At 68.2% G+C, this 905,907-nt stretch carries 863 protein-coding genes, 10 tRNA genes, 1 other RNA gene, 1 pseudogene and 1 riboswitch (1 of these 876 running past the window's edge); of the genes and pseudogenes, 406 read left to right on the forward strand and 469 right to left on the reverse strand.

The features are described from left to right. Positions 1 to 192: 192 nt before the first annotated feature. The gene (locus EV137_RS08350; RefSeq protein ID WP_202870842.1) at positions 193 to 798 is read left to right on the forward strand and encodes a histone H1-like repetitive region-containing protein; all 606 of its coding nucleotides are present in this window, start codon (positions 193 to 195) and stop codon (positions 796 to 798) included. 76 nt (positions 799 to 874) lie between these two features. Here the strand turns inward: EV137_RS08350 and EV137_RS08355 are convergent, their stop codons facing one another. Continuing rightward, a complete protein-coding gene (locus EV137_RS08355; protein ID WP_133999543.1) occupies positions 875 to 1,063 on the reverse strand; it encodes a hypothetical protein in 189 nt (62 codons plus the stop codon). 53 nt (positions 1,064 to 1,116) lie between these two features. Here EV137_RS08355 and map point away from each other — a divergent pair, with 53 nt between their 5' ends. Together map and EV137_RS08365 are read left to right on the forward strand one after the other, a co-directional pair. Then, positions 1,117 to 1,965 (forward strand): type I methionyl aminopeptidase, encoded by an 849-nt coding sequence (gene map / locus EV137_RS08360; protein WP_133999546.1) that lies wholly within the window; start codon positions 1,117 to 1,119, stop codon positions 1,963 to 1,965. Then, complete coding sequence (locus EV137_RS08365; RefSeq protein ID WP_133999549.1) at positions 1,962 to 2,345, forward strand: GNAT family N-acetyltransferase; 384 nt, start codon at positions 1,962 to 1,964, stop codon at positions 2,343 to 2,345. The genes map and EV137_RS08365 overlap by 4 nt, the downstream gene beginning before the upstream one ends. Here EV137_RS08365 and EV137_RS08370 read toward each other — a convergent pair. Together EV137_RS08370 and EV137_RS08375 are read right to left on the reverse strand one after the other, a co-directional pair. Further along, a complete protein-coding gene (locus tag EV137_RS08370) occupies positions 2,333 to 2,788 on the reverse strand; it encodes a GNAT family N-acetyltransferase (RefSeq protein ID WP_134127595.1) in 456 nt (151 codons plus the stop codon). The two genes, EV137_RS08365 and EV137_RS08370, sit on opposite strands and share 13 nt — an antisense overlap. Beyond that, the gene (locus EV137_RS08375; protein ID WP_134127597.1) at positions 2,785 to 4,254 is read right to left on the reverse strand and encodes a S10 family peptidase; all 1,470 of its coding nucleotides are present in this window, start codon (positions 4,252 to 4,254) and stop codon (positions 2,785 to 2,787) included. Before EV137_RS08375 ends, EV137_RS08370 begins: the two co-directional genes overlap by 4 nt. Positions 4,255 to 4,298: 44 nt before the next feature. Between EV137_RS08375 and EV137_RS08380 the strand changes: the two genes are divergently transcribed. From EV137_RS08380 to EV137_RS08390, 3 genes are all read left to right on the forward strand, one after another. Continuing rightward, a complete protein-coding gene (locus EV137_RS08380; RefSeq protein WP_134127599.1) occupies positions 4,299 to 4,667 on the forward strand; it encodes a DUF952 domain-containing protein in 369 nt (122 codons plus the stop codon). A 10-nt stretch (positions 4,668 to 4,677) separates the two neighbouring features. Next, positions 4,678 to 5,076, forward strand: an RNA gene (rnpB, locus tag EV137_RS08385) — RNase P RNA component class A. A 143-nt stretch (positions 5,077 to 5,219) separates the two neighbouring features. After that, positions 5,220 to 8,399: a S8 family serine peptidase gene (locus EV137_RS08390; protein ID WP_134127601.1), complete on the forward strand. Its 3,180-nt coding sequence runs from the start codon at positions 5,220 to 5,222 to the stop codon at positions 8,397 to 8,399. Here EV137_RS08390 and EV137_RS08395 read toward each other — a convergent pair. Further along, positions 8,396 to 9,127, reverse strand: coding sequence for a DUF899 domain-containing protein (locus EV137_RS08395; protein WP_134127603.1), 732 nt, complete (start codon positions 9,125 to 9,127; stop codon positions 8,396 to 8,398). The two genes, EV137_RS08390 and EV137_RS08395, sit on opposite strands and share 4 nt — an antisense overlap. Positions 9,128 to 9,298: 171 nt before the next feature. Here EV137_RS08395 and EV137_RS08400 point away from each other — a divergent pair, with 171 nt between their 5' ends. After that, positions 9,299 to 10,360 carry an alpha/beta hydrolase gene (locus EV137_RS08400; RefSeq protein ID WP_166679798.1) on the forward strand — a complete coding sequence of 354 codons (1,062 nt, stop codon included), beginning with the start codon at positions 9,299 to 9,301 and terminating at the stop codon, positions 10,358 to 10,360. On the opposite strand, the gene EV137_RS08405 is transcribed toward EV137_RS08400, so the two are convergent. After that, a complete protein-coding gene (locus tag EV137_RS08405; RefSeq protein WP_134127607.1) occupies positions 10,357 to 10,842 on the reverse strand; it encodes a GNAT family N-acetyltransferase in 486 nt (161 codons plus the stop codon). The genes EV137_RS08400 and EV137_RS08405 overlap by 4 nt on opposite strands. Before the next feature lie 51 nt (positions 10,843 to 10,893). Between EV137_RS08405 and EV137_RS08410 the strand changes: the two genes are divergently transcribed. Beyond that, positions 10,894 to 11,451 carry a TetR/AcrR family transcriptional regulator gene (locus EV137_RS08410; protein ID WP_134127609.1) on the forward strand — a complete coding sequence of 186 codons (558 nt, stop codon included), beginning with the start codon at positions 10,894 to 10,896 and terminating at the stop codon, positions 11,449 to 11,451. A 189-nt stretch (positions 11,452 to 11,640) separates the two neighbouring features. Then, entirely contained in the window at positions 11,641 to 12,588 is a 948-nt protein-coding gene (locus tag EV137_RS08415; RefSeq protein WP_134127611.1) for a hypothetical protein, read from the forward strand. A 42-nt stretch (positions 12,589 to 12,630) separates the two neighbouring features. Here the strand turns inward: EV137_RS08415 and EV137_RS08420 are convergent, their stop codons facing one another. The 5 genes from EV137_RS08420 to EV137_RS08440 form a co-directional block, all read right to left on the reverse strand. Beyond that, entirely contained in the window at positions 12,631 to 14,067 is a 1,437-nt protein-coding gene (locus EV137_RS08420) for an RNB domain-containing ribonuclease (protein WP_134127613.1), read from the reverse strand. Between the two features lie 5 nt (positions 14,068 to 14,072). After that, positions 14,073 to 15,236 carry a bifunctional RNase H/acid phosphatase gene (locus tag EV137_RS08425; RefSeq protein ID WP_238175170.1) on the reverse strand — a complete coding sequence of 388 codons (1,164 nt, stop codon included), beginning with the start codon at positions 15,234 to 15,236 and terminating at the stop codon, positions 14,073 to 14,075. After that, positions 15,194 to 15,952, reverse strand: a complete 759-nt coding sequence (locus EV137_RS08430; RefSeq protein WP_134127617.1) for a zinc ribbon domain-containing protein — start codon at positions 15,950 to 15,952, stop codon at positions 15,194 to 15,196. The genes EV137_RS08425 and EV137_RS08430 overlap by 43 nt, the downstream gene beginning before the upstream one ends. A gap of 16 nt (positions 15,953 to 15,968) precedes the next feature. Next, positions 15,969 to 17,096: a Nif3-like dinuclear metal center hexameric protein gene (locus tag EV137_RS08435; protein WP_238175171.1), complete on the reverse strand. Its 1,128-nt coding sequence runs from the start codon at positions 17,094 to 17,096 to the stop codon at positions 15,969 to 15,971. Positions 17,097 to 17,234: 138 nt separating this feature from the next. Next, positions 17,235 to 18,890, reverse strand: coding sequence for a glycoside hydrolase family 13 protein (locus EV137_RS08440; protein ID WP_238175172.1), 1,656 nt, complete (start codon positions 18,888 to 18,890; stop codon positions 17,235 to 17,237). 109 nt (positions 18,891 to 18,999) lie between these two features. Here EV137_RS08440 and EV137_RS08445 point away from each other — a divergent pair, with 109 nt between their 5' ends. Next, positions 19,000 to 20,208 carry an ROK family transcriptional regulator gene (locus tag EV137_RS08445; protein WP_133999596.1) on the forward strand — a complete coding sequence of 403 codons (1,209 nt, stop codon included), beginning with the start codon at positions 19,000 to 19,002 and terminating at the stop codon, positions 20,206 to 20,208. 12 nt (positions 20,209 to 20,220) lie between these two features. On the opposite strand, the gene nagZ is transcribed toward EV137_RS08445, so the two are convergent. After that, a complete protein-coding gene (gene nagZ, locus EV137_RS08450) occupies positions 20,221 to 21,705 on the reverse strand; it encodes a beta-N-acetylhexosaminidase (protein WP_134127623.1) in 1,485 nt (494 codons plus the stop codon). 223 nt (positions 21,706 to 21,928) lie between these two features. Here nagZ and EV137_RS08455 point away from each other — a divergent pair, with 223 nt between their 5' ends. Continuing rightward, positions 21,929 to 22,858 (forward strand): ROK family protein, encoded by a 930-nt coding sequence (locus EV137_RS08455; RefSeq protein ID WP_133999602.1) that lies wholly within the window; start codon positions 21,929 to 21,931, stop codon positions 22,856 to 22,858. Between the two features lie 444 nt (positions 22,859 to 23,302). On the opposite strand, the gene EV137_RS08460 is transcribed toward EV137_RS08455, so the two are convergent. Further along, positions 23,303 to 32,935 carry a non-ribosomal peptide synthetase/type I polyketide synthase gene (locus EV137_RS08460; RefSeq protein WP_134127625.1) on the reverse strand — a complete coding sequence of 3,211 codons (9,633 nt, stop codon included), beginning with the start codon at positions 32,933 to 32,935 and terminating at the stop codon, positions 23,303 to 23,305. 476 nt (positions 32,936 to 33,411) lie between these two features. Between EV137_RS08460 and EV137_RS08465 the strand changes: the two genes are divergently transcribed. After that, positions 33,412 to 34,524 carry a serine hydrolase domain-containing protein gene (locus EV137_RS08465; RefSeq protein WP_134127628.1) on the forward strand — a complete coding sequence of 371 codons (1,113 nt, stop codon included), beginning with the start codon at positions 33,412 to 33,414 and terminating at the stop codon, positions 34,522 to 34,524. A 212-nt stretch (positions 34,525 to 34,736) separates the two neighbouring features. Continuing rightward, a tRNA-Val gene (locus EV137_RS08470) sits at positions 34,737 to 34,813 on the forward strand. Between the two features lie 16 nt (positions 34,814 to 34,829). Here the strand turns inward: EV137_RS08470 and EV137_RS08475 are convergent. Both EV137_RS08475 and EV137_RS08480 read right to left on the reverse strand, forming a co-directional pair. Beyond that, positions 34,830 to 35,300: a peroxiredoxin gene (locus EV137_RS08475; protein WP_134127630.1), complete on the reverse strand. Its 471-nt coding sequence runs from the start codon at positions 35,298 to 35,300 to the stop codon at positions 34,830 to 34,832. Next, positions 35,297 to 35,740: a DUF3052 domain-containing protein gene (locus tag EV137_RS08480; protein ID WP_130380525.1), complete on the reverse strand. Its 444-nt coding sequence runs from the start codon at positions 35,738 to 35,740 to the stop codon at positions 35,297 to 35,299. Before EV137_RS08480 ends, EV137_RS08475 begins: the two co-directional genes overlap by 4 nt. A gap of 266 nt (positions 35,741 to 36,006) precedes the next feature. Here EV137_RS08480 and aceE point away from each other — a divergent pair, with 266 nt between their 5' ends. The 6 genes from aceE (at position 36,007) to EV137_RS08510 (ending at position 44,087) form a co-directional block, all read left to right on the forward strand. Next, on the forward strand, positions 36,007 to 38,778 hold the full coding sequence (gene aceE, locus EV137_RS08485) for a pyruvate dehydrogenase (acetyl-transferring), homodimeric type (RefSeq protein WP_133999614.1): 2,772 nt from the start codon (positions 36,007 to 36,009) through the stop codon (positions 38,776 to 38,778). A gap of 99 nt (positions 38,779 to 38,877) precedes the next feature. Next, the gene (locus EV137_RS08490) at positions 38,878 to 39,399 is read left to right on the forward strand and encodes a GNAT family N-acetyltransferase (protein WP_134127632.1); all 522 of its coding nucleotides are present in this window, start codon (positions 38,878 to 38,880) and stop codon (positions 39,397 to 39,399) included. Positions 39,400 to 39,455: 56 nt separating this feature from the next. Next, entirely contained in the window at positions 39,456 to 40,949 is a 1,494-nt protein-coding gene (locus tag EV137_RS08495) for a peptide MFS transporter (protein ID WP_134127634.1), read from the forward strand. Positions 40,950 to 41,018: 69 nt separating this feature from the next. Continuing rightward, positions 41,019 to 41,336, forward strand: a complete 318-nt coding sequence (locus EV137_RS08500; protein ID WP_133999622.1) for a hypothetical protein — start codon at positions 41,019 to 41,021, stop codon at positions 41,334 to 41,336. Further along, positions 41,333 to 42,418 (forward strand): flavin-containing monooxygenase, encoded by a 1,086-nt coding sequence (locus tag EV137_RS08505; protein ID WP_134127637.1) that lies wholly within the window; start codon positions 41,333 to 41,335, stop codon positions 42,416 to 42,418. The genes EV137_RS08500 and EV137_RS08505 overlap by 4 nt, the downstream gene beginning before the upstream one ends. A 34-nt stretch (positions 42,419 to 42,452) precedes the next feature. Then, on the forward strand, positions 42,453 to 44,087 hold the full coding sequence (locus tag EV137_RS08510; RefSeq protein ID WP_133999628.1) for a helix-turn-helix transcriptional regulator: 1,635 nt from the start codon (positions 42,453 to 42,455) through the stop codon (positions 44,085 to 44,087). Here the strand turns inward: EV137_RS08510 and EV137_RS08515 are convergent. Beyond that, complete coding sequence (locus EV137_RS08515; protein ID WP_134127639.1) at positions 44,072 to 45,568, reverse strand: FAD-dependent monooxygenase; 1,497 nt, start codon at positions 45,566 to 45,568, stop codon at positions 44,072 to 44,074. The two genes, EV137_RS08510 and EV137_RS08515, sit on opposite strands and share 16 nt — an antisense overlap. A gap of 49 nt (positions 45,569 to 45,617) precedes the next feature. On the opposite strand from EV137_RS08515, the gene EV137_RS41745 reads away from it, so the two are divergent. Both EV137_RS41745 and EV137_RS08525 read left to right on the forward strand, forming a co-directional pair. Beyond that, positions 45,618 to 46,259: a TetR/AcrR family transcriptional regulator gene (locus EV137_RS41745; RefSeq protein ID WP_134127641.1), complete on the forward strand. Its 642-nt coding sequence runs from the start codon at positions 45,618 to 45,620 to the stop codon at positions 46,257 to 46,259. Between the two features lie 35 nt (positions 46,260 to 46,294). Then, positions 46,295 to 46,819 (forward strand): hypothetical protein, encoded by a 525-nt coding sequence (locus tag EV137_RS08525; protein ID WP_134127643.1) that lies wholly within the window; start codon positions 46,295 to 46,297, stop codon positions 46,817 to 46,819. Here EV137_RS08525 and EV137_RS08530 read toward each other — a convergent pair. Together EV137_RS08530 and EV137_RS08535 are read right to left on the reverse strand one after the other, a co-directional pair. Next, a complete protein-coding gene (locus EV137_RS08530) occupies positions 46,794 to 47,801 on the reverse strand; it encodes a pirin family protein (protein WP_134127645.1) in 1,008 nt (335 codons plus the stop codon). The genes EV137_RS08525 and EV137_RS08530 overlap by 26 nt on opposite strands. Next, entirely contained in the window at positions 47,798 to 48,841 is a 1,044-nt protein-coding gene (locus tag EV137_RS08535; protein WP_202870843.1) for a PHP domain-containing protein, read from the reverse strand. The genes EV137_RS08530 and EV137_RS08535 overlap by 4 nt, the downstream gene beginning before the upstream one ends. 34 nt (positions 48,842 to 48,875) lie before the next feature. On the opposite strand from EV137_RS08535, the gene EV137_RS08540 reads away from it, so the two are divergent. The 6 genes from EV137_RS08540 to EV137_RS08565 all read left to right on the forward strand — a co-directional run bounded on the left by EV137_RS08540 (position 48,876) and on the right by EV137_RS08565 (position 55,490). Continuing rightward, positions 48,876 to 50,090, forward strand: a complete 1,215-nt coding sequence (locus EV137_RS08540; RefSeq protein ID WP_238175173.1) for a PucR family transcriptional regulator — start codon at positions 48,876 to 48,878, stop codon at positions 50,088 to 50,090. 79 nt (positions 50,091 to 50,169) lie between these two features. Next, a complete protein-coding gene (locus EV137_RS08545; protein ID WP_133999648.1) occupies positions 50,170 to 51,363 on the forward strand; it encodes an acyltransferase domain-containing protein in 1,194 nt (397 codons plus the stop codon). Next, positions 51,360 to 52,349: a beta-ketoacyl-ACP synthase III gene (locus EV137_RS08550; RefSeq protein WP_133999651.1), complete on the forward strand. Its 990-nt coding sequence runs from the start codon at positions 51,360 to 51,362 to the stop codon at positions 52,347 to 52,349. Before EV137_RS08545 ends, EV137_RS08550 begins: the two co-directional genes overlap by 4 nt. A gap of 80 nt (positions 52,350 to 52,429) precedes the next feature. Next, positions 52,430 to 52,678 carry an acyl carrier protein gene (locus EV137_RS08555; RefSeq protein ID WP_130380551.1) on the forward strand — a complete coding sequence of 83 codons (249 nt, stop codon included), beginning with the start codon at positions 52,430 to 52,432 and terminating at the stop codon, positions 52,676 to 52,678. A gap of 128 nt (positions 52,679 to 52,806) precedes the next feature. After that, on the forward strand, positions 52,807 to 54,042 hold the full coding sequence (fabF, locus tag EV137_RS08560; protein ID WP_133999654.1) for a beta-ketoacyl-ACP synthase II: 1,236 nt from the start codon (positions 52,807 to 52,809) through the stop codon (positions 54,040 to 54,042). A 14-nt stretch (positions 54,043 to 54,056) separates the two neighbouring features. Further along, complete coding sequence (locus EV137_RS08565; protein WP_133999657.1) at positions 54,057 to 55,490, forward strand: acyl-CoA carboxylase subunit beta; 1,434 nt, start codon at positions 54,057 to 54,059, stop codon at positions 55,488 to 55,490. Positions 55,491 to 55,709: 219 nt separating this feature from the next. Here EV137_RS08565 and EV137_RS08570 read toward each other — a convergent pair whose 3' ends face one another. The 4 genes from EV137_RS08570 to EV137_RS08590 all read right to left on the reverse strand — a co-directional run bounded on the left by EV137_RS08570 (position 55,710) and on the right by EV137_RS08590 (position 59,522). Beyond that, positions 55,710 to 56,207, reverse strand: a complete 498-nt coding sequence (locus tag EV137_RS08570) for a DUF3145 domain-containing protein (protein ID WP_130380557.1) — start codon at positions 56,205 to 56,207, stop codon at positions 55,710 to 55,712. Between the two features lie 335 nt (positions 56,208 to 56,542). Then, a complete protein-coding gene (locus tag EV137_RS08580; protein ID WP_133999660.1) occupies positions 56,543 to 57,496 on the reverse strand; it encodes a VWA domain-containing protein in 954 nt (317 codons plus the stop codon). After that, a complete protein-coding gene (locus EV137_RS08585; RefSeq protein WP_133999663.1) occupies positions 57,496 to 58,458 on the reverse strand; it encodes a DUF58 domain-containing protein in 963 nt (320 codons plus the stop codon). The genes EV137_RS08580 and EV137_RS08585 overlap by 1 nt, the downstream gene beginning before the upstream one ends. A 29-nt stretch (positions 58,459 to 58,487) precedes the next feature. Further along, entirely contained in the window at positions 58,488 to 59,522 is a 1,035-nt protein-coding gene (locus tag EV137_RS08590; protein WP_133781515.1) for an AAA family ATPase, read from the reverse strand. A 227-nt stretch (positions 59,523 to 59,749) separates the two neighbouring features. On the opposite strand from EV137_RS08590, the gene EV137_RS08595 reads away from it, so the two are divergent. Next, positions 59,750 to 60,598 (forward strand): hypothetical protein, encoded by an 849-nt coding sequence (locus EV137_RS08595; protein ID WP_134127651.1) that lies wholly within the window; start codon positions 59,750 to 59,752, stop codon positions 60,596 to 60,598. On the opposite strand, the gene EV137_RS08600 is transcribed toward EV137_RS08595, so the two are convergent. From EV137_RS08600 to EV137_RS08665, 14 genes are all read right to left on the reverse strand, one after another. Next, positions 60,595 to 60,843, reverse strand: coding sequence for a CBU_0592 family membrane protein (locus tag EV137_RS08600; RefSeq protein WP_134127653.1), 249 nt, complete (start codon positions 60,841 to 60,843; stop codon positions 60,595 to 60,597). The genes EV137_RS08595 and EV137_RS08600 overlap by 4 nt on opposite strands. Positions 60,844 to 60,867: 24 nt before the next feature. Next, positions 60,868 to 60,936, reverse strand: a riboswitch (guanidine-III (ykkC-III) riboswitch). 3 nt (positions 60,937 to 60,939) lie between these two features. Then, the gene (locus EV137_RS08605) at positions 60,940 to 61,731 is read right to left on the reverse strand and encodes an aldo/keto reductase (RefSeq protein ID WP_166679800.1); all 792 of its coding nucleotides are present in this window, start codon (positions 61,729 to 61,731) and stop codon (positions 60,940 to 60,942) included. Positions 61,732 to 61,797: 66 nt separating this feature from the next. Further along, positions 61,798 to 64,254: a LamG-like jellyroll fold domain-containing protein gene (locus EV137_RS08610; RefSeq protein WP_134127657.1), complete on the reverse strand. Its 2,457-nt coding sequence runs from the start codon at positions 64,252 to 64,254 to the stop codon at positions 61,798 to 61,800. A 217-nt stretch (positions 64,255 to 64,471) separates the two neighbouring features. After that, positions 64,472 to 66,046 (reverse strand): CocE/NonD family hydrolase, encoded by a 1,575-nt coding sequence (locus EV137_RS08615; RefSeq protein ID WP_134127659.1) that lies wholly within the window; start codon positions 66,044 to 66,046, stop codon positions 64,472 to 64,474. Positions 66,047 to 66,105: 59 nt separating this feature from the next. Continuing rightward, positions 66,106 to 67,035 (reverse strand): oxidoreductase, encoded by a 930-nt coding sequence (locus EV137_RS08620; protein WP_134127661.1) that lies wholly within the window; start codon positions 67,033 to 67,035, stop codon positions 66,106 to 66,108. Positions 67,036 to 67,192: 157 nt separating this feature from the next. Then, on the reverse strand, positions 67,193 to 68,662 hold the full coding sequence (locus tag EV137_RS08625; protein ID WP_134127662.1) for a M36 family metallopeptidase: 1,470 nt from the start codon (positions 68,660 to 68,662) through the stop codon (positions 67,193 to 67,195). A 532-nt stretch (positions 68,663 to 69,194) separates the two neighbouring features. After that, positions 69,195 to 70,241, reverse strand: a complete 1,047-nt coding sequence (locus tag EV137_RS08630; protein ID WP_134127665.1) for a M48 family metalloprotease — start codon at positions 70,239 to 70,241, stop codon at positions 69,195 to 69,197. A gap of 21 nt (positions 70,242 to 70,262) precedes the next feature. Then, the gene (locus tag EV137_RS08635) at positions 70,263 to 71,408 is read right to left on the reverse strand and encodes a VldE C-terminal domain-containing protein (RefSeq protein ID WP_134127667.1); all 1,146 of its coding nucleotides are present in this window, start codon (positions 71,406 to 71,408) and stop codon (positions 70,263 to 70,265) included. Between the two features lie 22 nt (positions 71,409 to 71,430). Then, complete coding sequence (locus tag EV137_RS08640; RefSeq protein ID WP_134127669.1) at positions 71,431 to 72,300, reverse strand: hypothetical protein; 870 nt, start codon at positions 72,298 to 72,300, stop codon at positions 71,431 to 71,433. Positions 72,301 to 72,307: 7 nt separating this feature from the next. Continuing rightward, positions 72,308 to 74,347: a hypothetical protein gene (locus EV137_RS08645; RefSeq protein ID WP_134127671.1), complete on the reverse strand. Its 2,040-nt coding sequence runs from the start codon at positions 74,345 to 74,347 to the stop codon at positions 72,308 to 72,310. Next, entirely contained in the window at positions 74,344 to 77,376 is a 3,033-nt protein-coding gene (locus EV137_RS08650) for an ATP-binding protein (protein ID WP_134127673.1), read from the reverse strand. The genes EV137_RS08645 and EV137_RS08650 overlap by 4 nt, the downstream gene beginning before the upstream one ends. Next, complete coding sequence (locus EV137_RS08655; RefSeq protein ID WP_133999710.1) at positions 77,373 to 77,936, reverse strand: hypothetical protein; 564 nt, start codon at positions 77,934 to 77,936, stop codon at positions 77,373 to 77,375. Before EV137_RS08655 ends, EV137_RS08650 begins: the two co-directional genes overlap by 4 nt. Continuing rightward, positions 77,936 to 78,223 (reverse strand): hypothetical protein, encoded by a 288-nt coding sequence (locus EV137_RS08660; protein ID WP_130380595.1) that lies wholly within the window; start codon positions 78,221 to 78,223, stop codon positions 77,936 to 77,938. The genes EV137_RS08655 and EV137_RS08660 overlap by 1 nt, the downstream gene beginning before the upstream one ends. Before the next feature lie 49 nt (positions 78,224 to 78,272). Beyond that, positions 78,273 to 79,226, reverse strand: coding sequence for a conjugal transfer protein (locus EV137_RS08665; protein ID WP_133999713.1), 954 nt, complete (start codon positions 79,224 to 79,226; stop codon positions 78,273 to 78,275). A 778-nt stretch (positions 79,227 to 80,004) separates the two neighbouring features. Here EV137_RS08665 and EV137_RS08670 point away from each other — a divergent pair. After that, entirely contained in the window at positions 80,005 to 80,880 is an 876-nt protein-coding gene (locus tag EV137_RS08670) for an aldo/keto reductase (RefSeq protein ID WP_134127675.1), read from the forward strand. Between the two features lie 153 nt (positions 80,881 to 81,033). Continuing rightward, a complete protein-coding gene (gene trxA / locus EV137_RS08675) occupies positions 81,034 to 81,423 on the forward strand; it encodes a thioredoxin (protein WP_133999720.1) in 390 nt (129 codons plus the stop codon). A gap of 68 nt (positions 81,424 to 81,491) precedes the next feature. Here the strand turns inward: trxA and EV137_RS08680 are convergent, their stop codons facing one another. From EV137_RS08680 to EV137_RS08690, 3 genes are all read right to left on the reverse strand, one after another. Beyond that, positions 81,492 to 81,920 (reverse strand): GNAT family N-acetyltransferase, encoded by a 429-nt coding sequence (locus EV137_RS08680; protein ID WP_134127677.1) that lies wholly within the window; start codon positions 81,918 to 81,920, stop codon positions 81,492 to 81,494. A gap of 7 nt (positions 81,921 to 81,927) precedes the next feature. Further along, positions 81,928 to 82,329, reverse strand: a complete 402-nt coding sequence (locus EV137_RS08685; protein WP_134127679.1) for a VOC family protein — start codon at positions 82,327 to 82,329, stop codon at positions 81,928 to 81,930. Positions 82,330 to 82,572: 243 nt separating this feature from the next. After that, on the reverse strand, positions 82,573 to 83,838 hold the full coding sequence (locus EV137_RS08690; RefSeq protein WP_133999729.1) for an NAD(P)/FAD-dependent oxidoreductase: 1,266 nt from the start codon (positions 83,836 to 83,838) through the stop codon (positions 82,573 to 82,575). Between the two features lie 102 nt (positions 83,839 to 83,940). On the opposite strand from EV137_RS08690, the gene EV137_RS08695 reads away from it, so the two are divergent. Beyond that, entirely contained in the window at positions 83,941 to 85,479 is a 1,539-nt protein-coding gene (locus EV137_RS08695; protein WP_134127681.1) for a PucR family transcriptional regulator, read from the forward strand. A gap of 259 nt (positions 85,480 to 85,738) precedes the next feature. Here the strand turns inward: EV137_RS08695 and EV137_RS08700 are convergent, their stop codons facing one another. From EV137_RS08700 to EV137_RS08710, 3 genes are read right to left on the reverse strand one after another with little or no spacing between them, the layout of a single operon-like run. Then, on the reverse strand, positions 85,739 to 86,851 hold the full coding sequence (locus EV137_RS08700; RefSeq protein ID WP_134127683.1) for an NAD(P)/FAD-dependent oxidoreductase: 1,113 nt from the start codon (positions 86,849 to 86,851) through the stop codon (positions 85,739 to 85,741). Beyond that, on the reverse strand, positions 86,848 to 87,360 hold the full coding sequence (locus EV137_RS08705) for an isoprenylcysteine carboxyl methyltransferase family protein (RefSeq protein WP_133999741.1): 513 nt from the start codon (positions 87,358 to 87,360) through the stop codon (positions 86,848 to 86,850). Before EV137_RS08705 ends, EV137_RS08700 begins: the two co-directional genes overlap by 4 nt. Further along, positions 87,360 to 88,406, reverse strand: coding sequence for a type III polyketide synthase (locus EV137_RS08710; RefSeq protein ID WP_133999744.1), 1,047 nt, complete (start codon positions 88,404 to 88,406; stop codon positions 87,360 to 87,362). Before EV137_RS08710 ends, EV137_RS08705 begins: the two co-directional genes overlap by 1 nt. Before the next feature lie 18 nt (positions 88,407 to 88,424). On the opposite strand from EV137_RS08710, the gene EV137_RS08715 reads away from it, so the two are divergent. After that, positions 88,425 to 89,237 carry a UbiA family prenyltransferase gene (locus tag EV137_RS08715; protein ID WP_238175174.1) on the forward strand — a complete coding sequence of 271 codons (813 nt, stop codon included), beginning with the start codon at positions 88,425 to 88,427 and terminating at the stop codon, positions 89,235 to 89,237. Between the two features lie 103 nt (positions 89,238 to 89,340). Here the strand turns inward: EV137_RS08715 and EV137_RS08720 are convergent, their stop codons facing one another. Beyond that, complete coding sequence (locus EV137_RS08720; RefSeq protein ID WP_130380615.1) at positions 89,341 to 90,213, reverse strand: LysR substrate-binding domain-containing protein; 873 nt, start codon at positions 90,211 to 90,213, stop codon at positions 89,341 to 89,343. Between the two features lie 123 nt (positions 90,214 to 90,336). Here EV137_RS08720 and EV137_RS08725 point away from each other — a divergent pair, with 123 nt between their 5' ends. Next, a complete protein-coding gene (locus EV137_RS08725; RefSeq protein WP_134127687.1) occupies positions 90,337 to 91,866 on the forward strand; it encodes an MFS transporter in 1,530 nt (509 codons plus the stop codon). Positions 91,867 to 92,050: 184 nt separating this feature from the next. On the opposite strand, the gene EV137_RS08730 is transcribed toward EV137_RS08725, so the two are convergent. Continuing rightward, positions 92,051 to 93,502, reverse strand: a complete 1,452-nt coding sequence (locus EV137_RS08730) for a lysyl oxidase family protein (RefSeq protein WP_238175175.1) — start codon at positions 93,500 to 93,502, stop codon at positions 92,051 to 92,053. Between the two features lie 206 nt (positions 93,503 to 93,708). Between EV137_RS08730 and EV137_RS08735 the strand changes: the two genes are divergently transcribed. Further along, positions 93,709 to 95,736 (forward strand): fibronectin type III domain-containing protein, encoded by a 2,028-nt coding sequence (locus EV137_RS08735; protein WP_134127691.1) that lies wholly within the window; start codon positions 93,709 to 93,711, stop codon positions 95,734 to 95,736. A gap of 73 nt (positions 95,737 to 95,809) precedes the next feature. Next, a complete protein-coding gene (locus EV137_RS08740; protein WP_134127693.1) occupies positions 95,810 to 96,577 on the forward strand; it encodes a DUF427 domain-containing protein in 768 nt (255 codons plus the stop codon). A 1-nt stretch (position 96,578) separates the two neighbouring features. Here EV137_RS08740 and EV137_RS08745 read toward each other — a convergent pair whose 3' ends face one another. Beyond that, positions 96,579 to 97,352: an SDR family NAD(P)-dependent oxidoreductase gene (locus tag EV137_RS08745; protein ID WP_134127695.1), complete on the reverse strand. Its 774-nt coding sequence runs from the start codon at positions 97,350 to 97,352 to the stop codon at positions 96,579 to 96,581. Positions 97,353 to 97,360: 8 nt separating this feature from the next. Further along, on the reverse strand, positions 97,361 to 97,741 hold the full coding sequence (locus EV137_RS08750; protein WP_133781452.1) for a winged helix-turn-helix transcriptional regulator: 381 nt from the start codon (positions 97,739 to 97,741) through the stop codon (positions 97,361 to 97,363). Positions 97,742 to 97,844: 103 nt separating this feature from the next. Between EV137_RS08750 and EV137_RS08755 the strand changes: the two genes are divergently transcribed. Continuing rightward, complete coding sequence (locus EV137_RS08755; protein WP_134127697.1) at positions 97,845 to 99,179, forward strand: nuclear transport factor 2 family protein; 1,335 nt, start codon at positions 97,845 to 97,847, stop codon at positions 99,177 to 99,179. Between the two features lie 343 nt (positions 99,180 to 99,522). Then, positions 99,523 to 101,472 (forward strand): annotated as a pseudogene (locus EV137_RS08760) (bifunctional SulP family inorganic anion transporter/carbonic anhydrase); the annotation flags it as partial. A gap of 14 nt (positions 101,473 to 101,486) precedes the next feature. On the opposite strand, the gene EV137_RS08765 reads toward EV137_RS08760, so the two are convergent. Then, positions 101,487 to 102,314, reverse strand: coding sequence for a phosphatase PAP2 family protein (locus tag EV137_RS08765; RefSeq protein ID WP_202870844.1), 828 nt, complete (start codon positions 102,312 to 102,314; stop codon positions 101,487 to 101,489). A gap of 229 nt (positions 102,315 to 102,543) precedes the next feature. Here EV137_RS08765 and EV137_RS08770 point away from each other — a divergent pair, with 229 nt between their 5' ends. Then, positions 102,544 to 103,740 carry an MFS transporter gene (locus EV137_RS08770; RefSeq protein ID WP_134127701.1) on the forward strand — a complete coding sequence of 399 codons (1,197 nt, stop codon included), beginning with the start codon at positions 102,544 to 102,546 and terminating at the stop codon, positions 103,738 to 103,740. On the opposite strand, the gene EV137_RS08775 is transcribed toward EV137_RS08770, so the two are convergent. The 3 genes from EV137_RS08775 to EV137_RS08785 all read right to left on the reverse strand — a co-directional run bounded on the left by EV137_RS08775 (position 103,705) and on the right by EV137_RS08785 (position 107,517). Continuing rightward, positions 103,705 to 104,097, reverse strand: coding sequence for an aconitase X swivel domain-containing protein (locus tag EV137_RS08775; protein ID WP_134127703.1), 393 nt, complete (start codon positions 104,095 to 104,097; stop codon positions 103,705 to 103,707). The two genes, EV137_RS08770 and EV137_RS08775, sit on opposite strands and share 36 nt — an antisense overlap. Further along, on the reverse strand, positions 104,094 to 105,308 hold the full coding sequence (locus EV137_RS08780) for an aconitase X (RefSeq protein WP_134127705.1): 1,215 nt from the start codon (positions 105,306 to 105,308) through the stop codon (positions 104,094 to 104,096). The genes EV137_RS08775 and EV137_RS08780 overlap by 4 nt, the downstream gene beginning before the upstream one ends. 109 nt (positions 105,309 to 105,417) lie before the next feature. Further along, a complete protein-coding gene (locus tag EV137_RS08785) occupies positions 105,418 to 107,517 on the reverse strand; it encodes a S41 family peptidase (RefSeq protein WP_238175176.1) in 2,100 nt (699 codons plus the stop codon). Between the two features lie 214 nt (positions 107,518 to 107,731). On the opposite strand from EV137_RS08785, the gene EV137_RS08790 reads away from it, so the two are divergent. After that, positions 107,732 to 108,436, forward strand: coding sequence for a M50 family metallopeptidase (locus tag EV137_RS08790; RefSeq protein ID WP_133781438.1), 705 nt, complete (start codon positions 107,732 to 107,734; stop codon positions 108,434 to 108,436). Here EV137_RS08790 and EV137_RS08795 read toward each other — a convergent pair. From EV137_RS08795 to EV137_RS08805, 3 genes are all read right to left on the reverse strand, one after another. Next, on the reverse strand, positions 108,433 to 109,185 hold the full coding sequence (locus EV137_RS08795) for a DUF5995 family protein (RefSeq protein WP_134127708.1): 753 nt from the start codon (positions 109,183 to 109,185) through the stop codon (positions 108,433 to 108,435). The genes EV137_RS08790 and EV137_RS08795 overlap by 4 nt on opposite strands. 95 nt (positions 109,186 to 109,280) lie before the next feature. Continuing rightward, positions 109,281 to 110,801 carry a phospholipase C gene (locus EV137_RS08800; protein WP_134127710.1) on the reverse strand — a complete coding sequence of 507 codons (1,521 nt, stop codon included), beginning with the start codon at positions 110,799 to 110,801 and terminating at the stop codon, positions 109,281 to 109,283. Between the two features lie 167 nt (positions 110,802 to 110,968). Beyond that, positions 110,969 to 111,994 (reverse strand): aldo/keto reductase, encoded by a 1,026-nt coding sequence (locus EV137_RS08805; protein WP_134127712.1) that lies wholly within the window; start codon positions 111,992 to 111,994, stop codon positions 110,969 to 110,971. 49 nt (positions 111,995 to 112,043) lie between these two features. On the opposite strand from EV137_RS08805, the gene EV137_RS08810 reads away from it, so the two are divergent. Next, positions 112,044 to 112,544 carry a mycothiol transferase gene (locus tag EV137_RS08810; protein ID WP_134127714.1) on the forward strand — a complete coding sequence of 167 codons (501 nt, stop codon included), beginning with the start codon at positions 112,044 to 112,046 and terminating at the stop codon, positions 112,542 to 112,544. Here the strand turns inward: EV137_RS08810 and EV137_RS08815 are convergent. The 3 genes from EV137_RS08815 to EV137_RS08825 are packed head-to-tail and all read right to left on the reverse strand — an operon-like array spanning position 112,537 to position 115,340. Further along, entirely contained in the window at positions 112,537 to 113,661 is a 1,125-nt protein-coding gene (locus EV137_RS08815) for a hypothetical protein (protein ID WP_134127716.1), read from the reverse strand. The two genes, EV137_RS08810 and EV137_RS08815, sit on opposite strands and share 8 nt — an antisense overlap. A gap of 1 nt (position 113,662) precedes the next feature. After that, a complete protein-coding gene (locus EV137_RS08820; protein WP_134127718.1) occupies positions 113,663 to 114,532 on the reverse strand; it encodes an exodeoxyribonuclease III in 870 nt (289 codons plus the stop codon). Between the two features lie 31 nt (positions 114,533 to 114,563). Beyond that, entirely contained in the window at positions 114,564 to 115,340 is a 777-nt protein-coding gene (locus EV137_RS08825; RefSeq protein ID WP_134127720.1) for a uracil-DNA glycosylase family protein, read from the reverse strand. 95 nt (positions 115,341 to 115,435) lie between these two features. Here EV137_RS08825 and EV137_RS08830 point away from each other — a divergent pair, with 95 nt between their 5' ends. From EV137_RS08830 to EV137_RS08865, 8 genes are all read left to right on the forward strand, one after another. Further along, positions 115,436 to 116,929, forward strand: coding sequence for an amidohydrolase family protein (locus EV137_RS08830; RefSeq protein WP_166679801.1), 1,494 nt, complete (start codon positions 115,436 to 115,438; stop codon positions 116,927 to 116,929). A gap of 47 nt (positions 116,930 to 116,976) precedes the next feature. Continuing rightward, complete coding sequence (locus EV137_RS08835) at positions 116,977 to 117,300, forward strand: ArsR/SmtB family transcription factor (protein ID WP_133999804.1); 324 nt, start codon at positions 116,977 to 116,979, stop codon at positions 117,298 to 117,300. Continuing rightward, positions 117,293 to 117,829 (forward strand): SRPBCC family protein, encoded by a 537-nt coding sequence (locus tag EV137_RS08840; RefSeq protein ID WP_134127725.1) that lies wholly within the window; start codon positions 117,293 to 117,295, stop codon positions 117,827 to 117,829. Before EV137_RS08835 ends, EV137_RS08840 begins: the two co-directional genes overlap by 8 nt. Before the next feature lie 97 nt (positions 117,830 to 117,926). Beyond that, positions 117,927 to 118,811, forward strand: a complete 885-nt coding sequence (locus EV137_RS08845) for a sigma-70 family RNA polymerase sigma factor (protein ID WP_134127727.1) — start codon at positions 117,927 to 117,929, stop codon at positions 118,809 to 118,811. A 33-nt stretch (positions 118,812 to 118,844) separates the two neighbouring features. Next, entirely contained in the window at positions 118,845 to 119,384 is a 540-nt protein-coding gene (locus EV137_RS08850; RefSeq protein WP_238175177.1) for a hypothetical protein, read from the forward strand. Between the two features lie 94 nt (positions 119,385 to 119,478). Then, positions 119,479 to 119,551 (forward strand) — tRNA-Asn (locus EV137_RS08855). 104 nt (positions 119,552 to 119,655) lie between these two features. Next, a complete protein-coding gene (locus tag EV137_RS08860; protein WP_134129458.1) occupies positions 119,656 to 120,210 on the forward strand; it encodes a DUF4232 domain-containing protein in 555 nt (184 codons plus the stop codon). 106 nt (positions 120,211 to 120,316) lie between these two features. Further along, on the forward strand, positions 120,317 to 120,979 hold the full coding sequence (locus EV137_RS08865) for a hypothetical protein (protein WP_133999818.1): 663 nt from the start codon (positions 120,317 to 120,319) through the stop codon (positions 120,977 to 120,979). 109 nt (positions 120,980 to 121,088) lie between these two features. On the opposite strand, the gene EV137_RS40455 is transcribed toward EV137_RS08865, so the two are convergent. Next, positions 121,089 to 121,226 (reverse strand): hypothetical protein, encoded by a 138-nt coding sequence (locus EV137_RS40455; protein WP_166679802.1) that lies wholly within the window; start codon positions 121,224 to 121,226, stop codon positions 121,089 to 121,091. A gap of 128 nt (positions 121,227 to 121,354) precedes the next feature. Between EV137_RS40455 and EV137_RS08870 the strand changes: the two genes are divergently transcribed. Next, positions 121,355 to 121,428 (forward strand) — tRNA-Ile (locus EV137_RS08870). On the opposite strand, the gene EV137_RS08875 is transcribed toward EV137_RS08870, so the two are convergent. Then, positions 121,426 to 121,875: a hypothetical protein gene (locus tag EV137_RS08875; protein WP_134127729.1), complete on the reverse strand. Its 450-nt coding sequence runs from the start codon at positions 121,873 to 121,875 to the stop codon at positions 121,426 to 121,428. The two genes, EV137_RS08870 and EV137_RS08875, sit on opposite strands and share 3 nt — an antisense overlap. A 357-nt stretch (positions 121,876 to 122,232) precedes the next feature. Here EV137_RS08875 and EV137_RS41965 point away from each other — a divergent pair, with 357 nt between their 5' ends. After that, the gene (locus EV137_RS41965) at positions 122,233 to 122,982 is read left to right on the forward strand and encodes a winged helix-turn-helix domain-containing protein (RefSeq protein WP_134127731.1); all 750 of its coding nucleotides are present in this window, start codon (positions 122,233 to 122,235) and stop codon (positions 122,980 to 122,982) included. Positions 122,983 to 124,079: 1,097 nt separating this feature from the next. Here EV137_RS41965 and EV137_RS08885 read toward each other — a convergent pair. Both EV137_RS08885 and EV137_RS08890 read right to left on the reverse strand, forming a co-directional pair. Next, positions 124,080 to 124,619, reverse strand: coding sequence for a hypothetical protein (locus EV137_RS08885; RefSeq protein WP_134127733.1), 540 nt, complete (start codon positions 124,617 to 124,619; stop codon positions 124,080 to 124,082). A 266-nt stretch (positions 124,620 to 124,885) separates the two neighbouring features. Then, the gene (locus EV137_RS08890) at positions 124,886 to 125,374 is read right to left on the reverse strand and encodes a DUF4231 domain-containing protein (protein WP_166679803.1); all 489 of its coding nucleotides are present in this window, start codon (positions 125,372 to 125,374) and stop codon (positions 124,886 to 124,888) included. 109 nt (positions 125,375 to 125,483) lie between these two features. On the opposite strand from EV137_RS08890, the gene EV137_RS41355 reads away from it, so the two are divergent. Continuing rightward, the gene (locus tag EV137_RS41355; protein ID WP_238175179.1) at positions 125,484 to 125,615 is read left to right on the forward strand and encodes a helix-turn-helix domain-containing protein; all 132 of its coding nucleotides are present in this window, start codon (positions 125,484 to 125,486) and stop codon (positions 125,613 to 125,615) included. An 86-nt stretch (positions 125,616 to 125,701) separates the two neighbouring features. Here the strand turns inward: EV137_RS41355 and EV137_RS08900 are convergent, their stop codons facing one another. From EV137_RS08900 to EV137_RS08920, 5 genes are all read right to left on the reverse strand, one after another. After that, positions 125,702 to 126,568, reverse strand: a complete 867-nt coding sequence (locus EV137_RS08900) for an alpha/beta fold hydrolase (RefSeq protein ID WP_134127737.1) — start codon at positions 126,566 to 126,568, stop codon at positions 125,702 to 125,704. 70 nt (positions 126,569 to 126,638) lie between these two features. Then, positions 126,639 to 127,472: an alpha/beta fold hydrolase gene (locus tag EV137_RS08905; protein WP_134127739.1), complete on the reverse strand. Its 834-nt coding sequence runs from the start codon at positions 127,470 to 127,472 to the stop codon at positions 126,639 to 126,641. 258 nt (positions 127,473 to 127,730) lie between these two features. Further along, positions 127,731 to 130,430 (reverse strand): ATP-binding protein, encoded by a 2,700-nt coding sequence (locus tag EV137_RS08910; RefSeq protein WP_166679804.1) that lies wholly within the window; start codon positions 130,428 to 130,430, stop codon positions 127,731 to 127,733. 365 nt (positions 130,431 to 130,795) lie between these two features. After that, positions 130,796 to 131,509 carry a hypothetical protein gene (locus EV137_RS08915; RefSeq protein ID WP_134127743.1) on the reverse strand — a complete coding sequence of 238 codons (714 nt, stop codon included), beginning with the start codon at positions 131,507 to 131,509 and terminating at the stop codon, positions 130,796 to 130,798. 121 nt (positions 131,510 to 131,630) lie between these two features. Further along, positions 131,631 to 131,999 (reverse strand): hypothetical protein, encoded by a 369-nt coding sequence (locus tag EV137_RS08920; RefSeq protein ID WP_134127745.1) that lies wholly within the window; start codon positions 131,997 to 131,999, stop codon positions 131,631 to 131,633. A gap of 85 nt (positions 132,000 to 132,084) precedes the next feature. Here EV137_RS08920 and EV137_RS08925 point away from each other — a divergent pair, with 85 nt between their 5' ends. From EV137_RS08925 to EV137_RS08935, 3 genes are all read left to right on the forward strand, one after another. Continuing rightward, positions 132,085 to 132,777 carry a tyrosine-type recombinase/integrase gene (locus tag EV137_RS08925; RefSeq protein ID WP_202870846.1) on the forward strand — a complete coding sequence of 231 codons (693 nt, stop codon included), beginning with the start codon at positions 132,085 to 132,087 and terminating at the stop codon, positions 132,775 to 132,777. Positions 132,778 to 133,129: 352 nt separating this feature from the next. Then, entirely contained in the window at positions 133,130 to 133,330 is a 201-nt protein-coding gene (locus EV137_RS41000; RefSeq protein ID WP_202870847.1) for a hypothetical protein, read from the forward strand. Between the two features lie 219 nt (positions 133,331 to 133,549). Continuing rightward, positions 133,550 to 134,122, forward strand: a complete 573-nt coding sequence (locus EV137_RS08935; RefSeq protein ID WP_134127747.1) for a BUD32 family EKC/KEOPS complex subunit — start codon at positions 133,550 to 133,552, stop codon at positions 134,120 to 134,122. Here the strand turns inward: EV137_RS08935 and EV137_RS08940 are convergent. Next, a complete protein-coding gene (locus tag EV137_RS08940; RefSeq protein WP_166679805.1) occupies positions 134,110 to 135,027 on the reverse strand; it encodes an aminoglycoside phosphotransferase family protein in 918 nt (305 codons plus the stop codon). The two genes, EV137_RS08935 and EV137_RS08940, sit on opposite strands and share 13 nt — an antisense overlap. 11 nt (positions 135,028 to 135,038) lie before the next feature. On the opposite strand from EV137_RS08940, the gene EV137_RS08945 reads away from it, so the two are divergent. Next, complete coding sequence (locus tag EV137_RS08945) at positions 135,039 to 135,458, forward strand: hypothetical protein (protein WP_134127751.1); 420 nt, start codon at positions 135,039 to 135,041, stop codon at positions 135,456 to 135,458. Between the two features lie 107 nt (positions 135,459 to 135,565). Here EV137_RS08945 and EV137_RS08950 read toward each other — a convergent pair whose 3' ends face one another. Then, entirely contained in the window at positions 135,566 to 136,249 is a 684-nt protein-coding gene (locus EV137_RS08950; RefSeq protein WP_238175180.1) for an ATP-dependent DNA ligase, read from the reverse strand. 172 nt (positions 136,250 to 136,421) lie between these two features. On the opposite strand from EV137_RS08950, the gene EV137_RS08955 reads away from it, so the two are divergent. Both EV137_RS08955 and EV137_RS08960 read left to right on the forward strand, forming a co-directional pair. Beyond that, complete coding sequence (locus EV137_RS08955; RefSeq protein WP_134127753.1) at positions 136,422 to 136,826, forward strand: MerR family transcriptional regulator; 405 nt, start codon at positions 136,422 to 136,424, stop codon at positions 136,824 to 136,826. Continuing rightward, complete coding sequence (locus EV137_RS08960; RefSeq protein ID WP_134127755.1) at positions 136,823 to 137,770, forward strand: alkylmercury lyase family protein; 948 nt, start codon at positions 136,823 to 136,825, stop codon at positions 137,768 to 137,770. The genes EV137_RS08955 and EV137_RS08960 overlap by 4 nt, the downstream gene beginning before the upstream one ends. Positions 137,771 to 137,775: 5 nt before the next feature. Here the strand turns inward: EV137_RS08960 and EV137_RS08965 are convergent, their stop codons facing one another. Continuing rightward, positions 137,776 to 138,075, reverse strand: a complete 300-nt coding sequence (locus EV137_RS08965) for a hypothetical protein (protein ID WP_134127757.1) — start codon at positions 138,073 to 138,075, stop codon at positions 137,776 to 137,778. 115 nt (positions 138,076 to 138,190) lie between these two features. Here EV137_RS08965 and EV137_RS08970 point away from each other — a divergent pair, with 115 nt between their 5' ends. Next, positions 138,191 to 138,484: a hypothetical protein gene (locus EV137_RS08970; RefSeq protein WP_134127759.1), complete on the forward strand. Its 294-nt coding sequence runs from the start codon at positions 138,191 to 138,193 to the stop codon at positions 138,482 to 138,484. A gap of 442 nt (positions 138,485 to 138,926) precedes the next feature. Here the strand turns inward: EV137_RS08970 and EV137_RS08975 are convergent, their stop codons facing one another. Next, positions 138,927 to 139,496, reverse strand: a complete 570-nt coding sequence (locus tag EV137_RS08975) for a TetR/AcrR family transcriptional regulator (protein ID WP_134127761.1) — start codon at positions 139,494 to 139,496, stop codon at positions 138,927 to 138,929. Between the two features lie 84 nt (positions 139,497 to 139,580). Between EV137_RS08975 and EV137_RS08980 the strand changes: the two genes are divergently transcribed. Together EV137_RS08980 and EV137_RS08990 are read left to right on the forward strand one after the other, a co-directional pair. Next, on the forward strand, positions 139,581 to 140,504 hold the full coding sequence (locus tag EV137_RS08980) for an SDR family NAD(P)-dependent oxidoreductase (RefSeq protein WP_134127763.1): 924 nt from the start codon (positions 139,581 to 139,583) through the stop codon (positions 140,502 to 140,504). A gap of 1,920 nt (positions 140,505 to 142,424) precedes the next feature. Further along, positions 142,425 to 142,682, forward strand: a complete 258-nt coding sequence (locus EV137_RS08990; RefSeq protein WP_134127765.1) for a hypothetical protein — start codon at positions 142,425 to 142,427, stop codon at positions 142,680 to 142,682. Positions 142,683 to 142,796: 114 nt separating this feature from the next. On the opposite strand, the gene EV137_RS08995 is transcribed toward EV137_RS08990, so the two are convergent. Next, positions 142,797 to 143,243, reverse strand: a complete 447-nt coding sequence (locus tag EV137_RS08995; protein ID WP_134127767.1) for a winged helix-turn-helix transcriptional regulator — start codon at positions 143,241 to 143,243, stop codon at positions 142,797 to 142,799. Positions 143,244 to 143,380: 137 nt separating this feature from the next. On the opposite strand from EV137_RS08995, the gene EV137_RS09000 reads away from it, so the two are divergent. Next, complete coding sequence (locus EV137_RS09000) at positions 143,381 to 144,229, forward strand: MBL fold metallo-hydrolase (protein ID WP_134127769.1); 849 nt, start codon at positions 143,381 to 143,383, stop codon at positions 144,227 to 144,229. Between the two features lie 1,005 nt (positions 144,230 to 145,234). Here the strand turns inward: EV137_RS09000 and EV137_RS09005 are convergent. After that, a complete protein-coding gene (locus EV137_RS09005) occupies positions 145,235 to 146,959 on the reverse strand; it encodes a S8 family serine peptidase (protein WP_134127771.1) in 1,725 nt (574 codons plus the stop codon). A 474-nt stretch (positions 146,960 to 147,433) separates the two neighbouring features. On the opposite strand from EV137_RS09005, the gene EV137_RS09010 reads away from it, so the two are divergent. The 4 genes from EV137_RS09010 to EV137_RS09025 all read left to right on the forward strand — a co-directional run bounded on the left by EV137_RS09010 (position 147,434) and on the right by EV137_RS09025 (position 150,821). Next, positions 147,434 to 148,348: a hypothetical protein gene (locus tag EV137_RS09010; protein ID WP_134127773.1), complete on the forward strand. Its 915-nt coding sequence runs from the start codon at positions 147,434 to 147,436 to the stop codon at positions 148,346 to 148,348. A gap of 19 nt (positions 148,349 to 148,367) precedes the next feature. Then, positions 148,368 to 148,826, forward strand: a complete 459-nt coding sequence (locus tag EV137_RS09015) for a zinc-binding dehydrogenase (protein WP_238175181.1) — start codon at positions 148,368 to 148,370, stop codon at positions 148,824 to 148,826. A 313-nt stretch (positions 148,827 to 149,139) separates the two neighbouring features. After that, positions 149,140 to 150,000, forward strand: a complete 861-nt coding sequence (locus EV137_RS09020) for a helix-turn-helix transcriptional regulator (RefSeq protein WP_134127775.1) — start codon at positions 149,140 to 149,142, stop codon at positions 149,998 to 150,000. Positions 150,001 to 150,029: 29 nt separating this feature from the next. Then, positions 150,030 to 150,821, forward strand: a complete 792-nt coding sequence (locus tag EV137_RS09025; protein ID WP_134127777.1) for a hypothetical protein — start codon at positions 150,030 to 150,032, stop codon at positions 150,819 to 150,821. A gap of 4 nt (positions 150,822 to 150,825) precedes the next feature. On the opposite strand, the gene EV137_RS09030 is transcribed toward EV137_RS09025, so the two are convergent. The 3 genes from EV137_RS09030 to EV137_RS09040 all read right to left on the reverse strand — a co-directional run bounded on the left by EV137_RS09030 (position 150,826) and on the right by EV137_RS09040 (position 152,891). Continuing rightward, positions 150,826 to 151,101 (reverse strand): YggT family protein, encoded by a 276-nt coding sequence (locus tag EV137_RS09030; RefSeq protein ID WP_134127779.1) that lies wholly within the window; start codon positions 151,099 to 151,101, stop codon positions 150,826 to 150,828. A 108-nt stretch (positions 151,102 to 151,209) separates the two neighbouring features. Further along, a complete protein-coding gene (locus tag EV137_RS09035) occupies positions 151,210 to 152,268 on the reverse strand; it encodes a CU044_5270 family protein (protein ID WP_134127780.1) in 1,059 nt (352 codons plus the stop codon). After that, the gene (locus EV137_RS09040; protein ID WP_134127782.1) at positions 152,265 to 152,891 is read right to left on the reverse strand and encodes an RNA polymerase sigma factor; all 627 of its coding nucleotides are present in this window, start codon (positions 152,889 to 152,891) and stop codon (positions 152,265 to 152,267) included. Before EV137_RS09040 ends, EV137_RS09035 begins: the two co-directional genes overlap by 4 nt. A 124-nt stretch (positions 152,892 to 153,015) precedes the next feature. On the opposite strand from EV137_RS09040, the gene EV137_RS09045 reads away from it, so the two are divergent. Both EV137_RS09045 and EV137_RS09050 read left to right on the forward strand, forming a co-directional pair. Continuing rightward, a complete protein-coding gene (locus tag EV137_RS09045; protein WP_134127784.1) occupies positions 153,016 to 153,552 on the forward strand; it encodes a mycothiol transferase in 537 nt (178 codons plus the stop codon). Between the two features lie 55 nt (positions 153,553 to 153,607). Next, complete coding sequence (locus tag EV137_RS09050) at positions 153,608 to 154,552, forward strand: phosphotransferase enzyme family protein (RefSeq protein WP_255517788.1); 945 nt, start codon at positions 153,608 to 153,610, stop codon at positions 154,550 to 154,552. Here the strand turns inward: EV137_RS09050 and EV137_RS09055 are convergent. Then, on the reverse strand, positions 154,536 to 155,648 hold the full coding sequence (locus tag EV137_RS09055; RefSeq protein ID WP_134127788.1) for an FAD-dependent oxidoreductase: 1,113 nt from the start codon (positions 155,646 to 155,648) through the stop codon (positions 154,536 to 154,538). The genes EV137_RS09050 and EV137_RS09055 overlap by 17 nt on opposite strands. Before the next feature lie 91 nt (positions 155,649 to 155,739). On the opposite strand from EV137_RS09055, the gene EV137_RS09060 reads away from it, so the two are divergent. Then, positions 155,740 to 156,345 carry a TetR/AcrR family transcriptional regulator gene (locus EV137_RS09060; RefSeq protein ID WP_202870849.1) on the forward strand — a complete coding sequence of 202 codons (606 nt, stop codon included), beginning with the start codon at positions 155,740 to 155,742 and terminating at the stop codon, positions 156,343 to 156,345. Here the strand turns inward: EV137_RS09060 and dnaG are convergent. Continuing rightward, a complete protein-coding gene (gene dnaG / locus EV137_RS09065; RefSeq protein WP_134127792.1) occupies positions 156,342 to 158,258 on the reverse strand; it encodes a DNA primase in 1,917 nt (638 codons plus the stop codon). The genes EV137_RS09060 and dnaG overlap by 4 nt on opposite strands. 40 nt (positions 158,259 to 158,298) lie before the next feature. Between dnaG and EV137_RS09070 the strand changes: the two genes are divergently transcribed. Beyond that, on the forward strand, positions 158,299 to 159,147 hold the full coding sequence (locus tag EV137_RS09070; protein WP_134127794.1) for a TolB-like translocation protein: 849 nt from the start codon (positions 158,299 to 158,301) through the stop codon (positions 159,145 to 159,147). Here EV137_RS09070 and EV137_RS09075 read toward each other — a convergent pair. Next, complete coding sequence (locus EV137_RS09075) at positions 159,144 to 160,382, reverse strand: NAD(P)/FAD-dependent oxidoreductase (RefSeq protein WP_134127796.1); 1,239 nt, start codon at positions 160,380 to 160,382, stop codon at positions 159,144 to 159,146. The genes EV137_RS09070 and EV137_RS09075 overlap by 4 nt on opposite strands. Positions 160,383 to 160,480: 98 nt before the next feature. Between EV137_RS09075 and EV137_RS09080 the strand changes: the two genes are divergently transcribed. Then, the gene (locus EV137_RS09080) at positions 160,481 to 162,361 is read left to right on the forward strand and encodes a sialidase family protein (protein ID WP_202870850.1); all 1,881 of its coding nucleotides are present in this window, start codon (positions 160,481 to 160,483) and stop codon (positions 162,359 to 162,361) included. Here the strand turns inward: EV137_RS09080 and EV137_RS09085 are convergent. After that, on the reverse strand, positions 162,317 to 163,552 hold the full coding sequence (locus tag EV137_RS09085; RefSeq protein WP_133999876.1) for a deoxyguanosinetriphosphate triphosphohydrolase: 1,236 nt from the start codon (positions 163,550 to 163,552) through the stop codon (positions 162,317 to 162,319). The genes EV137_RS09080 and EV137_RS09085 overlap by 45 nt on opposite strands. Before the next feature lie 247 nt (positions 163,553 to 163,799). Between EV137_RS09085 and EV137_RS09090 the strand changes: the two genes are divergently transcribed. Genes EV137_RS09090 through EV137_RS09105 form a run of 4 tightly spaced genes read left to right on the forward strand, consistent with a single transcriptional unit; the run spans position 163,800 to position 166,456 of the window. Next, entirely contained in the window at positions 163,800 to 164,471 is a 672-nt protein-coding gene (locus EV137_RS09090) for a CsbD family protein (protein ID WP_134127798.1), read from the forward strand. 1 nt (position 164,472) lies between these two features. After that, positions 164,473 to 164,898, forward strand: coding sequence for a phage holin family protein (locus EV137_RS09095; RefSeq protein WP_133999882.1), 426 nt, complete (start codon positions 164,473 to 164,475; stop codon positions 164,896 to 164,898). Then, positions 164,874 to 165,506 carry a DUF3618 domain-containing protein gene (locus EV137_RS09100; protein ID WP_134127800.1) on the forward strand — a complete coding sequence of 211 codons (633 nt, stop codon included), beginning with the start codon at positions 164,874 to 164,876 and terminating at the stop codon, positions 165,504 to 165,506. Before EV137_RS09095 ends, EV137_RS09100 begins: the two co-directional genes overlap by 25 nt. After that, complete coding sequence (locus EV137_RS09105) at positions 165,506 to 166,456, forward strand: YihY/virulence factor BrkB family protein (protein ID WP_134127802.1); 951 nt, start codon at positions 165,506 to 165,508, stop codon at positions 166,454 to 166,456. The genes EV137_RS09100 and EV137_RS09105 overlap by 1 nt, the downstream gene beginning before the upstream one ends. A 14-nt stretch (positions 166,457 to 166,470) precedes the next feature. Here the strand turns inward: EV137_RS09105 and EV137_RS09110 are convergent, their stop codons facing one another. Then, on the reverse strand, positions 166,471 to 167,070 hold the full coding sequence (locus tag EV137_RS09110) for a dihydrofolate reductase family protein (protein ID WP_133999892.1): 600 nt from the start codon (positions 167,068 to 167,070) through the stop codon (positions 166,471 to 166,473). A gap of 72 nt (positions 167,071 to 167,142) precedes the next feature. Here EV137_RS09110 and EV137_RS09115 point away from each other — a divergent pair, with 72 nt between their 5' ends. After that, the gene (locus EV137_RS09115; RefSeq protein WP_134127804.1) at positions 167,143 to 167,685 is read left to right on the forward strand and encodes a winged helix-turn-helix domain-containing protein; all 543 of its coding nucleotides are present in this window, start codon (positions 167,143 to 167,145) and stop codon (positions 167,683 to 167,685) included. Beyond that, positions 167,682 to 168,953: an MFS transporter gene (locus EV137_RS09120; RefSeq protein ID WP_134127806.1), complete on the forward strand. Its 1,272-nt coding sequence runs from the start codon at positions 167,682 to 167,684 to the stop codon at positions 168,951 to 168,953. Before EV137_RS09115 ends, EV137_RS09120 begins: the two co-directional genes overlap by 4 nt. Here the strand turns inward: EV137_RS09120 and EV137_RS09125 are convergent. After that, positions 168,893 to 169,519 (reverse strand): TetR/AcrR family transcriptional regulator, encoded by a 627-nt coding sequence (locus EV137_RS09125; RefSeq protein WP_238175183.1) that lies wholly within the window; start codon positions 169,517 to 169,519, stop codon positions 168,893 to 168,895. The two genes, EV137_RS09120 and EV137_RS09125, sit on opposite strands and share 61 nt — an antisense overlap. Positions 169,520 to 169,604: 85 nt before the next feature. Here EV137_RS09125 and EV137_RS09130 point away from each other — a divergent pair, with 85 nt between their 5' ends. Then, complete coding sequence (locus tag EV137_RS09130) at positions 169,605 to 170,474, forward strand: alpha/beta hydrolase (RefSeq protein WP_134127808.1); 870 nt, start codon at positions 169,605 to 169,607, stop codon at positions 170,472 to 170,474. Here the strand turns inward: EV137_RS09130 and EV137_RS09135 are convergent. Then, positions 170,439 to 171,965, reverse strand: a complete 1,527-nt coding sequence (locus EV137_RS09135) for a helix-turn-helix domain-containing protein (RefSeq protein ID WP_133999907.1) — start codon at positions 171,963 to 171,965, stop codon at positions 170,439 to 170,441. The two genes, EV137_RS09130 and EV137_RS09135, sit on opposite strands and share 36 nt — an antisense overlap. 174 nt (positions 171,966 to 172,139) lie before the next feature. On the opposite strand from EV137_RS09135, the gene EV137_RS09140 reads away from it, so the two are divergent. After that, a complete protein-coding gene (locus EV137_RS09140) occupies positions 172,140 to 173,357 on the forward strand; it encodes a type II toxin-antitoxin system Phd/YefM family antitoxin (RefSeq protein WP_133999911.1) in 1,218 nt (405 codons plus the stop codon). Between the two features lie 39 nt (positions 173,358 to 173,396). Next, positions 173,397 to 174,632, forward strand: a complete 1,236-nt coding sequence (locus tag EV137_RS09145; RefSeq protein ID WP_134127810.1) for an acyl-CoA thioesterase/bile acid-CoA:amino acid N-acyltransferase family protein — start codon at positions 173,397 to 173,399, stop codon at positions 174,630 to 174,632. Here the strand turns inward: EV137_RS09145 and EV137_RS09150 are convergent. From EV137_RS09150 to ppdK, 3 genes are all read right to left on the reverse strand, one after another. Beyond that, positions 174,629 to 174,907: a YciI family protein gene (locus EV137_RS09150; RefSeq protein ID WP_133999918.1), complete on the reverse strand. Its 279-nt coding sequence runs from the start codon at positions 174,905 to 174,907 to the stop codon at positions 174,629 to 174,631. The two genes, EV137_RS09145 and EV137_RS09150, sit on opposite strands and share 4 nt — an antisense overlap. 148 nt (positions 174,908 to 175,055) lie before the next feature. Then, positions 175,056 to 175,835 carry a class I SAM-dependent methyltransferase gene (locus EV137_RS09155; RefSeq protein ID WP_134127812.1) on the reverse strand — a complete coding sequence of 260 codons (780 nt, stop codon included), beginning with the start codon at positions 175,833 to 175,835 and terminating at the stop codon, positions 175,056 to 175,058. Between the two features lie 124 nt (positions 175,836 to 175,959). After that, entirely contained in the window at positions 175,960 to 178,674 is a 2,715-nt protein-coding gene (gene ppdK / locus EV137_RS09160) for a pyruvate, phosphate dikinase (protein WP_134127814.1), read from the reverse strand. Between the two features lie 230 nt (positions 178,675 to 178,904). Between ppdK and EV137_RS40460 the strand changes: the two genes are divergently transcribed. Then, positions 178,905 to 179,042 carry a hypothetical protein gene (locus EV137_RS40460; RefSeq protein WP_166679806.1) on the forward strand — a complete coding sequence of 46 codons (138 nt, stop codon included), beginning with the start codon at positions 178,905 to 178,907 and terminating at the stop codon, positions 179,040 to 179,042. Positions 179,043 to 179,280: 238 nt separating this feature from the next. Here the strand turns inward: EV137_RS40460 and EV137_RS09165 are convergent, their stop codons facing one another. The 4 genes from EV137_RS09165 to EV137_RS09180 are packed head-to-tail and all read right to left on the reverse strand — an operon-like array spanning position 179,281 to position 184,696. Continuing rightward, positions 179,281 to 181,239 carry a vWA domain-containing protein gene (locus EV137_RS09165; RefSeq protein WP_134127816.1) on the reverse strand — a complete coding sequence of 653 codons (1,959 nt, stop codon included), beginning with the start codon at positions 181,237 to 181,239 and terminating at the stop codon, positions 179,281 to 179,283. Position 181,240: 1 nt separating this feature from the next. Then, positions 181,241 to 182,638 carry an ATP-binding protein gene (locus tag EV137_RS09170; RefSeq protein WP_133999930.1) on the reverse strand — a complete coding sequence of 466 codons (1,398 nt, stop codon included), beginning with the start codon at positions 182,636 to 182,638 and terminating at the stop codon, positions 181,241 to 181,243. 45 nt (positions 182,639 to 182,683) lie between these two features. Further along, complete coding sequence (locus tag EV137_RS09175) at positions 182,684 to 183,961, reverse strand: serine hydrolase domain-containing protein (protein WP_134127818.1); 1,278 nt, start codon at positions 183,959 to 183,961, stop codon at positions 182,684 to 182,686. 9 nt (positions 183,962 to 183,970) lie between these two features. Further along, positions 183,971 to 184,696: a Clp protease N-terminal domain-containing protein gene (locus EV137_RS09180; RefSeq protein WP_134127820.1), complete on the reverse strand. Its 726-nt coding sequence runs from the start codon at positions 184,694 to 184,696 to the stop codon at positions 183,971 to 183,973. 159 nt (positions 184,697 to 184,855) lie between these two features. Here EV137_RS09180 and mug point away from each other — a divergent pair, with 159 nt between their 5' ends. Genes mug through EV137_RS09195 form a run of 3 tightly spaced genes read left to right on the forward strand, consistent with a single transcriptional unit; the run spans position 184,856 to position 189,232 of the window. Continuing rightward, positions 184,856 to 185,362, forward strand: coding sequence for a G/U mismatch-specific DNA glycosylase (mug, locus tag EV137_RS09185; RefSeq protein ID WP_238175184.1), 507 nt, complete (start codon positions 184,856 to 184,858; stop codon positions 185,360 to 185,362). Between the two features lie 41 nt (positions 185,363 to 185,403). Then, positions 185,404 to 185,889, forward strand: a complete 486-nt coding sequence (locus EV137_RS09190; RefSeq protein ID WP_134127824.1) for an AAA family ATPase — start codon at positions 185,404 to 185,406, stop codon at positions 185,887 to 185,889. A 55-nt stretch (positions 185,890 to 185,944) separates the two neighbouring features. Beyond that, a complete protein-coding gene (locus tag EV137_RS09195; RefSeq protein WP_134127826.1) occupies positions 185,945 to 189,232 on the forward strand; it encodes a hypothetical protein in 3,288 nt (1,095 codons plus the stop codon). A 3-nt stretch (positions 189,233 to 189,235) separates the two neighbouring features. On the opposite strand, the gene ligD is transcribed toward EV137_RS09195, so the two are convergent. Beyond that, positions 189,236 to 190,213 (reverse strand): non-homologous end-joining DNA ligase, encoded by a 978-nt coding sequence (ligD, locus tag EV137_RS09200; RefSeq protein ID WP_134127828.1) that lies wholly within the window; start codon positions 190,211 to 190,213, stop codon positions 189,236 to 189,238. Between the two features lie 129 nt (positions 190,214 to 190,342). Here ligD and EV137_RS09205 point away from each other — a divergent pair, with 129 nt between their 5' ends. The 3 genes from EV137_RS09205 to EV137_RS09215 are packed head-to-tail and all read left to right on the forward strand — an operon-like array spanning position 190,343 to position 192,155. Continuing rightward, on the forward strand, positions 190,343 to 191,230 hold the full coding sequence (locus tag EV137_RS09205) for an NAD-dependent epimerase/dehydratase family protein (protein WP_134127830.1): 888 nt from the start codon (positions 190,343 to 190,345) through the stop codon (positions 191,228 to 191,230). Positions 191,231 to 191,240: 10 nt separating this feature from the next. Further along, a complete protein-coding gene (locus tag EV137_RS09210) occupies positions 191,241 to 191,624 on the forward strand; it encodes a PPOX class F420-dependent oxidoreductase (RefSeq protein ID WP_134127832.1) in 384 nt (127 codons plus the stop codon). A 24-nt stretch (positions 191,625 to 191,648) separates the two neighbouring features. Continuing rightward, positions 191,649 to 192,155, forward strand: coding sequence for a P-loop nucleotide/nucleoside kinase family protein (locus EV137_RS09215; protein WP_255517758.1), 507 nt, complete (start codon positions 191,649 to 191,651; stop codon positions 192,153 to 192,155). A gap of 105 nt (positions 192,156 to 192,260) precedes the next feature. Here EV137_RS09215 and dusB read toward each other — a convergent pair whose 3' ends face one another. The 4 genes from dusB to EV137_RS09235 all read right to left on the reverse strand — a co-directional run bounded on the left by dusB (position 192,261) and on the right by EV137_RS09235 (position 195,813). Then, positions 192,261 to 193,382: a tRNA dihydrouridine synthase DusB gene (gene dusB, locus EV137_RS09220; RefSeq protein ID WP_134127834.1), complete on the reverse strand. Its 1,122-nt coding sequence runs from the start codon at positions 193,380 to 193,382 to the stop codon at positions 192,261 to 192,263. Positions 193,383 to 193,384: 2 nt separating this feature from the next. Next, positions 193,385 to 194,053: a hypothetical protein gene (locus tag EV137_RS09225; RefSeq protein ID WP_134127836.1), complete on the reverse strand. Its 669-nt coding sequence runs from the start codon at positions 194,051 to 194,053 to the stop codon at positions 193,385 to 193,387. A gap of 2 nt (positions 194,054 to 194,055) precedes the next feature. Then, the gene (locus EV137_RS09230) at positions 194,056 to 195,441 is read right to left on the reverse strand and encodes a glycine--tRNA ligase (protein ID WP_134127838.1); all 1,386 of its coding nucleotides are present in this window, start codon (positions 195,439 to 195,441) and stop codon (positions 194,056 to 194,058) included. A gap of 81 nt (positions 195,442 to 195,522) precedes the next feature. Further along, the gene (locus tag EV137_RS09235) at positions 195,523 to 195,813 is read right to left on the reverse strand and encodes an antibiotic biosynthesis monooxygenase family protein (RefSeq protein ID WP_238175186.1); all 291 of its coding nucleotides are present in this window, start codon (positions 195,811 to 195,813) and stop codon (positions 195,523 to 195,525) included. 57 nt (positions 195,814 to 195,870) lie between these two features. Between EV137_RS09235 and EV137_RS09240 the strand changes: the two genes are divergently transcribed. From EV137_RS09240 to EV137_RS09250, 3 genes are read left to right on the forward strand one after another with little or no spacing between them, the layout of a single operon-like run. Beyond that, on the forward strand, positions 195,871 to 198,921 hold the full coding sequence (locus EV137_RS09240) for an ATP-binding protein (RefSeq protein WP_134127840.1): 3,051 nt from the start codon (positions 195,871 to 195,873) through the stop codon (positions 198,919 to 198,921). Positions 198,922 to 198,957: 36 nt separating this feature from the next. Then, positions 198,958 to 200,052 (forward strand): class I SAM-dependent methyltransferase, encoded by a 1,095-nt coding sequence (locus EV137_RS09245; protein WP_166679808.1) that lies wholly within the window; start codon positions 198,958 to 198,960, stop codon positions 200,050 to 200,052. Positions 200,053 to 200,080: 28 nt separating this feature from the next. Further along, a complete protein-coding gene (locus EV137_RS09250; protein ID WP_134127844.1) occupies positions 200,081 to 200,380 on the forward strand; it encodes a DUF6703 family protein in 300 nt (99 codons plus the stop codon). Here EV137_RS09250 and EV137_RS09255 read toward each other — a convergent pair. Continuing rightward, on the reverse strand, positions 200,377 to 200,922 hold the full coding sequence (locus tag EV137_RS09255; protein WP_133999971.1) for a TetR/AcrR family transcriptional regulator: 546 nt from the start codon (positions 200,920 to 200,922) through the stop codon (positions 200,377 to 200,379). The genes EV137_RS09250 and EV137_RS09255 overlap by 4 nt on opposite strands. Positions 200,923 to 201,020: 98 nt before the next feature. Between EV137_RS09255 and EV137_RS09260 the strand changes: the two genes are divergently transcribed. Further along, entirely contained in the window at positions 201,021 to 202,259 is a 1,239-nt protein-coding gene (locus tag EV137_RS09260; protein WP_134127846.1) for an FAD-dependent monooxygenase, read from the forward strand. Here the strand turns inward: EV137_RS09260 and eboE are convergent. After that, positions 202,218 to 203,366, reverse strand: coding sequence for a metabolite traffic protein EboE (gene eboE / locus EV137_RS09265; protein ID WP_134127848.1), 1,149 nt, complete (start codon positions 203,364 to 203,366; stop codon positions 202,218 to 202,220). The two genes, EV137_RS09260 and eboE, sit on opposite strands and share 42 nt — an antisense overlap. A gap of 108 nt (positions 203,367 to 203,474) precedes the next feature. After that, entirely contained in the window at positions 203,475 to 204,764 is a 1,290-nt protein-coding gene (locus EV137_RS09270) for a YibE/F family protein (protein ID WP_134127851.1), read from the reverse strand. Between the two features lie 51 nt (positions 204,765 to 204,815). Here EV137_RS09270 and EV137_RS09275 point away from each other — a divergent pair, with 51 nt between their 5' ends. From EV137_RS09275 to EV137_RS09305, 7 genes are all read left to right on the forward strand, one after another. After that, the gene (locus EV137_RS09275) at positions 204,816 to 205,769 is read left to right on the forward strand and encodes a metal ABC transporter substrate-binding protein (RefSeq protein ID WP_134127853.1); all 954 of its coding nucleotides are present in this window, start codon (positions 204,816 to 204,818) and stop codon (positions 205,767 to 205,769) included. Beyond that, positions 205,766 to 206,524: a metal ABC transporter ATP-binding protein gene (locus EV137_RS09280; protein WP_202870851.1), complete on the forward strand. Its 759-nt coding sequence runs from the start codon at positions 205,766 to 205,768 to the stop codon at positions 206,522 to 206,524. The genes EV137_RS09275 and EV137_RS09280 overlap by 4 nt, the downstream gene beginning before the upstream one ends. Before the next feature lie 115 nt (positions 206,525 to 206,639). Continuing rightward, a complete protein-coding gene (locus tag EV137_RS09285; protein ID WP_133999990.1) occupies positions 206,640 to 207,644 on the forward strand; it encodes a metal ABC transporter permease in 1,005 nt (334 codons plus the stop codon). Between the two features lie 52 nt (positions 207,645 to 207,696). Next, complete coding sequence (locus EV137_RS09290) at positions 207,697 to 208,092, forward strand: Fur family transcriptional regulator (protein WP_238175187.1); 396 nt, start codon at positions 207,697 to 207,699, stop codon at positions 208,090 to 208,092. Between the two features lie 50 nt (positions 208,093 to 208,142). Beyond that, positions 208,143 to 208,622, forward strand: a complete 480-nt coding sequence (locus EV137_RS09295) for a MerR family transcriptional regulator (protein ID WP_133999993.1) — start codon at positions 208,143 to 208,145, stop codon at positions 208,620 to 208,622. Between the two features lie 71 nt (positions 208,623 to 208,693). Continuing rightward, positions 208,694 to 209,668, forward strand: a complete 975-nt coding sequence (locus EV137_RS09300; RefSeq protein WP_202870852.1) for an aldo/keto reductase — start codon at positions 208,694 to 208,696, stop codon at positions 209,666 to 209,668. 84 nt (positions 209,669 to 209,752) lie between these two features. Beyond that, on the forward strand, positions 209,753 to 210,247 hold the full coding sequence (locus tag EV137_RS09305; protein ID WP_134127859.1) for a GNAT family N-acetyltransferase: 495 nt from the start codon (positions 209,753 to 209,755) through the stop codon (positions 210,245 to 210,247). Here EV137_RS09305 and EV137_RS09310 read toward each other — a convergent pair. Continuing rightward, the gene (locus tag EV137_RS09310; protein WP_134127861.1) at positions 210,233 to 211,174 is read right to left on the reverse strand and encodes a sigma-70 family RNA polymerase sigma factor; all 942 of its coding nucleotides are present in this window, start codon (positions 211,172 to 211,174) and stop codon (positions 210,233 to 210,235) included. The genes EV137_RS09305 and EV137_RS09310 overlap by 15 nt on opposite strands. Positions 211,175 to 211,311: 137 nt before the next feature. Here EV137_RS09310 and EV137_RS09315 point away from each other — a divergent pair, with 137 nt between their 5' ends. Beyond that, on the forward strand, positions 211,312 to 212,691 hold the full coding sequence (locus tag EV137_RS09315; RefSeq protein ID WP_134127863.1) for an MFS transporter: 1,380 nt from the start codon (positions 211,312 to 211,314) through the stop codon (positions 212,689 to 212,691). On the opposite strand, the gene EV137_RS09320 is transcribed toward EV137_RS09315, so the two are convergent. After that, positions 212,642 to 213,736, reverse strand: a complete 1,095-nt coding sequence (locus EV137_RS09320) for an S-(hydroxymethyl)mycothiol dehydrogenase (protein ID WP_134127865.1) — start codon at positions 213,734 to 213,736, stop codon at positions 212,642 to 212,644. The two genes, EV137_RS09315 and EV137_RS09320, sit on opposite strands and share 50 nt — an antisense overlap. A gap of 237 nt (positions 213,737 to 213,973) precedes the next feature. Between EV137_RS09320 and EV137_RS09325 the strand changes: the two genes are divergently transcribed. The 4 genes from EV137_RS09325 to EV137_RS09340 are packed head-to-tail and all read left to right on the forward strand — an operon-like array spanning position 213,974 to position 217,639. Continuing rightward, a complete protein-coding gene (locus EV137_RS09325) occupies positions 213,974 to 214,861 on the forward strand; it encodes an ABC transporter ATP-binding protein (RefSeq protein WP_134000012.1) in 888 nt (295 codons plus the stop codon). After that, entirely contained in the window at positions 214,861 to 215,673 is an 813-nt protein-coding gene (locus EV137_RS09330) for an ABC transporter permease (protein ID WP_134127867.1), read from the forward strand. The genes EV137_RS09325 and EV137_RS09330 overlap by 1 nt, the downstream gene beginning before the upstream one ends. Further along, complete coding sequence (locus EV137_RS09335; RefSeq protein ID WP_238175188.1) at positions 215,673 to 217,001, forward strand: sensor histidine kinase; 1,329 nt, start codon at positions 215,673 to 215,675, stop codon at positions 216,999 to 217,001. The genes EV137_RS09330 and EV137_RS09335 overlap by 1 nt, the downstream gene beginning before the upstream one ends. Then, on the forward strand, positions 216,998 to 217,639 hold the full coding sequence (locus tag EV137_RS09340) for a response regulator (protein WP_131342889.1): 642 nt from the start codon (positions 216,998 to 217,000) through the stop codon (positions 217,637 to 217,639). Before EV137_RS09335 ends, EV137_RS09340 begins: the two co-directional genes overlap by 4 nt. Here EV137_RS09340 and EV137_RS09345 read toward each other — a convergent pair. The 3 genes from EV137_RS09345 to EV137_RS09355 form a co-directional block, all read right to left on the reverse strand. Then, positions 217,636 to 218,538, reverse strand: coding sequence for a hypothetical protein (locus EV137_RS09345; protein WP_134127869.1), 903 nt, complete (start codon positions 218,536 to 218,538; stop codon positions 217,636 to 217,638). The two genes, EV137_RS09340 and EV137_RS09345, sit on opposite strands and share 4 nt — an antisense overlap. A gap of 21 nt (positions 218,539 to 218,559) precedes the next feature. Beyond that, positions 218,560 to 218,751, reverse strand: coding sequence for a hypothetical protein (locus tag EV137_RS40465; RefSeq protein WP_166679732.1), 192 nt, complete (start codon positions 218,749 to 218,751; stop codon positions 218,560 to 218,562). A gap of 71 nt (positions 218,752 to 218,822) precedes the next feature. Continuing rightward, positions 218,823 to 219,677, reverse strand: a complete 855-nt coding sequence (locus EV137_RS09355; RefSeq protein WP_134127871.1) for an isoprenyl transferase — start codon at positions 219,675 to 219,677, stop codon at positions 218,823 to 218,825. 166 nt (positions 219,678 to 219,843) lie between these two features. On the opposite strand from EV137_RS09355, the gene EV137_RS09360 reads away from it, so the two are divergent. The 5 genes from EV137_RS09360 to EV137_RS09380 all read left to right on the forward strand — a co-directional run bounded on the left by EV137_RS09360 (position 219,844) and on the right by EV137_RS09380 (position 224,906). Further along, positions 219,844 to 220,452 (forward strand): hypothetical protein, encoded by a 609-nt coding sequence (locus tag EV137_RS09360; protein ID WP_134127873.1) that lies wholly within the window; start codon positions 219,844 to 219,846, stop codon positions 220,450 to 220,452. Between the two features lie 35 nt (positions 220,453 to 220,487). Further along, entirely contained in the window at positions 220,488 to 221,438 is a 951-nt protein-coding gene (locus EV137_RS09365; RefSeq protein ID WP_134127875.1) for a hypothetical protein, read from the forward strand. Between the two features lie 519 nt (positions 221,439 to 221,957). Continuing rightward, the gene (locus tag EV137_RS09370; protein ID WP_166679809.1) at positions 221,958 to 222,578 is read left to right on the forward strand and encodes a hypothetical protein; all 621 of its coding nucleotides are present in this window, start codon (positions 221,958 to 221,960) and stop codon (positions 222,576 to 222,578) included. Positions 222,579 to 222,601: 23 nt separating this feature from the next. Further along, positions 222,602 to 223,555 (forward strand): hypothetical protein, encoded by a 954-nt coding sequence (locus EV137_RS09375; RefSeq protein WP_134127878.1) that lies wholly within the window; start codon positions 222,602 to 222,604, stop codon positions 223,553 to 223,555. An 850-nt stretch (positions 223,556 to 224,405) separates the two neighbouring features. Then, positions 224,406 to 224,906, forward strand: coding sequence for a hypothetical protein (locus tag EV137_RS09380; RefSeq protein WP_134127880.1), 501 nt, complete (start codon positions 224,406 to 224,408; stop codon positions 224,904 to 224,906). Positions 224,907 to 225,635: 729 nt separating this feature from the next. On the opposite strand, the gene recO is transcribed toward EV137_RS09380, so the two are convergent. The 11 genes from recO to leuA form a co-directional block, all read right to left on the reverse strand. After that, entirely contained in the window at positions 225,636 to 226,388 is a 753-nt protein-coding gene (recO, locus tag EV137_RS09385; RefSeq protein WP_134127883.1) for a DNA repair protein RecO, read from the reverse strand. Positions 226,389 to 226,400: 12 nt separating this feature from the next. Further along, positions 226,401 to 227,222, reverse strand: a complete 822-nt coding sequence (locus tag EV137_RS09390) for an NAD(P)H-binding protein (protein ID WP_134127885.1) — start codon at positions 227,220 to 227,222, stop codon at positions 226,401 to 226,403. Next, on the reverse strand, positions 227,219 to 228,208 hold the full coding sequence (locus EV137_RS09395; protein ID WP_134127887.1) for an aldo/keto reductase: 990 nt from the start codon (positions 228,206 to 228,208) through the stop codon (positions 227,219 to 227,221). The genes EV137_RS09390 and EV137_RS09395 overlap by 4 nt, the downstream gene beginning before the upstream one ends. Positions 228,209 to 228,338: 130 nt before the next feature. Next, positions 228,339 to 229,796 carry a GNAT family N-acetyltransferase gene (locus EV137_RS09400; protein ID WP_134127889.1) on the reverse strand — a complete coding sequence of 486 codons (1,458 nt, stop codon included), beginning with the start codon at positions 229,794 to 229,796 and terminating at the stop codon, positions 228,339 to 228,341. Between the two features lie 42 nt (positions 229,797 to 229,838). Continuing rightward, positions 229,839 to 231,704, reverse strand: coding sequence for an ABC transporter substrate-binding protein (locus EV137_RS09405; RefSeq protein ID WP_134000054.1), 1,866 nt, complete (start codon positions 231,702 to 231,704; stop codon positions 229,839 to 229,841). Positions 231,705 to 231,765: 61 nt separating this feature from the next. Continuing rightward, positions 231,766 to 231,972 carry a hypothetical protein gene (locus tag EV137_RS09410; RefSeq protein WP_134000057.1) on the reverse strand — a complete coding sequence of 69 codons (207 nt, stop codon included), beginning with the start codon at positions 231,970 to 231,972 and terminating at the stop codon, positions 231,766 to 231,768. Then, a complete protein-coding gene (locus EV137_RS09415) occupies positions 231,972 to 233,033 on the reverse strand; it encodes an ABC transporter ATP-binding protein (protein ID WP_134000060.1) in 1,062 nt (353 codons plus the stop codon). The genes EV137_RS09410 and EV137_RS09415 overlap by 1 nt, the downstream gene beginning before the upstream one ends. After that, on the reverse strand, positions 233,030 to 234,109 hold the full coding sequence (locus tag EV137_RS09420) for an ABC transporter ATP-binding protein (protein WP_238175189.1): 1,080 nt from the start codon (positions 234,107 to 234,109) through the stop codon (positions 233,030 to 233,032). Before EV137_RS09420 ends, EV137_RS09415 begins: the two co-directional genes overlap by 4 nt. Before the next feature lie 5 nt (positions 234,110 to 234,114). Continuing rightward, a complete protein-coding gene (locus EV137_RS09425; protein WP_134000063.1) occupies positions 234,115 to 235,011 on the reverse strand; it encodes an ABC transporter permease in 897 nt (298 codons plus the stop codon). Between the two features lie 6 nt (positions 235,012 to 235,017). Next, positions 235,018 to 236,118, reverse strand: coding sequence for an ABC transporter permease (locus EV137_RS09430; protein WP_238175190.1), 1,101 nt, complete (start codon positions 236,116 to 236,118; stop codon positions 235,018 to 235,020). A gap of 247 nt (positions 236,119 to 236,365) precedes the next feature. Continuing rightward, positions 236,366 to 238,039 carry a 2-isopropylmalate synthase gene (leuA, locus tag EV137_RS09435; RefSeq protein WP_202870975.1) on the reverse strand — a complete coding sequence of 558 codons (1,674 nt, stop codon included), beginning with the start codon at positions 238,037 to 238,039 and terminating at the stop codon, positions 236,366 to 236,368. Between the two features lie 334 nt (positions 238,040 to 238,373). Between leuA and EV137_RS09440 the strand changes: the two genes are divergently transcribed. Together EV137_RS09440 and EV137_RS09445 are read left to right on the forward strand one after the other, a co-directional pair. Further along, a complete protein-coding gene (locus tag EV137_RS09440; protein ID WP_134127893.1) occupies positions 238,374 to 239,036 on the forward strand; it encodes a response regulator transcription factor in 663 nt (220 codons plus the stop codon). Continuing rightward, on the forward strand, positions 239,033 to 240,331 hold the full coding sequence (locus EV137_RS09445) for a sensor histidine kinase (RefSeq protein ID WP_134127895.1): 1,299 nt from the start codon (positions 239,033 to 239,035) through the stop codon (positions 240,329 to 240,331). Before EV137_RS09440 ends, EV137_RS09445 begins: the two co-directional genes overlap by 4 nt. Positions 240,332 to 240,404: 73 nt before the next feature. On the opposite strand, the gene EV137_RS09450 is transcribed toward EV137_RS09445, so the two are convergent. Continuing rightward, positions 240,405 to 241,655 (reverse strand): DUF1501 domain-containing protein, encoded by a 1,251-nt coding sequence (locus EV137_RS09450; protein ID WP_134127897.1) that lies wholly within the window; start codon positions 241,653 to 241,655, stop codon positions 240,405 to 240,407. Between the two features lie 7 nt (positions 241,656 to 241,662). Then, entirely contained in the window at positions 241,663 to 243,135 is a 1,473-nt protein-coding gene (locus tag EV137_RS09455; protein ID WP_238175191.1) for a DUF1800 domain-containing protein, read from the reverse strand. 47 nt (positions 243,136 to 243,182) lie between these two features. On the opposite strand from EV137_RS09455, the gene EV137_RS09460 reads away from it, so the two are divergent. Genes EV137_RS09460 through EV137_RS09470 form a run of 3 tightly spaced genes read left to right on the forward strand, consistent with a single transcriptional unit; the run spans position 243,183 to position 245,068 of the window. Beyond that, positions 243,183 to 243,959 carry a hypothetical protein gene (locus EV137_RS09460; RefSeq protein WP_134127899.1) on the forward strand — a complete coding sequence of 259 codons (777 nt, stop codon included), beginning with the start codon at positions 243,183 to 243,185 and terminating at the stop codon, positions 243,957 to 243,959. Between the two features lie 12 nt (positions 243,960 to 243,971). Then, entirely contained in the window at positions 243,972 to 244,631 is a 660-nt protein-coding gene (locus EV137_RS09465; RefSeq protein ID WP_134000082.1) for an alpha/beta fold hydrolase, read from the forward strand. 17 nt (positions 244,632 to 244,648) lie between these two features. Beyond that, on the forward strand, positions 244,649 to 245,068 hold the full coding sequence (locus tag EV137_RS09470; protein WP_134000085.1) for a PPOX class F420-dependent oxidoreductase: 420 nt from the start codon (positions 244,649 to 244,651) through the stop codon (positions 245,066 to 245,068). Between the two features lie 51 nt (positions 245,069 to 245,119). On the opposite strand, the gene katG is transcribed toward EV137_RS09470, so the two are convergent. Both katG and EV137_RS09480 read right to left on the reverse strand, forming a co-directional pair. Next, positions 245,120 to 247,327, reverse strand: a complete 2,208-nt coding sequence (gene katG / locus EV137_RS09475; protein ID WP_134000088.1) for a catalase/peroxidase HPI — start codon at positions 247,325 to 247,327, stop codon at positions 245,120 to 245,122. Between the two features lie 28 nt (positions 247,328 to 247,355). After that, the gene (locus EV137_RS09480; protein ID WP_134000091.1) at positions 247,356 to 247,784 is read right to left on the reverse strand and encodes a Fur family transcriptional regulator; all 429 of its coding nucleotides are present in this window, start codon (positions 247,782 to 247,784) and stop codon (positions 247,356 to 247,358) included. A 116-nt stretch (positions 247,785 to 247,900) separates the two neighbouring features. Between EV137_RS09480 and EV137_RS09485 the strand changes: the two genes are divergently transcribed. Beyond that, positions 247,901 to 248,887 carry a GNAT family N-acetyltransferase gene (locus EV137_RS09485; protein ID WP_238175192.1) on the forward strand — a complete coding sequence of 329 codons (987 nt, stop codon included), beginning with the start codon at positions 247,901 to 247,903 and terminating at the stop codon, positions 248,885 to 248,887. A gap of 16 nt (positions 248,888 to 248,903) precedes the next feature. On the opposite strand, the gene EV137_RS09490 is transcribed toward EV137_RS09485, so the two are convergent. From EV137_RS09490 to EV137_RS09515, 6 genes are read right to left on the reverse strand one after another with little or no spacing between them, the layout of a single operon-like run. Continuing rightward, entirely contained in the window at positions 248,904 to 249,572 is a 669-nt protein-coding gene (locus tag EV137_RS09490; protein WP_134127901.1) for a GNAT family N-acetyltransferase, read from the reverse strand. Next, positions 249,572 to 250,501 (reverse strand): GTPase Era, encoded by a 930-nt coding sequence (gene era / locus EV137_RS09495; RefSeq protein WP_133781230.1) that lies wholly within the window; start codon positions 250,499 to 250,501, stop codon positions 249,572 to 249,574. Before era ends, EV137_RS09490 begins: the two co-directional genes overlap by 1 nt. Continuing rightward, complete coding sequence (locus EV137_RS09500; protein ID WP_134000097.1) at positions 250,485 to 250,820, reverse strand: cytidine deaminase-like protein; 336 nt, start codon at positions 250,818 to 250,820, stop codon at positions 250,485 to 250,487. Before EV137_RS09500 ends, era begins: the two co-directional genes overlap by 17 nt. A gap of 11 nt (positions 250,821 to 250,831) precedes the next feature. Further along, complete coding sequence (locus EV137_RS09505; RefSeq protein WP_134127903.1) at positions 250,832 to 252,136, reverse strand: hemolysin family protein; 1,305 nt, start codon at positions 252,134 to 252,136, stop codon at positions 250,832 to 250,834. 7 nt (positions 252,137 to 252,143) lie between these two features. Further along, positions 252,144 to 252,620 (reverse strand): rRNA maturation RNase YbeY, encoded by a 477-nt coding sequence (gene ybeY, locus EV137_RS09510; protein ID WP_130380847.1) that lies wholly within the window; start codon positions 252,618 to 252,620, stop codon positions 252,144 to 252,146. Then, positions 252,617 to 253,543, reverse strand: coding sequence for a PhoH family protein (locus tag EV137_RS09515; protein ID WP_166679889.1), 927 nt, complete (start codon positions 253,541 to 253,543; stop codon positions 252,617 to 252,619). Before EV137_RS09515 ends, ybeY begins: the two co-directional genes overlap by 4 nt. A gap of 577 nt (positions 253,544 to 254,120) precedes the next feature. Here EV137_RS09515 and EV137_RS09520 point away from each other — a divergent pair. Together EV137_RS09520 and EV137_RS09525 are read left to right on the forward strand one after the other, a co-directional pair. Next, positions 254,121 to 254,630, forward strand: coding sequence for a SigE family RNA polymerase sigma factor (locus EV137_RS09520; RefSeq protein ID WP_238156589.1), 510 nt, complete (start codon positions 254,121 to 254,123; stop codon positions 254,628 to 254,630). A gap of 76 nt (positions 254,631 to 254,706) precedes the next feature. Next, on the forward strand, positions 254,707 to 255,834 hold the full coding sequence (locus EV137_RS09525; protein ID WP_134127905.1) for a Gmad2 immunoglobulin-like domain-containing protein: 1,128 nt from the start codon (positions 254,707 to 254,709) through the stop codon (positions 255,832 to 255,834). Positions 255,835 to 255,838: 4 nt separating this feature from the next. Here EV137_RS09525 and EV137_RS09530 read toward each other — a convergent pair whose 3' ends face one another. Next, a complete protein-coding gene (locus tag EV137_RS09530; RefSeq protein ID WP_134000109.1) occupies positions 255,839 to 256,168 on the reverse strand; it encodes an ArsR/SmtB family transcription factor in 330 nt (109 codons plus the stop codon). Positions 256,169 to 256,233: 65 nt separating this feature from the next. On the opposite strand from EV137_RS09530, the gene EV137_RS09535 reads away from it, so the two are divergent. Next, positions 256,234 to 256,719, forward strand: coding sequence for a YybH family protein (locus EV137_RS09535; RefSeq protein ID WP_134127907.1), 486 nt, complete (start codon positions 256,234 to 256,236; stop codon positions 256,717 to 256,719). Positions 256,720 to 256,779: 60 nt separating this feature from the next. On the opposite strand, the gene EV137_RS09540 is transcribed toward EV137_RS09535, so the two are convergent. From EV137_RS09540 to EV137_RS09560, 5 genes are all read right to left on the reverse strand, one after another. Beyond that, positions 256,780 to 257,484 (reverse strand): 16S rRNA (uracil(1498)-N(3))-methyltransferase, encoded by a 705-nt coding sequence (locus EV137_RS09540; protein ID WP_238175193.1) that lies wholly within the window; start codon positions 257,482 to 257,484, stop codon positions 256,780 to 256,782. A 156-nt stretch (positions 257,485 to 257,640) separates the two neighbouring features. Continuing rightward, positions 257,641 to 258,783: a molecular chaperone DnaJ gene (gene dnaJ / locus EV137_RS09545; RefSeq protein WP_134000118.1), complete on the reverse strand. Its 1,143-nt coding sequence runs from the start codon at positions 258,781 to 258,783 to the stop codon at positions 257,641 to 257,643. Positions 258,784 to 258,807: 24 nt separating this feature from the next. After that, positions 258,808 to 259,830 carry a heat-inducible transcriptional repressor HrcA gene (gene hrcA, locus EV137_RS09550; protein ID WP_134000121.1) on the reverse strand — a complete coding sequence of 341 codons (1,023 nt, stop codon included), beginning with the start codon at positions 259,828 to 259,830 and terminating at the stop codon, positions 258,808 to 258,810. A 51-nt stretch (positions 259,831 to 259,881) separates the two neighbouring features. Then, on the reverse strand, positions 259,882 to 260,997 hold the full coding sequence (locus EV137_RS09555) for a Gfo/Idh/MocA family protein (RefSeq protein ID WP_134127911.1): 1,116 nt from the start codon (positions 260,995 to 260,997) through the stop codon (positions 259,882 to 259,884). Then, positions 260,982 to 261,632: a ThuA domain-containing protein gene (locus tag EV137_RS09560; protein WP_238175194.1), complete on the reverse strand. Its 651-nt coding sequence runs from the start codon at positions 261,630 to 261,632 to the stop codon at positions 260,982 to 260,984. The genes EV137_RS09555 and EV137_RS09560 overlap by 16 nt, the downstream gene beginning before the upstream one ends. A gap of 258 nt (positions 261,633 to 261,890) precedes the next feature. Here EV137_RS09560 and EV137_RS09565 point away from each other — a divergent pair, with 258 nt between their 5' ends. From EV137_RS09565 to EV137_RS09580, 4 genes are all read left to right on the forward strand, one after another. Then, entirely contained in the window at positions 261,891 to 262,277 is a 387-nt protein-coding gene (locus EV137_RS09565) for an EF-Tu/IF-2/RF-3 family GTPase (RefSeq protein ID WP_134127913.1), read from the forward strand. A 23-nt stretch (positions 262,278 to 262,300) separates the two neighbouring features. Next, positions 262,301 to 263,071, forward strand: coding sequence for an MBL fold metallo-hydrolase (locus EV137_RS09570; RefSeq protein WP_134127915.1), 771 nt, complete (start codon positions 262,301 to 262,303; stop codon positions 263,069 to 263,071). 91 nt (positions 263,072 to 263,162) lie between these two features. Continuing rightward, positions 263,163 to 264,698, forward strand: a complete 1,536-nt coding sequence (locus EV137_RS09575) for an NCS1 family nucleobase:cation symporter-1 (RefSeq protein ID WP_134127917.1) — start codon at positions 263,163 to 263,165, stop codon at positions 264,696 to 264,698. Positions 264,699 to 264,860: 162 nt separating this feature from the next. Further along, positions 264,861 to 265,685 carry a DUF3097 domain-containing protein gene (locus EV137_RS09580; RefSeq protein WP_133781197.1) on the forward strand — a complete coding sequence of 275 codons (825 nt, stop codon included), beginning with the start codon at positions 264,861 to 264,863 and terminating at the stop codon, positions 265,683 to 265,685. On the opposite strand, the gene EV137_RS09585 is transcribed toward EV137_RS09580, so the two are convergent. Continuing rightward, positions 265,660 to 268,236 carry a DUF3376 domain-containing protein gene (locus EV137_RS09585; protein ID WP_134127919.1) on the reverse strand — a complete coding sequence of 859 codons (2,577 nt, stop codon included), beginning with the start codon at positions 268,234 to 268,236 and terminating at the stop codon, positions 265,660 to 265,662. The two genes, EV137_RS09580 and EV137_RS09585, sit on opposite strands and share 26 nt — an antisense overlap. Positions 268,237 to 268,351: 115 nt before the next feature. Here EV137_RS09585 and EV137_RS09590 point away from each other — a divergent pair, with 115 nt between their 5' ends. From EV137_RS09590 to EV137_RS09600, 3 genes are read left to right on the forward strand one after another with little or no spacing between them, the layout of a single operon-like run. Next, on the forward strand, positions 268,352 to 268,993 hold the full coding sequence (locus EV137_RS09590) for a hypothetical protein (RefSeq protein ID WP_134127921.1): 642 nt from the start codon (positions 268,352 to 268,354) through the stop codon (positions 268,991 to 268,993). A 3-nt stretch (positions 268,994 to 268,996) separates the two neighbouring features. After that, positions 268,997 to 269,833, forward strand: coding sequence for a hypothetical protein (locus EV137_RS09595; protein ID WP_134127923.1), 837 nt, complete (start codon positions 268,997 to 268,999; stop codon positions 269,831 to 269,833). Positions 269,834 to 269,869: 36 nt separating this feature from the next. Further along, positions 269,870 to 270,277 carry a VOC family protein gene (locus tag EV137_RS09600; protein ID WP_166679810.1) on the forward strand — a complete coding sequence of 136 codons (408 nt, stop codon included), beginning with the start codon at positions 269,870 to 269,872 and terminating at the stop codon, positions 270,275 to 270,277. Positions 270,278 to 270,293: 16 nt separating this feature from the next. Here the strand turns inward: EV137_RS09600 and EV137_RS09605 are convergent, their stop codons facing one another. The 6 genes from EV137_RS09605 to EV137_RS41365 form a co-directional block, all read right to left on the reverse strand. Next, entirely contained in the window at positions 270,294 to 271,313 is a 1,020-nt protein-coding gene (locus tag EV137_RS09605; RefSeq protein WP_134000154.1) for a LacI family DNA-binding transcriptional regulator, read from the reverse strand. Between the two features lie 105 nt (positions 271,314 to 271,418). Then, the gene (locus EV137_RS09610; RefSeq protein ID WP_134000157.1) at positions 271,419 to 272,741 is read right to left on the reverse strand and encodes an ABC transporter substrate-binding protein; all 1,323 of its coding nucleotides are present in this window, start codon (positions 272,739 to 272,741) and stop codon (positions 271,419 to 271,421) included. A gap of 213 nt (positions 272,742 to 272,954) precedes the next feature. Beyond that, positions 272,955 to 274,055, reverse strand: coding sequence for a LacI family DNA-binding transcriptional regulator (locus EV137_RS09615; protein ID WP_134127927.1), 1,101 nt, complete (start codon positions 274,053 to 274,055; stop codon positions 272,955 to 272,957). Then, positions 274,015 to 275,856 (reverse strand): DUF2264 domain-containing protein, encoded by a 1,842-nt coding sequence (locus EV137_RS09620; RefSeq protein ID WP_238175195.1) that lies wholly within the window; start codon positions 275,854 to 275,856, stop codon positions 274,015 to 274,017. Before EV137_RS09620 ends, EV137_RS09615 begins: the two co-directional genes overlap by 41 nt. Positions 275,857 to 276,199: 343 nt before the next feature. Next, entirely contained in the window at positions 276,200 to 277,084 is an 885-nt protein-coding gene (locus EV137_RS41360; protein ID WP_238175196.1) for a hydroxyacid dehydrogenase, read from the reverse strand. After that, a complete protein-coding gene (locus tag EV137_RS41365; protein ID WP_134127933.1) occupies positions 277,081 to 277,554 on the reverse strand; it encodes a hypothetical protein in 474 nt (157 codons plus the stop codon). The genes EV137_RS41360 and EV137_RS41365 overlap by 4 nt, the downstream gene beginning before the upstream one ends. A gap of 310 nt (positions 277,555 to 277,864) precedes the next feature. Here EV137_RS41365 and EV137_RS09635 point away from each other — a divergent pair, with 310 nt between their 5' ends. From EV137_RS09635 to EV137_RS09650, 4 genes are read left to right on the forward strand one after another with little or no spacing between them, the layout of a single operon-like run. Next, a complete protein-coding gene (locus tag EV137_RS09635) occupies positions 277,865 to 278,854 on the forward strand; it encodes an ABC transporter permease (RefSeq protein ID WP_238175197.1) in 990 nt (329 codons plus the stop codon). After that, a complete protein-coding gene (locus tag EV137_RS09640) occupies positions 278,851 to 279,744 on the forward strand; it encodes a carbohydrate ABC transporter permease (protein WP_202870855.1) in 894 nt (297 codons plus the stop codon). Before EV137_RS09635 ends, EV137_RS09640 begins: the two co-directional genes overlap by 4 nt. A 10-nt stretch (positions 279,745 to 279,754) precedes the next feature. Next, a complete protein-coding gene (locus EV137_RS09645) occupies positions 279,755 to 281,407 on the forward strand; it encodes a type 2 periplasmic-binding domain-containing protein (RefSeq protein WP_134127935.1) in 1,653 nt (550 codons plus the stop codon). Continuing rightward, a complete protein-coding gene (locus tag EV137_RS09650) occupies positions 281,404 to 282,663 on the forward strand; it encodes an alpha-L-fucosidase (protein WP_134127937.1) in 1,260 nt (419 codons plus the stop codon). Before EV137_RS09645 ends, EV137_RS09650 begins: the two co-directional genes overlap by 4 nt. Positions 282,664 to 282,745: 82 nt before the next feature. Here EV137_RS09650 and EV137_RS09655 read toward each other — a convergent pair whose 3' ends face one another. The 3 genes from EV137_RS09655 to hemW form a co-directional block, all read right to left on the reverse strand. After that, positions 282,746 to 283,996, reverse strand: coding sequence for a M60 family metallopeptidase (locus EV137_RS09655; protein ID WP_166679811.1), 1,251 nt, complete (start codon positions 283,994 to 283,996; stop codon positions 282,746 to 282,748). A 197-nt stretch (positions 283,997 to 284,193) separates the two neighbouring features. After that, a complete protein-coding gene (locus EV137_RS09660; protein WP_134127941.1) occupies positions 284,194 to 286,572 on the reverse strand; it encodes a polysaccharide lyase 8 family protein in 2,379 nt (792 codons plus the stop codon). Positions 286,573 to 286,666: 94 nt separating this feature from the next. Beyond that, a complete protein-coding gene (hemW, locus tag EV137_RS09665) occupies positions 286,667 to 287,932 on the reverse strand; it encodes a radical SAM family heme chaperone HemW (RefSeq protein ID WP_134127943.1) in 1,266 nt (421 codons plus the stop codon). Between the two features lie 182 nt (positions 287,933 to 288,114). Here hemW and EV137_RS41750 point away from each other — a divergent pair, with 182 nt between their 5' ends. Next, positions 288,115 to 288,417 carry a hypothetical protein gene (locus tag EV137_RS41750; RefSeq protein ID WP_238175198.1) on the forward strand — a complete coding sequence of 101 codons (303 nt, stop codon included), beginning with the start codon at positions 288,115 to 288,117 and terminating at the stop codon, positions 288,415 to 288,417. 232 nt (positions 288,418 to 288,649) lie between these two features. Here the strand turns inward: EV137_RS41750 and EV137_RS09675 are convergent, their stop codons facing one another. Beyond that, complete coding sequence (locus EV137_RS09675; RefSeq protein WP_134127945.1) at positions 288,650 to 289,429, reverse strand: META domain-containing protein; 780 nt, start codon at positions 289,427 to 289,429, stop codon at positions 288,650 to 288,652. A 265-nt stretch (positions 289,430 to 289,694) separates the two neighbouring features. Between EV137_RS09675 and EV137_RS09680 the strand changes: the two genes are divergently transcribed. Continuing rightward, a complete protein-coding gene (locus tag EV137_RS09680) occupies positions 289,695 to 290,378 on the forward strand; it encodes an IMP cyclohydrolase (protein WP_166679812.1) in 684 nt (227 codons plus the stop codon). On the opposite strand, the gene EV137_RS09685 is transcribed toward EV137_RS09680, so the two are convergent. Then, positions 290,379 to 292,214, reverse strand: a complete 1,836-nt coding sequence (locus EV137_RS09685) for an AMP-dependent synthetase/ligase (protein WP_134127949.1) — start codon at positions 292,212 to 292,214, stop codon at positions 290,379 to 290,381. A gap of 108 nt (positions 292,215 to 292,322) precedes the next feature. Here EV137_RS09685 and EV137_RS09690 point away from each other — a divergent pair, with 108 nt between their 5' ends. Continuing rightward, positions 292,323 to 293,918, forward strand: a complete 1,596-nt coding sequence (locus EV137_RS09690) for a peptide-N4-asparagine amidase (RefSeq protein WP_134127951.1) — start codon at positions 292,323 to 292,325, stop codon at positions 293,916 to 293,918. Here the strand turns inward: EV137_RS09690 and EV137_RS09695 are convergent. The 4 genes from EV137_RS09695 to EV137_RS09710 form a co-directional block, all read right to left on the reverse strand. Then, entirely contained in the window at positions 293,906 to 296,599 is a 2,694-nt protein-coding gene (locus tag EV137_RS09695) for an AfsR/SARP family transcriptional regulator (protein WP_166679813.1), read from the reverse strand. The genes EV137_RS09690 and EV137_RS09695 overlap by 13 nt on opposite strands. 61 nt (positions 296,600 to 296,660) lie before the next feature. Further along, on the reverse strand, positions 296,661 to 297,686 hold the full coding sequence (locus EV137_RS09700; protein ID WP_134127955.1) for an aspartate-semialdehyde dehydrogenase: 1,026 nt from the start codon (positions 297,684 to 297,686) through the stop codon (positions 296,661 to 296,663). A gap of 157 nt (positions 297,687 to 297,843) precedes the next feature. Further along, the gene (locus tag EV137_RS09705; RefSeq protein ID WP_134000222.1) at positions 297,844 to 298,029 is read right to left on the reverse strand and encodes a tautomerase family protein; all 186 of its coding nucleotides are present in this window, start codon (positions 298,027 to 298,029) and stop codon (positions 297,844 to 297,846) included. Positions 298,030 to 298,094: 65 nt separating this feature from the next. Beyond that, the gene (locus EV137_RS09710; RefSeq protein ID WP_134127957.1) at positions 298,095 to 299,594 is read right to left on the reverse strand and encodes a sodium:solute symporter family protein; all 1,500 of its coding nucleotides are present in this window, start codon (positions 299,592 to 299,594) and stop codon (positions 298,095 to 298,097) included. A gap of 150 nt (positions 299,595 to 299,744) precedes the next feature. Here EV137_RS09710 and kduI point away from each other — a divergent pair, with 150 nt between their 5' ends. The 3 genes from kduI to EV137_RS09725 are packed head-to-tail and all read left to right on the forward strand — an operon-like array spanning position 299,745 to position 302,097. Beyond that, on the forward strand, positions 299,745 to 300,569 hold the full coding sequence (kduI, locus tag EV137_RS09715) for a 5-dehydro-4-deoxy-D-glucuronate isomerase (protein ID WP_202870856.1): 825 nt from the start codon (positions 299,745 to 299,747) through the stop codon (positions 300,567 to 300,569). Further along, complete coding sequence (locus EV137_RS09720; protein WP_134127959.1) at positions 300,566 to 301,321, forward strand: SDR family oxidoreductase; 756 nt, start codon at positions 300,566 to 300,568, stop codon at positions 301,319 to 301,321. Before kduI ends, EV137_RS09720 begins: the two co-directional genes overlap by 4 nt. A 20-nt stretch (positions 301,322 to 301,341) precedes the next feature. Further along, positions 301,342 to 302,097 carry an IclR family transcriptional regulator gene (locus EV137_RS09725; RefSeq protein WP_134000231.1) on the forward strand — a complete coding sequence of 252 codons (756 nt, stop codon included), beginning with the start codon at positions 301,342 to 301,344 and terminating at the stop codon, positions 302,095 to 302,097. Here the strand turns inward: EV137_RS09725 and EV137_RS09730 are convergent. From EV137_RS09730 to lepA, 6 genes are all read right to left on the reverse strand, one after another. After that, on the reverse strand, positions 302,076 to 303,287 hold the full coding sequence (locus EV137_RS09730; protein WP_134127961.1) for an MFS transporter: 1,212 nt from the start codon (positions 303,285 to 303,287) through the stop codon (positions 302,076 to 302,078). The genes EV137_RS09725 and EV137_RS09730 overlap by 22 nt on opposite strands. Positions 303,288 to 303,468: 181 nt before the next feature. Beyond that, positions 303,469 to 304,095: an MOSC domain-containing protein gene (locus EV137_RS09735; RefSeq protein ID WP_134127963.1), complete on the reverse strand. Its 627-nt coding sequence runs from the start codon at positions 304,093 to 304,095 to the stop codon at positions 303,469 to 303,471. Between the two features lie 24 nt (positions 304,096 to 304,119). Next, the gene (locus EV137_RS09740) at positions 304,120 to 305,505 is read right to left on the reverse strand and encodes an MFS transporter (protein ID WP_134127965.1); all 1,386 of its coding nucleotides are present in this window, start codon (positions 305,503 to 305,505) and stop codon (positions 304,120 to 304,122) included. Further along, positions 305,502 to 306,080, reverse strand: a complete 579-nt coding sequence (locus EV137_RS09745) for a TetR/AcrR family transcriptional regulator (protein ID WP_202870857.1) — start codon at positions 306,078 to 306,080, stop codon at positions 305,502 to 305,504. The genes EV137_RS09740 and EV137_RS09745 overlap by 4 nt, the downstream gene beginning before the upstream one ends. 72 nt (positions 306,081 to 306,152) lie before the next feature. Further along, the gene (locus tag EV137_RS09750) at positions 306,153 to 307,061 is read right to left on the reverse strand and encodes an aminoglycoside phosphotransferase family protein (protein WP_134127967.1); all 909 of its coding nucleotides are present in this window, start codon (positions 307,059 to 307,061) and stop codon (positions 306,153 to 306,155) included. Continuing rightward, positions 307,062 to 308,951: a translation elongation factor 4 gene (gene lepA / locus EV137_RS09755; protein WP_202870858.1), complete on the reverse strand. Its 1,890-nt coding sequence runs from the start codon at positions 308,949 to 308,951 to the stop codon at positions 307,062 to 307,064. It lies immediately after the preceding gene. A 114-nt stretch (positions 308,952 to 309,065) separates the two neighbouring features. On the opposite strand from lepA, the gene EV137_RS09760 reads away from it, so the two are divergent. From EV137_RS09760 to EV137_RS09770, 3 genes are read left to right on the forward strand one after another with little or no spacing between them, the layout of a single operon-like run. After that, positions 309,066 to 309,971, forward strand: coding sequence for a phosphotransferase family protein (locus tag EV137_RS09760; RefSeq protein WP_134127969.1), 906 nt, complete (start codon positions 309,066 to 309,068; stop codon positions 309,969 to 309,971). A 33-nt stretch (positions 309,972 to 310,004) separates the two neighbouring features. Next, positions 310,005 to 310,514 carry a SigE family RNA polymerase sigma factor gene (locus tag EV137_RS09765; protein WP_134000249.1) on the forward strand — a complete coding sequence of 170 codons (510 nt, stop codon included), beginning with the start codon at positions 310,005 to 310,007 and terminating at the stop codon, positions 310,512 to 310,514. Further along, positions 310,511 to 311,623 (forward strand): hypothetical protein, encoded by a 1,113-nt coding sequence (locus tag EV137_RS09770; RefSeq protein WP_134127971.1) that lies wholly within the window; start codon positions 310,511 to 310,513, stop codon positions 311,621 to 311,623. Before EV137_RS09765 ends, EV137_RS09770 begins: the two co-directional genes overlap by 4 nt. A 75-nt stretch (positions 311,624 to 311,698) precedes the next feature. On the opposite strand, the gene EV137_RS09775 is transcribed toward EV137_RS09770, so the two are convergent. Further along, positions 311,699 to 314,695: a S8 family serine peptidase gene (locus tag EV137_RS09775; protein WP_134127973.1), complete on the reverse strand. Its 2,997-nt coding sequence runs from the start codon at positions 314,693 to 314,695 to the stop codon at positions 311,699 to 311,701. Between the two features lie 155 nt (positions 314,696 to 314,850). Here EV137_RS09775 and EV137_RS09780 point away from each other — a divergent pair, with 155 nt between their 5' ends. Together EV137_RS09780 and rpsT are read left to right on the forward strand one after the other, a co-directional pair. Beyond that, complete coding sequence (locus EV137_RS09780) at positions 314,851 to 315,471, forward strand: SRPBCC family protein (protein ID WP_134127975.1); 621 nt, start codon at positions 314,851 to 314,853, stop codon at positions 315,469 to 315,471. A gap of 15 nt (positions 315,472 to 315,486) precedes the next feature. Further along, on the forward strand, positions 315,487 to 315,747 hold the full coding sequence (rpsT, locus tag EV137_RS09785) for a 30S ribosomal protein S20 (RefSeq protein ID WP_134000261.1): 261 nt from the start codon (positions 315,487 to 315,489) through the stop codon (positions 315,745 to 315,747). Positions 315,748 to 315,994: 247 nt separating this feature from the next. Here rpsT and holA read toward each other — a convergent pair whose 3' ends face one another. After that, positions 315,995 to 316,993 carry a DNA polymerase III subunit delta gene (holA, locus tag EV137_RS09790; protein ID WP_134001828.1) on the reverse strand — a complete coding sequence of 333 codons (999 nt, stop codon included), beginning with the start codon at positions 316,991 to 316,993 and terminating at the stop codon, positions 315,995 to 315,997. A 70-nt stretch (positions 316,994 to 317,063) separates the two neighbouring features. Between holA and EV137_RS09795 the strand changes: the two genes are divergently transcribed. Then, on the forward strand, positions 317,064 to 317,633 hold the full coding sequence (locus EV137_RS09795) for an isochorismatase family protein (RefSeq protein ID WP_134127977.1): 570 nt from the start codon (positions 317,064 to 317,066) through the stop codon (positions 317,631 to 317,633). On the opposite strand, the gene EV137_RS09800 is transcribed toward EV137_RS09795, so the two are convergent. The 4 genes from EV137_RS09800 to EV137_RS09815 all read right to left on the reverse strand — a co-directional run bounded on the left by EV137_RS09800 (position 317,623) and on the right by EV137_RS09815 (position 323,197). Next, positions 317,623 to 319,845 (reverse strand): ComEC/Rec2 family competence protein, encoded by a 2,223-nt coding sequence (locus EV137_RS09800; RefSeq protein ID WP_238175200.1) that lies wholly within the window; start codon positions 319,843 to 319,845, stop codon positions 317,623 to 317,625. The genes EV137_RS09795 and EV137_RS09800 overlap by 11 nt on opposite strands. Before the next feature lie 481 nt (positions 319,846 to 320,326). Beyond that, entirely contained in the window at positions 320,327 to 321,112 is a 786-nt protein-coding gene (locus EV137_RS41970) for a ComEA family DNA-binding protein (RefSeq protein ID WP_134127979.1), read from the reverse strand. A gap of 94 nt (positions 321,113 to 321,206) precedes the next feature. Further along, the gene (locus EV137_RS41975) at positions 321,207 to 321,812 is read right to left on the reverse strand and encodes a pentapeptide repeat-containing protein (protein WP_375372025.1); all 606 of its coding nucleotides are present in this window, start codon (positions 321,810 to 321,812) and stop codon (positions 321,207 to 321,209) included. Positions 321,813 to 322,354: 542 nt separating this feature from the next. Continuing rightward, positions 322,355 to 323,197 carry a DegV family protein gene (locus tag EV137_RS09815; protein ID WP_134000273.1) on the reverse strand — a complete coding sequence of 281 codons (843 nt, stop codon included), beginning with the start codon at positions 323,195 to 323,197 and terminating at the stop codon, positions 322,355 to 322,357. Positions 323,198 to 323,250: 53 nt separating this feature from the next. Here EV137_RS09815 and EV137_RS09820 point away from each other — a divergent pair, with 53 nt between their 5' ends. Beyond that, positions 323,251 to 323,769, forward strand: a complete 519-nt coding sequence (locus tag EV137_RS09820) for a pyridoxamine 5'-phosphate oxidase family protein (RefSeq protein ID WP_134127983.1) — start codon at positions 323,251 to 323,253, stop codon at positions 323,767 to 323,769. A gap of 628 nt (positions 323,770 to 324,397) precedes the next feature. Here the strand turns inward: EV137_RS09820 and EV137_RS09825 are convergent. The 9 genes from EV137_RS09825 to EV137_RS09865 all read right to left on the reverse strand — a co-directional run bounded on the left by EV137_RS09825 (position 324,398) and on the right by EV137_RS09865 (position 335,268). Then, positions 324,398 to 327,001, reverse strand: coding sequence for an ATP-binding protein (locus EV137_RS09825; protein ID WP_134127985.1), 2,604 nt, complete (start codon positions 326,999 to 327,001; stop codon positions 324,398 to 324,400). Positions 327,002 to 327,161: 160 nt separating this feature from the next. Beyond that, the gene (locus EV137_RS09830; RefSeq protein WP_134000282.1) at positions 327,162 to 327,356 is read right to left on the reverse strand and encodes a hypothetical protein; all 195 of its coding nucleotides are present in this window, start codon (positions 327,354 to 327,356) and stop codon (positions 327,162 to 327,164) included. Between the two features lie 101 nt (positions 327,357 to 327,457). Further along, positions 327,458 to 327,862, reverse strand: a complete 405-nt coding sequence (locus EV137_RS09835; protein ID WP_133781104.1) for a YjbQ family protein — start codon at positions 327,860 to 327,862, stop codon at positions 327,458 to 327,460. Positions 327,863 to 327,874: 12 nt separating this feature from the next. Then, positions 327,875 to 330,355, reverse strand: coding sequence for a leucine--tRNA ligase (gene leuS, locus EV137_RS09840; RefSeq protein ID WP_202870859.1), 2,481 nt, complete (start codon positions 330,353 to 330,355; stop codon positions 327,875 to 327,877). Between the two features lie 214 nt (positions 330,356 to 330,569). Continuing rightward, positions 330,570 to 331,430, reverse strand: coding sequence for a S1 family peptidase (locus EV137_RS09845; RefSeq protein WP_134127987.1), 861 nt, complete (start codon positions 331,428 to 331,430; stop codon positions 330,570 to 330,572). 101 nt (positions 331,431 to 331,531) lie between these two features. Further along, on the reverse strand, positions 331,532 to 332,455 hold the full coding sequence (locus EV137_RS09850) for a helix-turn-helix domain-containing protein (RefSeq protein WP_134127989.1): 924 nt from the start codon (positions 332,453 to 332,455) through the stop codon (positions 331,532 to 331,534). Next, positions 332,452 to 333,219, reverse strand: a complete 768-nt coding sequence (locus tag EV137_RS09855) for a phytanoyl-CoA dioxygenase family protein (RefSeq protein ID WP_134127991.1) — start codon at positions 333,217 to 333,219, stop codon at positions 332,452 to 332,454. The genes EV137_RS09850 and EV137_RS09855 overlap by 4 nt, the downstream gene beginning before the upstream one ends. A gap of 97 nt (positions 333,220 to 333,316) precedes the next feature. Continuing rightward, the gene (locus tag EV137_RS09860; RefSeq protein WP_134000294.1) at positions 333,317 to 333,565 is read right to left on the reverse strand and encodes a hypothetical protein; all 249 of its coding nucleotides are present in this window, start codon (positions 333,563 to 333,565) and stop codon (positions 333,317 to 333,319) included. A 23-nt stretch (positions 333,566 to 333,588) separates the two neighbouring features. Beyond that, a complete protein-coding gene (locus EV137_RS09865; RefSeq protein WP_134000297.1) occupies positions 333,589 to 335,268 on the reverse strand; it encodes a sodium:solute symporter family protein in 1,680 nt (559 codons plus the stop codon). Positions 335,269 to 335,432: 164 nt separating this feature from the next. Here EV137_RS09865 and EV137_RS09870 point away from each other — a divergent pair, with 164 nt between their 5' ends. Genes EV137_RS09870 through EV137_RS09880 form a run of 3 tightly spaced genes read left to right on the forward strand, consistent with a single transcriptional unit; the run spans position 335,433 to position 337,661 of the window. Next, complete coding sequence (locus tag EV137_RS09870) at positions 335,433 to 335,918, forward strand: hypothetical protein (protein WP_134000300.1); 486 nt, start codon at positions 335,433 to 335,435, stop codon at positions 335,916 to 335,918. Beyond that, positions 335,915 to 337,027: a sensor histidine kinase gene (locus tag EV137_RS09875; RefSeq protein WP_134127993.1), complete on the forward strand. Its 1,113-nt coding sequence runs from the start codon at positions 335,915 to 335,917 to the stop codon at positions 337,025 to 337,027. The genes EV137_RS09870 and EV137_RS09875 overlap by 4 nt, the downstream gene beginning before the upstream one ends. Next, on the forward strand, positions 337,020 to 337,661 hold the full coding sequence (locus EV137_RS09880) for a response regulator (RefSeq protein ID WP_134127995.1): 642 nt from the start codon (positions 337,020 to 337,022) through the stop codon (positions 337,659 to 337,661). Before EV137_RS09875 ends, EV137_RS09880 begins: the two co-directional genes overlap by 8 nt. Here the strand turns inward: EV137_RS09880 and EV137_RS09885 are convergent. Further along, positions 337,650 to 338,579, reverse strand: a complete 930-nt coding sequence (locus EV137_RS09885) for an endonuclease/exonuclease/phosphatase family protein (protein WP_370342800.1) — start codon at positions 338,577 to 338,579, stop codon at positions 337,650 to 337,652. The two genes, EV137_RS09880 and EV137_RS09885, sit on opposite strands and share 12 nt — an antisense overlap. A 222-nt stretch (positions 338,580 to 338,801) precedes the next feature. On the opposite strand from EV137_RS09885, the gene EV137_RS09890 reads away from it, so the two are divergent. The 3 genes from EV137_RS09890 to EV137_RS09900 are packed head-to-tail and all read left to right on the forward strand — an operon-like array spanning position 338,802 to position 340,404. Beyond that, the gene (locus EV137_RS09890) at positions 338,802 to 339,404 is read left to right on the forward strand and encodes a hypothetical protein (protein WP_134127996.1); all 603 of its coding nucleotides are present in this window, start codon (positions 338,802 to 338,804) and stop codon (positions 339,402 to 339,404) included. A 20-nt stretch (positions 339,405 to 339,424) separates the two neighbouring features. Next, complete coding sequence (locus EV137_RS09895; RefSeq protein ID WP_134127998.1) at positions 339,425 to 339,847, forward strand: carboxymuconolactone decarboxylase family protein; 423 nt, start codon at positions 339,425 to 339,427, stop codon at positions 339,845 to 339,847. 5 nt (positions 339,848 to 339,852) lie between these two features. Then, on the forward strand, positions 339,853 to 340,404 hold the full coding sequence (locus EV137_RS09900; RefSeq protein ID WP_134128000.1) for a dihydrofolate reductase family protein: 552 nt from the start codon (positions 339,853 to 339,855) through the stop codon (positions 340,402 to 340,404). Between the two features lie 254 nt (positions 340,405 to 340,658). On the opposite strand, the gene EV137_RS09905 is transcribed toward EV137_RS09900, so the two are convergent. From EV137_RS09905 to EV137_RS09930, 6 genes are all read right to left on the reverse strand, one after another. Beyond that, complete coding sequence (locus EV137_RS09905; RefSeq protein WP_134128002.1) at positions 340,659 to 341,672, reverse strand: ABC transporter substrate-binding protein; 1,014 nt, start codon at positions 341,670 to 341,672, stop codon at positions 340,659 to 340,661. A gap of 26 nt (positions 341,673 to 341,698) precedes the next feature. Further along, a complete protein-coding gene (locus EV137_RS09910; protein ID WP_134128004.1) occupies positions 341,699 to 343,978 on the reverse strand; it encodes a glycoside hydrolase family 95 protein in 2,280 nt (759 codons plus the stop codon). Beyond that, complete coding sequence (locus EV137_RS09915; protein WP_134000321.1) at positions 343,979 to 345,640, reverse strand: type 2 periplasmic-binding domain-containing protein; 1,662 nt, start codon at positions 345,638 to 345,640, stop codon at positions 343,979 to 343,981. It abuts the gene before it with no gap. Between the two features lie 29 nt (positions 345,641 to 345,669). Then, a complete protein-coding gene (locus EV137_RS09920; protein ID WP_134000324.1) occupies positions 345,670 to 346,614 on the reverse strand; it encodes a carbohydrate ABC transporter permease in 945 nt (314 codons plus the stop codon). Continuing rightward, positions 346,611 to 347,609 carry an ABC transporter permease gene (locus tag EV137_RS09925; protein WP_202870860.1) on the reverse strand — a complete coding sequence of 333 codons (999 nt, stop codon included), beginning with the start codon at positions 347,607 to 347,609 and terminating at the stop codon, positions 346,611 to 346,613. Before EV137_RS09925 ends, EV137_RS09920 begins: the two co-directional genes overlap by 4 nt. A 346-nt stretch (positions 347,610 to 347,955) precedes the next feature. Continuing rightward, positions 347,956 to 348,840 carry a phosphotransferase enzyme family protein gene (locus EV137_RS09930; RefSeq protein WP_134128006.1) on the reverse strand — a complete coding sequence of 295 codons (885 nt, stop codon included), beginning with the start codon at positions 348,838 to 348,840 and terminating at the stop codon, positions 347,956 to 347,958. A gap of 317 nt (positions 348,841 to 349,157) precedes the next feature. On the opposite strand from EV137_RS09930, the gene EV137_RS09935 reads away from it, so the two are divergent. Continuing rightward, a complete protein-coding gene (locus tag EV137_RS09935; RefSeq protein WP_134128008.1) occupies positions 349,158 to 350,402 on the forward strand; it encodes an MFS transporter in 1,245 nt (414 codons plus the stop codon). Positions 350,403 to 350,413: 11 nt separating this feature from the next. Here EV137_RS09935 and EV137_RS09940 read toward each other — a convergent pair whose 3' ends face one another. Further along, entirely contained in the window at positions 350,414 to 351,400 is a 987-nt protein-coding gene (locus EV137_RS09940; RefSeq protein ID WP_134128010.1) for a TerC/Alx family metal homeostasis membrane protein, read from the reverse strand. 316 nt (positions 351,401 to 351,716) lie between these two features. On the opposite strand from EV137_RS09940, the gene EV137_RS09945 reads away from it, so the two are divergent. From EV137_RS09945 to EV137_RS09965, 5 genes are all read left to right on the forward strand, one after another. After that, entirely contained in the window at positions 351,717 to 352,265 is a 549-nt protein-coding gene (locus EV137_RS09945) for a TetR/AcrR family transcriptional regulator (RefSeq protein ID WP_202870861.1), read from the forward strand. Then, positions 352,262 to 353,761 carry an MFS transporter gene (locus EV137_RS09950; protein WP_134128014.1) on the forward strand — a complete coding sequence of 500 codons (1,500 nt, stop codon included), beginning with the start codon at positions 352,262 to 352,264 and terminating at the stop codon, positions 353,759 to 353,761. Before EV137_RS09945 ends, EV137_RS09950 begins: the two co-directional genes overlap by 4 nt. 209 nt (positions 353,762 to 353,970) lie before the next feature. After that, positions 353,971 to 354,282 (forward strand): hypothetical protein, encoded by a 312-nt coding sequence (locus tag EV137_RS09955; protein WP_238175202.1) that lies wholly within the window; start codon positions 353,971 to 353,973, stop codon positions 354,280 to 354,282. A gap of 12 nt (positions 354,283 to 354,294) precedes the next feature. Further along, positions 354,295 to 354,897, forward strand: a complete 603-nt coding sequence (locus tag EV137_RS09960) for a cell wall protein (RefSeq protein ID WP_134128016.1) — start codon at positions 354,295 to 354,297, stop codon at positions 354,895 to 354,897. Position 354,898: 1 nt separating this feature from the next. After that, positions 354,899 to 355,714: a MauE/DoxX family redox-associated membrane protein gene (locus EV137_RS09965; protein WP_134128018.1), complete on the forward strand. Its 816-nt coding sequence runs from the start codon at positions 354,899 to 354,901 to the stop codon at positions 355,712 to 355,714. Between the two features lie 102 nt (positions 355,715 to 355,816). On the opposite strand, the gene EV137_RS09970 is transcribed toward EV137_RS09965, so the two are convergent. Next, entirely contained in the window at positions 355,817 to 356,326 is a 510-nt protein-coding gene (locus tag EV137_RS09970; RefSeq protein WP_134128020.1) for an NUDIX domain-containing protein, read from the reverse strand. Between the two features lie 122 nt (positions 356,327 to 356,448). Between EV137_RS09970 and EV137_RS09975 the strand changes: the two genes are divergently transcribed. The 5 genes from EV137_RS09975 (at position 356,449) to EV137_RS09995 (ending at position 363,837) form a co-directional block, all read left to right on the forward strand. Beyond that, positions 356,449 to 358,758: a PQQ-dependent sugar dehydrogenase gene (locus tag EV137_RS09975; RefSeq protein ID WP_202870862.1), complete on the forward strand. Its 2,310-nt coding sequence runs from the start codon at positions 356,449 to 356,451 to the stop codon at positions 358,756 to 358,758. 4 nt (positions 358,759 to 358,762) lie between these two features. Then, positions 358,763 to 359,251, forward strand: a complete 489-nt coding sequence (locus tag EV137_RS09980; protein ID WP_134128022.1) for an SRPBCC family protein — start codon at positions 358,763 to 358,765, stop codon at positions 359,249 to 359,251. 90 nt (positions 359,252 to 359,341) lie between these two features. Then, the gene (locus EV137_RS09985) at positions 359,342 to 359,764 is read left to right on the forward strand and encodes an iron chaperone (RefSeq protein WP_134128024.1); all 423 of its coding nucleotides are present in this window, start codon (positions 359,342 to 359,344) and stop codon (positions 359,762 to 359,764) included. Between the two features lie 28 nt (positions 359,765 to 359,792). After that, the gene (locus EV137_RS09990) at positions 359,793 to 360,686 is read left to right on the forward strand and encodes an alpha/beta fold hydrolase (RefSeq protein ID WP_134128026.1); all 894 of its coding nucleotides are present in this window, start codon (positions 359,793 to 359,795) and stop codon (positions 360,684 to 360,686) included. A gap of 28 nt (positions 360,687 to 360,714) precedes the next feature. Continuing rightward, entirely contained in the window at positions 360,715 to 363,837 is a 3,123-nt protein-coding gene (locus EV137_RS09995) for an AfsR/SARP family transcriptional regulator (RefSeq protein ID WP_134128028.1), read from the forward strand. On the opposite strand, the gene EV137_RS10000 is transcribed toward EV137_RS09995, so the two are convergent. Next, a complete protein-coding gene (locus tag EV137_RS10000; protein WP_134000364.1) occupies positions 363,821 to 364,564 on the reverse strand; it encodes an ABC transporter permease in 744 nt (247 codons plus the stop codon). The genes EV137_RS09995 and EV137_RS10000 overlap by 17 nt on opposite strands. Then, positions 364,561 to 365,496 (reverse strand): ATP-binding cassette domain-containing protein, encoded by a 936-nt coding sequence (locus EV137_RS10005; RefSeq protein WP_134128030.1) that lies wholly within the window; start codon positions 365,494 to 365,496, stop codon positions 364,561 to 364,563. The genes EV137_RS10000 and EV137_RS10005 overlap by 4 nt, the downstream gene beginning before the upstream one ends. 138 nt (positions 365,497 to 365,634) lie before the next feature. Between EV137_RS10005 and EV137_RS10010 the strand changes: the two genes are divergently transcribed. Then, on the forward strand, positions 365,635 to 366,315 hold the full coding sequence (locus EV137_RS10010) for a DUF4097 family beta strand repeat-containing protein (protein WP_134128032.1): 681 nt from the start codon (positions 365,635 to 365,637) through the stop codon (positions 366,313 to 366,315). 18 nt (positions 366,316 to 366,333) lie between these two features. Here the strand turns inward: EV137_RS10010 and EV137_RS10015 are convergent, their stop codons facing one another. After that, on the reverse strand, positions 366,334 to 367,200 hold the full coding sequence (locus tag EV137_RS10015) for a helix-turn-helix transcriptional regulator (RefSeq protein ID WP_134128034.1): 867 nt from the start codon (positions 367,198 to 367,200) through the stop codon (positions 366,334 to 366,336). Between the two features lie 101 nt (positions 367,201 to 367,301). Here EV137_RS10015 and EV137_RS10020 point away from each other — a divergent pair, with 101 nt between their 5' ends. The 7 genes from EV137_RS10020 (at position 367,302) to EV137_RS10050 (ending at position 375,016) form a co-directional block, all read left to right on the forward strand. Further along, on the forward strand, positions 367,302 to 368,516 hold the full coding sequence (locus EV137_RS10020; RefSeq protein WP_134128036.1) for a multidrug effflux MFS transporter: 1,215 nt from the start codon (positions 367,302 to 367,304) through the stop codon (positions 368,514 to 368,516). Further along, positions 368,501 to 369,523: a zinc-dependent alcohol dehydrogenase family protein gene (locus EV137_RS10025; RefSeq protein ID WP_134128038.1), complete on the forward strand. Its 1,023-nt coding sequence runs from the start codon at positions 368,501 to 368,503 to the stop codon at positions 369,521 to 369,523. Before EV137_RS10020 ends, EV137_RS10025 begins: the two co-directional genes overlap by 16 nt. A 103-nt stretch (positions 369,524 to 369,626) precedes the next feature. Next, a complete protein-coding gene (locus tag EV137_RS10030) occupies positions 369,627 to 370,898 on the forward strand; it encodes an ROK family transcriptional regulator (protein ID WP_134000376.1) in 1,272 nt (423 codons plus the stop codon). Further along, positions 370,882 to 371,700, forward strand: coding sequence for an ABC transporter permease (locus EV137_RS10035; RefSeq protein WP_134128040.1), 819 nt, complete (start codon positions 370,882 to 370,884; stop codon positions 371,698 to 371,700). The genes EV137_RS10030 and EV137_RS10035 overlap by 17 nt, the downstream gene beginning before the upstream one ends. After that, on the forward strand, positions 371,697 to 372,509 hold the full coding sequence (locus tag EV137_RS10040; RefSeq protein ID WP_238175203.1) for an ABC transporter ATP-binding protein: 813 nt from the start codon (positions 371,697 to 371,699) through the stop codon (positions 372,507 to 372,509). Before EV137_RS10035 ends, EV137_RS10040 begins: the two co-directional genes overlap by 4 nt. Before the next feature lie 9 nt (positions 372,510 to 372,518). Then, complete coding sequence (locus EV137_RS10045) at positions 372,519 to 373,523, forward strand: aliphatic sulfonate ABC transporter substrate-binding protein (protein ID WP_134128042.1); 1,005 nt, start codon at positions 372,519 to 372,521, stop codon at positions 373,521 to 373,523. Further along, a complete protein-coding gene (locus tag EV137_RS10050; protein ID WP_238175204.1) occupies positions 373,520 to 375,016 on the forward strand; it encodes a sulfatase family protein in 1,497 nt (498 codons plus the stop codon). Before EV137_RS10045 ends, EV137_RS10050 begins: the two co-directional genes overlap by 4 nt. 37 nt (positions 375,017 to 375,053) lie before the next feature. Here the strand turns inward: EV137_RS10050 and EV137_RS10055 are convergent, their stop codons facing one another. Continuing rightward, the gene (locus tag EV137_RS10055) at positions 375,054 to 376,223 is read right to left on the reverse strand and encodes a hypothetical protein (protein ID WP_134128044.1); all 1,170 of its coding nucleotides are present in this window, start codon (positions 376,221 to 376,223) and stop codon (positions 375,054 to 375,056) included. A gap of 11 nt (positions 376,224 to 376,234) precedes the next feature. Beyond that, complete coding sequence (locus tag EV137_RS10060) at positions 376,235 to 377,569, reverse strand: family 43 glycosylhydrolase (RefSeq protein WP_134128046.1); 1,335 nt, start codon at positions 377,567 to 377,569, stop codon at positions 376,235 to 376,237. Between the two features lie 188 nt (positions 377,570 to 377,757). On the opposite strand from EV137_RS10060, the gene EV137_RS10065 reads away from it, so the two are divergent. After that, a complete protein-coding gene (locus EV137_RS10065; RefSeq protein WP_134128049.1) occupies positions 377,758 to 378,405 on the forward strand; it encodes a dihydrofolate reductase family protein in 648 nt (215 codons plus the stop codon). Position 378,406: 1 nt separating this feature from the next. Here the strand turns inward: EV137_RS10065 and EV137_RS10070 are convergent, their stop codons facing one another. Both EV137_RS10070 and EV137_RS10075 read right to left on the reverse strand, forming a co-directional pair. Continuing rightward, entirely contained in the window at positions 378,407 to 379,531 is a 1,125-nt protein-coding gene (locus EV137_RS10070; RefSeq protein ID WP_134128050.1) for a sensor histidine kinase, read from the reverse strand. Next, entirely contained in the window at positions 379,524 to 380,237 is a 714-nt protein-coding gene (locus EV137_RS10075; RefSeq protein ID WP_134000400.1) for a response regulator transcription factor, read from the reverse strand. Before EV137_RS10075 ends, EV137_RS10070 begins: the two co-directional genes overlap by 8 nt. Positions 380,238 to 380,324: 87 nt before the next feature. Between EV137_RS10075 and EV137_RS10080 the strand changes: the two genes are divergently transcribed. From EV137_RS10080 to EV137_RS10110, 7 genes are read left to right on the forward strand one after another with little or no spacing between them, the layout of a single operon-like run. Then, entirely contained in the window at positions 380,325 to 380,915 is a 591-nt protein-coding gene (locus tag EV137_RS10080; protein ID WP_238175205.1) for a M15 family metallopeptidase, read from the forward strand. Further along, complete coding sequence (locus EV137_RS10085) at positions 380,912 to 382,042, forward strand: lipid II:glycine glycyltransferase FemX (protein ID WP_134128052.1); 1,131 nt, start codon at positions 380,912 to 380,914, stop codon at positions 382,040 to 382,042. Before EV137_RS10080 ends, EV137_RS10085 begins: the two co-directional genes overlap by 4 nt. Before the next feature lie 4 nt (positions 382,043 to 382,046). After that, positions 382,047 to 382,616, forward strand: coding sequence for a VanZ family protein (locus EV137_RS10090; RefSeq protein ID WP_134128054.1), 570 nt, complete (start codon positions 382,047 to 382,049; stop codon positions 382,614 to 382,616). A 9-nt stretch (positions 382,617 to 382,625) separates the two neighbouring features. Next, complete coding sequence (locus EV137_RS10095) at positions 382,626 to 383,621, forward strand: D-isomer specific 2-hydroxyacid dehydrogenase family protein (protein WP_202870863.1); 996 nt, start codon at positions 382,626 to 382,628, stop codon at positions 383,619 to 383,621. Further along, entirely contained in the window at positions 383,614 to 384,675 is a 1,062-nt protein-coding gene (gene vanA / locus EV137_RS10100) for a D-alanine--(R)-lactate ligase (protein ID WP_134128056.1), read from the forward strand. Before EV137_RS10095 ends, vanA begins: the two co-directional genes overlap by 8 nt. Further along, positions 384,672 to 385,280, forward strand: a complete 609-nt coding sequence (vanX, locus tag EV137_RS10105; RefSeq protein ID WP_134128058.1) for a D-Ala-D-Ala dipeptidase VanX — start codon at positions 384,672 to 384,674, stop codon at positions 385,278 to 385,280. The genes vanA and vanX overlap by 4 nt, the downstream gene beginning before the upstream one ends. Then, on the forward strand, positions 385,280 to 385,711 hold the full coding sequence (locus tag EV137_RS10110; protein WP_134128060.1) for a GNAT family N-acetyltransferase: 432 nt from the start codon (positions 385,280 to 385,282) through the stop codon (positions 385,709 to 385,711). Before vanX ends, EV137_RS10110 begins: the two co-directional genes overlap by 1 nt. On the opposite strand, the gene EV137_RS41010 is transcribed toward EV137_RS10110, so the two are convergent. The 3 genes from EV137_RS41010 to EV137_RS10125 all read right to left on the reverse strand — a co-directional run bounded on the left by EV137_RS41010 (position 385,701) and on the right by EV137_RS10125 (position 388,881). Continuing rightward, positions 385,701 to 385,943 carry a DUF1269 domain-containing protein gene (locus EV137_RS41010; RefSeq protein WP_255517767.1) on the reverse strand — a complete coding sequence of 81 codons (243 nt, stop codon included), beginning with the start codon at positions 385,941 to 385,943 and terminating at the stop codon, positions 385,701 to 385,703. The genes EV137_RS10110 and EV137_RS41010 overlap by 11 nt on opposite strands. 470 nt (positions 385,944 to 386,413) lie before the next feature. Further along, positions 386,414 to 387,931: a serine hydrolase domain-containing protein gene (locus EV137_RS10120; protein ID WP_134128062.1), complete on the reverse strand. Its 1,518-nt coding sequence runs from the start codon at positions 387,929 to 387,931 to the stop codon at positions 386,414 to 386,416. 17 nt (positions 387,932 to 387,948) lie between these two features. Beyond that, positions 387,949 to 388,881, reverse strand: coding sequence for a cyclase family protein (locus EV137_RS10125; protein ID WP_134128064.1), 933 nt, complete (start codon positions 388,879 to 388,881; stop codon positions 387,949 to 387,951). Positions 388,882 to 389,063: 182 nt separating this feature from the next. Here EV137_RS10125 and EV137_RS10130 point away from each other — a divergent pair, with 182 nt between their 5' ends. Continuing rightward, the gene (locus EV137_RS10130; protein WP_134129492.1) at positions 389,064 to 389,603 is read left to right on the forward strand and encodes a P-loop nucleotide/nucleoside kinase family protein; all 540 of its coding nucleotides are present in this window, start codon (positions 389,064 to 389,066) and stop codon (positions 389,601 to 389,603) included. A 33-nt stretch (positions 389,604 to 389,636) separates the two neighbouring features. On the opposite strand, the gene EV137_RS10135 is transcribed toward EV137_RS10130, so the two are convergent. Beyond that, positions 389,637 to 390,224 (reverse strand): GNAT family N-acetyltransferase, encoded by a 588-nt coding sequence (locus tag EV137_RS10135; protein WP_134128066.1) that lies wholly within the window; start codon positions 390,222 to 390,224, stop codon positions 389,637 to 389,639. A gap of 263 nt (positions 390,225 to 390,487) precedes the next feature. On the opposite strand from EV137_RS10135, the gene EV137_RS10140 reads away from it, so the two are divergent. After that, entirely contained in the window at positions 390,488 to 391,396 is a 909-nt protein-coding gene (locus EV137_RS10140) for an aminoglycoside phosphotransferase family protein (protein ID WP_238175207.1), read from the forward strand. Positions 391,397 to 391,596: 200 nt separating this feature from the next. Here EV137_RS10140 and EV137_RS10145 read toward each other — a convergent pair whose 3' ends face one another. The 4 genes from EV137_RS10145 to EV137_RS10160 are packed head-to-tail and all read right to left on the reverse strand — an operon-like array spanning position 391,597 to position 393,612. Next, complete coding sequence (locus EV137_RS10145; RefSeq protein ID WP_134128068.1) at positions 391,597 to 392,007, reverse strand: hypothetical protein; 411 nt, start codon at positions 392,005 to 392,007, stop codon at positions 391,597 to 391,599. Positions 392,008 to 392,062: 55 nt separating this feature from the next. Then, positions 392,063 to 392,911 (reverse strand): helix-turn-helix domain-containing protein, encoded by an 849-nt coding sequence (locus tag EV137_RS10150; protein ID WP_134000434.1) that lies wholly within the window; start codon positions 392,909 to 392,911, stop codon positions 392,063 to 392,065. Further along, positions 392,892 to 393,410, reverse strand: coding sequence for a DUF6879 family protein (locus tag EV137_RS10155; RefSeq protein WP_134000437.1), 519 nt, complete (start codon positions 393,408 to 393,410; stop codon positions 392,892 to 392,894). Before EV137_RS10155 ends, EV137_RS10150 begins: the two co-directional genes overlap by 20 nt. Further along, positions 393,391 to 393,612 carry a hypothetical protein gene (locus tag EV137_RS10160; RefSeq protein WP_134000440.1) on the reverse strand — a complete coding sequence of 74 codons (222 nt, stop codon included), beginning with the start codon at positions 393,610 to 393,612 and terminating at the stop codon, positions 393,391 to 393,393. Before EV137_RS10160 ends, EV137_RS10155 begins: the two co-directional genes overlap by 20 nt. Positions 393,613 to 393,761: 149 nt before the next feature. Here EV137_RS10160 and EV137_RS10165 point away from each other — a divergent pair, with 149 nt between their 5' ends. Continuing rightward, positions 393,762 to 393,905, forward strand: a complete 144-nt coding sequence (locus EV137_RS10165) for a hypothetical protein (RefSeq protein WP_202870867.1) — start codon at positions 393,762 to 393,764, stop codon at positions 393,903 to 393,905. A 163-nt stretch (positions 393,906 to 394,068) separates the two neighbouring features. On the opposite strand, the gene EV137_RS10170 is transcribed toward EV137_RS10165, so the two are convergent. The 6 genes from EV137_RS10170 to EV137_RS41755 form a co-directional block, all read right to left on the reverse strand. Continuing rightward, positions 394,069 to 394,141 (reverse strand) — tRNA-Ala (locus tag EV137_RS10170). Between the two features lie 521 nt (positions 394,142 to 394,662). Further along, positions 394,663 to 395,307 (reverse strand): histidine phosphatase family protein, encoded by a 645-nt coding sequence (locus tag EV137_RS10175; RefSeq protein ID WP_134128070.1) that lies wholly within the window; start codon positions 395,305 to 395,307, stop codon positions 394,663 to 394,665. Then, positions 395,304 to 395,690, reverse strand: a complete 387-nt coding sequence (gene rsfS, locus EV137_RS10180; protein WP_131343193.1) for a ribosome silencing factor — start codon at positions 395,688 to 395,690, stop codon at positions 395,304 to 395,306. Before rsfS ends, EV137_RS10175 begins: the two co-directional genes overlap by 4 nt. 8 nt (positions 395,691 to 395,698) lie before the next feature. Next, complete coding sequence (gene nadD, locus EV137_RS10185) at positions 395,699 to 396,310, reverse strand: nicotinate-nucleotide adenylyltransferase (RefSeq protein WP_134000444.1); 612 nt, start codon at positions 396,308 to 396,310, stop codon at positions 395,699 to 395,701. 21 nt (positions 396,311 to 396,331) lie between these two features. Then, a complete protein-coding gene (locus EV137_RS40470) occupies positions 396,332 to 396,490 on the reverse strand; it encodes a hypothetical protein (protein WP_165546626.1) in 159 nt (52 codons plus the stop codon). 87 nt (positions 396,491 to 396,577) lie between these two features. Next, the gene (locus tag EV137_RS41755; RefSeq protein ID WP_255512140.1) at positions 396,578 to 396,706 is read right to left on the reverse strand and encodes a hypothetical protein; all 129 of its coding nucleotides are present in this window, start codon (positions 396,704 to 396,706) and stop codon (positions 396,578 to 396,580) included. Between the two features lie 144 nt (positions 396,707 to 396,850). Between EV137_RS41755 and EV137_RS10190 the strand changes: the two genes are divergently transcribed. Continuing rightward, positions 396,851 to 397,300: an Lrp/AsnC family transcriptional regulator gene (locus EV137_RS10190; RefSeq protein ID WP_134000446.1), complete on the forward strand. Its 450-nt coding sequence runs from the start codon at positions 396,851 to 396,853 to the stop codon at positions 397,298 to 397,300. On the opposite strand, the gene EV137_RS10195 is transcribed toward EV137_RS10190, so the two are convergent. Next, the gene (locus tag EV137_RS10195) at positions 397,233 to 398,522 is read right to left on the reverse strand and encodes an MFS transporter (RefSeq protein WP_134128072.1); all 1,290 of its coding nucleotides are present in this window, start codon (positions 398,520 to 398,522) and stop codon (positions 397,233 to 397,235) included. The two genes, EV137_RS10190 and EV137_RS10195, sit on opposite strands and share 68 nt — an antisense overlap. Between EV137_RS10195 and EV137_RS10200 the strand changes: the two genes are divergently transcribed. Beyond that, positions 398,521 to 399,384: a winged helix-turn-helix transcriptional regulator gene (locus EV137_RS10200; protein WP_134128074.1), complete on the forward strand. Its 864-nt coding sequence runs from the start codon at positions 398,521 to 398,523 to the stop codon at positions 399,382 to 399,384. The two genes, EV137_RS10195 and EV137_RS10200, sit on opposite strands and share 2 nt — an antisense overlap. On the opposite strand, the gene EV137_RS10205 is transcribed toward EV137_RS10200, so the two are convergent. Beyond that, positions 399,371 to 400,258, reverse strand: a complete 888-nt coding sequence (locus EV137_RS10205) for an alpha/beta fold hydrolase (protein ID WP_134128076.1) — start codon at positions 400,256 to 400,258, stop codon at positions 399,371 to 399,373. The genes EV137_RS10200 and EV137_RS10205 overlap by 14 nt on opposite strands. A gap of 65 nt (positions 400,259 to 400,323) precedes the next feature. Here EV137_RS10205 and EV137_RS10210 point away from each other — a divergent pair, with 65 nt between their 5' ends. Further along, positions 400,324 to 400,902: a PadR family transcriptional regulator gene (locus EV137_RS10210; RefSeq protein ID WP_202870868.1), complete on the forward strand. Its 579-nt coding sequence runs from the start codon at positions 400,324 to 400,326 to the stop codon at positions 400,900 to 400,902. A gap of 310 nt (positions 400,903 to 401,212) precedes the next feature. Further along, positions 401,213 to 401,794 carry a 4'-phosphopantetheinyl transferase family protein gene (locus EV137_RS10215; protein ID WP_202870869.1) on the forward strand — a complete coding sequence of 194 codons (582 nt, stop codon included), beginning with the start codon at positions 401,213 to 401,215 and terminating at the stop codon, positions 401,792 to 401,794. A 1-nt stretch (position 401,795) separates the two neighbouring features. On the opposite strand, the gene EV137_RS10220 is transcribed toward EV137_RS10215, so the two are convergent. The 11 genes from EV137_RS10220 to EV137_RS10270 form a co-directional block, all read right to left on the reverse strand. Beyond that, entirely contained in the window at positions 401,796 to 403,133 is a 1,338-nt protein-coding gene (locus tag EV137_RS10220; RefSeq protein WP_134128082.1) for a glutamate-5-semialdehyde dehydrogenase, read from the reverse strand. Positions 403,134 to 403,375: 242 nt separating this feature from the next. Then, the gene (locus EV137_RS10225) at positions 403,376 to 403,831 is read right to left on the reverse strand and encodes an HXXEE domain-containing protein (RefSeq protein WP_255517791.1); all 456 of its coding nucleotides are present in this window, start codon (positions 403,829 to 403,831) and stop codon (positions 403,376 to 403,378) included. 18 nt (positions 403,832 to 403,849) lie between these two features. Then, on the reverse strand, positions 403,850 to 404,977 hold the full coding sequence (gene proB, locus EV137_RS10230) for a glutamate 5-kinase (protein WP_134128086.1): 1,128 nt from the start codon (positions 404,975 to 404,977) through the stop codon (positions 403,850 to 403,852). A 3-nt stretch (positions 404,978 to 404,980) separates the two neighbouring features. Further along, complete coding sequence (obgE, locus tag EV137_RS10235) at positions 404,981 to 406,564, reverse strand: GTPase ObgE (RefSeq protein ID WP_134128088.1); 1,584 nt, start codon at positions 406,562 to 406,564, stop codon at positions 404,981 to 404,983. A gap of 196 nt (positions 406,565 to 406,760) precedes the next feature. Next, positions 406,761 to 407,021: a 50S ribosomal protein L27 gene (gene rpmA / locus EV137_RS10240; RefSeq protein ID WP_132405181.1), complete on the reverse strand. Its 261-nt coding sequence runs from the start codon at positions 407,019 to 407,021 to the stop codon at positions 406,761 to 406,763. A gap of 12 nt (positions 407,022 to 407,033) precedes the next feature. Further along, the gene (gene rplU, locus EV137_RS10245) at positions 407,034 to 407,351 is read right to left on the reverse strand and encodes a 50S ribosomal protein L21 (protein ID WP_133780972.1); all 318 of its coding nucleotides are present in this window, start codon (positions 407,349 to 407,351) and stop codon (positions 407,034 to 407,036) included. A 172-nt stretch (positions 407,352 to 407,523) separates the two neighbouring features. Further along, positions 407,524 to 410,961, reverse strand: a complete 3,438-nt coding sequence (locus EV137_RS10250) for an Rne/Rng family ribonuclease (RefSeq protein WP_134128090.1) — start codon at positions 410,959 to 410,961, stop codon at positions 407,524 to 407,526. 155 nt (positions 410,962 to 411,116) lie between these two features. Next, on the reverse strand, positions 411,117 to 411,944 hold the full coding sequence (locus EV137_RS10255) for a TIGR03936 family radical SAM-associated protein (RefSeq protein WP_134000466.1): 828 nt from the start codon (positions 411,942 to 411,944) through the stop codon (positions 411,117 to 411,119). A 23-nt stretch (positions 411,945 to 411,967) separates the two neighbouring features. Beyond that, positions 411,968 to 412,837, reverse strand: a complete 870-nt coding sequence (locus EV137_RS10260; protein WP_134128092.1) for a hypothetical protein — start codon at positions 412,835 to 412,837, stop codon at positions 411,968 to 411,970. Positions 412,838 to 412,894: 57 nt separating this feature from the next. Further along, on the reverse strand, positions 412,895 to 413,395 hold the full coding sequence (locus EV137_RS10265) for an anthrone oxygenase family protein (RefSeq protein ID WP_134128094.1): 501 nt from the start codon (positions 413,393 to 413,395) through the stop codon (positions 412,895 to 412,897). Positions 413,396 to 413,496: 101 nt separating this feature from the next. Next, positions 413,497 to 415,737: a M64 family metallopeptidase gene (locus EV137_RS10270; protein WP_134128096.1), complete on the reverse strand. Its 2,241-nt coding sequence runs from the start codon at positions 415,735 to 415,737 to the stop codon at positions 413,497 to 413,499. A gap of 181 nt (positions 415,738 to 415,918) precedes the next feature. Here EV137_RS10270 and EV137_RS10275 point away from each other — a divergent pair, with 181 nt between their 5' ends. The 3 genes from EV137_RS10275 to EV137_RS41015 all read left to right on the forward strand — a co-directional run bounded on the left by EV137_RS10275 (position 415,919) and on the right by EV137_RS41015 (position 418,031). Further along, positions 415,919 to 416,716, forward strand: coding sequence for a lysophospholipid acyltransferase family protein (locus EV137_RS10275; RefSeq protein WP_134000474.1), 798 nt, complete (start codon positions 415,919 to 415,921; stop codon positions 416,714 to 416,716). 39 nt (positions 416,717 to 416,755) lie between these two features. Beyond that, complete coding sequence (locus tag EV137_RS10280) at positions 416,756 to 417,634, forward strand: prephenate dehydratase (protein ID WP_133782039.1); 879 nt, start codon at positions 416,756 to 416,758, stop codon at positions 417,632 to 417,634. 205 nt (positions 417,635 to 417,839) lie between these two features. Beyond that, complete coding sequence (locus EV137_RS41015; protein ID WP_202870871.1) at positions 417,840 to 418,031, forward strand: hypothetical protein; 192 nt, start codon at positions 417,840 to 417,842, stop codon at positions 418,029 to 418,031. A gap of 73 nt (positions 418,032 to 418,104) precedes the next feature. Here EV137_RS41015 and EV137_RS10290 read toward each other — a convergent pair whose 3' ends face one another. Beyond that, positions 418,105 to 418,521 carry an NUDIX domain-containing protein gene (locus EV137_RS10290; RefSeq protein ID WP_134128098.1) on the reverse strand — a complete coding sequence of 139 codons (417 nt, stop codon included), beginning with the start codon at positions 418,519 to 418,521 and terminating at the stop codon, positions 418,105 to 418,107. A gap of 53 nt (positions 418,522 to 418,574) precedes the next feature. Here EV137_RS10290 and EV137_RS10295 point away from each other — a divergent pair, with 53 nt between their 5' ends. Further along, positions 418,575 to 419,555 (forward strand): GNAT family N-acetyltransferase, encoded by a 981-nt coding sequence (locus tag EV137_RS10295; RefSeq protein WP_238175208.1) that lies wholly within the window; start codon positions 418,575 to 418,577, stop codon positions 419,553 to 419,555. Here the strand turns inward: EV137_RS10295 and EV137_RS10300 are convergent, their stop codons facing one another. Then, a complete protein-coding gene (locus tag EV137_RS10300; protein WP_134128100.1) occupies positions 419,556 to 419,765 on the reverse strand; it encodes a hypothetical protein in 210 nt (69 codons plus the stop codon). Between the two features lie 287 nt (positions 419,766 to 420,052). Between EV137_RS10300 and EV137_RS10305 the strand changes: the two genes are divergently transcribed. From EV137_RS10305 to EV137_RS10320, 4 genes are all read left to right on the forward strand, one after another. Then, positions 420,053 to 422,362, forward strand: coding sequence for a DUF8189 domain-containing protein (locus tag EV137_RS10305; RefSeq protein ID WP_238175209.1), 2,310 nt, complete (start codon positions 420,053 to 420,055; stop codon positions 422,360 to 422,362). Positions 422,363 to 422,684: 322 nt separating this feature from the next. Then, complete coding sequence (locus tag EV137_RS41020; RefSeq protein ID WP_202870872.1) at positions 422,685 to 423,995, forward strand: M28 family metallopeptidase; 1,311 nt, start codon at positions 422,685 to 422,687, stop codon at positions 423,993 to 423,995. Between the two features lie 62 nt (positions 423,996 to 424,057). Then, positions 424,058 to 425,377, forward strand: a complete 1,320-nt coding sequence (locus tag EV137_RS10315) for an HAD-IA family hydrolase (protein WP_134128102.1) — start codon at positions 424,058 to 424,060, stop codon at positions 425,375 to 425,377. 50 nt (positions 425,378 to 425,427) lie between these two features. After that, entirely contained in the window at positions 425,428 to 425,796 is a 369-nt protein-coding gene (locus tag EV137_RS10320; protein ID WP_134128104.1) for a hypothetical protein, read from the forward strand. Here the strand turns inward: EV137_RS10320 and EV137_RS10325 are convergent. Further along, positions 425,784 to 427,235, reverse strand: coding sequence for an MFS transporter (locus EV137_RS10325; RefSeq protein WP_134128106.1), 1,452 nt, complete (start codon positions 427,233 to 427,235; stop codon positions 425,784 to 425,786). The two genes, EV137_RS10320 and EV137_RS10325, sit on opposite strands and share 13 nt — an antisense overlap. A 62-nt stretch (positions 427,236 to 427,297) precedes the next feature. On the opposite strand from EV137_RS10325, the gene EV137_RS10330 reads away from it, so the two are divergent. Continuing rightward, positions 427,298 to 427,771, forward strand: a complete 474-nt coding sequence (locus EV137_RS10330) for an RrF2 family transcriptional regulator (protein WP_134128108.1) — start codon at positions 427,298 to 427,300, stop codon at positions 427,769 to 427,771. Positions 427,772 to 427,775: 4 nt separating this feature from the next. Here EV137_RS10330 and EV137_RS10335 read toward each other — a convergent pair whose 3' ends face one another. From EV137_RS10335 to EV137_RS10345, 3 genes are all read right to left on the reverse strand, one after another. Beyond that, positions 427,776 to 429,707: a TIGR03960 family B12-binding radical SAM protein gene (locus EV137_RS10335; protein WP_134000489.1), complete on the reverse strand. Its 1,932-nt coding sequence runs from the start codon at positions 429,705 to 429,707 to the stop codon at positions 427,776 to 427,778. A 64-nt stretch (positions 429,708 to 429,771) separates the two neighbouring features. Then, positions 429,772 to 430,515 carry a 3-oxoadipate enol-lactonase gene (pcaD, locus tag EV137_RS10340; protein ID WP_134000491.1) on the reverse strand — a complete coding sequence of 248 codons (744 nt, stop codon included), beginning with the start codon at positions 430,513 to 430,515 and terminating at the stop codon, positions 429,772 to 429,774. A 191-nt stretch (positions 430,516 to 430,706) separates the two neighbouring features. Then, on the reverse strand, positions 430,707 to 431,165 hold the full coding sequence (locus EV137_RS10345; protein WP_134000494.1) for an Lrp/AsnC family transcriptional regulator: 459 nt from the start codon (positions 431,163 to 431,165) through the stop codon (positions 430,707 to 430,709). A 79-nt stretch (positions 431,166 to 431,244) separates the two neighbouring features. On the opposite strand from EV137_RS10345, the gene EV137_RS10350 reads away from it, so the two are divergent. After that, complete coding sequence (locus EV137_RS10350; protein WP_166679817.1) at positions 431,245 to 431,655, forward strand: DUF2000 domain-containing protein; 411 nt, start codon at positions 431,245 to 431,247, stop codon at positions 431,653 to 431,655. A gap of 97 nt (positions 431,656 to 431,752) precedes the next feature. On the opposite strand, the gene EV137_RS10355 is transcribed toward EV137_RS10350, so the two are convergent. The 10 genes from EV137_RS10355 to EV137_RS10400 all read right to left on the reverse strand — a co-directional run bounded on the left by EV137_RS10355 (position 431,753) and on the right by EV137_RS10400 (position 441,497). Then, the gene (locus EV137_RS10355) at positions 431,753 to 432,538 is read right to left on the reverse strand and encodes an inositol monophosphatase family protein (protein ID WP_134128112.1); all 786 of its coding nucleotides are present in this window, start codon (positions 432,536 to 432,538) and stop codon (positions 431,753 to 431,755) included. 43 nt (positions 432,539 to 432,581) lie between these two features. Further along, positions 432,582 to 433,304, reverse strand: a complete 723-nt coding sequence (locus EV137_RS10360) for a hypothetical protein (RefSeq protein WP_134128115.1) — start codon at positions 433,302 to 433,304, stop codon at positions 432,582 to 432,584. Between the two features lie 66 nt (positions 433,305 to 433,370). Beyond that, a complete protein-coding gene (gene rodA / locus EV137_RS10365) occupies positions 433,371 to 434,537 on the reverse strand; it encodes a rod shape-determining protein RodA (RefSeq protein WP_134128117.1) in 1,167 nt (388 codons plus the stop codon). 1 nt (position 434,538) lies between these two features. Continuing rightward, positions 434,539 to 436,593 (reverse strand): penicillin-binding protein 2, encoded by a 2,055-nt coding sequence (gene mrdA, locus EV137_RS10370; RefSeq protein ID WP_134128119.1) that lies wholly within the window; start codon positions 436,591 to 436,593, stop codon positions 434,539 to 434,541. A 58-nt stretch (positions 436,594 to 436,651) separates the two neighbouring features. After that, on the reverse strand, positions 436,652 to 437,185 hold the full coding sequence (gene mreD / locus EV137_RS10375) for a rod shape-determining protein MreD (protein ID WP_134128121.1): 534 nt from the start codon (positions 437,183 to 437,185) through the stop codon (positions 436,652 to 436,654). Between the two features lies 1 nt (position 437,186). Then, on the reverse strand, positions 437,187 to 438,131 hold the full coding sequence (gene mreC / locus EV137_RS10380; protein ID WP_134128124.1) for a rod shape-determining protein MreC: 945 nt from the start codon (positions 438,129 to 438,131) through the stop codon (positions 437,187 to 437,189). Positions 438,132 to 438,142: 11 nt separating this feature from the next. Next, the gene (locus EV137_RS10385) at positions 438,143 to 439,171 is read right to left on the reverse strand and encodes a rod shape-determining protein (RefSeq protein WP_272949009.1); all 1,029 of its coding nucleotides are present in this window, start codon (positions 439,169 to 439,171) and stop codon (positions 438,143 to 438,145) included. 186 nt (positions 439,172 to 439,357) lie between these two features. Beyond that, on the reverse strand, positions 439,358 to 439,768 hold the full coding sequence (gene ndk / locus EV137_RS10390; protein ID WP_131343263.1) for a nucleoside-diphosphate kinase: 411 nt from the start codon (positions 439,766 to 439,768) through the stop codon (positions 439,358 to 439,360). A gap of 38 nt (positions 439,769 to 439,806) precedes the next feature. Next, the gene (locus EV137_RS10395; RefSeq protein ID WP_134000510.1) at positions 439,807 to 440,142 is read right to left on the reverse strand and encodes a DUF4233 domain-containing protein; all 336 of its coding nucleotides are present in this window, start codon (positions 440,140 to 440,142) and stop codon (positions 439,807 to 439,809) included. Beyond that, a complete protein-coding gene (locus tag EV137_RS10400) occupies positions 440,139 to 441,497 on the reverse strand; it encodes a bifunctional folylpolyglutamate synthase/dihydrofolate synthase (RefSeq protein WP_134128126.1) in 1,359 nt (452 codons plus the stop codon). Before EV137_RS10400 ends, EV137_RS10395 begins: the two co-directional genes overlap by 4 nt. A gap of 74 nt (positions 441,498 to 441,571) precedes the next feature. Here EV137_RS10400 and valS point away from each other — a divergent pair, with 74 nt between their 5' ends. Next, the gene (gene valS, locus EV137_RS10405; RefSeq protein WP_134128128.1) at positions 441,572 to 444,112 is read left to right on the forward strand and encodes a valine--tRNA ligase; all 2,541 of its coding nucleotides are present in this window, start codon (positions 441,572 to 441,574) and stop codon (positions 444,110 to 444,112) included. Positions 444,113 to 444,254: 142 nt separating this feature from the next. Further along, entirely contained in the window at positions 444,255 to 445,112 is an 858-nt protein-coding gene (locus EV137_RS41375; RefSeq protein ID WP_238175210.1) for a hypothetical protein, read from the forward strand. Positions 445,113 to 445,341: 229 nt separating this feature from the next. Here the strand turns inward: EV137_RS41375 and EV137_RS10415 are convergent, their stop codons facing one another. Both EV137_RS10415 and EV137_RS10420 read right to left on the reverse strand, forming a co-directional pair. Continuing rightward, positions 445,342 to 446,268: an AEC family transporter gene (locus EV137_RS10415; RefSeq protein WP_134000516.1), complete on the reverse strand. Its 927-nt coding sequence runs from the start codon at positions 446,266 to 446,268 to the stop codon at positions 445,342 to 445,344. 68 nt (positions 446,269 to 446,336) lie between these two features. Beyond that, complete coding sequence (locus EV137_RS10420) at positions 446,337 to 446,852, reverse strand: MarR family winged helix-turn-helix transcriptional regulator (protein ID WP_166679818.1); 516 nt, start codon at positions 446,850 to 446,852, stop codon at positions 446,337 to 446,339. 72 nt (positions 446,853 to 446,924) lie between these two features. Between EV137_RS10420 and EV137_RS10425 the strand changes: the two genes are divergently transcribed. The 9 genes from EV137_RS10425 to EV137_RS10465 all read left to right on the forward strand — a co-directional run bounded on the left by EV137_RS10425 (position 446,925) and on the right by EV137_RS10465 (position 456,217). Then, on the forward strand, positions 446,925 to 447,353 hold the full coding sequence (locus EV137_RS10425) for a PPOX class F420-dependent oxidoreductase (RefSeq protein ID WP_134128131.1): 429 nt from the start codon (positions 446,925 to 446,927) through the stop codon (positions 447,351 to 447,353). Next, the gene (locus tag EV137_RS10430) at positions 447,350 to 447,811 is read left to right on the forward strand and encodes a nitroreductase/quinone reductase family protein (RefSeq protein ID WP_134128133.1); all 462 of its coding nucleotides are present in this window, start codon (positions 447,350 to 447,352) and stop codon (positions 447,809 to 447,811) included. Before EV137_RS10425 ends, EV137_RS10430 begins: the two co-directional genes overlap by 4 nt. Before the next feature lie 76 nt (positions 447,812 to 447,887). Next, on the forward strand, positions 447,888 to 449,171 hold the full coding sequence (locus EV137_RS10435; protein ID WP_134128139.1) for a phosphodiester glycosidase family protein: 1,284 nt from the start codon (positions 447,888 to 447,890) through the stop codon (positions 449,169 to 449,171). A 20-nt stretch (positions 449,172 to 449,191) separates the two neighbouring features. Further along, positions 449,192 to 449,725 carry a YbhB/YbcL family Raf kinase inhibitor-like protein gene (locus tag EV137_RS10440; protein ID WP_202870873.1) on the forward strand — a complete coding sequence of 178 codons (534 nt, stop codon included), beginning with the start codon at positions 449,192 to 449,194 and terminating at the stop codon, positions 449,723 to 449,725. Between the two features lie 98 nt (positions 449,726 to 449,823). Then, positions 449,824 to 450,879, forward strand: coding sequence for a LacI family DNA-binding transcriptional regulator (locus tag EV137_RS10445; protein ID WP_134000528.1), 1,056 nt, complete (start codon positions 449,824 to 449,826; stop codon positions 450,877 to 450,879). A 93-nt stretch (positions 450,880 to 450,972) separates the two neighbouring features. Further along, complete coding sequence (locus tag EV137_RS10450) at positions 450,973 to 452,355, forward strand: ABC transporter substrate-binding protein (protein WP_202870874.1); 1,383 nt, start codon at positions 450,973 to 450,975, stop codon at positions 452,353 to 452,355. After that, the gene (locus EV137_RS10455) at positions 452,352 to 453,293 is read left to right on the forward strand and encodes a carbohydrate ABC transporter permease (RefSeq protein ID WP_134128141.1); all 942 of its coding nucleotides are present in this window, start codon (positions 452,352 to 452,354) and stop codon (positions 453,291 to 453,293) included. Before EV137_RS10450 ends, EV137_RS10455 begins: the two co-directional genes overlap by 4 nt. Next, positions 453,290 to 454,141 carry a carbohydrate ABC transporter permease gene (locus tag EV137_RS10460; RefSeq protein WP_202870875.1) on the forward strand — a complete coding sequence of 284 codons (852 nt, stop codon included), beginning with the start codon at positions 453,290 to 453,292 and terminating at the stop codon, positions 454,139 to 454,141. The genes EV137_RS10455 and EV137_RS10460 overlap by 4 nt, the downstream gene beginning before the upstream one ends. Positions 454,142 to 454,180: 39 nt before the next feature. Continuing rightward, complete coding sequence (locus EV137_RS10465; RefSeq protein ID WP_134128143.1) at positions 454,181 to 456,217, forward strand: beta-galactosidase; 2,037 nt, start codon at positions 454,181 to 454,183, stop codon at positions 456,215 to 456,217. Here EV137_RS10465 and EV137_RS10470 read toward each other — a convergent pair. Continuing rightward, positions 456,211 to 456,711, reverse strand: coding sequence for a COG4315 family predicted lipoprotein (locus EV137_RS10470; protein ID WP_134128145.1), 501 nt, complete (start codon positions 456,709 to 456,711; stop codon positions 456,211 to 456,213). The genes EV137_RS10465 and EV137_RS10470 overlap by 7 nt on opposite strands. Positions 456,712 to 456,798: 87 nt before the next feature. Between EV137_RS10470 and EV137_RS10475 the strand changes: the two genes are divergently transcribed. After that, positions 456,799 to 457,299, forward strand: a complete 501-nt coding sequence (locus EV137_RS10475) for a sigma-70 family RNA polymerase sigma factor (RefSeq protein WP_134000537.1) — start codon at positions 456,799 to 456,801, stop codon at positions 457,297 to 457,299. Then, positions 457,296 to 457,898, forward strand: a complete 603-nt coding sequence (locus EV137_RS10480; RefSeq protein ID WP_134128147.1) for an anti-sigma factor family protein — start codon at positions 457,296 to 457,298, stop codon at positions 457,896 to 457,898. Before EV137_RS10475 ends, EV137_RS10480 begins: the two co-directional genes overlap by 4 nt. A 1-nt stretch (position 457,899) precedes the next feature. Here EV137_RS10480 and EV137_RS10485 read toward each other — a convergent pair whose 3' ends face one another. From EV137_RS10485 to EV137_RS10500, 4 genes are all read right to left on the reverse strand, one after another. Continuing rightward, on the reverse strand, positions 457,900 to 459,141 hold the full coding sequence (locus EV137_RS10485) for a hypothetical protein (protein ID WP_134128149.1): 1,242 nt from the start codon (positions 459,139 to 459,141) through the stop codon (positions 457,900 to 457,902). 2 nt (positions 459,142 to 459,143) lie between these two features. Continuing rightward, the gene (locus EV137_RS10490; RefSeq protein ID WP_134128151.1) at positions 459,144 to 460,691 is read right to left on the reverse strand and encodes an alkaline phosphatase D family protein; all 1,548 of its coding nucleotides are present in this window, start codon (positions 460,689 to 460,691) and stop codon (positions 459,144 to 459,146) included. A gap of 127 nt (positions 460,692 to 460,818) precedes the next feature. Further along, positions 460,819 to 461,193: a DUF1304 family protein gene (locus EV137_RS10495; RefSeq protein ID WP_134128153.1), complete on the reverse strand. Its 375-nt coding sequence runs from the start codon at positions 461,191 to 461,193 to the stop codon at positions 460,819 to 460,821. Further along, positions 461,190 to 461,627, reverse strand: coding sequence for a cupin domain-containing protein (locus EV137_RS10500; protein WP_134128154.1), 438 nt, complete (start codon positions 461,625 to 461,627; stop codon positions 461,190 to 461,192). The genes EV137_RS10495 and EV137_RS10500 overlap by 4 nt, the downstream gene beginning before the upstream one ends. Positions 461,628 to 461,749: 122 nt before the next feature. Here EV137_RS10500 and EV137_RS10505 point away from each other — a divergent pair, with 122 nt between their 5' ends. Further along, the gene (locus EV137_RS10505; protein WP_134128156.1) at positions 461,750 to 462,775 is read left to right on the forward strand and encodes a helix-turn-helix transcriptional regulator; all 1,026 of its coding nucleotides are present in this window, start codon (positions 461,750 to 461,752) and stop codon (positions 462,773 to 462,775) included. On the opposite strand, the gene EV137_RS10510 is transcribed toward EV137_RS10505, so the two are convergent. Then, a complete protein-coding gene (locus EV137_RS10510; RefSeq protein WP_134000551.1) occupies positions 462,762 to 463,661 on the reverse strand; it encodes an AraC family transcriptional regulator in 900 nt (299 codons plus the stop codon). The two genes, EV137_RS10505 and EV137_RS10510, sit on opposite strands and share 14 nt — an antisense overlap. 120 nt (positions 463,662 to 463,781) lie before the next feature. Here EV137_RS10510 and EV137_RS10515 point away from each other — a divergent pair, with 120 nt between their 5' ends. Next, the gene (locus tag EV137_RS10515; RefSeq protein WP_134000553.1) at positions 463,782 to 464,633 is read left to right on the forward strand and encodes an SDR family oxidoreductase; all 852 of its coding nucleotides are present in this window, start codon (positions 463,782 to 463,784) and stop codon (positions 464,631 to 464,633) included. On the opposite strand, the gene EV137_RS10520 is transcribed toward EV137_RS10515, so the two are convergent. The 4 genes from EV137_RS10520 to EV137_RS10535 are packed head-to-tail and all read right to left on the reverse strand — an operon-like array spanning position 464,630 to position 468,769. After that, a complete protein-coding gene (locus EV137_RS10520; protein WP_134128158.1) occupies positions 464,630 to 465,457 on the reverse strand; it encodes a fumarylacetoacetate hydrolase family protein in 828 nt (275 codons plus the stop codon). The genes EV137_RS10515 and EV137_RS10520 overlap by 4 nt on opposite strands. Next, positions 465,454 to 466,989: a hypothetical protein gene (locus tag EV137_RS10525; RefSeq protein ID WP_134128160.1), complete on the reverse strand. Its 1,536-nt coding sequence runs from the start codon at positions 466,987 to 466,989 to the stop codon at positions 465,454 to 465,456. The genes EV137_RS10520 and EV137_RS10525 overlap by 4 nt, the downstream gene beginning before the upstream one ends. A gap of 50 nt (positions 466,990 to 467,039) precedes the next feature. After that, positions 467,040 to 467,888 carry a carbohydrate ABC transporter permease gene (locus tag EV137_RS10530; RefSeq protein WP_134000559.1) on the reverse strand — a complete coding sequence of 283 codons (849 nt, stop codon included), beginning with the start codon at positions 467,886 to 467,888 and terminating at the stop codon, positions 467,040 to 467,042. Then, positions 467,888 to 468,769 carry a carbohydrate ABC transporter permease gene (locus EV137_RS10535; RefSeq protein WP_134000561.1) on the reverse strand — a complete coding sequence of 294 codons (882 nt, stop codon included), beginning with the start codon at positions 468,767 to 468,769 and terminating at the stop codon, positions 467,888 to 467,890. Before EV137_RS10535 ends, EV137_RS10530 begins: the two co-directional genes overlap by 1 nt. A 190-nt stretch (positions 468,770 to 468,959) precedes the next feature. On the opposite strand from EV137_RS10535, the gene EV137_RS10540 reads away from it, so the two are divergent. The 7 genes from EV137_RS10540 to EV137_RS10570 are packed head-to-tail and all read left to right on the forward strand — an operon-like array spanning position 468,960 to position 477,656. Beyond that, positions 468,960 to 470,255, forward strand: a complete 1,296-nt coding sequence (locus EV137_RS10540; protein ID WP_134128162.1) for an ABC transporter substrate-binding protein — start codon at positions 468,960 to 468,962, stop codon at positions 470,253 to 470,255. Position 470,256: 1 nt separating this feature from the next. Then, a complete protein-coding gene (locus EV137_RS10545; protein ID WP_202870877.1) occupies positions 470,257 to 471,291 on the forward strand; it encodes a Gfo/Idh/MocA family protein in 1,035 nt (344 codons plus the stop codon). Then, on the forward strand, positions 471,288 to 473,417 hold the full coding sequence (locus EV137_RS10550) for a heparinase II/III family protein (protein ID WP_134128164.1): 2,130 nt from the start codon (positions 471,288 to 471,290) through the stop codon (positions 473,415 to 473,417). The genes EV137_RS10545 and EV137_RS10550 overlap by 4 nt, the downstream gene beginning before the upstream one ends. After that, entirely contained in the window at positions 473,410 to 474,168 is a 759-nt protein-coding gene (locus tag EV137_RS10555) for an amidohydrolase family protein (protein WP_134128166.1), read from the forward strand. The genes EV137_RS10550 and EV137_RS10555 overlap by 8 nt, the downstream gene beginning before the upstream one ends. After that, positions 474,165 to 474,962 (forward strand): amidohydrolase family protein, encoded by a 798-nt coding sequence (locus tag EV137_RS10560; RefSeq protein ID WP_134000568.1) that lies wholly within the window; start codon positions 474,165 to 474,167, stop codon positions 474,960 to 474,962. The genes EV137_RS10555 and EV137_RS10560 overlap by 4 nt, the downstream gene beginning before the upstream one ends. Continuing rightward, entirely contained in the window at positions 474,959 to 476,326 is a 1,368-nt protein-coding gene (locus tag EV137_RS10565; protein ID WP_134128168.1) for a transcriptional regulator, read from the forward strand. The genes EV137_RS10560 and EV137_RS10565 overlap by 4 nt, the downstream gene beginning before the upstream one ends. Before the next feature lie 28 nt (positions 476,327 to 476,354). Continuing rightward, complete coding sequence (locus tag EV137_RS10570) at positions 476,355 to 477,656, forward strand: aspartate aminotransferase family protein (RefSeq protein ID WP_166679819.1); 1,302 nt, start codon at positions 476,355 to 476,357, stop codon at positions 477,654 to 477,656. On the opposite strand, the gene EV137_RS10575 is transcribed toward EV137_RS10570, so the two are convergent. From EV137_RS10575 to EV137_RS10600, 6 genes are all read right to left on the reverse strand, one after another. Continuing rightward, positions 477,619 to 479,214, reverse strand: coding sequence for an alpha/beta hydrolase (locus tag EV137_RS10575; protein ID WP_134128172.1), 1,596 nt, complete (start codon positions 479,212 to 479,214; stop codon positions 477,619 to 477,621). The two genes, EV137_RS10570 and EV137_RS10575, sit on opposite strands and share 38 nt — an antisense overlap. A gap of 105 nt (positions 479,215 to 479,319) precedes the next feature. Then, entirely contained in the window at positions 479,320 to 480,618 is a 1,299-nt protein-coding gene (clpX, locus tag EV137_RS10580; protein ID WP_134000576.1) for an ATP-dependent Clp protease ATP-binding subunit ClpX, read from the reverse strand. A gap of 212 nt (positions 480,619 to 480,830) precedes the next feature. Beyond that, positions 480,831 to 481,442 (reverse strand): ATP-dependent Clp protease proteolytic subunit, encoded by a 612-nt coding sequence (locus EV137_RS10585; RefSeq protein ID WP_134000578.1) that lies wholly within the window; start codon positions 481,440 to 481,442, stop codon positions 480,831 to 480,833. Positions 481,443 to 481,471: 29 nt separating this feature from the next. Next, positions 481,472 to 482,095, reverse strand: a complete 624-nt coding sequence (locus EV137_RS10590) for a ClpP family protease (RefSeq protein ID WP_134000580.1) — start codon at positions 482,093 to 482,095, stop codon at positions 481,472 to 481,474. Positions 482,096 to 482,472: 377 nt separating this feature from the next. Next, positions 482,473 to 483,864: a trigger factor gene (gene tig / locus EV137_RS10595; RefSeq protein WP_134128174.1), complete on the reverse strand. Its 1,392-nt coding sequence runs from the start codon at positions 483,862 to 483,864 to the stop codon at positions 482,473 to 482,475. A gap of 78 nt (positions 483,865 to 483,942) precedes the next feature. Continuing rightward, positions 483,943 to 484,015: transfer RNA gene (locus tag EV137_RS10600), tRNA-Pro, on the reverse strand. Positions 484,016 to 484,125: 110 nt separating this feature from the next. On the opposite strand from EV137_RS10600, the gene EV137_RS10605 reads away from it, so the two are divergent. Beyond that, positions 484,126 to 484,196: transfer RNA gene (locus tag EV137_RS10605), tRNA-Gly, on the forward strand. Between the two features lie 156 nt (positions 484,197 to 484,352). Here EV137_RS10605 and EV137_RS10610 read toward each other — a convergent pair. From EV137_RS10610 to EV137_RS10625, 4 genes are all read right to left on the reverse strand, one after another. Continuing rightward, positions 484,353 to 485,825, reverse strand: coding sequence for a nitric oxide synthase oxygenase (locus tag EV137_RS10610; protein WP_238175211.1), 1,473 nt, complete (start codon positions 485,823 to 485,825; stop codon positions 484,353 to 484,355). A 90-nt stretch (positions 485,826 to 485,915) separates the two neighbouring features. Next, positions 485,916 to 486,584, reverse strand: a complete 669-nt coding sequence (locus EV137_RS10615) for a DivIVA domain-containing protein (protein WP_134128176.1) — start codon at positions 486,582 to 486,584, stop codon at positions 485,916 to 485,918. Then, the gene (locus EV137_RS10620; RefSeq protein WP_134000586.1) at positions 486,581 to 487,756 is read right to left on the reverse strand and encodes a globin domain-containing protein; all 1,176 of its coding nucleotides are present in this window, start codon (positions 487,754 to 487,756) and stop codon (positions 486,581 to 486,583) included. Before EV137_RS10620 ends, EV137_RS10615 begins: the two co-directional genes overlap by 4 nt. Positions 487,757 to 487,986: 230 nt before the next feature. Next, positions 487,987 to 489,852 (reverse strand): phage tail protein, encoded by a 1,866-nt coding sequence (locus EV137_RS10625; protein ID WP_134128178.1) that lies wholly within the window; start codon positions 489,850 to 489,852, stop codon positions 487,987 to 487,989. A 140-nt stretch (positions 489,853 to 489,992) separates the two neighbouring features. On the opposite strand from EV137_RS10625, the gene EV137_RS10630 reads away from it, so the two are divergent. Then, positions 489,993 to 491,054 (forward strand): AAA family ATPase, encoded by a 1,062-nt coding sequence (locus tag EV137_RS10630; RefSeq protein ID WP_134128180.1) that lies wholly within the window; start codon positions 489,993 to 489,995, stop codon positions 491,052 to 491,054. Further along, complete coding sequence (locus tag EV137_RS10635) at positions 491,047 to 492,831, forward strand: vWA domain-containing protein (protein ID WP_238175212.1); 1,785 nt, start codon at positions 491,047 to 491,049, stop codon at positions 492,829 to 492,831. The genes EV137_RS10630 and EV137_RS10635 overlap by 8 nt, the downstream gene beginning before the upstream one ends. Positions 492,832 to 492,862: 31 nt before the next feature. Here the strand turns inward: EV137_RS10635 and EV137_RS10640 are convergent, their stop codons facing one another. Next, the gene (locus EV137_RS10640; protein WP_134128182.1) at positions 492,863 to 493,465 is read right to left on the reverse strand and encodes an Rv1352/Rv1906c domain-containing protein; all 603 of its coding nucleotides are present in this window, start codon (positions 493,463 to 493,465) and stop codon (positions 492,863 to 492,865) included. A gap of 213 nt (positions 493,466 to 493,678) precedes the next feature. Here EV137_RS10640 and EV137_RS10645 point away from each other — a divergent pair, with 213 nt between their 5' ends. The 3 genes from EV137_RS10645 (at position 493,679) to EV137_RS10655 (ending at position 498,767) form a co-directional block, all read left to right on the forward strand. Then, positions 493,679 to 494,902 (forward strand): MFS transporter, encoded by a 1,224-nt coding sequence (locus EV137_RS10645; protein ID WP_134128184.1) that lies wholly within the window; start codon positions 493,679 to 493,681, stop codon positions 494,900 to 494,902. A gap of 317 nt (positions 494,903 to 495,219) precedes the next feature. Next, positions 495,220 to 496,884 carry an ABC transporter ATP-binding protein gene (locus tag EV137_RS10650; protein WP_238175213.1) on the forward strand — a complete coding sequence of 555 codons (1,665 nt, stop codon included), beginning with the start codon at positions 495,220 to 495,222 and terminating at the stop codon, positions 496,882 to 496,884. After that, the gene (locus EV137_RS10655; RefSeq protein ID WP_134000596.1) at positions 496,881 to 498,767 is read left to right on the forward strand and encodes an ABC transporter ATP-binding protein; all 1,887 of its coding nucleotides are present in this window, start codon (positions 496,881 to 496,883) and stop codon (positions 498,765 to 498,767) included. The genes EV137_RS10650 and EV137_RS10655 overlap by 4 nt, the downstream gene beginning before the upstream one ends. A 43-nt stretch (positions 498,768 to 498,810) precedes the next feature. On the opposite strand, the gene EV137_RS10660 is transcribed toward EV137_RS10655, so the two are convergent. Continuing rightward, positions 498,811 to 499,737 (reverse strand): RNA polymerase sigma-70 factor, encoded by a 927-nt coding sequence (locus EV137_RS10660; protein WP_134128186.1) that lies wholly within the window; start codon positions 499,735 to 499,737, stop codon positions 498,811 to 498,813. Next, positions 499,737 to 500,669, reverse strand: a complete 933-nt coding sequence (locus EV137_RS10665) for an NAD-dependent epimerase/dehydratase family protein (protein WP_134128188.1) — start codon at positions 500,667 to 500,669, stop codon at positions 499,737 to 499,739. The genes EV137_RS10660 and EV137_RS10665 overlap by 1 nt, the downstream gene beginning before the upstream one ends. Before the next feature lie 107 nt (positions 500,670 to 500,776). Here EV137_RS10665 and EV137_RS10670 point away from each other — a divergent pair, with 107 nt between their 5' ends. After that, entirely contained in the window at positions 500,777 to 501,928 is a 1,152-nt protein-coding gene (locus EV137_RS10670) for an AAA family ATPase (RefSeq protein ID WP_134128190.1), read from the forward strand. On the opposite strand, the gene EV137_RS10675 is transcribed toward EV137_RS10670, so the two are convergent. The 10 genes from EV137_RS10675 to EV137_RS10720 all read right to left on the reverse strand — a co-directional run bounded on the left by EV137_RS10675 (position 501,925) and on the right by EV137_RS10720 (position 509,994). Beyond that, the gene (locus tag EV137_RS10675; protein WP_134000604.1) at positions 501,925 to 502,776 is read right to left on the reverse strand and encodes a DMT family protein; all 852 of its coding nucleotides are present in this window, start codon (positions 502,774 to 502,776) and stop codon (positions 501,925 to 501,927) included. The genes EV137_RS10670 and EV137_RS10675 overlap by 4 nt on opposite strands. Beyond that, complete coding sequence (locus EV137_RS10680; RefSeq protein WP_134128192.1) at positions 502,776 to 503,498, reverse strand: CDP-alcohol phosphatidyltransferase family protein; 723 nt, start codon at positions 503,496 to 503,498, stop codon at positions 502,776 to 502,778. The genes EV137_RS10675 and EV137_RS10680 overlap by 1 nt, the downstream gene beginning before the upstream one ends. Before the next feature lie 194 nt (positions 503,499 to 503,692). After that, positions 503,693 to 504,133 carry a nitroreductase family deazaflavin-dependent oxidoreductase gene (locus EV137_RS10685; RefSeq protein ID WP_134128194.1) on the reverse strand — a complete coding sequence of 147 codons (441 nt, stop codon included), beginning with the start codon at positions 504,131 to 504,133 and terminating at the stop codon, positions 503,693 to 503,695. A 49-nt stretch (positions 504,134 to 504,182) separates the two neighbouring features. Next, positions 504,183 to 504,602 carry an SRPBCC domain-containing protein gene (locus EV137_RS10690; protein WP_134128196.1) on the reverse strand — a complete coding sequence of 140 codons (420 nt, stop codon included), beginning with the start codon at positions 504,600 to 504,602 and terminating at the stop codon, positions 504,183 to 504,185. Positions 504,603 to 504,619: 17 nt separating this feature from the next. Next, a complete protein-coding gene (locus tag EV137_RS10695) occupies positions 504,620 to 505,081 on the reverse strand; it encodes a hypothetical protein (RefSeq protein ID WP_238175214.1) in 462 nt (153 codons plus the stop codon). Positions 505,082 to 505,092: 11 nt separating this feature from the next. Further along, positions 505,093 to 505,701 (reverse strand): class F sortase, encoded by a 609-nt coding sequence (locus tag EV137_RS10700; RefSeq protein ID WP_238175215.1) that lies wholly within the window; start codon positions 505,699 to 505,701, stop codon positions 505,093 to 505,095. 72 nt (positions 505,702 to 505,773) lie between these two features. Continuing rightward, positions 505,774 to 506,781, reverse strand: a complete 1,008-nt coding sequence (locus EV137_RS40475; RefSeq protein WP_166679820.1) for a hypothetical protein — start codon at positions 506,779 to 506,781, stop codon at positions 505,774 to 505,776. 181 nt (positions 506,782 to 506,962) lie between these two features. Next, entirely contained in the window at positions 506,963 to 507,883 is a 921-nt protein-coding gene (locus EV137_RS41025) for a hypothetical protein (protein ID WP_134128198.1), read from the reverse strand. Between the two features lie 125 nt (positions 507,884 to 508,008). Further along, positions 508,009 to 509,103: a PP2C family protein-serine/threonine phosphatase gene (locus EV137_RS10715; protein ID WP_134000618.1), complete on the reverse strand. Its 1,095-nt coding sequence runs from the start codon at positions 509,101 to 509,103 to the stop codon at positions 508,009 to 508,011. Positions 509,104 to 509,166: 63 nt separating this feature from the next. After that, positions 509,167 to 509,994: an Fpg/Nei family DNA glycosylase gene (locus tag EV137_RS10720; RefSeq protein WP_134000620.1), complete on the reverse strand. Its 828-nt coding sequence runs from the start codon at positions 509,992 to 509,994 to the stop codon at positions 509,167 to 509,169. A gap of 10 nt (positions 509,995 to 510,004) precedes the next feature. Between EV137_RS10720 and EV137_RS10725 the strand changes: the two genes are divergently transcribed. Beyond that, complete coding sequence (locus tag EV137_RS10725; protein WP_134000622.1) at positions 510,005 to 510,187, forward strand: hypothetical protein; 183 nt, start codon at positions 510,005 to 510,007, stop codon at positions 510,185 to 510,187. On the opposite strand, the gene EV137_RS10730 is transcribed toward EV137_RS10725, so the two are convergent. The 3 genes from EV137_RS10730 to EV137_RS10740 all read right to left on the reverse strand — a co-directional run bounded on the left by EV137_RS10730 (position 510,151) and on the right by EV137_RS10740 (position 512,092). Then, positions 510,151 to 510,618: a ribose-5-phosphate isomerase gene (locus tag EV137_RS10730; protein ID WP_134000625.1), complete on the reverse strand. Its 468-nt coding sequence runs from the start codon at positions 510,616 to 510,618 to the stop codon at positions 510,151 to 510,153. The two genes, EV137_RS10725 and EV137_RS10730, sit on opposite strands and share 37 nt — an antisense overlap. 10 nt (positions 510,619 to 510,628) lie before the next feature. Further along, positions 510,629 to 511,396, reverse strand: a complete 768-nt coding sequence (locus EV137_RS10735) for a serine hydrolase (RefSeq protein ID WP_202870879.1) — start codon at positions 511,394 to 511,396, stop codon at positions 510,629 to 510,631. A gap of 81 nt (positions 511,397 to 511,477) precedes the next feature. Further along, positions 511,478 to 512,092 (reverse strand): mycothiol-dependent nitroreductase Rv2466c family protein, encoded by a 615-nt coding sequence (locus EV137_RS10740; RefSeq protein ID WP_134128200.1) that lies wholly within the window; start codon positions 512,090 to 512,092, stop codon positions 511,478 to 511,480. 111 nt (positions 512,093 to 512,203) lie between these two features. On the opposite strand from EV137_RS10740, the gene pepN reads away from it, so the two are divergent. From pepN to EV137_RS10755, 3 genes are all read left to right on the forward strand, one after another. Further along, entirely contained in the window at positions 512,204 to 514,777 is a 2,574-nt protein-coding gene (gene pepN / locus EV137_RS10745) for an aminopeptidase N (protein WP_134128202.1), read from the forward strand. Between the two features lie 79 nt (positions 514,778 to 514,856). Beyond that, on the forward strand, positions 514,857 to 515,387 hold the full coding sequence (locus EV137_RS10750) for a hypothetical protein (protein WP_134128204.1): 531 nt from the start codon (positions 514,857 to 514,859) through the stop codon (positions 515,385 to 515,387). Between the two features lie 207 nt (positions 515,388 to 515,594). Further along, a complete protein-coding gene (locus EV137_RS10755) occupies positions 515,595 to 516,218 on the forward strand; it encodes a hypothetical protein (RefSeq protein WP_134000636.1) in 624 nt (207 codons plus the stop codon). On the opposite strand, the gene EV137_RS10760 is transcribed toward EV137_RS10755, so the two are convergent. The 7 genes from EV137_RS10760 to EV137_RS10790 form a co-directional block, all read right to left on the reverse strand. Beyond that, positions 516,200 to 516,790, reverse strand: coding sequence for a GNAT family N-acetyltransferase (locus EV137_RS10760; protein ID WP_134000638.1), 591 nt, complete (start codon positions 516,788 to 516,790; stop codon positions 516,200 to 516,202). The genes EV137_RS10755 and EV137_RS10760 overlap by 19 nt on opposite strands. Position 516,791: 1 nt before the next feature. Next, the gene (locus EV137_RS10765) at positions 516,792 to 517,193 is read right to left on the reverse strand and encodes a DUF5130 family protein (protein ID WP_238156565.1); all 402 of its coding nucleotides are present in this window, start codon (positions 517,191 to 517,193) and stop codon (positions 516,792 to 516,794) included. Continuing rightward, the gene (gene ctaJ / locus EV137_RS10770; RefSeq protein WP_134000640.1) at positions 517,180 to 517,470 is read right to left on the reverse strand and encodes an aa3-type cytochrome oxidase subunit CtaJ; all 291 of its coding nucleotides are present in this window, start codon (positions 517,468 to 517,470) and stop codon (positions 517,180 to 517,182) included. Before ctaJ ends, EV137_RS10765 begins: the two co-directional genes overlap by 14 nt. A 140-nt stretch (positions 517,471 to 517,610) precedes the next feature. Next, complete coding sequence (locus tag EV137_RS10775; RefSeq protein WP_134000642.1) at positions 517,611 to 518,114, reverse strand: hypothetical protein; 504 nt, start codon at positions 518,112 to 518,114, stop codon at positions 517,611 to 517,613. A gap of 81 nt (positions 518,115 to 518,195) precedes the next feature. Further along, positions 518,196 to 518,795, reverse strand: a complete 600-nt coding sequence (locus EV137_RS10780) for a lytic polysaccharide monooxygenase auxiliary activity family 9 protein (RefSeq protein ID WP_134000644.1) — start codon at positions 518,793 to 518,795, stop codon at positions 518,196 to 518,198. A 117-nt stretch (positions 518,796 to 518,912) separates the two neighbouring features. Beyond that, complete coding sequence (malQ, locus tag EV137_RS10785) at positions 518,913 to 521,030, reverse strand: 4-alpha-glucanotransferase (RefSeq protein WP_166679822.1); 2,118 nt, start codon at positions 521,028 to 521,030, stop codon at positions 518,913 to 518,915. Between the two features lie 53 nt (positions 521,031 to 521,083). Continuing rightward, positions 521,084 to 522,088, reverse strand: coding sequence for a DUF2157 domain-containing protein (locus tag EV137_RS10790; protein WP_134128206.1), 1,005 nt, complete (start codon positions 522,086 to 522,088; stop codon positions 521,084 to 521,086). A 101-nt stretch (positions 522,089 to 522,189) separates the two neighbouring features. Here EV137_RS10790 and EV137_RS10795 point away from each other — a divergent pair, with 101 nt between their 5' ends. Further along, positions 522,190 to 522,921: a mechanosensitive ion channel family protein gene (locus EV137_RS10795; RefSeq protein WP_238175216.1), complete on the forward strand. Its 732-nt coding sequence runs from the start codon at positions 522,190 to 522,192 to the stop codon at positions 522,919 to 522,921. On the opposite strand, the gene EV137_RS10800 is transcribed toward EV137_RS10795, so the two are convergent. From EV137_RS10800 to EV137_RS10820, 5 genes are all read right to left on the reverse strand, one after another. Continuing rightward, positions 522,869 to 523,564, reverse strand: coding sequence for a GNAT family N-acetyltransferase (locus EV137_RS10800; protein WP_134128210.1), 696 nt, complete (start codon positions 523,562 to 523,564; stop codon positions 522,869 to 522,871). The genes EV137_RS10795 and EV137_RS10800 overlap by 53 nt on opposite strands. Positions 523,565 to 523,642: 78 nt before the next feature. Next, positions 523,643 to 524,074: an OsmC family peroxiredoxin gene (locus tag EV137_RS10805; RefSeq protein ID WP_130381255.1), complete on the reverse strand. Its 432-nt coding sequence runs from the start codon at positions 524,072 to 524,074 to the stop codon at positions 523,643 to 523,645. A 26-nt stretch (positions 524,075 to 524,100) separates the two neighbouring features. Beyond that, positions 524,101 to 524,520, reverse strand: a complete 420-nt coding sequence (locus tag EV137_RS10810; RefSeq protein ID WP_134000652.1) for a globin — start codon at positions 524,518 to 524,520, stop codon at positions 524,101 to 524,103. Positions 524,521 to 524,536: 16 nt separating this feature from the next. Further along, positions 524,537 to 524,932 carry an acyl-CoA thioesterase gene (locus EV137_RS10815; RefSeq protein WP_238175217.1) on the reverse strand — a complete coding sequence of 132 codons (396 nt, stop codon included), beginning with the start codon at positions 524,930 to 524,932 and terminating at the stop codon, positions 524,537 to 524,539. Positions 524,933 to 524,952: 20 nt separating this feature from the next. Beyond that, complete coding sequence (locus EV137_RS10820) at positions 524,953 to 525,378, reverse strand: acyl-CoA thioesterase (RefSeq protein ID WP_238175218.1); 426 nt, start codon at positions 525,376 to 525,378, stop codon at positions 524,953 to 524,955. A 168-nt stretch (positions 525,379 to 525,546) separates the two neighbouring features. Here EV137_RS10820 and EV137_RS10825 point away from each other — a divergent pair, with 168 nt between their 5' ends. Together EV137_RS10825 and EV137_RS10830 are read left to right on the forward strand one after the other, a co-directional pair. Continuing rightward, entirely contained in the window at positions 525,547 to 526,305 is a 759-nt protein-coding gene (locus EV137_RS10825) for an SDR family oxidoreductase (RefSeq protein ID WP_134128212.1), read from the forward strand. A 23-nt stretch (positions 526,306 to 526,328) separates the two neighbouring features. Next, the gene (locus EV137_RS10830) at positions 526,329 to 526,784 is read left to right on the forward strand and encodes a MaoC family dehydratase (protein ID WP_134128214.1); all 456 of its coding nucleotides are present in this window, start codon (positions 526,329 to 526,331) and stop codon (positions 526,782 to 526,784) included. Between the two features lie 9 nt (positions 526,785 to 526,793). Here the strand turns inward: EV137_RS10830 and EV137_RS10835 are convergent, their stop codons facing one another. The 3 genes from EV137_RS10835 to EV137_RS10845 all read right to left on the reverse strand — a co-directional run bounded on the left by EV137_RS10835 (position 526,794) and on the right by EV137_RS10845 (position 529,854). Then, a complete protein-coding gene (locus EV137_RS10835; protein WP_134128216.1) occupies positions 526,794 to 527,678 on the reverse strand; it encodes a GNAT family N-acetyltransferase in 885 nt (294 codons plus the stop codon). Positions 527,679 to 527,773: 95 nt separating this feature from the next. Then, a complete protein-coding gene (locus tag EV137_RS10840) occupies positions 527,774 to 528,676 on the reverse strand; it encodes a GNAT family N-acetyltransferase (protein WP_134000662.1) in 903 nt (300 codons plus the stop codon). Between the two features lie 206 nt (positions 528,677 to 528,882). After that, complete coding sequence (locus EV137_RS10845; RefSeq protein WP_134128218.1) at positions 528,883 to 529,854, reverse strand: helix-turn-helix transcriptional regulator; 972 nt, start codon at positions 529,852 to 529,854, stop codon at positions 528,883 to 528,885. A gap of 54 nt (positions 529,855 to 529,908) precedes the next feature. Between EV137_RS10845 and EV137_RS10850 the strand changes: the two genes are divergently transcribed. Continuing rightward, positions 529,909 to 530,475, forward strand: a complete 567-nt coding sequence (locus tag EV137_RS10850) for a TIGR03086 family metal-binding protein (protein ID WP_238175219.1) — start codon at positions 529,909 to 529,911, stop codon at positions 530,473 to 530,475. On the opposite strand, the gene EV137_RS10855 is transcribed toward EV137_RS10850, so the two are convergent. From EV137_RS10855 to EV137_RS10865, 3 genes are read right to left on the reverse strand one after another with little or no spacing between them, the layout of a single operon-like run. Beyond that, on the reverse strand, positions 530,472 to 531,224 hold the full coding sequence (locus EV137_RS10855; protein ID WP_134000666.1) for an SDR family oxidoreductase: 753 nt from the start codon (positions 531,222 to 531,224) through the stop codon (positions 530,472 to 530,474). The two genes, EV137_RS10850 and EV137_RS10855, sit on opposite strands and share 4 nt — an antisense overlap. Further along, the gene (locus EV137_RS10860; protein WP_134000668.1) at positions 531,224 to 532,444 is read right to left on the reverse strand and encodes an acetyl-CoA C-acetyltransferase; all 1,221 of its coding nucleotides are present in this window, start codon (positions 532,442 to 532,444) and stop codon (positions 531,224 to 531,226) included. The genes EV137_RS10855 and EV137_RS10860 overlap by 1 nt, the downstream gene beginning before the upstream one ends. Before the next feature lie 12 nt (positions 532,445 to 532,456). Further along, positions 532,457 to 533,602, reverse strand: coding sequence for an acyl-CoA dehydrogenase family protein (locus tag EV137_RS10865; RefSeq protein ID WP_134128220.1), 1,146 nt, complete (start codon positions 533,600 to 533,602; stop codon positions 532,457 to 532,459). Positions 533,603 to 533,676: 74 nt separating this feature from the next. Between EV137_RS10865 and EV137_RS10870 the strand changes: the two genes are divergently transcribed. Continuing rightward, positions 533,677 to 534,276, forward strand: a complete 600-nt coding sequence (locus tag EV137_RS10870; RefSeq protein ID WP_134000673.1) for a TetR/AcrR family transcriptional regulator — start codon at positions 533,677 to 533,679, stop codon at positions 534,274 to 534,276. A gap of 40 nt (positions 534,277 to 534,316) precedes the next feature. On the opposite strand, the gene EV137_RS10875 is transcribed toward EV137_RS10870, so the two are convergent. Continuing rightward, on the reverse strand, positions 534,317 to 534,886 hold the full coding sequence (locus EV137_RS10875) for a YceI family protein (protein ID WP_134000675.1): 570 nt from the start codon (positions 534,884 to 534,886) through the stop codon (positions 534,317 to 534,319). A gap of 151 nt (positions 534,887 to 535,037) precedes the next feature. On the opposite strand from EV137_RS10875, the gene EV137_RS10880 reads away from it, so the two are divergent. Next, complete coding sequence (locus EV137_RS10880) at positions 535,038 to 535,496, forward strand: MarR family winged helix-turn-helix transcriptional regulator (protein WP_134001874.1); 459 nt, start codon at positions 535,038 to 535,040, stop codon at positions 535,494 to 535,496. On the opposite strand, the gene EV137_RS10885 is transcribed toward EV137_RS10880, so the two are convergent. Then, positions 535,497 to 536,855 (reverse strand): FAD-dependent oxidoreductase, encoded by a 1,359-nt coding sequence (locus EV137_RS10885; RefSeq protein ID WP_134128222.1) that lies wholly within the window; start codon positions 536,853 to 536,855, stop codon positions 535,497 to 535,499. It abuts the gene before it with no gap. An 83-nt stretch (positions 536,856 to 536,938) separates the two neighbouring features. On the opposite strand from EV137_RS10885, the gene EV137_RS10890 reads away from it, so the two are divergent. The 3 genes from EV137_RS10890 to EV137_RS10900 are packed head-to-tail and all read left to right on the forward strand — an operon-like array spanning position 536,939 to position 539,097. Next, entirely contained in the window at positions 536,939 to 537,385 is a 447-nt protein-coding gene (locus tag EV137_RS10890) for a MarR family winged helix-turn-helix transcriptional regulator (protein WP_202870880.1), read from the forward strand. Between the two features lie 41 nt (positions 537,386 to 537,426). Beyond that, complete coding sequence (locus EV137_RS10895; protein WP_134128224.1) at positions 537,427 to 538,299, forward strand: aminoglycoside phosphotransferase family protein; 873 nt, start codon at positions 537,427 to 537,429, stop codon at positions 538,297 to 538,299. Between the two features lie 39 nt (positions 538,300 to 538,338). Next, positions 538,339 to 539,097: a hypothetical protein gene (locus EV137_RS10900; protein WP_202870881.1), complete on the forward strand. Its 759-nt coding sequence runs from the start codon at positions 538,339 to 538,341 to the stop codon at positions 539,095 to 539,097. A gap of 1 nt (position 539,098) precedes the next feature. Here EV137_RS10900 and EV137_RS10910 read toward each other — a convergent pair whose 3' ends face one another. The 4 genes from EV137_RS10910 to ettA all read right to left on the reverse strand — a co-directional run bounded on the left by EV137_RS10910 (position 539,099) and on the right by ettA (position 542,336). After that, the gene (locus tag EV137_RS10910; protein ID WP_134128226.1) at positions 539,099 to 539,719 is read right to left on the reverse strand and encodes a dihydrofolate reductase family protein; all 621 of its coding nucleotides are present in this window, start codon (positions 539,717 to 539,719) and stop codon (positions 539,099 to 539,101) included. Next, on the reverse strand, positions 539,716 to 540,195 hold the full coding sequence (locus EV137_RS10915; RefSeq protein WP_238175220.1) for an SRPBCC domain-containing protein: 480 nt from the start codon (positions 540,193 to 540,195) through the stop codon (positions 539,716 to 539,718). Before EV137_RS10915 ends, EV137_RS10910 begins: the two co-directional genes overlap by 4 nt. After that, positions 540,192 to 540,524: an ArsR/SmtB family transcription factor gene (locus EV137_RS10920; protein WP_134128228.1), complete on the reverse strand. Its 333-nt coding sequence runs from the start codon at positions 540,522 to 540,524 to the stop codon at positions 540,192 to 540,194. Before EV137_RS10920 ends, EV137_RS10915 begins: the two co-directional genes overlap by 4 nt. A gap of 129 nt (positions 540,525 to 540,653) precedes the next feature. After that, positions 540,654 to 542,336: an energy-dependent translational throttle protein EttA gene (gene ettA / locus EV137_RS10925; protein WP_134000685.1), complete on the reverse strand. Its 1,683-nt coding sequence runs from the start codon at positions 542,334 to 542,336 to the stop codon at positions 540,654 to 540,656. Positions 542,337 to 542,485: 149 nt separating this feature from the next. Here ettA and EV137_RS10930 point away from each other — a divergent pair, with 149 nt between their 5' ends. Both EV137_RS10930 and EV137_RS10935 read left to right on the forward strand, forming a co-directional pair. Then, positions 542,486 to 542,989 carry a single-stranded DNA-binding protein gene (locus tag EV137_RS10930; RefSeq protein WP_134128229.1) on the forward strand — a complete coding sequence of 168 codons (504 nt, stop codon included), beginning with the start codon at positions 542,486 to 542,488 and terminating at the stop codon, positions 542,987 to 542,989. A gap of 81 nt (positions 542,990 to 543,070) precedes the next feature. Continuing rightward, positions 543,071 to 543,688: an SRPBCC family protein gene (locus tag EV137_RS10935; protein ID WP_166679823.1), complete on the forward strand. Its 618-nt coding sequence runs from the start codon at positions 543,071 to 543,073 to the stop codon at positions 543,686 to 543,688. Positions 543,689 to 543,738: 50 nt separating this feature from the next. On the opposite strand, the gene EV137_RS10940 is transcribed toward EV137_RS10935, so the two are convergent. From EV137_RS10940 to EV137_RS41385, 3 genes are all read right to left on the reverse strand, one after another. Further along, the gene (locus EV137_RS10940) at positions 543,739 to 545,418 is read right to left on the reverse strand and encodes a GTPase (protein WP_134128231.1); all 1,680 of its coding nucleotides are present in this window, start codon (positions 545,416 to 545,418) and stop codon (positions 543,739 to 543,741) included. Then, positions 545,415 to 547,148 carry a GTPase family protein gene (locus EV137_RS41380; RefSeq protein ID WP_238175221.1) on the reverse strand — a complete coding sequence of 578 codons (1,734 nt, stop codon included), beginning with the start codon at positions 547,146 to 547,148 and terminating at the stop codon, positions 545,415 to 545,417. The genes EV137_RS10940 and EV137_RS41380 overlap by 4 nt, the downstream gene beginning before the upstream one ends. Positions 547,149 to 547,282: 134 nt before the next feature. After that, the gene (locus EV137_RS41385) at positions 547,283 to 547,555 is read right to left on the reverse strand and encodes a hypothetical protein (RefSeq protein ID WP_134128233.1); all 273 of its coding nucleotides are present in this window, start codon (positions 547,553 to 547,555) and stop codon (positions 547,283 to 547,285) included. Positions 547,556 to 547,634: 79 nt separating this feature from the next. On the opposite strand from EV137_RS41385, the gene EV137_RS41390 reads away from it, so the two are divergent. Beyond that, positions 547,635 to 548,684 (forward strand): hypothetical protein, encoded by a 1,050-nt coding sequence (locus tag EV137_RS41390; RefSeq protein ID WP_134128235.1) that lies wholly within the window; start codon positions 547,635 to 547,637, stop codon positions 548,682 to 548,684. A gap of 642 nt (positions 548,685 to 549,326) precedes the next feature. On the opposite strand, the gene EV137_RS10960 is transcribed toward EV137_RS41390, so the two are convergent. Further along, the gene (locus EV137_RS10960; RefSeq protein WP_134128237.1) at positions 549,327 to 550,838 is read right to left on the reverse strand and encodes a PrsW family intramembrane metalloprotease; all 1,512 of its coding nucleotides are present in this window, start codon (positions 550,836 to 550,838) and stop codon (positions 549,327 to 549,329) included. 162 nt (positions 550,839 to 551,000) lie between these two features. Between EV137_RS10960 and EV137_RS10965 the strand changes: the two genes are divergently transcribed. Then, positions 551,001 to 551,074: transfer RNA gene (locus EV137_RS10965), tRNA-Arg, on the forward strand. Positions 551,075 to 551,117: 43 nt separating this feature from the next. On the opposite strand, the gene EV137_RS10970 is transcribed toward EV137_RS10965, so the two are convergent. After that, on the reverse strand, positions 551,118 to 551,396 hold the full coding sequence (locus EV137_RS10970) for a hypothetical protein (protein ID WP_134128239.1): 279 nt from the start codon (positions 551,394 to 551,396) through the stop codon (positions 551,118 to 551,120). Continuing rightward, entirely contained in the window at positions 551,393 to 551,695 is a 303-nt protein-coding gene (locus EV137_RS10975) for a hypothetical protein (RefSeq protein WP_134000697.1), read from the reverse strand. Before EV137_RS10975 ends, EV137_RS10970 begins: the two co-directional genes overlap by 4 nt. Positions 551,696 to 551,951: 256 nt before the next feature. Here EV137_RS10975 and EV137_RS10980 point away from each other — a divergent pair, with 256 nt between their 5' ends. The 3 genes from EV137_RS10980 to dnaN all read left to right on the forward strand — a co-directional run bounded on the left by EV137_RS10980 (position 551,952) and on the right by dnaN (position 554,719). Continuing rightward, entirely contained in the window at positions 551,952 to 552,560 is a 609-nt protein-coding gene (locus EV137_RS10980) for an AAA family ATPase (protein ID WP_134128241.1), read from the forward strand. Between the two features lie 70 nt (positions 552,561 to 552,630). After that, positions 552,631 to 553,473: a S1 family peptidase gene (locus EV137_RS10985; protein ID WP_134128243.1), complete on the forward strand. Its 843-nt coding sequence runs from the start codon at positions 552,631 to 552,633 to the stop codon at positions 553,471 to 553,473. A gap of 112 nt (positions 553,474 to 553,585) precedes the next feature. Continuing rightward, positions 553,586 to 554,719, forward strand: a complete 1,134-nt coding sequence (gene dnaN, locus EV137_RS10990) for a DNA polymerase III subunit beta (protein ID WP_134128245.1) — start codon at positions 553,586 to 553,588, stop codon at positions 554,717 to 554,719. 145 nt (positions 554,720 to 554,864) lie between these two features. Here dnaN and EV137_RS10995 read toward each other — a convergent pair whose 3' ends face one another. Next, complete coding sequence (locus EV137_RS10995) at positions 554,865 to 555,632, reverse strand: alpha/beta fold hydrolase (RefSeq protein WP_134128247.1); 768 nt, start codon at positions 555,630 to 555,632, stop codon at positions 554,865 to 554,867. Between the two features lie 168 nt (positions 555,633 to 555,800). Here EV137_RS10995 and EV137_RS11000 point away from each other — a divergent pair, with 168 nt between their 5' ends. Beyond that, positions 555,801 to 556,772 carry a LysR family transcriptional regulator gene (locus EV137_RS11000; RefSeq protein WP_134128249.1) on the forward strand — a complete coding sequence of 324 codons (972 nt, stop codon included), beginning with the start codon at positions 555,801 to 555,803 and terminating at the stop codon, positions 556,770 to 556,772. A 29-nt stretch (positions 556,773 to 556,801) separates the two neighbouring features. Here the strand turns inward: EV137_RS11000 and EV137_RS11005 are convergent, their stop codons facing one another. Beyond that, entirely contained in the window at positions 556,802 to 557,233 is a 432-nt protein-coding gene (locus EV137_RS11005; RefSeq protein WP_134128251.1) for an ester cyclase, read from the reverse strand. Positions 557,234 to 557,355: 122 nt separating this feature from the next. Here EV137_RS11005 and EV137_RS11010 point away from each other — a divergent pair, with 122 nt between their 5' ends. The 3 genes from EV137_RS11010 to EV137_RS11020 all read left to right on the forward strand — a co-directional run bounded on the left by EV137_RS11010 (position 557,356) and on the right by EV137_RS11020 (position 560,653). After that, positions 557,356 to 559,509, forward strand: a complete 2,154-nt coding sequence (locus EV137_RS11010) for an ATP-binding protein (RefSeq protein WP_134128253.1) — start codon at positions 557,356 to 557,358, stop codon at positions 559,507 to 559,509. Positions 559,510 to 559,619: 110 nt separating this feature from the next. After that, entirely contained in the window at positions 559,620 to 559,799 is a 180-nt protein-coding gene (locus EV137_RS11015; protein WP_134128255.1) for a hypothetical protein, read from the forward strand. A 101-nt stretch (positions 559,800 to 559,900) separates the two neighbouring features. Beyond that, the gene (locus EV137_RS11020) at positions 559,901 to 560,653 is read left to right on the forward strand and encodes a GntR family transcriptional regulator (RefSeq protein ID WP_134000715.1); all 753 of its coding nucleotides are present in this window, start codon (positions 559,901 to 559,903) and stop codon (positions 560,651 to 560,653) included. On the opposite strand, the gene EV137_RS11025 is transcribed toward EV137_RS11020, so the two are convergent. Continuing rightward, positions 560,654 to 561,121 (reverse strand): GNAT family N-acetyltransferase, encoded by a 468-nt coding sequence (locus EV137_RS11025; protein WP_166679825.1) that lies wholly within the window; start codon positions 561,119 to 561,121, stop codon positions 560,654 to 560,656. Positions 561,122 to 561,279: 158 nt separating this feature from the next. Here EV137_RS11025 and EV137_RS11030 point away from each other — a divergent pair, with 158 nt between their 5' ends. After that, complete coding sequence (locus EV137_RS11030) at positions 561,280 to 562,320, forward strand: 1-aminocyclopropane-1-carboxylate deaminase/D-cysteine desulfhydrase (protein ID WP_134128259.1); 1,041 nt, start codon at positions 561,280 to 561,282, stop codon at positions 562,318 to 562,320. A gap of 339 nt (positions 562,321 to 562,659) precedes the next feature. Here the strand turns inward: EV137_RS11030 and EV137_RS11035 are convergent, their stop codons facing one another. From EV137_RS11035 to EV137_RS11055, 5 genes are all read right to left on the reverse strand, one after another. Then, entirely contained in the window at positions 562,660 to 563,178 is a 519-nt protein-coding gene (locus EV137_RS11035; protein ID WP_134128261.1) for a hypothetical protein, read from the reverse strand. Positions 563,179 to 563,180: 2 nt separating this feature from the next. Continuing rightward, positions 563,181 to 564,680: an Nramp family divalent metal transporter gene (locus tag EV137_RS11040; RefSeq protein ID WP_134000723.1), complete on the reverse strand. Its 1,500-nt coding sequence runs from the start codon at positions 564,678 to 564,680 to the stop codon at positions 563,181 to 563,183. A 144-nt stretch (positions 564,681 to 564,824) separates the two neighbouring features. Continuing rightward, the gene (locus EV137_RS11045) at positions 564,825 to 566,972 is read right to left on the reverse strand and encodes an acetate--CoA ligase family protein (protein WP_134128263.1); all 2,148 of its coding nucleotides are present in this window, start codon (positions 566,970 to 566,972) and stop codon (positions 564,825 to 564,827) included. Positions 566,973 to 566,987: 15 nt separating this feature from the next. Continuing rightward, the gene (gene frc, locus EV137_RS11050) at positions 566,988 to 568,214 is read right to left on the reverse strand and encodes a formyl-CoA transferase (RefSeq protein ID WP_134128265.1); all 1,227 of its coding nucleotides are present in this window, start codon (positions 568,212 to 568,214) and stop codon (positions 566,988 to 566,990) included. A 12-nt stretch (positions 568,215 to 568,226) separates the two neighbouring features. Next, the gene (locus EV137_RS11055; RefSeq protein ID WP_134128267.1) at positions 568,227 to 569,936 is read right to left on the reverse strand and encodes a thiamine pyrophosphate-binding protein; all 1,710 of its coding nucleotides are present in this window, start codon (positions 569,934 to 569,936) and stop codon (positions 568,227 to 568,229) included. A gap of 122 nt (positions 569,937 to 570,058) precedes the next feature. Here EV137_RS11055 and EV137_RS11060 point away from each other — a divergent pair, with 122 nt between their 5' ends. Then, on the forward strand, positions 570,059 to 570,316 hold the full coding sequence (locus tag EV137_RS11060; protein ID WP_134128269.1) for an Rv0250c family protein: 258 nt from the start codon (positions 570,059 to 570,061) through the stop codon (positions 570,314 to 570,316). On the opposite strand, the gene EV137_RS11065 is transcribed toward EV137_RS11060, so the two are convergent. After that, positions 570,268 to 570,801: a hypothetical protein gene (locus tag EV137_RS11065; protein ID WP_134128271.1), complete on the reverse strand. Its 534-nt coding sequence runs from the start codon at positions 570,799 to 570,801 to the stop codon at positions 570,268 to 570,270. The genes EV137_RS11060 and EV137_RS11065 overlap by 49 nt on opposite strands. A gap of 35 nt (positions 570,802 to 570,836) precedes the next feature. Then, positions 570,837 to 572,180: an MFS transporter gene (locus EV137_RS11070; RefSeq protein ID WP_134128273.1), complete on the reverse strand. Its 1,344-nt coding sequence runs from the start codon at positions 572,178 to 572,180 to the stop codon at positions 570,837 to 570,839. A gap of 253 nt (positions 572,181 to 572,433) precedes the next feature. Here EV137_RS11070 and sucC point away from each other — a divergent pair, with 253 nt between their 5' ends. Both sucC and sucD read left to right on the forward strand, forming a co-directional pair. Further along, positions 572,434 to 573,579, forward strand: coding sequence for an ADP-forming succinate--CoA ligase subunit beta (sucC, locus tag EV137_RS11075; RefSeq protein ID WP_134128275.1), 1,146 nt, complete (start codon positions 572,434 to 572,436; stop codon positions 573,577 to 573,579). Positions 573,580 to 573,594: 15 nt separating this feature from the next. Next, positions 573,595 to 574,488, forward strand: a complete 894-nt coding sequence (gene sucD / locus EV137_RS11080; RefSeq protein WP_134128277.1) for a succinate--CoA ligase subunit alpha — start codon at positions 573,595 to 573,597, stop codon at positions 574,486 to 574,488. A 205-nt stretch (positions 574,489 to 574,693) separates the two neighbouring features. On the opposite strand, the gene EV137_RS11085 is transcribed toward sucD, so the two are convergent. Both EV137_RS11085 and EV137_RS11090 read right to left on the reverse strand, forming a co-directional pair. Continuing rightward, positions 574,694 to 575,674: a LacI family DNA-binding transcriptional regulator gene (locus tag EV137_RS11085; protein ID WP_134128279.1), complete on the reverse strand. Its 981-nt coding sequence runs from the start codon at positions 575,672 to 575,674 to the stop codon at positions 574,694 to 574,696. Between the two features lie 160 nt (positions 575,675 to 575,834). Next, the gene (locus tag EV137_RS11090) at positions 575,835 to 576,806 is read right to left on the reverse strand and encodes a 2-dehydropantoate 2-reductase (RefSeq protein WP_134128281.1); all 972 of its coding nucleotides are present in this window, start codon (positions 576,804 to 576,806) and stop codon (positions 575,835 to 575,837) included. A 178-nt stretch (positions 576,807 to 576,984) separates the two neighbouring features. Between EV137_RS11090 and EV137_RS11095 the strand changes: the two genes are divergently transcribed. Beyond that, positions 576,985 to 577,539 carry a dihydrofolate reductase family protein gene (locus EV137_RS11095; protein ID WP_134128283.1) on the forward strand — a complete coding sequence of 185 codons (555 nt, stop codon included), beginning with the start codon at positions 576,985 to 576,987 and terminating at the stop codon, positions 577,537 to 577,539. 211 nt (positions 577,540 to 577,750) lie between these two features. Continuing rightward, the gene (locus EV137_RS11100) at positions 577,751 to 577,954 is read left to right on the forward strand and encodes a cold-shock protein (RefSeq protein ID WP_130381366.1); all 204 of its coding nucleotides are present in this window, start codon (positions 577,751 to 577,753) and stop codon (positions 577,952 to 577,954) included. Positions 577,955 to 577,976: 22 nt separating this feature from the next. Here EV137_RS11100 and EV137_RS11105 read toward each other — a convergent pair whose 3' ends face one another. Continuing rightward, positions 577,977 to 578,456: a GNAT family N-acetyltransferase gene (locus EV137_RS11105; protein WP_238175222.1), complete on the reverse strand. Its 480-nt coding sequence runs from the start codon at positions 578,454 to 578,456 to the stop codon at positions 577,977 to 577,979. A gap of 77 nt (positions 578,457 to 578,533) precedes the next feature. Here EV137_RS11105 and EV137_RS11110 point away from each other — a divergent pair, with 77 nt between their 5' ends. From EV137_RS11110 to EV137_RS11130, 5 genes are all read left to right on the forward strand, one after another. Further along, the gene (locus EV137_RS11110; protein WP_134128285.1) at positions 578,534 to 579,445 is read left to right on the forward strand and encodes a class I SAM-dependent methyltransferase; all 912 of its coding nucleotides are present in this window, start codon (positions 578,534 to 578,536) and stop codon (positions 579,443 to 579,445) included. A gap of 51 nt (positions 579,446 to 579,496) precedes the next feature. Beyond that, the gene (orn, locus tag EV137_RS11115) at positions 579,497 to 580,117 is read left to right on the forward strand and encodes an oligoribonuclease (protein ID WP_134128287.1); all 621 of its coding nucleotides are present in this window, start codon (positions 579,497 to 579,499) and stop codon (positions 580,115 to 580,117) included. 79 nt (positions 580,118 to 580,196) lie between these two features. Beyond that, positions 580,197 to 580,269: transfer RNA gene (locus EV137_RS11120), tRNA-His, on the forward strand. A 539-nt stretch (positions 580,270 to 580,808) separates the two neighbouring features. Next, positions 580,809 to 581,297, forward strand: coding sequence for a SigE family RNA polymerase sigma factor (locus EV137_RS11125; protein WP_134000752.1), 489 nt, complete (start codon positions 580,809 to 580,811; stop codon positions 581,295 to 581,297). Positions 581,298 to 581,311: 14 nt separating this feature from the next. Then, positions 581,312 to 582,085, forward strand: a complete 774-nt coding sequence (locus EV137_RS11130) for a hypothetical protein (RefSeq protein WP_134128289.1) — start codon at positions 581,312 to 581,314, stop codon at positions 582,083 to 582,085. A 51-nt stretch (positions 582,086 to 582,136) separates the two neighbouring features. On the opposite strand, the gene EV137_RS11135 is transcribed toward EV137_RS11130, so the two are convergent. Beyond that, positions 582,137 to 582,748, reverse strand: coding sequence for a MarC family protein (locus EV137_RS11135; protein ID WP_238175223.1), 612 nt, complete (start codon positions 582,746 to 582,748; stop codon positions 582,137 to 582,139). Between the two features lie 35 nt (positions 582,749 to 582,783). Here EV137_RS11135 and EV137_RS11140 point away from each other — a divergent pair, with 35 nt between their 5' ends. Then, positions 582,784 to 583,134: a thioesterase family protein gene (locus EV137_RS11140; RefSeq protein ID WP_134128292.1), complete on the forward strand. Its 351-nt coding sequence runs from the start codon at positions 582,784 to 582,786 to the stop codon at positions 583,132 to 583,134. On the opposite strand, the gene EV137_RS11145 is transcribed toward EV137_RS11140, so the two are convergent. The 3 genes from EV137_RS11145 to EV137_RS11155 are packed head-to-tail and all read right to left on the reverse strand — an operon-like array spanning position 583,131 to position 585,941. After that, a complete protein-coding gene (locus EV137_RS11145) occupies positions 583,131 to 584,123 on the reverse strand; it encodes a cation diffusion facilitator family transporter (RefSeq protein ID WP_202870885.1) in 993 nt (330 codons plus the stop codon). The genes EV137_RS11140 and EV137_RS11145 overlap by 4 nt on opposite strands. A gap of 13 nt (positions 584,124 to 584,136) precedes the next feature. Further along, a complete protein-coding gene (locus EV137_RS11150) occupies positions 584,137 to 584,757 on the reverse strand; it encodes a response regulator (protein WP_134128294.1) in 621 nt (206 codons plus the stop codon). Continuing rightward, a complete protein-coding gene (locus tag EV137_RS11155) occupies positions 584,754 to 585,941 on the reverse strand; it encodes a sensor histidine kinase (RefSeq protein WP_238175224.1) in 1,188 nt (395 codons plus the stop codon). Before EV137_RS11155 ends, EV137_RS11150 begins: the two co-directional genes overlap by 4 nt. A gap of 145 nt (positions 585,942 to 586,086) precedes the next feature. Between EV137_RS11155 and EV137_RS11160 the strand changes: the two genes are divergently transcribed. Both EV137_RS11160 and EV137_RS11165 read left to right on the forward strand, forming a co-directional pair. Beyond that, positions 586,087 to 587,040, forward strand: a complete 954-nt coding sequence (locus EV137_RS11160) for an SMP-30/gluconolactonase/LRE family protein (protein ID WP_134128298.1) — start codon at positions 586,087 to 586,089, stop codon at positions 587,038 to 587,040. A gap of 119 nt (positions 587,041 to 587,159) precedes the next feature. Further along, a complete protein-coding gene (locus EV137_RS11165; protein WP_238175225.1) occupies positions 587,160 to 588,269 on the forward strand; it encodes an ankyrin repeat domain-containing protein in 1,110 nt (369 codons plus the stop codon). Positions 588,270 to 588,290: 21 nt separating this feature from the next. Here the strand turns inward: EV137_RS11165 and EV137_RS11170 are convergent, their stop codons facing one another. Then, positions 588,291 to 590,000: an aminotransferase class V-fold PLP-dependent enzyme gene (locus tag EV137_RS11170; RefSeq protein ID WP_134128301.1), complete on the reverse strand. Its 1,710-nt coding sequence runs from the start codon at positions 589,998 to 590,000 to the stop codon at positions 588,291 to 588,293. Between the two features lie 92 nt (positions 590,001 to 590,092). On the opposite strand from EV137_RS11170, the gene tenA reads away from it, so the two are divergent. The 4 genes from tenA to EV137_RS40490 all read left to right on the forward strand — a co-directional run bounded on the left by tenA (position 590,093) and on the right by EV137_RS40490 (position 593,296). After that, positions 590,093 to 590,755, forward strand: coding sequence for a thiaminase II (gene tenA / locus EV137_RS11175; RefSeq protein ID WP_134128303.1), 663 nt, complete (start codon positions 590,093 to 590,095; stop codon positions 590,753 to 590,755). Next, positions 590,752 to 592,299 (forward strand): phytoene desaturase family protein, encoded by a 1,548-nt coding sequence (locus EV137_RS11180; RefSeq protein WP_134128305.1) that lies wholly within the window; start codon positions 590,752 to 590,754, stop codon positions 592,297 to 592,299. Before tenA ends, EV137_RS11180 begins: the two co-directional genes overlap by 4 nt. A 60-nt stretch (positions 592,300 to 592,359) precedes the next feature. Then, positions 592,360 to 592,432 (forward strand) — tRNA-Lys (locus EV137_RS11185). 276 nt (positions 592,433 to 592,708) lie between these two features. Beyond that, positions 592,709 to 593,296, forward strand: a complete 588-nt coding sequence (locus tag EV137_RS40490; protein WP_166679827.1) for a hypothetical protein — start codon at positions 592,709 to 592,711, stop codon at positions 593,294 to 593,296. 273 nt (positions 593,297 to 593,569) lie between these two features. Here the strand turns inward: EV137_RS40490 and EV137_RS11195 are convergent, their stop codons facing one another. Both EV137_RS11195 and EV137_RS11200 read right to left on the reverse strand, forming a co-directional pair. Beyond that, the gene (locus tag EV137_RS11195; protein WP_166679828.1) at positions 593,570 to 594,010 is read right to left on the reverse strand and encodes a dimethylsulfonioproprionate lyase family protein; all 441 of its coding nucleotides are present in this window, start codon (positions 594,008 to 594,010) and stop codon (positions 593,570 to 593,572) included. 151 nt (positions 594,011 to 594,161) lie between these two features. Then, positions 594,162 to 594,974, reverse strand: a complete 813-nt coding sequence (locus tag EV137_RS11200) for an AraC family transcriptional regulator (protein ID WP_134128307.1) — start codon at positions 594,972 to 594,974, stop codon at positions 594,162 to 594,164. Positions 594,975 to 595,236: 262 nt separating this feature from the next. On the opposite strand from EV137_RS11200, the gene EV137_RS11205 reads away from it, so the two are divergent. Beyond that, complete coding sequence (locus EV137_RS11205; protein ID WP_134000786.1) at positions 595,237 to 596,019, forward strand: FadR/GntR family transcriptional regulator; 783 nt, start codon at positions 595,237 to 595,239, stop codon at positions 596,017 to 596,019. Here EV137_RS11205 and EV137_RS11210 read toward each other — a convergent pair. The 8 genes from EV137_RS11210 to EV137_RS11245 all read right to left on the reverse strand — a co-directional run bounded on the left by EV137_RS11210 (position 596,004) and on the right by EV137_RS11245 (position 603,501). Continuing rightward, the gene (locus tag EV137_RS11210; RefSeq protein WP_202870886.1) at positions 596,004 to 596,840 is read right to left on the reverse strand and encodes an amidohydrolase family protein; all 837 of its coding nucleotides are present in this window, start codon (positions 596,838 to 596,840) and stop codon (positions 596,004 to 596,006) included. The genes EV137_RS11205 and EV137_RS11210 overlap by 16 nt on opposite strands. Then, on the reverse strand, positions 596,837 to 597,175 hold the full coding sequence (locus EV137_RS11215) for an L-rhamnose mutarotase (protein WP_134000790.1): 339 nt from the start codon (positions 597,173 to 597,175) through the stop codon (positions 596,837 to 596,839). Before EV137_RS11215 ends, EV137_RS11210 begins: the two co-directional genes overlap by 4 nt. Then, positions 597,172 to 598,353: a mandelate racemase/muconate lactonizing enzyme family protein gene (locus EV137_RS11220; protein ID WP_134128309.1), complete on the reverse strand. Its 1,182-nt coding sequence runs from the start codon at positions 598,351 to 598,353 to the stop codon at positions 597,172 to 597,174. Before EV137_RS11220 ends, EV137_RS11215 begins: the two co-directional genes overlap by 4 nt. A 31-nt stretch (positions 598,354 to 598,384) precedes the next feature. Further along, entirely contained in the window at positions 598,385 to 599,287 is a 903-nt protein-coding gene (locus tag EV137_RS11225; protein ID WP_202870887.1) for a carbohydrate ABC transporter permease, read from the reverse strand. A gap of 2 nt (positions 599,288 to 599,289) precedes the next feature. Beyond that, complete coding sequence (locus EV137_RS11230) at positions 599,290 to 600,231, reverse strand: carbohydrate ABC transporter permease (protein ID WP_134128311.1); 942 nt, start codon at positions 600,229 to 600,231, stop codon at positions 599,290 to 599,292. Position 600,232: 1 nt separating this feature from the next. Beyond that, positions 600,233 to 601,606 carry an ABC transporter substrate-binding protein gene (locus EV137_RS11235; protein WP_134128313.1) on the reverse strand — a complete coding sequence of 458 codons (1,374 nt, stop codon included), beginning with the start codon at positions 601,604 to 601,606 and terminating at the stop codon, positions 600,233 to 600,235. 117 nt (positions 601,607 to 601,723) lie between these two features. After that, the gene (locus tag EV137_RS11240; RefSeq protein ID WP_134128315.1) at positions 601,724 to 602,485 is read right to left on the reverse strand and encodes an SDR family oxidoreductase; all 762 of its coding nucleotides are present in this window, start codon (positions 602,483 to 602,485) and stop codon (positions 601,724 to 601,726) included. Further along, a complete protein-coding gene (locus EV137_RS11245; protein ID WP_134129540.1) occupies positions 602,482 to 603,501 on the reverse strand; it encodes a zinc-dependent alcohol dehydrogenase in 1,020 nt (339 codons plus the stop codon). Before EV137_RS11245 ends, EV137_RS11240 begins: the two co-directional genes overlap by 4 nt. Before the next feature lie 118 nt (positions 603,502 to 603,619). Here EV137_RS11245 and EV137_RS11250 point away from each other — a divergent pair, with 118 nt between their 5' ends. The 4 genes from EV137_RS11250 (at position 603,620) to EV137_RS11265 (ending at position 608,935) form a co-directional block, all read left to right on the forward strand. Then, on the forward strand, positions 603,620 to 604,639 hold the full coding sequence (locus tag EV137_RS11250; RefSeq protein WP_134128317.1) for an aldo/keto reductase: 1,020 nt from the start codon (positions 603,620 to 603,622) through the stop codon (positions 604,637 to 604,639). A 126-nt stretch (positions 604,640 to 604,765) separates the two neighbouring features. Further along, the gene (locus tag EV137_RS11255) at positions 604,766 to 607,384 is read left to right on the forward strand and encodes a right-handed parallel beta-helix repeat-containing protein (RefSeq protein WP_134128320.1); all 2,619 of its coding nucleotides are present in this window, start codon (positions 604,766 to 604,768) and stop codon (positions 607,382 to 607,384) included. Positions 607,385 to 607,942: 558 nt separating this feature from the next. Then, complete coding sequence (locus tag EV137_RS41980; RefSeq protein ID WP_375372026.1) at positions 607,943 to 608,104, forward strand: GH32 C-terminal domain-containing protein; 162 nt, start codon at positions 607,943 to 607,945, stop codon at positions 608,102 to 608,104. Positions 608,105 to 608,179: 75 nt separating this feature from the next. Next, positions 608,180 to 608,935, forward strand: a complete 756-nt coding sequence (locus EV137_RS11265; RefSeq protein WP_134128321.1) for a phosphotransferase — start codon at positions 608,180 to 608,182, stop codon at positions 608,933 to 608,935. 64 nt (positions 608,936 to 608,999) lie between these two features. Here EV137_RS11265 and EV137_RS11270 read toward each other — a convergent pair whose 3' ends face one another. Further along, positions 609,000 to 609,647, reverse strand: a complete 648-nt coding sequence (locus tag EV137_RS11270; RefSeq protein WP_134128323.1) for an NAD(P)-dependent oxidoreductase — start codon at positions 609,645 to 609,647, stop codon at positions 609,000 to 609,002. 11 nt (positions 609,648 to 609,658) lie between these two features. Next, positions 609,659 to 610,252, reverse strand: coding sequence for a CGNR zinc finger domain-containing protein (locus EV137_RS11275; RefSeq protein ID WP_134128325.1), 594 nt, complete (start codon positions 610,250 to 610,252; stop codon positions 609,659 to 609,661). Positions 610,253 to 610,458: 206 nt separating this feature from the next. Here EV137_RS11275 and EV137_RS40495 point away from each other — a divergent pair, with 206 nt between their 5' ends. Then, positions 610,459 to 610,626, forward strand: coding sequence for a hypothetical protein (locus EV137_RS40495; protein WP_166679829.1), 168 nt, complete (start codon positions 610,459 to 610,461; stop codon positions 610,624 to 610,626). 5 nt (positions 610,627 to 610,631) lie between these two features. Here EV137_RS40495 and larA read toward each other — a convergent pair whose 3' ends face one another. The 3 genes from larA to EV137_RS11290 form a co-directional block, all read right to left on the reverse strand. Beyond that, positions 610,632 to 611,912 (reverse strand): nickel-dependent lactate racemase, encoded by a 1,281-nt coding sequence (gene larA, locus EV137_RS11280; RefSeq protein ID WP_134128327.1) that lies wholly within the window; start codon positions 611,910 to 611,912, stop codon positions 610,632 to 610,634. Continuing rightward, positions 611,912 to 613,819 carry a beta-L-arabinofuranosidase domain-containing protein gene (locus EV137_RS11285; protein ID WP_134128329.1) on the reverse strand — a complete coding sequence of 636 codons (1,908 nt, stop codon included), beginning with the start codon at positions 613,817 to 613,819 and terminating at the stop codon, positions 611,912 to 611,914. Before EV137_RS11285 ends, larA begins: the two co-directional genes overlap by 1 nt. Positions 613,820 to 614,052: 233 nt before the next feature. Continuing rightward, positions 614,053 to 615,060, reverse strand: coding sequence for a GlxA family transcriptional regulator (locus EV137_RS11290; RefSeq protein ID WP_202870889.1), 1,008 nt, complete (start codon positions 615,058 to 615,060; stop codon positions 614,053 to 614,055). 93 nt (positions 615,061 to 615,153) lie between these two features. On the opposite strand from EV137_RS11290, the gene EV137_RS11295 reads away from it, so the two are divergent. The 8 genes from EV137_RS11295 (at position 615,154) to EV137_RS11330 (ending at position 623,986) form a co-directional block, all read left to right on the forward strand. Further along, a complete protein-coding gene (locus EV137_RS11295; RefSeq protein ID WP_134128331.1) occupies positions 615,154 to 615,792 on the forward strand; it encodes an HD domain-containing protein in 639 nt (212 codons plus the stop codon). Between the two features lie 107 nt (positions 615,793 to 615,899). Continuing rightward, on the forward strand, positions 615,900 to 616,358 hold the full coding sequence (locus tag EV137_RS11300; RefSeq protein WP_134000834.1) for a carboxymuconolactone decarboxylase family protein: 459 nt from the start codon (positions 615,900 to 615,902) through the stop codon (positions 616,356 to 616,358). 211 nt (positions 616,359 to 616,569) lie between these two features. Continuing rightward, the gene (locus EV137_RS11305) at positions 616,570 to 617,829 is read left to right on the forward strand and encodes an NAD(P)/FAD-dependent oxidoreductase (RefSeq protein WP_238175227.1); all 1,260 of its coding nucleotides are present in this window, start codon (positions 616,570 to 616,572) and stop codon (positions 617,827 to 617,829) included. A gap of 315 nt (positions 617,830 to 618,144) precedes the next feature. Then, a complete protein-coding gene (gene rox, locus EV137_RS11310; protein WP_134128335.1) occupies positions 618,145 to 619,560 on the forward strand; it encodes a rifampin monooxygenase in 1,416 nt (471 codons plus the stop codon). Between the two features lie 128 nt (positions 619,561 to 619,688). Further along, positions 619,689 to 620,069 (forward strand): hypothetical protein, encoded by a 381-nt coding sequence (locus EV137_RS11315; RefSeq protein WP_134000840.1) that lies wholly within the window; start codon positions 619,689 to 619,691, stop codon positions 620,067 to 620,069. 63 nt (positions 620,070 to 620,132) lie between these two features. Then, a complete protein-coding gene (pdxR, locus tag EV137_RS11320) occupies positions 620,133 to 621,554 on the forward strand; it encodes a MocR-like pyridoxine biosynthesis transcription factor PdxR (protein ID WP_134128337.1) in 1,422 nt (473 codons plus the stop codon). A gap of 117 nt (positions 621,555 to 621,671) precedes the next feature. After that, positions 621,672 to 622,145: a hypothetical protein gene (locus EV137_RS11325; protein WP_134128339.1), complete on the forward strand. Its 474-nt coding sequence runs from the start codon at positions 621,672 to 621,674 to the stop codon at positions 622,143 to 622,145. A 209-nt stretch (positions 622,146 to 622,354) separates the two neighbouring features. Then, positions 622,355 to 623,986 carry an AfsR/SARP family transcriptional regulator gene (locus EV137_RS11330; RefSeq protein ID WP_166679830.1) on the forward strand — a complete coding sequence of 544 codons (1,632 nt, stop codon included), beginning with the start codon at positions 622,355 to 622,357 and terminating at the stop codon, positions 623,984 to 623,986. On the opposite strand, the gene EV137_RS11335 is transcribed toward EV137_RS11330, so the two are convergent. Next, positions 623,971 to 624,900 carry an SRPBCC family protein gene (locus EV137_RS11335; RefSeq protein WP_238175228.1) on the reverse strand — a complete coding sequence of 310 codons (930 nt, stop codon included), beginning with the start codon at positions 624,898 to 624,900 and terminating at the stop codon, positions 623,971 to 623,973. The genes EV137_RS11330 and EV137_RS11335 overlap by 16 nt on opposite strands. A 138-nt stretch (positions 624,901 to 625,038) precedes the next feature. On the opposite strand from EV137_RS11335, the gene EV137_RS11340 reads away from it, so the two are divergent. Continuing rightward, complete coding sequence (locus EV137_RS11340) at positions 625,039 to 625,974, forward strand: LysR family transcriptional regulator (RefSeq protein ID WP_238175229.1); 936 nt, start codon at positions 625,039 to 625,041, stop codon at positions 625,972 to 625,974. Between the two features lie 106 nt (positions 625,975 to 626,080). Here the strand turns inward: EV137_RS11340 and EV137_RS11345 are convergent, their stop codons facing one another. The 5 genes from EV137_RS11345 to EV137_RS11365 all read right to left on the reverse strand — a co-directional run bounded on the left by EV137_RS11345 (position 626,081) and on the right by EV137_RS11365 (position 630,051). Further along, a complete protein-coding gene (locus EV137_RS11345; RefSeq protein ID WP_134128345.1) occupies positions 626,081 to 627,109 on the reverse strand; it encodes a methyltransferase in 1,029 nt (342 codons plus the stop codon). 117 nt (positions 627,110 to 627,226) lie between these two features. Beyond that, the gene (locus EV137_RS11350) at positions 627,227 to 627,721 is read right to left on the reverse strand and encodes a hypothetical protein (RefSeq protein WP_134128347.1); all 495 of its coding nucleotides are present in this window, start codon (positions 627,719 to 627,721) and stop codon (positions 627,227 to 627,229) included. 96 nt (positions 627,722 to 627,817) lie between these two features. Further along, positions 627,818 to 629,224, reverse strand: a complete 1,407-nt coding sequence (pdxR, locus tag EV137_RS11355) for a MocR-like pyridoxine biosynthesis transcription factor PdxR (protein ID WP_134128349.1) — start codon at positions 629,222 to 629,224, stop codon at positions 627,818 to 627,820. Positions 629,225 to 629,339: 115 nt separating this feature from the next. Beyond that, the gene (locus tag EV137_RS11360) at positions 629,340 to 629,687 is read right to left on the reverse strand and encodes a GNAT family N-acetyltransferase (protein ID WP_166679831.1); all 348 of its coding nucleotides are present in this window, start codon (positions 629,685 to 629,687) and stop codon (positions 629,340 to 629,342) included. Between the two features lie 13 nt (positions 629,688 to 629,700). Then, positions 629,701 to 630,051 carry a hypothetical protein gene (locus EV137_RS11365; RefSeq protein WP_202870890.1) on the reverse strand — a complete coding sequence of 117 codons (351 nt, stop codon included), beginning with the start codon at positions 630,049 to 630,051 and terminating at the stop codon, positions 629,701 to 629,703. A 240-nt stretch (positions 630,052 to 630,291) separates the two neighbouring features. Between EV137_RS11365 and pdxR (EV137_RS11370) the strand changes: the two genes are divergently transcribed. From pdxR (EV137_RS11370) to EV137_RS11385, 4 genes are all read left to right on the forward strand, one after another. After that, the gene (pdxR, locus tag EV137_RS11370; RefSeq protein WP_134128351.1) at positions 630,292 to 631,704 is read left to right on the forward strand and encodes a MocR-like pyridoxine biosynthesis transcription factor PdxR; all 1,413 of its coding nucleotides are present in this window, start codon (positions 630,292 to 630,294) and stop codon (positions 631,702 to 631,704) included. 139 nt (positions 631,705 to 631,843) lie between these two features. Next, positions 631,844 to 632,761 carry an NADP-dependent oxidoreductase gene (locus EV137_RS11375; protein ID WP_134128353.1) on the forward strand — a complete coding sequence of 306 codons (918 nt, stop codon included), beginning with the start codon at positions 631,844 to 631,846 and terminating at the stop codon, positions 632,759 to 632,761. A gap of 135 nt (positions 632,762 to 632,896) precedes the next feature. Further along, a complete protein-coding gene (locus EV137_RS11380; RefSeq protein WP_134128355.1) occupies positions 632,897 to 633,667 on the forward strand; it encodes a GNAT family N-acetyltransferase in 771 nt (256 codons plus the stop codon). A gap of 39 nt (positions 633,668 to 633,706) precedes the next feature. Further along, positions 633,707 to 634,315, forward strand: coding sequence for a TetR/AcrR family transcriptional regulator (locus EV137_RS11385; RefSeq protein WP_134000866.1), 609 nt, complete (start codon positions 633,707 to 633,709; stop codon positions 634,313 to 634,315). Between the two features lies 1 nt (position 634,316). Here the strand turns inward: EV137_RS11385 and EV137_RS11390 are convergent, their stop codons facing one another. After that, positions 634,317 to 634,952 carry a TetR/AcrR family transcriptional regulator gene (locus EV137_RS11390; protein WP_202870891.1) on the reverse strand — a complete coding sequence of 212 codons (636 nt, stop codon included), beginning with the start codon at positions 634,950 to 634,952 and terminating at the stop codon, positions 634,317 to 634,319. A 107-nt stretch (positions 634,953 to 635,059) separates the two neighbouring features. Here EV137_RS11390 and EV137_RS11395 point away from each other — a divergent pair, with 107 nt between their 5' ends. Beyond that, positions 635,060 to 635,362, forward strand: coding sequence for a DUF427 domain-containing protein (locus EV137_RS11395; protein ID WP_134128357.1), 303 nt, complete (start codon positions 635,060 to 635,062; stop codon positions 635,360 to 635,362). Positions 635,363 to 635,382: 20 nt separating this feature from the next. Here EV137_RS11395 and EV137_RS11400 read toward each other — a convergent pair whose 3' ends face one another. After that, complete coding sequence (locus tag EV137_RS11400) at positions 635,383 to 635,922, reverse strand: sigma-70 family RNA polymerase sigma factor (protein ID WP_311136376.1); 540 nt, start codon at positions 635,920 to 635,922, stop codon at positions 635,383 to 635,385. A 299-nt stretch (positions 635,923 to 636,221) separates the two neighbouring features. Here EV137_RS11400 and EV137_RS11405 point away from each other — a divergent pair, with 299 nt between their 5' ends. Continuing rightward, a complete protein-coding gene (locus EV137_RS11405) occupies positions 636,222 to 636,401 on the forward strand; it encodes a uracil-DNA glycosylase family protein (protein WP_134128359.1) in 180 nt (59 codons plus the stop codon). On the opposite strand, the gene EV137_RS11410 is transcribed toward EV137_RS11405, so the two are convergent. Beyond that, entirely contained in the window at positions 636,387 to 636,638 is a 252-nt protein-coding gene (locus EV137_RS11410; protein ID WP_134128361.1) for a hypothetical protein, read from the reverse strand. The genes EV137_RS11405 and EV137_RS11410 overlap by 15 nt on opposite strands. A gap of 323 nt (positions 636,639 to 636,961) precedes the next feature. Here EV137_RS11410 and EV137_RS11420 point away from each other — a divergent pair, with 323 nt between their 5' ends. Both EV137_RS11420 and EV137_RS11425 read left to right on the forward strand, forming a co-directional pair. Then, the gene (locus EV137_RS11420; protein ID WP_134128365.1) at positions 636,962 to 637,609 is read left to right on the forward strand and encodes a nitroreductase family protein; all 648 of its coding nucleotides are present in this window, start codon (positions 636,962 to 636,964) and stop codon (positions 637,607 to 637,609) included. A 38-nt stretch (positions 637,610 to 637,647) separates the two neighbouring features. Next, positions 637,648 to 638,565 carry an NADP-dependent oxidoreductase gene (locus EV137_RS11425; RefSeq protein WP_134128367.1) on the forward strand — a complete coding sequence of 306 codons (918 nt, stop codon included), beginning with the start codon at positions 637,648 to 637,650 and terminating at the stop codon, positions 638,563 to 638,565. Between the two features lie 200 nt (positions 638,566 to 638,765). On the opposite strand, the gene abc-f is transcribed toward EV137_RS11425, so the two are convergent. Further along, on the reverse strand, positions 638,766 to 640,415 hold the full coding sequence (abc-f, locus tag EV137_RS11435) for a ribosomal protection-like ABC-F family protein (protein WP_134128371.1): 1,650 nt from the start codon (positions 640,413 to 640,415) through the stop codon (positions 638,766 to 638,768). 309 nt (positions 640,416 to 640,724) lie between these two features. On the opposite strand from abc-f, the gene EV137_RS11440 reads away from it, so the two are divergent. Then, positions 640,725 to 641,051: a hypothetical protein gene (locus EV137_RS11440; RefSeq protein ID WP_134128373.1), complete on the forward strand. Its 327-nt coding sequence runs from the start codon at positions 640,725 to 640,727 to the stop codon at positions 641,049 to 641,051. Between the two features lie 37 nt (positions 641,052 to 641,088). On the opposite strand, the gene EV137_RS11445 is transcribed toward EV137_RS11440, so the two are convergent. After that, positions 641,089 to 643,647 carry a glycosyl hydrolase gene (locus EV137_RS11445; protein ID WP_134128375.1) on the reverse strand — a complete coding sequence of 853 codons (2,559 nt, stop codon included), beginning with the start codon at positions 643,645 to 643,647 and terminating at the stop codon, positions 641,089 to 641,091. A gap of 4 nt (positions 643,648 to 643,651) precedes the next feature. Further along, on the reverse strand, positions 643,652 to 646,414 hold the full coding sequence (locus EV137_RS11450) for a GH39 family glycosyl hydrolase (protein WP_134128377.1): 2,763 nt from the start codon (positions 646,412 to 646,414) through the stop codon (positions 643,652 to 643,654). A gap of 97 nt (positions 646,415 to 646,511) precedes the next feature. Between EV137_RS11450 and EV137_RS40500 the strand changes: the two genes are divergently transcribed. Further along, positions 646,512 to 647,507, forward strand: a complete 996-nt coding sequence (locus EV137_RS40500) for a LacI family DNA-binding transcriptional regulator (RefSeq protein ID WP_166679832.1) — start codon at positions 646,512 to 646,514, stop codon at positions 647,505 to 647,507. Here the strand turns inward: EV137_RS40500 and EV137_RS11460 are convergent. From EV137_RS11460 to EV137_RS11480, 5 genes are all read right to left on the reverse strand, one after another. Further along, complete coding sequence (locus EV137_RS11460) at positions 647,480 to 648,349, reverse strand: NAD-dependent epimerase/dehydratase family protein (protein ID WP_202870893.1); 870 nt, start codon at positions 648,347 to 648,349, stop codon at positions 647,480 to 647,482. The genes EV137_RS40500 and EV137_RS11460 overlap by 28 nt on opposite strands. After that, positions 648,346 to 649,230 (reverse strand): carbohydrate ABC transporter permease, encoded by an 885-nt coding sequence (locus EV137_RS11465; protein WP_202870894.1) that lies wholly within the window; start codon positions 649,228 to 649,230, stop codon positions 648,346 to 648,348. Before EV137_RS11465 ends, EV137_RS11460 begins: the two co-directional genes overlap by 4 nt. Continuing rightward, complete coding sequence (locus EV137_RS11470; protein WP_134000894.1) at positions 649,227 to 650,123, reverse strand: carbohydrate ABC transporter permease; 897 nt, start codon at positions 650,121 to 650,123, stop codon at positions 649,227 to 649,229. Before EV137_RS11470 ends, EV137_RS11465 begins: the two co-directional genes overlap by 4 nt. Further along, entirely contained in the window at positions 650,104 to 651,480 is a 1,377-nt protein-coding gene (locus EV137_RS11475; RefSeq protein WP_134128381.1) for an extracellular solute-binding protein, read from the reverse strand. The genes EV137_RS11470 and EV137_RS11475 overlap by 20 nt, the downstream gene beginning before the upstream one ends. A 107-nt stretch (positions 651,481 to 651,587) precedes the next feature. Beyond that, complete coding sequence (locus EV137_RS11480; RefSeq protein WP_166679833.1) at positions 651,588 to 652,334, reverse strand: AraC family transcriptional regulator; 747 nt, start codon at positions 652,332 to 652,334, stop codon at positions 651,588 to 651,590. A gap of 51 nt (positions 652,335 to 652,385) precedes the next feature. On the opposite strand from EV137_RS11480, the gene EV137_RS11485 reads away from it, so the two are divergent. After that, positions 652,386 to 653,930, forward strand: coding sequence for an FAD-dependent oxidoreductase (locus tag EV137_RS11485; RefSeq protein ID WP_166679834.1), 1,545 nt, complete (start codon positions 652,386 to 652,388; stop codon positions 653,928 to 653,930). A gap of 31 nt (positions 653,931 to 653,961) precedes the next feature. Here EV137_RS11485 and EV137_RS41400 read toward each other — a convergent pair whose 3' ends face one another. Together EV137_RS41400 and EV137_RS41405 are read right to left on the reverse strand one after the other, a co-directional pair. Continuing rightward, positions 653,962 to 654,141, reverse strand: coding sequence for a hypothetical protein (locus EV137_RS41400; RefSeq protein WP_238175231.1), 180 nt, complete (start codon positions 654,139 to 654,141; stop codon positions 653,962 to 653,964). 91 nt (positions 654,142 to 654,232) lie between these two features. Next, positions 654,233 to 654,484 carry a hypothetical protein gene (locus EV137_RS41405; RefSeq protein WP_238175232.1) on the reverse strand — a complete coding sequence of 84 codons (252 nt, stop codon included), beginning with the start codon at positions 654,482 to 654,484 and terminating at the stop codon, positions 654,233 to 654,235. A 5-nt stretch (positions 654,485 to 654,489) separates the two neighbouring features. On the opposite strand from EV137_RS41405, the gene EV137_RS41410 reads away from it, so the two are divergent. After that, positions 654,490 to 655,071 (forward strand): glycoside hydrolase 5 family protein, encoded by a 582-nt coding sequence (locus tag EV137_RS41410; RefSeq protein WP_238175233.1) that lies wholly within the window; start codon positions 654,490 to 654,492, stop codon positions 655,069 to 655,071. A gap of 232 nt (positions 655,072 to 655,303) precedes the next feature. Here EV137_RS41410 and EV137_RS11505 read toward each other — a convergent pair whose 3' ends face one another. Then, positions 655,304 to 656,095, reverse strand: a complete 792-nt coding sequence (locus EV137_RS11505; RefSeq protein ID WP_134128389.1) for a class I SAM-dependent methyltransferase — start codon at positions 656,093 to 656,095, stop codon at positions 655,304 to 655,306. Between the two features lie 137 nt (positions 656,096 to 656,232). Between EV137_RS11505 and EV137_RS11510 the strand changes: the two genes are divergently transcribed. After that, positions 656,233 to 656,790, forward strand: a complete 558-nt coding sequence (locus EV137_RS11510) for a hemerythrin domain-containing protein (protein ID WP_134128391.1) — start codon at positions 656,233 to 656,235, stop codon at positions 656,788 to 656,790. Between the two features lie 4 nt (positions 656,791 to 656,794). On the opposite strand, the gene EV137_RS11515 is transcribed toward EV137_RS11510, so the two are convergent. Continuing rightward, complete coding sequence (locus EV137_RS11515; protein ID WP_134128393.1) at positions 656,795 to 657,538, reverse strand: hypothetical protein; 744 nt, start codon at positions 657,536 to 657,538, stop codon at positions 656,795 to 656,797. A 93-nt stretch (positions 657,539 to 657,631) separates the two neighbouring features. On the opposite strand from EV137_RS11515, the gene EV137_RS11520 reads away from it, so the two are divergent. Then, a complete protein-coding gene (locus EV137_RS11520) occupies positions 657,632 to 658,402 on the forward strand; it encodes a maleylpyruvate isomerase family mycothiol-dependent enzyme (RefSeq protein WP_134128395.1) in 771 nt (256 codons plus the stop codon). Here EV137_RS11520 and EV137_RS11525 read toward each other — a convergent pair. Together EV137_RS11525 and EV137_RS11530 are read right to left on the reverse strand one after the other, a co-directional pair. Next, positions 658,399 to 658,794, reverse strand: coding sequence for a hypothetical protein (locus tag EV137_RS11525; protein WP_134128397.1), 396 nt, complete (start codon positions 658,792 to 658,794; stop codon positions 658,399 to 658,401). The genes EV137_RS11520 and EV137_RS11525 overlap by 4 nt on opposite strands. A gap of 214 nt (positions 658,795 to 659,008) precedes the next feature. After that, positions 659,009 to 659,947 (reverse strand): NADP-dependent oxidoreductase, encoded by a 939-nt coding sequence (locus EV137_RS11530; protein WP_134128399.1) that lies wholly within the window; start codon positions 659,945 to 659,947, stop codon positions 659,009 to 659,011. A 113-nt stretch (positions 659,948 to 660,060) separates the two neighbouring features. On the opposite strand from EV137_RS11530, the gene EV137_RS11535 reads away from it, so the two are divergent. After that, a complete protein-coding gene (locus EV137_RS11535; protein ID WP_134000916.1) occupies positions 660,061 to 660,582 on the forward strand; it encodes a MarR family winged helix-turn-helix transcriptional regulator in 522 nt (173 codons plus the stop codon). 19 nt (positions 660,583 to 660,601) lie between these two features. Here the strand turns inward: EV137_RS11535 and EV137_RS11540 are convergent, their stop codons facing one another. The 4 genes from EV137_RS11540 to EV137_RS11555 all read right to left on the reverse strand — a co-directional run bounded on the left by EV137_RS11540 (position 660,602) and on the right by EV137_RS11555 (position 664,450). After that, on the reverse strand, positions 660,602 to 661,477 hold the full coding sequence (locus EV137_RS11540; RefSeq protein WP_202870984.1) for a metal ABC transporter permease: 876 nt from the start codon (positions 661,475 to 661,477) through the stop codon (positions 660,602 to 660,604). 5 nt (positions 661,478 to 661,482) lie between these two features. Continuing rightward, positions 661,483 to 662,286, reverse strand: a complete 804-nt coding sequence (locus EV137_RS11545) for a metal ABC transporter ATP-binding protein (protein ID WP_134128403.1) — start codon at positions 662,284 to 662,286, stop codon at positions 661,483 to 661,485. Beyond that, positions 662,283 to 663,212 carry a metal ABC transporter solute-binding protein, Zn/Mn family gene (locus EV137_RS11550; protein WP_134128405.1) on the reverse strand — a complete coding sequence of 310 codons (930 nt, stop codon included), beginning with the start codon at positions 663,210 to 663,212 and terminating at the stop codon, positions 662,283 to 662,285. The genes EV137_RS11545 and EV137_RS11550 overlap by 4 nt, the downstream gene beginning before the upstream one ends. Before the next feature lie 104 nt (positions 663,213 to 663,316). Further along, positions 663,317 to 664,450 (reverse strand): glycoside hydrolase family 99-like domain-containing protein, encoded by a 1,134-nt coding sequence (locus EV137_RS11555; protein WP_134128407.1) that lies wholly within the window; start codon positions 664,448 to 664,450, stop codon positions 663,317 to 663,319. Between the two features lie 120 nt (positions 664,451 to 664,570). Between EV137_RS11555 and EV137_RS11560 the strand changes: the two genes are divergently transcribed. The 3 genes from EV137_RS11560 to EV137_RS11570 all read left to right on the forward strand — a co-directional run bounded on the left by EV137_RS11560 (position 664,571) and on the right by EV137_RS11570 (position 667,416). Beyond that, complete coding sequence (locus tag EV137_RS11560) at positions 664,571 to 665,512, forward strand: hypothetical protein (RefSeq protein WP_238175234.1); 942 nt, start codon at positions 664,571 to 664,573, stop codon at positions 665,510 to 665,512. Between the two features lie 8 nt (positions 665,513 to 665,520). Next, a complete protein-coding gene (locus EV137_RS11565; RefSeq protein ID WP_238175235.1) occupies positions 665,521 to 666,459 on the forward strand; it encodes a hypothetical protein in 939 nt (312 codons plus the stop codon). Between the two features lie 63 nt (positions 666,460 to 666,522). Then, positions 666,523 to 667,416, forward strand: a complete 894-nt coding sequence (locus EV137_RS11570; protein WP_134128409.1) for a DMT family transporter — start codon at positions 666,523 to 666,525, stop codon at positions 667,414 to 667,416. A gap of 1 nt (position 667,417) precedes the next feature. Here the strand turns inward: EV137_RS11570 and EV137_RS11575 are convergent, their stop codons facing one another. The 3 genes from EV137_RS11575 to EV137_RS11585 all read right to left on the reverse strand — a co-directional run bounded on the left by EV137_RS11575 (position 667,418) and on the right by EV137_RS11585 (position 669,873). Next, complete coding sequence (locus EV137_RS11575; protein ID WP_134000935.1) at positions 667,418 to 668,059, reverse strand: hypothetical protein; 642 nt, start codon at positions 668,057 to 668,059, stop codon at positions 667,418 to 667,420. A gap of 80 nt (positions 668,060 to 668,139) precedes the next feature. Continuing rightward, on the reverse strand, positions 668,140 to 668,907 hold the full coding sequence (locus EV137_RS11580) for a GAF and ANTAR domain-containing protein (protein WP_134128411.1): 768 nt from the start codon (positions 668,905 to 668,907) through the stop codon (positions 668,140 to 668,142). A gap of 138 nt (positions 668,908 to 669,045) precedes the next feature. Continuing rightward, positions 669,046 to 669,873: a GRP family sugar transporter gene (locus EV137_RS11585; RefSeq protein ID WP_134128413.1), complete on the reverse strand. Its 828-nt coding sequence runs from the start codon at positions 669,871 to 669,873 to the stop codon at positions 669,046 to 669,048. A 207-nt stretch (positions 669,874 to 670,080) separates the two neighbouring features. Between EV137_RS11585 and EV137_RS11590 the strand changes: the two genes are divergently transcribed. Continuing rightward, on the forward strand, positions 670,081 to 670,467 hold the full coding sequence (locus EV137_RS11590) for an SRPBCC domain-containing protein (protein ID WP_166679835.1): 387 nt from the start codon (positions 670,081 to 670,083) through the stop codon (positions 670,465 to 670,467). Here EV137_RS11590 and EV137_RS11595 read toward each other — a convergent pair. Beyond that, a complete protein-coding gene (locus EV137_RS11595; RefSeq protein WP_134000941.1) occupies positions 670,464 to 670,643 on the reverse strand; it encodes a hypothetical protein in 180 nt (59 codons plus the stop codon). The genes EV137_RS11590 and EV137_RS11595 overlap by 4 nt on opposite strands. A gap of 122 nt (positions 670,644 to 670,765) precedes the next feature. Here EV137_RS11595 and EV137_RS11600 point away from each other — a divergent pair, with 122 nt between their 5' ends. The 5 genes from EV137_RS11600 to EV137_RS11620 all read left to right on the forward strand — a co-directional run bounded on the left by EV137_RS11600 (position 670,766) and on the right by EV137_RS11620 (position 674,570). Continuing rightward, positions 670,766 to 671,752: an NAD-dependent epimerase/dehydratase family protein gene (locus EV137_RS11600; RefSeq protein ID WP_134000943.1), complete on the forward strand. Its 987-nt coding sequence runs from the start codon at positions 670,766 to 670,768 to the stop codon at positions 671,750 to 671,752. A gap of 45 nt (positions 671,753 to 671,797) precedes the next feature. Next, entirely contained in the window at positions 671,798 to 672,178 is a 381-nt protein-coding gene (locus tag EV137_RS11605; RefSeq protein WP_134128415.1) for a RidA family protein, read from the forward strand. Positions 672,179 to 672,278: 100 nt separating this feature from the next. Then, a complete protein-coding gene (locus EV137_RS11610; protein WP_134000947.1) occupies positions 672,279 to 673,046 on the forward strand; it encodes an SDR family NAD(P)-dependent oxidoreductase in 768 nt (255 codons plus the stop codon). Further along, positions 673,046 to 674,056 (forward strand): Gfo/Idh/MocA family protein, encoded by a 1,011-nt coding sequence (locus EV137_RS11615; protein WP_134128417.1) that lies wholly within the window; start codon positions 673,046 to 673,048, stop codon positions 674,054 to 674,056. The genes EV137_RS11610 and EV137_RS11615 overlap by 1 nt, the downstream gene beginning before the upstream one ends. Before the next feature lie 79 nt (positions 674,057 to 674,135). Further along, positions 674,136 to 674,570 carry a P-loop nucleotide/nucleoside kinase family protein gene (locus tag EV137_RS11620; protein WP_134128419.1) on the forward strand — a complete coding sequence of 145 codons (435 nt, stop codon included), beginning with the start codon at positions 674,136 to 674,138 and terminating at the stop codon, positions 674,568 to 674,570. Here EV137_RS11620 and EV137_RS41985 read toward each other — a convergent pair. Further along, positions 674,494 to 674,826: a sensor histidine kinase gene (locus tag EV137_RS41985; RefSeq protein WP_134128421.1), complete on the reverse strand. Its 333-nt coding sequence runs from the start codon at positions 674,824 to 674,826 to the stop codon at positions 674,494 to 674,496. The two genes, EV137_RS11620 and EV137_RS41985, sit on opposite strands and share 77 nt — an antisense overlap. Positions 674,827 to 675,089: 263 nt before the next feature. Between EV137_RS41985 and EV137_RS11630 the strand changes: the two genes are divergently transcribed. From EV137_RS11630 to EV137_RS11640, 3 genes are read left to right on the forward strand one after another with little or no spacing between them, the layout of a single operon-like run. After that, positions 675,090 to 675,950 (forward strand): fumarylacetoacetate hydrolase family protein, encoded by an 861-nt coding sequence (locus EV137_RS11630; protein WP_134128423.1) that lies wholly within the window; start codon positions 675,090 to 675,092, stop codon positions 675,948 to 675,950. Continuing rightward, positions 675,947 to 676,702, forward strand: a complete 756-nt coding sequence (locus EV137_RS11635; RefSeq protein ID WP_134128425.1) for an SDR family NAD(P)-dependent oxidoreductase — start codon at positions 675,947 to 675,949, stop codon at positions 676,700 to 676,702. The genes EV137_RS11630 and EV137_RS11635 overlap by 4 nt, the downstream gene beginning before the upstream one ends. A 12-nt stretch (positions 676,703 to 676,714) precedes the next feature. After that, positions 676,715 to 677,407 (forward strand): FadR/GntR family transcriptional regulator, encoded by a 693-nt coding sequence (locus EV137_RS11640; RefSeq protein ID WP_134128427.1) that lies wholly within the window; start codon positions 676,715 to 676,717, stop codon positions 677,405 to 677,407. A gap of 125 nt (positions 677,408 to 677,532) precedes the next feature. Here EV137_RS11640 and EV137_RS11645 read toward each other — a convergent pair whose 3' ends face one another. From EV137_RS11645 to EV137_RS11665, 5 genes are all read right to left on the reverse strand, one after another. Continuing rightward, a complete protein-coding gene (locus tag EV137_RS11645) occupies positions 677,533 to 678,972 on the reverse strand; it encodes an alpha-L-fucosidase (RefSeq protein WP_202870896.1) in 1,440 nt (479 codons plus the stop codon). Positions 678,973 to 679,033: 61 nt separating this feature from the next. After that, positions 679,034 to 680,722 carry a type 2 periplasmic-binding domain-containing protein gene (locus EV137_RS11650; protein WP_238175236.1) on the reverse strand — a complete coding sequence of 563 codons (1,689 nt, stop codon included), beginning with the start codon at positions 680,720 to 680,722 and terminating at the stop codon, positions 679,034 to 679,036. 51 nt (positions 680,723 to 680,773) lie between these two features. Then, positions 680,774 to 681,724, reverse strand: coding sequence for a carbohydrate ABC transporter permease (locus tag EV137_RS11655; RefSeq protein WP_134000965.1), 951 nt, complete (start codon positions 681,722 to 681,724; stop codon positions 680,774 to 680,776). Continuing rightward, positions 681,721 to 682,713 carry an ABC transporter permease gene (locus tag EV137_RS11660; RefSeq protein WP_134000967.1) on the reverse strand — a complete coding sequence of 331 codons (993 nt, stop codon included), beginning with the start codon at positions 682,711 to 682,713 and terminating at the stop codon, positions 681,721 to 681,723. The genes EV137_RS11655 and EV137_RS11660 overlap by 4 nt, the downstream gene beginning before the upstream one ends. Positions 682,714 to 682,738: 25 nt before the next feature. Then, positions 682,739 to 685,108, reverse strand: a complete 2,370-nt coding sequence (locus EV137_RS11665; protein WP_166679836.1) for a glycoside hydrolase family 95 protein — start codon at positions 685,106 to 685,108, stop codon at positions 682,739 to 682,741. A gap of 137 nt (positions 685,109 to 685,245) precedes the next feature. On the opposite strand from EV137_RS11665, the gene EV137_RS11670 reads away from it, so the two are divergent. The 4 genes from EV137_RS11670 to EV137_RS11685 are packed head-to-tail and all read left to right on the forward strand — an operon-like array spanning position 685,246 to position 690,281. Next, positions 685,246 to 686,571: an L-fuconate dehydratase gene (locus EV137_RS11670; RefSeq protein WP_134128435.1), complete on the forward strand. Its 1,326-nt coding sequence runs from the start codon at positions 685,246 to 685,248 to the stop codon at positions 686,569 to 686,571. Next, positions 686,558 to 687,298, forward strand: coding sequence for a FadR/GntR family transcriptional regulator (locus tag EV137_RS11675; protein WP_134000973.1), 741 nt, complete (start codon positions 686,558 to 686,560; stop codon positions 687,296 to 687,298). Before EV137_RS11670 ends, EV137_RS11675 begins: the two co-directional genes overlap by 14 nt. A 6-nt stretch (positions 687,299 to 687,304) precedes the next feature. After that, the gene (locus tag EV137_RS11680; RefSeq protein WP_134128437.1) at positions 687,305 to 689,326 is read left to right on the forward strand and encodes a glycoside hydrolase family 36 protein; all 2,022 of its coding nucleotides are present in this window, start codon (positions 687,305 to 687,307) and stop codon (positions 689,324 to 689,326) included. Between the two features lie 10 nt (positions 689,327 to 689,336). After that, on the forward strand, positions 689,337 to 690,281 hold the full coding sequence (locus EV137_RS11685; protein ID WP_134128439.1) for a glycoside hydrolase family 43 protein: 945 nt from the start codon (positions 689,337 to 689,339) through the stop codon (positions 690,279 to 690,281). Here the strand turns inward: EV137_RS11685 and EV137_RS11690 are convergent, their stop codons facing one another. Both EV137_RS11690 and EV137_RS11695 read right to left on the reverse strand, forming a co-directional pair. Further along, positions 690,282 to 690,605, reverse strand: a complete 324-nt coding sequence (locus EV137_RS11690; RefSeq protein WP_134000979.1) for a plasmid stabilization protein — start codon at positions 690,603 to 690,605, stop codon at positions 690,282 to 690,284. Between the two features lie 78 nt (positions 690,606 to 690,683). Next, entirely contained in the window at positions 690,684 to 694,070 is a 3,387-nt protein-coding gene (locus EV137_RS11695; protein WP_134128441.1) for a glycoside hydrolase family 84 protein, read from the reverse strand. 95 nt (positions 694,071 to 694,165) lie between these two features. On the opposite strand from EV137_RS11695, the gene EV137_RS11700 reads away from it, so the two are divergent. Both EV137_RS11700 and EV137_RS11705 read left to right on the forward strand, forming a co-directional pair. Then, positions 694,166 to 695,029: an RNA polymerase sigma-70 factor gene (locus EV137_RS11700; protein ID WP_202870897.1), complete on the forward strand. Its 864-nt coding sequence runs from the start codon at positions 694,166 to 694,168 to the stop codon at positions 695,027 to 695,029. Positions 695,030 to 695,075: 46 nt separating this feature from the next. Continuing rightward, positions 695,076 to 695,423 (forward strand): DoxX family protein, encoded by a 348-nt coding sequence (locus EV137_RS11705; RefSeq protein ID WP_134128443.1) that lies wholly within the window; start codon positions 695,076 to 695,078, stop codon positions 695,421 to 695,423. On the opposite strand, the gene EV137_RS11710 is transcribed toward EV137_RS11705, so the two are convergent. After that, positions 695,401 to 695,805 carry a hypothetical protein gene (locus tag EV137_RS11710; protein WP_134128445.1) on the reverse strand — a complete coding sequence of 135 codons (405 nt, stop codon included), beginning with the start codon at positions 695,803 to 695,805 and terminating at the stop codon, positions 695,401 to 695,403. The two genes, EV137_RS11705 and EV137_RS11710, sit on opposite strands and share 23 nt — an antisense overlap. Positions 695,806 to 695,936: 131 nt before the next feature. Between EV137_RS11710 and EV137_RS11715 the strand changes: the two genes are divergently transcribed. The 3 genes from EV137_RS11715 to EV137_RS11725 all read left to right on the forward strand — a co-directional run bounded on the left by EV137_RS11715 (position 695,937) and on the right by EV137_RS11725 (position 699,523). Next, positions 695,937 to 697,094, forward strand: coding sequence for an ROK family transcriptional regulator (locus tag EV137_RS11715; protein WP_134128447.1), 1,158 nt, complete (start codon positions 695,937 to 695,939; stop codon positions 697,092 to 697,094). A gap of 122 nt (positions 697,095 to 697,216) precedes the next feature. Beyond that, complete coding sequence (locus EV137_RS11720; protein ID WP_134128449.1) at positions 697,217 to 699,025, forward strand: bifunctional metallophosphatase/5'-nucleotidase; 1,809 nt, start codon at positions 697,217 to 697,219, stop codon at positions 699,023 to 699,025. 48 nt (positions 699,026 to 699,073) lie between these two features. Further along, entirely contained in the window at positions 699,074 to 699,523 is a 450-nt protein-coding gene (locus EV137_RS11725) for a MarR family winged helix-turn-helix transcriptional regulator (protein WP_134128451.1), read from the forward strand. Between the two features lie 81 nt (positions 699,524 to 699,604). Here the strand turns inward: EV137_RS11725 and EV137_RS11730 are convergent, their stop codons facing one another. Continuing rightward, positions 699,605 to 700,153 carry a helix-turn-helix domain-containing protein gene (locus EV137_RS11730; protein WP_134000995.1) on the reverse strand — a complete coding sequence of 183 codons (549 nt, stop codon included), beginning with the start codon at positions 700,151 to 700,153 and terminating at the stop codon, positions 699,605 to 699,607. 227 nt (positions 700,154 to 700,380) lie between these two features. Here EV137_RS11730 and EV137_RS11735 point away from each other — a divergent pair, with 227 nt between their 5' ends. The 10 genes from EV137_RS11735 to EV137_RS11780 all read left to right on the forward strand — a co-directional run bounded on the left by EV137_RS11735 (position 700,381) and on the right by EV137_RS11780 (position 710,751). Beyond that, positions 700,381 to 701,607 (forward strand): MFS transporter, encoded by a 1,227-nt coding sequence (locus EV137_RS11735; protein WP_134128453.1) that lies wholly within the window; start codon positions 700,381 to 700,383, stop codon positions 701,605 to 701,607. Then, positions 701,604 to 702,794, forward strand: a complete 1,191-nt coding sequence (locus EV137_RS11740; protein ID WP_134128455.1) for an MFS transporter — start codon at positions 701,604 to 701,606, stop codon at positions 702,792 to 702,794. Before EV137_RS11735 ends, EV137_RS11740 begins: the two co-directional genes overlap by 4 nt. Positions 702,795 to 702,803: 9 nt before the next feature. Beyond that, positions 702,804 to 703,802 carry a hydroxyacid dehydrogenase gene (locus EV137_RS11745; protein WP_134128457.1) on the forward strand — a complete coding sequence of 333 codons (999 nt, stop codon included), beginning with the start codon at positions 702,804 to 702,806 and terminating at the stop codon, positions 703,800 to 703,802. Between the two features lie 184 nt (positions 703,803 to 703,986). After that, positions 703,987 to 705,504 (forward strand): molybdopterin-dependent oxidoreductase, encoded by a 1,518-nt coding sequence (locus EV137_RS11750; protein ID WP_134128459.1) that lies wholly within the window; start codon positions 703,987 to 703,989, stop codon positions 705,502 to 705,504. A 67-nt stretch (positions 705,505 to 705,571) separates the two neighbouring features. Further along, positions 705,572 to 706,240: a fasciclin domain-containing protein gene (locus EV137_RS11755; RefSeq protein WP_134128461.1), complete on the forward strand. Its 669-nt coding sequence runs from the start codon at positions 705,572 to 705,574 to the stop codon at positions 706,238 to 706,240. Between the two features lie 2 nt (positions 706,241 to 706,242). After that, the gene (sigK, locus tag EV137_RS11760) at positions 706,243 to 706,854 is read left to right on the forward strand and encodes an ECF RNA polymerase sigma factor SigK (RefSeq protein WP_238175237.1); all 612 of its coding nucleotides are present in this window, start codon (positions 706,243 to 706,245) and stop codon (positions 706,852 to 706,854) included. Beyond that, on the forward strand, positions 706,851 to 707,564 hold the full coding sequence (locus tag EV137_RS11765) for an anti-sigma factor (RefSeq protein WP_134128463.1): 714 nt from the start codon (positions 706,851 to 706,853) through the stop codon (positions 707,562 to 707,564). Before sigK ends, EV137_RS11765 begins: the two co-directional genes overlap by 4 nt. A 135-nt stretch (positions 707,565 to 707,699) precedes the next feature. After that, complete coding sequence (locus EV137_RS11770; protein WP_238175238.1) at positions 707,700 to 709,049, forward strand: DHA2 family efflux MFS transporter permease subunit; 1,350 nt, start codon at positions 707,700 to 707,702, stop codon at positions 709,047 to 709,049. Then, positions 709,046 to 709,996: a sigma-70 family RNA polymerase sigma factor gene (locus EV137_RS11775; protein ID WP_134128465.1), complete on the forward strand. Its 951-nt coding sequence runs from the start codon at positions 709,046 to 709,048 to the stop codon at positions 709,994 to 709,996. The genes EV137_RS11770 and EV137_RS11775 overlap by 4 nt, the downstream gene beginning before the upstream one ends. Beyond that, positions 709,996 to 710,751, forward strand: a complete 756-nt coding sequence (locus tag EV137_RS11780) for an isocitrate lyase/PEP mutase family protein (protein ID WP_134128467.1) — start codon at positions 709,996 to 709,998, stop codon at positions 710,749 to 710,751. The genes EV137_RS11775 and EV137_RS11780 overlap by 1 nt, the downstream gene beginning before the upstream one ends. Position 710,752: 1 nt before the next feature. On the opposite strand, the gene EV137_RS11785 is transcribed toward EV137_RS11780, so the two are convergent. Both EV137_RS11785 and EV137_RS11790 read right to left on the reverse strand, forming a co-directional pair. Beyond that, complete coding sequence (locus tag EV137_RS11785; protein WP_134128469.1) at positions 710,753 to 712,336, reverse strand: amidase; 1,584 nt, start codon at positions 712,334 to 712,336, stop codon at positions 710,753 to 710,755. Then, on the reverse strand, positions 712,333 to 712,614 hold the full coding sequence (locus EV137_RS11790) for a hypothetical protein (RefSeq protein ID WP_134128471.1): 282 nt from the start codon (positions 712,612 to 712,614) through the stop codon (positions 712,333 to 712,335). Before EV137_RS11790 ends, EV137_RS11785 begins: the two co-directional genes overlap by 4 nt. A gap of 175 nt (positions 712,615 to 712,789) precedes the next feature. On the opposite strand from EV137_RS11790, the gene EV137_RS11795 reads away from it, so the two are divergent. After that, positions 712,790 to 713,005 (forward strand): antitoxin, encoded by a 216-nt coding sequence (locus tag EV137_RS11795; protein ID WP_134001018.1) that lies wholly within the window; start codon positions 712,790 to 712,792, stop codon positions 713,003 to 713,005. A gap of 268 nt (positions 713,006 to 713,273) precedes the next feature. Beyond that, positions 713,274 to 714,038: an SDR family NAD(P)-dependent oxidoreductase gene (locus EV137_RS11800; RefSeq protein ID WP_134128473.1), complete on the forward strand. Its 765-nt coding sequence runs from the start codon at positions 713,274 to 713,276 to the stop codon at positions 714,036 to 714,038. Here EV137_RS11800 and EV137_RS11805 read toward each other — a convergent pair. Continuing rightward, the gene (locus EV137_RS11805; RefSeq protein WP_134128475.1) at positions 714,035 to 716,494 is read right to left on the reverse strand and encodes a glycoside hydrolase family 95 protein; all 2,460 of its coding nucleotides are present in this window, start codon (positions 716,492 to 716,494) and stop codon (positions 714,035 to 714,037) included. The genes EV137_RS11800 and EV137_RS11805 overlap by 4 nt on opposite strands. Positions 716,495 to 716,670: 176 nt before the next feature. Further along, a complete protein-coding gene (locus tag EV137_RS11810) occupies positions 716,671 to 718,512 on the reverse strand; it encodes an ABC transporter ATP-binding protein (protein ID WP_134128477.1) in 1,842 nt (613 codons plus the stop codon). Between the two features lie 165 nt (positions 718,513 to 718,677). Here EV137_RS11810 and EV137_RS11815 point away from each other — a divergent pair, with 165 nt between their 5' ends. Next, positions 718,678 to 719,103, forward strand: coding sequence for a MarR family winged helix-turn-helix transcriptional regulator (locus EV137_RS11815; RefSeq protein ID WP_134001026.1), 426 nt, complete (start codon positions 718,678 to 718,680; stop codon positions 719,101 to 719,103). 163 nt (positions 719,104 to 719,266) lie between these two features. On the opposite strand, the gene EV137_RS11820 is transcribed toward EV137_RS11815, so the two are convergent. Then, complete coding sequence (locus tag EV137_RS11820; protein WP_305000149.1) at positions 719,267 to 720,247, reverse strand: alpha/beta hydrolase; 981 nt, start codon at positions 720,245 to 720,247, stop codon at positions 719,267 to 719,269. Between the two features lie 103 nt (positions 720,248 to 720,350). Between EV137_RS11820 and EV137_RS11825 the strand changes: the two genes are divergently transcribed. Continuing rightward, complete coding sequence (locus EV137_RS11825; RefSeq protein WP_134128481.1) at positions 720,351 to 721,046, forward strand: TetR/AcrR family transcriptional regulator; 696 nt, start codon at positions 720,351 to 720,353, stop codon at positions 721,044 to 721,046. A gap of 6 nt (positions 721,047 to 721,052) precedes the next feature. On the opposite strand, the gene EV137_RS11830 is transcribed toward EV137_RS11825, so the two are convergent. Next, on the reverse strand, positions 721,053 to 721,970 hold the full coding sequence (locus EV137_RS11830) for a 2-dehydropantoate 2-reductase (RefSeq protein ID WP_134128483.1): 918 nt from the start codon (positions 721,968 to 721,970) through the stop codon (positions 721,053 to 721,055). 56 nt (positions 721,971 to 722,026) lie between these two features. Here EV137_RS11830 and EV137_RS11835 point away from each other — a divergent pair, with 56 nt between their 5' ends. Genes EV137_RS11835 through EV137_RS11845 form a run of 3 tightly spaced genes read left to right on the forward strand, consistent with a single transcriptional unit; the run spans position 722,027 to position 724,017 of the window. Beyond that, positions 722,027 to 722,554, forward strand: a complete 528-nt coding sequence (locus EV137_RS11835) for a CGNR zinc finger domain-containing protein (protein ID WP_134128485.1) — start codon at positions 722,027 to 722,029, stop codon at positions 722,552 to 722,554. 57 nt (positions 722,555 to 722,611) lie between these two features. Then, positions 722,612 to 723,139 carry a hypothetical protein gene (locus EV137_RS11840; protein WP_134128487.1) on the forward strand — a complete coding sequence of 176 codons (528 nt, stop codon included), beginning with the start codon at positions 722,612 to 722,614 and terminating at the stop codon, positions 723,137 to 723,139. Beyond that, positions 723,136 to 724,017, forward strand: a complete 882-nt coding sequence (locus EV137_RS11845; RefSeq protein ID WP_134128489.1) for an alpha/beta hydrolase — start codon at positions 723,136 to 723,138, stop codon at positions 724,015 to 724,017. Before EV137_RS11840 ends, EV137_RS11845 begins: the two co-directional genes overlap by 4 nt. 13 nt (positions 724,018 to 724,030) lie before the next feature. Here EV137_RS11845 and EV137_RS11850 read toward each other — a convergent pair whose 3' ends face one another. Together EV137_RS11850 and EV137_RS11855 are read right to left on the reverse strand one after the other, a co-directional pair. After that, complete coding sequence (locus EV137_RS11850; protein WP_134128491.1) at positions 724,031 to 724,756, reverse strand: hypothetical protein; 726 nt, start codon at positions 724,754 to 724,756, stop codon at positions 724,031 to 724,033. A 46-nt stretch (positions 724,757 to 724,802) separates the two neighbouring features. Then, positions 724,803 to 725,663, reverse strand: a complete 861-nt coding sequence (locus tag EV137_RS11855) for a LysR family transcriptional regulator (protein ID WP_134128493.1) — start codon at positions 725,661 to 725,663, stop codon at positions 724,803 to 724,805. 75 nt (positions 725,664 to 725,738) lie between these two features. Between EV137_RS11855 and EV137_RS11860 the strand changes: the two genes are divergently transcribed. From EV137_RS11860 to EV137_RS11890, 7 genes are read left to right on the forward strand one after another with little or no spacing between them, the layout of a single operon-like run. Continuing rightward, on the forward strand, positions 725,739 to 726,260 hold the full coding sequence (locus EV137_RS11860; protein WP_166679837.1) for a dihydrofolate reductase family protein: 522 nt from the start codon (positions 725,739 to 725,741) through the stop codon (positions 726,258 to 726,260). A 34-nt stretch (positions 726,261 to 726,294) separates the two neighbouring features. Then, complete coding sequence (locus EV137_RS11865; protein ID WP_134128497.1) at positions 726,295 to 727,308, forward strand: LacI family DNA-binding transcriptional regulator; 1,014 nt, start codon at positions 726,295 to 726,297, stop codon at positions 727,306 to 727,308. A 40-nt stretch (positions 727,309 to 727,348) separates the two neighbouring features. Further along, a complete protein-coding gene (locus tag EV137_RS11870) occupies positions 727,349 to 728,311 on the forward strand; it encodes a Gfo/Idh/MocA family protein (protein ID WP_134128499.1) in 963 nt (320 codons plus the stop codon). Between the two features lie 11 nt (positions 728,312 to 728,322). Beyond that, positions 728,323 to 729,336, forward strand: coding sequence for a Gfo/Idh/MocA family protein (locus EV137_RS11875; protein WP_134128501.1), 1,014 nt, complete (start codon positions 728,323 to 728,325; stop codon positions 729,334 to 729,336). Between the two features lie 3 nt (positions 729,337 to 729,339). Beyond that, positions 729,340 to 730,170 carry a Gfo/Idh/MocA family protein gene (locus EV137_RS11880; protein ID WP_134128503.1) on the forward strand — a complete coding sequence of 277 codons (831 nt, stop codon included), beginning with the start codon at positions 729,340 to 729,342 and terminating at the stop codon, positions 730,168 to 730,170. Between the two features lie 19 nt (positions 730,171 to 730,189). After that, on the forward strand, positions 730,190 to 730,906 hold the full coding sequence (locus EV137_RS11885; protein WP_238175239.1) for a 2OG-Fe(II) oxygenase: 717 nt from the start codon (positions 730,190 to 730,192) through the stop codon (positions 730,904 to 730,906). A 46-nt stretch (positions 730,907 to 730,952) separates the two neighbouring features. Continuing rightward, the gene (locus EV137_RS11890) at positions 730,953 to 732,554 is read left to right on the forward strand and encodes an HNH endonuclease signature motif containing protein (RefSeq protein ID WP_134128505.1); all 1,602 of its coding nucleotides are present in this window, start codon (positions 730,953 to 730,955) and stop codon (positions 732,552 to 732,554) included. Positions 732,555 to 732,564: 10 nt separating this feature from the next. Here EV137_RS11890 and EV137_RS11895 read toward each other — a convergent pair whose 3' ends face one another. After that, on the reverse strand, positions 732,565 to 733,203 hold the full coding sequence (locus tag EV137_RS11895; protein WP_134128507.1) for an SGNH/GDSL hydrolase family protein: 639 nt from the start codon (positions 733,201 to 733,203) through the stop codon (positions 732,565 to 732,567). A gap of 76 nt (positions 733,204 to 733,279) precedes the next feature. On the opposite strand from EV137_RS11895, the gene EV137_RS11900 reads away from it, so the two are divergent. The 3 genes from EV137_RS11900 to EV137_RS11910 are packed head-to-tail and all read left to right on the forward strand — an operon-like array spanning position 733,280 to position 735,582. After that, complete coding sequence (locus EV137_RS11900) at positions 733,280 to 733,720, forward strand: GNAT family N-acetyltransferase (protein WP_134128509.1); 441 nt, start codon at positions 733,280 to 733,282, stop codon at positions 733,718 to 733,720. A gap of 2 nt (positions 733,721 to 733,722) precedes the next feature. Then, positions 733,723 to 734,592, forward strand: coding sequence for an LLM class flavin-dependent oxidoreductase (locus EV137_RS11905; RefSeq protein WP_134128511.1), 870 nt, complete (start codon positions 733,723 to 733,725; stop codon positions 734,590 to 734,592). 33 nt (positions 734,593 to 734,625) lie between these two features. After that, positions 734,626 to 735,582: a formylglycine-generating enzyme family protein gene (locus tag EV137_RS11910; RefSeq protein WP_134128513.1), complete on the forward strand. Its 957-nt coding sequence runs from the start codon at positions 734,626 to 734,628 to the stop codon at positions 735,580 to 735,582. On the opposite strand, the gene EV137_RS11915 is transcribed toward EV137_RS11910, so the two are convergent. From EV137_RS11915 to EV137_RS11925, 3 genes are read right to left on the reverse strand one after another with little or no spacing between them, the layout of a single operon-like run. Continuing rightward, positions 735,566 to 736,789 carry an MFS transporter gene (locus EV137_RS11915; protein WP_134128515.1) on the reverse strand — a complete coding sequence of 408 codons (1,224 nt, stop codon included), beginning with the start codon at positions 736,787 to 736,789 and terminating at the stop codon, positions 735,566 to 735,568. The two genes, EV137_RS11910 and EV137_RS11915, sit on opposite strands and share 17 nt — an antisense overlap. Beyond that, complete coding sequence (locus EV137_RS11920) at positions 736,786 to 737,253, reverse strand: MarR family winged helix-turn-helix transcriptional regulator (protein ID WP_134128517.1); 468 nt, start codon at positions 737,251 to 737,253, stop codon at positions 736,786 to 736,788. Before EV137_RS11920 ends, EV137_RS11915 begins: the two co-directional genes overlap by 4 nt. 19 nt (positions 737,254 to 737,272) lie before the next feature. Further along, on the reverse strand, positions 737,273 to 738,472 hold the full coding sequence (locus tag EV137_RS11925) for an MFS transporter (protein WP_134128519.1): 1,200 nt from the start codon (positions 738,470 to 738,472) through the stop codon (positions 737,273 to 737,275). 117 nt (positions 738,473 to 738,589) lie between these two features. On the opposite strand from EV137_RS11925, the gene EV137_RS11930 reads away from it, so the two are divergent. Beyond that, positions 738,590 to 739,156, forward strand: a complete 567-nt coding sequence (locus EV137_RS11930; RefSeq protein WP_134128521.1) for a TetR/AcrR family transcriptional regulator — start codon at positions 738,590 to 738,592, stop codon at positions 739,154 to 739,156. Then, positions 739,153 to 739,662, forward strand: coding sequence for an SRPBCC domain-containing protein (locus EV137_RS11935; protein ID WP_134001071.1), 510 nt, complete (start codon positions 739,153 to 739,155; stop codon positions 739,660 to 739,662). The genes EV137_RS11930 and EV137_RS11935 overlap by 4 nt, the downstream gene beginning before the upstream one ends. Here EV137_RS11935 and EV137_RS11940 read toward each other — a convergent pair. Genes EV137_RS11940 through EV137_RS11950 form a run of 3 tightly spaced genes read right to left on the reverse strand, consistent with a single transcriptional unit; the run spans position 739,651 to position 743,416 of the window. Then, positions 739,651 to 740,631, reverse strand: coding sequence for a TolB-like translocation protein (locus EV137_RS11940; protein WP_134128523.1), 981 nt, complete (start codon positions 740,629 to 740,631; stop codon positions 739,651 to 739,653). The genes EV137_RS11935 and EV137_RS11940 overlap by 12 nt on opposite strands. Then, the gene (locus EV137_RS11945) at positions 740,628 to 741,830 is read right to left on the reverse strand and encodes an MFS transporter (RefSeq protein ID WP_134128525.1); all 1,203 of its coding nucleotides are present in this window, start codon (positions 741,828 to 741,830) and stop codon (positions 740,628 to 740,630) included. Before EV137_RS11945 ends, EV137_RS11940 begins: the two co-directional genes overlap by 4 nt. Further along, positions 741,830 to 743,416 (reverse strand): discoidin domain-containing protein, encoded by a 1,587-nt coding sequence (locus EV137_RS11950; RefSeq protein ID WP_134128527.1) that lies wholly within the window; start codon positions 743,414 to 743,416, stop codon positions 741,830 to 741,832. Before EV137_RS11950 ends, EV137_RS11945 begins: the two co-directional genes overlap by 1 nt. Positions 743,417 to 743,573: 157 nt before the next feature. Between EV137_RS11950 and EV137_RS11955 the strand changes: the two genes are divergently transcribed. Continuing rightward, positions 743,574 to 744,551 (forward strand): aldo/keto reductase, encoded by a 978-nt coding sequence (locus EV137_RS11955; RefSeq protein ID WP_134128529.1) that lies wholly within the window; start codon positions 743,574 to 743,576, stop codon positions 744,549 to 744,551. A 60-nt stretch (positions 744,552 to 744,611) separates the two neighbouring features. Further along, complete coding sequence (locus tag EV137_RS11960) at positions 744,612 to 745,115, forward strand: BON domain-containing protein (protein WP_134001081.1); 504 nt, start codon at positions 744,612 to 744,614, stop codon at positions 745,113 to 745,115. Positions 745,116 to 745,125: 10 nt separating this feature from the next. Here the strand turns inward: EV137_RS11960 and EV137_RS11965 are convergent, their stop codons facing one another. Together EV137_RS11965 and EV137_RS11970 are read right to left on the reverse strand one after the other, a co-directional pair. Further along, positions 745,126 to 745,689 carry a hypothetical protein gene (locus EV137_RS11965; protein ID WP_134128531.1) on the reverse strand — a complete coding sequence of 188 codons (564 nt, stop codon included), beginning with the start codon at positions 745,687 to 745,689 and terminating at the stop codon, positions 745,126 to 745,128. 102 nt (positions 745,690 to 745,791) lie between these two features. Beyond that, positions 745,792 to 746,814 carry a LacI family DNA-binding transcriptional regulator gene (locus EV137_RS11970; protein WP_166679838.1) on the reverse strand — a complete coding sequence of 341 codons (1,023 nt, stop codon included), beginning with the start codon at positions 746,812 to 746,814 and terminating at the stop codon, positions 745,792 to 745,794. A gap of 31 nt (positions 746,815 to 746,845) precedes the next feature. Here EV137_RS11970 and EV137_RS11975 point away from each other — a divergent pair, with 31 nt between their 5' ends. Next, positions 746,846 to 748,357 (forward strand): alpha-N-arabinofuranosidase, encoded by a 1,512-nt coding sequence (locus EV137_RS11975; protein WP_134128535.1) that lies wholly within the window; start codon positions 746,846 to 746,848, stop codon positions 748,355 to 748,357. Here EV137_RS11975 and EV137_RS11980 read toward each other — a convergent pair. The 5 genes from EV137_RS11980 to EV137_RS12000 form a co-directional block, all read right to left on the reverse strand. Next, positions 748,341 to 749,156 carry a MerR family transcriptional regulator gene (locus EV137_RS11980; RefSeq protein WP_134128536.1) on the reverse strand — a complete coding sequence of 272 codons (816 nt, stop codon included), beginning with the start codon at positions 749,154 to 749,156 and terminating at the stop codon, positions 748,341 to 748,343. The genes EV137_RS11975 and EV137_RS11980 overlap by 17 nt on opposite strands. Positions 749,157 to 749,273: 117 nt before the next feature. Next, the gene (locus EV137_RS11985) at positions 749,274 to 749,537 is read right to left on the reverse strand and encodes a hypothetical protein (protein ID WP_238175241.1); all 264 of its coding nucleotides are present in this window, start codon (positions 749,535 to 749,537) and stop codon (positions 749,274 to 749,276) included. A 260-nt stretch (positions 749,538 to 749,797) separates the two neighbouring features. Further along, positions 749,798 to 750,802 carry a zinc-dependent alcohol dehydrogenase family protein gene (locus EV137_RS11990; protein ID WP_238175242.1) on the reverse strand — a complete coding sequence of 335 codons (1,005 nt, stop codon included), beginning with the start codon at positions 750,800 to 750,802 and terminating at the stop codon, positions 749,798 to 749,800. Positions 750,803 to 750,809: 7 nt separating this feature from the next. Further along, positions 750,810 to 751,670 carry an ABC transporter permease gene (locus EV137_RS11995; RefSeq protein WP_238175243.1) on the reverse strand — a complete coding sequence of 287 codons (861 nt, stop codon included), beginning with the start codon at positions 751,668 to 751,670 and terminating at the stop codon, positions 750,810 to 750,812. Beyond that, positions 751,667 to 752,533 (reverse strand): ABC transporter ATP-binding protein, encoded by an 867-nt coding sequence (locus EV137_RS12000; RefSeq protein WP_134128540.1) that lies wholly within the window; start codon positions 752,531 to 752,533, stop codon positions 751,667 to 751,669. The genes EV137_RS11995 and EV137_RS12000 overlap by 4 nt, the downstream gene beginning before the upstream one ends. Positions 752,534 to 752,694: 161 nt before the next feature. On the opposite strand from EV137_RS12000, the gene EV137_RS41760 reads away from it, so the two are divergent. Then, entirely contained in the window at positions 752,695 to 753,540 is an 846-nt protein-coding gene (locus tag EV137_RS41760) for a GbsR/MarR family transcriptional regulator (protein WP_166679839.1), read from the forward strand. Here the strand turns inward: EV137_RS41760 and EV137_RS12010 are convergent. Together EV137_RS12010 and EV137_RS12015 are read right to left on the reverse strand one after the other, a co-directional pair. Next, positions 753,484 to 754,590, reverse strand: coding sequence for an NAD(P)/FAD-dependent oxidoreductase (locus EV137_RS12010; protein WP_134128544.1), 1,107 nt, complete (start codon positions 754,588 to 754,590; stop codon positions 753,484 to 753,486). The two genes, EV137_RS41760 and EV137_RS12010, sit on opposite strands and share 57 nt — an antisense overlap. 68 nt (positions 754,591 to 754,658) lie before the next feature. Next, positions 754,659 to 755,426, reverse strand: a complete 768-nt coding sequence (locus EV137_RS12015; protein WP_238175244.1) for a hypothetical protein — start codon at positions 755,424 to 755,426, stop codon at positions 754,659 to 754,661. A 189-nt stretch (positions 755,427 to 755,615) separates the two neighbouring features. Between EV137_RS12015 and EV137_RS12020 the strand changes: the two genes are divergently transcribed. Next, positions 755,616 to 755,975, forward strand: a complete 360-nt coding sequence (locus tag EV137_RS12020; protein ID WP_134128546.1) for a nuclear transport factor 2 family protein — start codon at positions 755,616 to 755,618, stop codon at positions 755,973 to 755,975. Here EV137_RS12020 and EV137_RS12025 read toward each other — a convergent pair. Then, positions 755,972 to 756,793 carry a SigB/SigF/SigG family RNA polymerase sigma factor gene (locus tag EV137_RS12025; RefSeq protein ID WP_134001099.1) on the reverse strand — a complete coding sequence of 274 codons (822 nt, stop codon included), beginning with the start codon at positions 756,791 to 756,793 and terminating at the stop codon, positions 755,972 to 755,974. The two genes, EV137_RS12020 and EV137_RS12025, sit on opposite strands and share 4 nt — an antisense overlap. A 283-nt stretch (positions 756,794 to 757,076) precedes the next feature. On the opposite strand from EV137_RS12025, the gene EV137_RS12030 reads away from it, so the two are divergent. Next, positions 757,077 to 757,310 (forward strand): DUF397 domain-containing protein, encoded by a 234-nt coding sequence (locus EV137_RS12030; protein ID WP_131293596.1) that lies wholly within the window; start codon positions 757,077 to 757,079, stop codon positions 757,308 to 757,310. A gap of 228 nt (positions 757,311 to 757,538) precedes the next feature. On the opposite strand, the gene EV137_RS12035 is transcribed toward EV137_RS12030, so the two are convergent. Beyond that, positions 757,539 to 757,757 carry a hypothetical protein gene (locus EV137_RS12035; RefSeq protein ID WP_238151293.1) on the reverse strand — a complete coding sequence of 73 codons (219 nt, stop codon included), beginning with the start codon at positions 757,755 to 757,757 and terminating at the stop codon, positions 757,539 to 757,541. After that, positions 757,754 to 757,948, reverse strand: a complete 195-nt coding sequence (locus EV137_RS12040; RefSeq protein WP_130381785.1) for a hypothetical protein — start codon at positions 757,946 to 757,948, stop codon at positions 757,754 to 757,756. Before EV137_RS12040 ends, EV137_RS12035 begins: the two co-directional genes overlap by 4 nt. 446 nt (positions 757,949 to 758,394) lie before the next feature. On the opposite strand from EV137_RS12040, the gene EV137_RS12045 reads away from it, so the two are divergent. Then, positions 758,395 to 759,267: a Sco1979 family transcriptional regulator gene (locus EV137_RS12045; protein ID WP_134001101.1), complete on the forward strand. Its 873-nt coding sequence runs from the start codon at positions 758,395 to 758,397 to the stop codon at positions 759,265 to 759,267. A gap of 88 nt (positions 759,268 to 759,355) precedes the next feature. Here the strand turns inward: EV137_RS12045 and EV137_RS12050 are convergent, their stop codons facing one another. From EV137_RS12050 to EV137_RS12060, 3 genes are all read right to left on the reverse strand, one after another. Continuing rightward, positions 759,356 to 759,739, reverse strand: a complete 384-nt coding sequence (locus EV137_RS12050) for a hypothetical protein (protein ID WP_134128548.1) — start codon at positions 759,737 to 759,739, stop codon at positions 759,356 to 759,358. A gap of 138 nt (positions 759,740 to 759,877) precedes the next feature. Next, the gene (locus EV137_RS12055) at positions 759,878 to 760,735 is read right to left on the reverse strand and encodes a helix-turn-helix domain-containing protein (RefSeq protein WP_134128549.1); all 858 of its coding nucleotides are present in this window, start codon (positions 760,733 to 760,735) and stop codon (positions 759,878 to 759,880) included. 228 nt (positions 760,736 to 760,963) lie between these two features. Further along, positions 760,964 to 761,590, reverse strand: coding sequence for a DUF2461 domain-containing protein (locus EV137_RS12060; protein ID WP_134128550.1), 627 nt, complete (start codon positions 761,588 to 761,590; stop codon positions 760,964 to 760,966). 41 nt (positions 761,591 to 761,631) lie between these two features. Between EV137_RS12060 and EV137_RS12065 the strand changes: the two genes are divergently transcribed. Continuing rightward, positions 761,632 to 762,579: a quinone oxidoreductase family protein gene (locus tag EV137_RS12065; RefSeq protein ID WP_134001110.1), complete on the forward strand. Its 948-nt coding sequence runs from the start codon at positions 761,632 to 761,634 to the stop codon at positions 762,577 to 762,579. On the opposite strand, the gene EV137_RS12070 is transcribed toward EV137_RS12065, so the two are convergent. The 3 genes from EV137_RS12070 to EV137_RS12080 all read right to left on the reverse strand — a co-directional run bounded on the left by EV137_RS12070 (position 762,569) and on the right by EV137_RS12080 (position 764,592). Continuing rightward, positions 762,569 to 763,690, reverse strand: a complete 1,122-nt coding sequence (locus tag EV137_RS12070; protein WP_134128551.1) for an epoxide hydrolase family protein — start codon at positions 763,688 to 763,690, stop codon at positions 762,569 to 762,571. The two genes, EV137_RS12065 and EV137_RS12070, sit on opposite strands and share 11 nt — an antisense overlap. A gap of 100 nt (positions 763,691 to 763,790) precedes the next feature. Beyond that, entirely contained in the window at positions 763,791 to 764,093 is a 303-nt protein-coding gene (locus EV137_RS12075; protein ID WP_134128553.1) for a hypothetical protein, read from the reverse strand. Between the two features lie 211 nt (positions 764,094 to 764,304). Next, positions 764,305 to 764,592, reverse strand: a complete 288-nt coding sequence (locus EV137_RS12080) for a DUF1905 domain-containing protein (RefSeq protein WP_133787881.1) — start codon at positions 764,590 to 764,592, stop codon at positions 764,305 to 764,307. Between the two features lie 84 nt (positions 764,593 to 764,676). Here EV137_RS12080 and EV137_RS12085 point away from each other — a divergent pair, with 84 nt between their 5' ends. Then, positions 764,677 to 765,189, forward strand: a complete 513-nt coding sequence (locus EV137_RS12085; protein WP_134129561.1) for a GNAT family N-acetyltransferase — start codon at positions 764,677 to 764,679, stop codon at positions 765,187 to 765,189. Here the strand turns inward: EV137_RS12085 and EV137_RS12090 are convergent. After that, entirely contained in the window at positions 765,143 to 766,117 is a 975-nt protein-coding gene (locus EV137_RS12090; protein WP_134128555.1) for a cation diffusion facilitator family transporter, read from the reverse strand. The two genes, EV137_RS12085 and EV137_RS12090, sit on opposite strands and share 47 nt — an antisense overlap. Further along, on the reverse strand, positions 766,114 to 766,515 hold the full coding sequence (locus EV137_RS12095; RefSeq protein WP_134128557.1) for an ArsR/SmtB family transcription factor: 402 nt from the start codon (positions 766,513 to 766,515) through the stop codon (positions 766,114 to 766,116). The genes EV137_RS12090 and EV137_RS12095 overlap by 4 nt, the downstream gene beginning before the upstream one ends. Positions 766,516 to 766,674: 159 nt before the next feature. Here EV137_RS12095 and EV137_RS12100 point away from each other — a divergent pair, with 159 nt between their 5' ends. Then, a complete protein-coding gene (locus EV137_RS12100; RefSeq protein WP_134128559.1) occupies positions 766,675 to 767,490 on the forward strand; it encodes a helix-turn-helix domain-containing protein in 816 nt (271 codons plus the stop codon). Here the strand turns inward: EV137_RS12100 and EV137_RS12105 are convergent. The 6 genes from EV137_RS12105 to EV137_RS12130 form a co-directional block, all read right to left on the reverse strand. Then, a complete protein-coding gene (locus EV137_RS12105) occupies positions 767,469 to 768,098 on the reverse strand; it encodes a response regulator (RefSeq protein ID WP_134001121.1) in 630 nt (209 codons plus the stop codon). The two genes, EV137_RS12100 and EV137_RS12105, sit on opposite strands and share 22 nt — an antisense overlap. Further along, positions 768,095 to 769,249: a sensor histidine kinase gene (locus EV137_RS12110; protein ID WP_202870899.1), complete on the reverse strand. Its 1,155-nt coding sequence runs from the start codon at positions 769,247 to 769,249 to the stop codon at positions 768,095 to 768,097. Before EV137_RS12110 ends, EV137_RS12105 begins: the two co-directional genes overlap by 4 nt. Before the next feature lie 7 nt (positions 769,250 to 769,256). Continuing rightward, on the reverse strand, positions 769,257 to 769,739 hold the full coding sequence (locus EV137_RS12115) for a hypothetical protein (RefSeq protein ID WP_134001123.1): 483 nt from the start codon (positions 769,737 to 769,739) through the stop codon (positions 769,257 to 769,259). Between the two features lie 121 nt (positions 769,740 to 769,860). Beyond that, entirely contained in the window at positions 769,861 to 771,471 is a 1,611-nt protein-coding gene (locus EV137_RS12120; protein WP_134128561.1) for an ABC-F family ATP-binding cassette domain-containing protein, read from the reverse strand. A gap of 116 nt (positions 771,472 to 771,587) precedes the next feature. Beyond that, positions 771,588 to 772,964: a HAMP domain-containing sensor histidine kinase gene (locus EV137_RS12125; protein WP_134128563.1), complete on the reverse strand. Its 1,377-nt coding sequence runs from the start codon at positions 772,962 to 772,964 to the stop codon at positions 771,588 to 771,590. A 35-nt stretch (positions 772,965 to 772,999) separates the two neighbouring features. Further along, complete coding sequence (locus EV137_RS12130; RefSeq protein WP_134001129.1) at positions 773,000 to 773,683, reverse strand: response regulator; 684 nt, start codon at positions 773,681 to 773,683, stop codon at positions 773,000 to 773,002. Positions 773,684 to 773,849: 166 nt separating this feature from the next. Between EV137_RS12130 and EV137_RS12135 the strand changes: the two genes are divergently transcribed. The 7 genes from EV137_RS12135 (at position 773,850) to EV137_RS12165 (ending at position 781,582) form a co-directional block, all read left to right on the forward strand. Further along, the gene (locus EV137_RS12135; RefSeq protein ID WP_134001131.1) at positions 773,850 to 775,643 is read left to right on the forward strand and encodes an ABC transporter substrate-binding protein; all 1,794 of its coding nucleotides are present in this window, start codon (positions 773,850 to 773,852) and stop codon (positions 775,641 to 775,643) included. A gap of 6 nt (positions 775,644 to 775,649) precedes the next feature. Then, the gene (locus tag EV137_RS12140; protein ID WP_134128565.1) at positions 775,650 to 776,627 is read left to right on the forward strand and encodes an ABC transporter ATP-binding protein; all 978 of its coding nucleotides are present in this window, start codon (positions 775,650 to 775,652) and stop codon (positions 776,625 to 776,627) included. Further along, positions 776,624 to 777,637: an ABC transporter ATP-binding protein gene (locus EV137_RS12145; RefSeq protein WP_134128567.1), complete on the forward strand. Its 1,014-nt coding sequence runs from the start codon at positions 776,624 to 776,626 to the stop codon at positions 777,635 to 777,637. Before EV137_RS12140 ends, EV137_RS12145 begins: the two co-directional genes overlap by 4 nt. Before the next feature lie 115 nt (positions 777,638 to 777,752). Next, on the forward strand, positions 777,753 to 778,679 hold the full coding sequence (locus EV137_RS12150) for an ABC transporter permease (RefSeq protein WP_134001137.1): 927 nt from the start codon (positions 777,753 to 777,755) through the stop codon (positions 778,677 to 778,679). A gap of 2 nt (positions 778,680 to 778,681) precedes the next feature. Further along, positions 778,682 to 779,641, forward strand: coding sequence for an ABC transporter permease (locus tag EV137_RS12155; protein WP_131347675.1), 960 nt, complete (start codon positions 778,682 to 778,684; stop codon positions 779,639 to 779,641). Between the two features lie 51 nt (positions 779,642 to 779,692). Beyond that, positions 779,693 to 780,679, forward strand: a complete 987-nt coding sequence (locus tag EV137_RS12160) for a 2-dehydropantoate 2-reductase (RefSeq protein WP_238175245.1) — start codon at positions 779,693 to 779,695, stop codon at positions 780,677 to 780,679. A 33-nt stretch (positions 780,680 to 780,712) separates the two neighbouring features. After that, positions 780,713 to 781,582 (forward strand): NAD(P)/FAD-dependent oxidoreductase, encoded by an 870-nt coding sequence (locus EV137_RS12165; RefSeq protein ID WP_134128571.1) that lies wholly within the window; start codon positions 780,713 to 780,715, stop codon positions 781,580 to 781,582. Here the strand turns inward: EV137_RS12165 and idi are convergent. Continuing rightward, positions 781,553 to 782,116, reverse strand: a complete 564-nt coding sequence (idi, locus tag EV137_RS12170; protein WP_134128573.1) for an isopentenyl-diphosphate Delta-isomerase — start codon at positions 782,114 to 782,116, stop codon at positions 781,553 to 781,555. The two genes, EV137_RS12165 and idi, sit on opposite strands and share 30 nt — an antisense overlap. A gap of 223 nt (positions 782,117 to 782,339) precedes the next feature. Here idi and tyrS point away from each other — a divergent pair, with 223 nt between their 5' ends. The 3 genes from tyrS to EV137_RS41425 all read left to right on the forward strand — a co-directional run bounded on the left by tyrS (position 782,340) and on the right by EV137_RS41425 (position 785,669). Beyond that, entirely contained in the window at positions 782,340 to 783,524 is a 1,185-nt protein-coding gene (gene tyrS, locus EV137_RS12175; protein ID WP_134128575.1) for a tyrosine--tRNA ligase, read from the forward strand. Positions 783,525 to 783,528: 4 nt separating this feature from the next. Next, positions 783,529 to 784,701: a phosphotransferase family protein gene (locus tag EV137_RS12180; RefSeq protein ID WP_166679841.1), complete on the forward strand. Its 1,173-nt coding sequence runs from the start codon at positions 783,529 to 783,531 to the stop codon at positions 784,699 to 784,701. 146 nt (positions 784,702 to 784,847) lie between these two features. Continuing rightward, positions 784,848 to 785,669, forward strand: coding sequence for an NAD(P)H-binding protein (locus EV137_RS41425; RefSeq protein WP_134128579.1), 822 nt, complete (start codon positions 784,848 to 784,850; stop codon positions 785,667 to 785,669). 94 nt (positions 785,670 to 785,763) lie between these two features. On the opposite strand, the gene EV137_RS12190 is transcribed toward EV137_RS41425, so the two are convergent. After that, positions 785,764 to 786,288 (reverse strand): isochorismatase family protein, encoded by a 525-nt coding sequence (locus EV137_RS12190; protein ID WP_238175246.1) that lies wholly within the window; start codon positions 786,286 to 786,288, stop codon positions 785,764 to 785,766. Then, the gene (locus EV137_RS12195) at positions 786,285 to 789,419 is read right to left on the reverse strand and encodes a DUF2961 domain-containing protein (protein ID WP_238175247.1); all 3,135 of its coding nucleotides are present in this window, start codon (positions 789,417 to 789,419) and stop codon (positions 786,285 to 786,287) included. Before EV137_RS12195 ends, EV137_RS12190 begins: the two co-directional genes overlap by 4 nt. Positions 789,420 to 789,613: 194 nt before the next feature. Between EV137_RS12195 and gnd the strand changes: the two genes are divergently transcribed. Beyond that, positions 789,614 to 791,053 (forward strand): NADP-dependent phosphogluconate dehydrogenase, encoded by a 1,440-nt coding sequence (gene gnd / locus EV137_RS12200; protein WP_134128583.1) that lies wholly within the window; start codon positions 789,614 to 789,616, stop codon positions 791,051 to 791,053. On the opposite strand, the gene EV137_RS12205 is transcribed toward gnd, so the two are convergent. Then, positions 790,981 to 792,417: an MFS transporter gene (locus tag EV137_RS12205; RefSeq protein ID WP_202870900.1), complete on the reverse strand. Its 1,437-nt coding sequence runs from the start codon at positions 792,415 to 792,417 to the stop codon at positions 790,981 to 790,983. The two genes, gnd and EV137_RS12205, sit on opposite strands and share 73 nt — an antisense overlap. Positions 792,418 to 792,487: 70 nt before the next feature. Between EV137_RS12205 and EV137_RS12210 the strand changes: the two genes are divergently transcribed. Together EV137_RS12210 and EV137_RS12215 are read left to right on the forward strand one after the other, a co-directional pair. Beyond that, the gene (locus EV137_RS12210) at positions 792,488 to 793,105 is read left to right on the forward strand and encodes a TetR/AcrR family transcriptional regulator (RefSeq protein WP_134001159.1); all 618 of its coding nucleotides are present in this window, start codon (positions 792,488 to 792,490) and stop codon (positions 793,103 to 793,105) included. Positions 793,106 to 793,145: 40 nt separating this feature from the next. Next, positions 793,146 to 793,598 (forward strand): DUF6319 family protein, encoded by a 453-nt coding sequence (locus tag EV137_RS12215; RefSeq protein WP_134128587.1) that lies wholly within the window; start codon positions 793,146 to 793,148, stop codon positions 793,596 to 793,598. 311 nt (positions 793,599 to 793,909) lie between these two features. Here EV137_RS12215 and EV137_RS12225 read toward each other — a convergent pair whose 3' ends face one another. Next, positions 793,910 to 794,923 (reverse strand): alcohol dehydrogenase catalytic domain-containing protein, encoded by a 1,014-nt coding sequence (locus EV137_RS12225; protein ID WP_134128589.1) that lies wholly within the window; start codon positions 794,921 to 794,923, stop codon positions 793,910 to 793,912. 15 nt (positions 794,924 to 794,938) lie between these two features. After that, positions 794,939 to 795,682, reverse strand: a complete 744-nt coding sequence (locus tag EV137_RS12230; protein ID WP_134128591.1) for a glucose 1-dehydrogenase — start codon at positions 795,680 to 795,682, stop codon at positions 794,939 to 794,941. A gap of 114 nt (positions 795,683 to 795,796) precedes the next feature. Between EV137_RS12230 and EV137_RS12235 the strand changes: the two genes are divergently transcribed. From EV137_RS12235 to EV137_RS12250, 4 genes are all read left to right on the forward strand, one after another. Continuing rightward, entirely contained in the window at positions 795,797 to 796,711 is a 915-nt protein-coding gene (locus tag EV137_RS12235; RefSeq protein WP_166679842.1) for a LysR family transcriptional regulator, read from the forward strand. Positions 796,712 to 796,892: 181 nt separating this feature from the next. Next, positions 796,893 to 797,429 carry a DUF6817 domain-containing protein gene (locus tag EV137_RS12240; RefSeq protein ID WP_134001169.1) on the forward strand — a complete coding sequence of 179 codons (537 nt, stop codon included), beginning with the start codon at positions 796,893 to 796,895 and terminating at the stop codon, positions 797,427 to 797,429. Positions 797,430 to 797,457: 28 nt separating this feature from the next. Next, positions 797,458 to 798,387 (forward strand): alpha/beta fold hydrolase, encoded by a 930-nt coding sequence (locus EV137_RS12245; protein WP_166679843.1) that lies wholly within the window; start codon positions 797,458 to 797,460, stop codon positions 798,385 to 798,387. 46 nt (positions 798,388 to 798,433) lie between these two features. After that, positions 798,434 to 798,841, forward strand: coding sequence for a hypothetical protein (locus EV137_RS12250; RefSeq protein ID WP_134001173.1), 408 nt, complete (start codon positions 798,434 to 798,436; stop codon positions 798,839 to 798,841). Here EV137_RS12250 and EV137_RS12255 read toward each other — a convergent pair. From EV137_RS12255 to EV137_RS12265, 3 genes are read right to left on the reverse strand one after another with little or no spacing between them, the layout of a single operon-like run. Then, complete coding sequence (locus tag EV137_RS12255) at positions 798,831 to 799,553, reverse strand: PIG-L deacetylase family protein (protein ID WP_134001175.1); 723 nt, start codon at positions 799,551 to 799,553, stop codon at positions 798,831 to 798,833. The genes EV137_RS12250 and EV137_RS12255 overlap by 11 nt on opposite strands. A 9-nt stretch (positions 799,554 to 799,562) precedes the next feature. Further along, on the reverse strand, positions 799,563 to 800,864 hold the full coding sequence (locus EV137_RS12260) for a D-arabinono-1,4-lactone oxidase (protein ID WP_134128597.1): 1,302 nt from the start codon (positions 800,862 to 800,864) through the stop codon (positions 799,563 to 799,565). Further along, positions 800,861 to 802,015, reverse strand: coding sequence for an amino acid deaminase/aldolase (locus EV137_RS12265; protein WP_134001179.1), 1,155 nt, complete (start codon positions 802,013 to 802,015; stop codon positions 800,861 to 800,863). The genes EV137_RS12260 and EV137_RS12265 overlap by 4 nt, the downstream gene beginning before the upstream one ends. 149 nt (positions 802,016 to 802,164) lie before the next feature. Between EV137_RS12265 and EV137_RS12270 the strand changes: the two genes are divergently transcribed. Then, positions 802,165 to 803,151, forward strand: coding sequence for an alpha/beta fold hydrolase (locus EV137_RS12270; protein ID WP_134128599.1), 987 nt, complete (start codon positions 802,165 to 802,167; stop codon positions 803,149 to 803,151). On the opposite strand, the gene EV137_RS12275 is transcribed toward EV137_RS12270, so the two are convergent. From EV137_RS12275 to dapC, 3 genes are all read right to left on the reverse strand, one after another. Continuing rightward, positions 803,141 to 803,779 (reverse strand): hypothetical protein, encoded by a 639-nt coding sequence (locus tag EV137_RS12275; protein WP_166679844.1) that lies wholly within the window; start codon positions 803,777 to 803,779, stop codon positions 803,141 to 803,143. The two genes, EV137_RS12270 and EV137_RS12275, sit on opposite strands and share 11 nt — an antisense overlap. Before the next feature lie 128 nt (positions 803,780 to 803,907). Continuing rightward, positions 803,908 to 805,053 carry a M15 family metallopeptidase gene (locus tag EV137_RS12285; protein WP_134128605.1) on the reverse strand — a complete coding sequence of 382 codons (1,146 nt, stop codon included), beginning with the start codon at positions 805,051 to 805,053 and terminating at the stop codon, positions 803,908 to 803,910. A gap of 246 nt (positions 805,054 to 805,299) precedes the next feature. Next, on the reverse strand, positions 805,300 to 806,400 hold the full coding sequence (dapC, locus tag EV137_RS12295; RefSeq protein ID WP_202870988.1) for a succinyldiaminopimelate transaminase: 1,101 nt from the start codon (positions 806,398 to 806,400) through the stop codon (positions 805,300 to 805,302). A gap of 84 nt (positions 806,401 to 806,484) precedes the next feature. On the opposite strand from dapC, the gene EV137_RS12300 reads away from it, so the two are divergent. Further along, the gene (locus EV137_RS12300; RefSeq protein ID WP_134128612.1) at positions 806,485 to 807,606 is read left to right on the forward strand and encodes an FAD-dependent oxidoreductase; all 1,122 of its coding nucleotides are present in this window, start codon (positions 806,485 to 806,487) and stop codon (positions 807,604 to 807,606) included. Here EV137_RS12300 and EV137_RS12305 read toward each other — a convergent pair. The 6 genes from EV137_RS12305 to EV137_RS12330 form a co-directional block, all read right to left on the reverse strand. Beyond that, on the reverse strand, positions 807,597 to 807,935 hold the full coding sequence (locus tag EV137_RS12305) for a GroES family chaperonin (protein WP_134001191.1): 339 nt from the start codon (positions 807,933 to 807,935) through the stop codon (positions 807,597 to 807,599). The genes EV137_RS12300 and EV137_RS12305 overlap by 10 nt on opposite strands. Then, a complete protein-coding gene (locus tag EV137_RS12310; protein ID WP_134001193.1) occupies positions 807,932 to 808,195 on the reverse strand; it encodes a DUF3618 domain-containing protein in 264 nt (87 codons plus the stop codon). Before EV137_RS12310 ends, EV137_RS12305 begins: the two co-directional genes overlap by 4 nt. A 67-nt stretch (positions 808,196 to 808,262) precedes the next feature. Further along, positions 808,263 to 809,306, reverse strand: coding sequence for a glucose 1-dehydrogenase (locus EV137_RS12315; RefSeq protein ID WP_134001195.1), 1,044 nt, complete (start codon positions 809,304 to 809,306; stop codon positions 808,263 to 808,265). Positions 809,307 to 809,310: 4 nt separating this feature from the next. Continuing rightward, positions 809,311 to 810,153, reverse strand: a complete 843-nt coding sequence (locus EV137_RS12320; RefSeq protein ID WP_134128614.1) for a transglutaminase family protein — start codon at positions 810,151 to 810,153, stop codon at positions 809,311 to 809,313. Then, on the reverse strand, positions 810,150 to 811,094 hold the full coding sequence (locus tag EV137_RS12325) for an alpha-E domain-containing protein (protein WP_134001199.1): 945 nt from the start codon (positions 811,092 to 811,094) through the stop codon (positions 810,150 to 810,152). The genes EV137_RS12320 and EV137_RS12325 overlap by 4 nt, the downstream gene beginning before the upstream one ends. Positions 811,095 to 811,110: 16 nt before the next feature. Then, positions 811,111 to 812,688, reverse strand: coding sequence for a circularly permuted type 2 ATP-grasp protein (locus EV137_RS12330; protein ID WP_134001201.1), 1,578 nt, complete (start codon positions 812,686 to 812,688; stop codon positions 811,111 to 811,113). A gap of 100 nt (positions 812,689 to 812,788) precedes the next feature. Here EV137_RS12330 and bcp point away from each other — a divergent pair, with 100 nt between their 5' ends. The 3 genes from bcp (at position 812,789) to EV137_RS12345 (ending at position 815,394) form a co-directional block, all read left to right on the forward strand. Beyond that, a complete protein-coding gene (gene bcp, locus EV137_RS12335; RefSeq protein WP_134001203.1) occupies positions 812,789 to 813,256 on the forward strand; it encodes a thioredoxin-dependent thiol peroxidase in 468 nt (155 codons plus the stop codon). A gap of 363 nt (positions 813,257 to 813,619) precedes the next feature. After that, positions 813,620 to 815,251, forward strand: a complete 1,632-nt coding sequence (locus tag EV137_RS12340; RefSeq protein WP_238175248.1) for a substrate-binding domain-containing protein — start codon at positions 813,620 to 813,622, stop codon at positions 815,249 to 815,251. 62 nt (positions 815,252 to 815,313) lie between these two features. Continuing rightward, positions 815,314 to 815,394: transfer RNA gene (locus tag EV137_RS12345), tRNA-Leu, on the forward strand. Between the two features lie 36 nt (positions 815,395 to 815,430). On the opposite strand, the gene EV137_RS12350 is transcribed toward EV137_RS12345, so the two are convergent. Continuing rightward, on the reverse strand, positions 815,431 to 816,573 hold the full coding sequence (locus EV137_RS12350) for a PEP/pyruvate-binding domain-containing protein (protein ID WP_134128616.1): 1,143 nt from the start codon (positions 816,571 to 816,573) through the stop codon (positions 815,431 to 815,433). Positions 816,574 to 816,645: 72 nt separating this feature from the next. On the opposite strand from EV137_RS12350, the gene EV137_RS12355 reads away from it, so the two are divergent. Both EV137_RS12355 and EV137_RS12360 read left to right on the forward strand, forming a co-directional pair. Further along, positions 816,646 to 817,029 (forward strand): DNA-binding protein, encoded by a 384-nt coding sequence (locus tag EV137_RS12355; RefSeq protein WP_134128618.1) that lies wholly within the window; start codon positions 816,646 to 816,648, stop codon positions 817,027 to 817,029. Further along, on the forward strand, positions 817,029 to 817,622 hold the full coding sequence (locus EV137_RS12360) for a transcriptional regulator (RefSeq protein WP_134128620.1): 594 nt from the start codon (positions 817,029 to 817,031) through the stop codon (positions 817,620 to 817,622). Before EV137_RS12355 ends, EV137_RS12360 begins: the two co-directional genes overlap by 1 nt. On the opposite strand, the gene EV137_RS12365 is transcribed toward EV137_RS12360, so the two are convergent. The 4 genes from EV137_RS12365 to EV137_RS12380 are packed head-to-tail and all read right to left on the reverse strand — an operon-like array spanning position 817,619 to position 820,412. Then, the gene (locus tag EV137_RS12365) at positions 817,619 to 818,209 is read right to left on the reverse strand and encodes a hypothetical protein (RefSeq protein WP_134001213.1); all 591 of its coding nucleotides are present in this window, start codon (positions 818,207 to 818,209) and stop codon (positions 817,619 to 817,621) included. The two genes, EV137_RS12360 and EV137_RS12365, sit on opposite strands and share 4 nt — an antisense overlap. A gap of 2 nt (positions 818,210 to 818,211) precedes the next feature. Next, positions 818,212 to 818,817 (reverse strand): RdgB/HAM1 family non-canonical purine NTP pyrophosphatase, encoded by a 606-nt coding sequence (gene rdgB, locus EV137_RS12370; protein WP_134128622.1) that lies wholly within the window; start codon positions 818,815 to 818,817, stop codon positions 818,212 to 818,214. Further along, positions 818,814 to 819,530, reverse strand: a complete 717-nt coding sequence (gene rph, locus EV137_RS12375) for a ribonuclease PH (RefSeq protein WP_134001217.1) — start codon at positions 819,528 to 819,530, stop codon at positions 818,814 to 818,816. Before rph ends, rdgB begins: the two co-directional genes overlap by 4 nt. Positions 819,531 to 819,554: 24 nt before the next feature. Then, entirely contained in the window at positions 819,555 to 820,412 is an 858-nt protein-coding gene (locus EV137_RS12380) for an SGNH/GDSL hydrolase family protein (protein ID WP_134128624.1), read from the reverse strand. Between the two features lie 146 nt (positions 820,413 to 820,558). On the opposite strand from EV137_RS12380, the gene EV137_RS12385 reads away from it, so the two are divergent. Together EV137_RS12385 and EV137_RS12390 are read left to right on the forward strand one after the other, a co-directional pair. Then, a complete protein-coding gene (locus tag EV137_RS12385; protein ID WP_134128626.1) occupies positions 820,559 to 821,731 on the forward strand; it encodes a Gfo/Idh/MocA family protein in 1,173 nt (390 codons plus the stop codon). Positions 821,732 to 821,898: 167 nt separating this feature from the next. Further along, positions 821,899 to 822,729 carry an SAM hydroxide adenosyltransferase gene (locus EV137_RS12390; RefSeq protein ID WP_134128628.1) on the forward strand — a complete coding sequence of 277 codons (831 nt, stop codon included), beginning with the start codon at positions 821,899 to 821,901 and terminating at the stop codon, positions 822,727 to 822,729. Here EV137_RS12390 and EV137_RS12395 read toward each other — a convergent pair. The 4 genes from EV137_RS12395 to murI all read right to left on the reverse strand — a co-directional run bounded on the left by EV137_RS12395 (position 822,726) and on the right by murI (position 828,866). Beyond that, the gene (locus tag EV137_RS12395; protein ID WP_238175335.1) at positions 822,726 to 826,226 is read right to left on the reverse strand and encodes a PQQ-dependent sugar dehydrogenase; all 3,501 of its coding nucleotides are present in this window, start codon (positions 826,224 to 826,226) and stop codon (positions 822,726 to 822,728) included. The two genes, EV137_RS12390 and EV137_RS12395, sit on opposite strands and share 4 nt — an antisense overlap. A 143-nt stretch (positions 826,227 to 826,369) precedes the next feature. Further along, a complete protein-coding gene (locus EV137_RS12400; protein ID WP_134128632.1) occupies positions 826,370 to 827,206 on the reverse strand; it encodes an alpha/beta fold hydrolase in 837 nt (278 codons plus the stop codon). Further along, entirely contained in the window at positions 827,187 to 827,933 is a 747-nt protein-coding gene (locus EV137_RS12405) for an MBL fold metallo-hydrolase (protein WP_134001229.1), read from the reverse strand. The genes EV137_RS12400 and EV137_RS12405 overlap by 20 nt, the downstream gene beginning before the upstream one ends. A 129-nt stretch (positions 827,934 to 828,062) precedes the next feature. Further along, positions 828,063 to 828,866 carry a glutamate racemase gene (gene murI, locus EV137_RS12410; protein WP_133791302.1) on the reverse strand — a complete coding sequence of 268 codons (804 nt, stop codon included), beginning with the start codon at positions 828,864 to 828,866 and terminating at the stop codon, positions 828,063 to 828,065. A gap of 328 nt (positions 828,867 to 829,194) precedes the next feature. Between murI and EV137_RS12415 the strand changes: the two genes are divergently transcribed. Continuing rightward, a complete protein-coding gene (locus EV137_RS12415; protein WP_134001230.1) occupies positions 829,195 to 829,557 on the forward strand; it encodes a hypothetical protein in 363 nt (120 codons plus the stop codon). 112 nt (positions 829,558 to 829,669) lie between these two features. Here the strand turns inward: EV137_RS12415 and EV137_RS12420 are convergent, their stop codons facing one another. The 7 genes from EV137_RS12420 to clpS form a co-directional block, all read right to left on the reverse strand. After that, entirely contained in the window at positions 829,670 to 830,146 is a 477-nt protein-coding gene (locus EV137_RS12420) for a DinB family protein (RefSeq protein ID WP_134128634.1), read from the reverse strand. 62 nt (positions 830,147 to 830,208) lie between these two features. Continuing rightward, positions 830,209 to 831,156, reverse strand: coding sequence for a PLP-dependent cysteine synthase family protein (locus tag EV137_RS12425; RefSeq protein ID WP_134001234.1), 948 nt, complete (start codon positions 831,154 to 831,156; stop codon positions 830,209 to 830,211). 18 nt (positions 831,157 to 831,174) lie between these two features. Then, positions 831,175 to 831,453, reverse strand: coding sequence for a MoaD/ThiS family protein (locus EV137_RS12430; RefSeq protein ID WP_134001236.1), 279 nt, complete (start codon positions 831,451 to 831,453; stop codon positions 831,175 to 831,177). A 2-nt stretch (positions 831,454 to 831,455) separates the two neighbouring features. Further along, positions 831,456 to 831,911: a M67 family metallopeptidase gene (locus tag EV137_RS12435; protein ID WP_133791310.1), complete on the reverse strand. Its 456-nt coding sequence runs from the start codon at positions 831,909 to 831,911 to the stop codon at positions 831,456 to 831,458. A 92-nt stretch (positions 831,912 to 832,003) separates the two neighbouring features. Next, complete coding sequence (locus tag EV137_RS12440; RefSeq protein ID WP_134128636.1) at positions 832,004 to 832,981, reverse strand: aldo/keto reductase; 978 nt, start codon at positions 832,979 to 832,981, stop codon at positions 832,004 to 832,006. 10 nt (positions 832,982 to 832,991) lie between these two features. Further along, complete coding sequence (locus tag EV137_RS12445) at positions 832,992 to 833,546, reverse strand: DUF2017 domain-containing protein (protein WP_133791314.1); 555 nt, start codon at positions 833,544 to 833,546, stop codon at positions 832,992 to 832,994. Next, the gene (clpS, locus tag EV137_RS12450) at positions 833,543 to 833,830 is read right to left on the reverse strand and encodes an ATP-dependent Clp protease adapter ClpS (RefSeq protein ID WP_133791316.1); all 288 of its coding nucleotides are present in this window, start codon (positions 833,828 to 833,830) and stop codon (positions 833,543 to 833,545) included. The genes EV137_RS12445 and clpS overlap by 4 nt, the downstream gene beginning before the upstream one ends. A gap of 94 nt (positions 833,831 to 833,924) precedes the next feature. Between clpS and EV137_RS12455 the strand changes: the two genes are divergently transcribed. Then, a complete protein-coding gene (locus tag EV137_RS12455; RefSeq protein WP_238175336.1) occupies positions 833,925 to 835,214 on the forward strand; it encodes a nicotinate phosphoribosyltransferase in 1,290 nt (429 codons plus the stop codon). Next, positions 835,211 to 835,723 (forward strand): MarR family winged helix-turn-helix transcriptional regulator, encoded by a 513-nt coding sequence (locus tag EV137_RS12460; RefSeq protein ID WP_134001242.1) that lies wholly within the window; start codon positions 835,211 to 835,213, stop codon positions 835,721 to 835,723. The genes EV137_RS12455 and EV137_RS12460 overlap by 4 nt, the downstream gene beginning before the upstream one ends. A gap of 467 nt (positions 835,724 to 836,190) precedes the next feature. On the opposite strand, the gene EV137_RS12465 is transcribed toward EV137_RS12460, so the two are convergent. After that, the gene (locus EV137_RS12465; RefSeq protein ID WP_238175249.1) at positions 836,191 to 837,423 is read right to left on the reverse strand and encodes a D-arabinono-1,4-lactone oxidase; all 1,233 of its coding nucleotides are present in this window, start codon (positions 837,421 to 837,423) and stop codon (positions 836,191 to 836,193) included. Between the two features lie 163 nt (positions 837,424 to 837,586). Here EV137_RS12465 and EV137_RS12470 point away from each other — a divergent pair, with 163 nt between their 5' ends. Then, on the forward strand, positions 837,587 to 838,585 hold the full coding sequence (locus EV137_RS12470; protein WP_134001246.1) for a YdcF family protein: 999 nt from the start codon (positions 837,587 to 837,589) through the stop codon (positions 838,583 to 838,585). Between the two features lie 12 nt (positions 838,586 to 838,597). Here the strand turns inward: EV137_RS12470 and EV137_RS12475 are convergent, their stop codons facing one another. Both EV137_RS12475 and EV137_RS12480 read right to left on the reverse strand, forming a co-directional pair. Beyond that, the gene (locus tag EV137_RS12475) at positions 838,598 to 839,269 is read right to left on the reverse strand and encodes a response regulator (RefSeq protein WP_134128642.1); all 672 of its coding nucleotides are present in this window, start codon (positions 839,267 to 839,269) and stop codon (positions 838,598 to 838,600) included. Continuing rightward, positions 839,262 to 840,362, reverse strand: coding sequence for a sensor histidine kinase (locus EV137_RS12480; RefSeq protein ID WP_202870902.1), 1,101 nt, complete (start codon positions 840,360 to 840,362; stop codon positions 839,262 to 839,264). Before EV137_RS12480 ends, EV137_RS12475 begins: the two co-directional genes overlap by 8 nt. Before the next feature lie 100 nt (positions 840,363 to 840,462). Here EV137_RS12480 and EV137_RS12485 point away from each other — a divergent pair, with 100 nt between their 5' ends. Next, positions 840,463 to 841,863 (forward strand): alpha/beta fold hydrolase, encoded by a 1,401-nt coding sequence (locus EV137_RS12485; RefSeq protein ID WP_166679847.1) that lies wholly within the window; start codon positions 840,463 to 840,465, stop codon positions 841,861 to 841,863. Between the two features lie 2 nt (positions 841,864 to 841,865). Here the strand turns inward: EV137_RS12485 and EV137_RS12490 are convergent, their stop codons facing one another. After that, a complete protein-coding gene (locus EV137_RS12490; RefSeq protein ID WP_134128646.1) occupies positions 841,866 to 843,410 on the reverse strand; it encodes a WD40 repeat domain-containing protein in 1,545 nt (514 codons plus the stop codon). Between the two features lie 107 nt (positions 843,411 to 843,517). Next, a complete protein-coding gene (locus EV137_RS12495; RefSeq protein WP_134128648.1) occupies positions 843,518 to 845,860 on the reverse strand; it encodes a hypothetical protein in 2,343 nt (780 codons plus the stop codon). A 155-nt stretch (positions 845,861 to 846,015) separates the two neighbouring features. Between EV137_RS12495 and EV137_RS12500 the strand changes: the two genes are divergently transcribed. From EV137_RS12500 to EV137_RS12545, 10 genes are all read left to right on the forward strand, one after another. Continuing rightward, on the forward strand, positions 846,016 to 847,059 hold the full coding sequence (locus tag EV137_RS12500; RefSeq protein WP_134001256.1) for a LacI family DNA-binding transcriptional regulator: 1,044 nt from the start codon (positions 846,016 to 846,018) through the stop codon (positions 847,057 to 847,059). Then, a complete protein-coding gene (locus EV137_RS12505) occupies positions 847,056 to 848,654 on the forward strand; it encodes an FAD-dependent oxidoreductase (RefSeq protein ID WP_134128649.1) in 1,599 nt (532 codons plus the stop codon). Before EV137_RS12500 ends, EV137_RS12505 begins: the two co-directional genes overlap by 4 nt. Before the next feature lie 46 nt (positions 848,655 to 848,700). Beyond that, the gene (locus EV137_RS12510; protein ID WP_134128651.1) at positions 848,701 to 849,972 is read left to right on the forward strand and encodes an ABC transporter substrate-binding protein; all 1,272 of its coding nucleotides are present in this window, start codon (positions 848,701 to 848,703) and stop codon (positions 849,970 to 849,972) included. Further along, on the forward strand, positions 849,972 to 850,925 hold the full coding sequence (locus tag EV137_RS12515; protein ID WP_134128653.1) for a carbohydrate ABC transporter permease: 954 nt from the start codon (positions 849,972 to 849,974) through the stop codon (positions 850,923 to 850,925). Before EV137_RS12510 ends, EV137_RS12515 begins: the two co-directional genes overlap by 1 nt. After that, positions 850,915 to 851,754, forward strand: a complete 840-nt coding sequence (locus tag EV137_RS12520; protein WP_134128655.1) for a carbohydrate ABC transporter permease — start codon at positions 850,915 to 850,917, stop codon at positions 851,752 to 851,754. The genes EV137_RS12515 and EV137_RS12520 overlap by 11 nt, the downstream gene beginning before the upstream one ends. Next, entirely contained in the window at positions 851,751 to 852,068 is a 318-nt protein-coding gene (locus tag EV137_RS12525) for a hypothetical protein (RefSeq protein ID WP_134001266.1), read from the forward strand. The genes EV137_RS12520 and EV137_RS12525 overlap by 4 nt, the downstream gene beginning before the upstream one ends. 77 nt (positions 852,069 to 852,145) lie before the next feature. Beyond that, positions 852,146 to 858,910 carry a DUF6603 domain-containing protein gene (locus EV137_RS12530; RefSeq protein ID WP_134128657.1) on the forward strand — a complete coding sequence of 2,255 codons (6,765 nt, stop codon included), beginning with the start codon at positions 852,146 to 852,148 and terminating at the stop codon, positions 858,908 to 858,910. Continuing rightward, positions 858,910 to 862,548 (forward strand): hypothetical protein, encoded by a 3,639-nt coding sequence (locus EV137_RS12535; RefSeq protein WP_134128659.1) that lies wholly within the window; start codon positions 858,910 to 858,912, stop codon positions 862,546 to 862,548. Before EV137_RS12530 ends, EV137_RS12535 begins: the two co-directional genes overlap by 1 nt. A gap of 86 nt (positions 862,549 to 862,634) precedes the next feature. Further along, positions 862,635 to 863,414, forward strand: coding sequence for an SDR family NAD(P)-dependent oxidoreductase (locus EV137_RS12540; RefSeq protein WP_134128661.1), 780 nt, complete (start codon positions 862,635 to 862,637; stop codon positions 863,412 to 863,414). A gap of 66 nt (positions 863,415 to 863,480) precedes the next feature. Then, a complete protein-coding gene (locus EV137_RS12545; protein ID WP_134128663.1) occupies positions 863,481 to 864,059 on the forward strand; it encodes an isochorismatase family protein in 579 nt (192 codons plus the stop codon). A gap of 39 nt (positions 864,060 to 864,098) precedes the next feature. Here the strand turns inward: EV137_RS12545 and EV137_RS12550 are convergent, their stop codons facing one another. The 3 genes from EV137_RS12550 to EV137_RS12560 all read right to left on the reverse strand — a co-directional run bounded on the left by EV137_RS12550 (position 864,099) and on the right by EV137_RS12560 (position 866,712). After that, complete coding sequence (locus EV137_RS12550) at positions 864,099 to 865,145, reverse strand: methyltransferase domain-containing protein (RefSeq protein WP_238175250.1); 1,047 nt, start codon at positions 865,143 to 865,145, stop codon at positions 864,099 to 864,101. Between the two features lie 43 nt (positions 865,146 to 865,188). Next, positions 865,189 to 866,169 (reverse strand): MvdC/MvdD family ATP grasp protein, encoded by a 981-nt coding sequence (locus EV137_RS12555; RefSeq protein WP_375372027.1) that lies wholly within the window; start codon positions 866,167 to 866,169, stop codon positions 865,189 to 865,191. 306 nt (positions 866,170 to 866,475) lie between these two features. After that, complete coding sequence (locus EV137_RS12560) at positions 866,476 to 866,712, reverse strand: hypothetical protein (protein WP_134128669.1); 237 nt, start codon at positions 866,710 to 866,712, stop codon at positions 866,476 to 866,478. A gap of 251 nt (positions 866,713 to 866,963) precedes the next feature. Between EV137_RS12560 and EV137_RS12565 the strand changes: the two genes are divergently transcribed. Both EV137_RS12565 and EV137_RS12570 read left to right on the forward strand, forming a co-directional pair. Further along, on the forward strand, positions 866,964 to 868,358 hold the full coding sequence (locus EV137_RS12565) for an NsdA family TPR-like regulatory protein (protein ID WP_134128671.1): 1,395 nt from the start codon (positions 866,964 to 866,966) through the stop codon (positions 868,356 to 868,358). Between the two features lie 26 nt (positions 868,359 to 868,384). Further along, complete coding sequence (locus tag EV137_RS12570) at positions 868,385 to 868,867, forward strand: SAM-dependent methyltransferase (RefSeq protein ID WP_134128673.1); 483 nt, start codon at positions 868,385 to 868,387, stop codon at positions 868,865 to 868,867. Between the two features lie 435 nt (positions 868,868 to 869,302). On the opposite strand, the gene EV137_RS12575 is transcribed toward EV137_RS12570, so the two are convergent. From EV137_RS12575 to EV137_RS12590, 4 genes are all read right to left on the reverse strand, one after another. Then, positions 869,303 to 870,835 carry an AbgT family transporter gene (locus tag EV137_RS12575; protein WP_134128674.1) on the reverse strand — a complete coding sequence of 511 codons (1,533 nt, stop codon included), beginning with the start codon at positions 870,833 to 870,835 and terminating at the stop codon, positions 869,303 to 869,305. Further along, positions 870,832 to 871,767, reverse strand: a complete 936-nt coding sequence (locus EV137_RS12580; protein ID WP_134128676.1) for a CE1 family esterase — start codon at positions 871,765 to 871,767, stop codon at positions 870,832 to 870,834. The genes EV137_RS12575 and EV137_RS12580 overlap by 4 nt, the downstream gene beginning before the upstream one ends. 90 nt (positions 871,768 to 871,857) lie before the next feature. After that, the gene (locus EV137_RS12585; RefSeq protein ID WP_238175251.1) at positions 871,858 to 872,586 is read right to left on the reverse strand and encodes a creatininase family protein; all 729 of its coding nucleotides are present in this window, start codon (positions 872,584 to 872,586) and stop codon (positions 871,858 to 871,860) included. Positions 872,587 to 872,645: 59 nt separating this feature from the next. Next, positions 872,646 to 873,335 (reverse strand): FadR/GntR family transcriptional regulator, encoded by a 690-nt coding sequence (locus tag EV137_RS12590; protein WP_238175252.1) that lies wholly within the window; start codon positions 873,333 to 873,335, stop codon positions 872,646 to 872,648. A 96-nt stretch (positions 873,336 to 873,431) separates the two neighbouring features. On the opposite strand from EV137_RS12590, the gene EV137_RS12595 reads away from it, so the two are divergent. Beyond that, entirely contained in the window at positions 873,432 to 874,403 is a 972-nt protein-coding gene (locus tag EV137_RS12595; protein WP_134128680.1) for a hypothetical protein, read from the forward strand. 27 nt (positions 874,404 to 874,430) lie between these two features. On the opposite strand, the gene EV137_RS12600 is transcribed toward EV137_RS12595, so the two are convergent. Beyond that, positions 874,431 to 876,281, reverse strand: coding sequence for a bifunctional metallophosphatase/5'-nucleotidase (locus EV137_RS12600; RefSeq protein WP_134128682.1), 1,851 nt, complete (start codon positions 876,279 to 876,281; stop codon positions 874,431 to 874,433). Positions 876,282 to 876,395: 114 nt separating this feature from the next. On the opposite strand from EV137_RS12600, the gene EV137_RS12605 reads away from it, so the two are divergent. Beyond that, on the forward strand, positions 876,396 to 877,196 hold the full coding sequence (locus tag EV137_RS12605; RefSeq protein WP_202870903.1) for a polysaccharide deacetylase family protein: 801 nt from the start codon (positions 876,396 to 876,398) through the stop codon (positions 877,194 to 877,196). Here EV137_RS12605 and EV137_RS12610 read toward each other — a convergent pair. After that, on the reverse strand, positions 877,193 to 877,921 hold the full coding sequence (locus tag EV137_RS12610) for a hypothetical protein (protein ID WP_238175253.1): 729 nt from the start codon (positions 877,919 to 877,921) through the stop codon (positions 877,193 to 877,195). The two genes, EV137_RS12605 and EV137_RS12610, sit on opposite strands and share 4 nt — an antisense overlap. Before the next feature lie 23 nt (positions 877,922 to 877,944). Then, complete coding sequence (locus EV137_RS12615; RefSeq protein ID WP_134001300.1) at positions 877,945 to 879,138, reverse strand: homogentisate 1,2-dioxygenase; 1,194 nt, start codon at positions 879,136 to 879,138, stop codon at positions 877,945 to 877,947. A gap of 74 nt (positions 879,139 to 879,212) precedes the next feature. On the opposite strand from EV137_RS12615, the gene EV137_RS12620 reads away from it, so the two are divergent. The 3 genes from EV137_RS12620 (at position 879,213) to EV137_RS12630 (ending at position 885,212) form a co-directional block, all read left to right on the forward strand. Further along, positions 879,213 to 880,061 carry a hypothetical protein gene (locus tag EV137_RS12620; RefSeq protein WP_134128684.1) on the forward strand — a complete coding sequence of 283 codons (849 nt, stop codon included), beginning with the start codon at positions 879,213 to 879,215 and terminating at the stop codon, positions 880,059 to 880,061. Beyond that, the gene (fahA, locus tag EV137_RS12625) at positions 880,058 to 881,272 is read left to right on the forward strand and encodes a fumarylacetoacetase (protein ID WP_134128686.1); all 1,215 of its coding nucleotides are present in this window, start codon (positions 880,058 to 880,060) and stop codon (positions 881,270 to 881,272) included. The genes EV137_RS12620 and fahA overlap by 4 nt, the downstream gene beginning before the upstream one ends. Before the next feature lie 178 nt (positions 881,273 to 881,450). After that, entirely contained in the window at positions 881,451 to 885,212 is a 3,762-nt protein-coding gene (locus EV137_RS12630; RefSeq protein WP_134128688.1) for an endo-alpha-N-acetylgalactosaminidase family protein, read from the forward strand. 51 nt (positions 885,213 to 885,263) lie between these two features. Here EV137_RS12630 and EV137_RS12635 read toward each other — a convergent pair whose 3' ends face one another. From EV137_RS12635 to hppD, 7 genes are all read right to left on the reverse strand, one after another. Next, positions 885,264 to 885,677 carry a hypothetical protein gene (locus EV137_RS12635; protein ID WP_134128690.1) on the reverse strand — a complete coding sequence of 138 codons (414 nt, stop codon included), beginning with the start codon at positions 885,675 to 885,677 and terminating at the stop codon, positions 885,264 to 885,266. A 70-nt stretch (positions 885,678 to 885,747) separates the two neighbouring features. Further along, positions 885,748 to 887,007, reverse strand: coding sequence for a HAMP domain-containing sensor histidine kinase (locus EV137_RS12640; protein WP_134001310.1), 1,260 nt, complete (start codon positions 887,005 to 887,007; stop codon positions 885,748 to 885,750). A 3-nt stretch (positions 887,008 to 887,010) separates the two neighbouring features. Next, positions 887,011 to 887,676: a two-component system response regulator CseB gene (gene cseB, locus EV137_RS12645; RefSeq protein ID WP_165546781.1), complete on the reverse strand. Its 666-nt coding sequence runs from the start codon at positions 887,674 to 887,676 to the stop codon at positions 887,011 to 887,013. A 47-nt stretch (positions 887,677 to 887,723) separates the two neighbouring features. Next, entirely contained in the window at positions 887,724 to 888,317 is a 594-nt protein-coding gene (locus EV137_RS12650) for a hypothetical protein (RefSeq protein ID WP_238175254.1), read from the reverse strand. Positions 888,318 to 888,478: 161 nt separating this feature from the next. Next, complete coding sequence (locus EV137_RS12655) at positions 888,479 to 889,855, reverse strand: FAD-binding oxidoreductase (protein WP_134001312.1); 1,377 nt, start codon at positions 889,853 to 889,855, stop codon at positions 888,479 to 888,481. 56 nt (positions 889,856 to 889,911) lie between these two features. Further along, positions 889,912 to 890,385 carry a DUF2690 domain-containing protein gene (locus EV137_RS12660; RefSeq protein ID WP_134128692.1) on the reverse strand — a complete coding sequence of 158 codons (474 nt, stop codon included), beginning with the start codon at positions 890,383 to 890,385 and terminating at the stop codon, positions 889,912 to 889,914. 183 nt (positions 890,386 to 890,568) lie between these two features. Next, complete coding sequence (hppD, locus tag EV137_RS12665) at positions 890,569 to 891,771, reverse strand: 4-hydroxyphenylpyruvate dioxygenase (protein WP_134128694.1); 1,203 nt, start codon at positions 891,769 to 891,771, stop codon at positions 890,569 to 890,571. 148 nt (positions 891,772 to 891,919) lie between these two features. On the opposite strand from hppD, the gene EV137_RS12670 reads away from it, so the two are divergent. Beyond that, the gene (locus EV137_RS12670; RefSeq protein WP_134001318.1) at positions 891,920 to 892,408 is read left to right on the forward strand and encodes an Lrp/AsnC family transcriptional regulator; all 489 of its coding nucleotides are present in this window, start codon (positions 891,920 to 891,922) and stop codon (positions 892,406 to 892,408) included. Between the two features lie 112 nt (positions 892,409 to 892,520). Here EV137_RS12670 and EV137_RS12675 read toward each other — a convergent pair whose 3' ends face one another. After that, positions 892,521 to 893,165, reverse strand: a complete 645-nt coding sequence (locus EV137_RS12675) for an IclR family transcriptional regulator (RefSeq protein ID WP_130382015.1) — start codon at positions 893,163 to 893,165, stop codon at positions 892,521 to 892,523. Between the two features lie 55 nt (positions 893,166 to 893,220). Here EV137_RS12675 and EV137_RS12680 point away from each other — a divergent pair, with 55 nt between their 5' ends. Next, the gene (locus EV137_RS12680; RefSeq protein ID WP_238175255.1) at positions 893,221 to 893,970 is read left to right on the forward strand and encodes a hypothetical protein; all 750 of its coding nucleotides are present in this window, start codon (positions 893,221 to 893,223) and stop codon (positions 893,968 to 893,970) included. On the opposite strand, the gene EV137_RS12685 is transcribed toward EV137_RS12680, so the two are convergent. Continuing rightward, complete coding sequence (locus EV137_RS12685; RefSeq protein ID WP_134128696.1) at positions 893,971 to 895,203, reverse strand: MFS transporter; 1,233 nt, start codon at positions 895,201 to 895,203, stop codon at positions 893,971 to 893,973. A 29-nt stretch (positions 895,204 to 895,232) separates the two neighbouring features. Next, positions 895,233 to 895,994: a phytanoyl-CoA dioxygenase family protein gene (locus EV137_RS12690; RefSeq protein ID WP_134128698.1), complete on the reverse strand. Its 762-nt coding sequence runs from the start codon at positions 895,992 to 895,994 to the stop codon at positions 895,233 to 895,235. 118 nt (positions 895,995 to 896,112) lie between these two features. Between EV137_RS12690 and EV137_RS12695 the strand changes: the two genes are divergently transcribed. After that, entirely contained in the window at positions 896,113 to 896,754 is a 642-nt protein-coding gene (locus tag EV137_RS12695) for a helix-turn-helix domain-containing protein (protein WP_134128700.1), read from the forward strand. A gap of 14 nt (positions 896,755 to 896,768) precedes the next feature. After that, complete coding sequence (locus tag EV137_RS12700) at positions 896,769 to 897,317, forward strand: NUDIX hydrolase family protein (RefSeq protein ID WP_134001328.1); 549 nt, start codon at positions 896,769 to 896,771, stop codon at positions 897,315 to 897,317. A gap of 106 nt (positions 897,318 to 897,423) precedes the next feature. Here EV137_RS12700 and EV137_RS12705 read toward each other — a convergent pair whose 3' ends face one another. After that, positions 897,424 to 898,152: an SDR family oxidoreductase gene (locus tag EV137_RS12705; protein WP_134128702.1), complete on the reverse strand. Its 729-nt coding sequence runs from the start codon at positions 898,150 to 898,152 to the stop codon at positions 897,424 to 897,426. A gap of 101 nt (positions 898,153 to 898,253) precedes the next feature. On the opposite strand from EV137_RS12705, the gene EV137_RS12710 reads away from it, so the two are divergent. Both EV137_RS12710 and EV137_RS12715 read left to right on the forward strand, forming a co-directional pair. Continuing rightward, the gene (locus tag EV137_RS12710) at positions 898,254 to 899,096 is read left to right on the forward strand and encodes a helix-turn-helix transcriptional regulator (protein WP_134128704.1); all 843 of its coding nucleotides are present in this window, start codon (positions 898,254 to 898,256) and stop codon (positions 899,094 to 899,096) included. 47 nt (positions 899,097 to 899,143) lie between these two features. Further along, positions 899,144 to 899,890, forward strand: a complete 747-nt coding sequence (locus EV137_RS12715; protein ID WP_134128706.1) for a glycoside hydrolase family 16 protein — start codon at positions 899,144 to 899,146, stop codon at positions 899,888 to 899,890. Between the two features lie 77 nt (positions 899,891 to 899,967). Here the strand turns inward: EV137_RS12715 and EV137_RS12720 are convergent, their stop codons facing one another. Next, on the reverse strand, positions 899,968 to 903,300 hold the full coding sequence (locus EV137_RS12720; RefSeq protein WP_134128708.1) for a CARDB domain-containing protein: 3,333 nt from the start codon (positions 903,298 to 903,300) through the stop codon (positions 899,968 to 899,970). A 193-nt stretch (positions 903,301 to 903,493) separates the two neighbouring features. Continuing rightward, positions 903,494 to 905,272 carry a DEAD/DEAH box helicase gene (locus EV137_RS12725; protein WP_238175256.1) on the reverse strand — a complete coding sequence of 593 codons (1,779 nt, stop codon included), beginning with the start codon at positions 905,270 to 905,272 and terminating at the stop codon, positions 903,494 to 903,496. 149 nt (positions 905,273 to 905,421) lie between these two features. On the opposite strand from EV137_RS12725, the gene EV137_RS12730 reads away from it, so the two are divergent. After that, positions 905,422 to 905,688, forward strand: a complete 267-nt coding sequence (locus EV137_RS12730; protein ID WP_133791090.1) for a DUF3039 domain-containing protein — start codon at positions 905,422 to 905,424, stop codon at positions 905,686 to 905,688. Positions 905,689 to 905,710: 22 nt separating this feature from the next. Here EV137_RS12730 and EV137_RS12735 read toward each other — a convergent pair whose 3' ends face one another. Then, on the reverse strand, positions 905,711 to 905,907 hold the 3' portion of the coding sequence (locus tag EV137_RS12735) for a YqgE/AlgH family protein (RefSeq protein WP_134001340.1). 361 nt of this gene lie beyond the right edge of the window; only the last 197 of its 558 coding nucleotides appear in the window; the start codon falls outside the window, past its right edge; its stop codon occupies positions 905,711 to 905,713.

Below are 905,907 nucleotides of genomic sequence, written 5' to 3' on the forward strand. Positions count from 1 at the left end.
GCCTGTCCGGCATGCTCGGGGCGCGGCGGAATCCCTTCTGCACAAGGATTCTCGGCAATTGCCTGCCGGTACGCCGCCACTTCTCCTTAACCTGCGGACGTTTCCGGTGCTTTACGTAGCGCACAAGTGTTGTCATCATCATGACGACGAGGAATCCACCGTGGTTTTCCTCAGCCGCACCAAGGAGGCAGAGTGCCAGCCAAGAAGGCAGCCGCAGGGAAGGCGACAGCCAAAAAGGCTTCTCCCGCCAAGAAGACTGTCGCGAAGAAGGCCAGCGCCGCGAAGACGACCACCGCGCGCAAGGTCAGCGCAGCAAAGAAGACAGCGACGAAGAAGGTGAGTGCGGCCAAGAAGACCGCCGCCAAGAAGACGGTGGCGAAGAAGGCGCCGGCCAAGAAGACCACCGCCAAGAAGGCCCCCGCGAAGAAGGTCGCGGCCAAGAAGGCTCCGGTGAAGAAGGTCACGGCCAAGAAGACCGTCGCGAAGAAGGCGCCGGCGAAGCGCACGACGACCGCTGCGAAGAAGACGACGGCGGCGGCGAAGAAGACGACGGCCAAGAAGACGACGGCCGCGAAGAAGACCGTCGCCAAGAAGGCTCCGGCCAGGAAGGTCGCCGCCAAGAAGGCGCCGGCCCGCAAGGTCGCCGCGAAGAAGGCACCCGCGAAGCGCGTCGCCGCCAAGAAGGCTCCGGCTCGGACCGCGGCGAAGAAGTCCGCGGTGAAGAAGACCGCTGCGAAGAAGGCGCCGGCGCGCAAGGCTCCGGCCCGGAAGACCGCGGCCAAGCGGGTCGCCCGCTGACCCGACGTCGGTAACAGCCGAGGGGCACCACTTCATCGTGAAGTGGTGCCCCTCGGCACGTCGTCGGAGCCGGACGTCAGTCGTCGTCCCACTTCGGGTCGTTGTCCCAGGCCTCGTTGCGTTCCTGGGCCTTCTCCAGGGCGCGGGCGGCCTCTTCGGGCGAGCTGTACGGACCGAGCCGGTCGCCCGACTTCGCGCCCTGGTACGGCTCGACCTTGCCGGTCTTGGTGTTGTAGTACCACTCGTTGCTGTGATCGTCACTCATCTGGATGACCACCTCCTGGGAGTCTTGTCGCAGCTCTCTAGAATGATCTCACCATGTCGATCCTTACCCCTGGCGTCATTTCGCCGCGCCGCGACGTACCCGCTTCCATTCCGCGTCCGGAGTACGTCGGCAAGCCGGCGCCGACGCCGTACGACGGGTCGTATGTGACGTCGCCCGAGCTGGTCGAGAAGATGCGCGTCGCGGGCAAGCTGGCCGCGCAGGCATTGCAGGCCGTCGGTGCTGCGGCGAAGCCGGGCGTGACGACGGACGAGCTCGACAGGGTCGGCCACGAGTACCTGGTGGAGCGCGGCGCGTACCCGTCGACGCTCGGCTACCGCGGCTACCCGAAGTCGCTGTGCACGTCGGTGAACGAGGTGATCTGCCACGGCATCCCCGACGACCGTCCGCTCGAGAACGGCGACATCGTCAACGTCGACATCACGGCGTACCTGGACGGCGTCCACGGCGACACCAACGCGACCTTCCTGGTCGGTGACGTCGACGAAGAGAGCAGGCTGCTCGTCGAGCGCACTCTCGAGGCGCTCAACCGCGGCATCAAGGCAGTCAAGCCCGGTCGTCAGGTGAGCATCATCGGCCGCGTGATCGAGTCGTACGCGAAGCGGTTCGGGTACGGCGTCGTACGCGACTTCACCGGACACGGCATCTCGACGTCGTTCCACTCCGGCCTGATCATCCCGCACTACGACGACGAACGTTTCGACGACGTGATCGAGCCCGGCATGACGTTCACGATCGAGCCGATGCTGACGCTCGGCACGTACGAGTACGACCTGTGGGACGACGGCTGGACCGCCACTACGAAGGACAAGTCGCGTACGGCGCAGTTCGAGCACACCTTGCTGGTCACCGACACCGGCGCCGAAGTACTCACCCTGCCATGACCGTCACGCAGTACCAGGAGACCCACCTACCGGGCATCCTCGCAATCTGCGAAGCCGAGAACTGGCCAAGCCTCCCCGCCGACCCGGCCCGCGCGCACGCGGTCTTCACCGCTCCAGGCGTGACGACCGTCGTCGCACTCGACGGCGAGCGGGTCATCGGCTTCGCGTACCTACAGAGCGACGGCCACATCCAGGCCCACCTCTCCCAGATGGCCGTCCACCGCGCCTACCGCCGCAAGGGCATCGGGCGGGCGTTGCTGGAGTACGCCGCACCCCTGACCGGCGCCCAACGCATAGACCTGGTCACCGACACCGCCGAACCCTTCTACCAGTCCTTCGAACACAAGCCGTTCAACGGCTTCCGCATCTACCCTTCCTGAAAGCCGAGCGACTTGTAGAGCGTCACCGCGGGCGTGTTGTTCTCGTCGGCGCGTAGTGCGACGCTGACGTCTGCGCACTCGCTCAGTAGGAGCTTGGCGATCCCTCGACGGCGATGGGATCGGGCCGTGAACAGCTCGATGATGAACGGGCAGTCCGGGGTGTCCGGCCACGGTGCGCGCTCCACGACGAGCAACGCGCCGACCAGTTGATCGCCGTTCCAGGCCAGGCGGCTCAGGTTCGGCGCGAGGACGCCGTACTCCCCCGCGAACGTGAGCTCGATGTCCTCGAGCGCTTCGAGTTCCGTTGCTGCGGCGACGCCCGCGTCGTACGCCTCGAAGTACAGCTTGCCGAGTGGGAGTGCGTCCTCGACCGCCGGTGGACGCAGTACGACGCCTGGGACTGCCGGCGTCTGTACTGCGTCTGCGCGGCGGATCAGGATCATCGGTTGGAGGATGCGGTGATGAACGTGCCGAGGTCCGTGGACTGTTGGATGCGGGATTGTTCGTGGATGTACATCATGTGGCCGGCTGGGTAGTACTTCGTTTCGATGTTGGCGGTCAGTTCGGCCGGGATCTGGAGGCGGGCGAGCGTGTGCTCGGTGGCGAAGTACGGCGTCGCGCCGTCGTAGTGCCCGGAGGCGACGTGCACCTTCAGGTGCGGGTTGACGCGCATCGCCTCGGCGAGTTTCTCCGCGACCGAGATCTGCTGGCCCTCGAACTCCTTGAACGACCAGTTCTTCGCGGCATCCATGTTGATGACCTCGTACGGCAGATCGTTCTCATAGCCGAGCTCGACGCGGATGTAGTGGTTGAGCGCCGCGGAGTACGGCCCGGTGATCGCGTTCATCGACGGGTCGCGGTCCGGAGCCTCCAAGCCGTAGTCGGGGTTCCATCCGGTGAAGCGACCGTCGAGACGTCCGACCGTTTGGCGGCGGGAGCGCAACAGCTCACCGAAGAACCGCGTGTGCTCGATCCGCAGGTTGACCCGGTCGATGTAGTCCTCGCTCAACCCGGTCAGCGAGGCCAGCCTGGCGACCACCTCGGCGCGGTAGTCCGCGGGGATTCGGTTGCCCTGGGCAAGTGCATTCGGGTACCGGCCGGCCGCGAACCGTTCCGCGTCCGCAAGCACCTCCTCCAGCGACTGATCCGGAACGAGACCGTGATAGTGCGCAATCGCGGCGTACGACGGAAGGAACAACGTGTACGCCAGGTCATTGCCCGGCGTGAAGTCGAGCGTCCCGAACTCCAGCACCATCGAGATCAGCATGACGCCGTTGAGGTACATCCCGTACCGCTGCTGCAGATGCGCGGCCAGCCCGGCGGCGCGCGTCGTACCGTAGGACTCGCCGGCCAGGAATTTCGGCGACATCCAGCGCCCGTTCCGCGACGTCCACAGCCGGATCACTTCACCGACCGACTCCAGGTCGCGCGTGAACCCGTGGTAGTCCCCGGGCTTCTCCCCCTCCGCGGCCCGCGAGAACCCGGTCGACACCGGGTCGATGAACACCACGTCGCTGTACTTCAGCAACGTCTCCGCGTTGTCGACGATCGAGTACGGCGGGGGCGCGAGCTCACCCACGTCACCCGAAACCACGCGGCGCGGACCGAGCAGACCGAGGTGCAACCAGATGCTCGACGACCCCGGCCCGCCGTTGAACGCGAACGTCACCGGACGGTCCTGGGCATCCGCGTCGTCCAGCGTGTACGCCGTGATGAACACCTCGGCCTTCGGCTTCAGCCCGTCGAACTTGCCGTCGGTGACCACCTCCTCGCGGAGCACGATCCGTCCGGTGGTCGCCGTGTACCGCAACTCCTGCCCGTCGACGGTCAGCCTGTGCTGCGTCGTCACCAGGTCGTCGACCGGCTTCGCTGGCTTCGTCTCGGTCTCGCTCTGGTCGTCGTTGGCCATGTCGAGCACCTTAATCCACGGCTGCAACCACTAGCGTTGGGTTTATGGCGACGATTCTGCACATCGCTTTCGTGGAGCAGTGGGAGGCCGCGCACGAGGCCGGGAGCTACCGGTGGTCGACGCGCGGCAAGAGCCTCGACGACGGAGCGACGTTCATCCACGCATCCCGTCCCCACCAGGTCGCGATGGTCGCGAACTTCGCGTACGACGACGTGGACGAGCCACTGTGCCTGCTGGTGATCGACACCGCCCGGCTGGTGTCCGCGCTCTGCGACGAGGACCTGGACGGGACCGGGATGAGTTTCCCGCACATCTACGGGCCGCTGAACCTGGACGCGGTGGTCGACGTCCGCCCGTACCGCCGGGGTCCGGACGGCCTGTGGCCCGAGGTGACCGCCGAGGCCGTATCCTGATCGTACGGAACGGGTCGGTCGGGCGATCGCGTCGTCCTTTGCAGAGGACGCCGAGGAAAGTCCGGACTCCACAGGGCAGCGTGGTGGGTAACGCCCACCCGGGGTAACCCGCGGGACAGTGCCACAGAGAACAGACCGCCAGCGGCTCCGACGAACCCCGTGGTTCGCCGGAGTGCGGGTGAGGGTGAAACGGTGGTGTAAGAGACCACCAGCTCCGCAGGTGACTGCGGAGGCTAGGTAAACCCCACGTGGAGCAAGGCCAAGAAGGGCGGTGGGAAACCACCACCCGCGCGAGCGTCCGAGGGCGGCCCGCCCGAGCTCGCGGGTAGGCCGCTAGAGGTGCCCGGCAACGGCCACCGTAGATGGATGATCGCCACCACAGAATCCGGCTTACAGACCGACCCGTTCCCTCCCGGCAATTCCTCCCCCGCGACTTTTGAGTGGGGTTGAGGCCTGGCGACGGCCGGGGTTTGGTGCGACTGTGCTTCCCAGGGGTCACGAGCAGGTCACGGGAAACGCTTGTGTGGGGTACACGGGATGGGGGATCGAACAATGCTGTCTTGGATCAGGAAGCTGGGTGTGATCGGGACCGCGGGGGCGGTTGCGGTCGCGATGGTCGGGGTGGGTCCGGCCGCCGCCGACCCGCCACCACAGCACAAGAAGGATCTTGGGTACGCCGCCAAGGCGCTGTTGCAGAAGGCACGGTCGAAGGGTCAGACGTCGGTCACGCTGCTCGTTGCCGCCGACAAGGGGCAGAGCGGCAAGGTGGCGCAGCGGCTCGCCAAGCTCGGCGGCAAGGTCGAGAAGCGCACCGACTCGGTCGGGTACCTGCGCGTGAGGATCAACATCGACAAAGCTCAGGACGTCGCGAGCATCGCAGGCGTGACCGCCGCGGACGTCGACGACGTGATCCCGCTCGAGGATCCGCGACCACACGGCAGCACGGACCCGAGTCCACAGCCGGCGCCGAACGCGTCGACCCCTCGGGTCAACCCGTACATGCCGACGGGTGACACCGGTGCCGCGCAGTTCGTCAACGCCAATCCGGCGTGGGACGGCCGCGGCGTCACGGTCGGCATCCTCGACACCGGTGTCGACCTCGGGCACCCGTCCCTGAACACGACCTCGACCGGTGAGCGGAAGATCACCGACTGGGTCACGTACACCGACCCGACGTTCGCCGGCAGCACGAACGCCGACAACGACCCGACGTGGATCCACATGACCGCGCAAGCCGCCGGCTACCCCGCGCAGTTCCGTCAGGGCACGTTCAACGAGCGCGATCCACGCCTGGGCGGCGAGGTCGGCAACGACGTCAACCGCGACGGCAACCCGGCGGGATCGTCAGGGCTGTTCGGTGTCCTCTGGGACACGGCAGCCAACACCGTCTGGGTGGACACCAACCAGAACGGCACGTTCGCCGACGACCAGCCGATGACCGACTACAAGGTCCACTACGACGTCAACCAGTTCGGTACGGACAACCCGGCCACGCCGATCAGCGAGTCGATGCCGTTCGTCGTCCAGACCGACCCGGCGAACCAGGCCGTGAACATCGGCATCGTCTCCGGCGCGCACGGTTCGCACGTCGCCGGCATCGTCGCCGGTAACAAGCTCTTCGGCGGGACCATGAGCGGCGCGGCGCCCGGCGCGAAGCTGGTGTCGGTCCGCGTGTGCCTGTTCATCGCCGGCTGCACGAACCACGCGCTGATCGAGGGCATGATCTACGCGGTGACCGTCGCGCACGTCGACGTGGTCAACATGTCGATCGGCGGCCTGCCCGCACTCAACGACGGCAACAACGCCCGCGCGGTGATCTACAACCGGCTGATCAACGAGAACGGCGTACAGCTGTTCCTGTCGGCCGGCAACAGCGGTCCGGGGATGAACACAGTCGGCGACCCGTCGGTGGCGTCCCAGGTCGTCAGCGCCGGTTCGTACATCACTCGCGCCACCTGGCTGTCGAACTACGGATCGACGACCGGCCCCGCCGAGAACCTGCACCCGTTCTCGTCGCGCGGTCCCGCAGAGGACGGCGCACTCAAACCGGAGATCGTCGCACCGGGCGCCGCGGTCTCGTCCGTGCCGACCTGGCAAGCAGGTCAGCCGGTCACTGGCACGTACGCGCTGCCACCGGGCTACGGCATGTTCAACGGCACGTCGATGGCCTCGCCACAGCTGGCCGGCGCGGGCGCGTTGCTGCTCAGCGCCGCGAAGGCCAACGGGCAGGCGGTCACACCCGCGCAGCTGCGCAAGTCGCTGTTCTCGTCGGCACGGTTCCTGACGAACTACAGCGCGTACGAGCAAGGCAACGGTCTCGCGAGCGTCGGCGACGCGTGGAACCTGCTGAAGCAGAACCTGCGGACCGACACCGTCAGCGCCAAGGTTCCGGTCAGCACCGCGCTGTCCGGCTTCCTCGCGACGCCTGGCGTCGGCATCGGCATCAACGACCGCGAGGGCGTCGTCCTGGGTACGGAGTACACCCGCACGTACACGCTGCGTCGTACCTCCGGCCCGGCCGGCAGCGTGAAGTACAAGCTGTCCTGGCTCGGCGGCGACGGCACCTTCGTCACCGCCGGCAACGTGATGCTGCCGCTGAACACGGACGTCCCGCTGCCGGTCCTGGTCAAGGCCAAGTCCGTCGGCGCGCATGCGGCGCTGCTGCAGTTCGACGACACCGGTACACCGGGGATCGAGTTCCAGACCCTGAACACGATCGTGGTGCCGTACACCCTGGCACAGGCCGCGCCGTCGCGGACGGTCAGCGGTACCATCGGCCGCAACCAGACGACGAGCTACTTCTTCCGGGTACCCGCGGGTGTCGCCGCGTTGAAGGTGGACCTGTCCGGCCCGAACGGCACTGCCGGTACCGGTCAGGCACGATTCCTTCGGTTCAGCCCGTACGGCTTGCCGAGCGAGTCCGCCGACACCAACAGCCTGTACTGCTACAGCCCGCCGGTCGCCGGCGGGACCTGTGGGGGCGATCCGCTCAGCCGGACCGTCATCAACCCACTGCCCGGGGTCTGGGAGATCACCGTCGAGGCCCGGCGTACGTCGGATGTCCTGAACACTCCCTTCACGCTGACGGCATCGTTGCTCGGCGTATCGATATCGCCGAATCCGGACATCATTCCCTCGGCCACGCTCGGGACGCCTGTGAACCGTTCGTACACCCTGACGAACCAGCAGGGGCCGTTCACTGGCAGGGCTGTGGGGACCGCACTGGGCAGCGCGAAACTGGCGACGCCCTCGATCGCGGACGGCGCGCAGCAGCAGTTCCAGGTCAACGTCACACCAGGTACGACGCAACTCCGGGCGTCGACCGGGGGCGCGAGTGACATCAACGCGGACCTCGACCTGTTCTTGTACAACTGTTCGTCCGGAAGCTGCGTCCTGACGGCGCAGAGCGCGGGCAGTACCGCCACGGAGTCGGTCACCGTGAACAACCCCGCGGTCGGCGTGTGGGTCGCGCTCGTCGACGGGTACGCCGTGCCTTCGGGAACGACGACGTACAACTACCGCGACGTACTCGTCAACCCCGCCTACGGCTCGATCGCGGTGGCGGACGCCAACGCGCTGAGAGCGACAGGCGCACAGTGGACCGTCTCGGCTGCGGTGACCGCCACCGCGGCACCCGCCGCGGGACGGGTGCTCCTCGGCAGCGTGGAGGCCCGAACCGACGCGAACGTCCTCATCGGCCAAGGAGACGTGATCATCCAATCCGTGAGCTAGTGGCAGTGGTCGCCAGGTGACTCCAGGCTGCGGCCTTCGGGCTTCTCCCAGGGTTCCTGGCGACCCAACGCGGTGAGGTCCAGGGCGGTGGCGGTGAAGGTCATCGCGTCTGGACCTCGGCCGTAGGTCGAGTAGGTGTGGTAGACGTCCTCGTCGACGCGGAGGAAGCAGCTCAGGCCGTGGAGGTCGAAGGGCTGTTGCGTCTGGGTGTGCTCGTTGTTCGGCAGCACGTCCCACTCGGCTTTGGTGCGGTAGTTGTACTCGAACGGTACGACGGACTCGTCGAGCGTCACGTGGTAGTCGTAGTTGAAGTCGCTCCCGTACGACGAGTACCACGGGTGCTCCCAGCCACGCGCGTCCCGATACGCGGCGAGCTTCTCGTACGGCGCCCGCGAGACCAACGCGAGCGTTGTGTTCGCCGCGTTGAGCAGCCGCGTCGACCCGATGTCGTCGACGAACCCGGTGCAGTTCGGGCACCCGGCGTCCCACTCCGGCTGGAACATGAAGTGGTACACCACCAACTGGTCGCGCCCCTCGAATAACTCCAGCAGACCCGCCGAACCGTCGGCCCCGGTGAATGTGTACTCCTTCTCAACCAGCACCATCGGCAGCTCACGGCGCCGCGTGTTCAGCGCATCCCGCTCCTTCGTGAACGCCTTCTCCGCAGCCAACAGCTCCCGCCGAGCCTCCACCCACTCATCCCGCGACACCACATCCGGCAAACTCATCCCAGCTCCTTCCCCAACCAACAGAACACCCGAAACGTCGGAGCCGATGGTCCAGGTTCGACACCGGGAGGATGAGAAGCTTGGCATATGAGGCGACGAGTGCGGACTGGGGTTGTGTTTTTGCTCCTGGTGGTGCTTGTTGGTGGGGCTGGGTATGTGGGGTGGGTGCTGGTGCAGCGGTCGGAGCCGGTGGCGTTGCCGGAGACGACCGGGAGTTTTCAGGTCGGGCGGCGGACGTACGAGTGGACCGACACGCCCCGCCGTGACCCGTACTCGAACGGCCCTCGCCGCCTCGCCGTCTGGCTCTGGTACCCGGTCGCGAAGGACACCACCGGCCGCCGCGTGCAGTACGCGCCGGGTGACTGGAGCGGGCTCCACCTCAAGGCACCGATCTCCTTGTTCCAAGGTCCGTTCGACACTCTCCAGGACCGTGCCCTCGATCGCGTCGCCGTCGCACCCGGTCGGTTCCCGGTCGTCGTACTGATGCCCGGTATGGGCCTCTCGGCTCCGATGTACGCCGCGCTCGCGGAGGATCTCGCCAGTCACGGGTACCTGGTCGCCGGCGTCACCCCGACGTACAGCGCGAACCTCACCGTGCTCGGCGGGCAGACCGTCGAGAGCAAACCGGACGCGAACCCGCCGAACCTCGGCGAGAGCACCGAGGGCGCGAAGCAGATCGGCGATCACCTGGTCGGCGTCTGGGCCGCCGACGCGCGGTTCGCGGCCGGCATGGTCGCCAAGGAACTCCCGAACTCGGTCGAGCCCGCGGTCGGGCCGTCGTACGTCGGTCACTCGTTCGGCGGCGCGGCCTCACTCGAGGCCTGCCGTCTGGATGCACGCTGCGCGGCCGCGGTCGACCTCGACGGGATCCAGTTCGGTGACGTCGTGACGAAGGGAGTGAAGGCGCCGATCATGCTGCTCGGCGCCGACGACTCCTGTATCACCAGCGTCTGCGGCCCGGACGCGAAGAACGACCACGACCGGGACCGCGCCCTCTCGTTGCTCAAGGCAAGCACCGGTACGTCGTGGTGCGCCACGGTCCCGGGCACGCGGCACTTCAACTTCACCGACTACGGCGTCTACTACCTGGCGTACCCGCTGCGCAGATTCCTGCCGCTCGGCAAGGCCGGCCCGCGCCACGCGCTGACCATCACGAACGGGTACGTCAACACGTTCCTCTCCCACGCGATCTACAAGACCGCCGCCCCCGGCGCACCAGCGTGTAAGTCCTAGAGATCCAGCTCGTACGTCTGACCGACGAGGCTGTCGCCCCACATCTCGTGGACTTCGGAACCGGTGAGGCGGAACCCGCGCGACAGATAGATGTGCCGCGCCGCGACCAGCGGATCGTTCGTCCACAGCACCATCCGCTTGTAGCCGGCCGAGCGGGCGAACGCCAGACACGTGTCGACCAGCTCGGCGCCGAGCCGGAGTCCGCGAGCAGCCGGCGTCACGAGCAGCAGCCGCAACTGAGCGGTCGTCTCGTCCGGCCCCCGCACGCAGAAGATGCTGCCGGCCCGCTCGCCGTCCAGCTCGGCGATCCACGCGGCCTCGCGCTCGTCGTCGTGGTCGGACGCGTACGCCGACACGATCTGCGCGATCAGCGTCTCGTACGCCGGGCCCCAGCCGTACTCCGCCGCATAGATCTCCGCATGCGACTGCACGACCCAGCCGAGGTCTCCAGGCTGCCCCAGCTTCCTGATCAGTTTCGTCATCTACCCACCCGATCTACTGACACGACTGTTTCAGTAAGCAATACTAGCCCCGTGCCAACCACGAAGGAAGCCCCGTCCGCCCGCGAGCAGGAACTGCTCGAGCGTGCGTACGCGTACTCGCTCACCCACGGGCTCGCCGACCTGTCGCTGCGACCGCTGGCGACCGCGATCGGCTCGAGCCCGCGGGTGCTGCTGTTCCTGTTCGGCAGCAAGGACGGCCTGATCCGCGCCCTGCTCGCCCGCGGTCGCGCCGACCAGCTCGAACTCCTCCGCCGGATCGAGCAGCAGTACGACGAACCGCCCGGCCTGACCGTGATCGCACGCGAACTGTGGACCTGGCTCGCGGCACCCGAACGCCGGCCGCTGATGACGTTCTGGGTCGAGGCGTACGGGCGTTCGCTCGTCGCGCCGGACGGCCCGTGGTCGGACTTCGCCCGCTCGACTGTCGACGACTGGCTCGAGCTGCTCAAGACGAGCGCGCCCGAGCAGTCGGACGCACGACGTACCGCCGTACTGGCGATGCTCCGCGGCGCCCTGCTCGACCTGCTCGCGACAGACGACCTGCAGCGCACCACTGCCGCAGTCGAGGACTACCTGACGAGGCGGTGAAGCAGGTTCCAGCCTGTCGGTGGGCGAAGTAGCGACCTGGCGGTGGCTCGGCTGTTCCCATTACGCACGAAGCCCTATACGGTGACGCACAGTAGACGGTCTAGACCGTCTCGGTGTGCGGGGATGGGCCGGGTTCGACTCCTGGCGGCACCGCAATTCCGCCCGTTCGGGGTGGAAGCAAGGGGAATCATGTCCAACACGAAGAACCGCCTCGCGGCGGCAGGATCCGCATTCACGCTGGCTGTCACAGCTGTCGGCATCTCGGTGCTCGGTGGTGGCGCGGCCGACGCCGGCGTCACCGGCCAGACCGCGACGGCCATCACATATCCGCTGGTCCGCAACTCGGTGGCCGAGAGCCAGGTTGTCAACTACAGCCTCGGCCAGAGCGACCTGCAGAAGGCGTTCGTCGCCCAGTTGTTCGCGGTCCCGGCGAACGGGGTCGACACGTCGGCCAAGCTGAAGGACGGCGTGGTGGCAGAGGTCGACCTCGCCCCGGCCGTCCAGACCAAGCTGAACAAGACCGGCCCGACGTACCTGAAGCACTGGGGCACGGTGCACCGCAACGTGATCGGCGCGGCCGATGCCGAACTCGCCACAACCTCCACCCAGTCGCCGCTCGGTGACGGTGCCCTCAGCCTGCACACCGCGTCCGCGACCGACAAGGTGGCTTTCGGCAACGAGGTGGACTTCGCCGGCCAGAACGTGAAGGACCTCGGCACAGTCGGCTTCTCGGTGTACACGACCGGCGAGAACAATGCCCTGGGCAACAACATGCCGAGCATCAGCTTCGAGATCGACCCGAATGTGGCCGCGGTGGCGTCGAACTACTCGTCGCTGGTGTACGCACCGGCCAACGGCACCGCCAACCAGTGGACGGCCTTCAACGCCAGCACTGACGCGGACAAGCACTGGGGCCTGACCGGTACCGCCTTCAACGGGACGGCGTGCTCGATCAACGGCGCCCGGTGCACCTGGACCGAGATGCTCGCCTACCTGGGCGACGGCGGCGATGAGGCCGAGCTCCTCACGGTGACGCTCAGCAAGGGCCGGGACTACGCGTTCTCCGGCGCGGTCGACGCACTGAAGTTCGGTGGCAAGACCTACGACTTCGAAGCCGCCGGAGTCTCCGTCAGCTAGCCGTCGGTTCGCCAAACGCCAGCGCCCACGAACCTGCTGTCGTCAGCCCTGAAGCAGTTCGAAGGCGACTGTGCGTTTGGCGATGTCCGCTTCGACGAGCTTCACGCGGACCTTCTGACCGAGCGGGAGCGCCGTGCCGGTGACGCGGCCCTCGATCGCGAACTTGGTCAGCGTGACGATGCCGCGGGTGTTCTCCTTGTCGTCCACGTCGGTGATCACCCCGTCGAACTCGGAACCGACCTGATCCGCGACCAGACCCGCCTCGACCATGCCGACGATCGACCGCTCGTACGCGTGCGCCCGCCGGTCCGCGTCGTCCATGATCTTCGGGATCTCGTCCATCGACTCGCGCACCCAGGCCGGCACCTCGACGCCGGCCGACAGCGCGACGCAGATCTCCCCGGCCCAGCGGTCCACCAGCCGCCGCAGCGGCGCGGTGACATGCGCGTACGCCGCCTTCATCGCGGCATGCTGCGACTGCTCCGGCACCTGGCCGTCGAACGCCGTGTACCCGGCGCCGCGGAACAGCACCGTGCACGCCGCGAGCATCGCCGCGTGCGCCGGCACCTTCGGGTCGAGCCCGTGGATGAACTCGGCGTACGTCGCCTCGTCGGACCAGACGATCCCGAGCGCCTTGGCGGTGTTGCCGAGCTTGCGCCGCAGGTCGTCGTGCGACTCGGGCAGCGTGCGCAGGATGCCGATCCTGCCCTTCGTCATCAGCTGCGCGGCAGCCATCCCGGTGAGCAGCGAGATCTGCGCGTTCCAGCCCTCGACCGGCAGCGGCGCGCGGAACTCCAGGCCCCAGCCGTGGTTGGAGGTGACGACCTCCTGGTCCGGGATCGGAAGGTTGACGCCGCCGCGTTCCAGTTCGCGCTGCTCGCGGAGCTTCCCGACCTCACGCAACAGCTGCAACGACTCAGACGCCGTACCGGCGTCCAGATCCTTCTGTACGCCGGCGTAGTTGAGCTTCGCGCGCGACTTCACCAGGGCCCGCTCGCAGGTGACGCCCGTACCCTCGCCGGTCGCGTCCACCGTGATCGTCCACAGCAGCGCGGGACGCACCTGGTCGGGCAGCAACGAGGCCGCATCCTCGGACAGCTCCGGCGGGTGCAGCGGGGTCCGCTTGTCCGGGGCGTACAGCGTCTCGCCGCGGCGCCGCGCCTCGGCGTCGATCGGGTCGCCGGCGTGCACGAACGCGGCCACGTCGGCGATCGCGTAGTACACGGTGAACCCGTCGCCGGTCCGCTCGATGTGCAGCGCCTGGTCGAGGTCCATCGAGTCCGGCGGATCGATCGTCACGAACTCGAGGTCGGTCCGATCGAGGTCCGGAAGCCGAGCCCTCCGGGCCGCCTCGAGAGCCGCGGCGGTCACCTCGGGCGGGAACTCCGCGGGCACCTCCTGCTCCCGGCGGATCTCCTGCAACGACGCCCGGAAGACCTCCGGAACGGCCTCGGCGAATCGAACCCTCTGCAGCGGCATAGGGGTCAGACTAGGGCAGGCTGCACGTTGAAGGAGCGCAAGGACGCCAGGCCGTCGGCGTACCAGTGGATCTCGGTCAGCGTGGCCGGCCGCAGCTCCATCCGGAACAGCGCCGACATCGGGGCCTGGAGCACCGACCGGACCATCAGCTTGATCGGCGTCACGTGGGTGACCACGACGACCGTCTTGCCCGGGTACCGCGCGAGCAGACTGTCACGCGCCAACCGGGCCCGCCGAGCGCACATGTCGAACGATTCGCCACCGGGCGGGGCGACCGCGGTCGACTCCAGCCAGGCGTTCATCGCGTCCGGCCACTTCTGCTGGATCTCCGCGAACGTGTGCCCGTCCCAGTCGCCGAACGCGACCTCCCGCCAGTTCTCGTCCACGACCGGGTCGAGCCCGAGCTTGGCCGCGACCGCCGCTGCAGTCTCCTGGGTACGGCGCATCGGCGACACGACCAGCGCGTCGACCCCACCGATCCGCGACAGGTAGTCGGCGGCCGCCAGCGCCTGCACGCGGCCGGTGTCGCTCAGCCCGGGATTGTCGCCACCGGATCCGGAGAACCGCTTCTCCACGGTGTGCGGCGTCTCGCCGTGCCGCAGGAAGATCAGCTGTGTCGGCGGCTCGGTCTGCGGACCCCAGCCCTGCAACGCCTTCGCGAGGTCCGACGGGTCCTTCGTCACCACCGGCGCCGATCCGGCGACGGCAGGCGTCAAGGGGATCTCGACGCCGTCGAGCGCATTGTTCGCGAGCGCGTCGGCGGCCGAGTTCTGCGCCCGCGGCACCCAGGTCCACTCGGTCCCGAACGGCGCCAGCCCCTGCGCCTTGATCGCAAGTGGCTGCAGGTCCGGGTGCTTGATCTTCCAGCGGCCGGCCATCTGCTCGATGACCAGCTTGGAGTCCATCCGCACCTCGATCGAGGCGCCCGGCGCGTACTCCGCGGCGAGCTCGAGCCCCGCGATCAGACCGGAGTACTCCGCGACGTTGTTCGTCGTGATCCCGAGCGTCCCTCCCTGCTGCGCGATCACCTTCCGCGTCACCGGGTCGCGCACCAGAGCGCCGTACGCCGCCGGCCCAGGGTTCCCCCGCGATCCACCATCGGCTTCGACAATGACGTGGTCGTACGTCATACCGCGCTCTCCGACGTCCGCACCAGGATCCGTCCGCACTCTTCACAGCGCAGTACGGCGTCCGGCGCGGCGGCCTTGATCGTGTTCAGGTCGGAGGGCGCGAGCTCCATCCGGCAACCCATACAGCGCTTGCCGACGAGCGGCGCCGCGCCGATCCCGCCGTTGCGCTCCCGCAGCCGCTGGTACTGCGCGAGCAGTGGCTCCGGCAGCTCGGCCGCCACCGTGGAGCGCTTGTCACCGAGCTCGGCGCGCTGCTCGTCGAGCTCCTTGAGCGCGGCGTCGCGGGTGGTCTCCAGCTCGGCCTGCCGACCGGCGAACGCCTCTGCCCGGGTGCGCAGGTCGGTCTGCACCGCCTCCGCGGCCTCGAGCTTCTCCATCACCTCGAGCTCGGCGTCCTCCAGATCGGAGATCCGGCGGTCGAGCGAACCGATCTCGTGCTGCAGGTTCTCCAGGTCGCGCGGCGAGGTGACCTGACCGGAGTCGATCCGCTGCTGGTTGCGGGCCTTGCGCTGCCGGACCTGCTCGACGTCGCTGTCGGCCTTCTTCTGCTCACGCTGCAGGTCGCTGACCTCGGTGTCGGCGGTGACCAGTTCGCGGTCGACCACGGACTTCTCCGCGATCAACTCCTTGAGCGCCTGGTGCTCGGGCAACGATGCGCGCTTGTGCGCGACCTGATCCAGCTGCAGGTCGAGATCCTGCAGGTCCAGCAACCGGCGTTGGACGGCGGGCTCGGCGTTCAGAGTCGGCTCCTTCAAATAAGTGGCGGCGTGCTCAGATTCGCAGGGTCCATGCGTCCGTGCAGAGCGTCGAGATGTGAGTGTCCACGGTACTGCCTTGGGCCGCCAGTCCTTCGCGCAGGAGGCGGTCGGCGTCGACCAGCCATGGCCACTCGCTGGCCCAGTGCGCGACGTCGACCAGCGCGGGGTCGCCGTACGCACGGGCCTCGGTGGCGGGATGGTGCCGCAGGTCGGCGGTCAGATAGGCGTCCACGCCGGCCGCGCGCACCCGGTCGAACTCCGAGTCCCCCGCTCCCCCGACCACCGCGACGGTCTCGATCGTCCGGTCAAGGTCCCCGGACACGCGCACGCCGTGCTCGGTCTGCGGCAGGCTCTCCGCGACGAGCCGCGCGAAATCGGCCAGCGGCAGCGGCTCCGCGAGTACGCCGACCCGCCCGCCGCCACGCTCACTCGGCAACGCGGCCACCTCATAGATGTCGTACGCCGGTTCCTCGTACGAATGCGCCGCGACGAGCGCCTCGACGACCGCGCGGCGCTTGCGGCGCGGCAGCAGCATCTCGATCCGGTTCTCGGGTACGACCTCGATGTCCCCGACGCTCCCGATCGTCGGGTTCGCGCCGGCGAGGGGCCGGAAGGTCCCCTCGCCGATGGCGCTCCAGGCGGCTCGCTCGTAGTCGCCGATCTGTCCGGCGCCGGCCTTCGCCAGCGCGTCGAGCATCGCCTGCGTCTCCGCGACCGGGACGAACACGACGACTTTGTCCATGGGCTCGGCCGGCATCGCCTTCAGCGGCCGGGTGTCGCGCAGCCCGATCGCGGCGGCGAGCGCGTCGCTGACGCCGGGGTTCGCGTTGTCGGCGTTGGTGTGGCAGACGTGCAGCGCGACCCCCGCGCGGATCAGGTCGTGGATCACGCGGCCCTTCGGCGTCGTCGCGGCCACACTGTTCACTCCGCGCAGTAGCAACGGGTGATGCGTGACGAGCAGGTCGAACCCGCCGTCGATCGCCTCGTCGATCACGCCCCGCATCGGGTCGACGGCGAACAGGATCCGCCGTACCTCCTGCTCCGGGTCGCCGGTCACGAGACCGACCGCGTCCCAGGACTCCGCCCAGGCCGGGTTGTAGAGCCGATCGAGAACCGCGATCACGTCCGCAAGCGTCGTCACGCGCTTATCCTGACATTCCCGCAGTTGGGACGGATCGTGACGGGGGCAACCGCCCGCTGCCCCCGCCACGTCCATCAACACTCCGGCCAAGGGGGAGTGCCTCATACGGGCCGGCTCGACCGGAGCGGGTCTGGGGTGCTAGATCAGCCAGGCGGTCGTGGCGCTGGGCAGCTTCTCGCCCTCGAGCGGTCCGCTGGACAGCACGACCGCCGCGTCGGGCAGCTCGACCGGGGCCGCGCCGAAGTTCGTGACGCTCTGCCAGCCGCCCGAGCGGACGAAGTGCAGAACGTCGTCGGAGCCGTCGATCCAGGTGAGCGAGCTGCCGGTGCGCAGCCCACGCCGTACGGCGAGAGCCTTGCGGTACAGGCTCAATGTCGACTCCGCGTCGTTCTCCTGCGCCTCGACGGAGTACGCGCCGAACCACTTCGGCTGCAGCAGGTGGGAACCGCCCGTGCCGAAGCCGAACGACAGGCCGCCGACGGTCCACGGCAGCGGCACGCGGCAGCCGTCGCGACCCTTCTCGGCACCCTTCGAGCGGAAGTACGCCGGGTCCTGCAGGTTCGCCGCCGGCAGCTCGCCGACCTCTTGCAGACCGAGCTCCTCACCCTGGTACAGGTACGCCGAACCCGGCAACGCCAGCATCAGCAGGGTCGCGGCCCGAGCGCGGCGCAGGCCCAGCTCGACGTCGACCGTCGGCTCGGTGCCGTTGCTCAGCAGCCAGTCCTTGCCGTCCTGCCAGCCGCCCTTAGGGTTCTTCGGCAGGCCGTACCGGGTGGCGTGCCGGACGACGTCGTGGTTCGAGAACACCCACGTCGACGACGAGCCGTTCTCCTCGGCGAGCGCGAGATTCTCCTCGATCACCTTGCGGAACTTCTCGTACTCGAAGTCGGCCTGCAGCAGGTCGAAGTTGAACGCCTGCCCGAGCCCGTCGGCACTCGCGTACCGCGCCCGGCGGGCGGCCGGCACGAACGCCTCGGCGACCGCCGATCGCGGCGGGTCGTAGGTGTTCAGCAGCTTGCGCCAGTCCCTGTAGATCTCGTGGACGCCGTCCTGGTCCCAGAGCGGGTGCTGACCGTTCGACTCGGACTGCCGCGGCAGTGTGGTCTTCGACGGGAACGGCTCGGACAGGTCCTTCACGAGCGCGTGCGCGACATCGACGCGGAAACCGTCGACGCCACGATCCGACCAGAACTTCAGGGTGTCCAGGAAGTCCGCCCGTACCTCGGGGTGCTGCCAGTTCAGGTCCGGCTGCTCGGCCGCGAACATGTGCAGGTACCACTGGCCGTCGTCGGTCTGCGCCCAGGCGGAGCCGCCGAACACCGAGTCCCAGTCCGACGGCGGCTGGTTGGGGGCGCCGTCCGGGCCGTCGCGGAAGATGTACCGGTCGCGGGCCGGGTGACCCTTCGCAGCCTCGAGGGCCTCGACGAACCACTCGTGCTGGTTGGACGTGTGGTTCGGGACGATGTCGACGATCAGTTTGATGTTCTCCGCGTGCAGCGCGGCGACCAGCTCGTCGAAGTCCTCCAGGGTCCCTAGCCGCGGGTCGACGTTGCGGTAGTCGTCGACGTCGTACCCGCCGTCGGCGAGCGCGGACGGGTAGAAGGGGCTCAGCCAGACCGCGTCGATGCCCAGCGCGACCAGGTACGGGACTCGACTGATGATGCCGGGCAGGTCACCGACACCGTCGCCGTTCGCGTCAGCGAAGCTGCGCGGGTAGATCTGGTAGACGACGGCCTGCCGCCACCAGTCGGCCTGAGTCGTTCGGGTCGTCGGGGTCGTCTGCGGACTCGTCACGATCGCCTCACTCGGAATCTGCTGGTAACCCAGCGTTTATATATAGGCTCTAAATTTAGAATCTGCATGTATTCTGCGGTCGGTACGACGACGAGGTCAAGGGGCTTTCATGGCGAAACCACCGACAACGCCGCCCACGGCCACGCCGACGATGTTGCGCCGGGTGAACGCGGGCAAGGTACTAGGCGTGCTCACCCGCGCCCGGGTGATGACAGGAACCGGCCTGATCGAGGCCACCGGTCTCACCCGCGCGACCGTGCACGCGGTCTGCAACGACCTGATCTCGATGGGCTGGGTGGTCGAGCTCGACCCCGGCCGGACGTCGGTCGGGCGGCCGTCGCGGCGGTTCGAGTTCAACAGCCACGCGGGGTACGTGCTCGGCATCGACATCGGCGCGGCCAAGACGACGGTGCTGGTCTCCGACCTGCGCGGCGAGACGGTGGCCAAGGCCGGGCGGTCGGCCGCCGGCGTGAAGACGCCGAGCGAGCGGACCGAGATCGTGCACGAGACCGTCGTCGAGGCGCTCGCGTCCGCGGAGGTGTCAGACGCACAGGTCCTCGCTGCGGGCGCCGGGGTCGCGGCTCCCGTCGACCGGGACGGGAACATCCTGGTCGACGACGAGTTCTGGCGCCGCTTCGACGCCGGGCTCGCGCAGCGGCTGACCGAGCTGCACGGGTGGCCGGTCCTGCTGGAGAACGACGCCAACCTCGCGACCCTCGGGGAGCACTGGCGAGGCGAGGCGCGCAACGTCGACGACCTCGTCGTACTGCTCGCCGGTGAACGGTTCGGGTCGGGTCTGATGGATTCCGGCCGGTTGCTGCACGGCAGTCGCGGCGGCGCCGGCGAGATGGTGTTCCTCAAGCTGATCGAAGGGGTCGGCGACACCCACGGGATCGCCCGCATCGCCCGCGAGAACGGTACGGCGGCAGTCGCGGACGAGGCCGTGCACACGTCGTTGCGGGACCTCGCGACCGACGGCGAGGTGACCGCCGAGCAGGTGTTCCGCGCGGCCGCCGACGGCGACAAGGTTGCCCAGGGCATCCTTCAGGACATCGCCGCACGCACCGCGCGGGTGGTCGCGACGCTCGGCACCCTGTTCAACCCCGAGCTGGTGGTCCTGGGTGGCGCCGTCGCCGAGGCGGCGGCCGCTCTGCTCCCCGACCTCGAGGCCCACCTGGCCCGCTACACCAGCACTCCCCCGCGCGTCGCGGTCTCCTCCCTCGGCGACGCGATCGTCTCGGTCGGCGCGGTCCGCCACGCCCTCAACTACGTAGAACAGCACGCCCTCGACCTGGAACTCAGCTGCCGCCCGGTGTGAGGCACCGATCGATTACCGCTCGCGGGTCAGTTGGCGGGCGATGGCCTCCAGGACGATGACGTTGCGGCCGGAGGTGGTGGCGGACGGCACGCCCTGTGGGACGAGCGCCTGGTCCTCGGGGATGCCGGTGCAGAGCACGAAGACGTTGTCCGCGTGACCCTGGACGAGGTGGTTCAGGGCTTCGCGCATCCACGGCGTACGGCCGGCGTCCTGGACGGCGATCACCAGCGGACGACCCTGCGCGGCCTTCGCCGCCTTGGCGATCGCGTCGTCCTGCGGCTCCCCGGTGTCGGTGAGGTGGTGCTCGCCGCGGAGTACGACGCCCTCGGCGCCGGGAGCGACCCGGGTGAAGACCTCAGGTAGCCCGGAGAAGTAGGGATTCCAGGCCGGGTGCAGACCCTGCGTCAGATCGATGACGTACGGCGTTGCCCCGAGCGCCGGGAACGTCTGCCCGGCGACCACGCGCGCGGCGACCTCGCGGATCGGAGCGCCGTCGAGGCCCGGCTGCCGGCTGCGCTGCCCGAGTGAGCCGGCGAGAGCCCGGACCCGGGCGGCTGCGTCGGCGACCCGCTCGGCGGGAAGCGTCCCGGCGCGGACGGCGTCGATCACGCGTGCGGTCAGGGCCTGCGGGTCCGCCGTACCGACCGCGATCATCGCGAGGTCCGCGCCGGCGCCGATCGAGGCGACCGCGGCGTCCTCGATCGAGCGGTTCTTGGTGATCGCCTGCATCTCGAGCGCGTCGGTGGTGATGACGCCGGTGAAGCCGAGCTCCTCGCGCAACAACCCGGTCAGCACCCGGTGCGAGAGCGTGGCCGGCTGGTCGTCGTACGCCGAGAAGATGATGTGCGCGCTCATCACGACGTCGGCGCCGGCCGCGATGGTCGCCCGGAACGGCGCGAGCTCGACGTCCGCGACCTCCTCGATCGAACGGTCGACGCGCGGCAGATCGGTGTGTGAGTCGACCGAGACGTCGCCGTGGCCCGGGAAGTGCTTCGGGCAGGCGGCGATCCCGGCGTCGTGGACGCCCTCGACGAACGCGACGCCGTGCCGCGCGACGACGTCCGCGGTCCGGCCGAACGAGCGGGTGGAGATGATCGGGTTCGCGGGGTTGCTGTTCACGTCGACCGACGGGGCCAGCATCAGGTCGATACCCACCGACGCCAGGGTCGCGGCCGCGTCCCGGGCCGCGGCGCGGGTCAGGTCGACATCGTCCAGGTCGCCCAGCAGGCGCGGCGACGCGAGCGGCCACGGGTTGGCCGGCGCCAGGTGGCTGAACTCGCCGCCCTCGTGGTCGATCGCCACGATCAGGTCCGGCCGCTCGGCCCGCAAAGCGGCCGTCAGCGCCGCTACTTGTTCGGCGTCCGCCACGTTGCGGGTGAACAGGATGACGGCCCCGAGCCCGCCCGCCACCGCCCGCCGGAGGTCGTCGGGAGCCGTGGTCCCGGTGAAACCGACGACCAGCGAGCCGGCCGCGTCACGATCCAGTTGATCACTCATCCCCCAACCCTCTCGCAGCCCCACCGCTGCGCGCCAGCTATCACCGACAGCTGATAATTAGCCGCGTCGAACGCCCGGAGGGGCATCGTTGTCAGGAGCGGACATGGCAATAACCTGCCTCCTTCCTGCGGGTTTTCCGTGATTACCGCGAATCACCTCTGTCTGTTCGGGCCGACTACAGATAACGTTGTCTCTCGACCTGACCGCCCTGACCGGGGGGACGATGAGCGACGACACAGCGAAGGCGCGGGAGACCGTGCTGGGAATCGACATCGGCGGCACGAAGATGGCCGCCGCTCTGGTGTCTGCGGACGGCACGATTCTCACCGGCGACCGGATCCGCACCCCGTCCGGCGACGCCGACCAGGTGTTCGCCGCACTCGGAGAGCTGATCGAGCGCGTTCGCGGCGACGCCACCCCGCTGGCCGTGGGCATCGGCTCTGCCGGCCCGGTCGACCAGCAGCACGGCCTGGTCTCCCCGGTGAACATCGCCGGCTGGCGCAACTTCCCGATCGTCGACCGGGTCCGGGCGCTGACGGGCGACATTCCGGTGGCACTCGGGCTGGACGGGCACTGCTTCGCGCTCGGTGAGTTCTGGAGCGGCGCGGGTCGCGACGCGCACACCCTGCTCGGGATCGTCGTCTCGACCGGCGTCGGGGGCGGCCTCGTCGTCGACGGCAGACCGCTGATCGGCCAGTCCGGCAACGCGGCCCACATCGGCCACGTGGTGATCGACCAGGACGGCGAGGCGTGCGTGTGCGGGTCGTTCGGCTGTGTCGAGGCGTACGCGAGCGGTCCCAGGATGGTCGCCCGCGCGCAGCGGAGCGGTTGGCGGACAGGCGAGGACGTGGATGCCGAGGTACTGGCCGCCGACGCCGCGGCCGGGGACGAGCTCGCGCTGGCCGCGTTCGACGATGGCGCACAGGCGCTGGCCGCGGGGATCGTCGCGACGGCCGTGACCGTCGACCTGACCGCGGTCGTGATCGGCGGCGGGGTCGCGAAGGCCGGACCGGTGCTGTTCGACCCGGTGCAGGCGTGGGTGAAACGGCTGGCGCAACTGCCGTTCGTCACAGACCTCACCGTGGTGCCCGCTCAACTGGACAACGCTGGCCTGCTCGGCGCCGCCCACCAGGCCTGGGCTGCACTGGCCTGACCCACAGTGACCTGATGTACACACTTTTGCGCGTTGGGTAAGGCTTCTCCCGCGCACCTTTGCGCAATTTTTACGAATCTTCGCGATCCGTGTAACGACTGACCTACGTCACGCGATGCAACGGATGGATGGGGTGGGGGCACCGTCATCCACGACCGGTCGAGGGGGGCTCAGGCCGGGCGTCAACCGGGAGATCGGGGGGTTGGTCGACCGGAGCACGTGAGCGGCGGGTGAGGGAACTCTCCCGCCGCCACCGTGTGGACTGCAGGGTCGGGAACCAGTCTGCCACCGGCAGCGTCCGACTCGAACGCGATCGATCTCGTGGAGGGATGAGATCGAACGCGGGTTCTGCAGCGTGTACGGCGGACGGTGGCTGTTCGGGAGGGCTGCCACCGACTGGCCCACCGTTCTCGTTGCAGAGCGGATGCCCTGGCCCAGACCTCGCTAGGGTTTCAGCCACTCCGGCTCAGGGAGCCGGGAGCGGTCCAGCCGGCCGTTGTCGTCCAGCGGCAGCTCTTCGATCGGGATCAGGTCTGCCGGCACCAGATAGATCGGCAGTTCCTTCCCCAGGTCGAGCATCAGCCGGGCCAGTACGGCGGGATCGCTGTCCTCCAGCACGACGTACCCGATCAGGCAGGTGTCACCGCCCGGGTCCGAGCAGGCCACCACGACCGCGTCGACGACGCCGGGCTGGTCCGCCAGCACATGCTCCGTCTCACCGGGCTCGACCCGGTGGCCGCGGATCTTGACCTGGTCGTCCGCGCGGCCGAGGTACTCCAGGGTGCCGTCGGCGCGCCAGCGGCCGAGGTCGCGGCTGCGGTACAGCCGCGCGCCCGGGTGTCCCGGGTCCGCGACGAACGCGTGCTCGGTCTCCTCCGGCCGCCCGAGGTAGCCCTGGGCAACGGCGGCGCCGCCGAGGTGGATCTCCCCGACCGCACCGACCGGCACGGGCCGCAGCGCGGCATCCAGCAGGCGTACGACGACACCGTCGATCGGGCGCCCGATCGAGGGCCGGTCCTCGGCCGGGTCGACCTCGTGGATCGTGGTCACGATCGAAGCCTCGGCCGGACCGTACTCGTTGAAGAGCCGGCACTCCGGGTGCGCGTCGAGGAAGTCCCGCACCTTGTGGGTCAGCACCATCGCCTCACCGCCCGCGACGATCTCCCGCAACTCGGGCAGCTCGGGCAGCCGACGCATCGTCGCCAGCAACGCGGTCAGCGGGCTGAACGCCATGAACAGCCGCTGCACGCCGTGGTCACGCAGCGCCGCCACCACCGCGTCCGGGTCGTACCGGTCGTCCTCACCGATGAGCACCAGCGCCGCACCCGACGCCAGCGTCGTGAACATCTCCTGTACATGGACGTCGAAGCCGAACGACGTGCACTGCAGCGTCCGCAGCGACCGCCGCGTCCGCAGGTAGTGCCGGACCAGATTCACCGGGCCGCGGTGCGGGACCACGACGCCCTTCGGGTTGCCGCTCGAGCCGGACGTGTAGATGCAGTACGCCACGTCATCGGCAGCGGCGCGCACCGGCGGCGCCTGCCGCGCCCGGGTGTCGGCGTCGCCGCCGCCGACCGGAACGAGCCGCAGACCGAGGCGATCGGCCAGCGCCGCGTCGTCACCGACCAGCGCGACCGCCGCCGCGTCCTGGACCATGAAGGCCCAGCGGGACTCCGGTACGCCGGGATCCAGCGGCAGGTAGGCCGCACCGGCCTTGAGGACCGCGAGCACGGCGACGACCATCTCGGTACCGCGGGCGACTCGGACGGCGACCAGTTGGCCCGGCTTCACGCCGAGGTCGACGAGCTGCCAGGCGACCGCGTTCGAGCGGCGGTCGAGTTCGGCGTACGTCAGCTCGCGGCTGTCCTGGATCAACGCGATCGCGTCCGGTGTCCGCGCCACCTGCTGCTCGAACAGGGTATGCAGTCCGCTGAGTTCGCCGGCGACCACCGCGTCCCGGCGTAGCCGGCCGATCGGCCCGCTGGTGTCGGCGTCGGACTCGAGCTCACGCAGCGCCTCGAGGTCGGACTCGATCGGCAGCACCAGCTCGGGCAGGCGGAGATCCGGACTGGTCGTTGCCCTGCGCAACACTTCGGCCAGGTAGTCGAGCAGGCGCGCGATCGTCGGCCGTTCGAACAGGCCGGAGCGGTAGTCCGCCGTACAGGTGATGCCGGCGTCGTGCTGCGTCAGCCGGAACCGCAGGTCGACGCTCGGCGGCAGGTCGTCGCCGTCCCGGTCCGCCAATTCGTCCTCGAACTCGACCAGGATCTGGAACAGCGGGTCGCGTTCGAGGATCGCGAGGTCGGTCCCGGCGTGGTCGAAGGCGCCCGCGGTGATGTCGCGGATCCGCTCCGTCAGCTCACCGAGATCAGGCTCGCCGGACAGGTCGATCCGCAGCGGGAGCGGGCGGATCTCCTTCGGGCCGAGCAGTGCCGAGCCGATGGTCACATCGTCCTGCGCGGCGAACCGGCCGAGCACCGTTGCGACGGCGGCGAGCATCGTCATGACGGGGCTGAGCTTGCGTTCGCGGCTGTAGGCGAGCACGGCATCGCCGAGTTCCTTGTCCAGCTCGTGCTGCACCGACGCGACGGCGTCGTCACCGGCTGCACGGGCGCGATCTGCGGGGAGAACCAACGGTTCGGCGCCGGCCAGGACCTGCGTCCAGTAGATGAAGTCGCGGCGTTGCACGTCGGCCGGCGACATCGTCGTACGGCGGAACTCAACGGCCGGCTCGTCGTCGGACCGCAGCTCGTTGACGGGGACGGTCTGCTCTTCTTCGGTTACCTGCTCGACTTCTGCTGTCTGCTCAGTCGTTTGCGCGGCCGGCTCACCGAGGAGGGCGAGCTGTTCGCGCATGAGCTTGGTGACGCCGTCGACCAACTGCCCGGCGACCCGGAGCTGCTGCGACATCAAGGCCGCCATACCGCTCCCGGGCAGATCTGCCTCGCTGGTAGCGGCCGCAGCCTCGTCGACCTTCGCCGCCAGCTCGGCGAGTCCCGACCCGAGAACCGCCAACGCCTCCCGCGCATCCCGGACCGGCTGTTCCTTCTCCGCAACCTGCTCGAGTGATGCCTCGTTCTGCGACGCGACAGGCTCGACGGCCTCGACCGGCTCAGCTGTCTGCACCGCGACCGCCGTCGCGAGCTTGTGCGGCGTGGTGTACGTCAGGAACAGGTCGTCCGGGGCCAACTCGGCCTCGAACCGGCTCTTCAGCTCGTCGATCACCGGCGCCATCGACGCCGGCGTCGCCCCGAGCTCGGCGAACGTGTGGTCCACGGTGAGGTCGTACGGGTCGAGGTTGTGCACCTCGCAGGTCAGGTCGAGGACGACGTTCAGCGACTCGCGGTACCGTTCCGCTGACATCTCGTCGCCCGACAACGATCCGGCCTGCGCCAGGTAGTCCGCGTCGATCTCATGGGTCTCAGCCGGAAGTGCGAACGGGGAGGACTCCTCAGCTTGTTCGACCGGCTCGGCTGCCACGGGCTCCGGTGGGTCCAGCGGGATTCGCTTCACCGCAGCGCTCGACGGCGGCTCGAACACCACGGCCTGGGCCCGCGCGGCGCGTTCGAAGGCATTCAGCCGCGGCGCATTGTTGTCCCCGGCAACCGCCGTACCCGGGCCGGCCAGCACCGTCACCGACGGGTCGACCGGGTGGTGCACCCGACGGAACGGGTACGTCGGCAACGGGACGCGGCCGCCGTCCGCGTAGACCTTCGCCCACGCGATCTCGGTGCCTTGCTCGTACAACTCGGCCAGGCCGTTCATCGTCGCGAGCACCGGGTCCTGGCCGAGGCGCTGCGCGGGGATCCACGTGCTGTTCGGGGCGATCCGGCGACCCGCGGGACTCAGTACGGCGTCCGGCCCGAGCTCCAGGAACCGGCGGCATCCGGCCGCCGTCACGGCCTCGACCGCGTCGCCGAACAGCACCGGCTGCCGCAACTGGCCGACCAGGTAGTCGCTGTCGAGCACGGTCCCGGACTCGAGCAGATCACCCGACCAGCTCGACACCATCGGCGTCCGCAGCGGCTTCAGCGTGATCTCACGGACGATCTCCGCGAAGTCGGCCAGTATTGGGTCGACCAACGAGCTGTGGAACGCGCGATCGACGTCCAGCCGTTGCCACGCGACCTGCAGCTGATCGAGTTGCGCGGCGAGCTGACCGACGATCACCTCGGATCCGGTCAGCACGAACGACTGCGGGCCGTTGCCCGCGGCAACCTCAACGCCGGCGGTCCGGGCAATCTCGCGGACCCGGTCGGCGTCGGCGCGGACAGCGACCATCGCGCCGGGGACCGTGCCGCGCTGCATGAGCTCGCCACGCTTCGCGGTGAGGCGTACGCCGTCCGCCAACGAGAGGGCGCCCGCGACGCACAGAGCGGCGTACTCGCCGACGCTGTGTCCGACGACCAGCGCGGGCTGGACGCCGAACGACTGCCAGAGGCGGGCCAGTGCGAGCTCGAACGCGAACAGTGCGGGCTGCGCGGTCTCGGTCGGCCAGACGCCTTCCGCCGTACCGGCCGGGGTGAGGAGCAGTTCGAGCAGGCTGCCGCCGGTCTCCTCGTGGTAGACGCGGTCGCATTCGTCGAGGACCGAGCGGAACACGGGGAAGCGGGCGGCCAGGCCGGCAGCCATGCCGCGACGGGCGGCGCCTTGTCCGGTGAACGCGTAGCCGAGCGGGCCGGGTCCGCCGCGCGGCACCTCGGTCGGCTGGGCGGAGCCGAGTGCGGTGACCAGTTCGGCCTCCGTACCGCCGGCGACCGCGATCCGGTGCCGGTGCGCCGGGCGGCCGAGCGCCGCCGTACCGGCGAGGTCGATGAGGCGGTGCCCGGTGCCGTGGCCCAGGTCGGTGCGGTACAGCTCGACGAGGTCGGCGAGAGCGTCCGGGTCGGGCGCGGACAGCGGCAGTACGACGGGACCGTCGTCACCGCGGCGGATCTGGCGCGGGGCCTCTTCGAGGATCACGTGCGCGTTCGTGCCGCCCGGGTCGAGGGCGCTGACGCCGGCGCGGAGCGTCGTACCGCCGGACAGCAGCGGCACCGTCCACTCGCGCACCTCGGTGCCGATCACGAACGGGCTGCCGTCGAGGTCGAGCTCCGGGCTCGGCTCGGTCACGTTGATGGTCGGGACCAGCATCCGGTGCTGCAGCATCAGGATGGTCTTGATCAGGCCGGCCATGCCCGCGGCGCTGTCCAGGTGGCCGATGTTCGGCTTCACCGATCCGAGCGTGCAGAACCCGACCTTGTCAGTGTGCCGGCGGAGCGCGGTCGTCAACGCCTTCACCTCGGCGGCGTCCGCGGCCGGGCTGCCGATCCCGTGCGCCTCGATGTAGCTGAGCGAGTCGGCGTCGAACCCGGCGCGGTCGAGTGCGCGCTCGATCAGCTCGGTCTGGTTCCCGGCGGGCGCATCCTCGTTGCTGACCGCCGTACCGCGAATCACGGCGTACACCGTGTCACCGTCGGTCAGGGCCTGGTCGAGACGCTTCAGGAGTACGGCGGCGACACCGTTCCCGCCGACTGTGCCGTCGGCGTCGGCGGCGAACGCGCGGATCTGACCGCTCGGCGAGAGGATCGAGTCCGGCGTCGGGTGGTAGGTCGTTGCCTGCGGCACCTGTACGGCGGCGGCGCCGGCCAGGGCGAGGTCCGCGTCGCCGGATCTGAGCGCCTGGCAGGCGAGATGCACTGCGACGAGGGACGACGAGGAGGCCGACTGTACGCCGATCGCGGGGCCGGTCAGGCCGAGACGGTACGCGACGCGGGTGGCGATCGAGTCGCGGGACTGGTGCTGGCGGTTGTACAAGTTCATGCCCGAGCCCGCGAACACGCCGACGCGGTTCGTCGTACCGGCGTACCCGCCGTGCTCCAACGCCTGATGACACACCTCGAGGAACAACCGCTGCGCCGGATCCATCAACTCGGCTTCACGATCGCTCAACCCGAAGAACTTCGCATCGAACGACTCGACGTGCTCCAGCACGCCACTGACCGCGACAACCCCGTCCCCCGACTCCCGCCGGAGGCTCTCCACACCCCCGACAAGGTTCTCCCAGAACTGCTCCACCCCCTCAGCCCCCGGGAACCGCCCGGCCACCCCCACAACGGCAACCGGCTCAACAACCCCAACCCGCGCACCAACAGCAGTGCTCTCGGCCGCAGCACTGTCCTGCGCTTCCTCAGGTACGACGTCAGCCGCCACATCCCCCGCGGACTCAACCCCGTCCACATCCACCACAACAAGCCCCGCAGCCGACTGCTCCTCACCCGGCTCGGCATCCAACGCACCTTCAGGCGCAGCCACGGCAGACTCATCGCCCACCACATCGCCAGCACCAACCTCGCTGACGACTCCATCCGCAAAGACCTCATAGACACGCGATTCGCCCGCACGTGCCTCATCTGCACTTGCCTCGTCCGCAAGCCCTTCGTCGGCACCGATCTCGTCATCCGAGTCGTCGCCACGCGCGTCACCCGCACCTACCGCATCCTCGACATCCGCGTCCTCATCGTCCGCGTCCTCGACATCCGCGTCCTCACCGTCCGCGTCCTCGACATCCGCGTCGACTTCGGCCGCAGCAATCGTGGCGGTGCCGTTCGTGTCCGTGACTGCGGGTTTGTCGGCCTTCTCGATGTCTGTGGAGGTCGACTCGGCGGGCTCTGCTGTGCCTGCCTCGGAGTCGGTCGTCTCCTCGTGAGTGTCCGCAGCCTCGGAGGTGAGCGCCGGCTCGGACGACGCCGAAGCATCAGCCTCGGCCTCGTCGGCATCTTCATCGGATGCGCCGTCGGCATCCGTCTCGTCCTGTTCGAGGTCGGCCTTCTCGTCGCTCGTCTCGGCGTCTGATCCCGCCCGAGCCTCCTGCGATGCGTCATCCGAGTACGCCGCAACCTCATCAGTCACGAACTCGTCGGACCCATCATCCGACATACTCGCAACTACCCCACCCTCGAACCCCGCATCCTCACCACTGTCGGTGCCTTCAGCAACCACATCCCCAGAACCCGAGTGAGCGGACTCCCCCACCGACTCAAGCGCATCCGCCCCATCAGCAGCACCCGCCGCATCTACATCCTCGGCCGCGTCCGAGGCATCCGCCGCGTCGGCCGCGTCCGAGGCATCCGCCGCGTCGGCCGCGTCCACGACCTCCGCCGCCTCCATCGCGTCCGTCGCGTCCACTGCGTCGGTCGCGTCCGCACTCGTCGCCTCTACCGGCTCCGCCGCCTCCGTCATTTCGACGGCATCGGTCGCGTCCGTGGGGTCGGTCCTGCCCAGCTCGTTCGCGGTGTCGTGCGGCTCACGGTCGGCGGACTGCTCGTCGTCGGACGGGGTCTGGTCTTCGTCCGGTACGTCGGTGCCGACGGCCGCATCGTCGTACGACGGCTCGGCCTCAGACCGCCCAGTCGTCTGCTCCTGCTCGGTGGAGTCCTCATCCCCGGAAAAAGTCTGATCTTCGTCCAGTACGTCGGCGCCGGCGACCGCGGCGTCGTACGACTCCTCAGCCTCAGACCGCCCGGCGGGGTCCTCCAGCTCGGCGGAGCCCTCGTCCGCAGACGGTGTGTGTTCTTCATCCGGCACGTCCACGCTCGCGGTCGCAGCATCGTGCTGCTGCTCGTCGGTGTCGGACTGCTCGTCGGCGGGCTCTTGCTCGACGTGCGGTGCCGGGGCGGTCGCAGGCGGCGAGTCGGGGGCGGGCGGAGGCGGGGCCGTGGAGCCCAGCACAGGTCCCGTGGCGGAGGCGCTCGACGTGGCTGCCGACGCGGCAGTCCCTTCCGCGGATGCCGGTGCCGTGCGCACCTCGTCCGCCGGCGCCGTGCGAACGGGCTCAGGATCAGACGCGGTACTGGTGGGCTCCACCGACGCGGTGGGGGTGGTCTCGGCTTCCGACGGCGTACGGGTGGGCTCAGCATCCGACGCGGTGCGAGTGGGCTCACGATCCGGCGCGGTACTGGTGGGCTCCACCGACGCGGTGGGGGTGGGCTCGGCTTCCGACGACGTACGGGTGGGCTCAGCATCAGACGCGGTGCGAGTGGGCTCACGATCCGGCGCGGTACTGGTGGGCTCCACCGACGCGGTGGGGGTGGGGTCGGGTGCCGGTGCGGTGGGGTCGGGAGATGGAGGTGGTGGGGTGCCTAGGGTGGGGCGTTGGGGTGGGGTGGGGATGGATTGCTGGAGTTCGCGTTTCCAGGCCAGGCGGACAACCGGGAGTTCGGTGGTGCGTTCTGCGGCGTCTTCGTCGGCGAACGGGGTGGACTCGGGGGTGCTCGAGGGGCCCTGGCCGGTGGGGCCGGAGGCCGGGGTGGCGCCGGCTGGTTCTACGTGGGTGGTGGGCGGTTCGAGGAGCGTGCCGTCGATCCACCGTTGCTTGAGCAGCGGACGGAGGATCTTGCCGCCGGGGGTGGTCGGGAAGTCACGGCGCGGGACGCCGACGACCTGCGCCGACAGGCCGAGGCGGGCCTGGATCAGACTGCGGATCGCCTGGTCCATCCCAGGTACGGAGTCGGCGGTCAGAGCGTAGAAGACGACCAGTCGGTCGGTGCCGGTTTCCTCGTCGGCGATGCCGCAGGCGGCCACCAAGCCCTGCTCGGCCCCCACGACGGTCGCCGCGACGGACTCGATGTCGTGCGCGTAGTAGAGCTTGCCGGACATGATGATGCGTTCGCTGTCCCGGCCGGTGATGACGAGCTGGCCGCCGGTGATGAAGCCCTGGTCGCCGGTCGCGAGCCACTTGCGGGCCGGCCAGTTCCCGACCGGGAACGCGATGCGGTCCGCCTCGAGGTTCCCGAGGTACCCGGGCGTCACCCGGGCCGACGCGACCTGCAGCTGACCGATCCGGCCTTCCGGCAGTACGGCGCCGTTCGGGGCCACGATGCGCACGGTCGTACCGGGCGCAGGCGCTCCCACCGAGACCAGCGAAAGCACACCCGGCACCTCGGTCCGCGGCTTGCCCGGGCGCGCGACCGCGACCTTCCCGGACGACGGCCGCTGGTCGACCCACTCGACGACGCCGGTCGGTGGGATCCGGACGCGGTGCACGTTCGGCGTCAGACCGGGCCGCGCGAACGTGATGCCGGTGACCGTCTCGGTCATTCCCCACGCCGCCACGAACGTCTCCGGCACCACCCCGAACCGGTTCGTCACCCGCAGGAACTCCGACATCACCGGCACGGTGATCTGCTCACCGCCGCTGACCAGGCTGCGCAGCGCGGACAGATCCCAGTGCCGGTCCGGTTCGCCGGCCACCGCGGCGGTCGCGAGCCGGTACCCGAAGTTCGGCGACCAGGAGTGGTTGACCCGGTGCTGCTCCATCAGGTCGAGCCAGCGCAGCGGGTTGGCCAGCACCCAGTCCGTGTTCACGTGGACGTTCGTGCAGCCGGTGAACACAGGCAGCAGGTGATAGAGCAGGAACGCGCCGCTGCGGTCCAGCGGCAGCCAGTTCAGCGTGGTCTGCCCCGGCCGCACCGGCAGCATCGCCGGCGTACCCGCGGCGAACTCGACCAGCCCGCGGTGCGTGAGCTGCACGATCTTCGGCGTACCGGTGGAGCCCGAGGACAGCATCAGTACGGCGACGTCGTCCGCGGCCGGGCGGTGGAAGTCGGAGGTCGGCTCGTGACCGGCCATCGCGTCCGGGTCGAGGACCGGGAGGCCGAGGTCGTTCGGCAGGTCGGACGGGCGGCCGATCAGGACGGTCCAGCCGAGCAGGTCGGTGATCCGGCGGAGGCGTTCGCGGCCCTCCTCGGTGCGGTCGCCGCCCGGGTTCGGCGCGACCAGCAGCGGGCGGATGCCGCCGAGGGTGCAGGCCCAGAACGCGGCGAAGAAGCCGACCGGCTCGGTGCAGTGCACGACCGCGGGGTCTCCGGCCCGTACGCCGTTCGCACGCAGGCCGGCCAGGATCCGGGCGGCCAGCTCGAGCAGCGTCGGGAAGTCGAGCTTGGTCTCGCGGCCGTCGGGCCCGATCTCGACGACCCCGGCGCCGCCGAAGTCGCGGGCTGCGCGGAGCAGTGCGCTGGGCAGATCGCGGGGATACCCGGCGGGAATCATCAATGCCGGCCCGGTGGAGATCGCCGGCCGGTCCGCACCACTTCTCACGCCGATGCCACCACCAGCTGAGACCCAGAGGACGACTCGGGTACGACGGGGTGCTCGGCCGGTTGGCGACCCACGGACACGTGCCTCCCCAACTGGACGGGGCGGGTTCTGGGCAGACCCGCCTCACTTCACACCGACAGCAGCCCCGTTCTCAGCCTGCCGGAACGATGTCGTGACCGGGCACACCCGGTGCGTCATCGCGCCGACCGACAGCCGTGAACCCTACCAGCCGCGACCCGCCCTGGAGGAGTCCGTTCTCACCAGCCGATGGTTAAGAATTCCCGCTGAGAACCACTGAGAACCACTGAGAGCCACTGACCACCGACATGGTTCCAACGAGTGACCGCGGCTTCCGATACGGCCCGTACGAAAGCCGGTCACCCGCACCGCGTCAGCGTCGTGGCGGTCTCGTGTCAGGACGCCCGGTGATCGTGAGTGACGTCGTACAAAACATCACTCGAACGAGGAGTACCACCATGTCGATCCAGTCGCCTTCCGTGGCGAGCACCGACCGCCCGGAGCTGCAGAAGGCCGCGCAGGAGTTCGTCGACGCCGGGTTCGGCGGTCTCGAACTGCGGGTGCACGACGAGCACGGCGAGTGGGTCGGCACCGCCGGGATCCGCGAACTCGGCAGCACCGAGGAACCGCCGGTGGACGGCCGGTTCCGGGTCGGCAGCGTCACCAAGACGTTCGTCTCGACCGTGGTGCTGCAACTGGTGGCCGAGGGCAAGCTCGAGCTGGACGGTGCAGTTGCCGGGCACCTGCCGCGGTTCGAGCTGGACCCGCGGATCACGGTGCGGATGCTGCTCGACCACACCAGCGGCCTGTTCAACTACACCGGCGAGTACTACCCCGACGGCACCGTCGTCGCAGGGCTCCCGGCGACCGGCAAGGAATGGGCCGACAACCGGCTGCAGGGCTACACCCCGGACGAGCTGGTCGAGTTCGCACTGGCCAAGCCGGCGCGGTTCGAGCCGGGTGCCGAGTGGAGCTACTCGAACACCAACTACACGGTCGCTGCGCTGCTGATCGAAGCGGTCACCGGCCGTACGTTCGTCGAGGAGCTGCAGACCCGGATCGTCGAGCCGCTCGGGCTGACCGGCACCGTGGAGCCGGGCGCCCGGACGGACATCCCCGGGCCGCACTCGCACGGATACCTCCGCTACCAGGACGGCGACGAGTGGACGGTCGTCGACGTCACCGAGCAGAACCCGTCGCTGCTCTTCGCCGCCGGCAGCATGCTCTCGACCACGCAGGACCTGCACAAGTTCATGTCCGCGCTGCAGAGCGGCGAACTGCTGCCCGCCGAGCTGCTGACGCAGATGCGTACGCCGCAACCGAAGAGCGGACCACTCAACTACGGGCTGGGCCTGTTCGCCCAGGACACCGGCACCGAGACCATCTATCACCACAACGGCAGCGCCCCCGGCGGCTACGGCGCCCTCATGTACAGCTCGGCCGACGGCACCAGGACCCTCACCGCCGCCATCACCATGGGAGACGCCGACGTAGACCTGCTGCAGATCTTCCCGCCCGCCCTCGAGCGCCTGGTGCAGGCAGCATTCGGCAACACAAGCTCTCCCCTGTAGACGCTTCGGTGTGGTTGGGGAGGGTTTCTGCCCGATCCGGGTGAGAAACCCTCCCCAACCCGATCCGTCGCGGGGTGGCTGAGCGGGGGCGTCGGGGTGCTGCGCACAGCGCGGCGGCACCCCCGGGTGAGATGATAAGGTCGGTCCGCTTGCTCCACAGGAGCGCAACTGCCCCGGCCCGTCGTTGGCCGGGCTTCGTTTGCTGTGGACATGGGCTGTTAGCTCAGTTGGTTAGAGCACCTCGTTTACACCGAGGGGGTCGGGGGTTCGAGTCCCTCACAGCCCACCACACCGCGCTTCGGCGCCTACCCCGGGTACGACGTGAGGCTTGCCAGGGCCTCGGCGTAGTCGTCCGGGTTGCGAGCCTCTGGGATCGGGTTGAGGACCGACCAGCGAATCAACCCGGCGCGGTCTATGACGAAGGTGGCGCGCAGGGCGCAGCCGCGGTCGGGGGCGAAAGCGCCGTACGCGGTGGCGATCACGCCGTGGGGCCAGAAGTCGGTCAGCAGGCTGAAGTTGAGGTTCTGGGCGTCGGCGTAGGCCCGGAGGGTGAACATCGGGTCGCAGGAGATCGCCAGGAACTCGGCGGCGGCCAGCAACGACGGGCGGTCCCGTAGTGCGGCCAGTTCACTGGTGCAGACCTGACTGAAGGCATACGGATAGAAGACCAGTACGACGTCCCGCCGGCCGGCGTAGTCGCTCAGCCGGACCGGTTCGCCGTACTGGTTCTGGGTCTCGAAGTCGGGTGCCCGGCTGCCGACAGCCGGGAGGCTCACCCCCGGCGGCCGGACTTCGGGACCACCAGCTTGGTGGCCGACCAGTCGTCGGTCACGCTCAGGGTGCTGGTCGTCGCCAGGCCCGCGACCGGCGCGGCCTCGGTGATGTCGCTGGTCTCGACGTAGCCGTCGCGGCCGACCTTCGGGGTCAGCAGCCAGACCACTCCACCGGCCTTGAGGTCGGTCAGGATGTCGAAGAACGCGTCGACCAGGTCGCCGTCGTCCTCACGGAACCAGAGGAGGACGACGTCGACGACTTCGTCGGTGTCCTCGTCGACGAAGGCCTCGCCGGTGATCTCCCGGATCGCGTCGCGGAACTCGTCGTCGCAGTCATCGTCGTACCCGATCTCCTGGACGACCCAGCCGGCCTCCAGGCCGAGCCGGGAGGCCATGTTCGGCACTCCGCTCTTGCCGTCCGCGTGGTCCGCGGTCGCGCTCACGTGTCCTCCTCCGTGGTCCCCGCTTACCCGGGGGTAGGTGTCAGTAGCCTGCTGCTCAGCGATAGTCCATCGTGACGTACCGCGTCGCGCAAGTATGCACCAGGGTTCCGTGACGTGTCCGGTATGCGCGTGGCGGGTGCGAGGCGTGTCCGCTGAGATCCGGCGCGGCCGCCCGGAATCGGGCCGGAAGGGAAGGCGAAGTAGAACGCATACCGAACAGGTGACAGGATTGCAGTGAAGACAACCAGAGAGAACGGCAGGACAACGTGGCTTCCGGACACGAACCACCAGCCATCATCACCGAGGGGATGCCCACCCAGCTCCCCGACATCGACCCCGACGAGACACGGGAGTGGGTCGAATCGCTCGACGCGGTCCTGGACGAACGGGGCAAGGCGCGAGCGCGCTACCTGATGCTCAAGCTGATCGAGCGCGCCCGGGAGCGACAGGTCGGCGTGCCCGCACTGCGGAGCACCGACTACATCAACTCGATCCCGCCCGAGCGTGAGCCCTGGTTCCCCGGCGACGAGCACATCGAGCGGCGGATCCGGGCCTTCATCCGGTGGAACGCCGCCGTGATGGTGAGCAAGGCCAACCGCAAGGGCCTGGAGGTCGGCGGCCACATCGCCACCTACCAGTCGGCCGCCAGCCTGTACGAGGTCGGTTTCAACCACTTCTTCCGCGGCAAGGACCACCCCGGCGGCGGCGACCAGATCTTCATCCAGGGACACGCCTCGCCGGGTATGTACGCGCGGGCGTTCCTGGAGGGCCGGCTGTCCACCGACCAGCTGGACGGGTTCCGCCAGGAGGTCTCCCGCGGCCCGCACAACGGGCTGTCGTCGTACCCGCACCCGCGGCTGATGCCGGACTTCTGGGAGTTCCCGACCGTCTCGATGGGTCTGGCCGCGCTGAACTCGATCTACCAGGCGCGCTTCAACCGGTACCTGCACCACCGCGGCATCAAGGACACCAGCCAGCAGCACGTCTGGGCGTTCCTCGGTGACGGCGAGATGGGTGAGCCGGAGTCGCTCGGCGCGATCGGCCTGGCCGCGCGCGAGGAGCTCGACAACCTCACCTTCGTGATCAACTGCAACCTGCAGCAGCTGGACGGCCCGGTGCGCGGCAACGGCAAGGTCATCCAGGAGCTGGAGGCGTTCTTCCGCGGCGCCGGCTGGAACGTGATCAAGGTGATCTGGGGCCGCGAGTGGGACAACCTGCTCGCCCAGGACCACGACGGCGCGCTGGTGAACAAGATGAACACCACGCCGGACGGCCAGTTCCAGACCTACTCGGTCGAGTCCGGCGAGTACATCCGCAACAACTTCTTCGGCGGCGACCAGCGGCTCCAGCAGATGGTCAGCAACCTGTCCGACGAGGATCTGCGTAAGCTTCCCCGCGGCGGTCACGACTACCGCAAGGTGTACGCCGCGTTCAAGAGCGCGACCGAGCACGTCGGGCAGCCGACCGTGATCCTGGCCCAGACGATCAAGGGCTGGACGATCGAGGCGCTGGAGGGCCGCAACGCGACCCACCAGATGAAGAAGCTGACCTCGGACGACCTGAAGGCGTTCCGGGACCGGCTGTACCTGCCGATCGACGACTCCGCGCTCGAGGACGCCTACAACCCGCCGTACTTCCACCCCGGCACCGACTCGCCGGAGTTCCAGTACATGATGGAGCGGCGCAAGCAGCTCGGCGGATCGTTGCCGCAGCGGCGGGTGGCCCCGAAGACCTCGCTCAAGCTGCCTGGTGACGACGTCTACAAGCCGCTCGCCAAGGGCAGCAACTCGCCGGTCGCGACCACGATGGCGCTGGTCCGGCTGTTCCGCGACCTGATGAAGGACCCGGAGATCGGCGACCGGATCGTCCCGATCGCCCCGGACGAGTACCGCACGTTCGGCATGGACTCGATGTTCCCGACGGCCAAGATCTACTCGCCGCACGGGCAGCAGTACGAGGCCGTCGACCGCAACCTGCTGCTGTCCTACAAGGAGTCCGAGCAGGGCCAGCTGCTGCACGAGGGCATCAGCGAGGCCGGCGCGATGGGCTCGATGATCGCGGCGGGTACGGCGTACGCGACGCACGGCGAGCCGATGATCCCGTTCTACATCTTCTACTCGATGTTCGGGTTCCAGCGGACCGGTGACTCGCTCTGGGCGCTGGGCGACCAGCTCGGCCGGGGTTTCCTGGTCGGTGCGACGGCCGGCCGTACGACGCTGACCGGCGAGGGACTGCAGCACGCGGACGGTCACTCGCCGCTGCTCGCCTCCACCAACCCGGCAGCGGTGCACTACGACCCGGGCTTCGCCTACGAGGTCGCGTACATCGTCAAGGACGGTCTGCGCCGCATGTACGGCTACGGCCTGGACAAGGACAAGCCGTTCGGCGAGGACGTCTTCTACTACCTCACCGTGTACAACGAGCCCGTCCCCCAGCCCGCCGAGCCGGAGAACCTCGACGTCGCGGGGCTGCTCAAGGGCATGTACCGCTTCGACGAGTACCAGACCGCCGAGGGTGACGACGTACCGCGGGTGCAGCTGCTCGGGTCCGGTGTCGCGCTGCCGTGGGTGCGGAAGGCCCAGCAGATCCTCGCCGAGGAGTACTCGGTGGCCGCGGACATCTGGTCCGTGACCTCGTGGAACGAACTGCGCCGGGACGCCGTCGCCGCCGAGCAGCACAACCTGCTGCACCCGGACGAGCCGGAGCAGGTGCCGTTCGTGACCGAGCAACTGAAGGACACCAAGGGTCCAGTCGTTGCCGTCAGCGACTTCATGCGCGCGGTGCAGGACCAGATCTCCCGCTGGGTGCCGAACGACTACACGTCGCTCGGGACCGACGGCTGGGGTCTGGCCGACACCCGGGCCGCGGCCCGGCGCCACTTCCAGGTGGACGCCGAGTCGATCGTGGTCGCCGCACTGGAGATCCTCGCCAAGCGCGGTGACGTGAAGCCGGAGGTCGCCGCCGAGGCGGCCCGCAAGTACCGCATCGACGACCCGACCGCGGTCGCCGGCGTCAAGCAGGAGGGCGCCGGCGCCTGACGCCGACCACCCGCCAACGGGCCGCTCACCCCATCCGGGGTGGGCGGCCCGCCGCATATTCGCTGGGGCCGCACGGCGAGTCGGCCCTACCCTCGGCACATGCCTGAGTTGATCGAGCCGACCGTCCAACTGCGCGACTCCTGGATGGAGTCTGCGAGCGAGTGGGGCGACACCCATCAGGACGGGGCCGGGTTGTGGGAGGCCGACGACCTGAGCACAGTCGACGGGTTCGCCGCGTGGACGCAGCGGTTGGGCGAGCAGAGCGACGACAGCATCCCGGTCACGCCGGAGCGGGTGCCTGCGACGTACTGGTGGATCGTTGACGGCGGCACCTACCTCGGCGCGATCACGCTCCGGCACGCGCTCAACGAGAAGCTGTTCGAGGGCGGTGGGCACATCGGGTACGGCGTACGCCCGTCGGCACGAGGTCGCGGGCTGGCGACCTGGGCGCTCGGCGCCGTACTCGACAGCGCCCGTGAGCGCGGAATGGACCGCGTGCTGATCACCTGCGACGACGGCAACGTCGCGTCCGCACGGACGATCGAGCGCAACGGCGGCGTACTCGAGGACGTCCGCGACACCTGGCTGGGCCGCACCCGCCGCTACTGGATCGAGCTCTGAGCCGGGTTTGCTACCGTCGGCGCTGACCGTTTGTCGACGACGGGGAGTAGTTGAGCGTGTCCGGAACGCAACAGGACATCGCGGAGGAGAAGACTTTCTTCGGTCATCCTCGCGGGTTGATGACGCTGTTCACCACGGAGCTGTGGGAGCGGTTCAGCTACTACGGGATGCGCGCGATCCTGCTGCTGTACCTGACCGACCAGGCGCACGGGCTCGGCCTCGGTGAGTCACTCGGGCAGGCAGTGGTGTCGATCTACGGCGCCTCGGTCTACCTGCTGTCGGTCCTCGGCGGCTGGTTCGCGGACCGCGTGTTCGGTGCCCGTCGCACCGTCCTGTACGGCGGTACCGTGATCGTCTCCGGCCACCTGTGTCTCGCCCTGCCGTCGACCGGACCGGCGTACGCCGGGATCGCGTTGGTTGCCCTCGGCACCGGACTGCTGAAGCCGAACGTGTCCACGATGGTCGGCGCGCTCTACGAGCAAGGCGATACGCGACGGGACTCGGCGTTCTCGATCTTCTACATGGGGATCAACATCGGGTCGTTCTCGGCGCCGTTCGTGGTCGGGTTCCTGCGCCGCGAGTTCGGGTTCCACGTCGCGTTCGCGGCGGCCGCGGTCGGTATGACGCTGGCGCTGGTCGCCTACCTGCTCGGTCGGCGCACCCTGCACGGCCGCGGCGACACCCCGCCGAACCCACTGACCGCAGCCGACCGGCCGACGATGATCAAGGTCTCGGCCGCGGTCGTCGCGTTGCTCGGTGTGGTGTTCGCCTGGTCGGCCTGGCGATCCGGAGGCGTCGGCCCGCGGCCGGTCGTGGACGCCATCTCGTACGTGTGCTTCCTGGCGCCGATCGCGTACTTCGTGATGCTGCTGCGGAGCCCGCTGGTCACGCCGGTCGAACGGCAGCGGGTCCGCGCGTACATCCCGTTGTTCGTCGCGGCGATGCTGTTCTTCATGCTGTTCGAGCAGGCCGCGACCACGCTGACGACGTTCGCGGCGAGCCGGACGCAACTGGACCTGTTCGGGATCGAGATCTCGCCGGAGTTCTTCCAGTCCGTCAACCCGTTCTCGATCGTTGTGCTGGCGCCGGTGTTCGCGGTGATCTGGATCCGGCTCGGCGACCGCGGGCCGTCGATCGGGCAGAAGTTCGCGACCGGGCTGCTGCTGGCCGGCATCTCGTTCGCGGTGATGGCGCTCGCCTCGTCGGTTGCCGGGGACAACCTCGCGTCGCCGCTGTGGCTGGTGGCCGTGTACGTGATCCAGACTCTCGGCGAACTGTTCCTCTCCCCGGTCGGCCTGGCCGCGACGACCGTCCTCGCGCCGCGTGCGTTCCTCAGCCAGATGATGGCGCTGTGGTTCCTCGCCCCGGCAGCGGGTCAGGCGATCACCGCCCAGCTCGTGCAGGCGACCGAGGATGCGTCGGACACGGCGTACTTCGGTGGCCTCGCGGTCGTGACGATCGTGGTCGCGGTCGTCGTCTTCGCGCTGGCACCGTGGATCCGGCGGCACACCGACGTCCGGGACAGTGCCGACGTACGAGAAACGTCGTAGTCGCACCGTTCGCGAGTTGCGCATTCCGTCCGACGCGGACGGCGGCCCGGGAGACCTAGCGTCAGTGACATGACTGGCGCAAGCGTTGCTCTTCTCGCGGGGACGATGTCCACCATCCTCTTCGCGTCGAGCGCCCTGCCGATGGTGGTCCGGGCGATCCGGACCCGCGACCTCGCGTCGTACAGCCCGGCCAACCTGGTGCTGGCCAACGTCGGCAACGCCGTCCACTGCATCTACGTGGTGCACCTGCCGCCAGGACCGATCTGGTTCCTGCACGGCTTCTACGTCGTGACGTCCGCGCTGATGTTGCTGTGGTGGCTGCGCTTCCACAATCAGTTCCACAGGCACCGGCGCGAGGTCAGGGAGGTCAGGGAGGTTCTGACATGAACACCATCATCATCGGCGCCGGACAGGCCGGACTCGCCACCGGCTACCACCTGCAACGGCTCGGGGAGCCGTTCACGATCCTGGACGGCAACGCCCGGGTCGGCGACCAGTGGCGGGCGCAGTGGGACAGCCTGCGGCTCTACTCCCCCGCCAAGTACGACGGCCTGCCCGGGCTGCCGTTTCCGGGCGATCCGTGGAACTACCCCACCAAGGACGAGGTCGCCGACTACCTCGCCGCGTATTCGACCCGTTTCGACCTGCCGATCCGGCACAACACCCGGGTCGAAAGGCTCGAGCGCCTCGACGGCCGCTGGATCGTGGTCACCGGCACGGAGCGGATCGCGACCGACAACGTCGTCGTCGCCACGGGCACCTTCGGGCGTACGCCGTACCTCCCGGACTTCGCCGTCGACCTGGATCCCGCGATCCGGCAACTGCACTCGTCGGAGTACCGGCGGCCGGCGCAGCTCAAGGACGGGCCGGTGCTCGTGGTCGGCGCGTCACACTCCGGCACCGATGTCGCGTACGAGGTCGCGCAGACCCACGACACCATCCTGTGCGGTCGCGATCCCGGGCAGATGCCGTTCCGTCCCGGCGCACGCGGTCAGGCGATCTTCTGGCCGGTGTTCCTGTTCGTCGGACGGCATCTGGTCACGCGCCGGTCGCCGATCGGCAAGTCGGCGATGGAGGAGATCCGGTTCCACGGCGGCCCGATGATCCGGGTGAAGCGGGCGGACCTGCTCGAGCGTGGCGTCGAGCGCGTGCACGACCGGGTGACCGGCGCCCGGAACGGGCAGCCCGTGCTCGCGGACGGCCGCGTACTCGAAGTGGCCAACGTCGTCTGGGCGACCGGCTTCCAGCAGGTCTTCGACTGGATCAAGGCGCCGGTGATCGGGCCCGACGGCTGGCCACGCGAGTTCCGCGGCGTGGTCGCGGACGCGCCAGGCCTGTTCTTCTGCGGTCTGTCCTTCCAGTACTCCTTCAGCTCGATGGTGCTGCCCGGTGTCGGGCGGGACGCCGGGTACGTCGCCAAACACATCGCGGCCCGGTCCCGGACGGACCGGAGTCTTGCCGCCGCGTGACCGACAGGCGCATGCTCGCGAGTGGGGGCATGTGATGGGGATTGTCGACGATCTACAGCGGGCCCGGACGGCGTTCGAGCGCCGCGACTGGGCGGCCGCGTACGACCGGCTCACCATGGCGGACGGTGAGCCGGGGACCGCCCTCGGCCCGGAAGACCTGATGACGCTGGCCACGGCGGCGTTCCTGCTCGGTGACACGGACGGCTGCATCCGCGCCCTGCAGCGCGGCTACCGGCTGCGCATCGACGCCGGCGACGTGCTGGGCGCGGTGCGGTTCGCCTTCTGGCTGGCGCTCGTCCTCAACGTCCGCGGCGAGGTGGCGGTCGGCAGTGGCTGGGCCGCCCGCGCCCACCGCCTGCTGGTGGACCAGCCGGAGGACGTACTGGAACGCGGCTACCTCCGCGTCCACGACTTCTTCCGGTGCCTGGACAGCGGTGACTTCCCGGGCGCTCTGGCGGTGAGTGAGGACATGATCGGCATCGCCCGCCGGCACTCCGATCCCGACCTGCTCGCCCAGAGCCTGGTCTGCAAAGGCCGGCTGCTGATGTACTCCGGCCGGGTGCCGGAGGGCCTGGCCCTGCTGGACGAGGCGATGGTCGCCGTCGCGGCCGGTGAGCTCTCGCCGATCTTCGCGGGCAACGTGTACTGCGCGATGATCGAGGCCTGCCAGGAGGTACTGGACTTCGCTCGTGCGTCCGCCTGGACGACGGCGCTGACGCGCTGGTGCGACAGTCAGCCGGACCTGGTGCCGTTCACCGGGCAGTGCGCGGTCCATCGCGGTCAGATCCTGCGCCTGCACGCGGCGTACCCGGAGGCGCTGGCGGAGTTCGACGCCGCCTGCCGCCGGTATGCGGCCGCGGGATCCCAGGTCGCGGCCGGCCTCGCGTTGACCGAGCAGGGCGACGTACTGCGGATCTGCGGCGAGTTTTCGGCGGCGCAGGCGGCGTACGACGAAGCGGCCGGGTACGGGCACGAACCGCAGCCGGGCCGGGCGCTGCTCCTGCTGGCCCGTGGCCGGACCGCGGCCGCGGTTGCCGCCGTACGGCGTCTGCTCGCGGAGACCGGCGATCCGGTGCATCGTTCGCGGCTGCTCGCGGGCGCGGTCGAGGTCCTGCTCGCCGGCGAGGCCGTGGACGAGGCCTCGTCGGCGGCTGAGGAGTTGTCGGCAATCGCCGACAGCTTCGGCTGCGCGGGGCTACGGGCGTCGGCGGCGTACTGTCTGGCGCTGGTCGCGCTGCAGGACCGCGACCCGGACCGCTCGTTGCGTCAGGCAAGGGTTGCCGGTCAGTTGTGGAACGAGTTGCAGGCCCCGTACGAGGTGGCGCGGGCGAAGGTACTGGTCGGACGGTCGTTCCGGTTGCTCGGGGACGAGGACTCTGCGACCACCGAACTGAAGGCCGCCTGCCACAGTTTCACCGAACTCGGCGTCGTGCCTGCGCGGCAGGAAGTCGAGCGGCTGCTGCACACCGAGAGCACCGGCGGTCTCACCGCACGCGAGCTCGAGGTCCTGCGACTGGTTGCGGTGGGCAACAGCAACGCCGAGATCGCGGAGCGGCTGGTGCTGAGCGACAAGACCGTCGCCCGGCACCTCACCAACATCTTCGCGAAGCTCGACGTACCGTCCCGGACCGCGGCCGCGGCGTATGCCCGCGATCACGACCTGCTCTGAGCCACCCAGGTCGACAACGCTTCATCCAGTCCCGTCGCGGTGCCGTCCGCGGCGGCCCAGGCGACGTACCCGTCCGGCCGGATCAGCACGCCGGTGAGATCGCCGTCGTACTTCGTCGTGAGCACGCGGACCCGCCCGGATGCGAGGTCGCGCAGTTGCGCCGAATCGGACAGGTCCAGCAGCAGCGCCTTGCCGTCGAACAGGTGCTCCCCCAGCCGCGTACCGTCCGCGAACTTGAAGTCCGGCGCACCCGAGCCGACCAGCTCGTGCGTGCCCTCGATCGGGTAGCGATGCAGAACACCGGACAACTTCTTCGCGAGGTACGTCGTACCGCCCGACGTCTCGAGCAAGTCCTTGACCACGCTGCGCAACGCCGAGGTCCGGAAATCCGTGCGCATCAAGGCGACCTGGGCGCGCGTCCAGTCCAGGACCCACTCGCCGATCGGGTGCCGTTCGGTCGTGTAGGTGTCGAGGAGACCCGCGGGTGCGGTGCCTTGGATCGTCGCAGCCAGCTTCCAGCCGAGGTTGACCGCGTCACCGATCCCGAGGTTCAGGCCCTGACCGCCGAAGGGTGAGTGCACGTGTGCCGCGTCCCCGGCGAGCAGCACGCGTCCGATGCGGTACGTCGTGGCCTGCCGTGCGTTGTCGGTGAACCTCGTCGCCGACAGCAGGCGGGTGACCGTGACGTCGACGCCGGTGACCCGGCGCAGGCTGCCCTGGATCTCGTCGGCGGTGATCGGTGCGTCGCGGTCCTCCGGCGGGCCGTCGAACTCGACGGTCAGCACCCTGCCGGGAACCGGTCCGTGCGCGTAGAGCCCGGTCTCGGTGTAGTTCCAGCTGCGGCGCAGGCCCTCGGCGCCTTCGAGTTCCACGATCGCCTGCCGGCCAGTGATCGCCGGCTCGGTACCGGGGAAGTCGAACCCAGCCAGCTTGCGTACCAGACTGCGGCCGCCATCGGCGCCGACCAACCAGCCCGCCCGCACCGAGCCGGCGCTCAACTGGACCGTTACGCCCTCGTCGTCGGCGTCGAAGCCGGTGACCTCCACCCCACGCCGGATCTCGACGCCGAGCTCGGCGGCCCGCGCGCCCAGTACGGACTCGATCGCCTGCTGCCCGACCGCGACCACCGACACCGCGGGACCGGCATCGCGGAAGTCCGGATCCGCGAAGTCCACCCCGGCGGAGCTGACCATGATCCCGGCGAAGTGCCCGGCCGGCGGCGGACCGCTCGGCGCCTTCCCGCCGCGGAACGCCTTCATCTGCTCGTATGCGAGCCGCTGGTGCTCCTGCAGCGCCGGCAGCATCCCGCGCCGGTACAACGCCTCGGCGGTCGGCACGTTGATCGAGCCGGCCTTGATCGTCGGGTCGATCTCGAGCAGCCGCTCGACGACCAGTACGCCGACTCCGGCCAGCGCGAGCTCGCAGGCCAGCATCAGTCCGACCGGCCCGCCGCCGGCGATCACCACGTCCTTGTTGTCCATGGCGAAATCTTAGACCGAGTATAAAATTTGGTCCAGTACAATTCTGACCATGGCGGAGCAAGGACTGCGGGAACGCAAGAAGCAGGCGACCCGGCGGATGATCGCGGACGTGGCCACCGGCCTGTTCGTGACCCGCGGGTTCGACGCGGTGACGGTCGCCGAGATCGCCGAGGCGGCCGGTGTGTCCAAGATGACGGTCTTCAACTACTTCCCGCGCAAAGAGGATCTGTACCTGGACCGGCACCTCGACCGGCTCCGTGAACTCGAGGCCGTCGTCCGCGACCGGCCTGCCGGCGAACCGGTGACCACCGCGATGCGCCGCTATCACCACGAGTTGCTTGCTGCGGGGCACCCGCTGTCCGGTGCGATCGCGGGCGTGCACGGGTTCTGGAGCGTGCTGCAGTCCAGCCCCGCTCTGATGGCCCGCATGATCGAGCAGGAACACGAGATCGGCGACATGCTGGCCGGCGTGCTGGCCGAAGAGACCGGCGACGAGTTCTCCGCGCGCCTGGTCGCGAACCTGCTGACCGCCACCATCACCACGATCTTCCGGACCCCGGTCGGCCGGATCGTGGCCGGCGACGACGTCGAGCAGGTCCGCCGCGATCAGGTGGCCGTCATCGACCGGGCGTTCGACGTACTGGAACAAGGGATCGGTCCTCGGAGGGAGCAGGTTCACTCCGACGGGTGAGGCGGCGCCGGGGCGGTAGGCCGGATGCTCGGAACGTGAGCACAACTGAGCGTCCCGTCCCCCGCTGGGCCTACGTCCTCGCCCACGCGATCCCGTTCCTGACCCTGCCGTCCGGACTCTGGCGGCTGGGTCTCGTCTTCGGTTCGTCGATGGGCATGCTGGACGACAACGGCAACCCCGCCCTGCTCGGAGGTATCGGCGAAAGGGTGTACGTCGTCTCGCTGTCGATCGTGTCCGAGCTGGTCGCGCTGACCGCGCTGGGCCTGGTCAGTCGGTGGGGCGAGGTCGCGCCGCGCTGGATCCCGTTCATCGGCGGCCGGCGCGTCCATCCGTACGCCGCGATCGTGCCCGCCGTCCTGGGATCGCTGTCCCTGATCGCGATCTGGACCTTCGGGTTCCGCGACGCGTTCACCGACCACTTCATCCCGTTCTCGGGCACGGGCTGGAAGGTACTGATGATGGCCTGCTACCTGCCGCTCAACCTCTGGGGACCCGCACTGCTGGTCGTCACCTGGGCGTACTACCGGCGGCGGGTCAGCGCGACCGCGGTCGCGGTTTGAGCGTCGTCCCGGGCAGCGGCGGAGCAGGCAGCGGATCGCCGTCGTACCCGGGGACCATGCTGAACCTGTCGTTGCCCCCAGCATCGATGGCGGCCTGCCAGGCGTCCCGCGCGGCGACGATGTCCTCGTGCGAGCGGCCGATGAAGTTCCACCACATCACCAGCTCCTCCTCGAACGGTTCACCGCCGAGCAGGAGGAACCGCACACCATTGCTCGAGGCGACGAGCTCGATCGCGTCGCGACCGGCGCCGAGGTAGGTCATCTCGCCGAAGCCCGGCGTCAATTCCCCGACCGTCAGCAATCCGTCGACCGCGAGGACGGCGTACTCGTTGGACGGTGTCAGCGGGAGCGAGATAGTGCGGCCCGGCTCGATCGTGACATCGGCGCCGACGAGCGGGGTGTACGCCGGGGCGGGTGACGTGACACCGGCGACGGTCCCGATCATCACGGTCACCTGCGCGCCGTCGAGGCCGAGCCGCGGCAGATCGGCGTACGCGTTGAAGGCGGGTGGGGTCGTCGTACGGACGTCGTCCGGCAGGGCGACCCACAGTTGGGCGCCGTGCAGCCTCGGCGGGGCGTCCGGGGTCGAGACCTCGGAGTGGGCGATGCCGTTGCCGGCGGTCATGATGTTCAACTCACCCGGGCGGACGAGCGCGTGCGATCCGACGCTGTCACGGTGCTCGATCTCGCCCTCGAACAGCCAGCTCACCGTCTGCAGGCTCGTGTGAGGGTGCGGCGGGACCTGCATGCCACGCTCCCCCGGTACGTCGTACGAGTCGACGCGCTGCGCCAGGTCCTCCGGCCCGTAGTGGTCCACGAAGCACCAGGCGCCGACCATCCGGCGGTTCTTGTTCGGCAGCAGCCGACGTACCTTCGTGGTCCGCCCCAGCACGACGTCGCGCGCCTCGAGCATCTCCAGCGCGGGCCCCTCACAGTCGCCAGTCCCGACAACCTCAACCGGATCTTGCTCCAGATCACTCATGACGCCGTCCATTCCAGGAGTTTCTGCTGGTCCCAGGTGTTGATGACGCGGTCGGGCGACACACCGCAGTCCTCGGCGCGTTCGCAGCCGTAGACCTGCCAGTCGAGCTGGCCGGGCGCGTGCGCGTCGGTGTCGATCGAGAACACGCAGTCCATCTCGACCGCCATCGAGAGCAGCCGCTTCGGCGGGTCGAGCCGTTCGGGACGGGAGTTGATCTCGACCGCCGTACCGAACTGGCGGCACGCCTCGAACACCACCTCGGCGTCGAACTCGGACTCGGGGCGCGTCCCGCGGCCGCCCGTGATCAGCCGGCCGGTGCAGTGACCGAGGACGTCCACGTGCGGGTTGGCGATCGCGCGGACCATCCGCTCGGTCATCGGCTCGGAGGCCATCCGCAGCTTCGAGTGGACGCTGGCCACCACCACGTCCAGCCGGGCGAGGATCTCGGAGTCGCAGTCCAGCGAGCCGTCGTCGAGGATGTCGACCTCGATACCGTTCAGGATCGTGAAGCCGTCCAGCTCGTCCTGGAGCTTCTTGTTGAGCTCGGCAACGACCTCGAGCTGCTGCAGCCGCCGTTCCCGGGACAGCCCGTTGGCGACGGTCAGCCGCGGCGAGTGGTCGGTGAGCGCGATGTACGAGTGGCCCAGGCGATGCGCCGTACGCGCCATCTCCTCGATCGGGCTGCCGCCGTCGGACCACTCGGAGTGCAGATGCAGGTCGGCCTTCAGCTCGGCGCGGAGGTCCTTGCCCGCGCCGGTCAGCTCTCCCGCGTCACCCTCCAGCTTGACCAGGTACGCCGGGGTCTTGCCGTCCATCGCCTCGATGATCACGGCCTCGGTCTTCGGCCCGATCCCCGGCAGCTCGGTCAGGGTCCCGGCGCGGCGGCGCGCCCGTACCTCGGCGGCCGGCAACGCGGCGATCGTGTCGGCCGCCCGCCGGTACGCCTTCACCCGGTGCGTCGGCTGCCGGTCACGCTCGAGGTAGTACCCGATCGCCCGCAGGGCCGCTACGGCGTCCGCCACGCCCGCGTTGTCCGTCATGCCTCCCATCATGGCAGCGGTCTATGGTCGGTTCGTGGCGAAGGGTGCGCATCTGGCGCGGGCGGAGCGGTTGCAGGGAGCGACCGGCGCGCTCGCCACCGCCGCGATGGCGGCGATGGAAGAGAAGCTTCCGTGGTTCGGGAAGCTGTCCGCGCAGGACCGGTCGTGGATCGGGCTGGTCGCGCAGTCCGGGATCTCGGCGTTCGTCGAGTGGTTCCGCGACCCCGAGGCACACTCCTCGATGCCGACCCGGATCTTCGGCTCCGCGCCGCGCGAGTTCACCCGGGTGATCTCGCTGCACCAGACCGTCGACCTGGTGCGGACGACGATCGAGACCATCGAGAACACCATCGGCACCCTGCTCCCGCCCTCGGACGTCCCGATCGTCCACGAGGCCATCCAGCGGTACGCCCGCGAGGTCGCGTTCGCCGCCGCCACCGTCTACGCGCAGGCGGCCGAGATGCGCGGCGCCTGGGACGCCCGTCTGGAAGCCCTCCTCGTCGACTCCGTCATCCGCGGTGAGGCCGACGAGTCGGTCCGCTCTCGCGCCTCCGCTCTGGGCTGGACCGGAGCCGCCGGTACGACGGGAGCCGCGGAGGTGGCCGTGGTGGTCGGCCGGGCTCCCGCCGCCGAACCGGCCGAAACCCGCAACGCCGGCTCGAACGTCGCGGACCTGGTCCGGCACGCGGCCCGCGAGGCGGGTGCTGACGCTCTGTGCGCCATCCAGGGCGACCGCCTGGTGGTGGTACTCGGCGGTACAAGCAAACCTGTCGAGATCGTACAAAAACTCGCGCCCTGGTTTGGACCCGGTCCGATCGTGGTGGGACCGGTCGTGAAGGACCTGATGTCGGCCGTGACCTCGGCACGAGCCGCCGTTGCCGGGCTGCGCGCCGCCGCGGCCTGGCCGGGCGCCCCGCGGCCGGTGCCGGCCGACGAACTGCTCCCGGAACGGTCACTCTCCGGAGACGGCCACGCCCGCCGGCAGCTCGCGAACGAGGTCTATGCCCCGCTCACCGTGGGCGACGGCGTGCTCCTCGACACGGTCTCGGCGTACCTGGACTCGGGCGGATCGATCGAGGCGACGGCCCGGGCGATGTTCATCCACGCCAATACCGTCCGGTACCGGCTGAAGCGTGTGGCGGACATCACGGGGTACAACCCGCTGAATCCCCGCGACAGTTTCACGTTGCGTGTCGCACTGACCTTGGGTCGCCTGCTCAATCCCGAGCCCGGAGGCACGGTTTTGTAGGATCTCCACAAACCCGCCCGGGAGAATTCGTGCTCGCCTTTGCGCTCACGACCGGCAGGTGTAAGGGAGAGTGGGGCACGTGCTCGTCATCGTCGCACCCGGTCAGGGTGCCCAGACCCCAGGATTCCTCGAGCCGTGGCTGACGGATCCCGTGTTCGAGAGCCGGCTGAACTGGCTCTCCGCGGTCGCCGGCCTCGACCTCGCCCACTACGGCACCGAAGCCGACGCGGACACGATCCGGGACACCGCGATCGCGCAGCCGCTGCTGGTCGCCTCCAGCATGCTGGCCGCGCTGGCGGTCTTCCCGCACCCGGCCGACGCCTTCGCGAAGGTCGGCGCGGTCGCCGGTCACAGCGTCGGTGAGCTCGCCGCCGCGGCCGGCACCGGTGTGCTGACCGCCGAGCAGGCGATGGTCCTGGTCCGCGAGCGCGGCAAGGCGATGGCCGCCGCGGCCGCGCTGACGCCGACCTCGATGACCGCGGTGCTGGGCGGCGACCGCGAGGAGATCCTCGCCAAGCTCGCCGAGCACGGCCTGACGCCGGCCAACGACAACGGCCCCGGCCAGATCGTTGCCGCAGGCACCGTCGAGGAGCTGGCTGCGCTGGCTGCCGATCCGCCCGCGAAGGCGCGGCTGATCCCGCTGTCCGTCGCCGGTGCGTTCCACACCCGGCACATGGAGCCGGCCGTCCAGACGCTGGCGAAGTACGCGACCGCGATCAGCACCCACGACCCGCGGACCCGCCTGATCTCGAACCGCGACGGCCACGTCGTCCACGACGGCCGCGACGTCCTGCGGCGCCTCGTCAACCAGGTGAACGCGCCGGTCCGCTGGGACCTGTGCATGCAGACCATGTCCGACCTCGAGGTGACCGGCATCCTGGAACTGCCGCCGGCGGGCACCCTGACCGGGATCGCTCGGCGCGCTCTGAAGGGTGTCGAGACGTTCGCGCTGAAGACCCCGGACCAGCTCGACGACGCCCGCGCGTTCGTCGAGAAGCACGGCAGCCCGTCCGAGATCGACGCCTCCCCCACCTGGCGCCTGCTGGTCGCCCCGATCAAGGGCACCTTCACCCGCAAGGTCGACGTACTCCGGGAGACCGGTGCGACCGTCGAGGCCGGTGAGGTCGTCGCGAAGGTGGCGAGCCTGCGGGACGAGGTCGACGTGACCGCACCGCACGGCGGCATCGTCGTCGAGTGGCTCGTCGAGGAAGGCGACCCGGTCGCCCCCGGCCAGCCCCTGGTCCGCCTGCACCCCGCCGGGAGCCCCGCATGATCACCGCATCGACAGGCGCGCAGTACGCCGGAATTCTCGGCATCGGGTCGTACCGGCCGCGGCGGGCGGTGCCGAACTCCGAGATCCTCGAGCAGATCGACTCCAGCGACGAGTGGATCCAGACCCGCTCCGGGATCAAGGAGCGGCGCTGGGCGAGCGAGGACGAGACCGTCCTGATGATGTCGGTGAACGCGGCCAAGGAAGCGATCGCCGACTCCGGTATCGACCCGGCCGAGATCGGTTGCGTCATCGTCGCGACCGTCACGCACCTGTACCAGACGCCCGCCATCGCCACCCGGATCGCGGTCGAGGTCGGCGCCCCGACAGCGGCGGCGTTCGACATCTCCGCGGCCTGTGCGGGCTTCTGCTACGGCGTCGCGATGGGCAACGACCTGGTCCGCGGCGGCAGCGCGAAGTACGTGCTGGCGATCGGGGTCGAGCGACTCAGCGACATCACCGACCGGACCGACCGCGGTACGGCGTTCATCTTCGCCGACGGCGCCGGCGCCGCGATCGTGGGACCGACCGACGAACCGGGCATCGGCCCGGTCGTGTGGGGCTCGGACGGCACGCAGCACCAGGTGATCAGCCAGAAGGAGTCCTGGCAGGAGGTGCACGGCAACCACAACTGGCCGCATCTGACGATGGACGGCAACCCGGTGTTTCGCTGGGCGTCGTTCGAGATGGCCAAGGCCGCGCAGCAGGCGCTGGACGTGGCCGGTGTGAAGGCGGAGCAGCTCGACCTGTTCGTCCCGCACCAGGCGAACATGCGGATCACCGACGCGATGCGCCGCACGCTGAAGCTGCCCGAGCACGTGAAGATCGCCCGCGACATCGAGCGCCAGGGCAACACCTCGGCCGCGTCGATCCCGCTCGCGATCACCGCGATGCGCGAGGCCGGCGAGGCCAAGAGCGGCGACCTCGCCCTGATCATCGGCTTCGGAGCCGGGCTGGTGTACGCCGCCCAGGTCATCCGTCTTCCGTAGTCCATAGTTGTCCGGGAGCAGCTCAGGTGGCTGCATCCGGCTGTACAAGCCAGAAGAAATCCGAAAGGGAACCAGAGAACATGGCCAGCACCGAAGAGATCCGTTCCAGCCTCGCCGAGATCGTGAACGAGATCGCCGGCATCCCGGTCGAGGACGTCCAGCTGGACAAGTCCTTCACCGACGACCTCGACGTCGACTCGCTCTCCATGGTGGAGGTCGTGGTGGCCGCCGAGGAGAAGTTCGACGTGAAGATCCCCGACGACGAGGTCAAGAACCTGAAGACCGTGGGCGACGCGGTCGCGTTCATCGAGCGCGCCCAGAACGGCTGACGTCACCGTCATCCGCGCTGGCCTGGGTGCTCATCGGGCCCCTTCTTCGCAAGGCAGTCTGATGAGCACCACGCAGTACCACCCCTCGCTCCCAACCGCAGAACGCTCATGTGAAGGATGAGGTAACCATGTCGAAGACCCGAGTCGTCATCACCGGACTCGGAGCCACGACTCCGCTCGGCGGCGATGTGGCCAGCACCTGGGAAGGGTTGCTGGCCGGTCGCTCCGGCGCACGGCGGCTGACCGACGAGTGGGTGCAGAACCTGGCGGTGCAGATCGCCGCACCGGTCGCGGTCGAGCCGACCGAGGTCATCGAGCGCGTCAAGGCCCGCCGTCTCGACCGTACGGCGCAACTCGCCCTCGTCGCCGCCCGTGAGGCCTGGGCCGACTCCGGCCTGGAGGACTCCGGGCTCGACAAGGAGCGCCTCGGCGTCGCGGTCGCCTCCGGGATCGGCGGCCTGCACACCACCCTGTCGAACTACGACGCCTTGCAGCAGAACCCGCGCCGGGTGTCGCCCTTGGCGATCCCGATGCTGATGCCGAACTCGTCGGCGGCGTACGTCAGCCTCGAGCTCGGCGCGAAGGCCGGCGTCCACACCCCGGTGTCGGCCTGTGCGTCCGGCAACGAGGCGATCTGGCTGGGGCTCGACCAGATCCGGCTCGGCCGCGCGGACGTGGTGGTCGCCGGTGGCGCCGAGGGCGCGATCATGGCGCTGCCGCTGGCCGCGTTCGGGATGATGCAGGCGCTCAGCAAGCGCAACGACGACCCGGAGAAGGCGTCGCGTCCGTGGGACGTGGACCGCGACGGGTTCCTGCTCGGAGAGGGCGCCGGGATTCTGATCCTGGAGTCGTACGAGCACGCGAAGGCGCGCGGCGCGAAGATCTACGCCGAGCTCGCCGGTGCGGGGATCTCCGCCGACGGCCACGACATCGCGCAGCCCGACCCCACCGGTTCCGGTGCGCGGCGAGCGATGCTGCGGGCGCTGTCCGAGGGCGACCTGAGCCCGGCCGACATCTTCCACATCAACGCGCACGCCACCTCGACGCCGCAGGGCGACATCGCCGAGTCGATCGCGATCCGGCAGGCGCTCGGCAAGGAGGCCGACCACGCGGTCGCCACCGCGCCGAAGTCGATGATCGGTCACCTGCTCGGCGGTGCCGGTGCGGTCGAGTCGGTCGCCACCGTGCTCGCCCTGAAGAACAGGGTCTCGCCGCCGACCATCAACGTGGACAAGCTCGACGACGAGATCGACCTGGACGTCGCGACCGAGCAGCGCAAGCTGCCCGACGGGGACATCGCGGCCCTGAACAACTCCTTCGGCTTCGGCGGCCACAACGCCGCCATCGCCTTCAAAACCCTGTAGTCCCTGGAGGCCCGATGACCGTCGCTCCGGCGAAACCCGCCAAGCTGCCCCGTGAGCTGGATCCGCGGAACCCCGTCACCCGGCTCACGAACCTGCTCGATCCGGGCAGTCTGGAGCTGATCACCCCCGATGATCTGTCGGGGATGATCGCGGCCCGCGGGCGGATTGCCGGGGCGAAGGTCGTGGCGTTCTGTTCCGACGCCACCGTGATGGGCGGCGCGATGGGCGACATCGGCTGCGACGTGGTGGTCAAGGCCTACGAGGTCGCCCGCGCGGAGCAGGTGCCGATCATCGGCCTGTGGCACTCCGGCGGCGCGCGGCTGGCCGAGGGCGTGCTCAGCCTGCACGCCGTCGGCAAGATCTTCTACGCGATGACGCAGGCCTCCGGGAAGATCCCGCAGATCTCCGTCGTCCTCGGCCCGGCGGCCGGCGGAGCGGCGTACGGTCCGGCGCTCACCGATGTCGTCATCCTCGGTCCGGAGGGCCGGATCTTCGTGACCGGCCCGGACGTGGTCCGCTCGGTCACCGGTGAGGACGTCGACATGCTCCGCCTCGGCGGCCCCGAGCCGCACGGGCGGCGATCCGGCGTCGTCCACATCACCACCGACAGCGAGGCGACAGCGCTGGAGCAGGCCCGCCGGTTGGCCGACCTGCTCGCCAACCAGGGCACGATGTCGACCGCGATCCCGGACACCGATCTGTCCGGGTTCCTGCCCGAGTCGGCGAAGCGCGCGTACGACGTCCACCCGCTGGTCGGAGGTGTGCTCGACGAGGACGCTGAGTCTTCACAGGTCGAACTGCACCAGCGGTGGGCGCCGAACATCGTCACCACGCTCGGTCGCCTCGGCGGCCGCACGATCGGCGTGATCGCGAACAACCCGCTCCGGCTCGGTGGCTGCCTGGACGCGCTGTCCGCGGAGAAGGCGTCCCGGTTCGTCCGGATGTGCGACGCGTTCGGCGTACCGCTCGTCGTGCTGGTCGACGTACCGGGATATCTGCCCGGTGTCGGTCAGGAGTGGGACGGCGTCGTACGACGGGGCGCGAAGCTGCTGCACGCGTTCGCGGAGGCCGTCGTACCGCGGGTGACCCTGGTGACGCGGAAGACGTACGGCGGGGCGTACATCGCGATGAACGCGCGCTCGCTGGGCGCCACCCGCGTGTTCGCGTGGCCGCGCGCCGAGGTCGCCGTGATGGGCGCGGTGGCGGCCATCCGGGTCCTGCACCGCCGCAAGCTCGCCGAGGTGGACCCGGAGCTCCGGCCCCAGGTCGAGGCCGAGCTGGCCGTGGAGCACGAGAAGATTGCCGGCGGCATCGATCGGGCCATCGAGATCGGCGTCGTCGACGAGGTCGTCGAACCGACCCGCACCCGCACGGCCCTCGCGACCGCCCTGGCCAAGGCCGAGGCCGACGGCCCGATCCGCGGCAACCACGGCAACATCCCGCTATAGACACCCCTGAAACGGCTTGAAGGGCACGGATCCGGAGATCCGTGCCCTTCACGTGGTGCGGCCGCTGTTGTTCACAACCACCGGGGGTGTCCCGACACCCGGTGGCCCAGCGGCCACGGCCCCTCCCACCCTTTGTAGAACGTCTGATGCCCAGTCTCACCGAAAAGTTCGGCGAAGTCCCCTGGTTCACAGGTTTCTTCTGAAGTTCTCAGCAAGTCCTCAGACGACCTGGTGGAGCCAGCGCACCGGTGCGCCGTCGCCGGCGTACCGGAAGGGCTCGAGTTCGTCGTCCCACGGGCGACCGAGCAGCCGCTCGACCTCCTCGGTCAGGTCGGCCTCACCGCTCGCCGCCTTCAGCATGGCCGCCTTCAACCGCTCCTCGGGCACCATGATGTCGCCGTGGACGCCGGTCGTCGCGTGGAAGACCCCGAGCGCCGGGGTGAAGGAGTACCGCTCGCCCTCGACGCCGTTGCTCGGCTCCTCGGTCACCTCGAACCGGAGCTTCTGCCATCCGCGCAGGGCGGACGCCAGCTTCGCCGCGGTCCCGGCCTCAGCCTGCCACGACAGTTCGGCCCGGTACTGGCCCTGGGCCGCCGGCTGCGGTGTCCAATCCAGTTTCACGGGCACGCCAAGGATGCCGCCCGCTGCCCACTCGACATGCGGACACAACGCTGACGGCACCGTGTGGACGTACAGAACGCCACGAGTTGTCGCCACCGGGACCTCCTGTGCTCGAGGGGCGCCTTCCCCAGCGTTCTCGATCACTTGCCTGTCGGTCCTGGCGGTACTGATCCCTCAAGGCATCACAAGATGCCCCGCGGAACTCTGATACATCTTGCACCACAGCCCCCTCCAACACCAGCAGCCTCGCCGTGTCAACTACATCACCGTCGTGTCGCGATCTCAGCTGGACCCGCCGCGGATCCAGCTCGGCGAAGAACGGTCCGCGAACACCTGTGGGCTGTCGCTGGAGATCGCGAGAACCACCGCGCCCGCCTGCTGTGTCGCGAGCGCCCGCGCCGTCGCGATCTGGCGTGGGGGCGAGCCGATTGCTAGGGGAAGCGGGTGGCGAGGGCGATGCACGCGCCGGCGGCGGCGAGGGTGAAGAGCATCGCGATCCCGGCGTACCGGGCGGTGATCTCCTTGTCGACCTCGTCGTACCCGACCGAGGAGCCGATGTCCTTGTAGACGTCCTCGAGCTCACCGGCCGACTCCGCGGTGTAGGCCTTGCCGCCGCTGATCTCGGCGACCGAGCGCAGCTCGGCCCTGTCCGGTGGGACCCGCTGCCGGATGCCGTCCATCTCGATGAAGCCCGAGTCGGTGCCGAAGCAGATCGTGTACACCGGGGTGCTCTTCGCCTTCGCGGCCTGCGCGCCCTCCTGGGCGGTCCGGCCGACGGTCCGCTTCCCGTCGGACAGCAGCACGATCCGCGCCGGAGCCGGCTCGGTGGGGTGCTCGGGGTCCGGCGGGACCTGGGTGAGCGCCTGCAGCGAGGTGTAGATGCCCTCACCGGTCGCGGTCGACTCGGCCAGCTCGAGCCCGTCGATCGAGCGCAGCACGGTCGCCCGATCGGTGGTCGGCGGCACGATGATCGACGCCGTACCGGCGAAGTTCACCAGCGCCACGTTGAACTTGCCCGGCAGCTGGTTGACGAAGTTCTTGGCCGACTTCTTCGCGGCCTCGAGCCGGTTCGGGTCGATGTCGGTGGCCATCATCGACAGCGAGACGTCGATCGCCACCACGATCGTGGCCCGCTCGCGCGGCACCTTCACCTTGGCCTTCGGCTGCGCGAACGCCACGACGCAGGTCAGCGCGGCCAGCAACGCCAGCCCGACGGCCAGGTGCCGCCGCCACTGCGGCCGCCGCGGCGCGACCCGGTCCAGCAGCGCGATGTTGGTGAAGCGCAGCGCGTACTGCGAGCGACGGTGCTGGAGAAAGATGTACCCCGCCAGGATCAGCGGGATGAGCAGCAGGAACCACAATCTGGCCGGAGACAGGAACTCCATCAGCGAGCCACTCCCTTCGGCGGTTGGTGCAGACGGGCTGCGACATGCCGGTAGGCGAGCACGAACCGCACGGTGTCGGCGACCCAGTCGCGGTCGGTCCGCAGCACCAGATGCCCGGCACCTACCCTACGCAGGGCGGCCCTCGTTCGTTCCCGCTGCGCGAGCGCGGCCGTCCCGAAAGCCTCCCGGACCTTGCGCCGCCGGGTGTCGATCTCGCGCACCTCACCGGTCTCCGGGTCACCGATCGTGACGACGCCGATGTTCGGCAGCTCCAGCTCGCGCGGGTCGACGATCTCGACCGCCAGCACCTGGTGCTGCGCGGTCAGCTTGCGCATCGCCCGTTCCCAGGACGGCTCGATCTGGCTGGCCACCTCGCCGTCGTGCGGCGTGAGGAAGTCGGAGACGATCACACGCAGCCCGCGCTTGCGCTGCGTCCGCGCCATCGACTCGAGCGCCGCGGCCAGGTCGCTGCGGTGTGCCTCCTCGTCGCTGTTGAACTGCTCGGCCAGCAGCGCGCGCAGCAGGCCGTAGAGCGCGAGCCGCCCGGACCGCGCCGGCCAGCGGCGCAGCGCCGAGTCGCGCAGCATCAGCCCACCGAAGCGGTCGCCCAGCCGGTGGGTCAGGAACCCGACCGTGGCGACGGCCGCGACCGCGAGCTCCCGCTTCTCGAGTGTCGACGTACCGAAGTCCATCGAGCCGGACAGGTCCACCAGCGCCCAGGTCTCCAGCTCCCGGTCCGCGATCAGGTCACGGACGTGCGGAACCGTGGTACGCGCGGTGACCGCCCAGTCCATCCGCCGTACGTCGTCGCCGACCTGGTACTCCCGCGCCTCGGCGAGCTCGGTGCCGGGCCCCGGGAGCAGGCCGAGGTGTTCCCCGTGCAGGTAGCCCTCGAGCCGCCGTACGACGGTCAGCTCCAGCCGCCGCAACGCACGCTCGGGGGCGAGCTGCGAGATCGTCATCGCAACCCGCGGATCTGGACGGTTGGGCACTACACGAACTCCGGGCGGCCGGAGCCGTCGGTGCCGTCGCGCCAGACCGGCTGCGGCGGCGGGACGGTGGCCAGGATCCGCTCGATCACCGCGCGCGGGTCGATGTTGTCCGCGACCGCGTCGAAGGTCAGACCGAGCCGGTGCCCCATCACGTCGAGCGCGACGGTCTGGACGTCGCTCGGCAGCAGGTAGTCCCGGCCGTGGATCAGCGCCAGCGCCCGGCCGGCCGCGATCAGGCCGAGGGTCGCGCGCGGGCTGACGCCGAGCTCGATGATCGGCTCCAGGTCAGGCAGGTGGAAGTCGGTCGGCGTCCGGGTCGCCATCACCAGGCGCACGGCGTACTCCGCGACGAGGTTGTGCACGAAGACCTGCTCCGCGGTCCGCTGCAGCTCGAGGATCGTCTCCGGCTTCAGCACCTGCCGCGGCTCCGGCGGATCGACGCTCATCCGGCGGAGGATCTCGAACTCCTCGTGCCCGCGCGGATGCGGTACGTCGATCTTCACCAGGAACCGGTCGCGCTGCGCCTCGGGCAGCGGGTACACGCCCTCGGACTCGATCGGGTTCTGGGTCGCGATCACGATGAACGGCTTCGGCATCGGGAACGTCTGGCCGCCGATCGACACCTGCCGCTCGGCCATCAGCTCCAGCATCGCGGACTGCACCTTGGCCGGCGCGCGGTTGACCTCGTCGGCCAGCACGAAGTTCACGAACGTCGGGCCGAGCTCGATGTCGAAGGTCTCGCGGGTCTGCCGGTAGATCCGGGTGCCGACGATGTCGGACGGGACCAGGTCCGGGGTGAACTGGATCCGGGCGAACGTGCCGCCGACCACGCTGGCGAAGGTCCGGACGGCAAGCGTCTTGGCAACACCCGGAACACCCTCGAGCAGGCAGTGACCCTTGGCCAGCAGCGACACCATCAAGGTCTCGACCATGTGCTCCTGGCCGACGATCACCCGCTTGACCTCGCCAAGGGCCTCGCCGATCAGCCGGGACTGCTGGGCCACCGTTCCTGCCGGCACCGTGGTTTCGGTCATGCCTGTCCTTCCGGGGCCCGCACGCGAGCCTTGTCATTCCCCACTGGCAACACCAGCCATTCCATCAGATCACCGGGGCCAGCGCTCCCGGAGCCCCGTCCCATCCTCCCCCGCCACCCCAAATCCAGCTCCCGCCGTACCTGGAGCACCCCGGTCCGGAAATGGGTGCCGGGTGCTCGAGGTGGGTTCGGTGCGCGTGCTACCGGGGATGTGGTGGGATTGGGGTGATGACTGCGACCGAATCCCAGCCGAAGGTGCAGCCGGAGGACCGGCCTGCGCTGGAGATTCCGGACGCCCTCCCGCTGCAGCCGGAGGACCCGCCGCGGGTCGGCGAGTTCTGGCTAACCGGCCGCCTCGGCGCCAACGCGGCCGGTTATCTGTACACCGCGAGCTCCGAGGACGGGCGGGACGCGATCGTCGCGATGATGACCGAGGGTTCGGCCGACGACGCCGCCGCCCGGGAGCGGTTCGTGAACGCCGTCGACGAGCTCCCCGAGGACGCCGTACTCGCGCACAACGACTCCGACGACGACGATCTCGCGCTCTGGGTCGCGATCGGGCCGATCCGGACCGACGACGGGTCCAGCGCGGCGTCCGACGAGCGGCTGATCGCCGAACGCCGCGGCGAAGAGGTCCTGTCCGCGGTGTTGATGGACCGGATCCCGCAGCCCGGGAAGCTCCGCGGACCGGACTTCCGGCACTACTGGGAGAACCGGCGGCGCCCCGGCCTGTTCCGGATCTGGCCGCTGCCGTGGCCGAACGTGCTGCGCCCGGCGTCGCGATGGGCCTTGGCGTTCGCACTGCTGACGATGGCCGTGATCATGGCGCTCGCGGTGTTCCTGGCGTGGCTGCTGTTCCGGCACGCCGCGCCGCTGGAGCCGGAGCCCGTCATCCCGACCCCGACCGGGACCACGACGGTCACCGTCACGCCCACCACACCGCCGCCCGGGACCGGGACGGGGTCCGCCACGCCGCCGACGGCCAGCCCGACAACGGGCACACCGAGCACCGGTATCCCGACGGTGGCGCCGACGGGTTCACCCGGTACGGCGACGAACCCGGGCGACAAGTTCTAGTTCGGTTGCTTGCGCCTCAGCAGGCTCCGTAGACCGAGCAGACTGATCACCGCCCAGCTGCCCTCCAGCAGCAGGAAGCCCCACGACAGCTGCATGGCCGCGATCGTTGCCAGCACCCCCGATCCGAGCAGGTTCAGGAGCTGGTACGTGATCGTGCGCTGCTGCAGCTTGCCGGCCTGGGCGGCTGCGAACGCCACCAGAATGGTGAGCGCGCCAACGATTTCGACGACATCGATCGCATGCATGGGACGACCCCCTCCCTGAGGGGCAAGGCGTCGTCTTCTCCGACCGGGTACGGCGCCGCTCGTCCGGGGAGCCCGCTGGAACACGAACTCCTGGTGTCACGATAGCAAGCGCAGCAACTCCGGATCCTTCCAGAGCCGCTCCGGCACCGGCCGCCGGACGAGCGCCGCGTCCGCCCGGATCTCCGCGGGTGACGACGCCGCGATCAGTACCGAGGTAACCGCGGAATGCCTGCTGGGAAAGGCGAGTGCGGCCTGCGGCAGTGAGACGCCGTACCGCTCGCAGACCGCCGAGAGCCGGCGTGCCTGGACGGTCTCCATGTGCAGCACTTGTGGCGTGAGTACGCCGGACACGACCGCGGAGACGCCGCGCGCGACGCAACGATCCAGCAGCGGCCGCGCCGACTGATCGAGCAGCTCGTACTGCCCGGTGAGCAGCACACAGTCCAGCTCGACGTCCCGCACCAGCCGATCGAGCTCGCGCCAATCGTCCGACACCGCTCCGAACGCCTTGATCACGCCGTCGCGCCGCAGCCGATCGAGCACCGGGTACGCCGCGTCGTCGTCCTGCGCGAACACCAGATCGACGGCCAGACCGAGTCGCTCGCTGCTCGCCCGGACCGACTCCTCCGGGTTGGCGCCGACCACCTTCGTCGACACCAGGAACTCACCGCGCGGCCGCCGCTGCAACGCCGTGCCGAGGCGTCGCTCGGACTCGCCGTACGCCGGGGACGTGTCGAAGAACCTGATGCCGGCCTGGTACGCCGCGTCGATCGTCGCGACTGCGGTCTCGTCTTCTGATTCATCGAGATGTGAGCCGCCGAGCCCGAAACGTGGCGGGCGGAACCGGCTGGTGGAGTGGGGTGCGAGCACCTGGCTCGGTGCGGCCATCGCACTCACCTCCGCTGGTCGGTTACCTACCAGGATCAGGGCTCGGCGGCTTCCGCGCATCTCGAACTAGCGCCCTGATGCGTACAGGGCTTGCACCTCCGCGTCGGTCAGGGCCCGGTCGAACAGGTGCACCTGGTCGACCGTCCCGTCCAGGAAGTCGACCTGGTTGCCGCCGAACTTCGCGCGGCCGATCACCGTGTTGCCGGTCGAGCTCGAATCCAGCGTGCAGGCGGACTTGGCGGCGACGAGCTGACCGTCGACGTACAGCCGCAGCTCACCCTTCACCACGTCGCGTACGCCGGTGACGTGGTACCACTGCCCTGGGTTCGGCTTCGTCGGCGACAGCGCGCGGATCCCCGGGAAGCTCATCGCGAACCGCTGGTCCTGGCCGGAGTACTGCAGGAAGAAAGCGCTGTCGCGATCGCCGTCCTGGCTGACGAACGTCTGGAACGAGCCGTCGGCCTTGTTCAGCTTCACCCAGGCGCTGGCGGTGTAGTTCTTGCTGGTGTCGAGCAGCGCCGCGCCGGCGTCGGCGTACTGGCCGGATCCGTTCAGCGCGAGGCCTTGGCCGTTCTTACCCGGTCCGTAGACCGCGCCGCCTTGCAGAGTCGCGTCGTTGTTGCCTACGGCATCGTCTCCGGATCCGTCCAGCGGGTAGAAGTGGATCCCGTCGGCGCCGGGCGTGCCCGGGCCGGGGTCCGGGGTTCCGGTGCCGGTTCCGTCCGCATTGTCGACAATCTGTTTGTTGATCGTCCGAACTTGGACAAAGTCCATCTTCGGCACCCGGCGGTCGTAGGTGAAGAAGCCGTTCAACTCCCCCTCGACGTCGGTGATCTGGGTGTAGACCGAGCCGCTGATCCCACACTGCTCGGCGGACCTCAGCACATCGGTCTGGTTCTCGACGTACCTGCGGGTGAGCGTCGCCGAGTCAGGCTCCATCTCGTACGCCGACCCGTCGCCGAACCACATGTGGTCGGGCACCTTCAGGCCGAACCCGCCGTGCTCACCGTCGACCGCCGCACGGTCGCTCGTCGGCGCCGTGGTCGCCGGGCCGAGGTACGCGTGATAGTCGAGGAGATCACCGCGGCCGGAGTCGCCGTGGGAGTTGCAGCAGTTCACGCCGCTGTGAGCATTGACCAGACGGGACGGGTCCTGCGCCTTGACCGAGTCGGCGATCGCGCCGGTCTCGGTCCGGTCCCACTCGCCCCAGCCCTCGTTGAACGGCACCCAGACGGTGATCGACGTGAAGCTCTTGTGCTCCTCGACCATCTCGTGCAGCTCGGACTTGAACTGGGTGCGCCACGGCTCGGGCATCGCGTCGGTCTTCGACGCCGGCATGTCCTGCCACACCATCAGGCCGAGTTTGTCGGCCCAGTAGTACCAGCGGTCCGGCTCGACCTTGATGTGTTTGCGGACGGTGTTGAAACCGAGTCGTTTGTGCTGCTCGAGGTCGAAGCGGAGCGCCGCGTCGGTCGGCGCCGTGTTCAGTCCGTCCGGCCAGAAGCCCTGGTCGAGGGTGGACAGGTTGAACAGGATCTTCCCGTTCAGCGCCATCCGAAGCTTGCCATCGGCCCCTTTCTGCAGGCCGACCGAGCGCATCCCGGCGTACGAACCGATTTGGTCTACCGTTTTGCCGCGGTCGAGCAGCTTGACCTTGAGGTCGTACAGGAACGGGTTGGCGGGCGACCAGGTCTTCGGGTTCGGGATCTTCAGCCGGAGTTCGGTGTCCGCCTTACCTCTCACCTGGCCGACCTGCCGGCGTCCGTCGTACGCCGTCACCTCGACGTCGAGGTTGGTCGGGCCGGAGGTCTCTGCGGTCACCTTGAGGGTCTGGTTCGGCAGGTCCGGCGTGAGTCGGAGGCGGCTGATCGAGGCGACGTTCACCGGCTCCATCCAGACGGTGCGCCAGATGCCGGAGCTGCCCTGGTAGAAGATGCCGTGGTCGCTGACCTCGCGCTGCTTGCCGATCGGCTGGTACGTCTCGTCGGTGAGGTCCTCCGCCCAGACGATCAGCTCCTGCGCGCCCTTCGCGTGCAGGGCGTTGGTGACGTCGACGTCGAAGCCGTCGTACCCGCCGCGGTGCGTGGCGACCTGCCGTCCGTTCACCCAGACCTTCACGTCGTAATCGACCGCGCCGAAGTGCAGCACGAGCCGCCGGCCCTTCCAGGTGTCGGGGACCTGGAAGGTACGGCGGTACCACATGCGGTCCTCGTGCTTCTGCAGACCGGACAGGGCGGACTCGATCGGGTACGGGACGAGCACCTTCTCGGTGAGCGTGCGTCCGAACGGGGGCTGCTCGTCCATCGCGGCAGGCGCCCACTCCCAGAGGCCGTTGAGGTTGCGCCATTCCGGGCGGGTCAACTGCGGGCGTGGGTACTCCGGGAGGGCGTTCGTGGGCGAGACGTCGTCCGTCCACGGGGTGGTGAGGGGTGGTATACCAACCTGCCAATCGGGTGTTGCCTGACCTGTCGGGACCAGAACGGCCGAGGCCACGAGGACTGCTGCGGTGAGGACTTTGAACATGAGCGCGTCCTTTCGGGGCGGAGAAAGGCGATCCCATGACAACGCTCTCACTACAAAAACGCAAGAGCTCGCGCACGATCAAACATCGACACAGACCGGAGTCGGCGTGCTGAAGTCGCCGGCCCGAGGTACAACGTCCCGCCGGCCTCGCGGGTTGCGGCCTGGTGGATCGGGACGAGGGCGGCGGTGAAGCCGAGGAATCCCCGACGGCTGAGGTTCACGCCGCAACCGGAACGCTGACCCATGACGGATCGTCCGCCGGCGAACTGAACGTCACCGTCGACCCGACCACGCTGCGCCCGAGGTACCGCGGGTCGACCGTGTCGACCACGAGCACGAGATGATGCCCGGCAGGCACCTCCCAGCTAGTCGCCTCGAGCCGGACGTCGAGCGGGATCGCCTTGCCCGGCGTCGCCCCGCGCAGCGTGTACGGCTTGTGCGAGATCAATGAGCCGACGCCGAGCGCGTCGACGTCGTACAGGTAGGCGAACAGCGACGTACTCGCCGCCGACGGTTTGACGGTGAGATGTACCTTCGGCGACCCGTTGACCACGGCCGCACGATCGAACGCCGGGCCGGACCAAACACCCGCGAACGTTCTGTCCACGAGCGGCGTCGCCACCCCGGTCGGGATCGACAGCAGCCCTTGCAGGGCGCCCGATACGAGCGCGACGCCACTGTCGGCAACAGTTGGTATACCGGCCCCGATCGCCCGGCTCCACCCGGTCGACTCGTGCCCCTGCAGCGCACCGGCCTTCGTCAAGTACGACGTACGCTCCTGGCCGACCGCTGCCCAGTTCGCATACCCACGCCACACGCCGCGCTGCGACTTCAGCTGCACCGGCTCCTCCGTGTCGGCGCCGTTATCCACGCCCGTGAGGTAATGCCGCAACCACCCAGCCAGTTCGTCCCACGTCTCATTTGGTAGACCAATCGCCCCACTCGTCTCCTGCGTGGCGTGATCACCGTGCGCCAGCAGGAGCCGCTTCGGACCGGTCAGCGCGGTGAAGAAGTCTGTGTACTGCGCCGGCGGGAAGATGGAGTCCTCGAACGCGTTCGCGAGGAAGACCGCCGGTTTCCGTGCGTTGATTTGGTCTACCATCGTCGCCGCCGAGCGAACGGGCGACAGTTGCTTCGCCTCCGCAATCGCACCGTCGAAGTCACCGGTGACGAACTTCGTCTGCAGGGACGCCATCTCTGGCCCGGGCCGGCCGGTGACGTTGCCCAGGGCAAGCAGACCGGCGACGGCCTGCAGCGCGACCGTGTCGTTCGGATCCAGCGACCGGATCAGATCCGCCCAGCCGCTCAGCGCACCGACCGCCTTGATCCGCGGGTCCTTCGCCGCGGCGAGCAGCGACGTACCGGCGCCGTACGAGATCCCGACCGCGGCGACGCGGCTGGTACCCGCCGAGGTGTGCTCGGCTGCCCAGTCGATCACCTTGCTGACATCGGCGACCGTCGGCGGACCGGCGATGTCGATGCCGCCGCCGGTGTCCCAGAAGCCGCGGCTCGAGTACGAGATCACCTGGAACCCGGCGGTGGCCAGCTTCGCGCCCTGACCGACGTACTCGACGTTCGGCACACCCCAACTCGACGGCATCACCACGAGCGGGAACGGTCCGTCGCCCTGCCCGGTCGGCGTCAGTACGACGGCGCCGATCTCGATCCCGTCGGCGCCGGGGATGCGCTGGTACGACGTACTGAAACCTGCCGCGCCCTGACTCGCGTCCGCACGCGGACCGATCGCGATCAGGGTCAGGGCTACAGCAAGGGCGGCAGCGAGCTTGCGCACTGGAGGACCTCCGGCAACTGGAATTACCGGAGGGTAACCAGAAAGTTGCCGCTATGTCACTACTTCGGCACGGTGAGTGCCGGATCGACCCCGGTCGCCTCCACCGACCACGCCCAGAGACGCGCCGCCAGTTCGGGGTCCTGTGCGGTGCGGGTCGGCAGCACGACCTTCGGCGTACCGCGGTACTCGAAGAAGCTCGGGCCGACGAACGATCCAGGACGCAAATCCGGGTACGTCGCGGCGTACAGACTCGGCCAGGCGCCGGCCGCCGCGGACTGTGCGACCAAGCGCGTCGCGGCGCCCCACAGTCGCGCCTGCCGGGCGCGCCCGGCGAGCTCGGGACCGGCTGCCTGCAAGTGCGTCGCCGCGTACCCGGGGTGGGCCCCAACGCTCAGCAGATCGGCACCGGCGGCGCGGGCGCGACGGTCGAGCTCCAGCATGAAGAGCAGGTTGGCAAGCTTCGACTTCCCGTACGACTCCCACTTCCGGTACCTGCCCGCCGGTCGCTGCAGGTCGTCCTCGCTGATGCCGCGCACGGTCTTGTGCATGAACGAGCTGACCGTGACCACCCGGCTGCCCTTGACCAGCAACGGAAGCAGCCGACCGGTCAGCGCGAAGTGACCCAGATGATTGGTGCCGAGCTGCAACTCGAACCCGTCGAGCGTCTGCCGGTACGGCGGCGCCATCACGCCGGCGTTGTTGATCAGCAGATCCAGCCTGTCGTACGACTTGACGACCTCCTCTGCCGCCCGCTGGACACTCGCCAGATCAGCCAGGTCCAACTCGAGGACCGTCGGGGCTCGTCCGGCCTTCTGTGTCAGGGTTTCCGCCGCCTGCGCGGCCTTCTCCGGATTCCGCGCAGCGACCAGCACGTCGGCGCCATGTCGGAGCAGTTCAAACGCGGTCTCGTACCCGAGTCCACTCGTGGCACCCGTCACGAGCGCCAGCCGTCCAGTCAGATCAGGAATGTCCGCCGTAGACCAGGTCATGGGGCCTCCCGGTCTGGACTGAGGAGCGCAGGGAGCGAAGCGACCGGAGCGACGAGGGAAGGCCGGGAGTCACAGCCCCATGACCCGCCGCGCCGGAGGCGTGGCATCAATACAGTCATGCGCCCACAGTAGTCGTGGGCGCACGACCTGCTGTTTGCTACGGGAGGATCTTGCGGTCCTGGAAGGCCTTCGTGACCTGGGCGGCCGCCGGCTTTCCGTAGAGCAGCCGGGCAGCCTGGATGGTGTCCTGGGCCGCGGCAGCGAACGACGTGTCGGGGTCGTAGAAGAACGTCGACTCGAGGATCAGCTTGTTCGCCTTCGTCCGGCCGAGCGCCTGGTGGATGTCCCACAGCGCGTTCGACCAGATCTCGCCGTCGTCGTGAACCTCACCGGTCTTGTCGTCGATGGTCTTACCGGTGTCCGTCCGACGCAGGCAGTGCGGCTCGTCGGTCGTGTACGACGTCGCGTCCCAGTCCATCACGCACGGCAGCTCGAAACCCTTGCTCACCGGGACCGACATCGTCACGGCCCAGTAGTCGCCGAAGCCCTCACCGATCGCGCCGGCCTCCTCCGACTCACCGAAGCCCGGTACGACGTCGTCCTGGATCGCGTGCCCGTACTCGTGCCAGATCACCTCGGCGTCCTCGGCGTCGTCGACACCACCCTCGCCGACGGTGATCATGTCCGTCGACGGGTCGTAGAACGAGTTGTCTCCGGCGTACGTGTCGACCGAGAAGTCCTGCGACTCGTTGTTGACCTCGGTGAACCCGAGCTGGTGGATGTACTCCTGCGTCTGGTTGATGTGGTAATACACCATCACCTGCTCGAACTTGTCGTTCGCGCGCTGGTAGACGAACGTGTTCGTCTTGCTCTGGGCCAGGCCGCCCTTGGCCTCGGCGATGTTGACGTACGTGCCGTTGAGCTTGCCGGAGCCGTCCAGGTTGCGCAGGATCACGTTCTTCTGCGCCAGGAACAATGCGTCCTGGTTCTTGTCGTTCTGGTCGGTCAGCTTCTCGTTCTGCTCACTGACCACCGGGTTCGGGTCGAACACCGAGCCGCGGCCGTCGACGTTGTCGCTGATCACCTTCGACTCGACGACGGCGCCGCTGTCCGCGTCGACGAGCGAGCGGGTGACGCCCTCGGCCGAGCGGCTGGTGACGTTCCAGACCAGACGCGCGTTCGGTCCACCGATCACCGCGAGCTGCGCGGCTCCACTGGTCGCCCCCGGCTGCGGTACGACGTTCTTGTTCGGCCCGGCGATCCGGGCACGGTTCGCGCGCGCGGTGACCGCTGCGTTGGCGGTCTGCGTAGCGGACGCCGGCGCGACCGCCGCACTGACATCCAGGTTCGCCGGTACGGCGTCCCGGCCGTCCGCGATCTGCACCGCGCCGTCCTTGGCCACATGCTTGGCGTAGTACCCATTGATCACCGGCAGCCCCTTGAAGGTCTGCTGGTACCAATAGTGCTTGCCGAGCAACGACGTCTTGGTCTTGATCAGCTTCAGCCCATTCGGATTGGCCGCCGCCCCTTCCGGCGCGGCCCCCGCAGCACTGGTAAACGACAACCCGAGCGACACAGTGGCCAACCCCGCAACAACAGCCACAACCGCCTGACGGCGTCTCCTCATCCGCTTCCCTCCCACATCCATTGCGTAACGCAACCACCACAATCCGTCAAACCCTAGTTCCGCAAAGCACCCCCTGGGAAGCAGAAACTCACCAACCCCCACCCCGCAAGGGAAAACCCTGCTGCGCCGAGGTACCCGCCGACCGCGACCGAACACCTCGTCAGCACACATGCCCAAGCCCCCGCAACCGCCATACCTCAGCCTCCGCCCCCGCCAACCTCCCCACCCTCCTGCAAGCCCGCCCACACATCGATGACGCAAGCAACCACCCAGAACCAGACCCACGACCGACCCCGCCCCGAAGCCTCCAAAATGGACCCCACCCAACCGACGGCATCACCCGCACAACCGAAACTCCTCCCCACCCCGAAATCCCCACCACGAGACCTCTGGAACAAGGGCGGCGAGGCACAGGAATCCATCGAGGCCAAGGCACACGAGTTGCTGGCATTCACCGAGCGCTGTATCGAAGACGCAATCACCTACGTGTGATATCTCCCGAAGCGCCCCGTTCGGTGGGGTACGTCGCGACTCATCGACGCTGCAGATATACCTCAAGCGCACTGATACGTTCCGCTACCGACGGCTGGCCGGTGAGCCAGTCCGGCTGCGCGAAGCCACCGCGACGTTGTCCGCCCTCATGCTGGGCTTGCCATCCGTAGAGGACCTCGAGAAATTTGCGGCCGTAGCCCAGGTCGCCGGTCGTGTGATCGGCCATCCGTTCCGCGAACTTGTTCGCACCGATGAACAGCAATGGCGAGAACAGCGGTGCCAGAAAGGCCAACGGCACGGCAAGGCTGTCATAGAAGATCAATGCGGCGAGGATCAGACCCAGATAGGCGACGAGGAGGAAACCGATGATGGTGCATCCGACCGCCGGGATCGTCCGGCTCAGTTTGAGCAGTTGCCAGACCACGAAGCCGACGATTCGAGCCGGAACCGAATACCAGTGCAGAACGCGACTCACCCACAGGTGGCCGTGACGACGCACAGCGAAGTCATGAGCAAGCGCCGCCTCTAAGTGACTCGGAGGCAAGGTGTAAAGCGCCCAACTCGTCACCGAGAGCGTGTTGCCGCCAGTCGCCGAACCGGTTGGAGTCTCGGCTCTCTCGATCCACATCGTGAACTTGCTCGGGTCGACTCCAGACCTGTTCGCGAGGGCGTACCAGATAGGAGCGAGGCGCTGGTTCTCCACCATCGTCGGCCGGCGGAGCCCGAGCAGAAAGCGTGCGATCAGGCCGTCCGAACCCGGCCAGATCACGATTAGACCAGTGAGGAGCCATGCGCCGACGACAACGACCGGGTTCCAGTCGAATGTTCCCGACAGCCAATAGACGATGACGAAGCTCGCGGCGACCCATAGCAGCATGGCGATGAACTCAGCAGCGAACATGCCAGAGCCACCCGGTGCACCCGATGCGGACGGCCCGCCGATTCCGCGCTCGTACCCATGCGGGCCGTTGACCGGAAGTTGCGGTACGGCATTGTCCTCGCCCGGTTTCCTCGATGATGGCTCGCGAAAGCTCGGCTCCCGCGCACCATCATTGGGACGATCGTCCGGGTTCTGCGAGTTGTTCATGTACCGCCTCAGCAGTTGGAATCAGTAGAGGGACACGTGAACGTGGTCGTAGTGGCCACCTGTCGCGTCACTCGGATCGTAGACGCCGCCGCCGTTGTACGGCTTCCACTGCCCGGTGCGTGCACTCCAGATCTTCCCGTACCAGATGAGGTAGTGCAGTCCAGTCGTTCCCGCCGTCTGAATCGCCCAGTTCGCAATGCGATCCCCCTTCGCTCTAGCCGGCGCGGACCGCCGCGAGTCCCCGCCGACGAAGACGTCACACGCTTTCCCCTTCGGATGGTCACTCGTGGGGTTCCAGACATGGGCGTCCCAGCAGCTCATCGGCGGGTTGGCGAGCGCAGCACGAGCCTGCGCGACCCACGCGGCCGTGCGTTGGGTCACAAGCCCACCTGTCCCCGTCGGATCCGTGACGCTTGCTGTCTGTGGGGGCCACACGCCGTTGATGGGACGGCCTTCGATCAGGCCACCCCCGCCGTCACAGTTGTCGTCGACGTCGGTCGGTTGCGATGGTCCGACGGTAGGTTTCGGCCCGGAGCGTCCCGCATAAGGATCGCCTGTCCGCTCAAGGTCGATACCTGCCTCCACCGCGATTTGCCGCGCCGTGCGCTCATGTCGCGCGTAGGCATCGGGGAAGGCGGAGACCTGAACGGCCTGCGCAGCCTCGGTGAATGACATAGACGGCCAGCCGTCGATGTCGACCAGGCCCGGAGGGCTTGGTGGATTCGCGCCACCGAAGAACGCCTCGGCAGCATAGGTCGGATCCAGAATCTGCTCGACCGTGCCCCAACCCGCGGAAGGACGCTGCTGAAACAGTCCAACCGAGTCACGGTCGCCGTAGTCGATATTTTCGAGTCCCGATTCCTGCAGCGCCGTCATCAAGGCAACCAGAGTCGCCCGACCAGGAAGGCCACGCGCCACTGCCACGCCGTCGATGATCTTGGCGAAAGCAACCTGCCTCGCTCGCACCGGCGCATCCGCAGGCGGATCGTCGACCCGGGAACCACCGCTCCCCGGCGGGCAACTCGCGAGGAACCGATCACCTCCAGCACCGAAGGGAACGATCAGGACAAAGCTCATCAGACCGACTACGGCCATTGCTCCGAGCGCCTTCAGACCAAGGAGCTTGCTCGCGCTCGAGCCGAAGACACCTCCCGCACCGCGATCCATGAACATCAGAGTCCCCATTCGTTCATGGACCGGTCCCGCCGTTCAGGTCGCTGATCACCCAACTGCTTCCTTCAGGCACCAACGTGATCAAGAGCGGCAGCACCATCCGGTTGGGGCGCTTGCCCGTGACATCGATCGTGACGGAGACCAAGCGGGTGATCCGCGTCGGCGTGTCCACCGGAGCTGATTCCGGCTTTGGCATCTCGACTTTCACCGCGGTTACAGTGGATCTCCCACCGTCGGACTTCAGTGCGTCGTAGGTTGAATCGCCTTCGGACTGCAGGCTCTCTCCGAGCTCAGTCGTGATGTAGGCAGCTGACTTGTCGATGAGATCTGCATATGTCTCGCTCGACGGATCACGTGTGTAGAACACCCGTGCCCAAGCATTGAGGGTAGTCGTCGCGGCTGTCGTTGCAGCCGCGGGCGGGTGCTCTGTCAGGATCGGCGGAGTGGAGTTCTGCAGCGTCGCTGGGCTCGAGGGAGTCGTCGTCGACTGTGGTGCACTAGGAGACTGCGCCTCGTCAGGCGGTCGCGAAGGAGTCAACACTCCAACATCCCCACGGGTAGGAGGTTCATCTCCTCGCAGCAAACGCGGCAAGCCGCCGCCGAGACCGAGAACGATGATCGCGAGGATCACGACAGCGACAACGACCGTCACCGGGCTCGAAGGCTCCGCCTGCCGCTGCTGACGGAGCCAGGCCACGCGTTGTGCGTGATCGTCACGGCGCCAGGTGCGCTTCGCCCGACGACGCTCTCGCCAGCTCAGCTGGTCGATCTCGTCGGGATAGTCGTAACCCGTCCGAACCATGTCACGCCAGTTCGTCGGTTCATCGGGCCGGCTGCCGGAATCGTCATCGCGATCACGCCGCGAAGAGTCGCCGCCGCTCTTCATCGTCTGGTCACCTGCGGCTTGGCACCATGACCGTCACGCCGTCCTTCGTGACGCTCGAATACTCACGGAACCGCCGGCCCGAACTGGACGGTGCCTTGCGGCGATCACGAACTGCCTTGGGGGGTCCGTCGCGCAGGCTCGCCGAATGCGTATGAACTCTCGGCTCAAATCTGCTGTGCGAGGCGGGACGACTGTCCTTTCTGGTTGACTTCGCATGCCTGGCCTGCCTGGCTTCGGCGTTCGATGATCCGCCACCGGCAGCACCCGACTGAAATCCACTATTCGCTGTACTCGACCGACCGGACGGCGAGGAAGACAATCCCACTGTGATCGTTCGGCGCCGACCGGAGGTCGTTGTTGTGCCACCCGATTTCTCAGAAGCGGCTGTCGCCGATGCCGCGCCACTGGATGTCTGTGCATGGTCCTTGAGGCGCGACAGCTTCGACTCCTGACTTCCGCCTGAACTCGCACGAGTCGAAGCTGTACCGGCCGGCTCGATAGCTCGACGGTCAGAAGAGCTCATCGCGTGAGCCGGGGCTTGTCGTGCGGCCAGCATGCGATAGTTGGTCCCGAGCGCCGGTGCCTGTCGGAAGACCCGGACGGATGAGGCTCGCTCGACTTGCGTCTCGTACGACCCTCTCGAGCTCTTCTCCCCGACCGTTGGACTCGCAGCTCGGCTGCCTACCACGCCCATGAGACGCCGGACGGCCCCCATAGCTCCCCTGCGAGCAAGGCCTCCCATGACCAGGCTTCCCATTCCTGGCCGCATCATCGAGCTCATGCTCTCGAAGAGCCGCCGAAGCCGGAATCCTGCGATGAGAACGGCGATCGCGAGGCCACTCACAGGAAGCCACCCAAGCGTGTCGGTCAAGCTGAAGACTGCAGTGACGAGTGCCAAGGTGGTTGAGAACACCAGCAGAGCAAGGATCGACTGCAGAACCAGGCCGAGCAAGGCCTCGAACCAGTTCATTCCCCACTGCCTGGTCCGGCCAGGAACAGCCCACAGACAGGTGAACAGGACACCGACCACCAGCAAGATCATGCAGCCGATGAATGCCATCAAGGCTGTGAACGCAAGTGACACAGTCAAGAAGGCGAACAGCGTCGCTGCTATCGCTCCAAGAGTCAGCACGCCTACTCGGCCGAACGGATTGTCGCCCTTCGCCCACTTCACTGTCGGCGCGTCACCGCCGCCCTCGGCCTTGCTGATCTCCTTGTCGATGTAGCTGTTGCGAGCATCGCCGTCGGTGCCCTTGTCGAGGATGGCCTTGCCGTAGCGCTGACAAGCCTGGAGAGATCCGAACTCGGCAACGCACCACGGGGTCGCCGCGAAGGCTCGCCAGGTTGCGTCACCGGATTTTCGCAGCAACGTGTCACGCTTGGAGCCGGCAAAACTAGGTTCGGTCCACTCGATCGGCACCTTTGTCGTCGATCCGAGTACCTCGGTGGACGTTCCGACGACCGCGTCGGATCCAATCTGCCTTGCACCATCGACGCCGTGCAGCCAGGTCGCCGGTGCGACAGCGAAACTCGTTGCCAGCAGCCCTGCGGCAAAGACCCACACCAACTGACTCATCGCACTACCGCTGGCGCGCCGCTGTGCATACGCCGCAATCGCGCCGAACGCCAGAGCGGACGGCAGCAACCATCCAGCAAGTTGCGTGTTCACCAGACCGATAGCCGACGAAGCAGTGTCGGTCAACGGCTTCAGATCGGTGAACGAGAACAGCCACCAGCCGACAGAGATCGCTGCCCGGGTGATTGCGACGATGTACAGCATCACCATATGCGCGTAGCCGTTGAAGACGGCCTCCATCGGATCGCGGAAGCTCGTTTCGAAGTCCAGCCCATAGACCGTCGGGCTGTACCGCTCGAAGAGCGTTTGCGAATCACCGTGCGTCAGGTCAGGGGTAGGTAGAAGATCACCGAAACCGGTTGGGTTGGTGGGGCCTTGGTTGGGGTCGGCGGCTAGGGCTAGTTGAGAGGTGAGGATCAGGGAGATGGCGAGGACGGTTAGCGCCGTTTGGGTTCGGCGCTGCCATCTCATGCGACGTGCTCCTTGCCGCTGGAGGGCTTGGTGGGTTCTTCGGTGGTGTCGTAGGCGGGGTACATCGCCTCGTTGTAGGCGGCCTCGTCTGCTTCTTGGTCGTAGACCTCGTCGGGGCCGATCGGTGAGTCGTGGCGGAGGGCGTGACGGTGGTCTTCGGGGGCGTCTTGGCCGTTGGGGATTGGCGGGTGACCGTTTTGTTGGGCGACCGCTGGGGGGACAGGTTGGGACGGCTGAGCGGACGCTTGTTGCGGGGTCTCCTCTACCGCGGGTTCTGGTGTGGCTGAGGGGGTAGGCGCGGGCTGGCGCGGTGGTTCGGTGGAGTGGGGCTCCGCGGGCTGAGGGGCCTTGCCGTTCGTTGGGTAGGTCGCGGCCGCGGCAGGTGGTGTGGGGAGCGCCTGGTTGACCTGCACGGGCGCTGCAGCGGCGGGACCAGTCGGAGCCGACGGCTGGGCAGGCGAAATCACGCGGTCCTGGAGTTGGGCAGCTGGTGCCGGCTCGAGGAACTCTTCGTCGTCTGCGAAGGGGTCTTCGGGTTCGTACGCCGGAATCGCGGGAGCCGCGGCGGTCGTGTGTTCGGATTCGGGGGTGGTGCGGAGTAGGGCTGCTACCTGCTGGCTGGGGATGTCGATTTGGACTGTGGCTACTTCGTCCCAGCGGTCTCGCATGATGCAGTGGCCGTGGCGGATGGATTTGCCGTTGGCGGCGGTGTTGATGCCGCGGACCAGGGTTTGGTACGGCGCGGTTTGCGGGCGGCCCAGGAGCTCCAGCAACGAGTCGACCTGTTCGCGGGAGCGGAGGCTGAAGGCGAACAGGGTGGTGATCTGCTCGACGAGGCCGGGGAGCTTCAGGATCGACGCCGGGTCCTGGGTGTCGAGGACCAGGGAGGCGCCCAGGGCGCGGCCGACACGGGCGATGTAGTCCAGGAACGAGGCGCCGTCAGGGGTCTTCGTCAGCAGGTGGACCTCAGGGACGATGACGACCTTGGAGCGGCCGCGGAACTCGCGGCGTCCCGTCGTACGGACCATCCAGGCCAGGCAGCCGCGCAGGCAGGCCATGCCGACGCGTTCGATCGGGGACCAGGACTCGGGGGCCGACTCGGGGGACGGCAGCGTCAGGCCGGGCATCTGGACGACCCAGAGGCCTGGGTTCGTGGTCAGCGACGAGAGGCCGGACGGCGGGCCGGCGACGACGGAGCCGAGACCTGTCTCGACCAGGTCGCGCAGCGCGAAGCCGACAGTCCGCACGGTCTCCGAATCGGAGGCGCAGAGTCGCTGGATGACACCCCACGACGACGGATCGGGTGACTGAATCTCGGCGCGGGTGGCAGCCATGACTGGCGCCTCAGCCGCACCGCGCAGGTGGGGTGGCAGCAACAGCATCAGCTGCGAAGGGGCTTGCAGCAGTGCGTCGTCAACGGGCAGCACCCGCAGTAGGTCTGCAGCACCGGAGAACTGTGCGGTGATCTCAATGACAGCAGTGGGTACGCCGTATTCCGCCGCGACCGCGGACACGCCGGCAGCGTCGCCCTTCAGGTCCAGCAGCGGCACCCACGCACCGGCGAACGCGGAGTCCAGACCGCCCAGCATCGCGGCAGTCGTCTTCCCTCGACCAGACCGGCCCAGGAACAGCGTCGTGGTCGCGTCACCCAGTGCAGAACCAGCTGCGGCGTCGAAACGCACCAAACCCGGTGTAGAGCCGGTCAGATAGCCGATGGCCGGCCCAGTGGCGTCACCGATCGACGCGCCGCCCCAAAACCAGGACCCGAAGAACGCGGTCGACTCCCGCACGTGCCCGAGGTCGGGCACGCGCAGCTGGTCGCCCGGCAAGGACTCCAGCCACAGATCGCGCTGCTCGTCCGCTCCGGCGGCAACGGTGATGCCCCGGTCCGCGTAGTGCGCGATGACCGCGTCGACGTACGCCTCGAGGTCCTCACGCGTGTCCGCGCTGACCAGCAACCGAGGGTGGTCCTCGACCAGGGTCAGACCGCTGCGGTTGATGTCGCGCTTGACCTCGCGCATGACGCGCTCGGTCTCGACGATCTCGTCGGCGGTCTCCTCCGCAGTACCCTTCGCGGCCGAGCGGCGCTGCTCCTTCGCGCTCTTCCGGGTCTCGTCGACCAGGTGGCGCGCGGTCTTCTTCGTCAGTACGCGAAACCGGACCGAGGCCTCGACGGTGACGTCGATCTCGTCGCCGTCGTCGTCGATCGCCTTGATCTCCGACAGCGTCCGCAGCCACTCCCCCGCACCCGGGGTCTCGAGCTCCTCGGGGAAGTCCGTCATCGCGAGGACAGTCGTGTACGCCGCGATCTGGCCACGCGTGTCGTAGATCCGCAGATGGTCGGTGTACGGCACCACGCGACCGGACGTCAGCCGGGCCAGCGAGGCACCGGTGATCAGACCGCGTCGCGGCGCCGCGACCGCACCGCGGTGCATCTCGCGGCTGATCAGCCAGGAGATCACCTCAGCCGGCGCGGTGTGGGCCCGCCACACGGTCGAGCCGAGCTGACGGGCGAGCTTGCGCACGCGCTCGTCCAGGTGCGCGAGCTCGCGCGCGCTCACCCGCCACGACGTCGTACCGAGGGCATCGCTGATCGAGCCGCGGACCTGCGCGGTTGCCCGCGGGTCGCGGTCGGACAGGTGTACGCCGAGCGCGACGTACCGCTCCGGCATCCGCATCTCGTCGATCCGGTCGGCCCGGGTCTGCGCCCACGCTTCGTGGTCGCCGAGCCGGTAGTGGCCGGCCACCGAGTCGATGTAGTCCTGACCGGTCGAACGGCCCCAGACCACCTTCAGATGGCTGAGCCGGTCACCGAGGATCGTCGCCGCCGCGCTGACCGCCGCGTCGAGGGCCGCGTCCTGCTCGGCCTCGGTGGCCAGGTCGGTGTTCGCCACCGAGATCAGGAACCACGCCTCGGCGCTGCGCTCGGTCACCAGCAGGCCGTCGGCGATGGCCACAAGACGAGGTGGCGGCAAGCCGCGCTCGCGGCCGACCCCCACCAGGTTCAGGAGCTTGTCAGCGATCTTCATCCGCGGCCCTTCCCTGACGACGTCCTGCGACTCACCCGTTGTACGTAATCCGAACCCAGCAGGCGGGCCCGCTGGCTGACGGTGATGTCCGCGCCCGCGCGGACCCTCGGGTCGACCTCCACCACGACCTCACGTTCCCACTCCGGCGTGACCCGGGCCTTGGCCAGATCGGCCACCTTCCGGGTCGAGACACGCTCCCGCCAGGGCAGGTACTCCGTTTTGTCGGCGGCGCGCGCGCCCAGGCCGATGATCGGGCGGTGCGCCCGCAACGCGTACCGGACGGCGAGCGCCCACTCGGTCACCCGCCGGCGACGCTCGTGGAACTTGCCGGGCCGCCAGCCGAACGCGGTGATCACGAACGGCGGCACGACGTACAGGCTGACCGTGGGTTTCTTCGGTACGCCGATGAACGGGAACAGCAACGCGATCCAGAGCAGGATGATCACCGCTCCGAAGATGATCATCCGGCGCCGGGCGCCTTCTCCGAGGTCGATCCCGAGCAGGTCGTACTGCCGGGTCTCGATCTCGAAGTGGTGGGTCAGGGTACGGCCGACTCGCATCAATTACCTCCGGACAGCAATCCCCAGAAGCCCTTGAGCACGTTGATGGTCTGGTTGTTGGCGTAGATCAGCCCGCCGACCAGGACCCCGGCCGCGATGTGGCCGAACAGCTCGCCCCACTCGCGCTTGAAGTAGTGGCCGATGGCCCGCAACACGAGGATCGCGATGAAGATGTTCCCCGCGATGACCAGGACCCAGTCCTTGAAGTCCGCGCCCGTCGGCACATTGGGGTCGGCCATGGGCACGGCAAGCTGAAGCACGCTCGCAGCCAGTTCGTGAGTCGTCATTGCGGTGTCTCCCTTGTTGCCTCGGTCATCCGATGGCCAGTAGCTGGATTCATCCGACGGCAGCCACTTGCCATCGCTGTGCTCCGTCCGTGGCGACAGTACGCCTCAGCGTGAGCGTGTAGGTCTGGCTCAGAGTGGTGTCACCCACCCCGTCCCAGGTGACGGCCGCGGTCGCCCGCCGCTCGTCGTCGTTGCCGGCGTACACCTGCCAGTCCTTGAGTTCACTGAACTTCACCGCACCGTTCAGGCTGCGGATGGTCGAACCGGGTGCGGTCACCGCGGACACCTTCTTGTCGGACTCGGCATACGCCGCGAAGAACGCTTCCGCATCCGTCTCGGTCGCGGCGGTCAGGTCGTCGTCCGGCTTGCCGGCCTCCGGCATGTTGCTCGGCAGCGGCGCCCGCTCGTCCGGTACGAACGTCGGCGGTCCGCTGACCACGACCCTCGACGCGGTCCGCGCGACCGGGACCGAGATGCGCTGCCAGGCGATCGGGCCGGCGGCCCAACTGCTGCCCCGCTTGGTGAACGTGTACACGCGGACCCGGACGTCCACGACGGCCGTGATGCCGTTGGAGTCGGCCGTGACCTCCCCCGGATACGCGACGTCGGCGGTCTGCTTGCCGCGGCCGTTCCAGCCGGCGGCGCTGTCCAGGCCGGCGGCCAGGTCGAGCCCGATCTGCGCCGGACGGGCGTTGGGGTTGCTCTCGTCCCAGGTCAGGTACGACATGGCGTACCGCGTCGCGACCGCACTCGCCTCTGCGGAGGGGAAGCTGCTCTGCCCGCTGACCACCGTCTCCGGCGTCTTGTTGGGTGCGATCCAGGAGCGGATGCCACTGATCGCAGCCAGCAGCAGTACGACGACCACGAGGCCGCGGAAGAACCGCCGGGCCCACGTGGAGAAAGAGGACTCCGGTTCGGTCGACCACGGGGTCTGCCCGGGCTCCAGCACCTCGCGGACCGGTCCCGGCGCCGCGTGCGCGCCGTGGGGCGAACGCTGTTTCAAGCGTTCGGGGGTGCGAGGCGCCGGGCCCTGCGGCGGTGTCTCCGGAGGGCGCGCACCAGGACGACGCGGCGGAGCCATCACGCCACCGGGCGGCGGCGCCGGGTTCTGCGGAGGCTGGCCCTGGGGAGCGGCGTACTGCGCGGCTACGCCCTGCGCCTGGCGAGGGGTAGGTGACACCGGCCCGCCGGGGTGGGCCCACCACTCCGGCGCGGTGCTTTGCGGGCGTCCTTTGCCCGCCTTCTTCCGGCGCTGATCTGTCCTGCGCTGGTCCGACCAGTGCTCACCTTTTGGCGGCAGATTCAGCAACGTTCGCCACCAACTCATCCCTACCCGCCCCTCAGACAGCAGTTACGCGGACAGTAGCCGGGAGAATACGGCAAGCGACCGCACTCCGGGAGACCTGAGGCCAGGATCCGGATGGTTCATCGCTCCCCGCTGCCATACTGTTACCCCACTCGCGGGCAGTGTCACCCTCGCCGTCACTTTTACCGGCCAAGCGTGACACCTTCGGTACCGTCGTCATAGCTCCTCTCTCATGCCCGCTCGGGTCGGGCGGGCAGCGCACACCATGCCACACGCCGCGGACAGGTTCGAAAATCCGTGCGAACAACATGGTAAGGAACGCATCAAGCGATCACTCATAGTAACCGATGAGCCGGTCCGCCTGTGGAAAACTCTCCCGTGCCGAAGGGGTCAAAATCGGCTGTGGACAACCGCTTGCCGAGAGCGCTTCCGGGCATAAGGTCGGAGTGATCCCTGCTACCCCCGGAGGACCAGGATGGAAACTCGCCGACTGGGCAGACTCGGCCACCAGAGCTCGGTGCTGATCTACGGCGCCGCATCGCTCGGCGGCGTCGACCAGGACCGCGCCGACGCGTCGATCCAGGAAGCCCTCGACGCCGGCCTCAACCACTTCGACGTGGCCGCCGACTACGGCGACGCCGAGCTCCGCCTCGGACCGCGGATGCCGGAGATCCGGGACCGGATCTTCCTCGCCACCAAGACCGGGCGCCGGACGTTCGAGGAGGCCTGGAGCGAGATCAACCGGTCGCTGGAGCGGTTGCAGACCGACCACGTCGACCTGATCCAGATGCACGCCGTGTGCGACCTGGAGAACCTCGATCTCGTGACCGGCAAGGGCGGATCGCTGGAAGCGGCGATCCGGGCCAAGGACGAGGGCATGGTCCGCGCGATCGGCATCACCGGCCACACCGCGCAGGCGCCGTCGGTGCACACCGAGGGGCTGCGCCGGTTCGACTTCGACAGCGTGCTGACGCCGCTGAACTACAAGCTGTCCACGGATCCGCAGTACGCCGATGACTACGCGGCCCTCGTGGAGGCCGTCAAGGCGTCGGACGCGGCACTGATGACGATCAAGATGATTGCCCGGCGGAACTGGCAGGAAGGCGAGGAGAAGTCGTACGACACCTGGTACCGGCCGTTCGACGAGCAGCGCTACATCACCGCCGCGACCGCGTGGCTGCTGAACGGGCATCCCGAGATCACCGGTCTCGCTACCGCGGGTGAGACCCGACTGCTGCGGCAGATGATCGTCGCGGAGCGCGAGCGCGCCGACCTCACCCCGGAGGCCGCCGCCTCGATCCTCGACGAGGTCAAGGACTACGCGTCACCCTTCGTGGACATGCCCATCTGACACAACGTGGCCCAGGTCACATACGAGACTCCGCATTCCGGTCAGGTCGTACGGCGTACGAGAACGGCCGGCGTACCTGGCCGGGGATGCGGGAACAATTCGGCCGCCGGTCCGTGTTGACACACACGTACTCATCTACTTTCGGAGGTCGTAGTGGCAACGGTCGAGCTGACCCAGGAGAACTTCAACGACGTGGTCGGTAGCGACGGTCTCGTCCTGGTGGATTTCTGGGCCGAGTGGTGTGGCCCGTGCAAGATGTTCGGGCCGGTGTTCGAGAAGTCGTCCGAGCAGCACGGTGACATCACCTTCGGCAAGGTCGACACCGAGGCGCAGGGCGAGCTCGCCCAGGCCTTCCAGATCCGGTCCATCCCGACCCTGATGGCGGTCCGCGACGGCGTGGTCCTGTACTCCCAGGCGGGTGCGCTCCCGGCCGCGAGCCTGGAGGACCTGATCGGCCAGCTGCGCGCGGTCGACATGGAAGAGGTCAAGGCCCAGATCGCCGCCCACGAAGCCGAGCACGGCACCGAGCCGCACACCCACTGATCCAAACAGCTCACCGGATCCGGGGACTCCATCGAGTCCCCGGATCCGCTTTGTCCGACGCCAGCCGTTCAGTCGGTCAGTCGGCGATCGGCGGTACGGCGCATGAGCCGGGAAGTGCCGACTTGTTCGGTGAAGCCCCACCGGCGGTAGAAGGGGATCAGGTCGGGCTGGCAGACGAGTTCCAGGCTGCGGACGTCGGCCAGTGCGGGGTGCGTGACAACGGCGTCCAGTAGGGCAGCGCCTACGCCGGAACCGCGGTGGGTTTCGGCGACGATCACGTCGAGGACGAGGGCGACGTACGCGTAGTCGGTGAGGACTCGGGCGAAACCGACCAGTTGGTCCGTTGGGTGGTTGGTGATGGCGATGACCAGGTCCGAGTGGTCGAGCAGGTGGCGGACGTCCGCCGGCGTACGGTCGGTCATCCACCACGCCGTACGCATGAGGTCGGTCAGCTCCGGGACGCGGTGCGCGGGCACCGTGGAATCCGTTGTGAGCATGCGAGGCTCAGAAGTCGCGGGAGCTGAGGACGCAGAACTCGTTGCCTTCTGGGTCGGCCAGGACTGTCCAGCCGGGCCCCTCGGGTTGGCCGACGTTCACGCGTTGGGCGCCGAGGGCTTCCAGGCGGGCGATTTCGGCCTCGCGGTCCTGGCTCGTGTGCGGCGCGAAGTCGAGGTGCAGGCGGTTCTTCAGCGTCTTGCTCTCGGGCACGGGGACGAACACCATCCCGGGGCCGATCCGCTCCCACGGGAGGTCCTTGATGCTGTCCGGCTCGACCCAGCCGGGCACGTTCACGCATTCCTCGTCGGTCTCGATGATCGTCTTCCAGCCGAACGCCTCGGCCCACCAGGCCGCTTGCTTGCGTACGTCGTGGCAGTCGATCACAACGGTGTACCAGCGCAGCACCATGGCATACCCCTCCCAGAAGTCTGAGGAAGCACAGTCGCACAGCCCACCGACAGAAAAGAGCGGGCCCTGGGCAGGAGAAAGACGCCAGGGCCCGCTCTCAGGGCTGACCGGAGCGGCAACGTGGTGGCCTGAGGAGGTGCGGGCAGGTGAGGTACTGCCCGAGGAGGGTCACCGAAGGGGCTGCTCGAAGAGACGGTCAGCGAGAGGGAGGGACCACGTCGTTGGGGCCCCTCCTGCCGAAGGTCAGCGGAGCGGGTTGAAGGGACGCAGTTCCGCCGGCGCGCGGCCGGTGGTGATGGTCTCGGCCAGCAACTGGCCGGTGATCGGGCCGAGCGTGATGCCCCACATCCCGTGCCCGCCGGCGGCGAACACCCGCGGTGACGCGGTCGCGCCGATGATCGGCAGGCCGTCCGGGGTGCAGGGCCGCGGCCCGACCCACTCGAAGGTCCTGGCGTCCAGGTCTGCGTCCCGCAGCAGCGGCCGGGCGGCCTCGACGATCGCGTCGATCCGGCGCGGGTCGAGCTTCGCCTCGGGCTTGCGGAACTCCATCATCCCGGCGACCCGCAGTCGGTCGCCCAGCGGCGTGCAGGCGATCCGCTGCGCCGGGAAGTACACCGGACCGGCCGGTACGTGCGCCATCGGCACGCTGAAGCTGTACCCGCGACCGGCCTGTACGACGGTCTTGACGCCGAACTGCCGCGCCAGGTCCCCCAGCCACGCACCGGTCGCCATCACGACCGCGTCGAACGGATCGGTCTCGCCGTCACCGGTGACGAGCCGGACACCGCGGATCTCGTCGACGATGTCCTTCACGACCACGCCGCTGATGATCTGCCCGCCGCGGGCGATCACCGAGTCGGCGAGCAGCTGGACGTACTCGCCCGGGTTGATGAACCGCTGCCCGTGCAGCCGGATCGCCGCACCGATCTGGTCGGACAGCGACGGCTCGATCTCGCGGGCGTCGTCGCCGCTGATCGCCTCGAACTCGATGCCCTGACCGGCGGCGTGGATCTGCTCGATCTCCTCGAGCAGCACCTTGCGCTCCTCGACGGTCCGGTAGGCGGCCAGGAACGACTTGGCCTCGTAGGTCTGCGCCTCGACCCCGGCCTTCGCCAGGAAGTCGAACGCGGGCAGGGCCTGCCGGTTGATCGGGACCAGCGCGTCCATGGCGGTCTTCCAGCGTCCGGCGGTGCTGTTGCGAGCGAAGCGGGTGAGGAATTTGAGGAGCCGCGGGCTCGCGGTCGGTGGAACGTACACCGGTGAGGCAGGGCTCAGCACCGCACGGACGCCGTACTTGAGGACCGCTGGTTCCGGGAGCGGCGTGGCCAGGCCGGGCGTCAGCCAGCCGGCGTTGCCCCAGGACGCGCCGGCGGCGACGCCCTCACGGTCGAGCACGGTCACCTCGACGCCGGCCTCCTGGAGGAACCAGGCGGTGGCGAGGCCGACCATCCCGGCGCCAACGACGGCGACGCGATCGGGAACCAGATACGTGGAACCAGCTGTGGTCATGTATCGATGGTGGGGCCGCGACCAGCGGCTGTCATGGTGCGATCACACCATTGCCGGGACGAATGACTGTGCTCATCGCACAATAACCCGCACAATGGGCGCATGATCTCCTCGTCCGACCTGATCGTCGCCGTCGGTCCCGCCCTGTTCGAGGTCGTAGTGCCCGGCAAGGGTGACCGTGAGGTCCGGGACGTCTTCCTGGCCGACCCGCAGGAACCTGCGACGGGCCAGCCGGGCGACCTGGTGCTCGGACTCGGTCTACGCGACGCAGAGGACGCCGTAGAGCTCGTGGAGCGCTGCGCGGCCGGCAACGCCTCAGGGGTGGTTCTCCGTACGGCGCTAGCGCACCAGCCGACCGTGGTGGCTGCAGCTGAGCGGGAGGCCATGACCCTCGTTGCACTGCAGCCGAGCGTGACGTGGGCGCATGTGGTCTGGCTGCTCCGCGGTGTACTCGACCGAGCGGCCGCACCGGACTCCCCCGCCGCTGGCGACGCCGGTGTGCACCAGGAGCTGTTCGCACTGGCAGACGCCGCCGCTGCGATCGTCGACGCCCCTGTGACGATCGAGGACAACCAGTCCAGGGTCCTGGCGTACTCCTCCGGCCAGGACTTCACCGACCCCACTCGTGTGTCGACCATCGTCGGACGCCGAGTACCACCCGAGGTGATCGCACACTTCCGGGCCCGGGGCATCTTCCGACGGCTAGCGCGATCCAGCGAGCCGTTCCTGGTCCCAGACGGACCGAACGGCATCCGCCCGCGTCTCGTCGTACCGGTCCGCGCTGGTGGCGAGTGGCTGGGGTCCATCTGGGCCGTTGTCGACGGTCCGGTGAGTGACGCGGTCACAGCGGAGCTCAGCAACGCCGCCTCCGTACTCGCCTTGCACCTGTTGCGGCTGCGGGCTCAGGCCGACGTGGCGCGGCGGAGTGCGATCGACCGGCTGCGGACGCTCCTGCGGCAGTTCTCCCCGGACAATCCGGTCGACGTACGGCTCCCGCGGCAGCCGTGGCGGGTTGTGGCTCTCGGGTCGCCCGACGGGTACGACGTACCGCAGCAACTCGACCTGTGGGAGTCGACCGGTCGCCGGCACGGCTGGAGCGAGCCCCAGCTGGCTGACCTCGACGGGACCGTCCTGGCTGTTGTTACAGACACTGACGGACCCGGGTCATGGACCTGGTTGCAGAAACTCGTTCTCGAACAGTCGGCTGGTACGTACGCCGCTGCTGGTGGTCCCGCGCGCGGTCCGGCGGATCTGCCGAGCTCACGCGCCGAGGCGGTCGAGCTGTTGGGTCTGGTACGGCGAGGTGTCGCGCCAGGGCCGGCGTTGCGGGTCGAAGAGGCGTGGCACGCGCTGACGGTGCACCGGGCAGTCACGTCGCTTGATACCACCAAGATGGATGGTCCGCTCGCGACGTTGCTCCGCCACGACATCGAGCACGACACGGGGTACGTGGAAACGTTGCAGGCCTGGCTGAACTTTCCGGGACAGCCGCAGCGGGCGGCGAGGGAACTGCACCTGCACACCAATACGTTGCGGCACCGGATGAAACGGATCGGGGAGCTCTCCGAGCTCGATCTGTCGGATCCGCGCGAACGGCTGGCGTTGCAATTGCAGATCGCCGCGGTCCGTACGGAGCACTGAACATCGGGCACTGAATATCTGGCACTGAGATCTACGCCACAGCCCTCTGTAACAAGGCTTCATATTCCGGCAACTGCTGGGCAACATCCGCCTGACAGAGTCTTCCTTGTCAGCAGGTCCGACCCTTCACCAGGGGGCCGGAAAGGCTGCGGGTCCGAGCTTTTCACCAGGAAGCTCGGGCCGCCCGTGGGGCCCGGCGATTGTCTGAGCGATTGCCGGGCCCTACGACGTTTGCCGTACGACGTCGCCAAAACCTTGCCTAGGACAACCGGTTCACGATGGTGCGGTAGACGCCCGGGAGCGCGGCCGCGGCGGGGACGATCCGCGGCGCGAGGAGCGGGCGATTGCGGGCCCACAGCAACGATGCGGTGAGCAGGCGGCATTCCCAGGAGACGCGGCGCCAAGCTGCCTCGTAGTCCTGTGGGCGGTCGGCGCGGACGCAGTCGACCAGCTCGGCGGAGGTGCGCAACGCGACCGCGATGCCTTCGCCGGTGAGCGCGTCGACGTACCCGGCGGCGTCGCCGACGAGCAGGACCCGGCCGGCGGTGCGGGCGCTGACGCGTTGACGGAGCGGACCCGCGCCCATCACGGCACTCGCCGCAACCGCACCACGTAACCGGCGCTTCAGCAGGGGGAAAGCGTCGAGATGTGAGTCGAAGGTGCCGCGCGCGGAGGTGAGGACGGCGACGCCGACGAGATCGTCGGCGACCGGGGTCACGTAGGCCTCGCCGAGCTTTGACCAGTAGACCTCGACCAGGTCGGTCCAGGGCGAGACAGCGAAGTGCTGGCGGAGTCCGCGCCGCACGCCGCCTGCGGCGCGGTGCGGCGCGGGAGAAGAAGAGCGGGAGAGCGGTTGGGACGATTGCCAGCGACCGAGTTGGCGGATCGGTGAGTGGGGACCGAGTTGGCGGATGGGTGAGTGGAGACCGAGTTGGCGGCGGATGGGTGAGTGGAGGCCGTCGGCGGCGGCCAGGTAGCGGGCGGTCACGCCGGCGGCGGTGACGGAGGTGGTGTTCTGCGTGATGGGACCGACCCGGGCGCGAAGGACCGGAACATCTAGCGCTGCTAGCCGGGACATCAGCGCGGCGTGCAGCGTCGTACGGCGTACTCCGAGGCCCGGACCAGCAGCGAAACGGGCGTCGACGCTGTGTCGTCCGTCGAGATAGCGAATGCCGTGGAACGGACGGCCGGAAAGTTCCACGCCCAACCGCTCGAGGTAGGACACGGCACTGTGGGCGATGCCCTCACCGCACGCCTTGTCGATCGGCGCCGAGCGCGGCTCGACCACGACAACCGACAATCCCGCGAGCGCAGCGCGGATCGCGGTGGCTGCGCCTGCTGGACCGCTACCAGCTACCAGAAGATCGATCACGTCACCAGCGCGGACTTCAACGCGGCCTCCTCGGCGCGGATGCGGACGGCCAGCAGCGGGATGTTCAGCAAGGTGAACACCACCGCAGTCACCCACGCCGTGTGCACCAGCGGCAAGGCGATTCCCTCCGCCACGACCGCGACGTAGTTCGGGTGCCGGATCCACCGGTAGGGGCCACGTGCAACCAGCCGGAGACCCGGTACGACGATCACCCGCGTGTTCCACTGATGACCCAGCACCGTGATGCACCACCAGCGCAGTCCCTGCGCCAGCAGCACGACCACGAACATCGTCCAACCGAGCCACGGAACGAACGGCCGGTGCAGCGCCTCCACCATGCACGCCGCCAGCAACAACGTGTGCAGCGCGACCATGAACGGATAGTGCCGACGCCCCGACTCGACGCCGCCCTGCGCGAAGCTCCACTTCGCGTTGCGCAGCGACACGACCAGCTCGGCCACCCGCTCAGCAGCGACGAGCAGCACCAACCCCAGATACCAGCCGTACATCACCACTCCATCAGCACGAGCTCGGAACAGAAACCAGGACCCATCGCCAGCAACACCCCAGGACCTGCAGGATCCAGCCTCATGGTGTCACCGAGGACGTGCAGCACCGAGGACGACGACAGGTTGCCGACCGCGTCGAGCGACTTCCACGTCAGTTCGAGCGCGCCCGGCCGCAACGACAACGTCTCCGCCACCGCCTCCAGCACCTTCGGCCCGCCCGGATGACTCACCCACGTCCCGATGTCCGGAACGGTCAGCCCGTGATCCCCGAGGAACCCGCGCACGTCATCACCCAGGTACTGGCGCACCACCTCGGGTACGTCGGCTCCGAGCACGATCCGGAACCCGCCCGACCCGACATCCCACCCCATCACCCGCTCCGAGTCCGGGTAGAGCCGCGAACGCGTCGCCACCACGGACGGGCCCGACGCCGCCGGATGTTCCGACCCCGTCAGCACCACAGCCGCCGCGCCGTCCCCGAACAACGCGCCGCCCACCAGGTTCGGCAACGACGAGTCGTCCCGCTGCAACGTCAACGAACACAACTCCACCGACAGCAGTACGGCGACATGCTTCGGCCACGCCTTCAAGTAGTCATGCAGCCGCGCGATCCCCGCCGCTCCCCCGACACACCCCAGCCCGAACAGCGGCAGCCGCTTCACGTCCTCCCGCATCCCCAGCCGCATCGCCACCCGCGCATCGATCGACGGCGCCGCGACCCCGGTCACCGTCGTGAACATCAGTACGTCGACATCGTCGAGCGTCAGCCCCGCGTCCTTCACCGCGCCCGCGACCGCCTCGGCACCGAGGTCGACGGCCGCCGCGATCCACGCGTCGTTCGCCTCGCCGAAGTCCTTGAGTACGGCGTACCGCTCGAGCGGCAGCGCGAGATGCCGATACGAGACTCCCGCGTTCGCGTGCAGCCGGCGGAGCAACGCCGTACCGCGGCCGTCCGGGAGACAGATCGACTCGAACGCGGCCGTGAGCTCGGACTGCGGATACCGGTACGGCGGAAGCGCGGGCCGGACCGCTGCGATCCGCGTCATCGTGGCATCGTTGTGTCGGTGAGAGCGCTGCGGACCGTCAAGGGTCTGGCTCTCGCGTGCCACCCGGGCCCGACCGTCGCGGTCACCGCGCTGGTCACCGCCGTCGCGTGGTCGGCCGGGCGAAGTCCGGCCGGGTGTCTCCTCGTCGCAGCAACGATCCTCACCGGCCACCTCTCGATCGGCTGGAGCAATGACGCGATAGATGCCGCCCGCGACACCATTGTGAACCGCCGGGACAAGCCAGTGGTGCGTGGACTGGTGAGTCGCCGGACGCTCGCGGTCGGCGCGGGCGTGATGCTGGTCGTCACCGTTCCCGTCTCCCTCGCCAACGGTTTCGCGTCCGGATTGATGCACCTGCTGTTCGTCGCCTGCGCCTGGGCGTACAACCTGGGCCTCAAGTCGACCGTGATCTCGTGGCTCCCGTACGCCGTCGCGTTCGGCGGACTGCCCTCGTTCGTGACGCTCGGCACCGCGCAGGTCTGGGCTCCGTGGTGGGCGACCGCGGCGGGGGCCCTCCTGGGGATCGGTGCCCATCTGGCAAACGTCGTACCCGATCTCGCCGACGACCTGGCCACCGGTGTCCGCGGCTGGCCGCAACGCCTCGGCCGCTACGCCCGCCTCGTCGCACCGCTGCCGTTGGCGACAGCAACCGGTCTCCTGGTCATCGCGCCGTCCGGAGCGATCGGCATCATCGGCTGGATCGCCCTCGCAGTCGTCGCCGCCCTCCTGACCACGATCCTCCTGTGGCGCAGCGCCCCCTTCCTCATCACGATCGCCATCGCCGCGGTCAGCATCATCTCGCTCGTACTGCGCGGAGACGCACTCGTCTAGCTGCAGCTCGACAGTACGTATACGCCCACTACGCCGGATCGGCTGTCCTGCTGAGCGTGAGCGCGGCCGCGCCGACGGGCTACCTCCTGTCGAGCTGCCGATCTCATCCGGCGTCGGGCTTGAGTGGGGCGTTGCTGCCGAGGATGGCGGCCGTCAACGCCTCGGCGGGTTCTTTCGCGGCGCGGGGGTTGGTGATGAGGACCAGGTCGATGGAGGGGAGCTCGGGCAGGCCGGCGCTCGGGGGTGGCTCGACCAGGTCGGCGGGCATCAGGGAGCGGGCGAAGATCGCGATCCCGAGGCCGGCGCGGACAGCGGCGAGTACGCCGTTGACGCCGCGGACGATGCACGTGATCCGGCAGGTGCGGCCGGCCTGCTCGAGCGACTGCACACCGAGCGACCGGCTCAACGACGGCGCCTGGTACGCGACCAGCGGGACCGGGACGTCGGGCGCGATCCGGGTCCCGGCGATCCCGGCCCAGACCATCGGGTCCCGTCGTACCAGCCGGCCGTTCGGCTCGTAGCCGCCGCCGGCGCCATGCTTCACGTAGGCCAGGTCCAGGTGGCCGGACTCGACCCGGCGGAGCAGATTCGGGCTCTGGGCAACGGTCAGTTCCAGGTCGATCCGTGGGTACAGCTGGCGGAAGTCGCGGAGGATCTTCGGCAGCGGTGTGAGCGCCAGGTCGTCGGTCACGCCGAACCGCAGCCGGCCGCGCAACTCCGAGCCGGTGAAGTACCCGGCAGCCTCCTCGTGCGCGGCCAGGATGGTCCGGGCGAACCCGGCCATCGCCTCGCCGTCCGCGGTCAGCGTGACTGTGCGCGTGTCGCGGACGAACAGCGGCCGTCCGACGGCCGTCTCGAGTTTGCGGACATGTTGACTCACCGTCGGCTGCCGGATGCCCAGCCGCTCGGCCGCCTGGGTAAAGCTGAGCGACTGAGCGACGGCGAGGAACGTCCGCAGCTGGTCCGGGTCGTACATCGATATCCTTCCCATAACGTGGCGCAATAAGACTAATAGGAGTAATTCGCTGGGGGAATTCAGCACCCAACCCTGAGGATGGACATGTCCTCCCCTGACCAGCCACTCGTGTAGGGATTGCTCTTGACCTCCCGGGCCACCGGTACTGTCCCGTCCACCGACTTCCATCTCCACCGCACCACCGACTCCACCAAGCTCCGGGAGACGCAAGCGCGCCGGCCCGGCTTCAAGGACACCTTCAGCGCACTGCGGGTCCGCAACTTCCGCCTCCTGGTCAGCGGACTGCTGGTCAGCTCGACCGGCGGCTGGATCCAGCGCATCGCCCAGGACTGGCTGGTGCTCACGCTCACCGGCAGCGCCACCGCGGTCGGCATCACGACCGCGCTGCAGTTCCTCCCCACCCTCGTGCTCGGTCTGTTCGGCGGCGTGATCGCGGACCGGTTCCCGAAGCGGAAGATCCTGCTGGTCACGCAGATCACGATGGGCACCTGTGCCGGCGTCCTCGCCCTGACCGCCTTCACCGGTCACGTCCAGGTCTGGCACGTCTACACGATGGCCTTCGTCCTCGGTCTCGCGACAGCCGTCGACAACCCGACCCGGCAGTCGTTCGTCACCGAGCTCGTCCCGCGCGACACGGTCCGGAACGCGATCAGCATGGTGTCGTCGACGTTCCAGCTCGGCAGCCTGATCGGCCCCGCGCTCGGCGGTGTGCTGCTCGGCACGATCGGCGCGGGCTGGGCGTTCGCGCTCAACGGGCTGACGTTCTTCGCGTCGATCAGCGCGCTGCTGCGGATGCGCGAGAGCGAGATGCCCGGGTTCCACGCGGCCCGCAAGGCGAGCGCCGGGATGCGGATCCGCGACGGGCTGCGCGACGGCGTCCGGTACGCGTTCCACGAGCCGGCCGTCCGCTGGGCGATCGCGCTGGTCGGCATCTACGGGATGTTCTGCATCAGCCTGCCAGTGACGCTGACCGCGTTCGCCGACCGCGTCTTCCACACCGGCGCTTCGGGGTACGGCGTACTGAACTCGGTCGTCGCGTTCGGGGCCCTGGCAGGCGCCCTGCTCTCGGCCCGCCGCGTCCGGCCGACCCGCCTGCGGAACCTGATCGGTATCGCGTGCCTGCTCACGATCACCGAGGTACTGGCCGCGATCCAGCCCTCGTTGTGGACGTTCATCCCGGTGCTGGCGTCGATGGGAATGGCGACGCTGATGTTCCTGACCGCGGCCCAGTCGATGGTCCAGCTGACCACGCCGGACGGCCTGCGCGGCCGGGTGTCCGGGATCTACAACCTGGTCTTCATCGGGGGCGGCGCGATCGGCGGGCCGCTCGTCGGGTTCCTGGCCCAGCACTTCGGCGCCCGCTCGGCGCTGATGCTCGCAGGTCTGGTCCCCGCGGTGGCGACGGTCGCGATCGGCCTCCGGCTGCGGCGCGACGGCCAACTCCGGCTGGTACTGGTCCGGACCCGCTCCCCGTGGCACCAGGTCCCGATCCGCGTGAACCTGCAGCCGGCCGACATCCAACTGTCGGCCCCGGAGAGCGCGCCGATCCGCAGCCGCACGTCTCGCCCGTTCGTCCTCGGTCGGCGGCAGCACGCGCGCATGGACTCCCACGCCCGTCCCGTCCGCGCCCGCCGCCGCCCCCAGCACCACTGAACTCCTGGGGCGGGACCGCGCTGCCTTCCCAGTCCCGCCCCAGGCAACCTTGAGCACCCACCAACCATTTCCGAGCAGGAAATTTGGTTGGTGGGTGCTCAAAGTCGCCCTTGAACAGGCTCGCGCCCCCGGCTGGATCAGGGCCGAGGGCGCGAGTGCCGGCGGGCGGGCCGGCTGGGCGGCATCAGGGAGCTTTGATGACGCCGACTGGGGGCACCTGGACGGTGCGGTGGTGCTTGGTGCCGCCGAGGACCACCTTGCGGAGCGCGACGTTGTTCTTCGTGCTGGCCTCGAACAGGCGGTTCTCCGGGTTGGCCGTGACCTGGACGTAGTACGTGCCGTTCGCCAGGTTCGTGATGTCGAAGGACTGACCCGGCAATGTCTGCTCGTAGGTGTCGCCGGAGCCGACGTCGAGGACCTCACGAACGGACAGCGAGCCGTGGTCGCCGCACGCGGTGTGCAGGTCGGTGTTGCCCGGGTGCCAGTTCGCGTTCTTCACCGTGTAGTCGATGGAGTCTGTCGCGGCCAGGCAGAACGCCTCCTTCTGGCTGCGCACCACCTCGGTCTGCTTGGCGTTCAGCAGGCTGTAGCGGGCGAAGTCGGTGAAGTGCCAGTGGTTGTGGCCGTTCCGGCCGTCCCACTCCAGCGTCCCGGTGGTCTGGTACCCGACCTGCTTGCCCTGCGCGTTGTAGAAGTACTGGTACGCGTCCATCAGGTCCTTGCCCTGTCGCCGGAACCCGTCGAGCACCAGCGGCGACGGGCCAGCGTTCCACACGGTCGCCGAGAACTGCAGGAAGTCCTTGTTCGCATCCGGCGTACCTTCGTCGCCCGGCGCGGCCACGATCCCCCACGCCGGCACTGGGCGCAGGTCCGGCTTCGGGCCCTTCGGAACGCTCGCCTGACCGACCGGACGCGCCGCGTTCGGCCTCGGCCCCGCCGAACTCGAGCTCACCCACGCGGCCCCCGAGGCGTCGGACTTCTGCACCGTGACGTTCAACTTCACCGACGAGTCCTTCGCGGGGATCTTGAAGAAGTCCCGGTACGCCTTGTTTACGGTCACCGTCGCCTTGTACTTGCCGACGGCAAGCCGCACCGGCTGCCCGTCGCCGTACGTCCGCGCCGACCACCCGGTCTGCAGTCCCCAGACCGCACCCTGGGTGAACGGATTCGCGGTACAGCCGTCCGGGTACGGCGAGGTTGCCGGGGCATCCGGACGGGTCCGCGATCCGTCGCCGTTCAGGCAGACCGCCTGGTCCTTCTCGAGCACCTTCTTGCCAGCGGCGTCGGTCAGCGTGATGTGCAGGAACTTCCCCAGGCCGGAGAAGTCCGTGACAAGCCCCTTCGGCAACTTGCGGACCGGCTTGCCGTGGACGTACTGCGTCGCGACCACCGGCGAGCTGTACGACGCTCGTGTGGCGCGGATGTCGATCGGCGCGTTGCCGGCCACCAGATGCGTACTGAGATCCAGGTCGACGCCGTAGTCCTCGACACTGGCCAGAGTGACATCGGTGCCGCCAGCAACCAACTTCAAAGGTGCCGGCGACGATGCCGCCGACGCCCCGGCGGCCGCGAGTGCGACCAGACCGGCCGCCCCGGCCGCGGCGACCACCGTCCGGCCGAGTTTCCTCGTGTTCACGATGACGGAACCCCCTCCTGCCTCCAGCCGGCATCCTCACGAGCCGGCCTGTTGCTGGTACGACGCCCCGGCCGCGGAGCGAAGTTGATCAAGGTTCCATGGCGGTCCTGTCACACGAAGTAACAGGACCTCAATACTTGACTGTGTAAATTAAGCCGACCTAGGCTCGACGACGTCCGCTCACTCCTCCCCCGGAGGACGTTTTCATGTCCTTGAGACGCCGTACGACGCTCGTCCTGGCTGCCCTCGCCCTGGTGTCGACAGCAGCCGTGACCGCCCCAGCCGATGCAGTCCAAGACCAGAAACCCGCCTACCCGCAGATCGCTGCCAAGCCGTACATGGGCTGGAGCAGCTGGAGTCTGCAGTCGACGAACTACCCGGGCGTCAATCCCGACGGCCCCGGCAGCTTCATCAGCGAGAAGAACATCCTCACCCAGGCGAACGCCCTGGCCACGAAGCTCAAGCCGTACGGCTATGAGTACATCAACGTCGACGCCGGCTGGCAGGACGGCGGTGACGAGTACGGCCGCCCGGTCGCCAACCTGAAGCGGTTCCCGCGTGGCATGAAGGCGGTCGGTGACGACATCCACAAGCTCGGCCTGAAGTTCGGCATCTACACCGTCGTCGGGCTCGGCACGGACGTCTACCGCGACGGCAACACCCCGATCTACGACGCGCCCGGGTGCTTCACGCGCGACATCGTGTACCCGGACCTGCGCAAGACCAACGGCTGGGACGCGGCGTACAAGATCAACTACGAGAGCCCGTGCGCGCAGAAGTACGCCGACTCGATCGCCCGGCTCTTCGCGAGCTGGGGCGTGGACTTCATCAAGATGGACGGCGTCGGCCCCGGCTCCTGGAAGGGCGCGCCGGACGACCCTAACCACAACAACACCGAGGACGTCGAGGCCTGGTGGCGCGCGGTGCAGAACGCCGGACGGCCGATGATGTACACGCTGTCCTGGTCGCTCAGCCACCGGTACGCCGACGTGTGGAAGCAGAACTCGAACGGCTGGCGGATCGACACCGACGTCGAGTGCTACTGCGGCACGATCGTCAAGTGGGACAGCTCGGTGAAAGCCCGCTGGTGGGATCTCCCGCAGTGGATCGACGACGCCGGGCCGGGGCACTGGAACAACCTGGATGCGATCAACGTCGGCGTCGGCGCGATGGACGGCCTGACGGACGCGGAACGCCAGTCCTACATGACGTTCTGGGCGATCAACTCCGCGCCGCTGTTCGCGGGCGACGACCTCACCAAGCTGGACGCGTACGGCTTGAAGCTGCTGACCAACCGCGAGGTCATCGCGATCAACCAGTCCGGCAACCCGGCGCGTCCGCTGAACCAGGACCAACTGCAGCAGGTCTGGTACGCACAGAACGCGGACGGCAGTACGACGGTCGCGCTGTTCAACCTGGCCGACTCCCCTGCCACGGTGACCGGCAACTTCGACCAGCTCGGCATCGGCGGGAAGGCCACGGTCCGCGACATCTGGGCGAACCAGAACACCCGCAATGTCTCCGGCTCGGTCAGCGCTCAGCTGCCCGCGCACGGGTCGAAGCTGTACAAGATCACGCCTGACCAGTACGTGCCGGTGAGCATCCCGGCCGACCTGACCGCGACGGACGTCAGCCGTACGTCGGTTTCCCTGAACTGGCGGCCGAGTGCGGGCGCGACGTCGTACCAGGTGTTTGCCAACGGCAAGCAGGTTGCGACGAGCACGACGCCGGGCACCGTGGTGGGCGGGCTGCAGCCGCAGACGCAGTACACCTTCACGGTGAAGGGCGTGAAGTACGGCCGTACGTCGGATGCGAGTGCCGGGATCACCATGTACACCTCGAAGTCCGGCGGGCCGGTGCGCTACGAGGCCGAGTCGCCGACGAGCACACTGACCGGCGACGCGAGTGTGTCCGGATGCACGCTCTGCTCGGGCGGCTCGAAGATCGGCAACATCGGCTACTCGTCGACGGTGACGCTCAACGACATCACCGTGCCGGCCACGGGCACGTATCTGGTGAAGATCGCCTACACCGACGGGGACACCAGCCGGCAGAGCATGCTGACGGTCAACGGCACCGACAGTTACTGGGTGAACTACCACGGCCTCGGCGACAACGACTGGGGTACGCCACAGGTCACCTACCTCCCGGTGAAGCTGACCGCCGGATCGAACTCGATCAAGGTCAGCAACGCAGGAGGCTACATCGCCGACATCGACTGGATCACCGTCTGATCCGGCCAATGATCCGGTCGAAAATACTGCGGGGCCGGCACCACCAGGGCCGGCCCCGCGCTTTACTTGACGAATGAGCGCCTACCCCGAACCCCTGATCCCGCCCGGCGGCACCGCGCCGGTCCCCCGGCGGATCCGCGCGATGCTCGACGACCGCGTCGTCCTCGACACGACCGACGCGATCTACCTCTGGGAGTTCCCGCCGTACCCGCAGTACTACGTCCCGCTCGCGGACGTCGCCGACGGCGTGCTGGCCGACACCGGCGAGACCAAGACGTTCGAGCACGGCGTCGCGCGAGTGCACACCGCCGGCACCGGCAAGGCGTGGGTGTACGACGACGGCGTCGCGAAGGGCCGGGTGCGGTTCCAGTGGGACGCGCTGGACAGCTGGTTCGAAGAGGACGAGGAGGTCTTCGTCCACCCACGCAACCCGTACTCCCGCGTCGACGCGATCAAGTCCACCCGCCACATCACGGTCAGCGCCGCCGGCCAGCTTCTCGCCGACTCCACCGCGACTGTCATCGTCTTCGAGACCGGACTGCCACCGCGCTACTACTTCCCGAAAACCTCCGTCCAGCTGGAGCACCTCACCCCGTCCGACACCGTCACCGCATGCCCGTACAAAGGCCGTACGTCGGCGTACTGGTCGGTCCCCTCGGTCCCGGACGTCGCCTGGTCCTACGACTTCCCGACGGCGCCCCTGCTCCCGGTCGCCGGCCACATCGCGTTTTTCAACGAGAACGTCGACATCACCATTGACGACGTACCGCAGGAGCGCCCGATCACCCCGTTCTCGAACCCAACACAGCGACCAACCGACGGCAACGTGAACAAGCCGTGAATCAGATGACCGCGGTGGTCGCGCCGTCCATGGTGATGATCGAGGCGGTGACATAGCTGGCGCGGGGCGAGGCGAGGAAGATCGCGACGTCGGCGACCTCCTGCGGCTCGCCGGCGCGGCCCATCGGGATCTCGCGGACCATCTCCTGGAGCAGCTCGTCCTTCGGCTTGCCGGTCGCCCGTACTGCGGCTTCCAGCCCCTCGTCGACGCGGGAGGTGCGCGTCATCCCCGGGTTGATCACATTCACCCGGACGCCCTGGCCCGCGTACGCCTTCGCGTAGCCGGCCGACGCCAGCATCAGCGCGGCGTTGGCCGCACCGCCCCCGATGTGCAACGGGTTCGCGGCCCGGCCGCCCTGGCCGACGACGTTCACGACCGCGCCGCTGCCGCGGTCCGCCATCCCGCGGATGACGGCCTCGGTCGCGTGCATGTACGTGAAGTACTTCGCGTCCATCGCGGCGTGCAACGCCGTACTGTCCAAATCGTCGACCGGTGTCCGGCGGGCCGCGCCGGCGCAGTTGATCAGGATGTCCGGTACGCCGATCCGCTCGAAAGCGGCTCGCGTCGCGTCGGCGTCGGTCAGATCGACCGCTTCGGCCTGGAAGCTCAAGCCTTTGGCGGCGAGCTCCTCCTGTGCCTTCGCCAGGTTCCCGGCGTCCCGCGAAATGCCGACGACCACCGCACCCTCACGTGCGAGCGCCTCTACACACGCCAGCCCGATCCCTTTGCTCGCACCGGTGACCACCGCGGTCTTCCCGGACAGTTCCAGCTCCACGTGACTCCTCAGCGATTCGCGTCGTACTCGTCGCGGGCAGCGGCGATCTCGTCCATGTGGTCGTACGCCCAGGTCCGCATCGTCGCGACGGCAGCGGCCAGGCTCAGGCCGAGCGGGGTCAGCGTATAGCTGACCGTCACCGGCACAGTAGGAAGAACATCACGCCGTACGACGCCGTCCCGCTCGAGATTGCGCAGAGTCTGGGTGAGCATCTTCTGGGTGATGCCCTCGATGATCGACTTGAGCTGGCCGGACCGCAGCGTGCCGCCCTTCTCGAGCGTGCTGATCACCAGCATCGTCCAGGTGTCGCCGATCCGGCCGAGCACCTGACGCGTCGGGCAGGCGCCTTTCGTGGCGTCCCACCTGCTTCTGACCTGGTCGGTATCCATTAGGTGCCCATAGCAGTAATTAGTGCTGTCTTCCGCCCGCCGCGACCGGTTCGTAGCGTCCATGTCGTCCGGGGTCGAGTTTAGGTGAAGGAGTGAAACAGCAATGAGAGCAGTGGTTCCGGTGGACACCGGCAAAGTCGGGTTCGCCGAGGTCGACGAGGTCCGGCCGGGCCCGGGCGAGATGGTGATCGAGGTGGCCGCCTTCTCGATCAACCGCGGTGAGACCTTCCAACTGGAGGCGCCGCGGGCCGGCTGGCGACCGGGTAAGGACATCGCCGGCCGAGTGATCGAGGCCGGCCCCACCGGTCCACCGGTCGGCACCCGCGTGGTCGCGCATCTGCCACACTCGGGCTGGGCGGAGCACGTGATCGCACCGGCCACGCAGGTCGCCGTACTGCCGGACAGCATCTCGTTCGAGCAGGCCGCCGCGCTTCCGCTCGCCGGGCTGACAGCGCTGCGCCTGTTGCGTACGGCGGGCAGCGTGATCGGCCGGCGGATCCTGCTGACCGGCGCCGCCGGCGGTGTCGGGCACTACTTCACCGAACTCGCGGCCGGCGCCGGTGCATCGGTCACAGCCGTCGTCTCAACCCCTGCCCGCGGCGAGCGGCTGCTGGAGCTCGGCGCCGAGACCCTGGTGTACGACGTCCCGGACGCACGCGGACCGTTCGATCTGGTGCTCGAGTCCGTCGGTGGTGAGAGTCTGCCGGCCGCGTTGTCGAAGCTGGTGCCGGGCGGTGATCTCATCTGGTTCGGCGAGGCCAGCCGGCAACCGGTGACGCTCGACTTCTTCGACTTCTTCACCGCTCCAGAAGCCGCGCGCATCCGGCACTTCCACTACGTGCACGGCCGCGACGACGAAGACCTGGCAACGCTGGTTCGGCTGGTCGGGTCCGGGCGGCTCCACCCCGAGCTCGGTCGCGTCGAGGACTGGTCCCGGACCGATGCCGTCCTCGACGACCTGCGGCACCGTCGCATCCGCGGCAACGCCGTACTGACCTTGGCACCCACGTCGCACGAGGAGGCAACGCCGATGGATCCCAGGACAGTCGTGACCCGGTACGTCGAGGCAGTGGCGGCGGGTGACCTGCCGACGATCCGGGCGAGCTTCGCGCCGGACGTGGTGTGGACCTATCCGGGTGATCTGCCGCTGTCCGGTGACTGGAAGGGCCGGGACATGGTCGTCGACGAGTTCCTCGGCGCGGCGGCGGGCAACCTGTTCGCGCCGGGTGCACCAGTGACGATCACGCTGGTCAACGTCATCGCCGACGGTGAACAGGTTTTCGCCGAGTGGACGGCGCAGGCGACGGCCCGGAACGGCGAGGCCTATGACAACCGGTGTGGAGGGGTCTTCACCGTTCGGGACGGCGTGATCGTCGCCGTCCGCGAATACCTCGACACCGACCATGCCCGCCGCGTCCTGTTCGCGAGCGAACACTAAGCACAGCGAGAGCAGCTCTTCGGGAGCCGTACGTCGACCAGCAGACGAGCGGATCACCCCTCGAGTGTGGGGTTCTCTACTGATACACGAGGGGAGAACCCTGAACGCGGGGGGGTATCCGTTGCTGTTGCGCGAGGTGCGAGCGCAGGCGACACGCAGCGGGATCCGGGCGGGTCGATGCCCTGAGCAATCGTCAGTTTCCGGCGCCGCGGGCCGAAGGCAACGAATTTGAATTGTCGCTGTTCTGGGCTTGATCGGGTCAGTACGATGGGTAACCAGATCGACACTCTTTGTTTCGACGCCTGATGCCCGAGCAATCCTGAGCACCGACGCCGGAGGACCCGTGCCGACCACTTCCCACTCTCCCCCCAGCGACCGTCTGTCCTGGAAGACCGTTCTGCATCATGACCTACCGGCCTCGCTGGTGGTCTTCCTGATCGCAATACCGCTTTCCCTAGGAATCGCCGCCGCGTCCGGGGCACCGCTGATCGCCGGCCTGGTGGCCGCGGTGGTCGGCGGTGTCGTCGCCGGCGCGCTCGGCGGCTCCCCGCTCCAGGTCAGCGGCCCGGCCGCCGGCCTGACCGTTGTCGTCGCCGGACTCGTCATGCAGTTCGGCTGGGCCGCGACCGCCGCAATCACCTGTGCGGCCGGCCTGCTACAGATCCTGCTAGGCGTCACCCGAATCGGTCGACTGGCACTGTCTCTTTCCCCCGCCGTCGTCCACGGCATGCTCGCTGGGATCGGCATCACGATCGCCGTCCAGCAGCTGCACGTGGTGCTCGGCGGCAAAGCCCAGAGCTCGTTGATCTCCAATGTCACCGCGCTCCCCGCGCAGCTGATCGCGCATCACGGTCACTCGGTGGTGGCCGGCGTACTCACCGTGGCGATCGTTCTCGCCTGGCCGCGAATCCCTAAAGTAGAGGTGATTCCGGCACCACTCGTCGCCGTCGTGGCGGTCACCGCATTAGCAGCGGTCACCATGCCCGACGTGACCCGGGTCGACCTGCCGGACAACCCGCTGCAGAGTCTGATCCTCCCGGTGATGCCCGAGGGCACACCACTCGAGATCGCCACCGCCGTACTGACGGTTGCCCTCGTCGCCAGCGTCGAGTCGTTGCTGTCGGCCGTTGCCGTCGACAAGCTTCATCGCGGTCGGCGGAGCAATCTCGATCGAGAACTGATCGGCCAGGGCGCCGCGAACGCGGTGTCCGGTGCGCTCGGCGGGATGCCCGTCACCGGCGTGATCGTGCGCTCGTCGACGAACGTCGCGGCCGGCGCCCGCACCCGCGCGTCGGCGATCCTGCACGGCGTGTGGATCGCAGCGTTCGTGCTCGTGGCGGGGTCAATGCTCGAATTGATCCCGATGGCCGCGCTCGCCGGCGTACTGCTCGTCACCGGATTACGCCTGGTGCAGCTCGCCCACATCCGCACACTGCGCCGGCACGACGAATTGCTCGTGTACGTCGTGACCGCGGTCGGCGTCGGCGTACTGGGACTAGCCGAAGGCGTGCTGCTCGGGCTTGTGCTTGCGCTCGCACGCGTGCTGTACCGGCTCGCGCGGGCAACCGTGACAGCGACCGAGGCGGACGGCGTGTGGACGGTACGGATCCGTGGTTCGCTGGTGTTCCTCGGAGTTGCGTCGCTGGTGCGGACGCTGCGATCGATTCCGCAAGGCGCGACGGTTCGGATCGATCTGACGGTGAATCATCTGGACCACGCGGCATCCGAGGCGATCGAGGACTGGCGGCGCGGGCACGTCGCGCGCGGCGGCTCGGTCGAGGTGTACCGCGCCGGCAGCGACCGGTTGGGCGAGCAACTGGACGACGTACCGATCCGGGCGTTGCTGGCGAAACTCGCGGCCGAGGGGCAACAACCGGCACACCTGTTCATCACGTGTGCGGACTCGCGGATCGTGCCGACGATGATCACCACCAGCGGACTGGGCGACCAGTTCTGCGTGCGCAACATCGGGAACCTCGTGCCGCCCAAGGGATCGAACAGCAACTCCGTCGACGCCGCGATCGAGTACGCGGTCGACGTCCTCGGGGTGAAGTCGATCGTGGTCTGCGGCCATTCCTCCTGTGGCGCCGCGGCCGCCGCGCTCGCGGCCGACGTACCCGCAGGATCGGGACTGGAGAACTGGCTACGGCACCTGGAGCCGTCGGTACGGCGAGCGGTCGCGCTCCCGGACATCGTGGACCCGGCGACCGGCGTGCAGTTGTCGCCGGCCGACAAGCTGTCCGTCGCCAACGTCGCCGTACAGCTGGAGAATCTGCGGAGTTTTCCGTGCGTCCGCGCGGCCGAGGATCAAGGCCGGCTCGAGCTGATCGGGCTCTGGTTCGACATCGGCGCGGCGACGGCACGCTTGGTCGTGGACCGCGCGCCGTTCCTGGTCCGCGGCGACGAGGAGCTGTTGAAGATCAGGAGCAGCGGTACGGCGAGTGCGATCGCCACCAACCCGTCCAGCCAGTAGTGGTTCGCGGTGACCACGACAACCGTGAAGGTGAGCAACGGATGTGCGATCCACAGCCAGCGCCACCGTGACCGGGTCGTCCGGATCAGGAAGGCCGCGACCATGAACGCCCAGCCGACATGCAGGCTGGGCATCGCGGCGAACTGGTTCGCGACCCCGGAGTGCGCGCTCGGTCCGTAGACCGACTGACCGAGCAACACCCCGGTGTCCACCCATCCCGGCATCATCCGGGGCGGGGCGAGCGGGAAGAACATGTGCCCGATCAACGCCAGCCCGGTCAGTGACGCGAGCGCCCAGCGGGCCTTCCCGTACTCGGCCTGGCGGCGGATCAGCAACCAGAGCAGCACCACCGCGGTCAGCGGGAAGTGCACGCTCGCGTAGAACACGTTGGCGAGCTGGGCGAGGCCGTCGATCTTCAGCGCGTGATGCTGGATCGTCGCCTCGCTCGGCAGCCCGAGCCAGGCCTCCCAGCGGATCAGCTCGTCCGCGTGCTTGAACGCCGACCCCGCATGCTCCGCGGACAGGAAGCGGCCGAGGTTGTAGACCCCGAACAGGGCGGCGAGCAGTGCGATCTCCTTGACGATCCGCCAGATCCCACCGCGATGCCGCCCCAGCTCCGGCACACTCGGCTGCCCTACCCGCTCCAGAGTCACCTGCGCCATGCCGACCCCCACATCAAACCGAACGCTCGTTCTCTGAAATTCCACCCTGCGCCGCCGGCCGCCCTCAGATCAAGAACGGTCATTCGTTTTCTTGTGTGATCTCTGGCACTCTTTCAAATTATCGCAACATGCTGATAGTTGCGAACAATATGAACCAACTCACACCGGCACGGTGAAGGCCCCGGCTAAATCGGTCGACGCGAGGTGCCGTCCTCGGGAGAGTGCTCGCATGGTGACGGTCTTCATCCGGTGGACGTGGCTGCGAGCGGTCCTGCACAACGGGTGGTGGCTGGTCACCAGCGTCTATCTGGTGGTCGACGCCGGACTCTCCCCCGCCGAGCTCGTGCTCATCGGGTCGGTGCAGAGTGCGTTCGCGCTGGTCTTCGAAGTACCTGCCGGCGTCATCGCCGACACGATCAGCCGCAAGTGGTCCCTGGTGATCTCCCAGGTGCTGATGGGTACGTCGATGCTCGCGACCGGACTGTTCGAGTCGTTCCCCGCGTTGCTCGCCACCCAGGTCCTCTGGGGTATCTCGTGGACCTTCGCGAGCGGATCCGACGTCGCGCTGATCACCGACGAACTGGATCGGCCGTCGGAGATCAATGTGGTCCTCGCGCGGGCCGCCCGCGCACAGCTGGCCGGCGCGGCGACCGGTCTCGTTCTCCTCGGGCTCCTCGCCTGGGCGACCCGGCGGGACCTCACCATCGTGATCGCCGGCGCCACGATGGGGGCCCTCGGGCTGTACGTCGCGTTCCGCTTCACGGAACACAACTTCGTTCCCACTCGGACCGCCCGCTGGTCGGCGTCCTGGAACACCTTCCGTCGCGGCGTCACGCTGGTACGACGGAGCCGTGCGATCCTGCTGATCTTCGTCGCGACCTTCCTCGTCAACGGCGCCTCGGATGCCGCCGGACGCCTTACCCAGAAGCAGCTTCTCGACCTGGGCCTGCCGAGCGCGCCGGACCCGATCGTCTGGTTCACCGCCCTCGGCGTCACCGCTCTGGTTGTCGGCGCCGTCGTACTCAGACTCGTCACGCAACGGATCAACGGCGCGCACGCCGCGACCGACTACGCACTGGCCGCCCTCGTCGGAGTGCTCGCGATGCTGCTACTCGCGTTCGCGCGCGATCCGGTCCTCGGCGCGATCGCCGTCGTACTGCTGAACGGGATTGTCACGCCGCTCACTCGCGTGATCAGCACGATCTGGGTCAACGCCCGTACGACTGCCGACATCCGCGCGACCACGCACTCGTTCCTCGCGCAACTGGAGTACCTGGGCGAGATCGTCTGCGGTGTCACCATCTCCGCGATCGCCCGGCTCACCACGCTCCCGCTCGCACTCACCGCGTGCGCGGTCCTGTTCGCGGCAACCGCCGTACTGATGCGTCGGTCACCAGGTGATCGTGCCGTCGGTGACCTGCACTAGGGCGCCGGCGGGGATGGCGTCGTACGACGCGACGACGACCGGGAGATTGAGGTTGTACAACTCGGCGGCGATGAGGGCGCCGAGCGGGATGATCGGGTCGGGGCGGGACAGGATGATCGCGGCGGGCGCGGTGCGGGCGCGGATCTGTTCGGCCAGGACGCTGGAGGCGGAGCTGGAGCCGCGGCCGGATTCCATCAAGAGGATTCGGCCGGTGAGGACGGCGCCGCACTGCGGGTGATGCGCGTCGACGATGCGGCCCTCGGTGTCGGTGCCGCCCCAGAAGGACAGCGGCGCGGTGAGGCGGATCGGCGTACCTGTCGCGGTGCCGGGGTGGAGGCTTCGGCCGTGGATGATCATGAGTCGAGCACCACGTGGCCGGCGCGGGCCGAGGCGACGCATTCCGAGAGCGAGCCGAGGATGGCGGAGACGTTGATGTTGCCGGGTGCGTAGTGCGCCCACTTGCCCGAGTTCGTCATCACGTACTTCCAGGTGGGCGACAGGATTGCCGTGATGTAGGTGCAGGTGTCCACGACGACCGTTACCCCGGCGGCCTCCAACACCTGCAGTACGCCGTTCTCGGCCAGGCGCTCGCGGGTCGCACGAGCAGTCGACAGGTAGAACGGCAACTTCAAGGGCGGTCCCACGACCAGCTCGGACAGCCGGACACATTCGGCGTACGACGCATGCGGCGTACCGATGCTCACTGCATCCAACTCCGACGCGACCGTCGACAACTCGCGCCGGACGCGCTGCAGTGTCTCGAGGTCAACCACTCGCACAGGTAGACCGTCGATCGATGTCGGCGCCTCCGGCGTGACACCGATCGCGTGGAACAACGCGACACCGCCGGCCGATGCGGCGGCCGCCCCGAGTGCCTTCAGGTCGTCCTCTCCCACGTCGGACGGAATCCCCAGCAGTACAGGGATTTCGGCGCCGACCACCGATCCGATGTGATGACCGAGCAACGGATATGTCAGGTCGGTGAACTCGCCCAGTGGGCGGCAGTCGAACACCATAGTTCCGCGCCGCGCCTCGGGAGTCTGCAGTCCGGCGTACGGCGCTCGTCCGGTGATCGCCGCGCAGACGTCGAGGAAGTCGCCGTACCGATCCGTGCGCGCACCGAGCACCGAGTTCGCGAACACGATCGCGTTCGACTCCGCCCACGCGATGTGCTCACCGAGCGCGGGGCGATTCGGGAGCTGGTACGGCGCGCAGGTGAACGTCGGCGTACAACCGAGCTCGACGTACGCCGCCATCAGCTCCCGGCCCGCCGCCGCGAGCTCGTGATCCCGGACGAGGTCTGGATGGATGAGGTCCGTCGAGCCCACGTTGAGCGTCGCCGGCACGCGTACCCGGGCGCCCAGGTCGACGAGGCGGTGCGCGAAGTCCAGGCTGACCCGACCGTGGTACAGGCACGAGTCGACGTGCGACGACGTGATCTCGACCAGCCGCGGCGCGTCCGAGATCCGCGCCTGCCCGACGATCACCCGCATCGCGAGCGCCACGCCGTCCCCGTCCCGGCCGCCGAGCATCGCCTCTTCGTCGGCGGTCAGGTGCAGAGTCGGCATGAGTTGAACCTAGCGGACCTGCACCACTCACCAACCCGCCCGGCGCAGCGCGCGTCACGCTCGAACAAGCGGCCAGGCCGCGGTTGGTGAGTGGTGGCGGTCCGCCCTTCTAGACGACCTGCCGCCGGGATGCGACGAGATCGCCCGCGTCGTACCCGTCCGCGCGGAGGAGCTGGCCTGGAGTCACGTCCAGGATGTCGATGCTCACCGGGGCGGTGTAGTCCTCGGAGCTGATCGGGCGGCCTTCGACGTAGAGGTCGACGCGGTCGATGCCCAGGGCATCTATCGCGACGGTGAGCGTCGTACCGCTGAAGGAGGTCTTCAGGTCGAGTCGGCGGACCGGGAGCGCGGCGAGCAGCTCGCCGGCCTTGTTCAGCAGGTCGACGTTGCCCTCGAGCAGGTCGGCCCTCGTCATCCGGTGGGTCTCCTGCGGCTTGACGCCGAGGTCCTCGACCGGCGTACCGGCGAGCTTCCCGACCCGCAGGGTGCGCCGGATGGCGACCCGCAGGTTCGCGCCGTTCGGCAACGCGACGTACGGCGAGGTCTCGTCGGGTGGCGGCGGCTCGTTCAGCAGGGCCGCGAGCAGACCGTGTGTCCAGACGTTCGCGCCGCCCGCGCCGGTGTTGTCGTCGACGCCGAGGATCGTGCCGATCTCGTGGTCCGCGAACCCGGCCGCGAAGATGTCGGTCGCCGAGTAGACCCGCGCGTCGGTGATCAGGACGACCGGTCCGTGGTACGTCTGGCCGATGTCGTTCGCGCCGTCCTCGGGCGTGATCGGTTTCGCCGCCGAGTACTGTGCCCCGGTCTCGATCGCCAGGTCCAGCGAGTCGAACCACGGACCGAGATCGATCCCGGCCGGGTTGTCCTGGTGCCGGCGGCAGATCCGCAGATTGAGCGGCGAACTGATGAACTGCACCGGCTCCGGCGCGACCCGCCGTGGGGTCATCGTCTGCAGCGTGAACTCGCTGGCGTAGATGTGCCCGCCGCCGTTGTCCCGGACGTCCACGATCAGGCCGTTCTGCGGCAGCGCCGCGGCCAGCCGGACGAACTCGTCCCGGAACGCGACCGGATCCTGCACGCTGAACGTGAAGATCCGCAGGTGCCCGAACGTCCCGGACGGCGTCACGACCTCACGGGCCCGGAACACCCCGGGCATCGTGGTCGGCAGATCCGCGCCGGTGACCGCCGCGGGGGCAGCCAGCTCGGCCGAGCTCTGCCCGCGTTCCAGTTCGACGACGTCACGGACGTACAGCGCCTTCTTCGCGCGCGACTTCTCGTCGGAGTCGAGGTCGAGACCCATCAACGCAGAGGCCTCGCTGATCGCGTCGAGGTCCGTCATCGGCGGGAGGTTCGTGGTGACCTTCCACTGCTCGCGCAGTTCCTGCTCCGAGCCGTCGAGGCCGACGTACGTCAGGGTCACCCAGTCCTCGTCCGGCGGGGCCTGGATGACCAGCGGGCGCAGAGTCAGCGACTCCAGGCCGCGGGCCAGGTTGGCAGCTTCATTGCTCCCGGCGAAGACGGCGCCGTTGAGCGCGACGGCGCGAGCGATCGGCGTACCGTTCCAGTGCGTCACCTCGGCGCCCGGGCCGAACTGCGGGGCCTGGTAGCCCGTGATGGTGCGGGTGATCAGGTAGTGCTCGGAGCTGTCGGGGCCGTCCGCGTCGTGGCACTTCTCGATCATGAACGGCAAGAACGCGATCTTCCCGGCGAACGGCGCCGGCAGCAGGTAGTTGGTGTGCAGATCGCGGACCGAGTGGAAGATGCTCGACATCTCACGATGGAACAGCCACTCGGCCTGCATCGTCTCCGCCGTCTGACGCTCCATCCGCGCGCGCATCACGCGCAGCCGCTGCAACGGGTTGACGGCGTGCATCGCGACCTTCAACGGCAGGTGTACGTAGTTCTCACTGAGCAGCAGAAGTGCCTGATCCACCAGGAGTTTCCGCTGGTCGAGCGTCAGCGTGCCGGCCGCGTCGAGGAAGTCCGCCAACGGGACAGCGGCCGCTGCATCCGTCGCGGCTGTTTCCCGCACCGCGGGCCGGCGGGCGGTCGTCTTGCCGGCCGTCGTCCTCTTCGCCGCGGTCTTCGTTGCTGGCTTTTTTGCTGCGGTCTTGTTCGCTGCCGTCTTCTTGGCTGCCGACTTGTTGGCTGCGGTCTTCTTGGCTGCTGTCTTGCTGGCTTGGCGTTTGGTCGTGCGTGGTTGAGACATTGTCCCCCCAATACGGCGGGCCCCTCCCCGGGCCGCGATCCCTCCACCGTGATCCGCGCACCAGGCGATGTCAACGGCCCGCCACGCCGTTCCACCAGGACATCTCGTGATCACCGGCGGCGAACTGTGGCTGATCAGCGAACAACTCCGCGAACGAGTCACCGTCCACATCCCCTTCCCCAGTAGTTGACCACCTGGCTGCAAGGATGGGCGGGTGAAGGAGTTCTGGGACAACATCACGTCGGTTCAGCCGGAGCCGTCGCTCCAATTGGTCATCGGTACGGGAGTGGCCGCGCTGCTGCTGATCGCCTGGCGCCCGATCTGGAAGCACACGCGGCAGGTCGTGACGATCGCGCACGAGGGCGCGCACGGGCTGATCGCCGCGCTGGTCGGCCGCAAGCTGTCCGGGATCCGGCTGCACTCGGACACCTCCGGCGTCACGGTGTCCCGTGGCAAGCCGACCGGCGGTGGGATGATCGCCGTACTACTCGCCGGCTACCCCGGTCCCGCTCTGTTCGGCCTGGCTGCCGCGTTCGTCCTCAGTCGCGGGTACGCCGTTGCGCTGCTGTGGGGACTGCTCGCGGCGCTGGTGATTTTGCTGCTCCAGATCCGCAACCTGTTCGGGCTGTGGTCGGTGCTGGTGTTCGGCGCCGTGGTGTTCAGCGTGACGTGGTGGGGCTCTCCCTCGGTGCAGTCCACCTTCGCGCACCTGCTCACGTGGTTCCTGCTGCTGGCCGCGCCACGTGCCGTGCTGGAGTTGCAGCGCTCGCGGCGGCACGGTCAGGGACGCAGCTCCGACGCGGATCAGCTCCGGCGGCTTACCGGCGTACCGGCGTTGATGTGGGTCGGTGTGTTCGGTCTGGTCACGCTTGCTTGCCTTGCGTTGGGCGTGCTCTGGTCTGGCGTGCTCCCGAGCTAGGGAGGTGGCAGGGTGACGCCGAAGCCGGTCACTGCGAGCCGCAACAGCACCTGTCCTGGTCTGAGCAGATCCGCGACCTTCGCCGCGCTCAGCACCTCTAGCTCGCCTAGCCGCTTCTCATAGCTGCCTTGTACACGCGCCTGCTGCAGCTCGACTGTGTTGTGCCAGACCTTCTGCCGGGACTCGCGCAGGAAGCGTCGTGACGCCAGCCGGTTGAGTGGCGTGAGGACGCGATCGATCAGGCTGCGCGGGCCGGTCGCAGCGAGTTCACCGTCCTCCGCCGCGACACGTTCCGCGAGCACAGTGTCGATTCGTTCGTGATCGCGTCGGCGTTTGTCCATCAGCTGCGGATCCAGGAAGTCGTCGTCGCCGATGACCGCGAGCAACGCCTGCGGCAGGTCGTAGTTGACGTGCGCGTTGATGCCGAGCAGCACGTGCGCCAACGCAGGCAGTTCCGGCGAAGCATCGAACGCCAGGCGCCACGGGCGAGGCACGTCGCTGCCCTCCGCCGCCCGTGTCACGAGATCCGCGTCGTGGGCGCGCAGATACAGCTCGGCGAACTTCACGTCCCAGACCTCGACCCATGCCGGATCCTCGAACAAGCCCTGGTCGATCGCCCGTCCCACGGCCTGCGTGGTGCGCAGATACGTCTCCAGGAAGAACCGCCGCCGCGCAAGCTCCGGCGGCAGCTCATCGGCCCGCTGCCGCATCCGCGCCACCACGTCCCCGATCGGACTGCCATCGGTCATCGGCTCTCCTCAGGGGGAGGGATCATGCCCACACAGCTCGCGGAGGAGCGGCGTGCGCTTGGTGCGTACGCCGCTCTCCGCGTCGCTGTTGAATGTTAGTGCTCCACCGGCTGACCGGAGACCGGGTCCAGGTACAGCGCCTTGTTCTTGTGGTCGAAGTCGAACAAGGTGTTCAGCGAACCGGCCTTCTCGTCGAAGGAGTAGTTGCCGATCGGGCCGGTCTTCCAGTTGTCCTCGACGAACTTGAGGATCGAGGTCTGATCGGTCGTGGTGTGGTCGACGAAGTTCCGCTTCGCGTACGGCGAGACGACGAGCAGCGGGAGCCGCGGGCCGTACCCGCAGCGGTCGAGATAGCCGCCGGCGATCCGGGCCGGGTTCGTCCCGCAGTTCGTTCCGGTCAGTGCGTCGTGCGCGGGGTCGTTGGACTGGTTCACCACCGGGCCGACCTGGTGGTCGTACCAGCCGTCACTGTCGTCGTACGCGATCACGACGGCGGTGTTCTTCCAGTCCTTCGTCTTCTGCAGCCGGTTGATCGCGTCGACCACGAAGTGCTGCTCGTCCAGCGGGGTCGAGTAGCCGGCGTGACCGTCCTGGTACGCGGCTGCCTTCAGGTAGCTCACCGCCGGCATGCTGCCGTTGTCGACGGCGGCCCAGAAGTCCTTCAGGTCGTACTGGTGGTTCGCCGGACCGTTGTGACCGATCTCCTCGACCGATGCCGGCGGCGTGTGCTGCAGGTTCTGCGTGCTCTTGTAGTACTGGAACGGCTCGTGATGCGGGATGTAGTCGACGCTGCTGACCCCGCCGACGTCGGTGTGCTTCGCCGTACAGTCAGCGAATCCACCCTGGAACCAGCCCCAGCTGACGCCCTTCGCGTTCAGCAGGTCGCCGACGTTCTTGTTCTTCGGGTCGGTCACGGTAGAGCTGTCGCGCGTGTTGCACTTGTCGCCGGCCGGCTGCGGATCCCCGATCATCGTCCCGGTGGCGGCCGGTACGGCGTCGCCGTCCGCGCTGAAGCCGTGCGTCTGACCCGACACCAGGTTGACCGCGCCGGGAGACGACGGACCGTACGTCGTGCCGTAGGAGTTGTCGCTCATCGCGAAATGCTGGGCGTAGTTCCACAGACCGGTGACGGTGTTCCCGTCGTAATACCCCATCACCAGGCCTTTGCCGTGGCCGTAGTCGGCGCAGGTGCCGTCACCGCGCCCGACCGTCTCGACGACCTTGTCCATCAGTCCGCCGTCGACCGCCTTCTGCTCGTCGGCGTAGTTGTGGTCCTGGTCGCAGGTCTGCGCCTGGTCCCGGCCGAGCCGGAAGGGCTGGGTCGAGTTGGGATTGTTCGGCGCCGCGAGCGGGGTGTTCAGGCCGTTGACTCCCGGCGTGCCGGCGGCGGCCGTGAACGCCGGCTCGCCGGCCGGGTTCGCAGCGTTCGGGTACGTCGCGAAGTAGTGGTCGAACGACACGTTCTCCTGGAAGATCACCACCAGGTGCTCGATCGGAGTGGTCGTGGGTGCGCCTTGATTGTGGCCCAGGGCAACGGCCGGGACGGTGGCTGCGGCGACCAGCGTCGCGCCGAGTCCGGCGGCCAGGACAAGCCTGCGCCTGCTGCGAACGAACACTGCTGACTCTCCTTCAGGCTGTGCGAGCCGGGAGCCACCCCGATGGTGGCTCGTCGGCTCCCCAAGCCTCCGCCAGCGCCCCGGCCCGACGAAACCCCGAAAGACGAACTCGTGCTGAACGCCGGGGTGTTTTCCTCTCAGAATCCCTCAGCTAGCTGAGGATTCTCTCAGGAGCGCCCACCGGCGATCGGTCGCCCGCGTTGGGCCATGCCTGGTCCGCCGTACGGGTAGTCGGCCGCGCCCGGATCGCTGGCCTCGTCGAGTTTCGCGGTCTCCTCCGGGGTGAGGTGCAGGTCCGCCGCGGCCAGGTTGTCGTCGAGCTGTTCGAGCGTGCGCGCGCCGAGGATCACCGACGTGATCGCGGGCCGGTCGACCAGCCACGCGAGCGCGACCTGTGCCATCGAGATCCCGCGGGCCTCGGCGATCTCGCGGACCGCGTCGACCACGTCGCGGACGCGTTGGTTTCGGCTGCGGCGGTACCAGGACTCGACACCGCGGTCCGGGTTCTCACCGAGCCGCGTCGCACCTGCCGGCTCCTCCTCGAACGAGTACTTGCCGGTCAGCCATCCGCCACCGAGCGGCGACCAAGGCAGCAGACCCAGCCCGTTCTCCTGCGCGGCCGGGACGATCTCCCACTCGATCTCCCGGACGAGCAGGTTGTACTGCGGCTGGAGCGTGACGAGCGGCGACCATCCGCGGTGCGCGATCAGGTCGCAGGCCTTCTGCAACTGCCATCCGGTGAAGTTCGACAGGCCGCCGTACGAGATCTTGCCGGCGCGTACGGCGTCCTCGAGGAAGCTGAGCGTCTCCTCGAGCGGCGTGACCGGGTCCCAGGCGTGCAGTTGGTACAGGTCGATGTGGTCCACCCCGAGTCGTTGCAGCGACGCCTCCAACGCCTTGCGGAGGTGCCGACGCGACGTACCGACGTCGTTCGGCCCGTCACCGGTCGGGAACCGGCCCTTCGTCGCGAGAACGACGTCGGCGCTCTTCTTCGCCAGCCAGCGGCCGACGATCTCCTCGGACACCCCGGCCGTGTACACGTCCGCGGTGTCGACAAAGTTGCCGCCCGCCTCGACGTACCGGTCGAGCTGCGCGTGCGCCCCGGCCTCGTCGGTCTCGTTGCCGAACGTCATGGTGCCGAGCGCGTACGTCGAGACAACGGCGCCACTCGCGCCGAGAGTGCGATATTCCACGGTTCTCCCTCTCGTTGAACTGTCTGTAGCGAAGACTACGGTGGCAGGTATGAAGACAAGTGAACTGCTCCTCGACGCACACAGCAGGGTCCAGGAGGTCCTGCACGACGTCGTGACCGGGCTCGACGACAAGACGCTCACGACGCGGCCGAGTGACACGGCGAACTCGATCGCCTGGCTGGTCTGGCACCTGACCCGGGTTCAGGACGACCACCTGGCGGACGCCGGCGGGTACGAGCAGGTCTACACCGCCGACGGATGGTTCGAGCGGCTCGGACTGCCGCTCGACGAGGCCGACACCGGGTATGCGCACACGTCCGACCAGGTCGGGCTCGTGAAGCTCTCGGCGGATCAGCTGCTCGGGTACTACGACGCCGTCCACGCCCGGACCGCGGAGTTCCTGCGGACGCTGACCGACGACGACCTCGACCGGATCGTCGACCGTCGATGGAACCCGCCGGTCACGCTCGGAGTGCGGCTGGTGAGCGTGATCGACGACTGCGCGCAGCACTCGGGCCAGGCGGCGTACGTGAAGGGTCTGATCAGCTGAGCGTGGTCTGCCAGAGCGAGGTGCCGGCGATCAGGTAGAGCTTGCGATCCGGCATCAGTACGGCGTCGGTCACCTTGCCCTCCGGCCCTACCGCGTCCTGGACGGTCCACTGCCCGTCCCGGCCGGTGAGCACCTTCACCTTGTTGTCCTGAGCAACGACCTGGACGACCTTGTCGCCGTCGAGGATCGGCGGCGGCAGCTTGTCCTTGTCCCCCACCGGGATCGACGGCACGCCTTGGAGCCGCTTCGCCGTCCCGGAGGCATCGAGCTGCCAGATCGCGAGCTGACCGTCGACGTACCCGGAGATCACGCAGTCCTTCGCGCAGGTCGCGGTCTTGGCCTGACTACGGCCGCCGGGATCGGGCAGCACGATCCGGGTCCAGCCCTGGTTGAGCTTGGTGGATCGCCAGACCGCCGCCTCCTGAGCGACGGTGCCGGGCTCGAGCCGGACCTGCGACCCGACGAGGACGATGCCGTCGCCGAGCGTCGTACCGAAGCCCGGCCCGACCAGGAGGGACGGCGTACTTTGCAACGCGGTCTTCGACGGGTCCTGTCTGACCCATTTGCCGTCGCTCTGCGGCAGCCAGACCATCGCGTCGTTGCCCGTCTGCACGCCGCCCCAGGAGCCGAGCAGCGCGCCGCCGCTCGGGGTGATGACGGCGCTGTACAGGTCGCCGGCGTCCTGGCCGCCGAAGGTGAAGAAGTTCTGGGGCTTCTCGACGAGTCCGGTTTGCGGAGTGCCGGTCCAGACCGTCCAACGGGTGTTGGAGTGCGCGCCGCCGGAGGCTCCACCGAGCGCGAGGAGCTGCTTGCCGTCGTACGCGATCGAGTACCAGATCGCCTCGAAGGCGTACGGGCTGGCCGGGTTGGGCTTCACCGTGATCGGTGTGCGCTTACCCGTGCTGTCGAGGAGTTGGAGTTCCGGGACGACTTTGGCACCGCGGTGCCGCAGACCGACCAGCAACTGCTTGTCGTTGGCGGTCAGCGTGACAGGCTCCGCCGGGCCGACATCGACCTTGGTCCAGGCGATCGGCTGCGGCTTGTCGTCAGCCTTGTCGTCACTGCAGGCGGTGAGGGTCGCGAGCACCAGGATCGCGACCGCAGCGAAGCGCCGCATGTCAGCGGCTCTGCGGAAGCTTGGTGGTCTTCTTCCGGCCGGTCCGCGGCGCGGACGGCGGTGGCACGACCGGACCGATGTCGCCATCCGGTGCGGTGTCGAGATCGATGATCACCGGGGCATGGTCGCTCGGGCCGGTGCCCTTACGTGCCTTACGGTCGATCCACGCGGCCTTGACCCGCTCGGCGACCGGTTCGGTGGCCAGCATCAGGTCGATCCGCATGCCGAGGTCCTGATGGAACATGCCCGCGCGGTAGTCCCAGTAGCTGAAGATGCGGTCGTCCGGCCAGCGGTCGCGGACGACGTCGTGCAGGTCCTTCGCGGCCATCAGTTCCGCGAGCGCCTGCCGCTCGGGCGGGGTCACATGCGTCTGACCGACGTACGCCGCGGGATCGAAGACGTCGGCGTCGGTCGGAGCGATGTTCATGTCACCGCAGACGATCTGATCGGCCGGTCCGCTCGCCACGACTTCGGTCAGCGCCGCCAGCCAGGCGAGTTTGTAGTGGTAGTGATCGGAGTCCGGGACGCGGCCGTTCGGCACGTAGAGCGAGTGGACACGGATGCCGCCGCAGGTCGCCGCGATCGCGCGCGGCTCCGGGTCCGGGAAGCCCGGCGCGCCCTCCACGCCGATCACCACGTCCTCGAGTCCGACCTTCGACAGCAGGGCGACACCGTTCCACTGCGGGGCGCCGTACAGGCCGGTCTCGTAGCCGCGGGCGGTCAGCTCTTCACCCAGGAGTGCGGTGAACGCGTCGTCCGCCAGCTTCGTCTCCTGCAGGCACACCACATCCGGCTGCCGCTCGTCGAGCCAGTCGAGCAGCCGCGGCATCCGCTGCTTGACCGAGTTCACATTCCACGTGGCGACTCGCATCCGACCAAGGTAGCGCCAGCCACGGACCATTTCAGCCGAGCTTCGGCGCCCGCCAGACGAGAGTGTTCAACAGGTCGGTGCCGGGACGTTCGACACTGTTGTTGTGCCGCGGTTTGTCCTTGCGTCCCCAGGCGTCGTTCCCCAGCCACGACGGTACGCCGAACGGCAGGTCCCGCGGCGGGATCGGCGCATAGTCGGACTCGGCGAACTTCACGCCGTAGTTGGGGACCGTGTTGTCGCCGTCCGGATCCGGCGTCACGATCGTCCGCAGCTCGGTGATCGCGTTCCGCCAGCTGTCGATCAGCACCTTCGGGCTGCGGCTCGACGGGTGCGGCACCTCGAACAGCGGTATGTCGGGCCTGTCGGCCCACAGCTGAACGGCTGAGCGCGCCTGGGCGCCGAACGCGACGATCGCCTGCAACTCGGGGCCGGTGATGAGGTCGAGCAAGGTGTTGCGCCAGGCGAGCTGGTCAGGCCTGGAGAGCAGTGGGGCCGCTTGCTGTGCGCGAGACGGTCTGAGCGCGTAGGCGTAGGCGTTGACCAGTGCGTAGCTGCGAGTCAGGCCGAGCTTGCCCAGGAAGCCCTGCACGCGCTGACCGGCGTCGCCGACCAGCGTGCGGCCCGCGATGCGTTCGGTCGGGCCCGGGTCGGACGCGATCGCGAGCAGCCGCGCCTTGCGATTGAGCCGTCCCCGGTAGAAGACCGGGCCCCAGTCGTACCAGAACAATTCCCGGAAATCCGCGTAACTGGGAACTTTCGCGAAGTGCCGCGCCACCATGACCGGCGGGCCTGGATCGAAATCACCCATCGAACTACCTCCCCCTCGGCGATACGCTCATGATCAGGGGCGGCAACGGGGATTCTACGGGAGGGTGGGCCATGTTTGTACTGCGTGGAACCGTGATGACGATGCGATCGGGCGGGGAAGTTCTGTCCGGCGGCGCGGTGTACGTCGGTGACGACGGGCTGATTGCGGCGGTCACGCCGTTGGATCCCGTCCCGGCGGGATTCGGCAACGCGCCGCGAATCGCCGCGGGCGGGTTGATCTGCCCGGGACTGATCGATTTGCACAACCATTTGATGTACAACAGCCTGCCCTTGTGGACGGAGCCTTCACGCACGGTTCCGTGGACCTCGCACAACCAGTGGGGCCGCGCGCCGACGTACAGCAAACAGATCAGCCAGCCGGCCCGCCTGCTCGGCGCCACCGCGGGGCGGGCGCTGCTGCGGTACGTCGAGACGCGGGCGATCGTCGGCGGTACGACGTCGATCCAGGGGAACCCGCGCGGCGCCGTACCGCCGGACAACGACCTGATCCGCAACATCGACTCGGAGAAACTCGGGACGCACGACGATTTCATCCGGGTCAGCACGCTCGTTGCCGACAGTGCGGCAGCGCTCGCGCCGTACGCCGCCGCCGTGCAGGCGGGGCGTGGATTCATCGCGCATTCGGCGGAGGGGTCGGATCCGAAACTGCGCTCCGAGTTCCGGCTGCTGGCCGACGTCGGCGTGGTGAAACCGCAGTTGGTCGCGATTCACGGCGGAGCCTTGAATGCCGATGATTTCGCGGCGCTGAAGGCGGGGAATTCGAGTCTGGTCTGGTCACCGTTCTCGAACTTTTGGTTGTACGGGGCAACGGCCGATGTGAAAGCCGCGCACGCGGCCGGGGTGCGGTTGTGCCTCGGGTCCGACTGGGCGCCGTCGGGGACGCGAAATGTCCTGTGGGAGTTGAAGGTTGCCGATCTGTGGAACAAGACACATTCGGTCTTCACCGACGAAGAACTGGTCCGGATGGTGACGTCGAATCCCGGTGAGGCGTTGTCCGGCGTCTGGCCGCGTCCGATCGGCCGGCTCGAGCCCGGCGCACTCGCGGACCTGGTCGTCGTACGGCGTTCTGCGGCAGGTACGTACCGCAGTGTGATCGAGGCAACCGAGGCCGACATCCGGCTGGTGGTTGTCGGTGGTCGGGCCCGTTATGGCCTCCGGTCGCTGATGACACCGCTCGCGCCGGAGGCGACGCCGATCAAGGTCGGCCGACTGTCGCGCGCAATCGACTACGGCGACCCGACTGTCACCTGGAAGACCGTGGTTGCAGACCTGGAGAAGATCCGCAGCGACCCGGCCGCGGCGTCGGCTCGCGCAGCTGCCACCTTCGCGGGTTTTGCTGGGGATGGTTTTGCCGGGAACGGTTTCGCCGACTCGTTCGTGTTGTTGCCGGACATGCCCGCGCCCGAGGTCGAGGACGAGATCCTCCGCGGCGGTCCTCCCACCCCCTCCCCCGACCCGGTCACCATCCCGCCGTTGGAGCCCTTGACCACCGGCACGGCCTGGTTCGACGCGGTCGACGCGAACCCGTTCCACAACGGCCTCCTCAGCGGCCTCCGGGCGTACGCCTGAGATATATCACTTGAACTCTATATACGCTTGCTGTAATACTTCTCGGCATGGACGTGTTCGAGGCGATCGCGGAGCCGAGCCGGCGGGAAGTACTCGATCTGCTCGCGGAGCGGGAGCGACCGGCCGGTGAACTGGTGGAGCATCTGCACCGGCTGACGCAGCCGGCGGTGTCGCGGCACCTGCGGATCCTGCGTGAGGTCGGGCTGGTCGACGTACGGCCGGAGGGCCAGAAGCGGATCTATGTGCTGCGCGCCGACCGGCTGATCGAGATCGAGAACTGGATCAGCCGGTACCGCAAGTACTGGCCGCGGCACCTCGACGCCCTCGAGCAGCATCTGGCCGACAACCCCGAGGAGCATCCGCATGACTGACCACTTGACCGGCTCTGACCGCTTGACCGGTTCTGACCGCTTGGGCGAGCTCGCCATCGACGGCGACCGCGCCACCATGACCTTCCGGCGCCACCTTCCGTACCCGATCGAGCGGGTGTGGGCCGCGCTCACCGATCCTCTCGAACGCAAGGCCTGGTTCGGCGAGACCGTGATCGACGGACGCACCGGCGGCAGCATCGAGATGATCCCGACGGATCCCCCGGCGGCGCCGGACGCCAAGCGGCTGACCGGCCGGATCCTCGTCTGGGACCCGCCGCACGTCCTCGAGCACGAGTGGCGCCAGCGCATCGTCGAGGACGGTGTCGTGCGGTACGAGCTCCGCCCGGACGGCGACGGGACGTTGCTCACCTTCACCCACACCGGCCTGTCCGAGCAGAACGCCCGCGGCTTCATTCCCGGCACGCACGCCTTCTTCGACCGGCTCGAGGCCTGGCTCGACGACGCCGAGATCCCCGACTGGTCCGACCGATACGCCGCGCTCGCGCCGTCGTACCCCGCCTGGATCTGACTCGATGTAGTTATCCACATACTCGAAGTCACCGGTCCTGAGTGGGTCGAATCGCGGCACTCTCTTTGGCAAGGAGATTGGCGGCGAAGGGTCCGGAATGGGAGATCTCGACTGTGAACCGGCGGACATCACCGCGCTGGTGGCGTACCTGCGTGACATCGGACAGCACGAACTACTGACCTTGGAGGAGGTGAACGAGCACTCGTACTGGATCGAGGCCGGCCTGCTGGCGGCGGAGCGCCTGGCCGGCGATCCGGGGCGGCACGATCCGCGCGACCTGCAGAAGGTGGTCGCGCTCGGGCGGCACTCCTGGCAGCGGATGATCGAGGGCAACCTGCGCCTGGTCGTGTCCCTCGCCCGGCGGTACGGCGGGAAGGGCATCTCATTGCTCGACTTGATCCAGGAGGGGAACATCGGGCTGATGCGGGCGGTCGAGCGGTTCGACCATCGGCTCGGGCACCGGTTCTCGACGTACGCGATCTGGTGGATCCGGCAGTCGATCGGGAGGGCGATCTCGGACCGGTCGCGCCTGGTCCGGATGCCGGCCCAGGCGTACGCCGACGCGTCCCGGGTGGCGTCGGCGCGCCACGACCTGACCCAAGAGCTGGGACGTGAACCCGGTACGCCGGAACTCGCGCGGGCGACCGGGCTGAGCATCGCGCGGATCGAGCGGGCTCAGGCGTGGCGGCTGCAACCCGAGACGCTCGATCTCGACGACACCGACCCGGTCATCGACGACGACCCGATCGTCCTGCGAGCCGCCCTGCGCCGGGACCTTGCCCATCACCTCCAGTTTCTCGACGACCTGCACCAGTCCGTGCTCCACCGCCGGTACGGGCTGCACGGTCATATCCCGTCCACTGCTGAGGAGATCGCCACGCAACTGGGACTGAACACAGCGAAGGTCCGCGCCCTGGAGCGAGAAGCCCTGCGCCAACTCCGCCGCCGAGCCCTCCCCCAACTCCGCGACTACGTCGCCTGATCGGCTTCTTGGGGTGGCTGGGATGATGTGGGTGTGAGACTTCTGCGTAGTCCCTGGCCGCGCGAGCTGGGCGCGGCCGTGTCGGCCGCCGCCCGTGAGTCGACGGGGAGCAAGGAAGATGTCCTGGCCGCCGTCGAGCTGACGAACGGCCGCTGGGTCGCCGGCACCCGCGCCGCCGTCTACCTCCCGTCGGACGCCGCCGACGCCGACCGCCGGGTCGGCTGGGAGAAGATCGAGCGCGCCAACTGGGACTCCGAGGCATCGGTCCTGCACGTCTACGAGACCACCGATTTCGGCACCCCGCTGCGCGCCACGGAGCTCAAGGTCGAGGACCCGGGCCGCTTCGGCCAGCTCCTCCGCGAGCGCGTCGACGCGAGCATCGTCGTACAGCGTCATGTCCCGCTGTCCGGCAAGCGCGGCGTACGCATCGTCGGCCGCCGCAACCCGGCCGCCACCGACGCACCCGTCACCTGGAACTTCGTTCTGGACAAGGGATTGGAGCCCACCCAGCCCGGCGTCGTGGACGCGGCCGAGGCTGCCCTCCGGCAGGTCCGCGACGAGTTCGGAATCTGACCCGGCAGCGGCCAGAATCCCGTTTTTGTAGTTCGCCGCCCGCCTGCTAACCTACTCAGGTCCTCGGGGATCGAGGGCTCGAGCACCACCACGATCCCGCGTAGCTCAATTGGCAGAGCAGCCGGCTGTTAACCGGCAGGTTACTGGTTCGAGTCCAGTCGCGGGAGCAACACACCAGCCGGGCCTCCACAGGAGCCCGGCTTCTGCATTTTCCGGACCTCAACCACGGGGCAGGTAAGTTCGGGGAATGCATCGCTGCGGGTGGGTGGGGATGGTCGGTGGGCTCGTCCTGCTGACGAGCTGCGGAACTGAGGCAGCGGGCGGGCCAGGTGGAGGGCCGACGTCGGCGAGCGTGAGTACGCCGACTCCGACAGTGGGGCGGCGCACGCCGACCCCTCCCCCGCCAACCTGTCCCGCATCGGGCGCGATGATCACCATCGGGCCCGTTGAGCCGGCCCTCGGACATCGAGCCGTCGTACTCAAGCTGACGAACTGCCGGACCGCCCCGATCACCGTCAACGGCTACCCGGACGTTGCCGTACTCAACGCTCGCCGACGAACGATGAACGTGACGATCGCGCACGGTACGTCGTACATGGCAAGGGACCCAGGCCCAACCCGGATCCGCCTGCGTAAAGGGGAATCGGCGCTCGCCGCAGTCTCCTGGTCCAGCACCGTGGAAGTTGCCGAGGACAAGGCCTCCGGCACCTATCTCGCCGTCGCGCGCCACCGCGGCGAGCGACCGGTGATCTCGCCGGTCGACACCGACCTCGGTACGACGGCCAAGGTCACGCTCACCGCCTGGTGCCTGAAGTTCCCGAATTGATTCGCCACGAATATATTTCGGCGTACCTATTGGCCTAGACCGGGAACTGGGCTAGCTTCCTTCCAGTATCCCGAGGGGGCCTCGGGGATGGAGGGGAAGGAACCCTGTGAACATCAAGAAGGTTTTCAACACCAAAGGTGGCCGACTGCTGGTGGCCGCCGTACTGGGGGCCGGCGTGCTGGTCGGTGTCACGGTCGCGGCGAACGGCGCCGTACGGCCGGACTGCAAAACCCTGTCGTACCCGCTCTGCCCGCGCTCGGTCGCGGCGTCGCAGGTCGTCGACAACAGCATCCCGGCCAGCAAGCTCGTGCCGGGCGATCGCGCAGCATTCCTCAAGAACACGGACATGTACGGCAAGGCCGGTGTCTCAGCCGACTTCAAGGCCGTGACGATCGACAAGATCGGCGGGTCGTTCAAGACCAACAAGACCAAGGTGGGCGAGTTCAAGCTCGAGCCCGGCACTTGGCTGCTGAACTCGACCGCGTTCTTCGCCCGCACCACCGCAGGCGCCGCAGGCACCCGGCCGCAGCTCGCCCTCCGCGTCGGCGCCTCCGACACGGCGTTCGGCACCGACTACGGCACCATCCTCGGCGCCGAGATCTCCCCCGCGAAGGACCGTGAACTGACCGGCTCCACGGTCAAGGTCGTGACCGTCGACAAGGCGACCACCGTCGAGGTCTTCGCCTTCGGCTACAACGACGACGCCAGCTCCGCCGGAAGCGGCGAGATCGCAGCCTCCGCGTCCGTCGTAGCGGTCCTGGTCGGCTGACCGACCACCAGCTCGGCCACTAGCTCGTCAACGACAAGCCATCGGCTCGTCAAGGAGACCCTGACCGCATCGCGCGGTCAGGGTCTCTTCGTGCTTCAGGAGGAAGTGTCTACTTCCCCTTCTTCCGGTCGATCGCTCGCTGGATACGTTGCGGAGGCTGACCGAGGATCTTCGCGAGCAACGGCACGCGGTACTTGTACGCCGCGATCGCGCCCACCACGAGCACCAGGAATATGAACCAGCCCATCGGGGTTCCCTTCGTCCGGACCTGCCTCCATCATGCCCGGTCCGCGGTAACCACCCCTCAGTCAAACCCCTGACCCACCCCTGGTTTCGCACCCCACCCCCACCCACCAGATACGATCTCCCGCACACGGGGCGGTAGCTCAGCTGGTTAGAGCAGGGGACTCATAATCCCTGGGCCGCGGGTTCGAGTCCCGCCCGCCCTACAGCGCATCACCGCAGGTCACGGCCACATCCGTCGTGACCTGCGGCTGATCCAGCACCGCTCGTGACATGTCCCATGACATGAATGTCGAGGTCGCCGCACGGCTGCATCGCGGACGCCGCAGGAGCGCAAGCGAGCCAACCGCCAGGACCGCGTGGCACGCGGCCCGCGGCACGCCCAGGGTCCGGGGAAGCTCAAGACCCTTCCTCACCCAGGTCGACGAAGGCCGGAACCCAACCCGAGCCAATGTCGGCCAGCTCATCGTCAAGTACTTCGAGGTCGTCGACGTCGACGTACCGACTTTGCGGAGGAACCGCTCGAAGTACAGGACCACATCAAGCCACTTCTCGATACAACGCCGCCGTCGAAATTCGGCCAGATCGGCACCGCCGTCGAGATCCTCGACTCGTTCTACGCCGAACTCCGCCGCTGCTCGGTGCCGCCGCATGTGTAAACCGCACGTGTGCAAAGGTCTCGGCGACTCAACCATTCGCGAGATCCACTGGACCCTCAGCGGCGCCCTTGATCGAGCAGTGGTGTGGGGATGGATCGCGGTGAACCCCGCCGATCATGCAAGCAAGCCCGGATTGCCCGCGCCAGATCCACACCCGCCGACTGTTGACGAAGTCGGTCGCCTGGTGACAGAAGCCTGGGAAGAGGACGATGACTGGGGCGCCTTCCTCTCCACGAAACAACGACTGGAAATCGCCGTGGGGAGATGTGCGCGCTGCGTTGGAGCGATCGCACTCGGCGGAAAGAGGCGCCACGTCGGTCCTCAACGTCCGGCGATCGATCTTCGTGAACGATGCCGACCAACTCGAGGAGGACACCAAGACGCATCAGCACCGGCGGATCGTCATGGACGCAGAGCCCGACGCAGTTCTCGACGAACACGAAGCACGCTGCCGTCAGCGCGCCGACGAGCTCGGCATCCCATTCGACCCGAACGGGTACATCTTCTCTCCAGCGCCAGACGGAAGTCGGCCACTGCATCCAGACTCCGTCAGCAAACGCTACGCCAGGATGGCAAAGCGACTCGGAATCGCACCGAGCTCGAGAACCACCGCCACTACAACGCAACCGAGCTGATCATGGCGGGCTACAACGTACGCTCCGCCGCCGGCCGCTTGGGCACTCGGGCGGTGGCACCACGACACTACGGGTCTACACGGCCTGGTGGTCCGAAGCAGACCAGCGCGCAGAAGGAGCCTCGCCCGTACGCCTTCCCACCAGGCCGTCGCCGCGTGACGCCAAGGCCTCTAAACCCGCCGTCCCTGACGTCACCGACGAAGACCTGAAGCCCTACGAGCGCATCGCAGCCGATCTCCGTGGCGCAATTGACGCCGGCATCCCGGCTCACGGCGACCCGTTGCCACCAGAGAAGATCCTGGCCGCCCGGTACGGCGTCGCCGCCAGCACGGCCCACCGCGCAGTGGCCTTGCTGGTGGCGGCAGGCCTTGTCACCGCGTCCCGCGGGAAGCGCGCGACTGTTGCCACCGGCGAGGATCCGCCTTTGGCCTCCGTCACCGATCTCAAGCCGGCAACGCGGTCATAGCGGCACGCTGGGCGCGGCGGGCAACTGGTCTCGCCTGTATTTCAGCACGTCGGGTTGGGCAGCGATCGACCCGCATCTGGCGGACCTCCCCAGAGCCACCTATGCACCTCGGAGAGCAAGCGGTTGTCCGACGCTCGCGCCATCGACAAAGTGACCTCCTGCCCATACGTGGGATGTGGACTGCGTAACACTCGAAAGGTACTGATATCCGGGGTTATATCCAGCGCCCGGCACTGCGACGTTCGGACTCTCATTAATTTCCCATTGACCACCGTTCCATCGCTCGATGAGCGTGCGTGGTTGGTTCGCAAGCCATTGGATGCCGACGGCCCATACCTCATCGCCACGGACCTCAACGTCATAGAGGGCCCCATTACCGGGGCAGTTCAGGAGTGGGGGTCTCCTGCCACGTAGCCCCGTCCCAATGCAGTGCCAAAGGCTGCCGGGTGGCGCCGTCGTGATATCCCACCGCCCAGACATCCTCGCTGCTTCCCGCTGACACGCCCAGCAGCGCGGATCTCGGCAACTTGTCGGGCCTGTCATCCAGAGGATGCCAACGCTACCCGCAGAACCGCGCGACGCCTTAATGCTCGACCGATTGATCGAATGCTTGGCCTCTAGTGTTGCGTTAGCGAAATAGCTCTACTCCGGGTTGGTTTTCGGAATCATGCGTTCGTGGCGTTGACTGTGGTGGTGGATGTGTCGCCGGGCGATCGTGAGGTGCTGGAGTTGCGGTCGACGGGCGACGGGCGTGTGGGCGAGATCGACAACGCGGTCCTTGGCGACCGCCCACCCACTTGCGGCTTTCGCCGAGCACGCGTGACAGTCGAACTGTGCAGCAGCGGATTAAAAGGGGCAATGATGCCCTAGCATCCAGCCTCTCTAGGCGACAATGGCCTCAGTTTAAAGGGCTTCTGGCCCCCACCAACTGACCCTGTTTGACTCCATTTCGCACCACGATTGATTCCACGGAGGCGATCGAGCAGCCTTGCGGAACAGCTGGAGCTCAGCCCTGACCCTCGACGCGCTCCGGACGGGGCGGTGGTTGCACCCAGAGCCTCAACCGGTCTTAGCTATGAAGGGCGGTTGTCTTGGTCCTAGCGCGCCCGGACTCGCCCACTCTTCGGGTCGGTGGCCCGTAGCCTAGCCGGCCACGGGAACTCCATGGGCTCGGAGCTCGCGGTCCACTGTTCGCCCAGTTCGCGCAGCACCGTAGTAGCGCGGTCAATGTCCTCGTCCGGATACGGACAAGGGTCTTGAGAGATGACTCCCCAACTCTCGCGCACTTGAGCGTACGGCGTCGGTAGCCGCTTCTCCACGGCTTCATGGATCACCGCCGCGATCGCCTCACTGATGCCGACACCCTTAGCGGCCTTCAGAATGCGGTCGCTACGGACCTTCGCGTCGTAGCGCGCCTTGCCCTCGATCTGAGTCATGGTCGAGAAGACCGCGCCTGCTGCGATCACGCCGAAGATCCCGTCCGCGATGCCGAACTCCCGTTCAGTCACCGCATGCGAGAGGTCGTGCGGTACGCGCCACTTGCGCGTGTACGACGAAAGCGTGAAGACTGCGCCGTCCGCCCGCCGGATCAACGTAAGGCACTCGCCGCGCGGATCATGCTGGAAGGTGAGATGCATGGCATCCAGGGTGACGCTGTGCTTACACGTGCACCAATGGTTTTCCCCGGGTTGTTACGAAGTCCTCAGCTGAGGTCCGCAGCCTATGGGTCTGCACAGCAGACCAGAAGCCGAGCCAGCGCAGTACACGTGCGACGGTTCTTATCCACGGTGCCGTCCATCGGCGGAATCCGTGTCATCGCGGCTGTCTGTGGTGCCTGATCTGTCTCGGAGTGACTGAGGTTCATTGACAGAGCCATTGACACTCCACTGGCGAGCCTGACCGTTCACTTCGGCGCTGGAAGAGGTCCTGGCTCATCTTGAGCCTTCCCGTACGAGAGCCGCCGCGCTGCCCAACCTTCACGGTCGCGCTCACAGATCTCTTCAACGATGTCCACGAGAATGCTCTCGGCGCCTGGCTGGCCATACACACTCTCGCGCGTAGCAAAGCGCGCAATCTGCCTCTCGATCGCGTAGCGCGCCTGGGTTCTGCTGGTCCACGTCTCCTTGAAGCCACCAAGGGCTCGGACTCCGTTGAGCAAGACCGCGAGTGAACCAACGATGGCAATGACCCGAGCGTCCATATCGAACGCCGCCAGCGCAGGTATCGCGGCACTTACAATCAGCGCCGACAGTTCGAGAGCGCCGTGGCGGTGCCGTGCCCTCCCTGACGCTTCGCGGTACCACTGCCACCGACCAATCACCGACGCGGGCAGCGGTTCCCCGTCGAGGCCCCGCACCTCGAGAATCCAGGCGCTACGGTCGATCTTGTGCATCTTCGCAGGCATAGGCTGAGCAACTTCCTGCAGCGGCTGGTCGGGGAGTACGTCGGCATCGGGCCCAAGTGGGTGATCCGCCGCTACCGCCTGCACGAGGTGGCCGCACATGGCAGCCGGCGAGGCGACCGACTGGGCCGCGCTGGCGGCAGACCTCGGCTACGCCGACCAGGGCCACTTCGTCCGCGACTTCAAGAACATCTTCGGCGAGCCACCGACCTGGTACGCCCAGCGGTACTGATCCATGGAACCGGCGAAACCCGAGGCGCCCGCCTCGAGGATCGAGACGGGCGCCGCACCCTGACCGTTGACAGGACGCGCTACAGATCAGCTGGTTCGCGCAGCCTGCTCGACCAGCGCGGTGACCGCCCCCGGAACCTCGAGCATGGAGAGGTGGTCGGCATTGCGCTTGACGATGATGCCGTGGGCGCGCTTGGCCATCGCCTCCTGCTCGGCGGCCGGGAGGACCTTGTCACTCGTCCCGATGAAGAAGAAGCTCCTGATCTGCTTCCACGCCGGAGCGTTCGACCGGGCCTTCAGTGCGCTCAGGGTGACCGGTAGCTGGTTGGCGGCGAGTACCTTCGTCTGCGCCGTGGGCAGCTTGGCGGCGAAGATGCTCTTGAACAGCTCGGGCTTGATGTAGGTGTCGACATCCCCCTCCGGGGCGCCCGGGTACTGCACGAAGTTGAAAACCGTGCTCGGGTCCGGAACGGCCAGGGCCGAGCCCGGCTCGGCTCCGGTGAGCTCCAGGACGCTCTCACCCTCGTCCGGTGCGAAGGCGTCCACGTAGACCAGTGCCTGGACACGCGGGATGCGGGTTGCAGCGTTGGTGATCACGCTGCCGCCGTAGGAGTGACCCACCAGCACGACCGGCCCGGTGGTTGCCTGGTCGACGAACGCTGCGACCGCAGCGGCATCGTCGTCGAGCCCGCGCAGCGGATTTGGTGCGCTCATCACGGTGTAGCCGTCGCTCTGGAGTCGCCGGGTCACCGGGGCGAAGCTGGAGTCGTCCGCCCACGCGCCGTGCACCAGAACGATGGTGGGTTTGGCGGCCGCGGAGGCCGGGCTGATGTCCGACGTCTGGCCGGTCGAGGACGCGACAGCCGGGGCGGCGACGCCCAGGGCGGCAACGGCGGCCACGGCGATCCCGGACGCCAGCAGCCTGGCCCGGTTCAGTGGTCGACGGATCGTCATAGTGTTCTCCTTGCGTGGCGCGATCGCGCCGGTTGGTGGGACCTGCGACCTCACGGGGCCGGACAGGGGATCAGCGGGCGAGGAAGGCGAGGAGCGCCTGGTTGAACTCGCCGGCGTGCGAGACGTTGACGCCGTGCGGGCCGCCCTCGATGAGGACGACCTCGGACCCGGGGATCGCGGCTGCGGATCGGCGGCCGCTGACGTGGAAAGGCACGACGGCGTCGGCGTCCCCGTGGATGACGAGCGTCGGCACGTCGAACCGGGACAGGTCGTCGCGAAAGTCGGTGCGTCCGAACTGCGACGGGCCCTCGAGCGTGGCGCGGGGCGAAGCATGGTTGGCGAGGTCGCGGTCGAAGAGGCGCTGAGCCTCGCTGACGGTCGGTTGACCTGCGGCGGAGTAGAGCAGCGAGAGGAAGTTGTCGACGAACGCCGCGCGATCGGCGCGGATGCCGGCCTCGAAGTGCGCGATGGTGGCATCGTCGAGCCCGCCCTCAGGGTTGCCCTCGGTGACGTGCAGGAACGGCGTGACCGAGCTGGCGAGCACTGCTCGGGCGACTCTCGCGGTCCCGTGGTTGCCGATGTAGCGCGCGACCGCACCACCGCCGGCCGAGAAGCCGACGAGCGTCGCGCCGGTCAGGTCGAGGTGCGTGAGGAGCGCATCGAGATCGGCAGCGATGCTGTCGTAGTCGTGGCCGTTCCAGCTGGGCGTCGAGTACCCGAAACCGCGACGGTCGTAGGTGATGGCCTGGTGGCCGGCCTCGACCAGGGCCGCGATCTGCTTCTCCCAGGATCGACCGTTCAACGGCCATCCGTGGATCAGCAGGACGGGCGCTCCGCTGCCCTGGACGTCATAGTGGAGCTCGACCGGTGAGCCGTTCTCGCTGCCCACGGTGATCTTCGGCATCGTCTTCTCGAATCCGTCCCTCGAGGTGGTGGACGTGGCGGTGCGAGGGACGTCGACACCGCCACGAGACAGGGCCGGAGGCACCGCTTGGTGAGAGGTGGGTTTCACCGAAGGGCCTCAGACCCGGGTGCCGTACTCCTGTTCACCACCAACGATCGCCAGGACCGACGCCGCCGTCGTCCGTCGCATGACGTCACCGGTGACGTACGTGCGTACGTCACCGGAGCCGACGAAGGGCGCCGCACCGCGCAGGAGGTTCTAGAGCCGTCGAGCGGCCAACGCGTCGCGCAATGATGCACGAGAGCTGACGCCGAGCTTGGGAAAAATGCGATAGAGGTGGGTGCTCACCGTGCGGGGGGAGAGGTAGAGCTGAGCGCCGATCTGCTTGTTGCTCAGCCCGGACGCCGCGAGCTCGGCGATCTGCAGCTCCTGCGCCGTCAGGCGGGCGGGTCGGTCGACGGCCTCGTCGCCGGAGACTCCCGCCAACGAGAGTTCGCGCGCGGCTCGATCCGCCCACGGCGGACTGCCGAGACTTTCGAACAGCTCGACGGCACGCGACAGGGTGGTACGGGCGCCGCGCAAGTCGCCGTGCCGCCGCAGCCACCTGCCGTGGGCCAGGCTGATGCGGGCGAGGTCGAAGGGGAAGGAAGGCCCGGCGCTGTGGCCGGTTGCGATCGCGAACAGTCGGTCCGCCTCCGCGGTGGGCTCGGTCACCGCCAGCGCGGCGGTGCACAACATGTCCATCCGTGGTGACACTGCCCCCACGTGGTGGTCGACCGCAGCATGGGCGTGGCGACGCGCCTCGTCGACATGGCCCGACGCCATCCCGGCTTCGACGAAGTCGAAGACGCACCGGAACGACTCGTGCACGTAGCGCCGGAAGGATCCGGGCGAGGTGATCTCCAGCGCGTGGGTCCAAGCGGCGTCGTAATCGCCGATCGCGAGCGAACCGGCGAGCGCAGCACCCGCCACGTGCTCGAGGACCACCCCGAGTCCTCGGGCGCGCGCCCAGGCATCGACCGAGAGGCTCAGCTCACGGGCCCCGGCAACGTCACCGCGCTGAGCCAGGACCCGTGCGTAGAACGCGCGATAGAGGTGGGTGTACATCTCGAAGCCGAGACTGGTGCTCAGCTCCAAGCCGCGCGCGAAGGTCACCGCAGCGTCGTCCCAGTGCCCACTGTCCGTCTGGTAGAGGAGCGTCAGATGCAGCAAGGTCATGGCGTCGGCCCGGGCTCCGGCCTCGACCTCGCGCGCGAGCATCCGCTCGACGAACGAGCGGTGCTCGCCGAGCGAGTCGACGGACCTGGCGCAGATCGTCAACAGCGTCACATCCCTGGGGCCATGGCCGGGCAGAGTGAACGCTTTGGCCACGCGATCGCGGGCGCCGTCGGCATGACGCAGCAAGTCGCCCTGGACGTCGCGCACCAGCAGGGTCACGGGTCCGAGCCGCCCCGCGAATTCGTCGACCAGTCGCTCGGTCTGCTTCCAGAGGACCAGGTCGGCCGAGTTCATGCTGAGCCCGAGCAGCAGCTCGACGAGACGCTCGAGCGTCTCGTCGTCCATATCGTGACCCTGCCGTTGCAGGGTGTCCAGGACGAGGCGGTGCGTCGGGATCACGGCCCCGTCGCGGTGCAGCCGGACGTACGCGTCGGTCATCACCGTCGCCGGAGAAGCCAGGTCGCCGTTGAGCCGGTCCAGCCGGCCGATCAACGTGGCGGCGTCGTCGAGCAGGCCCGCGTGGCTGGCGACGAACGCGGCCTCCGCGAGGCGTCGCTCACGTTGGCGCGGATCCTCGCTGAGTGCCGCAGCGCGGACGAACAGCGGGACAGCGACGGCGGCTCCGCCGCGCCGGGTTGCGTGCTGGGCACCCAGCTGGACGGCGTGCGCGATGGTCTCGTCGGGCGTGATCGTGGCGGAAGCCAGGTGATGGGCGCGCCGGAGGGGGTCGCCGGCGCGCACCTCGGCCAGACGCAGGTGCGCGGCCTGCACCAGCTCCGCGGACGCGGAGCCGACGACCGCTGACCGCACCAAGGGGTGGCGGAACGACGCCCGCCCGTCCGGCGTTTGCCGGTCGACGAGCCCGGCGGCGCGGGCTGCATCGAGACGGTCCGCGAGGTCGTGGTCTCCTTCGTCCTCTGCCACACCGTCGAGCGCCAGCAGCAGCAGGGCGAACCGCTCCTCCTGCGGCAGCCTGTCGAGCCGATGGACGTATACCTGCTCAAGTCGTCGCGGCAACGGAAGCTCGGGCCTCGAGGCCGCGGGCGAGCCGGCAGCCAGCGATGCCGGCATTTCGATCAGCGCCAACGGATTGCCCACCGCCCACCGGAGCACTTCGGCGCGCAGCGAGGGGGCCAGGTCGGGGTGACGAGCGTCCAGGAGCTCGGCCGCGCTCCTGGGGTCGAGCGGGGGCAGGTGGAGGTGCTCGATGCCCGCGACCTCGAGGTCAGTCGGCTCTCCCGTGCGCAACCCCAGCACGACAGACGCTGGGGCGTCGCTGAGCCGGCGCGCCACGAACGTCAGCACGACACCGCTCGCGGAGTCCAACCACTGTGCGTCGTCGACGATCAGCAACCACGGTGAGTCCGCGCTCGCCACCACGAGGAGATCGAGGATCGCCGTGCCCAGCGCCATGACGGCGGGAGCATCACCGACCGCGCGACCGAGCACAGTGTCGACAGCGCGGCGCTGGTGGTCGGCCAGCGCGTGGAGATACCGCTCGAGCGGGCGGAGCATCCGGTCCAGGGCGGCGTACGGGAACGCCCGCTCCGCCTCCACACACTCGCACTGGGCGACCCTCCACCCCTCGGCCCGGGCACGTCGGCCCAACTCTTGCAAGAGTGCGGTCTTCCCCACCCCCGCATCACCCTCGACCACCATGGCTTGCCCATCCCCGGTCAGTACGCCCACAAGCCGGTCGACCTGTGGGGACCGACCGATGAGGTGGTTGGTGGAGCCCATGTCCGAAATCGTATGCCGCGAGTCCTCGGCCGCGCGGCTGGTCTCGAGCAGACAGGTCCGAACGAAGCAACCCCCAGAGTCAGAAGCCTCTGACCTGGGGGTTCTTGTGGAGCCGCCTGTCGGAATCGAACCGACGACCTGCTCATTACGAGGAGGAACGTCACCGCCTACAACGGCCTCTACCAGCGCTTTTGCTTGCATCCGGCTCGCACCACACCACGTGGATCACCACCGATTGGCACCATTTCGCACCACGACCGGCACCACGGTCGCCCAGCCGGCTCCGCGGGCGAAGCTCACGATCTTAGCCACGTGAGTCGTTGAATCGGCTGCAGTAGAGGCGGCGACGGTGTGGTCGCGTCGTGTCACGCGGCGGTTGATGCCAGCCAGCGTTTCCAGCTTGCGACTGTCGCGGGCATGCTCGGATCGGCGAGGACATCCATAAGGAAGCCTGCTCGCAGGCCGACGATCGGGTCGGGCGAGTCAAGGCACTGGGCGACCGGATTGCGCAGGTCGGGCCCGTCCAGCCGGCGCGCCAGCAGCACAAACCCGCGGTCCTCGCAGCGGTGCTCGCGGCGGACCGCAGCCACGACCAACTCGACCAGCGCCGCCCGCGAGTCTCGGGGTATCTCGATACTGGCAAGGCCCCGGAGGACGTCCTTCTTGAGGCCCCATAGCGGCCACGGCGAGCACCAGTCCCGCGGGTAGGCGACCTCCCACTGTAAGAAGAGCACGGCAAACGGCACGAGGCGGCGCAGAGCGGTGGGATCCCGGCGGCCGAAAGGCCGGCACTCGGTGATGAATTCCGACAGGATGCCGGAGAAGCCACGGTCCCGGGCTTCCCGCATGGCGGCCTGGGCCTGGTCCCTGGCCGCCCGCAGGGCCGGTGAATCCGAGAAGTCGAAACTGCCGCCGTTGGCCCAGTACGCCGCGTTGCAGCGATCCAGGGCATCCCGCCAGTCACTGATGTCCGCGTCGCGGCGGCGAAGGGCCGCGGCGCGGACCGCCGGGTCGGGATCGACCAGGTCGAACAGCCACCCGAAGTCGTAATCGTCGCGGCTCTCCACGGCGAGCAGCATCGCATATCGCTGCGAACGTCGGCGGCAGCGTGCCCTTCATTTCCGGCGAGCCGGTAGGCGGCCATCGGACCGACAGGGCCCCGCCATCCTTGGGACGACGGGGCCCGAGTGTGACCGGCGGTCAGGCCACGTCGCCGAGCCCGGCGCCTTCCCAGCGCATCCAGGTAGAGCAGTTGGACGCGGCGGCGATGCCGTGTCGACAGACCCGGAGGTTCGCGCGGGTCGGCGCGGCGACGCTGCGGTTTCCACCCCAGATGGCTGCGCTGATCTGCTCGAACGTCGGCTCATCCCCGTAAGCGACCACGAGGATCTGTGGGGGTTGTTCTTCCGGTGGGTCCAGACCTGGGCGAGGATGTCGTTCACGCACGCGTCCCTGAAGGAGTAGCCGGCGATCAGCCACCGTTCCGCGGTGACCGCTCACCGCGTTGTCCCACACCAGCCAGTCGCCGTCCCCGTTTTCACCGGGCCGGACATTGAAGCGTCCCACCATGACCTCACCATGATATTAATCGAAAATATGTTCTACAACAGGCTCACGGTGCAGGCGGACACCGTTCGTCCTGACCGACGGCGGGGTGTTCCCGCACGCGGCCGTGGTCGCCTACGCCTACCGCCACACCTACGCCCAACGGCACGCAGACGCCGGCACACCGATCGAGGTGCTGAAGGAGCTGATGGGCCACCGCAGTGTCCACTCGACCGAGGCCTACTACCGGATCACCGAGAAGCGCACCCGGGCAGCGGTATCCCGAGTGGCCGATCACCAGTTCGACGGGTCTGGCAACCGGATCTGGCGCGAGGTCACCGCGCTGCTCGACAGCGAACGGGCCCGGATGCGGGTCGGCCAGATCGCCGTTCCCTACGGCACCTGCACCGAACCGTCCAACGTCCAGGCCGGTGGCGGCGCCTGCCCGTTCCGGTTCCGCTGCCTGGGCTGCGGCCATTTCCGCACCGACGTGTCCTACCTGCCCGAACTACGCTCTCACCTCGATCGGCTACTGGCCGACCGCGAACGAGTCATCGCCGCGACCGAGCTCGAGCCCTGGGCCAAGTCCGAGGCGACGCCGAGCGACGCCGAGATCGACAAGGTCCGGGCGCTGATCCGGCGGCTGGACGACCACGTCGGCGAACTCTCACCGGCAGAGCGTGATCAGCTCACCGAGGCGGTCGGGGTGCTGCGCACGACCCGCCGCGCCGTCGTTCACCTCGGTATGCCGACCGCACCGCCGACCGGCGATCCGCGTGATGTCCGGGCGGCCGGACGATGAACCACACCACAGACCCCGCAAGCCCACCGATGGAGCCCGAGCTGCCGCTCGTGCAGGCCCGGCGGCGTGACACCGCAAGGCGACGCCTGCAGGTCCACAACGCGATCGCCATGCACACCGCCGCCGGGGCACCGATCACGGTGTCGTCGATCGCACGGGCAGCCCGAGTGCACCGAAGCTTCATCCACCGCCACTCAGACCTCCATGCAGCCGTCGTCGCGGCAGCCGCCCTCCCGGCAGAACCGGCCACCAGCAACGGCGCCGTCAGGATCGCCTCGCTGCGCGCGGATCTGCTCAACGCACGTGCGCACAACACCGGCTGCAGCAACAGATCCATGCCCTGGAGACCCGCATGTCGGAAAGCCTCGGCGAGGCCGTCTTCCGCGAGAGCGGCCTCGGGCCGCCCGACAACGTCCACAGCCTTCAGCAGGCACTCACCGACAGGGAGCAGCAACTCCTCGAACTACGCCGCCAGCTCGACCAACGCGACGACGAGCTGGCCGCGGCCCGAGCGGCCAACCGCGAACTAATGAATCAGCTCAATAGGCCATGAGGCCGATCGTCACAGCAACTCCTCGACACCGTCCCACACGTCCGAACCGCGCCGAACGACTGAGATTCCACGGACATCTGCGCATGCCGGTGCGGGAGGCGGCAGACGAGCAGTGACCGGTATTTGAGCTGCGGTCGGGTTGCTTCAGTCCGTAAGGTGCGGCGCGTGGAGTTACGGACGACATTGGACCGCTTGGTAGCTGCAGCATCGCTCCCGCCAGTGGCTGAAGCCGCGCCGTTGTCCGGCCTGGGGCTGGACAATCAGCTGCTGCTGGCGACGCTCGTCGACGGCCGGCAGGTCCTGCTTCGGCAAGGGCCAGCATCGGTTTCGCCCGCTCCTCGGGCCCGGTTCCTGGAGTTGCATCAGGTCGGTGCGCCACGCCTGTGGGCCGCAGATGAAACCGGTGCCGTTCTGGTCGACTTCGTGGCTGGCGAGACGATGGTCGCCGCGGCCGAGCGCGGCGCGGTGACCGATGAGGTGTGGCGGCGTCCTGGGCAGGCATATGCCCAGGTCCACAGGGTGCAGTTTCCCAGGCCGCTTACTGGCACGTTCGGCCCGCAGGGGTTGGAGCTTGCACCTGACGATCCGGTCGAAAGTCTCCTGGCGACGGTTGATTCCGGCGAGCCGTGGGTCGTTCGGCATCGACCGAGCTTGGCCGGGTATCTCGAAGCGCTGAGGTCACGGATCAAAGAGCGTGCCGATGAGGTCCGTGCTGAGATCCCGTGTCTTCACAGGCCCCCAAGTGGAGAGCAGCGTCGATTTCGGCACGCGCGACCACTTTATGACCACTGACTGAGAGCGGTGCGAAGGAAAGCGTCGCGCCTTTCGGTGACGGCAGCGGCGCCCAGGAGGCTACCGTCGTCGGCGAATCCCGCCCAACCGTCCATCACTGTCGGCGTGTTCAGCGCGGCCACGGCATCCCAGTAGGGCACGCCGACTGCCTCCCGGCCCGCCTGCCGCTCCCAGCCCTCCAACACATGGGACGGCGCGTCCTGGCCGTACTGAAGGGTCATCTGCATCCGCAGGCTGCCGAGATCGACGCCCGGATTACCAGCCCCGGCTGTATTCCAGTCGATCAGCGCAACGCAACGGTCACCCTCCCACAGCATGTTGCCGCCCCAGGCGTCACCATGCACGAACACCGACGCGACTGCCGGCATCCCGTGCGACCTGACCCGCTCGTCGGCCTGCTGCAGCAAAGGTGTGGTCGGCATCAGGCCCCGCCAGCGTTCATCCGCGCGGTCGTCGACGGCGCACGGCCGGGGCCGGTATGGCAGATGGGCCTGCGGAACCAGCCTGAAGGCGTGGACCCTGGCAAGGGCCGCTCCCGCTTCGCGGAGCCGGGCGACCGAAACCGTCGGCGAGAGACCGGCGCTGCCGGGCAGGAAGGTCTCCAGGGTGGCGACGGTTCCGCTCGCCTTCCCGTCGAGATCCGCAGCGATCAGCCGCGGCGCGGCCAGGCCATGAGTCTCGGCCAGCTGAAGCGCGCGTGCGTTCGTAATCACCCACGCGGCGGCGATCCATCCCCGGACAGGGACCTTCAAGATCACGTCCCTGGTCCGGGCCGCCGGTCCTTCGATTCCCAGGCGGAACGTGCCCGAAGGGCGGTGCTCGCCGCGGGTCAGGCCCTCGGACGAAACGACGCTCGTCCCGCCAACCGCGTCGGCCGCCCAGCGCAGAACCTGGTCATTCGGCATCTTGCCTGTGTGTGCTCTTGCCATTTCGTTACTTTATTACGCAGGTGCTTTCCCAACACACAGTTAGCCATGGCGATCCGAACTGGCACAACGTCGTGGTGGGCGCCGGATCGGCGACGTTGATCGATTGGGATTTTCCCGCGGTGCGGTATCCGTTGGATGAGCTGGCGGGCGTGGAGGAACACGCCTACCTGCACGGATTCTCTGCACTACCTGCTGCGTTCTTTGCTGGGTACGGCCGTGAAGTGTCTCGGCCGTTGCTGCGCCTTTACCGCATCGCGAGCTGTCTGCGGATGTTGAGTAGTCCCGACTCGGCAGGGATGCTTGTCGATGAAGCCATGCCTGCTGGACAACTGGCGATGATTCGTCGCTTCTATCAGGGATGGTCGAAATGGTTCGACGACCTCCCTGGTCTCCTCAACCAGACGTAACCGACTCGGGATCCACGCCAGCTCGAAATCGATCGGCCGGGGTAGATCCCATTGGTCTCTCTCAACATGCCACTTCACGGTGCACGACACCTGTCGCGCACCTGCGGCTAACGCCGCACCGTTCGTTGACCTGTGGAAACGTGGCCAGCTCCGACGAACCGGACACCGCCGACCCCAACAGAATTCACTTTCACCCAGTCGCGCCGACCGGGCTGATATCGGGTGATCGCTCCCTTGACCACCAGTCCTTCCACGCCGGAGGCCTTGAACGACGCCAGCCATTCCCGCGCCTCGGTGACGTCGGCTGTCACCGGCGACAACTGCAATGGCGGCCGCCACGCCGCTCCGAGCGTTTCAAGGCGGGCTCGGCGGGCCGTCCAGCGCATCGGGCGGACGTCGACGCTGCCGACCGCGAGCAGGTCGAACACCACCAGCGAGGCAGGCTGGGCGGGAGCCAGGCGGCGCCGCACCGTCGCGGCGGTGTTCACCATCCGCTGCTGCAGCGCGTCGAAGTCCATCCGCTCCCCGGTCCACACCACCAGCTCGCAGTCGACTTCGACCTGCGCGGCAAGAGCGGCCTGGACGTCGGGGAACTTCGCGGTGAAGTCCTTGCCGTTGCGCGACCACAGACGCACCTCACCGCCAACACAGACCGCGCCGACCCTGAACCCGTCCCACTTCAGCTCAAAGCGCGCCCCGCCCGGCATTCCGTGCTTGCCAGGCAACTGCTCGACCGCCTTGGCGAGCTCCAGCGCGACCGGCCCGGTCAAGTCGGGCGACAAGTTGCCCATGGCCACAGTTTCTCTCGGTGCACCGCCCTTGGGCAGCCGCAGTCGCGTCCCAGTTCAGCAACGGCGCCCTTCCGGACGCTACGTGACCAGACTCGGTGATGCGTCCTCGCAGACAGTGGTTTCCGCTCCGGGACTTGACTCTGTAGTTGGGTCCAGGGTTGAGGATGGGGCTATGCGAACCAGCGAGCTGGCCGGCCAGGCCGGTGTGAACACCGAGACGCTGCGCTACTACGAGCGCCGCGGGCTCCTGACCCAGCCGCCTCGCACACCGGATGGCTACCGCGACTACCCGCCCACGGCGGTGGAGTTGCTGCGGTTCATCAAACGAGCCCAAGAACTCGGCTTCACCCTCGGCGAGGTCGAGGAACTGCTGCACCTGGACACCGGCGGCCCGGACAGCTGCGATGCAGCCCGTGCGCTGGCCGAGCACCGCCGCGCCGACCTGGAGCGCCGGATCCGCGACCTGCAACGGATGCACGACTCGCTCGCTGACCTGGTAGCGACCTGCGACCTGCCCCGCGCCGACCGTAACTGCGCGCTGCTCGACGCGATCGGCCACCGCCAGGAGACCTCATGAAACTCGAAGTCCTCCACGTCCCGGACTGCCCGAACCTGGTGCCGATGCTGCAACGGCTCGCCGAGGCCAGCGACCTGCATGTGACCACCCGGTTGATCGAAACCGACGCCGACGCCGCTGAGTTCGGCATGGCCGGCTCCCCGACCCTGCTGATCGACGGGGTCGACCCGTTCGCCGCCGGCCACGACTGCGGCTGCGGGGTTTCGTGCCGCCTCTACCGCGACCCCGACGGGCGGATAGTGCCGGCACCGTCAGTCGAGCAGCTGCGCGTCGCGATCACGGCAGCCGGCCAGCGTCACGACAGCACCACCCCCGAGGAGGTGCTGAGCGCGTGGCGGACCCGCGCCCTGCCGCTGGACCCCACCGAGAAAGCGGTGCACCAGGCGATCCTGCGCGCGTTCGCCACCAGCGGGCATCCGCCCACCCCGAGCGACCTCGACGCCCTCACCGCCGACAGCGACCGCGGCACCAGCGAGATCCTCACCGCACTGCACGACGTCGACGCGATCCAGCTGGCTCCCAGCGGCCACATCGCGCTGGCCTACCCGTTCTCCGCTACGCCGACCCGCCACCGGGTCCGCATCGATGACCGCGTCGACGCCTACGCGATGTGCGCGATCGACGCACTCGGCATCGCCGCCATGCTCGACCAAGACACCCGGATCGAGTCCTTCGACGTCACCACCGGCGAACAAGTCACCGTCACCACCACCGCCGGCCGAGCCGTTTGGGAACCGCCCGGTGCGGTGGTGTTCGTCGGCGCCGGCACAGGAGGTGGGCCGTCGGCCGACTGCTGCTGTGACTACCTCAACTTCTTCGCCACGAACGCGGCCGCCCAGGCTTGGACCACCGAACACCCCCAGATTCCGGGCCAGATCCTCGACCAGGCCGAAGCAGAGGAACTCGGCAACCGCCTCTTCGGGCACCTGCTCACCACGGCCTGACCGGGCTACGGCAACCGCCGGTCGATCCGCCGCAACAGGCCACCAATCACCGGAAGCTCGTGCCAGCGGTGGCCGATCACCCACTTCCGCGCCGAGCGCACCATTCCGCGCAGCCGCGTTCCGCGGGACGGGTGCAGCTGATCTTCGCGCTCTTCGGCCCTGCGTTGCAGGAACCGGGCGCACCCCAGACAGACACCGACCTCGGGGTGGGCACCCAACCGCACCAGGTCCCTGTCATCGAACTCACGGGCACAACACCAGCACACCGGCGTCGATTGCTGGACACTCTCCGGCGCAACAGTCATACGCCCATCCTCCGCGCCGCCACCGCCAATAGCTATCAACCCGGAACGAGCCCATCGACATCGCGCTCCCGAGTCCTAACCTCGAAGTAGGTCACGAACCAGCGAGGTGGAAGCGATGCTGACGCGAACTCCCCAATTGCGGATCTCCGGGCACGGTGCAGGCCTGCGCCTCAAGCACCGCGGCAGCTGGCAGCGCGATCCGCTCCAGGCGGTCCAGGAATGCTGCCGAGCCTCGACCGCGCTCGACAAGGCACTCGGCGAAGCTGTCCGAGAAGCCCTCGCGACAGGCGCCTCATGGCACGACATCGGACTGGCGCTCGGCGTCACCGAGAACGCCCAAACAGACCAAGACGTCATCAACGCCCTCGGCCAGGCAAAGCGCGCCGTCTGGAGCCGGTACTGGAAGTAGCCCCCGCCGGGACGCATCACCGGCGTTTGACAGAGTTCAGTGAAGGAAACCGTCCCACTTCAACTCATACCTGGCACCGCCTGGCATGGCGTGCGGCCCGGGCAGTTCTTCCTCCGCCCGGGCGAGTTCCAGACCTACGGGCCCGGTCAGATCAGGCACCGGCCTGGCCATCTCCTAAGTGTTGCCCTCGGCAAGCTCTGGCGCCACCCCGGCTGGTCCGCGGGGACGAGTTCGGCAACCTCATGTGGATGCGCCGGCCAGGTGGCACAGACTTGCATTACCTGCGGCCTTCAAGCGCAACTTCTCGAGGCACAGACACCGACTGTCGATCGGCCTGCATTGGAGTCACCCCCACAGTGCGGAGCCCGTCCCTCGCTGGGGCGAGGCGGTCGTAGAGGGCGTCCCGGCGGTGGCCGCGACGGCGGCCTACCCCCGCGGTCGGTCAGCGGGCGGTGAGCCCGGTGAGCAGGAGGGCGAGCCATCGGGCGCGGGCGGTGGGTGGCTGGTCGGCGGGGAGGGTGTAGAGCATCAGGTACAGGTCGTCGACGGTGAAGTCGGCGCGCAGACCGCCCTGGGCTTGTGCGGTGCGGATGAGCTGGCCGAGGGCCTGGGTGACGCGGGTCTCCACCTCCTGCATGGCGGGGTGGGCTGCGTGGTCGGCGCCGAGCGCGTACGCGGCTGCTTTGACGGCGCGGTTGTGGGCGACGGTGTCCATCACGCGGCTGAGGAAGCCGGTGAGCTCCGCCATGGCGGGTGAACCCTGGCGCGCGCGTTGCAGGCACTCTTCGGCGTCGTCGGCGAGTGTTTCGAACGAGGTGGCGACCACGGCTGTGACCAGGTCGCTCTTGTTCGGGAAGTGTTTGTACAGAGTTCCGACCGCGACGCCCGCAGCAGCGGCTATCTGCTCCATCGACACCTCGGGCCCGTGCTCGGTGATCTGCTCATGCGCCGCGGTCATGATCCGGGCGCGGTTGCGGGCCGCGTCGGCACGCAGCGGTCGGGGTGAGGTCATGGAGCCCTCCGGGACCATTTGACGAAAGATGAATGATGCTTCACTCTACATGGTGAAGCATCATTCACGTTACGGAGGTTGATCATGGCCAGCACGACCGACCGGTGGACCGAACAGGACATCCCAGCCCAGGACGGCAGGGTCGCTGTCGTCACGGGCGCCAACAGCGGCCTCGGGATGCAGACCGCGCGGGCCCTGGCTGAGCATGGCGCGCACGTCGTCCTCGCCGTGCGCAACCTCGACAAGGGCCGCGAGGCCCTCGCCCGCATCAGCGAGCGTGCCCCAGGCGCCAAGCTCAGCCTCCAGCGCCTGGACCTTGCCTCCCTCAAATCGGTACGCGCGGCCGCCGACGAGCTGCACGCGGCGCATCCGAAGATCGACCTGCTCATCAACAACGCGGGCGTGATGTTCACACCCCGGCAGAAGACCGAGGACGGGTTCGACATGCAGTTCGGGGTCAACCACCTCGGGCACTTCGCGCTCACCGGCCTGCTGCTGGACCTGATGCTGCGCGTGCCCGGCTCCCGGGTGGTCACCGTCAGCAGCTTCGGCCACCGCATCCGCGCCGACATCCACTTCGACGACCTGCAGTTCGACCGCTCCTACAACCGGGTTGTCGCCTACGGTCAGGCCAAGCTGGCCAACCTGATGTTCACCTACGAACTCCAGCGCCGCCTCGCCCCGCACCACACCACCATCGCCGCCGCCGCGCATCCCGGCGCGTCGGATACCGAACTCACTCAGAACATGAGCGGCCTGGCGCGCAAGGGGGCCGAACTGGTCCAGCCTCTGCTGACCCAGCCGGCCGCCATGGGAGCGCTGCCCACCCTGAGGGCGGCCACCGATCCCGCCGTCACCGGAGGCCAGTTCTACGGCCCCAACGGCATGGGCGGAACCCGCGGATACCCCGAGGTGGTCACCTCCAGCAAGAAGTCCCGCGACACGACCGTCCAGCAGCGCCTGTGGGCCGTGTCCGAGCAGCTCACCGACGTCCGGTTCTCCGTCTGAGGCCTCCACCCGCGATCGGCCGACCAAGAGGAGAGCGTCGGCCTGCGCTGCTACTCGCGGACCCTGGAGGACCGTGGCCGACTATGCCCCTGGCGGCGTGGGCGCCGGGACGGCGGTAGGGCACACCGGTGACAGCAGGTCAGCGGCGCGCGTCGCCGGGTGCGAGCAGGCTGGTGACCTCGGCGATCGCTTCCGCCGACGGGTGGAAGTAGCGCCGTACCTTCTCCGGCTTCTTGTGCCGGGACTTGGCCATCAGCATCGGCAGGCCGGCCCCGGCCTCGCCGAGGTGGGTGAGCCCGGAATGCCGGTATTCGTGGAGGTCCCAGCCCGTGCCCGGTACGCCGACGAAAGGGTGTCGGGAGCGCCACCGCGCTTGACTTGTTCAGTGAAGGTAGCCATCCCACTTCACCTCATACCGTGATCCACCCGGCATCGCCCGCGGTCCGGGGATCTGGTCGACCGATCTCGCCAGCGCAACCTCGACCGGCCCGGCCAAGTCGGCGGGGATCCGCACCTCGGTCTCAGTTCGCCGACGCGCGGGACTCATCGCTACTCCAGCTGCGCCAGCCCGTCCAACGCGGCCACACAACAATCCGCGGGCTTGTCACGGGCAGCGGCGCGGCGCGTAACGGGCAGCAGCGATGGATGGACTGGGAACCGGTGCATATTCAAAGTGCGCGGTATTCCGGTCCGCCTTGGGCAAACGTGGACTGGATCACTGGCTCTGGGTTCATCAGCAGTGTTGGTCATTAGGGCGTCGGGGGCATTCTCGTCGACAAGGGAACGCTCAAACGCGTGTGAGCCCGGATGCCTGGAATATCCGCTCCTGGCCCGTGCACGAGACGACGTCGATCCGGGCTATGTCTACGAAGCCTCCACCGACGGCTATCTCTTCGCCTGGCCGGCAGGCCAGCTGTCCTGTTGCATCAATCAGGGCGGGTGTGCCGTCACGGAGTGCGACACTCCAGCCTGGGGGCCAGGCCACGTCGATGTCGACGAGGCGGTCGGGGTCGGCAGGAGTGCTCATGGGGGTGCGGACTACCAGGCAGTTTGTTGAAGTATCGATCTCGAGGGTTCCGGGCAACCGGGCCTGTAAGTCCACAGTAGGGGCTTCACGTTGAACAGTCAGACCAGGCATCGCAGCATCGGGGCTCCGCTTCGCGTCGCGATTCATCGGATCATCTCCAGGCTGTTGCATTAGATGCATCAATGTTGCCCTGAACCCGTCTGCGCAGGTCAGTGGCTGGCGACGGTCAAACCCGCACTCTCGTTGTACCTCCCTGACCAGCGCGATTAGCCGATCCAGCCCAGGGAGCAATTTTGCATCAGATGCAATTCATCCTGTTTGTGCTCCGGGACCTTGGCCCCGTGGCACTTCCCGCACCGCCAGATGCCGGCCACGGCACCAGCATTCGCTCGTGACTCAGCTCATGTCACCGTACGGCGGTCGGTTCGGCGGCGACAGCGCGATCCCCTCGGCGTGTGCCTTGGAACGGATGGCGTCCTCGGTGCGGTTGAGCCTGATGCTCATCACCCCGACCGGGGTGTTGCCTGCGGCTAGTTCCCGCAGCTACTGCACCTGGTCGTCGGTCCACGCCTTGCCGCTGCTCGATTTCGTCTCAGACATGGTGAGGGTCCTTCGCCATACGGGACTGTTGCTCATGGCACCGATACCCAGCCTGACACGCCTCAGCTAGGGAACGCGTGGCTACAGTCAGTAGCGCGGTGCATCACAGGCCAACCCGCAACCTTCCCGTGGCCGTCGGACTACACCGTCTCGGAGCGCGCGATAGGTGGAAACTGTCGGCAGCCGGTGGGATCGTGTTGTGGTATGGAGCGCCGGGGGATGCCGTGCTGCGGGCGGGTGGAGACGACTTGTACTTGCTCGGTGTACAGGTGACGTGCCGTTGGCTGGCTGGGGTGATCAAGGTAGTGGAGGGTCCGTCCGGACGTGTGGCGCTGGCGTCGCCGGCGCCGATCACCCGCCGCGAGGAACGGGGGTACGAGGAGCTGATCGCGGCGGAGACGGACGCAGCCGAGCGTGCGGTCGCGCAGGATCGGAAGGATCGCGGCGCCGAGTTCGTGGCTGGCGCACATGCCACGTTGGCCTGGGCCTGGCGGTGGTCGGGGGTTCCGCCGATCGATGTGGAGCAGTTCCAGGTGAAGCGGACGGGGTAGAGGTCGCTGCACCCAGGGGGCCACAAGGAGCCGTTAAGGCTTCTTGTGGCCCCCGTTGTGCGTGTGGCGAGCATGCGCTGGCCTGGTGGTCAGGCGCTGTGCTGGCGTGCTCCCCTACGCGGCGCGCTCCACGCGGACATTGTCCGCCTTGACCAGCTTGCCGTTCTCATCGACGAACTCCAGGTGAGCGCTGCTGCCACTCGACACCGAGACGAACCCGACCTTCGGGCGAGCGCCGAGATCGAGGTGCGTTTCACCCCACTGCGCCAGCGCCGCAAGGATGGGCAACGCGTCGCGACCGGCCTGCGTAAGCCGGTACTCCTCGCGCGTCCGCTCCCCTTCCTCCTGGTATGCCTGGCGCTCCAGGAGCCCAGCCTCTACCAGCACCTCAAGGCGCGCGCCGAGCGTGGCGGTCGGTATGCCGATGCGCTGAAACTCCGCGAACCTCGTGCTCCCCACGAACGCCTCGCGCAGCAGGAGCAGGTTCCACTTCTGCCCGAGAACTGCGAGGGCGCCCGCGATGGGACAGGTCTTGTTCGCCGGCAACAGCATCGCATCCATGACACCAAGTCTAGCCCCCTGACTTTAAAGATCGAACCCAGGATGCTAGCGTCAATGTCTGAAGCCAGGCGTTCGGGCGTGCAGGAGCGGCCGACGAGATGGCGCCGAACAGAACTCATCCCCCAGGAGAAGCGGCCATGCGCTCGCAGTTGAAGTACGAAGTATGCGTCACCGACCCGATCCCCCAGAACGTCGCGCAGCCGGTTCCCAACGGCGAGCAGCGCATGTTCTCTCCCCTCTCCGTCACGCTCATCTCCGGCCAGTACGACGCGGCGCTCGTCGACCCGCCGATGACGATCGAGCAGACCGAACAAGTCGGCGACTGGATCGAGGCGAGCGGGAAGAACCTCACGCACATCTTCGTCACGCACGGACACGGCGACCACTGGTTCGGCGCCGCGGAGCTCGCCGCACGCTTCGACGCGGCCGTCGTCGCGACGCCGGGAACCATCGAGCAGATGAAGCTCAACGTCGCCATCCGGCCGGTCTTCTGGGACGCCCTGTTCCCCGGGCAGATTCCCGACACCGACGTGACGGCCGTGCCGCCGGTGGACAACGTCATCGAACTCGAGGGGCACAAGCTCTTCGTCATCGAGGTCGGACACTCCGACACCGAGGACACCAGCGTCTTGCACGTCCCGGCACTCAGCCTGGTTGTGGCCGGCGATGTCATCTACAACGGCGTACACCAGTTCCTGCGGGAAGCCGCCGGCGACGGCATCAAGCGGTGGCATGAGGCCATCGACATCGTCGCGGCCCTTGAGCCTCAGTACATTGTCACCGGCCACAAGAACAAACACCTCGACGACAATGCGGACCGCGTTGTCGCCGAAACGCGCTCCTATCTGAACGCGGCCGCGGAGCTACTCGGCCAGGAGCAGAACGCTCTGGGCTTCTTCAACGCGATGCTTCAGCGATTTCCAGAGCGTCTCAACGCCGGCGCACTGTGGGGCAGCGCAACCGCGCTCTACCCCGACCCGGCCTGAGCCTCCGTGCCTGCTTACGAGCAGAGTGTCGGCCGTGCGCGGTCGAGGAGAAATGTTTGCATGGGGCCTTGCCCTTGACCTCGATGGTGCCGCGCGGGAGCCACAAGGAGCCGTTAAGGCGCTTCTTGTGGCCCCCGTTGTGCGTGTGGCGGAGCATGCGCTGGCCTGGTGGTCAGGCGCTGCAACAAGCCCTGCCGAGTATGCGCTACGCCCTGCGGTCAGCGTGCAACAACCCTACGTGTGGCCGGATCCTGGGTCGTTTCAGGCCCCTGGATGCGTTCAGGTATCAATTCGAACCAAACGAGCGGGGCCGCACAATACAACCTGGTGAGCACATCCTGCGTGCCGTTGTGCAGCACCCGACCCTCGCCACCAGGGACGATTGGTTGCGTGCTATCTATGCGCACACTGCCTGTGGTGGTCACCAGCAGTGCTATGTCTCCGGGTTCGATCCGCACTGTCTTGGGGCCAACGTGATGTCCCTGGGCGTCAGTTGGTGGCATTAGCGTCACTGTCACCTCGGCCACTAGGTCTCCTACGTTTGCAGCCATCGCTCGCACCTCGCGCGTGAGGACGTCAACATGATTTGCTAGACGGCACGTCCGGTTGCTTACGTCCCCGGTTTGGAAGTCCTGAACATCGTTGAAGGTCGGCGCACTAACCCAGCTTCTGCCTGGTCGCATTAGTCCCCCCGAGTGTGGCTCTGTGGATACATCGGACGCTACGCCGGCGTTGGCATCGCCGCCACCAGCGCGCCGCAGGGGCTGGTGACACTGCTATGGACTCCGACTGAGGGCAATTGCCCGGAACCTCTCGGCCCCCTTGGCCTTGCTGCTGTGACCTGACTGCCCTGTCCCGCCCGCCCTACAGCGCGTCACCGCAGGTCACGGTCATGTCCGTCGTGACCTGGACTATCGCAGTGCTTTCGCGTGGCTGGCCGCCTGCGGGAGCAACTTGCTCCAGGGGCCGGCGCCGGGGGCTTGGTTCCGGCGCCGGCCGGGTGAGTTAGTGCCCTCGTGCGACCTTCGTTGCGTCGACGATGCCGTCGCCGAAGAACCCGTTGTTCGTCGGCGAACCTTCGCAGGTCTGGGTGGAGGTCACGGTCACGAAGGACCCGTCGGGTTGCCGGACCTGGCGGGTGTAGGTGAACGTCGCGGGCGTCGGGCACGGCGTGTCGGTCGCCGTACCGCGCAGTGCCTGCTCTACAGCAGCCGGCGAAGCCTTCTTGCCACCGTTGACGCTGTCCGGAACGCCCAGTCGACTGACCGCCAGCGCAGCGACGCCGGCCGCGTGCGGTGACGCCATCGACGTGCCCTGCAGGTACTGGTAGTAGCCGCAGATTTGCTTGTCGCAACTCTCGACGACGTTGGGCGTGTTCGGCGTCCCGTCGGGATTGAGTTGACCGCGTTCCTCGGCGAGGTGCTTCGGGTACGCGGCGAGCACGGCCTTCGTGATGTCGCGCTTGTTGTCGGCGGTGTCGTACACGTCCCCGCCAGGTGCGGACAAGTCGGCGTAGCCGTTGCCGAAGTCCGAGTAGTAGGCCTTGCGCTTGGAGATGCCGGTGCTGGTCACCGCGAGTACGTGGTTGCCCTCTGACGGCATCGAGGTACACGAGGCCGGGATTGTCCGCTCGTACGGCGCTTCACCGGGCTCGTCGGCGAAGTCCGGGCTCGAGGTGTCGACGAGCGTCTTGCTGTAGTCACTCGCGCCGTTGCCCGCCGCCGCGACCAGCGTGACGCCATGGTCATAGGCGTAGTCGAGTGCCCGCTGCATCGCCGTCACGACAGTTCGCTGCTCGGCCTGGGCCTCGGGCGAATCGGCCGGGTTGTCGGGGCAGTTGAACAGCCACGGATCGACGTAGAAGCTCATGTTCACGACGTCGATGCCGTGATCGCCCGCGTAGGTCAGGGCATCGACCGTGGGCTGCAGGAAAAAGAAGCCCGAGTCCTGGCCGGCGCGTAGGTTGACGATCGTTGCCTTGGGCGCTATGCCTGCGATCCCGAGCTTGTTGACCGGCGACGCGATCTCGGACGCGACGTGCGTACCGTGACCGTTGTCGTCCTCGTCGGCAGGGTCGACGCAGCTCGGGTGCTCGCACGGTCCGTCGACCGTCGCGCCGTTCGCGTCGACCGGGATGTCTGTCGTGAAGTTGCGGCTCAGCGCCTTGTCGAAGTTGTGGGCGATGTCGGGATGGGTGCCGTCGACGCCGGTGTCGATGATGCCGACTCGTACGCCAGTGCCCTGCTCGTAGCGCTGGGAGCCATCGGCGGTGGCGCCGATTTGCTGCATGTCCCACTGCAGTCCGGCCAGCGGCTCTTGCTTCTTCGCCTCCGTCGCGTTCGCACTGCCTGCACTTGCCCCCTGAAGGTCGGTCTGTGCGGCGTCGAGCTTCAGCCTCGCTTTCCCGACGGCTGAGCCGTCGTCAGGCGCCCGGCCGATGACCGTGCTTCGCGCGACCCCCGCGATCGCCGACGAGGCGCCGGCGGCAGCCTGGAAACCCCCGCTCTTGGTGGTGACGGTGGCGACTCCGATCGCCGCGTTCTCACTGAGCACCGTGCCGCCGGCGGCGGCGATCGCGGCATGCGCGGCTTCAGTGGAGCCGCCCTGGGCGTAGAGGACGACAAACTGCCGCTCTTGGCCGCTGGTGGCCGTGCCGGGACTGGCTGCGACCCACAGCAGCCCGGCGACGCTCCCTGCCACGACAGCTGCGCGCGTGACGTACTTGAACATTGGACCCCTCCCTCGGATATCCAACTACAGCGAGCGAACCTTGCTGACTGATCGTCGGAACTGCGCGAGCGCGACATACCCGGAGCCGGGGCACGGCCAGTTGAACTCGACCATCGAAAACCTGCTCACCATTCCCCCTCGTCCCGGCCAACAGCCGGAACAGCCCCCGGCGCCATCACAGCGCCCCACACACCCCCACCTGCCCTCATACCACCCAACAGACAGCCTCAAACCGCCCGCACACGCTGCCTGCAGCCGCAGATCGTGGCCGCGTCGAGGCGTGAGCTGCGAGCGATCCAAGCCCGCCCGTGACCTGAACTCCTGTTGACGGCCTGGCGTTTGTGTCATGCTCCGTGACGGCGAGTACGCTGACGCGGCCATTGGGCTGATGTCTTGGTGGGCTCGCAACAACCTGAATGAGTGCACCTCGGGGGGACCGGGGTGGGCCTGGGGTTCTCTGGAGGGGAATACTCGATGAAGCTGCGGCGCTTTGCGCTCGTTCTGACTGGTTTCGGCCTGCTGGCCGCCAGTTCTACCACTGCTGCTACTGCCGCCGCCGCGCCCGGATCTGCCGTCGCTGCAGCCGCTACTACCTGCTGGAACTCGGTCGTCTGGCCGACCAAGGCGAACGTCGTGGACACCGTCGACGTCACCGCGCGCAAGCCGCCGGCTCCGGTGTCACCGCCGTACGTGTACTCGAAGTTCTTCGCCAGCCGCTTCATGGACAGGTGGTACCTGGCATGGAACGCCGCGGGCACCCAGTACTACGCCTTCGGCCTGTTCCTGCTGGGGTCGAACCTGTACCGGCAGACGACCGTCCTCTCAGGCGGAAGCCCGGCGCAGTCGAAGGCGGTCAGGGTTGGCACCGGCTGGGCGAGCTTCAAGTCGATCGCCACCTCGAACTATCCCCTCAAGGGATCCCGACCCGCGTACCTGTACGGCCTGAACAGCAACGGCAACCTGTACCGCTACGCCCCGAACGGCGCTGGATACCGGTCGGCCGGCTCGTTCGCCGGCTTCCGGGGTTTCAAGACGATGACCATGATCAGCGAGGAGAGGACGTACGACACGCTGCTGATGACCACGACCGCAGGTGCGCTCTACACCATCCACATCCCCACCACCGCCAGTGCGAAGCCGGTCGTGAAGCTGATCCGGAAGTCCGGTTGGGCGGCGTACGAATCGCTGGTCGTCAACAAGTGCGGAGTCAACGGGGCTACGGTCATCATCGCCGTCGACCACGACACCCAATCCGGCTATCAGTATGGCTTCAGCAAGTTCAACGGCACAGCCACCGCGATGACGTCGTACGGCAAGGTGCCGGTCGTCTTCAACGGCCTCAACCACACGTCCCAGATCGGATTCCAGTTCATCCTCCTGGGCGAGTAGCGGTTGCTCGAGGTTGCCGTTGCGTGAGGCCCGGTCGGAGCGTCGGGTCAGTCTGGAACTGCCGCTCCAGGTGATCTTCGGCCGCCGAATCTCCGGCGTCACCGCCAGCACGGCCCTGCGCGCGCTCGGGGCCGAGCCGGTCGCCTATGGCGATGGTCTGGTCGATCGGGTCCGTGCGCTGGCTCCCGCCGGCGTCACCGCGGCGATGGATCTGCACGGGACGGACACGGCGCTCGCGGCACGCGAACTCGGCGTACCCGACGAGCGCATCACGACCATCGCCGCCCAGATCGACGGCATCACACCGGCGAACGGCGCCAACGCAGCCCCGGGCGCCCTCGCGGAGATCGCCGGCCTGGTTGCAGCGGGCCGCCTGCGGGTGCCGATCGCGGCCAGCTTTCCGGTCGAACAGATTCGCACCGCGGTCGAACTTCAGGCGGGGCGGCACGTACGGGGGAAGGTCGTCATCGACCTCTAGAGAGGTCGGGAACACAACGTCGGTCGGGCGTTGTCCTTGGCGGTCGAGGAATGTCGTGGGAGTTGGGCGGGCAGGACGGACGTCTCGCCCGTTGATCGCGGTGCGGTAGGCGTCGGCGTGACCGATGGTGAATCGGACGTCTGCGGGACGATTTGTTATGCGTTTTCGCAGGTCAGAGGGCTTTTGTCGGGCTGGATGCACCAGCTGGTGCCAGCTGGGGCATGGCCTGGATTTCGCGCGGGCCGAGCGAGTATGGTCTAGGCCAACGTCGTGCATATGCACGTGCATTTGCAGATGCGCCGGAGGATGACCCGTGGCAGACCCCGAGTTCGGTTCGGACGAGTGGCAGGTCGAGTACTACCGGCATGAGTTCGCGTACCTGCTGAGATCCGTGCGCAAACGGGCCGGGAAGACAGTTCGCGAGATCGCCCGGTCCAGCAACTACACGCATCCGCACATCGCGCGATCCCTCAAAGGCACCCGGTTCCCGAACTGGAAGCTGGTGCGAGCGATCCTCAACGCCTGCGGCGTCGGCGGTGATCAGCTCAACTGCTGGCTGAGACTGTGGAAGACCGCCAGCGCGACCCAATCCTGGCCGCCACCCAGCAGCGCGCACGAGCCCGGCCGGCGCACGTGGGCAGAGATCCAGCAAGAGTGGGAAGTCCGGACGACAGCAATCCGGCAGCCCGATGCGACGCTGCTGCAGATCCAGCAAGTGGTCACGCTCGAGCAGCTAGGACGAGTGCTCACCGCACTCAGCACGCGGCAGGGTCACCGATCTCTTCGACGACTGGAAGAACTCAGCGGCATCTCGAGATCGACCTTGCACGGCTGGTACGCCGGCCAACGAAAGCCGACCGCAGCGCGGCTGCACCAACTCGCGGTCGCGCTCGGCGCAACGCAGGCGGAGCAACTGGCACTGACCCAATGCCTTTCCCGGATCTCGCCACTGCGACGACCGCCCAAGCCCGACCGACCCGCGGCATGCGCAGCCAACAACCCCTCGCTCGGACAACACTGCACGCTGCCCAGATTCCATCAGGGACCGCATCAGGCCACCGTCGGCGAGCCGTGGCTCGACGACGGCGTGCTCGACGGCCGCAGCGGCACAGCGCCGAACTCGCAAGTGGAGGCTGTGCCCACAGGGCGGGTGCACTTCGGCCCAGGTTGGTAACACCACCTCGCAGTCGGTGGCGAGCCACCGTGCACGACGGAACCAGCAACACGAACACCCGCAGAGGAACCAAGAACGCCATGGGCGACGCGAACAACCCCGCAGGCCGGTTGCACACTCTCCTGACCGACTACCGCGCCGCCGCGCACATCGACTCGACGATGCACGCGACCTGGGCGACGGTCCTCGGTGTGTCCGAAGGGCAGGTCCCGGTGGCCCTTGCCGAGGTCGCCGCACTGATCCCCGAGATTCATCGCCTCGTCGTCCAGTGCGGAGCGGCCGAACAGCTCGCGCTCTTCGAGGCCTTCGGACGGCAGTGGGCGGTGCCGATCATGAGTGAGCACCATCCGCGGCAGACTCCTGGTCCCGGCCCGGGTGCCGTGGACCCGAACGCACTCGCGGTCCTCGGCGGGCTGTCGGCGTACCTGTCCACCTGTGCTCCCGAGGGCGCTCTCCCGGACGCTGAAGAAGTAGCTGAACTCAGAGCGGCAGTGCGTGATCTTCTCGATGCCCTTGCGCGCGAGGACTCGCTGCCCCGCGACCTGCGGTCGGCGATCAACGCGCGGCTGCACGACATCATCTGGGCTATGGACCATGTCCGCATCGGCGGACCGGGGGCTGTCAAGCAAGCCACGGAACGGCTGCTCGGTCAGATCAACATCTCGCTTTACAACGCTCCTGAGGCGCGCAGCTCCGGGCTTCTGAAGAAGGTGATGAAGACAATCTCGTGCGTCTGGATCGCTTACAAGGCAGGTCCGCAGGTCCACGCTGCACTCGATGGCTGGCAAGACCTCATTAAAGAACTGCCGCCGGCCCAGTAAACCTCTACAGGCTGAAGGCGATCGAGCGCAGGATCAGTGCGGCGATGAAGACTGCCGTGAAGGCCAGGTCCAGTGACAGGCCGCCTGCGCGGACCGGGGGCAGGAAACGTCGTACTCGGGCGATTACCGGTTCCGTCCAGGCGTGAGTCAGGGCGCGGGCTCGGGTTGCCCATTGGGGGCCGTTCGCCAGGACGCCTGTCCAGTCCAGGACCATCCGGGCGAGCAGCACCAGGACGAATGCGGTCAGGACGTACCCGACCAGGGCTCCGATGAGGCTCATGGGCAATTCCTCCGTGATCGCGCGCTGACCGTCTTGTCAGTATCAACGGTGCAGACCACGGAGGAATGTCCCTCTGGCCAACTTCTTAGCGGACTATCAGACGCCGGCCTACTTGCTGGGCGGCGGAGTCGACGTGATGCGGGTCGTGGCGATCGCGGAGTACAGGATGTCGCCGCGTTGCAGCGAGGGTTCGGGGTCGCCGTTGATGTCGGGTGGGCCGTCCTTTGTCACGACGGTCCGGCGTCCGAGGAACTGACCACCGGTCTCGGCGATCAGCAGGTCGTCGCGGTACCCGTCGCCGTCGCGGCCGATCACCCGGGCCCGGCGTCCGTCGACGGTAACGACCTCGTCGAGGAGCTTGATCCCGGGGATCTTGCGGGCGGCCTCATACAGGGCGGCCCGCAGATCGGCCGGCACGAGACCGGTGCTCAGCACGGATCCGATGCGCCGCCAGGCCACCACGTCGGGCGCCGGCACCGGAGGGTTCTTGCGGAGCGCAGCGAGCAGTAGGTCCGGGTCACGCGGCTGGGCGGCGAGGAACTCGTACGTCGGGTTGTCCCAACTGGGCTCGCACGGCTTGGAACCGCGCACGGTGGACCCGGTTCCGACCGTCGGGCAGGAGTTGAGCGAGACGCTGGGCTCCATCGGGTGAAAGAGGTACGGCGCCTTGGTCCGAGCGAGTTCGCGTGCTTCAGGGCTCGCGAACTCGGCGCGGGTCATGAAGCTCATCGTGCTGACGTACGGCGGTTTGTGGTCGGACGCGATCCAGGTTGTTTTTTCGCCGTACTGCGTGGCGCGCAGGCTCGGTTTGTCTCCGAGCGGCGTCAACCTGGCCGTGCGGTAGCTGATCTCCAGGAACTGCCCCGGTGGGATCGGGTCATCCGGATCGGCATTGCTCGCAGTCGCGGCATCCGCGAGGAACGTGCTGGCGTTGGCGACGGTGCCTGCCGGTGTTGCGCCGTCCCGTGTCACCACGTCCGCGACGAGGAAGCCACCTGCTAGAGCGAGTGCCATTGCTCCGGCCAGAAGCACCCGCGGACGCCCTACGAAGGCGCGTGCGGCGCGGGGCGGTGGGGCGAGGAGTTGCCGGCGGGCGGCGGTGAGGGCTTCGGGGGTGGGGGCGGGGGTGTCTTCGCGGAAGCGTTTGAGCAGGTCGAGGTCGGTCATGATTGCTCCTCGAAGGCTGGGCCGAGGGTGGCGCGGACGGATTTGCGGGCCCGGTGGAGGCGGGAGCGGACGGTGCCGATCGGGATGCTCAGGGCGGCGGCGATCTCGGCGTACCCGAGGTCTTCCCAGGCGTACAGGAGCAGGACGTCGCGTTCCGCTTGGCGGAGCCCGGCCAGGGCGCGAGCGAGGGTCTGCTGGGCGGCCTCGGCGTCCACGCGGGATGCGACCTCGCCCGCCAGTGGATCTTCGTGGGTGTGACGTCCGGCGGGTTCGGAGCGTGCGTACGCGCGGTACTGGCGTACTTCGGATCGGCGTCGTCGGTGGATCAGGTTGGTCGCGATGCCGTACAGCCAAGGCAACGCCCCATCGAGCCCTCCAGTGCCAGGATCGGGGATGTAGTGGTGGCGCCGTTCGTAGGCGATCAGGAAGGTTTGGCTGAGGAGGTCGTCGGCCTCGGCGGTGCCGAGCCGGCGGGCGGCGTACCGGTGGATCTTCACCGCGTGCCGGTCGAACAGCAGGGCGAACTCCTCCCGGGTCGCGCCGCTGATCAGCTCGGCGTCGGTCGGCGGCTCCGGACCACCGGGCGGATCCACGGAGGCGGCAGGCTGCGTACCTGTTTGCATACCTGTTACTGCCCGCACGGCCCCCTTCGGTTCCCGCCCCATCGCAGGAGTCTGGCACGCACCTTGGTCCGTCGGGTGCGGCATGCTGGGCTGCCTCACGACGAGTGTCGACGAAGGGGTGGTCATGGACTGGAAGGATCTGCCGCTCGATCATTGCCCGCGGGGCAACGAGGTGGAGACGCTGCAGTTCGCCTTGGACCGGGTTCGGCAGCAGTTCGCGTGGAAGACCGGCGGACTCACCGCCGAGCAACTTCGGCAGACGCATCCGCCGTCGACGATGACGCTGGCGGGGCTGATCAAGCACCTGGCGTTCGTGGAGGACGGCTTCACCGCGCGGGCAGCCGGACAGCCTCTCGCCCCGCCGTGGGACACCCGCACTTGGGTCGAGAACGACCGCTGGGGTTGGGAATCCGCGGTCACCGACGACCCTGACGAGCTTTACGCGCTCTGGTACGCCGCCGCCGCGCGCTCCCGCGCCGCCTGGCAACAACTGAGTGCGGACGGCGGCCTGGACACCTTGATCGAGGACCCGGACCCGGCCTGGACCTCGAACCGCCGGCGCATCGCGATCGACCTGCTCGAGGAGTACCTCAAACACACCGGTCATGCCGACGTCCTGCGCGAGGCCGTCGACGGCGTGAGGGGAAACGATCCTGACTGACCTCGCGGACGTCCTGCGGGATGCGTACGGCGTCCACGCGGCCGAACTGCACCGGATCCCAGCTGGCACCGACACGATCAACTATCGCGTGGTCGACGAGAACGGCCGGCGGTGGTTCGCCAAGGTCTACCGCGGCGACCTCGAGCGCGAACGCGCGGCGATCGAACTGGCCGAGTTCGCCCGTCAAGGTGAAGTCCCGGTGCCGGCAGTACGGCGGACTCTCGACGGCGACCTGATCTGCGCTCGGGGGCCGCTGTCGTTGTGGGAGTTCGTCGACGGCGAGACGGCCGAGGGCGGGATCACCGGTGCTCGCTGGCAGTCGATCGGCACCGTGCTTGGCCGACTGCATCGACGATTGGCCGAGCATCCGGCGGCGACGCCGACGAAGCAACCGGCTGTCGGCGTGCGGGATGTTGGCAAGGCGGCGGGATCCTTCGACCGGGTGATCGACGGATATGCGAGCCGCACGCGCCTCAGCTCGTTCGAGCAGTGGGCCTGGGAGGCCGCCAAGGAGCGCCGGGGCCTGCTCGACCGGGCCGGCACGATCCTCGCGGAACTGCCGGACCTGACGGTGCAGATCGTTCATGGTGATCTCGCCTCTCCGAATCTGATGCTGTGCGGCGACGACGTCGCCGCCGTGATCGACTTCCAGCCGCCGAGCCCGCGCTTCACCGCGTGGGAGATCGCCCGGATCGGCTGCGACCCGCGGACCGTGATGCTCGGCGACGACTGGATCGACGGGCTCCCCGAACTGCTGCTCGCATACCGCGACGAACATCCCGCGGCGCACGCCGACGACCTCGTGTCTTCGGTCGCTGCGGGGTGCGCCTACACGCTCGCGTCGACGTATCCACTGGCCGAGCCGCTCGACGATCCCGCTGCCGTCAACCCGGCACTCGAGCTCTACGCCCGGGCGCGTCACGAGAGCGCGCTCGTGATGCTCGAGCGGCTGCCCGACGTACGGGAAAGGTTGCGGGAGCGGCTCAGACCGAGACCTTGAACATGCGCTCGGCGTTGTGCAGGGACTCGGTCACGATGGGCTGCGAGTTGGCGATCACCTCCTGCTGGTACGTCACGAGGTCCTTGTCCGAGGTCAGTGCGCGGGTCAGTCGCGCGGCGTCCCAGAGGGCCGTGTTGGCTCCGGCGCCCGCGGCTGGGGTCATCGGGTGTACGGCGTCGCCGAGCAGGGTCACGCGCAACGAGGACCACGACGGGACGGTGATGCAGGTCCGCAGCGTGATCGGGAAGGCCGCGCCGGGCTCCCCCGCGTCGACCAGCTCGCGCACCGTCGGATGCCAATCGGCCACGGACCGCTCCACGATCGCCCACAGGTCGGCCGGGCTCATCGCGAAGAGCTCCTCGTCCGACGCACCGAGCACCGCGTTCGTCCCGGTCAGCACCGCCATCAGATAGTCGCCGTACTCCGCCGGCGGCTCGCGGAACACCACCGGTGCGAACGCCGCGCCGTGACCGGATCCGTCGCTCGCGAAGCAGAACCCGCGAAGGAAGGCTTCCGGCGCCACGTCCCGAACGGCCGGAGTCAACGGCACCTTCCCGTAGACGCAGCGCACCCCGATGTCCAGCACGTCGAGCTCCGGGACCAGCTGACCACGCACCCGCGAACCGACACCGTCCGCGCCGACCAGCACGTCCGCGACCGCGGAAGTCCCGTCCGCGAAGGCGATCTCGACCGCGTCGGGCGTCTCGACGTACGACGCGAACTGCTTGCCGAACTGCAGCACATCATCGAGCCCGGTCATCAACGCGCGGCGGAACGCATACCGATCCACCGAGGTCACCGCATCCGGACCGGCCACCGGATACACCTGCTCGAACTGCTGGTTCAGCTGGGCGTCGAAGCCCGCCACCAGATCACCGGGCTGTGTCGCCGTGGCGATCACCCGACGCCGCACCGCATCCGGCAGTATCTCGGCCAGCGCCTGCTCGCCGACTGGGCTGATGTGGATCCGGTAACCCTGCTTGCGGTACTGCGGGGAGGGATCGCGCTCGAACACCGTGACGTCCACGCCCGCCTCGAGCAACCCCTGCGCCAGCGCCAGCCCACCGATCCCGGCACCCATGATCGCAACCTTCATCTCCGACTCCAATCACCCGTCTGGCAAACTTTGTCATCCGTCTGGTTGATTAAGTTAGCACGCCGGATGGAAGTCCGCTAGGATGATTTTCGTGCGGAGATCACCGGAGCCCGAGCAGCGGCAACGCGACCCCGAGCGCAGCAAGCAGCAGTTGCTGGACGCGGCGGTGGTCGAGTTCGGCGCGCACGGGTTCAGCGGGGCGCGGGTGAGCGAGATCGCCGCCCGAGCAGGCGTCAACAAGCAACTGATCTCGTACTACTTCGGCGGCAAGGAGGGTCTGTACCGTGCGGTCGCCGACCGCTGGCGGGCCGGCGAGCCGGAGCTCGCAGCGGACGCGGAGTCCCTCGGCGAGGTCGTCGGGGCGTATGCGGGCGCCGCGATCGCGCAGCCGGACCTGCTCCGCCTGCTCGTCCGCGAGGCCGTCGAGCGGGACACCAGCAACCTGGATCGGGAGGGGCAGCGCGCCCGCTTCCGGGCGATGGTCGAGGACTTCAAGCGCCGGCAGGACGACGGCGAACTCGCGGCCGACCTGGATCCGCGGCACACCGCGCTCGCGTTGTTCGGCCTCGCGGCCGCGCCGGTGGTGTTCCCGCAGATCGCCATGGCGCTGGGCCTGGACGTCGACGGCGAGGAGTTCGCCGCCGAGTACGCCGACCAGACGGCGAAGCTGGTCTCACACCTGAAGAAGAAGAGCTAGATCGCCCCGGAGATTGCGCGGTTGCGGAGCTCGGACTTGTAGGCCTCGAGCGCGATGAGTTCGCCGAACATCCGGTTGTACTCGTCCGCGCGCTCGATCGGGTTCGTCCGCTGCAGCTTCGACTTCAGGTCCTGGATGCGGCGCGCGCACGTGAGCTCCTGCAGCCGCGCCAGCAACGCGAGCGCATACGGCTCGTCGGGCTCCCGCCCCAGCCGCAGCGGATCCACGGCCAGCGCACCGACCACCGCGGCCGCCGGATCGTTCCCGATGGCATCGCGTACGGCGACCACCCAGGCCTCACCAGGTGGCGCGGCGGCCGGCCCACCGATCTTCGCCATCGCGGCCCGGATCGCGCCCAGCCACGGATGCGTGAAGTCGTGGTCGTCGAGCTCGTCGAACGCGCCCCCGACCAGCGCCGGATGCTGCATCGCGACCTTCAGCACGTCCCACTCGATCACGAACCGCTGGTCCCGCGGCGACGGGATGTCCACCCGCGGCCGGGCGGGCTCGGCGGTCCCAGCCCCGTGCACGATTGCGGCCGGCGCTTGTACGTGTCCCCGCCCCGATGCCGGAGTCGACCGGGACGCCGCCTTGTAGACCTCCGATCGGACCTGGTCCTCGTCCATCCCCAGATGCCCGGCGAGCTCGCGAGTGAAGGCGTCCACCTTCGACCGGTCGCGAATGCTGATCACCAGCCGCGCCGCGTCCCGCAGCGCGTCGATCCGGGTGTCGGCCCGGTCCAGGTCGTACTTCGACAGCACGTTCCCCAGCACGAACCGGTACAGCGGGACGCGCCGCCCGATCAGCTCCCGGACCGCGGCGTCGCCCTTCTGCAGCCGCAGGTCGCACGGGTCCAGCCCGTCCGGCTCGACCGCGACGTACGTCTGCGCGGCGAACGCCTGGTCGCCTTCGAAGGCCTTGACCGCCGCGCGCTGACCGGCCGCGTCGCCGTCGAAGGTGAAGATCACCTCGCCGCGGAACTGGTCGTGGTCGAGCAACAACTGCCGCAGCACCCGCGCGTGGTCGTCGCCGAACGACGTACCGCAGGTGGCGACCGCGGTCTGCACGCCCGCGAGATGACAGGCCATCACGTCGGTGTAGCCCTCGACGACCACGGCCTGCCGGCCCTTCGCGATCTCGCGGCGGGCGAGGTCCACGCCGTACAGGACCTTGGACTTCTTGTAGATCGGCGTCTCGGGGGTGTTCAGGTACTTCGCTTCGATCCGGTCGTCGTCGAACAGCCGGCGCGCGCCGAACCCGATCACGTCGGACGAGGCGTCCCGGATCGGCCACATCAGCCGGCCGCGGAACCGGTCGTACAGCCCGCGCTGCCCGTCGGCGGCCAGGCCGGACGCGACCAGCTCGGCGTTCGTGAAACCGCGACCGCGGAGGTGGCTGATCAGCGCCTCGCCGCCGCGTGGCGAGAACCCGACCCCGAAGTGCACGGCGGCATCCTTGTCGAACCCGCGCTTGTCCAGGAACTGCCGTCCGATCGACGCCTCGGCCGCGCCGAACAGCTGGTCGACGTAGAACTCGGCCGCGACCTTGTGCGCCTCCACGAGCCGCGGCCGCTGGTTGCCCGGGCCGCGCTGCACCGGCGCTCCGGAGTCCTCGTACCGCAGCTGGATGCCGACCTTCGAGGCCAGCGTCTCGACCGCCTCCGAGAAGGTGATCTGGTCGACCTTCTGGATGAAGTCGATGACGTCGCCGCCCTCTTGGCAGCCGAAGCAGTAGAAGAAGCCGCGGGACGGGGTGACGTTGAACGACGGCGACTTCTCGTCGTGGAACGGGCAGAGGCCCTTCAGGTTGCCCCCGCCGGCGTTCTTCAAGGTCACGTACGAGCCGACGATGTCGTCGATCCGGGCGCGCTCGCGCACCAGCGCGATGTCCTCTTCCTTGATCCGGCCTGCCACCCCGCGAGTCTAGCCGGGCGGATCACGTAGGTTTGCGGGTATGCCACGTACCCTTCGCCCAGGTCAGCGGTCCGAGCTGTACGTCGTCGACGTCGCGACCAACACCCACCGGCTGGTGTTCAGCTCTGACGAGGTCCTGTTCGAGGCGCCGAACTGGCTCCCCGACGGCACTCTGGTTGTCAACGGCAACGGGCTGCTGTTCCGGGTGACGGACGCACTCGAGGAGATCGAACTCGGCGGCGTACCCGCGATCAACAACGATCACGTGGTGAGTCCGGACGGGCGGACCGTCTACGTGTCGGCGAACGACGGCCACATCTACGCCGCACCGATCGAAGGCGGACCCGGCCGCCGGGTGACGAACGATCGCGGCCCGGGCTTCCACCACTACCTGCACGGCGTCTCACCGGACGGTACGACGCTCGCGTACATCGGGCTGGAGTGGGTCGGCGACCGGCGGATCACCAACGTGTGGACGATCCCGGCCGCGGGCGGCGCCGACGTACCGGTGACCGACGACATGTTCGCGGACGACGGGTCGGAGTTCAGCCCGGACGGGCGGTGGATCTACTTCAACTCCGAGCGGGACGGGCACGCCCAGCTGTTCCGGGTGCTGGTCGAGGGCAGTGCGATCGAGAAGTTGACCTTCGACGAGCGGGTCAACTGGTTCCCGCACCCGGCACCGGACTGGTCGGCCGTCGCGTACGTCAGCTTCCCGCCCGGCACCGAGGGCCACCCGGCCGACATCGACGACGTCCGCCTGCGCCTGCTGACGAACGACGGTGAGATCCGCGAACTGACGAGCCTGTTCGGCGGCCAGGGCACGATGAACGTCCCGAGCTGGTCGCCGGACAGCGCGTCGTTCGCCTACGTCACCTACCCGCTCTAGACGTCGGCGAGGTCAACCGAGGAATCGGCCAGGCGGGCAGGGTCGACCTGCTTGCCGGAGCGGATCAGGTCGCGGATGCCGTCGGTCGCGCCCCAGGTGTTGACGTGCATGCCGGCCAGGACGTGGTGGTCGTCGTCGAGCCAGAACGCCTCGTAGGCGCCGGACTTCGGGTCGCCGCGGAGGACGACCTGGTACGACGTTCCGCGCGGGACGTCCCCGGCGTACTCCATCCCGAGGTCGAACTGGTCGGTGAAGAAGAACGGGATCGCGTCGTGCGCCACGTCCTGCCCGAGCATCGCCTTCGCGGCCGAGGCGCCGGTGTCCTTCGCGTTCTGCCAGTGCTCGACGCGGACGAACCGCCCGAACAGCGGGTGGTCCCAGCGGACCACGTCACCGGCGGCGTACACGTCCGCGACCGAAGTCTGCAGGTCCGCACCCGCGACGATGCCCGAACCGTTCTCCGGTGTCGCGACCTCGATACCGGCCGCCTCGGCCAGCTCGGTGTTCGGCTGTACGCCGACCCCGACCACCACCAGGTCCGCCGGAATCACCTCGCCGTCCACGCGAACTCCGGTGACCTTGTCCGTCCCCTCGAACCCCTCCACCCCGGCCCCGAACCGGAACTGCACCCCGTGCTGCCGATGGAACTCCGCGAACAACTCACCGACCTCTTCACCGAGTACGCCGGCCAGCGCGGTGGACTGCGGCTCGACGACCGTCACCTCGCACCCGCGCTCGCGAGCAGCCGACGCGGCCTCGAGCCCGATCCACCCGGCGCCCACCACGACGACGCGCGGCTTCGCGGCGTACGCGTCGGTCAGCGCCTGCGCCTCCTCGGCCGTCCGCAGGTAGTGCACACCCGGCAGATCCGCACCCGGTACGTCGAGCTTGCGGACGCGGCTGCCCGTCGCGATCAGGAGCTTCGTGTAGGACACCTGCGAGCCGTCGTCGAGCGTGACCGTGTGCGCGGCCGGATCGAGCGCGGTGACCGTGGCTCCGAGGCGCAGGTCGATGTGGTTGTCGTCGTACCACTGCTGGTCGTGCAACTGTGCGGACGTGGTCTCGTCCTTGCCGAGCAGGACACCTTTCGACAGCGGAGGTCGCTCGTACGGCAGTGACTGCTCACTGCCGATCAGGACGATGCCACCGCTCCAGCCGTCCTTCCGAAGGGCCTCGGCCGCGGTCGCTCCCGCGAGACTCGCACCGACGATCACGATCTGCTCTGCATCAGCCATGACTGAACGATAGTCCTCCGCAACCCCTTGTCGCCGACCGCGTCGATGACTACGGTTTCGCAGGACATCATACGTCCTATGACCCTCCTGGGAGAGCCATGCGCGTTCTCGCACCAGGCCGTCTTGCGGCCGCCGCCTTGTTGGTGTTCACAACCCTCACCGCACCGCCCGCCCGCGCCGGCACAGCGCCTTTCGTGGACGACAGCGTGCTGTTCCAGCAGAAGACCGAGGGCTACTCGTGCTTCCGGATCCCGGCCGTCGTGCACGCGACGAACGGCGACGTACTCGCGTTCGCCGAGGGGCGGGTCGCGGACTGCGGTGACGACGGCGATATCGACATCGTGCTGCGCCGCTCGACCGACGGCGGCAAGACCTGGGGGCCGTTGCACGTGGTGTCGGACGGCAACGGCAGTACGCACGGCAACCCGGTCCCGATCGTGGACCGGAAGACCGGACGGATCGTCCTCGTCACAACGCACAACGGCCCGCAGCCGTGCACGAACGGCTGCGACCGCGACCCGTACGTCCAGACCAGCGACGACTCCGGGGCGACCTGGACCGCGCCCCGCGAGCTGACCGACGCGAAGCTGCCGAGCTGGAACTTCTGGTACGCGACCGGCCCGATGCACGGCATCCAGCTCGAACACGGCCCGCACGCCGGCCGGATGATCGTCGGCGCCAGTTTCGAGACGTACGACGGGGTTGGGCCGCACGTGTACGGCACCCATTTGCTGTACTCCGATGACGCGGGCGAGACCTGGCACATCGGCGCGACGACCTCGCGGGACGACGGTTCGGTGATCGCGCAGGAGGTGACTGTGGTCGAGCTGACCGACGGCAGGATCTACGCGCTGGCCCGCGAACGCGGCGCCGATCCGGGCAACCGCGCGTACGCGGTCAGCAGCGACGGCGGGGACAGCTTCGACGCGCCGTTCCGGACGATCCCGAAGTTGGTGATGCCCGATGTGCAGGGTTCGCTACTGCGGTTCAGCGCGCACAACGAGGGCGATCGGCGGAACCGGATCCTGTTCTCGGCGCCGGCGCACCCGGCCGCGCGCGAGGTGATGACCGTGCGGTCGTCGTACGACGAGGCGCGCTCGTTCGGCACCTGGCAGCAGGGGAAGGTCTTCTACTGGGGTCCGTCGGCGTACTCCGACATGGTCCGCCTGGATGGTGACGAGGCCGGGTTGCTGTACGAGGCCGGTGTCGCGAACCCGTACGAGTCGATCCGCTGGGCGCGGTTCAACGAGGCGTATCTCTCGACGCCGAACGGGACGCCGCCGGGAATCCCCGGTCCGCCCGCGCCCGGGCCGCTGACGCCTGACGTCGGCCCGGCGCGCAATCCGGCGTACGTGCGCGGTGGAGCGACTGTTGCCGCAGGCAAGTTCGGGAACGGACTCGCGCTGGACGGGGTGGACGACTACGTCGAGGTGCCGTACGACCGGTCGATCGATCTGGGCGCCGACGACTTCACGATGACGGCGTGGATCAGGTACGGCGCGACGACCGGGACGCACGCGATCCTGTGGGCGTACCGGACCGGCTCCGGTAGTACGCCGCAGGTGTGGTTGCGGGCGGAGCCGGAGAGCAAACGGATCCGCGCGTTGCTGTCGGTCGACCGTTTCAACGTGACGGTCCAGTCGGCGTCGGCGTACAACGACGACCAGTGGCATCACGTCGTACTGCAACGGGTCGGCGGGAAGCTGCGGCTGCTGGTCGACGGCGCCGAGGTGGGCTCGGTGGCGGCGCCGGCCGGATCGGTGACGGCGGGCAAGGAGTTCGGGGTGCAGGGCATCCATGTCGGCCAGCGCGTCGACGGCGTCAACCGCTTCCACGGCGCACTCGACGAGGTCCGCGTCTACCGCCGGGCACTCACCGACAATGAACTCCAGCAGATCCGCGAGCAGAATCTGCCGATCACCAACAGGCTGGGCCTAGACCTGCCCTTCGACAAGGTGAGCGTGCCAAGCCAGGGCTGAGGGGTCGGTGAGGGAGGCGACCTGGTCGACGACGACGCGGAGGCGGGCCGCGTCGTCGGTCGCCTCCGCGAAGTCGGACCGGAACGGGACGTCCAGGTGCCGCGGGGCCGTTTTCCACAGGGCTTCGACGAGTTCGGTGAGAAGCTCGCGCTGGGTGGCCCGGCGGGCCTGGCGTTCGGGTGAGTTGAGGACGTGGAACATGCCGACGCCCTTCAACAGCCCGATCTCGGTGCGAATACCGTCCGGTACCACCAGATCGGCCTCGTACCGGATGAGCCGGGACCGGCCGAACACGGCGTGCGTGGTCTGCTCGGCGGCGGTCGCGAACCGGCCGATGAGCTGGCTGGTGACGTCCTTGAGTGCGCCCAGCGCCTGCCTGCTGTCGTCGAACGCGGTGCGCGGCCAGTAGTTCAGCGCCTTCAGCCGCGCCCAGCCTTCGTCCAGCTCGGCATCGGTTGCCTCCGGCAAGTACATCTGCCGGACCGTCTCCCAGTACGGCGCCGGCTCGGCGTCGACCGCGGCGAGATCGATGTGATGCGCGACGATCCCGTCCTCGACGTCGTGCACGGAGTACGCCACGTCGTCGGCGAAGTCCATCACCTGCGCCTCCAGGCAGCGCCGCTCCCCCACACCCTGGCGCAACCAGGTGAAGACCGCGAGGTCGTCGTCGTACACCCCGAACTTGCGCTCGTCCGGCCGGCGGGGCCAGGGGTACTTCGTCGCGGCGTCGAGGGTCGCGCGGCTCAGGTTGAGGCCGACGCTGCGTCCGTCGGCGTCGAACGTCTTCGACTCCAGCCGGGTCAGCAGCCGTAGCGTCTGCGCGTTCCCCTCGAAGCCGCCGATCTCCGCGGCGACCTGGTCGAGCGCCCGCTCGCCGTTGTGCCCGAACGGCGGATGCCCGAGGTCGTGCGCCAGGCAGGCTGCGTCCACGATGTCCGGATCGCAGCCGAGCGTCGCCGCCAACTCGCGGCCGATCTGCGCGACCTCGAGGCTGTGCGTCAACCGGTTCCGCACGAAGTCGTCGCTGCCGGCCGTCACGACCTGCGTCTTGGCCGCCAGCCGCCGCAACGCCGCACTGTGCAGCACCCGCGCGCGATCACGGGCGAACGCGGTCCGCCCCGGCCGCTTGACCGGCTCGGCGACCCACCGCTCGGCGTCGTGCTCGTCGTACCACTCATGCTGCTTCCTCATCACCGCTCACAGTAGCGGCGACCACCGACAAAACTGCGCTTCGATGCGTTTGGCGTCGGGTACCGGGCTACCAGTTTCGCGGTGGTACGGAAGAGTGCCATTTCGCCAAGTCCTTTTGTTGCGAGGCAGAGGTGCTGCACTCTTCCGCCTGGACAGGCCACCCTCTCGATCCCTTGCCGTCCTTCTCGTACGGCGGATCTGACGCGGGCCTCGCGACGTCATCAATGCTCCAGGAAGGAGCCGTCGCATGACGCACACGACGAATCATCGGATGGACGCACAGAGTCCGCCTGCAGAGGGTGTGACCGAGACAGCCCGGAACGAAGCCGGGCAGCTGACGGAGACCTCGGCCGAGGCCGCTCGCGACGTTGCGGGGACCGTCAAGGAGAAAACGTCGGACGTGACGTCGGACGTTCGTCAAGAGGCCCGACGGTTGGCCGGTCAGACGCGGCAAGAGCTGGTGGGGCAGGCGAGTCAGCAGAAGGACAAGGCCGCCGACGCGCTTCGTTCGATGGGCGAAGAGTTGCGCGGGATGGCGGAACACGGTTCCAGCACGGGGGCTCAGCTGGCACGGCACGGCGCCGACTTCACGGATCGGGCCGCGGACTTCCTGGAGCAGCACGAGCCCGGCGACCTGCTGGACGAGGTTCGCGGATTCGCGCGGCGCAAGCCCGGCACGTTCCTGCTGGTCGCCGCGGCCGCCGGCGTCGTCGCCGGCCGCCTCACCCGTGCCCTCGCATCGGACGGCACATCGGACCGCACATCGGACGGCAGCAGTACGCCGAGCGGCAACGGATCGCTGACCGCGCCACCGGTTCCGCCGGTTTCGGCGCCGCCTCCCACGCCCGCGCCGGTAGCGCCGGACCCGGATCCGGGTGCACCGGTGACGCCCAGGTTCGAGCCGGGATCGGAGCAGTGACATGACCATCGAAGGTCCCCCCGCGGGGAACAGTCCACATCGGCTGTCGATGGACGAGTCGGTCGGTGAGCTGGTCTCCCAGCTCACCACCGACCTGGGACAACTGACGCGCCAGGAGCTGGCGCTCGCCAAGGCCGAACTCCAGACGGAGGCGAAGAAGGCAGGCAAGGGCGCGGGCATGCTCGGGGGTGCGGCCGTTGCCGGCTGGCTGGCGGCCCTCTTCCTCTCCTTGACGGTGATGTGGGCTCTCGACGAGGCAATGGATCTCATCTGGGCAGCACTCATCGTCGCCGCCATCTGGGCGATCGTCGCCGCCGTACTGGCGATGACGGGACGCAACGAGCTCCAGGAGGTCAACCCGAAACCCGACCAGACGGTCGAATCACTCAAGGAGGACGCGAAATGGCTGAAGACCCGGAAGAGCTGAAGCGGAACATCGAGCAAACCCGGCGCAACGTGGGCCGTGATGTCGACGCTCTGACAGAGAAGGTCAGCCCCGGTCGCGTCGTCGGGCGGCGGGTCGAGCGGGCGCGCGGCGGCGTCCACCGGCTGAAGGAACGCGTGATGGGCTCGGAGGAGTCGGTGGGCGGTTCCGTGAGCGACACCGCCGGTTCGGCAGTGTCAACAGTGCAGGACGTCGGCAGCAAGGTCGGTAGCGCGGTCAGTTCGACACCGGACATGGCCCGGGAGCGGACCCGCGGTACGCCGCTGGCCGCCGGAATGGTCGCCTTCGCGGCGGGGTGGATCGCGGCCGCCGCGATGCCTGTGTCGACGCGGGAACGCGAGATGGCCCAGGCCACCAAGGACAAGGCGATGGAGGCCGCCGGTCCGATGAAGGAACATGCCGCGGACCTGGCCCAGGAGGTGAAGAAGAATCTCCAGGAGCCGGCGCAGCAGGCCGTGGAGAACGTCAAGCAGTCCGCATCCGAGGCGGCAACGGAGGTGGCCGACGAGGGCCGTTCAGCGGCTCAGCAGGTCGCCGACGGGACGAAGGACTCGGCGGCCACCGTCCGGCAGGCAGGTGCCTCGAGCTGATGACGGACGAACGACGACCGGCGGTTCCGGGAGTGGATGCGGACAAGCCGACCGAGATCCCGGCGACCGGCTGGTGGCAGGTGATCCGGCGAGCCTGGGCCGAGGCCAAGGCCGACCAGGTTCCACTGCTCGCCGCCGGCGTCGCGTTCTTCTCGTTCCTCTCGCTGTTTCCGGCCCTCGTCGCCGCGGTGCTTGCCTACGGGCTGGTGGCCGATCCGGCTCAGATCCGCGATCAGGTCAAGGATCTGGCCGCATCGATGCCGGCGTCAGGGCGCGATCTGCTGCTCCAGCAGCTCGACGCTCTGATGTCGGCGCCGCGGCAAGGGTTGGGCATCGGCGTTGCGATCGCCGTGATCGCCGCGTTGTGGAGTGCCTCGGGCGGGGTGGGCTACCTGCTCACCGCGGTGAACCTCGCGTACGACGAGGAGGAGACGCGCGGGTTCATGCGCCGGAAGCTCCTGGCGCTCGGGATGACGCTGGGCGCGATCGTCTTCGTCCTGCTCGCGATCGCACTGCTCGCAGCGGGCGCGGCGATCGGGAACGAGGTCGCGACACCGGTCCGCATCCTGCTGGAGGCGGCGAGGCTGGTACTTGCCGTCGTACTGATCACCGTGGCGCTTGCCGTCACCTACCGGCTGGGGCCTGATCGCGATGCGCCGCGTATCCGCTGGGTGTCCACGGGCGCCGTCGTCGCGACCGTTGTCTGGCTGATCGCTTCGATCGGTTTCTCGATCTATGTCGAGACGTTCGGCAACTACGCCAAGACCTACGGCAGTCTCGCCGCCGTGGTGGTCCTGATGTTGTGGCTGTGGCTGACCGCGTACGCCGTACTGCTCGGAGCCGAGATCAACGCGGAGGCCGAGCAACAGACGGCGCGCGACACCACCAAGGAGGAGCCGCGGCCCATCGGACGGCGAAACGCGGTCAAGGCCGACTCCGTCCCCCAGTAGCTGACCCGGCTCCGTCAAGTAGCGACGCAATAGCGGATCCAGACAACGCCGTCCTTGAACACCTCGGTGCCGGCGTGCCGCAGGTTGAGGCGATGGACGTCGTACCACGGCTCGCCTCCGAGCAGTACCGGGTGGACAAGGAGGGCCAGCTCATCAATCAGGTCGAGGCCCAGACAGGTGCGGAGCACTGCGTGCGAGTCGACGCGGACGGTCTGTACGCCGCGGCGCCCCAGGACATCGAACACTTCGACGAGATCTACCTGGTCGTAGCCGGTGATCAGCTCACGGGTGGTCGCGTCCGGCGGGCGCTCCGGCGTCTGATCGGCGTACAACGCGAGGACGCCGGACCAGTAGCCCAGCTCCCGCAACGAGTCCCAGCTCCGGACCCGTGCCCGCTCGTCCACCACCGCAAGCAGTGGACCCTCGGCCCGCGGACCGCGCCGAGGAGCCGCGAGTACGGCGTTCTCCTGGGCGAGGATCGTGCCGGCGTCGATCAGCGTCACGTCCTCCTGCCACAGCGACGCCAGCGCATAGAACCGTGCGAGGTCGACGTCGAATCCCGACGTCACCCCGTCCAGCGAAACCGCCAGCTGAGCCACCACATGAGGCCGCATGCCCCCAACGTAGGGACGGCCACCGACAAATCCCGATTGCAGAGACTCCTCTGCAGAGAGTACTCTGCATTCATGCGACGGATTGATGCCCGAAGTCTGCGCGGACTCGCCCACCCGCTCCGGATGCGCATCCTGGAGGCGATCGAGCTCGACGGACCGGCGACGTCGAGCACGTTGGCGACGCGGCTCGGGGAGAACACCGGCACGATCAGCTGGCACCTGCGGCTGCTCGCCGAGCACGGATACCTCGAGGAGGACCCCGACCTCGGCACGAAGCGCGAGCGCTGGTGGCGGCTCCCCCACGGTCCGACCGTCCTCAACCCGGCCGAGTTCCTCGACGACCCGGAGACGCGACGCGCCCTCGACGTGTACCTGCGCGATCTCGTGGAGCGCTACTACGACCGCGTCCGGGCCTACGTCGACGAAGACTGGCCGGCCGACTGGCAGCACGCAGCCGGCCTCTCGGACTGGCGCAACCTGCGCCTGACTCCCGAGCAGCTGCACAAGCTCAACGAGGAGATCGGAGCCGTCATCGACCGCTACACCGGCGCTGAACCGGCCGATGGGTCGGAGCGCGTCATCGTCCAGCTGCAGTCGTTCCCGCGCCGCTCATGAGCCTGCTGCGAACGCACCGCGACTTCCGCCTGTTCTGGATCGGCGAGACGATCAATCGTTTCGGCAGCGCGATCTCGTCGGTGGCGCTGCCGCTGGTCGCGATTTCGATGCTCGACGCAACAACCTTCGAAGTCGGCCTGCTGACCGCGGCGGCCTGGGCGCCGTGGCTCCTGATCGGCCTGCCCACCGGCGCCTGGATCGATCGGGTACGTCGACGTCCGCTGATGCTCGTTTCCTCGGCCGTCTCCGGCCTCCTGCTCGCCATGGTTCCACTGGCCGGCTTGGTTCCGCTGGCCGGCGACGTGCTGACGATCGAGTTCCTCCTGGTGATCGCAGGACTCGTCGGAGCCGCGTCGGTCGTGTTCCAGACGGCGTACACCGCTTATCTCCCGACGCTTCTGGATCCGTCCGATCACGCGGAGGGCAATGCGAAACTGCACGGGAGCGCGTCGGCCGCGCAGATCGCGGGGCTCGGGTGCGGCGGGCTCCTGGTGCAGTTCGCCGGCGCGGCCAATGCACTGTTCGTCGACGCGGCCAGCTTCTTGGTCGCGCTCGGTTGTCTGGCCGCGATCCGCTTCCGGGAACGCCGTACGAACGCGCCTCGGCAGGCCGGTGCGATCCGGGAGGGCATCAGGCTGGTCGCGCACGATGTCTGGCTGCGTACGTTGACGATCTTCGGCGCGGTCTCGAATCTCGCCTTGATGGGTTATCAGGCGATCGTCGTCGTTTTCCTGGTCCGCGAGGCCGGGCTGACCGCCGGCACGGTCGGCACGCTGATCGCGGCGGCCTCCAGCGGCGGTGTGCTCGGCGCGCTCGTCGGCCGCAGGACCATGCGGTTCGGTACGGCGCGTGCGCTGCTGCTATGCGAGCTCGGCCTGCCGACGCTGGCGTTGTTGATCCCGCTGGGCGGTGCGAGTCCGTGGTTCTATCTGGTCGGCGCGTTCGGCGTGAGCCTCGGCGTGGTCGGTGGAAATGTCGTGAAGGCGACGTTCCTCCAGTCCTACTGCCCACCTGACCTGTTCGGCCGGCTGACCGCGACCAACGCCTTCGTCAACTACGGCACCATCCCGCTCGGCGCCCTTCTCGGCGGCACACTCGGCCAGACCCTCGGCCTCACCCCGGCCCTCTGGATCACGACAGCCGGCGTACCGCTCGCAGGCCTGGTCCTCCTGGCGTCACCGATCCGCGGGCGCCGCGACCTACCGACTCACCAAGGCACCGGCGTACCCGGAACGACTGCCGACTCCAGCCGGATCCGCACTGCCTGACGGGCGCGCTCGTATCCCGTCTCGTCGTTGTGCAGGATCGAGGCCAGGTTCGCGGCCTCGTAGTACGCGTTCAGGTCGAACGCGAGCTGCGCCGGATCGGCCGCGAGCTCGCCTCGCTCGACGGCCTCGGCGACCGCGGTTTCGATCAGGTCCATCCACTCGTGATGGACGGAGGCGAGGTACTCGTGCACAGCGCCGCCGCGTGCGGAGAACTCGTGCGAGACCTTCTGGAAGAAGCAGCCACCCGGGAACACCCGGCTCCGCGAGTAGTCCAGCCAGTGCCGGCTCAGCGCCCACACCCGCCCGAGACCGGGCTCCACCTCGTAGGCCGGAATCACGACGTTGTCGGCGTAGATCCGGCGCGCTGCCCGGACGGTCGCCAACTGCAGCTCCTCCTTGGAGCCGAAGTGTGCGAACAGTCCGCTCTTGCTGATCCCGAGCTCGGTCGCGAGCCGCCCGATCGACAGCCCTTCGAGCCCGTCGACCGACGCGATGTCGACCGCGCGACGCAGTACGGCGCGGCGGGTCTGGTCACCCCGCGCCAACCGTCCGTCGACCTTCTCCACGATTCCCGATCCTAAGTCCCGTTGACTGCTAGGCTGTGCGAAACTAATAATACGACCGTTCGTATAGTTTGCCGGAGGGGATGTCATGCAGAAACTGGTTAGCGTCGGATTGCAGACAATCGGAGTGTTGTCACCGCGACTCGGCGGGCGGCTCGCGTTCAACCTGTGGCGGCGTCCGCTCACCCGCGGCCGGGTCCGGCCGAACGAGCAGATTGTCCACAACGCCGCGCGCGTGGAGATTGTCGACAATGTGAAGACCTACGCCTGGGGTGACGGCAACCGGCCGGTGCTCCTCGTCCATGGCTGGCGGTCCCGCGCCTCGCGGTACGCCGCCTTCATCACGCGTCTGCTCGAGCTCGGCTACAGCCCCGTGTCGTACGACGCTCCCGCACACGGCGACTCGGACGGCGACGTCGTCTCGATCCTCGGCCACCAGCGGATCATCCGCGGGCTCGAGGAACGCCACGGCCCGTTCGAGGGCGTGATCGCGCACTCCCTCGGCGTACCGTTCGCGCTGTACGCCGTCCGCGAAGGCGTCGCGGCGAAGCGGCTGGTGATGATCAGCGGCGTCGCGGACTTCGGATACCTGGCCGACACGTTCTGCGCCCAGCTCGGCCTGGGGCCGAAGATCAACCAGCAGCTGCGGCGACGGATCGAGCGCGGGTACTTCGACGGAGACGACCAGATCTGGAAGCGTTTCTCGGTGACGACCGGAAAGCTCGAGCTGCTGGTCATCCACAACGACGAGGACGAGATCGTCGACCCGGCGCAGGCCCAGGTGCTGCTACGGAACTACGGCGACCGCGCGCACTTCCTGCCGACGACCGGCCTCGGCCACCGCAAGATCCTCTCGGACCCCGCCGTGATCGCCGAGGCGGTCGCCTTTCTGCAGGACTCGGACGTCCACTCAGATGTCCACTCAGATGTCGCGGAAGGTCTCGATCTGAGCGCCTAGCGAGTTCAGCCGGGTGGCCAGGTCCTCGTAGCCGCGGTTGATCACGTACACGCTGCGCAGGACCGACGTACCCTTCGCGGCCATCATCGCGATCAGCGTGACGACGGCCGGGCGGAGCGCCGGCGGGCACATGATCTCGGCGCCGGAGAAGTGCGTCGGGCCCTCGACCATCACCCGGTGCGGGTCGAGCAGCTTGACCCGGCCGCCGAGCTTGTTCAGGTCGGTCAGGTAGATCGCGCGGTTCTCGTAGACCCAGTCGTGGATCAGGGTCTGCCCGGTGGCGGTCGCCGCGATCACCGCGAAGAACGGCAGGTTGTCGATGTTCAGGCCCGGGAACGGCATCGGGTGGATCTTGTCGATCGGCGCGTGCAGTTTCGACGGCCGGGTGGTGAGGTCGACGAGCCGGGTACGGCCGTTCTCGGCGAGGTACTCCGTACTGCGGTCGTAGTCGAGCCCCATCTCCTCCAGCAGCGCGAGCTCGATCTCCAGGAACTCCACCGGCGCGCGCCGGATGGTGATCTCGGACTTCGTGACGATCGCCGCGGTGAGCAGGCTCATCGCCTCGATCGGGTCCTCCGACGGCGCGTAGTCGACGTCCACGTCGATGTCGGCCTTGCCGTGCACGGTCAGCGTCGTGGTGCCGATGCCGTCGATCTTCACGCCGAGCAGGTCCAGGTAGAAGCACAGGTCCTGGACCATGTAGTTCGGGCTGGCGTTGCGGATCACCGTGACACCGTCGTACCGGGCGGCGGCCATGATCGCGTTCTCGGTCACGGTGTCGCCGCGCTCGGTCAGCACGATCGGCTTGCCCGGAGCGATCGCCCGGTTCACCAGCGCGTGGTACTGCCCGCCGGTCGCCTTCACCTCGAGACCGAACGGGCGCAGCGCGGTCAGGTGCGGCTCGACGGTGCGGGTGCCGAGGTCGCAGCCGCCGGCGTACGGCAGCTCGAACGCGTCCTCGCGGTGCAGCAGCGGGCCGAGGAACATGATGATCGAGCGGGTACGACGGGCCGCCTCGGCATCCATCGCGCTCAGGTCGAGGTGCGTCGGCGGGATGATCTCCAGGTCGCCGGCGTCGTTGAGCCAGGTGGTCCTGACGCCGATCGAGTTCAGCACCTCGAGGAGACGATTGACCTCTTCGATGCGAGCGACCTTGCGCAGCGTCGTCCGGCCCTTGTTCAACAGCGATGCGCAGAGCAGCGCGACGCCGGCGTTCTTGCTCGACTTCACGTCGATGGCGCCGGACAACTGCCGGCCGCCGGCGACGCGGAGGTGGACCGGGCCGCCGCCGAGAGAGACAATTTCGGAGTCGAGCGCCTCGCCGATCCGGGCGAGCATCTCGAGGGTGAGGTTCTGATGACCCTTCTCGATCCTGTTCACCGCACTCTGGCTGGTGTTCAGTACTTCCGCGAGCTGCGTCTGCGTCCAGCCGCGATGCTTACGGGCGTCCCGGATGAGGTTTCCGATCCGGCTCAGGTAGTCATCGGTCATGGTCGGGACCTTATCTCACATGTGAGATACCGCTGCACCGACCCGCCGGTGCCACCGTATCCAACGTCACGTCGACTCCTGTACCCACCCTCAACGGGCCCCGCACGGTCTGTTGATACAGCCGCCGCCTAGAGTTACCCCAACTCCCGCCGCCACCCGGAGAGGAACCAGTAGATGCCCGAGGACACCTCCGCCGCGGTGGTCAACGAGTTCGAGGCGGAGTCGTGGCCGCTCGAGGCAGCCGCCGACAGCCTGCACCAGGTCATCGACGGCTTCCAGAACGGGGACACCCGGCCGCTGGTGATAGGCGACGGCGACCAGCCGGTGCTCGTGGTGCTGGCGATCGCCGACCTGGCGGACTTCCGCTCCCGGATCGCGGACCTGCTCGGCAACCCGGTCGACGCCGGCTGGCTGCGGTACTACCTGCGCTCCAACTTCGACATGAGCTCCGAGCGGCTGGTCGAGCTGCTCGGCGTGGACACGGACCACGGGCTGTCCTCGCTGGCCAGTCAGGTCAACGTCGAGCAGGCCGCGACGCTGATGCCCGACCACGTACGCCGTACCGAGGCCGGCGGCAACCCGCTGATGCTGATCGGCGACGGCACAATGGCGACCGCCGCGCTGCTGTCCTTCCAGGCGTTCCAGGTGCTGCTCGCGATGGAAGGCGACGGCAAGGGCGATGACGACTCCTGCGCGCACGACGACGAGGAGAAGCCGACCACGCCCCTGGAGGTGCTCGCCGAGCGGATCGGTCCGGTGTCTACGCAGCTGGTCGCGCAGATCAACGCCGGCCGCGAGCCGGGCCTCCCGCGCTACGAGCTGCACTTCGAGGACGAGCTGGTCGAGCACCTGCGTGACCTGGAGGCGCGTGCGCAGAAGGCGCCGGGCGGTGGGGCGTACGACGAGTTGAACGGGCTGCTGCACCAGTTCGACCAGATGCGCAGCGGGCTGGTCGAAGCGGAGACCGAGGAGGCGGACGAGGCGCCGTACCTCGAAGCATCCGATCTGAAGGCGGCACTGCCGGACATCCGGGACGCGTTCCGCGACGGTGCCGACGACCCGTACCTGGTCGGCCTGGACGGACGGCCGCTCGCGGGGCTGATCTCGTTCGACCTGTACGAGGAGCTGCAGAAGGTCTCGGTCGAGCTGGACGGGACGGACGAGGCACCGGTCCTCCCGCTGCCCGAGCCGCGCTGGGAGAACGGCCCGCGGCTGCTGCCGTTCGAGGTCGCGCTCGAGATGTGCGAGGCGGTCATCGAGGACCTCACCAACGGCGAGGCGTCGATGCTGTTCATCGCCGACGAGGACAACGAGCCCGAACTGGTCCTCGCTCCCCTGGTCTGGCTCTGGGCGTACGTCGACCACCTCAACCTGGAAGGCGCCGACGCCTGACACCCTCGCAGTGACTCCGAGGAGTGCCACTCTGGAACTGTGAACCGAGTTCTGGTCATGTCCGCGGCGATCTGCCTACTTGCGGCGGGATGTACGTCGGAACACGCGGTGCTGACCGTCGACCAGGCGGTGACACTCGCCGACCAGCAGGTCCATCTGAAGGTGACCGGCGCACCGGCGGGAAGGCCGGTGGACGTCGCCGCGGAGGCCGTCGACCGGGACGGCAAGAAGTGGCACAGCCAGGTGACGGTCACCGCCGACGACCACGGCACGGTGGACCTCGATACGGCCAGGCCCGCGAGCGGGACCTATCACGATGTCGACGGCATGGGCCTGTTCTGGTCGATGAACCCACCGGACGGGGACCCGGAGGAGCAGTCGTACATTCCGCCGTCCGAGGACGGGCGCCCGGTCGAGCACCTCGAGGTCTCGGTCAGCCGCGACGGCAAGCAGCTGGCGAGTACGACGCTCACGCGGCAGTGGGTGGCGTCCGGGGTGACGACCAGGGCGCTCACGAGGGCCAAGGACAAGGTCACCGGTGTGTACGTCGCGCCGAAGACGGATGGCGCCAAGCATCCCGCCGTACTGTTCTTCGGCGGCTCTGAAGGCGGCGCTCCGTCGCTCTCGATCCCCTATCTGCTGGCTTCGCACGGCTACCCGGTACTCGCGGTGGCGTACTTCCACGCTCCGGGCGTGCCGGCGGAGCTGCGCAACGTCCCGATCGAGTACTTCGCGACCGCGGCTCGTTGGCTCGACCAACAACCCGAAGTCGATCCGGCGCGCGCCGTCGTCATGAGTGCGTCGTTCGGCACCGAGGCCGCGCTGCTGGTGGCTGACCACTTCCCGGCCCTCGTCCATGGCGCCGTGCTGTTCGCGCCCGGAGCGGCGGGGACGCCGTCGTTTCCGCATCCAGGCGCGAGGGCGTGGACCTACCAAGGGCGGCCGGTGGGACCCGAACTGATCCCGGTCGACGGCGTGGACGGACCGGTACTCGCGGTGGCGGGGTCCGCCGACGGGTCATGGGACTCGCGGCAGGCTGCCGAGCAGATCATGCTGGAGCTCGACGACGCGCACGACAAGTTCCCGCACGAGGCCGTGATCGTCACCGGCGCCGGCCATGGCGTCGGCGGAGCGCCGTATCTGCCGCGCGGAACGACGATCAACCATCCGATCGTCGGCCCGTACAAGTTCGGCGGGACCCGCCCGAGCAACGAGTCGGCCATGCGCCAGGGCTGGGCGAAGACCCTGGCTCTCCTCGCCTCGCTCCAGCGTTAGCTGAACGGGAAGAGCGGCTGCCATTCGGCCAAGGTGGCGATCTCGTAGACGTCGGCCGGCGTGTACGGGTCCTTGGCGAGGATGTCGCGGAGCTCGGCCTCGTCGGCGACGTCGTACACGAGCAGCGCGCCGGTCTGGTCGGCGAACGGTCCGGCCGCGACGAGCTTGCCGTCGGCCTTCAGCGCGGCGAGGTACTCGCGGTGCGCCGGGCGGACCTCCATCCGGCGATCGGTCTGAGCGACGTCGAAGCGCAACTGCACGACATATTGAGCCATGCACGAAACTCTACAACGGCCTTGGAAACAAGGGATTTGGTGCGGGAAAGGGAGTCACGAGCCGCCACAGCGGCTGGTTCAGGTCAGACCCGAAAGTCGACGAGTGATCTCCCTTCCCGCCCGGACATTCTCACCAGCCGAGGGGTCCCTACGCAAGGGTTTGGTTAAGGGAAATTCCTACAGAAAGTTGATTGAGATAACGCTTCGTGACCGAACCCCCGGCCGCGTCGATGAGCGCGCCGATGCACTCGTACAGTCCGTCACGCCGGTCCGTTGTCAAGGCCCGATGACCTGAATACGAGGACAGAAGTTCGAGGTACTCGGCCGTCGAATACGCCGCGTCCCAGGCATAGCTGCGGAACTCCACGGACCCGAAAAGCTCCGTCTCCCCGAGCCCCGCGGGATCCACCGGTACGTCGTCCGCGGCGGGCAGTCCGTCCTTCACCGGATCGTCGGTGAACCGGTCGTAGCAGGACTGCACGTCGACGAAGAACTGCTCGGAACCGCCCGCGACGTGATGCGTCGACACGATCGCCAGCGCGCCGCCCGGCCGCAGCATGTCCACACACCGCTGGACGCGCGTCGCCGGATCGAGCCAGTGGAACGCGGTCGCCGCGATCACCAGGTCGAAGTCCGCCGCCGGCAGGTCCCAGCTGTCGAAGTCCGCGACGATCACCTCGACCTCGGGAAGGTTCCGCTGCAGGACGCCCCCGAGCTCGGGACTCAGCTCGACCACGGTGACCGGCCAACCGCGCGCGACCATCGCCGCGGTCGCCTGGCCGGTCCCAGGGCCGATCTCCAGCACCTTCGGTCGGTCCCCGACGATCCGCGCGAGCTCCTCGAAGAGCTCGCGCGGATAAGCCGGCCGGACACGGTCGTACAGCTCCGCGTCTTCCCCGAACGTCGTGCGTAGCGTCTCGCGGCTCATCGCCGCAGGTTAGCGGACCTGTACCACTCATCAACTGCCCGCTGCGGCCGCGCAGGCGACCTGGGTCAGCGTGCCGATCCGCGGCGGTCGGTGGTTGGTGAGTGGCGTGGGTCCGCCCCTGGTGTCAGTCCAAGGCAGCGCGGCCGGCCTCCAACCGCGCGACCGGGATGCGGAACGGGGAGCAGGAGACGTAGTCGAGGCCGACCTCGTGGAAGAAGTGGATGCTGTCGGGGTCGCCGCCGTGCTCGCCGCAGATGCCGAGCTTGAGGTCCGGCTTGGTCGCCCGCCCGCGATCCACGCCGGTCCGCACCAGCGCGCCGACGCCCTCCCGGTCGATCGACTCGAACGGCGACACCGCGAAGATGCCCTTCTCCAGGTACCGCGAGAAGAACGCGCCCTCGACGTCGTCGCGGCTGAAGCCCCACGTGGTCTGGGTCAGGTCGTTGGTGCCGAACGAGAAGAAGTCGGCCGCCTCCGCGATCTGGTCCGCGATCACGGCGGCCCGCGGCAGCTCGATCATCGTGCCGATCGGGATCTCGGTACCGCCTTCGTAGTCAGCGAGCACGCGTTCCACCTCGTCACGCGCGAGGTGCAGCTCTTGCACGGCGCCGACCAGCGGGATCATGATCTCCGGTCGCGGATCCTTGCCCTGGGCCCGCAACTCGGCGGTCGCCGCCGCGATCGCCCGGACCTGCATCGCGAACAAACCGGGGACCACCAGCCCGAGCCTGACCCCGCGCAGGCCGAGCATCGGGTTCTCCTCGTGCAGCCGTTCGACCGCCGCGAGCAGCTTCACATCGTGCTCCGACTCCTCGCCGCGTTCGCGCGCCACCGCGACCTTCACCGCCAGCTCCTCCATCGACGGCAGGAACTCGTGCAGCGGCGGGTCGATCAACCGGATCGTCACCGGCAGCCCGTCCATCGCGGCCAGCAGCTCCAGGAAGTCCGCGCGCTGCAAGGGTTCCAGCTCGGCCAGCGCGGTCTCCCGCTCCGCATCGTTGTCCGCGAGGATCAGCCGCTCGACGGATTCGCGCCGCTCCCCCAGGAACATGTGCTCCGTGCGGCACAGGCCGATCCCGGACGCCCCGAACCGTCGCGCCCGCGCAGCGTCGTCCGCGGTGTCCGCATTGGTCCGTACGCCGAGCCGCCGTACGTCGTCCGCGTGCGTGATCAACCGGTGCACCGACGCGACCAGCTCGTCGCCCGCGTCCGGGGCGAGCGTGCCCTCGAAGTACTGCACGACCGGGGACGGCACGACCGGAACCTCGCCGCGGAACACCTCACCCGTGGTGCCGTCGATCGAGATCATCTCGCCGGCCTCGAGCACGGCGCCGTTCACCTTGATGGTGCCCTGGGCGACGTTCACGTCGAGCTCCTCGGCGCCGCAGACACAGGTCTTGCCCATGCCGCGCGCGACTACGGCCGCGTGCGAGGTCTTGCCGCCGCGGCTGGTCAGGATGCCCTGCGCCGCGATCATGCCGTGCAGGTCGTCGGGGTTGGTCTCGCGCCGCACCAGGATGACCTTCTCGCCGCGCTCCGCCGCCTCGACCGCGGCCGCCGACGTGAACACGACCTTGCCCGACGCCGCACCCGGCGACGCACCGATCGCCTTCGTGATCAGGTCCGTCGCGGCATCCGCGTCGAACCGCGGGAACATCAGCTGCGCGAGCTGCGCACCCTTCACCCGCTGGAGCGCCTCGTCGGTGTCGATCACGCCCTCGTCGACCAGGCTGGTCGCGATCCGGAACGCCGCCGCCGCAGTCCGCTTGCCGACGCGGGTCTGCAGCATCCACAGCTTGCCGCGCTCGACGGTGAACTCGATGTCGCACAGATCGCGGTAGTGACCTTCGAGCTTGGCCATGATGTCCATCAGGTCGTCGTACGACGCCTTGTCGATCTGCTCGAGGTCCGCGAGCGGGACGGTGTTGCGGATGCCCGCGACGACATCCTCGCCCTGGGCGTTCTGCAGGTAGTCGCCGTACACGCCGGGCTGGCCGCTCGACGGGTCGCGGGTGAACGCGACGCCGGTGCCGGAATCCATGCCGAGGTTGCCGAACACCATCGAGCAGATGTTCACCGCCGTGCCGAGGTCGGTGGGGATGCGCTCCTGGCGGCGGTAGAGGATCGCGCGGTCCGAGTTCCAGGAGCGGAAGACGGCCTCGGTCGCGAGGTCCATCTGGGTCCGCGGGTCCTGCGGGAACTCGCGGCCGGTGTGGTCGTGGACAGCCTGCTTGAAGGTCTTGACGAGAGCCTTCAGGTCGGCCGCGTCCAGATCCAGGTCGTTGCGGGTGCCCTTCGCCTGCTTGGCGTGTTCGATCGCGTCCTCGAACACGTCGCCGTCCATGCCGAGCACGGTCTTGCCGAACATCTGGATCAGCCGGCGGTACGCGTCCCAGGCGAACCGGGGGTTGCCGGACTGGTGCGCGAGCCCGTTCACCGAGTCGTCGTTGAGGCCGACGTTCAGGACCGTTTCCATCATGCCGGGCATCGAGACGGCGGCGCCGGAGCGGACCGAGACCAGCAGCGGGTCGTCCGCCTGGCCGAGCTTCTTGCCCATCTTCTGCTCAAGCAGGTGGACGTGGTGGTCGATCTCGTCGGCGAGCTCAGCGGGTACCGCGCCGGTCTCGAGGTAGACGCGGCAGGCGTCCGCGGTGATGGTGAACCCGGGTGGTACCGGCAGGCCGAGATTGGTCATCTCGGCCAGGTTGGCTCCCTTGCCGCCGAGCAGCTCCAACATGGATTTGTTGCCTTCGGCAAAGTCGTAGACGAGTTTCGGCACGGTCACTCCCTGGGTTGCAGGCGGGTGTTTGCAGGCGCGGGAAATGACCCGCTGGCCCATCGACTCCGGCGGCGGGGGCGTACTTTCAGAGTAAGCCCAAAAACCAGTCCAGTTGAACACTGGTCTCACGATGCCGACGTGACCCTTCCCACAGGTCGAAGGCCGGAAAACCCTTCCCACGTTGACAACGCGAGACATTCGGTGTCTTCACCGATGAAACCTCCGAGCCGGGTGCTGAGACGGTTTCGTCGGTGGTGAGCCGGCGCGCTGTGTGAGCTCGACCCGGAGGTGTGATCGCCCAGGAGCTGTGCGCGGTGTGCGCGATCGATGTGACAGACGTCGACGCGGCCCTCGACTACCTGGGGTGCCGAGCGGACGTTGTGAGCACCGACCCACAAAACCTGACCGAGGTACTGGAGTCGGTCTAGACCATCGGCCGAGACGGCACGCAGTTGTTGGACAGCCTCCGGCTCCGCAGTGCTACGGACGCACGCGCTGGCGCTGCCGGTGTGCGGGCTGCCGGGGAGCGGTCGGCGGCGATCCCGGCGATCGCGCGACGCCTGCGGTAGTGATGTTGATTCAGGCGTGGACTGGGGACAGGCGATGGGGACCTGGGACAGGTCATTGCGTGTTCCAGGTCCCCATACGGTGTCTCCAGTCCCGGCTTTACAGCTTGCGGCGGGTGCGGAGGTAGTCGCCTACGACCGCCGCGCCCAGTCCGTCGGCGTCGGGGGCGAGGACGCGGCCGCCGCTGCGGCGGGCCAGTAGGTCGACGAAGGCGTTCAGGCGCGGGTCGTCGCCCAGGCGGAAGACGGTCAGCGAGGCGCCGAGCTTGGCCAGGCGGTCGACCTCGAAGATCGTCTTGCGGAGGGTGGCCGCCTCGGGTGGGTACGAGAACTCGGCCGTGCCGTCGGGCTCCAGGTGTGCGGTCGGTTCCCCGTCCGTCACCATCAGTACGACGGGTTGTGCATCCGGGTGCCGCCGCAGATGACGACCGGCGAGGAGCAGCGCGTGGTGCGCGTTCGTGCCCTGCTCCCACGTGCCCTCCATCCCGATCAGCTGGGGCAGCTCGACAACCCCGGCGTACCGGCCGAACGTGATCAGCTGCAACGCGTCGTTCCGGTACCGCGTCGAGATGAGCTGGTGCAGTGCGAGCGCCGTCCGCTTCATCGGCAGCCAGCGACCCTCCTGCACCATCGACCACGACGTGTCGACCAGCAACGCCACCGCGGCCCGGGCCCGATGCTCGGTCTCCGCGATCTCCACGTCCGCCACGTCAAGCTTGACGGAACCAGAGCGCGAAGCGGTCCGCAGTACGGCGTTCCGCACCGTCCGCGGCACGTCCCACGGCTGGGTGTCCCCGAACTCCCACGGACGCGACGATCCACTCAGCTCACCGGCCGCGCCCGCGTTGGCCGCGTCCCGTTCACCTGATCCCCGAGCGGTCCGCAGTACGTCGGCCAACGCCGTCTGACCGAGCTGACGCAACGCCTTCGGCGACAACCGCAGCGAACCGTCCGGCGCCCGCTCGATCAGACCCTGATCACGCAACTGCCGCTCCAGCTCACTCAGCCGCCGCGCGTCGACCGTCGCCTCGTCACCCAGCTGACGGGTGAGCGCGTCGAGGTCGATGTCCTCGAGCCGCGCCCCTGGGTACGACTGCGCCAGCTGCTCCGCCAACGCATCCAGTTCCGCGAGGTCGGACATCGCCTGCGCGCCCTCGGCAAGCCCGAGCGGATCGTCACCACGCATCTGCTCGGACCCGTACCAGTCCTCCCCCGGCCGCAGCGACTGCAGCTGGGCGTCCAGCTGCGCCAACTGCTGCGCGAGTTGCGGACTGCCGAACGCCTGCTGCGAAAGCTCCGCCAGCTCGGCGCGCTGTTCGGGAGTCATCGAGTTCAGCATCCGTTGCGCGGCGGCCGCCCGCTGCGCGAGTACGTCGATCAGCTCGTCGACGTTCCGTGGATTCTCCGGGAAGAACTCGCCGTGGTTGGCCATGAACTCCTCGAAGAGTTCCGGCACCTCGGGCCGGCCCTGCGCGTGGGCCGCGAGCAAGGCGTTGAGGTCGGCCAGCATCTCGTTGATCGCCTCGATGTCCTCAGGCGTGGTCTGCTGCAGCGCCTCCTTCATGCCCTCGAACCGCGAACCGAGCAGTTCCCGCCCGAGCAGCTCACGGATCTGCTCGTACTTGTCCCGGGCCTCCGACGACTCCCACTGGTAGTTCGCCAGCTCCCGTACGGCGGCCGCCGTACCGGAGGGAAGCGCGTCGAGCTCCGCTTCCTTGAACCGCGCGTCGTCGGACGGATTCGGGAACAGCTCGCGCCGCTCCGCTTCCAGGGCCTCGTTCAGGAGCCGCTGGACGTCCCGCAGCGTGCCGTCGAGGTTGTGCCGCCGCTCGATCTCGCGGCGGCGCTCCCACATCCGGCGGCTCAGGTCGTCCAGGCCCTGGGTGTTCCGGGTGCCGCGCCGGAGCAGTTCCTCCAGCGCGGACCGCGGCGACGACCCGTTCATCACGTCCCGGCCGATCTCGTCCAGCGCGTCCCGCAGATCCACGGGTGCCTTCAGAGGATCCGGCCCGTCGTGCCACGGCCCGTAGGACCACCCTTCCGGAATTGACGCCGACATGTCAGGCCCCGTAGATGGTCGTGTCGTTGTCGGCGTCCTTGGCGACGCGTTTCGAGAGGTAGAGCATCTCCAGGGCGAGTTCGATCGCGGCGGCGATGCGTCCCGACGAGTCGTCCGGCTCGACGCCGGCGCGGGCGGCGACGTCGTGCAGGACGGGCAGCTCCGGCAGCGCGGCCAGCACGTCCTTGCCCGGCACCCGCTCCCCCGTCGTCACAAGGTTGCCGTCGGCAACAGCGTGCGCGAGTGGGGTGAGGTCGAGACCGGCGAACCGTTCGCGTGCGGTGTCGGCCACCGACCGGCGCAACAGGTACTCGAGCAGTTCGATCTCGCGCCCCTCCTCACCAGGCTCGAACTCGAGCTTGCCCCGCAGTACGGCGGGAACCGCCTCGAGGTCCACCGGGCGGGCCACCGCGGGCTCCTCGCCCGTGATCGCCGAACGGCGCAGCGCGGCGGCGGCGATCGTCTCGGCCGCGGCGACCGCGAACCGGGCGGACACCCCGGACCGCTGGTCGATCGACGTCGACTCGCGCAGGTGCCGGACGAACCGGGCCAGCACCTCCAGCAACGGTTCGCCGACCTCGGCGGTGAACTCGGCCTCCTGCCGGATCACGTCCACCTCGGCATCGATGTCGAGCGGGTAGTGGGTCCGGACCTCGGCGCCGAAGCGGTCCTTCAGCGGCGTGATGATCCGGCCGCGGTTGGTGTAGTCCTCGGGGTTGGCCGTTGCCACCAGCAACACGTCCAGCGGCAGCCGCAGCGTGTACCCGCGGACCTGGATGTCGCGCTCCTCCATCACGTTCAGTAGCGCGACCTGGATGCGTTCGGCGAGGTCGGGCAGCTCGTTGATCGCGACGATGCCCCGGTGCGCTCGCGGGACCAGTCCGAAATGGATGGTCTCCGGGTCGCCGAGACTGCGGCCCTCGGCAACCTTCACCGGGTCCACGTCACCGATCAGGTCACCGACCGAGGTGTCGGGGGTCGCGAGCTTCTCGGCGTACCTGAGGTCGCGGTGCAGCCAGGCGACGGGCAGGTCGTCGCCGAGTTCGGCGGCACGCCGGCGGGAGGCCGGCGTGATCGGGTCGAGCGGATGCTCGGGCAGCTCCGCGCCGTCGATCACAGGGGTCCATTCGTCGAGCAGACCGACCAGGGTGCGCAGCAGGCGCGTCTTGCCCTGACCGCGCTCGCCGAGCAGTACGACGTCGTGCCCGGCGATCAGGGCGCGTTCGAGTTGGGGAATCACCGTGCGGCCGAAGCCGACGATGCCGGGCCAGGGATCACGCCCGGTCCGGAGCTGTTTCAGCAGGTTGTCACGGATCTCGGCCTTGATCGACCGAGGAAGATACCCGGCGGCCCGGAGGTCACCGGCTTTACGAGGGAGTTCAGCAGGTGCACTAGTCACCCTGACGACGTTAGCTCGCCACACCCAAAGCGCACCTCAAATATCTCACCGCCTGGGCGTGACCCGCCCGGAGGTGAAGACATGCGTCGGGGTGAACGTGACCGGCACCCACGGGTGCGCCGGCGACTCGCGGGTGACGAAATGGTTGCCGTCGTCCGGTTCCGTCGGGCGCAACTCGTACTCGTGCATCGGATCTTCCGAGAACAGCAGCCGGTCGCCCGTCGCGGAATAGACCATGACCAGCTCGTCGTCACGCTTCGCGACGTCGAGCCGGACGCTGGCGCGCTCGTAGATTCCGGCGTGACGGTCGTCGACCGGTACGTCGATCGGCTGCGGCGCGGGCGGATGCGCGACACCGGCGTACTCCGTGAACACCTCGGAGGCGAGCGGTTCGAAGAGACGGGTGCCGTTGCCGGAGTTGGTCAGCAGGCACATGGCCAGCCGCGCTTCCGGGTCGATCCGGAGGAAGGCGAGCTGGGAGATCGTCGACCCGTCGTGACCGAACAGCCGACGGCCGCCCCAGTTGTAGATGCGCCAGGTCAGGCCGAGGTCGACGAAGCCGCCGATGCCGGCCGCGAACGGGACCTGCGGCTCCTGCATGGCGGCGTACCGCTCGTCGGTCAGGTGCATCCGAGCGAACTCGAGCAGGTCGCCGGCGCTCGCACTGATCGTCCCGGCGGGGCCGATGCTGCGCGGGAGTTGCCACGTCTTCACTCGCGAACCGTCCGTCGCCAGATGACCGACCGCGGCGCGTTCCAGGATCGCCTCCTCCGGCAGGGTGACGGTGTGGGTCAGGCCAAGGGGCTCGATCAGGCGGGCCTTCAGCGATTCGTCCCAGATCCGGCCGTCGAGCACCTCGATCAACCGGCCGAGCAGCACGAATCCGGCATTGCAGTACGAGTACGCCGTACCGGGCTCGAAGAGCTGGTCCACGTCCGCGAGCAGAGCGACGTACCGCTGCAGGCAGTCGTCGCCGCGGCCGGTGTCGGTGAACAGGTCGCCGTCGATGCCACTGGTATGGGTCAGCAGGTGACGGACCGTGATCCGCGGGTCAACAGGTGCCTCGGGCAACAACTTCACGATCGGGTCGTCCAGGCCGAACCGGTCCTCGGCGGCAAGCTGGACGATCATCGACGCGGTCCACGGCTTGCTGATCGAGCCGATCTGGAAAAGCGAGTCGGCGGTGGTCTCGACGCCGGTCGTGGCGTTCAGGACGCCGTACGGCGCGATCGTCGTCTCGCCGTCGCGCCAGATCCCGAGCACCGCACCGGTGACGTCTGCCGCCACCGCCAACTCGTTCAACCGCGCAGCCCAGTCAGCCATGCGCCAAACCTACTTCGTGGCCTCCTCGAGCAGCGCACGGATCCCCGCCCACGCGGCCTTCTCGTCGAGGCCCTGCTCGACCAGGATCTGCGTCGCGACCCCGAGTGAGTCCCGGTAGAACGCGAGCAGCAGGTGCTCGGTGCCGACGTAGTTGTGGCCGAGCGTCAGCGCCTCGCCGACCGCGCCCTGCAGGACGTGCGCCGTCCGGCGGGTGTACGGCGGGTTCTCGCCGTCGAGGGCCTTCTCGGCGGCTTTCGCATCGGCCGGCGGCCCTGCCGGGCTCTTCGCGTCTACCGCTGTCCGCACCGACTCTTCGGTGATGTCGTGGGCCAGCAGCACCTTCGTCGCCAGCGCCTGGGGCTGGGCGAAGAAGGCGAGCAGCAGGTGTTCGGTGCCGATGAAGGCATGGTTCCTGCTGCGCGCGACCTCCTTCGCGGCCTCCACGACGGCCTGCGTTCGCGGGGTGTAACGGTCGAAAGCCGGCTTGGCGGTCCACGAGTCGGCGAAGCGTTTGTGGGCGGCTTGTTTGCTGACGCCGAGCACGGTGCTGATCTCCACCCAGGACTTCCCCGCGCCGCGGGCCCGGTCGACGAAGAAGCCGAGGGCGGCGTCGCTGGTGGCGGTCAGTTCGCTGATCGTCGCCGCCGCGGTCCCGAGCTGCTCCAGCTCGTCGTCGCTACCGGCGTCGGCCTTGATCGTGTTGATCAGTTGCTGCAGATCAGGTCCAGGAGTCATACCGTCAACCCTAAGTTGACGCGCACCGGCCGTCAACCCTGGGTTGACGAGGCTAACGACAGGAGGTGGTCAGCTCGGACGGGATGGCGGGCGCGGATGTCAGGCGTGGACTTGGGCGCTCGCAGCCACTACCTCCTGTCGTTGGCTACGGTGTCCCGCGTGGACGGGATTCCGGATGTGACCGGCAGCGGACTGCGGGTGTTGTTCTGTGGGATCAATCCGGGGCTGATGTCGGCGGAGACCGGGCATCACTTCGCGCGGCCGGGGAACCGGTTCTGGCCGGCGTTGCACCTGAGCGGCTTCACCCCTCGCCAGCTGCAGCCGGTCGAGCAGCAGGAGTTGCTGACCTACCGGCTCGGGATCACCAACGTGGTCGACCGGCCGTCGGCGAAGGCCGCGGAGTTGACGCGCGCGGAGTTCGTGGCGGGTGGCGAGAACCTGGTGAAGAAGGTGCTCGACATCCAGCCCGAGTGGTTGGCGGTGCTCGGCGTCACGGCGTACCGGGACGCCTTCGGGGAACGTACGGCGGCAGTGGGCAAGCAGGATCGGATGATCGGCGCCACCCGGGTCTGGATCCTGCCGAATCCGAGCGGCCTGAATGCCCACTACACGTTGCCGAAACTGGCCGCGGCATTCGCCGAGCTCCGGCTGGCTGCCGGCACATAATTCGCGTTCCTTCGACGGCGCTTCTGGCTACGCTGAAGCCCATGGCCAAACGCAACTACCTGGTCGAGGGCGGTTCTGGCACCGGTAAGAGTTCGGTGTGCCGCGAGCTCCGGAGACGCGGCTACAGAGCCGTTGACGGCGACAACGAGCTCGCCTATCCGGGCGATCCGGAAACCGGGGAACGCGACGAGGTCCACGGCTACCACAACCACATCTGGGACGTCGCCAAGGTCCGGGAGATCGCCGCGAGCACGACCGAGGAGATCGCCTTCTTCTGTGGCGGTTCGAGGAACTTCAGCAAGTTCCTGGACGTGTTCGACAAGGTCATCGTGCTGGACGTGGACACAGAAACCCTCGAGCGGAGGCTGCGCAATCGCGAGGCCGACGACTGGGGCGGGAACGACGAACAGCGGGCATTCATCCTCCGCCTGCACGCCACGCAGGAATACGTGCCCGAGGGGACGGTCATCGACACCGCGCGCCCACTCGACGAAGTCGTCGACGCGATCTTCGACGCTATTCGCTGACGGCGGCGCACGCCTCTCTCGAGAGCTGACACCACTTATTGGGCAGGATGGGCGCATGCGTCTGCCCGAGCTGCTGCGATCGATCGACGGACTCTCGTACGGACAGCGCGTGCGCCTGCTCGCCGACCAGGCGCCACAGCTGGTGAGCCTCCTCGACGAGTTGGGTCGAGGTACCGCGTTCGAGCGCGTCCTCGGGCTCCAGATCGCCGAGGTCACCCGCGAGGCACCGTACGTCAGCCGGATGCTTCGGGACCCGGATCCGGCCGTGCAGTCACGGGCGCTCGCGGCGGTCGGTCGCGGGGTTCCAGTCGCGGACGACGACCTTCGGATCGTGTACGACGACGCGCCGGCGGCACTGCGCTCGAAGCTGGTGGCCCTGGTACGTCGGCAGCGCCGCGAGCATCTCGCCGTACGGCTGATCGACGAGCACCGGGCGCGCTGGGGCGACGTAGCGGCGACCGGTCTGCTCGAAGCTACGGATCACGCGACCGTGGCGCGGCTCCTGCCCGAGCTGGCGTACTGCGTGACGCCTCGCGGCTGGCGTCAGCTCGCGAAGCATCATCCGGACGAGGTACTGGCGTTTGCTCGCCAGACGCTGCCTGCCAATTACGAGTGGTGGCAGAGCGTCGGCCACGGCGTGACCGCGTCGCTAGAGCACGTACCGGACGCGGTACTGGAGCTGATCAAGCAGGCGGTGCCTGCGCACGACCTCCCCCACGCAGTGGTCGACATCATCGGTCCGCTCATGGACCGGGACCCGGCAGGTGTGCTGGAGCTGCTGCTGGCACCTGACCGGCGCGGTGTGGTGACGCGGGCGCTCAGTCCGGTGTTCCGGCGTCGCCTGCACAGGTACTCCGACGACGAGCTCGTCACCCTCGGAAGGGTCCTGTGGCCGCAGTTGGCCACCTTCCTCGACGCATTGGCGCCAGCGCGACGTGCGGTGATCTTCGCGGCGGTAACGCAGGATGTCGATCTCGGGCAAGCGCGGCTGAGTACGGAGCTTCTCCAAGTGCTGCCGCATGCTGTGCGTGCGGGGCAGGCACGTCGGATGCTGACGCTACCTGCGATCACTGAAGACGGGTGGTGGAGGCGCAGCATCGCTGCTCACCTACCGTTCGACGAGGCCTTCGCACTCCTCGAACCGGATGTGCGTGACCCAGACGCCGCGGTGCGTAGCTCGGTCTACCAGGGCGTCACCCGGTCGGCCGGGTACGACAGGCGGTCGGAGCAGGTGGTGCAGGCTGTCACGTGGGTGGCCGGGCGGATCCGCAACGACCAGGACACCGTGCGGCTCAACGCCGTACAGGCTGTCGCGGACTTGCCGCCGACACTGCTGAGCGATGCACTGACCGAGTCGCTGGACACGCTGCTCACCGATGCATTGGCAGCACGGGACGCGTCGTGGGCAACGCGGCACGCCTTGACGCAACTAGCTGAGAATGCCGTCGTACAAGGCGCCTTGGACAACCAGACCGCCCTGCTGGACTGGGGTTTGCAGGCGTACGCGCGGCTGTCGGAGAACCGTGGCCGGATCGACTTGGATCCGCTGGTCGACAGGCTGCCGCACGGGCGGGAAGGCGAGGTGTACGAGGCGCTCCGGCCCGCCATCGAGGCCGCGGCCAAGCGCGACGAATTCTCGCTGGCGTTCACGGTGGCCGCGGCTCTTGGTCGCCGCGACTGGTCGTCGGATCACCTCGAGAGTGTTCTCGAACAGGCGGTCTGGTCGGACCAGGAGTACACGTCCGACCAGGCCTGCAGGTACTGGCTGGAACCGCGCCGGAGCCGGTACGACCGCCTCCGTCAGATCGTCGAGCGAGACGTCACCATGGCCCGCTGGCAGCCGGTGTGGTGGCTCGTCACCGAGCACTACACCGACCTGCTCGACCCGGTGCTCACCGCAGCGGATCGGATTCGCCGCTTCGATCGCAGCAGCACGTCCTGGCAGGTGCCCGACTACGCCCTTCGCCGCTGGCTGCCGCGACAGCAGGCTCGGTACGCCCAGCTGCTCGTCCAAGCTGCCCGTGACGACCGGATGCACACCTGGTACCGGGCCTTGGCGATCAGGACGCTTGGACGCGTGCCGGTTGCGGGCAGAGCTGCGTTGGACGAGTTCCTCGGGAGTTCCGACGTACTGCTGCAGGAGGCCGCTCTGGCTGCCTTGGCATGGACAGAGCGACCCGACCTTGCCATGCCGTTGCTGCTCGCGCATGCGGGTGACGATCGGGCGCGGGTCGCTGTGTACGCGGCTAGCCGGGCAGCGCGGTTCGTTCGGCCCAGTCTGCTGCCGGGGCTGCTGCAGCCGGTGCTGACTGGTGACCGCGTGAAGGTCACGTCGCGGAAGGAGGCAGTGCGGCTCCTTGGCGAGCTACGGGCTCCAGGAGCTAGCGCCGTACTGACGGAGGCGTGGGCTGGTGCGCATCGGGACGTGCGGGCCGCCATTGCACGGACCGTGTCGCAGTACCTGCTCTACGACCCTGCTGCGTGGGCGGTGCTGGAGCAGGCAGTGCACGACTCTCCGGCTACTGCGACGGCGTTGACGGTACGGCGCGCGTACGACGTACCCGTGGGGTACCGGGCGCGGTACGCCGACCTGCTGATCGCTGTGACGACTCGTAGCGAGCCGGAGGTTGTTGGGCCGGCGCTGCTCGCTTTGCGGGGCTGGGCGCGGTACAACCCAGCTGCTACTCGGGTCTGCGCGGACTTCATCAGTCGGCCGTCGCTGCGCAGTCGGGTGTGGCGGGACGCGATCACTGCGCTTGTCTCGTTCGTCGCGACGGATGCGCCGGCCGGGCTGGATGACGTCGTTGACGTCGCTCGGCTGCTGGTGCGGTCGGAGGCGAATCCTGCGCTGCCGAACGCGTTGCCGGATCGGGATCGTCCGGCTCGGCAACGGCTCACGTATCTGGTGAGTCAGCTGTCGGCGCAGTTCAGCCGACGGGCGGCGGAGGACCGCCAGCACCTGCGCGTGGTTGCCGACGAGCTGGTTGGCTCCGACTTTCTGGAGCTCCGGCTGCAGCTTCTGGTGCATTCGCAGTCGGTCGACGAGCTCCGCGATCTGGTCGGTGATGATCCGTTGGCCGCGTTGCGGGCCGCCGACCTCGTCTCCGCCCGGCTGTCCGCGACCGAGTCGACCTGGGCACCTGCGGAGCTGCTGCCGGTTGCCGATTCGCTTGTCCACTCCTCTGACCTGGCATCCGGGTTGCTGGCTCACGTCCTCGTGGGCGCCGCCGGGCCTCGGGCCGGGTGGTCCGCCGAGTGGCGCGAGCTGTTGGTTGCCCTCCGCAACCACCCGTCGCCGGGCGTCCGGCGCCGAGGGCTTGACCTGACAACCGCGACGGAGTAGGAGCTAGTCGGCGGGCTTCTGTTCTTCGGCTTGGCGGGCGCGTTTGCGGCGTTTGCCTTCGTGCATGGCCGCGACACGGGCGACCGGGATGGCCCGGCCTTCGAGGAGGACGTCCTCTGGGATCGCCTGCGGTGCGGGCAATTGCTCGGCCCACGGGTCGCGATCGCCGAGGAGTGCCGGCGCGGTGCGGACGGTGAAGTCGCGCGGCGTCACGCTCTCCAGGTCATCCCAGCCGACCGGGAACGACACCGTCGTACCGGGCCGGACGCGTGGGCTGTACGCCGCGACCACCGTCGCACCGCCGGAACGCGTGGAGTCGACGAAGACCTTCCCGTGCCGGTCCTCCTTGATGTACGCCGTGGTCGCGACCGACGGATCGATCTTCTCGGCCCGCGCAGCGATCGCCCGGGTGGCGGCCGCGGCGTCCTCGATCGACACCGTGTCGACAATCGGGACGATCACGTGCACACCCTTCGCGCCGCTCGTCTTGACCGCACCGGACAACCCGCAGTCGGTGAGCGCCTGCCGCACGAGCAGCGCGGCCTGCACCGCCATCGAGAACGTCTCGCCCTCTGGCGGGTCGAGGTCGAGCACGAGGTGTGTGACGCGGTCCCAGCGGTCGGCGCGCATCAAGGTCGGGTGGTACTCCACCGCGCGCTGGTTTGCGAACCACAGCAGCGTTTTGCGGTCGTCGCACAACGCGTACGACACCTGGCGTTTCGACGCCTCCGCCCAGACCTGCACGGTCTTCACCCAGTCCGGCGTGTACTTCGGGACGTTCTTCTGCATGAACTTCGGCTGGCCCGGCCGGATCCGCACGACCGACAACGGCCGCTCGCGCAGCTCCGGCACGATCCGCTCGTGCACCGCGTCCAGGTAGTCGACGAGATCCCGCTTCCGCGCGTCAGCCCCGTCGAACAACGGCTGATCCAGGTTGGTCAGGTCAACGCCGTCCCGCGTCTCATCCGGCTTGCTCGCCATCCCCCGAGCTTAGACCCGCACCGGTAGCGGGTTGTGTCACCGCTGGCGGGTTGCAACCCGCCAGCCGTCACATAACCCGTGCGGGATTTGTTCAAGACTCCGGCTCGTGCGGCTCGTAGCCTCGCGGGCATGATTCTCGTTACCGGCGGGCTCGGAATGATCGGCGCCCACACCGCCCGCGCTCTTCTCGACCTCGGACAGGAGGTCGTCGTCACGTCGTACCGGCGTACCGATCTCCCGTCGTTCCTCGACGGCAAGGTCACCGTGGAACAGCTCGACGTCACCGACCGGGACGCGTTCCTCGCGCTCGGGGAGCGGTACGACGTCAGCGACATCGTGCACCTCGCCGGCACCATCCCGGGCGACGATCCGGTCGCGTACTTCCGCACCGACACCACCGGGCTGCTGAACGCGCTCGACGCGGCCCGAGCCTGGGGCGTACGCCGGTTCGCGGTCGCGAGCAGCATCGGCGTGTACATCGGGCAGGACGAAAACCCATGGCACGAAGGGCTCGCGCTCCCGGACGCGGACCTGCCGCACCTGATCATCGCGTTCAAGAAGGCGGTCGAACCGCTCACCACCCACGCCCTGCGGGATTCCGGCGTACAACCGGTCATCCTCCGGATCGGGTCGACCTGGGGACCGCTGATGGACCCGGAGTCGGTGTTCAACTTCATCCCGCCGTACGTCAGCGCCCTCCAGCGAGGCGAACAGCCGGCTCCGTTGCGCGCCGAGGAGGGCGGCGACTCGTGCTACGCGCCGGACGCGGGACGTGCGATCGCCCTGCTGACGACAGCGGAGACGCTGAACCACACCATCTACAACGTCTCCAGCGGACGCCCCACGATGCAGCGCGAATTCGCCGACGCCTTGGGGGTCGGGACAGTGCCCGGTGGGCAAGTGACCCCGCATCTCGACATCAGCCGACTCACCGCGGACACCGGCTTCACGCCGCAGTACGACGCCACCAAAGCAGTCGCCCACTACATCACCTGGCGCTCCGAGAACCCCCGCTGAAGGAGTACACATGCTCCATCCGAGAGTGCGCAGCGTCCTCGACGCCGCGTCGTACGCTCACCTCGCGACCGTTCTGCCCGACGGCTCACCGCACAGCACCCCGGTGTACGCCGGGACGCGCGGAGAGCAGATCGTCTTCTTCACCGGCCCGGGGATGCGGAAGGCTCGTAACCTGCGCCGGGACCCCCGCCTCGCGTTGTCGATCGTGCCGGCCGACAACCCGTTCGAACCCGTCGTCGTCCGAGGCCGCGTTGTCGACTGGCTGGAAGGCGACGAAGCGTGGGCCATCATCGACCGCCTGGTGGCGAAGTACATCGACCTCAAGTACCCCCGCGATCAGGAACGAGTCGTGCTCGTCGTGGAACCCGAGCACCAGAAGGTCGGGATGAGCTGACCAGCCGCGTGCTTGGATGTGCGAGTGGCGGACAGGCTGGTTTTGTTGTGTGGGACGTCGTTCTCGGGGAAGAGCACGGTGGCGCGCGTCCTTGCGGAGCGGTTGCCGGCGCGCGTCGTGAGCCTTGACGAGATCAACGAACGGCGTGGGTTGTGGGGCGGGGACGGGATTCCGGTCGAGGAGTGGATGCGGACTCACGAGGTGGCGCGCGTCGAGGTTCGCGAACTGCTGGGCTCGGGTACGTCGGTCGTCGTCGACGACACGAGTTCACCTCGGTTCCTCCGCGACGGGTGGCGGGCACTGGCGGCCGCGGAGGACGTGGGGTTCACCTTGGTGTACGTCGACGTGGATCACGCGACCGTTCGCACGCGACGCGCCGCGAACCGGCTCGATCCGCGGCGGCAGGACGTTACGGACGCGGTGCTGGAGCAGCATCTCGCCGAGTTCGAGCCGCCCGGGGACGACGAGGACGCCGTACGCATCAGGTCCGCCGACGACTTCTTCAGGAGTGGAGGCTGGGGCGGTAGCTGAGTTCCTGGTAGCGGCGGCCGGGCGTATCTACGATCAGCTAGGCCAGGTGGGTTGGGTTGGAGGCACGGAGGCGGCAACGGGACAGCCGGCGCGAAGCGGTGTCGTTCAGCCGCCGGAGACTCCTATTTCGGCGTCGGCGAGGTCGGCGGTCAGGCCGTCTGTGTCGTCGAGCCAGCCTTGGGGGAGGACGATGTGGTCTCGGGGGCTGCCTTGGCGGCCGCGGGGGGCGCCGAGTTCGGCGACCGGGAACGGGACGGTGCGATCCAGTTCGGCGAGGAGTTCGTCCAGGCGGGCCAGGGAGTCGACCATGCCGAGGGCGGCACGGAGTTCGCCGCCGGCCGGGAAGCCCTTCAGGTACCACGGGACGTGTTTGCGGAAGTCGCGCAGGCCGCGCTGCTCCCCCATCAGCTCCGCGAGCAGCTCGCCGTGCCGCCGCATCACGTCGGCGACCTCACCGAGCGTCGGCAGGTTCAACGCCTCGCCCCCGGCGAACGCGACCGCGAGATCGCGGAACAACCACGGCCGGCCGAGGCACCCACGCCCGACGATCACGCCGTCGCATCCCGTCTCGGCGACCATCCGCAAGGCGTCGCCGGCTTCCCAGATGTCGCCGTTGCCCAGCACCGGGATGTTCACGTGCTCCACGAGGGCAGCGATCGTGGACCAGTCCGCCTGACCGGAGTACGCCTGCGACGCCGTACGCCCGTGCAACCCGATCGCCGCCGCACCGGACTCTTCGGCGATCCGCCCGGCGTCGAGGTACGTCTGATGACCGGCGTCGATCCCGATCCGGGTCTTCATCGTCACCGGTACGCCGTACGGCGTAGCGGCCTGCACCGCGGACCGCAGGATCGCGCCGAGCAGATTGCGCTTCCACGGCAGCGCGGCGCCACCGCCCTTGCGCGTCACCTTCGGCACCGGGCACCCGAAGTTCAGGTCGATGTGCGCAACGCCGTACTGATCGCAGAGGATCTGCACCGCGCGCCCGATGTACGTCGGGTCGACCCCGTACAACTGCACCGAGCGAACCGTCTCACGCGCGTCGAACGTGAGCATGTCGAGCGACTTCTGATCACCCTCGACGATGCCGCGCGACGTGATCATCTCGCACACGTACAGCCCGGCGCCCTGCTCGGCGCACAGTCGCCGGTACGCCGCGTTGGTGATACCGGCCATCGGCGCCAGCACCACCGGCGTCTCGATCGTGAGATTGCCCAGCTGAAGCATGATCAGGCCTTCGCCACCAGCACCTGTCCGTTACCGGAAACCTGTGCTTTGTAAGGCTGTACTGCGTTCGCGGTCGTCGTCACGTCGCACGCGATCGGCGCGCCGGAATGCTTGACCACGGCAACATCGTCCATCGTGCAGGTCACCTTCGCGGCGTCGGCGACGGTCCGCAGTACGGCGTCGACCACCTTCGGCTTGACGATCGCGACCGATTCCGAGGTGAACTTGTACGACGCCGAGTACTGCTTCGCGTCGACCGTCAGCGTGCCGGTGTACGGCTTCCCTGCGTACGTCACCGTGCAGGTCAGCTCGTGCTTCCCGGCGGTCTCGACCTTGTCGATGCCCGGGCACTTCACGGTCGTGGTGGCCGCCTTGCCGGCCGCGATCTGCGCCTGCTTCGCGATCGCGAACGTGATCCGGTCGGCGAGCGGCGCGTCGTTCTCCGGCTCGCCGGTGACCTTCGGCGTCGGCCACGGCTTCGACGGCGTCGGCAGCGCGGTCAGCGTCGGCGTCGACGCGGTCGGGATCGGCGCACTCGAAGGCGGCGGCGTACTGGAGGCAGGCGTCGAGGGCGACGTACCGGCCTCCGGCTTGCTGTCCGAGCAGGACGACAGCGCCAGCACCGCCAGCGCGGACAGCCCTAGGACGGCCGACACCCCTGACAGCTTCATCGTCAGCAACCCACCAGGTGCTGGGCGAGGTAGCCGGTGACCTCGGTGAGGGCGACCCGCTCCTGCTTCATCGAGTCCCGCTCGCGAATCGTCACGGCGTGGTCCTCGAGGGTGTCGAAGTCGACGGTGATGCAGTACGGCGTACCGATCTCGTCCTGGCGGCGGTACCGGCGGCCGATCGCACCGGCGTCGTCGAAGTCGACGTTCCAGTTCTTCCGAAGCTCACCGGCCAGGTCGCGGGCCTTCGGCGACAGGTCGGCGTTGCGGGACAGCGGCAGCACAGCCGCCTTGACCGGAGCGAGCCGCGGGTCGAACCGCAGTACCGTCCGCTTGTCGACACCGCCCTTCGCGTTCGGCGCCTCGTCCTCGGTGTACGCGTCGAGCAGGAACGCGAGCACGTTGCGGGTCAGGCCGGCCGCGGGCTCGATGACGTACGGCGTCCAGCGCTCGCCCTTCTCCTGGTCGAAGTACGACAGGTCGGCGCCGGAGTGCTTGGAGTGCGTGGACAGGTCGAAGTCGGTGCGGTTCGCGATGCCCTCGAGCTCGTCGAACTCCTTGCCGCCGAAGTTGAACCGGTACTCGATGTCGACGGTGCGCTTCGAATAGTGGCTCAGCTTCTCCTTCGGGTGCTCGTAGAACCGCATGTTGTCCGGGTTCAGACCGAGGCCGACGTACCACTCCCAGCGCGCCTTCAGCCAGTACTCGTGCCAGTCCTCGTCGGAGCCCGGCTCGACGAAGAACTCCATCTCCATCTGCTCGAACTCGCGGGTCCGGAAGATGAAGTTGCCCGGCGTGATCTCGTTGCGGAAGCTCTTGCCGACCTGGGCGATCCCGAACGGCGGCTTCTTCCGGGCGGTGCCCATCACGTTCGCGAAGTTGATGAAGATGCCCTGCGCGGTCTCCGGGCGGAGGTAGTGCAGGCCCTCCTCGGACTCGACCGGGCCGAGGTACGTCTTCAGCAGGCCGTTGAACATCCGCGGCTCGGTGAAGGTGCCCTTGTTACCGCAGTTCGGGCAGGCGATCTCGCCGAGCTTGACGTCGTCGGCGTCCTTGTTCTTCCGGCGGGCGAAGTCCTCGCGGAGGTGGTCGTCGCGGAACCGCTTGTGGCAGGACTGGCACTCGGTCAGCGGGTCGACGAACTCGGACAGGTGGCCGGACGCCTCCCACACCTTGGTCGGGAGGATCACCGAGGAGTCCAGGCCGACGATGTCGTCGCGGCCGGTCACCATCGTCCGCCACCACTGGGTGCGGACGTTGTTCTTCAGCTCGACGCCGAGCGGTCCGTAGTCCCAGGCCGACTTGGTACCGCCGTAGATCTCGCCGCACGGGTACACGAAGCCCCTCCGCTTACTGAGGCTGACGACGGCATCGACGGTTTCCACGGGCACTTTTCGACTCCAGAACGGGGTACAGACAGATCTACGGAAGGAACCAGGCTATCGGTCGCGAGCGCCGCTATCGAATCCGTGCTACCTCGGCAAATCTTCGTAAGCCGTCGGCTCGTCGATCGCCTGCGACAGCAGCGGGACCGCGGTCAGCTTCACGTCGTACGGCGAGAGCGCGCGCCGGTAGCTCCCGATGTTCTCGAATTCGAGGGTCAGCGCGAGCAGCTCGGGGTCGTCGACGTTCCGCCCGGTCCGGGCCGCGACGAACCCCTTCTGCAGCGCGAGTACGTCGACGGCCGCCTGTAATCGCTCTCCGAACCCGGCCTGCTCGGACTCCCCAACCCGGAACCTGATCACCACAAACACTCGAGTCACCTTACGGTAAGCGATCAGCACTTCCCCCCGTGGCTGTCGCCGCCGCACAGTGGCGGTATGCCCGAGCTTGTGGTGGGCCGGGAGCGGGAGCTCAGCACTCTCGCCGGCCTGCTGGACGAGGTCGAGCGCGGCCGCGGCCAGGGCGCGCTCCTGATCGGCGACGCCGGCATCGGGAAGTCGACCACGGCGGCGGCCTTCGCGGATACGGTGCGCGACCGCGGGTACGCCGTCGCGTGGGGGCGCTGCCCCGAGACCGAGGCGCTGCCCTACTGGCCGTGGCGGCAGGCGTTCCGCGCCCTCGGCCTCACGACGGCCTTGCCCGACTCTCCCGGCCCGGGACGAACCACTGTCTTCGCGGAGATCGCCGACCAGCTCGCCGCGGCGACCGCCAGGCGGCCGGCGGTCATCATCCTGGAGGACGTCCAGCTGGCCGACGGCACGACGCTGACCTTGCTCCGCTTCGTGGTCGGACTCCTCCCTGAACTGCCCTGTCTGCTCTTGATCACCAGCCGTGACAACGCCGTGGACGTCCCCGAGACGGTGGCCGAGACCTTGCGGGCGCTGCCACCCTCGTTCGTCCGGCTGCCTCTCGCCGGGCTGGCCCTGGCGGAGACCGTTCAACTGGTCGAGCGGGTGCTCGGCGCCGGCACGGATGCCGGATACGCCGGCGACGTACACGCGCGGACGGGAGGCAACCCGTTCTTCGTCCAGGAACTGGCCCGCCTGCACGCATCCCGCGGTACGACGTCCACGGAAACCCCGACCGGCGTCCGCCAGGTGCTCGAGCGGCGTCTCGCCCGTCTCAGCCAGCCGGCGTACGACGTCCTCGCGGCGGCCTCCGTTCTGGGTGAGGACGTGGACATCGACCTGCTGGCGGCCGTCGAGCAGACGCCCGCGTCGGACGTCCTCGGCGTACTCGGTGACGCCGAAGCCGCTCGGTTGGCCGAGGTCGACGGGAACCGGGTCCGTTTCGCCCACTCGCTTGTCCGTGAGGTCGTCTACTCCGGTCTCGGAGCTGTGCGGAAATCCGACCTGCATCTGCGGGCCGCTCAGGCACTCACCGGACGCTGCTGCCCGACCGGAGTGCACAACGTGACCCACGGCCTGCCACTGGTGGACGCGTGCTGCAGCGCCGACCTGATCGAGGCGAACGCCGGCCGGGTGGCTGCGCACTATCGGGCCGCGATCGGTCAGCCCGATGCCGACAAGCTGTCCCGTGAGTTCGCACTCATCGCCGCCCGCGCCGCGATGCGCCGTTCCGGATACGAACAAGCGGTGCACTTCTACCGCTGGGCCGGAGACCTCGGTCCAGTGGTCCGGCTCGAGTTCGGCGAGGCGCAGGTGCTGGCCGGCGAACTGACGAGCGGACGAGACACCTTGCGCGGCGTCGCCCGCGAGGCTGTCGCGACCGGCGATGCCGAGACGGCTGCCAGGGCAGTCCTGGCGATGGGCGGCGGTGTCGGCGGGTTCGAGGTCGACCTCACCGACCGCGAGCAGACCCAACTGCTCGAACGGGTGGTGCCGATGCTGCCGGACGCCGCGCTCAAGGCGGCGGCCATGGCACGGCTCGCCCTCGGCCGGACCCTCACCGACCACGGCGATCAGCCGCGGGAACTGGCGCGACAGGCGGTGACGCTGGCTCGTGAGACAGGAGATCCGCGAGCGGAGGTTGCCGCGTTGGCGGCGTGGTGCGACGTCCATGCGGGTCCCGACCACGTGGCCGAGCGGATCGCAGCCGCAGAACGCATGCTCGCCACCGCGTCCGAGACCGGCGATGTGGCACTCGTCCTGCTCGCCCGCCGGCAGTTGGTCGTAGCCCTGCTCGAACAGGGCCGCTTCGCGGAGGCCGACGTACAGATCGCCGCGTTCGCACACGCTGTCCGGCCGCTCGGCCTTCCGCTACACAGCTGGCTGGTACCGATCTGGCAGGGCATGCGCGCGCTGATGAACGGTCACCCGGACGAGACGGCGGCGCACATCACTCGGGCCGCGCAGCTCGCCGAGGAGGCGGACAGCGCGAACGCGCGCCTGATGGTGTTCGCGCTGCGGACCGCCCACGCCTGCGCGACAGGGACGATGCCGAAGCTCCGGGGGTACCTCGACGAGGCGATGGCGCCGTACGCCGGGAACCCGATGGCCGACGGCCCGTACGCCTACTTCTCGCTGCATACCGGCGCGGCCGAACGGGCGCGTGCCATCGTCCGGCACCGGGCCCGCAACGGTCTGGACGCGATCGTGAAGGACGCCGAGTGGCTGGAGTCGATCGCCTTCTTCGGCGAGGCCGCGCGACTGACCGGTGACGACGAGGCGGTTGCGCTGGCGTACGACGCGTTGGCGCCGTACTCCGAACTGTGGGTGGTCGACGGGATCGGTGGCGCGTGCTTGGGCACCGTCGCACTGTTCCTCGGCCGGCTCGCGGCGCACTTGGGACGCCCGGAGGCGCGCCGGCTGCTCGAAACCGCGCTCGAGGCGCACCGGGCAGTGGATGCGGAGACCCTGGTCGTCGAGACCGAGAAGGCGTTGGCCGAGCTGGGCGTCGGCCGCCTCCCCCGGCCGACCGACACCGGCGAGCTGTGCCGGCTCGGCGCGACCTGGGCGGCGACCTGGCGTGGCGTGACCGCGCATGTGCCGGATTCCAAGGGAGTTCGCGATCTCGCGGTCCTGCTGGCACGGCCGCGTACTCCGGTCGGCGTGCTCGACCTGTCGGGGCCGGGGCGAGTCGCCGGCGGCGATCTCGGGCCATTGCTCGACGACCAAGCGCGTACGGCGTACCGCGAGCGGCTGCGCGAACTGGACGAGGATCTGGCCGAGGCGGAAGCCTGCAACGACCTGGCCCGGGCCGAGAAGGCCCGCGCGGAGCGGGACTTCCTGGCGCGCGAACTCGCCGGGGCGCTGGGGCTGGGCGGCCGGGCCCGGTCCGCGGGTGACCCGGTCGAGCGGAGCCGGAAGGCTGTCTCGATGCGGATCGCGGCCGCCGTCAAAGCGATCGAGCGGGTCCATCCGGCGCTCGGGCGACATCTACGGGTCTCGATCCGGACCGGCCGGCTGTGCGTGTACGAACCCGAGGACGACGTCACCTGGCATTGCCAGTCCGTACCTGGCGCCTGAGTGGTGAAGGCAGTAACCACTCAGGAGGGGATGGACATGACGACAACTGACACGGCCACAACCGACTCCGCTGCCGCGGAGGCACTGGTCGGGCGGATGTTCGGTGCGGCGCTCGGCGCGGCCGAGCTGTACACGATCTACCTCGGCGACATCCACGGTCTCTACCGGGCAATCGGCGACGCCGGTCCGACTACCGCCACCGAGCTCGCCGACCGGACCGGTCTCGATCACCGGTATCTCGTCGAATGGCTGCAGTCACAGGCGATCAGCGGCCTGCTCACGATCGACGGGACCGACGTCTGGACAGATCGCTACGAGCTCGCGCCGGGAATCCGGGAGACACTTCTCGACCCCGCGAACCCCTTCTTCGCCGGCGGTCTGGCCGCGATCCTGCCCGCCGTCGGCCACGCGTTCCCGCAACTGGTGGAGGCTTTTCGGACCGGCGCCGGCGTGCCGTACGCGGCGTACGGCCAGGAGGCTGTCATCGCGCAGGAGGCCCTGAACCGGCCCGCGTACGCCAACTCGCTCATCGCGGAGTGGGTCCCGGCTGTTCCCGGCCTGCACGACGTCCTGTCCCGCGGCGCGCGGGTCGCCGACCTCGGGACCGGTGCGGGCTGGTCGGCGATCGAGCTCGCGAAGGCGTACCCGGCGGTCCGCGTGGACGGTTACGACAACGACGAGGACTCGATCACCCGGGCTCGCCGGAACGCCGCGGAGCAAGGTGTGGCCGACCGCGTCGACTTCGAGGTCCGCGACATCACCGCGATCGCCGCGGGTGGGACGCCGTACGACGTGGTGACGTTCTTCGAGTGCCTGCACGACTTCGCGCACCCGGTCGAGGCGCTGACCGCCGCCCGCGAGGCCCTCGCACCAGGCGGTTCGGTGATCGTCATGGACGAGCGTGCGGACGAGGTACTGGCGGCGCCGGGCGACGAGGTACAGCGGTTCCTGGCTGCTGCCAGCGTCATCTGGTGCACGCCACAGGGACGGGTCGACGAGGACTCGGAGGTCGTCGGCACGATGCTGCGGCCGGACCGGTTGCGTCAGCTCGCCGGAAGGGCCGGGTTCGGTACGGTCGACGTACTGCCGATCGACCACCCGTTCTGGCGGTTCTACCGGCTGACCCCGTAGCGGTTCCCGCACCTGGAACAATGGCGGCATGAGCACCCCGAGCAGTCCGTTGCGGCAGCGGATCACGAAGGTCAGTTACCCGTACGTCGCGAAGCTGCATGCCGCACCGAAGCTGACCCTGCCGGGGATCACGCTCCTGCTGGCGTTGGTCGGAGTGTTCGCGCCGGTGCCCGTGGGGGTGCCGGCGTTGGTGCTGCTGGCGCTGCTGCTCGGCTGGCTGGCGTTCCTGTCGTGGCCGGCGGTGACGACGGCCGGACCGCGGTTCCTGCGGATCTTCTCGATCCTCGTCATCCTGCTGTTCGCGGTCTCGCGGATCGCCACCGGTTAGTCAGGGCGACCGAGACTGTCGTACGCCGCTTCGACCGCAGCCTCACGGAGTTCGGCGACGGGCTCGTGGTCGATCATCACCGCGCAGTCGGACAGTCCGCCGAGCGCGACCATGCAGCGGACCACGTCGGACAGCGACGGGCTGGTGCCGATCAGCAGTTCCGCGAGTGTGCCGCGCCACTCGATGAAGCGCTCGGCGAGCTTCAGTTCGTGCAGCACCGAGAGGTCGCGGATCGCGAGCTGGATCAGCGCGCGGTGCCGGTAGGCGAGGTCGAAGTACGAGCCGAGCAGTTCCCGCGGCGGGATCGGGGCGGCCGCCTGTTGCGCCGCGGCGTACGCCTCGAACTCGGCGATCATCGGCTCGACCAGGCTGTTCAGCAGGTCCTCGCGGGACGCGAAGTGGTAGTACAGCGCCGGCTTGGTGACGCCGAGGCGATCGGCGATGTCGCGCAGGCTGGTCTGCTGCATCCCGCGCTCGGCGAACAGCTCCAGCGCGGCCTGCTGGATCCGCGCCCGGGTGTCACCGGTCCGTTGTCTCGGCATACCCGGAAGATTAGCTGACCTTCCGGTAAGTAAGCCATTGACAACCCCGCTGTCGTTTACTTACCTTCCGATAAGTAAACAAACGTCAGGGAGGCGCCATGAAGGTCCTGATCTCGGGTGCGAGCGTGGCCGGCCCGGTCCTCGCCCACTGGCTGCACCGCTACGGCTTCGAGCCGACGCTCGTCGAACGCACACCGGCCGGACGGCACGGCCTCGGCGGCCACGCGGTCGACCTGTTCGGCCCGGCCGCCGAGGTCGCCCGCCGGATGGGGCGGCTCGACGCGATCGAGGCGTCCCGCACCCGGCTCGACACGATGACGATCGAGCGGTTCGGCCGGCGACCGGTGCACATCGACCTCACCCGCCTGTACGCCGGCATCTCGAGCGATCACGTGGAGATCCTCCGCGGCGAGCTCACCAAGATCCTGTACGACGCGACCCGCGACACCGCCGAGTACCTGTTCGGCGACTCGATCGCAACCCTGCACGACGACGGCGCCGGAGTCGACGTCACCTTCGACTCCGGCCGGGAGCGCCGCTTCGACCTGGTGATCGGCGCGGACGGCTTGCACTCGAACGTCCGGCGACTCGCCTTCGGCCCCGAGGAGTCGATGCGCCGGCCACTCGGCGGCTACCTCGCCGTGTACTCGATGCCGCCGGTGCTCGGTCTCGGCGACCGGATGCTGGGCCACCTCAGCGTCGACAAGCTGTGCGGCGCGTACGGCGTCTACCAGACCGGTCAGGAGCGCGCGACGTTCCTGTTCCGGAAGCGGGAGGAACTGCGGTACGACTACCGGGACAAGGAGCAACAGAAGGCCTTACTGGTGAAGGAGTTCGGCGACTACGGCTGGAAGGTGCCCCAGCTCTTGGAGCACTTGGACACGGCCGACGACTTCTACTTCGACTCGATCACGCAGATCACGCTCGACAGCTGGCAGCGCGGCCGCATCGCCCTTGTCGGTGACGCAGGGTTCTGCCCGGGCCCGGCCGTGGGCGGCGGCACCAGTCTCGCGATGGTGACGGCGTACATCCTCGCCGGTGAGCTGGCCGCGGCCCGCAGCGATCCGCCGTCCGGCCTGAAGAACTACGAGAAGGCCGTACGGCGACATGTCGAGCTCACCCGGGCGATCGGACCGACCACGATGCGCGGGATCATTCCCGGTGGACGTGCGGCTCTCGAACTGATGCCGTTCGCGGCTGCCGCCGTATCGAAGCTGCCGGTCCCGGTGCAGCGGCTCATCTGGTCGCGAAACGCCGCCGGCAAGGCACTGACGGCCGTACCACTCCCCGACTACTCAGACCTCATTCAGTCCAAGGGCGGTCAGGCGGTCGCGTAGCCAGGTCAGCTCCTTGGCGATCCGTTTCGCCAACGCCTGCTGGGTTCTGGCAGCACGCGGCCACACGTACACCTCTGATTCCAGGTGGTGCGTGAGTGGATGCCCACCACCGACCAGTCTGGTCAGACAGTCGTCCAGTACGCCGGTTGTCGCGCTCAACGGATCTGGTGGCGCAGCATGGGCCGCCAGGTGGGCGTGCATCCGCCAAGCGGCGTGACCGGACAGTTCGTAGGCCTGTGCCACGTCGTCCACCCCAGGTCCGCCCCACTCACGCACCTGGCGCAGGTACTTCGGTGTGCCGAGCTGACTGAGTACGTACCGACCGGACGCGTCCCCCGGGTCCACGAGCGTCGGGGCCAGGGACAGCTGCGCCTTGACCACATCCACACCCGCTCGCCACAGCAGCTCGAACGACTCGGCCGGATCCTCGAACTGCACAGCGAGATGACAGGTGTCGAGCCCCAGTCCGATACGCGACGCACCGCCGTACGGGCTGGAGTAGCGGTCCAGCCACGCGGCGGCCTGGCCGATCATCTCGAGGACGCAGCCCGGCTCGGTCTCGACGGCGATCCGGATCCTGCGGCCGGTCCTGACCTCGGTCCGGGCCAGGTGCTGTTCGACGCGATCGATCGACTCGCGCGCGGCACGGTTCCGCTCCTTCGACCACGGCACCCGCCAGCCGAGCGGCACGGTCGAGATCGATCCGTACGCGACGTCGGTGGGGAGTAGTTCGGCCAGCACGTCGATCAGGTCGAAGGTGTAGCGGAGTCGCTCCGGGTCGGTCCAGTCGGGGCAGTACAGCTTCGTACCGACGACCTTGTCGGCGAACTGTGCGTGCGGTGTGCCGTTCAGCGTCACGACCTCGAGCCGGTTGCGCTGCAACGCCCGGCGAAGCTTGCTGAGCGCGGCCGGCGAGTTCGCGAGACGATCGGCGAGCCGATGCGGAAACCACAGGCCGACCCCGAGGACGGGTACGCCGAGTGCCGAGCGGACCGCGCCCGCGCAGCTGTCGAGACCGGCGATCAGCTCCTCGAGCTCCGCGGCCGGATGCACCGTCGCGCAGTACCCCAGATGAACGGTAGACCCGTCCCGATGACAGAACCTCATCCGCGCTCCTCACCCCGTTAGGTCGCGGAAGGTGAGTGCGGGCGGACTCTCCGTGACCTATTTGCACTGTAGAAGTCTTGCGGGCTGGGCGGAAGGGCTGATTTTCGGTTAGAGCCGTTCGGCGTCGGCGACCAGTTCGCGGGAGCGGTCCGCGACTGCCATTGCGGCGAGTGCGGTGGTGAGCGGGACAGCCGCGATGATCCCGAGGCTGCCGACGAGACCGCGGACCACCTCCATCGCGACCGACTCGGTCGAGAGCACGGACAGCGTGGGCAGGTCCTGGATCGCGAACACGATCAGCACCGGCATCGCGGCACCGGCGTACGCGAGAACCAGCGTGTTGACCACGGAAGCGACGTGGGTCCGGCCGATCCGCAGGCCCGCGGACATCAGCTCACGGCGGCTCGCCGCGGGGTTGGCGGCGGACAACTCCCACACGGCGGCCGCCTGCGTGACCGTGACGTCGTCGAGGACCCCCAACGCTCCGATCACCATCCCTGCCACCAGCAGACCGGTCAGATCGAGGTTGGGCGCGAACGACTTGGCCGTGGACGCACCCTCGGCCGCCAGCCCGCTCAATTGCGAGAACTTGGCGAAGAACCAGCCGAGCAGCACGGTCAGCCCGAGCGCGGCGATCGTCCCGGCCAGCGCGATCGACGACTCCGCATTGACCCCGTGCGTGAGGAACACCGCGATCGTCATGATCACGGCCCCGCCGACGACGGCGACCACCAGCGGATTCGAGCCCTTCAGGATCGCCGGCAGGATGAACTGGGTGAGCATCACGGCGGTCACCCCCAGCGCGATCAGGGCGGCGAACCCCCGCCACCGGGACAGCGCGACCACGGCGATCGCGAAGATCACCGCGAGGATCAGCAGCGGTTTCGACCGGTCGTGGTCGACGTACTGGTAGCGCTGGTCGAGCGGCGCGCCCTCCTGGATGCCGAGCATCACCGACTGACCGGCCTTGATCGCGAACGGGGTCTGGCCGGCGCTCGGCACCTCGACCGGCACCGCCTTCCCCTTGTCCGGACCGTTGCTCAACTTGACCGTGGCCAGCTCGCACTTGTCCTTCGGGTCCGGGCAGGCCTTGATCGCGGTGACCTCGCCGCGGGCGGTGCTGGTCTGGTACGAGTCGACCTTCACTCCCCCGCCCGGCCAGAGCGCGATCATCAGCACCACGGCCGCGGTGATCAGCGGGATGAGGACCGCGGCGACGACGATCCGGACGCGGCGAGCGACGACCGCGTCGGAGTTCACCACCGAGGTGTCGACCACGTGGTCGCCGTGACCGTGTCCGTGACCGTGGCCGTGGCCGTGTCCTTGCGGAATAGCGAGTGTCCGTCGGCGGTTGCCCTTGTGGTCGGCACGTCGTCGCCCGACGTTGCGGCTGGCCATCGTGAACTCCCTGTTTTGACAATCAGTTCCAATTAAATGAAAATGATTGTCATGAAATCTGGTCTTCGAGCTGTCCTCGCCGGCGCCACCGCCCTGGCCGCCCTCACCCTGGCCGGGTGCGGCGACTCCGCCGACGACACTGGCAACGGCACCGGTGGCGGCAAGCTCGACGTCGTGGCTTCGTTCTACCCGCTCGAGTTCATCGCCCGCACAGTGGGGGGCGATGCGGTGAACGTGACCACGCTGACAGCGCCCGGTGTCGAGCCTCACGACCTCGAGCTGACCCCCAAGCAGGTCGGCGAGATCGCGGAGGCGAAGCTGGTCGTCTTCGAGAAGGAGCTGCAGCCGGCCGTCGACGAGGCCGTCGAGCAGAACGCGAAGGACGCCGGATTCGACATCACCCCGGCCGCCCAGCTGGAGGCGACCGGCGCGGACTTCGAGGAGCACGAGGAAGGTGCAGAGAAGGCCGCCCACAAGGACAGTGCCCTCGACCCGCACTTCTGGCTCGACCCGGTGCGGTACGCCGCGGTCGTCAAGGCGGTCGAGGACAAGCTCGTGAGCGTCGACGGCGCCAACGCCGCCGGGTACCACGAGCGGGCGAAGGCGCTGCTCGAGCAGATCGGCAAGCTCGACACGGCGTACAAGACGGGTCTGGCGACGTGCAAGCTGAAGACGTTCGTGACCAGCCACGAGGCGTTCGCGTACCTCGCGAAGCGGTACGGTCTGACGATGGTCGGGATCGCCGGGTTCACGCCCGACGCGGAGCCGGCACCGGCCCGGATCAAGGAGGTCCAGGACATCGTGAAGGCCCAGCACGTGACGACCATCTTCTACGAGGAGCTGGTCAGTCCGAAGGTGGCCGAGACGATCGCGAAGGACGTCGGCGTCAAGACCGCCGTACTGAGCCCGATCGAGGGCCTGTCGGACACGAACTCCAAGGAAACGTACCTGACCTTGATGCAGGAGAACCTACAAGAACTGCAGAAGGCGAACGGCTGCTCGTGACATCCGAGAACGACTCCGCCAGGGCCGTCCAGGTCGACGATCTGTCCGTCGATCTGGGCGGCCGTCTGGTGCTTCGGGGTATCGACCTGCGGATCCGCCAGGGCGAGGTGGTCGCCGTGCTCGGCACCAACGGCTCCGGTAAGTCCACGCTGATCAAGACCGTCGTCGGGCTGCTCCCGGCGGCGCGTGGCGAGGTCCGGTTGTTCGGGACGCCGGTCCCGCGGTTCCGCGAGTGGCGGCGGGTCGGGTACGTGCCGCAGCGCATCACCGCGGCCGGCGGCGTACCGGCGACCGTGTACGAGGTGGTGTCGTCCGGTCTGCTCTCGAAGCGGCGGATGTTCGCCCCGCTCGGTGCCGCCGGCAAGCAGGCGATCGAGGACGCGCTCGAGGTCGTCGACATGGCCGACCGGCGGAAGGATGCGGTCGCCGAGCTGTCCGGCGGGCAGCAGCAGCGGGTGCTGATCGCGCGGGCCCTGGTGTCCGACCCGGAGCTGCTGATCCTCGACGAGCCGACGGCCGGCGTGGACCTGGCCAGCCAGCAGATCTTCGCCGACGCGGTCCGGGAGCGGGTCACCCGCGGCACGACCGTGGTGATGGTGAGCCACGACCTCGGCCCGATGGACGCCCTGATCGACCGCTCGGTCGTGATGCGCCGCGGCCGCGTCGTGTACGACGGCCCGCCGCACGCCTCCCAGACCCACGCCCACGTCCACCATTCCCACACCGACGACGACCCCGGTTGGCTGACCTCATGACTCTGCTGATGCCACGCCTCCGGCGCGGCGGGTCATGGGGCTGTAACTCCCGGCCTTCCCTCGTCGCTTCGGTCGCTTCGCTCCCTGCGCTCCTCAGTCCAGGCCGGGAGGCCCCATGACCATGTTCCAGCTCGAGTTCATGCAGCGGGCCCTGATCGCCGGGCTGCTCACAGGGCTGTCGGCGCCCGCTATCGGGACGTACCTGGTGCAGCGGCGGCTGTCGCTGATGGGTGACGGCATCGGCCACATCGCGATCACCGGTGTGGCGCTCGGTCTGCTCACCGGTAGCGCACCTGTGCTGACCGCCATCATCGTCTCGATCGCCGGCGCGACCGCCATCGAGCTGGTCCGCGCCCGCGGCAAGGCCACTGGCGACGTAGCGCTCGCCCTCCTGTTCTACGGCGGTATCGCGGGCGGCGTGCTGCTCATCGGCCTCGCAGGTCAGGGCGCAGCCACGCTGAACACGTACCTGTTCGGTTCACTCACCACGGTCTCCCAGAGCGACCTGTACGTCGTCGTCGGCCTCGCAGTCGCCGTACTGGTCGTAGCGATCGGTCTGGGCCCACAGCTGTTCGCGGTGTGCCAGGACGAGGAGTTCGCCCGTACGACGGGACTCCGGGTCCAGCTGCTCAACCTGGTGATCGCTGTGATGGCTGCGGTCACTGTGACGGTCGCAATGCGCACTGTGGGACTGCTTCTGGTCAGTGCGCTCATGGTCGTTCCAGTGGCCACAGCGCAGCAGGTCACTCGGTCGTTCCGCAGTACGTTCATCACCGCGTGTGTCATCGGTGTGCTGGCGTGTCTGGCCGGCATCGTCACGTCGTACAACGCGAACGTGGCACCGGGTGCGACCATCGTCGTACTGGCTCTGGCCGGGTTCGTGGTGGCTGCGACAGTCGGGACGCTGTTGCGTCGGCGGGCCGGTCGGGCACGTCCGCTGGCGGATGAGGAGCCGGAGGTCGGCGTACCGGCACCGGAGCCACATGTGGTGAGTGCCGGGCACCCGCACGCGCACAACCCGGCCTGTGGCCACAAGAAGGTCGAGCACGGGGACCACGTCGACTACGTACACGACGGTCACCTGCACGCGGCGCACGGGGATCACTGGGACGAGCACTGAGTTGCTGGGTTCTGAGAGACTGGAGGGCGGTAGAGAGATGTCAGGAGGAACGGTGGCTATCGGAACACGCTCGACCCGTCAACGCGCGGCGGTCGCGCTCGCGCTCGACAAGATCGACGACTTCCGGACCGCCCAGGAGATCCACCAGGAGCTCCGGTCCGCCGGTGAGGCCGTCGGCCTGACCACTGTCTACCGCACCCTGCAGGCGCTCGCGGACTCCCGCGAGGTCGACGTACTGCGCACCGCCGACGGCGAAACGGCGTACCGGCGCTGCTCGAAGGGTCACCACCACCACCTGGTCTGCCGCAACTGCGGCCGGACCGTCGAGGTCGAGGGCCCCGCCGTCGAGCGCTGGGCCGACAAGGTCGCGGCCGAGCACGGCTACGCCGACATCAGCCACACCCTGGAAATCTTCGGCACCTGCGCCGAATGCCAGAAGGTCGAGTGACGTAGGTCACCTTTGCCTTTGAGCGCGCTCCAAGGCATACGGTCGGAGACATGAACGCGACCGAACTGCTCGCCACGGACCGCCGGGCTGCCATCGCGGCACACCACCCGGAGCTGGAGCCGATCGATCCGGACCTGCTGTGCCTGCTCGAGCTGCCGGACGATCTGCCCGAACAGCTGTCGATCGCCGAGGCGTCCGAGCTCACCGGCCTGACCGCGCACACCCTGCGGTACTACGAGCGCATCGGCCTGGTCGACGTACGCCGGGACACCGCCGGGTACCGCAGCTACGACCGGCGGGCGATGGCGCGGATCGTGTTCATCAGCAGGCTGCGTGCCTCCGGCATGCCGATCGGCACGATCAGCCACTACCTGGAACTGGTGCTCGAGGGCGACCACACCGCACCCCAGCGGCTCGCCCTGATGCAGGAGCACCGTGACCGGATCCAGCGGCAGCTGCGCGATCTGCAGCTCGCCCTCGCGGTGACCGACTACAAGATCACCGTGTACGGCGGCACCGCCGCCCCGTAACCAACCGTTCAGCTCAGCCGACCGTTGCGCACGTTCGGCCGGCGGAGCCATGCCTTCCGATGGGAGAAATCATGAAACTGGGTAGCCAAGGCGCCGAGGTCAGCCGGCTCGGACTCGGCTGTATGGGGATGAGCTTCGCGTACGGCGCGGCCGACGACAACGAGTCGGCCGCGACGCTGCACCGGGCGCTCGACCTCGGCATCACGTTCCTCGACACCGCTGACATGTACGGGTTCGGAGCCAACGAGGAGCTCGTCGGCCGGACCATCGCCGATCGCCGCGACGAGGTGTTCCTCGCGACGAAGTTCGGCATCGTCGGCGACCCGCGGGACCCGGCGGTGCGCAGAGTGAACGGTTCGCCGGAGTACGTCCGGTCCGCGATCGACGCGTCGCTCCAGCGGCTCGGCGTCGACCACGTCGACCTCTACTACCAGCACCGGATGGATCCCGACGTACCCGTCGAGGAGACCGTCGGCGCGATGGCGTCGCTGGTGGAAGCCGGGAAGGTGCGGTACCTCGGGCTGTCCGAGGCGTCGGCGGAGACGATCCGGCGGGCGCACGCCGTACATCCGATCACCGCCGTGCAGAGCGAATGGTCGCTGTTCAGCCGGGACATCGAGGAGTCGGTGCTGCCGGCCTGCCGCGAGCTCGGCATCGGGATCGTGCCGTACTCGCCGCTCGGACGCGGCATGCTCACCGGCGCACTGCCCACGGAGCTCCCGGCCGACGACTTCCGCCGTACCCTCCCCCGCTTCTCCGGCGACAACCTGGAGGCGAACCTCGCGCTGGTCGAGGAGATCCGCGCGGTGGCCGCACGGTACGACGCGACACCCGGACAGGTCGCACTCGCCTGGGTGCTTGCGCAGGGCAACGACGTCGCGCCGATCCCGGGGACGAAGCGGCGCAAGTACCTGGAGGAGAACTTCGGGGCGCTCGACCTCGCGCTGTCCGCCGCTGACGTCGAGGCGCTGTCGAAGCTCACGCCGGTCGGCAACCGCTACCCGGACATGAGCTGGGTCGCCGGGCAGACCGCTCCACGGGACTGATAAACTGACCGCAGTAAGCCTTCCGTACCGGACCCTTCCGGCGGGAGGCTTTTCTGCGTTCTAAACAAGTTTCTGAGGAGACCCATGCCTGATCTCGTGGTGCGCCGTGTCCAGCCGTCCGACCGACCGGTGATGGAGCGGCTGTGGCTGATGTTCCGCCACGACATGTCCGAGTTCCAGGGCCAGCTCCCGCGACCCGACGGCAGCTTCCGCACCGAGTGGCTGGAGAAGGTCCTCACCGGCGATCCGGAGTGGGCGGGGTACCTGATCTCGCTGGGCGAGAACCCGGTCGGCTTCTGCTTCATGCGAGCGCTGCAGCAGCCGGTGCACGTGCTGAACGCGTTCTTCATGGTGCGTGCGGTACGGCGCAGTGGGTTCGGGCTGCGCGCGGTCCAGGAAGTGCTGTCACATCACCCCGGTCCGTGCGACGTCGCGTTCCAGGCGAACAACGAGAAGGCGGTCAGGTTCTGGCAGCGGGTCGCGACCGAGGTCTCCGGCGACGTGTGGACCCAGGAGGCCCGCCCGATCGCCGGCAAGCCGGACGCGACCCCCGACCTGTGGATCTCATTCAAGGCCTAGTGGCAGGTCGAAGTATGCGAAGAGCTCTTGGCCGAAGAAGACCACGTTGTGGGTGATGCCGGCCTTGGCGACCGTGAACACCTGCAGGCTGTGCGCGTGGAAACGACCGTCGTCCCCGCGCACGTAGGCCCCGACGGCCGGCTGGTCGTTGGCGACCGTGGGCAGCAGTCGCCAGGCCGGGCCGCGCATCGCGTACACGCGGGCCATGAACTCGCCGTACGCATCGCGGCCGACATACCAGAGCGGGGCCGGCGGCATCTCGAGGACGACCTGGTCGGTGAGCAGCCGGGTCAGGCCGTCGACGTCGGCGGCCTCGAACGCGCGGATGTAGTCGTCGATGACGGACTTGATCTCCCGGTCGGCAGGCTCGTCGACGTCGTCCTCGGTGATGTCGATCTCGGCGAGCTTGGCGCGGGCCCGCTGCAACGCGCTGTTCACGCTCGCGGACGTCGTCTCCAGCGCCTCGGCGATGTCCGCGACCGGCCAGTCGAGGACGTCCCGAAGTACCAGGACCGCCCGCTGCCGGGCCGGCAGGTACTGCATGGCGGCGATCAGGGCCAGCCGCAGGCTCCCCCGCGCGACCATCGCCGCCGCGGGATCGGTCGGGAACGGCTGCAGCCATGACACGTCCGTCGACAGCTCGATCGGCGCCTGGGCGTCCTCGGTCGCACTCACCAGCCCCGAGGGCAGCGCGCGACGGCCTCTGCCTTTGAGCGCGGTCAGGCAGGCGTTCGTGGCGATCCGGTACAGCCACGTCCGCATCGAGGCCCGCTGCTCGTCGTACGTGCCGTAGGCCCGCCACGCCCGCAGCAGGGTCTCCTGCACCAGGTCTTCCGCGTCGTGAATCGATCCGAGCATGCGATAGCAGTGCACCAGCAGCTCGTGCCGGTACGGCTCGGCCCGCCGGTCGAAGTCGTCACGGTCCATCGAGGTCAGCCTCCCACAGTCCGGTTGCGGGAGTACGTACTGCGCAACCACGGGAAAATCATCGGTCCGCCGCCGATGAATCCGGCCGACGCGCCAGGTATACACCCACGTCCCGTGCAGACGAGGGAGAAAACCTGATGACCGTTGTAACCACCGATCGCGCTGTCGGTGCCGGCACCCGACGCGGGCTGATGCTCGCCGTCCTGCTGCTCGGCCAGTTCATGGCGCTGCTCGACACGTCCATCGTGAATGTCGCGATGCCTGCCATCGGCTCCGGGTTCCACGCCTCCGGCGCCTGGCTGCAACTGGTGGTCGGCGGCTACCTGGTGGCGTACGCGATGACGCTGATCACCGGCGCCCGGCTCGGCGACCTCTTCGGCCGCCGCCGGATGTACCTGACCGGAGCGATCCTCTTCACGCTCGCGTCCCTCGCCTGTGGGCTGGCGCCCGCGGTCCTGCCGCTGGTGCTGTTCCGGTTCGTCCAGGGCGTCGCCGCGGCGATCATGGTGCCGCAGATCATGAGCCTCATCCAGGCCCACTTCGCCGGACCGGCCCGCGCCAAGGCGCTGTCGGCGTACGGCGTCACGCTGTCCGCCGGCCAGATCGCCGGGCTCATCGCAGGCGGCCTCCTGGTCGGCGCGAACCTTCTCGACTCCGGCTGGCGCCCGGTGTTCCTGGTCAACGTCCCGGTCGGCATCTGCCTGGCGATCCTGGTGCCGCAGTCGATCCCGGCGGACCGGCCGGCCGCAACCCGTCGCCTCGACGTGACCGGGCTGGCGTTGTCGACCTGCGCCGTACTGCTGATGGTGCTGCCGGCGGTGGTCGGGCACGAGCTCGGGTGGCCGCTGTGGACCTTCGGCTGCATCGCCGCCGGTGTGGTTGTCGCGGCGGTGTTCGTCCGGTTCGAGCGCCGTACGGCCGACCCGTTGCTCAACCTCGAGGTCCTGCACGCCCGCGGGTTGCCGGCCGGTCTCCTGACGATGGTGTGCATGCTGCTGGCGATGGGTGGCTTCCTGTTTGCGTTCACCCTTCATCTGCAGACCGAGCTCGGTGAATCAGCCATGCGGGCCGGGCTGACCTGGCTACCGTTCGCCGTCACCTTCGGTCTGGTCGGCTACTTCTGGCGCCTGGTCCCGAGCCGGCTGCACCACCTCCTCGTCCCGGTCGGCCTCGCGCTCTGCACCCTCGGCTACGCGGGCATCGGACCGTTCCAATGGCCGGCTCTGCTCCTGGCCGGGGCCGGCATGGGTCTATCCGCGAGCCCGCTCGTCACCCAGTCTCTGGCGCACGTCCCGCTGCCGCGCGCGGCCGACGCGAGCGGCATCCTCACCACCGCCATGCAGCTGAGCCAGGTCGGCGGCGTCACGATCTTCGGAACGTTGTACCTGTCGACGCACTCGTTCCCGGCCACGAGCCGGGCGATCGCCCTGGCGGCGGCGATCGGCATCGTCGCCGCCGGGTTCCTCGCTAGAACAGGACGACCGACCGCAGTACGTCGCCGTGGTGCATCTTCGTGAACGCGTCCTCGACGTCCTCGAGCGCGATCGTCTCGGACACGAAGCGATCCAGCGGCAGGCGGCCCTGGAGATGGAGGTCGATCAGCATCGGGAAATCGCGAGACGGGAGGCAGTCGCCGTACCAGCTGGACTTCAGGGAGCCGCCGCGGCCGAAGAAGTCCAGGAGGGGCATGTCGAGGCGCATGTCCGGCGTCGGTACGCCGACCAGCACCACGGTGCCGGCCAGGTCGCGCGCGTAGAACGCCTGCTTCCAGGTCTCCGGACGACCAACTGCGTCGATCACCACATCGGCGCCGAACCCGCCGGTCAGCTCCTGCACCGCCGCGACGACCCCGTCGTGGTCCAGCCCCTTGGAGTTGATCGTGTGCGTCGCGCCGAGCTCCTGCGCGGTGGTGAGCTTGCGCTCGTCGAGGTCGATCGCGATCACCTTCGCGGCTCCGGCGAGGCGTGCTCCGACCACAGCCGCCGTACCGACGCCGCCCGAGCCGATCACGGCGACGGTGTCTCCGCGGCCGACGTTGCCCGTGTTGAGCGCGGCGCCGAGGCCGGCCATCACGCCGCAGCCGAGCAGGCCCGCGACCTCGGGCTTGGCGGCGGGGTCGACCTTGGTGCACTGCCCGGCCGCGACCAGGGTCTTCTCCGCGAACGCTCCGATGCCGAGTGCGGGGCTCAGCTCGGTGCCGTCCGCGAGCGTCATCTTCTGCTTGGCGTTGTGCGTGTTGAAGCAGTACCAGGGCCGGCCGCGTAAGCAGGCGCGGCAGTTGCCGCAGACGGCCCGCCAATTCAGTACGACGAAGTCACCCGGCTGTACGTCGGTCACGCCGTCGCCGACCGATTCCACGATCCCCGCGGCCTCATGCCCTAACAGGAAGGGAAAGTCGTCGTTGATGCCGCCCTCGCGGTAGTGCAGATCCGTGTGGCAGACCCCGCACGCCTGCACCTTCACGACCGCTTCCCCGGGACCCGGATCCGGGACCGTGATCTCCTCGATCGACACCGGCGCACCCTTGCCCGCCGCCACCACACCACGCACCGTCTGAGCCATTCCCCGAACCTAACCGCCATGGCCCGTCCACGTCAGCCTCCCCGGCGTGTGGGTGTGCGTAAGAACAGGACGTAGTCGTCTACGTACACGACTCCTCCCGCCTGAACCCGGGCGCCCGCGACCCGGTTGACCCCACCACCTCCTGTTCGTACGTACACGTCTGTCCACCGGTCGGGGGACAGGGAGTCCGTCGGGCGGTGCTCCCGGGGGACGGTGGTGGGCCGCGAGAGTTGAGGCATGGAGAACGACAACGCAGTGAGGGTGCGCGGCCTGGTCAAGCGGTACCCGGACAAGGTCGCGGTCGACGGTGTCGATCTGGACATCCACCGGGGCGAGGTGTTCGCCCTGCTCGGCCCGAACGGAGCCGGTAAGACGACGACCACGGAGATCCTGGAGGGGTATCGCCGGGCCGACGAAGGAGAGGTCAGCGTGCTGGGCACGGACCCGGCGAACGGCGACCGCCGGTGGCGCAGCCGGCTCGGGATCGTGCTGCAGACCTCGCGCGACGAGGCCGAGTCGACCGTCCTCGAGCTGGTCAGCCACTACGCCGCCTACTACCCGAACCCACGCGACCCGGACGAGGTGATTGCCGCCGTCGGGCTCGAGGAGAAGCGCAAGACCCGGCCACGCAAACTCTCGGGCGGTCAGCGCCGCCGGCTCGACGTGGCGCTCGGCGTGATCGGCAACCCGGAGCTGCTGTTCCTGGACGAGCCCACGACCGGGTTCGACCCCGAGGCGCGCCGGCAGTTCTGGACCCTGATCGAGAACCTGCGCACCAGCGGTACGACGATCCTGCTGACCACCCACTACCTGGACGAGGCCGAGCACCTCGCGGACCGAGTCGGGGTGATCGCCGACGGCCGGATGATCGAGATCGGTACGCCGGAGACGCTCGGCGGGCGTGGCGCCCGGACGGCACGGGTCTCCTGGAGCGACGCCGACGGCCCGCACGAGCTGCGCACCGACCGGCCGACCGCCGAGGTCGCGGCGCTGATGCAGCGCTTCGACGGCGAAGTACCCGAGCTCGAGGTCCGCCGCCCGAGCCTGGAAGACATCTACCTGGACCTGATCGGCAAGGCCAACGCCGCCGACGCCGCTGTCGCGATCGAAGCTGGAGCACTCTGATGGCCGACACCAAGCCCCTGCCGTCCACCCTTTCGGTGGGCCTGGCCCGGACCAAGCTCGAGGTCCGCGAGTTCTTCCGCGAGAAGGAGGCGCTGATCTTCACCTTCTTCTTCCCGATCATCTTCCTCGGCATCTTCTCCGCCGTCTTCGGCAGCACCGACTTCAACGGCGTCAACGCCGCGACCTACTTCACCCCCGGGATGATCGCCTCCGGCATCTTCCTGAGCAGTTTCCAGTCGCTCGCGATCAGCATCGCGCTCGAGCGCGACGAGGGTCTGCTCAAGCGGCTCCGCGGTACGCCGATGCCCCCGCAGTCGTACTTCATCGGCAAGATCGGCCAGGTCCTGGTCACCTCGGTCGCCCAGTTCGCGCTGCTGCTGGTGATCGCCGGGCTGGTGCTCGGGGTGGACATCCCGAGCGAGCCGTCGAAGTGGCTGGACTTCGCCTGGATCTTCATCCTCGGCGCGGCGTCCGGGTCGGTGCTGGGGATCGCATTCAGCGTCGTACCGAAGTCCGGCAAGGCCGCGTCCGCGGTGATCACGCCGATCGTCCTGCTGCTGCAGTTCATGTCCGGTGTGTACTTCGTCTACAGCAGCCTGCCCGCCTGGATGCGTGACGTCGCCTCGGTCTTCCCGCTCAAGTGGCTCGCCCAGGGGATGCGCTCGGTGTTCCTGCCGGACGGGTTCCAGGTGAACGAGCCGGGCGGTTCCTGGCAGCTCGGCACCGGCGCGATCGTGCTCACCGTCTGGCTGATCGTCGGCCTCTTCCTCGCCCAGCGGGTGTTCCGCTGGACCCGCCGGGACGCGGGCTGATGAACCAGCTCACCGGTACGACGTCCTCCTTCCCGGAGCGGCGTCGTACCGACCTGTCACCGGCGTGGACCGGTCCGCGTGTGTGGATCCTGGTGTGGAGGAAGATGGGGTCCGTGCAGAGCTCTCGCGGTGGCGCCGGACAGCCCGTGTGGACACGGACGCTGATCGGTTGGCACGTCGTGTTCTGGGTGCTGCTCGGGATGACGCTGGCGCTGTCGTTCCTGGGGGACCTCAGGACGGCACGGCAGGCGCTCTTCGCCGGCACGGTGGTTGTTCTCGGGGCGGCGTACCAGTTCATCGGGCTGCACGCGATCCGATCCCGGCGGGCGCTCCCGTCGTACGCCTATCGGCTGGTGCTGATCGCCTGCCTGATGGTGCTGATCGGGATCTATCCGCAGTCGGTGTTCCTGATGTTCATCGCGTCGGCGCAGATCTGGCTGCTGTGCGAGGACATCCGCGAAGGGATCGGGCTCAGTCTGCTGCTGGTGCTCGGCGTCGGTACGGCGCAGTTGTGGAGCGCCGGGTGGGGCTGGGACGCGTTCTGGGAGATCCTGCCGTGGATGCTGGTCAGTCTCGTGGTCAGTCTGCTGTTCGGGATCTGGATCGAGAAGGTGATCACCCAGAGCCAGCAGCGTGCCGAGCTGATCGAGCAGCTCGAGTCGGCGCGGGACGAGCTCGCCGAGGCACACCACAGCGCCGGGGTGATGGCCGAGCGGGAGCGGATGGCGCGGGAGATCCACGACACGCTCGCGCAGGGGATGACTTCGATCGTGATGCTCGCGCAGGCCGCCGCCGTCGAACTTTCCCGGGGCGGGACTGACGGCGCAGCAGCCCGGCTCGCGGCGATCGAGGACACTGCGCGGGAGAATCTGGCCGAGGCGCGTGCGTTGGTTGCAGCGTTCACCCCGGTTGCGTTGTCGGAGGCAACATTGACCGAGGTACTGCGTCGGCAGGCGGAGCGGTTCGCGGCCGAGACCGGTGTCGACGTACAGGTCTCGCTGGACCTGCCGGACGACGAGGTCGCGGCGTTGCCGCAGGCGCAGCAGGTGGTCCTGCTCCGGTCGGCTCAGGAGGCGTTGGCCAACGTACGTAAGCACGCGGCGGCCACGCAGGTGCTGATCACGCTGGGGTTGTCGGACGGCCGGGTGTGGATCGAGATCCGCGACGACGGGACCGGATTCACGCCGGGATCGGAGTCGGGCGGCTTCGGGCTGAGCGCAATGCGCGGCCGGGTCGAGGAGTCCGGCGGCACCGTCGAGGTGGAGAGTACGCCCGGTCGAGGTACCCGGGTCCAGGTCCTGATTCCGGCTGTACAGGAGGATGTGTGATTCGGGTTCTGGTGGTCGACGATCACCCGGTGGTGCGCTCAGGGCTGAGCGGGATGCTGTCGGTGACCGACGACATCGAGGTGGTCGGCGAGGCCGGCGACGGGGCCGAGGCGCTCGCGCTGGTGGAGTCGACCAAGCCGGACGTCGTACTGATGGATCTGCGGATGCCGCGGATGGACGGGGTCGCTGCTACCGGGGCGATCGTGTCCGGGTACGCGTCGACGCGGGTACTGGTGCTGACGACGTACGACACCGACACGGAGATCCTGCACGCTGTCGAGGCCGGCGCTGCCGGGTACCTGCTGAAGGACACGCCGCATGCCGACCTGCTGAACGGGATCCGGGCCGCCGCGCGCGGTGAGACGGTGCTCGCCCCGCCGGTCGCGGCGCGGCTGATGTCACGTCTTCGTACGCCGGCCGCACCCGCCGCCGCGCAGCCCTCGCCGCGCGAGCTCGAGGTGCTGGCCGCCGTCGCCCGCGGTCTCAGCAACGCGGAGATCGGACGCGAACTGTTCATCGGCGAGGCCACGGTCAAGACCCATCTCCAGCGCCTGTTCGCCAAACTCGACGTCGACGACCGCACCCGCGCCGTCACCGTCGCGATCGAACGCGGCCTACTCCCCTCCCCCGGGCGCTAGCGCTCGACGCTGCTGCTCTGGGCCTTTCCGTCCAGCCGGCGGCGCAAGTCCTGCTGGGAGCTGCTCTCCGCGTGCTGGGCCGACGCGGGCCTGGGCGTCGTACCTGCCTGCATGTTCTTCGCCAGATCCTCGGCCGCCTTGTGCGCGTCCTTGGCCGCGTCAGACGCGCCGATCGCCTGATCGGTCGCCTTCGCGACATCGGCTCTCTTGGATCCGACTGGACCGCGTACGTCGCGCACCTTCTTCTGAGCGCCCGAGAGCTCGTTCTGCAGCTTGTCTCTCGTCGACGTGATCTCCTTCGCGAGCTGTCCGCTCCTGATCACGGGCGGATCCTGCTCGAACCGGAACACGATCGTCCGCGCCGCGTCGACCCGCGCCGCGGCCTCCGCGACCCCCTCCTCGGCTTTGTCGACGATCTCCTTGACGCCTCGAACGTTCGCCAGCTGGTGTTTCGGTCCGTCGTACTCCGGCATGCGGTCGAGCGCGTCGGCGTGCTCCGTGGCCCTCTTCAGCTGCTCGCTGCTGACGCGCAGGTCGTCGCGCAGCCCGGCGAGGTCCTGCCACGGTTGCTGGAGCTTCGGCCGGATCGGTCCCGCCTCGCCCAGTGAGTCCCTGAACGCAGAACCCAACGCCGCGTCGGCCTCCTGCGACTCCGCAACAGCCCGAGGATCCTCGGTTTCCCACGCAACGCGCCGCTTGGGAACCGCCTCCTGCTCCAACCGGGAGACCCGCTCAGCCGACCTGCCGAAGGACTGTACGTCGTTGAGCCGCCGGGTCAACTCCTCATCGACAGCCTGCTCAGCCAGCAGGTTCTCGACGCGCCCGAGGACCGCCCGCGCCCCGTTCAGCGCCGACGCGACCTCATGCGTCCGCGCTTTGACCTCGGCCAGATCCACCATCAGCTCTCCCAACGTCCCGCTTCACCCGCCCGCTGTCTGCTTGCCCTGCTCGTCTTGCCCGTGCTGCTCGTCCTGCTCGTCCTGCTCATCCTGCTCGTCCTGCTCGTCCTGCTGCAGTCTGGCGCGCATGCTCTCGGCCATCTGCTGGACGTCCTCCCGCACAGCGAGTAGTTCCCGCTCCGCGATCTGCCGCGGTGTCTCGCGCTCCGGCACGCTCCAACTCCTGTCGTCGAGGAATCCTTCAACGACCATTGACGCGCCCGGACCCGCACCCGGTTCCCGGATCATTTGCCCCGTACCCTTAGTTCCGCGGCGACCTCGTTCGGTACGGCACCGCCGTACCGACGGTCCCGCTGCGCGTAGATCTCGATCGCCCGCCACAGGTCACGACGGTCGAAGTCCGGCCAGAGCGTGTCGAGGAACACCATCTCGGCGTACGCCAGCTGCCAGACCAGGAAGTTGCTCGTCCGCTGCTCCCCGGACGACCGCACGAACAGGTCGACCTCGGGGATGTCGGGCGCGTAGAGATGCCGGGCGATCGTCTTCTCGGTGATCCGGTCCGGCCGGAGCTTGCCTGCGGCAACCTCGTGCGCGATCGACTTCATCGCGTCGGCGATCTCCGCCTGGCCGCCGTAGTTCACGCAAAACTGCAAGGTGATGGTGTCGTTGTCCTTGGTCCGCTCCTGCGCGTACTCCAGCTCGTCGATCACGCTCTTCCACAACCGCGGCCGCCGCCCCGACCACACCACCCGGACCCCCATCGCGTCCAGCTCGTCACGCCGCCGATGGATCACCTCCCGGTTGAACCCCATCAGGAACCGCACCTCTTCAGGCGACCGGGCCCAGTTCTCGGTCGAGAACGCGTACGCCGAGATGTACTTCACCCCGATCTCGATGCCGCCCTTGATCACGTCCAGCAACGAAGCCTCACCGGCCTTGTGCCCCTCGGTCCGCGCCAGCCCCCGTTGCTTGGCCCACCGCCCGTTCCCGTCCATCACGATCGCCACATGCCGCGGCACCAGCTCCTTCGGCACCGCCGGCACCCGAGCCCCCGAAGGATGCGGCTCAGGCGCCACCACCACCTTCTGCTCCCCCCGCTCAACAACCCCCCGACCCCGACGACGACCAATAGGCGACATACGCCAAAGTCTCCCACCCACCCCTCCCGACCCCGGGCCCACACCCTCCACCGGTCCCGTGCGCCGCCCTCTGCAACAACCTGCAACCTGTGGACAACCCCCGACTTCGAACACCCTCCGTATGCCACCCTTACACCAACAGCACACAAGAACGGAGCCCCACCACATGCCCCGCCGACCGCTACTCGCCGCCGTCGCCACGCTCAGCACCCTCACCCTGCTGACCGCCTGCAACGGCTCCCCCGAAGCCGGCCGGCCAAACACCACCCCCACCACCACATCCCCTACCCCGACACCGTCGTCCACACCTGCGGGACCGCGTTGGACGCCGGCGGAGCAGACGGCGATCGCGGCAGCGAAGAAGCAGTACGTATTGGCCCGGGCTGCGATCGACACCGCCCTGGCTTCACCGGCCAAGGCAGACCAGGGCAAGCTAGCGAGCGCCGGCAACGGAGGCGCGTGGATGACCACCGTGCTGGAGGACATCGCAACCTTCCAGGAGTACGGCTGGTACGAATCAGGCCGTACGAAGATCACGACTGTCCACGTGTCGTCCGTCAAGCTCGATTTGGAGCAACCCGAGGTTCGGCTCATCAACTGCATCGACAGCTCCGCAGTCGTCATCCGTTCCCAGGCAGACAACAAACCGGTGTCAGCCGGCACCGGCACCAAGAAGCCCAAGAAGGTCTCATCCAGCGTCGTCTACGCACCGTCTGCGGCGGACGGCGGGAAACGCTGGCGATTGGTCGCCGAGCAGGAGCTGGGCGCATGCTGAGGTCCGCATCCAGGCTGGTTCTTACGCTCGCCGTAATGGCCGGGACGATTGTTCAGCCGCTGCAAGCAGACGCCGGCGAAACGCGCGACCCCAAGCCGGGACCGAATTATGTCTGGAAATGCGTCCAGGCATTGGCCTTCTGTGACTGGTTCCTCAAGACAAAGAGCCATAAGCCTGGCTCCGTCAAGACCGGTGGCAAGAAACCAGTCAAGTCGGCCACGAAGCGGCCGGAACGAATCTGTTTGCAGGGTGGTGCTGCGCATAGGTGTACGACCATCTTCGGTAACTGGTCGAACAGCCGGCAGTGTTATTTGCAGCGACTCGATCCGCAGCCTCCGCGCAGCGACCCCGCGTGGCAGGGCCACACCGACGGCGCAGTATGGGCCTGTGTGAGTGAGCACGACGACCGCTTCGTCACCAAGTGGGTATGGATACCTGGCAAGCCCGACACGGTAGTTGTCGACCCGGTGACATTGGTCTATGAGGCGATTGCAGACATGCGTCTCGCTGCGCCTCTCATCAACACGGCGCCAGGTTCGGGCCAGATCGGCCTAGTGAACATGCCGGTCTGGTTGTGGGTTACCAAGACTAAGAACACCTGGGGACCGATCGTTCGAAGTGCGAGCGTGCCGGGGTTGGCTGTGACAGTGACCGCACAAGTCAAAGCGATCAACTGGTCGATGGGCGACGGCAAGACCGTTCGATGTGAAGGGCCGGGAACGCCGTACAACAAATCGATGGGCGTGAAGGCCTCGCCCACCTGCGGGCACCGATACATCAAGACCTCCCGCAAGCTACCGAACTGCAAATACCCAGTCACCGCCGTCGCCCAGTGGGACATCACTTGGCAGAGCACCCTCGGCGACACCGGCCGGATCGCCATGACACAGCAAGCCGCCACCCAACTGCGCATCGGCGAAGCAGTCCCAGTACTCGTCGATCCAAACGGTGGCGATGCTGTCCCCCCGGCGACGAGCGGATGCTGACGACGACATCGGACGAGAGTGCCGCAAGGTGTGCCTAAGGGCCATCGGCGGCGTAGCCGAGTAGGTGCGAGAGGAGGTCCCACCCGGACCTGCCGATCGACGAGGCAGTGAGCGCGATCAGGATCGGACGCGATTTCCTGCGGACCAGCTCCCCGAAGGGAAAGTCCCGTTCCGACCGTCGGGTACGACGGGCGGGATCAGTTGCCCGACGCTATCAACCGGGACGTGGCCCTCCCGAGAGCATCGTCTGGTGTGCAAGAGGCCACTCCGACGGCTGCGGAGGCACGGAAGCGGGATGGCAAACACGGCGTGGAGAAGGCCAAGGGCGCCGAGCGGGGGACCATTAAGCCGCACCGGCGCGGACCGTCGCAACGCACAAAGCCGCCCTCCTCAACCACCCAGCCCGGCCGCTACCAAACGTCCTTGCAGCAACCTGCAACCTGTGGACAACCCACCCCGCCGAACACCCTCCGTATGCCACCCTTACACCAACAGCACACAAGAACGGAGCCCCACCACATGCCCCGCCGACCGGCCCTCACCACCGCCACCGCAGCCCTCTGCGCCCTAACAGCGCTAACCGCCTGCCAAGGCTCCCCCGAGGCCGGCCAACCCAACACGACCCCCACCACGACCTCAGCCGCCTCCACCCCGACGCCGACGCCGGTGAACCCCTCGACTCCTGGTTGGACCCCGGCTGAGAAAGCAGCCATCGCGGCGGCCAAGGCGCGCTACATGTCAGCCCGGGCCGCAATCGACGTCGCGCTCAACGATCCCGCCGCCGCAACGGATGCAAAATTGCTGCAAGCCGGCACCGGCGGGGCCTGGCTCGTCCGCGTCTTGACCGATGTGCAGTTCAACCTGGACCGCGGCTGGTATCAGAACGGCAGATTAGCCGTCGCGATCCTGTCCGTTGCATCGGTCAAACTCAAGGCCGAGCAACCCGAGGTGCGGCTCAACGTGTGCCTGGACACTTCGAAGGTCGGCTTGTATTACAAAAAGACCCACAAGCCCGTCCCTGGCATCCCAGCAAATGGCAATCGCCACAAGATCCAGGCTCAGGTTGTCTACGCGTCGCTTGACGGCCAGTCCACGAAGATGTGGTTCCTCATCGATGAGAAGGATCTGGGATCATGCTGAGGGGCCTCGTCACCCTCACAGCGTTGACACTCGCGCTGATCTCGGTCGACTTTGTGACGCCCGCATGGGCGGAAAACGCCCTTCCGCCTAAACCCGAAGGGGACTACATCCTCGTCTGCAACAGCAGCCATGTCTGCATATGGAGGCTGCGTTCCACCATTGAGGATTCGCAAACAACGACGAAGCCGGGTAAGCCGCCCGTCAAGTCGATCACGAGAACGCCGGAGCGCATCTGCATGGATGGCGGCGCTGCGCGTGCGTGTACGTCGAACCTTGGCAACTGGTCGAACGGCCAGCAGTGCTACCTGCGGAGACTCCAGCCGCAGCCACCGAAGAGCGATCCCTCTTGGCAGGGCCACACGGACGGCGCGGTCTGGATCTGTGTCCGCGAGCAGGGCAACCGGTTCGTGACGCGGTGGATCTGGTTGCCCGGTAGACCCGACACGGTCGTGGTAGACCCGGTGACGTTGGTCTACGAGGCAATCGGGGAAATGCGTCTTGCGCCGCCGCTGATCAAGACGGCTCCAGGGGTTGGCCAGATCGGGTTGGTGAACATGCCGGTCTGGATGTGGGTAACGAAGACGGAGAACACCTGGGGGCCGATCGTCCGGTCGGCCAGTGTGCCGGGGTTGGCTGTGGCTGTTACCGCTCAGGTCAAGGCAATCAACTGGTCCATGGGCGACGGTAAGACGGTTCGATGTGAAGGGCCAGGGACGCCGTACGACAAGTCGATGGGTGTGAAGGGCTCGCCGACCTGTGGGCACCGCTACGTGAAGACCTCGCGGAAGCTGCCGAACTGCAAGTACCCAGTCACCGCCGTCGCCCAGTGGGACATCACTTGGCAGAGCACCCTTGGTGACAGCGGGCAGATCTCGATGACTCAGCAAGCCGCGACTCAGCTGCGTATTGGCGAAGCAGTCCCTGTTCTCGTCGATCCAGGTGGTGGCCAGGCCACGGTTGCCGATTCAGGGTGCTAACGGCGCGGGACCGCCGTACGGCGATGCTCCCGTTGTCCATGGGCTTACGCAGTGTGCGGGTCTGGGACCAAGGCTGCGGTCAGGGTCTGGGTCTGGCCTGGGGCGCCTCAGACGACGGCCGCGGTTTCCGAGGCCCGGTGGGCCGGCGACTCGAAGTTGGCTGAGCGGGCAAAAGGCCGCCGAGCAGGACAAGTAATCAGCTTGCTCCGGGTGCGTAGATCCGACGTACTGCGGCTGCGTTGACCGAGGACCATGGCCGGGCTGTCATGGTCTGTCTGGGCGTCGAGTCGTGGGGTTTGGCGGGTGAAATGCGGCCTGGATCCACGACTCGCGGTTTTGGGGAGCAGCCAATCGGCACGAGTCGGCGTGATGTAGGTCGGCTCGTCGGCGACGGCGACCTGCGTTCGACGGGTGGTGATTGGCGCGGCCGGTCAGGTCGGCGCTCCCTGTCCCGCGCGCGAGGCTACGTCGGACGGCCGCGGCGGCGCCAGAGGTTGTTGGCTGGCGGGTTGTTTCAGCGCTGGCGGCTACAACCCGGCAGCGGCACAACAGCCTGCCAGCGGGACGACGTCCGGCGGACTCGCCGCCAGTACCAGTACGCCGCGCGAGATCGGCAGGGTACGACGGCTGGCGTGCGTCGGGCGGACCGTTCTCAGCGGGAGGGGCGCCGCGCGGTGGTCGTGGAGCTGGCGACCCCGTGGACCTGGCAGGCGGTCCGTGCGGGGCCGGGCGGGTGTTGCGGGTTCCGTGCCAGGTCGGTCCGGGGATGCCGTCGTACGCCGGGGGCGGCGTGAGGGGGGGTTGTGGATAAGTTCCGCGGGGGGTGGGCGGTAGGCAATAGATTCGGGGTATGACGAGTTGGGCTTCGGTTGATGAGGTTCGGGCGGACCTGGTGGGGGTGCTTGCGCGGTTTCGGGCGGGTGGTTGGGCGTTCAGTTTTGGGGACGGGGTTCCTGAGGCGGTCATGCTCACGTACGACGAGTTCGAGGACCTCGGTGGGGAAGGCAAGTTCGCGGTCCTTGACGAGGTGATCGAGCCGGCGGTTCTTGCGCGACGGCTGCCGCAGCTCGTGGAGGTCGCGCGGGCCGGTGCCGGTGTTCCCGTGGTGTGGGGTGTGGATGGGGAGCCGGAGGCCGTGGTGATGTCGACGGCGCAGTACCGGGATCTTCGCGGCGACGATCACCCACCGGCTGGCGTCGTCGACGACCCCACGGTGCGGAAGTACGCGACGGAGCCACTCCCCGGCAGCCGACCACTGGACCTGGACGAGTGGGCTGCCAACGATCCCCTGACGCGCGAGCTCCTCGACGAGATACGTGCCGAGCAGAGGTCAGAGGGCGATGACCGATGACACCAGGTACCTGATCGTCGGAATCGAGAAGGCCCATCAGGACCTGCATTTCCTGCGCCGACAGGCCAGAACGTCGTCAGCCGCCCGCCAGCTGTACCGCGAGATCCTGCGGGAGATCGAAAGACTTCGGACCGGTGCAACCGACGGACACCATGCGCTCGGATGCGAGCCGGGCAAGGGTGATCTCCGCGACTGTGTGACGGCGTACGTCCGGTCAGATCCTGTCCGCAAGGCTGACTATCGTTTGGTGTTTCGCGAGCTGGCACCGGCGGCTACAGGCGAACAGCCTCGTCGGGAGTTACTCGCGGTCAAACCCCGCCGTGGGCCGAACGACGTCTATGCACATGTCTGCGCTCGTCTCAGTCGTCATCCGGACGACCAGCAGCCCGGGCTGAACCGTTTCGGTGACCGCCGGCCCGACGCCAGAGGCAGCCGAGCCGCCCGGCAGGCAGAGTTGGACGCCAAGAGAGCGATCGCGCATGCCTGGTCCGGTCAGAAGCCGTTGAGCTCAACCCGCGCGCTCCTACCCGCCGGAGCCACACGGGGCACCCCTGACGATCAGGCCCTGGTCGCGGCAACTGCCCAGCATTCCGGCCCGCGTCGCAGCCTGCAGTGGTCCGACTCAAGTGACGCAGCGAGCGGTCGCCCACAGCCGACGACCGGGTATCCGCTCCCGGCCCTGCGGGCATCCGGGGCGACCGGTTGGCCGGGGTGTGAGCGATGAGGGGTTCAGCCGGTTAGGTGGGAGTTGGGGGTTAGGTCTAGGTGGGGTAGGGAGCGGAGTTGGTTTTCTTGGTGGTAGGTGAAGAAGGCGGCTATCAGGCCGGTGGATTCTCGGCGGGTTCGGGGGTCGGCTTGGAGGGCGGTGGGCCAGTCTCCGGTGAGGAGGGCGGCCAGGTGGGTGACGGTGGCGAGGGACGGCATGGCTGGGGCGGGTGGGCGGCAGGTGGTGCAGACCATGCCGCCGGCGGCGGGGTTGAAGGCGCGGTGGGGGCCGGGTTCGCCGCAGCGGGCGCAGTCGTCGAAGGACGGGGCGTAGCCGGAGATCGCGAGTGAGCGGAGCAGGAACGAGTCGAGGACCAGGGCCGGTTCCCGTTCGCCGGTGGAGAGGACGCGCAGGGCGCCGGCCAGGAGCAGGTGCTGCTGGGTGGCGGGTTCCTTCTCCTCGACGACGAGGCGGTCGGCGGTCTCCAGGAGGACGGTGCCGGCGGTGTAGCGGGCGTAGTCGTTGACGATGCCCTCGCCGTACGCCGAGATCGACTCGGCCTGGGTGACGACGTCGAGGGTGCGGCCGGTGGCGAGCTGCAGGTCGACGTGGCTGAACGGCTCGAGCCGGGCACCGAAGCGTGACGACGTACGGCGGACGCCCTTGGCGACCGCGCGGACCTTGCCGTTGGCGCGGGTCAGCAGCGTGGCGATCCGGTCCGCCTCACCCAGTTTCTGGGTGCGCAGCACGATCGCCTGATCCCGGTAGAGCGGCACGACGTCAGTGTCTCACCCGCGACCGACATACTCCTCGAGGCCGATCGGCTCACGCCCGGTGATGTCGGCGACAGCGGTCGAGACGTTCCCCATCTCGCCGCTGGCGATGGCCGCGTACGACGTGACCCACCCGGCGACCTCCCACGGGGCGGCGCCGTACGACTCGCGGGACCGGTAGGCCTCGTCGAGCGTCTCGGCCTCGTACCGCACCTTGCGGCCCCAGGCCGCGGTCAACACCGCCGCCGCCTCGGCCAGCGTGAACGCGGACGGGCCGGTCAGGTCGTAAGTAGCGCCGTTGTGACCGGACCCCGTGAGCACCCGCGCCGCCACCGCGGCCACGTCGTCCCGAGCGACCGCGGCGACCCGCCCGTCCCCCGCCGGCCCGCGGATCACGTCGTCCGAACCCACGAATCCGGGCACGAAGTCGAGGTACATGTTGTCCCGCAGGAACGTGAAGTCGACCCCGGTCGACCGGATGTGCTCCTCGGTGTGCCAGTGGTCCCGCGCGAACGTGAACGTCGCACCCGGCGCCGCCCCGACGAACGACGTGTACACGATCCGTTGCACACCCGCCGCCACCGCCGCGTCGACCGTTGCCTTGTGCAACGCCACCCGATCGGCCGACTCCGTTGCACTCAGCAACATCAGTACGTCGACGCCGTCGAGCGCGGACAGCAACGCCGCGTGTTCGCCGTACGCCGCCTGCGCGACGGAGGCACCCGGCACCGACGGAGCCCGCGCCGGATCCCGCACGATCAACCGCAGCGGTACGCTGGTCAACTGTGCGACGATCCGCGACCCGAGCTGTCCGGTCGAGCCGGTGACGCCGATCACTTGCCCACCAGGTCCATCCCGCCCTGGGTGTACCGCTGCCCGGCCACCGCGTCGGGCGGGAACGCCTCGTCGAGCGCAGCCAACTCAGAAGCCGACAACGTCACATCCAAAGCGCCGAGGTTCTCCGCGAGATAGGTCCGCCGCTTCGTCCCCGGGATCGGCGCCACGTCATTGCCCTGCGCAAGCAACCAGGCGAGCGCCAGCTGCCCCGGCGTCACGCCCTTCGAGGCAGCCAGCGACTGCACCTGCGCGACCAGGTCCAGGTTCCGCTGGAAGTTCTCGCCCTGGAACCGCGGCAGCCCGCGCCGCATGTCGTCCTCGGGGAAGTCCGCCTCCGACTTGATCTGGCCGGTGAGGAATCCGCGCCCGAGCGGGCTGAACGGCACGAACCCGATCCCGAGCTCACGCAACGTCGGCAGTACGACGGTCTCCGGGTCGCGCGTCCACAGCGACCACTCGCTCTGGACGGCGGTGATCGGGTGTACGGCGTGGGCGGCGCGCACCGTCTCGCCGTTCACCTCGGACAGCCCGAGGTACCGCACCTTGCCGGCCTCCACCATGGAGGCCATCGCGCCGACCGTCTCCTCGATGGGCACCTGCGGGTCGCGGCGGTGCAGGTACCAGAGGTCGACGTGGTCCACGCCGAGGCGGCGCAGCGACGCGTCGAGGGCCTCGCGCGCGTAGGCGGGCGAACCGTCCACGACGGACGGCAGCGCCGAGGCCGACGCGGGACGCTTGAAGCCGAACTTCGTCGCGAGCACCACCTGGTCGCGGCGGCCGGCCAGCGCACGGCCCACGAGCTCCTCGTTCTCGCCGTCGCCGTACACGTCGGCGGTGTCGATGAAGGTGCAGCCCGCGTCGATGGCGGCGTGCAGCGTCGCGATGGACTCGGAGTCGTCGGCGCGTACGCCGTACGACTGGGACATCCCCATGCAGCCGAGGCCGAGGGCGGAAACGGTCAGGTCACCGAGCTGGGATTCTCGCATACCCCGAACCTACCGCCGTATCGTCGGCAGCTCGACAGGAGGTGTCACCACGGGCGAGCGGTCCGCACGCTCAGCGCGGCAGGCGGCGGGGATGAATTCGGGGACACCTCCTGTCGAGCTGCCGGTCGAGTCAGAGGTCCAGTTGTGCTGGGGTGCTCGGCGCACCCGACTCCAGCAGTCTGCGGAGCAGCACGGGCAGCTCCCGCGGCGCGAACCGTCCTTGGTGCGTCTCCAGCTCGGCGAGCGTCCACCACCGCATGTCGTGGACGTTCTCGGCGCGGAGCTCCTCGGCGGTCAGTGAGCCGGCCGGGGTGAAGTGGTCCGTGCGGATCAGGAAGTAGTCGTTGAGGACGCCGTCGTACCCGGTTGCGTGGCCGTCGGCAACTACTTCCTGGTGCCAGAGGTGCGGCGGGTCGGCGAAGTCCCGCAGGCCGACCTCCTCGACGAGTTCGCGCCGCAGACCCTCGACCACGGTTTCGCCGGCCTCCAGACCGCCGCCGGGTGTCGCCCACAGCGGCCCGTCGCCGAACTCGAAGCGGACCAGCAGGATCCGGTCGTCGGGATCGAGGATCACGCCGCGCGCCGCCGGGCGGAGGTTGGGTAGGCGGAGTTCCAGTTCGCGGTGCTCTTCGACCGCGCGGAAGCCGAAGCGGGTGTTGACCTTGCGCATCGGGGCGTTGGTCAGCGCTGTCCACGTGTGCAGGAAACGTTGCGTCGTACGGTGCTTGGCCAGTTGGTCGAGATTCGCCAGCTTCAGGTGGGTGCCGAGGTTGTGGCCACGATGCTCCCGCAGTACCAGCGTGTCGTCCTGCTGGGCGTTCTCGGCGTCGGCCCGCGGCAGATAGATCAGTGTGTAGCCGGCCGGCTCACCGGCGAGAGTGTGCGCCATCGTCACCAGGGCGAGATAGTTCCGGTCGATCCGCGCCTCGCTCGCCTCGAGCTTCTCGACGGTCCACGGCACGACCTCGCGCGTCATGCCACCGGTCGGTACGTCGAGATCCATCGCTGTGTGCAGGTCGGCGTACGCCTGCTGATGTTCCGGCGGGCACAGCCCCGCCCACGACGTCAGCTCGTACCCGTCGAGCCGGCCCGCAGAAGAACGCAGCTCCTCCAGCCGCAGGTCGTCGTACGGCAGCGGTACGACGAGATGCTCCTCGACATGTTCCACCTGGAACCCGAGCCGCTCCGCGAACGCCGCACCCGGCCACGGACTCGAGGGTACGCCGAGCTCGGTCTGGACGATCGTCCTCCCGAGTTGCGCTGATCGGGTCACGGCCCACTGCCACAGCGCCGTACCAATCCCCCGCCGCCGATGCGCCGGCGGTACGTCGACCTCGACCTCCACCGTGTCGAGGTTGTCGGTCAGCCGGTACTCGAACAGCATCCCGCCGACCACCCGGTCGTCCTCGAACGCGCCGACCGCGATCCGCTGCTTGAGCGGACCCGGGTTGCGCAGCGAGTACCCGAGCGCCTCGCGCCCGGTCACCAGCGCCGCCTCCCGGCCGGCGATCGCACCGGCCCGGAAGGCGTCGTACCACTCGTCGAACAGGGCCAGGTCGGCCGGGTCGATCTCGCGAATGCTGATCACCCGGCCGACCCAACCAAACAATCGGGTCAGAACGCCAATTGCCTAGACCGGCGCGACCGAGCCCTTGTACATGCCCATGATCACGAAGTTGTCCGCGTACGGCGCGTTCTTCAGGATCGGGTCGTCGTCGGCCGGGAACTTCGCCACCCGGGTGCCCTCGAGCGCGGGGTTGTTACCGTAGCGCTCCCACAGCGGGATGATCGGCAGCAGTTCGTTGAACGCCATCGCCGCGGTGGTGATGTTCTTCTTCTGCTCGTCCACGTTCAGGCCCTGCGCCGACTTGTCCACGACCTGCTGGAGGTCGATCGGACCGGCCGAGGTGGTCTGCTTCAGCGGGAAGTTCATGCCCTTGCCGCCCGAGTTCGCCGCGATCACGTAGTTGAACGTGTACAGGTCCTGGACGAACGCGAAGTACGGGTGCGGGTGGCTCGACGCGCCCCAGCCCTGGATGGCGATGTCGAACTTGCCGGCCAGGACGTCCGGGTTCAGCTGGGTGAAGGTGATACCCCGCTTGGTGATGTTGAAGCCGAACTTGTTCAGCTGGTCGGCCGCGTTGGTGGCGGCCGGGTTCCAGTCGGCGAACTCGGTCGGGAACTTGATGTCGTAGGCGGCCGGCTTGCCGTTCGGCAGCGTCCACTTGCCGCCGTTCTTCTTCCACCCGGCCTCGGTCAGCAGCGAGGTGGCCTTGGCCTCGTCCTTCTCGTAGGCCTGCAGCTTCTTCTGGTCGGCGTCCGAGATCCAGTCGGGCACGAGGATGTCGGAGAAGCCTGCCATGAACTTGCAGGGCTTGCCCGAGTCGCCGAGCGCGACGGTTCCGTTCTCGTTGCGGTCCAGGACGTAGGCGATCGCCTGCCGTACCCGGGCGTCGGCCAGCTCCGGGTGGGCGGTGTAGTTGAACACCAGCGACGGGCCCGAGTACACCGGCGGCCGGAGGATCCGGAAACCGCTGGACTGCAGGGTCTTCTCGGTGGCCACCGCGAAACCGTGGGTGGCGTAGTCGACGTCCTTGTTCAGCACGACCGGGGAGATGTCCGAGGTCTCACCGTTGTACAGGACGACCTTGGTGAAGCCGATCTTGTCGGCGAACAGGCCCTTGTCGTTCTTGACCAGCGACATCTGCGCGTTGGTCATGCTCTTCACATCGAAGTTGAAGGGGCCCGAGACGACCGGGTTCTCCGGACGGAACTTCTGGAAGTCGCCGTTCAGCTTCTTGCCCTCGGCGCTGTCCAGGCTGGTCTTGGCCTTCCGCAGGGCCTCGGCCTTGGTCGCCCACTCACCGTAGACCGAGTCCGGCAGGATCCCGGCGCGGAGGATGTAGCGCTCCAGCACGGTCGACGGCGTCGCGATGGTGAACAGCACCGTGGTGTCGTCCTTGGCGCTGACGTCGGACAGGAACGTCCAGTCCTGCTGGCGCAGCAGCCAGCGCAGGTTGAACGTCGACACGACGTCCTTCGCGGTCACCGGCTTGCCGTCGCTCCAGGTCAGCCCGGAGCGCAGCTTCAGGGTGTAGGTCTTGGTCGCCTCGTCCAGCGTGCCGGACTCGGCCATCATCCATTCCCACTTCTTGTCGGCCCAGTAGTACATGCCGGCACTCGGGTAGACGAGGTCGAAGTACGGGCTGTTACTGGCCTGGATGCCGTCGGTGACACCGGCAGCCAGGTTGAAGTGGCCCTTGGGCGGCAACTGGTACGGGTACGCCCCGTGGAACTCCTTGTTGCCGGACTTGCCGCTGTCACCGCCGCTCGCGTTCGGCTTGCTCGGCGAACACGCCGTCACAGACCCGATGCCGGCCGCGCCGACACCGGCGATACCGAAGATCTGGAGCACGTGCCGGCGGGAAATCGCGTTGGTCAGAGCGCTCGCGCCCTTCCCGTTGGTGCCGGAATCGTTGGTGCCGGTGGGACTCATCCTTCGTCCTTTCTGGACTGACCACACACCTATGTGGGTCAGTTACTACTTACTGGTGGGACTAACTACCGCCCTCGCGTTTTTCCCGACGCCGGGTGATGACCACCCCGACGACGACCACCAGGCCCAGTAGCAGGCCCAAACACAAGGTGAACAAGGTGACGACGAACTCCGGGGTGCCCGGCGTCAGGGTGAGCAACAGGACTCCGCTGGCCAGCACCAGGAACACCGCCCAGCTGAGCGCCATCCGGCCGATCTGCGGCGACATCAGGCCCTCGGTTCATCCGACCGTGCCTCATCGTCGAGAGCGGCCACGCCGTCCCGCGCGACCACGTGGCACGCGGCGGACTGGCCGGACCGGATCGTGACCAGCTCGGGGACCGCCCCGTCGCAGAGCCCGTCCTCGAACAGCGGGCAGCGCGGATGGAACGTGCATCCGGACGGCAGGTGCGCCAGGCTCGGAATCTCCAGGCTGCGCAGGGACTCGCGGCCCTTGGTCTTGGTCAGGTCCGGGTCGGGCTCGGGGATCGCGTCGATCAGCGCCCGGGTGTACGGATGCGTCGGCGCGTTGATGATCTTCGGCGTCGGCCCGAACTCCACGATCCGGCCGAGATACATCACCGCGGTCTTGCCGTGCCAGCCGAAGTACTTCGCGATCGCCAGGTCGTGGGTGATGAACAGGAACCCGACGCCGAGGTCGTCGCGCAGCCGGCCGAGCATCGCGAGCACGCTGATCCGGATCGACACGTCCAGCATCGACGTCGACTCGTCGGCGATGATCAGCTTCGGGTCCAGCGTCAGCGCCCGGGCGACGGCGACCCGTTGCCGCTGACCGCCGGACAGCTGGTGCGGGTACTTCGACAGGTAGTTCTCGGCCGGGGTCAGGTCCACCTTGGTGAGCAGCTCGACGGCCCGCTCGGCGGCCGCCTTCTTGCTCTTCACCACTCCGTGCTTGAGCAGCGGGGCGGTGATCGTCTGCTGGATCGTCCGCGTCGGGTTGAGCGAGGCGTACGGGTCCTGGTGGACGTACTGCACGCTGCGCCGGAAATTGGTGAAGTCGTCCCGCTTCAACGCCCAGATGTCGGTGCCCTCGAACGCGACCTCACCGCTGCTCGGCCTGGCGAGACCGGCCGCCATCCGGGCCGCCGTCGTCTTCCCGGAACCGCTCTCGCCGACCAGACACAGAACCTCGCCGGGGTTGACCGACAGGTTGATGTTGTCGACCGCCCGGATCGGACCGGCCTTGGTGTGGAACACCTGGCTGACCCCGCCGAGCGTCATCAGCGGCGCCCGGCCCGCGGTCTCGGGGGACTTCTCCAACGCGCTCATGATGCGTTCCCCAAGTCGCTCGGCACCTCGCGCTGGAGGTGCACGTCCTTCCAATGGATGCAGGCCGCCTCGTGCGCGTCGCCCGGCTCGTCGGTGATCGGGAGCAACGGCGGGTCCTCTTCCTTGCACTCCTCGGTCGCGTACTTGCACCGGGGATTGAACGTACAACCCGGCGGGAGCGCGGCGAGGCTCGGCGGTCCGCCCGGGATCGACTCCATGTCCGGCAGGTCGCCGACGATCGGCGGCACGGCCTTGATCAGCCCGAGCGTGTACGGGTGCCGCGGCCGGTAGAACATGTCCCGGACACCGCCGGTCTCGATGATGCGACCGGCGTACATGGTGGCGACCCGGTCCGCGAGCTCGGCGGCCAGCGACAGGTCGTGGGAGATGAAGATCATCGAGAACCCGAGCCGCTCGCGGACCTCGTGCAGGACGTCGACGACGGACCGCTGGGTGAGGATGTCGAGCGCGGTGGTCGGCTCGTCGAGGATCAGTACTTCGGGTTCGAGCAGCAGGCTCATCGCGATCAGCACGCGCTGCCGCATACCGCCGGACAGCTCGTGCGGGTAGCTGTCCATCACCCGGGACGGCTCGAGCCGCACCAGCCGGAGCAGCTCGCCGGCCCGGTCCTCGATCTCCTGCTTGGTGAACTTGGTGTGCGCGCGCATCGTGTCGTGCATGTGCGCGCGGATCTTGAGCACCGGGTTGAACGCGTTCATCGCGCCCTGGAACACCATCGCCGCGTCCCGCCAGCGGAACTGCCGCAGGTCCCGGCCGTCCAGGCCGAGGATGTCGATCTCGGTGCCGTCGCCGCGGTTGAAGGTCACCTGGCCGCTGGCGTGTCCGAGCCGCGGCAGCAACCGCAGCAGGCCGAGCCCGAGCGTCGTCTTGCCACAGCCGCTCTCGCCGACGAGTGCGACGCTCTCACCCGGAAACAGGTCGAGGTCGACACCGCGGACCGCCTGCACCGTCGCACCGGAACCGGTCCGGTACTCGACCTTGAAGTCGCGGATGGACAGCAGCGGCTTGCCCTCGCCGCCGCGCTTCGCACGGGTACTCGAAGAAGTAGTCGTCACAGTGATCACCGGTCCCGGAGCCGCGGGTTGAGGATCTCTTCGAGGGATCTCGTCATCATCACCAGTCCGAGCTGCAGCAGGATGATCGCGACGATCGGGCTGAGGATCCAGGCCAGGCTCGCGTCGTTGAAGATGGCGCCGGCGATCCAGGCACGGTTGAGCATGATGCCCCAGTTCGCCCCACTCAGCGGCGCCAGCCCGAGCAGGTAGAAGCCGACCAGCTGGTAGATCGCGTTCGTCACGCCGATCATGAAGTTCATCAGGATGAAGCTGGCCATGTTCGGCAGGATCTCGACGAACACCACCCGCACTGTCCCGAGGTCGAGCAGCCGGGCCGCCTCGACGAACTCTCGCTCCTTGAGGGAGAGGACCTGCGCCCGTACCGCCCGGGTCAGCACCGGCCAGGACAGGACGCCGACCAGCAACGCGAGCAGGATCGGCGAATCGAGCTTGAAGAACGCGCCGAGTACCGCGAGCAGGATGATCGGGGGGACCGTCAGGAAGACGTCGGCCACGGTGACCACCGCGGAGTCGACCCATCCGCCCAGGTAGGCGGCCAGCGATCCGAGCACGATCGCGATGGCCGTCGAGATCGCCGCGGCGAAGAAGCCGACGAAGATGACGGTGCGGCCGCCGCCGATCATCTGGGCCAGGACGTCCTTGCCCTCGTTGTCGGTACCGAGCAGGTGGCCCGGAGAGCCGGCCGGGAGCAGGATCTCCTTGACGTTCGGCGCGATGTCGGGCGCGAAGAAAGGCCCGATCGCGGAGACCAGTACCAGCAGCAGCACCACCACGAAGCCGATGAAACCCGCTGGACTGCGGCGCAGTGAGCTGAGGATGCCGGCGAACCGTGAGACGCCGGTCGTGCCGATCGAGGTGACCGGAATCGTTGCTTCTGTCATCTCAGCTCACCCCTTGGCCTTGCCGCCGACCCGGATCCGCGGATCCAGGCGGCTGTAGAGGACGTCCGCGAGCAGGTTGGCCGCGACCACCGAGATCGTGACGACCAGGAAGATCCCCTGCAGCACCGGATAGTCGCGGCCGTTGACCGCGTTGAAGAGGCTGAAGCCGATGCCCTGGTAGCCGAAGATCTTCTCCACGAAGATCGCGCCGCCGACCACGAATCCCAGCGACACCGCGAGCTGGCTGAACAGGGGCAGTACGGCGTTGCGTCCGACGTACCCGGACCGGATCCGGTTGTCCGACAGACCGCGCGCCCGGGCGACCGTCACGTAGTCCTCGCCGAGGGTCTCCACCGTGGACGACTTCATCACCAGCGCCCAGGAGCCGACCGTGGTCAGCGCGTAGGCGAGGATCGGCAGGAACGCGTGGTAGAAGATGTCGTTCAGGAAGCTCAGGCTGAACGACGGCTCCACTCCTGCCGTGTACGAGCCGCGGGCCTCGGTCAGGTTGAACAGCTGCAACTTCACGCCGAGGAAGACCACGATCAGGATCGCCAGGATGTAGTTCGGGATCGCGTGCAGCAACGAGCCGATCGACGTCAGCAGGTGGTCGATCCAGCTCTCCCGCCGGTAGGCCATGATCATGCCGGCCACGATGCCGACGATGAAGCTGATAACCGTCGCGACACCGACCGAGAACAGCGTCCACGGCAAGTAGGTCTTGATCACCTGCGCGACTGTGGTACCCGGCGACAGCGTCGAGTTGCCGAAGTCGCCGTGCAGCAGGTTGACCATGTAGGTCGCGTACTGCGAGATCACCGGGGCGTCCGGGTCGAGCGAGAACAGGTTCTGCGCCTGGGCGGCGGCCGCCTCGTACGAGATACCGGTCTGCGCGATCTGCGTCTGGATATAGGTGTCGACCGGGTTACCGGGCAACAATCTGACCAGGAAGAACGTGCCGGTGGTGACGATGAAGACCGTCAGGACCGCCTTGAAGAGTCTTCGGACCAGCCAGGCGTTGACAAAACGCCGAGCAGCCGAGGGTCTCGGTTCGACGACCGGTCCTTCGATCAGCTTCGCCGCGGACGTGTCGACCGCACCACTCACTGCTCACCTCCACGCGACTACCAGGGAAAGCCGGTGGCGCAGACCCTCAACAGCACGAATTAGTAACGCTGTCTTGCAAGAGTCTGCGCATAGTGACGACAGTCTGCGCAACCTCGGTCACCGAGTCAACGACTTGAGGCAACGTTGAGACAACGTCGCGGACCGTGACGCAACGGTACCGGGGCGTGCAGGAATCGCCCGCCTCCGACACGGAAGCGGGCGATTCGGGGTGAAGGTTCGACTACTGTCAGCGCGTGGCGCGGTTGACAGCCGAGACGACCGCCTTCAACGAAGCAGTGAGAATGTTGGCGTCCCGGCCGACACCCCAGAACACCTCGTCGCCGACCTCGCATTCGACGTACGCCGCGGCCAACGCGTCACCGCCCGCGGAAAGCGCATGCTCGTGGTAGTCCAGCACCCGTACGTCGTACTTCAGCGGCTTGATCGCGTCCACGAAGGCCGACACCGGACCGTTGCCCTCGCCAACCAGTTCGTGCGGCACACCGTTGGCATAGACCTGAACCCGGAGCTGGTCGCCGTGCCCCTCACCGGACGTCGAGTTGACGCTGAGCAGCGACAGCGGGCCCGGTGCCAGGTACTCGGCCGCGAAGATGTCCCACATCTGCTGCGGACCGACCTCGCCGCCCTCGTTGTCGGTGTGCTGCTGGATCACCCGGCTGAACTCGATCTGCAGCCGGCGCGGCAGGTCGAGCCGGTGCTCGGACTTCATGATGTACGCGACGCCGCCCTTGCCGGACTGCGAGTTCACCCGGATCACGGCCTCGTAGCTGCGGCCGACGTCCTTCGGGTCGATCGGCAGGTACGGCGCCTCCCAGGCGATGTCGCCGACCGGCCTGCCCTCGGCCGCGGCCTGCTTGTCCAGCGCCTCCAGGCCCTTCTTGATCGCGTCCTGGTGCGAGCCCGAGAAGGCGGTGTAGACCAGGTCACCGGCGTACGGCTGGCGCTCGGGAACGCGCATCTGCGTGCAGTACTCGACCGTGCGGCGGATCTCGTCGATGTCGGAGAAGTCGATCTGCGGGTCGATGCCCTGGCTGAACAGGTTCATCCCCAGCGTCACCAGGTCGACGTTGCCGGTCCGCTCACCGTGGCCGAACAGGCAGCCCTCGACGCGGTCCGCGCCGGCCATCAGCGCCAGCTCGGTGGCAGCCACCGCCGTACCGCGGTCGTTGTGCGGGTGCAGGCTGATCGTGCTGTGCGCACGCCGGGTCAGGTTGCGGCCGAACCACTCGATCTGGTCGGCGTACACGTTCGGGGTGCACATCTCGACGGTGGCCGGCAGGTTCAGGATGATCTCGCGGCCCTCGGCGGGCTGCCAGACGTCACTGACCGCCTCGCACACCTCGAGCGCGAACTCCAGCTCGGTGCCGGTGAAGATCTCCGGGCTGTACTGGTAGCCGAACTCGCAGTCGCCCAGGATCTCGTCGGCGTACTTCATCACGGTCTCGGTGCCGCGGACCGCGATCGTGCGGCACTCGGCCTTGTCGACGTTGAACACCACCCGGCGGAACAGCGGCGCGGTCGCGTTGTAGAGGTGAATGGTGGCCTTCGGCGAGCCCTGCAGCGACTGCACGGTGCGCTCGATCAGCTCCTCGCGCGCCTGGGTCAGCACCGAGATCGTCACGTCGTCCGGGATGACGTCGTCCTCGATCAGGCTCCGGACGAAGTCGAAGTCGTACTGGCTGGCGCTCGGGAAACCGACCTCGATCTCCTTGTAGCCCATCTTCACCAGCAGGTCGAACATCCGCCGCTTGCGCGCCGGGGACATCGGCTCGACCAGCGCCTGGTTGCCGTCGCGGAGGTCGGTGGACAGCCAGCGCGGGGTGCGGTCGACGGACTTGGCCGGCCAGGTGCGGTCGGGCAGGTCGATCGGCGGGAAGGCGCGGTAGCGGTGGGTCGGCATACCGGACGGCTGCTGAACAGGCTTGGGCTGGTTCTTCGGTGCCACGGGGGTTCTCCTCGAGAAGCTGTCTACTGCACAGGGTCGCTTGGACGACCGGCGTACGACAAAACTCCGCGGCGAGGGAACCGGCCTTAACAGGCCTCGCCGCGGCAGCGAAGGAGGAGAAGCTGGTGCCGCATGATGCCGATGAGTCTATGCACAACTCCCCCGGCCCGTCGAACCGGGGATCTCGACCGGCGAGACACGGAGAGTTACGAGGCGCTCGCTGAGGATGTGCTGAGGATCCGCGTCGCGGGCTCGCGGGATGGTTCGCGGCCGGTGCGAGGATGGGCGGATGACGGCGCGAGTACTCGTGGTGGAGGACGCGGAACCGATCCGGACCGCCGTCGGGATCGCGCTGACGGAGGCGGGGTACGACGTACGGACGCAGCCTGACGGTGACGGGTTCGAACGGGAGCTGGCGACGTACCGGCCGGATCTGGTGCTGCTGGATGTGATGCTGCCCGGGCGGGACGGGTTCGAACTGCTGACGCTCGCCCGCGAGACGTCGAACGCCGGCGTGATCCTGCTGACCGCCCGCGACGCTGTCGGGGATCGACTGCATGGGTTGCGGACCGGCGCGGACGACTACGTGGTCAAGCCGTTCGTCCTGGCCGAGTTGATCGCTCGTGTGGAGGCGGTGCTGCGCCGGATGGGACGGTTGCGGACCGTGCTGACGGTGGGCGATCTCGAGGTGGACGTCGAGGCGCAAGCGGTACGCCGGGCCGGGACGGCGATCGAGCTGACGGCGACCGAGTTCAAGCTGCTCGCGTTCCTGGCCGGCCGGGACGGGAAGGTGGTCGGCAAGACGCAGCTGCTGACCGCGGTCTGGGGGTACGACGACTACGCGGACAACCTGGTCGAGGTCTACGTCAGCGGTCTGCGCCGCAAACTGGAGGCGCACGGCCCGCGCCTGCTGCACACGGTCCGCGGCTCGGGATACGTGTTGCGCGCATGAACCTGTCGCTGCGGGTGCGGGTGACGTTGACCGCTATCGCCGTACTGCTGGTGGTGCTGCCGATCACCGGGCTGACGGTGAAGGCGGTGTTCGACGCGCAAGCCGAGCGCAGTCTCGACTCGCTGCTCACCGGGCGGGCGCAACTGGCACAGCAGCTCGCGCGGCAGAACGTTGCGCCAGGCAACTTGGTACGGCGGGTGGACGCGGACGGGGTCCGGGTGACACTGATCCTGCGCAACGGGCGGCAGCTCGGTGCACCGCCGATCGATCCGGGTGAGACTGTCCGGCAGGTGAAGGCAACTCTGCAGGCGGGCCAGCAGACGAAGGGCGCGACGTTGCTGTTGTCCGCCGACACCGGGTTGCTGGCAGACGCGAGCACCCGATTGCGGAACGTTCTGCTGATCTCCGGCGGGCTGGCGATTCTGATCACGGCGCTCGCACTGGTGATCGGGATGCGGTTCGCGTTGGCGCCGTTGGACGCGATGACGGGGTTGGCGCGGTCGATCGCGGCGGGACGGCGGGGCGGACGGTTGCAACCGTCGCGCGCGGACACCGAACTCGGCCGCACCGCAACCGCCTTCGACGAAATGCTCGACGCTCTCGAAGGCGCTGAGGGCGCGGCGCGGCGATCGGAAGATCGGATGCGGGAGTTCGTGGCCGATGCCGCACACGAACTGCGCACTCCGGTCGCAGGTCTTCAAACCGCTGCCGAAACCCTGATTCAGCTAGGTCCGGAGGCGTCGGCCGCGCAACGTGAGGAGCTCGAGTTGTTGTTGGTGCGCGAGTCCCGTCGCGCCGGCACGCTGGTCTCCGACCTCCTCGAACTCAGCCGCATCGACGCCGGGCTCCAGCTACACCTGGCACCTGTGGACCTCCGCGACCTCGCCGAGGCTCAGGCGGCTCGCCTTCGCTTGGTCGCACCCGATGTTCGCGTCGAGATCGTCGGCTCGGCGACCGTCACCGCCGACGCTGACCGGCTCACCCAGGTCTTCACCAACCTCGTCGACAACGCCCGCCAGGCCGGGGCCCACGCGCTGCGCATCACAGTTGCACCCACCGGCGTACGCGTCGAGGACGACGGTCCCGGCGTACCGCCGCCCGTCCGCGACCGCATCTTCGCCCGCCTCGTCCACGGCCCCGACAGCAAAGGCGCCGGCCTGGGCCTCGCAATCGCCCGCGGCGTAGCCCGAGCCCACGGCGGCGACCTGACCGTCACCAACCGCCCCGACGGCAAGCCCGGAGCCGCCTTCCACCTCCACCTCCCACCCCTCGCCCCGCCACCTACCCCACCCTGAACCTGATCCCGTGGCCCCATTTGCCTGGCTGACCCAGCAAGTTGCCGTAGCGCGGAGCGCGGTCGGGCGGGGGTCAGGCTCGGAGGAGGCCGTTGATGGTGGTGGTGTGGTTGGCGAGGATTCGGGCGGGGTCGGCGCCTAAGACGTGCTGGAGGACTGTGGCGTAGACGTCACGGAAGTCCGTGGTGGACTTCAGGTCGCCGTTCGACAGGTCCGTCAGGCTGGGCTGTTCGCCGTAGAAGCCGCCGGTCACCTTCTCGCCGAGGACGAAGACCGGGCCGGCCGTGCCGTGGTCGGTGCCGTCGCTGCCGTTCGCCTGCACCCGGCGGCCGAACTCCGAGTACACGAGGACAACCGCGTTCTTCCCACGGTCGCTCCGCTGTAGCCGTTGCACGAACGGCGTCAGCGCGCCGTCGAGCTCGGTCAGCAACCGCTGCTGGGTCCCGCGTTCGTCCGCATGCGTGTCGAAGCCGCCGAGCGACGCGGAGTACGCCCGCGTCGGCACTCCCGCCTCGATCAGCCCGGCGATCAGTTCGAGTTGCGCGCCAAGCTGCGAGGCACCGCCCGCGGAGGCACCCTTCGTGCGCTCCTCGTCGTCCTCGTCCTCGTGCTCATGACCGCTCCGAACGGCCTTCCCCAGCACCTGCGCCGCGTTCTGCAGATCCTGCACCGACTTGGCCGCTCGCGCCTGCCAGGGCCCCTCGCCCGGACTCGGTTTGCCCAGCGCCGCGTACGCCGTACCCAACGCACCGCCCGGCAACGCCAATCCGCGCAAGGGCAGCGATGCTGCGGCCGTGGTCTCGCCGGCGAGTAAAGGCGGCAGGGTTGGCTCGACAGAGACTGCCCGCAGCGGGTCCGCTCCGGTCGCGTCCAGCCAGCGGCCGAGCCACCCGGTCGGTACCGGCGACTTAGGCGACGCCGTCTGCCAGATCGCCATCGACCGGAAATGACTGCGATCGGGCTCCGGATAGCCGACACCGCGCACGATCGCGAGCCGCTTGCTGTCCCACAACCCCTTCAGGCCCTTCATCCCCGGGTTCAGTCCGAGTCCGTCGCCGAGGTCGAGCACGTCGTCGCCCGCGTACGCCAGGTCCGGCCGAGCCTTCTGGTACGCCGGGTCCGCCGCCGGGACGACCGTGTTGAGTCCGTCGTTCCCGCCGTACAACGTGATCACGACCAGCACCGACTGATCACTCGGCAGCGGATCGTCGACGGCCGCGGCCATGAGGTCTGACCAGTTCACCTGAGTCGCCCCGGCCGCCAACGCACCTGCCGCGGTCACCCCGCTGAGCGTCAGGAACCGTCGTCTCGTCAGATTGTCCACAATTCTCCTATCCGCTCACGACGAACTCAGGTGCGCATGCCGCCACCGCGGTCAGCTGCACTGGATCCTTCACACCGGCGAGCGCCGACCGGGTCCGCTCGGACCAACTGTCGACACCGAGCAGCGCGCCGACCGCGCTCACTCGATCGGTTGCGTTGTCGACAATCGACAGGTCGGCCTTCTTCGCCAGCTGCTGCGCGAGCTGCAGCCGCGTCACGCCCGCTGATGTAGTCAGCCAACTCGCACCGGCCGGCCACCCACCGACACTCGGCGGGCGGTACGGCAGCTGGCCCATCCCCCGCAGCCCGGCGAGCAACTTGGTCTGCTCCTTCTCGGCCAGCTTCCCCGGCCGGACGCCCAGCGCCCGCAGCAACCCGACCGCCCACTCGACCGGCTGTTTCACCAGACTCGCCGCCGGATCCCGGAATCCCGCCTCACCAACCATTGCCGTCAGCAACGACCTCACGTCCCGGCTGCCGCCGTACGCCGTACTCAGCCGGGCGACCGTCGCCGCATCGGGCGGCGTCGCCGACACCAACCGGAACCACAACCGCCCGATCAGGAACGCGGCCGACGCGGGCTGCGCCAACGCGAGCGCCGCGAAATCCTTCGCGTCGAAGTCGCCGGTCCTGCCGAGCACCGTCTTCGTCCCGGAGTCGAACCGCCGGCGCTGGAACGTCGCACCGTCTTCCCACAGCACCCACCCGGTCAGGCAGCGCGCACCCTGCGCCACATCCGCTTCCTGGTAGTGGCCGATGCCCAGCGTGAACAGCTCCAGGAACTCGCGGGCCAGGTTCTCGTTCGGCGACCCCTTGCGATTTCGTTGACCATCCAGCCATCGGATCGTGGCATTGTCGACAATCATCGCCTGCGCCAGGTCGCCGAACCGGCCGAGGGCGAGACGGCGCTGGGTCTGGTTCTGCGCCAGCATCCAGGCGGCGTTGCGGACCTTCTGGTTGCTGGTCGCGAAGTGCCCGTGCCAGAACCAGGTCACCCGCTCCCCCGCGGTCCGGCTCACGACCATCCGGTCGAGCCACCAGAGCGTCAGCTTCCGTTCCTGCGCGGCCCGCTGCCGATTAGCAGCCTTCTTCGCCTCCGGATCCCGCTCCGCGCCTGGACTCCTCTCCCCGCCTGGACTCCTCTCCCCGCCTGGAGTCGTCTCAGCGTCTGGGCCCTTCGCCTTATCCTGCCCCGGCTTCTTCCTGTCCTTGTCCTGCTTGTCCGGCGTCTTCGGCTTCGCCGGCGGTTCGAGGCCGGTCGGTACGGCAATCGCCGCCGCGGCCGCATCCGCGCCCGGACCGAGCAGGCGCCGTACCGTCGCGTCGACGCCGGCCTCCAGGTCGCCCGGCGCGGGGCCGAAGCCCAGTCGATCGTTCAGCCGCCGCACGACGGCTCTCTCACTGATCCCGGTCATGCTCCCGATCGTGTCCAGCGCACGCCCGCCGGACCAGCATCCGGCGGCCTTCTTCAGCGGATCCACAGGTTCGAGTAGACAGCGTCTATCTACCTCGTGTAGACACTGTCTACGTGATCGCTCTAGGCCTGCTGACGGCTTCCGCCTGCTGCCACGCGGCCTGGAACCTGCTACTCAAACGCAGTGGCCTCGGCGGTCCGGCGTTCGTCTGGCTGTGCGGTCTGTTCACACTGCCCGTCTCGATCGTCCTGCTCGTTCGCGGCTCACTCACCCCGGCCTGGTGGGCCGGCGTGGTGAGCATGGCCCTGCACACGACGTACGCCGTCACGCTGCAGAAGGCCTACGCGCTAGGCGAGTTCTCGACCGTGTACCCGATCAGCCGGGGCACGGCGCCGGCGCTGGTGGCGATCGCCGCGATGCCGCCGCATCCGCAGGTGTACGTCGGCGCAGCCTTGGTGCTGACCGGCGTACTCATCCTGGATCCGCCGCGTTCACAGCGGCGCAGTGTCGCGCTCGGGCTGGCGGTGGCGGGATGTACGGCGGCGTACACGTTGTGGGACGCGTTTGCGGTCGAGTCATTGCAGGTCGACCTGCTCTCGTACCTGGCCGTTGCGAACGTGGCGCAGATCGTAGTGTTGTCGACAATCGTCCGCGACGTCCGCGGTGCGGTCCGGCACTGGCGGGCCGCCGTACCGATCGCGGTGTTGATGCCGGCCAGTTACGGGCTGGTGCTGCTGGCATTGTCGTTCGCGTCGGTCGGCACGGTGGCGGTCGGCCGGACGCTGAACGTCGTCCTCGGCGCACTGCTCGGCGCAGTCGTGCTCCGCGAGCGGCCGCGCGTCGCGGGACTGGTCGTCGTGGTGGCCGGCGTACTTCTGGTGAGTGTTTGAGGGGAGCGTTCAATGAGAGATCTGGTGTGTTTGCACGCAGGTACGAGTGGACCGTCGACCTGGGACCGCTTCGTGCCCGAGTTCGAGGCGTTGGGGTACCGGGTACATCGTCCGACGTTGCTGGGCCACGGGAACGCTCCGCGGCGCCGCCCGTACCGGCTCGACGACTTCCGCAAGCAGGTACTGGGTGAACTCGACGGCCTGGACCACCTGACGATTGTCGGCAATTCGCTCGGAGCGTTCGTGGCGAGCGCTGTCGCGATGGCGGACCCCGATCGCGTCGACCGCCTGGTCCTGGAAGAACTGCCGGTACCGCCACGGGACGCCGCGGACACCGCACCAACCACGCGCGCGACGCCGGGGCTAGCACTGCTAGCGGCCGGCTGGATGACCCGACGCAAGTGCGACCCGCTCCTCCTAAGAGACGTCATCGCGGACCTCCGCCGCCCGCAGCCAGGATGGTGGGCCGGATTGTCGACGATCCGATCGCCCACAATGCTCCTCGCGGGCGGCCCGAAGAGCCACCTGGACCAGTCCCGCTTCGAGCTGGTCGCCGATCTGATGCCATCGGCAACCATCACCACGATCGAGGCCGGTCACCGCATCCACACCCACGCACCCGAACGCTGGCTGGCCACGGTCCGGACGTTCCTTGCCTTCAAGAGCGCTTGAATTCCTAAGCTTGCGGCATGACGCAAACTCTCCTCGAGCGGATCGGGACCCACGGGCTCGGCGTGCTGGTCACGATCAAGCGGGACGGCCGGCCGCAGCTGTCCAATATCACCTATGTGTTCGACGGCGACCGCGTCCGGATCTCGCTCACCGACGGCCGCGCCAAGACCAAGAACCTGCGCCGAGACCCTCGCGCCAGCCTGTACGTCAACGGCCCGAACGGCCGCTCGTACGTCGTACTCGAGGGCAAGGCCGAGCTCAGCCCGATCGCCGCCGAGCCGTACGACGCGGTGGTCGAGGACCTCGTCGACTACTACCGGACCGCGTCCGGCGAACACCCCGACTGGGACGAGTACCGCGCGGTGATGGTGCAGGACAAGCGGTTGATGTTGTCGATGACCGTCGACCACGCCTACGGCATGCCGGCACCGTCCTGACCAAGGTTCCGGGGCCCGCCCCCTGAGGAGCGGGCCCCGGAACGCGGCACCTCAGCGCAGATCGAAGCGGTCGAGCTCCATGACCTTGGACCAGGCCGCGACGAAGTCCTTGACGAACTTCTCCTGGGCATCGGCGCTCGCGTAGACCTCGGACAGCGAGCGCAGCTGCGAGTTCGACCCGAAGATCAGGTCGGCCGCCGTCGCGGTCCACTTCAGCTCGCCGGTCGCGACATCGCGGATCTCGAACAGGTTCTCGTCGGACTCCGACGCCCGCCACTCGGATCCCGGTGCCAGCAGATTGACGAAGAAGTCGGTCGACAGGGTGTCCGTCCTGTCGGTGAAGACGCCGTGCTTCGCGTTGCCGACGTTCGCACCGAGCGCCCGGAGTCCGCCGACCAGAACGGTCATCTCCGGACTCGTGAGGGTCAGCAGGTACGCGCGGTCCAGCAGCAGGGTCTCCGGCGACAGCTTCTCCCCGGCCCGCAGGTAGTTCCGGAACCCGTCGGCCCGCGGCTCGAGGACGCCGAACGACTCGACGTCGGTCTGCTCCTGCGTCGCGTCGGTCCGGCCCGGGTGGAATGGAACGGTGACGTCCTGACCGGCGTTCTTGGCCGCCCGCTCGATCGCCGCGTTGCCGCCGAGCACGATCAGGTCGGCGAGCGACACGCGCTTGCCACCCGGCTGCGACGCGTTGAAGTCGTGCTGGATCCGCTCCAGGGTCTCGAGCACCTTCGCCAGCTCGGCCGGCTCGTTGCACTCCCAGCTGCGCTGCGGCTCGAGCCGGATCCGCGCGCCGTTCGCGCCGCCGCGTTTGTCGGTCCCGCGGAAGCTGGCCGCGGACGCCCACGCCGTGGACACCAGCTGCCGCACCGACAAGCCGGACCCGAGGACCTTCTCCTTGAGCGCCGCGATGTCGGCGTCGTCGATCAACTCGTGGTCGACCGCCGGCACCGGGTCCTGCCACAGCTGCGCCGACGGGACCCACGGACCGAGGAAGCGCGAGACCGGACCCATGTCGCGGTGCAGCAACTTGTACCAGGCCTTCGCGAACGCGAGCGCGAACTCGTCGGGGTTCTCGAAGAAGCGTCGCGAGATCGGGCCGTAGACCGGGTCGAACCGCAGTGCGAGGTCGGTCGTCAGCATCGTCGGGCGGTGCTTCTTCGAGGGGTCGTGCGCGTCCGGCACCGACTCCCCGGCGTCCTTCGCGACCCATTGCTTGGCGCCGGCCGGGCTCTCCGTCAGCTCCCATTCGTGGCCGAACAGGTTCTCGAAGAAGCCGTTGCCCCACCGGGTCGGCGTATTCGTCCAGGTCACCTCGAGCCCGCTGGTGATCGCGTCGCCGGCCTTGCCGGTGCCGTAGCTGCTCGCCCAGCCGAGCCCTTGGGCCTCGAGCGGCGCCGCCTCGGGCTCCGGACCGACGCTCTCCGCGGGTCCGGCGCCGTGGGTCTTGCCGAACGTGTGCCCGCCGGCGATCAGCGCGACGGTCTCCTCGTCGTTCATCGCCATCCGGCCGAACGTCTCGCGGATGTCGCGGGCCGCGGCCAGCGGGTCCGGGTTGCCGTTCGGCCCTTCCGGGTTCACGTAGATCAGGCCCATCTGGACCGCACCGAGCGGCCCACCCAGCTCGCGGTCGCCGCTGTACCGCTCGTCGCCGAGCCAGGTGTCTTCCGGACCCCAGTAGATCTCCTCCGGCTCCCAGACGTCCTCCCGTCCGAACCCGAAGCCGAAGGTCTTGAAGCCCATGTCCTCGAGGGCCACGTTGCCGGCCAGGACGAGCAGGTCGGCCCACGAGATCTTCCGGCCGTACTTCTGCTTCACCGGCCAGAGCAGCCGTCGGGCCTTGTCCAGGTTCGCGTTGTCGGGCCAACTGTTCAGCGGCGCGAACCGCTGCGCCCCGTCGCCGGCGCCGCCGCGGCCGTCCTCGATCCGGTACGTGCCGGCCGCGTGCCAGCTCATCCGGATGAACAGCGGTCCGTAGTGCCCGAAGTCCGCGGGCCACCAGTCCTGCGACGTCCGCATCACCTCGACGAGATCGCGCTTGAGCTCGTCGACGTCGAGCTTGCTGAACTCCTCGGCGTAGTCGAAGTCCTCCTCCATCGGATTCGACTTCGCCGCGTGCGGGTGCAGGATCGTCAGGTCCAGCTGGTTCGGCCACCAGTCCCGGTTGGTGCGCGGCCGGCTGACCGTCGGCTCCGGGGAGTCGATGGCAGGATTCTCGCTCTCACTGCCGTGCTGGGTAACGCCGGGTGTGTCGGACATGCTCAACCTCTCGATGCGATTGCTGATGTCAGGAAGTGCCGGCGGCGCACGTGGGGCACAGACCCCAGTACACGACCTCGGCCTCGTCGACGACGAAACCCTGGTCGTCGGACGCGGTGAGGCAGGGTGCGTGCCCGACCGCGCAGTCGACGTCGACGATGGCGCCGCAGGACCGGCAGACCAGGTGGTGGTGGTTGTCCCCCACCCGCGCCTCGTAACGGGCCACCGACCCGGCCGGCTGGATCCGCCGGACCAGCCCGGCGTCGGCCAGTGCGCGGAGTACGTCGTACACCGCTTGATGGGACACGTCGGGCAACTCGTCGCGGGTGGCCCGGATGATCCCGTCGGTGTCGGCATGCGGATGCTGGTGCACGGCTCGCAGTACCGCCATCCGGGGACGGGTGACCCGGAGCGCGGCCGTCCGTAGCACCTGCTCGAGTTCGGACTCGATGGCCACGTTTGCGAGTCTTCTCCGCAGTCTGGAATCAGTCAAGAGTGCCGCGATTGCGGTGTGTCGCGTCTACCGGCGATAAACCAGTCGCCAGAACGGGCGTCTCGGTGGACCCTGAGGGCGTGGAGATCACCGAACTGTCAGCCGACGACGAGGTCGGATGCGCGGAAGCCGTCGCCGTGGACTCGGCCGGTTGGAAGCTGGACCGCCCCGAGATGCTGCAGCACACGCCGCGGAGTTTCGCGAACATGCTGCGCTACGGCTGGGACCTGGTCCCGCCCAAGGCCTACCTGGCCCGCGAGGACGGGACGCCGGTCGGCCTGCTCACGGTCAACGTGCCGAAGCACGAGAACACCAACCAGACCTGGATCGACGTCAAGGTCCATCCCGATCACCGCGGCCGCGGCATCGGGTCGGCGCTGGTCGGGTACGGCGAGAACCTGACCCGCGAACTCGGCCGGAACGTGGTCGGCTTCGGCGGACTCGACCTGCCGAAGGCGGAGGCGTTCGCCCAGCGGCACGGGTTCGAGCAGAAGGCGATCGAGGTCAACCGGCGCCAGGAGCTGGCCGGGCTGGACTGGGGCATCGTCCAGCGGCTGTACGACGAGGCGGTGGCGGCATCGTCGGCGTACGAGCTGGTGAAGTTCACGGGGTCGCTGCCGGAGGACATGCTGGACGGCATGGTCGCGGTGACCGAGTCGATCAACGACGCGCCGAAGGACGATCTCGACGTCGACGACGACGTGTACAGCCCGGAGCGGATCCGGGCGTACGAGGAGGCCCAGGCGAAGAGCGACCACACCCTCTACCGGGTGGTCGCCCGGAAGAAGGACACCGGCGAACTGGCCGGCCACACGGTCGTCGCGGTCGAGCAGGAGCGCCCGCACATCGGCGAGCAGCATGACACCGCGGTGTCGCGCGACCATCGCGGTCACCGCCTCGGAGCGCTGCTCAAGTCCGCGATGCTGCTCTGGCTGCGCGACGAAGAGCCGGCGCTGACCCAGATCGATACCTGGAACGCCGAGTCCAACAACCACATGATCGGCATCAACGAGCAGCTCAACTACAAGATCGTCTCCCGCTTCCTGATCTACCAGAAGCCGCTCTAGTCGTCCCCGAGGTGAGCTAGACGGGCTCGAGGACCGTCACCTTCATTTCGTTGGTGAGGGTGAAGCCGAGGGAGTTGTAGAGGCGGATCGCGTTGGTGTTGCCGCCGCCGGTGTGGAGGAACGGGGTCTGGCTGGCTGCGGTGATGTGCGCGGCGACCGCGCGGATCAGCCGGCTGGCGAGACCTTGGCCCTGGTACGACGGATGCGTGCAGACCGCGCTGATCTCGGTGTATCCGGGGAGCGCGAACCGCGTACCGGCCATTGCGATCAGCTCGCCGTCGCGGCGTACACCGACGTACGTGCCGAGCTCGATCGTGCGGCTCCGGAACGGGCCGGGGTCGGTGAGCGCGACGAGCGCGAGCATCTCGGGTACGTCGTCGACGCCGAGGACGACCGCCTCCGGATCAGCGGCCGGCAGCGACTCCGGCGCGACGAACTGGACCAGATCGATCTCGAGCTCCACCTTGAAGCTGTCCGGCACCGCGAGGGCCGGGCGCATCAGCGCACCGGTCGTACCGGACCCGAGCAGGGCGGCCGCGTCGGCCCAATCCTGCTCGGCCGGTACGTCGGGCAGCGCGAGGAACGGCGCCATCGCGGGCGGATAACGCCGGACGTTGCCGCGGCTCTCGGCGAACGGGGCGTGCACGCCGGTCAGAGCGGCGTACACGGGATTGCGCAGGTTCATCAGAACCCTAGTTTGCGCAGGTTCTTCGCGTCTGTCTGCCAGTTTTTCGCGATCTTGACGTGCAGGTCGAGGTACACCGGCGTACCGAGCAGCGCCTCGATCTGCCGCCGGGCCGCCGCGCCGACCTCGCGCAGCCGGGCGCCTTTGTGGCCAATCACAATGCCCTTCTGGCTCTCCCGCTCCAGGAAGATGTTCGCGTACACGTCCAGCAGCGGCTTGTCCTCCGGCCGGTCCTCGCGCAGCCCCATCTCGTCGATCGTCACCGCGATCGAGTGCGGAAGCTCGTCACGGACACCCTCGAGCGCCGCCTCGCGGATCAGCTCCGCGACCAGCGTCTCCTCCGGTTCGTCCGTGATGTCACCGTCGGGGTACAGCGGAAAACCGGAAGGCAGCAGCTTCACGAGCTCGTCGGCGACCAGGTCGACCTGGTACCCGGACGTCGCGGACACCGGCACGATCGACGCCCACTCGATGCCGGACGACTCGCCGAGCGCCTGGATGTCGGCCAGGTGCTCGACCATCCGCTCGGGTTCGACGAGGTCGGCCTTGGTGGCGAGCGCGACCTTCGGCGTCTTCGCGACCTTCGCCGCCTCGGCCGCCAGGAAGCGGTCACCCGGGCCGATCTTGTCACTGGCCGGCAGACAGACCGCGATGACGTCGACCTCGGCCCAGGTGGTCTTCACGAGGTCGTTCAGCCGCTCACCGAGCAGCGTGCGGGGTTTGTGCAGACCGGGTGTGTCCACCAGGATCAGCTGCGCGTCGGGCCGGTGCACGATCCCGCGGACCGCGTGCCGCGTGGTCTGCGGCTTCGACGACGTGATGACGATCTTCTTGCCCACCAGGGCGTTGGTGAGGGTGGACTTGCCCGCATTCGGCCGGCCGACGAAGCAGGCGAAACCCGCTTTGAAGTTCTCAGGTGTGGACGACATCGCGGACCTCTCCAGTGCCAAGGGCAAGTACTACGGGAATGTTGGCGCCGGCGAAGTGCCGTACGACGCCCACATCGGCGGATTCGGACTCGGTGACCACCGCGGCCGCCTCGAGACCCTTCACCCCGGACGCGAGCGCCATCGCCACCGCCAGCTGCAGCGCGGTCAGCTCGACCGTGTCGAGCGCGACCGTGCAGGCGGAGTACGTCCGCCCGTCGGAGTCCCGTACGGCGGCTCCTTCAGCGGCCCGCGTCCGTGCACGGGCAGCTCGGGCGAGCGTGACGAGTTTGGCGTCCTCCGCCGAAAGGTCTGACAACAAGAGCTCCTAGGTCAGGCGTGTTGGTGGTTCTGGTCCTGCGGCGCGGGAGTCGGCTCCTCGCGCCGTACGAGAACCGTACCTACCTGGTTGCGGCGGCCGGACGGCCGCTCCGCGGTCAGCGACAGACCTTCGATCCCCACCTCGGCCCCGGGGATCGGCACCTTGCCGAGCAGCTTGGCCATCAGGCCGCCGACGGTGTCGACGTCGTCGTCGTCCAGCGGTACGCCGAACAGTTCGCCCAGCTCGTCGATCGGCAACCGGCTCGACACCCGGTAGGCGCCGTCGGACAGCTGCTGCACCGAGTCCGGGTCCTCGTCGTACTCGTCGGTGATCTCGCCGACGATCTCCTCCAGGATGTCCTCGATGGTGACCAGGCCGGCCGTTCCGCCGTACTCGTCGACGACGATCGCGACGTGCATCCGGGCCGCCTGCATCTCCCGGAGCAGCTCGTCGACCGGCTTGGAGTCCGGGATGTACATGCACCGCCGCATCACCGACTCGACCCGCTCGGTCGACTCGGCCTGGGCGTTGTCGTACACCCGGCGCATCACGTCCTTGAGGTAGACGACGCCGACGATGTCGTCGAGCGACTCGCCGATCACCGGGATCCGCGAGTACCCGGAGCGCAGCGCCAGCGACGTGAGCTGGCGGAGCTTCTTGTGCCGCTCGATGTAGACCATGTCCGTGCGCGGGACCATCACCTCGCGGACGATGGTGTCGCCGAGCTCGAACACCGAGTGGATCATCTGCCGCTCGCCGGACTCGATCACCGCGGACTTCTCCGCGTAGTCGACCAGCGCCCGCAGCTCGGCCTCGGTCGCGAACGGGCCCTCGGCGAATCCCTTGCCCGGGGTCAGCGCGTTACCGATCAGGATCAGGAACTTCGGCAGCGGCCCGAGGATCCGGGTCAGCGCCATCACCGGGCCGGCCGAGATGATCGCGAACCGGTCCGAGTGCTGCCGGCCGAGCGTCCGCGGCGCGACCCCGATGATCACGTACGAGATCAGCACCATCACCACGGCCGTGATCAGCACGTGCTGCCAGGTCACCTCGAGGACGCCGGACAGCGCCTGGGTGACCAGCACGATCGCCGTGATCTCGCAGATCAGCCGGAGCAGGAGCAGCGAGTTCAGGTACCGCGGGGCGTCGGACAGCAGGTCGCGCAGCCGGACCGCCCGCAGGTTGCCCAGCTCGACCTGCTCGTTCGCCCGCACCTTCGAGTACGACGACAGCGCAGCCTCGGCCCCGGCGAGCAGCCCGGCCAGCAGAACGAGCACCACAGCCACAACCAGAAGACCAAGGTCGTGGGAAGTCATCGCAGTATCACGCCTCTAGCCGGTTTCCAGGTGCGCGCCATGCTTCCAGCAGGCGGCCCTGGACGTCCCACATCTCCGCTTTCTCGGCGGGTTCGGCATGGTCGTACCCGAGCAGGTGCAGGATGCCGTGCACCGTCAGCAGCTCCAGCTCCGCCCAGGTGCCGTGACCGGCCTTCGCGCCCTGCGCGGCGGCGACCGTCGGGCACAGCGCGATGTCGCCGAGGTGCCCGAGCGGCAGGTCCTCGTCGGCGTCGCCGTCGGAACCCGGCCGCAGCTCGTCCATCGGCCACGACATCACGTCGGTCGGACCCGGCAGGTCCAGGAACTCGACGTGATATCGCGCCATGGTGTCCTCGTCGACCAGCTTGATCGACAGTTCACACTCCGGGTGCAGCCGCAGCGACGACAGCACGAACCGGCTGAGCCGCATCAGTCCGTGTGCGTCGATCTCGACCCCGGACTCGTTGTTGACCTCGACGTTCATCGGTGGTTGTCAGCACTACCTTCATAGTTTTCGTACGCCGAGACGATCCGGCCGACCAGCTTGTGCCGAACCACGTCGTGCGAGGTGAGCCGGCAGAACGTCAGGTCCTGGACGCCTTCGAGGATGTCCTGCACGACCCGCAGCCCGGAATGGGTCCCGTTCGGCAGGTCGACCTGGGTGACGTCGCCGGTGACGACCATCTTGGAGCCGAACCCGAGCCGGGTGAGGAACATCTTCATCTGCTCCGGCGAGGTGTTCTGCGCCTCGTCCAGGATGATGTAGGCGTCGTTCAGCGTCCGGCCGCGCATGTAGGCCAGCGGCGCGATCTCGATCGTGCCGGCGGTCATCAGCCGCGGGATGGACTCCGGGTCGAGCATGTCGTGCAGGGCGTCGTACAGCGGCCGCAGGTACGGGTCGATCTTCTCCGACAGGGTGCCGGGCAGGAACCCGAGCCGCTCACCGGCCTCGACGGCCGGCCGGGTCAGGATGATCCGGTTGACCTCCTTGGCCTGCAGCGCCTGAACCGCCTTGGCGACCGCCAGGTAGGTCTTGCCGGTACCGGCCGGGCCGATCCCGAACACGATCGTGTTCTTGTCGATGGCGTCGACGTACCGCTTCTGGTTCAGCGTCTTCGGGCGGATCGTGCGGCCGCGGCTGGACAGGATGTTCTGTGTCAGCACGTCGGCCGGGCTCTCGGCCGTGGCCTGCTTGATCATCGCGATACTGCGCTCGACCGAGTCGGCGGTCAGCCCGTGCCCGGTGCGGATCACGGCGATCAGCTCGTCGATCAGCCGCTCGGCCAGGGCCAGCTCGGCCGGCTCGCCGTTCAGCGTGATCTCGTTGCCGCGGACCATGATGTCGGCGGCGAACTCCTTCTCGACGATGCGGAGGAACTCGTCCCGGGCTCCGAGCAGGGCCACCATGTCGATGCTGTTCGGCACGACGATCTTGTGCGACGCCTGCGTGCTGGCGGCTGCGCCTGGAACTGTGCCGTTCGGGCGCGCCTCCGGTTCGATACTGCGTGGCCTGGACAGCCTGTTCCCTCCTGATGCCGATGAAGTGGTCCACCCATGCTAGCCGTCCCGCCCGACACCCTCACTCGTAATTCGCCGGGACACGCTTCCCGGGCGCCGCTCGGGTGGCTTCACCGGCGTCGCCCCGGCGGCGGCGTTCGGGGCTCAGGACACCGGCGAGGCGGGCAATCTCGTCCGGCTCCGGACCCGGCCTGGAGCACCCCGTGCTCGAGAGCGAGCCGGCGGTTCCGCTCGAGGTCCACTCCCCGCCGGGGGTGCAGGTTCACGGTGACATCGGACGGCGACAGGCGCTGGGCCTTGTCCAGCGCGGCGGCGTACGTGATGTCACGGTGCCCGACCACTGACCGTCGCCGCGCTGCTTCATCTCTTCAGACTGCCGGCCGTTCGGGCATGCCGTTGTCAACCTGGAAGGCGGTCTTCGCGTCTTCGTGTCGTGGCACAACCGGCCGTGGTGTACGAAGAGTGCGTGACACATGAGTCCTCGTGGGATGCCGACGAGGCGCTGACGGCTGTCTACACCGCGCACTACACCTCGCTGGTCCGCCTCGGCGCCCTGCTGCTGCGTGACACCGGTACGGCGGAAGAGATCGTGCAGGACGCTTTCGTCGCGATGCACGCCCGCTGGAACCGGCTGCGCGACCCGCACAAGGCGCTCGCGTACCTGCGGACCGCGGTGGTGAACCGCTGCCGCTCCCGCCAGCGCCACCTGGTGGTGGTGGACAAGCACACCCCTCGGACCCTTCCCGATGAGCCGAGCGCGGAGCAGGCAGTACTGCGGACCGAGGAGACCGACCGGGTGATCGAGGCGATGCGGACCCTCCCGGAGAAGCAACGCACAGTGATGGTCCTGCGCTACTACGGTGACCTGTCGGAGGCCGAGATCGCGGACACGATGGGTATCAGCCGGGGATCCGTGAAGAGCCACGCCGCGCGCGCGAGCAAGTCGCTGCGCCAGCTCCTGGAGCAGAACGCATGAACGAGCGAAGCGAGTTCATCAAACAACACAGCACGCTCGGAGCCTCATCCGCGCCCGGAGCGAAGCGAGGACGTGGATGAGTAACGACCCCAACGACCCGTTCGACGAGCTGATGCGGCGATCTCTCCACGAGGAGGCGGACCGGATCGAGCCGTCCGACGCGCTGCCGGAGATCCGCGCCCGCGCGCACGCCCAGCGCTCCGCCGCGCGACGCCCCTGGCTCCTGACCGCCGGCCTCGCCGCAGCCGGCACGGCCGCCGCGATCGGCGCCTTTACCATGCTCAACGGCCCCGACAACACCGCCGACGACGGCGACGCAGTGGCCGGCTCCACCACGACAACCACCGCAACCGTCGTACCGGAGAGCCGAACCCCGTCGGTCGCGATCCCCTCCCCCGCACCGTCCCAGGCGCCCACCGAGCCCCCGAGCACCTCGCCCTCCGCGAAGACCGTCAGCCCGACGGACCGCGGCGTACCGGAACCGGCCGTCAAGAGCACCGTCGTACCCGTGTACTGGCTCGGCCAGCAGGTCGGTGCGCAGAAGAAGTCGGCCGCGCGCCTGTACCGCACCTGGGCCAAGGTCAGCGGCCGCCCGGCCGAGCAGGCGGTCCGCATCATGACCACCAAGCAACCGACTGACCCCGACTACTACTCGGTCTGGCGCGGCGCAGCCCTGAACACCGTCACCCGCTCGAACGGCATCGTCACAGTCGACTTCAAGCAACTCCCGAAGTCCAACCTCGACCCTGACCTCGCCAAGGTCGCCACCCAACAACTCGTCTACACCGTCCAAGGCGCGCTCCAGGACAACAAGACCCCGATTCAGATCACCGAGGCCGGCCGATCCTCCGGGAAGCTCTTTGGCCAGATCGACACCGGAACCCCGGTGTCCCGCGCCGCGGCGGGTGAAGTGCAGGCGCTGGTCTGGATCGACTCGCCGTCCGAGAACCAGATGGTCGCGCCGAAGGTCACCGTCCAGGGGGTCGCGGCGGCCTTCGAGGCGACGGTCAACTACGAGGTCACGAACCTGAAGACGCGGGAGACGAGGAAGAGCTTCGCCAACACCGCGGAGGGCCAGAAGTTCTCGCCGTACGCCTTCCAGCTCACCCTCACGCCCGGGGCGTGGCAGATCAGCGTATACCTGCTCTCCGACCAGGACGGCAGCGTCACGGACACGGACACCAAGTCGATCGTCGTGAAGTAGTTCCTCAGTCCGCGCGGTCGATGGTGGCGGTGAGGAGGCCGGGGAAGGCTGTGTCGAATTCTTCGCGGCGGAGGCGGTTGAGGCGGCGGGCGCCTTCGTCGCGTTGTTCGATCAGGCCGGCGGCTCGGAGTACGGCGAAGTGGTGGCTGGCGGTGGCCTTCTTCACCGGGAGGTCGAACGTGCCGCAGGCGCGGGTCCAGTCGTCGTGGACGGACAGGTCACGCAGGATCGAGCGCCGCACCGGGTCCGCCAGCGCATCCAGCGCAGCCTGCAACGGCACCTCGGCCGGGTCGACATGGCTGAGCGTACGTGCACGAGCTGACTCGACGGACATGGTGTTCGATCCCTGTCGTACAGTTGTGTTCGGTTCCTGTCTAACAGCTTAGCGAGGGGTTGCGAATGATCGAGCTGGTCGACTACGGATTCGGGCCGGGCGCACAGTCGCGGGTGGCGGAGGCGCAGCTGCCTGGGCGCGACGGGGCGCTCGCGGCACTCGAGACGTTCTACTACGCGCTGAACAGCAAGGACCTGGAGACGCTGGTCGGCGGGTGGGCGGATGACGAGTTGGTGCAGCTGAACAACCCGATCGGCGGAATCCTGCGGTCGCGGGAGGCAGTGCGGGAGTTGTACGCGCGAGTGTTCGCGGGGACCTTGAACGTCCAGGTGACGTTCGGCGACGCGGCGACGTACTGGCTCGGCGATTCGGTGGTGTTCGCGGGACGAGAGGTCGGGACGTACCAGCATCCGGAGCTCGGGCAGCAGCCGGTGCAGATCCGCACGACACGGATCTTCAGGTACGCCGGCACGTGGCAGCAGCTCCACCACCACGGCAGCATCGACGACGCCGACGTACTAGCGGCGTACCAGCAGGCCGTCCGAACCTGAGGTGGGGAAACTAATCGTCACTGAGCGACGGTTTCTTACCCCGCCGCGAGCAGTGGCTGGTTAGGTCCAGCGGGAGTGGGCGAGGAGGGCGGCGGCTGCGGCGACGCCGGCTGTTGAGGTGCGGAGGACGGTGTCGCCCAGTCGGACCGGGTCGGTGGCGAAGGATTTCAGCTCAGTGGGTGCGATGCCGCCTTCGGGGCCGATGACTATGACGATGTCGCCGGTGGCGGGTGGTTCGAGGGAGGCCAGAGGGGTGGTGGCTTCTTCGTGCAGTACGACGGGGAGCGCCGCGCCGGCCAGCAACTCGGCGACCTCGGCCGTGGTCGCGATCGGGGCGACCTCGGCGAACCAGGTCCGCCGCGACTGCTTGCTCGCTTCGAACGCCCACGCCCGCCACTTCGCGAGCGTCTTCTCGACCCGCTCCGGGTTCGCGCGGAACTGACTGCGCTCCGCGTTCCACGGCACGATCACGTCGACGCCGACCTCGGTCAGCATCTCCACCGCCAACTCGGCCCGCTCGCCCTTCGGCACCGCCTGCACCACAACCACGCGGGGATCGGCGGCAACGACGGCGCCCCGCTCGTCCACCGCCACGGTCACCCCGGCCTTGGACGCGGCAACCACGGCCCCTTCGGCCCAGGACCCCCGTCCGTCCGTCAGGCGAACGCGCTCTCCCGGGCCGATCCGCCGTACGACGGCTGCATGCCGCCCCTCGGCTCCGTCGAGCACCAGCTCGTCCTCGTCGAGGTCAGAGTGAAAGAACACGGCGACCCCCACTTACGAAGACCTCCCCGCACCGCTGAGAAGCGGCAGGGAGGCGACACGTCCCGCCCCGCTGAGAAGCGGCGGGGAAGCGACGCGCCTCCGCACCGCTGAGGCGCGGCGGGGAGGCGAGACGTCCGTGGGGCGTCGCGGTGTCATCTAGTGGGTGCCGAAGGCGTCGCGGAGGCGGCCGAAAACGCTCTTGTGGGTGGCTTGGACCTGGCCCTGCGGGCGTTCCTCGTCGCGGACCGCCGCGAGCTTCCTGAGGAGCTCGGCCTGGGCGTCGTCGAGCTTGGTGGGCGTCTCGACGATGATCTGGACGATGAGGTCGCCACGACCGGCGTGCCGCAGCCGCGGTACGCCGCGTGCGGACAGCGTCATCGCCGTACCGGACTGCGTGCCGGGACGGATCTCCAGCGGTGTCGTCTCGCCCTCGAGCGTCGGCAGGTCGATCGTCGTACCAAGCGCCGCCGCCGTCATCGGCAGCGTCACTGTGCAGTGCAGGTCGTCGCCGTTACGGGTGAAGATGTCGTGCGGCTCGACCTCGATCTCGACGTACAGGTCGCCGGCCGGACCGCCGCCGGGGCCGACCTCGCCCTGACCGGACAGCTGCACCCGCGTGCCGGTGTCGACGCCGCCGGGGATCTTCACGGTCACGGTACGGCGGGAGCGCACGCGCCCGTCGCCGGAGCACTCGACGCACGGGCTCGGGATCGTGGTGCCGTAGCCGCGGCAGTTCGGACACGGCCGCATCGTCCGTACCTCGCCGAGGAACGACCGCTGCGTGTGCGTGACCTCGCCACGCCCGTGGCAGATCTCGCAGGTGACCGGCTCGGAGCCGGCCGCCGCGCCGGACCCGCTACAGGTCGGGCACAGTACGGCGGTGTCGACCTTGAGCTCCCGCGTCGTGCCGAACGCCGCCTCGGCCAGGTCGATCCGCAGCGGGATCAGCGCGTCCTGACCGCGCCGGGTCCGCGGCCGCGGCCCGCGGGTGGCTCCGCCGGTCTGGCCGAAGAACGCGTCCATGATGTCGGTGAACGTGAACGCCTGGCCGAAGCCGGCGCCGCCCGGTCCACCGGCCGCGGAGGCGAACGGGTCGCCGCCGAGGTCGTGCATCTGCCGCTTCTGCGGGTCGCTGAGCACCTGGAACGCGCGCCCGATCTCCTGGAACTTCTGGTGCGCGTCCTCGGAGTCGTTCACGTCCGGGTGGTACTGGCGTGCCAGCTTGCGGTACGCCTTCTTGATCTCGTCCGCTGAAGCGTCACGGCTGACACCTAGGACGGCGTAGTAATCGGTGCTCATACTCCAGACCAGGGGTTGTCTTGATTAGGATTCGGCCAGGATCTGGCTGACGTAACGCGCGACGGCGCGCACTGCGCCCATCGTGCTCGGGTAGTCCATGTGGGTCGGGCCGACGATGCCGAGGGTGGCCAGCGCCTCCGACTGCGACCCGTACCCGGTCGCGACCACCGACGTGGTGGCCAGCTCCTCGAACGGGTTCTCGTGACCGATGCGAACGGTCAGCGTCTGCGGGTTGGTCGCTTCACCGAGCAACTTGAGGAGGATGACGTGCTCCTCGAGCGCCTCCAGCACCGGCTTGACGTTCCGCTCGAAGTCGTCGCCGTACCGGGTCAGGTTGGCGGCTCCGCCGACGGCGATCCGCTGCTCGCCGACCTCGTCGGTGAACGCCTCCAGCAAGGTGGTGACGATCGCCGCGACCAGTGACCGGTCGGCCGGCGCGAACTGCTCCGGCACACCGGCCAGGGACGTCGTCGCGTCGGTCAGCCGCTGCCCGGCGAGCGCAGTGTTCAACCGGGACCGCAGGTCCGCGATCAGTTGCTCGTCAACATCGTGCGGGTGCTCCACGAGCCGCTGCTCGACCCGGCCGTTGCTGGTGATCAGCACCAGCAGCAACCGCCGGGGGCTCATCGTGACGACCTCGATGTGCCGGACGCTCGACCGGTTCAGCGACGGGTACTGCACGACGGCGACCTGGCGGGTGATCTGGGCGAGCAGCCGGACGGTACGGCGGACGACGTCGTCCAGGTCGACCGCTCCGGCCAGGAACGACGTGATCGCCTTCTTCTCGGCGCTCGACAGCGTCTTGACCGTGCTCAGCTTGTCGACGAACAGCCGGTAGCCCGCGTCGGTCGGGATCCGGCCGGCGCTGGTGTGCGGCTGGGTGATGTACCCCTCCTCCTCCAGCGCAGCCATGTCGTTACGCACGGTGGCCGGAGAGACGCCGAGGTTGTGCCGGTCGACCAATGTCTTCGAGCCGACCGGCTCATGAGTGGCCACGTAGTCCTCGACGATGGCGCGGAGCACATCCAGCTTGCGTTCGTCGAGCACGCGCACCACCCTCTCCGACTGTCCTGGCACTCAATCGCTCGGAGTGCCAGTCTAGGCGGTCTCGGGCGACGCTCCCAACGGAACGGGCGCGGGACGTGCCACAGTGCTCGCCACATCAACCGGCTGATCCTGTACGGCGGCCTCCAGCAACGACTCCAGTACGTCGAGCACGTGGTAGGCCAGCGCGCCGTCGGCCCGGTGCGGTTCACCGTTGCGGATCGCCCGGGCCATGTCCGCGACACCGACCCCGCGACCCGCACCCGCGTACCCGCCGGCGACCGGCACCTCGGTCCACTCGCGCTGCGCGGCCGTCGCGATCTCGACCGTGCCGTCGAACCCGTTCGGGTCCGGCACCGACAGGCTGCCCTCTGTCCCGTGCACCTCGATCCGCGGCAACCGCGCTGCCCACACGTCGAACGACATCAGCACCGTGGTCAACGCACCGGACTCGTGCTCCAGTACGCCGGTGACGTGCGTCGGCACCTCGACGGGGAACGTTGTACCGGCTCGCGGACCGGTGTGGATCTGGCGCTCCTGCTTCGACTGGCCGGCTCGCGCGGTGACCCGGCGTACCGGACCGAGGAGGGTAACCAGGCTGGTCACGTAGTACGGCCCCATGTCGAGGACCGGGCCGCCGCCGGGCTGGTAGTAGAACTCCGGCGCCGGGTGCCACAGCTCGTGGCCGGGCGTGACGAACGACGCGGTCGCGGCATGCGGTACGCCGATGTCGCCGCGGTCGATCACCGCACGGGCGGTCTGCGTACCGGTGCCGAGGACGGTGTCGGGCGCACAGCCGACGCGGACGTTGTTCGCGGCGGCGTACTTGAGCAGCGGCTCCGCCTCGGCGCGGTCGACGGCGAGCGGCTTCTCGCCGTACACGTGCTTGCCGGCTTCCATCGCGGCCTGGTGCACCGGTGCGTGCGCGGCCGGGATCGTCAGATTGACGACAATCTCAATGTCGTCAGCCGCGTAGAGCTGCTCCGGCGAGACCGCGCGGATGGCCGGGTTCTTGTCGGCAATCGTTTGAGCACGCGCCAGGTCCAGGTCGGCGACCGCGACGACGTCGACGCCGGGGAGCTTGCCGAGGTGGTCCAGGTACGTGCCGGAGATAACACCCGTGCCGACGATGCCGACGCGTGTCACCGGCCCACTCACTTGCTCGCCCACAGCAGACCCCTTTCGATGATCGTGCGGACCTCGGGCGTCTCCAGGTCGTCGAGCTTGTGGCCGACCGTGCAGACGAAGACCTTGCCCTCGCCCCAGGTGCGGGTCCAGACGGCCGGCATCACAGCGCCCTCGATCCACGGGTAGTCCGGGTGCGACTCGAACGTCGTCGTCGCGAGGACGGTGTTCGTCGGGTCGTAGTGGATGTAGTACTGCTCGGTGTGCACGTCGAAGTGCGTGATTCCCTCGACGATCGGGTGATCGGCCTGCTCGGGCACCACCTCGACGCGGTAGTCGGTGAACCCGTGCGGGTGCGAGATGAACTGCCCGCCGGTGATGAAGCTGTAGTCCACGTTCTTGCGGAACGAGTCCGCGATCCCGCCGTGCCAGCCGGCGAACCCGGTGCCGCGCCGGATCGCCGCCTCCAGGCCCTTGAAATGGTCGTCCTCGATCTCGCTCATCGTCACGCACTGCAGCACCAGGTCGACGCCGTCCAGCTCGAGGTACGCCGCAGTGCTGTCGGAGACCGTCACCTCGAAGCCGTTCTCCTTCAGGTACGGGATGAACAGCTCGGTCGCCTCGACCGGGGAGTGCCCTTCCCAGCCACCCCGCACCACCACAGCACGTCGTGTCGTCACACCGACCACCCTTCGAAAGTTTCGGAGTTCCGATCGGAACACTTGCGACCTTAAGTCGCGAGGAGAGGGCTTGCCAACTACTGGGCATGTCTGGTCGTCCCCCGCCGTCGCGAGCAGGTGCTCGGTGCGGTGCATCGGCGTGCTGGAGGGAAGGCCTCGATGTGGTTTCATCGTGGCCTTTCCTCCAGTGCGGCGAGGTGCCGTGCCGAGTGCCGCGCAGTAGGCGGGGGACGGCCAGACATGCCCTAATCTCGAAGGATGGGCTGGAAGTTCTGGAAGCGGGCGAATCCGATGGATCCGCAGGAGGTGCTTGCGCGGGGGCATGCACGGCCGAACAGTTTTCCGGGGCCGCCGCGGCCGCAGGACAGCTTGCCGGTGGGATCGTTCGGGATGACGGTCGAGGATGTGTTCTCGATCACCGGCCGCGGCACCGTGGTGACCGGGCGGGTGCAGGCGGGGACGGTGACGGTCGGCGAGCAGGTGCTGCTCAGCCGGGCCGGGCAGCCGATCCTGCAGGTCGAGGTGACCGGCGTCGAGATGTTCCGCAAGACCGTGCAGACCGCGAAGGCCGGCGACAACGTCGGGCTGCTGCTCCGCGGCCTCGCGAAGGACCAGGTGGCCAGGGGCGACGTACTCAGCAAGTAACCGCGGCAAGTAACCTCGGGCTCATGAGCGCTTGGGCCGAGATCGGCGATCGCACCTGGGTCCGCCGGTACGACGAATGGGACCTGAACGTCGGCCTGGTCGTCGGAGCCGACGGCGCGCTGGTGATCGACACGCGCGCCACGACCGAGGAGGCCGAGCAGCTCCGGGAGCACATCCGCGAGCTCACCGACGCACCGGTCAAATGGGTCGTCAACACCCACGCGCACTTCGACCACGTGGCCGGCAACAGCGTCTTCACCGACGCGACGGTCTACCTGCACGAGAACGCCGCCGCCGAGGAGAAGCTCGCCGGTACGACGTACGCGGTCGCGAAGGTCATCGACCTCGGCGACCGTCGCGTCGAGCTGCTGTACGTCGGCAACGGGCACACCTCCGGTGACACCGTGGTCGGCGTACCGGACGTGAACGTGTTCTTCCTCGGCGACCTGATCGAGGAGTCGGCGCCGCCGTCGTACGGCGAGGACTCGTTCCCGCTCGAATGGCCGGACACGATCCAGAGCGCGATCGGCATGATGACCCCGGACGCGAAGATCGTCCCGGGCCACGGCGCGGTCGTCGACGTCGAGTTCGCCACCGACCAGGCGATCGAGCTCGGCAAGGTCGCGAACACGATCTCGACCCTGCACCACGCCGGTACCCCTCTCGACAAGGCGCTCGAGCACACCGAGGACTGGCCGTGGCCGGTCGACAAGCTCCAGGACGCGATCCGCCGCGGCTACCAGGCTCTCGGTACGCCGCAACGCCCCAGCCTCCCGCTCCTCGGCCCGGGATAACCCCTTTCGGGTAATTGTCCGTTGACACGACGTCATCCCGTCGCGCAACTTGTTCGGAACGGACATCGCCCGACCGGATGGGGTGGCACTTGTGACCACGACAGAGCAAACGGTTCACCCCGACGGACGCGTCGAACTAGCCGATCCTGATGCGCTGGCGGACAGCCGGTACGCGAACGCGGAGCTGGCGCCGACGCGGTTGCCCGAGCGCACCTGGACGACGTACAACTACGCCGCGCTGTGGATGGGGATGGCGCACAACATCCCCAGCTACCTGCTCGCGTCCGGCCTGGTCGCGATCGGGATGAACTGGCTGCAGGCGTTCTTCACGATCACCCTCGGGAACCTGATCGTCCTCGTGCCGCTGCTGCTGAACAGTCACGCGGGAACGAAGTACGGCATCCCGTTCCCGGTCTTCGCGCGGGCGTTCTACGGCGTCCGCGGCGCGAACTTCCCGGCGCTGCTGCGGGCCTTCATCGCCTGCGGCTGGTTCGGGATCCAGACCTGGATCGGCGGGCAGGCGATCTACGTGATCGTCGGCGAGCTGTTCGGCAAGGGCTGGATCGAGGCGTCCGCGATCGGCGGGCATCCGTGGACGATGTGGCTGAGCTTCGCGTTCTTCTGGGTGCTGCAGATGGTGCTGATCTTCCGCGGGATCGAAGGATTGCGCCGGTTCGAGAACTGGGCGGCGCCGCTGGTCACGGTCGCGTTCCTCGTGCTGATGGTCGCGATCCTGGTCAAGGCCGGCGGCTTCGGCCCGATCCTGGAACAGCCGTCGAAACTCGGCTGGGACGCCGACTTCTGGAAGATCTTCGCGCCGTCACTGATGGGCATGATCGCGTTCTGGGCGACGCTGTCGCTGAACATGCCGGACTTCACCCGGTTCGGGAAGGGCCAGCGGGCGCAGGTCTGGGGACAGATCATCGGCCTGCCGACCACGATGTCGTTCATCGCGCTGGTCTCGATCATCACCACGTCCGGCACCGTCGTGCTGTACGGCTCGGCGATCTGGGACCCGGTCGAGCTCACCCGCCGGTTCGAGAACCCGGTGATCGTCACGATCGGCCTGGTGATGGCGATCCTCGCGACGATGTCCTGCAACGTCGCGGCCAACGTCGTCAGTCCGTCGTACGACTTCGCGAACGCACTGCCGCGGTGGCTGAACTTCCGGACCGCGGGCCTGCTGACCGGTGTGATCGGCATCCTGATCCAGCCGTGGCGGCTGATCTCGGACCCGTCGATCTACATCTTCGTGTGGCTGTCGTTCTACGGCGGCCTGCTCGCGTCGGTGGCCGGCGTGCTGATCGCGGGCTACTGGGTGATCGACCGGACGAACCTGAACCTCGCCGACCTCTACCGGCCCGGCGGCCGCTACTGGTACGCCGCCGGCTGGAACTGGCGCGGCGTCGTCGCCACCCTGCTCGGCTCACTGCTCGCCGTCGGCGGCGCGTACTCGAACCCGGGCGCGGGCCCGTTCCCCCAGGACGGCCTGATCCCGTTCCTCAAGCCGCTGTACGACTACTCCTGGGCGGTCGGCCTCGTGGTCGGCTTCGTGGCGTACTTCGCTCTCACACTCACCGCGCCGACCCGCCAGTCGACTGCTACGCACGCGGCTCCCACTTATTAGAACTGGCGTGATCTGCAGCTCGACAGGATGTGTCAGGTGGCTGGGCGGCAGCCCCAGGCCAGCCGGCGACACAACACCCACACATCCGGGGTGAGCTGAGGTGGTGGGAAATGGGTGTGTGGTTGAGGGGGAAGGGGATGGTGGGGACATAGCGTTGGGCAGGTGGCTGACAGGTATGGGAATGATGTCCTTGCGGGTGACTGGCGTAAGCCCAAGAACGGGCGGACCGTCGAGGTCGAAATCGCGAAGGGGATGGTCGTCGAGGAGCCGAGTTCCGGTTTTGTCGGGGCGATCGTGCGCTGGGAGCACGGGGTCGTCGACCTGGAGGACCGGCACGGCAAGATCCGCACGTACCCGCTCGGTCCGGGGTTCTGGATCGACGGCAAACCGGTCAGCCTGAAGCCGCCGAAGAAGGCCGGTCCGGCGAAGAAGACCCGGACCGCGTCGGGGTCGGTGGCCGTCGACAACGTCCGCGCGAAGGTCGCGCGGGCCAGCCGGATCTACGTCGAGGGCCGGCACGACGCGGAGCTGGTCGAGAAGGTGTGGGGCGACGACCTGCGGATCGAGGGCGTCGTGGTCGAGTACCTCGAAGGCGTCGACGATCTGGTCGAGATCGTCAACCGGTTCCAGCCCGGTCCCGGCCGGCGGCTCGGCGTACTCGTCGACCACCTGGTCGAGGGATCGAAGGAGTCGAAGATCGCCGCGCAGGTGTCGAACCGGTACGTGCACGTGGTCGGCCACCCGTTCATCGACATCTGGGAAGCGGTCAAGCCGTCGTCGGTCGGCATCAAGGCGTGGCCGCGGATCCCGCACGGGCAGGACTGGAAGAAGGGTGTGCTGCAGGCGTTCGGCTGGCCGGCCACCGATCAGGCCGACGTCGCCGCCGCCTGGAAGCACATCCTGTCGAAGGTGAACAGCTTCGCGGACCTCGACCCGGCCCTGCTCGGCCGCGTCGAGGAACTCATCGATTTCGTGACCCTGGACTGATGTCGGGCATCCGCGCCTCGATCCAGGCGCGGATCCGGCGGCGGGTACGGCGTACGAACCAGGTGATCACGCCGAGCACCGCGCTGAGTGCGAGCACCGCACCGGCGAGCACCGCGGCCGGGATCCGTACGGCGTCGACGACACCGGACAGCACCAGCAGTACGACGCCGGCGGCAGCTGTTGCCACTGGCAACCATGGCTCGAAGACCACGGGGCGCTGCGCGGGGCTCACCTTGACGCCGCGCACCATCCGCGCCCACACCGTCTCGCGCGCCGGTTCGGTGAACCAGCGCGCTGTGCGCAGCAGCCACGAACCGGGCTGATGCTTGCGGCCCGCGGCCGCCTTCACCCAGCTGCCGACCTGCGGGCCGAGACCACCGGACACGTCCACCATCCGGTCCGCGATCCCCTTGGTGATCGCGCGTCCCTCGGGTGAGGCGTTCAGCTCGTCCCGCATCGTCACCAGCGCGCCGAGCCCGGCATCGGCCGGAAAGTCCCTGGCCAGTCGTTCGATCCGCTCGGCGACCGCGTCGAGCTGCCAGCCTTCGGCCTGCAGGACCTGACGCTGGGTCTCACGGATCCAGTCCGCGTCCGCGCCGAGCATCGCGCCGAGGTGCGCGACGCAGTGCAACCGGCCCATCAGCCAGTCCCACCGCCGCCAGTCGGCCGCACCGAACGCGCCGAAGTGGCCCACCTGGCTGCCGTACAGAATGCGGTCGTTCAGCTGGTTGGCGATCGACCCTTCCTGCAACTCGTCGAGCACCTCGAGCGGGATGTCCGGGCCGAGACGAAGGAACTGGAACGGGGCGCTGCGCTGCTGCGGCGTACGTGCCGACGTACAGCGGGAAACGATCTCGACCTCGAGCGCGGTGTCGACGAGTTCCCAGCCGACCACCGCGATCAGGGTCGCGAACGCGTCGCCGAGCGCGCGCTGGATCTGCAACTGCTCGAAGATGTCGTTCAGCCCGACCGCGACCGCTTCCGCGCCACCGGCGGGACGGAGGTCGAGATCGGCGGCGGCCAGTTGTACGTCGAGGGCGTCGCGGACGGCCTGGACCTTCATCAGGCAGTCGCTCGCCGCGGTCAGCCGCTTGTCCAGGTCGTCGCGCTCGTCCTGCGGGGCGGACCTGATCCGGGTCCGCAGCGAGCGCAGGATCAGCCGGACGATCCGCTCGGCGGCGCCGGTCCCCCACAACCAGCTCGGGTTGCCGTCGGCATCGTCCCGGAGGGCTGCCGTGGAGCCGTCCGGGCCCGGGACCCACGGGTGCTCGGTGGCGAGGATCTCGTCGATCTCCGACTCCGAGAGCGCGGTCGCGGCGTCCAGCACGGTCGACTGGTCGTGACTGGCGATCGTGACGGCCTCCCAGACACCGCCGGCCGCACGTCCCCGCGAGTACGCCGGTTGCAGCGCCTCGGCCGCCGCCTTCAGCCGCGCCCGCTCCTCTGGTTGCTTCAGGCAACGGTCGAAGAGGCGCTGACTGTCGGACCAGGACGCGTCCGCCTCCAGCAGCAGGCGTTCCAGCTGCTCGACGTCGGAGCGGAAGTCCACCTCGCGCGGGAACTGCACCGCGGACATCGCCGCGACCCGCCAGCTCGGCTCCTGCGCCCCTGGCAACGCGGTCGACGCCCGCCCGATCCCCGCCGACGGTACGACGTACAGCACGTAGCGGGTCGCCTTGCCGTTGACCGGACGCCGGGCGACGACATCGAGCACCGGGCCGAACGGGGCGTTGTCGAGGACGCCGCCGTCGACGAGCCAGGATCCGGTTTCGGCCGGGCCGGGCTGGATCCGCGGCGGTTGCGCGGCCAGCTCCGGCGTCTCCAGCACCGGACCGAACGCGGCCGGGAACGACGCGGACGCACGGGCCGCCCGCGCGAGCAGGTCGGTGTCCTTCAACCCGTTCTTCTCTTCGACGGTGAACTTCCGCTGCGCACCGTCGTACGTCGGCGCGTCCTCACTCGTGAAGCCGTACAGGTACCGATGATCCGGTACGACGAACGCCTGGCCTGCAGCGTCCTTCGCCTCGAACTGCTGCACACCCAACCCGGAGGCGGTGACGAACAACGTCACCGGCTCCTCCGCCTTGCTCTCGCCCGCGTCGGCGACGCCCTTGAGCAGGGCCTCGAGCTGCCGCAGGAAGTACTTGCCGTCGAGCACCGAGCTCGACTTCGCTCCCGCGGACGGCACCAGCTTGCCGACCTCGAGCGACCCGAGACCGATCCACTTCTGCCGCAGCCACGGACCGTTGTCGCCGTCGGGGTCGAGGGTCGAGCCGTTCGCGATCGCGGTCGCCAGCAGCGAACCGTTCAGACCGCCGGCGCTCGTCCCCGCGATCACGTCGACCACCACCCGGCGCCGTTCCTCGCCGCGCCGGCACAACTCCCGCCAGCGATCCGCGAGCACCGCGTCGTACGGCTGGGGACCGGGAGCGTCGTCGCCACCGGACGCGCGCCGGATCAGGTCCAGCTCGTGCGTCACTCCACCCATCCAGACCGCCAGGCTGACACCACCGTTCAGCACCAACGCAATCCGGATCTCGTGGTCGGTCATGCATCCCCCCTTTCACCCAGAGATATCACGGTTCCGGCGCATGTTGCAGCGGAGAGTGAACAAACTGTTGTGGCGTTCTGCACGCAGGGTCATTCTGTTCGTGGGGGTGGTCGTGATGCGCGCCTGGGCTGTGCTGGTTTCCGTAGTCGCATTGCTGGCGGCGGGATGCTCCGACACGTCCGGTGGGGGAGGGACGTCGCCACCGGACGAGACCACGACCTCCGACAGCACGAGCGAGCCGGCCCCGGAGCCGACGGGCGCCGAGACGACGCAGCCGCGGCAGAACAAGCCGGCGGTCGAGATCGCAACGCTCCCGATCGGTCCGGGAGCCGAGGCGAACCAGCCGGACGACCAGGCAAAGCAATGCGTCGGCGTCAGCCTGACCGGGCTGGAGCTTCCGCAAGGTGCCACGGTGACTTACCGCGCACCCACTCTGAGCCAGGACGACAAGTACTTCGAGATCGACCAGTCCGGTTGTGGCGGCCAGAGCCCGGAGTGCACCGGGCACCAGGTCCGCTCCGGCGACACACCGGCCTGCTTCGCCGGAGTCCGGCAGGTGACGAACGCCGAAGGACACCACGCCACCCTGATCATCACCGCGGACGCGACGTGCGCAACCGCGGAAGACTGCGAAGCACTCAAGCGCGGTGGCGTCAGCCAGATCGGCTTCGACTCGCGCGCACTCGGCGGCTCGCAACCGAGCGAGACGCCGCCCGAGACCCCCGAGACGCCCGCTGAGACGCCGTCGGACGGCTGAGCGATGGCGGACGAGCGGTCGCAGGCGGAGCGGTGGATCAGCTTCGCGGCAGGCATCGTCACACCGGTGACGTTGGTCAGCGCACTGCTGTTCTACTTCGGGTACGTCGCCGCGCGGTCGCAGTACGAGTACTTCGGCATCGACGTCGACACGATCGGGCTGAGCACCCAGGACTACGTGATGCGCAGTCCGCAACCGCTGCTCGTCCCGTTGCTCGTCATCACGTTGCTGGTTGTCGCCGCGCTGCTGATCCACAACGCGATCCACCCGACGCCGACCGGCGTACGGCGAGCCGCGCGGATCGCCGTACTGATGCTGATCCTCGGTGTCGCGGGCCTGCTCGCCTTTCCGTTGATCGGCGGGATCGCGTACTACGCGCTCATCGTGCCCGCCGTCATCGGCCTGGCCGCCGCGACGCTTGCCTACCTCACCTATCTCCGCCGCAAGGCCGACCCATCCGTCGGTCCCCAACGGGTCCTCATCGCACTCCTGGCCGTCGTCACCGTCATCTGCGCGTTCTGGGCCACCGCAACCATCGCCCAGTACACCGGCCGCGGCCTCGCCAAGTCCGACGCGCGCCACCCGAGCCGCTTCCCGGTCGTCATCCTCGACACGAAGGAGAAGCTCGCGCTGCGCTCGCCCGGCATCGAGGAGACCGCGCTGCGTGCGGGCGCTGGGCAGACGTTCAACTACCGCTACCGCGGTCTGCGCCTGCTGGTAGTCGGCGAGAACCGCCTGTTCCTGGTGCCGGCGAACTGGTCCGCGTCGAACACCACGCTGATCCTTCCCCTCGACAACACCATCCGCGTCCAGTTCCAGTTCGAGAACGACCCGCCCTAGCCGAAAATGTCCGAGCCTCGAACGAGGATGTCGCCCATGAGTGCTCAAGCCCCACTTCGCAGCGTTGACGCGGTCGTCCTCGCGGTTCCCGACCTGGACGCAGGCCTCGAGTTCTATCGGGATGGACTGGGACATGACCTGCTGTGGCGCAACGACGACCTCGGCCAAGCCGGCCTCCGCTGCCCGGAGTCGGCGACCGAGATCGTGCTCTCGACACGTTTGCCACCCGAGCCGAACTGGTTGGTGCGATCGGTGGACCAGGCGATCGACGCGATCACGGCAGCCGGTGGTCAGCTGCTCAGCGGCCCCACCGACATCCCGGTGGGCCGCGTCGCGGCGGTGTCCGACCCGTTCGGCAACCGACTCGTGCTGGTCGACCTCAGCGCGGGCCGCTACACCACAGATCAGCACGGCCAGGTGACAGGCGTCGCCCCGGAGCCGTAGTCAGCCGGCCCGATGCTCAGGCGCTGTCGCGGACGATCAGTTCGGTGTCGTAGATCTCGGGGCTGGTGAGGTCGGCACCGGCGATCTTCGCCAGGAGGATCTGGGCGAGGCGGGCGCCCAGCTGTTCCACGGGCTGGCGGACCGTGGTGAGCTTCGGGGTGGTCGTGGTGGCGAGCACCGAGTCGTCGAAGCCGACCACGGCCACGTCCGCGGGGACGCGGCGGCCGTGCTGGGACAGGACGCGAAGAGCTGCGGTCGCCATCAGGTCGGACGCCACGAACAGGCCGTCCAGGTCAGGGTGCTCGTCCAGGAGGCGCAGTGTCGCCTGCTCGCCACCGTCCGCGGTGAAGTCGCCGTACGCGATCATCGCGGGCAGTCCGGCTTCCTTCATCACTTCCTGGTAGCCGGTCAGGCGGTCGATGCCGGCGGTCATGTCGAGCGGCCCGGCGATGGTCGCGATCTTGCGGCGGCCGATCGACAGCAGGTGCTCGACCCCGGTCCGGGCGCCGGCGACGTTGTCCACGTCCACACTCGCCACCGGTACGTCGACCCCCAACGGCCGCGCGCTGAACACGATCGGCAGCGGCAACTGCGCCAGCTCCTGCAGCACGTTGTCGCGGCCGTGGTGGCTGATGATGATCGCGCCGTCCACGTGTCCGCCGCGCAGGTATCGCAGCAGCCGCTGGTCGTCGACCCCGGTCGGTTCCGGGGCGGGCTCGATCAGCAGCACGAGCTGGGACGACGTCGGCGCGAGCGTCCGGCTGACGCCGCTGAGCATGCCGGCGAAGAACGGGTCGGAGAACACCCGGCTGTCCGGCTCCGGTACGACGATCGCGATCGAGTCGGTCCGCCGCGTCACGAGCGCACGGGCCGCCCGGTTCGGCACGTAGCCGAGCTGCAGGATCGCCTGCTCGACGGCGGCGACCGTGTCCGGCAGCACCTTCGGCGACCCGTTCACCACGCGCGAGACCGTTGCCCGCGACACCCCGGCGAGCGCCGCGACCTGCTCCAAGGTCGGAGAACCAGACTCGTTCATCGGCCCTCCTCAGTTCTCGATTGGCCCGCCTTCACACCGTAGTACGTCCCCGGCCGACCGCGCGTCGGACGCCGGCCGTGGACGTGGCGTGTTGGCAGCCAGGACCTAATTGCCGACGCGGGTGTCGGCGACCTTCTCGGCCTGGGCGAGGGCCTGTTTCCACGCGGCGTCCGGCGGCTGCTTGCCGTCGTCGACGCGGGACAGCGCCGCGCTGAAGATCTGGTTGATCTCGCCGTCGCGGGGACCCTTGTGCTGCTTGAGAATCACGTTCCGGGCCCGGTTGACGAAGATCTGCCCGACCGGCGCGTTGTTGAAGTACGCGTTGACCTGCGACTTCACCTGCGGGTCGTTGTACGCGTCGAGTGTGGACGGGAACGAGCCGATCTTCTTGAACACCTTCACCTGCTGCTCCGGCGCCGTCAGCCAGGCGGCCAGCTTGGCGGCCTCCTCGGGATGCACCGACTGCGCCGGCACGGTCAGGTACGACCCGCCCCAGTTGCCACCGCCGCCGGGGAACACGTCGGCGACGTCCCACTTGCCCTTGCCGTAGGCACCCGCGTTGTCCTGGATCACGCCGAGCAGCCAGCCCGGACAGGCCATGGTCGCGAACTTGTCGCTGCGGAACGCCGCGTTCCAGGCGTCGCTCCAGGCCGGCAGCCGCGCGGACAGGCCGTCCTTGCTTCCGGCCACCACCTGGTTCCAGGTGTTCTTCAGCCGCGGGTTCTCGGCACCGAGGAAGCGGTCCTGGTTCGAGTAGTACGCCTCGATCAGCTGGTTGCGCATGGCTTCCCAGGTCAGCACCGCGGAGTCGTACCAGGCCGAGCCCGGCACGCGTTGCTTGAACTTCCGCCCGGTCGCGAAGTACGACGGCCAGTCCTGGAACAGCTCGGCCACCTTGGCCCGGTCGGTCGGCAGCCCGGCCTTCGCGAACAGGTCCCGGCGGTAGCAGATGGCCTCCGGGCCGATGTCGGTGCCGTAGCCGATGATCTTTCCGTCCGGCGTCGTCGCGCCGGCCACCTTCCAGTCCAGCCAGCGGTCCCGCAGGTCGTCCGCGCCGTACTTGCGCAGGTCGACGAACTTGTCGTCCTTGGCCAGGTACTTGTAGATCCAGCTGACCTCCATCGCCTCGATGTCGGCCAGGCCGGTGCCGCGGGCGAGGTTCGCGTCCAGGTTCTTGACGTGGTCGTCGACGGTCTTGGCGTGCCGCTCCACGATCGTGATGTTCGGGTGCGCGGCCTCGTACTCGGCGTACAGGTCGGCGTACCCGAACTCGTTGAAGGTGGCGATGGTCAGCTCGATCTTCGGCCCGTCGGATTCGGCGGCACCGGACTCGGGGGTGCCGGAACCGCCACCGCAGGCAGCGGCGGTCAAGATCGCGGCGCAGGCCAGGACGCCGGCTACGGGGCGATAGCGGGCACTGGGCCGCATGCGAAGCTCCCTGAAACTCGGACGGGGGTTGAGAGCGCTCTCGGATCGCGAAAGTGAGCTGAGTCTCAAGCGTCCGCAGTGGATATGTCAAGCATCGCATAGTCACCCTGAGACACGAGGCCGGACAGGTCCGGACATAGTGTCATCGCTGGTCACGCTGCGAATCTCCGCGATCACCCAGTGCCCCCGACGCTGGGAGTTCGCTGTGAGTGATCAAGACGACCGCGGCGGTCCGACGGAGTCGCGGACCACGACGACGGTGCCGAGCGTGGTCATCGGCTGCTGATGGGCGAACGGATCCGCGCTCGGCTCCTGCCCCGCGAGCCCGGCCCGTACGGCGGCCCGCCCGAGCTCCTCCAGCGGCACCCGGACAGTCGTCAACGCCGGCTGCAGCTCGGTCGCCACCGGTACGTCGTCGTACCCGGCCACCGACACGTCGTCCGGGATCCGCAGGCCGCGCTCGCGCAGGGCGGCGTACACGCCCGCGGCGACGATGTCGTTGGCGGCGAAGATCGCGGTGAAGTCGAGCCCGTCGTCGAGGGCCCGGAGCGTCTGCTGGTACCCCCACTGCCGGCCGAACGCGCCGGTCCGGACCAGGCTCGGGTCGTGTTCGAGCTTGCGCGCGGCGAACGCCTGCCGGAAACCGCGGAGGCGGGCGGTCGTCGTGGACAGGGTCGTCGGCCCGCCCAGATAAAGGATCTTGGTGTGGCCGGCGCTCAGCAGATGATCGGTGATCGCCGCCGCGCCGCCGGTGTTGTCGTACTCGACGGCGTAGGCCGGTACGCCGTCCTCCAGCCCCGGCCGGCCGCAGAGGACCAGGCTCGAACCGTTCTTCGCCAGCTGGCGGGCGCGTTGCCCGACCGCGGCGAAGTACTCCTTGTCCTCGACGGCGCCGCCGACCAGGATCACGGCGTCCGCGCGCTGTTCGAGCAGGAGGTCGACGAACCGCAGCTCGGCGGACTCGCCGCCCTGGGTCGAGCAGACCAGGCAGAGGCGGCCGGAGGCGAGCGCCTCGGACTGGACGCCGCGGGCGATGTAGGCGAAGAACGGATCGACGATCTCGCTGACGACGATGCCGACCACACGGGTGGTGGACCCGGCGAGGGCGCGGGCGTGCGCGTTCGCGACGTACCCGAGGTCCCGCATCGCGCGTTCGACCGCGACCCGGGTCGAGGCCGCGACCGGATAGTTGCCGTTGACAACACGGGAGACGGTCGCGGTGGAGACACCCGCGCGAGCGGCCACGTCCCGGATGGTCCGGGCGGACTCGGGGTCACGCCGGCGCGCCCTCGACCGGGGCGGTTCCGCCGCCATCACCCACCTCCTCACCCAGCTGTACGTCGGCCGTCGTACCGTCGGCGAACCGGACCGTGACGTGCAGCCCGTGCACCGTCACGTCGATGCTCTCGGCCAGTTGCCGCGGCCAGACCGTGTCGCCGGACAGTACCACCGCGGACACCAGCACCAGCGGATCTTTCCCGTCGTGCTGAGCCTCCAGGTACGGCGTCGCCGAATGCGGACCGAACGCGTTCGCGTCGAGCCCACGTCGTACGGCGGCACCCTCGTACCCATGCAACCCGACCACCACTGACGTCAGCCTGTCGATCCGCGTCGCCTGTGCCCACGTTGCGTCCACGTCGACCTCGGGCAGGTCGGTGCCCGCTATCGCATAGCCGCCGTGCCGGACCACGCCGGCCGGTCCGTTGACGAGCACACACCGCACCTCGATCCGACCGTGCACGACGCTGGCCGCCTCGATCCGCGCGGCACCTGCTTGCCACCACGAGGCGGCCGATGCTTCTGCCACTCCGATGCGGTGGATCTGCGTCCGGTGGCCGCCGTTGAGGGTGATGTGGTTGTCGAGGTGTTCGCCGGTGAGTTCGGGGCCGGTCCGGCTCGAGTAGGCGAGGCGGTTGTAGTGGGCGTCGCCCTCGGCTCCGTGGTCGCTGCCGTGGTTGAGGAGGCGGACGATGCCGTCGTGTTTGGTCGCCTGCACGAGCAATCCTGGCGCCGGCAACGCCCGTACCTGGTCGCGTTCGTCGAGGGGCAGGGCGGACTCGCGGGCGGTCCAGACGTCGTGGTCGGCCGGTAGCAGGAGGCCGAGGAATCCCTTGGAGGCCCAGTACGGCGACGCGGGTCCGGAGTACGGCTGCGTGGTCGGGAGGAAGTGGTGATGCCAACCGAGCGACAGCAGTCCCCGCTCGTCGGGGACGCCGTGGTCGACGAAGTGGCGCAAGGTACCGGAGCACAGGCGGCGGGTCTGACCAGGCGTCAGCGGCGTCGCATCAAGGAGCGCGCCCATCCAGTACGGCGCCGCAGTGGCCATGCGATAGCAGAGTGAACGACCGAAGTGGATCGGTGCGCCGTCGGAGCCGGTGAGGTGTACGGCGTCCTCGAGGAAGCGGTGCAGGCGTTCGCGGTAGATGGCCAGGCGGCCGTCCGCGGACGGTCCCGCCATCCGCGTCCACAGGCCCGGGTACAGGTGCATCGCCCAGCCGATGTAGTGGTCGAAGTTCTGCCCCGGCCCGTCCGAGTACCAACCGTCGCCGACGTACCAGTCCTCGATCCGGTCGAGGCCCGCGTCGATGTCGTCCTGCGAGTACGGCGCTCCGACCGATGCGAGGAACTGCTCTCCGACGACCTGGAACAACCTCCAGTTGTTGTCCCACGTCCGTGAGCCGACGAACCCGCTCAGCCAGTCGACAACCACCTGCTGATCCCGTACGTCGAGTTTGTCCCACAACCACGCCCGCGACTCGTGCAGGCCGACCGCGACCGCCGCCGCCTCCACCATCTGCTGCGAACACGGCGTCAACCGCGGCCACTCACCCGCGGCCCCCGCCACCAGCCCGCTCGCATACCGCTCGACCAGCCGATCGTCCCCGCCGTCCGCAGCAATCCGGAGCGCAGCCAGCAGAAACGACCGCGCAAACCCTTCCAACCCGTCACAATCCGCCCCCGACCAACTCCCCCGCCCCGGCAACCGAACCTGCGCCCCACTCGCCGAAAACCACGGCACCAACGACTCCAACAACTGATCGGCAACCGCCAACCAGGTCTCCCGCGTATACCCAGTCCACGAAGACAACACCCGATCCGACCCCGGCAACTTCACGCGTTCCAACCCCCCGCCATCACACGAAGACAAGTCCGCCCCGCTTGAGTGATACGTGCCTGTGGTGCTGGCGGCTGGCGGGTTGTGTACGCGATGGCAGGTTGTAGCAGGCCAGCCGAGACATAACCCGTCAGCGGGGAGCAGGTCGAGCGTTGCGTGGTTGGTGGGGTGAGGTGGTGTGGTGATTGCGTGGAAGGTGTGCGGCTGGACAGGTAGTGCACCGGCGAGACGCTGTACGCGCGGAGACGATCACGCTCAGGTGCACTACCCGACTGCCTGACACCTCCTGTCCATCTGCACACATTCGCCTGTCGTGCCCGGCGGGAGAACGATCCGAGTCGATTCATGCGATCCGTCCTAGGTCGTCGCGGGCTATCCCGTGGGCGAGGGGTTTGCCGGCGGCCAGGCGTTCTATCTCGGCTACGGCGGCCTCGCCCAGTCTCGTGGACTCGTTGCCCATGGCACCGGCCAGGTGCGGGGTGATGAAGACGTTCGGGAGTTGAAGCATCGGCGAATCGAGGGGCAGCGGCTCGGGGTCCGTGACGTCGAGGATCGCGTCCAGACGCCCGGAAACGCACTCACGCTCGAGCGCGACATGGTCGACCAGCCCGCCCCGTGCGGTGTTGATCAGCACCCCGCCGTCCGGCATCGCCGCCAGCAACTGCGCCGACACCAGCCCCTCGGTCTCCGGCAGCAACGGGGCGTGGACGCTCACGATGTCGCTCGCCGCGAACAGCTCCGGCAACTCACACCACCGCGCCCCGAACTCCGCAGCTTCAGCCGGGCTCAGATACGGATCGTTCACCAGTACGTCGACATCGAGTCCGCGCAGTCGTTCCAGCACCAATCGTCCGATCCGCGACGCTCCGAGCACGCCGACCGTCGTACCGAGCGTGCCGAGAATCGGTGCTCCCGGCAACGGACGCTTCACCCCGGAGGCCCGGAACCAGTCGCGGTGCCGGAACGCGCGCTTCCCGGCCAGCACGATCGCCGCGAGCGTGAACTCGGCGACCGGGACCGCGTTCGCCGCGGCCGCCGACGAAACCTCCACGCCGCGCTCGAAGACGACCGGGTCGACAAACGTCTTGATCGTCCCCGCCGCGTGCACGATCGCCCGCAACTTCGGCGCCGCGTCGAGCACCTCTGCAGTGATCCGCGGGCAACCCCACCCGGTCAGCAACACCTCGGCGTCAGCCAACTCGTCCGCCACGTCCGCGAACGAAGTCACCAACCGCGGCACCCCGCCCCGCACCCCACCGCCGACCCCACCAAAGGCCCCACCACCGGCACCACCACCCGCACCACCACCTGCACCACCCCCCGCACCACCGCCCGCACCACTGCCCGCACCACCACCGGCACCACCGCCCGCACCACCACCGGCACCAGCACCGCCACCGCCCGCACCACCGTCCGCACCACCACCTGCACCACCACCTGCACCACCACCTGCACCACCGCCCGCACCACCGCCCGCACCACCGTCGGAACCACCGTCGGAACCACCGTCGGAACCACCGCCTGCATCGCCGCCCGCATCACCGCCAGCTGCATCGTCGCGGGCGCCACCATCACCATCACCACCGCCACCGTCAGCACCCCCGCGGCTGGCACCCCCATCAGCACCTCCTTCAGCACGTCCTTCAGCACGTCCTGCAGCACCTCCTGCAGCACCTCCTGCAGCACCTCCTGCAGCACCTCCTGCAGTGTCGGCGCGGAGGCCGAGTACCTCGGCGACGGCGGACAGGCGGTCGCGGGCCGTTGGGGTGAGGACCTCCGACCAGGTGTCCGCGGGCATCGCCACGAGCGCGCGCAACCGCGGACTGCTGCCCCGGTCGGGTTCAGGATTCGGCACGGATCACTCCTAGTAAACGGTTACTGAAAACCGTAGGTGCGAATCGCAGTGAAGGTCAAGACAATCTTCCCCGAGCGCTTGACAGCAAGGCGGTGAACGTTTCATCGTTACTGCCACCCGGGGCAGCAAACGCTTACTATCAGGAGGCGCCACATGCATCGCGTCAGCCGATCCGCCGGCCGCGCGCCGGACGCCGGGGACCGCGCCGCGCGCCGGGCAGCACGCCGGGCGCAAGGCGGACCGAGCCTGCGTGCCAGGCTGCGCCGCGACCGGGTGATGCTGCTGCTGGTTCTCCCCGGCTTCCTGTTCTTCGTGGTGTTCCACTACGTGCCGCTGCTGGGGAACGTGATCGTCTTCCAGGACTACCAGCCGTACCTCGGCTTCAAGGACAGCCCGTGGGTCGGCCTGGGCAACTTCGCCGTTTTCGCGGAGCCGGACTTCTACCGCGCACTGCTGAACACGCTGAAGTTCGCCGTACTGCAGCTGGTCCTGTTCTTCCCCGCGCCGATCGGCCTCGCCCTGCTGCTGAACAGCATCATCAGCCCGAAGATCAAGCGGTTCGTGCAGAGCGTCGTGTACCTGCCGCACTTCATCGGCTGGGTGATCCTGATCTCGATCAGCCAGCAGCTCATCGGCGGCACCGGCCTGCTCCCCCAGCTACTCGGCGAGCTCGGCCTGCCGCGGGTCGACCTGATGACCAGTTCCGGCTTCTTCCCCTGGCTGGTGACGCTGCAGCTGATCTGGAAGGACGCCGGCTGGGGCACGATCATCTACCTCGCCGCGCTGCTGAACATCGACACCGAGCATTACGAGGCCGCCGCGATCGACGGCGCGGACCGGTGGCGGCGACTGTGGCACGTGACGCTGCCTGGCATCGTGCCGGTCACGTTGCTGCTGCTGATCCTCAACCTGGGCAGCATTCTCTCGGTCGGCTTCGAGCAGATCCTGCTGCAGCGCGACGCCGTCGGCGCCGACGCGGCCGAAGTACTCGACACCTACGTCTACTTCCACGGCGTCCTCGACGGCCAGTGGGGTCCGGCCGCCGCCGTCGGCCTGGTCAAGGGCGTCATCGGCCTGGTCCTGATCCTCGGCGCCAACAAACTCGCCCACCGCTTCGGCCACGAAGGGATCTACTCCCGATGAAGACCTCGCAGCGGCCGCCCTGGATGGAGGCCCCGACCAAGGCCGGGCTGGCGATCAAGGGCATGGTGATCGCGATCGTCTGCCTGCTGGTGCTCTATCCGTTCGTCAACATCGTCGCGACCAGCCTGGCCGGCGAGTCCGAGATCACGAGGCGCGGCGGCATCATCGCGTTGTTCCCGAGCGAGCCGACGCTGGCGGCGTACAAGACGATCTTCGCCGGTGGCGTGGTGAGTCATGCGCTGCTGGTCAGCGCGGGCATCACGATCATCGGTACGGCGCTGAACCTGGTCGTCACGATCGCGCTCGCCTACGGGCTCAGCCGGCCGATCGTCGGCGGGCGGTTCGTGTTGACAGCAGTATTGTTCACAATGTTGTTCGGGGCCGGCATCATCCCGAACTTCCTGCTGATCAAGGCGCTCGGGCTCTACGACTCGTACGCGTCGCTGATCGTCCCGGGCCTGGTCAGTGCCTTCAACTTCCTGGTGCTGCGCAACTTCTTCCAGAACATCCCGGCCGAGCTGCTCGACAGCGCGCGGATCGACGGCGCCGGCGACCTCGCGATCCTGCTCCGGATCGTGCTGCCGCTGTCGAAGGCGGTTCTCGCGGTCGTCGCGCTGTTCTACGCCGTCGGCCACTGGAACGCGTTCTTCAACGCACTGCTCTACCTCAGCGACACCGGCAAGTGGCCGTTGCCGCTCGTCCTGCGCCTCTACGTCCTGCAGGGCCAACCGGTCGGCGGCGGCACCGAGTCGCCCGGCGAGGCTGTGGCGTCGATCCAGGCCGTGCAGATGGCGGTCGTCGTCGTCGCGCTCGTGCCCATCCTCTGCGTCTACCCGTTCCTGCAGCGCTACTTCACCAAGGGCGTACTCACCGGCGCCATCAAGGGTTAGGAGAAAGACCGTGACCACCCCATCTCTCAGTCGCCGGAGCTTCCTGCGCAGCGCCGTAGGTGTCGCCGTGATGAGCGCCACCGGCGTACCGACGCTGGTTGCCTGCAGCAACGGCAGTACGACGGCCGGCCCCGCGCGGGCGTCCACCGTGACACTCCCGACGTACGTCGCCTTCGAGGGACCCAAGCCGGATCTGGCCGGCACCGCGGACGGCGTACCGCCCGGCTACCTGACCTATCCGAAGGACCTCGTCACCACCGTGAAGACGCCGCCGCTGTCGGGCGGCAAGGTCAGCGTGATGACCGACATCTTCGACCCGCTGCCGCCGGCCAAGGACAAGAACGCGGCCTGGCAGGCGGTCGAGCAGAAGCTCGGCGGCACGCTCGATCTGACCATCGTTCCGGACAGCGACTGGGCCACGAAGTTCCAGACCGTGCTGGCCGCCAACGAGCTGCCCGACCTGGTCCTGTTGTCGGACTCCAGCCTTGTCAACAATCTACCGGCCTTTTTGTCGGCAAAGTGCACGGACCTCACGCCGTACCTGTCCGGTGACAAGGTCAAGGACTACCCGAACCTTGCCAACATCCCGCAGGTGATCTGGCAGGCGTGCGTGGTCCAGGACAAGATCTACGGGCTGCCGATCCCGCGCAGTATCACGGGCGGCGCGGGCTTCTACAACAAGCGACTCTTCGATGCCGCCGGCATCGAGTACCCGGCCACCGCCGAGGACTTCCTGGCCGCGTGCAAGGAGCTGACCAAGCCGCAGCAGGGCCAGTGGGCGATCGTGAACTCGAAGGGCAACACGTTCTTCACGATGGTCCAGCAGATGTTCGGCGTACCCAACGGCTGGAAGGAGGACGGCGGCAAACTGGTCCGCAGCTTCGAGACGCCGGAGTACAAGGCAGCGCTCGAGTTCGCCGTCCAACTGGTCAAGGCCGGCGTCACCGTGCCGGGCTCCGACGGTATCGACGGCACCGCCCGGAAGAACGCGTTCCGGGCCGGCAAGGGCGCGCTGGTGTACGACGGGTTCCCGGCGTACTCCGGCTACGTCAAGGACATGTCCCGGCTGGACCCGAAGAACGACCCGCGGGCGTTCGTCCCGATGGCGCCCAAGGGCGGCAAGGCGAACACCTGGTCGGACAACATCCTGTTCGCCTACACGCTGATGAAGAAGGCCGACGAGGCGCGCGCCAAAGAACTGCTCGCGGTGGCGAACTTCTTCGCGGCGCCGTTCGGCAGCACCGAGAACCTGCTGCTCACGTACGGCGTCGAGGGCGTCGACTTCACCCGCGACGCGAAGGGCAACCCGACGCTGACCAGCAAGGGCGAGGCCGAGCTGACGGTGCCGTGGAAGTACATCACCGCGCCGCCGCAGGCGCTCTACAACGCGCAGTTCCCGACGTACGTCGAGCGCGCCCACGAGGATCTGACCAAGCTGATCGGCATGGTCGTCAAGGATCCGACCGCGTCGCTGATCTCCCCGACCAACGACAAGTCCGGCGGCGACATCGGGCAGGCGCTGACCGATGTCCGCAACGACGTGATCGCCGGACGGAAGCCGATCAGCGCGTTCGACACCGCGCTGAAGAAGTGGGCCAAGGACGGCGGCGACAAGATCCGCGGCGAGTTCGAGTCGGCGCTCGGCGGTGCGAGCCCGCGATGAGTTGGTTGACCGAGGCAAGGTTCGGGCTGTTCGTGCACTGGGGCATCTACGCGGCCGCGGCGCGGCACGAGTGGGTGAAGTCGTACGAACAGCTCACCGACGCGGAGTACCAGCCGTACTTCGACCACTTCTCGCCGGACCTGTACGACCCGGTCCGCTGGGCGGACGACGCCTGGAACGCGGGCATGCGCTACCTGGTGATCACTACGAAGCACCACGACGGGTTCTGCCTGTGGGACTCCAAGCTCACGGACTACTCGGCGCCGAACACGCCGTGGGGCGAGGACCTGCTCGCGCCGATGATCGACGCGTTCCGGGAGCGTGGGTTCAAGATCGGGCTGTACCACTCGTTGCTCGACTGGCATCACCCGGAGTTCCCGGTCGACCTGTACCACCCGCAGCGCAAGGACGTGGACTTCATCGACCGTACGGCGGACCGTGACGTCTCGAAGTACGCCGATTACCTGCACGGACAGGTCCGTGAACTGCTCACGGGGTACGGCAAGATCGACGTGATGTGGTTCGACTTCTCGTACGCCGACCGTGGGTTCAACGCCAAGGGTCCGGACGAGTGGCGGTCCGCGGAACTGCTGGCGATGGTCCGCGAGCTGCAGCCGGGGATCCTGGTGAACAACCGGCTCGGGCTCGGTTCCGGTGACTTCACCACGCCGGAGCAGGTCCAGCCGCCCGGGAACGAGGTTGCCGCTGGCAACGGTACGCAGGTGCCGTGGGAGGCGTGCCACACCCTCAACGGCAGCTGGGGTTACCACCGCGACAACCACGACTGGAAGTCGCCGGCGTTGCTGATCCGCATGCTGGTCGACGCGGTCTCGAAGGGCGGCAACATGCTGCTCAACGTCGGCCCGAACGGCCGCGGTGCCTGGGAGCCGCGCGCCCTCGACGTACTGTCCGGGATCGGTTCCTGGATGCGGCTGCACGAGCGCTCGATCCGCGGCTGCGGACCGAGTACGTACGTGCCGCCGGCGGACTGCCGCTACACGCAGAACGGCCGGCGGCTCTATCTGCATGTGTTCGCGTGGCCGATGGGTCACCTGCACCTACCGGGGTTGGGCGATCGGGTCGAGTACGCGCAGTTCCTGCACGACGCGTCCGAGGTCAAGCGGGTGGATGTCGATCCGTCCGCGCCCGGGCACACGTACCTGACCGGGCTTCCCGACAACACGCTGACGCTCAAGCTGCCGAACCGCGCCCCCGAGGTAGACAGCTGCGTGATCGAACTCTTCCTGAAGGATTGAACTCCGAGCTCGCCTAGGACGGAGCTACCCCGGTGCGACGAAGGCACCCACCTCGACCCGGTGGGTGCCTTCGTCCTTTTGTCTACTGTCGGATTGTTGACGGGTCGAGAGGCGGCGGGGTCAGCTGCAGTGCGGTGATCTGGGCGGTCGCCTCGGCGTCGACGGGCACGCCCCAGGCGCGGAAGAAGTCGCTAAGGTCGTGGCCGGCGGTCCGGCTGGAGAGGACGACGAGGTTGCGCAGCCGCAGTACCTCGTCGGTGTAGTCGCTCGCGTACGGGCGCTCCACCCGGACGAGCTTGTGCAGTTCCGGCCAGAAGCTGTCGCCGAACGCCAGCCGGAGCTGCTCGAACATCACCAGCTTCTCGTACGGGTCGAACGTCGTGCCGTAGTTCACGCCCGGCGTCCGCAGCTTGCCCGGAGCGCTCTGCCACGGCGTGAGCCCGGTCTTCGCGTCCGGTGCGTGCAGCCGCGGCTGCTGGCCGTACTTCGTGGCGAAGATCGCGTTCACCGCGAGCGAGTAGATGTTGACCGTCACCTCGGTCAGCGAACTCGGCTTGTAGGTGATCTGCTGATGCTGGTGGCCGAGCTCGTGGTAGATGCCCCAGCCGCGCGTCCGCAGACCCGCCACCGTCAGCATCCGGTCCTGGATCGGCGGCGGGAACGACATGTGGCCGTGGGTCGCGTACGCCCCGACACCGGTGATCGCGGACGGGTACCCGACGAAGTGGTAGCGGTGCGCCAGCCGGGCGTGCTGCGGCGCGGATCCGTCGTACCCGCTGGTGGCGTCCTCGATCCCGATGATGTCCTCGTAGGTGGACAGCAGGTCGGTGTGGTTCTCGGTCCGATACGTCAGAGCAGAAGCACGCTCGACGGTGATCATCGCGTGCGGGCTCAGAAGTTCGACGTACGGCGTGGTGCGCTCGTCGAGTTGGCGCTGGAACTCGGCCTCGCCGGTGCGGCCGAGGACGAAGTACGGCATCGGCTGCGCCTCCTCGCCGATGGTGACCTTCGCCTGGCCGGTGTTGCCGATCAGCTTGAGGTAGACGACGCCACCGCCGGCGTCGGTGACGGTGTTGCGGCCGACCTGGAGCGGGTACTCACGGGGCGACTTGAACTCCTTGCGCGCGTCGGCGTCGGGCGCGCCGATCACGAGCGTCGGCGCCAGGCTCCCGACGTGAACGACCACGTTGAGCGCGGTGGCGGCAGGAAGGTAGAAGCCGGTCGAGCGGAGTTCGCTGGCGCTGAGGGAGTTCTGCGTTCGGTCGAGCTCGGTCGTGCGCGCCGACGGCAACGCGGGGATGGTGAAGGTGTAGCTGGTCTCTGCTCTCGCCACCGCTGGTACGGCGGCGAGAGCCAGGCCGGCTCCGGCTACTTGAAGAACACGTCGCCTGGTGAGCTGCCCCGTGAACGGTTGCGGGCGGGCGTGCGGCATCATCGAACAACCTCCTGGTTGAACCTGCCAGCACCCGGCGACCCGGCCGGCACGGCTTGCCGGCCCCGGTTGCTTGCGGAAACTCAGTTGAAGGACACTCAGTTGAAGGACACGGTGTGGGTGGCGCCCTTCGTACCACCGACAGCGATGTCCAGCACCAGCTGCTTGCCGGTGGCAACGACCGTGACCGCCGGATCCTTGGCGATCACGTCGCCGACCTGACGGTCGATCGTCAGCCGGACGGTTTGCGCGGTCCGGCTCGGGTCGGACACGGCGACCGTCGTCGTCCGGCCTTCGCTGCCGATCACCACGGACGCAGGCCCGTCACTGGCCACCACTCGCGGGCCGCCGGCCACCTCGGACACGGCACCGGCCGTCCAGAAGTTCGCCATGACCAGGTTCTCGCGGTGGGATCGCACCGCTTGGACATTCGGATTGTTGACAAGGACGGTCATCCCCGGATCAGCCGCACGCTCGGCCGTCTGCCGGCTGGTTGCGTTGGGCAACACGACGTACGCGTAGTCCCCGGTCTCGGTCCCGTGTTCCAGGACGAGCTTGGCGTAGCGGCGGGTGTACGGCGTCGTCGAGCCCGCCGTGTCGTTGCCGATGTTGATCTCGGACCACGATCCGGTTCGGTCCTCGCGCTGGATCCTCAGTTGCCCGCCACGGGGGAACACGTAGCCGGCGACGCCCTCCAGATGCGCCCACTGAGGGTCGTCGTACGACCCGTCCGTTGCTGCGCTGCCGTCGAGCAGCAGTGCGGCCATCCCGTTCTCGTGAAGATTCCGATTGTCGACAATCGTCTCGACCGGGTAGCCGTCGGTACCGGTGATCCCGGTGCCGAGGGCAACGATCGAATCGCTCAGGCAGAACCAGGACTTCCTTGCCTGCAAGGTCTTGTCGTGGTTGATCATGTGCATACCGACCGCGCCGGCGACATTCTTGTACGACGCCCCACCGACCCAATCGGCGTACGCCGCGACAGTCCCGGTGCCGCTCCCCGAGCCGCCCGGTTGACGGGGTTGCGTGCTGACCGTCGTACCAGGCATCCGTTGCGCGTCGACCGTCGGCCAGTACGCGTCGTTGAACTGGGACTGGTCGCGGTTGTACAGGTACGTCATGCCGTCGCCGACGTACCAGCCGCGGAGGTTCTCGCCGTTGCCCCACTCGTAGCGGGCCATCCGCTTCGACGACATCGCCATCGCGAACGTCCAGCCCGGGCGGCGGTGCACGACGCGGTCCTGGTTGTAGAACTGGAAGTGCCGCGGGAGAGCCGGCGCCGGGACGACACCGGTGTCGGCGAGCAGCGCCTTGGCGCGGGAGATCTCCGGGATCGACGCGCCCGGGAGGTAGTCGCCGAGGCGGTCGCGGGTGATCCAGCCCTTGGCGAGTGTCTTGTAGCGCGAGGCGTACGGTTCAGCGACTCCGCTCGCGAGGAGGAGAACGGTCGATGTGGTGCCGTGGCCGTTGCGATGGTCGCCGGCCCGCTCGCGGGAGATCGCGCGGCCGGAGACGCAGTCCATCATCAGACCGTCGACGATGAACGGCGCGAAGCTTGCCTCGACCGCGTCCAGGAGTACGGCGCGGTGCGGGTCGGCGATCTCCCAGGTGGAGCCGCCGAGCAGGGCGATCAGGTTCGCGACCCCGCCGAGCGCCACGTTCCCGTACGTCCCGACGTACGCGAGGTTGCCGTGCTGGACGAACGAGCCGTCGCGGTAGAAGCCGTCGCCGCTCGTGACGTAGGTGAAGACGCTGTTCTTGCCGGCTTCGGCCACGTCGCTCAGGGCATCGCGTGCTGTCGACAATTTGACGGTCGACTTTCCGACGATGCCGCGGAGCGCTACGATCAGCGCCTTGTCGACCCGGTTGGCGCCGGTCTCCCGGAGCGTGGGCGAGTTGGTCCGCCGGTTCGGGTCCGGGACGAACCGGTCGACGGCCGTCAGGTACTTCGTGAGCTGCTCAGCGGACAGGACGTCGTACGCGAGAACGCAGGTGTCGAGCAGTGCCCGCGGCGCGCCGATCTCCCAGAACCACCAGTTCCCGGTCTCTTTGAGCGTCTCGTTGTAGGCGTTCGCGTTGAGGAAGTCGAGCGCGCCACTCAACAGCTCGCCGGTCTCGGTCTGGGTAGTGCCCGTGGTCGCGCGGGCGAGCGCGATCGTCTTCAGGCGCGTGTAGCTGATCGAGAAGTTCCCGCTCGTCGAACTGAGCGGCAGATCCGGCCAGAGGGCCGTCCGGTCCGCCGACGTGATCATCGTGTCGGCGTACTGCTGGGCCTGCGTACTCAGGTTGGCGAGCGCATCGGCGTACGCCGGATCGGCTGCGTCGATCGCCCCGCCGGTGTTGAGCTCGGCCCAGCGTGCGCGGAGTACGTCGTACTCGTCCTCCGCGAACGCGCGGGTGGGCAACCCGAGCGTGCTGAGCACACCGGCGGCAAGGCCGGCCTGAAGCAACAGTCGACGACGGATGAAGGGCGGCATCGCGACTCCTCGAACGGTAGTAAACGCTTACCGCCAAGCCTGCCGCCTGCTCATAACAGTCGTCAACAGCTGACTGTGATCAGTTCTGATCACTTCATGGGAGCAGGTCCCGGACCACCGCATCCGCCAGCAACCGCCCGCGATCGGTCAGCACGAGCCGGTCGCCATCCCCGGCGCCTGGCTCGACCGCCGCGCCCTCAGTGCCCCCAGTGCCCCCAGCGGCGATCACCGCGAGACCGTCGGCGACCACCTGATCGACCGCGGCTCGCCCAGCCTCGTCCAGAACGTCGAGCGGCAGCCCCGCGGACAGCCGCACCTCGAGCAGCACCCGCTCGACGCGCCGGGTCTCCTCGTCGAGGGTCTCCCGCGCGTGCGCCGGGCTCTCGCCGGCGTTGATGCGCTCGGCGTACGCGCTCGGGTGCTTGACGTTCCACCAGCGCACCCCGCCGACATGGCTGTGCGCGCCCGGCCCGATCCCCCACCAGGTGTCGCCGCGCCAGTACAGCTCGTTGTGGCGGCAGCGGGCCGCCGTACTGCGGGCCCAGTTGGACACCTCGTACCACCGCAGCCCCTGGGCGGACAGCATCTCGTCGGCCAGCACATATTTGTCGGCCAGGTCGTCGTCGTCCGGCATCGGCAGCTCACCACGCCGGATCCGCCGCGCGAGCTGCGTGCCGTCCTCGATGATCAATGCGTACGCACTGACGTGATCCGGCTGCGCCGACAACGCCGACTCCAGCGACGCCCGCCAGTCGTCGAGCGACTCCCCTGGCGTCCCGTAGATGAGGTCCAGGTTCACGTGCTCGAACCCGGCCGCGGTCGCCTCCTTCACTGCCTGCAACGCGCGGCCCGGCGTGTGCTGCCGGTCGAGGATCCGCAGTACGTGCGAGGACGCGCTCTGCATCCCGAAACTCACCCGGGTGAACCCTGCCTCCAGCAGCGCCTCGAGGTACGCGGGGTCCACCGACTCCGGATTCGCCTCGGTCGTCACCTCCGCGCCGGGCGCGAGTCCGAACTCGTCCCGCACCGCGGCGAGCATCTTCCCCAGATCGGCGGCCGGCAGCAGGGTCGGCGTACCGCCCCCGAAGAACACCGTGTCGACCGGACGGTCCAGTTCGCCGAGGACCCGCCGCGCCGTCCGGACCTCGTCGACCGCGGTCTCGGCGTACGTCGCCTGTGAGCCGCCACCGCCCAACTCCTTGGCGGTGTAGGTGTTGAAGTCGCAGTACCCGCACCGCGAGGCGCAGAACGGGACATGCAGGTAGAACCCCAACGGCCGCCCGGCAGCCTCCCGCACAGCAGCATCCGGCAACGCCCCGTCCCGAGGCGCAACCTCCCCCTCAGGCAATGTCGACGGCACGCCCCCATCGTACGGACCGACGGGTAGTGGTCGGCCACGTCCACCCCGACCCACCGCCCGCCGCGCTCGCCTCTGGGTCGCCGAACCGACCACTACTCGTCGATCGGTACGCCGAGGATTTCTTCACCGGATCGCCGTAGTTCTGTGGTGGCGGAACGTGCTCACCCGATGACATTCGGCTCATGGAGACCGAGGCTCAGCCCGTCGGACGTGCCACCCGGAACGCGGTCGTGGTGGCGATCATGCTCGGCATGTTGCTCGCGGCCCTCGACCAGACGATCGTGGCGACCGCGCTGCCGACCATCGTCAGCGACCTCGGCGGCGCCAACCACCTGTCCTGGGTGGTCACGTCGTACCTGCTCGCCGAGACGACCATGACCGCGCTGATCGGGAAGTTCGGCGACCTGGACTGGCGCAAGCCGATGTTCCTGCTCAGTACGTCGTGGTCCTCTGGGCGGTTCCGGTCGCCGGGCCGGGGTTCCTGACCGCGTTGCTCCTGAAGGAGGTACCGCTGCGGCGTGCTGGAACCACTGGCCACCCAACTGGTTGCCGACGGCTACTTGCCCGAAACTCTCGGCCACTACCGCTTCACCACGCTCGGCCTGGAAACTTTTGCATGAGCAGCTGCACGTGCCGAACAAATGATCGACCAAGGCCATTCCTCACCACCGGCCGACCGGCGCGAGGCGTTGCTTGTGTTTGCACCCCATCAGTTGTTCATCGTTGCCCGGCCAACAGGCGCCTCGGAGGGTAGCCGTCGGGCCGATCGGTGAAGAGGTTGAGGCCGGCGGTTCGCGTGGGTGCTCTGAGGTGCAGATGGTTGGACTCGATGGTGTAGGTGAGGGGCGTACCGAGGGTGCCCAGGAAGGCTTGTTCCAGAGCGGCGGCTCGGCCTGTGGGGTTGGTCGGGGTGATGCTGAGATCGGTGAAGGTGAGCGTGTCGTTGGCACGGGCAACTGTTGCGGTGAATGGGCTGCTGCCGGTTGAGCCGGTGGCCAGGGTTCCGTTGAGGGTCAGAGTCGCGGGGACGACTCCGGCGTAGTGCTCGACGTGGTTTTTGTCGCGGACGACCGACTCCACGATCCACAGCGTGCCGTCGAGTGGAGGGTCGGGTTCGGCGAGGCGACGATCCAGCAGGACAAGCGTGATCCGGCCGTTGGTCAGGGTGAAGGTGTCGCCGTCGACGGCCCACTCCGGCTCGTGGAGCAGGAATTCGAAGACCCAGTCTTCCTGAGCCTCGAATTCGGGACCGCATCCCATCTGGGTCTGGACCCCGGGCTCGACCCGCAGTACGCCGTCGTCGAGCACGATCGCCCCGCTGAGCGAGTTGCACCCGGCCCGTGCGATCAGTACGCCGTCTTTCCGGATCTGTAGCCGGATCCGCGTACCCGGTACCAGCGCCCGCTCCACACCGTCTTCCTGCACCGACACCGACAGGTACGTCTTCCCCAGCGGCGACCCTTCCCGACCGATCAACGGCCCGTAAACCAGCGTCATCACACTCCCCTTCCACTCCGGATCATCCCGCTGATCACGGTGGTGGACCAGACGTAGATGCCCCACGCGGTTCAGAGGCCTCGAAGCCAGCCTTCAACTGCTGCGAGGTCTTCCCCATCGAGTCCGCGATGCGCCTCGACACGTCGCAGGAGAGTCGGGTTCAGGTAGTTGTCCTGTACCCATTGGATCGGTTCGTCGCGTTCGGCAGTCGTCGCCAACAGCATGCCACGCAACTGGTCTGAGCCGGCCGCGTATGCTCGCGCGCATGTTGGGTGATGGGGCCGTCGAGTACCCGGGGCGTGGGGTTGCTGTTGGGCGGGATCTGGAGGGGGTGCCGTTCTTCTCGTACTGGTTGACTGGGCGGTCTCGCGCGTCGCAGGCTCGGGAGCTTGTGGTGGGTGAGCGGGAGATTGTCGTGCGGGACACCTCGGGTGGGGCGGTTGACGATCTGCGGCATTACACCGCGGCGGTTCGCGGAGACGACTGGGTGATTGTCGGGAACGGGACGCAGGTTGCCGAGCTCGCGGCGGTTCGCGAGGTGCAGCCCGATCTTCAGGTGGCGCTGCGTGGGCTGACCTATGAACCCGACCCACCGATCCACACGCCCCGCATCACCGCGGGCGCGACGATTGCCGACGCGGGACTGACGGATGTCGTGATCGGATCAGCGCGCGCGTGCGACGGTGCGCCCGAGCTCACCGAGCACCCGTCGCTGTACGCCGTCCGCGTTGCGGCGGGCACAGCCCTCACCACCACGACCTACGCCGGTACTGCGGACCACGTGACAATCAACGGTCGCCCGGAAACGGTCGCGGTCGCGCTCCCGTGGTCCGCGATCACCGAGCACCTTTGGCAATCCCTGCAACCGTCGCTGCGCGTCGCCGCGATCACGGTCCGGCTGGACGGCGCCGGCTTCAGCGGCGCCGTCCAGCGATCCAGAACAGCCTGACTACTCGTACATCTTGTCGAGTACGTCGGCGTACTGGGTTTCGACGTGTTTGCGTTTGAGTTTGAGGCTCGGGGTCATCTCGCCCGACTCGACGGTGAGGTCGCGGTCGAGGATGGTGAACTTCTTGATGGTCTCCCACCGGTTGAGGCCGGCGTTGAGTTCGTCGACGTACCCCTGGACCATCGCCTGCGCGGCGTCCGACGTGACGATCTCGGCGTACGACTTGCCGCCGAGACCGTTCGCGGCGGCCCAGCCCTCGATCGCGTCGGGGTCGAGCGTGACCAGCGCGGACACGAAGTTGCGCAGGTTGCCGTGCACGATGAACTGGCTCGCGTACGGGCAGATCGTCTTGAAGCGGCCCTCGATCACCTGCGGCGCGACGTACTTGCCGCCGGAGGTCTTGAACAGGTCCTTCTTCCGGTCCGTGATGAACAGGTACTCGTCCTCGAAGTGCCCGATGTCACCGGTGTGGAACCAGCCGTCGGCGTCGATCACCTCGGCGGTCTGCTCGGGCTGGTTGTGGTACCCGCTCATCACGCCGTCGCCCTTGATCAGGATCTCCCCGTCCTCGGCGATCTTGAACTGCGTCCCGGGGAACGCCGGTCCGACACTTCCGAGCCGGTACTGCGTCGGCCGGTTCAGCGTCGATCCCGCCGAGGTCTCCGACAGCCCGTACCCCTCGAGGATCAGCAGCCCGGCCGCGTGGAACCACTCCGCCAGGGACTTGTCGAGCGCGGCCGACCCGGACACGAAGAACCGGATCCGCCCGCCGAACCGGGCCCGGATCTTCGACAGCACCAGGCGATCCGCCGCCGCGTACTGCGCGCCCAGCAACCCGCCCGGCTCCTTGCCGGCCTGTCGCAGAGCAGACACCCGAGCCCCGACCCCGAACGCCCAGTCGAACAGCTTGGCCTTCGCCCCGCCCTCGGACTGGATCATCGTCACGATCCGCGCGTGCGCCTTCTCGAAGATCCGCGGCGCCGCGGCCATGAAGGTCGGCTGTACTACCGCCGCATTGTCGACAATCTTGTCGATCCGTCCGTCGACCGCGGTCGCGAATCCGAGCTGGAACTGTACGGCGAGCAGCACCTGGCCGAACACATGCGACAACGGCAGCCAGAGGAACTGCAGGTCGTCCGGTGAGAGCACCCGCATCCCCTCGACCGCGGCGCCCTCGTACGTCCACACCGAGTGCGGCAGCCGCACGCCCTTCGGACGTCCCGTCGTACCGGACGTGTAGATCAACGTGCACAAATCATCCGGCTTGATGCCTGCAATCCGATCGTCGACAATCGACGGATGCTCGGCCAGGTACTCGTCGCCGAGAATGTCGAGCTGCCCGAGTCCGATCACCCAGTCACCGTCACTCTCCAGAGGCGTGCCGTCCAGCAGCACGACCTTGCGCAGCGACGGCGTCTCGTTCCGGTGCTCGCGAAGCTTGTCCACCTGGCCCGCGTCCTCGGCGAACACCACCTGGACGTCGGCATCGGCCACGATGAACGCGACGTCCGACGAGATCGTCGACGGGTAGATCGTGGTGGTCGCGGCGGCGGCCAGTACGGCGGCCAGGTAGCACTCGATCCACTCGATCCGGGTGCTCGACGCGACGGCGACCCGCTGCTCCGGCTCCACCCCCAGCGCGATCAGGCCCGCGGCGCGCCGGCGGGCCAGCGCTTCGGTCTCCCGCCAGCTCACCGACTTCCATTGCTCCCCGCGCGGGAACCGGAACGCCTCCCGGTCAGGCGTCGCCTCCACCCGGTCCAGGAACATCTGGGCCATGGTGTCCTTGCGGTTGCTGAGAAGCGCGAGCTGGCCGGAATCGGCGACAGGCGTCATAACTGGCCTCCGTAGGGGGTCAAGTGACTGGAGGGTAATCGCTGGGCACCGTGCCTGACCATGGCACTCGCTTGCCCACGTACACCTTCTCCATTACGTTTCCGCAACATGCGCATACGGTCGGTGGCTCTCGTCTCACTATCCGTTCTACTCCTCGCTCTCGGCGCGCCGGCCCACGCGGTGACCCCGCCGGCGGAGTTCGGGTCGGACTACGACGACCCGCGGACCCCCGCGCCGAAGGTCGCCGTACCGGACACCAGGCACTGCGAGGTGCAGATCGTCCGGAACCAGTTCCGCAACTTCGACCCGTACCAGGCGACCTACACTCCCCCGGCCGGCTGCCAAGGCCCGTGGTCGAAGGTCGTGCTGCGGATGCACGGCGAGGTGAAGGGCGTCCAGTACGACCGCCTCGGCCACATCACGATCGGCGGCGTCGGCGTCTTCCGTACGTCGACCCCGGAGCCGAGCGCAGACGGTATCGCGTGGGACGTCGAGAAGGACGTCACGTCGTACAGCCCGCTCCTGCGGACGTCGCAACCGGTCGTGATGGAGCTCGGCAACGTCGTCAACGACACGTACACCGGGGTCCTCGACATCACCGTGACCCTCGACTTCTACACGACCGACCGCCACACCCCGGCTGCCCGGACCGCCAACGACGTACTCCCGCTGCAGAACCAGACGCGTCAGGACTCCGACCTGATCGGTACGGCGACTCTGCCGCGCAACACCACCCGCCTCCTCGGCGAGGTCTACGTCACCGGATCAGGCGGCGGCTGCGAGGAGTTCTGGGACACGTCCGCGCCGGCCGAGACCGGGTACTCCTGCCCGGACGGCTCGCCGTACCGCGAGGTCGACGTCAGCATCGACGGCAAACTCGCCGGGATCGCGTTGCCGTACCCGTACATCTACACGGGCGGCTGGTCGAACCCGTACTCGTGGCGCCCGTCTCCCGCACCGCGCGCCTTCGACATCAAGCCCCTGACCTACGACCTCACGCCGTTCGCCGGACTGCTCACCGACGGCAAGCCGCACGAGTTCCGCGTGCACGTCGACGGCGTACCGGCCGGCCAGTCGGGGTGGTTCACAGTCCCGAACCTGCACGTGTGGACCGACCCACACCGAGCACAGACGACCGGCGGCCTCACGTCGTACGCCGTCAGCCCGCTGGCGAAGACCGACGACGTGAGCGGCGCCCCGAACGCGGCCGGCGCCGTCACCACGAACGCGTCCCGCAACCTGACGATCAGCGGGTACGTCGACACCTCGGCGGGCCGGATCCGGACGAGCGTCCAGCGCACGCTGAGCAACGTCTCGAAGCACACCTGGGACGCCGGCGAGTCCCGGGACGCGCTGGACGCGAACTGGCGTGACACCGCGACGACGATCAGCAACGGCCACGTCGAGCGCACCGACCTCGACTACGGCAAGAACGGCGTACTCACCTTCTTGCCCAACGCAACGATCCCCGGCGGGTACGACGTCGTCACGGACCTGAAGATCCACGACACGATTCGCACCCCGGCGCAGACCAGCACCGAGACGTACGACGGCCGCGCGTCCTGGATCTACGGCGTACCGCGGGACCAACGGCACGCGACCGGGACCCAGATCGTACGCTTCCGCGCGATCGGGCACGGCTGCTACGACCACACCCTGACCGCGGTGAACGGCGTTTATACGAAGGACTTCTACCGCTGCTGAGCGAGACACTTGCGGACTGTCTCCGCATCGGGGTGCTCGAGATCGTCCAGGATCTCCAGGGCCGCGGCGTAACTGGCTCGTGCGCCGTCGCCGCGGCCGGCCCGGTCCTGGACGCGGGCCATTGCCATCAGGCAGTCCGCGGTGTCGAGCCGGCGGCCGAGCCCGCGCAGTGTCTCGACCGCGACCGTGTACAGCGCGATCGCCTCGTCGATCCGTCCGAGGCCGGCGAGCGCATAGCCGCTGGTGTCGCTGGCCACGGCGCGACCGAACTCCGAGTCCACCTCGGCGTACAACTTCAGTGACTGCTGGGCATAGTCCAGTCCGGCCTCGTACTCGCCGAGCTCGGAGTGGTACCAGCCGAGGTTGTTGAGGGCGTTCGCCCGGGCATCGACATGACCGGTGCGCTCGTAGATCCGCAACGCCCGCTGGGTGTGCTCGATGGCTCGCCGATGATCCCCGATCCGCGTGTACACCCGCCCCAGCCCGAGTGAACCGTGCGCGATCCCGGCCTGGTCGTCGAGCTCCTCCGCGATACCGAGCGCGAGCTCGTGCTGCCGGATCGCCTCGTCCCACTCGCGCATCGCCATGTGCCCGCGGGCCAGGTCGCGCCGCGTGTGCGCCTGCTTGCGCAGATCGCCCAGCCGCACCGCCGCCTCGAGCGCCAACTGCTGCGCCTGCGCATACCCGGACCGGCCGCGGAAATCGAGATAGTCCGCGATCGTCCACACACAGAGCCAGAGCAGTTCGTCGGCACGCCCGGCCGCGGCCCGCAGTACGGCGAGATTGTTCGGCTGCTCCGCATCGAACCAGGCGAACGCCTCGTCGCGGGTCGCCGGCGCGACCACCTCGACGTCTGCGGGAAGCTCCGGCAGCGCGACGCGGACCCTGCTCGGCGCCAGCAGAACCGCGGCCGCGAACCCGGTGTGGACGAGGTAGCCGAGCAGGCGCTCCAACGCCGCGTCCGCTTCGCCCGGCTCGCACAATTCCTGCCCGTAGGCACGCAGCAGATCGTGCAGCACCCACCGATCCGGCTCGATCTCGATCAGCTGATGGTTGGCGACCAGCTCCGCGACCATCCGCCGCGCCTCCCGGACCGGTACGCCGGCCAGCGCGGCCGCCGCTCCAGGTGTGATCTCCGTACCCGGATGCTGGGCGACCAGCCGGAACATCCGCGCGAGTTCGGGCCGCAACTGCCGGTACGACCAGGAGAAGATCGTCCGTACGCCGACACCGTCCGCGGTCGACAGCGCGTCGAGCGGCCCCTCGCCCAGCGTGCTGACGAACGACGCCAGCGACCGGTGCGGCCGCAGCGCGATCTGCGCGGCGATCAACGACAGCGCCAGCGGCAGACCGGCACAACGCTCGGCCAGCGCGTCGACGCTCGCCGGATCCGACCGGAACCGCTCCGCACCGATTCTTGCCGCCAGCAACTGCTTCGACTCGAGTGCGTCGAACACATCCAGCCGGATCGGTTCCGCCTGCTCGGTCGCGACCAGGCCGGCGAGCTCGTTGCGGCTGGTGACGACGGTGCGGCACCGGGATCCGGTCGTCGCGAGCGGACGGACCTGATCGGCGGATCGCGCGTTGTCGAGGACGACCAGGACCGCCCGATCGGCCAGCAGGCTGCGGTACAGCGCGATCTGTTCCTCGGCGTTCGCCGGCAGCCGATCAGGCGCCGTGCCCAGCGCGACCAGGAAACGCGACAGCACCGCGAGTGGGTCCGCCGGTTCCGTGACGGGCGAGAAGCCGAGCAGGTCGGCGTACAGGATGCCGTCGGGGAACCGGTCCGCGACCTGACGGGCCCAGTGGACGGCGAGCGAGGTCTTGCCGACGCCGGCCGGGCCGATGACCAGTCCGAGGCCTGCGGTCGGGAGGAGCTGGTCCAGACGCTCGAGGTCGTCGGCTCGGCCGGTGAAGGCAGGGACGCCGGCGGGGAGCTGTCGCGGTACGACGCCGAGCTCTGTCGGGGCGAGCAGTTCGGCATGCAGCCGTTGCAGTTCCGGGCCGGGGTCGGCGCCCAGCAGCTCCCGGAGCCGATCGGCCACGTCGGCGTACGTCGACAGTGCGAGCGCCGTGCGGCCGGATGCCCGGTGCGCGCTGATGAGCTGCGCCCAGACGCGTTCCCTGGCCGGATGCCGCTCGGCGAGTTCGGTGAGTTCGGGGACGAGGGCGGTCGATTCGCCGGCCGCCAGGCGCGCGTCGAAGTACAGCTCCTGGGCCTGGAGGTGTTCCTCGTCCAGTCGCGGGACGAGCTCCCGGCTCACGGTGCCGATGTCGAGACCGGCCAGCGGTCGGCCACGCCAGAGCGCGAGGGCCCTGCCCAGCGTGTCGATCCGGGCGGCCGGATCCGCGATGCCGGTGGCTTCGCGCACCAGTTCGCGGAACACCTCGACATCGACGTTCGCCAGCTCGGCACGCAACGAGTAGCCGCCGGGAGCGGTCGCGATGGTGGTGCGGTCGGTGTCCCCGATCGTGGCGCGCAGGCGGGAGACGTAGATCTGTAACGCGGAGCGTGGGTTGCTCGGTAGCTCGTCCTCGTTCCACAGCAGATCGACGAGTTCGTCGACCGGCATCGTCCGGTTGACCCGCAGTACGAGCGCAGCCAGCAACACCGTGACCCGGCGCGACGGCAACGGTACGACGTCGCCGTCGGAGGTCCTGACCTCAACCGCCCCCAGCACCCTGAACTCCAGCCCGGCCACCTCCCTCGCCAGAGCGTTCAATCCTAGGGCCCGCCCCGGGTCAGCGCGCGGCGAGAAGCTCCGCGATCTGGACCGCGTTCAGGGCGGCGCCCTTGCGGAGGTTGTCGTTCGAGACGAACAGGATCAGCCCGCGGTTGCCCGGGACGGACTGGTCCTGCCGGATGCGGCCGACGTACGACGGGTCCTGGCCGGCCGCGAGCAGCGGCGTCGGGAGATCCGTGACGGCGACCCCCGGCGCGGCGCCCAGGATCTCGGTGGCGCGCTCCGGGGTGATCGGCTCGGCGAACTCGGCGTGGATGCTGAGCGAGTGGCCGGTGAAGACCGGGACCCGGACGCAGGTGCCGGCGACCGGGAGGTCCGGGAGGTGCAGGATCTTCCGGCTCTCGTTGCGGAGCTTCTGCTCCTCGTCGGTCTCACCGGTGCCGTCGGCAACGATCGAGCCGGCCAGCGGGAGCACGTTGAAGGCGATCGGCCCGGCGTACACCTTGGGCTCGGGGAGGGTGATGCCGTCGGTGCCGCGGGCGAGCCGGCCGCCGGTCTCGACGAGTTCACGAGCCTGGTCCTCGAGTTCGCTCACGCCGACGCCGCCGGAACCGGAGACGGCCTGGTAGGTCGAGACGACGAGGCGGGTCAGCCCGGCTTCGCGGTGCAGCGGGGCGAGCACCGGCATCGCGGCCATAGTCGTGCAGTTCGGGTTGGCGACGATGCCCTTCGGGATCGTGCCGAGGTCCTCGGGGTTCACCTCGGACACCACCAGCGGCACGTCCGGGTCCATCCGCCAGCCGGACGAGTTGTCGACGACGACGGCACCGGCCGCCGCGACCTTCGGCGCGAGCTCCTTCGACGCCGTCTTTCCGTTGGAGAACAGGGCGAGCTCGAGCCCGGAGAAGTCCGCCGTCGCCGAGTCCTCGACGACAACCTCCCGATCCCCGAACGCCAGCTTCTTCCCCGCCGACCGCGCCGAGGCGAAGAACCGCACCTCGTCCACCGGGAAGTCGCGCTCGACGAGCAACTCCCGCATCACGCCGCCGACCTGACCCGTCGCACCGAACACACCAACTCGCATGCGACAGACAGTAGTAGGTCGGCGCGCCCGGTGCCTGCCTGTTTCAGGAGGCGGACCCCAGGCACTCATCAACCGGCGCGGAGCAGCCGGGTTCACGCTCAGCCGGGCTCTGATCTGCCGCGAATCCCCCGGTTGATGAGTGCCGGCGGTCCGGAGCTCAGAGGTCGGCGGCGAGGGTGCCGCCGTTGGCTACGTCGGTCTTCTCGATCTCGGTGAAGACGATGCGGACGGACTCGCGCTTGGCGCCGAGGATGGCGATCGCGGAGTCGGTGACGGCGGCGACGAACTCGCGACGCTGGTCGAGGGTGCGGCCGGAGAGGAGTTCGACGGTGATGTTCGGCATAGGGCTTCTCCTGGAGTGGACGGTTCCGTGATGTGGGACAGTGTTTCAGATTCGGGACAGCGCTTTCAGGACAGGGCCGCCGCCCGGCGGCTGGGGACGCTGGGGTCGGTGTTCAGCGAGTCGACCAGCTCGTCGACGTCCGCGCGGTTCTCCGGCGCGAGCAGGCCGAGGCCGACGTACACCACCAAGGAAGTTGCCAGTGGCAACGCCACGACCAACGTCGTGTCGGTGGAGCCCACGCCGTACTTGACGATCGCCCAGATGATCAGCCCGATCGCCCACGAGGCCAGCGCCGCCCGCGGCCCGCTGCGCCGGAACCACGGCAGCAGCCCGAGCATCAGCGGGATCGCGATCGGTCCCATCGTCGCGGCGACCAGGTCGACGACGATCTTCAGTACGACGCCTTCGCCGTTCGTCGCGATCGCGATCAGCATGCTCACCGTGACGAACGTGAACGTGACGATCCGCGCCATCTTCAGCGCCGCGCCGTCGGTCAACCGGCGGACCCGGGGCACCAGCACCGGCGCCAGGTCCCGCGTGATCACCGACGAGATCGCGTTCGCGTCGGACGCCACCATCGCCATCGTGTGCGAGAAGAACCCGGCCAGCACCAGCCCGATCAGCCCGGTCGGCAGGAGCAGTTGCGCGAGGGCGACGTACGACTGCTCGGGCTTCCCCGGATGGACCAGCAGCGGCGCCGCGCACATCGGGATGAACAGGATCAACGGCCAGACCAGCCACAGGGCCGAGGAGAGCAGGGCGGACTTCTTCGCGGCCGACCCGGACGGCGCGGCCATGTACCGCTGCGCCAGGTTCCACATGCCGCCGTTGTACTCGAAGGTTTTGATGAACAGGAACGCGATCAGGAAGATCGGCGTGTACGGCCCGTTCAGCGCGTCACCGTGCCCGGCCGGCAACTGGTCCCACATCTTCCACAGCGTCGGTACGCCGTCCAGGTGCGCGAGCACCCCGATGAACATCGCGACGCCGGCCCCGAACTGGATCACGAACTGCCCGAAGTCGGTCAGTACGTCGGCCCACAGCCCGCCGAGCGTGGCGTACAGCATCGTCACGACGCCGGTGAGCAGGATGCCCCACCGGATCGGCACCCCGGTGAAACCGTTCAGCAGTACGGCGATCGCGACCCACTTCGACGCGATGTCGACGACCTTCAGCGCGGCACCGGAGTACGCGAGCGCCTGTTGCGTCGGCAGGTTGTAGCGGCGCGCGAGGTACTCCAGAGGCGACACCACCCCGTGTTTGGCCCGCAGCCGGTTCCACCGCGCCGCGAACAGGAACGCGCCGATGCCCACGCCGACGCCGATCGTCATCGCCCACCAGACGTAGACGGTGATGCCGTACGAGTAGGCGACCGCGGCGAACGCGACGAACATGACGGCGCTGTAGCCGGACATGTGGTGCGAGATGCCGGACAACCACCAGGGAATCCGGCCTCCGGTCGTGAAGTAGTCCACGACCGTCTTGATCTTGGTGCGCGACCAGACTCCGATCAGCACCATCAACACGAAATAGCCGACCAGGACCGACCAGTCCAGAGCGGTCATCGGGATCCTCCCAGGGGCGTTGGGCGAGTGACTGGAAGGTTCCATTCACCAGAACCGCGTGTCAAGAGACGGAACCTGGAACATTTCCAGGCTGAGTTCCAAGGCTCGATCGTGATTGACACCTGGTTCTACTGAGTAGAACCTTGTTCCGTGACTCTGCAGATCAGGCACGCCACCCATCCCGAGCAGCTGCCCAGCTTCGACACGGCCGCGCTGCGCCGCCACTACCTGGTGGACGATCTCTTCGTCCCCGGCGCCGTCACCGCGGTGCTCACCCACCACGACCGGATCGTGCTCGCCGGCGCCCGCCCGACGGACGGGCCGCTGACGCTCGGCACCTACCCCGGACTGCGCAGCGAGTTCTTCCTCGAGCGCCACGAGGCCGGCATCGTCAACGTCGGCGAACCCGGCACAGTCACCGCCGACGGAACGAAGTACGAGCTGACCACCGGCGCCTGCCTGTACGTCGGACGCGGCGTCCGCGACGTGGTTTTCGACGGACCCGAGTCGGCGTTCTACGTCTTCTCCGCGCCGGCCCACACCAGCTTCCCGACCGCGCAGGTCAACCCCGGCGAGAGCAATCGCCTCGAACTCGGCGATCAGCAGACCGCGAACCGCCGGACGATCGACCAGTTCATCCACGCGGACGGCGTACAGAGCTGCCAGGTCGTCCTCGGCGTGACGACGCTGCACGCGGGCAGCACCTGGAACACGATGCCCGCGCACACCCATGACCGTCGTACCGAGTGCTATCTGTACTTCGGGCTCCCGGAGTCGGAGCGGATCGTGCATCTACTCGGCGAGCCCGAGGAGACCCGGCACCTGCTGGTCGCGGACCGTCAGGCGATCATCTCCCCCAGCTGGTCGATCCACTCCGGCTGCGGCACGTCGTCGTACAGCTTCGTCTGGGCGATGGCCGGCGAGAACCAGGCGTTCGGCGACATGGACGGTGTCGACGTACGGGATCTGCGGTGACGTCCTTCAGCCTCGAAGGACGTACGGCGCTGGTCACCGGAGCGCGGCGTGGGATCGGCGCGGCGATCGCTGCCGGGTACGCCGCTGCCGGTGCCGAGCTGATCCTGATGGCTCGGGACGCGGCTCTCGAGGACACCCTCGAGGCGATCAAGCAGAACGGTGGTGGTGACGCGACGGTGGTGATCGCGGACTTCGCCGACCCGGCCGCGGTCGAAGAGGTAGCAACGGAGATTGTCGACAACAGGAAGGTCGACATCCTGGTCAACAACGCCGGCACGATCCGGCGAGCGCCGGCGGCCGAAACCACGACCGCGGACTGGCAGCACGTGATCGACGTCAACCTCAACTCCACCTGGGCGGTGACGCGGCCGATCGGGGCCGCGATGGCGCAACGCCGTACCGGGAAGATCGTCACGATCGCATCGTTGCTGAGCTTCCAGGGCGGGATCACCGTCCCGGCCTATACCGCGAGCAAGCATGCTGTGGCAGGGCTGACCCGGGCGCTGGCCAACGAGTGGGGACCGGCCGGGGTTCAGGTGAACGCGATAGCGCCCGGCTACATCAGCACCGACAACACCACGGAGCTGCGCGCGGACCCGGAGCGGGAGGCCTCGATCCGGCAGCGCATCCCGGCCGGCCGGTGGGGACAGTCCGAGGACGTCGTCGGCGCGGCGGTGTTCCTCGCGTCTGCGGCGGCGGACTATGTCAACGGGCACGTGCTCGCCGTCGACGGTGGCTGGCTGGCGAGGTGAGGAGTGGCAGGATGTCCGACATGAGTTCGCCCTCGGCCATCGACAAGACGTTGATGGTGCTGGACGCCGTACTGGAGCACTCGCGGTTCACCGACGTGGTGAACGCGACCGGCCTGGCCAAGTCGACCGTGCACCGGATCATGGCGTCGCTCGTCGAGCACGAGTTCGTCGCGCAGGCCGACGACGGCTCGTACCACCCAGGCCCGAAGGCGCTCCGGCTGGCCGGTCACGCGCTGACGAACGTCGACCTCGCCACCGTCGCCCGCCCGGTACTCGCGGATCTCGTCGCGCAGACGCGGTGCACGGTCCATGTCGGACTGCTGAACGGCGACGAGGCGATCTACGTCGCGCGACTCGACGGCCCGAAGCCGTACCGGATGCCGTCACGGGTCGGCAAGGCGATCTGGCTGCACTGCACCGGCATCGGCAAGGCGCTGCTCGCGGAGAAGGACGACGAGGCGCTCGACGTCCACATCACCCGGACCGGTCTGCCCGCCCGCACTCCCCTGACCCACACGTCGGCGGCCGCACTGAAGGCCGATCTCGCACAGACCAGGTCCCGCGGCTACGCGCTCGACGACGAGGAGAACGAGCCGGGCATCCGCTGTGTCGCCGCAGTCATCCACGACCACACCGGCGCCGCCATCGCCGCGGTCAGCATCTCCACACTCTCGCTGGAGCAGTCGATCGCCCAGGTCGCACTGATGGCACCCGCCGCCATCGAAGCCGCCCGCAAGATCTCCGCAGCTCTCGGCTACCGCGAACCCACCAACTGACGCGCGGCGGCCCACCGTACGACCGGGACGAACAGCGCTCCCGTCAGGGCGAACCACGCACCCAGGACGATCCAGCCGGGTACGCCGAGGCCGAGTGGCAGCAGTGCCATGACCGCCGGGGCTAGCATCGAACTGACCGACGTACTGGTGTTCCAGACGCCTTGATACTGGCCCTGCGCCTGCTCGGTGGCCAGATCGAAACCCAGCAAGAACGAGCCGGACGACTGCAGCAACTCACCCGCGGTCTGCACCAGCGCGGCGACGGCCAGTACTGCGATTGCTATCGCCGCATCCCCCACGGAGGCCGTCGCGAACAGGACCATTGACGCCAGCAACAACAGCCCCGCGGTCCTGGTCGCCCGGGCCGCGCTGACCGTGTCGACGATGCCGCGTGATGCCCGGACCTGCAGTACGGCGACGCCGGCGGCATTGACGATCAGAGGCAACGCGGCGGCCCAGTGCGGGGCGTCGGTGTGGTCGACCACCCAGAGCGGGATTGCGACGTCGATGACCGAGTAGTGGATCGAGATGGCGGCGTTGAGACCGGAGACCGCGAGATACCCACGGTCCCGCAACGCGATCCACACCGGGCCGTCGGCCGGCTTCGGCCGCGGCGCCACCCGCGGCACCGCGAGGACGACGAAGGCGGAGATGACGCCCAGGACGACGTACACGCAGAACATCAGCCGGTACGACGTCGCCGTACCGAAGGACAACGCGACGGCGCCGAGGCCGGCTCCGACGGTGACGCCGATGTTGGTCATCGACCGCAGGTACGCGCGGGCGCTGACCCGGGCCGCGGATCCCTGGGTGACACCTGCGATCAGGGCGAACCGGACGGCGTTGGAGCCGCGGTCCAGGATCGCGATGACCGACGCGACGACGAGGAACTGCCAGAAGGTGCCGATCACCAGGTAGAGCAACGCCAGCACGGACAGCAGCAGGCTGAGGATGACGAACAGCGTCCGCGGGCCGCGCCGGTCGGCAAGGTGGCCGAAGGGGATCCCGGCGAGCAGACCGAACAGGCCGGCGATGGTGAGGCCGAGGCCTACCTCGGCGATGGACAGCCCGATGATGCGATTGAAGTACAGGACGCTGATGGTCATCAGCAGGCCGTTGCCGACCCGACTGAGCAGTGTCGCCAGAGCCAGCGGGCGCAGCGGTCCCGGTGGCGGGAGCAGTTTCCGCACCGCTCCATCCTGAGCTATCTGCGACCATGTCGCAACAAGCAGTCCACTCTCACCCGCCCCCACCTCGCCGCATTTCCCTGGCTGACCCACCAAATTGGGGGTTATCGACCCGTGACACGGGTGTAGAACCCCGCGTTTGGTGGGTCAACCACTCAAATGGGGATCGGCGGGGCGGTGGGGCTCACTCGCGGGACAGGACGCGGTGGGCGGTGTCGCGGAGTTCTTCCATCAGGTCTACGCCGGAGTCGAGCATGCGGCGGAACTTCGCGGGATCCTGCGGGCCGAACATCTCCGCGATGGTGACCTCGTGATCCGGACGCCTGAGGATCTCGATCGGGTCGCCGGCGCCGATCGTGCCTTCGCGGAGCACCTTCAGGTACGCGCCTGGGCAGCCCGCCTGGTGGAACCGTTTGACCCAGTGCGGTTCCTGCATGCGGTGCTGGAACGTGATGCACGGGATGCGCGGCGCGCGGACCATCACCTCGACCTCGTCGCCGATCCGCCACACCTCACCGAGCAGCGCGCCGCTGATGTCGATCCCCTCGGTCCGCAGGTTCTCGCCGAACAGACCGGTCGGGATGTCACGGCCGAGTTCGGCGGCCCACCAGCTGGCGTCCTCTTCGGCGTACGCGTAGAGCGCGAGATCCGGGCCGCCGTGGTTCTTGGTGTCGCAGACCCGGTCGCCGGCGAGACCGAGCTCACCGACCCGGACCCGGCCGGACTGCGGGCGCTTGTCGATCGCAGTGAATCCCGTCTCCTTCGGACCCGGGATCAGCTTCTCCACCACATTGACCGTCAGCAACCGCATACCGGCATCCTCTCCCGGCGACCGCTAAGGATCCACCGGTTTAAGCGGGAGTACGGCGACGGTCAGCAGGGTGGCCGCGGTGGCGGCGGCCCCGATCCAGGCGGCCGCGCCGTACCCGGACTCGCGGGGGAAGACGCCCGTCGTGTGAGTGGCCAGAATGAGGCCGCCGAGGGCGCTGCCGGTGGAGAAGCCGACGCTCCGGACGACCGCGTTCACGCTCATCGCGCTCGCCGTCTCGGCGGGCGGCGTGACCGCGAGGATGACGGCCGGCATCGCGGCCGAGAACGCGCCGACGCCGAAGCCGAGGACGCCGATCGCGAGAATCGGTTCGGTCAGGTGTGATCGGGCGACGGCGAAGAGTACGAATGCGACGAGGACCACCGACGTACTTGCTGCTAGCAACAACCTGGCACCCAGCCGGTCCCGCCAAGCAGGGATGAGGCGGCCGGCGACGAAGCCGAGGAGCGAGAACGGGACCAGGACGAGGCCGGCCTGGAAGGAGTTCAGGCCGAAGCCGTATCCGGCCGCCGCGGGGGTCTGCACGTAACGGGTGATCAGGCTGAAGAGCAGGTACATGCCGACGCCACCGGTGAGCATCACGAGATTGGCGGCGGCCACCGCGGGGTGCCTCAGGAGCTTGATGTCGACCAGCGGACTCTCGGTGCGGACCTCGAGGAAGGTCCAGCCGATCAGGAGCAGGATCGTGGCGACGAGGATCGCGACGGCCAGGCCTGTGTGGTGCCGCCACAGGACCGTGTCGCCGATGACGAGCAGTAACCCCGGCAGGGCGATCGCGAGCAGGATCGCGCCGCGGAGGTCGAGACGGGACGACGGCCGGTCCGGGGCCTGGGGTAGCGCGAAAACGGCCGCGGCGAAGGCGGCTACCGTGATTGCGAGGCCGAGTCCGTACGCCGCGCGAACGCCGGCGATGTCGGTGAGCAGCCCGGACAACGGATAGCCGATCCCGATCCCCGCGGTCGACGCGACGGACAGCAACGCGATCGTCCGCGCGGCCCGCTGCTCGTCCAGGTGGTCCCGCGCGACGGCCATCATCAGCACGATCAGTCCGATCCCGGAGCCCTGCAGCGCCCGGCCGACCAGCAGAAACGCGAACGGCAACGGGATCACGGTCAGCAGACTGCCGACGACCTCCACCGCGAGGATCGTCAGTACCACAGTTCGCCGCCGCGGACCGGACCCGAGTCGCCCGAGCACCGGTGTCGCCACGGCCCCCGCCAGCAACGCGATCGTCAATGTCCACTGCGAGGCGGCAAGCGAAACGCCGTACGCCTCGGCCACGGCCGTGATCAGCGGGGCGCCGAGACTCCCGATCACCGCGCCGACCAATCCGACGAAGATCAGGAACGACACGAGCGTCGCCGGAGACCGCACAACCTGTTTCGTCTTCATCGGTTGGTGTCGGTGGTGATGTGGGTGAAGAGGCCCGGTTTGATGCGGGTTCTGGCCTGGTGGGACCACGGTTCGTCGACCTGCGGGAGATCCAGGGCCGCATTCGTGTTGAGAAGCATGCCGAAGGCAAGGAACGCCTTCACCGTGACCGGGTCCAGTTGCGCGGTGTCGGCGACGGATTGCCACAACCGCGCGAAGCTCGCCCGTACGGCGTCCCGCACCTCACCGTCACCCGCTGCCGCGGCGGCTGTGCCCTGCAACTGGAGCAGCAGCGTCGTGCGGTCGGCGAGCATGTCGTTGTACTCCTGCCCCATCGCCGCCAGCGCCTCGACCCCGCTCGCCCCACCCGCGGCCGCGACCATCGCCAGCCGCATCCGCTCGAACGCGGCATCCACGCACTCCAGGAACAACAGCTTCTTCGTCCCGAACAACCGGAACACGTACGCCTGCGTGATCCCGGCCCGCCGCGCGATCGTCTCGGTCGAAGCGCCGTACAGCCCCGCAGCGGCGAACTCCTCCTCGGCGATCCCGAGAACCTGCTCCCGCCGCTGCTGCCCGCTCATCCGTGTCGGCATAGCGCCGAAGTTAGTAGGTAGTAACTACTAACTTCAACCCAGTGTCTACTAGCTCACGTCGATGACCGGGGGTCAGTCCTGGATGGCTTTGACGATGGCGATGTTGCGGGTCAGCCAGTCCTGCGGGAGGGACTCGTCGATGCTGGTGGACTCCAGGGTCCAGAGGACGTTGAGCATCTGGCGGACGATCACCCAGTTGCGGGCGCGGTCCTCGTCGAAGCCGGCCGCGTCGATCGTGGTCCAGAACCGCTGCCGGACCGCGAAGCGCAGGTCGTGGGCGGCCTCCACCTCGTCCCAGCGGTTCCAGATCAGGGGCGCGACCTCGTAGTGCGGGTCGCCGGACAGCGGTTTCGGGTCGATCACGAGCCACGGTTCACGGTCCGCGGCGAGCATGTTCTCGTAGTGCAGGTCGGTGTGGATCAGCCGGCCGTCGGTCGCGGGGTCGGCGATGAAGTCCTCGGCCAGCGAGATCGCCTGCTCGACGTACCGGTGCGGCACCGGCGCCGACGCGGGCAATTGCCGGAACCGCTCCACCCAGCGCTTCAGTTCCCCGGACAGCGTCCGGTACTGCGGGCCCGCGGGCACATGCAGCCGCTTGTAGGTCCCGCCAACGATCTCGCAGGCGTCCAGCGCGTCGATCGTCGTCAGGTCCCGCGGTTCCAAGCGTTCGAGCAGCAGCGCGAACCGGCGAGGGTCCGCGCGCAGCAGTCGTACGGCGCCGTTGCCGGCCCAGGCCCGCAGCGCCAGGTGCTCGGTCTCCGCCTCCCAGTGCGGGAACTGCACCTTCAGCACGGCCCGCTGCCCGTCGGCAAGCACCGGTACGACGATCGCGCAGTTCCCGTACGCCGCCGTACCGTCGACGCGCAACTCCCACTCGTCGAGGAGATCCCGCAGCAACCGCGGCAGCCGATCCAGCCAGTCCGCCCAGTCCTGCCCGCGCGACGCGACAACGAGCAGGCCTTCAGGAACCTGGACTGACACCTACTTCTTGCCGGCTTTCTCGGCGGATTCCGACGTACGGAGGGCGGCGATGAAGGCCTCTTGGGGGACCTCGACGCGACCGACCATCTTCATCCGCTTCTTGCCTTCCTTCTGCTTCTCGAGCAGCTTGCGTTTCCGGGTGATGTCACCGCCGTAGCACTTGGCGAGCACGTCCTTGCGCATCGCGCGGATCGACTCGCGGGCGATGATCCGGGACCCGATCGCGGCCTGGATGGGCACCTCGAACTGCTGCCTGGGAATCAGTTCCTTCAGCTTGCCGGCCAGCGCGACGCCGTACGAGTAAGCGTTGTCGCGGTGCACGATCGCCGAGAACGCGTCGACCGTCTCGCCCTGCAGCAGGATGTCGACCTTGACCAGCGCCGCCGCCTGCTCGCCGGTCGGTTCGTAGTCGAGGGACGCGTAGCCCTTGGTCTTGGACTTCAGCTGGTCGAAGAAGTCGAAGACGATCTCGGCCAGCGGCAGCGTGTAGCGCAGCTCGACCCGGTCCTCGGACAGGTACTCCATGCCGCCCAGGTTGCCCCGCTTGGTCTGGCACAGCTCCATGATCACGCCGATGTAGTCCTTGGGGCTCAGGATCGTCGCCTTCACCACCGGCTCGTAGATGTCGGCGATCTTGCCCTCGGGGAACTCGCTCGGGTTGGTGACGACGAACTCCTTGCCGTCCTCCATCTCCACCCGGTAGACCACGTTCGGCGCGGTCGAGATCAGCGCCAGGTCGAACTCGCGCTCGAGCCGCTCGCGGACGATCTCCATGTGCAGCAGCCCGAGGAAGCCGCACCGGAAGCCGAACCCGAGCGCCCCCGACGTCTCAGGCTCGTACTGCAGGGCCGCGTCGTTCAGCTGCAGCCGCTCCAGCGCGTCGCGCAGCGTCGGGTAGTCGTCGCCGTCGATCGGGAACAGCCCGGAGTACACCATCGGCTGCGGGTGCTTGTAGCCGCCGAGCGGCTCGGTCGCGCCGTGGACGGCCGCGGTGACGGTGTCACCGACCCGGGACTGACGGACGTCCTTCACCCCGGTGATCAGGTAGCCGACCTCACCTACGCCGATACTCGGCGTCTTCATCGGCTCCGGGGAGATCACCCCGACCTCGAGCATCTCGTGCACCGCGCCGGTCGACATCATCTTGATCCGGTCCCGGTGCGTCAGCTCGCCGTCGACCACCCGGACGTAGGTGACCACGCCGCGGTACGTGTCGTAGACCGAGTCGAAGATCAGCGCCCGCGGCGGCGCGTCCTTCACGCCCTGCGGCGGCTCCACCTGCGCGACGATCTCGCTGAGGAGATCCTCGACGCCCTCACCGGTCTTCGCGGACACCTTGAGCACGTCGGACGGGTCGCATCCGATGATGTGGGCGAGCTCGGCGGCGTACTTCTCCGGTTGCGCGCTCGGCAGGTCGATCTTGTTCAGCACCGGGATGATGTGCAGGTCGGCGTTCAGCGCGAGGTACAGGTTCGCCAGGGTCTGGGCCTCGATCCCCTGCGCGGCGTCCACCAGCAGAACGGCGCCTTCACACGCCTCGAGCGACCGCGAGACCTCGTACGTGAAGTCCACGTGGCCCGGCGTGTCGATCATGTTCAGGATGTACGTCGTACCGTCCGGCGCGAGCAGGCCGCCCGGGGTGTCCGGCTTCGGGGCGAACGGGAGCCGGACCGCCTGCGACTTGATCGTGATGCCGCGCTCGCGCTCGATGTCCATCCGGTCCAGGTACTGGGCCCGCATCGAGCGGTCGTCGACCACCCCGGTGATCTGCAGCATCCGATCGGCCAGCGTCGACTTGCCGTGGTCGATATGGGCGATGATGCAGAAGTTCCGGATCAGCGACGGGTCGGTGCGACCCGGCTGCGGCACTTTCGTGGGGCCAACGGGCACGGAGGGGATCCAGTTCTGGTCTCGAAGGGTATATCCGGTCAATCATCCCATGGCGGTCCAGCAGATTCGAAAATCACGGGCGGACGGCCTCTGGGCCGCCTACCGTGTGGTCGCATGGCGCATGCTGCTGGGGTCCGTTTGCCCTTCGAGAAGCTGCCCGCCGCGGTGCGGGCCTGGGTGGAGCGCTCTCTCGGGTCCGTGGTGGTGTCGGCGGTCACCCAGCAGGGAGGCTTCTCCCCTGGTGTCGCGGCCCGCCTGGTGACCGCCTCCGGCCGCCGGGCCTTCGTCAAGACCGTCGGTACGGCGCTCAACCCGAAGACGCCGGAGCTGTTCCGCCAGGAGATCACCGCGATGCAGGGCATCGGCACCGTCCCGATGGCACCGGTCCTGTACGACGTGTACGACGACGGCGACTGGGTCGGGATGCTCTTCGAGGACGTCGAGGGGCGACTACCCGCGCACCCGTGGGAGCAGGCCGACGCCGACCGGGTGCTGGGCGCACTGGAGGAGCTGACCGACGCCCTGGACCCGTCACCGTGGCCGGACGCACCTGTGGCGGCTCTCCGGAGCAGGGAGTTCCTGAGCCGGTGGGACAAGGTGCTGGAGGACGGTCTCGCCGTACCTTCGTGGATGGAAGGCCGGGTTGAGGAGTTCGCGGAGCTGGCGCGGACAGGGCTTCGTGAGCTGGCCGAGGGCAAGGCGCTGGCGCACTGGGACCTGCGAGCCGACAACATCATCCTGACCGAGGACAGCGTGGTGTTCATCGACTGGGCGCACCCGGCGCTGGCACCCCGCTGGGCGGACACTGTGATCCTGCACGCCGACATGCGCGGGTCCGTCACGCTGCCGGCCTTGCCAAACGACCCGGCCATCACTGGGTTCATCGCGGCGATAGGTGGCGGGTTGTGGTGGGGTGCGGCTCAGCCGGCGCCACCTGGGCTGCCGACGATTCGCACGTGGCAGCGCGAGAGTGCTCTGGTGCACCTGGACTGGGTGCGGGAGCGGACGCAGCGTTCCTGAGCGCCGCGCGTCTCTAGCGGTGTGACGAATCAAATGGTGAGCATCGAACGCCCGGCGCCTGCACAGGCGGCCGTGTCGGCGCTTTACCAGCAGCATTGGCCCGGACTGGTCCGGCTGGCGGTGCTGATGGTCGACGACCGGCAGGCGGCGGAGGACGTCGTACAGGAGGCTTTTGCCGAGCTGTACCGGCGCTGGCCGTTGCGGGGGCCCGATGCGGCGCTCGCCTACCTGCGTACGGCGGTGGTGAACCGCAGCCGGTCCGTACTACGACGACGCAAGGTCGCGCGGCTGTACATCCCACCGCACCAGGCGCCGAGCGCCTCCGCCGAGAGCGACGCCGTACTGAGCGAGGAACGGACACAGGTACAGCAGGCGCTCCAGGGACTGGCACGGCGGATGCGCGAGGTCCTCGTCCTGCGCTACTACCTCGATCTCCCCTTCGCCGAGATCGCCCAGATTCTCGGGATCAGCGAGTCCTCCGCCCGCGCCACGTCGTCGCGCGGTCTCGCCGTCCTGACCGAACGTCTCGAGGAACTCCGATGACCGACACCGAAACCCGCCTCCGCGACTACCTGCACACCCAGGCCGCCACCGTCCCCGACAGCGCCCAGGGCCCGGGCCTCGAACCACCCGAACGCCGCCGCCATTGGCCGGTTCTCGCGGCCGCCGCAGCGATCGTCGTGGTCGTCGTACTGGCGGCATCCCTTATGACCCGAGGCGACCGACCCGACCCGGCGCGACGCCCGGCGCCACCTGTCTCCGGAGCCGCTCCCCAGGTTCCGTACACCGTGTACGAGGAGAACTCGCTCCACGACGGCAAGCAGAGGGTGCGTATTCCGACGGGGGTCGACGGCTACTTCTTCGGGCGAGCCGGCGGCGGCTGGTTGGGCTCGAAGATGCCCAAGACCGGTCAGTTCCAGCCTGGCATCCTGCTGCCGAGCGGCGCGTTCCGGACGCTCGGCCCAGACCGGTCCGGCTATCAAGTCCTGTCGCCGGATCGCAAGCAGGTGGCGATGTACCACTACCTGTCCAACACCCGCGGCCAGGTGATCGTCGTCGACATCCGGTCCGGGAAGCAGGTAACACAGTTGCCCGCCGCGACTGGGCAACCGGCCCTCCTCGGCTGGAACCAGGACGGCCTGTGGATGGACCGTGGGAAAGCCGGACTCGTCGTCTGGCAGCCGGCATCCGGTCAGCAGCGACCGGTGTCCATCCCCGGCTTCGACGGCGCCGCGGCGATTCCAGCGGCGGCCGGGACCATCGTCGTGTCGGCCAAGGCCGGCGGGAAGCGGTGCCTCAAGGCCGGTGCGCTGCGCGACGACGGGTTCAAGGTACTGCGGGAGTACTGCGACGAGGGACCTGAGCAGCTGTACCCGGTGCTGTCACCCGACGGCCGGACCATGATCCACAGCGTGCGAGCGGAGGCGATCGACGTCAACACCGGTCAGGTCACCAAGCTCAAGCTGCAGGACAGGATGACGGACACCCTGCCGCTGCCGGTCTTCGAGAACGGCACCCAGCTGCTGACACTCACCGAGACGGTCGGCTCCGGCGGCCTCGTCCACAATCAACTGTTCCGCTGCGACGTCACGTCGGGCGAGTGCAAGCTGCTGGTCAAGAAGGCGGACGGCTGGACGATCCACGAGCCGTAACAGACCGACGAGGGCGGCCCGGTGATGTCTCCGGGCCGCCCTCGTCGTCGTCAGCCGTCTACGCGTACGACGGTCTCAGCTGTCTACGCGTAGGACGGTGGAGCCGGAGCCGTCGGCGCCGTCGGTGAAGTGGAGCTGGCCGAGGTAGCGGGTACCTGCGGTCAGTCCGGTCCAGTTGGCAGTTACTGAAGCCTGGCCGGCGACTGTCACCGGCTGGCTGGCCGGAGTGACGGTCAGGTTGCCTTCGGGCTTCTGCAGCTCCCAGTGGTCGAGTTTGACCTGTTGCTCGTTCGCTCCGGCGTACAGGTCGACGTACACGTCCACCTGACCGCCTGCGGGCTGCGACAGGTTCACCTCTTCCTCGGCGGAGCCACCGGTGCTGCTGCCGAGCAGGGTCGTCGTACCGGCCTTGTACGCGAACACGTCCAGGTCGGTGCCGGCCGGATAGTCCGCGTCGAACGTGGAGAACCGGGCGTACGTCGTACCTGCCGGGACGTTCACGGTGAACTTCGCGACGTGGTCGTTGGCCTTCGGCGCAGTCGTCGGGAACGACACGCCACCCGGGTTCTTCAGCGCGGCCTCGCCGACCGTGGCCGGGTTCAGGCCCACTGCGGTGGTCTCGAGCGTGCCGGCGTACCCGGCCGTGACCGGGACCTGCACCGAACCGGCGGTGCCGGTGCCGTTGACCTGGACCGGCGCCTTCACCGTCAGCGGCTTGATCGCCAGCGTGCTCGCGACCGAATGCCTCACCGACTTCCACACCAGGCGGCCGAACGAGTACTGCTCGAGCGGGGCGCCGTCGTTCTCGATCGTGACCTTGTACGTCGTGCTGCGGCCCGGGAGCGTGACCAGGATCCGCGGCGTCACGGTCACCTTCAGGCCCTTGAGCCCCTCGACCTGCGGGAAGTAGACCTCCGGGACGTCGCCGACGTTCGTGACGGTCCGGGTCACGGTCTGCTTGCCGGCCAGGTCACCGATCGCGATCGTCGGGTAGTTCAGGTCGCTGAGGTCGATCTTGCCGTTCGCGCACAGCTCGTGCGTGCTCGGCACCTGCCCGGAGCCGCAGACGAACTTCGTCCAGTCGGTGTACGTCGAGTCGTAGACCAGGCCCGGGTCCATGCCGAGCTTCGGCTGCACCTGGCCGGCACCGTACCCGAACGGGTTCGCCGGCGAGCCGGAGTCGTTCTGGATCGGCTTGCCGCTGGTGTCCTTGTCGGTGGCGGTCGTCATCATCGCCGACTTGATCGCCATCGGGGACCAGGTCGGGTGCTTGCTCTTCAGCACCGCCGCGATCCCGGCGATGTGCGGCGTGGACATCGACGTACCGCTCATGAAGGCGTACTCGCCACCGGCCGCGCTGAACGCGGTCGTCGCGGCCAGCACGTTCGTGCCCGGCGCCATGATGTCCGGCTTGAGCAGGTCGCCGTTGCCGGCCGGGGACGGACCGCGGCTGGAGGAGCTGGCCACCTTCGGCGCGTTGACGCGGACCGGCGTACCGGGGCCGATGGTCGCGGTCGGGTTCGCGGTGCCGCTCACGTACGCCTTGACCGCGGGCGTCGCCTTGTCGTCGAGGTGGACGGTCGGGACCGAGTGCAGGTCAGCGTCCAGCGTGCCCGGGGTGATGTTGAGCAGGATCATGCCGACACCGCCCGCGTTCTTCACCTGCAGGCTCTTGTCGACGCGGGCGTTCCCACCGCGGTCACAGACCACGATCTTGCCGGTGGCCTTCGCCGGGTCGAGCGTGCCCGCCTGGCAGAGCGCGAGGTTGGCCGGGTCGGCGTTGGGCAGGCCCGCGTCCTTGGCCAGGACCACCGGCGTCTGCGGCGTACCGGAACCGATGCCCGCGCCGGTGTAGGACTTGCCGTCGCCGAGCGTCACGGTGGTCTGGATGTCGCGGTCATGGGTGCCGTTGGCAACCGACGTGACCCAGGGGTACGTCTTGCCGACGGTCGCCTCGCCCGGACCGGTGTTCCCGGCGCTGGTCGCGACGAACACGCCCGCCTTGGCCGCCCGCAGGAACGCGAGACCGGTGGCGTTCACGTACGTCGATCCGCTGCCGGAGATCGAGTAGTTGATGACGTCGACGCCGTCGGAGACCGCGGCGTCGATCGCGGCCACGATGTCGGCGTCCGTACCGCTGCCGCCGCCGGTCGCGTCGACCGCCCACAGCGCCTTGTAGATCGCGAGGCGGGCGTGCGGCGCCATACCGGAGCCCTTGCCGTAGTCGCGGCCCATGACGGTCATGTCGACGCCGTAGTTACCGGCCGCGGTGCTGGCGGTGTGGGTGCCGTGGCCGCCGTAGTCACGTGGCGACTTGAACTCGTCCGGGATCGGGCGGGTGCCGATGCCCTTGTCGAAGTACCGGGCGCCGATCACCTTGTTGTTGCAGGTGACGGGCGCCTCCTCGCCGGCCTGGCAGGTGCCCTTCCACTTCTTCGCGACGATCGCGTCGGACTGCTTCGTGGTCTTCATCGGCGCGAAACTCGCCCGCTCCGGGACGTACCCGGAGTCGATCATGCCGATGATCACGCCGTCGCCGGCCTTGTCGATACCGCCCGCCTGCTGCCAGGCGCCGCCCTTGCCGGACAGCCCGAGGAAACGCGGGGTGTCGACGGTGTCGGCGTGCTGGATCTCGCTCGGCTCGACGCTCTTCACCCCCGACGACTTGGCCAGCTTGACCGCGTCGTCGTACGACATCTCGGCGGAGAATCCGGCGTACGTGTAGCTGTAGTCGTAGAGCTTCTTGACGCCCGGGACCTTGGCGAGGACCTCGTCGCGCTCACCGGCGAGGTGCTTCACGTAGTCGACGACCGGCGCCGCGGTCTTCAGCAGCTTGCCGCCCGGCAGCACCTTGGTGGCGGGCAGGCCGGCGATGTCACCGGCGTACTCGGCGACCGGGGAGTCGTCGAGCTGGACGATGTACGACCCGGTCTCGGAGCGCTTGACCTCCGGATCGGCGGAGGTGCTCGGGGCCGGCTGGCTGGCACTCGCGGCGTTCACCAGCACGGGTACGCCGGCGCAGGCGGCGATCAGTGCGGTGGCGACGAGGATCGCCGGGCGTTTGCGGGTCACGCAGTTCCTCCAGGGCTTGGACGGAGCGATGGTGGAGCCTTCGGCTCGCGGAAGTTCCCGGCGCGCGGGCGTCACGGGGCCCTGAGTATGCCGTCAGCCGCCGACAGTGTCACGCTGTGCACAGGAGATGACGGCCGACAGCAAGGGAAAACCCGATGCCGGATCTGACCGAGTCCATCACAGTGCATTCGCCCGCTGACGCACTGTATCGGATGGTCAGTGATCTGCCCCGGATGCGCGAGTGGAGCCCGGAGTGCACCCGCGTCACCTGGTCTTCGGGTCAGTCCTCGGGCGGGTCCTCCGTCGGGTCGGGCGCGGGGCCGGCGCCGGGTGCCCGGTTCGTCGGGCACAACCGGGCCGGCGTCGTCCGCTGGTTCACGTTCGGGAAGGTGGTGACCGCGCAGCCCGGCCGCCGGTTCACCTTCGACATCACCTTCGGCCCGGTCCCGATCTCGCGCTGGGACTACGAGTTCACCCCGACCGCGACCGGCTGCGAGGTCACCGAGTCCTGGACCGACCATCGCCCGACGGTCCTCAAGCTCCTCTTCCGTCCCGTCTTCGGCAACCGCGCCCCACGCAACGCCCACGGCATCCACACCACCCTGACCCGGCTGAAACCGCCGCCGAAACAACCGCGCGAGCCTGATTCACCTCCTGCCCAGCCGGAGCGGGTTTGGAGGAGTGGACGGCTTGTTGGTAATCTGGCTCGTCGCGTGTTCACGGGTGGTGCTCAGCCGTGCGCCGCACCACCTTCCGTAATGACCGCATACTCCTGATCGAGGCTCTTCTTCGTGGCGAACATCAAGTCCCAGATCAAGCGCAACCGCCAGAACGAGGCTGCGCGACTTCGCAACAAGTCGGTGAAGTCGACCCTCAAGACGGCTGTTCGCCGCTTCCACGAGGCCGTTGAGGCCGGCGAGGCCGAGAAGGCCACCGAGACCGCCCGCAAGGCCGGTCGGCTGCTCGACAAGGCCGTCAGCAAGGGCGTCATCCACGCCAACCAGGCGGCGAACCGCAAGTCGGCCCTCTTCAAGAAGGCCGCTTCCCTCTAACACCAGGGCCGCGTCCCCGGACGCACCCCGCCAACGATCGGCCAGTCCCCGCGACCGGCCGATCGTTTTTGCGTCCCCAGGGCCAGGTCGAGCGGTTGGTCAGCCCCAGCCGTAGCGATGGCAGGTTGTCAGCAGCCGTGTAGGTGGTCAGCGGGGGCCGTGACGATGGGCAGGGTTTGTCCGCGGCCGTGGGCAGGGTTTATCCCGGCGGCGGTGGGCAGGTTTGTCAGCGCCCGCGGGCAGGTGGTTAGCGGCGGCCGTGGGCTCGGGTGATGGTGAGGACCATGCGTTCCAAGGCGTAGCCGGCGTCGCCCGAGGCGCCCTTGACGTCCGCGTCGGCCTGCGCGACTGCCTTGATCGCGGTGGCGAGACCACCCGGAGTCCAGCTGCGCGACTGCTGCTTGAGCTGCTTGAGCTTCCACGGCGGTACGCCGACCTCGCGCGCCAGGTCCGCCTCCCGCATCCCACTCGGCGCACTCGAGTACTTCGCCAGCCCCCGCAACCCGCCCGCCATCGCGCTCGTCACCAGCACCGGCGCCACACCGCAGTCCAACGCCCACCGCAGCTGCTCCAGCGCCGGCTCCGTCCGACCGGCGATCGCCGCATCCGCGACCGCGAAGCTCGTGACCTCCGCACGCCCACCGAAGTACTGCCCGATCAGCTGAGTCGTCACAGCCTGACCGCCAGAGTCCGACACCAACTGCGAACACGCGCCGGCCAGCGCCCGCAGGTCGTGACCGACCGCGTCCACCAGCGCCGACGCCGCCCCTTCGTCGACCGTCCCACCGTGCAGCCGGATCTCTCCCGCCACGAACTGCGGAAGCTCCCACGCCTTCGGCGCGGTCGCGACGACCTCGGTGACCGATGCCTTCCGCAACTTGTCGAGGACGCCCTTCCCCTTCTGCCCACCGGAGTGCACCAGCACGGCGAGTACGTCGTCGGACGGCGAACCGGCGTACTCGATCAGATGCGGCGCCATCTCACTCGGCAGGTTCTCCAGCCCGCGTAGCACCAGCACCCGCTCGGTCGCGAACAACGACGGCCCGGTCAGCTCCGCGAACACCCCGACGTCCAGCGTCGACGCCTCGAGATCCGTCACCTCGACCGCGCTGTCGCCGGCGTCCGCCGCGTTCTTCGACACCGCCGCGATCGCCGACCGCACGGCCCGATCCGCCAGGAACGACTCGGTCCCGGTCACGAGGAGCACATCGCCGAGCTTCGGCGCAGAACCTTTACGAGCAGCCACCCCGTCAGCATCCCACGCCCTCCGGACAATCCCGGTGCGGCCCCGCAGCAAACCGGCGAGGATGGCGGCCATGACCTCACCCGTCGCGATGGCCTCGCCCGTCGACGCCTTGGTTCTTGTCGATCTGCAGACCGCGTTCGTCTCCGGCCCCGACGCAGTACCCGGCGCCGCTGACCTCCTGGATCGGACAAGCGACCTGCTGGACCGGGCCCGGGTCGCCGGCGCGGTCGTCGTACATCTGCAGAACGATGGTCCACCCGGCGCTGACGACGAGCCCGGCACGCCCGGCTGGGAGCTGTACCTGCCGCTCAAGCCAGGCCCGCGCGAGCACGTGATCCGCAAGCCACGCGACGACGGCTTCGACTCGACACCGCTCGGGGAGATCCTGGTGTCAGCCGGCGTACGCTCGCTCGCCATCTGCGGCGTCATGTCAGAGATGTGCGTACACGCGACCGCAAAAACCGCACTCGCCCGCGGCTACCGAGTCGTTCTCCCGTACGACGCCCACGCCACGTACGACGTACCCGCCGTCCCCGGCGTAGCGGACCAGATCCCAGCCCACATCGTCTCCCGAGTAGCCGCCTGGTCCCTGGGCGACCAACCCGAAAACACCACCCCAACCTCCGCCGTCACCTTCTAACTCCCTCGTGCAGCCGTGGGTGGGTGGTTAAGGCGAGGTGGTTGTTGGTGTTGGTGACGACAAGCGGACCGCTGACGTTGGTCGTGGCTGTTCGGACCGCGTCGTGGGACAGAAGGTCCAGGGTCCTCGGTGCCGGGTGTCCGTAGTCGTTGTCGCGCCCGGCTGAGATGAGCGCCAACCGCGCGTTCGCCGCGGCGATGAACCCAGGATCCTGCTGAGCCGATCCATGGTGCGGAACCTTCAACACATCCGCCCGCAGGTCGACTCCCGTCGCCACAACGGCACGCTGCGACTCAGGCTCCAGGTCGCCGGTGAGCAGGATCCGGAGGCCGTCGAGCTCGACCATCATCGCGATGCTGGCATTGTTCTCCGGCGATCCCTCATCCGTGGACGTCGCCGACGACGTACCGGGCGGAGGCAGTGCCGGCACCTTCGCCGGCCACAGCGTCGTCCACCTCACCTCCCCCACGACCCGTTGCTCCCGAAATGCGACCGTCCGCACAACCACCCCGTGCCGCGACGCCAACTCAACGACCCGGTCGTACTCGGCCCGCGGCGAGGAGTACGGCGTCACCTCGATCTCGCCCACCCGTCGATCGTTCAGTACGCCGGCCAGCCCGCCGACATGATCCGCGTGGAAGTGGCTCAGCACGACGACCGGGATGTACTTGATGTCCAGGTCCTTCAGACACCGATCCATCGCCGCCGGATCCGGCCCGGTGTCGACGACAACCGCCGTACGATCACCCGCCCGCAACACCAGACCGTCTCCCTGTCCGACATCACACACGACGAACAACCAGTCGTCGGGCGGCCATCCGAGCGATCCGACAGGACGCAGTACGACGACCGCGAGCAGGATCACCGCGAGGATCATCGCAATCGGGCGAGCCAGGATGCGGTGCAGACCCAGTACGAGCGCCAGGCAGAGCACCGCCAGTACGGCGACACCGACCACCGTCGCCGGCCACGCGTTGGCGGCGCCCGGGAGGTCCGCGCCTTCGCGGGCAACCAGGATGATCCAGCGGGCCGGCCATCCGGCAGCCCAGCCGACGACCTGCGCCAATTGACTGCTCACCAGGGCGGCTCCGGCCGTGACGAACCCGAGAATCGTGGCCGGGCCGACCATTGGACCCGCCAACAGGTTGGCGGCGACGGCGATCAATGACACTTCGCCCGACAGCCACGCGACAATCGGTGTACAGGCGAGCTGCGCGGCAAGCGGGCACGAGATCGCGTCGGCCAGCCAGTCAGGCATCCACTTCGCCAACGCATCCCGCCAACCAGGTCCGAGCAGGATGATGCCCGCTGTCGCGAGCACCGACAGCGCGAACCCGGCCGAACGGGCGAGCGACGTGTCCAGTAGCAGCAACACGATCACTGCGACCGACAGACTGCGTACGGCGCGGCGCCGCCCGCCCCCGCTGGTCATCGCCACCAACGCGATCAGTCCCATCGCGGCCGCCCGCAGGACGCTCGGCTGTGGTCTGGCGAGGACGATGAACACGACGACCGTCGACAACCCGACCACGGTCAGCCCGCGCGCTCGCACACCGATCAGGCGCGCCAGCGGGAGGAGGAACGCGAGCAGGAGCGTCAGGTTGGTCCCTGAGACGGCGGACAGGTGCGTCAGGCCCGTGGTTTGGAAGTCTGCGTTCAGGTCGGTTGACACGCCCGAGACGTCGCCCATGACGAGTGCGGGGACGAGCCCGCGAACGTCCTCGGGCTCACCAGCGACCGCATCTCGCAGTCCTGCTCGGACCCGCTCAGCCGCACGCAGCCACCACGGTGGCTCGTCTACTGTCCGCGGCGGCGACCTGGTGGAGAGCATCGCGGCCACCTCGGCACCACCTTCTACTTGCTCGAGCCTCCCGTTCGCGTCGACATGCTGGCCGTACCTGACGCGCTCCCATTTCGCAGTACCTACAACCAGCACCGGCGTCCGCACCCGTTCCCGGATCGCGTTCTCCGAGCCGGCGCGACTGCGGATCTCCTCGATGGTCGCCCTGACCACGACATACGGCGGCCGTCTACTGGTGGTGCTCTGCCGGAGCGACGGATCCCCGTCGATCTTGAGCCGGACGGTGACCGTCGCCGAGTGGGTCGCGAGTTCCTGCACGGGTCCCGCGCGAAGGGCGGCGGTGTGCAGCCCGGCTGCTATCGCCAGCCCACCCACAACAACCAACGAACCCACAACCACCCAACCAGCCATCCAGCGACTGGCATGTCGGAATGCTGCAGTTCTGGAGCCAAGGTTCGGCCGTCGGAGGATCAGCCCGAGCGTCGCGGCGAGTGCCAGCGCGAGGCCGGCGACACTCCCGCCGACGATTGGCGCCTGACCGACCAGCACCGCCGCGGCCAGCCAACCCACAGCTGCCGGGATGAGCAGCCGCGCATCGAGCCGCTCACCCTCGCCCGCCTCCGCAGAGGCGGGTTCACCAGCGTCTGCGATTGACTCATCAGCCTCCGCGGGCGCTGGCGTTCGAACAGGTACATGGGTTGGTGTGGGGCCGGGCTCGGAGGTCGACGTGCGGGTTGGTCCGGACGTTGATGCGTGAGTTGGCGTGCGCGTTGGCGCGGAGGTTGCTGCGGGCGTTGGCGCGAGTGGGTGGTTGGGTGGGTTGGTCGCGGGTGGGTTGGTCGCGGGCGGGTCGGTCGCGGGTGGGTCGGTCGCGGGCGGGTTGTTCGCGGGGTTAGGTGCGGACATGGGGTTTTAGGGAGTCGAATTTCTTGGGACCTACGCCGGGGACCTCCTGGAGTTGGTCGATGGTTGTGAAGGGGCCGTTCTGGGTGCGGTAGTCGAGGATTCGTTGGGCAAGAACGGGGCCTACTCCGGGGAGGGCGTCGAGTTGGGCGAGGGTGGCGGTGTTGAGGTTGACGGGGGCGTTGGGGGCTGAGGACGGGCTTGAGCCCGCAGTTGGCGATGGTTGGTTTGGGGGTGGGGGTTGGGTGGTGGCGCCGACGATGATTTGTTCGCCGTCGGTTACCTGGCGGGCGAGGTTGAGGGTGGTGAGGTCTACGCCGCGGAGTGGGCCACCGGCGAGGGTGAGTACGTCGGCTACGCGGGAGCCTGCTGGAGCGCGGATGAGGCCGGGGCGGCGGACCTTTCCTGCGACGTGGACCACGACGGGTGGTTGACCGGACGAGGTTCCGGTGCCGGGCGTCTGGTTGATGCCGGGGGTTTGGTTGGCGCCTGGTGTCTGGTTGGGGTCGGCGGTTTGGTTGGCGGCTGGCTGGGTTTGCGATGATGCAGGGCCGGGTTGGTTGGCTGGCTGGCTTACTGCCGAGCCTGTGGTTGTGGTGGTTGGGCGGGTGTCGGGGAGGGGCTCGGGACGGGCTCGGAGGAAGGTCCAGGCGGCCCAGGTCAGGCCGAGGGCGAGCACCAAGGCCAGGACGGCGATGTGGCGTGGGGTGAGGGTCCAGCGGGCGTCGCGTAGTCGATCGGGTCGGGGTTGTTCGGGGGTCCATCCGCCTCGCACCTCATCACGCTCCTCCGGATATTCGTCTGGACGGTTCCTGTCGCTCGGTTGCCTGCTATAGGGGTGTATGCCGCGATCAGCCGTGGCGGGCGCATCACCCGGGTTGCCGATGCGAGCGGTCCACTGAGCCGTCGTCTGCCCGGCGGAGGTCTGCGCAATGGAGGTCTGCGCGGCGGAGATCTGCGCGGCTGGGATTCGCTCGGTTGGGATTCGCTCGGTTGGGATCCGCTCGGCGGCGATTTGGTCGGCGCGGGCTCGGTCGGCGGGGATCCAACCCCCAGCGGTCCGCCCGGCTGCGGCGGCAGTGTTCCCGGCGGGGGGCCAACCGCCGGCGGTCCGCTCGGTTGCGGCGGCAGGCTTGCCGGCGGGGGTTTGCTCGGCGGCGGGTTGGTCGGCTGGGGTGTGGTCGGCGGACGGGGTGTGAAGGTGGGGGGCGGTTGGGTGTGGGGGGCGGGGGGTTAGGCGGGCGAGGGCTCGGGCTCGGGCGGCCGGGTCGAGGGGTGGGGTGCGGCGGAAGACCTTCACGCCCAAAGAAGGTACGAGTCCGCGGCGACCGTGAAACCGCGACTTGAAAGCTGTGGAGAAACCTCCGGCTCGCGCCGGGAACAAAGGATCGCGGGCCGGCTGAGGGCGGTGGCCGGCCAGCCGGGCGCGGCAGCGTTGGTTGGCCCGTGGGACTCGAGACACCCGGTGGGGCCATGAACAGGACGTAGCGGCGCTTCTGTCCGATGTGTGGGTCGTGATCGGTCGATCTGGGGTCGTGCGACAGGCAGCCGTGGGTCGGCAGCTGCTATTGCGTGTCCCCAGTCACCAGCACCTGTCCCCATCCCCCACCATCGCCCGCCGTCGCCCTCACCGTCGTCCCACCGTCGCCCCAGTGGTCGGCCTCCACCCGTCGAGCGGCCGACGGGTTGTCCCCTCGTGTGGTGGGTTCTCTACTGATGGACGACGGGAGAACCCTGCACACGAGGGGATAACCCCGGCTCTGCTGACTGCGCTCGGGGCGGCCTCGAAGGGTCGGTTCGGCCGTCGCGCGAAACGCTGCCGTGTCCGGGATCGCGCCGAGTCGTGGCGTTTGGTTGGCCACGGGAATGTCGAGTCGTGGATCGAGGCTGCGTCTGGCGGCCGTCGACACGCCGGAATCCACGACTCGAGGAACGTGGGCGACGGCGGTCGACGGCGGCGTGGCGAGGCCGCGGACCAGGCCATCGGGTGGGGCAGGCGGGCGGCCGGGGGCGGCGGTTAGTGGGGGCTTACTACTACGGCTAGGAGGCCGGGGCCTACGTGGGCTCCTATTACGGCGCCTACTTCTCGGAGGACTATTTCGTCGGCCTGGGGGAGGCGGGTGGCTAGGTTGTCGGCCAGGGTTTGGGCTTTTTCCAGGTTGGCGAGGTGGTGGACGGCGATCTGGACGGGGGTGTCGCCGGCGCGTTGGACGGCGATGTCGGCGAGGCGGGCGATGGCTCGGCTGGAGGTGCGGACCTTTTCGAGGGGGACGATCCGGCCGCCGCTGATGGTGAGCAGTGGCTTGACCGCCAGCGCCGTACCGAGGAGTGCCTGGGCGGCGCCGATGCGGCCGCCGCGGCGGAGGTATTCGAGGGTGTCCACGTAGAAGTACGACGAGATGGACTTCATCCGGGCGCGGGCGGCGGCTTCGACCGCGATGGCGTCCTCTCCGGCGGCGGCCGCGGCGGCCGCGGCGAGGACCGGGAACCCGAGGCCCATGCCGAGCGAGCGGGAATCGACCACATGGACCGGGATCGTGGACTCCTTGGCGCCGATCATCGCGGCCTCGAACGTGCCGGACATGTCGCCGGACAGATGGATCGAGACGATCGCCTCGGCGCCGTCCGCGGCGCACGCGGCGTACGTGTCGGCAAAGGTCTGCGGCGCCGGTCGGCTGGTCGAGACCGGTGTGAACGTCTTCAGTGCCTCCGCGACCGCGTCCGCCGATGTGGCGCCGTCGTCGTACGACGTCCCGCCGATCACGACCTGGAGCGGTACGACGGTCAGCGGGTGGCGGAGCAGCTCGTGCGTGGACAGACCGGCCGTGGAGTCGGTGACGACCTGCACGCGGGCTGCCATGCAGCGAGGTTACCGGACAGTTAATGTCCTGGCGCAGTGCCAAACTCGACAAGATGAAGGAGACAGCGACCGAAGTCACACAGTTGCAGGAGCTTCTCGACGCGGCGTACGAGCGGTCTACGGAGCATCTGCGCAACATCATCACGGGGCCGCGGCGGCTGGATGCCGGGGAGCTGGTGCAGGTTCTGACCGGGATGTGCACGCTGAACCTGGCCACCGTGACCGCGCGTGGTGAGCCGCGGATCAGCGCCGTGGACGGGCACTTCCTGCACGCACGGTTGGTGTTCACGACGTCGGCATCGGCGGCGAAGGCGCGGCACCTGAAGAAGCGTCCCGCGGCGAGCATCTCGTACGTCGACGGCGAACGGATCGGGGTGTTCAGCCACGGGAACGTCGAGTTCCTGACCGCGGATCACCCGGACTTCGCCGAGATCGAGGCGCACCTCACCAACCACTACGGCAGCTCGCCGTCGAGCTGGGGCGACGACATCGTCTACTGCCGCCTCCAGCCCTCGTGGATGGTCGGCTACGCGTTCGACAAGTCGGCTGTGCTGGAAACACCAGCGAGGTGAAGGCCACCCCTCCCGGGACCTTCACCTCGCTTTGGTTGTGCCGGGCTACTGACGTCCCCTGTGCGTCACCAGCCCGGCTCGTCCTGCTGACTCCCCCTGGTTGTCAGCCGAAGTTGGTGGGGCCTCGGCGAGCTACTCCCCGTATCCGGTTCCGTGCGAACCGGCCTGACCGCGAGCTCGTCGAGGTCCCGGGAGGTCCCAGCGGCCGGCCCGCCGGTGGGTGACCAAACCCACCGGTTGCCCGTACCAGCCGGATCGCGACACTCGTCCCCTGTCTCGTGTGCCTGACCCTGTGCTGGGACCCCGCCCCGGAAGCAGTGCCCTGACGGTGCACCGCGCCCGGTACAGGCAGGACAGATCCGCACTCCACAGCACTCCGGAGCTCTCGGCCGCCGGTCGGCGCCCCCACCAACCAGCCACCGGAGGCCCTCCGCGTCGCCTTCGCCGGGTGCGGCAGTTGAGCGGTTCGCCATGGCCTCTTCATGGTTCACCGCCCTTTCGCTGCCCGTTTCCGGTGTCGGTCTCTGCTTCGTGGAACCTGCCCTACGGCTGTAATTCTTGGTCCGGCAGCCATGTCAGGACGAGGCAGAACAACCGGCAGTTACCCGGCAGCTTCAGCAGATCCGCGTCAGAGAAGCGGTGAAGAAAGCGCAGCGAGTACGTCGTTGGCCAGCCGCTGTACGGCGGCCGACGGGTCCGGCTCCGGCCACCCGTCCGCGACCGAGGCGCTCTCGCAGGACTCCTGCAGGACCGCCCACGCGGTCGGCAGCATCGGCGGGTCCATCGACTGCTGCCACGCCAGCAGCTGGCCGCACACGGCGTCTCCCGCCTCCGAGCGCCCCAGCGCGTGCAGCACCGCCACGGCTTCCGGCAGTACTTCGAGCAGGTAGACGACCCGCCCTTCGAGCAGCAACCGGTTCAGTGCGTCCAGGATCGTCAAACGCGCCTGCTCGGCCTCACCGGCGGCACGAGCCAGCCGGGACCGGTAGAGCATCACCAGGTAGTCGAAGTACCCGCGATGGCCGCGGATGTCGGCGTCGGCCTGGTCGAGCAGCGCCCGCGCCTCTTCGTACCGCCCGTCGTGGTACTCCACCATTGCGAGGCACCCGGCGACCTTGGTGCGCTCCGGGTCGTCAGACGCCTGGCTGTCACGGGCGAGCTGTGCCCAGTGACGGGCGCCGGACAGGTTCCCCAGCTCGAGGTCGACGCGGCTGAGCGCCATGTACGCGATCTCGTCCGGGTAGACGCCCGGATTGACCAGTGCGGCCTCCCACGCAAGCAGGAGCTCCTTGGCCTCCACCAAACGCCCCCACCGCAGCAGCGCCAGCCCACAGGTCGCCTGCACAGTGGCAGACCGCTGTACGTCGCCGTGCTTGCGAGCGTCATCTACCAGCGCCGGGATCTCGGCCAGGCTCTGTGTATCGAGCAGGTGCGATCCGGATGACACCCAGCCGCCGCGGGCGACCAGGCCCATCTCTGTCTCACCGGGGATCCGCGTACGCGCCTCCTCGTAGTGCCGACGGGCACCACGGATGTCACCGGTCAGGCTGGACAGCCGGCCTGCAATGGCCAGCAGCCTCCCGCTCGTCTCCTTGTCGGACACGTTCTCGGCGCACAGCGTCGCCCACCGGATCCCGCTCTCGGCGACACTCGCCTGGTACTGCCACGCGATCCGGAACCCGAGCACGATCCGCGCCGCGGTGTCCCACTCCCCCAGTTCGCCCGCCCGTTCCAGCGCAACCTCGAACAGCGCCGAGTTCGCATGTGCCGCCCGGTACCGCCGATCGCGGTCCGGCGACGACCAGGCGCCCTCGAGCCCCGAGACGTACGTCGTACACCACTCGACCGCCCGGTTGCGGAACTCGGTGAGGTCGTCGCCCTGTGACGACAGCCCGGCGTACGCGTGCTCCCGGATCGTCTCCAGCAGCTTGTACCGCGCGCCGTACAACTGCTCGAACTCGTGCACCGGCTGCAGCAGCGACTTCTCCACCAGCTCGGCGAGCAGCATCGGTACGTCGCTCTCGTCGATCGGAGTGCCCGTACAGACACCCGCGACAGCCTCGAGAGTGAACGGCGAACCGAGCACCGAGGCCCGGTACAGCAGCTGCCGCGCCGGGTCCGAGAGTGCGTCGACGCTCCACGCGATCGTGTCGGCCAGCGTCCGCTGATGCGGCGCACCGAACCGTCGCGGCCCGGACAGCAACCGGAACCGGTCGTCGAGCGCAGCGAGAATCGCCTCCACCGACAGCGACCCGGCCCGCGCGGCCGCGAGTTCCAGCGCGAGCGGCAGACCGTCCAGTCGCCTGACCAGCCGCGCCACTGTCGGGGCATTCGAAGGGGCCAGTGCGAAGCCAGGCCGCACCCGCGCGACGCGGCGGCAGAACATCTCGACCGCCGGCGACGCAGCGATCGCCTCGAAGTCCTCGTCGTTCGCCGGTACGCCGAGCACCTGCACCCGACGGACCACCTCGTCGGGCAGGCCGAGCGGGATCCGGGACGTGACCAGCACACCGATGCCCGGGAAGCTGCGGACCATCCGGTTGGCGACCGTCGCGACGCCGTCGAGGACGTGTTCGGCGTTGTCCTCGACGATGACCAGGTCGCCGGGCCGGCGTCCGGACAGTACGTCGTCGAGGTCCGACGTACCGGGGGCTGTGCCGAAGGCGTCCAGGATCGCCGACGGTACGGCGGCATCGCGCTGGACGGTGGTGAGGTCGACGACCACGACGGTCGTGTCGGCGCCGGAGAACCGGTCGGCCGCCGCGAGCGCCAGCTCGGTCTTGCCGACCCCGCCTGGACCGACGAGCGTAACGAGCCGGTTCTGGCGCAGCAGCGACTCGAGCTCGAACAGATCCTGCTCACGACCGACGAGGCCGTCCGGGATCGGCCGTGTGCCACGCCAGCGCAGACCTGTCGGTACGGCGTCCGCGACCGAGACGACCGGCGGCGACGGCGCCACCGCCCGTACGACGGGACGCACCGAGCCGTGCCCCGCAGCGGCGAGGAAGTGACCGGTGTCGTCGGGCCGCAGACCGAGCGCGGAGGCGAGCAGGCGGACGGAGTCCTTGCGCGGGCGCGCGACCCGGCCGGCCTCCATCTCGCGGATCGACCGGACACTCAGCCCGGCCCGGTCGGCCAGCTCCTCCTGGGAGAGGCCGGCCTGGACCCTCAGGTCGAGCAGCAGATCGGCGAATCCTCGCCGACCGTCCGCCCGGCCATCCGTGTCCGACACAGCCCGTCACCCCTCTGAAGGCCTCACGTTCCTGTCACAACATAGCGTGACGGACGTGTTCTTGCCGGGGCTTCCCGGCGTGCGGGATGCGGCCTGGGTCACACAATTGGTTGACCGGAGCAACAGAACAGGAAAGCCTGCGAAATCAGAAATGCACGTTTCAAGCAGTTGCGCGAACCGGGCGGGATTCATTGTCGGCGGCGTACAGAGAAAGGACGCCGGCCCAGTCGTCGATCCGGGCGCGGGTATCCGCGCGGCCGGAGTCGGCATTCAGCAGGCTGCCGTCGGAAATGCCACGGGTGGCGCGAACCAGGAGCTCGGTGGTGACGTCGCGCAGCGTGTCAAGGGCAGCCATGGCGACAATTCAAGCGGAGTCGTGTTTCGCAAACGTAACGCAATCGGCAACATCACGATAAGTCACCAAAATCCCGGAAATACTTGTTACCAGGTAGTCCACTAACCGGCCAGGAACGACAGCCGGACCCGCCGGTCGGGATTGTCGCGATTCGTGTCGACCAGACAGATCGATTGCCAGGTCCCGAGCGTCAGCCGGCCCTTCAGCACCGGCACGGTCGCGTACGGCGGAATCAGCGCCGGCAGCACGTGGTCGCGTCCGTGTCCGGGCGATCCGTGCCGGTGCTGCCACTCGAAGTCCCGCGGCAGCAGGTCCTCGAGCACGGCCAGCAGATCGAGGTCGCTGCCGGCGCCGGTCTCCAGGATCGCGACACCGGCGGTCGCGTGCGGCACGAACACGTGCAGCAGGCCGTCACCGCGACCGGAGACGAACTGTTCGCACCGGCTCGTGAGGTCGAGGACGACCTCACGAGCACCGGTGTGAATATCCAGGAGAACCGAATCCATCAGGCTCCAGACTCAGGCGGGGACGATGTTGACCAGCTTGGGCGCCCGCACGATCACCTTGCGGGTGCCGCGGCCGTCCAGTGCCTTCTGGATCGCCTCGGACGCCAGCGCCAGCTGCTCCAGGTCGGCGTCGGAGATGTCCGGCGCGACCTCCAGCCGGTCCTTCACCTTGCCGGCGACCTGCACCACGCAGGTGACCGAGTCCTGCACCAGCAGTGCCGGGTCGACCTTCGGCCAGCCGGCCTTGGCGACGGTCGGCTGGTGGCCCAGCTCCTCCCACATCTCCTCGGCCGTGTACGGCGCGACCAGGCTCAGCACGATCGCCACTGCCTCGACCGCCTCGCGCACTGCCGGGTCCGCCGCACCGGGACCGGAGTCGATCGCCTTCCGGGTCGCGTTCACCAGCTCCATGACCCGGGCGACCATGACGTTGAACCGGTGCGAGTCGATCAGCTCGGCCGCGTCCGCCACCGTCCGGTGCGTCAGCTTGCGCAGCTCGACGTCACCGGTCGAGGGGTCCGAGCCGACCGGCGCCTCGACCGCTCCGGCCAGCCGCCAGGCTCGCTGCAGGAACTTCAGCGAACCGCCCGGGGACATGTCGGCCCAGTCGATGTCGTCGGCCGGCGGACCGGCGAACACCATCGTCAGCCGGACCGCGTCGACACCGAACTCGTCGATCTGGTCGCCCAGGTTCACGCCGTTGCCCAGCGACTTGCTCATCGACTTGCCCTGGTTGATCACCTGGCCCTGGTTCAGCAGCCGGGTGAACGGCTCCACGACCTTCAGCAGGCCCATGTCGTGCAGCGCCTTGACGAAGAACCGCGCGTACAGGAGATGCAGTACGGCGTGCTCCTTGCCGCCGACGTACTGGTACACCGACATCCACCGCTCGGCGGCGGCCTGGTCGAACGGACCGTCGGTGTACTCCGGCGACAGGTAGCGCAGGAAGTACCAGGACGAGTCGACGAACGTGTCCATCGTGTCGGTGTCGCGCTCGGCCCTGCCACCGCACTTCGGACAGTCGACCTCGACCCACTCGCGGGCCGCCGCCAGCGGCGACACGCCCTTCGGCTGCAGGTCCGCGCCGCGCAGGTCGGGCAGCTCCATCGGCAGCTGGTCGTCGGGAACCGGGACCTCACCGCAGGACGGGCAGTGGATGATCGGGATCGGGCAGCCCCAGTAGCGCTGGCGGCTCAGCAGCCAGTCGCGCAGGCGGTAGTTGATCGTCCGCTCGCCCAGGCCCTTGCTCTCCAGCCAGTCGATGATCCGCGACTTGGCGTCGGCGATCTCCAGACCGTCCAGGCTGATCTCGTCGTTGGCGCTGTTGATCGCGGCGCCCTCACCGGTGAAGGCCTTCCCGTCGAAGTCGGCAGGAGGCTGCACGGTGCGGACGATCGGCAGGTCGAACTTCTCCGCGAACTCCCAGTCCCGCGTGTCCTGGCCGGGGACCGCCATGATCGCGCCGGTGCCGTAATCGGCCAGCACGTAGTCGGCCGCCCAGATCGGGATCCGCCGGCCGGTCACCGGGTTGATCGCGTACGCGCCCAGGAAGACACCGGTCTTCTCGCGCTCGGTGCTCTGCCGTTCGATCTCGGTGGTCGCCTTGACCTTGGTCAGGTACTCGTCGAAGGCGGTCTGCTGCTCCGGCGTGACCAGCTCGGCAGCCAGCTTCGCGTCCGGAGCGACGACCATGAAGGTGGCGCCGAACAGCGTGTCCGGCCGGGTGGTGAACACCTTGATCGGCTCGTCGCGGCCCTCCACCTGGAAGTCCGCGAAGGCGCCCTCGGAGCGGCCGATCCAGTTGCGCTGCATCAGCAGGATCTCTTCCGGCCACTGCAGCAGCTCCATGTCGTCCAGCAGCCGCTGGGCGTAGTCAGTGGTCTTGAAGTACCACTGGGTCAGCTCCCGCTTGGTGACCTCCCAGCCACAACGCTCGCACCGTCCCTGCACGACCTGCTCGTTGGCCAGCACGGTCTGGTCGTTCGGGCACCAGTTGACGAACGAGGCCTTGCGGTACGCCAGACCGCGCTCGTACATCCGCAGGAACAGCCATTGCGTCCAGCGGTAGTACTCCGGGTCGGACGTGTGCAGCCGGCGCGACCAGTCGAAGCTCAGCGCGTAGCGCCGGATCGACTCGGCCTGCGTCTCGATGTTGCCGTAGGTGTACGTCGCGGGGTGCTCGTTGCGCTTGATCGCGGCGTTCTCCGCCGGCAGACCGAACGAGTCCCAGCCGATCGGGTTCAGCACGTCGTACCCCTGCTGGAACCAGTAGCGCGCCAGAACGTCGTGCAGCGCGAACACCTCGGCGTGGCCCATGTGCAGGTCGCCGGAGGGGTACGAGAACATCGTGAGCGCGTAGCGACGCTCGGCCGAGCCGTCGTCCTTGGCCTTGAACGGGTCCAGTTTCTCCCACACCGGACGCCACTTCGCCTGCATGGCGTTGAAGTCGTAGCCACCCCGGTCGATGGGGGTGTCGTCCACCTGCTCGCTCACGGTCCTACTCCATACTTCGTCTGTTGTTGAGCCTAAATGTGCCAGAAGGCACCCCTGGACATAAAAAAGCCCCTCACGCAGGAGGGGATGCCGTACTGACCGGCGCTTCGGCGCCTGGATGCCAGTACGGCTAACTAAGGAGCAGGCTCACTCGCATACGCACAGAATAGCACCGGTGCCGCGACGTACCGAGACGCCGCGGCACCGGGCGTTGTCAGCCGATCGGTACGCCGAACGTCTTGAGCCAGTCCTGGACGACCTTGATGTCGATCCGCTGCAGCCCGTCGAGGTAGCGACAGTTCTGCGTGTAGCCGTAGCTGGTCACGGTCACCTGGTAGCCACCGTGGAACGTCGGACCGCCGGAGTCACCGAAGCAGGTGCCGCCGGTGCCGCGGTTGTCGTGCTCGTTGCCGTTCACCTGCAGGATTTGCGGGGTGAGCTTCTGACCGGGCTCGTCGGCCCAGCGACGCAGCAACGGGTAGGACATCGGGGTCGGCTTCTGCGGACCCGAGTCGGCCTTGCGGACCTCAGTGCCGTAGCCCACGGAGCGGAAGATCGTGCTGTTCAGCTTCGGCTGCTGGTAGGCGTTCAGGTAGTTGGTGGGCGCGATCTTGGCCGGAGCGATGTTCGTGACCGGGCGGTCGAGCACGATCACGCCGACGTCGTTCCAGTTGGCCAGGTCGGTGAAGTCGGAGTACTTCGGATGCGCGTACGCCGTACCGGACTTGTAACCGGCCTTTTCGAGCTCCGCCTGCGTGTAGCCCTTCGCCGGGTCAGCGGCGACCGGGAACGGTGACGGCGGCTGCTGGGCGATCACCGAGTCGAACGTCACCAGGGTCTTGCCGAGGGTGCCCAGCGTGCAGTGGGCCGCGGTGACCAGGACGGTCGGCGAGACGAGTGTGGCCGTGCACCGGAAGCGTCCGTCCGGTTGGTAGAACAGAATCAGACCGACGTTCGGATGCGCGTTGCCGTCGGGTTGACCGCCGGTGATGGCGCTCGCGGGCACCAAAGAAGATGCAGCAAGTCCCAGTGCCAGCGCACAGACGCCGATGATGCGGCTGAGTCGATTCCTCATGGATCCCCTCCAGGGGTACGGCGGAATACCTGACTGCATTGGAGCAATCACACAGCGCGCTGTCCAGACGTCGTTTGACTACGTTCTGTGACCGCAGCCGGTTACATGAACTCGGTTCCGCCCGCGCGGCGGTGGTCTCCCGGAGTCCGCCCGTACTTGCGTTTGAAGGCCGTGGAGAACGGACGTACGTCGGAGTAGCCGCAGGCTTTCGCTATCTCGGTGACGGACAGGGTGTGGTCCAGGAGGAGCTGGGCGGCCAACTCGAGGCGCAGGCGGCGCAGGGTCGACATGATCGAGGCACCGGTCTGCTGGGTGAAGAGGCGTTCGGCGTGGCGCTCGGAGAGGTGAGCGGCGGCTGCGACGTCGCGAACGGTGATGGGGCGGGACAGGTTGTCTCGCAGGTGGCGCTGCATCGCCTCGACGACCAACGGACCCCGGTCGCGACGGACGGGTTCTACGGCCAGGTCGTCGTCCAGGGCGAAGGCACGAGCCGTCTCCATCACCAGAGTCGCGCCCAGCGCGGAGAGCGCAGTGGAATAGCCGGCCACCGGCGCCGCCGCCTCCGCGGCGAGTGCGGTGATGAGTGCCGGGAGAGAGCCGGCCCGGCTCGACATCACCGGACCGTCCGATCGGGTTAGGCCGGACCACCACCCAGACGCATCGGACGGGCCGGAGGCGCCGGCCGCCCCAGGCACGCCGGCGGGGCGGAAGGTGAAGCCCCAGAACGCGATTCCCAAAGGTGCGGTGCGGCTGGACTCGATCTCGTGGATGTCACCCGGGCGGGCGAGGAACACAGAGCCGGGTGTCACGTCGTACTGCACGGAGCCGGAGTTGAAGCGGCCCTCGCCGGAGTATGCCAGGCAGACCTCGTGGAACGAGTGGCTGTGCCAGTAGTTGCGCCAGTACTCCGGCCGGTAGTGACCCCAGCTGAGGAAGGCCGCGCGGAAGCCGTCGACCTCGCAGGACTCCAGCAGTCCCGCGAGGTCGACGAAACGATCCGCCGTGGCGACGGAGTCCAGGCTCAAACAGCGCTCCTGCCGGTCGGGTCGACTCCTCGCAGCATCATGCCCTGACCGAGCGAGTGGTCGTGCGTCTTGACCGTCGGCGGGTCCGCCGGGTCGCGGTACTGGATCAGCCAGGTGGTCCGCGCCTCGTCACTCGTGTTCACACCGGACCCGTGCACGGTCAGGTAGGTGAAGAACAGTACGTCGCCCGCCTCGGTCGGCTGCGGCGTCGCGACCTCGAACGCCGGCTCGGTGAGGTGGAACGAGCCCTCCGGGTTGTGCTCCCGCGGGCCTTCCTTGTGACTGCCCGGGATGACCCGCACACAGCCCTTCTCGACGGGTGCGTCGTCGAAGTGGAAGATCGCCGCCCCGACCCGGTGGTACGTGTGCGGGAAGAACGGGTAGTCCTGGTGCAGCGGGAACGGCGAGCCGTTCTCCGGCGGCTTCACGAACAGCTTGGTGTGGTGCAGCTGCACGTTGTCCACGCCCATCACCGCGGCGGCCACGTCGGTGAAGCGCGGGTCCACCAGCAGCTTCGCGAACTCCGCGTCGTAGAACTGCGCGTCGTGCAGGTGCTGCAGCCGGGTCGCGCCGTCGGCGAGGCCCATCGCGGACTTCCAGGTGGGGTCGTCATGGCGGTTCAGCTGCGCCAGCAGGTCATGGCTGCGCTGCCGGTAGTAGGCCGCTTCTTCCTTGCTGAGCAGGCCTTTCACCAGCACGAAGCCGTCGTCGGCGTACTGCTGGGCCAGTGTCGAGAGGCCCGCGCCGCTTGAGGTGATCGTCATCTCGAAGTTCCTCCTGATCGGGTACTTCGAGACTACGAACGCCGGCGCCCGGACGGGAGGACCCGACCGGACGCCGATGTTCGTCAAACGGACATCGCTACTCGTCGGCCGGTTTCGCGTCGACCGGTACGGCGATCGGCCGCAACCGGGCCCACAGCACGAACAGGGCGGTGAACACCAGCATCCCGAGGCCGCCCCAGAGGTTGATGTTGATCCCGGCGGCCTTGTCGATCTCGGCCTGCTTCTCGACGATGCCGAGGATCGTCAGCACCACGCCGTAGATCCCGACCAGGGTCGCGATCACGATCCGGATGTCGAAGGCGCCGGCCTTCTTCTTCTCTGCCATCACAGTGCTCCCTTCCCCGAAGCTCAGCCGAAGACGATGTTCAGGACGATGGTCATCGCCAGCGAGATGCCGGCCAGCAGGACCGGCCTGCGGTACCAGCCGTGGTCACCGCGGAGCACGACCTCGGTGCGCTGCTCCTTCGGTGTCAGCGAGTACACCAGGCCGACCAGCTCGGACTCCTCCTTCGGCCTGGTCATCGTGCTGACCAGCACGCTGATCAGGATGTCGACCACGAAGGCCGCGCCGGCACCGACGAAGCTGGCGCCCTGACCCGGCAGGTTGATGACGCCGTTCTCGGACAGGACGAAGACCAGGATCGCCGTCGCCGTACCGCTGACCAGGCCGATCCAGCCGGCCGCCGCGGTCATCCGCTTCCAGAACATACCGAGGATGAACGTGGCGAACAGCGGCGCGTTGAAGAACGAGAACAGCTGCTGCAGGTAGTCCATCAGGTTGCTGTAGCCGGACGCGATCGCGGCCGTGCCGATCGCGATCAGTGTGCCCGCCACGGTCACCCAGCGGCCGGTCCGCAGGTAGAAGTCGTCCGGCCGGTCCTTGATCAGGTAGCGCTCGATGATGTCGTACGACATCACGGTGTTGAACGAGCTCAGGTTGGCCGCCATACCGGCCATGAACGACGCCAGCAGACCGGTGATCGCCAGGCCGAGCATGCCGTTCGGCAGCAGGTCGCGCATCAGCAGCAGGAGCGCGTCGTTGTAGTCGACCTCACCGCTGCCGGTGGCCTTGAACTGGGCGAGCTCCGGCACGACGACCGCGGCGATGATGCCGGGGATGATCACGATGAACGGCACGAACATCTTCGGGAACGACCCGATGATCGGCGTCCGCCGGGCCGCCGACATGTTCCTCGACGCCATCGCCCGCTGCACCTCGACGAAGTTCGTCGTCCAGTAGCCGAACGAGAGCACGAAGCCGAGGCCGAACACGATGCCGATCACCGACAGGAAGCTGTTGCCGAACCCGCTCAGCGCGTTGCCCGGCCAGGCCGACATCTGCTCCGAGCCACCCGGCGACGCGGTCACCTTGTCGACCAGGCCCTGCCAGCCGCCGACCTTGTGCAGGCCGACCAGGGTCAGCGGCAGCAGCGCGGCGACGATCACGAAGAACTGCAGCACCTCGTTGTAGATCGCGGCCGACAGCCCGCCGAGCGTGATGTAGCTGAGCACGATCAGGGCGGCGACGATCACCGACACCCAGATCGGCCAGCCGAGCAGCACGTTCACGATGGTCGCCAGCAGGAACAGGTTCACGCCCGCGATCAGCACCTGTGCCAGGGCGAAGCTGATCGCGTTCACCAGGTGCGCGGGCTTCCCGAACCGGCGCAGCATGAACTCCGGCACGCTGCGGACCTTCGAGCCGTAGTAGAACGGCATCATCACGACGCCGAGGAACAGCATCGCCGGGATCGCGCCGATCCAGAAGTAGTGCACGGTCGGCATGCCGTACTGCGCGCCGTTCGCCGACATGCCCATGATCTCGATCGCGCCCAGGTTGGCCGAGATGAACGCCAGGCCGGTGACCCAGGCCGGCAGCGACCGGCCGGACAGGAAGAAGTCCAGGCTGCTCGACACCGCGCGTCGGGCCAGGTACCCGATGCCGAGCACGAAGACGAAGTACAGGGCGATGATGATGTAGTCGATCGCCGTGGCATCCAGTCTGAGGATGGATTGTTGGGCAAGCATCGGGCCTCCGGACCGCCGTATGACAGATCGTGTTGTTACCGGTCAGGAACGTTACTCCTACTTTCAACCAAGCGGGTGGCGACCCGGCGGACGACCGGTCTCCACCCGGATCTCCACCCCTGGTCGGTCCTCTGGTAAGACCGGGCAGACCTACCGTCCGTGACATGAGCTTCGGAACATTGCCCAACGCACTCGTCGTGATCGCCGTCGTGGTGGCGGTGCTCGCCCGCCGGCTGTCCTGGTCCGAGCTGGAGAACTCCGACACCGACGTCTGGCGCGGCCCGGTCGTGCTGATGGGGGTCGGGGTCTACCAGCTGTACGACGGGCACACCGGCCTCGGCGTCGTGGACGTCGTACTGCTCGTCGTCGGCACCGCGGTCGCACTCGTGGCCGGGGTCGGCTCGGGCCGGGTCGCGCAGGTCGAGCGGCGCGCCGGGAAGGTGTTCTTCCGGCTCGGGATGCCCGGACTCGGCATCATGGTGGCCTACCTGGTCGTCCGGCTCGGGCTCGCGGGACTCGGCCACCTGCTCGGCGCCACGGTCGCCGGCGGCGGCGCGCTGATGGTCTCGATGGGTGCGAACCTGTTGACCCAGTCGCTGATCATCCAGAGCAAGGCGAGCCAGATGGCCGAGGAGTACACCAACCAGTGAAGCTGAAGGCGCTGCTGCCGCCCCGTCCGCACGGCGAGAGCGGCTGGGTCGGCCGAGTGCTCACCACGGGTGTCGCAGTCGCCGTTCTGGCCACCGCGCGCCCCGCAGCGGCGTGGGTCTGGGTCGTGCTCGGTGTGACCTTCGTCCTCTTCGTGGTCGGCTCGGTGCTGATGACGGCTCGCCCGTACGTCTCGCTAGCACTGCTAGCCACCGTCGCGGTCAGCAACGCGCTCATCGCGGGCTACCCGCAGTCGAACGCCCTGGTCCTGGTGCTGGTCGCGATCACCGACGTCGCCGTGATCGACTTCGGACGCCGCGGCAACCGGCCGATCGTTGCTGTCGGCATCGGTGTCGCGGCGGCGTACGCCGGGTCGGCGTGGTGGTTCGAGCAGCCTGACACCTGGTACTTCTCCCAGCTGCTCTGGACCGCGGCACTGACCGCCTTCGGGCTGAACCGGCGCCAGTACGAGGTGCAGGCGCGGCAGACCGAGCAGTTGCTGGAGCAGACCCGGCTGGCGCAGAGCGAGCAGGCCCGCGCAGCCGCGCTGGAGGAGCGCGGGCGGATCGCTAGGGACCTGCACGACGTACTGGCGCACTCGCTGGGCGCACTGAGCGTTCAGCTCGAGGTAGCCGAGGCGCTGCTGGATGAGCGTGGTGACACAGCCGGTGCATTGGAGCGGGTACGTCGTTCGCGCCGGCTCGCCGTACAAGGGCTGACGGAGGCGCGCAACGCTGTAGCTGCACTGCGAGCAGATGAGGTGCCAGAGCTTCCTCAAGCCCTCGCTGCACTCGCGGAGCAGCACGAGAAGGACCACGGAACCGCCGTACGGCTCACTGTCACTGGTGGTCCGAGGAAGCTGGACTCCGCTGTCACGGTCGCACTGCTCGGTGCTGCTCGTGAGGCGCTGACCAATGCGGCCAAACATGCACCTGGTCAGACAGTGGAGATGCGGCTCGACGGCGTACGGCTGTCCGTTCGGAACAAGGGTGTGACGACTGGTGAGGGGTACGGGCTCGCCGGGATGCGAGAGCGGCTGGCTCTGGTGGGTGGGACCTTGACCGCAGGTGCGGACGGCGACGACTGGTTGGTGGTGGCTGAGATTGACTGACGCAATCCGAGTGGTCGTGGCGGACGACCAGCAGGTCGTGCGCGAAGGACTGGTCGCCTTGCTCGGGCTGATCGACGGCGTCGAGGTGGCCGGCGCCGCCGCGAACGGTGTCGAAGCCGTCGACCTGGTTGCCCGGGGCAACGTGGACGTGGTGCTGATGGATCTGCGGATGCCGGTGCTGGACGGGACGCAGGCGACCGCACGGATCACGGCCGACTTCCCGGACGTCGCCGTACTCGTGCTGACCACGTACGCCGACGACGCCTCGATCGCGAACGCGCTTCGCGCCGGGGCGCGCGGCTACCTCACCAAGGATGCCGGCCGCGCCGAGATCGGCGCCGCGCTCCGGTCGACCGCCGCCGGCCACTCCACGTTCGACCCCGAGGTCTCGAAGCGTTTGATCGCCGGGCTCACACCAACAGACCAGGCGACCGACGGGCTGACCGCCAGGGAGACCGAGGTACTGCGGTTGATCGCGCAGGGCCTGAGCAACCCGGAGATCGCCGGGAAGCTGTTCATCAGCGAGGCGACCGTGAAGACGCACATCAACAACACGTTCGCGAAGATCGGCGCCCGGCACCGCGCCGAGGCTGTGCGGTACGCCTATCGCAAAGGGATCGCGTCAGATCCGTAGCTCGGCGACGACCGGTCGGTGGTCGCTGCCGGTCGAGCTCATCACCCAGGCCTTGGTCGGCGTGACACCGCGGACCAGGATGTGGTCGATCCGCGCCATCGGGAACTTCGCCGGCCAGGTGAACCCGAAGCCGGTGCCGGCCGCGCCCTGCGCCGAGCGGAGGCCGGCCGTCAGCGGGGCGAGACTGCGATCGTTCGCCGTACCGTTGAAGTCGCCCATCACGACCACGCCCGCGAGCTTCTCGTCGGCGATCTGCCGGCCGAGCGCCTTGATCGTGTCGTTGCGCTGGTCCGACGTGAAGCCGCTGGTGCCGACGCGGACCGAGGCCAGGTGCGCGACGTACACGGCGACCTTGCCCTCCGGCGTGCTGACCTCAGCGCGGAGCGCCCGGGTCCACTTGAAGCCGACGTCGACGGAGTTCGTCTCGACGACCGGGTACTTCGACCAGAGGGCGACGGTGTCGCGGGACACCTGGTACGGGTACAGCTTGGCGAACGCGGCCTTGTAGACCTTCAGGTCGGACGAGGTGATCTCCTCGAGCGCCATCACGTCGGCGTCGGCCGCGATCAGGTCCTGCGCGGTCTTCTCCGGGTCCGGGTTGGCGGCGTCGACGTTGTGCGTCAGCACGCGCAGGTCGTAAGCTCCCCCGCCGCCCTTGCCCGGGACGAGCAGGTCGCCGAACATCAGGCCCCACACGAGCGCGGGGACCAGCAGCGCGACACCGGCCGTCGCGGACCGCCGTACCAGAGCGGCGACACCGAGGACCGGTACGGCGAGGCCGACCCAGGGCAGGAAGGTGTCGAGCAGACTGCCCAGATTGCCGATCGAGTTCGGCACGTGGCGGTGGAACACCAGCGGCAGCGCCGACAGGACCGCCAGCACTGCGATCACCCGGCCGCGCCGCCACATGCCATCCATCTTCCTCCGCCGCGCGCTGGTGCGCGGCGGCGGTTTGCGAGTCGTGACTGCTGTCTGGCGGTCCGGCATGCAGCGATTGTTGCGGACGCCAGGGCCGGACCAAAGTCGGTACACCGTCAGGTACGGCGATTTCATCCGTTGGGACGATCGCCCGGCACCGGAATGATGAGGAATCCATGACAGCCCTGGTGCCTTGGGGCGACCGCACCGCACAATGCCCGTATGCCGTCAGCGCAAGACACCGAGCCGTTCGTCGTCAAGCGCCACGGGCTCGGTACGACGAGGACCGCGCTCGCCCTCGGCACCGCGGTGTTCGGCCTGATGGTGGCGCTGACGCTCGCGATCGTCGTGGTGCAGGCGATCCGTGGCGCGTCCATCCGGGAACCGCTCGAGGCGGTGTGGCTGGGTTGGGGCGGTACGCCGCTGATCTTCGCGGTCGGGCTGCCGATCCTGCTCATGGTCGGTGCGATCACCGCGCTGGAGGAGCGTCGCGAAGAGGACGCCGACGACGTACTGCTGACTGTGGACGACACCGGCATCTACCTCGGTGGTGAGCAGCCGCGCACGATCCCGTGGGACGAGGTCCGCGGCGTCTGCCGGCTCGAACGCCAGGAGAGTGAGGAGACATGGGAGCCGCGACTGGTCGTCATGCTCATCGACGAGGACGCACTCCCCCGCAGCACCAAGGCCTGGGGCCCTTCCTGCCCGTGGCCCGGCACCCAGGAGATTCTCGCCCGCTCCCTCCCGTACGACGACCTGGTAACCGCCATCGCCCAACGCGCCCCGCACATCCATGTCACCGACCGCGGCCGCGTCGAGGACTGATCGCCGGTTACCGTCGACACATGACGGCTCCTGACATCGGCAGTGCGGAAGAGCAGGCGCGATACCAGCGTGGGCTGGAGGTTCTGAGCGGTATCGACGGTGGTGGCGCGCCTGCGGTGATGGACAGCCTCGGAGACATTGCCCCGGCGCTCGCGCATCACATCGTGGCGTTCGGCTTCGGCGACCTCTACTCCCGGCCGGCGCTGGTTCCCCAGCAACGCCAGCTCGTCACCCTCGGGATCCTGGCCGCACTCGGCGGCTGCGAACCCGAACTCGAGGTGCACATCAAGACCTCGCTCAACGTCGGTCTCACCCCGGCCGAGATCGTCGAGACCTTCATCCACACCGCCGGGTACGTCGGCTTCCCGCGCGCGATCAACGCGATCACGGTCGCCAAGAAGGTCTTCGCCGAACGCAACCTGCTGCCGGTCACGGAAGGATGAGCTCCATGGCACCACTCGTCTACTCAGCCATCGCCTCGCTCGACGGGTACATCGCCGACGCCGACGGCTCCTTCGACTGGGCCGCCCCGGACGAGGAGGTCCACGCCTACATCAACAACCTCGAGCGTCCGATCGGCACCTACCTGTACGGCGGCCGGATGTACGCCACGATGTCGTACTGGGAGACCGCCGACGACCCGGCACCGGTGAGCCGGGAGTACGCCGAGATCTGGCGAGCCGCCGACAAGATCGTCTACTCGCGCAGCCTGCCGGCGGTCACCACCGCCCGCACCCGCCTGGAACGCGAGTTCACCCCTGACGGCGTGGCCCAACTCAAACAATCCTCGCCGACCGCCATCTCGATCGGCGGCGCGAACCTCGGCGGCCAGGCACTCCTGGCCGGCCTGGTCGACGAGATCCACCTCTTCCTCGTCCCGGTCGTCGTCGGCGGCGGCACGCGAGCCCTCCCGGACGGTCTCACCGCCCGTCTGGAACTCGCAGCCGAGCGCCGCTTCGCCAGCGGTTTCGTCCACCTGCACTACCAGGTGACGAACTAGCCATCGAGCCCGGACAACTCCTCCGGGCAGCTCAGAACGTCCATCGCGCCGCGTGGCAGGCCGTCACAGCACCTGGCAGCTGTTCGCGCTCCCCACACACCACGGCACCTGTCAGCACTCACACTCACCGCAGCATGCTCCACCCGCGGACAGGTGCTCAGCCGGACTTACCAACCAGCACAAGCACCTGTCAGCGCTTCAACCCACAGCAGCACCTGTCAGCTGTTGGCGCTCCCCGCCCACCACAGCACCTGTTAGCCCTTCGGACCGAGCAGCTTCTCCAGGTCGGTGAGGACGTCCATCGCGCCGAGCGGACCGAGGCCGAGGAACCACACCTCGTCGTCGACGCGCGCCGACTTGCCGGCCTTGACAGCCGGCAGTGACTTCCAGAGGTTGCCGTTGACAACCTTCGTCTCGTCGGTGCTGTCGGGCTTGCCGTAGCTGGAGTAGAAGATCCAGTCACCGGCGGCCTGGCCGATGTTCTCCTGGGAGACCTCGACGGCAAGGTCCTGCACGTCCTGGATCTTCGGCCGCGGCAGGCCGATGTCCTTCAGGATGACGCCGATGAACGACAGGTTGCCGTACAGCCGGATCTGTCCGGGACGGAACCGGACCAGCGAGATCGTCGGCGTACCCTCCACCTTCGACTTCACCTCGTCGGCGCGCTTCTGGTAGTCGTTCAGCAGCGCGGTCGCCTTGTCCTCCTCGCCGACCGAGTCCGCGACCAGCAGGAAGTTCTCCTTCCACGGGAACCCGGGCCGGATGCTGAACACCGTCGGCGCGATCGCGCTGAGCTTGTCGTACAGGTCCTTGGCCCGCAATTTGCTGCCCAGGATCAGGTCCGGCTTCAGCGCCGCGATCGCCTCGAGGTTCAGCTCGCTGATCCCGCCGACGGTCTTGATCCCCTGCGCCTTGCCGGCGAGGTACGACGGTACGCCGCTCTGTCCCGCCGTCGTCGCCATCCCGACCGGGGTGATGCCCAGCGCCAGCACGTCGTCCAACTCGCCACTGTCCAGCACCACGACCCGCGTCGGCTTCTGCTCGAGCTTGGTCTCGCCCAGCGCGTGCTTCACCGTCCGCGGGAACGCTCCCGGCGCTGCGTCCGAGCCGAGTTTGGCGGTCTCCGCGTCGGCGGTCTTGAACAACCGTCCGCCGGTCGCCACTTCCTTGTCACCGACGCCGGTGTCCGCACTCTTGGTGTCCCCGCCGCCGCACCCGGCGAGCACCAGTACGGCTGCCGACGCAACGATCCCGATCAGTTTCTTCACGGACGTTGAGACTACAACAAGTTTGGTTAGGCACCCCTAACCAGGTCCAGCTGTTGGCCGGCTCTCAGCTCCACGGTCCGTTCCCCGTCCGGCAACGCGATGCGATACGTCCCGGCGACAGACGCCCGTACGACGGCCTCGGTCAGGATCCCGTCTCGCCAGGCGACGTCGAACGACAGGCCGCCGCGAGCGCGGAGGCCGTGGAACGAACCGTCGGGCCACTCCGCCGGCAGTGCGGGCAGCAGCCGGATGACGTCGGTGTGGCTCTGCAGGAGGAGCTCGGGGATGCAGCCGGTCAGGCCGAAGTTGGCGTCGATCTGGAAGATGTCGCCGTCGCGGTGCAGCAGGTTGTCCGACACCAGCCGACTCAAGTAGTCGTGGATCACCGCTACGGCGCGAGAGGGCTCGAACAGCCGCGCCCACAGCGCCACCAGCCACGCAGCAGTCCAGCCGCCGTTCACCGCACCCGCAGTACGCAACTCCAACGAAGCACGAGCGGCCGCGGCCCATTCCGGCGTACGTGCCGGGTCGATTTCCGCGCCCGGATACAGACCGTAGAGGTGCGACTGATGACGATGCTGTGCCTCCGATGCCTGCCAGTCGGTCGGCCACTCGTGCAGCCGTCCGTCCGGTGTCACCCGGATCCCGGGCAACCGATCCCGAGCCGCAGTCGCCCGCGCGGCGAGCGAAGACTGCAGTCCCAGCACACCTTCCGCCTCGGTCAGGTTCGCGAACAACTCGCGGATCAGCCAGATGTCGTACGTCGACGTGAGGTCGACCGATGCCTTCGCACCGGACGGCAGCACGAAATGATGCTCCGGCGCGGTCGACGGGATGAACTGCAGATGCTGACCATCGTCGACGAGCATCGCCAGTACGAACTCCGCCGCACCCGCGATCACCGGGTACGCCCGCTCTCGCAGGAAGTCCGCATCCAATGAGAACCGGTAGTGCTCCATGAGATGCGCCGTCAGCCAGACCCCACAGGTCGCGCACATCGACCACACCGGATCGTCCCCGCCGTCGCCGACGGGCCAGGTCGCCCGCCAGATGTCCGCGTTGTGGTGCGAGACCCAGCCGGGTGCGTCGTACAGGATCCTCGCGGTCTCCGCACCCGACGAGGCCAGACCTTCGATCAGGTCGGTCAACGGGTCGAAGCACTCGCTCAACCCGGTCAGGTCGGCGAGCCAGTAGTTCATCTGCGTGTTGATGTTGTTGGTCCAGTCACTGGCCCACATCGGCCGCCGGTCCTGGTTCCAGATGCCCTGCAGGTTGGCCGCCTGCGTCCCAGGGCGGGAGGACGCGATCAACAGGTACCGGCCGAGGTTGAACGCCAGCGCGACCAGATCCGGATCGTTGCCCCCGGCAGCGACCGCCTTGATCCGCTCGTCGGTCGGCAGCTCGACAGGAACGCCGAGCTCCAGCGACGCCCGGTCGTACAAGGACGCATGGTCCTCGACGTGCCGCTCCCGAAGCTTGTCCACGGCAACCGAATCCAGCACCGCAGACGCAGCACCCAAAGCCGTCAAGGGATCCCGTCCCGGCGGCGCCTGCCAGCCGGCGAACGTACTCGCCGCCGCCAGTACGACGGTCACCCGCGTCGCCCCACGCACCGCGATACCGTCGTGCGTTGCCGTCACCGGCCCTCCGTCGGCGAAGGCGCGCAGCGCGACACCGAACCCGATCCCGCGCCCGTCCTCGTACCGGATCGGATCCGGGCTCTCCCGGTACTCGATCGTCAGATCCGACGGCGCCCGCCCGACCACACCATAGGTGCCATCAGCAACTTCCACCGCGATCGGATGCTGGCTCTCCAGGCTCAGATCCAGCGAGATCGCACCCGGCTGGTCGGCCGTGATCGTCCACGCCAGCACCTGGTCCGGCGCGGACACGAAGGTCTCGCGCCGGAACCGGGTGCCGTCCACCGTGTAGTCCACGCCCACGACGCCGGTGCTCAGGTCGAGCGTGCGCCGGTACTGCGTCGCCGTACCGCTCGACCGGATCACCAGATCGGCGAGCGGCTGGTACGACTCCACCAGCGGACCCTGCAACGCCCGGGTCCGCTCGGTGGCCGCCAGCTGATCACCGTCCTCCAGCAACAACCGGCGTACGTCGGCCAGCACCGCCGGCCCGTCCGGGACGGTCAGCGTGCGCGGACCGTCACCGGACCAGACGTCGTCGAGGTTGAGCGCGATCCGCTCGTCGGCGACCCGGCCGTACACCTTCGCGCCGAGATGCCCGTTGCCCAGCGGCAACGCCTCGAACCAGTCCGACGCAGGGGCGTGGAACCACAGTTGATGGGACAACTACTTGCTTCCGGACTTGTACTTGTCGTAGGCCTGCTGGTTGATCTCCAGGTACCGCGGCATGCCGGTGCTCTCGAGTCCCTTCACGTACGCGTCCCAGTCGGTGTCGATGTTCTTCGAACCGGTGATGAAGGCCAGCTGGTTCTGGTTCACGTAGGTGTTCAGGTTGGTCTGCAGCGTCGCGAGCTCACCGCTCAGGCTCGGGTCCGGCCAGACCGAGGTCTGCGGGAACCACTGCGCCTTGTCCTCGTGGCCCTCGTACAGCTTGGTGGCTTCCCACAGCCGTCGTTCCAGGCCGGCGCCGGTGTAGATGTCCTTCGGCACGACCTGCGCGTTCCGGTAGGCCAGCGTGTTGTTGTACTGACCGAGCGCGCCCCAGCTGATGTTCTTCGGCGCGTCCTGCTTCGGTTTGTACAGCGCCTTGGTGCTGGCGTCGAGCGCGATGTCACCAGGGCCGGGCTTGGTCCAGCCGACACCCTCCGGGCCCATGTTGGTGATCATCTGGCCCTCGTCGCTGTAGATCCAGTCGAGCATCTTGATCGCCGCGACCTGGGCCTCCTTGCTGGCCTTGTTGGTCAGCATGAACGTGTAGCCGGTCGACGTCGGGTGGTTGTACCCGGTGTAGCTCTTGCCCTCAGGGCCGGTCAGCGGCGGTACGGCGTCGTACTGCTTGTCCCGGCCGTCCTTCGAGTCCAGCTGGACGAAGATGCCCGGCCACAGCACCGGCACAGAGCCGAGTACGACGGCCTTCGGGTTGTTGCCCTGGGCCTGCAGCGCCTGCGCGTTCTGGGTGAACGCGGCCTGGTCGATCAGACCGTCCTTGTAGAGGCCGCGGATGTACTTCAGGCCTTCCTTCCACTGGTCCGACGTCACCGGCGTGACGACCTTGTCGCCGTTCAGCGTGATCAGCGACCGGACGCCGTTGTTCGCGCCGACCGGGTCGTAGGCGAACGCGTTCATCAGGTACGCGATCAGGCTGCTGTCCTGCGGGTCGCTCGTCATCGGGATCTCGTCGGCCTTGCCGTTGCCGTTCGGGTCCTTGGTCTTGAACGCCTCGAGCACCTTGCGCAGGTCGTCGGTGGTCTTCGGCACCTGCAGACCGAGCTTCTTCAGCCAGGTGCTGTTGATCCACAGCTTGTCCGGGTATGTGCAGTGGAAGCAGTCCGCCCACTGCGGCAACGCGTAGATGTGACCGTCGGGCGCGGTCGACATCTCCTTGTACTCCTTGTTGGAGTCCAGCGCCTTCTGGATGTTCGGCGCGTTCTCCTTGATCAGGTCCTCGAGCGGTACGGCGATGCCCTGCTGGCCGAGCTTCAGCACCTCCGCCTGGGTGAACGCGTCGATCCACGGGATCAGGAAGAACAGGTCCGGGTAGTCGCCGCTGGCCAGCGAGATCTGCCGCTTCTCCTTGGCCGGCCCGGCGTCGTACGTCGTGGTCTGCCAGCGGAACTGGATCTTGAACTTGTCGCTGATGATCTTGGTCACCGCGTTGGTGTCCATGTTGGTGCTCTGGTCGGACGGCGTGAACGTGTCGATGACGACCTTGCCGTCCGCCGACGTCTCGTTCGCCGCACCCTTGGACGACTTGTCCGAGCTGCAGGCTGCCAGGGCGAGCGCGCCGGCGGCTGCCAGCGCGACGACCTTGCTCACGGATGAGCGCATTGCTGTGTTTCCCTTCTGGAGGTGGCCTTTCAGCCCTTGACCGCGCCGACCATCACGCCCTTGGTGAAGTGGCGGGCGACGAACGGGTAGATGATCAGTACGGGCAGACTCGAGATGACGATGAGCGCGTACTTGAGGACGTTGGCCAGCTGTTGCTGTTCGAGCTGCTGGGCCAGACTCGTCGTGGTGGTGGACCCAGTGAGCGTGTTCAGGATCAGAACGTTCCGCAGGACGATCTGCAGCGGGTACAGGCCGGGGTCCTTGAGGTAGATCAGTGCGTCGAAGTAGCTGTTCCACTGGAAGATCGCGTACATCAGCGCGATCACCGCGATCACCGGCTTGGACAGCGGCAGTACGATCGACCACAGGAAGCGCAGATCGCTCGCCCCGTCAATGGTGGCCGCCTCGTACAGCTCGTCCGGGATCGTGCTGCGGAAGAACGTCCGCGCGATGATCACCTGCCAGACGCCGATCGCGCTCGGGATCACCATCGCCCACCGGGTGTTCAGCATCCCGAGGTCCTGGACCACCAGGTACGTCGGGATCAGGCCGCCGGAGAACAGCATGGTGAAGATCAGCACGCTCATGATCACGTTCCGGCCGAAGAACGTCCGGCGGGACAACGGGTACGCGATCGCGATCGTCAGCGTGACGCTGATCAGGGTCCCGCCGATCGCGTAGATGAACGAGTTCAGGTAGCCCTTCATGATCAGCGGATCGCTGAAAGCCTCCTTGTACGCCCGCAGGCTCGGCTCGATCGGCCACAACAGCACCCGGCCGGCACTCACCGCCGACGGGCTGCTGAACGAGTTCGCGACGATGTAGATCAGCGGTACGGCGACCAGGATCAGCGCGATCCACAGCATGATCCGCACGCCGAGCAGGAAGATCTTGTCGGTGCGCGTCTCCTCGATCGTGGTGCGCTCCGACCGTTTGACCGACGTACGCCGGAAGCCTTGAAGAGTGATGCTCATGACCAGAGTCCGTTTCCGGTGATGCGCTTGGCGGCGAAGTTCACGCCGAGCAGCAGGAACAGGTTGATCACCGAGTTGAAGAGCCCGATGGCGGTCGCCATGCTGAAGTCCGCGTTCAGCAGACCGGTCTTGTAGACGTAGGTGGCGATGATCTCGGACTGCGCGGTGTTCAGCGGGTTCTGCAGCAGGAACGCCTTCTCGAACCCGATCGACATGATGTTGCCGACGCCCAGCACCAGGATGATCACCGCGGTCGGCATGATCCCCGGCAGGTCGACGTGCCGGATCCGCTGCAGCCGGCTGGCGCCGTCGATCCGCGCCGACTCGTGCAGCGCCGGATCGATCCCGGACAGCGCGGCCAGGTAGATCACCGCGGAGTAGCCGGTGGTCTGCCACACGTCCGACCAGACGTAGATGTGCCGGAAGTAGTCCGGATTGCCGAGGAAGTCCACGGACGGTACGCCGAACAGCCCGATCGCGTCGTTGACGAATCCGAGCCGTGGCGACAGCACCAGGATCGTCATCGAGACCACGACCACGGTGGAGATGAAGTACGGCGCGTACGTGACCAGCTGCACGAGCTTCTTGAACCGGCCGTTGCGGATCTCGTTCAGCGCGATCGCCAGGATGATCGGGATCGGGAAGCTGGCGAGCACCGTGTAGACCGACAGCAGGAACGTGTTCTTCACCAGGGTCCAGAACACCGGGTTCTGGAAGAACAGCTCGAAGTTGCGGAAGCCGACCCAGTCACTGCCCCACGGGCCCTTGATCGGGCTGTAGTTCTTGAACGCGATCACGGCGTTCGCGATCGGGACGTACTTGAAGATCACGAAGTACGCGAGCGGTACGACGACCAGCAGGTAGAGCTGCCAGTGCCGCCGCAGACTGCGCCGGGCCTGGGTCCGGCGACTCGTTCGCGGTGGTTTCCGGGCGGTCGCCGCGGCCGGCGGCGCCGGTACCGCCGGTGCCGGTTTCACCTCGAAGGTTGCGCTCACTCCGCATCCTTTCCCTCACGCGCTGGAGTGGAACCGATATCCGATAGGATCTCGGGTTTCGCTATCCCGGAGGATGACACACAACCCCACCGCTGCGGAAGACTTGCCACCCGAGTCGATGCCGGATGGTGACCGTGGGGCTCAGATCCCTTGCAGACAAGGGTTTTCCGGCGTTGCCCCCAGCAACCACCGGTCGCAGAACGCCGAATGATCCGGTGGCGAGCCACCGGATCCGGGCAGACGTCGATCACACCCGGGGTCGCTCTGAGCCACCGACACCGGACCGATCCGCAATTTATTTCTTCTGTTAACTATATAGCAGTCAACCTGCCGTCGACGGCCAATGTCAAGACCTGGCCGCGGCGAGCTGCCGAGCGATCGTCACCTCGTCGAAACGGCCCTCCTGCCGGCCGTTCCAGAGCTCGGCCATCACCATCAACACCCGGAACACGACCCGCAACGGCTCGATCGCAGCGAGCTCATGCTCGGTGAGCGGTTCGGCGGCGGCTCGCTGGTAGCCGGCCAGCATGTCCGGCTGCACCCTGCCGATCACGAGCTCCCAGACCCGGCTGTCCAGATGACACAGGTCGAAGTCGATCACCCCGGCGAGACGACCGTCGTCGTCGAAGTGCAGATTCCAGCTCGCGAAGTCGCCGTGCACGATCGTCTGCGGCAGTCCCAGCAGGCCGTACTCCCGCACCAGTTCCTTGGCGCCGTCCATCGCGCGCGCTGCCCTGTCGGCAAGATCAGGCCGCTGCTCGCGAAGCAGCTCGACGCCGCGGTCCCAGCCCTGGAACTCCCCCATCGCGTCCAGGTCCGCGGCCTGGAAGAACCCGGGCCTCGAGCCGAGGTCGAGGTCGCTCAGGTCCGCGTGCAACCGGGCGAGCACCTCGCCGCGCTCGGTCTGCTGCGCCACGGTCTCGTCCTGGTGCGGCGTTCCAGGTACGAAGCGGGTGGCTGCCCAGAGCCGATCGTCGTACTGGATCGGGCCGGCGATCCGCGCCGGAACGCACCAGCCGCGCGCGGTCAGATGATCGAGCACCTGGGTCTCGTAGGCAAGGTCCTCTGCAGTCCTCAGCAAGTGGTACCGGCGAAGGATGTGATGCTCGCCGTCGCTGGTCCACAGATGCCAGTTGCCGTTACGAACCGATTCCTCGTCACCGGGCCGGGTCGGCTCCAGTCGCGCCGGCTCGATTCCCAATGCTGCCGTCACATCACCCAATGCGACCATTCCCGCATCCTGGCAGGTCGCCGCGGACGGGGTCGTCGGGGGCCGTCGGCCAGAGAAAAACCTGACCCGACCATCACGGGGGAACGGCCGGGCCAGGCACTACAGATAGTACTCCTGATCACCAACCGGGGTCGGCTAATTCGAAGGCGGACGCGCCGCGTTTCCCCTACCGTGTCGCCATGCGTACTCGTTCCTGAAAGCGCACCACCGCGGCCCCGTCGCCGTCCGTGCGCAACGCAAGCGTTTGACCCAGCCGGTCGCCGCTTCGTCCTGCCCGCACGCCCATTTCAGGAACACGCTTTCAGGAGCCACCCGAGATGTCTTCCTACCGCTCTGCCGACCCCACCCGGACGTACTACGTCTACAACGCCGCCTGGTCCTTCCTGGCCGCGCTGTCGTTCACGCTCAACCTCGTGTACTACGTCCGCGACGCCGGACTCGACCCCCTGCAGATGGTCCTGGTCGGGACCACGCTCGAGCTCACCTGTTTCCTCTTCGAGATCCCCACCGGCATCGTCGCCGACCTGTACAGCCGCCGGCTCTCGATCGTGATCGGCTTCGTGCTGATCGGCGCCGGTCTGCTGCTCCAGGGCCTGGTGCCCGCGTTCCTGGCGATCCTCGCCGCGCAGGTGCTGTGGGGCGTCGGGTACACGTTCACGTCCGGCGCCGACCGGGCCTGGATCACCGACGAAATCGGCACCGAGCGAGTCGGCGGAGTGTTCGTCCGCACGCAACAGTTCGAGCTGGCTGCGAAGATCGCCGGCACGGTCACCGCCGGAGGTCTCGGACTGATCAGCCTGCCGCTGCCGATGGTGATCTCCGGCGCCGGGACGATGCTGCTCGGCGTGTTGCTCGCACTGTTCATGCGTGAGCAGAACTTCCATCGCACGCCGCGCGAGGAGCGTGAGACGTTCCGGCAGCTGGCAGACACGTTCAAGCACGGTCTGACGGTCGCCCGGCGACGTCCCGTCGTACGGACGCTCGTGGTCATCAGCCTGATCGCGGGCCTGTCCAGCGAGGCCTTCGACCGGCTGTGGTCGGTGCAGCTCCTGACCTTCAGCTTCCCGACCGTGTTCGGTACGTCGGACCCGGCACTCTGGTTCACCGCCCTGGCGCTGGCCGGCACCGCTCTCTCACTGGCCGCGTCACTGCTGCTGAACCGCTTCTCCGCCGAGCGCCTGCAGGCCTCGCACCCGACCGGCATCCTCGCGACGCTCGCTTCGCTGGACGTCCTCGGCATGTTCCTGTTCGCGTTCGCCGGGAACTTCTGGCTCGCGCTCGCGGCGCTCTGGTTGCGCCAGATCGCCGACACCGTCTCGATCCCGATCCACTCCGGCTGGCTGAACCGGCATGTCGACTCCCGTTCCCGGGCGACCGTGCTCTCGATGGTGTCGCAGGCGAACGCGATCGGCCAGGTCGTCGGCGGCCCGCCGCTCGGCGCCCTCGGCCGTACGTCGTTGCGCGGCGCACTGCTCGCGTCCGCGCTGATCTGGCTACCGATCCCGGCCTTGTACCTGCGGCTCAAGGATGCCCGCAGTACGACCGAGAAGCAGGCCGTCTGACCGGCCGTGGATCACTCGTCGATCCTGATGCGGATCGCTTCGCGGCGGTTGTCGCGCGACGTCTTGACCAGGCTGGCGACCGTGGTGACGAACAGGGTGCCGACGATGAAGCCGAGCGAGGTGAGGATGCCGATGTGCGGCAGGTGGATCGCGCCGATGTCGTCGATGTGCGACCCGTGCAGCGCCTCGATGATCAGCTTCACGCCGATGAACGCGAGGATCACCGACAGGCCGACGTTCAGGTAGACGACCCGCTCCAGCAGGCCGCCGATCAGGAAGTACAGCTGCCGCAGGCCCATCAGCGCGAACGCGTTCGCGGTCAGCACGATGTACGCGTCCTGGGTGAGCCCGAAGATCGCCGGGATCGAGTCGAGCGCGAAGATCACGTTCGCCATCCCGATCGCGGAGATCACGATCACCAGCGGGGTGAGCATCCGGCGGCCGTCGGTCTTGGTGACCAGTTTCGCGCCGTCGTAGTCGTGCTGCAGCGGCAGGATCCGGCGCATTCCGCGGATCACGACGTTCTCCTGGAAGTCGGACTCGTCGTTCTCGCCCTCGAGCGCCAGCCGGACCGCGGTGTAGACCAGGAAGGCGCCAAAGATGTAGAACACCCAGCTCGCGGCCGAGATCGCCGCCGCGCCGGCCAGGATGAAGACCGCCCGGAGCAGCATCGAGACCACGATGCCGATGTACAGCACCTTGTCCTGCGCCAGGCTCGGTACGGCGAACCGCGCCATGATGATCACGAACACGAACAGGTTGTCGACGCTCAGGCTGTACTCGGTGATGTAGCCGGCGACGAACTCACTGCCCGACTGTCCGGGACTGAACAGGAACAGTCCGAGCGCGAAGAGTCCGGCCAGACCGACGTAGAACAACACCCAGCGGGTCGCGTCCTTGATTGTCACGGTGTGGTTGCGGCGCGCGATCACGATCAGGTCGAACGCGACGATCGCGAGCAACCCGGCGATCGTCAGCACCCAGACCGCAGGGGGCATGACAGAGACCATGACGAACCTCCGGACGTCGGCGTACAGCTGGCTTGGTCCGGAGGTCTCTCCCACCCGGCTGATCTCGTGCTGGATCAGTGCGGGCCGGCAGCACCGGTTCGGCCGTCCAGGCCTCCCGTGATGACGACGCTGCCGTGGCGGGATACTCCCCTCCACAAACGCCGCAAGTGTATAGGGTCCCGATCGATCTCACCGTTCACCAGGTCACACCCGCCACGCTCACGATGATCGTATACCGCATACAGACTCCAATGCTAGAGATCATTCTGAGACACTGATGTCTCATTTGAGGTACCCTCGTCTCATGGCTGTTGATCGGGAGCAAGTACTGCGGGCCGCCGCGAGTCTGCTGATGCGGAAGTCCTCGGCGACCATGGACGAGGTGGCCCGGGCCGCGGGGATCAGTCGCGCCACGCTGAACCGGCAGTTCGCCGGGCGGGACGCGCTGGTCCGGGCGCTCGAGGAGCTCGGCATCGCCGAGTGCGAGGCCGCCGTCGCGCGAGCAGTGATCGACGACGGTCCGGCGGCCGACGCCGTACGGCGCCTGGTGCAGGAGCTCGAGCCGGTCGCCCGACAGCTCGCGTTCCTGTACTCCGAGAACCAGTTGTTCGAGGGCGACAAGCAGAACGCGGGCTGGGCCCGGCTCGACGCGCGTCTGGTCGCGCTGTTCCGGCGCGGTCAGGAAGCGGGCGAGTTCCGGATCGACCTCAGCCCGGTGTGGCTGACCGAAGCGCTCTACGGGCTGCTGGTCTCCGCGGCCTGGGCCGTCTGCGAAGGACGGGTCGCCCCCAAGGACCTGAGTTCGAACGTCACCGAGTTGCTGCTCGGTGGCGCACTCCGGACACAGAAATGAAGCAGCAGGCGATCACCCGGCCGAGGCGCTGGCTCGCGCTCGGCGTACTCGTGCTGGCCGTTCTGCTCGTGGCGGTCGACGCGACGGTGCTCGGCCTCGCGACCCCCTTCCTCTCCGAGGACCTGAAGCCGTCGGGCACCCAACTGCTGTGGATCGGCGACGCGTACTCGTTCGTGCTCGCCGGGCTGCTCGTGTCGATGGGTAGCCTCGGCGACCGGATCGGCCGCAAGCGCATCCTGCTGATCGGCGCGACGGCGTTCGGCGCGATCTCGGTGCTGAACGCGTACGCGAACTCGGCCGAGCTGATGATCGTGGCGCGAGCACTGCTGGGGGTCGCGGGCGCGACGCTGATGCCGGCCACGCTCGCCCTGATCCGTAACCTGTTCCACAACCCGCGGGAGCGCAGTGTCGCGATCGGGATCTGGGGCGCCGCGGCATCGGCGGGAATGGCGATCGGCCCGATCGTCGGCGGCGTACTGCTGGAGAACTTCTGGTGGGGTTCGGTTTTCCTGATCAACCTGCCGGTGATGGCGGTGCTGGTCGTCGTCGGCGCTCGCCTGCTCCCGGAGTCCCGGAACCCGCAGCCGGGTCCCTGGGACCTGATCAGTGTCGTGCTGTCGATGGTCGGGATGATCGGAAGCGTCTATGCGATCAAGGAGTTCGCGGCCCACGGGTTCGACTGGATCCCGCTGGCCTCGGGCGTCGTCGGCGCGATCGCCCTCTACGGTTTCGTACGTCGTCAGCGCCGGCTCCCGATCCCGTTGCTGGACCTGCGATTGTTCCGCAGTCGCGGGTTCAGCAGCGCCGTACTGGCCGATCTGCTCACGATCCTCGGGCTGTCGGGATTGATCTTCTTCCTGTCGCAGTATCTGCAACTGGTGCAGGGGCGGCGGCCGATCGAGGCCGGGCTCGCGGAGTTGCCGGCCGCGATCGGTGCGATCGCCGCCGGTCTGCTCGCCGGGAGGGTGGCGCGACGGTTCTCGGTGCGCGCTGTCGTGGCCGGTGGCCTCGCCGCGATCGGTCTGGCGCTCGCCGCTCTCACCACGATCAGCCAGGACACCGGGTATCCGTTGCTCGGTGCGGCGTTGCTCGTGGTCGGGGCGGGTGCGGGGTTCTCATTCACGGTCACCGCCGACGTCATCCTGGCCGCCGTACCGAAGGAGGAAGCGGGTGCGGCGAGTGCGGTGTCCGAAACGGCGTACGAGCTCGGCGCGGCGCTTGGGATTGCGCTGCTCGGGTCGATCGTCACCGGCGTCTACCGCGACTTCACCGGTCCCGCGGGCACGCCCGCCGCAGCCCACGAGTCGTTGGGTGGGGCGGTCGAGGCCGCTGCACAACTTCCGCCGGAGGCTGCCGCGCAGTTGCTCGACGCGGCACGAGACTCCTTCGCGCACGGGGTATCCATCGCCGCCGGCGTCGGCGCTGCCGTCCTGCTGATCACCGCGGTCGTCGCCTGGTTCCTGCTGCGCGGGCAGGTACTCAGCACCGAGCGCTAGGCAAAAAGTTTCCATTTCTTCGATGACCTCTGGGAGATTCCGCCGGATCGGAGTACAAAGAGTGCTTGTAGGTCTTACCGCCCCTAGACCTGGAGGAATGTGTCATGGCCGGAATTACCGCCGAAGCCTCGTGGTTCTGTTGTGGGAACGCATGGGGACCCTGTGGAAGCGCCGGGCACGGCGCCTGCGGGACGTGCAACTCGGGAAGCATGCAGCATGCGTGGCCGAACACCTCGGATGCTTGCTACGCCATCACTCGCCCGGACAGCTGCGGGATCACCGGGATGTCCCGGCGTACCTGCGGCTTCCGGCACGCCACGACCAGCCTGTGTACCGGAAAGCGGATCGTCACGTCGATCGCCGACTGCGGCCCGCAGACCGACCTGTTCTGCGGCGAACGCTCCTGCTGCGGCGGGAACTGCGCCTCGAACCGGGTCATCGACTTCACTCCGGCCGCGTTCAGCGCGCTCGGCCTCAGCCTGAGCAGCGGCTTGTCCCCCGTGTCGATCGACGTGGCCTGAGAGGAGACCGAGATGACTTCCACGATGGACCGCCGCTCGCTGCTCAGCCGCGCCGCCCTCGGTGCGACCGGACTGGTCGCCGCAACCGCGATGGGCTCACTCGCCCCGGAGACGGCATTCGCCGCCACCCAGCAGTTCGCCGACGCGGGTCAGCCGGACCCGAACTTCGCCGAAGGTCTGATCATGGGCCGCAACCAGGATCTCCTGCAGGTACAGGGATCCGACGGCCGGTTGCACCGGATCCAGCTGACCGGCGTGACGAGTGTCTGGAAGCTCCGCCCGACCACGATCGACCAGGCCCGGATCGGCGACGGCCTGTACGCACGCGGCGTACTGCTGCCGGACGGCATCCTGGCCGCCGAGGCGATCTGGGTCAACATCGTCAACCTGACCGTCGCGATCACGGCGATCGGGCGCAACGGCGTACAGCTCGATCACCACGGCCAGAAGGTCGTCGGGCACGTGCAGTCCGGGACCACGGCGGCCGTGTACAACGGCACGCCCGCCGTCTCGGACCTGTCGATGCTCAAGGTCGGCCGGCACGCCCAGGTGATCGGCGCCTGGCGGCCGGGGACGAACGAGATCGACATCGCGACCATCTACACGTCGAACTGACATGGGTACCTTGGCGGCTGCTCAGCCGCTCTTGATCGGGTTGCTCCTGCTCTGGTCGTCGTACGGCAAGTTCGCCGACCCACAGCAGGCGGACCGCACCGCCCTCCCCCGCCTGGTGGGCGATTCACGCGCAAAGCCCGTCTACCAAGCCGTAGCCGTAGTCGAAGCCCTCATCGCTCTGGCCCTTCTCCTACCACCTTCCTGGGCGATCGAGGCATTCGCCGCAGTCGCACTGTCCGCAGGCTTCACCGGCTTCCTCGTCTACTCGAAGGTCGTCGTACCCGAGGCGTCCTGCGGGTGTGCCGGGAAGTCAGCCAAACCAGTTGGCAACCGGGCGATCGCGCGCGCCTTGTTGCTGCTGGCAACTGCTGGACTGGCGACCACGGCGTCGACCGGGTGGTGGTCGGCGGGTGCGGGTGTGCTCGTGCTCGTCGTCGAGGCGGTGGCGTTCGCGATGCTGTCTGCCGAGCTCGACCGGTACTGGCTGCTGCCGTTGCGGCGGTTCCGGATCCGGCTCAGCCACCCGTACGCAGGTACGGCGTCCGACGACACACCGCTCGTCGCGACACAGCGGCGAGTCCTGCTCAGCCCGGCGTACCGTGCGGTCGACGGCTTGCTGCGTTCCGACATCCACGACTACTGGGACGACGAGGACTGGCGGTTCGTGAGCTATGCCGCCAGGTACGACGGCCGCCGCGCGACCGCCGTCTTCGCCGTACCGCACCAGGACTCCACGCCCGCGGCGATCCGGGTCGCCGTCGTGGACGAGGAGGGCCTGACGCTTTATCGTCCGACGATGCTCGCCACCACCGGGTAGGCCCGGACCGCCAGCCCATCACAATCGCCCCTCCACCGCTCCCGTCACGCTCGCCGTGGCGGGAGCGGCTGCATTGTGATGGCCTGCAGATCCGCCGTTCCCTCAGACAGGGCGGCCGAAGTCGGCGTAGGTCGGGGTTCCGGTGGTCAACGCCTGTAGGGCGAGGGCCAGGCGGCGGGTCATGGAGGGGCGGAGGCGGGGGGTTGCGTCGGCGAGGGTGAGGTAGTGGTGGGCTCGGGCTTCGATGGGGTCGAGGGTGAGGGCGGGATCGTCCAGGATGCCGCCGTCGAAGATGAAGGCCAGGGAGTCCGCCCACGGGCCGTGGGCGGGGACCCAGTCCACGACCAGCAGGCGGCCGATCTCCAGGTCGAGGCCGATCTCCTCCTGCACCTCGCGGCAGCACGCCTCGTACGGGGACTCGTCGGACTCGACGATGCCGCCGGGGATGTCGAGCGTGGGTTTGTAGGTGGGTTCGAGGAAGAGGATCCGACCGGCGTGGTCGCGGATCAGTGCCCCGCCGGCGGCGGTCTTGCGGGGGAATCGGGCAGCGATGCCTGGGTTGAACTCCTTCTCCGGCTCGCCTTCGGCAGCAAGGTCGTCCAATCGGTTCACGCCTCCAGTGTCGGCTACCTGTTGAGCTCGGCCGACTGCGGGCAGCTACCCACTCGACGGCTGCCGCGGATCGGCGCATTCTGAACCACAGAAGCGCGCGGAGGGGTCTGAGGCGCTGGGAAGTGGGGGACGAGATGTGGGGTCTCGGCAGGACCGCGCGCGGGCGCGGACGGATCAGCATGGCGGCCGCGATGCTCCTGGTCGCGGCAGTACTCAGTCAAGGCGCGGCCCGGGCGGAGACGCTGCCCACCGGGTTCCGTGACTCGGTCGTCCTGAGTGGACTGACGAACCCGACGGTGCTGCAGTTCGCGCCGGACGGGCGGATCGTCGTCGGTCAGAAGAACGGCGTGATCAAGAGCTTCCAGAGCCTCACGGACACCAGTCCGGTCACCGTCGCCGACCTGTCGCTCCGGGTCGACGACTACTGGGACCGCGGCCTCCTAGGCCTCGCCCTGCCACCCAACTTCCCTGCCGACCCGTACATCTACGTGCTCTACGCGTACGACGCGGCCATCGGCGGAACCGCCCCGCGGTGGAACGACGCCTGCCCGACACCACCCGGCCCGACCACGGACGGCTGTCTCGTGTCGGCCCGGTTGTCCCGGCTGCAGATCAGCGGCAACGTCATGACCGGCTCCGAGCAGGTACTGATCAACGACTGGTGCCAGCAGTTCCCCAGCCACTCGGTCGGCACGCTGCTCTTCGGGCGCGACGGATACCTCTACGTCAGTGGGGGCGACGGCGCCAGCTTCAACAACGTCGACTACGGCCAGTACGGCGCGAGCTACGCCGGCGACCAGGCCAACCCCTGCGGAGATCCTCCGGGGTCGGTCGGCACCGCTCTGACGCCGCCGAACGCGCAAGGTGGTGCGCTGCGCAGTCAGAGCGTCCGCCGTCCCAGCGGTCCGGCCTCGCTGGACGGTGCGATCCTCCGCCTCGATCCCAGCACGGGCGCCGGCGTACCCGGCAACCCGTTCTTCTCCTCGGCGGATCCGAACGCCCGGCGGATCGTTGCCTACGGCACACGTAATCCGTTCCGGATGACGCAACGTCCGGGGACCGACGAGCTGTGGATCGGCGACGTCGGGTGGAACACGTGGGAAGAGATCAACCGAGTGGTGTCCCCGACGACAGCCAGCAACTTCGGATGGCCGTGCTACGAGGGAGCGGCGGCCCAGGGCGGGTACCAGGGTGCCGGGTTGTCGTCGTGCTCGTCGCTGTACTCGACGCCCGGCTCGGTCGTCGCGCCGTACTACGCCTACAACCACAGCGCCTGCGTGGTGAACTACACCGGCTGCCACACCGGCGGTTCGTCGATCACCGGGATCGCTTTCTACCAGGGTGGGTCGTATCCGTCCGAGTACAACGGCGCGCTGTTCTTCGCCGACCACTCGCGGAACGAGATCTGGGCGATGCTGCCCGGTACGAACGGACTACCTGATCCGGCTCGACTGCGGTCGTTCGCCGGTGTCGACTCGACAGGTGGTGCAGCCGGCCATCCGGTCGACCTGAAGATCGGTCCGGGTGGCGACCTGTTCTACGTCGACATGGAGAGTGGCGCCGTACACCGCATCACCTTCACCGCCGCGAACCAGCCGCCGACCGCGGCCTTCACGGCAACCCCGTCCAGTGGCGCCGTCCCGCTGACGGTGAACTTCGACGGCACCGCGTCCTCCGATCCTGAGGGTGGTCCGCTCAGTTATTCGTGGGACCTCAACGGTGACGGCACGTTCGGCGACGCGACCGGCGCGACGGCGACACGCACCTACAGCACGGCGGGGACCTATCACCCGAGCCTGCGGGTGACGGACAACCAGGGGGCGACGGACACGACGTCGATCACGGTCACGGCCGGGAACACGGCACCGACGGCGGTGATCGACTCGCCCGCAGCGAGCCTGACCTGGAAGGTCGGTGACCAGATCGCCTTCGCCGGCCACGCGACCGACGCACAGGACGGGTCGTTGCCCGCGTCCGCGCTGAGCTGGAAGCTGATCCTGCATCACTGCATCACGCCGTCCGACTGCCACGCGCACGAGCTGCAGACCTTGAGCGGTTCTTCGGGCACGTTCGCAACACCGGACCACGCTTATCCGTGCTGGCTCGAGCTGGCGTTGACCGCGACCGATTCCGCAGGTCTGTCCTCGACGGCTTCGGTCCGGCTGGACCCGCGGACCGTCGTACTGACGTTCCGGACCAACCCGGGCGGGCTCACCCTGACCAACATGGTCGTGAACGAGGCACCACGCTCGACCCCGTTCTCGGTCACCGTCGTGGTCGGCTCGGCGAACTCGGTCAGCGCCCCGTCCCCGCAGCAGTTCAACAAGTTCACGTACAACTTCACGTCCTGGTCGGACGGAGGCCCACAGAACCACACGATCACCGCACCAGCGGTCAACACCACCTACACCGCCACCTACCGAAAACGCTGAGACCATGGAAGCACTGGTAGACATCGAGGAGACCGTCCACGTCGACGCCACGCCGGACGCCGTCTGGGAGCTTGTCACCGACGTCCGGCGGCATCCGGAGTACGCCGGACCGAAGAGCATCACCAAGGTCATCGACTTCGATGACACGCTGCACGTCGGAGCGCGATGGATCGCGCACGAGAAGTTCGGGCCGCAGAAGTTCGACGCGCCGTCCGAGGTGACCACGTGGGATCCGGACCACGCTTTCGGCTGGGTCTCGTTCCCACCGATGAAAGAGGCCAATCGCGGCGAAGGCGGCCGGGTGTTCTGGTCGTACACCGTCATCCCGGAGCTGGACGGCACCCGGCTCACCCATCACATGGAGGTCCTGCCACCGGCGAAAGGCGCGTGGACCGTGAAGGCGATGTACGCCGTCCTCCGGCTGCCCGCCAAACAACGGCGAGGGATCCGGACCACCCTCGCCAACATCAAGACCACCGCCGAGCACGCCTGAAGGATCTGATCAGTTTTCAAGAAGCGCGGGGGTTCGGCGGCTTCTAGTGTTTGGGGTGTTCGGAGACGACAACCAGAGAGGGACACTCCAATGGCCACCACGAAGAAGAAGTCGTACGACGGGTTCACCGACGCTGAGCGGGACGCGATGAAGGAGCACGCGAAGGAGCTGAAGAGCAAGGAGGACCCGGCCGAGGCGCAGGCGGCGAAGATCGCGACGATGGCGGACGCCGACCGCGAGATCGCCGAGCGGCTGAACGAGCTGATCCCGCAGATCGCGCCGGAACTGACGCCGAAGCTCTGGTACGGCATGCCCGGCTGGGCGAAGAACGGCAAGATCGTCTGCTTCTTCCAGGACGCGGCCAAGTTCAAGTACCGCTATTCCACGTTCGGTTTCCAGGACTCCGCCAACCTCGACAACGGCGACATGTGGCCGACGTCGTACGCCATCACGAAGCTGACCCCGGCAGTCGAGAAGCAGATCGTCGCGCTCGTGAAGAGGGCTCTGAGCTAGGGCTCTTTTGCCTTGCTAGCCTCGGCAGATGCTGAACGGCTCGCAGGCGCGTGATCGTGTGGTTGTCGCGTTCGACGCGCTCACCGGTGGGGGTGTTTCCCGGTGCGCGCTCGATCGGGGCGGCCGGCTGTTGCAGTGGGTCCAGGGCGGAAGCGGTACGCCGGTGGTGCTCGAGGCGGGGGCGATGTCGCCGGTCGCCGGCTTCGCGGCGGTGTTCAAGGGGCTTGTCTCGGAGCATCGCGTGATCGCGTACGACCGGGCCAGCTACGGTGCCAGCGATCCTGCTCCGCTCAGCCTAGACGGTCAGGTCGACGACTTGATCGCCGTACTCGAAGAAGCCGGACCGTCGGTGGTCGTTGGGCACAGCTGGGGTGGGCTGCTCGCACAGTTCGCCACCTGGACGCGGCCTGATCTGGTCACCGGGCTGGTCCTTCTCGATCCGTCGCACGAAACCTTCTGGACCGACGCCCCTCCAGAGGCCAGTGCGGACCGTACCCGCCCGGCAGCTGATGACCCCCGGACCGAAGATGTCCTGGCATTCGGGCACGAACTCGCCGCCGACGTCGCCCGTAGCGTCGGCGCGGACCAGCACCTCACGCAACTTCTCACCGACGCGTGTCTGTCGTACCTGGAGACCGACGCACAGCTGTTCACCTACCTCGACGAGCTCCCGATGATCCTCGACCACGTCGACGACCTGACCGCCCGCCGTAGGCAGGCTGTCTGGCCCGAGATCCCCGTCGTACTCCTCACCGCCACCAAAGGCAGACCGCCCGAGTTCACTCCCCAGGTCATAGCGGTGCAGGAGCAGCTGGCTACCGAATGCGATGGGCGGCACCAGGTGGTGCCGGACTCGGGGCACTACATGCACATCGACCGTCCGGACCTGGTGATCGCCTGCGTGGAGGAAGTCGCCGGCTGAGCACTGCTGCCATGGCAAGATCTGCTGGGTGCAGATTGGGATGCTGGGGCCGTTCGAGGTGCGGGCGGGCGATGGGGGGCTTGTCGACGTGCCGGGGGCGCGGTTGCGTGGGCTGTTGGTTGTGCTTGCGCTGGACGCCGGGCGGGTGGTTCCCAAGGCCACGTTGGTGGACTGGATCTGGGGTGAGCAGCCACCGACCGACGCCGCGAACGCCTTGCAGCGGTTGGTGTCGCGGCTGCGCAAGGTACTTCCGGAGGGCTCGGTCGAGGGGCACACGGACGGGTACCGGCTGCAGATCGATCCCGACGCGGTGGACGCCGTACGGTTCGAACGCCTCCTCACCCGTGCCCGCACCGACCAGGACCCGCAAGGTGTCCGGCTGCTGCGTGAGGCGCTCGTGCTGTGGCGCGGGCCGGCGATGCAGGACGTCGGGCTGACCGAGAGCGGCGCGTTCGACGCGGCCGTGACCCGGCTCGACGGGCTCCGCCTGACCGCGATGGAGGACCGGTACGACGCCGAGATCACCCTCGGTCACGGCGCGGAACTCGTCACCGAGCTGACCGACCTGGTCGCCGCCCACCCGGTGCGCGAACGCCTCGTCGCCGCCCTGATGCGCGCCCTGGTCGCCTCCGGCCGCGACACCGAGGCGCTCCGCGTGTACGAGCGCACCCGCGAGACCCTCGCCGACGAGCTCGGCGTCGACCCCTCACCGGAGCTGTCCGCCCTGCACGTCGCCCTCCTCCGCGGCGAGCTGGTACGCCGGGACGAGAAGCGGAACACGAACCTCCGCGAAGAACTCACGACGTACGTCGGCAAGGACGCCGACATCGCAGGAGTCCGCGACCTGATCGCCGGGCACCGCCTGACGACACTGATCGGACCGGGCGGATCGGGTAAGACCCGGCTCGCGACCGAGACTGCGCGGACTGTTCTAAAAGACCTCCCCGACGGCGCCTGGATGGTCGAGCTCGCGGCGATCGGCGCCGACGGTGATGTGGCGCAGGCCACGCTCGGCGCGCTCGCGCTGCGGGACGCACTGCTCGGCGACGTACCGGACGCGGACCCGACGGACCGCGTGATCGCCGCGGTCCGCGAGCGGGCGATGCTGCTGATCCTGGACAACTGCGAGCATGTGATCGAGTCCGCGGCGACGTTCGCTCACCGGGTGCTCGGCGAGTGCCCGCGGCTGCGGATCCTGGCGACCAGCCGGGAACCGCTCGGTATCACCGGCGAGGCGTTGTGGCCGGTCGCACCACTGGCGCTCCCCACCGACAACAGCGACATCGACGCTTCGCCGGCCGTCCGTCTACTGCAGGATCGGGCACGGGCCGTCCGCGCGGACCTCGCCTTGGACCCCGAAACTATGGCCCGGATCTGCCGTGCCCTGGACGGTATGCCGCTGGCGATCGAGCTGGCCGCCGCCAGGCTGCGCACGATGTCGCTGGAGCAGCTCGCGAACCGTCTTGACGACCGTTTCCGCCTCTTGACGGGCGGCAGTCGTACGGCGCTCCCCCGCCACCGCACGCTGCGCGCAGTGGTCGACTGGAGCTGGGAGCTGCTGTCCGACGCCGAGCGGGCTGCCCTACGCAGGCTGTCGGTCTTCGCGGGCGGCGCGAGCCTGGAGGCGGCCGAGCAGGTCTGTGTAGGTGGGGAGGTCGAGTCGTGGGAGGTGCTCGACCTGCTGACCGCGTTGACCGAGAAGTCGCTGGTGGTCACGAAGGACGAGGGCGCGCCGCGGTACCGGCTGCTCGGCACGATCAAGGAGTACGCCCAGCAGCGTCTCGACGAGGCGGGCGAGACCGACCAGACCCGCCGTACCCATCTCGCCTACTTCACCGAGCTGGTCGAGACCGCCGACCCGCACCTGCGGCGCGCCGAGCAGCTCGAATGGCTGGCGATCGTCGAAGGCGAACATGACAACATCGCGGCGGCGATGCGGGCCGCACTGGCAGCCCGTGACGCGGTGGGCGCGATGCGGCTGGCCGCGGCCGGCGGGTGGTATTGGTGGTTCGCCGGGCACAAGGTCGAGGGCAGCGAGTTCCTGATGGCTGCCCCGGACCTGCCGGGCGAGGTGCCCGACGAGAGCCGCGCCGTGGTGTACGCGTTCGTCGCCACCTTCATGACCTCTGGGCGTGGCCGTGACCAGTTCAACGCGGAGGACTGGATCCGCAAGGCCGCGGACATCAGCCAGCGGGTCAAGAGCCCGCACCCCGCGGTGACCATGTCGACCGCGCTGGAAGGGCTGCTGCGCGGACCGGACTCGTTCGTGTCCGCCTTCGAGCCGTTGCTCACCGACGAAGATCCCTGGGTACGGGCGCTTGCGCGTTTGCAGACCGGGAAGATGCGGATCATGCTCGGCGACGGCGACCCGGACGCGGATCGCGCGGTCGCGACGGCGGTCGAGGAGTTCCGGGCGATCGGCGAGCGCTGGGGGATGTCGTTCGCGTTGACCGAGCTCGCGGACCGGGTCGCCGTACGTGGTGAGTTCGCCGACGCCTGCGAGTACTACGAGCAGGCGATCGCGGTCGCCGAGGAGGTCGGGGCCACCGAGGACGTGGTACGGATGCGGTCGCGGCAGGCCCAGCTGTACTGGCTCGCGGACGACCACGAGGCGAGTGCCACCGCGATGGCGGCATCGCTGCGGCAGGCAGAACGCGTGGCCTGGCCGGAGGCGCTGGTCGAGCTGGCGTTGTGCAAGGCGGAGCTCGCGCGCTGGAGCGGCGACGCCGAGGAGGCACGCCGGCAGCTCGACCTCGCGACGACCCTGCTGGGCCACGAGGCGGAGCGGCCGAACCTGCGCGTGACGATCCAGGACATGCTCGGCTACCTGGCCGCGGATCTCGACCAGGCCTGGCAGCACCGCAGCGCGGCGTTCCAGGCAGCGAGCGAAAGCGGGCACGCCCCCGGGATCGCCCAGATGCTCATCGGGATCGCGGATCTGGCCTTGCGCACCGATCAGGACGAGCAGGCCGCGCGGCTGCTTGCCGCGAGTGCCGTCGTACGGGGACTGCCGGACCGGTCCAACCCCGATGTCGCCAAGGTGGCGCAGGAAACGCGCCGCCGCCTCGGTGACGCGAAGTTCACCGAGGCGACGGTAGAGGGCCGGCAGGCGAGCTGGCGAGAGCTCGTCGAGGTCACGCTCGCTTCTTGAACGTCGAGGTCGCCCAGAAGTACCCGACCACGGCGATCCCGAGGCACCAGGCGAACGCGGCGATCAGGTCGCCGGTCTCCGGCGCGCCGTTCAGCAGGCCGCGCAGGCTCTCGATGATCGGCGTGAACGGCTGGTACTGCGCGAACTGCTTCACGCCGGGACCCATCTTGTCGGCCGGCACGATCGCGCTGCTGAAGAACGGCAGCATCACCAGCGGCACCGAGGCGAGGCCCGCGGTCTCCGGAGTCTTCGCGAAGAGGCCGAGGGCAACGGTCAGCCAGCCGGTCGCGATCCCGAGCAGTACGACGAGACCGATGACGCCGAGCCACTGGGCGAAGCTCGCCGACGGGTCGAAGCCGAGTGCGAACGCGACCCCGATGATCGCGGCGATCGCGATCAGGTTGGTCATCACGCTGGCGATCACGTGCCCGGTCAGGACCGCGCCCCGCGGCACGTCCATCACCTTGAAGCGGTTGATGATGCCCTTGGTCATGTCGGAGTTCACTGCCGTCGCCACGGCGCCGAGCCCGTAGCAGACCGCCAGCAGGAGCATGCCGGGCGTTGCGTAGTCGACGTACGGGACGCCGACGCTGAACGCGTCGCCGAGCATGTAGACGAACATCAGCATCACCACGACCGGCATCAGGACCGCGTTGAACACCGACGTCGGGTTCCGCGCGATGTGCTTCAGGTTGCGGCGCAGCATCACGATCGAGGGGTTCTTCATTTCGCGACTACCTCCGCGGTGTCGTGGCCGGTCAGGGCGAGGAATACGTCATCGAGGTCAGGGGTGTTGACGGAGAACTCGTCGGCGTCGACCGAGTACTCGTCGAGCCGGTCGAGCAGCTTGCGGACCGACTGGGTGCCGCCGTCGCTGGGGACCCGCAGCGTCAGCGCGTCGTCGTCCCGGGTCGAGTCGGGCATGATCCGGGCGGCGGTGTCGAGGTCCTCGACGGAGCCGAAGCGGAACCGGACGTGGGTGCCGGGGATCTGCCGCTTGAGCTCTTCCGGCGTGCCTTGGGCAACCAATCGGCCCTTGTCGAGTACCGCGATCTTGTCGGCCAGCTGGTCGGCCTCGTCGAGGTACTGCGTGGTCAGGAAGATGGTCACGCCGTCGGCCAGCAGTTCGCGGATGATCGTCCACATGGTGCGCCGGCTGCGCGGGTCGAGGCCCGTCGTCGGCTCGTCGAGGAAGATGATCTGCGGGTCGCCGACCAGGGTCATCGCCAGGTCGAGCTTGCGGCGCATACCACCGGAGTACGTCGCCGCAGCCTTGTCGGCCGCCTCCGCCAGGTCGAAGCGCTCCAGGAGCCGGCCGACGACCTCGTTGCCCGCGCCCGGGCTCAGGTCGACCATCAGCTGGAGGTTCTCGCGGCCGGTCAGCAGCTCGTCCACGGCCGCGAACTGGCCGGTGACGCCGATCGCGGACCGGACCGCCTTCGCGTCGGTCGCGACGTCGTGCCCGGCCACCCGGACCGTGCCGCTGTCGGCCTTGGTCAACGTGGTCAGCACGTTCACCGTCGTCGTCTTGCCGGCCCCGTTCGGGCCGAGCAGGGAGAAGACGGTACCCGCGGGGACGTCGAGGTCGATCCCGTCGAGCACGGTCTTGTCGCCGAATGCCTTGCGCAGTCCTGTGACCGCGATCGCCGAAGTTGTCATGGGAACACCTTCGGCGGGTGTCCTGACACGCACCTGACACGCCGCCTACACGGTGTCAGCACCGTGGCTGCCGGGATCACAGAGCCCTGTCAGGAGGTCGGGCCAGAGTGTCCGCACTGACCCTCAAGGAGCGATCACATGTCGACTTTCAGCACCCCCGCACCGATCTCCGCCGCCGTGGACATCATCTTCGGCGACATCACCGTCAAGGCGAGCGACCGGAACGACACCGTCGTCGAGGTCCGGCCCGTCGACCCCACCTGGGAGCTGGATGCGAAGGCCGCCGCGCAGGTGGTCATCGAGTTCACCGACGGGAAGCTGCAGGTCAGGCACCCGAAGCTGCGGTCCGTGTTCAGCAAGCGGTACGGCGCGGTCGAGGTGCTGATCGAGCTGCCCACCGGGTCCGATGTCCAGGGATACACGGCCAAGGGCGAGTACGTCGTCGAGGGCGAGGTCGGCTCGTGTGAGCTGAAGACCGCGAACGGCGACATCCGGGTCGGCAAGGTGGCCGGCACGCTGCGCGCCAAGTCCGCCACCGGCCACATCACCGTCGAGGCGGCCGGCACCGAGGTCAACGCGCGGACGGCGAACGGCGACATCCGCGTCGGCGCCCTCGGCACCGGCACCCTCGACCTCTACACCGCCACCGGCGAGGTCGCGATCGGCGTCCCCGCGGGCACCGCGGCCGCGCTGGACGCCCACACCTCGATCGGCCGGGTGTTCAACGACCTGGAGTCCATCGAGAACCCCGCCCGCACCGTCACCGTCCGCGCCCGCACCCACGGCGGCAACATCACCCTCCGCCGCACGGTCAGCTGACACACGGAGCGGTTCGCACTACCGGGCCGGCGTCCGGTCGGCGGCGAGGGAGGCGAGGAGCCGCAGCTTCTCCGCGGACGGAGACCCGGGTTCGGCGGTGTAGACGAGGAGGACGAGGCCCGGCTCGGCCGTGATCGCCAGTTCCTCGTAGACGAGGGTGAGCTCGCCGACCTCGGGGTGGTGGAATCGCTTGGTGCCACTGCCGTGGGTCCGGACATCGTGGGCGCCCCACAGTTGGCGGAACGTCTCGCTCTGCGTGGACAGCTCGCCGACCAGGTCCTGCAGCCCGCGGTCGTGCGGATCGCGGCCTGCCTCGGCGCGCATGATCGCGACGCACATGTGCGCGAACAGGTCCCAGTCCGGGTAGAAGTCGCGCGAGGCCGGGTCGAGGAACTGGAAGCGGGCCAGGTTCGGCGTCCGGCCACCTTCGCCGATCACCGGCGAGTAGAAGATCCGTCCGAGCGCGTTCGTGGCGAGCAGGTCCTGCGCCGGGTTGCGGACGAATGCGACCCCGTCGGTGATCGCCTCCAGCGCCCACTGGAGGCTCGGCCGAGAGGTTGCCTGCGCCGTCGTACGGCGACGACGGCGGCCCGAGGTCGGGATGCCGTCGGCCGTCCGGGCGAGATCGAGCAGGTGCGCGCGCTCGGTGTCGTCGAGCCGAAGCGCCTGTGCGATGGCCTCGAGCACCGCCGACGAGGCTCCCGCGATCGTTCCGCGTTCGAGCTTCGCGTAGTACTCGACGCTCACCCCGGCCAGCATGGCCACCTCGCTGCGCCGCAGACCGGCCACGCGGCGCTGGCCGACCGCCGGGAGTCCCACGTCCGACGGCGTCAGCTTCGCCCGTCGTGATGTCAGGAACTCACGGACCTCGGTCTTGTTGTCCATGTCATCGACAGTACCGGCGGCGTACCTCGCGAGGGATGTACTGCTGGTACACCTCTCGAGCGTGACTTCTTCAGCGTCTCTGCCGGCGCTTGCATGGAGACATGCCCCGCACCGTCACCCGGCCGCAGCCGACCAGCCGTGACGCGGCGCTGACCGCCACTGTGCTTGCCACGGTGGTGCTGATCACCGCGATCGCGCCACTGGCCACCGACATGTACGTGCCGGCGTTCCCGCTGGTCGCGCGCGATCTCGGCACCGGCGCAACCGAGGTGCAGCTGACCCTGACCACGTTCTTCGTCGGTATGGCGTTGGGCCAGCTACTCGGCGGACCGTTCTCGGACCGCGTCGGCCGGCGTCGCCCGTTGCTCGTCTCGCTCCTGGTACTGATGGCTGCGTCGGTCCTGTGCGCGTTCAGCCCGACGATCGGCGTGCTGATGGTCGCCCGGCTGCTGCAGGGGTTCAGCGGCGGGTGGGCGATGGTCATCGCTCGGTCGATCGTCGTGGACCTGACTTCCGGAGCGCGGCTGGTCCGGGCGATGAACGTGGTCGCCGGCGTCGCGGGGATCGCGCCCATCGTCGGACCGTTGCTCGGGGCAGCCGTTCTGCAGTTCACCCACTGGCGCGTGTCGTTCTGGGTCGTCGCCACCCTCGCCGCGCTGATGGTGGTGGCGGTCGCGTTCGGCGTACCCGAGACGCTCCGGCGTGGATACCATTCCGGCCGGCCGGCCGGTCGCATCCTGCGCCACCGCGGCTTCCTCGGGTACCTGCTGGTGTTCGCGTTCTCGATGGGCACGATCTTCGCGTACGTCGCCACGTCGGCCTTCGTGCTGCAATCGATGAACGGCCTCTCCCCGGCCGCGTACTCGGTGGACTTCGCGTTCAACGCCGTCGGCCTGACCATCGCGACACTGCTCTCCGCACGACTGGCCGATCGTGTCCCGACCCGGAAGATCGTGCTCCTCGGACTGGTCGTGACCGGTCTGGCGGGAGCTCTCCTGCTCGTCGGCGCGCTTTGGTTCGGCATGCCGCTCGGGGTGGCGCTCGTCGGCTTCTTCGTCCTGATGACCGCCCAGGGATTCGTCGGCCCGAACGCCGGGGCACTGGCCTCAGCTCAGATTCCGGAGCATCCCGGTACCGGATCGGCACTGCTGGGTTTCCTGCAGTGGTGTACCGCCGGAGTGATCGCCCCACTCGCAGGCATCGGCGGTGCGAGTACCGCCGTACCGATGGCATCCATCGTGGTTGCCCTCACCCTTGCGTCCTTGATCGCACTGATCACCAACCAGAAAGGTTCCCAGCCATGCGTGGAGTCATGATGTACGGTCCCGGCGATGTCCGCGTCGAGGACCGCCCCGACCCGATCATCCAGAAGCCGACCGACGCGATCATCCGGCTCAGCGCGACCTGCGTGTGCGGTTCCGACCTGTGGCCGTACCGCGGCCAGGACAAGCTCGCCGGGCCGACGCCGATGGGGCACGAGTACGTCGGTGTCGTCGAGGAGATCGGCTCCGAGGTGACCACCGTGAAGCCCGGCGACTTCGTCATCGGCTCGTTCTTCGCCTCCGACAACACGTGCGAGATCTGCCGGGCCGGTTACCAGTCACGCTGCGTCCACGCCGAGCTGATGGGTGCCATCGGCACCCAATCGGAGCTGGCCCGGGTACCGCTCGCGGACGGCACTCTGGTCGCGACCGGCGGCCTGCCCGACGCTGACCTGGTTCCCTCCTTCCTGGCGGCGTCGGACGTGCTCGGGACCGGCTGGTTCGCCGCGGTCGCGGCCCAAGCGGGACCGGGTAAGACGGTGGCCGTTGTGGGCGACGGCGCGGTCGGGCTCCTCGGCGTACTCGCGGCGAAGCACCTCGGCGCCGAACGCATCATCGCGATGAGCCGTCACGAGTCCAGGCAGAGCCTCGCACTGGAGTACGGCGCGACAGACATCGTCATCGAACGCGGGGACGAGGGGGTCGCGCGCGTCAAGGAGCTCACCAACGGCTACGGCGCCCACAGCGTTGTCGAGGCCGTCGGCAGCCAGGAGTCGATGCTCCAGGCCATCCGCTCCACCCGCCCCGGCGGTCACGTCGGTTACGTTGGTGTTGCCCACGACGTGGCGCTGCCCGGCGACGAGCTGTTCTTCTCCGGCGTGCACCTGCACGGCGGACCCGCGCCCGTCCGCCAGTACCTGCCCACGCTGATCGACCTGATCTCCCGGCGCGAGATCGACCCGGGCAAGGTCTTCGACCTCACCCTCCCCTTGTCCGATGCCGCCAAGGCCTACGAGGCGATGGACGGTCGTCAGGCGATCAAGGCGCTCCTGCAGCCGTGACCAGGCGCGAGCCCGGCGGGGAATTGCGTCGCGGCCGTCGAAAAGGGAGTTGAATTTTGTCGGAGTGTTGACGGAATAATTCCGGGTTCCTAGCGTCACCATCGTGCAGACCTATCCAGGAGTGCAGGCGCTGGTGCGGAGGACCCACGAAGAGCGGGTCCTCCAGGTGCTGCGGGAGCAGGGCGCGCTCAGCCGGAACCAGATCGCCCGTGCCGTCGGCCTGTCCCGAACCACCCTGTCCGAGATCACCGGGAGCCTGCTGCAGCGGGGCGCCATCGTGGTGACCGACACCGACGCGGCGCACCGTGAGGGCAGCGGCCGGCCCGCCGAGCGGCTGGCCCTGGATCCGGCCTCCGGACAGTTCATGGGCGTCGATTTCGGGCATCGCCGCGTGCACGTCGTCGTGGCCGACGCCTCGCACGAGATCGTGGCCTCGGGCTCCGACCGGTACGAGGACCATGTCGACTGGCCGACCCGGCTCGACGTCGCGTTCCGCCTGGTGGAGCGGCTCAGCGACGAGTACGGCGTCCACTACGGCGCCCTGCAGGGTGTGGGGATCGGCATCCCGGGGCCGTACTCGGGCAAGCCGGGCGTGCGCGACTACCCGTCCCACCGGGCGGCTGCCGACGGCTTCCACGAGGCCTCGGTCGACGAAGCGTTCTGCGAGCGGTTCGGCGCACCGGTGATCGTCGACAACAACACCCGGCTAGCAGCGCTAGCGGAAGCGATCTTCGGTGCGAAGGCAATCGAGCACCTCCTCTACGTGCGCCTGTCCGACGGAGTCGGCGGCGGGCTCGTGGTCGGCGGTCGGCTCGTGTCCGGTTCCGCCGGGCTGGCCGGCGAACTGGGCCACGTAACGGTGCGGGCCGACGGCGACCTCTGTCGCTGCGGCAAGAACGGCTGCCTCGAGACCATCGCCTCGGTCCCAGCGATCCTGGCCGCCTGCCGGGCAGCCGGGCTCCCGGTAGAGAGCCTGGACGACCTCGCGGCCGCGGTCGCCCGTTCGCACCCGGTGGCCGACCGGGTACTGCGCGACGCTGCCGCCGCGGTCGGCCGCGTGCTCGCCGCCGTCGCGATGGCGCTGAACCCCGCCGAGATCGTGATCGGCGGCGAGATCACCCGGCTCGCGCCCGTGATCGTCCAGCAGGCCGCCGCGACCGTCGCCTACGAGCTCTTCCCGGGCGCCGCCTCCCCCGGCGTACGGGCGGCGCACCTCGCCGACGACGACGGCGCACTCGGCGCCCTCGCCGCGGTGTTCCACAGCTCGCCGCTCCTGGCGGGCTACCCAGAGACACCGGCGCCGTCCGGCGCCGGTTCGCGGACGGCGATCCGCCCGCGGCAGACCCGAGGAGTGGCCGATGGCCGTCATCAGTGACCAGACCGCCCGCGGCGCCAAGCCGCGCGACCGCGCCGGAGGACGAACGCGCGCCCGGGCCGGTGGTCTTCCCCTGCTCCTGAACGCGGTCTCGATCGGCCTCGGTATCGCGGTGTGGTGGGCGCTGGCTCTCGCCGGACTCAAACTGCCCACGCCTCCCGAGGTCGTCGCCCAGGCGATCACCCTGATCGGCAACGGCACGCTGGGCAAGGACGTCCTGGCCAGCCTGACGCGGGTCCTGATCGGCTTCGCACTCGGCACCGCCGCCGCCGTTCCCGTCGGGTTCCTGATGGGCTGGTACGCCGTGATCCGCGGACTGGTCGAGCCGTGGATCCAGTTCTTCCGCACCGTTCCGCCGCTGGCGATCATCCCGCTGGCCATCGTGCTGATGGGGATCGGCGAGGCGCCGAAGATCTTCGTCATCTTCCTGGCCGCGTTCCTGGCCTGCGTGATCTCGACGTTCCAGGGCGTGGTCAACGTCGACCGCACGCTGATCAACGCCGCCCGGGTGCTCGGCGCCAAGGACGCCGGCATCTTCGCCCGGGTGGTGGTGCCCGCGTCGACGCCGTTCATCCTCGTCGGCATGCGGGTGGGGCTGGGCTCGGCCTGGGCCACCCTGGTCGCCGCCGAGCTGATCGCCGCCCAGCAGGGCCTCGGCTTCCGGATGCAGAACGCGCAGCTCTACTACGACCTGCCGACGATCTTCGTCGGGCTGATCTCGATCGGGATCCTCGGCCTGCTGATGGACCGCGTCCTGCTGATGGCCGAACGCAAACTCACCGGATGGCAGGAGCGCCGATGAAGATCTCTGTCCAGTCCGTCACCAAGACGTTTGCCTTGGGCAAGGACATGTTCACCGCACTCGACGAGGTGTCTCTGGACATCGCCGACAACGAATTCATCACCGTCGTGGGGCCGTCGGGGTGTGGGAAGAGCACGTTGCTGAACATCCTCGCGGGCCTGGAGGAACCGACCTCGGGGCGCGCGCTCGTGGACGGCGTACCGGTGTCAGGTCCCGGGCCCGAGCGTGGCGTGATCTTCCAGCAGTACGCGCTCTTCCCGTGGCTCACCGTGCGCAAGAACGTCGAGTTCGGCCTCAAGACCGCAGGCGCAGGCAAGGCCGAGCGACGCGAACGGGCCCAGCACTTCATCGACCTGGTCGGGCTCGGCGAATTCGCCGACGCGCTGCCCAAGATGCTGTCCGGCGGTATGCGGCAGCGGTGCGCGATCGCCCGCGCGTACGCCGTGAACCCGTCGATCCTGCTGATGGACGAGCCGTTCGGGGCCCTGGACGCCCTGACCCGGGTCAAGCTGCAGGAGCAGCTCCTCGATACCTGGAGCCAGGAGCAGCGCACGGTCATGTTCATCACCCACGACGTCGACGAGGCGGTCTTCCTGGCGAACCGCGTCATCGTGATGGCCGCCCGGCCCGGGCGGATCTACGACGTGATCGACGTCGACCTGCCGTACCCCCGGTCGGAGGACTTCCGCCTCAGCCCCGAGTTCGCCGTACTGCGCAACCGGGTCTGGCACTCCGTGTACCACCAGGACGGCCGCAGCTCGGCCGATTCCGGAACCTCTCTGCCGTCACCCGCGACGGCTCGATCCTAAGGACGTCTCATGTCACTCTCACGCAAACTGACGGCCCTGGCCGCCGGCGCCGCCGCCCTGGCGCTCGCCCTGTCCGGCTGCGGAGGCGGCTCGGACGACAGCGCGAGCGGCGACCTCCAGCAGGTGGAGTTCGGCTACATCGCCGACTACAACGGCACCAGCCTGCTCGCGATCGCGAAGGATCAGAAGCTCTGGGAGAAGCACGGCCTCAAGGCCGACACCAAGGTGTTCACGAACGGCCCGCTGCAGATCCAGGCCCTCGGCACCGGCGACCTCGACTTCGGCTACATCGGCCCGGGTGCGTTCTGGCTGCCGGCGTCCGGGCAGGCGAAGATCGTCGCGATCAACACCCTCGGCAACGCCGACCGGGTGATCGCGCGCTCCGGCACCACCTCGATCGGCCAGCTCCGCGGCAAGACCGTCGGCGTACCGGAAGGCACGTCCGGTGACATGATCCTCACCCTCGCGCTGCAGAAGGCCGGGATGACGAAGAAGGACGTCAAGGTCGTCAACATGGACGCCTCGACGATCGTGTCGGCGTTCGCGTCCAAGAAGATCGACGCCGCCGGCTTCTGGTACCCCGCCATCGGAACCATCAAGAAGCAGGTCCCGGACCTGACGGAGCTCGCCAAGAACTCCGACTTCGAGTCCCAGGTCTCGTTCCCGACCGCGTTCGTGGCCGGCAACGACGTGGTGTCCGGCCAGAAGGACAAGACCGAGAAGACGATCGCCGTACTGCGGGACGCGATGGCCTACCGCTCCGCCAACATGGACAAGTCGATCGAGCTGACCGCGAAGATGCTCAGCGTGCCGGTCGACCAGGTCAAGGCCGACGCGGGCAACGTCAAGGTGCTGTCGGTCGACGAACTGGACGCGAAGACCAAGGACGGCACGATCGGCAAGTGGCTGAACGGGATGGCCGACTACTTCGTCCAGGCCGGCAAGCTGAAGTCGAAGGCCGATCCGAAGACCTACTACACCGGCGACCTGTTCACCGCGGCGGCGGCCAAGTGACCGAGCCGAAGAACATCCTGTTCCTGATGACCGACCAGCACCGGGCCGACACGCTCGGTGCCTACGGCAACCAGTTGGGGACCACCCCGAACCTCGACGAGCTGGCCCGCACCGGGACCCGGTTCGACCGCTGGTACACGCCGACGGCGATCTGTACGCCGGCTCGCGCCAGCCTGCTCACCGGACAGGCGCCGTTCCGCCACAAGCTGCTGGCGAACTACGAGCGGAACGTCGGGTACCTCGAGGACCTGGGCGAAGGAACGTTCGCGTTCTCCCAGGCGCTGCGCGACAAGGGGTACAACTGCGGACTGATCGGCAAATGGCATGTCGGTACCAAGAAGTCGGCCGGTGACTTCGGGTTCGACGGCCCCGATCTGCCCGGCTGGCACAACCCGGTGGATCACCCCGACTACCTGGCGTACCTCGAGGAGCGCGACCTACCGCCGTACGAGATCTCGGACCGGATCCGCGGCACGTTGCCCAACGGTGGGCCCGGCAACCTGCTTGCCGCCCGGCTGCACCAGCCGGCGGAGGCGACGTTCGAGCACTACCTCGCCACCCGTGCGATCGAGATGCTCGAGCGGTACGCCGCGGACGTCCGTGAACGGGAGCAGCCGTTCTTCCTGGCCCTGCACTTCTTCGGGCCGCACCTGCCGTACATCCTCCCGGACGAGTACTTCGACCTGATCGATCCCGCGGATGTCGAGCTGCCGCGATCGGTGGCGGAGACGTTCCAGGGCAAGCCGATGGTGCAGAAGAACTACAGCGCGCACTGGACGTTCGACACCATGCCGATCGAGACCACACGTAAGCTGATCGCGATCTATCAGGGGTACGTCGCGCTGATCGACTTCCAGCTCGGCCGGGTCCTGGACGCGATGCGCCGGCTCGGGCTCGCCGGCGACACCTCGGTCTTCTTCACCTGCGACCACGGGGAGTTCACCGGCTCGCACCGGCTGCACGACAAGGGGCCGGCGATGTACGAGGACATCTACCGCACGCCCGGCCTGATCCGCGTGCCGGGGCAGCCGGAGGGCGTCGTACGGAACGAGTTCGTCAGCCTGCTCGACTGCACCGCCACGATCCTCGAACTGGCCGGAGCCGACCCGACGGCGGCCGTCGACTCGCGGAGTCTGCTGCCGCTGGTGAACGACGAGCAGGTCGAGTGGGACGCCGACATCGTGTGCGAGTTCCACGGGCACCACTTCCCTTACCCGCAACGGATGCTGCGCACGGACCGGTACAAGCTCGTGGTGAATCCGGACTCGGTGAACGAGCTCTACGACCTGGAACTCGATCCGGACGAACTACTCAACGTGTACCAGCACCCGGAGCAGGCCGGCATACGGTCGCAGATGATGCGGCGGCTGTACACGGTGCTCCGGGAGCGCGGCGACAACTTCTACCACTGGATGACGTCCATGTACGACGTGGGAGACGTCGCCTACGACCCCACCATGAGCGGCCTCGACGAAACGACGTACCAGAAGTAGTTGCCGTGGGCCCTCAGCTCGAGGGCCCACGGTCTCTTCACTGCAGAGCGCGGAAGTCGTCGATCCAGGAATAGCCAGGCGTCGACATCGCGTCGTCGCGCGACCGCACCGTCAGCGGTGCGAACACACTGTTCAACAGCCACGGTGCCTTGGTGGCGCTCCAGCCGGCCGTCATCGACGGGATCTGCCGGAAGCCGTACGTCGCGACGGCCAGTCGGCCCGTGGCGCGGAAGCGGTCCAGCTCGTCCCGCAGGAAGTGCTTCTTGGACTCGAACCATGGGCTCTCGGACAGCAGGTCGTTCCATTTGCGTGCGGGGAACGGATGCTTGATGGCGTCTCCGATGACTTCCCACACCTGACGGTCCGGCGAATAGCCGTATCGCTGGGCGAAGGCCACCGGGATGCGGTCGGTGAGGTGCTGCTGCCAGTACCAGACGAGGGAGAACTCGGTGACGAGGAACGTCTGGCTCGGCCGGAGCCTGGGCAACGTGTAGTCGAGGAAGGCCTGGATCGCGGCCTCGTCGGCGACGTGTGGATGCAGGTCGACGCCCTCGAGCTCGGGCGTCTCGCGGACGAAGCGCAGATAGCGCTCGACGGCGGGTGTGCGGTTCTGCGGCAGATCCAGCCGGTTCAGGGCGCCCATGAACAGATGGGTGGTGCTTCCAGCCGGCCGGGCGTTGACGACATGGCGGGCCACGGCTTCGTAGAACTCGTTGAGACGCTCGTCGCGCTCAGCCGGCAGGCTCTCGATGAACGGCTCGTTGCCGATCGTGACGATGTCGACCGTCCCGAACACCAGAGGCAGCACCCGGTCCAGTCGCGCGAGTTCGGCGGCCATCTCCGGGCTGCCCGGTCGCGGGAACGACATCGAGGTCTTCGGGAACTTCAGGCTGAGCAGGGTCTTGTAGCCGCGGCTGTGGGCGTCGCGCATGACCCGCAGAGTCTCGCTCTGCTCAGGCGGTACGGCGTCGGCCTCGGGCAGCGTGTAGAAGCCGCGGACCCAGCTCGCGCGGGCCGTCCGCAGCTCGAGATAGTTCAACTGGTCCAGGTTCTCGTTGTAGTTGGCCCCTAGGGCGCCGAGCGCCGGAAGCGGTTCGGTTGAGGCGTCGGGTGCCGGCGCGGCGGCTCCGGTGATGGAGCCGCCGCTCACCAGGGCCAGCGCACCGACGACGGCGATAACTCGGGTGAGGATTCGCGTTGGTGGCATGGTCTGGCTCCTCAGCCGCTGGTTGTGAGGCCGTTGTTGCGGCGTTGCACGTAGAGGCGGTTGGTGTTTGGGCCTGTCCACTCCATGCGGACGACCCCGGGGACTGCGGCGTCGGCGATGCGGGTGGGGTCGGCCCAGTAGCCGAAGGCGGGGTTGCGGAAGAAGGTCGCCCACAGGTGGCCGGAGGCGTCGACGAACACGTTGTTGTGGCCGGCGCCGACACCTGCGGTCCAGCGTTTCGAGTACGGGCCTTCGAAGTGGTCCGAGACCGCCATGATCAGGTCGTACTGGTACTGGACGCGGCCTGGCGCGGGCGGGTCGTACGCGTTGCGCGCGCTGCCGTCCGGGTTCGTCGACGCGCGGTCCCACCCGGCGTGCACGAGGTAGTACTTTCCGCCGTACTTCAGCACGTACGCACCCTCGAGGTAGGGCTCAGGCGAGTACGGGGTCAGCCGGAACGTGGGCAGGTTGGTCGAGGGGACGATGTCCTCCATGTCGTCGCGGAACCGCGCGTAGAGGTTGTTGTGCAGGACGAGCCACGCGTCGTCGCCCTCGGAGAACAGGCCGCCGTCGATGTGATGGTAGGCGCCGGGCAGGATGAAGCTCGGGCCGCCGATGAAGGAGTCGCCGAACGGCTTGGTGAGGTTGCCCTGGGCAACCCGGTACGGACCCTCGACGCCGCCCTCGCTGATCAGCAGGAACGATCCGACCTTGCGGGAGTGGTCGCCCATGCAGGCGACGATGTACCAGGTACCGCGGAAGTAGTGCAGTTCGGGAGCCCAGGCGTTTCCGCGTTTGCCGAACTGGTCGTCGTACCAGTACTCCTGCCATGGAGCGACGACAGTACGGCCGGGCGTGTTCTCGCCGACGAACTCGGGTGACCAGACCTTCCCCCGCTCCGCGTCGGGCCGGATCCCACTCGTGTCGGCGAGCCGCCACGGACCGTGCAGCGACGGTGCGGTCCAGACGAAGATGCCGTCGTTCCACGGGCCGGCCGCGGGCCGCCCCGGTACGCGCGTCGTACCTGTTGCGACGTACAGCGGGCGGCCGTCGACCGTGAAGCAGTTGACGTACGTGTCACGCATCCACACCCGCCCGAGCTCCTCGTCACGAGGCCGTAGCTCGAGCGGCAGAACGAAGGAGTTGTCGTCACGCGGCCACAGGTCGAGCCGGGTGTCAGCCGCGCCGTACGGCTCCAGCTCCGGCCAGGCCGCCGGGTACCGCCGCAGCGGCCTCGCCTCCGTGGAGGTGCTTCCGTACGCCGTTCCGCCGGGTAACGCCGCGGCGCCGACAGCCCCGGCCAGGCCGCCCAGGACCGTCCTCCTGTTGACGTGAGCTCTCTCCATCTGCGCATCCTCCTTGAGCGAGCAGGACACTGTGCCCCGCCCCGGAGCACACGCTAATCAGACTCATTTCGACGGTGAACCAGCGGCAAAAAGCAGATTTTCGGTGTGGTGATGTCAAGACGGGATGGCCGGCGCCGACCTTCCCGTGAGGGCGCCGGAAGGCGGCGCCGAAACAAAGGAGCATTCCGATGTCCGAAGTCCGTGTTCACAATCTCGCGATCTCGCTCGACGGCTTCGCCACCGGGGACGGCCAGTCCCTGGAGGCCCCGTTCGGGCACGCCGGCGAGCGGCTGCACGAGTGGTTGGTCGGCACCCGGTTCTTCCACGCGTCGGACGGCCTGCCCGGTGGCACCGTCGGCATCGAGAACGCGTTCGCCGAACGGCACGAGCCCGGGATCGGCGCCGAGATCATGGGGGCCGGCAAGTTCGGTCCGCCCGGATGGCAGGACGACCCGGAGTGGAAGGGCTGGTGGGGTCCGAACCCGCCGTTCCACTCGCCGGTGTTCGTGCTCACCCACCGCCCGCGCGCGTCGGTCGAGATGGAGGGTGGGACGACGTACCACTTCGTCGACGCCACGCCGAGCGAGGCGCTCGAGCAGGCTCGCGCCGCGGCCGGCGGCGGCGACATCCGGCTCGGCGGCGGGGCGACCGTCGTACGGGAGTTCCTCGCCGCGGGTCTGGTCGACTACGCGCACATCGCCCAGGTCCCGATCCTGCTGGGCCGCGGTGTCCGGCTGTGGGACGGGCTGGAGGCGCTCGAGGACAAGTACGACATCGAGGTGGTCTCGAGCCCGAGCGGCATCACCCACCTGACTCTTACGGCCAAGGCGGCTTAGGTCAGATTTCGGGCCCCGCGGCGTCGCGGGCTCGTCGCGCCCGGCTCCTCTCGACTTTCCGCAGGGGCAGTTCCACGGTGGCGCGGAGCCCGCCGCCGTCGCGCGGCTTGAGGGTGAGAGTTCCGTTGTGGGCCTGCGCGATGCTGTTGACGATGGCCAGGCCGAGGCCGACGCCTGCGTGGTCGGAGCGGGCCCGTTCGGCTCCGCGCTGAAATGGCTCGACCAGCGTGGACACCAGGTGTGCGGTGAGTTGCTGGCCGGTGTTCTCGACGGTGAGCCGCACGGTTCGGGGCCCGACGCCGGTCCGGACCCAGATGCTGCCCTGGTCCGGCAGGTTGTGGACGATCGCGTTGTGCACGAGGTTCGTGGTCAGCTGCAGGAGAAGTGAGTTCGACCCCATGGTGGGGGTCACCTCCCCCGAGGTCTCGATGGTGAGGCCGCGCTTCTCCGCGAGCGGAAGTAGCGTTTCGGTGGCCTCTTCCGCCAGGAGGGACAGGTCGACGGGTTCCCGGATGAAGGTCCGCTGGTTGGCTCGGCTGAGCAGGAGCAGCGCCTCGGTGAGATCGATCGCCCGCGTGTTGACCAGATGGAGGCGCTCGACGAGTTCGCCGGTGTCGCGGTTCAGGTCCTTGCGGGCCACGTCGAGCAGCGTCTGCGTGATCGCCAGCGGGGTGCGCAGTTCGTGGGAGGCGTTCGCCGCGAACCGTTGCTGCTCGGCGTCGTGCGCTTCGATCCGGGCGAGCATGACGTCGAAGGCGTCGGCCAGTTCGCGGAACTCGTCGGTGCGGCCCTCCAGATGGATGCGGTGCGACAGCGAACCGTTCGCGGCCAGGCGGGTCGCGTTGGTGATCCGAGTCAGCGGCGCGAGCATGCTGCCGGCCAGAATCCAGCCGCCGACGAGACCGAAGACCAGCAGGAGCGCCAGCATCATGGTCACCTTCGGGAAGAAGGCACGGATCAGGTCGGACCGATCGGGGGTGCGCATCGGGCCGATGGTCACGTCGGGCACGTAACGCAGCAGGAACACCCAGACGACCGCGAGCAGCAAGGCACCGGCCACCATGATGAAGCCCGCGTAACTGAGGGTGAGTTTGAGCCGAACGCTCAGCCCCGGCTCCCTATCCACGACCTTCAGCTCCAGTGCCGGATGCTGTGCCCGAAGCTGGATCGGATGCTGTGTCGATGCGGTAGCCGGCGCCGGGCACCGTCGCGATCAGCCAGGGCTCACCGAGGCGTTTACGCAGGGCCGAGACAGTGATCCGTACGGCGTTCGTGAACGGGTCGGCGTTCTCGTCCCAGGCCCGCGCGAGGAGATCCTCGGCGCTGACCACCCCGCCTTCGGCGGCGACCAGGACCTCGAGGACGGCGAACTGCTTGCGGGTGAGAGCGACGTACCGGCCGTCGCGGTAGACCTCGCGGCGGAACGGGTCCAGCCGCAGTCCCGCGATCTCCCGCACCGGCGGCCGGTTGTGGGCGCGCCGGCGGTCGAGCGCCCGGAGCCGGAGGACGAGTTCCTGAAGTTCGAACGGCTTCGTGAGGTAGTCGTCGGCGCCGAGCTCGAACCCGGACGCCTTGTCGTCCATCCGGTCGGCCGCGGTCAGCATCAGGATCGGCATACCGCTGCCGGAGGCAACGATCCGCTTGGCGATCTCGTCACCGGACGGGCCGGGGATGTCGCGGTCCAGAACGGCGATGTCGTAGGTGTTGATGCTCAGCAGTTCCAGCGCGGTGTCGCCGTCACCGGCCACGTCGGCGGCGATCGCTTCGAGGCGCAGGCCGGCCCGGATGGCGTCCGCCATCTCAGGTTCGTCCTCGACGATCAGTACCCGCACAGTCTCGATGGTACGAGGCGTGACATATCGCCCGCATATCCAAAACCGGATACGCGCCGACAACACCCGCCTGTTTTGACTGGACCCATGTCCGTCAGCGCACCGGCAGCAGGCCGCCGTACCAAGATGACCATCCGTGCGACGCTGCTGATCGCGAACGTGGCGATCATCGGCGTGTTCATCCACCAGTCGCTCGCGTTCCCGTCCTTTTCGGCCGGATCCACGCTCGGCGAGACGGACGGCGCCGTACCTGACGGTGTCACGGTCTTCGACGACATCCCCGCGGTCGCCAACCTCGATCCCGCCCTGCTCGTTGCCCTGCGCAAGGCTGCGACGGATGCCGCGGACGACGGGGTCAAGTTCTACGTCAACAGCGGCTGGCGTACGCCGGCGTACCAGCAGCACCTGCTCCAGGAGGCTGTCTCGAAGTACGGCTCCGAGCAGGAAGCGGCCCGCTGGGTCGCCACCCCTACGACGTCGCCGCACGTGGCGGGGCAGGCGATCGACATCGGGCGCTCCGACGCGACGGCCTGGCTGTCCGAGCATGGTTCCAGGTATGGGCTGTGCCAGATCTACGACAACGAGCCGTGGCACTACGAGCTGCGCCCGGAGGCCGTCACGCGCGGCTGCCCGCCCAGGTACGCCGACCCGACGCACGATCCGAGGATGCAGGGGTGACGCTGACCGTCGCGCCGATCACCTCGGCGGAGCATCTGGAGTTCGTCCGGGCCCAGCGGTCGGTCAGCTTCCTTCAGACCCCCGCCTGGGGCCGCGTGAAGACCGAGTGGCGGAGCGAGTCTCTCGGCTGGTACGACGGGCGGCGGCTCGCCGGGGCGGGCCTTGTGCTGCACCGGCCGGTGCCACGCCTGGAGCGCCATACGCTGGCTTATCTGCCCGATGGGCCGTCCATCGACTGGACCGGCGATCTCAGCAGGTGGCTCGACCCGTTGGCGGCGTACCTGAAGGCACAGGGTGCGTTCGCGATCCGGCTGGTTCCGCCGCTCCGCACGGACAGTTGGAGCGCTCCGCAGGTCAAGGCCGGGATCGCGGACCCGGACATCAGCCGGCTCACGGACGTGCCTGGCGGGAGCGTCGATCCGGTCGGTGCACGGGTGGCTGGTTGGCTGCGCGACGCGGGTTGGCTGCCGCAGAGCCCGGAGGACGGGTTCGGGGCCGGGCAGCCGCAGTTCAAGTACGAGGTTCCGCTGGCCGGGCGGAGTGAGGACGACGTACTCGGAGGCATGAATCAGCTGTGGCGCCGCAACATCAAGAAGGCGGCCAAGGCGGGCGTCGAGGTCACGGTCGGGTCGGACTTGAAGGCGTTTCACGACTTGTATGTGCATACCGCCGAGCGCGATCATTTCGTGCCGCGGCCGCTGCGGTACTTCGAGAGGATGTTCACTGAGCTGAGCGCGGAGGACCCTGAGCGGATCAAGCTCTACCTGGCCCACCACCAGGGCGATCTGGTCGCCGCCACGATCCTGGTCCGGGTCGGAGCGTATGCGTGGTACTCGTACGGCGCCTCCGCGACCGAGAAGCGGGAGGTGCGCGGCTCGAACGCCTGCCAGTGGGCGATGATGCGCGACGCGCTCGCGGCCGGCTGCGACGTCTACGACCTCCGCGGCATCACCCCGACCCTCGACGTCGACGATCCGCACGTCGGACTGATCCAATTCAAGGTCGGCACCGGCGGTCAGGCGGTACGGTACGTCGGGGAGTGGGACCTGCCGCTGCGGCCGGTGATGTATCGGGCCTTCGACCTCTACATGAGGCGGCGCGAGTACCTGAGAGGCAAGCGAAGATAGCGTGATGGTCAAGGACTGGCACCACCTGGTCAGCACCTTCAACGGAGTCGTACTGCTCACGATCGCCACCGCGCCGGTGGCCGTGCTGGTGGTCTTCCTTCTCGTGTGGCGACGTTCTGGCGCGCGGCTTTGGCGTACGTCGGTGGCCGAGGTCGGCATGATCTACGGGACGGTGCCGTGGGTCTGGATGACGATGCTGCCGGGCAGTCATGCCGGCGAGGTCCCGGGTCGGTTCAGCCTGATCCCGCTGCGGGATCTGTTCTCGATGACGGCGCCTGGCATCGTCGGCAATCTGCTGGTGTTCGCGGCGCTCGGATTCTTCGCACCGCTTCGGTTTTCTTTTTTGGCATCGATACCGCGCGTCCTCGCACTCGGAGCGGGCTGCTCGCTGCTGATCGAGATCGCGCAGTACGTGCTGCGGCTCGATCGGGTGTCGTCCGTGGACGACGTACTGCTCAACGCCGCCGGTGCCGGGCTGGCCGCGTTGGCGTCGCGTCGCTGGTGGCGCGACCCGGCGACATTTCGTCGGCATATCGAAAACCGGATACAGGCTGGCAACACGACCTCCCTTTGACTTGGAGGCATGACCTACAGCGAACCGGCTGCTACCGCGGTACGGCGCACCGTCGCGGGCATCACCGTCTTCGGCTGTGAACCCGACGAGGCCGCCTTGTTCCGGGAACTGGCGCCACGCTTCGGCATCGCTCCGATCATCACGTCAGCGGCAGTGTCCGAGGACCTTGCCGAACTGGCCCTCGGCAGCCGATGCATCAGCGTCGGCCACAAGACTCGCGTCACGAACGCCACCCTGCTCGCCCTCAGCCGGATCGGCGTGGCGTACATCTCCACCCGAAGCGTTGGATACAACCACATCGACGTGCGGTACGCCGAGCGCGTCGGCATCTGCGTCGAGAATGTCGCCTACTCGCCTGACAGCGTGGCGGATTACACGCTGATGCTGATGCTGATGGCGGTGCGCAACATGAAGTCGGTCCTCCGGCGCGCCGACGTCCACGACTATCGGTTGAGTGCCACCCGCGGGCTAGAGCTCCGGGACCTGACCGTCGGGGTCATCGGAACAGGTCGCATCGGCAGGGCGGTGATCGACCGGCTGCGCGGGTTCGGGTGCCGAGTGCTCGCCTATGACAAGGATCCCGGAACACGTGTTCCGCTGGACGAACTCCTGCTGCAGAGCGACATCGTCACGCTGCACACGCCGCTTACCGCGGAAACCCATCATTTCCTGGATCGCCGGCGAATCGGGCAACTGAAGCCCGGCGCGTTCGTGGTCAACACCGGACGTGGAGCACTCCTCGACACCGAGGCACTGGTCGACGCCCTCGAAAGCGGGCGGCTGGGCGGCGCCGCACTCGACGTACTCGAAGGCGAGGAAGGCATCTTCTACGCCGACCGGCGCGACGAACCAGTCGAGAGCGACCTGCTGCTGCGCCTGCAGAAACTGCCGAACGTGATCATCAGCCCGCACACCGCCTACTACACCGACCACGCACTGAGCGACACGGTCGAGAACTCCATCATCAATTGCCTGAACTTCGGAAGCAGGGAACAGCATGGATAGGTTGAAGATCGGCGTCCTCTTCGGGGGTATTTCCGAGGAGCACCACATCTCGGTCAAGTCCGCGCAGGAGGTCGCGAAGAACCTCGACCTCGACAAGTACGAGCCGTTCTACATCGGCATCACGGAGCACGGCGCCTGGAAACTCTGCGACCGCCCTGGTCCGGACTGGGAGAACGGCAACTGCCGTCCGGTGGTCCTGTCGCCCGACAGCAGCATGCAGGGCCTGCTCGTGCTGGAGTCCGACCGGTTGGGTTCCCGGATCCGGCAGGGGCAGTACCAGACGATCAACCTCGATCTGGTGTTTCCGGTGCTGCACGGCAAACGCGGCGAGGACGGCGCGATCCAGGGCCTGCTGGAACTGTCCGGAATCCCCTACGTGGGCTGTGATGTGCAGAGTTCCGTGCAGTGCATCGACAAGTCCCTGACCTACACGGTCGCCAGCAGCGCCGGCATCGCGACGCCGAACTTCTGGACAGCCACGCCCGACCTCGATCCCGAGGAGCTCCCGTATCCCGTCTTCGTGAAACCGGCGCGTTCGGGTTCGTCCTTCGGCGTCAACAAGGTGTCCAGCAGCTCGGAACTGCCTGATGCTTTGGAAGCTGCAGGCCTGTACGACGCGAAGGTGCTGATCGAAGAGGCTGTCATCGGCAGTGAGGTCGGCTGCGCGGTCCTCGGGAACGAGGTGGATCTGATGACCGGCGAGCTCGATCGCATCGCACTCTCGCACGGCTTCTTCAAGATCCACCAGGAGGACTCACCCGAGACCGGCTCCGAGAACTCGACGTTCGTCGTACCCGCCGACATCTCGGAGGAGTCGCGCGCGCTCATCCAGGAGACCGCGCAGGCCGTGTACCGCGCGTTGGGGTGCGGCGGGCTGGCGCGTGTCGACATGTTCCTCACGGCGGACGGGAAGGCAGTCCTCAACGAGGTCAACACCTTGCCCGGTATGACGTCGTACAGCCGCTATCCCAGGATGATGGCGGCCGCCGGCGTACCGCTGAGTGAAGTGATCGATCGGCTGGTGTCGGTGACTCTGACCGGGAAGCTGCAGTGAACGCTGACTTCGCCTTTGTGGACGAGGTGACGTCAGGGATTCGGTGGGACTCCAAGTACGCCACGTGGGACAACTTCACCGGCAAACCGGTGGACGGCTACCTGGTGAACCGCATCGTCGGCACTCGAGCTCTTTGCGCAGCCTTGGAGAGAGCGCGAGAGAAGGCGGAACCGCGGGGCTTCGGTCTGCTGCTGTGGGACGGCTATCGGCCGCAACGTGCCGTGGACAGCTTCCTGCGTTGGGCCGAACAGCCGGAGGACGGGCGGACGAGGCTACGGCATTATCCGAACATCGACCGTCATGAGATGTTCGAAAAGGGCTATGTAGCAACGAAGTCCGGCCACAGCCGCGGTAGTGCCGTCGACCTCACGCTGTACGACCTGACGACCGGCGAGCTGGCTCCGATGGGCGGCCACCACGACCTGATGGACTCGATCTCGCACCACGGCGCAACCGGCATCACCTCGCTCGAAGCTGAGAACCGCCGGCACCTCTGCTCGATCATGGAGTCCGCGGGTTTCAGCCGGTGCGACCACGAGTGGTGGCACTACACGTTGCTGGACGAGCCGTACCCGGACACGTACTTCGACTTCCCGATCGCCTGATGGACATCCGTCTCGCCCGTCTTGCGGACGCCGTCGCCATCAACGAGTTACTGGCCGAGCTGGGCTATCCGCAATCTGATCCGGCGGCGACCGCGGCCCGTATCCAGACCTGGTCCGAGGACCCCGCCGGAGCGGTCTACGTCGCCGACACCGACCAGGGTGTGCTGGGGGTCATCGCCGTACACACCTGCCCGTTCTTCGAACGCGAAGGCACCTGGGCCCGCATCGTCGCCCTGGTCGTCTCCACCCAAGCCCGCCGCCAAGGCATCGGCTCCCGCCTCATCGCAGCCGCCGAGTCCTTCGCCACCCACCACGGCTGCCTCCGCATAGAAGTAACCAGCTCACCCCACCGAACCCAAGCGCACACCTTCTACCAATCCCACAACTACACCCTCACCCCCACCCGCTTCCTCCAAAACCTCACCAGCTGAGGTCCCGAACCTGGGGAGGATTACCTACCCAATCCGGGAAGTAACCCTCCCCAAACCCACGCCGCCAATTGCGCGGAGCTGTCACCTCGGTGCGGATCTTGTGCAGCTGCTCCTTGGTGATTCCGGCGTCCTGCGTCATCTTGCTGATCGCGCCGATCGCGGCCCCGGCCACGCCACCGATCACGGGCACAAAGAAGAGGGAACCGAGAAGGACTCCCCACAATGCCCCCACCCCGTTCCGCGCCAGGTTTCCTCGTGACTCTGCTTGGTGGTCGGATGCGATTCACCCCTGGGCCACGAGACGACCGCGTGGTCGAGGACCTTCACCAACCCATCTGCCTCACAGCCCTTGAGGATCGAGGCAGCGCCCCCGGCGCCAGCCGGACTGTCGAACTTCCACACCGTAAACGCGGCCATGGTGCACTCCCTGCCTTCCATCAAACCGAGCGCAGGCCAACACGGTGACTGCGCTGTTCTTGTCCAGTTCGCGGCCAACGTGACGCCGGCCTACGCGCCTGCCGCACCCATCGTCGCCGCCAACACACGGGGCAACGTCACCCCACGGGGATGAATCTGACAGCTTCGCCCAGCAGTCAGGTCATACGAGAAGCCGGTCTCCCGAGTGGGAAACCGGCCTCTGATCTGCTGTGGAGCTCAGGGATCCCTGGCCTCTTCCGTGTCATGGAGGGTTCGGCCGCCGGATCAGGATGGGATCTTGCTCAGGATCTGCGCGGCGTCGTCGTTCTCGGGGTTGAGGTCGATGGCGCGGCGGAGGGCGCTCCTCGCGAGGTCGAGCTGCCCGTCGAGCTGATGGGCGCATCCGGTCATCGTCCAGGCATCGGACGAGTCCGGGCGTACGTCGGTCCACAGTCGCAGGAGGGGCCAGACCAGGCTCGGGAGGTGCAGCTCCATCGCTCCCCACGTCGCGTCGACGAATCCCTCGTCGAGGTCGAACTCGGCCGGCTCGACCCCGGCCAGTCGGCCGAGCTCCACCTTGGCGGCCTCCGGTCCCGAGGCTCTCAGCACCTCGGCGACAGGTCCGACGACCGAGCGCGGGAAGGCGCGGAGGTCGGTCATCCCGTCAGGCTTCGCCGAGAGCGGTACGTCGGCGAGGGCGATATCGAGCGCCGCCGCGGCGATGTCCGGCGCAGGGATGTTGTTGGAATTGGCCAGCACAACGACGCCCGTCCGCAGCTCAGGCACCATCACTACCTTCGACCCGAACCCGGGGTCCGAGCCGCCGTGGCCCACCGTTCGATACCCGCGATAGCTGCCCACGAACCAGCTGCGTCCTACCGAATCCATCCACGGTGGGCGCTCTACCGGCATCACCGGCTGCCACATCTGCTCGACCAGTCCAGGATCCAGCCGCGCCCAGTGCCCGTCGGATCCCTTGACCGGTTCGAAGTGGGCCACCATCCAGCGACACATCTCGACCAGGTTGGAGTGCAGGGTCGAACTGGGCGCATGGCGCCTGGTGTACGGATAGGCGCCCTCGGGCACCGACAGCGGCATTCCCACGTGCGGTGACGCAGCGAGGTGCGCGGGTACGTCGCCGCGCAGGAAGGTGCTGTTCCGCAGTCCGAGTGGAGCGAGGACCTGTTGCTGCATTGCCTTCTCGAACGTCGTGCCCATGACCCTGGACAGCAACAGCCCGAGCAGCTCGAACCCGGCGTTCGAGTAGGAGAACGCCGAGCCCGGCTCCGACTGCAGACGCCAGTCCGAGATGCTGCGAGCGAACTCGCTGAGCGCTTCGTCGCCGAGCTGAGGATCGTGCCAGCCGTAGCTCTCGACGTCGGGGAGTCCACTCGAGTGGCTCAACAGGCGCCGGGCTGTGACCTCCCCTTCGCGACCGTCGGCCAGCGTGAACTCAGGCACCCAATCGGTGATTGGAGCATCGAGATCGAGCACCGGTTCGCCGGCGCCGCGAGCGGTCGCCACAGACACGATCGCGGTCGCGACGAAGGGCTTCGACACCGAAGCCAGGTGGAACATCGTCTCGGGCGTGACCGGCGTACCGGTCCCGACGTCACGAACGCCGAACCCACGCGAGACAACCTCCTCATCCCGCACCACCGCAACCGCCAGCCCTGCCACGTCGTGCGAGCTGACAAAGCCCTCAACCAGTGGCCACAACCCAGATTCCACACGCTCCCGAAGGCCCGCCCCCACGTCCATGCCTTCGACAGTACGCCGCCCTGCGACGTTCGGCCTCCTCATGTGCGCGAGGATCGCAGTCAGAAGGTGGCGATCGGGTTGACTGGGCTGCCCGACGTACCGGCGAAACGGACCGGCGCGATCGCGAGCTGGAAGTCCCACTGGCCGAGTTCGGCAGCCGTTGCCACGCACTCCTCCAGGTCGCAGTTGTCGAGCATCCACAGACCCATCGCGACGAGGCTCACGGCGTGCACCGGCATCAGTACGTCGTACCCGGAAGGCTGTACGTCCTGGGGCGTGTCGGCGCCGATCAACGCGACCTCCCGTTCCCGCAGCCACGGCAGGCAGGACGCGTGCCACCCGGCCTGCGTGATGCCGCCGGCGGGACCTGCCTCGTGGCGAGCGCGACCGTAGCCGGTCCGCAGAAGTACCGCATCGCCGGATTGGACGCGCACGCCCTGGCGACGCTCGGCCTCCTCGAGATCCTCGGGGAACACTCCTTCACCTGGCTCCAGCCACGGCACATCGCGGACTGCTGCAACGTCCAGGAGGACTCCCCGCGTGACGATCCCGTTCGCCGCCGCCGTGACGGCCGCCCAGGCCGAACCGGTCTCCGCGTCGACCAGCGAGTGCGATCGGCCGTTGTACATCTTGCCGTCCCAGAAGATGTGGCACGGCGAATCCAGGTGGGTGATCGTGTTGCCGTGGAACATGATGCCGAGCCGCTCGTTCGAGAAGCCCCAGTGCCGGTCCTTGTGGAAATGGGGCGGCATGTGTTCGGCTCCCGGCATGTCGACGGCGCACGGGCACGAGTTCGTCGCCCGCTCCATTTCTTCCGGTACGGCGATCTCCCAGGCGCACGACACACTCCGGCCGTGGCGCACCGCCCGCGCCGCCGCCAGCCGGACCTCGTCGGTGATGTGGTTCAGAGTGCCGAGCTCGTCGTCATCGCCCCACCGCCCCCAGTTCGACAACGTGTCGAAGTACCCGAGCACGTCATCCTGCGTGGGCATCGATCGTGGCGTCATCCCAGCATCAACTCCTCCAAGACCGTTGAACTGGCATGAAACTACATCGACAGGCCAACTGCCTCTGAGCGCGGTCGGTGATGCGTCGGGACGGCTTGGCCGTTCAGGCCAGAAGAGCCCTGGCGAATGCGTCCCGGTGGGCGGCCATTCTGCTTGGATGGGCGGTGATGACCAGGCAACCAACACTGTTCTTGACCGTGGGACTTCCATGTACCGGGAAGACCACTGCTGCGCGGCGCATCGAGATCGAGCACCAGGCACTTCGCTTGACGAAGGATGAATGGGTGAAGGCCCTCTACGGGCACGAGAACCCGCCCGCGGCCCAGCGTGTGATCGAAGGACGACTGATCCAGATCGGACTGCGCTCTCTCGAACTCGGCAACAACGTCGTGATCGACTACGGCCTCTGGAGTCGGGACGAACGCTCCGCTCTACGTCAGGCCGCAGCAGACATCGGCGCGATGGTAGAGATGCGGTACTTCGAGCTGGCCGCAACCGAACAGCGGAAACGACTCGATCAGCGCCAAGCCGAAGCGCCACACACGACCTGGCCCATGTCCGACGAGGAACTGGTCGAGTGGGCCGCCAGCATCGATATCCCGACACCAGGCGAACTGGACGGCACCGAACCCATCGATGACCCACCGGCCGGATTCGCAACCTGGGCCGAGTGGCGCAACCACCACTGGCCGCCAACAGCCTCCTGACATTCCTCACCTGCGGTGGAGCGAGAGACGGGTTCAGTCGCGCGTGGCGGGGGCGACGTCGCGCACCATCACGCAGTTGCCCAGGCCCTTGGGCCGGTCGTAGGTGAATCCCTCGCGCTCGTACATCGTGCGGGTGCCGTTGTAGAGGAACGACGAGTTCTTCTTCCGGACCCCGCCGGTGTCGTGCGGATAGCCCTCAACCAGGCCGCCTCCGGCCTGCGCGATCAACTCGACGGCTCCGCGCAGGGCGATCGCCGCCAGGCCGTGACCGCGACGATCGCGCTCGACCAGGATGCAGGTGACCCGATAGTCGGGCAGCCGCTCGGCAGTGGCGACGTACTCTTTGCGGTGCTGGATGTTGGGCAGTTCCTCGGGTGATCCGTACTCCGCCCAGGCGACGGCTCGATCGCCGTCGTACACCAGCGCCGCGTGCGCGATCCCGTCGGCGACCAGACGTTGCTTCAGCGCCCGGTTTCCCTCGGCGCTCTGCCCCTTCTCCGCGCACTCGGGATGGAAATGCGTACACCAGCAGCTGGCGAACATGCCCTTGTTCCGCTCGACGAGAGCGGCGAAGTCGTCGAACGTCTCCGGCGTGAGCGCCTTGATTTTGAAGTCGGACATATTGGCACGGTACGCCCGATTCCGGACGATCAGCGTCCGGAAGCCCAAACTGCCACGACGACGTACGCGCCGTCGCGGCCAACGAGCCGCCGTCGTGCGGAGCGATGGACGAGATACTGCCGTCATGCAAAGGCCCGACTGGTAAACCGGCCTCTGATTCGCTGGGAGCTAACTCCAGCATGATGGGCCGTCGCGGGGATCCACGGCACGGCAGGATCAGAACTCGGTTGACAGCGGACGGGGCCGATCGGTCGGATGGGCTCGTGACTTCCCACGTCGACCAGGCAGCCATCAGCACACCGCTCGTCCGCGAGCTGGTGGCCGCGCAGTTCCCGCAGTGGGCCGCGTTGCCGCTGGAGCCGGTCGACTCCAGCGGATTGGTGAACGCGATCTACCGCCTCGGTACCGACCTTTCCGTACGGCTGCCGCACCGCCCCTCGATCACCGACGAAGTACGACGGGAGCAGGCAAAACTCGCCGCACTCGCGCCGTTCCTGCCCGTGGCCATCCCTTCTGTCGAGGCGATCGGCTCGGCCACCGAGGCGTACCCGGGCGAGTGGTCCGTCCACCGCTGGCTCGCCGGCACGCACCCGTCCCCCCACGCGCTGGTTGATCCGCGTGGGCTGGCGACGGACCTCGCGGCGTTCGTCGACGCCTTCCGGCGAATCAACCTGCCGGACCGGCCACCTGCGTACCCGGGCGAGCGCCGGACGCGCGCTCCGATGGACTCGATGGACTCCGCGACGCGGGAGGCGATCAGCGAGCTGGATGGCCTGATCGACACGCACGCAGCGCTGGCGTCGTGGGAGGAGTCGCTCGCGGCGCCGTACGACGGACGCGAGGTGTGGGTGCACTCGGACCTGACGCCGAGCAACTTGCTCGTGTCGGCGGAGGGCCGGCTGACCGCGGTACTCGACTTCGAGACGTGCGGTGTCGGCGATCCGGCGTGCGATCTGTTCCCCGTGTGGTACCTGCTGCCCGCGAGCGTCCACGACGAGTTCCGCGCCACGCTGGACGTGGACGACCCGACATGGCTCCGCGGACGCGGGCGCGTGCTCTCCCAAGCCGTGATCGTGTTGCGCTACTTCAAGGACACCAACCCAGCACTCGCAAACTACGCACACCACGCCGTCAGCAAGGTGCTCGCAGCTTCGTGTAGGCCTCATGATTAGAGGAACGGCTCGCAAGTACTAGTGGAACGGCTGGCGCAGTGCAGGCCTCATTCACTACACCGCGCCGGCCGGTCTTGGGTCCCCGCCTGAGCCGTCAGGGGAAGACAGGGGTGACGAGAGCTCAGGCAGGGACGAATGGGAAGCGAGGCCGAGCGTCTGCGTGGGAGCTCGGACGGCGCTCGCCTGGCCGGTGGGAGCCATCACGGCATCGTGAGCACCTGTGCACCAGTTGCGGCTTCGAAATAGTCCTTGATACGACCCCGAGACCCGAGCACAGCAAAGTGCAGCATGCTCGGCAGGAGCACCCTCTCGATCTGGTCGCGGACGACAGTGTCAAGCAGGCGGCCGAAGGCAGCCGGCGATCGGGTGCCTTCCTCAACAAAGATGGCCGCCAGTTCGAGGTCGGAGGTCGCAGCGAACTGAGTTAGGCGTTCCTTGGTCCGGTTGACTTCAGACGTGCACATCAAGAGATGTTCGCGCAGGTAGGCGCAGGCGCGCGGATGCTCGGACTGTTGACCGCGGTCCTCAGGATCGCAGTTACAGGAGAGCGAGTAGCAGGTCCCTGCGGGATGTACGCGCTGCAGATCCCGAGTGCGCACGGCGGTGGTCATACCAACGACGCTACAAAGGGGCCGCCAGCAACTACCAGGTAGTTGCGAGCAGTTGCTACCCCAATTCGTCCAGGACGCGCAGGATCAGGCGGCGGGCATCGCGTCCGTAGACCGCCGGCTGACGCAGTTCCTCGAACATTCGCTCATACAGCCCAATCTCTTGAGGCTGACTTACGTCGATGCTGGCGGTCGGCGTTTCAAGCGACACCAGTGCGTCATCGAAGATCCAAAAGCCGGTCGACCCCACGGTCCGGCGCTGCACCATTAGGGGGACGACGCCAAACGAGATGTTGGGCAGTGTCATGACCGACAACAAGCGGTCGAGCTGGCCCGCCATAGTGGCCGCGGTGCCGAACTGCGTGCGGATAGCGGCTTCTTCCAGAACCACGGAGAAGGTCTTGGCTGCCCGGTACAAGATGGCTTGGCGCTCAATTCGGGCCGCCACCGCGGCCTCGATGTCGTTACGCGTGTCCAAGAAGTCGATCCAGAAGCTCAGCAACTCGGCGGCGTACTCAGCGGTCTGGAACAAGCCGGGGATGACGTTGTGCTCGTAGATCCGAAAACGTTCGGTTCGCTCGAACAGGTCGCCGCGCGTCTGGAGGAGCTGCTTCATGCCGGCGCGGGTACGGCGTTTGAACTCCATGTACATGGACTCCACGGCGCGGGCTTGCGCGATGAGGTCGGGGATCTGGTCCTCGGCTGAGCAGGCGGCGCACCAGGTGCGGATGTCCGGATCGGTCGGGCCCTGGACGCCGTTCTCGATCTTGCTGACACGCGTAAAGTGCCAGCCTGTCGCGACCGCGAGTTCGCGACCGGACAGACCGGCATCTTTGCGCAGTTCCCGCAGCCGCAGGCCGAGTGCTTGCTGAGCCTTGCGGGCGGCGTCAGACGGGCTTGTACTCACTGTGCCGAATGGAGAGTGCCCAGACCTTCTCGAAGGCGGCCGAGCACATCTCGATGACGGCCGCGTCGGTCGTGATGGTGAAGGCCGTGTTCAAGCCGGACCCGGCGTAGTGCAAGAACACGACTTGTTGGTCGTCGATGAGGTAGAAGTCGTTGCCCGGCAGGCAGATGGTTGACGTGAGCCGGCGCGGTACCCAGCGGATGTCCTCGCCTGCGTCGACCATGGGGTGAGCGATGCTGTAACTCCAGCGCTGGTAGTCGCTCAGAGGCTCGGAGACGACGCGGGCCCGCCGGATACTCCGACCGGCGCGCACGTGGTCGCGCAGTTCTTGGCACCACTCTTCGAGCCAGGCAAGGTCATCCGGCTCGCCTCGAGCCCACTTGGCCATATAGGGCAGCTCAGTTTCGGTGCCGTAGGCATCACGGGTCTCGAGGTGAACCGCCGAGCGCTGAAACGACGACAGCAGCTCGGACAGATCGTCAGACGTTATCTGCTGCACGACCCTCCTGGAAGAAGAACGGGATCATCCGATCCGGGATCTCGACGGCGGACTCACCATCAGGAAGGTTGAGCGTAGCGAGCGCGTCCGCGTCGTTGATGACCCAACCTTGGACGACCCAGCTGCCCCGGTCGGTCTTGTAGAGCGTGGGTGAGTTGTTCGGGTTCGAATCGGGATCGCCTGCGATCAAGGTCAGACGCATGTTGATCTCCCTGGGTGGGCGGTTGCGGTTGGTTGCCGGTGACTACCCTCCGCTTGCACGTGATTGCGGTCAAGGGTTGTTGCGAGATGTTGCGAGGCGAGTTTGAGCGCAGGTCAGGCTGTCCGGAGGGCCGGCACGCCTCTGGCGACTTGGACGACGCGACATGGCCCCGCGGACGCGGCCGCGTGCTGTCCCAGGCCCTGATTGTGCTGCGGTACTTCAAGGACACCAACCCGGCCCTCGCGAACTACGCGCGGCACGCCATCGGCAAGGTGCTCGCAACTCCTCGATGAGCTGTCGCCGGGGAGCTGCGGCACAGCTACGGCGGCCGTTCCTGATCGAGGGAGCGGAGGCGATGGACCAGACCTTGCGCCGGAACCTGTAGTCACTCACTTAATCACTCAGGTCATGAAGAAGGCCGGTTCTCCGAGTGGAGAACCGGCCTCTGATCTGCGGTGGAGCTTAGGGGATTCGAACCCCTGACCTCTTCCATGCCATGGAAGCGCGCTACCAACTGCGCCAAAGCCCCGCGGTGTCTTGCGACTCCGAAAGCTTAGCGGATGAGTGCCTGCAAAGAAAAATCGGTTCCCTCGTGGGGCTGGTGAGGTAGACAGCAGGCTGTTTGCGGCCTGTCGGCGGGTACGGCGGGAGCCTGATCTGCACGGTTTATCCGCCGCACACAGTACGTCGCACCGCGGCCCCGAGTGCCCCGAAGCAGGCAGGATCCACCACCAACCGGTTGCCCTGCCACACCACTCCACGGGGGCAACCAATCCGCCACGGGCCGTGCGGCGAGGACCAGTGCGCGCACCGCCGGAGGCGGCCAGAAGACAGCCGCCGCGAAGCGGTTACCGCTGCGTTCTCTAACCACAGTTGGTACGCCGAGGACAGTGCGTGAGGCGCGGGGCGCGCGCCTCACGCAGCCGCCGCGAAGCGGTGTCCATCCTGCGCGCCTCAACCACAGTTCGTACGCCGTGGACGGTTCGACGAGGGGCAGGATGCGCGCCCGCCGAAGGCGCAAAGGAGAGCCGCCGCGAAGCGGTGTCCTGCTTACCTTTGGGGGTCGTCGCTCATTACTGGTTCGGGGAGGCTGCCGGCGTTCCATTCTTCGATTCGCCAGCCGGAGCGACCGGGGAGGAGGGAGACCCAGTTGCAGTTGGCGAGGCCTCCGAAGGCGGGCCAGTTGGCTTGCGGGATGCCGAGGAACAGGCAGATGCCGACGCGGGCGGCGAGGCCGTGGGTGGCGATCACGATGGTGTCCTCGGAGGATCCCTCCGCGGAGATCCGGGACAGCGCGTCCGCGAACCGATCAGCGACTTCTTCGACGGTTTCGCCGTTGGAGCCGCGGCGCTGCGGTTCGCCGCTGCGGATCCGGGTGGCCGCCTCGGGGTTGACGGCGGCGAGCTCGGACATGGTGAGGCCGGCCCAGTCGTCGACGTCGATCTCGCGGAGCGCCTCGTCGTACTCGATCTTCAGGCCGGTCAGCGCGGCGAGCTCACCCGCGGTGGACGCGGCGCGTTGCAGGTCGCTGGCGAAGAGCCGTGTCGGCGCGAGGGACGCGAGTCGTGCGGCCGCGGCGCGTGCTTGCGCTACGCCGACCGTGTCGAGCGGGATGTCGGCCTGACCCTGGATCTTGTCGTGCAGGTTCCATTCCGTCCGGCCGTGCCGCCAGACGATCAGTCGGCCCGCGCTCATTCCGCCGAAGCCGAACCAGGGACGGGCGACGGCAGCGGGATGACCGGGCAGTCGCGCCACAGGCGCTCCAGCGAGTAGAACGAGCGCTCCTCGTCGTGCTGGACGTGGATGACGATCTCGAGGTAGTCGAGCAGCACCCAGCGGCCCTCGCGGGCGCCCTCCCGGCGGACCGGCTTCGCGTCGAAGTCGACGCGGAGCTTCTCCTCGATCGCGTCGACGATCGCGCGCACCTGGCGGTCGTTGGAGGCGGACGCGACCAGGAACGCGTCGGTGATGGCGAGCTGCTCCGACACGTCGAAGGCGAGGACATTCTCGGCCTTCTTGTCGTGGGCCGCTTCCGCAGCCGCGGTCAGCAGCTCGATGGCGCGTTCACTGGCAGGCATAAAACGTCCTAACGGTTGGTGTAGAGCTCACGCTTGGCGATGTACTGGACGATGCCGTCCGGCACCAGGTACCAGGTCGGGTTGCCCTTGGCGACCCGGGCACGGCACTCGGTCGACGAGATCGCCAGCGCCGGCACCTCGAGCAGGGTGATCCGGTTCATCGGCAGCTGGTCCAGCGGCAGCTCGAGGCTTTCGGTGCCGGGCCGCGTACAGCCGACGAACTGGGCCAGCTTGAACATCTCGTCGACGTCCCGCCAGGTCAGAATCTGGGCGAGCGCGTCGGCGCCTGTGATGAAGAACAGCTCGGCATCCGGGTACAGCTTGGACAGGTCCCGCAGGGTGTCGATCGTGTACGTCGGACCCGGCCGGTCGATGTCGACCCGGCTGACCGAGAACCGCGGGTTCGACGCGGTCGCGATGACCGTCATCAGGTACCGGTCCTCGGGCGGCGAGACCTTGCGATCCGACTTCTGCCACGGCTGGCCGGTCGGGACGAAGATCACCTCGTCGAGATCGAAGTACGACTGCACCTCGCTGGCCGCGACCAGGTGCCCGTGATGGATCGGGTCGAACGTGCCACCCATCACGCCGATGCGTCGTACCCGCTCCACAAAAGCCACGTCAGCCTTTCACCAAGCCCCTCAGCTGTGCGGCCGGCCCTTGCCCATGATGACGGTGACGAGCAGCAGCAGGACGAGGACGAAGAGCGCGAACCCGCCGTACCACCACTTCGAGATGTGCGAAGCCTCGACCGCGGCCTCTTCGAGAGCCGCGACCTGCGGCACCAGGAGCGTGAACATGAGGCAGAGCCTATCTCGTGACCGCCGGAACGACAGCGACCGGTGGCCCCGGACACTCGCTGCGGGACACCGGTCGCGATAGGAAGGTCAGTTGTGGCGGGCGTTGCGGGTCAGCAGCCGGCGCCAGGTGGACGGTACGGCGTGCGCGCGGCGGGCCTGCGCTGCGGCGCGGTGCATCTCGTCGATCCGGGCACGGGCAACTTCGGGGGTGATCATGGTTCCTTCACAGGGTTGGTACGGCGGAACCGGGGCGAACTGTCCCCGGTACCTCAAATTGTACGGTAAGAGTTACGCTCTCACAAACGAATTAAAGGCGCAGGACATTCCTCGCCTTGGAATCAGCGGTGAACAGGAGGCGTAATGGACGCGATCGATCGGCAGCTGATCGAGGCGCTCCGGCTGAACGGCCGCTCCAGCTGGGCCGAGCTCGGCCGGGTGGTCGGACTGTCCGGCCCGAGCGTCCAGGAGCGGGTACGACGTCTCGAGGAGCGCGGCGTACTGCTCGGCTACCGCGCGGTGGTCGCCCCGGACCAGGTCGGCCTCGGCACGAGCGCGCTGATCGGGCTGTTCCAGCGCGACGACGTCGAGACCGACGACATCGTCGAGCAGGTCCGCGAGATTCCCGCAGTCGAGGACTGCTGGTTCGTCGCCGGCGATCAGGAGCTCGTGGTCAAGGTTCGGGTGGCCGACGTGACGCAACTGGAGGCGGTCGTCGGCTCACTGCGGCGCGTGAACGGCGTGGTCAGGACGCGGACGACGGTTGTGCTGTCGACTCGCTGGGAAGGACGTCCCGCACCTTTACCCGAGTGAGCAGCAGTACGGCGCCCGCAGCCAGCGCCAGGCCTGCGGCGACCGGGTAGAGCAGTCGCGGCGCGTGCTGGTACGCCGTACCGCCAAGCGCCGGCGCGAGGAACATGCCGCTGATCGACGCGGCGGCGTACAGGCTCGAGTACCGCCCGACCATCCCCTCCGGCGCCGCATCGGCCACGTGCGCGGTGGCGGTCGGCTTGTAGAGCATCTCCCCCGCCGTCATCACCACGATCGCGAGCGCGGCCCCCGCCAGCGCCGGCCAGACGCCGATGATCGCGAGCCCCAGGCCGATGCACGCGAAGCCGGCCGCGATCACCCGGGTCGCGCGATGACCCTGGAGGCGTACGGCGATCGGCGCCTCGAAGAGGACGATGACGACCGAGCTGGCCCCGAGCAGTACGCCGTACGCGACGGCCGGCGTACCCGCATCGCGCAGGAGCAGCGGCATCGTGGCGAAGATCTGCCGGTAGGCGGTGTCGACCACCACGATCGTCGCCAGCACCATCAGGACCGGACGATCGCTCAGCACCGACTTCCACAAACCGGTTGCCGATGGCCCCGGAGTACGACGCGCACTCGGAACCCAGCGCCACACGATCACGGCCATGACCAGGCTGGTGACGGCGTCGACGACGAAGACCAGCGAGAAGTCGTACGCCGCGAGCAGGCCGCCGAGGGGCGGTCCGATGGTGAAGCCGGCGTTGGCTGCGGTGCGGGACAGCGCGACGCCCTCGCGGCGGCGTTCGGGCGGGAGCGACGTCGTGACGAGGGCGCTCAGATTGGGACGCCCGGCCCCGCCGAACAGACCCGCTAGCGCTGCTAGAAAAGCTAGCGCTGCTCCCGGCACGAAGGGCATCGCGACGCACGCGGCCGCCCACAGCAGTTGGCTCGCGAGCGCCGCCGTACGCAGACCGAACCGGTCGCCGAACCAGCCGCCGCCGAGGTTGCCGCCGACCAGGCCGACGCCGTACGCCGCCGCAGCGAACCCGGCCTGCTGCGCCGACATACCGCGGTCCTCGACGAGGTAGAGCGTGAGGTAGACCCAGGCGAGCGCGCCGGCCCCGTTGACGAGCTGGCCGACCATCACCGCCTTGAGCCAGGTGGGCAGCTCCGCGATCCGGCGCCAGTACACGTCCGCCCCCTCGGTTATATTGAGTTCCTGTTGGGAACTTACTCGACCGGCCACTGTGACGGCAACCGGGATTCCAAGGAGCGCGGACATGCGGCGGAGCACCTTCTCGCCGGAGCCGGACTGTGCGATCGCGCAGTCCCTCGGCGTCATCGGCGACGGCTGGGAACTGCTGATCGTCCGCGATCTGGCCCGCGGGCTGGCGCGGTTCGACGAGCTGGCGGGGTCGTTGCACATCTCCCGGAAGGTGCTGACCGAGCGGCTGAACGGCCTGCTGGAGAGCGGGATCGTCGAGCGGTCGGCGTACCAGGACCGGCCGACGCGCTACGCCTATGAATTGACGCCGCGCGGGCGCGCATTGCTGCCGGTCCTCGTCGCGCTGCAGGACTGGGGTGACCGCTGGCTGCTCGGTGACGGGTCACTCACCGGGACGAACACCGCGGACGAGCCGCCGGCGCAGCGCCTGCAGGAGCTGGTGGGTCAACGGGTGCCGTACGTCGCTTTGCCGTCGATCACTGGTACGACGGTTGACGTGGTGGACGCGGACGCGCGAGCGACTGTGCTGTTCGGGTACCCGGCGACCGGGCGACCAACTCGACTACCGGACGGATGGGACGAGATCGCCGGAGCGGCCGGATGCACGCTGGAGAATCGGCTCTTCGCGGGCCGGTACGACGACTTCGCGTCTCAGCGGATCGCGGTCCGTGGGGTGAGCACCCAGCGGACCGATGAGCAGCAGGCGTTCGCCCGGGCGGAAGAGATCCCGCACCTGCTGCTGTCCGATGTCGATCTGGAGCTGGTGGCGGCGCTGCGGTTGCCGACCTTCCGGGCCGGCGGATACGAGCGGTTGAAGCGGGTCGTGCTGGTGGTTGGCGCGGACCGGGTGGTGCAGGCCGTGCGGTACCCGGTCTCCGATATCGCGGATGCCGTCGAGTGGGCGCTCACGACTGCTTGAAGAAGGACTTCACCTCGGCGGCGATGCGCCGTACGACCTCGGGCTTGCCGTTGGGGTTGACGCCGCCGGGGTCCGAGGACGAGCCGTGGTCGTAGCCGTCGAACTCGATCCGGCGGCAGTGCGGTAGCACTTTCTCCAAGGTCGCTCGGCCGGGACCGAGGCCGGGAAGACCTTTGCTGCCACCGAGGAGCAGGACCTCGGCCTCGACGCTGCGGAACGTGTCGAAGGTGCCGCCCAGTTCGGCCACGATCGTGCCCTCGGCGCGGATCGTGGGAGCCAACTGACGCATGGTGATCGCCCCGGCGTCGGCCTGGCGCTCCTCCTTCGCCATCATCTTCTCCGTCATCCAGCGCAGCAGGCCGCGCGGCATCATCTTGAGGAACGCCGGCGCCATCTCGAAGCCGAACATGCTCGTCACCATCGCTCCGGCCACGTCGCCGCGGGCGATCTCCTGGTCGAACCGCGCCAGCCACTCGCGATGCGGCGCGCCGTCGGCGACGATCGCAGGCTCGTAGAGCGCGATCTGCTTGAGGTTCGGGAGGGTGCGGGCGGCCTCCAGGACGACCGCTCCCCCGGCGCTGACGCCGAACGCGCGCTCGGCTCCGGCTGCGGTGAGAACGGCGTCCAGGTCCTCGATCTCGGTGCGGACGCCGTGGTCCGGCTTGTGCGGGCCGGAGAGCCCGCGGCCGCGACGGTCCGGGAGGTAGACGGTGAACTCGTCGGCCAGCGCCTCCGCGAACAGCGTGTGGCTGCGGGCCGACTCCATGCTGCCGTGCAGGACGACGACGGCCGGGCCCTCGCCGGTCTTGTAGTAGCCGATCTCCGTGCCGTCGCGGGAGGTGACGGTGCCCTGGGTCAGTTCTGCTGCTCTCATGGATCGATAGTTACATGCGATCTAGTTACATTGCAACTAGTTTCTCTGTCCCCTATGGTGGAGGGGTGACTTTTCGACGCTCAACGCTGGCGCTGGCGATCCTCGGCCTGCTGGAGAACGGGCCGCTGCATCCGTACGGGATCCAGCGGCTGATCAAGCAATGGGGCAAGGACCAGGTGGTCAACGTCGGGCAGCGGACCAGCCTGTACCGGATGATCGTGCGTCTGGAGGAAGCCGGCCTGATCACGGCCGGCGCGACGGAGCAGGACGAGCGGTATCCGGAGCGGACGGTCTACCACCTGACCGATGAGGGGCGGGAGATCTGCCGGGAATGGTTGGCGGAGATCCTGACGACGCCGCGGAACGAGTTCCCGGAGTTCCCGGCGGGGTTGTCGTTCGTGATGCTGGTGCCGCCGGAGACCGCGGGTGAGTTGCTTGGTCAGCGGCGCGAGCGGTTGACCAAGCGGATCGCGGAGTTGCAACTGGAGCTTCGGTCGGAGGTGAACGGGCAGCCGGTCCCCCGGTTCGCGCTGCTCGAGACGGAGTACCAGGTCGCGGTCGCCGTGGCCGAGGCGAAGTGGATCGACTCGGTCCTCCACGACCTCCGAACAGGCACCCTCACCTGGACCCCGGGCCCGGTATGAGCACACCCCGAAGCACAGAGGCCGGAGCGTGACCGGCACAGGGGTCGGGACGTGACCGGCACAGGGGTCGGGACGTGACCGGCACAGAAACGACGAGGTCGGACGTGAAGCGACCTGGGAACGGCGAGCCGGGATGACGGCGCGGGGCGGTGATGCGCCGGGTGGCGACGCGCCAGGTGGCGACGCGCCGGGTGGCGACGCGCCGGGTGGCGACGCGCCGGGTGGCGACGCGCGGGGTGGTGGTGTGCGGGGTGGTGGTGTGGGGGTTGAGGTTTGGTGGGTGGGGGTTGAGGCGGCTCGGGACGAGTTCGTGCGGGATCTGGACGAGGTCGAGCGGGGGCGGTTGGCGGCTTATCTGCGGGAGGCGGACAAGGCGCGGTTTCTGCTGGGGGTGACGTTGGTGCGGCGAGTGCTGGCTCAGAGGTTTTCATTGCCTGCAGCAAGGGTTGTCTTGGACAGGACGTGCCCGGCGTGCAGGAAGCCGCATGGGAAGGTGCGGGCTGCGGGGGTCGAGTTGTCGGTGACGCATTCGGGTGATCTGGTGGGGATCGCGGTGGCCGATCGGCCGGTGGGGCTGGATGTAGAGAAGGTCGACCTGGGGGTGGATGTCGAAGCGGTGGCTCGGGTTGCGTTGACGGACGCGGAGATGCGCGAGTTGAGCGGGTACGACGGGGTCGCGAAGGCGCGGGCGTTCACGACGTACTGGACGCGGAAAGAGGCAGTCGTGAAGGCAACAGGTGAAGGACTACGCGGAGACCCGCGCGCGGCGGTGCCGGATGGTGTTCAGGTGCGGGATTTGGAGGTGGGGGTAGAGCATTGCGCGGCGCTTGCGGTGGTCTCAGGCGAGCGCCCCGTCGTGCAGGTGCATGACGGGGCGCGGTTACTCGGGTGATTTAGGTGCGGATCTGGCCTTCGCCGGTGACCACGTACTTGGTCGAGGTCATTTCGGGCAGGCCCATGGGGCCGCGGGCGTGGAGTTTCTGGGTGGAGATGCCGATCTCGGCGCCGAAGCCGAACTCGCCGCCGTCGGTGAAGCGGGTGCTCGCGTTCACCACGACCGCCGCCGAGTCGACTGCGGTCGTGAACCGGCGCGCGGCCGCCTGCGAGCGGGTGATGATCGCGTCGGTGTGACCGGAGCTGTAGCGGCGGATGTGCTGCACCGCGTCCTCGAGCGAGTCGACGACGGCCGCCGACAGATCGAGCGAGTTGTACTCCGCCCCGAAGTCCTCCTCGGTCGCCTCCACCACCGAACCAACCACGGCACCAACACCCACCACGGCACCCGCACCCTCGACGTCACCCGCACCCTCGACGGCGGCACCCGCGTCCGTCGTCGGCCGGTTGTTGCTGATCGCAACTACCTTCGGGTCGCCGTGGACGGTGACGCCGGCTTCGGCGAGCGCGGGCAGCGCACGGGCCAGGAACTCGTCGGCCACCGATGCGTGCACCAGCAGGGATTCGGCCGCGTTGCACACGCTCGGGCGCTGGGTCTTGGAGTTGAGCAGGATCTCCAGGCCGAGGTCGAGATCCGCCTCCGCGTCGATGTACACGTGACAGTTGCCGACCCCGGTCTCGATCACCGGCACGGACGACTCGCTGACCACCGTCTGGATGAGCCCGGCGCCGCCGCGCGGGATCAGTACGTCGACCAGACCGCGCGCCTGCATGAGTTCCTTCACCGCGGCCCGATCCGTCGGCACGCCCTGCACGACGTCCGCCGGTAGCCCGGCCGACTCGGCGGCGTCCCGCAGTACGGCGATGATCGCCTCGTTGGACGCTGCCGCGGACGACGAACCGCGCAACAGGACCGCGTTCCCGGACTTCAGGCAGATGCCCGCGGCGTCGGCGGTCACGTTCGGCCGGGCCTCGTAGATGATCCCGACGACGCCGAACGGCACCCGCACCTGGCGGAGCTCGAGTCCGTTGGGCAGCGTGTACCCGCGGACCACTTCACCGATCGGGTCCGCCAGCCCTGCGAGCTGCTCCAGCCCGGCCGCCATCGCGTCGACCCGCGAAGGGTCCAGCGCCAGCCGGTCGACCGTGGACTCCGGCGTACCGGCATCCCGCGCCGCCGCCACGTCCTTCGCGTTCGCCGCGACGATCGCGTCGGTGTTCGCCCGCAGCGCCGCCGCCATCGCGTGCAACGCCGCGTCCTTGGTCGCCCGGGACGCCTCTGCCAACGCGTACGACGCCACCCGCGCCCGCCGCGCCAACTCGATGATCTCGCTCACCCCTTCATCGTATGACCCCACACTCACGAAGAAGGACGCCGATCTCACCAGACGGCCCGGACGCCCGCCACTCATCAACCGCCGGCTCCTCGCCACGACCGCGCGTGAGCATCCCGACAGATCGCCCGTCCGGACGGGGTTGATGAGTGGTGGGGATCCGCGGATCGCCAGGCCATCACAATCGCTCGCAGGACGCGCGACCGAGCGTGGCGGCGGCCACCGGACACGCATTGTGATGGGCTTCAGGTCCGTCGCAGGCGGGGAAGGCGCGCGATCGCGTGTGACAGCGGGACGATCGCGGCCAGGGCGACGGTGAGGCGGCGATCGGTCGGGGCGATGGGTACGCCCTCGCTCTTCAGCCGCCGCCACGCCCACGCGCTGAACGGGATCACCACCAACGGAGTCGTGATCAGGCCGGGGGTGTAGCGGCACAGTACGGCGGACTGTGCCAAGTGGGTGCCGGCGTGCAGACCGAAGCCTGCCAATGTTGCCTGGAAGAACTTGCTCCGCCCACCTGTCGCAGCCCCCGCAGCTGACGCGGCTGCCATGGCTACCCCGGTCAGAGCGATCGCGGTGGTCGCCTCGGTGCGTGACATCGGCAGCACCTTCGCCAGCGGCGCCGGGAGGTCGGTGCCTTGTGAGAACGACGGCATCGTGGCCAGCTCTTCAAGGTCGTGGACGATCCACGCCGCGAGCAGGCCACGATGCCACCTTCCTCACAGGAGGACCAGGTCGTCGCGGTGGACCACCTCGCGTTCGTACGCCGCACCTAGCTCGCGGGCCAGGTCTCGAGTGGTGCGGCCTAGCAGGTCGGGGAGTTCGGAGGCGTCGTAGTTCACCAGCCCGCGGGCGATGACGACACCCGTCGGCGACACGAGGTCTACCGGGTCGCCGGCGGAGAAAGTGCCTTCTACCGCGGTGATTCCGGCCGGTAGGAGCGATGCGCGGCGCTGCGTGACCGCACGGACCGCTCCCTCGTCCAACCGCAGGATGCCCTGACCCGACGTGGCGTGGGCCAGCCACAGCAGGCGCGTCTTGCGGCGCCGGCCGGTCGGGTGGAACAGCGTGCCGACGGGCTCCCCGCGGAGCGCCTCACCGACCCGCCCGGCGGAGGTCAGGATCACCGGAATCCCTGCCTCCGTAGCGATTGCGGCCGCCTCGACCTTCGTCTGCATGCCACCCGTGCCGACGCTCGACGAGCCGGTCTTCCCGATCGCGAGCGGCTCCAGGTCGGCGGCGCCACGGATCTCGGTGACCATCGACGTACCGGGTTTGCGCGGATCCCCGTCGTACAGACCGTCGACGTCGGAGAGCAGGAGCAGCAGGTCGGCGTGCACGAGATGACTGGTCAGCGCCGCGAGCCGGTCGTTGTCGCCGAAGCGGATCTCGGTGGTCGCGACCGTGTCGTTCTCGTTCACGATCGGTACGACGCCCAGCTCGAGCAACCGCGCGAACGTCCGGTAGGCATTGCGGTAGTGCGATCGGCGCGTCACATCGTCCACCGTCAGCAGCACCTGTCCGACCCGCAGTCCGTGCGCCGCGAAGGCATCGCTGTAGCGGGCCATCAACAGTCCCTGACCGACCGACGCGGCGGCCTGCTGCGTCGCCAGGTCACGCGGCCGGGTCCGCAATCCCATCGGAGCCAGGCCGGCGGCGATCGCGCCGGACGAGACGAGCACGACCTCGGCGCCCTCCACCCGGCGTGCCGCGATGGCGTCGACGAGCAGCCGGAGCCGTTCGAGGTCGATCTTGCCGCGCTGGGTCAGCGACGACGAGCCGACCTTCACGACGATTCGCGTGGCGTTCACAGCCTCCGCGCGCCCTGTCCTGGGATGCACCGTCATGGATCAACCGTTCTGGTCGAGTTCCTCCTGCGCCGCCAGCTCGCGCGCCTCTTTGCGCGCCAGCTTCGCCGCAGCGTCTGCTGCTCGTTTCGCCTCGGCCGGGGACAGGTCGACCTCGTCGGCGTCCCAGTTCTGGCCGTACTCCGACCAGTCCTCGGTCCGCTCGCCCTCCCGGAAGGCGTGGTACTCGGTGTCCTTCGCCCGCCGCCGCTGCGCCGCGGGACGATCCTCCTCTAGCCGGTGGTCCTCACCGCGCCGGGCGAGGATCTCCGCACCGGCCTGGACGTCGGGCGCGAAGTCGAACACGATCGCGTTCGGTCCGTCCCCGATCACGACCGCGTCGCCCGGGTTCGCACCGAGCTTGAGCAGCTCCTCCTCGACCCCGAGCCGGTTCAACCGGTCGGCGAGGTACCCGGTCGCCTCCGCGTTCGCGAAGTCTGTCTGCCGCACCCAGCGCTCGGGCTTCTGGCCCTGCACCAGCCAGCCGCTGTCGTCCGGCAGCTTCTTCACCTTGAACTCGGGCCCGCCCTGCACCTGCGGCCGGATCACGATCCGCGTGGTGTCGGGTTTCGCCCGCTCCGCACGCCGCCGGACGACGATCTCGGCCATCGCGAACTTCAAGGCCTCCAGGCCTTCGTGCGAAGCGGTCGAGATCGGGAACACCCGGTACCCGCGCTCCACCAGCTCGGCCTGCACCATCTCGGCGATCTCGCGGGCGTCCGGTACGTCGATCTTGTTCAGGGCAACGAGTCGCGGCCGGTCCTCGAGCCCGCCGTGCGCCGCGAGCTCCCCCTCGATCGTGTCGAGGTCGCTCAACGGATCCCGGCCCGGCTCGTACGTCGCGCAGTCGATGACATGCACCAGTGCCGCACACCGCTCCACGTGCCGCAGGAAATCGTGCCCGAGCCCGCGCCCCTCGCTCGCACCCTCGATCAGACCGGGTACGTCGGCGACGGTGAACGTGGTGTCACCGGCAACGACCACGCCGAGGTTCGGGATCAGGGTGGTGAACGGGTAGTCCGCGATCTTCGGCCGGGCGCGGCTGATCGAGGCGACCAGCGACGACTTGCCGGCGCTCGGGAACCCGACGAGGCCGACGTCGGCGACGACCTTCAGCTCCAGGACGAGCGTCCGCTCCTCGCCCTCCTCACCGAGCAGCGCGAACCCGGGCGCCTTCCGCGAACTGCTCGCCAGCGCTGCGTTGCCCAGACCGCCCTTACCGCCCTGCGCCGCGACGAACTCCGCGCCCGGCCCGACCAGATCCGCGAGGACCTCGCCGCTCGCCGTACTGATGACGGTGCCGTCCGGGACGCCGAGGACCACGTCGCCGCCGTTGGCGCCGGCCTGGTGGTCACCCTTGCCCTGGGCACCGTTCGTGGCGGTGCGGTGGCTGGAGCGGTGGTAGTCGACGAGCGTCGTGACGTCGGGGTCGACGCGCAGGATCACGCTGCCGCCGTCGCCGCCGTTCCCGCCGTCGGGGCCGCCGAGCGGCTTGAACTTCTCCCGGTGCACCGAGGCGCAGCCGTTTCCGCCGCGGCCCGCGGTGACATGCACCGTGACGCGGTCGACGAAGCTGGGGATGGCCATCGGTGGTTCTGCTTTCTGTAGGGGCCGGACCGCCAGGCCATCACAATCACCGCACTCCGCGGCGACTCCCGCTCACGCTCCGGCGGTAGGGCCGGTTGTGATGGTGTGGGCGTCCGTAGTGGTAAAGCAAAAGGGCGGGTCGCGGAATTCCGCGACCCGCCCTTTGCAGAGCTGCTGATACGTCCGGGTGGCGGTGTTACTCCGCCGGGGCCGGGACGATGTTGACGACGCGGCGACCGCGCCGGGTGCCGAACTCCACCTTGCCCTCGGCCAGCGCGAACAGCGTGTCGTCGCCGCCACGGCCGACCAGGTTGCCCGGGTGGAAGTGGGTGCCACGCTGACGGACGATGATCTCGCCGGCGTTGACCAGCTGACCGCCGTACCGCTTCACGCCGAGGCGCTGGGCGTTGGAGTCGCGACCGTTACGGGTCGACGCTGCTCCCTTTTTGTGTGCCATGTCTTGATCAGCTCACTTCTTCTTCGCGTCGATCGCGGTGACCTTGACCTGGGTGTAGTGCTGACGGTGCCCCTGGCGCTTGCGGTAACCGGTCTTGTTCTTGTACTTGAGGATGTGGATCTTCGGGCCCTTGGTGCGGCCCAGGACCTCGGCCGACACGGCCACGTTGGCGAGCGCCGCAGCGTCGGCCGTCACGGTGTCGCCATCCACGACGAGCACCGCCGGCAGCGACACAGTGTCGCCCACCTGGTCGGTCAGGCTGTCGATCTCGATGACATCGCCGACGGCGACCTTCTGCTGGGTGCCGCCACTGCGCACGATCGCGTACACCGTGGATCTCACTCTCTGCTGGATCGGAAAACTTACGGGGGCCTGCACAGACCTGGCGGCCCACACAAACATGGCACGCGGGGAACGCGCGCCGACGCTCAAGTTTACGGGTCCCCTCACAAGCGGGTCAAACTGGCTGCCCCGGCCCGTGAGGGACCCACATCACATCGCGTCAGCTACCGGTGGTGACGAGCTCCGAGGGTTCGGTCGTTTCACTGTCGGTAGCGGTCTTGCTCCGGCTGCGGCTGCTGCGCCGCCGCCGGGTGCTCTTCGGGGCGCCGTTCTGCGCGGCGTCCGCTGCCTCAGCGGTCTCCGAGACGACCGACGCGGTCTCCGGGGCCGGGAAGCCGGTGGCCTCGGGGCTCACGTGCTCGTCGGCGCCGGCGGACACCGGGTAGCCGGTGGGTTCCGGCGTACCGCCCGTCTGCTCGCCCGACTGCTCGCCCGACTGCTCGCCCGGCTGTTCGTCCGCCTTCGCGGAGGCGGCGGCGATCTGGGCCAGCTTCTGGGCGGCGTCGCCGTTGTGCTGCGGCGCCTCGGGCTCGGTGGCCTGCTCGTCGTCGCCCCGGCCCTTGCCGCGGCGGCGACGCGAACTCTTCCGGCCGCCTTCCTCCGCCTGCGCGGGCTTCTGGTCCTGACCATTGCCGTTGTTCTGGCCGTTGTTCTGGCCGTTGTTCTGGCCGTTGTTCTGGCCGTTGCGGCCGTCCCGGCGACGGGACTCCTTGGGCTCGTCGTGCAGGATCAGGCCGCGGCCACCACAGTGGTCGCAGTTCTCGCTGAACGCCTCGAGCAGGCCGGTGCCGATCCGCTTGCGGGTCATCTGGACCAGGCCGAGCGAGGTGACCTCGGCCACCTGGTGCTTGGTCCGGTCGCGGCCCAGGCACTCGACCAGCCGGCGCAGCACCAGGTCCCGGTTCGACTCGAGCACCATGTCGATGAAGTCGATGACGATGATGCCGCCGATGTCGCGGAGCCGGAGCTGCCGGACGATCTCCTCGGCCGCCTCCAGGTTGTTCTTGGTGACGGTCTCCTCGAGGTTGCCGCCGGACCCGGTGAACTTGCCGGTGTTCACGTCGACGACCGTCATCGCCTCGGTGCGGTCGATGACCAGGGAGCCGCCGGACGGCAGCCAGACCTTGCGGTCCAGGGCCTTCTTGATCTGCTCGTCGATCCGGTAGTCCGAGAAGACGTCGCTGTGGGCCTTCTCGACCCGTTCGACCAGGTGCGGCGCGACGCCCTCGACGTACTCCCGGACCTGGTCGTACGCACGGTCGCCGGAGACGACCAGCTTGGCGAAGTCCTCGGTGAACAGATCCCGTACGACGCGGATCAGCAGGTCGGGCTCGCCGTACAGCAACTGCGGGGACTGACCGTTCTTGGACAGCTTGTCGATCTCTTCCCAGGCCGTCTGCAGGCGGCTGACGTCAGACGTCAGCTCTTCCTCCGAGGCGCCCTCGGCGGCGGTCCGGACGATGACGCCGGCCTCGTCGGGGACGATGTCCTTGAGGATCGTCTTCAGCCGGTTCCGCTCGGTGTCGGGGAGCTTGCGGCTGATGCCGCCGTTGCCGCCGCGCGGGACGTACACGACGTACCGGCCGGGCAGGCTGATCTGGTTCGTGAGGCGGGCGCCCTTGTGGCCGATCGGGTCCTTGGTCACCTGGACCAGGACCGACTGACCGGACTTCAGCACCTGCTCGATCTTGCGCGGGCCGTTGGCGCCACCAAGGGTCGCCCAGTCGACCTCACCGGCGTACAGCACCGCGTTGCGGCCCTTGCCGATGTCGATGAACGCCGCCTCCATGCTGGGCAGCACGTTCTGCACGCGGCCGAGGTACACGTTGCCGATCAGCGAGGTCTGCTCCGCGGTCGTCACGTAGTGCTCGACCAGGACGTTGTCCTCGGAGACCGCGATCTGGGTCACGTCCTCGCGGGACCGGATCACCATCGTCCGCTCGACCGACTCACGCCGGGCCAGGAACTCGGCCTCGGTGACGATCGGCGCCCGGCGACGGCCGGCGGCGCGGCCCTCGCGACGACGCTGCTTCTTCGCCTCGAGACGGGTCGAGCCCTCGATCGCGGTGACCTCGTTCGCGCTGTTCTTGCTGCGCGGCTCGCGGACCCGTACGACGGTCTCGTCCGGGTCGTCGGGGGACGCGACGCTGTCCTCGCCCTTGCGGCGGCGACGGCGACGGCGACGACGGGTGGAGCTGCCGCCCGCTTCGCCGTCCTCGTCCGTGTCGGCCTCGGCGTCGGCGTCGGAGTCAGCTGCCTGGGCGTCGGTGTCCTGCTCGGACTCGTCGTCCTGGTCGTCGTCGGACTGCTCGTCGGCGCTGTCGTCCGCGCCGTCCGCGTCACCGGACTTGCGGCGGCGGCGACCGCCACGGCGACGGCGGCGACGGCGGGTGCCTTCCTCGCCGTCCTCACCCTGCCCGTCGGCGGAGCTGTCAGCAGCCTCCGCGTCGGCGTCGGTGGTCTCGTCGGTGTCGTCGCTCTTGGCGGCGGTCTCGGCGTTGGTCCTGGTGCGGGTCCTGCGGCTGGAGCGGCCCTCAGGCTTCGCGTCGGCTTCGCCGTCAGCCTGGTCGGCGCTCACGGTCTGCGGGGCGTCGTCGGTGGTCGCCTCGGGCGCGGTGTCGCGGGCCTCGGCGTCGCGACCGCGACGGCTCCGGCGGCGGCGCGTGCCGGTCGGCTGCTCGTCGGCACCCGGCTCCGGGGCCGCGCCATCCACTGCGGCAGTCTCCGCCTGAGCGGGCTGGCCGGCCTTCGCCTGACCGGTCTTGGGCTGGGTGGTCTTGGCGGTCGCGGCCTCGTCTGACTGCGGTACGTCGGTCGGCGCCTGGAACAGCACCGGCGCAGCAGCCGGCCGGCGGCGGGTACGCCGTGCGCTCGGCTCCTCGGCCTGGGTCTCGACGTTCACAGCAGCCGCGGCGTCGGGAGCCGTCGTTTGAGCGTCGGGAGTCGTGGTCGGGGCCTCGGACGCCGCGGAGTTGGCCGCTGCCGAGTCGGCCGCTGCCGCGGCGGACTTCGTCGTACGGCGCCGAGAGCCGCGCTTGGCAGCCGGCGCCTCAGCAGCCCCAGCACCGGAAGTGCTGGCGTGCTCGTCGGTGCCGGCGGTCGCTGCGGCGTCGGCGGGCGCGGAGCCCGTAGACGCGGAGCCGGCGGTGTCGGCCGCGGCCGGGGCGTCGGTCGTCGGGGTGGCCGCGGTCTTCTTGGAGGTGCGTTTGCGGGTGGCCTTCTTGGCCGGAGCGGTCGGCTCGGCCTCGGCGGTGGTCTCCGCCGGGGTCTCCGCGGGCGGCGCGAACAGCTCCGGGAAGGTGTCCTGGGACGCGGCCTTCTTGGTGGTGCGCTTGGCCGTCTTCTTGGCTGCCGCGGCCTTCTTCGCGGGGGCCGCCGCAGCCTTCTTGGCCGGCGCCTTCTTGGCGGCCGCCTTGGCAGCCGTCTTCTTGGCCGGCTCAGCGGCCTCAGCGGCCGGCTCAGCGGTCTTCTTCGCGGCGCGCTTACGCGTCGTCGTCGTCTTCTTCGCAGCGGCCGTCTTCGCAGTCTTGCGGGTGGCGGCGGACTGGGCGGGGGCAGCCGTGCCGGCTGCTTCGGTGGTCGGCTCGTTGTCGAGCATGTAGTGCGGGTCTCCTCAAGCCCTCCGGCGCATCCGGCGACCCCTGTCACGGGTCCGGCGCGGCCACAAGGCGGTCACGGTTCGCCTCACCGGGCCCTCGGATGGTGCACGGGCCGCGGTACGGCGGAAGCCTGCTGGATCCGCTCCGCCCGCGCTCAGGGCACAGAGGGAGCGGCGGCGTCGCCCTCCGCTGTGTGCGTCTGGCGGGGATCTGCCTGGCCGGTCGCGGTCGCCTGGTTGGCGTCGCGGTCACGAGCGAGCGGATCTTCCACCGTGCCGGTGTCCGTGGTGAGCGGGCCCTGGGCGAGCCTGGTCAAAAGAGCCGGGCCCGTCACCGGGAGCGTCGCTACCTCGAGCACGCCGGCGAGAACGTCGTCGGGTCTCACGGCCGGGGTTCCGTGCCGTAACACCACTTGCAGTATCGCACACGCCGCAACCGGCCCCGGTTCACTCGCGACGGTGAGTCGGAGAACAGCAGCCCGACAGTCGAACGAGCGAACTCCCCGTTTGGTCATGCGCTCGACCAGAATTTCGTCCTGCTCGAGGAACGTCCGCACCGCCGCGGCGGCCGCCTCGGGATCCGCTCCGGGCAGCGCGATCTGCCACTCACTGGCCTCCAGCCGCTCGGCCAGCGCACCCGGCCCGGCGACGACCACCTCGAGGACGTCCAGCCCGGGCGGCAGCGCCTCGTCCAGGGCGGCCCGGACCTGATCGGCGTCCCGCTCGTGTGTGAGCGATATCTCCAGATACTCCGCCTCGGAGGCGGCCCCGGTCGGCGCGGCACCGGCGTACGAGATCTTCGGGTGCGGGCTGAAACCGTGCGAGAACGCCACCGGGAGCTCGGCCCGCCGTACGGCGCGCTCGAACGCCCGCTGGAAGTCGCGGTGTGAGGTGAATCGCAGCCGTCCGCGCTTGGCGAACCTCACCCGCAGCTTCTGGACCGCGGGGAGCTGCTGCGACGGCGGAGCTTGAACTGGTGGCACGCGCACAGTCTCTCAGAACCCACTCACTCCGACGGGGCGTACCGCGCCTCCGCCTCGAAGGCCGGCTCAGCGGCGGCATCGAGCTCGACGTGAACGACGCCACGGAGGTCGTCGAAGACGACGACCTGGCTGCCGTCTACCGGCACCCGGTCGGGCGACGTCCGCATCCGCGCCTGTACCTCGTGCGAGCCGGCCGGCGACTCGTACGCGATCGTGACCTCCAACTCGGGGTTGTTCCCGAGCCAGATCGCGACGCGGCCGAGCTTCACCTGCCCGGCGTACTGGCGCCCGTCCCGTCGCAGTCGTTCGATGGTCGCCTGACGCTGCCGCGCGTGCCGCAGTGCCGACGGCAGCCGAACCGCCACGGTGACGGCCCAGAGGCCGGTCACCACCGCCACGACCGCCGAGATGGCGATGGATTCGGTGCCGATTTCGCCGTGGACGGTACGCCGGAGTACGTCGGACGGATCGGGCGCGACCGCGGTGGCGGCCGAGATGAAGGCCCCGACGGACATCCCGGCCAGGAGCGGGGCAGAGCGGAGCAGGGACGCCGCACGCCGCTGCCCGAGCCGCTGGCGTGCGTTCTCGGTCAGGTCGGACGTGACGGCGAGGACCAGGTAGCCCACGACGACAGCTGCCGCGATGCACCAGCCGGCTGAGATGTGGATGTCGACGGCACAGGTGCTGGCCGGAGCCGACGTCGCGCCACAAAGGGCCGACGTACCCAGCAGGCTCACGGCGCCCCACCCCAGGAAGCACAGCAGAACCGAGACCAGCAAGCGTGTCGTCACGCGTCCAGGCCGCGCGCCAGGGGCGAGCCCGGTGATGCGGGCCATCTTGTCGGTGGTCGAGAAGACCGGCCGATGGTCCCACCAGTCCGTCGAGTCCTCCACCTGCGCCTCCCCAGGTCGCGATTCGACGAACCGTACCTGGAAATACTGCGAATAATCTCAGGGCTGGGCGGCGGATTTTCCGGTCAGGTAGAGGGCCCAGCCGAGGAGGCCGAACGAGACCAGGGCGAGCAGGGTCCGGGCCAGGTTGAAGGCCACCCACTTCGCCTCGTCGAACGCCGCGCGGGCTGCCGCGACGTCGATCGTGGCCGGATCACCGGCCGCTTTCAGGGCGTCGTTCAGCGGTACGTTCACCGCCATCGTCAGGATCATCGAGACCAGGTACAGCACGAACGCGACCGCGATCCACGGCAGCGCCTTCTCCTTGAGGCCGAGCAGCCCCGCGAGCAGCGTGAAGAGCAGTGCGCCGACGAACCCGAGGCCGAGGAACAGCGGGTTCACGATCGCCCGGTCGACGGCCGTGAACGCCCCGACGAAGGTCCTGTCGTCGGTCTTCGCGAGCCCGGGCATGAACGCGTTCGCGTAGATCCCGTACACGCCGGCCACCAGGCCCGTCGTCATCGTGGCCGCCATCAACGAGGCCACCCGCAGTCCGTTCATCTCACTCCTTCGGTACGGCGGGAACTCCCCGCACCGAGAAAGTTAGAAGATCCCGATCGCCGGGAACATGTCGGCGAAACTCACCTGCATGTCCGTCCGGCTCAGAGCCTCGCGCACTGACCGGAACGTGGCCCGGAGACCTGGTTCGGCGCCTGCAGGTTGGTCGGTGCCGGGGTGTTGGCCGAGCAGCTGAGCGGACCGTTGACGGTGTTCCCGGCGAGCGTGACCGGGTCGGTCGTGCGGCTACCCGTGACGGACAGCGGAGCCTGGACGGTGCTGCCGACCGCGACCAGGCTGCGGGTGACGCCGCTCGCGCTGACCGGTCCGCCGATCGTGGAGCGCAGCAGGTGCAGGTCTGCCGCCTGATCGGCACGGACAGGGCCGTTGACGCGCGAGTCGGTGGCGACAAGGGATGCGCCCGCGGCGACCACGACGGCGGCGTTGACGGTGGCGTTGGTCAGGCACGTCACGCCCTTACTGAGGTACAGCGGGCGGTCGTGCGTCCCGGTGAGTGTCGTCGTACAGGCAGGGGCCGGGCGCAGGAGCGTGACGGCGAACCGGCGCGGGTCACCGATGTTGCCGGGGGCATCGATGGCGCGGTACTCGACCTGATGACGCCCGTAGCCAGGTGGTACGTCGTCCCACGGAACGATCCGCGGTACGCCGAGTTTTCCGTACACGAGCTGGTCGATTGCGGTCCCCTCGGCGGTGAACCGGAACGGCGCGGACGCGTCGGTCGGCCAGCCGTAGTAGTTGTACCAACCGTCCCCGTCGACGCGGAACTCCGGTACGACGTACCCCGCGCTGTTGTCCGTCGCGGCCAGACCCATCGTGAACGCGTCGTTGTAGATGTACTCCGGCCCGCTCGGTTTCTGCACGGTGAGCAGCGGTTTCGACATCGTGGGCGTCACGACCGGCTGTACGCCGTCGACGTCCCAGCTGAGTGTTTCGGAGCCGGTCTGCGCGGTCAGGGTGTGCCGCCCGGTCAGCTTCAGCGGGGCGAGATCGAAGTCGCGATCGTTGCCTGGGTTGTCGACAATCCGACCGTCGACTTTCCACACGATCGCGCCGGCGGACTGCTTGGTCTCGGCGTACACGACCTCGTCGGCGCCGACCGGATGCTCGGTCGACGTGGACCCGATGAACGTCGGCTCAAACGTTTGTGCAGCCGCTCGAAGGGACGGGTCGACGGTCCACGAACGGGTGGCCGTCGGCCGTACGGCGGGATCGCGGATGAATTCGGTCGGGTCGACGATCGTCGCGGAAAGCGTGTGCGGCCCGGACGCGAGATCGAGCGTCGACAGGTCGACGGAACGGGCGTTCGCGGTCGGCAGCGCCGTACCGTCGACGGCCCAGGTGACGTCGAGCTCGTGGTCGACCGGGTGCAGGGTCTGCAGCCAAACGACCTGGTCGGGCGCGACCGGTCCGGCCGGGGTGCTGTCCTGGAAGAGGTTCGCCTTGGCGGAGAGGCGCTGGGTCATCCGTTCCCGCGACGGCTGGTCGAAGTAGTAGCCGAGGGCCTTCATCATCGAGTGCGCACTGGGCCGCCAGACGCCCGAACCGGCGTACATGCCGCCCTCGTACCGGCCGATCGTCCCGCCGGACTCGGACTTCTCCCCCAGCCAGCGCCACCACTTCTTGTGCTGATCCAGCATTTGCTTCTCGGTGAGCAGCGTGTGGTGGATCGAGGACGGCTCAGGACCGACGTACGGCGCACCGCGCTCGCCGCGGGCGTAATAGTCGTATTCGTCCTGCAGCCCGCCGAGCGAGTGACCGAGCTCGTGCGGCGTGATCAGGGCGGACAGCGCGTTGCCCCCGGACGCCGTGGCGTACGTCCCGCCCGCACCGCCGTACGTGTCACTGTTGCCGATAGCAAGGATCTGCCGGTTGGCGCTCGTGGTCCCCGGGACGAGGTCGGCGTACTGCGTCGCGGCGGCCTGGCTGACCGTCAGCAGGCGCTGGACGCTGGACGGGTTGCAGCCGCCCCAGAAGCCCATCTGCAGCGGGGTGTCGCGCTTCGGGTCGGTCAGACCGGGATCGCAGTCGACGCCGGACTCCGGGGACGCGATCTCGACGGCGTACACGTTGACGTAGTTCCGGTACGACTTGAACGGCTCGATGCTCCAGAGGATGTTCAGGTGCTTGTCCAGCTGCTCGCGGAACTTCGGCAGTTCGGCCGCCGTGTAGCCGTCGCCCATCACCACCAGGTTGAACCGCGACGCCGCCGGACCGGTCACCTGGATCGGTACGACGGTCGCGTCCGGGGCGGCCGCTCTCGCGGGCAGGGTCACCAGGACTCCAGCTAGCAGTGCTAGAACTGCGGTGACGAGCTTCGTGCGCATGGATCTCTCCCCCACCTGGGCGACGGTGCCGTCAGCAGCTTACGAAGGCCTGCCGCCGAGTGTGAGGACTTCCCGCGTGGCGACGTACGAGCCAAGCGGGCAATCGTGCGGCATCATGAGGGGTCGGGGAACGCGTGAGGCTGCGTGACCTCTTGCGTGACCTCTACGGAAGGGACCACCGATGACGGAACCGGCACAGTCGCCGCGGCGGGAGCCGGACCCTGCGGTCGTGGATGCCGGCGACGGCGACGGCAAGGGCATCTACTGGGTGCTGAAGAACGTGCTCGTCGGACCGCCGGTGAAGCGGATCTTCCGGCCGAACGTGGTCGGCGCCGAGAACATCCCGGAGACCGGCGCCGCGATCATCGCCAGCAACCACCTCTCGTACTCCGACTGGATCTTCATGCCGCTGGTGCTGCGGCGGCGCGTCACGTTCGTGGCGAAGTCCGACTACTTCACCGGGGCCGGGATCAAGGGCCGGTTCCAGCGCGGGTTCTTCAAGGGCACCGGTCAGGTGCCGATCGACCGGTCCGGCGGGTCGGCGTCCGAGGGCGCGATGCGGGCCGGGATGAAGGTGCTCGAGCGCGGCGAGCTGTTCGGGATCTACCCGGAGGGCACGCGCTCGCACGACGGGCGGCTGTACAAGGGCCGGACCGGCGTCGCGCGGCTGGCGCTCGAGGCCAAGGTGCCGGTGATCCCGTGCGGCGTGATCGGGACCGACGTGGTCGCCCCGCCCGGGAAGATCGTCGCGTCGTTCGCCTCGCCGACCGTGAAGTTCGGTGAGCCGCTGGACTTCTCCCGGTACGAGGGGATGGAGAGCGACCGGCTGATCCTGCGGGCGGTCACCGACGAGATCATGTACAAGATCATGGAGCTGTCCGGGCAGGAGTACATCGACATGTACGCCACCAAGGCCAAGGCGCTCGAGGGCCGCGCGGTCACCGGGGCACCGGAGAAGGTCCGCAAGACGGACACCTGATCCGGTTCGTGAGATCGGGTGGGTCTACTCTGGGAGATCGTGGACGGACCGATCGCTTACCAGGGTGAGCCAGGCGCCAACTCGGCGATGGCGTGCACCGACATGTTCCCGGACCGCGAGCAGTTGCCCTGCACGACGTTCGAGGACGCGCTCGAGGCGGTCAGCAGCGGACGTGCCGGACTCGCGATGATCCCGGTGGACAACTCGATCGCCGGCCGGGTCGCGGACATCCACCACCTGCTGCCGGAGTCCGGGCTGCACATCGTCGGCGAGTACTTCCTGCCGATCCACTTCCAGCTGCTGGGTGTTCCCGGTACGTCGCTCGACCAGATCCGCACGGTCCGCAGCCATGTGCACGCCCTCGGGCAGTGCCGGAAGATCATCCGTGAGCACGGGTGGTCGACGGTCGTTGCCGACGACACCGCGGGTGCGGCGCGGGAGGTGTCGGAGCTGGGTGATCCGACCGTCGCGTCGCTGTCTCCGCGGGCCGCGGCCGGGCTGTACGGGCTCGAGACTCTGGCGTCCGACGTCGAGGACGAGCACCACAACACGACGCGCTTCCTGGTCCTGTCCCGCGAACCCGAGGTCCCGCCGGTAGGGTCCGGGCCGACCATCACGTCGTTCGTGTACCGGGTAAGGAACGTGTCCGCCGCGCTGTACAAGGCCCTCGGCGGCTTCGCGACGAACGGCGTCAACATGACCAAGCTGGAGTCGTACCAGCTGGGCGGCATGTTCTTCGCCACCCAGTTCTACGCCGACATCGAAGGCCACCCCGAGGACCCGAACGTAGCGCTGGCGCTCGAGGAACTCGCCTTCTTCTCGGTAGAGGTCCGCATCCTCGGCGTCTACCCCGCCAACGAGTTCCGCACCCAAATAGCCGAACCCGCCGCCAACCGAGCCCTCCGCCCCCACCACTGAATGGCTTCAGTGCACGACGTGCGCGTGGTGCTGGTCGGTGGACCTCGAATGTCGGGAAGTCGACGGTTGCCCAGGTTCTGGCAGCGCGACTCGGGTTCGACTACCTGTCCACAGACAAGCTCGGCTCTGCTCGACCACTACGAGCGAATGTGGCCGCAGATCGAGGAGCTGCAGGTACGACGATCTGCCTGCGGAGGGTCGCTACTTGGTCGACAAGTTCCTCGCCCGGTCGATCGGCTACCAGACGAGAATGCTCGCCCTCGTCGAACAACTCGCCCTGAACCGCCTCGACGTCACCGAAGCCCGCTCTCCCGAACAACTCGCCGACGAACTCCTCGGCTCGGTCCAACCGCTCCCTCACCCACCCGCCAACCGAGCCGTCCGCCCTCACCACTGACCCAGCACACCCCACGGTCACTGGGGACAGGCAATTGCCTGTCTCCAGTCCCCAGCACCTATTCCCAGTTGGATCAGAGGGCCAAGACGGCCTGTACGACGGGGCTCAGGTGGGTCTTGTCGTCGGTGCTGGTGTCGAACCACCGCCACCCGGCCGTGTCCGGGGAGACGAGCGTGGACGGTGCGGCCGGTGGGCGGGGTAGGTCGAGGAAGACGCCGCGGTGGTGGAAGTTGATGGGCGCGCCGGTGGAGGTCGTTCGGACGTGAAGGGCGAAGGGCTTGAAGTGGCCGACCGTCGCCAGGTGCAGGCCGAGCTCTTCCTGGAGTTCGCGTTCGAGGGTGTCCGACCAGGACTCCCCCGGTTCGGGACTCCCTCCAGGTAGGTCGAGGAGGCCGGTGTACGGGCCCCGGGTCTTGTGGACCAGGAGGATGCGGTCCGCGTCGCGGATGCGGGCGTAGACGCCGAAGTGGTGCTGCGGTGCCGGGCCCATCGGGGGATGGTAATTCGCGGGCAGCGGCGGATGGGGCGGCTTAGGGTCGCGGGGTGGAGATTGTGCGGGTGGACGGGCGGGATGCGGACGCGTTTCGGCGGTTCTACGAGGTGAAGTTCGACGTACGGCGGGAAGAGTTGGAGTTTCCGGCGGGCATGGGGCTCGAAGAGGCTCGGGTGTTCATGGCGCGGGAGCATGCTGAAGTGCGGGCGGACGGGCTCGGGCTGGTGGACGGAGACACGTGGCTCGGGGTCGCGTGGCTCGACTGGTGGTTGGTGGGGAACACCGACACCGTGGACGTGGAGCTCGCGGTCGCTCCGGCGTACCGGCGGCGTGGGGTTGCGACGAAGCTGCTCGACGCGGCGATCGAGCGCGCAAGGGCCGACGGCCGGCGGATCGTTTCGGGGACGAACGTCGCTGGTGATCCGGTGACCGGCGAAAGCCCGGGTACGGCGTTCGCGGCGGCGCGGGGGTTCGTGAAGAAGCATGCCGAGCTGCATCAGGTCGCCGAGCTGCCGATGACCGACGTGGTGGAGCAGCCGGTCGACGGGTACGAGATCGTCCAGTGGCGGGAGCACGCGCCGGACGAGTGGCTCGAGCAGTTCGTGGAGTTGCTGAGTGGGATGAGCGAGGACGTACCGACCGGCGATCGCACCTCCGAGGCGGTTCGCTGGACGCCCGACCTCGTCCGGGACGCCGAGGAGCGCCGCGTCGCCCAGGGCCGGTTCACCTACACCACAGCCGCCGTACACACCGCCTCCGGCGAGCTGGCGGCGTACACGCAGATGGGCGGTACGCCGGAAACCCCCGACCGACTCAACCAGTACGACACCTACGTACGTCGTGCGCACCGCGGCAACCGTCTCGGGATCGCGGTGAAGGGCCCCAATCTCCGCGCCCTCCAAGCCGACGTCGCGCTCCCCGCCGTACTCCACACCTGGAACGCCCCCGAGAACGCGCCCATGATCGCCGTCAACACCAAGCTCGGCTTCCGCCCGGTCGCCCAACGCACGATGTGGGAGCGAACGCTCTAGCTACAGCTTGCGCATCGCGCGGTAGGCGCAGTCGGCCAGGTGATCCAGCACCTGCGCCCGTCCGTCATGCGGGTGCTCGGCGGTACAGACCACGACCTTCGTGCCGACCGCGTGGATCCGGCCGTGGTGCTCGATCGCGTCCCGGACTACCCAGGACAGCAGAACCACTGTCAGCACCAGGCAGGCCGCCGGCTTCCGAGACCCGATCACGACCACAGGGTCGCATCCGGCGCAGCGGCCGTCGTCACCGGACCCTCCAAGCGCTTGAAATTCGTCAACCAACACAGCGAATCACGTGAATCTTTACTGCCGGTCCGCGAAGGGTTGTGCACGGGCGGTGATGAGCGGATCGTGAAACCAGAGCAGCGACTTGGGGGCCGACTGTTCGGTGGGGGAAGGCGGCAGGACCGTCTTCGGTCGAGGGGTGCGCTGGGGGTGGTCTCTCCTCGGTTCGGCGTGCGCCGGCCTGCTCGTGCGCCCCCGCAGAAGGGGGAGAGATGCCGAGGAAGGCCAACGGGCGGGCGGACAAGCACCGGGACGACCGGATGCCGGGCGAGGCCCCGGCGAGCGAGTCGAACGGGCATGCCACCAGCGAACAACCCACGGCGAACGGGATGCCGGCTTCCGGCAGTACGACGAACATGAGCGGCGGATCGCCGGCCGCAGACATGGGTGGAGGCGGATCGCCGGCCGCGGACATGGGCGGCGGCGGCTCGCCGGCCGGCGCCGGAATGAGCGGCGGCGGAGCACCCGGCGGGGCAGGCATGACAGGTGGCGGATCGCCTGGCGGTGCCGGGATGTCGGGCGGCGGCCAGGCCGGTGGTGCCGGTATGAGCGGCGCGACCGACAGCGGACGCACGGACTTCCCGACCCGTCGCCAGTGCGGCGTGATGGACGTGCACCGGCGACTGCTGTCGACCTCACCGGCGTACGCCGCAGCGCGATCGGCACTCGAGACCGCGACGATGCGCTACGTCGCAGCGCAGCAACGGTTCACCGGGATCGCCCGCATCCCCTGTGTCGTCCACGTCGTCTGGAACACCAACGCGCAGAACATCTCGCAGGCCCAGATCGACAGCCAGATCGACGTACTGAACCGCGACTACCGTGCCACCAACCCGGACACGAGCATCGTTCCGGGCGTGTTCAGCGGCCTGATCGCGGACACCCGGATCGAGTTCTACCTGGCCACCGAGGACCCGAACGGGAACCCGACGACCGGCGTCACCCGGACCCAGACGAGTACGGCGAGCTTCGGCACCGACGACAAGGTGAAGTCGTCCGCCACCGGCGGCATCGACCCGTGGGACACCGCCCACTACCTGAACATCTGGGTGTGCCAGCTCGGCGGCGGCCTGCTCGGGTACGCACAGTTCCCCGGCGGCCCGGCGAACACCGACGGCGTGGTCATCCTGCACAGCGGCTTCGGCACGAACGGTACGGCGACAGCGCCGTTCGACCTCGGCCGGACCGCGACCCACGAGGTCGGGCACTACCTGAACCTGCTGCACATCTGGGGCGACGACGGCAGCGGCTGCAGCGGCAGCGACGAGTGCGCCGACACCCCGAACGCGGCCGGCCCGAACTTCGGCGTACCGACGTTCCCGCACGTGACCTGCAGCAACGGGCCGAACGGCGACCTGTTCTACGACTACATGGACTACACCGACGATCGCGGCATGGTCATGTTCACCACCGACCAGGTGACGCGGATGCACGCGTGTCTGGACACCGTGCGCAAGGACCTTCCGGACTTCGGCGGCGCCGGTACGCCGGAACCCGCCGGATCGGTCGTCGCGTGGGGCGCGAACCGGCTCGACGCGTTCGTGCTCGGCACCGACCTGGCGATGTATCACAAGTGGTGGGACGGATCGGCCTGGGGACCGTCCGTCGCAGGTTACGAGTACCAGGGTGGAATCTGTATGAGCGCTCCTGAAGTCGCGTCCTGGGCGCCGAACCGGCTGGACGCGTTCGTCCTCGGCACCGATCACGCGCTGTACCACAAGTGGTGGGACGGCACGGCCTGGAACGGCTACGAGAACCTTGGCGGGATCTGCATGAGCCCGCCGCGGCTGGCGACCTGGGGTCCGGACCGGCTCGACGCGTTCGTCCTCGGCACCGACCGGGCGCTGTACCACAAGTGGTGGGACGGCACGGCCTGGAACGGCTACGAATACCTCGGCGGGATCTGCATGAGCCCACCGGAGGTTGTTGCCTGGGGCCCCGATCGGCTCGACGCGTTCGTGCTCGGCACGGACAACGCGGTCTACCACAAGTGGTGGGACGGCTCGGCCTGGAACGGGTACGAGTACCTCGGCGGCGTCTGCGCTTCACCGCCGCGCGTCGTCGCCTGGGGCTCCGACCGGCTGGACATGTTCGTCATCGGCACCGACTCGGCGTTGTATCACAAGTGGTACGACGGCTCGGCGTGGTCGGACTGGGAGTACATGGGCGGTGTGTGTACGACGGCGCCGACCGTGGTCTCGTGGGGTCCGGACCGGCTGGACGTGTTCGTGCTCGGAACGGACTCGGCGCTCTACCACAAGTGGTGGGACGGCTCCGCGTGGGGACCGTCGCTCACCGGGTACGAGTACCTGGGCGGGATCTGCACCGACGAGCCGCGCGTGGTCTCGTGGGACACGAACCGGCTGGACGTGTTCGTCACCGGAACCGACAAGCAGCTCTACCACAAGTGGTGGGACGGATCGGCCTGGAACGGCTACGAGCCGCTCGGCGGCGTCATCAGTGACTTCAAGGTGACGGTGCCCGACTCGCCGGCCACGATCCACCAGGGGGTGGGGCTCTGACCACCTCACCGATCGGGCACTGGACACATTCCGTCGAGGAAGACCACGACGGGATCAGCGTCTACCGCCGCGACGACTACGCCTTCCCGCCGGCCCGCGGCCGGCGGGGGGTGGAGTTCCGCGCGGACGGAACGTTCGTTCCCCTGATGATCGGCCGCGGCGATGCCCCGCAGGCAGGTCCGGTGGGTCGTTGGACCCCAGACGGCCGCCTCGCCCCCGCCCCGGCCGATGCCAACCCCTTCCAGGGAACGTCCTTGGAAGCCGGACCCGGGCGCATCGTCTCGGCGACACCCGACCGCCTCGAGATCGCTTGGGGACAACCATGACCACACGACCCGTGCGCTATCTGGTCGTACCGACTGCGGATGCGGCCGACGGCGCGCAGTCGGCACGGTTCGGGGAGCAGACCCTCCTCTGGGTCCCGGCTGACCAACGCCTCGGCCGGGCCTCCCGAACCGCTCCCGGACTGCTGCTCGTCACCCAGGTGGGCCGCAGCTTCCAGGACGAGTACCCCGACGTTTCCCCCCTGCTCGATCACGGCCGGCACCTGGTGATCTCGGCCGCCGACAAGCCCCGTCGACGGTCCAACCACTGCTGGCGAATCGAGCCCCTGCGAGCCGGTACGACGGTCATCGACACCCCTCCCGTCGTACCGGCGCGCGCTGACCCGGCCGTCGCGCAACTCGTCGCCGACGTGTCCACGACGTCGTACCGGAGCGACCTGACCTGGCTGGCGAGCCTGCCGACCAGGCATTCGCTGAGTGCGACGTTCACGCAGGCGATGGACTTCGCCGCCGACCGAATGGTTGCCCTCGGCTACCAAACGGTCCGGACGCCGGTCACTGTGGGCGCCGGCCGCTCCGCGAATCTGATCGGCGACCGGGCCGGTATCGGATCCGGCCGTGGACTGGTGATCGTCACCGCCCACCTGGACTCGATCAACCTGGCGGGCGGCCCGGCCGCAGCGGCACCGGGAGCCGACGACAACGGCAGCGGATCGGCCGGGGTGCTGGAGCTCGGTCGATTGTTGGCAATCCGATTGTGGAAACACGACATTCGCCTGATCCTGTTCGGCGGCGAGGAGGAGGGCCTGTTCGGCAGCAAGCAGTACGTCGCCACGCTGCCGCCGGCCGAGCGATCCCGCGTCCGCGCCGTACTCAACATGGACATGATCGCGACCAAGAACTCCGCTACACCGACCGTTCTCCTCGAGGGCGCACAGGTATCGGCCGCTCAGATCAGTGCGCTGGCGACCGCCGCCGCGACGTACACAAGTTTGAAGGTGCAGACCTCGCTCAACCCGTTCGCGAGCGATCACGTTCCATTCATCGACGCGGGGATGCCCGCGGTGCTGACGATCGAGGGTGCGGACAGCGCGAACGGTCACATCCACTCCGCCAACGACACACTGAACTTCATCGACTGGTCGTTCGCCACAGAGATCCTGCGGATGAACATCGCCGCCCTCGCCGGCTGGCTGGAGCCCGCGACCGTGCGCCCACGCCCCACCGGCTCCGTGGTCTCCTGGGGCCCGGGCCGGATCGACGTCTTCGCGGTCAGCACGGATTCCGCCTTGCTCCACAAGGCTTTCGACGGTTCTTGGCACGATTTCGAGGCGCTGGGCACGGTATGAGGGTGTCTGAGGACCCCGCGCAGTAGGCGCAGGGTCCTCAGACACCCTCTAAGCTGTCAGGTATGTGGAGCCCGAATGCGCGTGACGTTGGCGGACTTCCGACGCGGTACGGCGTCCAGACCCGGCCGCGGGCCGTCGTCCGCAGCGATTCCCTCGACGCCGCGGACCTGGCCGCTTTCGAGGCGCTCGACGCGGGACTCGTTCTCGATCTGCGGTCCGACTGGGAGATCAAGCAACCACATCCGCTCGAGGGCACACCGGCGTACCAGCGGATCCCGTGGATCGACCCGGAGGCCGAGCGGCTGCGTGATGCGGATGCGGAGCCGCGGCTGGTCGATGTCTACCGCAACAGTCTTACGCGCAACGCGGCCCACATCGGCCGGATCTTCGCCGCGATCGCGGACGCGCCGGCGGATCGGCCGGTCGTGGTGCACTGCAAGGCGGGCAAGGACCGGACCGGCCTGACGATCGCGGTGCTGCTCGACCTGGCCGGCGTACCGCGGGAACAGATCGCGGCCGACTACGCGATCAGCGAGGTGCACCTCGGGATCCAGGACGGACCGGAGTTCACCCGGACCCTTCCGGAGACGATCCTCGGGTCACTCGAGCACCTCGACGAGCTCGGCGGCGTGCGTGCGTACCTGTCCTGGCTGGGGTTGAGCGCGGCCCAGATCCACCGGCTCGCCACGCGGCTCGTGCCGGTCGAGGTGCAGGCGATCGTGTTCGACTTCGACGGCCTGCTGATGGACACCGAGACCACGATGGTCGAGAGCTGGCGGGCCGAGTGGGCGCACCACGGTCTCGAACTCGAGCTGGACAGCTTCTGGCCCGGCCACGGCGGTGACATCACCGAGGACCGGTACGCGATCCTCGCGGCGGCCGTCGGCACCGACTTCGACCGGACGGCGAGTCACGCTCGCCGCCTCGCGCACCGGGAGCGGCTGCACGCCGAGCTCGACTTCCGGCCGGGGATCCGGGCCTGGATCGCGACGGCGCGGGAGCTGGGCCTTCGGGTGGCGATCGCCAGCAGCTCGCCACGCAAGTGGGTGGTCGGCCACCTGGAGCGGGTCGGTGCGGTCGATCTTTTCGACCACATCGTCACCGGCGACGAGGTCGAGACGCACAAACCCGATCCGGCGATCTACGAGCTGGCGCTGCAGCGTCTCGGCGTACCGGGCTCATCGGCGATCGCTGTCGAGGACACGGCGCACGGGGTGGCTGCGGCGCAGGCGGCCGACATGTACGCCGTCGCCGTACCCAATCCGTTCGTCACGGCCGACGCGGTGGCCGAGGCCGACCTGGTTCTGGGCAGCGCTGACGAGCTCTTGCTCACCGACTTGCTTCTTTCCGCCGCGCCGAAAGTCTCGACGTCTCGTAACTGAGTGACCTAATCTGCTGACCCTCTGTAGGTTTCCAACTGGAGGGTGGTCAGATGCGGAAACTCGTAACGACGGTCGCGGCCGTTGCGGCGGCTGCGGCAGGTCTGACGGTCGCGGCGCCGGCCCAGGCTTCGACCTCGGCCTGCGATCTGGTGACGGCGAAGTCGGTCGGGTACTCGGCGTTGATGCTGTACGTCGCCGTGGGCCTGGAGGGCTGCTCCAACAGCGTGACCGAGGTGCGCGTCGAGCTGCAGAAGGGCGCCAGCGCGAGCGGACCGTTCACCACGGTCGCGGAGACGTACGCGTACTCCGGCGGCGGCGCCTGGTTCGACGAAGGCACCGGCTGCGGCTACTACGTCGGCGTGGCCCACTGGCAGGACCAGACCGAGACGACCCCAACCCCGGCGTACTACTGCAACTGACTCCGCTGGTGGACGGCGGTTCGCCGGTGGACGACGATCCCGTAGCGGACGGCGGCAGCAACGGACAGGACCAGTACGGCGTTCACCGCGCACGCCCATGCCATGCCGATCCCGGCGCCATGCTCGGCTGCGGCGAAGTAGATGGTCCCGACCAACGCCACACCTGCCGCACTGCCGAACTGCTGGGTCGTCGTGAGCGCGCCCGCCGCGGCTCCTGCGTGGTGCGGCGGCACGTCCAGCAGGGCGGCGCCGATCAGCGAGGGAAGGATCAACCCGTTGCCGAAGCTGATCGCAGCGGTGATCAGAACGATGACCGCGACCGACGCCTCGGCGCCGCCGGTCGCGGTCACCACGGCCAGCGCGGCCAGGCCGGCGGCGGCCAGCAGGCAGCCGCCGGCCAGGACGGACGATCCGTACCGGGCAGCGAGGCGTGGCGCGAGCAACGCGCTCACCGAGAACGTCACACCGGCCGGCACGAAGACGAGCCCGGCCGCGAACGCCCCGAGGCCGAGACCACCCTGCAGAAGCAGCGCCAGCGTGAACATGTAGCTGGGGAAGTACAGCATGAAGGCAAGGTTCGACAGGATCCCCGAGCGGAACGACGCGGCGCGGAACAGTGAAAGCTCCAACTGCGGCTGACCGCCGCGCCGGTGCAGAGCCTGCTGCCACCGCAGAGTCGCCGCCAGAGCGGGCACCGAGGCCGCCAGCGGGATCCACACCCACAGGGGCCAACCGGCGGTTCGACCGACGGTCAGCGGCACCAGCAGCAGACCGAGCCCGACCGCGAAGCCCAAGGCGCCGAGCGGATCGAGCTTGGCACCCTTGCTCCGGCTGGGCTCCTGGCCCGGCAGGACTCGCTGGGCGAAGAGCGCACCGATCACACCGATCGGCGCGTTGATCAAGAAGATCAGGCGCCAGCCGAGGCCGGCCAGATCCACAGTGACGAGCAGACCACCGAGCACCTGTCCCGCGATCGAGCCGACTCCGCCGGCTACGCCGTACCAAGCCATCGCCCGGGCGCGTCCGTGACCGGACGAGCCGGACGAGATCAGCGCCAGCACCTGCGGGAGCATGAGGGCTGCCGAGAGTCCCTGACCGAGCCGCGCGCCGATCAACTGCCCCGAGTTGACCGCGAGGCCGCACAGCACCGAGGTCGCGGCGAACGCGATCATTCCGCTCACGAAGAGCCTCCGGTGCCCGAACAAGTCGCCGAGCCGGCCACCCAGCACCAGCGCGCCGGCGTAGGCGAACGCATAGCCGCCGACCACGAACTCCAACTCGGCCTCGGTGGCCTGCAGATCGAGCCCGATCGACGGCGCGGCCACGTTCACCACGAAGAAGTCGAACTGGGCCATGAACGTCCCCGTCAGCAGCGCGACGAGGACAGCCGCCGGGACCGAACGGCTTCCGGCCTGGGGATCCGTTGCAGGACGAGTCATGGCAACATATCTATCATGGATACTTGTTATCCACTATATCCATGAAGTGCTATGGTTTCGGGATGAAACTGTCCCAGGGTGTGGAGTGGATGCTGCACAGCGTCGCGGTGATCGCGCAGGCGCCCGCGGGGACAGCAGTGGCGCGCCGTGTGCTCGCCGAGAACTACGACCTGCCCGAGGCCTACCTCGCCAAGCACCTCAAGGCCCTGGTGCGAGCCGGCGTCCTGGTGGCGACCACCGGCCCGACCGGTGGGTTCCGGCTCGCGCGCGACCCGGCCGGGATCACGGCACTGGACATCGTCGAGGCGATCGAGGGCAGCGCCCCACCGTTCACCTGTCAGGAGATCCGGCAGCGGGGACTTGCCGCCACTCCGCCGGAGCTGTGCCGCCGGCCGTGCGGGGTCGCGGCGGTGATGGATCGCGCGCACCAGGCGTGGCGCTCGACCTTGCAGGAAGTCACCGTGGCCGACCTGGTCAAGCTCACGCCGAAACCGCTGCGCGACCAGCTCGTCGCCCGGCTGAGCTCAGGCCGCTGACAACCTAGACGACCGAGAGCGGCAGGAGCTTCTTGCCGGTCGGGCCGATCTGGATCTCCGTGCCCATCTGCGGGCAGACGCCGCAGTCGAAGCACGGCGTCCAGCGGCAGTCCTCGACCTCGATCGCGCCGTCCTCCTCGAGCGAGTCCTGCCAGTCCTCCCACAGCCAGTCGCGGTCCAGCCCCGAGTCCAGGTGGTCCCACGGCAGTACTTCGGCGTACTCGCGCTCGCGCGTCGTGTACCAGGCGAGGTCGACCGGCTCGTCGGCGAGCGCCTTCGCGGTGCACTCGATCCAGCGGTCGTACGAGAAGTGTTCGCTCCAGCCGTCGAAGCGGCCGCCGTCGCGCCACACCGCCTCGATCACGCGGCCGACGCGCCGGTCGCCGCGGGACAGCAGTCCCTCGATGATGCCGGGCTTGCCGTCGTGGTACCGGAAACCGATCGCCTTCGCGTAGCCCTTCTCGGACCGGATCGCCGCACCGAGCTTCGCCAGCCGCGCGTCCGTCTCCTCCGCGCCGAGCTGGGCGGCCCACTGGAACGGCGTGTGCGGCTTCGGCACGAATCCGCCGATCGACACCGTGCACCGGATGTCGCGCCGGCCGGACACCTCGCGGCCGGTCTCGATCACCCGCTTCGCGAGGGCGGCGATCGCCAGCACGTCCTCGTCGGTCTCGGTCGGCAGGCCGACCATGAAGTACAGCTTCACCTGCCGCCAGCCGTGGCTGTACGCCGCCGCGACCGTGCGGATCAGGTCCTCCTCGGTGACCATCTTGTTGATCACCTTGCGCATCCGGTCCGACCCGCCCTCCGGCGCGAAGGTCAGACCGCTGCGCCGGCCGTTGCGGGAGAACTCGTTGGCCAGCGTGATGTTGAACGCGTCGACCCTTGTCGAGGGCAACGACAGCGAGACATTGCTGCCCTCGTACCGGTCCCCCAGGCCCTTCGCGACGTCGGCGATCTCGCTGTGGTCGGCGCTGGAGAGACTGAGCAGGCCGACCTCCTCGAACCCGGACTGCTTCAGTCCGTTCTCGACCATGTCGCCGATCGTGGTGATGCTGCGCTCGCGCACCGGCCGGGTGATCATGCCCGCCTGGCAGAACCGGCAGCCCCGGGTGCAGCCGCGGAAGATCTCCACGGAGTACCGCTCGTGCACGGTCTCGGCGAGCGGGACCAGCGGCTTCTTCGGGTACGGCCACGCGTCGAGGTCCATGACCGTGTGCTTCGCCGTACGGAACGGAACGCCTTGGCGGTTGGGTACGACGCGCTGGATCCGGCCGTCCGGCAGGTAGTCGACGGTGAAGAACTTCGGGATGTACACACCGCCGGACTTCGCCAGCCGCATCAGTACCTCGTCGCGACCGCCCGGGCGGCCCTCGTCCTTCCACTCCCGGATCACCTCGGAGATCGCCAGGACGATCTCCTCGCCGTCACCGAGCACCGCGGCGTCGATGAAGTCCGCGATCGGCTCCGGGTTGAACGCGGCATGCCCGCCGGCCAGCACGATCGGGTCCTCGTCGGTGCGGTCGACCGCGTGCAGCGGGATCCCGGCCAGGTCGAGCGCGGTCAGCATGTTCGTGTACCCGAGCTCGGTCGAGAACGACAGCCCGAAGACGTCGAACGCGCGCACCGGCCGGTGGCTGTCCAGGGTGAACTGCGGGATGTCGTTGTCCCGCATCACCTTCTCCATGTCCGGCCAGACCGAGTAGGTTCGCTCGGCCAGGATGTGGTCGCGCTCGTTCAGCACCTCGTACAGGATCTGCACGCCCTGGTTCGGCAGCCCGACCTCGTACGCGTCCGGGTACATCAGCGCCCACCGGACACTGACGGCGTCCCACTCCTTGCTGACCGAGTTCAGCTCACCACCGACGTACTGGATCGGCTTCTGCACACTCGGCAGCAACGCCTCCAGGCGCGGGAACAGCGATTCGACAGTCATAGCCACTTCCAGTCAGCGATCAGAGCACCCACCAGCCTAACGCCGCGACGGCTGGATGCCGCATTCAGCCGAGGTGGGCGAGGAGGAGGGGGTTGATGACTTCGGGGTGGGAGTAGGTGACGAGGTGGGCGGCGTTTTCGATGATTTCCAGGTGGGCGCCGGGGATCTGGGTTGCCAGTGGTACGACGGTTTCCGGTGGGACGGACGTGTCGGATTCGGCCGTGATCAGGAGGACCGGGGCGGTGATCGTGGACAGGCCGGGGAGGAGGTTGGTGGTGCTGAGGGCCTCGCAGCAGGCGGCGTAGCCCTCGGCGGGGCAGTCCAGCAGCATCCGTCGTACGGGCTCGGTGTCCTTGAACTCCGGGAGGAACCAGCGGCCCAGGGTCGCGTCGACGATGGCTTGGGTGCCCTCGGCCCGTACCTGGGCAGCCCGCTCGGTCCACATCTGCGGGTTCTCGGCCGGGTTGGACGGCGGGCAGAGCAGCGCGAAACGGTGGAAGCGGTCCGGGGCGTTCTGCGCCAGCCACAGGCCCACCGCGCCGCCGAGTGAGATCCCGACGTACGACGCCTGCTCGACTTCGAGCGTGTCCAGCAACTCGACGACGTCGCCGCCCAGGTCGTCGATCGTGTACGGCCCGTCGGGGACCTCCGACCCGCCGTGACCCCGGTGATCGAACGCCACCACCCGGAACCGCTTCGCCAGTACGTCGACCTGCGGCGCCCACATCCCCTGATCGGCACCGAGCGACGACCCGAGCAGCACTACGGGCGCATCGGCCGGTCCTGTCTCCACGTAGTTCAGTCGCATGCCCCCACCTTACGAAACTCCGCCCGCCCGGACGCGGAGCGCGACCTGACAACCCCGATGATGTGCACTCTCGACAGGTAGAGCACCCCGAGACACCGTACGCATCCGACGTCGCCACGCTCAGGTGCACTACCCCACCGCCCAACACCACCTGTCGAACTGCACACCACGAGCTGACTCGGCGTCTGGGGTCAGTGGTCCGGTAGCGGCATCACTGTCGTGCGGCGGTGGTGTTCGAAGACGACCGAGCTGCGGATGTCGGCGATCTCCTGGCGTTTCGCGAGGGCGAGGACCAGGTCGCGGAGCGCCTCGGTGTCCTTGACGGCGACGTGGGCGAGGAAGTCGGAGCCGCCGGAGACCATGAACATGTCCAAGGTCTGCGGCAGGTCCATCACGTACTTCTGGAAGGCCGTTGCGACAGCCATCGCCTGCGGGCGGAGCTTGATCGAGATGATCGCCTGGGTCGACCGGTCGATCGCCTTCAGGTCGACGGCCGCGTGGTACCCGCTGATCACCCCACGATCGCGCAGCCCGCGGATCCGCTCCAGGCACGTCGACGGCGCGATCTTCAGCTCGGCCGCCATGTCCCGGTTGGTCCGGCGGGCGTCGTTCTGCAGCATCCGCAGCAGCGCCGTATCAAGTTCGTCCATGCCACCCAGTTTCCCAGATCCGCCGAACGATGTTCGGAGTACGCCGAGATCGGCCGCCTATCGGGCTAGCGTGACCGCCGTGCTGACGAACAAGATGGTCGTGATCATCGCGGCCGAAGCCCCCATCGGTGTCGCCCTCAACACCGCCGCCCTGCTCGGCGTCGGCGTCGGCAGGCACCACGACGACACCGTCGGACCTGACACCACCGATGCCGCCGGCGTCCCCCACACCGGCATGTGCGCATACCCGATCCCGATCCTCCGCGTCCCCGCCGACACCCTCAGCACGCTCCGGGCCGAGGCTGCCGCGAGCCCCGACGTCACGATCCACGACATGCACCAGGTCGCCCAGCGGGCCCGCACCTACGAGCAGATGTCCACGACGCTCGCCGGCACGAAGCCCGAGGACATCGAGTACTTGGGCCTGGCCCTCTACGGTCCGCGCGCCTCCATCGACTCCCTGACCGGAGCACTCCCCCTCTACCGCTGACCCGAGCGCCCCCGCTTTACCGGCGACCCGAGCGCGCCCGCTCCACCGCTGATCGGGCCGCTCCCTCCGCCGCTGATGGGGTGCTCCCCTTCACCAGCTATTCGGGCAAGTGCGGGGTGATGAGTTCGAGCAGGATCGCGTGGCTCTTCTCATCGGCGGCGGCGATGACTCCCGGACCGGAGTGGAGCGGACCCCCACGCAGATCGGTCACGACGCACCCGGCGGTGCGGCAGAGCGCGAGGCCGGCAGTGAAATGAACGCTGTCGCGAAGGCTGCCGTCGGTCACATACGCCGTACGTCGGCCCGCCGCCACCCACGCGACCGCCAACGTCGTCGACAGGACTCGCTGACCGAACGCGCCCCGGAAGGCAGGATCCGCGAGCAGCCGCGACCCGAGAAACCCGCCGTCCGTGATCGGGTCGAGGTTGACGTCCACCAGCAGCGAGTCCGCGGACGGCACCAGCGGCAGATCGAAACCGTCGCGACGGACCCTTGCGGTTTCGCTATCGGTCCAGAAGATCTCACCGGAGACCGGGTCCGCCACCGCGGCGACGCTTGTCCTGCCGTCGACCTGCAACGCAACGTTGACCGAGAACAGTGGCGTACCAGCGGCGAAGTTGAGCGTCCCGCACAACGGATCGACCAACCAGCGCCGCGAAGCATCGGCCTCCCCGCTCGCGCCGTACTCCTCGCCGAGAACCCCATCCCCAGGCCGAGCACTCTGGATCAACTCGACGATCGCCCGCTCGGCGGCAAGATCGGCGTCCGTCGCAAAATCCGTCGCCGACTTGCCATGCCGCGCGACCACAGTGCCGTACTTGCCCCGCACCACAGCTGCCCCAGCCGCAGCCGCAGCGATGGCCACCTCGAGATCAGAACTCATACCGCCATCCAACACGTGCCACACAGCGCAAAGCTTCTCCGGGTCAGGCGGGTTTCAGGACGTGCCGGGCCTTCGTGACGGCCGCCTCGGTGGCGGGGTCGAGCTCGGTGCCCTGGCCGGCGAGGACTCCGACGGAGATGATCACGTCGTCGACGCCGGTGACGACGGCGGCGTACTCGAGGCCGCGTTTCGGGCCGCTGGTGCCGGTGAGGCGGAACGCGAAGGGCTTCGAGCCGTACTGCGGGGCGGTGATCTTCTCGACCTTCATCGACGTGCTGGCGGCGCCGTCGGTCTTCAAGGTCAGCTTGGTGCATGAGTCGACGGCCTCGGCGTACTTGTCGCGGAGGTCGGTGACGTCGTCCGCGGTGCCCATCGCGTCGAGGCCGTAGTCGATGTACGGGCCCTCCTGACCGCCGGTGAACGTGCGGGTCACGCTGGCCTTCGAGCCGGGCGCCTTGGTGGCGTTCAGGTACTTCACCAGCGTCTTGCACCGGCTGCTCGACGAGGAGAACGGTTTGGAGCCCTCGTCAGCCTCCTCCTTGTCCTCCGTGAACCCGCTCGGCAGATCGGCGAGCTCGAGCATCGCCTTGGTGAGCTCGGCGGTCGTCCGCGTGACAGGTGCGGCCGGCGTCGAGGCAGTGGCGGTAGACGTCGGCGCCGGCGTGCTGGGCGGCGGACCGGCGACCTGCTTGTCGTCCCCTCCCCCACAGGCGGCGAGAGACAGCATGAGGACGGGCGTGAGCGGAAACGAAACTGACCTGATCATGGGCCTTCCGAGGCTCTGGGCGGGGGCCGAGCAGGGAGCAGCGTACCTGACGGGTCAGTCGAGCGGTCAGTAGCGGTGCGAGCGGAGGTGGATGTTCTGCAGCAGGCCGACTGCCAGCAGGCACGCGAACATCGAGGAGCCGCCGTACGACACGAACGGCAGCGGCAGGCCCGTGACCGGCATGATGCCGAGCGTCATCCCGATGTTCTCGAACGCCTGGAACGCGAACCAGCAGACGATCCCGGTCGCCACCAGCCGGCCGAAAGCGTCCCGCGCGGTCACCGCGATCCGCAGCCCGCGGAACAGGATGATCGCGAACAGCACGATGATCGTGCCGGCCCCGATCAGCCCGAGCTCCTCGCCCGCGACCGTGAACACGAAGTCGGTGTGCTGCTCGGGGACGAACGCGTTCTGCGTCTGGCCGCCGTGGAACAGGCCCTGCCCGAACACCCCGCCGTTCCCGATCGCGATCCGCGCCTGGTTCACGTTGTACCCGATGCCCTGCGGGTCCGAGGACGGGTGCATGAACGCGGTGAAGCGGGCGATCTGGTACTCCTTCAGCACCTGCAGCTTGATCGCGATCGCCGCCACCAGCACGCCCGCGGTGAGCAACCCGAGCATCCAGCGTTTGGGTACGCCGGAGACCGCGATGATCCCGAACACGATCGACCCGAGCACCATCACGGTGCCGAGGTCCGGCTGCAGCATCACCAGGACCACCGGTACGGCGGCGACCCCGACCGCCTGCGCGACGTCGATGGTCCGCGCGTCCTCGTGGCGATCGGTCTCGCTCTTCTCCGCGATCAGCAACGCCATACCGACGATCACCGCGAGCTTGGCGAACTCGCTCGGCTGGATCGACATGAACGGCAACTGGATCCACGACCGGGAACCGTTGATCGTCGAGCCGACGCCGGGCACCAGGACCAGGATCAGTCCGACGACCGAGGCGGCGTACAGCAGCGGGGCGAGGATCCGGACCCGGCGGTGGTCGGTGATCGCGGCGCCGATCGCCAGCACCAGGCCGATCGCGAAGTTCAGCGCGTGCCGGACCAGGAACGCGTCCGGTTTGCCCTCGGTCAGCGAAGTGCGGTTGTGGGTCGCGGACCAGATCAGCAGGGCGCCGATGAACGACAGTGCGACGACGCCGAACACCAGGATCCAGTCGACGTGCCACACCGTCGACCGGCGGTCCATCCGCGGCCGGGTCCGGATCGGGGTCAGTAACGCCATCTCACTGCACCGGCTTTCCTTGACCGGGCGGCGGCGCGGGCTTGATGTTGTACAGGGTCTCGTAGATCTTGCGGACCGCGTCACCGCCGGCGCCCGAACCGGTACCTGCCTGGCTGATCATCATCACCACGGCGTACCGATCGGTGTACGACGCGAGCCACGACGTCGTCTGCTTGCCGTACACCTCGGCCGTACCGGTCTTGGCGCGGACCGGGATCTTGTCGAGCGGGAAGCCCTGGAACTTCCACGCCGCCGTACCCGAAACCGTGGTCTGCTTCAGTGCGGTGTCGATGTACTTCAGGGTGTTCCGCGGGACGGGCAGCTTCGACTTCACGACCGGCTTGATCTCGTGCGGCTTGCCGTTCGCGCCGACCCAGGACTGGACGACCCGCGGCTCGTACAGCGTGCCGCCGTTCGACAGGGCCGAGTAGACGGTCGCGAGCTGCAGCGGCGTGATCGTGGTGTCGCCCTGGCCGATCGCGAAGTTCACCGCGTCACCGGCGCGGTACTTGTACCCGTCGACGCAGAACTCGCGGGCGAACTGCTTCAGGAACGCCGACGTCCCGGCGGGCGGGTTGGCCGCGATCTTGCAGTAGTAGTCCTTCTGCGAGTCGTAGTACGTCTTCTTCCACTTGCGGTCCGCGATCCGGCCGCTGACCTCGCCGGGCAGGTCGATCCCGGTCGGCTTGCCGAGCCCGAACTTCTGCGCCATCTCGACCAGCGGGTCGCGGGTGCCGATGTCGCTGGAGTTGCCGCCCTCCTTGAGCCAGAGCGCGTACGCGATCCGGTAGAAGAACGTGTCGCAGGACAGCGCCAGCGCCTGGTCGAAGCCGATCATCCCGTACGACGCCGACTCGTAGTTCTTGAACCGGCGGTTGCCGACCTCGAAGTACGACGAGCAATCGAGCCGCGTCTTCGCGCTGTACCCGGCGCCCATCGCGGCCGCCGTGGTGATCGGCTTGAACGTCGATCCCGGCGCCAGCTGGCCCTGCAGCGCACGGGACACCAGCGGCGTGCCGGACTTGGTCGAGTAGAGCGCGTCCAGCTCGCGCTGGGTGATGCCGCCGACCCAGACCCCCGGGTCGTACGTCGGATAGCTGGCCATCGCCACGACCCGGCCGGTCTTGGTGTCCATCACGACCGCGGCGCCGGAGTCGGCGACGTACTTCTTCTTGGTGATCTTGTCGTACTGCTTCCGGGCGGTCATGATCGCGTTCTTCAGCTGGGCCTCGACCGACGCCTGGATGCGCGCGTCGATCGTCGTCACCAGCGTGGCGCCCGGGACCGGAGCGGTCTGCTTCTTGATACCGGTCGTGTACCCGACGGCGTCGACGATCACGTCCTTCTCGCCCGGCGTACCGCGCAGGAGCTTGTCGTACGACCGCTCGACGCCCGCCCGGCCGACCAGGTCCGAGCGGTGCGGGACCGAGTCCTGCCCGGCCTTGTCCATGTCCTCGAGCTCTTCGGTGGTGATCGGCGACAGGTACCCGAGGATGTGTGCCGCGTTCACCTTGTACGGCGAGGGGTACGCGCGCAGTGTCTGCGAGTCGGCGGCGATCCCCGGGAAGTCCTCGCGGCGCTCCATCACCTCGATCGCAACCTGTTCGCTGACGTCCTTCGCGACCGGGATCGGTTGGTACGGCGTACCGTTCCAGCAGGCGGGTGGTTTGGACGCGCCCGGCTCACCGCACAGCATCGTGCGCGCCTTGAGGTCCTTCGGCTTCTGCCCGAGCACCTTCGCGAGACGGGCGAGGACGACGTTCTGCTGGCTCTCCGGGAGCTTGGCGAGCACGGAGCGGTCGACCGTGATCACCACCGAGACCCGGTTGCCGACGAGGGTCCGGCCCTGCGAGTCGACGATCGTGCCGCGCGGGGCCGGGACGAGCACCTGCCGGATGTGCTGCGCGGTCGCCGCCTGGCTGTAGTCCGCGCTCGACATCACCTGCATGTACCAGAGGCGGCCGAACAGCGTGCACAGCAACGAGAAGACCAGCACCCCGATCACGAACAACCGGAGCCGGGCCTTGAGCGGGGCCTCGAAGCCGTCCCAGCTCATGGCAACGACCCTTCGGGCGGGAGAACGTGGCGACGGGAGTGGCAGGACAGATGAGTGCTCATGGGGCGACTCGCCGGCGTTCGCGGGCGGGCTGGACGCGGCCCATGATCCACATGACCAGCGGGATCACCACGATCGCGCCGACCACGTCGTACCCGGCGGCGATGCCGAGGCGGACGCCGAACTCACCCCAGTCGACCGACGGGTCGTGCAGCAGCGATCCGGTCGCGCTGTAGATGAAGAACGAGACCGCCGTCCCGAGCACGACCGTCAGCGCGACGCCGAGCGGCCCGACCGGGCTGCCGGAGGTCTCGCGGCGGATCAGCCCGGCGATGTACCCGGCGATGGCCAGCGACAACGCCCAGCGTCCGGCGGTGTGGTCGGCCGGCGGCACGACGTCCAGCAGCAGACCGCCCGCGAAACCGGCGATCGCGCCCCACTCCGGCCCGCGGGACAGCGCCAGCGCGATCACCACGATCAGCGTCAGGTCGCACGTCACGCCGGCGACCGCGATGTTCGTCAGCACGGACGTCTGCACGGTGACGGCGATCATCAGGAACAGGGCAGCCAACCCGATCCGTAGTGCAATCACGTCAGTTCCCCTTTCCGGTGATCTGAGGGCGCGGAGGCCGCGCAGGTGGTCCGGTCACCACGCCGACGGTGTCGATCCGGGTCGGATCGACGTACGGCTTGACGGTCGCGGTGGACCCGAGGGACCCCTCGTTCGCCGTCACCGAGGTGACGACGCCGATCGGGACGCCCGGCACATACGGCGCGTTGCCGCTGGAGCCCCAGGTGACGATCCGGTCGCCGACCTTCGGCCGCGCCTTCGGGTCGATCAGCTTGTAGTCGAGGGTGCCGCCGACCTCGCCGCGTCCGGAGACGAAACCGAGCGCCATCGACGCGTTCAGCCGGCCGCCCACGGTCGAGTTGCGGTCGCCGATCAGCAGCACGGTCGCGGTCCCCTGGGTGGTGCGCACCACCCGGCCGACCAGACCGGTCCCGTTCAGCACGGTCATGTCGGTGTGCACGCCGTCCGCCGTCCCGGCGTCGATCGTGACCGTGTGGCTGAACGTCTGCGCACTGCCGATCCCGATCACCCGGGCCGGCGTCATCGTGAACGCCGGGGCGACCTTGAGCAGCTTGTCCAGCTCCTGCGCCCGGTTGCGGGCGTAGTCGGAGGTGGTCAGCTCCCGGGTCAGGTCCTCGTTGTCCTTCTTCAGTTTTTCGTTCTCTGCTTTCAACCTGTCCATTTCCGCGAATCTGTCGCGGAGGTTGTCCACAGGCTGCCGGGCCGAGGTCGCGGTGGACTCCAGCGGGCCGAAAACGCCGGCCGCGGCCTCCCGCAGCGGCTCGACCGGCGATCCGGCCGACCGGCGGGCGTCGAGCACGATCAGCGTGAAACAGGCCAGGATCACGAGCACGAGCACGGTACGGCGGCGGCGCACGTCGCGCGGCGTACCGGCCGAACGCAGCGGGGTCTCCCCCGCCGACCGGAACGCGCTCCTGGTCGTCGGGGTACCGAGGTCTTTGAGCATCGCCTGCTACCTCAGCGCCGGTTGTCGGTGACCAGGATGCGGTTGAGGGTCTCGATGTTGTCGACGCACTTGCCGGCGCCCAGGACGACCGCGTCCAGCGGGTTCTCGGCGACGTGGATCGGGATGCCGGTCTCGTGCCGCAGCCGCTCGTCCATGCCCTTCAGCAGCGCGCCGCCGCCGGTCAGCACGATGCCGCGGTCGACGATGTCGCCGGCCAGCTCCGGCGGCGTCTTGTCCAGGGTGGCCTTGACCGCGTCGACGATCGCGGTGATCGGCTCCTCGATCGCCTGCCGCATGTCCGCCGACGACACCTTCACGGTCCGCGGCAGCCCGGAGATCATGTCCCGGCCGCGGATCTCGCTGTCCGGGCCGTCCGTGGTCGGGAACGCCGACCCGATCGTCATCTTGATCTGCTCCGAGGTGGCCTCGCCGAGCAGCAGCGAGAACTCCTTCTTGCAGTAGTTCACGATCGCCTTGTCGATGGCGTCGCCGGCCACCCGGATCGACTGGCTGGTGACGATGCCGCCGAACGAGATGACCGCGACCTCCGTCGTACCGCCGCCGATGTCGACGACCATGTTGCCGGTGGCGTCGCGGACCTCGAGGTTCGAGCCGAGCGCGGCGGCCATCGGCTCCTCGATGATGTACACCTTGCGGGCGCCGGCCATGTACCCGGCGTCGCGGACGGCGCGCTGCTCGACCGCGGTGATCCCGGACGGGACGCAGACCACGATCCGCGGCTTCGCGAAGTACCGGCGGCGGTGCACGCGCTGGATGAAGTACCGCAGCATCTGCTCGGCGGCGTCGAAGTCGGCGATCACGCCGTCCTTGAGCGGCCGGATCGCGGTGATGTTGCCCGGCGTACGGCCGATCATCTTCTTCGCCTCGTGCCCGAACGCGACCGCCTCGCGCGGCTCGTCCGTCCGGGTCGCCACCACGGACGGCTCGTTCAGCACGACGCCGCGGCCACGCACGTACACCAGCGTGTTCGCCGTCCCGAGATCGACCGCCATGTCGCGGCCCAGCATGCTGTTCGCCACCGCGGCACCTCCCAATCGACCCCGACCCAGGCTAAGCGCCGCCCGCGCACAGCCCGTGGACCGACACGACTCGCCCGCCCAGAACAGATCGTATCGGTCCAGGCACTTGCAGTCCGCAACGACCTGGAACTACTGCGATTCGGCGGCCGTCTCCAGGTCCCGCAAGGCCCGCTGTCCGCGACGCGGTCAGGGGAGGTCGGGGAACCAGATCTTGATTTCCCGGGTGGCTGATTCCTCGGAGTCGGAGCCGTGGACGAGGTTTTCGCGGTTGGAGAGGGAGAGGTCGCCGCGGATGGTGCCGGGGGCGGCCTTGCGGCCGTCGGTGGCGCCGTTCAGGGCGCGGACCACCTCGATCGCCTCGTCGCCCTCGAGGACCAGCGCGACCATCGGGCCGCTGGTGACGAAGTCCCGCAGCGGCGGGTAGAAGGCCTTGTCGACGTGCTCGGCGTAGTGCTGGTCGGCCAGTTCGCCGTCGATCGTGCGCAGGTCCATGGCGACGATCCGGAGCCCTTTGGCCTCGAACCGGCCCAGCACCTCACCGACGAGGCCACGGCGGACCGTGTCGGGCTTGAGCAGGACCAGGGTGCGCTGCGACATCTGTCAACTCTCTCTCGAAGTAGCCGGGGCGGATGAGCCTAACCGGTCTGTGCCTGGTGCGCCTTCTTGGCTTCCTCGATGCGGCGGCCGAGCACGATGGCGGCGACCCAGAAGGCCGCGAAGGCGACGCCGAGCACGAACATCACGGAGACGACGAAGCCGAGTCCGACCGCGCCGACCTGGACCACCGAACCGAGGACGTACCCGGCCTGGAACCGGAGCAGCCCGGCCGAGACGATCGCGAGCGCCGCCAGGCCGAGACAGACCGGGACCGCGATCGCGGGGCGGATGTCCGCCACCGAGATCATCACCGGCGTGACCAGCGCGAGCACGACCGACTCGAACGCGAGCACGATCGACGCGAGCGACCTCACTGCTCGCCCTTCCCCTTGCGGACCAGCAGCGCCCGCGCCTCGCCGGCGGTGATGACCGAGCCGGTGACCAGTACGCCGCCACTGCCGAGCGCGACCGCGTTCTCCTCGGCGAGCCGGATCGCGTCGTCGATCGCGTCGATCAGGTGCGGGCGGACCAGGACCCGCTCCTCGCCGAACACCTCGGCGGCCAGTTGCCCCAGCTCCTCGGCCGGCATCGACCGCTCGACGAAGCTGTTCCGGGTGCAGACGACCGTTTCCATGATCGGCTCGTACGCCTCGAGGAGGCCGTACACGTCCTTGTCCTTCATACAGCCCAGTACGCCGATCAGCGGCTGGAACTGGAACGCCTCCGAGACCGTGGCCGCGGTCGCCTCGGCGCCGTGCGGGTTGTGCGCGGCGTCGACGACGATCGTCGGGCTGTGCCGGACGACCTCCATCCGGCCGGGGCTGGTGACCTGCTCGAAGCCGACCTGCAGCAGTTCGGTGGTGACCCGGCCCTCGGTCTCCGGGCTGGCGCCGAGGAGGGCCTCGACCGCGGCGATCGCGGTGGCCGCGTTGTGTGCCTGGTACTCGCCGTGCAGCGGGATGAACACGTCCTCGTACTCGCCGCCGAGGCCCTTGATCGAGACGACCTGGCCGCCGACCGCGAGCGCACGGCTGACGACGCCGAACTCGATCCCCTCGCGGGCGACCTGCGCGCCCACCTCGGCGGCCTTGCGGAGCAGGACCTCGAAGACTTCCAGGCTCTGCTGGGCCATCACGGTCGTACCGCCGGGCTTGATGATGCCGGACTTCTCGCCCGCGATCGTGACCGGATCCGCACCCAGCAGGTGCGCGTGGTCGACCGCGATCGGGGTGATCACCGACACCGTGCCGTCGGCGACGTTGGTGGAGTCCCAGCTCCCGCCGAGGCCGACCTCGATCACCGCGACGTCGACCGGCGCGTCCGCGAACACGGCGTACGCCATGCCGGTCATCACCTCGAAGAACGTCAGCGGGTGCTCCTGCTCGGCGTCGACGACGTCGAGGTACGGCGCGATCTCCTCGTACGCCTCGACGAAGCGCTGCTCGCTGATCGGTTCGCCGTCCAGTGTGATCCGCTCCCGGACCGACTCCAGGTGCGGGCTGGTGAACCGGCCGGTACGCAGCCCGGCCTCGCGCAGCAGGGTGTCGATCATCCGGGCCGTGGACGTCTTGCCGTTGGTCCCCGTCAGGTGCACCACCGGGTAGGCCTTCTGGGGGTCGCCGAGCAGCTCGACGAGCCGCTGCACGCGCTCCAGGGTGGGCTCGATCTTGTGCTCCGGCCAGCGCTGCTGGAGCCGTGCCGATACCTCGGCGAAGGAAAGGTCGCTCATCAGAAAGCCAAGTCTAGAGAGGGCTGTGGATAAAGCGGTCGGAGCACCCCTTGACAACCACTAACATTGTGCGCATGAGCCAGACGTCCCGTGTTCCAGACAAGCCCAGCCTCGACGGTCTCGAGGAGAAGTGGGCTGCCGTATGGAAGGAGCAGCAGACCTACGCCTTCGACCGCACCGCCGAGCGCGCCGATGTCTACTCCATCGACACGCCGCCGCCGACGGTCTCGGGATCGCTGCACGTCGGGCACATCTTCAGCTACACGCACACCGACCTGGTCGCGCGGTACCAGCGTATGCGCGGCAAGAAGGTCTTCTACCCGATCGGCTGGGACGACAACGGCCTGCCCACCGAGCGCCGGGTCCAGAACTACTACGGCGTCAAGTGCGACCCCTCGCTGCCGTACGACCCGGCCTTCACCCCGCCGGCCAAGCCGGATCCGAAGAAGCAGGTCCCGATCTCCCGGCAGAACTTCGTCGAGCTGTGCGGTGAGCTCACGCACATCGACGAGCAGGCGTTCGAGGCGATGTGGCGGCAGGTCGGCCTGAGCGTCGACTGGTCGTACCTCTACACCACGATCTCCGAGGACTCCCGGCGTACGTCGCAGCGCGCGTTCCTGCGCAACTTCGCCCGCGGCGAGGCCTACCTGGCCGAGGCGCCGACCGTCTGGGACGTCACGTTCCAGACCGCGGTCGCACAGGCCGAGATGGAGGCCCGGCCGTATCCGGGCGCCTACCACCGGATCTCCTTCCACGGCGCCGACGGCCCGATCTACATCGAGACCACCCGCCCGGAGCTGATCCCGGCCTGCGTCGCGCTGATCGCGCACCCGGACGACGACCGCTACAAACACCTGTTCGGTACGACGGTGAAGTCGCCGCTGTTCGGCGTCGAGGTCCCGGTCCTGGCGCACGAGGCCGCCGAGATGGACAAGGGCGCCGGCATCGCGATGTGCTGCACCTTCGGCGACCAGACCGACATCCAGTGGTGGCGCGAGCTGCAGCTCCCGGTCCGCACGGTCATCGGCCGCGACGGCCGGCTGCTGCGCGACACCCCGGCGTGGCTCGAGGGTTCGGAGCTGTACGCCGAACTCGCCGGAAAGACCGTCTTCAGTGCGCGCGAGCTGATCGTCCAGAAGCTGCGGGAGTCCGGCGAGCTGGACGGCGAGCCGAAGAAGACCGAGCGGATGGCGAACTTCTACGAGAACGGCGACAAGCCGCTCGAGATCGTCTCCACCCGGCAGTGGTACATCACCAACGGCGGCCGCGACGCCGGGCTCAAGCAGGAGTTCCTCGAGCGCGGCAACGAGCTCGCCTGGGTCCCGGAGCACATGCGGCACCGCTACCTGAACTGGGTCGAGGGCCTGAACGGCGACTGGCTGATCTCCCGCCAGCGGTACTTCGGCGTCCCGTTCCCGGTCTGGTACCCGCTGAACCACGACGGCGAGCCGGACTACGAGCACCCGCTGATGCCGTCCGAGGCCGAGCTGCCGATCGACCCGACCTCGCAGGCGCCGCGCGGGTACGACGAGTCGCAGCGCGGCAAGCCGGGCGGGTTCGAGGCCGACCCCGACGTGATGGACACCTGGGCGACGTCGTCGCTGACGCCGCACATCGTCTGCGGGTGGGAGCGGGACGACGACCTGTTCCGCCGCACCTTCCCGATGGACCTGAACACGCACGCGCACGAGATCATCCGCACCTGGCTGTTCTCGCGCGTCGTCCGGGCGCACTTCGAGAACGGCTCGCTGCCGTGGGCGCGGTCGATGATCTCCGGGTTCGTCGTCGACCCGGACCGCAAGAAGATGTCGAAGTCCAAGGGCAACGCGATCGTCCCGTCGGAGATCCTGGAGAAGTTCGGCTCGGACGCGGTGCGCTGGCGGGCCGCGATGGCTCGGCCGGGGCTGGACTCGCCGTTCGACGAGTCGCAGATGAAGGTCGGGCGCCGGCTCGCGATCAAGGTCCTGAACGCGTCGAAGTTCGTTCTCGGGTTCGGGGCGACCACGGTCGACCCGTCCGCGGTCACCGAGCCGGTCGACCTCGCGATGCTGCAGCGGCTGCGGGCGGTCGTCGCCGATGCCACGGCGGCCTTCGAGCGGTACGACTACACCGGCGCGCTCGAGATCAGCGAGAGGTTCTTCTGGACGTTCTGCGACGACTACGTCGAGCTGGTCAAGGAGCGCGCGTACGGCGGTCAGGGTGACGCCGGCGCCGCCTCGGCGAAGGCGGCGCTCGCGGTTGCGTTGTCGGTGCAGCTCCGGCTGCTGGCGCCGTACCTGCCGTTCGCGACCGAAGAGGTCTGGTCGTGGTGGCAGGAGGGTTCGATCCACACCTCGCAGTGGCCGACGCCGGACGGCGACCTGCCGGTCGCGGCGCAGGAGCCCGAGGTGCTGGACGCGGTCGCCGAGGTCCTTGCGGGCATCCGCGGCGCGAAGTCCGAGGAGAAGGTCTCGATGAAGACCGAGGTCTCCAAGGTCGAGGTCACCGGGCCGGCCGCGCGGCTCGCGCTCGCCGAGCGCGCCGAGCCGGACCTGCGCGCCGCCGGGCGGATCACCGGCGAGATCGTCTGGCACGCGGACGACTCCGACGCCGTGAAGGTCGTCGCGACGCTCTGATGGCATACACAAGTGCCCGTCTTCCGCTGGGGAGGCGGGCACTTGTGCGTTCGGCGGTTCGACTACGGTTTGTCCTGATGTGGAACCATCGGGACGAGCCGACCGCCGCACCCCGTGACCCTGACGTCCGAGGAGCCAATCGATGAGCGACCCCACCAGCCCGGCAGGTCCCGAGAACCGGACCGACGACGCCGGCGCGGACACCACCGAACTGGCTCCCGTCCCAGCTGTCGACCCGAAGGCTGCCGAACCGAAGGCAGCCGAACCGAAGGCAGCCGAGGCAACGACAGCGGCTGGGGCGACGACAGCGGCTGGGGCGACGAAGAACGCCGGCGGGACGGCCGCCGCGGGGGCGAGCGCTGCCGGCGCGGGTGCTGCCGGGGCGGGTGCTGCGAAGGATGCCGGGGGAACGGCTGTCGCGGCGAAGGATGCGTCGGCGGACGCGGGTGAGGAGCCGAAGAAGAAGGGGTTGCGGCGGTTCAAGGTTCGTGGGCCTTGGGTGACGGTTGGCGGTGCGGTCGTCGTGCTGACCGTGCTGGCAGTGCTCGGGTACTTCTTGGGCCTCGTGCCACTCAGCCTGCTGAACGCCAAGCGGGCGATCACCCCGCCCGCCAAGATCGCGGGCCTGGATCGAATCACCGACCCCGAGATCCGCAGCCAGGCACAGCTCGATCAGACCCGTGACGCGTTGAGCCGGATCAACGACGGCAAGCAGGTGATGGTCGAGGCGTACGGCAGCCTCGAGGGCGACCGGTTCTACGTGCTGATCGCGCTCCGCGGCCGGGTCGACATCGACAAGGTCGTCGCGGACTCCGGTGCGAGCGCGGACAAGGTCAAGAAGATCGGCAAGTCCACCTGCATCGAAGCCGCCGGCAACCTGCCGACCCAGTGCTACCGCGGCTCCAACACCCTCACCGTCATAGCCCAGTCCGCCAACGAAGGCGTGACGGTCGACCAGGTAGAACCCGTGACCGAAGAAGCCTTCAAAGCGATGCGGTAGCGGGTCAACCCGATCCGGGGTCGTGCGACAGGCAATGGTGGGTGGGAACCTGCTATTGCCTGTCCCCAGTCACCAGCGCGTGTCTCCACACCCCACCAACTCCCCACGGTCACCCCGGCGCCGCCCCGGCTCGCGAGCTACCCACCCCCAGCTTGCTGATGGCGCTCCTCGGGCTCCGGCGTGCAGTTCCGGCTGTCGCCCGGAACGCCTGTCTTCTCCAGGATTGCGCTCAGGTGAGGAGGCCTGCGATGAGGACCATGACCGGGATTGAGAGCAGGGTGCTGAGGAGGACTGCGCTGCGGGCCAGGGTGCGGCTGGCTCGGTAGTGGACGGCGTAGACGTAGACGTTCTGGGCTGTGGGTAGGGCGGCCAGGAGGGTCGGGGCCAGGAGGGCCGTGCCGTGGAGGTCCAGGGCCCAGCGGGCGATTGCGTACGCCGTCAGTGGTTGCACGAACGTCTTTAGTGCAACGGCTAGTACGACGTCCCGCCGTACGGTGATCGAGTCCTTGGTGCCTGCGCTCAGGCTGAGGCCGTATGCCACCAGGGCGACGGGAACCGCTGCTGCGGCGACCAGGTCGATCGGCCGCATCACCAGCTCCGGCAGCCGTACGCCGACCACCGACACCAGCAGCCCGAGCAGCGATGCCACCGTCAACGGATTGCGGAACGGCCGCGTGACGATGGTCCGCAGCGACACGCGCCGTCCGCTCCCCTGCCGGTCACCGTCCAGTACGGCGAACGCGACCGGCGCCATGATCAGCACCTGGAACAACACGATTGGTGCGACCAACGCACCGTCCCCCAGCACGTACGCCGCCACCGGTACGCCGAGATTCCCCGCGTTCACGTACGACGACGCGAGCACTCCGATCGTCGCCTGGGACCGCGTGCGCCGCCAGATGACCGCGGCGATCAACAGGAACAACGCCTGCACCACGAACAGGCTCACCAGGTTCGTGACCAGCACCACCGAGAAGATCGCCCGCAGGTCCGCCCGCGCGACGGTCGTGAACAGCAGCGCCGGAGTCGCCACGAAGAACGCCAGCCGAGACAGTACGAGCTCGTCGTCCTTCCGCAGTACGCCGAAGATGCCGACGACGTACCCCAGCACGGCCACAGCGACCAGTGCGCCGAAGGCACCTACGACGGCGGACATCTCAGCTTCTCAGCGGGGTGGACACCCGTCGATCGTAGGGGGAAGCGCTGTCCGCGACGCGTGGGTGCTCAGGAGCTGGATGGTGACGTGCGGCACCTCGTGATGATGCCGGCCATGACTGCCTGGAAGTGTTCCCGGTCGGCAGCGCTGAGATGCCCGATCAGCTCGTTCAGGGCCTCGCCGACCTCGGCGTGGAAGGCGATCGCGGCCCGGCGGCCGACGTCGGTCAGCGTCACCTGCACGGCGCGCCGATCGCCGGGGACCGGCGAGCGCTCGGCCAGGCCGCGCCTCTCGGCGCGGTCCATCAGACCGGTGAGCGCGGCCTTCTCGACCCCGAAGCACTGCGCGAGTTCAGCCATGCCTTTGGGCCCGTCGAGCAGGACGCACAGCAGCTTCGCCTGCACCGGCGTCAGGTCATGCCGCTCGGAGATGCCCGCGTAGAGCCCCTGAACCACGCCGGTGAGCTGCACCAACCCACCAGCCACATCCAGCTCCGCAGGGTCCACACCGGCGCCGTGGACCTGCGCGAACCCGGCGAATCGCCCGCCGCGGGGTCGGGCGCGTTCCGATGAAGTCTTGCTCACCTCCCCACGGTACATGGGATGTATAGTTAATGACGCATACAGTAAATGCCATTAACTATCAGAGGAGAACCGATGTCCTTCAGCGAAGCGGAGATCGCCTATCTGCGGTCCCAGCCCCTGGGCCGCCTCGCCACCGTCTCGGGCGACGGTCAGCCGGACGCCGTCCCGGTCGGTTTCGAGTACGACGGGACGCACCTCTACATCGGCGGGATCGACCCGGTCCGCACCCGCAAGCACCGCAACGTCCGTGACGGAAACACCAAGGTCGCGTTCGTCGTCGACGATCTGGTGTCCACGCGTCCGTGGGTCCCGCGCTACCTGCGGATCTACGGTGAGGCGGACCTCGTCGAGCGCGACGGTCAGTTCGGTACGTCGGAGTACCTCCGGATCACGCCGACCGTGTCCTGGAGCTTCAACCTCGAGGGCCGTCCGTTCACCCACGACACCTTGGTCACCACGACGCGCACCGTGCACACGCCGGAGGCGGTGACGAGCCGATGAGCTTCGACACTCGTCCTGGCACTCGCGGCGCTCGGCAGCCCGGCGGCCGGCTCCTGCACTGGTTCAACAGGTTCAACGCCCGTCGTATCCGGCGGCGCGGTGGCGGCAAGTTCAGGGGCGGCGACGCGTTGGTACTGCGGACGCTCGGGCGGAAGTCCGGCGCCGAGCGGGCGACGCCGGTCGCCTGGTTCGCCGACGCGGACGGCAACCGGCTGATCGTCGCCTCCGCGGCCGGCGCGGCCGGCAACCCGGCGTGGTACTACAACCTGGCCGCGAACCCCGACCAGGTCCGCATCGAGGTCGCCGGCGAGGCGATCGAGGTCCACGCCGAGCAGTTGCACGGAGCGGAGCGTGCGGAGGCGTGGGAGCGCATCACCACAGCGGCGCCCGGTTTCGCGAAGTACCAGGAACAGACCGATCGCGAGCTCCCGGTCATCCGGCTCGTCGAGCGGCACTGAACCGTCACCTGGAAGATGCTGACAAGTCAGAGCGAGGTCTAGAAAGATTCCACCGCCTGCTCGGAGGATAGGCGGCATGACTACTTCCGCTCGAGTGTTCAAGGCTGCCCTCGGCACGGCCGCGGTGTTCGGCGTCCTGGCGACTGGATTGTCGACGGCCGGCGCCGCACCGGTGCGCCTGCAAACGGCCGTGCAGGGCCTGCCGATCGGGGACGCCGATCTGGTCGAGACCCGGACCGACCGCACGCTGGCGCGCGGCGTGACGCTGACCCGGATCGTCCGTGGAACCGACCCGGCGCCGGCCGACCAGATCAACACCACGCCGCGCGGCCCCTGGGTCGTCAACGTGCTCACGATCGACCCCCGGACGGCCGACGGCCACCTGAAGGCGACGTACGGCCCTGACCTGGCCCGCGTCGAGAAGACCTCGGACCTGGTGAAGTCGTCCGGCGCGCTGGCGGGCGTGAACGCGTCGTTCTTCACCTTCACCGCGAACCCGCAGTACCCGGGCGACCCGGTCGGGCTCGGCCTCTCCGACGGCAAGCTGCTCAGCGAGCCGCTCGCCGATCCGACCGAGGCCAACCTCGTGATCGATGCCAAGAGCAACAGAGTGGTGACCGGCCATCTGCGCTGGACCGGCGCAGTCCGCAATCTATTCACCGGCGCTCAACTGCCGCTCGAGTTCCTCAACCACCCGCCGGTGATCCCGGCCGCGTGTGCGACGCTCCCCGACCAGACCGCCTGCACGGTGCCGGGTGACGTCGTCCGGTTCACGCCCGAGTTCGCCGCCTCGACTCCGGCCGGCGCCGGCGTCGAGGTCGTACTCGACCGCCGCGGTTGCGTCGTCCGTACGTCGACCACGCGGGGTACGGCGCTCAGCCCTAGCCAGACGTCAGTGCAGGCGACCGGCCAGGACACCGTCGCGCTCCTGAAGCTGGCAAAGGGCTGCCTGCGCACGGAGCTCGCGGTGTCGGACGAGAACGGCCGCACGGTCCCGTTGCGCAGCGGCCTGTACGGCGTGACCGGTCGCTACCAGTTGACGAAGAACGGCGAGATCGTCGTACCGGACGGCACCGGAAGCTTCTTCGATCGCAACCCGCGCACGATCGCCGGGACCACGCGCGGCGGCAAGATCGTTCTCGCCACCATCGACGGCCGCCAGACCACGAGCGTCGGCACCACGATGGACGAGACCGCCGCGGTAGCCAAGGCACTCGGCCTCTACGACGCCATCAACCTGGACGGCGGCGGCTCCACCGCGATGGCGCTCGGCGACGGCACCGTCGTCAACCACCCGAGCAGCACCGGCGGCGCCGAGCGCGCAGTCGGCGACGCGATCGTCTTCGTCCCGAAGGGCTGAACCGGTAGTACGTTGAAAGCATGCGACTGCTGCTGTTGGTGGCTGTGCTGATGAGCACGGCCGCCTGCGGCGGCGCCGGGTCCGGGAAGGAGCCTGCCGTGACCGCACCCTCGAGCATCACAGTGACCAGTCCGGCGTTCCGCGACGGCGAGACGATCCCGCGCAAGTACACCTGCGACGGCGAGGGGGTGCCGCCACCGCTCGCCTGGAAGGACATCCCGGCGAACTCCGGAGCGTTGGCTCTGGTCGTCGACGACCCCGATGCACCCCACGGCACGTTCACCCACTGGATCGTGCTCGACCTCGAAGCGGCTGCCGCCTCTCTGGCTGAAGGCGGCGTGTTGCCGGGCGTCAAGCAGGCGAAGAACTCCGCCGGTAGGACCGGGTACTACGGCCCCTGTCCGCCGAGCGGTACGCACCACTACCGCTTCACCGTCTACGCGTTGTCCGGCGCGACCGGCCTCCTGGACGGCGCCGGCCTCGACGAAGCATTGAAGGCGATCGACGCCAAGACCATCGCCCGCGGCCGGATCACCGGCCTCTACTCCCGCTGAACTTGCGTGATGCAGGTCACATCGAACGAGCCATTGACGTTCTGACTACGTAGACAGAACCTGACTGCGTAGTCACAACGTCAAGAGGTGGAGGCTCCATGACCGTGGCGAAACCGGGCTCCGAGGACGGTCGGGCGCGCCGTCGTCCGGGGAGTACGGACGTCGCCCGGCTGGCCGGTGTCTCGCAGAAGACCGTGTCCCGGGTCGTCAACGGCGAGCCGTACGTCAAGGAGGAGGTCCGGCTCCGGGTTCAGGCCGCGATGCGGGAGCTCGGATACCGCCGCAACGACGCCGCGCGAGCGCTGAACTCCGGCCGCACCCAACGGATCGGCGTCGTCTGCCTCGGTACGGCGCTGTTCGGTCCGGCAACGCAGTTGGTGGCGATCGAACGCACCCTCCGCACCACCGGCTACTCGGTCAGCATCGTCAACACCCTCGAAGGCGACACCGTCGCCGACGCGATCGAGCACCTGCTGGTGCAGGGGGTGGACGGCATCATCTTGTCCGAACCGATCGACGAGGGCGGCGACGCCCGGCCGATCGACGTCGACATCCCGGTTCTCAGTTTCGGACGGCTCCCGGGTCTCACCGCGAAGCCGAGCCTGGACACCGGCGGCGACAACGTCGACGCCGGCCGGGCCGCGACCGAACATCTGCTCGGCCTCGGACACCGGACGGTCTGGCACGTCGCCGGCCCGCATCGCTGGTGGGCCGCCCGGGAACGGATGGCCGGCTGGCGACAGGCCCTCGCCGACGCCGGCGCCCCGGAACCACCCGTGCTGGAAGGTGATTGGCTTCCCGCTTCGGGCTACGCGGCCGGTCAGCAACTGGCAGCCGACGACGACGTCACCGCGATCTTCGTCGCCAACGACGACATGGCCATCGGTGTGCTGCGCGCGCTGACCGAGGCCGGCCGATCGGTCCCCGGCGACGTCAGCATCGTCGGATTCGACGACATCCCGACGGCGGCGTTCCTGACACCCCCACTGACCACCGTCCCGCAGGACTTCGACCTCCATGTCGCCCGCGGGATCGCCAACCTCGTCAAGGAGATCGAGTCGCCCACCGGCGACCGGTCTCCCGCGCCGGAGCGACCATCACTCCGGCTGGTCATCCGCCACTCCACTGCCGCTCCACCCGAGCGGCACCGCTGAACCGACACGTCTGCCCTGAGGGGCGGTCCGCACCGGCCGGCCGAGGCCGCGATCCCGGGTGAAGTTTGCTCAGATCCCAAGGAGTTGTTCCACGTGTTCCGTTTCCAACGCACATCCCTGCGGCGCCGAGTCGCGCTCGCCGCGGCGCTCGTCCTGAGCGGCAGTCTCGCCCTGGCCGCCTGCGGCGGTGGCGGTGACAGCTCCGGCGGTCAGCCCGCGGCGGCCAAGACCGTCAGCCAGGCCGACATCGACAAGGCCATGTCCACGCCTACCGACCTCACCTTCTGGACCTGGGTGCCGAACATCCAGAAGGAAGTCGACCTGTTCCAGAAGAAGTACCCCGCGATCAAGGTGAAGGTGGTCAACGCCGGGCAGGGCGGACCGCAGTACACCAAGCTGCGCACGGCTCTGAAAGCCAAGGCCGGCTTCCCGGACGCCGTTCAGATCGAGTTCCAGTACATCCCGACGTTCTCGCTCACCAAGAGCCTGATGGACCTGCGCCCGTACGGCGCCGAGGCGCTGAAGGACAAGTTCGTCGGGTGGACCTGGCAGCAGGTGGTCGGCTCCAACGGCGAGGTCTGGGCGGTCCCGCAGGACAGCGGACCGATGGGGATGCTCTACCGCAAGGACATCTTCGACAAGTACGGCATCGCCGTACCCAAGACGTGGGACGAGTTCGCGGCGGCGGCCCGCAAGTTGCACGCCGCGGATCCCAAGCTCTACCTGACGAACCTCGCGCAGAGCCAGGCCGGCGTGTGGTTCGGCCTGCTCTGGCAGGCCGGCGTGAAGCCGTTCGAGAACACCGGTGCCGACTCGGTCAAGGTCGATCTGAACGGTGCGGAATCCAAGAAGGTCGCCGACTACTGGAGCGGACTGATCAAGGACGGCTCGGTCTCGACCGACGCCGACTTCAACGACCAGTGGTACCAGGCGCTGAACCGCGGCAAGTACGCCACCTGGATCACCGCGGCGTGGGGCCCGGTCTTCCTCGAAGGCAGTGCGAAGGCGACCAGCGGCAAGTGGCGCGCGGCGCCGCTCCCGCAATGGGAGGCGGGCAAGAACGTCTCCGGCAACTGGGGCGGCTCCACGACCGCGGTGGTGCAGGGGACGAAGAACCCGATCGCGGCGGCGAAGCTGGCCGAGTTCATCAACACCGATCCCGAGTCGACGAAGATGTTCGCGACCCAGCAGTTCCTCTTCCCGGTGACGAAGTCCCTGTTGGCCGACACCTCGTTCGTCGACCGCCCGCTGCCCTTCTACGGTGGCCAGACGGTGAACAAGCTGTTCGCGGGGATCAGCGACACCGTGGACACGAAGTTCCAGTGGCCGCCGTTCCTGGACCAGGCCTACAGCGACTGGGGCGAGACCGTCGGTAAGTCGTTCGCGAACAAGAGCGATACCAGCACCGCCCTCGACCAGTGGCAGGACCGGACCACGAAGTACGCGAAGAACCAGGGCTTCAAGGTCGAGCAATGAGCGTCAACACGACCGATCGGCTCGGCGCGCGGGCGCCGAGCCGGGCCGACGTACGCCGGCGGGCGCGCGGCGTGAGCCACGCCCGCACGGGCTACCTCTTCGTCGCGCCGTTCATGCTGGTCTTCCTGGGCCTGCTGGTGTTGCCGCTCGCGTACGCGGCGTACCTGAGCCTGTTCCAGGAGCGGCTGATCGGCGGCACGGTGTTCGCCGGGCTCGGCAACTACACCCGGGCGCTCACGGATCCGCGGTTGCTGCACGGAGTCGGCCGGGTCGGGCTGTTCTTCCTGATCCAGGTGCCGATCATGCTCGCGATCGCGTTGTTCGCGGCGCTGGCCATCGACAGCGGGCTGCTCCGGGTGGCGAAGGGCTTCCGGCTCGGCATCTTCCTGCCGTACGCCGTCCCAGCCGTGGTCGCCACCTTGATGTGGGGCTACCTCTACGGCCAGGACTTCGGTCTGTTCGCCCAACTGGCAGACAAGCTGAGCCTGTCGCCACCGAAGTTCCTCAGCAGCGATTGGATGCTCGGCTCCATCGCGAACATCGTCACCTGGGAGTTCACCGGCTACAACATGATCATCCTGTACGCCGCTCTGCGGGCCGTACCGCACGACCTGTACGAGGCCGCCGCGGTGGACGGCGCCGGGGCGATCCGGACGGCGTGGAGCATCAAGATCCCGGCGCTCCGGCCGGCCCTGCTGGTCTGCCTGATCTTCTCGGTCATCGGCAGCTTCCAGCTGTTCAGCGAGCCACAGCTGATGCAGCGGCTCGCGCCCAGCGTCATCGACGGCGGCTACACACCGAACCTCTACGGGTACACCCTGGCCTTCACGGGTCAGGAGGTGAACTACGCCGCGACGGTCTCGTTCCTGCTCGGCGCCGTCATCGTCGTCGTGTCGTACGCCGTTCTGTTCGTCACGACCCGAAGGAGCCGGTCATGAGGGCACGACACAGCAACGTGCTGACCATCTGCATGGTGGCGTTGCTGATCTACTTCCTGCTGCCGTTGTTCTGGTTGTTCGTGGCCTCGACCAAGACGGTGGGCAACCTGTTCTCGAGCTTCGGCCTGTGGTTCGCCGACGACTTCTCGCTGTGGTCCAACATCCGCGCCACCGTGACGAACGGCGACTGGGTGTTTTCCCGCTGGATGGCCAACACCGTCTTCTACTCGGTGGTCAGCGCGGGCGGGGCGGCGTTCCTGTGTGCGCTCGCCGGGTACGGCTTCGCCAAGTACCGGTTCCGGGGGAACGCCGCGATGTCCGGGCTCGTGCTCGGTGCGATCATGGTGCCGACCACGGCCCTCGCGATCCCGACGTACCTGCTGTTCAGCAAGGCCGGGCTGGTGAACACGCCGTGGGCGATCATCCTGCCGTCACTGGTCAGCCCGTTCGGCCTGTTCCTGATGCGCATCTATGCCCAGGACGCGGTTCCGGACGGGATCATCGAGGCCGCGCGGATCGACGGGGCGGGTGAGTTCCGCATCTTCTTCCAGGTCGCGGCCCGGATGCTTGCCCCGGGCATCGTCACGGTGGTGCTGTTCACGCTGGTCGCGACCTGGAACAACTACTTCCTGCCGCTCATCATGCTCAACAACCCCGACCTGTACCCGGTCACGGTGGGGCTCGCGCAGTGGTCGTCTCAGGCCGGTGCCGGCGGCGGGACGACCGGTGCAGTGCTGTCCCTGGTGATCACCGGTTCGTTCCTGTCGGTGATCCCGCTGATCGCCGCGTTCCTGCTGCTGCAGCGGTACTGGCAGTCGGGGCTGGCCTCCGGCGGCATCAAAGCCTGATTCCCTTCTAAATTTGGAGAAACTACTGTGCACGAACGTGTGCTTTTCGGAGCTGCGTACTACCACGAATATCAACCGAACGACCGGCTCGAGCTCGATCTCGACCTGATGGCCGAGGCGCGGTTCTCGGTGATCCGCGTGGGCGAGTCGGTGTGGTCGACATGGGAGCCGGAGAACGGGCGGTTCGACCTGGACTGGCTGCAGCCTGTTCTCGACGGCGCGCATTCCCGCGGTATCGCGGTGCTGCTCGGCACCCCGACGTACGCCGTCCCGCCGTGGCTGGCCCGCCTGTACCCGGAGATCACCGGGGAGCGTAAGACGGGTCAGCGGATCGGGTGGGGCGCGCGGCAGGAGGTGGACTTCACTCACCCCGGCTTCCGCTTCCACGCCGAGCGGGTGATCCGCAAGATCGTGGAACGGTACGCCGATCACCCGGCGGTCATCGGCTATCAGGTCGACAACGAGCCGGGCAACGAGTTGCTGCACAATCACGGCGTGTTCCAGCGGTTCGTGGACAGCCTGCGGCACAAGTACGGTGACGTGCAGACGCTGAACGACGAGTGGGGTCTCGTCTACTGGTCGCACCGGCTGTCGGACTGGGCCGACCTGTGGACGCCGGACGGCAACGTGCAGCCGCAGTACGACGTCGCGTGGCGGCAGTTCCAGGCGGACCAGACGACCGAGTTCATCGGCTGGCAGGCCGACATCGTCCGCGAGTACGCTCGTCCGGACCAGTTTGTGACCACCTGCATCGCCTACGACCGCCCTGCCGTCGCCGACGACGAGCTGGTACGACGCCTCGACCTGACGGCGGGGAACCCGTACTACTCCATGCAGGACGGACTGCAGCACCCGCACGCCGGGTCGGCCAGCCAGGGCTGGACCACCAACGGCACCTGGGCGCTCTATCTCAGCGCGGACCGGATGTACTCGTCCAAGCAGAGCCCCTTCCTCGTCACCGAGACCAACGCCCAGGCGATCGGCGCCCCGTGGCAGAACCGCCCGGCGTACGACGGCCAGTGGCGGCAGGCCGCGTGGGCGCTCGTGTCACGTGGCGCCAAGATGATCGAGTACTGGCACTGGCACACGCTGCACTTCGGCACGGAGACGTACTGGGGCGGAGTCCTCCCCCACAGCGGGCAGCCGGGCCGCATGTACCGGGAGGTCACGCAACTCGGTGCCGAGTTCGAGGCCGCCGGCTCACTCGTCGCCGACCTCACTCCGGACAGCGACGTGACGATGCTCTACTCGACGCCGAGCAAGTGGCTGATGCAGAAGTACCCGGCGCTCGCGCACGCGGACGGCAGCCCGGACGAGCGTTCGTACCACGGGTTCTTCGATGCCTTCTATCGTGGGGCTTTCGACGCCGGTCTGCAGGTCCGCATCCTGCACACGAGCCAGTTCACCGGCTCGGTGCAGGACGCCCCGGTTCTCGTCGTACCGGCGCTCTACCTGGCCGACACCGAACTGCTGGACCAACTGGTCGCGTACGCCGAGGCTGGTGGGCACCTGGTCGTCGGACCGCGCACCGGGTATGCCGATCACGAGGCACGCGCGCGCACGGACGTACAGCCGGCCAAGCTCGCCGCCGCAGCCGGCGTCTGGTACGACGAGTTCAGCAACGTCAGCGTGGACGTACCAGTACGCGGCACCGGTCTGGAACTGGGCACCGGCGCCGCAGGGAGCCGCTGGATCGATGGGCTCACCGTCGACGGCGCCGACGTACTGGTGGGTTACGACGACCCGCATTTCGGGCGGTGGCCGGCGATCACCTCGCGGGCACACGGCTCCGGCCGGATCACGTACGTCGGCACCGTGCCGAACCCGGCCTTGTCCGCGGCGCTGTTCCGGTGGATCAAACCCGCGGCCTGGACCGATCTGCCGGCCGGGGTGACCGTCACCTCCGCGACCAGTGCGGATGGCCGGCGGATCCGGTTCGTCCACAACTGGTCGTGGGACAGCGTCGACCTCAAGCTGCCCGGGCCGGCTCACGACGTACTCGCGAACCAGCCGACCAACGGCAAGCTGGACCTCGGCCCCTGGGACGTGCGGGTGCTCGTCGAGCCGGATCAGTAGCCGTTGCCGTAGCCGCCGCCGTCCGACGACGAAGGAGCCTGCGTAGGGGCGGCGGCTGTGGTGGTTGCGGCGTGCCAGGTGAAGTCGACACCGGAGAACGCGTCGGCGAGGTTGTTGCCCTTGGCCTCGCCGGCGGCGGTGTCGAGTTTGAAGGTGTAGAGCGGCTTGCCCTGGAAGGTGAGCTGCTCCGCACCGGTGTCGGAGCGCTTGATCGTGGCCAAGCCCTTCACAGCCTGCGGGTCGCCGGTCGCGGGCATCCAGAAGCTCAGGCAGCTGGTGGTGCACTTGATCGCGCCGCCGGCCTCCTGGTCGGCGAAGTACAACGTCTTCCCGGAGGCGTCGACCAGCGTCTGACCGACACCGCTGACGTCCTTCACCGAGACGGCGGCCGCCGCGGGGGCGCCACCACCGGAAGGTTGCGCGTCGGCACCGCAGGCGGTGAGCGCGCCGAGCGCCGCCACCGTTGCTCCTAGCAACAAGATTTTGGTTTTCATCGAGATCTCCTCTCCCCCACAGATACGCGAGATCCGGCCCGGCGGTTCAGTTGAACCTTTCACCGCCGTACCGCGTATTCCCTGGGTGTGGATGACGACACGGTGATCCGCGCGCTGTACGACAAGTACCGGCGGCCGCTGTTCGGGTATGTCCTGCGCTCCGTGGGCGACCGGCAGTACGCCGAGGACATCGTGCAGGAGACGATGACGCGCGCCTGGACGCATGCGGCCGACCTGGACCCGGACCGGGCCGGGCGCTGGCTGTTCACGGTCGCCCGCAACCTGGTGATCTCCGGGCGCCGCAGGCAGACCGCGCGGGCGACGGAGGTGCCGATCGAGGACCGCGAGTTCCCGGCGCTCGGCGACGACATCGATCGTGTGCTGCAGGTCTGGCAGGTGATCGACGTACTGCGGGGACTCAGTAAGGACCACCGGCAGGTGATCGTCGAACTGTTCTACCGCCGGCTCACCGTCAACGAGGCGGCCGCTGTCCTCGGTGTACCGCCGGGAACGGTGAAGTCGCGCAGCTACTACGCACTGCACGCGTTGCGCGCCGCGCTGGAGGAACGAGGAGTGACTGGCTCATGACGTGCCCGGAGACGATGTCGATCGGGGCCTTTGTGCTCGGTGCGCTGGAGGCGTCCGAGCGTCTCGCGGTCGAGGAGCACCTCGTGACCTGTACGGCGTGCCGCGAGACGTTGCTGCAGTTCGCGCATCTGCCTGGGCTGCTGCACGCCGTACCGGTCGAGGACATCGAAGCGGAGCAGCCGGAGCCCGCTCCGCTTCAGCTGAGCAAGAAGAGGCGGCCGCGGTGGGTGCTGGCCGCCGCAGCAGCGGCATCGATGGCTGGTGTCGCCGGCTGGGGACTGCTGTCCGCTCCGGCGTCAGCAACGTGGACGGCGACGGACGGGGTTGGCGGTCTCGACACGACGGCCAAGCTGGTCAGCCGTGGCTGGGGCACGGACATCCAGCTCCGCCTGACCGACCTGAAGCCGTACGAGCACTGCATGCTCGTCGTCCACGGCCGCGACGGAACCGTAGAGACAGCCGGCTGGTGGGCTGCTAACGGCAGCTACCACGCACAGGTTCCCGCGAGTACGTCGCTCCCGCTCCGCGACATCGACCACCTCGAAGTGGTCGACGCAGGAGACACCGTACTGAGCACGGTGTCCCCCACGACGCGCTGACTCACCAACTGTTGTTGGAGATTCCCGTGCCCAGGTAGACCTGGTCGTAGGTGTTTCCGTCGTTGTCGTCGGTGTAGGCGACCGCTACTTCGGCGAACGGCGACACCGCGACCGTCATCTGCTCCTGCCTACCTGTGGCCACGGAGCTCAGCCGCTGCGCCGACAGCCGACCTGTGTCGGTGCCGTCGGTGCCGAAGCCACGTACCCACACGTCCGGATCAGCGCCGGCCACTGTCCAGCCCACGACCGTCTGTGACTGGTCGTCGATACCAATCGACGGTGCCACACCAGCAGCCGCGACCTGTACGTCGGCGTACCGAGCAGTGCCCGCAGTGTTGAACGCACGCGTCGCCACAGCGCCGGCCGACTCCCAGGCGGCCGCGAAATCGCCGTTGAAGTTGGCTGCCGCAGCTGGATGCGTCTGCTGACCTGTGGTGTTCGAGTTGGCGACCCGGCGCGACAGCGTGGCTGCACCGTTCGTGCGGCCCAGCCGGATCAGTCCGATGTTGTAGTCGCCGTTGGCGTCGCCGTCCTCGTCCCACACGACGACCGCGTCACCTGACGCCGACACGGCCACATCCGGGTTGTGGTGCTGACCGGTGGTCTGCGAGGCGGTCACCTCCCAGGCGCGTGTGGCCGGTCCGGTGAAGCCGGCCGCCTTCACTGTTGCCGGCGTACCGGTCTGGATGTCTTCCCACGCCACGGTGAATGCGACTGCAGCACCGGACGGTGCGCCGTCCGGGTCGACAGCGACTCGCGGGTTGATCTGCTGGCCGGTGGAGCTGCTGTTGGAGTTGCCGGACGCTGTGACGGTGCCGGCGGTGTTCACGACGCGGTACGGGATGTTGTAGTACCCGTTGCCGTCCGGGTCGTCCTGCCACACCACGACGGCGTTGCCCTTGTCGTCCAGGCCGACGTCCGGGTGCAGGTGCCGCCAGTTCGTCACACCGCTACTTCCGCCCGCGGACAGCTTCGTCTCGTACACCGCAGTGCCGTTGCGGAAGAGCCGCAGGTAGATCTCGCTGTGCACGTTGTCGGTCGCGTTGTCGGTGTCGCGGTCGTCCTCCCACGCCACCGCGACGTACCCGTTGCGGTTGATCGCAACGGAGGCTGCGTCCTGATCGCCGGTGGAGACACTGTTCGCCGCCACCCAGGTGGGAGCAGCAATGTGCGCCTCGGCGGTGGTCGCGGTGAGGGTCAGCACCGTCGCCGCAATCGCTGTAGCAGCAAGCGTCTTCTTCATCGTCACACCGCCTGCAGTCCGGGTTGACCCTCTTGGATGACGAACGATTTCGCCGTACTCACGGCTGCGCCGTGCTCCGAAACCTTCGCGACAGCACGGAAATCGGCCCGCAGCTGGGTCGGGCTGATCGTCGTCCGGACGTAGCCGCGACGGTTCTGGTAGAACCGCAGCCACGGATTCTCCGCGAGATTCGGGATCGTGGTTGCCCCGTCGCCGTCGCCACTCGAGGTGACCGAGCTCGTCACCAACTCGGACCCGATGACCGCCGAGTTCGTGTTGCTGTAGTCGGCTTTCAGATCGCTGGCCCATGCGCGATGGACGTCACCGGTCAGGACGACCGGGTTGCGGGTTCCGCGGTCGATCCAGCCCTGCTGGATGCGGGCCCGCGAGGCGCGGTAGCCGTCCCACGAGTCCATGCTCCCCGCACCGGCCGAGTCGAACCGGCGAGCGAAGAACACCTGCTGTCCAAGGATGTCCCACGTGCCGTAGTGCTGGTTGAGACCGTCGAGCAGCCAGGTCTCCTGGGTGTTGCCCGGCAGACTGCGGCTGGCGAGGTCAGCGTCGGAGCACACCTTCCAGCCGTCGCCACAGGCCTGGTCGTTGCGGTACTGCCGTGTGTCGAGCATGTGGAACGTCGCGAGACTCCCCCACCGCAGCCGGCGGTAGAGCGGGATCGAGTTGCCGCTGTTCGCCTGTGCCGGCCGCAGCGGCATGTTCTCGTAGTACGCCTGGTACGCCGCGGTCCGCCGAGCGGTCCACTGCGCTGTCGTGAGAGACGGCGTACTGTCCGCTCGCACCATGTTGGCGTAGTTGTTCTCCACCTCGTGGTCGTCCGGTACGACGAGCCACGGCGCGACCGCATGCGCTGCCTGCAGGTCGGGGTCCGACTTGTACTGCGCGTACCGGCGACGGTAGTCCGCGAGCGACACGATCTCGCTCGCACCCGCGTGCAGGCGAGGCCTTCCGGTGGTGGCGCCGTACTCGTAGATGTAGTCACCCAGGAAGAGGATGAGGCCCGGGTTCTCCTCGGCCATGCGCCGGTAGACCGTGTAGTAGCCCTCCTCGTAATGCGCACAGGAGGTGAAGGCCATCACCAGGTCTCGCCCGTTGGTGCCCACAGCCGGAGCGGTCCGGGTGCGGCCGACGGGTGACAGGTGGCCCTGCGCGCGGAAGCGGTAGAAGTAGTCCGCGTCCGGGCTGAGGCCGCCTGCGATGACATGCACCGAGTGGGCGGAGGCGTACTTCGCGGTCACCGTGCCGGACGCGACCAGCGTGCTGAAGGTGTCGGTGGTCGACACCTGCCAGTCAACGGCGACATCGGCGTTCGCCATGCCGCCTTGGCCGTCGGCATTCAGCGGCGAGGGTGCCAGACGGGTCCAGAGCACGACGCTGTTGGCGTCGGGCTCACCGGACGCGATGCCGAGCTGGAACGGGTACGGGACGGCGGCGGTGGCGGTGATCACGGACGACTGGGCGGCAGCCGGGAGGGCGCCGGCCCCAGCTGCGGCGAGTCCGCCGAGAACAAGGGTCCTGCGACTGATTGGGCTCATGAGGCCTCACCTTCACGGGTACTCAGGGCGGTAGGCCCCCGGATCGGTCGAACTGCGGGTGACCATTCGGGAACCTTGAGTGTGTGCGGTGCTCCGTGCCCATGATTGCGCAGAATTGGTAAATTTCCTACAGCAGAACGAGCAGCAGCAGTACGGCGGCCGGAACGCCCTCCAGCAACGTGTTCAACCAGAGTCGCCGCTCCGTTGCGAGCAGGACGAGCGCCAGGAAGACGTGCTGCGCTGCGGTGAAAGCGACCAGCGCCTCACCCTGCGGCACATGCCCGGTCCGGGCGAGGACGACGCCGAGCGCCAGCGCGACAGCGGTCGTGAAGTTGTAGAACCCGAGGTTCACGATCCACAACCTGACCGCGTCGAAGTCCCGGCGCTCCAGCAGGAACAGCGGATACAGCCGCGGATGGCGGTAGAAGAACGACTCCATCAGCCAGACCCACGCCAGCATGACCGCGATGGCGATCGCGAGGATCTGCGCCGCCGTCCTCATGATGTAGCCCCCAGGCTGACGCCGTGCCGGCTCGTGATCTCACCCAGCGCGGCGTAGTCGGCCGGATCGGCGCCGGCCAGGTCCGCGAAGAACGCGCCCATCCGCCCGGTCTGGCTGACAGCGAGGAACTTCGCCGACGGCGTCAGCACCGAGAACGTGTTCACGGTGCCGGCCGGGATGCTGATCGAGGCGCCAGGTCCGAGGTCGTAGCCCTGATCCCCTGCCTGGACGAGGATCCGGCCCTGCAGGACGTAGAACGCCTTGCTCCACGACTCGCTGTGCGGCGGCGAGGCGTCGGCGCGCGGCGCGTCGATCTCGAACAGCTCGTACTGCCCGCCGGTGTGCTCGGCGCCGATCTTGACCGTCACGGTCGCGTCCGGGGCGGCGTACTCGACACCGCTGCCCGCATTGCTCAGATGCACTGTTTCGTTCATGACTGCGACGGTAGGAAGCGGCGTACGGCGGAGGTATCCCGTGCGGCTGTGCTCGTCGCAGCCACCCGAATCCCCACATTTCGGGGATAGGCGGCCGGGGTACGTCGGCGCATACTGAGCGCATGTGGGAGGGGCGGGCGCGGGCCGCGCGCCGGGACATCGCGGCACTGGCGACCTCGGGGATGGGCGTCGCGGAACTGCACGCGGCCGCGATCGAGGTGGTCGAACAGGTCGTCGGCAGCGAGCTCACCTGCTGGGCCGGCATGGACCCGGGCACGCTGGTGATCAGCTCGATGACGAGCGGCGCGGCCCGCATCCCAGCCGAGTACGAGCCGCGGCTGGCGGAGACGGAGTACGCCGGAACCGTGCCGAACTCGTTCGCCGAACTGGCCCGCACGTCACACCAGGTCGCACGCTTGTCGGACCTGCCGTACCGCGAGGTGGTCGGACACCGACGGCTGAACGAGGTGTGGCGGCCGCTCGGGATCGAGCACGAGGTCCGGACGACGTTCGTCGTCGACGGGGACTGCTGGGGCGCGGCCGGGTTCGTCCGCAGCGGTCCCGACTTCAGTGACCGGGAGGTGGAGTTCCTCGGGTCGGTGGCGCCGGTCATCGGCGCTGCGACGCGGGTCGCCGTACGGACGGACGCACACGGGTACCGCGGAGGGGTCGGCCCGTCGATCGTCGTCACCGGACCGACCGGCGAGCCGCGGGCGATCACCGCGGCCGCCCAGATCTGGCAGGACGAGCTGGACGAGATCGCGCCGGGACGCTTCGGCGTACTGCTTCGGGCCGTCGTCACGGGCACCCGAGCCTCCGGCACCTTCCAGGCGCGGGTGCAGACCGCCGCCGGCGAGTGGGTGCTGATGCAGGGCAGCCGGCTGCTGGGTGACAGCGAGGACGAGGTGGTGGTGACGATCGAGCCTGCCTCGGGTCAGCACCTGGTCGGCATGCTGCTCGCGGCGTACGGCCTGACCACGCGCGAGCGGGAGATCTGTCTGGAGATCATCTCCGGGCACACCACCGGCGCGATCGCCGACCGGTTGTCGATCTCGCCGCACACGATCCAGGACCACCTGAAGTCGGCGTTCGCCAAGGTCGGCGTCCGGAGCCGTGGCGAACTGGTCGCGACGCTCAGGCCGGGATGAGCTGCTTGCGATACGTCCCCGGCGGTACGCCGAAGTCGCGCTTGAACGCCTTTGCGAACGCGAACTCCGACGTGTAGCCGATCTCCTTCGCCACCGTGGCGATCGGGCGATCACAGTCCCGCAGCAGCCGCGCCGCGGTCGTCATCCGCCAACGGGACAGGTATGTCAGCGGCGGCTCCCCGACCGCCTCCGTGAACCGCCGCGCGAAGGCAGCCCGCGACAACCCGACCTCGGAGGCCAGGTCGGCGACCGTCCACGCGGCGCCAGGCCGCTCGTGGAGGAGCTCCAGCGACTGCACGACCGCGGGATCGGTCAGCGCCCGCGACCAGCCCCGATCCGCCGGGCAGTCGCTGTCCTCGAACCAGGCCCGCAAGATCAGCACGAGAAGCGCATCCACCAGCGCCGGCACGACGGCGGCCGCGCCGGGCCGCTGCGCGTCGAGCTCCTCGCCCAGGATGCTGATGGCCGTATGCAACGAACGGTGGCGGCCGGGGTTCGCCGGTACGACGACCACGTCGGGCAGCCTGCTCAGCACCGGGTGCGGGCGCTCCCGGTCCAGCCGGTAGGTGCCGCACAGCAGCAACGACCGCGCGCCCTGACCCTGCGGCGGCTCCTCGACCGACGGGTCGAAGTCGACCAGCGGCGAATCGGGATGGTCGGCGATCGCGTGCTCGACGCCGCGCGGCAGCAGGACCGCGTCGCCCGGGCCGAGCGGGATCGGGTCGCCGTCCGGCGGCAGCAACCACGCCGTACCTTGCAGGACAAGGTGGAACGTGGCACCGAACGAGTGCACGAAGCGCAGTCCCCACGGCCCCCGGACGTCGGTGCGCCCGGACGTGGCCGGGCCGGTCCTCATCGCGGCGACGACATCGGCAAGCACATCCATACCTGGCATCATACGCGCACCGATCAAGACGATCGGATATAAAGCTGCGCTCAATGGACATAGATCCGCTCGCCACAGCGGCCTACTGTCGGTGACAGAACCCAACGACTAGGAGTATCAATGAGCATCGTCGTCACCGCCGCCACCGGGCACCTGGGCACGCTCGTCATCGACGAGCTGCTGCAGCGGGTCCCCGCCGATGAGGTCGTCGCGGTCGTACGCAACGCCGCGAAGGCGGCCCCGATCGCGGACCGCGGCGTCGAGGTCCGGGTCGCCGACTACAACGACCCGGACGCGCTCGCGAAGGCCTTCGGCGCTGATGACACAGTGCTGCTGATCTCGGGCCTCGACCCGAACCGCCTCGAACAGCACCAGGCCGTCATCACGGCCGCCATGAACGCCGGGGTCGCGCGGATCGCGTACACCAGCGTGCTCGGCGGACCTGACGCGGACTTCGAGCTGGCCGCCGACCACATCGCCACCGAGCAGGCGATCCTCGATTCCGGGCTGCCGTACACGTTCCTGCGCAACGGCTGGTACAGCGAGGTCTACACGGACCAGATCGCCGTACAGCTGGTGAACGGGGTCGTCGGGAGCGCGGGTGACGGGCGGATCGCGTCGGCCGCGCGGCGGGACTACGCGGCGGCGGCTGCCGTCGTACTGACCGGCGAAGGGCACGAGAAGAAGGCGTACGAGCTGAACGGCGACACGACCTGGACACTGACCGACTACGCCGCCGAGCTGTCGAAGCAGTCCGGTCAGAACGTTGCCTACAACAACCTCTCCCCCGAGGATCTCACCCAGGTGCTGACAGCTGCCGGAATCCCGGCGCCGTTCGTCCCCGTCCTCGTCGGCGTCGACGACGCCATCAAGCGCGGCCTGCTGGCCGGCCGCGGATCCGACCTTTCCCGCCTGATCGGCCGCCCCACCACCCCGATCGCGGACACGATCGCCGCCGCTTTGAACGCCTAAGGAGCCGCGACGAGCTGGTTGTGCTGCTCGCCCAGGCCATCCGCCCAGACCCGTAGTACGTCGCCCGCGCGTAGGTACCGGGGTGGTTTCTGTCCCGCACCTACGCCGGCCGGCGTGCCGGTGCTGATCACGTCGCCCGGGTAGAGCGTCATGAACTGCGAGATGTAGTGCACCAGGTGCGCGACGCCGAAGATCATCTCGGCCGTCGAACTGTCCTGCAGCGCCTCGCCGTTCACGTCCAGCCCGAGCTTGATCGCCTGCGGATCCGGCACCTCGTCCGCGGTCAGGATCCACGGGCCGAGCGGGCAGAACGTCGCCGAGTTCTTGCCCTTGTCCCACTGCCCGCCGCGCGCGAGCTGGAAGTGCCGCTCGGACACGTCGTTCACCAGCACATACCCGGCGACATACTCCATCGCCGCTGCCTCGTCGGCGAGGTAGGACGCCGTACGCCCGATCACCACGCCCAGCTCGACCTCCCAGTCGGTCTTCTCGCCGCCGCGCGGAATCACCACGTCGTCATGCGCGCCGACCACGGTGTCCGGCGCCTTCATGAACAGGATCGGCTCGGCCGGCGCCTGCTGCCCGCCCTCGGCCGCGTGGTCGGCGTAGTTCAGTCCGACGCACACGACCTTCCCGGGGCTGAGCGGTGCGGCCAGTCGCACCGCCTCGAACTCCACCGCCGGGCCGGTGGCCGCGGCGGCCCGTTCACGCCAACGGTCCGGGTCGAACGCCTCCGACGTACCAGGCAACGTCGCCACCCAGCCGTCGTCGGCGAGTACGGCGTCGCGCAGTCCGTCGTCGGTGTGGATCCGGAGCAGTCTCACTTGTTCCTCCAACCAGAGTTCTTCGCCCAGTTCAGGTACGCGATACCCAAGGCGTGCGAGCCTTGCACAGGCACGAGTTGTACGGCGTCGTACACGCGCAATGACTGCTGATAGACCAGCAGATCCTGCTCGGCGTACGCACCCCAGCGGGCACACTGCACCGCATTCGCCGGCACCGCGACGCCCGTCCCGTCGACCCGGTACCAGACCTCGGTCGCGGACCGGATCAGCTTCTGTGTGAACGTCTTCGTGAAACGCTGGATGTCCGTGGCGGGTCCGCCCACGATCCCCGCGTCGTACGCCGCATGCACGAACTCGGTGCTGATCGCGGCGTGGCTCAGGTCCTCGATCTGCTTAGAGGCCGGGTACGACGGCGTGTACTCCGAGATCCCTGCGGTCTTCGTGTACCCGGCGTACAGCTGGCTGTACGGCGGCCAATAGGTCCAGACGTAGGCGTCGCCAACGAGTCGCAGCGCGGGCTCGTACGCCTTCAACATCTGCAGGACCCGGGTCCGGTAGCGCGGCTGCCTGGTCACGCGGAACAGCTCGACCAGCACCTGGCCGATGCCCTGGCTCTGGTTGTACGGCTGGATGGTCCCGTCGAACGGGATCGGCGCGCCCTTCGGCCACACGTAGTCACCCGTGCCGTCCGCACGCGACACCCACTCCGGGTCATGGAACGCGACCGCCGCGGTCGCCGCATCCAGAACCTCCCTCGCGAACTCCTGCCGCTCGCCGCGCCGGAGCTTCGGCGACTGCAGCACCATCCGGGCGTAGCGGGCCAACGGGAACGCGATCATGCCGGTGTGCACAGCGAAGACGTAGTACTGCGACTTGAACGCGATCGTGGTCGCCGCCGGTGCGGGCGCGGCCGCGGGAGCCGTCCGCAGATCGACGGCGGTCCAGCGCAGGGATGCGTTGTAGACGTTGTTGACCGCTGTCACGACGTACGTCGGTGACGCCGGATCGAGGCTGACGGCGGGCAGCGTGACGACGGTGGTCGTGGCGGGGTTGCGGAGTACGAGGTCGAAGGTGCCGTCGGCAACGTTCAGCACCTCGGCGGTCGACTCGGCCGATCTGATCCCGGCCCAGCGGAGCTGAATCGCCGGAGTGCCGTTGCCGTCGGGGAGCACGCCGTGACCGGCGGTGTAGTTCCCGGCTGTGCGCCAGACCTTGCCGGACCGGCCGGCGTAGTCCTCGACGCGCCTGGCGTGGTCGGTGGTTTTCATCAGGTGCCTGGCGCGGTCCTCGAACGTGCGCAGGTAGCGCTCGTCCTGGTAGGCCTCGTACATCCGCAGCAGGCCCAGCAGGAAGTAGGACTCGCCCCAGGCGTACAGACCGGCCTCGTTGTCCTGGGCGTTGGACGCGAGATAGCCGGCCTGCGCTGCGTCGAACGCGGCCGGAGAGTCGTAGACGAGTGGATCGGCTGTGGGTGCTGACAGGGCCGACAGAGCCGGGAGACCGGCCCAGGCGGCGACCCCGCCGGCGGCGGTGGTGAGTAGGAGCGTGCGGCGGCTGAGCTCAGGGTGCATCGGTGCCTCACAAGAATTGGGGGTGGGCGGGGGTTGGGCGGGAGGGCGGGTCAGCCTTTGACGGCGCCGCCCATGCTGTTGAGGATGCGTTTCTGAAGCAGGAGAAAGACGACGACGACCGGGACCAGCGAGATCACGGTGCCGGCGGCGAGACCGCGGACGTCGGTGCCGGAGACGCCGCTCAGGTAGGCGATCCCGAGCGCGATCGGGAACTTGGACTGGCTGGTCAGCACCACCAGCGGCCAGATGAAGCTGTTCCACACCGACACGAACCCGAGGATCGCCAGTACGGCGAGCGTCGGCGCCACGATCGGCACGCAGATCCGCCAGAAGATCGCGAATTCGTTCGCACCGTCGACGCGGGCGGCCTCGACGATCTCGTCCGGGATCTGCGAGAACGCCTGGCGGAGCAGGAAGATGCCGAGCGACGACAGGATCGCGGGCAGGATCACCGCGGCGAACGTGTCGGTCAGCCCGAGCTCGCTCATCACCAGGAACCGCGGGATCAGCATCAGTTCGCCGGGCAGGAACATGATCGACAGGAACAGCATGAAGAACACGCCGCGGCCGCGGAACGCGATCCTGGCCAGCGGGTACGCCGTCAGCGCGGACACCACGAGGTACACCGGGACCGTGATGCCGACGTAGATCACCGAGTTCACCAGGAACCGCGCGTACGGGATCGTCGTCCACGCCTCGCGGAACCATTCGGCCACCGGCGGCCGCGGGATCAGGTCGGGCGGGAACCCGAACACATCCTGGCCGGCGGGCTTGGTCGCGGCGCTGAGCAGGATCAGGAACGGCCCGATGAACAACGCGGCGACGGCGATCAGCAGCAGATACAGCCCGATCCGGCGCGCGTTGAGCCTCGGCGTACGCCGGTAAAGCCGCCTGGCCATCAGATGTCCCTCCGCCGGGTCACCAAGAGGTTGAAGCCGGCCAGGACGATCATGATCGCCCACAGCAGCAGGCCGACGGCGCTCGCGTAGCCCATGTCGTAGTCCTCGAAGGCTTTCGACCAGATGTAGTAGCCGAGGGTGAGAGTGGCGTCGAGCGGCCCGCCCCGGGTCAGCACGTACACCGACTCGAAGGCCCGCATCGCCTCGAGCATGCTGAGCACGAGCGTCACCGCGAACGTCGGCCGCAGCGACGGTACGACGACGTTCAGCAGCCGCTGCCACGCGTTCGCACCGTCGATCGTCGCCGCCTCGATCTGGTCCGAGGGGACGGACTGCAACCCGGCCAGGTAGATCATCATGAACAGACCGGCGTTCTTCCACGCCTCCAGCAGCACGACCGTGGGCAGCGCCCAGTGCCGGTCGAGCAGGAAGTCGGTCGGTCCGGCGCCGAACAGGCCGAGCACCCAGTTCACGACGCCCTCGCGGTTGAACACGTACCGCCAGGCGACCGCCACCGCGACCATCGACGTGATCACCGGCAGGTAGTAGAGCATCCGGAACGCCTGGATCGCGCGCAGCTTGAGGTTCACCAGCATCGCCAGGAACAGCGGCGCGACCACGGTCAGCGGCAGGAACATCAGCACGAACAGCAGCGAGTTCCGCAGCGCGATCCAGACCCGCGGGTCGTGCGCCATCCGGACGAAGTTGTCCAGCCCGGAGAAGCGCACCGGATGCACGATGTCGTAGTCGGAGAACGCGAGCTGGATCGCGATCACGGCCGGCCACGCGAACATCGCGGCGTAGAACAGCAGCCCGGGCAGCATGAACACGTACGGCGTGTACCAGTGCTGACCGACCACGCGGCCCTTCAAACCCGGCATACCCGCTCCTCGTGTCTGAAACCCGGATTTCAGATACCAAGCTGACGGGAACCGTAACGCAGAACGCAGCGGCCCGGAAGCGGTAACTCCAGAAAATTTCCGGCATCTTCCGTTGACTCGTGCGAACAGATGGCGAACACTCTGATGTCTGTAAGCCAGGTTTAGGACATTCCCCCCTGAGGAGCCAACGATGGCCCGACTGCGACTCACCGCTGTTGTCGCCACTCTCGTCCTCGCCCTCGCCGGCTGCGTGTCCGGCAGTCCCGCGGGCGGGAGCGACGACCAGAAACAGTCCGGCGACGCCTACTCCGGTGACGTCGAGTGGTGGACGATCAACCTGCAGAAGAACTACGGGCCGGACATCCAGAAGTGGATCGACGCCTACCAGAAGGAGCACCCGAAGGTCTCGATCAAGTGGGTCGACGTACCCGGTGCCGACATCACCACCAAGCTGCTGGCGGCGATCGCCAGCGGCAAGGTGCCGGACGTCGTCAACTTCACCTCCGCGACCACCGGCCTCTTCGCCGGCTCGATGGCCGACCTGAGCTCGCTGTTCAGCGCCGACGACGTCGCCGCGTACCTGCCGAACCTGGCCGAGCCGTTGGTTGTCGACGGCAAGCGCATCGCGATCCCGTGGTACAACGGCGGCACGTCACTGGCGTTCTACAACAAGGATCTGCTGGCCAAGGCGGGTTTCGATCCGGCCAAGCCACCGAAGACGTACGACGACGCGCTCACGCTCGCGAAGACGTACCACGACGCGACCGGCAAGTCGGCGACCAACTTCATGGCGTACTCCAGCGTCGTGCAGGCGAACGGCATCCCGCTGCTCTCGGAGGACGGCAAGACGGCCGCGTTCAACACACCGGAGACCCTCGCGCTGCTGGAGAAGTTCAAGCCGCTCTTCAGCTCGGGCGCGATCGCCCCCGGAAGCCTCAGCGAGAACCCGCGGGACATGCCGCAGTCGCTGGAGAACAAGGGCATCGCGTTCAACCCGGCCGCCGTGTCCAGCTCGCTGCTGAACGTCGAGAAGAACGCGCCCGCGGTCTACTCCTCGATCACGGTCGGCCCGCCGGTGACCGGTGCCGACGGCAAGTTCTACATGCCGGGCCAGCAGGTGATGGGGATCCCCGCTAAGTCGGACAACCAGGCCGCCGCGGCAGCCTGGCTCAAGTACGTCGCCGCGCCCGAGCAGCAGCTCGCGCTGTGCAAGCTGGTGCCGATCTACCCGTCCTCGGTGAAGGCGCTCGAGGACCCGTTCTTCACCGAGATCTCCGGCACCACGCCGGCTGATCAGGCGCGGAAGATCCTGGTCGACACCTTCAAGCAGAGCATCGACGCGTCGATGGGGTCGGGCAACGACGAGCAGCTGCGGCAGCTGTTCGACGACCAGGTGCGGGCGTTCATGTCCGGGACCAAGTCGGCGAAGCAGGCCCTGGACGACGCCGAGAAGGCATGGAACGACACACTGGCGAAGGGCAAGTAGCGTGCTGCGTATTGGGATCGTGGGCGCCGGGATCATGGGCCGCGGCAACGCGTTGTCGTTGTCCGGCCGGGCCGACGCCGAGATCACGGCGGTGACCAGCCGATCCGCCGACTCCGCCGCGCAGCTCGCGGACGAGATCGCCGAGCGCGGCGCGCCGCGGCCGACGATCCATCCCGACCTCGGCGCCCTGCTGGACGACGACGCCGTGGACGCGGTCGCCCTGACCACGCCGGACGACGTCCACGGCGAGATGATGGTCCGCGCCGCGGAGGCCGGGAAGCACATCCTGGTGGAGAAGCCGATGACGACGTCGGTCGCGGAGGCCGACGCCGCGGTGAAGGCGATCCGCGAGAACGGCGTGATCGCGATGTGCCTGTTCAACCACCGGTGGGTGCCGGCGTACGCGCAGGCCTACGAGCTGCTCGCGGACCTCGGCGACGCAGCGGTCGCGTACGCGCGCAAGGACGACACGATCTTCGTGCCGACCGAGATGCTGTCCTGGGCGGATCGCACGACCTGCGCCTGGTTCCTGTCCAGCCACGACATCGACTTGGTGTCATGGCTGCTCCGCGACCAGGTACGACGGGTCTACGCGACCGCGCGCTGGGGCAAACTCCGGTCGCTCGGGATCGAGACGCCGGACGCGATCCAGATCCAGGCGGAGTACTCGCGCGGCACAGTGGCGACCTTCGAGTCCGCGTGGATCTACCCGAACACGTTCCCGACGACAGTTGATTCGTACGTCGCAGTGGTCGCGGACGACGGTGTGGTGCAGCTGGACCGGCAGCGGGAGAACGTCGTACTGGCAAAGCCGGACGGCTACAGCTATCCGCGGAACATGCTGCAGCGGGTCATGCACGGGATCCCGTCCGGTGCGTACGCCGACGCGATCGCGCACTGGGTCGACTGCTGCCGTACCGGCCGGGAACCGCTCATCACGATCGAGAGCAGCCGCAACGTCACCGCCGTGCTCGAGGCCGCCCACCTGTCGATCGAGACGCGCCAGCCCGTCGACGTGTCCATGCTGGTCGCATGACCGAAGGACCTGAGAAGCCGCGGCACATCGACGGGCGCATCAATCGGATCGGGACCGACGACCTGATCAAGGCGTTCGGCTCACCGGCCGGCGACCTGGCAGGCCTCCGCGCGTTTGTGGGCGAGCAGCTGAGGCGACCCGCCTGGCCGTTGCCGGAGTGGGCTGAGGCGACTCGAGCTACACCGGACGCCGTACTGGCTGCTGCTGCTCCACTACTGGATGGTGTCAATGTCACCGGACGGGGACTCGGGCGGTCGCAGCTGTACGGCTTCCACTACCTCGGGTGGCTCGCGCCTGGAGTCCAGGCGTGGCTGCTGACCGGTGACGAGCGCTACTTGCAGGCGTTCGAAAAGCACCTCGATCAGTGGGTGGAGCACCGTGACTCGGTGACCGGTGAGTGGCCGGGTCTCGACGCCATCTGGTACTCGCTCGGCACGTGGGCCCGCTGCCGCAGTCTGCTGCCGACACTCGAGGTACTGACCTCCTCGCCGCTGTCCGACCGCGTGTGGGGCCGCCTGGTCGCGACACTCGTCGGCGGAGCCCGCTGGTCGTACGACGAGCATGACGTGTTCCGGCACGGGAACTGGCAACTGGTGTGCGCGACCGAACTGCTGCACCTCAGCGCCGTACTGCCCTCACTCGTGGAGTCTGAGGCGTGGGCGGAGCGTGCGCGGCAGCGCATCGAGGAGCACCTGCTACTGGACATCTATCCGGACGGCGGGCACTACGAGCGCTCACCCGGGTACCACCGGATGGTGTTGACGGCTCTGCAGACAGCAGCACGGATCGACCCGGCCGTGGCGGCGCATCCCCGTTTTGCCGCGATGCACACGTGGATGTGCGAGCTGGTCTCGTCGGGCGGCTGGCTGCCGCACCTGCAGGACAGTGGGATCGAGTGGCCCGCAGCGTCGTTGCTGCGCGGCAGTTACCTGCTGAACGACCCTGTGTTCGCGCGGGTCGCAGCGCAATGGATGTCGCAGTCGGAGCTCGCTGCGGAGGTGGCGACGTTTCCTGCCCGGCCAGAGCGTGAGGAGCGGTGGCTGTCGCCAGGCGCAGTTCCTGAGCTACCGCAGGCGACTGTGCTGCCGGAGTCGGGGTACACGATCCTGCGGAGTCCAGAACTGCGTGCGGTGATCAACCATGGCCCGCACATCGAGCACCAGTTGGAGTCGCACTCACATCGCGCCGTACTGGACCTGGTGCTGGACGGGTGGCAGCAGCCGTTGCTGTGGGAGGCGGGCGGTCCACCGAGCTACGACGATCCGGGCTACCTGACGTGGTACCAGTCGGGCCGCGGCCACAACACGATCCTCGTCGACGACCAGGAGCTGTCGACGGACCGCAGTGTGGACGTCGACCCACTCGTCGACGCCAACGTGCTCGCCGTGTTCTCTGGCCGTCACCACGGCAACGGCATCGAGCAGACCCGAACGATCGCACTGGTCCGCGAGAGCCCGTCGTACGTCGTTGTCACCGACCACGCGCCGGACACGCACACCTTCCGTGCTTGCTGGCACGCGCTGCACCCGTGGCGTGAGGTGGGGCAGCTCGCGTACGACGCCTCTGCGCCCAACGGACCGGGCTTGCTGTTGATCGACGCCGGTGATGCTACTCAGGTTGAGCTGACCGAGGGCGTAGCTCGTCATCCGGTGCTGGAGCGTCGGACGGCTGAGTACGGCCCGCTGCACTCGCTCACGGTGACGCGGTCGACCGCCGGCTTCACGACCGTGCTGGTGCCGCACGCCGGCGCCGAGCCGGCCGCAGTGTCGGTGGATCGGGTCGACGGTGAGCTGGTGGTCGCCCTCGACGAGACGGTCGACCGGATCGGGCGGTCCACGTGGACGCGGACCGTCGACGGTCAGTTGACCTGGGCAACCGGGTGGCGGGTGCGGACGCTGCCGGGCCTCCTACGGGCGACTGACAACGTCGACGTACTGGCCAGGCCGACCGGCGACACGCTGCGCTTCGAGATCACCTGCTCCGGACGCTGCGGGCTGTGGATTCGCGCACACGGTGAGATCAGGCTCAACGGGATGCTGATCGACGCGATCGTCGAGGACGAGTGGGCGCACTTGACGCTTCCGTACGCCGGGGCGTGGACTGTTGACGGGGTTCGCTATGAGTGACGACGTAACCAGCGGGTGGTTCGACGCGCGGATCGTCACCGGCGCGCATCCTGCCTCCCTGCTCCCACCCACCGACCGGGACGCGATCGCCGCGCATCTGGACCGCTACGCGCTGTCCGGCGCTCTGGTGAGCGCGATGGCATCGTGGTTGCACGACCCGATCGGCGGCAACGTGGAAGCGTCTGCGATCGCACACGACCTGGCCGACCACGGCGTACTGGCATGCTGGACTGCGGTCCCGGCGACGTCCGGTGAGCTCGACTCGCTGACCGACCTGGTGGATCGCGCGGTGGACGACGGCGTCGCGGCCTTCCGCATCCACCCCGCGTCGCACGGCTTCTCCCCCGCTCTGCTCATCGAGTTGTACGACGCGCTCCAGACCAACCGCCTGCCGTTGTGCGTCGACGCCGCGGAACTCTCCTGGCCGGACCTGAACACGATCGCGACCCGCTTCCCGGAGCTGCCGATCGTCGTGTCGAACCTCGGGTACCGGAAGCTCCGCGAACTCTGGGCCACGCTTGTTGGGCACACCAACGTCTTCGTCGATCTCGTCGACTTCGCCGCGCATCAGGGCGTCGAGTGGCTCGCCGCCAACGACCTCGCCGACCGGTTGCTGTTCGCCACCGGCCTCGGGGTCCGCGATCCCGGCGAGAGCATCGTCCGGCTCGCGTGGTCCGGTCTCGACGACGCGACGGTCCGCCTGGTCGGCTCGGGGAACGCGCGCCGGCTGCTCCAGGGAGTACGAGCATGATCGGGCGCCGGCCGCAGCATCGGATCGTCGACGTGCACGCCCACCTCGGCCCGTACTCGCTGTTCTTCATCCCCGAGTCGGACGCCGCGACGATGGTCGCGGTGATGGACCGGACCGGCACCGACGTCACCGTGCTCGCGGCGAACCGCGCGATCCAGCAGGACGCGCACCTGGGCAACTCGCAGTCGCTCGCCGCGGTCGATGCGTACCCGCACCGGATCGCGGCGTACGCGGTCATCAACCCGTGGCAGGAGCCGGAGCACGAGCTCGAGCGGCTCGCGGGAGACGACCGGTTCGTCGGAATCAAGGTGCATCCGAGCCTGCACCGCTACCCGGTCACCGGCGCGCGGTACGCCGCGGTGTGGGCGTTCGCCGAGTCCACCGGCTGTCCCGTGCTCAGTCACTCCGAGCATCAGTCGCCGTACGACGCGCCGCGGCTGTTCGAGGCGGTCGCGGAACGCTATCCGGGTACGTCGGTTGTCCTCGGACATGCCGGGATCACACCGGCCGGGGTGGACGAGGCGATCGCGGCAGCCCGCCGGTACGACTCGCTCTGGCTGGAGGTGTGCGGCTCGCAGATGACCGGGCCGCTGATCCGCGCCATGGTCGACCAGGTAGGCAGCGGGCGGGTGCTGTTCGGTTCCGACTTCCCCTTCATCGACCAGCGCATGTCGCTCGGCCGCGTGGTCTGTGCACCGCTGACGGAGAGTCAACGCCAAGATGTTCTCAGCGGGAACGCCCGCAAGCTGTTCCGGTGGCGGCCGCTACCGGGAGAACGAGGGGTTGGCCAATGACGGAAGAGATGCAGCAGTCCGAGCAGGTGTCCGGCGAGCGGTTGCCCGCGGTGACGGTCGGACTGTTCGGTCCACGCCGGCTGGTCAAGACGATGTCGGAGGTCGGCCAGGAGGTCGCGGAGCGGTCCGTCAACGGCGTGCGGTTCCTGACCGGCGGGTACGACGACCTGTCCGAGGCCGAGGAGCGCTACCTGCGGCTGCGGGACCGGATCGACGCGGCGGTGTTCCCCGGCCCGTGGGCGTTCGACCTGGCGACGACCGGCCACTGGCTCACCGTCCCGTCGACCCATCTGCCGCTGACCGGCGCCGCGCTGTACGCCGCCCTGCTGCGGGCCTCGCTGACGATCACGGACGTCGACCTGAGCCGGGTCAGCATCGACTCGCTCTCACTCGCGGACGTCTCCGAGGCGTACAGCGAGATCGGCCTGGACACCGCCCAGGTGTACGACGTCCCCTACGAGGGCCCCGAGTCCGTCGCGGGGTTCGCTGCGTTCCACCGCGAGAAGTGGGAACGCCAGCACACCACGCTGGCGCTGACCACGATCCTTGCCGTGGAGCGTGAGCTGCGCGCGGACGGCGTACCGGTGCTGCGGATCGCGCCGACGCGGTCGAGTGTGCGGGATGCGCTGGAGACCGCCGTACTGCTCGGCCAGGGCACTCGGATGGGAGCGCATCAGCTCGCGATGATCGCCGTACAGGTCATTCCGACCGGTGCGTCGCGGGCCGAGTCGGGTGACTACTGGCAGCAGGAGCTGGCGTTGTCGACGCACCAGAAGCTGCTGTCCGAGGCCCGCCAGGTCGGTGCGTCAGTCACGCGCCGGTCCGACACACTCTTCCTGGTCACCACGACGTACGGCGCTCTGCTGCGGCTGACTGAGCAGTTCGCGGTTGCACCCTTTCTAGGCGCGTTGACTGCACAGCTCGGAGTACCTGTCGCTGTAGGCGCCGGAACCGGCCAGACCGCTCGCGCTGCGGAGGCAAACGCACTCATGGCCGTTGAGGACTCCGTAGCGGCCGGCGGCAAGGTAGCCGTGTACCTGGACGGCAGCAGCGATCGGGTGGACCTCGAGCCCGGTCCTGCGACGACTGAATCCGCACCGGCCGACGGGACCTCGCCGATCGACCAGCGAGCGCTGGAGATCGTGACCTCCATCGCCTCTGCCATGAGCTCGGCTCCGGGCCGACAGGTGGTCGTAGATGTCGAGAGCGTCGCCGCGATCATGCAGGTCACCCAGCGGACCGGACGCCGGATGCTGAAGGAGCTGGTCGAGGCAGGTCTCGCCTGGCCGCTGCCACCGGCTCGCTCGACCGCTGGCGGCCGACCACGCCAGCAGTTCCGCTTACTCACCGAGAAGCTCGACTGACCTTCTCGACTGACCTCTGGAGAAGCCTGTGCAGACTCGCCGTCACGACCATGCAGACCGCCTGTACGCGCGCGCCCGACAGGTGATCGCAGGCGGTGTGTCCAGCGATGCCCGCCGAGCTGACCGGCCGCTGTTCGTGGACCACGCCCGCGGCGCCGAACTGTGGGACGTGGACGGCAACAGGTACGTGGACTACGTGCTCGGCCAAGGCCCGAACCTCCTCGGCCACGCCGCACCACTCGTCGCCGACGCAGTCTCCGACCAGGTACGCCGTGGCGTCGCGTACGCCGCCCAGCACGAGCTGGAGGCACAGGTCGCCGAACGCCTGTGCAGCATGGTGCCGGCAGCGGAACTGGTCCGCTTCAACAGCGTCGGCTCAGAGGCCGTGCACGGCGCGATCCGACTGGCCCGCGGCCACACCGGCCGCCCGAAGATCGTGAAGTTCGAGGGCAACTACCACGGCTGGCTCGACCCGGTCCTCTACAGCGTGCACCCCGACCTCGCCCTGGCCGGCGACGCCCGGCATCCCACCGCGGTCGGCGGTACCGCGGGCCAGCCGCGGCACGACGCGGACGACCTGATCGTCCTGCCCTACAACGATCTGCCGGCTGTCGCCGAGGTGTTCGCACGCAGCGGGGACGAGATCGCGGCGGTCATCCTCGAGCCGCTGCTCTGCAACACCGGCTGCATCACACCGGCGCCTGGCTATCTCGAAGGGCTTCGGGAGCTGACTCGGGAACACGGGTCGTTGCTGATCTTCGACGAGATCATCACCGGATTCCGGGTCGCTCCGGGCGGGGCAGGCGAGCTGCTGGGCGTCGTACCCGATCTGGCCGCGTTCGGGAAGGCGATGGCCGGCGGCATGCAGGTGTCCGCGCTGGTCGGCTCGGCCGAGGTGATGGGGACGATCGCGGACGGCAAGGTCGCGCACGCCGGGACGTTCAACTCCCATCCGGTGGGGATGGCGGCCGCCGACGCGGTACTGCGTCATCTCGACGAGCACCGCGACGACGTGTACCCACCGCTGACCGCGACAGGCCAACGGTTGATGGCCGGCCTGCGCGCTGCAGCTGCAAAGCATGGGGTGCCGCTGCTCGTGGACGGGCCCGGTCCGGTGTTCCAGACGTACATCACGGACCAGGCCGCCGTCACGGACTACCGCACGTTCGCCGCCTGCGACCGGGCAGCGATGGCTCGGTTCCACGCGGGTCTGTTCGCTGCCGGTATCAGCATCGTCCCGCGAGGGTTGTGGTTCCTGTCCACCGAGCACACCGCGGACCAGGTCGACGAGACTATTGCGGTAGCAGACTCAGTGTTCGCTTCCCTGTAGACACAGGGTCGAACGGCTTACGGTCCTGGTTGCAGGTCGAGCCGTCCGCCGGGGCCTTCAACTGGGCGAGGTAGTTGGTGATCATCGCGTCGGCGCAGGTGCTCTTGCCGATCGTGGTGTGCCCGTAGCCCTCGACTGTCACCATCCGGGCGTCCGGGTACAGGTCGGCGTACGGCCGCGTTGCCTCGTACGGCGTGGCCGGATCGTGGCGGGTGCCGAACACCAGTACCGGCTGCCGCACCTTGTTCTGCCACGGGCCGCGGAAGTCGTCGGTGTCGCGGATCCCCAGGAACTCACAGTGGATCCCGACCCAGGCGCGGAACCGGCCGAAGTGCGGGGCGCGTCGGTCGGCGGCATCGGCGTACGCCGGGTATGCCAGCGGGCGGCCGGACTGCCTCGCCTCGACACATGGCTGCAGCACGGTTCCGATCGAGTTGTAGTCCTCCTTGCGTCGGTTCCACTCGATGAGTGCCTGCGGCGCCTTCGTCGCGGCCTTTGCCCGGTTCTGGACGGCGAGCTGGGCCCACGTCTGGGCGAGCGCCGGGTAACCGATCGGGTCATAGAGGCTCGAGAACGTCATCGCCACAGCTACGGCGTACGTCACGGTCAGCGTGGAACCGTCCGGCAGGGCGACGACGACCGGGTGGGTCTTCAGCCGCTCGAGCGTGCTCTCCACAACAGTCCTCGGATCGCCGAGCTGGTTCAACGCACAGTTCGCGGCGGCCTTCTTGCACTCGGTCAGGAACTGCTCGTACGTGTCGTACGCGCCCTCGCCCTGCTTCAGCCGGACACCGACCGGGTTCGGATCGCCGTTCGAGCCCGAGTACCACTCGGGGCTCAGCGTGCCGTCGAGGACCAGTGCACGGACCTTGTTCGGGAACAGCTTGGCGTACGTCGCACCGAGGTACGTGCCGTACGAGTAGCCGACGTACGACAGCTTCTCGTCGCCGACCGCCTGCCGCAGCAGATCCATGTCACGCGCAACGTTCGCGGTCGAGTAGTGCGCGAGCCGGTCCGGCGACGTGGTCCGGCAGCTGAGCGCCTGCTTCGCCGCGTCGACGATGAACCGGCGCTCTTCCTTCGCGGTCACCGGGAACGCCGGGACGTTCGCCAGCGCCTCCGACTCCTCGGCCGCGGTCGGGTAACAGGTGGCCGGATCCGAACGGCTCACGCCCCGCGGGTCGAACCCGAGGATGTCGAACTTCGCGCGGACCTCCGGGGTGTAGATCTGCTCACCGGCCTGCTGCACCAGGTCGACACCGGAGCCACCGGGGCCGCCGGGGTTCGTGAACAGCGTGCCGACCTTGTGGGCCGGGTCGCCGGCCGGCAGCCGGGTCAACGCAATCGTCGTGGTCGGTCCGTGCGGGTTGTCGTAGTCGGTCGGGACCTCGACAGTCGCGCACTGGAACGGCTTCAGCTTCGGGTCGGTTCCACAGGTACCCCACGCGATCTGCGGTACTGCGGACTTCGCCTGAGCCACTGCGGTGGTCATCGGCGTCAGCAGCACGAGGGCCGCGCCGGCGACAGACAGTCTTCGAAGGATTCGTCTGGGCGTCATGTCACCGACCGTAGGCGGGCAGATCCTCCCGTCGCGTCCACCACGAGAAGGAGGCCGGGAACCCGTCTGCTGACGGACCCGGCCTCCCTCTCAAGCGTGAAGCTCTTAGGCGCTCTTCTCGCGGCGGTCGCGCTTGGTGCGCTCGATCTGGTCGCGCGGGATCAGCGTGGGGTTCACGTTCTCCAGCACGACCTCGCCGGTGACGACGACCTTGGCGACGTCCTCGCGGCTCGGCACCTCGTACATCACGTTGAGGAGAACCTCTTCCATGATGGCCCGCAGACCACGGGCGCCGGTGCCGCGGAGCAGCGCCTGGTCCGCGATCGCCTCGACCGCGTCGTCGCTGAACTCGAGCTCGACGTTGTCGATCTCGAACAGCCGCCGGTACTGCTTGACCAGCGCGTTCTTCGGCTCGGACAGGATCTTGATCAGCGCGTCGCGGTCCAGCGGCGAGACGGTCGTGATGACCGGGAGCCGGCCGATGAACTCCGGGATCAGACCGAACTTGAGCAGATCCTCCGGCATCACATCGGCGTACCCGCCGGCTTCCTTCGGCTTCTCCGGCTCACGCGAGGTGTTGAAGCCGAGGGTCTTCTTGCCGACCCGCTGCTCGACCATGTGGTCCAGGCCGGCGAACGCGCCGCCGACGATGAACAGCACGTTGGTCGTGTCGATCTGGATGAACTCCTGGTGCGGGTGCTTGCGGCCGCCCTGCGGCGGAACACTCGCGGTGGTGCCTTCCAGGATCTTCAGCAGCGCCTGCTGGACGCCCTCACCAGAGACGTCGCGGGTGATCGACGGGTTCTCGCTCTTGCGGGCGATCTTGTCGACCTCGTCGATGTAGATGATCCCGGTCTCGGCCTTCTTGACGTCGTAGTCCGCGGCCTGGATCAGCTTCAGCAGGATGTTCTCGACGTCCTCACCGACGTACCCGGCCTCGGTCAGCGCCGTCGCGTCCGCGATCGCGAACGGGACGTTCAGCATCCGGGCGAGCGTCTGGGCGAGGTAGGTCTTGCCGCAGCCCGTCGGGCCGATCAGCAGGATGTTCGACTTGGCCAGCTCGACGGCCTCGTCCTTCGCGTGCCGGCCGGCGCTCGAGCCGCCCTGGCCGTCGCGGACCCGCTTGTAGTGGTTGTAGACCGCCACCGCGAGTGCCTTCTTGGCCACGTCCTGACCGACGACGTACGCGTTGAGGAAGTCGTAGATCTCGCGCGGCTTCGGCAGCTCGGTGAGACCGACCTCGGAGCCCTCGTTCAGCTCCTCCTCGATGATCTCGTTGCAGAGATCGATGCATTCGTCGCAGATATAGACGCCGGGACCGGCGATGAGCTTCTTGACCTGCTTCTGACTCTTGCCGCAGAACGAGCACTTGAGCAGGTCGCCGCCGTCACCAATGCGTGCCACCGGGGCAGATCCCTTCTATGCGAGTCGAACCATGGGCCAGGAGGGCGTGGGCCGCAGGGACCGGGACGGTCGTCAGTACCCCGATCCGATTTCGACGGTACCCCGTCCGGGGCCGAAAAACCGCGCTCGCCACCGGGTTGTGACTACGCCGGTGGCGAACGCGTCGTGCTCTTGACAACCGGTCAGACCGGCCTCGCCCGAACTGAACCCGTTCAGACGCCGGCCGGGACCGGGGTCTTCAGAGTCTGCAGGACGTCGTCGATCAGGCCGTACTCGATCGCCTGCTCGGCGGTGAGGAACTTGTCCCGCTCGATGTCCCGGGACACCTCCGCGATGTCCTTGCCGCTGGCCTCGGAGATCATCGTCTCCAGCAGCGACCGGAGCCGCAGGATCTCGTTCGCCTGGATCTCGATGTCACTCGACTGGCCGTAGGTGCCCTCGGTGGCCGGCTGGTGAATGATGATCCGGCTGTTCGGCAGCGCGAGCCGCTTGCCCGGCGTACCGGCGGCGAGCAGCACCGCGGCGGCCGAGGCAGCCTGACCGAGGCAGACCGTCTGGACGTCCGGCTTGATGTAGCGGACGGTGTCGTAGATCGCGGTCAGCGCGGTGAACGATCCGCCCGGCGAGTTGATGTAGATGCTGATGTCGCGGTCGGAGTCCATCGACTGCAGGCAGAGCAGCTGCGCCATCACGGCGTTCGCGATCTCGTCGGTGATCGGCGTACCGAGGAAGATGATCCGGTCCTCGAAGAGCTTCGTGTACGGGTCGATCCGGCGCATGCCGTACGACGTGCGCTCCTCCCACTGCGGGATGAAGTAGTTCATGGTGCTTCCTTAACTGACGAAGTGGGAGATCAGGAGTTCGGGCTGCCCGTGCTGAGCTGGGCGGCGGTGGTGACCACGTGGTCGATGAAGCCGTACTCCTTCGCCTGGTCGGCGGTGAACCAGCGGTCCCGGTCGGCGTCGTTCTCCACCTGCTCGAGCGGCTGCCCGGTGTGCTCGGAGATCAGCCGGAACAGCAGCGCCTTCAGGTGCAGCGACTGCTCGGCCTGGATCTTGATGTCCGAGGCCGTACCGCCCATACCGCCGGACGGCTGGTGCATCATGATCCGCGCGTGCGGCAGCGCGTACCGCTTGTTCTTCGCACCGGCGCAGAGCAGGAACTGGCCCATCGAGGCCGCCAGGCCCATCCCGACCGTGGCCACGTCGTTCGAGATCCACTGCATGGTGTCGTAGATCGCCATGCCGGAGTCCACCGAGCCACCCGGCGAGTTGATGTACAACCAGATGTCCGCGGTCGGGTCCTGGGCGTTCAGCAGCAGCATCTGCGCGCAGATCGCGTTCGCGTTGTCGTCGCGAACCTCGGACCCCAGGAAGATGATCCGGTTCTTCCGCAACTCGCGGTAGATGTCGTCGTCGTGTCCGCCGGATCCGTTGCCGCCCGCGGCGGTGGGGCTGGCTGCAAATGTCTCGTTCACGAACCCGACACTACTGGTCGGCGGCGACAGACCTAAGGCTGGGCCGGAGGTGTTCGCTCACGGCGCACCGCTCGTCTGCTCTGAGCGAATTCGGGCCCGATCACCAGCCGCACAGGACAACGGATCCGGACTCGCCGGCGGCTGCCTCGTCAGGTACTTCGCGGCGCTCCGGCAGCTCCGGCTCCCCCCGTACCTCAGGCTCCTGCAGCAGCGCGGCCACACCCGCCCCCTTCCGCGTTCGACCCGAACCACTCCGGAAATCGTTTCACCGGCCACGCTAGGCCAGGTTCTTCACGGTCGCGTCGCGATCGTCCGGCGAACATGCGTACGGCCCGGACCCCACCTGAAGGGATCCGGGCCGTACGGCGAGACGTTGCTCAGGCCTGCGCGGGCTCCGCGACCGGGGCCTCGGCGGCCTCGTCGCCGGCGGCCTCCGGGTCGGCGTACGAGCCGTCCGGCTGCAGGGTCTTCAGCTCGACCGTGTTGCCGGACGCGTCGGTCACCTTGGCGTTCTCCACCAGGTACGCGAGCGCCTTGCCGCGGACGACCTCGGACACCAGGCTCGGGACCAGGTTGTTCTCCACCGCGTGCTGCGCGAACTGGTCCGGGCTGACGCCGGAACGCTGCGCGTGCCGGACGATGTGCTCGGTGAGCTCCTGGTCGTTGACACTCAGCTCCTGCTGCTCGGCCACCAGGTCGAGCACGAACTGCGCCTTGATCGCGTCCTCGGACCGCTTCTTCAGGTCCTCGTCGAACTCTTCCTGGGTCTGCTCCTCGCCCTCGAGGAACTGCTCCATGGTCATCCCGGAGTACCCGAGCTGCTGCTCCAGGTTCTCCTTGCGGGCGGCCAGCTCGTCGGTCAGCAGGCCCTCGGGGACCGGCACGTCGACCAGCGTCAGGATCTTCTCCAGGACGGCGTCGCGCGCCTCACCGGCCTGCTCGAGCCGCTTGCCGCGCTCCAGCCGGGTCTGTACGTCGGCCTTCAGCTCCTCGGCGGTGTCGAACTCCGACGCGGTCTGCGCGAACTCGTCGTCGAACTCCGGGAGCTCCTGCTCCTTGACCGCCGTCACCGTCACCTCGACGTCGACGTCCTCGCCCTTCAGCGAGCCGCCGACCAACTGGGTGACGAAAGTCTTCTTCTCGCCGGCGCTCAGGCCGATGACAGCCTCGTCCAGGCCGTCGAGCAGCTGACCGCTGCCGACCTGGTACGACAGGCCGGTGGCCTGCGCCTCCTCGACCTTCTCGCCGTCCTTGCTGGCCGACAGGTCCAGGGTGATGAAGTCGTTGTCGCCGACCGCGCGCTCGACCGGGTTCAGCGAGCCGAACCGCTGGCGCAGCGACTCGATCTGCTCGTTCACCTCGTCGTCGGAGATCGCGATGTCCTCGACCTCGGCCTCCAGGCCCTCCAGGTCCGGCAGGGTGATCTCCGGGCGGACCTCGACCTCGGCGGAGAACTGCAGGCTCTCCTTGTCGTTGAACTCGGTCACGTCGACCTCGGGCCGGCCGATCGCCTTGACCTGGTTGTCGCTGACCGCCTGCGAGTAGAGCTTCGGGAGCGCGTCGTTGATCGCCTCCTCGAGCACCGGACCGCGGCCGACGCGCTGGTCGATGACCTGCGGCGGGATCTTGCCCTTGCGGAAGCCCGGCACCACGATCTGCTGGCCGATGCTCTTGTACGCCGCGTCGAGGCTCGGCTTGAGTTCCTCGAACGGCACCTCGACGATGAGCTTGACCTTGGTCGGGCTCAAGGACTCGACGGTGCTCTTCACGGTGGCGGTTCTCCTTGATTCGGTGACATTCACAGCACGCGCGACACCCCGCGTTGCAGCGGTGCTACAGGGGGTTTGTCGGGGCGACAGGACTCGAACCTGCGGTCTCCTGCTCCCAAAGCAGGCGCGCTAGCCACTACGCTACGCCCCGCAGTGACCGGTCGAGTGTAGTCGACCGGAACCAGTGCTCGCGCCACCGGGGCCCCGGACATACCGTTTTGAGTCCAACCGGCCTCATGTGGAATCATGTCCGAGCACCACGCGGGTGTAGCTCAATGGTAGAGCCTCAGTCTTCCAAACTGATTACGCGAGTTCGATTCTCGTCACCCGCTCGGGCGAGAGGGCGAGGTATGCCTGCGGAAAGCGCAGGCCTGTCTCGCCCTCTTCTGTTGTGCGCCTTCGCTTCGCTCGGCTCCTGGGTCGGGTTGGGTGCGTCGGTGCGGGGCGTGGGTCGGGTTGCGTGGGTGCGGGGCGTGGGGTGGGGTGGGTTAGGGGAATGCTGGGGGGCCGCCTCTTAGGGCTCGGCAGGTGGAGTCGGGGTCGTTGACGAAGTTGGGGACCTGGTTGTCGGCTTCGTAGTAGCGGTGGAAGACCGGGGTCTGGGAGCCGGACATGGGAGGGACGATCCAGCTCCAGTCGGCGGGGCAGCCGCGGCCGGCGCGTTGCTCCTTCTCGAGGTGGATGAGGAACCTGCGGGACTCGGTGTGGTGGTCGGTGACCGTCACGCCGTTCGTGGTGAACGAGTGCAGGACCGCCCGGTTGATCTCGACCAGGGCCTGGTCGCGCCACAGGGTCGCCTCGTGCGAGGTGTCGAGCCCCATCCGCTCCGCGACCACCGGGACCATGTCGTAGCGGTCGCTGTCACCGAGGTTGCGGGCCCCGATCTCGGTGCCCATGTACCAGCCGTTGAACGGCGCGGCCGGGTAGGAGACACCGCCGATCTCCAGCCGGTTGTTACTGATCACCGGGACCGCGTGCCACCGCAGTTGCAGGTCCGCGAACCACTTCAGCTCCGGGTGCTCGAGCGGAACCTCGTGGACCACCTGGTCGGGCAGCTGGAACATCCGCGGCCCCTCCTCGACCGTCTCCACGACCAGCGGGAGCACATCGAACGCTCCCGGCCGCTCAGGCGGTCGCCACCCGCGTTGGATCAGTTTGCTCGTGAAAGCGCGGTACCGCGGATCCCCGAGCGTGCGACCGTCCGCTTGCTCGTACCCGGCGTACCGGATGAGCAGTTCGTTCCAGATCCTCGGAGCGGGCCGCGACGGCGTCTCGGGAGCAAAGACGCTGATCATCGGCCGGATCTTGCCGCCGTTGTACGCCGTGCTCAGATGCTCGAAGCAGTGCGCGGCGACGCTGCCGGCGTCGGAGACCGTTCTCAGGTCGCGCACCTGCAGGCTGTGCCAGTACAGGCGGCCGATGCAGCGTTTGTTGTTGCGCCAGGCGACGCGCGCACCGAACGCCAGCTCCTCGGCGGTGTGCCAGTAGGTGCCGGTCGTGTCGATCTCGCGCATCACCTCGGTCAGCCGGGGCTCCAGCGGCCCGGCGTGCGGGTCCTCGCCGTGGTAGAGCTCGAGGAACTCCTTCGCCGCGGCACGGACCGTCTCGACGTCGAGTTCCGGCTCGGACCGGCTCACCGGCGGGTGACCGGACACTGGCGGATGATCAGGCACTGGCGGGTGATCAGGCGGCGGTGTGACCCTCACGGCGTACCGAGACGCCGTACGGCGGGCACGCCGGGCTGTGCCCCACCGCGTGCCGGCGACCTGGAGCAGCTGCTCCCCGGCGCCGGCCGAGACGACCTGTCGGACGCAGATTCCTACGGCGAGCAGGAGACCCGCGAGGCTGAGCGCGATCGCCAGCTCGGTCGAGACACCGATGGGCGCCCTCCGGCCGAGTTGGAGCGCGCCGAGGGCGGCGCCTGCCACAGCCAGTCCGAGAACTGCGAGTGGCAGCGCCAAGGGCCGACGGCTACGGGCAGGCTGCCGGCTTGTCGGAGCTTCCGCGCGGTGTTCCTCCGTCCGGGCGGGGTTCGGAAGAGTTCGCACGGGTCACTCCGAGCCCGGAGACCTCGGACCGCGACCGTTCGCTCCCCCGTGCCCGTTCCCGTTCGCATGCCCGTTCTGCAGGCGGACCTGCCAATCGCTCAGGTCGTCGAACCAGGCGTCCTTCTTCTCGCGGGGCGCCTGTTCGCCGGCCTGTCCCGTGCTCCCGAGCCGCTCGACCTCGGTCGAGAACGAGTCCACGATCGACTGCATCCGGCTCTGCGCGTTCTGGGCGTACGAGCGGACCTGCTGCCCGGCCGTGTCCATGGCCTCCTCGACGATCCTGCGCTCGTGGGCGCGCGCCTGGCCGATGCGCTCGCGGGTGTCGCGGCTGACGTCCTCGACCATCTCCTCGGCCACCAGCTGCGCCTGGCTGAACAGCTGGACGATCTGGTCGTTGACACGCTCGCCGACCTGCTCGTACTCGTCCAGCTCACTCTGCACACGCTGCACCTCCGCCCGGGCTCGCCGCAGCTCGGCCTGAAGCCGTTCGTTCTCGGCGCGGCACTCGCTGACCTCTCTGGCGGTCGCGTGCACCTGGTCGGCGAGCAGGTCGATGTACCCGTACACCTGGTCCGAATCGAGCCCCCGGAGTCTGCGCCGGAACGTCTCGCCCCGGATCGCATCGGGGGTCTGGTAGTGCGGAGAGCCGTGGCGGTGCTTTCCGTTAGTCACTGGTTGTCTCCTGACCTGGTGAGCGCTGGATCGGCCCTGTGCTCGTCCACGGGCGCGTAGTAGAAGTGCTCGTACTTGATGTGCTCGGGGTCCATACCGGCGCCGGCCAGTCGCTCCAGCGTGTGCGCGACCATCTGCGGGCCGCCGCACACCATCGCCGTCCGCCCGTACAGGTCCTGCCGGGCCGCGACCATGCCGACCTTCCCGCGCGTCCCGGGGTAGGACGCGTCGTCGGACACGACTTCGGTGTATTCGAACCAGGGCCGCTTCTGCGCCATTTCCCGCAACTGCGGCCGGTCGTAGAGGTGCCAGGGCATCCGGACCCCGTGGAGCAGATGGACCCGTGGAGCGGTGCGCGACCGTGCCCACTCGTTGTCTATCTGTTCGAGCACCGCGAGCAGTGGGGCGAGACCGGTTCCGCCGGCGACCATCAGCACGTCCCGTACGTCGTCTGTGCGCCGGGTCAGCCGTTCCCCGACCGGGGCGCCCAGTTTCACGACGTCGCCGACCTTCAGCGACCGCACCACGGCCGGGCTCACCTGGCCGCCGTCGATCTGCTGCACGTGCAGGTCGATCGAGCCGTCCCGGCGCGGGGCGTTCGCCGGACTGAAGTACCGCCACGCCCGGGGCCGTTGCGGGATCTCCATGGAGACCGACTGGCCCGGGAGGAACTGGAACTCGCGCCGCGGCCGGATCGTCAGCAGCGTGAGGTCCATGGTCCGCCGCTCGACCGCGACCACGTCGGCGTCCCACCAGTCAGGAGTGGACTCCGAGGAGGTCTCCGCGGCCTCGACCATCATCCGCGCGATCACCTGGTAGGCCGCCGTCCAATGGCCGGCCAGCTCCTCGTCCCACTCGGATCCGAGGAAGTGTTTCAGGGTCGCGCACAACGAGGCTCCGACCGCGTCGTAGTGCTCCGCGAGTACGGCGTACTTGCGATGATCGCGGCCGAGATGCTGCAGGAACGCCGCATCGTTCTCGATCTGATCGGCATGGCTGACGATCCGGCCGAGGGCGCCGACGAACTTGTCCCGCTGGTGCGACATGGAGAGCGGAAACATAGACCGCACCTCGGGATAGGACACGAACAAGTGCGAGTAGAAGTACAGCGGCACCTGTTCTCCGTGCTCTGTCACCCGGTCCCAGCTGCGCTGGAGGGCGTTGGCATCCATAGGAAGTCGCTATCCGGCTCGAGAAGGCAGCTCCTCGAGTGAAGCGATCGGCCCGTCAGCGGGCAGCAGGTATTGCCTGTCGTCGGCCCAGGCGGCCGACGGACACTGCGTTGACAAGGGTTCCCTCCCAGTCCAGTCCCCGAGTCGGTCCTTCGTGGTGTCTCCCGCCCGCAACCTACCCGCGCCCAACGGCTTGAAACCGCGAACCGGACCGATACGTGCCGAAATTCCTACGGGGCTCTCAGAAATGCGATGCCGTCGACACTGGCGGGCGCAGTGGAGGTAGAGATGATCTTGAGAGCCCCTGTACGGAAGGGGGTTGTGGGGAGGTAGGTGACGGCGCGGCTGGTGGTGGTTGCGGCCAGAGAGACCGTGCCGATCCTGATGTTCGCGTGGTAGATGTCCACGCGGCCTTGGCCCGGGCCGTGAATCGCTACCAGGGCGATGCGCAGGCCGGCCTCGGTGGCCTTGGTCAGGTACGCGCCGTTCGCTTTGAGGATGGTCGTGGTGCCTTGGAAGGCCAGCGTGCTGGTGGAACGCGTGACAGTACCGGCAGAGGTCAGAGCACGGTCGTCCTCCGGCGCGACCGAGCAGATCGGTGCGGACCAGGCGGACAGGTTCCCCAGGTAGTCGCGGGCGCGCACCATGAAACACTCGTCCCAGCCGAGTCGCGGCGACCAGGTGATCCCGGTGATGCGCGTGTTCTGCCAGACAGCCGGGTAGATCCACTTGCCGAACGCGGCACCTGTTGCGGCCACCTTGTAGACCACGTCGTACGACGCAATGTCGGTGTCGTCCTTGTAGGCCCAGCGGACTGTCGCGGACCCGCTCAGCTGCACGCGGTCGCCGATGCGCCACGTGACCAGTGAGGGCGCCGTACCGTCCACTTCGCTGCAGTACGACGTACTCCAGGCACTCAGGTTGCCGGCGTAGTCGCGCGCACGCACCTGCCAGCAGGTGTCCGTGCCGATCGGTGCCGTCAGACTCGCTCCAGTGGTCTTGAGCCCCTGCCACGCGGGCACCTGGTTCCAGGCGCCGTACGGCGACGTGCGGTTGGGGCGTTGCTGGATTCGCAGGTCGTAGCTGTCCACACCGGTCGCAGGTGAGTTCGGGTCCTGCGGGTCGTCGTACGCCCACTCGAAGGACAGGCTGGTGTTGTCGCGGATGCGATCGCCCGCGGACGCGTTGGTCAGTACGGGCGCGACGGTGTCCGGGTGCTGCTGCGGGTCGGCGGTTAGCCAGGTCAGGCTGATCACGCGGGGCTTGCTGGTCGCATCGGCGTACACGATCTTCGCCAGGCCGGATCCGTCTGCCCGGAAGCTGGGTGTCGTGGTGCGGATCGGCCCGTAGCGGCGCTGTCCCAATGCCGGGTCGTTGAGGTCCGTGACCAGCAGGTCGGAACCAGAGGCCTGCACGGTGAATCCGTTGCCCAGCTGGGCGTCCGCGGCCACGGTCAGGTTCCGCGGCGGCTGCGGCCCGTTGACGTCTACAACCTGGTTGCAGCCGCCCAGTAGCGCCCAACGGCCGTTGACGTCGTCCGGGCCGACGGTGCACGCACTGGCGACCAGTACGGTCTTCACGACACCGGTGGTCAGGTTCTTACCGTCCAGGTGGCCCGGCTCGGTCACTTTCCACACCGTGTCACCGGACAGCGCGAACGGCGGGGCGACGTCGGCCACCTTGGTCTTACTGGCGACGTTGTACACCTCAGCGGTCGCAGCAGCCGGTGCACGATGCGAGACGAGCTTGCCGCCCTTCCCGAGCACCACTTCGTCCGCAGCGGGGAACGTGAGCCCACCGACCTTCGCCGTACTCCCGTCGAATGTCAGTAGCGAAGGCCCCTCGACCTGGAACGGCTTGCCGTCGTTCGAGCCGCCGGAGGCTGTCCACGTGGTCCCGTTGTTGCTCGTCTCGTAGACAGGGTTCGAAACGACCACGCGGGCGCCCGACATGCCGACGTCGACCGCCGTACGCCCGGGAACAAGGACGCCCTCCCCCAGGTGCTGCGGTGGATCGGCAGCCATCACCTGTGACGCCGTCAACGGCAGCAGTACGACGGCACACACCACGGCCGCCTTGACACGTAAGCCCAGCACGAGAGACCCCCCAGTACACCGATGACTTCGCGCCGCACCCTAGTCAGTAACCACCAGTAACGGAAGCGCCGTGGAAAACCGGGTGACACCCCGAGACCTCAAGAGGATCCTGAAAGGCTGACCAGCGACGAAAGGGACGGATGCAAGCGGGAATCACGGTATCGGCGGCGGAACTGCCCGAAGTACTGCTGCACGTGGCAGTGGTACGCCCGGTCTTCCTCTGGGGCGCACCGGGGATCGGGAAGAGCAGCCTGGTACGGGCGTTCGCGGAATCGCTCGGTCTGGAGTGCGTCACGCTCCTGGGCACGCAGCTCGCGCCGGAGGACCTCATCGGCGTACCGCAGATCGTGGACGGCCGCAGCCGGTTCGCACCACCCGTGGCGATCGCCCGCGACGAGCCGTACTGCCTGTTCCTCGACGAGCTGAACGCCTCCTCGGCCGAGGTGCAGAAGGCGTTCTACTCGCTCATCCTGGACCGCCGCATCGGCGAGTACGAGCTGCCCGCGGGGTCTGTCGTGATCGGCGCCGGCAACCGGGCCACCGACAACGCCCTGGCCCGGCCGATGGCGAGCGCCCTGGTGAACCGGCTCGTGCACATCCACCTGCGCGCGTCCGCGACCGACTGGCTGCAATGGGCCGGTACGGCTGGGATCCACCCGTGGGTCCTCGACTACCTGCGCAACCGCCCCGACCACCTGTGGACCGCGCCGCCGAAGACCGAGGAGCCGTTCTCGACGCCGCGCAGCTGGCACATGCTGTCGGACGCCCTGCACTCGTACGGCGACGACGTGTCCGACGAGACGCTCCGGGTCCTTGCCTTCGGCACCTTGTCCGCGGCGCACGCGTCGGCGTTCCGCGCGTACGTGAAGACGGTCCGGCACGCGTTCGGGCTGGACGCCGTGCTGAAGGGTGAGACCGGCTGGCCGTCCGCCCCAGAGGACCGGGACCTGCTGTACTTCCTGGCCGAAACGTTCCGTGCCCGCCTGATCAAGGAGCTGGCCGCGGACAAGGCGTCGGCGAGCCCTGCGGCTCGTCAGCTCGCCCATCGTGGCAAGGCGCTGCTGGTCGAGCTCGCGGAGATCTCGCTCGAGGTGGCGCAGGTGGTGATCGCGGCCGACGACGACGGCCGCCCGGTGCTTCCGACGTGGTTCCTGGTCGAAGTCAGCCGCGACCTGCCGCGGCTGGTGGCGGCCCGTGCCTAAGCGGAAGAATTCGCACCGGGACCCGGCGTGGGAGGCGATCCACTCCGGCTGGGGCATCATCGTGCGGCACCCGCTATTCGCACCGATGGCGGACTGGGCGCACACCCCGCTCAGGGACGACAGCTGCCCGGCGGACGGCTGGGCCACGATCGACTCGAACGGGCAGATCCACACGCACCGGACGCGTCGCGCCACACCAGAGGAGTGGGCGTGGGTCTTCGCGCACCTCCTGATCCACCTGGGCCTCGGCCACGCCGAACGGGATCTGCCAGAACCTGACCAGGCCACCAGCACCGCAAACGACGTGGCGGTCAATCGCTACCTCCAGTCGCTCAAACTGGGTACGCCGGTCGTTGAACTGCCGTCAGACTTCCCCGCGATGGACGAAGACGCGCTGGCGCGACTGTGGCGGCGCGCCGGCGTACCGGCGGAGTACGAGCGACTGGGCGTGGCAGGTCACGTGCCTGATGTCCACACCGCCCGCTGGAACGGTTGGGGCACGCCGCCGAACTGGGCCGAACTGTTCGCCGCAGGTCTGTCCGCCGCGGCTGCTGCGGCTGTCGAGGTTGCTGGTGGCGCACGCTCGTCGCTGACCGCGGGCGGAGGAGGCCGGGACAAGTGGGACCTGGCCCTCGGCTGGTTCGTCTCGTCGTACCCGCTGCTCGGTGCTATCGCTGCGAGCATGACGGTCGTCGCCGACGCCGAGCTCGCCCGCGGCTGGGACATCCGGGTCGCGGCGGTCAACGCGTCCGCCGGCGAGATCTACGTGAACCCGCTGACCAGCCTGACGTTGAGCGAGTGGCGGTTCGTCATGGCGCACGAAATGCTGCACGCCGCGCTGCGGCACGGCGAGCGCGTCGGCGGCCGTGACCCGTACCTGTGGAACGTCGCCGCCGATCTGGTGATCAACGGCTGGCTCGTGGAGATGGGTGTCGGCACCCTGCCCGACGGCGGGCTCTACGACCCGGCGCTGAAGGGCATGTCCGCGGAGGAGGTCTACGACCGCATCGCTACGGACCTGCGGCGCTACCGCAAGCTGGCGACGCTGCGCGGCGTCGGTCTGGGTGACGTACTCGGCCACCCGCTCCCACACTCCGGTGAGGCCGCACGGGCAGCCGGTCTCGACGACATCTACCGACGTGCCCTGAGCACCGGGTTGGCGTACCACGACCCAGCACGCGGCACACTGCCTGCCGGACTGGTCGAGGAGATCCGCGCGCTGGACCACCCGCCACTCGCCTGGGACGCACAGCTGGCGCGCTGGTTCGAGGAGCACGTCCCCGCGGTCGAGAAGACCCGCACGTACGCACGGGCCTCCCGACGCCAATCCGGTACGCCGGACATCCCGCGCCCCGGCTGGATCCGCCCGGTCGAGCTGGAACGACTCCCGACGTACGGCGTCGTCCTGGACACCTCGGGTTCCATGGACCGCGAGCTGCTCGGCGAGGCACTCGGAGCGATCGCGTCGTACTCACGCGCTCGCGACGTACCGGCCGCGCGAGTGGTCTACTGCGACGCCGCGGCGTACGACGCCGGCTACGTGCCGGTGGACGACATCGCCGGACGCGTGAAGATCCACGGTCGCGGTGGGACCGTTCTACAGCCCGGCGTGGACCTGCTGGAGCGAGCAGAAGACTTCCCCGCCCACGGCCCCATCCTGCTCATCACAGACGGCCAGTGCGACGTCGTCCGCGTACGCCGCGAACACGCCTGGCTGATCCCCCGCAGCACATCCCTCCCCTTCACCGCCAGGGGTCCTGTATTCCGAGTGGAGTGAACAGGCCCGGCTGGCGGCGAACAGGCCGTCGTCAGGCGACCTTCCTCCAGGCCCCGCAGTCGTTGGTTTCGAAACCCTTGTCGGTCTTCTTGATCGTCACCGTTTGCGGACCGTCGCTCAGATTGTTGGCGAGGATGGCGTCGAGGTCGCCGTCGAGGTTCTTCAACCGCGCCCAGTAGCAGCCCTCACCGCCGGTCGTCTTGTACTTCCCAGGCTTGATGTCGACGCCGACCTCGTAGGTGCCGTCGCCCTCGATCGCGACTGCGGCTTCGGGCGGCGCGGCCGTCACAGTCTTGGCCGGCGGAGCGGGCTTCGTCACCGTGACCGGCGGCGCTGTCACGTTCACCGGCGGCGCCGTGACCGTCACCGTCGAGCCTGGTGCCTGGACGGTCGTGGTGGTGGTCGCCTGCGGCGTGCCGGCTGACGTCGATGCGGTGCCGCCGCCCGGCGCGGCGCCGATGACCAGACCGAGTACGAACGTTCCGGAGGCCACGGCCCACGGGACCCAACGACGCCTCTTGGACTGCCGCGGCTGCGGGCCGGGTCGCATCGGCCCGTGCGGTCCCTGCGGCGGCGGCTGCGGCGGTAGCTGTTGGTGCGGATAGAAGGATTGCTGCGGTACTTGCTGCGACATGATTGGCCCCCTGTGTCCCCGAGGCCCCCGGGGATCTCCGCCCACCGTAACCTTCCGTGATCGCCCCTGCCCCGGTCCAAAGGTCCTCCCGATCCGGCCAGAGGTCCTGAGCTGGACACCGCGGCTGTCGCAGTGTTTCGCCTGGAGTGAATCGTGTCTGCTGCGGGCGAACAGGTGTAGTTGGGTGGCTCTGCTGAGTGACAGGTTCACGGGATGGCATGGGTTGTGAGGGGCGAGTTCCGGAAGCTGTGGATCGGGCAGCTGGTGTCCGCGTCGGGCAGCGCGGTCACCACAGTCGCGCTGCCGCTGGTGGCTGTGGTGACGCTGCAGGCGTCGGCTGTGGAGATGGGTGCGTTGTCAGCGTTGACGATCGCACCACATCTGGTGCTCGGGCTGTTGGCCGGCGTCTGGGTCGACAGGTGGCCCCTGCGTCGCGTGCTGATCTGGACCGACGTCGGACGGCTCGTCCTGCTCGGCTCGGTGCCTGCTGCGGCTGCACTGGGGTGGCTACACATCGAGCAGTTGTACGCCGTCGCCGTACTGACCGGAGTGCTGACCCTGCTGTCGGACACCGCGTCGCAGACGATGATCCCGTGGCTGGTGGCACGTGAGGACCTGATGCGGGCGAACAGCGCGGCCCTGCTCAATCTCAACCTGGCCTCAACGCTCGGACCGTCCGTAGCCGGGTTCCTCGTCCAGGTGCTCACAGCACCGTTCGCGATCCTCGTCGACGCGGCGTCGTACGTCGTGTCCACGATCGCGGCGTACCTGCTCCGCGAGCCCACCCGCGCACCTGCACCCGAGCGGTCCGAGGTACGGCTGTCCGCGGGACTGCGAGTGCTCTTCGGCCACCGGATGCTCAGGCCGCTCGTGCTCTCGGCAGGTATCGCTGCCATGGCCGGATCGATGCAAGGCCCGCTGGTGGTTCTCTTCCTGATCCGCGAGCTCGACAAGTCACCGGCGTTCGTGGGGCTGACCATGACCGCGTTCGGAGCCGCTGCCGTGGCCGGTACCTTCATCGCTCCCGCCTGGTGCCGCCGGGTCGGCCTCGGCCGCTCCTATCTGACCGGCGTGTTCCTCGCGTCGTTCAACGGCGTCGCTCTGTTCACCGGTGTGACGCCGGTGATCCTCCTCGGGCAGGTACTCGCCGGACTCGGCATGTCCCTGTTCGGCGTCCCGCAACGCACCCTGCGCCAGGCGCTCGCGCCGCCGCACCTCGTGGGGCAGGTCACCGCGTCCTGGCGCACCTTGGTCATCGGCGGCCAGACGGTCGGCGCGGCTGCCTCCGGTGTCCTCGCCACCGCCCTCGACATCCGCCCCACCCTCCTGATCGGCACCGCCGGCATGCTCGCCGGCCTCCTGGTCGCCGCCTTCTCCTCGCTCCGCGGACTGCAGGATCTGCCCGAAGGGGAACCGGTCGGGCGATCGATGGCGTAGGACTGATCGCGGATCGTGATAGGTCGAGAGGGGATGCCCGCCTGGGCCTCGGGTGGGCTATTGCGTTTCATTGGCAGGGAATGGAATTCGCGCGACAAGCGCTTACCTACTGAGCGATACTGGAAAGTGCGCCGTTTTCCGGTCGTCAAAGCCCTTTTGAGTCGAAGTAGATGGGAAGTGCGCCCGTCCAGATGCCCTCAGAGCACACTGTCCAAGCGCCGTCGATCGCAGCCCCTACCACCCGTGCCCCAGAACGCAGCCGCAACCTGTGGCGGCTCCGTCCCTACCTGAAGCCACACCGTTGGCGCCTCGCGGTGATGTTCTCCACCGCCATGCTGGGCGTCGGCGTCAGCCTCGCCGTTCCGCTGGTCACCCGAGCCATCATCGACGGTCCGGTCACCCGCCGCGAGCTGAGCATGCTGGTCCCGCTCGCACTGCTGGCCCTCGGGCTCAGCATCTCCGAGGTCATCCTGGTCTGGATGCGCCGCTGGGCGCAGTCCCGGACCGTCAGCGACCTCGAGGCCACGCTCCGGCACGACCTGTACGTCCGTCTGCAGTCACTGCCGATGGAGTTCCACACCCGCTGGCAGAGCGGTCAGCTGCTCTCCCGCGTCACCACCGACCTGTCCACGATCCGCCGGTTCATGGGGTTCGGCCTGCTGTTCCTGGTGATGAACATCCTGCAGCTGGCCGTGGTCACGGTCCTGCTGCTCCAGCTGTACTGGCCGCTCGGCCTCGTGGTCCTGGTGGCCGCCGTGCCGATCGTCATGGTGTCGCTGAAGTTCGAGAAGAAGTACCTGCGGATCTCCCGCAAGGTCCAGGACCAGCAAGGTGACCTGGCCACCCGGATCGAGGAGTCGGCGCTCGGCTTCCGGGTGATCAAGTCGTTCGGCCGGCGGCCGCACGTCCAGGGCCAGTTCGACGACGAGGCGACCAGGCTGTACGACACCGAGGTCGAGAAGGTCCGGCTCGCGTCGCGGTTCTGGAGCTTCCTCGGCGTCATCCCGAACCTGACCCTGGTGATCGTGCTGCTGCTCGGCGCGCTCGCCGTCGGCCGGGAGGCGATCACGCTCGGCACCCTGGTCGCGTTCATCACGCTGATGCTGTCCCTGGTCTGGCCGGTCACCTCGCTCGGCGCGATCCTGGCGATGGCGCAGGAGTCGATGACCGCGGCGGACCGGATCAGCGAGATCCTGGACACCCATTCGGTGATCAAGGACGGCTCGGAGGAGCTCACGAACCCGCGGGGCCACCTGCGCTTCGAGCACGTCGGGTTCCGGTTCTCCGACGACTCCACCGAGGTGCTGCACGACATCAACCTGGACCTGACCCCTGGTACGACGCTCGCACTGGTCGGCGCCACCGGGTCCGGGAAAACCACCCTGACCGCACTGGTCCCCCGGCTGTACGACGTGACCGCCGGGCGGATCACCATCGACGGGCACGACATCCGGGACCTGTCCCTGGTGTCGCTGCGGACGGCTGTCGCGTCCGCGTTCGACGACCCCACGCTGTTCTCCATGAGCGTCCGGGAGAACCTGACCCTCGGCCGTCCGGACGCATCCGAGGCAGACGTCCAGCAGGCGCTGGAGGTCGCTCAGGCGCAGTTCGCCAACGACCTCCCGTGGGGCCTGGAGACACGCGTCGGTGAGCAGGGCATGTCGCTGTCGGGTGGTCAGCGGCAGCGGCTCGCACTGGCCCGTGCAGTGCTCGCCAAGCCCGCCGTACTGGTGCTGGACGACACCCTGTCGGCTCTCGACGTACACACCGAGGCATTGGTCGAGGAAGCACTACGGAACGTGCTGTCCGAGACCACTGGCATCGTGGTCGCGCACCGCGCGTCGACGGTGATGCTGGCCGACCAGGTCGCTCTGCTGCAGAACGGCACGGTCACCCACGTAGGAACCCATCACGAGCTGCTGACAACGGTCCCGGCGTACCGGCACCTGCTCGCAGCGGAGGAAGAGGAGGTGCACGCATGACGACCCAGACCCAGCAGACACCTCCGGAGGCCTCTGAGGCGAAGGAGGACGAGCAGCAACCGAAAGAGCAGAAGTGGCGGGGCGTCTTCGAGGACGACCCCGACCGGGAGGTCTCGCGCGCGACCAGCATCCGGCTGAAGGAGGACTCCCGGAAGCTGCTCGGTGAGCTGCTGCGGCCCTACCAGAAGCTGATCTGGCTGCTCGTGGTGATCGTGATCGTCGAGAACGGCGCCCGGCTCGCCGTGCCGTACCTGGTCCACCTGGGCATCGACAACGGCATCCCGCCGATCCTGGCCGGCAAGGGCTCCCAGGAGCTGATCACGATCGTCATCGCCGTGCTGGCGTCGGCGCTCCTGCAGGCCTGGGCGCGGCAGCTGTTCCTGATGCGCTCCGGCCGGCTCGGCCAGACCATCCTGCTCGGTCTGCGGCGCCGGGTGTTCGACCACTTCCAACGGCTCAGTCCGGCGTTCCACGACAAGTTCACGTCGGGCCGGGTGATCTCCCGGCTGACGTCCGACGTACAGGTCATCGACGAGATGCTGGCGAACGGGTTCGACGGTCTGGTGACCGCGCTCCTGACGCTGGTGGGTACGGCGATCATCCTGCTCACGCTGGACGTCAAGCTCGGTCTGATCGCGCTGCTGTCGTTCCCGGCGCTGATGGTGCTGACGGCGTGGTTCCGGAAGCGGTCCGGGGCCGTCTACCGGCAGACGCGTGAGGCCGTCGTACTGGTCATCGTGCACTTCGTCGAGTCGATGACCGGCATCCGCGCGGTGCAGGCGTTCCGCCGGGAGCCGCGCAACGAGGAGATCTTCCACGGCGTCAACGACCGCTACCGGAAGGCGAACCTCGAGGCGTTCCGGCTGAACGCGATCTTCATGCCGTCGATCAAGGGCGTCGGCAACATCACCATCGTCGCGATCCTGGCGTACGGCGGTTACCAGGCGTACCACGGTCACGTGACGGTCGGCGTCCTGACCGCGTTCCTGCTGTACCTGCGGCAGTTCTTCGAGCCGCTGCAGGACATCTCGCAGTTCTACAACACGTTCCTGTCCGCGTCGGCGGCGCTGGAGAAGCTGTCCGGCGTGCTGAACGAGACACCGGACGTCCCGGAGCCGATCAAGCCGGCCAAGCCAGGCCCGGCCCACGGTCACCTGGAGCTGCGGAACGTGCGCTTCGAGTACGTCGACGGCGTACCGGTGCTGCCCGGTCTGCAGCTGGACGTGCCGGCCGGTCAGACCCTGGCCCTGGTCGGTACGACGGGGGCCGGCAAGACCACGATCGCCAAACTGGTGGCGCGGTTCTACGACCCGACGAGCGGGCATCTGCTGCTCGACGGCGTCGACCTCCGGGACCTGGCCGAGGACGACCTGCGCGAGCGGGTCGTGATGGTGACGCAGGAGAACTTCCTGTTCACCGGCTCGGTCGCCGACAACATCCGGTTCGGCAAACCGGACGCGACGATGGAGGAGGTCGTCGAGGCCGCGAAGGTGATCGGCGCGCACGACTTCATCATGGCGCTGCCCAACGGGTACGAGACCGCGGTCGAGAAGCGCGGTTCCCGGCTCTCGGCGGGTCAGCGGCAGCTGGTCGCGTTCGCGCGGGCGTTCCTGGCCAACCCCGCCGTACTGATCCTGGACGAGGCGACGTCGAGCCTGGACATCCCCAGCGAACGCCTCATCCAGCGGGCGCTGAAGACGATCCTGGCCGACCGTACGGCGATCGTCATCGCGCACCGGTTGTCCACCGTCGAGACCGCCGACCGCGTCCTGGTCCTGGAACACGGCCGGATCATCGAGGACGGCCCTCCCGACCACCTCATCACCATGGACGACGGCCACTACGCCGGACTCCACCAGGCCTGGGAAGACTCACTGGCCTGACGGCACCGGGCGCGTGGGGTTCTCCCCATGCGCCCGGTCCGTTCTACGTTCCACGGCGGGCCGCATTCGTCTCCTGTACGACGGCCCACGTGTCGGCGACCGGTCCGACGTGCCGGAGCTTGTCAGGGTTCACCACCGCGCGGATCTCCTGGATCTGCCCGTCGGCGATGTCGAGCGTCCACGTGTTGACCACTCTGCCGTCGCTGTCGCGGAAGACCGCTCCCGGCTGACCGTTCACCAACTGCGGCTCCACGACGCCGCCGATCTGCGCGAACGGCCCGGCCAGCGCAGCCAGCAGTCCTGCCACGTTGCGGGCGCCGGCAACGACACCTCGGCCCCACTGCGGCGCCTTGCCGCCCGCGTCGCCGACCAGCTGCACGTCCGCGGCCAGGAATTCCATCAAGTTGCCGACAGCACCCTCTTTGAACGCCTCGAAGAACCGCACTGCCAGCTCCTCCCGCTCTCGCTGGTCAGCTGCGAACCTCGGCCGTCCCGCATCCATGTGCCGACGGGCACGGACCACCAGTTGACGGCACGCCGCCTCCGAGCGTCCCAAGGCCGACGCCACCTCCGCGAAGCCGAACCCGAACACCTCCCGCAGCACGAAGGCCGCCCGCTCCAGCGGGGACAACCGCTCCAGCAGGAGCAGCGCGGCCATCGACACCGAGTCAGCCAGCTCAGCCGCCCGCTCCGGGTCCTCGTACGGGTCGGACAGCAACGGCTCCGGGAGCCACGGCCCGACGTACTCCTCCCGCCGGCGACGAGCAGACCGCAGTACGTCGACAGAGATGCGGGTGACGACCGCGGACAGGAAGGCCTTCGGCGACACCGGCTCCGTTCGCGACCCGGCGTACCGGAGCCACGTGTCCTGTACGGCGTCCTCTGCCTCGCTGACGCTGCCGAGGATCCGGTAGGCGATCGAGAACAGCAGCGGTCGCAGCTCCTCGAACTCCTCGTCGCGAGTGCGCATCACGCCAGCTCTGCCTTGAAGCCCTGCCGCCACGACGGGTACTGCAGCTCCCAGCCGAGCTCCCGCTTCGCCTTGGCGTTGGAGAAGCCGCGTCCCTCGGTCATCATCACCACAGCCTGGTCCCCCGCCAGCCGCCGCGCCAGCCACACCGGCACGCGCAGCGGCGGCTTCGCACCGGCGCACTCCGCCAGGTACGGCAGCCAGTCGCTGGCCGGCGCCGGGTCGTCGTCGACGATGTTGAACACACCAGTGACCTTCTGTTCGACAGCCAGCACGGTCGCGCTCGCAGCGTCATCGAGATGCACCCAGGAACTGTAGCCAGTCCCGCGTCCCACCAGCGGGTACTGGCGTGTGCGCACCAGCTCCACCTGGTCGTCGATGGCGCCCGGCCCGTAGAAGGCGCCGTACCTCATCACAGCCCCGCCGATCCTCAGCACCAGGTCCTCGATGCGGCTGAGTGCCTTGAGGCCGACGTACGCCGCTGTTCCCTCCAGGAGATCCAGCGGGTCCTCCTCGGTCTTGACCCAGCCGCCCTCGCGGATGCCGTTCCAGCTCGCGTAGCCCTGCGCAACGAAGTGCGGGACGCCTACTGCCTCGGCTGCGGCCAGCAGGTGGTCAGTGCCCTCGGTACGCAGTCTGTTCGTCTTCGCGAACCAGCGGTCCGGATGCTTGATGTCCGGCTTCCCCGCGTGCGTCATCGAGATCGCGGTCATCTGGTGCACGATCACGTCCGGCCTCGCCAGCGCGACCGCCTCGCCGACCGCGGCCCCGTCCAGCCCGTCCATCACCACACCTTCAGCACCTGCCGCCGCGATCAGATCCAGCTTCGCCGCACTCGTCGTACTAGCCGTCACCTGATGCCCACGAGCCACCAACTGCGGCACCAGCCGCCGCCCCAGCACACCGCTTCCACCTGCCACGAACACCCGCATCTTCAACACGCTCCTCGTTCGGCTTCGCTCCCGAGACGAGACAGCACCGCCGCCTGTGACATGACAACGGCGCAGAACTGTCGCAGGGCGTCGGTACCGTGAAGGGCATGTTGACGACGCTGGCGGTGGAGAACTACCGGTCGCTGCGGCGGGTGGTCATGCCGTTGCGTGGTCTGAATGTCGTGACCGGCGCGAACGGGACGGGGAAGTCGAGTCTCTACCGGGCTCTTCGGTTGCTGGCTGATGCTTCGCGCAACGGTGCGGTGGCGGCGCTGGCTCGGGAGGGCGGTCTGCAGTCGACGCTGTGGGCGGGACCTGAGCATGTCCGGAAGGACCGGCCAACGCAAGGCACCCGGAGGACCGGTCCGGTGACGTTGCGGATGGGGTTCGCGGGGGACGACTACGGCTATCTGATGGATCTCGGGCTGCCGATCCCGAACGGATCGGAGTTCGATCTGGATCCGGAGATCAAGCGGGAAGCCTTGTGGGCGGGGCCGTTCCTGCGGCCGGCGGCGTTGCTGGTCGAGCGCACCAATCACGAGGTGCGGATCCGTACGGCGAGTGGCGAATGGCAGCGGGGCGGGCACCAGCTCCAGACGTTCGACAGCATGCTGAGCGAGTTCGCGGACCCGGAGCGCGCGCCTGAACTGCTCCTGGTGCGGGAACGCCTGCGGAGCTGGCGGTTCTACGACCACTTCCGCACCGACGCGACAGCGCCCGCTCGCCGGGTTCAGGTCGGTACGCGCACCCCCGTACTCTCCGCGGACGGCGCGGACGTGGCTGCGGCCCTGCAGACGGTGCGGGAGCTAGGTCCTCGAGGAGCTTTGGACGAGGCGATCGAGCTCGCGTTCCCCGGCAGCCGCGTCCAGATCACCAACACCGCAGGGCGTTTCGAGATCGCCTTTCACCAGCACGGGTTGCTGCGTCCGCTCTCCGGCGCCGAGCTGTCCGACGGCACCCTCAGATATCTCCTGTGGGTCGCCGCGTTGCTCACGCCGAGACCACCCGAACTCCTCGTCCTCAACGAGCCCGAGACGAGTCTGCACCCCGATCTCCTGCCGGCGCTGGCCAACCTGGTGGTCACCGCGGCAAAGGAGACCCAGGTCATCGTCGTCACCCACTCCCGCCCCTTCATCGCGTCGATAGCGGCCCTCTCCCCCGACCTCTCGACGATCGAACTCGTGAAGGAGAAAGGCGCGACCACCATCACCGGCCAAGGCCCGCTGGACGAGCCGCCGTGGAAATGGCCGACCCGCTAGGGCTTGTCGTCGGGAGGCTTGACGCTCTCGAAGCGGACGAGGATCACGGATCCGGCCGCGGACAGGACGAAGCCTGCGATCGCGGCCGGCCACCATCCGGCGCGTACGGCGTCGTCGAGGACGAACACGCCGACCGCGGCCGGGGTGATGGTCTGCAACGCGATCATCGGCGTGGTGGCCAGCGTCACCGAACCACGCTGCAGGGCCAACGAGTAGAGGATGAACGCGAGCGCTCCGCTGATCGGCAGCGTGTACAGCGTGGGGCTCCGGACGAGTTCGCTCATCGACCCGTCCTGCAACAAGCGCGCCGAGATCGCAACCCCGGCGTACCCGAGTCCTGCGAGCATCCCGAGCAGCGCCGTCGAGACACCGTGCTGCGAACGACTGGCAACGGCACCGAGTACGGCGATGACGACGAGTCCCACGATGATGCCGATCGTGAGGCCGTGATGCTGCGCGCTGGCGCCCGCATCGCCCGCCGCCACCGCGAGCAGACCGAGCCCGACGCAGACACCGATCACCGCGGACCACTCGAGCGTACTCAGCTTGTCCGACATCAACCGGGTCGCGAGCAACGCGGTCACGACCAGACTGACCGCGATCCCCGCCTGCGCCAGATACAACGGCAGCAACCGCAGCGCGACGAAGTGCAGCCCGAAACCAGCCAGGTTCAGCGCCAGCGCACCAAGGAACGCCGGTTGCCTGAGCAGCGCGACCACGAACCCACCGAGCCGCCGTGGATCCAGCTCCGACTCGGTCGGCACCTTCCGCGAACCGACGGCCTGCAGGATCGCCCCGACACCGAACAGCACCGCGGCGCCGAGCGCCGCGCCGAGACCGAGAACCACTACGAAACGATCCTACGGCGCCAGGTGAGGTAGAGGCTGAGGCCGCCGTAGTAGACGAGGTAGGCCAGCGAGATCGCGATCACGATCGCGTTCGGGTTCGGCATCTGCGCGAGCAGTACGGCGTACGACGCGAGCCAGATCGCGGTCGTCAACAGGTTGAGTGAGCGGAATGCCCTCGTGCGCGACGGGTACACGTACTTCACCGGGATGAAGACGAGCACCGAGCAGACCACCAGGATGATGCCGGTGCTGACCGGGCTGAGGCCGAGCACCACCACATAGAACGCAACCACGTTCCAGTAGCTCGGGAAGCCGAGGAAGAAGTGGTCCTCGGTCTTCGCGTCGACCCGGCAGAACTGATAGCTGGAGGCAAGCAGCGGCAGTGCACCGAGGACCGCACCCCAACTGCCGGACGGGAGATAGCCACCGGTCCACAGCAGCACGATCGGCGCGAACGCGTACGTCAGGTAGTCGACGATGTTGTCCAGCATCGCGCCGTCGAACCACGGGATGGTCTCCTTCACCCGCAGCCGGCGTGCGAGCATCCCGTCGGTTCCGTCGATCACCAGGGCCGCCAGCCCGAGCCAGAGCGCCCGGACGGCGTCGCCGTCGATAGCGGCGATCACGATCAGCAACGCGAGCACCGTTCCGCTCGCGGTATAGGCATGCAGTGCAAGTCCGGCCAGACGCAGCCGCGTCGACCCGACGAACGGTTCCCGCACCGCGTCGTGTGTGGTCAGGACAACTCCCAGAACTCAGGCGACGCAGCGCGTCGGGCCGGGTCGAGGTGGACCCAGCCTCCGCCAGCGTCTCACAAGCCTGGTCCCGCCCCAGTGACCGACCGTCATCTCCCGCAGATCTTTGCAAGGACCAGAGGTCCCGCGGGACCTCTGATCCCTCACGGGGGCCCGGGGAACTACGTGACGGGGTCGAGCACGAAGAGCGGGATCTTCCGGGTGGTCTTCGTCTGGTACTCGGCGTACGGCGGGTAGGCGGCGACGGCTCGCTGCCACCACTCGTCGTACTCCGCGCCCTCGATCTCGCGGGCCACGTACTCCTTGGTGGTCTCGCCGTCCTGCAGGGTGAGCTTCGGGTCGGCCTTCAAGTTGTAGTACCAGACGGGGTTCTTGGGAGCGCCGCCCAGCGAGGCGACCGCGGCGTACACGCCGTCGTGCTCGACGCGCATCAGCGGGACCTTCCGGATCTTGCCGGACTTGGCGCCGCGCATGGTCAGCAGCACCACCTTCATACCCATGATGTCGACCGCTTCGGTGGTCCCGGCCGCGGCGACCTTCTCGACCTGGTCCCGCACCCAGCCGGTGGGGCTCGGAGCGTAGTCGTCATTGTTCGATGTCATGTCACCAATGATAATGGTGACACATCAACATCGACACCTCCCGGCGTGGTCAGAGTGTCGGGGCCACGGCGGTCAGGGCGGTGAGGGCGTTGTCCCAGGCCTGGGCGGACCGGTCGGGGTTCTGCTCGTCGTCCAGGCGGTCGAAGCCCGATTCGACGACCAGCAGGCGGGTGCCGTCGGCTTCCGGCGTGAGGGTGAACTCGACCAGGTTCGCGTTACCCGGCACCGGTTCCACTCCGGGATCGACGGCGTACCGGTAGGCGAACCGCCGGCCCGGCTCGACCTTCTCCACGAATCCGAAGAACTCCCCGTACTCGTCCCACCGCATCACCAGCCGCCCGCCCGGCCGCAGGTCGATCTCCGCGCCGCCGAACGCGTACCACCGGGCGAACACCTCGGGCTGCGTCACGGCGGCCCATACCGTCTCCGGCCGGGCCTCGACGTACACCTCACGCTCAACGCTGTCCATGCCGACCATCCTGCCCCTCAAACGGCGCACGACTTGAGTTGCGTCGCGGTCGCGATGGTCGCCTCGACCCACCGGCGGCGCAGGAAGTGCGCCTTCAGGAGCCGGTGTACGCCGTCCAGCACGACCAGCCGGCCGCGGTAGGCGACCAGGTTGATCGGGAAGTCGAGATCCGCGTCCATCACTCGCTGGTAGTGCGCGCGGAAGTTCATCGGCGTCTCCGCGACCTGATGCGGCGTGACCTTGAACCGCTCACCCTCGAGCTGCCACAGCGGCAGGTCGAACATCCAGACCAAGTCCGCGATCTCCACCGGCTCGACCTTCAGATCGAGCTCCCAGAGCTTCGCGAGTTGCCAGCGGTACGGCGGGAACACCTCCCGCAACGCGTCCGGCATCATCGCGACCAGTTCCTCGAACGAGACGTCCGGCGCCGCCCGATCCGCGCGAGCGCCGAAGGTGTCGCCCAGCCCATCGATCGTCACGACGGAGCAGGCTACGCCATCGGCAGGGCGACGACGACCACGTTGCTGAGATAGACCTCGCCGTTCCAGTCCTCGCACGTCACGAGAACGAGCCGGCCGCGAACGCTCTGGTCGAACAACTGCGCGGCACGCTTCGCCAGCGTGGCCTTCCGGTACGTCGTCACAGTGGCAACCCGGTACGGCAACTGGCCACGAGCCGTCGACACCCGCACAACGGATCCGGGCACCAACTTGCCGAGGTTGTCGAACGCGCCGCCACCGTTGTGAACCGTGTGGCCGGTGATGACCGCGGAACCGCGCTTGCTCCCGGGCTGCGCTCCTCCGGACCACCAGCCGACCGTGGATGCGTCGGAAGGCGGGGTCAACGCGGCATGTACGGCGTCGATCGCCACGACCGGTGCGACAACGCCCAACTGCGGGATGTCGATGCGCGTGGGCCTTCCGGCACGTGCTGTCGACGTACGGCCGGCCGACGACTTCGGAACGACCGCAGGCCTGCCCAAGGCCGCTGCTGACGGCGACGCAGATGTTGCCGACGGGGTCGCACCGGCTTGCTGGTTACCACCGAACTGCAGGTAGGCGCCGACCCCGAGTACGCCGACACCCACGAGCGCGACCACCCCACTCCACCGAAGTGGAGCAGGGCGGCCGCGTCGACGGGCGGAGGTCATACCGAGTCCTACAAGGTCCGGCTAGGCGCTGTGCGTCCCGCGTCGACGGAGCGACACGATTCCGGCCCCGGCCAGCATCGCACCGCCGGCCGCGAGCAGCAGACCACCCGCGAGACCGAACGGACTGTTGCTGTCAGCAACCGAGTTGGAGCCCGGTCCGGCCGCACCGGCGTCGACCTCGGTCGGCACACCGGCCGTCGGGGTGTCACTCGGTACGTCGGAGGCCGGCGTCGACTCGGTGACCGTCGGGGGCGTGTCCGACGGGCTGGTCGAAGTACCGGGCGACGTCGGCGTCGTGGACGGCTTTTCCGGCGGGCTCACCGGCGGAGTGTCCGTCGTCGTGGGCGGAGTGGTCGGCGGAGTGTCCGTCGTGGTCGGCGGAGTCGTCGGCGGAGTGTCCGTGGTCGTCGGCGGCGTCGTCGGCGGCGTGGTGGGCGGAGTGTCCGTCGACGTCGGCGGGGTGGTCGGCGGCGTGGTGTCGCAACCCTCGACCCAGAACACCTTGTGCTTCTTGTCGGCGCCGATCGAGCCGGGCGCGTTCACGGTGAGCTTCACGTGATAGCCCTGTTTCGGGTGCGGCTCACCGGTGAACTTCAGCGTGTAGACCTCGCGCGCGTCCAGGTCGGTGCCGCCACCGGCCGCGTCCTCGCCGATGAACGGGTTGAGGTTGCCGGAGACAACCTGCAGTCCGGCGTCGGCCGTCGGGGCCTGGTCCTCGAAGGTCACCTTGGCCTTGTACGAGTCGTCCTTGTCGTAGTTGTAGAACTCGACGGTGAACGTGCAGCCCTGGTGCGGGTTGTTGTCCGGCGGGCCGCTCTGGATGTCGGCGCCTTCGATCTTCACCGTGCCGTTGTTGCCCGGCGGGTTGCCTTTCTGGCCGCCGGTCGCGACGGTCTGGCCGGTGTGGCCGGTCTGGTCGGCGTTGGCGGAGGGCGCGACGAGCAGTGCCGTTGCGCCGAGAAGCAGGGAAAGTGCTCCGGCGCCGGCAAAGATGCCGGCGGCCCTGGAGCGAACGCCCGTGTGGGTCATATCCGTCCTCGTACGAGAGTGCAGGGGGTAAGCCTAGAGAAGTATTTCGGTTCCGTTACAGCAGTCAAGGTCGTTCGGTAACGATTGGCGTCGTGTCCGTGCGGTTGTCCACAGGCGTTCGCGATGAAGCCTGTGGACAACCGCACGGGTCGATCGTTGTGACTGCCGGGCGTGATTCGGCTTACCTGGCGTGGCGGCCGTGGCGGCGGAGGGATGCGATCGCCCCACCCGCGAGGAGCATGCCTCCGAGCGTCATCAGAATGCCGCCGGTTTCGCTGGGCCGGCTGTCGCTGGTTGCCGCGACCGCGTGGGTCGGCGGACCGGGCAGACCGGCATCCACGGCAGTCGGCAGGCCGGAGGTCGTCGAACTCGTGCGGTGCGTCGAACTCGTCGACGGCGCACTCGAACGCGATGTGGTCGGCGGCGCGCTACTCGGCACCGTGCTCGACGGAGGCACTGTCGTAGACGTGGTCGGCGGCGTCGTCGGAGGTGTAGTCGGCGGCGTGGTGGGCGGTGTCGTCGGCGGCGTCGTCGGAGGTGTAGTGGGCGGTGTCGTCGGCGGCGTGGTCGGCGGCGTGGTGGGTGGGGTGTCGCAACCCTTGACCCAGAAGACCTTGTGTTTGGTGTCGTTGCCCTGCGAGCCAGGGGCGTGCACGGTCACCTTGACGTGGTAGCCCTGGACAGGATGCGGCTCGCCGGTGAACTTCAGCGTGTAGACCTGCCGAGCGTCGAGATCGTTGCCGCCACCCGCCGGATCACCGCCGATGAACGGCGTGAGGTCACCGGACACGACCTGCAGCCCGCCGTCGGCCGTCGGCGCCTGGTCCTGGAAGATCACCTGCGCGTTGTACGGCCCTTGGTCGAAGTTGTAGAACTCGACGGTGAACGAACATCCCTGGTGCGGGTTGTTCTCCGGCGGCTTGTCGCCGACCTCCACCCCGTCGATCTTGATGGTCCCGTTGTTCCCCGGCGGCGCGGCCATCGCTGCACCGGCCGGCCCGAAGACCTCGCCCGGCCGGACCAGCATCGCACCGGCACCGATCAGAATCGTGAGCGCTCCAGCGGCCGCCACAATTGCGGCAGCCTGAGCGCGAACCCCCATGGTGAGCATCCCCAGTCCCCTGTTCTACCTGCGGTCACAGCCGGGCAGACTTCTCATCTGCAGTATGACCCTCTCGTTGCCCAAGTCAACAAAACCGGGGAATGACAACGAGAGACTTGGTTGCCTCAGGCATGGGCTGTGCGGTGGATGATGACGATCGCCGAGTCGTCTCCCGGTCCGCCGGCCGAGGCGACCAACTTGTCGGCCGCCCCAACGAACCCCTGTCCGACCAGCCGTTCCGCGAACCCGGTCAGCCGGTCCGTGCCGCGACCGATGTCCTGCCGCGGCGTTTCGACCATCCCGTCGCTGTAGAGGAACAACGCGTCCCCGAACCGCAGCAGCCCGTGGTTCACCTCGAACTCCGGCGCCTCCACCAGACCGAGCAGTGGACCGTCCGCGTCCCGCGTCTGCCACCGCCCCGACCACGCGTCGAACTGGATCGCCGGCGGATGACCGGCCGTCCGTACGTCGAAGTCGCCGGTCCGCAGGTCCACGACGACATGCACCACGGTCGCGAAGTCGTCGTCCCAGTCCTGGCGCCGCAGATACCGGTTCGCCGACGGCAGGAACTCCTCGACGGGTACGACTCCCAGCAGACCGCCGAACGCACCCGACAGCAGCAGCGCGCGCGTCCCCGCGTCGATTCCCTTGCCGGAGACATCGACCAGCGCCACCTCGAGCAGGTCGTCGTGCATCGTCGACACCACGAAGTCGCCGGAGAACGTCGACCCGCCGGCGGACTGGATCGCGACCTCGACCCGCCAGCCCGGCGGCAACGGCGGGATCTCCCCCTGCGCGGTGAGCGTGTCCCGCAACTCCATCAGCATCGACTCGCTCCGGGTGCCGGCGACGCCCAGCCGGCTGCGCACCTTGGCGCTGGTGATCATGATCCAGCCGACGATCAGGAGCACCAGCAGGAAACCGATCCGGGGCATCGTCAGTCCCCGCGACAGGACGACGTACGCACCGAACGCCGTCGTGATCCCGGTCAGCGCCACCAGTTCGCCGAACCGCAGCAGAACGCCGCCGACCACCAGCGGGACGATCAGGAAGGACTCCGGGACGACGGTCGTCCACATCCCGCTCGCGACGGAGACGACCAGCTGCACCAGCACGAGGGCGACGAACGCCACCCGGTGGGAACGGCGGGCACGACGGCCCAGCGCCTCGACCCGGCGGCCGATGCGTCGTGCCAGCACAAGACCGCCGCGCTTCCTCATGGTGTGAAGAACATAACGGTACCGATCGGTCCGCGCATCAATTCGCAACACAACCGATGGCTTTCAGCTCTTGCGAGTGAGTCCGGTTCGCTGGCATCTGGGACACCAGAACAAGTTACGGCCCGCGAGGATCTTCGTCCGGATCACCGACTGGCAGACGTAGCACCGTTGCCCTTGGCGCCGGTACACGTACACCTCACCGCCGTGGTCGTCCCGGCGCGGGTCACGGCCCATCGCCTCCGGGGTGTGGTCGTCGGCAACGGTGTCGATCCGGCCGGTCTCCACGCCGTACTTCATGAGCGCGAGCAGGTCGTCCCACATGCCCTGCCACTCGCGCTTCTTCACCACGTTCCCGGGGGTCATCGGGTTCAGCTTCGCCCGGAACAGCACCTCGGCGCGGTACACGTTGCCGACACCGCTCAGCACGTCCTGGTTCATCAGCAGCTGACCGATCGGCAGCTTGCTACGGTGGATGCGGTTCCATGCCAGGTCCGGATCCGCGTCGTCGCGCAGCGGGTCCGGACCGAGCCGCCCGAGCAGCTTGTCGCGCTCCTCGTCGGTGATCACCTCACACACGGTCGCGCCGCGCAGATCGGCGTACGACGTGGCGTTCTGCAGCCTGAGCCGGACCTGGCCGACGGGTTCCGGCACCGGCGCCGGACGGATGTCCATCTTGCCGATCAGCCCGAGATGGATGTGCAGCCAGCCCGCCCCCTCGAAGTCGGCGAGGAAGTGCTTCCCATGGGCCTCGGTCTGGCGCAGCAGGTGCCCGTCGAGCAGCGCGGCGCCCTCGGCGAACCGGCCCTGCGGACTCGACGTCCGTACTGGACGGCCGCCGAACGCATCCCAGACGTCGTTCGCCAGCCGATGCAGCGTATGACCTTCAGGCATGATTCCTCTTATGGGGACGACAGGTGGTTCCAAGGCACCCACTCCGGCCGTGGTCGGCACCGGCCGGAGTATGCGGGCTCGTGACGTGTCGCGGCCCCGTCAGCCCGTCGTACGGCGGCCGGTGCTGCCCAAGACCGACGCGGACGAGCAGGACGATCAGGGCAACGGCGGGAGCTCGCCGGTCGACTCGTAACCGGACAGCATCTCGATCCGGCGGGTGTGCCGCTCCTCGCCGGAGTAGTCGGTCGCCAGGAACGTCTCGACGAACCCGGTGGCCTCCTTCTCGGAGTGCATCCGGGCGCCGACGCTGATGACGTTGGCGTTGTTGTGCTCGCGGCCGAGGCGTGCGGTGTCGGTGCTCCAGGCCAGCACTGCCCGGACTCCCTTCACCTTGTTCGCGGCGATCTGCTCGCCGTTGCCCGAGCCACCGACCACGATGCCCAGACTGCCCGGCTCGTCGACCACCGCCTGTCCGGTGCGCAGGCAGTACGGCGGGTAGTCGTCGACGGCGTCGTACACGGCAGGACCGTGGTCCACGACGTCGTGCCCGGCAGCGGTCAGGTGCTGCACCAGGTGGTTCTTCAGTTCGAAGCCGGCATGGTCGGAGCCGATGTGCACTCGCATGGCCCGCAATCTACTTGTCGGCCGTCTGCACGCGTACGCCGCCCGGCACAGTCAGGGCCGCGGTCAGCTGCGTCACAGCGGCATAGGCCTTGTCGTACGGCGTACCGCGCGGGTGCAGCGTGAACACCGCCACGATGCTCCGGTCGTCCGCTCCGACCGTCCCGGTCGTGTGCAGCGCGACGTTGACGAGGTCTACCACGGACTGCGGCTTCGCCTTGTCGGACCGGTAGCCGCTGGACCCGTTGAACCCGGACCAGCCCTGCTTGATGCTGTAGCCCGTCTCGAAGACCGATGCGATCCCGAAGTACTGGTCGAAGCCGTCAGTGCCGTGGCGGGTCGCCTGATGCAGCTGTCCCATCACGTACTCGCGCACGGGCACGGGAGCGTCCTCCAGCAGGTAGCGGTAGATCCGGACGGTGTCGGCGGCCGTGATCGCGACGTACCCCCAGAAGCCCGGGTGACTGGCCGGCGGCCCGGCCGTGTGCGTCAGACCGAGCCGCTCGACCATGCGCTCGACAATGGCCGCGCCGCCGAGCTGCTCCCAGTAGTAACTCGCCGCGTCGTCGTCACTGCTCCGCAGCATGACGCCGAGCCGCTCCTGGTCCGCGGGCGGTACGTGGTACTCCGGACCGCGGTCCCAGAGGAAGTCCAGCGCGATCAGCAGCTTCACCACCGACGCCGACCGGAACTGCCGGTCGGCGTCCTGCTGGTGGACGAACTGCCCTGCCTCGCGATCGAACACGGCGATGCCGACGGTCAGGGTCTGGGGCAAGGTCATCTGAAACCTACTCACAACTGGACGGATTCCTGAGTGAGCAACTTTCACCGGCCGGGCGGCTCCAGTTCAACCCCTGAACCGTCAGTCGAAGATCGGGCCGCGGTCCCGGGTGCGCTTGATCTCGAAGAAGCCCTCGGTGCCGGCCACCAGGCGAACGCCGTCCCAGAGCTTGCCGGCCGCCTCGCCCTTGGGCGCCGGGGTCACCACCGGGCCGAAGAAGGCGGTGCCTTCCACCGAGATCACCGGCGTACCGACCTCCATACCGACCTGGTCCATGCCGGCGTGGTGCGACTTCTTCAGCGCGTCGTCATAGCGGTCGGTGTCGGCCGCCTCGATCAGCGACGCCGGCAGCCCGACCTCGGCGAGTGCTTCCTTCACCACGTCACCCTTGCCGTCGCCGACGCCGCGGCCGTCGACGTGGATGCGGGTGCCGAGTGCGGTGTAGAGCGGCAGCAGGACGTCGTTGCCGTGCGCCTGCTCGGCGGCGATCAGTACCCGGACCGGGCCCCACAGGTTGCGGAGGTTGGCCTTGTACTTCTCGTCGAGCTCGTCGCGACGGTCGTTCAGCACGGCGAGGCTCATCACGTGCCAGGTCGTCTTCACATCCCGGACCTGCTCGACCTCGAGCATCCAGCGGGACGTCATCCAGGCCCAGGGGCAGGCCGGGTCGAACCAGAAATCTGCAGAGGCAGTCATATTCACCATCATACAAAGTTGAAGGAACGGTTATACCGACTCGGTATCCAATACCCCATGTCGGGGGGAAACCCGCATCCAAGCCGTCAGCCAGGTGCATAGGATGCCGACATGCCTGGAACCAACCTGACGCGCGACGAGGCGCGTTCCCGTGCGGGCGTGGTCAGTGACGTGAGCTACGCCGTCGAGCTCGATCTGGCCAACGCCCCGAGTGGCGCCCCGACGTACCCGTCGGTGACCACCATCACCTTCGCGGCCACCGCCGGCGCGAGCACGTTCGCCGACCTGATCGCGGACAAGGTCCGCGAGGTGACGCTGAACGGCGTCGCCCTCGACCCCGAGGTGGTCTACGACGGCGCCCGCATCCAGCTCGACGGGCTGGCCGAGCGCAACGAGCTCACCGTGGTGGCCGACTGCCTGTACTCACGGACCGGTGAAGGGCTGCACCGCTCGGTCGACCCGGCCGACAAGGAGACCTACCTCTACACCCAGTTCGAGGTGCCGGACGCCCGCCGGGTGTTCGCCACCTTCGAGCAGCCCGACCTCAAGGCCCCGTTCACCTTCACCGTCTCCGCACCGGCCCGCTGGGTCGTCATCTCGAACGCCCCGACGCCCGAGCCCACGCCGTACGCCGGTCCGAACGGCGAGGAGCTGGCACGCTGGGAGTTCCCGCCGACCGAGCGGATCTCGACGTACATCACCGCGGTCGTCGCGGGTCCGTACCACGTCGTGACGGACGTGTACGACGGGCCGCACGGGACGTACCCGTTGTCGCTGCTGTGCCGTCCGTCGCTGAAGGAGGCGCTGGACGTCGAGGACCTGTTCGAGGTCACCAAGCAGGGCTTCGCGCTGTTCGAGGAGGCGTTCGGTACGCCGTATCCGTTCCACAAGTACGACCAGGCCTTCGTGCCGGAGTACAACATGGGCGCGATGGAGAACGCGGGCTGCGTGACGCTCCGGGACGAGTACCTGTTCCGCAGCCGTACGACGCACGCGGAGCTGGAGGCCCGCGCCAACACCGTGCTGCACGAGCTGGCGCACATGTGGTTCGGCGACCTGGTGACGATGACCTGGTGGGACGACCTGTGGCTGAACGAGTCGTTCGCCGAGTGGGCCAGCCACTGGGCCCAGGTGGTCGCGACGACGAAGTACTCCGACGCCTGGACGACGTTCTGCAACGCCCGGAAGAACTGGGCGTACCGGCAGGACCAGCTGCCGTCGACGCACCCGATCGCGGCCGACATGATCGACTTCCACGCGGTCGAGGTGAACTTCGACGGCATCACGTACGCCAAGGGCGCATCGACGCTGCGGCAGCTGGTCGCGTTCGTCGGTGAGGAGACCTTCGTCACCGCGCTGAAGGAGTACTTCCACGACCACGCGTTCTCCAACACCGAGCTCGCCGACCTGCTGAAGCCGCTCGAGAAGGCGTCCGGCCGTGACCTCGACGACTGGACCGAGCGCTGGCTGCGGACCGCCGGTGTGAACACGCTGCGCGCCGACTTCACAGTCGACGACCAGGGCGCGTTCACGTCGTTCGCGATCGAGCAGACCGCGACCGAGAAGTTCCCGGTCCTGCGGCCGCACCGCCTCGCGGTCGGCCTGTACCGGCGGACCGAGTCCGGCCTGGTCCGGACCGAGCGCTTCGAGGTGGACATCGACGGGCCGCGCACCGAGCTCCCGGAGCTGACCGGCGCGACCCAGCCGGACCTGGTGCTGCTGAACGACGACGACCTCACCTACGCGAAGATCCGGTTGGACGAGCGGTCGCGGGCCACGCTGGTGGAGTCGATCGACCAGCTCACCGAGTCGTTGCCGCGGGCGCTCGCCTGGGGTTCGGCGTGGGACATGACCCGGGACGCGGAGATGCCGGCCAGCCAGTACGTCGGCATCGTGCTGCGCGGCATCCGGGCCGAGACCGACCTGACCGGTGTCCGCTCCCTGCTCAACCAGGCGAGCAGCGCGATCAACCAGTACGCCGCTCCACAGAACCGGCCCGCCCTGCGCGCGCAGTTCGAGGAGGCGCTGGCCGGACTGGTCGCCGACTCCGAGCCGGGCAGCGACCACCAGCTGGCGTTCGTCCGGGCGTACAGCTCGGCGGTGTTCTCCGACGGCGGCGCCGACCGGCTCGCCGGCTGGCTGGAGGGCCGTGATCTGCCGCAGGGTCTGGTCGTCGACACCGACCTGCGCTGGACGCTGATCGTCGCACTGGCCCGGCTCGGCCGGATCGGTGCGGACGAGATCGACGACGAGCTGACCCGCGACACCACGATCACCGGTCAGGAGCGGGCCGCCCAGGCCCGTGCCGCCCGGCCGACCGCGGAGGCGAAGGAAGAGGCCTGGCGGATCGCGGTCGAGTCCGAGGACACTCCGAACGAGACCCAGTTCCGAACCATCCTCGGCTTCCAGCAGCCGGGCCAGGAGGACCTGTTGCGGCCGTACGTCGACAAGTACCTGAACGCGGCCAAGGACGTGTACACCCGGCTGGGCTCGTCGATGGGCGAGAACGTGCTGGTGTACCTGTCGCCGCGGCACCTGGCCGACCAGTCGGCGCTGGACGCGCTGACCGGCTGGCTGGCCGCGGAGTCGTCGTCTGTGGACGCTCCGACGCTCCGGTACGTCACCGAGGCCCAGGCGGACCTGACCCGCGCGATCGCCGCGCAGGCGCAGGACAGCGTCGCCTGACCGACGTCTCCGACAGGGCCGGTCTCATCCGAGACCGGCCCTGTCGCGTTGAACCTCGCAGTGCGGTAAGACTGGACCGGTGCCCGCCTCTGACCCCGCCCTGGCCGGTGCGGCAGCTGTTGCGCTGACCGGACTCGCAGACGCGTACCGACCCCGCCCAGTCACCCCACTGATGCCCTGGCGCTACGCCAACCGCCTCGTGAAGCCCTACGTCGTCACAGCACGCGGACGGCAGTGGGACGACCAGATGGTCGATATCGCCCGTACGACTGCCACGCGGCAGCTCGAGTTCGACGACGCGATGGGGTCCGTCGGACTCGGCGTCGTCGTACTGCACCTCGGCGACGACGGCATCTACCTGGTGGTGCAGAGCTGGGCGAAGGACTTCCAGTCCCGCCTGAGCATCTTCAGCGGCATGGACGTCGACGACCTCCGGCCGGCTCCGATCGGCGCCGCTCCGTGCGTGTGGGAGTTGGAGGTGCTCAGCCACGAGCGCACGTCGTACGTGAAGCACATCCTCTCCGCCGACGTGGACGTCGATTCCTGGCTCGACGACGCCCTGGACACCCGCCCGGAACCGCACCCCAACGGCATCCCCTCCGGCACCTAGGGACATCGCGATTTCGTACCCGCCCGACTGCGTTCGGTGCGGTTCAAACGCTTGCTCGTCGGCGGATCGTGAAACGACGTGCGCGGTGCGCGATTCCGTTGCGGAGAAAGAGATTATCGCCACCTGAGAAAGGCTCATTTACTCAGTGGTTGGGTTTAAGCTGCACCGGATATATCCATCCAGGGTGTCTGGGGAGGGGCCCTTGCCGTGACACGCGTCGACCACCGCAAGCCACGCGCGCGCGCCCAGCGTTCGCACAGTGCCATCGGAGCGGCCATCGTGGCCGGCCTGGCGATGGTCGCGGTGTTCGCGTTCATCCTCACCCGGGGTACGGCGTCGGATTCGCCGGCCGACGGGCTCCGGATGGGTTCGGGCACCGACAACGGCGCCGCCGCACCGGCCGAGCCGACCACCAGCGCCACTGGGAGCGCCACGAAGGCGGATCGCAGGCCGCCGGTGTCCGCTGCGGCGCCGAACCCGACGCCGAAGGCCCAGACGACCACACCGCCACCTGTGAACACCGGTCCGACCTCGCCGAAGTTCAAGCACGGCCAGTGGATCGCGATGCTGGACAAGTACCCGGCCGACGCGGGTGAGATGGCCAAGGACACCGCAGCCAGGATCACGCGGGCCGGTATCCCGGCGAAGGCCATGCTGGTCAACGGTCAGTACCCGGGCATCACCAACAGCTCATTGGCACCGGTCACCGGCACCTGGGTGGTGTACCTCGGCCCGGGCACGTCCTCGGAGCAGATCCTCAACCTGTGCCTGGATCCGCGCACGCAGGCGGCGTACCAGAGCGCCTGCCCGACCTACGAACCAGCAGGCTGAGGTCCTAGGTCAGGTGGTGCGTCCGTCGCGAGCCGGGCGTGCAGGTGGGAGTCATGGCGCTGCCCCGTCACCTCGACGTAGTAGTCGCGCATCACGCCCTCGAGCTGGAATCCGGCGCGCTGTGCGACGTGACACGACCCCTCGTTCACCAGTGAATGGTCGAGGGAGATGCGGTGCAGCCGGAGGCCGCTCGTGAAGCCCCACCGCGCGGCCGCGTCGAGCGCGCGAGCGCCCAGCCGGCGGCCACGGGCCAGCGGACTCACCCAGTACGCCGCGACCGCCTGGTCGGGTACGCGGTGGACGTCCCGGAGTGCCACGTTGCCGATCACCTGATCGGTCTCCGCGTCGGCGATCGCGAAGACCGCGTTGCCGCGCGCCCAGCCGTCGATGCGGGGCTCCAGCCAACGGCGGGCACGCTTGTCGGCGGGTGAGCTGATCACTGCCGTACCCGCGGTCCAGCGCAGGATCCCCGGGTCCTGCAGGGCCAGCGCCACCGCGGGCTCGTCGGACGCCACGAACGGGCGGAGTACTACGTCGCCCAGGTCGATGCGATGCGGCTCCAGGGCAGGCACGTCAGAGCTTGTGCGCCTCGTCGTTGGCGTGCAGCATCGGCGGCTGATGCGCGTGCGTGCCCAGCTGCTGCACGCCGGTGACCAGGCCGCCGGTCAGGTCGCCGGTGGCGAACGACGTCTGCATCGTGAGTGCGGCCAGACCCGCGGACGAGTCCGACAGCTGCCGCTTGGCCAGCTCGCCGATGACGATCTCGAGACGCCGGCCGGCAGGGTCGACGTACACCAGGACCGAGCGGTCCGGGTCGTCCAGCTCGTTCAGCAGCTCGATGGCGAACGGACGGGTCTCCGAGTCCGCGCCGCCGACGTACACCGAGAAGTGCAGGCCGGAGGTCTCCTCGGCGTACCGGACGGCCTTCTCGATGTCGTAGAGCTGGTCCGGGGTGAATGCGTCACCAGCTGGCACTTGCGCCTCCGAGCGTGCGGGCGACGCCGGTGGCGGCAGTCGCGGTGGAACCGGGCGCACTGTTCAGCTCAGGCAGCTCGGGCAGGTTGGCCGGGTCCGGCTTGGTCGCCGTCGGTCCGTTGATCCAGACCGGCGGGGCCCACCAGGACAGGCCCGGGCGGTACCGCGGCCCGTTCGCGATCGACGACGCGAACACCAGCAGCGCCAGCACGGCGATGACCAGCACAGGAATCCCGACGAACACCAGCAACGAGTGCCCGGACAATTCGACAATCACGGCCTGAAGCCTAGTACCTCCTGGACGGGAGGGGCCGACACCCCTCCCGTCCAGGCCCAGCGACCGGTCAGCAGCCGCCGCAGTCCTCCACCACAACCTGCGCGAAGCGCGGCTGCTTGTTGTTCCTGTCAGCCTCCGCTTCAGCAGCCGCCGCAGTTGTAGTAGGTGATGTCCCAGTGGCTTCCTTCGTCGGCGTAGATGTTGCCGGCGCCCGAGCGCCACTGGGCGGCGCCGTCGCCGCGGTTCGCGATCCGGGTGAACGTGTTGTGGATGTAGTTGCCGACACACGTGTACTTCGAGATGTCGACCTTGTACCCGTTCCAGTGGCTGTACGTGCCGCTGGCGTGGCCCACCTCGGTGCCACCGGTGATGTTGACCGCGCACCCGCTGGCGGTCTTCAGCGTGCGCACGCCGTACACCGTGCTGTCGTTGATCTGCTCGAACGACGTGCAAGTGGAGTTGTAGCGGTCGGAGCAGCCACCGCTGGACGACCAGGTGATGCCGGCGGCCCGGAAGATCGAGGTCGCCTGCGAGTGCGTCAGCTTGGTCAGGGCGGACGCCTGCTCGACCGCCACCACGCCGGGCAGCAGGCCGACGACGACGGCGACGAGAGGTACGGCGACGCGACGGAGCAATGACTTCATGGGGACACTCCTTGAAATATGGGGCGGTTATTTCAAGGAGTGCACTGCCCAAGAAAGTTATTGGCGAAACCTCAGGTTGAATTAGAAACTAACATCCGAGCACTGGTAGAAGGCGTTCGCGGTGTCGGCGATGGTCCAGACCGCGAGGATCATGTGCCGTCCGGACCGACCGGTCGGGATCGTGCCCGGGTGCGACACGTCGCTCGGCGGCCGGGCACCGTTCATCGAGACGGTGAGGAAGGGATTCAGATCGAGCGCGGACCGGGTCAGCGGCTGCGTCGGATCCCAGCCCTGCTTGGTCATGTAGTACTTGAAGTCGGTGGTCGAGTGCGCCGCAGTCAGGTGCCACGAGAACGTGAACCCCTGGCCACCCTGGAGCTGTGTGGCCGGCCAGGCTCCGCCGCGCTGGTCGTCGAGCTCGGCGAACTGACCGAGCCCTGCCGAGCAGAGCTTCCCGTCCGCCGGACCACTCTGCGGGAAGCCCTTGGGGCCTTCGACGCTCTGCGGCTCCCACTGGATCTGCCCGCAGTTCGCGACGACCCCGTTCTGACAGTTCTTGGCCCGGCTGACCGGCCCGGTGGTGTACCCGTGGCCGTAGGCGAGCGGAACCGACGTACACACCGTCAAAGCGAGTGCTCCGACGGCAATTCCGGCCATGCTGAGTTTCCGTTGTCGCAGCATGCGAACTCCTGCACTGTTGGGGCGGTGGACAGTGAAGGAAGGGCGCCTCTCCTGCTCAATAGAAAACAACCGTTCAAATCTATTGTCAACGGTTCGTGAGCAGGCGAATACGGAAAGCTAGATGTTCAGCGCGCCGATCAACCGGCGGAGGCGCTGGTTGTTCGGCAGGTCCTCGATCAGCAGGGCCTCGCCCTCCGGCCCGCCGAGCGGCACCCGCCAGTTCGGGTACTCGTCCGTGGTGCCTGGCTGGTTCTGGGTACGCCGCTCCCCGACCGCATCCGTCAGCGCGACACCGACGAGCTTGGCGGGCGTGTGGGCGACGTACCGGTGCAGGGCCTCGACGATCCGCGCGACGTCGCCGTCGGTGTTGCTGAGCAGATGACGTTCGCGGAGCGCGTTGAGCCAGGCGTCACGGTCCGCCTCGTCGACAGCGAGCTCTTCCTCCACAGGGCGAGTCAACAGACCAAGACGGTTCCGCAGCTCCACGTGGTCGCCTGCGAGGTACCCGGCGGTCGGCGGCAGGTCGTGGGTGGTGACAGTGGCCAGGCACAGCTCCCGCCACCGCTCCGGCGCCAGCGGCTTCCCGTCGGCATCCCGCTCGAACCACAACACCGACGTACCGAGAATGCCGCGTTCGGTCAGGTAGTCCCGCACCCAGGGCTCTACGGTGCCCAGGTCCTCGCCGATCACCGTCACGCCGGACCGCTGCGCCTCCAGCACCAGGATGCCGATCAGCGCTTCATGGTCGTATCGCACGTAGGTGCCCTCGGTAGGCCGCTCCGGCGACGTCACCCACCACAGCCGGAACATCCCGAGGATGTGGTCGATCCGCAATCCGCCACCGTGCCGCATCACCGCACGCACCAGGTCCCGCCAAGCGGCGTACCCGGTCTCAGCCAGCGCGTTGGGCCGCCACGGCGGCTGCGACCAGTCCTGCCCCTGCTGGTTGAACGCGTCCGGCGGCGCACCCACGTGGATGTTCGGCGCCAGCACGTTCTGCAGCGCCCACGCGTCCGCACCGTCCGGATGCACACCGACGGCCAGGTCGTGTACGACGCCCAGCGACATGCCGGCCGCCTTCGCACGGGCCTGTGTCCGCGCGAGCTGCTCGTCGAGCTGCCACTGGAGCCAGCAGTGGAACTCCACCGCATCCGGGTTCTCGTTGCGGAAGGCAACGACCTCCGGTGTCGTCGGTTCCTGAAGCTCCTCGGGCCACTTGCTCCACTCCGGCCCGTGCACGTCGGCGATCGCGGCCCAGGTGGCGAAGTCGATCAGCCCCTGGCTCTCGCGGTCGCAATACGCGCCGTACTCCGCGATCCGCCCCACCGACGGCTGCACGCGGAACAACACCTGCAGTGCCTCACGCTTCGCCGCCCACACCGTGTCTCGGTCGAGTGCCGTCGAGTCCTCACTGAGTGCCCGTGCCTGCAGGGCCAGCGTCCGGACCCGGTCGCGCTCCGCCGGGGCCAGGTCGCCGTACTCCTCGATGTCCTCGATCCGCAGGTAGATCGGGTTCGCGAAGCGCCGCGACGCCGGCAGGTACGGCGAGGGCTCCATGCGGCCCGCCAGCTCCGCAGCGTGCAGCGGGTTCACCAGCACGAAACCGGCGCCCAGGTCGTGCGCCGACCACGCGGCCAGGTCGGCCAGGTCGTGCAGATCGCCGATGCCCCAGGAGCGCCGGGAGCGAACGGAGTACAGCTGCAGCACCCAGCCCCAGGTGCGGTGCAGCTTCTCCGGCTCCAGTTTCGTCGGCGTGACGATCAGCGTGCTGACCGAGATCTCCGGGTTGGTACCGATCCGTGCGCACAGCCGGTGGTACCCGAGCGGAAGGTCCCCCGGCAGCTGGAACGTCGCCTCACCGACCTGTACGCCGTCGACCCACTCCGGCTCGACCCAGTGGTCCTGCTGCGGGATGTCCCGCCGCTGACCGCCGTCCTCGAGGTCGACCCACACCTCCGCAGACGACCCGTGCGGCAGGTGTACGGCGAACCACGGGGTCCAGCCCTCCCGCATCACCACAGTGGCGGGCAACGTACGACGCCAGCGCGCCTGCTGGTGCTCGGCCAACGCCAGGGCTGCCTTCTCCGGTGTCGACGCGTCCACACCGAGTGCCGCGAGTACGTCGGCCACGACCTCACTGGAGACGATCACATGCTCGCCCTGCCAGTTCCAGTACTCCGTCGCCACGCCATGGGCGACCGCTAGCTCGACAAGGTCCGGAGTGGGAGCAGTCACCCCAGCGAGTCTGCCGCATCAACGCCACCAACGGCCAAACGGCGCGCGTTGCGCTACTCGTTCGGGCGGCGGCGGCTCAGCATCAGTACGGCGAGCAGGAGGACTGCGCTGGCTACGACGAGGCCGATGGCCACGCCGGCAAGGTTGTCGGTCAGCTGGTACAGGGCGGTCGGCCAGATGACCAGGAGGATCGAGCAGCCCACCACGGCGTACGCCGGACGCCGTGTCCGCCCGTACGCGACCAGCAACGCCGCAGGTCCCGCCGTACCGACAGCGAGTGCCATGATCTCGCCGCGCTCCTGCACCAGCCAGCAGATCGAGGAACTGAACATCGCCGCTCCGGCCAGTGACCACGACGTCACCTGATCGCGGACCAGACCCAGCATCGCGAAGACGAACGCGACGAGGATGAAACCGGTGCCGGCGATCCCTGCGCTGTTGGCAGCCGATCCGGTGTCCGGAGTGAGGACATCTGCCGTGATCACCAACACACCCACGGCCAGGATCCCAAACGTTGCCACAAGCAACGAAGGCTCCTTGAGCCACCACAGTCCACCGGCGGCCAGGGCCAGCGCGACCGCCACCCCGACGACCCGCCCGGCCTCCCCCTCGATCGCCACGAACGTCGCGAACCCGGCCACACAACACCCCAGGGCGGCGAGCGCCGAACTCAGCTGCTCCCGGCGCCGCAGCAGCGCCAGCACCACGGCCGAACCGAGCAGGGCGACCGCGGCCGCCGAACCGGTGGTGATCCGCGCGGCACGCCCCATCTCGCCCCAGTTCGCCAGGGTCAGGAGCGCGACCGCACCGAGCAACAAGGCGCCGCCGATGTAGCCGAGCACCTCGACCAGCGCGCTGGTGTGGCCCGCAACGGGCAGCGGCTCCGCCTCGGCCGGCTCAGGCCCCTCGGGCTCCTGCGGCGGGCGCGGCCGGCCCGGGTCCGCGAGTGCCGCGTCGATCTCCGCGTCGGCGGCATCCCGGATCGAGTCGGCCTGGTACTGGCGCAGCACACCAGCACTCACGAGCCTGGAAAGCTCGTCGTCCAGCCGGCTCGACATGCTTTTCCGTCTCCTTGTCTGTCCTACTAACATCAGGCGGCGAGATGCCTATTCTGACCAGCTACCTTGTGTCCTTAGTCAGTCACCCCCTGTTTTCACCGTTGCTGAGCCTGCCAGATGCCTTCCCGACCTTCTTCCGGACCGGCAACGACGGCAAGCTGGAGGTGACCGACCAGGTCGTCGTCGTGCCTGCTCGGATCGCCGGCCTGATCATCGGCTTCTTCGTGCTCCGCTGGCTGCTGCACAAGGTGATCCGGCGGTTCGCCCGGCGGACCGGCAACGGCACCGTGGCCGGTGTCCTGGCCAAGTCGAAGCTCGGCCAGGGGTTCGTGGAGAGCACGCTCGCCACCGAGCGCCGGTCCCAGCGCGCCGAGACGATCGCCTCGCTGCTGTGCAGTGCGGTCACCATCGTGCTGAGTGCCGTCCTGGTGGTGATGGTGCTCGCCGAGCTCGGCTTCAACATCATGCCCGTGATCGCGTCCGCGAGCATCATCGGCGTGGCGCTCGGGTTCGGCGCGCAGACGCTCGTGAAGGACTTCCTGGCCGGCGTGTTCATGATCTTCGAGGACCAGTACGGCGTCGGCGACCTGATCGACATGGAGAAGGCGACCGGCGTCGTGGTCGCGGTGGGCCTGCGGATCACCACCCTGCGCGGCGAGGACGGCACCACCTGGTACGTCCGCAACGGCGAAGTGCTCCGAGTCGGCAACCTGACCAGCCGCGACCCGAACAGCGGCGCCTCCTCCGGTGTCGGTTCCGCCACCGAGAAGGAAGAAGAGGTCAAGACCGACGAAGGTGTGGCGAGCGGTAAGCAGGACGAAAGCCGACGCTGAGGTACAGGCGCTCGGCGTCCGAACCCTCGACCACCTGCAAGGTGAGCCGCCCACCGGCCGCGTCCCGGCGCGCCTGCGCGAGCAGCCGCGTCGCCAGACCTCGGCCGCGGTACTGCGGTTTGGTCGCGACCGCGTACACGCCGGCGACCGACCCGGTCCGCAGTACCAACGTGATCGAGGCCGGATCCCCATCCACGCGTAGCAGGTAGAGCGACTGGGCGGGCTCCCGGTAGTTCTGCAAGGCCTGCTCGACGAACATCTTCTGCCACCAGTCGTAGTCCGGCTCCCCCACGTCGAGAAACACCGCACTCTGGACCTCGGCGAACGCCACCGCGTCCGCCTCCGTGTCGATCGCAGCCACCGGCTCTCCAACCGCTGCCCCGGCCGGCGCCTCCATGTGCACCAGCACCTCGGCAGCCTCGAACCCCGCCGCGGCCAACCGCTCTTCCCACCCCGCTCCGCTCCAGGGCACGAGCCGAACGGTCCGCACGTCGGCCGGAATCATCGCATCGGGCGTGAGTGGTATCCACGCGGAGAACTCCTCCGACTCCCCGACCACCGCGATCGCCTCGGCGGACCGTCGTACCGAACCTCGATGGGCGGCGAGGAAGGCGAGGTGGTTGTCGAGCAAGGCATCAAGCATGCGCAGAGTCTGCACGGCCCCACCGACAAAACGCCTCCCGCGCAGGACTCTGCGCGGGAGGCGTTCGGGGCCGGAGGCTCAGGCGGTGAAGGTGACGTCCAGGGTGATGGTCGTGCCGGTCAGTGCCTGCGAGACCGGGCAGTTCTTCTTCGCGCCCTCGGCGAACTCGGCGAACTCGTCGGCGGTCAGGCCGGGGACGTTGCCGTTCACGGACAGCTTGATGCCGGTGATGCCCTCACCGGGCTGGAAGGTCACGTCGGCCTGGGTGTCCAGCGACGCCGGCGGGTTGCCGGCCTGCGCGAGCGCGTGCGACAGCGCCATCGAGAAGCACGCCGAGTGCGCAGCGCCGAGCAGCTCCTCGGGGCTGGTCCGGCCGCTCGCCTCCGGCTCGGTGCGCGCGGCCCAGGTCACGTCGAAGGAGCCCAGCCCGGACGACTCCAGGTTGACCTGACCGCCGCCCTCCAGCAGCGAGCCTTCCCAGTGGGCCTTGGCGGTACGGGTAGCAGCCATGCTCGTGTTTCTCCTTAGAAGAAGGTTCAGCGGCCGGACACGTCGATCGCGCCCGGGTACTGCGGTTCGTCGGTGTTCACCATGCTGTGGGCGGCCATCACCATGTAGCGCCAGATCTCCTCGTCCCGCTCCGGGGACAGGCCGATCTCGTCGAGCGCGGCCCGCATGTGGCCGAGCCAGCGGTCCCGCGCGGTCGGGGTGACGGCGAACGGGGCGTGCCGCATCCGCAGCCGGGGGTGCCCACGCTGCTCGGAGTACGTCTTGGGGCCGCCCCAGTACTGCTCCAGGAACATCCGGAAGCGCACCTCGGCCGGACCGAGGTCCTCCTCCGGGTACATCGCCCGCAGTTCCGGGTCGGCGGCAACACCACGGTAGAACGCTGCCACCAATCGGTGGAAGGTCTCCGCCCCACCGACGGCGTCGTAGAAGCTCTGCTGCTCAGTCATCTCGGGATCTAGTCTCTCAAGTGGTCACAAGATGCTTGAGCAGGGCTGCCCGTTCGGGGTCTCCGAGGGGTCGTTTCGCATGCGTCGTACCGTCCACGGCGACGATCACCGACTCCGCCTTGGCATACACGTCCTCCGACTCGCCACTGCGATCGACGATCCGCGAGCCGAGCGTGTACGACGACGTACCGACGGATGCGATCCACACGTCCACGTCGTACGGCGGGTGCCGCAGCAGGATCGGCCGCAGGTAGTCGACCGTCTGGCTGACCAGCACGCACGGGTACTGCGCGAAGAAGTCGCCCGTGGTCTCCATCACCTGCCCGAGGAACGCGATCCGGGCCTCCTGCAGGTAGTCGAAGTACCGCACGTTGTTCACGTGGTCGTACGAGTCGATGTCCGACCATCGCACCAGAACAGGGTGTGTGTACATCACGCGCCCACCAACTTCTCGAGGGCGACCCGCTCGACCGGGGTGATCCGGCGCAGGCGGTTGGCCGCGAAGTCGAACGGGACCAGCTTGGTCTTCGCCTCGACATAGGTACGGCGTTCCGGTTCGGCGTCGAGGATCTCGTAGTCGACCGTGAACGACGCGGCCCGGATCTCGCTGATCCACAGCTCGATCCGCACCGGTTCGGGCCGGAAGTGCAGCGGCGCGCGGTACTGCACCTCGTGCCGGGCCACCAGCAGGCCGGTCTCGAGGTTGTCGGCGCCGAGCTCCTTGGCTGTCCGGAACAGGAAATCGACGCGGGCGTCCTGGAGGTAGTCGACGTACCGGCCGTTGTTCACGTGTCCGAGTGCGTCCATGTCGCCCCAGCGCAACGGGCAGTGGTAGACGTGGCGGTTGTGATGATCCACACGACGATCATGTCATCCGGGGCACTACCCCGGTGACTGACCGTGGGTAATGTCATCCCCGGCAGACCAGTGCACCGATTGGAGTGGCGTGAGCGAGCGTAGCGAGCGAACAAATAGCAGAGCAGCCCACTGTGCTCACGCCGGAGCCGAGCGAAGCGAGGTGGAGGCGTGAGCACGCAGCAGCGGGTGGCGATCGTGACCGGGGCGGCCCGGGGAATCGGCGCGGCCGTCGCGCAGCGGCTCGCCGCGGACGGCAACGCCGTCGCGGTCATCGACCTCGACGAGGGCGCCTGCGACGCGACCGTGAAGGCGATCACCGAGGCCGGCGGCAAGGCGATCGGCGTCGGCGCCGACGTCAGCAAGTCCGACCAGGTCACGGCCGCGGTCGAGCGGGTGGTCGCGGAGCTCGGCGCGCCGACGATCCTGGTCAACAACGCCGGCGTACTGCGGGACAACCTGCTGTTCAAGATGTCCGAGGACGACTGGGACACGGTCATGTCGGTGCACCTCAAGGGCAGCTTCCTGATGTCGAAGGCCTGCCAGGCGCACATGGTCGAGGCCAGGTACGGACGGCTCGTCTTCCTCTCGTCGACCTCGGCGCTCGGCAACCGCGGCCAGGCGAACTACGCGTCCGCGAAGGCGGGTCTGCAGGGTCTGGCGAAGACGCTCGCGATCGAGCTGGGCAAGTTCGGCGTCACCGCGAACGCGATCGCGCCGGGCTTCATCGAGACCGACATGACCGCGGCCACCGCGGCCCGGGTCGGCGTCGACTTCGAGGAGTTCAAGAAAGCCACTGCCGCGAGCATCCCGGTGCAGCGGACCGGCAAGCCGGAGGACATCGCCGCGGCGGCCTCGTTCTTCTGCAGCGAGGAGGCCGGGTTCGTGTCCGGCCAGGTCCTGTACGTCGCCGGCGGACCCCGCAACTAACAGGGAACTGAGGAGAAGCCGACATGCCGCAGACGTTCGACGGCGTCGACGAGGTGGTGCACGCGGTCGGCACGCCGCTCGGTGAGACCGCGTGGCTGGAGATCACCCAGGAGCAGGTGAACCAGTTCGCCGAGGCGACCGGTGACCACCAGTGGATCCATGTCGACGTCGAGCGGGCCGCCAAGGGTCCGTACGGCGGAACGATCGCACACGGCTACCTCACGCTGAGCTTGATCGCCCGCTTCGGCGAGGAGCTGTTCAAGGTCGAGGGCGTGACCGCGAAGCTCAACTACGGCGTCAACAAGGTCCGCTTCCCCGCCCCGGTCCCGGTCGGCAGCCGGGTCCGCGCCGGCGCCTCGATCTCCAATGCCGTCGAGACGGCCGCCGGCGTCCAGGTCTCACTGAACTGGGTGATCGAGCTCGAAGGCTCCACCAAGCCCGCCTGCGTCGCGGAAACCGTCGTACTGCTCGTGCCGTAGTTTTCGTGCCTAGAGCGGGCAGATCAGCACCGCGTGGGTGGCGATGCGGTGGTAGCCGAGCCATTCGTTGACGGCGAGCATCGGCGTGTTGCCGTCGTAGTTGGCGGTGTAGGCGCCCTGCACGCCGGCCTCGGCGGCGCGGTGCAGCGCGGCGGTCTTGACCAGCTTGGCGAGCCCGCGACCGCGGTATTCCGGCAGCGTGGACGTCATCCTCGACCACATCTTGGTGCCGTCGCCGTGGTTGCGGGTGAACGCGATGATCCGTCCCTCGTACCTGGCAGCCACGCTCACAGCGCGCATCAGGTCCGGCGAGTTCCAGATGTCGGCGAGCCATCCGTCGTACGGCTGCGAGGAGATCTTCGCGTCACCCGGCTTGGTGCGCTGGGCAACCTCATCGGCGGCGTGCAGCAACCGCGGATCGACCGCGGTGAACGGGACCAGCTCCACCCCGCTCGGGACCTCGGGAAGGTCCGGCACCTTGCGCGGATCGATCCCTGCGTAGTGCACCTGCCGGGTCTGCCGGTAACCGAATCGCGCCGCCCATTCCACACTGTTCGGGTCCGCGAACACCCGCGCCGAGGTGGCTCCCGCCGACCGCAGATCGGCGTGAATCTCCTCGAGCAGCCGGGTGCCGATCCCCTGGCCGCGGGCCTCCGGCCGCACCAGCAACCGCAGCTCGCCGCCCAGCGGGTCCGAGCCGCCGATCAGTCCGCACGACGCCCAGCCCACCAGCTCATCGTCGTCCAGCGCCGCGAACGTTCCGCGCCCCGGCGCGGTCGGCCCGGCGAGTCTGCGGACCAGCGAGTTCCGGGTGACGACCAGGTACGGCACCAGCGCGTCGTGGAGCGCGACGGCCCCGTCCACATCCCCCGGTTCAGCCGCCCTGATCTCCATCTGAAACTCCTTGGGCACTCCAACGACAGCGAAGTCCCCCGGAATCTAACGCCATTTCAGGTGCATACCGGAAGGCAACCCGTTACAGGTCTGTCTCAGAGGGTTCTGAGCAGGCCCAGCTCAGTCTGCACCCGTCGGTACCCGAGCCAGTTGTTGATGGCAAGCATCGGCCCGTTCTCGTCGTCGTTGGAGGTGTACGCCGAGCTTATTCCGGCGGCCGCCGCGCGCCGCAGAGCGACCGACTTCACCAGCTTCGCCAGCCCTCTCCCGCGGTGCCCGGGAATCGTGCCGGTCATGCCCGACCACATCCGGTCACCGTGCGTCTCGACGACGGTGAACGACGCCATCTCGTCGCCGGCCATCGCCGCGACACTGAGCGACTTGTCCAGCGCCGGGCCGTTCCAGATCTCTTCCAGCCACCGGTCGTAGTCGACCGAGTCCAGCGGCGAATCACTCGGCTCGTCCAGCGAGGCGATCGCGTCGGCCGTGTACGCCGCGTGCGGGTCCACGGTGTCGAAGGCGACGAGTTCGATCCCCTCGGGCGTGTCCGGCTGCTCGGGCAACGACGTCAGCTCGACGCCGGAGAAGTGCATCTGCCGTGTCCCGTCGTACCCGAGGTTGTGGGCGAACTCGAGGCCCTCGGGCTGCACGAACGTCCGCACACGGACCGCTCCGACCTCGGTGAGGTGTTGGTGCAGTCGGTCGGCGAGCTCGCTGCCGATGCCCTGCTTGCGGTGGTCCGGGTGCACGTAGATGCTCAGGTGGGCCTGGCCCGGCTCGCTCGTCCAGACGTTCAGGCCGGCCGACGCCCACGCGACGACCTCGCCATCGCGTTCGGCGACCAACGGCAGGAACCGCTCCCCCGGCGACTGGACGGTGAGCATGTGCCGCGTCGCCGCCGGCGACATGACCTTGTACGGCGCTACCACCCGCCGTACCGCCGCCACTGCCTCGGCGTCGTCTGCCACGGCCTGCCGTACCACCGCCCGGGTCCTCATGCCCCGGACCCTAGCCAGCACGCCGTACCCACGCCACGCATTAACAAGGCGCAACGCGATCGCAACGGCGGCGAGAGTCCTGTGATTCGGCTGTGTAGCGGACTCGTACTAAAGTGGCGCGGTGCTGTCGGACTGATCGCCCCGACCGCCGGAAGTGCCATCGTGGTTCCACGCGACGGGGTCACCGGCGGCGGGGCGTCCGACTTTCAGCCGTAGGTCGCCAGCGCGGCCTGGGCCAGCTCCAGCATCCGGGAGCGCAGGTCGCCGGGTTCGAGCACCTCCAGGTCGCCCGCGAATCCGAGCAGTACGCCGGACGCCGCCTCCCGGACCCGGAAGTGCAACCGCAAGTGCGGCCACTCGTCGTCCGACGGGACATCGCGCGCCACCTCGCCTTTGGCGAGCATCGGCGAGGCGATCCGCCGGATCAGTTCCACCTTCTCCGGCCGTACCCGGACCAGTACGTCGACCCCGACGGGTGCCTGCCGCTCGAGGCCGGACCGCAGCCGCTCCCACTCGGCGCGGACGTCCAACCCGTCGGGCCGTTCCGCCGCCTCTTCCAGTACGTCGGCCTGCTCGACCCTGGACACCCGGTACATCCGCGCCGCCCCGCGATGCGCCGCCACCAGGTACCACCGCCCTGCCTGCTCGACGAGCCCCCACGGGTCCACAGTTCGTTGCTGAACGCCCTCACTCGCCGATGCGTACCGCAGTCGCACCCGCCGCCGCTTGACGACGGCCTGCCGCAGTACGGGCAACGCACCGGTGTCCTCCGCCTCCGCGAACCACCGTCGCCGGTCCACGACGATCGCACCGGACAACGCGTCCGCGTCCCCCTGCAACTCCACCGGCAACGTCGCGGACAGCTTCCCCATCGCCGAGTGCAACGCATCCTGCAGCCCGAGCTCCTCCGACAACGCCGCCCGCCCGGACCACGCGAACAACGCCTGCGCCTCACGCGGCGTCAGCTCACTCACGTCGGCGCGGTACCCCGGCAGCAACACACAGCCCCCGTTGCGCCCCCGCTCGGAGTACACCGGTACGCCGGCCGCGGACAACGCCTCCATGTCGCGCATCACCGTCCGCGTCGACACCTCCAACCGTTCGGCAAGGTCCCGCGCACTCAACCGCTCGTGCCGCTGCAGCAACAGGATGATCTGCAACAACCGGTCCGCTCGCATGTCACCAACAATATGGGACAGAAGATGTCGTATATAGCCCTGGAAGCTGTCTCCATGACCAACGACCCACGCGCACTGTTCGTCCGCGCACTCGACCAGACCCAGCAACTCGTCGACACCACCGGGCCCGACGACCTCGTCCTACCGACCCCCTGCGACGAGTACGACGTCCGCACACTGCTGGGCCACCTGCTGACCGTCGTCGCGCGCATCGACCTCGCATTGAACGGCGGCGACCCGCTGACCATCCCTGTCGTCACCACTCGAGTCGACGACGTACCGGCTGCCTGGAAGGAACGCCGCGTCGCTCTGGACGCCACCCTCGCCGACGACGCCGTACTCGGCCGGACCTGCAAGCTGCCGTGGGGCACCCTGCCCGGCGCAGCTGCGATCGCTGCGTACACAGGTGAGCTCACCACGCACTCGTGGGACCTGGCGAAGGCCACTGGTCGTCTGGACCAGCTGGACGACGCTCTGGCGACACAGGTGCTTCCGATGGTGCGCCAGTTCGTCCCGGCCGAGCAGCGCGGCGGGCACGTTCCGTTCGCTCCTGTCGTACCAGTGGCTGACGACGCCGCGCCGTACGACCAACTGGCCGGCTGGCAGGGCCGCCGGCCCTAGGCGATCCCGCCGTTCAGCATCAGGCCGCCGTCGATGGTGATGGTCTGGCCGGTGATCCACGACGCCTCGTCGGAGAGCAGGAACCACACCAGTGAGGCGACGTCCTCCGGCCGGCCCAGCCGACGCAACGGGTACGTCGACGCCACCTTGTCCTCACGCCCTTCGTAGAGCGCTCCGGCGAACTTGGTCTTGACCACCGCCGGAGCCACGGCGTTCACCCGGATCTCCGGGGCCAGCTCGACCGCCAGCTCCTGCGTGACCCGGGACAGCATCGCCTTGGTCGCGCCGTACCACCCGATGCCCGGCGACGGCCCTAGGCCGGCCACCGATGACAGGTTGACCACAGCCCCGCCGTGGGCGCGCATCCACGCGTCCCGGCAGGCCTTCACCCAGGCGATCGTGGCCAGCACGTTGGTGTCCACCATCTTGGCCGCGACCGTCTGGTCGACGTCGAGCAGCTTCCCGTAGATCGGGTTGATGCCGGCGTTGTTGACCAGCAGGTCCACCGACCCGTACGTCGCGACCGCCGCGGCGACGACCGTGCCCCGATGCGTCGGGTCGGCCGCCTTGCCGGCCACGGCCAGCGCGTGCTTCCGGCCGCCCAGGGTCTTGACCGCCTCGTCGAGGGTCTCCTGGGTCCGGCCGGTGATGACGACGCGAGCGCCGTCGGCCACCAGGCGCTGCGCGATCGCCAGCCCGATACCGCGGGACGCTCCGGTGACGATCGCCGTACGGCCGTCCAGCGCCATCAGCTGAGGCGCTCGAGAACGATCGCCATCCCCTGACCGCCGCCGACGCACATCGTCTCGAGACCGAACTGCTTGTCCTCGAACTGCAGGCCGTTCACCAGCGTGGTCATGATCCGCGCGCCGGTCGAGCCGAACGGGTGGCCGAGCGCGATCGCCCCACCGTGCACGTTCAGCTTGTCCTCGTCGATGCCGAGCTCACGCGCCGACCCGATCACCTGTACCGCGAACGCCTCGTTGATCTCGACCAGGTCGATGTCACTGATGCTCATCCCGGCCCGCGCCAGCGCCTGCTTCGACGCCTCGACCGGACCGAGGCCCATGATCTCCGGCGACAGCCCGCTGACACCGGTCGACACGATCCGCGCCAGCGGCGTCAGTCCGAGCTCGCGCGCCTTGGTGTCGCTCATGATCACGACCGCGGCGGCGCCGTCGTTCAGCGGGCAGCAGTTCCCGGCCGTCACGGTGCCGTCGGGGCGGAACACCGGCTGCAGCTGGCTGACCTTCTCCAGCGTCGTACCGGCCCGCGGCCCGTCATCCTTGCTCACCACGGTCCCGTCCGGCAGCGTCACCGGAGTGATCTCGCGCTCGAAGAACCCGTTGTTGATCGCCTTCTCGGCCAGGTTCTGCGAGCGGACGCCGAACACGTCCTGATCCTCCCGGCTGATCCCCCGCAGCGTCGCCACGTTCTCCGCGGTCTGGCCCATCGAGATGTAGATGTCGGGGATCAGCCCGTCCGCACGCGGGTCGTGCCAGGTGTCGTTGGTCTCGGCGTACTTCTCGGTCCGCGCGACCGCGTCGGTGAAGACCGGGTTGAACGAGCTCGGGTCGCCGACCCCGGCCGAGCCGAAGTTCTTGTACCGCGAGACGCACTCGACGCCGGCGCTGACGAAGATGTCGCCCTCACCGGACTTGATCGCGTGGTACGCCATCCGCGCGGTCTGCGTCGACGACGCGCAGAACCGGTTGACCGTGGTGGCCGGCGTGTTGTCCCAGCCCAGCTGGACCGCGACCCGACGCGCCATGTTGCCGCCGTGCTCGTCGTGCGGCTCCGCACACCCGAGCGCGAGGTCTTCGATCTGGTCGCCGGTCAGCCCGACTTTGTCGACCGCCGCCTTGATCATCTGTACGGCGAGGTCGTCCGGCCGGATCGTGGTCAGCGACCCCTTGTACGCACGGCCGATCGGCGAGCGGGCCGTGGACACGATGACTGCTTCAGGCACAACGGTTCCTTTCTACAGGCCCAGGTCGCGGCCGATGAGTTCCTTCATGATCTCGTTCGAGCCGGCCCAGATCTTGGTCACGCGGGCGTCGCGCCAGGCGCGGGCGACCCGGTACTCGTTCATGTACCCGTACCCGCCGTGCAGCTGGACGCACGCGTCCAGGATCTCGTTCTGCACGTGGGCGCTCCACCACTTCGTCTTCGCGGCGTCGACCGCGGACAGCCGGTCCTCGTCGTGCGCGACGATCGCGTTGTCGACGTACGCCTGGGTGACCTCGGCCTTGGTGACCAGTTCGGCGACCAGGAACTTGTTGTACTGGAACGAGCCGACCGGCTGGCCGAACGCCTTGCGCTGCTTCACGTACTCGATGGTCTCGTCGAGGATCTGGGTGGCGTGCGCGATGTTCGACACCGCGGCGCCGACCCGCTCCTGCGCCAGCCGCTCCATCATGTGGATGAAGCCGCGGTCCACCTCGCCGAGCACGTTGTCGTCACCGACGAACACGTCCTCGAAGAACAGCTCCGACGTACCGGACTCGGTCTGGCCGACCTTGTCGAGCTTGCGGCCGCGGGCGAAGCCCTCCATGCCCTCCTCGACCACGAACAGCGTGATGCCCTTGGCGCCCTTCGACGGGTCGGTCCGTGCGGCGACGATGACCAGATCGGCCATGTCGCCGTTGGTGATGAAGGTCTTCGACCCGTTCAGCACCCAGCCGCCGTCGGCCTTCTTCGCGGTCGTCTTCAGCGCGGCCAGGTCCGAACCGCCCGACGGCTCGGTCATCCCGATCGCGGCGACGTACTCACCGGCGCAGAACTTCGGCAGCCAGCGCTGCTTCTGCTCCTCGGTCCCGAGATCCACGAAGTACGGCGCGCAGCAGTCGTAGTGGATGCCGAAGCAGCTCGACAGCGACGCGGAGACCTTCGACACCTCTTCCGCGAACACGGCGTTGAACCGGTAGTCGCCGACGCTGGATCCGCCGTACTCCTCCGGCACGTCCAGCCCGAGGAAGCCCTGCTTGCCGGCCTCCAGCCAGGCAGCACGGTCGATCGTCTTCTCTTCGAGGAACTGCTCCATCCGCGGCACCAGCGAGCGCTCGCAGTACTCCTTGGCGCTGGCTCGGAATGCGTGATGGTCCTCGTTGAAGATGACGCGCTCCATCTAGGCCTCCCCAAGGTGTGAGATGCGTGGCTAAGCGCTTGCTTAGCTTCACGCGTTTGGTGCAAGGTGTCAACGTGTCCGCAGTCACCGATCCCCTGGTGTGGGAGCACGTTCAGCCGGCCGCAGCCCGCCGGCTGCTCACCGGTGCCGTCGACGCGTTCGCGGAGCGCGGTTACCAGGCCACGACGACCCGCGACATCGCCTCTCGCGCCGGTATGAGCCCGGCCGCCTTGTACGTGCACTACCCGTCCAAGGAACGCCTGCTCTTCGAGATCAGCCTGTACGGCCACAACGCGGCCCTCGACGTACTGCGGTCCGCCGACGCCGGCCCGACACCTGCGGACCGGCTGCGCTCTCTGGTCGCCGCATTCACCGCCTGGCACGCGCAACACCACACGATCGCGCGCGTCGTCCAGTACGAGCTCGCAGCGTTGAGCCCCGAGCACCTGGCAGAGGTCGCGACGATCCGCCGCGCCATCTCGGCCCAGATCGAGCAAGTGCTGGCAGACGGCGTACAGGACGGCACCTTCGCCGTCGCCGACCTGCCCGGCACGACCCTCGCCGTGCTCTCGCTGTCGATCGACGTAGCCCGCTGGTACACGCCCCACCGCGGCGACCCCGCAGCTCTTGGCAAGTTGTACGCCGACCTCGCGCACCGCATGGTCCAGGCATGACAAAACCCCCGCACCACCTGGTGCGGGGGTTTCTCGGAGATCAGGCCTGCAGCGCGGCCTGGACGTCGAGGTGGATGTCCACCTTGTCACCGATCAGCAGCTTGCCGCCCTCGAGCGGCACGTTGAAGTCGATGCCCCACTCCTTGCGGCTGATCGACGCGGAGGCCTCGAAACCGATGATGGTCTGGCCGTACGCGTTCTGGTCGACACCGAGGAACTCGACCGCGAGCTCGATCGGCTTGGTGACGTTCTTGATGGTCAGCTCGCCGGCCAGGACGTAGTCGTCGCCCTCGGGCTTGATCGCGGTGCTGACGAAGGTCATCTTCGGGCTGTTCTCGGCGTCGAAGAAGTCGCCGGAGCGCAGGTGCCCGTCGCGCTGCTCGCTGCGGGTGTGCACGGAGGCCAGCTCGACGGAGACGTTGGTCGCGGAGTCCTCGATGGTGTCCTTGACGACGATCTCGCCGCTGAACTCCTGGAACGTGCCGCGCACCTTGGTCATCAGGTGACGGACGGTGAAGCCGATCTCGCTGTGCGCGGCATCGATGGCATACGTGCCGGCGACCAGGCCGGGGATGCTGCTGGTCAGGGTGCCGGTGGTGGTGTCGCTCATGGGGTCCTCTCGGAAAGTGCTGTTGCTGGTCGGGGGCGACGCAGCCAGGTCTATAGTTAAAACTTCAACCGATGACTACGACAGTAGGCAGTAACGGTTTAAAAGTCAACTACATTCCCGCTACACTGTTCCCGTGACGATGGAGACTGAGATGGACCGGGGGACTCGGTGGCTCAACGCCGAGCAGCAGGTCGCGTGGCGTGCGTACCTGCTGGGCACCGCACGCCTGATGGCCAAACTCGACGACGACCTGCGCCAGTTCGGCCTCGGAATCAACGACTACGAGATCCTGGTCCGGCTCTCCGAGGCGCCCGACCGGCGGCTCCGGATGGCCGACCTGGCCGACCGGCTGCACCAGAGCCGGTCCCGCCTGACCCACACGGTCGGCCGCCTCGAGGCCGCCGAGTTGGTCCGCCGTACGTCGTGCACGAGCGACAAGCGCGGCGTGTGGGCCGAGCTGACCGACGCCGGCTTCACCCTGCTCGAGCAGGCCGCGCCGTACCACGTGGAAGGCGTCCGGGAGAACCTGGTCGACCTCGCGAGCCCCGAGGACTTCGCCGCGGTCGGCCGCGTGTTCGACGCCGTCTCCGAGCACATCGGCCAGCGTTAGTCAGGGCCGCGGGGCGATCTCCAGGGTGAGCTCGTCGCGGTTGGCGCCGCGGTAGGTCATCATCTGGTCGCGCATCCGGCGCTTGGCGGGCGGCAGGTGATTGACCGTGCGCATCGCCGTACGCATGCCTGCCAGCGCCAGCCGGCCGATGCCCGGCTTGTGCACCGGGTCGTCGGACGTCATCTGCGCGCGTGACTTGAGGACCGCGTCGAAGCCGTACTCGACCATCCGGGCCTCGTAGTCACGCACGGCCGGAACGAGTTCCTGCTTGCCGTCACGGACGTCGATGAGCTTCCGGCACAGGTTCACGGCGTCACGCAGTGCGGTGTTCGCGCCGACACCGCGGCCCGGCGTCATGGTGTGGATCGCATCCCCGAGGAGCGTGACATTGCTGCTCTCCCAAGGGTCGAGCGGGACCGACGTCCAGATGTTCACCGGGAAGCACGTGCCCGGATCGGTCAGCTCGAACAGCCGGCGCAGATTCGGATGCCAGTCGGGCGTCACGTCCAGCGCTGTTTCGATCAGTTCCGCGCCGCGGAGCTCCATGATGTTCGCCGGCAGCTTGTCCTTGGCCGCCGACAGTCCCCAGTTGATGTAGTCGCGGGTGTTGTCGAACTGCAGTCCCGGCCAGCGCCGGATCAGCTCCTCGGTGTTGCCGCCGATCCCGTCCTTGACGTTCCCGTCGTGGTCCCACTGGAACTCCATCACGTGCAGGATGCACGCGAACCCACGCGGTGCGTTGACCAGCGAGATCCCCTCGAACACCTTCGGCGGCAGGAGTTCCGCGCTCTCCTCGGTGATCGGCAGCTTGCCGGCGATCGCCACGATCCCGGTCTCCTCGGTCTTCGCCTGCGGCAGGTACTGACGGCGTACGCGGGATCCTGAACCGTCGGCGCCGACCAGGAGATCGCCGGTGGCACTCGTACCGTCGGCGAAGTACGCCGTCACGTGGTCTTCGTGCTGCTCGAAGTGGGTGAACTCCTTGCCGAACTCCACGATGCCGTCGAGGCCGGTCAGCAGCACCTGGCGCAGAGTCATCCGGCTGATCGACTTCTCACTCTCCACGGGGTCGGTCGACTCCGGCAGCTCGAGCGAGAGCAGCTCCTTGAGATCCTCGGTCAGCATGTTGAAGTACTTCGGGTCGCGCGCCTTCGTGGCCACGAACGTGTCGTAGAGGTCCTTCGGCAGCAGCGCGTGCAGCGCCCGGCTGCCGTCCGGGTCGATGCCGACCCGGTAACCGTGCAGGCCGTCCGTCCGCAGCGCGTCGCGCTCGAACACGGACACCTCGATCCCCGCGCGCTGCAGTCCGTGCGCCAACGCGAGCCCGCCCGTCCCGCCGCCGATTACCAGCACCTTCATGATCTCTCGCCTTCTCAAGTATCTTGGAGTTTCGAGTATCTTGGAGATCCGAGAGAAATGCAAGCTCTATGCTGAGGCGGACCATGACCAGTTCCCGAGAAGAGCTCGCCGGCGAGATCCAGCAGCGGATGGTTCGGTTCATCGCCGGCGTGGTGCTGTTCAACCACGCGGTCTCCGCGAAGGTCGGCCTCGGCGCCAGCGACTCCCAGTTCATGACGCTTCTGCAGACCTACGGCCCGATGACGCCCCGGCAACTCGCCGAGCACACCGGCCTGACGTCGGGCACGGTGACCGGCGTGATCGACCGGCTGGAGTCGCACGGTTTCGTCACCCGGGAGGCCGATCCGCGTGATCGCCGCAAGGTCGTCGTCACGCCGTCGCTGCAGGCGATCCAGGAGAAGCTGGTGCCGCTGTACGCCGAGCAGGGCGAGAGCATGCAGGCGGTCCTGGCAACCCGCTCCGAGACCGAGCTTCGCACGATCTCGGCCTTCCTCAAGGACGCGATCGACAACGCTGTAGTCCCTGACTAAACCCTTTTGAGACCGTCGACGGGTTCCGGGACGCTTGTGCGATGACGGATTTCCATCAGGACGGCCGCGCCGGCATCGACGCAGATCTCGTACGGCGCTTGCTCGCACAGCAGTTCCCGCAGTGGGCCGACCTGCCGGTGACGCCGGTCAAGATCGACGGCTGGGACAACCGGACATACCGGCTCGGCTCCGGGCTGACCGCGCGGCTGCCGACGCACTCGAGTTACGTGGCTGCCGTCGACAAGGAGCACCAGTGGCTGCCGGTTCTCGGCCCGCAGCTCCCGGTCGAGATTCCCGAAGCGGTGGCCAAGGGCGCACCCGGTGAGGGATATCCGTATCCGTGGGCGATCCGGCGGTGGATCCCGGGCGAGACCGCGTCGGTCGAAACCATTGCCGATCTGGACGAGTTCGCACGGTCGATCGCGGCATTCATCCTGGCCTTGCAGGGCATCGACGCGACCGGTGGACCAGCCGCCGGTGCGCACAGCTTCCATCGCGGCGCGCCACCGGAGTACTACCACGACGAGACGCTCGCGGCCCTCGCCGTACTCAAGGGGAGGATCGACACCGATCTCGCGCGTGAGGTGTGGGACGCGGCGCTGGCGACGTCATGGGATCAGTCGCCGGTGTGGTTCCACGGCGACATCGCCAACGGCAACCTCCTGGTCCAGGACGGTCATCTGTCCGCCGTGATCGACTTCGGTACGTCGGGTGTGGGCGACCCTGCCTGCGACCTGGTCATCGCCTACACGTTCTTCTCCGGCTCGTCCCGCGCCGCGTTCCGTGACGCTGTCGATCAGGACCCGGGCACGTGGGCCCGCGCCCGCGGCTGGGCCCTCTGGAAGGCCCTCATCACCGAGGACTTCCGGGTCATCGACAACGTCCTGACCGACTACCGAACTCAGACGGCCTAGGACGCAGACGCGACTGCTCGACGGCGCTACCTTCGGAAGATGTGGTGGTTGCTGGCCGCCTTGGGGGGCGGAGGGACAGCACTCGCGGGCAGGTACCTCTGGGACCGGCGAGCCGCGCAGCGCGGTGACGCCGAAGAGCTGGAGGAGATCCGCAAGCTGGCCGACGAGGACGTGACGCTGCTCGGCGAGGAGCTGCGGCGGCTGGACACGCAGGTCGAAGGTCGCCCGCTCGACCCGGACGCGCGATCGGACTACCAGGTCGCGCTCGACGCGTACGAAGCGGCGCAGCGGGCCGTCAAAGGCATCCGCAAGGCCGAGGGGATCAGCGCGGTCACCGACACCTTGGCGACCGGGCGCTACGCGATCACGTGCGTCCAGGCGCGCATGCGGGGCGTACCTGTGCCGGAGCGACGGGTGCCGTGCTTCTTCAATCCACAGCACGGGCCGTCAGCGATCGACATCGTTTGGACCCAGCCGAAGGTCGGCACCCGGACCGTACCGGCGTGTGCGCAGGACGCGGCCCGCATCCGCGCCGGTGACGAGCCGGAGGTCCGCCACGTCCGGTACGGCAGCCGCCGCGTCCCGTACTGGGAGGCCGGCGCCGCAATCACGCCGTACGGCATGGGGTACTTCACAGCCGGTGCAGGCGCGAGCTACATCGCGCTCGCCAGTTTCCAGACGCAGGGTGGCGCGGTCGGCGGCTGGGGAGACCCGGGTGGACACGACTTCGGTGGCTTCGACGGGGGCGGTGGTTTCGACGGCGGTGGTTTCGACGGAGGGGGCGGCGGCGACGGCTGACTCAGAGGTACGCCGTCACGCCTTCGTACTCCGCCACCGGAGCCGCGCCCACCGTCTCGTACTCGAGCAGCAGGAGACCGCTCGGAGTCGCCTCCTGCGCCTTGAGCCGCAGCCCAGCCGCGTCACCGGGTTGCTCGAACAACCGCCTCCCACTGCCGAGCACGGTCGGCGCTACGACCAAGCGCATCAGGTCGACCGCCCCTGCCTTCAGCAGCGCGTTCCCGAGACGCGCACTGCCATGAACCTGCAACTCACCGTCCGCCTGTCGTTTCAGCTCTTCCACGTCGTCGAGGCTGCGCAGGACAGTCGTCGGATGCCACGTGCCCGCGGTGAGCGTGCTGCTCACGACGTACTTCGGCAGTGAGTTCATGCGGTCGGCGTACGGGTCGTCGGGGTCAGTGATCTGCGGCCAGTCCCGCGCGAACGCGTCGTACGTACGTCGCCCGAGCAGGAGGCCGTCGGCTTGTTCCAGCCACTCGGCGGTCCGCCGTACGAACAGCTCGTCGATGTACGGCACGAGCCAGCCGCCGCGGGTGAAGTCGTCGGTCGTGTCCTCGGTCGGCGACCCCGGCCCCTGACTGACGCCGTCCAGGGTGACGAACTCCGTCAGCACGAGTCTCATTTCTCGACCAACTCCGCGAGCTGCACGATGACAGTCCCCCAGCCGTCGGCGAACCCGAGCTCCGCGTGCCGCTTGCGACTCATGGGATCGCCGTGCCGAGCCACCATCCGGTACGCCGTACCGTCGGGGTGATCGTCCAGGAACACGTCGGCCGTCACCGCGATCGGCTGTGGATCCGCCGGACGCCACGTGCTGTCGATCGCATTCGTGAACGCGATCCGCTCGAGCTCGTCGGCGGCCAGGATCATCGCGTCGAGATGCGGGACGAACTCACCGCCGTCCTCGCTCAACCGCGTCACGATCGCCCCGCCCGGCCGCACGTCCAGCCGCTCGACCCGGCAGACCGCCGGCGCCGGCACCCACCATTGCTCGAACCGCTTCGGATCGGTCCACGCCCGCCACACGGCCTCCCGGGGCGCACGGATCACCCGCTCAACCAGCAGATCCAGCTCCGGATCGAACAGTTCACTACTCACGATTCCTCTTCCGTTGTGACGAAACGCTCCAGCCGGTCGGTGCGGTCCTCCCAGATCCGCCGCTGCTCGGCAAGCCAGTCGTCCACCAGTTCCAGCCGCTCCCGATTGAGTACACACGTCCGCACCCGCCCGGTCTTCACCGTGCGGATCAGGCCGTTCGACTCGAGCGTCCGGACGTGCTTCATGAACGACGGCAACGTGATCGGGAACTCGGCCGCGAGCTCTCCCACGCTCGTCGGCCCCTGTCCCAGCCGCCGGATCACCCTCCGCCGCGTCGGGTCGGCCAGCGCCACGAACACGCCGTCGACGTCCGCCGAATACTGTGCCATGAGGCTAAGTATTGGCACGGCTCGATAGTTAGCGCAAGGGCTAAGTGTCGAGAAGCACGAAGGACCCCGGCTCCTGCGTGAAGGCGGGGTCCTTCGACGGCTTGCTCAGTCGCCCAGTCGCTCGATCGCTCAGTCGCGCGTGAGCTTGCGGTACGTGACGCGGTGCGGCCGGGCGGCCTCCGGGCCGAGGCGCTCGACCTTGTTCGCCTCGTACGACGCGAAGTTGCCCTCGAACCAGAACCACTTCGCCGGGTCGTCGCCGGTGCCTTCCCAGGCCAGGATGTGGGTCGCGACGCGGTCCAGGAACCACCGGTCGTGGGACACGACCACCGCACAGCCCGGGAACTCCAGCAAGGCGTCCTCGAGCGACTGCAGGGTCTCGACGTCCAGGTCGTTGGTCGGCTCGTCGAGGAGCAGCAGGTTGCCGCCCATCTTCAGCGTCAGCGCCAGGTTCAGCCGGTTCCGCTCACCGCCGGACAGCACGCCGGTCGGCTTCTGCTGGTCCGGGCCCTTGAAGCCGAACGAGGCGACGTACGCCCGGCTCGGCATCTCGAAGTTCGCGACCTTGATGTAGTCGAGCTCGTCGGACACCTGCTGCCAGACCGTCTTCTTCGGGTCCAGGCCGCCGCGCGACTGGTCGACGTACGAGATCTTGACCGTCTCGCCGAGTTTGAGCGAGCCCGCGTCCGGCTGCTCCTCGCCGACGATCATCCGGAACAGCGTCGACTTGCCGACGCCGTTCGGGCCGACGATGCCGACGATGCCGGCCCGCGGCAAGCTGAAGCTCAGGCCGTCGATCAGCTTGCGGTCACCGAAGCCCTTCACCAGCTTCGAGACCTCGAGCACGGTGCTGCCCAGCCGCGGACCCCCGGGGATGTTGATCTCGTCGATGTCCAGCTTCCGGGACCGCTCGGCCTCGGCCGCGAGCTCCTCGTACCGGGCCAGCCGGGACTTGCTCTTGGTCTGCCGGGCCTTCGCGTTCGACCGGACCCACTCGAGCTCGCGCTCCAGGATCTTCTGCCGCTTGGCGTCCTTCTGCCCCTCGACGACCAGCCGCTGCTGCTTGGTCTCCAGGTACTTCGAGTAGTTGCCCTCGTAGCCGTACGTCCGGCCGCGGTCGAGCTCGAGGATCCACTCGGCGACGTTGTCCAGGAAGTACCGGTCGTGGGTGATCGCCATGACGGCGCCGGAGTACTTCTGCAGGTGCTGCTCGAGCCAGAGCACGGACTCCGCGTCCAGATGGTTGGTGGGCTCGTCGAGGAGCAGCAGGTCGGGCTGCTGCAGCAGCAGCTTGCACAGCGCGACCCGGCGGCGCTCACCACCGGACAGGTTGTCCACCAGTACGTCGGCCGGCGGGCAACGCAACGCGTCCATCGCCTGCTCCAGCTGGGCGTCGACATCCCAGGCGTTGCGGTGGTCCAGCTCGGTCTGCAGATCACCCATCTCGGCCAGCAGCGTGTCGTAGTCGGCGTCCGGATCGGCCAGCTCGGCGGAGATCTCGTTGAAGCGGTCCAGCTTCTGCTTGGTGTCGCCGACCCCTTCCTGGACGTTCTCCAGCACGGTCTTGCCCTCGGTCAGCGGCGGTTCCTGCAGCAGGATCCCGACCGTCGCACCCTCGGCCAGCCGGGCCTCGCCGTTGGAGGGCTGGTCGAGCCCCGCCATGATCTTGAACAGCGAGGACTTGCCGGTGCCGTTCGGCCCGACCACGCCGATCTTCGCGCCGGTGAGGAAGTTCAGCGTGACATTGTCGAGAACGACCTTGTCGCCGTGCGCCTTCCGGACGTTGCGCAGCGTGTAGATGAATTCCGCCATACCCCAGAGCCTATGTGCTGGGGTGGCCCGTTTCCCAACCAGGCCGTGGCGGTTGTCCACAGACCCGAAGTTCGGGCCGCCGATCGGGGTGCGACAGGTGCACCTTCTCCGGGTGACAGCACACGCTCTCCGAACGGAAGGAACCCGTCATGAGCCTCGGCGACACCTACCTCACTGTTCTGGGCTGGATCGGCAGCGAACCCGATTTCAAGGAGATCCGCCAGACTCCGCACGCAAGCTTCCGGCTCGGCTCCACTCCCCGCCAGTTCGACAGATCCCTCAACACCTACGTGGACAAACCCACTACGTGGTACACGGTGCAGTGCTGGCGGAGCCTCGCCCAGAACGCCTTCGACTCCCTCCGGGTCGGCCACCCCGTCATCGTCACCGGCCGCCTCCGCACCCACGAATGGACCGACGACTCCGGCGAGCAACACAGCCGCGTCATCCTCGAAGCCTTCTCCCTCGGCCACGACCTCAACCGCGGTACGACGACCTTCGCGAAGAACGCGCCGCGCACGGACTCGGTCCGCACGCCCGCCGGGTCCGCCGAGTCCGCCGAGCGCCCGACCGAGACGACCGCCGCGCCGTACCCGCCCGACGAGTACTCCGTGGCGCCTCTCCCGCTGTCCGCGACCGCGGAGGCGGCATGACTATCTCAATGTTGACTTATATAAGTCCTGACCGGCATTCTGAGGATCGTCGCAGCAGCCGAGCAGGAGAGGGAACCATCCGTGATCGACATCCTCGAGCACATCAACGCGGTCCAGCGCGAGGTCAGCCGCACCGGCGAGACCGTGACGGTGCTGATGCGCCGTTCCTACCAGGCCGAGCCGGCGGAGGTGTGGGACGCCCTGACGGACCCGGACCGGATGCGGCGCTGGTTCATGCCCGTCACCGGGGACCTCAAGGTCGGCGGTTCGTTCCAGCTGGAGGGCAACGCCGGCGGCGACATCCTGGAGTGCGATCCGCCGAAGAGCTTCAAGGTGACCTTCGGCGGTCCGAACAGCCTGCTCGAGCTGCGGCTGCTGCCCGGCGCGGGCGCCTCCACCGAGCTCGAGCTCGAACACTCGATGGGCGAGGCCCCGGCCCCCGGTGGCGCCGGCGCACTGTGGGTCGGTCCGGGCTGGGACGGCGGCCTGCTCGGCCTGGCGCTCTACGTCTCCGGCGAGCTGCCGGCCGACGCCGACCCGGTCCAGATGGCCGACTCCCCCGAAGTCATCGACTACAACGAGCAGTCCGTCCGCGCCTGGATCGAAGCCATCCGGGCATCCGGCACCACCACGGAGGAGGATCTCCTCAGCGCCGCCAAGATCTCCCTGTCGCAGTACGCGCCAGACGCCGAGCTCTGAGTCTTACTCGGGAGGTGCGGCGGGCGGGCGTCGCCTGCCCGCCGGTACGACTACTGGCGGGCGGTGGCGACGCTGTCGCGGCACTTGGTGTAGGCCGCAAGCTCCTCGCGGGCCGGAGCAACCACGTGGCTGTCGGCGACATTCACCAGCTCGGCCCGCAGCGCCGTCGCCACCTGCCGGGACCGCCGCAGCGCCCCGCTCGTGGCGGCCAGGCGGCAGACGAAGGAGAGCGCCAATCCCAGGACGGCACCACCGACCAGCATGATCCACGCGTAGGGAATGCCGTTCCACTCGGGCAGCGGCGGCTCATTCCGGTCAGCGATCCGCGCCACCAGCAAAGCGATCAGCCAGGCGGCGCCGCCGAGCGTCACGAGGAAGAGGAGCCATTGCACCACCCGGGCGAAGCTCCACCACCCGGGATTGCTGGACACACCAAGGTCGGTCCGCGCGACGGCCTGGTCGAGCTCGTCCCCGAGCGACTCCTCGCGCCGCCGGATCGCCGAACGCACCGAGTCCGCCCACGGACGGGACAGCCCTTCGGCGGCCTTGTTCGTGATCGTGCGGACCGCCGCATCCATCCGCGCCCGCTGCACAGGAGTTGCCGCAGGCAACGAAGAGCGGGCGATCGCGACCTCGCTCGCCGCGGACTTGCGCAACGCCTTGCCTTCCTCGCGCGACATCTGGTCGCCGTGCAGCCGCCGCAACGGATCCGGACGGAACCGTCCCAGCCACTTGGTCAGCGGCCACCCCGTCGCAGCCCGGGCGCGCTGCAGGTAGGAGCGCCGTACGGCGTCCGACACGACCGTCAATCCGCTCGCGTCCGCGAGCGAGTCGACGAGTTCGGTGACGTCGGCCTCGGCGATCTCGGGCGTCTTGGCGTTGCCACACTGGCTCGCCATCCGGTCCGCGACCCGATCGACATCGGCCGCGAGCCGTACGCGCGCTGCGCGCTTGTTGCTGACTCGCTTGACCAGAAGGGAGCGAACCTCTTCCAGACCGTCGCCGCTGACCGCCGACGTGGCAACGACCGTCGGCGACTTGAGACCGTCCGACTTGAGCAGCTTGTCCAGGTCCTCGAGGCAGCTCTTCCGCTGCTCCGGCGTCAGCTTGTCCATGTGGTTCAGCGCGAACACCATCACCCCGGAATGCGAGGCGAACGGCTTGATGTAGCGGTTGTGCAGTGCGGCATCGGCGTACTTCTGCGGATCCACCACCCACACCAGCATGTCGACCAGCTCAACGAGCCGGTCGACGATCAAGCGGTGCTCCACCTCGGTCGAGTCGTGGTCGGGAAGGTCCAGCAGGACCAGACCGTCCAGGTCCTCGGACCGGGCGTCCTCGAGCGAGCTGCGGTGCTGCACCTGGTGCCGGCGCGGGATACCCAGCCAGGTCAGCACCTCACCGGCCGGTTCGTCACCCCAGACACAGGCGAGCGGCATCGAACTGGTCGGCCGGCGCGTGCCGATCGCGGCCAGGTCGAGCCCGGTCAGCGCATTGAACAGCGAGGACTTCCCCGAGCCCGTCGCGCCCGCGAGCGCGACCACCGTCAGGTCCCCCGACATGCGCAGGCGCTGCCCGGCGCGGTCGACGATCTGCGTGGCCTCCGTGAGCACGACGGGATCCAGCCGTCCGTCGCCGGCCTCCGCGGCCGCCTTGAGCGCGTCGATCTTCTTCAGGACATCGGTCTCGGCCCGCGTCGGGGTCTCGACCGTATCCACTGTTTCCGTCACGTGCAGTCCTCCACCGCGCGCGCGGCCTCCGTCAGTTGCCTGGCCGTCTCGGCGTCGACCGGATGCTGGTCAAGGACAGCCAGATAGCGGGCGAATTCGGCATCCATCAGGGCATGAACCTTACCGTCAAGATCCTCGCGCGCCCTATCGACCATGCCCTGAACTGCCTTGTCGCCGAAAACTGCCTCCAGCAGCCGCTGCCCGACGACCGCGCTGCCCGCTCCGGCGCTGGTCTGAGCGCCCTTCGGGATGCCGGCCCCGCTGGCGAACACCACCACCATGAGCGAAAGGCCGAGCCCGTTGACGCCGTACTCCAGAATGCGCGCCGTCGACTTCTTGTCCGCGCCTTCTCTACGGACCAGATCGAGGACGAACGTCTGCCATTCCCGCACCGTCCGGCTCGCCGCTGCCGGGAACTCCTCCGACATCGCACCGAGCGACCGGCCATCGTTGCCCTCGGCACCGTTAGCGGCTTGGCCGGTCTCGGCGGCGGCCAGGAGCTGGCGACCCGGAGCGGTTGCCTGCCACGCCTTCTCGGCGCGCTCCGCCGCAGCAGCCGCGTGCTCGCGCAGCAGCGACTCCAAGCCGGACTGGATCGCGTCGCTGACGTCGCGGGTCTCTGCCGGTTTGTTGCCGAGCGAGCTCTTCAACCGGTCCCGCAACCGGCCCGCATTGGACTGCAGCCCCTTCAGCAGCTCGCCGGTCCCGACGAACTCCTGCCACCGCGCCAGCACCTCGCCGCGCAACAGCGTCCCGTCCTGGCACGCCTTCGCAATGTCCTTGACGCCCTGGTCGTACGCCGACTCCACCGAGGTCCGCAGCTCGACAGCGGCCTCGGCCTGCGCCCTCACCGCGGCCGCGAACGACGGGGTCTTCTTCACCATCGCGCTGACCGCACCTTGCAGGGTGCGGCGGACGACGGCCGCCCGCGCCTCCGCGTCGGCGGCCAGGTCGACCAGCCAGTCCTTGATCGAGGCAACGGACTGCTGCGGCAACATTCCGTTGCTGTCGACAACCGTCTCCTGGATCGAGAACAGCGGCGAGTCGCCGAGCCCGCGCTCGAGCAGCATCTGCGCGAGGTGCCCGGTGATGTCGTCGATCGTCTCGCTCGGGGCCCGGTCGAGCACCACCGCGACCGCCGTACTGCGATCCGAGGCACTCTGCAGGAACTCCCAGGGCACCGCGTCGGAGTACCTGGCCGCGGTCGTCACGAACAGCCAGAGATCGGCCGCCGCGAGCAGCTGGGTCGCAAGATCACGGTTCGCCTCGACGACCGAGTCGATGTCCGGCGCGTCCAGAATCGCCAGCCCGCGCGGAACGCTGTCGGCCGCCGCCAGCCGCAACTGTCCCGCGTCCTCCATCCCGCCAGGCTCGTCCGAACTCGTCCGCGCCATGCCCGGCAGCACCCGGTCCCCGACGAACCAGTCGGCGTCCGCCGGGTGATGGATCAGCACCGGGGACCGCGTCGTCGGCCGCAGTACGCCTGGCTCGCTCACGACCTTGCCGATCACCGTGTTGACGAGTGTCGACTTCCCGGCCCCGGTGGACCCACCGACCACGGCCAGAATCGGCGCCTCGAGCTGCACGAGCCGAGGCAGCAGGTAGTCGTCCAGCTGATCCAGCATCGACTTCTGCTGCTGCCGAGCCTCATCAGCGCCCACAACCTCCAACGGCAACTGACTCCCCGCCAGCACACCCCGCAACTTCATCAGAGCAGTAATCAAAGCCATAGCAGCCTGCTCAGCCGCCAACCGCTCAGCCAACTCCTCCGCAGTCAGCTCCTCAGCATCAGCCCCCGCACCCTCACCCGCCGACTCCTCGCCAGAGCCATCCGCCGACACATCCCCAGCACCATCAGCCTGGCCTACAGCCTCGTCGACGTCCCCAACACCATCCGCAACTGCACCGGCTCCAGCGCCCGCAGCACCGTCCTCGTCCCCACCCACCGAGTCGTTGCCCGCAGCATCCGCCGACTCCTCGCCAGCAGCACCCGCCGCATCCGCCCCCGGCTCCTCGCCAGCAGCACCCGCGTCCGCACCAGCCGACTCATCCACTCCAGCACCCGCGGTGGCGTCCTCGTCCCCACCACCCGCGGAGTCGTCGCCCGCAGCATCCGCCGACCCCTCGCCGGAGCCATCCGCCGACACATCCCCAGCACCATCAACCTGGCCTACAGCCTCGTCGGCATCGCCAACACCGTCCGCAGCCGCACCGGCTTGAGCACCCGCAGCGCCGTCCTCGTCCCCACCTACCGAGTCGTTGCCCGCAGCATCCGCCAACTCCTCGCCAGCAGCACCCGCCGCATCCGCCCCCGGCTCCTCGCCAGCAGCACCCGCGTCCGCACCAGCCGACTCACCCGATCCAGCACCCGCAGCGCCGTCCTCGTCCCCACCACCCGCGGAGTCGTCGCCCGCAGCATCCGCCGACCCCTCGCCGGAGCCATCCGCCGACACATCCCCAGCACCATCAACCTGGCCTACAGCCTCGTCGACGTCCCCAACACCATCCGCAACTGCACCGGCTTCACCACCCGCAGCGCCGTCCTCGTCCCCAACCACCGAGTCGTTGCCCACAGCATCCGCCGACTCCTCGCCGGCAGCACCCGCCGCATCCGTCCCCGGCTCCTCGCCAGCAGCACCCGTGCCCGCGCCGGCCGATTCATCCGCTCCAGCAGCGTCGTCCGCGTCCGCGCCACCCGGGTCGTTGCCCACAGCATCTGCCCCGGCCGCGCCCGGGTCCTCGTCAGCTACGTCCGCCTCGGCAGCTTCGTCCGCCTGCGCATCTGCAACCGCGACGCCGTCCACTCCCGCGTCGCTGGGCGCACCCTCGTCGTCGGCAACGTCAGCTTCACCGTCGGAGGTGGTGTCCTCCGTCGAATCAGTCGCCGACTCGTCGGAGGCGACATCCGCATCTACGGCGTCGGCCCCGTCCGAGCTCTCGGCCGCAACCTCATCGCCATCGTCGGCGTCAGCTGCAACTTCATCTGCAGGCTCATCCGCGGCGTCGTCTGCGGGCTGATCTGCGGCGACAGGCGCAGCATCGTGAGCGGGCTCGCTGTCACCGCCCGCCGTCGCGTCGGCGCCTGCCTGTGCGTCAGCCTGCACCGTGGCCTGCGTATCGCCCGCCTGCTCATCGCCCGCGACATCCGCGTCGGCCGACGCCTCGGACGTCTCCGACTGCTTAGGAAGACCGACAATGATGTTGCCGTACTCAAGCGGGAAGCCGTCAGGAGACTCGTCAGGCTCGTACACGATCCCAATAGCTGACCGCGGCCGGTCGTCTGCGTTGTCCGCAGGTACGTCGTCGCGCTCGGCCCCCGACGTACCAGCGTCCACGCCGTCGGACCCAGCCGAAGCCTGGTCGTCTGCACGATCTCCTGCTTCTTCGTCCGTGCGCCCCTCAGCCTGGCTGTCCTCCCCGGGACCATCGCCCGAAGCACCGTCAGACTCGGCGCCTGCCGACTCAGCTGCGGCCTCCGCGGACGACCCACCCACGGAACCATCCTCAGCTGACCTGCCGACGTCCCCAGACACTGCACCGTCCCCAGACACGGCACTGACCCCAGCCGGAGCACCTGCGCCGTCGCCCGCCTGGGTGTCTGACGCGGAACCGTCGTCCGAGGCGTCGGCGGGCGAGGACGTGGGTTGGTCGGTCGGGACTGGTTCTTCAGGGGTGGGCTTGCGGCGCCGGCGGCGCCAGAAGCCTCGGGGCTTGGGAGTTGACTGAGCGATGAGGTTCGCCAGCTCCTGGGCAGGCTGATCCTGGTTCGGAACCCGCGGTTCCGAACCGTCGCCAGCTGCTGACCTGATGTCAGCCACGGTGTCCGCCCACGAGCACAGAGTGCCCGGTCGGACAGCGCAGAAGCAAAGTCATCGTCATCCCCGTTTGGCGGCGTGGACGGGTGGCAGTCACTGCGGTGGTGGATACGGACCGTATCCTCCCGGCGGTCCTTGTTGACCAGGGGGTCCCGGTGGGTAACCGGGCTGACCGGCCCCGTGACCGGATTGCCCAGCGGGATACCCGGGCTGAGCGGGCGGATAAGCGTCCTGCGGGCGCGGATACGCGCCCTGGCCACCTGGTCCACCACCCGGTCCACCACCCGGTCCAGGCATCGCCCCGCCGGGTCCGATCGGCCCACCAGGCGGCACCGGTGCACCGGCGTACAGCGGGGCGGCCTGGGCGAATGCCGGCATCGGGGGGAACGGGACGGTCGAACGCCGCTCGCGGAGCTCGTCGAGAAGCGCCTTCTCGGTCTCCAGCGCCTCGGGCCCGATCACCTGGCGGACGATCTTGTCTCGCAGGTACGCCAGTTCGGTGGCGTTGTGCTGGAACGCCTTCGCGGCAACCTCCGCCTGGGCGCCGTACCGCCGCGCGTTCTGCCGCAGCGCCTTGCGCCCGCGCAGCGTCGCGATCAGCGGTACGTCCTGCGGCACGAGCCACCCGAACCGCACGTAGTCGTACAGCCTGGACGCGATCATCTGCCCCTCCCGTGACCGCATCATCAGCGCGAAGACCACGAGGCAGATGAAGAGCGGGACCATCAGGCACAGGTACGCGAGGATGAAGCCCCCGCCCCCGGCCCAGCTCGCGGACGCGTTCCACGCCGCATGCGCCAGTACCGCGGCCAGATACCCGACCACCGGGGCCAGATACCGTACGACGGTACTTCGGTGCCGGATCGCCACGCCGATGCCGATCGCGGTGAACGACGTGAAGAGTGGATGCGCGAACGGCGAGATCACGCCGCGGATGATGAACAGCGCGAACGCACCGCGCAGACCGGCGTCGCTGCCGGCCTCCTCGGAGAGCGTGTTGAAGACGCGGCCGTAGTACAGGATGTTCTCGGTGAAGGCGAAGCCGACGCCCACCATCCCGGCGTACACCAGGCCGTCGATGATGCCGTCGAACTCCTTGCGCCGGACCAGCGCCAGCAGCAGGATCACGGAGCCCTTGGCGAACTCCTCCACCGGCGGCGCGACGAAGACGGCGGACCGGTCGCCGCCGACGCCGGTCTCGGCCAGCCGGTGCGACACCTCGGTGTTGATGAAGATGGCGGCCAGCGTGGCGATGAACGCGCCCCAGCAGAGCGCGAAGACGATGTACTTCGTCGGCTCGGGCTCGTACCGGTCCAGCCAGAGGTAGAGCGCGATCACCGGGATGACCGGGACGAACGCGAAGACCAGGCCCCAGGTGAAGCCGCCGGCGCCGGTCGACTTGGCCACGATGCCGAAGATCACCAGACCCGCGATCGCGAAGACCACCGCGATCACGATGCCGATCAGCACACCGCGGTTCCGCCGCTGCCCGGGCACGGGATGTTCCCCGAGTACGTTGGGCTGCGGGTACGGTCCGCCGGGCGAGTACGCCGACCCCGCCGCGGGTTGCGGCGCGCCGGACTGGCCTGGTGAGGGGTAACTCATGCCCCGCAGCCTAGTTGGGGTGCAGATCCAGCGGCAGGACCACCCACTCAGCGTTACCGGGATGGAACGACAGCCCTGTACTTCGCCGCGCCCGGAACCCCCACGATCGGGAACCCAGAGGCGCGATCACCCGGAGATCTGAGAGACTCTTCCGTGCCATACGCCCCCGTAGCTCAGCTGGATAGAGCGTCGGACTTCTAATCCGTTGGTCGCAGGTTCGAGTCCTGCCGGGGGCGCTGCGCAAATTCCCAGGTCACGAGCCGGGAGCCCACGACATGGTCACCGGGGCGGATCACGGCGTGGCGACACGGATCGGGTCAGCTCGGCCCGCCATTGGTACAGCGCTTGCAGGGTCTGTACCCGCAGTTGCTCGCCCAACCATGCGGCCATCGCGACCAGAACGGGACGGTTGCCGCTCCAGTACGCCTCGAGCGCCGACCGCAGCTCGGCGGGATCGATCTCTCCTTCACCCGCCCGCACCAGCAGTCGCCGCAGGTCCTCGAGGTCGGCGGTCGCCCGCTCGATCCGTTGAGCGGAGTCGTCTACCGGACCGTTCACGTGGGTGGGACGGCCGGGCGTGCCGCACCGCCGGCGCCGAGGCCTTCGAGCAGCCGGATCAGGGCGTCGATCAGATTCTGCAGCAGGTTGCCCAGCACCCCGCTGAGATCGATGCCGTCCAGCAATCCGGCGATGGCGCAGAGCAAGTTGCCCAGCAGGTTGCCGGGGCCGGGGATGGCTTCGATGTCGAGCACCACCTCGTTCAGGTGGACGTGGAGCCCCAGTAGGTTCAGGTCGAGGGGTCCTAGATCCAGGTGCAGGATCGGACAGGGAGTGGGGGTAGGCGGGGGTTCGGTCATCAGGCACCTCGGAGTTTCGGCCGGGTTCACCGAAGGCGACAGCCCTGGGGCGGAGGGGCCCTTTCTGCCAGTCTCTGACCGCCTCCGAACCCACGCAACCCCTCGGCCGACGATTCGCATCTCCCACTCAAGTTCCGGGCCCGGACGTTTGCGGGACCGTGAATCTCAGGGAGTTCCTAGCGACTTCTCAGTTCGTTCTCGGGGCGATCCACGCGTGCCGTTCGTCTTACCGGTACGCGTGGGAAGGACGCACCTGATGCATGCAGGAGTCATCGAAGGAGTAGTACGGGGACGGGAGCTGAGGTACGCCGTTGACGCTGTCGTAGTGCTGGCCGGCATACCCGGCGCAGGAAAGAGCACGTTCCTGCGTCGAGTGTTCGCCGGCCACAGCACGGTGCGAGTGCTCGACTCCGCCCACATCCGGGAGCGCTGGATGACTGTCCTCGGCGCAGTCCCCTACGCCGTCTGGCGGCCACTCGTGCATCTGGTGTACTACGTGACCCTCTTGAACGCGATGCGCCCCGGCCGCGGGCCGCTGGTGATCCACGACTGCGCAACCCGTCCCTGGGCACGACACCTCATCGGTTGGCGTGCCCGCCAAGCAGGCCTACCGCTGCACCTCATCCTCCTCGACGTACCGGGAGACGTAGCTCGCTCCGGCCAGTGGGCCCGCGGACGGGTCGTGCGGTCGACCAGCATGCAGACCCACTGCAGACGGTGGCCGGACGTGGTCGCGAGGGCAGCGAGCGACCCGGGCAGCGTGGTGCCGGGGGCACTGTCGGCGCTGGTCCTGTCACGGCGCGAAGCCGATCAGGTGGAGCAGATCGCGTTCGGTGACCACTACGCGAGGTCTGGTTGTCGCTGACCTCACGCGGGAACATGTTGGTGTCGAGGGACCCCGCCCACTCGGTCCCGTGATGCCTCAGGAGGAACCCGTGAGGATCGAACGTACGTCACGCGTGCGCCGCACCGCCCAACTCCTAGCCGTCGTCGGTGCGGTCGCAGCATCCCTGTACGCCGTACCGGCGGAGGCGAAGGCTCCGTCGCCGGCTGCGCAACTGGCCGCGGCGCAGTCTGCTGTCGAGCAGTCCGCCGTACGAGGGGTCGCTTGGTACACCGACGCGGCTGCGGGCAAGGTTGTCGTCACAGCCGACAGCACCGTGTCCGCCAAAGACCTTGCCTCGCTGCAGCGCGACGGCGTTCAGGTCAACCGCACGAGCGGTGTCTTCAGGCCGCTCCTGTCAGCCGGCGACGCGATCTACGGCGGGCAGTACCGCTGCTCGCTCGGATTCAACGTGCAGAAGGGCGGCAGCTACTACTTCCTGACAGCCGGCCACTGCGGCAAGGTCGCCAAGACCTGGTACACCAACTCGAGCCACAGCACGCTGATCGGCCCGACGGCCGGCTACAGCTTCCCTGGCAATGACTACGCGCTGGTGCAGTACACGAACACCTCGCTGAGCCACCCGGGCGGCTTCACGGCGGCCAACGCCTTTGTCGGTGAGAACGTCACTCGCAAGGGCTCGACGACCGGCACCCACAGTGGCACGGTGACAGCCCTCAACGTCACCGTGCGGTACTCCGGCGCCGGCAAAGTCGGCGGCCTGATCCAGACCAACGTGTGCGCCGAGCCTGGCGACTCCGGCGGTCCGCTGTACGACGGCTCGAAGGCGATCGGCATCACCTCCGGCGGCAGCGGCGACTGCCGCAGCGGAGGTACGACGTTCTTCCAGCCCGTCACCGAAGCCGCGTCGGCGTACGGTGTGACTGTCTACTGACCTTCGCTCGTCGACGATCCGGCCGCGCCTGGTGTGCGGCCGGATCGTTCGCGTTTCGGAAACTGTCGGAGGCGGCTGATTGAGTTGGGCCTGTCGATGGGGAGGAGCTGGGATGAAGGTTCGAGTCGGGCGTGAGGTGCTGGCCGAGGCGGTCGGATGGGTTGCGCGTGGGCTGCCGAGCAGGCCGAGCGTGCCGATTCTGGCCGGGATGGTGGTCGAGGCCGCGGACGGGCAGGTGACGTTGTCCGGATTCGACTACGAGAGCTCGGGGCAGGTCAGCGTGCCGGCCGAGGTGGCCGACGAGGGGCGGGTGCTGGTGTCCGGGCGGTTGCTGTCGGACATCTGCCGGAGCATGCCCCGGGACTCGGTGGATCTGAGCGGTGAGGCGGCTCGGGTCCAGGTGAGCAGTGGGTCCGCCCGATTCGTCCTTCACACCCTGCCGCTCGACGAGTATCCGGCGTTACCGGAGATGCCCGCGGTGAGTGGCGTGGTCGACGGAGACGTCTTCGCGCACGCGGTCGCTCAGGTGGTGAGCGCGGCCGGCCGGGACGACACGCTCCCGGTCTTCACCGGGATCCGGCTGGAGCTCCGCGGGTCGGCCATTTCACTGCTCGCCACCGATCGGTACCGGCTGGCGCTCCGGACGTTCCCCTGGGAGCCGGCCGATGCCGGCGTCGAGGCGAACGTGCTGGTTCCGGCCAAACTGCTACTGAACGTCGCCAAGGCGATGTCCGGTCACGACCTGACCCTTGCGCTCGGTTCAACCCGCACTGGGGACGGGTTGATCGGGTTCGAGGGTGGTGGGCGGCGGGCGACGAGCCGGCTGATCGACGGCGAGTTTCCGAAGGTTCGCGGCCTGATCCCGGCCGCGAACGCGATCACCAGCACCATCACCGTGGAGACGGCGGCGCTGATCGAGGTCGTCAAGCGGGTGGCGCTGGTGGCGGAGCGGTCGTCGCCGGTGCGTGTCACCTTCGCGGACGGTACGGCGACGCTCGACGCGGGCAACGGCGAAGAGGCGCAGGCCTCGGAGTCCGTCGAGGTCACGCTCACCGGCGAACCGGTCGTGGCCGGCTTCAACGCCGGCTACCTGCTCGACGGCCTGACGTCGCTGGGCGCCCCGATCGCGCATTTCGCCTTCACCCAACCCACCAAACCAGCCAACCTGACCGGCCTGCACTCCCCCGACGACGCGCCGACCTCCGACTCCGCCTACATCCTGATGCCCATGCGCCTACCAACCTGATGCCAACCCGCGATCTACAGCTCCAACCAGAAAACACAGACCCAGCGGAGGCACCCGTTACGGCATGGAGCGGCCGCTGGCGCCACGTCTCACGCGCCTCTTCGACCGGGGCCTTCCCCGGTCGAAGAGGACCCGGTCGAGTGGTTCACGCAGTGAGGAAGTAGTCCGACAGCACCCGAGCCAGCGTCGCCGACGGCAGCGTGTGGAACGTCCCGTCATGTCCTTGCACCGTGCCCTGCGGCAACGCACCAACGGCCTCCTGCACGGACCTCCGCAGCCACTCCGGACTGGCATTGCTGTACAGCCCCAGCGTCGGTACGTCGACCGACGCCAGCAGCTCCACCGGTACGGAGCTGTCCCCCAGCTGCAGAGCGTCGTACACCAGCGTGTGCGCGATGGCCTCCAACCCGGCCCACATCGGCGTCTGCCGAATCTGGTCGACCACCTCTTTCGGCTGGCCGACTGCCTCGACCATGAACAGTTCGGCCGCTCCACCCGGGTTCCCGGCGGCGACGAACTCCTGGAGCCGCTCGAGGTACCGCTCAGGAGCAGGCGGTGCGCCATCGACCCGGAACGGCGGCTCCATGATCGCCTGCTTCTCGAACGGCAGGCCGGCCTGCAGCAACACCATCGACCCGGACGAGTACGCGCACGCGAACCGCGCGCCGGTCGCCGTGCGCACGGCGTCGAGGTCCTCCCACTCACGCTCCACCGCGTACGGCAACGTGTCGCCGGAATCACCACGGCCCCGCCGGTCGTAGTTCACGACGGTGAACGTCGCGGAGAGCGCTGTGGCGTCCTCGACGTACCGCGAGCGGTCGGTGAACCCTCCGGCGACGAGCACGAGTACGGGGCCACTGCCGTAGGTGTCGTACGCGAGCTCGGTGCCGTCCTTCGAGACAACCTTCTCCATCACAAACTCCTTTGCCGAACAGGTCTCTGCCCAACCGTCGAGCGAGGGTTCACCAGACAGACACAGTGTGATCCACCTCACACGACCGCGAAACCTTCCCGGCCCGCCAGAAGCTCACTACAGTTGGATTATGTATACAGGAGACTGCACACCGATCCGGGCTGTTTGATGCTGCTCCGGCAACTGGAGTACCTAGTCGCCCTTGCCCGCGAGAAGCACTTCGCCCGGGCAGCGGACGCCTGTTACGTCTCCCAGCCGTCACTGTCCGCCGCGATCCGCAAGCTCGAGCAGGAGCTCGACGTACCGATCGTGCGCCGCGGCCGACGCTTCGAGGGCCTGACTCCCGAGGGCGAGCGGGTGCTGCTCTGGGCGCAGCGGATCCTCGCCGAACAGGACGCGCTCCGGCACGAGTTGTCGATGATGCGCGGCGGCCTGAACGGAACGCTCCGGCTCGGCGCGATCCCGACCGCGATGCCGGTTGTCTCGCTGCTGACGACACCGTTCTGCGAGCGCCACCCGAACACGCGCGTCACGCTCGAGTCGCTGTCGTCGCGGGACATCACGCAGAAGCTGGCCGAGTTCGAGCTGGACGTCGCGATGACGTACCTCGACGACGACACGCTCGGCCAGGTGCGCAAGACGCCGCTGTACGAGGAGCGGTACCTGCTGCTCACCCCGAAGGACAACGAACTCGCCGACCTGCCGGTGGCGACATGGGCGCAGGTCGCCGAACTGCCGCTCTGCCTGCTCTCCCCCGAGATGCGCAACCGCCGGATCATGAACGGGTACTTCACCGACGACGGCGCGATCGCGACACCGTCGATCGAGAGCGACACGGTCTCCGGTCTCTACAGCCACCTGCACGGCAACCACTGGTCGACGGTGATCTCGCACGCGTGGCTGCACATGTTCGGCGTACCGGACGGGATGCGCGTCGTGCCGCTCAAACGCCCGGCGCACGGGCCGCGGGTCGGCCTGGTGATCGCCGCCCGGAGCCCTGAACCCGTACTCGCCCGCGCCCTGCTCGACGTCGCCCGGCAAGCCGGCGTCCACAAGTCCCTGGACAGCCTGCTCGACGTGCACCTGATGGGCTCGGGCTATCTCGACATAGCGAGCAAGTCTTTGACCGCAGGCGCCTGACGAACCCAGAAGTGATCCACGCTCAGATCTCAGGCGGAAGCAGCGTCGAAGGTTGGAACCACGCCGATCTGCTGGAGCAGGCGGAGCTCGTCGATGACATGCCAGTGTTCGGCGAGGCGGCCGGACTCGATCCGGTAGATATCGATGCCGGCGATCTGGAAGGAACGGCCGGTCGGCGGGATACCCGCGAAGTCGCCGATGTGCGTGCCGGTGTGCGTCCAGCGGACCACGACCCGGTCTCCCTCGGCCACCAGGTCCTCGATCTCGAACCGCGGAGCGAACGCCGACGTCAGCAGGCGGATGCGGTCGGTCAGCCCGGCTAGGCCCTCACCCTGGCCCGGAACCGGATCGTGCTCGACGTAGTCCGGCGTCGCCAGCTCCGCGACGGACTCGGCGCGCTGCTGGTTGAGCACCTCGTCGTACAGCCGCCGGACGAGTAGCTTGTTGTTCTCGGTGGACATCGTGGCCTCCCCTGACTGGATCTGGACGTTCTCAGCGTGACCGGCGGAGGGCGGCTAGAACATGACGACTGACCCACCGACTTGCTGACCGGCTCGGTCCGCGGCGGGGAGGAGGTGCGGCGATGGCCGATCTGGCCGCCGTACTGCGGCGTTTCCGGTCGCTGGCCGCGCTGACTCAGGAGGAACTCGCCGAGCGAGCCGGTATCAGCGTGCGGGCGGTGAGCGACATCGAGCGCGGAGCCCGGCGCCGGATCTATCCAGCCACCGCCAGACAGCTCGCGACCGCGCTGGGACTGGAGGCGGCCGACCGCAGCGCTTTCGAGCGGGTCGCTCGCGGGCTTTCACCCGTCGTCTCACCGACGGACACCGGCCGTGACCTTCCCGCGCCGCGTACGGCGTTGTTCGGGCGGCAGCGGGAGCTCGCGGAGTTGGGCGAGCTGCTGGCCGGCGATCCCCCACTACTGATCACTGTCACCGGGCCTGGTGGCGTCGGTAAGACGCGCCTCGCGCTGGAAGCAACACGAGCGCGCGCATCGAGGCTGTCCGAGGTCCACTGGGTGCAACTCGGCCAACTCGGGGACCACACGCTGGTGCTGCACGAGATCGCCAGATCCGTCGGCGCGACCGCGATCGCCGCGGACGTGCTCGGCGGCTTGGCCCGAGCGATCGGCGTACGGCGCTACCTGTTGGTCCTGGACACGTTCGAGCATCTGCTGCCCGCAGCGCCGGGACTGTCCGATCTCCTGTCCCGCTGTCCCGGACTGACTCTGCTGGTGACGACCCGGGCACGGCTGCGGCTGAACGGTGAACGCGAGTTCGCACTTGGACCACTGCCGCTTGCGGCCGACGCGTCGACGATGGCGGCCGCGGAGGAGTTGTTCGTCGATCGCGCGCACGCCGCCAACCGTCACGTGGCCGTCGACGCATCGCTGGTCGCGGACGTCTGCCGGCGGCTGGACGGCGTACCGCTGGCCATCGAGCTGGCCGCGGCCCGGACACGCCACCTGTCCTTGACCGATCTCGCGCGACAACTCGAGAGCGGGAGCCGCGTCCTGGCGCGTGGGCCGCGGGATCTGCCGCGACGTCAGGAGTCGATGCAGGCAACTGTCGCCTGGAGCTACGACTTGCTGGAGCCGGCCGCGCAGGTCCTGATGAGGCGGCTGTCGGTCTTCGCAGGGTGGACGCTCGAAGCTGCCGATGCCGTCTGCGGGAAGGATTCGCTCGAGCTGCTCTCCACGCTGCTCGACCACAACCTGGTGACGGCGTCACCTCATCAGATCTGCGGGACGCGGTACCAGATGCTGGATGTGGTCCGCGAGTACGCCGCGCACGAGGCCGCCGTACATGCCGAGACCACCATGCTGCAGGCCCGGCACGCGGACTACTTCCTCAGGTTGGTCCAGGACCTCGAGCCGTTGCTGCGTACGACGGGCCAGAGCGCCGCCCACCTACGCCTCGATGCCGACCTGTCCAACGTGCGCAGCGCTCATCGCCGGCTGCTCGCCACTGACCCACCACGCGCACTTGCCCTGGCCGGCTCGCTCTGGATGTTCTGGTTGTGGCGAGGTGGAATGCCAGAGGGCCTCCGATGGGTGACCGAGGCGCTCGACGCCGACGACGGCAGTGAACCGCAGTACCGGGCGAAGGCTCTTTGGGGCGCCGGCTGGCTGGCATTCCACCAGGGCCACGTCGAGCAGACAGCGATCTATGTCGAGGAGTTGCTCCAAGTCGCCGAGCGCACGCGTGATGCAGTACATCGACGGAACGCGCTGACGCTTCGTGGCATGACGGAGATGGCAGCGGGCGCCACCGAAGCCGCGCGGTCGTCGTTCCGCACAGCACAGGAGACGCTGCGCGGGACCGACGAGCCTTGGCTCATTGCGACTTCCGCGCTGAATCTCGGCCTGGCTGAACTGCACGCCGGTGACGTCGCCGCCGCGGAACACCACTTCGTCGACGCGGCGCGCCAGTACGCGGAAATGGGCGACGAGACGTACCTGAGTCGTGCCAACCGCCACCTTGCCGCCGCAGCCCTCCTCAACGGCCAGCTGGAACGCGCCGAGCAGCTCTTCGCGGCGGAACTCGTCCAGAACGGCACCGGAACCGAGTGGGGAGCGGCCGAAAGTCTGGAAGGGCTCAGCTGGGTCGCCGCGGTCCGCGGTGACGCCGAGCGGACGGCAGAGCTCGCCCACGACGCCGCCTGCCTCCGCGCCCGCCTCGGCGTACAACTCCACCCCTTCGACGCTCTCCTGGCCCGTCGCTTCCGCGGAGCATGAGACGGGGATCACGCCGTACGTAAGCCGGATCACAGGGGACGGGGGCATAACCGGTGAGTACGGCTGGTTGAATGTATACAGAAGCCAGAATTCAGAAGGAGATGTTGGAGATGATTTTCACCCGTAGGTTCGGTGCTCTGGCGGCGCGGCCGCAGTTCCCGGATGCCCCGGAGCTGCAGGAGCTGAACAAGCCGGTCGATCTCGATGCCGAGCTCGCCGAGCTGACCGCCCGAGAGGCCCGTGGCGCACACGACGACGGCCGCCGGAACGCGGACGAGTCCGCGGCCTGACCCCGGCGTACCGGGCGACCGGCGCCGGAGGTATATGTCAAGGCATGGCACTTGGTAGACTGTCTACCAAGTGCCATCGCTGTAGGACCGGAAGGGACCTCATGACGACGATCAGTGCGGGGCCAGGGGCAGGTGCGGAACCGGCCGGTGTGCGGCACGTCAAGCGGCCGACGCCGTTGCGGGAGTCGGTGTACGAGGCCCTCACCGAGATGATCATCGACGGCACGCTCGAGCGCGGCAGGCACCTGGTCGAGGTCGAGCTCGCCGGGATCCTGGGCGTCTCGCGGCAGCCGGTGCGCGAGGCCCTGCAGCGGCTGAACAACGAAGGCTGGGTCGATCTGCGGCCCGGGTTCGGTGCGATGGTGCACGTGCCCGCCGAGGACGAGGTCGACCAGTTGCTGGCGGCCCGTGCGGCGCTGGAGTCGGAGTCCGCTCGGCTCGCGGCCCGGCACGCGTCGAAGGACGACGTCGCCAAGTTGCGCGAGCTGTGCAAGGTCGGCACGACGTACCAGGAAGCCGGCGACATCGACGGCACGGTGCGGACGAACGGCGAACTCCACACCCTGATCACGCAGATGTCCGGCAACCGTTTCCTGGTCGACTTCGCCGCCCAGGTCGACCGCCGCGTCCGCTGGTACTACACCCCCGTCGCCCCCGTCCGCGGCGCAGCCTCCTGGCGCGAACACAACCGCCTGGTCAAGGCGATCAGCGAAGGCGACGAGGACAAAGCCGCCCAGATCATGCGGGAACACACCGAACACACTCGCAAGGCCTACCACGACCTCCAGGCAGCCACCGCCCCGGCGGAAACCCCCGAGCCTGACGCCCCCCGCCGACGTCGCCGGTCCAGCTGACTACAGCCGCACCTGGTAGGCGACAAGGCTCTCGGTGATCCGAAACCCGTGCCGCAGATAGATGTCCTGAGCTCCTGTCGGGCTGTCGCCGTCGACCGTGAGGGTCACCGGACCTAGCCGCAGCTCGCGGCAGCGCTTCAGCACGGACGCGAGCAGTGCAGAGGACACACCACGGCGACGCCACGACGGGACCGTGCCGATCGGACCGAGCTCGACGGCACCGTGCTCCTGGATGAAGCCGAGCACGAATCCGGCCACTCGACCGTCAGGAGATACGGCCAGTGCGCTGACGTCTGCGGAACGTTGCCAGGTGGAGACCTCGCCTGGCTCGACGACCCGTTGGTCGCGATAGGCCTGCTCGTAGGCGGACTGGAACTCCCTCGGGACCACATCCGACCATTGGGCATGGCGGAGGGGCGCCGGCAGTTCTGTTCGCGGCCGCGGCCAGGTGGCGGCGTCGTGGACCATCGTCCATAGCGGGTAGGCAAGTTCGAAGCGCGGATCACCGACGGCTTCGTCGGCGGGCCGAGCGACTTGCAGAGTGCTCAGCCCGGGCGTCGCGCTTGCCAATTGCACCAAGCGGCTTGCGATCTCAGTGAGCCGATCCGAACCTCCGCTCACCCACCATGCGCCGGAAGTCGCAGGACGCCAGTTCATGGTCATCATCGCCACCATCACACGGCCGAACGGAGGTGTCCAGACAGCCACCGCGAACCGGGTCGTTTGGTGTCACCGCTCCACCAGCCTTGTGCGATCGTGGAGTGGTGGATGATCTTCGGTCGGTGACTCCTTTGTTGCCGTCGCCGGTGTCGGAGCTTCGCGATGACCGCCTGAGCGTTGCTGGAGTTCGGGTGCTACTGAAGCGCGACGACCTCATCGATCCGGAGATCTCTGGAAACAAGTGGCGCAAGCTGAAGTACAACGTCGTCGCGGCGCAAAGGCTCGGTCTCGACACGCTACTGACGTTCGGCGGCGCCTACTCGAATCACATTCGCGCGACCGCGGCTGTCGGCCGCTACGGGAACTTCCACACCATCGGCGTGATTCGTGGCGAGGAACACCTGCCGTTGAACCCCTCGCTCTCGTATGCCGTCGCCCGCGGCATGCAGCTGACCTACCTCGACCGAACCGCCTACCGCGCCAAGACGTCCGATGCCGTGATCAACGAGTTGCACCGGGAGTTCGGCGAGTTCTATCTGCTGCCCGAAGGCGGCAGTAACGCGGAGGCAGTCCGAGGGTGCGCGGAACTCGCCGCCGAGCTGACCCAGCCGTTCGATCTGCTGTTCTGCGCGGTCGGTACCGGCGGCACACTTGCCGGGGTGGCCGCAGGCCTTGACGGGCGGCAGTCCGTTGTCGGCATTCCGGTTCTGAAAGGTGGTGCCTTCCTCGAGGGCGAGGTCGTCGAGCTCCAGACATCGGCGTATGGCGCGCGGTCAGGGACCTGGCGTCTCGAGTGCGACTATCACTTCGGTGGCTACGCGAAGCGAACAGCCGAGCTGGACGCATTCATCGAGGAGTTCGAGAAGCGGCACGGTCTGCTGCTGGACTGGGTCTACGAGGCGAAGATGATGTACGCGCTGTTCGATCTGGTACGTCGCGGCGCATTCCCCGCAGGCACGACGATCGTCGCCCTGATCAGCGGATCCGGTGAAGTTCCCGAACCCTGAATCTCAATGGTCGAGCCACTCCAGGTGCCAGTTCACCTCGAACTGCTTGCCGAAGCCAAGCCACCTGCCGCTCATTGAGCGCCCATGCGGGCTCACAGCGGAACAAAATCGTCACGAGCGGCAGAAATGTTCCGGAAACCTCCGCTGGGCCCGACGGGTAGTGCGACCCGCCGTGACACATGGTTTTCAAACCCATCCCAGTACCTGCGTCGGTCACAGTCGCCGTCGGCACGAGACACGCACCCGCCGAAGGCGGCAACAGAACTGCCGCCGCGAAGCGGTGTCCTTTTCAGCCGCCAGTCGCCCGCAGCCTGGTGGTTGCGGGCGACTGGTGGGTGGTTAGCGGTTGCGGCCGGTGGCGGCTTTGCGGGCTGCTAGGGCGGTGGCCAGGTGGGTGTACTGCTCCACGACCCGTCGCGCGTAGACGTTGCGGTCGAGGATGTGGGGCCACCAGAGGCGGCCTATTTGTTCTTGCATCCAGAGGAAGCCGATCGCGAATCCCATGCTCACCACGGCACGGAAGGCGAGGAACTTCCACGGTTCCGGTGGCAGGCCCGGTGAACCGGTGATCACCCAGGCGGTGACCACCGAGTGCACCAGGAGCGCCAGCGGGAACGCGATCACCCAGTAGACCGCCGCCGGCGCGAACACGCCCGCGGGAACCTTGCCGAGCGCAACCAGTACGGCGTACCCGGACCCGAACAGCATCAGTGGTACGCCGAGACCGAGCCCGGTGACGACTGCCCAACCGGCGGGCTGGCCGACGAACGCGGCCAGTCCACCGGCGATGAGTCCGGCCGCCGCGCCCACCGACGCGGCCGGAACACAGTACTGCGCCAACTGCTTCACGTCGGTCATGGTCAGCCCACAGCCACGCCGAAGCGGAACAGGCAGTAGAACAGCATCCCGAGGTAGAACACCGCTCCGAAGCCGATGATCACGTTCCGCACCGGGCCGGGACGGATCTTCTTCGGCAGCAGCATGTTGTTGGTCAGCAGCAACACGATGCAGTACGCGCCCATCGCGAAGGTGGACAGGAACGCGAGCGTGTCCAGGATCCCGGCCGGGCCGTCGGCGGGGCCGAACAGCAGGATCAGGATGCCGAACAGGATCACGCCCCACAGGAACCCGGCGTACAGCCTCGACATCGAGAACCGTTTGGCGCCCGGCACGAAGTAGTACGTCATGTCCGCCTGGCCGCGGGAGAACGAGTCGAACAGACCCAGGGTCGCGTTCAGCCCGATCAGCGCGATGAAGGCGAAGAACAACGTGCCGAGGATCGGCGAGCCGGCCGACGCGAACGCGTCCGACATCGCCTTCAGCGCCGCCTCCCGGTCACCGCCCTCGATCAGCGTGGCGACGTTCGGGTTCTCCCGGGAGGCCGACATGGCCAGCACGGTGAACGAGATCGTGACCAGCATCGTGATGCCCCAGAAGAGCAGCAGCGCGTCGAACGTCACCCACTTGCGCCAGCCCTTCCACTTCGCCATCTCGGCCGGGTCCTCGGTGTCGAACATGAACCCGCGCGACGGCATCGACTCCGCCTCGTTCGCGGCCCGCAGCCCGCGGATCTTCGGGATGTGCGCTCCCATGCCCGCGCCGCTGTCGCGCAGCTGCAGCGTGTACCACATCTGCTGCATCCCGGAAGGCCCCGCGAACGCGATCGAACCGACCACGACCGGGAACCAGGCCGACGTCATCGCCTGGTCGGGGAAGTACCCGAAGGCGAACATCCCGGACACCGTCCGGCCGAGGTCGTCGAAGTTGCCGACGATCGCCGCGATCACCGACGTACCGACGACCAGCAACCCGATCAGCAGACCGAGCAGCTTCTCGAGAAAGTTGTAGATCACCGACAGCAGGCTGAACAGCACACCGACGAACACCAGAGCCACGCACGCGGTGACCTGCCAAGGTATGCCGGAGATCTCCTCGAACGCGGCCGCGCCGGCGGACAGATGGCCCGGCCACATGTAGATCAGGATCGCCGCCGCGTAGAAGAACCACATCAGCGGTTTGAAGATCCGAGCCGCGCCGAAGAAGATGCTCTCCCCGGTGGCCATCGCGTACCGCGCCATCTCCAGCAGCACGAACGCCTGCAGCGTGACACCGACCATGAACAACCAGCGGATGTCCGGCCCGAACACCAGGACGAGCCGGGGCCACATGTAGGACTCCCCCATACCCACACCGAGCGCGACGAGGAACACGGTCGGGCCGAGGATGTGCAAGGAGGGCGGTGCGTCCGGAAGTTTCCGGATCGGCATCGGTTCGAGCCTGCCCGCTTTCCAGACCTTCTCGGTCACGGCGGCCGCGGCCGGCTCTTCGGGAACTTCTGAGGTCTTGCTCGTGACGTCCAAGGCGGACTCCTTAGTTCGACGCCAACTAGCGGATCATGGGCGTGGCGGACGCTTCCCCGCCGTAGCGAGCAGGTGCCGAGTGCCGCGCAGTAGGCGGGGAAGCGTCCGGTAGGCCCTAATTCCCCCGCGTGCTCCTTCCTCCAATCAACTGATGCCGAGCGGCCCGGCGTTGCGGGCCCAGCGGTACTTGGCACCGAGGACCTGGACCGGGGTCTCGGTGGTGTACGGGTACGCGACCACACCGTGGTCGAACAGGTACTGGCTGGCTTCCTCGACCTCGACGTCACCGGACAGCGAGGCGACCACGGGCTTGTCGATGCCCTTGGCCCGGAACTCCTCGACCACCTCGGCGACCAGCTTCGCGAACACCATCGGCGGCGTCACGATCGTGTGCCAGTACCCCAGGATCAGCGCGTGGATCCGCTCGTCGGACAGCCCGAGCGCGATCGTGTTCCGGTACGTCGAGGGCGGCTCACCGCCCGTGATGTCGACCGGGTTCCCGGCCGCACCGAACGGCGGGATGAACTTCCGGAAGGCCTGGTCGAGGTCGGAAGGGATGTCCATCAGCGTCAGCCCGGCGTCCACGCACGCATCCGACAGCAGTACGCCGGACCCGCCCGCGCCGGTGATGATGACGACGTTCTCGCCCTTCGGTGTCGGCAGCAGCGGGATACCGCGGGCGTACTGGAGCATCTCGTTCAGCCCCGGCGCCCGGACCACCCCGCTCTGCCGGAGGATGTCGTCGTACACCTTGTCGTCGCCGGCCAGGGCGCCGGTGTGCGAACTGGCGGCCCGCGCGCCCATGGAGGTACGCCCGGCCTTCAGTACGACGACCGGCTTCTTCTTCGACACCCGGGCCGCCGTCTCGGCGAACGCCCGGCCGTCCTTCAAATCCTCAAGATGCATGGCGATCAGGTTGGTGTTGTCGTCGCTCTCGAAGAACGTCAGGAGGTCATCCTCGTCGATGTCGGCCTTGTTGCCTACCCCAACGATCGCGGAAACTCCCATCCGGCTGGACCGGCTGAATCCGAGGATCGCCATCCCGATGCCTCCGGACTGTGACGACAGGGCGACGGACCCGCGGACGTCGTACGGCGTGCAGAACGTCGCGCAGAGGCTCTCCGGCAGGTAGTAGTAGCCGTAGATGTTCGGTCCCAGAATGCGGACGTTGTGTTTGCGGGCGATCGCGACGACCTCGTCCTGGAGCGTCTGCTCACCGGTCTCGGCGAACCCGGACGGGATCAGGATCGCGCCCGCGACACCCTTCTGACCGCACTGCTCGAGCGCGGCCCCGACGAACTTGGCAGGTACGGCGAACACCGCGACGTCGACGTCACCCGGTACATCCAAGATGCTCGGAAACGCCTTCAGCCCGAGGACCTCGCCGCCTTTGGGGTTGATCGGGTAGATGTCCCCGGCGTACCCGCCGTTGACCAGGTTCTTCATCACCGAGTTGCCGATCTTGCCGTCCTCGTTGGACGCCCCGATCACGGCGACCGCGCGTGGCCGCATGATCCGGGTCATCGCGGTCAGGATCTCCTCCTGGCTGTACCGCTCGACCGGCTTGCCGGCCTCGGCGTCCACGATGATCCGGAAGTCCACTGCGGTCGCGCCGTCCGGCCCGGCGAGCACCGGGTTCAGGTCGACCTCCGCGAACTGCGGGAAGTCCGTGACCAGGTCGGACACCCGTTTGATCAGATTGCCGACAATCTCCTTGTCGACCGGCCGCGCGCCCCGAACGCCCTCGAGCATCTCGTGCGCCTCGATCCCGTCGACCATCGCCCGCGCGTCGTCGTCACTCAGCGGAGCCAGCCGGAAGGTGACGTCCTTGAGCACTTCGACGAGTACGCCGCCGAGCCCGAACGCGACCACCTTGCCGAACGTCGGGTCGGTGACCGCGCCGACGATGACCTCCTGCACGTCACCGCCGGTGACCAGCATCTTCTGCACCTGGACGCCGACAATGTCTGCATCTGGTTTGTAGGCTGTCGCGTTGTCGACAATCTGCTTGTAGGCCGCCAACACGGCATCCTCGGTGTCGACGCCGACCACCACGCCGCCGGCGTCGGTCTTGTGCAGGATGTCCGGCGAGACGATCTTCAGTACGACCGGGAAACCGATCTCGGCGGCGAGGCCGGCGGCCTCCTCGGCTGTCGTGGCCAGCCCCTCGCCCGGCGTCGGGATGCCGTACGCATCGGCGACCAGCTTGGCCTCCGGCGCGCTCAGCGAGGTGCGGCCGTCCGCCAGAGCCTGGTCGAGGATGGTCCGGACTGCTGCCTTGTCATAGGTCATTGCAACGATCTCCCTTTAGATGACGCCGGCGGCTTTGAGTTCGGAGAGCTCGGCCGTGTCGATGCCGAGAGCGCCGTAGATGACGGAGTTGTGTTCGCCGAGGCCCGGTGAGGTCTGGACCTCGACCGGGGAGTCGGACAGCTTGATCGGGCAGCCGACCGTCTTGAAGTTGCCGCGCTGCGGGTGCTTGACCTCCACCACCGCGCCGAGCTCGGCGAGCGTCTCGTCCTCGATCAGCTCACGGGTGGACATGATCGGCCCGCACGGCACGTTCAGCGCGTTGAGCTTGTCCATCACCTCGAACTTGGTGTGCTGCTCGGTCCACTGCTCGATCAGCGCGAACATCTTGTCGAGCTTGTCGAGCCGCGCGGCCGGCGTCGCCCAGTCCGGGTCCTCGGCCAGCTCCGGCTTGCCGATCAGGTTGGCGATCGGCGCCCAGCCCGGCGGCTGGACGATCACGTAGATGTAGTCGTTCGGTCCGCCGGGTGCGCAGCGCAGCGCCCAGCCGGGCTGGCCGCCGCCGGACGCGTTCCCGGACCGCGGCACCTCGCCGTTGAAGTTGTCGTTCGGGTACTCGCGCAGCGGCCCGTGCGCCAGCCGCTGCTGGTCGCGCAGCTTGACCCGGGTGAGGTTCAGAACTGCTTCCTGCATGGCCACGGTCACCCGCTGACCCTTGCCGGTGTGCGTCCGCTGGAGCAGCGCGGCGAGGATGCCGGCGACCAGGTGGATGCCGGTGCCCGAGTCACCGATCTGTGCGCCGGTCGCGGTGGGCGGTCCGTCCTCGAACCCCGTCGTACTCATCGCGCCGCCCATCGCCTGGGCGACGACCTCGTACGCCTTGAAGTTCTCGTACCGGCCGGGGCCGAAGCCCTTGATCGACGCGAACACGAGGCCGGGGTTGAGCTCCTGCAGACGCTCCCAGGTGAAGCCCATCCGGTCGATCGCGCCGGGGGCGAAGTTCTCCACCAGGACGTCGGAGTTCTTCACCAGGTCGACGAAGATCTCCTTGCCGCGGTCGGACTTCATGTTCAGCGTGATGCTGCGCTTGTTGCAGTTCAGCATCGTGAAGTAGAGGCTGTCGACGTCCGGGAGGTCGCGCAGCTGCTGACGGGTGATGTCGCCGGTCGGTGCCTCGAGCTTGATCACGTCGGCGCCGAGCCAGGCGAGGAGCTGGGTGCAGGACGGTCCGGACTGCACGTGGGTCATGTCGAGAACACGGACACCCTCGAGGGCCTTCGTCATGGCGGTCCTCCGCTACTTGTACATGGTCTGGTTCATGGTTCCGGGGGCGTAGGCGTCCGGGTCGACCCAGACGTTGATCAGCGACGGCAGCCCCGACTCGCGGGCCCGGAGCAGCGCCGGCCCGATGTCCTTCGGGTCGCGAACTTCTTCGCCGTACCCGCCGAGCATCCGGGCGAACTCGTCGTACTTCACGTCGCCGAGGGTGTTGCCGATCCGGCCGCGGTCCTTGCCGTACTTGGCTTCCTGGCCGTAGCGGATCTGGTTCATCGACGAGTTGTTGCCGACGACACCGACGAACGGAAGCTTGTAGCGGACCAGCGTCTCGAAGTCCCAGCCGGTCAGCGAGAACGCGCCGTCGCCGAACAGTGCGACCACTTCCTTGTCCGGCCGCGCGTACTTCGCCGCGAGCACGAACGGGATGCCGACGCCGAGCGTGCCGAGCGGGCCCGGGTCCATCCAGTGGCCGGGCGACTTCGGCTGTACGACGCCACCGGAGAACGTCACGATGTCGCCGCCGTCGCCGATGTAGATCGAGTCCTCGGTGAGGAACTCGTTGATCTCGTGCGCGAGCCGTAGCGGGTGGATCGGGTTCGCGTCGGACAGCTGCCGCGGCAGCCGCTTCTGGTAGGCCGCGTCCTCCTCGGCCCGCAGCTCCGCGAACCAGGCCTTGCGATCCGTCTTGTGCAGCCGGCCCGACGCGGCCTGCGTGACGGCCGCCAGGATCGCGCCCGGATCGCCCACGAGGCCGAGGTCGATGTCGCGGTTCTTGCCGACGGTGCGGTAGTCCAGGTCGATCTGTACGACGGTGGCGCTCTTCGGGAGCCGGCGCCCGTACCCCATCCGGAAGTCGAACGGCGTGCCGACGATCAGGATCAGGTCCGCGTTGTTGAAGCCGTACCGCCGGGACAGGTGGAAGTGGTGCGGGTCGCCGGGCGGCAGCGTGCCGCGGGCCGAGCCGTTCATGAACGCCGGGATGTCGAGCGTCCGCACGAAGTCGATCGCCGCGTCACTGCCACGTGACGTCCAGACCTGGCTGCCGAGCAGTACGACGGGCTTCTCGGCCCGCACCAGCAGGTCGGCGAGCGCCTCGACACTCGCCGGGTCGCCGATGCTCTTCGTCGAGGCCCGGTAGTGCCCGGCCTCGGGGACGGTCGCGGACTCGACCGGCACCGAGTTGTCCAGGATGTCGCGCGGGATCTCCAGGAACGACGGGCCGGGCGCGCCGTTGTAGCACTCGCGGAACGCCATCGACACCATGTCCGCGGCCCGCGCGGTGTGCGGAACGGTCGCCGCGAACTTGGTGATCGGCGTCATCATGTCGACGTGCGGCAGGTCCTGCAGCGACCCCATCTTGTGCTGGTTCAGGGCGCCCTGGCCGCCGATCAGCAGCATCGGGCTCTCGGCGCGGAACGCGTTCGCGACGCCGGTGACCGCGTCCGTCGTACCGGGGCCGGCGGTGACGACCGCGCAGCCGGGCCTGCCGGTGACCCGTGCGTACCCGTCGGCGGCATGCGCCGCGACCTGCTCGTGCCGCACGTCGACCACCGCGATGCCCTCGTCCACGCAGCCGTCGTAGATGTCGATGATGTGACCGCCGCAGAGCGTGAAGATCACGTCGATCCCCTCGGCCTTCAAGGCCTTCGCGACGAGGTGACCGCCGGAGATGGTCTCCGGCTCCTTGACCACCGCTGTGGGTTGGGTCTCCGACACTGTCTGCGCCATCTGCAGTCAACTCCTCGGAACGGCCGGGATCCGGCTTGATGTAGATTGCATACCGTATGGTGTAGTCGTAGTCTTATCCCAGGGCGTAGTGGTTGTCCAGAGCTCGGCACCAGGAGGCTGTGATGACGATTTCCGACGAACTCGACCGGACCCGCGCCGCGCTCCTCGCCCTGGAGAAAGCCCTTATGGCGTTGAGAAATCGCGTCGGTCCGCATCTCGACGTACTGCGGCTGCTGGACGATCTGGAGCGGTGTACGACGGACCTTCGGCGCCTCGAACAGCAGGTCCGAGCCCCGCGCCGGCACGAACTGGTGGCGATCCCCGACGACGACTACGACCCCGAGTTCTGGGCAGACGTCGAGCACGAAGGCCTGGGCTGAGTTGCGAGGCACAGCTTCAGCAGGCTTCGCAGGCGTACGTCGCGGTCACCGCTCGCAGACCGAGCGGTGACCGCGACTGCTTCTGCTGCCTGCTCCGTGGCGACGAACGTGCGGTAGAACGGCTCGCTCCAGCCCAGTCGGCCGAGCGCGGGCAGCCACCAGCGCGCCGCTCCACCAGGATCCTCCTCGGTACCGAGCAGGTGCAGCGCTGTCCGATGGGCCCTCGCCATCCTCCGCCGCTCGTCACCGGTCAACTCGCCGCTCGCGAGCGCAGTGGAAACACACAGTGCGACCAGACGGGCCGATGCCTCGAAGCCAACCCTGCTGGTGTTGATGAAGCGTGGCGCGAGCGGCAGCAGGTGCCGGCGACCGGCCGAGCTGCTGTGGTCGTGGGCTGCCCGCGCAACCGCGCTCAGGACGGGATGCACGCACGCCGGGCGGTCCGTCCACGGTTCCCGCGCGAGGCGGGACACCAGTTCCATCACGCACGGATCGGGTCGCCGAACCTTCCCGTAGCCGTTCACTCGCCCGCCACCGGCGTACCGAGCTGGGGCCGCACGGGCAACGCCGGCCGGCCGGGTTGTTTGAGGAGGCGCACACTCAGCGCAGTCAGTACGCCGAGCAGACCGGCACCGAGGAACAACGGCCGGTAACCGACCACGGCGATCACGGACGCGGCGACGCCGATGCCGACGAGACCGCCGACCGCCTTCGCGGAGTACAGGATGGCCTGGTTCTGCAGCAGACTGTTCTCGCCGAAGAACTCCAGCACGAGGTTGGCCATGATCGCGTAGAACGCACCGCCTCCCAGGCCCGCGAACATCGCGCAGACGACGAACGCCCAGCCGACGTCGACAGCGACCAGTCCGACATGGGCGAAACCCTCGATCATCAGTACGGCGGCCAGCACCCGGCGGCGACCGAACCGATCGGACAGGTGGCCTGCGAACGATCTGCCGAGACCGTTGACTGCGGCAAGCAATCCGGCCGCCGTCGCCGCCGTCGTGAGACCGAGATCGGCGCTCACTCCGTAGCTCACCATGAAGCCGATTCCGAGCAGCGACAACGCCGTACTGGATGCCAGCAGCAACCACATCAGCGGCAGCGCACCGGTCCGCATCGCCTCACCCGGACGGTACTGCCGGACCGCGGGCGCGTTGTGCGGGATGCTGCGGTTCAGCTTGCGGTCGGTGGCCCATACCTGAGCGTCGATCTCCGCAGGCCACCAGTGCCGCGGCGGATCCTTCAGCAGGCCACCGGCGACCAGGACGACCAGCACCGCCACCAGAGCGGTCAGGTCGAACACGGTCGATTGATCCGTCCGCGTCAGCAGGAAGATGCTCGGTACGGCGCCGACCGCGAATCCACCGGTGACGAAGCCGATCGTCGCGGTACGCCGGTCCGGGAACCAGCGCGCCGACGTGGTGATGCACGCGGCGTACACGAGGCCCGCACCGGTGCCGCCGAGGAGCGAGTAACCGACGAGGACCGTCGCGTAGCTGTGCACGTGGGCGAGCATGACGAGGCCGATCGCCGCGAGCACCCCACCGCCCACGACGAGCTGCGTCGGCGTTGCCCGCCGTACCCGATGGGCCCAGGCGGCCGGGATCGCGACGAGTGCTTGGCAGGCGACGAAGACCGCGAGCAGCCAGAGGGTTCGGGCCGCGCCCCACCCCCGATCCGAGGCCAGGCCGAGGGCCGCGGTACCGAACGAGTACTGCAACGGGCTGATCGCGACCATGCAGGCCCAGGCCGCCCAGAGTTGCCAGCGGCGCGAGTGCCCGGTCAGTTCACGGGCGTCCTCGCCGATCCGGTACCGCCGGCCGTAGACATCACGCACATCCCGGGGCGTCACGTGATTCATATCGCCTCCTGACTCTGTTGATGCCGCGCATCCGCGCGGTCGTCACGGGGCCTGGACTCCCGGCCTTCCCTCGTCGCTCCGGTCGCTTCGCTCCCTCCGCTCCTCAGTCCAGGCCGGGGGCCCCGTGACTACTGCATACCGTATGAAGTCTGTGGTACTCCTTCCGGCTGCGACCTGTCCAGACCTGAGGCGTCACTCTTGTCGACAGATTGCATACCGCATACAGTCGTCATCACACATTCTTGGAGGCGACGTGGACCTCATGGAGTACCAAGCCAAGGAGTTGTTTGCTCGGCACGGCGTTCCGGTGACGCTGGGGCGGGTGATCGAGGACGCGGCCGACGCCGCGGATGCGGCCCGCGAGCTCGGCGGGCGCGTGGTGGTGAAGGCGCAGGTGAAGACCGGCGGTCGCGGCAAGGCGGGCGGCGTGAAGCTGGCCGCCACCCCGGACGAGGCGCAGGCGAAGGCGGCCGAGATCCTCGGGATGGACATCAAGGGCCACACCGTGCAGCGGGTCCTGCTCGCACCGGCCGCGGACATCGCCGAGGAGTACTACTTCTCGTTCTTGGTCGACCGGGCGAACCGCGAGTACCTGTGTATCGCCAGCACCGAAGGCGGTGTGGAGATCGAGGAGGTCGCGCACACCAACCCGGACGCGATCGCGAAGGTGTCGATCGACCCCGCGATTGGCGTCGACAAAGCGAAGGCCGCGGAGATCGTGACGGCCGCCGGGTTCCCGGCAGAGGCGTCCGTGGTGGTGCAGCGGTTGTGGGACGTGTTCATCGCCGAAGACGCCTCGCTGGTCGAGGTGAATCCACTGGTGAAGCTCGGCGACGGATCGCTGGAGGCGCTCGACGGCAAGGTCACGCTCGACGACAACGCGGCGTACCGGCACCCGGATCACACAGGCTTCGACGACAAGGCGGCCGCCGATCCACTCGAGGCCGAGGCACAGGCCAAGGGCCTGAACTACGTGAAGCTGGACGGCTCGGTCGGGATCATCGGCAACGGCGCGGGCTTGGTGATGTCGACACTCGACGTGGTCGCGTACGCGGGTTCGCCGTACGGCGTGAAGCCGGCCAACTTCCTCGACATCGGCGGCGGCGCGTCGGCCGAGGTGATGGCGAACGGGCTCGGGATCATCCTGTCCGACCCGCAGGTGCGCAGCGTCTTCGTGAACGTGTTCGGCGGGATCACCTCGTGCGACGCGGTTTCGAACGGCATCGTGCAGGCACTGGCGCTGCTAGGCGATCAGGCCGACAAGCCGCTGGTCGTCCGGTTGGACGGTAACAACGTCGAGGAGGGCCGGAGGATCCTTGCCAAGGCCAACCATCCGCTGGTGACCGTGGTCGACACGATGGACGGCGCTGCAGCGCGCGCCGCCGAACTCGCCGCCTAGAAGGGACTGTTCGAGATGGGCATATTCCTGACCGAGAAGAGCCGGGTCGTCGTGCAGGGCATGACCGGGTCCGAGGGACAGAAGCACACCAGCCGGATGCTTGCTGCCGGCACCAATGTCGTCGGCGGCGTGACGCCCGGCAAGGGCGGGCAGTCGGTGGACTTCGCGCGGCGCTCGATCCCGGTGTACGGGTCGTGCGCGGACGCGGTGAAGGCGGCGGACGCGGATGTGTCGGTGGTGTTCGTGCCGCCGCGGTTCACGCGCGGAGCCGTCATCGAGGCCGTCGATGCGGGAATCCCGTTGGTGGTGGTGATCACCGAGGGCGTCCCTGTACACGACACCGCGGCGTTCTTCGCGCACGCACAGGCCAATGGCACGCGCGTCATCGGGCCGAACTGTCCGGGGATCATCAGTCCTGGGCGCGCCAACGCGGGGATCATCCCGGCCGATATCGCCGGCCAGGGCCGGATCGGTCTGGTGTCGAAGTCGGGCACGCTGACATACCAGATGATGTACGAGCTGCGGGACTTCGGGTTCTCGACCGCGATCGGGATCGGCGGCGACCCGATCATCGGGACCACGCACATCGACGCGCTGCGGGCGTTCCAGGACGACCCGGACACCGACGCGATCGTGATGATCGGCGAGATCGGCGGTGACGCCGAGGAGCGGGCGGCCGCGTTCATCAAGGAGAACGTGACCAAGCCGGTCGTCGGGTACGTCGCGGGCTTCACCGCACCGGAGGGCAAGACGATGGGCCACGCCGGCGCCATCGTCTCGGGCTCGTCGGGTACGGCGGCCGCGAAACAGGAAGCCCTGGAAGCAGCCGGCGTACGCGTCGGCAAAACCCCCACCGAAACCGCCCACCTACTACGCACCACCCTCTCCTCCACCCACCAGTCGGCCTGACCAACCTCCCAGCTGATGGCGGCACGGCTTCTCGCGGCCACGTGATGTGCAAGCTCGACAGGTAGAGCACCGGCGAGACACCGTACACACGGACACGTTCACGCTCAGGTGCACTAGCCGGCCACCCGGCACCTCCTGTCGAACTGCACGTCATACCAAGCCGGCGCCGCCGTGGAACCCTCCAGCTCGGCGCGAGGGGTTGGGATCAGCGGGAACGGGGTGGAGCGGTGCTGCGGCGGATGATCAGTTCGGTGGGGACTGCTATTGGGGCGTGATGGTCGGTGGCGTGGATCTCGGCGAGGAGGGTGTCGACGCTGCGGCTGCCGATGTCGGCGAAGGTCTGACGGACTGTGGTCAGAGGCGGCCAGAAATGGGCCGCCTCTTCCATGTCGTCGAAGCCGACCACGCTCATGTCCTCCGGAACCGTCCGGCCGTGCTCGTGCAGGGCGCGGAGCAGGCCGAGCGCCATCTGGTCGTTGGCGGCGAAGATCGCCGTCACGGCCTCGTCCGCGGCGAGCCGGCAGCCCGCGTCGTACCCGGCCGCCGAGGACCAGTCGCCGATGAGCGGCGGCGGTACGACGCAATCGTGATCGCGGAGCGTCTGCTCCCAGGACCGGCGGCGCTGGTCCGCGGCGAACGACGACGGTGGTCCGCCTAGATGCCACACCGTCTTGTGCCCCAGGCCGAGCAGGTGCTCGGTCGCCAGCCGGGCGCCCTGCGCCTGGTCGGTGTCGACGACCGGGTGGTCGTAGTGAACTCCTGCATGCACGACCACGACCGGCAGGCCCACAGGCAGTTGTAGGTCGTCGAGCACGTGCGCCTCGATCATCATGATGACGCCGTCCACGGCCTGCTCCCCCAGCCTGGTGAACGCGTCCGCGACGGCCTGGCGGCTGACCGCGAGCACCGGCATCAAGTTGACCGAGTAGCCGCGGGCGGTCGCGGCCGTGGCGATCGCGTCGAGGGTCCGCGTCGTACCGAAGGTGGAGAGCTCGAAGACGATCACGCCGATGCTGCGGAACTCGCCGCTGCGCAGGGCGCGGGCGGCGCCGTTGGGTCGGTAGCCGAGTTGGCGCATCGCGTCCTTGACCCGGGCCCGGGTGACCGCGTCGACGTTCTGCCGGCCGTTCGCGACGCGGGACACGGTCTGTCCGGACACCCCGGCCAGTCGCGCCACATCCGCCATCGACGGACCTCGCCGCCGCCTCCCCAAGGTTCCTTCCACCCGGCACCTCCCGTGGTGGAGGAGTTTAGACATGTTTGCGTCAACACGTCGCCGCGCACGGCGAGCCGGACGCACTGGAACAGGTGGGTCCGGCGTCGCTGTTTTGCCGGACCCACCCGGCTTAGACGCCGATCTTGCTGGCTAGTAGGTCGGCTACGGCGTGGACTGCTCGTAGGGTGGGGGCTTTGATGCCGGTCAGGTCAGCGAGTTCGACGACCGCGGCGAGGATGACGTCGAGTTCGAGCGGCTTGTCCTTCTCCAGGTCCTGCAGCATCGAGGTCTTGTGCCCGCCGACGCGTTCGGCGCCGTCGAGCCGTTTCTCCACGGAGATGTCCGGGTGACAGCCGAGCGCCGCGGCGATCTCCAGCGACTCCTCCATCATCAGCCGGACCATCTGCCGGGTGCCCTGATGCGTCGCGATCTCCACCATGGTCGCCCGGGCCAGCGCGCTGATCGGGTTGAACGCCGCGTTCCCGAGCAGCTTGATCCAGATGTCGTTGCGGATGTCGTCCTCGACCGGGCACTTCAGTCCGCCGGCGATCATCGCCGTACTGAAGGCCGTACAGCGCTCCGACTGCCCGCCGCCGGGTTCACCGATCGAGAAGCGGGTGCCTTCCAGGTGTCGTACGACGCCTGGACCTTCGAGTTCGGTCGAGCAGTACACGACGCAGCCGATCGCGCGGTCGAGTTCGAGCACCTGGGTGACGGCGCCACCCGGGTCGACCGATTCGATCCGGCGGCCCTCGTACGGGCCCTTGAGACCGTGGAAGTACCACCAGGGGATGCCGTTCTGCGCCGCGACCACGACCGTGCGGTCGTGCAGCAAGGGCTCGAGCAACGGGCCGGCGTTCGCGTACGAGTTCGCCTTGAGCCCGAGAAAGACGTAGTCGACCGGGCCGATCGCGGCCGGGTCGTCCGTGGCCGGTGTCCGGGCCGTGAAGTCACCGCGTGGGCTGAGCACCGTCACGCCGTCCGACCGGATCGCTTCCAGATGCGCGCCGCGGGCAACCAGGTGGACCTCTGTCCCACCACGGTGTAGCGCCGCGCCGACGTACGCACCGATCGCACCGGCGCCGAGAACCGCAACTCTCATAAGGGTCCCTGCCTTCCGGGAGGCTTGTATACCGCATACAGTAGGCTGGAGGCTGAATGCGGTCAAGATCACACTCCCCGGCAAGCGCTCGCCAAAAAAGTTCGGTGCGCGGCGATGAATCGGGGCCTGCTCGGCGGTATGTACCGGCGTGAATCACTCGACACGAGGAGCAGGAACCATGGGCCACGTCATCGTCACCGGATTCGTCAGCCTCGACGGCATCGTCACCGACCCGGACGGCTCCGGCGGTACCCCGACCGGCGGCTGGGCGTTCCGCCACGGCCCCGAAACCGTCGGCGGCGACAAGTTCCGGCTCGGCGAACTGATGGACAGCGGCGTACTGCTGCTCGGCCGGACCACCTGGGAGCTGTTCAGCCGGCTCTGGCCGAACCGCACCGACGACTTCTCGCTCCGGATGAACAAGATGGCCAAGGTGGTCGCGTCACACTCGCTGACCGACCTGTCGGCCTTCCCCAACTCGACCCTCATGGAGGGCTCACTGACGGACCACGTACGGACCGAGTCGCGGACCATCGCGGTCACCGGCAGTCTCAGCGTGATCCGGGCGCTGCAGGCAGCCGATCTGGTCGACGAGTACCGGCTGATGACCTTCCCGTCGGTCGTCGGCACCGGCGAGAAGCTGTTCGGTCCGTCCGACGCACCCGTCCACTTCCAGCTCGCCTCGGTCGTCCAGACCGGCGCCGCATCGTTGGCGACGTACGTGCGGCCCTAGCAGCCGCCGTACCCGTTCGCGGGTGAGCGCGGGGACCTCCGGCTGAGCGCTCACCCGGACGAGTACGACGTACGGCGTGGCGAGGGGTGGCTGACGACTCATCCAGCGTGCTAGGGTTTTGGCTCGATAGCAGTTTTGCAGTTCCACGTTCGTGTCGAAGCGCCCGCGGATTTGTGATCCGCCGGGCGTTTTGTCGTATCAGGAGAAAATCATGGCTTTGGGAACAGTTAAGTGGTTCAACGGCGAGAAGGGCTTCGGCTTCATCTCCCAGGAGGACGGCGGCGCCGACGTATTCGTGCACTACTCGGCGATCCAGACGCAGGGCTTCCGCTCCCTGGACGAGAACCAGCGGGTCGAGTTCGAGATCGCGCAGGGCCCGAAGGGCCTGCAGGCGGAGAACGTCCGCCCGGTCTGATGCTGTAAACGGCAGACCCGGCTCACGCCGGGTCTGCCGTGTTCCACAGGTACTCGCCGTCTTCCAGTACGTCGGTGCGAGCGAGACCGATCGCGGCCGCGACAGCGGCCGATGCGGTGTGGTCCGGATGTACGTGCGCGATGATCCGGCCGATTCTCTGAGCCCGTAGCCAGGTGACCATCCCCTGGGCGGCCTCCTTCGCGAACCCGCGGCCCTGCCAAGCGGTGCCGATCACCCACGCGATCTCCGCCGTACCGTCGATGACGGTCGCCTGGACGAAGCCGATCAGCGCGTCGTCGTACTTGATCACCCAGTTGAGCCACTGCTCGTCCGGACGTCCCGGACCGGCCAGTTGGCGGCGGTAGCGTGCCTCCAGAGCCGCTACGGACGGCGGTTCGCCGCCTGTGAAGGTGTAGAGGGCGGGGTCGGACAGCACCTCTGCCATCGGTTCGGCGTACTCGACCTCGAGCGGCAGCAGGGTGAGGCGGTCCGTGGCGATCACCCGCGCAACGGTAACGCCATTTGCCGTACCGGCAACATGACGTGGGCTTCGTCGGCGGCGAGGACGAGACTGTCGTCATGATCGAGATCGATTGGGCTGGAGAGGCCGGACGGTTGCGCGCGGCGGCCGAGGGCGAGACCGACTGGAACGCGGCAGTGGCTCGCAGTCTGGTGCGGGACCGCGACAAGGTCGTCGCGGACATCGGCTGCGGCGGTGGCGGGATGGCCAAGACACTGGCCGAGGCGTTGCCCGACGCGACGGTGGTGGCCATCGATGCGGATCCCGACGTACTGGAGCAGGCGCGGGAGCACACCGCGGGCCTCGTGCGGTGTGAGCTGGCGTCGATGGACGACGGGGCGGAACCGTTGCGCCGGGCAATCGACGCTCCGGCCGACCTGATCTGGGCATCCGCCTCCGTTCACCACGCTGCCGACCAGCAGGCCGCTGTGAACGCACTGGCATCGCTGCTCGCGCCTGGCGGACGGCTCGCGCTCGCTGAGGGCGGGCTGCCCGCGCGGCACCTCCCGTGGGACCTCGGAGTCGGTGAGCCCGGGCTGGAGCTACGACTCGACCTGGCCCAGGACCGGTGGTTCAAGGTGATGCGGGACTCACTGCCGGGGTCGGTGCCGATGCCGTACGGGTGGACCGAGGCGCTGACCCGGGCCGGGCTGACCGAGGCGACCACGCGGAGCGTACTGACCGAGGTGCCGGCGCCGTTGCCGCCCGAGCGGCTCGAAGGCGTCGTACGCGCGTTCCGGACGCGGATCGAGCGACTCACCGGCGCCGATCACGGCTCCGATCACGGTCACGGGCACGGTCACGGGCACGGTCATGGGCACGTGGTTTCTGACGAGGAATGGCTGGCTCCGGAGGATCTCGACGCCTGGCGGCAGCTGCTGGACCCCGCGAGCGCGCATTACCTCGGGCGGCGCACCGACCTCGCCGTACTGTCCGTCCGCAGCGTCCACCTGGGGCACGCGCCGCGCTGACAAGGCACGCCGTCGCCGCACTGTCGGCCCGCCACCGTAAGGTGGGTGCCCATGAACGACCGGCTGGTGTGGATCGACTGCGAGATGACCGGCCTCGACCTGGCGAACGACGCCCTGATCGAGGTTGCGGTCCTGGTCACCGACTACGAACTGAACGTGCTCGGCGACGGGATCGACCTGGTGATCGCGCCGCCACCGGCCGCGCTCGAACAGATGGGTGACTTCGTCCGCGACATGCACACCGCGTCCGGGCTGCTCGAAGAGCTCGCCAGCGGCATCCCGCTCGCCGACGCCGAGGACCAGGTCCTCGACTTCATCACGTCGTACGTCAAAGAGCCCCGCAAGGCCGCCCTCGCCGGGAACTCCGTCGGCACCGACCGGACCTTCCTGGTCCGCGACATGCCGCGCGTCGAATCCCACCTGCACTACCGCAACGTCGACGTCAGCTCGATCAAGGAGCTGGTACGCCGCTGGTACCCGCGCGTGTACTACGCGACGCCGGCCAAGACCGGCAACCACCGCGCCCTCGCCGACATCACCGAAAGCATCTCCGAGCTGCGGTACTACCGGGAGACCGTGTTCGTCCCGCAGCCCGGCCCCGACTCCAGCACCGCCCGGGCCGCCGCCAGCCTCGTCGCAGCACCCGCCGAGGACAGCACAACCGGCGCCTGACCTGCGGATCCGCCCTCGATTTCTGGTCCGGACAGTTCGTCGCTATGATTGCTCAGCCGTCGCGGTTCGGACGGCAATGGTGGGTGTAGCTCAGCTGGTAGAGCACCTGGTTGTGGTCCAGGTGGTCGCGGGTTCGAGTCCCGTCACTCACCCGATGGCCGGCCATGCCCGCGGAGAGCGCGGGCCTGGTCGGCTTCGTCATTTTGTGCGGCTGCGCTTCGCTTGCCGCCGGCGGGGGCTCCGCCACCCGCACCCCCTTTTCGCCTTCGCTTCGCTCGGCTTCGGTGGTTCAGTTCGGCGGTTCGCTCGGCTTCGGTGGTTCAGTTCGGCGGTTCGCTCGGCTTCGGTGGTTCAGTTCGGCGGTTCGCTCGGGTGCGGGGCTTCAGTTCGGCGGTTCGCTCGGGTGCGGGGGTTCAGTTCGGCGGTTCGCTCGGGTGCGGGGTTGGGTTGGGCGGTTCGCTCGGGTGCGGTGGTCCAGTTCGCCTGTAGGTGATAGCTCGCGTGGGAGGATGTTCTGGTGAAGTTGAGCGGGAGCGCGTGGTTTGGGTATGCGGTCGTTGTACTTGTGACGTTTGCGGTGGGGGTTTTGGCGTTCTCGGTTTGGGTTCTTTCGAAGGTGTTCTGAGTTGGGTGTGATCTGAGCGTCTCCTCAGTGCGTCTCTTGTGGCAGAGGCGCCTACAGGAGGTGTGGATGGGTACGACTGAGGACTTCGAGGAGTTCGCGCGGGTGCAGATACCGCGGCTGTACCGGACTGCTTGGTTGCTGGCTGGGGATCGGCATCATGCTGAGGATCTGGTGCAGGAGACGCTCGCGAATCTGCTGAAGGTCTGGCAGCGGATCGACAGTCCTGCTGCTTATGCGCGGACTGCTCTGGTGCGGACGTACATCTCGCAGCGGCGGCGTAAGAGCTGGTCGGAGCGGCCTACCGCTGAGCTGCCGGAGACTGCCGAGCGGGTCGGGGATCCGGAGCTGCGGATGGCTTTGCAGAGTGCCCTGGCGGAGCTGGCGCCGTTGGATCGGGCCGTGTTGGTGCTGCGGTTCTTCGAAGATCGCAGCGTCGAGCAGGTGGCGCTCGATCTTGGCAAGAAGACCAGTGCGATCACCACTCGCACCGCCCGCGCCCTGGACCGTCTGCGGGCGGTTCTCGGTGACGGTGCCGACCAGTTGATCGCGCTCTGAGCCTGAGGAGAATCATGAACACCCAACTCACAGATTTGATGCACCGGGCCACCGAGAACCTCGAGCCGGTCACACCCGATCTGCTGGAACGCAGCGTTGCGCAGGGGCTGCGGCTGCGCCGTCGGCGTACGGCGATCGCCACGGCCTCCGGTGCTGGGGCCGTGCTGGCCACCGCGGGGCTGATCGCGGGCGGGATCCAGCTGGCCGGCTCCCCCACGAACGCCGCGGTCGCCGGTTCGGCCGTGCCGACCGCCAAGCCCTCGGCAAAGCCGTCGGCCAAGGTCACCCCGACGACCAAGCCCGCGGGGGTGAACCTGAAGCAGACGCTGGCGACGCTGAAGGGGCTGGTCGCGGCGCCTGGCCGGACCTTCTCGAACCCCGAGACCTGGGGCGAGGACGACTTCGCAGGTGCGGCGTACGTCGTCAATGACGGTCACGGCGCCGCCCGCGTCGACGTACTGCTCTCTGGCGGCGGCGAGCAGAACCCGTGCGTCCCCAAGCGCGCGGGGTGCAGCACACTGCCTGATGGGTCGGTCCTCTACGTCTCCAAGGAGTCGCCCGTGTACTCCGACAGCCGTCAGGCGGAGTACGGCGTCGTCAGCAACTACGTGGTCCTGTTCCGTCGCGACGGCCGCAACATCAACCTCACCAGCTACAACGGCCCGGCGGAGAAGGGCAAGCAGCACACCCGCCCCAAGCCCCTCCTCTCTGTCGAGGACCTCTCGGCCCTCGCGAAGAGCAAGGCCTGGAAACTCCCTCCGGTCTCCCCCTCGAAGGGCATGAAGTAGAGGTGTGGTGAGCCCATCGCGTCCCCTCGTCGGAGGGGCGCGGTGGGCTCGCTATTTCGCCGCGAGTACGCCGTGGGTTACCAGCTCGACGCCGATAGCGAGCGTCAGGAAGCCGATGATGCGGCTCAGGGCGCCCAGGCCCGTGGGGCCGAGCTTGTCGACGAGCGGCGTACCGAAGCGCAACAGGGCCGCCACAAGAGCGGCAATCACGACCGACGCCACGATCACGCTCAGCCGGTTGGTGATCCCGGGGTGCCGTGCGGTCAGGGCGATCACCACGCCGATCGCGCCCGGTCCGGCGATCAGCGGCAATGCCATCGGCGAGAACGACACGTCCGGCTTGATCGACCCGTGCGTCTTCTCGTCCTCGGTCAGGGTCTGCCGGGCCACGATCATCCCGAAGCCGGAATGCGCGACCACCAGACCGCCGGCGATCTGCAGCGCGGGCAGACCGATGCCCAGCCCTTCCAGCACGAGCGTGCCGAACAGGGCGAAGACGGTCAGGATCGCCAGGACGTAGACGCCGGTCATCACCGCCTGGCGCTTCATCGCGGCGCGGTCGACGCCCTCCGTCAGACCTGCGAAGGTGGCCAGCGCGCCGATCGGGTTCATGATCGGCAACAATGCAGCCAACGCCGAAACCGCAACGTGTACGGGCTCCACGGTCGGGAGCGTACACGGCTCAGAGAGGACCCGCCGTGCGCCACGAGGTGACTGCCGCCGACACCGCACTCGCCGTGGGCAGCGGCGACGTCGAGATCCTCGCGACTCCCCGCCTGATCACCTGGCTGGAGTACACGACTGCCCAGCTCGCCCTGAGCGCGCTCGGTCCCGGCCAAACCTCGGTCGGTACGTCGGTACGCGTCCGCCACCGGTTGCCGACCCGGGTCGGTGACACCGTGGACGTCGTGGCGGACGGTCCCGAGGTGGACGGCCGCCATCTGCGCTTCCAGGTCCGCGCCACCAATTCGGCCGGGCAACTGATCGCGGACGGCGAGCTCGAACGCGTCGTGGTCGACCGCGAACGCTTCCTCGCGAACGTGCCCTAGACGGGTCGCTCGACGTACCAGCGCGGTAGCTCGCCGGGTTCGAGGCTCGTCGGGTCACCAGGGCGGGAGAGTGTGAGGATCGCCTGCTGGATCTCCGGGCGGGCGTTCAGCGCGTCCTCGATCGCGTACAGGCGGGCGGCGACCTCGGACTCGACGTCGTTGCCCACGACGTCGACTGCGGCGACCAGGAAGATCCGGTCGGCGCCGACCCACTCCATGTGCAGGAAGCTGATGCGCTCGATGTCCTGGTGCGCGAGCAGCGCGCGGAGGACCCGGTTCCGGGCCAGCGGCGTGACCGCCTCACCGGTCAGGAAGTCCATGTTCCGGCCGATCAGGAACAGCGCGACACAACCGAGCAGGATCCCGACCACGATCGAGCCGATCGCGTCCCAGACCGCGTTACCGGTCAGTTGGTGCAGCAGGATCGCGAGCGTCGCGATCAGGATGCCGATCAGCGCGGACAGGTCCTCGACGAACACCGCCCGGAGCACCGGGTTTGACGTCAGCCGCACGTACCGCCACGGGCGCAGCATCCGCTCCAGCGCACCCGCCTTGGTCTGCCGCAGCGCCTGCGCGAACGAGATCCCCTCGAGCACGAACGAGACCCCGAGCACGGCGTACGCCCAGCCGTACGACGTACCTTCTGCCTCCCCGTGCTGCAGCGACTGGATGCCGTGCCACACCGAGACCGCGGCGCCGACCGTGAACAGCCCGAACGCGGCGAACATCGACCAGATGTACCCGACCCGCCCGTACCCGAGCGGATGCGACTGATCGGCCGGCTTCCGCGCCCTCCGCTCCCCCACCAGCAGGAACACCTCGTTGCCGGTGTCCGCCCAGGAGTGCGCCGCCTCCGCCGTCATCGAAGCAGACCCGGTGATCACGGCGACCACGGTCTTGGCGAGTGCGATCAGCAGGTTCGCCGCGAGCGCGACCAGCACTGTCAGAAGGCTCTCGCCACCGGATGCGTCGTCCTCCGAGCTGCTCACAGTCAGACCTTACTCAGCTGACCGGCCGGATGATGCGCTGTTCGATCGCGCGTGCCACGGCCGCCGCTCTGGTGTCCACCTCCAGCTTCGAGTAGATGTGCGCCAGGTGGGACTTGATCGTCGCCTCACTGACATAGAGCTTCTTGGCCAGGTCGCGGTTCGACCTGCCGGTGGCGAGCAGGCCGAGGATCTCGACCTCGCGCTCGGTCAGCGTCGGGCCGGATCGTCGTACCAGCCGTGCGGCGACGGCCGGGGCGAGTACTGTCTCGCCGCGGGCGGTGCCGCGGATCGCGCGGAAGAGATCCTCCGGCGGCGCGTCCTTCAGCAGGTAGCCGGAGGCCCCCGCGTCGATCGCGCTCATGATGTCGGCCTCGGTGTCGTACGTCGTCAGCACCAGCACGTACGGCGGCTCGGCCAAAGCGCGCAGACGCGCGGTGACCTCGGCCCCGCCGGCGCCGGGCCCGAGGTTGAGATCCATCAGAACGACGTCCGGGTGCAGGGCCGCGACGAGCTGCTGGGCACTGTGCGCGTCGGATGCCTCGCCGACGACGGTCAGGTCGTCCTGCCCTTCGAGCAGCGCCCGAACTCCCGCGCGCACCACGGGATGATCGTCGACCAGAGCAACCCGGATCACGGGCGCTCCGGTGTCGTTGGCGGCGCCATCGTTGGCAGCGGGATCGATGCGGCCAGCGCCGTACCGTCTCCCGGTTCACTCTCCAGCACCAGCGTTCCTCCCAGTTGTCTCAGCCGTTCCCGGATTCCGGCCAGTCCGTGGCCGCGGTCGGAATCGATCTTGACATGAGATCGCGGAAGTCCCCGGCCGTTATCCACAACGTCGAGAACCACCGCGTCCGGGTGGTAGGTGAGTGTCACCACGGCCGCTTTCGCGTGCGCGTGTTCGAGGACATTGGCGAGGGCGCCGCGGGCCGTGCGGAGCAGTGCTGTCTCCACCTCCGAGTCGAGCGTGACCGGCGTTCCGTGCACCTGCACGTTGACCTTGATGTCTGTGTGGGCCACCAAACGCTCACATGTCTTGCGGAGCGCTTCCGGTAGACCACCCGCGAGCTCTGCCGGTGCCAGGTCGCGGACCACCCTCCTGGCCTCGTCGAGTCCGTCGCGTGCCGTAGCAGCAGCCTGAGCTGCGTGCTCGCGTGCAGCGGCCGGCCTGTCGTCCCACTCGCGTTCTGCGGCCTGCAGCAGCAGGTTGATGCTCGACAGGCCCTGCGCCACGCTGTCGTGGATCTCGCGCGACAGCCGCGCCCGCTCGGCCATGACACCGGCCTGGTGCTGTGCGTCGGCCAGATCGCCCTGTGCTGCGTGCAGCTCGTCCAGCAGCGCCTGTCTGGCCAGTGCGTCCCGCTCCAGCGCTCGATAGGCGCCCACGGCAAGCACTGCGACGCAGACCGGGCCCAGCACGATCGTCGGGTCCAGGCGGTCGGTCATCCGGGTCCACTGCACCACGGTGACCACCACCATGCCCGCAACGACCACACAGGCCGGCCGGAACGACAGGATGCGCAGGGCAACAAAAGACAGTGGCACCGCGCACCAAGCGAACGACGGCGCCAGTAACACCAGCACACACCACTCCACGACCAGCAACGCCAGCCAGACCCGGCTCGGCAGCACCCTGTAGGCGGCGTACGTCGCCAGCAGGACCACTGCCCCGACCAGCACCCACGGTCCGCGGTCGTCGAACCCGTGACCGGTGAGGTACCGGACCACCGACGCCAGCACGAGAACCACCAGGGCCGCGTGCAGTGCGGTCACCAGCCGGGTCGCGTGACTCAGGATCGACGGGGTATGTGCAGTAGACATGTTCAGTTGATCGTAGGCCGCGTAGACCCGGTTCCGAATCATCCGTTCGGCTATGGATTGGTGGCCGAACACCCGTCGTACCGAGAGCCCGGCGGACGGAGGCTGGAGGCAGCTCGAAATCCACCGACCGTTTTAGGGGCCCCAGATGTCTGTCCGTTCGCTGTCCGCCACCCTCGCGCTCTCCGCCACTCTGCTCGGCGCCGGCGCCTCGACGGCCTTCGCCGCTCGGCCGACGACTTACGAGCTGCCCGGTGACGCCGGGGGGTCGAAGTTCGAGGGCATCGGGTACGACGCGCGTACCAAGAACTACTACGTGTCCGAGACCACCGGCGGTGAGATCCACCGCGGCCTGCTCCGCTCCGGCGACGCCGTCGAGTGGCTGAAGGGCGACGGCACCGACGGCCGCTGGACCGCCCGCGGTGTGAACGTCGACTCCCAGGGCCGGGTGTACGTCGCCGGCGGGCCGAACGGGATCGACCACCCGGGCGCGCCGGACCTGTGGGTGTACGACCGCGACGGGCAGCTGCTCGCCGCGCTGCGGACCGGCGTACCGAACGCGTTCCTGAACGACCTCGTGATCGGCCCGGACGGCGCGGCGTACTTCACGAACTCGAACGCTCCGCAGATCTTCCGGGTCGCCGAGCAGCACGGCCGGTGGACCGTCACGACCTGGGCCGACGCGACCGGGACGATCGGAACGACGACCGGCTTCAACCTCGGCGGGATCGTGCTCTCGCCGGACCGCAGGGCGCTGGTCGTGGCCCAGGGCAACGTCGGCAAGCTGTGGCGGTTCGACCTGCGGACCGCGAAGGCCACCACGATCGACACCGGCCGCGCGGACCTCGTGAACGCCGACGGCCTCGTCCAGCAGGGCGACAGCCTCTGGGTCGTGCGCAACTTCTCCAAGGTGCTGAGCACGCTGCGGCTGTCAGCCGACGGCTGGACCGCACGGCTCGTGTCCGCGACGCCGACCGACCCGGACCGGGTGCTGACGACCGCGAAGCTCGCCCAGGGACGGCTGCTGGTGGTCGACAGCAAGTTCGACGAGGCGACCGCGGTCCCGCCGTACCAGGTCATCACCCTGAATCCGCGCCGATGAAGCGGGGTCAGATCGCCGTGGCCGCCGTCCTGCTGATGGCGGTGACCACCGCATGTTCCACTGAGACCCGCAGCACGCCTGCTGCCTCACCTACTAGCTCGCCCTCTAGGAGCGCCGCTGTGCCGTCCACCCTCGACAGTCAGCTGATCGCCGCCGCCTGGAAGAACGACGTGGCCGAGGCCAAGCGCCTGATCACCGCGGGTGCGGACGTCAACGCGGTCGACGACACCGTCCAGAGTGCGTTCCTGATCGCCGCCAGCGAGGGCTACCTCGAGCTCCTCGATCTGACCCTCGCTCACGGTGCCGACGTCCGCAGTCTCGACAGCTACGACGGTACGGCGCTGATCCGGGCGGCCGAGCGTGGTCACGCCGCCGTGGTCGGCCGACTGATCAAGGCCGGCGTGACGGTCAATCACGTCAACAACCTCGGCTGGACCGCCCTGCACGAGGCAGTCATCCTCGGCAAGGGCACGCCGGCCTACGTCGACACCGTGCGGCTCCTGATCGCCGGCGGGGCGGACCGCACCAAGCCGGCTGTCCGCGACGGTGCCACCCCGATGCAGGCCGCAAAGGACCGCGGCCAGACTGCGGTCAGCGCCGTACTCGACACTGCGGGCGACCTCCGAGACATCCGCGCCGCGGCCGAAGCGCTGCTGGCCGCTGCGGTATCAGGCGACGCCAACAAGGTCGCCGCGGCCCTCGCTGCCGGTGCGCCGATCGAGTCGCGCGACGACCACCGCCGTACGGCGCTGTTGCTCGCCTCGCTCAACGACCGGGTCGAGGTCGCCAGGCTGCTCGTCGCGCTCGGTGCCGACCCCGACGCACAGGACGACCGGCAGGACTCTGCCTGGCTGGTCACTGGCGTCACCGGGAGCGTCGCCATGCTGGAGACGCTGCTGCCCGCAAACCCGGACCTCACGCTGCGGAACCGCTTCGGTGGCATCTCGGTCATCCCGGCCAGCGAACGCGGCCACGTCGACTACGTCCGGCGGGTCGTCAAGACGAAGATCAACGTCAACCACGTGAACAACCTCGGCTGGACGGCTCTGCTCGAGGCGATCATCCTCGGCAAGGGCACGCAGCAGTGGCAGGACATCGTCAAGATCCTCATCGACGCCCGCGCCGACCCCAACCTGGCCGACGCCGAGGGCATCAGCCCACTCCGGCACGCCGAGTCCCGCGGCTACGACGAGATCGCAAAGACCCTCCGCGCCGCCGGGGCCCGTTAGAAGTCGCGCAGTGCGACGCCTTCAGTCGTGGGTGAGGCAGCGGGACGGGAGTTCGAACCAGCGGAGGTGGTCGAAATCGGTGTTGACCCGGCCCTCGGGATCGGTGAGGTTCTGCTGACAGGTGGACAACAGGTCACGGGCCTCGGCGAGGTAATCGTCAAGGGCGGACTCGGGAGCCGTGTGGTCGTGGCGCGGATACCTGAGCTTGCCGTCGGCGTCGTACCCGACCTGCGACAGCCGCATCGGCGGCTCCACCGGGCCGCGGTGGTGCCGCCACAGGCCGTTGGCCGGGTCGAAGCGGTAGTCGCCGAGCAGTCGCCAGCCCTCGCGGGCGACGAGCTTCACGGCCTCGACGACGTACGTGAAGACGGCGTCCGAGATGAAGTAGTTGAAGTTGACGCGCACCCAGCCGGGCTTGATCCCCTCGCAGCCGTGCAGGATCTCCTCCTCGAACTCGTGCGACCGGTCCAGGTCGATCCCGAGCAGGGTGTGACCGTACGGGCCCGCACACGAGCAGCCGCCGCGGGACTGGATACCGAACAGGTCGTTGAGCAACGCGACCACGAAGTTGTGGTGCAGGTACCGGCCCGAGGGCGCCTTCACCACGAACGACACGATCGACAGCCGCTCGGCGTCCAGGTTGCCGAGGATCTGCAGGTTCGGCTCCGCCGTCCACGCCTCGACCGCGCGCCGCAGGTAGGCGTCCTCGTGCGCGCGGATCACGTCGATTCCGACGGCCTGCTTCAGCTGGAACGCCAGCCCGGCCCGGATCGACCCGATGATCGCCGGCGTCCCGCCCTCCTCGCGGTGCACCGGATCGTCCAGGTACCGGTGCTCGAGCGGGTTCACATACGCGACGGTGCCCCCACCCGGTACGTCGGGCACCCGGTTGCGAAGCAGTTCGCGGCGCGCAACGAGTACGCCGGGCGTCCCCGGGCCGCCGATCAACTTGTGCGGGCTGAGGAAGATCGCGTCCTTGTACGACAACGGGTCCTGGTCGCGTCCGCCGTACATCTCGATCTCGACGTACGGCGCGGCCGCGGCGCAGTCCCAGAACGACAGCGCGCCGTACCGATGCAGGAGAGCGGAGACCCGCTGCGTGTTGCTGACGATGCCCGTGACGTTGCTCGCCGCCGAGAACGAGCCGATCTTCAGCGGGCGGTCGACGTACTCCTGCAGTCTCGCCTCGAGTTGGTCGATGTCGATATGACCGTCCGCGTCCTGGGAGATCACCACGACATCGGCGATCGACTCGCGCCAGGGCAGCTCGTTCGAGTGGTGCTCGTACGGGCCGATGAAGACGACCGGTCGCTGCTCGGACGGGATCTGGTCGGTCAGGTGATACCTGTCGTCGAGCTCGGCCGGGATCCGCAGGCCCATGATCCCGATCAGCTTGTCGATCGCCCCGGTCGCGCCGGAGCCGCAGAAGATCAGCGCGGTCTCGTCGTCGCCGCCGACGCTGTTGTGGATGATGCGCCGGGCGTCCTCACGCAGCCGGGTCGTCTGCAGACCGGTCCCGCTCGACTCGGTGTGAGTGTTCGCGTACCGCGGGAGAACCTCCTCGCGGATGAAGTCCTCCAGGAAGGTCAAGGCCCGCCCGGACGCGGTGTAGTCGGCGTACGTGACGCGGCGCGGACCGTACGGACCCGGCATCACCTGGTCGTCACCGATCACCGACGCCCGGATCCGCCGCAGCAACGGCGACTCCGGCGGCATCTCCTGGATGTTCATGTCTCAGAGTATGGCCAGGAAGTGATCTGCGTCTCGTCCTGACCGGGTGCCCTCTGGATAGGGTCGGTGCCAGTCGACGGCGAGGAGTGGGGATGACGTTTTCCAGCGAGCTGTGGGAGCGCGGGGCGGCCTCCGTGTACGACGAGATCGTCCGGCACCCGTTCATCACGGGGCTCACCGACGGCACCCTCGACCACGACGCGTTCCGGTACTTCATCGTCCAGGACAGCCACTACCTCCGCGCGTACTCGCGGGCGCTCAGCCTGATCGCCGGCCGCGCCCTCGACGAGGACGCGGTCAGCATGTTCGCGTTGCACGCCGCCAACGCCATCGCGGTAGAGCAGGAACTCCACACCTCATTGCTGGCGTCACTAGGGCTGACTACGGAAGACGTGGACGCGGCTGGATCCGGTCCGACCACCACGGCGTACATGTCCTATCTGACCGCTGTGTGCGCCACAGGTACGTACGCCGAGGCCGTGGCAGCCGTACTGCCTTGCTACTGGATCTACCGGGACGTGGGGCGGGAGCTGCTCAAGAGGTCGTCACCGGACCCGGCGTACCGCAAGTGGATCGAGACGTACGGCTCCGAGGAGTTCGACGCTGTAGTCGAGTCCGTGCTCGCTGTCACGGACGGGCTGGACGTGGGAGCCGCGGAGCGGGAACGTTGTCACCAGCACTTCGCTATGACGTGCCGCTACGAATGGATGTTCTGGGACGCCGCGTACCACAAGCTGGATTGGCCGGTGGGATGAAGGACTTCTACGACGTCGTCATGGTCGGCGGCGGGCACAACGGTCTCGTCGCCGCCGCGTACCTGGCCCAGTCCGGGCTGTCCACGCTGATCCTGGAGCAGCAGTCGCATACCGGCGGTGCAGCGGTCAGCGAGCGAGTGTTCCCGGGCGTGGACGCGCGGCTGTCGCGCTACTCGTACCTGGTCAGTTTGCTGCCCGACAAGATCGCCGCAGACCTGGGTCTCAACCTGGAGCTCCGGTCCCGCGCAGTCGCGTCGTACACCCCGGTACGCCGCTCTGGACGCGACGTCGGCCTAATGGTCGAGCGGCCGGAAGGCGCCGGCACCAGGGACTCGTTCCGCGCACTCACCGGGAGCGACGCGGAGTACGAGGCCTGGACGGACTTCTACGGCTCTGTCGCTTCGCTGGCCGCCGCTGTCGCTCCCACTCTGCTAGAGCCGCTCCAGCCGGCAGCTGCGCTTCGCTCCCGTGTGGACGGCGCACTGTGGGACGAGCTGATCGAGCGGCCGCTCGGAGAGACCATCGAGCGACGCTTCACCGACGACACCGTCCGTGGGGTCGTCGCGACGGACGGCGTCATCGGAACGTTCGCCGGGCTGCACGACGAGTCACTGATCCAGAACAGGTGCTTCCTCTACCACCTGATCGGCAACGGCACCGGCGAGTGGCGGGTGCCCGTCGGCGGTATGGGGGCGGTCACTGACGCACTGGCCGCTGCCGCTCGGCGTGCTGGTGCCGCACTGGTCACCAACGCAGCAGTCACCGCGGTCGAAGCAGACGGGACCCGTGGCTCGGTCACGTGGCTCGGTGGCGACGGTGAGCGATCCGTCGAATGCTCCTGGGTGCTGTCCAACGTCGCACCGTCGACGCTGGCTGCGCTGCGTGGCCAGACCGGTGTCGAGAAGCCGGAAGGGTCGCAGCTGAAGATCAACCTGCTGCTGCGTCGCCTGCCGGCGTTGAAGTCCGGCGACGACCCTGCGCGGGCGTTCGCCGGCACGTTCCACATCGACGAGGACTACAGCCAGCTCGAGACGGCGTACCGATCCGCCACGTCCGGCGAACTGCCCGCCGTACCGCCGTCCGAGGTGTACTGCCACTCGCTGACCGACCCGTCGATCCTCTCCCCCGACCTGGTTGCCTCCGGCCACCACACCCTGACCGTCTTCGGCGTGCACTTCCCTGCCCGTTTATTTGCCTCTGACAACGATTCGGCCCGGGCCGAGTCCGCGCGGCGCGTACTGGCCGGCCTGGACTCCTACCTCGCCGAGCCGCTCGAGGACTGCATCGCCCGCGACGCCGACGGCAACCTGTGCATCGAGGCCAAGACGCCGTACGACATCGAGGAATCCGTCGGCATGCCCGGCGGCCACATCTTCCACGGCGACCTCCAGTGGCCCTGGGCGACCGACCCCTCCGACACCGGCCGCTGGGGCACCGAAACCGACGTCGCCAACCTCCTGATCTGCGGCTCCGGCGCCCGCCGCGGCGGCGCCGTCTCCGGCCTCGGCGGCCACAACGCCGCCATGACCATCCTCACCCGCTAACCGATTTCGCATCTCCCCGATCCCCCTGCTACGATCCTCTTCGTTCGAAAGCAACACCAAGCGCCGCTAGCTCAATTGGCAGAGCAGCTGACTCTTAATCAGCGGGTTCGGGGTTCGAGTCCCTGGCGGCGCACAAAAGCCCAGGTCACCAAGGTGCCCTGGGTTTCTTTGTGCCCGTCGCGCACCACCTACGCACCACTTTCCCAGATGCCAGCACCGAGCTGACCCGGCGGCACTCGCCCACCTCTTCCCTGCGGCTTCATCTGATCGTGACTGTGCGTCACATCACATCGCTTCGCATCGTTGCCGACTTCTCGGATTCTTCGTGCCGACAAGCGTTGAGCAGCCAGCCGTCGTACCGGTTGGAGGCCCGACATGCCGAGAGCACCACTGCCCATCGGAACCTGGGGTGCGATCTCGACCTGGGTCGTGGACCGACGACAAGGGCCGCGCCGTCAAGCACAAGTCGCAGGCCAGATTCCGCGACTACGACGGCCACGTCCGGCCGGTCTCCGCCTACGGCAAGACCAAGACCGCCGCTGAGCGCGCTCTCCTGAAGAAGCTCCAGGACCGCGCGAAGACAGGCCGCCACGCCGGCGAACTGACCGCGATGCACAAGATGAACGACCTCATCGACCTGTTCGAGAAGAAGTTCACCGAATGGGTCAAGGACGGCACGCGCTCCGCGCTCCGGTGGTCGCCCGTTCCCGGGCGGGGTGAATTGGGAAGCCAGTCGGCGGGCCGGTTGATCGGCAGCCTGCAGGAAACGGTGAGTCGTGGGGTCTCGGTCGCGCCCTCAACTCCGACGCCACGGTGTGCTGCGACCCGATCAGCTGGTTCGCGCGGTCGGGCTGATCTCCAACCCGTCGGCCTTCGTGCTTGGCAAGCCTGGGCTCGGGAAGTCTACGGTGGTACGTCGGATGGCGCTCGGCCTGGCCGGGTACGGCGTCCAGCCGCTCCTCCTCGGCGACCTGAAACCCCGACCACCGCGACCTGATCGAGGCCCTCGACGGCCAGGTCATCGACCTGGCCCCCGGCCGCGGAAACCTGAACGTGCCCGACCCCGGCGACACCCTGCCGGCCGCGGCCCGGCTCGCCGGCTCCGCGCGGCCGGCGGTGAATGGTGGGTTCAGATGAATGTGATCGCCGCGGCCTTCGCCAGGTTGCCCCGGGCAACCTGCTTGCTGCCAGCGGCAACATGGCCATACTGCAGGCATCGATGAATCGCGTGACTACGACTTGGTCGCAAAGGTCCGAGGTACGCGGACATTCAGGTCAACGGAGGTCCGACGAGTTCGTAGCCATACCGACGCATGATGTTCTCGGCCTTCGCAAGAACGTCGGGATCAACCTTCGAGAGGTCTGGCATGGCCGCCATCAGTTCTGGGAGCAACGGCTCGAGTTCTTTGAAGTAGCCCGTCATCCCGCCGGGCGTGAACATGACCGTGACTCGACCGGGCTGGCCGCCGATGTTTGCCCATGCGTGCGGCGTACCGCGTGGGATGAACACGAAGGCCCCCGCCGCCGCCTCGCTGACGTCGTCGGCGATCTTGAACCGATACGTGCCGTCGAGAATGTAGTACGCCTCGTCGTGTTCGTGGTGGATATGCTCCGGAGCCCCGACGTCCGGCGCCAGCAACAGTTCGCCGAAGTCGATGACCCCGCCGGTTTCGGCCCCGGAGATCTTCCAAGTGAAGAGTTCCCCGGGCATGAACGTCTGCCGGCTCCCTTCGCTCGGCGGCACGACGCGACCTCTCGATCCCATGATTGGGCCTCCCCGTTCGTCATCATCCCCCGATGATCAACCGTAGATGCCTGACAGCGCCACGGATAGTACGGACGCGACATGCAGGCGGCGATGCTCAGGGGCGGCAGTCGATCCAGGTCCGCATCAGCGCCGTCGGGGTGTCGCCCCCAAACGCGCGGCAATCGCGGACGAAGTGCATCTGGTCGTAGTAGCCGGCATCCGCCACAACCTCCGACCACGTGCGGTCAGGTTCGTCGCTCTTGGACTGTAGGGCGCGGGCGAACCGCGCGATACGTCCGAACATCTGTGGGGCGACACCAACCTGTTCGAGGAAGACACGCTCGAACTGCCGGACACTGAGCTGGCTCTGCGCTGCCATCGTCCCAAGGCCGACCGGAGCCGAGCCATGCAGCATTGAACGCGCGGCCGACTGCACCGGATGAAGGGGTCGGCTATCCGAGACCTTCGTGAGAAGGAACCGCTCGAGGATGGCGACCATCGACCACAGGTCATCGGGCGTCTCGACAACGCGCTCGTGTACTTCTCTCACATCGACTCCCACGACATCGGTCGCGTCAGGGGTCAGATCGGTAACGTGACGAAGCGGGACGTGGAACAGCCGATAGAACCCAGTCGGCTGGAAGTGGACCGTCAGCGTGATGAGTCGGCCTGTTGCCCGCAGATCGAGATTTCGGCGCGTCTGGCGACCAACAATGACGACATCCGGCGCGCTTGCTTCTGCTCCAGAACGGCGATCCACGACAGCGAACGGTTGCGCGAGATTGAACTGCATCATCTGTTCCGGGCGGGCTGTGAGCGGCTTCCGAATAACCGCGTCTCCGAGGTCGACCCGCGCGTAGTGGTAGCAACGCACGTATTCGCGCAGGGGCGGCGCAGGCAGAGCCTCTACAACGTCATACACATTCACAACCCCACCTGCTAACTCGGTCGGATGTCCCAACTGACGATACTCTCCGTCAACCGAGCGCTGGTACGAACGCGGCGTCTGCGAGCCGTACCCGCACACCTCACCGCGTCACGCACGCGGCCTCGCACCGCCTTCGCCTCGCCCCCCGAGCAGGCAACCGCCTCAGCGTCCGGGGCCGCCCAAAAATAGTACGCATGCTAAATCTTCTGACCGGCGGCGATCGGCTGAGGAAGGGTCCAGCGGGTCGCCTAAGATCATACGTATGGCGAAGAACTCCGTTCCCGCGGTGCCGCTCATCCCGCGACGTCTTCCCGTGGGTCGGCTCGGGGTGTCCGTTGTCGCCGAGCTCGTCGCCCTGATCGTGACCGGCCGGCTGAAGGAGGGCGACCTGCTGCCTCCGGAAGGACCGCTGAGTGAGCACTTCGGCGTGAGCCGGACGGTGTTGCGTGAGTCGGTGAAGAGGCTCGAGGAAAAAGGCCTGGTGACCGTCTCGCAGGGTCGTGGCACTCAGGTACGGGCGCCGGGGTACTGGAACATGCTCGACCCAGTGGTGCTCTCGGCCCTGATCGACAACGACGAGAGCGTGGGCGTCCTCGACGAGTTGACGATCGTGCGCGCGAGTCTCGAAGCGGCGATGGCAGGTGCCGTGGCCAACTCACACACCGCCGACGAGCTGCGGCGGCTGGAGAATGCGTTGACGGCGATGCGGGAGAGCGAGTCCGAGACGGACTCGTTCCGGCAGGCCGATGTGGTCTTCCACTATGCGGTCATGGAGATCTCCGGCAACCGGCTGGCGGAGAACATCGCCAAGCACATCTACAAACGAGCCGTCGAGTCCAGCCGGTACCAGGGCATCAATCCGCCGGACGCCGTGACCCTCACCCTCAAGGAGCACGAGGCGATCGTCAAGGCCATCGCCCGTAACGACGCGGCCGCCGCCGAGAAGGCGATGCACGATCACATCCACGGGTCGTGGGAGCGCCGTCGGCTGTCCGACCAGCCTCCCCGGCCACGTGGCCGCAAGCGCAGTCAGAAGCGGCAGTAGATGTCGGTGGCGTTGCCGCCGAACACCTGCGCACGTTCTGCGCTGGACAGCCCGCTCAACAGGCGGTCGACCGCGGCCTTCCATGCCACCGCTCCCCCGCCGAGTTCGGCCAGCGGCCAGTCGGAGCCGTAGAGAAGGCGTTCCGGACCGAAGGCATCGAGGGCGATCAGCACGCGATCGGCGAGATCCTCAGCCCGCCAAGATCCCGGGGCAAGGCCGGAAACAAGGCCCGACAGCTTCGCGACGACGTTCGGACGACGAGCCAGCTCCCGCAGTCCAGCTGCCCATACCCGCGTATCCGCTCCCGGCGCGGGTGGTCCGCCGAGATGGTCGAGCACGAAGCGCATTCCTTCGTACCGACCACTCAGGACTGCCGCCTGCGGCAGTTGCCAGTCGCGAACGACCAGGTCGAAAGAAAGGCCCTCGCGATCCAGCGCGGTGAAGCCGAGGGCAACATCCTCCCGCAACATCCACTCGGGATCCGGGTCGATGTGTGCCAGGTGCCGCACTCCCACCAGGGTCACGGTTGCGTGCCGACGGATCTGGTCGAGCTGTGGACCGACGGGCGCGGAGAGATCGACCCAGCCGACCAGGCCGGCGACGACGGACGGGTCCAGTCGAGCGAGCCGAACGCTCTCCGCCAAGCTGTTGCTCGACTGGACGACCACCGCACGCCCGAGACCCGTCGAGGCGAGCATGACCTGCAGGTCGGACGAGCCGAAGTCACGGGCGATCGGCGCCATTGTCTCCGGATCGATCCAGTCCTGCGGGTCCAACGCTCGGTCCCACAGATGCACATGCGCGTCGATGCCGGCGGTCATCCGAGGTGCCACACCTCGTCGACGGGCTGCCACAACGCCCCCGGGTTCCGCTCTTCGGCGATCCGCACCTGGCACGGATCGGTGTGCGTCCACCACTCCTGCGAGACCGGGTCGTCCGCGATCCGTTGCATGTCCGCCTCGTGGTCTTCCCCGACGTACTCGTAGTACGCGAACAAGATGTCGCCGAAGACGAAGATGCTGTAGTTGCGGACGTTGCACTCGACGAGCTTCTGCTCGACACCCGGCCAGACGGCGCGGTGCAACGACAGGTACTCCTCACGCTTCTCGGGTCGTACGCCGACGACGAACGCCCGGCGCTCCGGTGCGCGCGTCACGAGACCGGCCTCAGCGGTGCGGCGGGAACGTCGATGACGTCCGGCTCGGCCACCAGCCGCAGAGCAGCGCGCTCAGGCCGGATGTGCGGTCCTGTCGCTGCCGGAACTGATGCCTCGGAGTTTCCCGATGACAGCTGGGACTCGTCCACCAGGATGCCGATGCCCGGGCGGTCGCCCAGGATGATCCCTCCGTCGTCGAACTCCTGGTCAACGTCCAGACCGACGGGGAAATGAAGATCCTGGACCTCGTAGGTCAGCAGGTTCGGTACGGCGGCGGCCGCGTGCGCGATCGGATTCGCGTTGTACGCCACGGGACTCACCGGCAGGTCATGTCCGTGCGCCAGCGTCGCCACCCGGAGGAAGTGGGTGATCCCCCACACGTTGCCCACCTGGACGACGTCGAGGGCCTTGGCGTCGAGCAGTGGGCGATACTGCTCGAGCCCGGTCAGGTTCTCACCGCTCGCGATCGCCGCACGGATCTTGCCGCGCAACGCCGCCAATCCTGCCGCGTCCCACCGGCGTAACGGCTCCTCCACCCAGGTGAGGTCCAGATGTTCCTCGATGGCGGCAACGTACCGGGCGGCCTGCGCCTGGTTCCACGACTCGTTGGCGTCGAACATGAGCGCCGGCCGACGGGAATTGCGGCTGAGCGCCGCCCGAACGATCTCCAGCCGGGGCAGGTCACGGTCCAGGTCGCGGCCGCCCTTGACCTTGCCCGCCTTGAACCCGCGGTCCGCGAACCGGCCGTACAGTTGCGCGACTTCCTCATCGGTCAGGCCGTACTCGAGGCCCGACGCGTATCCCGGGACGAAGCGTTCGCGCGCCCCCAGAGTCCGCCAGAGCGGCTCGTCCGCCATCTTGGCCTTGAGGTCCCACAGCGCCATGTCGACGGCCCCGATCGTGCCGAACACAGGGCCGGAATGACCGGCTTTGAACACCCAGTCGAGCATCCGGTCGTACAGAGCCACCACCGACCGCGGGTCCTCGCCCTCGACCGCGGGGAAGACCCGCGCGATGTCGGCGTGGAGACCGAGCCCGACGCCCTCGATGCCGGCGTCCGTCTCGATGATGAGGACGGGGACCGGCGTGGTGTCGCCACTCTGTACGCCGTTGACGTCGCCGGTGACCCTCCCCCAGTCGTGAACCGTACTCAAGCTGCGATATCCAGTGATCTTCATGGTCAATCCTCCTTGAGAACCGGGGCGGTCGTCATTCCTTGGTTCCGCCCGCCGTCATTCCCTCGACGAGGAATCGCTGGGAGAAGAGGAAGACGATCAGCACGGGCAGGATCGAAACGATTGTCGCCAGCGCCAGGGTAGGCAACTGGACGGAGTCCGATCCGGCCGAGCTGGGGTTGAACGCGGGCGTCGCGGCGAGCAGCGAGGTGAGGCCGACCTGGATGGGGTACCCGTCGCTGGAGGGCAGCATCACGAACGGCAGGAAGAAGTTGTTCCAGTTCTGCACGAAGCTGAAGAAGGCGACCAGAGCGACGATCGGCGCGCCCAGCGGAAGGGCGATCCGCGTGAAGACCTGGAACTCGGTGCAGCCGTCGATGCGGGCTGCCGCAAGCAGGTCACGCGGGATGCTCGTCGAGAAGTAGATGTAGGTGAGGTACACGCCGAAGGGGAAGAACGACATCGGCAAGATCACCGACAGCGGACTTCCGATCAGGCCGACGCTGTTCAACTCCAGGAAGATCGGCAGCACCAACGCAGTACTGGGGATCAGCATGACGACCAGGGTCAGCACGAGCAGCGCCTTGCGCAGCTTGAACTCGGTGAGCGCGAGTGCGTATCCGGCGGGGACACTCACGAGCAGCGTGAGCGCCAGAGCCCCCAGTGCGTAGAACGCGGAGTTCCCGATCCAGGTCGTGACCGCGCCGTCTTGGAAGCCGAACAGCTGATGCCAGTTGGAGACGAAGTCGCTCCATGACCCGAGCGCGAACGGATTGGAGACAGTCAGCGCCTTGGCGGACTTGGTGACCGCGAACAGCAGCCAGACGATCGGGACGGCGAAGAAGAACACGAACAGGGTCAGGACGAAGCCCGCAACGGCTCGCCCGCTCCATCCTCGGAGGCTCACGCGGCGAGGTTCGGCGGAAACTGCACTCATGGTCATTCCTTCTCGAAGAGGCCGCCGCGGGTCACGAACACCCAGGACAGCAGCAGCGCGACGACCAGCAGGATCAGCGAGATGGCGGCCGCGCCGTTGAAGTCGTTCTGCTGGAACGCGTACTGATAGGCGAGCTGATTCAGCGAATAGTCGTTGGGGACCACCGCGTTGCTGGCCTGACTGAGCAGTTGCGGTTCGACGAACAGTTGCGTGCCGGCGGCGAGGGACATGACCCCCATGTAGGCGATCCACTTGCGGAGCAGCGGCAGCTGGATCCGGAGTGCGATCTGTACGGCGCCGGCGCCGTCGACCTGGGCCGCTTCGAGCACTTCCGTGCTGATGTTGTTGAGCGCGCCGTACATGATCACGATCCATCCGCCGGCTCCGGTCCAGAACGCGATGATCGCGAAGATCGCCGGCAGGTTCCCGGGCTGGATGACCGCCACGAAACTGTCGAACCCGAACGCCCGCAGCAGGCCGCTGACCGGGCTGGCCGTCGGATCGAGGACGAACAGCCAGAGCAGGACGCTGGACGCGCCGGCGAGAGCGCCGGGGAGGTAGTAGACGAAGCGCAGGGCCGTGCTCGCCCACCGGAGACGTACGGCGTGGACGAGCAACGCCAGACCCACGACGAAGACGACCAGCGCGACGAGCCAGATGACCAGGTAGAGGGTCACATGCAGCACAGCCGGCCAGAACCTGAAGTCACTGACGACCTTCGTGAAGTTGCCGACGCCGGCGAACCCGCCGTCGGCGTTCGTGAACGCCAGCAGGACCGCGTACAGCGAAGGAACAACCCCGAATGCCAGCGCGAGCAGGGCGTAGAGCGAGACGAAGACGTAGCCGATCGGCGTGCGACCGGGTCCCCGGCCGGTCGGCCGGCCCGGCCGCCGACGCTCGAAGGCGCCGGCGGCCAGCTCGTCGCTCGGTGGAGCGATGGTCATTTCAGTTCACCGAGTATCCGTTGACCTTGGCTTGGTTCTCGATCGCCTGCTGCCACGTCGGCAGCAGTTCGACGATCGACTTGCCGCCGGTGATCGCGGTGGTCATCGTCTTCGCCCAGATCGCTTCCTGGCTGAAGATGCCGTAACCCCAGCCGTCCCATACCTGCGAGGCAGCGGTCACCACCGGCTGAAGCGAGGTTGCGAAGTACTTGCTGGACTCCTGCTTCGCGACCCACTTCTCAGCCGCCGGCGCATAAGCGGGGTAGCCGGGCGCGACACTCACCTGGTAGTCGTCGGCGGTGGTGACGAACTGGACGAACTTCTCGGCGGCCGCGAGGTTCTTGGAATGGCTGGAGACGAACCATGTCCCGCCACCCACGTTGCCCGTGACAGGTTTGTCGTCGCCCTTCCACGGCAGCGGCGCGGCGATACCGAGCTGGCCGGCGGGCACGTTCAGGGACTGCGGGTTGTTGAAGATCGCCCCGGCATACCAGGCCGGCCCGGGCATCATCAGCACCTTGCCGGAGTACTTCTTCACGAACTCCGGGGTGAAGACGCTGACGACGGGGACGGTTCCGTTCCCGCGGAGCGTGTCGAGCATCGACGCCGCTCGCTTGCACTCGGTGGTGTCGGTGTTCACCTTCACCGACTTGGGACCGGTGATGCCGTTGGCCTGGCACTTGCTGGCCCACAGGAACACTTCCGGCGTCCATGCGTCACCAGCTGTGCCGATGATGTATCCGGGATGCTCGTTCGCCACTTTCTCCCCGAGGGCCTGGTACTCCTCCCAGGTGGTCGGCACGGCGTAGCCGAACTGGTCCATCAGCTTCTTGTTGTACCAGAGCACAGCCTGAGCGAGGTCGTTGCGGAGGCAATACACCTGGCCGTCCACAGTGCAAGGGTTGAGCGACCCTCCGGTGAACTTCGCGAGCGTGTCACCAGGGACCAGACCTTTGTCCAGCACGGCCGCGAACGCCTGCTTGCCGCCGCTCTTCTGACTGGCCCAAGCCGCGTCGTTGTTCTGGGTCGAGAACACGACGTCGGGCCAGCCGCTGCCGGCCCGGTCGAAGAGCTGCATCTTCGTGCGGAACGAGTTCGATCCGTTCGCCGACCCGTCGTACGCGACAACCTCGATCTTCGTGTCCGGATTGGCCTTCTGGAACGCCTTCGCGGCGGCCTGACGGTCGGCGTCCACCCAGACGGTGATCGTCGCGGACGCGTCCTGCGTCACTTCGGGAAAGCCGAACGACCCGTTCGCCGAGGTGCCTTTGGTACTGCAACCGGCGAGGGCGAGGAGCGCCGTCCCGACGCAGAGTCCGGCGACTGTCAGCGCCGACCTGCGGCGCGAACGAACCCCAGTGTGGATTCCGGCCATGAGTTGTCCTTGTCTTGTCGACTCCGTTGACGAATCGGAGTGGGTCGTGATTCGAGACTATAGGGCATACGTATGATGTTTGCCAGTAGACCCGTGACGCTGAGAACAGTGGTCACGTCACCGGCCGAGCCAACCGCCGTCGACCGGGAGGATCGTCCCGGAGACGTAGCGAGCGGCGTCCGACGCCAAGAAGACAGCAGCGCCGGCGATGTCCTCCGCCGTACCCCATCGCCCCGCCGGGATCCGCTCGAGGATGGCCCGGGAGCGATCAGGGTCGTCCCGCAGCGCCTGCGTGTTGTCGGTCGCGATGTAGCCGGGAGCGATGCCGTTCACCGTCACGCCGCGCCCCGCCCACTCGTTGGACAGGGCGCGGATCAGCCCCGCCGTACCGGACTTGGCGGCCGCGTAGCCCGGGACATTGATGCCGCCCTGGAACGACAGCAGTGAGGCTGTGAAGACGATGCGGCCGTACTCGGCCTGCAGCATCCGCCGACCCAGAATCTGGCTGAGCACGAACGTGCTCGTGAGATCGACCTCGAGCACCTCGTCGAACCAGTCGAGGGGATGCTCGGCCGCAGGAGCGCGGCGGATGGTTCCGGCGTTGTTGACCAGGATGTCTACCTGACGATCCGCCGCGGCGAGCGCTTCGGCAAACGCGATCACCGCTGTGCGATCGGCGAAGTCCACGCGATGTCCCGAAAAGTCGCGGCCGAGCTGACGCACGCGATCTCCGATCGCTGACGACGCAGGGTCGAGAGTGGCCGACACACCGACGATGTCGGCACCGGCAGCAGCCAGCGCCTCGGCAACAGCGAACCCGATCCCGCGCTTCGCGCCGGTCACCACAGCGAGGCGGCCGGTCAGATCGAATGGATTCATGAGGCGTTCAGCTCCACGAGCAGCTTCATCGCCTGCCCTGCTTCGAGGACGCCGAAGGCCGATTGGACCTCCGTCAGCGGCACGACGGCGGTGACGAGTTTGTCCGCCGGTATCGTGCCTTCGGCAACGAGTTCGGCGGCGCGCTCGAAGTCGCGTCGCTCGTAGACCCGCGCGCCGAGGATCCGCAGCTCTCTCCAGAACACGCGATGAAGGTCCAGCGGGCGCGGTTGCGCATGGATGGCCACCACGACGAGGGTCCCGCGGACCTTCACCAGATCGGTGGCGCCCTGAACGGCGGCCGCGGAGCCGGAGACCTCGAACACGACATTCGCTCCGGCGCCACCTGTCCACTCCTCCACCCAGGCGGCCTGATCCACGGACGAAGGATCCAGCGTTGCGAGTCCTAGCTCGGCAGCAGTGGCCCTGCGGGCGGGGTCGATCTCCGCGATCACGACCTCAGCACCGAACGCGACGGCGACGGTCGCGATCAGGACACCGATCGGGCCCGCACCGATGACGACAGCCTTGTCGCCCGCCTCGATCTCGGACCGACGTACGTCGTGGACCGCGACGGCTACCGGCTCCACGAGCGCGGCGTCTCGCAGCGAGACCCCGGAGGGCAGTCGCACGAGGGTCGATGCCGGGACGTTCCAGTACTGCTGGAGAGCCCCGGGACTGTCTATGCCGATGAAGTTCAGGTGCTGGCAGATGTGCTCGTTACCTGCCCGGCAGGCGGGACACGTGCCGTCCCAGACAAGCGGCATCACGGTCACCGGGTCACCGATCGACCAGCCCTCGACACCAGGGCCGAGGTCGACGATCGTGCCCGACATCTCGTGCCCGATGGTCGCCGGCTTGCTGACGCGGCCGTCCATGTCACCGTGGAACACGTGGAGATCGGTGCCACAGATGCCGACATAGGCCACCGCGATCCGGACCTCGCCGCGGCGCAGATCGGCCGGTGCGCGCTCCTCGACCGCCATCGTCCGGTCACCCACATAGTTCACCGCCAACATCGCTCTCACTTCCTTCTCGATCGGCACCGCGGCCGGAAGGGCCGGCGGGCCTGCGCAGCCTAACCCAGGACCGATACAAACGTAATACGTATGTTGAAATGCGATACCGTCCACAGCCATGGACAACGACCACCTTTCCGGCGCGGCCACTCAGCCGTTGCCGACGCGACGTCTTCGCACCGGCCACCAACTCACCGAGCTGGGACTGGGCGCTTCCCAGTTCGGCAACCTGTTCACGGAAACCACCGACGAGCAATCGGCGCGCGCCGTCGAGGCAGCGCTCGACGAGGGGATCCGCTACTTCGACACGGCACCCCACTACGGCTTGGGTCTGTCCGAACACCGGCTCGGCCAGGCCCTGCACGACATCGCCGTCGACGTCCTCGTCTCCTCGAAGGTGGGGCGCCTGCTGGTCGAGAGCCCGGAGACGGCCGATCGACTCGACGACGACGGGTTCGTCGTACCGGCGACGAAGAGACGGGTCTGGGACTTCAGCCGTGACGGGATCCTCCGTTCTGTGGAGCAGTCGCTCGTACGACTCGGTACCGACCGACTGGATCTCGCCTATCTGCACGATCCGGACGACCATTGGGAGGCGGCCTCCACCAGTGGAATCTCGGCCCTGGTGGAGCTTCGGGACCAAGGCGTGGTCGGCGCGATCGGCGCCGGCATGAACCAAGCGGCGATGCTGACCGAGTTCGTCAGGCGGACCGACGTCGATGTCGTCATGGTCGCCGGGCGGTTCACACTCCTCGACCAGTCAGCTCTCGAGGATCTCCTGCCCATGGCCCATGAGCGAGGCGTCGGCGTTGTCGCCGCGGCGATCTACAACTCCGGGCTGCTCAGTAAGGCGACGGTCGACACCTCCGCGCACTACGACTACTCGCAGGCGCCGAGCAGCGTCGTCGACCTGGCTGTCCGCGTGGCCGAGGTCTGCGAACGGCACGGCGTGAGCCTTCCCGCGGCCGCCGTCCAGTACCCGCTGCGTCATCCCGCAGTCGTGTCGGTGGTGACCGGGATGCGGACCGAGCAGCACGTGCGGAGCACCGTGAGCCGGTACCGGGAGGACATCCCGGAGTCGCTCTGGGAGGAGCTGCACGCAAGCGGTCTCGCCCCGGACCCCGCTCGGCGGAGCTAGGCATACTCACGCCGTACGAGCTCTTGTCGCAAACATCATACGTATGCTAACTCTGTTCCGGGGTATCGACGCCCCCTCAACAGGAAGCGATCGAACATGACATTGACGTCTGAATCACGACGCTCGATGGCCACGCCCGGGGGGCGCAGATCGGCCGTTCTCGCGTTGCTCGGCGCCGGCGCCGTCATCGCCTCGGTGCTCAGCCCGTCGAGTGCGCAGGCCGCGCCCGCGACCGTCTACTACGCAGCGCCCGACGGCAAGGACTCCGGACACTGCAGCCAGGCGATGCCGTGCACTCTGGAGCGAGCGCAGCACGTGGTCCGGCCGGCCGCCAAGTACGGGGACGTGACCGTACAACTTGCCGATGGCAACTACCGTCTCGACGCGCCGCTCAGGTTCGGGCCCGAGGACGGCGGCGGCGACCACACCATCCGCTGGACTGCCGCACCCGGCGCCCACCCCGTCATCACGGGCGCGTCGAAGGTCACCGGCTGGTCCCAGTCCGACGTGGGGCGCGGGATCTGGGTGGCGGACACCCCGAGCGGCCTCGACACTCGTCAGCTGTACGTGAACGGCGTGATCGCGCCACGTGCGTCCATCCGCCTCGCCAACTCCGACGTCACTCCGACGGCGACGGGTCTCACCATCAAGAACCCTGCCCTGAGCTATCTGGCAACGCTTCCCGACCAGAGCAGGATCGAGTTCGAGTCACTGGGCGACTTCACCAACCGGTACTCTCCGGTCAAGAGCATCAGCACGACCGAGATCACGATGGCGCAGCCGGCCTGGGACAACAACACCTGGGGCTGGGACACGGTCCAGAACTCGTTCCTGGCCGGGCCGAGCTGGTACCTCGACAACTCGCTGAGCTTCCTGACCCAGGTCGGCCAATGGTACATCGATCCGACCGGCGGAAAGCTCTACTACAAGCCGGCCGACGGCGTGGACCCGAACCAGCTCGATGTCGAACTCCCCCGGCTGCAGTCACTGCTCAGCATTGGCGGGACCTACGACCAGCCGGTCACCGGACTCACCTTCGAGGGCATCCAGTTCTCCGGTACGTCGTGGCTCGGCCCCTCGACAGACGGGTACGCCGACCAGCAGAACGGGCTGTTCATCAAGGGTTCCTACGACTACCGCCCCGCCGACGCCTTCGCCAGTTGCTCGCGCGGCTGTGAGATGTTCGAGCGGGCGCGCACCACGTGGTACCAGGAACCGGCCGCGGTCCAGGTGTCGGCCGCGGGCCGCATCTCGTTCACCGGAAACACGTTCACCAACCTCGGACAGTCGGCACTCGGGATCGGGAACGACGCGAACGCCACCACCACCGGAGTCGGGCTCGGCGCGAGCGACATCGACGTGGTCGGCAACCGGTTCACGGAGAACAGCGGCCACGGCGTCGCCGTCGGCGGCGTACTGCCCGACGCGCACCACCCCAGCGACCCGCGGATGACCAACCAGGACATCCTCGTCGAGAACAACACGATCAACCGGGTTGCCGTGGACTACAAGGACAACAGCGGCATCCTCAGCACCTACGTCACCGACGCGAGGATCCTCCACAACGAGGTCTCCAACGTGCCGTACGACGGCATCGACACCGGCTACGGCTGGGGGATCAACGACGCCGGAGGGTCGAACGACTACGTCGACCGCGGCTACTACAAGTGGAACACGCTGTACTCGACACCGACCACGCTCAAGGACAACCGCGTCGAGGGCAACCTCGTGCACAACACGAAGGCACGCTTCGCCGACGGCGGATCGGTCTACAACCTGTCGGCGAGCCCCGGCACGGTGGTCAGCAAGAACTACCTGTTCAACATCTCGGGGGTCGGCCTGTACCTCGACGAGGGCTCGCGCTCGATGACCTACGAGAACAACGTGGTCCAGGGCGGCTCGTTCGTCTTCACCAACGCCTACAGCCTCCGGAACAACACCAGCGACAACGTGATCCAGAACAACTGGTACAACTCCGGAGGGGCCTCCACGCCCAACGCCGCCGCGCACAACAACAAGCTGATCAACAACGTGAAGATCAGTGGGGCCAACTGGCCGGCGGGCGCGCGGGAGGTGATCTGCGCAGCAGGTGTCGAACCGCAGTACCGGACCTCGCTCAACGCGAACCAGTTCGGCTTCACTGGCTGCTCGGTCGATGCGCCTGTCGCCTCCGGGTTCGCCACGGCCAAGGCCTCAGCTGTCAGCTCGTACTTCGGTCAGAGTGGCGGAGTCTTCGGGATCGCGGCCGCCGGTGCCGATGTCTGGGGCGGGGGCGGTCAGCACGACGACCAGTTCGGCTCGATCTACAAGGCCGGCGCGTTCGCATCACAGGCGAGCGTTTCTGCCAGGGTCGTCTCGGTCAACGACGCCAACGCCTGGGCCAAGTCCGGAGTCATGGTCCGCAACGACATGACGAAGGCGGGCGCCTCCGCCGGCTATGCGGTCGTCGCGGCCACCGCCCGCAACGGTGTCGTGTTCGAGTGGGACGCCAACGGCGACGGCTACCTGGACAGCGAGGCGCGCGCGAGCGTCGACAGCTACCGTCCCGTGTGGGTGAAGCTCACCCGATCCGGTACGTCGTTCAGCGCCTCCTACTCCTACGACGGTAAGAACTACGCTCCGGTCGGGGCCCCGGTGACCCTGACCTCGGCCGCAGCACAACAGGACGCCGGCATCTTCTCCACCTCGCACGACGTGAACCAATCGGCCATCAACCAGTTCGACTCCGTCACATTCACCGGCTAGACACCGGGGCGCATTGACTGATCACCTCATCCACCGATGACCGCAGGCCTTCCGTCGCAACGACGGAAGGCCTGCGGCGTCTACTGGTTCAGGTCCAGCCACGGCTGGTCGTCGAGGTTGCGGCCGACGCTGCAACGCGGGCCGGCCATGATCGCCATCCACTGCGGCTGGTGCGTCACCGCACAGACATGATCACGCGCGACGTCCGGCTGCTGCGGACGGGCGCGGGGTACGCGCTCGCCTCGGCCCCGACGGCAGCGCTACGGAACTACGTCACCCGCACGCATCAGATCGGCGACGTACAGCTATCCGGCGTGCGCGACCTGGACCTGCGTGCGACGGCGTACGAACTCTCTTGCGAACTGGTCTGGAACCCCGCGTCGGCACGTCCAACATCGGATTCGAACTGCGCCGCGGACCGCAAGGCGGCCGGCACGTGGCCGTCGGCACCTGCCTCAACGGGCCGTACGCCTACGTCACCGACGCCCCACCGGCAACCCGACAGGTGGCGAGTCACAGACGCAGATCGACCCCTCGACCGGTCGACTGGCGATCCGCGTGCTTGTCGACCGCTCGAGCGTCGAGTACTTCATCGACGAAGGTCGCCACGTGCACTCGCATCGCGTCTTCCCATTTCCAGGCGACGACCACATCCGGCTGTTCGTCAACGACGGCGAGGCAACCTTCCGCGCCCTCACAATCCGCGAGCTCAAAGTCTGAACCGCGGATGCCGACGCCATCGTCGCCGCGCACTGTGGGAGGCGCTTGGAGCGGTTCGGCTGGCAGGATGTCGGTATGGACGAGCGGCTGGAGGGTGGTTTCGACGGTGGGGCCTCATTGGTCGATGGCGTCGTACGGCGTACCGCGGGAGCCTGGACGTCCTCGGTCCATGCGCTCCTGGGTCATCTCGAGGCTGCTGGGTTCTCGGGCGCACCACGGCCGTTGGGTGTCGACGCCGACGGACGGGAGATGGTCAGCTATCTGCCCGGGCAGACGGTCGGGAACACGCGGCCCTGGCCGTCGTGGACACACAGCTCCTCGGCTTTGACCGACGTTGCACGATGGCTGCGGCGCTATCACGCGGCCGTTGCCGACTTCGTTCCGCCGCAAGATGCGCGCTGGCGCGAAGGAGAAGCGTGGCGGCCAGGCATGATCGTCGCGCACAACGACGCAGCGCCGTACAACGCGGTATGGAACAGCGACGGCCTGGTCGGATTCGTCGACTGGGACATGGCCGGGCCGGTACGCGTCGAGCTGGACGTCGCCTGGGTCGCCTTTTCCTGGACGCCACTGCATGCTCCACACGTCGTGGCCGCCGAAGGCTTCACCGACTTCGACGCACGCCTGGCCCGACTCTCCCTGTTTCTCCGCGAATACCACTGGCAAGGCACCACCCGCGACATCCTCGACCTCATCGCCGAACGCCTGACCCTGCAGCTGACCCTGATGACACAAGCCGCCTCCAGCGACCCCACCTACCAACGAATGCTGGCGGCCGGCCGAGACCACGACCTGACAGTCGCTCTCAACCAACTAGTCGACCTCCGCTGATCCTCGTTCCCTGCGTGATCCGCAGGCCTTCCGTCGCGACGGAAGGCCTGCGGCGTCTGCTGGTTCAGTAAGCGACCGTGAAGCGGGTGCGGTGGTGTTTGGGGGTCTCGAGTTCGTCGGCGAAGGCGATCGCGTAGTCCGGGCCGGAGATCTGGGAGACGCCGTTCTCGTCGCGCAGCAGGATGTCGTCGCCGATTCGGAACTTGCCGGTGCGGGTCCCCGGGTTGAACGATCCGTACAGCATCGGCGGGCTCAGGTAGAACCAGTCGGCGTCCACCGTGGTGCTACGCAGTACGTCGAGGGCCCGAGCGTGAGCTTGTGCTTCACCGAGGTACTCGGCCGGCCACTCGGGCAGGTCCAGCACCAGCGGACCGCCCGGCGAGGCAGCGAGGCTGCCGGTTCCACCGACCACGCCGAGGCGCGCGCCGGTTTCGGCTGCGGCCTGGAGCATGGTCGGTACGACGTCCTTCAGCTCCGGGGCTCCTGGCGGGATCGAGGGAATCGCGAGCACGATGACGTCGGCGCCCTTGCTGACGTCCCGGACGAACGCCTCGTCGTACGCCGATCCTGCAGTGGCCGTGAGTCGTGGATGTTCGGGTAGTTTGCTGACGTCGCGGGCTACGCCGATCACGCTGTGACCGCGGTTCAGCAGTTCCTCGGTGATCTGGCCGCCGGCGTAACCGGTCGCGCCGAAGACGACGACTGTGGACATAGGGGTACTCCTCATTGTTGGTTTTTGCGCCGGGTGCGGGACGCCCGGAGGTTCGGGGCGTTGCCGCACACCTTGGAGTCGTGCCAGACGCGTGCCTGGTTGCGTGACTCGTCGTAGAAGCTGACGCCGCAGCGCGTTCCCGCGCAGGACTTCAACCGCGGCAGCGTTCCGTTGCTGTGGGCAAGCAACAACTCCATGGACACCAGCGCGGCCACACCCTCCCAGCCGCGCTCCACGGGTCGGTAGCCGACATGCCCGTCCGGTTCGAGCTGCAGCCGGATGTCGACCGGCACCAACTCCGCAGGCGCGGTAGCCGGCGGGTGGACATGCTCTGCCTGTGCTCGAGTCGCCTGCCGCAGTTGTTCACGCAGACGTCTGAGCGGCGGGAGGTCGGCCTCGCTCAGCCACAGGTCCGGCACCGGTTTGCCGGTTGCATCCGCCCACCGAGTCAGCGCATCCCGTAACCAGTTGTTCGCGGCGGCCGGATCAGCAAGCTGGTCGTCGGTTCCCTGCAACTCGTCGAGCGCCGTGTTCACCAACTCCTGCGCCAGCCGCAACCCACCCGGCGCCAACACCAGCCCGAACCGCGCCGTATTCAATGACATAACCAAAGCCTATACGCCTATGTCACCCCAAACAAGGCACAGCCATTTCGCCACCATCAAGGCATGGGCTGCTGTGCTCCCATGACGACAACCGCCGCTTAGCGGCGGTACCGCAGTTCCTGCAACCGCGGCCGGTGCCTGCCCCGCATGGACAGTGCCAGGACGTACCGCCGGATCAGTGTCCTGCCAGCAGTCGTCCTGCCCTGATGGTCGGGCTCCCGGGGCTGGGAAAACCACCCGGGTCGACCGACGAGGACCTGAACCGCACACACAACGAGCACATCGCACTGGTCGACGCGATCGCCGCCGGCGACTCCGCCGTCACCGAACCCGCGGCCCGGTCACTCTGCGGGATCCGGGGAGCACGTACCTGAGGCAGCTAGTGCTCTCGTGCCAGGTACGGGATGGTTTGTGGTCCTTCCGGGAGGACGCACATCGTCGCGCCCGGGCCGGCGGCCGCGAGGGCCTCCGCGGCGGTTGCCGAGATGTCGTGCGTCTGCTCGAGCTGGACGGCGGCGAGGTCCGCGTCACTCAGGTATCCGGTGTGCATGACGACCCGATTCGCCGACTGGATCTTGGCCTGGATCTGTATCTGCCATTGATCGGGAACGGTGACCGACCGGGAGGCGATCTCTGTCAGCAGCGCCTGCGGCGAAGGAGCCGTCTCGAGGGTCTTGCGGTACAGGCCGTGGTCGGGGAAGCCGTCACGGCACTCGGCCGCACAGATGATCGTTCCGCCCGGCCGGACGACTTGATAGGCGGCCGACATGCCCTTGACGGCCTGGTACAGGTTCTGGTCGAGCGGGAAGCCGGAGTTCGTGGTCACGACGACATCGAACCGTCTGTCGACGGGCCGCATCGCGATGTGGCGCGCGAAGGACGCCGCGGCCGCGTGCATCGGCAGCAGATCACCGCCGAACGCCGCGACGATGTCCTTGTCCCGGTTCAGTACGACGTCCAGCGCGAACGTCACGCCGGTCGCCTCGGCGATGGCTCGGACGTCGTCGTGAACCGGGTTGCCCTTCGTGACACCCCAGGTCGCCCTCGAGTCACCGATCCTCGATGCGTCGTGCAGGACCAGGACCGTCTCCAGGCCGGCGAGGCCGGGCGCCACCAGTTTCGGGCCTCCGGAGAAACCCGCGAAGAAGTGCGGCTCGACGAAACCGGTGGTGATCCTGACGTCCGCCTCGGTCCACTCCCGGTTCAGCCACACCGGTACGTCGTTGCCGTGCGTGCCGCGCCAAACCAACTGTGACGAATCCCGGCTGTCGTGGTTCACGATACGCACCGAATCTGCGATCTCGTCACCGAACATCAGGCGGAGTTCAGCCTCGGTGTTTCCACGGTGGGTGCCGGTAGCGACCAGGACGACGACGTCGTCCAGGGCCACGATTCCGTCCAGCTCCTCGAGGATGGCAGGAATCATCAATTGCCGCGGCTGTGGCCGGGTACCGTCACAGGCCGAGATGGCTACCGACTGCCCGGGGCGAACCCGCTCACGCAACGGCGGGCCGGCCACCGGCTCGCGCAGCGCCATGCGAAGGGCCTTCAGTTGGTCGGCAGCCGCGACACTGTGCATTGGTTCGACAACCGTCGTCACATCCGGGTCTACTGCCAGTCGCAATCCGTTGTCGCCGTACGCCAGTCGCACGTCGGTCATCAAGGCATCTCCCGATCAGAAGCTCTTTGGGCCTGCAGGGGGAAGTAGACGGTGTACGGCTCGTCGCGGATTTCGGCGAGCGGGACGAAGCGGATGCCTGTCGGCTGACCCACGGTTCGATAGGTCCCCGTCCGCCACCAACTGTGGTGTCGTTCCTGGTCGGGTGTGAGGAAACTCGTCGGCTCGTCCGGTTCGCCGAACAGGACGGACTCTTGGCTGGTCAGACCGGCAAGGACCACTGGGCCGTCGAGCACCGCGACCGTATCGGGCTGATCCGCCAATGGCACTGTGCTCAGCTCTGACCCCACGGTCAGCCGAATGTGCTGGCTGCTCCAGACCTGCGAGGCGACAATCCAGCTGTTGTCCACAGTCACCGGCACCGGCTTGCCGTCGATCTCGAGCATCGGTGCCCCGACGGCCCACGACGGAACCCGAAGCCTGAGCTCGAACCTCGACGGCCGATGGCAGTGAACGTCGACAACGTAGACGCGGTGGTTCGGCCGCCGCGGCGGTAGCGGTCGTGACAGCAATTCCTGGATTCCGGCGGCACCGTGGAGGGTCTGTCGTTGCCCGAGGACGACCCCTTCCTCGGGGTCGGCCGAGATGGTGACCTGGACACGTCCGCCGAACAGATCGGGCCAGGTCGTGACCGAGTTCAGGTACTGGCTGATCGAGATCCCGGTGCCGTCGACGTACAGCGCGGCCTCGTCGATCGAGGCGTGTGCCTGGAGCAACGTTCCGTGGCAGCACCAGCAGTCCTCGGTCGGCCGGCCCCACTGCTTGCGGCTTCCGGCTGCCAAGGGCAGGAAGTACGCCGGCATGCCGGTATCCGGGTGCTGCTGCGCCCAGATACCGTTGACCAGGTTGCGTTCCCAGTAGTCGGCGTACCGGTGATCGCCGGTCCAGCGGAACAAGACGGCGGCGAGTCGCATCAGGTTGTAAACAAGGCAATGCTCCTGCACCGCGTGGAGACGTGCGGACTGTTCACCCGGCGGCTGCCAGACCTCGCCGCAACTGCTGCCGCCCGTGCAGTAGGTTCCACGCGTTTCCACAGCAGCGTTCCAGAAGGCCTCGACGATGTCGCGCCAGCGCTGCACGCCAGTGACCTCCCACGCCCGCGCGGCGCCCAAGATCTCTGCGATCTGGGTGTTCGCATGCTTGTTGGTCAGCACATCGATACCGGCGAGCAGCGGCTCGAAGAACCGCGGACGGTCGTAGCGCTCGACGAGATCGGCGGCGCGCTGGTCGCCGGTGAACGCGAGGAGGTCCGCCCACACCTCGAGCATCCCACCCGTCTCCTGGTCGAGTACGTCGTCCAACTGTTCGCGCGACAGCTTCCCGGTCCAGTCGTGGAACCAACCGGCGAAGGCCGAAACCACGCCGAGGGCCTCTTCGTTGCCGGCGATCCGGTACTGATCGAGCAATCCCATCAGCGTCTTGTGGACGACGTACTGCGGAGCCCACACCGGCTTGCCCGCGACCAGCCGTTCGAAGTACGCCGGTGGGATGGACGCCGCCCATCGTCCGCCGTTGGCGCGCTGGCACGCGGCGAGCTCAGCGACGATCATGGACGCTCGAGCGGCTACCTCAGGGTCCTGGCGGCCGATCCGGGCCGCTGCGGACAGCCAATGCCCGAGGATGTGCCCACGCAACTCGCAGGTGATCGACTCCCAGCCCCAGTGCCAGTCCTCCGGCCCGTCGGCGGCCGCGGCGCCGATCGTCGTACCCCACGACCCGGAGTAGCTCCACAGGCCGGCCTCCGCACGGTACGGCCGCAGCAGGTTGCCGGCGCTGAGACTCCGTAGGTAGCGCGTGTTCAGCCGCCATCGATCCTTCGCCGGTCCGTCCGTCAGCCCCGTCTGCCCACCCGACCCAACGACCGTCCGCAGCAACCCCGCGTCAGACATCCGCGACATCTCACTCGATCCGCAGGCCGACAGCCAGGCAGTTCGTCATGGCAGGCTCCCTCGCAATCGGCGATAGATGGGATCTTTCTTCCCCTCCGGCGTCGTCCAGTATGACCTACTCTCCACAGTACCGCCATGACCACTAGAAAATCATGGGATCAATATGTGCTCGATCAAGCACCAGTCTCAAGCGAAGTTCCGCGATCACGACGGCGGCTGTTGGTCGGCGGCGGCTAGCTCGAGCTGCGTCGCGCCGTGCTGAAGCGGCGCTGGTACGCGGCCGGCGAGATCGCCAGCTCGCGAGCGAAGACTCGACGCAGACTCTCGTAGCTCGGGAAGCCGGCGCGCGCAGCCGCCTGCGTCGCGGTGTGGCCCTGGTCGAGCAACGCCTTGGCCAGGTCGAACCGGATCAGCTCCACGTACCGTGTCGGCGTGGTGGCCAGTTCGTCGTGGAAGAGCCGGGTGAGGTGCCGCGGGCTCACGTTGAGGTGCCGAGCGAGTTCGGCGAGGGAGTAGTCGCCGGACGGATCGGCCGTCACCAGATCGACGATCGTACGCAGCGCCGGCGTTCTCGGCGGCGGGCCCTGCAGAGGGACGGAGAACTGCGACTGACCGCCCGAGCGCTGCAGGTACACGACGAGGTGACGGGCCGCGTTCCGGGTCAGCTCGGGCCCGTGGTCCTCCTCGACGAGTGCCAGCGCCAGGTCGATGCCGGCACTCACGCCCGCCGACGTGTACGTCGTACCGTCGCGGACGTAGATCGAGTCGGGCTCGACCGTCGTCGAGGGGTGCCGGTCGGCGAGTTCGTGTGCCACCTTCCAGTGCGTCGTGGCCCGCTTGCCGTCGAGCAGTCCGGCCGCGCCCAGGACGAACGCGCCCGTGCAGATCGATCCCACCCGGCCCGCACGTGCAGCCAGTGTGCGGGCCGCCTCGACCACGTCGCGGTCGATCGCGGTTCGGGGGTAGACATCGCCACCGGCGACCAGGAACGTGTCGGCGGCCGGCGCCGCGCCGGTGTCGCCGTCGACATCCATGCGGATGCCGATCGACGAGGTGACGGGCTGACCAGTCGGCGACACCAGTACCACCTGGTACTCGGCGCCCAACCGATTGGCTTCGGCGAACACGTCGGCCGGACCCGCGATATCGAGCAACTTGACGCCGTCGTACACGAGGATCGCCACCTGGTGCGGCCCGGACGACACCTGTGGGGCAGGCGTGTCCGGATGCGGGTGGTTCATGGCCGTACCGAGGCGGCGCGCGAGACGGGGAGTGCGTGACCGTGGAGACCGGGCGAACCGTTCGCCGCAACGACACCGGAAAGTGCAAGGTCCATGACCGAGATCATCGCAGCAGTGCGCATCCCCGAGACACCAGCGGCCGCCGAAGCCGCGCAGTGGGTCCGCGAGCACTCCAGCCCGCTCATCTATCACCACTCCCGGCGGGTGTTCGTCTTCGGGATGCTGCACGCCCGGCTGCTGGGGCTGGAGCCGGATCCGGAGCTGGTCTACCTGTCCGCCCTCTTTCACGACGCCGGCCTGCTCACGCCGTTCTCCGGTACCGAGCAGCGGTTCGAGCTGGACGGCGCGGAACACGCCCGCCGGTTCCTGCTGGAGCGCGGATTCAGCAAGGGCGCGGCGGATGTGGTGTGGACGGCCATCGCGCTGCACACGACGCCGGAGGTGCCCAGCCGGATGGGGCCGGAGATCGCCGTCACGACGTACGGCGTGATGACCGACGCGATCGGCTTTGGTCTCGACCAGCTGGAACCGGCGGACGTGGCGGCGGTGACGGCGGCCGATCCGCGCGGGGATTTCAAGCAGGAGTTCCTGCAGACGTTCGTCGACGCGCTGAAGGACCGGCCGGACACCACCTTCGGCACGATGAACGCCGACGTACTGGCGGAATTCGTACCGGGCTTCCGTCGGCTCAGCGTGGTCGACCGCGTCCGGTCAGCCCCCTGGCCGACCTGAGCCGCCACGCGCCGAGCTCAAGATCGACAACCGGCCGGCAACTCGACGTTGCTCCATTTGCCGCAAACCCACGGGCCGTAGGCCCAACCCGAACAATCGGAGGAATCGTGACGAACACGCAGCGGGTCAGCATCGACAAGCAGCACCCGACCGCCTACAAAGCCCTCATCGCATTGTCCGTGGAGGCGGAGAACAACGCCGCCGCGGCCGGCCTCGACCCGCTCCTGGTCGAGCTGGTGAGGATCCGCGCTTCCCAGATCAACGGCTGCGCGTTCTGCCTGCGCATGCACACCGGTGATGCCCGGAAGAAGGGCGAAAATCCCGACCGGATCGCCGTACTGCCCGCCTGGGAGGAGACCGGCTACTTCTCCGAGACCGACCGCGCCGCCCTGCGCCTGACCGAAGCGATCACCCTCGTGTCGGACGGGCACGTCAGCGACGCCGACTACGACGCCGCCGCGGCCGCCCTCACCCCGGTCCAGATCTCGGCCGTCGCCTGGCTGGTCACAGTGATCAACGCCTTCAACCGCGTCGCCATCACCAGTCGGTACCCTGTCGCCGGCTGACCGCGAGGGCATCGCGGCCGTCGCCAGGCGCCAGCAGGCTGGTCGCCTTCGCGATGGCCTCACCGGAACCACCGAAAGTAGACCGTAAGGGTCGTCGCCAAGTCATCAGCCATGCTTGGCTGGTGTGTGGTCGTTCGTGAGTGGACGAGAGGAGGAGGGGATCACCGGTTGGTGGCCCTGACAGCTGATGAGCAGTGCGCGGGTGGTAATCGTGGGTGCGGGGTTTGCGGGGTATCACGCGGCGCGAGGGTTGCAGCGGGTCGCGCCTGAGGCCGAGATCGTGCTGATCAATCCGACCGACTACTTCCTGTACCTGCCGTTGCTCCCCGAGGTCGCGGCCGGGGTGCTGGAACCGCGGCGGATCTGCGTGTCGCTGCCGGACCGGCTACCGAAGGTGAAGCTCAAACTCGGCATGGTCACGGCAATCGACATCAACGGCCACGGCGTCGAATGGGTCGACCCCGAAGGGCGACGCAGTACGGCGGAGTTCGACCGGCTGGTGCTGGCGTCGGGCAGCGTGAACAAGCTGCTGCCGATTCCCGGCGTCGCCGAGTACGCACACGGTTTCCGGAGCATCTCCGAGGCGCTGTTCCTGCGCGACCACATCACCCGTCAGCTGGAACTCGCGGCGGCGACCAACGACCGCGACGAACGCGACGCGCGATGCACTTTCGTCGTGGTCGGAGCCGGATACACCGGCACCGAGGTCGCCGCCCAAGGCCAGCTGTTCACCCGCCGGCTGCTCAAGCAACTACCCGCACTGCGCAACCAGCGGGTGCGCTGGGTGCTGGCCGACCTCGCGGACCGACTCCTGCCGGGACTCCACCCGCGGATGTCAGCAACCGCCGAGCGCGTACTACGCAAGCGCGGCGTCGACGTCCGCACCGGCGAGTCCGTCGAGTACGCCGCGCCGGACTGCCTGCGGATGACCAAGGGCGAGGAGATCCCCACCCGATCGCTCATCTGGTGTGTCGGGGTACGGCCGGACCCGTTGGTCGACGGGCTCTCACTGCCCATCGATCGCGGCCGGCTCCGGGTTCACGAGACGCTCGTCGTAGAGGGCCGCTCGCACGTGTTCGCCGTCGGGGACTGCGCCGCCGTCCCCGACGTCACCCGGCCCGGGTCGGTCACCGGGATGACCGCGCAGCACGCCCAGCGCCAGGGCAAGCTGGTCGCCCGCAACGTCGCCGCCTCGCTGGCAGGCGCCGACCTCGAGCCGTACAAGCACCACGATCTCGGCTTCCTGGTCGATCTCGGCGGATGGCAGTCGGCCGCCAACCCGCTCGGGGTCCCGCTGTCCGGGCTCCCCGCCAAAGCGGTCACGCGCGGATACCACCTGCTCTCGCTGCCGGGGAACCGCACCCGGACCGCGACAGACTGGGCGATCAACACCATCATGCCGCCGCAAGCGGTGCAGTTCGGCCTGATCGGCGCCGACCAGGTACGCCTCGACTGCACCGCCCCCAGCTGACGGTCCGGGATCGGTCCAGCACGGTGTGGCAAGACGCCGATCGGCGCGCTGAAGAGTTCAGTCACCCAGCCTTCATCCGACGACGAGGTAGATGCTGACGGCAACTGATGGTCCCGTGACCTGGCGCGGGTTCCTTAACTAGCAAGGAGTTGAACTCCTCGCCACATTTCCAATCTATAGCGCACGGGGGGACTTGCCGCAAGCCCCGGGTCGTGCTGGAGAATCCTCGGCCTTGGCCGGAACCCGCGGGAACTGGGAGGGATGCGCAGGGCCGCGGAACAGCCGGCCGGAAGGCAACTTCGACCCAGGGGATTCATGTTTGACGTGATCATTGCCGGCGGCGGACCGACCGGCATCATGCTGGCGAGCGAACTGCGATTGCACGGCATCGGTGTGCTCGTGCTCGAACGGCTGGCGGAGCCGACCAAGGAGATCCGCGCGCTCGGCCTGCACGTCCGCAGTCTCGAGGTGCTGGACCAGCGCGGCCTGCTGGACCGGTTCTTCGAGCTGGGCCAGCAGTACCCGGTCGGCAACCACTTCGCCGGCATCACCAAGCCGCAGCCGGTGCGCCTCGACACGCCCTATCCGTTCACTCTCGCCATCAAGCAGCCGGTCGTCGAGCGGCTGCTGATCGAGCACGCCGCCGAAGTCGGTGTCGAGATCCGGCGCGGCTGTGAGCTGGTCGGGCTGAGCCAGGACGACGAGGGAGTGACAGCCGAGCTGTCAGACGGCAGACAGGAACGGTCGCGCTACCTCGTCGGCTGCGACGGCGGCCGCAGCACCGTGCGCAAGCTGCTCGGCATCGACTTCCCCGGCGAGCCGCCGCATACCCAATGGCTGACGGGCGAGATGAAGGTGACCGCTCCGCTGGAAGAAGTGGTTGCCGTGGTCACCGAAATCCGCAAGACCGATCTGCGGTTCGGCGTCGGGCCGTCCGACGGAGATCTGTATCGCGTCGTCGTACCGGCCGCCACCGTGGCCGAGGACCGGACGGTTCCGCCCACCATGGACGAGCTGAAGCAACAACTGCAGGCGTTCGCCGGCACCGACTTCGGCGTGCACTCGCCGACCTGGCTGTCCCGTTTCGCCGACGCGACCAGGCTGGCCGAGCGGTACCGAGACGGCCGCGTGCTGCTGGCCGGCGATGCGGCGCACATCCACCCGCCACTCGGCGGCCAGGGCCTCGGCCTCGGGATGCAGGACGCCTTCAACATCGGCTGGAAATTGGCCGCCCAGATCAAGGGCTGGGCGCCGGAGGGACTGCTGGACAGCTACGAGACCGAACGGCGCCCGGTGGCGGCCGCCGTACTGGACAACACCCGCGCGCAGAGCGAGCTGATGTCCATCGAGCCAGGTCCGCAGGCGGCGCGCCGGCTGGTGTCGGAGCTTATGGAGTTCCCGGAGGTGCAGACCTATCTGATCGAGAAGATCACCGGGCTCGGGATCCGCTACGACTTCGGCGAGGGCCATCACCTGCTCGGCCGACGGATGCGGGACGTCAACCTGAAGAGCGGCCGGCTCTACGAGCGAATGCGTACGGGCCGCGGGCTGCTGCTCGACCAGACCGGCCGGCTGTCGGTTGCGGGCTGGGAGGACCGGGTCGACCACGTGGTCGACGCCAGCGAGGACCTGGACGTCCCCGCCGTACTCCTGCGCCCGGACGGCCACGTCGCCTGGGCCGGCGAAGAGCAGCAGGATCTGCTTCCCCACCTGCGCACCTGGTTCGGCTGATCACTCAGCAGAAGAGGGCGCAGGACAGCCGACTTCGCGTGCAGCCGCGATGAGCTCACCCGCCGTTGACAGGGCCGCTGACGCGAATTACGGTCATTGCCGTTATCAGCCGGCAGCTAGGGGCGATCATGCACAGAAGACAATTCCTGGGTCTTGCAGCCGGTGCCGGTGCGGCGGTTTCGCTGCCGAGTGTGCGGGCGGTCGCGGCCGGCGGCTGCAGCCCCACCCCGCTCGGCCCGGGCATCATCTCGGCCCCGCTGGTCGGAGCCACCCTCGACGGCGACGACCTGTATCTGGTGACGCGAGGGCTGCAGCCCGCCGTGATCGGCCGGTTCGATCTCGCCTCGCGCACCATCGTGGCGCACCAGACGCTGTCGACCGGCACCGGCGGCTGGGGAGCGACCGTCTCCGGCGGCAAGGTGTACGTCGGGATGTACCCGGTCGCCGACATCCACGAGTACGACCCGGCCACCACCCCGGCTCCTGCTGAGCTACCGCCGGCCGTGTGAGCGATCTGGGCGGCGTGGCGGCGGCTCAGCTGGAAGGGCGGGTGGCGGGTCTAGGGTGAAGTGGTGGAGTTGCACCTGAACCTGGTGGGGCGACGGGAGTTGGCTGGGCAGATCTACCGGCAGATCCGTGATCGGATCCTGGCGAATGAGCTGCGCGCCGGAGCGACGGTGCCGTCGACGCGCGAGCTGTCCGGCCGGCTCGGTGTGTCACGCAATACCGTCGCCGTGGCGTACGACCGTCTGGTTGCCGAGGGCTTCCTCACCAGCCGAACAGGCGTCGGTACGACCGTCAACGGCGTACCACCATCGGCGCGGGTGGCTGCCGACCCTCCCAGTGCGCCGTTGCGGGCTCGGGCGGCGTGGGACCTGATTCCCGAGTTCGACGACCTGTCGGCTGCCGCGCCGGCCTACGACTTCCGAGCCGGTATTCCGGACGCGGGCGAGTTCCCGTACGCCGCCTGGCGCCGCCTCGTCTCCGACGAACTACGCCCGCGCGCGGTCGGTCGTGGCGCTCATATCACTCCGGCCGGACTGCTGCCCCTCCGGGAAGCACTCGCCCGACATGTCGCGGTGTCCCGGGGCGTGCGCGCACGGGTCGAAGACCTGATCGTCACCAGCGGTATCCAGCAGGCAGCCGACCTGACGGCGAAGGTACTGCTCGAACCCGGCGATACCGTAGCGGTGGAGGATCCGGGGTACGACCCGCCGCGGCTGCTCTTCGAAGCCGCCGGCGCCCGAGTGGTTGGCGTCCCGGTGGACGGCGAAGGCCTGGTCGTCGATGCGCTGCCCGACGACGCACGGTTGGTCTACGTGACGCCGTCGCATCAGTTTCCGCTGGGCATGGCGATGTCACCGACGCGGCGAACGGCCCTGCTGCAGTGGGCCGAACGAGTCGGAGCTGTGATCGTCGAGGACGACTACGACAGCGAGTTCCGGTACGCCGGGCGGCCGCTCGAGCCGCTGCACAGTCTCGATCCGAACGGCCGCGTGATCTACGCCGCCTCCTTCTCGAAGGTGCTGCTGCCGACGCTGCGGCTGGGGTTCTTGGTTGTTCCACCGACGCTGGGTGCTGCGTTCCGCAAGGCCAAGCAGCTGACCGATTGGCACACGGCGGTTCCACTGCAGTCGGCGCTCGCGCGCTTCGTCGACGACGGCTCCCTGGCGCGGCACATTCGGCGGATGCGGCGCCTGTACGCCGAACGTCATCACACCATGAGGGAAACGCTGTGGCGCGAGTTCGACGGGCTGTTGGAACCGGTGCCGGCGATGGCCGGCCTTCATCTCTCGGCCACGATCGCCGCCGGCGGCCCGATGGACACGGGCGTCGTCGCGCGTGCCAAAGACGCCGGGGTCGGGATCGACTCGCTGTCGAGGTTCGCGATCAGGGAACGCCGCAACGGCCTGCTGATCGGGTACGGCGGGATCCCGGTCAACCACATCGCCGACGGACTGCGGCTGCTGCGGCAATGTCTGCCGGTGCCGTGACCTTTTCGCGACCGGTCCAGGTCGATCGGTGCGGTTCTGGCCCGTGGCAGGGCGTGCCCGGCTGACTAGCGTGCTGACCGACAGTCCTCCGGGCTACCGATCGGCAGGTCAGGCATCATGCAGTTCACGATCAAGCACCTCGTCGGCGTCGCTGTCGTCGCCGCAACTGCCGCGGCACCACTGGCGCCCGCGGCCGCCGGCCACAGTGACCGGCGCTGCGCGCAGCGGTTCGACGCCGCCCAGCGGCAGGACATGGAATCGTTCCGCGACTTCAAGGCCGACGAGTGGCGGGCGGTGCACGACACAGAGGCGATCAGCATCGACCCGAGCGGCAAAGCGGCGTACGGCATCGAGCAGATCATGGCCGGCGCGAAGACCCACTTCGAGCGCAAGTGGGCGATCTGGTCGTGGACCGAGCTGTCGCGGCGGGTCGACGGCTGCCGTACGGCGGTGATCGTCTACGACGCGACGTACGACATCCCGTCCATTGACTACCACCAGCGGGCGCTGACCACGGTCACCTACACGTACAAGCACGGTCACTGGCTGGGCGTCCTGGACCAGGGCACCTACCTGGACGCCCCAAGCTGACACCCTCCCCCGCGGGCCGGGCCACCACCTCCCGAAGTGGCCCGGCCCGCGACCTCGGCATCGGGCGTGGTCCACGTACCGACGGTCTACCTGCATCGCGGTCATCGTCGGCGGCTAGTGAGAGAGGCCCGGAGATGGTTGCGTCGGATGGCTCATCAGGTCGGCAAGCCGGACGGTGGTTCGGCATCCTCGGCCCGGTCGAGGTAGTGATGGACGGGCGACCTGTCGAGTTGCCGTCGCATCGGCCGCGGGTGCTGCTGGCAGCACTCCTCCTGCGACCGAACCGCACGATACCGGTCGGTCAACTGATCGATCTGCTGTGGCGGGACGACGAGCTTCCCAGCCGGCCCCGCAGCGCACTACAGGTCTATGTGTCACGGCTGCGCGCCGCCCTCGGTGACGTCGACCGGAGATTGATCAGCACCGACGGGACCGGCTACTGCATCCACTTGGACGTCGAGCAGCTTGACCTGACGGAATTCCGCCGACTCGTCGAACAGGCTGAGACAGAGTCCTCCGCCGAGATCAGGGCAGCCCTGCTGGCGGAAGCCTGTGAAGTTTGGCGCGGTGAGCCGCTGGCTGATCTCGACACCCAAGCGTTGACGCGGAACGGGGTTCCCAGGCTGCTGGAAGAACGTCTGCACGCCGTCGAACTCCACCTGGAGGCTCAGATGGAACTCGGACAAAGCGCGGCGGTGATTCCGCGACTACTGGAACTCGTGGGACGGCATCCCACCCGGGAGCATCTCTGGGCGATGCTGATGCGTGCACAGCACGCTGTCGGTCGACCGGCGGACGCGTTCGCGACGTACAGCGACGTCTCGCGGCGCCTGGCCGACCTGCTCGGGGCCGGCCCCGGGCCCGAGTTGCGAGAGCTGCATCAAGCCTTGCTGGCCGTGACCGAGCCGGGTAGCACCGTCATCCCACAACAGCTCCCTATCGGACTCCGAGCGTTCACCGGCCGGACCGCTGAGCTCCGAAACCTCGACGAGATGCTGCACGACGATCGCCGGTCCGGCGTGGTGCTGCTCATCGGCCCAGCGGGAATCGGCAAGACAGCCTTGGCGGTCCAGTGGGCCCGGCGCATCGCTGACCGATTCCCCGACGGCGTCCTGTATGTCGATCTGAAGGGCTTCGCGCCCTCGGCAGAGCCGGCCGAACCGGCGGACGTGCTGAACCAGTTCCTCGTTGCCTTGGGGCTTTCGCCCGACCAACTCGCAGTCGGGGACCAAGCGACGTTGTTCCGCAGCGTTCTCGCTGATCGTTCGGTGCTGGTCGTGCTCGACAACGCCCGGTCCGCCGACCAGGTCCGGCCGCTGCTGGCCACCGGTCCGAACTGCCTCACTTTGGTCACCAGCCGCAGCGAACTGGTCAGCCTCGTCGCAGCGGAGCAGGCCCGTCCGGTCCGGTTGGATCTGTTGACGCCGGCCGATGCCAGGCAGCTACTGGCGGCGCGAGTCGGGTCGGATCGCCTGAGTCAGGACGCAGCCGCGATCGACGAACTGACCACGCGGTGCGCCGGTCTCCCCCTGGCGCTCACCCTGGTCGCCGCCCAACTCGAACTCCGGCCGACCTGGCCCCTCGACAAGGTGGTGTCCTCGCTGCGGGACGCTCCGCTCGACGCGCTGACCTGTGACGACAGCGAGGATCCGCGCACGAGCGTCTCGTGGCCCTACCGCCACTTCCAGCCCAATGCAGCGCGCATGTTCCGCGTTCTCCGGGTACCGGCAGCCGGCGGCGCCCCCGCCGTCAGCGATCCGACGACCATAACCCGGGGCCGGGTTGGTATCGAACTGTCCGCAGCGCCGGCCGGCCGCCGTTCCACTCACGGGTACGGGTGACCTTGTCCGGTTGCAATCAGGGTACGAAGGCTGTCACTCATCAGGTGCTGCCACGCCGTGGAGCACCTCTCGTAACACTCCAGGTCGGACTGGAGCCCGATGTGGGTGAGCGTGACGGCCGAGCCTCCATCCTCGGCCGCGACGTCGAAGACGATGCGCGTGCCGATCCACTCGCGCTGGTCGTCGAGGCCCTCGATCCGAGCATCCAGCACGTCCCACACGACCTGCTTGCCAGGGACAACATCGGCCAGCCGGATGCGACACCAGTGCACACCGGCTACCTCGAAGGTGAACTCGTCACCCCGGCTGTTGGTGCTGCCCTCGATACTGCGGGACCACCATCCGCGCGCGTCGAGGATGGCCTCGACGACCACGTCGGGTGCGGCGTCGGTCATGAATCCCGTGGAGAATCTTCCCGACGTGCCCAGATCGCGCTCGGCGGCGGTGCGGGCAGTGCCTTCCGCGTTCGGTTGTCCCTGTCCCGTGGCGACCAGGCCGTACAGGCTTTCGCCGATATAGAAGTTCCACCCCTGGCTGCACGCGTCGTAGCACTCGTACTCCGGGACGAGTCCGTGATGGGTGAACCTGAGTTCGGTGCCGTCCTGCACCTCGGTGATCTCGAAGCTGACCGTCGTACCGACCCATTCGGTCTTGTCCGCCACGAAGTTGAAGGAGTTCTCCACAACAAGCCACTCGACCAGCTTGTCGGGAACGACCTGGGTCACCCGAAGACGACAGAAATGGACATCCTGGTAGCGGTGACGGAACTCGTCGCCCACCTTGGCGGTGTCGCCCTGGATGCCTTCGGACCACCAGGACCGTGGATCCAGAACGGCGGCGAACACCTCCCTGGGTGTCTTGGCGATGATGAGGCTGGTCGTGTAGCTGTTGCCGACGGTCATGACGTTGTTCATTCCCTGCTCCCTGCAGTCAGGTGCTTTCTTCTGCGGATGCCCGGTGCGCTCCGGTGCCTCAACACTCGCCGAATAACTGGGGTCAGGGCCAACACCTGTTGTCCGCCGATTGACAACAGAATGTGCGTTAATGGTGCGGTGGACGACCTGGATATCCGGCTGCTGCGCTACTTCGTCGCGGTGGCTGAGGAGCTGCATTTCGGCCGCGCCGCGCAGCGACTGTTCATCGCGCAACAGGCACTGAGCCGCGACATCCGCCGGCTCGAAGACCGTTTGGGTGTCAGGCTGCTGGATCGGACCACTCGCCAGGTCGAGCTGACGCCGTCCGGCCAGAAGTTCCTGGCCCGTACTCGGGAGTTGCTGAAGCTGCACGACCAGGTCGTGCGAGAACTCCGCGGCGAGGCTCCGTCCTTGACGGTGGACGTGGTCGGCCCCGGCCTCAGTCCTGCCCTCGTGCTCGCCGCCGCACGGCTGCATGCGCCCGATCTGGAGTTCTTCGCCCGCTTCCATACCGGTGGTGAGGACGCGATACCGCTGCTCCTGGCGGAGCGACTCGACGTTACCTTCGGTCGGATACCCGGTACGGCGGATGGTCTGCGGCAACGCCTCGTACGGTACGAACCGCTGGCCGTGTTACTACCTCACCTGCATCCACTGGCCGAGCTCGCCGTCGTACCGCTGGAGTCCTTGCGTGGTACTGCACTGTGTTCGCGGGCGGGGAATCACGCAACGCCGGGCTGGGAGCACGCCGTACGGCAACTCCTGGCGTCGATCGGGGTCGATCCCGCCGGCGCACATCCGCACGTCGAGGGGAACGACGAACTCGGGCAGCACATCCGGAACCGGAATGCGCCGATCTTGACGATGAGTACGCAACGGCCCGTTGCCGGTGCTGTACTACGTCCACTCGTGGACCCCGTTGCCCTGTATCCGTGGACGATGATCTGGCGGGCCGATCTCCGCCACCCCGGCCTCGACGCCCTCCACCGAGCAGTCGACGAGCTGTCGAGTACTGACTGGTTGGCAGTTCCAGACGGAGCATGGCTGCCTGAGCCCGAAGCCACCGCACGCTGACCGGTCCCCATAAACACACGCGGCTTTCATTTCGCTTTCATCAAAGCCCCAATTCGACCGCTGTAGAAAAGGATCGCGACCGCCACGCATGATTCTTTCCCTTGCGCTACTTGTAGGCGACTGCTGCGCTTGCGGGACCTGTGAGGGGCAGGACCTCGACGTTGCGGAAGCCTGCCTCGCGGCACCATTCGGCGAAATCGGCGCCGGTGAAGTCGAACGCGTCACCGAACTCGATCAGCATGTTGAGCGACATCATCAGTCCGAATGAGTTCTCGCGCCGGGCGTCGTCGATCAGGTTCTCGATGACTATGTAGGCGCCGCCGTCGGGGAGCGCCTCGTAGGCCGCCCGGACCAGGCGCTGTTTCCGTTCCAGGTTCCAGTCGTGGAGGATCATGCCCATCGTTATCACGTCCGCTTGCGGAAGCGGGTCGGCGAAGAAGTCACCGGAGGCGATGCTGATGCGGTCGTCCAGTCCCGCTGCGGCGACTGCCCGCTCGGCGATCGGCGCTACGACGGGCAGGTCGAAGGTCGTCAAGCGCAGGTGTGGGTGGTGGCCGGCGAGCACGGCGCACAGCTGTCCGGTTGCGCCGCCTATGTCGCAGACAGTCTTGTAGCGTGAAAAGTCGAACGTCTCGGCGAGCGCTTCGAAGTTGCCGAGCGACAAGCCCGTCATCCCCTGCATGAACTGCTCGAGTCGCGCCGGGTCGCCGTAGAGCTCCTCGAACATCGGCTTACCCGTGTGCTTCACCTCATTCTGTGGCTTGCCCGTTTTGAGCGCCTCTGTCAGGTCGCCCCAGAAGCCGTAGAGCCGTGCATTCGACATCTCGAGGATGCCGCCTATGTACGTGGGGCTTCGCTTGTCGAGGAAGGCCGCAGTTTCCGCGGTGTTGCAGTAACGGCCTTCACTTCCTTCGCCGTCGCGTTCGAGGAACCCGAGCGCGACGAGCGCGTCGAGGAAGTCGTGAATCCCACGCGGATGAAGGCCAAGCGCGTCGCGGATCGCCTCGGCGGTCATCGAGTCGTCGCCGAGCTCTGTGAAGAGTTCGAGCTCGACGGCCGAGAGGAGCGTCTTCGACGGCCAGAACCCCATGCCCACCTGCATTATGTGAGAGGGGTCGAGTTGCGTCTGCGCCATAGATTTCTCCGTAACTGGGTCAGCGAGCAGCAGGCGGGCCCCGCAGGCGCGGTGGAGACAGCTGACCGAATCCGCGGACGTCTGGTGTCTGGACCAGAGCGCCGGACCTGTCATCGGTCAGCTCTTTGCGCGGCAGGATTCGCCTTGGATTCGGGTGACGAAGTGGTCGGTCTCGAAGTGTTGGCTGAGGTAGGTGAAGCCGGTTGCGCCTTCGTAACGGCCAGTGCCGCCGGTGAACTCCTGGGTGCCGCCGGCGTGGCCGAGGCCGGTGGTGGTGTTGACGTTGCCGATGCTGGTCTCGAGGGCCGTCAGCGTCGCCCCGTCCTTGAAGGTGTACGTGATCGTGCCGCTGACTGCGCGATAGCCGGGTGATGTCGACGGTGGATCGGCACGGGAGCCGAGCACGAACACGGTCTTCGCGTCGAAGCCGTGTTTACCGCGGGCGGTGCCGATGACGCAGGCCTGGGCCGGGGGCGGGCAGCCCTCCGTGACGACCTTGTCGTAGATCGTCGCGTCGATCTGCTCGCAGCGGGGCGAGGCGTTGGCCATGGATGTGCCGACGACGACGCAGGCAGAGGCGATCGCGAACGAGGCGATGCGCAGGGATCTCATCCGGCCTCCTGGTGATGGGTGTCCGCGGCAGCTTAGGAACGGCGCCGACCCGGTGGCACGGCCGGTTCGAGCTGTTCTGCGCCAGTCCAATCTCGATCAGATAACGCGGCGCAGCGCGGCAAGTCCGTCGGGGATCCGTTCGGACGCGATGGCGCCGTACCCGAAGACGAAGCCGTTCGGACCGGAGCGGTCGATCCCCCAGCGCGAGATCGTGCCAACGCTCACGCCCGCCGCGAGAGCGCGCGCGGCGAGGATCGTGTCATCCGGTTGTCCGGGCGTGAGCAGCGCGGCCATATGCGTCCCGCCGATGGACTCGATCGGCTCGAGAATGCCGGCGAAGTGCTCGCGCAGAGTGCCGATCAGCAAGTGATGCCGGCGCTCGTATGCGCGCCGCATCCGCCGGATGTGGCGAGCCAGGCCGCCCTCCTCGATGAAGACTGCGAGCGCGGCCTGCAGGTGGCCGGCGGTGCCGTAGTCGGCGACGAGCTTCGCGCGGCGTGCGGCTTCACCCAACGTCGCCGGAACGCCGAGAAACCCGACCCGCAAGGCCGGCAGCAGCGTCTTGGAGAACGACCCGACGTACAGGACGCGGCCCTCACTGTCGGTCGCCTGCAGCGGCGTGAGCGGACGTCCGGTGAAGCGAAACTCCGAGTCGTAGTCGTCCTCGACGATCGCCGCGTCGTGCCGGGCGGCCCAGGCGAGTAGCGCGGTACGGCGCGACTCGGACATCGGCATGCCGAGCGGAAACTGGTGCGACGGCGTCACGTAGACCATCCGTGCCTCGGCCGGGAGTTGGTCGACAACCAGCCCCTCATTGTCGACGGGCACCCCGACGACGCGGGCTCCGTGCGCGAGGAATCCTCGGTACGCCGGCAGGTAACCGGGATCCTCGACTGCCACCGTGTCGCCCGGTTCGAGCAGAATGCGCGCGGCGATGTCGAACGCCTGCTGCGCACCCGTCGTGATCACGAGCTGCTCAGGCGCGATCCGGACGCCACGACTCACCACCAGATGCCGCGCGAGCACGTCACGCAGCCGGGCCGAGCCCGCCGGGTCGGCGTAGTTGACCTCGGTACGCATGCGCAGCTGGTCGTTGAGCAGCGCCCGCCACCGTGCGAACGGGAACTGGGTGCGCCCGGGGATGCCGGGACCGAAGTCGAATTCAGGTTCCGATCTGGCGAGATCCGGAACTGCGAGCTGCTCGGCGGCCCAGATCGGGCGCGGCCGCAGCGGGGACGCGGCCGGTGCGGCCGAAGCGTGGCTACGTCGATCGATGACGATCGTTCCGATTCCGGCGCGCGAGCGGATCAGCCCGTGCGCGGCGAGCCGCTCGTACGCCGCGACCACCGTCGCCCGCGACACCGACAACCGGGCGGCGAGGTCACGCGAGGACGGCAGCACCGTTCCTGCGGGCAAAGCGTCGGTGCTGATTCGCTCGTACAGCTGTGCGTAGATCTGCTCGACCAGCCCGCCCTCCTCGCCCAGGTGCAGATGGAGATCCATCCCGGCATTCTCGCCAACGGACCGCCTCAGGGCGAAGTCCTGTACGCCGAGGCCGTCACGGCCCCGCGGCCGGAGTTTCTCCGCCTTGGGCCGAGGTCGCTCGGGTCGGCTGGGGTCAGCTGGTTGTCTTTCGCTGTGCCGCCTCCGCGGTGGCGCGGTCGGGATAGCCCGGGTGCCGGGGATCGATCAGGTCGTCGTACGTCGACGTACGCGAGACGAAGTCGGCCACGAAGGGGCAGATGGCAGTCACGGTGCCTTCGCGCGTACGGATCTCGTCGAACACTCGCCGGATCATCGCGCTCGCCACGCCCTGGTGTTGATGACCAGCTTCGACCTCGGTGTGCCGGAGCGCGTAGCGGTTGGGCCTCAGGCGGGTGTAGTAGAGCCAGCCGACCAGGTGTTCGTCGCGGTGGAGTTCGAAGCGACCTTGCTCGGTGTTGTCGATCAGCTCTTCCTCGCTCATCGGCCCCTCACTTTCATCGTGGTTCCTCATTGTGTACGGCGTCTGGGTTGCGGGCGGCGAGAACAGTGATCAGAGTCGCCCCGAGGGCAAGGACGCCGTACCCCAGGGCGATCTGCGGCAGTGGGAACGTCTTCGAGAGTTGGCCGGAGATCAGGCTCGGAAAGGCGGCGGAGCTGTAGCAGATGACGTAGATGACGCTGAAGATCGCAGCGCGGTCGGCCACGGTGCTGCCGTGCAGCAGTCCGCGGGTGGCAGCACTGATCGCGATGCCTTGCCCTGCACCGGTGACCACGGTAGCGGCGAAGACAAGGCGCAGCGCCCTGGGGTTGCGAACCGGGCGGATCGCGGGGGCAACGTTGTGCATTGACGCGTGCCTCTCTCCTGTCTCGAACACCACCAACTCGTCCATGTGTGAGTGTCGATCCGTCGCGGCGTCTTACGGAGCACGAGAACCATTCGAGCGAGGCGCGCACCCCAAAGTGGACCAAATCGTCCTCACCGGGCAGGAGATGGCGGTGCCGGGCGGTGCCGGCCTGGCGGTTTGATCGATCGAAGGTCGGTGGATCGGATCGCTTCGCCGACCGGTTCCGTATCGTCGTCGAGTATGGGCGAAGAATCGGCCGGTGGTCTCCGGACCTCCGGCCTGGACCTGCACGTAGGTCAGCTCGGGCGCAATCGGCGAGCGGAGCTCATGGATGCCTTCCGGGAGGCGATCCGCACGGGACGTCTGGCGCCGGGGACCCGGGTGCCCTCGAGCCGGGTGCTGGCAGACGATCTCGGGATGGGCCGGAACACCGTCGTACGGGCCTACTCGGAGCTGATCAACGAGGGCTGGCTGCTGGCCCGGCACGGTTCCGGCACCGAAGTGGCACAGCGGGCGACGGAGCAACCGACCGAACGGCAACCACAGCGGCCGACGGCCGCACGGCCGCCGCTGATGCACGATCTGCGGCCAGGCTGGCCGGACCTCTCGTCGTTTCCGCGCCAGGAGTGGGTTCGGGCGGTGAAGCGGACGGTGACCACGGCGCCGTGCGAAGCCTTCGGGTACGCCGACCCACACGGCCACGGCGAACTGCGTGACGCCATCGCCCGGTATCTGGCTCGGGCGCGGGGACTGCGTGCGCGAGCCGACAACATCGTGGTGTGCAGCGGAGCGGCCGAAGGCTTGCGGCTCGTTGCCGCGGTGCTGGCGAAGGCCGGCGTGACGACTGTTGCGGTCGAGGAGTTCGGCCTGCAGACCCAGCGCGAGACACTGCTGCTGACCGGACTCGACGCCGTCCCGATCTCAGTGGACGCGGACGGCGCCGACGTGTCCACGCTCGACGACGCGCCCATCCCGGGAGCGGTTCTGCTCACGCCGTCGCACCAGTTCCCCTTGGGCGTGGCCCTGCAGTCCGACCGGCGGGCCGCGGTCGTGGACTGGGCACGGCGCCGGGACGCGGTGATCATCGAGGACGACTACGACGGGGAGTTCCGCTACGACCGATCTCCGGTGGGCGCGTTGCAGGGGCTGGATCACGACCGCGTGATCTACCTCGGAACCGCGAGCAAGTCGCTGGCGCCCGGCCTGCGCCTCGGGTGGCTTGTCGTCCCCGATCACCTGGTCGAGTCGACTCTCGCGGAGAAGGGGTGGGCGGAGGAGACCGTCGGATTCGTCAACCAGCTGGCGATGACCGATTTCGTCGAGTCGGGGGCGTACGACCGGCACATTCGCGCGATGCGTTCGCAGTACAGCCGCCGGCGGCGGCAACTGGTCGACGCGATCAGCCGGCACGCGCCGTGGGTACGGGTGACCGGGATGGCCGCCGGACTGCACATCGTTGTCGAACACCCCCGCCGGACCGGCGCCGAGCTCGTGTGCCGCGCCGCCGAGGAACAGCTGACGATCGAGCCGCTCGACGCCTTCCGGCACCCTGGATCCCGCTCGGATCGTGACGGCGTGGCCATCGGATTCGCCACACCGTCGGCCAGCGCCTGGTCGGGCGCCCTGGACGCACTGGTCCGCACTCTGCGATGAACCCTTGAGTGGTCCCCGTTCGCACGGCCCAAGTGGACCCAGATTCCAAGTCGTCAGCGGGTTAGCGTCAACCAATTGGACTACCGGTCCAGAGAAGTTGCCGGGACCTCGATCGGCAACCTGCGGAAAGAGGTGCCGGATGAAGGCGATTGTGGTGGCCGATCAGGCCGCGGGAACGGCCGGGATGCGGCTGACCGAACGACCTGTGCCTGAGCCGGCGGGGAACGACGTACTGGTCGAGATTCACGCGTCGGGCTTCACTCCGGGAGAGCTTGACTGGGATACGACCTGGACCGACCGTCTCGGTCGTGACCGGACACCGTCGGTTCCCGGGCACGAACTGGCCGGAGTGGTCTGCGCTCTCGGCTACGGCACGAGGGGGCTGTCGGTCGGCCAGCGGGTTTTCGGCCTCGCTGACTGGACCCGCGACGGCACCCTGGCGGAGTACGCCGCCGTCGAGGCGCGCAACCTCTCGCCGCTGCCGGGCGATGTCGCCTTCACAGTGGGTGCCAGCCTGCCGATCTCAGGTCTGACCGCATGGCAGGGACTGTTCGTGCACGGTCGCCTCCGGGTGGGACAGAGCGCTTTGGTGCACGGCGCTGCCGGTGGAGTCGGCTCGATGGTGACGCAACTCGCGCGGGCGGCCGGTGCCTATGTCATCGGCACCGGACGAGCCGGCGACCGCCAGGCCGCGCTCGACCTCGGCGCCCACGAGTTCGTCGACCTCGAGGATGACTCGCTGGCAGATGTCGGTGCGGTCGACCTGGTGTTCGACAGCTTCGGCGGCGAGATCCAGAAGCGGTCCGCGGACCTGATTCGCGCCGGCGGAACACTGGTGACCATTGCCGGTCCACCAGAGGCTCGACCCGCCGACGGTCTGGCGATCGACTTCGTCGTCGAGGCGGACCGCGGTCAGCTGAGTGAGATCGCCCAGCGGGTGCGGGACGGGCGACTGCGGACGCTGATCGGGAACGTCGCGAGTCTCGACGACGCCGTCGCCGCCTTCAACCCGACCGAGCGGGTCAAAGGCAAGACGATCATCCGCGTTCGTCCTTGAGGCCGGACCCGGCGAGCCCATCGCATCAGTGCCCTGCCCGTCGCGGGGCCGAGCGGACTTCCTCTATCATGGACGATATAGTCCACTTCCGACGCCGGCGTCAGGGTGGATTCGGAAAGCGCAACAGGAGTGGTGATGACTGAGCACGTCGTTCGGCCCGATGGAACGGGCTTCTACCTCGCCGGCGGCGAGCTGACGATGGCCGGCTTCGCCGAGCAAGTCATCGCGTTCGAGCAGCCGATCGACTTCAGCATCACCGCGGGTCTGTTCGGCAGCACCGACCTGGACGTCGTGGTCGCCTCCTGGAGCAGCGCGGAGCCGGGTGATTTGAGCGGCGTGCGGTCACAGGACGGCCTGTTGGTCCTGCCGCTGCGAACGCAGGCACTGATGCTCAATTCGCTTCCGAGTAATACGCGGGTGCGACTGCGGACGGAGTCCTCGCTGCACGACGCCGCGGGCACCTGGCAGCTCACTCTGCATTTCCGCAATCGGGCCGGATCTGGCCTCACCTGGCATGCCAGTCTCCCCGCTGAAGCGTTCGACGCCGGCTGGACCGCGCCGTTGGCCGATTTCTTGACCGTCGACGGCGTAGACCCCGACATACGTGAGCTGACATCTGTCACGCTGGCTCATCACGCGGACGACGAGTTCTACGAGCTCCTCGTCGACGGGCAGCGGGCAGGCATCCTTGTCTATCACGTGATCGGCTCCCACCTGTCGATCACGCACACCGTCATCGACCAGGCCTACCGCGGGCGAGGACTGTCGTGGGAGCTCATCCGGCGCGCACTCGACGACATCCGCACAAGGTCCCTGACGGTGTCGAACTACTGCGCGATCGTGCGCCAATTCGTCGAAGAGAATCCCGAGTACGGCGATCTCCTCGCCCTGCCGCGGCCGGTCTGATCCTTGGCTCGGGCAACGAACAGTCAGGACGGTGAAGCTATGGCGAAGCAGGACACGCTTGATCCCGAAACGCGTGCGCGGATCCTCGACTCCGCCGCCACGCTCTTCTACACCAAAGGAGTCGCATCAACCTCGCTCAATGACGTCCAGACGGCCAGCGGCGCCAGCGAATCGCAGCTCTCCGGTCACTTCCGGGACAAGACGAGCCTGATCCGCGCCGTCATCGACGTACAGTCCCGCTCTGTACTCGCCCGGGAGGAGAGCCGCTTGGCGGCAGTGAGCACCCTTGCCGGTCTGCGGCGCTGGCGCGACGCGCTCGTCCGGTCCAACACCCTTCAGGACGGGTCCTACGGATGCGCCCTCGGCGCGATGTCGACCGAGCTGTCCGACAAGGACGAACGATCCCGAGCAGCACTCGCGCTGGCCTTCGGAAGCTGGCAACAGCTCATCGTCGATGCCTTGGAACGCCTACGCGATCAGGGAATCCTCGCGGCGGACGTCGACACTCACAAGCTCGGAACCGGCCTGCTGGCTGCACTGCAAGGCGGTTACGTCCTCGCCCAGAACGCGCGCAACTCCACACCGATGGCCGACGCACTGGACATGGCATTGGACCGCATCAGCTCCTTCGCCGAGAGCGGTCGCTGACCTACTTGCCAGTTGTCGTCGCGTATGCCCGGACCGAGTCCATCGCCAGCTCGAGCGCGATCTGCATCGGTCCGGGATCTCGCGCCGCTTGAGCCAGAACGTAACCACCTTGTATCGCAGCCATGATGCCTGTCGCCAGGCGCTGGGGATCAGCCTCCGCGGACAGGGTGTTGTTGGCCTGCATCCGCTCGAGTACGGCGACCAGGAGGGAGATCCACGTGGTCAGGTGGGCGTCGAGGTCGAGTCGCGCGGCTTCATCGTGATCGGACAGTTCGGTCGACAGGGATCCCAGCTCGCAGCCCATCGCTCCGCGGCGAGCGGTGACGCGTTGCAGAATGGCCTTGCACCAGCGGTCAAGGCCGCTGAAGGAGTCGATCCGGCGGAGGTGCTGCTCCTCCCGCTCGAGCACCCGGCCGCCGCGCAGTGCGATGACCGCCTGGACCAAGGCGCTCTTGTCGGGGAAATGCCGATAGAGCTGTGACTTGCTGGTCCCGCTCGCCGCCGTCACCTCGTCGAGGGTCGTCGCGGCGGCGCCCTTGAGGGCGATCAGCTCGTCGGCGGACGCGACGATCCGAGCTCTGGTGGCCGCGCCGCGCGCGGTCAGGCGGCGGTCGACGTCGTTCACTGTCTCGGGCACGCCAAGAGCCTATCCGAGCCGAGATCGGCCGGCTCGGTGTTCGCCGGTAAGGACGTCGCACGGACGGGACACAGAGTCTGTGCAGGCCCTCTACCGGAAGGACGACAGTGCGCGCGACGATCGACGGCGTTCTCCTCGCCGATGCGGAACCGGAACACATCATCTCGATCGAGGGGAACTGTTACTTTCCCCTGGACTCGCTCACGATCGGCACGTTGACGGACAGCCCGACGCCGTACGTGTGCCCGTGGAAGGGACAAGCGCGCTACTACAGCGTGACGACCCCGCACAACCAGCACGTCGACGCCGCGTGGTGCTATCCGCATCCCAAGCAGACAGCGATCGAAACGGTGGGGCACAACTTCACCGGATACGTCGCCTTCGACACCACTCGAGTGCTTGTCGAGTAGCCCCGAGGGCGCCGCGTGCTTTACGCGAGCTGCTGGTCCGGCAGGTATCCGGCGTCGGCCAGCGCTGTCCGCAACTTGCGCCGGGCGTCGAACATCATCTTGTAGATCGCATTCTGTGTCGCTCCGAGTTGATCCGCGAGCACGTCGCTGGGCATCCCGTTCAGCACCAACGCGACGAACACGGTCCGTTGCCTCGCCGTCAGTTTCTCGTCGACGGCCCGATGGACGGCTCGCATCAGATCCCGGCTCTCCGCCTGGGCCCCCGGCTCGATCCCCAGGCGTGCCGGCAGACGGTCCCAGTCCTCGTCGTCGAAGGCCACTCCGGCCCGCTGCCAGAAGTGCCGGTTGACCTTGGCCGCCACATCGAAGATCACGAACTTGTACGCCCAGGTGGTGAACTTGCAGTCGCCGCGGAACGTCTCGACCTTGCCGCAGATCGCCAGCAGGGCGTCCGCGGCACCCTGGTGCGCGATGTCGTCCAGCTCGGGACCGGCGAGCCGCTGCCTCGCCGCTCGCCGACCCACCTCCGAACGAGCCGCACGGAGCAGTACGTCGTACAGCCGTCAGCTCGCCAACTCACGCCGTACGCCACCACTGCTCAGATCGCGAACCCAGGCTCTGTTCTCCGCCGCCGCCTCCGCAGAGAGGGCCCGTAGCTGAGGCAAGGACTCGCAGACTTCACTCTTCATGGATCCACCCTGCCGACCGGCGTGACAATCACATGGACGATATCGTCCTTTTGGAAGGTCGTCCACTCAGGAATGTCAATTCAACTGGTCGATCTAGTCCAACCCGATCTGAAGCGCCCCTGGAACGACGCCAGCGGGCGACACTCTGGCACCCGAGAATCCTGCGGTTGATGCCCGAACTCCGGCTCACGGTTCTCATCGGCACCTATGCCCAGAAGCACTATCTCGGCGCCGCGGCGAAGAAGAACCTGACCGAGACCGTCCGTGCCTACCGCGACTATGGCCCCGCCTTGCGATCCCTGGTCGCGGCGGCCGTCTCAGAGCCCCGCCGGGGATCACTCCAGCACTAGTCTCGTTGGTGGCTGTCGGTCATCGTCCTGAACGGCCGCCAGGAGCCCCCGCGCGTCCTCCGCGCACGCCTCACAACCGGCAAGGTGCGCCGCGACCCCGGGGTACTGCTCGGCCGGATCGACACCGGCCGCCTGCAGTTCGGCGTACAGATGCAGAACGGCCATCACCTCGTCACAGCCGACATCCTGCGGGTCAGCGGCCAGGAATCGATCAAGTGTCTCCCTCCACCCCGCCATGACTCTCACCTCTACCCGTTACCGCGTCGCCACGATGAGCGTCCTCGGTCTTACGGCCGCGGCGGTAAGAACCTGCCTCAGCTCGACGCTAACCAGTCACGAACCCCTAGTGGAGGTCGATGCGATATGCCGGGCTCCGAGCTCGCCGAGAAGTTCATGGCGTTGCACACCCGCGACGGTGGTCTCGTCATGCCCACCGAAACCGGTCAACGTCCTCGTGTCGCCGGCCGACGAAGTTCTCACCGTCGCCGAGCTGCCGGACGGCCGGAGTCAATCCAACCATCCACCCGTCATCAACGATCGCCCGAAGAAAGCAGATTGCCATGGATCTCGACAAGCTCATGAGCAAGCACCTCACCAGGTACTTCGATCCGAGCAGGACGATCCCCGAGGAGACCCTTCAGCAGATCTTGCGGTTTCTGCGCTCGACGCCCACGTCGACCAACATCCAGCCGAACCACTTCTACGTCATTGCCACCCCGGAAGGAAAAAGGCAGCTCGCGGACAACCTGGGCGAACGTTTCCAGGACAACTCACCGAAGATCCTGAACTCCTCACACACCATCATCCTCACCACCCGGGCACATCTGCCGGAGAGCCACGTCGAGGCGGTGTTCGGCAAGGAACGCGCGGACGGCCGGTTCCCCGACCCGGCGAAACAGGAACTGTGGGAGTCGATGACCCGAGACTTCCTCGACCTGCGCAACTTCGGCTACAAGGACGTGAACCACTGGATGGAGAAGCAGACCTATCTGGTGATGGGTCTGACCATGATGGCGGCCGCCGAGCTCGGTGTCGAAGCCATGCCGCTCGAAGGGTTCGACCCCACCACTGTCGACAAGGCGTTCAAGATCCGTGAGACCGGACACGCCACCACGGTCCTGCTCGCACTCGGCTACCCCGACCCCAAGAAGCAGTACAGCAACCCGATCTCGCGGTTCGATACGGACGAACTGTTCACTTTCGTCTGATCGCAGTGAAGGCTACAACCGACTACAGGAGGCACCTGATGAAGGCGATTGTTGTGCAGGACCAGGCTGGAGGGACAGCCGGGATGACGCTGGCCGAGCGTCCGGAGCCCGCGGCCGCCATCAACGATGTCGTCGTCCGAGTTCATGCGTCGGGCTGGATCTCGACGGAGCTGGAGTGGCCGTCGACATGGACCGACCGAGCCGGCCGCGACCGTGCACCTTCGATCCCTGGGCACGAGCTGGCCGGAGTCGTGACTTCCCTCGGCTACGGTACGACGGGATTGTCCGTCGGCGAGCGCGTGTTCGGTATCGCTGACTGGCACCGCGACGGTTCGCTGGCGGAGTACGTGGCGATCGAAGCCCGCAACCTCGCGCCGCTGCCCGACGACCTCGACGTCACGGTCGGCGCGAGCCTACCGATTTCGGGGCTGACCGCGTGGCAAGGGCTGTTCCAGCACGGGCGCCTGAAGTCTGGACAGAGCGTCCTCGCGCACGGTGCGGCCGGCGCAGTCGGAACGATGGTGACGCAGCTGGCTCGCGAGGCCGGCGCCCACGTAATCGGTACCGGCCGCGCCGCCGACCGTGCGAAGGCGCTCGATTTCGGCGCCCACGAGTTCGTCGACCTCGAGAAGGACGCTCTGGAGGACGTCGGTGCGGTTGATCTGGTCTTCGACGTCATCGGCGGCGACATCCAGCAAAGGTCCGCGGCCATGATCAAGGCCGGCGGATCACTGGTATCGATCGTCGGCCCGGTCGAGGCCGCGCCGGCCGACGGCCGGGTGGTGGACTTCGTCGTCGAGGCCGATCGCGGCCAACTGACCGAGATCGCCCGGCGGGTGCAAGACGGAAGACTGCGCACGAACATCGGAACGACCACGACACTCGACGACGCCGTCGCCACCTTCAACTCCACCGAGCGAGCCAAGGGCAAGACGGTCGTTCTCATCAAGCCGTGAGACAGCAACGGACCTCTGATCAACCAAGACGCACCTCACAGGCACAACTGCTGATGAGGCCAGTGGGTGCGGAGCCAGCGGTCGTGAGTCGCCAGAACCGTCGTGCGGTCATGGATACATCGTCCAGCACTCGCCGAGTGCCGAACGTGCGGACCAGATCCCGAGCGATCAAGGCCGGTCCGCGACCATCCGCCGCTGGATCAGCCACGGCCGTCGGTGCCTCGAACGTCCTGAGCGCTTGCCTCGAGCAACCGCCGTTCGTCGAGGCGGAGCCATCTGGACACCTTGATCTCGGTGAGGAAGCGGTCGTCATGGCTCACGACGACGAACGCACCTTCGTAGGCGTTCAAGGCGCTTTCGAGCTGGCTCACGCTGAGGAGGTCGAGGTTGTTGGTCGGTTCATCCAGGAGAAGCAGCTGCGGTGCGGGTTCGGCGTACAGGACGCAGGCGAGGGTCGCGCGGAGGCGCTCGCCGCCGGACAGCACACCGACCGGTAGATGGATCCGTGAGCCGCGGAAGAGGAACCGGGCCAGGAGGTTCATCCGTTGTGCTTGCGGCATGCCGGGGGCGAAGGCGGCGAGATTCTCGGCGATGGTGCGGTCGAGATCGAGCAGATCCAGGCGTTGGGAGAGGTAGGCGATGCGGCCGTCAGCTCGTCTGATCTCGCCTGCCGAGGAGGTGAGGTCGCCGTGGATCAGCCTGAGAAGGGTGGACTTCCCGGCGCCGTTGGGGCCGATGAGCGCGATGCGTTCCGGGCCGCGGATGGTGAGGTCGGCGTCGGCGATGATCTCGCGGCCGCCCAGCTCGACCCGGATACCCTCGCTGTGGAACAGCGTGCGGCCTGCCGGCACGTTCGTCGCGGGGAGTTGCAGGGCGATCTTCTGCTCGTCCCGGACCGCCCGGCCGGCCTCGTCGAGCCGGGCCTTGGCATCGCTGACCCGCGCGGTGTGCGTCTCGTTCGCCTTGCCTGCCGACTCCTGCGCGTTGCGCTTCATCGTCCCGGCGAAGATCTTCGGCAGGCCCGCGTTGCCCAGGTTCTTGCTCGCGTTGCCGGCTCGCCGCGCGGCACGTTCGCGGGCCTGCTGGAGTTCACGCTTCTCCCGCTTGACCTCCTGTTCGGCGTTCCGCACGTTCTTCTCGGCGACCTCGCGGGCTGCTTGCACGGCGTCCTCGTACGCCGGGAAGTTGCCGCCGTAGGTGTGGATCTCGCCGCGATCCAGCTCGGCGATGCGGTCCGTCCGGTCGAGCAGCGCGCGGTCGTGGCTGACCAGAACCAGGCAGCCGGTCCAGTCCTCGAGTACGTCGTACAGCTTGCGCCGGGCAACCAAGTCGAGGTTGTTGGTCGGTTCGTCGAGGAGCAGGACGTCCGGTCGCCTGAGCAACTGGGCCGCCAGGCCGAGTGAGATGACCTGACCACCGCTGAGCGTACTCAGGTTCCGCTCGAGCTCGAGATCGCCGAGGCCGAGCCGGTCGAGCTGGGCGATCGTGCGCTCCTCGATGTCCCAGTCGTCGCCGACGGTGGTGAAGTGTTCCTCCGCGACGTCGCCGGATTCGATCGCGTTGAGCGCCTGGATGATCGGCGCGACGCCGAGCACCTCCGCGACGGTCAGGTCGCCGGCCAGGGGCAAGGTTTGCGGCAGATAGCCGACCACGCCTTCGACGGAGACGTTGCCCGCCGTGGGGCTGAGTTCGCCGGCGATCAGCTTGAGCAGAGTGCTCTTGCCGGCGCCGTTCGGCGCGACGAGACCGGTGCGCCCGGCACCGAACGCGAACGACAGCCCGTCGAAGACAGGCGTGTCGTCAGGCCAGGAGAAGGACAGATCGGACACAACGACAAAGGCGTCAGACATGCAGAAGACCTCGAGGTGAGCTGCCGAGCAGGCAACAGCCGCCGCTCAGCGGGAGACGGGATGGCGGAACGACAAAATGGCCACGGCTGCACGAGCCAGCGGCCTGTCACCTCGGGACTCACCCGGAGATGTCGTCTTCACCCACCACGTCTGATCTCCTCCAGAAATGTCGCCTTCCACGGTAGCAAACGTTCCCCGCCGCGAACTTCAGGGGCGGGAGGGCCACGTACGATGCCTTTCCAGCTGTGTGTGACCAGGTCAGAAGTGGATGGACGGGGTCGCGAAGTGAGTGGGACGGAGAGGACGGGTATGCCGGAGGGCATCGATCAGGAGAGGCTGGACCGTGCGTACGCGCGGCTCGCCGAATATCACAACGAGGATCTGCCGCAAGGCATCCCTCCGGTCGCCGCGGAGATGTTCGCGGGCTACCAGGTCACGCCGTACGAGGAGTGGCTGATCTTCAACTCCGCGGACGGTTTCACCAACCAGACCTTCCTGGTCAGTGATCAGATGGTCTACGAGTCGCCGGGCTGGGAGTCGTACGACGACGCCCTCACCGAGGCCCGCGCGTTGAAGGCGGCCGGCGCCACCCGCCGCCCCGACGCCCCGGACGACGAGGACGACGAGGACGACTGATCTGCGGCCCTTCAGGAATCCGAAGGCCGTCCCTCGGTCATGGGGTCGTGACTGAGGTGACGGTGGATCCGGTGACGTATGTCGGCCAGACGCCGACCGGCACGTTGACCTTGCCGTTCGTGTCCGGGGTGTAGGTCGTCGAGACTCCGTAGAGGTTGGTGACCTGGATCGGGCCGGTCGCGTTGACTGTGACTGTGGTGCCGGTGCCGCTGGCTGCCCAGATCGCCCGAAGTGGTGTGCCGTCGTTGGCGGCGAAGACCTGGTCGATCAGCCCGTTGCCCGGGAACTCCTGGCCGAGGAACGTCGCGCCGCGGAGCTGGCGAGCGCCGGTGGCGTAGGCGACGTACGACGGTTTGGGTGTGTATGCACCGAGAGCATCGGCCGGGTTGTGTACGAGACCGAAGTTGTCCTCCTTGTCCGCCGGGTCGATGCCGTCGTTCATGAAGTCGTAGAGGTAGTACCGGTCGACGCCGCGGCCGAGGACGGCGAGCTGGGCCCGGGCGGCGTACATGGCCTGGGTCGGCTCGCTGACGTTGCTCTGGTAAGTCCCCGTGTACCAGCCGGACTCGGTGACCCAGATCGGCTTGTCCACGCCGCCGTTGTACTGCCGGATCAACGCCCGGACCCGGTCGATCGCGGCGCTGAGCCCCTCGGGAGCGTTCAGGAAGTTGTACGGGTGGATGGACACCACGTCGAGGTACTTCAGCCCGCCGAGTTGGCAGAACGCCTCGAACCAGGCCACCTGGGTGACGTCGGTGTCACCGCCGCCGACGATCGTCAGCCCCGGGTGGTTGGCCTTCAGCTTCGGGTACGTTGCCTTCAGCAACGCAAGATAACTCTCCGGTGTCTTGTTGGACGGGCCGGCCGCATTGACATCCCACTCGTTCCAGATCGCCAGGTTCTTGATCTGCGGGAACTGCGTGGCGAGGGCATCGGCGTAGTTGGCGAACGCGGCTCGGCCGGTGTCGGTGAACGGTGCGTCGAAGTAGTCCTCCGGTACGTCGTCGTACAGCGGGTTGCCGTAGTCGGCGATCAGCAGCGGGTCGATGCCGTTCGCCTGCCAGGACTGGAGGTAGTTGGTGACCTTCGCGGGAAAGGCGTACGTCCCACGGGTCGTCTCGGCCTGATACCACTGTGCTTCGTCACGCCCACCGCGGGCGCCGGACAGAGTGAGCAGTGGCATCGGGGTCGTGCTCCACGACTGGCCGAAGTGAGTACCGGCGCCGATCAGCGATGTAGCCGTGGTCGCCGCGACCGCGTCGACGTTGACCGTGGCCGTCGTACCGCCGCCGATGATCGAGCTGCGGTCCAGCGTGACCACGATCGATTTCGCCGGCCCGTGCCAGATGCCGTCGTCAGCGCCACCGAAGTGCAGGTAGCCGGTGCCGCCGTCGAACCGGGTGACGTTCAGTTGCTGCCAAGCGGTCGAGCTGGACAGCGGCAATCGTTGCTGGTGCACCTGCCCGGTGGCGTCGGTCAGCCGCAGCCCGATGGCCGACAGTTGGCTGGTTTTGACGGACAGGCTGAGGGCGGTCAGATCGACAGGAACCATGGTTCGTTGAATGGCGACGTAGTTGCCGCCGCCGGCGAAGTTTCCCGAGAGCTTGGCAGACTGGGTCCCGGCTGCGGCCGAGGTCGCGTCGAGCGCCAGGCTGCCCGTCGCGCCTGGGAACTCGCTGCCGGGATAGAACGACCAGCCCTCGGCCGCGCTTTCGTAGTCGCCGAGCGGTGTGGTCGGTTTGCCGGCCGGCGCCTTCAGTGCGAGGTCGTCCAGGTTCAGGGTCGTGGTCGTCGCGCCGGAGATGGCCGCCTTGTCCAGCACGACCTCGACCGCCTTGGCCGGGCCGTGCCAGACACCGTCGTTGGCGCCACCGAAGTGCACGTACTGCTTGCCCCCGTCGAACCTCGTGACGGCCAGCGCCTGCCAGTCGGTTGCCCCCGACAACGTCAGGCGCTGCTGATGGACCTGACCGGTGGAATCGGTCAGCCGGAACGTGAGGAACGACAGATTCGGCGACTTCGCCCAGAAGCTGACGCTGGTCGCGTTGACCGACGGCAACGGCCGCTTGACGCTGACGTACGCGCCGCCGGCACCGAAGTTGGCGGACAGCTTTCCCGAGCTGGAGCCGGAGTGATTGTTCGTGCTGTCGAGGGTGAAACTGCCAGTGGCGCCGGGATATTCGCTCCCGGGATAGAACGTCCAGCCTTCGGCGGTGTTCTCGAAGTCGCCGATCCGGTGGGACGTGAGTCCGGCGATCGGCGACGTACTGACCGGACTGACGACGGCGAACGTGGTCTGCGCGGACGTCGTACCGGCTTGGACCGTGAGCTTGTACCACCCGCGGGTGGTGAGCGGGATCTGCAATGTGCTGGCGGCGGCCTGGCTGCCGCTGGCGACGACGGTGCCGTTGACGTCGGCCGCCGACCAGCTGACCGAGGCCGCGTCCGTGTTGAGGCCGAACCTCACCGGCTGGCCGTCGGTGAAGACGTTTCCGACAGTGATCGGCGTGAGCGTCAGTACGGCGGCCTGGGCGGTGGCAACCGTACCGAAGCCGAGGAGGCAGACTGCGAAGACGATGGCGAGTAGGCGTTTCATGGCATCAGTGGGTCGCGGGGTCGAGGAAGACGGGGTTGAATCCGGCCGGGTTCTTGGCCTCCGCCACACCCTTGCCCCAGGTCAGCCAGCCGCGTCGGCCGGTGCCGTCGTTCTCGTTGATCACCACGGTTGCCGACAGCAACCGATCCTCGGGCGCGAACTGGAGTGTCGTCCAGGGGATGGCAATCTCGTACGTCGTGGTGTGCGCGGCCGCGTCACGGCCGACCTTGGCCTGCACACCGGATGGCGTCCCGGCCTGACTCACCGGCGTCCAACGCCAGGTGTCCACCGTCCCCGCATCGGTCAGTGCGGCACCAATTTCCTGGACCTGTGGTGCTTCGCCTGGTGCGCCGGCCGACATGCCCAGCTGCAGACTGTCTCCGGCCCAGATGTTGCCGTTCCGGTTCGGCTGTGCGAACACGTCGTCGGTCACCCGTGCGGACACGTAGAGGTTCGTGTCGTCATGGGTGAGCCAGAGCGACCCCGAAAGGTCGTCAGGTCCGCCCCATCCCTGGACAGGCGGTGTTCCGGTGCCGGTCAGGGAGAGAGCAGGCAACGCGGCCACACCAGGGTCGATGACGCCGTCGAGTGCGACCGTGCGCCTGACACCGTGCGTCGCTGCGACCACTGGATTGAGCTTGCCCGTTGCGCGGATGCCGGCAGCACCGGTACGTCGGATGGTGGCCGACCAGGTGGACGCCGCGGTAACGGGTAGCTCCACATCGGCGTACGACGTACCGTGCGATGCGACCGTGACACCGGTCAGCAACGTCCCGGAGGCAGAACCCGATGCCCAGTCCACTCCGTCGATCGTCAGTGGACGAGAAGACGCATTGGTGACCCGGAACCGGAGCAGGTCCTTGCCGGCACCGTTGAGAACGTGCGAACCGGTGATCGCCAGCGGTGCGGTCGCCGTACCTGCTACTGAGAGCAGAGCAACTGGCCGGCCGTCGACGTTCACCGAGGCCGAGTAGGTCCGCGGACCGGTCGATTCCTGTGCCGGATAGCTCACCGGGACTGTTGTGCTAGCTCCCGCCGTCACCGAACCGCTGGTCTCGCCACCGCCGGCAGCGACGGTGAACGCGTGCGTGACCGGGTCCGGATTGGTGAACGTCAGCGTGCCCGTGGCCGGGTCACCGGAGACCTCCGGTGCGACTGACAACGCGAATCGGCTCGACGGCAGCATGGGTCCGGTGATCGCGCCCCGCAGATAGATCGGCTCCGGCCCTGCGCTGACCCAGACATGCCCGCCGGCGTCTGCAGTCAGTGCCGTCTCGACGCCGTACAGGTTCGTCACCTTGACGGTCGAGCCCGCAGGTGCGGTCGCGGCCACGACTCCGGGGGTGGCGGACCAGACTGCGTGGACGCTTTGTCCTCCGCCGGCGTTGAACGAAACGTCGTACCCGTTGCTCCCGAAGCGGGTCTGGCCGATCAACGGCAGCTCATCGATCTGACGTGCCAGGACGGCGGTCGCGACGTACGACGGCTTGGGTACGAGCGCACCGCGCGAGTCGAGCCGGTTGCGCACCAGGCCGAACCGGTGCTCGACGTTCGACGGGTCCGTGCCCGAGTCCATGAAGTTGTAGGAGCTGTACCGCGCCACACCGTTGCCGTAGGCCAGCAAGTGGCCGCGCACCAGGTCGCGGGCCTGCGTGGGCTCGGACACCGAGCTCGGGTTGGTCCCGGTCGCCCAGCCCTGCTCTGTGATGTAGATCGGCTTGTTCGAGCCGTGTGCTGTCATGATGTTGCGGATGGTGTTCACGTAGGTGACCGAGGCCTCCGGGTCCAGCGGCTGCACATACGGGTGAATCGTGACCGCGTCCACGTAGTCCAGCCCGCCGAGGTCGGCGAACTTGGTGAACCAGCCCTGCCAGTCGTTGATGACCGCCAGCGACGGACCGGTCAGCTTCACGTCCGGGTGCTTCGCCCGAACCGCGGCGCTCACCATCTTCAGCAGCGCGACGTAGTTCTCCGGGCTCGCTTTCGCGGCGCCGTTCGGGTCGCGCAGGTTCCACTCGTTCCACAGCTCGTACGTCGTGTGCTCGGTGCCCCACTCGTCGACGGCCGCAACGGCGTACCGGGTGAAGGCTGCACGCTGCTCGTCGGTCGACGGCGCTTCGTCCGGGTAGTACAGCGAGTTCCCGTAGTCGAGGATGTTCAGGAAGTCGATGTTGTTGGCGTCCAGCGTGGCCTTGTAGTCCTTGTACCGCTGCGGGAACTGAATGACGCCCTTCGTGGTCTCCGCGGCCGACCAGAACGCCTCGTCGCGGTCGGTGGAGATACCGCCCTTGGCCATCAGCGGTACGGCTTCCAGACCTGGATTGGCCGCGCCGCCGAACGCCAGCGCGCCGGCGACGCCGATCCGGGTGTCGGTGGACGTCGAGAAGTCGTGCGGACTCAGTACGGCGAAGTCCGTGCCGCCGAGTGTCGTCGTACCGTCGGATCCGACCGCTGTGAGATCGGTCTGGTACCAGCCCGGCGTACTGATCGCCAACGTGAGCTGCCCGTTGAGTGTGGCGGCCGGCGCGGAACCCTTGGCCACCTCGGTCCCACCAGCGTCACGGACCGTCCAGCTGACGGTGGTGGCGTCGGTGCTGAAGCCCAGCTTCACCTGCTGCCCTGCGGTGAAGGTGTTGCCGACCGTCGTCGGCGCGATCGTCAGGGCCGGCGCAGCGGTTGCCGCCGCGCGGGCGGGTGACTGGAGTACGGCGGCCAGCAACAGGCCGGCCGTGAGAAGACTGACTACGCCGGAGCGGCGACGGGCCATGGGTGCTCCTCCTCGGAAGCGAAAGCGGTTTCGCAAATCACACCTTGATACCGCCGGAGCCCGCTGTCAACGGCTCGAAGCTGACTACGATGTGCACATGGCCGATTCCGTGATCACGCTGTCCGATGTCGCCGCCGCGGCCGGGGTGTCGCTGTCGACGGCCTCCAAGGCGCTGAACGGCACCGACCGGATCTCGGAGGCGACCAGGGAGCATGTCCGCGTGACCGCGGACCGGCTCGGGTTCCGGCACAACGCCCTGGCCCGCTCGTTCGCCCGCGGCCGCAGCCAGACCATCGGCGTGCTCACCCACCGCGCATCGAACCCGTTCACCCGTGTGGTGCTGGCCACCGCCGCCACCGAGCTGGGCGCCAAGGAACAGGCCATCCTGCTCTACGACGCGCGGATCGACGAACATGACGTCACCGAGAGCATCCTGCAGCTCCGCGCCCGCCGGATCGACGGCGTGATCGTGATCGGCACCGGTACGTCGTACCCGACGCCGTCGCTGACCAGCCGCTTCGACGTCCCGGTGATCTACGCGTTCACGTTCACCGAGGACCCCGACGACGTCACGATCACCGCCGACGACAACGAGATCGGCCGGCTCGCCCTACGGCATCTGCTGTCCAAGGGCCGCCGGAAGATCGCCCACATCACCGCGGAGCCGCGCGACAACGCCGCCCAGCGCCGGGCGGCCGGGGCTCAGGAGGTGCTGGCGGACGCCGGGCTCGAGTGGGCGAGCCCGGTGCGGTTCGGCCGCTGGCGGGAGGGCTGGGGCGCCGACGCGGCCGCCGAGCTGCTGGCCGAGGTTCCGGACGTCGACGCGATCTTCTGCGGCAGCGACCAGATCGCCCGCGGCGTCGAACGCGTCGTCCGCGCGTCCGGCCGGGACGTGCCCGGTGACGTCGCGCTGATCGGCGTCGACAACTGGGAGCAGCTGATGCACGACCAGCGCGTCTCCCGGCACTTGACCACCATCGACGTCGGCCTCGAGGAGATCGGCCGCCAGGTAGCAGCCCAACTCCTCGAGCCCGGCACTCAGCCCGGCATCCAGTACGTCGCTCCTCAGGTCGTGACCGCGGAGACCACCTGATCCTCGTCGTGGATCGAGTACTGCGGCCTGAAGCCGAGCAGCTCCCGAGCCCGAGTGGTGTCGACCAGCGATCCACGTCCCGTGACAGGCCGACGCAGCGGCACCGTCGGTGCGTACTCACGCAACAGTTCGTCGGTCTGCCGGTCGATCAGGATGTCGTCAGCCGCCAGACCGACCACATGTGCCCCGCCGGCCGGTGACTCGAGCGCGGCGATGATCGCCCGGACGCCGTCGCGCAGGTCGAGATAGGCCCAGCCTTCCCGAGCCATCACGGATGGGTCGCGTTCGGCCATGGCCGCGAACTTGAACAGCTCCTCGCGGGTCTTCACCAGCGGGAACCGCAGCGCGATCACGTTGGTTCCCCATCGCCGCCACGCCATCCGCGCACTCTGCTCGTCCACGCTCTTGGACAACGAGTACGCATCCGCGATGTCGGCCTCCACCTCCTCGTCCAGCGGGTAGTACGCCGGCTGCACCTCGTTCACGTTCATCGGTACGCCGAACGCGTTGATACTGCTGGCGATCACGACCCGGTCGATCCCCTGCTGCCCGGCCTGCGCCAGGACGTTGAACGTCGCCGCGACGTTGTTCTCGAACACCTCCTCCGGCGTACCCAGACTGGGATGCGGAATCGCCGCGAGATGCAGTACGGCGTCCACACCGTCGAGTGCTGCCGTCACATCCTTCGCCGATCGCGCATCACCGGCCAGCGGACGGTCCGCCGTACTGGTGTGGTCGTAGCGCAGCGACAGGCCGGTGACGTCGTACCCGCTCTTCTGCAGCCCGATGACGGCGGCCCGGCCGATCGAGCCGTCCGCACCCGTCACGAGAACACGCTTCACGCCTTGATCCCCCCAGACAGGCCCACGCCACGCAGAAATGCTCGCTGGAAGACCAGGAACAGCAGCACCGGGATCAGCAGGGCCAGGAACAGACCCGCCAACTGGATGTTGAGCTCCGTCACCTTGGCGATCTTCGGCAACGCCACCGAGACCGGCTGAAGATCCGGATTCGTCAGCACCAGCAGGGGCCACAGGTAGTCCTTCCACGAAGAGATGATGCTGAGCAGCACGACCACACCGAGGATCGGCCGCGACAGCGGGAGCACGAGCGAGGTGAACACGCGGATCGAACCGGCGCCGTCGATACGGGCAGCTTCGAAGTATTCGCGGGGGATGCTGTCGAAGAACCGCTTCACGATCAGCACGTTGAACGCACTGGCCGCGGGTGGCAGCCAGACCGCCCAGAACGTGTTCGTCAGGTTGGCGTGCACTACCGGCACTTTCAGCACGGTCAGGTACAGCGGGACGAGTGACACGATGTGCGGCACGAACAGCGTGGCGAGGATCGCTCCGGACAGCACGGCTCCCCACCGCGGCCGTAGGACGCTCAGCACGTACCCGGCCGTCGTACAGACGATCAGCGATGCAACCGCCGTACCTGCCGCGATCATGGCCGTGTTCCCCAGGTAGTAGCCGATGTGACCCTGCTGCCAGGCGGTGGCGAGGTTGCCCCACTGCACCTGGCCGGAGGGGAACCACGCGAGTGGTGAGCGGATGCTGTCCTGTGTCGGCGAGATCGCTGCCTTGAGCAACCACAGCAGCGGACCGAGTCCGGCGATCAGCAATCCGACGAGTACGACGACCTGTCCGACGACGAACGGGACCCGGATCCGGGTGAGTCTGCGGTCCGAGTCCGACAGCGCACCCCGCTCCCCGCTCACTCGGTGCTCCAGCCGCGGGTGGCCAACTGGAAGACAGCCGACAGTACGGCGAGACCTAGCGCCAGCAGGACGCTCAACGCGGTGGCTGCGCCGTAATCCCCGTTGACGAAGGCGTAGTTGTAGATGAGCAGAAGAATCGTCATGGTCGAGCCCTGTGGTCCGCCACCGGTGAACAGCAGCGGTTCCGTGAACAATTGCATCGTCCCGATCACCTGCAGGAGCAGCATCAGCAGCAGGACGCTCCGCAGGTGCGGCAACATCACGTGCCACACCCGACGTACCACTCCGGCACCGTCGAGCTCAGCCGCCTCGTACAGGTCCGCGCGTACGGACGTCAGTGCCGCCAGATAGATGATCACCGCGTTGCCGGCGCCGGCCCAGGTCGCTTCCAGCACGATCGACGGCATCGCCGAGCCCGGGCTGTCCAGCCACAGGAACGGTCCGAGCCCGACGTGGCCGAGGATGGTGTTGAACATGCCATTGGGCGACGGGTCGTAGAAGAACCGCCAGAGCAGGATGGCGACCACTGGCGGCGTGATCACCGGCAGATAGGCCAGCATCGTGTACAGCCAGGACCTGCCTCGCAGCTCGGACAGGAACATCGCCAGCAGCACCGGCACGGGGAAGCCGAACAGCAGAGCGAGCAAGGTGAACCACAGGGTGTTCAGCGACGCCTGGCCGACCGCCGGATCGGTCAGCACGTACCGGAAGTTCTCCAGCCCGACCCACTTGACCGGATCGATCAGGTTGGTCTGCTGAACGCTCATCACCAGGCCCTTGACGATCGGGCCCCACGAGAACACCAGGAAGATCAGGAGCACCGGCAGCGCGAACAGCACTGCCGGCACTCCGTTGCGCAGGCGGCGGAGCAACTCAGCGCCCGAGCTTGGCATTCACGGCGCCGGCCGCCTTGGTCAGCAGCGCCGGGATGTCGGCCTTCGCGTTCCCCAGCACGGTTTGCACGACCGGATCGAGCGCGGCGTACACCTCCTGAGCCTTCACCGGCGGCTCAGGAATGATCTTCTGGTCGGCCGCCACCTTGGTGTACGGCGCGAAGTTCTCCTGCGGCACGTTGACGTACGGCTTGATCCACGACTGGTACGTCGACCACTGGTCGGCCGCGACCACCGGGAGGCCCGGCACACCGACGGGCAGCTTCGCTGCCACATTGTTCTTGGCGCTCGTCACGGCCGCGTCCTGGTTCACGTACTTGTTCAGGTAGGCGAACTTGATCCACTTGACCGCCGCCGCCTTCTCGGCGTCCGTCGCATCCGGACTGACGATCTGGACGCTGCCACCGCTGAGCGTGCCGTGGTCACCGCCCTGCTGCGGCAACGAACCGATGCCGAACGCCGACGACTTCAGGCCGTTCGTCTGGACCAGCGTGCGGTACTGGTCGGGCGCCGCCATGTACATGCCGACCTTGCCGGCCGCGAACGCCTTGGAGATGCCGTCCATGTCGTAGAGCACCGCCTGGCCCATCGACTTGTCGGTCCACTTCATGTCGTGCAGCAGCTGCAGTGCGGCCTTGGACGGGGCGTCGTCGAACGTCGCCTTGCTGCCGTCCTCGTTCTCGATCGACCCGCCGAACGCGTAGGTCTGGGTGGTGAACATCCAGCCGCCGGTGTTGTTCGTGGTCATCTGCGCATAGCCGGCCTGCCCGGTCTTCTGCGTGATCGCCTTCGCGTCCGCCCGCAGCTCGTCCCAGGTCGCCGGCGGCTTGTCCGGGTCCAGTCCGGCCTTCGTGAACAGGTCGCGGTTGTAGATCAGCCCGATCGAGTACGCGGCGGTCGGTACGGCGTACACATTGCCGGACCGGTCCTGGGCGATCTTCAGGACGTTCGGGTTCAGCTCGTCGAGCAGGCCGTCGTCCTTGAGCACCTTGGTCAGGTCAGCGGCCTGCTTGCGGGCAATCAGGCCCTGCGGCTCGGTGAACGGCACATTCAGTACGTCGGGAAGCTGTCCGCCGGCCGCCTGCGCCTGGAACGTCGTCGCGTCCCAGACGGTCTCGACCGGGTTCAGCTTGATGTCCGGGTTGGCCTTCTGGAAGTCGGCCACCTTCTTGTCGAAGGACGCCCGGTTGGCGGGATCGGAACTGGACGGACGGTCACCGACCGTGAGTGTCACCTGCCCGGAGCCACCGGACGCAGCCGAGGAGGACGAGGGGGCGCTGGAGCAGGCCACCAGCCCTGCCAGCAGGACCAGGGAGGTCGTGAGCGCTGCGGTGGAACGGATCGGGGGTCGGTACATGCGAACTCCTCAGCGGGGATAGGGCGCGAGCGGCCGTTTCCGCAGAGTAGCGCAAGCGCTTTCGCAAACACCAGACCCAACCTTAGGTTGGCCCTGTTGCGTCGCCGTCAGACCCGGTTGGCGAGGCGGTACTGGGAGGGAGATTGGCCCGTGTGGTTGCTGAACACGCGGCTGAGGTAGAAGGCGCTGCGGTACCCACAGCGCTCGGCGACCGCCTGCAGCGTGTCGTCGGTCTCGACGAGGAGCTCGCGCGCCTTCCGTATCCGGAGGCGGCGCAGGTAGAGGACCGGTGTGACGCCGTGAACCGCTCTGAATCGCCGTGAGAGCTGTGCGGGGCTGATACCGAGGACGGTCGCCAGACCGCCGAGCGAGAGGTCCGGTACGGCGAAGTGGTCGTGGATGTACGCCGTCGCACGTTCCACCAACTCGTCCGCGGGTGCATCGTGGTGCGCGCGCAAAGTCATCAGGACGAGGTCCGTGACGACGTGAGCCGCGACCAGGTCCGCGTGACCGTCCGTTGCCTCGAGCATCGACAGGTCGGCGCGGAGACGGTCGAGATCCCGCACCCGCCGACAGCCGACGGGTGGCTCCAGTTCGGTACTGAAGCGAGCATGGAAGAAGGACACGGGCGTCTGCATCTTTCGCCGGAGCGTCCCGCCCGGCGGGCAGATCACGATGTCTCCGAACCTCGCCACCCCGGGCGGCGCCCCCGAAACCTCGAAGGCGAACGCTCCGCTCCGGGGCAACAGCAGACTCCAGGTCTCGTAGGTGTCGTACGTGAGACTGAAGCGGGCCCGGCGCGGCGCGAGCAGGTAGCCGTCGAGCGTCAGCACGGCAAGAAAGTACATGCTCATGCCCGGATCCGCCATGTCCATGAGGGTTCGCAGAGCGCCAGAGTGCAGGTCATGGTCGATGTCTGTGTCTACGGAGGTACCCCCGCGGGTTGCGTTGCCGCGATGACCGCTCATCAGGAAGGCGCATCGGTCGTCCTGATCGAGCCGAGTCGATGGCTCGGCGGCATGCTCAGCGCCGGTATCAAGCCGGCCCAGGACTGCCCGATCCCGGCAGCCGTCGGCGGTCTCACCAGTACGACGGTCTTCGGGTTCGGCAACAACCCTCACGACGTCCAGCGCGCATTCCAGGACTGGGTCGCCGGTGCGGGCATCGAGGTGATCTTCGAGCACCGCGCCCGTTCCGTCACCCGCGACGGCAACCGCATCACCGCCATCCACCTGGAGACCTCGGGACCGGACAAGTGGGGCGCTCCACTCCCGGCCTCGGAGTCCGTGCCCGGCGGCGACGTCCGCGCGGCAGTCTTCATCGACGCGTCGTACGAGGGCGATCTGATGGCACTCGCCGGCGTCCCCTACCGCACCGGGCGCGAGGCGCGCGATGCCTACGGTGAAGACCTGGCCGGCGTCCACCCGGTCACCAACTGGACGCCGATCGACCCGTACGTGGTGCCCGGAGACAGCACCAGCGGACTGCTCCCCCTCCTCGAGCCGGACCACGGTCTGCCCATAGGCGCGGCCGACGACTACACGCAGGCATACAACTACCGCTTCTACGTCACGACCGACCCGGCTCGCCGCGCGGACCTCACTCCGCCCGACGGCTACTCCCCTGCCGACTACGAGCTGGTACGACGCTATGTCGAGCACCTCGGTCCGAACCTCGAAGCCCTCCGCGGGATCTTCCCCGGATGGATCAACTCGGGTGAGTACAACTATCAGCGCGCATCCCTGATCACCAACGCTCCGCTCGGAGTGAGCCGCGCGTACCAGAACGGCAACTGGGACGACCGGTCCCGGATCTGGCGCCACCACATCGACTACCTGCGCGGACTCCACCACTTCCTGTCGACCGATCCCGCCGTACCGGCAGAGTTCCGCGCGGAAACAGCGGCGTACGGCCTCGATGCGAGCGTCTTTCCGGAGACCGAAGGCTGGCCGCCGCAACTGTATGTGCGGGCGGCGCGACGCCTCGACGGCGTCTACACCGTCACACACGACGACGTGAGCAACCAGACCCGTCCGGGCGACGGCATCGGCCTCGCGCTCTTCGGCGTGGACGTCTATCCGGTACGACGGATCCCGGACCGCGACCCGGAGACCGGGCAGCTCGGCGTGGCGACCGAAGGCGACATGTTCATCGGCGGTCACCTCGGCACCGGCCATCCGTACCCCGTTCCCTACCGGGCCATCACGCCGAGAAGGGCCGATTGCGGCAACCTTCTGGTTCCGGTCTGCCTGTCGGCCTCCCACATCGGTTATGCCGCGACACGCATGGAGCCGGTCTTCTGCGTGCTGGCCGAATCCGCGGCCGTCGCGGCGGTGCAGTCACTCCGCGCGCAGACCGACGTACAGAACCTCGACATCGCCGACCTCCAGAACCGGCTCGTCGACCGGGGGCAGGTCATCACGTGGAACACCTTTGACGGGGCCCGATGATGGCCCCGGACCGGCCCGCCTTCGGGGTCAACTATGTGCCGCGCGAGCAATGGTGGAGCGCCTGGCTGGACTTCGACGAGAACTCGATCGCCGACGATCTGACCGCGATCTCCGCGCTCGGCTGCGACCACATTCGCATCCAATGCCTGTGGCCGGTCTTCCAGCCCTTCCCGACCTCCGTGTCGGCCAGCGCGATGTCTCGGCTGTCCATCGTGCTCGACCGCGCGCACGACGTTGGCCTGGATGTCTGGGTCACCGTCCTGAACGGGTTCCTCTCCGGCTGGGTCTTCCGTCCTCCGTGGCTACCGAAGCACAACCTCTTCACCGACCCACTGGCGATCTCCGCCGCCCAGCTCCTGCTCCGCGAAGTCGCCGAGCTCGTGTCCGGTCACCCAGCCGGCGCCGGCATCGACCTCGGCAACGAACCGAACATGTTGGTCGGCTACGAACCACAGACCGTCACCCAGGAGGACCTGGACAGCTGGGCGCGCGCCCTGATCGGGACCGTACGATCCGCGGCGCCGGACCTGCCCGTCGTCCTCGGCGCGGACCACCAGCCGTGGACCACCGACAAGATCGGTTTCAGGCGGCCCTCCTCGCCAACGAACCCGACATCACCACCGTCCACGCCTGGCCCTACTTCAGCGGCTTCCTCGACCACTTCGGCGAGAACAACGACCTGGCCTGGTCGATCGGCGCGTACCTCGCCCAGGTCGCGGCGGCACATCAAACCACCCCACGGCCGATCTGGGTGCAGGAAATCGGCATCGCCCCGGAATGGGTCTCCGACGTCGCCGTCGAGGACGCCGCTGAACAACTGATCCGTCAGGCCCTGTCGGTTCCCGGAGTCTCCGGATTGTCCTGGTGGGCATCGCACGACATCCGACCCGATCACGGCGGCTTCGCGCCACTCGAGTACGACCTCGGTCTGCTCGACGTACACAACCGCGTCAAGCCCGTCGGACACCGCTTCGCCGACGTCACCGCCGACCTCCGAAAGACAGCAGACCGCCAGCGCAACCTCGCCCCGGCACCGGTCCTCCTACCTCGCGACACCCCGGCAGACCTCCAGTTCGCAACCCAATGGGCCGCGAAGTGGTCGAACGGCCAACCACCACAAGTCCTCATCGAACCCGCCTGAGACGGCCCACAGCTCCTTCCCGAGCAGGGAATGGCCTCTATCGCCAATGGGTACTGGCGAAATAGGCGACTGAGGTCGCGGAGGAATCATGAGCCACATGCACAGGGCGGGTGGCTGATCGGCATCGGCATCGTGGGAGCCCTTCTCGCGGCCCTCTTCGGGGTGATGGATCTGCTGGCGATCCCCCGGGGGACACCGGCGTTCCGGACCGCGGTCGTGTCGGCCTGCTGGGTCAGCTCGGCTTGACCGCCAGCGTCGCGAAATAGTGCGACATGTACTGAGCGGATGCGTCGGACTGGTGCGGTGCTTCGGCGAAGCCGGTGAGGACGAACCCCGCGGCGAGCTGCCCGCCGATCTGGGCGGTGAGGGTGTGGCTGTATTCAAGAGCGGCATCCGCGCCGAACTTCGTGGCGCGTTCCTCGGCCGAGTACTGCGTGACATCGCTGTACGGCAGCTTGTGCACGACGATCAGCTCGCCGCGCTCGTCGAGCGCCTCGTGGTCGAACAAGTACACATCGGGGTTGAGGAAGCCCGCGAGCAGGCTTCCGCCCGGTCGCAGGACCCGGAAGCACTCCCGCCACACCGGTGCCAAGTCCGGTACGAACAGGTTGGAGACCGGATGGAACACGACGTCGAATGTCGCGTCGCCGAAGGCGCTGAGGTCGCTCATGTCGCCCAGGACGGTGCGCAGCTCGAGTCCGTCGCGCGCCGCCACCATCTGGTCCTGGCCGAGCTGGCCGGGTGAGTTGTCGAACACGGTGACCCGCGCGCCTGCGGCGGCAAGGATCGGACCCTGCTGGCCACCGCCGGAGGCCAGACACAACACGTCCTTGCCGGTCAGGTCCGTCGGCAGCCAGGAGCGGTCGACCGGCTCATGCCCGATGAGAACAATCGACCAGTCGCCCCTTCGGGCGCGCTCGACTTCCTCAGTAGTCACCGGCGTCGACCACTCGTTGCCCTCTTGGACATACTTGTCCCAGGCTGCCCGATTGTGGGCAACGGGGTCGACAACATCGTCCTGCACGTTCAACTCCCTGTGACAGCCAAGCGGACACCTGCGGTACTGACACTTCGGTGCTGGCCAACACGATCGCAGGTGCTCCATGGCTGCATAGAGCCGGGTACTGGGTGATCACCACAACGGGTGAAAGGACGAATGAGATGGCCAGTGACGTTGTCGATCTGATCATGCAGGACCACCGTGAGGTCGAGCGACTGTTCGACGAGCTCAAGGACAGCCCCGAGAAGCGTCCGAACCTGCTGCCGGTGCTGACCACGTTGCTCACCGCTCACAGCCGCGCCGAAGAGGCGGAGGTCTACCCGGTCGCGGCCGCCGAGGCCGGCGAGAAGGAAGAGGTCTCGCACAGTCAGCAGGAGCACATCGAGGCCGACCAGTTGCTGGCGAAACTCGCCGCGACCGATCCGGAATCGGACCAGTTCGACCAGGTTCTGCAGAACCTCATCGACGCGGTGTCGCACCACGTCGAGGAGGAAGAGACCAAGGTTCTGCCTGGTATGCGGTCCAACCTGTCCGACGAACGCCGTACCGAGCTCGGCGAAGCCTTCGTTGCCAGCCGCAAACAACACCTCGGCGAGCAACCCGGCGACATGACCCGCGAACAACTCGCCCAGCAAGCCGGAAACGCGGGCATCTCCGGCACCTCGGGCCTGAGCAAGGACGAACTCCAGAAGAAGGTCGAGAAAGAAGCCGAGAGCTGAGGCGTCAGCTGAGTTCCGACCGGGCCAGACGGAGGAAGGCTTTGAGGCCGGCTATTACTTCCTGGTTGTCGGTGAGGCGGGTCAGGAAGTGTTCGAACTGGCGGGCGTGAGCGTCCACCTTGGCGTGCAAGGCTCTGTCTCGGGCCGTGGCGCCGGCTTCGGCGGTCGCGAGGCTTTGCTCCAGGTGAGTGAGGCGGCGGCGTTGATCGTCTGATGCGTCGTGCAGGGTCTCGAGGTCGGCCTTCATGGTGTCCAGGCGGCGAAGGGTTTCGATCACGTCGTCGCGGGGGTGCTTGACGTCTTGCAGCATGGTGGTCATCCGCTCGCGCAGGTAGCCGAAGTAGGCGCCGGCCGGGCGGAAGAACGAGCTGACCAGGTAGAGGCCGGCCAGGTAGTAGCCGATCGCACCGTCGGACAGATAGGTGATCAGGGCAACGAGTGCCGCCGACACCAGGTGCGACCCCACCGCGAACCAGCGCATTCGGGAGGCGATGCGTCGTGCCTCCGGCTCCCGGTCGGCCGGTACGTCGATGCCGCGGTCACGGCTCGTCCGGATCTCGTGAATCAGCGCGTGCGCCTGGAAATAAAGGTTCCACGGCACAGTCAGCAGCAGAATCAACCAGAGCAGGCACAGTACGCCGAGGAACAACGACAGGATCTCCTGGAGTGGTACGTCGGCGATCGCGACCAGCACGACCGCGACAATCGTGACGACCACGGCACCGCAGAACACCCAGATCTTCGACATACCCAGCAGACTGCCCGGCCCCACCGCCCCCGGAATCGGTACTACTACTCAGCCGGGCGGAAGAAAGTTGTGGGCTGCGAGGTTGAGGCCCGTGTGACTACTCTTGTCGACCGCGCCGTCGCGGCGCTGCGTGCCAACCACGATGCCCTCGCTGCGTTGGTGCCGACCTTGTCCGAGCAACAGTTGAGGGCCCGCAGCGGGGCGACGGAGTGGACCGTCGCTCAGGCGCTCTCGCACCTCGGCAGCGGTGCCGAGATCTCTCGCAAACCGATCGCGATCGCCGCAGGCGAGCAGGTCGACGCCGAGGACAACCAGGCGATCTGGGCCCGCTGGGACGCCTCGTCGCCGGCCGACCAGGCGGCCGCGTTCGTCAAACACAACGCGGCGTACCTCGACACCGTCGACGGGCTCAGTCCCGAGCAGCGTGATCGCCAGATCGACCTGGGCATTCTGCCGCAGCCGGTGCCGCTGGTGGTCGCGCTCGGCCTGCGGCTGAACGAGGTCGCCAACCATTCCTGGGATGTACGTGTCGGAGTCGACCCGTCGGCGACCTTGGATCCGGACTCGGCCGAGCTGCTCATCGAGCTCTTCAGCGGGCCCCTGGGTTTCCTCCTCGGTCTCTCCGGCAAGGCCGACCAGCTGGAGCAGGAGGTCCGTCTGGCGATCCCAGGCGGCGGTATCGAGATCACCGACACGGTCACCGTGACCAACGCGGTCGGCGACCCGACGGCCACTTTCGAAGGTCCCGCAGAGGCCGTAGTGCGGCTGCTGACCGGCCGGCTCGGCACCGAGCACGCCGCGGGTGTGAGCGTGACCGGCAACGTCACACTCGACGAGCTCCGAAAGGTCTTCCCCGGCTACTAGTCGGTGACGGCACCGCCGGAACCCGTCTCCTGGTCGTCGGGCTGGGACTGCTCCCGGCTGTCTTGGGTCAGATTGCTCCGGTCGTCGGCGGCCGAGGTCCGGTCGCCTTTCGAATCCTGCCGATCCAGGCCGGCCGACATCCTGGACTTGTACCCAGGGCTGTAATCGGCGTCACCGAGGAACGAGTCCAGGCTGGCGGCTCGGTCGCGCGCATCCGCAGCCACGTCGCGCTCGTCAGCCCGCTCGTCGCGCTCCTCGGCGGCCTCGAGGATGGCTCGGTTCTTCCGGTCACGGAGCAGCGCCGCAGACTCCTTGTCCTCGACGGCTCTTTCGCGCGTCTCCAGCTCCGCCTCTCGCAGATCGGCGAGATCTGCCCGCTCGTCGGCGCTCACCGGAACATCATCGGCCGCAGTAAAGGTGTGGGTAGCACATCCATCGCTTCCCTCTCATCGGCACTGCGCGCTGCCTGCAGGTCATGAACTAGATGCTCACGGTCACTGCCAATCGCACACTGTCCTCCCACACTACGCCCGCGGCGCTCCCCCGGCGCCGGGCTCGGAAGAACAGCCAACAGACACGGCCTGCAGCAGCCCAACCTTCAGCAAGTCAGACGGCGGGTGGGACGGCCACGACCTTGCCGTGGATCTGTCCAGCCTCGGCCTGCTGGTGGATCGCGGGCAGCTCGCTCAGCGGCACGCGCCGGGCGATCTCGACGTGGAGGTCGCCGCTGTCGATGAGGGCGACGAGGTTCGAGAGCACATCCGCGTCGGGGTGGACGAAGATCGTGGCCGCGCGCACGTTGCGCTCATCGTCGCCTGGCGTCGTCACGGTCGGGGTCGTGGAAACGACCACGCCGCCATCGCGGACCCGTGTGACCAGTGCGGTGAACCCGTCCGGGGTGATCGGGGCCAGATTGAGCAGTACGTCGACTTGCTCGGCGACCGCATCGAGCACAGAGGTGGCCGTGTGATCGATGATCTCGTCCGCACCGGCCGCCTTGACGATCTCGCTGCTGCGAGGGCTCGCGGTGGCGATGACGTACGCACCGGCGCGCTTGGCCAACTGCACGGCGTACCCGCCCACAGGGCCGCCGGCACCGTTGATCAGCACCCGCTGACCGGCCTTGAGTTGGCCGGCCTCGAAGAGTGCCTGTGAGGCGGTGAGCCCGACCGACGGCAGCCCGGCGGCATCGGCAAGCGGGATACGCACCGGCGCCTTCACCAGTGCGCTCGCCGGCGCGACGACGTACTGCGCTGCCGAACCATCAGCGTTCATGGGGATGAACCCGACGACGTTCTCGCCCACGGTGAGGCCCTCCACCCCGTCGCCGAGCGCGTCGATCGTGCCGGAGACGTCGTAGCCCGGAACGTGCGGCAGCGTCACCGGGATCGGCAGGAAACCGCCGCGGATGCCGCCGTCGGCCGGGTTGTACGCCGACCCGGCGACCTGGATGCGCACCTCACCGGCGCCGGGGACCGGCTGCTCGGCATCCTCGTAGCGCAGAACCTCCGGGCCGCCCGTTGCGTGGAACCGTACTGCCTTCATGATTTCTTCCCTTCGGCGATGTGCTTCGGATTCGAAGCAACTGAGTACCACCGTACCTCTGCTTCGAAGTCGAAGCAAGTACTTCGAGTTAGAAGCACTGATAAACTCGGCCCATGACCTCACCGCGGCCTTCGCTGGACGCCACGCAGCTGGGCGCGTACTTCGCCCTCATCGAGGCGAGCAGCCTGCTGAAGCACGCCGTCGAGCAGCAGCTGCGAGAGGCCGGAGATCTCAGCTACGTGCAGTTCCAGCTCCTGGCCACCCTCGGTGACTCCCCGACGGGCAGTCAGCGGATGACCGATCTGGCCGACGGTGTCGTCTACAGCCGCAGCGGACTGACCTACCAGGCCCAGACGCTGGAGAAGCGGGACCTGGTGACCCGGACGCCGTCCTCCGACGACGAGCGCAGCACCACCGTCACCATCACCGACGAGGGACGTGCCGTGCTCGCGAGGGTCTTCCCTGGTCACATCGCGGTGCTCGACGACCTGCTGTTCGCCCCACTGTCCCGCTCCGACATCGAGACACTCGCCGACATCCTCGCCCGCGCGCGCGACCACATGCGTCGAACGCCGCCACGGTCAGCAGAACCACGACGGCGCAAGAAAACGACCGGCACGACCCAAGCTCCCTAGGCCAGACGAGTTCCTCACGTCAGGTGGCGTGCGCCGGCTCGGGCGATCGATGCGAGGTGCGGCGTACGGACAGGAGGCGGCAGGACAGGTAGATGGCGAAGGAGATGCTTGTGATGTAAGGGCTGATCGGGATCGAACTGCCGGCGGCGAGCAGGATTCCTCCGACCGACGCGACCACGGCGAAGGCCGTGCTGAGCAGTGGAACCCAGACCGGTGACGAGGAGACCCGTAGCGCTGCGGCCGCGGGTGTGACCAGGAGCGAGAGCACCAGGAGTGCGCCGACGATCTGGACCGAGACCGCGACCGCGAGACCGAGCAGGATCATGAAGACGATCGACAGGACGCCGACCGGGACACCGCGGGCAGCGGCAACGTCCGCGTCCGTACTCGCGAACAGCAACGGCCGCCAGATCACCACCAGACCGACTGCCACGACGGCGGAGATGACGATGAGCGACGTGACCTGCGGATCGTCGATCGCCACGATCTGCCCGGTGAGCAGGCCGAACTTGTTCGCCGCCCGTCCGTGGTAGAGGCCGAGACACAGGATCCCGAGTCCGAGGCCGAACGGCATCAGGACGGCGGTCACCGAGTTGCGGTCCCGGGCGCGCGCACCGAGTACGCCGATCAACAGCGCTGCCGTCAGCGAGCCGAGAAGTGCCCCAGTGACGACGCCGGCGCCGAAAAGCAGGCCGGCCGCCGCGCCGGCGAAGGACAGCTCACTGACGCCGTGCACGGCGAACGCCATGTCGCGCATCATCACGAACACGCCGATCAGGCCGCCGACGATGCCGAGCACGACGCAGGCGATGATCGAGTTCTTCAACAGGGGCAGGAGTTGTCTGTAATCGGAGAAGTCGAAGATCTCCGACCAGACTGTGCCGAGACTGTCCAGGCCGATCACCGGAGCACCGCCGCTTCCGGGTGGTGGTACGGGTCCTGGTCCGGCACACCCGCGACTAGGATCCGTCCGTTGTGCCGGATCACTTCGACCGGGGCGTCGAACAGCTCACTCAGTACGTCGGTGGTCATCACCTCGTCCGGCGTACCGATCCGGAACCGGTGGTTCGCGATGTAGAGCACCCGATCGACCTTGTCGAGGATCGGGTTGATGTCGTGGGTGACGAACAGGACGCCGAGGTCGAGCCGCCGGCGGGCGTCGTCGACCAGATCGCTGACCAGCCGTTGGTGCGGCAGGTCGAGCGACAGCAGCGGTTCGTCGCACAACAGCAGCCGCGGATCGGCCGCCAGCGCCTGCGCGATCCGCAACCTTTGCTGCTCGCCGCCCGACAGCGACGACAGCGGAGTGGACGCGTAGGCCTCCGCTCCGACCGACGAGAGCAACTGGTTGACCCGCTGACGCCGCGCCCGGGACGGGATCGGAACACCCCACCGGTGCCCGTCCACCCCGAGCGCCACGAGGTCCCGGCCGCGGAGCGGTACGCCGTCCTCGGCCAGCCGCTGTTGCGGTACGTATCCGATCCGCCGATCGCCCCGCCGTACCGGCGTACCAAGGAACGTCGCGGATCCGGACCACAACGGGACCTGGCCGAGAACGACCTTCAGCAGGCTCGACTTGCCCGACCCGTTGGCGCCCAGTACGGCGATCAACTCGCCACTGCTGACCTCGAGATCGAGACCCTCCCAGAGCCTGCGAGCCCCGAAGCCGAGCGCGGCCCGCTCCAGGCGCAGTACGACGCTCACTGCCCGAGTGCGGCGCCGACCGCCGTGAGGTTCGCCGACATCCAGCCCACGTAGTCCTCGCCGCTCGGGAGGGTCTCGGTGACCGGTACCACCGGGATGTTGTTCTGCTTGGCGGCGGTCAGCACCTTCTCGGTCTCCGGACCGGTGGTCTGCGCGTTGTACGCGAGCAGCTTGACCTCGTGCCTGCTGTACAGCTGCAAGGTCTCGTTCAGTACCTTCGCCGGTACGTCGGTGTCCTCCTCGATGGCCTCGCTGAACTCGTCCGGAGTCTTGTTCTGCAGGCCGACCGCGTCGAGCAGGTAGACCGGCACCGGCTCGGTGATGGCGACAGGCTGACCGTCGTACTTCGCCTTCAGGGTCGCCTCCTCCTGGGTCAGCGCCTCGATCTTCTGCTTGAGCGCGGCCGCGTTCTGCTGGAACGTCGACGCGTCGCCGGGCGCCGCCTTGGCGTAGGCCTGCTGGATCTGATCGACGACCTTCGCGACCGTCGGGAAGTCGTACCAGACGTGCTCGTTGAGCTCCTCGCCTCCGGCCGCCTTCTTGCCGGAGATGGTCACCGCGTTCAGCACGGTCGCCGAGGTGTTCTCGGCGCTCTTCAGCATCCGGTCCATGAAGTCGTCGTAGCCCCCGCCGTTCTCGAGCACCACCGCGGCATCGGCCAGCGCCAACTGGTTGCGGGTGTTCGCTTCGTACTCGTGCGGATCGGCATCCGGGCTGGTGATGATCGAGGTGACCTCGACCTTCTCGCCACCGACGGTGCCGGCCAGATCGCCCCAGACGTCGGTCGACGCGACCACCTTGATCTTCGCGCCGCCGGACGCGCCGGGCGACGAGGTGGACCCGGCGGCGGCACCGCCCGAGCAGCCGCTCAGCCCCAGAGCGACGACGGTGACAACAGCGGGCACAGCGAACAGTCTGCGACTCATGGCAGAACCAACCTTCGAGCGGAGTGAAATGACAACCGTTATCATTATCGCATCCACTCCGAATCCGCCAGCCGCGCCCCTCCAGGGACGAGGTGCGCCCGTTCTCAGCCGAACACGTCTCGGATCTTCTCGAGGTAGGCGTAGCCGTTGTGGGTGTCGGGGAGCAGGGCCGAGCCCTCGGTCCACTCGTTCCAGGCGTTGACGGTGATGATCGGATGTGGTTGGCGGTGGCGTTCGAGGAAGGACTTGGCCAGCAGTAATCCGTCCCTGAACTCCTCAGGCGTCGGATCGAACGTCGTTGTCCACGGGTAGCGGCCGCGCTCGAACGGGCGGCTCTGGTCGGTGCGCGGGGACGCGTCCCACCCGACGGTCACATTCGGGTAGAACGGTATGTCGAGTTCCGCGACGTACCGCTCGTAGTCGGCGAAGGCAGCCTCGCGCAACGGCCCGATCTCGGCGCGCGGGAACTCGAACCCGGCGAGGTCGGCGTGATGCACCCAGACGTACGACGTCGCGGACCGGAAGCCGAGTCTCCGCACCAGGCCGGCCGGCGAGTCGAGCGTGATCGCCGCGGGCAGTACGCCGACGCCCCAGATCACCGCATCGAGGTGGAGTCCCACGAAGCCCGCCAGTCTGGTCTGTTCGTCGAACCACTGCAACGCGTCCGCTGTCTCCTCGACTCCGCCGAGGCCGGCGATGAGGCTGCCGAGCTCGTAGATCGACAGCCACGGGCGGCCGTCGACGGTGAGGTAGTTCGGGCGCGCGAAGTACCTGTCGATGACGTGCCTGGCCAGCTTCTCGAACGCGGCGCGATCGATCGCACCGTTCTTGAGCCGCTGGGGTGAGTCGTTCAATGGGTCGTCGTGCGGGAAGATGTCGACGAGTTCGTGGTTCGCCCACATCAACGCGAACTTGACGTCGTTGCTGTTCCGGGCGGCGAGCAGCCCGTCGTCGAGGGCCGCCTGGAGATAGGGACCGTCGTCGTACCAGTAGTAGTCGACCAGGAAGCCGTCGACGCCATACTGCTTGGCCAGCCGGATCTGCTGTTCCGCCGCGGCCGGTGTGGCCTCGTCGAAGCGGCCGTCGATGGGGATACGCGGTTGCCGGTGCCCTTCGAACCGTGGCCGCGCCGCTTCGAGCAGCTGCCACTCGTCCCAGTCCTCGCCGAACCATTGCGCGTTCCGCGGATCGCGGTGCCAGTCCGGGAAGTAGTACGCGAATACCTGCGGTCGATCCATCAATCAATCATTTCATTCGCCGGCGGGTGTTGGTTTGTGCGTGCCCGGCGCAACTTTCCGGTCCTGCGTGGTATCGAGTAAGCAGAAGCGTTACCACGTACTGTGACCCGAGGGACCATGATGTCCGTTCGTCTGAGTACTGCCCTCACTGCAGCCGCCACCGCGATTCTCCTGACGGGGACCGGTACCGGCGTCGCGACCGCACGAACGACGGCCGGTACGGCCGCCTCCGCAGCCTGCCGCATGGCCCCGGGATCCGTGACGGCCGGCGGCGACCACACGCGCACGATCGTGACGGCCACGTCGCCGCCGACGGTGCAGGAGACCCCTGTTTACACCGACATCTACCCTGACGGCCAAGTCCGGCTGAGCGGGTCGCTCGAGAACGATCCGGACGTCACCGGTACCGGCGGGCGGTTCTCCGGTTACGTGGTGATGGGCTCGACGCTGTACGGCAGCGGCTATCTGCTCAAGGAGGACGGCTCGGTCGACCGGCCGACGGTCGGCCTCAGCCGGGTGGGCGGCGGCTGGGGTGACGCGACCTTCCTCGAGTCGACGACGTACTGGAAGTATCCGGATCCCCCGGTCCTCACCTCGAAGTACTCGCTGCGCAGCGACGGCACCCTGACCCGCTGGGACGACCGTTCCGGGACGGTCTGGAGCAACAAACAGACCGCGACCGGGTTCGCCGCGGTCAAGACGATGGCGCTGATCAGCCAGACCGCGACGTACGACACCTTCCTGGCGAACACCAGAGGCGGCGCGCTCTACACGATCCGGATCCCCCGGACCTCGCCGATGAAGCCGATCGTGAAGCAGGTCCGCGCCTCGACCTGGCAGGGCTTCGAGGCGATGGTGATCGAGAAGTGCGGCGTCTACGGAACGATCCTGCTCGGCATCGACAAGGACACCGGTGCGGGATACCTGTACGCCGTTGGTCATGCCAATGGAACCGCCACCGTCATCAAGGGACTCGGCAAGGTGCCCAAGACGTTCACCGACCCCGTCTACTTCCGCCACGTCCTCCGCCCGGGCGACAACCCGATGCTGTTCGGGGAGTGATGATCACCATGTCGAGACGACTTTGTACGGCGGGGCGTGTGGCAGCTGCTGCCGCGCTCGTGACGGGCGTTCTCGCCGGGACTCCGGGCGAGGCACTCGCTGCTGACACGGCCGCCACCGCGGGGTGCAAGATCGAGGTCGGGTCGGTGACCGCCGCTCGCGGTCACACGGACCGCGTGATCACCGCCGGCTCGCCGGCAACGGTGCAGGAGAAGCCGAGCTATCCCGACATCTACCCCGAGGGCCTGCCTCGGATGAGCAGTGCGATCACCAACGGACTCGTCCTCCCCAGTCCCGGCCGCATGTACTCCGGCCACGTGGTGATCGGCTCGGGCCTCTACAGCGGCTACTACATCGTCAAGGAGAACGGCGAGATCGACCCGGAGCAGCACCACAACTTCCGGGTCGGTGGCGGCTGGGGTGACGCGACCTTCCTCGAGTCGAGCTACCCGAACGATACCGATCCCTGGGCCTTGGTCAACCACTACTCGCTGCGCAGCAACGGCACGCTCACCCGGTGGGACTCCAAGGGCGGGTTCGGTTGGACCAACCCACAATCCGCAGGCGGGTTCGCGGCGGTGAAGACGATGGCGTTGCTCAGCCAGACGTCGACGTACGACACCTTCCTGGCGACCACGCGGGGCGGCGCCCTCTACACGATCCGGCTCCCCCTGACCTCGCCCATGAAGCCGATCGTCAAGAAGGTCCGCAGTTCGACCTGGCAAGGCTTCGAGGCGCTGGTGCTCACGAAGTGCGGCGCGTATGGATCGCTGCTGCTCGGCATCGACAAGGACACCGGATCCGGCTACCTGTACGCCGTTGGCCACGCCAACGGCACCTCGACCGTCATCCAGGGCCTCGGCAAGGTCCCGGCAACCTTCACTGACCCCGTTTACTTCCGCCACATCCTCGAGCCCGGCAAAGAACCGCAGCTCTTCGGCGAGTAGTCCCGATCGGGTCGGCCGCCCTCAGCACGCATGATGTCGCGTGCTGAGGGCACTGACGGAGAGATGAGTGGGCGCCGATTCGTCAGTGATCGTCAGGCGCAGCTGACCCTCGCGGTCGGCGCGCTGCTGGTGTCCGTGTCCTCGGTTCTCATCGACCTGGCCGGCGCGACCCCGGGCACCGCCAGTGTCTATCGATGTCTGCTGGCACTGCCACCGCTCATCGTCCTCGCCTGGTTCGAGAGGCGTCGCGGGGGACCGCTCCGCGGCCGCGACGTCTCGTTCGCCGCGCTGGCCGGCGCCTTCTTCGCGGGCGACATGCTCCTGTGGACGCAAGCGATCTTCGAGGTCGGCGCAGGCCTGTCGACGGTGCTGGTGAACGTACAAGTCGTCCTGGTTCCCCTGCTGGCGTGGGTCGCGGATCGCGAAGGCGTGACCGCTCGCTATCTGGCCTGGGTACCGGTCCTGCTGGCCGGAGTCGTTCTCACCTCAGGGGTCGCGGGAGGCGGCGCGTCCGGGACCGAACCGCTCGCAGGCACCGTTCATGCCACGCTGGCGGCCGTTTGCTACTCGGTCTTCCTGTTCCTCCTTCGGCGAGGCGGCCGGCAAGGCTCACCGATCCAGAACTACTCCGTGGTGATCGCCGCGGCGTGCGTGGTCGCCCTGGCCGCCGGATCGCTGTGGCACGGCGTCGACCTCGCTCCGGGATGGAAGGTCATCGGCTGGCTCACCGGTGTCGCGCTCGCCGGCACCGTACTCGGCTGGCTCCTCGTCGCCACGGCGTCACCGCATCTGCCCAGCCACGTCGGCGCCGTACTCCTGATGCTCACTCCGGTCGGCGCCCTCGCTCTGGGTGCGCTGATCCTCGGCGAGCGGCCGACTCCGCTCCAGTTGCTCGGCTGTGTCCTGATCCTCGCCGGCTCCTACTTCGCGACCCAGCGCGTCCGGCTCAGATCGTGAGTTACGGCTCGTTGTCGGCGTGGTAGCGGACGAGGTCGGGGAGGAAGTTCTCCAGGTTGCCGATCTCCTCGATGTGGTGGCGGATCCACGGGCCGAGTTTGCGCTCCGGGAACGCCTTCGTCCGGGCGACCTTGTTGAGCAGGAGGTGGCCGTGGACGGTGTCGTCTCCGAGGACCAGGTGGGTGACGTAGCGGGTGTCGCCGCCGATCGCGTGGTACTCGTTCTCGAGGCGGACGAGGCTCGACCCGAGGACGCGTTTGGCGATCGTGGCCGAGCGGTCGTCGATCTCCTCGACACCGACGTGGATGTCGATGAGGGTGTCCAGATTCCGCCCGAGAGCCTCGGTGATGTGCAGCCGGGCGCCAGGGCTGACGCCGCCGTCGACACCTGGCGACTCGATCTCGTAGGAGATGTGGTCTAGCGGATGCCAGACGAGGTAGCGCGGCTGCCGGGTGCCGGCGTACATCATGGTGCCGGGCACGTGCCGGTACCACCAGGCCAGCATCTCCGGTGTGACACCGGCGAGCGGAGCGTGCTCGATGGTCACACGCACCTGGCCGTCAGCGGCCGTCCTCGAGACGCGGGCCGACGCCTGCGGCCGGAGCGGCCACAGGACAGGTCGCGGTGCGGGAAGCTCAGGCATACCGGACCTTGTGCCCGATGCCTCGCACTTCATTCGGCGCACTGACGAGGCCTGCGAGCAGGCACGAAACGGGCCGAACGTCAGGTCCGGGGCAGCTTGCGGGTGTCGATGAGTTGCTGGGCCACGTCGCGCAGTTTGGTGTTGGTGTCCTGGGAGTAGCGCTTGAGGATCGCGAACGCGCGGTCGCCGTCGAGGCCGTACCGTTCCATCAGGATCCCCATCGCCTGGCCGACCAGCTTCCGCGCGTCGACCGCCTGCGCCATCGTCTGCTCGTGCCTGGCAGTGGCGACCGCGACCGATGCGTGTCTGGCGAGGATGTGGGCGATCGCCTCGTCGTCCGGACCGAAGGCGTCCGGCTCCGGGGAGTACAACCCGAGCACGCCGAACGACCGCGAACTGGCGGCGCCGACGGCCAAGGGCACATCCAGCACACTGCGGACCCCGAGACGAGCCACCTCCGCGGCCCACACCGGCCACCGGGCATCCACCGCGGTGTCGCGGACCAGTACCACCCTCTGGTGACGCAACGACTCGATCAACGGGCCGGTCCCGTCATCGATCTGCAGATTGAAGATCTCGGCGACGACGGGATCCGTCACGGCCGGGATCTCCGGCCGCCGGCCCCGGGTGTGGAGCGCCACCCCGGAATAGGTGCAGGCCAACGCCTGCAGAGCGAACTGCACGACCGCATCAACGGTTTCCTCGACACCACCGGCGCTGTGCAAGTCGACCGCCAGTCGCGCAAAGATGTCGGCCGTCTCGTCAACCAGCTCGGCCAGCCGCAGCCGGCTCTCGGATGCCGGCTCGTGAGCGCCGAACTCCAGAGCGTCATTTTCGATCTCGCTCATGCTGTGTCAACGCCGCTAACGGCCATGGGTCCTCCTGGACAGCCCAAGTGAAGCATCCGGCTGCTGACTGCCCAACAGTCGCCAAGGCAGAGCTTGCCACCATCCCGAACTTCGCACCAGTCCCGATCGTGCCGGTGACTACAACGAAACGAGTACGACGGTGGCTGTCGCGCAGACCAGGCCCAGGACCTGGGGACGTGTCAGACGTTCGCGAAGGACCGTGATGCCCAGGAGCACGGGCACGGCGGGGTACAGCGACGTCAGCACGACCGCCACGGACAGCGCCTGTTCGCGGCTCGCAAGAAAGAACGCCGCGATGGCCGACGTACCCAGAAGACCCGAGGCAACGGTGAGTGCGGCGGTGCGGCGGTTCATCCGGAGGTGGACCGGCCGGGCCGCCAGCGGCGCGACCGTGAGCATGGCAACGAGCCGGTTCAGCGCCAGTGGCCACAGGCCGGCGCCGGCGTCGGCGCGCGCGAGAGCGACGTACTGCAACGCGAATCCTGCCCCGGACAGAAGCGCCCACCCGGCGCCGGTGGAATGCGCACCGCGGGTCCGGTGGCTGCCGGCCATCAGCCAGATCGCGGGTGCGGCGATCGCGAAGCCGCACCACGCGGTCCACCCGATCTGATCGTGCAGCAAGAACACGCCGATGATCACCGGCACGGCGACCCCGGCAACGTCGCTCAGCGGTACGACGAGACTCAGCCGGCCGATCCTCATAGCCTGGAAGAGGCACACTGCGCCCAGCCCGGTACCGATCCCTGACAGCGCTCCCCACCCGAGATCCGCGCCTGTGACATGGGGATGGGAGACGACGAGAGCGAGGGCCGTGACCAGCACGCATCCGACGAGCTGCCCCACGAACACCACGACCGGACTGCGCACTCGGCGGGCAGCCAGTCCCGCCGCGAAGTCCGACAATCCGAAGCACAGTGCCGACGCCAGCGCCAACGCGATACCCACCGGCTCGATCCTCCACTTCGGCGTGCGGCTTCGAATGGGGATCGGGTGCCCAACGAGTCGGTTTTCTACTCAGCAGAACCGTGATTGCGAAAGCCGGTCAAGGGGCACTGGCCCGGTATGGCTCGTACAACAGAGACGCGAGCGACGCGCACCGATCGGGCGCCGCAGTTGAGGTATGTACGGACGTTCGGTTGTGATGCGGACCGCTTGTGGAGGCTCATTACCAGGGCGGAGCATCTCAGTAGCTGGCTCGGGCCGACCGTACTGAGCGACACGCAGTACGGCGGGTTCATGGTCGCGACACAGGCGCGGGCCGAACAGACCGGGATCGTGACGGCCTGCGAACCTCCGCACTACTTCCGGGCAGCTTTCGACGATCCGCCGCACCCCACCAGCACCGTCTTGGTGGACGTCGTCCCAGGGCACGACGAAACGCACCTGATCCTGACCCACGGCGGCATCCGCCACAGCCTGCTGGCCCAGTTCGACACTCTGTGGATGGGTGCCCTCGACCGCCTCCGGCAGGTGGTGGAGGGAAGGGCCCCGGCTACCGCTCCCCGGTACCTCCCGAAGTCGGCGGGCGGAGCAGGCTAGCTCATCCCGCCCGGCCTCGGAAGCTGCTCGTCGGGGTCTTCGTCCGGCTGCGGCTCGGGGTCCGGGTACGGCGTGGTGTCCGGATCGGTGTCAGGGTCGGTCCGGCCCGGGAAGGACCGGTCCGGGTCCGTCGGATCGGGCAGCGGCGGCACAGGCGGTACAGGCGTCGTACTCATGATGACCTCCGAACAGAGGAACGGGAATCGCCCTCCCGGTTCCCGTCTCACGCCCCGTCCATTCCCTGGACGTCAGGTTCGCTCATGCGATGATCGCGCTACGACCTCGAGGAGTTGTCTGGATGACTGGCGTGCGTGTGCTCTTTCTCGGCGGGACGGGAATCATCAGTTCGGCTTGCTCGTGGCAAGCAGTTGAGGCGGGTCTCGACCTCACGGTCGTCAACCGCGGCAAGACCTCGACTCGCCCGCTTCCTCCGGAGGCGCGAGTGCTCACCGCCGACGTCGACGACGCATCGGCCTTCGCCGAAGTGGCCGGCCAGGACTTCGATGTCGTGGTCGACTGGTTGGCGTTCACACCTGATCAGGTGCGCGCCCGGACCGACGCTCTGCGCGGACGGGTCGGCCAGTACGTCTTCATCAGCTCCGCATCGGCGTACCAGACACCACCGGCCCGGCTGCCGATCACCGAGTCGACGCCTTTGCGCAACCCGTTCTGGCAGTACTCACGCAACAAGATCGCCTGCGAAGACCTCCTCACCGCGCTGTACCGCGACGAGGGCTATCCGGTCACGATCGTGCGGCCCTCGCACACCTACGACCGGACCCTCGTCCCGTTCGACGGCGGCTGGACGATCGTCGAACGCATGCGCCGCGGTCAGCCCGTCGTGGTCCACGGTGACGGCAGCTCCCTGTGGACCCTGACCCACCACCGGGACTTCGCGCGCGGCCTGGTTCCGCTGCTCGGCCACCCCCGCACCCTCGGCGAGGCCTTCCAGATCACCTCCGACGACGTCCTCACCTGGGACCAGATCGCTCAGACGCTGGCCAGTGCGGCCGGCACGTCCGCGCAGATCGTCCACGTTCCGTCGGACGCCATCGCCGCGGCACATCCAGCGTGGGGCGCCGGTCTCCTCGGCGACAAGACCCACTCAGCCGTCTTCGACAACACCAAACTCCGCCGCGTCGTCCCGGACTTCGTCGCCACCATCCCGTTCGAATCCGGTGCCCGCGAGATCATCAGCTGGTACGACGAAGACCCGGCCCGCCGCCGCATCGACCCCAGCATCGACGAGGCCATGAACACCCTGATAACCCGCTACACAAGCTGACCGACCAACCTGGCGGACGGAATGTGAGAACAGGGAGGAACCCTCATGGCCCGGCAGATCATCACGACCGCGAACGCTCCGACTTCGCCGCTCTACAGCCAAGGGGTCAAGGCCGGACCTCACGTGATCGTCTCGGGCACCGCCGGTATCGACCCGAGCACCGGCAGCCTCGTCGAGAGCACCATCCAAGCTCAGACACGGCAGGCACTGACGAACTGCGAGGCGATCCTTCGCGCCGCCGGCGCCACCCTGGACGACGTCATCGAGGTCGGCGTGCTGCTCACAAACCCCACCGACTTCACCGGCCTGAACGAGGAATACGCGCGCTGGTTCCCGTCCGATCCGCCGACGCGATACGTCGCCAAACTCGGCGCCGACCTACCCGGCCTACTCGTCTCGATCCGAATGACAGCCTTCATCGGATAACCCCCGTCCCGGTCGATGAACAGCAGCGACGAAAGCTCCCCACGTGTCATCCTCGAGCCACGGCACGCCGGCTGACGGAGCACCCGAGCGAAAGGACGCCATGAACGCCATGCAGAAGTTCTCCCTCGAGGGCAAGGTGGCTCTGGTTACCGGTGGCAGCCGGGGGCTTGGACGGGCGATGGCCGAGGCGCTCGGTGACGCGGGGGCGGCGGTGGCGGTGACGGCGCGCACGCTCGCCGCGGCCGAAGCCGCCGCGGACGAACTGCGCGAGCTCGGAATTCGCGCGTACGGCGTCCAGCTCGAGGTGTCCGATGTGGAGGACGTCGAACGTGCGGTCGAGCAGGTCAGCACCGAGTTCGGCGAGATCGACGTGTTGCTCAACAACGCCGGCATCGGTGTCGCCGGCCGGGCCTTCGAGACGCCCGACGAAGCCTGGCACGAGGTGTTCTCCGTCAACGTCGACGGTGTCTGGTACTGCAGTCGTGCGGTCGGACGCCGGATGGCGCAGCGGGGCGGAGGCACGATCGTGAACGTCGGTTCGATGTCGGCCGAGATCGTCAACCAGCCCCGCTGGCAGGCGTCGTACCTGTCGTCCAAGGCCGCGGTCCATCAACTGACCAAGGCCTTGGCGGCCGAGTGGGCGCCGCACGGGATCCGCGTGAACGCGATGGCACCGGGGTACTTCCTCACGGAGATGTCGCCGGTCGACCAGCCGGAGTTCAAGCAGTGGTGTGTCGATCCCGCCGCCATGAAGCGCTACGGGCTGCCGCCGGAACTGGGGCCGGTGGCGATCTTCCTCGCGAGCGAGGCGTCCAGCTTCATGACCGGCTCTGTCGTCAAGGTCGACGGCGGCTTCACACTGTTCTGATGGTCACCATAGGCATTGTCGGCGCCGGGCTCCGCGGGAGGCTGTTCGCCGAGGCTCTCGAGGGACAGCCGGACGTCACCGTCGTCGGGCTCGCAGAGCCCTCGGCCAAGGTGGCCGAGGAGGCCAGGGCCGCCACGGGTCTACCTGTCACCGGGTCGCATCCCGAGTTGCTCGAGGCATTCGATCCGGACGCCGTGATCGTGGCGACACCCGACTTCGCCCACCGCCAGGTCGCCGTCGACCTGGCCGAAGCCGGTAAGCACCTGCTGATCGAGAAGCCGGTCGCCACCACCCTGGACGATGCCCGCGCCATTGCCGTCGCGGTCCACCGCGCGGGCGTTCGATGCCTCGTCGGGTTCGAGAACCGCTGGAACCCGCATGTCGTGCAAGCCAAGGCCGCGATGGGGAGCGTTGGTGAACCGATCACGGCATCAGCCACCCTGAGCAACTCCTTCTTCGTGCCGACCACGATGCTGTCGTGGGCTGCGCAGTCATCACCGGCGTGGTTCCTGATGCCCCACACCGTCGACCTTGTTCTGTGGCTTACGGGCCGGAGGCCCGCATCGGTCAGCGCGGTCGGATCTCGTGGTGTCCTGGCGAAGCGCGGCGTCGACACGTGGGACGTCGTCCATGCTTTGGTCACCTTCGACGACGGATCGACGGCGACCCTCTCATCGGCGTGGACGCTCCCGGACGCCGGTGACGGCATCGTCGACTTCCGGTTCCAGGTGATCGGCACCGAGGGGTCGGTGACCGCGGATCTGTCGCATCAGGGCCTCACCGTGGTGAGCGACAAGTATCGGTCGGCGTGGCCGGTCTCCGGCCGGATCGGGCGATCACAGGTCGGCCCTGCGGTGTGGATGGTGCAGGACTTCGCGGCCGGGCTCGTCGACGGCGGCGACCTCGGACCCGACATCGACCACGGCGTACTCGTCACCCAGATCATCTGCGCGATCGAGGACTCGATCACCACCGGCCAGACCGTGCACCTGACCGTCCCGGCTGACTAGGACGCCCTGGATAGACTTGATTTATATGATCTTCTGGGTGGGTGGGCCTGCTGGGGCGGGCAAGTCGACGGTCAGTCGGTTGCTGGCGGGGAAGTACGGATTTGTCTGGTACAGCGTGGATGCGCATGCCTCCGATCATGAAGCGCGGGCGGCTGCGGCGGGACTTCATGTGTTGGGGAGCGGGCCGGGGGACTTCGATCGTCGGCCGATGATTGTCGAGGACATCCAGGCGTTGCCGGTGGGGACATCGGTTGTTGTCGAGGGCGCCTTTGTCACTCCCGCGATGGCTGGGGTTGCCGAGAACGCGGTGTGGCTGATGCCTTCGAAGGACGAACAGCTCGCACGGCTGGAAGGCAGGAATCCAGGCGGCGATCACAGCGGTCTGGTCTGGGGTTGGGAGCTGGTCCGAAGTCAGCTCGGAGGGACCGACGCGCGCGTCATCGTGGTCGATGGTCAGACAGTCGAGCAGACCCTGAAGGCAGTCGAGCAGAGATTCGGTGCTCTGCTGGCCTGAGCTGAGCGTTCCGAGGGAAGCGGAGCGTGATGTCCAGGCCGCCGGTCGGACGGGCCGTGATGGAGATGTCGCCGTCGTGGGCACCGTCGCCACGGACGAAAGGTTCGAGCAGTCGGTGCGCCTGCTCCGGGGTGACCACGGCTCCGCTGTTGCCGATGCGCAGTACCGCTTGGCCGTTCTCCCGTCCGGTGGTGATGTCGATCCGGCCGCCTGGACGGTTGTAGGCGATCGCATTGTCGACCAGGTTGCCGACCATGCGTTCGATCGGCCCCCGAGACCTACGGCAGCAAGCCACCGTCGGCGACCGGCGGTCGTCCGCCCATCCTCGGCGGCGCCCCTGACACGCTGTACCGCTGCGGCCAGCGGTGAGACTACGTGCGGCGAGGGATCACGTCTGCTCCCCAGCGTTCTGAACTGTGGACAGCACGCTAGACATCATATGTTTCACCTGGCAATGTGAAGCAGAACCGCCACGAAGCCACTCAGACGCGGTGAAAGATACGATCTGGAGGTAGTGCGATGAAGTTCGCCCGCTTGGGTCCTCTCGGTACGGAAGCGCCGGTCGTCGTCACCGAGGACGGCGTCCGCAGCCTCGCCGGACTCACCGCGGATCTCGACGCCGGGTTCTGGGAGTCCGACGGGCCGGCCCGCGTCGCGGCCGCACTGGCCGCCGATGAACTGCCGCTCCTCGAGAACGCCGGCGACCTGCGGATCGGTGCACCGATCGCCCGGCCGGGCGCGATCGTCTGCATCGGCATGAACTACGCCGCGCACGCCGCCGAGTCGGGCGCCGAGCCGCCGACGTCGCCGGTCATCTTCTTCAAGGCGCCGAACACGTTGGCCGGCCCGAACGACCCCGTCACGATCCCCAAGGGCAGCACGAAAACGGACTGGGAGGTCGAGCTCGGAGTAGTGATCGGCAAGCGCGCGTCGTACCTCGACTCCCCCGCGGACAGCCTGGAGCATGTGGCCGGTTTCGTGGTGGCCAACGATCTGTCCGAGCGTGCCTTCCAGATCGAGCAGTCCGGCGGCCAGTGGAGCAAGGGCAAGATCGCGGCCGGCTTCAGCCCGGTCGGTCCCTGGCTGGTCACCCCCGACGAGATCGAGCACCAGAAGCTCAGTCTGCGCAGCTTCGTCAACGGCGAGCCGCGGCAGGACTCCAGCACCGCTGACCAGATCTTCGACGTCGCGACGGTCATCCACCACCTGAGCCAGTACATGGTGCTCGACCCGGGCGATCTGATCATGACGGGAACGCCGGAGGGCGTGGCGCTGTCGGGCCGGTTCCCGTACCTGCGTCCCGGCGACGTCGTCGAGGTCGAGATCGACGGTCTCGGCCGGCAGCGCCAGGAGTACGTCGCGTTCGAGGCCGCCGAATGAGCCTCGAGTTCGACGGCCTGGTCGCGATCGTCACCGGAGGGGGGTCGGGTATCGGCGCGGCCGTCGCCCGCGAACTCACCACACGAGGTGCACGCGTCGCGGCATTCGACCTCGAACCCGCCGGTGTCCCGCAGGGCGTGCTCGGTATCAAGGCCGACGTGACGGATGACGCGAGTGTGCGTACGGCGGTTCAGCAGGTCGCCGACACGTTCGGGCGGATCGACGTGGTGGTCAACAACGCGGGCATCGGCGCGCAGGGCACGATCGAGGACAACCCGGACGACCAGTGGCACCGGGTCTTCGACGTCAACGTGATGGGCGCGGTCCGGGTCAGCCGGGCCGCTCTCGCGTACCTGCGTCAGTCGCCGGCCGCCGCGATCGTCAACGTCGCCTCGGTCGCCGCGACCACCGGCATCCCCCAGCGAGCGCTCTACTCCACAACGAAAGGCGCGGTGCAGTCGCTGACGCTGGCGATGGCCGCCGACCATCTCCGCGAAGGTATCCGGGTCAACTGCGTGAACCCCGGTACGGCGGCAACTCCCTGGGTGCAGCGCCTCCTCGACGCGGCGCCCGATCCCGTCGCCGAGCGGGCCGCCCTCGACGCCCGTCAGCCGCACGGGCGACTGGTGTCCGCCGAGGAGGTCGCGCTCGCCGTCGTCTACCTGGCCGGACCTTCCTCCGGCTCGACGGCGGGTACTGCGCTCGCTGTCGACGGCGGCATGGCTACGCTGCGCCTACGCCCGAAGGACTGAGAAGGGAGCGGGATGGCGCTGACCGATGTCGCGATCGAGAAGATCAAGACGATGATTCTCGACGGCCGCCTCAAGCCGGGCGACAAGCTGCCCCGCGAGGCGGATCTCGCCGACCAGCTCGGCATCTCGCGGAGCCCGTTGCGCGAGGCGGTCAGTGTGCTGTCGATGCTGCGGATCCTTGACGTACGACGGGGCGACGGGACCTATGTCACGAGCCTGACGCCGGACCTGCTCCTGGAGACGATGAGCTTCATCATCGATTTCCATCAGGACTCGGGCATCCTCGACCTGTTCGAGGTACGCCGTGCTCTCGAGCCGATGGCCGCCGAGAAGGCCGCGCTCCTGATGAGCGCCGACGACGTGGCCGAGCTGCTCGCGCTGACCGAGGCTGTCGACATCGACAGCCCGGTCGGCGACATGGTCGCGAACGACCTCGAGTTCCACCACCGAATCGCGACGGCAGCAGGCAATCCGGTGCTGTGCTCGCTGGTCGACAGCGTCGCCGGACGCACTCACCAAGCCCGGACCTGGCGAGCGGTCACCCAGGAGGACGCCTTCGAGCAGACGAAGCGCGAGCATCGCGCGATCGCCCTCGCGATCGGCGACCGGCAGCCCAGCGTCGCCGCCGCATTGTCGCTGTCGCACGTCGCCGGCATCGAGAACTGGATCCGCCGCAACCTGACCCTGGCCCCTACGACCGTGTGAACCGAGACCGGCGTCGGTGGTCAGTACGACGATCGGCACCGAGGTCTGGCCGGACCCGACCGCCCCGTTGACATCACCGATCGGTCTGCCCCAGTCGGGCACCGTGGTGAGGGTGCGCATCTGGGTCACTCGGTGTGTACGTCGATGGCTAGGCAGTGTGCGACGTTGACCGGTCGTGTTTCGGGGAGCCGGACCACCAGGATGCCGTGGGCCTGCTCGAAGGGGACGGGGCCGTGGCCGAGCAGGCGGACCGCGGCGACGGACTCGTGCCCTGCGAAGCTGCGGATCACCGCGCGTCCATCGGTCGGCCACGCCATCTGGAATGCGTAGACGGTGTCGTCTCGGCGGGTGAAACGGAAGTCGGAGCTCGTCCAGTTCACGCGGTCTTCGGTGAACCCGTCGATGACCACGCTCGCCGGCCCCTCGCCGAACACCCGGAACGGTCTGGTGCCGTAGATGCCTTCGCCGCAGGTCTGGGTCCAGGAACCGAGGTCGTCGAGCAGTTGCGAACACTCGAGGTCGACGGTGCCGTCGGGCTGTTGCGGCACGTTCAGCAGGAGGTTGCCGTTCTTCGAGACGATGTCGACCAGCATCTCGATCACGTGGCCGGCGGTCTTGTACACGTCGCGGACGTTGTAGAACCAGTCGCCGACCGAGGTATCGGTCTGCCACGGCAACGGATGGATGGCCGGGGTCTGACTGCGCTCGATGTCCATCACACCGACGGCACTCACCTCGGGCCGGCGATCCTTCTGCTGATAGACGGCACGGTTCGTCCCATGGAGTCGCACGCTCGTGTTGTACAACCGGGAGACCGCCTCGAGACCGGGCGTGTAACCGACCTCGCCGAACGGCAGGGGCCCGTCGGAGTACAGCAGGTCGGGCTGGTACCGGTCGATCATCTCGGTCACCGCGTCGAGCCAGTAACGGTGCCACTGCGGGTCGTTGCAGTACCAGGGGTCCGGGACCTCGACGTCCGAGAGATACCGGCTGTTGTCGAGGTAGAAATCGCGGTTGGCCGGATCTGTTCCGTCGTACGGGACGCCGGCGAACGGACCGTGCTTGTCGCTGCCCTTGTTGACCGCCATCCAACTGAAGGCGGCGCCGAGGTGCTCGGTGATCCCGAACGGGATTCCGCGCTCGTCGGCGGCCGCCTTCCACAGTCCGACGATGTCCTTGCCCGGCCCGACCTTCACCGAGTTCCAGTGATTGAGGCTGGACTCGTAGTTGAAGAAGTTGTCGTGGTGCACGGCCTGCGCGACGAAGTACCGCGCGCCGGCCGCGACGAACCGCTCCATCAGGCCGTCCGGATCGAACCGCTCCGCCTTCCACTGCCGTACGACGTCCTTGTAGCCGACCGTCGACGGGTGCCCGTAGGTGCGGAGGTGGTAGCGGTACTGATCGGTGTCCTGGCGATACATGTGCCGCGCGTACCAGTCGCCGTACCGCGGCACCGACTGCGGCCCCCAGTGCGACCAGATGCCGAACTTCGCGTCCCGGAACCAGTCCGGGCACTCGAACGTGGTCAGGGACTCGAACGACGGCTCGAAGGGGCCGACAGCCACGGTTTGACTCCTCATCAGTGCTGGGGACCGGCCGGCCTTCCGGCCGGTCCCGAGGGGTGGGCTACTTGTTGGGGACCTTGTCGTACGCCGTTTGCTGGATCTCCAGGTACCGCTTCAGGCCGAGGCCGTCGAGACCCTTGACGTAGCTGTCCCAGTCGGTGTCGATGTTCTTCGAACCGGTCACGAACTGGAGCGCGTTCTGTTGAATGTAGTTCTCGATGTTGGTCTGCAGCGTCGCGACCTCGTTGGCCAGCGTCGGATCGATCCACACCTTCCAGAACGGGTAGATCTGGGCCTTGTCCTCGTGACCGGCGTACAGCTTGGTGGCATCGAACAGCTTGCGTTCGTACCCCGCCTGCGAGTGGGTGTCGGTGTCGATGACCTCGGAGTTGCGGTACTTCGCGGTGTTGTTGTACTGCGCCAGCGGACCCCAGCCGCTGTTCCGCGGTTTCGACCCGGGCTTCAGGGGAATCTGCTTGAAGCTCGGCTTCAGCGACTTGTCGAGCGCCACATCGCCGGGACCGGGCTTGGTCCAGGCCTTGCCCTCCATGCCGAACTGTCCGTTGTTCTGTCCCTCATCGGTGAAGATGTAGTCGAGCATCTTGATCGCCTGGATCTGCTTCTCCGGTGTGGCCTTCGACGTCAGGACGAACGTGGCGCCGGGAATGCTCGGGAAGACGTAGCTGGCGTAATTCGCGCCACTCGGACCGGTCAGCGGCGGTACCGCGTCGTACTGCTGGTCCCGCCCGTCCGCCGAACCGACGGTGACGAAGATGCCCGAATGCATGACGGTGCCCGCGCCGAGGATGACCGAGCCGCCGTGGTTGCCCTGCTGCTGCATCGCGTCCGGGTTCTGCGTGAAGGCACCTTTGTCGATCAGGCCTTCTTTGTAGAGCGAGTTGATGTACCGCAGGCCTTCGCGCCAGCCGTCCTTGTTCGCCTGGACGTCGACCTTGCCGTTGTTGAGAACCAGTGTGGCGTTGTTGCCGCCGCTGTTGTTCTGCCCTTGCGGGTCATAGATGAAGGCGTTCATGAAGTACGGGATGAGGTTGTCGCGGACGTTCGCGCTGAGCGCGATCTCGTCGGCCTTGCCGTTGCCGTTCGGGTCCTGGGTCTTGAACGCCTGGAGCACCTTCCGCAGGTCCTCGGTGGTCTTCGGCTGCTCGAGGCCCAGCTTCTTCAGCCACGCCGAGTTCATCCACAGCTTGTCCGGGTACGAACAGTGGAAGCAGTCGACCCACTGCGGCATCCCGTAGATCTTGCCGTCCGGCGCGGTCGCCATCGCCTTCCACTCGGGCGTGGAGTCCAGCGCCTTCTTGATGTTCGGCGCGTACTGGTCGATCAGCTGGTTCAGCGGTACGACGACACCCTGGTTGCCGAGCTTGAGCAGCTCCGCCGTGGTGAACTGGTCGACCCAGGGGATCAGCAGGTACAGATCGGGGTAGTCGCCGCTGGCCAGCGAGATCTGCCGTTTCTCCTTCGACGGACCGCCGTCGAACGTCGTGGTCTGCCACTTGATGGTGACGTTGAACTTCTGCTTCATCAGCTTGGTGAAGTCGTTCGTGGCCAGGTTCGTGTCGGCCGACTGCGGCGCGAAGACGTTCAGCGTGACGTCGGGATTTCCGGTGATCGTCGGCAACGGCTTGTTCGCCGAGTCGTCGTCCGATTTGCTGCCGGAGCAGGCCACGAGGGCGAGTGCCAGGAGGCTGGTGCCGACGATCGCGGCACGCCTCCGCGTACTGGGTTTCACAGACATTACGTCCCTCACAGGGGTTGGGGTGATACGGAGGTGGTACCGGGATCAGCCCTTGACGGCGCCGATCAGGATTCCCTTGGTGAAATAGCGGGCGACGAACGGGTAGATGAGCAGCACCGGCACGCTGGCGACGACGATCAGCGAGTACTTGAGCAGATCGGCGAGTTCCTGGCGCTGGATCACGATGGAGGCGTCGACCGCCCCGCCTCCGGTGGTGTTCAGGATCAGGATGTTGCGCAGCACGAGTTGCAGCGGGAACAGGTCCGGGTTCTTCAGGTAGATCAGGGCGTCGAAGTACGAGTTCCACTGCATGATCGCGTACATCAGCGCGATCACCGCGATCATTGGCTTGGCCAACGGGATCACCACCGACCACAGGAACCTGAGGTCACCGCAGCCGTCCAGCTGGGAGGCCTCGACCAGTTCCTCGGGGATCGCCGTACGGAAATAGGTGCGGGCGATGATGACCTGCCAGACACCGATCGCCTGCGGGATGATCAGCGCCCACCGGGTGTCCAGCAGGCCGGCCGACTGCACCACCAGGTACGTCGGGATGAGCCCGCCGGTGAACAGCATCGTGAACAGGATCAGCGTCATCACGACATTGCGGCCGACGAGCGTACGGCGCGACAGCGGGTACGCGATCGCGACCGTCATGGTGACGCTGACGATCGTGCCGACCACCGTGTAGAACAACGAGTTCAGGTACCCCTGGACGATCTGCGGATTCTCGAACACCGCGTGGTACCCGCGCAGCGAGAAGTCCACCGGCCAGAACAGCACTCGCCCCGACGACACCGCCGCGGGACTGCTGAACGAGCTGGCCACGATGTAGAGCAGCGGCAGCAGCACCACCAGGAAGAACACTGCCAGCAGCAGGTACACGCAGAACAAGAAGATGCGGTCCGTGCGCGGCTCGTGGATCCGGCGTGCGCGTGCCGCCTGACGCTCGCCCCTCTTGCTCGGCACCGTTCTGGCTTCAGTCTGGACGCTCATGACCACAATCCGTTCCCGGTGATCCGTTTGGCGATCGTGTTGACCATCAGCAGCAGGACCAGGTTGATCACCGAGTTGAACAGCCCCACCGCGGTCGCCCCGCTGAAGTCGGCGTTCAGCAGACCGGTCTTGTAGACGTACGTCGCGATGATCTCCGACTCGCTCAGGTTGAGCGGGTTCTGCAGCAGGAACGCCTTCTCGAACCCGATCGCCATGATGTTGCCGACGGCAAGAACGAGGATGATCACCGCGGTCGGCATGATGCCCGGCAGGTCCACGTGCCGGATCCGCTGCAACCGGGTGGCGCCGTCGATCTTGGCCGACTCGTGCAGCGCCGGGTCGATCCCGGACAGCGCGGCCAGGTAGATCACCGCGGAGTACCCGGTGGTCTGCCACACGTCCGACCACACGTAGATGTGGCGGAAGTAGTCGGGGTTCCCGAGGAAGTCCACGGACGGTACGCCGAAGAACCCGATCGCGTCGTTGACGAGGCCGAGCCGCGGTGACAGCACCAGGATCGTCATCGACACGACCACCACCGTCGAGATGAAGTACGGCGCGTACGTCACCAGCTGAACGGTCCGCTTGAACAGGCCGGTGCGGATCTCGTTCAGCGCCAGGGCGAGGATGATCGCGATCGGGAAGCTGGCCGCGACCGTGTAGACCGAGAGCAGGAAGGTGTTCTTCACCAGGGTCCAGAACACCGGGTTGTGGAAGAACAGTTCGAAGTTCTGCCAACCCACCCAGGGACTTCCCCAGATGCCCTTGATCACGTTGAAGCTCTTGAACGCCAGGACCGCGTTCGACATCGGGATGTACTTGAAGACGGCGAACCAGATCAGCGGCACGACCATCAACAGGTACATCGTCCAGTGCCGCCGCAGGCTGCGCCGGAACCCCTTGATTCCCGGGCGCTCCCGTCGGCGTCGCCTCTTCGGCCGGTTCGGCAGCTCACCCGCGGGCGGCCGGACAGTTGTCAGCGTTGCCATGGAACCTCCTCGTCCAGGTGGGCGATCATGTCGAGCTCACCCGGTGACCGATTCCGGCGGTCAATCGGACCGGTACCCGCACGTCGCCACGGCAGACGACCCGCTCCTGGTCCCGGTCGGCGGTCAGGACGGCCTCGACGCGCTGCGGCGTCCACGCGATGTCGACGACGACTCCGCCGCGGGCTCTGAGGCCGGTCACTCGGCCGCTGCTCCACGCGGCCGGAAGGGCCGGCAACAACTCGATGTGACCGGTGTGGCTCTGCAGGAGCATCTCGGCGATCCCCGCCGTCGCACCGAAGTTGCCGTCGATCTGGAACGGCGGGTGCGCACAGAACAGGTTCGGATAGACCCCTGCGCCGCTCCCGGGGCGTCCGCCGGCGGTGTCGTCCGCCGGCCGGAGGAACGCCCGGACCAGGCGGTGCGCGGCGGCCGCATCACGCAGACGCGCGCGCAGGCAGATCTTCCAGGCGAGCGACCATCCGGTCGCCTCGTCCCCGCGCAGGTCCAGGGATCGCGCGGCCGCCGCGGCGAGGATCGGCGTACCGTCAGGCGTGATCGCGTCACCCGGATACAGGCCGATCAGATGGGACATGTGCCGGTGGTGCGGATCTTCCTCCGGCAGGTCCGCGGCCCACTCCTGCAGCTGCCCTTGCGCGCCGATGGATGGTTCCGGCAGGCGTTTGCGGGCCGTCGACAGCTCTTCGACGATCGGGTCCACGACGTCCAGCAGACGAGCCGCCCGCTCCACCCGGTCGAACAAGTCCGAGATCAGGGCGAGGTCCATCGTCGACGACACGGTGACCGACGCTGGTTGCCCGTCGGCTGCGAGATAGTCGTTCTCCGGTGACGTCGAAGGCGCCGTACCGAGACTGCCGTCGGGCAGCTCGACGAGCCAGTCGAGGCAGAACTCCGCCGCTCCGCGCAATGCCTGCCAGGACCGACCGAGAAACTCCAGATCACCCGTGAACTCGTAGTGGTCCCACAGATGACGGACCAGCCAGGCACCTGCCATCGGCCAGTTCGACCACCGCGGATCGCCCTCGACCGGGAAGGTCCAGGCCCACGCGTCCGCGTTGTGATGCGCGGTCCAGCCTCCGCATCCGTAACGCTCACGGGCGGTGCTGCGTCCGGCCAGGGCGAGGTTATCGATAAACCGCAGCAGCGGCTCGTGGCACTCGGACAGGTTGGCGGTCTCCGCCGGCCAATAGTTCATCTCGGTGTTGATGTTCACCGTGAAGTTCGAACTCCACGGCGGGCGCAGGATCTCGTTCCAGATCCCCTGCAGGTTCGTCGGCAGCCCGCCCGGCCGTGAGCTCGCGATCATCAGGTAGCGGCCGTAGTTGAAGACCAGCGCGGCCAGCGCGGGATCGTCGGTGCCTCTCGCCACCCGCTGGTCGGTCGGCAGCACGGACTCCTGCGCGAGCCCGGTCAGTTCCAGCGACGAACGACGGAACAGTCGCCGGTGATCTCGCTGATGATCGTTGAGCAGTACGGCGTAGTCGCGGTCGAGCGCCGCGAGCACGGTCTGGTCGGCGGCGGCCCAGCACTCGTCAGCCGTCCGGGTCGGAGTCGTCGACGGCCCGTCGTACCCCGTCGCGGTGGAGAGGACGAGGATGATCTCGGTCGCATCGTCGACGACGAGTTCGGACGCGGTCGTCCGGAGTTCGCCGTCAGTCGTGGCCCGTAGCGCGATCGCAGCGGCCATGCCGCGATCCGCACCGTCGGAGTACCGGATGGGCTGCGGCACGTCTCGATGCGGTGGAGCGACATCGGCCGGCGCCTGGAGGAACAGGCCGAGCCCGCCCTGCACCGCCTGCGGTCGCGACTGCAACTTCGATGTCAACCGGCACGTGAGCGCCAACTGCGGCTCAGAAGCCGTCAACCGTACGACGAGTACGCCGTCGGGCGCGCTGACGAACGCCTCCTGCCGAATGCTCACGCCGCCCGCGTCGTACTGCGTGATTGCCACCGCGGCGTCGAGATCGAGCGTCCGGCTGTACTGCGTGACGTTGCCCGCGACCGGTGCGGAGCCGCCGACGCGGACCTCGAGCAGTAGATCACCGAGTGGCAGGTACGCCTGCGAGTAGCCGGAATGAAAACCACCGGCCAATTCGTGCGCGCGGCGGATGTCGCCTGCCCACAACGCTTCGCGCACCGCATCTACGGCGTCCGCTCCGGTCGCTCCGAGCGGAGTCGACAGCAGACGCGCGGTCTCCGGGCCTCCCGACCACAGCGTCTCGTCGTTCAGTCCGATGCGATCGCTTCCGGCACCGCCGAAACACATCGCGCCGATCCGGCCGTTACCGAGCGGCAACGCCTCCAGCCAGGTCGCCGCCGGCCGGTCGTAGAACAGCGTGTGGACGCTGGACCGGTCTGAGCTCACCAGGTCGCTCATCGAACAGCCTTCCATCGAGAAGACGAGGATTAATCCCATGAATTTCCCGGATCGTAGCGCCGACGCTCCGCGTGGTCCATACTGAACGCCATCAAAGATGGAGAAAAGTCCCATCTATTTGACCAGTGAGGGTCGCCATGCCACGCATCACCTCGGTGGAGGTTGTCGATGTCCGCTTCCCGACGTCGCTCACCCGCGACGGGTCGGACGCGATGAACAAGGACGGTGACTATTCGGCGGCGTACGTCGTTCTGCACACCGACGACCCGTCGTTGTCCGGGTACGGCTTCACGTTCACGATCGGGCGCGGCAACGACCTCTGCGCCGCCGCGGCGGTACAGCGCGCCGAGCCGTTGGCGGGGCGTGACGTCGACGTCCTCTGCGACGACCTCGGTGCGGTCTACCGGGAGCTCCAGTCGGACTCCCAGCTGCGATGGCTGGGACCGGACAAGGGTGTGGTCCACCTTGCGCTGGCCGCGGTGATGAACGCTCTGTGGGACCTGGCCGCCCGCCGGGCCGGCGTACCGCTGTGGCGGCTGCTGTCCGGAATGTCACCCGAAGAGCTCGTCCGGGCGGCCGACCTGCGGTACTTGAGCGACGTACTGACGCCGGAGCAGGCCATCGCACTGCTTTCCCGGCAAGAACCGGGCCGGAAGCAACGGATCGAGGAGCTGGAGGCGTCCGGCTATCCCTGCTACACCACGTCGGCCGGCTGGCTCGGGTACTCCGATGCCAAGCTCCGCAGGCTCTGCGAGGAAGCCGTTGCCGCCGGCTACAAACACGTCAAGCTCAAGGTCGGCGCCAACCTCGAGGACGACATCCGGCGCTGCCGCATCGCCCGGGAGGTGATCGGTCCGGACGGAAACCTGATGATCGACGCGAACCAGGTCTGGGACGTGCCCGAGGCGATCGAGTGGGTGAAGGCGCTGGCCGAGTTCGAGCCGCTCTGGATCGAGGAGCCGACCAGTCCGGACGACATCCTCGGCCACGCGGCGATCCGCAAGGCAGTGGCTCCGATCGGGGTCGCCTCCGGAGAGCACGGCATGAACCGGGTGCTGTTCAAGCAGATGTTCCAGGCCGGTGCGCTCGATTACTGCCAGCTCGACGCGGCCCGCCTCGGCAGCGTCAACGAAGTACTCGCGGTCTACCTGCTCGCTGCCTGGTTCGACGTGCCGGTCTGCCCGCACGCCGGCGGCGTGGGCCTGTGCGAACTCGTCCAGCACCTCGCGATCTTCGACTACGTGGCCGTTTCCGGCAGTCTCGATCGCCGCGTCACCGAGTACGTCGACCACCTGCACGAACACTTCGTGGATCCGTGCCTCGTCCGCAACGGGGCGTACGTACTGCCGGACGCGCCCGGTTACAGTGCCGAGATGCACAGGGAGTCGCTCGAGACCTACAGATTTCCGGATGGCAACTACTGGGCGTCACACGCGGCCGGGGGCAGCCATGAGCCAGAGTAAGTCCACTCTGCAGCCCCGCGTCGCCGGTCCGTCACAGACCGATGTGGTGGTCCAGAGCATCCGGCAGATGATCATCGACGGCAGGCTGCGGCCGGGTGATCGGCTGCCGATCGAGAAAGACCTCGCCGCGGCGCTCGGCGTCTCCAGGAATCCGCTGCGCGAAGGCGTTCGGGCGCTGTCGATCATGGGCGTCCTCGAGACCCGGCAGGGCGACGGCACCTACGTCACCAAGCTCGATCCGTCCATGCTGCTCGCCCCGATGGGCTTCGTCGTGGACCTGCACCACGGCACCGGCACCCAGCATCTGCATGTCGTACGGCGCATCCTGGAGACGGAGGCCGCCGCGCTCGCGGCACACGACATCGCCATCGACAAACTCGAGACCGCGGGGGAGTTGCTGCGCCGCAACGAGGCCGAGCTCGCGCTGCCGGATCCTGATCACGAGACCCTCATCGAGAACGACATCGCGTTCCATCGCATCATCGCGGAGGCGGCCGGCAACCCGGTGCTGACCGCACTCATCGACGCCCTCGGCGGTCGCACGATGCGGGACCGGCTGACCCGATCCATCGCCGAGCCCGGCGCCGACGAGACCGCGCACCGCGAGCACCTCTTGATCCTCGCCGCCCTCAGCAGCCACGACCCCGATCGCGCGCGGACGCGGATGGCCGCACACCTGTTCACCGTCGAGGACTATCTCCTCGAGCACCGCCCGACGAGGATCTGAGGTCTTGTGAACAACCTGCTGCACTGGAGTACGCCGGAACTGGCACTGACGTTCGCCCTCGACGAAGGTCCCGTCCGGCTGGTCGCTGTCCGCGAGGCCTCGCAGCCGAAGGGCGGCGAGCCTGATCCGAGCCAGCCGTTGGTGGAGGTCTCCGCCGTGGGGCACGGTCATTCCAGCAACCGTCATGCAGGCACGCTCCTCGGGCGGCAGTTGCGGTACGTCCGGCACGACGAGACTTCGACCACGCTGCGCATCGTCCAGGAGGAGCCGGCCACGGGCCTCCGCGTCACCAGCGTCTTCGAAGCGCGAGCCGGCGTACGCACCTGGACCGAGGCCTCGATCAGCGGATCTGGCTCTTTGGAGCTCACCTTCCTGTCGTCCCTCACGGTCGGCCTCGAGTCGATCGACGCCGAGCTGTACTCGGCCGCCAACAGCTGGATGGCCGAGAACCGGTGGTCGAAGCGGGCGGTCCGCGAGGTGCTGGCCGACATCGCCCGCGACCCGCACCACCACGTCGCCAAGAGCCGCTACGCGGTGACCAGCACGAACTCGTGGTCCTCCGGAGAAGCGCTGCCCATTGGCGTTCTGGTCGACCGAAGTACGCCGTACGCGCTCGGTTGGCAGATCGAGCACAACGGTCCATGGCACTACGAGGTCGGCGAGACCGAACGCGGCGGCTACCTGCTGCTGAGCGGACCGACCGATCACGAGCACCAGTGGAGCGTGGAGGTCGCCGCCGGCAAGCCGTTCACGACGGTGCCGGTTTCACTCGTTGCCGGGACCGACGTCGACAGCGTGTTCGCGGCGCTCACGCGTCAGCGCCGCGCGATCCGGAACCGGCGCCCGATCGACGACCGGATGCCGGTGATCTTCAACGACTACATGAACACGTTGCTGGGCGACCCGACGACCGGGAAGCTGCTGCCGCTGATCGACTCCGCGGCCGAGGTCGGCGCGGACTACTTCTGCATCGACGCCGGCTGGTACGCCGAAGGCGACTGGTGGAACACCGTCGGCGCCTGGCAGCCCTCGACCAGCCGTTTCCCGAACGGGCTCGGCGAGGTGATCGACCGGATCCGTCAGCGCGGCATGGTGCCCGGCCTCTGGCTCGAGCCCGAGGTGATCGGCGTCAACTCACCGATCGCCGGCGAACTCCCCGACGACGCGTTCCTCACCCGCCACGGCCGGCGCATCGCCGAGAACGGCCGCTACCTGCTCGACCTGCGGAGCCCGGCCGCCCGCAAGCACCTCGACACGACCGTCGACCGGCTCGTCGACGAGTTCGGCGTCGGCTTCTTCAAGTTCGACAACAACACGATGACCGGGCCCGGCACCGACAAGGACGGGACGTCGCTGGGACAGGGCCTGCTCGAACACAACAGGGCGCTGCTCGACTGGCTGGACGGTCTGCACGAACGCCATCCGGACCTGCTGATCGAGAACTGCGGCTCCGGCGCGATGCGGATGGACTACGCGATGCTGTCCCGCCTGCATCTGCAGTCGACCTCGGACCAGGAACATCCGTTGCTCTACGCACCGATCTCCGCGGCCGCCCCTGCCGCCGTGCTGCCGGAGCAGGCCGGCAACTGGGCGTACCCGATCACCGGCACCACCCGCGAGGAGTTCACCCTCGCACTCGTCAACGGCATCCCCGGCCGGCTCTATCTCTCGGGTCACCTCAACCGGATGACGCCGGCCGAGCTGGACCTCGTCCGGTCCGCGCTCACCGCCCATCGTGCCGTACTCGAGGATCTGGACACGCTCGTGCCCGCCTGGCCGCTGGGTCTGCCGGTATGGACCGACGAGTGGATCGCCCTCGCACTCAACGGTCCCGAGGTCTCCTACCTCACCCTCTGGCACCGCGCCCCCGGTCCGTCCACCATCACCCTCCCGCTACCGCGCTCGACGATCACGCCGCACTTCCCCACCGACGTCGGGGACTGGACCTACGCCTGGACCGACGACGCGCTGGTCATCACCGCCAACTCCCCCGAACCCGCCGCCCGGGTCCTCCGCCTGGAAAGTTGAACTCCCCTCCATGACATCCCACTACGCGGGCTACCTGTACGCACATTTCAAGCGCGAGTCCGTCCACGGTGAGCAGATCTACTTCGCCTTGAGCGACGGCAACGACCCGCTGCACTTCAACGACCTCAATGGTGGCGAACCGGTCCTGCGCTCCACCCTGGGTGAAGGCGGCGTCCGCGATCCGCACATCGTCCGATCTCCGGAAGGCGACCGGTTCTACCTGGTCGCCACCGACCTGCGCCTCTACTCCAGCCGCGACTGGGACCGTCACCAGCGCCAAGGCAGCCGCTCGATCATGGTCTGGGAGTCAGCGGATCTCGTGAACTGGGGACCGGGCCGGCTGGTCGAGGTCGCACCGCCCGAGGCCGGGAACACCTGGGCCCCGGAGGCGGTCTGGGACCCCGAACAGCAGGCGTACGTCGTGCACTGGTCCTCCACGCTCTACGACAACGCCGCCCACGAGGGTGAGAGCTACAACCGCATCATGTACGCGACCACGCGCGACTTCCGCGACTTCTCCGAGCCGCGCGTCTGGATCGACCGGGGATGGCACACGATCGATGCCACGGTGATCGGCCACGACGGCGTGTACTACCGCTTCCTGAAGGACGAACGCAGCCGCACCGGCGACGCGCCGCTCGGCAAGTCGATCTTCTCCGAGACCTCGACGTCACTGATGGCCGCGGAGTGGAAGCCGCTGGCCGAAGGCATCGGCCTGGGCACGGTCGGCCAAGGCGAGGGCCCGCTGGTGTACAAGTCGAACACCGAGAACAAGTGGTATCTCTGGATCGACGAATTCACCGCGGAGCACCGGTACGTCCCCTTCGAGACGACCGACCTCGCCGGCGGCGAATGGATGCCCTCGAAGGACTACCGGCTGCCGAAAGACCCTTGCCACGGCGTCGTACTTCCGGTGACCGCCGAAGAATACGAGCGCCTCGAGCGGCGGTACTGACTAGCGGCCGACGGCCTTCGCGAGCTGGGCCTTCGTCATGGTCGAGCGGCCCTTGATGTTCTTCTGCTTGGCCTCGTTGTAGAGCTGTTCCTTCGTACGGCCCTTCGAACCGCTGTGCGAACGCAGGCCGCCGCGGCGTCCGGACGAGATGTCATGGGTGGAGGAACGGCTCGACTCCTTCGCCTCGCCGGCCCGGGCGCGCTCCTTGTTCACGGTCCGCGCCGCGATCTCCTCGGCGACGTCCTCGCTCCGGCCACGCTTCTCCAGGCCTTCCTTGATGTGCTCGTACTGCCGTTCCCGCTTCCGATTCGATCCTGCAGGCATGTCCGTCACTCCTTCCATCACCCCTCCCGGTACCCCGACCTCCCAGCCACAACCAAGCCGTGGACAGTTCGTTCGAGGTCACGTTGCCGGGTAGGCCTCGAGCTCGTAGAGGGAGTAGCCGTACTTCGTGGCGCGGTGGATACCCTGGACGCGGACATAGCGCGCGGTGGCGTCGAGCCAGAGCGTGTCGGTTCCGCCGTCGCCGTCGGTCACCTCAGTCGCGGTCGTCCAGGTGCTCCCGTCGTCCGAGACCTGCACCTGGTACGCCGAGCCGTACGCCGCCTCCCACCGCAGCACCAGCTTGCCGAGGCGCGTCGACGTACCGAGGTCGACCTGGAGCCACGAAGCGTCGTCGTATCCGGACGCCCAGCGCGTGGCGGTGTCTCCGTCGACCGCGAGATCGGCTGTGAACGATGTACCGGGTTCGATGCTTGAGGCAACAGCCGGGCGATCGAGCGCCACGTTGGCGGCACCGGTGCGAGGACGTACGGCGACGCGCAGTACGGCGTCGAAGGTGGTCGCGCCGGAGGTGAAGGTCACCGGAATGTCCACGTCTGCCAGCGCGGCGTCGGCGGGAGGCGTGACCTTGACGGTGATCGACTGGGTGAATCCGCGCTTGATGGTGACCGTCGTACTGGCCGGGTCGACGGTCCATCCGGCCGGCGGGGCGACGCGCAGTGTGCCGGTGACGTCGGCGCCGCGTTCGGCGGAGATGTCGACCACGAAGCTCGACGCCGTACCGCGGACCACGTCGGTCCGGTCCGCGTCGACGTGTAGACCCGCGAGCGGCGTGTCGCTCCACAGTGGCACGATCTCGGCCACGGCCGGCTTGCCGCTCTTCCACACCAGCCGCACAGCCTCGGCGCGAAGGTCGTTCGCAGGCACCTCGGCGTACGCCGATGACACGGAGCCGATGCGCTGCCACGCTCCCCCGACCTGGACCTCCACGTCCGCCGACCCCACGTTCGAAGACTGCTGGAGAATCGTGAGTCCCGCCAGCTCCCTCGGCGCCGACAGGCCGACGGTCAACGCATCTCCGGCGGCGGGCGCCGCGACCGGCACATAGGCGGTCTCCAGGTTTCCGTCCACCGCACGCTGGTACGACGATCCCGGCGCGGGCGCCGGCGTACCAGAGGCTGTCAGTGTCGTCTTCCGCCCGCCGATCGTCCCCACCGAGAACTCTCGTACCACCACCCAGAAGCCGGTCGCGGACAAGGACCGGTACCGCACATAACGCGCGGTCGTGCCGGCCGGCGCCGTGGCCCGAACCTCGGCCGTGGTCGCACGGGTCAGTTCGGTCCAGCGCGTTCCGTCGAGCGAGTACTCCAGCACGCCCGACTGGATGTAGTCGTTCGGGCTGGACGCCTTACCCATCAGCAGTTCGATCGCGCCGATCGACGCCGGTTCGCCGAGATCGACCCGGACCTCGGAGCCCTGATCGGGAGCGCCGTTGCTCCAGAAGAACGTGTTCGGGTCTCCGTCGACCATCCGCGCCGGCACGTTGTCCTGGTAGGTCCCCAGGTTCGTCGTCGCGGTGCGACCCGGCTGTACGCCGAGCCAGCGGTCGTGGACCCGGGCGGTCTCGGCGATCAGCTCGTCGACGACCCGTTCGCCGATCCGCGGATAGGTACCGCTGTGCGGCAGCCGGCTGTCCCGGATCGCTTTGGCCTCGGTGACGAGGCCGCTCAGCTGCTGCCGTGCGGTCCAGGCCGTCGCTCCGTCGCCGGCGTCCAGTGCCGCGAGCAGATCGAGGGCGCGACCCATCGCCTGTCCCCACAGCTCCGTTGCCTTGAGCCACGATTCCGCCTCGTCCGCGAACGCCGGATCGACAACACCCGACCGGATCGTCGCCGGTGCAGCGGTGATGGCGCTCACCCGCGGCCGCAGTCCGGCGATCGCCTGGGCGCGTTGCCCGGACCGCCACAGCTGCCAGAACTGCTCGACCGCGGCACCGAACACCGGCGCACTCTCCGGATGCAGAGTCCCGTCGTACGTGTTCAGATCCGCGAACACCTGCAAGGCCGCGGCCGTCGCCGGATTGCCGCCGGCCCGCTCGGCCAGCGCGCGGCGCCAGGACGCCTGCTCGTCGTACTTCGCCGGGTTCCAGCCGAGCTCGGCGAAGGAGTACAACGCGATCTTGCTGACCGCCGCCTGGTTCATCGGGTTCGAGATGATGCCGGCGACGTGATCGGCGATCGCGGGCTCCCGGCCGCTGTACGGCGCGAGCAGCAGCCGGCCGGCGGCGTAGTCGTTGACCGGGTAGTTGTCCCAGATCAGGATGTCGTGGCCGAACACGGCCTTCGCCTGAGCCGCCTGAGCCGCCGTGATGGTCCGCGGCACCACCCCGATCCCGGTCCAGTGCACGACCACGTCGGAGTCGAGCAGCTCCCGCAAAGCCTTCTTGTACGGCGTTTCGCTGACGTTGTAGTACTCCGTCGGCACCATCTGCAGCGGCGCGACATCCGCCTTGGTCTCCACCCATTCGCGCTGCACCCGGTTGAGCAGATCGCTCTGCGCCCGGCCCGCGGCGCCTCCGCCCGTGCCGTACTTCGCCTTGTCCGCGTCGCAGTGCCAGGAGTTGTAGTCGATGTCGTCGAGCGGCACGTTGAACGATCGGGCGCCCACGTCGTACAGCGCCTGGAACTTCGCGATCAGGGCCTGGAAGTCGGCGTCCGAGGTGTAGCAGATCGACAGGCCCGGCGAGAGCGCGAAGGTGAAGTCCACCTTGTTCTGGCGCGCGCGGGTGACGAGCTCGGCGAGTTGGGCGAGCTTGTCGGCCGGGTACGGGTCGCGCCACTGCTCCCGGTGGTACGGGTCGTCCTTCGGCGCGTACTCGTAGGTGTTCATGCGATGGTCGCCGAGGTAGCTGAGCTCGTCCAGCCGGTCCGCGTGCGACCAGGGCGTGCCGTAGAAGCCCTCGATCGCACCGCGGTAGCGCATCGTCGGCCAGTCCCGGATCGCGACGCCGGGCATCCAGTCGCGCCCGGGGCGGGCCTGGATCAGCTGGGCCAGGGACTGCGCCGCGTAGTACGTGCCGTCGGAGTCGACGCCGTCGAGCACCACGTGACCGCGATCGTGGCTGTCACGTCCGGCGGCGAGGACATATCCCTCGGCGGGCAAACCCGTGCTGTCCGGAACGTGCAGGGCGCGGAGCGTCGACGCGTCCCGGCCCAGCCAGATGGTCATCGGCGTACCGGGGTCGCTGCCGTTCGTGGTCCGGATGGTCGTCACGCCGGCGCGGTTCAGTGCCTGGCGTACGACGCGCTCGGCATCCGCATCGGTGCGCGCGGTGCGAACCAGTCCGACAACCGGGGCGAGCGGGAAGCCGTCAGCACGTTGCACGAGTTGCTGCGGCTCGGGTGAGACCGCGGCAACCGCGGGATCGGTCGCGCCGGCGTACTGCGGCAGAAGTGCGAGCGGGGCAATCAGGGCGAACACACAGACAGCAGACCGGAGCAGGCGCATCGAGTCTCCTCGGGCATGGGCGGGTGCAGCCAGTTAGCCAGTGCGCATAAGTGCACGTCAAGTACTCGGCCCAGGCAGATTCAGACATATCTATGATGGATGAAGTGGATCGGTTCACGGAGCATCGGGGGTTGTTGTACGCCGTTGCGTACCGGTTGCTCGGGAGCGTGGCCGATGCGCAGGACGTCGTGCAGGATGCCTGGCTGCGGTGGAGCCGGGTCGATGCCGACTCCGTCGACGACGCCGAGGGCTATCTGGTTCGCGTCACGACGCGGCTGGCGATCGATCGGCTACGGAGCGCCGCAGTACGGCGGGAGTCGTACGTCGGGCCGTGGCTGCCCGAACCCATGCTCACCACCCCCGACACGGCCGATCACGTCGTACGAGCCGACGACGTGTCGACCGCCGTACTGCTCGTGCTGGAAGCCCTCTCGCCCACCGAACGCGCCGTCTTCGTACTGAACGAGGCGTTCGGGTACAGCTACACGGACATCGCCGGCATCCTCGGCCGCCAGGTCGCCGACGTACGTCAGCTCGCACACCGCGCACGCAAGGCTGTCGCGGCCCGCCGCCGTCGCTACGACACCGACCGTACGACGCAGCGCGAGGTCACCGAACGCTTTCTCGCCGCCTGCCTGGACGGCGACGTGGAGACCTTGATGGCGGTCCTCGCGCCGGACGTCACCCTGCTCAGCGACGGCGGCGGACTCACCGGCGCCCCGCGCAAACCCATCTACGGACCGCTGTACGTCGCACGCGCGTTCGTCGTCCTGTACGAACGCCGGCCGGCCGGCACGCAACTGAAACTCGCGGAGCTCAACGGTGCACCCGGCATCGTCATCCAGTCCGACGACGGACCGGTCCTCGCGATCACGCTCCATCTCGTCGACGGCGCCGTACAAGCCCTCCAAGTGGTCAGCAATCCGGCGAAACTCACCGGCCTGTCACATTCCGCGTAGCTGTCTCGTCCGTGAGGCGCCCATCGCCCCACGGATCGGAGACCTCGTGTACGCCGCTTACCTCGCCACCACCCTCCTGGCCGCCGCGCTCACCGGCAGCGCGGCGGTCGCGAACCTCATCGGCCACGACTACCCGAAGGCCCAGGCCGACAAGGTCCACGTCGACCACAAATGGATCCTGCCCTTCGGCCTCCTCCTCGGCGCCGGTTCGCTCGGCCTCCTGGCCGGCCTCGCCGTACCGCCACTAGGAGTCCTGGCCGCCACAGGCCTCGTCCTCTACTTCCTCATCGCCCTGACCGCCCACCTCCGGGTCCACGACCACAACCTCGCCCCGTGGGCCCTGTACTTCACAACCTGCGCAGCCGCCCTCATCACAACCGTCGCCTACCACTGAAGGCCCGCCACAGGTTGGCGATCGACCCGACCAGCCCGACGGCCAGACCGGAGCCGAATCCGATCATCATCGCGATGCCGATGTGGTTGACAGCCAGGCCTTCGGTCCACATCAACTGGTGGACGATCACCAGCGATACGCCGTACGAAGCCCCGACCACCAGGAAGTCCAGGAACGGACGGCGACTCCGGCGCGCGATCGCCACGACCAACCAGACCGCGAAGGGCAGCAGCGCGAGGCAGTAGTAGAGCAGCCCGCTCTCTGGCGCAACGACATCCAGGTCGGACAGAACCGTCCGCGGGAGCCCGAGCGCAACCAACACAAGCACCAGCCACACCGACATGTCCGTGCCCGGAAATCTACGGCTGCCCTGCTGATTCATGATTCTCCCTTCCTCTGTCCAAGAGTCGGGGACACCTGTGCGGCCGCACATCAGCCGCCCGGCGACACTCGACGTACACCAGTCGGCGTACGTCGAGCGCGCGACCGGAATCGGTTTAGGCTGGGGCGATCATGGGGTCCTCGGCGGTGGACGGTGGCGATCACTCGCGGTTGCGGCAGCTCAACGAGCGGGCGGTGCTGGCTTCGGTGCGGGCTGCCGGGGAGTTGCGGGTTGCACAGATCGTGGAGCAGAGCGGGCTCGGGCGGACGGCGGTCGAAGAGGTGCTGTCGAGCCTCGTGACGCGGCGCTGGCTGATCGAGGAGAGTCCGGCGATCCGCGGGCGCGGGCGGCCGGCGCGCAGCTACCGGTTTCGCGCAAAGGCGGGGTACGTCGCTGGGCTGGACATCGGCGCGTTCTCGGTGCGTGGAGTGCTCACCGACCTCGACGGGCGGATGCTCGCGAACGCGCGGCGCTCGGTGACTCCGGAGACACCACGAAAGCAGCGGCTGGCGACGGCCGACCGGGTGATCGCCGACTGCGCGCGGGAGGCCGGCGTGCCCGAGGCGCGCGTCTGGGCCGTCGGCGCGGGTACGACGGGGTTGGTTGATGCTGCGGGCACCGTCGTACGGGCCAATGCGATCCCGGACTGGGGCGGCACCGATCTGGCTGGGCATTTCAAGGCGCGACTTGTTGTCGTCGACAACGACAGTCAGCTCGCGGCTCTGGCCGAGCAGCGTCGCGGAGGCGCGGATCACTCGGCAGACATGGTGTTTCTGCACGCGGGACGGCGTACGGGGTTGGCCTTGGTGCTCGACGGGCAGTTGCGGCGGGGTGCGTTCGGCGCGGCGGCCGACATGTCCGCGCTCCGCGGTGTCGCCTGGGAGGCGGCACTCGAGTACCTGCACGACGTCGTACCGGTGGAGATTCCCACGGTGGACAAGGCCGAACGCGCCTTCGCGGCGGCGCGGGACGGGGACCGGGCGGCGCGAGCCGCCGTACGGAAGTACGCGCGCGCCATGGCAGTCGCCGCCGCGACGGCGATCGCGATCGTCGACCCGCGGCTGCTCGTCCTCGGCGGGGCGTTCTCCCAGGCTGCCGACGTACTGCTCGAACCGCTGGCGGCCGAGCTCGACCGCCTCTGCCCGCGCGTCCCGGAGTTGCACGCATCGTCCCTCGGCGCCCTGTGCGTCGCCCTCGGCGCGGCCAGCCTCGCGCAGGACGCGATCAACACGCGCCTGCTGAGCCCGAGCCGCGGCCCGCTCCCCCAGCTGTCGGCCCGGAGCCTCTGACTTTCAGGTTGGCCGATTGTTCACCGGGCCGTTGACGCATGTCCCGTCCGGCAGCTAATAATGTCGGAAAGAGGCAATAATGCGCACTAACGCGCACCCCTTCGCCAGGAAGCAGGTTGCCCGTGAACAGTCGGATCCGCCGCCGGACGTTCCTGACCACCACCGGCGCGATCGCCACCGCGACCGCGGTCGGCGACGTCGCCTACGCCACTTCGCACGCGCTCGACAATGACTCATCCGGGGCCTCGGAGTACGTCGACGTACAGCTGCTGAACATCACCGACTTCCACGGATACCTGCAGCCGACAACGCCCAGCCAGGGCAGCGTGATCACCGGCGCGGGCGGCGTCCAGGTGACCGTCGGCGGCGTCGGGTACCTGGCCACACACCTGAAGCGGCTGCGCGAGGGGCAGCGGAACTCGATCTTCTTCTCGTCCGGTGACAACTTCAACGGCTGGCCGTTCGAGGTCGACGCCCACGCCAACGAGCCGACCATCGAGGCGCTGAACGCGCTCGGCCTGCAGTTCAGCACCGTCGGCAACCACGAGCTCGACCACTCGGTCGACTTCCTCGTCGACCACATGGAACGCGGCAAGCCCTACCCGGTGAGCGGACGCGACGACAACTTCGTCGACTCGACCGGGCAGCGCTTCCAGGGCGCGAACTTCCGCTTCTACACCGCGAACATCGTGCACGCGGACACCGGCCGGACGATCGTGCCGCCGTACAACATCGAATGGGTCGACGCCGGCCACGGGCGGAAGCTGCCGATCGCGTTCATCCACCTGACGCTGGTGGGTTCCGAGGTGGGATCCACGTCGTACCAGCCCGGACTGCGGTCGTTGTCCGACCTGGAGCAGGCGAACAAGCTGGCCGCGCAGCTCAAGAAGCGCGGCGTCAACGCGATCGTCATCAACATCCACGACGGCGGCGTCGCCGGAAACGACTACAACGCGGGGACGAACCCGTCCGGGCCGGTGTTCCAGTTGGCCGCGAACGCCGCGCCGGACATCGCCGCGATCGTGACCGGACACTGGCACTGCCGGTTCAACATGATGGTTCCGGACCCGAACGGCGTACCGCGGCCGGTCGTGGAAGCCGGCAACCACGGCTCGCTGATCAACGAGATCAACCTCAAGCTCGACCCGCGCACCGGCGAGGTCATCCGGGAGCTCACCCGGTCGACCAACCACGCCAACACCCGCGACGTACCGCTCGACGAGGAGCTCCAGTACATCGCCGACTACTGGGCCGCGCAGGGCAAGAAGCGGTACGCCACGCCGCTCGCCCGGGTCACGGCCGACTTCACCCGTACGCCGAACGCATCCGGCGAGAGCACGATGGGCAACCTGGCCGCGGACTTCGCCTACTGGGACGCGAACCAGCATCCCGACGGGCGCGCCGACCTGGCCCTGATCTCGGTCAAGCCGGTCTCCGGGTCGAACGCGGTGACCGGTGACCTGTTGTTTGCCAAGGGCAGCAATCCGTCAGATGTGGACGGCACCGTGCTGTTCGGCGAGGCCTGGGGCGCCTTCGGGTACGGCAACCCGATCCTGACGGTCACGCTGCCGGGCACCCAACTGCACGCTGCCTTCGAGGCGCAGTGGGTGCCGCAGCCAGGAGGCACCGAGAAGTTTGCTCCGTTCGCGGTGTCGCAGAACGTCAGCTACACCTACGACACGACCAAGCCGATCGGTCAGCGCGTCGATCCCGCGTCCGTGCAGATCGACGGGAAGCCGCTGGACCTGAACCGGGACTACCGTGTCGCCGCGCTCGCCTACACCTTGATCGGCGGCGACGGTACGACGGTCTTCGCCGGGTTCACCGATCCCGTCCGCAACGACCGCGACCACGAGGGGTTCATCGCCTACCTGCGCGCGCACCCGGTACTCACACCCGCACCGCTCGGTCGCGCGCGTCCGGTGAGTTAGGCTGCCGTTCGAGATGATCTGAAACCCGGATGATACGAGAGCGGAAGTATGCCGAAGCGCACAGCCGTGATCAGGACCGCGCTGCGTGACCTGCGCATCCAGCTCGCGCTGCTGAACCACCAGGTCGGCTCGCAGTTGTCCCTCAAGGACGCCGAGCTGGACTGCCTGGATGTGCTCGCCAGGGACGGGGCGCTCACACCGAGCGCCCTGGCCCGGCGGGCCGGCATCCATCCGGCCACGATGACCGGGATCCTCGACCGGCTCGAGCGCGGCGGCTGGATCGTCCGTGACCGCGACCAGGCCGACCGCCGGCGGGTGACCGTCAGCGTCGTCAAGGAGCGGACGGCGGCGGTCTACCACGCGTACCGCGGGATGAACGGCGCGGTCGACAAGATCTGCGCCGACTACTCCGACGACGAGCTGGACCTGATCGCCGGCTTCCTGCACCGCTGCGCCGAGGCCGGCCACACCTCCACCGAAAAACTCGCCGCGAACTGAGGCATCCCGGCCGGCACCTTCAACCCCGACCTGGCCATGCACCTGGTCAGCGGCAACCAGCGCATCAGACCACCCAGCGCGTCAGGCCTCCAGCGCCGCGGGCAGGCGTCTGGCCAGTACGGCGGCGACTTCGTGGCGGTACACCGGGCGGGCCACGTCGCAGGTGTGCGTGAGCTGACCGGTGCGGAGCATCCGCTGGACCTCGTCGACATCCGCCTCGAGCGCGGTCGCGGCGGACCACACGGTCAACCATCCCTCGCGCAGGCGGGCGAGGACGTCCACGTCGTCGCGCCGCAGCGGCAGCTCTTTGCCGTGCGCCGTCAGCAGTCCGGCCGCGATCAGCCGCCGTACGCCGGTCTGGCCGAGGCCCAGTACGGCGCCGGCCTCCGCGACCGACATCCAGTCGTCGAGGCCCGACCGTACGACGTCCGACAGCAGCAGGCGGCGGTGCGCACGGGATCGCGCCGGCAGGTGCCCCGCCCGGATCAGCCCGGCGACGCGCTGTGGCGGAACTTCCAGCAGGAGCGCGGCCTGTGCGGTGGTGACCAGTGGATCTTCGACCATCAACGGCTCGCCGAGCAGATCGGTCAGCCGGGTCCGGAACTCCTTGACCAGTTCCTTCTCACCCATAGCAGTCCTCCCCAGCTCCGCGGTGTCTTTGGGAGCGAACGACACGGGTCCGGGGCCAGAGGCTCTGTTGCATTGTGACACGCACAGCGATGAATTGATGCACGTCGGGCGACTATGGAAATCACTCTCCGTAAATGTGATCGGAGTTGCACCTGAAATCGTCACTTCTGGCACAAGTGATCAATTTGCCCTTGCCGCGAGGCCTCCGCTCGCGGTGAGATAGCTGTGTGACGGAAACGCGACCCGCCGATGCGGCGGAGGGGCAGGGCGTCTCGGGCTTCTCGTACCGCCCGTTCATCTGGCTTGCGGTCGCCACGTTCTCGATGGGTATCGACGGGTACGTGCTGGCCGGCCTGCTGCCGCAGATCGCCGGCGACCTCGAGGTCACCCCGGCGGCCGCCGGTCAGCTGATGTCGGTGTTCGCGTTCACCGCCGCGCTGGCCGGTCCCGTACTCGGCACGCTCACGTCACGGTGGGAACGCCGTACGACGATCGTCTTGTCACTGGGTGTGTTCGTGCTCGGCAACGTGGTCGTCGCGATCGCTACCAACTACCCGGTCGCGCTCAGCGGCCGCGTCATCGCGGCGCTCGGCGGCAGTCTGCTGAACGCCGCCGTCACCGGGTACGTGATCGCACTGACTCCGTCCGAGCACCACGGCAAGGCGTTGTCGTTCGTGCTCGGCGGCTGGATGACCGCGACCGCGCTCGGCGTACCTGTCGGCCTGGTGCTCGGGCAGTCTTCGTGGCGGTTCCCGATGATCCTGGTCGCGGTGGTCGGCGCGATCGCACTGGTCGGCATCCTGCTCCGGCTTCCGCAGCTGCATCTGCCCGGCGGCACCCTCGTCGACCGCCTCCGCCCGCTCGGCCAGCCACGGCTGGTCGCGGGGCTGCTCGTCACCACGGGCATCCTGTGCAGCAGCTACGCCTGTTTCACGTACGCGACGCTGATCCTCGGACCGCACTTCCACGCCGAGTGGGCGATGATCCTGATCATGTTCGGGTACGGCGTCTCGAGCATGGCCGGCAATGCGGTGACGGGCCGCCTGGTCGACAGGTTCACCGCGCTCCGGGTGCTGACCGTCGTACTGGTCGGGCTGCTGCTGAACGCGGTCCTCGGCATGATCGCGCTGATGTTCGCCCCGGCCGTGGTGGCCGCCGTCTGGGGCCTGGTCTGGTTCTTCTCGGCCGGCGTCGGCAACGGCGGCGGAGCTGTTCCGCAGCAGGCGCGACTGGCGTCGATGGCACCGGACTCCGCGGCGATCGTGATGGCACTGAACGGCAGCGCGATCTCGCTGGGGTCGGCCCTCGGCAGTGGCCTGGGCGGTGTCGCACTGACCGCGGGCGCCGCACCGAACGGGTTGCTCGGCGTCTCGGCCGTCATCCTGACGATCACCGTCGGGCTGCACCTCCTCGTGGCGCGCTCCTCCGCCGCCGCAAAAGCCGCCGCCAAGTGACGGACACCTGCGCCGCTGACACGGTTGAGGAGCAGGAGTTCTCGTACCGGCCGCTGGTCTGGCTGGCCGTGGCAACGTTCTCGATGGGAATCGACGGGTACGTCCTGACCGGGCTGCTGCCCACCATCGCCGCGGACCTGCACGTCAGCGTGGCGGCCGCGGGCCAGTTGATGTCCGCGTTCGCGCTGACCGCGGCCTTCGCCGGGCCGGTCCTCGGAACGGTGACCTCTCGGTGGGAGCGCCGTACGACGATCGCCACGGCGCTGGCGGTCTTCGTGCTCGGCAACCTGGTCGTCGGCCTCGCGACGACGTACCCGATCGCGTTCGCCGGGCGGGTGCTGGCGGCGCTCGGCGCCTGCCTGCTGAACGCGGCCGTCAGCGGTTACGTGATCGCTGTGACGCCGGTCCGGCACCGCGGGAAGGCGTTGTCGTTCGTGCTCGGCGGGTTGCTGACCGCGACGGCCCTCGGCGTACCGGTCGGCCTCGTGATCGGGCAGTCGAGCTGGCGCTACCCGATGATCCTGGTCGCCGTGATGGGAACGATCGCCCTGACCGGGATCCTGCGTGGCCTCCCTCGTCGGCAGCTTCCGGCCGGTCGGCTCACCGATCAGCTTCGCCCACTCGGCCAACCCCGGCTACTCGGCTCCCTGCTCGTCACGAGCGGCATCCTTGCCGGCAGCTTCACCTGCTTCACCTACGCCGTCCTGATCCTCGGCCCGTCCTTCCGGGCCGGTTGGATGATCATCGCGATCATGTTCGGGTACGGCGTCGCCAGTGCGCTGGGCAACGCGATCACGGGCCGGCTGGCGGACCGCTTCCCGGCACCGCGCGTACTCACCGTCGTCCTGATCGTCCTGCTGCTGAACTCGGTTCTCGGCCTGGCCGGCCTGCTGCTCACCTCGGCCACCGCGCTCGCGGTGGTCGGCGTGAGCTGGTTCTTCTTCCAGGGCGCCGGCAACGGCGGCGCGGCCGTACCGCAGCAGGTTCGGCTCGGCGGCATCGCCCCGGAGTCCGCCGCGATCGTGATGGCCCTCAACGGCAGCGCGATCTCGCTCGGTTCCGCGTTCGGCAGCGCCCTCGGCGGCATCGCCCTGACCGCCGGGACCGCGCCGTCCGGCCTCCTCGGCCTCGCCGCCGTCGTCCTCGCGGCCACACTGGTCCTGCATCTGATCGTTTCCAGACCCTAGTATTCGGTCATGGCCGAAAAGCTGCGGGTGGTGCTGGCGGCGACGCCGGCGTACCGGGAGATGGTGTTCGCGCCGGAGAGTACGGCGCGGCTGGATGCGCTCGGGGAGCTCGTCGTACTGGATGATCCCGGCGATGCTCAGGCGTTGACGGCGGCGTTGCCCGGGACCGACGTACTGATCACATCGTGGGGAGCGACGCCGCTGACCGCGGCGGTGCTGGATCACGCGGACCGGTTGCGGTTGATCGCGCACAGTGCGTCGTCGGTGAAGCACTTCGTCACCGAGGAGGTGTTCCGGCGCGGCTTGCGGATCACGCAGGCGGGGCAGGCGATGGCGGAGCCGGTGGCCGAGGTGTCGCTCGCGTTCACGTTGAGCCTGCTGCATCGCATTCATCGTTTCGATCACGCGATGCGCGATGGAGCGTGGCGGGACGACGTACCAGCGCAGCATGGGCTGACGGCATCGCGGATCGGTGTCGTGGGCGCATCGCGGACCGGCGTCGAATACATCCGGATGCTCGTCGCGCTTCGGGCCGCGGAAGTTGTCGTCTACGACCCGTACCTCACGGACGAGCGTGCGATCGAACTCGGCGTACGTCGTACCTCGCTCGACGACCTGCTCCGCACCAGCCGGGTCGTCGCCCTGCACGCGCCGACGCTTCCCGAGACGCACCACCTGATCGGCGCTCGCGAACTCGCGCTGATGCCCGCCGGCGCGTCCCTCGTCAACACTGCCCGCTCGTGGCTCGTGGACTCCGCGGCATTACTGAAGGAACTCCGCAGCGGCCGGATCGACGCCGCCCTGGACGTCTTCGACGAGGAGCCGCTCCCACCCGACGACCCGTTCCGCGCACTCCCGAACGTTCTCCTGACACCCCACCAGGCCGCCGCCACCGTCGAGTGCTACTTCGGGATGGGCCAGATCACGGTCAACGAAATCGAACGCCACGCCGCCGGCCGCCCCCTCCAGTACGAACTGACGGAGACAGCCCTACGCCAGATGGCCTAGCACAACGGCTCGCTCGTGTGCATAAGAACAGGAGGTACTAGGTCCGCCCCTAGTGCACCTGACCGTGGCCGGGTCCGAGCGTACAGCGTCTCACCGGTGCACTACCTGTCCTTCTGCACACCCGGACGCCCAACGGTCGTGCACGTCGAACCATCCGGAGCCTCGTCGGCGCCGAACCCCTGGCATGCACAGGGCACTCGGGGCATTAGGTGGTGTGGTCGCAGCCGGTACGGCGCTCGCGGCCGGATATCTCGTCGCGGGCCTGACCGGCGGACCGTGGCCGGTCGACGCGGTCGGCGTACAGGTCATCGACCGGTCCCCCGGCCCGGTCAAGGACTGGGCCGTCCGGAGCCTCGGTACGGCCGACCGTCCGCTGCTGCGCGTCGGCATCTGCGTGACGCTCGTGATCGTGGCCGCCGTCGCCGGATGGATCGGCGCGCGCGGGCACCGGCGGACGGCGGTCGCGATCGCGGGCGGGCTGGGGCTGGTGGGGTTGGTGTTCGCGATCGTGAGCCGGTCGTCCGCCGCCAGCACGGTCGACCGGTTGCTGCCGGCAACGGTCACGTTGGTGGTCGCGGTGCTGGCGATGGCCCTGGTCACACACGCCGGTCCAGCGCGGGAGCCGGGCGATGCCGAGCAGCCGGACGGGTTTGATCGGCGGAGGTTCTTGCTCACCGTTTCGGCGTTGGCCGTCGTCGGGGCCGGGGCTGCTGGTGCTGCTCGGTTTGCGGGTGGGTCCGGGCAGGAGTTGCGGGCACGGGTTCGCGTGCCTCGGCCGACCGACGCCGCGGGACCGTTGCAGGCCAGTCTCGACGTTCCCGGCATCAGCCCGTTCACGACACCGAACGCCAAGTTCTACCGCGTGGACACGCTGCTCCAGGTGCCGCGGATCGACCCGCGGGACTGGGAGTTGCGGATCCACGGACTTGTCGACAAAGAGCTCCGGCTCTCGTTCGACCAGTTACTCGAACGACGGCTGATCGAGCGCGACATCACCCTGACGTGCGTGTCCAACGAGGTCGGTGGTCCTTACACCGGCAACGCCCGCTGGATCGGCGTACCGGTCGCGGATCTCCTGCGCGAAGTCGGCGTACGGCAAGGGGCTGACGCGGTGAAGTCGACCAGCGTCGACGGGCTCACCATCGGCACCCCACTCGCGGCGCTCACCGACGGACGGGACGCGATCCTCGCGCTCGCGATGAACGGCGAACCACTGCCGTTCGAGCACGGCTTCCCGGTGCGGATGGTCGTCCCCGGCCTGTACGGGTACGTGTCCGCGACCAAGTGGATCGTCGACTTCGAAGTCACCAGGTTCCGGGACTTCAGTGCGTACTGGACCGACCGCGGCTGGTCCGTCGAGGCACCGATCAAGACGTCCTCGCGCATCGACGTACCGAAGGGATTCGCGACCGTGAAGGCCGGACCCGCGGTCGCCGCCGGGGTCGCGTGGGCGCAGCGCCGCGGCATCAGCAAGGTCGAGGTCCAGGTCGACAACGGCCCGTGGCAACCGGCCCGGCTGGCACCCGTCGACGGCCCGGACACCTGGCGGCAGTGGACGTTCCGCTGGAACGCCACGCCCGGCACCCACAAACTCACCGTCCGCGCGACCGATGCGACCGGCGAGCTGCAGACCGATCGGCAGGCATCGCCGCGGCCGAACGGCTCGAGCGGCCTGCACAACACGGTCGTGATGGTCGAGTGACCCATCCGGCCGCCGAACGGCTCCGAAGTACTCCCGTCAACAACCTCCTCAAGGAAGAGATCGAGTCATGACCAAGCACCTCACCCGCGCCGGAATCGCCCTCAGCGCGCTGGCCCTCGCAATGACCGCATCCGCTTGTGGGGGTGGCGACGACAACAGCAGCGCCTCCAGCAGTACGACGACCAGCACGAGCAGCAGCGCACCTGCGACCAGCACCACGCCGTCGACGAGCGACACGGCCGGCGGACTGGTCGGACCGGGCTGCGCCGACTACGCGAAGGCCAACCCCTCGGGCGCCGGCTCGATCGACGGTATGGCGGCCGCACCGCTGGCCACCGCCGCGTCCGGTAACCCCCTGCTCAAGACCCTGGTCGCGGCCGTCTCGGGCAAGCTGAACCCGAAGGTCGACCTGGTCTCCACGCTGAACGGCGGCGAATTCACCGTCTTCGCGCCGGTCGACGCCGCGTTCGCGAAGATCCCCGCGGCGACCGTGAACACGCTGAAGACGAACGACGCGCTGCTGACCAAGATCCTCACCTACCACGTCGTACCCGGGCAGCTCGACCCGATGGCGGTCGTCGGCAAGCACCCGACCGTCGAGAAGCAGGACGTCACCGTGAGCGGCTCGGCCGACAGCCTGAAGGTGAACGGCGCCAACGTGATCTGCGGCGGCGTGAAGACCGCGAACGCTACGGTGTACCTCATCGACTCCGTTCTGATGCCCCCGGCAAGCTGACCGTGAACGAACCAACCGCGTTGCCTTGGCCCGCCGGATCGCACTCGCGATCCGGCGCGGTCGCGGACGGCGACCTGTTGATGCTGACCGCGACCGGTGACACGGCCGCGTTCAGCGCGCTCTACGACCGGGTCGCGCCGTGGGTGTTCGGGCTGGTACGCCGGATCCTCCGCAACCCGGCTCAGTCCGAAGAGGTGACCCAGGAGGTCATGCTCGACGTCTGGCGCACCGCGACCCGGTACGACGCCGACCGCGGCTCCGCGCACTCCTGGATCCTCACGATCGCGCATCGTCGCGCGGTCGACCGGGTGCGCTCCGAGCAGGCCGCCGCCGACCGAACCGAGCAGGTCGGCGCACGGTCCGCGGACGTCGCTTTCGACCAGGTGGCCGACACCGTCACCACCCGGCTCGAAGCAGAGCAGGTACGGCGATGCCTCGGCTCGCTGACCGAGCTGCAACGCGAATCCATCGAGCTCGCGTACTACAACGGCTACACCTACCCCGAGGTCGCCCAGCAACTCGGGGCCAAGCTTCCGACCATCAAAGCGAGAATGCGCGACGGCCTGATCCGCCTCCGCGACTGCCTCGGATCCACGAAGGGGCAGGCGCGATGACGGAACCCGACGTACACACCCTCACCGGCCCCTACGTGCTGGACGCGCTGCCGGACGACGAGCGGGTCCGATTCGAGGCCCACCTCGCGGAATGCACCTTCTGCACTACCGAGGTCGACGAGTTGCGTGCTGCCGCGGTGAAGCTGGCGACCCAGGTGTCCACTCCGCCGCCTCCCGCGCTCAAGGCGAACGTGATGTCCGCGATCGAGAACGTCCGCCAACTCCCCCCGGTCGTCCACGAGCAGCCCGCCGTACGTCGGCGCTTCGGTCGCCGATCGGTTCTGGCGCTGGCGGCCGCGGCGGCTGTGGTCGCGGTCAGTGGCGGGATTGCGATCGACCAGTACCGGGATCGAACCGCAGCGGAGCAGGCCAACCGGCAGATGGCCGCCGTTCTCTCGCAGCCCGACGCGCGGACCGTTCACGGGGCGGTCCAGGGCGGCGGGCAGGCCACGGTCGTCGTGTCGGCGAAGGCCGACAAGTCGGTCGTCGTACTGCGGGATCTGCCCAAGCTTCCCGCGGACCGGACCTACCAGCTGTGGATGATCGACCCCGGGCAGACCGCCCACTCGGTCGGCCTTGCGGCCGGGGATCTCACCGAGGTGATCAACGGTTCGACCGCCGGGATGAAGGCGTTCGGTCTGACTGTCGAGCCCGACGGCGGCTCCCCCAAGCCGACGCTCCCGGCAGCGGCACTGATACCGCTGACCTAGTGGCCGGCCGGCAAACGCTCATCCGGATCGAGTCCCGCCCCGGGCGCTGAAAACTCGTACTCATCGGACCGATGAGTTCGGGTGGTCTCGCTGGTCTGTACAGGTGTGACTAGAGAACAACGATGGGTTTTGGGCTTGGCCTCCCTCGGGTCGGTCATGGTGGCGCTGGACGCTCTCGTGGTGGCGGCGGCGCTGACGACGATCCGCGGTGACCTCGGCGCAACGGCCGAGCAGCTGGAATGGACGGTCAACGCCTATGGACTGAGTTTTGCGATGCTTCTGATGACGGCCGCCGCGACCGGCGACCGTCTGGGCCGGCGCCGTACCTTTGCCGCCGGTTTGGCGCTCTTCACCGCCGCGTCGGTGGGGTGCGCGTTGGCCACGACGCTGCCGTTCCTGATCGCGGCCCGGGCTGTGCAGGGCGTCGGCGCGGCGATGGTGATGCCGTTGGCGATGAGCCTGCTCGGGGCGGCGTTCCCGCCGGAGCGGCGCGGCCAGGCGATCGGCGTGTTCAGCGGCGTGACCGGGATCGCCGTACTCGGTGGGCCGCTGATCGGCGGCGCAGTCACCGAGGGACTGTCGTGGCAGTGGATTTTCTGGATCAACGTGCCGATCGGCGCGGTCGCGATCGCGTTGGTGCTGACGAAGATCCAAGAGAGCACCGGCCCGGCGCGACGCCTGGACCTGGTCGGCGCGGTGTTGATCAGTCTCGCCGTACTGGGCCTGGTCTGGGGCACGGTGCGCGGTGAGTCGGCCGGCTGGACGAGTACCGACGTACTGGGTGCTTTCGCGATCGGGGTCGTGATGCTGGCGGCGTTCGCGTGGTGGGAGCGGCGGACGGACCATGCGATGGTGCCGCTGGAGTTCTTCCGGAACCGGACGTTCACCGCGGCGAACTCGGCCGGGTTCTTCCTCAGCGCGGCGTTGTTCAGCGCGGTCTTCTTCCTGTCGCAGTACATGCAGGTCGTGCTCGGATCGGCGCCGTTCAAGGCGGGTCTGCAACTGCTGCCGTGGACCGCGACGCTGTTCATCGTCGGCCCGATCGCCGGCCGGCTGGTCGACCGCGTCGGTGAGCGACCGCTGGTCGTCATCGGTATGGCGCTGCAGACCGCCGGCATGTTCTGGGTCAGCCGCGGCGCGGACCACTACTGGGAACTGGTCGTGCCGCTGGTCGTCACCGGGTGCGGGATCTCGCTCGCGATGCCCGCGGCGCAGAGTGCGGCGATGGCGGCGCTGCCCCGGGAGGCGGTCGGGATCGCGTCCGGGATCTACAGCATGAACCGGCAGATCGGCGGCGCGGCCGGGGTCGCCGTCCTCGGCTCGGTCTTCACGGCGGCCGGCGGCTACACCGGCCACGGCTTCGGCCGGGCCCTCGCGGGTTGCGGCGTACTGTCGTTGATCGCGGCCCTCTCGGGGCTGGCGATCGCGGCCCGCCGTCGTACCGGCGAGCCCGTGGTGGCGAAGGTGGCAGAAGGAGTCGGATGAATCTCGAGGAGGAGTTCGCGCAGCATCGGGGCGAGCTGGTCGCGCACTGCTACCGGATGCTCGGCTCGCTGCACGACGCCGAGGACGCGGTCCAGGAGACGTACCTGCGCGCCTGGCGTGGTCACGCGGACTTCGAGCACCGTTCGTCGGTCCGGACGTGGTTGTACCGGATCGCCACGAACGTGTGCCTGAACCTCCTGCAGCACAGCAGCCGGCGGGTCGTCCCGTCGGCGCTGGGTGCCCCGGGCAACGATCCCGACGAGCTGCACGCCCAGGCCCTGGAGGTGCCGTGGCTGGAGCCGTTCCCGGATCAGTTGCTCGGGGCCGACCCGGCCACGGTGGTCGGCGATCGCGCGAGCCTGCGGCTGGCGATGGTCGCCGCGATGCAGCACCTTCCGCCGCGGCAACGCGCCGTACTGATCCTGCGTGAGGTGCTCACGTGGCCGGCCGCGGACGTCGCCTCGTTGCTCGACACCACGACCGCCGCGGTGAACAGTTCGCTGCAGCGCGCACGGGCCGAGCTCGCGCGGTTGCGGCCGCGTGAGGACGAGTTGAGCGAGCCGCACGAACCGTTGCGGCGAGCGTTGCTCGACCAGTTCCAGGCGGCGATGGAGAGCAAGGATCTCGTCGTACTGGAAGGGCTGTTCAGCGAGGATGCGCGGTGGGAGATGCCGCCGATCCCGACCTGGTTCAGCGGGCGTTCCGACGTACTGCGGTTGCTCGACTCGAAGCTGCGCCCGGGTCCGGGCCGACGGGTGCTGGTCGAGACGTCGGCGAACGGCCAGCCGGCCTTCGCGCTCTACATCCGCGGCACGGACGATCTGTTCCACGCGCATTCGATCAAGGTGCTGACGTACACGAAGGACGCGATCTCGGCCGTGCTCGCGTTCCACCAACCTGCTTTGTTCCCAGCCTTCGGGCTGCCCCTGATCCATGGGAGATCTTGATGTCCTTGGCAACCACTCTGCGGGAACTGCACGTTCCCGGCACGCCCCTCGTCGTACCGAACGCGTGGGACGCCGCCTCGGCCCGGATGGTCGAGAAAGCCGGCTTCGCCGCGGTCGCGACCAGCAGCAACGCGACGGCCGCTGTCCTCGGGTACGACGACGGCGAGCACGCGCCCGTCGACGACGTACTGGCGGGTGCGGCGCGGATCGCGCAGTCCGTATCCGTCCCGGTCACGGTCGACTTCGAACGTGGGTACCGGCTGGCTCCCGGCGAGCTCGTGGAACGCTTCCTCGCGACCGGCGCCGTCGGGCTCAACCTGGAGGACTCCGACCCGGCGACCGGGTCGATGATCGACGCCGGTGAGCACGCGGACTTCCTGGCCGCGGTCCGTGCCGCGGCCGGTGACGCGCTGGTGATCAACGCCCGGATCGACGCGTTCATCCGCAAGGACGGTACGGCGGACGAACAACTGGCGACCGCCCTCGACCGCGGGAACCGCTATCTGGCCGCCGGCGCCGACTGCGTGTACCCGATCGGCGTCGGCGACCTGGACCTGATCTCCACGCTCACCACGCAGCTCGACGGCCCGGTGAACGTCGGCTACGGGCAGGGCGCGAACTCGGTCGCGGACTACGCGGCGCGCGGTGTCGCCCGGGTCACCTTCGGCCCGATGTTCCAGCGGCACCTGTACGCGAAGTTCGCCGACACGCTCCTGCCCGCGATCGCCGTGGACCACAATCCGTTCGCGCTCTGACTCACTGCATGAGGTCGGGGACCTCCTCGGCGTGGATTCGACCGCGGTCCTGCTTTTCGGCGGACCGTAGAGCCGCGCGGGCTGCGGTCGGATCCGCGGGGCGGCGATGGTGCCAGTCGGTGACGGACTGGTAGGCGGCTGCGACAGAGAGGAGGCGGTCCTCGCCGAACGGCTTGCCACCGAGGATCGTGCCGATCGGTACGCCGTTCGCGCTGAACCCGAGCGGCAGGGCCAACTCGGGAAGTCCGAGCGCGTCGAACGGTGTCGGTGACGTCTGCACCACGACGTCGCACTGCTCGAACAGGTCCTCGAGGACGCGCTCCAGCAGCACCACCTTGGCGCGCTGGCCGATCAGGAACTCGTTGGCTCCCAGCAGCGCGCCCTGCAGCCAGCCCGTCACGGACACGCCGAAGCCGCGGAGGTTCGACTGCAGCATCGGGAGGAACGGCTCGCTCCGCTCGGGCAGCCGCACGTTGTTGAAGGCCGCGTTCGTGAGCAGGTCCCACTCGTCGGGCATGGTCACGTCGACAACCGACAGTCCCTCGATCCCGGCGAGGACGTCGAGTGCCGTCGTACGAGCGGCGGCGGTCTCCGACGTACCGCTGGTGAACCCGGGGATCACGCCGATCCGGGTCCGCCAACGGGCCCGTCCCGGTCGCACCGGTGTCGCTGCCGTAACGAGGTCGGGTACGGGCGGAAGTCCTTGTGTTCTTGGGTCTTCCGGGTCCTCGCCGGCCATTGCGGTGAGCATGATCGCGGCGTCCATCGCGTCGCGCGCCAGCGGGCCCGGGTGGTCGCGGGTGTAGCTCAGCGGAACGATGCCGTGCAGCGACACCCGGCCCATCGTCGGCTTCAAGCCGGTCAGGTTCTGGGCGTTCGACGGTGCGGTGATCGAGCCGCCGGTCTGCGTCCCGACCGCGGACGTCGCGAGCCGGGCTGCGACCGCGGTCGCCGATCCGGACGACGAACCACCTGGGTCAGTGGTGGGATCGTTCGGCGTCCACGCATTCACGGTAGTGATGCGGCCATCGGGCGTGGTCGCACGAGTGGTGGCCAGCGGCCCCATCTGGGTCTTGCCGACGACGATCCCGCCGGCCGCGGTCAGCCGTCGTACGGCGGTCGCGTCGAAGGGCGGCACGAAGTCGGCGAACAGGTACGAGTTCGCCGTCGTGGTGACACCCCGCGTGTAGTAGTTGTCCTTGATCGCCAGCGGGATCCCGTGCAGTGCGCCGCCGCGGGTCCGGCCGAGCGCCCGCGCCCGGGCCAGCGCCTCATCGGCGAGCACCAGGTTGAACGCCTGGTACGCCGAGTCGAACGCCTTGATCCTGTCCAGATGGGCTTCCACCAACTGTTCGGGCTTCAACTTGCCCTTGCGGATCAACGTGGCGGCTTCGGCGATCGTGAGCTCGCTGACGTCCACCGATCTCGCCGGTACGTCGACCAATGACGCCGTACCGCTTGACTCGGGAGCTGCGTGCGCGACGGCCGGCAGCGCTACCGAGCCGACCGCAGTGGCGGCGGCCAGTGCGCTCGCGCGGTGGAGGAACGATCGCCGGTCGACCTGGCTGTCCTGCGGCGCGCTCATCGGGCCTCCCGGACGACGTCGATGGACGGGTACAGCTTCGGCGGCGCGGCCTGCTGAGCGAGCCGGGCGTCCGCGGCGAACGTGTACGAGCTCAACGGCAGCACCGTCGTACGCATGAATCCGCGCAGACTGGCGAGCACGGAATCGCGGCCCGGGCTCCCGGTGTCCGGATCCGGCGCGCTCCCGGCCGGCAACTGTTCGAGATCGATTCCGATGGAAGCCAGACGCGCCCTGATCATCACGTTCAGCTCGGCGTCGGTGGGCTGACTGAGACTCACGAGTCCCTCCCGGTCGTGGCGGCAACCTGTCAGCCTTTTATGTCATCTTCAACTACTCCGCACGTTTCGCGGGGATCACCACCAGGTTGCGGCGCACCGTGGTGTGGGATCGGATCGATCGGGTACTGACGGTTCGGTAGTAGAAGGCAACCATCGAGAGAACGGGGAAACCACGATGGGCATGTTCGACAACATGAAGGACAAGGCAGGCGACCTGGTCGACGAGCACGGCGACAAGGTCAACGAGGGCATGGACAAGGCCGGTGACTTCGCCGACGAGAAGACCGGCGGCAAGTACGGCGACAAGATCGACCAGGGCACCGACATGGCCAAGGACCAGCTGGACAACCTCGACGGCCAGAACGACGACATCCCGGACGACCAGTCCTGAGCCAGTCCTGAGGCGGCCGTGGTTCGCACCGCGGCCGCCCAGCGGCCTGTCTGCCCGGCGCCCGCGAACGCTTGAACAAGGTGGTCGATGCTGCGGGCAACAAATTTCCTGAGGGCCGGCTGAGATTTCGGATGAATGCTGGCGGCTACCAAGTGGTCGCTGGTGGTCAGAAACGGCCACAGGGGTACGTCTCACGCGCTGCACGACGTAGCATCGGCTCCAAGGGGTGGGTTGGGGCTGCAGGGGGGAACTGCATTATGCTGGGTTTTTGCCTGCGCTCAGGGACGGGCAGCAGATGACGCCGCTGCGGCGGATTCTGGTCTGGATCTCTGGTGCGTCGGCGGGGCTGGGAGCTGCGCTGGCCGCGACGATTCCGTTCGAGGGCGCGGAACTGATCGACATCTCGCGGCGCGGTGGTACGCCGGGCGTGCAACACGTCGCGGTGGATCTCGCCGACCCGAAATCGTGGGCCGTGGTGGAAAATGACTTCCGGCAACGGATCGAGGCCGGCAACCCGGAACTGGTGGTGTTCATCCACAACGCGGGGACGCTGACGCCGCTCGGCTCGGCGGATCACGTCGACACCGAGGAGTACACGCGCAACGTGCTGTTGAACTCCGCGGCCGCTCAGGTGCTGGGGCAGTCGTTCCTCCGCGCGGTGTCCGGACGGGACTGCGAGCAGCACCTGATCATGGTGTCGTCCGGCGCAGCGAACCGGCCGCACGAAGGCGAATCCAGCTACTGCGCGGGCAAAGCCGCGATCGACCAGTGGGTCCGCACCGTCGGGCTCGAGCAGCAGCACCGAAGTCCCGGCTGCCGGGTGATCTCCGTGTCACCTGGCTCGATCGACACCGACATGCAGGCCGAACTGCGAGCGGCCAGTCCCGACGAGGTGCCGGTGTCGGACCGCTTCCGCGAAATGCAGGCCCTCGGCCACCTCGCGAAGCCGGAGACCGTGGCACGCACGATCTGGTCACTGCTCGACCGCGATCTCCCCAGCGGAACTGTGCTGCACGTCCGCGACGTGACCTAGCGGCCTCCGGCGACTCTCCAGGTGTGGGAGACGCCGGCGGCGAGAGACACCTCCTCGCGCTGCTCGCGGTGCCGGAGTACGACGGTGGTGTCCCGGTCGGCCGTGAGTACGGCGTTGGCCGCGTCCGGGGACCAGGTGAGGTCGACACGGACACCGCCGCGGGCCCGGAGACCGGTGATCGAGCCCTCCGGCCACGCTTCCGGGAGCGCGGGGAAGATCTCGAGCTCGCCGGTGTGGCTCTGCAGCAGCATTTCCGCGATCCCGGCGGTCGCACCGAAGTTGCCGTCGATCTGGAACGGCGGGTGCGCGCAGAACAGGTTCGGGTACAGGCCGGATCCGTCGCCCACGTAGTCGGTGCCGGAGTCCGCGGCGGGGGTGAGCAGTTCGCGGACCAGGCGGTGGGCGGCGGCGCCGTCGCGGAGCCTTGCCCACAACGAGATTCGCCAGGCCAGCGACCAGCCGGTGCTCTTGTCGCCACGCAACTCCAGGGTGCGGGCAGCGGCCGCGGCGAGTTCCGGCGTACCGTCCGGGGTGATCTGGTCGCCGGGATGCAGGCCGATCAGGTGCGACGTGTGGCGGTGCTGCGGCTCGGCCTCGGGCAGGTCGGCCAGCCATTCCTGGAGCTGCCCTCGGCGACCGATCTTCGGGTCGGGGATCCGCTTGCGGGCCGCCGTCAGGTCGTCGATCAGTGGGTCCGCGAGGCCGAGCTCGGCGGCGGTCTGCGCGCACCGATCGAACAGGTCGGCGATCAGCGAGAGGTCCATCGTCGACGAGGTCGTGACCGAGGCGGGTTTGCCGTCTTCGGCGACGTACTCGTTCTCGGGTGAGGTGGAGGGGGCGGTGCCGAGGGTGCCGTCCGGGAGTTCGATCAGCCAGTCCCGCGCGAATTCGGCGGCGCCTCGCAGCGTCGGCCAGACGTCGTTCAGGTACTCGCGGTCGCCGGTGAACGCGTAGTGGTCCCAGAGGTGCCGGCACAGCCAGACGCCGGCCATCGGCCAGTTCGACCATTTCGGGTTGCCGTCGACGGGCGCGGTCCAGCACCAGGCATCGGCGTTGTGGTGGGCGGTCCAGCCTTTGGCGCCGTACAGGTGTTCGGCGGTACGGCGGCCTGCCACGGCGAGATGTTTGACGTAGTCGAGGAGCGGTTGGTGGCACTCCGAGAGGGACGTGGTCTCGGCGGGCCAGTAGTTCATCTCGGTGTTGATGTTGACCGTGTAGTTACTGCTCCACGGCGGCTGCAGATGCCCGTTCCAGATCCCTTGCAGGTTGGTCGGCAAACCTCCTGGACGGGAGCTGGAGATCATCAGATATCGCCCGAAGTTGTAGATCAGCGCGGCCAACCCGGGGTCGTCCCCTGCCTCCACGAGCCGCCGGTCGGTCGTCAGCTCCTTTGCCGAAGGAAGAGTGAGCACCGACCGGCGAAAGAGCTCCTGGTAATCGCGAACATGCTCCTCCCGCAACCCCACGCCAAGCCGCCCACCGTCCCTCACCTCGATGTCGTCCACGCCGGCCCCAACCACGCCGGCCTCGTCCACGTCGGCCTCGTCCAGGCCGGCCTCGTCCAGGCCGGCCCCGTCCACGTCGGTGCCCTTGGTGAGTGCGGTGCGGGCCGCGGTGTCGGCCGCCTCTTGGCACTCCTCCGCGGTGCGGGTCGGGGCGGTGTGTGGGTCTTCGTAGCCGGTGGCTGTGGAGAGGACGACCAGGAGTTCCGTGGTGTTGCTGACGGTCAGTTGGTCGTTCGTGGGCGTGAGCGTGCCGTTGGTGTGCGCACGCAGTACGGCGGCCGCGTTCATCCCGCGGTCGTCCCCGTCGGAGTACTGGATCGGCTCGGCGGCGTTCCCGTGGGGCGGGGCGACCGACGACGGACAAATGGCTAGCAGTGCTAGCCCGTTGTCGCCGAGGGTCTGCGCGGTCGCGCGGAGCTGCGAGGTGAGGCTGAGCGTCACCGTCAGCGGCTGCGAGGCGCCCAGACGTAGGACCAATGCCTGCGCCGACGCGCTGACGAAGACCTCCTGCCAGACCGCGACGCCGCCGATCTCGTACTCGGCGCGGGCGACCGCGGTGTCCAGGTCGAGCCGGCGCCGGTAGTTCGAGACCGCACCGGCGGACTCGAAGTCCAGCAGCAGGTCGCCCAGCGGGAGATAGGCCTGCGAGTGACCGCTGTGAAACACGTGCGCGAGTTCCTCGGCCGCGCGCACGTCACCCGCCGCCAGCGCCGCTCGCACCCGCTCAACCGCACCTGCCCCGACCTCGCCGACCGGAGTCTCGAGGCGGCGGGTTGTCGCGGGGCTGCCGGACCAGCAGGTTTCGTCGTTCAGGGCGATCCGGTCCTGCGTGGTTCCGCCGAACCACATCGCGCCGATCCGGCCGTTGCCCAGCGGGAGCGCCGCCAGCCAGTCCGCCGCGGGAGCGTCGTACGTCAACTCGGTGGCGGCCGCAGTCATCCGATCTCTCATGCCGCGATCCTCCCCCGCGCACACACCGCTGCGCGACCGGGGGTCCGACTACTGGTCAGGTACGCCGGACCTGGGCCACTCACCAACCGCGGCGGGCCGCCCCGGGGCAAGGCGTGTAGCAGGAGTGAGCGAGGGCGTCGGGACGAGTTGGTGAGTGGCGGACGTCCGCGCAGCGCTCAGGCGGCTTGGGCGAACTGGGTTGCGTAGAGGTCGGCGTACAGGCCGCCCTGGGCGAGCAGTTCGTCGTGGGTGCCGCGTTGCTGGATGCGGCCCTCGTCGAGGACGAGGATGACGTCGGCGTTGCGGATCGTGGAGAGGCGGTGCGCGATGACGAGCGACGTACGGCCGACCAATGCGTTCGCAAGCGCGGTCTGGACGGCGGCCTCGGATTCGGAGTCGAGGTGCGCGGTGGCCTCGTCGAGGATCACGATCGACGGTGACTTGAGCAGCAGCCGCGCGATCGCGAGCCGCTGACGTTCGCCACCGGACAACCGGTATCCGCGATCACCGACCACGGTGTCGAGCCCGTCCGGCAGGCTGTCGACGAGGGTCGCGATCTGCGCCGCTTCGAGCGCCTGGTGCAGTTCGTCGTCGGTCGCGTCCGGGCGGGCCAGCTGCAGATTCGCGCGGATCGTGTCGTGGTACATGTGCGAGTCCTGCGTGACCACGCCGATCGCCGCACGGAGCGAGGCCTGGGTGACTTCGCGTACGTCGTGACCACCGACCAGGACCGCACCTCCTGTGGCGTCGTACATCCGGGAGACGAGCGAGGAGAGCGTGGACTTCCCGGCGCCGGACGGGCCGACGACGGCGACCATCTGCCCGGGCTCGACCGTGAACGTGACGTCCTTGAGGACCTCTTCCCCGGTCTCGGCCGACAGCGTCGCGACCGACTCGAGCGAGGCGAGCGACACTTCCTTGGCGGACGGGTAGTGGAACGACACGTGATCGAACTCGATCGACGGCTCCGCGCTCGGCGGCAGCGTCTTCGCGTCCTTGCGGTCGGCAACCATTGGCGGCAGGTCGAGCACCTCGAGGACCCGCTCGAAGCTGACCAGCGTGGTCATGATGTCGACCTGCATGTTCGACAGCGCGGTGAGCGGCCCGTAGAGCCGGTTCAGGTACGCCGTCAGCGCGACGACCGTACCGATCCCAAGCGCTCCTTCAACGGCGAAAACCCCACCGACGCCGTACACGAGAGCGACCGCGAGCGCCGCTACCAGCGTGAGCGAGACGCGGAAGACGCCGGCGTACATCGAGGTGGTGACGCCGATGTCGCGGACCCGGGCGGCCTTGCCGGCGAAGTCCCGCGAGGCGTCCTCGGTGCGGCCGAACACCTTGGCGAGCACCGCGCCGGCGACGTTGAAGCGCTCGGTCATGGTCTGCGCCATGGTGGCGTTCAGCTTGTACGTCTCCGCTGTTGCCGTGCGCAACTTTCCGGCGAGGAGGCGGGCGGGGATGACGAAGAGCGGGAGTACGACGAGCGCGAGCAGGGTGATCTGCCAGGACATCACGAACATCGCGGCGAGTACGAGCGTGACGCTGAGCAGGTTGCTGACCACGTTCGAGAGCGTGGAGGTGAACGCCTGCTGGGCGCCGAGCACGTCGCCGTTGAGGCGCTGGATGAGCGCGCCGGTCTGCGTCCGGCTGAAGAACGCGACGGGGAGCTGCTGCACGTGGTCGAACACGGCGGTGCGGAGGTCGTAGACGAGACCCTCGCCGATCCGCGACGAGAACCAGCGCTCGGCAAGCGTGATCGCGCTGTTCGCGACCGCTAGCAGTGCTACGACGAGCGCGAGCCAGACGACCACGTGGGCGTGGCCGGGCACGATGCCGCGGTCGATGATCGCCTTGAACAGCAGCGGGGTGGCCGCGCCGGTGCCGGCGTCGAGAGCGACGAGGACGAGGAAGGCGGCCAGATGGCCGCGGTACGGACGGGCGAACCCGAGGATCCGGCGGAGCGTGCCCGCCGACAACTTGTGGTGCCGGACGGAGGAGTCCTTCAACAGCGAGCGCATCGCGCGCCCACCGCCCCCTCCCCCACCCGGAAGTCCGGAAATCTGCGACATGCAGTTCCTTCCAGTCAGGGACAACAACATAGTGAGGCTAACTCACTATGAGCTAACCTCACAAGATGGTGTTCTGTTCCCCGCGGGCGCGAGGGCTCCCATTAGGCTCTGGGCATGCGTGATCCCGATGATGCTGCGGAGCAGATTGCCGGCCTGCTGGACGGGATCGTTCGCCGCCAGCGGCGGGCCTCACGGGAGGGGTTCGGCGAGAGTGTCACGCACGGGCAGTTCCGGGTACTGCGGACGCTCGATCGCGCGGACCGGCTGCTGCGGCTGAGCGAACTGGCAGCGCAACTGGGCATCGTGCCGCGATCGGCGACGTCGGTCGTGGACGATCTGGAGGCGGCCGGGCTGGTCGCGCGGCAGCCGGACCCACACGACCGCCGCGCCACCCTCGTCTATCTCACCCCTGACGGCCTGAAAGTTCTGGCCACCCTCCGCAAGAAACGCCGCGACGTGATGGCCGGCCAACTCGCCCGCCTGACGGCGGACGAGCAGCAAACCCTCGCTGATCTCCTTCAGCGCCTCGCCGAGGAATAACCCGCACGCCACACGTTGCACCCATCTACGCACCCGACGTCCCACCCAGCCCCGCCTCCCGTGGGTTGACGTCCGAGATGCAGGGTTTGCGTCCGGGATCTCGGACGCAAACCCTGTATCTGATGGGTCGACCCACCAACGGCGGGGATCCGGGTGGGGCGGGTCAGGCCTTCTTCAGGTGGGCGATGATGCCGTCGAGGTCTTCGATCATGCGGTCGGGGCGGACCATGTGGCCGCCGGGGTCTTCGTAGGCGGTGAAGGGGATGCTGGCGTTGTCGAGGGCGGCACGGAACTCGCGCTGGCCGGCCAGGACCTGGGTCTCGTTGGCGTAGTCGAACGGGTCGGGGCTCGGGCTGGTGCCGGCGACCAGGAAGATGCGCTTGCCGCGGTAGCGCTCGAGGTTCTCCATCGGGTTGTCGGCGGTGACGCGTGCCTCGTCCCAGGCTGGGGCGCCGTAGATCGTCCCGCCGGCCAGGTCGACGGCCGCGGAGGACACGTTCGCCCAGTGCACGACCAGGCCCGCGTCGCGGCGGACGCTCGCCGGACCGGAGTGCGAGCTGACGGAGGCGAAGTGGCCGTAGTACTTCGCCGTGTACTTGAGCGCGCCGAAGCCGCCCATCGAGAAGCCGGCGACGGCACGGCCGGCGAACTCGGCGTACGTGCGGAAGTTGGCGTCGATCCACGGCACCAGCTGGTTGAGGTGGAAGCTCTCCCAGTTGCGCGGGCCGGTGTTGGAGCTGACCGGGTTGGAGTACCAGCCGGCCTTGCCGCCGTCCGGCATCACCACGATCAGCGGCTTGCCCGCGGTCCAGTCGCGGATGCCGAGGCGGTCGAACGCGATGAAGTCCTGGTTGCCGCCGTGCAGCAGGTACAGCGCCGGGTAGGTGCGCCCGCTGGTGTGATAGTCACTCGGCAGCAGGACGTTGACGGCCGGGGCCCAGCCGATCGCGTCGGTCTGGAAGCGGTAGTACCACATCCGCGGATCGTCTTCGTTCCGCTCGGTGATGTGCAGGCCGAATCCGTCGTCGGCCGCACTCGCGGCGAGGGAGGTGGCCAGAATGGTGCCGGCGCCGAGGCCGGCGGCGACGGTCAGCCCGCCGGCGGCCTTCAGCATCGTGCGCCGGGTGGGGCGAGGTGCGCTCACCATGATCTCCTGAGCTATGAGGGGACAGAATAATCACCGTCGGTGACGGTGTTGATCTAAGTTAGTAGCATAACTTTGGGGTCAGGCCCCACAGAGGAGTGTTGTGACAGCGAATCCGCCCCGTCGGAAGACCGGCGGCCGCCAGGCGCAGATCACCATCGCGGACATCGAGCGGGAGGGCCTGCGGATCGGCCTGACCAACCTGACCGTGAACGGGGTCGCGACCGCGCTCGGCGTCACCCCGACCGCGCTGTACCGGCACGTCGACGGCAAGCTCGGGCTCGAGGCGCTGGTCGGTGAGGCGGTACTGCGGGAGCTGCACATCGTCGACGACCCGGACGACGACGTCGAGGCGCACTTGTTGTCGTTCGCGCGGCAGCTGCACACGTTCGTCCTCGAGCACCCCGGGCTCGCGGCGTACCTGCAAGGGCTGTTCCCGCGCGGTGAGGCCGGGGTACGGCTGCAGCGAGAGGCGGTCGAGGCGCTCGGCCGGCGCGGTTACAGCCCGGCCGGTGCGGTGCTGATGTCAGGCACCGTCGCATCGCTGGCGATCAACCTGACCGCGGCCGAGGAGCGGCATCGCCCGTACTTCGAAGGTCCGCACCAACGCGAACTCGAGAAGGTCTACGCCCTCCTCGCTGCGGACGAGGTGCTGAGCGCGGCGCATCAGGAACTCCCGACGATCACCTCCGAGCCGTACTTCCGGATGGTGATGACCGGCTGCATCCGCGGCCTGGTCGCCGCGGCCCCACCGAACCGCCCGGTGAACGACGTCCTCACCGACCTCGGCCTGGAGTAGTCGGCGTCAATTGCCAGCAGCGAGCGCTCGGGCGCCGGCCAGTTCGAACAGGAACGTGTTGACCGGGGTCGGGACGGCCGATTCGGCGCCGAGGCGTACGACGGCGCCGGTCCAGGCGTCGAGCTCCGACGGACGGCCGGCGATCAGGTCGCGCTGGAGCGACGTCGTTCCGTCGGCGGGGAGCTGATCGACCCAGGCGAGCGTTCGCGGTACGACGTCCCCGGCGAGCCGAATGCCTCGCGCCAGTGCGATGTCGCGGATCTCGGTGATGGCCTCGGTGAGCAGCCGGCGGGTGGCGGGGTGGGTGCGGAGTACGCCGTACCCTGCGCCGGTCGCCGTACCGAGGCCGCCGCCCGGGACGACCGAGAGGAACTTCGTCCACAACGCCGCCCAGATGTCGTCCGGAACGGTCGCCTGGAGTCCCGCCGCGACGAAGGCGTCGCGGAGCAGACCGGTTCGCGGCGTGGCCGTGTTGTCCCATTCGCCGAAGTTGAGCTTCCCGTTGCCGAGATGCCGGATCACGCCGGGACCCTCGACGTACGCGATCACTTCGGCGGCTCCGGGCAGTACGGCGTCGCGCCCGTAGACCTCGGCGACCTGATCGGGCGCCTCGACTCCGTTCTGCACCGTGACGATCGCGGTGTCCGGTCCCACGAGCGGGCGGATCGCATCGATCGCGTCGGGCAGCTGCCACGTCTTCACGCAGATCAGCACGTAGTCCACCGGACCGATCTCGGTCGGCTCGCTGGTCGCCTGCACAGGTAGCTGCAGGTCACCCGCCGGGCTCCGCACCACCAGGCCGTCGGCCTTCAGCGCCTCCAGGTGCTTGCCGCGGGCCACGAACGCCACGTCCTGCCCGGCGGCGGCCAGCCGCGCACCGAAGTACCCGCCCACACCGCCCGCGCCGACGATCCCGATCCTCACAACCCACTCCCTCGGTTACCGGTTCAACTGGTAACAGCGATGATAGACTACGCGCCATGGACACGCACTTCACCTGGGTCGGCGGGCGGCCGTCGGTCGACTTCACCGCGACCCTCGGCAAGCGGCAGCAGGCGCCGTTCGAGCGCATCCCGGAGCCGACCGATCTCGGCCGCTGGTTCCGCGAAGCCGGGCTCGCGCAGGACGAGCCGGCTGTTTCAGGGCGTGCGTATCGCCAGGCTGTCGAGTTGCGGGAGGCGTTGTACCGGCTCTTCACCGGGACGACGTACGCCGCTGATCTCGAGGTGGTCAATCGTTGGAGCAGCCGTCCGTTGGCGGGGCCTCGGCTGACGTCGGACCTTCGTGCGGAGAGTGCGGCGGTCGACGTGCCGGGTCTGCTCAGTGGTTTGGCTCGGGACGCGGTTGACTTGCTGACCGGTCCGCTTGGCGATCGGATCCGGACGTGTGCGGCGGACGAGTGTTCGCTGCTGTTCGTCGACGCGAGTCGTGGCGGGCGGCGGCGATGGTGCTCGATGAACAGCTGTGGAGCGCGCGCCAAGATGGCGACGTACCGCGCTGTGGATTGATTGCGAGTTTCGCGCAATCGGCCAGAAGGGTCGCGGTCGGGATGGTTGATTGTGGGCATGCGTACACCGACTACAACACCGGCGCAGGCGGCCGGGATGATCCGGCGGGACCAGGACCTGTTGCTGAGCCGGATCGAGGGATTGAGCGAGGACGAGATGCGGGCGCCGTACGACGTGGCCGCCGGACCGCTCGGGGACTTCTGTGACTCGTTGCACGACCTGGTCGCGCACGTGCTGATGTGGGACGAGGTCACGCTCGCCGTACTGCGGGACGCCCGGGCGGGACGGCTGCACTGGAGTCTCGATCCGCTCTGGGAGACCGCCGAGATCGGGCGCGCGCTCAACCTCGGCGGCGTCGAGGCGGGCCGGCTGATCCCGTCCGAACTCGTGCTGCACCGGTTCCACAGTGTCGGCGAGGCGCTCGTTGACGAGATCTCGCGGTACGACGAGGAGACCTGGGCGGACCCGTCGACAGGTGCCGGGTTCGACGGCGGGATCGGGGCGCTGGCGGAGTACGTCTCGACGACGCCCGACGGGATCCTGTTCGCGCACGCGGCGCGTCACCTGCAGCCGGTGAGCGCATGACGCCCGAGCTCGTCGACAGCCCGGAGTACGGGCCGGAGACGGACGCGCTGCGGAAGGTGCTCGCCGATCAGCCCGGCTACCCCGAGCTCGATCCGTACCAGGCGTTACTGCTGGATCGGGAGGAGCTGCCGGATCCGGCGCTGGCGGGTGAGCGTGATCCGCGGCCGGGGATCGAGGACGTCGTGATCGAGCTGCCGGGGCGGTCCCTCGAGGCGCGGATCTACGGCATGTCGCCGGAGCCTCGACCGGTTCTGCTCTGGTTGCACGGTGGTTCTTTCATCGGCGGGCATTTGCGGGACATCGAGTACGCGACGTCCGGGATAGCTGCCGACGGCAACGTTACTGTTGTCTCCCTCAACTATCGGCTCGCGCCGGAGAATCCTTATCCAGCAGGGCTTCTCGACGTTCACCACACGCTTCAGTGGATCCGCGAGAACCTCGACGGCGACGGGCGGGTTGCGGTGGGCGGTCAGAGTGCGGGCGCGGCCTTGGCCGCCGGGGCGTGTCTGCTCGCTCGGGACCAAGGTGGTCCTGTCCCCGATCGTCAGATCCTGTGCTATCCGACGCTGGATTTGCGCCCGGACGCCGAGTGGCACGAGTGGTACTTCCCCACGGACGACGTACCGGCAACCGCCGTACCACTGCGGGCCGACTCGCTCGCGGGGCTTCCGCCGACGCTCATGGTGGCGGCCGGGCGGGACTCGTTGCGCGACGACGCGCTGGCGTATGCGGGTCGCCTGGAGCAGGACGGCGTACCGATGCGGCTGGTCGAGTACGCGGACACGATGCACGCGTTCCTGAACTTTCCGGGCGCACTGTCCGCCGGCCGCCACGCGGTCGAACTCATCGCCGCGGACCTTCGTGCTGCGTTTTCCTAGTTTCCTAGTTTTCCTAATGGTCGGCGCGGTGGGTGAAGAAGCGGGCCGGGTTGCCGGCGGCGCGCGGGTTCGACGCCAGCCAGATCGCGAAAGAGTCGGGGTGGCGGCGTTCGAGTTCGTCGAGGTAGGCACGGCGTACGTCGACCATCGCCTGTCTCCGGTCGGGTCCCATCGCACGCTGGAGCTGGGTGAAGCTTCGCCGCCAGGCGAGGCACAGCTCCTCGTCGCTCAGCTCGCCGACGCTCCGCACCACGGCGACGAGGTACTTCGGCATCGGTAAGCCCGCGGCCGGGTCGTCCTCGGCGCGGACCGCGTTCAATTGGCGGTTCGATGCCTTGGGCAACCTGATCGTCCGGCGCGGCCGTTCCCGCGCCGGCCGGTCGGCCCGGCCCGAGCGCAACCAGCCGATGACCGGCGGAGACACGCCGACCATCAGCAGGAGCAGCGTCACGGTGCGGACTCCGATCGCGGCGGCGTACCCGCAGATCGCGAGAACGCACAGCCCGCCGAGCACCGCACCGCGGGGAACCATGTTGAGTAGGTCAGAGGTCGGCAGATCGCGGCCGAGACCGATGCTGAGACAAATTGCGCCGGCGGTGAAGGCGGCGATCATGAAGACCACCAGGTTCGTCCCCGGTGACACGAACACCAGCGCGCTGACCACACCGAGAATGGCCAGCAGTCCCACGGCTGCCCGCCAGATCCGCTGATACCGCAGCTCGACGTCCACCATGCTCACCCAGTGCCCATCGCCCGGTCCTCCAACCGGAGTCGAGTGGCTCCCCCTAGACCAGTGTTACTCGTTTCAGGGCAGTAATGAAGGCCGCCGTGGCCGGCGGGTCGGGCGGTTCGCCGTACGTGGCGAGCAAGATGCGGCGAACGACCGGCAACTCGGTCGATCGCACCCCGTCGGCGAGGTGCGCCCGCAACGCCAGACCGGGCGTGGTGGTGACACCGAGACCGGCGCGGACGAGGGCCTGCTTGACGATCACATCGTCGCTGGTGAAGGCGATCCGCGGCGTGAAGCCGGCGTCCGCGCAGTGCTGCAGCAGCTCGTGGCGGCAGTTCACGCAGCCTGCGATCCAGTCCGAGTCCCGATGGTCGGCGAGGGTTTCTCCGGTCCGGCGGCTGAGCAGATGGATCGGGTCGTCACGCAGGTACGTGTATCTGATGCCGTCGTCCGGCTGCTCGTCGTCGTACCGGAAGACGATCGCGAGATCGATCGCACCTGCCCGCAACTGCTGGACGGCAACCCGCGGGTGGACGTCGGTGAGTTGGAACTGGAGGTTCGGGTGCTCGCGGCGGAGCTCGGCCGCCGCGGGTGGGACGAGTTCGCTGAGCGCCGAGCTGAAGGCGCCGACCCGGACCAGGCCGGAGCGCAGGCCGACGAGGGCGGCGAGCTCGGCGTCGGCGGCGTCGACGCGGCCGACGATCTCCGCGGCGCGGCGGGCGAGCACCTCGCCCTCCGGGGTGAGCCGAATGCCGCGGCCGGCCTTCTGGACGAGCTTCGCGCCGGTCGCGGCCTCGAGCCGGGCGAGATGGTGGCTCACGGTGGGTTGTGTGTAGTGCAGCGCCGCGGCCGCCGCGGTGACCGAACCGTGCGCGGCGACCGCGGCCAGCACGCGCAACCGGACGAGATCGAGCATGTATCGATCCTATCTATGCTTCGGTCGCCACATTGGCATTGGACGCATGTATCAGTCCGGAGCAGGCTGGACGCCATGACCGGCACAGTGATCTGGCACATGACGATGTCCCTCGACGGCTTCATCGGGGACCGCGACGACAGCGTCGACTGGATGTCCGCTGCCGACGGCGGCCCGTCTCGGCTCGGCGCCGAGGTGATCGCGACGTGCGGCGCATTCCTGTGCGGCGGCAAACGCGTCGAGGCGGTCGGCGAGAACCGACCGTACGGCGGGGCTTGGCAAGGCCCGATCCTCATCTACACCCGCAAGGACCCGGCCACGAACCCGATCCCGGAATTCACCTACGTCTCCGGCGACATCCGGGACGTCGTAGCTCAAGGCCTCGAGGCAGCCGCCGGCAAGAACCTGGTCGTCACCGGCGGCGCGGTCCCCCGCCTAGCGGTCGAAGCCGGTCTCGTGGACGAGGTCGTCCTCCACATCATCCCCGTCCTTCTAGGCGAGGGTGTCCGCTTCTACGACAGCCCCGGCGTACACCCCACGAAACTGAAGCTCCTGACCGCCGAGAACCTGAACTATCGGTTCGAGGTCCTGAAATAGTGCAACCGGTTGCACGGACCTTTATGGTGTGGGCATGGCATCACGTGCCGGCCGGGCGCCGGGGGTCACCATCGGGGACGTCGCGACCGCCGCCCAGGTTTCGCGGTCGACGGTGTCGCGTGCCTTCACCCGGCCGCAGCTGCTCAGCCAGGAGACCGTGAAGCACGTCCGCGCGGTCGCGATGCGGCTCGGGTACGTCGGCAACCAGGCGGCGCGGGCGCTGTCGACGGGACGGTTCGGGAACATCGCGGTCGTCGTACCGGATATCGCGAACCCGTTCTTCCCGCCGCTGGTGCGAAGCCTGCAACTGGCCGCGGAGACCGCCGACCTCGCGGTGTTCCTCGGTGACTCCGACGAGTCCGCGGAGCGGGAGGCCAAGCTGATCGCCCGGCTCGCGCCGCAGGTCGAGGGGTTCGTGCTCGCGTCGCCGAGGCTGTCCGAGAAGTTGATCCGCGAGCTGGCGGCGACCCGTCCCACTGTCCTGGTCAACCGCGATCTGGACGGGATCCCGCGGGTGCTGATCGACTCGTCGGGCGGGATGACCGAGGCCGTACTGCTGTTGAAGAAGCTCGGCCACCAGCGACTCGCGTACCTGGCCGGGCCGCGCGACTCGTGGTCGGACCAGCAGCGGCGGGAGGCGCTGACGCAGACGTCCGCCAAGGCGGGGCTGACGGTGGAGATCGTCGAGGTCGGGCGGCCGACCTACGCGGCCGGGCGGGACTCGGTGTCGGCGGTCGTCCGATCGGGAGCGACCGCGGCCATCGCGTTCGACGACGTGGTGTCGCAGGGCGTGCTGGCCGGGCTCGAGGTGCGCGGCATCTCGGTGCCGACGGACTTCAGCCTGGTCGGCTGCGACGACACGCTCGCGGCACTCACGACGCCGGCCCTGACCAGTGTCTCGGCGGGTGCCGCAACCGCCGGTACGGCGGCCGCGAAACTGCTCGTCAACCTGCTGGAGGCCGTCGAGCCGAGCGCCGATTGCGTCACGATCGCGACCCACCTGGTCACGCGCGCGACGACCGCGGCGGCACCGAAGTCGACGTTCTGATGCGTTGACGTGCAACCGGTTGCATGCTGGAATCACGAACATGACGCGTATCGCCATCGCCGGCGCCGCCCATCCGCACGTGGCCTATGCCACCGCGGAGGTCGATCAGGTCGCGGCGTACGAGCTGGTCGCGGTGGCTGATCCGTCCCGCGAGACCGCCGAGCGGTGGGCCACGCCGTACGACGCCAAGGTGTTCACCGACCACCAGCAGATGCTGCGCAAGGTCGAGCCCGATGTCGTCATGGTCGCCGGGATCTACGGCGACCGCGGTCAGGTTGTGGTCGACGCTCTGAACGCCGGCTGCCACGTGATCGCCGACAAGCCGCTGTGTACGACGCTCGAGGACCTCGACGCGATCGCCGAGGCCGCGGAGCGGACCGGCCGCCACGTGACCCTTCTGCTGGAGAAGCGGTACTACCCCGTCACCCTCGCCGCACTGGGAATCGCGGACCAGCTCGGCACGATCCACGGCGTGACGTCGTCCGGCCCGCACAAACTGAACCGCCCGACGCGTCCGGCGTGGTTCTTCGAACGCGCGCGGTACGGCGGACTCCTCAACGACCTCGCCGTCCACGACATCGACGCTGCCCTGCTCTTCACCGGGCTCACCAGCGGGACCGTGAGTGGCTCGATCGTGGACAGCTCGTACGGCGTCGCGACGCTCAGCGGACCCGGTGCGGTCATCACCGCGGGCGTGGACTGGATGAACCCGGCTGGCTCGCCCGTGCACGGTGACTACCGGATGAAACTCGTCGGCACCGGAGGCACCGCCGAACTGCTCTGGGCGCGCAATCGCCTCGTCCTCACCACGACCGACCTGGCGCCGCACGACGTACTGCTGCCTGCCGGTCATCGGCCGGCCGAGCTGGTCCTGCAGGCACTTGCTGCGGGCAACGAACCGGACATCACCACCGAGCGCGGCCTACTGGCGACGCGGCTCGCACTCCTCGCGCAACGGTCCGCCGAGAACGGCGGCGTACCCATCTCCTGGACGACCGACTGAAGAGAGGTCCTATGCGTTTCGCCCTCATCGGCGCCGGCACGATCGGCGCCGTGCACGCTCGCCTCATCGAAGCTCTCGGTGACGAGGCTGTGCTGGCTGCCGTCGTCGACCAGAACCTCGAACGCGCCGGCAAACTCGTCTCGCAGTACGGCGGCCGGGCCTATGCGACACCGGCCGAGGCGTACGCCGGGGAGGAGGTCGACGCCGTCGGGATCTGTCTGCCGAGCGCACTGCATGCCGATGTCGCGGTCGAAGCGCTGCGGGCCGGCAAACATGTGATCGTCGAGAAGCCCGTCGACATCACGCTGGCCGCCGCCGACCGGTTGATCGAGGCGCAGCGGGACACCGGGCTGACCGTCTCGGTGATCAGCCAGCGCCGGTTTCAGCCGCCGGTCGCGCAGATCCGGGCCGCGATCGACAGCGGCACTCTCGGCCGTGTGACGTCCGGAATCGCCGAGTCGGCGTTCTTCCGGCCGCAGTCCTACTACGACGGCGACGACTGGCGCGGCACGCTCGCGATCGACGGCGGCGGCGCCTTGATGAACCAGGGCATCCACGCGCTCGACCTGCTGGTCTGGATGCTCGGCCGGCCGGTCCAGGTGAGCGCGCAGACCGGGCGGCTCGCCCACTCGGGGATCGAGGTCGAGGACCTCGCCGGTGCATCGATCGTCTTCGAGAGTGGGGCGATCGGGCTGATGCTGGCCAGTACGGCGGCCTACCCGGGCCGTCCGGTGCGGCTGACGATCCACGGCGATCAAGGGACAGCAGTCCTCGACGACGATGAGCTCGCGTACTTCGCCGCGGCGAATGCCGACGCGCCCAAGGCGCCGGTGCTGAAAGGGCCGGACGGGTGGGGGCCGGTCGAGCTCGCGCATCTCGCGCAGTACCGCGACTTCATCGGCGCCGTCCGCGAAGGCCGCCCGCCGGCGGTGACCCTGGAGGCCGGGCGGCGGTCGTTGGCGACTGTGCTGGCTGTCTACGAGTCCGCCCGTTCAGGGCAACCGGTCGAACTGAAAGAGGACTGACCCATGCCCTTGCGCCTGGCCCTGGTCGGCACCGAGAACAGCCACGCCGAGCACATCATCCAGCACTTGAACGTCGATCCCGTCGCCGACACCGCCCGGATCGTCGCCCTCGTGGGCGCGGACGACGAACGCAACCGGAAGCTCGCCAAGACCGGTGGCATCACCGAACTCGTGCCGACCTCGGCCGAGTTGCTCGGCAGCGTGGACGCGCTGATCGCCACCAACCGCGACGGCGCGTTGCATCGCGAGCACGCCGTACCGTTTCTGGAGGCAGGCGTCCCGGTGTGGGTGGACAAGCCGTTGGCCGCGAGTACGGCGGATGCGCGGGCGATCCTGGACGCGTCGCGGCGCGGTGGCGCGCCGGTGACGTCGTACTCAGCTGTGCGCTGGGTCGCGGACGCGGATGCGCTCGCCGCGGCGTCGGTCGGTGAGCTGCAGGCGGTCACGGTGACCGGGCCGGCTGATCCGGACAGTGAGTACAGCGGGATCTTCTTCTACGGCATCCATGCGGCCGATCTGGCGCAACGGTTGGCTCCTGGCGAGCCTGGTCCGGTGACGGTCGAGCGCGTCGGGTCCACTGTCGTCGTGCGCTATGTGTGCGATGGGGTGCTGGTGACGTTGCAGTTGGTGAAGCCAACGGATGACGGGCGGGTGCCGTTCCATGCCGAGATCGTCGGGCGGACGGGGCTGGTGAGTCGCGACGTACGGCTTGATTCGGAGTACGTCGTACCTGGGCTGAAGGTCTTCCTTGAAATGCTCGAGACTGGTGAGCGACCGCTTGACGACGCGACGATGCTTGCGCCGATCACGGTGCTGGAACAGGTCCTCACATAACTGTGGGCTGTGCCGTTCCATGGGTATGAACAAGTACGAACGACGCGTGGCCGGTGCCGACTGGGACGCTGTGGCCGCTTCGGTCGATGATCTCGGATGTGCGCTACTGCCGCAGTTGCTGACGCCGGCCGAGGCTGCACGGATCGCTGGGATGTACGACGACGTACAGCGGTTCCGGGCGACGATCGACATGGCGCGGCATCGGTTCGGCGAGGGGCAGTACCGGTACTTCGATCGGCCGTTCCCGGAGGCTGTGGAGGCGTTACGGCAGGCGCTGTATTCGCGGCTGCTGCCGATTGCGCGGGAGTGGTACTCGAAGCTCGGGCGGGAAGCCGAGTGGCCGGACACGCTCGACGAATGGCTGGACGTGTGTCATCGGGCGGGGCAGGAGCGGCCGACACCGATCCTCCTGCGGTACGGCGCGGGCGACTGGAACGCCTTGCACCGTGATCTCTATGGCGACAAGGTGTTCCCGCTTCAGGTCGTGATCAACTTGAACGACCCTGGTGTCGATCACACCGGCGGTGAGTTCCTGCTGGTCGAGCAGCGGCCGCGGGCACAGTCGCGGGGTACGTCGACGCTGATCCCGCAGGGGCACGGGTTGGTGTTCACGACGCGCGATCGTCCGGTGAAGTCGGCACGCGGCTGGTCGGCGGCACCGGTGCGACACGGCGTTTCGGCGATCCGCTCAGGACAGCGCCATACGCTCGGACTGGTCTTCCACGACGCGAAGTGACGAGCCGATTTGGCGTTGAGCTGTATTCGAACGTATGATCGAATGCATGAGTGAGTGTCCGGTTGAACGGCCAGCAGACGAGGCCAGCGGCCCGTCGGGGGCGCCGGTCGAGCGGGCGCTGTCTGTCGTGCCTGGTGCGCCGGGAGCGGCGATTGCGGACGAGGCGGGTCGGGGCTGGGATGCTCCGTTCTTGGCGTTGGTCGACCGGGTGCGCGCTGATGCGCGGCTCGCGGCTCGGCACGGACTCCTCGGCCGGTATGACGACCCGGACGACCGTGGTGCCGGGTTGTTCGAGGCGGTGGCGTTCCAGGACACGTCAGAGTTGAGCGACTCAGGCTGGCTGGATCGGCACGAGGCGATCTGCCGGTTGGAGGCACGGCTGGCCGCCATGAAGGCCGAGGCGACCGCCGGGTACGAGACCTCGTTGCACGGTGTATCGGCCGATCTTGGGCACCGCCACCCCGAGCCTGGAGATCGGGTCGCGGAGCCGGGCGAGCGTCGATGGGTGGCGGGTGATCTCCGGTCGACTGCTGACGAGCTCGCGTTGGTGTGGCAGATGCACAAAGGTGCTGCGATGGCTCGGATTCATACGTCGTGCGAGTTGGTCCACAACTTTCCGGCGACATTGCGGGCGCTGGAGGAAGGTCAGTTGACCGAGCGGGCCGCGTTCACGATCGTGCGGGAGTTGTCGGTCCTGGACGATCCGGACGCCCTGCGTGCGGCCGAGACCGCACTGCTGGGGTGGGCCGGGAAGCATCCGTTGCAGAAGCTGAAGCAGGAGGCGCAGCGGGAGGCCGCGCGGCGTTCGCCGGATGCGCGTAGCAAGGCGCATGCGCGGGCGATGGATGAGCGGTCGGTGCGGATCTTCCCGAACAGTGACGGCACGGCTGAACTGGTTCACACCCACGACGCCTTGGACGCGGGCGCGGTGATGAACAGCCTGACCCGTGCGGCGGCGTACCGGCGTCGTCAGGGCGACTCCCGCTCCATGGACCAGCTGCGCGCCGACATCGCTCTGCAGCGGCTCCTACCCCGGACCGACACTCGCAGGGGCAGAGAACCGGGCGAAAACGCAGACGTTGAGCTACACGACGACTCGACCGCTGGTGCGGACGCCACCGTAGTCATCCATGCGACCGGCGCCGAGGTCCGCGCGCTGATCGACGGCGAGAACAGCACCGGCGGGACGGCCGAACACTACGGACCGATTCCCCAAGAATCCCTGCGTAAGCACCTCACTCGCGCTCTGGCTCGAAGTCTCCTCGGGGGCGCCGGCCGGTCCCGGATCGGCCTTCGGCTCAGCGACGAGCCACCGGCTGGGAAACCGGACAGGTACACACCGGATGCTGCGACCGATCGCTTCGTTCGCCTGCGCGATCGAACCTGCCAGTTCCCCGGGTGCAACCAGCCCGCCGAGTTCGCCGATGTCGACCACCGCGTCGCCTTCGCAGAAGGCGGCCGAACCACCACGGACAATCTCCATTGCCTGTGCCGGCACCATCACCGCCTCAAGCACGAAGGCGGATGGGTCGTCACGTCCGATCCCGATGGCACGACGATTTGGGTCAGCCCTACGGGTCGGCGCTACCGCACGCCTGCGCCCGATCGCGGCGGTTCTGATCCACCCGACTCTGGTGCGCCACGGTGATCCTGGCGGGTTACTCGGCTGCGGCCAGGTCGGAGCAAATGTCCCAGGCCGCCTGCCGGAGCTGGGCGGCGGTGTCCGCCGTGAGGCCCTTCACCGGTACTTCGGTAGCGACCGGGTCCTCGTTCAGCAAGGCGATCAGGAACACGCATGCCGCGAGGTAGCTGCCCGCGAGCGCGGGGTGGCTGTTGTCCGCGTCGTGCAGCGCGGGTTCGTCGTACTGGCTGAGGAAGCGCTCCCAGACCATCCCGACTGGTACGAGCGTCGCACCGAGTTCCACCGCGGCGCCGCCGTACGCCTTGGTCAGAGCCTGCTGGGTCTCTGGTGCGTTCCGGCGTGCCCAGGTCAGGTAGAACGCGGTCCGCGCACCCGCTGCGCTGATCGCCTCGTCGAAGTCGCGGGCGCTCTCCCGGAAGCGGGCCGGGCTCTTGATCGGCAGCGTGCTCTGCTCCTGCAGTACGACGGTGTCGAAACCGCCTCCCGCGATCTCGTCGAGCGCCTTGCCCGCGTTGAGATGCTGCCGCAGTGATGCGCCGCCGGCCGAGATCAGCTTGTGCTCGAACTCAATGCCGCGCGCCCCGGCCAGCCCCTTGAGCAGCCCAGGCAGGTTGTTCCGCGAGGTGAAGCTGTTACCAACGAAGAGAATCCGCACGACACGGACGCTACTACTACTCCCCCGGGACCGAATCCGTTTGACCGCCGGCCGCGCCCGGCTGTTGGGTTGCGGGATGAGCGAGCTTCGGATCGTGCCGGTGACGGACGACCAGACGGTGCTGGACTGGCAGCGGGTGCACAACGAGATCATCCCGACGGCGCCGCTGTCGGTCGACGAGATCCGCGAGCGGATGACGCGGCACATCCTCGAGGTGGCGTACGACGGCGAGGTGCTCGTCGGATGCTCCACCGTCCGGCCGCCGTCCGAGGAGACTTCGGCCGTGGTGGTGATCGCTCGCGTGCTCCCGGCGCACCGGCGTCGTGGTTTCGGTACGGCGATCTACGAGCACTGCTTGCGGCGCGGGCGGGAGCTGGGCGATGGCATCGAGACGCACATCCTCAGCAGCAACGAGGACGGCGTACGGTTCGCGAAGGCGCACGGGTTCGTCGAGGTGGAGACCTATCTGCTGCCGGGCGACACGATTCCGTTCATCGAACTACGGCTGGGTGAGTGACTATGCGTTTCTCGATCAACATTCCGAACTTCGGAGACTTCGCCGACGCCCACACGGTCATACGGGTGGCGAAGGCTGCCGAGGACGCCGGCTGGGACGGGCTGTTCTTCTGGGACCACGTGGTGCACAGCAAGGAGCGGCGGCGCGGGCAGCCGTTCGGCGACCCATGGATGCTGATGACGGCGGCCGCGCTGGCGACGTCCCGCATCAAGCTCGGTCCGCTGGTCACGCCGATCGCCCGGCGGCGGCCCGAGCAACTCGCGCGACAGGTCGCCACCCTCGACGGCCTGAGCGGTGGCCGGGTGATCTTCGGCGCCGGGCTCGGTGGACCGATCGACGACGAGTTCGGCAGCTTCGGTGACGAGACCGACCCGAAGGTGCTGGCGTCGCGGCTGGACGAGGGCCTGGACCTACTGGCGGCGTACTGGTCCGGCGAGCGGGTGAACCACGCCGGCGAGCACTATCGTGCCGATGACGTCGAGTTGCTGCCGGCAACGGTGCAGCGACCGCGGCCGCCGGTCTGGATCGCCGGCTACTGGCCGCGGAAGGCCCCGATGCGCCGAGCCGCGCGCTGGGACGGCGCCGTACCGCTGTTCAAGAGCGCCAACCACGGCGAAGCCCCACCGGTCGACGAGCTCCGTGACCTGGTCGCGTTCATCAACGGCGAGCGCAAGGACGGAAGCACACCGTACGACGTGATTGTCGGCGGCATCAGCCCGGCCGACCCCGCCCGTTCCCGCGCCCTCGTCGAACCGCTCGCCGAAGCGGGAGCCACCTGGTGGGACGAACGCCAACTCATCACCGGCACCGACTTCTACCGCCTGGACCCGATCCTGCGCCGCATCGAACAAGGCCCACCGAGCCTCGGCTGACCCCGCGAGTGCAGCCGACCTAAGCTTGCACGCATGAGCGATGACCGTCCGTCCTGTTGTGCGCCGGCGCGTGCTGAGGTGGCGGCACCTCCGCCGGTCCCGGACGCACGCGGGGAGCATGGGGTCGAGCAGGTTGTGCTCAGTGGTGGCTCGTTCGCGATGGGTAACAGCAACGGGGACGAGAACGCCGCCGACGGCGAGACGCCGGTGCATCAGGTCGAGCTGGCGCCGTTCAGCATCGACGCGACCAGCGTGACGAACGCCGACTTCGCCCGCTTCGCCGATGCGACCGGTTACCGCACCGAGGCCGAGACCTTCGGGTACTCCGCGGTGTTCCATCTCGCCGTGGCCGCCGAACCGGACGAGGTGATGGGTCCGGCGTCCGGGACCCCGTGGTGGGTCGGCGTCCGGGGCGCCGACTGGCGGCATCCGGGCGGCTCGCGGTCCGATCTCGACGGGCTCGACGATCATCCCGTCGTCCACGTCAGCTGGAACGACGTGGTCGCCTACAGCAAGTGGGCGGGGCGACGGCTGCCGACCGAGGCCGAGTGGGAGTACGCCGCCCGCGGAGGTCTCGAGGGCGCGCGCTACCCGTGGGGCGACGAATTGATCGACAACGAGACCGACGGCGAGTGGCGGTGCAACATCTGGCAGGGCGAGTTCCCGCGGACGAACACCGAGGAGGACGGCTACCTGACCACTGCGCCGGTCCGCACCTTCCAGCCGAACGGCTACGGGCTGTGGCAGATGGTCGGCAATGTGTGGGAGTGGTGTGCGGACTGGTTCGGCCCGCGCTACTACAAGTTCTCCCCCGCCGAGAACCCGCCCGGACCGTCGCTCGGCGCAGCCCGGGTGATGCGCGGCGGCTCGTACCTCTGCCACGACTCATACTGCAACCGCTACCGCAACGCCGCCCGCTCGTCGAACACGCCTGAGTCCTCGATGGGCAACGCCGGCTTCCGTACGGTCGGTCTCACGCGTCCTGAGTGACCGCAGGCTGCCGCAACCCCGGCGTACTGGCTGCGACCGCGGCGACGGCTGCGACACACAGCAACGCCCCGGAGGCGAGCGAGGTCACCGGTGAGGTGAGCTGCGCGACCACGCCGCCGCGGAGGTTGCCGAGATCGGGACCGGCCTGACCAACGATCTGCTCGGCAGCACTGACCCGACCGAGCAGTTCGGGCGGCGTGTGCAGCTGGACGATCGTGCTGCGGGAGACGACCGCGACGGTATCCGCCGCACCGGCGAACGCGAGGCACACCAACGCCAGCCACGCGGTCGGCGAGAACGCGAACAGCAGCAGGGCGATCCCCCACCCGGCCGAGCCGCACAACATCACCAGCCCGTGCCGAGGCAGCCGGGTGAACGACCCGGAGAACAACGACGCGGCGACCCCGCCGACAGCGATCGCGGTCAGGAACAACCCGAGCGTTCGCGGGTTGTTGCCGAACCGCTCCGCATTGATCACCGGGAACAAGCTGATCGGCATCGACAGCACGGTCGCGGCCAGGTCGGTGATCAACGCGCCCCGGATCACAGGCGTCGCCACCACGAACGTCAACCCGTCCCAGACCCCGCGCAGCCCCGGCTTCGCGGCAGCCTCGATCTTCATCCGCGGCAGCCCGAGTACGCCGTACAGCGCGGCGAGGAAACTCACCGCGTCGACGAGGTAGCAGACGCCGACGCCCCAGGTGCCGACGATCACGCCACCGAGCGCCGGCCCGAGCAGCATCGCACCTTGGAACCCGATCCGATTGAGCGCGATCCCGGCAGCCAACTGATCACGCGACAGCAGCTGCGGTAGCACGGTCCGCGCGACCGGTCCGGCGGTCGCGCCGAACGCCGACTGTACGGCGACCAGCGCCAGCAGCACCCCCACCGGGAACCGGCCGATCACCAACTGGCTGGCCATGACGGTTGCGGTCAGCAACTGCCCGATCGTGGTGACCAGGTAGATCTTGCGCCGTTCGAGCCGGTCGACGAGGGTGCCCGCGAACAGGCCGAGCACGATCAGCGGCAACGCCTGCGCCAGTCCGACCGCGCCGGTCCAGGCCGGACTCGCGGTCTGGTCCCAGACCTGGAACATCACCGCGACGAAGGTCAGCTGTCCGCCGAACCCCGACAGCACCTGCCCGATCCACAACCGCCGGTACGTCAGGACCTTCAGCGGCCCGAGGTCGATGAACGCGTGCTTCACTGCAGCATCTCCGCGATCCGGTCGTGGAAGCTCTTCCGGGCCAGTGCTTCCTCGACGTCGCGGACGACCTGAGTCATCGGGTACGGCAGCTCGGCCTCGAGCTCGGCGATCGCGGCCTCGGTCGCCCGCCACTCGGCAGCGAGCAGCTCGACGAGCTTCTTGGACTTCGCGGTGAGCGTGACCCGCTTGCTCCGCGCATCCGCACCCGGCACGGTCCGGACCAGGCCGGCGGCGCGCATCCCGGCCACCTTCTGGCTGAGCGCCGAGTGCGTCCGCCCGATCGCGTCGGCCAGCTCGGTGATCGTCATCGGCCCTTTGAGATGCAGCTGGAGCAGTTCCCGCACGTACGTCGGCTTCAGCCCCTTGATGTCCCGATCGAGGTAGATCTGCCCGATCTCGGCATCGAGCCGCGCCAGCAACTCGTGCAACGGCCGCCACAAACTCTGCTCAGTGGGATCCTCCATGCGGCGATCATAACAGCACTTATATAAGCACTGTTACATCTGGTTGATGCGCGGCACGGCGCGAAATGGTTGAGATCCACGCAGCGGCGAGACCGGCGGCGAGGAGGCTGATCACGGCGACGGTCGCGAAGCCGTAGCGCGTGTCGGAGTGACCGGTGACGACCGAAGCGATCAGCATGACGACGATGGTCGCGGCGAGTCCGTACCCGTTGGCCAGACCGAACGCGTGCCCGACCCGCGACGCGTCCACCGACGTCATCAGCAACGACCGCGTCGCGATCCGTGCCTGCCCGAACAGGAAGGCGCCCAGCAGCACCAGCACCATCAGCACGGGTACGCCGAACAGCGGTTGCAGCGCGAACAACGTCGTACAGACCAAGAATCCGCCGACTGCGAGCTTCAGGTCACCGAGGCGGGCCGCGGATCGACGGTAGACGGCCGCGGCGAGCAGGAAGCCGGCTCCGCCCAGCGCGTCGACCACACCGAGGACAGCTGGACCGCGATGCCATTCTCCGATCAGCAGCACCGGAAGCAAGGCGTTGAAGACCGTCACGACCACGAGACCTTGACCGAAGAGTAAGGCCAGCGGGCCGAGCGGGAGGACCCTTGCGGCAGTGTGGCGTGCGGCCTGGGTTGTTTCCACGAGCAACTCGGTGGGCCGGCGGCTCGTTCCGACCGCGAACACCAGTACGGCGGACAACGCGAACGTCAGCGCGTTGAAGGTGAAAAGCGGCTTCGGACCGAAGTACTGCAGGGCGATTCCACCAACGGCAGCGGACAGGAGCATGCCGCACTGGAGGGCGATCTCGTAGTGCGCGTTGAAGCGACGCAGTTGCGCGGTGGCGACTCGCTCGCGGATCAGTGCGGCACTGGCCGGCGTGAACTGGGCGGCAATGACCGCCAGGGCGAAGTTGGTCGCGTAGACCAGCGGCTGCTGGGACACCCCGAGCGCCAGTCCGACCGGGAGAACGAGCGCGACCGCCGCACTGACGACGTCGCAGATGACCCACAGGCGGCGCCGGTCGAAGCGGTCCGCGAGGCGACCGAAGTACGGCGAGAGGACGGCCTGCGGTACGGCGACAGCAATGAAGAGCCAGCCGACGTCGAGCATCGAGCCCTGCGCGCGGACCAGCAGCAGCGCGGCGCCGAGGAGCTGGATGTTGTTGCCGAGGGACGTAATGAAGGCTGCGGGCAACAGCAGCCGAAGTCGTGAGGTCACTTGGTCAACCGTGACACCAAACACTGACAATCCATGTCAGCATTCCTTTTCGCTACTCCAGTCGCGTAAATCGTGTTACGGTTCTTCCGATACCGCAGTAGCGAAAAGGGGATGCCGATGGTGCCACGAGGACGGCCGCGGGACGCCGGTGTCGAGGGGCGGGTGCTCGACGCCGCGATGGCCGAGATGCGCGCCCGGGGGTACGACGCGATATCGGTCGACCGGGTCGCCGAGCGAGCCGGGGTCGCGAAGACCACGATCTACCGCCGCTGGCCGAGCAAGGCCGAGCTGGTGATGGCGATGATCGCCAGGCTGCGCGGCGGCGTACCGTTCGATCCGAGCGATGACCCGCGGCACGACCTCACCGAGCTCGTCACCGGAATCGCCGCGACCCTCGAGGCGCTCCCGACCACGCTGGTCGCCGACCTGACCGCCGCAGCAGCCCGCGAGCCGCGCGTCGGCGAGAGCGTCCGCGCGCTCTGGGCGGAACGGCACGCAGCCGTCACCGCGGTGATCGCGCAAGCACAAACCGACGGGCTCCTGCCCGGTCACGCCGATCCGCGGGTCGTCGTCGACCAGCTCGTCGGTCCGCTGTACTACCGGCTCCTCATCACCGGTGAGCCGATCGATCCCGCCTACGTGAGGGCGCTGGTGCACAGCACCCTCGGACCGGAGCAGTCATGAAGAAGTTCCTCATTGCCCTCGGCACCGTTCTCGTCGTGGTCGCCGGTTGGACCGTCTACACGGTCGCCCGCCCGTTCGTCCTGCACACCGAGCTCGACATCGACGCGTCCCCCGAGCAGGTCTGGAAGGTTCTCACGGACCGCCAGGCCTACCCGGACTGGAATCCGTTCATCACCTCATCGACCGGCGAACTGACGGTCGGCGGCACCATCACCAACGTGCTGCGCGACACCAAGGGCAGCGAAACGAAGTTCACGCCCAAACTGCTCGCCGTCACGCCGAACCAGGAGCTGCGCTGGATCGGCAAGGTTCCGCCCGGCGCCCTCTTCGACGGCGAGCACTCGTTCCGCCTCACCGCCCTGCCGGACGGCCGCACGCACCTCGTCCAGGAGGAGAAGTTCACCGGCGCCGCCGTCCCCTTCACCCGCTCGTGGCTCAACAAGACCATCAAGCCCCAGTTCGAAGCAATGAACCAAGCCCTCGCAGCCCGGGCCCTAGGTAAATGACGGTGAGGTGGCTTGAGGGACGAGGAGCTTGGCCGGCGTGGTGAGGCCAACGGACCAGAGGTCGAGCGTGTTGCCGGAGTTCCGGAGCGGGTAGAGGAGGGTGTCGTTGCCCTGCCAGACGAGCTGGTCGTCGATGGGGCGGGCGTCGGGTGGATGGGTGATGCGGCGAGTGGCGAGGTCCAGGACCGCGAGGCGCCAGACACCGTTGGACACCTTTTGTTTGAAGGCGATTCGGCGGCCGTCTGGTGACAGGGAAGGGCACTCGACGTTCTCGGCGATCGCGGTGCCTCGGTACGCGCGGTAGTCGGCCTCGATCAGGTACGTCGTCCCCTTGCTCGCCATCGTCACGTAGAAACGGTTGCCGTCGGCAGCGAACGTGATACCCCAATAGTTCACGTCCGAGGCGAAGTACCGCTTCCCGTCGACGAACACCGCGAGTTCCTCGATCGTCTTCACCAGCCGCCCGGTGTCGACCTCGTACAGCCCGGTGCGGGTCGAGAAGCCGGTGGCGGCGTACGAGTCACCGGTGACGAACAGGGTCCAGTTCACGAACCGCCCGTCCGGCGACACGCGGGCGCGGCTCGGCGTACCGGGCAGCGTCTCGCGATGGCGTTCGCGGAGGCTCGCGTCCAGCACGATCAGATCGGTCATCGCGGGAAGCGAGCCGGCCTTCAGCCGCAGGCAGATCGCCGTACTGTGTGCCGCGGCGAAGCGGTCGCAACGCAACTCCCCCACGCGCCGGGCAGCACCTGGATCGGCCACGGGTACGGCGGCCAGCTTGCCGGCGTCCGGTCCTTCGGCGAGGTTGCGGAAGAACAGCGTCTTGCCGTCGAACCGCATCGGCTGCCCCGTGACAACCGGTACGGCGTTCTCGGCCGCGCCACCGTCGCGGGCGTGCGCGACGTACGTGATCGCGCCCCCGACGAGTGCGAGGACACCGATCGCGGCGACAACCACACGGCGTCTCATCGGCGTACCTCCAAGGGTCTGAAGATGGCGGCGGCGATCGTGACCGCTAGCAGCGCTAGCGTGAACGCGAGGAGCGCCGGGCGAAGGTCCCAGAAAGTCCACAGCAGGCCGACGGTGACGGCTGCGGCCATGCGGGCGAGCGCCTGCCCGGTTTGCAGTACGGCGAGACCGCTGGCGCGGAGGTTTTCGGGCAGGAGCGGACCGACAGCGGCCGGGAGGACGCCGTCAGTGGCGGCATAGAAGGCACCGTGGAGAGCGAGGACCAGCCACCAGGTACCGACCGGTCCGCAGACAATCACAAGCGCGACGATCAGCGCGAGGTGCCCGCCGAGGAAGACCTTCCAGCGTCCGACCCGGTCGCCGAGCCGGCCGAGCGGGATCGCGAGTAGGAGGAACGTGCCTGCAGTCCCCAACGGGAGCAGCGGGAACAGGCTGGTGCTGATGTCCCAACGACGCTGTACGGCGAGGTAGACGAAGGAGTCGGTGATCGTGAACAGGCCGAGCGCCGCCGCCCAGACACAGCACCGGCGGAACTTCCCTTCACGCAGCAAACTCAGCATCGGAAGCCCGCGCGAGGTAGGGGTCGGTGGCGGGGATTGGTCGCGGACGAAGGCCGTCAGCAGGATCACGCCGCAGGTCGCCAGCGCGAAGCTGGTGACGAAGACCGAGTTGTAGTCATTCAGGCTCGCCCACAGGACGAGACTTGCAACCAGTGGCCCGAGGAAGCCGCCGATCGTGTCGAGAGCCCGGTGGACGCCGAAGGAGCGGCCCATCGTCGAAGGATCGCTGCTCAGCGAGATAAGGGCGTCGCGTGGCGCGGTCCGAAGGCCCTTGCCGGCGCGGTCGATGGCGAGGACCGCGCCGATCGCCGGCACTGTGGAACCGGCGGCCAGGAAGCCCACCTTCGAGATCGCGGAGAGCGCGTAGCCGACGCCGGCGACGGTCTTCAGCCGTCGCCAGCGGTCGGCCACATGTCCGCCGACCAACCGCAATACGGCGGTCGCTCCGGCGTACAGGCCGTCGAGCAGGCCGAACTGCAGGGGGTTCAGCCCGAGCCCGAAGACCAGGTACAACGGCAGGATCGCGGTCACCATCTCGGCCGAGACGTCGGTCACCAGGCTGACGATGCCTAGCGCAACGACATTCCCAGGAACACGACGGAGTGGTGTCCGGAGCGGGCCGACGGATGCGAGGTACATCAGTGGCAGCTGTACGTCGGGCTGCTGTCCAGGACCTTGCCGTCGAGCCCGATCAGCTGCGTGGCGAACGTGCTGTCGGTCATCGACAGCTTCAGTACGCCGAAGTCCGAGATGATCTTCGCCGTCGCCGGATGCGCGGCGTGCACCGGGTACAGGGGCGCTCCGCCCATCCCGCCGATGATCTGGACCGGGCCGCTCGCGTCCTTGTCACCGTCGGCGTTCTGCGGCAGGAACCGCTCGTAGTGGTGGTCGTGCCCGTTCAGCACCAGGTCGGTCCTCGCCGACACCAGCGTCTGCCACAGCGCATCGGCATCCGGGTTGTCGCCGTGGTCGCCGGAGCTGAACCGCGGGTGGTGATAGTACGCCGCGATACAGCCCTTGGTGTTGCTCGCGAGATCCTGCTTCAGCCAGGTGAGCTGCGCCGGCTCGCGAAGCCCTTCTTCCTTCACGAAATCGTTCGAGTCGAGCGCGATGAAGTGCCAGTTGCCCTGGTTCCAGCTGTAGTAGTTCTTGCCCTGGGGCGTCGCGATCGAGCCGAAGTAGTCGCGGTAACCCTTGAAGGGGGTGTCGTCGTACGTCTCGTGGTTGCCCGGGATCGGGTGGGTGATGCTCTTGAACTTCCCCCACGTCTTCGCGTAGTAGTTCTGGAAGTCCGACAGGTGCGCGTCGTCGTACTGGTTGTCGCCCATCGTGATCACCGCGGCGGGGTTCATCGCCTCCACCAGCTTGGCGGTCTTCGGGTGGATGCAGTCCGAGTCGGACGCCGTACAGCGGTCCGCGATGTCGCCGGCCGCCGCGAGCACGAACCCGCCGGTCCCGCCGGTCGATGTCGTCACCGTGATCGGCTCGCTCGCGGCCGACACGTTCCCGGCCAGATCGCGGGCGCGCACGGAGTACTTGTACGTCGTGTTCGCGGTCAGCCCGGTGTCGTCGTACTGCGCGCTCGCCGTCGTCGCGACCGCCGTACCGTCACGCAGTACGTCGTACCCGCTGACACCGATGTTGTCGGTCGAAGCAGTCCAACTGAGGGCGACGGACGTTGCCGTGGCGCCGGTACTCTTCAGGCCGGCCGGGACCGTCGGCGCCTGGGTGTCGCCGGACGAGTCGGTGGTCCCGTAGACCTCGAGCTCCCACAGCGAATAGTCGTACGACGTGCCGCGCTGTGTGCCGACGACCCGGACGTACCGCCCGTGGCCCTGCAGGCCGGTGAGATCGTCGGTCGCACCGTTGCCGTCCGCAACCGTCTTGATCGTGCTGAAGGTGGTGCCGTCGTCGGAGACCTCGATCCGGTACGCCTTCGCGTACGCGGCCTCCCAGTTCAGTTTGACCCGGCCGACGGTGGCCGCCTGGCCGAGGTCCACGCGGATCCATTGCGGATCGACGCCTTCGCTGCTGGCCCAGCGGGTCGACGTACTGCCGTCGACCGCCTTGCCTGCGGTCAGGGTGTCGTCCTCGATGCTCGAGGCAATCACCGGCTTGCCCTGCGACAGCAGGGTGTCGGCGTTCGTCCGAGCGTTGGCGGCGGACCCGCCGAGCGCGGCGAGCAGACCGACGGGTAGCACCAACGCGAGCAGGCGCAGTCTCATGAGATACCTCCGGGGGCGCGGAGCAGAATTGTTAGGAAGGTTACCTAACAGCTAATGGTAGGTAAAGGCCTCAGTTTTGTTATATGCGTGGTATGCATCAACTCTGCACAAAAGATTCATTGGACGGATCACTAGCGAGGCTGGTTGGCTCAAGGGCATGGATATGCGCACGTTGGGAAGAGCAGGTATCGAGGTCAGCCCGGTCGGATTCGGGTGCTGGGCGATCGGCGGCCCGTTCAGCAACCCGGCCGGCGAACCGCTGGGCTGGGGCGTGGTCGACGACGAGGAATCGGTGCGGGCGATCCGCCGGGCGGTCGAGCTCGGCGTGACCTTCTTCGACACCGCGGACGTGTACGGCGCCGGCCACAGCGAACGCGTACTGGGCCGGGCGCTCGCCGGGATCCGCGACCAGGTGGTGATCGCCACCAAGTGGGGCAACACCTTCGACGAGTCGACCCGGATCATGCACCACCAGGACGCGACCCCGGAGTACGTCCACAAGGCCGTACGGGCGTCGCTCGAGCGGCTCGGGACCGACTACCTGGATCTCTATCAGCTGCACTTCGACACCACCGACGAGATCGCGTTGCCGCTGCGCGAGGCCTGCGAGGAACTGGTCCGCGAGGGGCTGATCCGCAGCTACGCGTGGAGCACCGACACCGTGCACAGCGCGGAACTCTTCGCGCAGGGCGAGCACTGCACAGCGGTTCAGCACGAGGCGAGCGTTCTGCACGACGCGCCTGAGTTCTTCGCGCTGTGCGAGCGCGAGAACCTGGCGAGCATCAACCGGACCCCGCTCGGCATGGGCATCCTCGGCCGCCGGGACGCGAACAAGCCGGCGACCGGCGCGGACATCCGCACCATGCCGCCGGCCTGGCTGCGGTACTTCGACGAGGGCGGCGTACCGGCACCGGAATGGTGGGAGAAGGTGTCCGCGATCCGCGACGTACTGCAGAGCGATGGGCGGACCCTCGCGCAGGGCGCCCTGGGCTGGCTGTGGGCGCGGAGCCCGCGGACCGTGCCGATCCCTGGTTTCAGGACTGTCGCGCAGGCCGAGGAGAACGCGCGCGCGATGGAGTTCGGCCCCCTGACGGACGATCAGCTGAAGCAGATCGCGACGCTGCTGGCCGCGTGAATCGCCTCCGGCCGAATGGGTACTCCGGGGAGTAAGCGAACCTCGAGAGGATGACGGCCGATGCGAGTGAAACACGGCAGGCCCATGATCACCGGCGCGGCCCTGACCATCGTCGGAGTCGGCGCCGGGATGCTCGCCGAGTACCTGCTCGACCCGGACCAGGGTCGAGCACGGCGCGCGCGGATGCGCGACAAGTCGTCCCGCTCGCGACGCCGGATGGCCAGTGGACTGAGTGGGATGTCCCAGGACGCCGCCAACCACGGCCGGGGACTGGTGATGGGAATGCGGTACCGCGTCACCGGCCGGTCGGCGGACGACGCCGTACTGCACGATCGGGTGCGCGCCGAGCTGGGGCGGCACGTCAGCCATCCGCATGCGCTCCAGGTGCGGGTCGACGGCGGCATCGTGACGCTCACCGGTGACGTGCTCGCCGCCGAGGAGAAGGCGGCGCGGCGAGCCGTCAAGCGGATCCCGGGTGTGAAGGGCGTCCACGAGCAGTGGAACGTGCACGAGGAGCCGGGCGACGTACCGACCCTGCAGGGCACCGCACGCTCGAAGAGCTAGCGGGTATCGCCTACTGCCACTGCGCGGTTTCACGGTCGAGGTCGGGGATCGGCCCGAGAATCGTCCACCCCGGCTCCAGCGCCCGGGTGCTCCGGAACCCGCGGTCGTCCGCGAACTCCTCCACGTCCGTGCCGTCGGGAGCGTGCATGATCGTGTAGCGCGGCGGGTCTTCCCCGTAGAAGCAGAAGAACGTGCGGTCCTGGTTCTTCGCCTGATGCACGATCCTGTCGGCGCTCGGAAGAGCCAGGTACGTCGCCTGATCGCCCGGGGTCGTCCGCTTGCAGACCTCAGCTCGTCCGGGGTCGCGCACGCAGATCCACGCATGGGTCCACACGATCCGCTCGGCCTGCGGGTGGGCGGCCACCAACTCTCCCATTCGCGCCTCGGCCTTGCTGAACCGCGTGTGATCGAACGCCGTCTCCAGTTTGTCGAACCGCCGGTGGTCGAACCCGCTGCCGAAATAGGCCTCCAACGACCAGAAGACGGCGACCCGGAAGGCCAGGAAGAGCGCCGCCACAACGACCAGCGTGACGAGCACGATCCGGACCGGTGAGCGCCGCCGGGTGGTCGTCATCGGGAGAGTTCCTCGTTGTGCGCCCACGCGACTTTGGTACCACAGCCCTTGTGCCACCGACTGTTTATCGATATACCTGCTGCCGTGCGACGACAGCAGACATCAGGCGAGCGGTTTGGTCGTGCCGCGGAGAACCAGCTGCGCGGGGACGACGAGTTCCTGCGGGTCGCCGCCCGGGCTGCCGAGCTGCGCCGTCATCAAGGCGGTGATCGCGTCGGCCATCTCCTCGTGCCCGGGGTTGACCGTGGACAGCGACGGCACCAGGTACGCCGCCTCGTCGATGTCGTCGAACCCGACCACCTGTACGTCGTCGGGCACGCGAACCCCGGCGTCGGCGAGCCCGCGCAACGCGCCCATCGCCAGTACGTCGGTCAGCGCGAACACGGCGTCGAACGCGATCCCGCGATCGCGCAGCACCTGGATCCCGTCGTACCCGTCCTGCAGGCCGAACGAGGAGCGCACGTTCAGCTCCGGGTCGACCGGTACGCCGGCTTCGGTGTGCGCGAGCGCGTAGCCCTCCGCCCGGAGCGCGGGCATGGTCGCGGAGCCGCCCGGATCGCCGCCGAGCATCGCGACCCGGCGCGCACCGGCGGCGAGCAGGTGCGCGGTGGCCTGGCGGGCGCCGTCGACGTTGTCCATCATCACGTGGTCGAAGCGCGACGGCTGCGCCCGCTCCCCGATCATCACCACCGGCGCGTCGGTGCGGAGCTGGCTCAGCTCGGCCGGGTCGATGTCGACCACACTGAGGATCAACCCGTCGTACATCCGCAGCCGCGAGAACGCGACCGCGTCCAGTTCGCCCTCGCGGCTGGCGCCGGTGCGTTCGGTGACGATCCGCAGGCCGTGCGCCTCGAACCGGTCGGCGAGGCGGGCGGCGAGCTGGCCGAAGTAGGGGCGCTCCAGCTCGGGCACGGCGAGACCGACCACGCCGGTGCGACCCGCGCGCAGGTGCCGGGCGGCCAGGTTCACCTGGTACCCGAGCTCACCGATCGCCGCCAGCACCCGGTCGCGGGTCTCCGGACCGACCCGCGGCCGGCCGTTGATCACGTTCGACACCGTCATCGTCGACACCCCGGCGAACCGGGCGACGTCGGCCATCGTCACGACACTCGATGGCTTCCCCATGCGGACCACTGTAAAGACACAGGAGGGCTCAATGCCTGAAGCACGCGTCGCGATCGATCTCGACGTACCGGGACCGACGATCAGCCGGCACCTGTACGGCCACTTCGCCGAGCACCTCGGGCGGTGCATCTACGGCGGTTTCTACGTCGGCGAGGACTCACCGATCCCGAACGAAGGCGGGATCCGGCTGGACGTGGTCGAGGCGCTGCGGGCGCTGGACATCCCGAACCTGCGCTGGCCCGGCGGCTGTTTCGCGGACGAGTACCACTGGAAGGACGGCATCGGGCCGAAGGCGGACCGGCCGTCGATGGTGAACACGCACTGGGGCAACGTCGAGGAGAACAACCACTTCGGCACCCACGAGTTCATGGCGTTGTGCGAGCTGCTGGGCGCCGCGCCGTACGTGAACGGGAACGTGGGCAGCGGGACCGTGCGGGAGATGAGCGAGTGGGTCGAGTACCTGACCCGCGACGGCGACAGCCCGATGGTGCGGCAGCGCAAGGCCAACGGGCGCGACGAGCCGTGGAAGATCCCGTTCTGGGGCATCGGCAACGAGGCCTGGGGTTGTGGCGGGAACCTGCGGGCCGAGGCGTACGCCGACCTGGCGAGGCAGTACGCCACGTTCCTCAAGGACCACGGCGACAACAAGCTGTACCGGATCGCGGCAGGCGCCTCGGACGACGACCTCAACTGGACCGAGGCGTTGCTGAAGTCGATCAGCTGCCTGGGCTGCGGGCGCGACCCGAAGAACATCTACCAGGCGATCTCGTTCCACTACTACACGGTCGCGGGGACCTGGGAGAACAAGGGCAGCGCGACCGAGTTCAGCGTGGACGACTACTACCGGACGTTGTCGAAGGCACAGGACATCGAGCGGGTCATCCGTGCGCACTCGGCGCTCATGGACGCCTACGACCCGGAGCGCAAGATCGGTCTCGTGCTGGACGAGTGGGGCACGTGGTGGGATGTGGAGCCGGGCACGAACCCCGGGTTCCTGTACCAGCAGAACGCGATGCGGGACGCGCTGGTCGCGAGCCTGCACTTCGACGTGTTCCACCGGCACGCGGAGCGGCTCGTGATGGCGAACATCGCGCAGACGGTCAACGTACTGCAGGCGATGCTGCTCACGGACGACGAGGGCGGGCTCGTCCGTACGCCGACGTACCACGTCTTCGAGATGAACAAGGGGCATCACGACGCGCAGTCCCTGCCTGTGCACGTGATCGAACCGACGACCTATGATCTCGACGGCAAGGCGATGGACCTGGTGTCGGCGTCCGCCTCGGTGAAGAACGGGCAGGCACTGGTGTCGGTCAGCAACCTCGATCCGGCCGCGGCGCTGGACGTCGTACTGGATCTCCGCGGCGGATCGCCCAGCGAGGCTTCCGGACGGTTGCTGACGGCATCGAAACCGCAGGCGTACAACACGGTCGCGGATCCGGATGCGGTGGCTCCGGTCCCGCTGAAGCTGGAACCGGAGCCGCGCGGGCTGCGGGTGACGCTCCCGCCGCATTCGTTTGCGACTGTCAGTTTGGTTTTGTGATCGCGATCTGGAACTCGTGCACCCAGTTCGCCGGGTTCTCCATGTCGAACTGGAGCGTGACCTCCCGGGCATACCCCTGGCTGCGGTAGCCGTTGTCCTCGATCCACCGGGCCAGCGTCTGCATGCTGCGGTCGGCCTCCATCATGTCGCCCTGGTGGACGATGGTGGCGGCGTCGAGCCCGGGGAGCTCGGTGATGTCGACGTCCGCCGTCGTACCTGTTTCGACGGGTACGGCGGCGTGGACGCGGATCGTCTCGTTCTCGGCGTCCTCGTAGTACGCGACCGGCGAACCGCACGGGTTCACACCGGCCGCGCCGAGACGTTCGAAGAGCTGGCCGAACAGGGGCTGGAGCACCGGGCCGATGTCGGCACCGTCGTAGCTCGGTGAGATCGCGGACAGTTCGGCGACCCGGGTCGGGGCGATGTGTTTCAGGACGACGTCGTCGGTGGGCATGTGACCTTCCCTCTCGATGAGTCGGAGCCTCGCCTCGACGCTCGTCAGCCGGGCCGCGCTGCGGGCCAACTCGTCCTCGAGCTGGGCCTGCCGCAGTCGCAGCATGCCGCGCAGTTCCTCGGCCGACAGCTTGGCGTCGACGATCTCGCCGACCTGCTGCAGGGTGAACCCGAGATCCTTGAGCGCGACGATCCGGTTCAGCCGGCTGAACTGGTCGGCCGAGTAGAACCGGTAGCCGGTTGCCGCGTCGACGACGGCCGGGCGGAGCAGCCCGAGCGCGTCGTAGTGCCGCAGCATCCGCGCCGACACCTGCCCGAACGCCGCGAAGTCTCCGATGGTGAACATCCACCCACCTTCCGGCTTGACACAGTGTCAAGGTCAAGCCGCAACAACACTACTTTGAGCCCCCACCAACCACTTCGGGCCGCGCAGAACGGTTGATGGGTGCCCAAGGTGGGGTGTTCAGGGAGAGACGCGGGTACGGCGGTCGCGGACTGCGGCGACGGTGAGGGCGGTGACGACGAGGGCGACTCCGCCGGCGCCGAAGCCGGTGACCAGGATGCCGCGGCTGCTCAGCCGGGCGTCGCACTGCATCGGCGTGATCCCCTTGTCGGGCTGGAAGACCGAGCCGCAGCCGTCCCCGCCGGCATGGACCGGCCGGACGGCGAGCACCACCCCGACGATCAGCAGGACTGCACCCACCGCGCCGAGGACCTTGCTCAGCACCGGCCGTCCGCTCGGGTCTGGGGGCATGCGTCAGCCAGGACCGACCATTGTTGGCGGGTCAGAGCCCACATACGCACCCTCAGCTCCCTGGCAGCTCGGTCAGATTTGATCAAATCTAACGCAGCTAGCAGTCAGCGCTGAAGTTGGGAACCGCCCGGTGCTGGAATCTTCACCCACTTCTAACGCTCCGGTTCACCCCTTCCAACGCCGCCCGGGCCGCATCGGTTCAGCCACTTCTACCGCTGCTCGGGCGGTATCGGTCAGTTGTCGAGGACCGCGACGAGGGACCCGCTCGCGCGGCCGTGCGCGACGTCGGAGAGCGCGCGGTCGACCGCGTCGAACGGGACGATCGTCGTGTGCGCGGCAACCGGAAGCCGGGCGACCAGGCGGAACAACTCCTCACCGTCGCGGCGGGTGTTGGAGGTGACGCTGCGGAGATCGCGCTCGTGGAAGAGGTGCCGTTCGTAGTTCTGCACCGGTACGTCGGACAGGTAGATACCCGCGACCGCCACAGTTCCACCGGGCTTGAGCGATTCGAGCGCGGCCAGGACCACGTCGCCGGCCGGAGCGAACACGATCGCCGAGTCCAGCGGCACCGGCGGCCGCTCCCCGACGAACGCAGCACCCAACTCACGGGCGAGGGCCTGGTTTCGCTCGCCACGAGTCACCACGAACAGTTCGGCGCCCTGAGCCAGAGCAAGCTGCGCGGTGAGGTGGGCGCTCGACCCGAAGCCGTAGATACCGAGCCGGCCACCGGGCGGCAGGTTCGCGCGGAGCAGGGAGCGGTAGCCGATGATCCCGGCACACAGCCACGGCGCGAGCTCCGCCGCCGGACGATCCGCCGGCAACGCGTAGGCGTAGTCCTCCGGCACCACGGCGTACTCCGCGAATCCGCCGTCGGCGTCCCAGCCCGTGTACGTCGAGCGCGGGCAGAGGTTCTCCGATCCTTGCCGGCAGAAGTCGCACACGCCGCAGGTGCCGCGCAGCCAAGCGATCCCGACACGGTCCCCGATCGCGAACCGCCCGGCCGCCGTACCGCGATCGACCACCTGCCCAACGGCCTGGTGCCCCGGGACGACCCCCGGGCGCTTCGGTGCCAGGTCACCCTCGGTCAGATGCAGGTCGGTCCGGCAGACCCCGCACGCCGCAACCTGCACGAGTACTTCGCCGGCGCCGGGTTCTGGCACGGTACGACGTACGCGCTGCAGCGGACCCCTGTCGACGGGTCCTGGTTGACCGACTGCCCACGCCTGCATCTGCTCCATGGCTCCATCATGCGACTCGTTGGAGAGCGCGTTCGCGACGCTCGGCAACCTTGGAGCCGGACTCCCGGCGAGCCATTCGCCGCAGTACGACGGGTGCGAGCAGCAATCCGGCGACGGCCCACACACCGAGGACTGCTGCCGTCTCCAGGTGGCGCCAGGACTCGCCGACCTCGACCACGACCGCTTCGCCGGGGAGAAGCGCGGACCGCATGCCGAGGCCCATCCAATAGACAGGCGTGAGCTGGCCGATCCACTCGAGCCATCCGGGCAACGCGGTGATCGGGTAGAAGATGCCGGAGACCGCGATCAGCGCGAGCATCGGCAACTGGATCAGGCCTTGGGAACGCGCGGTGGTGAAGACCGAGCCGAGGATCGCGCCGATCGGCAACGTCGCGACCAGGCCGAGCAGCAGCACCCAGACCAGCGTGAACCAGTGCGCGGATCCGAGCGCGAGTCCTTCGACGAGAAACAGCCCCGGGATCAGGAGAATCGCGAGATCTGCCAGCAGCCCACCCGCGACCGACACGACTTTGCCGATGAGGTAGCTGACCATGCCGTTCGGCATCGCCTTGGCGCGCAGCAGCGTGCCGTCCTCGCGATCGGCGGTGAGCTGCTGGCTCATGCTGACCATGCCCATCGCGGCGTTCATCCCGAGAATGCTCGGCAGGGCGAGTGCGCCGAGCAGGAGGCCGGTGGAGCCGAAGTCGCGATGCCGGAGGAAGAAGAGCGCAGCCAGCATCAGCACGGGCCAGAGGAAGTGGCTGAAGAGTTCGGGACCGTTGGTGAAGGACTGCCGCAACTCGATCAGCCCACGCCGCCAGCCGGTCTTCACGCTCGCCGCCGACTCCATGCCTGCTCCCGTTCTCATGCCGGCTCTCGTTCTGATACTTGGTCCCGGACCAGGGTGAGGTAGGTGTCTTCGAGCGACGCCCGGCGTACCTCGAGTTCGCGGACCGCGTCGCCGTACGTCGCGAAGAGCTCGCGGACGAACGCTGTGGAGTCCGCGGTCGCCTTCCGGAACGGTTGCCCGTCGACGGACCAGCGCACCTCGTCCTCCCCCGCGATCAGCTCGGTGAGCTGCGCCGTACTGCCGGCGGCGATGATGCGGCCCGCGGCGAGGACGAGGATGCGATGCGCGAGCTTGCTCGCCTCGTCGAGGTCGTGGGTGGTCAGCAGGATCGTCGTACCCTGCTCGGCCGCGAGCCCGCGCACCAGCTCGTGGAACTCCGACCGCGCCTCGGGATCGAACCCGGTCGTGGGCTCGTCCAGGAACAGTACGTCGGGGCGGCCAACGATCCCGATCGCGACATCGAGCCGCCGGCGCTGGCCACCGGAGAGGGTCTTGATCTTCTGCCCGGCACACGGAGTGAGGCCGACGGCGTCGAGAAGCTCGCCGGCCGGCCAGGCGCGTCGGTACGGCGTGTAGTACGAGCCCAGGTGATGGAGGAGCTCTCCGACGCGCCAGTTGCCATGGTCGCGCCAGGACTGCAGCACGATGCCGATCCGCGACCGCCAACGCTCGTCACCCGCGGCCGGGTCCACCCCGAGCACCTCGACGTGGCCGGCCGACCGGAGCCGGAAGCCTTCGAGGATCTCGATCGTCGTACTCTTCCCGGCGCCGTTCGGACCTAGCAGTGCTAGCACTTCGCCGGGGCGCGCGTCGAACGTCACGTCATGCAGGACCTCGCGATCGCCGTACCGCATCCGCAGGCCGTCCACTGTCAGAACCATGCCGTGGAACCTACGTTGCGTTCATCGAATCGGCAATCGTCAGCCTGGGTCCCGAGCTCGTGAAACCCCGTAAAACATGGCATTCTGTGCAATGGGATTGCGAGAGAACGCAATTCGTTGCAATGACCTGACGGTGAATGCGCGGATGTTGGAGGTCGCCGATGCCCGGAGGCAGGCTGAGTCACCAGGACCGGCTCGACATCGCGGCCGGCCTGGCGGACGGGCTCGGGTACGCCGAGATCGCGCGGCAACTGGAGCGGCCGACGTCGACGATCAGCCGGGAGGTCGCACGCAACGGCGGCGCAGGCGGGTACCGCGCCGACCACGCTCACTACGCAACCGCCTCCCGCGCCCGCCGACGCCGCCCCGCGCCCACGGAGGCGCGTGGAGATTCGCAGGCGATCGAGCCGCGGCGGGCGTACGTCGAGCGGTTCGCCACGATGATGGTCGACGGCGGGCTGCCGCGGATGGCCTCGCGGGTGCTAGCACTGCTCTATACGTCCGACTCCCGCACGCTGACGGCTGCCGATCTCGTCCGAGCGCTGCGGGTCAGCCCGGCGTCGATCTCGAAGGCGATCGGCTATCTCGAGCGGGTCGGGATGGTGCACCGCGAGCCCGACCCAGTACGCCGGCTGCAGCACTATGTGATCGCCGAGGACGTGTGGCTCAAGGCGTGGGAGGTGAGCGCGCGCACCAACCACAACTGGGCGGCGACCGCAGCCGAGGGCGTCGAGCTCGTCGGGCGCGATACCCCCGCAGGCGAGCGACTCACACAGATGGCGGAGTTCTTCGAGCGGCTCAGTGAAGACATGTCCGGCGGCGCGGGCTTCCAGGACTGCCTAGCAGTGCTAGCAGTTCTGTGGGAACCGGACCGCGCTGCGGAGCTCGCCGCCCGGCTCGGTTGGCCGGTCGAACGCGTCACCGATGCAGCCGACTACGCGATCAAGGCTTCAGCGCAAGAGAGTGCGGAGGAGGCGCCGCGTCAGGCCGCCGTCCGCGAGGCCTAGCTCGACGAGGTCGTCGAACACCTGCTGATCGGCAGCGGCCGCGCGAATGCCGCCATCGAGGATCCGGTCCGATCGGCTCAACTGGGCGACGAGCGCGGTGTCGCGAAGATGCCTGGCAAGCAAGCGGGTCGTGCGGCGGCGGTACGGCGTACCGGCGTCCGAGGTCCCCGCCCGCAGCGCGTCGGCGATCGCCCGGCCCGCCAACAGACCGGTCGCGACCGCGTAGTAGATACCTTCGCCGGTCATCGGGTTGATCAGACCGGCCGCGTCCCCGGCAAGCAGCACCGGCCCGCTGCGCGGCCGCCACGACCAGCCGGCGAGCGGCAGGTGATGACCCCACCACGACTCCCCGCCTTCGGTTGCCCCCGGAAGCAGCGCCTCGAGATGGTTCAGCAGCTCGGTCCGCGTCGGGCGGGTGCCGGCCAGCAATTCGCCGTACCCGACATTCGACCACCCGTCGCCACGGTCGAAGGACCACGCGTACGACGGTTGCCGACCAGGCCCGTACGCGATCACCTGACTCGCCGCGCGTGCAGCCGGAGTGGGCGCGTAGCCACGGATCGCCAGCGCGACCGGACCAGGTCTGAGACCGAGTTCCCGCCGTACGACGGAATGCGCACCGTCGGCACCGACCACGAAGCGCGCGTCCAGGTCCTCGTCCACGATGACGGATCGGTTCCGGATCTCGAGGCCGCGGACCCGTCGGCGGACGAACTGCGCGCCGGCCGTCCGCGCGGCCTCGACCAGGCGTTGGTCGAAGACCGTCCGCGGGACCACCCAGGTCGGCCGGGACATCTGCCGGTCCACGCCGACGTCACCGCGGTTGAGCACGAACCGCCGTACCGGCGTCCAGTCGTCGAGGATCCCCGTGACGCCGACGCCGGCCAGCAGATCGAGTACGTGCGGTGCGATCCCGTCACCACACGCCTTGTCCCGCGGGAACTCGTGCCGATCGAGCAACAACACCGACAGACTCGGATCCGCCGCCAACGCACCAATCGCAGCCGCCGCTCCCGCCGGCCCAGCTCCAACAACAATCACATCCCACACACGCGCCTCCCCGGCCACAGTCTTGCAGCTCCAGCTAGCGTCCGCGCGGTGCGGTGCTTCGCCCGGGGTCAGGTGCCGGGGCGGCGGCCGGGTTTGTTGGGGCGGCGGGTTGTCGTACGGCGGGGGCGTGGCGTGTGAGGAGTGACCGGGCCCGAGGGAGTGACCGGGCGGGCCTCGTCGAGGTCGACGACCTTCGGGGGTGGTGGGACGAAGACCGGGATGGTCTCCACCTCATCGACGGCGGGCGGGGCAGGTGGCGGCGGCGCGGCCGGTGGGGCGGGCTTGGCGCGGGCCGCCGACTCCTTGCTCGCTCGGGGCTGGACCTTCGCGACCGCGGGAGCGGCGAGCGGGTTGCGAGGCGGCCGGCGGTGTGGAAGGCGGGTGCTCAGCTCGATGCCGAGCGCATCGATCAGTTTGCGGCAGGCAACGATCGAGACGGCGACCGCGAGCACCGTGCAGGCGGCGAACAGTACCGACTGGCCACCGGACGACCAGTTCGACGGATCGGTGCGGACCATCGCGGCGATCATCGCGACGACGATCGCGTTGGTGATGCCGAGGGCAACGGCCAGGCCGACCGTCCGGAGCAGTACGCCGCGCTCGAGCCCGACGTCGTCGGCTGCCGCGACCAGCCCGGCGATCAATCCGGCGAGAACGGGCACTGTATAGACAAGCGCGAGCGTGAGTCCCGGGCTCGCGACGAGATAGAAGATGTCGAACACCACCGCGGTGCCGGTCAGCGCGGCGGCGAAGCACACCACCATCGGCGGATACGCGCGCAGTACCGCGACCGCGTCCGCGGGCACGGTCTTGAACATCCGCAAGGCCAACAGCAACGACTCATCCCCTCGTCCTCCCCCCATTGTGCAGTCCCGCCACCACCCTCAGTGAGATGCCCCGGCAGCGAGTCGCGGATCGCCGAGCCATCTCAATCAAGTCGCCACCGAGGCACGCACGCTCAGCGCGACGCCAGTCGGCTGATTGTGATGGCCTGGCGGTCCACGTGGGCGTCGTAAGGTCGGTCCGTGGACGACGAGGTACGGGTTGCGGTCGAGGCGGAGTTGCGGTTGTTGCTACCGGAGGTGCGAGGGTCGGCCGAGGTCGACGTACTGCTGGATCCGGAGTTCGTCGAGGTCGGCGCATCCGGCCGGCTGTGGGACCGGGCGGCGATCGTTGCCGCGTTGGCGTCCGGGGAGATCACCGACGCGGACCCGATCGAGGCGACCGAGGTCGCCGGCGTTCGGCTGGCCGACGACCTCGTACATGTCACCTACGTGTCCCGACGTACAGGCGGTACGCCGGTCCGCCGCAGTTCGATCTGGCGACGGACCGACGGCACCTGGCGCCTGTACTACCACCAGGGCACTCCTACAGCTGACGACTAGGCCGCTGTCTGGACCGGGGCCAGCTTTTCGCGGAGGTCGGTGAGGATCCGGCGGAGGACCCGCGAGACCTGCATCTGGCTGACGCCGATGTCCTCGCCGATCTCCGACTGGGTCCAGCCTTCGACGAAGCGCAGTTGCAGGATGCGGCGGTCCCGGTCGCCGAGGTCGGCCAGTACCGGCTCCAGCATCTCGACCGTCTCCAGCTGATCGATGCTCGCATCGTCGTCATCGGCAACGACATCCGCGAGCGTGAGCTCCGCGTCGGCCTCGGCGGGCCGGTCGAGCGACAGCACGTTGAAGCAGCCGCGCGCAGCGAGCGCCTGCTCGACCTCGGTCACCTCGACCTCGAGGTGGTCGGCCAGTTCGGCCGGTGTCGGTTCGCGGTTCAGCTGCTGCTCCAGCTCCGGCAGCTTGCTCGCGATCGTGCCCTGCATCTCTTGGAGCCGGCGCGGGATCCGGACCGTCCAGGCGCAGTCGCGGAAGTACCGCTTCACCTCGCCGCGGATGGTCGGGATCGCGAACCCGATGAACGGGGTGTCCGCCTCCAGCCGGTAGTGATGGGCTGCTTTCACCAGCCCTAGATAAGCGACCTGCTCCAAGTCGTCGGCCTCGGCGCCCCGCCCGCGGAAGCGGCGCGCGATGCCCTTGGCCATTTCCAGGTTGAGTTCGACGACCTGTTCGAGAAGTTCTTGCCGCTCGTCTTCGGAGGTGCTCGCGGCCCGGCGTTCCATCAGTTCCCGGGTGGCTGCTTCACGGGCGGCCCGATCGGTCGGGGCGCCGCTGCGGGTGGAATCCCGCTCGATGGTGCTCGTAACCATTGGTATGACCTCGCGACTGTCTCGTCACGGCGTGGCACTTCGCTGAACCACGGTCATGCCTACAAGAGGAGTCGTACCCCACATTCTCGGAACTCATGCATGCCGATGCTGAAGCCGTCGAAACGGTCACCGATCGCGACCGAAATCGATGAGCCAACGCTCGTTTGACCACGTAAAGATCACAGGACGTAAGGAAGCGGACACACGAGCCAAAAGTGTGTACGATGCAGATGCAAGCCCAAATGCACGTGCATATGCCAAGGACGTACGGAAGGTGCAGCTGATGACTGCGATCTACAACGGCATGCCCGGCGACTCGAACAGCGAGCTGATCTGGCGCAAGAGCCAGCGCAGCGGCCCTCAAGGCAACTGCGTCGAGGTAGCGAAGCTTCCGGACGGCGGTGTGGCGGTGCGCAACTCGCGCTTCACCGACGGTCCGGCATTGGTGTTCACGAAGGCAGAGATCGAGGCATTCCTCGGTGGCGTTCAGGACGGCGAGTTCGGCTACCTGATCTGAGCAAGAACCAGTAACACAGGGCAACTCAGAAGCGAGGGCCCCTTCGCCAGGCGAGTGACGAAGGGGCCCTTTCCTGTGCCCTGAGAACATCGGTACGACGACCCGGCGGACGACATCGAACGACGGCCGGCCGACGCCGTACCGCGCGATCACTCGACGTACGAAAAGCGCCAGGACCGACCCTCCGAAGAGAGTCGGCCCTGGCGTTGCCCGAGGGGCGGGTTCGGTCTACTGGACGGTGAGCGGCCAGAGCTGCTCGCTCGGCAGCTCGGAAGCCTTCCCCGTCGCCGCATTGTCAACGGTGATTCGCAATCCGGTGAACTTCGGCGTCATCACGCGCTGATACCGCGACGCGCGGTCCGGCTCGGCGACGTACTCGGCGATCAGGTGGTCGCCCAGCCAGATCCGCACCATCTTCCGTCCTCCTGTTGCTCTGTCGGTGGTCATGGGGCCAGGCTCACGATCGGGTCGCCGTCGAGTTGGCGGACGCCGCGCAACCAGCCCTCGAAGGCCCAGCGCTGTTGCTCGGGGCAACGCGCGACCAGGTCCTGGATCTCCCGCTCCGTCAGCTCCTCGGGCGCACGTCCGCCTGCCATCGCGGCGGTCTGCTCCACAACCTCACTGTCGTCGTCGTTCATCGACTCGGGTTCCCCAACCAGTCATGCCAACGGGGGGCCGTCGGCGGTCTGTAGGACCGGCCTGCCGGATCACGCGATGTCACTTTTCGCGAGAGCCAGCTCACCTTCTGTGCATGAATCAATCATGGCGTCGGCACGCGGCGAATGCAAGCGCCCGATGCACGTGCATCCGCACGTTTTCCATTTCGAGACCAGATCGGGCCACTTTCCGCCTGATTGAGCCTGGATCGACCGCCGGCGAACGGTGTTCGACGCCCATCGGGCGGACTAGTATGTGCTGACAAAGAAGCCAGACCCTGATCGGCTAGGCTTACGCTCCGTGATCGTCGATGCGGATTCGACGCTCTTTTGTAAGAACTCCGGCAGATCAGCGCTCGGGCATGCGATGATGTGCCCCTGCGGATGAGGTTGCCGATGAAGACCGCTGGGGCCGCTGGGAGGTGGGTGTGACCGAGTCGGGCGCGCAGAGCGGGCCGACCGCGCTGCGCATCATTCTCGGCGGGCATCTTCGCCGGATGCGGGTGGCAGCAGGGATCAGCAGATCCGACGCGGGGTGGGAGATCCGGTCGTCGGAGTCCAAGGTCAGCCGGATGGAACTCGGCCGCGTCGGCCTCAAGGAGCGCGACGTCCGTGACCTTCTTACTCTGTACGGCGTCGACGACGAGGAAGAGCGCGAACGCCTCCTCGCTCTGACCCGCGAGGCAAACAACCCCGGATGGTGGCACCGGTACGGCGACGTACTCCCGAGCTGGTTCCATTCTTATCTGGACCTCGAGGCCGCGGCGCAGCTGATCCGTGTCTACGAACTGCAGTTCGTACCCGGCCTGCTGCAGACCCCCGACTACATCCGCGCCGTGATCCAGTTGGGCCGCGGGCTGATTCCGGCTGAGGAGGTCGAACGGCGGGTCGCGCTGCGAACCAGCCGGCAGAGCATCCTGACCCGTCCGGAGCCTGTCCGGATCTGGGCGGTCGTCGACGAGGCGGTGCTCCGTCGGCCGATCGGTGGCGTCAAGGCGATGATCGCGCAGCTCGACCACCTGCTCGAGGCGTCGCAGTACCCGAACGTCACGCTGCAGGTGATGCCGTTCAACGTCGGCGGCCACGCAGCCACCGGCGGCGCCTACAGTATTTTGCGTTTCCCGGAGCAGGACCTCCCGGACATGGTCTACATCGAGCACCTCAGCAGCGCCCTGTACCTGGACAAACTCGAGGACCTCGACCAGTACACGGCCACCATGGAAGCCCTCTGCGTCGCAGCCCCACCCCCCAACAAAACCCGCGACATCCTCACAAACATCAAGAAGGACTTCGAGAGCTGACCCCCAGCTGGCCCTGGTCAACTGGTGCGGGCGCTGTGGAGAGCGGGACGAGCACGGGCGACAGGGTCCAGCATGCCCGCCCCGCTGATCATGGGGTGCGGCTGATGAAGACGATGGGATGGCCGGTCAGCTCTTCGAGCAGTTGCTGCCACTCCCGCGGCCCGCCGAGCGGGATCAGGTGCCCGCGGTGCGGTAGAGCGACGGCAGCGCCACCGATTTCGAGCAACACCGCATCGATGAGCGTCTGCATCGCCTGGCCGGAGCTGTCCTCTTCGACGAAGAGCGGACCAAGTTGGTACCCGCGCTCGATGGCCTCCGCGTAGGCGGCCTCCTGCAGCTCGGCGAGGTCGCGCAGTGTGCGGGTGAGGCGCTCGTGCGCATAGCAGAACAGGGTGCGTTGCACTGCCGGTTCGGCCCCGCCCCCGTGGTCGAAGCCGGGCCGGCGCGCCGGGTTCACCTCTGTGGTTGCCACGCAACGACCGTACGGACAGCGCGCGGTGGCGCACCATACGAATCTGAGCGCTCGGCAGGTCCCTTTCGGAGCGCGTTTCAGCTCGGCGCGGTACCGGCGTACAGCTTGAACGCGAGGTTGTGGATAACGGTGCCGCGCTTATTGAGCGATCAGCGTGGCGATGAACGCACTGGTGTCGCGTGGGCTGAGGGCACCGGCACGCAAGTGATCGAACACCATGCTGTAGCGATCGATCTCGGCTTCCGTTTCCAGGAAGATGTCGCCGGCGAGGCTCTCCACATAGACGACGTCCGGCGCCACGGGTCCGAAGTTGAGCCGGACGAATGCGCCGGTCATGCCCGGATGCGCGCCCCGATCGAAGGGGAGCACCTGGAGCGTGATGTTCGGTCGCTCGCTGACCTCCAGCAGCCGTCCGAGCTGCGCGCGCATGACAGCAGGGCCGCCTACCTCTCGGCGCAATGCCGCCTCATCAACTACAGCCCAGAACTCCAGCGGCTCTCGTTCCTCCCGCTTCCGGCCCAGAACTACCTGGCGCTCCATTCTGGTCTCCACGTTCCGCTCGATCTCCTCGGCCGCCATCGGCAGGCCGTCGCGGACCGCGGCTCGGGCGTACTCCTCTGTCTGGAGGAGGCCAGGGATGTACAGCGACTCGTAGTTGTGTGCGATCTTCGCTTCCGACTCGAAACTGATGTAGGCGGCGTAGCCCTGAGGTATCACGTCCGTGAACTGGCGAAGCCAGCCTGGATGCTTCGCGCCCCTGGTCAGTTCGATCAGTTCGGTACGCCGTGCTTCAGGCACGCCGTACAGGTCGAAGAGGGTCTCGAGGGTGCCGGTGTGCGGCTTGGCCTGGCCCTTCTCGATGCGCCAGAGGGTGCCCTGGTTGACGCCGGTGCGTTCCTGGACCAGCTCGCGGGTCAGGCCCGCCTCCGAGCGCAGGGTTCGAAGCTCGGCCGCGAAGGTACGCAGTCTGACTAGAACGACCGATCCACTACCCATGAATCGCAGATCGACAGCATTACGTGTACCTAGATTCGTATGGTACAAGAGCCATTACGCTCCGTACGGTCGTGTCATGGCCTCGGCATGTGGGCGCTGGCCATCACACGCCACGAACGATCCGGCCTGCGCGGATGCCGCGAACTCGCGAAGGGGCAGCGACACCGACGATGGTGGACGCGGCTGTAGGAACGCCTCAACGACACCTTCCGCCGCAGACAGCACCTGTTAGGTGTTGTCTGTCAGCCACTGGATGAGGGGTTGGGTGGCTCGCCAGTCTTTTCGGACTTGGGGGGCCAGGTCCGGGGTGTGGATTACGGGTTCGAAGCCGTAGTTCTTGCTGACGGTGAGGGATTTGTGGCGGAGTAGGTCGATGCGCGGGTGGTCGGGGTCGTAGCCTCGCGGGCTGGTTTTGAGTTTGTCGCCACCTACGGTCCAGCCGGCCTTCACCAGCTTGGCGAGGAGCTTCTCGAGCTGTTTGCCGCGGCGGTCGTCGTCGATGGCGGTGCGGACGCGGGCCAGACGCTCGGACGAGGCCTCGTAGAAACCGGCCGCGACCCGTACGCCGGGTGCAGAGACCTGCACGTACCACCCGGTGGCAGGGGCGACGTCGATGAAGGCGCCCTGGTGGGTCTTGTACGGCGTCTTGTCCTTGGCGAACCGCACATCGCGGTACGGGCGGAACAGTTTCGCCGTACCGAACTCCTCCTCGAGCTCTGCCAGCAGCGCGGCCATCGGCGCCCGGACCGACTCCTCGTAGACGTGCTTGTGCTCCGTCCAGAAGGTCTTGGTGTTGTCCATTTCGAGATCGTCGTAGAAGTCCAGCGCCGCAGCCGGAAAACCGGTAAAACTCATGGGGTCACGATAGTTCGCCCGGCAGATCGGACAGACACCCCATGCGCGCGATCCAGGTCACCCGGTTCGGCGGCCCCGAGGTCCTCGTACCGACCGAGCTCGAACCACCGGTCGCGGGCCCCGGCCAGTTGCTCGTCGAGGTCGGCGCGGCCGGAGTGAACTTCGCCGACACCCATCGCACCGACGGCTCGTACCGCGGCGGCGTCACGCTCCCGTTCGTCCCCGGCGTCGAGATCGTCGGCCGTACCGGGACCGGTCGCCGCGTCCTCTCCCCCATCCTCGAGACGGGCGGAGGGTACGCCGAGTATGCCGTGGCGCCGGCGTCCCGCGCGGTCGACGTACCGGAGGAGGTCAGCGACGGGCAGGCGCTCGCGCTGCTCATCCAAGGACTGACGGCCTGGCACGTACTGAGGAACAGCACCCGGCTGCGCGCGGGCGAGACCGTGCTGGTGAACGCGGCTGCCGGCGGTGTCGGATCGATCGCGGTGCAACTCGCCAAGCACTTCGGGGCCGGCCTGGTCATCGCGACGGCGTCGACCGCGGCGAAGCGGGACCTGGCACTGGAGCTCGGCGCGGATGTTGCTGTGGACAACAATGCGGACGGCTACGCGGACCGGATCCGGGAGGTGACCGACGGTGTGGACGTCGTACTGGACTCGACGGGCGGCCCGACGATGCTGGCCGGACTGGAAACACTCAACGGCTTCGGCCGCCTGGTCAACTACGGCAACGCCGGCCGGGAGGGCCGGCCCAGCATCGACCCGAGTGCGCTTGCCCAACGCAACCTTTCGGTGGCCGGCTTCTGGCTGGTGCCCGCGATGGACGAGCCTGGCGGGTACGTCGAACCGCTGACCGAGCTGCTCGCCCTCACTGCCGCCGGCAAACTCCGCCCGCTGGTCGGCGCCGAGTACCCGCTGGAGGACGCCCGCCGTTCACACGAGGATCTGCTAGCCCGCCGGACTACCGGCAAACTCATACTCAAGCCGTGAGAGCCGCAAAGAAGGCACGGATGTCGGCGGCCAGCACCTCGGGCTGTTCAAGTGCGGCGAAGTGACCGCCGTGCGGGTGGCTGGTCCAGCGGACGATGTTGTCGGTGTGGGCGACCTTGTGCCGTAGCGGGATGAAGTTCTCGTGCGCCAGATCAAGGAGCGCCGTGGGCGTCCGCGACGGCTCGGCCGGCTGGCCCCAGTACGACGCGTGCGCGCGCTCGTAGTAGATCGCGCCGGACGATCCGCCGGTCCTCGTCAGCCAGTAGAGCATGACATTGGTGAGGAGCAGGTCCCGGTCGACAGGCGAATCCGACCAGGTCGCGAACTTCTCCGCGATCCACGCCAGCTGCCCGACCGGCGAGTCGGTCAGCGCGTAGGCCAGCGTCTGCGGGCGGGTCGACTGCAGATCGGCGTACCCCTGCTGCTCCGTCGCGAACTCTCGCTGCCGGTGCCACGACGCCCAGGTCCGTTCGCGCTCCTCTGCATCCAGGGGCGCGAGTTCCTCGAAGGTCGGTTCGGAGGTCGCACCCGCGCCGGGGATGAGGTTGAGATGTACGCCGATCACGCGCTCGGGATCGATCCGCCCGACTTCACGGGAGATCGCCGAACCCCAGTCGCCGCCCTGCACGCCGTACCGCTGGTATCCGAGCCGCGTGACCAGCTCGGTCCACGCCCGCGCGACGCGCTTGAACTCCCACCCGGGCTCGGTGGTCGGGCCGGACAGGGTGAAGCCCGGGATGGTCGGGAGAATCAGGTGGAAGTCGCTCAGCAACTCGACGACGAAGGTGAACTCGACGATCGAGCCCGGCCAGCCGTGCGTGAGGACGAGTGGGATCGCGTCCGGCGACGACGAGCGGAGGTGGGCGAAGTGGACGACCGCCCCGTCGATGACCGTTGTGTACTGCGGCCACGCGTTCAGCCGCGCCTCGGCAGCCCGCCAGTCGTAACCGTTCCGCCAATAGCCGACCAGTTCCCGCAGGTAGTCCAGCGGTACGCCGCGGGACCAACCGGCCCCTGGCATCTCCGAGGGCCAACGCACCAGGTCCAACCGCCGGCGCAGGTCGTCCAGCTCACTCTCGGGCACATCCAGCCGAAACGGTTCGATCGTCACCTAGGTCCTGTCTGGTAGTCCAGCGCCGTAGCGAGTGCCCCGCAGTAGGCGATGGACTACCAGACAGGACCTTACGCACTCTGACATAGATGGTGGCCGGTCAGGCGGTGATTTTCTCCTGGGCGCGGTCGCGGATCACCTTGACCGCGACGGCGGCGATCAGGCACAGCACGCCGGCGCTCATCACGACGGTGGTCAGCGTGCTGGCGCCGTTCAGTGCGTTGTCGCAGGCCATCGGCGTGATCCCGGCCGCCGGCCGGAACGCGGAACCGCAGTCGGTCCCACTCGCCGAGACCGACCGGAACCCGAGCAGCGCGCCGCCGGCCAGCAGCACCAGCCCGGCCGCGCCGAGAATCCTGTTCAGCGAGATCACGGTCAGACCGGATCCGCTGGATACGGGCATGCCGATCGCACGCCCCGTGAGCCCCGTTGCACTTCGATCACTCCTGACGTCGTCGGACCACCCAGGGATCGACGGTACGGTCCGGCCCGCGATGATCCCCACCCGAGCAGCCGGTCAGGATCGATTCTTCACAGAGACCTTACTCAGAACATGACCGGCTGTGACGGTGATCTCAGATCAAATGACGGTGCAATTCAGAAGGAAGGCACTCTCAACCGAGACGTTCCTCCAGATACACAGTGATCTCGTCCCCCGGCTGCTTGCCGAGCAGCGTCCGCAGCTCGCCCTTGACGGGCAGTTTGTGGGTCCCGTCACCGAGCGCCATGAACGAGCTCTCGAACGGGTGGCCGTCCATCGTGCCGCGCACCTTGACCAGTCCGCGCGTCCCGAAGTAGGCCGCCGAGTCCGGCATCTGCACGTAGGTCCAGCCGCCCTTGGCGTCGCTCTTCAGCAGCGGCGCGGTGAAGGTCTTGTCCAGCTTTCCGGTCTTCTTGCTCACGGTGAGCTCCTCTCTACACACCTAGGTAGAGACTGCGAACGGCGTTTCGACATCTCCTGCCAACCTATTCTGGGAAATGTGCAGATGACGATCCGCCGGGCCGGGCGGGACGACGTACCGGCGGTGCTGGCGCTCCTCGACGGGGCGACCGAGTGGTTGGTGGCCCGCGGGCGGACCGACCAGTGGGGTACGGCGGCCCACTCGACGAGCCCGCGGCGGGTCGAGCAGATCACCAGCTTCGCCGACGACGGCGGACTGTGGGTGGGCGAGACGGACGGCCGAGTGGTCGGGGCACTCGCTGTCGGGGCCGCCCTCGACTACGTGCCGCCGGCAACCGAGCCGGAGCTGTACGTGCGGCTGCTCGTGACCGACCGCCTGTCCGCCGGGCAAGACTTGGGCGGGATCCTGCTCGAGTATGCCCGCAGGCTGGCCCGCGAGGACGGCGCGCGGATGCTGCGGGTGGACTGCTTCGCCGGGGGCGACGGGGCACTGGTCCGCTACTACGAGAAGCAAGGGTTCACGCGGGACGCCGAGTTCGCCGTACCGCGGGTCAATGATGTGGACTGGCTGGGTCAGGTGCTGGTCCAGCGCCTGTGACCGCGCGGTGAACCACGCCGTGTGAGTCGCTGCAGTGCTCCGGCCCCTGGCTGGCGGTGGCGTGGTCGACCTGGAGCGTCGAGTGCGTCAGATGGTGGCGCTCGGCAAGCACTTCCTCGATCCGGATCCGGATCTGGTGACAGTCGAGCCCCTCGGCGACCAGGACGTGCGCGGACGCGGCCGGTTCGCCCGAGGTGATCTCCCAGACATGGAGGTCGTGCACCTCGACCACGCCCTCGACCGCGCACAGCTCGGCGCCCAGCGACTGCGGATCGATCGCGATCGGCGCGGCCTCGAGGAAGATCCGCCCCGAGTCCCGGACCAGGGATACGCCGGCCTTCAGCATCAGTACGGCGACCACGAACGCGGCGATCGCATCCGCGCGCGCGAACCCGGTCAGCAGTACGACGAGACCGGCGATCGCGGTCGCGACGAAGGCGAACAGGTCGTTCAGGATGTGCTGGAACGCGCCCTCGACGTTGAGGCTGGAACGGTTCGCCTTGCTGATCAGCCAGGTCGCGAACAGGTTCACCACGATGCCGACGACGCCTGTGATCAGCACCAAAGCGCCCTTGACCTCGGGCGGATGGATTAGCCGGCTGACGGCCTCGTACACGAAGTACACCGCGAGCAGCAGCAGCGTGGTGCCGTTGGCCTGCGCGGACAGGATCTCGACGCGCTTGAAGCCGTACGTGAACCCACCGGCCGGCGGCTTCGCGGCGAGCCGGATCGCTAGCAGTGCTAGTGCGATGGCGATCGCGTCGGTGAGCATGTGAGCCGCGTCGGTGACGAGCGCCAGCGAACCGGCCGCGAGCCCGACGATCACCTCGGCGATCATGAAGCCGACGATCAGCGCGAGCGCACCGCTCAGCAGCTTCCGGTCCGCCGCCGCGCTGACACCGTGCCCGTGTCCGTGGCCGGCGCTCATGCTTCCGACCTCTCCGGATGCATGGCCTCGGTGTGCTCGGTGTGCGCGACCGCGAGGTCGAGCAGCATCCGCACGTGCGCGTCGTCGAGCCGGTAGAACGCGTTCCGCCCGTCCCGCCGTACGCCGACCACGCGGTGCGCACGCAGCAACCTGAGCGCGTGGGATGTCGCGGACTCGCTCAAACCGGTGATCGCGGCGAGATCGCAGACGCACAGCTCCCCGTCGAGCAGCGCGACGAGCAGCTTCAGCCGCCGCGGATCGCCGAGCAGACCGAACACGTCGGCCGTGTCGGCGATGTCCTCCTCGCCCGGCATCCTGGCATTGACGCTCGCCACCCGCTCCGGATCGACCAGGCGGACGTTGCAGGCGTCAGGCTGCACATCTGCAGAACTGTTCATATATCGACAGTAAGGCAGCGGCCCGGCGTGCCGCAAGCTCACCGACAGCGGCTGTTTGGTCCGGTCCGGCAGGACGAGCTTCGGCCACAGGAACTCGCGCCAGGCCGCGATGATCGACGGAATGGACGGCCGTAGGCGACTTGTTGGACTCTTGTCGCTATGCCGAGCTGGTCGATCTACCTCACCCCCAGTGCGACCGAACGACAGCTTGGACTCTGCTGTCTGGGTGCGGGCGAGAAGGAGAACAGTCCGGCCCACACTCCGGAACGCGCTCTCGGCTGCCATGCCCTGGTCTGGGTCAGCGAAGGGCGGGGCCACCTGCTGTACGGACCTGACCGCGTGCTTCATGAAGTGCGCGCACCCGCGATGCTCACGCTGCGCGCCGGTGTCGTGCACAGCTATCGGCCGGAGACGCGGTGGCGGCAGGCATGGACCCTGTTCGGCGGTCCGGCGACCGAGGCTCTCGCCTCACTGGGGCATCTGGACCCGGACCGGCCGGTCTGTCGCTACAGCGATCCGCGGTCGGTCGACCGCGCCTTCACCCGGCTCCTGCGGGTCTGTACGACGCACAACGCCGTACAGACCGCGGCAGCATTGTTCGATCTGATCGCGCAGGCCGCACCGCCGTTGTCGGACGAGGTCACCACTCAACTCGCGGACCTCGCCTGCACACCGATGAGCGTCCGCGGCTACGCCAACGAACTCGGGCTCACCGTGGAGGAACTGCGCGAAGCGGTGCGCGGCGTCACCGGCTCGACTCCCCACGAGCTGATCCTGACCACAAGGCTCAGCAAGGCGAAGGTTCTCCTGGCCGAAGAGGACCTCCCGGTCGCGGCGATCGCCCGCCGCGTCGGCTACGACGACCCTGCCTATTTCACCCGCCTCTTCACCGCCAGAGTAGGCATGTCCCCAACCTCCTTCCGCCAGTCCGGCCACACCACAGAACCTGTGCGTCAGGCAAGGCCGAGTCGGTAGGCGTACGCGACTGCTTGGGCTCGGTCGCGGAGGTTGGCTTTGGCGAAGAGGTGGTTGATGTGCGTCTTCACGGTGGCCTCGCTGACGACCAGGTGGCGGGCGATCTCGGTGTTGGACAGGCCGTCGGCGATCAGCCGCAGTACTTCGACCTCGCGCGGCGTGAGCCCCGAAACCGTGGCTTCAGTCCGTTTGGTGGTTCCCTCGACCAGCCGGCGCTGGACGTCCGCGTCGACGATCGATTGGCCGCCAGCGGCCGCCTGCAGAGCCCGCCCGATCGACTCCGCATCCGCGTCCTTGGTGAGGAACCCGAGCGCGCCGGCCCGCAGTGCGGACAGCACCGAGTCGTCGTCGCTGTACGTCGTAAGCACGACGACCTCGGTCCGCGGATGGTCGGCCCGCACTCGCCGGGTCGCCTCCACACCGTCCATGGTCGGCATCCGCAGGTCGACGAGCAGGACGTCCGGGTCGTGTTCGCCCACCAGCCGAACCGCTTCCAGACCGTCCGACGCGGCCGCGATCACGTCGATCCCGGGCAGCAGCTTGAGCAACGTCACCAGCCCGTCACGCACCACGGTCTGGTCGTCCGCGACCACCACTCGCACACTCACGCAGGCACCTTCAGTTCGACCCGCCAGCCCGTCGAAGTCGGGCCGGACTCCAGCGATCCGCCGACCAGGTCGGCACGTTCACGCATCCCGAGCAGACCATAACCACCCGGTGCCGCGCGCTCCGGACGCTGCCCCGGCCGGTCCTCGACAGTCAGCCGGACCACGTCGCCGTACGACAGTCGCACCTGCACCGGCGCGCCCGGCGCGTGCTTGCGGGTGTTCGCCAGCGCTTCCTGCAACGTCCGGTACAGCGTGCTCAGCACCTCGGCCGGCAACTCCCGCTCCGCGCCGTCGACCTCGAACTCCGCGACCGCGCCACTCTCCAGCCGGTACGCCGTGACGAGATCGCCGAGCGCCCGTACGTCGGGTACCGCGTCCTCCCGCAGCGCTGCAACCGCCCGCCGTGCCTCGGCCAGCCCATCCGCGGCCAGACCTTGCGCCCGCGTCACCTGCTCGATCGCTTCCGGCGACGCCCCGTCCCGCACGAGCATCAACCGCGCACCCTGCAGGCTCAACGACAGCCCAGCCAGGGAATGCGCGAGTACGTCGTGCACGTCGCGCGCGATCCGCGCCCGCTCCGCCAGCGCCGCCGCCCGCTCATGCTCCTCGATCGCGGCCTGTTTCCGGGCCAGCGACACCTCGAGGTCCTCCAACTGCTGCTCGCGATTACGACGATTGACCGCGGCAAGCGTCAGCGCGACAACCCCGAACGCGGCCCCGAACGCGCCAGGCAGCGAACGCGTTGTGAGGTACAGCGGAACACTCGCTCCAAGGATGCTGATGGCAACGATGATCCACTCGAGCGGCTGCGCGCGGTAGTAACGGACCGCCGCGCGGCTGACCCAGAACGGGACGACGATCATCGCGCTGCCTGGCAACGCGTACCAGAGCACGGATCCGGCGACCGCGAACACGAGCAGGCCGTAGCCGGCCGGACCGGGTGGTTCGCCGTACTCGAGGGCGAACAGCGTGATGTTGCTGACGACAACGATCAGGCCGATCGCCAGGATCAGCGGATACGGCAGCCTCTGGTCGTCGTGGTCCTGGGCGGCAACGACCAACGAGAGGATTGTGATCACCCCGGGGACGGCACGCAGCAGCAGGCCCGGCACGGAGTTGTCCCGCAGCAGGCCTGCTGGAGTCCACGTCATGACTTCATCATGCCCGCTGCACTGCGAACGGGATGTTCATGGCCAGCGAGCGACGGTAGATCATCGCGTTCTGGGCACCGATCGTGATGCCGATCGTCAGCGCGAGCGCCGCCTTGCTGACTCCGCCGTGCGGCCAGAGCGCGGCCGACGCGAACGACGCACCGACCCGGAGGCCGATGGTCAGCAGCCACAGCAGGAGCGTCGCCACGGTGCCCTTCTGGAACAGGCCCTCGTCGGTCTGTGTGAGCCGGATGCTCGCGCCGCGGGCGAGCCCGCAGCCGAGCAGTACGACGCAGTCGAGCGCGAGGAACGCGAGCTCACCGGTCGAGGCGCTGTGGACGGCCGACGACAGCGAGAGTACGCCGACGCCCAGCAGGATCAGCGGCATCACGAACAGGGACTTCTGCGTGACGAGCGAGCCGGTCACCTGCCGGCCGATCACCCGCACCAGCACCAGCAGGCCAATCAAGATTCCGAGCACGGCCGACATGTCAGCTGTTCCTTTCCAGGGAGGTTTCGTCGTTGTCGACAAGCCTCCTTGGAAGCGACGCACTGAACGTCAGCCCCGAGGTGAGACCCGGGTGGAACCGGGTCTCAACCCCAGGGTTGAGTCACGCCAGCGACACCAGGTCGAGGTAGTCGTCCGACCACAGGTCCTCGGTCGCGTCCGGGAGGATCAGCACGCGGTCCGGGCGGAGCGCCTCGATCGCGCCCTCGTCGTGCGTGACCATCACGATCGCGCCCGGGTAGCTGCCGACCGCGCCGAGCACCTCGTCCCGGGACGCCGGGTCGAGGTTGTTGGTCGGCTCGTCGAGCAGCAGGACGTTCGCGCTCGAGTGGACCAGGCCGGCGAGTGCCAGCCGGGTCTTCTCGCCACCGGACAGGACCCCGGCCGGCTTGTCCACGTCGTCACCGCTGAACAGGAACGAACCGAGCACGTTCCGGACCTCGCCGTCGGTCAGCCCCGGCGCGACGGACGCCAGGTTCTGCCGTACGGTACCGGCCAGGTCCAGCGTGTCGTGCTCCTGCGCGAAGTACCCGAGCCGCAGTCCATGACCGGGTACGACGCGGCCGGCGTCCGGCTGTTCGCGGCCCGCGAGGAGCCGGAGCAGCGTGGTCTTACCCGCGCCGTTCAGCCCGAGGATGACGACCCGGCTCCCCCGGTCCACGGCCAGATCAACACCGTTGAGGACCTGCAAGGCGCCGTACGACTTCTTCAGACCGACTGCGGCAAGCGGCGTCCGGCCGGACGGCGCAGGGGCCGGGAGCCGGATCTTGGCGACCCGTGCAGCTCGGCGTACCGGCTCCAGCCCGGCGAGCAGCCTGTCCGCGCGACGGGCCATGTTCTTGGCCGCCATCGCCGTACTCGCACCGGCCTGCATCTTCGCCGACTGGGCCTGCAGGACCGCGGCCTTGCGCTCGGCGACCGCACGCTCGCGCTTCCGCCGCCGCTCGTCCACCTCCAACTGCTCGAGGTACTTCGTCCAGCCGGTGTTGTGGACGTCGATCGTCAGCCGCTGCGGATCCAGGTGGAAGACCCGGTTGACCGTTGCCTTGAGCAACTCGCGGTCGTGGCTGATGACGATCAGGCCGCCGGGGTACGCCAGCAGGAACTGCCGCAGCCACAACACCGAGTCGGCGTCGAGGTGGTTGGTGGGCTCGTCGAGCAGCAGTACGTCGTGCTGCGCGAACAGGATCCGGGCCAGCTCGACGCGCCGGCGCTGACCACCGGACAGCTCACCGATCGGCTGCTCGAGGGCACGGTTCGGCAGACCGACACCGGCCGCGAGCCGCGCCGCTTCCGCCTCGGCCGCGTAACCGCCGCCGGCCTGGAACGCGGCTTCGGCGCGCGCGTACGATGCCATCGCCTTCTGCTGAGCCTTCTCCTGTGCCTCACCGGTGGCCGTACTCATCGCGGCCTCGGCCGCACGGAGCTCCCGTACGGCGACGTCCAGCCCGCGCGCGGACAGGATGCGCGCGGTGACGGTGATCGCGGGATCGGCCGCCCGCGGGTCCTGCGGCAGGTAGCCGATCGACCCGGTCACGGTGACCTGCCCGGTCGCGGGACGCGTCTCACCGGCCAGGGTCTTCAGCAACGTCGTCTTGCCGGCGCCGTTACGGCCGATGAGCCCGACGCGGTCCCCCGCGCCGACGCTGAACGAAATGCCGGTCAGCAGCAACTGCGCACCGACCCGAATATCTACACCGCGAACGGTGATCATGATGGTTACTCTCCGTGGTAGCTAGTGGACACACCTCACCTGCAGAAGCGGGTGCGCCAGCTAGACACAGAGGCAAGTAGCCATGCGCCCACGGTAACCGGGGCGGGCAAGATCCGTCAGCTGATTTTCGCGGGGAGCTCGACGACGAAGCGGGCGCCGCCGCCCGGGCGGTCGGTGACCTGGATCGTTCCGTGGTGCCACTGGACGTGGCGGGCGACGATCGCGAGGCCCAGACCCACGCCCCGGCCACGGCCCGAGGTCTCGCCGCGACCGAACCGTTCGAAGATCCGGGACCGGTCCTCGACGGCGATGCCCGGCCCGGCGTCGTCGACGGTGATGATCACGCCGAGACCACCCGCCTCGACACCCACGCCCTTGCAGCCGCCCGCGTGGTCCTCGGCGTTCTCGACCAGGTTCGCGATCACCCGCTCGAGCCGGCGCTTGTCCGCGTGCAACGTCAGCGCCTCGGCCTCCGGCGCGACGACCGTCACCTCCCGCCCGGCGGTCGTGTCGGCCGCGGCCCGGACCAGGTCGGCGATCCGCACGATCTCCCGGCTTCCCCGGTCGCCGCCGTCGTCGCGGGAGATCTCCAGCAGGTCGATCACCAGCCGGCGGAAACGGTCCAGGTCGTCACCGAGCAGTTCGACCGGTTCCCGGACGGCGGCCGGCAGCTCGGCGCGGTGGTTCTGGATGAGCTGCATCGAGTTCAGCATCGTCATCAACGGCGTACGCAGCTCATGACTCACGTCGCCGGCGAACCGGGCGTCCGCCGCCACCCGTCGCTCCAGGTCCGCCGCGGTCTGGTTGAACGACCGCGCCAGCCCGCCGAGATCCTTGTCGTCCTCCGCCGGCAACCGCGCGTCGAGCTTCCCGCGAGCGACCGCGTCCGCGACCCGCGCCAGCTCCGCGAGCGGGCGCAGCGCCACCGTGCTCGCCAGCCGTCCGACCGCGAGCCCGACCAGCGCGGTCGCGATCGCCGCCGCGATCAGGGTGATCTTCATCCGCCGCAGCGTGTCGTCCAGGCTGCCCAGCGGATGCCACTCGAAGAACGCGTCGCCCTGACGCCCGATCGGTACGCCGACCGCGAGCACCGGCTGCCCGCCCACCTCGATCCGCCGGTGCACCACGGTGCCGCCGATCGCGCTCTCGATCAGATCCGGCGGCAGATCGGACGGCTTCCCGGTCATCGCGTACCAATGGTCCTGGAGGTAGAGCATCGAGGCCGCCGCATCGGTGGACGGCAGGCTGTTCATCACCTCCATCACGGACACCCCGCGCTGCAGTGCCGGGGTCTCGCACTCGACCCGCTCGTGGCTGGGCCGGCACGGCTCCGGCGGACCGAACAGCCCGTACCGCAACGCTGCCCCGTTGTCCGCCGTGATGGTCTCCGCCGCCGCCTCGCGCTGCTGCACCAGGTAGTCCGAGACAACAGTCCAGGTCACGATCGACAGCACGGCCGACAACCCGAGCGCCAGCAGGCCGTACGCCAGCATCACACGGCCCCGGAGGGTGACCCGTCCCAGCAACGTCAGCTCACCAGTCGGTAGCCCAGGCCGCGGGCCGTGACGAGATGCTTCGGGCTGGCCGGGTCCCGCTCGACCTTCAGCCGCAGCCGCCGGATGTGTACGTCGACGATCCGGCTGTCACCGAAATACCCGTAGCCCCAGACCTTCGACAGCAACTGCTCGCGGCTCAGCACCTTGCCCTCGGCATTGGCCAGCTCGGCAAGCAGCTTGAACTCGGTCCGGGTCAGCGGCAGCACGTCGCCGTCCCGCGTCACCTCGGCCCCCGGTACGTCGATCCGCAGGTCACCGACCTCCAGCAGGTCGGCCTGACGCGCGCTGGCCGGCTCGACCCGGCGCAGCAGCGCCCGGATCCGGGCCGACAACTCCTTGGCGACGAGCGGTTTCGTCACGTAGTCGTCCGCACCCGCCTCCAGGCCCGCGACCACGTCGTGACTGTCGGTCCGCGCGGTCACCATGATCACCGGTACGTCGCTCGCGCGGCGGATCTCCCGGCAGACCGCGAAACCGTCCCGGTCCGGAAGCATCAGGTCCAGCAGCACCACGTCCGGCGGTTCCCGGCGCAGTGCGGCCAAAGCGTCGTACCCGTTGGCCGCCTCCGCGACCTGGTAGCCCTCGTCCTCCAGGGCAAGCCGCAGTACCCGCCGGATGCGCGGCTCGTCGTCCACGAGCAGCAAGCTGTGTGCCACCGCACCAGTGTCGCTCACCGGCGGACCGCATGACGGTTACGGCTGTCATGAATCCGTCATGTTCGGGCGGGGGCCGATTGACATCTGTTTGACGGTTCCGTGACCCCGGTCCGACGCGTGCCCCGGCGTCCTAACTTCGGCGCTATCGAGTCCCGGAGGAGGACCAATGGCCAGAAGACGGCTGGCGGCAGTATCCCTTGCCGCCGTCGCGAGCATCGCGCTCGCGGCTTGCAGCAGCGGCGGCACGACACCGTCCGGATCCGGAGGCAGTGCCGGCACACCGGTCAGCGGCGGCACCCTGAACATGCTCGGGGCAGGCGACGTCGACTACATGGATCCCAACATCAGCTACTACTCCGTCGGTTACCTGAACCTGCGGATGTGGAGCCGGCAGCTGTTCACCTACCCGGCCGAGCCCGGGGGCAAGAACACCACGCCTGTCGCCGACCTCGCCACCGAGATCCCGACCACGGCGAACGGCGGCATCAGCGCGGACGGCAAGACGTACACGATCAAGATCCGGCCCGGAGCGAAGTGGAGCACGACCCCCGGCCGCCAGGTGACCGCCGCCGACCTGGTCCGCGGCGTCAAGCGGACCGCCAACCCGGTGCAACCGTTCGGCGGCATCCCGGACTTCGCGAACCTGATCGTCGGCTACAAGGCGTTCGCCGACGGCTTCGCCAAGGCGCCGAAGACGGTCGCCGGGATCCAGGAGTACATCGACAAGACCCCGCTGCCCGGCGTGGAGGCCAAGGACGACACGACCGTCGTCTTCCACCTCACCCAGCCGGCGTCGTACTTCGTCGACATGCTGACGCTGCCGGCCTTCTCCGCCGCGCCGGTCGAGTCGCTCAAGTATCTGCCGGCCAGCACCGAGCTGGGCAACAAGTTCCCGTCCGACGGCCCGTACAAGGTCGACTCGTGGGTGCCGACCAAGTCGATCACGTACTCCCGCAACCCCAACTGGGACCCGGCGTCCGACCCGGTCCGGAAGGCGTACGTCGACAAGATCGTGGTCAACGAGACCGTCACGCAGGACTCGATCCAGCAGCAGCTGCAGACCGGTACGCCGTCGGCCGACATGGAGTTCGACGTCGCGCCACCGCCGTCCCAGCTGCCCGCGCTGCAGGCCAAGAAGGACCCGAAGCTGACCATCGGCGACACCGCGAGCTCCAACCCGTACGTCGTCTACAACACCGTCTCGCCGAACAACGACAAGGCGATGCAGAACCCGAAGGTGCGGCAGGCGATCAGCTACGCGATCAACCGCGACCACATCCTGCAGGTGCTCGGCGGCAAGACGCTCAACCCGCCGCTGACGCACGTGCTGCCGGACGTGATCACCGGCTCCAAGCAGATCGATCCGTACCCGTACAACCCGGACAAGGCCAAGCAACTGCTGGCCGAGGCAGGGTTCCCGCACCTGACGCTCAAGTTCCTCTACCGGAACGCGACCGAGGGCAGCAGCAAGTCCTTCCAGACGATCCAGCAGGACCTGTCCAAGGTCGGCATCACGGTCGTCGGCGTACCGTCGCCGAACGCGGACTTCTACGTGAAGTACCTGCAGGTGCCGAGCGTCGCGAAGCGCGGTGTCTGGGATGTCTCGCTGGCCGGCTGGGGCGCGGACTGGTACGGCAACGCGGCACTGTCGTTCTTCAACCCGCTGTTCTCGGGTGAGCCGTCGTACCCGCCGGTCGGCAGCAACTTCGGGCTCTACAACGACCCGGAGACCAACACACTGATCAAGCAGGCGATCGCGGCGCCGACCGTCGACGCGGCCGCCGAGCTGTGGGCCAAGGCCGACGCCCGGGTGATGGACCAGGCAGCGTTCTTCCCGCTCACCAGCAACAAGCAGGCGAACTACCACGCCGAACAGGTGAACAACGCGGTCTACGTGCCGTCCATGCAGAACTACGACCCGACCAACGTCTGGCTCTCCAAAGACAAGCAGGGCGGCTAAGACCTCATGGCCCTACTGGAAGTAAGAGATCTTCGGGTCTCCTTCGACACCCCGGACGGTACTGTCCGTGCCGTCCGGGGGCTGTCGTTCGACGTGGAGGCCGGGCAGACGCTCGCCGTGGTGGGCGAGTCCGGCTCCGGCAAGAGCGTCGCCACCCAGACCATCACCGGCCTCACCCGCGGCGCGAAGGTCTCCGGTACGGCGTACTTCGACGGCACCGACCTGATCACCGCGGACCCGGCGACGCTCCGGCGGCTGCGCGGCGCCCAGATCGGCATGATCTTCCAGGACCCGCTGTCCAGCCTGCATCCGCAGTACCGGGTCGGCTGGCAGATCGTGGAGATGATCCGGGCGCACGACCTGACGATCGGCAAGCAGGCGGCCCGGAAACGTGCCGCCGAACTGCTGAGTCTGGTCGGCATCCCGCGGGCAGCGGAGCGGATCGACGACTATCCCCACCAGTTCTCCGGCGGGATGCGGCAACGGGTGATGATCGCGATGGCGATGGCCCTCGACCCGGCGCTGCTGATCGCGGACGAGCCGACCACCGCACTCGACGTGACGGTCCAGGCCCAGGTGCTGAACGTGATGCGCCGGCTGCAGGAGCAGTTCGGTACGGCGATCATCCTGATCACGCACGACCTCGGCGTGGTGGCCGAGATGGCCGACGAGGTCGTCGTCATGTATGCCGGTGCGGTGATGGAACGCGCGCCGCGCCGCGACATCTTCTACCGCAACCACCACCCGTACACGCAGGGTCTGCTCGCGTCCCTGCCCGCCCGCAGCGGCGATCGCCTGACCCCGATCCAGGGCACCCCGCCCAGCCTGATCAGTCTGCCGAAGGGCTGCCCGTTCGCCGCCCGGTGCTCGCACGTGTTCGACAAGTGCTCGGAACCACCACCGCTGGCGGACGTGGGCGGCGACCCACGTCATCAGTCCGCGTGCTGGCTCCCTCACGACGTGAACGAGGCGGTGGCTTCATGACCGACGTACTTCTGAAAGTGGACGACGTACGAAAGGAGTTCCCGACACATTCCAAGGAGGTTGTGCAGGCTGTCGCCGGGGTCTCGCTGGAGGTGCACAAGGGCGAGACGCTCGGACTGGTCGGCGAGACCGGCTGCGGCAAGTCCTCGCTGGCCCGTTGCATGGCACACCTGTACGACGTGACGTCGGGCTCGGTGTGGTTCGAGGGCCAGGAGATCACCAAGCTCTCGCGCAAGGCCATGCGGCCGCTGCGCCGGGACGTGCAGGTGATCTTCCAGGACCCGTACGGCTCGCTCAACCCGCGCCGCCGGGTCGGGTCGATCATCGGGGATCCGTTCGCGATCCATGGGATTGCCTCCGGCAACGAGCGGAAGAAGAAGGTCCAGGAGCTGATGGAGCTGGTCGGGCTGAATCCCGAGCACTACAACAGGTTCCCGGCCGAGTTCTCCGGTGGCCAGCGGCAACGGATCGGGGTCGCGCGGGCGCTCGCGCTGCGGCCCAAGCTGGTGATCTGCGACGAACCGGTGTCGGCACTGGACGTGTCGATCCAGGCGCAGATCATCAACCTGCTGTCGGATCTGCAGCGGGAGTTCGACCTCACCTACGTGTTCATCTCGCACGACCTGTCCGTGGTCCGGCACGTGAGCGACCGGATCGCGGTGATGTACCTGGGCAAGATCGTCGAACTGGCGCCGACCAGCGAACTGTTCGGGCAGACCCGGCACCCGTACACGAGGGCCCTGCTGTCGGCGCTGCCGGTCGCGGACCCGGACACCGCCGACAGCCGCGAGCAGATCATCCTCGGCGGCGACATCCCGTCCGCGACCAACCCGCCGACGGGGTGCCGTTTCCACACCCGCTGCCCGAAGGCGCGCCTCGACTGCACAGCCGAGGAACCGGTCCTCGAGCCGGTCCTGACCGACAAGCCCGACCATCGCACCGCGTGCTTCTACCCGTTGACGGTGGGAGAGGACCTCTCCACCGCCGTACCAGACCTGAAGGCATCATGACGGTATTGATGCCACGCCTCCGGCGCGGCGGGTCATGGGGCTGTGACTCCCGGTCTTCCCTCGTCGCTCCGGTCGCTTCGCTCCCTCCACTCCTCAGTCCAGACCGGGAGGCCCCATGACCAGTGCCATCGAGATGGTTGATGTTCTCGACGAGCCGAGGGCGATTGAGGGGCGGAGTCCGTTCTCGCTCGCGTTGCGCCGGTTGCGCAAGGACAAGGTGGCGATGATCTCGCTCGCCGTGATCGTGCTGATCGTGCTCATGGCGATCCTCGCGCCGGTGTTCGCGGCCGTGACGGGGCATCCGCCGAACGAGCAGTACCGCGACCTCGGACTGACACCGGACGGCCTGCCGCGCGGTCCGAACGGCACGTTCTGGCTGGGGACCGACGACCTCGGCCGCGACGTCCTGGTGCGGATTGCGTACGGCGCTCGCATCTCACTGCTCGTCGGCGTGATCGCGACCGCCATCACGGTCGTCATCGGCGTCGTACTGGGGCTGGCAGCGGGGTTCCTCGGAGGGATCACCGACACGATCCTGGCGCGACTGATCGACGTGGTGCTGTCCGTGCCGTTCCTGCTGGTGGCGATCGCGCTGGTGTCCGTGACCGGCCCGAGCCTGACCGTCACGGTGCTGGTGATCGGCTGCTTCAGCTGGGCGTCCGTGGCCCGGATCGTCCGCGGGCAGGTGCTGTCGCTGCGGGAGCGGGAGTTCGTCGAGGCGGCCCGTTCGCTCGGCGCCGGCGACCGGCGGATCATGTTCGTCGACGTACTGCCGAACGTGATCGCGCCGGTGATCGTCTACACCACACTGCTGATTCCCGTGGTGATCGTGACCCAGGCGACGTTGTCGTTCCTCGGACTCGGCCTGCCGCCGCCCACCCCCGACTGGGGCGGGATGATCAGCGAGTCGCAGAACTACTACACGACCGCGTGGTGGTTCATCCTGTTCCCCGGTCTGGCGCTGCTGGTCACCACGCTCGCCTTCAACCTCTTCGGTGACGGCGTCCGGGACGCCTTCGACCCCCGCGCAGATCGGACCTGATCATGGCCATGTTCCTGATCCGCCGGATCGGTCACGGGATCCTGGTCCTGTGGCTGATCAGCGTGGCGGTGTTCGCCCTGTTCTTCGTTGCTCCGAGCAACGTCGCACAGACACTCGCAGGCCGGCAGGGTACGCCGGAGACGATCGCGCTGATCAAGCACCGACTCGGTCTCGACCTACCGGTCTGGCAGCAGTACCTGCACTTCCTGGGCAATGCGGTGAAGGGGAACCTCGGATACGACTACTACCACCAGGTGCCGGTGACGCACATCATCGGGCAGGCGCTGCCGATCACGGTGTCGCTGGCACTCGGCGCGGCCGTGCTGTGGCTGGCGCTGGGCGTGTTCAACGGTGTCATCTCGGCGACGCACCCACGATCGCTGGCGGACCGCGGGCTGACGCTGTTCGCGTTGTTCTTCTACTCGTTCCCGTCGTTCCTGCTCGGCCTGCTGTTGCTGTACTTCCTGTACTTCCGGCTCACACTGTCCGGCTTCGGCTGGTTCCCCGCGGGCGGCTACGCGCCACTCGCCGGCGGGATCGGGCCCTGGTTCCAGCACCTGTTGCTGCCCTGGGTCGCCCTGGCCTTGTTGCTGGCGGCAACGTACACCCGATTGACCCGCGGCTCGATGCTGGACGTTCTCGGTGAGGACTACATCCGGACCGCGCGGTCGAAGGGGATCCGGGAGAGCCGTGTGGTCGTCGTCCACGGCCTGCGCAGCGCGCTGACGCCGGTGGTCACGCAGTTCGGCATCGACCTCGGGCAGCTGATCGGCGGCGTGGTCGTCACCGAGACCGTGTTCAGCCTGCCCGGGCTCGGACAGACCGCGGTCACCGCGATCAACCAGCAGGACCTACCAGTGATCATCGGCATCGTCCTGTTCGCCTCGGCGGCCGTCGTGGTGGCGAACATCCTCGTCGACATCGGGTACGCCGTACTCGATCCACGCGTCCGACTGCACTAGCTGTACCGGAGGACGGGGGTATGTGGCCCGTCCTTCGGTACGTTGTTCCTCGTGATCGCTGTCTATGGCGCGGGTGGGATCGGATGTTACGTGGGTGGCCGGCTGGCCGCGACCGGTACGCCGGTGACGTTCGTCGGCCGGCCGCGAATGGCCGCCGAGCTCGCGACGCACGGCCTGCACCTGACGGACTACCTGGGGGCCGACCTTCGGGTCGCTGACGTGCCCTTCGAGACGACACCCACGGGCGCAGCCAAAGCGGACCTGGTGCTGGTGACGGTGAAATCCGCGGCGACGGAGAGCGCCGCGGAGGAGTTGGCCGAGGTTTTGTCGCCGGGGACTGTGGTGGTGAGTTTCCAGAACGGCGTGCGGAACGGCGAGATGCTGCGGTCGCGGCTGACCGAGCAGGTGGTGGTGACCGGGATGGTCCCGTTCAACGTGCTGAACCGGGGCGCCGGCGTGTTCCATCAAGGCACCGAGGGCGCGCTCGACGTACAGCGGGATGCCGCACTAGCGCCGTACCTGCAGGCTTTCGAACGGGCCGGGTTGCCGCTCGCGCAGCACGACGACATCCTCCCGGTGCAGTGGGCGAAGCTCCTGCTGAACCTGAACAACCCCATCAACGCGCTGTCGAACCTGCCGTTGCGCGACGAGCTCTCGCAGCGCGCGTACCGCCGCTGCCTGGCCGCGGCACAGGCCGAGACCCTCGGGCTCCTCGACGCGGCCGGGATCCGGCCGGCCCAGCTGCTGGCCGTCCCGATGCACCGCTTCCCCGCTGTTCTGCGGTTGCCGGACTTCCTGTTCCGGCGGCTCGCGAGCAAGGTGCTGGCAGTCGACCCGCTCGCGCGGACGTCGATGTGGGAGGACCTCGAGGCCGGCCGGACGACCGAGATCGACTACCTGAACGGCGAGGTCGTGCGGCTGGCGGAGTCCCTCGGCCGGACCGCGCCGGTCAACGCCCGGTTGGTGGAGCTGATCCGCGCGGCCGAGGCCGAGCGCCGGTCCTGGTCCGGTCCTGACCTCCTCCGTGAGCTGTCTTGAAATATGGGATGAAATCTCTCGTATTATGAACGCATGGATGTTGCGGTGGTGGGTGGGAGTGTGGCCGGGCTGCAGGCGGCCCTGACGTTGGGACGGGCGCGGCGCCGGGTGGTCCTGTTCGACGACGGGCAGGCGCGGAACCGGTCCGCGTCACACGTGCACAACTTCCTCGGCGCGGAGGATCTTGCGCCGGGCGAGCTGCTGGCGGTGGGGCGGCGGCAGGTGTCGGCGTACGGCGTCGACGTGCGGGACACGCGGGTCGACGACGTGGACGTGGATGGTGACGAGTTCGTGGTCGGCGGGGAACGGGTGCGGGCCGTCGTACTGGCGACCGGGTTGTGGGACGAGTTGCCCGACATACCAGGGGTGACTGACGGGTGGGGTCGGTCGGTCGTGGCATGCCCGCACTGCCATGGGTGGGAGGTGCGGGATCAGCCGTTGGTACAGCTCGGGATGCGCGGGTCGCCGGAGCGGTCGGTGGCGCGGGCCTTGCTGCTGAGCCGGTGGAGCGACGACGTGACGTTGTGCACGGACGGGGACGAGCTGACAGCGGTACAGGTGGGTCAGCTGGCTCGGGCCGGGGTGGCTGTGCGGACCGAGCCCGTCAAAGAGGTGCGGGAAGGTTCTGTGCTGCTGGATGGGGTGGAGCTGGCGGCGCAGCGGGTGTTTGTGGTCGTGCGGCAGCATCAGCAGAGTGATCTGGCGGAGCGACTCGGGTGCCAGGTCGCGGATGGGGCGGTCGTGACGGACGAGGGCGGACGGACCACGATGCCTGGGATCTACGCGGTCGGTACGACGACCAGTCCGGCACTGCTCGCGATCGGTGCCGCAGGTCATGCGAGTACGGCGGCGGTCGCCGTACACGGGGATCTCCTAGAGCTGGATCTGGGCGGCGGGCGGTAGCCGCGTCGGGTCGGCGATCGGCCAGTCCGCCGGCGGCGCCGGGAGCTCGTCCAGTTGCAGGAGGCACCAGGGCGAGAGGTCGGGGAACTGACGTACGTCGTGCCAGTCGGCCCACCGGTACTCCGCGACCTCGGCGGGGTTCGGCGTCGGGTCACCGGTCCACCACGTTCGGTACACCGGGCAGATCTCGTTCTCGACCATGCCGGTCGGCATCTCGGCGCGGTACCGGAACTCCGGCAGCACCAGATCCACCGTGTCTACGACGATTGACAGTTCGTCCGCGAGGCGGCGCCGTACCGCGTGCTCCACCGGCTCGCCCGGGAGTGGGTGCCCGCAGCAACTATTGGTCCAGACGCCGGGCCAGGTGGGCTTGTCGAGCGCCCGCCGGGTCAGCAGCACCCGCCCGGCCGCGTCGATCACGTAGCAGGAGAACGCGAGATGCAACGGCGTCGCCGCGTGGTGGACCGCCGCCTTCGCCTCGGTCCCGATCGCACGCCCGCCCTCGTCCACCAGCACAACCCGCTCGTCGATCACATCCCCGAGCCTAATCGGATTCCGGGAGGCGCCCGGCAGCTGTTAGCCTCAGGGTGTGATCAAGCACTGCGTGACCTATCGACCGGCTCTGGGAGGAGTCGGCATTCTGTAGTCCCGCAGTCGCTCCACCCAGAGCCTCCGAGGCAGGAACCGTCCGGTTCCTGCCTCTTTCCGTTTGCCGGAGGCACTGGTTCACGGGTGCCTCGTCCCGAGAGGAACACTCATGAACGCTGTCATCGACCGGTTACGCCGTACCACCGACCTCATCGTCGGCGAGGACGACCTGCGCGAACGCTTGGAGTCCGGGCGGCCGCTGCGGATCAAGTACGGCGTCGACTGCACCGCGCCCGACCTGCACCTCGGACACGCGGTCAACCTGTGGATGATGCGCCAACTGCAGGACCTCGGGCACCGGGTCGTGTTCCTGCTCGGCGACCTCACCACCCGCGTCGGCGACCCGACCGGGCGCTCCGAGACCCGGCCGATCCTCACGCCGGCGCAGATCGACGCGAACGCTGCATCTTTCCTCGAACAGGTGTCGCTGGTCCTGCGGACCGATCCCGACGTCTTCGAGGTACGCCGGAATTCCGAGTGGTACGACGCGATGCCGGTGGCGGAGCTGTTGAGTCTGTTCGCCCAGGTCACGCAGGCGCAGCTGATGAGCCGGGACATGTTCCGCGAGCGGGTCGCGGCCGGGCGGGAGATCGCCGTACACGAGCTGGTGTACCCGGTGCTGCAGGGATACGACAGCTTCGCCATGCAGAGCGACCTGACGATCGTGGGTTCGGACCAGCTGTTCAACGAGCAGCTCGGGCGTCACTTCCAGCAACGGTTGGGCGCGCCGCCGCAGGTCGTGATCACGACAACGATCACGCCAGGGATCGACGGGCGGGCCAAGCAGTCGAAGTCGCTCGACAACTACATCGGGCTGACGGACAGCCCGCGGGACAAGTTCGGAAAGGTGATGAGCATCCCGGACTCGCTCGTCGAGATGTACGCGCGGGTCTACACCGAGCTGCCCCTCGACACGGTCGCCGCGCTCGCGGATGCGACCGGCCCGGCGGCGCGTGACGCCAAGCTCCGGCTGGCGGCTGCGGTCGTGACCCGGTACCACGGCGCCGGCATCGCCAAGACCGAGCTGGACGCCTTTCGTCACACGTTTTCCGAGCGTTCCGAACCGGACGAGATGCCCGAGGTCGTCGTCACCGGTGAGGTCGCGACCGCCTTCGACCTGCTGCGCGCCGCCCGCCCGAACGACAGCAAGTCCGAGCTGCGTCGTCTGCTCCGGCAGGGCGCGGTGACGATCAACGGCGTACGCACGGACGATCCCACGGCCGCGATCGACCTCAGCGCGGGCGTCGTACTCAAGTCCGGCGCTCGCACTTGGCACCGGATCACGCGACAGTAAGCAGGTGGAACTCAAGACAGTAGAAGCCTTGATCAGCGTCGGTGACCGCTACACCGGACGAGCGCCCACGTTCGAGGTCGAGCCGGGGTGGTGGGCCGAGGTCGAGGCGATCACCCGGCATCTCGACGAGCTGCTCGGGGTTCGGACGGTGGTGCTGCGACTCGTCCAGGCCGACGAAGCCGTGATCGGCCGCGGCGGGCGGGTCGTGTACCACGTCCAGGCGCTCGAAGAGCCACGGTACGGCGTACTCGACGAGACCCCGCTGCCCGACTGGGACGCGATCATCGCGCCCGACCCGTTGCGATCGACCTGGGCCCAGATCGACGGACCGAGCCGGCTGATCGAGTGGGCGCAGAGCATTGTCGGACCGCACGACGCCGTACAGGTGAAGACGTGGAACCTGTCGTGCCTGATCCGCCTCCCCGGCGCATGGGCCAAGGCCACCAGCCGATTCGGGAGCATCGACGCGGACATCATCGAGCACGTCCAGCGGTACGACGCGACGCTTGCGCCCGCCGTACTCGGCAAGTCGACGGACAACCGGTGGTCGCTCCTGGCCCATGCCCCAGGCATCGACTGCTGGGAGCCGGACCAGGCGACCGTCGACAACGTGGTGAGCCGTTGGGTCGCCGCTCAGGCCGCGCTCGCATCCGAGGCCGACACGCTCGCGGCCCCTCGCCTGCTACCGGAGGACCTGGTCGAGGAGATCACTCGGCTGCTGCCTCGCGTCGAGCTCTCCCCGGACGAGTCGGCCGACCTGGATCAGCTGGTCGCGAAGCTCCCCGGCATCGTCGACGAACTCGACGCGGCCGGCCTGCCGATCACGGTCGTGCACGGCGACTTCCATCCGGGCAACTGGCGGTCGGACGGCACCAACCGGGTCATCGTCGACTGGGCCGACGCGTTCATCGGTCACCCGGCGCTGGACGTCCAACGCCTGCACGACTTCCTGCCCGCCGAGAAACATCCGCACGTCACAGACGTCTGGTGCGCGGCGTGGAAGAAGCATGCACCGGGCAGCGACCCGTTGCGAGCGATCCGGCCGATGAAGGTCCTCGGGTTCCTCACCTACGCCCTCATGTACCAACGCTTCCTGGACAACATCGAACCCGACGAACGCGTGTACCACCAGGACGACCCCGCCATCTGCCTCCGCGCAGCTGTCCGCGCGCTGTGATGCGGACCTGCCGCACTCACCAACCGCGCACGCGGGCGGGCGCTCACGCTGAGCGAGTCGGGCGCTCGGCTGATCGCGACACTTGGTGAGTGCCGGACGTCCGGTGCAGCTGTTTACGTGGGGCGGAATGTGACAGGGTTGTGCGGGTGACGATTCTGATTACGGGTGCGTCGGGCAACGCGGGTGGCGCCGTGGTGCAATCGCTGGCGGAGCAGGGGATCGCGGGGCGGGCGTTGATCCGCTCGGAGCGTGAGCTGCCGGACGGTATCGAGCCGGTGTACGGCGACCTGAACCGGCCGGAGACGTTCGTGGACGCGTTGGCCGGGGTGACCGGGATCTTCCTGTTGAGCGGCTACGACCACCTCGACGAATTGCTGAGGAACGCGGTGCAGGCCGGCGTGCGGAAAATCGTCGTACTGTCCAGCAGTTCACTCGACGGCGAGCTGACGAACGCTGTCGCCGCGTATCACCATGCCACCGAGGAAGCGGTCCGGGCGTCGGGACTGGAGTGGACGTTCCTGCGGCCGAACTCGTTCATGTCGAACACACTGCGCTGGCGCGACCAACTGTCGGCGGGCGACGAGGTGCGGGTGCAGTTCCCCGACGTACCGGTGTCGACGATCCATCCCCGCGACATCGGCGACGTCGCGGTCCGCGCGCTACAGGGCTCCCACGACGGCGAGGTCCTGCGCCTCACCGGCCCGGTCGCCCTCACCCCGGTCGAACAGGTCGCGATCCTCGCCGAGACCCTCGGCCGCCCGCTGACGGCGTACCCGATGAGCCGCGCCGAAACCCACGAGGCACTCCACGCCTCCATGCCGGAGCCCTACGCCCAAGCCATCGAATCCTTCTTCGCCGACCGCACCATCGACGAAACCACCGTCACCCCCACCGTCCCCGAGGTGACGGGCCACCCCGCCAGAACCCTCCAATCCTGGACCCAGCAGAATGCCAACCTCTTCACCTGAAGGACCCGCTGCCTGTTCGAACTGCGCGCCGTGAGATAACCGCCGCTCTTCTGACGGTTGCGTTTGGCGCCGAAAGCTGCAGGTCGTGAGTCGGTCACTTGTTGAGGGCGTTCAGGTACTGCGGGGTTGTGCAGACTGTGCCCAGGCGGGGGAAGGTGTAGGAGATGGCGAAGTTGTGGGCGTGGTCGTCCAGGCCGGTCATGGCGTCGGTGAGGAAGAAGGTTTCGTAGCCGAGGTCCGAGGCGGCGCGGCCGGTGGACTCGACGCCGAAGTTCGTGGCGATGCCGGCGAGTACGACGTTCGCGATGCCGCGGGACTGCAGTTCGGTGTCAAGGGGCGTGCGCCCGAAGGCGCCCATGGTCTGCTTGACGATCACCAGGTCACCGGGCTGCGGCGCAGCCTCGGGGGCGAACCCGCTGCCCTCCGGCTGCACCTCCACCCCGGGCCGATCGACCCGGACGTTCACCACCAGACCGCCGGCGGACCGCGTCGCCGCGGCCAGAGCCGCGGATCGCTCGAGCACGACGGATCCGCTCAACGGCGCCGTCTCCAGTGCGATGATCCGCGGCATCAGGTCGATCAGGACAAGCGCGGTACGACGGGACTCCAAAAGGTTCACGGGGTGAGCCTAAGATCCAGCAGATCCACTCCGACCAGGTAGCCGGTTGCTGCCCCGTTCTTGCCGGTAACTGTCACCACGAACTGATGTTCGCCCGCCGCCAACTGGACGGTGCCCAGCGCAACTGTCTGTGTCCCGACCCCGGACGCCTGGTAGCCGTCGAAGCTGACCGCCGCGTTCCCATCGATCTGTACGTCGACGATCCCGTAGTCAGCCGCCTTCGTCAGGACGGTGGACAGCTGGTACGACCCGGTCGTCGGCACGCTGAACCCGAACACGGTCTTGTCACCGGTCTTGGTCCCGTGGATCCACGCCTGCGCACCGCCCGACCAACTGACCCCGCAACAGTTCCCCTGCGGATCCACCGCGACTGTCGACGACACCGGCGGCAGCATCGACTCCCCCTCAATCCGCAAGGTGCTACCGCTCGTGCCCTGCACAGCGCTCGACTTCGGACCCACATGACCGGCGAGGTCGACCGCCGCAATCCGGTACGTCCACGTCTCGTGCAGCCCGAGACCACGATGCAGGAACCCGGGCAGCGGCGCCGTACCGATCAACTTCTCCGTGCCGCCCGCCTTCGCGCCGTACACGTTGTAGCCCTCCACCCCGCTGTCGTCGCTGACGTCGTTCCAGGTCACGTTGATCGCATTGTCGGAGCGACCCGTGGCAGTCACACCGCCGACCGCGCCGGGCGCCCTGTTGTCGCTGTACGGCGCCGTCAACGACTGGACGACGTACGACGACGCGGTCCACGCCGGCCCGCTCGGGCGGAGCTCGATGTCGAGGCGGCCCTTGCCGGACGTGATTGCCGCAGGCAACTGGTAGTTGTCGTCGAGCCAGCGCTGATGGGTGTTGCCGAGCGGCTGCAACCACGTACCGGCATCCTTGCCGTTGACAATCACCTGCGCCGACTGCCCGGCGGCGTTCTGGTCGCTCGTCCGGCGGAGCGAGACACCGCGGTTCGCCGGGTCGGTCTTCACACTGAAGCGGATCGCCTGCGTGCTGGAGCGCACCTGGTCGGTGAGGGTGATGTCGTCGTGATCACCCTCGTACACCGAGCTGAGCTCCGCCTGGGTCCCGTTGTCGACATACCCGTGCTGCTGACGGCTCTCCGCCGAGCCCGTGTCGATGCGGTCGGTCTCCCGCGCGCCGAACTTTGACGCGGTGTACAGGAAGGCTGTCGAGCCGTAGATCGCCGGGTGGTCGTCCTGCTGGCCGTGCTCGATGCCGAAGTCGAGCTGGTTCTCGAACGCGACCGAGTCGGTGATGTGCAGTCGCCACGCGCCGTCGCACTCGTTGGTGCAGAAACCGGCCCGCACCTCGTGCGCGGAGTTGCCGTGGAACGGTGTCGAGTACGTGCCGGCGTTGAAGTACCAGCCGGACTCGTAGTAGTCCTCGGTCCCGGTGCCGTGAATGGCCGGCGTCCGCTCGCCGTCGACGTACACCCGCTCGTCGCCCTCCAGGTAGCCGCGAGTGTTGCCGTCGGCAAGCAGTCCCTCCATGGTGTGTGAGACGCCCACGAACTTGCCGCGGCCGGCTACGTCGGCGAACGTCCAATCGCTGCCCTGCGTGGTCTCGCCGCGTGTCGAGAGCGCGGTGAAGTAACCGATCTTCCCGGCCGCCAGGTCGGCCGCCTTGCGAGCGTCGCGAGCCGACGTCACGTCGGCCTGCCCCTTCAGCGGGTACGTCGTCCTGTTGACCAGCGTGACCGTGGCGCGCGTGGCGTACGGCATCGGCCACCAGGAGGAGTACCAGCCGTCGGGGTCCATGGCGAAGAAGAGTGAGTGGACCGGGTTCTCGCCGAGACCGGAGCCGAAGAACTCGCCGAGCGGGGCATCGACGCGCTTCTCGCCGTCGATCGTCACCTGCACCCGCACGCCAGCCAAGAGCGTGTCGGACGGCTTGACGCGGGCGGCGTCCTCGTCCGTGGCGGCGTACGTCATCGCGTGCTCACCGCTCCAGTTCTGCTTGGTGATCGCGTACCCGTGGGTCTGCTCGTCGGCAACGTGGTTCGGGCCGACGTCGAGCGTGTCGGTACGCTTCACCTGACCCCCGACCGTCGAGTCCGCCCAGTACGCGAACTCGTTGAAGTCCAGGTCGGACGAGACGAACTCGTTGGTGATCGTGATCTGCGACTTGCCCGCGGTCAGCGCGGCCGGGAGGTCGACGGACTGGTCGTGCCACTGCGCGCCCTGCGCCTTGAGCGGCACCCACTCGCCCGCAGGTGCGCCGTCGACGAGGATCTTCGCGCGCTGGTTGCCGATCCGCAGATCCATCCGGCGGGTCAGCTTCACGCCCGTGTTGGCCGGGTCGATCTTCACCGCGAACGTACTGCCGCCGAGGAACGCGCGGCCGTCGTCCGCGATGCTCTTCAGGTCGAGGCCGACGAGGTCGGGCAGCCTCAGCCGCAGCGCGCTCAGCTCACCGGCGCCACGCACGTCGGCGAGCGTCACCTGCTTGCCGGGGGCAAGGTTCAACGGAGTGCTCGTGGTCCGTGCGTCAGGCCGCGCGGGCTTCGGATCCTTCGTCCCGGCCGCAGTGAGCAGGGCGAGCACGTCCTCGGCCTTGTCACCCGGATCGAAGGTCTGTACGCCGTTCGCGTCCGGGAACTGGCGGTAGTCGACGTGGTAGAAGTACGGGTTCGTCTGCGTGGTGATCCGCATCGACGAGCGGTACGGCATCGGGACGCGGATGTAGACACCACCGCTGGTCTGTACGCCGTTCGCGACCAGCGGGTAGCTGAAGGGCGCGCCGAGCTTGCCGTCGACGATGTCCTGCAACGAACCGTGCAGGACCTGCTTGCCGTCGAGTTCGACCGTGATCGTGCCGGTCCTGGTGACGTTGCCCTCGTCGCGCGTGAACCAGATCGAGGCGACCTCACCAGGGCCGCTGTCCTCGGCGATCACGCAGCCCGCGTCCGTCGTACGCAGGCACGAGTAGGTGCCTTCGAAACCGTCGTTGTTCGTGCCGTCGCGACCGAAGCTGGAGAACTGCTTGGTGCGGACTGCGGTCTGCAGCTCGGGGAGGCGGTCGAGGTTCCGGTACACCTCCCAGCCGACCGGTCCGTTGCTCCCGGACGGGCCCGCCGAAGCTGCCACCCAACCGGTCAGCATCAGCACCGAAGACATCAACACAACGACAGCACGACGGAGCATGGGCGGTTTCCTTCGTGATGGGAAATCGATTTCTGAGATGTCTACCATCGTTGTCCCCGCTTTGAGAAGGGCTCGCCGGTGTCCAGTTGCCGAGCCCACTGCGGAGCGCCCTTGCCGGACAGGCGAGACTGGACCCCGCACACAACTTGAGACTGCGGGAGATTTCGATGAGTTCTGCCAAAGCCCAGATCGGCGTCACCGGCCTCGCGGTGATGGGTCGCAACCTGGCCCGGAACCTCGCGCGCAACGGGTTCCGCGTCGCCCTCCACAACCGGTCCCAGGCCCGTACCGACGCGCTGGTCGCGGAGTTCGGCTCCGAGGGCGAGTTCGTCCCCTCCACGGACCTGGCGGGCTTCGTCGAGTCGCTGGAGCAGCCGCGCAAGGTGATCATCATGGTCAAGGCGGGCGCACCGACCGACGCGGTCATCGACGAACTGGTGCCGCTGCTGGACGAGGGCGACATCGTCGTCGACGCCGGGAACGCGCACTTCGCCGACACCCGGCGCCGCGAGGCCGCACTGAAGGAGAAGGGCCTGCACTTCGTCGGCAGCGGTGTGTCCGGCGGCGAGGAGGGCGCGCTGAACGGCCCGAGCATCATGCCGGGCGGCTCACCGGAGTCGTACGCGGCGCTGGAGCCGATGCTGACCAAGATCTCCGCGCACGTGAACGGCGAGCCGTGCTGCGTGCACGTCGGCCCGGACGGCGCCGGCCACTTCGTGAAGATGCTGCACAACGGCATCGAGTACGCCGACATGCAGTTGATCGCGGAGGCGTACGACCTGCTCCGCCACGTCCTCGGCCTGTCCCCCGCGGAGCTCGCGGACGTGTTCCGGGACTGGAACACCGGCGACCTCGAGTCGTTCCTGATCGAGATCACCGCCGAGGTTCTCAGCCAGACCGATCCCACCACCGGCGGCTCGTTCGTGGACATCGTCCTGGACCAGGCGGAGCAGAAGGGCACCGGCCGGTGGACCGTGCAGTCCGCGCTCGACCTGGGCATCCCGGTCAGCGGCATGGCCGAGGCCGTGTTCGCGCGGTCGCTGTCGGGTGACGTCGTACGGCGGGAGGCCGCTGCCGGCGTACTGCCCGGGCCTGGGGACGCGAAGGCCGACGTCGACCGGGACGCGTTCATCGACGACGTACGGCACGCGCTGTACTCGTCGAAGCTGGTCGCGTACGCGCAGGGCTTCGACGCGATCCGGGCGGCCAGCGACGAGTACGGGTGGAACGTCGACCTCGGTGCGATGGCGACGATCTGGCGCGGCGGCTGCATCATCCGGGCGCGCTTCCTGGACCGCATCAAGGAGGCGTACGACCGCAACCCGGAGCTGCCGTCGCTGCTGGTCGACGACTACTTCCGGGATGCGGTCGGGAACGGGCAGGACGCGTGGCGCCGGGTCGTCGCGACCGCGGCGACCGTCGGCGTACCGGCTCCTGGGTTCTCGGCGGCGCTGTCGTACTACGACGGCCTGCGGGCCGAGCGGCTGCCTGCTGCCCTGATCCAGGGCCTGCGCGACCTGTTCGGGGCGCACACCTACAAGCGCGTCGACCGTGAGGGCAGCTTCCACCTCGAGTGGTCCGGTGACCGCTCCGAGGCGACCGCGTAGACGACAACCGCAGCAACACACAGGAAGCCTGCCGCTCCGACGCCGGCCACGTTGAACCCGTGTACGGCGTTGGAGTGTGCGGCTACTGTTCCTGCGACTGTGCTGAGTAGCGCCGTACCCAGCGATGCACCGACCTGCTGGGACGTCATGACCATGGCGCCGGCCACTGCACTGTCAGCACCGGCTCCGAGGGTCGCAGTGCTGTTGGCGGTGATCAGGACCCAGCCGGTGCCCAGACCGACCAGCAGAAACACCGGCATGACCTGCAGCCAGTAGCTGGAGTCCGGGCGCAGGAGACCGAGCAGCGCGAGACCTGCCGCGATGGTGAGCAGTCCAGGACAGATGAGCGCGCGCACGCTCGCCCTGGCCAGCAGGCGGCTCACCGCACGTACGCCGACCATCAGTCCGACTGTCAGCGGGAGAAAACCCAGACCGGCCCGGATCGGCGAGTAGTGGCGGACGGTCTGCAGGTAGAACGTCAGGAAGAACAGCGCGGCGAAGATGCCGATCGCCAGGCTGAAGACGGCCAGGTACGAGGCACCTCGTTTGCGGTCTCGCACCACTCGTAGCGGCAGCAGTGGGGACGCCACTCGTGCCTGCACTGCCAGAAACGCCGCTAGCAGGGCCACGCCCGCGGCCAAGGACGCGTACGTCGCGGGCGCGCTCCAGCCATCCGACTCCGCTCGGCCGAATCCGAACACCACTGCCATCAGCCCCGTCGTGGCCAGCAGCGCACCCAGTACGTCGACTCGCACGCCTGCAGCGCGTTGCACCGGAGGTACGGCGTACAGGACCCCTGCCGCGGCCAGTGCGGCAATGGGAAGGTTGACGAACATGGACCAGCGCCAGTCCAAGTACTGGGTCAGCACGCCGCCGGCCAGGATGCCCAGTCCGGACGCACTGCCCATGACGGCGCCGTAGATCCCGAACGCCTTTCCACGCTCCGCCGGTGCCGGGAACGAGGCCGCGAGCGTTGCCAGCACGGCTGGAGTCAGCAACGCGCCGAACACGCCCTGCAGTGCACGTCCGGTAAGCAACATCGCCCCACCGGTCGCTGCCCCACCGAGCGCGGAGGCCAGGGCGAATCCGGTCAGCCCGATCAGGAGCGCTCGCCGACGCCCGATCAGGTCGCTCATCCGGCCGCCGAGCAGCAGGAGCCCGCCGTACCCGAGCGCGAAGAGGGTGATCACCCACTGCCGTGACGGGTCCGACAGCCCCAGGTCCTGCTGCATCGACGGCAGCGCGATGTTCACGATCGTCAGATCGATCCCCACCATCAACTGCGCCGTCGCCACCGCGCCAAGCGCCCACCACCGCCGCGTCACGGCCGACGGGGGTGCGGTTCGTGTATCGAGTTCGCTCATGGTCATCCTTAAGTGAACAGCTGTAGTGCTACGACTGTAAGGCAACGTCCGTTGCAATACAATCGGGTTCATGGATGCTGGGACGACGCGGAGCCGGAACCGGCGCGGGCAGGGCGAGCTCCTGCGGCGCGAGATCATCGACGCCGCACTGCGGATGCTGAACGAGCTCGGCGACGACGAGGCACTCTCCTTGCGCGCGGTCGCGCGCGAGGTGGGGATCGCAGCGACCTCGGTGTACATCCACTTCACCGATCGGGATGAGCTCGTCTTCGCGGCGCTCGAGCAGTCCACCGCCGACCTGCTGCGCGACCTCGAGCAGGCCGAAGCGAGCGGCGGCGACGATCCGGTACGCCGGCTACGCGCGCGACTCCTGTTCCTCGGCAGCTGGACACGCGAGTACGCCGGTCTGTACAAGGTGCTGCACGAGAGCACTCTGAACCGGCGGATGCATCTGGTCTTCAAGGAGGAGCTGTCGGTCCGCGCGATCGCCGCCGTTCAGGCCTGCATGGACGCGGGGCTCGCGCCGACGGACGACGCGGCGGCCGTGGCGCTCGACCTGCGCTCGGCGGTGCACGGCGCGGTCTCGATCCGCATCAACGAGCCGGAGGCCGATCTACCGCCCCTGGAGGAGCAGGTCGATCGATTTCTGCGCAAGCTGGTTGGCGTATCAATCGAACATGTGTTCTAATGGTCGTCCCGCGTCAGTCCCGAAGGAGATCGCCGCAACGATGACCGTAGACACTCTGGCAGTTGAGACGCCGTCCGACCTCGCCGACACTCCCGACCCGGCCAACCTGTCGACGGCCGCCCCCGAATCCCCTTCCACCCAGGAGCCGGACGCCCCGACGCCCGCGGAGCCCACCGAGGCCGTGAAGCCGAAGAAGGCGCCGGCCAAGAAGGCCGCGAGCAAGAAGACGAAAACCATTGAGCTGACGCTGACCGTCACCGGGACGGCGGACGGCGAGTGGCGCGCCGAGCTCAAGCAGGGCACGACGTACCTGGCCCGCGACCTGGCTGTCGCCGCGGCCGCCGTGTCGCGTGCGGCCAAGGAGCTGCACGAGGACCTGTCGACCCCGCTCGACGAGGTCATCGAGGAAGCCCGCGCCCAGCAGGCCGCCAAGGTCGCCGCCCTCGAAGCCGAACTGGAAGCCGCCCGCAAGGCCCTCGCCGACCTCGACTGAGGCCAGCTGAGTCCTGCCTGATCCCGACGAACAGGCTCCCCGTGGTCGGTCACCTTCCCTGATCGACCATGGGCAGGTGGGTCCTGTCTGGTGATGCAGCGCCGTCGCGAGGAGGTGCTCGGTGCGGTGCATCGGCGTGCGGGGGCGAAGGTCTCGATGCGGAGCATCGTGGCCTTTGCACCCGTGCGGCGAGGTGCCGTGCCGAGTGCCCCGCAGTAGGCGCTGGATCACCAGACAGGACCCTCGTGCAGAACCCGTCCGCGACCGTGTGAGGTGGTTGCGGACGGGTTCTGGAAACTCAGTCGGGCTGCCTACTCGGGCTGCGTCTGCAGGACGATGCGGAGGTTTGCCTTGGGCTGGTGCTGCCAGGCTTCCTCGGCCTGCTCGAGCGGGTAGGTCTCGATGATCGGCCGGACGTTCTTCAGGACCGCGAAGTTCAAGGTGTCCTCGGAGTCCTGAGCAACGCCGGAGTACCAACCGGACACCGACAACCGCCCGTCGGCGAGCACGTGACCAGTCACCTGGATCGGATCGCTGCCTTCCAGAACGATCAGCTGACCATTCGGTCGCAGGCCCTTCACCAGGTCCGACTGAAGCTCCCCGCGAGACACCGTCTCGAGAATCGCGGCCGCACCGCCGAGCGCTTTCAGCGCTTCACCGGCGTCACCCTCGGTGCTGTCGATGTACTCGTCCGCCCCGAGCTGCCGGGCGAGCTTCTCCTTGTCCCGTCCGCGATTGATCGCGACCGTCCGGAAGCCCATCTTGTCGGCGAACTGGATCGCCAGATGGCCGACCCCGCCGACTCCCTGCACCGCGACCGTGTCACCCGGCCCGGCGTGCGCGTGCCGGAGCGCGTTGAACGCGGTGATCCCGCCACACATCAACGGCGCCGCCTCCTCGAAGGACAGGCCCTCCGGGATCCGCGCCACCGCGTCCTGCGGCACCACCAGGTACTCGGCGTACCCGCCGTCGTACGACGTCCCGACGATCGTCCGGCTGACGCAGTTCGTGAAGTCGCCGCGCCGGCAGAACTCGCAGGTGAAGTCGACGCCGCCGGACCAGCCCACGCCGACCCGCTGCCCGGCCTCCCAGACCGTGACCCCGGCGCCGACCGCGTCCACGACGCCGGCGATCTCGTGGCCGGGGATCCGCGGCAGCGTCGTACCGAAGAGCGCGTTCCGCGGGATCGCGTCACCGCCGCAGATTCCGCAGGCGTACACCTTGACCCGGATCTGCCCTTCCGCGGGCTCCGGGATCGGTACGTCGGTGACGACGAACGGACCGCCCGCCTGCTGGACCTGGGCCGCACGCATTGTTCCAGTCATTGCTCTCCTCAGAGGTCAGTGCATTCCGCCGTCGGCGACGATCTGCTGCCCGGTGATCAGGCCGGCCTCGTCGCTCGCGAGGAACGCCGCGATACCGGCGACGTCCTCGGTGGTGCCCAGCCGGCCGATCGGCACCATCGCGACCAGGCTCTGCTTGTACTCGTCGTTCGCCGGGTCGGTGAAGATCCCGGCGCCGTCGATCGGGCCCGGGACGATCGTGTTCACGGTGATCCCGCGCGGTCCGAGCTCGAGCGCGAGCACGCGCGCCAGGTAGCCGGTCGCGACCTTGCTGGTGCCGTACAGGCCGACGCCCAACTGCGGGACTGTCGTGGTGTTCGACGAGATCGTGATGATGCGGCCGTTGTCCGCGATCCGCCGGGCCGCCTCGCGCAGCACGAAGTACGGGCCCTTGGTGTTGACCCGGAACAGCAGGTCGAAGTCCTCCTCGGTGACCTCGGCCACCGGGACGTTGACCTTCTCCATGCCGGCGTTCGCGACCACGATGTCGACCTGGCCGAACTCGTCGAGCGTCGCGTCGTACAGCCGCTGGATGCCGTCGACCTCGGACACGTCGGCGGCGACCGAGATCGCCCGGACACCGAGCGCCTTCGCGGCGTCGAGGACCTCGGCCGCGGCGGACTCGTCGCGGGAGTAGTTGACCACGACATTCGCGCCCTGGGCGGCGAGCCGGAGCAGGATCGCCCGTCCCAGTCCCTTCGACGAACCGGTGACGAGCGCCGTTCTCCCCTGCAGCGTCATCCTCTGCCTTCTCCCGTCAAGTGGCTTGTCTCGATCGTCCCGCCAGATCGGGCGGTGTGGAAACAGAGACTTCTTGGCGAGGGCACAACAGATCGTTGTGCCACCATGGGAGGCGTGGATCTGAGCTTGCGGCTGTTGCAGTCGCTCGAGGCCGTCGCCGCGGAAGGCAGCATGACGCGGGCCGCGCGGACCCTCAACCTGACGCAGCAGGCGGTCAGCGGACAGATCCGGCAACTGGAGCGCGTGGTCGGTACGCCGCTGGTCGAGCGGCGCCCGACCGGGATCGAGCTGACCGCGGCCGGGGAGGTCGTGCTCAAGCAAGGCGCGGCGCTGCTGTCGTCGGCGCAGGCCATGGTGGCCGAAGCGCGGCTGGCGGCGGCCGGGCGACCGGATCCGCTACGGATCGCGTTCAAGGCGCAGAGTACGGCGCATTTCATGCCGGCGGTCGAGGCCGCGCTCCGGCAGGAGGCGCCCGAGCTCGAGCTCCGGCCGATCGCGTCGCACACGCTGCCGGACGAGATCGACGCGCTGATCGAGGGGCGGGCCGACGCGGCGTTCCTGTGGCTGCCGATCGGGGACGATCCGCGGTTCACGATCCATCCGCTGATGCCGGAGGACCGCTGGGTCGCGCTGCCGCCCGGGCATCCGCTGGAGTCGCGAACGACGCTGCGGATCGCGGACCTCGCCGACGTACCGGTCATCGGCCCTCGGGACGGGATGCCCGCGGCCGTGGTCGACTTCTGGTTCATCGATCCGCGCCCGGACGGCACCCGCGCGCTCTTCGGACCGCAGGCCCGGACGCCCGAAGAGTGCCTGCACCTGGTGGCGGCGGGTCACGGCTGCTGGATCGCGCCGGCCTCCACGGTCACGTACTTCGCGCATCCGCGACTCACCTGGCTGCCGCTCGTCGACGCCGAGCCGAACGTACTCGCCCTGATCTGGCCCAAGCACAGCGCGAACCCGATGCTCCACCTGCTCCTGGAACAGACCCGGCACGCCCTCAAGACCTTGCCGACAGCAACAACCTGACCGGCTCCGGGCGGTCGGCGCCCCGACCGTCGAACGGGGAATGAACGGGATGTGACGGAAACGGCACGCCGAAGTGGTGGGCGGGGGTGCTGGGTTGGCCTTACCGTGGGTGACCTGGGCCGGGTCGGTGGGCCTTGATCTGGTCGAGGGGTTTGGCCGCTCCGGGGTGAGAAGGGGTCAGATGAGCACTTTCCAGGACTTGGGTTCGCTGCTGATGGTGCGCGGCGCCGACGAGATCGACCACGCGGGCGGAAGCCTGTACGTCCACTTGCACCGCGTGGCCAAGCGCCTCAGCTCCCTCGGTGCGTCCGACACCCTGGTGCTGGCAGGCCTCGCCCACGCTGCGTACGGGACCGACGGCTTCCCGACCCACCTCTTCGACTGGCAGACCGAGCGCCCGGTCCTGGAGGCGGTGATCGGCCCCGAGGCCGAGCTGATCGTCTACCGGTACGGCGCCTGCGACCGGGAGACCACCTGGCGCGACCTCGCCGAGCACCGCACCGTGGCGGACCGCTTCACCGGTACGTCGGAGGAGCTCGGCACCGAGGACCTCCGCGACTTCGTCGACCTGACGATCGTCAACGAGCTCGACGTCCTCGACCACGATGCGGAACGTGCCCCCGAGCTGCGCGCGTTCCTCCAGGAACAGATCCCGCGCTGGCAGTCCCTCGCCTCCCCCGCGGTCCTCACCGAGTCCCAGCGCATCCTCCAGCTGTGACAAACAGGAGCCTGCAAAACTAGGAGCTGTGAAACGGTTCCTGTGGCGGGGGTTCTTGGGACTTCTCGGGCTCTGGCTGGTCGTCACCGCGGCATCTCTCGGCTACAACCTCGTCACCAACGGAACCGCGGCACCACCACCGGGCCTCAAGTACGTGCAGGCCGGCGACGTCCACACCCGTTACGGCACCTGGGGTACGTCGGGAGCACCCGTCGTACTCGTGCACGGGTCAGCGGAGTCCGTCGACACGTGGTCGCGGCTGGTACCGCTGCTCGCCACCAACCATCGCGTGTACGCGTACGACATCACCGGATACGGGTACTCCGAGCGCAAGGCGCCGTACACGATCGAGCATCTCGCGGCGCAGCTGCTCGGCTTCCTGGACGCCATGCACCTCGGTGGTCCGGGTGAGCCGCGGCCGATCCTGGTCGGGCACTCGCTCGGCGCCGGGATCGCGGCCGAGGCGACCCTGGAGGCGCCGGACCGGATCGGCGGGATCATGTTCCTCGACGGTGACGGGTTGCCGTTGCCGGGCGGGCAGGCCGGGCCGCCGCGGTGGCTGATCGTCCCGCCGTACCGGACGTCGCTGTTCCGGCTGGTGCTCGACCAGGGCTGGCTGCTGAAGAAGATCTACAACAACGTCTGCTCCCCCGACTGCCCGGAGATGGTGGTCGACGACTGGACCCGGCCGTTCCGGCAGCCCGGCGCCGAGAAGGCGGTCTGGCAGATGACCGCCCACGGCATCCCCGCGGTCGCACCCGAGCGGCTGGCGAAGCTGAGCGCTCTGACACTTCCCAAAGCGGTCGTTTTCGGCGTCGACGACACGAACGGCGGTAACGCGGTCGAGACCGCGACCCGCATCGGCGCCCCCGCGCCGACGCTGATCCCGAAGGCCAACCACCTCACGCCGATCTCGCACCCGGCCGAGGTGGCGGCCGCGATCAACACACTTCGCTGATCGCAGATTTCTGGAAATCCGGCGGCCGCCGACGGATGATCGGGGTATGGCCCGTTACGAAGTGGTTGCGCGCGCGAAGCCCGATCGTCGACTGTCCGACGCCGACTACATCGACCTCGCCCTGAACTCGTGGTCCTTGGACAAGGGCCTGCGGTTCCAGCGGATCGAGGATCTGCCGGACGGGTCGATCGCGGTCGTCCTGCAGCAGAAGATGTCGCCGCGCAAGCACGACACGGCCTGCGACCTGGCGAACCGGAGCCTGGCCCAGCTCGGCATCCCGGCCAGCCAGGTCCAGCAGATCGACCTGCACCGGATGACCCGCAAGGGCGGCCGCGCGCTGGTCCGCTCGTGGGTCGGCCCCAACAACCCGCCGGGCCCCGGCACCGCCGGCGACCGCGAGCCCCGGCGTCCGAAGCCGACGCCGCCGCACCTGCAGGCCTACCTCAAGGAGTGAAGACCTCGAACCGGGTGCCGTACTTCGTGCCCAGCTGGGCACCGGCCGGGCGTGAGGTGCCTTCGAGGAACTCCTCTGGGTCGAAGTGCGGCCAGTTCAGCCCGTCGATGTAGGCCTTGTGCGCCTTCAGCGACTGCACTCCCACGTCGAACGTGTCAGTGGTGTCCGCCCCGTGCCGCGCGGCGGGTGACCCGGCCGCCCAGACCTGCCGTACGCCGTCCCACTTGTCGCCGGCGTCCGGGAAGATCCACCGGTTCGCGGCGTCCCGGACCGCGTCGAGCGTGGCGCGGCCGGTGTTGATGTGGTCGGCCTGGTTCAGCAGGACGTCGCCGTCCCAGGTGTCGCGGAAGTTGTTCGTGATGACGATCTCCGGCTGGTGCCGGCGGATCACGGCGGCGATCACGCGGCGGAGCGCCACGCCGTACTCGATGGTGCCGTCAGGCTGGCCCAGGAACTCGACCGCGGAGACGCCGACGATCCGGGACGACTCGATCTGCTCGGCCTCGCGCAGCGGGCCGGACTCGGCCGGGTCGACGCCGTCGATCCCCGCCTCGCCGGAGGTCAGCAGGCAGTACACGATCTGTTTGCCTTGTCCGGTCCAGCGCGCGATCGCGGCCGCCGTACCGAACTCCAGGTCGTCCGGGTGCGCGACCACGGCCAGCGCCTTCTGCCAGTCCTCGACCACGGGCTCCAGCCGTTCCACAATGCTCATGACCGCAGGCTAGTCCCCGAAGACCTGCCGGGTGTAGGCGTTGCCGAACGTCCGCCGCGGATCCAGCCGGTCGCGGACCGCCAGGAAATCGTCGAAGCGCGGGTAGCGGCTGCGCAGGTCGTCCGCCGTGAGCGTGTGCAGCTTGCCCCAGTGCGGCCGGCCGCCGTAGTCGGCGACGATGTTCTCGAAGGCCCGGAAGTACGGGTCGTGCGGCAGCCGGTGGTACTGGTGGATCGCGACGTACGCCGTCTCGCGCCCGGACGCCGTGGACAGCCAGATGTCGTCCGGCGCGGCCACCCGGACCTCGATCGGGAACGGGATCCGCGACCCCGACGCGTCGATCCACGCCCGCAGCCGGCGGATCACGTCGACGACGTGCTCACGCGGCACGGCGTACTCCGACTCGCGGAAGATCACGTTCCGCTCGGAACAGAACACCTTGTACGACGCGTCGACGTACTCCCGGGCCGACAGTGCGCGCGAGGCGAGCCGGTTGATCCGCGGCACCATCCCGGGCCGCCGGACCGCGAGCCGGTTGGTCAGCTCGAAGACCTTGTTCGACAGCAGTTCGTCGTCGATCCAGCCACGGATCCGGCCGACCGGCGAGGCGCCGACGCCCGGGGCGACCCGGTTGTTCCGCTTGGTGAGCGCGATCTCGGTGTGCGGGAACCAGTAGAACTCGAAGTGGTCGTTGCCGTCAGCAAGCTCATCGAACCCGTCGAGGACCTCGCCGAGCGGCAGCGGCATCTCCTGCGCGCGCAGCAGGAACGCCGGCACGCACTGCAGGGTCAGCGAACTGATCACGCCGAGCGCGCCGACCGAGACCCGGGCCGCGGCGAACACGTCCGGGTTCTCCTCGGCCGAGCAGTGCAGCACCGAGCCGTCCGCGGTGACCAGGTCGAGCGCGACGACCTGCGTGGCCAGACCGCCGAGCCGCGCGCCGGTCCCGTGCGTGCCGGTCGAGATCGCACCGGAGACGGTCTGCTTGTCGATGTCGCCGAGGTTGGCCATCGCCAGGTCGAACGCGGCCAGGCCCGCGTTCAGCTTCCGCAGTCCGGTGCCGGCACCGACCGTGACGCGGCCGGACTCCTTGTCGGCGTGGACGACCGAGGACAGTCCGTCCAGCCGGATCATCACCTGCTGCGGCACCGAGCAGCCTGTGAACGAGTGCCCGGAACCGACCGCTTTGAGCTTCTTGCCCTGCTCGGCCGCGGATTTGACCGCGGCCGCGAGCTCGTCGGCCGAACCTGGTCGCAGGGTCTCGATCCCGGTCGCCGACTCGGTACCGGCCCAGTTCCGCCAGGTGCTCATCCGAAGTTCTTCCCTTCACCTCGGTAGGTGACGAGCTCGGTCACCTCATCACCGTCAACAGCGTGCACGACGTCGAACCGCTCCAGCATCTCGCCTGCCTTCGCGTACCGCATCCACACTCTGTCGCCGATTCGCAGCCGATCGGCCGATGCTCCCTGGACCGGAGTCTGCACCTCGCCGGCGCCTTCGGTGCCCAGCAGCTTCAGTCCCGACGGCGCGGCGGGCAGCGGCAGCCGCGACTTCTTCGCCGGCCCCGAGGCCACGTACCCACCGCCGAAGAGCGTGGCGATCCGCGGCGCGGGCCGCCGTACGACGTCCAGCGCGTAGGCCATCGCATGCTCGGGCTGGAACACGTCGTACTTGTCGAAAAGGGTCGGACCGTAGAGACCGGAGCCGGCGGTGACCTCGGTGACGACCGGGTCGGCGCTGCTGATCTCCAGGCTGCCCGTCCCGCCGCTGTTGACGATCCGGAGCGGCGCGACCTGCTTGACCGCGTCGACGACCGCGCCGCGCCGGTCGGCGAGCTCGGCGGCCGAACGGCGCTTCACCCAGCGGACGGCGGGCGACGTGTCGGGGAGACCGGCGATCTGCGCCTCGTAGAACATCACGCCGGTCAGCTCGAACGCGTCGTCCGCGGCGACGGTGCGCGCCAGCGCCGCCACGTCGGACGGGGTCCGCAGCGGCGACCGCCGTACGCCGAGATGCTGGCCGAAGATTCGCAGCGAGGCGTCCACGTCGAGGCAGATCTGGATCCGCGCGGTGCCGGTCGCGGCGGCCTTGACGTATCCGAGGTGCTCCGGCGAGTCGATCATCAGCGTGATCCGGGACGCCGCCTCGGGGTCCTCGGAGAGCTCGCGAAGCGCGGTCCGGTGGGTCGTCGGGTAGCCGAGCAGGATGTCATCGACACCGTTGCGGGCCAGCCAGAGCGCTTCGGGGAGCGCGTAGCTCATCACGCCGTGGAACCCGGGCCGCTCGAGCGCGGCCGTGATCAGCGCGCGGCAGCGGACCGACTTGGACGCGATCCGGATCGGCGTGCCGGCGGCGCGCCGGACCAGATCGTCGGCGTTCCGCCGGAACGCGGCGAGGTCGATCACCGCGTACGGCGCGTCCAGCCGCGCGGTCAGACGGGTATACCGGTCGAAGTCACCCATAACCGGAGTGTAGGACACGAAATACTGAAAGGTAATTCAACTTCTCCTCCAACTTCGGTCCCTGGGGAGGCCGGACCAGGGAGTCCCACGGGCGCGACCCAGGGCCGGCACGGCTGAATCTGGATCCACACCCACTGGAAAGGATTCTCATGAACGTCAGCCGCCGCACTCTCCTCCGGACCACCGGCGCCGCCGCGCTGGCCACTCCGCTGCTCACAGCAGGCGCGGCCGCCTCTCCGAAGCTCCCGTTCGGACCTGTCAAGCAGATCGACGCGGGCGTCCTCAAGGTCGGGTACGTCGAGCTCGGGCCGGCCCACGGCACCCCGGTGCTCCTGCTGCACGGCTTCCCGTACGACATCCACAGCTACGAGCAGGTCGCCCCGCTCCTCGCCCGCCGCGGCTACCGCGTCGTGGTGCCCTACTTCCGCGGCCACGGCAGTACGACGTTCCGCTCGGCCGCCACGCCCCGCAACGTCGACCAGGCCGCGTTCGCGCTCGACACCCTCGCCCTGATGGACGCGCTCGGGATCCAGCGGGCCGTGCTGGCCGGCTACGACTGGGGGTCGCGCACCGCCGACATCATCGCGGCGCTCTGGCCGGAGCGCGTGAAGGCACTGGTCTCGGTCACCGGGTACCTGATCACCAACCTGGAGTTCAACAAGAAGCCGCTTCCCCCCGCGGCCGAGAACGCCTGGTGGTACCAGTACTACTTCGCAACCGAGCGCGGCGCGGCAGGCCTGCACCAGTACAAGCGGGAGATCGGTGAGTTCATCTGGAAGTTCAACTCGCCGACGTGGAAGTACAGCTCCGCGACGTACGCCCGGACCGCAGCCGCCTTCGACAACCCGGACTACGAGGCCATCGTGATCGGCAACTACCGGTGGCGGCAGAGCCTGATCCCGGCCGAGCCGGAGTACGCCGAACTGGAGAGCGAACTGCAGAAGGCGCCGAAGATCGCCGTACCGACGATCACCATCGACGGCCGCTACGACCCGTTCACACCGGCCGGGAACGGGTCGTCGTACCGGGACCACTTCACAGGGCGCTACCAGCACCGCACCTTCGACGTGGGGCACAACGTGCCGCAAGAGGCACCCCGGGAGTTCGCGCAGGCAGTGATCGACGCTAGTCGATGACAGCCTCCAGAGCCGGTACGACGCTGCGCGCCCAATCGGCCTGCTGATCGGCGCGTGTGGACGTCGTGGCGAGTAGAGCGACTGTGGAGCCGTGGACGACGGACAGGTCGACGTAAGACTCCGCACCGGCGTACGCACGCACCCCGGCAGCAGCTGTGTCGTCGGCCCAGAGCTGTTTCACACTCAGGTCACCGCCGGTGCCGCAGGCGTCCATGCGTGCCTTGTAGCCCTTGTAGTAGGTCTCCGCCTGCTTGGAGTTGCTGAAGCGGAGCAGGAGCGCAGTGGCAGGTAGGGCGTCGGCTGTGCGGTAGCTGCCGGTCAGTGCGTAGGCGGGGACTGGCAGCGAGCCGGCGACCGGCTGGCCGGCACAGCCGGAGGGCAGTGCTTCGTACGACGCCTGGTGTGGGTCGCGGCGGCGCGTCCAGGTGTTGTTGCCAATGAAGCCGGCCTCTGCACCACCCGGGTCCCTGTAGGTCTTCCAGCCAGTTCCGAGCTTCTCAGGTGCTGGGAGGTTGGCTGCGGTGAGCGGACCGGCGTTGGCTGGCGGCGGTGCGGTCGCTTGTTCGGGCACCTCCGGCGGGACAGCCGCATCTGTCGGTTGGGTGGAGCTCAGTGTGTTGGTGGGCACCGGGACCGTCCCTCCGACCGCTGTGGGGATCGGAGTCGGTGTGGGCGTCGGTGTGGGCTCTTGGGCGGCCGAGTTGGAGCTGCAACCGAGCAGAACGACTGACAACGCGGTGGCGACTACTAGCGCTTTCACTTCGGCTCGAAGTGCTGGTAGTCGGGTTTGGCCCAGCCTGCACCCCAGAAGTACCCCTGGCCGATCAGAGCCTTTGTAGCGGCACTGCTCGAGAAGAGCATGCCCGGACGCACCACGGACCGGTTGCGGTACGCCAGCCCGTTCGACGGGTACCAGACACCGTTCGCGGCAAGGTACGGGTTCTCCACAGTGTTGATGTCGATCGCCCAGCCGTACGAGTGCGGCGACAGCGAGTACGGGTCACCCGTGACGCGGCGGCAGTTGAACGCGGACGTGTTGTCGGCCGCCATCGACTTGATGTCGCTGCCGCCGAACACATCCACCCGGCGCATCTGCCGGATCGGGAACTTCGACGCGAACGTCGAGGTCCACGCGGTGATCATCTTCGCCACCGCGGCGTCCCGCAGAATCAGCTCGCCACGGTGGACGCGGCCGTCGAAACCCCAGTAGTTCAGCTGCAGCAGCCGCAGCGACGACGGCTTCACGGGGCATCCGGCGCGGTACGTGTTCGGCACCATCGCGGCGGAGACGGCGTACACCTTCGGGTTCAGTGCCGCCTTGATGACGATCGTCGCGAGGCCGGAGTACTCCATCGCGGACTGGGCGACGGACCGCGTGACGACGCGGACGGTCCGCGTCTTCGGCAGGTCGTCGGGGACCCGCAGCCGGAAGTTGCCTCCTGCATCCATCGTGGCGATGTTCAGCAGTCGCCATACTCCGCTGCCGAGGTACTCCTGCAGCGCGAGTTCCTTGCCCGGTTCGGCCGGCACCATCCGCCCGGTGACCGAGACGCCGGTCAGCGTCGCGTACCAGGACGCCGGTGTGCTGATCAGGATCTTCCGGTCCTGGATCGGCACGGTCCGGTAGTCCGAGATCGCGAGCGCCGTCTCCGCCTTGACCCCGATCATCGTGCGGAACGCCCAGGTGCCTGTGTACGCCGACACGAAGCTGAACTTGTACACGCCGCCGGCCGTGGTCCGGGTCGAGGCGCGCAGTACCCACGCACCGGGGACGCGCTGCCACAGCGTGATGTAGGAGCCAGTGATCGGCTGACTGATCTTGCCGGCGAAGACGGTCGGCTTGTCCTCCCAGGACGCAGCCGGCTGATCCAGCGTGATCGACCACGCCGCCGCAGGAGTCACCGCTGGTTTCGGTGTAGGCGTGGGTGTAGCTGTCGGCGTGGGTGTTTCAGGAGGACTCGCAGTCGGCGTGACACTCGGCGAAGGACTTCCGTCCGCGTACGCCACGCCGACCGACCCAAGACTCAACAGAACTGCGACCGCCACCCCGACGACGCGCTTCATCCGCCCCACCCTCCCTGGACAACACCTACCCCCTTATAAGAGGCAGTCACCCGGGGAGACGTCACACGAAGGCGGGAAGTTCTTTCACTCCTGCAGTCTCTTCACGGCGGCGTCGATGCGCTCGTCGGTGCCGGTGAGCGCGACCCGGATGTGCCGGTCACCGGCGGTTCCGTAGAACGCACCAGGTGCGACGAGGATCCCGCGGTCCGCCAGTGCGCCGACGGAGCCGTACGCGTCGTACGACGGGTGCGACGCCCACAGGTACAGCCCGCCGTTGGACAGGGTGATCTCCCAGCCCGCATCGGTCAGAGCATCCCGCAGTACCGCACGGCGACGCAGGTAGCGAGCACGCTGCTCCTCGACATGAGCGTCGTCGGCGAACGCGGCGGCCATCGCGGCCTGGATCGGCGACGGCACCATCAGCCCGGCGTGCTTGCGTACGGCGAGCAGCTCGGTGACGACGGTCGGGTCACCGGCGACGAAGCCACCGCGGTACCCGGCGAGGTTGGAGCGCTTGGACAGCGAGTGCACCGCCAGCAGGTTGTCGAAGCTGCCACCGGAGATATCCGGGTGCAGCACCGACACCGGCTTCTCGTCCCAGCCGAACTCGGTGTAGCACTCGTCGCTGACCAGCAGTACGTCGTTCGCCCGCGCCCACTCGACCGCGCGCCGCAGGTCGGCCGGCGGGGTGATCTCTCCGGACGGGTTGCGCGGAGAGTTCAGGTACGCGACCCGGACCGGCCCGCCGTACGTCGTGGGGTCCGCGACCGGGACGCTGGTGGCCCGGGCGAGTGCAGCGCCGGCCTCGTACGTCGGGTACGCCAGGTCCGGGATGAGGACCGTGTCACCGGCTCCGATGCCGAGCAGCGTCGGCAGCATCATGATCAGCTCCTTGGTGCCGATCACAGGCAGTACGCCGCTCTGCGGGTGGACACCGGTCACCTCGAGCCGCCGCGCCATCCAGTCCACAGCCGCCTGCCGCGCTGCCGACGTACCGATCGTGGTCGGGTACGCCGGGGCGTCCGCCGCGTCGGCCAGCGCCTGCTTCACCAGCGCCGGCACCGGGTCGACGGGGCTGCCCACCGACAGGTCCACGATCCCGTCGGGATGCGCAGCCGCCTTCTGCTGATACGGGGCGAGCTTGTCCCACGGGAAGTCCGGCAACCGGCTGGAGGTATCAAAGATCACCTGCTTATTCTCCCCTACCCGCTCGGCAGCTGAGATTGCCTGTCCAGATCACTACGATCAGTGCGGACAGGGGGTGACCGAATGACGTATGACGTGGCAGTGGTGGGGGCCGGCGCGATGGGGTCGGCTGCCGCGCGGGCGCTGGCGGCGGCCGGGCGAGAGGTCGTCGTACTGGAGCAGTTCACGCTCGGGCACGAGCGCGGCGGGTCGCACGGCGCGACGCGGTTGTTCCGGCCGGCTGCGGACGACGCCGAGATAGCTGAGCTGACTGAGCGGGCGCGGCCGCTGTGGCGGGAGCTGGAGGCGGAGTCGGGTGAGACGCTGCTCGAGGAGACCGGTGGGATCGACCACGGGATGGGCGACGCTTCGGTCGAGACCTTCCGGTCGTTGCACGGGGCAACCGGGTCCGTGTTCTCGGCAGCGGAGGCTGCTGAGAGATGGCCCGGGTTCCGCTTCGAGACCGATGTGCTGTACCAGCCGGGGTCAGGTCGGCTGTACGCCGATCGGACCGTTCACGCGCTACAGGTCGTGGCTGGTCGTTTGGGCGCCGAGTTCCGGGTCCAGTCACCAGTACGGGCGCTGCGGGCGCATCACGGTTTTGTCGAGCTCGACGTACCAGGGGGCGCAGTGCGGGCGCGGCACGTCGTACTGGCCACTGGACCGTGGACTCCGAAGCTGGCAGAGGGAGTGGTGTCGTTGCCGCCCTTCACAGTGACTCAGGAGCAGCCGCGGTTCTTCACACCTCTGTCAGACGAGCTGGAGTGGCCGTCCTTCGTGCATCACGGCCCTACCAGCTACGGCCTCTACGAGCCCGGCTCCGGCGTCAAGGTCGGACTGCACGCGACCGGGCCGGAGGTGGACCCCGACGAGCGCGACTTCCAGCCGGAGCCGGAACGGGACTCGGCCCTGCTGCGGTACGTCGAGCAGTGGTACCCAGGGTTGGACCCCCACAGGTCCACGGCGATCAGCTGTCTCTACGACACCACACCGACGTCCGACTTCGTCATCGACCGCGCCGGACCGGTCACGGTCGCCGCCGGGTTCTCCGGCCAGGGATTCAAGTTCGTGCCGCTGGTCGGCGCGTTCGTCCGCGACCTGGTCACCGGCGCCGCCCAGAAGTCAGGCCAGAATTCAGGCCAGAAGTCAGCCCAGAGGTCAGTTCAGCCGCCGGCCCGGTTCAGATTCCAGAGCTTTCAGAGGTAGAGGCCGGTCTGCCCGTCCTCCAGGCGACCGGCGGCCACCGCATGCAGGTCGCGCTCGCGCAGCAGGATGTAGTCGTCGCCTCGCACCTCCACCTCGGCCCGGTCCTCCGGGTCGAACAGCACCCGGTCGTCGACCTCGACGGTCCGCACGTTCGCACCGATCGCGACCACCTTGGCCCAGGACAGGCGGCGGCCCATCTGCGCGGTGGCGGGGATCAGGATGCCTGCCGACGACTTCCGCTCGCCCTCCTGCTCGAGGGAGACCAGGACGCGGTCGTGCAGCATCCGGATCGGGAGTTTGTCGTCGGACAGCCGCTTGCGTGGAGTCACCGGCGACCCACCAGGCGGCGGATCACCAGGAGCACACCGACCACACCGCCGACGGCACCGACGACCGCGAGGATCTTCTGGGTCCGCAGCTGACCCCGCTCGTCGAAGACCTGGGCCTTGGCCTGCTCGACCTGCCGCAGGGCGACGTTCTTCGGGTTCGCCCGGTCGACCAGCTCGTCCACGGCCGAGGCCAGGCGCGCCCGGGTGGCGGCGATGTCCGCCTCGATCTGCTCGGCCGTCCGAGCCTTCGTGTCCGCCACGTGTCGGCGCTCCTTCCATCGGCGGGGCTGCCCCGATCTGCCCTTGGTCACCCACCATCCTCGCAGGTCATGCTCGCAGGTCCACGACCACCTTGATGTCTTCGGGTTCCCGTACCAATGCGTCCGGCCACTCGGACAGCGGCACGGTCCGGGTGATCAGCCGCTCCAGCCAGACCCGGTCCGCGGCCAGCAACACGTCAACGGCGTCGGCGTAGTGCCGCTTACCTGCGTTCACCGTCCCGACCAGGGCGGCGTTGCGGACCACCAACTGCCGGACCAGCGCGTCGAGTTGCACGTCGACCGTCGCCGGCCCGGGGTGGATCCCGGCCAGACACATGACACCAGCAGGCGGCAGCAGCGAGGCACAGTCGAACACCAGTTGCCCAGCACCCGTCGCCTCGATCACCACATCCGGTACGACGTCCAGCTGCCCCAGGTCGGTGATGTAGGTACCGCCAAGCGCCCGTACCAACTCTGGCTTCGGCCCGTCCTCAACCCGGTCCAGCACGTGTACGTCGTACCCGCGCTGCCGGGCGATCAGTGCGGCCAGCAACCCGATCGGTCCGGCGCCCGTCACCAGTACATGCTGCGGAGCGAACCACGATCGGGCTCCGACCTGGTCCACCTGCTCCCACGCCTTGGTGAGGATGCTTGCCGGCTCCACGAGCACACCGAGCTCTCCCAGCGCAGCAGGCACGGGTACGGCGAAGTACGGGTCGACCCGCCAGCGCTCAGCGCCGTACCCGTCCATCTCCTTGATGCCGCGCTCGGTGTACTGCCCGTTGCGGCAGAAGTCCCATTCACCTCGTGCACAGGCCGGACAGGGCACCGGGTCGGGTCGGCGTACCACTCCGGCGACCAGGTCGCCTGGGGCGAAGCCGGAGCCGGCAGGTGCCTCCAGCACGCGTCCGAGCGACTCGTGTCCGATGACGAGGTGGTCGGCGCCGGGACGGCCACTGCCGAACGCTCCGGAGACCAGCTCCAGGTCGGTCCCGCAGATGCCGGTGAGCAAGCCCTCCACCAGGATCGAACCGTCGACGACGGGAGGTTCTGGGACGTCGCCCACTGTCGCCGAGTCGGACTTGCCCGGCGTGACTGTCATGGCCCGCATCGGGTCAGGCTAACCGGGTCATGTCGACGGTCACCTCGATGGCCGTCGCTGCCTCGCCGGAGTAGATGCCCTTCAGCGGCGACACGTCCGCGTAGTCGCGGCCTGTCGCCACCCACACGTGCCGGTGCCCGATCGAGATGTCGTTGGTCGGGTCGAAGCCCCACCACTCGCCGGTCCACGCCTCCACCCACGCATGGCTCTCGCCGACGACCGTCTCGCCCACCGCCGCGTCCGGCTTGGTGTGCAGGTAGCCCGAGACGTAGCGGCTCGGTACACCGACCGCGCGCAGCATGGCCAGGGTGAGGTGCGCATAGTCCTGGCACACGCCCTCACCGGCCTGCCACGCGTCGACAGCGGACGAGTGCACACCTGTGGTGCCGCGCTGGTACTTCAGCGTGTCGTGGACCCACTTGGACACCGCCAGCACGGTCTCCTGCGGCGAACGGCCCCTGCGCAAGGAGCGGGCGACCGCGGACAGCTCCCGGTGCTTCGGCACGTAGGTGGTCCACTCCAGGTACTCGGCGTACGTGTCCAGGACGTCCGCTGACTTGAGCTGCACCCAGGTGACCTCAGCCGACGGCGGCGGCTGGTCGCTCGTCTCGACGACGGAGGCCGCGATCACCTTCAGTTCGGTGTGTGGGCTGTGCAGATCGAAGGAGTTGACCTCGGTACCCCAGTAGTCCGTGTACTTGTACGCGCGGGCCGGAGGGATCGTCTCCAGCCGAGCCACCATGAGGTTCTGCCGGTCGTCATGACGCGGTGTCAGCCTGGCTTCGTTGTAGGACTGGGTCACGGCCGTCGCGTAGCGGTAGCCCGTCGTGTGCACGACGCGGAGGCGCCAGTTCACAGGTTCACCTCCGTGTTGTTCCACTCGATCCACGGCACCGCATGGAAGTACTGCCGGGACACCGCCTCACCGACATCGCGGACCGTCGCCTGCAGCGCCTGCAGTCTGCCGGTCAGGTTGTCCAGCAGCTCCGCCGGCTGCAGGAACTCAAGATCGCTGCGTGCCTTCCCCAGCAACCGCGACGCCTCCGCACCCGCACCGATCCGCGCCGACGGCCCGTGGTCGAGGTCCTCCAGACAGGACTCCGCCTGCTGCAGCGCATGGAACACCGACCGCGGGAAGAGCCGGTCCAGCAACAAGAACTGCACCACGCGGGACGCGTCGAGCGCACCGCGGTACGTCCGCAGGTACGTGTCGTGCGCACCCGCAGAACGCAGTACTGTCACCCAGCCGGGCGACGTGGGCCGGTCGCCTACTCGGGACATCAGCAGCCTGACAAGCATGTCCACTCGCTCCACCGACCGCCCCAGCACCAGGAACCGCCAGCCGTCGTCGCGGCTCATCGTGGAGTCGGCCAGCCCGGCGAACATCGCGGCCCGGTTCTCCACGAACGTGAAGAACTCGTGCGGCCCTACCCGGCGCGCAGCACGCTGCCGCTCGGGTACGGCGTTCCACATCGCGTTGATGCACTGCCACAGCTCACTCGACACCACCTCACGCGCGACCCGGGTGTTCTCCCGCGCGCTGGCGATCGAGGACACGATCGACCCGGTCTCGGGCGACATCGCGACCAGCTCGGTCAGGCCCCACACGTCCAGCTCGCTGCCGTCCGGTGGGGTGATGCCGAGGACCGAGAGCAGCCGGCGGCTGGCCGTGTCGGCGTCGACGGTGGCGTCCTCCAGCAGTTGGTGGACCGAGACATCGAGGATCCGCGCGGTGTCGTCCGCGCGTTCGACGTACCGGCCGATCCAGTACAGCGACTCGGCGTTGCGTGCGAGCATCGTCAGCACCTCCTCATCACTGTTGCTGCTGCTGTTGGGCGGCGTTCAGCTCAGGGCCTTGCTCCGGCGTACTCTCCGGCTTCACCGCGGGGGTCCCGAGACCGGGTCCACGAAGCTCTGCGTCCTCACCGGACGCTCTGGGCGCCAGCACCCACGTGTCCTTGGACCCGCCGCCTTGTGACGAGTTGACGATCAGGCTGCCCTCGGGAATCGCCACCCTGGTCAGTCCACCTGGCAGAACGAACACGTCCTCGCCGTCGTTGACCGCGAACGGCCTCAGGTCCACATGTCGTGGCTGCAGCCGTTCACCCACCTTCGTCGGCACAGTGGACAGCTGTACGACGGGTTGCGCGATCCAGCCCCGTGGGTTGGCCCTGATGCGCCTCCGCTGTGCCTGGAGCTCCTTGGGCGAGGCATCCGGCCCGAACACGATGCCGTACCCACCAGAGCCCTCTACCGGCTTGGTGACCAGCTCGTCCAGGCGGTCCAGTACTTCAGCATGCTCTGCGGGCAGCCAGCACCGGTACGTGTCGACGTTCGGCAGCAGCGGCGTTTCGCCCAGGTAGTACTTGAGGATCTCCGGAAGGTACGTGTAGATCAGCTTGTCGTCACCGACACCGTTGCCGATCGCATTGGCGATCACCACGTTTCCTGCGCGCGCCGCGTTCACCAGACCCGCCACACCGAGCACGGAGTCCGGAACGAACTGCACCGGGTCCAGGAACTCGTCGTCGATCCGCCGGTAGATCACGTCGACGCGCTGCTCGCCTTCTGTCGTCCGCAGGTAGATGACGTTGTTGCGGGCCAACAGGTCCCGCCCCTCGACCAGCTCCACCCCCATCTGCCGTGCCAGCAGCGAGTGCTCGAAGTACGCCGAGTTGTAGACACCTGGTGTCAGTACGACGACGTTCGGGTCAGTCACGCCGGGTGCCGCGGCCCGCAGCGAGCGGAGGAGGTGTACGGCGTAGTCGCCGACCGCACGGACCCGGTGCTTGGCGAACAGGTCCGGGAACACGCGTGCCATCGTCCGGCGGTTCTCCATCACGTACGAGACCCCGGACGGGCTCCGCAGGTTGTCCTCGAGCACCCGGAAGTCGCCCTGCTCGTCACGCACCACGTCGATCCCGGCCACGTGGATGCGGACACCGTTCGGCGGTGCGATACCGGCTGCCTGCCGGTGGAAGTGCTCACAGGAGGTGATCAGCCGGCGTGGCAGTACGCCGTCCGCAACGATCTGCTGCTCGCCGTAGATGTCGGCCAGGAACGCCTCCAGTGCCCGCACCCGCTGTACGACGCCACGCTCCAGCCGCGACCACTCCGACGCCGTGATCACCCGCGGCACCAGGTCCAGCGGGAACGGCCGCTCCTCCCCTGACAGGCTGAACGTGATCCCCTGGTCGACGAGCGCCCGGTCGAGCGCCTCGGACCGAGTAGTCAGGTCCGCGGGCTGCAACGGCTGTAACGAGTCGTGCAGCCGCTTGTACGCCGTACGCACGCCGTCGACCGGATCGAACATCTCGTCGTACGCCCCGGCATGCGGACGACGCGGGTCGAGGTAGCCGTCGAACAACTGGCGGGAGGATGCGCGGCTCATCTGCGCATCTTCACCCACCCAGCCGCCGCTCGCACCCCGAAAGGGCCTAGTTCTTCCGCACGTAACATTGCGCCCAGTAGACCTACCCGTGGAGGACCTGATGTCCGATCGTCTGTCCGTTGGCGACACCGCCCCCGACTTCACCCTGCCCGATGCCGACGGCAACGAGGTGGCACTCGCGGACCTGCGCGGAAAGAACGTGATCGTCTACTTCTATCCGGCCGCGATGACGCCGGGCTGCACCAAGCAGGCCTGCGACTTCCGGGACTCGCTCGACTCGCTACAGGCCGCTGGGTACGCCGTACTCGGGATCTCCCCCGACAAGCCGGCCAAGCTGGCGAAGTTCCGGGACCGCGACGGCGTGACGTTCCCGCTGCTCAGCGACCCGGACAAGGAGGTCCTGCAGGCGTACGGCGCGTTCGGCGAGAAGACCATGTACGGGAAGAAGGTGACCGGGGTGATCCGGTCCACGTTCGTCGTCGACCCCGAGGGGAAGGTCGCGGTCGCGCAGTACAACGTGAAGGCGACCGGCCACGTCGCCAAGCTGCGCCGCGACCTGGGCCTGTGACCTGAGCCTGTGACCTGAGATGGTGACCTGAGATTGTGAAAAGGCACCTCACCGTGGGCGTTTCCGGAGGGAAACCTTCGACCGTTTCATGCACTTGGTCCATGGAACGGTCGTTTAAGCAAACCATCGCTGTGATTTGGGTCACACAAACATCTCAGCGGATCGCAGCGGAGTCGGCACTCTCGGTGAGTTTTTAAGCGTTCCTGTGAAAGAGCGGTACTCCGGGGACGGTTCCGGTTCAGCGACGGGTGTGTCACGACCGTCGGCGGCCTTCGCCGTGACGTGCGGAAACCGGGTAATCTGCGCGCGCAGTCTGCCTCTGGGAGGGAGGGACCTGCCGCGATGGGAAAACATTCCTCTGCGGTGACGCGAAGTAACAACAACCGTCGCTCGGTGTACATCACCGCGGTCGGGCTACTGGTGCTGTCGTTGGGCGCCGTCTTCGTAGTCCGGTCCTTCGGGTCCGAGGCGGGCGCCGACGGGTTCCTCGGCGGCGGCAAGGCCTGCGCCGACCCGACACAGATCCAGCTGGCCACGACGCCCGAGTTGCAGTCCCCGCTCGAAGCCGCGGCCAAGTCGCTCGCGGCCAAGGGCGGCAAGGACGGCACCCCGTGCCTGCAGGTCACGGTCAGCTCGGCGCCGTCGGCACAGATCGCGAGGGACGTCGCGCACGGCAGCGACAACCGGCCGGACCTGTGGGTCCCGGACTCCTCGCTGTGGGTCGCGCAGGCCGACGACGGCCAGAGCGTCCCGAGCATCGCGGTGGCCTCCGTCGCCACGTCGCCGATGGTCATCGTCGGCCGGCGCGACAACTTCGCCGACACCTCGTCCTGGCTACGCATCATGGCCGCGAACCAGCCGGCACTGCTCGACCCGCTGAACACCACTCCCGGCGCACTCACATTGCTGGCGGTGCAGAGCGAGCGGCAGAAGACGTCGGCCTCCGACGGTCAGGTGTCGCAGTTGATCGTTCCGCTGGCCCAGCGACTCGGGTCGATGGCCAAGCCGTACACGGACGTCAGCGCGCTGTTCGGTCGCGCCGACCAGGACGGCAGCAAGATCGTCGTACCGGCGTCCGAGCAGAGTTTCGTGAAGTACCAGGAGGAGCACCCTGAGGCGCAACTCCGGGCGATCCAGCCGGACACCGGCACGCTGTACCTGGACTACCCGATCGTGGTCACGGCCAAGTCCGACGCCGAAGCGGCGAACGACGCGGCTCAGGCGCTGGCCACCGAACTGCTGACCGACAGCGCCGCACAGGCGCGCGACCAGGCAGGCTTCCGGGACACCACGCTGAACCCGCTCGGCGGCGGTCGCGGCGTCGGCGACGTGAACCAGCTGACCAAGCCGACCAGCGAGGCGATCGACACCACGCTGCAGAACTGGACCCGGCTGTCGCTGTCCACGCACTCGCTGGCGGTCATCGACATCTCCGGTTCGATGGCGGAGAAGGTCGGCGCCAAGACCCGGATGCAGCTCACGATCGAAGCCGCGATCGGCGGCCTGAACCTGTTCCCGGACAGCGCCCAGCTCGGCCTGTGGACGTTCTCCACGAACATCGGCGCGGACAAGGCCGACTTCAAACCGCTGGTGCCGATCGCTCCGCTGTCGCAACGGCAGCGCGGAAAGATCGTCGAGCAACTGAAGATCCAGCACCCGATCCCGAACGGCGGCACCGGGCTGTACGACACCGCGATCGCCGCGGTCCGCCAGGTCCGGCAGGAGTACAAGGCGACCGCGGTCAACACGGTCCTGCTGTTCACCGACGGCAAGAACGACGACCCCGGGAGCCCGACGCTGGCCGAGGCCGTCCAGGCGCTCAAGGCCCAGCAGGACCCGTCCCGCCCGGTCCGCATCATCGCCCTGGGCATGGGCCCCGAGGCGAACGCCGACGAACTCGCTGCGCTGGCCGGAGCCACCGGCGGCGCGTCGTACGTCGCCCGCAACCCCGGCGACCTGAAGAACGTCTTCATCGACGCCCTCCAGAGCCGCTGACCCCACCGAAGGCCGACGCCTCCCCTAGGATGTCTACCCAGGGGAGGCACCAGCCCTCCTCAGCCAGAGTGGTGGAACGGCAGACACACCGGCTTTAGGTGCCGGCGCCCCCGGGCGTGCGGGTTCAACTCCCGCCTCTGGCACAACCAGTAGAACCTCCGGCCGCAGGCCGTCGCGCGTTAGATGCGGACGGTGCCTGCGGTGCCGTTGAGGGTGGTTGGGGTGTTGTCGGGGATTCGGGTTGTGGCTTCAGGAACGGCCAGGACTGCGGGGATGCCTTGTTCTCGGGCGACTATGGCGGCGTGGGACAGGAGGCCGCCTTGTTCGGTGATTACGCCGGCGGCTATGGACAGGAGAGGGGTCCAGGCGGGGTCGGTGAAGGGGCAGATGAGGATGTCACCGGGGTGGACGGTGGGGAAGTCGGCTGGGCCGCGGACGACTCTGGCGGGGCCGATTGCGGTGCCGTGGCTGCCTGGCACGCCGACCAGTAGGTTGCGGTCGCCGGTGGGGAGTGCGGGGGCAGCGGGGGGTTGGGTTGTGATGGGGCGGGATTGTAGGAGCCAGGGGGTGTTGGTGGTTACGGACCATTCGATGTCTTGAGGGCTGCCTAGGACCGTGGTGACTGTTTGGGCTAACGCTGCCAGTTGTACGGCGGTGGCGTCGGAGAGGGTCGGCGTACGGCGTTGAGCGGTGGGGACCTGGCGGACGGTCAGGGCTGAGCCTCGGCGGTCGAGGGACGTTAGTTTGTTGGCGATTGTGTGGGTGACTATGCCGTCTGGGGTGACCTGGTAGCGGTCGGCGGTTACGCGGCCTTCTACGACGCTGGGGCCCAGGCCCCAGGAGGCCTCTATCAGCGTGGGGCCGTTTGCGCTGGTGAACATCACGCCGGAGATGTCCGCGTCCAGGTGGCGCTGAATGATCACGGCCATCGCCGGTGCCTCGGAGCCGCTGCGGTACGCCGTTGCGCGTGGGGACCACACGGACGCCCAGCAGGCGCGTACGGCGTCGACGATCGCATCGATCCCTTGTACGCCGAGGAAGCTGTCGTGCTGCCCCGCTGCCGATGCGAGCGCGGTGTCCTCGTTCGCGGCCGACGACCGGACGGCGACCGGCGGATCACCCACGCTCGCAAGCCACCGCGAGAGCTCGCCGACGAGCTTGTCCGGCAGCCCATCGACGGGCCTGCCCGGCACAGCCTGCTGAGCATCGAACGGGATGACGATGCCTTCGGGGACCGGTAGGGCGTTGCGGAGGAGGGTGGCGAGGGTGGCTGCTTTGGCGCCGCACCGGTCGGTGGTTGCGTCCGCGAGCGGCACCAGCATACGAGGCTCCTATCAACGAAACGTTGACAACGGAATGTTGACAACGTTCTGTTGATGATCCACTGTAGGTGGATGCGACGCAAGCAGGACGCGGGGGCGACCGCGGACCAGGAACAGGCCGAACGCCAGCGCGAGGCCCGGGAGCAACTACTCGCCCTGGGCGCGAAGGACCTGCCGGCCCGGCCGTGGCGACCGGCGCCGATCCCCTTGTCTGCGGTGGATTTCACGCAGTTCGCGGCCTGGCGAGCGTCCGAACTGAGCGACGACGATCTGCTAGCGGCGCTAGCGTTGTTGCCGGCTGCTCGGGCGGAGGTCGACGAGGTCGAGGCCGGCCTGCTGTTCATGGCCAGGAGCGCGGGGCTGACCTGGGCGGAAATGGCCGATGCGATGGGGTTCAGCTCGCCGCAGGCCTGTCAGCAGCGGTTCAACCGGCTGTCCGCACGGCAGGACACCTGATGCACCTCGTACTGCATGCAGTCCGCCTGCTGGGGTTCGCGGACACGAAGGCGATCGCGCGACGTTTTGACCTGCAGGGCGTCGAGGAGGTCTTGAAGGACGCCGAGGCACGCGGGTGGGCGACGTACAGCAGCTTCGCAGGTACGTCGGGTTGGTCGCTCACCGAAGCGGGTCGCGCGGAGAACGAGCGCCTGCTCAAGGCGGAGCTCACCGACGTGGACGCGATCAGGAAGGTGTACGCCGACTTCTTGCCGCTGAACGGCATGTTGCAGCAGGCCTGCACCGACTGGCAACTGCGGCCGGTGGACGGTGATCCGCTGGCGGCAAATGATCACTCTGACGCCGCCTGGGATGCCGGGGTGCTGCACGAACTCAAGGTGATCGATGGAGCGCTCGGGAGCATCACCCGGCGGTTGACGGACGTGTTGCCGCGATTCGACGGGTATGACCGGCGGTTCTCACAAGCGCTGGCACGCGCCACCGCAGGCGAGACCGCGTGGGTCGACCGCAGCGACGTCGACTCCTGCCACCGCGTCTGGTTCGAACTCCACGAGGACCTCCTCGCCACCCTCAACCTCCACCGCGGCGACTAGTTGCCCAACGCATCCAGGTAGGCCGCACCACGGGGGGTGAGGCGGTAGCCGACCTCGAGGCTGTGGGTGAGGCCCAGGTTCTTGAGTTTCCGTACGTCGAGCTTGAACGGTGCTGTCTCGCGCCCGACGGACGCGGCGAGGTCCGCCGCCCGGGTGGCCGGCCTGGACTCGATCAGGCGAAGCGTCTGCTCGGTCCAGGGCCCGTGGTGGCTGAGCTGGTCGAACTGGGCCAGCCGCGTTCGCAGGTCGTCCAGGTCCTCCGGGGTCAACGACGACTGGGCAGCCAGCTCCTCGCGCGGATCCGGGCCCTCGACCAGGTGGAAGCGGATCAGGAACGTCGGCAACGTGTCATCGCCCCGCAGCCGGCGCCGCACGTCCTTCGCGTTCTGACGGTCGGCGAGTACCAGGTCCGGGTCGTTGTCGACGATCAGGTCCGGGTTCACCTGGCGGATGCTGTCGATCTCGATCCGGCCCGCGTTCGTCCGGTAGATCCGCCCCTCGACCACCCGCGGCTCGGCCCACCGCCGGTACGCCACGGTGATCCGCCCGCTCTCGACGCCGTCCTTGTCCGTTCCAGCGAACAACATCTCTAGCTCCCCAACGCCTTCGCCACGATCGGGGCCAGTGCGCGCAACGCCTTGCCGCGGTGGCTGATCGCGTCCTTCTCCTCGATCGACAGCTCCGCGGTCGTGCGGTCGTATCCCTCGGCCTGGAACAGTACGTCGTACCCGAACCCGCCGGTCCCCCGCAGCGAGCGGATCACCGACCCGCGCATCTCGCCCAGCACCAGTTCCTCCGGCCCGTCCGGCCGGACGAACGCGACCGCCGCCACGAACGACGCACCGCGACGCTCGTCCGGTACGTCCTCCAGCTGCCCGAGCAGCAGCAGGTTGTTCGCGTGGTTGTCCTTCGCCGGCCCCGACCAGCGCGCCGACAGCACGCCGGGCATCCCGTTCAGTGCGTCCACGCAGATCCCGCTGTCGTCGGCGATCGACGGCAGCCCGGTCGCGGCGAGCGCGGCCCGTGCCTTGAGCAGCGCGTTCCCCTCGAACGTCGGTTCGGTCTCGGCCGGTTCGTCGTACGGCGGTACGTCGCCGAGCCCGAGCACCTCGATCCCGGGCACGATCGGCGTCAGGATCCGCCGCAGCTCCTCGAGCTTCTTCTTGTTGTTCGAGGCAAGCAGTACACGACTCACGCCAACGCCTCCTGCTGGATCTTGGCGAGGTCGGCACAGCCGGAGATGCCCAGCTCCAGCAGGCTGTCCAGCTCGGCGCGGTCGAACGGCGCGCCCTCCGCCGTCCCCTGCACCTCGATGAACTTGCCGTCGCCGGTGATCACCAGGTTCATGTCCGTCTCGGCGCGGACGTCCTCCTCGTAGCAGAGGTCCAGCATCGGCACCGAGTCGACGATGCCGACCGACACCGCGGACACCGTCCCGGTCAGCGGCTCGCTCTTCAGCAGCTTCCGCTCCCGCAGGAACGACACCGCGTCCGCGAGCGCGACGTACGCACCGGTGATCGCCGCGGTCCGCGTGCCGCCGTCGGCCTGCAGTACGTCGCAGTCGAGCAGGATGGTGTTCTCGCCGAGCGCCTTGTAGTCGATCACGGCCCGCAGCGAGCGACCGATCAGCCGGGAGATCTCGTGGGTGCGCCCACCGATCCGGCCCTTCACCGACTCGCGGTCCGAACGGGTGTTGGTGGCCCGCGGGAGCATTGCGTACTCCGCGCTCACCCAGCCGAGACCGGAGCCCTTGCGCCAGCGCGGCACGCCCTCGGTCACACTCGCCGCGCACAGCACCCGGGTGCGCCCGAACTCGACCAGCACCGAGCCCTCGGCGTGGTCGAGCCAGTTCCGGGTCACCGTCACGGGTCGGAGCTGGTCAGCATTACGTCCGTCAATCCGAGCCATACCCAAGACCCTAGTCGCAGTTGCTCAGGTCCGAAGAACCGGCGGGAGCTCCTCTCGCTTCTTCGGACGCAAGCGCATCCCCTCCGCGGACGGGAGCGACTGCGTCAGCGCCATCCGGGCCGCCCACGGCAGCAGGTCGTTGGCCCGGCGCCCGACCCACGGCACGCCTTCGCGCACCAGCCACGCCGCGTTCGCCCACTTGCTCGGCGGCCGGTACGCACAGTCCAGCTCCGGCCGTACGTCGATGCGCAGCCCGCGGGCCGCCAACTCGTCCGCGAACGCCCGGGCGAGCTTGCGATGCCCGCGCTCCCCCGGATGCAGCCGGTCGACGCTCCAGAAGTCCCGCCGGTACACCTCCGGGTAGTCGGCCATGTCCAGCCGGATCCCACCGAACCGGGCGTGCAGGTCGTCGAACGCGACGTTGACCTGCTCGATCCGATGCCACAGCGGCCGCCGCAACCACCGCGGCAGGCCGAACACCTGGCCGTGGTCGTGGAACCGGACGGTGAGCAGCAACGCGCCCCGGGCGGTCAGTTGCTCGGCGCACAGGTTCAGGTGCTCGCGGATCCGGCCGGCGTCGAAGGTGGATCGCAAGGTGTCGTTGACCCCGACGATCAGCGAAGCAAGGTCGACAGGACCATCACCCGTTGAGGGGAGTTGCTCGGTCGCGACGACCGGCACGGTGGCGCCGCTGGTCGCGTAGTTGGAGAACGTCACACGGTGGGTGCTGGCCAGGGAGTCGGCGAGCAACGAGGCCCAGCCCCGCCACCCCTCGCCCGGGCGCGCACCGGCACCGGACAGGTCGGTCGTACTGCTGCCGTTCATCGGGTCCCCGACCCCTACTGTGGTCGAGTCCCCCAGTGCCACGTAGTGGAGGCTCACATTCCGCCATGGTGACGGCACGGAGCGAGACGCCGATGTGCGGCGGATGACCAGTGCGGCAATTCCAGCTGGAGGATCGGTGATTGCTTGCCAGAATTGCTCGGAGTTAGGCTGTTGCAAACAACTATGTGCAGGAGTTGCCTGGTATGACTGATCTTCGGTTTGGCGTGGTGGGGCTCGGCGCCCGCAGCCGCATCGCGCAGTACGCGCACCGTCCCGGCGAGGGCTCGGAAGTTGTCGCGGTCTGTGACCCGGTCGCGGGACAGCGGGACCTCGCACTGGAGCAGTACCCGGACGCGACGGCGTACGCCGACCACTCCGAACTGCTGGACCAGAAGCTCGACGGCGTGTTCCTGACCACGCCCGACGACCTGCACGAGGGTCCGGCGATCGACTTCCTCCAGGCCGGGGTGCCGGTGTTCGTGGAGAAGCCGCTGGCGATCACCACCGAGGGCTGCGACCGGGTCCTGCGGGCCGCGTACGACTCCGGCGCCCGGCTGTACGTCGGCCACAACATGCGGCACATGCCCGTCGTCCTGACGATGCGCAAGCTGATCCAGGACGGCGCGATCGGCGACGTGAAGGCCATCTGGTGCCGGCACTTCGTCGGCCACGGCGGCGACTTCTACTTCAAGGACTGGCACGCGGACCGCACCCGCACCACCGGCCTGCTGCTGCAGAAGGGTGCCCACGACATCGACGTGATGCACTGGCTGGCCGGCGGCTACACGACCCGGGTGAACGCAATGGGCGCGCTCACGCTGTACGGCGGGATCACCGACCGGATGGACCGCACCGGTCAGCGGTTCAAGGATTTCGTGTCCAACGACAACTGGCCGCCGCTGGAGCAGAAGGGCCTGGCGCCGGTGATGGACGTCGAGGACCTCTCGATGGCGAACCTGCTGCTGGACAACGGGGTGTTCCTCACCTACGAGCAGTGCCACTACACGCCGGACTACTGGCGCAACTACACGGTGATCGGCACCCACGGCCGGCTCGAGAACTTCGGTGACACGGCGGGCGGCGTGGTGAAGGTGTGGAACAGCCGCCGCTCCGGGTACCGCGAGGACGCCGACCAGGTCGTCGAGATCGCAGGCGAGACCGAGCACCACGGCGGCGCCGACCCGCACCTGGTCGCCGAGTTCGTGAGCTTCGTCCGCGACGGCGGCGCGACGCTCACCTCCCCGATCGCGGCCCGCGCCGCGGTCGCCGCCGGCTACGCCGCCACCCAGTCCCTGCGCGCGAACGGCGTACCGCAGGACGTCCCGGCACTGGACCCGGCCCTGGTCGAGTATTTCGACAACGGACAGACGCGCTGACAGTGCTACGCTTTTCGACGTGACCAGGTACGCCGCTATGCGAATGCTGAGCCCTCGATGCGGGAGGACTTCAGCGGCGTAGGCACGTGTGCTTGCAGCGAGAGGCCCCCGACGTCGGGGGCCTCTTCTCTTTTCCGAGACCTGCTGCGACCACCCTGGAGTGCCACATGATCACGTACATCACCGACTGTTTCGACGGTAACGCCCGCGCCAGACTCAGCACCCGGATCGGTGCCCTGTTCGGCCAGTCGCCGACCGTCGTCGCCGCCGACGGACCCGATCCGGAGTCGTTCGCCGCCCTCACTCTCCTCGACTGCCTGCGATCGCTGGAACTGCTGGGCGAGGACGGCCACCCGACGATCACGCTGCTCAACATCGCGCCGCGCGACGGCGTCTGGCCGAACGGCGTCCCGTTCTGCTTCTTCTGGCATGGCAAGCACCTGGTCGCTAGCACCTTCAACGCCCGCGTGCTTTCTCTGGTACGGCGTGAGCTCAGCATCGACCACGTCTACGTCACCGACATCCGCGAGGCGGTGACAGCGGCCGGTTTCGGCGCGGACGAGATCGAGAAGATCGCCACCACTCAGTTCCGCAGCCTCTGGTATCTCCCGCTGCTGGCCAAATGGGTCGCCGACGGCCGCAGGGTCCCGGCCACCGAGACCGCCGTACCGGAAGACCTCGAGGACGGCCCGGTCGTGAGCGTCGTCGACAACTTCGGCAACTGCAAGTTCGACTGCGGGCCGGACTCGATCGGCTTCGCGATCGGCGAGACGGTGCCCGTCGCGGGCCGCAGCCAGGACGGCACACTGATCGTGACCGACGTGACCTGCTACCGGCACCTCACGGACGTCCCGCGAGGTGGCGCCGGTCTGATTGTCGGCAGTTCGGGCACTGACTTCGTCGAACTCGTCATCCGTGGTGCTTCCGCAGCGCAGGCGTTCGGGCTCCGGACCGGGGATGCACCGTTGCGGCGTACGTCGGTCGAGTACGCCGCTTAGCTGACGCCCGTGTTCATGTCGGTGCGGACCTCGTCGACAGTCAGTGCCCGGCTGTACATGCGGATGTCGTCGAGTGCGCCGCGCCAGCGTTCGTAGTTGCAGCCGCTGCAACCGGACTGGCCGAAGACCAAGGCCTGTGTGCTAGGGATCGGGGCGAGGGTCTCGGACGCGGTCAGGATCGCGGTGCCGTTGAGGTAGAGCGTGTAGGTGTTGGCGGTGTCGTTGAAGACTGCGGCCAAGTGCGACCACTGGTTGAGCGGGATGGTCGGCGTCGAGCTCACGTACTCCCGGCAGCCGCCGTTGCTGAACCCGCTCGCAATCTTGTTGCCGGTCGTCTGCAGCCAGTACGCGCAGCCGCCGGTCACCTCCTTGATCAGGATCGTCTCGTACCCGCTCAGCGCGGTCGGATTGACCCAGGCTTCCAAGGTGTAGCTGGAAGTGAAGTTGAGCGACGCGGCGTTGGGTACGGTCACGTTGCCCGACGAACCGTTGAACGACAGACCACCGCCGTACTTGCCGGTGTTCCTGGTGAGGCCCGCACCGGACATCGTCCCGTTGTTGCCGCTGCCGGACGAGTCGTTCACTGTCGTCCCTGACGCCTCGTTGAAGCCCCACGCTCCGACCAACCCGGTCGGCAGTTGTGTCGCGGTGTACGTCGCCACGTAGCTCGCCCCGGTCTCGGGCACCGTGATCGTGTGCTGTTGCGCACCGCCGTCCGACCAGGACGCGAACGTGTACGACGTGTTGCCGGCGACCTGGTTGCGTGCCTCGACGACGTGGTTGTAGCCGATCAACGTGTCGGCGACGAAGGGCGTCGTCCGCGCGATGCCGTCCAGGTAGAGCGTTCGCCCGCTGGGCACGGTGTCGAAGTTCAGATTCACCTTCTGCGGCCAGACCGTGACCGACCGCGTCGACGACAGCCCGGTCGAGTCGCGGACCGTCAGCGTGATCCGGTACCGGGTCAGGCCGCTGAAGTCGTGCCCGCTCGTCGGGATCGTGAACGTCCCGCCGGTGACCCCGGTGATCGGCGTCCCGGGATGCACGTGCCCGTCGTGCAGGAAGTCGATGTTCCAGGTGAACGCGCTCGGGGGCAGTGTGCCGTCGTCCGGATCCGTCCCGGTGCCGCTGAACGTGATCACGTCCCCGGCCCGGAACTGGGCACCGTCGGTGGGCGCGACGATGGTTGCCGTCGGCACGCTCCCCGCGCTGATCGTGAGCGGGGTCGAGAGCGAGCTGTTCACTCCGTCGGACACGGTCAGGCGGACCTGGTACGCCCCGGCGGTCGTGTACGTGTGCGCCGGGTTCGCCGCGGTGGACGTCGTACCGTCGCCGAATGTCCACGAGTAGGTGAGCGGCTGCCCCTCGGGATCGGACGAGCCGGCGCTCGAGAACGCGACGTCCAGCGGGGTCGGGCCTGACGTGGGCGTCGCCGAGACGTTGACGATCGGCGCCTGGTTGTTCTGCACGTACTTGATCCGCCGGATCTTGCTCACGCCGAACGTGCCGCTGTCGTCGGAGTAGCCCAGATCCACGTAGTACAAGGCACCGTCCGGTCCCTCGTCCAGGTAGACGATGTCGCCGTACGGTCCGTCGACCGAGCCGTCCGCGGGCTCGAAGTTGAACGTGCCGGCGACCGCGCCGTTCGCGTCCAGCGTGAGGCCGCGGATCCAGTTCTGCGCGTAGTCGGCGTAGAAATACGCGCCCCGGTACGCCGGTGGGAAGGCGGTCCCGTGGTACACGAAACCACTGGTGACCGCGGCGTCGCGACCACTGTGCGGGTACCACAGCAGCGGGCTCGTGCACGGCGCCGGGCAGGGCCCCTCGGTGGCAGGCCAGCCGTAGTTCGCACCGGCGGCGCCCAGGTCGATCTCCTCCTTCGACGTGGCCGGATCGTTGCCTCCGACATCACCGATGAAGAAGCGCCCGGTCGGCTTGTCGTAGTACGCGCGGTACGGATTGCGCAGTCCACGGGCCCAGATCGTGTCGACATTCGGCCCCGACCCGTCGTAGAACGGGTTGTCGGTCGGCGCCGTACCGTCGGGGTTGATCCGGTGCACCTTGCCCCGCGGGCTGGTGAGCAGCGGCGCGGCCGACGCGTCGAAGTGCTCGCCGGTGGTGAACAGCAGCTTGCCGTCGTTTGCGAAGTTCAGCGCACCGCCGTGATGCTCGGCGTTCGCGGTCTGCGGATCCTCGTACAGCACGAACTCACTACCGGCCACCGTGCCGTCCAGGTTCGCGTTCGCGGTGAACCGGGAGACGCGGTCGTGGTTCGGCGAACCGAGGGTGTAGAAGACGTAGTAGTAGTGGTTCGTCGTGAAGGCGGGGTCGAGGACGAGGTCGTAGATGCCCTGCTGGACACCGGCCTGGCCGATGTTGGTGATCTGCAGGAACAGTGCCGGGCTGGGCGTCGTGTACGGCGCCGGCAGCACCTTGATCCTGCCCTGCAGTTCGGCGACCAGCATCCGGCCGTCGGGCAGGAACTCGAAGGTCGTCGGCAGGTCGAACCCGGTCGCCAGGATCTCGTTCTGGAAGTAGTTCGTGTTCGAGACGTTGACGTTCACCACCGCCGACGTCGTCGTGTTCCCGGAGGCGTCCCGGGCCCGTGCCGTCAGGGTATGAGCGCCGTTGCCGACCGTCCGGGTGTCCCAGGTCAGCGCGTACGGCGATGCCGTGTCCTCAGGCCCCTTCGCCGTACCGTCCACCAGGAACTGCACTCCCGCGACACGATCGTTGTCGGCGGCATCGGCCGACACGGTGACGATGTCGGTGACCGTGGCCATGTTCGCCGGTGCCGTGACGGCGACCGTCGGCGGCGTCGTGTCGGCCGGAGCGGTGTCGCCCTTGAAGGCCACCATGTGCATCACCCAGGAGGTGCCGTTCTGGCCGGCAGTGGCGTTGTAGGGACCCGCCGTACCGACGACCTTGTCCTCGGTCCGGTTGCCGAAGTTGCTGCGCCGAGTGGTGAAGCCGGCGCCCGCCGAGTTCACGTTGCCGGTGGACGCCGCGGCGCCGAAGATCAGGTCCGACGGGTTCGTGGTGGTCGCGGTGCCGCTGTTCATCGCAGTGCTCGTGCCGACCGCGGCCGCCGAGACGTCCAGCGGATTGACCTTGTCCAGGCCTGAGTACTCGTGGATGTACAGGTCCGCCCAGGCGGTGATCGCGGCCGAGAACGTGGCTTTGACGGTGTTCGCTCCGGCTCCGATGTTCTTGGCGTAGAACACCTGCGAGCTCCAGGTGTTGTTGTTCCACCGCGTTACCGGCGCCGCGGCGGCGTACACGTTGTTCTTCGTGTCGGACAGCGTCACCGTGGCGCTGGTGTTCCAGATCAGGTAGACGACGATCAGGTTCCCGCCGGTGTTGGCCGACGAGAACGCGAGGCTGTTGACCGTGCCGGAGCTGACCTCCTTGGCCCGGCTCTGGACGTGGGTCGGCGTTGCGGCAGCGGCCGGACCCGAGGTCGCGACCAGGCTCAGTGCGGCCAGCGCGAGCGCCAGCATCGTCCCCAACGGTTTCCCCCCACGGCGATGTGTCACCGCCCACCCCCACACACGTGTTTGCACGAACCACGCGCCCCCCGCGTGACCCACCCTGCACTGCAGTGTGGTCCTGTCGGGTCAGTGCGACAAGAGCGAGGGCCGGGTCACTTCGGTTCCATCACGGCGGCGCGCAGGACCTCGCGGACGCGCTCCGGCTGCTCCAGCCAGGGCGAGTGGCCGGCGCCCGGGATCAGGTGGAACGTGTGGTTCGGGACGTGGTCGGCGAGATCGCGGACAGCCCAGGCCGGGCGTGGGTCCCCGGCGCCGTGGACGAACGTGACCGGGGCCCGGATCGCGGCAGCCTGTGCCTTCTGCTCGTCAGGTGTCAGGCGTCCGGTCGCCCCCAGCGCGCGGTTGGCGGCGAAGTTGATCGGGAGGTCGACGGCCGCACTCGCGTACGCCCACTCCATCGCGCGCTCGCGATCGGCATGATCGGTGAACCACGACAACGCGCGGAACTCGGTTTCCTCGGCCGGGGTGCGCTGCCTCCCGGACAGTTCCTGCAGGCGGGCATCCTGCTCCGGGGTGATCCGGCGCGCGCGTTCCTCGTCGTACGCCGTACGCCAGTCGCCGACGCCGACACCGCCGAGGTACACGACCCCGGCCACGTGATCGCCGTACGACGCGGCGTACGTCATCGCCAGCGTCGCGCCGAAGGAGTGGCCGATGACGACGATCCGCTCATGCCCGAAGTACGCGCGGAGTTCGTCGATGTCGCGCGCCGACCGGGTCAGCGTCTGCACGTCGGACGGGTCCGAGCGACCGCAGCCGCGCTGGTCGAAGCGGTGTACGACGACGAGGTCGTCGAGCATTGCCGCGAGTACGGCGTAGTCGTCCCACAGGCCTGGGCCGCCGTGCAGGATCACGACCGCCGGCCGTCCGGTCGCCGTGCCGGTGGTTGCGGTCCACAACCGAATGCCGTCAGATGTCGAAAACGGCATGCGGGGTAGCGATCTCGACCGGGCCGGAGAAGGTCCGGCGGGCGTTCTCGGCCTGTGTCACGCGGTCGTACCACGGCGGCACGTGCGTGATGACGAGCCTCTTCACACCGGCCTTCTTCGCATGCTGACCGGCGTCGGCCGGCGTCAGGTGCAGGTCGATCGGATTGTTCGGTTCGTTGTCCGGCAGCGCGGCCTCGGACAGCAGTACGTCGGCGCCGCGGGCGAGCTCGACCAACGCGTCGTTCGGCCCGGTGTCACCGGTGTACACCAGTGACTTGCCGCCGTGCTCGACCCGGATCGCGTACGCCGGCACCGGGTGCACCATCGGCGCGGTGCGGATCGTGAACGGCCCGATCTGCTGAACGTCCTGCCAGGCATGGAACTCGAGCTCCTCCTCCATCCCCGGGTCGAGCGGCAGGTCGTACGCCAGCGCCATGCGTTCCGACGTACCGGGCGGCCCGAACACGGGGATCCGCGGGATCGGCGCCCCCGGCGCGTAGCGCGCCGCGACGTACAGCCCGCACAGATCCATGCAGTGGTCAGGATGCAGATGGGACAGGCCGATCGCCCCGATCTCCGGTACGGCGACGTGCCGTTGGAGCGAGCCGAGCGCGCCACTGCCGAGGTCGAGGATCAGGTTGAACCCGTCGGCCGTGACCAGATAGCTCGAGGCGGCCGAGTCCGGCCCGGGCACAGACCCGGAGCAACCGATCACGGTGAGCTTCATACTTGGAACCCTACCGGCGAGTCGATCCCCGCGCAGGACGACCGGACGCGTCGATTCGGTTACCACACAGGCATCCGGGCGCCTTCCGGTGCCTTGGACAACGTCCGGATGCGACCTGAATCACACTCGTCAGCGGACCCAGGCGAACTGGTCGACCACTCCCAGGGCGGGGCCGAGGAAACGGGAACCGATCGCGGCGAACTCCGCGGGGTTGCCCGTGGTGACGAAGCGGTGCGCGGGCGCCGGGAGGTGGTCGGGGCGGAGCAGGCCGGTCTTGGTGAGTACGCCGTACACGTCCTTCGCGCACTCCTCGGCGCTGCTGACCAGCGTGACGTTGTCGCCCATCACGTACGAGATGACGCCGGTGAGCAACGGATAGTGGGTGCACCCAAGGATCAACGTGTCGACACCGGCCTCGACCAGCGGATCCAGGTACTCGTGGGCCGCCTCGAGCAGCTCCGGTCCCGACGTCACACCGGACTCCACGAAGTCCACGAACTTCGGGCACGCCTGCGTGAACAGCTCCACCTGCGGCGCGGCCGCGAACCCGTCCTCGTACGCGAGCGACTGCGCGGTCGCCTTCGTGCAGATCACGCCGACGCGCTGGTTCCGCGTCGCCGCCACCGCCCGGCGCGCGGCCGGCAGGATCACCTCGACGACCGGTACGTCGTACCGCTCGCGAGCGTCTCGCAGCATCGCCGCACTCGCGGAGTTGCACGCGATCACCAGCATCTTCACGCCGGCCTCGACGAGATGGTCCAGGCATTCGAGCGCGTACTCACGCACCTCGGCGATCGGCTTCGGCCCGTACGGCTGCCGCGCGGTGTCACCCAGATAGAGGATCGGCTCGTGCGGCAACTGATCGAGTACCGCGCGGGCGACAGTGAGTCCCCCGAAGCCTGAGTCGAAGATCCCCACCGGTGCGTCAGCCACGGGAAAAGCTTAGAGGTTCCGCCAAGAGATGACACCGTCGCGAGCGTCGTCCCGCGGAGTGCTGGGCAAGGCGGAGGAGGGAGGCAGGACGGAGTCCTGTCGACCGACGACAACGCCGCCCAGTGCCCGCGGGGCGGCGCGCAGCAGGTGGCATCTCTTGGCGGAACCTCTCAACAAGTCCGCGACCGGGCAGATTCGAAGTGCAGCCTTACCTAACCGTTGGGAACGACACGCCGGGGTTGTCCACATCTTTACGTTATGGAATTGCCTTTTCGCGTGATGCGCGCCACTCTGGAGCGATGTTTGCTCGACCGCCCCTCGTGATGCCATGGATCTGACGCATCACCTCGCGGTGGTAATCGGTACCACCGCCGCACCAACTCCGCAGCCCGATCAGGTAGCCGCCGCAGGTCAAGCGGCCAGTCAGGCCACGGAGTCGCACAACGGCACCGCCGCGGACATCGCGTCGTCCATCGGACCGACGGGACTCCTGCTGCTGGCGCTGATGGCGATGTTCGCTGCGTACGTCGTCTCGCTGTCGCTGCATCCGAATGCCAAGTGCAACCGATGCAAAGGTGCCGGTCGGCACCGCGGCAGCATCTTCAGTTACGCCCAACGCCCCTGCAACAGCTGCAAGGGCCGCGGCGTCCATCCCCGACTCGGCCGCAAGGTCCTGTTCAAAGAACCGTAGGCGACATGACGTAACCACCCCTGCAGGTGCCTAAGGCAACAAAAGGCGCCACCAGTCCGGACCGGCCCTCCGCCCGCCGTTCCGGGTTCCCCTCACTCCTGCGCCGATCGGCTCAGCGTCCGGTTCGGCCGTCGAGCTGTTCGCGCAGGATGTCGGCGTGCCCAGCATGCCGGGCGGTCTCCTCGATCAGATGGACGAGCGTCCACCGTCGCGACGGTGCCCCACGCCTGCCCGGCCGCGGACCCGGTACGGCGAGGTCGTCCCAGGCCGCGACCACTGTGTTCGCTTCGGCCCCGGCCTCCCGGTACGCCGCGAGCACCTCCGCCGCCGTCTCGTCGGCTCCCGCGCGGAACGTGGCCTTCCAGTCCGGCACCTCGTGCCCGAGCAAGTAGTGCCGCTCCACCGCGGTCAGATGCTTCACGAGCCCGAGCAGATTGGTCCCGGAAGGTACGCCGGGTGCGCGCACCTCGTCTTCCGGCACACCCTCCGCCTTGGCCGCCACCGACTTACGGAGATAGTCGAGGAAGCCGAGGAGTACGTCGCGCTCGCCCGGTCCGGTCGCCGGCGGTCCGGCATCACGTCTCGTCACCCGGCCAAGACTGCCGTCCGGCACGTGTTTCGGGCACGAAAAGTTGCCGGACCGGCAAGGGCTCAGGCCCAGAGCTGGCCTTCGAGGCGGTCCTCGGCCTCGTCGATCGTGCCCTCGTAGGCGCCCGTGGACAGGTACTTCCAGCCGCCGTCCGCGACCACGAACGCGATATCGGCCTGCTCGCCGTCGCGCACGCACTTGGCCGCCTGGCCGAGCGCCGCGTGCAGGATCGCGCCGGTCGAGATGCCGGCGAAGATCCCTTCGTTGTCGAGCAGTTCGCGGACCCGGCGGACGGCGTCGCGCGGACCGACCGAGAAGCGGGCGTCGATCAGCGTCTCGTCGTACAGCTCGGGGACGAAGCCCTCGTCGAGATTGCGCAGGCCGTAGACGAGTTCGCCGTACCGCGGCTCGGCGGCGACGATCCGCACCGCGGGCTTGTGCTCACGGAAGAACCGGCCGGCGCCCATCAGCGTGCCGGTGGTGCCGAGGCCGGCGACGAAGTGCGTGACGGACGGCAGGTCCTCGAGGATCTCCCGCGCGGTGCCGTCGTAGTGCGCGAGCGCGTTCGACGGGTTGCCGTACTGGTACAGCATCACCCAGTCCGGGTGTTCCTCCGCGACCTGCTTCGCGACCCGGACCGCCTCGTTGGAACCGCCCGCGGCCGGGGAGGAGATGATCTCGACCCCCCACATCCGCAGGATCTGACGGCGCTCCTCGGAGGTGTTCTCCGGCATCACGCAGACCATCCGGTACCCGCGGAGCTTGGCCGCCATCGCGAGCGAGATGCCGGTGTTGCCGGAGGTCGGCTCGAGGATCGTGTTGCCCGGGCGCAGCCGGCCGTCCTTCTCGGCGTCCAGCAGCATCCGCAGCGCGGCCCGGTCCTTGATCGACCCGGTCGGGTTGTGGTCCTCGAGCTTCGCCCAGAGCCGTACGTCGGCCGACGGCGACAACCGCGGCAGCCCGACCAGCGGGGTGCCGCCGACCGAGTCGAGCAGACTGTCGAAGCGCATGTTCTCGAACCCGGTCCGTCAGCCGCCGGCGACGGCCGGCAGCACGACGACGACGTCGCCGTCCTTGACCTCGGTCTTCAGGCCGCCGGTGAACCGGACGTCCTCGTCGTTCACGTACACGTTCACGAACCGGCGCAGTTCCTCCGGCTCGCCCTCCACGATGCGCTCCTTGAGGCCCGGGTGGGTGCCGTCGATGTTGTCGATGAACTCGGCCAGGTTGGTGCCGTCACCGTTGACCGCCTTCGCGCCACCGGTGTAGGTGCGCAGGATCGTCGGCACGCGCAGCTCGATCGCCATATTCAGTGCTCTCCTTCTGTCTCCGCATAAGAACCAACCACGCGTACTTCTTCTTCCGTGACCTCACCGTCGACGATCCGGTACGAGCGGAACTCGACCGGCCCGTCGTACTCCGGGGAGTCGGCGCCGTCCCGCGTCGACACCAGCACGTAGTGGGCGCCCGGCTCCTGGGCCAGGTTGATGTCGGTGCGTGACGGGTACGCCTCGGTGGCGGTGTGCGAGTGGTAGATCACCACCGGCTCCTCGTCCCGCTCGTCGAGCTCCTTGTAGAGCCGCAGCAGGTCACCCGAGTCGAACTCGTAGAACGTCGGCGACATGGCGGCGTTCAGCATCGGGATGAACCGGGTCGCCCGGTCCGAACCTTCCGCACCCGCGACCACACCGCACGCCTCGTCGGGATGATCCCGCCGGGCGTGCGCCACGATCGCGTCAACCGTCGCCTTCTCGATCACCAGCACGCCTCCACGGTACGGCGCGCGCCGCGCCGACCCCGCCAACCGCGAAGTCGGTCCAGAATACGGACAGTGCCGAGGACGTCCCCCACGTCCTCCTACCAGCGGTCGTGGATCTGCGGGCGGATCAGGTCGTCGTACGTCTGCTGGACGGCGGTCAGCTGGTCCGGGGTCAGTGGGGTGAGGGTGGCGGCGGAGATGTTGCCGGCCACCTGTTCCGGGTTGCGGGCGCCGGGGATGACCACCGAGACACCGGGCTGGTCGATGATCCAGCGGAGCGCGAACTGGGCCATCGCGGCGCCGGCCGGGAGCCAGGGCATCAGGCGGCGGACGGCTTCCAGGCCGGTGCTGAAGTCGACTCCGGAGAACGTCTCGCCGACGTCGAAGGCCTCGCCGTGCCGGTTGTACGTGCGATGGTCGTCGTCGCCGAACGTGGTGTGCTCGTCGTACTTGCCCGAGAGCAGACCGCTCGCGAGCGGGACGCGGGCGATGATGCCGACGCCGGCCGCCCGCGCCGCGGGCAGGACCTCGTCGAGCGGCTTCAGGCGCAGCGCGTTCAGGATGATCTGCACCGACGCGACGTTCGGCCGCGCGATCGCGGTCAGCGCCTCGGCGCAGGTCTCGACACTGACGCCGTACGACGCGATACGGCCCTCGTCGACGAGGGCGTCGAGCGCGTCGAAGACCTCGTCGTCGGAGTACACCGGTGTCGGCGGGCAGTGCAGCTGCACCAGATCGATCGTGTCGACGCCGAGGTTCTGCCGGGAGCGGTCGTTCCACGCGCGGAAGTTCTGCAGCGTGTAGTTCTCCGGCACCTGCTCGACGCGGCGGCCCATCTTGGTCGCCACAGTCAGGCCATCGGACGCCTTCAGTACCTGCCCGACGAGCCGCTCGCTTCGTCCGTCGCCGTACACGTCCGCGGTGTCGATGAACGTCACGCCGCCGTCGATCGCGGCGTGCAGCACCGCGAGCGCGTCGCTCTCGTCCACCGATCCCCAGTCGCCCCCGAGCTGCCACGCCCCGAGCCCGACCACACCGACATCCCGCCCGGTCCGCCCGAGCCGCCGCATCTCCATACGGCCAACCCTAATGGCGCATGTTGTGCAGCAGGGCGGACTGGAGGTAGCCGAGCCAGTCGTAGAGGTCGTAGGTGAGGCGGCGTGGGTCGTCGTCCGGGAGTTTCTCCCAGGTGGAGTAGTCGTCCTCGTCCTTGATGTCGAGGCGGGTGCCGATGGCGAGGCGGAGGTCGTTCAGCGCACGCAGCCAGGACAGCTGCTCGTCGGGCTCGAGCGCGATCTCGTCGGCGCCGGACTCCTCGAGCGCGGACAGCACCCGCTTGGCGTCGGTGACCTTGCCCTCCCGCAGCCCGCGCTCGGTGAACCGGCGGAACTCGGCCGACGCCATGTCGTCCTGCTTGTACGCGTCCGGCAGCAGCCGCTGCAGTACGACGTCCTCGGGCGGCGACGTCGGCCCGTCGGAGTCGAGCAGCGCCGCGAGCGGGTCGCTGGACTCGGTGGCGCGCGGCGGCAGACCGTCGTACAGCAGCTCGACCAGGTTGCGGAGCAGGTTCGCCAGGATGTCCGCCTCGTGCTCGGCGAAACTGACGATCACGGTCTTGCGGCGCCTGCGGAACCGGGTCACGACTTCTCGCAGGTGGCCCACAGGCCGTAGGTGTGCATCGCTTCCACGTCGCGTTCCATCGCTTCCCGGTTGCCGTTCGAGACCACCGACTTGCCCTCCTGGTGCACCTGCAGCATCAGCTTCTCCGCCTTCGCCTTGGAGTAGCCGAAGTACGTCTGGAAGACGAAGGTGACGTAGTCCATCAGGTTGACCGGATCGTTCCAGACGATGGTCACCCAAGGAGGGCTCAACTCGATCGCCTCGTCGACCTCGGGGCTCTCGAGTTCGCTTGGTGCGGTGGTCACCTGTCCATTCTCTCCATCATCGGTTCCGGTCTCGCAATAGGCTGCTCCTGTGACGCACTCGACCGCGCTCTTGACAGACCACTACGAGCTGACCATGCTGCAGGCCGCCCTGGCCGACGGCACGGCGCAGCGCCGCTCGGTGTTCGAGCTGTTCGCCCGCCGACTGCCGGACGGCCGCCGGTACGGCGTGGTCGCGGGCGTCAACCGCCTGCTGGACGCGCTCGAGCGGTTCCGGTTCGACGAGCAGACGATCGCCTTCCTGGCCGATCGCGGCGTCGTCGACCAGGCTACCCGGGACTGGCTGGCGGAGTACCGGTTCTCCGGCGACATCTCCGGGTACGCCGACGGCGAGATCTTCTTCCCCGGCTCGCCGGTGCTCGTGGTGGAGTCGTCGTTCGCCGAGGCGGTGCTGCTGGAAACCGTTTTCTTGTCGATCCTGAACCATGATTCCGCGGTCGCTTCGGCGGCGTCGCGGATGACCTGGTGGGCCGGTGGGCGGCCCTGTATCGAGATGGGCTCCCGGCGAACCCATGAAGGCGCCGCGGTCGGTGCGGCGCTGGCGGCGTACATCGCGGGCTTCACCGCCACCTCGAACCTGGAGGCGGCCCGCCGCTTCGGCATCCCGAGCACGGGGACGGCGGCGCACGCGTTCACGCTGCTGCACGACCGCGAGGAGGACGCCTTCCGGTCGCAGGTCGACGCGCTGGGCAAGGGCACGACACTGCTCGTCGACACCTACGACGTCGCGGCGGCGGTGCGGACCGCGATCGAGCTGACCGGCCCGGAGCTGGGCGCGGTCCGGCTCGACTCGGGTGACCTGCCGTCGCTGGCCGGGCAGGTCCGCGACCAGCTGGACTCGCTGGGCGCGACGAAGACCCGGATCATCGTGACGAGTGACCTGGACGAGTTCCAGATCGCGGCGCTGGCACCGGCGCCGGTCGACGGGTACGGCGTGGGTACGTCGCTGGTCACCGGGTCCGGGTACCCGACCTGCGGGTTCGTGTACAAGCTGGTCGCCCGCGAGGACGCGAGCGGCGAGGTGGTTCCGGTGGCGAAGAAGAGCCCGGACAAGATCTCGATCGGCGGCCGGAAGTGGGCGCTCCGACGGCGCACGCCGGCCGGGGTCGCGGAGGTCGAACTGATCGGGGTCGGTGAGCAGCCGGTCGACGACGGTGACGACCGCGTGCTGCTGAAGCCGCTCGTCGAGTCGGGCAAGATCGTCGGCCGGACCACGCCCGAGGAGTCCCAGGCGCATCACCAGAAGGTCCGCGACGAGCTCCCCCGCTCCGCCAGCCAGCTGAGCCGCGGCGAGCCCGCCATTCCCACCGACTACATCGGCGACTACAACAACCGCAACCCGTTCCTCCCCCGGAGCCACACGTGACAACCCCGAGCGACACGGCCGACCCGGCCGGCGCCGCCGACGCGGGCGGGCATGGTGAGTGGTCGCCGGACGCACCCGCGGACGAGGCGGACGTCCTGATCGCCTTGCGGTTCGCGGAGCGCGCGACCCGGAAGGCGATCGCGGAGGAGCTGGCGGGGACCGTGCTGCACACGGGGCAGGAACTGGTGCTCGCCAAGCTCCTGCACCACGGTTCCCTCCCGGTCGCCCGGCTCGCGAAGGTCCTGGACGTCGAGGTGCCGACGGCAACCAAGACCACCCAGCGGATGGAAGCCGCCGGCCTGGTCCGCCGGGTGAAGAGCACGACCGACGCCCGCCAGGTAGGCATCGAGCTGACCGACCGCGGCGTCGAGCTCGCCCACACCGTCCAGGAGATCTACGACCGCGCGGGCCGCCGCGCCCTCGCCCAGCTCACCCCCGAGGACCGCCGCCTCCTCCGCAACCTCCTCTGGACCATCACCGGCACCCTGGAAGACCTGACCCACCTCTGACCTCGCCGCATAACCCACCACGCCCGCCCGCAAGCCGGCCGACCCCAGACCCCAACCGGCGAATCCCACGCACCCGAGACGACCAGCACGCCTCCCCCGGTCGATCGCACGAACCGTCGACCCGGCTGCCGCGCGGGGGGACTGCTTGTCCGGCATCACGCCGAGTCGTGGCGATTGGTTGGCCCCCGGAACGGCGAGTCGTGGATTATGGCTGCGCCTGGCCGCCGAAATCCACGACTCAAGGAACGCGGGTGCTCGCGGTACGCCGGTCGGGGAGCCGGATCACCCGCTCTTCTGCCCGACTTGTGGCGGCCGGACGGCTGGGCAGGACGTGTATGACGCGCCGGTAGTGCACCTGAGCCTGAACGGGGCACGCGCGTACGCCGTCTCGGCGGTGCACTACCTGTCGACCTGCACAACACACCCCCACCGCAGCCCTCAGTGGATCGCCCCAGGCCGAGACTGGCCTAACGGGGCAGGAAGGTGTCCAGGTATTCGTTGCGGAACTTGCCGGTGGGGTCGTAGTTCGCCGCGAGGGCGGTGAAGTCCTTCACCTTCGGGTAGCGCTCGGCCAAGGTGGCGGCGTCGGCGGCGAAGACCTTGCCCCAGTGGGGTCGCGCGTCCAGTGGCGCCAGCCGCTCCTCCAAGGCGGCGACGACCGGGCGGACGGCGGTTTCGTCCTGGATCCAGGTGAAGTGCAGCGCGACCGTGTCGCGGCCCTGGCTCGGGCTCAGCCACAGGTCGTCGGCGGCGATCGTCCGGATCTCCGACACCTGGATCACCGGCGCGAACCGGTTGCCCAAGGCCCGCAGTACGTCGAACGCCTCGGCGGCCCGCTCGCGCGGGACGAAGTACTCCGACTGCAGCTCGTCCCCGTTGCTCGGCGTGAACTCGAGCCGGAAGTGCGGCAGCCGCTCGTTCCACGGTCCCGCGATCCCGCCCTGCTGGGTCGCGTAGTCGGCCGGCATCACCTTGATCGGGTGCCGCGGCTCGTCGGCGAGCGTCGCGCCCAGCCACTTCGGATCGGGCGCGGTCAACTCCCGCCGCTTGCGCCACACCATCACGTCCGGATCGACCCAATCGGTGAACGCGCTCACGCTGTACGCGCTCCCCATCACCGCGTCGAAGTCCGTCCCGAGCCGCTCCACCGGCAGACCGTCGTACACCACCTGGCTGATCTGGTACGCCGGTTGTACGTCGAGCGTCATGCTCACGGTCACCCCGAGCGCACCGAGCGAGATCACCGAGCCGGCGAAGTCCTCGTCGTCCCGGGCCAACGTGACGAGCTCACCGGATGCGTTCACGAACGTGATCGCGCTGACCGCGTCCGCCAGCGGACCGTTGGTGTCACCGGACCCGTGCGTCCCGGTCGAGCACGCACCGGCGACCGAGATGTGTGGCAGCGAGCCGAGGTTGTGCAATGCCAGGCCCTGGGCCTGCAGCGCCGCCGTGACCTCGCCGTACCGCAGCCCGGCCGACACCGTGACGCCACCGTCACCGACCTCGATCACCTTCGGCAGGTCCGCGACGCTGACCAACGTGCCGGTGCTGTCGGCGATCCGGTTGAACGAGTGCCCGGTCCCGAGCACCCGCACCTTCTCGGCCGCCCCGACCAGCTCCTGCAGCTCCTCGATCGTCCGAGGCCGCTGGAGCTCACTCGCAAAGCTGACGTTCCCCGCCCAGTTGGTCACAGCACCCACGCCGACCTCATCTCTCTCGACCCGCACGACCCGTCCCCCGCAGCCTCGCACACCAGCCGCCCGGACACCCGGCGCCGTCCAGCCACCGGGCCTCGCCCACCTCGGGTGTGCGTCGGCGTGGGAGGCACACCCGCGGCTACGGACAGTGGTTTGATGGCGCGCGATGGCCATCTGCTTCGGTATCGCCGGGTTCTGGTTCCTCGTCTTCGGCGTCAGCTTCCTGCGGGACCGGCGGCTGTTCAAGAACGGGATCTTCCTGGTCCTCGCGTTGATGTTCGCCGGCCTCGGGCTGATCTTCGCGGTCGAGACTGTCAGCCAGACCGCCGCCAAGGTGCTGGTGGTCGCGGTCCTGGTCGCGGTTCCGCTGACGATCGCGGTGCTCGCGGTGTTCCTCGTGGTCAACGGCGTCACGATGCTGCGCCGGGAGCGCCGGCGGCTGTCCAACCTGCTGTCGCTGCTGGTCGGGCTCGGGATCATCGGCTTCGTGATCTTCAGTGTGCTGGTGCAGAAGATCGGCTGGGAACCGCTGGCCGTCGTACGGTCGGTGCTGCTCGGCATCCTGACCTACATCTCGTTCCTGTTCCTCTGCTTCCTGGTGTACGCGTTCTTCTACAGCCGGGTGCGCTCGTCGCGGAAGGTGGATTTCGTCGTCGTCCTCGGCTCGGGCCTGATGGGCTCGCGGGTCACGCCGTTGCTGGCCAGTCGCCTCGACCGCGCGCGGCAGGTGTACGAACGTGCGCTCCGCAAGGGCCGCTCGCCGCAGCTCGTGACTTCCGGCGGCCAGGGTCCGGGTGAGGACCTGCCCGAGTCGCACGCAATGGCGGCGTACCTCGTCGAACGCGGCGTCCCCGACGACCAGATCATCCGCGAGGACAAGTCGACGACCACCTGGGAGAACCTGACGTTCAGCCGGGACCTGATGGTCGAGCTGCGGCCGCAGTACCGCTGTCTGATCGTCACGAACAACTTCCACGCCTTCCGCGCCGCCCTCACCGCCCGCAAGGCGAAGGTCAACGGCCAGGTCGTCGGCTCCCCGACCGCCGCGTACTACTGGCCCACGGCAACGATCCGCGAATTCGTCGCGATCCTGGCCGGCCACCCGTACATCAACGGCGCCATCTGCCTCCTGATCGCCCTCACCGCAATCCTCCCGCACTTCTGATCGCCGGGTGCATCACCGTCGGCGCGGTTGCACCAGGCCGGACTCGTAGGCGGCGATCACCAGCTGGGCGCGGTCGCGGGCGTGCAGTTTGGCCAGTAGGTGGCCGATGTGGGTCTTCACGGTGCCGCGGCCGACGTGCAGGTGGTCGCAGATCTCGTCGTTCGACAGTCCGCGGGCGATCAGCGACAGCACCTCCCGTTCGCGCTCGGTCACGCCGTCGAGACCGGTCAGCGGCGCCTGCCCCGGCTCGGCCAGCCGCGCGAATTCGGCGATCAGCCTGCGCGTGATCGAGGGCGCCAGCAGTCCCTCCCCCGCCGCGACGACGTTGATTGCCTGCAGCAACTCGACAGGCGGGACATCCTTCAGCAGGAACCCGCTCGCCCCGGCGCGCAGACCGGCGTACACGGCATCGTCGAGGTCGAACATCGTCAGGATCAGCACCTTGGTCCCGGCCGTCTCCGGCGTGGAGCAGATCCGCCGGGTCGCCTCGATCCCGTCCAGCCTCGGCATCCGGACGTCCATGAGTACGACGTCCGGCCGTTCGCGCCGCGCGAGCTCGACCGCCTCGATCCCGTCCGCCGCCTCGCCGACCGTCGTCAGCCCGGGTGTGGTGTCGATCAGCACGCGGAAGCTGCCGCGCAGCAACGCCTGGTCATCGGCGACCAGCACCCGGATCTCATTCATACGGCAGCCGTACGGCGACCTCGAAGCCGCCACCCGCGCGCGGTCCGGCACGGTACGAACCGCCGTACACACTCACCCGCTCCCGGATCCCGATCAGGCCGTGTCCTTCCACCACCGCGCCACCTGCACCATCGTCGGAAACCTCGAGCTGTACGGCGTTCGCGGCGCCGGTGATCGTGATCTGGCAGCGTGCGGCGCGGGCGTGCTTGGTGACGTTGGTCAGGCACTCCTGGACGATCCGGTGGAGGGTGAGACCGACGGCCTCCGGCAGCGGCTCTGGTACGTCGACCTTCAACTCGACCTGAACGCCGGTCGACTCGACCCGGCTCACCAGGTCCGGCAGCGCGGCCAGGCCCGCGGGCGGTGCGAGCTCCGCCGGTTCGCCGGAGGGCCGCAACAGGCCCAGCATGTGCCGGAGCTCGACCAGGGCGTCGCGGCTCGTGGACTCGATCACCGACAACGCGTCGGACACCTCCTCGGGACGCACCTGCAGTACATGATTCGCGACGCCGGCCTTGACCGCGATCAATCCCATGCTGTGGGCAACGATGTCGTGCAGTTCGCGGGCGATCCGCAAGCGCTCGGCAGCCACGGCCTGCTCGGCCAGCACCTGCGCCGCGCGGGCAGCGGCAGCCCGTCGGTCACGGACGACCTGTCCCAGCACCCAGGCGCCGTACAACGCGGCGATGCCGGTGAGCACAAGCGCGGCGCGGGACTGGCCGGCCGGTGCGCCGGCGACCATGGCGAGGAACAGTACGACGAAGCCGACGGCGCCGGCCACGCCGATCAGGCGGCGGCTGGACAGCGGGCGGTTCGATGACCTCGTGAGCGCGACGACGTACAGGACGTAGGCGGCAGCGAGCAGCGGATCGCGCAATCCGTCGACTACGACCGCGACCACGGACATCACGGCCACCACGGCGAGTGCAGGGACCGGCCAGATCCGCCGTACGGCGATCGGCAGTGCGAGTCCGATCGCGACAAGACCAGGCCCGGTGGACGAGGTGAGCAGGACGAGGACGGCGTACCCGGCCGCGACGACGCAGTCCGCGACGATCAACTGACGCCGGCTCAATCCGTACTCCTCTGGCACACCTCGAACCTAGCCGAGCCGACGGATCACGACCTCGGACCGGAGTCCGTCGGCCTGTGGTCCGATGTGCGGCGCGGGGATCCACGAGAGCGTGTCCGGCATGCTGAAACCACTTGCCCTGGCGGCCGGCGTCCTGCTGGCGCTCAACGCCGCCGTCACCCCACCAGCCCAGGCGACACCGACCCTCGATTGGGGCGAGTGTCCCGGCGGGCCGGGCGAGGTCGGCATCGAATGCGCGACCTTGCACGTCCCGGTCGACTGGAGCCGTCCCGGCGGCCGCCAACTCACGCTGACCCTCGGCCGGCTGCCCTCGACCGCCCCGAAACCCCAAGGATCCGTGCTGGTCAACCTCGGCGGACCGATCGGGATCAGTATCGACCTGATGCGCTCGTACGGCGGCGCGGCGGCGTTCGCCGGACTCCGGCAGAAGATGGACATCGTCACCTGGGACCTGCGCGGCGGCCCCAACGCCCCGGGGCTGAGCACGAATCTCCCATGCGAGTGGACCGGCGCACGGCAGCCGCGAGTCCCGCGCAACCAGGCCGAGTTCGACGCACTCGCCGCCGCCAACCGGGCGATCGCGGAGAAGTGCCAGGCGAAGGATCGGCAACTGTTCGCGGCGATGGACTCCGCGAGCCACGCGCGCGACCTGGAGGCCATCCGGCGCGCGCTCGGCGAGTCGAAGGTGAACTTCTACGGAGCGTCGTACGGCGGCTTCATCGGGCAGGCGTACGCCGGGCTCTTCCCGGAGCGCGTGCGATCGCTGGTCCTCGACGGCACCTGGAACCACAGCACCGGCAACTGGGACCGCGAACTGACCCGGCTCGCGCGCGACGTGCAAACCTTCATGACCCGCTTCTTCGACTGGTGCCGTGGGCAAGAAAACTGCGCCTCGCTGTGGCAGCAAGTGGTGGCGCGAGCTCAGCGCAGTCCGCTGCCGGCCGGGAGTACGACGTACGACGGCAACGAGATCCGCTGGACCGGACTGCGGCTCGCACGGCTCGGTGAGGCGTCGTACCCGACGCTCTTGGCCGCGCTCAGGAAGGCTGCGACGACCGGTGACGCATCCGGCTTCGTACCGGCGCCGCCGAACGCGCCGTTCCCATCGGCGCCCTCACCGGGCGTCGTGGAGTGCACGGACTGGCCGCATCCGACCAGTCAACGCCAGCTCCAGCAGCAGGTACGACGTATGGAGGCCGCCGCGCCGTACACCGGGATCGCCGGCACCATCCAGCAGGCGATGCTCAACTGTGTCGGATGGCCCGTGCCGGTCCGCAACCAACCCGCCGCGCTGCCGGACGGCCTGCCACCGCTGCTGATGGCGGGCAACTGGAGCGAGTACGACTCTGCGACCCGGGTCATCGACCAGGTTCCGGGCAGCCGCGGGATCTACCACGACGGCCCGGGACACACGCTCTACACGTCCAACGACTGCGCCCGCACCAAGATCGACGCGTACCTGGCCGATCTCGTCGTACCGCCCCGCGGCACCCGCTGCTGAGCTCAGCGGACGCGGACGGAGACTGACGGACTCTTCTGGACGTTGCGGCCGTCGCTGACCTCGAGGTGGTACCACAGCTTCTGGCCGCTGGTCAGGCCGGAGTCGGTGACCGAGGTGACGGTCGGCTTCGTCCAGGAGTTCGACGTACGAGACCAGCTGCCGATTCGCGTGCGGCCGCGGTACACCAGGTAGGTGAGCGTGAGGTTGTCGCGGTCGAGCACGGTCGGGAAGGCGATCGTCACCTTGTTGACCCGCGCGCTGGCGACCTTGGGCGCGGCCGGTCGCGCCGGCGCCGCACCACCCGGCGCGTTCGTGAACCGGGTCAGCCCTTCCTGCGGTACGCCGTTCACCTTCGTGAAGTCACCACCCGCCCAGAGGTCGTTGCCACCGGACGCGAACGCGAGCGGACCGACGAGGGTCGTGCCACCGGCGGTCGCGTCCGGGAACCACGGACCGAGCTTCCCGGTGATCGCGCTGTAGACGAGGAAGTGATGCATCCCGGTCTTGTCCGGGAACGCTCCGTCCGCGCTGCAGTCGTGGGCGTGCGAACCCTTGTACAGCCAATTCCCGATTGCCTTGATCGCCTCGGTCGCGCCCCGGCACTTGCTCTGCCAGAGCAGCTTGCCGGTCGTGGCGTCCGCGGCCAGCACCCCGTCGTAGCAACCCACGCTGAGCGTGCCGGCGTTCGACGCGAAGACCTTGTTTCCTTGGACTTCGATATCCTTGACCCGGCTGTCGCACTCCTCGGACTTCGGCGGGATCGCGGCGGCGGCGGGCATCGAGAGCGCGGCGCCGGTGGCGGCGTTCACCATCGCGAGCGCGTGCACGTCGCGGCCGCCGATCCGGGTGAACCCGCCGCCGACAAACGCTCGCTTGCCGTCGGTCGACAGCTCGATCGCATGGACGTCGTCGTTCGCGTTCGGGCTCCACGCCAGCAGCGCCCCGCTGTTCAGGCTGACCGCGGCCGCCCGGCTGCGAGCCACCTTGTCCACCGATCCGAACGATCCGCCGAGGTAGACAGTGCTGCTGGAGACCTTCAGCGCCGCGACCCGGTAGTTCACCACCGGGTCCCACCCGGCCACCAGCTTGCCGCTCGCAACATCGAACATCGCCACTCGCGACCGCGGCACCCCGTTGACGACGGTGAAGTCGCCGCCGATCACGACGTACCGACCGTCCGGGGAGGTCGCGACGCTCCACACCGGCCCGTTGACCTGCGGCGCGAACCGCGTCGGTACGCCGGTGGTCCGATCGAACACCGCGAAGTACTTCCGCGCCACGTCCCCGACCCCACGGGCCTTCCCCGGCGGCCGGACCCGAGTGAACAGACCGCCGGCGAACACCAGGTTCCCCGCGACGGCGAGCGTGTTGACGCTCGCGTTCGTCTGCCAGGCCGTCTGCTGCACCGACGACAGCGCGGATCCGAACCCGCGCGGCGGGCTGGCGGCCGCCGCATCAGTCGCTGCCTGAACAGCGGGACCGGACGGAACCAGTGCGGCGGCGCCAACCGCCGCAGCGGTGACGACAGCCAGAACGGCCTTCTTCATGAGCAAACCCCCAAGGGTCCGCTCCGGCGGAAGATGCCGACCCCATGATCCGATGACAATGCGCGGTCAAACGATAACTGTCGGCACACGCACTTCGCGGCCCGGGGTCAGCTGCGGTAGCGGCGGCCGGGCCGGCAGCCCGCCAGGGTGTGGGTGCCGGTGCCGCTGACGTGCGGGATCAGGCCGTAGTAGATCCGGGGTGCGCCGTCGAGGGTCAGCGTCGCGTTGCCATTGGTGACAGGCAACGTCCGTGCCTGCCCGATCGCATCCAACTCTCGTACGGCGGAATTCGCGGAGACTGTCAGTGGCGTCTTGGTCGGCCACGGGTCGACCCAGACCTCCGGTGCCGGGAAGTGCCAATCAGTGCGCCGGCCCGCCGTGTTGAGGATGTACCCGTCGGCCCGGTTCCACAGCACGACCGCCGGTCCGTCCGGGGTGTCGAACCACAAGCCGGACGTCAACGGATCCGCAAACGTCAAATGCCCACGGAAGACGGCCTGGTCGAGCACCCGGGCCGCCGTCGCGTACGCGAGCAGCGACGGCTTCGGGCTCAGATCGCGGTTCATGAGGCCGAAGTGGTACTCCACGTTGTCCGGGTCCGCGATCTGCGGCATCCCGAGCACACTGTCGTGGAACTGGTACCAGCACACGCACCGAATACCCTCGGCCTTGGCCAGTGCCAAACTCAACAGCACGTTCTCCGCGGCATGCCGGTAAGTGTCGTGCCACCAGCTGTTCGGCTTGGTCGCGGCGTACGCCTCCGTCAGCCAGATCTCCTTCTCACCGTGCTGCGCCATCAGAGCCTTCAACTGCTTCAGGCCACCGTAGAAGTTCCAGTAGGCCCCGGTGGAGCCAGTGCCCCAGTCGTCGCCCGGTGGGATGTAGTCGGGCGTGAAGTTGCCGCGACCCGGGTGATAGGCGAAGGCATCGATCAGATCCCAGCCGCCCGCAGCGATGAAGTTCTCGACCCACGGCTTGTCCATGCCGGCCAGCCCGTTGTTCATCAGCTTCACGGTGTCCCCGGTGACGGCCCGGCGGTTGAACACCGGCCGCATCACCTTGTCCAGATAGGCCTGTGCGGCATCCCCGGTGTTGAAAGGGCGGTTCAGTTCGTTGCCCACCTCGAAGTACCCCGCACCCGCACCGGCCGCCACGGCCAGCTTGTCCGCGGCCCAGGCGGCCGCCTCGGCGTCGGTCACGGTCAAGGACGGCTGCAGCTCGATGTTGTGCCGCATCCCGCGCGCGTCGAACGCGGACGGCGGCAACCCGGGCCCACCGTCGTACGCGATCCGGACCAGACTGATACCAGCTCGCTGCCACAGATCGAGTACGGCGTCGGCGCTCGGCCGCTGGAGCCACGGGTAGTTCGCGATCGCGAACATGCTGTCCGCGCCGGCCTGATAGTCGTACGTCGGCAGTACGGCGAAATTGGTCCGCGCGAACGCCTCGTCATCGCCGGACCGGACCGCCACCTCGGCCAGTGCGATCCCGCTGGCCGGCGCGGTCAGGTTGAAAGTGTGCTGCCAGGTACCGGCCGCGGTGACGCTTCCCGTCACGGTGGTCGAGGCCAGGAGTGCGCCGTCGAAGCTGCGCATCCAGAGCTCGAGCTCGACCGACTTGGCCGCGCCGCCGTTGGCCACCAGCGCGGTGAGCGCCATCGGTGCACCGGCCGACTCGTACAGGTTGAAGGCGCTGTTGGTGGTGAGCTCGATCCCGAGCTCCCGGCCGCGGCCGATCGTGGCAGTCGCTGACGGGCGAGTCTCGGAGAAGAAGAAGTCGGCCCGGCTGGTCCAGCCGCCGGCCGGATCCACCACGCCCGGTGAGTGCACCCAGGTCGCGTTCGTCCAGGACTGCCGGGAGCGGTCCAGCAGAAAGAGACCGTGCAGGCTGGAGCTCCAGGTCGACGTGTGCGCGACGCCGACGGTGTCCTCGTACGGGATGCCGCCGCCCGCGTCGCGGACCCATTCGGTGATCGCGATGTAGTCGTCCGGTGCCGTCGGCGCCTGGATCGCGCGGCTGAACAGGAACCCGTCCGGGAGCAGCGTGTTCGGCCCGGTGATCCGCCATTCGAGCCGGGCATGCGACGTACCGACACTGAACCAGCCGGTGACGACCGTCGAGCCGGCGACGGCGTCGAAGATGTAGTCCATCCGGATCGCCGGCGTACCGTCCGCGAGCGCGCTCAGCGTCGGGGTGCCGCCGGTGGAGGTCAGGACGCCGGCGACGCTGTCCTTGACCTGGAACTTCGACCCGACCGACCGCGTGACGCCACCAGCGTCACGGATCGCGAGCCGGCCGCCGGGGCTGGCCAGCAGGCTGATGCCGCCGGCCGTCAGGGTCACGTCACCGGCCGCGGCGAACGCGCTGATCGGGGTCGCTTCGGCGACCAGTACGACGCCGGCCGCGAGCGCCGCGCCCAGCAGGCCGCGGCGGCTGAGGGTGGAGGTCATCGACTACTCCTTTGATAATGCGCATCTTCAGATTTGATGGACGGAACATTCCCAGCCCCGAACTCCCACGTCAAGAGGTCATTGCGCTAAGGACTTCGACTGGGCTATGGTCGCCGCAGCTTGCTGAAGATAGGCATTATCATGACGGAGGAACGATGGCACCGAAACCTCGCCGGGTCACCCAGCGCGAGATCGCCGAGATCGCCGGCGTCAGCCAAACCACGGTGTCGGTGGTGCTGAACGACCGCGACGGAACGAACGTGCGGATCCCCGAGGCGACGCGCGCGCGGGTCAAGAAGGCCATCGAGCAACTGACGTACGTCGCGGACCCGGCAGCCCGCCGCCTGGCCGGCCTGGACAACCAGATCATCGGCGTCTTCACCTACGAGGCCGCTCTGTCCCCCGAGAGCATGGATTTCTACGGGCCGTTGCTGAACGGGATCGAGCGCGCCGCCGAGCGGATCGGCTGGGACCTGCTGTTCTTCACGTCGTCACCGGTCGAGGACGGCACCCGGAGCCTGTTCCACCGCAAGACCCGGCTGCGGCTGACCGACGGCTGCGTGCTGCTCGGTCAGCAGATGGTCGCGTCCGAGCTGGAGCGACTGGTCGCCGAACAGTTCCCGTTCGTCGCCATCGGCCGCCGGGACGAGACCGCCGCCCCGGTGCCGTACGTCGCCATCGACTACGTCACGCCGGCCACGGCATTGATCGACCAGGCCGCTGCCGCCGGGCACCAGCAGGCCCTCTACGTACACCGCGGCCGGGACACGCCTGCGGCCCGGGACCGTCGCGGTGCCGTCGAGGCCGCCTCCGCGGACGGCCGGCTCGCCTTCCTGCTGGTCGGTGAGGAGCGGATCGCCGACCTGCCCCGGCTGGCGCAGGCCACCGGCGCGACCGTGATCATCGCCGAGGACGCGTTCCTGATCGAGGATGCCGTGCTCGCGCTGACGGCCGCGGGAGTCGCCGTACCGGACGAGATCTCGGTCGCGGCGCTCGGCGAGGTGCGCGGTCACCGGATCGCCGGCCGACCGCTCGCGGGCTTCCATGTGCCGAGGGAACAACTCGCGGCCGAGGCGCTCGACCTGCTCCAGTTGCTGATCTCGACCGAACCGCAGGAGTGGACCGACCTCGAGACCAGGCGGCACCTCGACTCCGAGGTCGAGCCGGGCGCCACCATCGTCGAACGGACAGACTCATGACCGACCGGCTTTCGACCGAGGTCGCGATCATCGGGGGCGGCCTCGGCTCCGTAGCCGCCGCGCTGGCTCTGTTGCAGCGTGGCCGGCGCGTGGTGATGACCGAGGAGTACGCGTGGCTCGGTGGACAGCTCACCTCTCAGGCGGTGCCGCCCGACGAGCACATCTGGGTCGAGCAGTTCGGCGTGACCGCCCGGTACCGCGCACTCCGCGAAGGCATTCGCCGCTATTACCGCGACAACTACCCACTGACCGACGCTGCCCGCACGGATCGCGAGCTGAATCCGGGACGTGGCCGGGTCAGCCGCTTGTGCCACGAGCCTCGCGTGGCCGACGCGGTCATCACCGCACTGCTCGCGCCGTACCGATCGACGGGCCGCCTGACCGTTCTGCAACCCTGCGTGCCGCTCGCGGCCGAGGTGACCGACGGCGTCGTCCGCACCGTGACGGTCGCGGATCCACGGACCGGGGCCGAGACCGTGATCTCCGCCGAGTTCGTCCTGGACGGGACCGAGACCGGCGACCTGCTGCCACTGACCGGCACGGAGTACGTCGTCGGCGCCGAAGCGCGAGCCGACTCCGGTGAGCCGAGCGCCGCCGAGGTCGCGGATCCCTCCAACGTGCAGTCGATCGCATGGTGCTTCGCCTTCGACCACGTCGACGGCGACCACACGATCGCGCGGCCCGACGACTACGACTTCTGGCGTTCGTTCGAGCTGCCGTACTGGGGCGCGCCGATGCTGTCCTTCGTCGCCCCGAACCCGCGGACGCTGGTACCGGAAGCACGGACGATGAACGTCAACCCGGTCGACGACCACTGGGGGGACCCGCGCTTCGACCCCGGCGACCGCGACCTGTGGCAGTTCCGCCGGATCGCGGCCCGGCAGAACTTCGCCGACGGCTTCTACGACAGCGACATCGTGCTCGCCAACTGGCCGCAGCTCGACTATGTCGGCGGCTCGATCATCGACACCGACGACCGCGCCGTACATCTGCTGGCCGCGAAGGCCCAGTCCCGTGCCTACGTGTACTGGCTGCAGACCGAGGCGCCACGTCCGGACGGCGGTCACGGCTGGCCCGGTCTGCGGCTCCGCGGCGACCTGGTCGGCACCACGGACGGCTTCGCGCAGGCGCCGTACATCCGGGAATCGCGCCGGATCAAGGCCCTCACCACCGTTCGCGAGCAGGACATCTCGATCAAGGCCCGCGGGTACGACGGTCCGGCCCGGTTCGACGCCTCGGTCGGAGTCGGGATGTACCGGATCGACCTCCATCCCTCCACCGGCGGCGACAACTACATCGACGTGGAGTGCGCACCGTTCGAGATCCCGCTCGGCGCGCTGGTTCCGGCGGCCACCCAGAACCTGGTTCCGGCCGCCAAGAACATCGGCACCACCCACATCACCAACGGCGCCTACCGGCTGCATCCGGTCGAGTGGAACATCGGCGAATCGGCCGGCGAACTCGTGGCGTTCTGCCTCGAGAGCGGCCTGAGCCCGCAGCAGATCGCGACCGACGACACCCTCGTCGAACGCCTCCAGGGCCGGCTGACCGAGGCCGGGGTCGAGCTCCACTGGCCCGAGATCGCCGGCTACTAGGGAGCCATCAGACACCCCCTCATCATCCCCAGCGAAGGACCACATCATGATCACTGCAAGGAAAGTGCTCGGCGCCCTCGCGCTGACCACCGCGGCCGCGCTGACGGCCGCGTGCGGAGCGTCCGACACCGGGGCGGAGGGGGCGAAGGCCACCGACGTCAAGCTGCGGATGACGGTCTGGACCTCGAACGAGGACCAGCTCAAGCTGTTCAACGCGATCGGCGACGCCTACCGGGCCGATCACCCCGAGGTCTCCTCGATCACCTTCGAGAGCCTGCCGTTCGCCGACTACAACACCACGCTGACGACGCAGATCGCCGGCGGCAACGCGCCCGACCTGGCCTGGATGGGCGACCTGTCCAAGGACCTGATCGCCTCCGACGCGCTGGTCGGCCTGACCGACAAGCTCAAGGCGACCGAGGGCTGGCAGTACGACGACCTGGTGGACAGCGCGACCAAGGAGTTCAGCCGGGACGGCAAGCTCTATGCCTACCCGTTCTCGAACTCGCCGTTCGCCCTCTACGTGAACACCGACCTGCTGGCGAAGGCCGGTCAGAAGATCGACCCGAAGACGCTGACCTGGGACCAGGTCGCCGCCGCGGGTGCCGCCGTACACTCCAAGACCGGCAAGGCGGGCTTCGTGATCCGGGACTTCGACTACAAGTCCTGGAACACGCTGGCGACGGTCTGGACCGGCTTCGGCGGGTCGGCGTGGAGCGCGGACGGAAAGACCTGCACGTTCGACAGCCCGGAGATGCAGCGCGCGTTCACGTTCCTGCACGACGCCGCGTTCAAGACCAGCGCGATGCCCGGCCCCGGCACGAAGGCCGACTTCTTCGCCGGTGACGCCGCCTTCACCATCGCGCAGGTCTCCCGCGCGTCGTTGCTCACCGGCTCGTTCAAGTTCGGCCTGTACCCGCTGCCGGCCGGTCCGTCCGGCAAGCACGCCGTACTCGGCCAGGCCGGTGTCGGTGTCCTTGCCGCCAGCAAGCATCCTGACCAGGCGACGGACTTCGTTGCCTACCTGACGAATCCGGCCAACGCGGCGAAGCTGGCCCAGTTCTTCCCGCCGCCCCGCAAGTCGCTGCTCACCGGCGCGAAGCTTGCCGAGAACAACAAGAAGCTCTCCGCGGCCCAACTGCAGGAAGTCGTGGTCGACCAGCTGCCGAACGCCGTCACCCTGCCCAACCACACCAGCCCGGCCGAGATCGCCCAGAAGGGCAAGACCGCGCTGGACGCACTGTGGAAGAGCGACGCCGACATCCCCGCCGTCCTGAAGTCGGTCTGCACCGCGATCCAGCCAATCCTGGCGAAGTAATGGCCACGCTCACGACCACACCGGACTCGGACCGAGCCCCGGTCGAGGCCCGATCCGTGCCCGATCCGTCGTTCTGGACCACTCGCCGGCGAGATGTGCTGACCGGGTACCTGTTCGTCGCACCACAGCTCGCCGGTGTCCTGGTGTTCGTGCTGATCCCGGTCGGCCTGGCGATCTGGTACAGCCTCAACAAGTGGAACGTCTTCACCGGAAAGCAGGTCTTCGTCGGCGCGGACCACTACGCCGCACTGGCTTCCGACCCGCAGTTGCCATCGGTGCTGCTGGCAACGGTCGTCTTCTCCGGCGGCGTCGTGGTCCTGAACATCACCCTCGGCCTGCTGATCGCCGTACTGCTGAACCGGCAGTTCCGCGGCGCGACGTTCTTCCGGACCTTGTTCTTCTCGCCGGTCGTGGTGTCCGTGGTGGCGTGGACCCTGGTCTGGGGCTTCCTGCTGCAGGACAACGGCGGCATCAACGGTCTGCTGCACGCGATCGGCGTGGACGGGCCGAACTGGCTGCAGCACGGCGACACCGCGATGCTGTCGGTGATCGTCAGCCAGGTCGTCCGCAGCGTCGGTGTGAACATGGTGCTGTTCCTGGCGGCGTTGCAGGGCGTGCCGTCGGAGCTGTACGAGGCGGCCCGGATCGACGGCGCGGGCAGCAGGTCGATCTTCGCCCGGATCACGCTGCCGCTGATCTCGCCGACGGTGCTGCTGACCGCGATCATCACCGTCGTCGGCGCGCTGCAGTCGTTCGCGCAGATCGCCGTACTCACCGGTGGCGGTCCGGAGCTGAGCACGACCGTGCTCGTGTACTACGTGTTCCAGCAGGCCTTCGAGTTCAACGACATCGGCTACGGCTCGACGCTCGCGCTGATGCTGTTGAGCTTCGTGATGGTGCTGACGCTGCTGCAATGGCAGCTGCGCCGGAAATGGGTGTTCCATGAGCAGTAGGTCAGCGTTGATCCGACGGGTGCTTCTGGTGGCAGCGCTCGCCGTACTCGCGGTCCCGTTCGCGGTGCCGACGATCTGGATGGTCGCGGCGTCGATCAAGCCGCTGCCCGAGATCTTCAAGGCGCCGCCGTCGCTGTGGACCGAGCATCCGACTCTGGCTGCGTACGGCGAAGCGTTCACGTTCCAGCCGTTCGCCCGGCAGTACGTGAACAGCGTCTACATCGCCGTACTGGTCACACTGATCACGCTGCTGGTCTCGAGCATGGCCGGCTATGCCTTCGCCCGGATCCGGTTCCCTGGCGCCAACGCCCTGTTTCTGGTGGTGCTGACCGGTCTGCTGGTGCCGAGCGAGGTGACGATCGTCCCGTTGTTCCAGGTGTTCAAACGGGCCGGGCTGATCAACACCCACTGGCCGCTGATCCTGGTCACCGCGTTCGGGGCGCCGTGCGTCCTGGCGAGCTTCATCATGCGGCAGTTCTTCATCGCCCTGCCCGCCGAACTCGAGGAAGCCGGCCGGCTCGACGGCCTCGGCCGCCCGGGGATCTGGTGGCGAATCTGTCTGCCCCTCGCCCGGCCGGCCCTGTCCGCGGTCGCGATCCTGACCTTCCTCGCCTCCTGGAACCTCTACCTCGAACCCACCGTCTACCTCACCTCGCCGGAGCTGTTCACGCTGCCGCAAGCCCTCACCCGATTCACCGACGCGTACGGAGCCGACATGTGGAACACACAACTCGCCGCCGCCACCATGACCGTGCTCCCGGTCCTGATCGTGTTCGTCATCGCCCAACGCCAGTTCGTCGAGGGCCTGGCCCACTCGGGCCTCAAATGACCGAGCCGATCGTCTTCGAACATGCCGACGTGCAGGTACGGGTCGATCGCGGCATCTTCGAGCTGTTCCAACGCAGGAACGTCGTCGCCTGCTACCGGACACCACTGGAGTGGGTCAGGGTGCACGTCCAGATCCGCCGGCGCGCGATGCTGCTGCACTTCTCCCACATCCAGGACCCGGACGAGCCGATCTACGGTCGCCTCATGAGCAGTGTCTACTCGCTGGCCACCGTCGAGATCCCGATGGCCGACGAGCCCGTCTACCGAGCCTTCTTCGCCGAACTCGCCCAGCTCTCCGGCCGCCCGATCGACTGACGGCCGTGCTGAGGTATTTCCTCCAGCGGCGAGAACTGCTGTCCTGAACCCTGGGGCCTTCTTGGGGGGAAGTACAGATGAGTCTTTGGGATGACACGCCTGCGTCCTTGAAGAACGGTGGCGGGCTCGATGCGCTCGAGCCGGTGCTGGACAGCGTGGACACACCGACCGAGGAGGAACGCGTCGAGGACGACGGGTTCAGCTGGCGGGTGTGGAAGACGACCGTGGGTGGCGATCTGCCGCTCAGTCTCGATCCGGCGACGGGATCGTTCAACCGAAGTCCGGGAGCGGTGAACAGCACCGCCACGCTGCTCACGTTTCCCGATCCGCGGGTCGGGGTCGAGTTCGCGCTCCGGCTGGACGCGCCGGGTGGTGATCCGGACGGGACCGTGCGGCTCGTGGCCGACACTCCACAGGCGATCGCGCGGTTGCCGTTCCTGCGGGGTGCGAAGCTCGACGCGCAGGGACAACTGCGCGCCGATCCGGCCAACCCGGATGTCCGGTTCCACCTGCCCGCGTTGCGGGTCCGGCTGTTGCGGCCGGTCGGGCAGGGTCTCGAGGTCAAGCTGCTGAGCAGTACGGTCAGTGGTCATCCTCCGCAGGATCAGATCTTCGACTTCATCCGGATGGAGCCGGCCCATGCGTTGATCGGTCCGGGTGAGGTGGTCGGGTTCGCCTTCCGCAGCGCCACCCTGGATCTGACGGGTGACGCCGGCCCGTCCGGCGTACCGGCGAATGCGCGGACGCAGCCGACCGATTGGCAGGGGTTGTATCTGCCCGAGGTCAGGCTCTTCGTCGCGCCGACCGGGCTCGAAGGGCTGGCGGTGAGCGCCGGCGTACGGGATCTGTGGATCGGGATCGGTCAGCACGCGGGGGTGACCGGGCTGTTCGAGGCCGAGGTGGTGAACCGCGGCCAGTCGCCGACGGTCCGGCTCGCGTTCCAGGGCCCTGCCGGTGAGTGGTATCCGGTGCCGGACACCGACCCGATACCGAATCCGGTCGACCTGCCCGACAGCGCCACGCTGTACATCACGGCCGGCGGCGGACTCGCGCCGTACACGTATCGCGTCACCGTCAACGGCGGCGATCCCACCACCCTCGACCGCCGGACGATCCTGCTCCCGGCCGCCGGAACGACGGCGCTGGAGATCAAGGTCACCGATGCCGGCCTGCATGAGCTGATCAGGAACATCTCCGTCCGCAGGGCGACCGCGACGCCGGTCACTCCGCCTCCCCCGCCAGGTGGCGAAGTCGTACCGCGAACTGTCACCAGCACCGGCCATCGCGTGGTCGTCACCAGTCAGACCGACAGCAACGCAACGATCAGACTCGATCCGGACGACGGCGGCGATATCGCCTGGTCGTGGCCCGGCGGCTCCGCCAACGGCGCCACCGCCGAGATCCCGGTGGCAGCCGGTGCGACCGTGACGGTGACGGCGACCAGGACAGTCACCCCCGCGGCGGTGGCCGAGTTCAGCGCCTACACGTTGTTCAACCACCCGACGACGACCGAGTTCCCCACCGGCACCAGCACCAACTGGACCACCGTCGCGGACAACATCCGCACCTCCCCCGCAACGTCACGCCAGGAATGGGGTGCCGCGCAGCCCTTCCTCGGCCCGGACTCACGGGCCCGGCTGGAACAGATCCCGAAGTCCACGCCGCTGGTCGTCGAGGGCTTCGCGTCGTTCGAGGGTCACACCGACCCGGACACCGTCACTCGGAACCTCGAGCTCAGCAGGCGGCGCCGGGATGCGTTGATCCAGCTGCTGACCACGGAACTGCAGTTCACCGCCGTGACTCCCGGCACCCCGCACGGTCAGGGGACCGCGGCAGGTAGCACGACGCCACCGCCCGGCTCGCCGGAGTGGTGGAGGGCGACGGCAAAACCGACACTGGCCGCGCCGACCACCGAAACCGTCACCGCTGACCTGACTCGCCCAGCAGCCGCGATCATCACGGAAGTCGACCCCGAGCCACCGCGCCAACTGGCCCCAGACTGCTTCCGCAAGATCGGCGTCCGGGTCGAACTGATCCGCGGCACCTTCGTGCGCGCCGAGATCTACGGCGAGTTCGACGTCCGCACCGCGGCCGAAGCGCGCCTGGACGAGCACACGGACGAGGAACTCCCGGCCAGGACCAATCCGAGCGACGGCATCTGCACCTTCCTGGTCCGGCTCAAGGTCGCCGAGGACCGCTCGTCCTGGGAGACCAGTGCCGAGTTCCGGGCCGTCGAAGGCGATCTCGACGGCCTCGCCAAGGTCGAGCGAGCGTCCGCGGGCCCGAACACCGCGCTCAACATCCTCGGTGCGGTCTCCGCCCTCTCCCCGCTCCTGGCCGCGGTCACGCCGCCGAGTCCGGCAGCAGGCGAGCTGGTTCCGCTCGTCGTCCTCGGCAGCGCCGCGGTCGGGCTGGGTGCCGGCGGCCAGATCCAGACCCAGTACGTCGTCCTCCGCGGCGGGCAGCTCGTGGTCACCGACGGCCTCGTGAACCCGGCCACCGGCAGCGGCCCGACCACCACCCAGATCAGCGTGCTGCTCGATCTCGAGACCGCGTTCTCGTTCGACCTCGGCTTCATCAAGGTCGATCCGCAGAAGCCGATCGTGACCCGCTACCAAGCGGTCGGGATCAGAAGCACGTGGGACACCGAGAACAACGGCGACGGAACGGTCGAGTACGTGCCGCTGCCCGTGTTCGACCCGAGCCGCGGCTACACGCTCGACGTACCGGCCGGGTCCTTGATGGCCGCGCCGCCGCTGGACTCGTTGCTCCGGGTGCTCGGCGTTCGCGCGAGCCGACTCAATCCGACCTACCTGGAAGTGGAAGTCGGCCTCGGAGTCGATCTCGGCATCGTCACCGTCGACACCGTTCGGATCCGGCTCCGGCTCGACGCCTTCGAGGCGCCGCAACTCACCAAGCTCGGCGCCACCCTGGACATCCCGGGCGCGATTCACGGCACCGGCTACCTGGAGATCACCGATCTCGGGTTCAAGGGCGCTTTCGATCTGACCTTCCCGTCGATCGGCCTGCGCGCGAGTGCCACGCTCGCGTTGGAGAGCCGGGCCGGCACGACCGGAGTGCTGGTCGGGGCCGAGGTCGAGTTCCCGGTGCCGTTGCCGCTGGGCAACTCGGGGCTGGGGATCTTCGGCTTCCTGGGCGGGGTCGGGGTCAACTACCGCAGGCTCGAGCAGACCGGCGTACAGGCGCCTGCGTTGAAGTGGCTGGAGAATCAGCTCACGCCTGCCCGCGGGTTCAGCGTGATGCATCCGGCGGGGTGGGAGCTGAACCCGGGCAGCTTCGCGATCGCCGCGGGCATGATGCTCGGCACCGCCGAGGGTGGTTTCCTGATCCACCTCAAGGGGATCGTGCTGGTCGAGGTGCCCGGGCCGCGGCTGCTGCTGGTGATGAAGGCCGACGTACTGAAGATGCCGCCGGTCCTGAAAGCGCAGAGCAGTGCCACGTTCCTGGCCGTGCTCGACCTCGACTTCGGCCGCGGCACGATCACGATCGGCATCGTCGCGGAGTACAGCATTCTCAAGCTGCTGAAGATCCGTGTCCCGGTGACCGCGTTCTTCCATCTGTCGCAGGCGCAGAACTGGTTCATCGATCTCGGCACCTACACCGACCCGGTGACGGTCTCGATCCTCGACGTCTTCCGCGGCACCGGCTATCTGATGATCCACGGCGACGGCACCACGCTCGCCAATCCGAAGCTGCCGATCACCACCAACGGTCTGGCGATCGCGGTCGGCTTCCATCTGCAGTGCGTGCTGATGGGCAGCAAGTCCGTCGGCCTGTACTTCGAGGTCGCGGCCGGGTTCGACGCGCTGATCTCGTTCGAGCCTTTCGGTCTGGGCGGGATGATCTACGCCCGGGGCGAGCTGCGGCTGTGGATCGTCGGCATCTCGGCGCGGGCCGAACTGACCGTGCTGGTCGGCCGCCGCGGCGGCACCGACACGACCAGCATCACCGGCCGCGTCTGCGGCAAGGTCGACTTCTTCTTCTTCAGCGTCGAGGGCTGCGTCAAGCTCGAGATCGGCGGCGGCCCACCGGACCCGGCCGATCCTCCGGAGCTGATCGGCGGGGTGAAACTGGTCAGCCGGTCCCCTGCCCTCGTCGAGGGCAGCGCGACCGATCGGGCCGTCGACGGCGCGTTGGGTGACGCAGCAGCTCAGTCCGGCGACCCGATACCGACCGTTCCGCTGGATGCGGTTCCGGTCGTCCTGTTCAAGACCCCACCGAGTGTTCTGGCCGGCGACGTCGTGCTGGGTGGTGAGGCGCGCGGCACGTCCGGCGCCGGAGCCGATCCGTGGGTGCGCCGAGGCGACAACTGGTGGCGTTTCCAGCTCACCAGCGTCGAGTTGATCGGCGACCTGCAGCCGGATCCGCCCGCGGGCAAGACACCCGCGACGTGGTGGGCACGCAACGCGCCCGGCCAGTCCCAACTCGGACCGGCGCTCGCGTTGCTGAGCTGGTTGCCGACGCCCGCACCACGAGCCGTCCCGTACGGCGAAAGCCTCACCACCACGGTTAAGGAGCAGTGGGGACACATCTGCGGCGACCCCGCCCGCCCGGCGCCGGTCGTGTGGACCTTCGACAACAAGCCGACCGGACCGAGTCCGACCGGCTGGCGCCTCACCGGCATCCCCTGGCCGGACCGGCCGGGCGACTTCCGCAGTACGCCGGTCGACGCCAAGCTCGACGTCACCGAGACCTGGCGAACCCACCATCCGCTCGCCGATCTCTTGCAGGGCACGGATCCTGCGGTCGTCGTCGGCGACTCGGTGCCGTGTCCGACCGGCCACATCGATCACGTCGACTCGATCCAGGTCTGGCACAGCGGCAACCCGCTGACCTTCAGCAACGCCGCGCTGCCGATGAACGGCGAGGCTCTGCAGGAGGTCGTGGACCTGCTCGCCACCGGTACCGCGCTGGCCGACCTCGGTGCGGCGTGGGCCGAAACGGCTTGGGACAAAGGGCTTTCCGACCAGCCGTTGGGATGCCAGGGCAGGATCCTGCGTTCACCGTCGGGCGACGAACCCGACCCGGCGCCGTACGGGACCGAGGAAGAACGCGAGCTGGTCAAGAAGATCTGGGAGGAGACCGGGTTCAAGCCGTCGGACTTCGCCAACACCGTGCGGCTCTCGGTGGACGGCGGTCTCGAAGCACTCGAACTCCTCCTGCTGGTGTCCGAGCGGATGCTCAACGAGGGCCTGATCATCACCTGCCGCAAGAGCGACGGTTCGGTCGTCGCGCAGCAGCCGGTCACCCCGGACAGTATGGTGACCTCGACCAACCCGCTGCCAGGCGACTGGACCGACCCGACGGGCCCCTGGGCCGACCCGATCGAACGCGCCGGGCGGATCGCGGCCCGGGTCGTCGCCGAAGAGCGCGACCTGCTCCTCTGCCGCGTTGTCGTCGACGTACCGGGCAGCGTGGCCGTCGTGGAGCTCGGCGCCGATCGCCGCGAGCGGTTCCTTGCCGGTACGCCGTACTGGCTGATCGCCGCGGCCGGGATCACCACCGCCGAGCGGTGGCGTTTCGACTACGACACCCAGGTCATCACCACCGACCGCGATCTGCTCGAATCCACCCTGACCCAGGACCCGACCGACGTCGCATTGCTCGTGCCGTCGCAGTCGTACACGGTCAGGGTGAAGTACCGCGCCCAGTCCGTGGCCGGTGCGAACAAGCCGTCGCCCACCGAGCCGGAGAACTGGGGCGGCGAGGAGACCCGGGACTTCCAGTTCGCGGCGGACGGGCCGGACGAGGTACCTCGTGATCTCGGGCCATGGTTGCTGGCCACCGCGCCGGCGATGAACGAGACCGGCATCTTCTGCGCCGAGCCGATCCGGATCGCGCTCGCCACCCAGAACGTGACCGCCCTCTTCGACGCGTACGGCGAGGAGTTGCGCGTCCACGTGCAGGCCTCGTCCGGCTTCCATCCCGAACCACCAGGTGGCGGCCTCGCACTCACCCTGGCCTATCAACTGACCGGCCAGGGCGGGGTGATGGGTGCTCTGACACCGGACCTGGGCCAGGTCATGAACCCATGGCAGCAGGCAGTGACCGAACTGCTCGACGAGCTGCCGTGCACCGACAGCAGTGGCAGCAGCACCCACGGCACGATCCTGACGCTGCCCTACGACCTGCAGCCGCTCACCGACTACCTGGTCGACATCGAAGCCGTACCGAAGGGGGCACCTGACAACGCCCACGGCAGGCGCGTCTACCGGGTCGGCTTCACCACCTCTCGCTTCGACACGGTGGGCGACCTGGCGAAGCTCATCCGGCTAGGGTCCCGCGCGGACCGACATGTGCCGGCTCCGACCGCGCTGTCCGCATTACCTCTGACCCCGGCAGGCGACGTACTGGACACGGCCTACCAGTCCGCCGGGCTCGCCATCCCGCAAGTACCTCGCTATCCCGCGGCCGAAGTGCTCTGGTCCGGTGAGGCCGTACCGCAGCCGGTCGCGGTCGTCGTGGAATGCAGCGAGGCGATGTGGCGCTCGCGGCCGATGCCTACCGTCGTCGAGGGGCCACCCGACCCATCAGCCGGACCGGGTCACAAGTGGTGGGCCGCAGTCGAGGGTGACTGGCTCTCGCTCGAGCCGAGCACCGCAGCGGTCGCGGCCGGCGATCTACCAAGAGCCGGGATCACCAAACTCGTGAAGGGCCCCGGCGGCACCCGAGCCGTCATCCTGCTCGCACCAGGCTCCCGCGGCTCCGAGCTGCGCCTGGATCTTGTACTCGCCGGTGACGCACTCGCCGGTACGCCGGAACAGCGGGCCGAGGCCTTGCGCATCGCCCTGCATCGGGCGCCTTGGGAGGTGGAGGACTGATGGCTCGTCGAATCGCCTGGCCCTACTGGTTCCGCGCCGAAGCAGCCAAGATCCCGTGGCCCGTCATTGCCGAGCAGCACCTGCAGCAGGTTCGTCAGCACCACGTCGTGATCGACGACCGGCTGCTGGAGCACCTGAGGACGATCCGGGAGAAGCGGCCCACCGAGATCCAGTTGCGCTGGATCTGCGCCAAGGAACTCGGCGTTCCGTCCGAGCCGTTCGTCGTGTGGCAGCGGTCGCGACGGGACAGGCCCGAGCGCGCCGACTTCACCCAACTCCCGGTCAAGGGCGGTCTAGGGCTGAACTGGAGCAGAGTCGCCTCGTACGTCGAAGTCGAGTGCGACCCGATCGACCCGGCTCGCCCCGTCGGACTACTGGTCACCCGCGGCGCTCTGGGCCTCGAGGCCACCGTCGGAGCCGCCGCCGTCACCAGTGCAGGTGGTGCTCGGGTGCGGCTCGTCGTTCGATGCCCGGGTGGCACGAGAGCTCTACTGGTCAACGGACACAGCCCGGACCTCCGGATCGAGCTACTCCAGCAGGTGCTCGACGACGACGAGTGGACGCCGCTCGAACGAGTAGGCCTGCCGGTGGACTCCCCCTGGCCCGGTACGTCGTACGACGCCGGACCGCAGGGTTTCTTCGACAACCCGGTGGACCCGGTCGAGGCCGCCCTGCAGCGACTCAAGCGCGGCGGTCCCCCGGTCGGCTGGTACCCAGTCACCGCCACCAGCCGTACGGCGCCGCTCTGGGCGCCACCCGACTACGGCATGCTGCTCAAGGAGATCCGCAACGAGACCCTGCCCCGGATCGAGCGGATCTACCGCCCGGCCCTTCCGCCGTACGAGCAGCAGAACGTGCTCGACACCGGACCGGTCGACGGTCCGAGTGGGTCTTCCTTGACCGCGACTGCCGAGCTGCCTGTGCTCTCACTGCTGACCCTGCCTGCGAGTGCGGACCCGTTCCTGGCCCTGGGGCTCGGCTTCGGGACCAGCTACCTGGAGGAACGTCAGCACGACCAGCCGGGCGTTGGTGGTGACGACCTGATGGTCACCGCCGAGTACTCGGACACGCCCAACGGAATGGGTTCCACCACGATGGCGGCGTACCTGCCGTCCTTCCCGCAGCACGTGAACACTGCGACGCCGATCAATGTCGCGGCTGTCCGCGATGGGCTGGTGGCGCCCGAAGTACCGGATCGACCGTGGCGCGAGACGGTGCGCATCTCATGGTTCCGGCCGGCGAGCACGGCCGCGCTCGGGCAAGGAACGGGCGGATCCCTGGCTCGCTTCGAGTCGCCTGCCGATACGACCGCCGAGTGCTTGCTGCCGCTGCGGCCGGCGGGCGACTTCCGGCCGCTGCTTCCGGTGCCTGACGGTCCGGAGGATCAGCCGGAGTTCCGCCGGACGAGCATCGTCGACGCCGCCGCCGAGATCCCGCTCGGGAGCGGCGGGCGCAGTCCGGGCTATCCGGTCGCGGTTCAGGATGTCTTCGGCGTGTGGTCGAAGTGGGAAGACGCGCTGTATGCCGGCGACGAGCCTGCTCCGCCCCGGCCGCGCATCATCGCGATGGCGCTCACTTCCACCTTCACCGGTTCGACCTCGTGCCCCGCGACGCTCGAGGTCGAGCTCGCGGTGGGCTGGGAAGGCCGTACGCCGGTCGCGGTCGACCTGCGCGTCGTGATGTTCCCGATGGCGTCATCAACCAGTCCGCCACCGGCGGGTGTCACGCCGTTCGGTGCCGCACCCGCTGGTTGCTTCCGGCGGGATGTGGCGCTGAGCTTTGCGGGTCACGAGTTGCAGGGCGGCGCCGGAGTACAGGTCGAGCATCTGGACTCGGCCGGTGAGAACGTCGTACCGCCCGGGCCTGCGCAGGGCGAAGAAGGGCGTCGGTACAAGCTGCGGATCTCTGTGCCCGTCCTGGACTTCGGGGTGACCGCGCGCTGGGGTGCGGCTTTGTGGACGCGGTCCCATCTGCTGATCGGGGTCACGTCCGGCCTGACGCCGGCTGCGGCAAGTCCTGCGCTGACGAGTGCGGCGACGCCGGTACCGGTCGCGCCGATTCCGCCGCCACTACCGCCCGGTGTCCCGATGGGGAGCGCACCCGACGCGCAAGGCTGCTCGCACGCGAGGGTGCAGTGGTCTGTGCCCGCCGGCGCGCAACTCCAAGCAGACAAGGGAATCATCGTCTGGGAGATCGCCGAGACAGCCCTTCGCCAATCCGTCGGACTACCGGCGCGAGCGGCCGAAGGCACGCTGCCCGGCGTACGGCTGCAACAACTCTGGGACTCGTACGACGCTCTCCCGGCCGACCGCCGCCGGTCGATCTTCCGGCGTCTGATGGTGCTGCCCGGCTCGGCTCGCGAAGCGGACGTCACCCTGCCCAAGGGATCGACGGACATCCACCTGTTCACCGTGACCACGCTGTCCACGTCAGGCATCGAGTCGGCCTGGCCCGGCGGCGCGCCCGCTCACGCAAGCCTGCAGGCCGTCGCGGCACCGCGACTGCGTCGTCCCGCGGCACCTGTCGTCAGTTCGGTCATCGGAATCGCGGGCAACGTCGCCCTGACCATGACCTCGGCGAGCCGGGTGCCGGTCCGCGAGTTCCGGCTGTTCCGGACGCGATCCGAGGTCGCCGCGCGATCCTTCGAGTCGATGGGACCGGCGTTCGCCGTCGTACCGGCTGTTCCGCCTGGCGCAGGGCAGCCACCCGACCCGGTCACAGGCGAGTTGACGTACACAGCCAGCTGGACGGGTGCGTTCGGTCCGTCGTGGGACGACTGGTTCGTGCGGGCGGTCGCGGTACCGGTTGATGCTGTGCCGGTTGCGGCTGTGCGTGGTCTGCCGTCGACTGCCTGCGAGCCAGTGGTCGTGACAGTCCTTCCAGGAACGGCACCCGACCTGGCTCCGCTCGTCGCTACGCCGATGGGCACGGGCGAGCTGATCCTGGTGACGACGTCAACCTCGGCACCTCCTCGAGAGGTCGCTTTGGGTAACCACCGCATCTCGGTCGAAGTACAGGGCGCTGCTGGGGTGATCAACGTCGATCCGCTCCCACTTCAAGAGGTAGCGGAAGGGCCGGTCTCCGGACCGGCGCCGGCCGACGCCGACCCAGGTGCGGCCGTCGTCCGCGGACCGCGAACGGTCGGCCGAACGCCACTCGGCGTCTGGCTCACCCGGCCCGACAGCGGCCAGCCGCTCGACGTCTTCGTCCGGCTGGTCGATCCGCTCGGTCGGCTCGCCGAACAGCAAGTCACCGTGCCGGCGTTCGTTGCCGAACTGCCGAGTCTCGATCTGATCGACATCTTCACGATCGTCGGCCGCGGTGTGGTGGCACGGCTCCGCTCGGATGCCGATGCCGCAGCTCAACCCCCTTACGTTCTGGGGGTTCAAGCCCAGCAGACCCGCCGTCCGTTCCCGATCGGTCCGTTACCACCACCGGTCCGGGCTCGCTTCGAACTCGACGACATTCCGACCCGCCCGGGCCCCTTCCCGAGCGTCGCCGCCATCCAAGCCGTCCGAGTGACCGACGACCCGCCGCACGAGTACCAGATCCTCATCCGGCTCACACCCCCGATGGTCGTGACCTTCGTCCTGCGCGCCCCCGACGGCGCCCAGACCCAGGTGGTCGCCGAGGTCTGAGTGGTTCTCGACGCGCTTGCATCTGTTTTGTTAGTCGGCTAAATTTCGTTATTAGCCGACTAACAATATATCCAGGAGGACGGGTCATGGACCTGGGTTTGAAGGATGCCGCGGTGCTGGTGACGGGCGGGTCGTCGGGCATCGGGCGGGCTACCGCGATCGCGTACGGGCGGGAAGGGGCCCGGGTCGCGATCACCTACAACTCGCAGAAGAACGCCGCCGAGGCGGTCGCGGAGGAGATCGAGGCGGCGGGTGGTACGGCGTACGTCGTCCAACTGGACCTCGGTGCGCCGGAGACGATCGCGGCCGCCGTCGCGTCGACGGTGGAGCACTGGGGCGGGCTGGACGCCGTGGTCGCGAACGCGGTCAGCTGGGGAACGCTCGGGTACGACGACCGGCCGGAGCGGATCGAGGACTCCCGGGTCGAGTGGTGGACCGAGATCATCCGGGCCAACCTCGAGGGGAACTACCACCTCGTCCAGCAGGTCGCACCGGCGCTCCGCGCCTCCGAGCACGGCCGCCTGGTGCTGATCTCGACGGACCTCGCCGAGCGCGGCATGCGCGGTTCCTGGGCGTACGGCGCCGCGAAGGCGGGACTGCACGGCCTGGCGGCGAGCCTGCAGCACGATCTGGGCGCGGACGGCGTACTGGTCAACGTCGTACTCCCCGGTATCACGCTGGAGAACGGCGCGCACCGGGTCATCCCCCGCCAGGCGCTGGACCGGATCGCGGCCGGATTCACCGCCCGGCACCTCCCCGACGCGTCCGAGCTCGCCGACGCGATCCTGTTCCTGACCTCGCCCCGCACCAAGGCGATCCAGGGCCAGTTGCTGCACGTCACCGGCGGCGATCTGATCCCTGCGTAATGCAGCACTGACGGCGTCGGCGCTTGTACGGTGGGCTCAGGAGTACTCCGGAGAAGGAGCGTCGCGATGGCCCGGGCACTGATCGTGGTTGATGTGCAGAACGACTTCTGCGAGGGCGGAAGCCTGCCCGTCCCCGGCGGCGCCGACGTCGCGTTCCGGATCGGGGAGCTGCTGCACAAATGGCACGAGGCCGAGCCGGACGACCGGCAGTACGCGTACGTCGTGGCCACCCGGGACCACCACATCGACCCGGGTGACCACTTCTCCAAGGAACCCGACTTCGTGCACTCCTGGCCGCGGCACTGCGTAGCCGGCACCGACGGCGTCAGCTTCCACCCGAACCTGGACCCGCAGCCCTTCGACGCAATCTTCGACAAGGGCGAGTACGCGGCCGCCTACTCCGGCTTCGAGGGCAAGTCGCACGAAGGCGGTCAAACCCTCGCCGACTGGCTACGCGGCAAGGGCGTCACCGACGTCGACGTCTGCGGCATCGCCACCGACTACTGCGTCCGAGCCACCGCCCTAGACGCCCGCAAAGAAGGCTTCACCACCACAGTCCTCACCGCCCTAACCGCCGGCGTAGCCGAACCCACCACCCAACAAGCCCTAACAGACCTCCGCACCGCCGGCGTATCCCTCACCTAACCGCGCTGAACGGACAAAGGACGCGCTACGTCCTCGCGTTTACTCGAGCGGCGGTTTGAGGTGGTGGGTTGAGGTGGGCTGGTCGGTGAGGAAGACGGCTTGGGAGGTGTTGGTGACCGTCAGGCGATAGCGCTCGCGGGGTGGGCGGCCCGCCGTCAGCCACGTGGCGTGGGCGGTTTCGACGGCGTCCCAGAGGTCGATGGGGCCGCCTTGGGTTACCTGGTTGCTGGTTAGGCGAGCCCAGGAGCCATCGGCGCGGAAGAACAATGGGACGCCGTCCACTGTTGCGGTACGGACCTCGGGGTTGGTCAGGTCCAGCCAGAACCGGGCTTCATTGTCGGTGTAGATCGAGGCGTCGAAGCGGTAGGGGCGAGTGGCGCCGGAACTGTCCAAGGCAAGCTTGATCAGGTCTCCGATGAGCGCGGGCTCAGGTTGATGACGCAGCGGCATGAAATAGGCCGAAGCGGGCAGAAAGGCACCTGCTGCATCGTTGGTTGAAGTTTTCCGGAGTACTGCGATGCCTGCACCTAGTGGAGTCACGATGACTCCATCTGGGCGGAGCTGACTCAACCACGCTGCTGGGATGTAGTCGAGCCGGCAGGTTGCGATGACCGCGTCGTACGGCCCAGCACCCGGGTAGCCACCGGTTCCATCGGCAGCTACGACAAGAGGGGCATACCCGGCGAGGTTCAACCGTTCCTGCGCCTGAGCGATCAGGTCGGGATCGATGTCGACACTGGTCACGTGGTCCGCGCCGAGCCGCTCCGATAGGAGGGCCGTGTTGTAGCCGGTGCCCGTTCCGATCTCGAGGACCTTCTCGCCACCCTTCAGATCGAGTGCCTCGAGCATCCGCGCCATCAGGCTCGGCGCCGTCGAGGATGAACGGACGTCCTCGGTCGTGACGAGGTGCACATCCGAGTAGACGCCGTCCAGCCACTCATCGCCGAAGGCAGGATCAACAACCGTGCTGCCCTGTTGGTCGTTGCGATAGAAGAGCGGCACGAACAGATGGCGAGGCACCGCCCTGAACGCTGCCTGCCAGCGCGGATCGACCAGCGCACCGCTCGACACGAGGCCGCCAACCATCCTGTCCAGGTACTCGGCGGCGCGGCCATCGTTCGATGTCGGCCTACTCGTCGGCATTGGTCTCCAAGAGGTCGGTGATCGCGTCGGCGATAGGGGCCCGAAGCTCGGGGATGAAGGCCCATTGTCCGTTGGGATTGGCTTCGAGAAACACCCAGCCACGCCCTGGAACGATTCGAAAGTCAAGAGCTGCGAAAGTCAGCCGAAGTTCCCGGAGCAGATCGAGAACAGACCGCCGTACGTCCGCAGGCACGTCGACAACCCGATAGCTGACTTGCTCATGGTGGGCCCTGATATCGATCGGTCCTTCGGGGTCGGTGGGATGAATCTCGGCGGCGAAGAACTGGCCGGCGACGACGGTCATCCGAACATCGATGCCCGGAACGAGTTCCTGGAACAGATGCGCAGTCGCCGAGATTCCCGGATCCGACCAGAGGTCCTCGGCAACCTCAGCCGTGTACAGGACGCCGCTCCCGTGGTCGTCGTCGACGGTCACCATGGTGGCCAACGACTTGGTGATGATCCGTCCGCCCACTGATCGCGCGAAGTCACCGACCGCCGTCGGCTCATTGGTGATGAGCGTCGCCGGTACCTGCAGACCACAGCGTGTGGCGACAGCAAGCTGGTGCGGTTTGACCCGTGCGTCCGCCATGGCTGCTGGATGGTTGAGCCACATCACTTCGGGCAGGCCGTTGAGAATTCCCGAGAACCCATGCCTGGCCTGAGTGCGGGCGAAAGCCTCTTCGCTAGGAGTTCCGCCTCCCGGAAGACGGAACTCCGATGGTCGCCGGTAGTACACAGCTCGGAGCGCAGTCAGATCGATCTCGCGAGGCGCACCGATCAGCCGTCCGTCCCAGCCTGCCCCGCCCGGATCGAGTCTCGCCGTGAGACGAAGACCGAACGCTGGAAAGTCTCCCGGATCGCAGCGCACAAACGAGGTCCCTCGCGCATTCAGCTCATGCAGAACGACATCGGCTGTGGGGTCGTCCTCATGGGTGAGGACGAGGATCCGTGCTGGTTGGGGCATGTCGGGTTCCTCTACTTGTCGTCGACTGCCCAGTCGACGGTGAGCACATCTTTGCCGTCGGACTCAGTCTGGGTCATAGAGGCCGCGACCGGCATCACGTCGATTGCCGGCCGTCCATCGACCAGGCCGACCTGTCGCTCCGGGCAGAGCGTCACTCTCGGGCGAACGAAGCGGGGTCGACCCGGCGAATAGTCGACGAACCGCAGCCCGAACGCTCGGACGGATCCACCGCCATCGACGGTCCGAGCGTTGCTGAGGGAAAGCGATCATGGTCTTGCCACATGGTGTTCTCCTATGAGGTGAGGATCAGAAGACGGTCAATGGCCAGAGCCGCTGCTCGGGCGGAATCGGTGGATGATCGGGGACGTACTGCGGATCGCCGGCAGCCGATGGCGGTAGCGGCTCGTTGGTGATGCGCAGCCCGGTGAATCGGCGGCTCATCGCGGCGGCGTACTGGTCAGCGAGTGGCCGCTGGGCGACGTACGTGGCAATCACGTGGCTGCCGAACCAGACCTGCACCAGGCGTCGCTCCAGAGTCGTCATCGACGGCCTCGCAGATCGCGCAGCACGTCGATCACCATCGCCACGGCCAAAACCGCAGCAACCACCGCGAGGATCCGCATCTGTGCGTTCACGACAGCTCTCATTCCGTTCTGTCACCGAGCGCCGGGATTTCCCGACACATCGAGCGAACCATCGGTTACGGTGAGTTGGTACCTGCAGCAACGGTTCCGTGTGGTGAAAGCAGTGAACGGCAGGCTCGATCGGCTGCTCACCGAGGGGAGGCATCTGTCGTGTCAAAGACTCGGCAACGCAACGTGAAGCTCGCGGCAGTGATCGCCGAGGCGGGTTGGTCACATGCCCAACTCGCTCTCGCCTTCGGACGCGTCGCTGCCGAGCGGCGATCTGAGGACAGCGCAGGCATCGGTCGATCGCACGTCTCGCATTGGGTCGCCGGCTCCAGACCATCCGGTGCCGCGCCCGACATCCTCATCGAGACGCTGTCACGGCGGCTCGGACGAATCGTCACCGCCGATGAGATCGGTCTCACAGCGGCGGCCTCCGCACCAGCGATCGACTGGAATACCGATACTCTGACGGCGCTGGTCGATCTCGGGAGAAGCACCTTGGATGTCGAGCGCAGGGCCGTACTGCGGGCTGCCGGCTACTCGGTCGCCGCGCTGGCGCTGCCGGATCAGGCATGGTGGGACCACCTTCGCGACCGAGCCGCCGGCCATCGCAAGGCCGTCGGCGGACGTTTGGTCGGCCGAGGCGATCTGGACGCCGTACGAGAGACCGTTCAGCTGTTCACACGCATCGACCAGCGCCGAGGCGGCGGGCATGCCCGCGCAGCCGTCGTTCAGTACCTGTCCTCCGACGTTGCTGGATATCTGCGCGCTTCCTACGCCGATGACGCCGTACGCCGAGGCATGTTCTCCACGGCCGGCGAACTTGCCTATCTCGTGGGGTGGATGGCATTCGACAACTCGGAGCATGCAATTGCGCAGCAGTACTTCGGCGTCGCGGTAAAGCTGGCAGCAGAGGCCGACGACGCGCCGCTCGCCGCACACATCCTCCGGGCGATGGCTCACCAGGCTGTCGACCTCGGGCACCACCGACAGGCCGTCCGGATCGCCGAGGCCTCGCTGGACGGAAAGCGCTACGGCGAGGCAAGTCCTCGCGAACGCTCGCTGATCGGAGTCGTCCACGCACGAGCACTCGCCGTCGACGGACAACGAGCCGCCGCCAGCCAAGCACTCCTTCGAGCCGAGACAGACCTGGCGGCTGCATCTGTCGGTAATGACGAGCCAGGCCGTGTGTTCTTCTTCGGCGAAGCCAGCCTGGCCCACGAAACCGCCTGCACCCTGCGCGACATGGGTGACCTCACGGGCGCGACCAAGGAGTTCGAGCGGAGCGTTCGCACTCGCAAGACCGCGACCTTCACCCGGACTCATGCAGTAACCCTCGGCTACCTAGGTGCCGTACAAGCTCGTACCGGAGCCATCGAAGAGGCATGCGGCACCTGGTCGGGAGCTCTCGACGCGATGGACGGAATTCACTCCGGACGAGCTCGCCAAGCCGTCCGCGACATGCGCGCAAGCCTTTCCGTCTACCGGGCCAAAGGCATCCGCTCAGTCGCCGAGCTCGACAATCGAGCAGCCAGATACCTCGCCGCGGTCGACCGCTGACGGCGCCTTACCAGCAAGGGGAAACGATGACCGACCAGTCGATCACACTCCACCCCGTCGCCCACGTCATCGGCGGCAGAGTCGAACCCACCGACGACTACTGGGGCGGCACCCAGGCAATCATCCGCATCGACGACCCGCGACTCGGTCCCGACTCCACCAAAGGCCTCGAAGACTTCTCCCACATCGAGGTCGTCTTCCACTTCCACCTGACCGATCAGTCGGACCTCCACCTCGGCGCCCGGTCAGCCCGCAACAACCCCGACTGGCCAGAGGCAGGCGTCTTCGCCCATCGCAACATGCGCCGCCTCAACTGGCTAGGTGTCTCCCGCTGCCGCCTCCTCAAAGTCGACGGCCTGGACCTCCACGTCGAAGACCTCGACGCCGTGGACGGCACCCCCGTCCTCGACATCAAACCCTGGTTCACCGACTTCGGCCCCCGCGGCCCTGTCCACCAACCCGCCTGGCCGACCGAAATGCTCACGAACTACTTCGCACCCCACAGCTGATACGCGCCGTTGCACGTCGTCCGGACGAAGGTTTGATCGCGTCCCGGGTCGGCAGCCCGCGAACAGGCCGACCAGGCGATGGTGTTCCGCCCTCACATCGGGCAGGCGTTGAGCGCGACACGGTCACGATCGATTTAGGCTGGAACAGTGAGCGCCAGCCGATCGGCGTGACTCGGGTGGGGCTCAGCTGTTCGGAGGAGATCGGGCAGAGTCCGGGCGGCGACGTATCGAGTAGTTGGATTTGGTCGCCGGGATCCGGTCGGGTCGGTTTTGCCAGCACATGTTGGCGGGGGTGGCGGTGTGGTCGCATGCGGCGATAGCCGCAGGTCGCCGGCGGGAGCCGGCAGCTAATGCACCGGCGCTAGCCGGGGGTGGGTGGGAGCGGTGCGTAGCGCGGCGACGGAGGAGCCGTGCGTAGCACCGCGTGGGGCTCTCCTATCTGACGGGGGCTCCTGGGCCGAGGGGGATGCCTAGGGCCCACCAGGCGAGGAATAGGAGTGTCCAGGCGATGGTCATTGAGACTGCGAGTGGGACTGTGTATGACGCTAGCGTGCCTACGCCGGCGTTTTTGCGGTAGTGCTGGAGGAAGCCGAGGGCCATTACGAAGTATGGGCTCATGGGCGTGATCGCGGTCGAGCCTGAGTCGGCGATTCGGAACAGGGCCTGGGTGGTCTCGGCGGGGACGCTCAGGAGCAGCATCATCGGGACCAGGATCGGTGCGGTCAGGGACCACATCGCGGAGCCGCTCGTCACCAGGATGTTGATCACCGTCAGCAGCGCGAGGATGCCGAGGAAGATCACGACCTTCGGCGCGCCGAGGTCACCGAGTACCCGGGCCGACTCCGCGGACAGCAGGTCGCCGAGGTTGCTCCAGTCGAAGTACGCGAGGAACTGCGCGATCGCGAAGAACAGCACCAGCACCGGGGCCATCTGTTTGATGCCTTCGGCCATCAGCTTCGGTACGTCGGCCGCTCGCTCGATCGCCTTCACTGTCACGCCGTACGTGATTCCGACGAGGCCGAAGAGTACGGCGACCACCATCGCGATGCCGTCCAGGAACGGCGAGTCGACGATGCTTCCGTCCTTGCCGCGCAACGGGGATCCGTGCGGCACCAGGACTGCGACGATCGCAAAAGCCGCGACCAGGAACACGATCCCGGCCCGGCGCAGACCCTTGCGCTCGGCAACCGACACCGCCAGTTGGTCTGCGTCGTCGCCAGGCGCGTCCGGATCGGCCTCGAGGTCGGTGCGCTTGCTCAGCACCAAGCGGGTGACCAGCGTGATCACCAAGGCCAGCAGTACCGAGGACGCGATGTTGAAGAACCAGTTCGACAACACCGAGACGTGCGCGTCCGGGTTCACCGTGCGAGCGGCGGCCGTGGTGATGCCGGCGAAGATCGCGTCGTTCGGGGTCGGGATCGGGCTGGCGTCGTACCCGGAGGCGATCGCGGTGTACGCGACCACGATGCCGAGGATCGGTGACCGGCCGACCGCGCGGAACGCGAGCCCGCCGAGCGGCACCAGGATGATGTACGCCGCGGCCGACGCGACATGTGCCATCGTGCCGGCGAACGCGACCGCGAACACCACCATCGACTGCGGCACCCGGGACACGCTGACCCGCATCAGCACCTGCAGGAACCCGGTCCGCTCGGCCAGCGCGACGCCCATGATCACGACCACGATCGTGGCCATCGGCGGGAACTCGGCGAAGTTCGAGATCGCCGTCGACACCGCCATCTGCAGCCCGTCGCCGGACAGCAGGTTCTGTACGGCGACCTCCTTGCCGTCCTTCGGCGAGAGCACCGAGACGTCCAGCGCGGATAGGATCGCGCTCACCACGGCCAAGATCGCCGACAGGATCCAGAACAGCCAGAACGGGTGCGGCAGCGCGTTCCCGATCCGCTCGATCACCGCCATCGCCCTCACCAGGCGCGGCAGCTCCCTCGTGTCGGTCGCCGTACTCATAACGTGTGCGCCTTGAAGAACGCGCCGATCAACTCGTGCGCTTCGAACGTCTGCGTCACGTAGCCCGGACCGGACGTCGCATCCGATCCCGGCCAGCTGTGCCCGCCGTCGGTGACCGCGACGTGTACGACGTCCGCCTTGCAGCCCTTGTACGTGAACTTCAGGACGTCGTCCCCGAGCTGCGAAGTCTTCGGGTCCGGGTCGCAGTGGTCGCGGATCGTCCAGTCCCTGACCCACGTCTGTACGTCGGGCAGGTCGCGCTCACCGTCTCCGCCGTACGGGATCGTGGTGTCGCCGGTGCCGTGGATGTCGAGCACCGGGACCGGGCGGCTCGGCGCGCAGTGCGTGCCCTCGATGTAGAACGCGCCCGAGACCGGGGCGATCGCCGCGATCCGGTCGGCGAGCCGGCAGGCGAGGATCCCGGTGAAACCGGCGCCATTGGACTTGCCGGTGGCGTAGACGGCGTCCGTGTCGACGCAGTACGACGCCTCCAGTTGGTCGAGCAGGTCCTCGGTGAACTGCACGTCGTCGACACCGTCGGCAGAGTACGGCGCGCCTTGCCAGGCCTGCTTGTTCTCGTCGCCGATCACGCCGTTGGGGTAGGCAACGATCGCGTCGAGCTTCGACAGGTCGGAGAACGCCTCGGTCTGGGCGCCGGTCTTGCCGCGGCCGTGGTAGACCAGGATCAGCCGCTGGGCCTTGGAGCTCTGGTAGTTGTCCGGGACGTGCAGGCGATAGGTGCGCGTGAGGCCGCCGCTGGTGACGGTGTAGTCACCGCTCGGGGCGGCCTGCTTGCCGCAACCGGCACTATGAGCACCGGCTGCCGTTGCCGTGGGCAACGTGGTGGCGGCGGTCACCAGAGCCGCCGCTCCAAGCAGCGCACCGACCCGGCGGGCGGTACGACGGGGGATTTTGGGCCGTGCGAGGTTCATCAGGGGCCTCCTCGGGGGCATGCGGCCCGCAGGCGGGCAGGCTCGCGCCTGGACCTCCCTGAGCGAAGGTCCAGTGTTCGTGGTGCAGCGTCAGGCCGACAGCAACTCGTCGGCGAAGGCGGCGATCCGGTCGGCGGCGGTCTCCACGAGGAGCCGGCCGTCCTCGGCTGTGGCGCGGCGGGGATCACCCAGCACGCCACGCTTGTGGTACGTGTCGAACCCGACGGACAGCCGCGGTCCGCGCGACTGCCGGGAGAGCCGGGCCGTGGTGGTCAGGTCGTCTAGCGTGGTGGCGCCGGGCTCCAGGCGGTCGGCCTGGACCAGGTCCGGTGCCAGGTACAGCATCTGCGCGGTCTCCGCCTCGCCGGCGTGACCGTGCACCTCGCTGACTCCTGTGATCAGGTCCGAAACGACGGACGTGAGCGGGGTCCACGCGAACGTGAGCTCGCTGCGAACGTACTCCTGCGCGAGCACGGACAGGGCGGCGTTGTTCCCTCCGTGCCCGGTGATCACCAGGAACTGCCGCCAGCCGTGCTCGTGCAGGCTGGACACCAGATCCCGGAGAACTTGCATGAACGTTGCCGGTGACAACGTCATCGTCCCGGCGAACGCCATGTGGTGCGGTGAGACGCCGTACGGGACGGCCGGGGCGATCACCGCGCGCCCGGCCAGCCGTTCCGCGACGCGCTCGGCGACGCCGACGGCTCGGACGGTGTCGGTGGACATCGCCATCCCACCACCGTGCTGCTCCTGCGCCCCGACCGGGATGATCACGAGCGGCGCCGTACGGACCGCTTCCAGCGCGTCGTCGGTCGTCATCACCGCCAGTTTCCGGAACTTTTCCGTTGCCTGGAGACGATTTGTTTCCGGGAAGACGGTCATGAGAACTCCGGGGCGGCCTCGACGGCCTGGCGGATGTTGTCCAGATGTGAACGGGTCAGTTGCTCGGCGCGTACGGCGTCCTGGGCGCGGACCGCGTCGACGATCGCCTGGTGCTCCTCGTGATCGCGTGCGCGGTTGTCGTACAGCGCGCGGATCTGCTGCTGCTCGCGAACGCGAACCTTCAGCAAAGACGCCAGAACCTCTTGCAGCAAAGGGTTCCCGGACGCGGCCGCGAGCTCGACGTGGAAGTTCAGCGCGAACGCCGGACCACCTGGCGGGACGAGCGCGTTCGTGACCGCGGCCTCCAGGCGCTCGAGGTTCTCGGGCTGACGCGAGACCGCGGACTGCGCCGCCACAGCCGGCTCGATCACCAGGCGCGCACTGATCAGCTGCAACACCGAGTCCTTCGTGATCGGCGGCCGATGCGGATTGGCCAGTACGACGTTGTTGATCGTCGGACCGACGTACGTCCCGGAACCGTGCCGGAACTCGACCGCTCCGGTGGCCTCGAGCTTCCGCAGCGCCTCCCGCACCGTCGGCGTGGTGATCGCGAACCGCTTCGCCAGCTCCCGAGCCGACGGGATCGCGTCACCGGGCCGCAACCCACCGTCCCGGATGATCCCGAGGATCGACTCGGTCAACCGGTCCGACAGACTGGGCGGCACCTCAGCAGCTGAGTAACTCACAAACTGACTAAATCACTTAGCCACAACTCGGTCAAGGCCTCCGAACGAGTAGTTCTGCTCAGTCGCGGTGACCGGCCGCGCCCGTAACTTGCTGGCATGAAGGAGCGCACCTGGGCGAGATCGATCGCCGTCATCGTGTTCAGGGCGCTGGGCCTCGGTCTCGGCGTGGCCGTCGTGGTCGGCATCATCGCGACGAGCGTCCAGTCCGCGAACTGCCTGCCCGACGAGGAGTGCCTGTCAATCCTCGGCGGCGTCGCGTACGGCGCTCTCGGCGGCGGGATCGTGATGGCGCTCGCGATCCTGGTATTCGCAATCCGTCTGCACGTCGGCGCGATCTTCGGCGTGGGCGCCGCGGTCGGAGTACTGGTCCTGCTCGCCGCGGCATGGGCATCGCTCCTCGGGTGGGGCCAGCCACTCCTCTTCCTGGCCGCTGTCGCTTTCGCGGTCAGCACGATTCTCCAGGGCTGCTACCGGCCGGCCGCCGGTGGACACCGGCAGTGGTCGCGACCGTCGCCGGTGGCGGTTCTGATCGCGGCAGGCGTCGTACTCCTCGGCGCCTTCCCGGCCGGTTTCAAGCTCTCCAAGGTGTGGTCGGAACAGCGGCGGATCGAGGCTGTCATCGCCCGGCCGCTGCAGACCGACCTGGACGGCACCTGGCCCTACACCGTGCGCTCGTGGGACTCCGGGTTCGAGTACGACGTGATGGAGCCACCGTCGAACGGACAGCGGATCGCCGAGGTCACTGTCACCGTGCGCAACGCGGCCCCGGACGAGGCGCCGTGCACCGGCTTCACCGACCGTGTCGAAGGCCCGGTAACGGTGACCGGCTGCACCGAGCTCGCCCCGAACCTGTGGCAAGGACAGGGCGCCCACGGCGAGACCCAGTACTTCGTCCACGCCGGCGATCGCCAGTGGGCCTACGTCCGGGCCGGCACCTATGGCGGCGCGGACGCCCAGCGACGGCACGACGCCCGCGCAGAACAGATCGCGAGATCTCTGCGACCGCGCTCAGCCTTTCCCCTCGCCGCCGACTCGGTCGGCTGCGGCTTCTGCGAGTGGCTGGCGTAACAGCCACTCGCAGAAGCCGACGCGGTGTCAGGGAGTGACGGTGATCGGGGAGCCGTTGGAGACGAGCGACCAGTCGCCGGTGTGGAAGGTGTTGGGGTCTACGGAGCCGGTGGCAATGACGTAGTCGATCATCAGCTGGCGAATCTCGACCTGACGGTTGTAGACGACCGGGGCGGTCTTGACGTGCGGGAAGTTGCCGCCGCCGGACTGGCGGTAGTTGTTGACCGCGACAACGAACTGCTGGTCGGCGGCCACCGGCGTGCCGTTGTACGCGAGGTCCGTGATCCGCGCGCCGGGCGCCTTGGCGATGTCGATCTTGTAGGTCAGTGGCTTCGACAGGCCGCCGAGGATGTCGTAGTTGTAGTCCGGCGTGCCGTTCGGCGCGGTCGGGGTCGGCGCGTTGGTGACCTGGTCGGAAGCGAACGGCCCGGTGCCGGTCACTTGCTTGAAGTACTGCGCGGAGAACTCCAGGTACTCCTTGATCTGAGTACCGCTCATCGTCACCGCGAGCAGCGTGTTGTCGAAGACATAAAGCCCGGCGACGTCGCGGATCGAGACCTCGCCGGCCGGGATCGCGGCCGCCCGGTTGAACGGGGCCGCGATCGCCAGCACCGGCAGCGACGCCTGCGGCGTACCGGCGAGGGCCTTCGAGACCGCGTCGGCCTGGATGAAGTTCACGAAGTCCAGCGCGGCGGTGTCCTCCCACGGCGCGGTCGCCGCGGACATCGCCTCGGTGCACGTGCCGATCTTCGAGTTCACGTACTCGACGACCTTGTCGTGGTCCTTCTGCAGCAGCGCCACGACGTCCGGGTCGGCGTCGACGGTGTTCGCGTTCAGCACCTGGCTGTGCCGGCCGACGACCTTCCACTGCCCGTGGACCTTCTGCAGGTCGAGGTCGAACAGCGACAGCCGCATGCCCCACTTCAGCGGCTCGCTGAGCACCACCTGCTCGCCGCTCGTCTTGTTCGTGACGAGCCGCTCGGGGATCTCCAGGTGCGCGTGGCCGACCAGGACGGCGTCGATGCCCGGAACGGTCTCGGCCATCAGCACCGACGCGTTCTCCGGGTACGGCAGCGCGTCGCCGTACGACGAGGACAGGTCCATCCCCGAGTGCACGGAGGCGATCACGACGTCGGCGCCGGCCTGGCGGACCCGCGGTGCCCAGATCTTCGCGAGCTCGACGATGCCGCCGAACTTCAGCTTGTTCTCGACGTTCGCCTTGTCCCAGATCGCGATGCCCGGGTTGGTCAGGCCGAGGATGCCGACCGTGATCGGCTTCTCGCCCGGCACCTGTACCCGCTTCAGCGTGTACGGCGGGAACACCGGCAGGCCCGTGGTCCAGTCCTGGGCGTTCGCGCCGAGCAGCGGGAACCGCAGCTGCCGCTGGAACTTGCGGAGGATGTCGAGGCCGTAGTTGAACTCGTGATTGCCGAGCGCGGCGGCGTCGTACCCGATCCGGTTCATCGCGGCCGCCATCGGGTGTGTGTGACCGCCGGTGATGGGCTCGATCTTCGCGAAGTAGTACGCCAGCGGCGTGCCCTGGATGGTGTCGCCGGCGTCCAGCAGCAGCGGGCGCGGCGCGCGCCGGTCCGCGGCGATCCGGTCCCGGACCGCGCTGACCAGCGTGGAGATCTTGGCCAGGCCGATGTCGTTGTGCGCGCTGTCGTCGTACTCGGTGTTCTTGAAGTAGTCCCAGTTGAACACGTTGCCGTGCAGGTCGGTGGTGCCCATCACGGTCAGCCGGACGGTCTTCCCGGGCCCGCCGCGATCGTCACCCGCGTACGCCGGGACCGCCTGGAAACCGGCCGCGGCCAACGCCGCCGCGCCGCCGATCACCGTACGTCGTGTCATGCTCGTCCGCTCACCGCTGTCCGTCATCGCCCCGCCTCACAGGTCCGTACGCCGGGATCTCCGGCCCGATGGCACACGATACGGCCGACACACCCCCACCCCGTGAACGAATGGCCCCACGCTCGCGAGAAGATGCCCCTCATGACCAAGCCGCCCGGCAAAGTTCTGCCGTTGGTCGCCGCCCTCCTTTGCGGTGCCGTCCTCGCCCAAGCCGCCACGCCCTCCGACCACTCCGTCACGTCCGCCGCCGCCCCCGTCTCCCCGGCGACCGGTCACGGACTGCTGGGTACGACGGTCACGTCCAAGCGGGGCGAACCTTCGTCGACGAAACAGCCCAGACAACCCGCGCAGCCCGCCAAGCCCCCGGTCGCCAAGCCGCCCGCCGACGACTGGAACCTGGCGGCGCACGGGAAGGTGCTCTACCTGACCTTCGACGACGGCCCTCAGCACGAGTGGACCCCGAAGGTTCTGCAGCTACTGCGCAAGCACAAGGCGCACGCGACGTTCTTCGTGCTCGGGATCCAGGTGGCGCAGTACCCGGAACTGATCGCCGCCGAGCGGGCCGCCGGGCACACCATCGGCAACCACACCTGGGACCACAAGACGCTGACCCTGCTGCCGGACGCGAAGGTACGGCAGGAGATCGCCACCGGCGTGAAGTCGAAGTGCCTGCGGCCGCCGACCGGTGCCACGAACGCGAAGATCGAGGCCATCGCCGCGTCCTACCACCAGCGGCAGGTGCTCTGGGACGTCGACACCAAGGACTGGGAGAAGCCCGGCGCCGCCAGCATCGAGCACGCGATCATGGTCGGGGCCCGTCCCGGCGCGATCATCCTGGTGCACGACGGCGGCGGCAACCGCTCCCAGACGGTCGCAGCCCTCGACCGAGCCCTGACCAAACTCACCAAGCTCGGCTACACGTACCGCGCACTGCCCTGCTAGCGCGCGATGCCTGCGGCGCCGCCGGAGAAGTGTTTGATGGCCTCGTCGATGACGTGCACCGGCTGGTCGAGGGCCTTGACCAGGAACATGCCGGTGGGGCGCAGCAGCGGGTTCGGCTTCACGACGCTGCGGACCGACGGCTGGTCGAGGCCGCGGACACCGGCCGTTGTCGCGCCGACGCCGCGGACCAGGGCCAGGTCGAGCATGTACTGCCCGAGCAGCTTGTGCTGCGTGAAGCCGCGGACGGTTGCCCAGGGCAGCACGACGGGGAACGCAGCGCCGTCACAGGCCAGCTCGAGTCCCTTGGCGGAGATCCGCATCGCCACGGGCGGCAGCTCGTTGGCGTCGTACCACTCAACCCGCTCGGCCTGCAGGCGGTAGACCAGAACCGTGCTGAGTACCAACGGGATCATCGCCACGATCAGCAAGAGCGCGAACGGCCACATCCCGGAGCCGCGGAAGGCGATCAGCGCGTAGATCGCGGCCACGATCCCGATCGCGCCGAGCGCCAGCGTCACCCAGGCGCCGCGCCGCTCGACGGTCCGCACCACCTCACGCCGGCGCAGCACAGCGTCCCGGTCGATCCCGACCACCAACGACTGCCCCGGCTCCCGTGGCGGCACCTGCACCTCCGGCCCGACCTCTGCAGTACCGACCTCTGCAGTACTGTCCTCTGCAGTACTGACCTCTGAAACCTGTGAAGCTACGTCCCCGTCCTCACTCACAGGGGACAGAATCCCACAGACCGCTACGACTTGCGGCGACCCGCCCAGGTCCAGGCGTAGACGCCGTCGTCGACGGCCTGGCCGCCCTCGCCGAGTTCGAGCGGGCGGAAGGTGTCGACCATGACCGCCAGCTCCTCGAAGCGCTCGGCGCCCAGCGAGGCCTCGATCGCCGACGGCTGCGGGCCGTGCGCGTACCCGCCGGGGTGCAGCGAGATCGACCCGAGCCCGATCCCGGAGCCCTTCCGCGCCTCGTAGTCGCCGCCGCAGTAGAACATCACCTCGTCGGAGTCGACGTTCGAGTGGTAGTACGGCACCGGCACCGACAGCGGGTGGTAGTCGACCTTCCGCGGCACGAAGTTGCAGACCACGAAGTTGTACCCCTCGAACACCTGGTGCACGGGCGGCGGCTGGTGCACGCGCCCGGTGATCGGCTCGAAGTCGCTCACGTTGAACGTGTACGGGTACAGGCAGCCGTCCCACCCGACCACGTCGAACGGGTGCGTCGCGTACGTCATCCTGCTGCCGACGATGCCGCCGGCCCCGTTCCCGCGGTGCTTGACGAGCACCTCGACGTCGGTCCCCTCGACCACGAGCGGCTCGGTGGTGGGGTGCAGGTCGCGTTCGCAGTACGGCGAGTGCTCGAGGAACTGCCCGTACCGCGACAGGTACCGCTTCGGCGGCGCGATGTGCGAGTTGGCCTCGATCGCATACGCGTGCACGCCCTCCGGTCCGGGCAGCCAGCGGTGCGTGGTCGAGCGCGGGATGATCACGTAGTCGCCCTGGACCGCGTTCAGGACGCCGAACACGGTCTCCACGGTCGCCGAGCCCTTCTCGACGTACACGCACTCGTCGCCGATCGCGTTCCGGTAGTACGGCGACGGCTGCTCGGCCACGACGTACGAGATCCGGACGTCACCGTTGCCGAGCACGAGCCGCCTGTCCTCCACGGCGTTCGACTTCGACGTGTCGGTGAACAGGTCGTGCAGCTTCAGGTGCCGTGGCGTGAGCGGGTGGTTCGGGACGGTGGCGAGATCCGGCAGGTCCCACACCTGGGAATCGACGATCGCGGACGGTACGCCGGCGTGGTACAGCAGCGAAGAGTCCGACGAGAACCCCTCCTCGCCCATCAGCTCCTCGTAGTAGAGCCCGCCGTCCGGTTTCCGGAACTGCGTGTGCCGCTTCGGTGGAACATCCCCGACCTGCCGGTAGAACGCCATCTCCGCCACTCCTGCTTGTACGTTATCCGGACGCATGCGTCCGCTTACCGAAAGCATCCGTTAGGCTTCCACCCATGTCAACCGTCCCTGCGCTGTACCGGCACCTGGTCGACGACGCCTCGATGTTCCCGCCGGGCGACCTGCCGCTGCCCGAGGCCGTCGCGGCCCACCACGTCCACCGCCGGTCGCCGTACGCCGACCTGGTCGGCACCTTCGTGTGCACGGACGACGATTTGATGAAGGTCGCCGCCGAGGCAGCCCGCACCGGCACGGCGCCGCTCCGCGTCGCGGTGGTGATCTCCGGCGGCGCCGGCGGGATCGAGCCCGTGATCCGCTGGGGCGACCGCTCGAAGGACGTCGAGGTGACCGCGGTCGAGGTCCGGCTGCGCGACGAGGACGACCTGTCCCGGAACGCGCTGCGCGTGGTCCGCGCGTGCGACGACTGCCTCGACGAGGAGACGGCGTACGTCGAGGTCGGCCTGGACGGAGCGTGGGAGCGCGCGCTCGACGTGGTCGCCGACGCCGGGTACGCCGCCAAACTCCGCACCGGCGGCCTCGACGCCGCGCTGTTCCCGTCGGCCGGCCAAGTGGCGTCCTTCATCACTGCTTGCCTCGACCGCGAGGTGGCCTTCAAGTGCACAGCCGGTCTGCACAACGCGGTCCGGCATACCGCTGAGGACACCGGCTTCGAGCACCACGGGTTCCTCAACGTCCTGCTCGCGACCCGGGCGTCGCTCGACGGGGCCACACACGACGAACTGGTCGAGCTACTCGGCCAGCGGGACGGTGAGGTTCTGGCGGCGCGGGCGCGCGAGTTGTCCGACGATCAGGCAGCGAGCACGCGCCGGTGGTTCACGTCGTTCGGCTCCTGCAGCATCGACGTGCCACGGCAGGACCTCACAACGTTGGGGTTGATGGCATGAGTTGGATCGACATCCCGGACGGTTCGCCGTTCGGGCCGGAGAACCTGCCGCTCGGCGTGTTCCGGCACGGTGACGAGGAGCCGCGGGTGGGTGCGGCGATCGGCGACCAGCTCATCGACCTCGCACCGGTCGCGTCCGCGCAGATGCTGGACGGCGCGCAACTGTTCGCGGAGCCGACGCTGAACGCGTTCCTCGCGCTCGGCCGCCCGGCCTGGCGCGCAACCCGGAACTGGCTGCTCGACCTGGTCCGCAACGAGAACGACCGGGACACCGTCGAGCCGCACCTGATCCCGCAGTCCGCGGTGACGATGCAGTTGCCGTTCGAGGTCGGCGACTACGTCGACTTCTACGCCTCCGAACAGCACGCATCGAACCTCGGCCGGCTGTTCCGCCCGGACTCCGAGCCGCTGCTGCCGAACTGGAAGCACCTGCCCGTCGGCTACCACGGCCGCGCCGGCACCATCGTTGCCAGCGGCACCGACATCGTCCGCCCCTCCGGTCAGCGCAAGCCCCCGGACGCGGCGGCGCCGACCTTCGGCCCGTCCCAGCGGCTCGACATCGAGGTCGAGCTCGGCTACGTCGTCGGTACGCCGTCAACACTCGGAAAGCCTGTTCCTGTTGAGGATTTCGAGGAGCACGTGTACGGCGTGGTCGTCGTCAACGACTGGTCCGCGCGCGACCTGCAGGCCTGGGAGTACGTGCCGCTCGGCCCGTTCCTCGGCAAGTCCTTCGCCACGTCGATCTCCCCCTGGGTCGTCTCGCTCGACGCGCTCGCGGCCGCTGCAGTCCCGCTCCCGGCGCAGGACCCGCCCGTCCTCCCCTACCTCAGCGGGAACAGCCTGACGAACTTCGACATCACCTTCGAGGTCTTCCTGAACGGTCACCTGGTGAGCACCCCGCCGTACAAGGATCTCTACTGGTCGCCCGCGCAGATGCTCGCGCACATGACCGTCAACGGCGCCAGCGTCCGCACCGGCGACTTCTACGCGTCCGGGACCGTCAGCGGGCCGGCCAAGGACCAGCGCGGCTCGTTCATCGAGCTGAGCTGGGGCGGCCGCGAGCCGCTGATCGTCGACGGGAAGGAACACACGTTCCTCGAGGACGGCAACGAGGTCACGATCACCGCCTGGGCGCAGTGCGCGGACGGCACCCGCCTCGGCCTAGGCGAGGTCACCGGCCGGATCACCCCCGCCCGCACCCCACCAGCCTGACCCCTCTCCACCCCGCCTCTCATCACCCCGTCTTTGAGCTCCCACCAACCATCTGCGGCCGCTCGAAACGGTTGGTGCGAGCCCAAAGTGGGTTCTTCGGGCACGGAGGCGAGGGAACATTGTTCATTAGTGTTTGTTTCTCTTGACGAGTTAGCGCTTACGTGCGAACTTCGTCGGCATGAAACGTTCAGTGGGGTGTGGAGTACTGGCTGTAGCCCTGGCCGCCGGTGTGCTGAGCGTGCCTTCCGGTGCGCACGCCGACAGCACGGACGGCGATCTGACGCTGCGGTCGAGCGAGTTGACGGTCACCGTCGGGGCGGACTTTCCCCGGGTGGTCAAGTACGTCGACAACGCCTCCGGGCAGGCCCTCGGGGGTCAGCCGGACGCGATCTCGACGGTCACGATCGACGGCGTGGCCCGCACCGCGCATCTCGCCGCGTCGCCGACGGTCGACGGCGGGCGAGCGTCGTACACGCTGGCCTTCGACGCGCTGCCCGGCGTCGAGTTGGACGCGAGCCTGAGCGTGACGGGGCGGGTGACGAAGTTCGCGATCGACGCGGTGCGTGACACCGAAACGAGTCGCGTGCACACCATCGACATTCCGGACCACGACCTGGTATCAGTAGCGAGTACTGACGCTGGCGCGACGACTGCGTTCACCACGCTGGACCCGGACTCGACCCGGACCGCGGACAAGATCACGCCGGTCACCGCGAGCACGCCGGGCGAGACGGCCGCGACCGGAGCGACGTACGCGTTCGTCAACACCAGCGGGCTCGCGGCGGGCATCGAGTCGAACTCCGTGTACGACAAGCCGTCCGGGCCATCGGTCGACGACGGCGCCCGGTTCTGGCACCGCGCCCGCAAGGTCGCCGACGGCAGTACGCGTGTCGGCGTGTGGAGCGGCCAATGGACCTACCGTGCCGACACGTCGCCGTACACCGAACCGCTCCCCTGGGCGAAGGTTGTCGTCACCCCCGACACGAACAACGACCGGACGGTCGACTGGGAGGACGGCGCGGTCGCGTTCCGCTCGATCATGACCGAGCCGAACGGCGGCGACCAGGTCAAGAACCGGGTGATCACGCACATCCCGTTCAACTTCGCCAGTCAGGCCACGCACCCGTTCCTGCGGACGCTCGACGACGTCAAGCGGATCTCGCTGGCGACCGACGGCCTCGGTCAGATGGCGGTCCTCAAGGGGTACGGCGCTGAAGGCCACGACTCCGCCCACCCGGACTACGGCGGCAACTACAACACCCGCGCCGGCGGACTGACCGACCTGAACACGCTGCTCAAGCAGGGCAAGTCCTGGAACGCGGCGTTCGGCGTCCACGTCAACGCGACCGAGTCCTACCCGGAGGCGAACGCGTTCAGCGAGGACCTGGTGGACAAGAACGCCAAGGGCTGGAACTGGCTGAACCAGAGCTACTACATCAAGCAGCGCCCGGATCTTGCCTCCGGCAACATCGTGAAGCGGTTCGAGCAGCTCCGCAACGAGACCGACAAGAACCTGCAGGAGCTGTACATCGACGTGTACTACCAGTCAGGCTGGCTCGCCGACGGCTTGTCCCGGCAGCTCGCCGGTCAGGGCTGGCAGATCGCCACCGAGTGGGCCGACCGGCACGAGCGGACGTCGCTCTGGTCGCACTGGGCCAACGACCTCGACTACGGCGGCCCCACCAACAAGGGCCTGAACAGCAAGATCATCCGGTTCGTCCGCAACCACGAGAAGGACGTCTGGAACAACGACCCGATCCTCGGCCAGACCGCGATCGTCGAGTTCGAGGGCTGGACCGGCGAGACCGACTGGAACGCGTTCTACACCAACATCTGGCAGCGCAACCTGCCCGCGAAGTTCCTGCAGCAGCAGAAGATTCTCGACTGGAACAGCGGCGACATCATGTTCACCGGCGGTGTCCACGGCGCGGTCGAGAACGGCAAGCGCACGGTGTACGCCGGGAACGCGAAGGTGCTCGACGGCGACAAGTACCTGCTGCCGTGGGACGACAACAAGAAGCTGTACCACTACAACCCGGCAGGCGGCCACACCACCTGGCAGGTGCCCGCGGGGTTCGCCGCTACCCGGTCCTTCTCCGTCTACAAGCTGACCGACACCGGCCGGGTCAAGGTCGCCACCGCGCCCGTCCGCAACGGCAGCATCAGCCTCGACGCGAAGGCCGGCCAGCCGTACGTCGTCTACCCGGACACGGCGCCGACGCCGCGGCCCGCGAACTGGGGCGAGAGCTCGCACGTCAAGGATCCCGGCTTCAACGCCGGCAACCTCGCGGCCTGGAACATCAGCGGTAACGCGACGATCGGCACCCTCGAGAACGGTCAGCACGTCGCCGAACTCGGCACCAAGGCATCATCGATTCGGCAGCAGCTCACCGGCCTCACCCGAGGTCGCACCTACAGCGCCTCGGCCTGGATCGAGGTGGAGCCGGGCAAGTCCCGTCCGACCACGGTGAGCATCGACGGCGCCCGCAACCAGGTCATCAGATCGACGGCGCAGAACATGGTTGCCGCCGACGACAAACACGAGGCGTACTACCAGCGCGTCCGGGTCGTGTTCCAGGCCAAGGGAAGCACCGCCGACCTGACCATCGGGGCCGCCGCAGGCGCCGCGCGGGTTCGTCTCGACGATGTGCGGGTGGTCGAAACGACCACGCCCGCGGCCGGGCTGGTCGACGACTTCGAGCACGTCGACCAGGGCTGGGGGCCGTTCGTGAAGGGCGATGCCGGTGGTGTCACCGACCCGCGGACAGTGCTCGCTCCCAAGCACGCGCCGTACACGCAGGCGGGCTGGAACGGGAAGCTGGTCGACGACGTACTCGACGGCAACTGGTCGCTCAAGTCGCATGAGGAGAACGAAGGGCTGGTCTACCGAACCGCGCCGTGGACGGTGAACTTCCAGCCGGGCCACAAGTACAAGGTCAGCTTCGACTACGAGAGCGGTCGCGCCGGTCAGTACGCGTGGGTCCAGGGTGTCGACCGGCCCGCGTCCGTGGAGGTCAAGGCGACGCCGATCGGCGAGCAGCGGACAAAGGCGACTTTCAACCAGGAGCTCGTGGCCGGTTGCGGTGGCGACTACTGGGTCGGACTGCGCAAGCTCACCGACGGCGGCGATCAGAGCGACTTCGTCATGGACAACTTCGCCGTGACCGATCTCGGTACGACGTCGCAGCCGGCGGACTGCACCTCGGTCGCGGTTTCGGGCCTCACCGGGCTTGTCTCCGGTGAAGCGAACACCGTCACCACCACGTTCACCAACAACGACGTGGTGGCCGCCAGCAACATCACGTTGGGTCTGAACGCACCGGACGGCTGGACCGTCACGGCGACCACGCCGGCGACCCACGCGACCGTTGCCGCAGGCACCAGTGTGTCGACTACGTGGGACGTGACTCCCCCAGCCGGTACGCCGGAAGGCAAGTACCCGGTGACTGCGACGGGTGGGCAGGCGACGATCAGTGCGGAGGCCACCGTGCTGCCACCGGGGATCGTTCCGCAGTCGCGGATCAAGGTGGCCGACGTGAGCAGTGAGGATGTCGCCACGGGTGGTGCCGCGACCTCGGCACTGGACGGAAACCCCAGTACTCTTTGGCATTCCGCCTGGTCCGAGGTCAGTACGCCGGCCGGTTACCCGCACTACATGACGCTCGATCTCGGGTCGGCGTACCAGGTGAATGGGTTCGGCTACCTGCCGCGGCAGAGTGGCACGAACGGGATGTTCAAGGGGTACGAGATCTATGTGAGCGCGGACGGGCAGGACTGGGGTACGCCGGTTGCGACCGGGCAGTTCCCGAACTCCACCGCCGTACAGCGGGTCGACTTCACCGCGAAGCCCGGACGGTACGTGAAGTTCGTCGGCACCAGTTCTCTGAACGGCGCGGTCTTCGGATCGGCCGCCGAGTTCAACGTGTACGGCACGCACTGAACAACGCAGCGGCGCCACTCCCGGCCCCTGGGAGTGGCGCCGCCGCGTGGATCACTTGACGTACGTGATGGAGACCGACGGGCTCGCAGTCTTCGCGGCGACGACGCGGAACTTGTTGACCCCGGCACGGCCGCTGGCGACCCAGACCGAGTAGGTGCCCTTGCTGGTCACCTTCGTGGTGGCCGGGAAGTTCACCCACTTGCCGCTCTGCAGACGCTGCACCTGGACGACAGTGCCCTTCGCGATGCCTGTGGTCTTGCCGGTCAGCGGGACCTTCGCCCACAGCGGGACGTAGGTGCCGGCCGCCTTGATCGTGATCGACCTGGCCACCGCGGTTGTGCTGACCGCGGTGTTCGACGTACCGGCCGCGTTGGCCTGCAGGGCGCCGGCGATACCGAGGCCCCCGGCAGCCAGTGCGAGACCGGCGACGACGGCGGCGGAACGGCGGATGAACTGTGCACGCATGATGTCTGGTTTCCCCTCGTTTTGTTGGTGTTACGGAGGGGAAGACGCGGTGGCCGCTGGAAAGGTTGTGTTACGACTCCGTCTCAGGTCCGGGCGGAAGTACCAAGCGGGCCAGGGCGCCGCCGCCAGATCCATCTTTTGAAGGCGCAGCGCCGAACGTCAGCTCGGCGCCCAGGACCTTGGCGTGCCCGACCGCGATGGTCAGGCCGAGGCCGTGCCCGGCGCCGCGTTCGGCCATCCCGGACCGGAACCGGCGCGGGCCCTCGGCAATCAGTTCCTCGGGGTAACCGTTGCCGTGATCAACGACCTCGACGGTCCGGCCGCTGACCGTGACCTCGACCGGCGGCCGGCCGTGCCGCAACGCGTTGACGATCAGGTTCGCCAGGATCCGCTCGATCCGCCGCGAGTCGGTCGACACCGTCTCGTCCGGCCCGGTCTGGCGCACGATCACGCTGTCCGGTGCGAGCGACTGCTGCATCCGCAACCGCCCGACCGCCGAGCCCACGAACGCGCCGAGCCCGACCAGTTCCAGATCGGCCTGCTCGACGCCCGAGTCGAACCGGGCGATCTCCAGGAGATCCTCGACCAGCCGCCGCAGCACCTTGGCCCGGTCGCGCACCAGTTCACTGGGGCGGCCGGGCGGCAGGAGCTCGGCGGCGGTGGTCAGCCCGGTCACCGGCGTCCGCAGATCGTGGGCAACGTCCGCGGTGAAGCGTCGCTCTGCCTCGAGCTGGCCGCGCAGCGAACTGGCCATCGTGTCGAGAGCGGTTGCCAACGACTGCACCTCGTCCTTGCCTTTGCCAACGGCCTCGGCTGCGGACGCGTCCAGGTCACCCGCCGCGATCCGCCGGGCCGTGCCCGCGACCGCGACGATCCGTTTGGACAGGCTGCCGGCCAGGATCACGCTGACCAGCGCGACCAGCGCGACCGTGCCGATCCCGCCGAGGATCAGGGCCTGCTGCAACGCCTTCATCGAGTCGTCGGTGCTCTCGTAGTCCTGCTCGATCGAGAGCACCTTGCCGTCCTTGACCGCGACCGCCGCCCACATCTTCGCGTGCGGCGACCCGGTCTTGAACGTGGCCCGCTTGCCTTGGAGCACCGCCTCCCGCAACTGCGGCGGCAGGTCCGGATCGTCGAGCTTCGCCCCGAACACCGGTACGTCGTTGGTGTCGTAGCTCTGCGCCGCGAGCTGGATCCGCTCGTCGGCGAAGCTGCGCGTCCGGTCCAGCCGGGCCGACTGGGCCTGGGTGTAGACCGCGACGCACAGCACCAGGATCGCGAGCGCGGAGACCAGCAGGAAGATGAGGCCGAGCTTGCCGCGCAGTCCCATCTACTAGGCCCGCAGCTTGTACCCGAAGCCCCGGACGGTTTCGATGCGGTCGGCACCGATCTTGGTCCGGAGCCGCTGCAGGTGGACGTCGACCAGCCGGCCGTCGCCACCCCACTCGTAGTCCCAGACCCGTTGCAGCAACGTCGACCGGCTCAGCACTACACCGGGGTTGTTCGCGAACTCGATCAGCAGCTTGAGCTCGGTCGGCGTCAGCTGGACGGTCTGTCCGCTGCGCCGTACCTCCAGCGCCTCCCGATCCAGCTCGAGGTCGCCGAACGACTCCACGCCGGAGCCGGCCGCCGGTGCCGGACGCTCCGGGTCCGAGACCGCGCGCCGCATCACCGCCCGCAGCCGTGCCACCAGCACCTGGGTGTCGAACGGTTTGGTCACGTAGTCGTCGGCGCCGGCCTCCAGGCCGAGGACGACGTCGAGGGCGTCTCCGCGCGCCGACACCATCACGATCGGGACCGTGCTGGTCTCACGGATCCGTCGGCACACCGAGATCCCGTCCAGTCCGGGCAGCATGATGTCGAGCATCACGACGTCCGGATGGATCTTCTCGAATCGCTCGATCGCTTCCAGGCCGTCCTCGGCCGTGGTCACGTCGTAGCCGTGCCGCTCGAGGGTCAACTGCGTCGCCTCACGGATCACCGCGTCGTCCTCAACCATGAGAATGCGCGCTGCCGGTTCTTCCGGTACCACGAACTTCAGTCTCCCTACTGGTCCGTCGAGCTCACCTTGATCATCTGCCGCCCGTTCCAACGGTAGACCTCGACCCGCCGGCCGGACGGGCAGCAGACCGGGTCGTCGATCGCGAAGATCTTCGACTCGACCACCAGGTCACCTTGCGGGCTGGCGTTCACGGTCGGTTGCTCGACGTCCAGGTTCCAGATCGGTCGCGGGCCGGTCGGCTCGACGGCGATCAGGAAGATACCGAAGACGAACTTCTCCAGAGTATGGATCAGAACGATCTGCTGAGGTGTACCGCTGTGCAATACATCAACGGTCTTACCCCTGCTGAGGCAACGCGAAATCACGGTGCAATTCGAAAGGACTGTCCGCGAGTAGCTCGACAGGTGCCGATCGGCGAGGAGCCGGGCACGGACTTTGTACAGGTCGACGGCCACTACCGGGGTCCGCTGGGCGTGCGGCGAGGTGCTGCCGAACGCGACCGACGGCGTCGGGGTCGCCGGAGGGGGTGACTCGGGGCCCTCGACGCGCAGCCCGCCGCCGTTCCCGCAGGCGGCGAGCGTGATCGTCGCGACCACCGCGGCGACGGCAGGCAGCACGGTACGGCGCCACAGACCCATCGGGCGCCTCCTACCCTGCATCAAGTCCCCCCGCGAATTCGAACACGTCCTCACTTCCATGGTCTCGGCCGGACGTCACATTCGACGGGCACGGACGTCGAGTGGCCCCGGCAGTTGTATTGCGGTTCCGTCACAGCATCACTCAAGGGTCGGTCAGCGGGTCACCCGGCGACGACCTTCCCCGGATTCAGCAGGTTCTTCGGGTCCAGGGCGTTCTTGATGGCCCGGTGTACGTCGAGTGCGACCGGCCCGATCTCCTCGGCCAGCCAGGTGCGCTTCAGGACCCCGACCCCGTGCTCGCCGGTGATCGTGCCGCCGAGCTCCAGCCCGATCTCCATCACCCGGTCGAACGCGACCTGGGCCCGCTCGGCCTGCGCCGGATCGGTCTGGTCGAAGACGACCGTCGGGTGCATGTTGCCGTCCCCGGCGTGCCCGAGGACCCCGATCGTGATGTCCAGCTCGGCCGACAGTTCCTCGACCCGGCCGATGAACTCGGCCAGCCGCGAGCGCGGTACGGCGACGTCGTCGATCATCGTCGTACCGAGTTCCTCCAGCGCGGTCAGCGCGGCCCGGCGGCCCTCGAGCAACAGCTCGCCCTCGGCGTCGTCCTCGGCCTCGATGCACTCCAGCGCGCCGTGGTCGCGGCACAGCTTGGCCACCGCGGCGACATCGGCCGCACCCGCCTCGCCGCCCGCGTCGGACTGCGCGATCAGCATCGCGGCTGCCTCGTCGGGAAGGTCCATCCGCTTGTACTTGTTGACCGCGCGGATCGTGGTCCGGTCCATGATCTCCAGCAGGCTCAGCGAGACGCCGCTGCGGATGATCTCCAGGATCGCGTTCCCGGCCTCGACGCCGGAGCCGAACAGGGCGGCCATGGTCTTCGGTTTCGCGGCGGCCGGGCGCAGCGCCAGGGTGGCCTCGGTGATGATGCCGAGCGTGCCTTCGCTGCCGACGATCAGCTTCGCCAGGTCGTACCCGGCGACGCCCTTCACGGTCTTCCGCCCGGTCCGCAGGACCCGGCCGTCGGCGAGCACCACCTCCAGGCCGAGCACGTAGTCCGTGGTCACTCCGTACTTCACGCAGCACAGGCCGCCCGAGTTCGTGGACAGGTTGCCGCCGATCGAGCAGAACTCCCAGCTGGACGGGTCCGGCGGGTAGAACAGCCCGTGCTCGGCGACCGCGCGGGACAGGACGGCGTTGTAGACGCCCGGCTGCGTGACGACATACCGGTCGATCGGCTCGATCGCCAGGATCCGGTCCATCTTCTCCAGCGAGATGACGATGCAGCCGTCGAGCGCGTTGGCGGCTCCGGACAGGCCGGACCGCGCGCCCTGCGGCACGATCGGTACGCCGGCCTCGGCCGCGATCCGCACCGCTGCCTGGACGTGCGCGGTCTCCCGGGCCAGGACGACGGCGAGCGGCACCCCGGCCGGGCAGAACATCGCCCGGTCGTACCGGTAGCTCTCCATCCGGTCCGGATCGGTCACCAGCGCCTCGGGCGGCAGCACCTGACGCAGCTGCTCGACAACCTCACTCATGAGTCGAGCCTAATGAATACTCCGCGGTACTGCGCGCCCCAGTCCGCCTACCATTTTCAGCGGGTGCGCTTGGTGGCGTTCTCCGAGATCTCCTCGTAGCCGCCGCCGTAGTTGTGGTACTCGCGGCCGATGGCGGCGAACGTGATGCTGCCGGCGGTCGCCTTCACCTTCGGTGTCCGGCAGGTGCGCTGGCCCTGGATCACCGAGCCGTTGCCGCCGCTGCTGTCGCAACTGAGCACCCGGCCGTTGTTGCCGCCGCCGTACTGCACCAGGAAGGCGTTGGCCTTCGCGTTGGCCACCAGCGGCGACGCCATGGTGATCTCGGCCCAGTACTGGTAGCAGCTGTCCCGGACGAGCCGGACCGTTCCCCAGCTGGGCGGCTGATGGTTACGCAGCATCGGCGCCGATGCGATGGACCTCGCGCCCGAGCAACTGGCGGCCGTGGCCGCCTCGGCCGGGAGGGCCGACAACGCGATCGCGCCCACGCCGGCCAGGCCGGCGGTGCTGAGCAGAATGCTCAGTGTCTTCATGACGAAACCCTTCCTGAGTGCACGCCCCGACGCACACTCAGGAAGGCACACTACGCGAACGGAGCCTGCCCGGACAGTCATTCCGGTAATCGGACGGCGACACGCCGTATGCAGTTGCTACCGGCAAGGTTCTGGGCGTCGGTTACCCGCTTAACCGGGTCTAGAGGGTGCTCAGGCACCCTCTCAAAGGTTGCCGCGGCGCTCTTGTTCGCGCTCGATGGCCTCGAAGAGCGCCTTGAAGTTGCCTTTGCCGAAGCCGAGTGAGCCGTGCCGCTCGATGAGTTCGTAGAACACCGTCGGGCGGTCGCCGATCGGCGCGGTGAAGATCTGCAGCAGGTAGCCGTCCTCGTCCCGGTCGACCAGGATGCCGCGCGACTGCAGGTCCTCGATCGGCACCCGCACCTCACCGATCCGGGCCCGCAGCTCGGGGTCCTCGTAGTAGGAGTCCGGGGTGTTCAGGAACTCGACGCCGTTGGCCCGCATGATGTCGACGGTGCGCAGGATGTCGTTGGTCGCGAGCGCGATGTGCTGCGCGCCGGCGCCGTCGTAGAACTCCAGGAACTCGTCGATCTGCGACTTCTTCTTCGCCACCGCCGGCTCGTTCAGCGGGAACTTGACCCGGTGGTTGCCGTTGGCGACGACCTTGCTCATCAGCGCCGAGTAGTCGGTGGCGATGTCGTCGCCGATGAACTCCGCCATGTTCACGAAGCCCATCACCTTGTTGTAGAAGGCAACCCACTCGTCCATCTTGCCGAGCTCGACGTTGCCGACGACGTGGTCGACGGCCTGGAACAGCCGCTTCGGGTGGCCCTCGGGGCGGGTGACCTTGGTGGCCGCCGCGACGAAGCCGGGCAGGTACGGACCGTCGTACTTGCTCCGGTCGATCAGTGTGTGGCGGGTGTCGCCGTACGCCGCGATCGCCGCGCGGCGGACCGTACCGTACTCGTCGCTGACGTCGTTCGGCTCCTCGAGGACGACGGCGCCGACCTTGCGGGCGTGCGCGATGCACTTGTCGACGTCCGGGACCTCGAGGGCGAGGTCGGCGACGCCGTCACCGTGCTTGCGGTGATGGTCGAGCAGCGTGCTCTTCGGGCTGACACCGCCGGAGATGACGAAGCGGGCGGAGCCGGCCTTCAGGACGTACGCCTTGCTGTCCTTGGAGCCGGTCTCGGGACCGGAGTACGCGACGAGGTCCATCCCGAACGCGAGCTGGTACCACTTCGCGGTCTGGGTGGCGTTGCCGACCACGAACACCACCGCGTCCATGGCGGTGACCGGGAACGGGTCGGTGCTCTCGTCGTACGGCACCAGGCCGACGAGCTGCTTCAGCTGGTCGAGGTCGAGATCGGCGTCGAGCTCTGCGGGCGTGAGGTCGGTGCTGGTCATGGGGCCTCCTGCGTCGGTATCGTGCAGCCGAGCCTGGTAGGTGGGCGCAGGTTGCGCAACAGTTCCTTGTTTAGCTGGACAACCTGTGCAGTATGCTGCGGATGTTGCTGGACTATTTGGTCAGTCTGACCATCTCGGGAGGTTGGCCATGACGGTCGATGCGCTGGACGCCCGGATCCTGGGGTTGTTCGCGGCCGAGCCGCGGGTCGGCGTACTGGAGGCGTCGCGCCGGCTGGGGGTCGCGCGCGGGACCGTGCAGGCGCGGCTCGACCGGCTGCAGCGCGAGGGCGTGGTGCGCGGGTGGGGGCCGGACATCGACACGAGCGCGATCGGCTACCCGGTGACGGCGTTCGCGACGCTGCAGATCGAGCAGGGCTCAGGGCACACCACGGTCGCCGAGGCGCTCGCCCGCATCCCCGAGGTCCTCGAGGTGCACACCATCACCGGCGCCGAGGACCTGTGGTGCCGCATCGTCGCCCGCTCGAACGCCGACCTCCAACGCGTGATCGACCAGGTAGTCATCGTCCGAGGCATCCAGCGCGCCTCAACAGTCATCGCACTAGCCGAACAGATCCCCCACCGAGTACTCCCGCTGGTCGACGCGGCCACCAAACCCCAACCCCATTTGCCTGGCTGACCAGGCAAATGCGGGGTTCGTGACCCTCAACCAGGGTCACGAACCCCCGATCTGGCTGGTGGGCCAGGCAAATTGGTTGGTCAGCCAGGCAAATTGGGTGGGGGCGTCCGCGTCAGGCGAGGCGTTTGGCTACTTCTACTGCGGCTCGGGCTACTCGGGGGCCTACGAAGTCGCGGTCGAGTTTGCCGAGGACGACGACGCCGATGGAGGCCTCGACGCCGGGGACGCCCAGGACGGGCGAGGACACGCCTTGGGCGCCGGCCTGGAGTTCGCCGGAGGTGACGACGAAGGGACGGCCTGCGGGGTCGGGTTTGCGGCGGCCGGCCAGGATCGCCTTGCCGGCGGCGCCCTGGTCGAGCGAGTGCCGCGAACCCATCCGGTAGGAGACGTGGTAGTCGGTCCAGCTCGGCTCGACGACCGCGATCGCGAGGGCCTCCTCACCGTCCGCGACCGTCAGATGCGCGGTGGCGCCGGTGTCCTCGGCGAGCGAGCGCAGGACCGGGAGCGCAGCGTCACGCAGCGTGGGCTGCACGCGGCGGCTGTAGTGCAGTACGGCGAGACCGAGCCGGGCGCGGCCCTCGCTGTCACGGCGTACGAGCCTGTGCAATTCGAGCGTGTTCACCAGGCGGTAGACGACCGTGCGACTGACGCCGAGCGCCGCGGCGAGCTCGGTGATGGACAGCCCGTCAGGGGCGTCCGCCAGCAACTCGAGGACGGTCAGCCCCCGGTCGAGCGTCTGCGAGGTCTCGGCGGGCATCTAGAAAGAGTATCCGTTATCCGGGCGCGGCCCGATGGCCCCGTATCTTGCTGCCGTGCGAAATTACTGGTCGCTGCTCCCAGCTGTCGTCGTGATCGTCGTTCTGATCCTGGTCTATGCCGTTCCGACCATCATCAATCCGCAGTGGACGAGCTCGATCACGGCGATGTTCCGCACCACGGCGGTGCCGGCCGACGCCACCCCCGAGGAGGCCCGCCGGGCGGCCGGCATCCTCGGCCCGCAGCAGCTGAAGTCCCGCCGGATGCTGGCGATCGCGATGGTCGTCGGAGCGGTCGCGCTGATCGGCTTCAACATCTCGTTGAACCGCGAGGCGGTCGGCTGCTACAAGGCCGCCCGCGCGTTCGGGGCGATCGACGGCCCGGACACCAAGGATCCGTGCATCGACATGATCTACGGCACGTTCATCGGCGACGGCTCGCGCCCGCCCGACGAGAAGAGCCCGCAGCCGGTGAAGTACTACCAGCGGGTGGACGGGAAGAAGCCGAAGTACCTCAAGTGGATCCAGAACGCCCCCAAGTACGACGAGGCCGACCTGCTGTTCGGCACCGTCGGCAAGTGCGCGTCGGACCTCAGCGTCCAGCAACTCGACGACAAGATCATGGTGGTCGTCGACGCCGACGCGCCCTGTCCGGAGGACAGCAACATGTCGATCACCCCGATCAAGCTGAAGAAGCCGCTCGGCGACCGCAAGATCGTGACCGTCGACGACGAGCCGGTGAGCGAGATCAACCCGGACATGGACTCCTGGTTCACGGTCCTGAAGAAGCTGGCGACCGGCGGCTGATCAGCTGAGCTCGCGGGTCTGCGAGTCGTAGACCCGGAACGGCCGGTTCCGCGCCAGCAGGATCAGCAGCCCGGTGACGCAGACCGCGGCACCGCCGAGCAACGCGACGGTCGGGCTCGTCAGCGACGCCGTCGTACCGGCGACGAAGTCACCGAGCCGCGGGCCACCGGCAACGACCACGATGAACACCCCCTGCAGCCGGCCGCGCATCGCGTCCGGCGCCGCGGACTGCAGCACCGTGTTCCGGTACGCCGAACTCACCATGTCGGCCGCCCCGGACAGCGCGAGCAGCGCGACGCCCAGCCAGATCGTCCGGGACAGCCCGAACAGTCCGACGGCAGCGGCGTACGCCGTGATCGCCAGCACGATCGCCACGCCCTGACGGCGTACCCGGGTCACCCAGCCGGAGAAGATCACCCCGATCAGCGCCCCGATCGCGGGCGCGGCCTGCAGGAGACCGACGGTCCGTACGCCGCCGCCGAAGAACGCGCCCGCGACGGCCGGGAACAGCGCCCGGGGTTGCGCGAACACCATCGCGAAGATGTCCGCGAGGAACGTCGCCAGCAACGCCGGCGCGGCGCGCAAGAACGTGAACCCCTCCAGCACCGAGCGCAGCCCGGCCCGCCGTACCGCGCCGGTCGGAGGCACCGGCGGCAGCCGGAACAGTGCGTACAGCGCGGCGGTGAACGTGATCACGTCGACCAGGTACGCCGCCGCGAACCCGTGCCAGGCGATCACCGCCGCACCGAGCAGTGGTCCGGCGGTGAAGCCCAGGTTGAACGCGGCCTGGCTGAGCGTGTTCGCGGCCGGCAACAGTTCGGGCCGGATCAGCCGCGGGATGATCGCGGACCGGGCCGGGTTGTTGACCGCGAAGCACGCCGACTGACAGGCCACCACGGCGTACAGCACCGAGACCTGTGCCCAGTCGAAGTGCGACTGCACCACCAGGACCATCGAGAGCAGCCACAGTCCCGTCGACGAGACGAGGGCGAGCGTACGGCGGTCGATCGCGTCGGCCATCGCACCGCCGTACAGCCCGAAGACGATCAGCGGGACCAGTGAGCACAGGCCGACCAGCCCGACCGCGAACGTCGAGTGCGTCAGCGCGTACACCTGGATCGAGACGGTCACCGCGGTCATCTGCTGACCGAGCTGCGACACCGTCGACCCGATCCACAACCGCCGGAAGTCGGCGGACTCACGCAGCGGGCGGAGGTCGGTGAGCAGACGCACGCAGACAACTTATGTCACAACGTGAAAAATTAAACAGTCGGGAAGAGCGGGTGGGTGAGCGGTTCGCCGACCGTAAGACCGAGGCCGTCGGTGACCACGTGGCCGGCGCCGGTGTACGTCGCCTCGGCGTCGAAGTAGATGTTGACGTGCGCGATCCGCGGGTCGTCGGTGAAGTTCGGTGTCGCCGAGTGCGCCAGGTAGGCGTTGTGGAACGTGCAGTCGCCGGCCTGCAGCGGGATCGTCAGGCGCTCCTCCCAGCGCAGGTCGGGCGCGGCGCGGAACAGGTCGTCGCGGTCGGACAGGTCCTGGCGCCGCAGGTCCTGGTGGTCCTGCGAGCCCGGGATGAACGTCATACAGCCACGCTCCACCGGCACGTCCACCAGCGCGATCCACGCCGACAACGAGGCTCGCGAACCGGCGTGCGGCCAGTACGGCGCGTCCTGGTGGAACTCGGTCGCCGCGCCGTTGTGCGGCGGCTTGATCAGCAGCTGGTCGTGCCAGATCCGCAGCGGTACGCCGGCCAGCGCGGTCGCCGCCGCGGCGAGACGCGGATCCAGGGTGAGCTCCCGCAGTACGTCGTTCTGCTGCCAGACGTTGACGTACTGGTTGAAGATCTTCGACTCCTTGAACAGGTCGTCGGCCTGCGTGGTCGCAGCGACTGCGGCTTCGGCGAACCGGGCCGCCTCGTCGCGGCCGATGATGTTCCGGATCCGGACGACGCCGTCGCGGTGGTAGGCGGAAATGGTCTCTTCGTCGACGGTGGCGGGTGCCGTAGGGTCGGTCGTGGTCATCGGCGTTCTCCTCGGATTCCGGTGGCCTGGAAGGTCTTTCCAGCGTCGCGGTTGCCTCGGTCCGGGGACAGGCGGTGGTTGACCATGAGTTGACCGATCTTGACCTCCTGGAGGCCGGATGCACAACGTGCTGAGCAGCGAGGTCTTCCCGGACCCGCGGTTGCCGGTGGCCGGCGAGCGGCTCGAGGTGGTCGCGGACGTCGCGCCGCACAGCCACGCGTTCTTCGAGATCGCGGTCGTGGTGGCCGGGCGGGGCACGCACGTGTCGGCGGCCGGCGAGGTCGCGCTGGCGCCGGACTCGGTCGTCGTACTGCGGCCTGGTGAGTGGCACGGGTACGTCGACTGCGAGGACCTCGTGGTGCGGAACGCGTATCTCGGGCCGGATGTGTTCGGCCTGCTGTCCGGTGCCCTCGTGCCGGGATCTCTCGGAGCTCCGGCCCATCCGGCGGTGCAGCACGCGATGCGCCTCTTGGAGTCCGATCTCGCCGAACCCTGGACCCTCGATCAGCTCGCGGCCCGCGTCAACCTCGCGCCGGGGTACCTGATCCGGCTCTTCGGCAAGTCGGTCGGCCTGTCCCCCATGGCCTACCTGAACCGGATCCGCGCCGAGCGCGCCGCCGGCCTCCTGATCGAGACCGAACTACCGGTCAGCACCATCGGAACCATGGTCGGCTGGCACGACCCGAGCCACGCCACCCGACGATTCCGCTCGACATTCGGACTCAGCCCCTCCCGGTACCGATCCGCTTTCAGACCGTAAGCAAAGATGTGCGTATGACGTCGTCGCTGCAAACGCCTGATCCGAATCCTGGCTGGCTGTCCGAGTTCGCACTCGCGGAGACCCGCACGCGGGTACCGATCCTGTACGTCGAGGCCGTTCCGGTGCGCGTCGACACCTCCGGCCAGATCGAGCACATCGGGGTCCTGCTCCGGACCTCCCCCGCGACCGGCGAGATCACCCGCACGCTGGTCTCCGGCCGCGTGCTGCACAACGAGTCGCTCCGCGACGCGCTGCAGCGCAACATCGTCAAGGACCTCGGCCCGGCCGCCTTCCCGCGGCTCCCTGCCACGCTGGTCCCGGTCACCGTCGCGGAGTACTTCCCGTTCCCCGGTATGACCCCGCTGCACGACCCGCGCCAGCACGCGGTCGCCCTCGTGTACGTCGTCCCCGTCACCGGCGAGTGCAACCCACGCCAAGACGCGCTCGAGCTCACCTGGCTGACCCCCGAGGAAGCGCTGTCCTCTAGCTTGCTCAACGACATGGAGGGCGGCCGCGGCCTCCTGCTCAAGCAGGCGCTGGCCTGGTCAGGCGCCATCGTCTGACTCGCACGCACTCAGGTGGGTCAGCCCACGAGATGCTGGGTTTGCGCCCGGGATCTGGTGGGCGAACCCTGCATCTGGTGGGTAGACCCACGAAAGGTCGCCGGGCTCACCAGGGGAGGCGGCCTTCCTCGGCGTACACGTGGCCGGTTGGTCCGTCGGAGCCGAGCGTTGCGAGGCTGACGGCGACCGCTGCGCCTTGGGCGGGGGTGCGAGCGGCGGTCCAGCCGCCCATGTCGGTTGCGCAGTTGCCGGGGTCGGCGCCGTTCACGAGGATGCCGGTGCCGCGCAGCTCGTTGGCGAGCATGACCGTCACCATGTTCACCGCCGCCTTCGACGCGTTGTAGCCGAGCGTGAGCACGGTCGACAGCCGCGACTCCGGATCGCCGACCTGCGCGAACGACGCCAGCGACGTCGACAGGTTCACGACCCGCGCCGCCTCGGCCTTCCTGAGCAGCGGCAGGAACGCCTGCGTCACGCCCACCACCCCCAGGACATTCGTCTCGAACGCGGACCGCAGTACGGCGGGCTCGATCCGCGACACCGCGTCGTCGCCCGCGGGGATGATCGCCGCGTTGTTGACCAGTACGTCGAGCCGCCCGTACTCCGCCGCGACGCGATCGGCCGCCTCCCGCACCGAGGTCTCGTCCGTCACCTCCAGCTGGATCCCGACCACATCGAGGCCCTCGGCAACCAGTTCCTTCACCGCCAGCTCGCCGCGGTGCAGGTCCCGCGACCCGGCCAGCACGGTGAACCCGGCCAGCCCGAGCTGCCGTGCGATCTCCTTGCCGATGCCCTTGTTGGCGCCCGTGACGAGCGCGATCTTCGTCGTATTCATGACATCCACCCTCTGGTGGTCCGCTGCGATCAGGCAGAGTCGGCTGAGGCTGGGATCGGCGGTCCCTGGCTGAGCCCGCCGGTGCCTGGGATCCTGGGACCATGGATCGCGACGGGTTGGCGGAGTTCCTGCGGGTACGGCGGGAAGCGCTGCAGCCCACCGATGTAGGACTCCCCGCCGGCCTGCGCCGTCGTACGCCTGGGCTCCGCCGGGAAGAGGTGGCGAGCCTCGCGACCATGTCGACGGACTACTACACCCGTCTGGAGCAGGGCCGCGGTCCACGCCCGTCCCGGGCAGTGCTGACCGGACTCGCCCGCGCGCTGCGGTTGTCGAACGACGAGCGCGGGCACCTGTTCCGGCTCGCGGGCGAGCAGCCTGGGCCGCCACCGGGTCCGTCCGTGGAGGTGCGGACCGGAGTACTGCGGATGCTTGCGCGGCTCGACGTACCGGGTCTGGTCCTGGACGCGAAGTACGACGTACTCGCATGGAATCCACTGGCCGCGGCGCTGATCACTGATTTCTCCGCGCTCCCGCCGCGGGACCGGAATCTGCTTCGCCTCCGCTTCCTCACCGATCGGCAGACTGAGCTGTTCGGCGAGCAGGCCACCCGGGAGTTCGCCCGCGACGCGGCCGCCGATCTTCGTGCGGCGACCAGCACCTACCCGAACGACCCAGCCCTCGCCCAGTTGGTCGAGGACCTCGTGGCCGGCAGCCCGGAGTTCGCGGAGATCTGGGTGCGGCACGAGGTCGGACGGCAGCAGACGCTGTGCCAGACGATCTTCCACCCGCAGGTCGGCCGGATCGACGTGATCTGCGAGGTGCTCGTGGTGCCGGAGCGCGACCAGCGCGTGGTGCTGTACACGGCCGAGCCGGGCTCGGCGTCCGAGCAGGCGATCCGGCTGCTGGACGTGATCGGTCTGCAGGAGTTGACAACCGGGCCCTGATCAAGCGACTGTTTGATCCGTTGGTTTCCGACGGAGAGGCTTGCCTGATGCGTAAGTTACTCACGGTGCTGGTCGTGCTCGGGTTGCTCGTCGTACCGCTGCGGGCCGCTGACGCCGCACCGGGGACTCTCGTGTTCGCGGACGAGTTCGACGGTACGGCGATCGATCGCACCAAGTGGGCCATCCACTCGAACGCGGAAGCCGACCAATGCCTGGGGAACAAGGGCAACCAGCAACTCGAGTGGCACACGTGGGATGCGCTGTCGGTGCACGACGGCACGCTGACGATGACGGCGAAGAAGAACAATCCGGCCCCGGGGTACGAGTGGTCCGGCGCGCTGATCACGACCGGTCAGGCATGCGGGCACGAGCCGTCGCAGTCGTTCGCCGTACAGCCGGGCGACTATGTCGAGACGCGGCTGAAACTCCCGTCCGCCAAGGGCTTCTGGCCGTCCACCTGGACCTGGAACGGGAACGGCTCCAACGAGCAGGACACGTACGAGTTCTACAGCGACAACCACAACGCGCTGTACCTCACCAACCACCAGTCCCCCGGCGGCGGCTGCACCTACCGGTCCGCCACCGACCTCACCACCGACTGGCACACGATCGCCCAGCAACTCGGCCCCGACAAAACCATCTGGTACCTCGACGGCAAGGAAATCTGCCGCCAAGGTCCGTACGCCGGCACCGGCGACGCCCTGATCCTCGACCTGTTCGTCTACGCAAAGATCCCACCCACCACAACCTCCGAGTCAATGCACCTCGACTACGTCCGCGTATACCGCCCGTAAAGGCTGAGGCCCCGCACCTCAGGCAGGTGCGGGGCCTCGGGGGGCACCGGGCGGGGCTGGGATGCCCGGTGCGGTGGTTACTGGCCGGTGAAGGTGAAGGTTGATCCGGGTTCTTTGAGGATGTCGCCGTCTCGGGAGTTGGTGATGGTGACTCCTGCGAGGTTGGCGTTGCCGCGGGCGCCGCCCATTGCGAGGATGCCGGAGCCGTTGTTGGACTTGTCGATGCGAAGGTTGGTCAGGGCAACGTTCGGCATCTCGCCGCCGCCGGTCTTGAACTGGATGCCGTCGTACGTCGAGTCGTGGATCTCGGTGTCCCGGATGGTGACGCCGGGGATCGGGAGGTTCGACGGGAACAGCGTGATCGCGCCGAACTCCTGGTCCTCGTTCCAGAACACCCCGCCGCAGCGGTAGAGCGCGTTGTTCGCGATCAGCGTCGTACCGGAGAACGGCAGCGGGTCGTGGTCGGTGGCCAGCATGATGCCGGGGTAGTTCATCGTGTCGTAGACCAGGTTGTTCTCGATCTTGTTGCCGTACCCGCCGTAGATCGCGATCCCGTTCGCCCGCCAGGGCAGCTGCACCGTGTTGTTGGTGAACGTGTTGTCGTGGCCGATGTCCACCGCCTGGTCCTTCACGTACTTGTTCGCCCAGACCGCGAGCGCGTCGTCGCCGGTGGTCCGGAAGGACGAGTTGAACACCTTCGAGTTCCGGGTCCCGTTGGAGAAGTTGATGCCGTCGGCGTACGTGTCCCGGATCCGCATCCCGCTGAACTCGAGCCCGTCGGCCGGCCCCCACAGCTCGGGGATGTTGTCGTAGTCGCGGCCGACCCAGACCCCGACGTTCGAGTGCTCGATCCAGACATTGCTGATCTTCGTACCGGTCCCGAACCGGCCGTTCAGCCCGACACCGCCCTCGGCGTTCCCGTCACCGCCGCGGATCCGGCCGGAGCCGAAGATCGCGATGTCCGACAGCTGCACGTTCTTGTCGATGTCGAACCCGAAGTTTCCTTCGTGCGGATGGTTGATGCCTCCGGCGTTCTGCGGCTCGATCGTCGAGTACAGCTGCGAGTACCACATGCCGGCGCCGCGAATGGTGGCGTTGCTGATCCCGACCTGGTTGTACTGCCCGCGGTTCAGCGGGTCGTCGGTGAGGATCTTCTTCTCCTGCCGCCACTGCCCTTCCGGGATCCAGACACAGCTGATCACGCCGTTCTGGTCGTCCGTCACGGCCCGCTGGATCGCGTCCGCGTCGTCGATCCCGTCGTTCGGCACCGCGCCGTACTGCGTGATCGACGTACACCCGGCCGGCTGCGACAGCGCCGGCGCGACCTGCTCGAGGTCGACCAGATCGATGATGTAGTACGACGCCGTGTCGCCGGCGTCCCGCTGCAGGCGGAACTTCGTACCGGACGGGTAGGACTGACCAAGCAGGGCATGCGACTCGTCGAACAGCCTGCGGGCGTCACCGCCGGGCGTGTTGGTGAGTGCCTCAGGTCCGTCGCTGTTGCCGTAGAGCCAGCTGTTGCGTGACGACAGCGTGAGCTTCTGCTTGAAGGTTCCGTTGACGTACAGGCTGATCGTTGCCTGGAGCCCCTGCCCGTCGGCCGAGTCCGGGATCGAGTTGCGGACCACGATGGAGTTGGTCGGCACGGTCGAGGTGAACTCGACGTACTGGCCGCCGGAGTTCAGCCGGACCGACGAACGGCCGGACGACTCGGTGGCGAAGTTCGTGTGCCCGAACGTCCGCGTCGCGTCGGCGGTCAGCAGGGTCCCGGTATAGTCGCCGGCTTCGGCCTCGTACGACGTGTACGGTACGGCGGCGCCGCGGCCCACCACGATCGACTTGGTGAAGGTGTTGTTCGTTTCGTTGGTCTCGTCAACGGTATTGCCCGCATCCGCGGTGGCGGTGACGGTTGCGCCGCCGTTGGTCGCCGTCCAGGTCCCGCTGATCGCCACGTTGGCGGTGGCTCCGGCGGCGATCGGCGCGGTGCTGCCGTTGAGCGTGGTGGTGCCGACCACCAGCTTTGTGGTGCTGGCGACGGAGGCCGACGTACCGCGGTTGTTGACGGCGACCGTGAAGGAGACCTGAGTGCCGGGCGCCGGGTTGGCCGGGTTGGTGGTGATGCCGATGACCTGGAGGTCGGGGCCCGGGGCTTGGGCGATGGTCAGCTGGCTCGCTGCCTGGAGCGTGTTGTTGGTGTCGCTCTGCTCGACAACCGCGTTGGCCGGGTCGGCGACCGCGGCGACGGTGTAGTTGCCTTGGGCACGGGTGCCGGCGTTGGCCGTGACGGTGGTGGAGGCTCCGGCAGCGAGGGCCTGGACGCTCGCCGTGCCGGCGACCGAGCCGCCGAGGAGGAAGTTGAGACTGCTGGCAGGTGCAGCCGCGGAGCCGTTGTTCTTGACGGTCGCGGACAGGGTGATCGGCGTCGACTCGGACGGGTTGACGGGCGACCAGTCGACGTTCGTGACCACGAGGTCGGGGTTGGGCGCCGCCGCCCCGAAGACTTGGAGCTCAGCGACCTGACCGCCGGGCGCACCGGTGTTGCTGAAGACCTGCAGGCGGAGGTCGGCGTACCGGCCGGTGACCGGGATGGTGACGGTGTTCTGGTTGCCGGACGGATCGAACTGGTAGCTGGTCCTGGCGACCGCCGAGGTGAACGTGGTCGCGGACTGTTCACGGCCGAGGACTTCGATGCTCTGCGTGCGTGGACCCCACGCCGAGTCCGGATTGAGCTTGACGACGACCGAGCTGACATCGGCGTTCGAGCCGAGCTTGACGGTCAGGGTCGACGGGAAACCGTTCGACTCCCAGTAGGTGCCGATGTTGCCGTCGTTGGCGTTGGACGCGACGAAACCGAACACCGAGCTCGACGCCTCGATCGGCTTACCGGAGGCCAGATCGGTGCCGGTCGGAGGTTCGACCGGCCCGCCACCAGGCCCGGCCAGTTCGAACTCCGACAGTTGCGCGGCCGGCCAGCCGGTGTTCGCGGTGAACGTCAGCCGGACGTAGCGCACCGAGGTGTTGCTGAAGGCGATCGTGACGACGTTGGTGCCGCTGAAGTTGTACGCCGTACTGCTGACGATCGTGGTGAACGCCGAGCCGTTCGCGCTGCCCTGGACCGTGATGGTCTGGGTTCGCGGGCCCCAGGAGGACGGGAGTTTGAGCGTCACCTGATTGACGTCCTTGGTGGCGCCCAGGTCCGCCTGGAGCCACTGCGGGAAGGCGTTGTTACTGCTCTCCCAGTAGGTGTTCGCGTTGCCGTCGGCGGCGTTGCCACTCGGGTACTCGCCGAGTGAGCTGCTGGCGGTCAGCGTCTTGGTGAGGTCGGCGGCCATCGCGGTCGGGACCGACAGCAGACCGGCGGCGACGAGCAGGGCGGCCAGCAAGAGCCGCAGAAGAGTCTTCCGATGCATCGGGTGGTCCTCCATCGGGGGCGGTGGGAGGTTGCCCGTACTACAGAAATTGCATGAGTCTGGCAATTTCTTGCAGCTCGGGTACCCGAAGCTTGCAGCACCCGTCGCACCACGTCAACACCTCACCACCGACAGAAACACCCCGTCCTGGAGCTCCAGGACGGGGCGTCGCGCGGGGGGTCAGGCGCGGGGGTCAGGCGCGGCGTTGGGTGGCCCAGTCGCGGATCAGCTCGATTCGCTCCTTCAGCTGGGCGGAGGAGGCGTGGGCTGCGGCGGGGCCGCCGAGTTTGCGGCGGAGGTCGTTGTGGATGACGCCGTGCGGCTGGCCGGTGCGGTGGTGCCAGGCGGCGACCAGGCCGTTCAGCTCGCGGCGGAGGAGCCCGATCTGCTCGTGGGTGGCCAGCTCGGTCGGCGTGGGGTCCTCGCGGTCGCTCGTGGACCGCTGAGACTTCTTCTGCGCCGCCAGCGACTTCTGCTGGCGTTTGTGCAGCAACTCCCGGACCTGGTCCGGCTCCAGTAGTCCCGGCAACCCGAGGAAGTCCAGCTCCTCGTCGGACGCGTTGTCGCCGCCAGTCCCGTAGTCACCGCCGTCGAACACCACCCGGTCGAAGCTCGCGTCCGACCCGAGCGCCTCGAAGTTCCCCTCGAGCTCGTCGCTGGCGCCCTCGGTCTGGTTCGCCTGCTTCAGCAGGTCGTCCTCGAGCGCGAAGATGTCCCCGTCATCACCTGTGTTCTTCCGACCGAGGACGTGGTCACGCTCGACCTCCATCTCGGCCGCGAACCCGAGCAGCCGGGTCACCGACGGCACGAACACCGACGCCGTCTCACCCCGCTTCCGGGCCCGCACGAACCGCCCGACCGCCTGCGCGAAGAACAGCGGCGTCGACGTCGGCGTCGCGTAAACACCGACGGCCAGCCGCGGTACGTCGACGCCCTCGGACACCATCCGCACGGCGACCATCCAGCGGGAGTCGCCATCGGAGAACTTCTGGATCTTCTTGCTCGCGGCCTTCTCGTCCGACAGCACGACCGTTGGCGCCTCGCCGGTGAGCTCGCGCAGCGTCTTCGCGTAGGCGCGGGCCGTGTTCTGGTCACCCGAGATCACCAGCGCACCGGCGTCCGGCATGTGCCGCCGTACCTCGGTCAGCCGCTTGTCCGCGGCCGCCAGCACCGCGCCCATCCACTCGCCGGCCGGGTCCAGCGCGGTCCGCAGCGCCTGGGCGGTCAGGTCCTTGGTCAGCGGCTCACCGAGCCGCGCGGCGACCTCGTCACCGGCCTTCGTCCGCCAGCGCATCTCGCCCGAGTACGACATGAAGATCACCGGACGTACGACGTGGTCGCGCAGCGCGTGCCCGTACCCGTAGGTGTAGTCCGCCTTGCTCCGGGCGACGCCGTCGTGACCCTCTTCGTACGTCACGAACGGGATCGGGTTGTCGTCGCTGCGGAACGGCGTACCGGTCAGGCAGAGGCGGCGGGCGGCGGGCTCGAACGCCTCGCGGACGCCGTCACCCCAGCTGAGCGCGTCACCGCCGTGGTGCACCTCGTCCAGGATCACGAGGGTCTTGAACCGCTCGGTCCGGACCCGGAACGCCAGCGGGTTCACCGCGATCCCGGCGTACGTCACCGCGACGCCCTGGTAGTCCTTGTTCGTCTTCCCGCGCCGCCCGGCGAACGCGGGGTCGATCGCGATCCCGGCCTTGTCGGCAGCCTCGGCCCACTGGACCTTGAGGTGCTCGGTCGGCGTGACCACGGTGATCCGCTCGATCTGCCGCCGGTGCAGCAGTTCGGCGGCCACGGTCAGCGCGAACGTGGTCTTCCCGGCGCCCGGTGTGGCCACCGCCAGGAAGTCGCGCGGGTTCTTGTCCAGATAGAGCTGGAGCGCCTCGGCCTGCCAGGCTCGCAGCTTGCTCGCGGTACCCCACGCGGCCCGGTCCGGATAGGCCGGTGGCAGGACCGCAGGGTTGGCCGGCACGTGCGAATCCACAGACAGCTACTCCCCCGAAGGTCGACAGTGTGCCGGGCAGGAAGGTTACCCGAGATCCGTGACGAGATCAGATCCGGCATTCCCCGGGCTGTGGAAAAGTTCCGGGTCGGCTGGTGACACGTCCTACACTCGGGGGTATGAGTACTCAGCTGACCCCCGGTGCGGAGACGGTTGTCGACGAGCGGACCAACACGTCGCCGGCAGAGCCGGGTGATCACGAGCGGTTCTCGCACTACGTGCCGAAGGACAAGCTGACCGAGGCGATGGTGATGGGCACGCCGGTGGTCGCGCTGTGCGGCAAGGTGTGGGTCCCGAGCCGCGACCCGCAGCGGTTCCCGGTCTGCCCGGAGTGCAAGGAGATCTGGGACTCGCTGAACCCTGATGACGAGGGCGGCGACGAGTAGCCCCTCCGGCCAGCCCCGCGGCCTAGTTCTGGGTCGGGTCGTCCGGGTACGTCGCCAGGTACGCCATCTGGTCGGTCTGGCGGCGCAGGACCCGGCGCCACAGGGTGTCCGGGTCGTGGCCGAACACGTCCTCCGGCACCGACTCGACGACGTACCAGGCGCCCTCGGCGATCTCGCCCTCGAGCTGGCCGCCGGACCAGCCGGCGTACCCGGCGAAGA

It is taken from the genome of Kribbella pratensis, from assembly GCF_004366075.1.
Classification (GTDB): domain Bacteria; phylum Actinomycetota; class Actinomycetes; order Propionibacteriales; family Kribbellaceae; genus Kribbella; species Kribbella pratensis.

Bases quoted from the DNA above. Each gene is read 5' to 3' on its own strand.
- EV137_RS12145 (WP_134128567.1), top strand. From the start codon at position 776,624: ATGACCGACGTACTTCTGAAAGTGGACGACGTACGAAAGGAGTTCCCG.
- EV137_RS10560 (WP_134000568.1), top strand. From the start codon at position 474,165: ATGATCGGGCGCCGGCCGCAGCATCGGATCGTCGACGTGCACGCCCAC.
- tyrS (WP_134128575.1), top strand. From the start codon at position 782,340: ATGAACGCTGTCATCGACCGGTTACGCCGTACCACCGACCTCATCGTC.
- EV137_RS12095 (WP_134128557.1), bottom strand. From the start codon at position 766,515: ATGAACAGTTCTGCAGATGTGCAGCCTGACGCCTGCAACGTCCGCCTG.
- EV137_RS10735 (WP_202870879.1), bottom strand. From the start codon at position 511,396: ATGACCTTGCCCCAGACCCTGACCGTCGGCATCGCCGTGTTCGATCGC.
- EV137_RS12270 (WP_134128599.1), top strand. From the start codon at position 802,165: ATGAACGTCAGCCGCCGCACTCTCCTCCGGACCACCGGCGCCGCCGCG.
- EV137_RS12720 (WP_134128708.1), bottom strand. From the start codon at position 903,300: ATGCATCGGAAGACTCTTCTGCGGCTCTTGCTGGCCGCCCTGCTCGTC.
- EV137_RS12360 (WP_134128620.1), top strand. From the start codon at position 817,029: ATGCACCTCGTACTGCATGCAGTCCGCCTGCTGGGGTTCGCGGACACG.
- EV137_RS12125 (WP_134128563.1), bottom strand. From the start codon at position 772,964: ATGCTGGCGTACGGCCTGCTGGCGCTCGGGTTGTCGGCCGTGCTGTCG.
- EV137_RS09195 (WP_134127826.1), top strand. From the start codon at position 185,945: ATGCGTCTGCCCGAGCTGCTGCGATCGATCGACGGACTCTCGTACGGA.
- EV137_RS11020 (WP_134000715.1), top strand. From the start codon at position 559,901: ATGACGACGATCAGTGCGGGGCCAGGGGCAGGTGCGGAACCGGCCGGT.
- EV137_RS09080 (WP_202870850.1), top strand. From the start codon at position 160,481: ATGCGCGTTCTCGCACCAGGCCGTCTTGCGGCCGCCGCCTTGTTGGTG.
- EV137_RS08810 (WP_134127714.1), top strand. From the start codon at position 112,044: ATGAAGACAAGTGAACTGCTCCTCGACGCACACAGCAGGGTCCAGGAG.
- EV137_RS11195 (WP_166679828.1), bottom strand. From the start codon at position 594,010: ATGCCCGGGGAACTCTTCACTTGGAAGATCTCCGGGGCCGAAACCGGC.
- EV137_RS12495 (WP_134128648.1), bottom strand. From the start codon at position 845,860: ATGACCTCCACCCTCAGCCGCCGCGGCCTGCTGGGCGCGGCGCTCGCG.
- EV137_RS09490 (WP_134127901.1), bottom strand. From the start codon at position 249,572: ATGAACCTGCGCAATCCCGTGTACGCCGCTCTGACCGGCGTGCACGCC.
- EV137_RS10845 (WP_134128218.1), bottom strand. From the start codon at position 529,854: ATGCGAGCGGACCGGTTGTTGCAGATCATCCTGTTGCTGCAGCGGCAC.
- EV137_RS09010 (WP_134127773.1), top strand. From the start codon at position 147,434: ATGAAGCTGCGGCGCTTTGCGCTCGTTCTGACTGGTTTCGGCCTGCTG.
- EV137_RS11070 (WP_134128273.1), bottom strand. From the start codon at position 572,180: ATGAATCACGTGACGCCCCGGGATGTGCGTGATGTCTACGGCCGGCGG.
- EV137_RS09045 (WP_134127784.1), top strand. From the start codon at position 153,016: ATGGACTGGAAGGATCTGCCGCTCGATCATTGCCCGCGGGGCAACGAG.
- EV137_RS10885 (WP_134128222.1), bottom strand. From the start codon at position 536,855: ATGAAGGTGCTGGTAATCGGCGGCGGGACGGGCGGGCTCGCGTTGGCG.
- EV137_RS10135 (WP_134128066.1), bottom strand. From the start codon at position 390,224: ATGTCCGACTTCAAAATCAAGGCGCTCACGCCGGAGACGTTCGACGAC.
- EV137_RS08595 (WP_134127651.1), top strand. From the start codon at position 59,750: ATGACTGCGACCGAATCCCAGCCGAAGGTGCAGCCGGAGGACCGGCCT.
- EV137_RS12600 (WP_134128682.1), bottom strand. From the start codon at position 876,281: ATGACGGACAGCGGTGAGCGGACGAGCATGACACGACGTACGGTGATC.
- EV137_RS10920 (WP_134128228.1), bottom strand. From the start codon at position 540,524: ATGGCACAGTATTCGGCGGACGTCGACGGCGTGTTCGTGGCGCTGGCC.
- EV137_RS10500 (WP_134128154.1), bottom strand. From the start codon at position 461,627: ATGAACGAAACAGTGCATCTGAGCAATGCGGGCAGCGGTGTCGAGTAC.
- EV137_RS09335 (WP_238175188.1), top strand. From the start codon at position 215,673: ATGAACCAGCTCACCGGTACGACGTCCTCCTTCCCGGAGCGGCGTCGT.
- EV137_RS08685 (WP_134127679.1), bottom strand. From the start codon at position 82,329: ATGGTGCTGCGCTGGTACACCGTTGTGATCGACTGCCACGACGTACGC.
- EV137_RS10015 (WP_134128034.1), bottom strand. From the start codon at position 367,200: ATGGACAACAAGACCGAGGTCCGTGAGTTCCTGACATCACGACGGGCG.
- EV137_RS11765 (WP_134128463.1), top strand. From the start codon at position 706,851: ATGACGGAACCCGACGTACACACCCTCACCGGCCCCTACGTGCTGGAC.
- EV137_RS08680 (WP_134127677.1), bottom strand. From the start codon at position 81,920: ATGCTCACAACGGATTCCACGGTGCCCGCGCACCGCGTCCCGGAGCTG.
- EV137_RS10585 (WP_134000578.1), bottom strand. From the start codon at position 481,442: ATGAACTACTTCATCCCGCAGTGGGAGGAGCGCACGTCGTACGGCATG.
- EV137_RS09935 (WP_134128008.1), top strand. From the start codon at position 349,158: ATGTCTTCCTACCGCTCTGCCGACCCCACCCGGACGTACTACGTCTAC.
- EV137_RS09135 (WP_133999907.1), bottom strand. From the start codon at position 171,965: ATGACCGATGACTACCTGAGCCGGATCGGAAACCTCATCCGGGACGCC.
- EV137_RS10175 (WP_134128070.1), bottom strand. From the start codon at position 395,307: ATGAGCGCGGGCCGACTGATCGTCTGGCGGCACGGCCGGACGGAATGG.
- EV137_RS12255 (WP_134001175.1), bottom strand. From the start codon at position 799,553: ATGAGCATTGTGGAACGGCTGGAGCCCGTGGTCGAGGACTGGCAGAAG.
- EV137_RS08500 (WP_133999622.1), top strand. From the start codon at position 41,019: ATGACTGGCGCAAGCGTTGCTCTTCTCGCGGGGACGATGTCCACCATC.
- EV137_RS41020 (WP_202870872.1), top strand. From the start codon at position 422,685: ATGACCACACGACCCGTGCGCTATCTGGTCGTACCGACTGCGGATGCG.
- dnaJ (WP_134000118.1), bottom strand. From the start codon at position 258,783: ATGAGCACCGATTACTACGCCGTCCTAGGTGTCAGCCGTGACGCTTCA.
- EV137_RS12115 (WP_134001123.1), bottom strand. From the start codon at position 769,739: ATGTCGGCCGTGCTCGGAATCTTGATTGGCCTGCTGGTGCTGGTGCGG.
- ettA (WP_134000685.1), bottom strand. From the start codon at position 542,336: ATGGCGGAATTCATCTACACGCTGCGCAACGTCCGGAAGGCGCACGGC.
- EV137_RS12035 (WP_238151293.1), bottom strand. From the start codon at position 757,757: ATGACCACCGACAGAGCAACAGGAGGACGGAAGATGGTGCGGATCTGG.
- fabF (WP_133999654.1), top strand. From the start codon at position 52,807: ATGTCGAAGACCCGAGTCGTCATCACCGGACTCGGAGCCACGACTCCG.
- EV137_RS11005 (WP_134128251.1), bottom strand. From the start codon at position 557,233: ATGTCCACCGAGAACAACAAGCTACTCGTCCGGCGGCTGTACGACGAG.
- EV137_RS08395 (WP_134127603.1), bottom strand. From the start codon at position 9,127: ATGAGTTTGCCGGATGTGGTGTCGCGGGATGAGTGGGTGGAGGCTCGG.
- EV137_RS10690 (WP_134128196.1), bottom strand. From the start codon at position 504,602: ATGGACAGCGTTGAGCGTGAGGTGTACGTCGAGGCCCGGCCGGAGACG.
- abc-f (WP_134128371.1), bottom strand. From the start codon at position 640,415: ATGTCTGACGCCTTTGTCGTTGTGTCCGATCTGTCCTTCTCCTGGCCT.
- proB (WP_134128086.1), bottom strand. From the start codon at position 404,977: ATGACGGTGCATCCCAGGACAGGGCGCGCGGAGGCTGTGAACGCCACG.
- EV137_RS11095 (WP_134128283.1), top strand. From the start codon at position 576,985: ATGGGCCACGTCATCGTCACCGGATTCGTCAGCCTCGACGGCATCGTC.
- EV137_RS12560 (WP_134128669.1), bottom strand. From the start codon at position 866,712: ATGACGACTCTGGAGCGACGCCTGGTGCAGGTCTGGTTCGGCAGCCAC.
- EV137_RS11890 (WP_134128505.1), top strand. From the start codon at position 730,953: ATGAGTGAGTGTCCGGTTGAACGGCCAGCAGACGAGGCCAGCGGCCCG.
- EV137_RS11440 (WP_134128373.1), top strand. From the start codon at position 640,725: ATGCCGGAGGGCATCGATCAGGAGAGGCTGGACCGTGCGTACGCGCGG.
- EV137_RS41400 (WP_238175231.1), bottom strand. From the start codon at position 654,141: ATGGACAGCCGAGACATCGCGCTGGCCGACACGGAGGTCGGGAAGGGC.
- EV137_RS10250 (WP_134128090.1), bottom strand. From the start codon at position 410,961: ATGCTCGACAACGAGCCGACCACCGAAGCAGCCGGCACGGCTGCCCCC.
- leuA (WP_202870975.1), bottom strand. From the start codon at position 238,039: ATGCCGACCCACCGCTACCGCGCCTTCCCGCCGATCGACCTGCCCGAC.
- EV137_RS11365 (WP_202870890.1), bottom strand. From the start codon at position 630,051: ATGCACAACGTTGCCCCCGCGATCCGCCCGGTTCGCAACCCCAGGGCG.
- EV137_RS08705 (WP_133999741.1), bottom strand. From the start codon at position 87,360: ATGTACGGCTGGTATCTGGGGTTGGTGCTGCTCGTCGCTGCTGAGCGG.
- EV137_RS12540 (WP_134128661.1), top strand. From the start codon at position 862,635: ATGGACCTGGGTTTGAAGGATGCCGCGGTGCTGGTGACGGGCGGGTCG.
- EV137_RS10575 (WP_134128172.1), bottom strand. From the start codon at position 479,214: ATGACGCCCAGACGAATCCTTCGAAGACTGTCTGTCGCCGGCGCGGCC.
- EV137_RS11975 (WP_134128535.1), top strand. From the start codon at position 746,846: ATGCCTGAAGCACGCGTCGCGATCGATCTCGACGTACCGGGACCGACG.
- pdxR (WP_134128351.1), top strand. From the start codon at position 630,292: ATGGGCGAAGAATCGGCCGGTGGTCTCCGGACCTCCGGCCTGGACCTG.
- EV137_RS12605 (WP_202870903.1), top strand. From the start codon at position 876,396: ATGACCAAGCCGCCCGGCAAAGTTCTGCCGTTGGTCGCCGCCCTCCTT.
- EV137_RS09895 (WP_134127998.1), top strand. From the start codon at position 339,425: ATGACGGCTCCTGACATCGGCAGTGCGGAAGAGCAGGCGCGATACCAG.
- EV137_RS08910 (WP_166679804.1), bottom strand. From the start codon at position 130,430: ATGGGCTCCACCAACCACCTCATCGGTCGGTCCCCACAGGTCGACCGG.
- EV137_RS11845 (WP_134128489.1), top strand. From the start codon at position 723,136: ATGACGCCCGAGCTCGTCGACAGCCCGGAGTACGGGCCGGAGACGGAC.
- EV137_RS10730 (WP_134000625.1), bottom strand. From the start codon at position 510,618: ATGCGAGTGCACATCGGCTCCGACCATGCCGGCTTCGAACTGAAGAAC.
- EV137_RS08750 (WP_133781452.1), bottom strand. From the start codon at position 97,741: ATGGATACCGACCAGGTCAGAAGCAGGTGGGACGCCACGAAAGGCGCC.
- EV137_RS12705 (WP_134128702.1), bottom strand. From the start codon at position 898,152: ATGAATACGACGAAGATCGCGCTCGTCACGGGCGCCAACAAGGGCATC.
- EV137_RS10290 (WP_134128098.1), bottom strand. From the start codon at position 418,521: ATGGGCCCGGCACCGCAGCACCACTTCGGCGTCTACGCCCGCATCCGC.
- EV137_RS08585 (WP_133999663.1), bottom strand. From the start codon at position 58,458: ATGACGATCTCGCAGCTCGCCCCCGAGCGTGCGTTGCGGCGGCTGGAG.
- EV137_RS12230 (WP_134128591.1), bottom strand. From the start codon at position 795,682: ATGACGCTGCAGGGGAGAACGGCGCTCGTCACCGGTTCGTCGAAGGGA.
- ligD (WP_134127828.1), bottom strand. From the start codon at position 190,213: ATGGCGAGCAAGCCGGATGAGACGCGGGACGGCGTTGACCTGACCAAC.
- EV137_RS08510 (WP_133999628.1), top strand. From the start codon at position 42,453: ATGGGGATTGTCGACGATCTACAGCGGGCCCGGACGGCGTTCGAGCGC.
- EV137_RS10485 (WP_134128149.1), bottom strand. From the start codon at position 459,141: ATGAAGAAGACGCTTGCTGCTACAGCGATTGCGGCGACGGTGCTGACC.
- EV137_RS11240 (WP_134128315.1), bottom strand. From the start codon at position 602,485: ATGAATCCATTCGATCTGACCGGCCGCCTCGCTGTGGTGACCGGCGCG.
- EV137_RS09355 (WP_134127871.1), bottom strand. From the start codon at position 219,677: ATGTCGCCTATTGGTCGTCGTCGGGGTCGGGGGGTTGTTGAGCGGGGG.
- dnaN (WP_134128245.1), top strand. From the start codon at position 553,586: ATGAAGGTTCGAGTCGGGCGTGAGGTGCTGGCCGAGGCGGTCGGATGG.
- EV137_RS10020 (WP_134128036.1), top strand. From the start codon at position 367,302: ATGCCCCGCACCGTCACCCGGCCGCAGCCGACCAGCCGTGACGCGGCG.
- EV137_RS10400 (WP_134128126.1), bottom strand. From the start codon at position 441,497: ATGAGCGACCTTTCCTTCGCCGAGGTATCGGCACGGCTCCAGCAGCGC.
- EV137_RS09885 (WP_370342800.1), bottom strand. From the start codon at position 338,579: ATGGATGGCATGTGGCGGCGCGGCCGGGTGATCGCAGTGCTGGCGGTC.
- EV137_RS09735 (WP_134127963.1), bottom strand. From the start codon at position 304,095: ATGCGGTTGCTGACGGTCAATGTGGTGGAGAAGCTGATCCCGGGTCCG.
- EV137_RS11025 (WP_166679825.1), bottom strand. From the start codon at position 561,121: ATGGTCCACGACGCCGCCACCTGGCCGCGGCCGCGAACAGAACTGCCG.
- EV137_RS09425 (WP_134000063.1), bottom strand. From the start codon at position 235,011: ATGACAGAAGCAACGATTCCGGTCACCTCGATCGGCACGACCGGCGTC.
- EV137_RS12065 (WP_134001110.1), top strand. From the start codon at position 761,632: ATGCGCGCGATCCAGGTCACCCGGTTCGGCGGCCCCGAGGTCCTCGTA.
- EV137_RS11595 (WP_134000941.1), bottom strand. From the start codon at position 670,643: ATGAGTACGACGCCTGTACCGCCTGTGCCGCCGCTGCCCGATCCGACG.
- EV137_RS11335 (WP_238175228.1), bottom strand. From the start codon at position 624,900: ATGAACAACGTCATGACCGTCGGCAACAGCTACACGACCAGCCTCATC.
- pdxR (WP_134128349.1), bottom strand. From the start codon at position 629,224: ATGGATCTCCATCTGCACCTGGGCGAGGAGGGCGGGCTGGTCGAGCAG.
- EV137_RS10195 (WP_134128072.1), bottom strand. From the start codon at position 398,522: ATGTCCGCGCTCCTTGGAATCCCGGTTGCCGTCACAGTGGCCGGTCGA.
- EV137_RS11990 (WP_238175242.1), bottom strand. From the start codon at position 750,802: ATGGAGCAGATGCAGGCGTGGGCAGTCGGTCAACCAGGACCCGTCGAC.
- EV137_RS11880 (WP_134128503.1), top strand. From the start codon at position 729,340: ATGCCCTTGCGCCTGGCCCTGGTCGGCACCGAGAACAGCCACGCCGAG.
- pcaD (WP_134000491.1), bottom strand. From the start codon at position 430,515: ATGCGACTGAACTACGTGGAGACAGGACCGGCCGATGCGCCCGTAGTG.
- EV137_RS08915 (WP_134127743.1), bottom strand. From the start codon at position 131,509: ATGCTGCTCGCCGTGGAGAGCCGCGACGATTACGACTTCGGGTGGCTG.
- EV137_RS08780 (WP_134127705.1), bottom strand. From the start codon at position 105,308: ATGCCGACTCTGCACCTGACCGCCGACGAAGAGGCGATGCTCGGCGGC.
- EV137_RS11235 (WP_134128313.1), bottom strand. From the start codon at position 601,606: ATGGCCGGAATCCACACTGGGGTTCGTTCGCGCCGCAGGTCGGCGCTG.
- EV137_RS08655 (WP_133999710.1), bottom strand. From the start codon at position 77,936: ATGCGAGTCGGCCGTACCCTGACCCACCACTTCGAGATCGAGACCCGG.
- cseB (WP_165546781.1), bottom strand. From the start codon at position 887,676: ATGGTTGAGGACGACGCGGTGATCCGTGAGGCGACGCAGTTGACCCTC.
- EV137_RS08605 (WP_166679800.1), bottom strand. From the start codon at position 61,731: ATGGCCGCACCGAGCCAGGTGCTCGCACCCCACTCCACCAGCCGGTTC.
- EV137_RS40470 (WP_165546626.1), bottom strand. From the start codon at position 396,490: ATGTTCACGCTCCTGGTGCCGCAGGTCGCGGCTCTCGAAGAGGCCGCG.
- EV137_RS11775 (WP_134128465.1), top strand. From the start codon at position 709,046: ATGAATCTCGAGGAGGAGTTCGCGCAGCATCGGGGCGAGCTGGTCGCG.
- EV137_RS11870 (WP_134128499.1), top strand. From the start codon at position 727,349: ATGACGCGTATCGCCATCGCCGGCGCCGCCCATCCGCACGTGGCCTAT.
- dusB (WP_134127834.1), bottom strand. From the start codon at position 193,382: ATGCTTCAGCTGGGCAATCTCACGATCGAGACGCCGGTGGTGCTGGCG.
- EV137_RS12660 (WP_134128692.1), bottom strand. From the start codon at position 890,385: ATGAAGACACTGAGCATTCTGCTCAGCACCGCCGGCCTGGCCGGCGTG.
- EV137_RS10315 (WP_134128102.1), top strand. From the start codon at position 424,058: ATGTGGAGCCCGAATGCGCGTGACGTTGGCGGACTTCCGACGCGGTAC.
- EV137_RS09395 (WP_134127887.1), bottom strand. From the start codon at position 228,208: ATGCGAGAATCCCAGCTCGGTGACCTGACCGTTTCCGCCCTCGGCCTC.
- EV137_RS11420 (WP_134128365.1), top strand. From the start codon at position 636,962: ATGGATCTCGACAAGCTCATGAGCAAGCACCTCACCAGGTACTTCGAT.
- EV137_RS12650 (WP_238175254.1), bottom strand. From the start codon at position 888,317: ATGGGTCTGTGGCGCCGTACCGTGCTGCCTGCCGTCGCCGCGGTGGTC.
- EV137_RS10525 (WP_134128160.1), bottom strand. From the start codon at position 466,989: ATGCACCCTGAGCTCAGCCGCCGCACGCTCCTACTCACCACCGCCGCC.
- EV137_RS09115 (WP_134127804.1), top strand. From the start codon at position 167,143: ATGCGACGGATTGATGCCCGAAGTCTGCGCGGACTCGCCCACCCGCTC.
- EV137_RS10005 (WP_134128030.1), bottom strand. From the start codon at position 365,496: ATGACAACTTCGGCGATCGCGGTCACAGGACTGCGCAAGGCATTCGGC.
- EV137_RS12265 (WP_134001179.1), bottom strand. From the start codon at position 802,015: ATGGGTGACTTCGACCGGTATACCCGTCTGACCGCGCGGCTGGACGCG.
- EV137_RS12570 (WP_134128673.1), top strand. From the start codon at position 868,385: ATGACCGACCAGTCGATCACACTCCACCCCGTCGCCCACGTCATCGGC.
- EV137_RS12545 (WP_134128663.1), top strand. From the start codon at position 863,481: ATGGCCCGGGCACTGATCGTGGTTGATGTGCAGAACGACTTCTGCGAG.
- EV137_RS10360 (WP_134128115.1), bottom strand. From the start codon at position 433,304: ATGATCAGGTCAGTTTCGTTTCCGCTCACGCCCGTCCTCATGCTGTCT.
- EV137_RS09210 (WP_134127832.1), top strand. From the start codon at position 191,241: ATGCTCCATCCGAGAGTGCGCAGCGTCCTCGACGCCGCGTCGTACGCT.
- EV137_RS08735 (WP_134127691.1), top strand. From the start codon at position 93,709: ATGTCCTTGAGACGCCGTACGACGCTCGTCCTGGCTGCCCTCGCCCTG.
- EV137_RS10505 (WP_134128156.1), top strand. From the start codon at position 461,750: ATGTGGGAGGGGCGGGCGCGGGCCGCGCGCCGGGACATCGCGGCACTG.
- EV137_RS09930 (WP_134128006.1), bottom strand. From the start codon at position 348,840: ATGGTCGCATTGGGTGATGTGACGGCAGCATTGGGAATCGAGCCGGCG.
- EV137_RS09525 (WP_134127905.1), top strand. From the start codon at position 254,707: ATGAGTAACGACCCCAACGACCCGTTCGACGAGCTGATGCGGCGATCT.
- EV137_RS09565 (WP_134127913.1), top strand. From the start codon at position 261,891: ATGGGCTGGAAGTTCTGGAAGCGGGCGAATCCGATGGATCCGCAGGAG.
- EV137_RS11245 (WP_134129540.1), bottom strand. From the start codon at position 603,501: ATGTTGGCGGTGAACTATGTGGGTGACCGGACGATGGCGGTCGAGGAG.
- EV137_RS12000 (WP_134128540.1), bottom strand. From the start codon at position 752,533: ATGGTTCTGACAGTGGACGGCCTGCGGATGCGGTACGGCGATCGCGAG.
- EV137_RS11920 (WP_134128517.1), bottom strand. From the start codon at position 737,253: ATGGAGGATCCCACTGAGCAGAGTTTGTGGCGGCCGTTGCACGAGTTG.
- EV137_RS12490 (WP_134128646.1), bottom strand. From the start codon at position 843,410: ATGAAGAAGGCCGTTCTGGCTGTCGTCACCGCTGCGGCGGTTGGCGCC.
- EV137_RS09765 (WP_134000249.1), top strand. From the start codon at position 310,005: ATGGTGAGCATCGAACGCCCGGCGCCTGCACAGGCGGCCGTGTCGGCG.
- EV137_RS10840 (WP_134000662.1), bottom strand. From the start codon at position 528,676: ATGAGGACCCGGGCGGTGGTACGGCAGGCCGTGGCAGACGACGCCGAG.
- EV137_RS09365 (WP_134127875.1), top strand. From the start codon at position 220,488: ATGGCCGGGACGATTGTTCAGCCGCTGCAAGCAGACGCCGGCGAAACG.
- EV137_RS12195 (WP_238175247.1), bottom strand. From the start codon at position 789,419: ATGTCTTCGGTGCTGATGCTGACCGGTTGGGTGGCAGCTTCGGCGGGC.
- EV137_RS10345 (WP_134000494.1), bottom strand. From the start codon at position 431,165: ATGGACGAACTTGATACGGCGCTGCTGCGGATGCTGCAGAACGACGCC.
- EV137_RS12300 (WP_134128612.1), top strand. From the start codon at position 806,485: ATGACGTATGACGTGGCAGTGGTGGGGGCCGGCGCGATGGGGTCGGCT.
- katG (WP_134000088.1), bottom strand. From the start codon at position 247,327: ATGTCCGACACACCCGGCGTTACCCAGCACGGCAGTGAGAGCGAGAAT.
- EV137_RS08645 (WP_134127671.1), bottom strand. From the start codon at position 74,347: ATGAGATGGCAGCGCCGAACCCAAACGGCGCTAACCGTCCTCGCCATC.
- EV137_RS09310 (WP_134127861.1), bottom strand. From the start codon at position 211,174: ATGGACCGTGACGACTTCGACCGGCGGGCCGAGCCGTACCGGCACGAG.
- EV137_RS12455 (WP_238175336.1), top strand. From the start codon at position 833,925: ATGCTGCAGGCCGCCCTGGCCGACGGCACGGCGCAGCGCCGCTCGGTG.
- EV137_RS11995 (WP_238175243.1), bottom strand. From the start codon at position 751,670: ATGAGAACGGGAGCAGGCATGGAGTCGGCGGCGAGCGTGAAGACCGGC.
- EV137_RS11665 (WP_166679836.1), bottom strand. From the start codon at position 685,108: ATGAGCGACCTGGTGAGCTCAGACCGGTCCAGCGTCCACACGCTGTTC.
- EV137_RS08710 (WP_133999744.1), bottom strand. From the start codon at position 88,406: ATGACGCGGATCGCAGCGGTCCGGCCCGCGCTTCCGCCGTACCGGTAT.
- EV137_RS11160 (WP_134128298.1), top strand. From the start codon at position 586,087: ATGTCTGTCCGTTCGCTGTCCGCCACCCTCGCGCTCTCCGCCACTCTG.
- EV137_RS11725 (WP_134128451.1), top strand. From the start codon at position 699,074: ATGCCGAAGCGCACAGCCGTGATCAGGACCGCGCTGCGTGACCTGCGC.
- EV137_RS11255 (WP_134128320.1), top strand. From the start codon at position 604,766: ATGGCCACGCCCGGGGGGCGCAGATCGGCCGTTCTCGCGTTGCTCGGC.
- EV137_RS12240 (WP_134001169.1), top strand. From the start codon at position 796,893: ATGAGCACTTTCCAGGACTTGGGTTCGCTGCTGATGGTGCGCGGCGCC.
- EV137_RS10120 (WP_134128062.1), bottom strand. From the start codon at position 387,931: ATGAGGAGGCCGAACGTCGCAGGGCGGCGTACTGTCGAAGGCATGGAC.
- EV137_RS11250 (WP_134128317.1), top strand. From the start codon at position 603,620: ATGGACAACGACCACCTTTCCGGCGCGGCCACTCAGCCGTTGCCGACG.
- EV137_RS12060 (WP_134128550.1), bottom strand. From the start codon at position 761,590: ATGAGTTTTACCGGTTTTCCGGCTGCGGCGCTGGACTTCTACGACGAT.
- EV137_RS09445 (WP_134127895.1), top strand. From the start codon at position 239,033: ATGAACCTGTCGCTGCGGGTGCGGGTGACGTTGACCGCTATCGCCGTA.
- EV137_RS09680 (WP_166679812.1), top strand. From the start codon at position 289,695: ATGTTGGGTGATGGGGCCGTCGAGTACCCGGGGCGTGGGGTTGCTGTT.
- EV137_RS11640 (WP_134128427.1), top strand. From the start codon at position 676,715: ATGGCGCTGACCGATGTCGCGATCGAGAAGATCAAGACGATGATTCTC.
- EV137_RS10470 (WP_134128145.1), bottom strand. From the start codon at position 456,711: ATGAAAACCAAAATCTTGTTGCTAGGAGCAACGGTGGCGGCGCTCGGC.
- EV137_RS09470 (WP_134000085.1), top strand. From the start codon at position 244,649: ATGACGCAAACTCTCCTCGAGCGGATCGGGACCCACGGGCTCGGCGTG.
- EV137_RS10715 (WP_134000618.1), bottom strand. From the start codon at position 509,103: ATGAGGAAGCGCGGCGGTCTTGTGCTGGCACGACGCATCGGCCGCCGG.
- EV137_RS10850 (WP_238175219.1), top strand. From the start codon at position 529,909: ATGACCAACGACCCACGCGCACTGTTCGTCCGCGCACTCGACCAGACC.
- EV137_RS12670 (WP_134001318.1), top strand. From the start codon at position 891,920: ATGACGGTCGATGCGCTGGACGCCCGGATCCTGGGGTTGTTCGCGGCC.
- EV137_RS12330 (WP_134001201.1), bottom strand. From the start codon at position 812,688: ATGAGCCGCGCATCCTCCCGCCAGTTGTTCGACGGCTACCTCGACCCG.
- EV137_RS10980 (WP_134128241.1), top strand. From the start codon at position 551,952: ATGCATGCAGGAGTCATCGAAGGAGTAGTACGGGGACGGGAGCTGAGG.
- EV137_RS09950 (WP_134128014.1), top strand. From the start codon at position 352,262: ATGAAGCAGCAGGCGATCACCCGGCCGAGGCGCTGGCTCGCGCTCGGC.
- era (WP_133781230.1), bottom strand. From the start codon at position 250,501: ATGTCGTCCACACCTGAGAACTTCAAAGCGGGTTTCGCCTGCTTCGTC.
- EV137_RS11385 (WP_134000866.1), top strand. From the start codon at position 633,707: ATGGCGAAGCAGGACACGCTTGATCCCGAAACGCGTGCGCGGATCCTC.
- rox (WP_134128335.1), top strand. From the start codon at position 618,145: ATGTTTGACGTGATCATTGCCGGCGGCGGACCGACCGGCATCATGCTG.
- EV137_RS11030 (WP_134128259.1), top strand. From the start codon at position 561,280: ATGCGCCGGAAGTCGCAGGACGCCAGTTCATGGTCATCATCGCCACCA.
- EV137_RS10060 (WP_134128046.1), bottom strand. From the start codon at position 377,569: ATGGAGAGAGCTCACGTCAACAGGAGGACGGTCCTGGGCGGCCTGGCC.
- EV137_RS11610 (WP_134000947.1), top strand. From the start codon at position 672,279: ATGAACGCCATGCAGAAGTTCTCCCTCGAGGGCAAGGTGGCTCTGGTT.
- EV137_RS08390 (WP_134127601.1), top strand. From the start codon at position 5,220: ATGCTGTCTTGGATCAGGAAGCTGGGTGTGATCGGGACCGCGGGGGCG.
- EV137_RS10540 (WP_134128162.1), top strand. From the start codon at position 468,960: ATGGCCCGACTGCGACTCACCGCTGTTGTCGCCACTCTCGTCCTCGCC.
- EV137_RS09705 (WP_134000222.1), bottom strand. From the start codon at position 298,029: ATGCCGAACATCACCGTCGAACTCCTCTCCGGCCGCACCCTCGACCAG.
- EV137_RS10110 (WP_134128060.1), top strand. From the start codon at position 385,280: ATGGACATCCGTCTCGCCCGTCTTGCGGACGCCGTCGCCATCAACGAG.
- EV137_RS11045 (WP_134128263.1), bottom strand. From the start codon at position 566,972: ATGACCTATGACAAGGCAGCAGTCCGGACCATCCTCGACCAGGCTCTG.
- EV137_RS11965 (WP_134128531.1), bottom strand. From the start codon at position 745,689: ATGACGACCACCCGGCGGCGCTCACCGGTCCGGATCGTGCTCGTCACG.
- EV137_RS08840 (WP_134127725.1), top strand. From the start codon at position 117,293: ATGACTGACCACTTGACCGGCTCTGACCGCTTGACCGGTTCTGACCGC.
- EV137_RS12090 (WP_134128555.1), bottom strand. From the start codon at position 766,117: ATGAGCGCCGGCCACGGACACGGGCACGGTGTCAGCGCGGCGGCGGAC.
- EV137_RS11055 (WP_134128267.1), bottom strand. From the start codon at position 569,936: ATGGCGCAGACAGTGTCGGAGACCCAACCCACAGCGGTGGTCAAGGAG.
- larA (WP_134128327.1), bottom strand. From the start codon at position 611,912: ATGACCGACGTGCGACTGGCGTACGGCGACAACGGATTGCGACTGGCA.
- EV137_RS08825 (WP_134127720.1), bottom strand. From the start codon at position 115,340: ATGGGTGATTTCGATCCAGGCCCGCCGGTCATGGTGGCGCGGCACTTC.
- EV137_RS09740 (WP_134127965.1), bottom strand. From the start codon at position 305,505: ATGAAGACGAAACAGGTTGTGCGGTCTCCGGCGACGCTCGTGTCGTTC.
- EV137_RS12510 (WP_134128651.1), top strand. From the start codon at position 848,701: ATGATCACTGCAAGGAAAGTGCTCGGCGCCCTCGCGCTGACCACCGCG.
- EV137_RS12695 (WP_134128700.1), top strand. From the start codon at position 896,113: ATGCACAACGTGCTGAGCAGCGAGGTCTTCCCGGACCCGCGGTTGCCG.
- EV137_RS08640 (WP_134127669.1), bottom strand. From the start codon at position 72,300: ATGAAGAGCGGCGGCGACTCTTCGCGGCGTGATCGCGATGACGATTCC.
- EV137_RS11690 (WP_134000979.1), bottom strand. From the start codon at position 690,605: ATGCCTGCAGGATCGAATCGGAAGCGGGAACGGCAGTACGAGCACATC.
- EV137_RS08950 (WP_238175180.1), bottom strand. From the start codon at position 136,249: ATGGGCAACTTGTCGCCCGACTTGACCGGGCCGGTCGCGCTGGAGCTC.
- EV137_RS12615 (WP_134001300.1), bottom strand. From the start codon at position 879,138: ATGGCGTTCTACCGGCAGGTCGGGGATGTTCCACCGAAGCGGCACACG.
- sucD (WP_134128277.1), top strand. From the start codon at position 573,595: ATGGGCATATTCCTGACCGAGAAGAGCCGGGTCGTCGTGCAGGGCATG.
- EV137_RS09570 (WP_134127915.1), top strand. From the start codon at position 262,301: ATGAGCGCTTGGGCCGAGATCGGCGATCGCACCTGGGTCCGCCGGTAC.
- EV137_RS10790 (WP_134128206.1), bottom strand. From the start codon at position 522,088: ATGTCGAGCCGGCTGGACGACGAGCTTTCCAGGCTCGTGAGTGCTGGT.
- EV137_RS11835 (WP_134128485.1), top strand. From the start codon at position 722,027: ATGGACACGCACTTCACCTGGGTCGGCGGGCGGCCGTCGGTCGACTTC.
- EV137_RS11730 (WP_134000995.1), bottom strand. From the start codon at position 700,153: ATGGGTGAGAAGGAACTGGTCAAGGAGTTCCGGACCCGGCTGACCGAT.
- EV137_RS12215 (WP_134128587.1), top strand. From the start codon at position 793,146: ATGACCGTAGACACTCTGGCAGTTGAGACGCCGTCCGACCTCGCCGAC.
- eboE (WP_134127848.1), bottom strand. From the start codon at position 203,366: ATGAGGTTCTGTCATCGGGACGGGTCTACCGTTCATCTGGGGTACTGC.
- EV137_RS11345 (WP_134128345.1), bottom strand. From the start codon at position 627,109: ATGGCGCAGACGCAACTCGACCCCTCTCACATAATGCAGGTGGGCATG.
- EV137_RS40500 (WP_166679832.1), top strand. From the start codon at position 646,512: ATGGCCGATTCCGTGATCACGCTGTCCGATGTCGCCGCCGCGGCCGGG.
- EV137_RS12120 (WP_134128561.1), bottom strand. From the start codon at position 771,471: ATGATCACCGTTCGCGGTGTAGATATTCGGGTCGGTGCGCAGTTGCTG.
- EV137_RS09240 (WP_134127840.1), top strand. From the start codon at position 195,871: ATGCCCGAGCTTGTGGTGGGCCGGGAGCGGGAGCTCAGCACTCTCGCC.
- EV137_RS11290 (WP_202870889.1), bottom strand. From the start codon at position 615,060: ATGAACCACCCGCATCCGGACACGCCTGCCCCACAGGTGTCGTCCGGG.
- EV137_RS10910 (WP_134128226.1), bottom strand. From the start codon at position 539,719: ATGAGACTCGTGCTGACGGAGTTCGTCACCCTGGACGGCGTCAGTCAG.
- EV137_RS08960 (WP_134127755.1), top strand. From the start codon at position 136,823: ATGAAACTCGAAGTCCTCCACGTCCCGGACTGCCCGAACCTGGTGCCG.
- EV137_RS09345 (WP_134127869.1), bottom strand. From the start codon at position 218,538: ATGGTGGATCTGGCCGAGGTCAAAGCGCGGACGCATGAGGTCGCGTCG.
- EV137_RS11855 (WP_134128493.1), bottom strand. From the start codon at position 725,663: ATGCTCGATCTCGTCCGGTTGCGCGTGCTGGCCGCGGTCGCCGCGCAC.
- EV137_RS10415 (WP_134000516.1), bottom strand. From the start codon at position 446,268: ATGTCCGCCGTCGTAGGTGCCTTCGGCGCACTGGTCGCTGTGGCCGTG.
- EV137_RS11480 (WP_166679833.1), bottom strand. From the start codon at position 652,334: ATGAGCATGTACTTTCTTGCCGTGCTGACGCTCGACGGCTACCTGCTC.
- EV137_RS10685 (WP_134128194.1), bottom strand. From the start codon at position 504,133: ATGACATCGAACAATGACGACTACGCTCCGAGCCCCACCGGCTGGGTG.
- EV137_RS10620 (WP_134000586.1), bottom strand. From the start codon at position 487,756: ATGGATGCCAACGCCCTCCAGCGCAGCTGGGACCGGGTGACAGAGCAC.
- EV137_RS09245 (WP_166679808.1), top strand. From the start codon at position 198,958: ATGACGACAACTGACACGGCCACAACCGACTCCGCTGCCGCGGAGGCA.
- EV137_RS12675 (WP_130382015.1), bottom strand. From the start codon at position 893,165: ATGCCCGCCGAGACCTCGCAGACGCTCGACCGGGGGCTGACCGTCCTC.
- EV137_RS09005 (WP_134127771.1), bottom strand. From the start codon at position 146,959: ATGTTCAAGTACGTCACGCGCGCAGCTGTCGTGGCAGGGAGCGTCGCC.
- EV137_RS41760 (WP_166679839.1), top strand. From the start codon at position 752,695: ATGCCCGGAGGCAGGCTGAGTCACCAGGACCGGCTCGACATCGCGGCC.
- EV137_RS09040 (WP_134127782.1), bottom strand. From the start codon at position 152,891: ATGCAAACAGGTACGCAGCCTGCCGCCTCCGTGGATCCGCCCGGTGGT.
- EV137_RS10830 (WP_134128214.1), top strand. From the start codon at position 526,329: ATGCCGCAGACGTTCGACGGCGTCGACGAGGTGGTGCACGCGGTCGGC.
- EV137_RS12150 (WP_134001137.1), top strand. From the start codon at position 777,753: ATGACCAGTGCCATCGAGATGGTTGATGTTCTCGACGAGCCGAGGGCG.
- EV137_RS11325 (WP_134128339.1), top strand. From the start codon at position 621,672: ATGCAGTTCACGATCAAGCACCTCGTCGGCGTCGCTGTCGTCGCCGCA.
- EV137_RS09515 (WP_166679889.1), bottom strand. From the start codon at position 253,543: ATGGTGGCCCTGCTCGGAGCCCGGGACGAGTTCCTCCGCATCGTCGAG.
- EV137_RS09370 (WP_166679809.1), top strand. From the start codon at position 221,958: ATGCCCCGCCGACCGGCCCTCACCACCGCCACCGCAGCCCTCTGCGCC.
- EV137_RS09815 (WP_134000273.1), bottom strand. From the start codon at position 323,197: ATGGCAGCCCGCGTGCAGGTCGTCACCGACTCCACGGCCGGTCTGTCC.
- EV137_RS08445 (WP_133999596.1), top strand. From the start codon at position 19,000: ATGGCGAAACCACCGACAACGCCGCCCACGGCCACGCCGACGATGTTG.
- EV137_RS09710 (WP_134127957.1), bottom strand. From the start codon at position 299,594: ATGACCGCTCTGGACTGGTCGGTCCTGGTCGGCTATTTCGTGTTGATG.
- EV137_RS08900 (WP_134127737.1), bottom strand. From the start codon at position 126,568: ATGACGATCCGTCGACCACTGAACCGGGCCAGGCTGCTGGCGTCCGGG.
- EV137_RS11745 (WP_134128457.1), top strand. From the start codon at position 702,804: ATGGCCGAAAAGCTGCGGGTGGTGCTGGCGGCGACGCCGGCGTACCGG.
- EV137_RS12425 (WP_134001234.1), bottom strand. From the start codon at position 831,156: ATGCGCTTCGACAGTCTGCTCGACTCGGTCGGCGGCACCCCGCTGGTC.
- EV137_RS10495 (WP_134128153.1), bottom strand. From the start codon at position 461,193: ATGAGGACGGCGGCGCAGATCCTCGCGATCGCCATCGCGGTCATGCTG.
- EV137_RS12655 (WP_134001312.1), bottom strand. From the start codon at position 889,855: ATGAGTGAGGTTGTCGAGCAGCTGCGTCAGGTGCTGCCGCCCGAGGCG.
- EV137_RS12630 (WP_134128688.1), top strand. From the start codon at position 881,451: ATGAAACGTTCAGTGGGGTGTGGAGTACTGGCTGTAGCCCTGGCCGCC.
- EV137_RS08920 (WP_134127745.1), bottom strand. From the start codon at position 131,999: ATGGTGGGACGCTTCAATGTCCGGCCCGGTGAAAACGGGGACGGCGAC.
- EV137_RS09600 (WP_166679810.1), top strand. From the start codon at position 269,870: ATGAGTGCTCAAGCCCCACTTCGCAGCGTTGACGCGGTCGTCCTCGCG.
- EV137_RS08980 (WP_134127763.1), top strand. From the start codon at position 139,581: ATGGCCAGCACGACCGACCGGTGGACCGAACAGGACATCCCAGCCCAG.
- EV137_RS12585 (WP_238175251.1), bottom strand. From the start codon at position 872,586: ATGACGACCGACGACGCGCTGGAAGCGGTCCGTACGGCGCCGCTCGTG.
- EV137_RS10900 (WP_202870881.1), top strand. From the start codon at position 538,339: ATGTGGTGGTTGCTGGCCGCCTTGGGGGGCGGAGGGACAGCACTCGCG.
- EV137_RS10145 (WP_134128068.1), bottom strand. From the start codon at position 392,007: ATGACCACCGCCGTGCGCACTCGGGATCTGCAGCGCGTACATCCCGCA.
- EV137_RS09415 (WP_134000060.1), bottom strand. From the start codon at position 233,033: ATGAGCGCGTTGGAGAAGTCCCCCGAGACCGCGGGCCGGGCGCCGCTG.
- EV137_RS09225 (WP_134127836.1), bottom strand. From the start codon at position 194,053: ATGAAGCTGTCAGGGGTGTCGGCCGTCCTAGGGCTGTCCGCGCTGGCG.
- EV137_RS08845 (WP_134127727.1), top strand. From the start codon at position 117,927: ATGGGAGATCTCGACTGTGAACCGGCGGACATCACCGCGCTGGTGGCG.
- EV137_RS12730 (WP_133791090.1), top strand. From the start codon at position 905,422: ATGAGTACTCAGCTGACCCCCGGTGCGGAGACGGTTGTCGACGAGCGG.
- EV137_RS09725 (WP_134000231.1), top strand. From the start codon at position 301,342: ATGAGTTCGCCCTCGGCCATCGACAAGACGTTGATGGTGCTGGACGCC.
- EV137_RS10480 (WP_134128147.1), top strand. From the start codon at position 457,296: ATGACGTGCCCGGAGACGATGTCGATCGGGGCCTTTGTGCTCGGTGCG.
- EV137_RS09870 (WP_134000300.1), top strand. From the start codon at position 335,433: ATGAGCTTCGGAACATTGCCCAACGCACTCGTCGTGATCGCCGTCGTG.
- EV137_RS09255 (WP_133999971.1), bottom strand. From the start codon at position 200,922: ATGCCGAGACAACGGACCGGTGACACCCGGGCGCGGATCCAGCAGGCC.
- EV137_RS09650 (WP_134127937.1), top strand. From the start codon at position 281,404: ATGAGTTGGTTGACCGAGGCAAGGTTCGGGCTGTTCGTGCACTGGGGC.
- EV137_RS09890 (WP_134127996.1), top strand. From the start codon at position 338,802: ATGCCGTCAGCGCAAGACACCGAGCCGTTCGTCGTCAAGCGCCACGGG.
- EV137_RS11695 (WP_134128441.1), bottom strand. From the start codon at position 694,070: ATGCGCCTGCTCCGGTCTGCTGTCTGTGTGTTCGCCCTGATTGCCCCG.
- EV137_RS10535 (WP_134000561.1), bottom strand. From the start codon at position 468,769: ATGCCGGGTTTGAAGGGCCGCGTGGTCGGTCAGCACTGGTACACGCCG.
- pepN (WP_134128202.1), top strand. From the start codon at position 512,204: ATGCCTGGAACCAACCTGACGCGCGACGAGGCGCGTTCCCGTGCGGGC.
- EV137_RS11285 (WP_134128329.1), bottom strand. From the start codon at position 613,819: ATGTCTGACGCGGGGTTGCTGCGGACGGTCGTTGGGTCGGGTGGGCAG.
- EV137_RS09945 (WP_202870861.1), top strand. From the start codon at position 351,717: ATGGCTGTTGATCGGGAGCAAGTACTGCGGGCCGCCGCGAGTCTGCTG.
- EV137_RS12405 (WP_134001229.1), bottom strand. From the start codon at position 827,933: ATGAAGCTCACCGTGATCGGTTGCTCCGGGTCTGTGCCCGGGCCGGAC.
- EV137_RS12325 (WP_134001199.1), bottom strand. From the start codon at position 811,094: ATGCTCGCACGCAACGCCGAGTCGCTGTACTGGATCGGCCGGTACGTC.
- EV137_RS12110 (WP_202870899.1), bottom strand. From the start codon at position 769,249: ATGACGTGGACTCCAGCAGGCCTGCTGCGGGACAACTCCGTGCCGGGC.
- EV137_RS12595 (WP_134128680.1), top strand. From the start codon at position 873,432: ATGAAGGAGCGCACCTGGGCGAGATCGATCGCCGTCATCGTGTTCAGG.
- EV137_RS11170 (WP_134128301.1), bottom strand. From the start codon at position 590,000: ATGAACATCCAGGAGATGCCGCCGGAGTCGCCGTTGCTGCGGCGGATC.
- EV137_RS11885 (WP_238175239.1), top strand. From the start codon at position 730,190: ATGGGTATGAACAAGTACGAACGACGCGTGGCCGGTGCCGACTGGGAC.
- EV137_RS09985 (WP_134128024.1), top strand. From the start codon at position 359,342: ATGGCCACCACGAAGAAGAAGTCGTACGACGGGTTCACCGACGCTGAG.
- EV137_RS09360 (WP_134127873.1), top strand. From the start codon at position 219,844: ATGCCCCGCCGACCGCTACTCGCCGCCGTCGCCACGCTCAGCACCCTC.
- EV137_RS10330 (WP_134128108.1), top strand. From the start codon at position 427,298: ATGAAACTGTCCCAGGGTGTGGAGTGGATGCTGCACAGCGTCGCGGTG.
- EV137_RS08625 (WP_134127662.1), bottom strand. From the start codon at position 68,662: ATGAGGAGACGCCGTCAGGCGGTTGTGGCTGTTGTTGCGGGGTTGGCC.
- EV137_RS10645 (WP_134128184.1), top strand. From the start codon at position 493,679: ATGGCATGGGTTGTGAGGGGCGAGTTCCGGAAGCTGTGGATCGGGCAG.
- EV137_RS08830 (WP_166679801.1), top strand. From the start codon at position 115,436: ATGACGATGCGATCGGGCGGGGAAGTTCTGTCCGGCGGCGCGGTGTAC.
- EV137_RS11840 (WP_134128487.1), top strand. From the start codon at position 722,612: ATGCGTACACCGACTACAACACCGGCGCAGGCGGCCGGGATGATCCGG.
- EV137_RS09095 (WP_133999882.1), top strand. From the start codon at position 164,473: ATGACCATCGAAGGTCCCCCCGCGGGGAACAGTCCACATCGGCTGTCG.
- EV137_RS08955 (WP_134127753.1), top strand. From the start codon at position 136,422: ATGCGAACCAGCGAGCTGGCCGGCCAGGCCGGTGTGAACACCGAGACG.
- EV137_RS10665 (WP_134128188.1), bottom strand. From the start codon at position 500,669: ATGCGGGTGTTCGTGGCAGGTGGAAGCGGTGTGCTGGGGCGGCGGCTG.
- EV137_RS08555 (WP_130380551.1), top strand. From the start codon at position 52,430: ATGGCCAGCACCGAAGAGATCCGTTCCAGCCTCGCCGAGATCGTGAAC.
- EV137_RS12440 (WP_134128636.1), bottom strand. From the start codon at position 832,981: ATGGAGATGCGGCGGCTCGGGCGGACCGGGCGGGATGTCGGTGTGGTC.
- EV137_RS12350 (WP_134128616.1), bottom strand. From the start codon at position 816,573: ATGCTGGTGCCGCTCGCGGACGCAACCACCGACCGGTGCGGCGCCAAA.
- EV137_RS10200 (WP_134128074.1), top strand. From the start codon at position 398,521: ATGCGGCGGAGCACCTTCTCGCCGGAGCCGGACTGTGCGATCGCGCAG.
- EV137_RS10515 (WP_134000553.1), top strand. From the start codon at position 463,782: ATGAGCATCGTCGTCACCGCCGCCACCGGGCACCTGGGCACGCTCGTC.
- EV137_RS09585 (WP_134127919.1), bottom strand. From the start codon at position 268,236: ATGACCGACCACGAGATCCGGATTGCGTTGGTGCTGAACGGTGGTGTC.
- EV137_RS09685 (WP_134127949.1), bottom strand. From the start codon at position 292,214: ATGACGCCTGTCGCCGATTCCGGCCAGCTCGCGCTTCTCAGCAACCGC.
- EV137_RS10205 (WP_134128076.1), bottom strand. From the start codon at position 400,258: ATGAGAGCAGCAGAACTGACCCAGGGCACCGTCACCTCCCGCGACGGC.
- bcp (WP_134001203.1), top strand. From the start codon at position 812,789: ATGTCCGATCGTCTGTCCGTTGGCGACACCGCCCCCGACTTCACCCTG.
- EV137_RS09295 (WP_133999993.1), top strand. From the start codon at position 208,143: ATGAACGCGACCGAACTGCTCGCCACGGACCGCCGGGCTGCCATCGCG.
- EV137_RS08455 (WP_133999602.1), top strand. From the start codon at position 21,929: ATGAGCGACGACACAGCGAAGGCGCGGGAGACCGTGCTGGGAATCGAC.
- EV137_RS11330 (WP_166679830.1), top strand. From the start codon at position 622,355: ATGGACGGGCGACCTGTCGAGTTGCCGTCGCATCGGCCGCGGGTGCTG.
- EV137_RS11780 (WP_134128467.1), top strand. From the start codon at position 709,996: ATGTCCTTGGCAACCACTCTGCGGGAACTGCACGTTCCCGGCACGCCC.
- fahA (WP_134128686.1), top strand. From the start codon at position 880,058: ATGAGTTGGATCGACATCCCGGACGGTTCGCCGTTCGGGCCGGAGAAC.
- tenA (WP_134128303.1), top strand. From the start codon at position 590,093: ATGACGTTTTCCAGCGAGCTGTGGGAGCGCGGGGCGGCCTCCGTGTAC.
- EV137_RS08785 (WP_238175176.1), bottom strand. From the start codon at position 107,517: ATGTCTCAACCACGCACGACCAAACGCCAAGCCAGCAAGACAGCAGCC.
- EV137_RS09085 (WP_133999876.1), bottom strand. From the start codon at position 163,552: ATGAGGAAGCAGCATGAGTGGTACGACGAGCACGACGCCGAGCGGTGG.
- EV137_RS11295 (WP_134128331.1), top strand. From the start codon at position 615,154: ATGACCGAGATCATCGCAGCAGTGCGCATCCCCGAGACACCAGCGGCC.
- EV137_RS08405 (WP_134127607.1), bottom strand. From the start codon at position 10,842: ATGACGAAACTGATCAGGAAGCTGGGGCAGCCTGGAGACCTCGGCTGG.
- EV137_RS08535 (WP_202870843.1), bottom strand. From the start codon at position 48,841: ATGACGGACAACGCGGGCGTGGCGGACGCCGTAGCGGCCCTGCGGGCG.
- EV137_RS09635 (WP_238175197.1), top strand. From the start codon at position 277,865: ATGCATCGCGTCAGCCGATCCGCCGGCCGCGCGCCGGACGCCGGGGAC.
- EV137_RS08835 (WP_133999804.1), top strand. From the start codon at position 116,977: ATGGACGTGTTCGAGGCGATCGCGGAGCCGAGCCGGCGGGAAGTACTC.
- EV137_RS09960 (WP_134128016.1), top strand. From the start codon at position 354,295: ATGACTTCCACGATGGACCGCCGCTCGCTGCTCAGCCGCGCCGCCCTC.
- EV137_RS10895 (WP_134128224.1), top strand. From the start codon at position 537,427: ATGACGGATTTCCATCAGGACGGCCGCGCCGGCATCGACGCAGATCTC.
- EV137_RS08875 (WP_134127729.1), bottom strand. From the start codon at position 121,875: ATGCGGCGGCACCGAGCAGCGGCGGAGTTCGGCGTAGAACGAGTCGAG.
- EV137_RS09000 (WP_134127769.1), top strand. From the start codon at position 143,381: ATGCGCTCGCAGTTGAAGTACGAAGTATGCGTCACCGACCCGATCCCC.
- EV137_RS09830 (WP_134000282.1), bottom strand. From the start codon at position 327,356: ATGGCTGCCCTTGACACGCTGCGCGACGTCACCACCGAGCTCCTGGTT.
- EV137_RS12555 (WP_375372027.1), bottom strand. From the start codon at position 866,169: ATGCCCCAACCAGCACGGATCCTCGTCCTCACCCATGAGGACGACCCC.
- EV137_RS11560 (WP_238175234.1), top strand. From the start codon at position 664,571: ATGTCCGTTCGTCTGAGTACTGCCCTCACTGCAGCCGCCACCGCGATT.
- EV137_RS09300 (WP_202870852.1), top strand. From the start codon at position 208,694: ATGAAACTGGGTAGCCAAGGCGCCGAGGTCAGCCGGCTCGGACTCGGC.
- EV137_RS11615 (WP_134128417.1), top strand. From the start codon at position 673,046: ATGGTCACCATAGGCATTGTCGGCGCCGGGCTCCGCGGGAGGCTGTTC.
- EV137_RS12225 (WP_134128589.1), bottom strand. From the start codon at position 794,923: ATGACTGGAACAATGCGTGCGGCCCAGGTCCAGCAGGCGGGCGGTCCG.
- EV137_RS08355 (WP_133999543.1), bottom strand. From the start codon at position 1,063: ATGAGTGACGATCACAGCAACGAGTGGTACTACAACACCAAGACCGGC.
- EV137_RS08770 (WP_134127701.1), top strand. From the start codon at position 102,544: ATGGTGACGGTCTTCATCCGGTGGACGTGGCTGCGAGCGGTCCTGCAC.
- EV137_RS10355 (WP_134128112.1), bottom strand. From the start codon at position 432,538: ATGAGTTCTGATCTCGAGGTGGCCATCGCTGCGGCTGCGGCTGGGGCA.
- EV137_RS11900 (WP_134128509.1), top strand. From the start codon at position 733,280: ATGAGCGAGCTTCGGATCGTGCCGGTGACGGACGACCAGACGGTGCTG.
- EV137_RS12250 (WP_134001173.1), top strand. From the start codon at position 798,434: ATGGCCCGTTACGAAGTGGTTGCGCGCGCGAAGCCCGATCGTCGACTG.
- EV137_RS11475 (WP_134128381.1), bottom strand. From the start codon at position 651,480: ATGTACCGACCCCCGATCCGTTCCACCGCAGCGCTCACGACCTCCCTG.
- EV137_RS09865 (WP_134000297.1), bottom strand. From the start codon at position 335,268: ATGCTTGCCCAACAATCCATCCTCAGACTGGATGCCACGGCGATCGAC.
- EV137_RS12390 (WP_134128628.1), top strand. From the start codon at position 821,899: ATGATCACGTACATCACCGACTGTTTCGACGGTAACGCCCGCGCCAGA.
- EV137_RS10440 (WP_202870873.1), top strand. From the start codon at position 449,192: ATGCGACTGCTGCTGTTGGTGGCTGTGCTGATGAGCACGGCCGCCTGC.
- rpmA (WP_132405181.1), bottom strand. From the start codon at position 407,021: ATGGCACACAAAAAGGGAGCAGCGTCGACCCGTAACGGTCGCGACTCC.
- EV137_RS10320 (WP_134128104.1), top strand. From the start codon at position 425,428: ATGCGGAAACTCGTAACGACGGTCGCGGCCGTTGCGGCGGCTGCGGCA.
- EV137_RS11660 (WP_134000967.1), bottom strand. From the start codon at position 682,713: ATGGCAACGCTGACAACTGTCCGGCCGCCCGCGGGTGAGCTGCCGAAC.
- EV137_RS09615 (WP_134127927.1), bottom strand. From the start codon at position 274,055: ATGGCGGCGGAACCGCCCCGGTCGAGGGCGCGCCGGCGTGACCCCGAG.
- EV137_RS09410 (WP_134000057.1), bottom strand. From the start codon at position 231,972: ATGTCGCCGCAGATCGGCCGGATGGCGCTCAGCTGGGCGGTGTTCCTG.
- orn (WP_134128287.1), top strand. From the start codon at position 579,497: ATGAACGACCGGCTGGTGTGGATCGACTGCGAGATGACCGGCCTCGAC.
- EV137_RS12030 (WP_131293596.1), top strand. From the start codon at position 757,077: ATGACTGCGATCTACAACGGCATGCCCGGCGACTCGAACAGCGAGCTG.
- EV137_RS08975 (WP_134127761.1), bottom strand. From the start codon at position 139,496: ATGACCTCACCCCGACCGCTGCGTGCCGACGCGGCCCGCAACCGCGCC.
- EV137_RS11100 (WP_130381366.1), top strand. From the start codon at position 577,751: ATGGCTTTGGGAACAGTTAAGTGGTTCAACGGCGAGAAGGGCTTCGGC.
- EV137_RS12210 (WP_134001159.1), top strand. From the start codon at position 792,488: ATGGATGCTGGGACGACGCGGAGCCGGAACCGGCGCGGGCAGGGCGAG.
- EV137_RS12205 (WP_202870900.1), bottom strand. From the start codon at position 792,417: ATGAGCGAACTCGATACACGAACCGCACCCCCGTCGGCCGTGACGCGG.
- EV137_RS12365 (WP_134001213.1), bottom strand. From the start codon at position 818,209: ATGTTGTTCGCTGGAACGGACAAGGACGGCGTCGAGAGCGGGCGGATC.
- EV137_RS10550 (WP_134128164.1), top strand. From the start codon at position 471,288: ATGACCGAAGGACCTGAGAAGCCGCGGCACATCGACGGGCGCATCAAT.
- EV137_RS12040 (WP_130381785.1), bottom strand. From the start codon at position 757,948: ATGAACGACGACGACAGTGAGGTTGTGGAGCAGACCGCCGCGATGGCA.
- EV137_RS09940 (WP_134128010.1), bottom strand. From the start codon at position 351,400: ATGCCCCCTGCGGTCTGGGTGCTGACGATCGCCGGGTTGCTCGCGATC.
- EV137_RS08610 (WP_134127657.1), bottom strand. From the start codon at position 64,254: ATGTTCAAAGTCCTCACCGCAGCAGTCCTCGTGGCCTCGGCCGTTCTG.
- EV137_RS40495 (WP_166679829.1), top strand. From the start codon at position 610,459: ATGGTCGGGCTCCCGGGGCTGGGAAAACCACCCGGGTCGACCGACGAG.
- EV137_RS12155 (WP_131347675.1), top strand. From the start codon at position 778,682: ATGGCCATGTTCCTGATCCGCCGGATCGGTCACGGGATCCTGGTCCTG.
- EV137_RS12515 (WP_134128653.1), top strand. From the start codon at position 849,972: ATGGCCACGCTCACGACCACACCGGACTCGGACCGAGCCCCGGTCGAG.
- EV137_RS08620 (WP_134127661.1), bottom strand. From the start codon at position 67,035: ATGACCTGGTCTACGGCGGACATTCCTGATCTGACTGGACGGCTGGCG.
- EV137_RS12620 (WP_134128684.1), top strand. From the start codon at position 879,213: ATGTCAACCGTCCCTGCGCTGTACCGGCACCTGGTCGACGACGCCTCG.
- EV137_RS09275 (WP_134127853.1), top strand. From the start codon at position 204,816: ATGAAATCTGGTCTTCGAGCTGTCCTCGCCGGCGCCACCGCCCTGGCC.
- EV137_RS11125 (WP_134000752.1), top strand. From the start codon at position 580,809: ATGGGTACGACTGAGGACTTCGAGGAGTTCGCGCGGGTGCAGATACCG.
- EV137_RS09965 (WP_134128018.1), top strand. From the start codon at position 354,899: ATGGGTACCTTGGCGGCTGCTCAGCCGCTCTTGATCGGGTTGCTCCTG.
- EV137_RS11910 (WP_134128513.1), top strand. From the start codon at position 734,626: ATGAGCGATGACCGTCCGTCCTGTTGTGCGCCGGCGCGTGCTGAGGTG.
- mreC (WP_134128124.1), bottom strand. From the start codon at position 438,131: ATGCTCAAAGACCTCGGTACCCCGACGACCAGGAGCGCGTTCCGGTCG.
- EV137_RS08695 (WP_134127681.1), top strand. From the start codon at position 83,941: ATGATCTCCTCGTCCGACCTGATCGTCGCCGTCGGTCCCGCCCTGTTC.
- EV137_RS09260 (WP_134127846.1), top strand. From the start codon at position 201,021: ATGAAGGTCCTGATCTCGGGTGCGAGCGTGGCCGGCCCGGTCCTCGCC.
- EV137_RS09660 (WP_134127941.1), bottom strand. From the start codon at position 286,572: ATGCCGCCCTTCATCCGTCGTCGACTGTTGCTTCAGGCCGGCCTTGCC.
- EV137_RS09955 (WP_238175202.1), top strand. From the start codon at position 353,971: ATGCAGCATGCGTGGCCGAACACCTCGGATGCTTGCTACGCCATCACT.
- EV137_RS11655 (WP_134000965.1), bottom strand. From the start codon at position 681,724: ATGAGCGTCCAGACTGAAGCCAGAACGGTGCCGAGCAAGAGGGGCGAG.
- EV137_RS10865 (WP_134128220.1), bottom strand. From the start codon at position 533,602: ATGGAGCGCGTCATCTTCAACGAGGACCATCACGCATTCCGAGCCAGC.
- EV137_RS11035 (WP_134128261.1), bottom strand. From the start codon at position 563,178: ATGACCGACGTGAAGCAGTTGGCGCAGTACTGTGTTCCGGCCGCGTCG.
- EV137_RS10305 (WP_238175209.1), top strand. From the start codon at position 420,053: ATGCCGAGGAAGGCCAACGGGCGGGCGGACAAGCACCGGGACGACCGG.
- EV137_RS12055 (WP_134128549.1), bottom strand. From the start codon at position 760,735: ATGGGTAGTGGATCGGTCGTTCTAGTCAGACTGCGTACCTTCGCGGCC.
- EV137_RS12260 (WP_134128597.1), bottom strand. From the start codon at position 800,864: ATGAGCACCTGGCGGAACTGGGCCGGTACCGAGTCGGCGACCGGGATC.
- EV137_RS11865 (WP_134128497.1), top strand. From the start codon at position 726,295: ATGGCATCACGTGCCGGCCGGGCGCCGGGGGTCACCATCGGGGACGTC.
- EV137_RS08530 (WP_134127645.1), bottom strand. From the start codon at position 47,801: ATGAGTGATCTGGAGCAAGATCCGGTTGAGGTTGTCGGGACTGGCGAC.
- EV137_RS10455 (WP_134128141.1), top strand. From the start codon at position 452,352: ATGAGCGTCAACACGACCGATCGGCTCGGCGCGCGGGCGCCGAGCCGG.
- EV137_RS09920 (WP_134000324.1), bottom strand. From the start codon at position 346,614: ATGAGCATCACTCTTCAAGGCTTCCGGCGTACGTCGGTCAAACGGTCG.
- EV137_RS12535 (WP_134128659.1), top strand. From the start codon at position 858,910: ATGGCTCGTCGAATCGCCTGGCCCTACTGGTTCCGCGCCGAAGCAGCC.
- EV137_RS11700 (WP_202870897.1), top strand. From the start codon at position 694,166: ATGGATGAAGTGGATCGGTTCACGGAGCATCGGGGGTTGTTGTACGCC.
- EV137_RS10490 (WP_134128151.1), bottom strand. From the start codon at position 460,691: ATGAGCCCAATCAGTCGCAGGACCCTTGTTCTCGGCGGACTCGCCGCA.
- EV137_RS11110 (WP_134128285.1), top strand. From the start codon at position 578,534: ATGATCGAGATCGATTGGGCTGGAGAGGCCGGACGGTTGCGCGCGGCG.
- EV137_RS10435 (WP_134128139.1), top strand. From the start codon at position 447,888: ATGACTACTTCCGCTCGAGTGTTCAAGGCTGCCCTCGGCACGGCCGCG.
- EV137_RS09380 (WP_134127880.1), top strand. From the start codon at position 224,406: ATGACGAGTTGGGCTTCGGTTGATGAGGTTCGGGCGGACCTGGTGGGG.
- EV137_RS09465 (WP_134000082.1), top strand. From the start codon at position 243,972: ATGAGAGATCTGGTGTGTTTGCACGCAGGTACGAGTGGACCGTCGACC.
- EV137_RS08465 (WP_134127628.1), top strand. From the start codon at position 33,412: ATGTCGATCCAGTCGCCTTCCGTGGCGAGCACCGACCGCCCGGAGCTG.
- EV137_RS09155 (WP_134127812.1), bottom strand. From the start codon at position 175,835: ATGAGCCGCGAGACGCTACGCACGACGTTCGGGGAAGACGCGGAGCTG.
- EV137_RS08505 (WP_134127637.1), top strand. From the start codon at position 41,333: ATGAACACCATCATCATCGGCGCCGGACAGGCCGGACTCGCCACCGGC.
- EV137_RS11180 (WP_134128305.1), top strand. From the start codon at position 590,752: ATGAAGGACTTCTACGACGTCGTCATGGTCGGCGGCGGGCACAACGGT.
- EV137_RS09675 (WP_134127945.1), bottom strand. From the start codon at position 289,429: ATGACGCTGGTTTACGGGCCGTTGATCGGTCGGGAAGGGTCGCCGCTG.
- EV137_RS09605 (WP_134000154.1), bottom strand. From the start codon at position 271,313: ATGAACGAGTCTGGTTCTCCGACCTTGGAGCAGGTCGCGGCGCTCGCC.
- EV137_RS11750 (WP_134128459.1), top strand. From the start codon at position 703,987: ATGCACAGGGCACTCGGGGCATTAGGTGGTGTGGTCGCAGCCGGTACG.
- EV137_RS09835 (WP_133781104.1), bottom strand. From the start codon at position 327,862: ATGGATTCGGTTCTCCTGGATATTCACACCGGTGCTCGTGAGGTCGTC.
- nagZ (WP_134127623.1), bottom strand. From the start codon at position 21,705: ATGAGTGATCAACTGGATCGTGACGCGGCCGGCTCGCTGGTCGTCGGT.
- EV137_RS12315 (WP_134001195.1), bottom strand. From the start codon at position 809,306: ATGCGGGCCATGACAGTCACGCCGGGCAAGTCCGACTCGGCGACAGTG.
- EV137_RS11675 (WP_134000973.1), top strand. From the start codon at position 686,558: ATGAGCCAGAGTAAGTCCACTCTGCAGCCCCGCGTCGCCGGTCCGTCA.
- EV137_RS09800 (WP_238175200.1), bottom strand. From the start codon at position 319,845: ATGGCTGGTTGGGTGGTTGTGGGTTCGTTGGTTGTTGTGGGTGGGCTG.
- EV137_RS08630 (WP_134127665.1), bottom strand. From the start codon at position 70,241: ATGAACAACTCGCAGAACCCGGACGATCGTCCCAATGATGGTGCGCGG.
- EV137_RS12355 (WP_134128618.1), top strand. From the start codon at position 816,646: ATGCGACGCAAGCAGGACGCGGGGGCGACCGCGGACCAGGAACAGGCC.
- EV137_RS11515 (WP_134128393.1), bottom strand. From the start codon at position 657,538: ATGTCGAAGATCTGGGTGTTCTGCGGTGCCGTGGTCGTCACGATTGTC.
- EV137_RS10800 (WP_134128210.1), bottom strand. From the start codon at position 523,564: ATGCTTGATGCCTTGCTCGACAACCACCTCGCCTTCCTCGCCGCCCAT.
- EV137_RS09590 (WP_134127921.1), top strand. From the start codon at position 268,352: ATGCGCGCCTGGGCTGTGCTGGTTTCCGTAGTCGCATTGCTGGCGGCG.
- EV137_RS12100 (WP_134128559.1), top strand. From the start codon at position 766,675: ATGCCGAGCTGGTCGATCTACCTCACCCCCAGTGCGACCGAACGACAG.
- EV137_RS08890 (WP_166679803.1), bottom strand. From the start codon at position 125,374: ATGCACAAGATCGACCGTAGCGCCTGGATTCTCGAGGTGCGGGGCCTC.
- EV137_RS12530 (WP_134128657.1), top strand. From the start codon at position 852,146: ATGAGTCTTTGGGATGACACGCCTGCGTCCTTGAAGAACGGTGGCGGG.
- EV137_RS10325 (WP_134128106.1), bottom strand. From the start codon at position 427,235: ATGACTCGTCCTGCAACGGATCCCCAGGCCGGAAGCCGTTCGGTCCCG.
- EV137_RS11600 (WP_134000943.1), top strand. From the start codon at position 670,766: ATGACTGGCGTGCGTGTGCTCTTTCTCGGCGGGACGGGAATCATCAGT.
- EV137_RS10040 (WP_238175203.1), top strand. From the start codon at position 371,697: ATGAAGATCTCTGTCCAGTCCGTCACCAAGACGTTTGCCTTGGGCAAG.
- EV137_RS10190 (WP_134000446.1), top strand. From the start codon at position 396,851: ATGGACGCGATCGATCGGCAGCTGATCGAGGCGCTCCGGCTGAACGGC.
- EV137_RS41000 (WP_202870847.1), top strand. From the start codon at position 133,130: ATGTCGGAAAGCCTCGGCGAGGCCGTCTTCCGCGAGAGCGGCCTCGGG.
- EV137_RS09980 (WP_134128022.1), top strand. From the start codon at position 358,763: ATGGAAGCACTGGTAGACATCGAGGAGACCGTCCACGTCGACGCCACG.
- EV137_RS11875 (WP_134128501.1), top strand. From the start codon at position 728,323: ATGCGTTTCGCCCTCATCGGCGCCGGCACGATCGGCGCCGTGCACGCT.
- EV137_RS09325 (WP_134000012.1), top strand. From the start codon at position 213,974: ATGGAGAACGACAACGCAGTGAGGGTGCGCGGCCTGGTCAAGCGGTAC.
- EV137_RS11945 (WP_134128525.1), bottom strand. From the start codon at position 741,830: ATGTACCTCGCATCCGTCGGCCCGCTCCGGACACCACTCCGTCGTGTT.
- EV137_RS11970 (WP_166679838.1), bottom strand. From the start codon at position 746,814: ATGGGGAAGCCATCGAGTGTCGTGACGATGGCCGACGTCGCCCGGTTC.
- EV137_RS11470 (WP_134000894.1), bottom strand. From the start codon at position 650,123: ATGCCAAGCTCGGGCGCTGAGTTGCTCCGCCGCCTGCGCAACGGAGTG.
- EV137_RS08820 (WP_134127718.1), bottom strand. From the start codon at position 114,532: ATGCGAGTCGCCACGTGGAATGTGAACTCGGTCAAGCAGCGGATGCCG.
- gnd (WP_134128583.1), top strand. From the start codon at position 789,614: ATGAGTTCTGCCAAAGCCCAGATCGGCGTCACCGGCCTCGCGGTGATG.
- rph (WP_134001217.1), bottom strand. From the start codon at position 819,530: ATGGCTCGGATTGACGGACGTAATGCTGACCAGCTCCGACCCGTGACG.
- rodA (WP_134128117.1), bottom strand. From the start codon at position 434,537: ATGGCGTTACTGACCCCGATCCGGACCCGGCCGCGGATGGACCGCCGG.
- EV137_RS10855 (WP_134000666.1), bottom strand. From the start codon at position 531,224: ATGGCGCTGGACGGCCGTACGGCGATCGTCACCGGAGCGTCCCGCGGT.
- EV137_RS11425 (WP_134128367.1), top strand. From the start codon at position 637,648: ATGAAGGCGATTGTTGTGCAGGACCAGGCTGGAGGGACAGCCGGGATG.
- EV137_RS08375 (WP_134127597.1), bottom strand. From the start codon at position 4,254: ATGGCCAACGACGACCAGAGCGAGACCGAGACGAAGCCAGCGAAGCCG.
- EV137_RS41965 (WP_134127731.1), top strand. From the start codon at position 122,233: ATGCCGACCAACTCGAGGAGGACACCAAGACGCATCAGCACCGGCGGA.
- ndk (WP_131343263.1), bottom strand. From the start codon at position 439,768: ATGTCGCAGCGCACCCTGGTCCTGCTCAAGCCCGACACGGTCCGCCGT.
- EV137_RS11815 (WP_134001026.1), top strand. From the start codon at position 718,678: ATGCGTGATCCCGATGATGCTGCGGAGCAGATTGCCGGCCTGCTGGAC.
- EV137_RS08670 (WP_134127675.1), top strand. From the start codon at position 80,005: ATGGAAACTCGCCGACTGGGCAGACTCGGCCACCAGAGCTCGGTGCTG.
- EV137_RS09130 (WP_134127808.1), top strand. From the start codon at position 169,605: ATGCAGAAACTGGTTAGCGTCGGATTGCAGACAATCGGAGTGTTGTCA.
- EV137_RS12430 (WP_134001236.1), bottom strand. From the start codon at position 831,453: ATGGCGATCGAGCTGCGCGTGCCGACGATCCTGCGCACCTACACCGGT.
- EV137_RS12475 (WP_134128642.1), bottom strand. From the start codon at position 839,269: ATGAATGAGATCCGGGTGCTGGTCGCCGATGACCAGGCGTTGCTGCGC.
- EV137_RS08815 (WP_134127716.1), bottom strand. From the start codon at position 113,661: ATGCGGCGCTTCGCTGCGGTCGCGATCCTGGTGCTCGCGACCCTCACC.
- EV137_RS11510 (WP_134128391.1), top strand. From the start codon at position 656,233: ATGGCCAGTGACGTTGTCGATCTGATCATGCAGGACCACCGTGAGGTC.
- EV137_RS08905 (WP_134127739.1), bottom strand. From the start codon at position 127,472: ATGCCGAAGATCACCGTGGGCAGCGAGAACGGCTCACCGGTCGAGCTC.
- EV137_RS11015 (WP_134128255.1), top strand. From the start codon at position 559,620: ATGATTTTCACCCGTAGGTTCGGTGCTCTGGCGGCGCGGCCGCAGTTC.
- hppD (WP_134128694.1), bottom strand. From the start codon at position 891,771: ATGACCAGCACCGACCTCACGCCCGCAGAGCTCGACGCCGATCTCGAC.
- EV137_RS41375 (WP_238175210.1), top strand. From the start codon at position 444,255: ATGAGCGACCCCACCAGCCCGGCAGGTCCCGAGAACCGGACCGACGAC.
- EV137_RS10670 (WP_134128190.1), top strand. From the start codon at position 500,777: ATGTTGACGACGCTGGCGGTGGAGAACTACCGGTCGCTGCGGCGGGTG.
- ppdK (WP_134127814.1), bottom strand. From the start codon at position 178,674: ATGGGCCAGCGGGTCATTTCCCGCGCCTGCAAACACCCGCCTGCAACC.
- EV137_RS11805 (WP_134128475.1), bottom strand. From the start codon at position 716,494: ATGAGAGATCGGATGACTGCGGCCGCCACCGAGTTGACGTACGACGCT.
- EV137_RS08490 (WP_134127632.1), top strand. From the start codon at position 38,878: ATGCCTGAGTTGATCGAGCCGACCGTCCAACTGCGCGACTCCTGGATG.
- EV137_RS11210 (WP_202870886.1), bottom strand. From the start codon at position 596,840: ATGACCGCCGGCATCGACGCGCATGTGCATCTGTGGGACCGAGCGTTG.
- EV137_RS08515 (WP_134127639.1), bottom strand. From the start codon at position 45,568: ATGGACAACAAGGACGTGGTGATCGCCGGCGGCGGGCCGGTCGGACTG.
- EV137_RS12395 (WP_238175335.1), bottom strand. From the start codon at position 826,226: ATGCTGGCGCTCGCGCTGGCCGCACTGAGCCTGGTCGCGACCTCGGGT.
- EV137_RS12075 (WP_134128553.1), bottom strand. From the start codon at position 764,093: ATGCCCGTATCCAGCGGATCCGGTCTGACCGTGATCTCGCTGAACAGG.
- EV137_RS11605 (WP_134128415.1), top strand. From the start codon at position 671,798: ATGGCCCGGCAGATCATCACGACCGCGAACGCTCCGACTTCGCCGCTC.
- EV137_RS11360 (WP_166679831.1), bottom strand. From the start codon at position 629,687: ATGAGCGAGGAAGAGCTGATCGACAACACCGAGCAAGGTCGCTTCGAA.
- EV137_RS09595 (WP_134127923.1), top strand. From the start codon at position 268,997: ATGGCGGACGAGCGGTCGCAGGCGGAGCGGTGGATCAGCTTCGCGGCA.
- EV137_RS10555 (WP_134128166.1), top strand. From the start codon at position 473,410: ATGAGTGACGACGTAACCAGCGGGTGGTTCGACGCGCGGATCGTCACC.
- EV137_RS11715 (WP_134128447.1), top strand. From the start codon at position 695,937: ATGGGGTCCTCGGCGGTGGACGGTGGCGATCACTCGCGGTTGCGGCAG.
- EV137_RS08720 (WP_130380615.1), bottom strand. From the start codon at position 90,213: ATGTACGACCCGGACCAGCTGCGGACGTTCCTCGCCGTCGCTCAGTCG.
- EV137_RS10270 (WP_134128096.1), bottom strand. From the start codon at position 415,737: ATGCGCACGAAGCTCGTCACCGCAGTTCTAGCACTGCTAGCTGGAGTC.
- EV137_RS10930 (WP_134128229.1), top strand. From the start codon at position 542,486: ATGAGCCTCGGCGACACCTACCTCACTGTTCTGGGCTGGATCGGCAGC.
- EV137_RS11795 (WP_134001018.1), top strand. From the start codon at position 712,790: ATGGGCATGTTCGACAACATGAAGGACAAGGCAGGCGACCTGGTCGAC.
- EV137_RS09990 (WP_134128026.1), top strand. From the start codon at position 359,793: ATGCTGAACGGCTCGCAGGCGCGTGATCGTGTGGTTGTCGCGTTCGAC.
- EV137_RS11410 (WP_134128361.1), bottom strand. From the start codon at position 636,638: ATGGCGGGGTGGAGGGAGACACTTGATCGATTCCTGGCCGCTGACCCG.
- EV137_RS11685 (WP_134128439.1), top strand. From the start codon at position 689,337: ATGACATCCCACTACGCGGGCTACCTGTACGCACATTTCAAGCGCGAG.
- EV137_RS09700 (WP_134127955.1), bottom strand. From the start codon at position 297,686: ATGCGAGTTGGTGTGTTCGGTGCGACGGGTCAGGTCGGCGGCGTGATG.
- EV137_RS40455 (WP_166679802.1), bottom strand. From the start codon at position 121,226: ATGGGCTGGTTCATATTCCTGGTGCTCGTGGTGGGCGCGATCGCGGCG.
- EV137_RS11205 (WP_134000786.1), top strand. From the start codon at position 595,237: ATGGCGAAGAACTCCGTTCCCGCGGTGCCGCTCATCCCGCGACGTCTT.
- EV137_RS11550 (WP_134128405.1), bottom strand. From the start codon at position 663,212: ATGAGTCGCAGACTGTTCGCTGTGCCCGCTGTTGTCACCGTCGTCGCT.
- EV137_RS08650 (WP_134127673.1), bottom strand. From the start codon at position 77,376: ATGAAGATCGCTGACAAGCTCCTGAACCTGGTGGGGGTCGGCCGCGAG.
- EV137_RS41985 (WP_134128421.1), bottom strand. From the start codon at position 674,826: ATGGTCGGCAACCTGGTCGACAATGCGATCGCCTACAACCGTCCAGGC.
- EV137_RS09030 (WP_134127779.1), bottom strand. From the start codon at position 151,101: ATGAGCCTCATCGGAGCCCTGGTCGGGTACGTCCTGACCGCATTCGTC.
- EV137_RS09205 (WP_134127830.1), top strand. From the start codon at position 190,343: ATGATTCTCGTTACCGGCGGGCTCGGAATGATCGGCGCCCACACCGCC.
- EV137_RS12400 (WP_134128632.1), bottom strand. From the start codon at position 827,206: ATGCCGTTTTCGACATCTGACGGCATTCGGTTGTGGACCGCAACCACC.
- EV137_RS41755 (WP_255512140.1), bottom strand. From the start codon at position 396,706: ATGATCACCCCCGAAGTTGCCCGTGCCCGGATCGACGAGATGCACCGC.
- EV137_RS09855 (WP_134127991.1), bottom strand. From the start codon at position 333,219: ATGACGATCACCTCAAGCGGCGCGGGCCTCTCGACACTGGCCCAGCAG.
- EV137_RS09505 (WP_134127903.1), bottom strand. From the start codon at position 252,136: ATGACTTCCCACGACCTTGGTCTTCTGGTTGTGGCTGTGGTGCTCGTT.
- EV137_RS10975 (WP_134000697.1), bottom strand. From the start codon at position 551,695: ATGACCGAACCCCCGCCTACCCCCACTCCCTGTCCGATCCTGCACCTG.
- EV137_RS09175 (WP_134127818.1), bottom strand. From the start codon at position 183,961: ATGGCTGACTGGGCTGCGCGGTTGAACGAGTTGGCGGTGGCGGCAGAC.
- EV137_RS09140 (WP_133999911.1), top strand. From the start codon at position 172,140: ATGCCCGAGGACACCTCCGCCGCGGTGGTCAACGAGTTCGAGGCGGAG.
- EV137_RS11155 (WP_238175224.1), bottom strand. From the start codon at position 585,941: ATGTCTACTGCACATACCCCGTCGATCCTGAGTCACGCGACCCGGCTG.
- EV137_RS08580 (WP_133999660.1), bottom strand. From the start codon at position 57,496: ATGGAGTTCCTGTCTCCGGCCAGATTGTGGTTCCTGCTGCTCATCCCG.
- EV137_RS10335 (WP_134000489.1), bottom strand. From the start codon at position 429,707: ATGACTGTCGAATCGCTGTTCCCGCGCCTGGAGGCGTTGCTGCCGAGT.
- EV137_RS11755 (WP_134128461.1), top strand. From the start codon at position 705,572: ATGACCAAGCACCTCACCCGCGCCGGAATCGCCCTCAGCGCGCTGGCC.
- EV137_RS10090 (WP_134128054.1), top strand. From the start codon at position 382,047: ATGGTCAAGGACTGGCACCACCTGGTCAGCACCTTCAACGGAGTCGTA.
- EV137_RS11450 (WP_134128377.1), bottom strand. From the start codon at position 646,414: ATGGCCCGTCGCCGCTCCGGCGTAGTCAGTCTTCTCACGGCCGGCCTG.
- EV137_RS12415 (WP_134001230.1), top strand. From the start codon at position 829,195: ATGGATCTGACGCATCACCTCGCGGTGGTAATCGGTACCACCGCCGCA.
- EV137_RS10000 (WP_134000364.1), bottom strand. From the start codon at position 364,564: ATGAAGAACCCCTCGATCGTGATGCTGCGCCGCAACCTGAAGCACATC.
- EV137_RS12140 (WP_134128565.1), top strand. From the start codon at position 775,650: ATGGCCCTACTGGAAGTAAGAGATCTTCGGGTCTCCTTCGACACCCCG.
- EV137_RS10265 (WP_134128094.1), bottom strand. From the start codon at position 413,395: ATGAACGGACTGCGGGTGGCCTCGTTGATGGCGGCCACGATGACGACG.
- EV137_RS10650 (WP_238175213.1), top strand. From the start codon at position 495,220: ATGTTCTCCACCGCCATGCTGGGCGTCGGCGTCAGCCTCGCCGTTCCG.
- EV137_RS11090 (WP_134128281.1), bottom strand. From the start codon at position 576,806: ATGAGAGTTGCGGTTCTCGGCGCCGGTGCGATCGGTGCGTACGTCGGC.
- EV137_RS09915 (WP_134000321.1), bottom strand. From the start codon at position 345,640: ATGCGCTCATCCGTGAGCAAGGTCGTCGCGCTGGCAGCCGCCGGCGCG.
- EV137_RS12640 (WP_134001310.1), bottom strand. From the start codon at position 887,007: ATGGGACTGCGCGGCAAGCTCGGCCTCATCTTCCTGCTGGTCTCCGCG.
- EV137_RS09090 (WP_134127798.1), top strand. From the start codon at position 163,800: ATGACGCACACGACGAATCATCGGATGGACGCACAGAGTCCGCCTGCA.
- mrdA (WP_134128119.1), bottom strand. From the start codon at position 436,593: ATGAGCTGGGACGGCTTCGAGGCCCCGCTCAAGGCCCGGCTCCGGTTG.
- EV137_RS10130 (WP_134129492.1), top strand. From the start codon at position 389,064: ATGACCAGGCAACCAACACTGTTCTTGACCGTGGGACTTCCATGTACC.
- EV137_RS12580 (WP_134128676.1), bottom strand. From the start codon at position 871,767: ATGAACCTCGCACGGCCCAAAATCCCCCGTCGTACCGCCCGCCGGGTC.
- EV137_RS09270 (WP_134127851.1), bottom strand. From the start codon at position 204,764: ATGGCCAGCCGCAACGTCGGGCGACGACGTGCCGACCACAAGGGCAAC.
- EV137_RS12700 (WP_134001328.1), top strand. From the start codon at position 896,769: ATGACGTCGTCGCTGCAAACGCCTGATCCGAATCCTGGCTGGCTGTCC.
- EV137_RS41385 (WP_134128233.1), bottom strand. From the start codon at position 547,555: ATGGCTCCGGCGAGGGGTCGGCGGATGCTGCGGGCGACGACTCCGCGG.
- EV137_RS09405 (WP_134000054.1), bottom strand. From the start codon at position 231,704: ATGAGTCCCACCGGCACCAACGATTCCGGCACCAACGGGAAGGGCGCG.
- frc (WP_134128265.1), bottom strand. From the start codon at position 568,214: ATGACGAAGGCCCTCGAGGGTGTCCGTGTTCTCGACATGACCCACGTG.
- EV137_RS11905 (WP_134128511.1), top strand. From the start codon at position 733,723: ATGCGTTTCTCGATCAACATTCCGAACTTCGGAGACTTCGCCGACGCC.
- EV137_RS09180 (WP_134127820.1), bottom strand. From the start codon at position 184,696: ATGACTCCTGGACCTGATCTGCAGCAACTGATCAACACGATCAAGGCC.
- EV137_RS11010 (WP_134128253.1), top strand. From the start codon at position 557,356: ATGGCCGATCTGGCCGCCGTACTGCGGCGTTTCCGGTCGCTGGCCGCG.
- vanA (WP_134128056.1), top strand. From the start codon at position 383,614: ATGGATAGGTTGAAGATCGGCGTCCTCTTCGGGGGTATTTCCGAGGAG.
- EV137_RS09820 (WP_134127983.1), top strand. From the start codon at position 323,251: ATGAAGGAGACAGCGACCGAAGTCACACAGTTGCAGGAGCTTCTCGAC.
- EV137_RS09770 (WP_134127971.1), top strand. From the start codon at position 310,511: ATGACCGACACCGAAACCCGCCTCCGCGACTACCTGCACACCCAGGCC.
- EV137_RS10835 (WP_134128216.1), bottom strand. From the start codon at position 527,678: ATGGAGATCAGGGCGGCTGAACCGGGGGATGTGGACGGGGCCGTCGCG.
- EV137_RS11230 (WP_134128311.1), bottom strand. From the start codon at position 600,231: ATGACCATCGCTCCACCGAGCGACGAGCTGGCCGCCGGCGCCTTCGAG.
- EV137_RS41745 (WP_134127641.1), top strand. From the start codon at position 45,618: ATGGCGGAGCAAGGACTGCGGGAACGCAAGAAGCAGGCGACCCGGCGG.
- EV137_RS09320 (WP_134127865.1), bottom strand. From the start codon at position 213,736: ATGGCTCAGACGGTGCGTGGTGTGGTGGCGGCGGGCAAGGGTGCGCCG.
- EV137_RS09440 (WP_134127893.1), top strand. From the start codon at position 238,374: ATGACGGCGCGAGTACTCGTGGTGGAGGACGCGGAACCGATCCGGACC.
- EV137_RS10010 (WP_134128032.1), top strand. From the start codon at position 365,635: ATGTCGACTTTCAGCACCCCCGCACCGATCTCCGCCGCCGTGGACATC.
- EV137_RS08550 (WP_133999651.1), top strand. From the start codon at position 51,360: ATGATCACCGCATCGACAGGCGCGCAGTACGCCGGAATTCTCGGCATC.
- EV137_RS12575 (WP_134128674.1), bottom strand. From the start codon at position 870,835: ATGAGTACGGCGACCGACACGAGGGAGCTGCCGCGCCTGGTGAGGGCG.
- EV137_RS08940 (WP_166679805.1), bottom strand. From the start codon at position 135,027: ATGCCGAATGACCAGGTTCTGCGCTGGGCGGCCGACGCGGTTGGCGGG.
- EV137_RS11630 (WP_134128423.1), top strand. From the start codon at position 675,090: ATGAAGTTCGCCCGCTTGGGTCCTCTCGGTACGGAAGCGCCGGTCGTC.
- EV137_RS41355 (WP_238175179.1), top strand. From the start codon at position 125,484: ATGGCAGCCGGCGAGGCGACCGACTGGGCCGCGCTGGCGGCAGACCTC.
- EV137_RS10725 (WP_134000622.1), top strand. From the start codon at position 510,005: ATGGGGACGACAGGTGGTTCCAAGGCACCCACTCCGGCCGTGGTCGGC.
- EV137_RS11375 (WP_134128353.1), top strand. From the start codon at position 631,844: ATGAAGGCGATTGTGGTGGCCGATCAGGCCGCGGGAACGGCCGGGATG.
- EV137_RS09535 (WP_134127907.1), top strand. From the start codon at position 256,234: ATGATCGAGCTGGTCGACTACGGATTCGGGCCGGGCGCACAGTCGCGG.
- EV137_RS11220 (WP_134128309.1), bottom strand. From the start codon at position 598,353: ATGAAGATCACTGGATATCGCAGCTTGAGTACGGTTCACGACTGGGGG.
- EV137_RS10425 (WP_134128131.1), top strand. From the start codon at position 446,925: ATGTCCTTCAGCGAAGCGGAGATCGCCTATCTGCGGTCCCAGCCCCTG.
- EV137_RS11225 (WP_202870887.1), bottom strand. From the start codon at position 599,287: ATGAGTGCAGTTTCCGCCGAACCTCGCCGCGTGAGCCTCCGAGGATGG.
- EV137_RS08755 (WP_134127697.1), top strand. From the start codon at position 97,845: ATGAGAGCAGTGGTTCCGGTGGACACCGGCAAAGTCGGGTTCGCCGAG.
- EV137_RS08740 (WP_134127693.1), top strand. From the start codon at position 95,810: ATGAGCGCCTACCCCGAACCCCTGATCCCGCCCGGCGGCACCGCGCCG.
- EV137_RS08380 (WP_134127599.1), top strand. From the start codon at position 4,299: ATGGCGACGATTCTGCACATCGCTTTCGTGGAGCAGTGGGAGGCCGCG.
- EV137_RS09305 (WP_134127859.1), top strand. From the start codon at position 209,753: ATGCCTGATCTCGTGGTGCGCCGTGTCCAGCCGTCCGACCGACCGGTG.
- EV137_RS08860 (WP_134129458.1), top strand. From the start codon at position 119,656: ATGGTCGGTGGGCTCGTCCTGCTGACGAGCTGCGGAACTGAGGCAGCG.
- EV137_RS11315 (WP_134000840.1), top strand. From the start codon at position 619,689: ATGCACAGAAGACAATTCCTGGGTCTTGCAGCCGGTGCCGGTGCGGCG.
- EV137_RS40475 (WP_166679820.1), bottom strand. From the start codon at position 506,781: ATGACCCACACGGGCGTTCGCTCCAGGGCCGCCGGCATCTTTGCCGGC.
- EV137_RS08415 (WP_134127611.1), top strand. From the start codon at position 11,641: ATGTCCAACACGAAGAACCGCCTCGCGGCGGCAGGATCCGCATTCACG.
- EV137_RS11710 (WP_134128445.1), bottom strand. From the start codon at position 695,805: ATGAATCAGCAGGGCAGCCGTAGATTTCCGGGCACGGACATGTCGGTG.
- EV137_RS09330 (WP_134127867.1), top strand. From the start codon at position 214,861: ATGGCCGACACCAAGCCCCTGCCGTCCACCCTTTCGGTGGGCCTGGCC.
- EV137_RS10630 (WP_134128180.1), top strand. From the start codon at position 489,993: ATGCAAGCGGGAATCACGGTATCGGCGGCGGAACTGCCCGAAGTACTG.
- EV137_RS09900 (WP_134128000.1), top strand. From the start codon at position 339,853: ATGGCACCACTCGTCTACTCAGCCATCGCCTCGCTCGACGGGTACATC.
- EV137_RS10275 (WP_134000474.1), top strand. From the start codon at position 415,919: ATGACGGAACCGGCACAGTCGCCGCGGCGGGAGCCGGACCCTGCGGTC.
- EV137_RS09105 (WP_134127802.1), top strand. From the start codon at position 165,506: ATGACGGACGAACGACGACCGGCGGTTCCGGGAGTGGATGCGGACAAG.
- EV137_RS11060 (WP_134128269.1), top strand. From the start codon at position 570,059: ATGACGATTTCCGACGAACTCGACCGGACCCGCGCCGCGCTCCTCGCC.
- EV137_RS10775 (WP_134000642.1), bottom strand. From the start codon at position 518,114: ATGAAGTCATTGCTCCGTCGCGTCGCCGTACCTCTCGTCGCCGTCGTC.
- EV137_RS09860 (WP_134000294.1), bottom strand. From the start codon at position 333,565: ATGGCAGAGAAGAAGAAGGCCGGCGCCTTCGACATCCGGATCGTGATC.
- EV137_RS10460 (WP_202870875.1), top strand. From the start codon at position 453,290: ATGAGGGCACGACACAGCAACGTGCTGACCATCTGCATGGTGGCGTTG.
- EV137_RS09190 (WP_134127824.1), top strand. From the start codon at position 185,404: ATGGCCAAACGCAACTACCTGGTCGAGGGCGGTTCTGGCACCGGTAAG.
- EV137_RS10510 (WP_134000551.1), bottom strand. From the start codon at position 463,661: ATGGATGTGCTTGCCGATGTCGTCGCCGCGATGAGGACCGGCCCGGCC.
- EV137_RS11275 (WP_134128325.1), bottom strand. From the start codon at position 610,252: ATGTCATTGAATACGGCGCGGTTCGGGCTGGTGTTGGCGCCGGGTGGG.
- EV137_RS09070 (WP_134127794.1), top strand. From the start codon at position 158,299: ATGCCACGTACCCTTCGCCCAGGTCAGCGGTCCGAGCTGTACGTCGTC.
- EV137_RS10805 (WP_130381255.1), bottom strand. From the start codon at position 524,074: ATGGCTGCTACCCGTACCGCCAAGGCCCACTGGGAAGGCTCGCTGCTG.
- EV137_RS11940 (WP_134128523.1), bottom strand. From the start codon at position 740,631: ATGAGACGCCGTGTGGTTGTCGCCGCGATCGGTGTCCTCGCACTCGTC.
- EV137_RS08970 (WP_134127759.1), top strand. From the start codon at position 138,191: ATGCTGACGCGAACTCCCCAATTGCGGATCTCCGGGCACGGTGCAGGC.
- EV137_RS10640 (WP_134128182.1), bottom strand. From the start codon at position 493,465: ATGTCGCAGCAAGTACCGCAGCAATCCTTCTATCCGCACCAACAGCTA.
- EV137_RS10530 (WP_134000559.1), bottom strand. From the start codon at position 467,888: ATGGCCAGGCGGCTTTACCGGCGTACGCCGAGGCTCAACGCGCGCCGG.
- EV137_RS11935 (WP_134001071.1), top strand. From the start codon at position 739,153: ATGAAGAAGTTCCTCATTGCCCTCGGCACCGTTCTCGTCGTGGTCGCC.
- EV137_RS10445 (WP_134000528.1), top strand. From the start codon at position 449,824: ATGACCGTGGCGAAACCGGGCTCCGAGGACGGTCGGGCGCGCCGTCGT.
- EV137_RS10160 (WP_134000440.1), bottom strand. From the start codon at position 393,612: ATGCGTCTGACCTTGATCGCAGGCGATCCCGATTCGAACCCGAACAAC.
- EV137_RS08565 (WP_133999657.1), top strand. From the start codon at position 54,057: ATGACCGTCGCTCCGGCGAAACCCGCCAAGCTGCCCCGTGAGCTGGAT.
- EV137_RS10565 (WP_134128168.1), top strand. From the start codon at position 474,959: ATGACGGAAGAGATGCAGCAGTCCGAGCAGGTGTCCGGCGAGCGGTTG.
- EV137_RS11565 (WP_238175235.1), top strand. From the start codon at position 665,521: ATGTCGAGACGACTTTGTACGGCGGGGCGTGTGGCAGCTGCTGCCGCG.
- EV137_RS11950 (WP_134128527.1), bottom strand. From the start codon at position 743,416: ATGAGACTGCGCCTGCTCGCGTTGGTGCTACCCGTCGGTCTGCTCGCC.
- EV137_RS08370 (WP_134127595.1), bottom strand. From the start codon at position 2,788: ATGATCCTGATCCGCCGCGCAGACGCAGTACAGACGCCGGCAGTCCCA.
- EV137_RS11265 (WP_134128321.1), top strand. From the start codon at position 608,180: ATGGACGAGCGGCTGGAGGGTGGTTTCGACGGTGGGGCCTCATTGGTC.
- EV137_RS12635 (WP_134128690.1), bottom strand. From the start codon at position 885,677: ATGCGTGCACAGTTCATCCGCCGTTCCGCCGCCGTCGTCGCCGGTCTC.
- EV137_RS09315 (WP_134127863.1), top strand. From the start codon at position 211,312: ATGACCGTTGTAACCACCGATCGCGCTGTCGGTGCCGGCACCCGACGC.
- EV137_RS11445 (WP_134128375.1), bottom strand. From the start codon at position 643,647: ATGAAACGCCTACTCGCCATCGTCTTCGCAGTCTGCCTCCTCGGCTTC.
- EV137_RS09035 (WP_134127780.1), bottom strand. From the start codon at position 152,268: ATGACCGACCTCGACCTGCTCAAACGCTTCCGCGAAGACACCCCCGCC.
- EV137_RS09795 (WP_134127977.1), top strand. From the start codon at position 317,064: ATGACCTCACCCGTCGCGATGGCCTCGCCCGTCGACGCCTTGGTTCTT.
- EV137_RS11635 (WP_134128425.1), top strand. From the start codon at position 675,947: ATGAGCCTCGAGTTCGACGGCCTGGTCGCGATCGTCACCGGAGGGGGG.
- EV137_RS10125 (WP_134128064.1), bottom strand. From the start codon at position 388,881: ATGCCCACGCAGGATGACGTGCTCGGGTACTTCGACACGTTGTCGAAC.
- EV137_RS09285 (WP_133999990.1), top strand. From the start codon at position 206,640: ATGACCATGTTCCAGCTCGAGTTCATGCAGCGGGCCCTGATCGCCGGG.
- EV137_RS10810 (WP_134000652.1), bottom strand. From the start codon at position 524,520: ATGACTGAGCAGCAGAGCTTCTACGACGCCGTCGGTGGGGCGGAGACC.
- EV137_RS11670 (WP_134128435.1), top strand. From the start codon at position 685,246: ATGCCACGCATCACCTCGGTGGAGGTTGTCGATGTCCGCTTCCCGACG.
- EV137_RS12385 (WP_134128626.1), top strand. From the start codon at position 820,559: ATGACTGATCTTCGGTTTGGCGTGGTGGGGCTCGGCGCCCGCAGCCGC.
- EV137_RS10655 (WP_134000596.1), top strand. From the start codon at position 496,881: ATGACGACCCAGACCCAGCAGACACCTCCGGAGGCCTCTGAGGCGAAG.
- EV137_RS09845 (WP_134127987.1), bottom strand. From the start codon at position 331,430: ATGAGGAATCGACTCAGCCGCATCATCGGCGTCTGTGCGCTGGCACTG.
- EV137_RS11980 (WP_134128536.1), bottom strand. From the start codon at position 749,156: ATGTTCACCATCGGAGACTTCGCGGCGTTCGGGCAGGTGTCGGCGCGG.
- EV137_RS10960 (WP_134128237.1), bottom strand. From the start codon at position 550,838: ATGAGTTACCCCTCACCAGGCCAGTCCGGCGCGCCGCAACCCGCGGCG.
- map (WP_133999546.1), top strand. From the start codon at position 1,117: ATGTCGATCCTTACCCCTGGCGTCATTTCGCCGCGCCGCGACGTACCC.
- EV137_RS10035 (WP_134128040.1), top strand. From the start codon at position 370,882: ATGGCCGTCATCAGTGACCAGACCGCCCGCGGCGCCAAGCCGCGCGAC.
- EV137_RS08420 (WP_134127613.1), bottom strand. From the start codon at position 14,067: ATGCCGCTGCAGAGGGTTCGATTCGCCGAGGCCGTTCCGGAGGTCTTC.
- EV137_RS11085 (WP_134128279.1), bottom strand. From the start codon at position 575,674: ATGGCGGATGTGGCGCGACTGGCCGGGGTGTCCGGACAGACCGTGTCC.
- EV137_RS10875 (WP_134000675.1), bottom strand. From the start codon at position 534,886: ATGAGCGACACCACCACCGGCACCCTGACCAGCAGCATCCCCGGCCTG.
- EV137_RS10095 (WP_202870863.1), top strand. From the start codon at position 382,626: ATGACCTACAGCGAACCGGCTGCTACCGCGGTACGGCGCACCGTCGCG.
- EV137_RS11785 (WP_134128469.1), bottom strand. From the start codon at position 712,336: ATGAGCGCGCCGCAGGACAGCCAGGTCGACCGGCGATCGTTCCTCCAC.
- EV137_RS12135 (WP_134001131.1), top strand. From the start codon at position 773,850: ATGGCCAGAAGACGGCTGGCGGCAGTATCCCTTGCCGCCGTCGCGAGC.
- EV137_RS10880 (WP_134001874.1), top strand. From the start codon at position 535,038: ATGGACCGGGGGACTCGGTGGCTCAACGCCGAGCAGCAGGTCGCGTGG.
- EV137_RS41380 (WP_238175221.1), bottom strand. From the start codon at position 547,148: ATGGCTTTGATTACTGCTCTGATGAAGTTGCGGGGTGTGCTGGCGGGG.
- EV137_RS10740 (WP_134128200.1), bottom strand. From the start codon at position 512,092: ATGACTGCCTCTGCAGATTTCTGGTTCGACCCGGCCTGCCCCTGGGCC.
- EV137_RS10025 (WP_134128038.1), top strand. From the start codon at position 368,501: ATGCGTGGAGTCATGATGTACGGTCCCGGCGATGTCCGCGTCGAGGAC.
- rsfS (WP_131343193.1), bottom strand. From the start codon at position 395,690: ATGCCTGCCAGTGAACGCGCCATCGAGCTGCTGACCGCGGCTGCGGAA.
- EV137_RS12715 (WP_134128706.1), top strand. From the start codon at position 899,144: ATGCGTAAGTTACTCACGGTGCTGGTCGTGCTCGGGTTGCTCGTCGTA.
- EV137_RS09745 (WP_202870857.1), bottom strand. From the start codon at position 306,080: ATGCCGACACGGATGAGCGGGCAGCAGCGGCGGGAGCAGGTTCTCGGG.
- EV137_RS11405 (WP_134128359.1), top strand. From the start codon at position 636,222: ATGCCCGAACTCCGGCTCACGGTTCTCATCGGCACCTATGCCCAGAAG.
- EV137_RS12525 (WP_134001266.1), top strand. From the start codon at position 851,751: ATGACCGAGCCGATCGTCTTCGAACATGCCGACGTGCAGGTACGGGTC.
- EV137_RS12550 (WP_238175250.1), bottom strand. From the start codon at position 865,145: ATGGTTGGCGGCCTCGTGTCGAGCGGTGCGCTGGTCGATCCGCGCTGG.
- ybeY (WP_130380847.1), bottom strand. From the start codon at position 252,620: ATGAACGTCGAGGTCAACAACGAGTCCGGGGTCGAGATCGACGCACAC.
- EV137_RS11960 (WP_134001081.1), top strand. From the start codon at position 744,612: ATGCGAGTGAAACACGGCAGGCCCATGATCACCGGCGCGGCCCTGACC.
- EV137_RS10055 (WP_134128044.1), bottom strand. From the start codon at position 376,223: ATGCCACCAACGCGAATCCTCACCCGAGTTATCGCCGTCGTCGGTGCG.
- EV137_RS11530 (WP_134128399.1), bottom strand. From the start codon at position 659,947: ATGAAGGCAGTACGGTTCCACGCAACGGGCGGCCCGGAGGTTCTGCGC.
- EV137_RS08795 (WP_134127708.1), bottom strand. From the start codon at position 109,185: ATGACCGATGGCAGTCCGATCGGGGACGTGGTGGCGCGGATGCGGCAG.
- EV137_RS10045 (WP_134128042.1), top strand. From the start codon at position 372,519: ATGTCACTCTCACGCAAACTGACGGCCCTGGCCGCCGGCGCCGCCGCC.
- EV137_RS09640 (WP_202870855.1), top strand. From the start codon at position 278,851: ATGAAGACCTCGCAGCGGCCGCCCTGGATGGAGGCCCCGACCAAGGCC.
- EV137_RS12165 (WP_134128571.1), top strand. From the start codon at position 780,713: ATGGATGTTGCGGTGGTGGGTGGGAGTGTGGCCGGGCTGCAGGCGGCC.
- EV137_RS10995 (WP_134128247.1), bottom strand. From the start codon at position 555,632: ATGGAGAAGGTTGTCTCGAAGGACGGCACCGAGCTCGCGTACGACACC.
- EV137_RS08965 (WP_134127757.1), bottom strand. From the start codon at position 138,075: ATGACTGTTGCGCCGGAGAGTGTCCAGCAATCGACGCCGGTGTGCTGG.
- EV137_RS11860 (WP_166679837.1), top strand. From the start codon at position 725,739: ATGACCGGCACAGTGATCTGGCACATGACGATGTCCCTCGACGGCTTC.
- EV137_RS11000 (WP_134128249.1), top strand. From the start codon at position 555,801: ATGCTGCTCCGGCAACTGGAGTACCTAGTCGCCCTTGCCCGCGAGAAG.
- obgE (WP_134128088.1), bottom strand. From the start codon at position 406,564: ATGGCCATCCCCAGCTTCGTCGACCGCGTCACGGTGCATGTCACCGCG.
- EV137_RS10780 (WP_134000644.1), bottom strand. From the start codon at position 518,795: ATGCTGCGACAACGGAAACTCAGCATGGCCGGAATTGCCGTCGGAGCA.
- EV137_RS11535 (WP_134000916.1), top strand. From the start codon at position 660,061: ATGACCTCACCGCGGCCTTCGCTGGACGCCACGCAGCTGGGCGCGTAC.
- EV137_RS12710 (WP_134128704.1), top strand. From the start codon at position 898,254: ATGGATCGCGACGGGTTGGCGGAGTTCCTGCGGGTACGGCGGGAAGCG.
- EV137_RS09100 (WP_134127800.1), top strand. From the start codon at position 164,874: ATGGCTGAAGACCCGGAAGAGCTGAAGCGGAACATCGAGCAAACCCGG.
- EV137_RS08660 (WP_130380595.1), bottom strand. From the start codon at position 78,223: ATGACGACTCACGAACTGGCTGCGAGCGTGCTTCAGCTTGCCGTGCCC.
- EV137_RS08635 (WP_134127667.1), bottom strand. From the start codon at position 71,408: ATGGATCGCGGTGCGGGAGGTGTCTTCGGCTCGAGCGCGAGCAAGCTC.
- EV137_RS10080 (WP_238175205.1), top strand. From the start codon at position 380,325: ATGTCCGTCAGCGCACCGGCAGCAGGCCGCCGTACCAAGATGACCATC.
- EV137_RS11575 (WP_134000935.1), bottom strand. From the start codon at position 668,059: ATGCCTGAGCTTCCCGCACCGCGACCTGTCCTGTGGCCGCTCCGGCCG.
- EV137_RS08885 (WP_134127733.1), bottom strand. From the start codon at position 124,619: ATGCATCTCACCTTCCAGCATGATCCGCGCGGCGAGTGCCTTACGTTG.
- EV137_RS12085 (WP_134129561.1), top strand. From the start codon at position 764,677: ATGACGATCCGCCGGGCCGGGCGGGACGACGTACCGGCGGTGCTGGCG.
- EV137_RS08995 (WP_134127767.1), bottom strand. From the start codon at position 143,243: ATGGATGCGATGCTGTTGCCGGCGAACAAGACCTGTCCCATCGCGGGC.
- EV137_RS09760 (WP_134127969.1), top strand. From the start codon at position 309,066: ATGGCGCATGCTGCTGGGGTCCGTTTGCCCTTCGAGAAGCTGCCCGCC.
- EV137_RS12500 (WP_134001256.1), top strand. From the start codon at position 846,016: ATGGCACCGAAACCTCGCCGGGTCACCCAGCGCGAGATCGCCGAGATC.
- EV137_RS08690 (WP_133999729.1), bottom strand. From the start codon at position 83,838: ATGACCACAGCTGGTTCCACGTATCTGGTTCCCGATCGCGTCGCCGTC.
- EV137_RS12520 (WP_134128655.1), top strand. From the start codon at position 850,915: ATGAGCAGTAGGTCAGCGTTGATCCGACGGGTGCTTCTGGTGGCAGCG.
- EV137_RS41975 (WP_375372025.1), bottom strand. From the start codon at position 321,812: ATGGCCCCACCGGGTGTCTCGAGTCCCACGGGCCAACCAACGCTGCCG.
- EV137_RS09055 (WP_134127788.1), bottom strand. From the start codon at position 155,648: ATGAAGGTTGCGATCATGGGTGCCGGGATCGGTGGGCTGGCGCTGGCG.
- EV137_RS12485 (WP_166679847.1), top strand. From the start codon at position 840,463: ATGCTGAAACCACTTGCCCTGGCGGCCGGCGTCCTGCTGGCGCTCAAC.
- EV137_RS10430 (WP_134128133.1), top strand. From the start codon at position 447,350: ATGAGCTTCGACACTCGTCCTGGCACTCGCGGCGCTCGGCAGCCCGGC.
- EV137_RS11555 (WP_134128407.1), bottom strand. From the start codon at position 664,450: ATGGATCGACCGCAGGTATTCGCGTACTACTTCCCGGACTGGCACCGC.
- EV137_RS09530 (WP_134000109.1), bottom strand. From the start codon at position 256,168: ATGTCCGTCGAGTCAGCTCGTGCACGTACGCTCAGCCATGTCGACCCG.
- EV137_RS08590 (WP_133781515.1), bottom strand. From the start codon at position 59,522: ATGACCGAAACCACGGTGCCGGCAGGAACGGTGGCCCAGCAGTCCCGG.
- EV137_RS09150 (WP_133999918.1), bottom strand. From the start codon at position 174,907: ATGGCTCAATATGTCGTGCAGTTGCGCTTCGACGTCGCTCAGACCGAT.
- EV137_RS11130 (WP_134128289.1), top strand. From the start codon at position 581,312: ATGAACACCCAACTCACAGATTTGATGCACCGGGCCACCGAGAACCTC.
- EV137_RS41025 (WP_134128198.1), bottom strand. From the start codon at position 507,883: ATGGGGGTTCGCGCTCAGGCTGCCGCAATTGTGGCGGCCGCTGGAGCG.
- EV137_RS08365 (WP_133999549.1), top strand. From the start codon at position 1,962: ATGACCGTCACGCAGTACCAGGAGACCCACCTACCGGGCATCCTCGCA.
- valS (WP_134128128.1), top strand. From the start codon at position 441,572: ATGAGCCAGACGTCCCGTGTTCCAGACAAGCCCAGCCTCGACGGTCTC.
- EV137_RS09250 (WP_134127844.1), top strand. From the start codon at position 200,081: ATGAGCACCCCGAGCAGTCCGTTGCGGCAGCGGATCACGAAGGTCAGT.
- EV137_RS10660 (WP_134128186.1), bottom strand. From the start codon at position 499,737: ATGCGCACTCGCGACGAGGAGTTCGAGGAGCTGCGACCGCTGCTGTTC.
- EV137_RS12505 (WP_134128649.1), top strand. From the start codon at position 847,056: ATGACCGACCGGCTTTCGACCGAGGTCGCGATCATCGGGGGCGGCCTC.
- EV137_RS09610 (WP_134000157.1), bottom strand. From the start codon at position 272,741: ATGCGGCCCAGTGCCCGCTATCGCCCCGTAGCCGGCGTCCTGGCCTGC.
- EV137_RS08765 (WP_202870844.1), bottom strand. From the start codon at position 102,314: ATGGCGCAGGTGACTCTGGAGCGGGTAGGGCAGCCGAGTGTGCCGGAG.
- EV137_RS08600 (WP_134127653.1), bottom strand. From the start codon at position 60,843: ATGCATGCGATCGATGTCGTCGAAATCGTTGGCGCGCTCACCATTCTG.
- EV137_RS11810 (WP_134128477.1), bottom strand. From the start codon at position 718,512: ATGCGCTCGCTGTTGAAGGACTCCTCCGTCCGGCACCACAAGTTGTCG.
- EV137_RS09165 (WP_134127816.1), bottom strand. From the start codon at position 181,239: ATGTCGGCGTCAATTCCGGAAGGGTGGTCCTACGGGCCGTGGCACGAC.
- EV137_RS11350 (WP_134128347.1), bottom strand. From the start codon at position 627,721: ATGAGATCCCTGCGCATCGCCTCGTTCGCGATCGCCTCTGCCTGCGTC.
- EV137_RS10720 (WP_134000620.1), bottom strand. From the start codon at position 509,994: ATGCCTGAAGGTCATACGCTGCATCGGCTGGCGAACGACGTCTGGGAT.
- EV137_RS41750 (WP_238175198.1), top strand. From the start codon at position 288,115: ATGGAGACCGAGGCTCAGCCCGTCGGACGTGCCACCCGGAACGCGGTC.
- EV137_RS09120 (WP_134127806.1), top strand. From the start codon at position 167,682: ATGAGCCTGCTGCGAACGCACCGCGACTTCCGCCTGTTCTGGATCGGC.
- EV137_RS11955 (WP_134128529.1), top strand. From the start codon at position 743,574: ATGGATATGCGCACGTTGGGAAGAGCAGGTATCGAGGTCAGCCCGGTC.
- EV137_RS12470 (WP_134001246.1), top strand. From the start codon at position 837,587: ATGGCCATCTGCTTCGGTATCGCCGGGTTCTGGTTCCTCGTCTTCGGC.
- EV137_RS12690 (WP_134128698.1), bottom strand. From the start codon at position 895,994: ATGACCACGACCGACCCTACGGCACCCGCCACCGTCGACGAAGAGACC.
- EV137_RS09690 (WP_134127951.1), top strand. From the start codon at position 292,323: ATGCGCATACGGTCGGTGGCTCTCGTCTCACTATCCGTTCTACTCCTC.
- EV137_RS09110 (WP_133999892.1), bottom strand. From the start codon at position 167,070: ATGCGGCCTCATGTGGTGGCTCAGCTGGCGGTTTCGCTGGACGGGGTG.
- EV137_RS11930 (WP_134128521.1), top strand. From the start codon at position 738,590: ATGGTGCCACGAGGACGGCCGCGGGACGCCGGTGTCGAGGGGCGGGTG.
- EV137_RS09780 (WP_134127975.1), top strand. From the start codon at position 314,851: ATGCCGGATCTGACCGAGTCCATCACAGTGCATTCGCCCGCTGACGCA.
- EV137_RS10065 (WP_134128049.1), top strand. From the start codon at position 377,758: ATGTCCGAAGTCCGTGTTCACAATCTCGCGATCTCGCTCGACGGCTTC.
- EV137_RS11380 (WP_134128355.1), top strand. From the start codon at position 632,897: ATGACTGAGCACGTCGTTCGGCCCGATGGAACGGGCTTCTACCTCGCC.
- EV137_RS11580 (WP_134128411.1), bottom strand. From the start codon at position 668,907: ATGAGCGAGATCGAAAATGACGCTCTGGAGTTCGGCGCTCACGAGCCG.
- EV137_RS11485 (WP_166679834.1), top strand. From the start codon at position 652,386: ATGGTCGATGTCTGTGTCTACGGAGGTACCCCCGCGGGTTGCGTTGCC.
- EV137_RS08775 (WP_134127703.1), bottom strand. From the start codon at position 104,097: ATGATCATCCACGGCCGAAGCCTCCACCCCGGCACCGCGACAGGTACG.
- EV137_RS10890 (WP_202870880.1), top strand. From the start codon at position 536,939: ATGACCAGTTCCCGAGAAGAGCTCGCCGGCGAGATCCAGCAGCGGATG.
- EV137_RS11570 (WP_134128409.1), top strand. From the start codon at position 666,523: ATGAGTGGGCGCCGATTCGTCAGTGATCGTCAGGCGCAGCTGACCCTC.
- EV137_RS12025 (WP_134001099.1), bottom strand. From the start codon at position 756,793: ATGGTTACGAGCACCATCGAGCGGGATTCCACCCGCAGCGGCGCCCCG.
- EV137_RS09075 (WP_134127796.1), bottom strand. From the start codon at position 160,382: ATGGCTGATGCAGAGCAGATCGTGATCGTCGGTGCGAGTCTCGCGGGA.
- EV137_RS11270 (WP_134128323.1), bottom strand. From the start codon at position 609,647: ATGTCCACAGTCGTCGTCTTCGGCGCGACCGGTTACGCCGGCGGCCAG.